Origin of the sequence: Pseudonocardia sp. DSM 110487 (assembly GCF_019468565.1) — a bacterium.
Classification (GTDB): Bacteria; Actinomycetota; Actinomycetes; order Mycobacteriales; family Pseudonocardiaceae; genus Pseudonocardia.
Map to the genome: position 1 here is coordinate 8960501 of NZ_CP080521.1, position 922746 is coordinate 9883246.

The 922746-nt window shown below is 72.0% G+C and carries 808 protein-coding genes, 5 tRNA genes, 7 pseudogenes and 3 riboswitches (2 of these 823 only partly in view); of the genes and pseudogenes, 336 read left to right on the forward strand and 484 right to left on the reverse strand.

The window, feature by feature from the left end:
• Positions 1–111: the beginning of a response regulator transcription factor gene (locus K1T35_RS42055; protein ID WP_220257239.1), read on the reverse strand. 546 nt of this gene lie to the left of the window's left edge; only the first 111 of its 657 coding nucleotides appear in the window; its start codon is at positions 109–111; its stop codon lies beyond the left edge, outside the window.
• A 36-nt stretch (positions 112–147) separates the two neighbouring features.
• Here K1T35_RS42055 and K1T35_RS42060 point away from each other — a divergent pair, with 36 nt between their 5' ends.
• From K1T35_RS42060 to K1T35_RS42070, 3 genes are read left to right on the forward strand one after another with little or no spacing between them, the layout of a single operon-like run.
• On the forward strand, positions 148–657 hold the full coding sequence (locus tag K1T35_RS42060; protein WP_370645240.1) for a DinB family protein: 510 nt from the start codon (positions 148–150) through the stop codon (positions 655–657).
• Between the two features lie 16 nt (positions 658–673).
• Positions 674–1447: a histidinol-phosphatase gene (gene hisN, locus K1T35_RS42065; protein WP_220257240.1), complete on the forward strand. Its 774-nt coding sequence runs from the start codon at positions 674–676 to the stop codon at positions 1445–1447.
• Between the two features lie 2 nt (positions 1448–1449).
• Complete coding sequence (locus tag K1T35_RS42070; protein WP_220263202.1) at positions 1450–1896, forward strand: MaoC family dehydratase; 447 nt, start codon at positions 1450–1452, stop codon at positions 1894–1896.
• Between the two features lie 80 nt (positions 1897–1976).
• Here the strand turns inward: K1T35_RS42070 and K1T35_RS42075 are convergent, their stop codons facing one another.
• From K1T35_RS42075 to K1T35_RS42095, 5 genes are read right to left on the reverse strand one after another with little or no spacing between them, the layout of a single operon-like run.
• A complete protein-coding gene (locus K1T35_RS42075; RefSeq protein WP_220257241.1) occupies positions 1977–3146 on the reverse strand; it encodes an LLM class flavin-dependent oxidoreductase in 1170 nt (389 codons plus the stop codon).
• A 60-nt stretch (positions 3147–3206) separates the two neighbouring features.
• Positions 3207–3785, reverse strand: coding sequence for a Uma2 family endonuclease (locus tag K1T35_RS42080; RefSeq protein ID WP_220257242.1), 579 nt, complete (start codon positions 3783–3785; stop codon positions 3207–3209).
• Positions 3786–3837: 52 nt separating this feature from the next.
• Positions 3838–4758, reverse strand: a complete 921-nt coding sequence (locus K1T35_RS42085; RefSeq protein WP_220263203.1) for a hydroxymethylglutaryl-CoA lyase — start codon at positions 4756–4758, stop codon at positions 3838–3840.
• Between the two features lie 42 nt (positions 4759–4800).
• Positions 4801–5280, reverse strand: coding sequence for a PH domain-containing protein (locus K1T35_RS42090; protein WP_220257243.1), 480 nt, complete (start codon positions 5278–5280; stop codon positions 4801–4803).
• A 53-nt stretch (positions 5281–5333) separates the two neighbouring features.
• Entirely contained in the window at positions 5334–6140 is an 807-nt protein-coding gene (locus tag K1T35_RS42095; protein ID WP_220257244.1) for a biotin--[acetyl-CoA-carboxylase] ligase, read from the reverse strand.
• 158 nt (positions 6141–6298) lie between these two features.
• On the opposite strand from K1T35_RS42095, the gene K1T35_RS42100 reads away from it, so the two are divergent.
• The 3 genes from K1T35_RS42100 (at position 6299) to K1T35_RS42110 (ending at position 8719) form a co-directional block, all read left to right on the forward strand.
• On the forward strand, positions 6299–7927 hold the full coding sequence (locus K1T35_RS42100; protein ID WP_220257245.1) for an acyl-CoA carboxylase subunit beta: 1629 nt from the start codon (positions 6299–6301) through the stop codon (positions 7925–7927).
• On the forward strand, positions 7924–8163 hold the full coding sequence (locus tag K1T35_RS42105; protein ID WP_220257246.1) for an acyl-CoA carboxylase subunit epsilon: 240 nt from the start codon (positions 7924–7926) through the stop codon (positions 8161–8163). The genes K1T35_RS42100 and K1T35_RS42105 overlap by 4 nt, the downstream gene beginning before the upstream one ends.
• A 292-nt stretch (positions 8164–8455) precedes the next feature.
• Complete coding sequence (locus K1T35_RS42110) at positions 8456–8719, forward strand: hypothetical protein (protein WP_220257247.1); 264 nt, start codon at positions 8456–8458, stop codon at positions 8717–8719.
• 75 nt (positions 8720–8794) lie between these two features.
• Here the strand turns inward: K1T35_RS42110 and K1T35_RS42115 are convergent, their stop codons facing one another.
• The 4 genes from K1T35_RS42115 to K1T35_RS42130 form a co-directional block, all read right to left on the reverse strand.
• Complete coding sequence (locus tag K1T35_RS42115; RefSeq protein ID WP_220257248.1) at positions 8795–9376, reverse strand: ATP/GTP-binding protein; 582 nt, start codon at positions 9374–9376, stop codon at positions 8795–8797.
• On the reverse strand, positions 9360–9695 hold the full coding sequence (locus tag K1T35_RS42120) for a DUF742 domain-containing protein (RefSeq protein WP_220257249.1): 336 nt from the start codon (positions 9693–9695) through the stop codon (positions 9360–9362). Before K1T35_RS42120 ends, K1T35_RS42115 begins: the two co-directional genes overlap by 17 nt.
• A 65-nt stretch (positions 9696–9760) precedes the next feature.
• The gene (locus tag K1T35_RS42125; protein ID WP_220257250.1) at positions 9761–10162 is read right to left on the reverse strand and encodes a roadblock/LC7 domain-containing protein; all 402 of its coding nucleotides are present in this window, start codon (positions 10160–10162) and stop codon (positions 9761–9763) included.
• Positions 10159–12204, reverse strand: a complete 2046-nt coding sequence (locus K1T35_RS42130) for an ATP-binding protein (protein ID WP_220257251.1) — start codon at positions 12202–12204, stop codon at positions 10159–10161. The genes K1T35_RS42125 and K1T35_RS42130 overlap by 4 nt, the downstream gene beginning before the upstream one ends.
• A gap of 542 nt (positions 12205–12746) precedes the next feature.
• Between K1T35_RS42130 and K1T35_RS42135 the strand changes: the two genes are divergently transcribed.
• The 15 genes from K1T35_RS42135 to K1T35_RS42205 all read left to right on the forward strand — a co-directional run bounded on the left by K1T35_RS42135 (position 12747) and on the right by K1T35_RS42205 (position 29040).
• Positions 12747–14453 carry a hydrogenase maturation protein gene (locus tag K1T35_RS42135; RefSeq protein ID WP_220257252.1) on the forward strand — a complete coding sequence of 569 codons (1707 nt, stop codon included), beginning with the start codon at positions 12747–12749 and terminating at the stop codon, positions 14451–14453.
• 606 nt (positions 14454–15059) lie between these two features.
• Entirely contained in the window at positions 15060–16388 is a 1329-nt protein-coding gene (locus tag K1T35_RS42140; RefSeq protein ID WP_220257253.1) for an extracellular solute-binding protein, read from the forward strand.
• The gene (locus K1T35_RS42145) at positions 16385–17329 is read left to right on the forward strand and encodes a carbohydrate ABC transporter permease (RefSeq protein ID WP_220257254.1); all 945 of its coding nucleotides are present in this window, start codon (positions 16385–16387) and stop codon (positions 17327–17329) included. Before K1T35_RS42140 ends, K1T35_RS42145 begins: the two co-directional genes overlap by 4 nt.
• The gene (locus K1T35_RS42150) at positions 17326–18192 is read left to right on the forward strand and encodes a carbohydrate ABC transporter permease (RefSeq protein WP_220257255.1); all 867 of its coding nucleotides are present in this window, start codon (positions 17326–17328) and stop codon (positions 18190–18192) included. Before K1T35_RS42145 ends, K1T35_RS42150 begins: the two co-directional genes overlap by 4 nt.
• Positions 18189–19427, forward strand: coding sequence for an enolase C-terminal domain-like protein (locus K1T35_RS42155; protein WP_220257256.1), 1239 nt, complete (start codon positions 18189–18191; stop codon positions 19425–19427). Before K1T35_RS42150 ends, K1T35_RS42155 begins: the two co-directional genes overlap by 4 nt.
• 306 nt (positions 19428–19733) lie before the next feature.
• A complete protein-coding gene (locus K1T35_RS42160; RefSeq protein ID WP_220257257.1) occupies positions 19734–20096 on the forward strand; it encodes a hypothetical protein in 363 nt (120 codons plus the stop codon).
• Positions 20097–20139: 43 nt separating this feature from the next.
• Positions 20140–20769, forward strand: coding sequence for a nucleoside triphosphate pyrophosphatase (locus tag K1T35_RS42165; RefSeq protein ID WP_220257258.1), 630 nt, complete (start codon positions 20140–20142; stop codon positions 20767–20769).
• Positions 20770–20950: 181 nt separating this feature from the next.
• A complete protein-coding gene (locus tag K1T35_RS42170; protein ID WP_220257259.1) occupies positions 20951–22531 on the forward strand; it encodes a Na+/H+ antiporter in 1581 nt (526 codons plus the stop codon).
• 25 nt (positions 22532–22556) lie between these two features.
• The gene (locus tag K1T35_RS42175) at positions 22557–23447 is read left to right on the forward strand and encodes a sulfurtransferase (RefSeq protein WP_220257260.1); all 891 of its coding nucleotides are present in this window, start codon (positions 22557–22559) and stop codon (positions 23445–23447) included.
• Positions 23444–23899, forward strand: a complete 456-nt coding sequence (locus tag K1T35_RS42180; protein WP_220257261.1) for a SufE family protein — start codon at positions 23444–23446, stop codon at positions 23897–23899. Before K1T35_RS42175 ends, K1T35_RS42180 begins: the two co-directional genes overlap by 4 nt.
• 103 nt (positions 23900–24002) lie before the next feature.
• Positions 24003–24884 (forward strand): TIGR04222 domain-containing membrane protein, encoded by an 882-nt coding sequence (locus K1T35_RS42185; RefSeq protein ID WP_220257262.1) that lies wholly within the window; start codon positions 24003–24005, stop codon positions 24882–24884.
• 201 nt (positions 24885–25085) lie between these two features.
• Positions 25086–26843: an acetyl/propionyl/methylcrotonyl-CoA carboxylase subunit alpha gene (locus tag K1T35_RS42190; protein WP_220257263.1), complete on the forward strand. Its 1758-nt coding sequence runs from the start codon at positions 25086–25088 to the stop codon at positions 26841–26843.
• Between the two features lie 69 nt (positions 26844–26912).
• Positions 26913–27395 (forward strand): GNAT family N-acetyltransferase, encoded by a 483-nt coding sequence (locus tag K1T35_RS42195; protein ID WP_370645241.1) that lies wholly within the window; start codon positions 26913–26915, stop codon positions 27393–27395.
• 228 nt (positions 27396–27623) lie between these two features.
• Positions 27624–28103 carry a hypothetical protein gene (locus K1T35_RS42200; protein ID WP_220257264.1) on the forward strand — a complete coding sequence of 160 codons (480 nt, stop codon included), beginning with the start codon at positions 27624–27626 and terminating at the stop codon, positions 28101–28103.
• Positions 28104–28254: 151 nt separating this feature from the next.
• Complete coding sequence (locus K1T35_RS42205) at positions 28255–29040, forward strand: ESX secretion-associated protein EspG (RefSeq protein ID WP_220257265.1); 786 nt, start codon at positions 28255–28257, stop codon at positions 29038–29040.
• Between the two features lie 121 nt (positions 29041–29161).
• Here K1T35_RS42205 and K1T35_RS42210 read toward each other — a convergent pair whose 3' ends face one another.
• On the reverse strand, positions 29162–29521 hold the full coding sequence (locus tag K1T35_RS42210) for a hypothetical protein (RefSeq protein ID WP_220257266.1): 360 nt from the start codon (positions 29519–29521) through the stop codon (positions 29162–29164).
• Between the two features lie 291 nt (positions 29522–29812).
• Here K1T35_RS42210 and K1T35_RS42215 point away from each other — a divergent pair, with 291 nt between their 5' ends.
• Positions 29813–30787, forward strand: coding sequence for a hypothetical protein (locus K1T35_RS42215; protein ID WP_220257267.1), 975 nt, complete (start codon positions 29813–29815; stop codon positions 30785–30787).
• A 112-nt stretch (positions 30788–30899) separates the two neighbouring features.
• On the opposite strand, the gene K1T35_RS42220 is transcribed toward K1T35_RS42215, so the two are convergent.
• Entirely contained in the window at positions 30900–31349 is a 450-nt protein-coding gene (locus K1T35_RS42220; RefSeq protein WP_220257268.1) for a gamma-glutamylcyclotransferase, read from the reverse strand.
• 74 nt (positions 31350–31423) lie between these two features.
• On the opposite strand from K1T35_RS42220, the gene K1T35_RS42225 reads away from it, so the two are divergent.
• Complete coding sequence (locus K1T35_RS42225) at positions 31424–32821, forward strand: NAD(P)H-quinone dehydrogenase (RefSeq protein ID WP_220257269.1); 1398 nt, start codon at positions 31424–31426, stop codon at positions 32819–32821.
• Positions 32822–32895: 74 nt separating this feature from the next.
• Here the strand turns inward: K1T35_RS42225 and K1T35_RS42230 are convergent, their stop codons facing one another.
• Positions 32896–34131: an amidohydrolase gene (locus tag K1T35_RS42230; protein WP_220257270.1), complete on the reverse strand. Its 1236-nt coding sequence runs from the start codon at positions 34129–34131 to the stop codon at positions 32896–32898.
• 416 nt (positions 34132–34547) lie between these two features.
• On the opposite strand from K1T35_RS42230, the gene K1T35_RS42235 reads away from it, so the two are divergent.
• The 3 genes from K1T35_RS42235 to K1T35_RS42245 are packed head-to-tail and all read left to right on the forward strand — an operon-like array spanning position 34548 to position 38587.
• The gene (locus tag K1T35_RS42235; protein WP_220257271.1) at positions 34548–36152 is read left to right on the forward strand and encodes a serine/threonine-protein kinase; all 1605 of its coding nucleotides are present in this window, start codon (positions 34548–34550) and stop codon (positions 36150–36152) included.
• A 10-nt stretch (positions 36153–36162) separates the two neighbouring features.
• Positions 36163–36945 carry a purine-nucleoside phosphorylase gene (locus K1T35_RS42240; RefSeq protein WP_220257272.1) on the forward strand — a complete coding sequence of 261 codons (783 nt, stop codon included), beginning with the start codon at positions 36163–36165 and terminating at the stop codon, positions 36943–36945.
• Positions 36946–36979: 34 nt separating this feature from the next.
• The gene (locus K1T35_RS42245) at positions 36980–38587 is read left to right on the forward strand and encodes a phospho-sugar mutase (protein ID WP_220257273.1); all 1608 of its coding nucleotides are present in this window, start codon (positions 36980–36982) and stop codon (positions 38585–38587) included.
• On the opposite strand, the gene K1T35_RS42250 is transcribed toward K1T35_RS42245, so the two are convergent.
• Positions 38562–39308 (reverse strand): SGNH/GDSL hydrolase family protein, encoded by a 747-nt coding sequence (locus tag K1T35_RS42250; RefSeq protein WP_220257274.1) that lies wholly within the window; start codon positions 39306–39308, stop codon positions 38562–38564. The two genes, K1T35_RS42245 and K1T35_RS42250, sit on opposite strands and share 26 nt — an antisense overlap.
• Positions 39309–39370: 62 nt before the next feature.
• Between K1T35_RS42250 and K1T35_RS42255 the strand changes: the two genes are divergently transcribed.
• On the forward strand, positions 39371–39829 hold the full coding sequence (locus tag K1T35_RS42255; RefSeq protein ID WP_220257275.1) for a flavodoxin family protein: 459 nt from the start codon (positions 39371–39373) through the stop codon (positions 39827–39829).
• Positions 39830–40052: 223 nt separating this feature from the next.
• The gene (locus K1T35_RS42260) at positions 40053–40262 is read left to right on the forward strand and encodes a hypothetical protein (RefSeq protein WP_220257276.1); all 210 of its coding nucleotides are present in this window, start codon (positions 40053–40055) and stop codon (positions 40260–40262) included.
• Positions 40263–40909: 647 nt separating this feature from the next.
• Here K1T35_RS42260 and upp read toward each other — a convergent pair.
• Together upp and K1T35_RS42270 are read right to left on the reverse strand one after the other, a co-directional pair.
• On the reverse strand, positions 40910–41533 hold the full coding sequence (upp, locus tag K1T35_RS42265; RefSeq protein WP_220257277.1) for a uracil phosphoribosyltransferase: 624 nt from the start codon (positions 41531–41533) through the stop codon (positions 40910–40912).
• A gap of 3 nt (positions 41534–41536) precedes the next feature.
• Entirely contained in the window at positions 41537–42106 is a 570-nt protein-coding gene (locus K1T35_RS42270; RefSeq protein WP_220257278.1) for a hypothetical protein, read from the reverse strand.
• A gap of 169 nt (positions 42107–42275) precedes the next feature.
• On the opposite strand from K1T35_RS42270, the gene K1T35_RS42275 reads away from it, so the two are divergent.
• Together K1T35_RS42275 and K1T35_RS42280 are read left to right on the forward strand one after the other, a co-directional pair.
• A complete protein-coding gene (locus K1T35_RS42275; RefSeq protein WP_255621294.1) occupies positions 42276–42974 on the forward strand; it encodes a response regulator transcription factor in 699 nt (232 codons plus the stop codon).
• A complete protein-coding gene (locus K1T35_RS42280; protein ID WP_220257280.1) occupies positions 42967–44082 on the forward strand; it encodes a cell wall metabolism sensor histidine kinase WalK in 1116 nt (371 codons plus the stop codon). Before K1T35_RS42275 ends, K1T35_RS42280 begins: the two co-directional genes overlap by 8 nt.
• Here K1T35_RS42280 and K1T35_RS42285 read toward each other — a convergent pair.
• Positions 44046–44498, reverse strand: coding sequence for a winged helix-turn-helix transcriptional regulator (locus K1T35_RS42285; RefSeq protein ID WP_370645246.1), 453 nt, complete (start codon positions 44496–44498; stop codon positions 44046–44048). The genes K1T35_RS42280 and K1T35_RS42285 overlap by 37 nt on opposite strands.
• A gap of 103 nt (positions 44499–44601) precedes the next feature.
• Here K1T35_RS42285 and K1T35_RS42290 point away from each other — a divergent pair, with 103 nt between their 5' ends.
• The gene (locus K1T35_RS42290; protein WP_220263205.1) at positions 44602–45978 is read left to right on the forward strand and encodes an MFS transporter; all 1377 of its coding nucleotides are present in this window, start codon (positions 44602–44604) and stop codon (positions 45976–45978) included.
• 120 nt (positions 45979–46098) lie between these two features.
• Here the strand turns inward: K1T35_RS42290 and K1T35_RS42295 are convergent, their stop codons facing one another.
• A complete protein-coding gene (locus tag K1T35_RS42295) occupies positions 46099–47682 on the reverse strand; it encodes a metallophosphoesterase (protein ID WP_220257282.1) in 1584 nt (527 codons plus the stop codon).
• 348 nt (positions 47683–48030) lie between these two features.
• Between K1T35_RS42295 and K1T35_RS42300 the strand changes: the two genes are divergently transcribed.
• The 3 genes from K1T35_RS42300 (at position 48031) to K1T35_RS42310 (ending at position 50884) form a co-directional block, all read left to right on the forward strand.
• Complete coding sequence (locus K1T35_RS42300; RefSeq protein WP_075940218.1) at positions 48031–48267, forward strand: hypothetical protein; 237 nt, start codon at positions 48031–48033, stop codon at positions 48265–48267.
• A gap of 209 nt (positions 48268–48476) precedes the next feature.
• Entirely contained in the window at positions 48477–49454 is a 978-nt protein-coding gene (gene deoC, locus K1T35_RS42305; RefSeq protein WP_220257283.1) for a deoxyribose-phosphate aldolase, read from the forward strand.
• The gene (locus K1T35_RS42310; RefSeq protein WP_220263206.1) at positions 49451–50884 is read left to right on the forward strand and encodes an aldehyde dehydrogenase family protein; all 1434 of its coding nucleotides are present in this window, start codon (positions 49451–49453) and stop codon (positions 50882–50884) included. Before deoC ends, K1T35_RS42310 begins: the two co-directional genes overlap by 4 nt.
• Before the next feature lie 114 nt (positions 50885–50998).
• Here K1T35_RS42310 and K1T35_RS42315 read toward each other — a convergent pair whose 3' ends face one another.
• The 3 genes from K1T35_RS42315 to K1T35_RS42325 form a co-directional block, all read right to left on the reverse strand.
• Positions 50999–51205: a DUF397 domain-containing protein gene (locus K1T35_RS42315; RefSeq protein WP_370645247.1), complete on the reverse strand. Its 207-nt coding sequence runs from the start codon at positions 51203–51205 to the stop codon at positions 50999–51001.
• 20 nt (positions 51206–51225) lie between these two features.
• Entirely contained in the window at positions 51226–52047 is an 822-nt protein-coding gene (locus K1T35_RS42320) for a helix-turn-helix transcriptional regulator (protein WP_220257284.1), read from the reverse strand.
• Between the two features lie 232 nt (positions 52048–52279).
• Positions 52280–52792, reverse strand: coding sequence for an NUDIX hydrolase (locus tag K1T35_RS42325; protein WP_255621295.1), 513 nt, complete (start codon positions 52790–52792; stop codon positions 52280–52282).
• Between the two features lie 104 nt (positions 52793–52896).
• On the opposite strand from K1T35_RS42325, the gene K1T35_RS42330 reads away from it, so the two are divergent.
• Entirely contained in the window at positions 52897–53391 is a 495-nt protein-coding gene (locus K1T35_RS42330) for a pyridoxamine 5'-phosphate oxidase family protein (protein ID WP_220257285.1), read from the forward strand.
• A gap of 65 nt (positions 53392–53456) precedes the next feature.
• Here the strand turns inward: K1T35_RS42330 and K1T35_RS42335 are convergent, their stop codons facing one another.
• On the reverse strand, positions 53457–53903 hold the full coding sequence (locus K1T35_RS42335) for a helix-turn-helix domain-containing protein (RefSeq protein WP_220257286.1): 447 nt from the start codon (positions 53901–53903) through the stop codon (positions 53457–53459).
• Positions 53904–53989: 86 nt separating this feature from the next.
• Here K1T35_RS42335 and K1T35_RS42340 point away from each other — a divergent pair, with 86 nt between their 5' ends.
• The 5 genes from K1T35_RS42340 (at position 53990) to K1T35_RS42360 (ending at position 60151) form a co-directional block, all read left to right on the forward strand.
• The gene (locus tag K1T35_RS42340) at positions 53990–54850 is read left to right on the forward strand and encodes an alpha/beta fold hydrolase (protein WP_220257287.1); all 861 of its coding nucleotides are present in this window, start codon (positions 53990–53992) and stop codon (positions 54848–54850) included.
• Positions 54851–55013: 163 nt separating this feature from the next.
• Complete coding sequence (locus tag K1T35_RS42345) at positions 55014–56066, forward strand: acyltransferase family protein (RefSeq protein WP_220257288.1); 1053 nt, start codon at positions 55014–55016, stop codon at positions 56064–56066.
• A gap of 195 nt (positions 56067–56261) precedes the next feature.
• A complete protein-coding gene (locus K1T35_RS42350; protein WP_220257289.1) occupies positions 56262–57752 on the forward strand; it encodes a SulP family inorganic anion transporter in 1491 nt (496 codons plus the stop codon).
• 381 nt (positions 57753–58133) lie between these two features.
• Positions 58134–59351, forward strand: a complete 1218-nt coding sequence (locus K1T35_RS42355) for a lipopolysaccharide biosynthesis protein (RefSeq protein ID WP_220257290.1) — start codon at positions 58134–58136, stop codon at positions 59349–59351.
• Entirely contained in the window at positions 59348–60151 is an 804-nt protein-coding gene (locus K1T35_RS42360; protein ID WP_220257291.1) for a hypothetical protein, read from the forward strand. Before K1T35_RS42355 ends, K1T35_RS42360 begins: the two co-directional genes overlap by 4 nt.
• On the opposite strand, the gene K1T35_RS49955 is transcribed toward K1T35_RS42360, so the two are convergent.
• Positions 60136–60360 carry a TetR family transcriptional regulator C-terminal domain-containing protein gene (locus tag K1T35_RS49955; protein ID WP_220263209.1) on the reverse strand — a complete coding sequence of 75 codons (225 nt, stop codon included), beginning with the start codon at positions 60358–60360 and terminating at the stop codon, positions 60136–60138. The genes K1T35_RS42360 and K1T35_RS49955 overlap by 16 nt on opposite strands.
• Before the next feature lie 19 nt (positions 60361–60379).
• Here K1T35_RS49955 and K1T35_RS42370 point away from each other — a divergent pair.
• From K1T35_RS42370 to K1T35_RS42400, 7 genes and pseudogenes are all read left to right on the forward strand, one after another.
• A pseudogene (locus K1T35_RS42370) lies at positions 60380–61612 on the forward strand (MFS transporter); the annotation flags it as partial.
• A gap of 81 nt (positions 61613–61693) precedes the next feature.
• Positions 61694–63034 carry a hypothetical protein gene (locus K1T35_RS42375; protein WP_220257292.1) on the forward strand — a complete coding sequence of 447 codons (1341 nt, stop codon included), beginning with the start codon at positions 61694–61696 and terminating at the stop codon, positions 63032–63034.
• 97 nt (positions 63035–63131) lie between these two features.
• On the forward strand, positions 63132–63716 hold the full coding sequence (locus K1T35_RS42380; protein ID WP_220257293.1) for an NADPH-dependent FMN reductase: 585 nt from the start codon (positions 63132–63134) through the stop codon (positions 63714–63716).
• Between the two features lie 59 nt (positions 63717–63775).
• Positions 63776–65125, forward strand: coding sequence for an MFS transporter (locus K1T35_RS42385; protein WP_220257294.1), 1350 nt, complete (start codon positions 63776–63778; stop codon positions 65123–65125).
• Positions 65122–67878, forward strand: a complete 2757-nt coding sequence (locus K1T35_RS42390; protein WP_255621296.1) for a LuxR family transcriptional regulator — start codon at positions 65122–65124, stop codon at positions 67876–67878. The genes K1T35_RS42385 and K1T35_RS42390 overlap by 4 nt, the downstream gene beginning before the upstream one ends.
• Before the next feature lie 10 nt (positions 67879–67888).
• Complete coding sequence (locus K1T35_RS42395; RefSeq protein ID WP_220257295.1) at positions 67889–68761, forward strand: aldehyde dehydrogenase family protein; 873 nt, start codon at positions 67889–67891, stop codon at positions 68759–68761.
• Positions 68762–68945: 184 nt separating this feature from the next.
• Complete coding sequence (locus tag K1T35_RS42400; RefSeq protein ID WP_220257296.1) at positions 68946–70169, forward strand: primosomal protein; 1224 nt, start codon at positions 68946–68948, stop codon at positions 70167–70169.
• A gap of 69 nt (positions 70170–70238) precedes the next feature.
• Here the strand turns inward: K1T35_RS42400 and K1T35_RS42405 are convergent, their stop codons facing one another.
• The 4 genes from K1T35_RS42405 to K1T35_RS42420 are packed head-to-tail and all read right to left on the reverse strand — an operon-like array spanning position 70239 to position 71764.
• Positions 70239–70688, reverse strand: a complete 450-nt coding sequence (locus K1T35_RS42405; protein WP_220257297.1) for a PIN domain-containing protein — start codon at positions 70686–70688, stop codon at positions 70239–70241.
• A complete protein-coding gene (locus K1T35_RS42410; RefSeq protein WP_220257298.1) occupies positions 70669–70899 on the reverse strand; it encodes an Arc family DNA-binding protein in 231 nt (76 codons plus the stop codon). Before K1T35_RS42410 ends, K1T35_RS42405 begins: the two co-directional genes overlap by 20 nt.
• 35 nt (positions 70900–70934) lie before the next feature.
• Positions 70935–71600, reverse strand: coding sequence for a response regulator transcription factor (locus K1T35_RS42415; protein ID WP_255621297.1), 666 nt, complete (start codon positions 71598–71600; stop codon positions 70935–70937).
• On the reverse strand, positions 71597–71764 hold the full coding sequence (locus K1T35_RS42420; RefSeq protein WP_220257299.1) for a hypothetical protein: 168 nt from the start codon (positions 71762–71764) through the stop codon (positions 71597–71599). The genes K1T35_RS42415 and K1T35_RS42420 overlap by 4 nt, the downstream gene beginning before the upstream one ends.
• Between K1T35_RS42420 and K1T35_RS42425 the strand changes: the two genes are divergently transcribed.
• Positions 71754–72479: a hypothetical protein gene (locus K1T35_RS42425; protein ID WP_220257300.1), complete on the forward strand. Its 726-nt coding sequence runs from the start codon at positions 71754–71756 to the stop codon at positions 72477–72479. The two genes, K1T35_RS42420 and K1T35_RS42425, sit on opposite strands and share 11 nt — an antisense overlap.
• A 29-nt stretch (positions 72480–72508) precedes the next feature.
• On the forward strand, positions 72509–73465 hold the full coding sequence (locus K1T35_RS42430; RefSeq protein WP_220257301.1) for an ABC transporter substrate-binding protein: 957 nt from the start codon (positions 72509–72511) through the stop codon (positions 73463–73465).
• On the opposite strand, the gene K1T35_RS42435 is transcribed toward K1T35_RS42430, so the two are convergent.
• Entirely contained in the window at positions 73455–74543 is a 1089-nt protein-coding gene (locus K1T35_RS42435; protein WP_220257302.1) for an adenosine deaminase, read from the reverse strand. The two genes, K1T35_RS42430 and K1T35_RS42435, sit on opposite strands and share 11 nt — an antisense overlap.
• 168 nt (positions 74544–74711) lie before the next feature.
• Here K1T35_RS42435 and K1T35_RS42440 point away from each other — a divergent pair, with 168 nt between their 5' ends.
• Both K1T35_RS42440 and K1T35_RS42445 read left to right on the forward strand, forming a co-directional pair.
• Positions 74712–75761: a PA containing protein gene (locus tag K1T35_RS42440; protein WP_220257303.1), complete on the forward strand. Its 1050-nt coding sequence runs from the start codon at positions 74712–74714 to the stop codon at positions 75759–75761.
• A 53-nt stretch (positions 75762–75814) separates the two neighbouring features.
• Positions 75815–76450, forward strand: coding sequence for an NADAR family protein (locus K1T35_RS42445; protein ID WP_370645248.1), 636 nt, complete (start codon positions 75815–75817; stop codon positions 76448–76450).
• Positions 76451–76466: 16 nt separating this feature from the next.
• Here the strand turns inward: K1T35_RS42445 and K1T35_RS42450 are convergent, their stop codons facing one another.
• From K1T35_RS42450 to K1T35_RS42475, 6 genes are all read right to left on the reverse strand, one after another.
• On the reverse strand, positions 76467–77744 hold the full coding sequence (locus K1T35_RS42450; RefSeq protein WP_220257304.1) for a thymidine phosphorylase: 1278 nt from the start codon (positions 77742–77744) through the stop codon (positions 76467–76469).
• 19 nt (positions 77745–77763) lie between these two features.
• A complete protein-coding gene (locus tag K1T35_RS42455; RefSeq protein ID WP_370645540.1) occupies positions 77764–78147 on the reverse strand; it encodes a cytidine deaminase in 384 nt (127 codons plus the stop codon).
• A 1-nt stretch (position 78148) separates the two neighbouring features.
• The gene (locus K1T35_RS42460) at positions 78149–79411 is read right to left on the reverse strand and encodes an ABC transporter permease (RefSeq protein WP_220257306.1); all 1263 of its coding nucleotides are present in this window, start codon (positions 79409–79411) and stop codon (positions 78149–78151) included.
• Positions 79408–80496 (reverse strand): ABC transporter permease, encoded by a 1089-nt coding sequence (locus tag K1T35_RS42465; RefSeq protein ID WP_220257307.1) that lies wholly within the window; start codon positions 80494–80496, stop codon positions 79408–79410. The genes K1T35_RS42460 and K1T35_RS42465 overlap by 4 nt, the downstream gene beginning before the upstream one ends.
• Positions 80493–82049 (reverse strand): ABC transporter ATP-binding protein, encoded by a 1557-nt coding sequence (locus K1T35_RS42470; protein ID WP_220257308.1) that lies wholly within the window; start codon positions 82047–82049, stop codon positions 80493–80495. The genes K1T35_RS42465 and K1T35_RS42470 overlap by 4 nt, the downstream gene beginning before the upstream one ends.
• An 88-nt stretch (positions 82050–82137) precedes the next feature.
• On the reverse strand, positions 82138–83274 hold the full coding sequence (locus K1T35_RS42475) for a BMP family protein (protein WP_255621298.1): 1137 nt from the start codon (positions 83272–83274) through the stop codon (positions 82138–82140).
• 217 nt (positions 83275–83491) lie between these two features.
• Between K1T35_RS42475 and K1T35_RS42480 the strand changes: the two genes are divergently transcribed.
• Positions 83492–84649 carry a D-alanyl-D-alanine carboxypeptidase family protein gene (locus K1T35_RS42480; protein ID WP_220257309.1) on the forward strand — a complete coding sequence of 386 codons (1158 nt, stop codon included), beginning with the start codon at positions 83492–83494 and terminating at the stop codon, positions 84647–84649.
• Positions 84650–84714: 65 nt separating this feature from the next.
• Here K1T35_RS42480 and K1T35_RS42485 read toward each other — a convergent pair whose 3' ends face one another.
• Genes K1T35_RS42485 through K1T35_RS42495 form a run of 3 tightly spaced genes read right to left on the reverse strand, consistent with a single transcriptional unit; the run spans position 84715 to position 88044 of the window.
• Positions 84715–85392, reverse strand: coding sequence for a helix-turn-helix domain-containing protein (locus K1T35_RS42485; RefSeq protein ID WP_220257310.1), 678 nt, complete (start codon positions 85390–85392; stop codon positions 84715–84717).
• A gap of 32 nt (positions 85393–85424) precedes the next feature.
• Positions 85425–86669, reverse strand: a complete 1245-nt coding sequence (locus K1T35_RS42490) for an MFS transporter (protein WP_220257311.1) — start codon at positions 86667–86669, stop codon at positions 85425–85427.
• Positions 86670–86685: 16 nt separating this feature from the next.
• On the reverse strand, positions 86686–88044 hold the full coding sequence (locus K1T35_RS42495) for an NAD(P)-binding domain-containing protein (RefSeq protein WP_220257312.1): 1359 nt from the start codon (positions 88042–88044) through the stop codon (positions 86686–86688).
• A 93-nt stretch (positions 88045–88137) separates the two neighbouring features.
• On the opposite strand from K1T35_RS42495, the gene K1T35_RS42500 reads away from it, so the two are divergent.
• Positions 88138–89001 carry a metalloregulator ArsR/SmtB family transcription factor gene (locus K1T35_RS42500; protein ID WP_220257313.1) on the forward strand — a complete coding sequence of 288 codons (864 nt, stop codon included), beginning with the start codon at positions 88138–88140 and terminating at the stop codon, positions 88999–89001.
• A gap of 57 nt (positions 89002–89058) precedes the next feature.
• Here K1T35_RS42500 and K1T35_RS42505 read toward each other — a convergent pair whose 3' ends face one another.
• Positions 89059–90225: a C45 family peptidase gene (locus K1T35_RS42505; protein WP_220257314.1), complete on the reverse strand. Its 1167-nt coding sequence runs from the start codon at positions 90223–90225 to the stop codon at positions 89059–89061.
• Positions 90216–90557, reverse strand: coding sequence for a hypothetical protein (locus K1T35_RS42510; protein ID WP_220257315.1), 342 nt, complete (start codon positions 90555–90557; stop codon positions 90216–90218). Before K1T35_RS42510 ends, K1T35_RS42505 begins: the two co-directional genes overlap by 10 nt.
• Before the next feature lie 79 nt (positions 90558–90636).
• Here K1T35_RS42510 and K1T35_RS42515 point away from each other — a divergent pair, with 79 nt between their 5' ends.
• Positions 90637–91560 (forward strand): GntR family transcriptional regulator, encoded by a 924-nt coding sequence (locus K1T35_RS42515; protein WP_255621299.1) that lies wholly within the window; start codon positions 90637–90639, stop codon positions 91558–91560.
• On the opposite strand, the gene yhjD is transcribed toward K1T35_RS42515, so the two are convergent.
• Genes yhjD through K1T35_RS42530 form a run of 3 tightly spaced genes read right to left on the reverse strand, consistent with a single transcriptional unit; the run spans position 91529 to position 93783 of the window.
• On the reverse strand, positions 91529–92554 hold the full coding sequence (gene yhjD, locus K1T35_RS42520) for an inner membrane protein YhjD (RefSeq protein WP_220257316.1): 1026 nt from the start codon (positions 92552–92554) through the stop codon (positions 91529–91531). The genes K1T35_RS42515 and yhjD overlap by 32 nt on opposite strands.
• Positions 92555–92558: 4 nt before the next feature.
• Positions 92559–93578 carry a tryptophan--tRNA ligase gene (gene trpS, locus K1T35_RS42525; protein WP_220257317.1) on the reverse strand — a complete coding sequence of 340 codons (1020 nt, stop codon included), beginning with the start codon at positions 93576–93578 and terminating at the stop codon, positions 92559–92561.
• Positions 93579–93609: 31 nt separating this feature from the next.
• On the reverse strand, positions 93610–93783 hold the full coding sequence (locus K1T35_RS42530; RefSeq protein ID WP_220257318.1) for a hypothetical protein: 174 nt from the start codon (positions 93781–93783) through the stop codon (positions 93610–93612).
• 58 nt (positions 93784–93841) lie between these two features.
• On the opposite strand from K1T35_RS42530, the gene K1T35_RS42535 reads away from it, so the two are divergent.
• The 3 genes from K1T35_RS42535 to K1T35_RS42545 all read left to right on the forward strand — a co-directional run bounded on the left by K1T35_RS42535 (position 93842) and on the right by K1T35_RS42545 (position 96411).
• On the forward strand, positions 93842–94444 hold the full coding sequence (locus K1T35_RS42535) for a TetR/AcrR family transcriptional regulator (RefSeq protein WP_220257319.1): 603 nt from the start codon (positions 93842–93844) through the stop codon (positions 94442–94444).
• Positions 94445–94458: 14 nt separating this feature from the next.
• Entirely contained in the window at positions 94459–95313 is an 855-nt protein-coding gene (locus tag K1T35_RS42540; RefSeq protein ID WP_220257320.1) for a phytanoyl-CoA dioxygenase family protein, read from the forward strand.
• 66 nt (positions 95314–95379) lie between these two features.
• Positions 95380–96411 carry an FAD-binding oxidoreductase gene (locus K1T35_RS42545; protein WP_220257321.1) on the forward strand — a complete coding sequence of 344 codons (1032 nt, stop codon included), beginning with the start codon at positions 95380–95382 and terminating at the stop codon, positions 96409–96411.
• A 79-nt stretch (positions 96412–96490) separates the two neighbouring features.
• Here K1T35_RS42545 and K1T35_RS42550 read toward each other — a convergent pair whose 3' ends face one another.
• Entirely contained in the window at positions 96491–99070 is a 2580-nt protein-coding gene (locus K1T35_RS42550; protein WP_220257322.1) for a bifunctional FO biosynthesis protein CofGH, read from the reverse strand.
• A gap of 96 nt (positions 99071–99166) precedes the next feature.
• Here K1T35_RS42550 and K1T35_RS42555 point away from each other — a divergent pair, with 96 nt between their 5' ends.
• Positions 99167–100015: a PHB depolymerase family esterase gene (locus K1T35_RS42555; RefSeq protein WP_220257323.1), complete on the forward strand. Its 849-nt coding sequence runs from the start codon at positions 99167–99169 to the stop codon at positions 100013–100015.
• 1 nt (position 100016) lies between these two features.
• Here the strand turns inward: K1T35_RS42555 and K1T35_RS42560 are convergent, their stop codons facing one another.
• On the reverse strand, positions 100017–101060 hold the full coding sequence (locus K1T35_RS42560; protein WP_220257324.1) for an iron-siderophore ABC transporter substrate-binding protein: 1044 nt from the start codon (positions 101058–101060) through the stop codon (positions 100017–100019).
• Between the two features lie 272 nt (positions 101061–101332).
• Here K1T35_RS42560 and K1T35_RS42565 point away from each other — a divergent pair, with 272 nt between their 5' ends.
• From K1T35_RS42565 to K1T35_RS42575, 3 genes are all read left to right on the forward strand, one after another.
• Positions 101333–102283, forward strand: coding sequence for an NAD(P)-dependent oxidoreductase (locus K1T35_RS42565; protein WP_220257325.1), 951 nt, complete (start codon positions 101333–101335; stop codon positions 102281–102283).
• An 82-nt stretch (positions 102284–102365) separates the two neighbouring features.
• A complete protein-coding gene (locus tag K1T35_RS42570; RefSeq protein ID WP_220257326.1) occupies positions 102366–102758 on the forward strand; it encodes a pyridoxamine 5'-phosphate oxidase family protein in 393 nt (130 codons plus the stop codon).
• Between the two features lie 9 nt (positions 102759–102767).
• Complete coding sequence (locus K1T35_RS42575) at positions 102768–103364, forward strand: dihydrofolate reductase family protein (protein ID WP_220257327.1); 597 nt, start codon at positions 102768–102770, stop codon at positions 103362–103364.
• 22 nt (positions 103365–103386) lie between these two features.
• Here K1T35_RS42575 and K1T35_RS42580 read toward each other — a convergent pair whose 3' ends face one another.
• The 3 genes from K1T35_RS42580 to K1T35_RS42590 form a co-directional block, all read right to left on the reverse strand.
• Entirely contained in the window at positions 103387–104040 is a 654-nt protein-coding gene (locus K1T35_RS42580) for a hypothetical protein (protein ID WP_220257328.1), read from the reverse strand.
• Positions 104041–104155: 115 nt separating this feature from the next.
• Positions 104156–104509, reverse strand: a complete 354-nt coding sequence (locus K1T35_RS42585) for a VOC family protein (RefSeq protein WP_220257329.1) — start codon at positions 104507–104509, stop codon at positions 104156–104158.
• A gap of 126 nt (positions 104510–104635) precedes the next feature.
• On the reverse strand, positions 104636–104971 hold the full coding sequence (locus tag K1T35_RS42590; protein ID WP_220257330.1) for a helix-turn-helix domain-containing protein: 336 nt from the start codon (positions 104969–104971) through the stop codon (positions 104636–104638).
• Positions 104972–105037: 66 nt separating this feature from the next.
• Between K1T35_RS42590 and K1T35_RS42595 the strand changes: the two genes are divergently transcribed.
• The 3 genes from K1T35_RS42595 to K1T35_RS42605 all read left to right on the forward strand — a co-directional run bounded on the left by K1T35_RS42595 (position 105038) and on the right by K1T35_RS42605 (position 106733).
• Positions 105038–105880: an SDR family oxidoreductase gene (locus K1T35_RS42595; protein WP_220257331.1), complete on the forward strand. Its 843-nt coding sequence runs from the start codon at positions 105038–105040 to the stop codon at positions 105878–105880.
• A gap of 278 nt (positions 105881–106158) precedes the next feature.
• Positions 106159–106494 (forward strand): DUF6247 family protein, encoded by a 336-nt coding sequence (locus K1T35_RS42600; RefSeq protein ID WP_220257332.1) that lies wholly within the window; start codon positions 106159–106161, stop codon positions 106492–106494.
• Positions 106491–106733, forward strand: a complete 243-nt coding sequence (locus K1T35_RS42605) for a hypothetical protein (protein ID WP_255621301.1) — start codon at positions 106491–106493, stop codon at positions 106731–106733. Before K1T35_RS42600 ends, K1T35_RS42605 begins: the two co-directional genes overlap by 4 nt.
• A gap of 85 nt (positions 106734–106818) precedes the next feature.
• On the opposite strand, the gene K1T35_RS42610 is transcribed toward K1T35_RS42605, so the two are convergent.
• The 3 genes from K1T35_RS42610 to K1T35_RS42620 are packed head-to-tail and all read right to left on the reverse strand — an operon-like array spanning position 106819 to position 108916.
• Complete coding sequence (locus K1T35_RS42610) at positions 106819–107307, reverse strand: YbaK/EbsC family protein (RefSeq protein ID WP_370645249.1); 489 nt, start codon at positions 107305–107307, stop codon at positions 106819–106821.
• Between the two features lie 21 nt (positions 107308–107328).
• Positions 107329–108534: a protein kinase gene (locus K1T35_RS42615; protein WP_220257333.1), complete on the reverse strand. Its 1206-nt coding sequence runs from the start codon at positions 108532–108534 to the stop codon at positions 107329–107331.
• A gap of 37 nt (positions 108535–108571) precedes the next feature.
• Positions 108572–108916, reverse strand: a complete 345-nt coding sequence (locus K1T35_RS42620; RefSeq protein WP_220257334.1) for an SH3 domain-containing protein — start codon at positions 108914–108916, stop codon at positions 108572–108574.
• A 152-nt stretch (positions 108917–109068) separates the two neighbouring features.
• On the opposite strand from K1T35_RS42620, the gene K1T35_RS42625 reads away from it, so the two are divergent.
• Positions 109069–111261: an NADP-dependent isocitrate dehydrogenase gene (locus K1T35_RS42625; RefSeq protein WP_220257335.1), complete on the forward strand. Its 2193-nt coding sequence runs from the start codon at positions 109069–109071 to the stop codon at positions 111259–111261.
• A 77-nt stretch (positions 111262–111338) separates the two neighbouring features.
• On the opposite strand, the gene K1T35_RS42630 is transcribed toward K1T35_RS42625, so the two are convergent.
• Positions 111339–112067 carry an SDR family oxidoreductase gene (locus K1T35_RS42630; protein WP_220257336.1) on the reverse strand — a complete coding sequence of 243 codons (729 nt, stop codon included), beginning with the start codon at positions 112065–112067 and terminating at the stop codon, positions 111339–111341.
• Between the two features lie 52 nt (positions 112068–112119).
• Between K1T35_RS42630 and K1T35_RS42635 the strand changes: the two genes are divergently transcribed.
• The 4 genes from K1T35_RS42635 (at position 112120) to K1T35_RS42650 (ending at position 115453) form a co-directional block, all read left to right on the forward strand.
• Complete coding sequence (locus K1T35_RS42635) at positions 112120–112737, forward strand: TetR/AcrR family transcriptional regulator (protein ID WP_220257337.1); 618 nt, start codon at positions 112120–112122, stop codon at positions 112735–112737.
• Between the two features lie 190 nt (positions 112738–112927).
• Entirely contained in the window at positions 112928–113713 is a 786-nt protein-coding gene (locus K1T35_RS42640) for an ABC-2 family transporter protein (RefSeq protein WP_255621302.1), read from the forward strand.
• Positions 113706–114506 carry an ABC transporter permease gene (locus tag K1T35_RS42645; protein ID WP_220257339.1) on the forward strand — a complete coding sequence of 267 codons (801 nt, stop codon included), beginning with the start codon at positions 113706–113708 and terminating at the stop codon, positions 114504–114506. The genes K1T35_RS42640 and K1T35_RS42645 overlap by 8 nt, the downstream gene beginning before the upstream one ends.
• The gene (locus K1T35_RS42650) at positions 114503–115453 is read left to right on the forward strand and encodes an ATP-binding cassette domain-containing protein (RefSeq protein ID WP_220257340.1); all 951 of its coding nucleotides are present in this window, start codon (positions 114503–114505) and stop codon (positions 115451–115453) included. The genes K1T35_RS42645 and K1T35_RS42650 overlap by 4 nt, the downstream gene beginning before the upstream one ends.
• A 167-nt stretch (positions 115454–115620) precedes the next feature.
• On the opposite strand, the gene K1T35_RS42655 is transcribed toward K1T35_RS42650, so the two are convergent.
• The 6 genes from K1T35_RS42655 to K1T35_RS42680 form a co-directional block, all read right to left on the reverse strand.
• Positions 115621–116934, reverse strand: coding sequence for a DUF2252 domain-containing protein (locus K1T35_RS42655; RefSeq protein WP_220257341.1), 1314 nt, complete (start codon positions 116932–116934; stop codon positions 115621–115623).
• A gap of 7 nt (positions 116935–116941) precedes the next feature.
• Entirely contained in the window at positions 116942–117523 is a 582-nt protein-coding gene (locus K1T35_RS42660) for a carboxymuconolactone decarboxylase family protein (RefSeq protein ID WP_220257342.1), read from the reverse strand.
• A 2-nt stretch (positions 117524–117525) separates the two neighbouring features.
• Positions 117526–117816: a DUF3017 domain-containing protein gene (locus tag K1T35_RS42665; RefSeq protein WP_220257343.1), complete on the reverse strand. Its 291-nt coding sequence runs from the start codon at positions 117814–117816 to the stop codon at positions 117526–117528.
• A complete protein-coding gene (locus K1T35_RS42670) occupies positions 117813–118673 on the reverse strand; it encodes a bifunctional methylenetetrahydrofolate dehydrogenase/methenyltetrahydrofolate cyclohydrolase (protein WP_220257344.1) in 861 nt (286 codons plus the stop codon). Before K1T35_RS42670 ends, K1T35_RS42665 begins: the two co-directional genes overlap by 4 nt.
• 133 nt (positions 118674–118806) lie before the next feature.
• The gene (locus K1T35_RS42675; protein WP_370645250.1) at positions 118807–119412 is read right to left on the reverse strand and encodes a pentapeptide repeat-containing protein; all 606 of its coding nucleotides are present in this window, start codon (positions 119410–119412) and stop codon (positions 118807–118809) included.
• 97 nt (positions 119413–119509) lie between these two features.
• The gene (locus K1T35_RS42680; protein WP_220257345.1) at positions 119510–120451 is read right to left on the reverse strand and encodes a beta-ketoacyl-ACP synthase 3; all 942 of its coding nucleotides are present in this window, start codon (positions 120449–120451) and stop codon (positions 119510–119512) included.
• A 66-nt stretch (positions 120452–120517) separates the two neighbouring features.
• Here K1T35_RS42680 and K1T35_RS42685 point away from each other — a divergent pair, with 66 nt between their 5' ends.
• Complete coding sequence (locus K1T35_RS42685) at positions 120518–121261, forward strand: TetR/AcrR family transcriptional regulator (RefSeq protein ID WP_220257346.1); 744 nt, start codon at positions 120518–120520, stop codon at positions 121259–121261.
• Here the strand turns inward: K1T35_RS42685 and K1T35_RS42690 are convergent.
• The 3 genes from K1T35_RS42690 to K1T35_RS42700 form a co-directional block, all read right to left on the reverse strand.
• The gene (locus K1T35_RS42690) at positions 121230–121730 is read right to left on the reverse strand and encodes a GNAT family N-acetyltransferase (RefSeq protein ID WP_220257347.1); all 501 of its coding nucleotides are present in this window, start codon (positions 121728–121730) and stop codon (positions 121230–121232) included. The genes K1T35_RS42685 and K1T35_RS42690 overlap by 32 nt on opposite strands.
• The gene (locus K1T35_RS42695; RefSeq protein WP_220257348.1) at positions 121727–122233 is read right to left on the reverse strand and encodes a hypothetical protein; all 507 of its coding nucleotides are present in this window, start codon (positions 122231–122233) and stop codon (positions 121727–121729) included. The genes K1T35_RS42690 and K1T35_RS42695 overlap by 4 nt, the downstream gene beginning before the upstream one ends.
• 130 nt (positions 122234–122363) lie before the next feature.
• The gene (locus tag K1T35_RS42700; RefSeq protein ID WP_220257349.1) at positions 122364–125705 is read right to left on the reverse strand and encodes an error-prone DNA polymerase; all 3342 of its coding nucleotides are present in this window, start codon (positions 125703–125705) and stop codon (positions 122364–122366) included.
• Positions 125706–125998: 293 nt separating this feature from the next.
• Between K1T35_RS42700 and aspS the strand changes: the two genes are divergently transcribed.
• Positions 125999–127270 carry an aspartate--tRNA(Asn) ligase gene (gene aspS / locus K1T35_RS42705; RefSeq protein ID WP_220257350.1) on the forward strand — a complete coding sequence of 424 codons (1272 nt, stop codon included), beginning with the start codon at positions 125999–126001 and terminating at the stop codon, positions 127268–127270.
• A 5-nt stretch (positions 127271–127275) separates the two neighbouring features.
• Here the strand turns inward: aspS and K1T35_RS42710 are convergent, their stop codons facing one another.
• From K1T35_RS42710 to K1T35_RS42725, 4 genes are all read right to left on the reverse strand, one after another.
• Positions 127276–128166 carry an aminoglycoside phosphotransferase family protein gene (locus K1T35_RS42710; RefSeq protein ID WP_220257351.1) on the reverse strand — a complete coding sequence of 297 codons (891 nt, stop codon included), beginning with the start codon at positions 128164–128166 and terminating at the stop codon, positions 127276–127278.
• 45 nt (positions 128167–128211) lie between these two features.
• Complete coding sequence (locus K1T35_RS42715; protein WP_220257352.1) at positions 128212–128544, reverse strand: co-chaperone YbbN; 333 nt, start codon at positions 128542–128544, stop codon at positions 128212–128214.
• Positions 128541–128921 (reverse strand): MerR family transcriptional regulator, encoded by a 381-nt coding sequence (locus tag K1T35_RS42720; RefSeq protein WP_220257353.1) that lies wholly within the window; start codon positions 128919–128921, stop codon positions 128541–128543. The genes K1T35_RS42715 and K1T35_RS42720 overlap by 4 nt, the downstream gene beginning before the upstream one ends.
• 113 nt (positions 128922–129034) lie before the next feature.
• Positions 129035–130066 (reverse strand): LacI family DNA-binding transcriptional regulator, encoded by a 1032-nt coding sequence (locus tag K1T35_RS42725; RefSeq protein ID WP_370645251.1) that lies wholly within the window; start codon positions 130064–130066, stop codon positions 129035–129037.
• Positions 130067–130245: 179 nt separating this feature from the next.
• Here K1T35_RS42725 and K1T35_RS42730 point away from each other — a divergent pair, with 179 nt between their 5' ends.
• From K1T35_RS42730 to K1T35_RS42745, 4 genes are read left to right on the forward strand one after another with little or no spacing between them, the layout of a single operon-like run.
• Entirely contained in the window at positions 130246–131313 is a 1068-nt protein-coding gene (locus tag K1T35_RS42730) for a sugar ABC transporter substrate-binding protein (protein WP_220257354.1), read from the forward strand.
• A gap of 5 nt (positions 131314–131318) precedes the next feature.
• Positions 131319–132368, forward strand: coding sequence for an ABC transporter permease (locus K1T35_RS42735; RefSeq protein WP_255621306.1), 1050 nt, complete (start codon positions 131319–131321; stop codon positions 132366–132368).
• On the forward strand, positions 132365–133204 hold the full coding sequence (locus K1T35_RS42740) for an ATP-binding cassette domain-containing protein (protein ID WP_220257355.1): 840 nt from the start codon (positions 132365–132367) through the stop codon (positions 133202–133204). The genes K1T35_RS42735 and K1T35_RS42740 overlap by 4 nt, the downstream gene beginning before the upstream one ends.
• 19 nt (positions 133205–133223) lie before the next feature.
• Positions 133224–134639: a M28 family metallopeptidase gene (locus K1T35_RS42745; protein ID WP_220257356.1), complete on the forward strand. Its 1416-nt coding sequence runs from the start codon at positions 133224–133226 to the stop codon at positions 134637–134639.
• A 153-nt stretch (positions 134640–134792) separates the two neighbouring features.
• Here the strand turns inward: K1T35_RS42745 and K1T35_RS42750 are convergent, their stop codons facing one another.
• From K1T35_RS42750 to sucC, 10 genes are all read right to left on the reverse strand, one after another.
• Complete coding sequence (locus K1T35_RS42750) at positions 134793–136547, reverse strand: DNA polymerase Y family protein (protein WP_255622763.1); 1755 nt, start codon at positions 136545–136547, stop codon at positions 134793–134795.
• A 164-nt stretch (positions 136548–136711) separates the two neighbouring features.
• On the reverse strand, positions 136712–137392 hold the full coding sequence (locus tag K1T35_RS42755; protein ID WP_255622764.1) for a hypothetical protein: 681 nt from the start codon (positions 137390–137392) through the stop codon (positions 136712–136714).
• A 140-nt stretch (positions 137393–137532) separates the two neighbouring features.
• Entirely contained in the window at positions 137533–138282 is a 750-nt protein-coding gene (gene erm / locus K1T35_RS42760; RefSeq protein ID WP_220257358.1) for a 23S ribosomal RNA methyltransferase Erm, read from the reverse strand.
• Between the two features lie 150 nt (positions 138283–138432).
• Complete coding sequence (locus K1T35_RS42765) at positions 138433–139221, reverse strand: DNA polymerase beta superfamily protein (protein ID WP_220257359.1); 789 nt, start codon at positions 139219–139221, stop codon at positions 138433–138435.
• 42 nt (positions 139222–139263) lie between these two features.
• Positions 139264–140820: a bifunctional phosphoribosylaminoimidazolecarboxamide formyltransferase/IMP cyclohydrolase gene (gene purH, locus K1T35_RS42770; RefSeq protein WP_220257360.1), complete on the reverse strand. Its 1557-nt coding sequence runs from the start codon at positions 140818–140820 to the stop codon at positions 139264–139266.
• Positions 140817–141464 carry a phosphoribosylglycinamide formyltransferase gene (gene purN / locus K1T35_RS42775; protein WP_220257361.1) on the reverse strand — a complete coding sequence of 216 codons (648 nt, stop codon included), beginning with the start codon at positions 141462–141464 and terminating at the stop codon, positions 140817–140819. The genes purH and purN overlap by 4 nt, the downstream gene beginning before the upstream one ends.
• Positions 141465–141548: 84 nt before the next feature.
• Positions 141549–143474 carry a DUF6350 family protein gene (locus K1T35_RS42780; RefSeq protein ID WP_220257362.1) on the reverse strand — a complete coding sequence of 642 codons (1926 nt, stop codon included), beginning with the start codon at positions 143472–143474 and terminating at the stop codon, positions 141549–141551.
• 88 nt (positions 143475–143562) lie between these two features.
• On the reverse strand, positions 143563–144540 hold the full coding sequence (locus tag K1T35_RS42785; RefSeq protein WP_220257363.1) for a DUF5336 domain-containing protein: 978 nt from the start codon (positions 144538–144540) through the stop codon (positions 143563–143565).
• A 228-nt stretch (positions 144541–144768) separates the two neighbouring features.
• The gene (sucD, locus tag K1T35_RS42790; protein ID WP_220257364.1) at positions 144769–145656 is read right to left on the reverse strand and encodes a succinate--CoA ligase subunit alpha; all 888 of its coding nucleotides are present in this window, start codon (positions 145654–145656) and stop codon (positions 144769–144771) included.
• A 3-nt stretch (positions 145657–145659) separates the two neighbouring features.
• The gene (gene sucC / locus K1T35_RS42795; RefSeq protein WP_220257365.1) at positions 145660–146829 is read right to left on the reverse strand and encodes an ADP-forming succinate--CoA ligase subunit beta; all 1170 of its coding nucleotides are present in this window, start codon (positions 146827–146829) and stop codon (positions 145660–145662) included.
• 194 nt (positions 146830–147023) lie between these two features.
• Here sucC and K1T35_RS42800 point away from each other — a divergent pair, with 194 nt between their 5' ends.
• A complete protein-coding gene (locus K1T35_RS42800; protein WP_220257366.1) occupies positions 147024–148028 on the forward strand; it encodes a triacylglycerol lipase in 1005 nt (334 codons plus the stop codon).
• A gap of 139 nt (positions 148029–148167) precedes the next feature.
• On the forward strand, positions 148168–149022 hold the full coding sequence (locus tag K1T35_RS42805; protein WP_220257367.1) for a M23 family metallopeptidase: 855 nt from the start codon (positions 148168–148170) through the stop codon (positions 149020–149022).
• A gap of 5 nt (positions 149023–149027) precedes the next feature.
• On the opposite strand, the gene K1T35_RS42810 is transcribed toward K1T35_RS42805, so the two are convergent.
• Positions 149028–149603: a Uma2 family endonuclease gene (locus K1T35_RS42810; protein WP_220257368.1), complete on the reverse strand. Its 576-nt coding sequence runs from the start codon at positions 149601–149603 to the stop codon at positions 149028–149030.
• Positions 149604–149669: 66 nt separating this feature from the next.
• Positions 149670–152000 (reverse strand): DNA helicase PcrA, encoded by a 2331-nt coding sequence (pcrA, locus tag K1T35_RS42815; RefSeq protein WP_220257369.1) that lies wholly within the window; start codon positions 151998–152000, stop codon positions 149670–149672.
• A gap of 191 nt (positions 152001–152191) precedes the next feature.
• On the opposite strand from pcrA, the gene K1T35_RS42820 reads away from it, so the two are divergent.
• The 3 genes from K1T35_RS42820 to K1T35_RS42830 all read left to right on the forward strand — a co-directional run bounded on the left by K1T35_RS42820 (position 152192) and on the right by K1T35_RS42830 (position 154301).
• Positions 152192–152491 carry a chorismate mutase gene (locus tag K1T35_RS42820; protein WP_220263220.1) on the forward strand — a complete coding sequence of 100 codons (300 nt, stop codon included), beginning with the start codon at positions 152192–152194 and terminating at the stop codon, positions 152489–152491.
• Between the two features lie 57 nt (positions 152492–152548).
• Positions 152549–152869, forward strand: coding sequence for a hypothetical protein (locus K1T35_RS42825; RefSeq protein WP_220257370.1), 321 nt, complete (start codon positions 152549–152551; stop codon positions 152867–152869).
• Positions 152870–153188: 319 nt separating this feature from the next.
• Entirely contained in the window at positions 153189–154301 is a 1113-nt protein-coding gene (locus K1T35_RS42830) for a hypothetical protein (RefSeq protein ID WP_220257371.1), read from the forward strand.
• Between the two features lie 27 nt (positions 154302–154328).
• Here the strand turns inward: K1T35_RS42830 and K1T35_RS42835 are convergent, their stop codons facing one another.
• Both K1T35_RS42835 and K1T35_RS42840 read right to left on the reverse strand, forming a co-directional pair.
• Positions 154329–155000: a response regulator transcription factor gene (locus K1T35_RS42835; protein ID WP_142106547.1), complete on the reverse strand. Its 672-nt coding sequence runs from the start codon at positions 154998–155000 to the stop codon at positions 154329–154331.
• Positions 154997–156298: an ATP-binding protein gene (locus tag K1T35_RS42840; RefSeq protein ID WP_255622766.1), complete on the reverse strand. Its 1302-nt coding sequence runs from the start codon at positions 156296–156298 to the stop codon at positions 154997–154999. The genes K1T35_RS42835 and K1T35_RS42840 overlap by 4 nt, the downstream gene beginning before the upstream one ends.
• 111 nt (positions 156299–156409) lie before the next feature.
• Here K1T35_RS42840 and K1T35_RS42845 point away from each other — a divergent pair, with 111 nt between their 5' ends.
• Together K1T35_RS42845 and K1T35_RS42850 are read left to right on the forward strand one after the other, a co-directional pair.
• Entirely contained in the window at positions 156410–157639 is a 1230-nt protein-coding gene (locus K1T35_RS42845) for a PspC domain-containing protein (RefSeq protein ID WP_220257373.1), read from the forward strand.
• The gene (locus K1T35_RS42850; RefSeq protein ID WP_220257374.1) at positions 157632–157841 is read left to right on the forward strand and encodes a hypothetical protein; all 210 of its coding nucleotides are present in this window, start codon (positions 157632–157634) and stop codon (positions 157839–157841) included. The genes K1T35_RS42845 and K1T35_RS42850 overlap by 8 nt, the downstream gene beginning before the upstream one ends.
• 66 nt (positions 157842–157907) lie before the next feature.
• On the opposite strand, the gene guaA is transcribed toward K1T35_RS42850, so the two are convergent.
• The 3 genes from guaA to guaB all read right to left on the reverse strand — a co-directional run bounded on the left by guaA (position 157908) and on the right by guaB (position 162728).
• Positions 157908–159455 carry a glutamine-hydrolyzing GMP synthase gene (gene guaA, locus K1T35_RS42855; protein ID WP_220257375.1) on the reverse strand — a complete coding sequence of 516 codons (1548 nt, stop codon included), beginning with the start codon at positions 159453–159455 and terminating at the stop codon, positions 157908–157910.
• A 614-nt stretch (positions 159456–160069) separates the two neighbouring features.
• On the reverse strand, positions 160070–161194 hold the full coding sequence (locus tag K1T35_RS42860; protein WP_220257376.1) for a GuaB3 family IMP dehydrogenase-related protein: 1125 nt from the start codon (positions 161192–161194) through the stop codon (positions 160070–160072).
• Between the two features lie 22 nt (positions 161195–161216).
• Positions 161217–162728, reverse strand: a complete 1512-nt coding sequence (guaB, locus tag K1T35_RS42865; RefSeq protein WP_220257377.1) for an IMP dehydrogenase — start codon at positions 162726–162728, stop codon at positions 161217–161219.
• 161 nt (positions 162729–162889) lie between these two features.
• Between guaB and K1T35_RS42870 the strand changes: the two genes are divergently transcribed.
• Entirely contained in the window at positions 162890–163276 is a 387-nt protein-coding gene (locus tag K1T35_RS42870) for a DUF5319 domain-containing protein (RefSeq protein WP_220257378.1), read from the forward strand.
• Positions 163277–163341: 65 nt separating this feature from the next.
• On the opposite strand, the gene K1T35_RS42875 is transcribed toward K1T35_RS42870, so the two are convergent.
• The 6 genes from K1T35_RS42875 to groES all read right to left on the reverse strand — a co-directional run bounded on the left by K1T35_RS42875 (position 163342) and on the right by groES (position 169351).
• On the reverse strand, positions 163342–164505 hold the full coding sequence (locus K1T35_RS42875; RefSeq protein WP_220257379.1) for an anti-sigma-D factor RsdA: 1164 nt from the start codon (positions 164503–164505) through the stop codon (positions 163342–163344).
• The gene (locus K1T35_RS42880) at positions 164506–165078 is read right to left on the reverse strand and encodes a sigma-70 family RNA polymerase sigma factor (RefSeq protein WP_220257380.1); all 573 of its coding nucleotides are present in this window, start codon (positions 165076–165078) and stop codon (positions 164506–164508) included. It abuts the gene before it with no gap.
• 412 nt (positions 165079–165490) lie between these two features.
• Complete coding sequence (locus K1T35_RS42885) at positions 165491–166087, reverse strand: response regulator transcription factor (protein ID WP_075942692.1); 597 nt, start codon at positions 166085–166087, stop codon at positions 165491–165493.
• 165 nt (positions 166088–166252) lie between these two features.
• Positions 166253–167194, reverse strand: a complete 942-nt coding sequence (locus K1T35_RS42890) for a hypothetical protein (protein ID WP_220257381.1) — start codon at positions 167192–167194, stop codon at positions 166253–166255.
• Positions 167195–167339: 145 nt separating this feature from the next.
• The gene (gene groL / locus K1T35_RS42895) at positions 167340–168962 is read right to left on the reverse strand and encodes a chaperonin GroEL (protein ID WP_220257382.1); all 1623 of its coding nucleotides are present in this window, start codon (positions 168960–168962) and stop codon (positions 167340–167342) included.
• Positions 168963–169060: 98 nt separating this feature from the next.
• Positions 169061–169351: a co-chaperone GroES gene (gene groES, locus K1T35_RS42900; protein WP_142051053.1), complete on the reverse strand. Its 291-nt coding sequence runs from the start codon at positions 169349–169351 to the stop codon at positions 169061–169063.
• 197 nt (positions 169352–169548) lie between these two features.
• Between groES and K1T35_RS42905 the strand changes: the two genes are divergently transcribed.
• Entirely contained in the window at positions 169549–170481 is a 933-nt protein-coding gene (locus tag K1T35_RS42905; protein WP_220257383.1) for an aldo/keto reductase, read from the forward strand.
• On the opposite strand, the gene K1T35_RS49960 is transcribed toward K1T35_RS42905, so the two are convergent.
• From K1T35_RS49960 to K1T35_RS49515, 11 genes are all read right to left on the reverse strand, one after another.
• Positions 170438–170809 carry an EamA family transporter gene (locus K1T35_RS49960; RefSeq protein WP_370645254.1) on the reverse strand — a complete coding sequence of 124 codons (372 nt, stop codon included), beginning with the start codon at positions 170807–170809 and terminating at the stop codon, positions 170438–170440. The two genes, K1T35_RS42905 and K1T35_RS49960, sit on opposite strands and share 44 nt — an antisense overlap.
• 5 nt (positions 170810–170814) lie before the next feature.
• On the reverse strand, positions 170815–171459 hold the full coding sequence (locus K1T35_RS42915; protein WP_220257385.1) for a class F sortase: 645 nt from the start codon (positions 171457–171459) through the stop codon (positions 170815–170817).
• The gene (locus K1T35_RS42920; protein WP_220257386.1) at positions 171456–172043 is read right to left on the reverse strand and encodes a CHRD domain-containing protein; all 588 of its coding nucleotides are present in this window, start codon (positions 172041–172043) and stop codon (positions 171456–171458) included. The genes K1T35_RS42915 and K1T35_RS42920 overlap by 4 nt, the downstream gene beginning before the upstream one ends.
• 304 nt (positions 172044–172347) lie before the next feature.
• Positions 172348–173388 carry a tRNA (adenosine(37)-N6)-threonylcarbamoyltransferase complex transferase subunit TsaD gene (tsaD, locus tag K1T35_RS42925; protein ID WP_220257387.1) on the reverse strand — a complete coding sequence of 347 codons (1041 nt, stop codon included), beginning with the start codon at positions 173386–173388 and terminating at the stop codon, positions 172348–172350.
• A complete protein-coding gene (rimI, locus tag K1T35_RS42930) occupies positions 173385–173864 on the reverse strand; it encodes a ribosomal protein S18-alanine N-acetyltransferase (protein ID WP_255621309.1) in 480 nt (159 codons plus the stop codon). Before rimI ends, tsaD begins: the two co-directional genes overlap by 4 nt.
• On the reverse strand, positions 173864–174526 hold the full coding sequence (gene tsaB, locus K1T35_RS42935; RefSeq protein WP_220257388.1) for a tRNA (adenosine(37)-N6)-threonylcarbamoyltransferase complex dimerization subunit type 1 TsaB: 663 nt from the start codon (positions 174524–174526) through the stop codon (positions 173864–173866). Before tsaB ends, rimI begins: the two co-directional genes overlap by 1 nt.
• Before the next feature lie 94 nt (positions 174527–174620).
• A complete protein-coding gene (locus tag K1T35_RS42940) occupies positions 174621–175343 on the reverse strand; it encodes an HAD family hydrolase (protein WP_255621310.1) in 723 nt (240 codons plus the stop codon).
• Positions 175340–175798, reverse strand: coding sequence for a tRNA (adenosine(37)-N6)-threonylcarbamoyltransferase complex ATPase subunit type 1 TsaE (gene tsaE / locus K1T35_RS42945; protein WP_220257389.1), 459 nt, complete (start codon positions 175796–175798; stop codon positions 175340–175342). The genes K1T35_RS42940 and tsaE overlap by 4 nt, the downstream gene beginning before the upstream one ends.
• Complete coding sequence (locus K1T35_RS42950) at positions 175795–176898, reverse strand: alpha/beta fold hydrolase (RefSeq protein WP_220257390.1); 1104 nt, start codon at positions 176896–176898, stop codon at positions 175795–175797. The genes tsaE and K1T35_RS42950 overlap by 4 nt, the downstream gene beginning before the upstream one ends.
• The gene (alr, locus tag K1T35_RS42955; protein ID WP_220257391.1) at positions 176895–178052 is read right to left on the reverse strand and encodes an alanine racemase; all 1158 of its coding nucleotides are present in this window, start codon (positions 178050–178052) and stop codon (positions 176895–176897) included. The genes K1T35_RS42950 and alr overlap by 4 nt, the downstream gene beginning before the upstream one ends.
• 114 nt (positions 178053–178166) lie before the next feature.
• Entirely contained in the window at positions 178167–178745 is a 579-nt protein-coding gene (locus K1T35_RS49515) for an ABATE domain-containing protein (protein WP_255621311.1), read from the reverse strand.
• A gap of 50 nt (positions 178746–178795) precedes the next feature.
• Between K1T35_RS49515 and K1T35_RS42965 the strand changes: the two genes are divergently transcribed.
• A complete protein-coding gene (locus K1T35_RS42965) occupies positions 178796–179314 on the forward strand; it encodes a hypothetical protein (protein WP_220257392.1) in 519 nt (172 codons plus the stop codon).
• On the opposite strand, the gene K1T35_RS42970 is transcribed toward K1T35_RS42965, so the two are convergent.
• The gene (locus K1T35_RS42970; protein WP_220257393.1) at positions 179311–180756 is read right to left on the reverse strand and encodes an NAD(P)H-hydrate epimerase; all 1446 of its coding nucleotides are present in this window, start codon (positions 180754–180756) and stop codon (positions 179311–179313) included. The two genes, K1T35_RS42965 and K1T35_RS42970, sit on opposite strands and share 4 nt — an antisense overlap.
• Positions 180757–180824: 68 nt before the next feature.
• Between K1T35_RS42970 and K1T35_RS42975 the strand changes: the two genes are divergently transcribed.
• Entirely contained in the window at positions 180825–181652 is an 828-nt protein-coding gene (locus K1T35_RS42975; RefSeq protein WP_220257394.1) for an alpha/beta hydrolase, read from the forward strand.
• A 71-nt stretch (positions 181653–181723) separates the two neighbouring features.
• On the opposite strand, the gene K1T35_RS42980 is transcribed toward K1T35_RS42975, so the two are convergent.
• Both K1T35_RS42980 and K1T35_RS42985 read right to left on the reverse strand, forming a co-directional pair.
• Complete coding sequence (locus K1T35_RS42980; protein WP_220257395.1) at positions 181724–182089, reverse strand: hypothetical protein; 366 nt, start codon at positions 182087–182089, stop codon at positions 181724–181726.
• The gene (locus K1T35_RS42985) at positions 182086–182352 is read right to left on the reverse strand and encodes a hypothetical protein (RefSeq protein ID WP_220257396.1); all 267 of its coding nucleotides are present in this window, start codon (positions 182350–182352) and stop codon (positions 182086–182088) included. The genes K1T35_RS42980 and K1T35_RS42985 overlap by 4 nt, the downstream gene beginning before the upstream one ends.
• 79 nt (positions 182353–182431) lie before the next feature.
• Between K1T35_RS42985 and K1T35_RS42990 the strand changes: the two genes are divergently transcribed.
• Positions 182432–183625, forward strand: a complete 1194-nt coding sequence (locus tag K1T35_RS42990) for an FAD-dependent monooxygenase (protein WP_220257397.1) — start codon at positions 182432–182434, stop codon at positions 183623–183625.
• A 375-nt stretch (positions 183626–184000) separates the two neighbouring features.
• Here the strand turns inward: K1T35_RS42990 and glmM are convergent, their stop codons facing one another.
• From glmM to eccCa, 7 genes are all read right to left on the reverse strand, one after another.
• Complete coding sequence (gene glmM, locus K1T35_RS42995) at positions 184001–185344, reverse strand: phosphoglucosamine mutase (protein WP_220257398.1); 1344 nt, start codon at positions 185342–185344, stop codon at positions 184001–184003.
• Positions 185345–185348: 4 nt separating this feature from the next.
• On the reverse strand, positions 185349–185888 hold the full coding sequence (rpsI, locus tag K1T35_RS43000) for a 30S ribosomal protein S9 (RefSeq protein ID WP_255621312.1): 540 nt from the start codon (positions 185886–185888) through the stop codon (positions 185349–185351).
• 38 nt (positions 185889–185926) lie between these two features.
• Positions 185927–186370: a 50S ribosomal protein L13 gene (gene rplM / locus K1T35_RS43005; RefSeq protein WP_220257400.1), complete on the reverse strand. Its 444-nt coding sequence runs from the start codon at positions 186368–186370 to the stop codon at positions 185927–185929.
• Between the two features lie 203 nt (positions 186371–186573).
• Complete coding sequence (locus K1T35_RS43010) at positions 186574–186861, reverse strand: WXG100 family type VII secretion target (RefSeq protein WP_220257401.1); 288 nt, start codon at positions 186859–186861, stop codon at positions 186574–186576.
• A 10-nt stretch (positions 186862–186871) separates the two neighbouring features.
• On the reverse strand, positions 186872–187183 hold the full coding sequence (locus K1T35_RS43015) for a WXG100 family type VII secretion target (protein ID WP_220257402.1): 312 nt from the start codon (positions 187181–187183) through the stop codon (positions 186872–186874).
• 92 nt (positions 187184–187275) lie between these two features.
• Positions 187276–188589: a type VII secretion-associated protein gene (locus K1T35_RS43020; protein WP_220257403.1), complete on the reverse strand. Its 1314-nt coding sequence runs from the start codon at positions 188587–188589 to the stop codon at positions 187276–187278.
• A gap of 163 nt (positions 188590–188752) precedes the next feature.
• Positions 188753–192589: a type VII secretion protein EccCa gene (gene eccCa, locus K1T35_RS43025; protein WP_220257404.1), complete on the reverse strand. Its 3837-nt coding sequence runs from the start codon at positions 192587–192589 to the stop codon at positions 188753–188755.
• Between the two features lie 116 nt (positions 192590–192705).
• On the opposite strand from eccCa, the gene eccD reads away from it, so the two are divergent.
• Entirely contained in the window at positions 192706–194088 is a 1383-nt protein-coding gene (gene eccD / locus K1T35_RS43030; RefSeq protein WP_220257405.1) for a type VII secretion integral membrane protein EccD, read from the forward strand.
• Positions 194089–194185: 97 nt separating this feature from the next.
• Complete coding sequence (mycP, locus tag K1T35_RS43035) at positions 194186–195529, forward strand: type VII secretion-associated serine protease mycosin (RefSeq protein ID WP_220257406.1); 1344 nt, start codon at positions 194186–194188, stop codon at positions 195527–195529.
• Positions 195530–195636: 107 nt separating this feature from the next.
• Here the strand turns inward: mycP and eccB are convergent, their stop codons facing one another.
• From eccB to infA, 13 genes and pseudogenes are all read right to left on the reverse strand, one after another.
• The gene (eccB, locus tag K1T35_RS43040; RefSeq protein ID WP_220257407.1) at positions 195637–197073 is read right to left on the reverse strand and encodes a type VII secretion protein EccB; all 1437 of its coding nucleotides are present in this window, start codon (positions 197071–197073) and stop codon (positions 195637–195639) included.
• A 112-nt stretch (positions 197074–197185) separates the two neighbouring features.
• Positions 197186–198130, reverse strand: coding sequence for an isopenicillin N synthase family oxygenase (locus K1T35_RS43045; protein ID WP_220257408.1), 945 nt, complete (start codon positions 198128–198130; stop codon positions 197186–197188).
• Positions 198127–198582, reverse strand: coding sequence for a nucleoside deaminase (locus tag K1T35_RS43050; RefSeq protein WP_220257409.1), 456 nt, complete (start codon positions 198580–198582; stop codon positions 198127–198129). The genes K1T35_RS43045 and K1T35_RS43050 overlap by 4 nt, the downstream gene beginning before the upstream one ends.
• A 5-nt stretch (positions 198583–198587) precedes the next feature.
• Positions 198588–199991 (reverse strand): cytosine permease, encoded by a 1404-nt coding sequence (locus tag K1T35_RS43055; RefSeq protein ID WP_220257410.1) that lies wholly within the window; start codon positions 199989–199991, stop codon positions 198588–198590.
• Positions 199992–200043: 52 nt separating this feature from the next.
• Entirely contained in the window at positions 200044–200292 is a 249-nt protein-coding gene (locus tag K1T35_RS43060) for a hypothetical protein (protein ID WP_220257411.1), read from the reverse strand.
• Between the two features lie 158 nt (positions 200293–200450).
• Positions 200451–201260, reverse strand: coding sequence for a tRNA pseudouridine(38-40) synthase TruA (gene truA, locus K1T35_RS43065; RefSeq protein ID WP_220257412.1), 810 nt, complete (start codon positions 201258–201260; stop codon positions 200451–200453).
• A 254-nt stretch (positions 201261–201514) separates the two neighbouring features.
• Positions 201515–202051: pseudogene (rplQ, locus tag K1T35_RS43070) on the reverse strand (50S ribosomal protein L17); the annotation flags it as partial.
• 2 nt (positions 202052–202053) lie between these two features.
• Entirely contained in the window at positions 202054–203100 is a 1047-nt protein-coding gene (locus K1T35_RS43075; RefSeq protein ID WP_220257414.1) for a DNA-directed RNA polymerase subunit alpha, read from the reverse strand.
• Between the two features lie 93 nt (positions 203101–203193).
• Positions 203194–203799, reverse strand: a complete 606-nt coding sequence (gene rpsD, locus K1T35_RS43080) for a 30S ribosomal protein S4 (RefSeq protein ID WP_220257415.1) — start codon at positions 203797–203799, stop codon at positions 203194–203196.
• A 19-nt stretch (positions 203800–203818) separates the two neighbouring features.
• Positions 203819–204226 (reverse strand): 30S ribosomal protein S11, encoded by a 408-nt coding sequence (gene rpsK, locus K1T35_RS43085; RefSeq protein ID WP_220257416.1) that lies wholly within the window; start codon positions 204224–204226, stop codon positions 203819–203821.
• Positions 204226–204606: a 30S ribosomal protein S13 gene (gene rpsM / locus K1T35_RS43090; RefSeq protein WP_220257417.1), complete on the reverse strand. Its 381-nt coding sequence runs from the start codon at positions 204604–204606 to the stop codon at positions 204226–204228. The genes rpsK and rpsM overlap by 1 nt, the downstream gene beginning before the upstream one ends.
• A gap of 160 nt (positions 204607–204766) precedes the next feature.
• The gene (gene rpmJ, locus K1T35_RS43095) at positions 204767–204880 is read right to left on the reverse strand and encodes a 50S ribosomal protein L36 (protein ID WP_010148647.1); all 114 of its coding nucleotides are present in this window, start codon (positions 204878–204880) and stop codon (positions 204767–204769) included.
• A gap of 30 nt (positions 204881–204910) precedes the next feature.
• Positions 204911–205132, reverse strand: a complete 222-nt coding sequence (gene infA, locus K1T35_RS43100) for a translation initiation factor IF-1 (protein WP_028929190.1) — start codon at positions 205130–205132, stop codon at positions 204911–204913.
• 254 nt (positions 205133–205386) lie between these two features.
• On the opposite strand from infA, the gene K1T35_RS43105 reads away from it, so the two are divergent.
• Positions 205387–206688, forward strand: coding sequence for an MFS transporter (locus K1T35_RS43105; protein WP_220257418.1), 1302 nt, complete (start codon positions 205387–205389; stop codon positions 206686–206688).
• A 137-nt stretch (positions 206689–206825) separates the two neighbouring features.
• Here the strand turns inward: K1T35_RS43105 and K1T35_RS43110 are convergent, their stop codons facing one another.
• The 4 genes from K1T35_RS43110 to K1T35_RS43125 all read right to left on the reverse strand — a co-directional run bounded on the left by K1T35_RS43110 (position 206826) and on the right by K1T35_RS43125 (position 209803).
• Positions 206826–207125 carry a putative quinol monooxygenase gene (locus K1T35_RS43110; protein WP_220257419.1) on the reverse strand — a complete coding sequence of 100 codons (300 nt, stop codon included), beginning with the start codon at positions 207123–207125 and terminating at the stop codon, positions 206826–206828.
• A gap of 10 nt (positions 207126–207135) precedes the next feature.
• On the reverse strand, positions 207136–207288 hold the full coding sequence (locus K1T35_RS43115; RefSeq protein WP_220257420.1) for a hypothetical protein: 153 nt from the start codon (positions 207286–207288) through the stop codon (positions 207136–207138).
• A 191-nt stretch (positions 207289–207479) separates the two neighbouring features.
• Positions 207480–208391: a LysR family transcriptional regulator gene (locus tag K1T35_RS43120; protein ID WP_220257421.1), complete on the reverse strand. Its 912-nt coding sequence runs from the start codon at positions 208389–208391 to the stop codon at positions 207480–207482.
• Positions 208388–209803, reverse strand: coding sequence for an MFS transporter (locus K1T35_RS43125; protein ID WP_220257422.1), 1416 nt, complete (start codon positions 209801–209803; stop codon positions 208388–208390). The genes K1T35_RS43120 and K1T35_RS43125 overlap by 4 nt, the downstream gene beginning before the upstream one ends.
• A 188-nt stretch (positions 209804–209991) precedes the next feature.
• Here K1T35_RS43125 and K1T35_RS43130 point away from each other — a divergent pair, with 188 nt between their 5' ends.
• The gene (locus K1T35_RS43130; protein ID WP_220257423.1) at positions 209992–210939 is read left to right on the forward strand and encodes an NAD(P)-dependent oxidoreductase; all 948 of its coding nucleotides are present in this window, start codon (positions 209992–209994) and stop codon (positions 210937–210939) included.
• A complete protein-coding gene (locus K1T35_RS43135; RefSeq protein ID WP_220257424.1) occupies positions 210936–211871 on the forward strand; it encodes an RNA polymerase sigma-70 factor in 936 nt (311 codons plus the stop codon). The genes K1T35_RS43130 and K1T35_RS43135 overlap by 4 nt, the downstream gene beginning before the upstream one ends.
• Here the strand turns inward: K1T35_RS43135 and K1T35_RS43140 are convergent.
• Positions 211834–212757 (reverse strand): AraC family transcriptional regulator, encoded by a 924-nt coding sequence (locus tag K1T35_RS43140; RefSeq protein ID WP_220257425.1) that lies wholly within the window; start codon positions 212755–212757, stop codon positions 211834–211836. The genes K1T35_RS43135 and K1T35_RS43140 overlap by 38 nt on opposite strands.
• Positions 212758–212883: 126 nt before the next feature.
• Here K1T35_RS43140 and K1T35_RS43145 point away from each other — a divergent pair, with 126 nt between their 5' ends.
• Positions 212884–213915, forward strand: coding sequence for a trans-acting enoyl reductase family protein (locus tag K1T35_RS43145; RefSeq protein WP_220257426.1), 1032 nt, complete (start codon positions 212884–212886; stop codon positions 213913–213915).
• Positions 213916–213919: 4 nt separating this feature from the next.
• On the opposite strand, the gene K1T35_RS43150 is transcribed toward K1T35_RS43145, so the two are convergent.
• Entirely contained in the window at positions 213920–214831 is a 912-nt protein-coding gene (locus K1T35_RS43150) for a VOC family protein (RefSeq protein WP_220257427.1), read from the reverse strand.
• Positions 214832–214884: 53 nt separating this feature from the next.
• Between K1T35_RS43150 and K1T35_RS49965 the strand changes: the two genes are divergently transcribed.
• Positions 214885–215388, forward strand: a complete 504-nt coding sequence (locus K1T35_RS49965) for a TetR family transcriptional regulator (RefSeq protein ID WP_220257428.1) — start codon at positions 214885–214887, stop codon at positions 215386–215388.
• Here the strand turns inward: K1T35_RS49965 and K1T35_RS43160 are convergent.
• Positions 215313–216023 (reverse strand): TetR/AcrR family transcriptional regulator, encoded by a 711-nt coding sequence (locus K1T35_RS43160; RefSeq protein ID WP_255621313.1) that lies wholly within the window; start codon positions 216021–216023, stop codon positions 215313–215315. The genes K1T35_RS49965 and K1T35_RS43160 overlap by 76 nt on opposite strands.
• 109 nt (positions 216024–216132) lie before the next feature.
• Between K1T35_RS43160 and K1T35_RS43165 the strand changes: the two genes are divergently transcribed.
• Positions 216133–216834, forward strand: a complete 702-nt coding sequence (locus K1T35_RS43165) for an NAD(P)-dependent oxidoreductase (RefSeq protein WP_220257429.1) — start codon at positions 216133–216135, stop codon at positions 216832–216834.
• A gap of 23 nt (positions 216835–216857) precedes the next feature.
• On the opposite strand, the gene K1T35_RS43170 is transcribed toward K1T35_RS43165, so the two are convergent.
• The 3 genes from K1T35_RS43170 to K1T35_RS43180 are packed head-to-tail and all read right to left on the reverse strand — an operon-like array spanning position 216858 to position 219162.
• Positions 216858–217145 carry a hypothetical protein gene (locus K1T35_RS43170; RefSeq protein ID WP_220257430.1) on the reverse strand — a complete coding sequence of 96 codons (288 nt, stop codon included), beginning with the start codon at positions 217143–217145 and terminating at the stop codon, positions 216858–216860.
• Positions 217142–217690, reverse strand: a complete 549-nt coding sequence (locus K1T35_RS43175) for an RNA polymerase sigma factor (RefSeq protein ID WP_220257431.1) — start codon at positions 217688–217690, stop codon at positions 217142–217144. Before K1T35_RS43175 ends, K1T35_RS43170 begins: the two co-directional genes overlap by 4 nt.
• A complete protein-coding gene (locus K1T35_RS43180; RefSeq protein ID WP_220257432.1) occupies positions 217687–219162 on the reverse strand; it encodes a sodium:solute symporter in 1476 nt (491 codons plus the stop codon). The genes K1T35_RS43175 and K1T35_RS43180 overlap by 4 nt, the downstream gene beginning before the upstream one ends.
• A 189-nt stretch (positions 219163–219351) precedes the next feature.
• Here K1T35_RS43180 and K1T35_RS43185 point away from each other — a divergent pair, with 189 nt between their 5' ends.
• The 4 genes from K1T35_RS43185 to K1T35_RS43200 all read left to right on the forward strand — a co-directional run bounded on the left by K1T35_RS43185 (position 219352) and on the right by K1T35_RS43200 (position 223041).
• Positions 219352–221502, forward strand: a complete 2151-nt coding sequence (locus tag K1T35_RS43185; RefSeq protein ID WP_255621314.1) for a carbon starvation CstA family protein — start codon at positions 219352–219354, stop codon at positions 221500–221502.
• A complete protein-coding gene (locus tag K1T35_RS43190; RefSeq protein ID WP_220257433.1) occupies positions 221499–221690 on the forward strand; it encodes a YbdD/YjiX family protein in 192 nt (63 codons plus the stop codon). Before K1T35_RS43185 ends, K1T35_RS43190 begins: the two co-directional genes overlap by 4 nt.
• 149 nt (positions 221691–221839) lie before the next feature.
• On the forward strand, positions 221840–222205 hold the full coding sequence (locus K1T35_RS43195) for a hypothetical protein (RefSeq protein ID WP_220257434.1): 366 nt from the start codon (positions 221840–221842) through the stop codon (positions 222203–222205).
• Complete coding sequence (locus tag K1T35_RS43200) at positions 222205–223041, forward strand: siderophore-interacting protein (protein ID WP_220257435.1); 837 nt, start codon at positions 222205–222207, stop codon at positions 223039–223041. The genes K1T35_RS43195 and K1T35_RS43200 overlap by 1 nt, the downstream gene beginning before the upstream one ends.
• Positions 223042–223098: 57 nt before the next feature.
• Here the strand turns inward: K1T35_RS43200 and K1T35_RS43205 are convergent, their stop codons facing one another.
• The 31 genes and pseudogenes from K1T35_RS43205 to rpsL all read right to left on the reverse strand — a co-directional run bounded on the left by K1T35_RS43205 (position 223099) and on the right by rpsL (position 243381).
• Positions 223099–224481: an NAD(P)(+) transhydrogenase (Re/Si-specific) subunit beta gene (locus K1T35_RS43205; protein WP_220257436.1), complete on the reverse strand. Its 1383-nt coding sequence runs from the start codon at positions 224479–224481 to the stop codon at positions 223099–223101.
• A complete protein-coding gene (locus tag K1T35_RS43210) occupies positions 224481–224819 on the reverse strand; it encodes an NAD(P) transhydrogenase subunit alpha (protein ID WP_142106608.1) in 339 nt (112 codons plus the stop codon). The genes K1T35_RS43205 and K1T35_RS43210 overlap by 1 nt, the downstream gene beginning before the upstream one ends.
• Entirely contained in the window at positions 224819–225883 is a 1065-nt protein-coding gene (locus K1T35_RS43215; protein WP_370645256.1) for a Re/Si-specific NAD(P)(+) transhydrogenase subunit alpha, read from the reverse strand. Before K1T35_RS43215 ends, K1T35_RS43210 begins: the two co-directional genes overlap by 1 nt.
• 298 nt (positions 225884–226181) lie before the next feature.
• Positions 226182–227003 (reverse strand): type I methionyl aminopeptidase, encoded by an 822-nt coding sequence (map, locus tag K1T35_RS43220; RefSeq protein ID WP_220257438.1) that lies wholly within the window; start codon positions 227001–227003, stop codon positions 226182–226184.
• Positions 227000–227554, reverse strand: a complete 555-nt coding sequence (locus K1T35_RS43225) for an adenylate kinase (protein WP_220257439.1) — start codon at positions 227552–227554, stop codon at positions 227000–227002. Before K1T35_RS43225 ends, map (K1T35_RS43220) begins: the two co-directional genes overlap by 4 nt.
• 55 nt (positions 227555–227609) lie before the next feature.
• Positions 227610–228917, reverse strand: a complete 1308-nt coding sequence (gene secY / locus K1T35_RS43230) for a preprotein translocase subunit SecY (protein WP_220257440.1) — start codon at positions 228915–228917, stop codon at positions 227610–227612.
• A gap of 197 nt (positions 228918–229114) precedes the next feature.
• Positions 229115–229564 carry a 50S ribosomal protein L15 gene (gene rplO, locus K1T35_RS43235; protein ID WP_220257441.1) on the reverse strand — a complete coding sequence of 150 codons (450 nt, stop codon included), beginning with the start codon at positions 229562–229564 and terminating at the stop codon, positions 229115–229117.
• The gene (gene rpmD / locus K1T35_RS43240) at positions 229564–229752 is read right to left on the reverse strand and encodes a 50S ribosomal protein L30 (RefSeq protein ID WP_220257442.1); all 189 of its coding nucleotides are present in this window, start codon (positions 229750–229752) and stop codon (positions 229564–229566) included. Before rpmD ends, rplO begins: the two co-directional genes overlap by 1 nt.
• Positions 229752–230381, reverse strand: coding sequence for a 30S ribosomal protein S5 (gene rpsE, locus K1T35_RS43245; RefSeq protein ID WP_147257367.1), 630 nt, complete (start codon positions 230379–230381; stop codon positions 229752–229754). Before rpsE ends, rpmD begins: the two co-directional genes overlap by 1 nt.
• A gap of 31 nt (positions 230382–230412) precedes the next feature.
• Positions 230413–230817 carry a 50S ribosomal protein L18 gene (gene rplR / locus K1T35_RS43250; RefSeq protein WP_220257443.1) on the reverse strand — a complete coding sequence of 135 codons (405 nt, stop codon included), beginning with the start codon at positions 230815–230817 and terminating at the stop codon, positions 230413–230415.
• A complete protein-coding gene (gene rplF / locus K1T35_RS43255; RefSeq protein ID WP_220257444.1) occupies positions 230817–231356 on the reverse strand; it encodes a 50S ribosomal protein L6 in 540 nt (179 codons plus the stop codon). Before rplF ends, rplR begins: the two co-directional genes overlap by 1 nt.
• Before the next feature lie 13 nt (positions 231357–231369).
• Positions 231370–231768 (reverse strand): 30S ribosomal protein S8, encoded by a 399-nt coding sequence (gene rpsH / locus K1T35_RS43260; RefSeq protein WP_220257445.1) that lies wholly within the window; start codon positions 231766–231768, stop codon positions 231370–231372.
• A 56-nt stretch (positions 231769–231824) separates the two neighbouring features.
• Entirely contained in the window at positions 231825–232010 is a 186-nt protein-coding gene (locus K1T35_RS43265) for a type Z 30S ribosomal protein S14 (protein WP_220257446.1), read from the reverse strand.
• Between the two features lies 1 nt (position 232011).
• Positions 232012–232581: a 50S ribosomal protein L5 gene (gene rplE, locus K1T35_RS43270; RefSeq protein ID WP_220257447.1), complete on the reverse strand. Its 570-nt coding sequence runs from the start codon at positions 232579–232581 to the stop codon at positions 232012–232014.
• A 1-nt stretch (position 232582) separates the two neighbouring features.
• Positions 232583–232897 (reverse strand): 50S ribosomal protein L24, encoded by a 315-nt coding sequence (gene rplX / locus K1T35_RS43275; protein WP_220257448.1) that lies wholly within the window; start codon positions 232895–232897, stop codon positions 232583–232585.
• A gap of 1 nt (position 232898) precedes the next feature.
• Positions 232899–233267 (reverse strand): 50S ribosomal protein L14, encoded by a 369-nt coding sequence (gene rplN / locus K1T35_RS43280; protein WP_142106622.1) that lies wholly within the window; start codon positions 233265–233267, stop codon positions 232899–232901.
• The gene (gene rpsQ, locus K1T35_RS43285) at positions 233264–233533 is read right to left on the reverse strand and encodes a 30S ribosomal protein S17 (protein ID WP_220257449.1); all 270 of its coding nucleotides are present in this window, start codon (positions 233531–233533) and stop codon (positions 233264–233266) included. The genes rplN and rpsQ overlap by 4 nt, the downstream gene beginning before the upstream one ends.
• Positions 233530–233775 carry a 50S ribosomal protein L29 gene (rpmC, locus tag K1T35_RS43290; RefSeq protein ID WP_220257450.1) on the reverse strand — a complete coding sequence of 82 codons (246 nt, stop codon included), beginning with the start codon at positions 233773–233775 and terminating at the stop codon, positions 233530–233532. The genes rpsQ and rpmC overlap by 4 nt, the downstream gene beginning before the upstream one ends.
• The gene (rplP, locus tag K1T35_RS43295; protein ID WP_220257451.1) at positions 233775–234194 is read right to left on the reverse strand and encodes a 50S ribosomal protein L16; all 420 of its coding nucleotides are present in this window, start codon (positions 234192–234194) and stop codon (positions 233775–233777) included. The genes rpmC and rplP overlap by 1 nt, the downstream gene beginning before the upstream one ends.
• Positions 234195–234197: 3 nt before the next feature.
• Complete coding sequence (gene rpsC / locus K1T35_RS43300) at positions 234198–235022, reverse strand: 30S ribosomal protein S3 (protein WP_220257452.1); 825 nt, start codon at positions 235020–235022, stop codon at positions 234198–234200.
• Positions 235022–235438 (reverse strand): 50S ribosomal protein L22, encoded by a 417-nt coding sequence (rplV, locus tag K1T35_RS43305; protein WP_255621315.1) that lies wholly within the window; start codon positions 235436–235438, stop codon positions 235022–235024. Before rplV ends, rpsC begins: the two co-directional genes overlap by 1 nt.
• A gap of 28 nt (positions 235439–235466) precedes the next feature.
• Positions 235467–235748 carry a 30S ribosomal protein S19 gene (gene rpsS / locus K1T35_RS43310; protein WP_020622935.1) on the reverse strand — a complete coding sequence of 94 codons (282 nt, stop codon included), beginning with the start codon at positions 235746–235748 and terminating at the stop codon, positions 235467–235469.
• A 15-nt stretch (positions 235749–235763) separates the two neighbouring features.
• Entirely contained in the window at positions 235764–236597 is an 834-nt protein-coding gene (gene rplB, locus K1T35_RS43315) for a 50S ribosomal protein L2 (protein ID WP_220257453.1), read from the reverse strand.
• A 16-nt stretch (positions 236598–236613) separates the two neighbouring features.
• On the reverse strand, positions 236614–236913 hold the full coding sequence (gene rplW / locus K1T35_RS43320) for a 50S ribosomal protein L23 (RefSeq protein ID WP_142106628.1): 300 nt from the start codon (positions 236911–236913) through the stop codon (positions 236614–236616).
• Positions 236914–237155: 242 nt separating this feature from the next.
• Positions 237156–237830, reverse strand: a pseudogene (rplD, locus tag K1T35_RS43325) (50S ribosomal protein L4); the annotation flags it as partial.
• Positions 237827–238480 carry a 50S ribosomal protein L3 gene (gene rplC / locus K1T35_RS43330; RefSeq protein WP_220257455.1) on the reverse strand — a complete coding sequence of 218 codons (654 nt, stop codon included), beginning with the start codon at positions 238478–238480 and terminating at the stop codon, positions 237827–237829. The gene rplC and the pseudogene rplD, both read right to left, overlap by 4 nt.
• An 11-nt stretch (positions 238481–238491) precedes the next feature.
• Positions 238492–238797, reverse strand: coding sequence for a 30S ribosomal protein S10 (gene rpsJ / locus K1T35_RS43335; protein WP_040804197.1), 306 nt, complete (start codon positions 238795–238797; stop codon positions 238492–238494).
• Between the two features lie 295 nt (positions 238798–239092).
• A complete protein-coding gene (gene tuf / locus K1T35_RS43340) occupies positions 239093–240286 on the reverse strand; it encodes an elongation factor Tu (protein WP_220257456.1) in 1194 nt (397 codons plus the stop codon).
• A gap of 105 nt (positions 240287–240391) precedes the next feature.
• Positions 240392–242491 carry an elongation factor G gene (gene fusA / locus K1T35_RS43345; protein ID WP_220257457.1) on the reverse strand — a complete coding sequence of 700 codons (2100 nt, stop codon included), beginning with the start codon at positions 242489–242491 and terminating at the stop codon, positions 240392–240394.
• Positions 242492–242536: 45 nt separating this feature from the next.
• The gene (rpsG, locus tag K1T35_RS43350; protein WP_075952035.1) at positions 242537–243007 is read right to left on the reverse strand and encodes a 30S ribosomal protein S7; all 471 of its coding nucleotides are present in this window, start codon (positions 243005–243007) and stop codon (positions 242537–242539) included.
• Positions 243007–243381, reverse strand: coding sequence for a 30S ribosomal protein S12 (rpsL, locus tag K1T35_RS43355; RefSeq protein ID WP_142051261.1), 375 nt, complete (start codon positions 243379–243381; stop codon positions 243007–243009). Before rpsL ends, rpsG begins: the two co-directional genes overlap by 1 nt.
• A 434-nt stretch (positions 243382–243815) precedes the next feature.
• Between rpsL and K1T35_RS49970 the strand changes: the two genes are divergently transcribed.
• On the forward strand, positions 243816–246143 hold the full coding sequence (locus K1T35_RS49970; protein WP_220257458.1) for an alpha/beta hydrolase fold domain-containing protein: 2328 nt from the start codon (positions 243816–243818) through the stop codon (positions 246141–246143).
• 48 nt (positions 246144–246191) lie between these two features.
• Here the strand turns inward: K1T35_RS49970 and K1T35_RS43365 are convergent, their stop codons facing one another.
• The gene (locus K1T35_RS43365; RefSeq protein ID WP_220257459.1) at positions 246192–246815 is read right to left on the reverse strand and encodes a TetR/AcrR family transcriptional regulator; all 624 of its coding nucleotides are present in this window, start codon (positions 246813–246815) and stop codon (positions 246192–246194) included.
• Between the two features lie 109 nt (positions 246816–246924).
• Here K1T35_RS43365 and K1T35_RS43370 point away from each other — a divergent pair, with 109 nt between their 5' ends.
• Positions 246925–248124 carry an FAD-dependent monooxygenase gene (locus K1T35_RS43370; protein ID WP_220257460.1) on the forward strand — a complete coding sequence of 400 codons (1200 nt, stop codon included), beginning with the start codon at positions 246925–246927 and terminating at the stop codon, positions 248122–248124.
• A 187-nt stretch (positions 248125–248311) separates the two neighbouring features.
• On the opposite strand, the gene K1T35_RS43375 is transcribed toward K1T35_RS43370, so the two are convergent.
• Complete coding sequence (locus K1T35_RS43375; RefSeq protein WP_220257461.1) at positions 248312–252235, reverse strand: DNA-directed RNA polymerase subunit beta'; 3924 nt, start codon at positions 252233–252235, stop codon at positions 248312–248314.
• Positions 252236–252270: 35 nt separating this feature from the next.
• Positions 252271–255789 carry a DNA-directed RNA polymerase subunit beta gene (locus K1T35_RS43380; RefSeq protein ID WP_220257462.1) on the reverse strand — a complete coding sequence of 1173 codons (3519 nt, stop codon included), beginning with the start codon at positions 255787–255789 and terminating at the stop codon, positions 252271–252273.
• Positions 255790–256417: 628 nt separating this feature from the next.
• Between K1T35_RS43380 and K1T35_RS43385 the strand changes: the two genes are divergently transcribed.
• Positions 256418–258082, forward strand: coding sequence for a long-chain fatty acid--CoA ligase (locus tag K1T35_RS43385; RefSeq protein WP_220257463.1), 1665 nt, complete (start codon positions 256418–256420; stop codon positions 258080–258082).
• Positions 258083–258141: 59 nt separating this feature from the next.
• On the opposite strand, the gene rplL is transcribed toward K1T35_RS43385, so the two are convergent.
• The 13 genes from rplL to K1T35_RS43450 all read right to left on the reverse strand — a co-directional run bounded on the left by rplL (position 258142) and on the right by K1T35_RS43450 (position 271085).
• On the reverse strand, positions 258142–258531 hold the full coding sequence (rplL, locus tag K1T35_RS43390; RefSeq protein ID WP_220257464.1) for a 50S ribosomal protein L7/L12: 390 nt from the start codon (positions 258529–258531) through the stop codon (positions 258142–258144).
• A 54-nt stretch (positions 258532–258585) separates the two neighbouring features.
• Positions 258586–259167 (reverse strand): 50S ribosomal protein L10, encoded by a 582-nt coding sequence (rplJ, locus tag K1T35_RS43395; RefSeq protein ID WP_220257465.1) that lies wholly within the window; start codon positions 259165–259167, stop codon positions 258586–258588.
• A gap of 264 nt (positions 259168–259431) precedes the next feature.
• Positions 259432–260313, reverse strand: coding sequence for a hypothetical protein (locus tag K1T35_RS43400; RefSeq protein WP_220257466.1), 882 nt, complete (start codon positions 260311–260313; stop codon positions 259432–259434).
• A 79-nt stretch (positions 260314–260392) separates the two neighbouring features.
• Complete coding sequence (locus K1T35_RS43405; protein ID WP_220257467.1) at positions 260393–260962, reverse strand: hypothetical protein; 570 nt, start codon at positions 260960–260962, stop codon at positions 260393–260395.
• Between the two features lie 42 nt (positions 260963–261004).
• On the reverse strand, positions 261005–262246 hold the full coding sequence (locus tag K1T35_RS43410) for an MlaD family protein (RefSeq protein ID WP_220257468.1): 1242 nt from the start codon (positions 262244–262246) through the stop codon (positions 261005–261007).
• Positions 262243–263496, reverse strand: coding sequence for an MCE family protein (locus K1T35_RS43415; protein WP_220257469.1), 1254 nt, complete (start codon positions 263494–263496; stop codon positions 262243–262245). The genes K1T35_RS43410 and K1T35_RS43415 overlap by 4 nt, the downstream gene beginning before the upstream one ends.
• Positions 263493–264878 carry an MCE family protein gene (locus K1T35_RS43420; RefSeq protein WP_220257470.1) on the reverse strand — a complete coding sequence of 462 codons (1386 nt, stop codon included), beginning with the start codon at positions 264876–264878 and terminating at the stop codon, positions 263493–263495. Before K1T35_RS43420 ends, K1T35_RS43415 begins: the two co-directional genes overlap by 4 nt.
• The gene (locus K1T35_RS43425) at positions 264878–265843 is read right to left on the reverse strand and encodes an MCE family protein (RefSeq protein WP_220257471.1); all 966 of its coding nucleotides are present in this window, start codon (positions 265841–265843) and stop codon (positions 264878–264880) included. The genes K1T35_RS43420 and K1T35_RS43425 overlap by 1 nt, the downstream gene beginning before the upstream one ends.
• Positions 265843–267036, reverse strand: a complete 1194-nt coding sequence (locus tag K1T35_RS43430; RefSeq protein WP_220257472.1) for an MCE family protein — start codon at positions 267034–267036, stop codon at positions 265843–265845. Before K1T35_RS43430 ends, K1T35_RS43425 begins: the two co-directional genes overlap by 1 nt.
• A complete protein-coding gene (locus tag K1T35_RS43435) occupies positions 267033–268340 on the reverse strand; it encodes an MCE family protein (RefSeq protein WP_220257473.1) in 1308 nt (435 codons plus the stop codon). Before K1T35_RS43435 ends, K1T35_RS43430 begins: the two co-directional genes overlap by 4 nt.
• Complete coding sequence (locus K1T35_RS43440) at positions 268337–269176, reverse strand: ABC transporter permease (protein ID WP_220263227.1); 840 nt, start codon at positions 269174–269176, stop codon at positions 268337–268339. The genes K1T35_RS43435 and K1T35_RS43440 overlap by 4 nt, the downstream gene beginning before the upstream one ends.
• Before the next feature lie 2 nt (positions 269177–269178).
• Positions 269179–269958, reverse strand: a complete 780-nt coding sequence (locus K1T35_RS43445) for an ABC transporter permease (RefSeq protein WP_220257474.1) — start codon at positions 269956–269958, stop codon at positions 269179–269181.
• A gap of 5 nt (positions 269959–269963) precedes the next feature.
• Entirely contained in the window at positions 269964–271085 is a 1122-nt protein-coding gene (locus tag K1T35_RS43450) for an ABC transporter ATP-binding protein (RefSeq protein ID WP_220257475.1), read from the reverse strand.
• 273 nt (positions 271086–271358) lie between these two features.
• On the opposite strand from K1T35_RS43450, the gene K1T35_RS43455 reads away from it, so the two are divergent.
• Both K1T35_RS43455 and K1T35_RS43460 read left to right on the forward strand, forming a co-directional pair.
• A complete protein-coding gene (locus tag K1T35_RS43455) occupies positions 271359–271682 on the forward strand; it encodes a helix-turn-helix transcriptional regulator (protein WP_220257476.1) in 324 nt (107 codons plus the stop codon).
• Positions 271666–272178, forward strand: a complete 513-nt coding sequence (locus K1T35_RS43460; protein WP_255621317.1) for an SRPBCC family protein — start codon at positions 271666–271668, stop codon at positions 272176–272178. Before K1T35_RS43455 ends, K1T35_RS43460 begins: the two co-directional genes overlap by 17 nt.
• A gap of 78 nt (positions 272179–272256) precedes the next feature.
• Here the strand turns inward: K1T35_RS43460 and K1T35_RS43465 are convergent, their stop codons facing one another.
• The gene (locus K1T35_RS43465; RefSeq protein WP_220257477.1) at positions 272257–273093 is read right to left on the reverse strand and encodes a LysR family transcriptional regulator; all 837 of its coding nucleotides are present in this window, start codon (positions 273091–273093) and stop codon (positions 272257–272259) included.
• Between the two features lie 70 nt (positions 273094–273163).
• Between K1T35_RS43465 and K1T35_RS43470 the strand changes: the two genes are divergently transcribed.
• Positions 273164–274489 (forward strand): FAD-binding oxidoreductase, encoded by a 1326-nt coding sequence (locus K1T35_RS43470; protein ID WP_220257478.1) that lies wholly within the window; start codon positions 273164–273166, stop codon positions 274487–274489.
• Positions 274490–274530: 41 nt separating this feature from the next.
• Here K1T35_RS43470 and K1T35_RS43475 read toward each other — a convergent pair whose 3' ends face one another.
• From K1T35_RS43475 to K1T35_RS43485, 3 genes are all read right to left on the reverse strand, one after another.
• Positions 274531–275487 carry a R2-like ligand-binding oxidase gene (locus K1T35_RS43475; protein WP_220257479.1) on the reverse strand — a complete coding sequence of 319 codons (957 nt, stop codon included), beginning with the start codon at positions 275485–275487 and terminating at the stop codon, positions 274531–274533.
• Positions 275488–275497: 10 nt separating this feature from the next.
• Positions 275498–276604 carry an NDMA-dependent alcohol dehydrogenase gene (locus K1T35_RS43480; protein ID WP_220257480.1) on the reverse strand — a complete coding sequence of 369 codons (1107 nt, stop codon included), beginning with the start codon at positions 276602–276604 and terminating at the stop codon, positions 275498–275500.
• Positions 276605–276684: 80 nt separating this feature from the next.
• The gene (locus K1T35_RS43485) at positions 276685–277959 is read right to left on the reverse strand and encodes a sensor histidine kinase KdpD (RefSeq protein ID WP_220257481.1); all 1275 of its coding nucleotides are present in this window, start codon (positions 277957–277959) and stop codon (positions 276685–276687) included.
• 93 nt (positions 277960–278052) lie between these two features.
• Between K1T35_RS43485 and K1T35_RS43490 the strand changes: the two genes are divergently transcribed.
• The 4 genes from K1T35_RS43490 to K1T35_RS43505 all read left to right on the forward strand — a co-directional run bounded on the left by K1T35_RS43490 (position 278053) and on the right by K1T35_RS43505 (position 281932).
• Complete coding sequence (locus K1T35_RS43490; protein ID WP_220257482.1) at positions 278053–278721, forward strand: response regulator transcription factor; 669 nt, start codon at positions 278053–278055, stop codon at positions 278719–278721.
• A gap of 84 nt (positions 278722–278805) precedes the next feature.
• Positions 278806–279264, forward strand: coding sequence for a sterol carrier protein (locus tag K1T35_RS43495; RefSeq protein ID WP_255621318.1), 459 nt, complete (start codon positions 278806–278808; stop codon positions 279262–279264).
• A gap of 80 nt (positions 279265–279344) precedes the next feature.
• Positions 279345–280823 (forward strand): PLP-dependent aminotransferase family protein, encoded by a 1479-nt coding sequence (locus tag K1T35_RS43500; protein ID WP_255621319.1) that lies wholly within the window; start codon positions 279345–279347, stop codon positions 280821–280823.
• On the forward strand, positions 280823–281932 hold the full coding sequence (locus K1T35_RS43505; RefSeq protein WP_220257483.1) for a CaiB/BaiF CoA-transferase family protein: 1110 nt from the start codon (positions 280823–280825) through the stop codon (positions 281930–281932). Before K1T35_RS43500 ends, K1T35_RS43505 begins: the two co-directional genes overlap by 1 nt.
• Positions 281933–282132: 200 nt before the next feature.
• Here K1T35_RS43505 and rplA read toward each other — a convergent pair whose 3' ends face one another.
• The 5 genes from rplA to K1T35_RS43530 all read right to left on the reverse strand — a co-directional run bounded on the left by rplA (position 282133) and on the right by K1T35_RS43530 (position 284785).
• Entirely contained in the window at positions 282133–282855 is a 723-nt protein-coding gene (gene rplA / locus K1T35_RS43510) for a 50S ribosomal protein L1 (RefSeq protein ID WP_220257484.1), read from the reverse strand.
• Between the two features lie 72 nt (positions 282856–282927).
• A complete protein-coding gene (rplK, locus tag K1T35_RS43515; protein ID WP_220257485.1) occupies positions 282928–283362 on the reverse strand; it encodes a 50S ribosomal protein L11 in 435 nt (144 codons plus the stop codon).
• Positions 283363–283419: 57 nt separating this feature from the next.
• On the reverse strand, positions 283420–284277 hold the full coding sequence (gene nusG / locus K1T35_RS43520) for a transcription termination/antitermination protein NusG (RefSeq protein ID WP_220257486.1): 858 nt from the start codon (positions 284275–284277) through the stop codon (positions 283420–283422).
• Positions 284278–284300: 23 nt separating this feature from the next.
• Complete coding sequence (secE, locus tag K1T35_RS43525) at positions 284301–284639, reverse strand: preprotein translocase subunit SecE (RefSeq protein ID WP_255621321.1); 339 nt, start codon at positions 284637–284639, stop codon at positions 284301–284303.
• 70 nt (positions 284640–284709) lie between these two features.
• A tRNA-Trp gene (locus K1T35_RS43530) sits at positions 284710–284785 on the reverse strand.
• Positions 284786–284935: 150 nt separating this feature from the next.
• Here K1T35_RS43530 and K1T35_RS43535 point away from each other — a divergent pair.
• The gene (locus K1T35_RS43535; RefSeq protein WP_220257488.1) at positions 284936–286171 is read left to right on the forward strand and encodes a pyridoxal phosphate-dependent aminotransferase; all 1236 of its coding nucleotides are present in this window, start codon (positions 284936–284938) and stop codon (positions 286169–286171) included.
• Between the two features lie 169 nt (positions 286172–286340).
• Here K1T35_RS43535 and K1T35_RS43540 read toward each other — a convergent pair whose 3' ends face one another.
• The 9 genes from K1T35_RS43540 to rpmG (K1T35_RS43580) all read right to left on the reverse strand — a co-directional run bounded on the left by K1T35_RS43540 (position 286341) and on the right by rpmG (K1T35_RS43580) (position 288632).
• The gene (locus K1T35_RS43540; protein ID WP_220257489.1) at positions 286341–286763 is read right to left on the reverse strand and encodes a MaoC family dehydratase; all 423 of its coding nucleotides are present in this window, start codon (positions 286761–286763) and stop codon (positions 286341–286343) included.
• Complete coding sequence (locus K1T35_RS43545) at positions 286760–287209, reverse strand: MaoC family dehydratase N-terminal domain-containing protein (protein ID WP_220257490.1); 450 nt, start codon at positions 287207–287209, stop codon at positions 286760–286762. Before K1T35_RS43545 ends, K1T35_RS43540 begins: the two co-directional genes overlap by 4 nt.
• A 2-nt stretch (positions 287210–287211) precedes the next feature.
• Entirely contained in the window at positions 287212–287379 is a 168-nt protein-coding gene (gene rpmG / locus K1T35_RS43550) for a 50S ribosomal protein L33 (RefSeq protein ID WP_075952057.1), read from the reverse strand.
• Positions 287380–287426: 47 nt separating this feature from the next.
• Positions 287427–287499, reverse strand: a tRNA-Met gene (locus K1T35_RS43555).
• Between the two features lie 29 nt (positions 287500–287528).
• Positions 287529–287601, reverse strand: a tRNA-Thr gene (locus K1T35_RS43560).
• A gap of 83 nt (positions 287602–287684) precedes the next feature.
• Complete coding sequence (rpsN, locus tag K1T35_RS43565) at positions 287685–287990, reverse strand: 30S ribosomal protein S14 (protein ID WP_220257491.1); 306 nt, start codon at positions 287988–287990, stop codon at positions 287685–287687.
• Positions 287990–288226: a 50S ribosomal protein L28 gene (gene rpmB, locus K1T35_RS43570; protein ID WP_220257492.1), complete on the reverse strand. Its 237-nt coding sequence runs from the start codon at positions 288224–288226 to the stop codon at positions 287990–287992. The genes rpsN and rpmB overlap by 1 nt, the downstream gene beginning before the upstream one ends.
• 2 nt (positions 288227–288228) lie before the next feature.
• Positions 288229–288468: a 30S ribosomal protein S18 gene (gene rpsR / locus K1T35_RS43575; protein ID WP_220257493.1), complete on the reverse strand. Its 240-nt coding sequence runs from the start codon at positions 288466–288468 to the stop codon at positions 288229–288231.
• Positions 288468–288632 (reverse strand): 50S ribosomal protein L33, encoded by a 165-nt coding sequence (gene rpmG / locus K1T35_RS43580; RefSeq protein WP_220257494.1) that lies wholly within the window; start codon positions 288630–288632, stop codon positions 288468–288470. Before rpmG (K1T35_RS43580) ends, rpsR begins: the two co-directional genes overlap by 1 nt.
• Before the next feature lie 69 nt (positions 288633–288701).
• Here rpmG (K1T35_RS43580) and mrf point away from each other — a divergent pair, with 69 nt between their 5' ends.
• The 7 genes from mrf to K1T35_RS43615 all read left to right on the forward strand — a co-directional run bounded on the left by mrf (position 288702) and on the right by K1T35_RS43615 (position 297296).
• Positions 288702–289934 (forward strand): ribosome hibernation factor-recruiting GTPase MRF, encoded by a 1233-nt coding sequence (gene mrf, locus K1T35_RS43585; RefSeq protein ID WP_220257495.1) that lies wholly within the window; start codon positions 288702–288704, stop codon positions 289932–289934.
• Positions 289934–290101, forward strand: coding sequence for a 50S ribosomal protein L32 (gene rpmF / locus K1T35_RS43590; RefSeq protein ID WP_220257496.1), 168 nt, complete (start codon positions 289934–289936; stop codon positions 290099–290101). Before mrf ends, rpmF begins: the two co-directional genes overlap by 1 nt.
• A gap of 703 nt (positions 290102–290804) precedes the next feature.
• Positions 290805–291008: a hypothetical protein gene (locus K1T35_RS43595; protein WP_220257497.1), complete on the forward strand. Its 204-nt coding sequence runs from the start codon at positions 290805–290807 to the stop codon at positions 291006–291008.
• Positions 291005–294085, forward strand: a complete 3081-nt coding sequence (locus K1T35_RS43600; RefSeq protein WP_220257498.1) for an AAA family ATPase — start codon at positions 291005–291007, stop codon at positions 294083–294085. Before K1T35_RS43595 ends, K1T35_RS43600 begins: the two co-directional genes overlap by 4 nt.
• A 43-nt stretch (positions 294086–294128) precedes the next feature.
• Positions 294129–295403 (forward strand): cytochrome P450, encoded by a 1275-nt coding sequence (locus tag K1T35_RS43605; protein WP_220257499.1) that lies wholly within the window; start codon positions 294129–294131, stop codon positions 295401–295403.
• Complete coding sequence (locus K1T35_RS43610) at positions 295403–297061, forward strand: class I adenylate-forming enzyme family protein (RefSeq protein ID WP_220257500.1); 1659 nt, start codon at positions 295403–295405, stop codon at positions 297059–297061. Before K1T35_RS43605 ends, K1T35_RS43610 begins: the two co-directional genes overlap by 1 nt.
• A gap of 31 nt (positions 297062–297092) precedes the next feature.
• Positions 297093–297296, forward strand: coding sequence for a hypothetical protein (locus K1T35_RS43615; protein ID WP_220257501.1), 204 nt, complete (start codon positions 297093–297095; stop codon positions 297294–297296).
• Between the two features lie 96 nt (positions 297297–297392).
• On the opposite strand, the gene K1T35_RS43620 is transcribed toward K1T35_RS43615, so the two are convergent.
• Positions 297393–297620: a hypothetical protein gene (locus K1T35_RS43620; RefSeq protein ID WP_255621322.1), complete on the reverse strand. Its 228-nt coding sequence runs from the start codon at positions 297618–297620 to the stop codon at positions 297393–297395.
• 262 nt (positions 297621–297882) lie between these two features.
• On the opposite strand from K1T35_RS43620, the gene tenA reads away from it, so the two are divergent.
• Positions 297883–298569 carry a thiaminase II gene (tenA, locus tag K1T35_RS43625; RefSeq protein ID WP_220257502.1) on the forward strand — a complete coding sequence of 229 codons (687 nt, stop codon included), beginning with the start codon at positions 297883–297885 and terminating at the stop codon, positions 298567–298569.
• Between the two features lie 5 nt (positions 298570–298574).
• On the opposite strand, the gene K1T35_RS43630 is transcribed toward tenA, so the two are convergent.
• Both K1T35_RS43630 and K1T35_RS43635 read right to left on the reverse strand, forming a co-directional pair.
• Positions 298575–298970, reverse strand: coding sequence for a phage holin family protein (locus tag K1T35_RS43630; RefSeq protein ID WP_220257503.1), 396 nt, complete (start codon positions 298968–298970; stop codon positions 298575–298577).
• Between the two features lie 5 nt (positions 298971–298975).
• Positions 298976–300208, reverse strand: coding sequence for a serine hydrolase (locus K1T35_RS43635; RefSeq protein WP_220257504.1), 1233 nt, complete (start codon positions 300206–300208; stop codon positions 298976–298978).
• 60 nt (positions 300209–300268) lie between these two features.
• Here K1T35_RS43635 and K1T35_RS43640 point away from each other — a divergent pair, with 60 nt between their 5' ends.
• The 3 genes from K1T35_RS43640 to K1T35_RS43650 are packed head-to-tail and all read left to right on the forward strand — an operon-like array spanning position 300269 to position 303509.
• Positions 300269–300793 (forward strand): 2'-5' RNA ligase family protein, encoded by a 525-nt coding sequence (locus tag K1T35_RS43640; protein ID WP_220257505.1) that lies wholly within the window; start codon positions 300269–300271, stop codon positions 300791–300793.
• A gap of 7 nt (positions 300794–300800) precedes the next feature.
• Positions 300801–301799, forward strand: a complete 999-nt coding sequence (locus K1T35_RS43645) for a patatin family protein (protein WP_220257506.1) — start codon at positions 300801–300803, stop codon at positions 301797–301799.
• A 45-nt stretch (positions 301800–301844) separates the two neighbouring features.
• The gene (locus K1T35_RS43650) at positions 301845–303509 is read left to right on the forward strand and encodes an FAD-binding dehydrogenase (RefSeq protein ID WP_220257507.1); all 1665 of its coding nucleotides are present in this window, start codon (positions 301845–301847) and stop codon (positions 303507–303509) included.
• Positions 303510–303546: 37 nt separating this feature from the next.
• On the opposite strand, the gene K1T35_RS43655 is transcribed toward K1T35_RS43650, so the two are convergent.
• Both K1T35_RS43655 and K1T35_RS43660 read right to left on the reverse strand, forming a co-directional pair.
• Complete coding sequence (locus K1T35_RS43655) at positions 303547–304158, reverse strand: GNAT family N-acetyltransferase (protein WP_220257508.1); 612 nt, start codon at positions 304156–304158, stop codon at positions 303547–303549.
• 95 nt (positions 304159–304253) lie between these two features.
• A complete protein-coding gene (locus K1T35_RS43660) occupies positions 304254–305018 on the reverse strand; it encodes a GNAT family N-acetyltransferase (RefSeq protein WP_220257509.1) in 765 nt (254 codons plus the stop codon).
• Positions 305019–305205: 187 nt separating this feature from the next.
• Between K1T35_RS43660 and dctA the strand changes: the two genes are divergently transcribed.
• Positions 305206–306573: a C4-dicarboxylate transporter DctA gene (gene dctA / locus K1T35_RS43665; RefSeq protein WP_220257510.1), complete on the forward strand. Its 1368-nt coding sequence runs from the start codon at positions 305206–305208 to the stop codon at positions 306571–306573.
• 16 nt (positions 306574–306589) lie between these two features.
• Here dctA and K1T35_RS43670 read toward each other — a convergent pair whose 3' ends face one another.
• Both K1T35_RS43670 and K1T35_RS43675 read right to left on the reverse strand, forming a co-directional pair.
• Positions 306590–307468 carry an alpha/beta fold hydrolase gene (locus K1T35_RS43670; RefSeq protein WP_220257511.1) on the reverse strand — a complete coding sequence of 293 codons (879 nt, stop codon included), beginning with the start codon at positions 307466–307468 and terminating at the stop codon, positions 306590–306592.
• A gap of 87 nt (positions 307469–307555) precedes the next feature.
• Entirely contained in the window at positions 307556–308125 is a 570-nt protein-coding gene (locus tag K1T35_RS43675) for a hypothetical protein (protein WP_220257512.1), read from the reverse strand.
• Positions 308126–308184: 59 nt separating this feature from the next.
• Between K1T35_RS43675 and K1T35_RS43680 the strand changes: the two genes are divergently transcribed.
• Both K1T35_RS43680 and K1T35_RS43685 read left to right on the forward strand, forming a co-directional pair.
• Positions 308185–309327 carry an MFS transporter gene (locus K1T35_RS43680; RefSeq protein WP_220257513.1) on the forward strand — a complete coding sequence of 381 codons (1143 nt, stop codon included), beginning with the start codon at positions 308185–308187 and terminating at the stop codon, positions 309325–309327.
• Positions 309324–309899, forward strand: coding sequence for a GDSL-type esterase/lipase family protein (locus K1T35_RS43685; protein ID WP_220257514.1), 576 nt, complete (start codon positions 309324–309326; stop codon positions 309897–309899). Before K1T35_RS43680 ends, K1T35_RS43685 begins: the two co-directional genes overlap by 4 nt.
• Here the strand turns inward: K1T35_RS43685 and K1T35_RS43690 are convergent.
• Complete coding sequence (locus tag K1T35_RS43690; RefSeq protein ID WP_220257515.1) at positions 309896–310369, reverse strand: GNAT family N-acetyltransferase; 474 nt, start codon at positions 310367–310369, stop codon at positions 309896–309898. The two genes, K1T35_RS43685 and K1T35_RS43690, sit on opposite strands and share 4 nt — an antisense overlap.
• Before the next feature lie 44 nt (positions 310370–310413).
• Between K1T35_RS43690 and K1T35_RS43695 the strand changes: the two genes are divergently transcribed.
• Together K1T35_RS43695 and trpD are read left to right on the forward strand one after the other, a co-directional pair.
• Positions 310414–311190 (forward strand): SDR family NAD(P)-dependent oxidoreductase, encoded by a 777-nt coding sequence (locus K1T35_RS43695; RefSeq protein WP_220257516.1) that lies wholly within the window; start codon positions 310414–310416, stop codon positions 311188–311190.
• A gap of 310 nt (positions 311191–311500) precedes the next feature.
• The gene (gene trpD, locus K1T35_RS43700; RefSeq protein WP_220257517.1) at positions 311501–312553 is read left to right on the forward strand and encodes an anthranilate phosphoribosyltransferase; all 1053 of its coding nucleotides are present in this window, start codon (positions 311501–311503) and stop codon (positions 312551–312553) included.
• Here trpD and K1T35_RS43705 read toward each other — a convergent pair.
• Together K1T35_RS43705 and K1T35_RS43710 are read right to left on the reverse strand one after the other, a co-directional pair.
• On the reverse strand, positions 312501–312632 hold the full coding sequence (locus tag K1T35_RS43705; protein ID WP_255621323.1) for a hypothetical protein: 132 nt from the start codon (positions 312630–312632) through the stop codon (positions 312501–312503). The genes trpD and K1T35_RS43705 overlap by 53 nt on opposite strands.
• A gap of 94 nt (positions 312633–312726) precedes the next feature.
• A complete protein-coding gene (locus K1T35_RS43710) occupies positions 312727–313182 on the reverse strand; it encodes an Lrp/AsnC family transcriptional regulator (RefSeq protein ID WP_220257518.1) in 456 nt (151 codons plus the stop codon).
• A 62-nt stretch (positions 313183–313244) separates the two neighbouring features.
• Here K1T35_RS43710 and K1T35_RS43715 point away from each other — a divergent pair, with 62 nt between their 5' ends.
• The 7 genes from K1T35_RS43715 (at position 313245) to K1T35_RS43745 (ending at position 317822) form a co-directional block, all read left to right on the forward strand.
• A complete protein-coding gene (locus tag K1T35_RS43715; protein ID WP_220257519.1) occupies positions 313245–313907 on the forward strand; it encodes an AzlC family ABC transporter permease in 663 nt (220 codons plus the stop codon).
• Positions 313900–314220, forward strand: a complete 321-nt coding sequence (locus K1T35_RS43720; RefSeq protein ID WP_220257520.1) for a branched-chain amino acid transporter permease — start codon at positions 313900–313902, stop codon at positions 314218–314220. The genes K1T35_RS43715 and K1T35_RS43720 overlap by 8 nt, the downstream gene beginning before the upstream one ends.
• A 280-nt stretch (positions 314221–314500) precedes the next feature.
• A complete protein-coding gene (locus tag K1T35_RS43725; RefSeq protein WP_220263232.1) occupies positions 314501–315277 on the forward strand; it encodes an SRPBCC domain-containing protein in 777 nt (258 codons plus the stop codon).
• A gap of 12 nt (positions 315278–315289) precedes the next feature.
• Complete coding sequence (locus K1T35_RS43730) at positions 315290–315772, forward strand: DinB family protein (protein WP_220257521.1); 483 nt, start codon at positions 315290–315292, stop codon at positions 315770–315772.
• A gap of 2 nt (positions 315773–315774) precedes the next feature.
• The gene (locus K1T35_RS43735) at positions 315775–316464 is read left to right on the forward strand and encodes an alpha/beta hydrolase (RefSeq protein WP_220257522.1); all 690 of its coding nucleotides are present in this window, start codon (positions 315775–315777) and stop codon (positions 316462–316464) included.
• 192 nt (positions 316465–316656) lie between these two features.
• On the forward strand, positions 316657–317055 hold the full coding sequence (locus K1T35_RS43740) for a hypothetical protein (RefSeq protein WP_220257523.1): 399 nt from the start codon (positions 316657–316659) through the stop codon (positions 317053–317055).
• Positions 316980–317822: a hypothetical protein gene (locus tag K1T35_RS43745; RefSeq protein WP_220257524.1), complete on the forward strand. Its 843-nt coding sequence runs from the start codon at positions 316980–316982 to the stop codon at positions 317820–317822. Before K1T35_RS43740 ends, K1T35_RS43745 begins: the two co-directional genes overlap by 76 nt.
• Positions 317823–317847: 25 nt before the next feature.
• On the opposite strand, the gene K1T35_RS43750 is transcribed toward K1T35_RS43745, so the two are convergent.
• The 5 genes from K1T35_RS43750 to K1T35_RS43770 all read right to left on the reverse strand — a co-directional run bounded on the left by K1T35_RS43750 (position 317848) and on the right by K1T35_RS43770 (position 321814).
• On the reverse strand, positions 317848–318702 hold the full coding sequence (locus tag K1T35_RS43750) for an SDR family NAD(P)-dependent oxidoreductase (protein WP_220257525.1): 855 nt from the start codon (positions 318700–318702) through the stop codon (positions 317848–317850).
• Positions 318703–318834: 132 nt separating this feature from the next.
• Positions 318835–319731: an arginase family protein gene (locus K1T35_RS43755; RefSeq protein WP_220257526.1), complete on the reverse strand. Its 897-nt coding sequence runs from the start codon at positions 319729–319731 to the stop codon at positions 318835–318837.
• Between the two features lie 59 nt (positions 319732–319790).
• A complete protein-coding gene (locus K1T35_RS43760) occupies positions 319791–320372 on the reverse strand; it encodes a nucleotidyltransferase family protein (RefSeq protein ID WP_255621324.1) in 582 nt (193 codons plus the stop codon).
• Between the two features lie 78 nt (positions 320373–320450).
• On the reverse strand, positions 320451–321170 hold the full coding sequence (locus K1T35_RS43765; RefSeq protein ID WP_255622771.1) for a bifunctional 2-polyprenyl-6-hydroxyphenol methylase/3-demethylubiquinol 3-O-methyltransferase UbiG: 720 nt from the start codon (positions 321168–321170) through the stop codon (positions 320451–320453).
• Between the two features lie 38 nt (positions 321171–321208).
• Positions 321209–321814: an amino acid transporter gene (locus K1T35_RS43770; protein WP_220257528.1), complete on the reverse strand. Its 606-nt coding sequence runs from the start codon at positions 321812–321814 to the stop codon at positions 321209–321211.
• A gap of 925 nt (positions 321815–322739) precedes the next feature.
• On the opposite strand from K1T35_RS43770, the gene K1T35_RS43775 reads away from it, so the two are divergent.
• Positions 322740–324284 (forward strand): ParB/Srx family N-terminal domain-containing protein, encoded by a 1545-nt coding sequence (locus tag K1T35_RS43775; protein WP_220257529.1) that lies wholly within the window; start codon positions 322740–322742, stop codon positions 324282–324284.
• Positions 324281–325180, forward strand: coding sequence for a DNA adenine methylase (locus K1T35_RS43780; protein ID WP_220257530.1), 900 nt, complete (start codon positions 324281–324283; stop codon positions 325178–325180). The genes K1T35_RS43775 and K1T35_RS43780 overlap by 4 nt, the downstream gene beginning before the upstream one ends.
• A gap of 252 nt (positions 325181–325432) precedes the next feature.
• Here K1T35_RS43780 and K1T35_RS43785 read toward each other — a convergent pair whose 3' ends face one another.
• Both K1T35_RS43785 and K1T35_RS43790 read right to left on the reverse strand, forming a co-directional pair.
• A complete protein-coding gene (locus tag K1T35_RS43785; RefSeq protein ID WP_220257531.1) occupies positions 325433–326893 on the reverse strand; it encodes a helix-turn-helix domain-containing protein in 1461 nt (486 codons plus the stop codon).
• 159 nt (positions 326894–327052) lie between these two features.
• The gene (locus K1T35_RS43790; protein WP_220257532.1) at positions 327053–327634 is read right to left on the reverse strand and encodes a GntR family transcriptional regulator; all 582 of its coding nucleotides are present in this window, start codon (positions 327632–327634) and stop codon (positions 327053–327055) included.
• 209 nt (positions 327635–327843) lie between these two features.
• On the opposite strand from K1T35_RS43790, the gene K1T35_RS43795 reads away from it, so the two are divergent.
• The 10 genes from K1T35_RS43795 (at position 327844) to K1T35_RS43840 (ending at position 336907) form a co-directional block, all read left to right on the forward strand.
• On the forward strand, positions 327844–328281 hold the full coding sequence (locus K1T35_RS43795; RefSeq protein ID WP_220257533.1) for an RRQRL motif-containing zinc-binding protein: 438 nt from the start codon (positions 327844–327846) through the stop codon (positions 328279–328281).
• Positions 328278–328580, forward strand: a complete 303-nt coding sequence (locus K1T35_RS43800; RefSeq protein WP_220257534.1) for a hypothetical protein — start codon at positions 328278–328280, stop codon at positions 328578–328580. Before K1T35_RS43795 ends, K1T35_RS43800 begins: the two co-directional genes overlap by 4 nt.
• A complete protein-coding gene (locus tag K1T35_RS43805; protein ID WP_220257535.1) occupies positions 328577–328903 on the forward strand; it encodes a hypothetical protein in 327 nt (108 codons plus the stop codon). Before K1T35_RS43800 ends, K1T35_RS43805 begins: the two co-directional genes overlap by 4 nt.
• On the forward strand, positions 328900–329382 hold the full coding sequence (locus K1T35_RS43810) for a DUF3307 domain-containing protein (protein WP_255621325.1): 483 nt from the start codon (positions 328900–328902) through the stop codon (positions 329380–329382). Before K1T35_RS43805 ends, K1T35_RS43810 begins: the two co-directional genes overlap by 4 nt.
• Positions 329379–330239 carry an ABC transporter permease gene (locus tag K1T35_RS43815; RefSeq protein ID WP_220257536.1) on the forward strand — a complete coding sequence of 287 codons (861 nt, stop codon included), beginning with the start codon at positions 329379–329381 and terminating at the stop codon, positions 330237–330239. Before K1T35_RS43810 ends, K1T35_RS43815 begins: the two co-directional genes overlap by 4 nt.
• A complete protein-coding gene (locus K1T35_RS43820; RefSeq protein ID WP_220257537.1) occupies positions 330236–332539 on the forward strand; it encodes a cell division protein FtsK in 2304 nt (767 codons plus the stop codon). Before K1T35_RS43815 ends, K1T35_RS43820 begins: the two co-directional genes overlap by 4 nt.
• Before the next feature lie 210 nt (positions 332540–332749).
• Complete coding sequence (locus K1T35_RS43825; protein WP_220257538.1) at positions 332750–333736, forward strand: bifunctional DNA primase/polymerase; 987 nt, start codon at positions 332750–332752, stop codon at positions 333734–333736.
• Positions 333733–335334: a DUF3631 domain-containing protein gene (locus K1T35_RS43830; protein ID WP_220257539.1), complete on the forward strand. Its 1602-nt coding sequence runs from the start codon at positions 333733–333735 to the stop codon at positions 335332–335334. The genes K1T35_RS43825 and K1T35_RS43830 overlap by 4 nt, the downstream gene beginning before the upstream one ends.
• Positions 335331–335519, forward strand: coding sequence for an AlpA family transcriptional regulator (locus K1T35_RS43835; protein ID WP_220257540.1), 189 nt, complete (start codon positions 335331–335333; stop codon positions 335517–335519). The genes K1T35_RS43830 and K1T35_RS43835 overlap by 4 nt, the downstream gene beginning before the upstream one ends.
• Positions 335519–336907, forward strand: coding sequence for an integrase (locus K1T35_RS43840; protein ID WP_220263235.1), 1389 nt, complete (start codon positions 335519–335521; stop codon positions 336905–336907). Before K1T35_RS43835 ends, K1T35_RS43840 begins: the two co-directional genes overlap by 1 nt.
• A 131-nt stretch (positions 336908–337038) precedes the next feature.
• Here the strand turns inward: K1T35_RS43840 and K1T35_RS43845 are convergent.
• A tRNA-Tyr gene (locus K1T35_RS43845) sits at positions 337039–337120 on the reverse strand.
• Positions 337121–337202: 82 nt separating this feature from the next.
• Between K1T35_RS43845 and K1T35_RS43850 the strand changes: the two genes are divergently transcribed.
• The 6 genes from K1T35_RS43850 (at position 337203) to frdD (ending at position 341399) form a co-directional block, all read left to right on the forward strand.
• Entirely contained in the window at positions 337203–337694 is a 492-nt protein-coding gene (locus K1T35_RS43850) for a YajQ family cyclic di-GMP-binding protein (protein WP_220257541.1), read from the forward strand.
• A 274-nt stretch (positions 337695–337968) separates the two neighbouring features.
• Positions 337969–338148 (forward strand): hypothetical protein, encoded by a 180-nt coding sequence (locus tag K1T35_RS43855; RefSeq protein WP_220257542.1) that lies wholly within the window; start codon positions 337969–337971, stop codon positions 338146–338148.
• 6 nt (positions 338149–338154) lie between these two features.
• Complete coding sequence (gene frdA / locus K1T35_RS43860) at positions 338155–339888, forward strand: fumarate reductase (quinol) flavoprotein subunit (protein WP_220257543.1); 1734 nt, start codon at positions 338155–338157, stop codon at positions 339886–339888.
• Positions 339889–339892: 4 nt separating this feature from the next.
• Entirely contained in the window at positions 339893–340624 is a 732-nt protein-coding gene (sdhB, locus tag K1T35_RS43865; RefSeq protein ID WP_220257544.1) for a succinate dehydrogenase iron-sulfur subunit, read from the forward strand.
• The gene (locus K1T35_RS43870) at positions 340609–341004 is read left to right on the forward strand and encodes a hypothetical protein (RefSeq protein WP_220257545.1); all 396 of its coding nucleotides are present in this window, start codon (positions 340609–340611) and stop codon (positions 341002–341004) included. The genes sdhB and K1T35_RS43870 overlap by 16 nt, the downstream gene beginning before the upstream one ends.
• Positions 341004–341399: a fumarate reductase subunit FrdD gene (frdD, locus tag K1T35_RS43875; RefSeq protein WP_220257546.1), complete on the forward strand. Its 396-nt coding sequence runs from the start codon at positions 341004–341006 to the stop codon at positions 341397–341399. Before K1T35_RS43870 ends, frdD begins: the two co-directional genes overlap by 1 nt.
• A gap of 9 nt (positions 341400–341408) precedes the next feature.
• On the opposite strand, the gene K1T35_RS43880 is transcribed toward frdD, so the two are convergent.
• The gene (locus K1T35_RS43880; RefSeq protein WP_220257547.1) at positions 341409–342419 is read right to left on the reverse strand and encodes a type 1 glutamine amidotransferase domain-containing protein; all 1011 of its coding nucleotides are present in this window, start codon (positions 342417–342419) and stop codon (positions 341409–341411) included.
• A 167-nt stretch (positions 342420–342586) separates the two neighbouring features.
• On the opposite strand from K1T35_RS43880, the gene K1T35_RS43885 reads away from it, so the two are divergent.
• Both K1T35_RS43885 and K1T35_RS43890 read left to right on the forward strand, forming a co-directional pair.
• Positions 342587–343732 carry a GAF domain-containing sensor histidine kinase gene (locus tag K1T35_RS43885; protein WP_220257548.1) on the forward strand — a complete coding sequence of 382 codons (1146 nt, stop codon included), beginning with the start codon at positions 342587–342589 and terminating at the stop codon, positions 343730–343732.
• Complete coding sequence (locus K1T35_RS43890) at positions 343729–344187, forward strand: AAA family ATPase (RefSeq protein ID WP_255621326.1); 459 nt, start codon at positions 343729–343731, stop codon at positions 344185–344187. The genes K1T35_RS43885 and K1T35_RS43890 overlap by 4 nt, the downstream gene beginning before the upstream one ends.
• A gap of 38 nt (positions 344188–344225) precedes the next feature.
• Here K1T35_RS43890 and K1T35_RS43895 read toward each other — a convergent pair whose 3' ends face one another.
• The 3 genes from K1T35_RS43895 to htpX all read right to left on the reverse strand — a co-directional run bounded on the left by K1T35_RS43895 (position 344226) and on the right by htpX (position 346820).
• Positions 344226–344975, reverse strand: a complete 750-nt coding sequence (locus tag K1T35_RS43895) for an alpha/beta fold hydrolase (RefSeq protein ID WP_370645542.1) — start codon at positions 344973–344975, stop codon at positions 344226–344228.
• Between the two features lie 109 nt (positions 344976–345084).
• The gene (locus K1T35_RS43900; RefSeq protein WP_220257550.1) at positions 345085–345924 is read right to left on the reverse strand and encodes an AraC family transcriptional regulator; all 840 of its coding nucleotides are present in this window, start codon (positions 345922–345924) and stop codon (positions 345085–345087) included.
• Between the two features lie 29 nt (positions 345925–345953).
• Positions 345954–346820 carry a zinc metalloprotease HtpX gene (gene htpX / locus K1T35_RS43905; protein WP_220257551.1) on the reverse strand — a complete coding sequence of 289 codons (867 nt, stop codon included), beginning with the start codon at positions 346818–346820 and terminating at the stop codon, positions 345954–345956.
• A gap of 405 nt (positions 346821–347225) precedes the next feature.
• On the opposite strand from htpX, the gene K1T35_RS43910 reads away from it, so the two are divergent.
• The 3 genes from K1T35_RS43910 to K1T35_RS43920 all read left to right on the forward strand — a co-directional run bounded on the left by K1T35_RS43910 (position 347226) and on the right by K1T35_RS43920 (position 351082).
• A complete protein-coding gene (locus K1T35_RS43910; RefSeq protein WP_220257552.1) occupies positions 347226–347981 on the forward strand; it encodes an enoyl-CoA hydratase in 756 nt (251 codons plus the stop codon).
• Positions 347982–348110: 129 nt separating this feature from the next.
• Positions 348111–350012: a 2-oxoacid:acceptor oxidoreductase subunit alpha gene (locus tag K1T35_RS43915; RefSeq protein WP_220257553.1), complete on the forward strand. Its 1902-nt coding sequence runs from the start codon at positions 348111–348113 to the stop codon at positions 350010–350012.
• Positions 350009–351082 (forward strand): 2-oxoacid:ferredoxin oxidoreductase subunit beta, encoded by a 1074-nt coding sequence (locus K1T35_RS43920; protein WP_220257554.1) that lies wholly within the window; start codon positions 350009–350011, stop codon positions 351080–351082. The genes K1T35_RS43915 and K1T35_RS43920 overlap by 4 nt, the downstream gene beginning before the upstream one ends.
• A gap of 67 nt (positions 351083–351149) precedes the next feature.
• Here K1T35_RS43920 and K1T35_RS43925 read toward each other — a convergent pair whose 3' ends face one another.
• From K1T35_RS43925 to K1T35_RS44020, 20 genes are all read right to left on the reverse strand, one after another.
• Positions 351150–351578, reverse strand: a complete 429-nt coding sequence (locus tag K1T35_RS43925) for a hypothetical protein (protein ID WP_220257555.1) — start codon at positions 351576–351578, stop codon at positions 351150–351152.
• Positions 351579–351761: 183 nt separating this feature from the next.
• The gene (locus tag K1T35_RS43930) at positions 351762–352670 is read right to left on the reverse strand and encodes a hypothetical protein (protein WP_220257556.1); all 909 of its coding nucleotides are present in this window, start codon (positions 352668–352670) and stop codon (positions 351762–351764) included.
• Between the two features lie 99 nt (positions 352671–352769).
• On the reverse strand, positions 352770–353168 hold the full coding sequence (locus K1T35_RS43935; protein ID WP_220257557.1) for a hypothetical protein: 399 nt from the start codon (positions 353166–353168) through the stop codon (positions 352770–352772).
• A 9-nt stretch (positions 353169–353177) separates the two neighbouring features.
• Positions 353178–353744 carry an OmpA family protein gene (locus tag K1T35_RS43940; protein WP_220257558.1) on the reverse strand — a complete coding sequence of 189 codons (567 nt, stop codon included), beginning with the start codon at positions 353742–353744 and terminating at the stop codon, positions 353178–353180.
• 130 nt (positions 353745–353874) lie between these two features.
• Positions 353875–354876: a polyprenyl synthetase family protein gene (locus tag K1T35_RS43945; RefSeq protein WP_220257559.1), complete on the reverse strand. Its 1002-nt coding sequence runs from the start codon at positions 354874–354876 to the stop codon at positions 353875–353877.
• Between the two features lie 22 nt (positions 354877–354898).
• On the reverse strand, positions 354899–356491 hold the full coding sequence (gene nuoN / locus K1T35_RS43950) for an NADH-quinone oxidoreductase subunit NuoN (RefSeq protein WP_220257560.1): 1593 nt from the start codon (positions 356489–356491) through the stop codon (positions 354899–354901).
• Positions 356488–358098: an NADH-quinone oxidoreductase subunit M gene (locus tag K1T35_RS43955; protein ID WP_220257561.1), complete on the reverse strand. Its 1611-nt coding sequence runs from the start codon at positions 358096–358098 to the stop codon at positions 356488–356490. The genes nuoN and K1T35_RS43955 overlap by 4 nt, the downstream gene beginning before the upstream one ends.
• Entirely contained in the window at positions 358095–360056 is a 1962-nt protein-coding gene (gene nuoL, locus K1T35_RS43960) for an NADH-quinone oxidoreductase subunit L (RefSeq protein ID WP_220263237.1), read from the reverse strand. Before nuoL ends, K1T35_RS43955 begins: the two co-directional genes overlap by 4 nt.
• An 80-nt stretch (positions 360057–360136) precedes the next feature.
• A complete protein-coding gene (gene nuoK, locus K1T35_RS43965) occupies positions 360137–360436 on the reverse strand; it encodes an NADH-quinone oxidoreductase subunit NuoK (RefSeq protein ID WP_147257241.1) in 300 nt (99 codons plus the stop codon).
• A complete protein-coding gene (locus K1T35_RS43970; RefSeq protein WP_220257562.1) occupies positions 360433–361260 on the reverse strand; it encodes an NADH-quinone oxidoreductase subunit J in 828 nt (275 codons plus the stop codon). The genes nuoK and K1T35_RS43970 overlap by 4 nt, the downstream gene beginning before the upstream one ends.
• The gene (gene nuoI / locus K1T35_RS43975; protein WP_220257563.1) at positions 361257–361799 is read right to left on the reverse strand and encodes an NADH-quinone oxidoreductase subunit NuoI; all 543 of its coding nucleotides are present in this window, start codon (positions 361797–361799) and stop codon (positions 361257–361259) included. Before nuoI ends, K1T35_RS43970 begins: the two co-directional genes overlap by 4 nt.
• Complete coding sequence (nuoH, locus tag K1T35_RS43980) at positions 361800–363080, reverse strand: NADH-quinone oxidoreductase subunit NuoH (RefSeq protein ID WP_220263238.1); 1281 nt, start codon at positions 363078–363080, stop codon at positions 361800–361802.
• A gap of 17 nt (positions 363081–363097) precedes the next feature.
• Positions 363098–365551 carry an NADH-quinone oxidoreductase subunit G gene (locus K1T35_RS43985; RefSeq protein ID WP_220257564.1) on the reverse strand — a complete coding sequence of 818 codons (2454 nt, stop codon included), beginning with the start codon at positions 365549–365551 and terminating at the stop codon, positions 363098–363100.
• Positions 365548–366864: an NADH-quinone oxidoreductase subunit NuoF gene (nuoF, locus tag K1T35_RS43990; RefSeq protein ID WP_220257565.1), complete on the reverse strand. Its 1317-nt coding sequence runs from the start codon at positions 366862–366864 to the stop codon at positions 365548–365550. Before nuoF ends, K1T35_RS43985 begins: the two co-directional genes overlap by 4 nt.
• Positions 366864–367667 carry an NADH-quinone oxidoreductase subunit NuoE gene (nuoE, locus tag K1T35_RS43995; protein WP_220257566.1) on the reverse strand — a complete coding sequence of 268 codons (804 nt, stop codon included), beginning with the start codon at positions 367665–367667 and terminating at the stop codon, positions 366864–366866. Before nuoE ends, nuoF begins: the two co-directional genes overlap by 1 nt.
• Positions 367664–368983 carry an NADH-quinone oxidoreductase subunit D gene (locus tag K1T35_RS44000; protein ID WP_220257567.1) on the reverse strand — a complete coding sequence of 440 codons (1320 nt, stop codon included), beginning with the start codon at positions 368981–368983 and terminating at the stop codon, positions 367664–367666. The genes nuoE and K1T35_RS44000 overlap by 4 nt, the downstream gene beginning before the upstream one ends.
• A 46-nt stretch (positions 368984–369029) precedes the next feature.
• Positions 369030–369854: an NADH-quinone oxidoreductase subunit C gene (locus K1T35_RS44005; protein ID WP_220257568.1), complete on the reverse strand. Its 825-nt coding sequence runs from the start codon at positions 369852–369854 to the stop codon at positions 369030–369032.
• A gap of 6 nt (positions 369855–369860) precedes the next feature.
• Positions 369861–370412 carry an NADH-quinone oxidoreductase subunit B family protein gene (locus tag K1T35_RS44010; RefSeq protein WP_220257569.1) on the reverse strand — a complete coding sequence of 184 codons (552 nt, stop codon included), beginning with the start codon at positions 370410–370412 and terminating at the stop codon, positions 369861–369863.
• A 1-nt stretch (position 370413) separates the two neighbouring features.
• Positions 370414–370779 carry an NADH-quinone oxidoreductase subunit A gene (locus K1T35_RS44015; RefSeq protein WP_142106732.1) on the reverse strand — a complete coding sequence of 122 codons (366 nt, stop codon included), beginning with the start codon at positions 370777–370779 and terminating at the stop codon, positions 370414–370416.
• A gap of 96 nt (positions 370780–370875) precedes the next feature.
• Positions 370876–372168, reverse strand: coding sequence for a geranylgeranyl reductase family protein (locus tag K1T35_RS44020; protein ID WP_220257570.1), 1293 nt, complete (start codon positions 372166–372168; stop codon positions 370876–370878).
• 96 nt (positions 372169–372264) lie between these two features.
• On the opposite strand from K1T35_RS44020, the gene K1T35_RS49535 reads away from it, so the two are divergent.
• Complete coding sequence (locus tag K1T35_RS49535) at positions 372265–372510, forward strand: hypothetical protein (RefSeq protein ID WP_255621330.1); 246 nt, start codon at positions 372265–372267, stop codon at positions 372508–372510.
• On the opposite strand, the gene K1T35_RS44030 is transcribed toward K1T35_RS49535, so the two are convergent.
• On the reverse strand, positions 372487–373173 hold the full coding sequence (locus K1T35_RS44030; protein ID WP_220257571.1) for a demethylmenaquinone methyltransferase: 687 nt from the start codon (positions 373171–373173) through the stop codon (positions 372487–372489). The two genes, K1T35_RS49535 and K1T35_RS44030, sit on opposite strands and share 24 nt — an antisense overlap.
• 293 nt (positions 373174–373466) lie before the next feature.
• Between K1T35_RS44030 and K1T35_RS44035 the strand changes: the two genes are divergently transcribed.
• Positions 373467–374279 (forward strand): LLM class flavin-dependent oxidoreductase, encoded by an 813-nt coding sequence (locus K1T35_RS44035; RefSeq protein WP_220257572.1) that lies wholly within the window; start codon positions 373467–373469, stop codon positions 374277–374279.
• Positions 374280–374359: 80 nt separating this feature from the next.
• Here K1T35_RS44035 and K1T35_RS44040 read toward each other — a convergent pair whose 3' ends face one another.
• Both K1T35_RS44040 and K1T35_RS44045 read right to left on the reverse strand, forming a co-directional pair.
• Positions 374360–375259: an SDR family oxidoreductase gene (locus K1T35_RS44040; RefSeq protein WP_220257573.1), complete on the reverse strand. Its 900-nt coding sequence runs from the start codon at positions 375257–375259 to the stop codon at positions 374360–374362.
• 14 nt (positions 375260–375273) lie between these two features.
• Positions 375274–376011: an SDR family oxidoreductase gene (locus K1T35_RS44045; protein WP_220257574.1), complete on the reverse strand. Its 738-nt coding sequence runs from the start codon at positions 376009–376011 to the stop codon at positions 375274–375276.
• A 151-nt stretch (positions 376012–376162) separates the two neighbouring features.
• Between K1T35_RS44045 and K1T35_RS44050 the strand changes: the two genes are divergently transcribed.
• Entirely contained in the window at positions 376163–376846 is a 684-nt protein-coding gene (locus tag K1T35_RS44050) for a TetR/AcrR family transcriptional regulator (RefSeq protein ID WP_255622774.1), read from the forward strand.
• Positions 376847–376965: 119 nt separating this feature from the next.
• Positions 376966–377790, forward strand: coding sequence for an NmrA family NAD(P)-binding protein (locus K1T35_RS44055; protein WP_220257576.1), 825 nt, complete (start codon positions 376966–376968; stop codon positions 377788–377790).
• Positions 377791–377818: 28 nt separating this feature from the next.
• Here the strand turns inward: K1T35_RS44055 and K1T35_RS44060 are convergent, their stop codons facing one another.
• The 3 genes from K1T35_RS44060 to K1T35_RS44070 are packed head-to-tail and all read right to left on the reverse strand — an operon-like array spanning position 377819 to position 380927.
• Complete coding sequence (locus K1T35_RS44060) at positions 377819–378646, reverse strand: helix-turn-helix domain-containing protein (protein WP_220257577.1); 828 nt, start codon at positions 378644–378646, stop codon at positions 377819–377821.
• 18 nt (positions 378647–378664) lie between these two features.
• Positions 378665–379771, reverse strand: a complete 1107-nt coding sequence (locus K1T35_RS44065) for a glycosyltransferase (protein WP_220257578.1) — start codon at positions 379769–379771, stop codon at positions 378665–378667.
• Between the two features lies 1 nt (position 379772).
• Positions 379773–380927, reverse strand: coding sequence for a glycosyltransferase family 1 protein (locus K1T35_RS44070; protein ID WP_220257579.1), 1155 nt, complete (start codon positions 380925–380927; stop codon positions 379773–379775).
• Positions 380928–381081: 154 nt separating this feature from the next.
• Here K1T35_RS44070 and K1T35_RS44075 point away from each other — a divergent pair, with 154 nt between their 5' ends.
• The 4 genes from K1T35_RS44075 (at position 381082) to K1T35_RS44090 (ending at position 384521) form a co-directional block, all read left to right on the forward strand.
• The gene (locus K1T35_RS44075) at positions 381082–381915 is read left to right on the forward strand and encodes an inositol monophosphatase (RefSeq protein WP_220257580.1); all 834 of its coding nucleotides are present in this window, start codon (positions 381082–381084) and stop codon (positions 381913–381915) included.
• A 115-nt stretch (positions 381916–382030) separates the two neighbouring features.
• Positions 382031–383185 carry an NAD-dependent formate dehydrogenase gene (locus K1T35_RS44080; protein WP_220257581.1) on the forward strand — a complete coding sequence of 385 codons (1155 nt, stop codon included), beginning with the start codon at positions 382031–382033 and terminating at the stop codon, positions 383183–383185.
• Positions 383186–383200: 15 nt separating this feature from the next.
• A complete protein-coding gene (locus K1T35_RS44085; protein ID WP_220257582.1) occupies positions 383201–384106 on the forward strand; it encodes a DMT family transporter in 906 nt (301 codons plus the stop codon).
• A 10-nt stretch (positions 384107–384116) separates the two neighbouring features.
• Positions 384117–384521 (forward strand): MmcQ/YjbR family DNA-binding protein, encoded by a 405-nt coding sequence (locus tag K1T35_RS44090; RefSeq protein ID WP_220257583.1) that lies wholly within the window; start codon positions 384117–384119, stop codon positions 384519–384521.
• On the opposite strand, the gene K1T35_RS44095 is transcribed toward K1T35_RS44090, so the two are convergent.
• Positions 384518–385009 (reverse strand): DUF3592 domain-containing protein, encoded by a 492-nt coding sequence (locus K1T35_RS44095; RefSeq protein WP_220257584.1) that lies wholly within the window; start codon positions 385007–385009, stop codon positions 384518–384520. The two genes, K1T35_RS44090 and K1T35_RS44095, sit on opposite strands and share 4 nt — an antisense overlap.
• A 97-nt stretch (positions 385010–385106) precedes the next feature.
• Here K1T35_RS44095 and K1T35_RS44100 point away from each other — a divergent pair, with 97 nt between their 5' ends.
• The 5 genes from K1T35_RS44100 to K1T35_RS44120 are packed head-to-tail and all read left to right on the forward strand — an operon-like array spanning position 385107 to position 390457.
• On the forward strand, positions 385107–386351 hold the full coding sequence (locus K1T35_RS44100) for an isochorismate synthase MenF (RefSeq protein ID WP_255621331.1): 1245 nt from the start codon (positions 385107–385109) through the stop codon (positions 386349–386351).
• Between the two features lie 35 nt (positions 386352–386386).
• Entirely contained in the window at positions 386387–387094 is a 708-nt protein-coding gene (locus K1T35_RS44105; protein WP_220257585.1) for a GntR family transcriptional regulator, read from the forward strand.
• Complete coding sequence (locus K1T35_RS44110; RefSeq protein ID WP_220257586.1) at positions 387091–388098, forward strand: ADP-ribosylglycohydrolase family protein; 1008 nt, start codon at positions 387091–387093, stop codon at positions 388096–388098. Before K1T35_RS44105 ends, K1T35_RS44110 begins: the two co-directional genes overlap by 4 nt.
• Positions 388095–389534 carry a cytosine permease gene (locus K1T35_RS44115; protein WP_220257587.1) on the forward strand — a complete coding sequence of 480 codons (1440 nt, stop codon included), beginning with the start codon at positions 388095–388097 and terminating at the stop codon, positions 389532–389534. Before K1T35_RS44110 ends, K1T35_RS44115 begins: the two co-directional genes overlap by 4 nt.
• Positions 389531–390457, forward strand: a complete 927-nt coding sequence (locus K1T35_RS44120) for a PfkB family carbohydrate kinase (RefSeq protein WP_220257588.1) — start codon at positions 389531–389533, stop codon at positions 390455–390457. The genes K1T35_RS44115 and K1T35_RS44120 overlap by 4 nt, the downstream gene beginning before the upstream one ends.
• Positions 390458–390489: 32 nt before the next feature.
• Here the strand turns inward: K1T35_RS44120 and menD are convergent, their stop codons facing one another.
• Positions 390490–392109, reverse strand: a complete 1620-nt coding sequence (menD, locus tag K1T35_RS44125) for a 2-succinyl-5-enolpyruvyl-6-hydroxy-3-cyclohexene-1-carboxylic-acid synthase (RefSeq protein ID WP_220257589.1) — start codon at positions 392107–392109, stop codon at positions 390490–390492.
• Between the two features lie 11 nt (positions 392110–392120).
• Complete coding sequence (locus K1T35_RS44130) at positions 392121–392837, reverse strand: PIG-L deacetylase family protein (RefSeq protein WP_220257590.1); 717 nt, start codon at positions 392835–392837, stop codon at positions 392121–392123.
• 100 nt (positions 392838–392937) lie between these two features.
• Between K1T35_RS44130 and K1T35_RS44135 the strand changes: the two genes are divergently transcribed.
• On the forward strand, positions 392938–394818 hold the full coding sequence (locus K1T35_RS44135; RefSeq protein ID WP_220257591.1) for a glycogen debranching N-terminal domain-containing protein: 1881 nt from the start codon (positions 392938–392940) through the stop codon (positions 394816–394818).
• Between the two features lie 146 nt (positions 394819–394964).
• Here K1T35_RS44135 and K1T35_RS44140 read toward each other — a convergent pair whose 3' ends face one another.
• From K1T35_RS44140 to K1T35_RS44155, 4 genes are read right to left on the reverse strand one after another with little or no spacing between them, the layout of a single operon-like run.
• Complete coding sequence (locus K1T35_RS44140) at positions 394965–396161, reverse strand: ROK family transcriptional regulator (RefSeq protein WP_255621332.1); 1197 nt, start codon at positions 396159–396161, stop codon at positions 394965–394967.
• A 3-nt stretch (positions 396162–396164) separates the two neighbouring features.
• Positions 396165–397079, reverse strand: a complete 915-nt coding sequence (locus K1T35_RS44145) for a carbohydrate ABC transporter permease (protein ID WP_220257592.1) — start codon at positions 397077–397079, stop codon at positions 396165–396167.
• Positions 397079–398098 (reverse strand): carbohydrate ABC transporter permease, encoded by a 1020-nt coding sequence (locus tag K1T35_RS44150; RefSeq protein ID WP_220257593.1) that lies wholly within the window; start codon positions 398096–398098, stop codon positions 397079–397081. The genes K1T35_RS44145 and K1T35_RS44150 overlap by 1 nt, the downstream gene beginning before the upstream one ends.
• A complete protein-coding gene (locus K1T35_RS44155; protein WP_220257594.1) occupies positions 398095–399480 on the reverse strand; it encodes an ABC transporter substrate-binding protein in 1386 nt (461 codons plus the stop codon). The genes K1T35_RS44150 and K1T35_RS44155 overlap by 4 nt, the downstream gene beginning before the upstream one ends.
• 185 nt (positions 399481–399665) lie before the next feature.
• On the opposite strand from K1T35_RS44155, the gene K1T35_RS44160 reads away from it, so the two are divergent.
• The 3 genes from K1T35_RS44160 to K1T35_RS44170 all read left to right on the forward strand — a co-directional run bounded on the left by K1T35_RS44160 (position 399666) and on the right by K1T35_RS44170 (position 402989).
• Positions 399666–400769, forward strand: coding sequence for a zinc-binding alcohol dehydrogenase (locus K1T35_RS44160; protein ID WP_220257595.1), 1104 nt, complete (start codon positions 399666–399668; stop codon positions 400767–400769).
• The gene (locus K1T35_RS44165) at positions 400766–401572 is read left to right on the forward strand and encodes a sugar phosphate isomerase/epimerase family protein (RefSeq protein ID WP_220257596.1); all 807 of its coding nucleotides are present in this window, start codon (positions 400766–400768) and stop codon (positions 401570–401572) included. Before K1T35_RS44160 ends, K1T35_RS44165 begins: the two co-directional genes overlap by 4 nt.
• A 76-nt stretch (positions 401573–401648) precedes the next feature.
• Positions 401649–402989 carry a trehalase family glycosidase gene (locus tag K1T35_RS44170; protein ID WP_220257597.1) on the forward strand — a complete coding sequence of 447 codons (1341 nt, stop codon included), beginning with the start codon at positions 401649–401651 and terminating at the stop codon, positions 402987–402989.
• A 6-nt stretch (positions 402990–402995) separates the two neighbouring features.
• Here the strand turns inward: K1T35_RS44170 and K1T35_RS44175 are convergent, their stop codons facing one another.
• From K1T35_RS44175 to K1T35_RS44185, 3 genes are read right to left on the reverse strand one after another with little or no spacing between them, the layout of a single operon-like run.
• Positions 402996–403817, reverse strand: coding sequence for an alpha/beta fold hydrolase (locus K1T35_RS44175; RefSeq protein WP_220257598.1), 822 nt, complete (start codon positions 403815–403817; stop codon positions 402996–402998).
• Between the two features lie 18 nt (positions 403818–403835).
• Positions 403836–404189 carry a MerR family transcriptional regulator gene (locus tag K1T35_RS44180; protein ID WP_220257599.1) on the reverse strand — a complete coding sequence of 118 codons (354 nt, stop codon included), beginning with the start codon at positions 404187–404189 and terminating at the stop codon, positions 403836–403838.
• A gap of 12 nt (positions 404190–404201) precedes the next feature.
• Complete coding sequence (locus tag K1T35_RS44185; protein ID WP_220257600.1) at positions 404202–405416, reverse strand: MFS transporter; 1215 nt, start codon at positions 405414–405416, stop codon at positions 404202–404204.
• A 1523-nt stretch (positions 405417–406939) separates the two neighbouring features.
• On the opposite strand from K1T35_RS44185, the gene K1T35_RS44190 reads away from it, so the two are divergent.
• The 3 genes from K1T35_RS44190 to K1T35_RS44200 are packed head-to-tail and all read left to right on the forward strand — an operon-like array spanning position 406940 to position 411901.
• The gene (locus K1T35_RS44190) at positions 406940–408580 is read left to right on the forward strand and encodes an ABC-F family ATP-binding cassette domain-containing protein (RefSeq protein WP_220257601.1); all 1641 of its coding nucleotides are present in this window, start codon (positions 406940–406942) and stop codon (positions 408578–408580) included.
• A gap of 46 nt (positions 408581–408626) precedes the next feature.
• Positions 408627–409001, forward strand: a complete 375-nt coding sequence (locus K1T35_RS44195) for an RIP homotypic interaction motif-containing protein (RefSeq protein WP_255621334.1) — start codon at positions 408627–408629, stop codon at positions 408999–409001.
• Positions 408998–411901: a tetratricopeptide repeat protein gene (locus K1T35_RS44200; RefSeq protein ID WP_220257603.1), complete on the forward strand. Its 2904-nt coding sequence runs from the start codon at positions 408998–409000 to the stop codon at positions 411899–411901. The genes K1T35_RS44195 and K1T35_RS44200 overlap by 4 nt, the downstream gene beginning before the upstream one ends.
• A 20-nt stretch (positions 411902–411921) precedes the next feature.
• Here the strand turns inward: K1T35_RS44200 and K1T35_RS44205 are convergent, their stop codons facing one another.
• The 4 genes from K1T35_RS44205 to K1T35_RS44220 form a co-directional block, all read right to left on the reverse strand.
• The gene (locus tag K1T35_RS44205; RefSeq protein ID WP_220257604.1) at positions 411922–412926 is read right to left on the reverse strand and encodes an aldo/keto reductase family protein; all 1005 of its coding nucleotides are present in this window, start codon (positions 412924–412926) and stop codon (positions 411922–411924) included.
• 129 nt (positions 412927–413055) lie between these two features.
• Positions 413056–413361, reverse strand: a complete 306-nt coding sequence (locus K1T35_RS44210; protein ID WP_220257605.1) for an adhesin — start codon at positions 413359–413361, stop codon at positions 413056–413058.
• Positions 413362–413407: 46 nt separating this feature from the next.
• Entirely contained in the window at positions 413408–414235 is an 828-nt protein-coding gene (locus K1T35_RS44215) for an aldo/keto reductase (protein WP_220257606.1), read from the reverse strand.
• A 30-nt stretch (positions 414236–414265) separates the two neighbouring features.
• Complete coding sequence (locus K1T35_RS44220) at positions 414266–415126, reverse strand: patatin-like phospholipase family protein (protein ID WP_220257607.1); 861 nt, start codon at positions 415124–415126, stop codon at positions 414266–414268.
• A gap of 51 nt (positions 415127–415177) precedes the next feature.
• Between K1T35_RS44220 and K1T35_RS44225 the strand changes: the two genes are divergently transcribed.
• On the forward strand, positions 415178–415717 hold the full coding sequence (locus K1T35_RS44225; protein WP_220257608.1) for a TetR/AcrR family transcriptional regulator: 540 nt from the start codon (positions 415178–415180) through the stop codon (positions 415715–415717).
• A 9-nt stretch (positions 415718–415726) separates the two neighbouring features.
• Positions 415727–416116 (forward strand): tautomerase family protein, encoded by a 390-nt coding sequence (locus K1T35_RS44230; protein ID WP_220257609.1) that lies wholly within the window; start codon positions 415727–415729, stop codon positions 416114–416116.
• A 10-nt stretch (positions 416117–416126) separates the two neighbouring features.
• On the opposite strand, the gene K1T35_RS44235 is transcribed toward K1T35_RS44230, so the two are convergent.
• Genes K1T35_RS44235 through K1T35_RS44245 form a run of 3 tightly spaced genes read right to left on the reverse strand, consistent with a single transcriptional unit; the run spans position 416127 to position 418641 of the window.
• Positions 416127–416528, reverse strand: a complete 402-nt coding sequence (locus tag K1T35_RS44235) for an FmdB family zinc ribbon protein (protein ID WP_220257610.1) — start codon at positions 416526–416528, stop codon at positions 416127–416129.
• 2 nt (positions 416529–416530) lie between these two features.
• Positions 416531–417832: a hydroxyacid-oxoacid transhydrogenase gene (locus K1T35_RS44240; protein WP_220257611.1), complete on the reverse strand. Its 1302-nt coding sequence runs from the start codon at positions 417830–417832 to the stop codon at positions 416531–416533.
• Positions 417829–418641, reverse strand: coding sequence for an N-acyl homoserine lactonase family protein (locus K1T35_RS44245; protein ID WP_220257612.1), 813 nt, complete (start codon positions 418639–418641; stop codon positions 417829–417831). Before K1T35_RS44245 ends, K1T35_RS44240 begins: the two co-directional genes overlap by 4 nt.
• A 186-nt stretch (positions 418642–418827) precedes the next feature.
• Between K1T35_RS44245 and K1T35_RS44250 the strand changes: the two genes are divergently transcribed.
• The 5 genes from K1T35_RS44250 to K1T35_RS44270 all read left to right on the forward strand — a co-directional run bounded on the left by K1T35_RS44250 (position 418828) and on the right by K1T35_RS44270 (position 424465).
• Positions 418828–420042 carry a PP2C family protein-serine/threonine phosphatase gene (locus tag K1T35_RS44250; RefSeq protein WP_220257613.1) on the forward strand — a complete coding sequence of 405 codons (1215 nt, stop codon included), beginning with the start codon at positions 418828–418830 and terminating at the stop codon, positions 420040–420042.
• 9 nt (positions 420043–420051) lie between these two features.
• The gene (locus K1T35_RS44255; protein WP_220257614.1) at positions 420052–420963 is read left to right on the forward strand and encodes a 1,4-dihydroxy-2-naphthoyl-CoA synthase; all 912 of its coding nucleotides are present in this window, start codon (positions 420052–420054) and stop codon (positions 420961–420963) included.
• The gene (gene menE / locus K1T35_RS44260; protein ID WP_220263241.1) at positions 420960–422126 is read left to right on the forward strand and encodes an o-succinylbenzoate--CoA ligase; all 1167 of its coding nucleotides are present in this window, start codon (positions 420960–420962) and stop codon (positions 422124–422126) included. The genes K1T35_RS44255 and menE overlap by 4 nt, the downstream gene beginning before the upstream one ends.
• Before the next feature lie 116 nt (positions 422127–422242).
• Entirely contained in the window at positions 422243–423445 is a 1203-nt protein-coding gene (locus K1T35_RS44265) for a hypothetical protein (protein WP_220257615.1), read from the forward strand.
• 138 nt (positions 423446–423583) lie between these two features.
• On the forward strand, positions 423584–424465 hold the full coding sequence (locus K1T35_RS44270) for a 1,4-dihydroxy-2-naphthoate polyprenyltransferase (RefSeq protein ID WP_220257616.1): 882 nt from the start codon (positions 423584–423586) through the stop codon (positions 424463–424465).
• Here the strand turns inward: K1T35_RS44270 and K1T35_RS44275 are convergent.
• Positions 424421–424771 carry a DUF4229 domain-containing protein gene (locus K1T35_RS44275; RefSeq protein ID WP_220257617.1) on the reverse strand — a complete coding sequence of 117 codons (351 nt, stop codon included), beginning with the start codon at positions 424769–424771 and terminating at the stop codon, positions 424421–424423. The genes K1T35_RS44270 and K1T35_RS44275 overlap by 45 nt on opposite strands.
• Positions 424772–424931: 160 nt before the next feature.
• Between K1T35_RS44275 and K1T35_RS44280 the strand changes: the two genes are divergently transcribed.
• Positions 424932–425156, forward strand: a complete 225-nt coding sequence (locus tag K1T35_RS44280; protein WP_304940838.1) for a BldC family transcriptional regulator — start codon at positions 424932–424934, stop codon at positions 425154–425156.
• Between the two features lie 75 nt (positions 425157–425231).
• Positions 425232–425450, forward strand: a complete 219-nt coding sequence (locus tag K1T35_RS44285) for a hypothetical protein (protein WP_220257618.1) — start codon at positions 425232–425234, stop codon at positions 425448–425450.
• Positions 425451–425461: 11 nt separating this feature from the next.
• Here K1T35_RS44285 and K1T35_RS44290 read toward each other — a convergent pair whose 3' ends face one another.
• The 17 genes from K1T35_RS44290 to K1T35_RS44370 form a co-directional block, all read right to left on the reverse strand.
• Entirely contained in the window at positions 425462–426721 is a 1260-nt protein-coding gene (locus K1T35_RS44290) for a MinD/ParA family protein (RefSeq protein ID WP_220257619.1), read from the reverse strand.
• Positions 426722–426837: 116 nt separating this feature from the next.
• Complete coding sequence (gene ccsB / locus K1T35_RS44295) at positions 426838–427752, reverse strand: c-type cytochrome biogenesis protein CcsB (protein ID WP_220257620.1); 915 nt, start codon at positions 427750–427752, stop codon at positions 426838–426840.
• Positions 427752–429362, reverse strand: a complete 1611-nt coding sequence (locus tag K1T35_RS44300; RefSeq protein WP_220257621.1) for a cytochrome c biogenesis protein ResB — start codon at positions 429360–429362, stop codon at positions 427752–427754. The genes ccsB and K1T35_RS44300 overlap by 1 nt, the downstream gene beginning before the upstream one ends.
• Positions 429363–430139 carry a cytochrome c biogenesis CcdA family protein gene (locus K1T35_RS44305; RefSeq protein ID WP_220257622.1) on the reverse strand — a complete coding sequence of 259 codons (777 nt, stop codon included), beginning with the start codon at positions 430137–430139 and terminating at the stop codon, positions 429363–429365.
• Between the two features lie 146 nt (positions 430140–430285).
• On the reverse strand, positions 430286–430864 hold the full coding sequence (locus K1T35_RS44310) for a TlpA disulfide reductase family protein (protein WP_220257623.1): 579 nt from the start codon (positions 430862–430864) through the stop codon (positions 430286–430288).
• Complete coding sequence (locus K1T35_RS44315) at positions 430861–431496, reverse strand: histidine phosphatase family protein (RefSeq protein ID WP_220257624.1); 636 nt, start codon at positions 431494–431496, stop codon at positions 430861–430863. The genes K1T35_RS44310 and K1T35_RS44315 overlap by 4 nt, the downstream gene beginning before the upstream one ends.
• Positions 431493–432830, reverse strand: coding sequence for a glutamate-1-semialdehyde 2,1-aminomutase (hemL, locus tag K1T35_RS44320; protein ID WP_220263243.1), 1338 nt, complete (start codon positions 432828–432830; stop codon positions 431493–431495). Before hemL ends, K1T35_RS44315 begins: the two co-directional genes overlap by 4 nt.
• Before the next feature lie 232 nt (positions 432831–433062).
• The gene (locus K1T35_RS44325) at positions 433063–433983 is read right to left on the reverse strand and encodes a hypothetical protein (RefSeq protein ID WP_220257625.1); all 921 of its coding nucleotides are present in this window, start codon (positions 433981–433983) and stop codon (positions 433063–433065) included.
• Between the two features lie 45 nt (positions 433984–434028).
• Positions 434029–434517 (reverse strand): DUF4282 domain-containing protein, encoded by a 489-nt coding sequence (locus K1T35_RS44330; RefSeq protein WP_220257626.1) that lies wholly within the window; start codon positions 434515–434517, stop codon positions 434029–434031.
• A 91-nt stretch (positions 434518–434608) separates the two neighbouring features.
• Positions 434609–435580, reverse strand: a complete 972-nt coding sequence (gene hemB / locus K1T35_RS44335; protein ID WP_220257627.1) for a porphobilinogen synthase — start codon at positions 435578–435580, stop codon at positions 434609–434611.
• A gap of 100 nt (positions 435581–435680) precedes the next feature.
• Entirely contained in the window at positions 435681–437243 is a 1563-nt protein-coding gene (locus K1T35_RS44340; protein ID WP_220257628.1) for a bifunctional uroporphyrinogen-III C-methyltransferase/uroporphyrinogen-III synthase, read from the reverse strand.
• Positions 437240–438187: a hydroxymethylbilane synthase gene (gene hemC / locus K1T35_RS44345; RefSeq protein ID WP_220257629.1), complete on the reverse strand. Its 948-nt coding sequence runs from the start codon at positions 438185–438187 to the stop codon at positions 437240–437242. The genes K1T35_RS44340 and hemC overlap by 4 nt, the downstream gene beginning before the upstream one ends.
• Positions 438184–439548, reverse strand: a complete 1365-nt coding sequence (locus K1T35_RS44350; protein ID WP_220257630.1) for a glutamyl-tRNA reductase — start codon at positions 439546–439548, stop codon at positions 438184–438186. The genes hemC and K1T35_RS44350 overlap by 4 nt, the downstream gene beginning before the upstream one ends.
• The gene (locus K1T35_RS44355) at positions 439545–440378 is read right to left on the reverse strand and encodes a redox-sensing transcriptional repressor Rex (RefSeq protein ID WP_255621337.1); all 834 of its coding nucleotides are present in this window, start codon (positions 440376–440378) and stop codon (positions 439545–439547) included. Before K1T35_RS44355 ends, K1T35_RS44350 begins: the two co-directional genes overlap by 4 nt.
• Before the next feature lie 468 nt (positions 440379–440846).
• The gene (locus K1T35_RS44360; RefSeq protein WP_255621338.1) at positions 440847–442436 is read right to left on the reverse strand and encodes a molybdopterin-dependent oxidoreductase; all 1590 of its coding nucleotides are present in this window, start codon (positions 442434–442436) and stop codon (positions 440847–440849) included.
• Between the two features lie 229 nt (positions 442437–442665).
• The gene (locus K1T35_RS44365) at positions 442666–442905 is read right to left on the reverse strand and encodes a glutaredoxin family protein (RefSeq protein ID WP_220257632.1); all 240 of its coding nucleotides are present in this window, start codon (positions 442903–442905) and stop codon (positions 442666–442668) included.
• The gene (locus K1T35_RS44370; protein ID WP_255621340.1) at positions 442902–444467 is read right to left on the reverse strand and encodes an AMP-binding protein; all 1566 of its coding nucleotides are present in this window, start codon (positions 444465–444467) and stop codon (positions 442902–442904) included. Before K1T35_RS44370 ends, K1T35_RS44365 begins: the two co-directional genes overlap by 4 nt.
• A gap of 488 nt (positions 444468–444955) precedes the next feature.
• On the opposite strand from K1T35_RS44370, the gene K1T35_RS44375 reads away from it, so the two are divergent.
• The 3 genes from K1T35_RS44375 to K1T35_RS44385 all read left to right on the forward strand — a co-directional run bounded on the left by K1T35_RS44375 (position 444956) and on the right by K1T35_RS44385 (position 448316).
• Entirely contained in the window at positions 444956–445672 is a 717-nt protein-coding gene (locus K1T35_RS44375; protein ID WP_220257633.1) for a sigma-70 family RNA polymerase sigma factor, read from the forward strand.
• Positions 445673–445856: 184 nt separating this feature from the next.
• Positions 445857–447206, forward strand: coding sequence for a DUF5667 domain-containing protein (locus tag K1T35_RS44380; protein ID WP_220257634.1), 1350 nt, complete (start codon positions 445857–445859; stop codon positions 447204–447206).
• Positions 447207–447365: 159 nt separating this feature from the next.
• Positions 447366–448316, forward strand: coding sequence for an HAD family phosphatase (locus K1T35_RS44385; protein ID WP_255621341.1), 951 nt, complete (start codon positions 447366–447368; stop codon positions 448314–448316).
• 8 nt (positions 448317–448324) lie between these two features.
• Here the strand turns inward: K1T35_RS44385 and K1T35_RS44390 are convergent, their stop codons facing one another.
• From K1T35_RS44390 to K1T35_RS44430, 9 genes are all read right to left on the reverse strand, one after another.
• A complete protein-coding gene (locus K1T35_RS44390) occupies positions 448325–449272 on the reverse strand; it encodes a lysophospholipid acyltransferase family protein (RefSeq protein WP_220263247.1) in 948 nt (315 codons plus the stop codon).
• A 104-nt stretch (positions 449273–449376) separates the two neighbouring features.
• Positions 449377–450414 carry an NAD-dependent epimerase/dehydratase family protein gene (locus K1T35_RS44395; protein ID WP_220257635.1) on the reverse strand — a complete coding sequence of 346 codons (1038 nt, stop codon included), beginning with the start codon at positions 450412–450414 and terminating at the stop codon, positions 449377–449379.
• A 163-nt stretch (positions 450415–450577) separates the two neighbouring features.
• Positions 450578–450679: a 30S ribosomal protein bS22 gene (locus K1T35_RS44400; protein WP_003402602.1), complete on the reverse strand. Its 102-nt coding sequence runs from the start codon at positions 450677–450679 to the stop codon at positions 450578–450580.
• Between the two features lie 162 nt (positions 450680–450841).
• Positions 450842–451051: a helix-turn-helix domain-containing protein gene (locus K1T35_RS44405; RefSeq protein WP_220257636.1), complete on the reverse strand. Its 210-nt coding sequence runs from the start codon at positions 451049–451051 to the stop codon at positions 450842–450844.
• Positions 451052–451230: 179 nt separating this feature from the next.
• On the reverse strand, positions 451231–452037 hold the full coding sequence (proC, locus tag K1T35_RS44410; RefSeq protein ID WP_220257637.1) for a pyrroline-5-carboxylate reductase: 807 nt from the start codon (positions 452035–452037) through the stop codon (positions 451231–451233).
• 25 nt (positions 452038–452062) lie between these two features.
• Positions 452063–452896, reverse strand: a complete 834-nt coding sequence (locus tag K1T35_RS44415; RefSeq protein WP_255621343.1) for a thioesterase family protein — start codon at positions 452894–452896, stop codon at positions 452063–452065.
• Between the two features lie 53 nt (positions 452897–452949).
• Entirely contained in the window at positions 452950–453780 is an 831-nt protein-coding gene (locus K1T35_RS44420; protein WP_220257639.1) for a sugar phosphate isomerase/epimerase, read from the reverse strand.
• A gap of 6 nt (positions 453781–453786) precedes the next feature.
• Positions 453787–455469 carry a hypothetical protein gene (locus tag K1T35_RS44425; protein ID WP_220257640.1) on the reverse strand — a complete coding sequence of 561 codons (1683 nt, stop codon included), beginning with the start codon at positions 455467–455469 and terminating at the stop codon, positions 453787–453789.
• Positions 455466–456476: a Ppx/GppA phosphatase family protein gene (locus K1T35_RS44430; RefSeq protein ID WP_220257641.1), complete on the reverse strand. Its 1011-nt coding sequence runs from the start codon at positions 456474–456476 to the stop codon at positions 455466–455468. Before K1T35_RS44430 ends, K1T35_RS44425 begins: the two co-directional genes overlap by 4 nt.
• A 178-nt stretch (positions 456477–456654) precedes the next feature.
• Here K1T35_RS44430 and K1T35_RS44435 point away from each other — a divergent pair, with 178 nt between their 5' ends.
• Positions 456655–456834: a DUF4236 domain-containing protein gene (locus tag K1T35_RS44435; RefSeq protein WP_220257642.1), complete on the forward strand. Its 180-nt coding sequence runs from the start codon at positions 456655–456657 to the stop codon at positions 456832–456834.
• 10 nt (positions 456835–456844) lie between these two features.
• On the opposite strand, the gene K1T35_RS44440 is transcribed toward K1T35_RS44435, so the two are convergent.
• The 5 genes from K1T35_RS44440 to K1T35_RS44460 form a co-directional block, all read right to left on the reverse strand.
• Positions 456845–457534, reverse strand: a complete 690-nt coding sequence (locus K1T35_RS44440) for a response regulator transcription factor (RefSeq protein WP_220257643.1) — start codon at positions 457532–457534, stop codon at positions 456845–456847.
• A 13-nt stretch (positions 457535–457547) separates the two neighbouring features.
• On the reverse strand, positions 457548–458768 hold the full coding sequence (locus K1T35_RS44445) for a cell wall metabolism sensor histidine kinase WalK (RefSeq protein WP_220257644.1): 1221 nt from the start codon (positions 458766–458768) through the stop codon (positions 457548–457550).
• A gap of 122 nt (positions 458769–458890) precedes the next feature.
• Entirely contained in the window at positions 458891–459625 is a 735-nt protein-coding gene (locus K1T35_RS44450) for a phosphoglyceromutase (protein WP_220257645.1), read from the reverse strand.
• 31 nt (positions 459626–459656) lie between these two features.
• Positions 459657–460259 carry an LpqN/LpqT family lipoprotein gene (locus K1T35_RS44455; protein WP_220257646.1) on the reverse strand — a complete coding sequence of 201 codons (603 nt, stop codon included), beginning with the start codon at positions 460257–460259 and terminating at the stop codon, positions 459657–459659.
• Between the two features lie 28 nt (positions 460260–460287).
• On the reverse strand, positions 460288–460782 hold the full coding sequence (locus tag K1T35_RS44460; RefSeq protein WP_220257647.1) for a MarR family winged helix-turn-helix transcriptional regulator: 495 nt from the start codon (positions 460780–460782) through the stop codon (positions 460288–460290).
• A gap of 82 nt (positions 460783–460864) precedes the next feature.
• Between K1T35_RS44460 and K1T35_RS44465 the strand changes: the two genes are divergently transcribed.
• A complete protein-coding gene (locus tag K1T35_RS44465; protein ID WP_220257648.1) occupies positions 460865–461362 on the forward strand; it encodes a VOC family protein in 498 nt (165 codons plus the stop codon).
• Between the two features lie 17 nt (positions 461363–461379).
• On the opposite strand, the gene K1T35_RS44470 is transcribed toward K1T35_RS44465, so the two are convergent.
• Positions 461380–462138 (reverse strand): GntR family transcriptional regulator, encoded by a 759-nt coding sequence (locus K1T35_RS44470; protein ID WP_220257649.1) that lies wholly within the window; start codon positions 462136–462138, stop codon positions 461380–461382.
• Positions 462139–462385: 247 nt separating this feature from the next.
• Entirely contained in the window at positions 462386–462844 is a 459-nt protein-coding gene (locus K1T35_RS44475) for a MarR family winged helix-turn-helix transcriptional regulator (protein ID WP_220257650.1), read from the reverse strand.
• A 108-nt stretch (positions 462845–462952) separates the two neighbouring features.
• Here K1T35_RS44475 and K1T35_RS44480 point away from each other — a divergent pair, with 108 nt between their 5' ends.
• Positions 462953–463348, forward strand: a complete 396-nt coding sequence (locus K1T35_RS44480; RefSeq protein ID WP_220257651.1) for a VOC family protein — start codon at positions 462953–462955, stop codon at positions 463346–463348.
• Here the strand turns inward: K1T35_RS44480 and K1T35_RS44485 are convergent.
• Positions 463341–464066 carry a TetR/AcrR family transcriptional regulator gene (locus K1T35_RS44485; RefSeq protein ID WP_220257652.1) on the reverse strand — a complete coding sequence of 242 codons (726 nt, stop codon included), beginning with the start codon at positions 464064–464066 and terminating at the stop codon, positions 463341–463343. The two genes, K1T35_RS44480 and K1T35_RS44485, sit on opposite strands and share 8 nt — an antisense overlap.
• Before the next feature lie 313 nt (positions 464067–464379).
• Here K1T35_RS44485 and K1T35_RS44490 point away from each other — a divergent pair, with 313 nt between their 5' ends.
• From K1T35_RS44490 to K1T35_RS44500, 3 genes are read left to right on the forward strand one after another with little or no spacing between them, the layout of a single operon-like run.
• A complete protein-coding gene (locus K1T35_RS44490; RefSeq protein ID WP_220257653.1) occupies positions 464380–465288 on the forward strand; it encodes an SMP-30/gluconolactonase/LRE family protein in 909 nt (302 codons plus the stop codon).
• Between the two features lie 22 nt (positions 465289–465310).
• Positions 465311–466312 carry an LLM class flavin-dependent oxidoreductase gene (locus K1T35_RS44495; RefSeq protein ID WP_255621344.1) on the forward strand — a complete coding sequence of 334 codons (1002 nt, stop codon included), beginning with the start codon at positions 465311–465313 and terminating at the stop codon, positions 466310–466312.
• Between the two features lie 51 nt (positions 466313–466363).
• On the forward strand, positions 466364–467680 hold the full coding sequence (locus tag K1T35_RS44500) for an MFS transporter (RefSeq protein ID WP_220257654.1): 1317 nt from the start codon (positions 466364–466366) through the stop codon (positions 467678–467680).
• 63 nt (positions 467681–467743) lie between these two features.
• Here K1T35_RS44500 and K1T35_RS44505 read toward each other — a convergent pair whose 3' ends face one another.
• Positions 467744–468454: an SDR family oxidoreductase gene (locus tag K1T35_RS44505; protein ID WP_220257655.1), complete on the reverse strand. Its 711-nt coding sequence runs from the start codon at positions 468452–468454 to the stop codon at positions 467744–467746.
• Positions 468455–468585: 131 nt separating this feature from the next.
• A complete protein-coding gene (locus K1T35_RS44510; protein WP_220257656.1) occupies positions 468586–468837 on the reverse strand; it encodes a hypothetical protein in 252 nt (83 codons plus the stop codon).
• Between the two features lie 189 nt (positions 468838–469026).
• Between K1T35_RS44510 and K1T35_RS44515 the strand changes: the two genes are divergently transcribed.
• The 4 genes from K1T35_RS44515 (at position 469027) to K1T35_RS49975 (ending at position 472587) form a co-directional block, all read left to right on the forward strand.
• The gene (locus K1T35_RS44515; RefSeq protein WP_255621345.1) at positions 469027–470223 is read left to right on the forward strand and encodes a class I SAM-dependent methyltransferase; all 1197 of its coding nucleotides are present in this window, start codon (positions 469027–469029) and stop codon (positions 470221–470223) included.
• Entirely contained in the window at positions 470220–471026 is an 807-nt protein-coding gene (aac(3), locus tag K1T35_RS44520) for an aminoglycoside 3-N-acetyltransferase (RefSeq protein ID WP_255621346.1), read from the forward strand. The genes K1T35_RS44515 and aac(3) overlap by 4 nt, the downstream gene beginning before the upstream one ends.
• A 67-nt stretch (positions 471027–471093) precedes the next feature.
• Entirely contained in the window at positions 471094–471705 is a 612-nt protein-coding gene (locus tag K1T35_RS44525; RefSeq protein ID WP_220257658.1) for an FMN-binding negative transcriptional regulator, read from the forward strand.
• Positions 471706–471870: 165 nt separating this feature from the next.
• Positions 471871–472587 (forward strand): FAD-dependent monooxygenase, encoded by a 717-nt coding sequence (locus K1T35_RS49975; protein WP_370645263.1) that lies wholly within the window; start codon positions 471871–471873, stop codon positions 472585–472587.
• Here K1T35_RS49975 and K1T35_RS49980 read toward each other — a convergent pair.
• Positions 472496–473248: pseudogene (locus K1T35_RS49980) on the reverse strand (N-acetyltransferase family protein); the annotation flags it as partial. The gene K1T35_RS49975 and the pseudogene K1T35_RS49980 sit on opposite strands and share 92 nt — an antisense overlap.
• Before the next feature lie 89 nt (positions 473249–473337).
• Here K1T35_RS49980 and K1T35_RS49985 point away from each other — a divergent pair.
• Positions 473338–473811 (forward strand): N-acetyltransferase family protein, encoded by a 474-nt coding sequence (locus K1T35_RS49985; RefSeq protein WP_370645543.1) that lies wholly within the window; start codon positions 473338–473340, stop codon positions 473809–473811.
• Positions 473812–473907: 96 nt separating this feature from the next.
• Here K1T35_RS49985 and K1T35_RS44545 read toward each other — a convergent pair whose 3' ends face one another.
• From K1T35_RS44545 to K1T35_RS44575, 7 genes are all read right to left on the reverse strand, one after another.
• Positions 473908–475482: an AMP-binding protein gene (locus tag K1T35_RS44545; protein WP_220257661.1), complete on the reverse strand. Its 1575-nt coding sequence runs from the start codon at positions 475480–475482 to the stop codon at positions 473908–473910.
• Positions 475483–475901: 419 nt separating this feature from the next.
• A complete protein-coding gene (locus tag K1T35_RS44550; protein ID WP_220263322.1) occupies positions 475902–476096 on the reverse strand; it encodes a hypothetical protein in 195 nt (64 codons plus the stop codon).
• Between the two features lie 117 nt (positions 476097–476213).
• Positions 476214–477179, reverse strand: a complete 966-nt coding sequence (locus tag K1T35_RS44555) for a DUF4349 domain-containing protein (RefSeq protein ID WP_220257662.1) — start codon at positions 477177–477179, stop codon at positions 476214–476216.
• Between the two features lie 156 nt (positions 477180–477335).
• Positions 477336–477830, reverse strand: coding sequence for a YbjN domain-containing protein (locus tag K1T35_RS44560; protein WP_255621347.1), 495 nt, complete (start codon positions 477828–477830; stop codon positions 477336–477338).
• Positions 477827–479152, reverse strand: a complete 1326-nt coding sequence (mshA, locus tag K1T35_RS44565) for a D-inositol-3-phosphate glycosyltransferase (RefSeq protein ID WP_220257664.1) — start codon at positions 479150–479152, stop codon at positions 477827–477829. The genes K1T35_RS44560 and mshA overlap by 4 nt, the downstream gene beginning before the upstream one ends.
• A gap of 28 nt (positions 479153–479180) precedes the next feature.
• Positions 479181–482081 (reverse strand): sacsin N-terminal ATP-binding-like domain-containing protein, encoded by a 2901-nt coding sequence (locus tag K1T35_RS44570; RefSeq protein WP_220257665.1) that lies wholly within the window; start codon positions 482079–482081, stop codon positions 479181–479183.
• Positions 482081–482857: a DUF3027 domain-containing protein gene (locus K1T35_RS44575; protein WP_370645265.1), complete on the reverse strand. Its 777-nt coding sequence runs from the start codon at positions 482855–482857 to the stop codon at positions 482081–482083. Before K1T35_RS44575 ends, K1T35_RS44570 begins: the two co-directional genes overlap by 1 nt.
• 27 nt (positions 482858–482884) lie before the next feature.
• Between K1T35_RS44575 and K1T35_RS44580 the strand changes: the two genes are divergently transcribed.
• From K1T35_RS44580 to K1T35_RS44590, 3 genes are read left to right on the forward strand one after another with little or no spacing between them, the layout of a single operon-like run.
• Positions 482885–483661: a glutaminyl-peptide cyclotransferase gene (locus K1T35_RS44580; protein WP_220257666.1), complete on the forward strand. Its 777-nt coding sequence runs from the start codon at positions 482885–482887 to the stop codon at positions 483659–483661.
• 59 nt (positions 483662–483720) lie between these two features.
• Complete coding sequence (locus K1T35_RS44585; RefSeq protein ID WP_255621348.1) at positions 483721–485319, forward strand: MFS transporter; 1599 nt, start codon at positions 483721–483723, stop codon at positions 485317–485319.
• A gap of 17 nt (positions 485320–485336) precedes the next feature.
• On the forward strand, positions 485337–485816 hold the full coding sequence (locus K1T35_RS44590) for a DUF2771 family protein (protein WP_220257668.1): 480 nt from the start codon (positions 485337–485339) through the stop codon (positions 485814–485816).
• Between the two features lie 385 nt (positions 485817–486201).
• Here K1T35_RS44590 and K1T35_RS44595 read toward each other — a convergent pair whose 3' ends face one another.
• Together K1T35_RS44595 and K1T35_RS44600 are read right to left on the reverse strand one after the other, a co-directional pair.
• A complete protein-coding gene (locus K1T35_RS44595; protein WP_220257669.1) occupies positions 486202–486588 on the reverse strand; it encodes a cold-shock protein in 387 nt (128 codons plus the stop codon).
• A gap of 255 nt (positions 486589–486843) precedes the next feature.
• Complete coding sequence (locus K1T35_RS44600) at positions 486844–488505, reverse strand: AMP-binding protein (RefSeq protein ID WP_255621349.1); 1662 nt, start codon at positions 488503–488505, stop codon at positions 486844–486846.
• 121 nt (positions 488506–488626) lie between these two features.
• Here K1T35_RS44600 and serS point away from each other — a divergent pair, with 121 nt between their 5' ends.
• Together serS and K1T35_RS44610 are read left to right on the forward strand one after the other, a co-directional pair.
• The gene (gene serS, locus K1T35_RS44605) at positions 488627–489898 is read left to right on the forward strand and encodes a serine--tRNA ligase (RefSeq protein ID WP_220257671.1); all 1272 of its coding nucleotides are present in this window, start codon (positions 488627–488629) and stop codon (positions 489896–489898) included.
• Positions 489899–490295: 397 nt separating this feature from the next.
• Positions 490296–490445, forward strand: a complete 150-nt coding sequence (locus K1T35_RS44610; protein ID WP_220257672.1) for a hypothetical protein — start codon at positions 490296–490298, stop codon at positions 490443–490445.
• A 77-nt stretch (positions 490446–490522) separates the two neighbouring features.
• On the opposite strand, the gene K1T35_RS44615 is transcribed toward K1T35_RS44610, so the two are convergent.
• Positions 490523–491689, reverse strand: a complete 1167-nt coding sequence (locus K1T35_RS44615; RefSeq protein ID WP_255621350.1) for a S8 family peptidase — start codon at positions 491687–491689, stop codon at positions 490523–490525.
• Between the two features lie 71 nt (positions 491690–491760).
• Positions 491761–492939 (reverse strand): HAMP domain-containing sensor histidine kinase, encoded by a 1179-nt coding sequence (locus K1T35_RS44620; protein WP_220263252.1) that lies wholly within the window; start codon positions 492937–492939, stop codon positions 491761–491763.
• 195 nt (positions 492940–493134) lie between these two features.
• On the opposite strand from K1T35_RS44620, the gene K1T35_RS44625 reads away from it, so the two are divergent.
• Entirely contained in the window at positions 493135–495651 is a 2517-nt protein-coding gene (locus tag K1T35_RS44625) for an ABC transporter permease (protein ID WP_220257673.1), read from the forward strand.
• A 12-nt stretch (positions 495652–495663) separates the two neighbouring features.
• Here K1T35_RS44625 and K1T35_RS44630 read toward each other — a convergent pair whose 3' ends face one another.
• Genes K1T35_RS44630 through K1T35_RS44645 form a run of 4 tightly spaced genes read right to left on the reverse strand, consistent with a single transcriptional unit; the run spans position 495664 to position 498777 of the window.
• The gene (locus tag K1T35_RS44630; protein ID WP_220257674.1) at positions 495664–496785 is read right to left on the reverse strand and encodes a sulfate/molybdate ABC transporter ATP-binding protein; all 1122 of its coding nucleotides are present in this window, start codon (positions 496783–496785) and stop codon (positions 495664–495666) included.
• Positions 496782–497555 (reverse strand): ABC transporter permease, encoded by a 774-nt coding sequence (locus tag K1T35_RS44635; RefSeq protein WP_220263253.1) that lies wholly within the window; start codon positions 497553–497555, stop codon positions 496782–496784. The genes K1T35_RS44630 and K1T35_RS44635 overlap by 4 nt, the downstream gene beginning before the upstream one ends.
• A gap of 47 nt (positions 497556–497602) precedes the next feature.
• Entirely contained in the window at positions 497603–498376 is a 774-nt protein-coding gene (modA, locus tag K1T35_RS44640) for a molybdate ABC transporter substrate-binding protein (protein WP_220257675.1), read from the reverse strand.
• Positions 498373–498777, reverse strand: coding sequence for a molybdopterin-binding protein (locus K1T35_RS44645; protein ID WP_220257676.1), 405 nt, complete (start codon positions 498775–498777; stop codon positions 498373–498375). The genes modA and K1T35_RS44645 overlap by 4 nt, the downstream gene beginning before the upstream one ends.
• A 68-nt stretch (positions 498778–498845) precedes the next feature.
• On the opposite strand from K1T35_RS44645, the gene K1T35_RS44650 reads away from it, so the two are divergent.
• The 3 genes from K1T35_RS44650 (at position 498846) to K1T35_RS44660 (ending at position 501562) form a co-directional block, all read left to right on the forward strand.
• Complete coding sequence (locus K1T35_RS44650) at positions 498846–500051, forward strand: acyl-CoA dehydrogenase family protein (RefSeq protein ID WP_255621351.1); 1206 nt, start codon at positions 498846–498848, stop codon at positions 500049–500051.
• A gap of 187 nt (positions 500052–500238) precedes the next feature.
• A complete protein-coding gene (gene moaA / locus K1T35_RS44655) occupies positions 500239–501300 on the forward strand; it encodes a GTP 3',8-cyclase MoaA (protein WP_255621352.1) in 1062 nt (353 codons plus the stop codon).
• Between the two features lies 1 nt (position 501301).
• The gene (locus tag K1T35_RS44660; RefSeq protein WP_220257678.1) at positions 501302–501562 is read left to right on the forward strand and encodes a MoaD/ThiS family protein; all 261 of its coding nucleotides are present in this window, start codon (positions 501302–501304) and stop codon (positions 501560–501562) included.
• 46 nt (positions 501563–501608) lie between these two features.
• Here the strand turns inward: K1T35_RS44660 and K1T35_RS44665 are convergent, their stop codons facing one another.
• On the reverse strand, positions 501609–502613 hold the full coding sequence (locus K1T35_RS44665) for a P1 family peptidase (protein WP_220257679.1): 1005 nt from the start codon (positions 502611–502613) through the stop codon (positions 501609–501611).
• 66 nt (positions 502614–502679) lie between these two features.
• Here K1T35_RS44665 and K1T35_RS44670 point away from each other — a divergent pair, with 66 nt between their 5' ends.
• Positions 502680–503378 (forward strand): 2OG-Fe(II) oxygenase, encoded by a 699-nt coding sequence (locus K1T35_RS44670; RefSeq protein WP_220257680.1) that lies wholly within the window; start codon positions 502680–502682, stop codon positions 503376–503378.
• Positions 503375–504058 (forward strand): alpha-ketoglutarate-dependent dioxygenase AlkB, encoded by a 684-nt coding sequence (locus K1T35_RS44675; protein ID WP_220257681.1) that lies wholly within the window; start codon positions 503375–503377, stop codon positions 504056–504058. Before K1T35_RS44670 ends, K1T35_RS44675 begins: the two co-directional genes overlap by 4 nt.
• 439 nt (positions 504059–504497) lie before the next feature.
• Here the strand turns inward: K1T35_RS44675 and K1T35_RS44680 are convergent, their stop codons facing one another.
• The 6 genes from K1T35_RS44680 to mftF form a co-directional block, all read right to left on the reverse strand.
• On the reverse strand, positions 504498–538400 hold the full coding sequence (locus tag K1T35_RS44680) for a hypothetical protein (protein WP_220257682.1): 33903 nt from the start codon (positions 538398–538400) through the stop codon (positions 504498–504500).
• Positions 538401–539286: 886 nt separating this feature from the next.
• Positions 539287–540081 (reverse strand): SRPBCC family protein, encoded by a 795-nt coding sequence (locus K1T35_RS44685; protein WP_220257683.1) that lies wholly within the window; start codon positions 540079–540081, stop codon positions 539287–539289.
• Between the two features lie 71 nt (positions 540082–540152).
• Complete coding sequence (locus K1T35_RS44690) at positions 540153–541004, reverse strand: xanthine dehydrogenase family protein subunit M (RefSeq protein ID WP_220257684.1); 852 nt, start codon at positions 541002–541004, stop codon at positions 540153–540155.
• Positions 541001–543484 (reverse strand): xanthine dehydrogenase family protein molybdopterin-binding subunit, encoded by a 2484-nt coding sequence (locus tag K1T35_RS44695; RefSeq protein ID WP_220257685.1) that lies wholly within the window; start codon positions 543482–543484, stop codon positions 541001–541003. Before K1T35_RS44695 ends, K1T35_RS44690 begins: the two co-directional genes overlap by 4 nt.
• A gap of 1 nt (position 543485) precedes the next feature.
• On the reverse strand, positions 543486–544001 hold the full coding sequence (locus tag K1T35_RS44700) for a (2Fe-2S)-binding protein (RefSeq protein ID WP_220257686.1): 516 nt from the start codon (positions 543999–544001) through the stop codon (positions 543486–543488).
• 312 nt (positions 544002–544313) lie between these two features.
• Entirely contained in the window at positions 544314–545768 is a 1455-nt protein-coding gene (mftF, locus tag K1T35_RS44705; RefSeq protein ID WP_255621353.1) for a mycofactocin biosynthesis glycosyltransferase MftF, read from the reverse strand.
• A 100-nt stretch (positions 545769–545868) separates the two neighbouring features.
• On the opposite strand from mftF, the gene K1T35_RS44710 reads away from it, so the two are divergent.
• The 9 genes from K1T35_RS44710 (at position 545869) to K1T35_RS44750 (ending at position 555039) form a co-directional block, all read left to right on the forward strand.
• Positions 545869–547017 carry an alkaline phosphatase family protein gene (locus K1T35_RS44710; protein WP_220257687.1) on the forward strand — a complete coding sequence of 383 codons (1149 nt, stop codon included), beginning with the start codon at positions 545869–545871 and terminating at the stop codon, positions 547015–547017.
• 108 nt (positions 547018–547125) lie between these two features.
• Positions 547126–547377: a hypothetical protein gene (locus K1T35_RS44715; protein ID WP_220257688.1), complete on the forward strand. Its 252-nt coding sequence runs from the start codon at positions 547126–547128 to the stop codon at positions 547375–547377.
• 37 nt (positions 547378–547414) lie between these two features.
• Positions 547415–548461 carry a LacI family DNA-binding transcriptional regulator gene (locus K1T35_RS44720; RefSeq protein WP_220257689.1) on the forward strand — a complete coding sequence of 349 codons (1047 nt, stop codon included), beginning with the start codon at positions 547415–547417 and terminating at the stop codon, positions 548459–548461.
• 135 nt (positions 548462–548596) lie between these two features.
• Complete coding sequence (locus tag K1T35_RS44725) at positions 548597–549853, forward strand: ABC transporter substrate-binding protein (protein ID WP_220257690.1); 1257 nt, start codon at positions 548597–548599, stop codon at positions 549851–549853.
• Complete coding sequence (locus tag K1T35_RS44730; RefSeq protein WP_220257691.1) at positions 549850–550806, forward strand: carbohydrate ABC transporter permease; 957 nt, start codon at positions 549850–549852, stop codon at positions 550804–550806. Before K1T35_RS44725 ends, K1T35_RS44730 begins: the two co-directional genes overlap by 4 nt.
• Positions 550803–551669 (forward strand): carbohydrate ABC transporter permease, encoded by an 867-nt coding sequence (locus K1T35_RS44735; RefSeq protein WP_220257692.1) that lies wholly within the window; start codon positions 550803–550805, stop codon positions 551667–551669. The genes K1T35_RS44730 and K1T35_RS44735 overlap by 4 nt, the downstream gene beginning before the upstream one ends.
• On the forward strand, positions 551669–552658 hold the full coding sequence (locus tag K1T35_RS44740) for a hydroxyacid dehydrogenase (protein WP_255621354.1): 990 nt from the start codon (positions 551669–551671) through the stop codon (positions 552656–552658). The genes K1T35_RS44735 and K1T35_RS44740 overlap by 1 nt, the downstream gene beginning before the upstream one ends.
• Positions 552659–552698: 40 nt before the next feature.
• Entirely contained in the window at positions 552699–554585 is a 1887-nt protein-coding gene (locus K1T35_RS44745) for a DUF2264 domain-containing protein (RefSeq protein ID WP_255622780.1), read from the forward strand.
• A 313-nt stretch (positions 554586–554898) separates the two neighbouring features.
• Positions 554899–555039 (forward strand): hypothetical protein, encoded by a 141-nt coding sequence (locus tag K1T35_RS44750; RefSeq protein ID WP_220257693.1) that lies wholly within the window; start codon positions 554899–554901, stop codon positions 555037–555039.
• A 9-nt stretch (positions 555040–555048) separates the two neighbouring features.
• Here the strand turns inward: K1T35_RS44750 and mftE are convergent, their stop codons facing one another.
• Genes mftE through mftA form a run of 4 tightly spaced genes read right to left on the reverse strand, consistent with a single transcriptional unit; the run spans position 555049 to position 557339 of the window.
• Positions 555049–555735 carry a mycofactocin biosynthesis peptidyl-dipeptidase MftE gene (gene mftE, locus K1T35_RS44755; RefSeq protein WP_220257694.1) on the reverse strand — a complete coding sequence of 229 codons (687 nt, stop codon included), beginning with the start codon at positions 555733–555735 and terminating at the stop codon, positions 555049–555051.
• A gap of 19 nt (positions 555736–555754) precedes the next feature.
• Entirely contained in the window at positions 555755–556951 is a 1197-nt protein-coding gene (gene mftC / locus K1T35_RS44760; protein ID WP_220257695.1) for a mycofactocin radical SAM maturase, read from the reverse strand.
• Positions 556948–557217, reverse strand: coding sequence for a mycofactocin biosynthesis chaperone MftB (mftB, locus tag K1T35_RS44765; protein ID WP_220257696.1), 270 nt, complete (start codon positions 557215–557217; stop codon positions 556948–556950). Before mftB ends, mftC begins: the two co-directional genes overlap by 4 nt.
• Positions 557218–557237: 20 nt before the next feature.
• Positions 557238–557339 (reverse strand): mycofactocin precursor MftA, encoded by a 102-nt coding sequence (mftA, locus tag K1T35_RS44770; RefSeq protein ID WP_075955157.1) that lies wholly within the window; start codon positions 557337–557339, stop codon positions 557238–557240.
• A gap of 86 nt (positions 557340–557425) precedes the next feature.
• On the opposite strand from mftA, the gene K1T35_RS44775 reads away from it, so the two are divergent.
• Positions 557426–557785, forward strand: coding sequence for a DUF952 domain-containing protein (locus K1T35_RS44775; protein WP_220257697.1), 360 nt, complete (start codon positions 557426–557428; stop codon positions 557783–557785).
• On the opposite strand, the gene K1T35_RS44780 is transcribed toward K1T35_RS44775, so the two are convergent.
• Together K1T35_RS44780 and K1T35_RS44785 are read right to left on the reverse strand one after the other, a co-directional pair.
• Positions 557760–558695, reverse strand: a complete 936-nt coding sequence (locus K1T35_RS44780) for an NAD(P)/FAD-dependent oxidoreductase (protein ID WP_220257698.1) — start codon at positions 558693–558695, stop codon at positions 557760–557762. The genes K1T35_RS44775 and K1T35_RS44780 overlap by 26 nt on opposite strands.
• Positions 558685–559863: a DUF418 domain-containing protein gene (locus tag K1T35_RS44785; protein ID WP_220257699.1), complete on the reverse strand. Its 1179-nt coding sequence runs from the start codon at positions 559861–559863 to the stop codon at positions 558685–558687. The genes K1T35_RS44780 and K1T35_RS44785 overlap by 11 nt, the downstream gene beginning before the upstream one ends.
• A 104-nt stretch (positions 559864–559967) precedes the next feature.
• Here K1T35_RS44785 and K1T35_RS44790 point away from each other — a divergent pair, with 104 nt between their 5' ends.
• From K1T35_RS44790 to K1T35_RS44835, 10 genes are all read left to right on the forward strand, one after another.
• A complete protein-coding gene (locus K1T35_RS44790; RefSeq protein WP_220257700.1) occupies positions 559968–560549 on the forward strand; it encodes a TetR/AcrR family transcriptional regulator in 582 nt (193 codons plus the stop codon).
• A complete protein-coding gene (locus K1T35_RS44795; RefSeq protein WP_220257701.1) occupies positions 560546–561754 on the forward strand; it encodes an MFS transporter in 1209 nt (402 codons plus the stop codon). The genes K1T35_RS44790 and K1T35_RS44795 overlap by 4 nt, the downstream gene beginning before the upstream one ends.
• A 96-nt stretch (positions 561755–561850) precedes the next feature.
• The gene (locus K1T35_RS44800) at positions 561851–562690 is read left to right on the forward strand and encodes a CPBP family intramembrane glutamic endopeptidase (RefSeq protein WP_220257702.1); all 840 of its coding nucleotides are present in this window, start codon (positions 561851–561853) and stop codon (positions 562688–562690) included.
• A 58-nt stretch (positions 562691–562748) separates the two neighbouring features.
• Positions 562749–563948 carry a sensor histidine kinase gene (locus K1T35_RS44805; protein WP_220257703.1) on the forward strand — a complete coding sequence of 400 codons (1200 nt, stop codon included), beginning with the start codon at positions 562749–562751 and terminating at the stop codon, positions 563946–563948.
• The gene (locus K1T35_RS44810; protein ID WP_220257704.1) at positions 563945–564598 is read left to right on the forward strand and encodes a response regulator transcription factor; all 654 of its coding nucleotides are present in this window, start codon (positions 563945–563947) and stop codon (positions 564596–564598) included. Before K1T35_RS44805 ends, K1T35_RS44810 begins: the two co-directional genes overlap by 4 nt.
• Before the next feature lie 53 nt (positions 564599–564651).
• Positions 564652–565302: a GntR family transcriptional regulator gene (locus K1T35_RS44815; protein ID WP_255621356.1), complete on the forward strand. Its 651-nt coding sequence runs from the start codon at positions 564652–564654 to the stop codon at positions 565300–565302.
• Between the two features lie 90 nt (positions 565303–565392).
• The gene (locus tag K1T35_RS44820) at positions 565393–566712 is read left to right on the forward strand and encodes an MFS transporter (protein ID WP_220257705.1); all 1320 of its coding nucleotides are present in this window, start codon (positions 565393–565395) and stop codon (positions 566710–566712) included.
• A gap of 12 nt (positions 566713–566724) precedes the next feature.
• Positions 566725–567564: a transketolase gene (locus K1T35_RS44825; RefSeq protein WP_220257706.1), complete on the forward strand. Its 840-nt coding sequence runs from the start codon at positions 566725–566727 to the stop codon at positions 567562–567564.
• Positions 567565–567568: 4 nt separating this feature from the next.
• Complete coding sequence (locus K1T35_RS44830) at positions 567569–568555, forward strand: transketolase family protein (protein WP_220257707.1); 987 nt, start codon at positions 567569–567571, stop codon at positions 568553–568555.
• Positions 568556–568566: 11 nt separating this feature from the next.
• Positions 568567–569328, forward strand: coding sequence for an SDR family NAD(P)-dependent oxidoreductase (locus K1T35_RS44835; RefSeq protein ID WP_220257708.1), 762 nt, complete (start codon positions 568567–568569; stop codon positions 569326–569328).
• Between the two features lie 11 nt (positions 569329–569339).
• On the opposite strand, the gene K1T35_RS44840 is transcribed toward K1T35_RS44835, so the two are convergent.
• From K1T35_RS44840 to K1T35_RS44855, 4 genes are all read right to left on the reverse strand, one after another.
• A complete protein-coding gene (locus K1T35_RS44840) occupies positions 569340–570392 on the reverse strand; it encodes a serine/threonine-protein kinase (RefSeq protein ID WP_220257709.1) in 1053 nt (350 codons plus the stop codon).
• 66 nt (positions 570393–570458) lie between these two features.
• On the reverse strand, positions 570459–571274 hold the full coding sequence (locus K1T35_RS44845) for a xanthine dehydrogenase family protein subunit M (protein ID WP_220257710.1): 816 nt from the start codon (positions 571272–571274) through the stop codon (positions 570459–570461).
• The gene (locus K1T35_RS44850) at positions 571271–571750 is read right to left on the reverse strand and encodes a (2Fe-2S)-binding protein (protein ID WP_220257711.1); all 480 of its coding nucleotides are present in this window, start codon (positions 571748–571750) and stop codon (positions 571271–571273) included. Before K1T35_RS44850 ends, K1T35_RS44845 begins: the two co-directional genes overlap by 4 nt.
• Positions 571747–574002: a xanthine dehydrogenase family protein molybdopterin-binding subunit gene (locus K1T35_RS44855; RefSeq protein ID WP_220257712.1), complete on the reverse strand. Its 2256-nt coding sequence runs from the start codon at positions 574000–574002 to the stop codon at positions 571747–571749. The genes K1T35_RS44850 and K1T35_RS44855 overlap by 4 nt, the downstream gene beginning before the upstream one ends.
• A gap of 237 nt (positions 574003–574239) precedes the next feature.
• On the opposite strand from K1T35_RS44855, the gene K1T35_RS44860 reads away from it, so the two are divergent.
• Together K1T35_RS44860 and K1T35_RS44865 are read left to right on the forward strand one after the other, a co-directional pair.
• Positions 574240–575175, forward strand: a complete 936-nt coding sequence (locus K1T35_RS44860; protein WP_255621357.1) for an RNA polymerase subunit sigma-70 — start codon at positions 574240–574242, stop codon at positions 575173–575175.
• Between the two features lie 29 nt (positions 575176–575204).
• The gene (locus tag K1T35_RS44865; RefSeq protein WP_220257714.1) at positions 575205–576044 is read left to right on the forward strand and encodes an SgcJ/EcaC family oxidoreductase; all 840 of its coding nucleotides are present in this window, start codon (positions 575205–575207) and stop codon (positions 576042–576044) included.
• 72 nt (positions 576045–576116) lie between these two features.
• On the opposite strand, the gene thiC is transcribed toward K1T35_RS44865, so the two are convergent.
• A complete protein-coding gene (gene thiC, locus K1T35_RS44870) occupies positions 576117–577736 on the reverse strand; it encodes a phosphomethylpyrimidine synthase ThiC (RefSeq protein ID WP_220257715.1) in 1620 nt (539 codons plus the stop codon).
• A riboswitch (TPP riboswitch) is annotated at positions 577726–577834 on the reverse strand. It overlaps the preceding gene by 11 nt.
• 15 nt (positions 577835–577849) lie before the next feature.
• Positions 577850–578701 carry a bifunctional hydroxymethylpyrimidine kinase/phosphomethylpyrimidine kinase gene (gene thiD / locus K1T35_RS44875; protein ID WP_220257716.1) on the reverse strand — a complete coding sequence of 284 codons (852 nt, stop codon included), beginning with the start codon at positions 578699–578701 and terminating at the stop codon, positions 577850–577852.
• Positions 578692–578802: riboswitch (TPP riboswitch) on the reverse strand. (Overlaps the previous gene by 10 nt.)
• Before the next feature lie 60 nt (positions 578803–578862).
• On the opposite strand from thiD, the gene K1T35_RS44880 reads away from it, so the two are divergent.
• A complete protein-coding gene (locus K1T35_RS44880) occupies positions 578863–579303 on the forward strand; it encodes a nitroreductase family deazaflavin-dependent oxidoreductase (RefSeq protein WP_220257717.1) in 441 nt (146 codons plus the stop codon).
• A 183-nt stretch (positions 579304–579486) separates the two neighbouring features.
• Here K1T35_RS44880 and K1T35_RS44885 read toward each other — a convergent pair whose 3' ends face one another.
• Positions 579487–639909, reverse strand: coding sequence for a rhomboid family intramembrane serine protease (locus tag K1T35_RS44885; protein ID WP_220257718.1), 60423 nt, complete (start codon positions 639907–639909; stop codon positions 579487–579489).
• Between the two features lie 640 nt (positions 639910–640549).
• On the opposite strand from K1T35_RS44885, the gene K1T35_RS44890 reads away from it, so the two are divergent.
• Positions 640550–641332 (forward strand): tetratricopeptide repeat protein, encoded by a 783-nt coding sequence (locus tag K1T35_RS44890; protein WP_220257719.1) that lies wholly within the window; start codon positions 640550–640552, stop codon positions 641330–641332.
• A gap of 3 nt (positions 641333–641335) precedes the next feature.
• Here K1T35_RS44890 and K1T35_RS44895 read toward each other — a convergent pair whose 3' ends face one another.
• Positions 641336–643273: an FtsX-like permease family protein gene (locus K1T35_RS44895; protein WP_220257720.1), complete on the reverse strand. Its 1938-nt coding sequence runs from the start codon at positions 643271–643273 to the stop codon at positions 641336–641338.
• Positions 643270–643980, reverse strand: coding sequence for an ABC transporter ATP-binding protein (locus K1T35_RS44900; protein WP_255621359.1), 711 nt, complete (start codon positions 643978–643980; stop codon positions 643270–643272). The genes K1T35_RS44895 and K1T35_RS44900 overlap by 4 nt, the downstream gene beginning before the upstream one ends.
• Before the next feature lie 233 nt (positions 643981–644213).
• On the opposite strand from K1T35_RS44900, the gene K1T35_RS44905 reads away from it, so the two are divergent.
• Complete coding sequence (locus K1T35_RS44905) at positions 644214–645386, forward strand: sensor histidine kinase (RefSeq protein ID WP_220257722.1); 1173 nt, start codon at positions 644214–644216, stop codon at positions 645384–645386.
• A complete protein-coding gene (locus tag K1T35_RS44910; protein WP_220257723.1) occupies positions 645383–646024 on the forward strand; it encodes a response regulator transcription factor in 642 nt (213 codons plus the stop codon). The genes K1T35_RS44905 and K1T35_RS44910 overlap by 4 nt, the downstream gene beginning before the upstream one ends.
• A 23-nt stretch (positions 646025–646047) precedes the next feature.
• On the opposite strand, the gene K1T35_RS44915 is transcribed toward K1T35_RS44910, so the two are convergent.
• From K1T35_RS44915 to K1T35_RS44940, 6 genes are all read right to left on the reverse strand, one after another.
• Positions 646048–647079 (reverse strand): Rpn family recombination-promoting nuclease/putative transposase, encoded by a 1032-nt coding sequence (locus tag K1T35_RS44915; protein WP_220257724.1) that lies wholly within the window; start codon positions 647077–647079, stop codon positions 646048–646050.
• A 121-nt stretch (positions 647080–647200) separates the two neighbouring features.
• Positions 647201–647791 carry a class I SAM-dependent methyltransferase gene (locus K1T35_RS44920; protein WP_220257725.1) on the reverse strand — a complete coding sequence of 197 codons (591 nt, stop codon included), beginning with the start codon at positions 647789–647791 and terminating at the stop codon, positions 647201–647203.
• A 19-nt stretch (positions 647792–647810) separates the two neighbouring features.
• Positions 647811–648722: a S1C family serine protease gene (locus tag K1T35_RS44925; RefSeq protein ID WP_220257726.1), complete on the reverse strand. Its 912-nt coding sequence runs from the start codon at positions 648720–648722 to the stop codon at positions 647811–647813.
• Positions 648723–648879: 157 nt separating this feature from the next.
• Positions 648880–649995, reverse strand: a complete 1116-nt coding sequence (locus K1T35_RS44930; protein WP_220257727.1) for an XdhC family protein — start codon at positions 649993–649995, stop codon at positions 648880–648882.
• The gene (locus tag K1T35_RS44935; protein ID WP_220257728.1) at positions 649988–651118 is read right to left on the reverse strand and encodes a VWA domain-containing protein; all 1131 of its coding nucleotides are present in this window, start codon (positions 651116–651118) and stop codon (positions 649988–649990) included. The genes K1T35_RS44930 and K1T35_RS44935 overlap by 8 nt, the downstream gene beginning before the upstream one ends.
• Before the next feature lie 2 nt (positions 651119–651120).
• A complete protein-coding gene (locus K1T35_RS44940; RefSeq protein WP_220257729.1) occupies positions 651121–652023 on the reverse strand; it encodes a MoxR family ATPase in 903 nt (300 codons plus the stop codon).
• A gap of 502 nt (positions 652024–652525) precedes the next feature.
• On the opposite strand from K1T35_RS44940, the gene K1T35_RS44945 reads away from it, so the two are divergent.
• Positions 652526–652885 carry a transglycosylase family protein gene (locus K1T35_RS44945; protein ID WP_220257730.1) on the forward strand — a complete coding sequence of 120 codons (360 nt, stop codon included), beginning with the start codon at positions 652526–652528 and terminating at the stop codon, positions 652883–652885.
• Positions 652886–652896: 11 nt separating this feature from the next.
• Here K1T35_RS44945 and K1T35_RS49665 read toward each other — a convergent pair.
• Together K1T35_RS49665 and moaC are read right to left on the reverse strand one after the other, a co-directional pair.
• A pseudogene (locus K1T35_RS49665) lies at positions 652897–653795 on the reverse strand (molybdenum cofactor biosynthesis protein MoaE).
• A 20-nt stretch (positions 653796–653815) separates the two neighbouring features.
• Positions 653816–654295, reverse strand: a complete 480-nt coding sequence (gene moaC / locus K1T35_RS44960; RefSeq protein ID WP_220257732.1) for a cyclic pyranopterin monophosphate synthase MoaC — start codon at positions 654293–654295, stop codon at positions 653816–653818.
• Positions 654296–654694: 399 nt separating this feature from the next.
• On the opposite strand from moaC, the gene K1T35_RS44965 reads away from it, so the two are divergent.
• Positions 654695–655303, forward strand: a complete 609-nt coding sequence (locus tag K1T35_RS44965; RefSeq protein WP_220257733.1) for a transglycosylase family protein — start codon at positions 654695–654697, stop codon at positions 655301–655303.
• Positions 655304–655339: 36 nt separating this feature from the next.
• On the opposite strand, the gene K1T35_RS44970 is transcribed toward K1T35_RS44965, so the two are convergent.
• Both K1T35_RS44970 and K1T35_RS44975 read right to left on the reverse strand, forming a co-directional pair.
• Complete coding sequence (locus K1T35_RS44970) at positions 655340–655954, reverse strand: NTP transferase domain-containing protein (RefSeq protein WP_255622781.1); 615 nt, start codon at positions 655952–655954, stop codon at positions 655340–655342.
• Positions 655951–656151: a hypothetical protein gene (locus K1T35_RS44975; RefSeq protein ID WP_220257735.1), complete on the reverse strand. Its 201-nt coding sequence runs from the start codon at positions 656149–656151 to the stop codon at positions 655951–655953. The genes K1T35_RS44970 and K1T35_RS44975 overlap by 4 nt, the downstream gene beginning before the upstream one ends.
• Before the next feature lie 51 nt (positions 656152–656202).
• Between K1T35_RS44975 and K1T35_RS44980 the strand changes: the two genes are divergently transcribed.
• On the forward strand, positions 656203–658431 hold the full coding sequence (locus K1T35_RS44980) for a helicase-associated domain-containing protein (RefSeq protein ID WP_220257736.1): 2229 nt from the start codon (positions 656203–656205) through the stop codon (positions 658429–658431).
• A 108-nt stretch (positions 658432–658539) separates the two neighbouring features.
• Here the strand turns inward: K1T35_RS44980 and K1T35_RS44985 are convergent, their stop codons facing one another.
• The 4 genes from K1T35_RS44985 to K1T35_RS45000 all read right to left on the reverse strand — a co-directional run bounded on the left by K1T35_RS44985 (position 658540) and on the right by K1T35_RS45000 (position 664288).
• Positions 658540–659151 carry an ATP/GTP-binding protein gene (locus tag K1T35_RS44985; protein WP_220257737.1) on the reverse strand — a complete coding sequence of 204 codons (612 nt, stop codon included), beginning with the start codon at positions 659149–659151 and terminating at the stop codon, positions 658540–658542.
• A complete protein-coding gene (locus tag K1T35_RS44990; RefSeq protein ID WP_220257738.1) occupies positions 659132–659746 on the reverse strand; it encodes a DUF742 domain-containing protein in 615 nt (204 codons plus the stop codon). The genes K1T35_RS44985 and K1T35_RS44990 overlap by 20 nt, the downstream gene beginning before the upstream one ends.
• Positions 659747–659942: 196 nt before the next feature.
• Entirely contained in the window at positions 659943–660368 is a 426-nt protein-coding gene (locus K1T35_RS44995) for a roadblock/LC7 domain-containing protein (RefSeq protein ID WP_220257739.1), read from the reverse strand.
• Complete coding sequence (locus tag K1T35_RS45000; protein WP_220257740.1) at positions 660365–664288, reverse strand: nitrate- and nitrite sensing domain-containing protein; 3924 nt, start codon at positions 664286–664288, stop codon at positions 660365–660367. The genes K1T35_RS44995 and K1T35_RS45000 overlap by 4 nt, the downstream gene beginning before the upstream one ends.
• A gap of 442 nt (positions 664289–664730) precedes the next feature.
• On the opposite strand from K1T35_RS45000, the gene K1T35_RS45005 reads away from it, so the two are divergent.
• Complete coding sequence (locus K1T35_RS45005) at positions 664731–666392, forward strand: DNA repair helicase XPB (RefSeq protein WP_220257741.1); 1662 nt, start codon at positions 664731–664733, stop codon at positions 666390–666392.
• 127 nt (positions 666393–666519) lie between these two features.
• Positions 666520–666699, forward strand: coding sequence for a hypothetical protein (locus tag K1T35_RS45010; protein ID WP_220257742.1), 180 nt, complete (start codon positions 666520–666522; stop codon positions 666697–666699).
• Between the two features lie 58 nt (positions 666700–666757).
• Here the strand turns inward: K1T35_RS45010 and pssA are convergent, their stop codons facing one another.
• The 3 genes from pssA to glp all read right to left on the reverse strand — a co-directional run bounded on the left by pssA (position 666758) and on the right by glp (position 670210).
• Positions 666758–667756 (reverse strand): CDP-diacylglycerol--serine O-phosphatidyltransferase, encoded by a 999-nt coding sequence (gene pssA, locus K1T35_RS45015; RefSeq protein ID WP_220257743.1) that lies wholly within the window; start codon positions 667754–667756, stop codon positions 666758–666760.
• A complete protein-coding gene (locus K1T35_RS45020; RefSeq protein ID WP_220257744.1) occupies positions 667756–668475 on the reverse strand; it encodes a phosphatidylserine decarboxylase in 720 nt (239 codons plus the stop codon). The genes pssA and K1T35_RS45020 overlap by 1 nt, the downstream gene beginning before the upstream one ends.
• 511 nt (positions 668476–668986) lie before the next feature.
• Positions 668987–670210 carry a gephyrin-like molybdotransferase Glp gene (gene glp, locus K1T35_RS45025; RefSeq protein ID WP_370645544.1) on the reverse strand — a complete coding sequence of 408 codons (1224 nt, stop codon included), beginning with the start codon at positions 670208–670210 and terminating at the stop codon, positions 668987–668989.
• Positions 670211–670388: 178 nt separating this feature from the next.
• Between glp and K1T35_RS45030 the strand changes: the two genes are divergently transcribed.
• The 3 genes from K1T35_RS45030 (at position 670389) to K1T35_RS45040 (ending at position 673970) form a co-directional block, all read left to right on the forward strand.
• Positions 670389–670595, forward strand: coding sequence for a cold-shock protein (locus tag K1T35_RS45030; RefSeq protein ID WP_147257060.1), 207 nt, complete (start codon positions 670389–670391; stop codon positions 670593–670595).
• Between the two features lie 259 nt (positions 670596–670854).
• Positions 670855–672486 carry a chaperonin GroEL gene (gene groL, locus K1T35_RS45035; RefSeq protein ID WP_220257746.1) on the forward strand — a complete coding sequence of 544 codons (1632 nt, stop codon included), beginning with the start codon at positions 670855–670857 and terminating at the stop codon, positions 672484–672486.
• A 428-nt stretch (positions 672487–672914) separates the two neighbouring features.
• Positions 672915–673970 carry a LacI family DNA-binding transcriptional regulator gene (locus K1T35_RS45040; protein ID WP_220257747.1) on the forward strand — a complete coding sequence of 352 codons (1056 nt, stop codon included), beginning with the start codon at positions 672915–672917 and terminating at the stop codon, positions 673968–673970.
• Positions 673971–675116: 1146 nt separating this feature from the next.
• On the opposite strand, the gene K1T35_RS45045 is transcribed toward K1T35_RS45040, so the two are convergent.
• Positions 675117–675893, reverse strand: a complete 777-nt coding sequence (locus K1T35_RS45045; protein ID WP_220257748.1) for an AraC family transcriptional regulator — start codon at positions 675891–675893, stop codon at positions 675117–675119.
• Positions 675894–675936: 43 nt separating this feature from the next.
• Between K1T35_RS45045 and K1T35_RS45050 the strand changes: the two genes are divergently transcribed.
• Positions 675937–676350 carry a DUF2000 family protein gene (locus K1T35_RS45050; protein ID WP_220263260.1) on the forward strand — a complete coding sequence of 138 codons (414 nt, stop codon included), beginning with the start codon at positions 675937–675939 and terminating at the stop codon, positions 676348–676350.
• Here K1T35_RS45050 and K1T35_RS45055 read toward each other — a convergent pair.
• The 3 genes from K1T35_RS45055 to K1T35_RS45065 form a co-directional block, all read right to left on the reverse strand.
• Complete coding sequence (locus tag K1T35_RS45055; protein WP_220257749.1) at positions 676325–677251, reverse strand: LLM class flavin-dependent oxidoreductase; 927 nt, start codon at positions 677249–677251, stop codon at positions 676325–676327. The genes K1T35_RS45050 and K1T35_RS45055 overlap by 26 nt on opposite strands.
• On the reverse strand, positions 677244–678356 hold the full coding sequence (locus K1T35_RS45060; RefSeq protein WP_220257750.1) for an NAD(P)/FAD-dependent oxidoreductase: 1113 nt from the start codon (positions 678354–678356) through the stop codon (positions 677244–677246). Before K1T35_RS45060 ends, K1T35_RS45055 begins: the two co-directional genes overlap by 8 nt.
• Positions 678357–678421: 65 nt before the next feature.
• On the reverse strand, positions 678422–678892 hold the full coding sequence (locus K1T35_RS45065) for a MarR family winged helix-turn-helix transcriptional regulator (protein WP_220257751.1): 471 nt from the start codon (positions 678890–678892) through the stop codon (positions 678422–678424).
• 94 nt (positions 678893–678986) lie between these two features.
• Here K1T35_RS45065 and K1T35_RS45070 point away from each other — a divergent pair, with 94 nt between their 5' ends.
• A complete protein-coding gene (locus K1T35_RS45070; RefSeq protein ID WP_220257752.1) occupies positions 678987–680201 on the forward strand; it encodes a low temperature requirement protein A in 1215 nt (404 codons plus the stop codon).
• A 14-nt stretch (positions 680202–680215) separates the two neighbouring features.
• On the opposite strand, the gene K1T35_RS45075 is transcribed toward K1T35_RS45070, so the two are convergent.
• From K1T35_RS45075 to K1T35_RS45100, 6 genes are all read right to left on the reverse strand, one after another.
• Positions 680216–680539 carry a PspC domain-containing protein gene (locus tag K1T35_RS45075; RefSeq protein ID WP_220257753.1) on the reverse strand — a complete coding sequence of 108 codons (324 nt, stop codon included), beginning with the start codon at positions 680537–680539 and terminating at the stop codon, positions 680216–680218.
• Positions 680540–680645: 106 nt separating this feature from the next.
• Positions 680646–681929, reverse strand: a complete 1284-nt coding sequence (locus tag K1T35_RS45080) for an ABC transporter substrate-binding protein (protein ID WP_220257754.1) — start codon at positions 681927–681929, stop codon at positions 680646–680648.
• Positions 681926–683149 carry a branched-chain amino acid ABC transporter permease gene (locus tag K1T35_RS45085; protein WP_370645269.1) on the reverse strand — a complete coding sequence of 408 codons (1224 nt, stop codon included), beginning with the start codon at positions 683147–683149 and terminating at the stop codon, positions 681926–681928. Before K1T35_RS45085 ends, K1T35_RS45080 begins: the two co-directional genes overlap by 4 nt.
• Positions 683142–684020: a branched-chain amino acid ABC transporter permease gene (locus tag K1T35_RS45090; protein WP_220257755.1), complete on the reverse strand. Its 879-nt coding sequence runs from the start codon at positions 684018–684020 to the stop codon at positions 683142–683144. The genes K1T35_RS45085 and K1T35_RS45090 overlap by 8 nt, the downstream gene beginning before the upstream one ends.
• Positions 684017–684850 carry an ABC transporter ATP-binding protein gene (locus tag K1T35_RS45095; protein ID WP_255621362.1) on the reverse strand — a complete coding sequence of 278 codons (834 nt, stop codon included), beginning with the start codon at positions 684848–684850 and terminating at the stop codon, positions 684017–684019. Before K1T35_RS45095 ends, K1T35_RS45090 begins: the two co-directional genes overlap by 4 nt.
• Positions 684847–685653 (reverse strand): ABC transporter ATP-binding protein, encoded by an 807-nt coding sequence (locus tag K1T35_RS45100; protein WP_220263263.1) that lies wholly within the window; start codon positions 685651–685653, stop codon positions 684847–684849. Before K1T35_RS45100 ends, K1T35_RS45095 begins: the two co-directional genes overlap by 4 nt.
• 325 nt (positions 685654–685978) lie before the next feature.
• On the opposite strand from K1T35_RS45100, the gene K1T35_RS45105 reads away from it, so the two are divergent.
• Positions 685979–688198 (forward strand): AAA family ATPase, encoded by a 2220-nt coding sequence (locus tag K1T35_RS45105; protein WP_220257756.1) that lies wholly within the window; start codon positions 685979–685981, stop codon positions 688196–688198.
• A 25-nt stretch (positions 688199–688223) separates the two neighbouring features.
• On the opposite strand, the gene K1T35_RS49670 is transcribed toward K1T35_RS45105, so the two are convergent.
• Together K1T35_RS49670 and K1T35_RS45115 are read right to left on the reverse strand one after the other, a co-directional pair.
• Complete coding sequence (locus tag K1T35_RS49670) at positions 688224–689183, reverse strand: LytR C-terminal domain-containing protein (RefSeq protein WP_304940839.1); 960 nt, start codon at positions 689181–689183, stop codon at positions 688224–688226.
• 107 nt (positions 689184–689290) lie between these two features.
• Positions 689291–689596 (reverse strand): DUF3263 domain-containing protein, encoded by a 306-nt coding sequence (locus tag K1T35_RS45115; RefSeq protein ID WP_220257757.1) that lies wholly within the window; start codon positions 689594–689596, stop codon positions 689291–689293.
• A gap of 139 nt (positions 689597–689735) precedes the next feature.
• On the opposite strand from K1T35_RS45115, the gene K1T35_RS45120 reads away from it, so the two are divergent.
• Both K1T35_RS45120 and K1T35_RS45125 read left to right on the forward strand, forming a co-directional pair.
• Positions 689736–690308 (forward strand): peptide deformylase, encoded by a 573-nt coding sequence (locus tag K1T35_RS45120; RefSeq protein ID WP_220257758.1) that lies wholly within the window; start codon positions 689736–689738, stop codon positions 690306–690308.
• Between the two features lie 18 nt (positions 690309–690326).
• A complete protein-coding gene (locus tag K1T35_RS45125) occupies positions 690327–690938 on the forward strand; it encodes a hypothetical protein (RefSeq protein WP_220257759.1) in 612 nt (203 codons plus the stop codon).
• Here the strand turns inward: K1T35_RS45125 and K1T35_RS45130 are convergent.
• Both K1T35_RS45130 and K1T35_RS45135 read right to left on the reverse strand, forming a co-directional pair.
• Positions 690935–691399: a nitroreductase family deazaflavin-dependent oxidoreductase gene (locus K1T35_RS45130; protein ID WP_220257760.1), complete on the reverse strand. Its 465-nt coding sequence runs from the start codon at positions 691397–691399 to the stop codon at positions 690935–690937. The genes K1T35_RS45125 and K1T35_RS45130 overlap by 4 nt on opposite strands.
• A gap of 4 nt (positions 691400–691403) precedes the next feature.
• Positions 691404–692174 carry an SDR family oxidoreductase gene (locus K1T35_RS45135; protein ID WP_220257761.1) on the reverse strand — a complete coding sequence of 257 codons (771 nt, stop codon included), beginning with the start codon at positions 692172–692174 and terminating at the stop codon, positions 691404–691406.
• Positions 692175–692248: 74 nt separating this feature from the next.
• Here K1T35_RS45135 and K1T35_RS45140 point away from each other — a divergent pair, with 74 nt between their 5' ends.
• On the forward strand, positions 692249–695329 hold the full coding sequence (locus tag K1T35_RS45140; RefSeq protein WP_220257762.1) for a BTAD domain-containing putative transcriptional regulator: 3081 nt from the start codon (positions 692249–692251) through the stop codon (positions 695327–695329).
• Between the two features lie 32 nt (positions 695330–695361).
• On the opposite strand, the gene K1T35_RS45145 is transcribed toward K1T35_RS45140, so the two are convergent.
• The 4 genes from K1T35_RS45145 to thiO all read right to left on the reverse strand — a co-directional run bounded on the left by K1T35_RS45145 (position 695362) and on the right by thiO (position 698460).
• Positions 695362–696126, reverse strand: coding sequence for a Gmad2 immunoglobulin-like domain-containing protein (locus K1T35_RS45145; RefSeq protein WP_220257763.1), 765 nt, complete (start codon positions 696124–696126; stop codon positions 695362–695364).
• 229 nt (positions 696127–696355) lie between these two features.
• On the reverse strand, positions 696356–697123 hold the full coding sequence (locus K1T35_RS45150; protein ID WP_370645270.1) for a thiazole synthase: 768 nt from the start codon (positions 697121–697123) through the stop codon (positions 696356–696358).
• Entirely contained in the window at positions 697120–697320 is a 201-nt protein-coding gene (gene thiS, locus K1T35_RS45155) for a sulfur carrier protein ThiS (protein ID WP_220257765.1), read from the reverse strand. The genes K1T35_RS45150 and thiS overlap by 4 nt, the downstream gene beginning before the upstream one ends.
• A gap of 3 nt (positions 697321–697323) precedes the next feature.
• Positions 697324–698460: a glycine oxidase ThiO gene (gene thiO / locus K1T35_RS45160; protein ID WP_220257766.1), complete on the reverse strand. Its 1137-nt coding sequence runs from the start codon at positions 698458–698460 to the stop codon at positions 697324–697326.
• Positions 698450–698558: riboswitch (TPP riboswitch) on the reverse strand. It overlaps the preceding gene by 11 nt.
• A gap of 48 nt (positions 698559–698606) precedes the next feature.
• Here thiO and thiE point away from each other — a divergent pair.
• Positions 698607–699275, forward strand: coding sequence for a thiamine phosphate synthase (gene thiE, locus K1T35_RS45165; protein ID WP_220257767.1), 669 nt, complete (start codon positions 698607–698609; stop codon positions 699273–699275).
• 449 nt (positions 699276–699724) lie between these two features.
• A complete protein-coding gene (locus K1T35_RS45170) occupies positions 699725–701047 on the forward strand; it encodes a hypothetical protein (protein WP_220257768.1) in 1323 nt (440 codons plus the stop codon).
• Positions 701048–701075: 28 nt separating this feature from the next.
• Here K1T35_RS45170 and K1T35_RS45175 read toward each other — a convergent pair whose 3' ends face one another.
• Positions 701076–701534, reverse strand: a complete 459-nt coding sequence (locus tag K1T35_RS45175; protein WP_220257769.1) for a hypothetical protein — start codon at positions 701532–701534, stop codon at positions 701076–701078.
• Positions 701534–702742 (reverse strand): molybdopterin-dependent oxidoreductase, encoded by a 1209-nt coding sequence (locus K1T35_RS45180; RefSeq protein ID WP_220257770.1) that lies wholly within the window; start codon positions 702740–702742, stop codon positions 701534–701536. Before K1T35_RS45180 ends, K1T35_RS45175 begins: the two co-directional genes overlap by 1 nt.
• Positions 702743–702845: 103 nt before the next feature.
• Between K1T35_RS45180 and K1T35_RS45185 the strand changes: the two genes are divergently transcribed.
• Positions 702846–703535 (forward strand): response regulator transcription factor, encoded by a 690-nt coding sequence (locus tag K1T35_RS45185; RefSeq protein WP_220257771.1) that lies wholly within the window; start codon positions 702846–702848, stop codon positions 703533–703535.
• A gap of 24 nt (positions 703536–703559) precedes the next feature.
• Positions 703560–704594 (forward strand): sensor histidine kinase KdpD, encoded by a 1035-nt coding sequence (locus tag K1T35_RS45190; protein ID WP_220257772.1) that lies wholly within the window; start codon positions 703560–703562, stop codon positions 704592–704594.
• Positions 704595–704637: 43 nt separating this feature from the next.
• Here K1T35_RS45190 and K1T35_RS45195 read toward each other — a convergent pair whose 3' ends face one another.
• The 6 genes from K1T35_RS45195 to K1T35_RS45220 all read right to left on the reverse strand — a co-directional run bounded on the left by K1T35_RS45195 (position 704638) and on the right by K1T35_RS45220 (position 709483).
• Positions 704638–705294, reverse strand: coding sequence for a bifunctional 2-polyprenyl-6-hydroxyphenol methylase/3-demethylubiquinol 3-O-methyltransferase UbiG (locus tag K1T35_RS45195; RefSeq protein ID WP_255621363.1), 657 nt, complete (start codon positions 705292–705294; stop codon positions 704638–704640).
• Positions 705291–705971, reverse strand: a complete 681-nt coding sequence (locus K1T35_RS45200) for a DUF2064 domain-containing protein (protein ID WP_220257773.1) — start codon at positions 705969–705971, stop codon at positions 705291–705293. The genes K1T35_RS45195 and K1T35_RS45200 overlap by 4 nt, the downstream gene beginning before the upstream one ends.
• Complete coding sequence (locus K1T35_RS45205; protein WP_220257774.1) at positions 705971–706636, reverse strand: glycosyltransferase family 2 protein; 666 nt, start codon at positions 706634–706636, stop codon at positions 705971–705973. Before K1T35_RS45205 ends, K1T35_RS45200 begins: the two co-directional genes overlap by 1 nt.
• A gap of 64 nt (positions 706637–706700) precedes the next feature.
• On the reverse strand, positions 706701–707735 hold the full coding sequence (locus K1T35_RS45210) for an NAD-dependent epimerase/dehydratase family protein (protein WP_220257775.1): 1035 nt from the start codon (positions 707733–707735) through the stop codon (positions 706701–706703).
• Positions 707736–707954: 219 nt separating this feature from the next.
• Positions 707955–708731 carry a hypothetical protein gene (locus K1T35_RS45215; RefSeq protein WP_220257776.1) on the reverse strand — a complete coding sequence of 259 codons (777 nt, stop codon included), beginning with the start codon at positions 708729–708731 and terminating at the stop codon, positions 707955–707957.
• Between the two features lie 71 nt (positions 708732–708802).
• Positions 708803–709483 (reverse strand): DUF3159 domain-containing protein, encoded by a 681-nt coding sequence (locus K1T35_RS45220; protein WP_220257777.1) that lies wholly within the window; start codon positions 709481–709483, stop codon positions 708803–708805.
• Between the two features lie 131 nt (positions 709484–709614).
• Here K1T35_RS45220 and K1T35_RS45225 point away from each other — a divergent pair, with 131 nt between their 5' ends.
• Positions 709615–710394: an SGNH/GDSL hydrolase family protein gene (locus K1T35_RS45225; protein WP_220257778.1), complete on the forward strand. Its 780-nt coding sequence runs from the start codon at positions 709615–709617 to the stop codon at positions 710392–710394.
• A gap of 41 nt (positions 710395–710435) precedes the next feature.
• Here the strand turns inward: K1T35_RS45225 and K1T35_RS45230 are convergent, their stop codons facing one another.
• From K1T35_RS45230 to ectA, 8 genes are all read right to left on the reverse strand, one after another.
• Positions 710436–711488, reverse strand: a complete 1053-nt coding sequence (locus K1T35_RS45230; protein ID WP_220257779.1) for an acyl-CoA dehydrogenase family protein — start codon at positions 711486–711488, stop codon at positions 710436–710438.
• 135 nt (positions 711489–711623) lie between these two features.
• Entirely contained in the window at positions 711624–712562 is a 939-nt protein-coding gene (locus K1T35_RS45235) for a VOC family protein (protein WP_220257780.1), read from the reverse strand.
• 11 nt (positions 712563–712573) lie between these two features.
• Positions 712574–713320: an enoyl-CoA hydratase/isomerase family protein gene (locus K1T35_RS45240; protein ID WP_220257781.1), complete on the reverse strand. Its 747-nt coding sequence runs from the start codon at positions 713318–713320 to the stop codon at positions 712574–712576.
• 10 nt (positions 713321–713330) lie between these two features.
• Entirely contained in the window at positions 713331–714557 is a 1227-nt protein-coding gene (locus K1T35_RS45245; protein WP_220257782.1) for an acyl-CoA dehydrogenase family protein, read from the reverse strand.
• A complete protein-coding gene (locus tag K1T35_RS45250) occupies positions 714554–716194 on the reverse strand; it encodes an AMP-binding protein (RefSeq protein ID WP_220257783.1) in 1641 nt (546 codons plus the stop codon). The genes K1T35_RS45245 and K1T35_RS45250 overlap by 4 nt, the downstream gene beginning before the upstream one ends.
• Before the next feature lie 80 nt (positions 716195–716274).
• Positions 716275–716700 carry an ectoine synthase gene (locus K1T35_RS45255; protein ID WP_220257784.1) on the reverse strand — a complete coding sequence of 142 codons (426 nt, stop codon included), beginning with the start codon at positions 716698–716700 and terminating at the stop codon, positions 716275–716277.
• Positions 716697–717965: a diaminobutyrate--2-oxoglutarate transaminase gene (gene ectB / locus K1T35_RS45260; RefSeq protein ID WP_255621366.1), complete on the reverse strand. Its 1269-nt coding sequence runs from the start codon at positions 717963–717965 to the stop codon at positions 716697–716699. Before ectB ends, K1T35_RS45255 begins: the two co-directional genes overlap by 4 nt.
• A 37-nt stretch (positions 717966–718002) precedes the next feature.
• On the reverse strand, positions 718003–718590 hold the full coding sequence (ectA, locus tag K1T35_RS45265) for a diaminobutyrate acetyltransferase (protein ID WP_255621367.1): 588 nt from the start codon (positions 718588–718590) through the stop codon (positions 718003–718005).
• A 168-nt stretch (positions 718591–718758) separates the two neighbouring features.
• Here ectA and K1T35_RS45270 point away from each other — a divergent pair, with 168 nt between their 5' ends.
• Together K1T35_RS45270 and K1T35_RS45275 are read left to right on the forward strand one after the other, a co-directional pair.
• Positions 718759–719544, forward strand: a complete 786-nt coding sequence (locus K1T35_RS45270) for an SDR family NAD(P)-dependent oxidoreductase (RefSeq protein ID WP_220257786.1) — start codon at positions 718759–718761, stop codon at positions 719542–719544.
• 72 nt (positions 719545–719616) lie between these two features.
• Complete coding sequence (locus K1T35_RS45275; RefSeq protein ID WP_220257787.1) at positions 719617–719949, forward strand: GYD domain-containing protein; 333 nt, start codon at positions 719617–719619, stop codon at positions 719947–719949.
• On the opposite strand, the gene K1T35_RS45280 is transcribed toward K1T35_RS45275, so the two are convergent.
• Positions 719870–720859: a hypothetical protein gene (locus K1T35_RS45280; RefSeq protein WP_220257788.1), complete on the reverse strand. Its 990-nt coding sequence runs from the start codon at positions 720857–720859 to the stop codon at positions 719870–719872. The genes K1T35_RS45275 and K1T35_RS45280 overlap by 80 nt on opposite strands.
• A 205-nt stretch (positions 720860–721064) precedes the next feature.
• On the opposite strand from K1T35_RS45280, the gene K1T35_RS45285 reads away from it, so the two are divergent.
• The 3 genes from K1T35_RS45285 to K1T35_RS45295 are packed head-to-tail and all read left to right on the forward strand — an operon-like array spanning position 721065 to position 728691.
• Entirely contained in the window at positions 721065–721709 is a 645-nt protein-coding gene (locus K1T35_RS45285) for a hypothetical protein (RefSeq protein WP_220257789.1), read from the forward strand.
• Positions 721709–723718 (forward strand): flotillin family protein, encoded by a 2010-nt coding sequence (locus tag K1T35_RS45290; protein ID WP_220257790.1) that lies wholly within the window; start codon positions 721709–721711, stop codon positions 723716–723718. The genes K1T35_RS45285 and K1T35_RS45290 overlap by 1 nt, the downstream gene beginning before the upstream one ends.
• Complete coding sequence (locus K1T35_RS45295; protein ID WP_220257791.1) at positions 723715–728691, forward strand: DNA repair ATPase; 4977 nt, start codon at positions 723715–723717, stop codon at positions 728689–728691. Before K1T35_RS45290 ends, K1T35_RS45295 begins: the two co-directional genes overlap by 4 nt.
• 18 nt (positions 728692–728709) lie before the next feature.
• On the opposite strand, the gene K1T35_RS45300 is transcribed toward K1T35_RS45295, so the two are convergent.
• On the reverse strand, positions 728710–729957 hold the full coding sequence (locus K1T35_RS45300) for an MFS transporter (protein WP_220257792.1): 1248 nt from the start codon (positions 729955–729957) through the stop codon (positions 728710–728712).
• 84 nt (positions 729958–730041) lie between these two features.
• On the opposite strand from K1T35_RS45300, the gene K1T35_RS45305 reads away from it, so the two are divergent.
• The 4 genes from K1T35_RS45305 (at position 730042) to K1T35_RS45320 (ending at position 734005) form a co-directional block, all read left to right on the forward strand.
• A complete protein-coding gene (locus K1T35_RS45305) occupies positions 730042–730494 on the forward strand; it encodes a helix-turn-helix domain-containing protein (protein WP_220257793.1) in 453 nt (150 codons plus the stop codon).
• A gap of 26 nt (positions 730495–730520) precedes the next feature.
• Positions 730521–731642 (forward strand): epoxide hydrolase family protein, encoded by a 1122-nt coding sequence (locus tag K1T35_RS45310; RefSeq protein WP_220257794.1) that lies wholly within the window; start codon positions 730521–730523, stop codon positions 731640–731642.
• Positions 731633–732703 (forward strand): winged helix DNA-binding domain-containing protein, encoded by a 1071-nt coding sequence (locus K1T35_RS45315; protein WP_220257795.1) that lies wholly within the window; start codon positions 731633–731635, stop codon positions 732701–732703. Before K1T35_RS45310 ends, K1T35_RS45315 begins: the two co-directional genes overlap by 10 nt.
• 123 nt (positions 732704–732826) lie before the next feature.
• Positions 732827–734005, forward strand: a complete 1179-nt coding sequence (locus K1T35_RS45320; RefSeq protein WP_370645272.1) for an acyl-CoA dehydrogenase family protein — start codon at positions 732827–732829, stop codon at positions 734003–734005.
• On the opposite strand, the gene K1T35_RS49990 is transcribed toward K1T35_RS45320, so the two are convergent.
• Complete coding sequence (locus tag K1T35_RS49990; RefSeq protein WP_370645273.1) at positions 734002–734262, reverse strand: Uma2 family endonuclease; 261 nt, start codon at positions 734260–734262, stop codon at positions 734002–734004. The genes K1T35_RS45320 and K1T35_RS49990 overlap by 4 nt on opposite strands.
• 48 nt (positions 734263–734310) lie before the next feature.
• Positions 734311–734580, reverse strand: a complete 270-nt coding sequence (locus K1T35_RS49995; RefSeq protein ID WP_370645274.1) for a hypothetical protein — start codon at positions 734578–734580, stop codon at positions 734311–734313.
• Positions 734581–734673: 93 nt separating this feature from the next.
• On the opposite strand from K1T35_RS49995, the gene K1T35_RS45330 reads away from it, so the two are divergent.
• Genes K1T35_RS45330 through K1T35_RS45345 form a run of 4 tightly spaced genes read left to right on the forward strand, consistent with a single transcriptional unit; the run spans position 734674 to position 736969 of the window.
• Complete coding sequence (locus K1T35_RS45330; protein WP_220257797.1) at positions 734674–735450, forward strand: alpha/beta fold hydrolase; 777 nt, start codon at positions 734674–734676, stop codon at positions 735448–735450.
• 9 nt (positions 735451–735459) lie between these two features.
• A complete protein-coding gene (locus K1T35_RS45335; RefSeq protein ID WP_220257798.1) occupies positions 735460–736266 on the forward strand; it encodes an endonuclease/exonuclease/phosphatase family protein in 807 nt (268 codons plus the stop codon).
• Complete coding sequence (locus K1T35_RS45340) at positions 736263–736658, forward strand: nuclear transport factor 2 family protein (protein ID WP_220257799.1); 396 nt, start codon at positions 736263–736265, stop codon at positions 736656–736658. Before K1T35_RS45335 ends, K1T35_RS45340 begins: the two co-directional genes overlap by 4 nt.
• On the forward strand, positions 736655–736969 hold the full coding sequence (locus K1T35_RS45345; protein ID WP_220257800.1) for an NIPSNAP family protein: 315 nt from the start codon (positions 736655–736657) through the stop codon (positions 736967–736969). The genes K1T35_RS45340 and K1T35_RS45345 overlap by 4 nt, the downstream gene beginning before the upstream one ends.
• Before the next feature lie 88 nt (positions 736970–737057).
• Here K1T35_RS45345 and K1T35_RS45350 read toward each other — a convergent pair whose 3' ends face one another.
• The 3 genes from K1T35_RS45350 to K1T35_RS45360 form a co-directional block, all read right to left on the reverse strand.
• A complete protein-coding gene (locus K1T35_RS45350; RefSeq protein ID WP_220257801.1) occupies positions 737058–737624 on the reverse strand; it encodes a DUF6886 family protein in 567 nt (188 codons plus the stop codon).
• A 1-nt stretch (position 737625) separates the two neighbouring features.
• Positions 737626–737814, reverse strand: a complete 189-nt coding sequence (locus tag K1T35_RS45355; protein WP_220257802.1) for a hypothetical protein — start codon at positions 737812–737814, stop codon at positions 737626–737628.
• Positions 737815–737949: 135 nt separating this feature from the next.
• Positions 737950–739398, reverse strand: coding sequence for an FAD-binding oxidoreductase (locus K1T35_RS45360; protein WP_220257803.1), 1449 nt, complete (start codon positions 739396–739398; stop codon positions 737950–737952).
• Between the two features lie 100 nt (positions 739399–739498).
• On the opposite strand from K1T35_RS45360, the gene K1T35_RS45365 reads away from it, so the two are divergent.
• Complete coding sequence (locus K1T35_RS45365; RefSeq protein ID WP_220257804.1) at positions 739499–740296, forward strand: cyclopropane-fatty-acyl-phospholipid synthase family protein; 798 nt, start codon at positions 739499–739501, stop codon at positions 740294–740296.
• Positions 740297–740304: 8 nt separating this feature from the next.
• On the opposite strand, the gene K1T35_RS45370 is transcribed toward K1T35_RS45365, so the two are convergent.
• Both K1T35_RS45370 and K1T35_RS45375 read right to left on the reverse strand, forming a co-directional pair.
• The gene (locus K1T35_RS45370; RefSeq protein WP_220257805.1) at positions 740305–740481 is read right to left on the reverse strand and encodes a hypothetical protein; all 177 of its coding nucleotides are present in this window, start codon (positions 740479–740481) and stop codon (positions 740305–740307) included.
• Between the two features lie 280 nt (positions 740482–740761).
• Positions 740762–740836, reverse strand: a tRNA-Thr gene (locus K1T35_RS45375).
• Positions 740837–740932: 96 nt separating this feature from the next.
• On the opposite strand from K1T35_RS45375, the gene K1T35_RS45380 reads away from it, so the two are divergent.
• The 4 genes from K1T35_RS45380 to K1T35_RS45395 all read left to right on the forward strand — a co-directional run bounded on the left by K1T35_RS45380 (position 740933) and on the right by K1T35_RS45395 (position 745222).
• Positions 740933–742345: a threonine/serine exporter ThrE family protein gene (locus tag K1T35_RS45380; RefSeq protein WP_220257806.1), complete on the forward strand. Its 1413-nt coding sequence runs from the start codon at positions 740933–740935 to the stop codon at positions 742343–742345.
• Between the two features lie 29 nt (positions 742346–742374).
• The gene (locus K1T35_RS45385) at positions 742375–743802 is read left to right on the forward strand and encodes a trehalose-6-phosphate synthase (RefSeq protein WP_220257807.1); all 1428 of its coding nucleotides are present in this window, start codon (positions 742375–742377) and stop codon (positions 743800–743802) included.
• Entirely contained in the window at positions 743799–744554 is a 756-nt protein-coding gene (otsB, locus tag K1T35_RS45390) for a trehalose-phosphatase (RefSeq protein ID WP_220257808.1), read from the forward strand. The genes K1T35_RS45385 and otsB overlap by 4 nt, the downstream gene beginning before the upstream one ends.
• A gap of 107 nt (positions 744555–744661) precedes the next feature.
• A complete protein-coding gene (locus K1T35_RS45395; RefSeq protein WP_220257809.1) occupies positions 744662–745222 on the forward strand; it encodes a TetR/AcrR family transcriptional regulator in 561 nt (186 codons plus the stop codon).
• Positions 745223–745236: 14 nt separating this feature from the next.
• On the opposite strand, the gene K1T35_RS45400 is transcribed toward K1T35_RS45395, so the two are convergent.
• Positions 745237–746340: a LacI family DNA-binding transcriptional regulator gene (locus K1T35_RS45400; protein WP_220257810.1), complete on the reverse strand. Its 1104-nt coding sequence runs from the start codon at positions 746338–746340 to the stop codon at positions 745237–745239.
• 132 nt (positions 746341–746472) lie between these two features.
• Between K1T35_RS45400 and K1T35_RS45405 the strand changes: the two genes are divergently transcribed.
• Genes K1T35_RS45405 through K1T35_RS45415 form a run of 3 tightly spaced genes read left to right on the forward strand, consistent with a single transcriptional unit; the run spans position 746473 to position 749152 of the window.
• The gene (locus K1T35_RS45405; RefSeq protein ID WP_220257811.1) at positions 746473–747450 is read left to right on the forward strand and encodes a metal ABC transporter solute-binding protein, Zn/Mn family; all 978 of its coding nucleotides are present in this window, start codon (positions 746473–746475) and stop codon (positions 747448–747450) included.
• Between the two features lie 5 nt (positions 747451–747455).
• Complete coding sequence (locus tag K1T35_RS45410) at positions 747456–748301, forward strand: metal ABC transporter ATP-binding protein (RefSeq protein WP_220257812.1); 846 nt, start codon at positions 747456–747458, stop codon at positions 748299–748301.
• 8 nt (positions 748302–748309) lie between these two features.
• Entirely contained in the window at positions 748310–749152 is an 843-nt protein-coding gene (locus K1T35_RS45415) for a metal ABC transporter permease (protein ID WP_220263267.1), read from the forward strand.
• 1 nt (position 749153) lies between these two features.
• Here the strand turns inward: K1T35_RS45415 and rlmB are convergent, their stop codons facing one another.
• Together rlmB and cysS are read right to left on the reverse strand one after the other, a co-directional pair.
• Entirely contained in the window at positions 749154–750134 is a 981-nt protein-coding gene (rlmB, locus tag K1T35_RS45420) for a 23S rRNA (guanosine(2251)-2'-O)-methyltransferase RlmB (protein ID WP_220257813.1), read from the reverse strand.
• The gene (gene cysS, locus K1T35_RS45425; RefSeq protein WP_220257814.1) at positions 750135–751526 is read right to left on the reverse strand and encodes a cysteine--tRNA ligase; all 1392 of its coding nucleotides are present in this window, start codon (positions 751524–751526) and stop codon (positions 750135–750137) included.
• Positions 751527–751619: 93 nt separating this feature from the next.
• On the opposite strand from cysS, the gene K1T35_RS45430 reads away from it, so the two are divergent.
• Positions 751620–752036: a glyoxalase/bleomycin resistance/extradiol dioxygenase family protein gene (locus tag K1T35_RS45430; protein WP_220257815.1), complete on the forward strand. Its 417-nt coding sequence runs from the start codon at positions 751620–751622 to the stop codon at positions 752034–752036.
• On the opposite strand, the gene K1T35_RS45435 is transcribed toward K1T35_RS45430, so the two are convergent.
• A complete protein-coding gene (locus K1T35_RS45435; RefSeq protein WP_220257816.1) occupies positions 752002–755148 on the reverse strand; it encodes a BTAD domain-containing putative transcriptional regulator in 3147 nt (1048 codons plus the stop codon). The two genes, K1T35_RS45430 and K1T35_RS45435, sit on opposite strands and share 35 nt — an antisense overlap.
• A 67-nt stretch (positions 755149–755215) precedes the next feature.
• Between K1T35_RS45435 and K1T35_RS45440 the strand changes: the two genes are divergently transcribed.
• The gene (locus K1T35_RS45440; RefSeq protein ID WP_220257817.1) at positions 755216–756646 is read left to right on the forward strand and encodes an MFS transporter; all 1431 of its coding nucleotides are present in this window, start codon (positions 755216–755218) and stop codon (positions 756644–756646) included.
• A gap of 18 nt (positions 756647–756664) precedes the next feature.
• On the opposite strand, the gene ispF is transcribed toward K1T35_RS45440, so the two are convergent.
• Genes ispF through K1T35_RS45455 form a run of 3 tightly spaced genes read right to left on the reverse strand, consistent with a single transcriptional unit; the run spans position 756665 to position 758348 of the window.
• Entirely contained in the window at positions 756665–757159 is a 495-nt protein-coding gene (ispF, locus tag K1T35_RS45445) for a 2-C-methyl-D-erythritol 2,4-cyclodiphosphate synthase (RefSeq protein ID WP_220257818.1), read from the reverse strand.
• The gene (locus K1T35_RS45450; RefSeq protein WP_220257819.1) at positions 757156–757821 is read right to left on the reverse strand and encodes a 2-C-methyl-D-erythritol 4-phosphate cytidylyltransferase; all 666 of its coding nucleotides are present in this window, start codon (positions 757819–757821) and stop codon (positions 757156–757158) included. Before K1T35_RS45450 ends, ispF begins: the two co-directional genes overlap by 4 nt.
• A gap of 35 nt (positions 757822–757856) precedes the next feature.
• On the reverse strand, positions 757857–758348 hold the full coding sequence (locus tag K1T35_RS45455) for a CarD family transcriptional regulator (RefSeq protein ID WP_220257820.1): 492 nt from the start codon (positions 758346–758348) through the stop codon (positions 757857–757859).
• Positions 758349–758643: 295 nt separating this feature from the next.
• On the opposite strand from K1T35_RS45455, the gene K1T35_RS45460 reads away from it, so the two are divergent.
• Together K1T35_RS45460 and radA are read left to right on the forward strand one after the other, a co-directional pair.
• Complete coding sequence (locus K1T35_RS45460) at positions 758644–759339, forward strand: copper chaperone PCu(A)C (protein WP_220257821.1); 696 nt, start codon at positions 758644–758646, stop codon at positions 759337–759339.
• Positions 759340–760704, forward strand: a complete 1365-nt coding sequence (gene radA, locus K1T35_RS45465; protein ID WP_220257822.1) for a DNA repair protein RadA — start codon at positions 759340–759342, stop codon at positions 760702–760704.
• A 4-nt stretch (positions 760705–760708) separates the two neighbouring features.
• Here radA and K1T35_RS45470 read toward each other — a convergent pair whose 3' ends face one another.
• Positions 760709–761140, reverse strand: a complete 432-nt coding sequence (locus K1T35_RS45470; RefSeq protein ID WP_220257823.1) for a hypothetical protein — start codon at positions 761138–761140, stop codon at positions 760709–760711.
• Between the two features lie 61 nt (positions 761141–761201).
• Here K1T35_RS45470 and K1T35_RS45475 point away from each other — a divergent pair, with 61 nt between their 5' ends.
• The 3 genes from K1T35_RS45475 (at position 761202) to K1T35_RS45485 (ending at position 762973) form a co-directional block, all read left to right on the forward strand.
• The gene (locus tag K1T35_RS45475; protein ID WP_220257824.1) at positions 761202–761456 is read left to right on the forward strand and encodes a hypothetical protein; all 255 of its coding nucleotides are present in this window, start codon (positions 761202–761204) and stop codon (positions 761454–761456) included.
• Between the two features lie 186 nt (positions 761457–761642).
• A complete protein-coding gene (locus K1T35_RS45480) occupies positions 761643–762503 on the forward strand; it encodes an A/G-specific adenine glycosylase (RefSeq protein WP_304940865.1) in 861 nt (286 codons plus the stop codon).
• An 8-nt stretch (positions 762504–762511) separates the two neighbouring features.
• Positions 762512–762973 (forward strand): 2'-5' RNA ligase family protein, encoded by a 462-nt coding sequence (locus K1T35_RS45485; RefSeq protein WP_220257826.1) that lies wholly within the window; start codon positions 762512–762514, stop codon positions 762971–762973.
• Here K1T35_RS45485 and K1T35_RS45490 read toward each other — a convergent pair.
• Genes K1T35_RS45490 through K1T35_RS45500 form a run of 3 tightly spaced genes read right to left on the reverse strand, consistent with a single transcriptional unit; the run spans position 762964 to position 764778 of the window.
• Positions 762964–763449 (reverse strand): peptide deformylase, encoded by a 486-nt coding sequence (locus K1T35_RS45490; protein WP_220257827.1) that lies wholly within the window; start codon positions 763447–763449, stop codon positions 762964–762966. The genes K1T35_RS45485 and K1T35_RS45490 overlap by 10 nt on opposite strands.
• The gene (locus K1T35_RS45495) at positions 763446–763991 is read right to left on the reverse strand and encodes a PadR family transcriptional regulator (protein WP_220257828.1); all 546 of its coding nucleotides are present in this window, start codon (positions 763989–763991) and stop codon (positions 763446–763448) included. The genes K1T35_RS45490 and K1T35_RS45495 overlap by 4 nt, the downstream gene beginning before the upstream one ends.
• 16 nt (positions 763992–764007) lie before the next feature.
• Complete coding sequence (locus K1T35_RS45500; RefSeq protein WP_220257829.1) at positions 764008–764778, reverse strand: alpha/beta fold hydrolase; 771 nt, start codon at positions 764776–764778, stop codon at positions 764008–764010.
• 19 nt (positions 764779–764797) lie between these two features.
• On the opposite strand from K1T35_RS45500, the gene K1T35_RS45505 reads away from it, so the two are divergent.
• Positions 764798–765109, forward strand: coding sequence for an antibiotic biosynthesis monooxygenase (locus K1T35_RS45505; protein ID WP_220257830.1), 312 nt, complete (start codon positions 764798–764800; stop codon positions 765107–765109).
• Between the two features lie 77 nt (positions 765110–765186).
• Here the strand turns inward: K1T35_RS45505 and K1T35_RS45510 are convergent, their stop codons facing one another.
• Positions 765187–766068 (reverse strand): alpha/beta fold hydrolase, encoded by an 882-nt coding sequence (locus K1T35_RS45510; RefSeq protein ID WP_220257831.1) that lies wholly within the window; start codon positions 766066–766068, stop codon positions 765187–765189.
• 65 nt (positions 766069–766133) lie between these two features.
• Here K1T35_RS45510 and K1T35_RS45515 point away from each other — a divergent pair, with 65 nt between their 5' ends.
• The 4 genes from K1T35_RS45515 to K1T35_RS45530 all read left to right on the forward strand — a co-directional run bounded on the left by K1T35_RS45515 (position 766134) and on the right by K1T35_RS45530 (position 768661).
• Entirely contained in the window at positions 766134–766832 is a 699-nt protein-coding gene (locus K1T35_RS45515) for a YafY family protein (RefSeq protein WP_220257832.1), read from the forward strand.
• Between the two features lie 390 nt (positions 766833–767222).
• Entirely contained in the window at positions 767223–767396 is a 174-nt protein-coding gene (locus K1T35_RS45520; protein ID WP_220257833.1) for a hypothetical protein, read from the forward strand.
• Between the two features lie 12 nt (positions 767397–767408).
• Positions 767409–767771, forward strand: coding sequence for a DUF6879 family protein (locus K1T35_RS45525; RefSeq protein ID WP_220257834.1), 363 nt, complete (start codon positions 767409–767411; stop codon positions 767769–767771).
• 20 nt (positions 767772–767791) lie between these two features.
• On the forward strand, positions 767792–768661 hold the full coding sequence (locus K1T35_RS45530; protein ID WP_220257835.1) for a helix-turn-helix transcriptional regulator: 870 nt from the start codon (positions 767792–767794) through the stop codon (positions 768659–768661).
• A 6-nt stretch (positions 768662–768667) separates the two neighbouring features.
• On the opposite strand, the gene K1T35_RS45535 is transcribed toward K1T35_RS45530, so the two are convergent.
• The 3 genes from K1T35_RS45535 to K1T35_RS45545 are packed head-to-tail and all read right to left on the reverse strand — an operon-like array spanning position 768668 to position 771318.
• A complete protein-coding gene (locus K1T35_RS45535; protein WP_220257836.1) occupies positions 768668–769270 on the reverse strand; it encodes a DUF6529 family protein in 603 nt (200 codons plus the stop codon).
• On the reverse strand, positions 769267–769911 hold the full coding sequence (locus K1T35_RS45540) for a hypothetical protein (protein ID WP_220257837.1): 645 nt from the start codon (positions 769909–769911) through the stop codon (positions 769267–769269). The genes K1T35_RS45535 and K1T35_RS45540 overlap by 4 nt, the downstream gene beginning before the upstream one ends.
• A gap of 48 nt (positions 769912–769959) precedes the next feature.
• Entirely contained in the window at positions 769960–771318 is a 1359-nt protein-coding gene (locus tag K1T35_RS45545; protein ID WP_220257838.1) for a serine/threonine-protein kinase, read from the reverse strand.
• Positions 771319–771412: 94 nt separating this feature from the next.
• On the opposite strand from K1T35_RS45545, the gene K1T35_RS45550 reads away from it, so the two are divergent.
• Positions 771413–775627 carry an FtsK/SpoIIIE domain-containing protein gene (locus K1T35_RS45550; RefSeq protein ID WP_220257839.1) on the forward strand — a complete coding sequence of 1405 codons (4215 nt, stop codon included), beginning with the start codon at positions 771413–771415 and terminating at the stop codon, positions 775625–775627.
• A 130-nt stretch (positions 775628–775757) separates the two neighbouring features.
• Here the strand turns inward: K1T35_RS45550 and K1T35_RS45555 are convergent, their stop codons facing one another.
• The 8 genes and pseudogenes from K1T35_RS45555 to K1T35_RS45590 form a co-directional block, all read right to left on the reverse strand.
• Positions 775758–776240 carry a hypothetical protein gene (locus K1T35_RS45555; RefSeq protein ID WP_220257840.1) on the reverse strand — a complete coding sequence of 161 codons (483 nt, stop codon included), beginning with the start codon at positions 776238–776240 and terminating at the stop codon, positions 775758–775760.
• On the reverse strand, positions 776237–776494 hold the full coding sequence (locus tag K1T35_RS45560) for a hypothetical protein (RefSeq protein ID WP_220257841.1): 258 nt from the start codon (positions 776492–776494) through the stop codon (positions 776237–776239). Before K1T35_RS45560 ends, K1T35_RS45555 begins: the two co-directional genes overlap by 4 nt.
• Before the next feature lie 345 nt (positions 776495–776839).
• Complete coding sequence (locus tag K1T35_RS45565; RefSeq protein ID WP_220257842.1) at positions 776840–777100, reverse strand: SAV_915 family protein; 261 nt, start codon at positions 777098–777100, stop codon at positions 776840–776842.
• A gap of 72 nt (positions 777101–777172) precedes the next feature.
• The gene (locus K1T35_RS45570; RefSeq protein WP_220257843.1) at positions 777173–777964 is read right to left on the reverse strand and encodes a hypothetical protein; all 792 of its coding nucleotides are present in this window, start codon (positions 777962–777964) and stop codon (positions 777173–777175) included.
• 129 nt (positions 777965–778093) lie between these two features.
• The gene (locus tag K1T35_RS49540; RefSeq protein WP_255621369.1) at positions 778094–778822 is read right to left on the reverse strand and encodes a hypothetical protein; all 729 of its coding nucleotides are present in this window, start codon (positions 778820–778822) and stop codon (positions 778094–778096) included.
• A 169-nt stretch (positions 778823–778991) separates the two neighbouring features.
• Positions 778992–779261: pseudogene (locus K1T35_RS50000) on the reverse strand (WXG100 family type VII secretion target); the annotation flags it as partial.
• A 112-nt stretch (positions 779262–779373) separates the two neighbouring features.
• Entirely contained in the window at positions 779374–779703 is a 330-nt protein-coding gene (locus tag K1T35_RS45585) for a hypothetical protein (RefSeq protein WP_220257846.1), read from the reverse strand.
• Between the two features lie 21 nt (positions 779704–779724).
• Positions 779725–780015: a WXG100 family type VII secretion target gene (locus tag K1T35_RS45590; RefSeq protein ID WP_220257847.1), complete on the reverse strand. Its 291-nt coding sequence runs from the start codon at positions 780013–780015 to the stop codon at positions 779725–779727.
• A 125-nt stretch (positions 780016–780140) separates the two neighbouring features.
• Here K1T35_RS45590 and K1T35_RS45595 point away from each other — a divergent pair, with 125 nt between their 5' ends.
• The 3 genes from K1T35_RS45595 (at position 780141) to K1T35_RS45605 (ending at position 782885) form a co-directional block, all read left to right on the forward strand.
• Positions 780141–780956 (forward strand): hypothetical protein, encoded by an 816-nt coding sequence (locus K1T35_RS45595; RefSeq protein WP_220257848.1) that lies wholly within the window; start codon positions 780141–780143, stop codon positions 780954–780956.
• A gap of 259 nt (positions 780957–781215) precedes the next feature.
• Positions 781216–781638, forward strand: coding sequence for a YciI family protein (locus K1T35_RS45600; protein WP_220257849.1), 423 nt, complete (start codon positions 781216–781218; stop codon positions 781636–781638).
• Positions 781638–782885, forward strand: coding sequence for an RNA polymerase sigma factor (locus K1T35_RS45605; protein ID WP_220257850.1), 1248 nt, complete (start codon positions 781638–781640; stop codon positions 782883–782885). Before K1T35_RS45600 ends, K1T35_RS45605 begins: the two co-directional genes overlap by 1 nt.
• Here the strand turns inward: K1T35_RS45605 and gabP are convergent.
• From gabP to lysS, 5 genes are all read right to left on the reverse strand, one after another.
• Complete coding sequence (gene gabP / locus K1T35_RS45610) at positions 782876–784255, reverse strand: GABA permease (protein WP_255621370.1); 1380 nt, start codon at positions 784253–784255, stop codon at positions 782876–782878. The genes K1T35_RS45605 and gabP overlap by 10 nt on opposite strands.
• 119 nt (positions 784256–784374) lie before the next feature.
• Positions 784375–786918, reverse strand: coding sequence for an ATP-dependent Clp protease ATP-binding subunit (locus K1T35_RS45615; RefSeq protein ID WP_220257851.1), 2544 nt, complete (start codon positions 786916–786918; stop codon positions 784375–784377).
• Positions 786919–787175: 257 nt separating this feature from the next.
• Positions 787176–787967, reverse strand: coding sequence for a siderophore-interacting protein (locus tag K1T35_RS45620; RefSeq protein ID WP_220263269.1), 792 nt, complete (start codon positions 787965–787967; stop codon positions 787176–787178).
• Positions 787968–788047: 80 nt separating this feature from the next.
• Positions 788048–788392 (reverse strand): Lsr2 family protein, encoded by a 345-nt coding sequence (locus K1T35_RS45625; RefSeq protein ID WP_220257852.1) that lies wholly within the window; start codon positions 788390–788392, stop codon positions 788048–788050.
• 113 nt (positions 788393–788505) lie between these two features.
• Positions 788506–789960: a lysine--tRNA ligase gene (gene lysS, locus K1T35_RS45630; protein WP_220263270.1), complete on the reverse strand. Its 1455-nt coding sequence runs from the start codon at positions 789958–789960 to the stop codon at positions 788506–788508.
• A gap of 122 nt (positions 789961–790082) precedes the next feature.
• Here lysS and K1T35_RS45635 point away from each other — a divergent pair, with 122 nt between their 5' ends.
• Positions 790083–790823, forward strand: a complete 741-nt coding sequence (locus tag K1T35_RS45635; protein WP_220257853.1) for a class I SAM-dependent methyltransferase — start codon at positions 790083–790085, stop codon at positions 790821–790823.
• 14 nt (positions 790824–790837) lie between these two features.
• Here the strand turns inward: K1T35_RS45635 and K1T35_RS45640 are convergent, their stop codons facing one another.
• The 10 genes from K1T35_RS45640 to ftsH form a co-directional block, all read right to left on the reverse strand.
• On the reverse strand, positions 790838–791665 hold the full coding sequence (locus K1T35_RS45640) for a type III pantothenate kinase (RefSeq protein ID WP_220257854.1): 828 nt from the start codon (positions 791663–791665) through the stop codon (positions 790838–790840).
• Positions 791666–791674: 9 nt separating this feature from the next.
• Positions 791675–792553 carry a pantoate--beta-alanine ligase gene (gene panC / locus K1T35_RS45645; protein WP_220257855.1) on the reverse strand — a complete coding sequence of 293 codons (879 nt, stop codon included), beginning with the start codon at positions 792551–792553 and terminating at the stop codon, positions 791675–791677.
• Positions 792550–793443, reverse strand: coding sequence for a Rossmann-like and DUF2520 domain-containing protein (locus K1T35_RS45650; protein WP_220257856.1), 894 nt, complete (start codon positions 793441–793443; stop codon positions 792550–792552). Before K1T35_RS45650 ends, panC begins: the two co-directional genes overlap by 4 nt.
• A gap of 134 nt (positions 793444–793577) precedes the next feature.
• Positions 793578–794903, reverse strand: coding sequence for a PrsW family intramembrane metalloprotease (locus K1T35_RS45655; RefSeq protein ID WP_255621372.1), 1326 nt, complete (start codon positions 794901–794903; stop codon positions 793578–793580).
• Positions 794904–794924: 21 nt separating this feature from the next.
• Entirely contained in the window at positions 794925–795398 is a 474-nt protein-coding gene (locus K1T35_RS45660; protein ID WP_220257857.1) for a DUF3180 domain-containing protein, read from the reverse strand.
• A complete protein-coding gene (gene folK / locus K1T35_RS45665) occupies positions 795395–795910 on the reverse strand; it encodes a 2-amino-4-hydroxy-6-hydroxymethyldihydropteridine diphosphokinase (protein WP_220257858.1) in 516 nt (171 codons plus the stop codon). The genes K1T35_RS45660 and folK overlap by 4 nt, the downstream gene beginning before the upstream one ends.
• The gene (folB, locus tag K1T35_RS45670; RefSeq protein WP_220257859.1) at positions 795907–796296 is read right to left on the reverse strand and encodes a dihydroneopterin aldolase; all 390 of its coding nucleotides are present in this window, start codon (positions 796294–796296) and stop codon (positions 795907–795909) included. Before folB ends, folK begins: the two co-directional genes overlap by 4 nt.
• A gap of 11 nt (positions 796297–796307) precedes the next feature.
• Positions 796308–797111, reverse strand: coding sequence for a dihydropteroate synthase (gene folP / locus K1T35_RS45675; RefSeq protein WP_220263272.1), 804 nt, complete (start codon positions 797109–797111; stop codon positions 796308–796310).
• Positions 797112–797161: 50 nt separating this feature from the next.
• Positions 797162–797776 carry a GTP cyclohydrolase I FolE gene (folE, locus tag K1T35_RS45680; RefSeq protein WP_370645277.1) on the reverse strand — a complete coding sequence of 205 codons (615 nt, stop codon included), beginning with the start codon at positions 797774–797776 and terminating at the stop codon, positions 797162–797164.
• An 8-nt stretch (positions 797777–797784) separates the two neighbouring features.
• Positions 797785–800181, reverse strand: coding sequence for an ATP-dependent zinc metalloprotease FtsH (ftsH, locus tag K1T35_RS45685; RefSeq protein ID WP_220257860.1), 2397 nt, complete (start codon positions 800179–800181; stop codon positions 797785–797787).
• Positions 800182–800469: 288 nt separating this feature from the next.
• On the opposite strand from ftsH, the gene K1T35_RS45690 reads away from it, so the two are divergent.
• The gene (locus K1T35_RS45690; RefSeq protein ID WP_220257861.1) at positions 800470–801396 is read left to right on the forward strand and encodes a serine protease; all 927 of its coding nucleotides are present in this window, start codon (positions 800470–800472) and stop codon (positions 801394–801396) included.
• Between the two features lie 101 nt (positions 801397–801497).
• On the opposite strand, the gene hpt is transcribed toward K1T35_RS45690, so the two are convergent.
• From hpt to dacB, 4 genes are read right to left on the reverse strand one after another with little or no spacing between them, the layout of a single operon-like run.
• Positions 801498–802043, reverse strand: coding sequence for a hypoxanthine phosphoribosyltransferase (gene hpt / locus K1T35_RS45695; RefSeq protein ID WP_220257862.1), 546 nt, complete (start codon positions 802041–802043; stop codon positions 801498–801500).
• A gap of 31 nt (positions 802044–802074) precedes the next feature.
• Positions 802075–803052: a tRNA lysidine(34) synthetase TilS gene (tilS, locus tag K1T35_RS45700; RefSeq protein ID WP_220257863.1), complete on the reverse strand. Its 978-nt coding sequence runs from the start codon at positions 803050–803052 to the stop codon at positions 802075–802077.
• 37 nt (positions 803053–803089) lie between these two features.
• A complete protein-coding gene (locus tag K1T35_RS45705; RefSeq protein WP_255621375.1) occupies positions 803090–804169 on the reverse strand; it encodes a zinc-dependent metalloprotease in 1080 nt (359 codons plus the stop codon).
• Positions 804170–804224: 55 nt separating this feature from the next.
• Complete coding sequence (dacB, locus tag K1T35_RS45710; RefSeq protein WP_220257864.1) at positions 804225–805646, reverse strand: D-alanyl-D-alanine carboxypeptidase/D-alanyl-D-alanine-endopeptidase; 1422 nt, start codon at positions 805644–805646, stop codon at positions 804225–804227.
• 154 nt (positions 805647–805800) lie between these two features.
• Here dacB and K1T35_RS45715 point away from each other — a divergent pair, with 154 nt between their 5' ends.
• The 6 genes from K1T35_RS45715 to K1T35_RS45740 all read left to right on the forward strand — a co-directional run bounded on the left by K1T35_RS45715 (position 805801) and on the right by K1T35_RS45740 (position 810429).
• Complete coding sequence (locus tag K1T35_RS45715; RefSeq protein ID WP_220257865.1) at positions 805801–806292, forward strand: inorganic diphosphatase; 492 nt, start codon at positions 805801–805803, stop codon at positions 806290–806292.
• 1404 nt (positions 806293–807696) lie between these two features.
• Positions 807697–808383: a hypothetical protein gene (locus K1T35_RS45720; RefSeq protein ID WP_220257866.1), complete on the forward strand. Its 687-nt coding sequence runs from the start codon at positions 807697–807699 to the stop codon at positions 808381–808383.
• A 358-nt stretch (positions 808384–808741) separates the two neighbouring features.
• Positions 808742–809455, forward strand: coding sequence for an MmpS family transport accessory protein (locus tag K1T35_RS45725; RefSeq protein WP_220257867.1), 714 nt, complete (start codon positions 808742–808744; stop codon positions 809453–809455).
• On the forward strand, positions 809452–809997 hold the full coding sequence (locus tag K1T35_RS45730; protein WP_220257868.1) for a hypothetical protein: 546 nt from the start codon (positions 809452–809454) through the stop codon (positions 809995–809997). The genes K1T35_RS45725 and K1T35_RS45730 overlap by 4 nt, the downstream gene beginning before the upstream one ends.
• An 82-nt stretch (positions 809998–810079) precedes the next feature.
• Positions 810080–810220, forward strand: a complete 141-nt coding sequence (locus K1T35_RS45735) for a hypothetical protein (RefSeq protein ID WP_220257869.1) — start codon at positions 810080–810082, stop codon at positions 810218–810220.
• Positions 810217–810429 (forward strand): hypothetical protein, encoded by a 213-nt coding sequence (locus K1T35_RS45740; protein WP_220257870.1) that lies wholly within the window; start codon positions 810217–810219, stop codon positions 810427–810429. Before K1T35_RS45735 ends, K1T35_RS45740 begins: the two co-directional genes overlap by 4 nt.
• A gap of 386 nt (positions 810430–810815) precedes the next feature.
• On the opposite strand, the gene K1T35_RS45745 is transcribed toward K1T35_RS45740, so the two are convergent.
• The 4 genes from K1T35_RS45745 to K1T35_RS45760 form a co-directional block, all read right to left on the reverse strand.
• Complete coding sequence (locus K1T35_RS45745; RefSeq protein WP_255621376.1) at positions 810816–811268, reverse strand: MarR family winged helix-turn-helix transcriptional regulator; 453 nt, start codon at positions 811266–811268, stop codon at positions 810816–810818.
• A 54-nt stretch (positions 811269–811322) separates the two neighbouring features.
• Positions 811323–811568 (reverse strand): hypothetical protein, encoded by a 246-nt coding sequence (locus K1T35_RS45750; RefSeq protein WP_220257871.1) that lies wholly within the window; start codon positions 811566–811568, stop codon positions 811323–811325.
• 84 nt (positions 811569–811652) lie between these two features.
• Positions 811653–812870, reverse strand: coding sequence for an acetyl-CoA C-acetyltransferase (locus K1T35_RS45755; protein ID WP_220257872.1), 1218 nt, complete (start codon positions 812868–812870; stop codon positions 811653–811655).
• 19 nt (positions 812871–812889) lie between these two features.
• Complete coding sequence (locus K1T35_RS45760; protein ID WP_220263276.1) at positions 812890–813342, reverse strand: MaoC family dehydratase; 453 nt, start codon at positions 813340–813342, stop codon at positions 812890–812892.
• Positions 813343–813516: 174 nt separating this feature from the next.
• On the opposite strand from K1T35_RS45760, the gene surE reads away from it, so the two are divergent.
• A complete protein-coding gene (surE, locus tag K1T35_RS45765) occupies positions 813517–814323 on the forward strand; it encodes a 5'/3'-nucleotidase SurE (protein WP_220257873.1) in 807 nt (268 codons plus the stop codon).
• A 46-nt stretch (positions 814324–814369) separates the two neighbouring features.
• Here surE and K1T35_RS45770 read toward each other — a convergent pair whose 3' ends face one another.
• The 5 genes from K1T35_RS45770 to K1T35_RS45790 are packed head-to-tail and all read right to left on the reverse strand — an operon-like array spanning position 814370 to position 820991.
• The gene (locus tag K1T35_RS45770; RefSeq protein ID WP_220257874.1) at positions 814370–814762 is read right to left on the reverse strand and encodes a hypothetical protein; all 393 of its coding nucleotides are present in this window, start codon (positions 814760–814762) and stop codon (positions 814370–814372) included.
• A gap of 38 nt (positions 814763–814800) precedes the next feature.
• Positions 814801–816249, reverse strand: coding sequence for a fused MFS/spermidine synthase (locus K1T35_RS45775; RefSeq protein WP_220257875.1), 1449 nt, complete (start codon positions 816247–816249; stop codon positions 814801–814803).
• A gap of 46 nt (positions 816250–816295) precedes the next feature.
• The gene (locus K1T35_RS45780; protein ID WP_220257876.1) at positions 816296–817444 is read right to left on the reverse strand and encodes an acyl-CoA dehydrogenase family protein; all 1149 of its coding nucleotides are present in this window, start codon (positions 817442–817444) and stop codon (positions 816296–816298) included.
• Complete coding sequence (locus tag K1T35_RS45785) at positions 817444–819423, reverse strand: biotin carboxylase N-terminal domain-containing protein (protein ID WP_220257877.1); 1980 nt, start codon at positions 819421–819423, stop codon at positions 817444–817446. Before K1T35_RS45785 ends, K1T35_RS45780 begins: the two co-directional genes overlap by 1 nt.
• A 23-nt stretch (positions 819424–819446) precedes the next feature.
• Positions 819447–820991, reverse strand: coding sequence for a carboxyl transferase domain-containing protein (locus tag K1T35_RS45790; RefSeq protein WP_220257878.1), 1545 nt, complete (start codon positions 820989–820991; stop codon positions 819447–819449).
• A gap of 132 nt (positions 820992–821123) precedes the next feature.
• Between K1T35_RS45790 and K1T35_RS45795 the strand changes: the two genes are divergently transcribed.
• Entirely contained in the window at positions 821124–821648 is a 525-nt protein-coding gene (locus tag K1T35_RS45795; RefSeq protein ID WP_220257879.1) for a three-helix bundle dimerization domain-containing protein, read from the forward strand.
• A gap of 58 nt (positions 821649–821706) precedes the next feature.
• Here K1T35_RS45795 and K1T35_RS45800 read toward each other — a convergent pair whose 3' ends face one another.
• Positions 821707–822156: a hypothetical protein gene (locus K1T35_RS45800; RefSeq protein WP_220257880.1), complete on the reverse strand. Its 450-nt coding sequence runs from the start codon at positions 822154–822156 to the stop codon at positions 821707–821709.
• 47 nt (positions 822157–822203) lie between these two features.
• On the opposite strand from K1T35_RS45800, the gene K1T35_RS45805 reads away from it, so the two are divergent.
• Both K1T35_RS45805 and K1T35_RS45810 read left to right on the forward strand, forming a co-directional pair.
• The gene (locus K1T35_RS45805) at positions 822204–823454 is read left to right on the forward strand and encodes an MFS transporter (RefSeq protein ID WP_220257881.1); all 1251 of its coding nucleotides are present in this window, start codon (positions 822204–822206) and stop codon (positions 823452–823454) included.
• Between the two features lie 24 nt (positions 823455–823478).
• Complete coding sequence (locus tag K1T35_RS45810) at positions 823479–824153, forward strand: response regulator transcription factor (RefSeq protein ID WP_220257882.1); 675 nt, start codon at positions 823479–823481, stop codon at positions 824151–824153.
• Here K1T35_RS45810 and K1T35_RS45815 read toward each other — a convergent pair.
• On the reverse strand, positions 824129–825937 hold the full coding sequence (locus tag K1T35_RS45815; protein WP_220257883.1) for a cell wall metabolism sensor histidine kinase WalK: 1809 nt from the start codon (positions 825935–825937) through the stop codon (positions 824129–824131). The two genes, K1T35_RS45810 and K1T35_RS45815, sit on opposite strands and share 25 nt — an antisense overlap.
• Before the next feature lie 85 nt (positions 825938–826022).
• On the opposite strand from K1T35_RS45815, the gene K1T35_RS45820 reads away from it, so the two are divergent.
• The 8 genes from K1T35_RS45820 to K1T35_RS45855 all read left to right on the forward strand — a co-directional run bounded on the left by K1T35_RS45820 (position 826023) and on the right by K1T35_RS45855 (position 833566).
• Positions 826023–826595, forward strand: coding sequence for a TetR/AcrR family transcriptional regulator (locus tag K1T35_RS45820; RefSeq protein WP_220257884.1), 573 nt, complete (start codon positions 826023–826025; stop codon positions 826593–826595).
• Between the two features lie 81 nt (positions 826596–826676).
• On the forward strand, positions 826677–827795 hold the full coding sequence (locus K1T35_RS45825) for a serine hydrolase (RefSeq protein ID WP_255621377.1): 1119 nt from the start codon (positions 826677–826679) through the stop codon (positions 827793–827795).
• Between the two features lie 366 nt (positions 827796–828161).
• Positions 828162–829376: an NRAMP family divalent metal transporter gene (locus K1T35_RS45830; RefSeq protein ID WP_220257885.1), complete on the forward strand. Its 1215-nt coding sequence runs from the start codon at positions 828162–828164 to the stop codon at positions 829374–829376.
• Complete coding sequence (locus K1T35_RS45835; protein ID WP_220257886.1) at positions 829373–830143, forward strand: LamB/YcsF family protein; 771 nt, start codon at positions 829373–829375, stop codon at positions 830141–830143. Before K1T35_RS45830 ends, K1T35_RS45835 begins: the two co-directional genes overlap by 4 nt.
• On the forward strand, positions 830140–830745 hold the full coding sequence (locus K1T35_RS45840; RefSeq protein WP_220257887.1) for an allophanate hydrolase subunit 1: 606 nt from the start codon (positions 830140–830142) through the stop codon (positions 830743–830745). The genes K1T35_RS45835 and K1T35_RS45840 overlap by 4 nt, the downstream gene beginning before the upstream one ends.
• A complete protein-coding gene (locus tag K1T35_RS45845; protein ID WP_220257888.1) occupies positions 830742–831620 on the forward strand; it encodes a biotin-dependent carboxyltransferase family protein in 879 nt (292 codons plus the stop codon). The genes K1T35_RS45840 and K1T35_RS45845 overlap by 4 nt, the downstream gene beginning before the upstream one ends.
• Positions 831617–832408 (forward strand): putative hydro-lyase, encoded by a 792-nt coding sequence (locus K1T35_RS45850; protein WP_220257889.1) that lies wholly within the window; start codon positions 831617–831619, stop codon positions 832406–832408. The genes K1T35_RS45845 and K1T35_RS45850 overlap by 4 nt, the downstream gene beginning before the upstream one ends.
• 36 nt (positions 832409–832444) lie before the next feature.
• Positions 832445–833566: an epoxide hydrolase family protein gene (locus K1T35_RS45855; RefSeq protein ID WP_220257890.1), complete on the forward strand. Its 1122-nt coding sequence runs from the start codon at positions 832445–832447 to the stop codon at positions 833564–833566.
• Between the two features lie 79 nt (positions 833567–833645).
• Here K1T35_RS45855 and K1T35_RS45860 read toward each other — a convergent pair whose 3' ends face one another.
• The 5 genes from K1T35_RS45860 to K1T35_RS45880 form a co-directional block, all read right to left on the reverse strand.
• Complete coding sequence (locus K1T35_RS45860; protein ID WP_220257891.1) at positions 833646–834545, reverse strand: DMT family transporter; 900 nt, start codon at positions 834543–834545, stop codon at positions 833646–833648.
• A gap of 95 nt (positions 834546–834640) precedes the next feature.
• Entirely contained in the window at positions 834641–836191 is a 1551-nt protein-coding gene (locus K1T35_RS45865; protein WP_220257892.1) for an adenylate/guanylate cyclase domain-containing protein, read from the reverse strand.
• Positions 836192–836247: 56 nt separating this feature from the next.
• Positions 836248–837069: a MaoC family dehydratase gene (locus tag K1T35_RS45870; RefSeq protein WP_220257893.1), complete on the reverse strand. Its 822-nt coding sequence runs from the start codon at positions 837067–837069 to the stop codon at positions 836248–836250.
• A complete protein-coding gene (locus K1T35_RS45875) occupies positions 837069–838391 on the reverse strand; it encodes a 3-oxoacyl-ACP reductase (protein ID WP_255621378.1) in 1323 nt (440 codons plus the stop codon). The genes K1T35_RS45870 and K1T35_RS45875 overlap by 1 nt, the downstream gene beginning before the upstream one ends.
• A gap of 14 nt (positions 838392–838405) precedes the next feature.
• The gene (locus K1T35_RS45880) at positions 838406–839692 is read right to left on the reverse strand and encodes an acetyl-CoA C-acetyltransferase (protein ID WP_220257895.1); all 1287 of its coding nucleotides are present in this window, start codon (positions 839690–839692) and stop codon (positions 838406–838408) included.
• Between the two features lie 56 nt (positions 839693–839748).
• Between K1T35_RS45880 and K1T35_RS45885 the strand changes: the two genes are divergently transcribed.
• The 4 genes from K1T35_RS45885 to vanA all read left to right on the forward strand — a co-directional run bounded on the left by K1T35_RS45885 (position 839749) and on the right by vanA (position 844528).
• Positions 839749–840378, forward strand: coding sequence for a TetR family transcriptional regulator (locus K1T35_RS45885; RefSeq protein WP_220257896.1), 630 nt, complete (start codon positions 839749–839751; stop codon positions 840376–840378).
• Positions 840375–842318 (forward strand): acyl-CoA dehydrogenase, encoded by a 1944-nt coding sequence (locus K1T35_RS45890; protein WP_220257897.1) that lies wholly within the window; start codon positions 840375–840377, stop codon positions 842316–842318. The genes K1T35_RS45885 and K1T35_RS45890 overlap by 4 nt, the downstream gene beginning before the upstream one ends.
• Positions 842319–842445: 127 nt before the next feature.
• A complete protein-coding gene (gene vanH, locus K1T35_RS45895) occupies positions 842446–843474 on the forward strand; it encodes a D-lactate dehydrogenase VanH (protein WP_220257898.1) in 1029 nt (342 codons plus the stop codon).
• Positions 843467–844528: a D-alanine--(R)-lactate ligase gene (gene vanA, locus K1T35_RS45900; protein WP_220257899.1), complete on the forward strand. Its 1062-nt coding sequence runs from the start codon at positions 843467–843469 to the stop codon at positions 844526–844528. Before vanH ends, vanA begins: the two co-directional genes overlap by 8 nt.
• 377 nt (positions 844529–844905) lie before the next feature.
• Here vanA and K1T35_RS45905 read toward each other — a convergent pair whose 3' ends face one another.
• A complete protein-coding gene (locus K1T35_RS45905; RefSeq protein WP_370645278.1) occupies positions 844906–845295 on the reverse strand; it encodes a winged helix-turn-helix transcriptional regulator in 390 nt (129 codons plus the stop codon).
• An 88-nt stretch (positions 845296–845383) separates the two neighbouring features.
• Between K1T35_RS45905 and K1T35_RS45910 the strand changes: the two genes are divergently transcribed.
• Positions 845384–846196: an NAD(P)H-binding protein gene (locus tag K1T35_RS45910; RefSeq protein WP_220257900.1), complete on the forward strand. Its 813-nt coding sequence runs from the start codon at positions 845384–845386 to the stop codon at positions 846194–846196.
• Here K1T35_RS45910 and K1T35_RS45915 read toward each other — a convergent pair.
• Positions 846193–847794, reverse strand: coding sequence for an acyl-CoA synthetase (locus K1T35_RS45915; protein ID WP_220257901.1), 1602 nt, complete (start codon positions 847792–847794; stop codon positions 846193–846195). The genes K1T35_RS45910 and K1T35_RS45915 overlap by 4 nt on opposite strands.
• Before the next feature lie 72 nt (positions 847795–847866).
• Between K1T35_RS45915 and K1T35_RS45920 the strand changes: the two genes are divergently transcribed.
• Positions 847867–849159 carry an amidase gene (locus tag K1T35_RS45920; protein WP_220257902.1) on the forward strand — a complete coding sequence of 431 codons (1293 nt, stop codon included), beginning with the start codon at positions 847867–847869 and terminating at the stop codon, positions 849157–849159.
• Here the strand turns inward: K1T35_RS45920 and K1T35_RS45925 are convergent.
• A complete protein-coding gene (locus tag K1T35_RS45925) occupies positions 849099–849971 on the reverse strand; it encodes an MOSC domain-containing protein (protein WP_220257903.1) in 873 nt (290 codons plus the stop codon). The two genes, K1T35_RS45920 and K1T35_RS45925, sit on opposite strands and share 61 nt — an antisense overlap.
• 100 nt (positions 849972–850071) lie before the next feature.
• On the reverse strand, positions 850072–850851 hold the full coding sequence (gene map / locus K1T35_RS45930) for a type I methionyl aminopeptidase (RefSeq protein ID WP_220257904.1): 780 nt from the start codon (positions 850849–850851) through the stop codon (positions 850072–850074).
• A 33-nt stretch (positions 850852–850884) separates the two neighbouring features.
• On the opposite strand from map (K1T35_RS45930), the gene K1T35_RS45935 reads away from it, so the two are divergent.
• Positions 850885–851151, forward strand: a complete 267-nt coding sequence (locus K1T35_RS45935) for a helix-turn-helix domain-containing protein (RefSeq protein WP_220257905.1) — start codon at positions 850885–850887, stop codon at positions 851149–851151.
• Between the two features lie 87 nt (positions 851152–851238).
• On the opposite strand, the gene K1T35_RS45940 is transcribed toward K1T35_RS45935, so the two are convergent.
• Positions 851239–851856, reverse strand: coding sequence for a hypothetical protein (locus K1T35_RS45940; RefSeq protein ID WP_220257906.1), 618 nt, complete (start codon positions 851854–851856; stop codon positions 851239–851241).
• Positions 851857–851858: 2 nt separating this feature from the next.
• Entirely contained in the window at positions 851859–853022 is a 1164-nt protein-coding gene (locus K1T35_RS45945; protein ID WP_220257907.1) for a pyridoxal phosphate-dependent aminotransferase, read from the reverse strand.
• A gap of 49 nt (positions 853023–853071) precedes the next feature.
• Here K1T35_RS45945 and K1T35_RS45950 point away from each other — a divergent pair, with 49 nt between their 5' ends.
• Positions 853072–853497: a pyridoxamine 5'-phosphate oxidase family protein gene (locus tag K1T35_RS45950; RefSeq protein WP_220257908.1), complete on the forward strand. Its 426-nt coding sequence runs from the start codon at positions 853072–853074 to the stop codon at positions 853495–853497.
• 5 nt (positions 853498–853502) lie between these two features.
• Here the strand turns inward: K1T35_RS45950 and K1T35_RS45955 are convergent, their stop codons facing one another.
• The gene (locus tag K1T35_RS45955; RefSeq protein WP_255621379.1) at positions 853503–854495 is read right to left on the reverse strand and encodes an alanine racemase; all 993 of its coding nucleotides are present in this window, start codon (positions 854493–854495) and stop codon (positions 853503–853505) included.
• Between the two features lie 23 nt (positions 854496–854518).
• Here K1T35_RS45955 and K1T35_RS45960 point away from each other — a divergent pair, with 23 nt between their 5' ends.
• Complete coding sequence (locus tag K1T35_RS45960; RefSeq protein ID WP_220257910.1) at positions 854519–855835, forward strand: multidrug effflux MFS transporter; 1317 nt, start codon at positions 854519–854521, stop codon at positions 855833–855835.
• A gap of 218 nt (positions 855836–856053) precedes the next feature.
• Positions 856054–856290, forward strand: coding sequence for a CGNR zinc finger domain-containing protein (locus K1T35_RS45965; RefSeq protein ID WP_255622788.1), 237 nt, complete (start codon positions 856054–856056; stop codon positions 856288–856290).
• Here K1T35_RS45965 and K1T35_RS45970 read toward each other — a convergent pair.
• The gene (locus tag K1T35_RS45970; RefSeq protein ID WP_220263279.1) at positions 856244–856870 is read right to left on the reverse strand and encodes a YitT family protein; all 627 of its coding nucleotides are present in this window, start codon (positions 856868–856870) and stop codon (positions 856244–856246) included. The two genes, K1T35_RS45965 and K1T35_RS45970, sit on opposite strands and share 47 nt — an antisense overlap.
• 96 nt (positions 856871–856966) lie before the next feature.
• Here K1T35_RS45970 and K1T35_RS45975 point away from each other — a divergent pair, with 96 nt between their 5' ends.
• Complete coding sequence (locus K1T35_RS45975) at positions 856967–858868, forward strand: TPM domain-containing protein (protein WP_220257912.1); 1902 nt, start codon at positions 856967–856969, stop codon at positions 858866–858868.
• A 30-nt stretch (positions 858869–858898) separates the two neighbouring features.
• On the opposite strand, the gene K1T35_RS45980 is transcribed toward K1T35_RS45975, so the two are convergent.
• Both K1T35_RS45980 and K1T35_RS45990 read right to left on the reverse strand, forming a co-directional pair.
• A complete protein-coding gene (locus tag K1T35_RS45980; RefSeq protein WP_220257913.1) occupies positions 858899–884455 on the reverse strand; it encodes a DUF4781 domain-containing protein in 25557 nt (8518 codons plus the stop codon).
• A gap of 616 nt (positions 884456–885071) precedes the next feature.
• On the reverse strand, positions 885072–885608 hold the full coding sequence (locus K1T35_RS45990) for a PadR family transcriptional regulator (protein WP_220257914.1): 537 nt from the start codon (positions 885606–885608) through the stop codon (positions 885072–885074).
• Between the two features lie 79 nt (positions 885609–885687).
• Here K1T35_RS45990 and K1T35_RS45995 point away from each other — a divergent pair, with 79 nt between their 5' ends.
• Complete coding sequence (locus tag K1T35_RS45995; RefSeq protein ID WP_220257915.1) at positions 885688–886608, forward strand: alpha/beta hydrolase; 921 nt, start codon at positions 885688–885690, stop codon at positions 886606–886608.
• On the opposite strand, the gene K1T35_RS46000 is transcribed toward K1T35_RS45995, so the two are convergent.
• Positions 886577–888886, reverse strand: coding sequence for a glycoside hydrolase family 3 N-terminal domain-containing protein (locus tag K1T35_RS46000; protein ID WP_370645279.1), 2310 nt, complete (start codon positions 888884–888886; stop codon positions 886577–886579). The genes K1T35_RS45995 and K1T35_RS46000 overlap by 32 nt on opposite strands.
• Before the next feature lie 97 nt (positions 888887–888983).
• Between K1T35_RS46000 and K1T35_RS46005 the strand changes: the two genes are divergently transcribed.
• The 3 genes from K1T35_RS46005 (at position 888984) to K1T35_RS46015 (ending at position 893380) form a co-directional block, all read left to right on the forward strand.
• Positions 888984–890000, forward strand: coding sequence for a LacI family DNA-binding transcriptional regulator (locus K1T35_RS46005; protein ID WP_220257916.1), 1017 nt, complete (start codon positions 888984–888986; stop codon positions 889998–890000).
• Between the two features lie 1382 nt (positions 890001–891382).
• The gene (locus tag K1T35_RS46010) at positions 891383–892642 is read left to right on the forward strand and encodes an MFS transporter (protein ID WP_220257917.1); all 1260 of its coding nucleotides are present in this window, start codon (positions 891383–891385) and stop codon (positions 892640–892642) included.
• An 84-nt stretch (positions 892643–892726) separates the two neighbouring features.
• Positions 892727–893380, forward strand: a complete 654-nt coding sequence (locus tag K1T35_RS46015; RefSeq protein WP_370645280.1) for a response regulator — start codon at positions 892727–892729, stop codon at positions 893378–893380.
• Here K1T35_RS46015 and K1T35_RS46020 read toward each other — a convergent pair.
• Both K1T35_RS46020 and K1T35_RS46025 read right to left on the reverse strand, forming a co-directional pair.
• Positions 893358–896357 carry a GAF domain-containing protein gene (locus tag K1T35_RS46020; protein WP_220257918.1) on the reverse strand — a complete coding sequence of 1000 codons (3000 nt, stop codon included), beginning with the start codon at positions 896355–896357 and terminating at the stop codon, positions 893358–893360. The two genes, K1T35_RS46015 and K1T35_RS46020, sit on opposite strands and share 23 nt — an antisense overlap.
• 42 nt (positions 896358–896399) lie before the next feature.
• Positions 896400–896756, reverse strand: coding sequence for a response regulator transcription factor (locus K1T35_RS46025; protein ID WP_220257919.1), 357 nt, complete (start codon positions 896754–896756; stop codon positions 896400–896402).
• A 161-nt stretch (positions 896757–896917) separates the two neighbouring features.
• On the opposite strand from K1T35_RS46025, the gene K1T35_RS46030 reads away from it, so the two are divergent.
• The 4 genes from K1T35_RS46030 (at position 896918) to K1T35_RS46045 (ending at position 897968) form a co-directional block, all read left to right on the forward strand.
• Positions 896918–897211, forward strand: a complete 294-nt coding sequence (locus tag K1T35_RS46030; protein ID WP_220257920.1) for a hypothetical protein — start codon at positions 896918–896920, stop codon at positions 897209–897211.
• Positions 897212–897301: 90 nt separating this feature from the next.
• Positions 897302–897484: a hypothetical protein gene (locus tag K1T35_RS46035; protein WP_220257921.1), complete on the forward strand. Its 183-nt coding sequence runs from the start codon at positions 897302–897304 to the stop codon at positions 897482–897484.
• On the forward strand, positions 897481–897735 hold the full coding sequence (locus K1T35_RS46040; protein ID WP_220257922.1) for a hypothetical protein: 255 nt from the start codon (positions 897481–897483) through the stop codon (positions 897733–897735). The genes K1T35_RS46035 and K1T35_RS46040 overlap by 4 nt, the downstream gene beginning before the upstream one ends.
• Positions 897735–897968 carry a hypothetical protein gene (locus K1T35_RS46045; RefSeq protein ID WP_220257923.1) on the forward strand — a complete coding sequence of 78 codons (234 nt, stop codon included), beginning with the start codon at positions 897735–897737 and terminating at the stop codon, positions 897966–897968. Before K1T35_RS46040 ends, K1T35_RS46045 begins: the two co-directional genes overlap by 1 nt.
• A 6-nt stretch (positions 897969–897974) precedes the next feature.
• Here the strand turns inward: K1T35_RS46045 and K1T35_RS46050 are convergent, their stop codons facing one another.
• The 9 genes from K1T35_RS46050 to K1T35_RS46090 all read right to left on the reverse strand — a co-directional run bounded on the left by K1T35_RS46050 (position 897975) and on the right by K1T35_RS46090 (position 906113).
• A complete protein-coding gene (locus K1T35_RS46050; protein ID WP_220257924.1) occupies positions 897975–898973 on the reverse strand; it encodes a Gfo/Idh/MocA family protein in 999 nt (332 codons plus the stop codon).
• A gap of 88 nt (positions 898974–899061) precedes the next feature.
• On the reverse strand, positions 899062–900078 hold the full coding sequence (locus tag K1T35_RS46055) for a hypothetical protein (protein WP_220257925.1): 1017 nt from the start codon (positions 900076–900078) through the stop codon (positions 899062–899064).
• Positions 900079–900149: 71 nt separating this feature from the next.
• Positions 900150–901019, reverse strand: a complete 870-nt coding sequence (locus tag K1T35_RS46060; RefSeq protein ID WP_220257926.1) for a helix-turn-helix transcriptional regulator — start codon at positions 901017–901019, stop codon at positions 900150–900152.
• Between the two features lie 67 nt (positions 901020–901086).
• Entirely contained in the window at positions 901087–902031 is a 945-nt protein-coding gene (locus tag K1T35_RS46065; protein ID WP_220257927.1) for a LysR family transcriptional regulator, read from the reverse strand.
• Positions 902028–902876 (reverse strand): nitroreductase/quinone reductase family protein, encoded by an 849-nt coding sequence (locus K1T35_RS46070; RefSeq protein ID WP_220257928.1) that lies wholly within the window; start codon positions 902874–902876, stop codon positions 902028–902030. Before K1T35_RS46070 ends, K1T35_RS46065 begins: the two co-directional genes overlap by 4 nt.
• Positions 902877–903045: 169 nt before the next feature.
• A complete protein-coding gene (locus K1T35_RS46075; RefSeq protein WP_220257929.1) occupies positions 903046–904224 on the reverse strand; it encodes an MFS transporter in 1179 nt (392 codons plus the stop codon).
• Between the two features lie 73 nt (positions 904225–904297).
• On the reverse strand, positions 904298–904894 hold the full coding sequence (locus K1T35_RS46080) for a TetR/AcrR family transcriptional regulator (RefSeq protein ID WP_220257930.1): 597 nt from the start codon (positions 904892–904894) through the stop codon (positions 904298–904300).
• A 53-nt stretch (positions 904895–904947) separates the two neighbouring features.
• Complete coding sequence (locus K1T35_RS46085) at positions 904948–905292, reverse strand: helix-turn-helix transcriptional regulator (protein ID WP_220257931.1); 345 nt, start codon at positions 905290–905292, stop codon at positions 904948–904950.
• A gap of 5 nt (positions 905293–905297) precedes the next feature.
• On the reverse strand, positions 905298–906113 hold the full coding sequence (locus K1T35_RS46090) for a hypothetical protein (protein WP_220257932.1): 816 nt from the start codon (positions 906111–906113) through the stop codon (positions 905298–905300).
• Between the two features lie 609 nt (positions 906114–906722).
• Between K1T35_RS46090 and K1T35_RS46095 the strand changes: the two genes are divergently transcribed.
• Both K1T35_RS46095 and K1T35_RS46100 read left to right on the forward strand, forming a co-directional pair.
• A complete protein-coding gene (locus K1T35_RS46095; RefSeq protein ID WP_220257933.1) occupies positions 906723–908180 on the forward strand; it encodes a carboxylesterase/lipase family protein in 1458 nt (485 codons plus the stop codon).
• A gap of 207 nt (positions 908181–908387) precedes the next feature.
• Complete coding sequence (locus tag K1T35_RS46100) at positions 908388–909200, forward strand: PQQ-binding-like beta-propeller repeat protein (protein WP_220257934.1); 813 nt, start codon at positions 908388–908390, stop codon at positions 909198–909200.
• A 50-nt stretch (positions 909201–909250) separates the two neighbouring features.
• Here the strand turns inward: K1T35_RS46100 and K1T35_RS46105 are convergent, their stop codons facing one another.
• Positions 909251–911722, reverse strand: coding sequence for a hypothetical protein (locus tag K1T35_RS46105; protein ID WP_220257935.1), 2472 nt, complete (start codon positions 911720–911722; stop codon positions 909251–909253).
• A 268-nt stretch (positions 911723–911990) separates the two neighbouring features.
• Positions 911991–912896 carry an alpha/beta fold hydrolase gene (locus K1T35_RS46110; protein ID WP_220257936.1) on the reverse strand — a complete coding sequence of 302 codons (906 nt, stop codon included), beginning with the start codon at positions 912894–912896 and terminating at the stop codon, positions 911991–911993.
• Between the two features lie 113 nt (positions 912897–913009).
• On the opposite strand from K1T35_RS46110, the gene K1T35_RS46115 reads away from it, so the two are divergent.
• The gene (locus K1T35_RS46115; protein WP_220257937.1) at positions 913010–916228 is read left to right on the forward strand and encodes a BTAD domain-containing putative transcriptional regulator; all 3219 of its coding nucleotides are present in this window, start codon (positions 913010–913012) and stop codon (positions 916226–916228) included.
• A gap of 101 nt (positions 916229–916329) precedes the next feature.
• Here the strand turns inward: K1T35_RS46115 and K1T35_RS46120 are convergent, their stop codons facing one another.
• A complete protein-coding gene (locus tag K1T35_RS46120; RefSeq protein WP_220257938.1) occupies positions 916330–916779 on the reverse strand; it encodes a MarR family winged helix-turn-helix transcriptional regulator in 450 nt (149 codons plus the stop codon).
• 64 nt (positions 916780–916843) lie between these two features.
• Here K1T35_RS46120 and K1T35_RS46125 point away from each other — a divergent pair, with 64 nt between their 5' ends.
• Positions 916844–917281, forward strand: a complete 438-nt coding sequence (locus tag K1T35_RS46125; protein WP_220257939.1) for a hypothetical protein — start codon at positions 916844–916846, stop codon at positions 917279–917281.
• A gap of 700 nt (positions 917282–917981) precedes the next feature.
• Here the strand turns inward: K1T35_RS46125 and K1T35_RS46130 are convergent.
• The 3 genes and pseudogenes from K1T35_RS46130 to K1T35_RS46140 all read right to left on the reverse strand — a co-directional run.
• A complete protein-coding gene (locus K1T35_RS46130) occupies positions 917982–918614 on the reverse strand; it encodes a hypothetical protein (protein ID WP_220257940.1) in 633 nt (210 codons plus the stop codon).
• A gap of 309 nt (positions 918615–918923) precedes the next feature.
• The gene (locus K1T35_RS46135) at positions 918924–919994 is read right to left on the reverse strand and encodes a DUF262 domain-containing protein (protein WP_220257941.1); all 1071 of its coding nucleotides are present in this window, start codon (positions 919992–919994) and stop codon (positions 918924–918926) included.
• Between the two features lie 199 nt (positions 919995–920193).
• A pseudogene (locus tag K1T35_RS46140) lies at positions 920194–920695 on the reverse strand (NUDIX hydrolase); the annotation flags it as partial.
• A gap of 335 nt (positions 920696–921030) precedes the next feature.
• On the opposite strand from K1T35_RS46140, the gene K1T35_RS50005 reads away from it, so the two are divergent.
• Positions 921031–921339 (forward strand): DUF4158 domain-containing protein, encoded by a 309-nt coding sequence (locus tag K1T35_RS50005; protein WP_220263283.1) that lies wholly within the window; start codon positions 921031–921033, stop codon positions 921337–921339.
• A gap of 135 nt (positions 921340–921474) precedes the next feature.
• On the opposite strand, the gene K1T35_RS46150 is transcribed toward K1T35_RS50005, so the two are convergent.
• Both K1T35_RS46150 and K1T35_RS46155 read right to left on the reverse strand, forming a co-directional pair.
• The gene (locus tag K1T35_RS46150; protein WP_220257942.1) at positions 921475–922056 is read right to left on the reverse strand and encodes a dihydrofolate reductase family protein; all 582 of its coding nucleotides are present in this window, start codon (positions 922054–922056) and stop codon (positions 921475–921477) included.
• Between the two features lie 65 nt (positions 922057–922121).
• Positions 922122–922746: the 3' portion of a helix-turn-helix domain-containing protein gene (locus K1T35_RS46155; RefSeq protein WP_220263284.1), read on the reverse strand. 197 nt of this gene lie beyond the right edge of the window; 625 of the gene's 822 nt are visible here — the last part of the coding sequence; the start codon falls outside the window, past its right edge; its stop codon occupies positions 922122–922124.

Here is a 922746-nt window from a genome sequence, read left to right on the forward strand (position 1 = left end):
CGCGGCGGCGCCGTCTGTGGCGACCTCGACGACGTACCCCTCTCGCTGCAGCGCCCTGGACAGGGGCTCGGCGATCGCGGTGTCGTCCTCGGCCAGCAGGACGGTGGTCACTGGGAGAGTCTAGTGCGGCGGGGGGATCATCGGTGCGTGTCCGACGACAACCGACCGCGTCCACCCGCCGCCGCCGAGGAGCGAACGATGCTCGCGGGCTGGCTCGACTACCACCGCGCCACCCTCGAGCTGAAATGCGCCGGGCTCGCCCCCGCCCAGCTCGTGACCCGGGCCGCCGAGCCGTCGTCGCTCTCGCTGCTCGGCCTCGTCCGCCACATGGCCGACGTCGAACGCGGCTGGTTCCGCCGCCGGCTCGGCCGCGAGTACGCCCCGCCGCTCTACTACTCGGACGACGATCCCGACGGCGACTTCGACAACGTGGATCCCGCCGCCGTCGATGTCGCCTTCGCCGCGTGGCGAGCCGAGTGCGCGCGAGCGAGGGAGATCGCCGAGGCGCTCCCCTCCCTGGACGTGATGATCACCGACCGGGTGGGAAGGCGGCTGTCGGCGCGCTGGGTGCTGGTCCACATGGTGGAGGAGTACGCCCGTCACAACGGCCACGCCGACCTGCTGCGGGAGCGGATCGACGGGGTCACCGGTGAATGAGGCAGGGTTGCCACCCGTGGACGCCGATCTCGAGCTCGCCCTGCGCCTCGCCGACACGGCGGACGCGATCACCCTCGCGCGGTTCCGGGCCGCCGACCTGCGGGTCACCCGCAAGCCGGACCGCACGCCCGTGACTGATGCCGACACCGCCGTCGAGGACGCGCTGCGCCGCATGATCGCGGCGGAACGGCCCGGGGATGCGGTGCTCGGCGAGGAGCGCGGCGGTGCGGTCACCGACTCCGAGCGCGGTTGGGTGATCGACCCGATCGACGGCACGAAGAACTTTTCCCGCGGCATGCCGGTCTGGGCCAGCCTGATCGCGCTCACGGCGCAGGGCGAGCCGGTGGTCGGGGTCGCGAGCGCCCCCGCGCTGGGCAGGCGCTGGTGGGCGGCGCGCGGCGAGGGCGCGTGGACCTCCGACCGGTCCGGCACGCGGCGGATCGCCGTCTCGGGCGTGAGCGACCTGGCCGACGCCTACCTCTCGACCACCGACATCAAGACCTTCGCCGAGCTCGGCCGCCGCGACGACTACCTGCGACTCGTCGACTCGTGCTGGGAGACGCGCGCCTTCGGCGACTTCTGGATGTACTGCCTCGTGGCCGAGGGCGTGATCGACCTCGCCGTGGACGGCGCCGCGAATCCGTGGGACCTCGCCGCCCTCGTGCCGATCCTCACCGAGGCGGGCGGGACGCTCACCGACCTCTCCGGCACCGAGACGTTCGCGGGCGGCGACGGGCTCGCCTCCAACGGCGCCGTCCACAAGGCCGCGCTCGCGATCATCGGGCGGTGAGGATGGATCCGGAGCTCTACTTCGAGGACCTCACCCCCGGCCGTGTCTTCGACCTCGGCACCACAGTCGTCGACCGCGACGAGATGCTCGCGTTCGCCCGCCGGTTCGACCCGCAGCCGTTCCACGTCGACGACGACGCCGGCAAGGCCTCGATCTTCGGTGCGCTCGCGGCGTCGGGCTGGTTCACCGCATCGCTGTGGATGCGCGCCTACGCCGACGGCGTGCTCGCCCGCGCCTCCTCCCTCGGCTCCCCCGGCGGCGAGGAGATCGCGTGGCCGGCCCCGGTGTTCGCGGGCGACGAGCTGCGGGCGTCGATGGAGGTGCTGGAAGCGCGCCGCTCCCGCAGCCGCCCGACCCTCGGCCTCGTGAAGCTGCGGGCCTGGCTGCACCGCGGCGACGAGGTGGTCTACCGCAGCACCTTCACCGGCATGTTCGCCACACGGGCCTGAGCGAGCACTTCACAGACTCACTGCCCGCTTCACACAAGGCGGGCCTTGTGTGAAGCGGACGCTGGGTTTGTGAAGTGGCCTCAGCCGCGGTCGGCGAGTTCCTTCGCGTACTTCTCGCTCATGTGGGCGACCGCCGCAACCTGCTGCTCGGCATGCCCGGTGCGGGTCTCGGTGGCCCGCGCCTTCGCGTCGAGCGTGGCCTGCGCCTGGCCCTGGAACCGCGGCATGACGTGCTGGGCGATCAGCTCGTAGGAGCGGCGTGTGGCCTGCGGGTTCGCCCACTCGTGCGCGAGCAGCAGCATGGCGCCGAACCCGCCGGACTGGTCGACGAGCCGCTGCACCTGCGCCGCCGCGTCGTCCGGCGTCCCGATCGCGCCGATCCCGGCCTCGTTGACGAAGTCGATCATCTCCCGGACGTCACCGCCCTCCACCGCCATCTGCGGGAACGCGGCGACCTTCTGGAAGTAGCGGAACCACTGCTCGATGCCGTGCTCGACGTCCCGGTACGCCTGCTCCCGCGTCTCGGCGACGTGCATCAGCCCGACCAGACGCCACGCCGCGCGGTCGACGGTGGTGCCGAAGGTCGCCGCCCGCTCCTCCATGACGTTCCAGTGGTGGGCGAGCGCGTCGAAACCCTCCTTGGTGAGCGTCGCCCCGATGGACAGCAGGCCGACGCCGTGCCTGCCCGCCAGGCGCGGCCCGGTCGGCGATGCCACGGCCGCGACGGCGACATCGAACAGCGGGTCGGAGTAGGGCCGCAGGTGCAGCCGGGCGTCGATCAGCTGGTGGGTGCGGGTGGTGGCCGTGACCGGCTCGTCGCCGCGCAGCAGCCGCATGACGATGTCGAGGTTCTCCTCGAGCAGCTCACGCGTGTCGGTGGGGTTCAGTCCGATCATCGCCGAGTCGGTGGGCAGCGAACCCGGACCGACACCCAGCATCACGCGCCCGCGCGTCAGGTGGTCGAGCAGCACGATCCGCTCCGCCACCCACAGCGGGTTGTGGTAGCTCAGCGATATCACGCCGGTGCCGAGCCGGATGCGCCTCGTGCGCTCGGCCGCCGCAGCGATGAAGATCTCGGGCGACGCGATGATCTCCGAGCCGGCGGAGTGGTGCTCACCGATCCACGCCTCGTCGTACCCCAGGTCGTCGAGGTGTTGGACGAGCTGCAGGTCGCGCTGCAGCGCGGTGGTCGGGTTCTCGCCCGCGGGGTGGAAGGGGGCCAGGAAGATGCCGAACCTCAGTCGGGTCACGAGCCGCTCCAGTCGTCGTTGACGGGGAGCTTCGACCGTAGGCACGATCGGCCCGCGCGGTCACCCCTCCGATGGGTGGGGCCTCCGCTCGACGAGCGCGCCGATGTCGATCCGCATCTCGAACGGCTCCAGGACGACGAGCGCACCGGTCGCGGTCTGGCTCTCCACGTAGCCGTCCTCCGGAGCGCCCAGCCCGTAGACCGTGATCGACGGAGCGGGCGGGTCGAGGTCGACCACCCAGTAGTGGGGGATCCCCGCCTCGGCGTACTCGAAGTGCTTCATGTGAGTGTCGATCTTGCGGGAGCCAGGCGAGATGATCTCCACCGCAAGTAGTACCTCGCCTGCCGCAACCCGACTTTCCGGGCCGTCGGCGCGCACGATGACGAGGTCGGGTGCGCGGACGGTCGCCGGTCCTTCGGCCTCGACGACCACCTCGAAGTCGGGAAGGACCTCCCAATCCGGCGGGAGTTGCCGCTCCATCTGCGAGGCAAGCCGCACGAGCGCGCGCTGGTGCCTCCTTGCCGGTTTCGGCGACACGACGAGCACGCCCTCCTGCAGCTCGTAGTGCGCCGAGTTGTCCTCGGGCAGGGCGTCCCACTGGTCGAGAGTCAAAAGCTCCCGGGGGATCGGCAGCGCCACCGCGCACCTCCTCGAAACGTCTCCGCCATTGTGTCGCAGGCCACCGACAGAACTACCGACCGCCGCCCAGCGCCCGCACCACCCGCGACGGCGACGGCCGCCCCAGCTTCTCGGCCATCCACACGCTCGTTGCGACGAGCGCGTCGAGGTCGACCCCGTGCCCGATGCCGAGGCCGTCGAGCATCCAGACGAGGTCCTCCGTGGCGAGGTTGCCGGTGGCGGACTCGGCGTAGGGGCAGCCACCGAGCCCTCCGGCGCTCGCGTCCACGGTGCGCACGCCGCGGCGCAGGGCGGCGAGCGTGTTGGCGAGCGCCTGGCCGTAGGTGTCGTGGAAGTGCACCGCGAGATGCCGGACGGGCACCCCGGCCGCGACGCAGCCGTCGAGCACGGCGTCGACGTGCCCAGGGGTCCCGGTGCCGATCGTGTCGCCGAGGGAGATCTGGTGGCAGCCCATCCCCGCCAACCTGCGCGTCACCGCCGCCACCTGCTCGGGCGCCACGGCGCCTTCCCACGGATCGCCGAAGCACATCGAGACGTACCCGCGCACACGCAGGCCTGCCTCGAGCGCCCGCTTCACCACGGGCTCGAACATGGCGAACTGCGCGTCGAGCGAGCTGTTGAGGTTGCGCTGGGCGAAGGTGTCGGTTGCGCTCGCGAAGACGGCGATGTGCGAGACGCCTGCGTCGAGGGCCCGGTCGAGGCCGCGCTCGTTCGGCACGAGCACCGGGTAGTCCACGCCTTCCGTGCGCACCAGCAGGCGCAGCAGGTCACCCGCGTCCGCGAGCTGGGGCACCCACTTGGGGTGCACGAAGCTGGTGGCCTCCAGTACGCGCAGGCCCGCGGCTGCGAGCCGGTGCAGGAACTCGGCCTTCGCCTCGACCGGCACGATCGCCGACTCGTTCTGCAGCCCGTCCCTCGCCCCGACCTCGTAGATCGTGACGTGCTCAGGGAGCCCGGGGGCGGGCACCGGCATCGGCAGTGGTCTCGTCGGCGGTCTCGTCACTGTTCCACCTCGTTACTGGCCGACCTCGTTGTAGAGCACGGCGTGCACGCGCCGCACGCCAGGGACGTCGTCGAACTCGAGGGACTCGTCGGAGTCCGACTCGATGGCGAGCGTGCCCGCTCCGAGCATCCGCTCCAGCAGGCCCTGCCGGAACTGCACGCTGCTGATCCGCTTCAGCGGGATGTCCATGCCCTTGCGGGTGAGGACCCCCTCCCGCACCAGCACCCGGCGATCGGTCACCACGAAGTGCGTGGTGCGCCAGCGCAGCACCGGGAAGACCGTGAACCGCCCGACGAGCGCGAGGCCGGCCACGGCCAGCCCCAGCCACGCCCACGGCGCCCAGCTCTGCGCGCTCACGAGCGCGGCGACGAAGCTCGCGACCCCGACGACGAGCAGCAGCACGACGACGGGCACGACCAGCATCTTCCAGTGCGGGTGCCGGTGCACGACCACCTGCTCGTCCTCCACGAGCAGATCGTCCGGATAAGCCACGGGAGCCACGTTAGGCGTTCGCGGCGGCGGTCCGTCGCCAGGACGCGCTGCGGCTACCCGGAAGGGCGCAGGTGCACGACGTCGCCCGCGGCGACGGCACGCCGGTGGCCTGCCGCGTCGAGCAGCAGGAGCCGTCCGTCGCGGTCGACGTCCTCCGCGATGCCATGCAGGGCCGCACCGCCGGGCAGCTCGACCCTGACCTCCGAGCCGAGGGTGACGCAGCCGGCCCGGTAGTCGGCGCGCAGCCGGGTGCCCTCCGCGTCACCCCGGCCGTCGCGCCACGCGGCTTCCCGCTCGGCGAGCCGGTCCAGCAGGGTGGTGAGCACCTGTGTGCGATCGACGAACGCGCCTTCGTCGGCGAGCGACGTGGCCAGGGGCTGGTCGGGGGGCGAAGCCGCGACGTTCAGCCCGATCCCGACGACGACGGCGGGTCGCACGGCGTCGGCGACCTCGGCGAGGATCCCGGCCGCCTTCCGCCGCCCCGGTCCGAGCAGCAGGTCGTTCGGCCACTTGAGCCCGGCCGGGACGTCGCAGACCGCGCGGATGGCGTCGAGCAGGGCGAGCCCTGTGAGCAGCGGCAGCCATGCGAACCGCGCGGGCGGCACCCCGGTGGGGCGCAGCAGCACGCTGACCGTGATCCCGGTGCCCGGCGGGGCCACCCAGGTGCGCGCGAGCCTGCCGCGCCCTGCCTCCTGGTGCTCGGCGACGAGGACTGTGCGATCGGGCGCACCGTCCGCGGCGGCGGCGAGGAGGTCGGCGTTGGTGGAGCCCGTGCGCTGCACGACGTCGACCTGCTCCCACCGCCCGGTGAGCGCTGCCCGAAGTGCGGCTGCGTCCAGCGGCTCGACGGTCCGGTGCATGCCTGGTGACGCTACCGGCGAGTCACCCGGCCCGCTGGCCTTTCCCCGCACTCGCGGCGGACGGCGGGGGACCGTCGCCGGACGCGCGGCGGTGGACGCCGAGCCGCGTGACGCGCATCGCGGCGACGGAGCCGCCTGCGGCGTTAGGCTCCCGGGCCATGAGCGCCGCAACGGAGCCGTTCGCGTCCGGCCCCGAGCCCGACATCCACACGACCGCGGGCAAGATCGCCGACCTGTACCGGCGTATCGACGGTGCCGTGCACGCGGGCAGCGAGGCCGCGGTGGAGCGGCAGCACGCGAAGGGCCGCCAGACCGCGCGCGAGCGCGTCGACCAGCTGCTCGACCCCGGCTCGTTCGTCGAGCTCGACGCGCTCACCCGGCATCGCTCCACCAACTTCGGGATGCAGGAGAAGCGTCCGTTCGGTGACGGCGTCGTCACCGGCACCGGCACCATCGACGGCCGGCCGGTCGCGGTGTTCAGCCAGGACGCCACCGTGTTCGGCGGCGCGCTCGGCGAGGTGTACGGCGAGAAGATCGTCAAGGTCATGGACATGGCCGCCAAGATCGGCTGCCCGGTCATCGGCATCAACGACGGCGGCGGCGCGCGCATCCAGGAGGGCGTGGTCGCGCTCGGGCTCTACGGCGAGATCTTCGTGCGCAACGTGCGCAGCTCGGGGGTGATCCCGCAGATCTCGCTGGTGATGGGGCCGTGCGCGGGCGGCGCCGTGTACTCGCCCGCCATCACCGACTTCACCGTGATGGTCGACGGCACCAGCCACATGTTCATCACCGGGCCGGACATCATCAAGACGGTCACCGGCGAGGACGTCGACTTCGAGGACCTCGGCGGCGGCCGGGCGCACAACACGAAGTCCGGCGTGGCGCACTACCTCGCCGACGACGAGGCCGACGCGTTCTCCTACGTCAAGGAACTGCTGTCGTTCCTGCCGTCGAACAACCTGTCCGAGCCACCCTCGTACCCGGCGCCTGAGCCGGCAGATGGCGCGATAGCCGACTCCCTCACCGACACCGACCTCGAGCTGGACGCGGTCATCCCGGACTCGCCCAACACCCCGTACGACATCCACGACGTGATCACGCGGGTGCTGGACGACGGCGAGTTCCTCGAGGTGCACGCGCTCTTCGCGCCCAACATCGTCGTCGGCTTCGGGCGGGTCGACGGCCGGTCGGTCGGCGTGGTCGCGAACCAGCCCACCCAGTTCGCGGGCTGCCTGGACATCGACGCATCCGAGAAGGCGGCCCGGTTCGTCCGCACCTGCGACGCGTTCAACATCCCGATCCTCACGTTCGTGGACGTCCCCGGCTTCCTCCCGGGCACCGACCAGGAGTGGAACGGGATCATCCGCCGCGGCGCGAAGCTGATCTACGCATACGCCGAGGCCACCGTTCCGAAGATCACCGTGATCACCCGCAAGGCCTACGGCGGGGCGTACGACGTCATGGGCTCCAAGCACCTGGGTGCGGACGTGAACGTCGCGTGGCCCACCGCGCAGATCGCCGTCACCGGGGCGGCGGGCGCGGTGAGCATCCTCTACCGCAAGGAGCTCGCGGGGCTGTCAGGCGACGAGCTCGCGGCCCGCAGGGCCGACCTGCAGCAGGAGTACGAGGACACCCTCGCCAACCCCTACATCGCGGCCGACCGCGGGTACATCGACGGAGTCATCCCGCCGTCGCACACGCGCGGCTACGTCGCGAGGTCACTGCGGCTGCTCGCCACCAAGCGCGAGGCCGTGCCGGCCCGCAAGCACGGGAACATCCCCCTGTGACGAAGGACAGCGCGACGACCCCGGAGGAGCGGCGGGCCGCGTTCCGCGTGGTCAGGGGCGATCCGTCGGACGAGGAGCTCGCGGCGCTCACCGTCGTGCTCGCGGCCGTCGCCTCGTCTCCACCCGCCCCGGCGGGGCCTCCCGCCCGGGACCGCTGGTCCGATCCCGCCACGCGTTTCCGCACGCCGCTGCACCCCGGCCCCGGGGTGTGGCGCACGTCGACCTGGCCGCGCTGACCCCCCACCGGTGGTCGAGTAGGGCCAGCGCCCCAGCGCCGGCCCGTATCGAGACCACCTCGAAGACCGGCATGTGGTCTCGATACGCGCCGGCCCTGGCGGGCCGGCGCTACTCGACCACCGGAAGAGAGCCCGGCGCTACTCGAACCTGCGGTGGTTGCCGCTAAGCGGACCTCAAAGCTTTCTGAAGACGGTGGCCTCTGCGGGTGGCGCAGCCCACACTCGGTTCCGACGGCCGGGGTGATCGGCGTCCAGGGGGGACGGTGAGCCCGGCCACGAGGAGGCGATCGAGGTGGGAACAGTCATCTGGATCGGCATTGCCGCGATAGTCGTGATCGCCGTGGTGATCGCCGCGATCGGGAAGCCCGGCGACGGCCATGGCGGCACCCGGAACGCCGCAGCGCACCGCGGCCGCTCCCGTGTCGGCAGCTCACGCGGGTACGGCGGCACAGGCGCTCACAGCGGAGGGCACGCGGCGAGCACATGGGGTGGCGACAGCGGCAGCTGTGGTGACAGCTCCGGTGGAGGCTTCGGCGGCGGGGGCGGCAGCTGCTGATCCGCCTTTCGATCCACCGCACCCGACCGGCCCGTCCCCATCAGGGGTCGGGCCGGTCTGCTGTGCGGGGCGGGGTCAGCCCGCTCGCACCACCGCCGTGCGGGCGAGCGCGTGCTCGACCAGCGTCACCAGTGCGTCCCGGCTCGAGTGCGGGTCCCGCGCGTCCATCCACACGAGCGGGCAGTCGGAGGGCAACGCGAGCGCGTCGCGCACGGTGTCGGGGTCGTAGTCGTCGGCGCCGGGGAACCGGTTGACGCCCACCACGAACGGCAGCCTCCGGTTCTCGAAGAAGTCGATCGCGGGGAAACAGTCGTCGATCCGGCGCAGGTCCACCAGCACGACGGCACCGACGGAGCCGCGGGCGAGCTCGTCCCACATGAACCAGAACCGGCTCTGTCCCGGCGTCCCGAACAGGTACAGGATCAGGGACTGGTCGACGGTGATGCGCCCGAAGTCCATCGCCACCGTCGTGGTGGTCTTGTTGGGCACCATGTCGGCCTCGTCGACCCCGATCGATGCCGTGGTCATGGCCTGCTCGGTGAGCAGCGGCGGGATCTCAGAGAGCGAGCTCACGAGCGTCGTCTTGCCCACGCCGAACCCGCCCGCGATCAACACCTTCAGCGGGATCAGCTCGTCGGGATCAGTGTGAGCGTGCACGAAGTCCCTCCAACAACCGTTCCAAGATCTCGGGGGCCGGACCGCCGTCGGTCGAGGGCGGAAGGTGCACGGCCAGGTACCCGGCGTCGACCAGGTCGCTGACCAGCACCCTGGCCACGCCGACCGGAACCTGCAGCGCCGCACCGATCTCGACGACCGAGATCGGCCGCGCCGCGAGCTCGACGGTCGCGCGGTACTCCAGGTGCAGCTCGTCGGCTCGATGGCCGGTGGGGGTCACGGTCACCAACGTCTCGACCGGCAGCTCCGCACCCGTCGAGGAGCGGGTACGCCCCCCGGTGAGGGCGTACACCGGCACCACCCGACCACCCTGTACCTCCTCTGTGCCGGACGAGTGGCGGCCTACGGCGTCCGGGAGCGACACGGCTACCGTCCCGCGCTCGCCCGCGGAGCGGGGGTCAGTGCGTGGCCGACGCGCGCCGCGAGCAGGGTCATCTCGTAGCCGACCATGCCGATGTCGCACTGCCGGTGGGTGAACACCGCCAGAGTGGCCCCCTGGCTCAGCGACGAGACGAACAGGTAGCCACCGGCCATCTCGAGGATGGTCTGGGTCACGGGGCCTGCGTCGAGCAGGTGCGACGTTCCGCGGGCCAGGCTGACGAGCCCCGACGCTGCGGCGGCCAGCTGGTCGCCCAGCGCCACGGTGACGTCGGGCGACGTGGCCAGCCGCAGACCGTCACCGGAGACCACGACGCCGTGCACGACCCCCGGCACGTCGCGCGCGAACTCCCCGAGCAACCAGTCCAGCTGCCCTGATCGGATGCTCACTGACGCATCCCTCCTGCCGTTCCCGAGTCCTCGACGACGGCCTGCGCCGCCTGCCTGCTTGCCTGGTACCGCGACAGCGCGCTCGCTGCCGCTCCGTCGATCTGTGGCTCGACGCCGGATTCCTCGGGCACCGGCTGCCGCAGCTCCGGGGCGAGATGCGCCTGCGGCACCCGGCGCCGCAGCTCGGGCTTCCCGTTCCCCGTGACCGCCTCACCGTTGCGCCGCGGCGACGGGATGTCCGGCTCGGCGGACTCCTCGGGGTCGTCCTGCTCCGGCACGGCGTCGGACGTGGCCGGCGGGACCGCGGGCAACGCCTGCCGTGACCTCGGGGTGGGCGACGGTTGCCACTGCGGCACCTGCGTGCCGATGTCGGCCACGCCGTCATCCGGGGGGTTGTCGACCGGCTGACGGTCGCTGTGCCGCGTCAGCGACGACCCCACCGACTCCGGGTTCCACCACCCTCGCCAGCCACCTTCGGGGGCACCGTCGAGCCCGTGCCGGCTGGAACCCAACGTCTCCGTGGGCACGGCGGCCCATCGGGGCCGGGCCGACCCGTTCGTGCTCCGCACGGTGCCCGCCGTGGAGACCGGCTCGACCCAGCCGGTGCTCTCGATCGGGTGCTCGACCCGCGGCTCACGCCGGTTCACCCGGCCCGTGATGTACGGCCGTGCCTCCGTTACGCCCACCGCCTGTGGGAACGCGAGGTCGGCAGGCGCGGCCGCGAAGAGCGCCGCGGGGAGTGCGACGACGGCCGTGACACCGGAACCAGGCGTGTTGCCGAGCGAGACCGAGATCGCGTGGCGGGCGGCGAGCCGGGCGACCACGTGGAAGCCCAGCCGCTGGGCGACCGCGAGGTCGACCTCCCGTGGGCTCGCGAGGAGCTCGTTGGCGGCGATGAGGTCGCCGGCAGGCATGCCGACCCCCCAGTCCTCGATCGTCAGCAGGTAGCCGCCCTCGTCGCGCCGGTCGGGCCGGGCCCTGATCGTCACGGCGGTGTCCGGCGGAGAGAAGCGCACCGCGTTCTCGGTGAGCTCGGCCAGCAGGTGAGTCAGGTCGGCGACCGCACTGCCGGACACCGCGATCCGGTCGTCGATCGCGAACACGACGCGGTCGAGGTCCTCGGTCTCGGCGATGGCGGCGCGCACGACGTCGCGCAGCGGGACGGGGGCGGACCAGGTGCGCGGCGGCTGCTCGCCCGCGAGCACCAGCAGGCTCTCGGCGTTGCGCCGCACCCGGGTGGCGAGGTGGTCGAGCGTGAACAGCTGGGAGAGGGCGTCGGGGTCGCGCTCCTTCTCCTCGAGCTGGTTGATGATGTCCAGCTGGCGGTAGAGCATGCTCTGGTTGCGCCGCGCGAGGTTGACCAGCATCTCCGAGGTGAAGCGGCGGCGTCCGATCTCCGCGTCGGCGGTGATCAGCCTGCGGCCGAGCGCCTCCTTCTCCGTCTGCTCCTCCTCCGTGATCCGCCAGAAGATCACCATGCCGACGCACGCGAAGAGCACCGCGATGCCGTGGATGATCGACCACAGCCACGGGTGGGCCTGCGCCGCCGGGTGGTTGAAGATCAGGTTGCTGATCCAGAGGGTGCCGAGACCGTGGCTGAGCACGGTGAACGCGACGTTCCACAGGAACGGCACCCAGTCCTGGTAGAGCGCGATGAAGCCGATGATGATGAAGAAGTGGAAGTGCGCCTCGATGCTGCCGAACGTGAGCACCACGAGGCCGATCGAGCAGAAGACGAGGCCCCCCGTCACGGCGAACGACGCGAGCCTGCGCGTGCGCAGCACGTAGCCGAGCAGCAGGAAGACCACGGGCCCGATCAGCGTGTACCCGACGATCAGAGGTGAGTTGCCCAGTACCAGGCCGAGCACGGCCATGGCGGGCACGTGGATCAGCAGGACCCACTGCAGCAGGCGGTGGCGCCGCCGCCATGACTTGTCGTCGAGCATGTTGCCGCGCGGCAGGTAGGCCAGCAGGCGACTCACCGCCCGGCCCGTTCCGTCGGTTCCCCCCGCGGGAGGGCCGATCGGCGTACTGGTCTGCATGGAGTTCTGCTCCGTCCGGTCGCCAACGCCATTCGGTGGTCCTGGGGGCGGGACAGTACAAGGCGAGCGGTGGCGCTCGGCAATGGTCACTGCGGCGATGCGCGAAATGGCGTAACCGCTGGACCGCTCGACTTTTCCATTCGTCCGTTCGGCTCAGTCGAGGCTCGGAGAATGGGGGGTTAACGACCAGGCACAATTACGGCTAGCAGGCATGTGACTGCTGTGCGTAACGAGGAATCGTACTTGAGCGCGGGTGAGGCACCGCTGGGCGCGCTGCAGTGAACAGGACGTACTCATGCTGTTCGGAGCAACGGTACTAGGCCGAACGGCGGCAGGAGAGCCGCCATTCGGCGCGACGCCATGCCGCCACCGGCCGGTTACAGTGCGATCACGCACCCTTCCTCGCTCCCTTCAACGATCAACCCGCGGGAGGGTGCGGAGCGTCAGGGCCGACGCATCACGGGCGCATATACGTACGTTTTGTCACTTCTCGGCAAAACGTCATCGCGCCGCGCACGGAAATCCCGACCACGGAGATCGGCGTGAGAATCCTCCTGCTGTGCTCGTCGTTCAACGGCCTCACCCAGCGGGTGTGGACCGATCTTCGGGCGGATGGGCACGAGGTCGTCCGCCGTACGGCGGAGTCCGATGGCGCGATGAGGGGAGCTGTCGCGGCCGTCGACCCGGACGTGATCATCTGCCCGTTCCTGAAGGAGCGCATCCCGGACGACGTCTGGGCGTCCCGGCCGACCGTCGTCATCCACCCGGGACCCGAGGGTGATCGCGGGCCGTCGTCGCTGGACTGGGCGATCAGCGACGCGGAGCCGGAGTGGGGCGTCACCGCGCTCGGTGCGATCGGCGAGATGGACGCAGGCCCGATCTGGGGCACGCGCACGTTCGCGCTCCCCGCCGAGCCACCGCGCAAGAGCGCCCTGTACACGGGCCCGGTGACAGAGGCCGCCGCCGCGCTCGCGAGGGAGGTCGTGGCGAAGACGAACGACCCGACGTACGTGGCACGGCCGCTCGACTACTCCCGCCCCGGCGTCCGCGGCCGTCTCCGACCCACGATGCGTCAGTCGGACCGGGCGTTCTCGTGGTCCGACCCCACCGAGCACGTGCTGCGGCGCATCCGCGCGGCCGACGGCTCGCCCGGAGTGCGCACCGAGCTCGCGGGTATCCCCGTGTCGGTGTTCGACGCGCATCGAGGGCCCGCGACGCCCGGCGAGCCGGGCACGATCGCGCTGCGCCGCCACGGGGCTGTACTCGTGCGTACGGGCGACGGCGCGCTGTGGATCGGCCACCTCCGCCGGGTCGGGGACGGACCCCGGATCAAGCTGCCGGCCACCACGGTGCTCCGGGACCGGCTCGTCGGCGTGCCGGAGTCGCTCGAACCGCTGCATCGTCCTGGCTCGGGCGCGCCGGGCGCCGGCTACCGGGAGATCACCTACCACCGCAACGGCCCGGTCGGTGTGGTCACCTTCGACTTCTACAACGGGGCGATGTCCACGGCACGGTGCCACCGCCTCGCTGCGGCACTGAGAGCCGCCGCTGCCCAGGACACGTCGGTGCTGGTCCTACGTGGCGGGCAGTTCTTCTCCAACGGGATCCACCTGAACGTCATCGAGGCCCGGCCGGACGCGGCAGCGGAGGCGTGGCGGAACATCAACGCGATCAACGACGTCTGCCGCGAGATCATCACGTGCACGCACCAGCTCGTGATCGCCGCGGTGGGCGGCAACGCGGGCGCAGGCGGCGTGATGCTCGGCCTGGGGGCCGACCGAGTGCTCGTGCGAGCCGGCGTCGTGCTCAACCCGCACTACCGGACGATGGGCCTGTCCGGGTCGGAGTACTGGACCTACACGCTCCCCCGCCGCGTCGGAGCCTCCGAGGCGCAGCGGCTCACCGGGGAGTGCCTGCCGATCGGCGCAGGCGAAGCGGCGTCCGTCGGGCTCGCCGACGCCGTGCTTCCCGGCGCGCCCGACGCGTTCGACGCCGCCGTGCTGGAGCACGCGCTCCGGCTGGCCACCTCCGGCGACCTTTCCCAGCGCCTCGCCGCGAAGGCGGCGGCCCGGGAGGCCGACGAGCGGCACCGGCCGCTGGAGACCTACCGCATCCGCGAGCTGGCCGAGATGAGCCACGACATCTTCGACGACCGCCACGGCTTCGCGGCCGCCCGCCGCGCCTTCGTCACGAAGCAGCGTGCGCCGCGGCACGAGGCCGCCGTGCTCACGCAGAGCGTGGGCTTCTAACTGGGACACGGCACGACCCGGGGCGTCGGGTTTCGCGCCGAACCGCTGATCACCGGTCGGGCGCGGGTGCGTTCCCCCCGGGGGCTTCGGTCGGGTGCCGGGCGGCCCGGGCCGGGAACGGCGCGCCCACCGGCAGCTGCCCGACCAGACCGACCCGATGGATCGACACGAACGCGCCTGACGCACCCCGGCCGCACCGCCGGGGCGGGCATGATCCGAACTAAAGGTTGTCCATGGCTGCTCGCACGACCATGAGCACCCGTAACTCCGGATCATGCACGGGAAGATCGCGAGTAGCGGGTGCTCATGGCTGTCGCCGCAGCCATGAGCAACCGATACTGCGGATCATGGGCGCGGCCACCACCGAACGGGACCCGGCACCAGCGCCGAAACACACAACTGATGATCATCGCGGTGGCAGTCCACGTTCCCCCGCCTCGACCAGCAAGATCACAAACTCGAGCTGTAGTGCTAGCCGGCTCGACCTCACGATGCCCTCACAGCATCGATCCATGCTGAATCGGATTTAGACAGGCATGGATCTTCTTCCTAGGCTCGCCCCGCGCCGCGCGTCCGGAACCATCCAACCCACGAACGACGGAGATCATGAAACGACGCACCATGGCGGTTGCCGCCGGTGTCGTCGGGGTCCTCGTGCTGTCTGCCTGCTCGGGCATGACGGCCGCCGCCGAGGTCGCGCAAGCCCCCGAGAGTGAGCAGACCCTCGAGATCTGGCAGCGCAAGGCACCCGGCAGTCCCTCCGACCGCATCGGCCAGGAACTGGTGGCCAGGTTCACCGAGGCGACCGGCATCCCCGCGACCATGACCTCGATCTCGCAGGACTTCGAGGTGAAGCTCCAGCAGCGCGCGGTCCAGCGCAATCTGCCCGACATCGTCATCAACGACACCGCCCAGCTGGGCAACATGCGGAGCCAGGGCTTCCTCCGCAGGGTCGACCCCGCCCGGATCGCGGGCTCCACGGACGTCAACCAGCGGGCATGGGACGGCGCGCGGGCCTACGACGGCGACTTCTACGGGGTGCCGATGACGGCGCACACCGTGGCGCTGTTCAACCGGAAGGACTGGCGCGAGCACCTCGGTCTCGCGCAGCCGACCGATTGGGACTCGCTCGTGGCGATGTGGAAGGGCTACGTCGACGGCGATCCGACCGGCACCGGCGAGAAGGTCGCAGGCCTCGCGGTTCCGGGCACCACCCAACGCGGCTACATGTCGTGGAACACGTCGACGTTCTTCTGGTCCGGCGGAGGCGAGTACTTCGAGCAGACCCCGGCGGGCTACCGATCGGCGGTGGCGTCTGAGGGATCGATCGCGGCAGCGACGTGGATCCGCGACCTCTCGTGCCGGCAGGGCGTGTTGCAGCCCGGTGCGAGCAGCCAGGACACGTCGAACGCCAAGGAGACGTTCCAGACCGGTGGTGCCGGCTCGTTCCTCGTGGGGCCCTACGAGATGCCGGCCCTGAGCAAGTCTCTCGGCGACGCGCTCGAGATCATCCCGCCGCCACCAGGACCCGCCGGCCTGATCACCCTGGCCGAGGGCAACAACGTCTACCTGATGGCGGGGTCGCCCAACGGCACCGCACAGCAGCGCTTCGCCGAGTACGTCATCTCGGTCGAGGGGCAGGAGATCGGCATGGCGGGCGATCGGGACGGCAACATCGTGCGGCTCCCCGTCAACACCAAGGTCGACATGTCCACCACCCGCACGAATCCGAACTGGACCCAGTTCCAGAAGCTCTTCGACGACAACGGCCGCTACGTGCCGGCCGTCCCCAACTGGAACCCCTTCCTCAACGCGTCGGCCGTGACCCTCAACGCGCTCATCAGCGACTGCGACCTGGACGTGCGCACCGAGATGCAGCGGCTCGACCAGACCTTCACCGCAGAACTGGAGCGCCAGGGGGTGCAGGCGCCATGACCGTCGCGCAGACCGACATCACCGCCCGTCCGCTCGCGGCGTCCCGCCCCCGCCCGCGTGCGCTGTGGCAGCAGCGCCGCAGCGGTCGCGCGTGGGTGCCGTGGCTCTTCCTGGCGCCCGCGCTCCTGCTCTTCACGTACTTCAAGTTCATCCCGATGGGCCAGGCCGTCGTGATGAGCTTCCTGGACGTGCAGCCCTACCTCGGGAACGAGTGGGTCGGCCTCGACAACTACCGCGCCCTGTTCGCCGACGGCGAGTTCGGGACGGCCGTCTGGCACACCGCCGTGCTGGCGATCGGGCAGACCATCGGGGCGATGGTGGTCGGCTTCGCACTGGCGCTCCTGCTCGAGGGGCAGGCGCGCCGGCTGTGGTTCGTGCGGTCGGCCGCGTTCCTCCCGGTCGTGGTCCCGGTGGCCGTGATCGCCGAGCTCTGGCGGATCATCTACCACCCCACCCCCGACGGGCTCGCCAACAGCGTCGTCGGCGTCCTCTTCCTCGGGCCGTCGCAGTGGATCAACTCACCCGACACCTCCCTGCTGTCGGTGATGATCGTGGGGATCTGGCGCGACGCCCCCTACGACATGATCATCCTCATCGCCGGGCTCGTCGGCGTGGACCGGTCGCTCTACGAAGCGGCGTCGATCGACGGCGCCGGCTGGGTACGTCGGATCCGGCACGTCACCCTGCCGGCGCTGCGTCCCGCGATCGCCATCCTGCTGACGCTCGCCGCGATCCGGGGGATGCGCATCTTCACCGAGGTCTTCCTCCTCACCAACGGCGGGCCGAACGGCTCCACGGAGGTGCTCATGACCCTCATCTACCAGCTCGGATTCGAGCGCATCCAGCTCGGCGTCGCGGCGGCGGGCTCGGTCGTGCTGCTCGCCGCGACGATCGCGCTGACCCTGCTCGTGCGCGCCGCGGTCAGGAGCAGGGCGGTATGAACACGAACCTGGACACCGCGCTCGGCCTCGGGGCGTCGAACCGCTGGTGGGTCAAGGGGATCAACCTGATCGTCTGCGCCCTCGTGGTCCTCGTCTTCGCCGGGCCCCTCCTCGCCATCATCGTCGGGGCGTTCTCGGACGCGCGCGACCCCTCGCGCCTGTCCCTGCTCCCGTCCGGACCGACCCTGGAGAACTGGACCGCGGCCCTCGACCGCGGCGTGCTGCTCTACCTCGGCAACTCGCTCACCGTCGTCGGAATCGGGCTCCTGCTCCAGATGGCGGTGTCGGTCCTGGCGGCGTACGCGCTCGCCCGGAAGAAGTTCCGCGGGGCTGGGATCGTGCTGCTGCTCATCCTCGCCACGATGATGCTGCCGGAGGAGATCCTCGCCATCCCGCTCGCGGTCGTGCTCTCGGACCTTCCGGTGCTGCACCTGAACCTCACCGACACGCTCGCCGGCATGATCGTGCCGATCGTCGCGTGGGGCTTCGCGATCATCGTGATGACGGAGTTCATGAAGGAGGTGCCCCGTGAGCTGGAGGAGGCGGCGCGCATCGACGGCGCGGGCGAGTTCCGCATCTTCTGGTCCGTGGTGCTGCCCACGGTCACCCCGGCGCTCGGCGTGATCGGCGTCTTCGGGTTCACGATGATCTGGGACCAGTACCTGCTCCCGCTGCTGGTCGCGTCCGATGCCAAGACCTACACGCTCCCGCTGGCGCTGAGCAGCCTCCGCGCCGACCCCGAGGTCGGGATGGGGATCGTGCTCGTCGCCGCGGCGCTCGCGATGCTGCCCTCGATCATCGCGTTCCTCGCCTTCCAGCGGTCGTTCATGCGTGGCATCTCGGCGGGGGCGATCAAGGGATGAATGACACCCGCATCACCGAACTCGAGGTCGTCCCGCTCGCCTTCTCCGACCCACCGCTGCTCAACGCGGCGGGCGTGCACGAGCCGCTCGCGCTGCGCACCCTGGTGCGGTTGCGCGTCGGCGACGTCATCGCATGGGGAGAGGGACGCGGGGACGCCCTTCCCGCCGATGTCGTGCCGGCCGTGCGCGACGCCGTGCTCGGTCTCGACGTCTTCGCGACGTCGCGCATCGAGGCCTCCGTCGACGCCGTGCTGCGGCGCCTGCGGCCGGAGTTCGGCCCGCAGGCCCGCCTGATCAGCTTCGCCCCGATCGAGGTCGCCGCGCTCGACGCGCAGGGCCGCCTACTGGGCAAGCCGGTGAGCGAGCTGCTCGGCGGGGCACTGCGGGATCGCGTCGACTACAGCGCCTACCTGTTCTTCAAGTGGGCGGGCCACCTCGGCGCGGAGCCCGACGAGTGGGGCGAGGCGCTGGACGCCGCCGGGATCGTCGCACAGGCCCGCACGTTCATCGACCATTACGGCTTCGGCTCGATCAAGCTCAAGGCCGGCGCGCTGCACCCGGACCGCGAGGTCGAGGCGCTGCTCGCGCTCGCCGAGGAGTTCCCGGGGCTCCCGCTGCGGATCGACCCCAACGGCGCATGGAGCCACGAGACCGCTCTCGACGTGGCCCGGCGGCTCGACGGCGTGCTCGAGTACCTCGAGGACCCGGTGCTCGGCATCGACGGGATGAGCCGCGTGCACGCCGACACCGGCCTCCCCCTCGCGACCAACATGTGCGTCGTCGAGACCGCGCACCTCCTGCCCGCGGTGCGCACCGACGCGGTGCAGATCATCCTGAGCGACCACCACTACTGGGGCGGCCTGCGCCGCACCAAGGACCTCGCCGCCATCTGCGAAGCGATGGGCATCGGCGTCTCGATGCACTCGAACTCGCACCTCGGGGTGTCGCTCGCCGCGATGACGCACGTCGCGGCCGCCATCCCGAACCTCGACTACGCCTGCGACACGCACTACCCCTGGAACCGGGCCGACGACGTCGTCGTGCCGGGGACGATCGAGATCGTCGACGGCGCCGTCGCGGTCCCGACGGGGCCGGGGCTCGGCGTCGAGATCGACGAGAGCCGGGTCGAGGAGCTGCACGAGCGCCACCGCGCCGCCGGGCGCACCGTGCGCGACGACGGCGGGTACATGCGGCGCTGGGACCCGGGGTTCACCGACGCACTCCCGCGCTACTGACCGACCTCAAGACCTGCTCAAGAAGCTGGCCCCCCGCGTGTGGCGGCCCCCACACTTCCGATGACGGAACGTACGACATGGGGGGTACTCATGGAGGTCGTAGGAGTCTCAGTCCTGGTTCTGTTCGCGCTGGTCATGGTGGTGACCGTCGCGATGGCCGCAACCGCCACTCCTCGCGCGGGCAAGCGGGGGAGGGGATCGTCCGACGGGGGCGGCAGCTCTTGGGCCACGTACTCCGGCGGCGGGGGGAGCGACTGCGGGGGCGGCGGCGGGTGCGGCTGAGCGCCGCGGACGAGGGGTAAAGTCGTGGAGCTCGGAGCAGGCGCCCTCATCATCGCGTTCGCGCTGGTCGTGATCGTCGGGCTCGTCATGGCGACCCGCCCTCGGCGCACGGTCGTGCCCCGGCCAGGGGCCATACGGCCACGGCTGGCGGTCCGCCTCCGGCGCCGCCGCCGACGCGTGGCGGACCGCGTTCGAACGAGGTGGCAGGCGGCGACGACGCGGTCCACCCGGTCGGATGGCAGCATCGCCAGCTGGTGGAGCGTCTACGCATCGGGTGACGACAGCTCGCCGAGCTACGACTCCGGCGGGGGCGGGAGCAGCGACTACGGCGGGGGCGGGAGCAGCGACTCCGGCGGGGGCGGGGGCGGTGGCGGCGGAGGCGACTGAGCGCCGCGGCCACCGGACAGGCGGTCTCGTAGGCTGACCGCCCGTGCGTGTCGTGCTGGCTTCCGCCTCCCCTGCCCGTCGGGCCGTGCTGCAAGCCGCGGGCATCGAGCCGCTGGTCGAGATCGCCGACGTCGATGAGGAGGCACTGCTCGCCGCGATGCCACAGGCGTCGCCCGCCGAGAAGGTGACCCACCTCGCCGCCGCGAAGGCCACCACCGTCGCCCGGCGCATCGCCGCGGCCCATCCGGACGCCGTCCTGATCGGCTGCGACTCGATGCTGCACCTCGGCGGCGAGCTGGTCGGCAAGCCGGGCGACCCGGACACCGCCCGCCGCCGCTGGAAGGCGATGGCGGGCGGCACCGGCGAGCTCGTCACCGGCCACGCCGTGCTCCGCCTCGCCGACGGCGAGATCGACCAGGTGGCGGAAGGCCACGCGGTCACGACGGTCCGCTTCGCCGAGCCGACCGACGCCGAGCTGGAGGCCTACCTCGCAACGGGAGAACCGCTCGTCGTCGCGGGCGCGTTCACACTCGACGGGCTGGGTGGCTGGTTCGTCGAGGGCATCGACGGCGACCCGTCCAACGTGATCGGGATCAGCCTCCCGCTGGTGCGGCGCCTGCTGGCGGCCGTCGGCCTCCGCGTCACCGACCTGTGGAGCCCGACAACGGGCTGAGGCCCCGACTCGCGCACACCCAGAGCGCGACTCGCGGACGGGGAGCCTTCGGCCCCCGCGAGTCGCGGTCTGAGTGTGCGCGAGTCGCGGTGTGAGTGCAGGCGAGTCGCCTTGTGAGTGCACGGATGTCGTGGCCGGGGTGGGGGCGGGCTCGTGCCGATGACCAGGCACGCTGACGCCCGTGGAGGTTCTACTGCTCGTCGTCGGGCTGATGCTCGCGGCCGTGCTCCTGGTCGGGGTGGGCGATCGGACGCGGTTGCCTTGGCCTGCGCTGATGGTGCTGCTCGGGGTGCTGGTCGCCGCCGTGCCGGGGCTTCCCGACGCGTTCGACCTCGATCCCGACCTGATCCTCCCCTTGTTCCTCCCACCTCTGCTCTTCGCGACGGCCCAGCGCACGTCGTGGGCGCTCTTCAGGGCCCGATGGCGCAGCATCGCGCTGCTGGCCGTCGCGCTGGTCGCCGTGACGATCACCGCGGTCGCAGGCACCGCGCTCGCGCTCGTGCCCGGCATCACCCTCACGGCGGCCGTGGCGCTGGGGGCGATGGTCGCGCCGCCGGACCCGGTGGCCGTCGAGGCCGTCGCCGGGCCGGTCCGGATGCCGCGCCGGCTGCTGTCCGTGCTGCAGAGCGAGGGCCTCTTCAACGACGCCACGGCGCTCGTCGTGTTCCAGACCGCCGTGCTCGCCACCGTGCAGGGCGGCGAGCTGTCGGTGTCCGGGCTGGTGCTGCGGTTCGTGTTCGGAGCGCTCGCGGCCGTCGCGCTGGGCATCGTGTTCGCCCGCATCGCCCGCTTGGTCATCGACCGGGTTGCCGACCCGACCGGCCGCAGCGCGCTGACCCTCGTCCTGCCGTTCGCGGTGTACCTCGCCGCCGAGGAACTGCACGCGTCCGGCGTGGTCGCCGTCGTGGTGGTCGCGCTCCAGCTGCGGTCGACCAGCGCCGTCGACGAGGCCGCAGACCGGATCGTCCAACGCTCGTTCTGGGACGTCGTCGAACTGCTCGTCACGGGTGTCGCGTTCGGCCTGATCGGCCTCGACCTGCGCCAGGTGGTCGAGGCCGCGGGGGCGGAGCTGCCGCGGATGCTCGCGCACGCCGCCGCCGTCTGCGCCGTGGTGATCGGGGTGCGGGCGGCGTGGATGGTGGCGGCGTGGCTCATGGTGCGCCGCTCCGCCGATGCGTCGAGGGCACCCCGCACCGGCCGCGAGGCCGTCGTGCTCGGCTGGTGCGGCATGCGCGGCCTCGCGACGCTCGCCCTCGCGCTGGCCCTCCCGACGACGACGGTCGACGGGGCGTTCCCGGCGCGCGCGGAACTGGTCGTGATCGCCTGCTCGGTACTCGTCGTGACGCTCATCGGGCCGGGTCTCACGCTGCCACTGCTGGTCAGGCTGCTCGGCGTGCAGGCCGACGCGGACGCGGAGCACGCCGCTGAGAGGGAGCTGACCGTGCGCGCCCGTCGTGCCGCACTCACCCGGGTGACGCAGCGCGAACGCTCAAAGGAGCTGCCGGAGGAGGCCGTCAACGCGCTGCACGAACGAATGAGCAGGCTCGAGGCGCTGCTGCGCGGCGACCCGTCGACCACCGAGGAGCGGGACCGGTTCGAGGCGCTGCGCCGCGGCCGACGGCTCGCGCTGGAGGTACAGGCCGACGCGCTGGCCGCGGCTCGCGAGGAGGTGCTCGCGGCCCGCCGCGAACCGGGTGTCGACCCCGAGGCGGCCGACCGCGTCCTGCACCGGCTCGACCTGCGTACGGTCCTGCTCGACTGACACGAGAGGACTAACCTCTGCAGGTATGGGACTGCCGAACGACCCCGACCAGAAGCTGACCGAGTACGCGCACCCCGAGCGCCTGGTCACCACCGAATGGCTCGCGCAGAACCTGGGTGCCGACGGGCTCGTCGTCGTGGAGTCCGACGAGGACGTGCTCCTCTACGACACCGGGCACATCCCTGGCGCGGTCAAGGTCGACTGGCACACGGAGCTGAACGACCCCGTCACCCGCGACTACGTCGACGGCGTGCGCTTCGCGCAGATCTGCGCCGAACGCGGCATCACCCGCGACACCGCGGTCGTGTTCTACGGCGACCGCAACAACTGGTGGGCCACCTACGCGCTCTGGGTGTTCTCCCTGTTCGGGCACCCGGACGTGCGGATCCTCGACGGTGGCCGCGCCAAGTGGGTGGCCGAGGGCCGCGAGATGACCACCGAGCAGCCAAAGCCGACCCCGGTGGACTACCCGGTCTTGGAGCGCGACGACACGAAGATCCGGGCGTTCAAGGAGCAGGTGCTCGCCCACCTCGGCAAGCCCCTCGTCGACGTGCGGTCGCCCGGCGAGTACTCCGGCGAGCTGCTGCACATGCCCGACTACCCGCAGGAGGGCGCCGTGCGCGGCGGCCACATCCCCGGTGCCGCGAGCGTGCCGTGGGCCCGCGCGGCGGCCGAGGACGCCACGTTCAAGCCGCGTGCCGAGCTGGAGGCCATCTACCAGCAGGAACAGGGTCTGTCCCCGGACGACGACGTCGTCGCGTACTGCCGTATCGGCGAGCGGTCCAGCCACACGTGGTTCGTGCTCACGCACCTGCTCGGGTTCCCGAAGGTCCGCAACTACGACGGCAGCTGGACCGAGTGGGGCAACTCGGTTCGCGTGCCGATCGCGCAAGGCTCGGAGCGCGGGTCCGCATGACCGAGGCATCGACTCGAGCGCTGCCCTCGCAGCTGGCCGAACTCGTCGACGACTTCGCGAGCGTCGGGCCGAAGGACCGGCTGCAACTGCTGCTCGAGCTCTCCCAGGAGCTGCCGGAGCTGCCGGAGCGCTATGCCGACGCCGCCGACACGATGGAGCAGGTGCACGAGTGCCAGTCACCGCTGTTCCTCGCGGTCGAGGTCGGCTCCGACCCCGAGCGGCGCGTGCACCTGTTCTTCTCGGCCCCGCCAGAGGCGCCCACCACCCGCGGGTTCGCGTCGATCATGCGGACCGGTCTCGACGGTGAGGCCGCGGCTGACGTGCTCGCCGTTCCCGACGACTTCTACACCGCGCTCGGGCTCGCCGAGGCCGTGAGCCCACTTCGGTTGCGCGGCATGGCCGCGATGCTCGCCAGGATCAAGAACCAGGTGAGGGTCGCCACCGCAACCTGAACGCTGCCCCGCAACCTCAAGTCCTTGTGAAGAACGTTCCGCAGGACGGGTGTGGGCCGCAACACTGTGAGCCGTCTCATGAAGACGGCTCAGGAGGTGTTCGATGGCCCTCGCAACAGCTACCGCTGACACCTGGGGCATCGCCGGTTCGACCTTCCTGCCCGCTTACCTGCTGATCGCGGTAACGGTCGGGGCTGTCGGCGTGTGCACGCGAAGAGCACTGGCCGAGCCGGGTGCCACGAGGCCCATCGACGACATCACCACCCACCCGCACGACGTGGCGTACCTGGCGAGCGGCAGCGAGCTGGCGATCTGGTCGGCGCTGTGCGCGATGCACCTGCGCGGCACGCTCACCGCAGGCGACGGCACCGTGCGGGCGGTCGGTCGCCTCGACCCCGGCTCCGACGACCTCGAGAAGGCGATCCACGCCGCCGCGGGCTCGCCCGTTGGGCACAGGCGGCTCAAGTTCCACCGCTCCGTACAGCCCGCCCTCGTCGCGATCGAGCAACGGCTGGTGGCCGCCGGGTTCCTGCTGTCCGACGACCGCCGCAGGCGGATCCGCCGGGTCGGGTACTGGCTGCTCGGGGTCGCCGCGCTCGGGCTCCTGCGCGTGCTCGCCGACGTCGCCGAAGCACGCCCGGTCGGCCTCCTCGTCACCGCGCTCCTGCTCGTCACGGCCACGGCCGCGCTGCAGATCGCCTTGACCCCGCGGCGCAGCCGGCGCGGCAACCGCGCACTTGCCGCACTGCGCGACCGGCACCGTGCACTCGCGCCGGAGCGGGAACCGGACTGGCAGTCGCACGGCCCGGCCGGTGCCGCGCTGGGAATCGGACTCTTCGGCACGGAGGCGCTCACCGCCTCCGCGCCCGGTTTCGCCCGGGAGATCGCGCCTCGGATGGCGGCCGCGCGGGAAACCGGGATCTCAGGTCTCGCCGTCAGCGGAGGGGGTGACGGCGGAGGTGGCGGTGGCGGCAACAGGGGGTGAGCCGCCACCGTCGGGGGAACCGGTCGGGGTGATCTAGGTCGCCTCGCCCCCGCAGCGCCGTCTCGAGGGGTGGCGGAGCTGCGGGGGCGGGCGCATGTGGGTCACACCACGGCCCGCTGATCGGGCATCGGTCCCTAAACTCCCGGGTAACCACTGCGCCGGGGCACTGGCCCCCGGGCACGCCATTCCAGGAGGCCGACCGTGCCGCGCTTGAGCAAGGTCCTCGTCGCCAACCGCGGGGAGATCGCCGTTCGTGTCGTCAGGGCCTGTCGCGACGCCGGGATCGCGAGCGTCGCGGTGTTCGCGGACCCCGACCGCGACGCCCCTTTCGTGCGGCTGGCCGACGAGGCGTTCGCGCTGGGCGGCACCACGGCGGCCGAGTCCTACCTCGACTTCGACAAGGTGATCGGGGCGGCCCGCAAGGCGGGCGCCGACGGTATCCACCCCGGCTACGGCTTCCTCTCCGAGAACGCCGAGTTCGCCCATGCCGTGATCGACGCCGGCATCACGTGGATCGGGCCCACCCCGCAGGCCATCCGCGACCTCGGCGACAAGGTCACCGCCCGTCACATCGCCACGCGCGCGGGCGCGCCGCTCGTCCCCGGCACCCCGGACCCGGTGTCCGGCCCGGAGGAGGTTGAGGCGTTCGCCGACGAGCACGGGCTCCCGATCGCGATCAAGGCCGCGTTCGGCGGCGGCGGGCGCGGGATGAAGGTCGCGCGGGAGCGCAAGGAGATCCGCGAGCTCTACGAGTCCGCGGTCCGCGAGGCCGTCGCCGCGTTCGGGCGCGGCGAGTGCTTCGTGGAGCGCTACCTCGACAAGCCGCGCCACGTCGAGGCGCAGGTGCTGGCCGACACCCACGGCAACGTCATCGTCGTGGGCACCCGCGACTGCTCGCTGCAGCGGCGGTTCCAGAAGCTCGTGGAGGAGGCGCCCGCCCCGTTCCTCACCGACGAGCAGCGCGCCACGATCCACGAGTCCGCAAAGGCCATCTGCAAGGAGGCCGGCTACCACGGCGCTGGCACCGTCGAGTTCCTGGTCGGGCAGGACGGACTCATCTCGTTCCTCGAGGTCAACACGCGGCTGCAGGTGGAACACCCGGTGTCGGAGGAGACCTCGGGGCTCGACCTGGTGCGCGAGCAGTTCCGCATCGCCGAGGGCGAGGTGCTCAACCTGCTCGAGGACCCGGAGCCGCGCGGGCACTCGATCGAGTTCCGGATCAACGGCGAGGACGCCGGCCGCAACTTCCTGCCGGCCCCTGGCACCGTCACCGCGCTCGCGCTGCCGTCCGGGCCTGGCGTGCGGGTCGACGCCGGTGTCGAGGCCGGCTCCGTCATCGGCGGGCAGTTCGACTCGCTGCTCGCCAAGCTGATCGTCACCGGGTCCGACCGCGCCCAAGCGCTGCAGCGCTCCCGCAGGGCGCTCGCCGAGTTCCAGGTCGAAGGCATGGCCACGGTGCTGCCGTTCCACCGGCTCGTGGTCGACGACCCGGCTTTCGCCGAAGACTTCAGCGTGCACACGCGATGGATCGAGACCGAGTGGGACAACACGGTCGAGCCGTTCATCGGCGGCGAGGGCGCGGACGCCGAGGAGGTTCCGCGCCAGACGGTCGTGGTCGAGGTGGGTGGGCGGCGCCTCGAGGTGTCGCTGCCCGGCGACCTGGCCATCGGCGGCTCCGCCCCCGCGGCCGCGAAGGCTCCGCCGCGCAAGCGCGGTGGCGGCAAGGGCGGCTCCGCGGTGTCTGGGGACGCGGTCACCGCGCCCATGCAGGGCACGATCATCAAGGTCGCGGTGTCAGACGGCGACACGGTCTCGGCGGGCGACCTCGTCGTCGTCCTCGAGGCGATGAAGATGGAGAACCCGGTCACGGCGCACAAGGACGGCACGATCACGGGCATGTCCGCCGTGCAGGGCAGCTCGGTGTCGCAGGGCACCATCATCTGCGAGATCAAGGATTAGAAGGCACTGGACCCCGTAGAGATCAACGCAGGACTCTGGTACCTGCGCGCCCTCCGCTGCGACGACCGCGTGGACGACCGGCAGGCGGTGGTCGCGTCCAGCCTCGACCCGGAGATCGCGCGGTGGCGACACCGTCCGCCGGCCGACCCCGCGGACGCGGAGGCCTACATCCGGCGGCGAGCCGCCGAGTGGCAGCGTGACGAGCGGTATTCCTGGGCCGTGTGCGAGGCGACCACCGGCGAGATGCTCGGCGAGGTGGAGCTCAACGAGCTCGACCTCTGCCACGGCACCGCCGAGGTGGCGTGCTGGGCGCTCCCGGCGGCACGCGGGCGCGGCATGACCACCACAGCGGTCTCCGCCGTGCTGCGGTTCGCGTACGGCGGGCTCGGGCTGCACCGGGTGACCTACGCCTGGGCGGACGGCAACACCGCCTCCGGGCGCGTGGCGGAGAAGTGCGGCTTCCGGATCGAGGGGCGCCAGCGCGAGGCCTGGGCGGTGGACGGGCGCCGGATGGACGTCCACATTGCAGGCCGACTGGCGACGGACTGTTGACGATCGACTACACCGCGACTTAACGTCAGCGGGCCAGGTGATTCCACAGCAACCGCACCGTGCTGAACAAGTGCATAGCGGAAAGCAGTGACTACCCGTGTGACAACCGACCACGGGGCCCGGTGATCCCGCCACGCGGAACGCCGCGCCGCGGATCCGTTCACCACGCTGGCTCAGGCCGCGCCGTGAACACGCCACGCACGTCCACATCGGCGACCAGGATCCGTCATGCCCCCCGACACATTCATCACCAGTCATATCCATACCGACGGGCCGATACCCGGCCCCCACTCCCTGCTCACCCTCGTCTCCGCTGCATACCCACGCAGCGGCGGGCGACCGACCTCCGTGTTCACCACCAACGTCCGAGAGCTGCCCGGAGCCACCCTCCACCCGCTCGCCCTCCAGTCCTGGAGACGTCGGTCGGAGGACTGGCTCTCCACCCGGCGGGCCAGCCGACCCCCTGCCCCTGCGATGAACGCCTACGCCAGCTGGGTCAACCGGCTGCCGGGACGTCCGGTGTTCGTCACCGACACCGCTGATCCGGACTACCTGTTCCTCTACTGGTACTTGCAGCGGTTCACCGGGGACTGGCCCTTCGCCAGCACCCGGGGCGATGCGGAGCTCCACCGCCGCCTCGCCTGCACGACCCTCTGCCCGCTCACCGGGTGTCGCACCGCCGACGCGGCGCTGGCCCGGACGAGCTGACGGAGCACGCCACCGGCCGGTGCGTGGGCCCGCGCACCGGCCGTCGGCGTATCCGGCACCCATCTGCTCGCTCCGACACGACCGTTCGCACTCGCACACGTTTCCGCGCGATCCGCCCTCCCGGTCGGGCGAGCGACCTAGCGTCCCGCTCGTGACCGAAACCCTCTCCCCTGCTCTCGACACCCGCCGGCACGTCCTCAGCACCGCAGAGTTCGATGTGCTGTGGGAGTGGCTCGGGCTGGCGCCCACGCCCGTCGTCCTGCAGCTCGCGTCCCCCGGTCGCACCCACAGCGAGCGGAGGGCGATCCAGACCGCGGCGTGGCAGGGCCTCCGTCAGCGGGAGCTCGCCGGCTCCGACGGGCCCGACCCGGAGCTGGCGCGGCTCATGCACCTGCTCGCCCGGCCGGAGGAACAGCTGGAGCTACGTGCATGGTGGGGCCGTGAGGTGCGGGTGCTCGGCGCAGGCCGGCACGGCGCGGGCGCGCTCGCGCTGCGCGAGGCCGACAGCGTGGTCGTCACGGCATGCGGCTCGCTCCCGTCCGCGCTGCTCGGTGCCTTCCCGCCGGCCGATCGCGGTCCGGGGCGCGCGTGCACGGTGCCCAGCGCGGTCCTCGCGGCGGCCCCGGCGGCCAAGATGCGGCCGGCGCTGATCGGGGCCGGTGTGCCATCGGCCGAGGCGGCGCTGCTCGCGACGATGGTCGCAGGCACCCGACAGCGAGCCCAGGTCGTGGCGCTCGCTGCAGACCGGTGGGGCGTCCTGCGTCGGGCCGGCGGCGTGCTGGGTGTGCTGGACGGGCCGCGCGGCCGCTACCTGCTCACCCGCAGCACCGGCGAGGACGGCGTGGAGTGGGCGACGATCGCCCCGGCCGACGACCGGCAGCTGCGGCACCGGATCTCCGAGCTGCTCGCCACGGCGGTGGCGGCCGCGGCCCGCTGAGCGAGCTTGCGAGCGAATCGACGTCACAGCGCCTGCGCCCAGCGCGCGAGCTTGCGAGCGCGCCAATCGATAGAGCGCCCGGCGAAGCCGGCCGAGCGCAGCGAGGCCGAGCGGTGAGCGCCTACTTGCGGAGGCCGGAGGTCACCCCGCGGCCGGCGACGGCCCCTGCCACCCCGGCGAGCACGGTCAGCCCGGCCAGCACGATCGCGAGGAATCCGAGTCCGGACACGAGCAGCCCGACCCCCGCCGACACGGCACCGACGGCGAGACCGGTACGTGCCACACCGGGGCCGGTGCGATCACGGGTGACGAACCGGGCGGCCGCCGCGGTGAGGACCAGGGCGAGCAGCCCGCTGAGCGGAGCCACCAGCGCGGTCGGCGGCAGCACGAAGTAGGTGACGTCGTCCACGAGCTGCGCGCCGACCCCGGCGAGCAGCGCGGCCCCGACGGGCACGCGGGACGTGGCAGGCAAGGTGGTCATGCCGCCGATCGTCCGCGCCGCGGTACCCGGCAACATCCGGGATCCCCCGGACCCACCCCCGACCCACAACCCCGCGAGTCGCGGTCTAGATGCACGCGAGTCGCGGTCTCCATGCGCGCGAGTCGCGGTCTCCATGCGCGCGAGTCGCGGTCTCCGTGCACGCGAGTCGCGGTCTGGATGCGCGCGAGTCGGGGCCCGGACGAAGCCGAGTTATCCACATCGACGTCTCGTTATCCACAGCCACCGACATGGTCTGTCCACGGGTCGGCAGCGGCCGCGATCGTGATCCACGTGGATACCTCGCCCCTCGGCCTGCACGGCGCGATGTCGCGGCAGGACGCCATCATCCGATTCGGTGCCCAGGAGGTGCGCCGGATGCAGGAGTCCGGACGCTGGCAGGCCCCGTGGTCAGGCGTCCTCGTCGACGCGGACCGGCTCACCGACCCCCTCACGCGCGCTTCCGCAGCACTCGCGCTCGCCGGCCCCGACGCGGTGCTCGGCGGGCCAACCGCGGCCTATGTGCACGGCTGCCGCAGTGTGGAGCCGCTGCCGGTTCATCTCGTCGTGCCCTACGGCCACTGGCTACGTTCTCGTCCCGGCTTGGACGTGCACAACGGCCGGTTCCTCGACACGGATCGGGAGACCCAAAACGAGTTGGCCGTGCTGAGCCTTGAACGCGTGCTCACGGACATGCTCTGCCGGGCGCGGCCCTCCGATGCCCTTGCGGTGGTCGACGAGGCGCTGGCGATGACTGATCCGGATCGCAGAGAGGCGTTTCGAGCGGTCATCGCGCGAAGGCTGGAGCGGCGCCGGGACCCACGAGGTACGCGCCGAGGAGCGCGAATCCTCGGCGTGGCGACGGGCCGAGCCGAGTCGCCGGCCGAGAGCTGGTTCCTATGGCGGATCGTCGACTGTGGCTTCCCCACGCCCGAGGTCAACTGGTCATTGCGCGGGCCGGACGGCCGTGAGATCCGTCGGCTGGACTACGCGTGGCCGGAGCTGCGGATCGCGGTCGAGTACAACGGCTATGCCGTGCACAAGGGGCGCGAGGCCGAGGACGCGGCGCGCATCGACGATCTGCGCCGCAGGGGCTGGATAGTCATCGTCGTAGAGGCCGAGGACCTTGCGCGTCCCGGGCGATTCGAAACGGCCCTCGAACAGGCGTTCCAGCAGCGCGGAGTCGACGTGAGCCGGCGCACTCCGCGCTCCCTCGAGGGACGGCGGCACCGGGAACCGCGGGAGCGCCGTGTCCGGGCTTCTCGTTGAGCCTGGAGCGCGCGAACCTGCGTCATCCCACAACTCCTGCACCCAGAGCGCGACTCGCGTACATCGAGACCGCGACTCGCGTGCACCCAGAGCGCGACTCGCGGGGGTTGGGTCAGAGGGACTTGCGGCTGGGGCGGCTGCGCAGTGCCGCCACGTAGTCGTCGGGGGCACCCGCCTGTTCGGCGGCGTCCGCGATGACCCCGAGGTAGCGGGCGCTGGGGAGGCCGCCCTCGTAGGCGTCGAGCACGTAGACCCACGCGAGGACGTCGCCTTCGAGGGTGTGCACCCGTAGCCGCAGCTTCTTGTGCAGGCCGAGCTCGCCGCCCTCCCAGCGGTCGAGCTGCGCGGTGTCGAGGTCGGAGACGTCGTAGAGCACGACGAACACCTGCGAGTCCGGGTCCTCGACGACGGTGGAGAGCGCGCCCTCCCAGCCGAAGTCCTCGCCGCCGAACGTCAACCGCCACCCCATGAGCCACCCGGAACCCGCCATCGGCGAGTGCGGGGCACGCTCCTTCATCTGGGCAGGATCCATGTTCGACCCGTAGGCGGCGTACAGCGGCACCGCCACAGAGTAGAGCGACGCGTCCCGCGTACGGTGCTCGGGGAACGGAATCGGACAAAGGAGGGCCTGCTCCGGTGACGCGAATCGTGATCATGGGTGGCGGACCGGCGGGCTATGAGGCCGCCCTTGTGGCAGCCCAGCACGGCAGTGACGTCACAGTCGTCGAGCGTGACGGCATGGGTGGCGCCTGCGTGCTCGACGACTGTGTGCCGTCGAAGACCTTCATTTCATCGGCGGGCGTCCGCGTCGACATGCACCGTGCCCCGGATCTCGGGGTCACGACCGATGCGATCGGCGTGGACCTGCCCACCGTGCACTCCCGGGTGAAGGGGCTGGCGCTCGCCCAGTCGGCGGACGTCAGGGCCCGGGTCGAACGGGAGGGCGTGCGGATCATCAAGGGCACGGCCGCCTTCACCGACGAGCCCTCTCCCCACGCACCGCACCTCGTCGAGGCGCGCACCCCGGACGGAGGCCACGAGGAACTCCCCGCCGACGTCGTGCTCATCGCCACCGGAGCTACCCCGCGGGTCCTGCCCGACGCGGTCCCGGACGGCGAGCGAATCCTCACCTGGCGCCAGCTCTACGACCTGCAGGAGCTGCCAGAACACCTGATCGTGGTCGGCTCGGGCGTCACGGGGGCGGAGTTCGTGTCGGCGTACGTCGAGCTCGGCGCCCGCGTCACGCTGGTGTCCAGCCGCGACCGGGTGCTCCCGGGCGAGGACGCCGACGCCGCGGCGGTGTTGCAGGACGTCTTCACGGAGCGGGGCGTGCAGATCCTCTCCCAGGCACGCGCCGACTCCGTCAAGCGCGACGGCGACGGCGTCGTTGTCGCGCTCGCCGACGGCCGCACGGTCACCGGTTCGCACGCGCTCATGACGGTCGGCTCGGTGCCGAACACCGCCGACATCGGGCTGGAGAAGATCGGAGTCGAGACCGGCCGCGGCGGCTTCATCCCGGTCGACCGCGTGTCGCGCACCTCCGTGCCCGGCGTGTACGCGGCCGGTGACTGCACCGGCCTGCTCATGCTCGCCTCCGTGGCCGCCATGCAGGGCCGGATCGCGATGTGGCACTCCCTCGGCGAGGGAGTCGCGCCGATCAAGCTCAAGACGGTGGCGGCCGCCGTGTTCACCCGGCCGGAGATCGCCACCGTCGGGATCAGCCAACGTGCGATCGATGCGGGCGAGGTACCGGCCCGCACGATCATGCTGCCGCTGTCGACGAACCCGCGCGCGAAGATGCAGGGCCTGCGCCGCGGGTTCGTGAAGCTGTTCTGCCGTCCGGCCACCGGGGTCGTGGTGGGCGGTGTGGTGGTGGCGCCCGTGGCGAGCGAGCTGATCCTGCCGATCGCGCTCGCGGTGCAGAACGGGCTGACGGTGGCGGACCTCGCCCACACGTTCTCGGTCTACCCGTCGCTGTCGGGGTCGATCACCGAGGCCGGGCGGCAGCTGATGCGCCACGGCGACTTGGACTGAACGCGCACTAGGCGCGAACGTGCCCCCGCCCGGGCCCGGAGTCGCGCGTCCGGGTCCGGGCGGGGTGGCGGCTGTCAGGTGGTCAGTGCGGTGAGGGCGGCGCGGGTCAGGACGCGGACACCGAAGGGGAGAGCGCGCTCGTCCAGGTCGAACGTGGGCTGGTGGATGTCGCGCATCGGGCCGTCGCCCGACCAGACGCCGAGGCGCGCCATCGCGCCCGGGACGTGCTCGAGGTACCAGGCGAAGTCCTCGCCGCCGCTGGACTGCAGGGTCTCAGTGGAGGCGGCCGGGCCGCCGACGGAGACAGCCGCGCTTGCGAGCATGCCGGAGCTGACCGCCTCGTTGACGACCGGTGGCACGCCGCGGATGTGGTCGAGCTCGTAGGTGACCCCGGTGGGGGAGAGCACGGACTCCACCAGCCGCTGGATCGTGTCCTCCAGCTCACCCCACGTGGCGTGGTCGGCGGTGCGCAGCGTGCCCCGTAGCACGCCGTGCTGCGGGATCGCGTTGGCCGCCTCGCCCGCCTGCACCGCGCCCCAGACGAGGACGGTGCCGGAGCGGGGGTCGACCTGCCGGGTGAGCAGCAGCGGGACCTGCGTGATGAGCAGGCCGATGGCCTCGACGAGGTCGGCGGTGAGGTGCGGGCGCGATGTGTGGCCGCCCGGGGACGTGAGCCGAACCTCGAGGACATCGCACGCGGACGTGATCGGGCCGACCCGGGTGCCGAGCCGCCCCGCCTCGAGGCGCGGGTCGCAGTGGAGCGCGAAGATCCGCTCGACCCCTTCCATGGCGCCGTCGGCGACCATGTCGATGGCGCCGCCCGGCTGCACCTCCTCGGCCGGCTGGAAGATCAGCCGGACCCGGCCGGGCAGCGCGGGTGCCGACGCCAGCGCGAGGCCGGCCCCGAGGAGCATGGCGGCATGGGCGTCGTGGCCGCAGGCGTGCATGACGCCGTCGACGGTGGAGGCGAACGAGAGCCCGGTGTTCTCCTGGAGGGGAAGCGCGTCGAGGTCGGCGCGCAGGGCTACGCAACGCTCACCGAACCCGACATCACAGACGAGACCGGTGCCCCCGGGGAGGGTGCGTGGCTCGAGGCCGACCGCCATCAGTTGCTGGCGGATCATCTGGGTGGTGCGGTGCTCGGACCGGCCGAGCTCCGGTACCGCGTGGAACGATCGGCGCCAGCCCACGACGTCGGCGCGGTGGGCGTCGAGCCAGGCGTCGAGCCAGGCAGGGCCACTACCCGCGCCGAGATCGGGAACGGCGAGGTCGGCAACGGCGAGGTCGGAGTGCGCCTCCAGAAGGGTCACCGGGCACCACCGGCCCGGCCGGCCCTCGGTCGGCCTGCCACGGCGCGGTGCGTCAGCGGACCGCGCATCGAGGCTGCTGTCACGTGCATCTCCCAATCGTGCTCACCCGGACGGCGGTAGACCAACCGGAACTGGGCCTGTTCGCGGTTTCGGCGCCGAGGTGTTGCCGATCTGAGGCGGGCGGGCCCGTAGCTGCTGACGAACGGTCGCCGCGCCGCGCGACGAACGGGGTCTCGCGCCGTTCGTCGCATGTGTTACGCGCGCGACGATCGCCCGACTTGCCGGTCGGAGGGACCCGAACATGAACGGTGGTACCCGCTGGAGGGTCTGCGACGCGCGGCCGGGCCGACACCACCCGGAGAGGTGATCCGGGGGTCGGAAGCGCAGCGTGGGCCCGTACTGGCCAGAATGGGTGGGTGGGACAGGATAGCTCGGACTCCGAGCAGGTGCGGCGGATCGGTGGCCGCTACACGCTGTCCGGGCTGCTCGGCGCGGGTGCGATGGGCACCGTGTGGTCGGGCTTCGACGAGGTGCTGCAGCGCCGGGTCGCGGTCAAGGAGCTGAAGGTCCCTCCAGGTGTGCCGTCGCACGAGGCGGCGGAGGCACGGGAACGGATCATGCGCGAGGCGCGCGCTCTCGGCGGCCTCTCCCACCCCAATATCATCACCGTCTTCGATGTGGTCGACGTCGAGGGCGAGCCCATGGTCGTCATGGAGCTCGTGCCCTCGCGCAACCTCGCCACGATGATCAGCGAGCACGGCACGCTCACGATGTCGCAGGTCGCGGTCGTCGGATTCGCGACGGCGGGCGGGCTGCGTGCCGCGCACCGCAGCGGGATCACCCACCGCGACGTGAAGCCGGGCAACGTGCTCATCGCCGACGACGGCCGCGTCAAGCTGACCGACTTCGGCATCGCCCGCAACGTGGCCGACGCGCCGATGACGAGCGCGGGCCTCGTGCTCGGCTCGCCCGCGTACATCGCACCCGAGGTGGCGATGGGCAAGGCCGTCACGCCCGCCGCGGATCTGTGGGGGCTGGGCGCCACGCTGTTCGCTGCCGTCGAGGGCCGTCCGCCCTACGACGTGGGCGGCGACCCGGTCGCCACGATCACCGAGGTCGTCGACGGTGACGTGCCGCGTCCGCGCGGCTCCGGTCCCGTCGTGGACGTGATCAGCGCGTTGATGCGCAAGGAGCCGGAAGCGCGGATGCCCCTCGAAGAGGTGCGCCAGCGCCTCCGGCCACTCATCGAGGACCCGGACGACCCGGTCTACCCCGGCTCACCGGACGCCCCGACGATCGGGGCGGGCATCCACGTGCCTGCCCCGGCTGGGCGCACCGAGCTCTCCGGCCCGCGTCCCGCACCCCTGCCACCCAGCCCCACCGGCACACGCGCTCCGGTGGGCGCGGCGCCGCTCGCGCCGTCACCCGGCCCGCTCCCCGGGCTGACCTCGAACCCCGCGCGTGCGCACGCACCGCCCCCACGCGCCACCACGGTGACCGGCGTCGCCGCGCTCGGGTACGTCCTCGCAGGCGCCGCCGTGGTGATGGCCGGGATTCTGGGCGGCTGGACCGTCACGCGCCTGCTGGGCGGCCAGTCGCCCACCGCCACGGTGAACGTGACGTCGACGAGCACCGAGCTCGCCCAGCACAGCGACCAGCTCGGCTTCACGATTCCGGTGCCGCGCAACTGGACCGCGTACCCGCACGTGCCGATCGACGGCGAACCATCCGTCAGCTTCGTGAGCCCGGACGGCCGCGAGGAGCTCACGGTGGAACGGGCGGCGTCCGCCGAGGCGGCCCAGTCGGTGCCCGGCACGCAGCTGGACGGCCCGACCGAAACCTCGGGCGGAGCGGTCCAGCTGCGGTACACCGACGACGAGCGCACCTCGTGGCGGCACGTCCAGCCCGCGGGCAAGGGCGCGTGGACGGTCACGCTGACCGTTCCCGACAGCGCCGCGGGAGAGACGTCCGCTGCGCTCTTCGAACTGCTCGTGGACGGGTTCGCACCGACCACCGCTTAGGCTGCCGGCCATGAACGACCCCGCCGCCGCAGCAGCGGCCATCGCGAAGGCCACCGGTGTGGACAGCCACGACGTCGCCGTGGTGCTGGGCTCCGGCTGGCGCCCCGCCGCCGGCATCATCGGCGAGCCGGGCCACGAGATCGCGATGGCCGACCTGCCCGGCTTCCGGCCCCCCGGGGTGGCCGGGCATTCCGGCACCGTGCGGTCCGTGACCGTCGGCGAGCGCCAGGCTCTCGTGATGCTGGGTCGCACCCATCTCTACGAGGGTCACGGCGTCGAGCCCGTGGTGCACGGCGTGCGCACAGCCGCCGCGGCGGGGTGCCGCACCATCGTGCTCACCAACGCCGCGGGCGGGATCCGCGAGGGCATGCGCGTCGGCGAGCCCGTGCTGATCGCCGACCACCTCAACCTGACGAGCCTGTCGCCGCTGTCCGGGCCGGCGTTCACCGACCTGACTGACCTGTACTCGCCGCGGCTGCGCAAGATCGCCCGTGAGATCGACCCGGAGCTCGCGGAGGGCGTCTACGTCGGGTTGCCGGGGCCGCACTTCGAGACGCCTGCGGAGATCCGCATGTTCCGCCTGCTGGGCGCCGATCTCGTGGGCATGTCGACCGTGCTGGAGGCGATCGCGGCCCGCGCCGCGGGCGTTGAGGTGTTCGGGCTGTCGCTCGTTACGAACCTCGCGGCGGGCATCACGGGCGAGCCGCTCGACCACCACGAGGTACTGGCCGCGGGAGCTGCCGCGGCGGGCCGGATGGGGGCGCTGCTGCGCGACCTGATCGAGCGCGCATGACCCGCGCCGACGCACTTCGTCCCGCGGAGACGGCATGGGCCTGAGCCCGGGACTGCGCGACGCGGCGATGCGCTGGATCGCCGACGACCCGGACCCGGCCACGCGCACCGAGCTGCAACAGGTGCTGGCCGCGGCGATGGTCGGGACGGCTGGTGCGGTCGACGACCTCGAAAGCCGCATGTCGGGGATGCTGCGCTTCGGTACCGCGGGCCTACGCGGCCCGGTACGCGCGGGGCCCGCGGGGATGAACGTCGCCGTCGTGCGGCGGGCGACGGCGGGGCTGGCCGCGTGGCTCGCCCGCGGGGGTGAGCGGGGCACGGTGGTGGTCGGGCGGGACGCGCGGCACGGGTCCGCGGCGTTCGCGACTGCGGCGGCCCATGTCCTCGCCGGTGCCGGGTTCGCGGTGCGGGTGCTGCCCGGCCCGCTGCCCACGCCGGTGCTCGCCTTCGCGGTACGTGAGCTGGGCGCCGTGGCCGGCGTGCAGATCACGGCCTCGCACAACCCGCCGGCCGACAACGGCTACAAAGTCTACCTCGCCGACGGGGCACAGCTCGCCCCGCCGTCCGACGCCGAGATCGAGGCAGCCATCGCGGCGGCGCCCGCCGCCGTCGCGATCCCGACGGCCGCGACGGCCACCGAGGTCGACGTCACCGACACCTACCTGGAACGCGTCGCGCGACTGCCCCGCGGAACGGCGCGGGACCTGCGCGTCGCGCTCACGCCCATGCACGGCGTCGGCGGCGCCACCGCCGTGCACGCCCTGCACCGGGCGGGCTTCCCGAACGTGCACGTCGTCGGGTCGCAGGCCGCGCCCGACCCCGACTTCCCCACGGTCGCCTTCCCGAACCCGGAGGAGCCCGGCGCCACCGACGCGCTGCTGACCCTTGCCGCCGACGTGCGGGCCGACCTGGCGATCGCGCTGGACCCGGACGCCGACCGCTGCGCCCTCGCGGTGCCCACGGAGCGGGGATGGCGGCTGCTCACCGGTGACGAGACGGGGGTGCTGCTCGGGGACCACCTGTTGCGATCCGGCGGCTACGCGGACCCGCTCGTGGCCACGACGGTGGTGTCGTCGTCGATGCTGCGCTCGGTCGCGGGGGCGTACGGCGCGCGGTACGCCGAAACTCTCACCGGCTTCAAGTGGATCGTCCGCGGTGGCCCCGGCCTCGTGTACGGGTACGAGGAGGCGCTGGGCTACTGCGTCGACCCGGGCACCGTGCGCGACAAGGACGGCATCGCGGCGGCCGTGCTCGCCTGCGATCTCGCGGCCACGCTGAAGGCGGCCGGGCAGGGCCTTCCCGATCGGCTCGACGAGCTGGCCGTCGCGCACGGGGTGCACCTCACAGAGGGGGTGTCGCTGCGGATGGAGCCCGCCACGCGGGACGCGGCCGCGGCGAGGTTGCGCGCGGCGCCACCCCAGGGCTGGACGAGCGAGCTACCCGCGCCGGACGTCCTGGTGCTGCGGCGAACCGGCGAGCGGCTCGTGATCCGCCCGTCGGGCACGGAGCCCAAGCTCAAGGCCTACCTGGAGGTGGTGGAGCCGGTGCAGGACGCCGCGGCGCTCGCCGGGGCCCGTGCGGCCGCGCGGTCGCGCCTCGACGCCCTGCGCGCCGAGGTCACGACCCTGCTCGGCGCCCGATGACCTCCAGGATCTGCCGCTCCCACATCGCGGCGATCATGCGGTAGCCCGTGGCGTTCGGGTGCAGGCCGTCGGCCAGCTCGTCGGACTCGAGGGGCTCGGAGACGTCGAGGAAGCGCATGGAGCTGCCGCGCTGGCGGAACTGCGCGACGACGGCCGCGCTCAGCCGGTTGAACTCCGCGCGGTCGCGCGCATCGCCGGGAAGCGGCGCCCAGACCCCGGCGACGATCACGTGCGCGTCGGACACCGCGACGATCTGGGAGAGCACGTCCTCGAGGCGGCGGACGGTCTTCTCCGCCGAGTCACCCTTCAACAGGTCGTTGGTGCCGATGTGCAGCAGCACGACGTCGGGATCGGCGCGGCGCACCCACTGCGCGACGCGTGGCCGCATGTCCGTGAGCGTGAGACCGCTGTTGCCCTCGTAGTCGCCGTCCGGGACGGAAGGAGGTGCCGAACGCTGCGACCCGACCATGTCGACGGTCACGCCGTCGCGCGCGAGCAGCATCTGCAACGGCCCCCGGTAGCCGGCGGTCTCAGGGCTGCCGTTCCCCGCGGTGCTGGACGCTCCCAGCGGCATGACCCGCAGCACGAGCGGAGCAGGCGCCGGAGCGGCGGCGGCGCTGCGCTGCACGGGAACCGCGCCCGCGCTCACACCCACCAGCACCAACAGCAGAACCGCGATGACGAGCAGCCCACGACCCAACCACGAACCGACCCCGCCCATCCCGCCCCTTCGTCGACCCGCGAGCCAATCTAGCCGCTGGGAAGGGGTGAGAGCATGCTTTCGTGGCCCGGTTGTTGATCGTGCATCACACGCCGTCGCCCGCCACGGCCGAGCTTCTCGACGCGGTCGTGCGCGGCGCATCCGACCCCGACATCCGCGGTGTTGAGGTGGTCCGCAGGGCGGCGCTCGCCGCCACGGCCCCTGACCTGCTCGCCGCCGACGCGGTGGTGCTCGGCACGCCGGCCAACATCGGCTACATGTCCGGCGCCCTCAAGCACTTCTTCGACACCGTGTTCTACGTGTGCGGCGACGACACGCGCGGCCTTCCGTACGGCTGCTACGTGCACGGCAACCTCGGTGTGGAGGGCGCGGTGAGCGCGATCGGGTCGATCGCCGACGGCATGGGCTGGACGCGGGCTGCCGCACCGGTGGAGGTCATCGGCGCGCCGGACAAGGCGGCGTTAGAGGCGTGCTACGAGCTGGGCGCAGTCGTTGCGGCGACCATCGCGCCTGACGAGTAGGCCCGATTCACCCGCGGGCGGCCGCGGCGCCGCCGGGTGCACTGTCGTACTTCTCGGGGCGATCATCAGGGCGAGAAGTACGGCGTCCTGCCGGGCATGGCACTGGCGTGCTGGTCGAATTGATCATCCGGCTGTGGTAGCCGACGAGCATTGGTAACTATCAGTAGTCAGTCGAGCCTCTTGCGTTGCCCGGCCTGTCACCCGATCAGTACGGTGCGTCGCTGTGTCTTCCTTGATCATCGCCGCGATGCATCCCGAGTCGGTCCGATCGTTCTGGTCGGTCGTGGCCGTGGTGGCGATCGGCATGATGGCGCTTGCTCCGTTCTCCCGAAGGATCGGTGGAGCAGGCGGTGGGGCGGAGAAGGCGATCGTCGGGGCGATCTGGGTGGCCGCGGCCGTCAGCCTCGGATTCTTCATGTTCCACGGCGCCTGAGAGCCGGCCGCGGAGGGACCTCGGTGGCTGGTGTCTTTCGCGTGGCGGTCCGGTCTGCGGAGGTGGTCTTCCGTAGGGCCTCCGGTGGCGCCGCGCAGTGTGCGGGGCCGCCCCTCAGAGTTCAAGGGCGCCTCCGGCGTCGCTCCGCGATCGCTGCGCGACCCTTGACCTCTGAGCCTCTGCGACCCCTCCGGGCAAGCAATGCGGGCAGGCCAGGGCCTGCCCGGAGGGCGCGCGGCGCCACCGGAGGCCGGTCCGACGCACATGATCAAGGCTCGGCACGAAAACCTGGCGGAATTGGCCGTGACCGGGACGCCGGCGGGGCCGTGATCACCAGAAGTGGTGGCAGAGCGACGGATCTGACGTTCTGCCACCACTTCCGACGATCATGCGAACCTTGATCACGGCGAGTGGTGTCGGGACGACAGATCTGTCGTCCCCACACCACTTCCGACGATCACGACCCCGGTGGCCGGACGTGGGCCGACAAAGGGCCCGAGCAATGAACCGGACGCGGGACGGCACGGGAAGATCCGCGAGACCACCTCCTGGCGGCGCCGCGCCCCACAGGGCAGGCCCCCGGCCTGCCCACAAGGCATGCCCCGCACCATGCGCGGAGGCCGGTTCAGGCCCAGGACACCAACCACCTAGACCGCCCCGAACTGGCGGTCGCCCGCGTCACCGAGGCCGGGGACGATGAAGGCGGAGTCGTTGAGTCGCTCGTCGATGCTGGCAGTGATCACCCGCACCGGGAGCCCGCTGTCGCGCAGGTGCGCGATGCCCTCCGGCGCGGCGAGCACGCAGATCGCGGTGACGTCCGTTGCGCCGCGCTCGGTGAGCAGCCGGATCGTGTGGGCCATCGAGCCGCCGGTGGCGAGCATCGGGTCGAGCACGAACACCGGCCTGCCCTCCAGGGTGGCGGGCAGCGACTCCATGTACGGCACCGGACGGTGGGTCTCCTCGTCGCGGGCGAGGCCGACGAAGCCCATCTGCGCCTCCGGCATGAGCCCGAGCGCGGCGTCCGCCATCCCGAGCCCGGCCCGGAGCACGGGCACCAGCAGCGGCGGCTGCGCGAGCCGGTAGCCCACGGTGCGGGCCACCGGCGTGTGCAGCGGGGCGCTGGCCAGCGGCGCGTCCCGGGTGGCCTCGTAGATGAGCATGAGGGTGAGGTCGGCGAGCGCCGCGCGGAAGGCGGCGTTGTCCGTCCGCGCGTCGCGCAGCTCCGACAGCCGGGCCTTGGCCAGTGGGTGGTCGACGACCTGCACGTCCATGCGTCAGAGGCTAGCGACCTCCCCCGAGCGGTACAGCGCCACGGCGAGCCAGGCGAGACCGATCGCGGCGAGCACCAGACCGGAGTACAGGGTGGCGTCGGGCAGGATGCCGCGCAGCCCGATCGCAACGGCCCCGATCGCGTACAGCCCGACCGCGAGGCGTGGCTGTCCGCCGCGCCAGAGCGCCGCGGCGAACAGCACCACACCGGCCAGGAAAATCACCTGGGTCCCGGTGAAGACCGCGCCTGCGAGACCGTCGAGCAGGTCGGCGACGGTCGCGGGCGGCACGTACGGGAAGACGAAGTTCACGATGTACTCGCAGCCGACCAGCCCGGCGAGGCCAAGCGAGTTGAGCGCGTAACCGACGAGCCCGAGGCTTCCGCTCCGCGCCCGGATGGCCGCGTACAGGCCGGTCAGCAGCCACAGCCCGAACAGCTGGGCCAGCGGCGCCGCCGCCCGGGCGAGGTCAGTGCTCGGCACCAGCCCGCCACGACGAGCGGCGTTGAAGCACAGGGCGAGCGCGCACAGCATGCCGGCGAGCGCGGCCAGCCGGTGCAGGGTGGGGACGGGCACTCTGGGCTCCTCTCGGTGCGCGGAGCGCGCGAGGACGATCAGAGCGCGAGTCGCGCCACATCCGCGTGCTCGGGCCGGTGAGCCAAGACATCGACAAGAGTTCTTGCGCTTCGGTGGCGTACCGGCCGATGACGCGGGCGGGTCGCCTGCTCGGCCTAGGCTCGGCTGCGTGACCAGCGGGAGCGGTGCGCGCGTGCTCGTCGTCGAGGACGACGCGACGCTCGCCGAGGTGGTGGGCATCTACCTGGGCCGCGCCGGACTCACCGTCGAGCACGTCACCGACGGCGAGCAGGCGCTCATGGCATGCGCCCGGCGGCGGCCCGACCTGGTGGTGCTCGACCTGATGCTGCCCGGCGTCGACGGTCGCGAGGTCTGCCGCAGGCTGAGGGCCGCCGGCCCGACTCCGGTGATCATCCTGACCGCCCTCGGCAGCGTCGCCGACCGGGTGCTCGGCCTCGAGCTGGGCGCAGACGACTACGTGACCAAGCCGTTCAGCCCCCGCGAGCTGGTGCTGCGCGCGCAGGCTGTGCTGTGCCGCACCGGGTCGGCCGGCGGGCCTGCCCCGCTGGTCGACGGGGACCTCGACCTCGACATCGTCGCGCGCAAGGCTCGCCGCGGCGGCCGCGACCTGCCGATGACCACGCGCGAGTTCGACCTGCTCGCGTTCCTGCTGCGCCATCCGGGCCAGGCGTTCACGCGTGACGAGCTGCTGCGGCGGGTGTGGGGCTGGACGGTCGGCGGGCACGCGACCGTCACCTCGCACGTCCGGCACCTGCGGGAGAAGGTCGAGGAACAGCCCTCCCGGCCGGAGCGGCTCGTCACGGTGTGGGGCGTCGGCTATCGCTGGGAACCGGCCCGCCGTGCGTGACGTAGTGGTGTCGGCGGCGATCGCCGCGGGCTACAGCCTGCTCGTCGGCGGTATCGGCGCGCTGACCGTGCCGCTGCTGCGCCGCCGCTCGATCGGCTCGGCGCTCGGCGCTGCGGTGCTGACGAGCCAGCTGGCCGTCGTCGTTGCCGTCGCGGGCACCGCCGCGGGGATGTTCGTCGTGGGCTACGACGTCGCGGTGGTCGCGGTGGCCTGCGCCGTCGCGACCCTCGTCGGGCTGGCGGTCACCGGAGTGCTGGCCCGCCAGGTCGCGGGCGGCGCCGAGGAGCTGCGCTCGGCCGTGCGCGACCTCGGCCGCCGCGGTTCGTTCACCGCGCCGCCGGACCCGGCTCCCGAGCAAGCCGCGCTGTCGGCCGAGCTGGCCCACGCCCTCGACGAGCTGGACGCCGTGCGGCGGGCGCGCCGCGAGCTGGTGGCGGGCCTCTCGCACGACCTGCGCTCGCCGCTCGCCGGGATCCGTGCCATGGCGGAGGCGCTGGAGGACGGCGTCGCGCCCGACCCGCCCCGCTACCACGAGACGATCCGCCGCGACGCCGAGCGGCTGACCGCGATGGTGGACGACCTCGTCGAGCTGGCGCTGCACGACAGCGCCCCTGCACCCCGGACGGACCTCGTACCGGTCTCGCTGACGACGCTGGCCGCGGACGCCGTCAGCGCGGCCGAGGCCGTCGCCGCCGAGGCGGGGGTGCGGGTGCACGCATCAGGGCCCGCCGTGACGGTCGCCTGCGATCCCGACGCGCTGCGCCGGGCCGCCGGGAACCTCCTGCAGAACGCGATCCGGCACACCCCAGGCGGCGGCACCGTCACCGTGACCGTCGGCTCCGACGGGACGGACGCGCTGATCAGCGTCACCGACGGCTGCGGGGGGATCCCCGCGGAGCACCTGAGCCGGGTGTTCGACACGGGCTGGCGCGCGAGCCGCGCCCGGACCCCGGACGGCGGGGCCGGCCTCGGCCTCGCCGTCGTGCGAGCCGTCACACGCGCCCACGGCGGTTCCGTCGGTGTCCGGAACGTGCCGGGCGGCTGCCGCTTCGAGATCCGGCTGCCCCGCGATCAGGGGGAGACAGGCTCCGAGGCCCGCGTGTCGTAGGCGCTGCGGGCGACGGCGATCTCGCGCTGGTGCGCGTCCGTCCAGGACACGAGCGCCTGGACGGTCTCGTGCAGCGACACCCCCAGCGGTGTGAGCTCGTAGTCGACGCGCGGCGGCACGACCGGGTGGACGGTGCGGTGCACCAGCCCGTCGCGCTCGAGCTGGCGCAGGGTGACGGTGAGCATCCGCTGGCTCACCCCGTCGATCTCGCGGCGCAGCTCGGTGAACCGCATCCGCCGCCGGTCGAGCAGCGCGATGACCAGCAGGGACCACTTGTCGGCTATCCGGTCGAGGATCTGGCGGACCTCGCAGTCCTCGCGGGTGTCCCACTGGTAGGCGTCGTCCCACTCGCAGCACGAGCTTGCGGTCACGGTGCCGTGGGAGTGCGTCGGTGACTTCAAAGTGCCTTCTTCCACAGTCGTCCATAGTGACGGACGATGCGGTCAGTTACAAGAAGGAACCGTAGAAAAGGGAGAAGACGCCGTGTCCGCACCATCCGCCCCGCCGCGTGCCGAACGCATGACCGCGCGCGCGTGGGGCCTACTGCTCGTCCTGTCCGGGGCGATCTTCCTCGAGGGCATCGACGTCTCGATGATGGGCGTCGCGCTGCCGTCCATCCGCGCCGAGCTCGGCATGTCGACCAGCTCGCTGCAGTGGGTCGTGAGCGCGTACGTCCTCGGCTACGGCGGGTTCGTGCTGCTCGGCGGGCGCGCCGCCGACCTGCTCGGGCGCCGCCGGATGTTCCTCGGCTGGCTGGTCGTGTTCGTGGCCTTCTCCGGCCTCGGCGGGTTCGCCGAGGACGGTTGGGTGCTCATCCTCGCCCGGTTCGCCACGGGTGTCGCGGCCGCGTTCCTCGCCCCTGCCGGCCTGTCGATCATCACGACGATGTTTGCGGAAGGGCCGGTGCGCAACCGCGCGGTGCTCGTCTACGCCGGAGCCGCCGCAGGCGGGTTCTCGCTCGGCATGGTGACGGGCGGGCTGCTCACGGCCGTGCACTGGCGGTGGGTGTTCTTCGCGCCGGTGGTGGTCGCGGCGGCGCTACTGGCCGCGGCGATCGTGCTGATCCCCCGTGAGGAACGGCGCGAGCGCGCCACAGGCGGTTTCGACATCCCCGGCACGCTGACGCTCACCGGCGCGATGCTGCTCCTGGTGATCACGGTGGTGCACGCGCCCGAGGTCGCCGTCGGCACCACGCTCGCGACCGTGGCCGGCGCCGTGGTGCTGCTCGCGGCGTTCGTCCGGATCGAGCGGCGCTCGGCGGCCCCGCTCGTCCGGCTCGGGATCCTGCGGTCGCTCCCGCTGCTGCGGGCCAACGCGGGGGCGATGCTGCTGGTCGGCTCGTTCATGGCCTTCCAGTTCGTCGCCGTGCTCTACCTGCAGGAGCTGCGCGGCTGGTCGGAGGTGGAGACCGGGCTCGCACTGGCCGTCATCGGCATCGACGCCGTGCTCGCCCCGACGCTCACGCCCGTGCTCGTCAACCGCTTCGGCAACCGGCGGGTGATCCTCGGCGGGCTGGTCCTCGCGGCGGCGGCCTACCTGCTGTTCCTGCCGGTCGGGCCGGACTGGAGCTTCTTCGCGATGCTCCCGGCGTTCCTGGTGCTCGGTCTGGCGTTCTCGCTGGCATACGGTCCGCTCACGATCGCGGCCACGGACGGCGTCGCCGACGAGGAGCAGGGACTCGCGAGCGGCCTGCTGACGACCTCGTTCCAGTTCGGGGCCGCGCTCGGGCTCGCGGCCGCCACGGCGGTGATCGTGGCAGCGACCGCGGGCGACTCGCCGCAGGCCGTGCTCGAGGGCTACCGCGCAGGCCTCGTGGTGCCGCTTGCCGCCGCGGCGCTCGGCGTGGTGCTCATGGCGACGGGCATGCGCCGGCGCGCCCCGCTGCCCCAGCCCTGATCAGACGAGCGGCCCGTTCGTCGGATAGGTACCGACGCCATGCATGTCTGAGGGCTGCGCGCGCCGCGAAGCAAGCGCGCAGCCCTCAGTGGCGCGACAGCGCCGCTCGTCGGATAGGGCTCACGGGACCGCGCGGCCGGGCGTCTCGCTGTGCCACTCCCAGCGACCATCCGCACTGCGGACCGCCCGCGCGCGGTCCTCGAGCACGGGGCTCAGCTCGTGCTCGCGGCAGCCGGTGGCCGCCCAGCAGGAGATGACGATCTCGTCGCCGGTGACGTCCAGCCGCAGGAAGCTCTTGAACTGCGGCACGGCGTTCGAGTCGAACAGCAGTGACATCAGGTTGTGCGCGGGCGCCGAGCCGCGCGCGGGGAGCGGGTAGACGCGGTCGGCGGCGCGGCGGGCTCGGGCGCTCACGGCGAAGGGGGACGAACGCGGCGGTTCGATGCCCACCCGCTCGGCCATGATGATCGTGGCCTCCTCCGGCGAGATCACCAGCCGGCCGAGCCCGAAGCCGAGCAGCTTGTCGTAGCGGCGGCTGAAATGCGCGAGCGAGTCGCCGCGCAGCGGGTAGCAGCGGAAGTCCTCCTCGTGCACGGCCGGGGCGAGCCGGTCGACGCTGGGGATCTGGTGCGTGGCCGACAGGTAGGCGCCCGATCCGCCCGCCACCAGGTACTGGATGGTACGCCCGTCGCGCTGCAGCACCGGGTAGCGCTGGTAGTTGTGGTCGTCGCCGCCGATGCAGGCCACGTAGTTGAACGCGGGGTCCGTGACGATCTCGTTGACGTCGCCGCCGCCCTCGATGGGGCTGTCCTGGCGGTGCGCGTAGGTGTAGATCGGCCGGCCGGTGAGCAGGATCTTGGGACGGTCACCCGCTGAGACCTCCCGCAGCCACTCGGCCTGGTCGCTGTCGATGTGCCCGTCGATGCCGGTGTCGATCAACACGAGCCGCACGGGGCCCGCGTCGATCGCGCAGTACGGCCCTGGCTGGCTGCCCTGATGCGACTCGGCGTCGCGGTACCAGCGCATGTCGGCGACATCCTCGGCGGTGCCCGCCCCGTCCCGGTACCAGAGCAGCCTGCACAGCAGCCGCCGCCACCACGAGCCGGTGAACACCGGCGGCGGGGCGCCTGCGTCCGGCGGGGCGTCGCAGAAGGTCGTCATGAAGCCGGCGAGTCCGTCGTACCAGTCGTGGTTGCCCGGCAGTGCGTAGATCGGGCCCGGGTAGTCGGCGTACGGGCGGTAGAAGCGGTCGGCGTAGCCGCGCACGCCGCCCGCCGGGTAGACGACGTCGCTGCACAGCACCGCGAAGTCCGTGTCGCGGGCGACCCGGTCCAGCACCGGCAGCACGACGTACTGGGATGCGTCGCCCTCGCCGGGATCGCCGAGCACGCCGATCGAGACGCTCTCGCGGTCGGCGAAGCGCGTGATCAGCCGGTCCCGGGGAGGAAGTGGCGCGCCCGCCGCCCGCGCGTACTCGTCGAGGCGGCGCAACCACTCGCGGCGCTGATCATCGGTCGGGTCGCCGAACCTGCGGGCGAGCACGTCGTTGCGCGACTTGATCAGCGGCCCGGGCCGCAGCCAGGAGAAGCGGCTGTCGCGGGGGGCGAGCCGGGCTCCCAGCCCGGGGGTCTGACACCCCCACCCGGCCCCGCGGGTGGAGCTACGGGACGGTCCTGCGACATCGGAGGCGGGGAGCGAGCACATGGTCTCGATCCTGGCAGCGCGGGTGCCTGCCGGTCACCCTTCGCAACCAGAGCGGAACCGCACGACGGCGGCCGGAACGCGATGCACCAGCGCGGCGAACCGAGCCCGCCGACCCGTCACACGACGAGCTGCACCCCGGGGCCACGCGACCGCCGTGCGATCACCGAGCGTGCCGATGATGTAACAGAAATGAACTCCCCGCGCTGCTCCCCGCGCCCGCTGTGCCTTTTCCAGCACAAAGGGTGATCAAGCCGAACTTTCACCCTGACCCGAACGGGTGGTCTGGCACGAACACTGTCACGCGGAGAGCCTCCCCGACGCTGTACTTAGTGACTAGGAGGTGATCCGGTGCCGGAGAACACGACTTCCGACGAGGCGACGCTGGTCGCAGCGGCGGAGAAGCTCACACAGTGCGACGGATACGTCGTACTCGCCGTCGACCCCCAGACCGGGGAGGTCGACGCACACGGCCCGTTCGACGGGCTGACTGCCACCGTCAAGGCCGACCAGCTGCGCCGCGACTTCGACCGCGGTGGCCTGGAGGACGTGACCGTGGGCGTCGTTCGGCTGCACAGCTCCACCTGATCTGACAGGAAGACCTGCGCAGCTCCCCATCGGCGCAGAAGCACGGGCCCGCACGACAACACGACAGCATCACCCTCGCTCCCCTGCACGCATCCCCGCCCGCCGCTCCTCCCGCGCGGCGGGCGGCGTGCTGTGTAGAACTGCCTCCGCGTCGACCAGCAGGCTCGACGGAGGCCTCCGCGAAGCACTCCGCGCCTAGACTCGCCCGCGTGACCACGACCGTTACCGTCCCGCGCGGCGCAGGCGGCCGCGACGGGGCGTTCGCCGACGCGGTCCGTGACGACGCGTCGCTGCGCCGGTTCCTGCACGGCCTGCCCGGCGTCGACCACGTGGGCGTCGAGCGGCGCGCGGCGACGCTGGCCACCCGGAGCATCAAGAAGGAGTCCAAGCTCCAGGCGCTGGACACGGCGATCTCGATGATCGACCTGACCACGCTGGAGGGCGCCGACACACCCGGCAAGGTGCGGTCGCTGTGCGCACAGGCCCGCAGGCCGGACCCGGACCACCCGGACGTCCCGCCCGTCGCGGCGGTCTGCGTCTACCCCGACCTCGCGGGCGTCGCCGTCGAGGCGCTGAAGGGTTCCGGCGTCGCGGTGGCGGCTGTCGCCACCGCGTTCCCGTCCGGACGGTCCTCGCGCGCGGTGAAGCTCGCCGACACGGCGCTCGCGGTCGAAGCGGGTGCGACGGAGATCGACATGGTCATCGACCGCGGCGCCTTCCTCACCGGGCGCTACGGCGCCGTGTACGACGAGATCGTCGCGGTCAAGGAGGCCTGCGGCAGCGCCCACCTCAAGGTCATCCTGGAGACCGGCGAGCTCGCCGGCTACGACGACATCCGCAGGGCGTCCTGGCTCGCGCTGCTGGCGGGCGCCGACGTGATCAAGACCTCCACCGGCAAGGTCTCCCCCGCCGCCACGCTGCCGGTCGTGCAGGTGATGCTGCAGGCCGTGCGCGACTGGCACCGCGCCACCGGTGAGCACCGCGGCGTCAAGGCCGCGGGCGGCATCCGCACGGCGAAGGACGCGATCCGGCACCTCGTGGCCGTCAACGAGGTGGCCGGGCCGGCCTGGCTCACGCCGGACCTGTTCCGCTTCGGAGCGTCGTCCCTGCTCGGCGACCTGCTGCGGCAGCGGCGCACCCAGCTCGAGGGTCACTACACCGACCGCGACCACATCGGAGGGGCCTGATGGCCTGGGAGTATGCCCCCGCGCCCGAGTCGGCCGCGCTCGCGAACCTCAAGCCGGCCTACCGGCCGTTCGTCGACGGGGAGTTCGTCGACGGCGGCGGCGAGCCGCTCAAGACGCTCAACCCCGCGACGGAGGAGGTGCTCGCCGAGGTCGGCACGGCGAGCCAGGAGGACGTCGACCGGGCCGTCGCCGCGGCGCGCAGGGCGTACGAGCAGGTGTGGGGTCCGATGCCCGGCGCGGAGCGGGCCAAGTACATGTTCCGGATCGCCCGGGTCGTGGCCGAGCGCGCCCGCGAGCTCGCGGTGCTGGAGACGCTCGACAACGGCAAGCCGATCCGCGAGTCGCGCGACGTCGACATCCCGACCGCGTCGGCGCACCTGTTCCACCACGCGGGCTGGGCCGACAAGCTCGGCTACGCGGGCCTGGGTCCCGACCCGCGGCCGGTCGGCGTGGTCGGCGCCGTGATCCCGTGGAACTTCCCGCTGCTCATGGCCGCCTGGAAGATCGGGCCGGCGCTGGCGTGTGGCAACACGATCGTGCTCAAGCCCGCCGAGACCACCCCGCTCACCGCCCTCGTGCTCGCCGAGATCGCCGCCGACGCCGGGCTCCCGCCCGGGGTGCTCAACGTGCTGCCGGGCGCGGGTGATGTCGGCGCCGCGGTGGTGGGCCACGACGGGCTGGACAAGGTGGCGTTCACCGGCTCCACGGACGTCGGCAAGGAGATCCAGCGCAGGCTCGCCGGCACCGGGCGCCGGCTCACCCTGGAGCTGGGTGGCAAGGCGGCCAACATCGTCTACGACGACGCCCCGCTCGACCAGGCGGTCGACGGCGTCGTCGACGGGATCTTCTTCAACCAGGGCCACGTCTGCTGCGCGGGTTCCCGCCTGCTCGTGCAGGAGTCGATCGAGCAGGAGTTCATGGAGCTCCTGCGGGCCCGGATCGAGACCCTGCGCGTCGGCGACCCCCTCGACAAGAACACCGACGTCGGCGCCATCAACTCACGCCCGCAGCTGGACAAGATCGTCGACCTCGCCGCGGCGGGCGACGCGGAGGGCGCGCAGCGCTGGACCAGCTCCTGCCCGCTGCCCGAGCGCGGCCTCTTCTTCCCACCCACGGTCTTCTCCGGGGTGGAGCAGACGATGCGCGTGGCGCGGGAGGAGATCTTCGGGCCCGTCCTCTCAGTGCTGACCTTCCGCACGCCCGACGAGGCGATCGCGAAGGCGAACAACACGCCATACGGCCTGTCGGCGGGGATCTGGACGGAGAAGGGGTCCAAGGCGCTGTGGACGGCCCAGCGCGTGCGGGCCGGGGTGGTGTGGACGAACACCTTCAACCGGTTCGATCCCACGGCGCCTTTCGGGGGGTATCGGGAGAGCGGGTTCGGGCGCGAGGGCGGGCGCGTGGGGTTGGCGGCGTACCTCGACGCCTGAGCCCGGACCGGGTGCTTTTCGCAGCGCATGATCTCCGGAAGTGGTGTCAGCACGTCAGAAATGTCGCCTTGGCACCACTTCTGGCGATCACCTGCCGCTGACTCCGGGAGACGGTCAGGCGGGGCCGAACTCCCCCGCTTGTACCGCACTCAGGAAGGCCGCCCATGCGGCGGCGGTGTGGACATGGGGTGCCCGGGAGCGGGCCTTCGTGTCGCGGACGGCGACGTCACCGTCGGGGAGGAAAGCGACCTCGATGCAGTTGTTGTCCTCGTCGCTGTTGCTGAAGCTGCTGGTGCGCCACCGGACGCCGCTGATGTCCACGGCACACCTCGTTCCGTCCGCTACGTCTCCGCGGCCACCCGCTGAATCAGCGCCACCGACTCGTCGGGGTCCAGCGCGAACGACCGCAGCCGGTCGAACTTGAGTCTAGCTACGGCGACCTGCTCCTCCTTGTTGATGTGCACGGCGCCAGCGGGATGCTCGACGTAGAGCATGTCGCCGAAGTCGATTCCGCCGAATGTGAGCAGTGTGAACGGAGCAGACAGCCCGGGATAGGCGCCGACGCTCAGTGGCATCACATGCAGCGCCACTCGGTCCAGGGCCGCGGCCTCGACGAGATGCGCGAGCTGGGCACGCATGACCGCGGGCCCGCCTACTGACCGGCGCAACACGGCCTCGTCGATGACCGCGACCAGTTCGAGCGGGTCATCGACGGAGGTCAGCCGTTCCTGTCGGTGCCTCCGAACAGCGGCGAGGTTGTCGAGCTCGGCCTGGGTACGGGGCTGGATCGAGATCGCGAAGACTGCTCGCGCGTATGCGTCGGCCTGCAGCAGTCCAGGCACGTAGGCGGCTGTTGCTTCCCGGACCAGCGTTGCCTCCGCTTCGAGCGGGACGTACCCCTTGTCGTCAAGGCCGTAGGCCCGCCACCAGCCCTTCTCCGCCACGGTGCGGGTGAGGTCGAGCAGCTCGTCCCACTGTGACCCGCTCACGCCGTAGATGTCCATCATCGTGCGCACGCCGTGGGTGTCCACGCCCTGGCGCCCGTTCTCGATCCGGCTCAGCTTGCTGCTCGACCAGTCGAGGGCCGGGGCCGCGACCTCGAGCGACAACCCGGCCTCCTCCCGCAACTCCCGCAGGATGCGGCCGAGATGCAGCCGCCGCACAACTGCCCCGCTCCGTCCGGCCACGCCGCTCCGTCCCCACTCCACGACGCATGGTGATCGATCTGGAGTGTGCCAGGTGGGCGGGCGGAAGTGGGTTGCCCACATTTCGGTGCGAGGAGCACGCCACGGTCGGCCCGATCGCGCTGATGTACTTCCCGCAGCGGTTGATCGCGACGAGCCGTACATCAATGCGGTTCGTTCAGCGGTGGCGTGCTCCTCGCGGCGGCCATGATCAGTTGATCAGGCGGAGCCGCCCGTCCCAACCGTCCGCGAGCAGGCCGGGCAACAGCTCGGCGAGCTGGAGCGGGTAGACGGTCTCGGTCGTGGCGCGCAGGTCGTCGGTGCTCCACCAGCGGTGGCCGCGGACGGTGCGGTTCTCCAGGTCGGTGAACCCGGCCGTGTCGACCTCGGCGGCACCGGTCAGCGACGTCAGGAAGAACCACTCGTCGCTGTCGTACTCGACGCCCTCGAAGCTGAACCGAACGCGCCGCAGCCACACCGGCCCCACCAGCCGGTCCGGCGGCAGCCGCAGGCCCGTCTCCTCGTACAGCTCCCGCCGGGCCCCGGCGAGCAGCTCCTCCCCCGGCTCGAGGCCACCGCCCGCCGTGAACCAGAACGACTCGTCGGGAACGTGCGGGTCGAACCCCTCGAACAGCAGCAGCCGCTCGGCCGGGTCGACGAGCAGCACGCGCGCGGCCACCCGCACGCCGGGGCGAGGGCTCAGATCCGCGATCGACTCCCTCACCTTTCGGACGCTACGCCTGTGGTCCAGGACACATATCCTCCTGTCGAGAACACGCGGCCGGCTCCGTCTGACCCCAGAGAGTTCGAAACGGCAGGAGGAAGACCATGGACCGCAACGACGTCACCGAGGTGCTGAGCAAGCCGATCTCCCGGGAGCTACTGGGTTCGTCGATCCCGGCACGGCTGGCGTACACCGGGGTGGATGGGGACCCGCGGGTCGTCCCGATCGCGTTCCTGTGGACCGGCGAGCAGTTGCTGGTCTTCACGGTGCCGACGGCGGCGAAGGTGCGGGCACTACGGGAGAACCCGCGTGTGGCGATCACCATCGACACCCAGGAGCAGTGGCCACCGCGGGTGCTGCTGATCCGCGGCGCGGCGAGCGTCGAGCTCGTCGACGGCGTGCCGGACGAGTACATCGAGGCGTCCCGCAAGGTCACGCCTGCCGAGGTGTTCACAGACTGGGAGGCCGGGGTCCGCGGGCTGTACGACCGGATGGTGCGGATCACGATCGATCCGGACTGGGCGAAGCTGCTGGACTTCGAGACCACCGTCCCCAAGGCGGTCGAGGACCTCATCCACGAGAAGATGGCGCGGGGATGATCGACGCCGTCCGCGGCCACCTGTGCGAGATGCTCGGCACCTCCTGACGAAATCGGCGCGCGCCGTCAGCGGTACATCTCGACGACCGTGTCGTCGGGGGTGAGCAGGCGGCCGTCGGCGGAGCGGATCTCCACCTTCGCCACCGGCAGCCGATGCTCCTTGTCGACGAGGCGGAACCGGTCCTCGTCGGGCTCGAAGAAGTATTCGTCACCCCACTGCCGCAACGCGGCGATGACCGGGAACAGGGCGCGGCCCTTGTCGGTCAGGACGTACTCGTGGTGCTGGCTCCCGTCACCAGCAGGGACGGTGCGCAGGATGCCGTGCGCGACCAGGCTGGAGAGCCGCGCGGACAGGATGTTCTTGGCCAGTCCGATGCTCTTCTGGAACTGCCCGAACCGGCGCAGGCCGTCGAACGCGTCGCGAATGATCAGCAGGGACCAGCTGTCGCCGATCACGTCCAGCGGGCGTGCAACGGGGCAGCTCGTGTCCATGTGACTCGTTCGCCTGACCACGACGCCTCCTTCCGGCCACGGTTGCATGTTGAAACCACAGCCTGTTACGGTGCCATGGTAGCAACTTGAAACCGAGGAGAAGCCCGATGACCCACTACCGCACCACCGAGATCGACGGGGTTTCGATCTTCTACCGCGAGGCGGGCGATCCAGGCGCTCCGGCGCTGCTGCTGCTGCACGGATTCCCCGCGTCGTCGTTCATGTTCCGGGACCTGATCCCGCTGCTTGCCGACCGGTTCCACGTCATCGCGCCGGACTACCCCGGCTTCGGCCACAGCGCCGCGCCGTCCAACTCGGAGTTCACGTACACCTTCGATCGCCTCACCGACGTCGTCGAGCGGTTCACCGAGCGGCTCGGCCTCGGCCGCTACGCCCTGTACCTCCAGGACTTCGGTGGACCGGTCGGCTTCCGGCTCGCGGCGCGGCACCCGGAGCGGGTCTCGTTCCTCGTCGTGCAGAACGCCAACGCCTACACCGACGGGCTGCCCGACAGCTTCTGGAAGGTCCCGCGCCAGGTCTGGGCGGATCCGTCGCCCGCCAATCGAGCCATGTTCGGCGAAGCGGCCATGTCCGACGAGGCCCTCGAGTGGAACTACACGCACGGCACCGCCGACCCGTCGAAGATCAGCCCGGACAGCTGGGTGCTGCAGCGGGCTCTGCTGGACCGGCCCGGCAACCGGGAAGCCATGGTGGACCTGCTCGTCGACTACCGCACCAACCCCACGCGCTATCCCGAATGGCACGAGTACTTCCGCACGCACCGGCCGCCCACGCTGGTCGTATGGGGCCGCAACGACGAGATCTTCCCGGAGTCCGGGGCCCACCCGTATGCCCGCGACCTCCCCGACGTCGACCTCAACATCCTCGACGCGGGCCACTTCGCGCTCGAGGACCACAGCGCGGAGATCGCCGCCCAGATCGAGCGGTTCGCGGCCGGGATCGGTTGATCCGCACGGGGCCTTGTGGTCGCGGCGTCGCCGCGGTCGGTGCACCAAGTCTCAGCGCCGTCACAGTGGCCGGATGCGACCGTCGTACCGACGTTCAGCGCCGCCGCACGTTCCGATCGGTCGTGGCGCGCATGCACTCGCGATCACGGTCGGACGGGGGAAGATGACGCAAGCGGCAGTGGTGCCCTCCTCGACGGAGACGGCCTCTCGGTTGGCGTGGGTCGACGCCGCCAAGGGGTTGTCGATCGTGCTCGTGGTGTTCCACCACACCGTGTACTTCCTCGACACATCGGGACTTGCTCCGGCCCCCGTCGTGGCCGGCAACGAGGCACTCGCGTCGCTGCGCATGCCCCTGTTCTTCCTGGCGTCAGGCCTGTTCGTCGCGGGCCCGCTCGCCGCGCCCTGGCGGACGCTGCTGCACAAGCGGGTGGCGTTCTTCCTCTGGCTGTACCTGCTGTGGACGCTGATCCGGTTCACGTTCTTCGCCACGCTGGTGCCGTCCGGGATCGACCCGGACGACTCGGCCAACCCGCTGAATGTGATCTTGGCGTTGCTGCTGCCCGGGCCGAGCATGTGGTTCCTCTACGCGCTCGCACTGTTCTCGGTGCTCGGCAAGCTACTGCGGCGGGTGCCCGTTGCGGTGCAGCTGGCCGCGTCGGGGGCGCTGTCCGCGCTCGCCGGCGCCGGGCTGCTCGATATCGACTCGCGGTGGGTCGCCATATGCCGCTTCCTGTTCTTCTTCCTCCTCGGCTGGCACGGAAAGCACCTGATCGAGGGCCTGGCGCGGGCGAGCAGCCTGCTGAAGGTCGTGGCGGCAGCGGTGGTCTGCGTCGCAGCGGCTGGTGCGGCGGTCGCGCTCGGCGTGCGCACGGTGCCTGGTGTGGCATGGGCGCTCAACTGCGCCGCCGTTGTGTTCGGCGTCCTGTTCGCGGCGTGGATCAGCCGGTACGGGATCGGACGCCCGTTGGTCGCCCTCGGCCGCCGGACGCTGTCGATCTACCTGATCCACATGTTGTGGCTGGCGGTGATCGTCACGGGAATCCGCTCCCTCGACGCCCCTCAAGCGGTGGCGTACGCACTCCCGGTCGTGATCACGATCGCGCTGGTCGGGCTGTCCCTGACGACGCGCTGGCTGCTCGTGAGGGCGGGCGGTACATGGCTGTTCGCCATGCCGGGGCGGCTGGCCTTTCGCTTCCCCGCAACCCAGCCAGCCTAGCTCTGGCCGCGGAGACGGGAAGCGGCTGACGGGTGTTGCAGATCGGTGATGCCGCGAAGCGCGTCGGCCTGTCCCCGCGCTCGAATGTCGCTGCGCTCACACGCCCACAACCCTCCCTTTCGTCACGGTAGGTTGCACGCGGTCGAGCCCCGACGCGCGTGGCTCCCGCTCTCTCGCCTTCTGCAGAAAGTAGCGATGTCCCGCCCTGCTCTGCGCTCATTTCGCCCCTCCCGCCCTGACTGGCTCTCCTCACCCCGCGTCCTGCGCACCGAGGTGCTCGCCGGGCTCGTCGTCGCGCTGGCTCTGATCCCCGAGGCGATCGCCTTCTCCCTCGTCGCGGGCGTCGACCCCCGGGCCGGCCTCTTCGCGTCGTTCACGATGGCGGTGACGATCTCCATCACCGGCGGGCGGCCGGCCATGATCAGCGCAGCAACGGGGGCAATCGCGCTCGTCGTCGCCCCGCTCGCGCGGGAACACGGCCTCGAGTACCTGCTCGCCGCCGTGGTGCTCGGCGGCGTGTTCCAGGTACTGCTCGCCGCGGCGGGCGTCGCCAGGCTGATGCGCTTCCTGCCCCGCAGCGTCATGGTCGGGTTCGTCAACGCGCTCGCGATCCTGATCTTCCTCTCCCAGGTCCCGCACCTCGTCGACGTGCCATGGGCGGTCTACGGACTAGTGGTCGCTGGACTGGTGGTGATCATCGGACTCCCCCGGCTCACCCGAGCGGTACCCGCACCACTGGTGGCGATCACCGTCCTGACCGTCTTCACCGTGGCCGCCGGCGTCGCCGTGCCGACCGTGGGCGACCAGGGCGCCCTGCCGGACAGCCTGCCGGTACTCGCGCTGCCGTCGGTGCCTCTGACGTGGGAGACGCTGAACACCATCGCGCCGTACGCGCTGGCGTTGGCCCTCGTCGGGCTGATCGAGTCCCTGATGACCGCGAAGCTGGTGGACGACATCACCGACACCCACTCGAACAAGACTCGCGAGTCCTGGGGCCAGGGCGTGGCCAACATCGTCACCGGGTTCTTCGGCGGCATGGGCGGCTGCGCGATGATCGGCCAGACGATGATCAACGTGAAGGCGTCCGGTGCCCGCACCCGGCTGTCCACGTTCCTCGCCGGCGTGTTCCTGCTCATCCTGGTCGTCGCGCTGGGCGACCTCGTCGGTCTGATCCCGATGGCCGCGCTCGTCGCTGTGATGATCATGGTGTCGGTCGGGACGTTCGACTGGCACAGCCTGCGCACCCTGAGACGCATGCCGAAGAGCGAGACGACGGTGATGCTTTCGACCGTCGGGGTCACGGTGGCCACGCACAACCTGGCCTACGGCGTCGGCGTCGGCGTCCTCGTCGCGATGGTGCTCTTCGCCCGCCGGGTGGCACACGTCGTCGACGTCACCGGGGTGCTCGAACCGGAGGGTGCGACGAAGATCTACCGGGTCAGTGGACAGCTGTTCTTCGCCTCCAGCAACGACCTCGTCTTCCGGTTCGACTACGCCGGCGACCCCGACACGGTCGTGATCGACCTCTCCGCCGCGCACATCTGGGATGCCTCCACCGTCGCCGCGCTCGACGCCATCACCGCCAAGTACGCATCTCGTGGCAAGACCGCCACGATCACGGGGATGAACGAGCCGAGCCGGGCCCGTCACGCCGCACTCGCCGGAAACCTCGCGGGCGCCCCCTAGTGTCCCCCGCCGGAAGTGATTCCCACTCTTCCGGACGGTGAGAGTCAACCCGGTCGCGGCAAAGCCAACCCTGACTCTCAGCACCGGCTCAGCGTTGGTCGCGCATGATCCCGTCCGTGCCGCTGCCGCCGTGGCGTGTCAGCAACTCCCCGGCGGCCGACGATCGTCGATGGATCGGCACGGGTACCCCGCTCTCGAGGAGGCACGATCCAGCATGTCGGCATGTCTGAGGGCGGCCCGATGACGGACGGCGGGTCGCGATCGACCGGGAGCTCCGAGCTGAATTCGCGCGCGACGTCTGACCTCGACACGCCGGCCCCCGAGAGGGGACGCGGTCGTGGAAGTGCCGACAGCTGGCGTGCACCCCAGCATCGCGACGGGATGGCGCTCGTGCTCAGCGCCGGTGTGTCGTCGGCCATCGGGATGTTGTTCTGGGTGCTTGCGGCACGGTTGTTCGACCAGCCCACCGTGGGAGTGAACTCGGCCGCGCTGTCGGCGGTGACGCTGCTTGCGTCGGCGTCCCACCTGAACATGGGCAACGCGCTGCTGCGCTTCGTGCCCGTGGCCGAGCGGCGCCGCGCGATCATCGCCCGCTGCTTCGCCGTCGGCCTCGGGTGGGGAGCGGTGGTCGGGCTCGGGTTCGGGATCGGAGCGAACATCTGGGCGCCTGATCTCGTAGCCGCGTTCGGGCACCCGGCCCTGATCGCCTTCTACGTGATCAGCGTGCCGGTCTGGACCGTGTTCGTCCTGCAGGACTCCGCGCTCACCGCGATCAGACGGGCCGGCCTGGTGCTGGTGGAGAACGTCGTGTTCGCCGTGCTGAAGATCGGTCTGCTCGTGGTGGCCGCCTGGCTCGGGCTGATCAGCGGCATCGCGCTCGGCACGGTGGCGGCCACGCTGCTGGTCGTGGTCGTGGTCGTCAGCTACCTGGCCCACGCTCTACGCACGCAGGCGGTCCCTGCGCAGCACGCGACTCAGCCGGTGACCGGGCGTGACCTCGCCGGATTCATCGGTGTGGACTACGCGGGGAACGTGGCCTGGCAGACGGCCGTCTTCGGGCTCCCGCTCATCGTGATCGCCATCGCCGGGCCGGAGGGTGCTGCCGTCTACGGGGTGTCGTGGCAGATCACGTACGCGCTCTACCTGGTCGCGTCGGCCATGGGCAAGTCGATGGTCGCGCACTCCGCCGCGGGCGACAGCGCCGCTATCCAGCGGGCCCGGCGCGGCATGGATCGCAAGGCGATGACCCTCGTCCTCCCCGCGTCCGTCGTCGTGGCCATCGGGTCCTATTTCATCCTGTCGGTGTTCGGGAGCAGGTACGCGGACGGCGGTGCCATCGTGCTCGCCCTGCTGGCGCTGTCCGCGATCCCGAACGTCGTCACGAACTCCGCGCTCTGGGAAGCCCGAGTCCGCCGCCTGCGAGCGGTGCAGTTCGGGCTCCCGGCCGCGATCAGCGCGGTGGTCATCGTCGCCACGATCATCCTGGTCCCGGCGGTGGGCATCGTAGGAGTGGGGTGGGCGTGGCTGTCGGCCCAGAGCGTGGCCGCCGCCGTGATCCTTCTCCACCGCCGCGGGGCACAGAAAGGTGCGGAAAGTTGACCCGAAACATCCTGGCTGCGCTCGCGGCGACCGCCCTGCTCACGGCGTGCGGCACGCTGGCGCCCGAGACGACGAGCCCACTCGATCCCGAGGTGGGTCGCATCGCCATGTCGGCCGACGGCAACCAGCACGACAACGACGACTGGGCGTCGGCCCCGATGGCGCTGGCGATCCTCGCGCACCGCAACCTGCAGGCCAACCTCGTGCACTACGACTACAACAACCACATCTGGGACTCCTCCGATGAGCACCTCGAGAACATGACCGAGAGCGTGCAGGAGGGTGGCAAGCGCTTCGGGTTCGACATGTCCCGGTTCTTCGACGACACCGACCCGGCGCAGCTGAAGGCCGGCACCGAGAACCTGGTGGAGGAGATCAACGCCTCCACGCCGGACGACCAGCTCTCGATCGTCCTCGCCGGCCCGATCGAGACGGTGTGGATGGCGCTCGACGCCGCCGACCCGGAGGCCCGCAAGAACGTCGAATGCATCACCCACGGCGAGGACAGCTTCAACCAGACCCACGCCAAGGACGAACACGACGGCCACGACTACGAGGACCTGATCGACCTGGGCTGCGAGCGGGTGGAGATCCCGGACCAGAACTCCGGGCTCGGACCGGTCGACATGGACTTCTGGGACTTCCTCAAAGACAGCGACGACCAGAACTGGGAATGGCTGTACTCCCGGCTCGACGTGGTCGGCAACGGGGACGTCTCCGACGCGGGCATGGTCTTCTACGTGATCACCGACGAGAAGGACGCCGACCGCTCCGATCTGAAGTCCTACCTCGAGTCGTAAAGCCCGTCGACGGAGTCCAGGACCTGGCGACGGGCCACGTCGGCGGGGTGGGTGCCGATCAGGACGTGGTACGCGAGCCCCTCCACGAAGGCGACGAGGCGGCCTGCGACGTGTTCGGGCCGCTCGTCGGTGGTGATCGCGCCCGACTCGATCTCGCGAGCGAGGATGTCGCGCAGGCGGGCGTTCAGCTGCGCATAGTCCTGCCGCAGTCGCGCAGCCGGCTACGGCCTCGCCTTCGCCGGATTCCTCCTGTTCGGCGGGCGCCTCGCCGACATCTACGGGCTCCGCAACGTGGTGGTGGCCGGCCTGGCGGTGTTCGCGGCGGCCAGCCTCGTCGGAGGGCTCGCCGGCTCAGCCACCCTGCTCGTCACGGCACGCGCCATTCAAGGGCTCGGTGCGGCCGTGCTCGCCCCTGCGACCCTCACCCTGCTCACCACCACGTTCCCCGAGGGGCCACAGCGCGTCCGAGCCATCGCATGGTGGACCGCCGTCGGCCTCGCGGGCGGGACCGGTGGGAACCTGCTCGGCGGCGCCGTCACCCAGTTCCTGTCGTGGCGGTGGATCCTGCTGATCAACGTGCCGATCGGTGCGGCAGCCATCGCGATCGCACTGCGCAGGCCGCGCGACGAGCCCGCCAGAGGGACCGACATCCGACTCGATCTCCCCGGCGCGATTTCCGGGGTGCTCGGCCTCACCGCACTCACCTACGCCATCGCCGAATCCCACCAGCGCGGCTGGGCCGATCCCACCACCCTCGCCGCCGTGGGCGTCGGGGCCGTCGCGCTCGCGGGGTTCGTGGCCTTCGAAGCCCGGTTCACCCCCAACCCACTGCTCCCGCTGCGGCTGCTGAGAGCAGGCGCGGTCTCCACCGGCAACGCGCTCGTCGTCCTCTCCGCCGCGTGCCTCATGCCGATGTGGTTCTTCCTGGCCTTTCTCATGCAGAACGGGATGGGCTACACCCCGCTGCAGACCGGGCTGGGCTTCCTCCCGCACACGCTGATCACCATGGCCGTCGGGGCCCGGCTCGCCCCAGCGCTGATGGACGGGTTCGACGCCCGCGCCGTCATCACACTCGGCGCCGTCATCGCTGCGCTGGGCTTCGGGTGGCAGGGCCTGAACGCGGTCCAGCTCGACGGCGGATACCTGGAGGAGATCTTCGGCCCGGCGATCCTCATCTCCGTCGGCGGCGGGCTGCTCAACACCCCTATCACCGCCACCGTCACCTCCGGCGTGCGCCGCGACGATGCCGGGGCCGCGTCCGGCTTGATGAACACGGCCAAGCAGATCGGCGGGGCGGTAGGTCTCGCGGTCCTGGTCGCCGTCGCGTCCGCCCCGACCGGCCTCGCCTTCGACGTGGCCTTCACCGCGATGGCGACCATCGTGGTCGCCGTGGGTCTCGGCGCCTGGCTCCTACCTGGACCGATGGCCGGCACCGGATCGGCCGCCGTGCGGTCTCAGTAGATCCACAGCCTTCTCAGGCTGGCCACAGGCCCGGCCTGCGAACGTCCGGGGGTTCTTCCCGAACCGAACGCCGAGGTACCCGTGCGCGCTCCCCACCCCTTCGCCGCCGTGCTGGCGGTGCTCACCGCGGCGCTGGTCGCCTGCTCCACAGACCCAGTTGGGTCGCCGACACCACCGAACGAGACGCTGACGCCCATCGAGCTCGAGGGCGACTGGACGTGGACCAAGCAGCAGGCCGCGCTCGAGCTGGGCGTCACCCACACCCAGAAGAGCCTCGACGACAGCGAGCCCGCCGAGGCCCGCCGGCGCGGGATGGACATCCTGGCCGCCGACAGCGCGATCTGGCAGAACCACCACCTCATGGGCTTCGGCACCGACAACCCCGAACCCGAACCCGGCGAGTACGACTGGGACACCCTCGACGGGCGGATGAAGCTCACCGAGGAGACCGGCCAGCGCACCATGCTCACACTGTGCTGCTCCCCGGACTGGATGAAGGGCGGCAAAGAGGGCGAAACCGACTGGGACGAGCTGGAAGAAGCACCCAGACCCGAACACTTCGGCGACTTCGCCCGCCTCGCCGCCGAGACCGTCAAGCGCTACCCGCAGGTCGAGCGCGTGATGGTGTGGAACGAGATGAAAGGCTTCTGGGACGAGGCCAAGAAGCGCTGGGACTACGAGGGCTACACCGAGCTCTACAACCAGGTCTACCGCGCCGTGAAGGACGTCCGCCCCGACATCCAGGTCGGCGGCCCCTACGTCGTGCTCATCGGCCTCGACCCCGGCGCCCAGGACACCTCCACCACCGTCACCGGCCCATGGGGCGCCGCCGACCAACGCACCCTCGACGTCATCGACTACTGGCTGCAGAACAACATCGGCGCCGACTTCCTCGCCGTCGACACCGCCACCAACAAACGCGACCAGGACGGCCCCGCCCCCCTGGATGGCGCCCGCAAGTTCGCCGACCTGGCCGCCTGGCTCAAACAACGCAGCCCGCTGCCGATCTGGTGGGCCGAGTACTACCCCGAGGTCCCCGCCGGTGAGGACGACGCCGGCGGCAGCCCGGTCAACGCCGCGGTGAACCTCGCCGCGATCGCCGCCATGGCCGAGTCCGGCACCGCAGGCGCCCTGCTGTGGGGCCCGCAGGAACACGACCTCGGATCCGCCGCCCTGTGGACCGACGCCACCAAGAAGGACGGCGGACAACCCCTCCCCCTCACCCAGGCCTGGCAGTTCCTGGTACCGCGCCTCGCCGCAGGCGGCGTCGAGATCGGACGCTCCCCCTCCCGGCCCGACCTGCTCGCCTTCCGCGCCGACGACGGCGTGGTTGTGGTCAACCTGAGCGCCAACGAGACCGAACTCGGTCCAGGCAGGCCACTAGGCCCCTGGCAGATCCAGGTCGCCGGCCGCGAGACCTGACCCTGCACGTGGGGACAAGTCCGGTCACCTGACGGATTCGAGGAGGCCCCTCCCGTTCCTAGCGTCGATCACGTCCGATCGACGAGAGGAGCAACCGATGGACGCGATGCCACTGCGGCTGGTCGTCGTCATCGCCAGCACGCGGGAGGGCCGGTTCGGCCCGACCGTCGGGAACTGGTTCGTCGAGCAGGCCCGCGGGCGGGCCGACCTCGACATCGACGTGCTTGACCTTTCAGAGGCCGCCCTGCCGGACCGGCTCACCGGTTACGGGTCGCCTGCGCCCCATGCGGTCACGGCCGTGACGCCCCGGCTGGCGGCCGCGGACGCATTCGTGCTGGTCACGCCGGAGTACAACCACAGCTACCCCGCGCCGGTGAAGACACTGATCGACTGGCACTTCACCGAGTGGCAGGCGAAGCCGGTCGGGTTCGTGTCCTACGGCGGGATGTCCGGCGGCCTGCGGGCCGTGGAGCACCTGCGGGGCGTCCTCGCCGAGCTGCACGCCGTGACCGTGCGCGACACCGTCAGCTTCCACGGCGCGTGGGACCGGTTCGGGCCGGACGCGCGTCCGGTGGATCCGGCGGAGTGCGCCGCGGCGGCGAAGTCGATGCTCGACCAGCTCGCGTGGTGGGCCCACGCCCTGCGCGAAGCCCGGTCGACGCGCCCGTACGTCGCGTCTTGACCTCGACCTCACTTCAACTCTTAGCGTCGTTTCGAGACACGGCGAGAGGTAGGACGATCATGACCACAGAGGCGGCAACGCCCCCGCGCACGAAGTGGGCGCCGGTCGCGGCGCTCGGACTCGCGATGCTGGTGGTCACGTCGGAGATGACCATTGCGGCGGTGACGCTGCCCGGGATCGGCGCCGAACTGGCGGTCTCGCCGTCGGCGACGGCATGGGTGCTGCTCGCGTACGCGCTGCCGATGGCCGCCCTCGCGATCCCGGCCGGGCGGTGGGCCGACGGTGCGGACGTGCGTGCGGCGTTCGCACTCTCGATGACGGGGATCGCGCTCGCGAGCGTGCTCGTGGGCCTGGCACCGGCCTTCTGGCTGGTCGTGGTCGGGCGGCTGCTGCAGGGCGCGGCGGGAGCGCTGATCGTCGCGGTCTACATGCCGATCATCACCACGAGCGTGCTGCCCGCTCAGCGCGGCCGGGCGATCGGCTTCGTCATCACGATCATGACGGTGGGCGCGATGGCCGGTGTCCCGCTCGGCGGTCTCATCGCCGACGTCCTCGGCTGGCGCGCGGTGTTCCTGGTCAAGCTGCCGGTCGTGGCCGCGGTGCTCTGGGTGGGGCTGCGCACGATCACGCGGCTCCCGGACCGGGGCCTGCCACGGCCAGGGGCGGCCCTCCTGCGCGAGGCGCTGCTGCTGGGCGGGGCGGTGGCCGTGATGCTGCTCGCCTTCGAGCAGGTGGACGGGCACCCGCTCGTCGCCGCCGCGCTGGCCGTGGCCGCGATCGGGCTGGCGGTGTGGTGGTCGCGCCTCTCCGCGTCGCGCCCGGTGCTCGCGCTGGTGCGGCACCGCTCCTTCGGAATCACGATGCTCGCCCTGCTGGCGATCACGTTCACGGGAGGGCTGGTCGCGTTCCTGCTGCCGTACTTCGTCGCCGACGTGCTTCGCGCCGGCCCGGACGTCACGGGCGTCGCGCTGCTGTTCTTCGTGGGGGCGATGGCCCCGCTCTCGCTGGCGGCCGGCGCGCTGGCCGACCGGTTCGGGAACCGGGTGTTGGCGACCGTCGGCAGCGCGGTGTCGCTCGTCGCGATGCTCCTGATGCTGACGCTCGACGGCGACGCAGGCCTCGTCGACATGGCGTGGCGGCTCGCCGTGCTCGGTGTCGGGGCCGCCCTCTTCAACCCGGCGGTCAACGCCGCGATGCTCGCGGCGGCACCGGTGGGCTCGGAAGGCGTGGCTGGCGGCGTCGGCATGACGGTCCGGACGATCGCGATGACGGTGGCGCCCTCGGCGTCCGCGCTCGCCTGGACGCTCGCGGGCGGCGGCATCGCGGGCTTCCGCAGCGGCGTCATCATGATCACGGTGGCCGTCGCGGCAGGGCTGCTGGTCCTGCTCGTCCCGGTCCGGCGATCGTGACTTGGGCGCCGGAGCCGCTGCACGGCCGGGAGGCCGAGCTGGCAGCCGTGAACACCCTGCTCGCGGACGCCCGTGGCGGACGCAGTGCAGCCCTCGTGGTGCGTGGCGAGGCCGGGATCGGCAAGTCGGCCCTGCTCACGGAGGTGGCGAGACAGGCCGCGGACATGCGAGTGCTGGTCGAGACCGGCGTCGAGACGGAGATGGAGCTGCCGTTCGCGGCGCTGCACGCCCTGTTCGCCGATACCTGTGAGGCGCTCGACCGGCTGCCCGACGTGCAGGCGGGCGCGCTGCGCGTCGCGCTCGGCCGGGCCGCCGGGCCGCCGCCGGACCGCTTCCTCGTCGGGCTCGCGGTGCTCAGCCTGCTCGCCGAGCTGGCCGCCGAACGCCCGGTGCTGTGCGTGCTCGACGACGCGCACTGGGTCGACCGCGCTTCCGCGCAGGCGCTCCTGTTCGCGGCGCGCAGGCTGGGCAGCGAGTCCGTGGTGCTGCTCTTCGCCGCGCGCACCGGGCTGGCCCCTGAGTTCCCGGCGCCCGGTGTGGCATCGCTCGATCTTCCCCGGCTGGACGACGAGAGCGCGCGCCATGTGCTGGACGCCGAGGCGGGCGACCTGCCCCGCCCGGTGCGCGACCAGCTCCTGCGCGAGGCCGCCGGCAACCCGCTCGCCCTGCACGAGCTCCCCGCTGCCCACCGGGCCGGCCGGGCGCCGGTCTACCCGCTCGCCCCGCCCGACGCGGGCCGCGGCGGGACCGCGCCGACGCACAGCGCGGTCGAGGAGGAGTTCGCGGCGCGCATCGTCGCGCTGCCTGCGGCCGCCCGGACCGCGCTCCTCGTGGCCGCCGCCGACGGGACCTGCGACACCCGGGTCGTGCTCGCCGCGGCCGAGCGGCTCGGGGCCGGACCGGCCGACCTGGAGGTCCTCGAACGGGAGCGGCTGCTGATGTTCGCCGAGGGGTGCATGGGGTTCCACCACCCCCTGATCCGCACCGCCGTCTACGGCGCGGCGACCATGCCGGCGAAGCGGGCCGCGCACCAGGCGCTGGCCGAGGTGCTCAACGGGCGGAACGAGGAGGACCGGCGCAACTGGCACCTGGCGGCGTCGAGCCTCGGCCCGGACGAGGCGGTGGCCGCGGCGCTGGAACAGAGCGCGCTGCGGGCCCGCGAGCGCGGGAGCCACGAGACGGTCGCCGCGGCGTTCGAACGCGCCGCCGCGCTCAGCCCCTTCGGCGAGGAACGGGCGCGGCGCATGGTGGCGGCCGCGGAGGCGGCGGCCGAGGCCGGGCACCGGGAGTGGGCGGCCCAGCTGGCCGGGTGCACGGAGCCGGTCACCGATCAGCCTCAGCTGCGAGCGCGGCTCGCCCTGGTGCGGGCGCGGCTCGCCGACGAGGAGGGCGACGTCGCCGAGACCCACCGGTTGCTCCTGGAAGCCGTCGGACCCGCCGCCCGCGCGGCCCCAGACCTGGCGGGCGAGATGTTGCTGTGGGCGGTCGAGGCCGGGTGGTCGGCCCGTGACCGCGGCATGGTGGAGCAGGTGTCCGACGCCGCGGGCGAGCTCGGGCTGCCGGGGGCGGACCACATCCGCGCGCACGCCACGCTCGCCGCGGCCCAGCTCCCCGACGACCCGGACGCTCCTCTGCCCACGGCCGCCGCCGCACTCGCCGGGATGTCCGAGTGCGAGGGCGTGGGTGATCCGCGCGCCACCTCGAGCCTCGCCGCCTGGTACCTGGTGGCGGGGGACGACACGATGGCACTCGCACTCGCGGCGACCGCGGAGCGGGAGGCCCGCTCCACCGGCGCGCTCGGTGCGCTGCCCCGCGTGCTCGCCGCTCTCGCGACGAGCCGCTGGCACCTCGGCCATTGGCGCGACGCCGCAGCCGCGGCCACCGACGGCCTCTGCATTGCCCGCGACGTCGGCCAGCACCAGGTCGTCGACCAGCTGGCCGGCGTGCTGGCCCACATCGCGGCGGCGCGCGGGGACGAGATGCGGTTCGCTGCGGCCCTCGGCGAGCTGCACGGGCGGCGGCCCACCGCGCGCTCGGTCGGGATCACCGGGTCGGCCCGCGGGCTGCTCGACCTCGGCCTCGGCCGGTTCGACGCCGCAGCGGACCGGCTCGGGGACGCGGCGACGTCCCGCGGGTGGTGGCGCGGGCTGTCCGACCAAGTGGAGGCAGCGGCCCGGGCCGGGCGGACCGCGGACGCCCGACGCGCCGCGGACCGGTACGCGCGGTGGGCCGAGCACACAGGGCAGGCGTGGACGCGCGCGATCGCGCGGCGCTGCCAGGCCCTCGTCGCATCGGAGGACGCCGCGGCGGAGCTCTTCGCAGAGGCCACGGCGTTGCACCGGATGGACGGCACGCACCCGTTCGAACGCGCCCGCACCGATCTCCTGCACGGCGAGTGGCTGCGCCGCGCACGGCGCCGGAGCGAGGCGCGCGGCCCGCTGCGGGCGGCCGCCGACGCCTTCGCGGAGCTGGGTGCCACACCGTGGGCCGAGCGAGCGCGCGCCGAGCTGCGCGCCACGGGCGAGACCCGCTCGACGTCGACCATGACCGGCCCCGCCCCCGACCAGCTCGCCGAGCTCACGCCGCAGGAGCTGCAGGTCGTCCGGCTCGCCGCGGCGGGACTGTCCAACCGCGACATCGGCGCACAGCTCTTCCTCTCCCCTCGCACCGTCGGCTACCACCTCTACAAGGCGTTCCCCAAGCTCGGGGTGGCCTCGCGCGCGCAGCTGGTCCGGCTCGACCTCCCCGCGTAGCCTGCGCCTCGTGACGTCCACCGAGCGGCTCGCCGTCGCCAAGACCTACAAGCTGTACGTCGGCGGCGCCTTCCCGCGCTCGGAGTCGGGCCGCAGCTACCCGGTCACCGGCGCCGACGGCACGCTGCTCGCCCACGCCGCACTCGCGTCCCGCAAGGACGTGCGCGACGCGGTGAGCGCCGCGCGCGCGGCGTTCCCCGGCTGGTCCGGCGCCACCGCCTACAACCGCGGCCAGGTGCTCTACCGGGTCGCCGAGATGCTGCAGGGCCGCCGCCCGCAGTTCGTCGACGACGTTGTGGTCGCCGAGGGCGTGCGCAAGGGGCAGGCCACGGCGCTCGTGGACGCCGCGATCGACCGCTGGGTCTGGTACGCCGGCTGGACCGACAAGATCGTCTCCGTGCTCGGCTCGGTGAACCCGGTGGCCGGGCCGCTGGTGAACTGGTCCACCCCGGAGCCAACCGGTGTGGTGGGGGTGCTCGCGCCGCAGTCCTCGTCGCTGCTGGGACTGGTCGACGTGCTCGCGCCGGTGCTCGCCACCGGATGCACGGCGGTCGTCGTGGCGTCCGAGCGCCGGCCGCTGCCCGCGGTGGAGCTGGCCGAGGTGCTCGCCACATCCGACGTGCCCGGCGGGGTGGCGAATGTGCTCACCGGACGCACCGCCGAGCTCGCGCCGTGGCTCGCCGCACACGGCGAGGTGCAGGCGCTCGACCTGGCGGGCGCCCCCGCCGAGCTGGCCGCCGACCTGGAACGTGCCGCGGCCGATGGCGTCAAGCGCGTGCTCCCGCGCCCGGCCGTCGAGCCCGACCCGACCCGCGAACCCGATCTTGTGCGGCTGCGCGCCTGGACCGAGATCAAGACAGTGTGGCACCCGGTCGGACGCTGATAGATACCTCTGGCCGTGCCCTGTCGGCCCCGGGTCGATGGGCTTCGTGTCCAGGCGGTTCCTGGCAAGGCGGAGGCGGACTCGCGTACTGGACGTACTCGGGTTCGCCGACAACGCAGCCAGGGACCGCCTGGGCGCGAAGACCGCGATCAGGGGCCGACAGGGCACGGCCTAGGCTTTGGCCGTGGCCAGCGACATCGTCCCGATCCAGCTCTCGCTCACGGCGGGCGACCTCGTCACGCTGTGGGCCCCGCGGTGGCGGGAGGACGGCGAGGAGTGGGAGGCCTTCCTCGGCGACGACGACGCGTTGTTCGCCTTCCCGGAGGTCACCCAGCTCGCGGCGTTCGTCCGCACGGTCGACGAACACGACCTGATCGACCATCCGGCGTGGTCCGTGGTGCCCGACCTCACGGTGCCGGAGCTGACCCCCGACGAGACCCAGCGGTACGACATCGTCGGTGTCCCCGAGATCGTCGCGGAGGACCCCGACACCTGGACCGTCGGCGAGCTCGCCGAGATCACGGAGATGATCCGCTCGATCGCCGAGGTCTGCGAGCTGGACGCGGTCACCGACGTGCTGGGGGCCGCGCCCGCGTTCGGACTCCTGCGCCAGGGCGCGCTGCCCTTCGCCGGACGCGAGGGCCAGCGGCTGTGGACGCAGATGGTCGAGACGATCGCGGAGCGCTGGGACGAGGTCATCGATGCGCTCGACGACATCGTCGACACCCCGGAGGTCGACGCCGCCGCGCTCGCCGCCGCCGAGAAGGAGGTCGTGGTCGTCGAGGACACCGACGAGCCCACGGTCACCGAGGCCGACGAGGACGGCGCGGCGGACGAGGACGAGGACGAGGAGCGCGGCTTCTGGGAGGAGGTCGGGATCGACCCCGTCCGGATCAGCACGCGGGACGGCGACCACTTCACCCTGCGCTGCTACCTCGACGACAAGGCCGTCTTCCTCGGGTCCGACGGGCAGATCGACGTCTTCCGCAGCGAGCGGGCGCTGGCCCGCTGGCTCGGCGAGGACGGCGCAGCCGGGCACGACCTGGCCGCGGCGTCCACCTGGACGGAGATCGTCGAGCGAGCCGGGGTGGGCGAGCTGGAGGTCCGGGTCGACGAACTGAACGCCTATACCCTCACCGGGCTGCCCGACGACCTCGCCGAGGGCCCGATGGCTGTCGACCCCTCCCAGCTGGAGCTGGCCACCGAGCTGCTGCTCGACGTCGGTGACTGGGCGGACGACGACGAGGCCCGCCGCGCGCTCGCCGAGTCGCAGTCGCTCGGCTGGCTCGTCTCGTTCATCACCAAACCCGACCCGACCCGCCTCCAGCCCAGCCCGCCGTTCGACACCGAAGCGGCGAAGTTCCGCGAGCTGATCGAGGACGTGACGAACCGCTTCCGCACCCACTGACTCACCCGGTGGTCGAGTAGGGCCGGCGGCGCTACTCGACGTGCGGGAGATCCGCGAGGCCGGCACCGGTCAGAGTTTGCGGACGGTGATCAGCCTCTCGAACCTGGTGAAGTCCTCGACGCTCCCGGTGACGAGCGTGTCGACGCCGTGCACGAGCATCGTCGCAACGATGTTCGCGTCGTGCACCTGCTTCCCGCCGCAACCGATGTCGTCGAGCAGCGCGAGGAGCCGGGCGTTGACCTTCTCGTTCTCGTCGAGCAGACGCAGCCGCCCGCAGAGCGCCCGCGCGTTGGCGACGGAGTCCTGCTGGCTCAGGCCCAGCCCGTTCCGTTCCTCGGGACGAGTAGCGACCGACAGGTACTCCCGCAGAATCTGTCCGCTGGTGTAAAGCGTCGTCCCGCGGGCCGGCCATTCGTCCAAGGCCTCGCGCGCCTTCGCGTACTCGGCACGTCCGGCGTCGGTTGCGGTGAGAAGAACATTGGTGTCGAGAACGACGCGATCAGCGACCTTCGTCGTCATAGATGTCCTCCCGCCGCCACGTCGTGCTCGAGGACGTTCGTGCCGTGACCAGCTGAATCGGGCTGGGCGCCTGACGCGGGATGGGTTCCGTGGTTGCGGCGTCGAGGATCGCCAGTACCTCCTGCTGCATCGACCGTCCGTGCGCCTCGGCGCGTTCGCGCAAGGCGGAGAGCATGGACTCCGGCACGTTGCGGATGTGGATGGCGGGCACGGTTCCATGCTAGCGCTAGCGCTAGCATGCGTGGGTCACGAGCCCAGGTCGGCCTCCCTGGCCAGGAGGCCCAGCTGCGTGCGGTTGGTGCACCCGAGTTTGTCCAGTGCGTTGGAGACGTAGCCCTTCACCGTCGCCTCGGTGAGGTGCAGCCGCCGTGCCACCTCGGCGTTGGAGCACCCCTCGCCCAGCAGGGCCACGACGTCGCGTTCCCGGTCGGTCAGCCGGGCGAGCCGGGCCACCGCGCGGCGGCGGGCCACGTGCGCGCCGCCGGCCCGGTCCACGAGGTGGCGCGCCGCCGACCGCGCCAGCACCGTGTGGCCCTGCGCCGCCACCCGCACCAGTGTGGCCAGCTCGTCCGGGGGCGTGGACTTGAGCAGGTAGCCCGCCGCCCCGGCGCGCAGTGCCCTGTGCACGTGCTCGTCGCCGTCGAAGGTGGTGAGCGCGACGACCGGCGGCGAGGAGGGCAGCTCGACGATCCGCGCGGTCGCGGCGATCCCGTCCACCCCTGGCATCCGCAGGTCCATCAGGACGACGTCCGGTTCGTGCAGCACGACGGCCTCGACGGCCTCGGCACCGTCGGCCGCGGTGGCGACGACCTCGATCCCGTCGGCGGCGCCGAGGATCGTGCGCAGGTGGGCGCACACCATCGGCTCGTCGTCGACCACCAGCACGCGGACCGCCATCGCGTTCTCCTTCATCGGGTCACCGGGAGTTCGGCCCGGACCGCGAACCCGCCGTCGGGACTTGGCCCGGCCTGCAGGGTCCCGCCGATGATCGCCACCCGCTCCCGCAGGCCGCGCAGTCCGCTCCCCGAGCCGGTGGGGGCGAGGGCCGGGTCCGCGGTGGCAGGTGTGTTGGTCACCGGCGCCGCGGTGACGCTGATCATCAGCGCCGGGGTGGCAGGCACCGCGCTCCTGCCATACGGCCTGTGGGTGCTGCTGCGCGCCGATGAGATGCGCCCGTACCGCTTCCTCGCCGTGACGTTCCTCGTGCTGTACGCCGTCTTCGTCGTGGCTCCGGGCCGTCCTTACTACCTGGGCGGGCTGTACGGGATCGTCGCCGCGGCGGGCGCACTCGGCCTGCAGCACCGCCGCGAGGCGGGTCGGCGTCGGTTCAGCTGGGTGGCGTGGCCCGCCACCGCGTTGAGCGCCGCTGCGGCGGGCGGGCTCCTCCTCTTCTCCGCAACGACGATCACGGCCACGTCGGACGACATCGGCGAGACGATCGCGCGGCGCGCCGCCACCGCGTACCAGGCACTGCCGCCCGAGACGCGGGAACACACCGCGCTCATGGGCGAGTCCTACATCATCGCCGCCTACCTCGACGGCTACTCGCTGCATTACGGCCTCCCCCAGGCCTACAGCGGCAGCCGCGGCTACGGCTGGTTCCCGCCCCCGCCCGAGGATGACATCACGGTGCTGTTCGTCGGCGGCGATCCCGACGAGCTGCGGCCGTACTTCTCGGACGTGCGACTGGTGGCCGACGGCGGACAGGACGCGAGCGTGTGGCTGTGCACCGGCCGGAAGGAGCCCTGGGCACGGCTGTGGCCGCGGATCCGCACCCTGTCCGTCGCATGACGGCCATTAGGGCAGGCTAACATCAGCCGGTGAAGCTCCTCCCCACGATCGCGCTCGGCGCGTTGCTCACCCTCGTCACCGCGTGCGGCTCCGCCCCGGAAACCGCACCGGCGCAGGCGCCGTTCCGGGTCGTCACGCACGCCATGGGCGAGACGGCGATCCCGGCCCAGCCGAAGCGGGTGGTCGCGCTCGATCAGAGCTTCGTCGACGCGGTGCTGACGCTGGAGACCCCGCTCGTCGGCTACACCACCTACCGCGCGATCGAGGGCGGGCTCCCGGAGTACCTCGGCCCGCTCGCCGCGACCTACGGCACGGAGGCCATCTCGGTCGGCGAGCTCGAGAAGCCGAGCCTCGAGCAGATCGCCGCGCTGAAGCCCGACCTCATTCTGTCGGCCAAGGTGCGACACGAGGCGCAGTACGCACAGCTCTCCCAGATCGCGCCCACCGTCTTCAGCGAGACGACGGGACCCACGTGGAAGGAGAACCTCCGCCTCACGGGGCAGGCGCTGGGCAAGGAGCAGCTCGCGGAGGCCAAGATCAACGAGTACGAGCAGCGGGCCGCCGCGATCGGCCGGGAGATCGCCGCCAAGTCCGGCGGCACGCTACCCACCGTCTCGATCGTCCGCTTCGCGGGCGAGGACACCGTGCGCCTCTACAGCGAGAAGTCCTACGCCGGGATCGTGCTGCGCGACGTGGGGTTCCCGCGCCCCGCCACCCAGCCCACCACCGACAAGATCGCGGTGGACGTCTCCCAGGAACGCATCCTCGACCTCGACGCCGACCAGATCTTCGTCGCGACGTGGGCCGACCCCACGGCCACCGGGCCGAAGGCCCAGTTCACCAGCAACCCGCTGTGGAGCAGGCTCACCGGCGCCCAGCACGTGGTCGACGACCTGACGTGGATGAGCGCCGTGGGGCTCCAGGGCGCGCACACGGTGCTCGACGACGTCGCCAAGGCCTTCTCGGTCGACCCGGTCAGGCCATGAGCGCGGCGTAGCCGGGCTTGATCACCTCGTTGATCAGTGCGAGCCGCTCGTCGAAACCGATGAAGGCCGACTTCATGGCGTTCACGGTGAACCACTGCAGATCGGCCCACCCGTAACCGAAGGTGTCGGCGAGCGCGGTCATCTCACTCGTCATCGACACGTCGGACATCAGCCGGTTGTCGGTGTTGACGGTGACCCGGAACCGCAACTGGGTCAGCAGCCCGATCGGGTGGTCCCCCAGTGATTTCGCCGCACCGGTGTGCACGTTCGACGTGGGGCACATTTCGAGTGGGATCCTCTTGTCACGCACATAGGCGGCGAGAAGACCCAATCGAGGGGTTCCGTCGGCACCCAGGGTGATGTCGTCGACGATCCGGACGCCGTGTCCGAGGCGGTCGGCACCGCACCACTGCAGCGCCTCCCAGATCGAGGGCAACCCGAATGCCTCACCCGCGTGGATCGTGAAGTGCGCGTTCTGCTGACGCATGTACTCGAACGCGTCCAGGTGGCGTGTGGGCGGGAACCCGGCCTCGGCACCCGCGATGTCGAACCCGACGACACCCAGGTCGCGGTAGCGCACCGCCAGCTCCGCGATCTCACGCGAGCGCGCCGCGTGCCGCATGGCCGTGAGCAGACAGCCCACCCGGATGCGCCTGCCGTGCTCCGCGGCGCGCGCCGCGCCCACCTTGAACCCCTCGAGCACCGCCTCCACCACGGCGTCCAGCTCCAGGCCCGCCTCGACGTGCAGCTCGGGGGCGAACCGGACCTCCGCGTACACGACGCCGTCGGCCGCGAGGTCCTCCGCGCACTCGGCCGCCACCCGGACCAGCGCGTCCGCCGTCTGCATCACGCCGACCGTGTGCCCGAACGTCTCCAGGTAGCGCACCAGCGACCCGGAGTGGGCCGCGGCGAGGAACCACCCGCCCAGCTCGTCCGAATCCATGGACGGCAGGTCGCGGTAGCCGGCCGCATCGGCGAGCTCGATGACCGTGGCGGGCCGCAGCCCGCCGTCGAGATGGTCGTGCAGGAGCACCTTCGGGGCGTCGCGGATGGTGTCGACGGTCAAGGGCGCAGGCATCCGGCCACGCTAGAACACGCCCCTACCTTGGGGTATCTGGGCGCGCTTCACTGCTCCGATCGGGGCATACACCTCCGATCGGGGAGCCGCGGACGGGTGATCCACCCGGGTCGCTACCCTCATTGCCGCACCACCCGATGTCCGGCTCAGAGGAAGCTCCCCGCCGCCATGAGCAATGACTCCACCCTCTCGTTCGACCGCATGCGCGGGATGCTGATGCGCGCAGCGGAGATCCGCGACAGCGAGCAGCAGCAGATCTTCGACTCGCTCGACGAGATCCACGCGCGGCTCGCGGCCCTTGACGCCCTCGGCACGGTGCGCAAGCGCCTCACCGAGCTCCCCGATCGCACCGAGGTCAGCGTCCTCGCCGAGCGCCTCGACGAGACGGTCGCCAAGCTCGACGCTCAGGACGCCTCGATCGCGTCCGTCCTGCGGGCGGTCGAGGCGATGCCGGACAAGCTGGCGAAGCCGATCGCGCAGCTCGACGGCCGCCTCGACGGGATGGCAGGCCGCCTCGAGGGCGTCTCCGGACGCATGGACGGGCTGGACGACCGCCTCGGTGGCCTGCACAAGCGCCTCGACGACCTCGACAACCGCCTCGACCGGCACGAGATGCGCCTCGACGCCATGCCGTCCTCGGTTGGCGCGCCGATCAAGGAGCGCGTCGACGGGATCGAACGCCTCGTCCGCGAGCAGCTCGACAACGCCATCCGCTCCGTGGACGAGTCCGGCGAGGGCCTGCGCAACCTGCTCGGCGACACCAGCGTCGGCCTGCACCGCAGGCTGGAGGACCTGGCCGCCCGCCCCGCCGTCGACCCGACGGAGCCGCTCAACGGCCTCGAGAAGCGTCTCGAGAACCTGGCCGCCCGCCTCGACGCGATCGAGGACGGCATGTCCGGGCGCCTCGGCAACCTCGGCGGCACCATCGACGAGAAGCTCGGCAAGCTCGACGCCGCGATCGTGGAGCGGCCGGACACCAGCTCGCTTCGCTCGCTCGTGGAGCGCGCCAACGCCGAGTCGGAGCGGCGCAACGCGGGCCAGCTGGACGAGGCCATGGCCACGTTCGCCGAGCTCATCCTCGGCCGCGGCCCGTCGGTGCACCAGATGCCGCCGCCCCCGCCCCGCCAGACCCCGCGGCGCAACCGCAGCAAGGTCACGGTGAAGAGCCCGAACGGCGCCTCCGCCCACGACACGGTGACCGACGACCCCGACGACTGAGGTCCGCCCCTTGTAGCGCCGGCAAGGTGGCCGTACTGCCGCGTGAAGCCGGTATGGCCACCTTGCTGGCGTTCCAACCCGGTGGCGCAGGCACCTCGGTCCGGGGCAGGGTGCACGGCATGATCCGGACCGTCGACGAGCTCGTCACGTACACCGCCGCCGGGAAGCCGGTCGAGTACCTGTTCTTCTGGGGGCACCGGCCGCACCCCTCCGGGCGGCCCGGGCCGAGCTGCCTGTCGCAGTGGTGGCCCGCCCCGTTCACCGTCGACGGTGTTCTCTACCGGACCGCGGAGCACTGGATGATGGCCGAGAAGGCGCGGCTGTTCGGCGACGAGCGCAGCGCCGCCGCCGTTCTCGCTGCGGCGTCGCCGAAGGAGGCGAAGGCGCTCGGCCGGTCCGTGCGGGGCTTCGACGGCGACCGCTGGGATGCGGCCGCGTTCGACATCGTCGTGCGGGGCAGCACGGCGAAGTTCGGGCAGGACCCTCAGCTGCGGGACTACCTGGTCGGTACCGGCGACGCCGTGCTCGTCGAAGCGAGCCCCCTTGACGCGGTCTGGGGCATCGGCCTCGCAGCCGACGACCCTCGCGCCCGCAGGCCCGCCGAGTGGCCAGGACGGAACCTGCTCGGCTTCGCCCTGATGCAGGCCCGGCACGTCCTGGCCCCGACGGAACCGGCCGCAGCGGACTGACGCCGCGGACCCGGTGTCAGGCGGACCTCAGGGTCTCCAGGAGCAGAGCGGGGCGGGGCGCCGGCTCGTCCGAGACCAGCACACCCCCGTCCAGCGCCGCACGAGCGCCTGCGACCGCGCCGGGGGTGTCGGTGTGCAGCTCCAGCACCGGCTGTCCGGCCTCGACCGCGTCCCCGACTCCGGCCAGCAGGCGGACGCCCGCTGCGGCCTGCACCGCGTCCTCCTTGCGGGCCCGGCCGGCCCCGAGCCGCCATGCCGCCACTCCGACGGCGTAGGCGTCGAGGCGGGTGAGCACCCCGGACCTGTCGGCCACGAGTTCCTCGACGTGGGAGGCGACGGGCAGCGGGGCGCCCGGGTCGCCGCCCTGCGCGGCGATCATCCGCTCCCACACCTCGTGGGCTTTTCCGGACGCGAGCACCTGCGCCGGGTCGACGTCGGTGATGGCGGCGAGCGTGAGCATCTCCCGGGCCAGCGCCACGGTCAGCTCCACGACGTCGGCCGGGCCGCCCCCGCGCAGCACCTCGACGGACTCGGCCACCTCCAGCGCGTTGCCCACCGCCCGCCCGAGGGGCACCGACATGTCGGTGAGCAGGGCGGTGGTCGCGAGGCCGTGCGCCGATCCGATCGCGACCATCGTCTCGGCGAGCTCCCGCGCACGCTCCGGCGTCTTCATGAACGCCCCGGAACCGACCTTGACGTCGAGCACGAGCCCGTCGGTGCCCTCTGCGATCTTCTTGCTCATGATCGAGCTGGCGATCAGCGGGATCGACTCGACCGTGCCCGTGACGTCGCGCAGCGCGTAGAGCTTGCGGTCGGCGGGCGCGAGCGTCGGCGTGGTCGCGCAGATCACCGCGCCCACGTCGGCGAGCTGCGCCGCGATCTCCTCCTCCGTCAGCGACGCCCGCCAGCCGGGGATCGCCTCCAGCTTGTCGAGCGTGCCACCGGTGTGCCCGAGCCCGCGCCCGGACAGCTGCGGCACCGCCGCCCCGCACGCGGCCACGAGCGGGGCGAGCGGCAACGTGATCTTGTCGCCGACCCCTCCTGTGGAGTGCTTGTCCACCAGCGGCCGCCCGACGTCCCGGAACGCCAGCACCTCGCCGGAGTCGATCATCGCCTGGGTCCAGCGGGCGATCTCGCCGCCGTCCATCCCGTTGAGCAGGATCGCCATCGCGAGCGCCGCCATCTGCTCGTCGGCGACGGCCCCGCGCGTGTAGGCGTCGACGATCCAGTCGATCTGCTCGTCGGTCAGCCGGGCACGGTCGCGCTTGGCGACGATCACATCGATCGCGTTCACGGCCCGACCCTATTCCGATTCAGGCGGGTAGGTCCTCGGGGCCGAACGCGTCCGGGAGGACCTCGCTCAGCGGGAGGATGCCTCGCGGCGTGTCCAGCAGGCAGTCGGGACCGCCGAACTCGTAGAGCACCTGGCGGCAGCGGCCGCACGGCATGAGCAGGTCTCCGGTTCCGGATCGGCAGGCCACCGCCGTGAAGCGGCCGCCACCGGTGAGGCGCAGCTGCCCCGCCATCGTGCATTCGGCGCACAGCCCGAGGCCGTACGAGGCGTTCTCCACGTTGCACCCGGTGACGACGCGCCCGTCGTCGCAGAGCGCGGCGGCACCGACGTGCAGGCGGGAGTACGGCGCGTAGGCCGACGCCGCGGCCGCGACGGCGGCGTCGCGCAGGGCCGGCCAGTCCAGGTCAGTCACCTTCACCCCGCCGGTACTCGAGTCCGATCGCGGCAGGTGGCCGCAGCCGTTGCGAGGCCACCGCGAGCACGAGCAGCGTCACCAGCTGCGGCGCGTAGGAGGCGAACTCGCTCGGCACCTCGGGGATCGCCCAGTACACGACGTAGACGACGACGCCTGCGGCCAGCGCGACGACGGCGGAGCGCCAGTGCCGCCGCACCGCCCAGAACACCGCGACGATCACCGCGAGGATCGTGGTGGCGTAGAGCAGCGCGTGCACGGCCTCACCGCCTGCGCGCAGCTGCACGCCGTCGACGTACCCGAACAGCGCCGAACCGGCGAGCAGGCCACCCGGCCGCCAGTTGCCGAAGATCATCGCGGCCAGGCCGATGTACCCTCGTCCGCCGGTCTGACCCTCCAGGTATCCGAGCTGACCCGGGTTGAGCGTGAGCGCGGCACCACCGAGCCCGGCGAACGCGCCCGAGATGATCACCGCGAGGTACTTGTAGGTGAACACCTGCACGCCGAGCGACTCGGCGGCCACCGGGTTCTCCCCGCACGAGCGCAGTCGCAGCCCGAACCGCGTGCGCCACAGCACGTAGTAGCTCACGGGCACGAGCAGGAACCCGAGCACGACGAGCGGGGTCAGCCCGGACACGAGCCCGCCCAGCAGCCCCGCAGCGTCGGAGAGCAACACCCGTTGCTCGCGCTCGAGGGCGGAGAGCCAGTCGGCGAGCGGCTGGATCGAGAACGTCTCGAACCCCTCGATGCGCGGCGACTGCCGCGGGTTCCGGGAGAGCGGCACGAAGATCAGCTGGGCGAGGTACTGCGTGATGCCCATCCCGAGCAGCGTGATCGCGACGCCGGACACGATGTGGTTGACGCCGAACGACACCGTGGCCACTGCGTGCAGCAGACCGCCCAGCGCGCCGAACACGAGCCCACCGATCACCGCGGCCCACGGCCCCCCGTAGAACCCGGCCCAAGCCGCACCCCACGTGCCGAGGATCATCATGCCCTCGAGCCCGATGTTGATGATCCCCGAGCGCTCGGCCCACAGCCCTCCGAGCGCGGCGAAGAGGATCGGCAGCAGCAGCCGGACGGCGGCCTGGGTCGTGCCGCTGGAGGTCAGCTGGTACTGGCCGGTGAGCGTCGTCGTGATCGCCAGGATGCCCACACCGATCGCGACGACGATCGCCGCGCGCGCCCAACCGGGCAGCCGCCGCCCGTTCCGGACCTGCGGGGCGGGCGCCGGTGTCGTCTCGACCGCTGTCATGACGCCACCTCCGCCGGTACGCCCGCCGAGGCCCGCAGCTGGGCGGCGACCCGCCGCTGCTCGGCCGCGAGCTCGTAGCGGCGCACGATCTCGTAGGCGACGATCACGGAGAGCACCACCGATCCCTGCATGATCAGCACGATCTCGCGCGGCACCCCGACGTTGTCCAGTGCCAGCGCCGACTTGTCCAGGAACGCCCAGAGCAGTGCGCCGAGGGCGATGCCCAGCGGGTGGTTGCGCCCGAGGAGCGCCACGGCGATCCCGGTGAACCCGTAGCCCGCGGGCGAGGTGAGCGTGTAGGCGTGGTCGCGGCCGAGCAGCTCGGGCAGGCCGACGAGTCCGGCCATCGCGCCCGAGAGCAACAGCGCCACTATCACCATCCGGCGAGCGTCCACCCCGCCCGCGGCGGCCGCTGTGGGCGATTCGCCCGACGCCTTCAGCTCGAACCCGAAGCGCGTGCGGTTCAGCATGAACCCGTAGGCCAGGCCGAGCGCAGCCGCGACGAACACGAACCCGAAGATCGTCCCGCTCGCCCCGAACGAGATGCCGGCGAAGTGCCCTGTCGGGTCGATCGGGTCCGTCGAGATGTTGTTGCCCCGCAGCACACCGAACCCGTCGGTGCTGATCAGGTACGCGATGAGGCCGGTCGCGATGAAGTTCATCATGATCGACGCGATGACCTCGTGCACGCCGCGGTATGCCTTCAGCAGCGCCGGTACGGACGCCCAGAGCGCCCCCACCGCCGCGCCGACCAGGATGATCACGAACGTGTGCACCACCGGCGGCAGCGAGAGCGCCCCGCCGACGATCGCGGCCACGCAGGCCGCGAGCCGGAACTGGCCCTCGATGCCGATGTTGAACAGCTTCATCTGGAAGCCGATGGCCACGGCGAGCCCTGCGATGTAGTAGATCGCCCCGCTGTTGATGATGTCGACGGCGGTGGTGCCCTCGCCGACCTGGGTGACCATCACCCGCAGGGCCGTGAACGGCGAGTCGCCGTTGATGAGCAGCGCCACCGCGCACAGCAGCGCGGCGAAGACGATCGCCAGCACTGGTGGCAGCAGCACCGTCCGGATGCGGGTCACGCGGCGCCCTCCGCATCGGCGCCGGTCATCGCGGCGCCCAGCTCCTCGGGTGTGACGGTGGCCGGGTCGGCGTCGGCGACGAGCCGTCCTCGCAACATCACCTTGATCGTGTCCGACAGCCCGATCAGCTCGTCGAGGTCGGCGCTCACGAGGAGCACCGCGAGGCCGCGGACCCGTGCATGCCGCAGCACGTCCCAGATCCCGGCCTGCGCGCCGACGTCCACGCCTCGGGTGGGGTGGGCGGCGATGAGCAGTACGGGGTCGCCGGAGAGCTCCCGGCCCACCACCAGCTTCTGCTGGTTGCCGCCGGACAGGGCGGCCGCCGCAACGTCGACGCCGGGCGTGCGCACGTCGAACTCCCGGACGATGCGCTCGGTGTCGCGTCGCGCCGCCGCACGGTCGAGCAGCCCGCGCGAGGCCACCGGCCTGCGGCTCTGGTAGCCGAGGATCCGGTTGACCCACAGCGGCTGGGTGGCGAGCAGCCCGTGTCGGGTGCGGTCCTCCGGCACGTAGCCGATGCCCGCCTCGCGGCGTCGCAGCGTGTGGGCGCGGGTGATGTCCCGGCCCGCGAGCACGACCGTGCCGCCGCTCGCCCGGCGCATCCCCATGATCGTCTCGACGAGCTCGGTCTGCCCGTTGCCCTCGACGCCGGCGATCCCGAGCACCTCGCCGGCCCGCACCACGAGGTCCACCCCGTCGAGCACCGGGCGACCGCCGCCCTCGGCGCCGAGGGTGAGCCCGGTGACCCGCAGGACGTCACGGTCGGTGACGGTGGACTCCCGCGTCTCGGGGCTCGGCAGCTCGCTGCCGACCATCATCTCCGCGAGCTGACGGGTCGTCACCGTCTTCGGGTCGGCGCTGCCGACGACCATCCCGCGGCGGATGACCGTGACGGTGTCGGCGATGGCCCGCACCTCGTCGAGCTTGTGCGAGATGAAGACGAACGTGAACCCCTCCGCCCGCATCGTGCGCAGCGTGTCGAACAGCTCGTCGACCTCCTGCGGCACCAGCACCGCCGTCGGCTCGTCCAGGATCACCGTGCGCGCGCCGCGGTAGAGCACCTTGAGGATCTCGACGCGCTGCCGGTCGGCGACGCCGAGCCGTTCGACGAGCATGTCCGGCCCGGCCCGCAGGCCGACCGTGCTCTCGAGCTCGGCGATGCGCTGCCGGGCCGCCGCACCCATGCCGTGCAGCGCCTCCGCGCCGAGCAGGATGTTCTCGGCGACGGTGAGGTTGTCGGCCAGCATGAAGTGCTGGTGCACCATGCCGATGCCGGCGTTGATCGCGTCGGCGGGCGACCGGAAGTGCACCGCATCGCCGTCCACGGAGATGGTGCCCTCGTCGGGCTGCTGCATCCCGTAGAGGATCTTCATCAGGGTGGACTTGCCCGCCCCGTTCTCCCCGCACAGGGCGTGCACCTCGCCGCGGCGCACCTGCAGCGAGATGTCGCTGTTGGCGACCACGCCGGGGAAGCGCTTGGTGATCCCCGCGAGCTCGACGGCGTACTCGCCGCGCGGTGGCGACGTCTTGGTCGACGTCTCGGCTACGGCCATTCCCTCCAGCCTTCCGGGGATATACGGCACGGGGGCCGGGATCCGTGCGGACCCGGCCCCCGATGGTGCCTCACGGCAACATGCCGTGTTACTGCCGCTCGCCGGGCACGTTGATCTCGCCGCTGATGATCGCGGCCTTGTAGGCGTCCAGCTGGTCGGCGATGTCGTCGATCTTGCCGCCCGACGTGGAGTAGCCCACGCCGTCCACGGAGAGGTCGAACGCCTCCGGTAGGACGCTCGTGTCGCCTGCCGCCACCGCGTTGATGTAGTTGAACACCGCGACGTCGACGCGCTTGAGCATCGAGGTCATGATCACCTCGTTGACCGGCGGCGCGACGGTGTTGTACTGGTCGGAGTCGACGCCGATCGCGAGCTTTTGCGCGTCCGGCTGGGTCGCCGCGTTCACGGCCTCGAACACGCCCTGGCCGGAGGCACCCGCGGCCTGGTAGACGATGTCGGCCCCACCGTCGAGCTGGCCGCGCGCCACCTCGGTGCCGCGGGCGGAGTCGTTGAAGCCGGAGAAGTCACCGGCGGGGCTGATGTAGTCGACGTCGACCTGGATGTTCGGGGCCACCGCCTTGGCGCCCGCCACGTAGCCAGCCTCGAACTTGTGGATCAGCGGCACGTCGACGCCACCCACGAAGCCGATCTGGCAGGACGTGGTCTTCAACGCAGCCGCGGCGCCCACGAGGAACGAGCCCTGCTCCTCTGCGAACACCAACGGGGTGACGTTCGGCAGCTCGACCGTGGCGTCGTCCACGATCGCGAACTGCACGTTCGGGTTCTCCGTGGCGACGGTCTGCAGGGCAGTCGCGTACTTGAAGCCCACCGCGATGATCGGGTTGAAGCCGTCGGCGACGAGCTGGCGCAGTCGGGTGGCCGCCGCGTCCTCGCTCTCGTTCTCGGCGGCGGCGAGCTCACGCGTGTTGGCCTGCTGCAGTCCGAGGTCGCTGATCGCCTTCTCGAGCCCGGCGGCCGCCGAGTCGTTGAACGACAGGTCGCCGCGCCCACCGATGTCGTAGGCCAGCCCCACCTTCAGCGCGCTGGCGTCGGCGTTCGGGGCGATCGGCGCCGGGGTGGCGGCGGCGCCGCCCGCAGCGGCCGGGGCGGGATTGCGGGTGCACTCGGTGCCGGCAGCGCCGCCACCGCCCTGCTGCGGGGTGCCGGTGTCGCGAGCGCAGCCCGTCACCACCAGAGCGCTGGTCAGCACGGCGGCTGCCAGCACGAATCCTCGACTGATCCGCAAGGGAGACCTCTCCTGTTCCGGCCCGGGACGACGGTGGGGAACCGTATCCGAGGCTCGCGGCTGTTCACATGATCGACCGCTGGGCGTGACCGAATCGTCGACTCCGGAGCGTGACCGGCCGAGCGCGTCCCCCATTAGATGATCATTTCGTCTCTCGCTCGGCGCGTGCGGCCGGCACCGACCTACAGTCGATGACGTGCGATGGGTCACGGCAGTGACGCTGGTGCTCGCACTGGCGTGCCCGGCCGTGACGGTCGCGAAACCGCAGCCGGTGACGAGCGTGACGATCGGCTGCGCGGGCCAGGAGGTCCCGCCCGGCCCGCCAGTGGACGACGAGAAGGCGGACCCGCCACTCGCCCCGGTGCCGTGGCCTCCCGAGCCCGTGGGTGGGCCGGGGATGGGCGCGTGCGACGAGATCGGCCCAGTCGGCGGCCCCGAGCTGACGGCCGCCTCGTGGGTGCTCGCCGACCTCGACACCGGCGCCGTGCTCGCCGCGCGGGCCCCGCACGCCCGGCACCGCCCCGCGTCCACCCTCAAGGTGCTCACCGCGCTCACCGCGGTGCGATCGCTGAACCCGGACCAGGTCGTCCAGGGCACGGCGGAGGACCAGGCCATCGACGGCAGCAAGGCAGGCATCGGGCCCGGCGGGCAGTACACCGTGCGCCAGCTGCTCGCGGGGCTGCTGCTCAACTCCGGCAACGACACCGCGCAGGCACTGGCCCGCGCGATGGGAGGCGACGGTCCCACGGTCGCCAGGATGGCCGACGTCGCCCATGAGCTGGGCGCGCTCGACACGCGCCCCGCCACCCCGTCGGGGCTCGACGGGCCGGGCATGGCGAGCTCGGCGTACGACCTCGCTCTGCTGTTCCGGGTGGCACTGCGCGAACCGCTGTTCGCGGAGACGACCGGCCTGCGCTCGATCCCGTTCCCCGGCTACGCCGACCACCCCGGGTTCGTGCTCTACAACAGCAGCAAGCTGCTCGCCCACTACGAGGGCACGATCGGCGGCAAGACCGGCTTCACCGAGGCCGCCCGGCACACGCTCGTCGCCGCGGCCGGCCGGGGCGGGCGGCGCCTCGTCGTGGCGCTGATGCGGGGCGAACAGACCCCCACGCCGATGTGGAAGCAGGGCGCCGCCCTCCTCGACTGGGGATTCGACCTGCCTGCCACCACCCCCGCCCTCGGCACGCTGGTGGACGCCGCACCGGCCCCGCCTCCGGCACCTCCGGTGCCGGACACCGTGGCGGTCGCCCTCGCCCTCAGACCCGTTCCCCCGCTGCTCCCGATCAGCCTCGGCGCGATCGCGGTGACGGGGATGGTCATCGGCGGCATCGCCCTGCGCCGCCGCCGCTGACCTCCGGCGAGTCGCGCTCCGCGTGCATGCACGCGGTCCGGAACACCGCCCGAGGCCGTCTGGGATTACCTGGCGGGCCGAATCGCGGGTGCGAGCCGCGTGACGCGGTCGGTGAGATCGTCGACGGCACGGTCGAACGCGGCGTTCTCGCCGCTGCGCGCCGGGTCCGGGACCGACCAGTGCAGCCGGTTGACGCCTGCCCCGAGCTCCTCGTGCGCGGAGTCGCAGACCGTGATCACGAAGTCGTCATCCTGGAGCACCTCGTCGACGTGCCGCGGAGTGGCGGTGGCGAGCGGGACCCTGCGCCGACGCGCCACGTCCACCGCGCCCGGGTGTACCGCGCGGGCTGGGCGGGTGCCCGCCGAGGTGGCCGGAACCGGGCTCTCGCCCGCCCACAACGCGGCCGCGAGCTGGGAGCGCGCCGAGTTCTCCGTGCACACGAACACCACCCGCACCGCGTTCCGCACCACGGTGGGACGAAGCGCGTCGAACGCACCTGGCGCGAGCGCGAGATAGGTGCGGCGGCGGTCGCCCTCGGAGCGATGCCGGGCGACGACGCCGGCCTTCTCCAGTACCCGCACGTGGTGGGCCATCAGGTTGGACGGCATGTCCAGCAGCTTCTGCAGCTCCGACGGTGACGCCTCGCCGAGCACAAGGGCGTCGACGATCGCGAGCCGCCCCGGGTCGCCCAACGCGGCGTGGATCGCTGCGCGAGCCGACAGATCGATCCGGTCAGTACCCATTGACTCAATGGTCACTGAGCGGATCTTCGAAGTCAAGGCCTCGGACCGAAGCGCTCGGCCGGCCTGCCGCGAGCGGATGGGATGGTTCCGGCGGCGAGCGCGGCGGCGGCAGCAGCGAGCACCGCGAGGACGGCGAAGACCGGCGGGTAGCCACCGAAGGCTTCGGCGAGGGCTGCGCCTACCCACGGGGCGAGGGCGGTGGCGAGCATCGCCGGTGCGGTGAGCAGCCCGCCGAGCCGGCCGTAGTGCGTCGAGCCCCACCGGTCGCTGATCGCAGTGGCCTGGAGCAGCGTGAACACGCCCCGCGCCGCGCCTGCGAGCATCGCGATGGCCACGAGAAGTACGGCGGGGCCGGGCAGGAGCGCGAGCAACGCGGTCGTGACCGCGCCGAGTGCGAGGATGATCACTCCTCGCGCCCGGACGCCGGTGGTGCGGCTCAGCCGGCTGTAGCCGAGTCGTCCGATGACCTGCCCCAGGCCGCCGAGGCCGAGCGCCCAGGCTGCGGTGGTGGCGGACAGGCCGCGTTCGATCAGCAACGGCACCTGGTTGACCACGACGGCGAAGGCACTGAACGTCGCGAGGGCGACGGCGATCACCAGCAGGACGAACGGCCGACTGCGTGCGATCGCCCCCGGGTCGCGGTGCGCCCCCGCGGCGGGCTCGGGGTCCGGCCACCGGCCGCGTAGCCCGAGGAAGTGGGCCGGGATCGTGACGACGGCCAGCACGACCGCAAGGACCACGTAGGTCCGCCGCCAGTCGAGGTGCTCGACCAGTGCCGCGGTGATGGGCGCGAAGATCGTGCTGGCCAGGCCGGCGAGCAGGGTGAGTCCGGTCAACGCGGTGACCCGGCGCGGTCCCCACCACCGGGTCAGCGCGGCGAAGGCGGGTTGGTACAGCACGCCGGCCATCGACACCCCGGCCACGATCCACGCGACGAAATACCACGGCAGCGTCGGCGCCGACGCGATCCCGAGCACAGCAGGCGCACCCAGTACGGAGCCGACCGTCATGATCGGACGCGGCCCCCACCGGTCCAGCCACCGCCCGGCCGGAATGCCTGCCGCCGCCGCCACGACCAGGCCGGTGGAGAACCCGGCGGTGATCGCGCTGATCGACCAGCCGGTCTCGGCCGCGATGCTCGGCGCGAGCACCGGGAACGCGTAGTAGAGAACGCCCCAGCTCGTGATCTGGGTGATGCACAGGACCACGAGTACGCGACGGAGCCCGAATTCCGTCAACGACTCGGACCCCGTCGCGCCGACCTGAGCAGATCGCATGATCCGGACTCGATCGTCAGCGACCGGCCGGCGCCCCGATCGACACCGCCACCGGTGCCGACGGGCCACAACACCCACCGGCCGCCGCGGTCGTGCCCTCGTCTTCGAGCTCGTCGAGCAGGCCACCGCCGCTGCAGACACCGGTCTCGGGCAGCACGAGCTCGACCCGCTCGGCCGACTCGCGGTCCCCGGCGATCGCCGCGACGACCGAACGGACCTGCTCGTAGCCGGTCAGGGAGAGGAACGTGGGGGCGCGCCCGTAGCTCTTCATGCCCACGAGGTAGACGTCGGGTTCGGGCTGGGCCAGCTCGACCGCGCCGTGCGGGTACACCGTGCCGCAGGAGTGCACGTTCGGGTCGATCAGTGGAGCCAACGCCCGCGGCGCCTGCAGCACCGGATCCAGATCGAGGCGAACCTCGCTCAAGATGCTCAGGTCGGGTCGGAATCCGGTGAGCACGACCACCTCGTCGACCGGACCCACGGTCGTCCCGTCGAACGACTCCAGCACGACTCGCTCGCCCTCGGTGCGCTGCACAGCGCTGGTGCGGAAGCCGGTCACCGTGGTGATGTGCCCTGCGGCGGCCGCGCGTGCCGCACGTTCGCCCAGCGCGCCACGGGCGGGCAGCTGATCGGCCTCGCCACCACCGAAGGTGTTGCCGACCTCGCCACGGCGCAGCAGCCACTGCACGTGCATACCGGGATGGTCCTCGGCCAGCTCGGCGAACGCCACCAGCGCGGTCAGCGCGGAGTGCCCGCTGCCGGCAACGGCGATCCGCTTCCCGGCGTAGCGGGCGCGTTCGGCCGCATCGGTCAGATCCGGCACCCGGTAGCGGATCCGGTCCGCGGCAGAGTCCTCGCCGAGCGCGGGCAGCCCATCCCCGCCCAGCGGGTTGGGCAGGCTCCACGTCCCGGAAGCATCGATCACCGCCCGAGCGGTGACCCGCTCCTCACCGCCTGCGGTCCGCACCCGAACCGTCAGGGGCTCGGTCCCGCGAGCGGCGTCGACCACGCGGTCCCACCCGCGCCGGGTGACTCCCACGACCCGGGAGCCGAAGCGGACCGAATCGCCGAGCGTGTCGGCCAGTGGCTGCAGGTACCGCTGCGCCCACTCCGCCCCGGTCGGGTACGCGTCCGGGTCCGGCGCCTGCCAGCCCGTCGGCGCCAGCAGCTTCTCCGCTGCCGGGTCGACGAGCTCGCCCCACCGGGAGAACAGCCGCACGTGGTGCCACTCCCGCACCGCCGCTCCGGCAATCGGCCCGGCTTCCAGCACCAGCGGGGTCAGGCCGCGCCCGACCAGATGCGCGGCCGCCGCCAACCCGGCGGGGCCCGCACCGATGACGACGACCGGCAGTTCGCCCTTGCTCAACCCGCTCATGCTTCCTCCATCGATCGTGGTCGATCCATGCCGCGGCACTCTATCGACGGCGCTCGATTGACGCAACCATCGATCGTGGTCGATACTCGTGGCATGAACGCACCCTTGCCGCTGACCGTCGTGCCGCCGCGGCAGCCGGCCCAGCTCGCCGCGCACGACGCTGCGACCTACGCCGAATGGTTCGCCTGCCTGGCCGAGCCGATGCGGGTGCGGCTACTGCATGCGGTCGCCGTCGCAGGTCCGGAGATCACCGTCGGGGCGCTCACGGAGCAGCTGGGGATCAGCCAGTCGACCTGCTCGCACCACCTGCGCAAGCTGGCCGATGTCGGGTTCGTGCGGCTGCGCAAGGAGGGCACGTCGACGTTGGTGTCGGTCAACCCGGCGTGCTGCACCGGCCTCCCGCATGCCGCGGACGCGGTGATGGGGATGCTCGGGCCGCGTCCGTGCTGCCCGCAGGACCTGCCCGCCGACGTCACCGTCCGCGCCCTCGAACCGTCCGACTGGCCCGACGTCCGGCGGATCTACGCCGAAGGCATCGCCACCGGCGACGCCTCTTTCGAAACCGACGTGCCGGACCGCCGCACCCTGGATCGGGCCTGGCTGCCCGAACACCGCTGGACCGCCGAGATCGACGGCCGGGTAGTCGGCTGGGCGGCCGCGAAACCGACCTCGGACCAGCCTGCATACGCCGGCGTCGCCGAGACCGCGATCTACGTCGGCGACGGCTACCGCGGGCGCGGGGTGGGCAAAGCCCTGATCCACCGCCAGGTGATGGCCGCCGACGACGCCGGCATGTGGACCCTGCAAACCTCGATCTTCCCCGAGAACCGGGCCGGCATCGCCGTGCACCGCTCCGCCGGGTTCCGCACCCTCGGCATGCGCGAACGCATCGCCCGCCACCACGGCGCATGGCGCGACACCGTCTTCATGGAACGCCGCCGCACCGACGACCTCTGACGTCGGTTCGGGACATGTCCGGCGGCGGGCCCTGACCGGTCAGCTCGGTGCTCGAGGTCAGGCGGGCTGCAGGGCGGGGATCGTGAACTCGAGTTCGGGGCTGTAGCGCGGGGCGCCGTCCTGGGCGTCGCCCAGGTAGAAGTGGGTGGCCATGGTGCAGCGCTCGAGGTCGAAGACGGTGCGCCACAGCGTCCGGGCCGGGTAGGGCGTGTCGGTAGCGGCGTCGACGCGCACCGCGTCGAGGGCCTCGCGCATCCGGGCGGCGGAGGGGCCTGCGCCCGCCGAGCGCTCGGAGATCGTCCGGTAGCGCAGGTAGGTCAGCATCGTCTCCTCGGTGTCCGCGGGCAGAGCCGCCGGGTCGAGGTGGCGGTGCAGCGGGTGGTTGGTCATGCAGAGCGCGCCGTCCGCCTCCACGACGTGCTCGTCACCGCCGGGACCGCGTTCCCAGACGAACGCCGCCCCGCTCCGGTCCGCGACGAGGTAGTGCAGGGCGACGCCGAGGTCGTACTGCTTGGCGTCGAGCAGCGCCGCCTTCGCCTCCTGGACGGTCCTGCAGGTGTCCAGCAGGAACCGGGGGAGCTGGCCGCTCGACACCCCGACCTGCGGACCGGCGCCGACCGGCCCGGTCGCGTTCTCGGCATCGGCCAGGTTCAGCACGACGGCGAGGCCGTGCTCGTTGATCCCCTCCATGCAGCCGTCGAGTTCGTTCATCGTCAGCACGGTGGTGGCGGGCCCGTCCTCGGGCACGCTGGTGATCACGTAGGGCCGCGCGCTCAGCGGCATCTCGGCGCTCGGCGGAGCCTCCTGGCCGGCGAGCATCGCGAAGAGCTCGCTCGCGCCGGTCGTGAAGAAATCGTAGTTGCGGCCGAGCACGCCGCGACCGTCGATGGTGTCGGCCGGCGGGTAGAAGCTCGCCGAGCAGGCCGACCCAACCGGGATCCCACCGGCTCCATCCAGGTACACATCGTCGGTGTCCGGGTCGAGGCCGAGCGCCTCCGCAGCGCCCTGCATGCGCGCGAAGTGCTGCGGCCAGTGTCGGGCGAACCATGCCCGCCGGGCGCGGGCCTTCAAGTGATCGGCGGGCGCGGGCGTCCAGCCGTAGGTGCGCTGCGCCTCGACGGCCAGCGCACGCCCGATGTCCACCTGGCTGCCGGACGCGGTGATGTGCCGCACGGCCATGAAATCGGCAGTGCCGCCGGCGACGATCTCACTGGTCACGAACATGTCTTCGCTCCTTGTCTCGGGGTGGGGCGCCACATCGGCCACAGGCTCGGGCCGTCGGGGAGCTGGATCGGGTCACCGGCGTCGCGGAACCCGTGTCGCTCGTAGAGCGACCGGCTGCGCAGCGACGTCGCCTCCAGGTATGCGGGCAGGCCGTCGGCATCGGCTCGGACGAGGCGCGGAGCAGGGCGGCGCCGAGCCCGCGTCCTCGCGCGGCGGGTACGACGCCCAGCAGCACTAGGTACAGGGCACCGGCCGGGTAGCAGCCACCTCGCCAGTGGATCGTCGGCGACGGCCGCGACCAGCACCTGAACCACCGAGCCGGGATTCGTCATGCGTACACCGTATTTGTACCGCTCGATCCCCGTATACATCTGGCAGTGCGCTATCGATCCGCACTAGTACAGTCGTGGGGTGACGGAGCCGCCATACCTGCACATCGCCGCAGCCATCCGCACCCGGATCGCATCGGGCGCCCTGCGTCCCGGCGATCGGGTGCCCTCCACCCGACAGGTCGTCCGCGACTTCGGGGTGGCGATGGCGACCGCGACACGTGCCCTCGCGGTACTGCGGGACGAGGGGCTCCTCGTCACGCGCTCCGGGGCGGGCACCGTCGTGCGCGCGTCCGGCCCGCCGCCCCGCCGCAGCGCGCCTGCCCACGAGCTCAGCTCGGACCGGGTCGTCGCCACCGCCATGGGCGTGGCTGACGCCGAGGGCCTCGACGCCGTCTCGATGCGCAGGCTCGCCGCGGAGCTCGGGGTCGGCCCGATGTCGCTGTACCGCCACGTGGCCGGGCGCGACGCGCTGGAGCTGCTCCTCGTCCGCGCCGTGCTGCGGGCGCACCCACTGCCCGAGCCCGGACCGTCGGGGTGGCGCGCGAAGCTCGAGCTGGTGAGCCGGGTGCAATGGAACGCCTACCGCGCCCACCCGTGGCTGCCCGAGCTGATCTCCATGACGAGGCCCGTGCTGGTCCCCGAGGCGATGGCCCACACGGAGTGGACGCTGCAGGCGCTGGCGGGCCTTCCCCTGACCCGGGCCGAACGGTTGCGCGAGGCGCTCACGCTGCCCGCGCTGGTGCGCGGCCTGGCTGCCAGCGGCGCGGCGGAGACTCTGGCCGAGCGGGAGACCGGCCAGAACAACGACGAGTGGTGGGCCACCCTCGGCGGCGAGGTCCGCGCGCTGCTCGGCTCGGGCCGGTTCCCGCACCTGGCGGCGGTCCAGGGCCAAACCCCCGAGGACATGGACGCGCTACTGGAGCACGCATTGGCCCGCCACCTCGACGGCCTGGAGATGCGCCTCCGGGGCGCTACTTCCTCCGGCGGATCAACCAGCCGGTGAGCGCACCTGCGCCCAGGAGGCCGAGCGCGGTCGTGGCCGTTGGTCCCTTCCGGAGAACCACTTCCGTGTGCAGCACCGGCGGCTCGGGAACGGGCACCGGCTTCTCCTGCTCGTTCTCCTGCGCCGTGGCGGCCCACGCCGTGACGAAGAGGACGAAGCGCGACCCGAAGAACACGAAGACCAGCAGACCGAGGAACGAGCCGAACACCGCCCCGCTCGGCGACGACGTCACACTCGCCAGGTAGTAGGTCATGATGATCTTCAGGAACTCGAATCCCACCGCGCCGAACAGAGCGGCCTTGGCGGCGCTGCGCAGCGTCGCGTGCTCGCGCGGGAGGCGCGCGATGACCCACAGGAAGATCAGCCAGTTCGCGACGATGCCGAGCAGGAACCCGAACACGCCGAGCAGGAACAGGGCCCAGCCGTGGTCACCGAGCCCGACGAACCCCAACAGGTCCTCGGCGAACCCGGCGACCGAGCCCGTGATCGCGAACGACCCGACCAACGCCAGCCCGAGCCCTGCGAGCGAGAGCAGGTCGAACAGCAGCCGCTTTGGCAGCGCCGGGGCGGCGGGCACCTGCGCCCACTGCTCGGAGAGGGCCTCCCGCAGGTTCGACATCCACCCGATGCCGGAGTACAGCGCCGCGAGCAGGCCCAGCAGACCGACGGCACCACGCTGGTCGATCGCCTGCTCGACGATATCCTCGATCATCTGGTTCAGCCCGGGCGGGACGTTCTCGGTGATCGCGGCCTGCAGCTCGCCGAGCAGCGCCGGGTTGAAGAACAGCACGTAACCGGCGACGGCGAACGCGATCATCAGCAGCGGCACCAGCGACAGCACGCTGAAGAACGTGACCGCCGCTGCGTAGTGGTCGCCGTGCCGCTCGGTGTAGCGGGTGCCGGCCCGGACCAGGTGGTCAAGCCACTCGTGCCGCGCGCGCAGCTGCTCGAGCTTCGAGGGCTTCTCGTCGGCTGGCGCGGCCACGCGCGTCATCCCATCACGTCGGCGGCAGGAAACCGATCCTCTCGTGGACGACGGTGAGCGTGGCGGAGGCGATCTCGCGCGCCCGGGTGGCTCCGCGGGCGAGTACTCGATCCAGCTCGGCCGGGTCGTCCCGGTAGGTGCGTACCCGTTCCCGCAGCGGTTCGACGAATTGGGCGACGAGTTCGGCAAGATCCTTCTTCAGGTCGCCGTAACCCTTGCCCGCGTAGTCCGCCTCGATCTCGGAGATCTTCCGGTCGGTGAGAGCCGAGTAGATCGTGAGCAGGTTCGAGATGCCCGGCTTGGCCTCCGGGTCGAACCGGATCTCCCGCTCGGTGTCGGTGACCGCCGAGCGGATCTTCTTGGCGCTCACCTTCGGGTCGTCGAGCAGCTCGATGATGCCGGCCGGGCTGGAGGCCGACTTGCTCATCTTGGCCGTCGGGTCCTGCAGGTCCTGGATCTTCGCGATCCCCGTGGGGATGAACGGCTCCGGCACGACGAACGCCTTGCCGAAGCGGGTGTTGAACCGCTGCGCGAGATCGCGGGTGAGCTCGAGGTGCTGGCGCTGGTCCTCGCCCACCGGCACGCCGTCGGCCTGGTAGAGCAGGATGTCGGCGGCCTGCAGGATCGGGTAGGTGAACAGGCCGACGGTGGCCCGGTCTGCGCCCTGGCGTGCGGCCTTGTCCTTGAACTGGGTCATCCGGCTCGCCTCGCCGAAGCCCGTGAGACAACCGAGCACCCACTCGAGCTGCGCGTGCTCGGGCACGTGGGACTGCACGAACAGCGCGCACCGACCCGGGTCGAGGCCCAGTGCCAGCAGCTGGGCCGCGGCGTTGCGGGTGCGGTCGGCGAGCGACTTCGGGTCGTGCTCGACGGTGATCGCGTGCAGGTCCACGACGCAGTAGAACGCGTCGTAGGAGTCCTGGATCGCCACCCACTGGCGGACCGCGCCGAGGTAGTTGCCCAGGTGGAACGAGTCCGCGGTCGGCTGGATGCCGGAGAGCACCCGCTGGCGACGGTCGGTGGGGGCGGTCATGCCCCCGATTCTCCCAGTTCCCGCGAACGGGTTACGCCGGGGCGGTGCCGTCCTGCTCGGGCTCGTCGGCGGCGACCCGCTGCACCTGCACCGTGCGGTTGTCCAGGTCGATCGGCCCCAGCTGGAAGTGCTCCTGGCCGTCGCCCGCCTCCGTCGACTCGTCCGTGATCTTCCGCCCGGGGAACATCTCGCCAAGCACACCCATGCGGCCACAGTACGCTCGACTTTGACAAATGAGTTGAGCTCAACTTACGGTCATCGTCGTGACGACCCCGAAGGCGCCTCGCGGCGCCGCGGCACGCGAGAAGCTCCTGGCAGCCGCAGCCGAAGAGCTGGCCGATACCGGTGAGCTGGAGGTGGCCGCGGTGTCGCGCCGGGCAGGGGTGAGCAGCGGCCTGCCGTACCGGTACTTCGGCACGCGCAGCGGCCTGCTGATCGCGGTGCTCGACGCCTTCTACCAGCGGCTGGGCGATGCTGCGGCGTTACGCGAGTACGACGCGCCGACCTGGGCGGAACGCGAGCGGCAGCGGATCCACGACTGGGTCACCGCGGTGTACGCCGACCCGCTGTCACCGCTCGTGCTCGGCGGCCTGGTGGGAGACGCGGAGGTCGCCGCCGGGAACACCCGCCACCTGCACCTGTTGATCGAGCTCGGCGCTCGCAACATCGCCCACGCGCAGCACGCCGGTGAACTTCCGGCCGGTCGGGACCCGGAGTTCCTCGCCGCGGCAACGCTCGGCAGCACCAACGCCATCCTCTCGGTGGCGCTCACCAGAACACCCCGGCCGCCCGCCGAAGACGTCATCGCCGAGGTGTGGGGCGTGGTCCGCGGAGCAGTCGGTCTCTCCAGCGCGATCGCGAAATGAAGGGACTCACAACCATGTCACGACAGCCGGACAGGATCGCCGATCTGGAGGACCTGGGTCTCGATCTGGCTCGGCGGCACACGGCGACCGCGAGCATCGGGGCCGCCGTGGACCCCGCGGTCATCGACGCCGATCTCGCCGCCCTCGAGCGCGACGGTTACGTCATCCTGGAGAACCTGATCAGCCCGGAGGAATGCGAGCGGATACGCGCGGCCGTCACGCCCCTGCTGGACAGGACCGGCCGGAACACGTTCGAGGGCGAACGCACGCAACGCGTCTACAGCGTGCTCGGCAAGACCCGCGCCTGCGACCGGCTCGTGGACCATCCGCGGGCACTCGCTCTGTTGGACCGGCTGTTCCTGCCCAACTACCTGCTGTCCCAGCTGCAGGTCATCAACATCAACCCTGGCGAGGCCGCCCAGCTCCTCCATCCGGACGACGCGATCTACCCGGTGGCCCGCCCGCGGGCACCCCTCGGGGCCGCGACGGTGTGGGCCATCGACCCTTTCACCGACGACAACGGCGCAACGGTGGTCCTTCCGGGCAGCCACCGCTGGGACGACGACCGCAGGCCCGGCGACCACGACACCGAGCTCACCGCCGTGATGCCGTCCGGTTCGTGCGTGTTCTTCGTCGGCACCCTCTGGCACGGCGGCGGCGCCAACCGCTCCGATCAGGCGCGCCTCGCCGTCACGGCGCAGTACTGCGAACCGTGGCTCCGCCCTCAGGAGGCGTTCACGCTCTCCACGGACCGCGAGACCGTGCGCGCGGTGTCGGAGGACATCCGCCGGATGCTCGGCTACAGCATCCACCCACCGTTCATCGGCATGGTCGACGGCATGCACCCCAAACGCCTTCTGCACACGTAGCCCGCCATATCCGGTGGATGACCATCCCGGTTCCCACCTACCGTCGTGCGCCGACGGAGGAGGGGAATGACGGACGTCGTCGTCGTGGGCGCCGGGATCGTCGGAGCATCGGTGGCCTACCACGCAGCCCGGCTCGGCGCGGCGGTCACGATCGTGGACAGGGCGCTGCCCGGCGCGGGCGCCACCGCCGAGTCGTTCGGATGGATCGGCGCATCGGAACGCGTGCCGGGGCCGGGCGGACCCCTCCACGCCATCGCGACTCGGGAGTACCGGCGGCTGGCCGCCGAGCTGCCCGCCGTGCGCGTGTACTGGAAGGGCTCGCTCCTCTGGGGCGGGCGGCACACCGTCGACGACCTCGAACCCGGTCGACACCTCGTGGACGCCGAACAGGCCGCCGCCCTCGAGCCCAACCTGCGCACGCCTCCGAAGCAGGCCGTTCACATCCCCGGCGATGGGGCGGTCGACCCGCTGGCCACCACCGACGCCCTGGTCGGCGCGGCCCGCGAGCGGGGGGTCCGGCTCGTAGCGGGCACCGCGGTGACCGGGCTGCGAACCGTGCGAGGCCGGGTCGTCGGCGTCGAGACGACGGGTGGCCTGCTCGGAGCCGACAGCGTGGTGCTGGCGAACGGCGCCGATGTGCCCGTGCTCTGCGCGGCACTCGGCGCCGCGGTGCCGGTCGGGCCGTCACCGGCGATCCTGCTGCGGCTCACCGGCCCACCGGATCTCGTGCGGACGATCGTGGCCACTCCGGACATGGACGTGCGCGCCGCCCGTGACGGCGAGTTCGTCGCCGCCGTCCGGTACACCGGTGAGACGAGCGCCGCCGAGCTCGCGCGGTCGGCGGAACGCGTCCGCGACCGGATCGCCGACCTGTTCCGCGGCGGCGAGGACGTGCGGCTGATGAGCGCGCGGGTCGGGATCCGGCCGATGCCGACCGACGGCCACCCGTTGATCGGACCATTTCCCGCCGCCAGAGGGGCCTACCTCGCGGTGATGCACTCCGGAATCACGCTGGCACCGGTCGCAGGGCGACTGGTCGCCGAGGAGCTGGTCCACGGCATCGAGGCCCCGGAGCTCCAAGGCTGCCGACCAGGGTGAGCGGCGCGACTCGCATGCACTGACAACGCGACTCGCGTGCACTGATACCGCGACTCGCGGAGGTTCCCCTGGCCGCGCACTACGCGGGGGTCAGCGGCAGCAGCCGCGGCGCGGGCCGCTGCGCCGGCACCAGCCGCTCCACCGGCTCCCGGTAGGTGGTGCTGCGCTGGCGCACCGGACGTCCGGCCGCCGCGGCGATCGCGGCCAGCTCGGTGACGGTGCGGGCGGAGCCGTTCTCCGAGCCGGCCATCCGGCTGATCGTCTCCTCCATCAGCGTGCCGCCCATGTCGTCGGCGCCGCCGCGCAGGATGTCGGCGGCCGTGTCGTCACCGAGCTTCACCCACGAGCACTGGACGTGGTCGATCCGGCCGTGCAGGGCGAGCCTTGCGAACGCGTGCACGGCCCGGTTGTCGCGCACCGTCGGGCCGGGGCGGGCGATGCCTGCGAGGTAGATCGGCGCGTTGTGGTGCACGAACGGCAGGGGGACGAACTCGGTGAACCCGCCGGTGTCGTCCTGCAGGGCGGCGAGCGTGCGCAGGTGGCCGAGCCAGTGCCGGGGCTCGTCGACGTGCCCGTACATCATCGTGGACGACGAGGGGATCCCCAGCCGGTGCGCGGTGCGCACCACCTCCAGCCACTGCGCCGCCGGCAGCTTGCCCTTCGTGAGCACCCAGCGCACCTCGTCGTCGAGGATCTCCGCGGCGGTGCCCGGGATCGAGCCCAGCCCGGCGTCGCGCAGCTCGGTGAGCCACTCCTCGATCGACACGCCCGCCTTCGCCGAGGCGGACACGATCTCCATCGGCGAGAACGCGTGGACGTGCATGCCCGGCACCGCGGCCTTCACCGCGCGGACGAGGTCGGCGTAGAAGGTGACCGGCAGCTGCGGGTCGATCCCGCCCTGCATGCACACCTCGGTGGCGCCCGCCTCGGCCGCCTCCACGGCGCGGGAGGCGACCTCGTCCAGCGAGAGCCGGAACGCGTCGGTGTCGCGCTCCCGCTGCGCGAAGGCGCAGAACCGGCAGCCGACGTAGCAGACGTTCGAGAAGTTGATGTTGCGGTTGACGACGTAGGTGACCTCGTCGCCCACGACGTCCGAGCGCACGGCGTCGGCGAGGCGGGCGAGCTCCTCCAGCGCCGGTCCCTCGCCGGTGAGCACGGCCATCGCGGCCGCCTCGTGCGCCGGGTCGAGCAGGGCAGCCGGATCGGAGGCGGCCAGCGCGAGCCCCGCGCGGACGTCGGAGTCCAGCCGCACAGGGGCCGTCCGCCGCGTCGCTGCGAGCTCCTCGGCGACCGACTCCCAGTCGCCGTAGACCGAGGCGAAATCGCCCCGCCGGTCCTCGGTACGGCCCTCCGTGTCGATCGCGGTGTTGAGGTCGACCCTGCCGGTGGAGGCGAATCCGCCGTCCGGTTCCTGCCACGGCCGCCCGACCACCTCGGCGCTCTCGTCGGCCAGCCCGGTCTCGGCGTCGGCGAGTGCGGCGAGGTGCGCCGAGATCCGGGAGTCGATCCAGGGCGAGCCGGCCAGCACGTACTTCGGGTAGACGGCCAGCCGCTCCCGGATGGTGAACCCGGCGGCAGCCGAGCGCGTGGCCAGCTGGTCGATCGCGGGCCACGGCATCTCCGGGCTGACGTGGTCGGCGGTGACCGGCGAGACGCCGCCCCAGTCGTCGATCCCCGCGCGCAGCATGAGCGCGAACTCGTCGCCGATCAGGTTCGGCGGCGCCTGGATCCGCATCTTGGGGCCGAGCACGATCCGCGCGACGGCGATGGTGGCGGCGAGATCGTGCAGGTCGGCATCCGGGTCCTTCGCCATCGCGGTGTCCGGCTTGGCCCGGAAGTTCTGGATGATCACTTCCTGGACGTGCCCGTGGGCCCGCGCGGCCGAGCGGATCGCGAACAGCGAATCGGCCCGCTCGGTGCGGTTCTCGCCGATCCCGATCAAGATCCCCGTTGTGTACGGGACGCCGACGCGCCCGGCATCGGTGATCGCGCGGAGCCGGACGGCGGGCTCCTTGTCCGGGCTGCCGTAGTGCGGCCCGCCGCGCTCGCTCCACAGCCGCTCGGCGGTGGTCTCCAGCATCATCCCCATGCTCGCGGCCACCGGCTTGAGCCGCGTCAGCTCGGCCCAAGACAGCACGCCCGGGTTGAGGTGCGGCAGCAGGCCGGTCTCCTCCAGCACCGCGATCGCCGAGGCCCTGACGTAGTCAAGGGTGGAGTCGTAACCGCGCTCATCCAGCCACTCCCTGGCCGCGGGCCAGCGGTCCTCCGGCCGGTCGCCGAGCGTGAACAGCGCCTCCTTGCACCCCGCGGCCGCGCCGGCGCGCGCGATCTCCAGCACCTCGTCCCGCTCGAGGAACGCGGCCGGGAGCCGGTGCGGCACCGTGGCGAACGTGCAGTAGTGGCAGCGGTCGCGACACAGGCGGGTGAGCGGGATGAACACGTTCTTCGAGTACGTGACCACACCCGGCCTGCCCTCGCCCACCAGGCCGGCGTCTCGCACCCGGGAGGCCACGGCGAGCAGCTCCTCGAGGGCTTCACCACGCGCAGCCAGCAGGACGGACGCCTCGGCGACGTCGATCGTGACGCCGTCACGGGCCCGCCGCAGCGCGCGGCGGAGGGCAGCATCGGACGGCGCGGTCTCGCGGGACACCTCGACCATGGCATGCACAGTAGGTCGGCCGAGACGAGAAGGTCGACCTGACGAGCGTCGCTACAGATCACAGCGCATCCCGGGAATACAACGCACCATGGCGTCGTGCTCACCCGATCGTTCGCCGGTGTTCTCGCCTGCCTGCTCGCGCTGGCCGGCTGCTCCGCGACGCGGGCGACCGACCGGACCGTCATCCTGTCCACGGCCGACGGCGACCGCACGACGCACGTCCACCACCCCGACAACGCACCGGCGGGTGCGCCCCTCGTGATCGTGCTGCACGGCGCGGGTGGCTCCGGCACCCAGGTGGAGGCGGACCTCGGCTGGGATGCCCTCGCCGACCGTTCGGGATTCGTCGTCGCCTACCCCGACGGGCTCGACGGCGCGTGGAACGGCGGTGGCTGCTGCGGGCAGGCCCGCTCCCGCGGCGTCGACGACGTCGGTTTCCTCGCGGCGCTCGCGGGCCGGATCGCCGCGGAGGACCGGACGGATCCGCGGCGCGTGTACGCCGTCGGGTTTTCCAACGGAGCGATCCTCGCCTACGCGTGGGCCTGCGGCCGGCCCGGCGAGCTGGCCGGGATCGGGCCGGTGGCGGGCGCCGTGCTCGTGCCCTGCCCTGCGCCCGCCCCGCTGACGGTCGTCGCGGTGCACGGCAACGCGGACGACCGCGTCCCGTTCGGCGGAGGGGCCGGCGCGGGTGGGGCGCAGTACCCGACCGTGGACGGTTCGCTCGCGCCGTTCCTCGCCGCGGACGGGTGTTCCCCGGCGCCGGTGCTCACCGACGACCCGCCGGCCACGGTCGGCATATGGACGTGCACCTCCGGCTTTCGCGTGGTGCGCGATGTCATCGCCGAGGGCGGGCACGCGTGGCCGGGCGCCGGCCCCGAGGCGGGCACGTCCGACAGGCCCCTCGACGCGACGGGATTCCTCTGGGCGCGCCTGACGGAGCCGTGAGTCAGGCCAGGACCGCCGAGATCTTGGCGACCAGCCCGTCGATGACGGTCGGGAGGCTGAGCACCGTGCCCCACGTCCACGCGGCGGACACCATCGGGTCGTCGACGAACACCGAGCGGCCCGCCTTCACGACCTCCAGCTGCGAATACAGCGGCGCCCGCTCGACGTCCCCGCGCACCTCCGGCGAGAAGCCGATGTTCCACAGCAGGACGTCGCGGTCGAGCAGGCGCATCTGCTCGTCGCTGATCGTCGCGCCGTCCAGGTCGCCTGCCAGCTCGTCGATCTCGGGCGGGATCGTGAACCCGAGTGCCGTCACCAGCTGCGAGCGCGGGTCGGTCGACGAGCGGACGAAGGACTGCCCACCCTCGAACCGCTCCGCGACCACGGCGGTGCGGCCCTCGAACCGCGGGTTCGCGGCGGCCGCCGCCTCGAGCTGCGCCTCGACCCCGGCGATCAGCTGCTCGGCCCGGTCGGGGACACCGAGCGCGCGACCGGCGAGGCGCGTGTACTCGTCCCACGGCGCACCCCACTCCGGGTATCCGGCGGGCGGGGCGACGGTGGGCGCGATCCGCGAGAGCGTCTGGTACTGGGTGTCGTCCATCGACGTGTAGAGCCCGATGATCAGGTCCGGCGAGAGTGCGGCGATCTCCTCGTACCGGTAGTCGGGGGTGCCGGTGAACGCACCCCTGTTCAGCACCGCCGGTTGCGCGGCGCCGAGCTCGTCCTGCGCCCACGGCCATGTGGCGAACGGGTAGTCGCCGTACCAGTCCGTGACGCCAACGGGACGGACGCCCATCGCGAGCACCGGGTCCTGGTCGCTGAACCCGACAGTGACGACGCGTTGCGCGCTCCTGATCTCGGTGGTGCCCTTGCTGTGCTCGACGGTGAGCGGGAACGCGCCCGCCCCGGGTGGCGCGGCGGCCGGTGCCGCTGGATCTGCGGCGCCCCCGCAAGCCGTCAGCAGGCCCAGCGCCCCGAGCGCTCCCGCGCCGGTGAGCAGGCTGCGCCGGCTGACCTGACCGACGAGTCGGGGAGCGACGGGCACGGATGCCTCCAGATGATCTGCAGTGCGACGGCGCCTGAGGCTAGCCTCCCCTTAAGCCTTCCCGCCACGTCGGCCGGATCACCTCCGGTCGCTGCGCTCGTCGCCTTCGCATCGTCTGTCCGAGTGCACCACGCTGCGCCGCGGGGATGGCCGTTTCGTACAAGAGCGGCGACGGATTCCTGCCTAGCGTCGAGATCATGGGCTGAGCCGGTCGGGGGGCGAGCTCGATGCGCCCGCGGGTTGCGGGCTCGACATGCATCGAAGGGGTGGGAATGATTCTCGTTACCGGCGGCCTGGGTTCCATCGGGTCGCACACCGCACGAGCGCTGCTCGACATGGGCGAGTCCGTCGTGCTCACCGCGCACCGGTCCACCCGGCTGCCCGAGTACCTCGCCGACGGGCCCGGCGACCGGGTCGTCGTCGAGCCGCTGGACACCACCGACGAGGCGGCCTTCCTCGACATCGGGAAGCGGCACCAGATCACCGGGATCGTGCACCTCGCGGCGGCCCGCTACGACCTGCCCGATCCGGTCGAGTACCTGCGCGCCGACACCCTCGGCCTGCTCAACGCGCTGAAGGCGGCGACGGTGTGGGGCGTGCGGCGGTTCTCCGTCGCCAGCAGCATCGGCGTCTACATGGGGGTGGACGAGGTCCCGCTGCGGGAGGACGCCCCACTGCCGGTGGTGGCGGCACACCAGATCCCGGTGTTCAAGAAGACCGCGGAACTGTTCGCCGCGCTCGCGGGCGACAGCGCCGGATTCAACACGGTGAGCCTGCGGATCGGCACCATCTGGGGGCCCCTCGGCGTGCCCGACAACCCGTTCACCCCCCTTCCCCGCCTGCTCAGCGCGGCCGTCAGGGGCGAGGACCCCGATCTCACCCCACCCCGCCCACCCGCGTACGCCGATGACGCCACGGACCTCTGCTACGTGAGGGACTGCGGCCGGGCCATCGCGCTGCTCATGCTCGCGGAACGGCTGAACCACCGCGTCTACAACGTCTCGAGCGGACGGCTGGTCCGCTACAGCGAGGTCGTCGACGCGATCAACGCCGCTGTTCCGGGCGCGAACATCACCCTCCCGGAGGGGCGCAATCCCGACCGGCCTATTGGCAACTACCTCGACATCACCCGGCTGCGGGAGGACACCGGCTTCCGGCCGGAGTACGACGTCGAGCACGCCGTACCGGACTACGTCGACTGGCTGGGAAGCCACGACCGTTAGCCCGCTCGGGACGAGACATCGACATCCCGTCCGCGGCCGCGGACCCGACGCCCGGTGCGGCGACACCCAGGAGGACCCAGGAATGACCGTGCTCAACGACGAGGCCCGCGCCCTGTTCGCCGGGCCGAACATCGCCCACATCGCCACACTCCTGCCCGACGGCGGGCCGCACTCGGTTCCGGTGATGATCGACATCGAGGGCGAGTACCTCGCGTTCTTCACCTCACCCAACTCACGGAAGGGTCGCAACCTCGCCGCGGACGACCGCATCGCGATCTCCGTGGCCGACCCGGAGAACCTGGTCCGTAGCGCACTGGTCCGCGGCCGTGTGGTGAAGCGGGTCGGCGGCGATGCGGGCTGGGAGATCGTCGATCGCATCTTCGCCAAGTACACCGGCGGCTCGTACCCGCGGGGCGAGGACCGCGAGGCGTTCCTCGTGGAGCCGGCGCACGTGATCGTCCCGACGTTCGGCTGAGGAGCAGAGATGGCCAGAGTGGTCATGCAGGCGGTCGTGTCGGTGGACGGCTACATCGCCTATCCCGACGACACGGTCGGGCCGCTGTTCGACTGGTACTTCAACGGCGACACCGAGTTGTCCGCCAGTGCGAGCGGCTGGACGTTCCCCGTCTCGCGGACCTCCGCCGAGCACGTCCAGCCCTTCTGGGACGCGATCAAGGTGACCGTGATCGGCCGCCACCTGTTCGACACCACGAACGGCTGGGACGGCAAGCCGGCCGCCGGAGACGAGCTCGTCGTCGTCACCCATCGGCCGTTGCCGGAGGAGTGGCTCGCCGCCCACCCGGACGCACCGTTCCACACCGCCGACTCGGTCGAGGCGGGAATCGCGCTCGCCAAGAAGCTCGCGGGCGACGGCCTCGTCGACGTGACCGCAGGCGACGTCGGCGGGCAGGCGTTCTCGGCAGGGCTGGTCGACGAGGTCGCGATGGACGTCGTCCCGGTGGTTCTCGGCGAAGGGGTGCGTTTCTTCGGCAGCCACACCGGCACGGTGCTCCTCGACGATCCCGACCACGTGGTCCAGGGCGACCGCGTGCTGCACCTGCGCTACAGGGTCAAGCGCTAGCCGTACCGCGACAGCAGCCCGCTCAGCCGCCGAGCTGTGGCGTCTGGGGCAGCACGGGCGCCGCGGCGAACAGGTCGAGGTACATGCCCACGGCGACGAGCAGCCCGATCCCCCCGAGCACGACCCCGCCGAGCGCCACGGCTCGGACCCACGCCCGGACGGTGGGTTTGCCCGACTGCGCAGCCAGCAGCACCGCTCCGATGACGACGGCAACCAGCGCGACAGCGCCGTTGACGAGCGCGGCGGTGTGCCACGGCGAGCCGTAGAAGGCGTCGACCTGGTCGACCGCGGCACCGCCGACACTGGCCTCGATCTGACCGACGATCTCCGCGCGGGCACGCAGCATGTCGCCGACCCCGGTACCGGTGACCGAGGACAGCGCGAGCCCCGCGCTCACGACGGCCGCGGCGCCTGCCCCGACTCCATCGGCCGTGCCGGCGGCGTTGTCGTCGCCCTCATGGCTGGAGCCGCCGATCCGCGGGTCCGCTGCGACCGGAGTGGCCGAGCCCTCGGTGACGGACTCGGTGACGGACTCGGTGACGGCCGGTTCGGGCTCCGGCGAGGCGGAGTCCGAAGGTGCCGCCGACGGCTCCTTCGACTCCTGGACGTTCGGTTCGTCGGCGGCCTCGTGCTCGGGCGCGCGGTCAGTGGTCGCGGTGTTCCTGTCCAAAGCCATTGCGCGGCACCATACGGACGGACCCGGGTTCCGTGCCCGCGGGGGGCGCCGCACAGGGGACACGCTGCTTCGTGCCGCGGCGCTCACGCCTGTCGGGTGCCGGCGGTGGCACCGGTCAGCGCAGGTGGGCGAGCACGTTGATCACGGTGCCGCCGGGATCCTCCACGAAGAAGCGACGAACGCCCCACCGCTCGACGGCGAGCGGGTACACGACGCGCAGTCCGCGACGCACGGCCTCGGCGTGCGCGGCATCGACGGCCTCCGGGTCCCCGACGTCGATCCCGAAACGCGGTGGCGGGTTCTCCATCCCTCGCGGAGGGATCAGGATCTGCGCCATGGGGTTGGCCGGCGAGGCGAGCCCGAGGACCGGGTCCTCCATCGTGACCGTCAACCCGAGGCCCTCCACGTAGAAGTCCCGGGAGGCGGCGAGGTCGTCCCCATCGGCGTACGCAACGATTCGTCTGATCATGTGGCCCACGATGGCAGCCACGAGCCCCGGCCGGCTTGAACGAATCGGAACCCACCGCATGCGGCCGCGGCTCAACCCGAGCGGTGAGATCCACGACACTCCGCGCCCGCCGGCGGGAAGCGTAGGTCAGGCGGTCACGCCGGCCCGGGGATCCGGCACCGCCATGGCCCAGGTCCCCATGGCCTCCAGGACGTCGCGCAGTCCCTCGCCGAGAGGGGTGAGCTCGTACACGACGCGCGGCGGTATCTCTGCGTAGGTGGTGCGGGTGACGATGCCGTGCCGCTCGAACTGGCGCAGCCGGCTCGTCAGGGTGTGGGGGCTGATGCCTGGCAGGGCCTCGCGCAGCTGGTTGAAGCGGTGAGGGCCGTGCAGGAGTTCACGCACGATCAGGGTGGCCCACGGCCCGTTGAGCAGCGTGAGGAACCGGGCGACACCGCACTCGGGAAGGCAGGGATCGGTCACATTTTGGACCGTACCCCCATTAGTGCAGTTGATGTAACTGATGTATCGCATGCACTAATGGCTTCCATGACCTACGTGATTCACGGCGCCACCGGCTCCCAGGGCGCCCCCGTCGTCGCTGCTCTCGCCGCGGGGGGCAAGCCCGTAGCCGCTCTGACCCGCAACCCGGACACCGTCGTCGCCGGGGCCCGCGTCGTTGCCGCCGGATACGACTCCGCCGACGAGCTGACCAGCGCCTACCGCGGCGCCGACGGGGTGTTCATCCATCTGCCGGTGGTCTCGGAAGCGGACCGCCAGACCTACGCGCGCAACATCGTCGCCGCCCTCCGCGCGGCACGCCCGGCCCGCGTGGTGTTCTCCACCAGCGGCGCCCCGGCCGACCCCGAGACCGGCGGCGCGGCCGCACTGCTGGTCAGCGGCCTGGCCGACATCGGGCTGTCTCACGCGGTGATCGCGCCCACGCTGTACCTGGAGAACCTGCTCATGCCCTACGTCCTCGACGCGGTCCACGAGCGGGGCGTACTGCCCTACCCGATCCGCGCCGACTTCCCCGTCTCCTGGGCGTCCCACCTCGATGTCGCCGACGCCGCTCTCGCCCTGTTCGAGCGCCATGACGTCACCGGCGTGGTCTCCGTCGGCCAGTACCCGGCGTTCACCGGCCCGGACCTGGCCCAAGCCTTCGGCGCCCACTTCGGCAAGGACGTGGTCTTCGAGGCGATCACCCCCGAGCAGATGCGCACCTCTGTCGCGCCCGTGATCGGCGAGGGCCCCGCCACAGACGTCGCCGGTATGTACGCAGCCATGGGCACGCTCCCGGACCGCGCCATCACCCCCGAGAACTCCGCTCAGAAGCTGCTCGGTGTCACTCCCCGCACCACGGGCCAGTGGCTGGCCGACATCGGCCTCTGACCGCGTCCGCTGCCGGCTTCGGCCGATCCGCGCAGACGGGACGTGGCCGGCCGCCTGTCGGGCAGCACCTGCAGGCGCGCCACCCGCGCGGGGTCGGCGCCGCCCGCGGTGAGGGCGGCGACCACGAGGTCGATGTTGCGGTGGGTCGCGGTACCGTGCCTGCGGGGTCGCCGATCGATCTGACATCGTTCGGTGATCTCCTGTCGTGTCGACAGCCAGCGCCGACCCGCGGCTGCGGATCGGCCGAGGATGTCGTCGCCCCGGGCTATCGTGCTGGCATGGCCGCCGCCGAGTCCGCTCCGGCACCCGATCGGCCGCCCTTCGCCGACGCCTCCCCTGCCCAAGTGTGCGCCGCCCTCCTCCCCGAGGACGCGGCCGAGTTCGACCGCCAGTGGCAGGACGTCATGGCTCGCGCCACCCGCGAGCTCGATCTCACCGACGTCCACCGAACGCTGAACACCTGGCGGCGGGTGGCGTGGGTGACCACCGCGACCGGACCGGACCGCTACCGGGCCGCGCTCGTCGGCGCCGAAGAACGACTCCGCACCGGAGAACGCCACCCCCAGGCCACGCCCTGGCACCAGCTGAAGGCGGAACTCGGACTACCCGAGTGACCTACTCGCTCGACGTCGATCCGCTGGCCGAACAGCAGATCGCGGCGTTGCCGCAGATCGCACTGGCCGCGCTGGCCGACGCACTCAGCGCCCTCGAGCTGGTTCCCTGGAACGGACTACCGGTCAACGACTCCAACCCGGACGGCCCCGTGCGTCAGCTCCCGTTCGGCGGACTCGGAATGATCACCTACCTCATCCTCGACGACCAACAGCGCGTGGACCTGCTGATCGTCACCTAGGAGCGCCCTGAACAACTCAGGCCTACTGCGCGCTACGGCCCGAGTTGTTCAGGACCCTCCTAGGCCGGCTGAACGTCCCTGCCGCCTACGCCACATCCGCCGGCTCGCCCCCGGTCACCACGACCAGCTCGCCGAAGTTCGTCGGAAAGACGGCATGCGGGATCCCCCCTGCCGCCCACACCTCGTCGTACGCCTCGAGCGCCCTGTCGACGAGCGTGCGCAACGGCTTCGGGTGCCCGACGGGGGCCACGCCGCCGATCGCCTGCCCGGTGGCGGCGCGCACGAACTCCGGCGACGCCCGACGCACGCGCTGCACGCCGACCAGCTGCGCCACCTTGGCGGTGTCCACCCGGTGCGCGCCGGAGGTCAGCACGAGCAGCGGGTCGCCGTCGGCGTCGAAGACGAGCGAGTTCGCGATCTGCCCCACCTCGACGCCGAGCGCGGCGGCCGCGGCAGCGGCGGTGGTGACGGCGTCGGGCAGCACCTGCAGGCGCGCCACCCGCGCGGGGTCGGCGCCGCCCGCGGTGAGGGCGGCGACCACGAGGTCGATGTTGCGGTGTGTCGCGGTGCTCACCCCAGCATCAGACCACGCCCGTCATCCCACTTTCCCGTGGGTGACCACGCAGTGCACGGCACGGTCGCCGGCCTCGAACGCCGCCTGGGTCGGGACCAGCGCCGCGAGTGCGAGGCCGGCCCGCCGGGGTGGCTCGACCGCCACGTCGAACGCGGGCCCGCACCCTCCCGCCGCGAGCCGGACGAGCGCGTCCCGTCCCGGGTATCGCTCGCCGGACGCGTCGAGGGACGCGACGATCTGGGCACCGTGCGGGCCGGCGCAGTCCGCGGCACCGACCACCGCGCCCGCGGCCGGCACCGCGTCCAGGCACGCGGCCGTTCCGCCGAACCGCACGTCGCCGTCCGGCCCGTAGGTGAGCGCCTCGATCCGCGGCGCCGCGAGCGCGAACCCCACGGCCAGCCCAACCAGCAGGCCGAGCACCGCTCCCCCTGCCGCCCACATCCAGCGGCGCGTGCGGGCGGGAGCCGCGCCTGCCCGCTTCCGCGCCGCGTCGAGGGTGCCGACCACCTGCCGGGCCGCGGGCCGGTCCCGCGGCGTCTGCCGCAGCAGCCCGACGATCGTGTCCGCCAACACGCCGCCCCCGGCCTCCGGCACGACGCCTTCCACCGGAGGACGGCCGAGCAGCGCGAAGTGCAGCGTCGCGCCGAACGCCCAGAGGTCCGACTCGGGGGTCGCCTGCCCACCATCACGCAGCTCCGGGGCCAGGTACGCCGGGTCGCGGGTCGTGCGCCGCGGGTCCGCGGCCTCGGCGACGCCCACGCCCGCGAGGTGCACCTTCCCGTCCGATCCGAGCAGCACCGTGTGCGGGCCGAGGTCGCCGTGCACGATGCCGGCGCCGTGCGCCGCGTGCAGCGCCGCGGCCAGTTGCCGAGCCATCGCGGCCGCGGCGTCTTCATCCAGCGGACCGTCGGTCGCCACCCGCTCGGCGAGCGTGGGCGCCTCCACGAGCTCGGTCACGATGTGGTCGACGTCGGCGTCGGTGACCACGTCGTGGATGGCGACGAACCCGGCATGGCGGAGCCGGCCCGCGGTCCGCGCCACCCGCAGCAACCGATCACGGGCGAGCCGCCGCTCGTCGGGATCAGCGGGCAGGTGCAGCTCCGACACGACCACCTGGCGACCCGTCACGCGGTCGGCGGCACGCCACACCGAACGGTTCACGCCGCCGATGCCCCCCAGCACGACGTACCGCCCGCCGATCATCCGAGTGGGGCTGAATCCGGTCATGGAGCGTCACCGGTCGACGGCTGGGTGATGATCACTTTCAGGCGCAGTCCGAGCCCGGCAGCGGGGACAGGAACTGGTCGGCCGCCCAGCGGCCCTCCTCCAGCTCTCGGAAGCCGTCGGTGACCACCTTGGTGCCGTCGATGCGTGCGCCCCGGGGCACCGTCTCGACCAGCGCGGCGCCCTGGCTCGGCCCGTTGCGGACGTTCAGCTCGTCGGTCACCACCTCGAGCTGGCAACTCGTGGAGCCGTTTGCCGCCGTGATCTCGCCCAGCCCGCCACGGTCGATGATCGCGAGGATCGCCAGCACCACGCCCGCGACCAACACGAACGTCCACCCCTTGAAGGTGGAGGCCTCCAACTTGGGAACCGTGATCCTGGCCACGACCATGCCTCCCCGAGAGCGTGTGGAAACCCACGGTAGCGGGCATGTGGCCTCCCGCGCCTCATGACGCGGTGCACTCGTGGTTCGGGATAGCGTGTCCGAGTCCGACCGACCGTCCGACCACACCGTCCCGAGGCAGGCCGAAGCAGAAGATGAAGGTCATCTACACCTACACCGACGAGGCGCCAGCGCTGGCCACGCATTCGTTCCTGCCGATCATCGAGGCGTATGCCGGGAAGGCGGGCGTCGAGGTCGAGACGCGCGACATCTCGCTCGCCGGGCGCATCCTCGCCGCGTTCGACCTGGCGCCCGACTCGCTCACCGAGCTCGGCGAGCTCGCCAAGACGCCGGCCGCCAACATCATCAAGCTGCCCAACATCAGCGCCTCGATCCCGCAGCTCAAGGCCGCGATCAAGGAGCTGCAGGCCGCCGGGTACGCCGTGCCGGACTTCCCGGACGATCCGGGCACCGACGACGAGCGCGCCGCCCGCGCCGCGTACGACGCGGTCAAGGGCAGCGCCGTCAACCCGGTGCTGCGCGAGGGCAACTCGGACCGCAGGGCGCCCTCGTCGGTGAAGAACTACGCGAAGAAGCACCCGCACTCGATGGGCGCGTGGTCGGGCGAGTCCACCTCCCACGTCGCCACGATGTCGGACGGCGACTTCCGGCATTCAGAGCGCTCGGTCACCGCGGCCGAGGCCACCGAGCTGCGGATCGAGCACGTGGCCGCCGACGGCACCGTCACCGTGCTCAAGCCGTCGGTGCCGGTGCAGGCGGGCGAGATCGTCGACGCCGCGGTGATGCGGGTCGAGGCGCTGCGCACGTTCCTCGCGGAGCAGGTCGCCGACGCCAAGGCCAAGGGCGTGCTGTTCTCGGTGCACCTCAAGGCCACCATGATGAAGGTCTCCGACCCGGTCCTGTTCGGGCACGCCGTGCAGATCTACTTCGCCGACCTCTTCGCGCAGTACGGCGACGACCTCGCGAGCGTCGGCGCCGACCCGGACAACGGCGTCGCGAGCATCCTCACCGCCCTCGAGAAGCTGCCCGCCGGGAAGCGGGACGCGATCGAGAAGGCGATCACCGCCACCTACGAGAGCGGCCCGGGGCTGGCAATGGTCGACTCCGACCGGGGCATCACCAACCTGCACGTGCCGAGCGACATCATCATCGACGCCTCGATGCCCGCCGCGATCCGCACATCGGGGCAGATGTGGAACGCCGATGGCGAGCTGCAGGACACGAAGTTCGTGATCCCGGACTCCTCCTACGCCGCGCTCTACGCCGAGGCCGTCTCCTTCTGCCGCGAGCACGGCGCCTTCGACCCCACGACGATGGGCACCGTCCCGAACGTCGGACTGATGGCGCAGAAGGCCGAGGAGTACGGCAGCCACGACAAGACCTTCGAGATCAGCGCGCCGGGCGCCGTCCGCGTGGTGGACGGCGCCGGCACCACGCTGCTCGAGCACGAGGTCGCCGCAGGCGACGTCTGGCGCGCCTGCCAGACCAAGGACGCCCCGATCCGCAACTGGGTGCAGCTGGCCGTCTCGCGCGCCCGCGCCACCGGCTGGCCCGCCGTGTTCTGGCTCGACGAGACCCGCGCCCACGACGCCCAGGTGATCGAGAAGGTGCGCGCCTACCTCGCCGAGGAGGACACCGACGGCCTGACGATCGAGATCCTCCCGGTGGCCGAGGCCACCCGCTACACCCTGGATCGGGCCAAGCGCGGCGAGGACACGATCTCGGTCACCGGCAACGTGCTGCGTGACTACCTCACCGACCTGTTCCCGATCATGGAGCTGGGCACGAGCGCCAAGATGCTCTCGATCGTCCCGCTGATGAACGGCGGCGGGCTGTTCGAGACCGGTGCGGGCGGATCGGCCCCCAAGCACGTGCAGCAGCTCGTCAAGGAGAACCACCTGCGGTGGGACTCCCTCGGCGAGTTCCTCGCGCTGGCCGTCTCGCTCGAGTTCCTCGCCGAGAAGACCGACAACCCGCGTGCCGCGCTGCTCGGCAAGGCCCTCGACGACGCCACCGGCGCGCTGCTGGAGACCGGGAAGTCCCCGTCCCGGCGGGCGGGCGAGCTCGACAACCGCGGCAGCCACTTCTACCTCGCGCTCCACTGGGCCCAGGCCCTCTCGCGGCAGACCGAGGACGCCGAGCTGGCCGCGATCTTCACCCCGCTCGCCGAGCGGCTCGCCGCCGACGAGGAGAAGATCGTCGGCGAGCTGAACGGCGTGCAGGGCGCACCGGTCGAGCTCGGCGGCTACTACTTCGTCGACAAGGCGAAGGCCGACGAGGTCATGCGCCCCAGCGCGACGTTCAACGGGGCGCTCGCGGAGTTCTGAGGTTCCTCGAGTTCAGGAAAGCCACATTCACGACCGTGCGGGCCAGGAATGTGGCTTTCCTGAACCTCGGCCGGGGCTCACGCCACCGAAGTGAGCACGTCGAACACCGCCTCCGCCTCGTCGCGGGCCACGTACATGTGCCACGCCTTGTCGGCGATGTCGTCGGGATCGAGGGTGGGCAGCGGCGTGCCCTGCTCCAGGAACATGCGGTGGATGTCGCCGCGTTCGATCAGCCCGCCGATTGTGAGCGTCGCCGCGAACACGCCCTGCTCCTTCACCGCCGCGGCGAGTGTGAGGACGTACATGCGCAGGGCGGCGGCCGCGGGTGCGAGGTTGCCCAGCATCGGCATCGGCCGCAGGCCGCTGAGCCCGCCACCGAAGAACAGCGCTCCGTCGCCGCGCCGCAGCATCGGCGGAAGCGCCGCGGCGACGACCCCCACGGCCGGCAGCAGCAGCCCATCGAGCGGGGCCCGCACGGCGGCCGCATCCGCCTCCGGGAGGGGGACGATGCCCGAACCGAAGCTCGCGGACGCCGGACCGTAGTAGACGGTGTCGATCTCACCGAATTCGGCGGCGATCCGCGCCAGCACGTCACGCACCTGCTCCGCGTCGGTGACGTCGGCCGCGTAGCTGCGCGAGTCGATCCCGTCGGCGGCGAGCTCGGCCCGGTACCCGCCGTGCCGCGCGTCGGTGCGCGACACGATCGCCACCGCGAAGCCCTCCCGGCCGAACCGCCGGGCCATCGACATCCCGAGGCCCGGACCGGCCCCGAGGACCGCGATCACCTTGCGCGAAGTTGAGGTCATACTCAAATTCCTACCGGTAACCTGAGGACTTCGTCAACTTGTTGGATGGACCATGCCCCTACGCAAGGACGCCCAGCGCAACCGCGAGCGGCTCGTCGAGGCCGCGCGCGCGGTGTTCGCCGAGCGCGGCCTCGACGTGGCGCTGGACGATGTCGCCCGCCGGGCGGGCGTGAGCATCGGCACGCTGTACAACCGCTTCCCGACCAGGGCCGACCTGGTGGCCGCGGTGTTCGCCGACCGACGCGAAACGGTCATCGAGATCGCCGAGCACGCGCTGGCGATGAATGACGCGTGGGCGGGGTTCGTCCACTTCGTGGAGCAGGTCTGCCGGATGCAGGCCGCCGACCGCGGCTACAACGACCTCTCCGCCCGCAGCATCCCCCAGGCCGCGCCGACCCCGGACCACCTGCGGGGCCACGAGCTGATGACCGAGATCGTCGAGCGCGCGAAGCGAAGCGGCGCGCTGCGGCCGGACTTCGTGCTGGCCGACATGGCGTTCGTGACCTGGGCGATCACCAGGACCATCGAGGCCACCGGCGACGTCGATCCGCAGGCGTGGCGGCGCCACCTCGGCTTCGTCCTCGACGGCCTGCGCGCGCAGGCGGCTCATCCACTGCCCGTCCCCGCGCTCACGGATGACCAAGTCAGCCGCATCATGCGCAGCTGCTGACGGACGCGGCGCCGCTCCTGGCCGTGGGCGCTCGGTGGCGCCACCACAGGCGACTTCACACACCCAGCACCGACTTCACACAAGGCGGGCCTTGTGTGAAGCGGCCACTGGGTGTGTGAAGTCGCTGCGCCTGGACGGCAGCGATGAGACGCGGGAAAACCGGTTGCGGCCGGGTCTAGCGTCGACAGACGTGCTCAGGCCCTACCTCCACCTGGTCAGGGCGGGCTTCCGGCGCCACTCCGTCTACCTCGCGGCGAGCCTCGCCGGGCTGTTCACGAACACCGTGTTCGGGTTCCTGCGCGTCTCCGTACTGCTCGCCGTCGTCGAGCAGACCGGCAGCGCGGCGGGCTACGACGCCGCCGACACCGGCACGTTCGTCTGGCTGGGCCAGGGCCTGCTCGCGGTCGTCATGATCTGGCCGGACCGGGAGCTCGCCCAGCGCGTGCGATCCGGAGACGTCGCCATCGACCTCGGCCGGCCGTGGAACCTCCAGGCCGCGACACTCGCGCAGGACCTCGGGCGAGCCGGACACGCCATGCTGATCAGGTTCGCGCCGCCGGTGCTGTTCGGCGCGCTCGTCCTGCCGTTCCGGTGGCCGCAGAGCCCGTGGACGGTGCTGGTCTTCGCGCTGTCGACGGTGCTCGCGGTGGTGATCAGTTTCGCGGCGCGCTTCCTGCTCGATCTGGCCGCGTTCTGGCTCCTCGACAACCGCGGCGTCGTCACCGTCTACGCGGCGGCGACCGGGGTGCTGTGCGGCCTGACCGTCCCGATCGCCTACTTCCCCGAGCCGCTCCGGATCGCGCTGTACGCCACGCCGTTCCCGGCGATGCTGCAGACGCCGATCGACGTGTTCGGCGAGCGCGGCGCGACGGCCGCCCTGCTCGCCCACCAGGTGCTCTGGGCGGCGCTCCTGCTGGCCGCCGGGCAGGTCGTCCTCGCGCGAGCGACCCGGAAGCTGGTGGTGCAGGGTGGCTGACCTCGGTGTTCACCTGCGGATCCTCGGGTCGCGGGTACGCAGCCAGCTCGCCTATCCCGTCTCGTTCGGTCTCGACGCACTCGGGCAGGCGATCGCCCAGGCCAACGAGCTCGCCGTGATCCTCGTCGTGTTCGCGCAGGTCGAGTCGCTGGGCGGCTTCACCCGCGACGAGGTGCTGCTGATCTACGGGTTCGCCGGGATCTCGTTCGGCCTCGCGGACCTCGCCGTCGGCCAGCTCGACGAGCTGCCGCGCTGGATCCGGACGGGCGAGCTGGACGTGCTGCTCGCCCGGCCGCTCGGGCTGCTCCCCCAGCTCATGACGAGCGATCTGCAGCTGCGCCGCCTCGGCCGGGCGGCCGTCGGCGCGGTCGTGCTCGTCGTCGTCCTGGTGCAGGGCGAGGTGGAGCCCACGCCGCTGAACGCGCTGCTCATCCTCGGCACGCCGCTGATCGGCGCGACCATCACCAGCGCCATCTGGGTGGTCACGTGCTCGGTGTCGTTCTGGGTGATCGAGGGCCGCGAGATCGCCAACGCGTTCACATACGGCTCGCAGTTGACCACCTCGTACCCGATCACCGTGTTCGGACCGTGGCTGCGCGGCCTGCTCTGCTTCGCGGTGCCGTCCGCGTTCGTCGCCTACTTCCCCGCTCTCGCGCTGCTGGATCGGCCCGACCCGCTCGGCCTGCCACACGCCCTGCGCTACGCCTCCCCTCTCGTCGCCGTCGCCGCCGTGCTCGCCGCGGCGCTCGTCTGGCGCACCGCCGTCCGCCACTACCAGGGAGCCGGGTCATGAGCACCGTCGTCGAGACGGAAGCGCTACGTCGGGAGTTCTCGGTCGGCCGCCGTCGCGCGCGGCGCCGCGTCGTCGCGGTGAGCGACGTCGACCTGCGCATCGCGCCAGGTGAGGCCGTGGGTTTCCTCGGCCCGAACGGTGCGGGCAAGTCGACGACGATCAAGATGCTGACCGGCATCCTCGTCCCCACGGCAGGCCGGTTGCGGGTCTGCGGGCTGGACCCCACGCGGCAACGCCGCGAGCTCGCCCGCAAGCTCGGCGTGGTGTTCGGCCAGCGCAGCCAGCTGTGGTGGGACCTGCCGCTGCGCGACAGCTTCGAACTCCTCGGGGCGATCCACCGCGTGCCCGAACCGGAGCATCGCGCACGGCTGGAGCGGTGCGTCGACGTGCTCGAGCTCGGCCCGTTCCTCGACGTGCCGGTACGGCAGCTGTCGCTCGGTCAGCGGATGCGCGGTGAGGTGACCGCCGCCCTGCTGCACGGCCCCCAGTTGCTGGTGCTCGACGAACCGACCGTCGGGCTCGACCTGGTGAGCAAGGAGCGGCTGCGCGCCTTCCTGCAGGAGGTCAACCTCGTCGACGGCATGACGATCCTGCTCACCACGCACGACCTGCCCGACGTCGAGCGGCTCTGCCGGCGGGTCGTCGTGATCGACCACGGCCAGGTCGTGGCCGACGACAGCATCGACGCACTGCGCACCCGCTCGGGTGGCGCCCGCGAGGTCGTTGTCGAGCTGGCCAAGCCTGCCGCTCCGCTGACGGACCTGGCCGGAGTGCGTGACGTCCGTGTCGAGGCCGACGGCCTGCGCCAGCGGCTCGCGTTCACGCCGGGCGACACGACCGCGGCCGCGCTGATAGCGGCGGTGGCGGCGCGGGTGGAACTGCGCGACGTGACCGTCGTCGAACCGTCGATCGAGGATCTCGTGCGCGAGCTGTACGCGCGTGGTTGACGGCAGTGTCCCGAACCGGGAGTCCGGTGCATAAATCGGCGGATCCAGGTTTCCGCTGGGTGTGCCGGCGGACCGCGCCTCGTACCGGGCGTACTCGGCCGGTACGCCGGTGCGCCCAGCGGGAAGCTGGGCCGTCGAGTTATGTGGTGGACTTCCGGTTCGGGACACTAGGAGCCGGCGGAGGCGGCGACGCCAGGGATCCGGCCGTGCCGGAACGCGTCGACGAAGAGGGCGTGGTCCTCCCGCACCCGCGCGGCGTAGTCGTGGGCGAACTCCACCACCCACGACACGAAGTCCTCCTCCCGTCCCGCGACGACGCGGGCGATCGCCTCCTCGGTCTGGAACGGCACGAGCGAGTGGTCGGCGTCGGAGTCGGCCACGCAGTGGACCTTCGCCGTGGCCCGGCCGAGGTAGTCCACGACAGGGGCGATCTCGGCCGGCTCCGTGAGCTCCGACCAGTCCAGGTCCGCCTCGTACGGCGACACCTCGCTGACCACGAACCCGACGCCGTCCAGGTCCGTCCACCCCAGCAGCGGGTCGGCGTGGGCCTGCAGCGCCCGCTGCGACACCGCGGTGCGGTGACCGTGGTGCTGGAAGGCCCCCGCGATCGCCGGGTCGGCCACCACCCGCGAGGGCGCCGCGACGTTGCCCTGCTTCATCGACAGCACCACGTCGTTGTCCAGCGCCTGGTTGTAGCCCTCGATCAGCACGGTGTAGGCGGGGAGCCCCGCGCTGCCGATACCGAAGCCGGAGCGCCCCGCCACGTCCTTCACGGTGTACGCGACACCGCGCAGCCGCTTCGTCGCCGGGATCGTGCTCAGGTAGCGCTCGAACGCGCCCGTCACCACAGCCCGCTCCGCCTCGTCGAGCCGGCGCAGGCCCGGCACAGCGCGCAGCACCCGGTCGAAGCCCTCGGCCTCGGTGATGGCGTCGAGCAGCCCGACCCGGGTGCGCAGCTTCGCCAGCTGCAGCACCTGGTGGACCGCGCCTTCCGTGGTGTCGAGCCGCAGCGAGAAGCCGCGGTCGTCGGTCTGGTCGACGAACCACCGCACCTGGTCGAGGTAGCCCTGCACGTACCGCTCGACGAGACGGGAGATGTCGGTGTCCGAGATCGCCTTTCGCCAGCCCAGTAGCGCCATGCTCGCGGCGAACCGAGTGATGTCCCATGTGAAGTGCCCGACGTACGCCTCGTCGAAGTCGTTCACGTCGAAGATCAGCACCCCGTCGCCGTCCATGTAGGTGCCGAAGTTCTCCGCGTGCAGGTCGCCCTGGATCCAGATCCGGCTCGTCCGCTCGTCGGCCCACGGATCGTCCCGCTCCGCGACGTCGGCGTAGAACAGACAGGCGCTGCCGCGGTAGAACGCGAACGGATCTGCCGCCATCTTTCGGAACTTCGTCCGGAATGCGGCGGGATCGGCGGTCATGAGGTCGGCGAAGGCCTCGACCAGCGTGTCGACGATCCGTTCCGAGCGGTCGGTCATTCCCCGATCATGCCGGGAATGCGACGGTCGCGGCGCCGTCCGGAAGCGGCACCCGCAGCACGCGCATCTGCATCGCGAGGAGCGAGTAGTAGCCGACGAGAGTGGTGAGCTCGACCGCACAGGCCTCGCCGAGCGTGCCCACGGCGCCCGCCCATGCGTCGTCGTCGACGTCGCCGCGCTCCAGCAGCTGGGAGACGACGGAGGCGGCAGCGCGCTCCGCCGGGTCGTCCGGCTCGACGGGGCCGCCGGTGCGGACCGCCTCCAGGAGTGCCGCCGGCAGCCCGGCGGCGGCCGCGAGCGGGGCGTGCGCGTACCACTCGAAGTCCGAGCGGTGATGGGCGGCCACCTGCAGCGTCGCGAGCTCGCGGACCCGCTCGGGCAGCACGCTGCCGTACCGCAGCGCCGCACCCACCGCCTGCAGGGCTGCGCCGGACCGCGGGGCGCGCAGCATCGCGTCGAACGGGCCTTGTAGACCGCCGTCGGGGTACCGGCCGACCCGGCCGGGTGGATCGGCGAGCGCGTCGTACACCGCACGCTGATCGGGATCGAGTTCCTCGGGGCGCAGCGGGCGCAGCCGTCGCTCGGTCATGCTCACCCGCCGTTCAGCAGGCTCGCTGTGATCGTCATGGCCAGCACGGCGATCACCGTGCCCAGGCCTCCGTAGCAGAGCACGTCGATCGGGCGGCTCCGGATCGCGAGCAGCCCGACCCGGTCGGTCGGCAGCAGCAGCCGCAACACCGCCGCCACGATCAGGGCACCGCCGAGCAGCACCGCCCCCTCCCGCCAGTGCTGGGTGAGCGTCCTGACCATGCCCGTACCCGCGATGAGCAGCACGAACGTCATCGGCACGTACACCGGAACGCGGGAGCGGAGCTCGGTCATGACCGCTCACCCACCGCCCGCTCGGCTGCCTCGACCACGTTCGTCAGCAGCATCGCCCGCGTCATCGGCCCGACACCGCCCGGCATCGGCGCGAGCAGCCCGGCCACCTCGGCCACCTCGGGTGCGACGTCCCCGACCAGCCCGGCTTCCGTGCGCGTGACGCCGACGTCGAGGACGGTGGCCCCAGGCCGCACCATGTCGGCGGTGATCAGCCCCGGCACGCCGGCCGCGGCGACCACGATGTCGGCGCGGCGCACCTCGGCTGCGAGGTCCTTCGTGCCGGTGTGGCACAGCGTCACGGTGGCGTTCTCGGAGCGTCGGGTGAGCAGCAGCCCGAGCGGCCTGCCGACCGTGACCCCACGGCCGACAACCGTGACGCGGGCGCCGTTCAGATCAACGCCGTAGCGGCGGCAGAGCTCGACGATCCCGCGCGGCGTGCACGGAAGCGGCCCCGGCTCGCCGAGCACGAGGCGCCCGAGGCTCACCGGGGCGAGCCCGTCGGCGTCCTTCACCGGGTCGATCCGTCCCAGCGCCGCACCGGCGTCGAGCCCCTTCGGCAGCGGCAGCTGCACGATGAACCCGGTGCAGGCCGGGTCGGCGTTCAGCTCGTCGACGGCCCGCTCGACGTCGGCCTGCGTGGCGTCGGCCGGCAGCTCCCGCTGGATCGAGGTGATGCCGACCTTGGCGCAGTCGCGGTGCTTGCCCCGCACGTACGAGTGCGAACCCGGATCGTCGCCGACGAGGAGCGTGCCAAGTCCCGGTGTCACGCCGTTCGCCTGCAGCTTCTCGACGCGCCCCGCCAGCTCGCCGAGCAGCTCCTGCAGCGTGGCCTTGCCGTCCATCACCGTCGCCGTCACGCGACCATCCTCCCAGCCCGGCGGGTGCCGTTCATCGGCCGGTGCGCCGGCAACCGTTCGACAACTGTCGCGGTTCTGCTCGGGCTGTGGTGGCAGGCGGTCACACACCGACATCGGTGCAGAAGTCGGTGTGTCAGGCGACGCGAAGGCCGTGGGCCGCCGCGAACGCGATGGCCTGCTCGACGTCCACTGATGCCCCTGCCAGCCGCGCCTGCACCAGGCCGTTCGGGTCGATCCGGGCCCCGCGCAGGTCCGCACCGTCCAAGCGGGCCCGCAACAGTCGCGCCCCGGTGAGGTCGGCGCCCCGCAGGTCCGCGCCGCGCAGGTCGGCCTCCACCAGGTTCGCCTCGCGCATCCGCAACCCCGACAGGTCTGTATCCCGCAGGTCGGCCCGGCCGAGGGCGGCGAGCGTGAGGTCGCAGTCGGTGAGGGCGATCGGGCGCAGCCGGGAGTCGACCAGCGACGCGCCCATCAGCGAACAGCCGCGGAACGTCGCGCCGCCGAGCGTGGCCCGCACGATCCGGCACGTTCGGAACGCGCCGGCCCGGTGGACCGAATCGCCGAGGTCGGCGCCGGTGAAGTCGCACTCGTCGAACGTGCAGGACTCGGTGACCAGACCCCGCAGGTCGGCCTCCACGAAGCTGCAGCGCACGAACCGGCGCCGCCGCCACGGCTCGTCCCCTGGGCGCAGCTCCGACAGGTCGAGATCGGTGTACTCGCCATCGTCCCCCTGATCCACGTGGACACCCTCCCACGGGTCAGCCTGACCGGCTCCGACGCGGCAGCCTTCTGCCGACAGCTCGCCTCCGACCTGCCGGACGACTGATCATCCGCGACTACGGGCACGCGACGACCTGAGCCGCCCACGAGAGCCCACCGCCGAAGCCGAGCAGCAGCGTGGGCGCCCCGGTGGGTACCTCGCCGCGCTCGACGAGCTTCGCCAGCGCGAGCGGGATCGAGGCCGCCGACGTGTTGCCCGAGTCGACGACGTCCCGAGCCACCACTGCCCGATCGACGCCCAGCTGCCGCACGATGGCCTCGATGATCCGCAGGTTGGCCTGGTGGGTGACGACCGCGCCGAGGCCGGCCGGATCGACGCCCGCTCGGCGGCAGGCCTCGAGGGCAACAGGCGCCATCGAGGTCGTGGCCCAGCGGTAGACCGCCCGCCCGTCCTGGCGGAAGCGCGGGTGCCATCCGCCGTCGATCAGGACCGCGTCGCCGCCCGTCGGATCCGAACCCCAGACCACCGGACCGATTCCGCTGCCCTCGCCGCCACCGCTCACGACCACCGCGCCCGCGCCGTCGCCGAGGAGGACGCAGGTGGAGCGGTCCGTCCAGTCGGTGACGTCGCTCATCTTCTCCGCCCCGATGACCAGGGCGTGGCGGGCCGCACCGGCTTGTACGGCGTGGTCGGCCGTTGCCAGGGCGGTGCTGAAGCCCGCGCACGCGTTGTTGATCTCGAATCCGACGGCGGCCGGGATTCCGAGCCGCCCGGCGACGCGCGTGGCCGTGTTCGGGCAGCGTTCGATCGCGGTGCACGTGGCGACGACGACCATGTCGACGTCCTCCGGTGCGAGCCCGGCCGCTGCCAGCGCCTTGTCGGCGGCCGCCGAGGCCATGTCCGTCACCGACTCGGTGCGGGCGATCCGCCGCGTGCCGATCCCCGTCCGCTTGCGGATCCAGGCGTCATCGGTGTCGACCATGCGGCCGAGGTCGTCGTTGGTGAGGACGTGCTCGGGCTGGTGGTGTCCCACGGCGGCGATCCGGGTTCCCGGCATGAAGGCTCCTTCGACGAAAGATAGCGTCCGAACGATCGGACTCTAAAGCATGACTAGGATCGCGTCATGAGCCCGAGGAGGTCGGTGGCCGAAGCCCGCCGCACGCGTGTGGACCTGCTCGAGCGCGGACTCGCCATCGCGTCAGTCGACGGCCTGGAGGGGCTCACGATCGGCCGGCTCGCCACCGCGGCCGGGATGAGCAAGTCCGGCGTGCTGGGGCAGTTCGGCAGCAAGGAGAACCTGCAACTGGCCGTTGTCGACACCGCGGCGACGGTCTTCGCCCGCGAGGTCACGTGGCCGGTGACGCGCAGCACCCTGCCGGGCATGCCACGACTGCTCGCACTGTGCGCGGCATGGGTGTCCTACCTCGAGCGCGGCGTCTTCCCCGGCGGCTGTTTCTTCACCGCGGTGGCCAGCGAGTTCGACGACCGCGGCGGACCGGTGCGCGACGCGGTCGCCGCGCTGAGCGACATGTGGCAGCACGCCCTCCGCCGTCACGTCGTCCGAGCCACCGAGGACGGCGACCTACCCGCGAGCACCGATGTCGACCAGGTGGTCTTCGAGCTCACCGGGCAGATGCTCGCGCTGAACCACGCGCTGCGGCTCTCCCGCGACCGGACAGCGGCCGACCGCACCCGCCGAGCCATGAGCCGCCTGCTCGGCACGCCCCTCCCGTGCACGCTTCGCGCACCAGCAGCGATCAGGGGCGAACGGTCGCAGTCGAATGACGACCGCCTGCTCGTGATCGCCGAGGCCGGAGCGCACCCGGCGACCACGATCACTCCGGCGGCCGGAAGTATCGGACGGTGACCGGATGGCCCTCCGGCGTCGTCCAGTCGACCGTCGCGCTCGCCGTTTGGCGCCAACCTGCGCGTTCGTAGAGAGAGATGGCCGCATCGCCTCCCGGCCCGACGACGTCAAGGACCAGCGACAGTTCCGACCGGACGGCCCAGGCCTGGACGTGGGCGAGTAGCCGCTCACCGACGCCCTGCCGCCGTGCCGTCGGCGTCACGAACAGGCGCTTCACCGTGGCGAGCGGCTGACCGTGGGACGGGAGCCCATCCGGAACGTCGCCGCCCGCGACGAGCACGACGTGTCCGACGATCGCACTCGATCGCTCGGCGATCCATGCTTCGAGCAGGTTCGACGGGCTCAGCCACTTCGCGGGGTCTTCGGGCCAGAAGATCGGATAGTGGCCGGCTTGGTGAACCTCGGCGAGCGCCTCGATGCATCGAGGCACATCGGCCGCCACCCGGTTCCTGATCATCACGCCGGTCACAGCGCTCCCGCCCACGGCGCGAGGTCGAGGCCGGGGTAGCGGAGCGCCGTCCCGGCCAGCGTCTCGGCCGTCCAGAGCGGGTGGCCGGGCGGCGGGAAGCCGAACAGGGCCAGCTGGTGGGGCGTGGCCCGCTCGACGAACCGGTACCAGGCCGGGTCGTGGCTGCGATCCGGCCAGCCCTGCCGCTGTGCCCATTCGGCCGCGGCGGTGCGGAAGCTCAGCTGCATCGTGAACCTCGCGCCACCCGGTCGGGTCAGCGCCGTGCCCCGGTGCAGAGTGTCCGGCGTGAACGCCACGACCGTTCCGGCAGGACCCGCGGCGGATACCTCGGCGTCGTAGAGGCCCGGGCGGCCGGCCGTCGCGACGAACCGATCGCCGCCGCGGCCGGTGTCGGCGCGCGGGTGCCAGTTGGGCAGGGGCGACAGGTCGGCTGCGGACAGGTAGCTCGGCAGGACGACGAATCCGTCCGTGCGCCAGGTCTGCTTCGCGTCGACGAGCCGCATGAACGGATCGTCCCGGGCCGGCCGGCGCCGAGCACCCGATTTCTCGTCGGATCAAACCGATGCGATCGAGATGGCACCCAGCGCGAATCGGACAAGATCGAACAGCGCTGGCAGCCACCTCGCGTCCGAGTCACCGGAAGTCGCGCGACTTCACCGGCACCGTGAGCGCCAGCTTCTGCAGCCGGTCGGCCACCAGGTTGAGCACGCCCTCGGGGCTGCGCTCCAACCGCCCGCGCACGAGCAGCGCCGTGCTGCTGACCGCCACCGTGCGGTAGCGCGCCCACAGCCCCTCCGAGCAGGTGACGTTGAGCATGCCGCCCTCGTCCTCGAGGTTGAGGAAGGTGACGCCGCGGGCCGTGGCCGGGCGCTGCCGGTGGGTGACGAGCCCGCCGACCAGCACCCGTGGCATCGCGTGCTCCGGGTCGCCGGGCGGGACGGTGCGGCCGATCGCGTCCAGCGCGTCGATCCGGACGGCGCCGAGTGCGTCGAGCTTCCCGCGCAGGTGCTGCATCGGGTGGGTGCCTGGCGAGACGCCGGTGGCCCAGATGTCGGCCGCGGTGAGCTCGACGTCGGTGAGCCCTGGCAGGGCGGGCGCCTCCAGCCCGACGGCCGTGCCGGGCAGCTGCTCGGGCCGTACGGCCGCGACCACCCCGGCCGCCCACAGCGCCGAGCGGCGGTCGATGCCGAAGCTGCCGAACGCGCCGGCGGTGGCCAGCGCCTCGGCCTGCGGCACGGTGAGCCGGACGCGCCGGGCGAGGTCGGCGAGGTCGCGGTAGGGCCCGCCCCGGTCGCGCTCCGCGTCGATCTCATCGGCCAGCTCCTGCCCGATGCCGCGCACCTCGGCGAGCCCGAGCCGGATGGCCTGCCCTCCGGTGGAGAGCGGATCGGGTTGCAGGATCGCTTCGGCCCGGCCGAGGTTGACGTCGGCGCCGCGGGTGAGCACGCCGTGCCGGCGGGCGTCGGCCACCAGCGACTGCGGCGAGTAGAAGCCCATCGGCTGCGCGTTGAGCAGCGCAGCGCAGAACGCGGCCGGGTAGTACAGCTTGAACCAGGCGCTGTAGTAGACCAGCGACGCGAAGCTGATCGCGTGGCTCTCCGGGAAGCCGAAGTTGGCGAACGCGATCATCTTGCGGAAGATCCCGTCCGCCACCTCGCCGGTGATGCCGTTGGCCGCCATGCCGTCGAAGAAGCGATCACGCAGCCGCTCCATCTTCTCCTCCGAGCGCTTGGCGCCCATCGCGCGCCGCAGCTCGTCGGCGTCGCCGGCCGAGAACCCGGCGACGTCCACCGCGATCTGCATGAGCTGCTCCTGGAACAGCGGCACGCCCAGCGTCTTGTCCAGCGCGCCCTTGAGCAGCGGATGGTCGTGCTCCCACTTCTCGAGCTTGTTGCGCCTGCGGATGTAGGGGTGCACCGAGCCGCCCTGGATCGGGCCGGGCCGGATCAGCGCGACCTCGACGACCAGGTCGTAGAACTCGCGCGGCTTCAGCCGGGGCAGCGTGGCCATCTGCGCCCGCGACTCCACCTGGAACACCCCGACCGAGTCGGCGCGCGCCAGCATCTCGTAGACGGCGTCGTCGGTGGGCTGCAGCTCGTGCAGCTGGATCTTCTTGCCGTGGTGTTCCTCGACGAGGTCGAGCATCAGGTGCAGGGCGGTGAGCATGCCGAGCCCGAGCAGGTCGAACTTGACGAGCCCCGCGTACGCGCAGTCGTCCTTGTCCCACTGCACGACGGTGCGGCCGGGCATGCGCGCCCACTCGACGGGCACCACCTCCGACACCGGCCGGTCGCAGATGACCATGCCGCCGGAGTGGATGCCGAGGTGGCGCGGGAAGCCGAGCAGCTCGTTGGCCAGGCCGACGACCTGATCGGGTATCTCGACGGGCACGTCGGCCACCGGGCCGCCCCAGCGTTCGATCTGCTTGCTCCACGCATCCTGCTGGCCCGGCGAGAACCCGAACGCCTTCGCCATGTCGCGGACGGCCGAGCGCGGCCGGTAGGTGATCACGTTGGCCACCTGGGCGGCGCACCCGCGCCCGTACTTGGCGTAGACGTACTGGATGACCTCCTCGCGGCGGCCGGACTCGATGTCGAGGTCGATGTCCGGGTAGCCCTCCCTCGCCGGGGAGAGGAAGCGCTCGAACAGCAGCCCCATCGCCACCGCGTCGACGTTGGTGATGCCCAGCGCGTAGCAGACGGCGGAGTTGGCCGCCGAGCCGCGACCCTGGCAGAGGATGTCGGCCTTGCGGCAGAACTCGACGATGTCGTGGACGATCAGGAAGTAGCCGGGGAAGTTCTTCTTCTCGATGATCTCGAACTCGCGCCGGATCGTCTCGACGGCCTCGGGGTGCTCGGCGTGGCTGCCGTAGCGGACGATCATCCCGCGCCGGATCAGCTCCCACAGCCAGCTCGCCTCGTCGTGGCCCGGCGGGACGTCGAACGGCGGCAGGTCCGGCGCGACGAGGCGGATCGGGAACGCGCACGCGGTGCCGATCTCCGCGGCACGCGCGACCGCGCCCGGGTAGCGGATGTCGAACCGGGCCGCCATCTCGGTGCCGGAGCGCAGGTGCGCGGTGCCTGCGGGTGGGAGCCAGCCGTCGGCCTCGTCGAGGCTGCGCCGCGCCCGTACCGCGGCGAGCGCCGTGGCCAGCGGGAACCGGCGCGGGGTGGCGTAGTGGGCCGCGGTGGTGGCCACCGTGGGCAACCCGGCGTCGAGGGCGAGCTCGGCGAGCACGTCGTTCAGCTCGGTGTCGGTGGGCAAGGCGGCGTGGGTGAGCTCGACGGCGACGTGGTCGGCCCCGAACCGCTCGACGAGCCTGCGCAGCTCCTTGCCCGCTGCGTCGCGCCCGCCGGCGCGCAACGCCTGCCGCACGCTGCCCTTGCGGCAGCCGGTGAGCACCACGACCTGGCCCGCGGTGTCGGCCACCACCTCGTCGACGTCGTAGATCGGACGGCCCTTCTCCTGCCCGCGCAGCTGGGCCGTACTGATCGTGCGGCACAGCGCGCGGTAGCCCTCCGGCCCGCGGGCGAGCAGCAGCAGGTGGCTGCCCTCCGGGTCGGCCACCCCGTTCTGGGAGGCGGACAGGCCGAGGGAGAGCTCGGTGCCGAAGACCGTGCGGACGCCCAGCTCGGCGGCCGCCTCGGCGAACCGGACCACGCCGTACATGCCGTCGTGGTCGGTGAGCGCGATCGCGTCCAGGCCCAACCGGGCCGCCTCCTCGACCAGCTCCTCGGGGTGGCTCGCGCCGTCGAGGAAGCTGAAGTTGGAGTGGCAGTGCAGCTCCGCGTAGGACACGCGCTCGCGCGGCTCGCCGACCGGCGGGGCGACGTAGGGCTCTCGCTTGCGCGACCACGCCGGGCTGTCGCCGCCGTCGGCCTCCGGGCCGCCGCTGAGGCTCCCGCCGTTCCACGCGCGGCCCGAGAGCGCGGCCTCGAGCTCGTGCCACGGGACGTCCGGGTTGTTCCATCCCACGACTCAATTCGAACAGGTGTTCGAGATCGTTTCAACCGCCCGACCAGGCGAATCGGTCACACCACGGCGGGTGGCGCTCCGGTCACTGCGTAATCCCGATGACCCGCCGAGCCCCACCCACTACCGTGCGCCGCAGCGGCGACGACGGGCGTGACGACCCCGGAGCCGCCCGGCCGGTCACCGTCATCGACCAGCAACGAGGCCGGCCGCCGACGCGGTCGGTGAAGGTGTGGTGGCACCGCGAGCGACCCGATCGCCCACACCTCCCGGGGAGACCGACCGAGGAGGTGCCGATGGCCCGCACGCTCACCGCCGACCTGCCGCAGCGGATCGGGAAACGCGCGATCGTCAAGGGATGGGTCCACCGCCGCAGGCGGCTGTCCCGGGTCGCGTTCCTCGTGGTCCGCGACCGGAGCGGGCTCGCCCAGGTCGTCATCGGGGACGAGGCGACGCACCGGCGGCTCGACGAGCTCTGCGAGGAGACCGTCGTCTCCGTCGAGGGCACGGTGGTCGCCAACCCGAAGGCGCCCGGCGGCGCGGAGCTGACCGACCCGCGGATCACCGTGCTCGGTTCAGCGGCCCCGCCGCCGGTGGAGCTCTGGCGTCCGGCACTGGCCGTGGGCCTGCCCACGCTGCTCGACCACGCACCCGTCACCTGGCGCCATCCGGCCCGGGCAGCGGTCTGGCGGCTGGCGGCCGCGTCGCTGCGCGGGTTCCGCCGCACGCTGGACGAGCGCGGCTTCACCGAGATCCAGACGCCGAAGCTCGTGAGCGGCTCCACCGAGTCGGGCGCGACCGTATTCACCGTCGACTACTTCGGCCGCCCCGCGTACCTCGCGCAGTCCCCGCAGTTCTACAAGCAGATGATGGTGGGGGTGTTCGAGCGGGTCTACGAGGTGGGCCCGGTCTTCCGCGCCGAACCCCACGACACGGCCCGGCACCTGGCCGAGTACGTGTCGCTCGACGTGGAGCTCGGCTTCGTCGCCGACCACCGCGACGTCCTCGCCGTGCTGCGCGATGTGCTCGCCGGGATGGTCGACACGATCCGGACGGAGGCGGCAGGCGCGGGCGCGCGCCTACCCACCGTGCCCGAGCAGATCCCGGTGATCCACTTCCGGGACGCGCTCACGCTCGTGGGCGCCGACCCGGACGAGCCCGACCTGGCGCCCGAGCACGAACGGCGCCTCGGACGGTGGGCGCTGGACGAGCACGGGTCGGACTTCGTGGCCGTCGAGGGCTACCCGGCGCGCAAGCGACCGTTCTACACGCATCCCGAACCCGGCGACCCGCGCTTCACGAACTCCTTCGACCTGCTGTTCCGGGGCCTTGAGCTCGTGACCGGGGGCCAGCGGCTGCACGAGTACTCCGACTACGCGCGAGCGCTCACCGACCGGGGCGAACCCACCGACGCGTACGAGCCGTACCTGCAGGCATTCCGGCACGGCATGCCGCCGCATGGCGGGTTCGCGATCGGGCTGGAGCGGTGGGTCGCCCGCCTGGTCGACGCGGACAACGTCCGGCGGACGGCGCTGTTCCCCCGCGACCTGCACCGCCTGGCGCCCTGACGAGATCAGGTGCGGGCGATCGCGTCGGCCGCCGCCAGCATCTGCGATCCGACTGGCTGCAGGCCGATCGCCGTGGCGAGCAGGCCCGTCGACACCCGCTCGACCACGCCCCACTCCCAGATCGCCACCGGGTCGCAGCCGGTGCGCACGGCGAGCCACCGGGCGCGCTCGCGCGGGTCGCCGTCCATCAGCTCGGCGGGGTCCTCACGCATCAGGATGCCCAGGTCGTACTCGGGCTCGGCGAGCAGGCCGTCCGGGTCGACCAGGGCGAACCCGCCGTCGCGGGTCTGCAGGGTGTTCCACTGGTGCACGTCGCCGTGCACCAGCACGGCCCGCTCCTGCCTGTGCGCGGCGATCCGCCGGTCCGCGCAGACGAGCGCGTGGTCGACGGCCGCGCGCGAGCACGGCCCGCCGAGGTCGCGCCACATGTGCAGGATGTAGTCGACGAGCCACCGGCCCTTCTCCGCGCCGGTGCGCAGGCCCGAGTCCGGGGCGGGCCGCCACAGCCGGGCCACGAGCGCGCACATGATCTCCAGGCGGCGCTCGATCGGCAGGCCCAGCTCGTACAGCGACGGGCCGAGCCGGTCGAGCAACAATGCGTTGCGCTCGACGTCCGACGCGAGCAGCCGCACGCACCCGGCGCCATCGGCGAGCCGCAGCACGGTGATCTCGTCGGCCGCCTGGCCTGGGCGCGGGACGAGCAGCTTCAGGACAGCAGGGGTGCCGTCGGCGAGTTCGGCCTCGGCGACGTAGGCCTCGGTCGGGTCCGGGTACGCCCGGCCGACCGTGATGCCCCAGTCCCGCTCCAGCCCGGCGACCTGCTCGGGGAGCCCCGTCACCCACGCGCCGGCGCCCGCCTGCTCCGCCTTCGCCCGCACGACGTCCGGCAGCTCCACGTCACGGACGGTAGCGGCATCCTGACCCGGCGGCGACGGAGTTCGTCAGGCTGCCGGCACCGGAAGATGGTCGGCGATCGCACGCAGCAGCGCCGCCTTCGGGCGCGCGCCGACGATCTGCGTGGCCACCCGCCCACGCACGTAGAGGTTGAGCGTGGGCATCCCGAGCACACCCGCGGCCTGCGCCGTGCGCGGGTTGACGTCGACGTCGAGCTCGGCCACGACCAGCCGCCCCGCCAGTTCATCGGCCAGCTCGGCGAGCACCGGCTTGATCATCTTGCACGGCGGGCACCAGTCGGCGGTGAAGTCCAGCAGAACCGGCAGCTCGGCGCCTAGCACGAGCTCGTCGAACGTGTCGTCGGACACCGTGACGATCATGGGTTCTCCTCCGAGAAGCAGCAGCGTGGGACGGGCGGATCGCCGAGCTGGGCCACGAGCTCCTCGCGCACGGCGTGCAGGCGCGCGAGCCATTCGTCCACCTCGGCCAGCTTGCGGCGCTGCACGGCGCGCGAGTCCGGGCAGCTCGCGCCGGTCGGGTGGCCCGAACGCAGGCACTCGACGAACGGACGCGTCTCCTCGAGTGCGAACCCGAGGTCGACGAGCGACCGGATCTCGGTGACGAGCTGGAGGTCACGCTCGTCGTAGTCGCGGTAGCCGTTGGCCCGCCGCCGCGCCGCGAGCAGGCCAAGCTCCTCGTAGTGCCGCAAGGTACGGGGACTCACCCCGGCCCGCCGCCCCAGCTCGCTGATCCGCACGGGAACGACGCTAAACCTTGCCACCGACGTGAACGCCAGGGTGAAGCCCGCCACTGTTCCGACGAGCGGCGCGTTCGTCGGAACCTATCCGACGAACGCGCCGCTCGTCGGAATCAGCGGGGCGGGAGTTCGCCCGAGCCCCGGCGGATCAGCGTCGTCGGGACCAGGCGGACGCCCGGTGGGCTCGGGTCGCCTGCGATGCGGGCGAACAACAGGGTCGCCGCGGTCCGTCCGATCGCGGCCGCGTCCTGCGCCACGACGGTGATGCCGGGCGAGAGCAGGTCGGCGAGCAGGACGTCGTCGAACCCGACGAGCCCGACGGACCACTCCGCGCCGAGCCTGCGCAGGGCCCGCACCGCCCCGATCGTGATCAGATTCTGCGCGGTGAACAGGGCGGTGGGCGGGTCGGATCGGGCGAGCAGTGCGGTGACCGCGCCGTCGGCGTCGGCGGATTCCCGCAGGTCGTGGAGCACGAGGGTGGAATCGAGGGGCAGGCCGAGCGACGCGAGGGCGTCGCGGTAGCCCGCGTAGCGCTGCTCGGCCGTCTGGATCGATCGCCGGTCGCCCAGGAACGCGATGCGCCGGTGCCCCGCCGCGGCGAGGTGCCGAACGCCCTCCGCCGCGCCGAGCGCGTTCGTCGTGATCACGGAGTCGACGGCGAGGTTGCGGGCCTCCCGGTCGACGCAGACCACCGGGGTGCCGGACGGGAGCTCGTCGGCGAGGTAGGACTGGTCGTCGCCCGCGGGCGCGAGCAGCAGCCCGTCGGCCCGGCGGGCACCGAACTCCCGGGCCAGTGCGCGCTCCCGTGCGGGGTCCTCGTCGATGCTCGCGGAGAACACGACGACACCGCGCTCGCGCGCCTCGTTCTCCACGGCCCGCTGCACGGCGGCCGAGAACGGGTTGGCGACGTCCTCGAGCAGGAGGGCGATCGCGGCCGTCCGATCGTCGTTGCGGCGCATGAGGCGAGCACCGGGGTGGGGGCGGAAGCCCAGCTCCTCGATCGCCCGCTGCACGCGGACGGCCAGCGCGGCCGAGACGCCCCGCTCGTCGTTGACGACGCGCGAGACCGTCTTGAGACTGACATCCGCGCGCTCGGCGACGTCACGCATGGTCGGCCGGCGGCGCCGCGTCGGGACGCTCTGCACCCCAGTGTCCCCTCTCGCTCGGCGCGGCCAGCATGGACCTTCCTGCGTTGACATCGTTGTCATCGTGACCGCTTCGTTACCTGCCAATGCCTCGAGTGCCCTTGTGGACCAGCGCCTGGGGTACCAAGGTTTGCGGACAACGTTGTCTCCCACGTCGATGCTGACGAGAGGTCGTACTGATGAACAAGGCAGGGACGGCCCGCAGACGGGCCACCGCGCTCGCCATCGGGGCCGCGGCGGCCCTCACCCTCACCGCGTGCGGTGGCGGGGCGGAGTCGGGCGGAGGAGGCGGCGGCGATCGGCCGATCGTCGGCCTCATCACCAAGACCGACACCAACCCGTTCTTCGTCAAGATGCGCGAGGGCGCCCAGCAGGCGGCCGACGCGCAGGGCGTGGAGCTGCAGAGCTTCGCGGGGAAGCAGGACGGCGACAACGAGTCGCAGGTGCAGGCGATCGAGACCCTGATCTCCGCGGGCGCGGCGGGCTTCCTGATCACGGCCAACGACTCGGCGGCGATCGTCCCGACGCTCGACCGGGCGCGCCAGGCCGGCCTGATGGTGATCGCGCTCGACACCCAGACCGATCCGCCGGACGCCGCCGACGCCACCTTCGCCACCGACAACTTCCAGGCCGGCCTGCTCATCGGGCAGTGGGCGAAGACGAAGTTCGAGGCAGAGGGCAAGCAGGCCAAGATCGCGATGCTCGACCTCTCCCCCAACCGGCCGACCGTCGACGTCCAGCGCGACCAGGGCTTCCTCCAGGGCTTCGGGATCGAGGTGGGCGACCCCACGCAGATCGGCGACGAGTCCGACCCGCGCATCGTCGGCCACGACGTCACCGACGGCGAACCGCAGGGTGGTCGTACGGCGATGGAGAACCTGCTGCAGCGCGATCCGACGATCAACCTCGTCTACACGATCAACGAGCCGGCGGCTGCCGGTGCGTACGAGGCGATCAAGGCCGCCGGCCGCGAGAACGACATCGAGATCGTCTCCGTCGACGGCGGTTGCCCGGGTGTCGAGAACGTCAAGGCCGGAATCATCGGGGCCACCTCCCAGCAGTACCCACTGAAGATGGCGTCGCAGGGCGTCGAGGCTCTCGCCGCGTTCGCAAAGGACGACGCCAAGCCGCAGGCCACCGCGGGCAAGGACTTCACCGACACGGGCGTCACCCTCATCACGGACGAGCCGCAGCCCGGCGTTCAGTCGCAGGACACGGCGTTCGGTCTGCAGAACTGCTGGGGCTGATCCAGGTGACAGACGACGCGAAGGGCCCGGTCGCCACGGCGGCCGGGCCGCAGCCCCACGGCTTCGACGAGCGGCGGGCCGAGACGCTGATGCAGCGGGTCCAGCACGTGCTGCACGCCCGCCCGATCCTCGGGCCGCTGGCCGTGCTCCTGCTCGCGATCATCGCGTTCTCGCTGGTGAGCGACCGCTTCCTGACCGCGGCCAACCTGGGGTTGGTGCTGCAGCAGGTCACGGTGATTGCGGTGCTCGCACTGGGTCAGACGCTGGTGATCCTCACCGCAGGCATCGACCTCTCGGTCGGTGCGATCGCCGTCTTCTCCTCGATCATCATGGCCAACCTGGCCACCGATCTCGGCATGCCCGGCGTGCCCGCCCTGCTGGCCGGGATCGTCTGCGGCACCGCGATGGGGGCCTTCAACGGTTTCCTGGTGACGCGAATCGCGCTGCCACCGTTCATCGTCACGCTGGGCACGCTCTCGATCTTCTTCTCGCTGAACTCGGTGGTGTCGCGCAGCGAGACCGTCCGTGGCACGGACATGCCGTCGCTCATGACGTGGACCGGTACGGCGTTCTCGCTCGGCGACCTCCGGATCACCTACGGGTCGATCATCATGCTGCTGCTCTTCGCGTTCTTCTACTACGCGCTGGGCTACACGGCATGGGGCAGGCACGTCTACGCCACCGGCGACGACATCGAGGCCGCCCGTCTCGCCGGCATCCGCACCGGCCGGGTGCTGTTCTCGGTCTACCTGGTGGCCGGGCTCGTCTACGCCATCGGCGCGTGGGTTCTGATCGGTCGGCTCGCGTCGGCCAGCCCGAACGTCGGCATCGAGTACAACCTCAACTCCATCACGGCCGTCGTGCTCGGCGGCACGAGCCTGTTCGGCGGCCGCGGTCTCGTGCTCGGGACGTTGGTCGGCGCGCTCATCGTCGGCGTGTTCCAGAACGGCCTGCAGCTCGGCGGCGTCGACGTCGTCTGGCAGGGCTTCGCGATCGGCCTGCTGGTGCTCGTCGCCGTGTCCATCGACCAGTGGATCAGGAAGGTCCGCGCATGACCCCTCCTACCCACCCCGCCGGCTCCGCAAGCTCCGCCGGCTTTCCGTCCCCCAGCACGACCACTCGGACGCCCGTACTCGAGGCGCGCGGGCTCGTCAAGAGGTACGGGCCGGTCACGGCGATCGCGAGCGGGGACCTCGAGCTCTACCCCGGCGAGATCCTCGCGATCATCGGCGACAACGGCGCAGGCAAGACCAGCCTGATCAAGGCGCTGTGCGGGGCGCTCATCCCGGACGCGGGCGAGATCTTCCTCGACGGCGAGCCGGTGCACTTCCGCAGCCCGATGGACGCTCGCCGGGCCGGCATCGAGACCGTCTACCAGACGCTCGCCGTCGCGCCGGGGCTCGACATCGCCGACAACCTGTTCCTCGGCCGCGAGGAGCGCAAGCCGGGCATCCTCGGGTCGGTGTTCCGCATGCTCGACCGCAAGCACATGCGGTCGGAGGCGCAGCGGCACATGACCGACCTCGGCATCACCACGCTGCAGAACATCGGCCAGGCCGTGGAGAGCCTTTCCGGCGGACAGCGGCAGGGCGTGGCCGTTGCGCGGTCGGCGGCGTTCGGCAGCAAGGTCGTGATCCTCGACGAGCCGACGGCTGCACTGGGCGTCAAGGAGGGCAACCGGGTGCTGCAGCTCATCCGGGACGTCCGTGACCGCGGCCTTCCGGTGATCCTCATCAGCCACAACATGCCGCACGTGTTCGAGCTGGCCGACCGGATCCACATCCAGCGGCTCGGCCGTCGCGCCGCGGTGATCACCCCGCAGTCGCACACGATGACCGAAGCGGTGGCGATCATGACGGGAGCGGCGGAGCCTCCCCCATCCGTGGCCTGATAGGGGCAGACTCGCCGGCATGCGGTGCGTTCTGGTGCTGGTTGCGGTCACGGCGATGGCGTGCGGGGCACCCGCCCCCGCGCCGCCCGCGCAACCGGCACCACCCGCGCCCGATCCGACGCTGCCGTCCCAGCTCGTCGAGGAAGTCACGGGGGACGGCGCGTTCACGCACCTCACCGAGCTGCAGCGCATCGCCGACGCCAACAACGGCAACCGGGCGCTCGGCACGCCGGGCTACGACGCGAGCGTCGACCACGTCGCGGGGGTGCTGCGCGGCGCCGGCTACGACGTGCAGACGCCCACCTTCAGCGCCCGGCGGTTCGAGGTGCGGCAGGAGCAGCTCGTGGTGGACGGCGAGCAGGTGGCGGTCTCGGCACTCGGGTTCTCGCCCACCACGCCGGAGGGCGGCGTCACCGGGACGCTCACCCTGATGGTGGGCGAAGGCTGCAACCCGACGGACGCGGCCGCCGTCACCCCCGGCTCGGTGGCCATCGTCCGGCGAGGCACCTGCCCGTTCGCACAGAAGGCCGCGCACGCCGCCACGGCCGGTGCCGCCGCCCTGATCGTGATCAACAACGAGGACCGGCCGCTGGACGACGGCACTCTCGGCGAGTCGGCGACCGGGGTGGTGCCCGCGGGCGGCGTGAGCCGGTCGGCGGGCGACGCGCTGGCCGGCCGGGCCGGAGCGAACGTGACGCTGACGCTGGTGACCACGATCCAGGAGACCCCGAGCCGCAACGTGCTCGCCCAGACCCGGACCGGGAACCCGGACGAGGTCGTCGTCGCGGGCGCGCACCTCGACTCCGTGCCCGAGGGACCCGGCATCAACGACAACGGCTCCGGCGTGGCCACCCTGCTGGAGACCGCGGTGCGACTCGGCGCGTCGCCACCGGTGACGAACGCCGTGCGGTTCGCCTTCTGGGGTGCGGAGGAGGTCGGGCTGGTGGGCTCCACCGCGTACGTGCAGGGGCTCCCCGACGAGGAACGCAACCGGATCGCGCTCTACCTCAACCTCGACATGGTCGGCTCGCCGAACGCCGGCTACCTCGTGTACGACGGTGACGACTCCGACCACGAGGGCGACGGCCCCGGCCCGCGCGGCTCGGCCGCGATCGAGCGCGCGCTCGTCGAAGGCCTTGCCGCCGCGGGTGTGCCGGCGGCAGGCACCGACTTCAGCGGCCGCTCCGACTACGGCCCCTTCATCGAGCGCGGAATCCCTTCGGGCGGGTTGTTCACCGGCGCCGAGGAGATCAAGTCGCCCGAGGAGGCGCAGCGATGGGGCGGCACCGCGGGCGAGGCGTACGACCGCTGCTACCACCAGGCCTGCGACCGCCTGGACACGATCGACCGCACCGCCCTCGACCGCAACACCGACGCCTTGGCCGCCACCCTGGCCCGCTTCGCGCTCTCCACGGAGGAGCTGGCGGCAGGCTGACCGCCGCCCCGGCATCGACGACTTCTCCTCCGCTCGCGCACCCCGTCTCTGCCCATGCGACCCGTCGACGGGGGGCGTCGGCGGAGACGCGGGGCGCCGGCCGAAACGAGGCGCGCCGCTGAAAGCGTGCGCCGCGTGCCGGGAGCTGCAGTCTCAGTCGTACTCGCCGATCATCCACCACCTCCCCTCCCGGAAGAGGAGCAGCAGGGCATCGCCGTCGTCCAGGGTGACCTGGAGGCGGCTCGACTCCGCGCTGCCCGGCGCCCACCAGCGCTGCTGCACCGGCCACGGTCCGGCCCACCCGTCCACGCGCCGCGGCGCGCCGCCGTCGACCGCGACGGACGCCGGCAACCCGAAGAGCAGGTCGGGCGCGCGGAGCAGGACGGGGCTGCCGTCGGCGGTGATCAGCTCGGCCGGGAGGGGCTGCGGCGGCACCGTGGCCGGTGATGGCGCGGGGAGCCGCCCGGGCCACGAGGGCGGTGGCTCGCGGGGAGCGGACCGGCCGGTGGGGCGGCGGGGCGTCGGGACGCGCCTTCGCCGGTTGGTGGTGCGCAGGCGCTCCGCCTCGGGCAGGTCGGCCGCGGAAACCCGGCCGGTGCGACGCACGACGTCCTCCGGCCACCCGGCAGGGGCGACGAGCGGGCCCGAGCTCGCCCAGGTCTGCTCCTCCCCCTTCGGGTGAACGACATTCGCGTCCAGATCTATCGGACGGGAGTGTGATCCGAGGTCGGGGCCAACGCCGCGGTCGTCGCCCCACGGGACGAGACGGACCTGCTCCGCCGGGTCCCGCCCGCCCACCAGCACCGCGGTGACCACCGACTCCGGCCCGAGCAGCGCCTGCACCCGCACCAGCGCGCGCCCGGCGCGCTCGTCGGACTCGCCGACGTCGCCCCACAGGCCCAGCTGCAGGGCCCCCGCGGTGACGGTCTCCTCCGGCACCAGCCGGAGGCGGGCCACCGCGCCGTCGCCCGCCTCGTCGGGCAGGTCGCCGGAGCGCCTGCGGCGGGTGAGCCAGGCGTCCAGCTGCCAGCGGACGCGGTCGACCGTGCCGGCCGGGGTGAGCGGCTCGGCGCACCTCCAGATCCGATGCAGCTCCTCCCCGCCCACCGTGTGAGCTGCGACGCCGAGCCGGGTGCACGAGAGGCCGTGCGAGGCGAGCGTGCGGTGCAGCCGCTCGGCGAGCCCGCGGGCGGCGAAGGCAGCGGCGTCGACCCGGTCGACGGGCGGGTCCAGCTCGATCTCGACGGCGAGCTCCTCCGGCGGGGCGCGGCGCACCGGAGGACGCGGGTCGAGGCCGCGCGCGAGCCGGTGGCAGTGCACGGCGTCGGCCCCGAACCGGGAGGCGACGTCCTCGGCGTCGAGCACGGCGAATGCCCCCAGGCTGCGCAGCCCGAGCCTGCGCAGCAGGCCGACCAGCTCGGAGCGGTCGACGTCGGGCTCGCGGTCCAGCTCCTCGACGCCGAGCGGGGCCAGGAAGGCCGGGGTGTCGCCCGGCGCGACGGCGAGGGCCCGCCGGGCTGCGAGCACCGCCGCGAACAGCCCGTCGGCCACCCCCACCTGGCTCTCGACGCCGGTGCGCGCGGCGACGTGGTCGACGAGGGCCTCCGCGGCCTCCTGCTCCCCGCCGAACCAGCCCGCGGGGCCCTGCGCGGTCAGCGCCACCAGCCCGGGCCGGACGACCTCCACCCCCGGCGCCAGCTCCTCGACGGCGGCGACGACCGGCTCGAACGCTCGGGCGTCGCGGTCGGGGTCGCGGGCGAGCACCGCGAGGTCGGGGCAGCGCGCCTGCGCCTCCCGCCTGCGTAGCCCGCGCCGCACCCCTTGCGCCCTCGCCACCGCCGAGCACGCCAGCACCCGGTTGGCCACGACCACCGCCGCCGGCAGGTGGGGTGGAACGTGCGCCGCCATGGCCGCGGCGGTGACCGGCCAGTCGGGCGACCACAGCGCAAGCACGCGCGTGACCCCGGCGGGCTCAGGATCGTCGGCCACCCGCGCGCCAGGTGTGGTCCTCGCAGGGTCCGTGGGGTCTGCGAGGACCGCGCTCGGCGCGCTGCCCCTGCCGTCCGAGCCCCTCATCCCGCCACCCGCTCGGCGGAGAGGCGCCCGCGGATCCGCTCCACACCGGGCTCAGGGGCAGCGGCCACCGCACCCCCTGGCGCCGGTAGCAGCAACCCGGCCGACCGCCCACCGAGAGCCACGCCCCGCCCGCGCGCCCGTACGCGGACCTGCCGCGCCGCGAGCCGCCCTGCGCCTGCGCCCAGCCCTTGCCACCAGGCGTCGGTGCAACTCAGCTCGAGGTCGGCCCCCGGCCATGCCCCGAGCGCCACCAGCACCGCACCACGCTGCCGTGCCCGGGCCGCCAGCCGCTGCCGCTCGGCGGCGCGCACCCCGGCCCGCTCGGCGCCCGCCACCGCCACGACGTCCATCCCGTCGAGCAGAGCGACGGCGACGGCCATCAGATCGGGTCCCGGATCGGGGACCAGCGCGAGCCGCTCCAGCCGCAACCCCGCCTCCGAGGCCGCCACCAACCCGAGCCCCGGCTTGCCGACCACGGCCGCCCACGCTCCATCGGCCGACGCCTCCGCGAGCAACGCGAGCAGCAACGACGTGGAACCGGAGGCATGCGGGAGAGCGACCGTGGACCCGCGGCGCAGCCCGCCCGCCGGCAGCAACCGCGCCAGGGGCTCGGCGACGGGGAGCACCCGGCCGTCGGCCTCGGGCGCCGGTCGCACCGCTGTCGACCGGTCCTCCATGCGTCGCAGCAACCCGCGGGCGAGCTCGAGCCGATCCGCGACAGCAAGTGCACCCACGCATGCCTCCGCAAGGGTTCAGGCCGCGGGGAAGGCAGCATCTTCGAACGTGTGTTCGATACTAGCGTGCGGCCGCGCCGCCCTCAAGCCCGATCACACGAGTGGAGGGACGCCCACATCTCGGCGGTCAGCTCGCTCGGACGAGCCCACTTGGTCAGGCCTTGCGCCGTCAGCCATCGGTGGGCGGCGGGCACCCGCTGCCGGATCGCGGGGAACAGCCTGTCCCCGCTGAACGCCTCCCGCACCAGCCGCTGGTAGGCCCCGCGCTCGGCGAGCGGGACCAGCGGTACCTCCCGCCTGCGGATCAGGAGGATCCCGCCGTCGACGCTCGGCCGCGGCCGGAACGCCGACGCGGGCACGCGGCCCGCGAGGTCGAACTCGTACCAAGGCCACCAGCTCGCCGTGAGCAGCGTGGTGCCACCGACCGCGGCGCGCTTGCGCGCCACCTCCCACTGCAGCAGGAGCACGGCGGTGGTCCAGGCCTGCTGCCGGAGCAGGTGGCGCAGCACCGGGGTCGTGACCCCGAACGGGACGTTGGAGACGACGTTCCGGGCGGCCGGCCGGAACCGCAGCATGTCGCCGTGCACGACCCGGACGCGCCCGCCGAGGGCCCTGCGCAGCCCGGCGACCCGGGCGGGGTCGAGCTCGACGGCGGTGACGGCGTCCGTGCGCACGGCGAGTTGCCGCGTCAGCGCGCCGTCGCCCGCGCCGAGTTCCAGTACGGGGCCGGGTGGCACGAGCGCGGCGATGCGCGCGACCACGCGACGGTCGACGAGGAAATTCTGGCCGAGTTCGTGCCGGCCGCCGACGGCACGGCGGGAGGACGAGGGCATGGATGACCTGCGCTTCGCATCGATCGGGATGGGGAATCCGGATCGGGCGCGCGCAGCGTGGAAAAAGAGATCAGCTGCGTGGCGCCCGAGCGTCGCGCCACGGCCTTGTTGCACCCATGGCGATCATGCTACCGATGGGCGCGACCGGTTTCAGGCCCAGCCCCAGTGCCGACGGTGCGCGGCGGTGGCCCACGTCGAGACGTTGTCGAGATCGGGATCGGCAGGCAGGGGCGTACGACCCGCATCGAGCCGCTCCTCGATCTCGGCCTGCACGGCCGCGATGCGATCGAGCACGTCGGCCAGTTCGGGGACGCCACCGGACTTGACGCGCAGCACCTCCTCGCGCTCCGCGGCGGGCATCGGCAGCGTGAGGCGGCCGTCGCGCAGGACCTCCCGCCCCTGGAACGCGAGCCGCAGCGCGTGCGAGGCGTACTTGACGTCGTAGCCGTACTTCGCCACCAGCTCGGGGCGGTTCGGCGCCTTCCCCCTGCCGAGGAGCCTCTCCCGCTGCGAGTTCATGAAGCCGAGGAACCGCCGCACCGCGCGCTGCGAGAGCACGGCGGGCGCCAGCGCGCGCAGCTCCTCGCCGAGCGGGGTGAGCACCAGCACGGCGTCGGCCTGCGCGAAGAACGGCAGCAGCGCCGTCGGATTGCCCTTGGTGGCCAGCCGCAGGTACTTCCGCAGCGAGTACATGACAAGGTCCGTGTCGCCCGGGCCCGAGCGCGCGCCCTCCGGCTGCGTGCGCCACACGTAGTGGGGCACCGGCGGCGCGAGACCCAGGACGCACTCGGCGGGCTCGACGAACACGCCCATCTCGTCGTGGTCGTCGGTGCCGGGGATCGCGATGCCGTGCACGCCCGACCCGACGACAGTGCGCAGGATCTCACCGGCCCGGGCGACCTGCCCGTTGCCGTGCTCGGTGTGCGTGGCGGTGCTCACCTCATGATCATGGCACGCGCCCGCCACGCATTTAGGCCGTGCCTAGTGCGCGAAGTGCCGGGTGCCGGTGAAGTACATGGACACGCCCGCCGCGGCCGCCGCGTCGATCGACAGCTGGTCGCGAACCGAGCCACCCGGCTGCACGACGGCCCGCACGCCCGCCTCGAGCAGCACCTCCAGCCCGTCTGCGAACGGGAAGTACGCGTCGGAGGCCCCGACCGAACCACGAGCGCGGTCACCGGCGCGCTGCACCGCGAGCCGGCACGAGTCGACCCGGTTGACCTGCCCCATCCCGATCCCGACCGCCGCGCGACCTGACGCCAGCAGGATCGCGTTCGACTTCACCGACCGGCAGGCCAGCCAGGCGAACGCGAGATCGGCGAGCACGTCGTCCGGCACCGGCTCACCGGTGGCGAGGGTCCACGTCGCCGGGTCGTCACCCGCGGCATCCACGGCGTCGCGCTGCTGCAGCAGCAGCCCGCCCGAGATCGGCCGCAGCTCGGCACCCCGCCGCTCGACGGCGTCCGGCAGCCTCAGCACGCGGATGTTCTTCTTCTGGGTGAGCACCTCGAGCGCGCCGTCCGCGTAGCCGGGCGCCACCACGACCTCCGTGAACACCTCCGCGACCTGCTCGGCCATCGCGACGCTCACCTCGGTGTTCGTCGCGATCACGCCCCCGAACGCGCTGACGGGGTCAGTGGCGTGCGCGCGCCGGTGCGCCTCTGCGACGTCGGCGCCCACCGCGATGCCGCACGGGTTGGCGTGCTTGATGATCGCGACGCACGGGCCGTCGTGGTCGTGCGCCGCGCGCCAGGCCGCGTCGGCGTCGACGTAGTTGTTGTAGGACATCTCCTTGCCGTGCAGCTGCTCGGCCGCCGCGAGGCCGGGCCGCCCCGAGACGTACAGGGCAGCCTGCTGGTGCGGGTTCTCGCCGTAGCGCAGGTTGGCGGCGCGGTCCCACGTGGCGCCCACCCACGACGGGAACACCCCGGCGTCCGCTTCTGGGGCCAACACGCTGCCCATCCAGGACGCCACGGCCACGTCGTACGTCGCGGTGTGCCGGAATGCGGCCGCGGCCAGCAGCCGCCGGTCCTCCAGCGCGAAGCCGCCGTTCTTGACGTGCTCCAGCACCCACTCGTACCGCCCGGGCTCGACGACGACGGCAACGCTGTCGTGGTTCTTCGCCGACGCCCTGACCATCGCGGGCCCACCGATGTCGATCTGCTCGACGCACTCCGCGGGCGTCGCGCCCGATGCCACCGTCTCGGTGAACGGGTACAGGTTCGACACGAGCAGGTCGAACGGCGCGATGTCCAGCTCCTCGAGCTGGGCCACGTGCGCCGGGTTGCGGGTGTCGGCGAGCAGGCCCGCGTGCACGCGCGGGTGCAGCGTCTTCACGCGCCCGTCCAGGCATTCGGGGAACCCGGTGAGCTCCTCGACGGGCGTGACCGGAACCCCGGAGTCGGCGATCCGCTGCGCGGTGGAGCCGGTGGAGACGATCTCGACGCCGAGCGCGTGCAGGCCCGCGGCGAGCTCCGTGAGCCCGGTCTTGTCGTACACGCTGATCAAGGCCCGGCGTACGGGGCGGCGCTCGGTCACGGAATGGTCACCTCTCGTCCGGTCACGGTGGCCCCTTCCCGGGCCAACGCGGCGACGGTGCCGACCAGCAGCCGCCGCTCCTCGATCTTGATGCGTTCGTGCAGCGTGTCGACGGTGTCACCGGGCTCGACGGGCACCGCGCTCTGGGCGAGCACAGGGCCGGTGTCCACGCCGTCGTCGACGATGTGCACGGTGGCGCCGGTGACCTTCACCCCGTATGCGAGCGCGTCGGCCACCCCCCGGACTCCGGGGAACGCCGGCAGCAGCGCGGGGTGCGTGTTGATCATCGGGCTGCCGACGCTCGCGAGGAAACCCGGACCCAGGATCTTCATGAAGCCCGCGCTCACCACGAGGTCGGGGCGGTGCTCGGAGACGGCCTTGGCCATGGCGGCATCCCATGCCGCGCGGTCGGCGTGATCGGCGACCCGCACCGTGAAGGCCGGGATCCCGGCTCGACGAGCGCGCTCGAGGCCCTCGATGCCGTCGCGGTCGGCCCCGACGGCCACCACGCGCGCCGGGAATCCGGGCTCCGCGGCCGCGTCGAGGAGTGCCTGTAGCAACGTGCCCGACCCGGACACGAGCACGACGACCCGGGCGGGAACGGGGATCTCGACCCGGTACGAACGGCGCTGCGACGCGGGCACGCGAGAGCTCCTCGAGGGGTCAGGGAATCGCCTCTTACGGTGTTCAGCGTAGGCGGCGGTGCAGGTCACACCGCCTTCGGACCGTCAGTTGCCCTTCCGAGGCTCGCGCCCATCCCGCTCAGCGGACTCCTCGGCGCGCTGGGCGACGAGCTCGGCCACGGTCTTCGGACCGCGCTGCTCCGGAACGGCCGCCGCTTGCGTCTCCACCACCTGTGGCTCGGTCCGCCGCCACCACCGACGGCGCGACGGGCGCTCGACCAGCTCGGAAGCACGACGGGCGGCTGGGACGCGGCGGGGTGTGGCCCGGTCGGGAGCGTCGTCGTCGTGGCGGCGCTGCGCGCCGCGCCGGGCCGGGCGGCTCTTCGCCCGCTCGCCCCTTCCGCGTGCCTGCGACGGGTCACGCGAGTCGTTGCCTGCCGCAGGTGTCCGGTCGGCCTCAGTGCCGGACGGTGCCTCTGGCCTGCTGTCGCCGGTCCGGGCCGAGTCGACCTCGGCCGGGGCTCGCTCGCCCTCCGCCGGGTCGGTCTCGGCCTCGACGGCTCCATCGCGGTCGACCTCATCGTCGCGTTCGGCGTGTTCCTCTCCACCGCCGGTCCCGGCATCCTCGGCCCGGTCGGCTTCGGCTTCGGCTTCGATGTCGTCGCCCGCGCGCTCGGCGTCAGGGGGATCGGCGTCAGGGGGATCGGCGTCAGGAGGATCGGCGGCCTCGGCATCGGATTCACCGGCGGCGTCGACCACGATCTCACCGGCCTCTGCCGGGTCATCATCAGCCCGCTCGGGTCCGGCATCGGCGTGTGACGCCTGAGCCCCGCTCGATCCAGTGCCGCTCTGGCTCGACCGGAGCACCGCTACCAGCATGATGGGCACCCCGACCCACAACAGCACCGCGGGCACGAGCAGCTCGACGGGCAGCCGCACCGGGTCGAACGGGCCGGTGGCCAGCCGGCCGCCGGTCAGGAACGCGAGCAGCCCTGTCAGCGCGGCCGTGGCGACGGCGGTGGCGACGGCCGCCGAGAACTGGTACCCGTCGGGCGCCGCGCGGCGGGACGTGAGTCCTGCGAGCAGGCCGACGCCGATCGGCAGCAGGAACACCGTGAGCACCCACACCGGTGGCACACCGCTCGGCATCGCGGCGAGCAGCGGGAAACTCGACGGCGCCGCGCTGTTCGTGACGAACGGCGACGCCGTGGCGGCGCCGACCGTGATCCCCGGGCCGAGAGCCCAGCTGAGCCCGCCGACGACGGCGTTGGGCAGGTAGGCGATCGCGAGGAAGGTGACACCGACCGCCGCCCCGAAGCCGGGGGCCAGCCGCGAGTAGGCCGACGCCACCGCACCCGCCTGCACCACAAGGCCCGTCAGCAGAACGGCAGATCCGACGAACGCCAGCCCGGTCACCGCGACCGCCGTTCCACGCATCGCAGGACGCAGCCACCCGGGCGGCCGAGCCGCCGCGTCAGCGGGCAACCCGCACGCCCGCAGCACGCCCGCTGCGGCCGCCAGCCCGGACACCAGTCCGCCCCCGACCATCGCCGACCACGGCGCCACCGCCACTTCGGCCGCCCGCGGCAGCAACGCGCTGCCCAGTACCGCGACGGCGGCGTGGGCGCCCGCGACCGCCGCGAGCACGGCACCGGCGTCGTGCCGGGGCCGGCAGCCGAGCCTGCGCACCGTCCAGCCGGCGCCCAGCGCGATCACCGCCGCGATGCCCGCTGTCGGGAGCAAGGGCAGCACGCTGAGCGGCTGGCCCTCCAGCAAGAGGGGGATCTGGTGCGCCGCGAGCCAGAGCGGGATCGCGGCGGCGAACGCGCCGTCGATCGAGACGGCGCCACCCGCCGTGAAGATCACCACGGCGGCCGCGGGCACGAGCAGGGCGTAGCTGAGCAGCACGGTGCCCATCGCTCCGGCCAGCAGCAGCCGCAGGCGGTCGAGGCCCTCGACCCCGCTCGGGTCGAGGCCGGGCTCCGGGTCGGGCGCTGGTTCGTGGTCGGTGCCGGCGAGGGTGCTCGTCACCCGCCCAGGGTTGCAGCGCTACCCGCTCGGGTGGAGCAGGCTCGCCGAGGCCGGTGGCACCCGCCGCAAGTGTGCAGGGACCGCCCTCCTAGCCGGGCGGGTTGGACGGGCCGTTCTGGCGTTCGCCGGGCTGCTTGATGATCCGGGTCTGGTCGACGCTGGTCTTGTCCGCGTCGCCGTTATCCGGGCGTGCGGGCGTCTGGGGGATGGCGGACGTGGGCTCGCCGGACGCGCCGTGGGGAACGGGGCCACCGTGGGCGCTCGGGGTGTCCCCGCCCTCCGATCCGCCGCCGTACCAGCTCGGCGCCGCGCCTGCGGGGCGGGCGCCGGGGTCGGTCTGGGCCCACGAGCCCTGTGGCTGCTGCTGCTGCCCGAAACCACCGGGCGCACCGTAACCCTGCTGCCCCTGCCCGTATCCAGGCTGCTGCCCGTACTGCCCTGGCTGGCCGTAGCCGGGCGCACCGTAACCCTGCTGCCCGTAACCCTGCTGCTGCCCGTACTGCCCGTAGCCGCCCGGCTGGCCGTACCCCGGCGGGTACTGGCTGTAGCCGCCCGGCTGGCCGTATCCCTGGGGCGCACGCGGCCGAGGGGCGGGCGCCTTCACGAGGCCCGCGTCGAGCAGCACCGCACCGATCACGGCCACTGCCTGGAGGAACGCCAGCACCAGCGCGATGATGGCGGTGGTGGATGCTCCGCCCTGGGCCACGGCCTGTAGCAGGAACAACGTGCCGGTGACCACGATCACCGCGGCGGGCACGAGCACTCGCCCCACCTTGGGCAGCAACGCCGCGCCTGCGAGCAACCCGCCGCCGAGCAGCAAGAAGCCGATGAGGCTGCCGGACAGCCCGGCCTCGATGAAGCCGAGCACGTAGATCACGAGACCGAGCCCGGCGGTGGCGAGCACCAGCAGCCTGGCCGGGCCGGGAGCGAGCTGGGGATCCTCCGGCGCGGTGGTTGCCGACTCGGAGCTCGGGGCAGGAACGGCCGGCGACCCGGACGCCTGCGGCGCAGGCGACGGGGACGGCGTGGGCTGCCCTGGCCCCTGGGCTCCCGGCTGCTGACTCATGAAGTATCTCCCTCCGTGCGGACTCCCGCGGTCGGGCGCAGGCGGTGCAACCGAACGTAGTCCATCGAACGGGTGTCGGTTCTGGCGGGCGATCAGCGCTGTGCCGCGTCGGCGACCTCGTGCAACCCGCCGTGCACGCTCCACGAGCGGGTGCCCCTGTTGCGGCGAAGCCACCTTCCCGCAAGGTGGTTGCGGGAAGGTGGCTTCGCTGCAATCCAGAGCCGGGTCCTACAGACCCGCGAGGATGTCCTTCATCAGCTGCGCCGTCTCGCTCGGCGTCTTGCCGACCTTGACCCCGGCCGCTTCCAGGGCGTCCTTCTTGGCCTGGGCCGTGCCCGCCGAGCCCGACACGATCGCCCCGGCGTGGCCCATGGTCTTGCCCTCCGGCGCGGTGAACCCGGCCACGTAGCCCACGACCGGCTTGGTCACGTTCGCCTGGATGAAGTCCGCGGCCCGCTCCTCGGCGTCCCCACCGATCTCACCGATCATCACGATCGCCTTGGTGTCCGGGTCCTCTTCGAAGGCCGCCAGTGCGTCGATGTGCGTGGTGCCGATCACCGGGTCACCACCGATCCCGATCGCGGTGGAGAAGCCGTACTCCCGCAGCTCGTACATCATCTGGTAGGTCAACGTCCCGGACTTCGACACCAACCCGATCGGGCCGGCACCGGCGATGTCGGCCGGGATGATCCCCGCGTTCGACTTCCCCGGCGAGATGATCCCCGGGCAGTTCGGGCCGATGATCCGCGTCTTGTTGCCCTTGGCCGTGGCATGCGCCCAGAAGTAGGCCGAGTCGTGGACCGGGATGCCCTCGGTGATCACCACGGCGAGGGGGATCTCGGCGTCGATCGCCTCGATCACCGCGTCCTTGGCGAACCGCGGCGGCACGAACACGACGCTGACGTCGGCGCCGGTCTCCTTGATGGCCTCCTCGACGGTGCCGAACACCGTGAGGTCCTTGCCACCGATCGTCACGGTGGTACCGGCCTTGCGGGCGTTCACACCACCGACGATGTTGGTACCGGCCGCCAGCATCTTGGTGGTGTGCTTGGTGCCCTCACCACCGGTCATGCCCTGGACGATGACCTTGCTGTTCTCGTTGAGGAAGATCGACATCTCTCAGGCTCCTGCCGCGGCCAGCTCGGCGGCCTTGTCGGCCGCGTTGTCCATCGTGTCCACCTGGGTGACCAGCGGATGGTTCGCCTCGTCGAGGATCCGGCGGCCTTCCAGGACGTTGTTGCCGTCCAGCCGCACCACCAGCGGCTTGGTGGCGGCGTCGCCGAGGATCTTCAGCGCCTCGACGATCCCGTTGGCCACCGCATCGCAGGCGGTGATCCCGCCGAACACGTTGACGAACACGCTCTTGACGTCCGGGTCGCCCAGGATCACGTCCAACCCGGCCGCCATCACCTCGGCCGAGGCGCCACCGCCGATGTCCAGGAAGTTCGCCGGCTTCACCCCGCCGTGCTTCTCCCCGGCGTACGCCACCACGTCCAGCGTGGACATGACCAGGCCGGCGCCGTTGCCGATGATGCCGACCTCGCCGTCGAGCTTGACGTAGTTGAGGTCCTTCGCCTTCGCCTTGGCCTCGAGGGGGTCCTCGGTGCGCTGGTCCACCAGGTCGGCGTGCCCGGGGTGGCGGAAGTCCGCGTTGCCGTCCAGCGTGACCTTGCCGTCCAGCGCGACGACCTTGCCCTGCGGGTCGCGCACGAGCGGGTTGACCTCGACCAGCGTGGCGTCCTCGGAGACGAACGTCTCCCACAGCTTGACGATCACGTCGGCGGCCTGGTCGGCGACGGCGGCAGGGATCTTCCCCTGGGCCACGATGTCGGCGGCTTTTGCGCGGTCGACTCCCGCAATCGAGTCGATCGGCACCCGCGCCAGCGCCTCCGGGCGCTCGACGGCGAGCTGCTCGATCTCCATGCCGCCCTCGGCCGAGCACATCGCGAGGAACGTGCGGTTCGAGCGGTCCAGCAGGAACGAGAAGTAGTACTCCTCCGCGATGTCGCTGGCCTCGGTGACCAGCACCTGGTGCACGGTGTGGCCCTTGATGTCCATGCCGAGGATCGCGGCGGCCTTCTCCTTCGCCTCCTCGGGCGTCTCGGCCAGCTTCACGCCGCCCGCCTTGCCGCGCCCACCGGTCTTCACCTGGGCCTTCACCACCACGGCCGTGCCGAGCTCGGCCGCGGCGGCGCCTGCCTCCTCTGCCGTCTCGACCGTGCGGCCCGGCAGGACCGGCACTCCGTGCGCGGCGAAGAGCTCCTTCGCCTGGTACTCGTAGAGGTCCACTCGGGTCTCCCTGCCCACTCCGCTGTGCGTCACGGGCGCCTGGCCCGCGAAATCCGCTGCCTCGCCGACCCTAGCGACGGCTCCCGCACCCGCTCTGACCTGGTCTGGTGACGGCAGTCACCCCGGGCCGCCACTGTCTGCAGCGTCACCGTCTCCAGCGGGCGGGAAAGGCGATCCTCACCTACCGTTTCCGTATGGCGCTGGTCCATACAGGGGTGGACCGCCTGGCCCGCATGGCCGGGGCGGCGCAGGCCACTGCGGCCGACCTCACACGGGCAGGCGCATACGCCGCTCGGACGTTCGGCAGCCCGGCCGGCATCCGCGGGCTCGCGGTGGAGTGGGCGTGGCTCACCGCACATCTCGCCGTCTACCCGGCGGGGTTCGTGCGCGAGCACCTGCACGCCCCGACCGGCCACCGCACCGACCCGCTGCCCCCGCTGCACCGCAGCCTCGTGGTCACCGACGTCGAGGCGGCCGGAACCCCGATCCTGCTGCTGCACGGGATCATGGACAACCGCTCGGTGTTCACCGTGTTCCGGCGCGCGCTGCGACGGCGCGGCTTCGGGGTCGTGCACGCGGTGAACTACAGCCTGTTCACCGAGGACATCCGCACGGCAGCACACCGGCTGAGCCAGCAGGTCGACGAGCTGCGCGAGCTCGCGGGCGCCGAGCGGGTCCACATCGTCGGCCACTCGCTCGGCGGGATGATCGCCCGGTACTACGTCCAGCGGATGGGCGGAGCCGCCGCCGTCGACACCCTCGTCACGCTCGGCAGCCCGCACGGTGGCACCCTCGCCGCCCACCTGCTCCCCACGCCGCTCGCGCGCCAGCTCCGTCCCGGATCGGACGTGATCGCCGAGCTCGCGCGGCCCGCACCGGCGTGCGACACGCGGTTCCTCGTGGTCTGGAGCCGCATGGACCAGATGGTGCTGCCGCAGCGCAACGGCCGGCTGCGGCATCCCGACCTCGACGTCGAGGAGCTCGAAATTCGTGACCTCGGTCACTTATCGCTCCCGATCGACCCACGGACGGTGCACTGGGTAGCCGCCGCACTGGGCCGAACGGCGCGGTCACATCACCCGTCAAGCCCAGGTCAGCCCTACTCACGGGTCACTTCGGAACGCTCCGCATCCGCTCGTCACCCACATTCTGACGCTGCGTCGATAACACCGCCACGCCGCGCGAGGAGTTGCCCGTAGCGGAGCAGCCTCGCTACCGTCCCCCGGTCCGTGTCACAGGCCGGTCACGGTGGCAACCCCGAACGCCGCCGCAGCGGGATCCCCAGCCCGCGCCGCCGGATTGCGATGCGACACCCCGGTCAGTCGAGAAGGGCAGGTCTTGGCGCGCCACCGCTCCCCCAGCGGCGCCCAGGCGGACGACCCGGGTCGTACGACGCCCCTGCGCGTCGTCGACGTCCCGGGCGTGCGCCATCTCCCGGCGCCCCCTGCCGCGTCGGTGCGCGGGCGCGCCACCGTCGCCGCGGTGGCCGCCGGTGCGGTGGTTGCGGGCGGTCAGACCCTCGCCACGACGTTCTTCGACAGCACGCAGGCGGTTGCCGCACTGCAGCCCGTCGCGCAGGTGACGAAGGAGCCGCCCGCAGACAGCACCGCCTCCCTCGCAGGCGCGATCGGCGGCGACCAGCTACTGCCCGACCCGCTCGCGATCGACGCGCTCGACCCGGCCTCCCAGGTGGACGTCCAGAACCTCGCCAAGGCCGTGGACATCGGGCGCGACCTCGCCCGGCAGGCAGCGAAGATCGAGGCGGCACTGTCCGACGGCGCCCCGGAGGCGTACCTCTACGGCGAGACCGCGTTCGTCAAACCCACGGTCGGGCATCTCACATCCCTCTTCGGCAGCCGCTGGGGCAGGGCACACGAGGGCATCGACATCGCGGGACCGATCGGCACGCCGATCTACGCGCTCACCGACGCTGTGGTCGAGGAATCCGGCCCCGCGACCGGGTACGGCCTGTGGGTGGTGTTGCGCCACACCGACGGCACGCAGAGCGTCTACGGACACGTCAACCGGACGTTCGTCAAAGAGGGCGAGAAGGTCAAGGCGGGCGAGGAGATCGCCGAGATCGGCAACCGGGGCTACTCCACCGGCCCGCACCTGCACCTGGAGGTCTGGAGCTCGGAGGGCACCAAGATCAACCCGCTGACCTGGCTGCGCAAGCGCGGGATCGAGTACTAGGCCGCCTAGCGGCCGCGCGCCAGCGATCGGAGATCGGCCTCGAGCGGCCACGGGCGATCGAGGCGCAGCACGCCGTCCGGCGCCGTGGCGTACTCCCGGTAGACCCCGTCCTCGAGCTCGAACGCCGACGCACGCACCTTGTCGAGGCCATCGTGCAGATCCACCCGCAGGTAGAACGGGACGCCCGCCTCCGCGTAGTCGCCGTGTTTCACGATCCGGTCCTGGCGGAAGTTGCCAGGTGACGTGACCTCTGCAAGGAGCAGGACGTCATCGATTCCCACGTGGAGGACGTCCATCTCGGCACGGGCCACCACTACATCGGGGATCCTGATGTGGTCCTTCCACAGCCGCACGTTGGCGCCGGGCAGCGCTTCCCAACGGCCGTCCGGCCGGGTGGTCTGGAACAGATGAGTGAGCTCACGAACCAGCCGGTGATGTGGCACCGACGACAACGGGCTCACGACGAGCATCCCGTCGACCAGCTCGATGCGCGCCGGGGTCTCCGGCAGGGCGAAGTACTCCTCCTCGGTCCACGGACCGGGGTGCGCGAAGACCGCTTCGTACAGGGCGTCGACAGACATCGTGGGCCTCCCGAGATCAGTGTCACACGCGCATGGACGGGATCCGAGCGCCCCGGGTTCCACCGCTCACAGCTTTTGTAGCGGCACCCCACCGATGAGCATCAGCCGCACCGTGCCCGCGCTACCGAAGTCGATCAGCACCCGCTGGGTGGCCTTGTCGGACTCGACGACCGTGCCGAGGCCGTACTTGTCGTGGTTGACCCGGTCGCCGACATCGAGGGAGATCGACGCCTTGAGCGCGGCCTTGGGGACGTTCCAGCTGCCGCGGTCGGTGGCCGCGGGCCTGCGGCCGAACCCGAACCGGCCCACCGGCGCCGAGCGTTCCGACTCGGCGCGCCGCCACTCCACCAGGTCATCGGGCACCTCGGCGAGGAACCGCGACGCCGGGTTGGCGTTGGGCTGCCCGAACGACGAGCGGATCATCGCCCGGGACAGGTACAGCCGCTGCCGCGCCCGCGTGATGCCGACGTAGGCGAGGCGCCGCTCCTCGGCCAGCTCGGCCGCATCGCCCATCGCCCGCATGTGCGGGAACACGCCGTCCTCCCAACCGGTGAGGAACACGACCGGGAACTCGAGACCCTTCGCCGTGTGCAGGGTCATCAGCGTGACCATGCCCTCGTCGTTGTCGGGGATCGAGTCGGCGTCGGCGACCAGCGCCACCCGCTCCAGGAACGCCGCGAGCGAGCCGGGAGCGGGCGCTCCCACCTCGACGTCGGAGTCGTCGAGGTCGGCGACAGCGGCGTCGCCCGCGAACTCGCGCGCCACCGTGACGAGCTCCGCGAGGTTCTCGCGGCGCGAGCCGTCCTGCGGGTCGTCGCTCGCCTCCAGCTCGGCGGTGTAGCCGGTGCGCGCGTAGACGGCCTCCAGGATCTCCGCCGTTTCGTCGCCGCGCTCCACCAGCTCGTTCAGCTCGTCGAGCAGCTGGACGAACGAGGCGATGCACCGCTGCGACCGCGTGACCAGCCCGGGAATCCGCTCCGGCTGCTCTGCCGCGATCCGCAGCGCGGCGGCGAACGAGGTGCGCTCCCGGTCGGCGTAGGTGGCCACCAGCTCCTCGGCGCGCTCGCCGATGCCGCGCTTGGGGACGTTGAGGATGCGGCGCAGGCTGACGGTGTCCTCAGGGTTGGACAGCACCCGTAGGTACGCCAGCGCGTCGCGCACCTCCTTGCGCTCGTAGAAACGCACCCCGCCCACGACCTTGTACGGCAGTCCGACGCGCAGGAACACGTCCTCGAACACGCGCGACTGGGAGTTGGTGCGGTAGAAGACCGCGACATCGGAATTCCGGAACTCACCGGAATCCACCAGCCGGTCGATCTCCTGCGCGACGAACGCGGCCTCGTCGTGTTCGTTGTCGGCGACGTACCCGACCACCTTCGCGCCATCGCCCTGATCGGACCACAGCCGCTTGTCGCGCCGGTCCGGGTTGCGCGCGATGACCGCGTTGGCCGCCGAGAGGATGCGCTGGGTGGAGCGGTAGTTCTGCTCCAGCATGATCGTTCGCGCGTTCGGGAAGTCCTGCTCGAACTCGATGATGTTGCGGATGCTCGCGCCGCGGAACGCGTAGATCGACTGGTCGGAGTCGCCCACCACGCACAGCTCGCCCGGCTCGACTCCGTCGGCGGCGGGGGCGACGAGCTCGCGCACCAGCACGTACTGGGCGTGGTTGGTGTCCTGGTACTCGTCGACCAGCACGTGCCGGAACCGGCGCCGGTAGTACTCGGCAACGGCCGGCAGCCGCTGCAGCAGCGCGACGGTCTCCATGATCAAGTCGTCGAAGTCGAACGCGTTGGCCGTGCGCAGCCGCGCCTGGTACACCCCGTAGACCTCGGCGACCTTGCGCTCGAAGTCGTTGGCGGCCCGCTCGGCGGCGTCGTCGGCCGACAGCAGCTCGTTCTTGAGGTTCGAGATCTGCGCCGCGACCCCACGGGCGGAGAACTTCTTCGGGTCGAGCTCCAGATCACGCAGGACCAGGCCGACGAGCCGGCGCGTGTCGTCGGCGTCGTAGACGGAGAACGCGCTGCGCACGCCGAGGTGCTTGGCCTCGCGACGCAGGATGCGCACGCACATCGAGTGGAACGTGGACACCCACATCGCGTTGCCGCGCCTGCCGACGAGCGCGTCGACGCGCTCCTTCATCTCGGCGGCTGCCTTGTTGGTGAAGGTGATCGACATGATCTCGCCGGGGTGGACCCCGCGCTCGGCGAGCAGCCACGCGATGCGGTGGGTGAGCACACGGGTCTTGCCCGAGCCCGCCCCCGCGACGATCAGCAGCGGCGTCCCGGCGTGGACCACCGCCTCGCGCTGGCGCGGATTGAGCCCCTCCAGCAGCGCAGCACCGCGCTCCGTGCGGGGCTGGACAGGGTTCTCTGTAGGCAGTTCGAACAGCGCGCTCATCGTGTTCGAAAGGGTACCGCCGCTCCCCGACAGCCCCCGGTGTGGCACACTGCTGGCGTGCTTCTGATCAGCCGCCGATTTTTCTACGGGTACCGGACACCGGTGCCCGTGGCCAGCTGAATCAGCCCCCACGACGCCCCGGAGTCCATCGGACCCGGGGCGTTTGCGCGTCACGGGCCCGGGCCGGGCACCTGCAGGAGGAGACCGTGACCGTGACAGCCGAGAACCAGACCGAGAACCCGACCGCCGAGGACATCGACGTGCTGCGCGTCGAGATCGACCACCTCGACGCGGAGATCCTGCGTTTGGTCAAACGCCGCACCGAGGTGTCGAAGACCATCGGCAAGGCACGGATGGCCGCCGGCGGGCCGCGGATCGTCTACAGCCGGGAGATGGCCGTGCTCGCCCGCTTCCGCGAGCTCGGCAGCGAGGGCCGCGACCTCGGGCTGCTCCTGCTGCGGCTCGGCCGGGGACGTCTCGGGAGCAGCTGACACGTGAACCGCGGAGTTTCCCGGCGCGACGTCGCCCTTCCGTGGCACTCTTGTGCCATGGGTGCCGTGTTCGGGATCGTCGCAGCAGTGATTGCCCTGGTCGGCCTCGTCGTCGCACTCGGGCACGTCGGCTACCTGGCGCTGCTCGGCAACGCGGCGAAGAAGCGCGGGCTCTCCGGTGGCACCACCGCCGACTACGTCAACAGCCGCTGGAAAGTGGCGGGTGGCGCCGCCGGGGTCGCCCTGCTGGGCCTGCTGCTCACCGGCGCCGAATCCGTGCCGGTCGACCTCGTCGGGCTGCTGCTCGGTGGTGGCGCAGGCGTCTACGCCAAGCAGGCTCTCGACTCCACCCGGTCGCGGTTCCGCACGCTGCCCTGATCGAAAACGCGTTCGTCCCGATCTCGGAATGATCACGACGCGATCCATCCGCCGCATGCTGTGCGCAAGCCGAGCGGCCCTGGCGGACCGACGAGCGGGTTGACCAAGCGCCCGGCGGCAGCTCAGATGGCCGAGCGGTCGGTAATCGTCGTTGAACGGAAATACGCCGTTCGTGTGACGTGCGACGAGCGGACGAATGACACTTGGTACCCGTCATCGGCATCCGGTAGACATTCTGACGTCCGTTCACTCCAAGGGAGGACGTCACGCTGTGGCTCAGATCCGGTTCGGAGATGGATCAGATGCACCCGCAACGGAAGTGATCACCGTTGCCGACCTGCTGAGCCGCAATGCGCCCGCTCCCGTAAGGGAGGTCGAGCCGGACACCGGCGGTATTTCGGTGGGCGCCCTCCTCCGTCGCGAGGGTCGCGCCCCCCACTCCGCCGACCGGCCCCTGCAGCTGCGGCCCAACCAGCCGGCCTCCACCGGCGACGAGGGCGGCGCCGACCGGCGCGTCCTCGTGCGCCGCGGCGCGATCGCCGCGGGCACGCTCCTGGCCGCCGGGTCGGTCCTCGGGGCCGCGATGCTCACCGAGGTCGCTCCCACGGCGAACCAGACGCCGGCCACCGGCGGCGCAGAGGGCGACGGCCCGTACGCGGGCCAGGGCCTGCTCGACCCCGAGGCCCCGGTCGCCGCGGCCCCGGACAACAGCGTGGTGATCGACCAGGCCGCGGCCCGTGACCCGCTCGACCCCGGCGCCCCTGCCCCGTCCGACTGGATCCCGGTGGCCTTCCCCGGCCCGCTGGCGGGAGAGAACGCCGGCACCGGAGCCACCGACGGCGGTGACCCCGGCAACGGCCGCTCCAGCGGCAGTTCCGGCGACGACAGCTCGCGTGCCGCCGCCGATGCGGGCGACGATGACGACGATTCCACGAAGAAGTCCTCCGGCGGCAGCGGATCGTCCTCGAGCGGTGGCTCGAGCGCCGGCAGCAGCGATTCCGGCAGCGATTCCGGCAGCAACGACTCCGATGGGTCGAGCGGCGGCGACAGCGACAGCGACGGCGGTGACAGCGACGACGACGGCGGCGGCCTGCTCGACACCGTCGGCGACACCGTCGGCGGGCTCGTCAACGGCCTCGGCCTCGGCGGGGGCGGCGACAGCGAGAAGAGCAGCAATGACGACGGCGACGACGAGGACAGCAAGAGCTCCCGCTCGATGAGCCTCATGTCCGCCGACGATGAAGACTCGTCCGCTCCCCAAGACGAGGAAGACTCGGAGTCCAGCAGCGATGCCAAGAGCAGCGACAGCGACGACTCCGAGGACGGCGACGGCGACAGCGACAACAGCGACGGTGGTGACAGCGACGACGACGGCGATGGTGGGGGCCTCGTCGGCGGCCTGCTCGGCACCGTCGGCGGTCTGCTCCGCTGACGCGGCGGTGGGCGTCGGGCCGGCCTCCTAGACGAGACGCCGGTCCGACGCCCACCGCGAGAGCTCGTAGCGGTTCGACAGCTGCGTCTTGCGCAGCACGCTCGAGACGTGGGTCTCCACGGTCTTCACCGAGATGAACAGCTCTCCCGCGATCTCCTTGTACGCGTAGCCCCGCGCGAGCAGCCGCAGCACGTCGCGCTCGCGGCGCGTGAGCAGGTCCAGCTCCGGATCACCGGGCGGAGCCGCGCCGGGCCGGTCGGAGAACACGTCCAGCACGAAGCCGGCCAGCCGCGGCGAGAACACCGCGTCGCCCGACTTCACGCGCCGCACCGCGTCGGCGAGCTCCCGACCGGAGATCGTCTTCGTGACGTAGCCGCGGGCGCCGGCGCGGATGACCGCGATGACGTCCTCGGCCGCGTCCGACACCGACAGGGCCAGGAACACCACGTCCGGCAACTCGGGGCGCAGCTGACGCAGCACCTCGGCCCCGCCACCGTCGGGCATGTGGACGTCCAGCAGCACCACGTCGGGCCGCAGGTGGCGGATGGCGGCCACCGCCTCGTCGACGGAGCCTGCCTCCCCCACGACGGTGACGTCCGGGACGTGCCGGTCGAGTTCGGCCCGAACCCCTGAACGGAACAGGCCGTGGTCGTCGACCAGGAAGACGCGGATGGGCGCGTCGGTCGATTCGGTGGTCATGACTTCGACTCCTGTGAAAGTTCGTCCTGCTCGGCGGTGCGCCCGTCGACCGGCATGGAGATGTGCACCTCGGTGCCTTCGCCCGGCGTGCTGCGCAGCCGTACGACGCCGCCGTGCCGCTCCATCCTGCCGTGCACGGAGTCGGCGAGGCCGTGCCGGTCGGTGGGAACGCCGTCCGGATCGAAGCCGACGCCGCGGTCGCGCACGAACACGTGCACCTCCTCCGGCTCGACCTCGACGTACACGCTGACCTCACCGACCTTCGCATGCTTGGCCGCGTTGACCATTGCTTCCCGCGCGGCGAGCACGAGCGCTCGCAGCCCGTCGTCGAGGGGGCGGTCGCCGACCACGACGGGGCGCACGTCGATCGCGTAGGTGTCCTCCACCTCAGCGGCGGCGGTGGTGATCGCGTCGGCCAGTCCTTCCGAGAGCGCGGGGTCGCCGGACGCACGACCGGAACGGCCGTACCCGGTGGGGCCGTACAACCAGTGGCGCAGCTCGCGTTCCTGGCCGCGGGCCAGCCGCAGCACCTCGCGCGGCTGGTCGGACTGGCGCTGGATGAGCGCCAGCGTCTGCAGCACCGAGTCGTGCAGGTGTGCGGCGATCTCGGCTCGCTCGGTCTCGATGATGCGCTCGCGGCGTTCCTCGGAGAGCTCACGCATGAGGCGCACCCACCACGGGATGGTGAGCACGCCGACGCCGAGCAACGTGGCCAGCACCGCGAGCATCCCGAACTGCACCTGCGAGAGGTCGAGGTTGCCCAACAGGAACACCCCGATCCCGGTGGCGACGAACAGCGCGCCCGCGAGCACACGCCACAGCGCGGCCCGGCCACGACCCGTGACGCCGGTGACGCCAGACCGCGCGCCCTCGGTCCAGCGCCTGCGCTGCGACTCGTCGGCCTCCCGCCACACGACCGCGGCACCGACCGCCGCCACCCCGAGCGGGCCGACGATCCAACCGACCACGGTGTTGCCCAGCGCCGCGGCCGCGAGCCCTGCACCGATGCCGAGCGCGGCCAGCCCGAGCGCCTGCTGGCGCTCGGCACGCCCGAGCGGGCGCTGCACCTCCGTGGGCTCCTGCCGCACGAAGATCCAGAGAAGCCCGTAGGCGACGACGCCCGCGCCGTTGACCGCGGCGAGCAGCACGAACGCGGTGCGCACCCAGAGCACGTTGACGCCGAGGTGGTCGGCCACACCCCCGGCGACGCCCGCCACGAGGCGAGCGCTGCGCCTGCGCATCAGCGGCGGCGCACCGGAGGGCAACGGCGCAAGCGCGCCGGCCGCGGGGAGTCCCATCACACACCCATGGTCACACGCGCGAGAAGGGAGGACATCGGGGAAACCTCCGGGACGGCTCCGGGCCATCCCCCATCCTCGGGGGTCACGTCGGGAGGCACTCTGAGCGTCATGAGTCGTACGGACGTCGGCGAGACACTGCGCGAGATGTGGGAGACACGCCCCGCCCGGCCGAGGGACGACCGCCAGGTGGCGGGGGTGGCAGCGGGCATCGCGCGCCGCTACGACATCGACCCCGTGCTGGTACGGGTCGGGTTCGTGGTGGCCGCGTTCTCCGGGATCGGCGCGGCGCTCTACATCGCCGGCTGGATCCTGCTGCCCGCCGCGCCCGCCGACCCGGCGGCCCCGCGCCCGACCCGGCCACGCACGTGGCTCGTCGTCGCGCTCGCCATCGGCGCCGCGGTGACCATGGGCAGCGTGTTCGGCGGCAACGGCCCCGATTGGATCCTTCCGCTGCTGGTCGTGGCCGGTCTGCTGTACCTGCTGCACCGCAGCCGGGGCGACCGCGGCGCACGGGCGGCGGAGGCACCGACGGTGGCCGCGCCCATGGCCGCGCCCGGGCCGTCGCTGTTGAAGGAGCCGACCGGCGCGGCAGGCAGCACCGAGCCGCCGGTGAACCCGCCAGCATGGGACCCGCTCGGCGCCGCCCCCTTCGCGTGGGACCTGCCGGAACCCTCGCCCGCACAGGCCGAGCCACCACCGCGCAGGCTGCCCGTCACGCCGGTGACGCTCGGGCTCGCGCTGATCGTCGGCAGTGCCGCCGCCGTGATCATGATGCTCGGGGGGATGCTGACGCTCGCGAACCTGGCCGTGCTGTGCGGCGTGGTACTCACGGTGCTCGGCGCCGGGCTGGTGCTCGGGGCGTTCCTGCGGACCGGGCGCGGCCTCATCCCGTTCGCCCTGCTGCTGAGCGCGCTCACCTGGGCGATCGTGGCGGCGCCCGTGGACCGCTGGGAGGGTGACGGGTACGGCGAGCTGGTCGCCGCACCCACCACAGAGGCCGCACTGCAGAAAAGCTACGAGCGCGGCGCCGGCGAGATCGACCTCGACCTGCGCAACCTCGACCTGAGCGTGCCGCCGGACGGCAACACGAGCCCCGTGCGGACCCGGATCTCGATGGGAGCGGGCGACGTGACCGTGCGGGTACCGCCCACGGCCGACGTCACCCTGACGGCAGCGGCCGGGTTCGGTGACGTCCGCTTCGGCGGCCTCGAGGACGACGGCCCGGACGCGCACGTGCAGGTGATCGACGATCTCGGCACCGACGGCGTGCGCAGCGGGCGGCCGCTCGTTCTCGACATCGATGCAGGTCTGGCAGACGTGGAGGTGCGCCGTGGCTGAGCTGGTGAAGAAGGAGACGAGGCGGGGGCCCGACCCGCTGGCCCTGGTCGTGGGGCTGCTCACGCTGGCGATGGCCGCGAGCGCCTTCGTCGGCGAGGTGCCGTCGCTCGCCGGCTTCGACGCGCGGTGGCTGCTGGCGGCGGGGGCCGCCGTGATCGGGCTGCTGCTGTTGGTGGGGAGCCTGCGGGGGCGTCGCCGATAGGAGAAGGGCTTCGTAGGACAGGTCGTGAGCGGATACGCGTGCAGGAGCACGCGTATCCGCTCACGACTATTCCCACTCGATGGTGCCAGGCGGCTTGCTCGTGACGTCCAGGACGACCCGGTTGACCTCGGCCACCTCGTTGGTGATGCGCGTGGAGATGCGCTCCAGCAGGTCGTAGGGCAGGCGGGTCCAGTCGGCGGTCATCGCGTCCTCGCTGGAGACCGGCCGCAGCACCACGGGGTGGCCGTACGTACGCCCGTCGCCCTGGACTCCGACGCTGCGGACGTCGGCCAGCAGCACCACGGGGCACTGCCAGATGTCGCGGTCGAGCCCCGCGTAGGTGAGCTCCTCGCGGGCGATCGCATCGGCGTCCCGCAGCGTGGCCAGCCGGTCGGCCGTGACCTCCCCGATGATCCGGATGCCGAGGCCGGGCCCGGGGAACGGCTGGCGGTGCACGATCGTCTCGGGCAGCCCGAGCTCGGCGCCCACCCGGCGCACCTCGTCCTTGAACAGCGCCCGCAACGGCTCGACCAGCTCGAACTCGAGGTCGTCCGGCAGTCCGCCCACGTTGTGGTGGCTCTTGATCGTGGCCGTGCCCGACCCTCCGCCGGACTCGACGACGTCCGGGTAGAGCGTTCCCTGGACCAGGAACCCGACGTGCTCGCTCTCCGCGACCTCCGCCGTGGCGGCCTCGAACACCCGGATGAACTCCCGGCCGATGATCTTGCGCTTCTCCTCGGGGTCGCTGACCCCGGTTAGCGCGTCGAGGAAGCGGTCGCGGGCGTCGACGGTGTGCAGCTTCGCACCGGTGGCGGCGACGAAGTCGCGCTCCACCTGCTCGCGCTCACCGGCCCGCAGCAGGCCGTGGTCGACGAACACACACGTGAGCCGGTCGCCGATGGCGCGGTGGACGAGCGCCGCTGCGACGGCCGAATCGACGCCGCCGGAGAGGCCACAGATGGCCCGCCCCTCCCCGACCTGCGCCCGCACGGCGTCGATGGTGTCGTCGATGATCGAGGACGTCGTCCAGCCCGGGCTGATGCCCGCGACCTCGTGCAGGAACCGCCGCAGCACCTCCTGCCCGTGCGGCGAGTGCCCGACCTCGGGGTGGTACTGCACGCCCGCCAGTCGCCGCACCGGGTCCTCGAACGCGGCCACCGCCGCCCGCTCGGACGACGCCGTCACGGTGAAGCCCTCCGGCGCGCGCACCACCGAGTCACCGTGGCTCATCCACACCGGGTGCCGCGCCGGCAGCCCGTCGTGCAGCGTGCTCCCACCGCAGAGGGTCAGCTCCGTGCGCCCGTACTCGCGGGTGCCGTCCGGCGCCACCTCTCCGCCGAGCGCCCGCGCCATCGCCTGGAAGCCGTAGCACAGCCCCAGCACCGGGATGCCGGTGCGGAACAGCTCGGGATCGACGCTCGGCGCACCCGGCTCGTACACGCTCGACGGCCCACCGGACAGGATCAGCGCCGCAGGCTTGCGGGCGACGATCTCGGCCACCGGCGTGTCCCCCGGGATGATCTCCGAGTAGACCTGCGCCTCACGCACCCGGCGGGCGATCAGCTGGGCGTACTGGGCGCCGTAGTCGACGACGAGGACGGTGGGGGGTTGCACCGCACCAGGGTAGGCGCTGCTTCCGGCGACCGAGCGTGCACCGGTTCACCCCGCGACCAGAATCACTGCACGCCCACCGACCCTGGTGACTAGACGGTTGATTCCTGGGTTCTGGGTGGTCGTAGACGATGCGCGGGCCTGTTCGGCGGTGGTGGCCGCGCATGATCCGATGTGGCGGTTGTCCATGGCTGCGGTGACAACCATGGACAACCGCTCATTCGACGGGGTGTTGCCACCGGTCCTCGGGTGGGCGCGCCCGCGCTCCGCGCGTGTCCGGTCCCGCGGTGGCCGAGTCGGAGGATGACCGATCCCGTGGGCGCTCTGCGAGATGCTCGTCTTGCCCTCCCGGACCTCTGGACGAGCACGTCCCGTCCGGTGCATGGCGGCTTTCGGTGTTCACCGTCGGGCGGAGGGTCGGGACCACCGGATAGTTGCGTAGGCACCGGGCAGGGACGGGCTCGTCGAGTACGGGCGTGCCCCAAGCCGGGGACGACGCGCCCAAGCCAACGTTGCTGACCAGGTGGACACCGGAGACCGCACCTCGTGGATCCGCGTTCCGCGGAACGCGGCACGGGTGTCGGTGGTCTCGCTACGCGCCGGCTCTCGCGCGCCGGTCAACCGCGGACCGTCAGCCCCACCCGCTGGAACTCCTTCAGGTCCGAGTACCCCGTCTTCGCCATCGCCCGCCGCAGGGCACCGAAGAGGTTGACCGTGCCGTAGGGGCTGCGGGTCGGGCCGAAGAGCAGGGTCTCCAGGTCGATGTCACCCTGCAGGTACCCGGAGATCTCCGACCGGGGAAGCGACGGGTGCGCCACAGCCGAGGTCCAGTACAGGCCCCGGCCAGGGCTCTCGGACGACCCGGCGAGCTGCTCACCCAGCATCACGGCGTCGGCGCCGCACGCGATCGCCTTGGCCATGTCGCCGGAGCCCGCCATGCCGCCGTCGGCGATCACGTGGACGTACCGGCCGCCCGTCTCGTCGAGGTAGTCGCGGCGCGCGGCGGCCGCGTCGACGATCGCGGTTGCCATCGGGACGCCGATGCCGAGCACGTCGTCGGTGGTGGTGGCCGACGACTCGCCGTACCCGACGATCACGCCCGCGGCGCCGGTGCGCATGAGGTGCATGGCCGTGCGGTAGTCGCCGCAGCCGCCTGCAACCACCGGGACGTCGAGGGAGTTGATGAACTCCTTCAGGTTCAGCGGCTCCCCACCGGACACGTGCTCGGCCGAGATGATCGTGCCCTGCACGAACAGGATCTCGACGCCCCCGGCGAGCAGGTCGGGGGTGAGCTCGCGGGCGCGCTGCGGGCTCACGCGGGCGGCGACGGTGACGCCGGCCTCCCGCACGGCCTTGAGCGCCTCGGTGAGCAGGGCGGGCTGGATCGGGGCGGAGTGCAGCTCCTGCAACAGCCGGATCGCGGCGAGGGGGTCGTCGTCCTCCACCGCGTCGACCACCCGCTCCAGCGCGCCCTCGGCGTCGGCGTGGCGGGCCCACAGGCCCTCCGCGTTGAGCACCGCGAGGCCGCCGAGCTGGCCGATCCGCGCGGCGGTCGACGGCGAGACGATCGCGTCGGTCGGATGGGTGACGAGCGGGATCCCGAAGTGGTACGCGTCGAGCTGCCAGGCGGTCGAGACCTCCTGCGAGCTGCGCGTCCGCCGGGACGGCACGATCTCGACCTGGTTCAGGTCGTAGCTGCGACGGGCCTCCCGGCCCATCCCGATCTCCACGAGGTCACGCACGGGTGACCAGCCTAGATGGCCCCTATCGAGCCGAGTAGTTGGGCGCCTCGACCGTCATCGTGATGTCGTGCGGGTGGCTCTCCTTGAGCCCCGCCGCGGTGATCCGCACCAGCTGGGCGCGCTGGAGCTGCTCGATCGTCTGGGCGCCGGCGTAGCCCATGCCCGACCGCAGCCCGCCGACCAGCTGGTGCACCACCAGCGCGAGGGGCCCGCGGAACGGGATGCGGCCCTCGATGCCCTCCGGCACGAGCTTGTCCTCGCTGAGCACGTCGTCCTGGGCGTACCGGTCCTTCGAGTAGGACTTGGTGTCGCCGCGGGACCGCATGGCACCGAGCGAGCCCATGCCGCGGTAGACCTTGAACTGCTTGCCCCCGACGAGGATCACCTCACCCGGCGACTCGGCCGTGCCCGCGAGCAGGCTCCCGAGCATCACGGTGGACGCCCCGGCCACGATCGCCTTGGTGATGTCGCCGGAGTACTGGATGCCGCCGTCGCCGATCACCGGCACGCCGGCGGCCGCGCACGCCTGCGCCGCCTCGTAGATCGCTGTGATCTGCGGCGCACCGACGCCTGCCACCACGCGGGTGGTGCAGATCGAGCCAGGGCCGACGCCGACCTTGACGGCGTCGGCGCCCGCCTCGACGAGAGCTGCGGCGCCCGCGCGGGTGGCGACGTTGCCGCCGACCACGTCGACGTTGTGGCCGACCTCTGCCTTGAGCTTGGCGACGGTCTCCAGCACGCGCCGCGAGTGGCCGTGGGCGGTGTCGACGATCAGCACGTCGACCCCGGCGTCGACCAGGTTCATCGCGCGCGCGTACCCCTCGTCCCCGACGCCGACCGCGGCCGCGACCACGAGCCGGCCGTCCGGGTCCTTCGTGGCGAGCGGGTACTTCTCCGTCTTGTTGAAGTCCTTGATCGTGATGAGGCCGCGCAGGATCCCGTCACCGTCGATGATCGGCAGCTTCTCCAGCTTGTGGCGGCGCAGCAGCCCGAGCGCGGCCTCCGCGGTGACTCCGACCCGCGCGGTGATCAGCGGGGCGTGCGTCATGACCTCGTGCACCGGCCGGGAGTGGTCCATCTCGAACCGCATGTCCCGGTTGGTGATGATCCCGACGAGGCGTCCGCCCGCGTCGGTGACCGGCACCCCGGAGATCCGGAACTTGGCGCACAGCGCGTCGACGTCGGCCAGCGTGTCGTCCGGCGAGCACGTGACCGGGTCGGTGACCATCCCGGCCTCCGACCGCTTCACGACCTCGACCTGTGCTGCCTGCTCCTCCGGTGACAGGTTGCGGTGCAGTACTCCCAATCCGCCTGCCCTTGCCATCGCGATCGCCATCCGGGACTCGGTGACGGTGTCCATCGGGGAGGACACGATCGGCACCTTCAGCCGGACGCGGCGGGTGACCTGTGTGCTCGTGTCTGCCGCGCTCGGCACGACGTCGGACTCTGCGGGCAGCAGCAACACATCGTCGAACGTCAGGCCCAGCATCGCGAACTTGGGGGCCAGTTCCTGGCTCGCGGCCTCGGTCGTCATCGCCACCATCCCGTCTCGCCTAATGACCCCGTCCGTCCATCGTATCTGCGGGTGTCGGGCCGATCACGAGGGTCGTACGAGGCCTTTGCCCGCGCCTGATCATCCGCTGGCAGCGGCGCGGGCCCGTGTGGTCGGCCCGGCGGGTCTCACGTGCGAGTATCGTGAGGTTCGTGTCACGTGATGCGCTGCCACCGGACCCGTTCGCCGGAGATCCGCACGACCCCGCGCTGTCGCTCGATGGCCCGGAGACCGTCGAGCAGGACTCGCTGAGCGAGGCCGAGCGCGACGAAGTGGTGGCCGACCTCGCCGATCTCGCCGTTTACCAGGCACTCCTCGAGGCCCGTGGAGTGCGCGGCATCGTCGTCGACTGCGGCGACTGCGGCGAGCAGCACTTCCACGAGTGGAGCCTGCTGCGCTCCAGCCTCCAGCAGCTGCTCGACGAGGGTCAGATGCGTCCCCACGAGCCGGCCTTCGACCCCGACCCCACCAACTACGTCACATGGGAGTACTGCCGCGGCTACGCCGACGCGGTGCTCTCCGACTCCTGACGGCACCGACCACTACGACGAAGCCCCCGATCTCCACCGGATCGGGGGCTTCGTCGTGTTCGAGATCAGTTGCTGGTGGGGGGAGGTTCCTCGCCGTCCGCGCTCGGGCCACCGGTATCAGGTGCCTCACCATCGCCCTCGTCGTTCTGTGGCGGTGGCGGTGACGTGGTGGGGTCGGGCTTGCCCTCCGAGGTGGCAGGCGGGTTGCCGGTCGGCTCGTCCGGCCTGCCTTCGCCGTTCCCGTTGCCGGGCGCCTGGGTGGGCCGGCTGGTGGGCGCCGAGCTGGGGTCCTCCGGGGCGACCGCTGCCCGCCGCGGGTCGGCGGTGGGGCGGGTGGTGGGCGCGCCGGTGTTCTCGTCGGGCGTGCTGGCGACCTCGGGCCCCGGCTGTCCCTCACCCGTGGCCGACGACGGGTCCGACTCTTCGGTGGTGGTCGTGGCGTCCTCGGACTCCGACGGCCGCGACTCCCGCACGCTCTCCGGCACCCGCCGGGACGGCTGCGTGGCGAGCGGCGACGCCGGGTTCACCTTCGTGCCCTCCGGGGTCTCGGCCGCCTTCGCCTGGAGGAAGTCCTGTGCCTCCGCCAGCTCGTCCTGCCCCTCCTGGGGACGCACGACCTGGAGGTCCTTCTCGGCGTGCGCGAGCTCCTGCGCGGCGAGCACCGGCTGCCCCGACGCGAGCGCGTCCTTGGCGTTCTCGATCCGCTCCTCGACGCGGGTGGCCGCCTCCACCGATTCGGCCCGCTCGCTGTAGAGCACCTTCGAGATGCCCCACAGTGCGTCGTCCGGCCGGGCATTGTAGGAGGTGACCGACACCCCACCGATCGCGAGCACGAGGAAGGCAGCGGCCGCCGCGACCGGCACCAGGTGCCGGGTGCGCCCGGACGGTGGGCGCGCGGCGAGCACCGTGGACACGGCCGTGTCGACGTCGACGAGCTCAGGGATCGGATCGCCGTCCACGTCCGCTTTCCACGCGGCGAGGATCGCGGCGACCCGATCGTCGGCGTCGTAGCCGCCCACGCCGGGGGCCGACACGGACATTCCGGCGGCGAGCGCGTTGATGAGCTCGTCGTCGGCCTGCACCGCGACCAGGTCGACCGGCTCGGCGAGCTCGCCGAAGGCGACGGGCTGTGCCTGCATGTCAGAGGGCTTCGACCCGTTGGTGCCGTTGTGGCCCCCGTTGTGGTCGTTGCGGCCGCCGCCAAAGGGGTGGCGCGTGTCGTCGGGCACTCAGACCACCTCCTCCTCGGGCATCGACTTCCGCAGGCGCGCGAGCGCCCTGTGCTGTGCCACCCGGACCGCTCCCGGGGTGGAACCGACGGCCTCCGCCGTCTCCTCGGCCGACAGACCGACGACCACGCGCAGCACGAGGATCTCCCGCTGCTTGTCGGGGAGCGTGTCGAGCAGCTTGCCCATCTCGCTCGACAGTTCGATTCGAAGCGCGCGCTGTTCGGGTCCATCGGCCGACTCGACCGCGTCCGGGATGTCCGCAACCGGCTCCGACTTGTTCCGGGTGGCCGCCCGGTGTGCGTCGATCACCTTGTGGGAGGCGATCCCGTACACGAACGCAAGGAACGGGCGTCCCTGCACGCGGTATCCGGGCAAGGCCGTGAGCACGGCCAAACACACCTCCTGTGCAACGTCGTCGGCGGAGACCGACGACCTGTCCACTCGACCCAGACGTGCCCGGCAGTAGCGCACGACCATGGGCCGGATGAGCGCAATCAGTGTCCCGACTGCCTGGTGGTCGCCCGTCATGGCACGGGCCACCAGTTCGTCGGGTACGTCTGTCTGCTCACTCATCGCGGACCGTGGTACGCGCGTTACGGAACATCTTCGGCATCATCCGTTCGTGAGGCTGACCACGGAGAGTGTTCAACCGTGCCTCATTACGGACCACCGTAGCGAAGCCGCTCGGCGGACCGGGATGGGCTACTTCGTCTGTTGAGGTAGACGCACGATGGAGGCTCTGGGTTGCCGAATCCGGACGATTACCACCCGATCGGGTGCTCAAGCCGCCGCGGGGAGGCGACACCGCGGGGGACGGAAGCGTGTCGTCGCGCACAGCGATCGACGGGCAGCGTGGTGCGGAGGAGTGGCTCGGGAGGGCAACCGGAGTGCAGCGACGGCGATCCGGCGGAGACGATCGAGCAGAGAGCGCGAGCGGGAGCGGCGCCTCAGGGCGCCGCTCCCCGCGCTCGTCGTCCCTCTCTCGTCAGGAGACGAGACCCCTGCGGAAGCCATGGGCGACGGCCTGGGCCCGGTCACGCACGCCGAGCTTGCGGAACAGCCGCCGGGCGTGGGTCTTGACCGTGTCCTCCGACAGGTAGAGCTCGCGGCCGATCTGGCCGTTGCTCTTGCCCTGGCTCATGCCGCGCAGCACCTGGAGCTCGCGCTCGGTGAGCTGCACGCCAGGGTCCGTCGGTGCACGGGGCGTCGGCACGGCCGTGCTCGCCAGCGTGTGCGCGAGCGCGGCGACCAGCTCGGGGCGCGACGCGTCCCAACGCAGGTAGCCGCGCGCACCACCGGCGATCGCGGCAGCGATGCTGCCCGCGTCGTCGGGGGCGCCGAAGACGATGACGTTGGCTTGCGGATGGGCGGCGACAAGCCGCCGCGTGGCTTCGACCCCAGTGGGCACCGCACGCTGGGTACCGACCAGAACCACGTCGACCGGCTGGCGGGAGAACCTCGCCAGCAACTCGTCCCCGTGCGCAACGCAATCGATCCGGTGCACCCCCGGCACCGCGGACATCACGCGGGTCAGGCCTTCGCGGACGCTGCGACGATCGTCGCAGATGAGTACCGTCGTCACGACGATTCCTTCCTGCAGCTTCCTGCAGCCGGGTGATGTGTCACCCCCCTCATCGGCGGGTGACCAGCTCACCTTGACACGATCAGGGCGGTTTGTGCCCTCCATTCGGGAGTGTTGCGCCAAGTGGCACTCGTCATGTGGGTGACGTAGGACCGAACGGAGTAGCTAGGTTACCGGCAGCTGAGCAAGGTGGCCCGGACCCTCCCTCATCAGGCGCCTCCCAACCGGGTCACATCGGCCCAGGATGACGCTCACCGTGGCCGTTCCGGCGTGTCGTCGGCGTGGCGCGTCGCTCGGCAGGCCGTTTGCCGACCGCTGCGCCGTTCGGGCGGCGGCGTCGTTTGCTGTCGAGACTCCGTTCGGGGCCTGTTCGAGCACATCCGCCGCGGCGTACCGGGCGGGCCAGACGAGGGGTAGCAGCCCGGCCCGATCGGCGGCGTCGCCCGCCGAGTCGAGCTCGGCGAGCAACTCGCCGGTTCCGCCGCCCGCAACCGCGCGCGCGACGGCGTGGACGATCCGCGACTTCAGCTCGTGCCGCAGCGATCCGCGGGCCTGCGCGAGCTCGAGCGCCTCCCGGGCGGGCGCAACCGCCGCCGTTGCGTCGCCGCGCAGCAGCGCGAGCTCCGCGCGTACCCAGCCGAGCCGGACCGCCGGACGCCATGCAGGGTGGCCGCGCATCGCATCGGCCGCGGTGTCGAGCAGCCGCTGCGCCTGGCCCACCGCACCGGTCCCGACCGCATCAGCGGCCAGCCCCACCAGCGCATCGACGCGCGCGGCGAGCGCGTCCGTCCCCTCGGCGTCGGGCGGCTCGGGCGGCGCCGCTGCCGCGCGCCGCAGCCCGACGGCGTCGAGCCTGCGGGCCGCGGCGTGCCCACCGAGCTGCCGGCGATGAGACGCGAGCGTGACGGCGGCGTGCGCCGCGACCGCGGGTGACACCCCGGGCGCGGCCAGCAGGTCGTCGAGGACGGCGGCGGCCGCCGCGTACCGGCCCTGGCCGCCGAGGGCGACCGCCACCAGCCACCGGTCGAGGTCCGGCATGCCCGGACGCACGCGCACGGCAGCGCCGGGGTGGGCGCCGAACGCGGCGGCACGGAGCACGTGGTTCACACGAGGACCGCGTCGCAAGCCGGCCCTATACCGACGAACGGCCCTCCCGTCGGATGGGTACCGACAGGAGGGCCGTTCGTAGGGGTGGTGGTCTCGATACGGGCCGGCGCCGGGGCGCCGGCCCTACTCGACCACCGTGAGGGGCTCAGTGGCCGTGACCGTGCCCGTGGCCGTGGCCGCCCGCTGCGGGCGCCGGGGCCTCCGGCTTGTCGACGACCGAGCTCTCGGTGGTGAGCACCATCCGGGCGATCGACGCGGCGTTCACCACGGCGGACCGGGTGACCTTGACCGGGTCGACCACGCCGTCGGCCATCAGGTCGCCGTAGGTGAGGGCGGCGGCGTTGAAGCCCTGGCCCCACTCCAGCTCCGCGACCTTGCCGACGACGACCGCGCCCTCCTGGCCACCGTTGGCGGCGATCCAGAACAGCGGCGCGCTGAGCGCCTTGCGCACGATGGTGACGCCCGTTGCCTCGTCACCGGTGAGACCGAGGCCGTCATCGAGGGCCTTGGCGGCCTGTACCAGCGCCGAACCACCGCCGGGGACGATGCCCTCCTCGACAGCGGCCCGCGTGGCCGACACTGCGTCCTCGATGCGGTGCTTGCGCTCCTTGAGGGCCGTCTCGGTAGCGGCACCGGCCTTGATGACGGCAACGCCGCCGGAGAGCTTGGCCAGCCGCTCCTGCAGCTTCTCGCGGTCCCAGTCCGAGTCGGTGTTCTCGATCTCGTTCTTGAGCTGCGTGATTCGCCCGTCGATGGCGTCCTTGGCACCGGCACCCTCGACGAGGGTGGTGTTGTCCTTGGTGACCACGACACGCCGGACGCGCCCGAGGAGGTCCAGCCCGGCCTCGGACAGCTTGAGGCCGACCTCCGGCTTGATGACCGTGGCGCCGGTGGCGACCGCGAGGTCGTCCATGAACGCCTTGCGCCGGTCACCGAAGAACGGGGACTTCACCGCGGCGACCTTGATGGTCTTGCGGATCGAGTTGACCACGAGGGTGGACAGCGCCTCGCCCTCGACGTCCTCCGCGACGATCAGCAGCGGCTTGCCCTCGCCGAGCACCTTCTCCAGCAGCGGGAGGAGGTCGGCGATCGCACCGATCTTCTCCTGGTGCAGCAGGATGTAGGCGTCCTCGAGCACGGCCTCCATCGACTCGGCGTCGGTGACGAAGTACGGCGAGAGGTAGCCCTTGTCGAACTGCAGGCCCTCGGTGATCTCCAGCTCGGTGGCGAGCGTGGAGCCCTCCTCGACGGTGATGACGCCGTCGATGCCGACCTTCTCGAGCGCCTCGCTGATCAGCGCGCCGATCTCCTCCTCGCGGGAGGCGATGGTGCCGACCTGCGCGATGGCCTTCCCCTCGACGGGGATGGCCTTCTCCTTGAGCACCTCGGCCACCTTCTCGGCGGCGAGCGAGATGCCCTTGCCGAGCGCGGTGGGGTTGGCGCCTGCCGCGACGTTGCGCAGCCCCGCCGCCACCATCGCCTGGGCGAGCACGGTGGCGGTGGTGGTTCCGTCACCGGCGACGTCGTTCGTCTTGGTGGCGACGGTCTTCGCGAGCTGGGCACCCAGGTTCTCGAACGGGTCTTCCAGGTCGATCTCGCGGGCGATGGTGACGCCGTCGTTGGTGACGGTCGGACCACCGAACTTCTTGTCCAGCACGACGTGACGACCGCGCGGGCCGAGGGTGACCTTGACCGCGTCGGCCAGCTGGTTCACCCCGCGCTCCAGCGCCCGGCGCGCCGTCTCGTCGAAGCTGATCTGCTTCGGCATGCCTGCCTCTCTCTTCAGCTCTCAGCCGAACACGCCGCCGCCCCGGCGGCCCGCTCGGTCGAGGGACCACCGGGGCGGCGGCGACACGGAGTGGTGGATCAGTTGACGACCGCGAGCACGTCGCGGGCGGAGAGGATGAGGTACTCCTCGCCGTTGTACTTGACCTCGGTGCCGCCGTACTTCGAGTAGATGACGACGTCGCCGACGCTCACGTCGAGCGGGACGCGGTTGCCGTTGTCGTCGATGCGACCCGGTCCGACCGCGAGGACCTTGCCCTCCTGGGGCTTCTCCTTGGCCGTGTCCGGGATGACGATGCCGGACGCGGTGGTGGTCTCGGCCTCGCTGGCCTGGACGACGATCTTGTCCTCGAGCGGCTTGATGTTCGCCACTTGATGACCTCCCCTTCCTGGGGTGCATGCACTCGCTGAATGGGTTCTGGTGGACAGCGCGCGGGCGCCCCGTCGTCGCGGGTGCCGGAGCGTCCGGGCCGTTCCGCTGGCACTCTACCCATGAGAGTGCCAACGCTCAACGCCGACACCCTTGCCGCGTCTGCGCTCCGTCGCCGCTGCTCGTAGGCTTGCCGACCATGGTGAAGATCGGCTCGAGCGACCTCGACGTCACCCGGCTGTGCCTCGGCGGCAACGTCTTCGGCTGGACGGCCGACCGCGATACGTCCTTCGCCGTGCTCGATGCGTACGTCGCCGCCGGCGGGAACTTCGTCGACACCGCCGACTCCTACTTCTGGCGCGCGCCGGGCAACTCCGGCGGCGAGTCCGAGGCGCTCATCGGGGAGTGGATGGACTCCCGCGGCAACCGCGACGCGGTTGTCGTCGCCACGAAGGTGGGTTCGTGGCCGGAGCGCAAGGGGCTGTCCGCGAAGAACATCGCCGAGGCGGTCGAGGACTCGCTCCGACGGCTGCGCACCGACTACATCGACCTCTACTACGCGCACCGCGACGACCCCGACACCGCGCAGGAGGAGACCGCCGACGCGTTCGACGCGCTCGTGCGAGCCGGCAAGGTGCGCGCGATCGGTGCCTCCAACTTCACGACGGAGCGCCTCCGGTCGGCGCTGGAGATCTCCGCACGGGACGGCCTCGCCTCCTACGTGGCGCTACAGCCGCACTACAACCTCATGGAACGCGCGGAGTACGAGAACGCGCTCGCTCCGCTCGTCGAGAGCGAGGGCCTCGCCTGCATGCCGTACTACGCGCTCGCGAAGGGCTTCCTCACCGGCAAGTACCGGCCCGACACCCCGGTCGAGAGCCAGCGCTCCGAGGGAGCGCTCGCCTACCTCGACGACCGCGGCCGCGCGGTGCTCGCCGTGCTGGACGAGATCGCGGCCGGCCACCGGGTCCCCGTTCCGGCCGTCGCGCTCGCCTGGCTCGCCGGCCAGCCCACCGTCACCGCGCCGATTGCGAGCGCCCGTACCCCCGAGCAGCTGGACGCGCTGCTGCCGATGCTGGGCCTGCGGCTCACGGACGATGAGCTACGACTGCTCGCCCACGTCTCGGCGTAGTGTCCCGACGCTCTGTGGAGCGCGTCGCTCGCTGCACCACTGCCACGCCCGCGAGCGTGATGGCCAGGCCGGCCAACGTCTGCGGCTCCAGCGGCTGCCCGAGTACCGGAACGGCGAGTACTGCAGTCACCGGCGGAACGAGGTAGAGCAGCCCGCTGACCGCCGCCGCCGTGCCCCTGCGCAGCAGCACGAAGAGCAGCACGAAGCCGACGCTAGTTCGCGGAGCTGACCGTCCTCGACCCGACCGGCTGACGGGCTCGCACACCGACTCCGTGCCCACATCAACCGAGGTCGGTGTGGACGCGGAAGTCGATGTGCGAGCGGCCACCGCCGTCAGACCGGCTCCGCCCAGACGATGAGATTGTCCTCGTAGCTGCGCAGCCTTGCGTCGAACGGGCCACCGCAGGTGATCAGTGCGAGCCGCCGCTTCCCATCGGTGTCGAAGAGCTCGGCAGGCAGCTGCGACTTGGTCACCTGCTGGGTGTCGGTCACTTCGAACCTCCACGGGTTGCCCAGACCGTCGACGACCGTGATCCGGTCCCCCGCGCCCATGTCCTTCAGCTTCGCGAAGACGCCGAGCCCCGCCACCGCCGAGTCGACGTGACCGGCGATCAGCGTGGTGCCGCGGGGCGCACCCATGGGGGAGCTGCCGATCCACCAGCCGAGCTTCGAGATGTCCTCCGGAACGGCGAGGAAGCCGTCATCGGCGACGTCGGCAAGGGCCACCGGCGCCGGCGATGCACCTTCGAGCTCCACGGTCGCCGGTGGCACTTGGGCCACGTCCTCGGCCGCCGACGGAGTCGACGGAGCCCCGCTCTCGGTGGCCACCGGCGCGCTGGGCAGTGGTGGAGCCGATCCAGCAGCGGGGAGCGAGCCGCACGCCGTCAGGAACACGGCCAGCAGCATCGCCGTGACCGCCGCCGCCCCACCGCCCGGACGGATCCGGGTGGCGGGGCGGCGAAGCGTGCCGTCGATCATCGGGTGCGGTCGGCCCGGCGCCGCATGAAAAGCGCTCCACCGGACGCGAGGAGGACGAGCGCGCCGCAGACGGCGACCGAGGTACCGGCCCAGCCGTCGTCCGCGGCCTGCCCGCCGGTGCCGGTGTTGATCACGTCGGGCTTGTCGGGGTCGCCCGTGAGCTGGCCGCGTGCAACGCCTGACGGCGGCTGGAAGCTGTCGGAGTGAACGTTGAGGTACCAGTTCTCCGGGTTGTTGATGATCCGTTCCGCAAGGCCGGGATCGATCTCCACGGTGGCAGACGTGCCGTCGTTGATCGCGTCGTTGTCGAGTGTGACGACGACGTCGCCGTTTTCGCCCTTGGCGCCGCGGTGGATATGACCTGCGGTGATGGTTTCGCTGTTGCCGCTGACACTGACCGTGTAGTTCAACTCCCCATCGGTGTTGAGCTGGAAGCTGCCGGTGACCTTCGCTCCGTCCTCGCCGCTGCCGGCCGGCACCTCTTGCTCGCCGGAGCCCGACACGCTGAGCGTGACCCAGTCGGACTGTGCGGACGCGATCGAGGTGAAGCCGAGCAGTCCTGCCGCGCTGAGCGCGGTGAGCACCGCGGCAGTGCTGAGCAGACGTCGAAACCTCATCAAAGCTCCTTCGGTGGGGAAAGCGGCCATCTCGACCGCACCGATATCCCCCACACGGTCGCTCTGCCGGATTGGTTCACGGCATTCGCCGCTTTCGACCCGGTTCCAGTTCGCCGACTCAGAAGCGCCGTTCGGCGCATTCCGCGCAAAGGAGCAGATTCGAGTGGGCCATTCGGCCGATGCGCGACTCCTCGCTCACACCCACATCGGTCCCGACAATCGCATGCAGTCGGTGTGCGTCCGGAGTGGACGTGCAACACCGCGCAGGGCGTCAGCCCACCAGCACCTCGGTGACCGGCAGCGACGAGTCCGCCGGCAGGTCGGCGCGGCTCGGCTTCGCGCCTGCCGCGAACAGGTGGGCGCCCAGCGCTGCCACCATCGCCCCGTTGTCCGTGCACAGGCCGGGGCGGGGCACCCGCAGCCGGATGCCGGCGGCGGCACAGCGTTCCTCGGCCAGCACGCGCAGCCGCGAGTTGGCCGCCACCCCTCCACCGAGCAACAACGTCTCCATTCCGCGCTCGCGGGCCGCGCGCACGGCCTTGGCCGTCAGCACGTCGACCACGGATTCCTGGAAGCTCGCTGCCACGTCGGCCACCGGAACCGGGGTGCCGGCCCGTTCGAGGGCCTCGACGTGGCGCGCGACGGCCGTCTTCAGCCCGGAGAAGGAAAAGTCGAACGGTGCGTCCCGCGGGCCGGTGAGGCCGCGGGGGAACGCGATCGCGGCGGGGTCGCCGTCGCGGGCAACGCGGTCGATGTGCGGCCCACCGGGGAACGGCAGCCCGAGCAGGCGCGCGACCTTGTCGAACGCCTCGCCCGCCGCGTCGTCGATCGTGGCGCCGAGCGGGGTGACCGGGCCGGCGAGGTCGGGCACGTCGAGGAGGCTCGAGTGCCCGCCGGAGACGAGCAGCGCGAGACACGGTGGCAACGGGCCGTGCTGCAGCGTGTCGACGGCGACGTGTGCGGCCAGGTGGTTCACCCCGTACAGCGGCACATCCCACGCGGCGGCGTAGGCCTTCGCGGCTGCGACGCCGACGAGCAGGGCGCCGGTGAGCCCCGGGCCAGCCGTGACCGCGACAGCCTCGACGTCCCGGCCGGTCACGCCCGCGGTGGTGAGCGCGCGGTGCACGGCGGGCACCATCGCCTGCAGGTGCGCCCGCGACGCCACCTCGGGCACCACGCCACCGAACCGCGCGTGCTCGTCCACCGAGGAGGCCACTTCGTTGGCGAGCAGCTCCACCCCGCCCGCGTCGTCGAGCCGCACCACGCCGACGCCCGTCTCGTCGCAGGACGTCTCGATCCCCAGGACGATCATGCTCCGCGCTCCCGCCGCATCGTGTACGCGTCCGCGCCGCTGGGCCGGTAGTAGCGCTTGCGCAGGCCGATGACCGTGAAGCCCTCTGCCTCGTAGAGCGCCCGCGCGGCCTCGTTGTCGGTGCGGACCTCGAGGAACACGGTGGCGCCCAGCTCGTCGGCCACCGTGAGCAGCCCGCGCAACAGCGCGCGGCCGATGCCGCGACGCTGGTGGGCGGGGTCGACGCCGATCGTGTGGATCTCCGCCTCGGCCTGCGGGGGCCCGGCCACGAACCCGAGCCCCGCGTACCCGACGAGCAGCTCCCCGTCCCGCGCGGCCAGGTACGGGTGGCCGGCCGCCAGCTCGTCGCGGAACGCGCGCTCGCTCCACGGGTCGTCGCCGGGGAAGAGCAGCCGCTCCAGCTCTGCGCAGCGCGCCGCGTCCTTCTCACGCAGCGCGTCGATCTGCACCGAGCTATTGGGCGCCGGGGCCGGCATCAGGCGCTCACCCGCTTGCGGGTGCCGGGCTCCACGGCGTCGGGGCGGCGCAGGTACAGCGGCACGAGCGGGTCCGGCGCCGTGCCCGCACGCAGGACTGGTGCCGCCACGGCGACGAGCCCGGTGGGCGACGGCGACTCCGGCGGGCGCACCGGCAGCCCCACCGACGGAGCCGACCCGCCCGCCGCGGCCACCGCCCCGAGCTCACGCGCCCGCTCGGCCACCGCGGCCGGGGCTTGGACGTGCGGTCCGTCGACCCGCGCCCCGGACTCGTCGTACGCGGCCCAGTAGAACTCGCGGCGCCGCGCGTCCGTGACGACGACGAGCGGGCCTTCGCCTGCCGCGTCGACCGCGATCGCGTCGAGCGAGCACACGCCGTGCACCGGAACACCGAGCGCGTCACCCAGGGCCGCGGCGGTGACCATGCCGACCCGCAACCCGGTGAACGGGCCCGGTCCCGTCCCCACGACCACGGCGTCGACGCCGCGCAACGTCGTGCCGGCGTCGCCGCACACCGCCTGCACGGCCGGCATCAACAGCTCGGCGTGCTTGCGGGCGTCATGCTCCACGCGCGCGGCCCGCAGCAGGACGGCGTCAGCGGTCAGCTCGACGACACCCGCGGTGACGGCGGGCGTGGCGGTGTCGATGGCCAGGACCAGCACACACCTGAGCCTACGAGAGCGCCCTGTTCCGGCGAGCGGCGCGTTCGTCGGAACCTATCCGACGAACGCGCCGCTCGTCGGATTGGAACCGGGCTCACCAGTCCGCGATCAGGGCCGGCAGGTCCGTGAGCCGGTGCAGCACGGCGTCGGGGTGCACGTCCACCGGCACCTGCTGCGCGGCGGGGATGTCGGAGTGCGGCACGAACACCGCCCGCATACCCACCGCCTTGGCTCCGCTGATGTCGTCGTAGGGGCGGTCGCCCACGTAGACGCACGCCTCTGGGTCGTCGACGCCCACGGCGTCCATGGCGGCGTGGAACGCCTCCGGATGTGGCTTGGTCCACTCCAGGTCGCTCGACCACACGCAGGCGTCGAACAGGTCGAGGACGCCGTCGGAGCGGAACCGGTCCTCGTGCCAGTCGCGCGGCCACGAGGTGGACGACAGCACGCCGAGCTTGAGCCCGCGCTCACGCAGGGCGCGCAGCACCGGCCCGGCGTCCGGGTCGGTGGGCATCTGCCCGAACCAGAATTCGCGGTGCAGCGCCAGCGCGGACTCGCGCACCTGGGCCGGCACGTCGGCGGGATGGTGGTGCCCGGCGTCGGCCAGCACCTGATCGAGGGTGAACGCCCTGTGCTCGTCACGGACAGCGGCCCACCGTGCGTCCTCTGCGGCCAGCAAGGCGTTCGCCAGTGCCGCGGCGCGCTCGGCGTCTCCGTCGTGCAGCACCTCGGCGAGCAGGCGCCAGCCCTCGAGGTTGTCGATCCGCTTCCAGGGGGTGAGCGTGCCGCCCCAGTCGAAGATGACGGCCTTGATCACGCATCCTCCATGCGGGACACGGTAGCCGTCCGCACGTCGTCGGGTTGCCGTTGCAGCCGTACGAGCAGGTGCCCTGGGGACAGCCGCTCCGCCACCCCTTCACCCCATTCGACCACGACAACGGCCTCGGAGAGGTCCGTGTCGAGGTCGAGGTCGTCGAGCTCCGCCGCACCGCCGAGGCGGTAGGCGTCGACGTGCACGAGCGACACCCCGCGTCCGCCGGGGAGAGGTCGGTGCTCGCGGGCGATCACGAACGTCGGGGACGTGACCGGCCCCGCCACCCCGAGCCCTCGGGCGATGCCGCGCACCAGCACGGTCTTGCCGGCGCCCAGCGGCCCGGACAGCACGACGAGGTCGCCCGGCCCGAGCTCGGCGGCGAGCCGCTCGCCGAGCGCCTCCGTGTCGGCCGGTTCGGGCAGCACCAGCTCGACGTCCAGCTCCAGCCCCGTGGTCATGCGCGCCACCGGAACCTGCGCGGGCGAACGCGGTCGGCGCTGCGTCGGATGAGGTCGACGAGCGCCTCGTCCATCGCGGCCGGCTGTTCGAGCATGGGCAGGTGCCCGACCCCGTCGAAGTGGACGAGCCGTGCGTCCGGCAGCTCCGCTGCGATGACGTCGCTGTGCGTGGAGGGGATCACGTGGTCGGCGGTGCCTGCCGCCACGAGCAGCTCGCAGTCTGCCAGCGCGGGCAGTGCGGCCACCCGGTTGTGGCTGTTGACGGTGTCGGCGAAGTCGATGAGCGCGTCGACGGCGTTGGTGCTGATCATCGTGTCGACGAGGTCGACCAGCCATGGGGCGATGTTGTTGTCGCCGTAGGCGAACTTGCGGGTGAGCGACCAGATGACGTCACCCAGCGCCTTACGCGCGGTCTCGACGAGCGTCGGCTGCAGCCGTGCGAGGAACCCGACGGTGCGGGTGAGCGGGTTGTGCCGCGACAGCAGCGTGCCGGGCAGCCCGCCGCTCGCCACCTCGCCTGCCGAGGTCGACACGAGCGCGACGCCTGCCACCCGCTCGGCGAACAACTCCGGGTTCTGCTCGGCGAGAGCCATGATCGTCATGCCACCCATCGAGTGTCCGACGAGCACGAGCGGGCCCTCGGGGGCCAGCGCCCTGATCACGGCGTCGAGGTCGTGGCCGAGCTGCTCGAGGGTGCAGCTCTCCTGCGGGGCGCGCTCGGAACGGCCGTGGCTGCGCTGGTCGTAGAGCACCACCCGGATCGACGGGTCGGAGAGCGCGGGCAGCGACTGGCGCTGGAAGTGCCACGTGCGCCGGTCGAGCGCGAAGCCGTGGACGAGCACGACGGTGAGGGCCGGGTTGCCGTCCTTCGCCTCGATCTCCTCGCAGGAGATGCGCACCCCGTCGTCGGCGGTGACCGACGACGGCTCGCTCTGCGGCAGCCCGGCCAGCTGCGGTGGCTTCTCCGACAGCTGCGCGGCCAACCGCCTGCGCTCCGCCGCGACCCGTGAATGTTTGTGGGCAGCCACGCCGACGGCAACGCCGGTGACCGCCGCGCCCGCCGCTCCGGCCACAGCTCCCCAGATCTGTCCTCGTCTCACACTGCGATCCCGGTGTGCGTACGGGTCACGCGCCTGCTGTGCACGCCCGTCACGATCTCGTAGTGGATGGTGCCCAGCTCGTCCGCCCACTCCTGGGCGGTCGGCTCGCCATCGTCACCGGGGCCGAAGAACACCGCTGTGTCACCTTCCCGGACGCCTACGCCGTCCTCGCAGTCCACCACCACCTGGTCCATGCTCACCCGGCCGACGACCGGCCGCAGCCTGCCGCCCAACAGCACCCGCATCCGCCCGCCCAGCCTGCGCGGCACACCGTCGGCGTACCCGACCGGAACGAGCGCAAGGGTGGTCTCGCACACCGTGGTCCACTCGTGCCCGTACGACACGCCCTCGCCGGCCGGCACCCGCTTGACCAGCGCCACGCGCCCGCGCAGCGTCATCGCCGGCCTCAGGGAGGTCTCAGCGGGCGGCCGGCCCAGCGGGTCGAGCCCGTACACCGCGATCCCCGGCCGGACCAGGTCGAAGTGCAGGTCGGGACGGGTGAGTGTGGCCGCGGCGTTCGCCAGGTGCCGGATCGGGGTGAACCCGCGCTCGCGGGCCACCTCCCACGCCGCCGTGAGCCGCGCCGCCTGCGCGTCGAGGCTCGGGTGGTCCGGGATGTCGGCATTGGCCAGGTGCGACCAGACGGCCACGACCTCCACCTGCCCGTCGGCGGCAGCCTTCTCGACGTCGTCGAGCAGGGCGTCCCACTCGGCGGGTTGCGCCCCGCCCCTTGACAGCCCCGTGTCCGCCTTCAGGTGAACCCGCGCCGGGCGTCCCGCGCGCCGCGCACCAGCCGTGACGGCGGCGAGGTGCGCCCGCGACGCGACGGAGAGATCGACGTCGGTGGCGACGGCCTCGGTGAAGTCGTCGTCGGGCAGGTGCAGCCACGACAGCAGCGGCGCGGTGATCCCGGCACCCCGAAGCTCGGCGGCCTCCTCGAGGGTGCACACGCCCAGCCAGGACGCGCCCGCCACCAGCGCCGCCTCCGCGACCGGGACCGCGCCGTGCCCGTACCCGTCGGCCTTGACCACCGCCATCACCGCAGCCTTCGAGGCCGCCTCACGGAGCACCTCGACGTTGTGGCGGACGGCGGCGAGGTCGACGAGGGCTTCGGCCCGCGGCGCGCTCGACGGAGACTCCACGTAGTCAATCATCGCATTCATCGCGACAGGCGCATCCCGGCTGACCCGACCACTGCGCCCCCCGGGAGCGGGCATCGTGTAACACCGTTCCGACGAACGGCGCCAACTCGATGGGCGTACGGGAGGCTAGGCGCGTCGGCGGGCACGCAGGCTGCGGTTCTTCATGCGGTTCCCGCAGCCCGACATCGCGCACCACCTCCCACGCCGTCCGTGCGAGCGGTCGTAGAACGCCCAGCCGCACTCGTCGTTCTCGCAGGCCTTGAGGCGCTGCCAGGTGCCATCGGATTGCGCGTCGCGGACCGCGAGCAGGAGGCTGGTCCAGGCGATCGTCGAGCCGCGACCCGGCGCCTGCTCGATGCGAACGCGACCGGCGGCATCGACCTCGAACAGGGGCGTGCAGGCCTGCGCTGCGGCCCGCAACGGCTCCAGATCCTGCGCGCCGGGCGGTGGGCCGCCCACGTTCGCGGCCAGCATCCCCCGGAGGCTCTCCCGCACCTCGCGCGCCGCACGCAGCTCGTCGTATCCCAGGCCGGTCACGGGATCCGCGAGACCGGCGGCCTCCAACCAGTGCCGCGCGGTGTCCGGCTCCCGGAGGAGGTCGGTGTTGCTGTCCGCCTCGACGGTGTTCACGAACGCCTGGACCAGCAGCAGCGGCATCGGGGCCGGCTTCGTCTCGTCCGGCGCGACCCACGCGGGGAGGGGCATCGGGCAATCCTAGGTGCCATGACCAGCAAAGAGCGTTGACTGGTCATGGCATGACCAGCAAACTGGGTTATATGGTCACGGCAGGCCATCGGTCCGTGTTGGTGAACGTCAACGGCGTCGGGTGGGCCGAGCGGAAGGTCCGGGTGCGCGACGTGTGGAGCGCCCGTCTGCGCTCGGCCCGACTGGACCGCAGGCTCAGCGCCGGTGAACCGCCGGAAACCAGCGCCTTGCTGGCGGTCCGGGCCCAGTCGCTTGTCAGGCCGGCCGCCTGCAGAGAGCTGGCCCGCACACTTCTGCGCCTGCTCGCTCTTGCCGCCCGGCCGCCGCGAGCGACCGCGATGGTGCGGGTCAGTGCGCGGCACATCCGGGCCGCCGCGCCGGAGCTGCACGGACTCGCCGACCGGCTCCTCGAGGGTGGTCCGGTGTCGGCGTGCGGGGTCGTACAGCTGAGGGCTCTGCTGGCCGATGGCAGCGGTCCCGTATACCACGGCGGTTGTCCCGATGACCTCGCCGACCGGCTACGCCGGGTGCGGGCCGCGCTCGATGCCCTCGGTCCGGTGTCCCGCTAACGCGGAGAAGCCCGCACGGACCGGATCGCCGCCGGGAGCGCGGCCTGCAGGCGTGACGCCGGGGCCGGGGCGCCATTCGCGGCCAGGCCGGCCGCCAGGTCGTGCACGTGCGACGCGCAACCTGCGGCCCACCACGGCTCGAGGCCCGCGGCGAGCAGGGCACCGATCATGCCGGTCAGAACGTCGCCCGACCCGGCAGTCGCTGCCCACGAGGACGCGGCGGGGTGGACGAGCACGCGCCCGCCCGGGTCGGCGACGACCGTGGCGTTGCCCTTGAGCAGGACGGTGACGCCGAGGTCGGCCGCGGCCCGGCGGGCCGCCGCGATGCGGTCGCCGCCCACCTCGCCCGCCACCCGTGCGAACTCGCGGTCGTGCGGGGTGAGCACCACCGGCCGTCCGCGCAGCGCGTCCCTGAGGTCCTTGTGCGTCGCGAGCAGCGTGATCGCATCGGCGTCCACGCACAGTGCCACCTCGTCGGCGATCGCAGCCGCCAGCACCGCGCGGCCCGCGTCGTCCGTGCCGATACCCGGCCCCACGGACCAGGCCTGGACCCGGCCCGCTTCCTCGATCGACCCGGCGGCCACCACCTCCGGCCAGTGGTCGCGCACGCCGGGCGCGGCGCTGCCGGCGAACCGCACCATCCCGCTGGTGGCGAGAGCGGCGGCACCGCTGGCCAGCACGGCCGCACCGGGGTACGTCGCCGAGCCGGCCGCGATCCCCACCACTCCCTGGGTGTACTTGTCGTCGTTGGGGCCCGGCACCGGCCAGCGCCGCGCCACGTCGTGGGCGTCGAGCACGTGGGCGTGCGGCTCGGGTAGGAGCGGGCCGAGCCCGATGTCCACAACGTGCACCGATCCGCACCGCCCGGCGGCGAGGACGTGCACCGGCTTGAGCGCGCCGAACGTCACGGTGGCCGCGGCGGTGACGGCGGAACCGTCGACGGCACCGGTGTCCGGATCGACGCCGCTGGGCAGGTCCACGGCCAGCACCGGCACACCAGCCGCGTCCGCCGCCGCCACGAGCCGGGCGGCCGGCTCGCGCAGCGCGCCCCGGCCGGAGATGCCGATGACGCCGTCGATGACGAGGTCGGCGCCCGGCACGGCGACCAACCCGGCCTCCGCGTCCACGGCGCGGCCGCCGGTGCGCAGCAGAGCGGCGAGCCCTGCCGGATGCGCCCGTGCCGGGTCGAGCAGCACCGCGGTGACGCCCACCCCGCGCCTGCGCAGCTCCATGCCGGCCCACAGCGCGTCGCCGCCGTTGTTGCCCGCGCCGACGAGCAGCACGACCCTCCGCCCGGCCACGCGACCGTCAGCGGCGAGCATCCGGCGCGCGTGCACCGCGAGCCCGAAGGCCGCGCGCCGCATCAGCGCGCCCTCCGGGGTGCGAGCAAGCAGCACCGCCTCGGCATCCCGCACCTGCTGGGCGGTCCAGACACCCCTCATTGCGGCGAGCCTAGGCGGCCGCGCGCGTCCCGTCGCCTCGCTCTGGTCCGGGCCGCTACCGTGCGCGTGTGACCCCCACCCGCTCCGTTGTCCGCCCGCCCGAGGTGCGCGGCGCGAAGGACGCCGTCGAGCGGCTGTCGCGCCCTGGCCCGCACACCGTGCTGCGCGGCGACCTCGGCATGGTCGGCCTCCGCGGCGTCGTCTTCGCGCCAGAGGAGGGTCTCGGGCTGCCCGCCGTCGCGTTCGGGCACGACTGGCTGCAGCCCGCGGAGCGCTACGCCGACCTGCTGCGCCACCTGGCGTCCTGGGGCATCGTCGCCGCCGCGCCCGGCAGCCACCGCGGGCCGCTGCCCAGCCACGCAGGCTTCGCGGCCGACCTGCGCTCCACGCTGCAGGTGTGCACCAAGGCGCGCCTCGGCGTCGGCCGCATCAGCGTTGACGACCGCCGCACCGCGTTCGCAGGCCACGGGATCGGCGGCGCCGCCGCACTCATGGCCGCCCAGGGCCATCCGCTGGTCGCCGCGGTCGTCACGATCGCGGTGGCGCAGACCCACGCGGCCGTCCACGACGCGGCGAGCGCGGTCACCGTGCCGGTGCTGCACCTCGCCGCAGGCCGCGACACCGTCACCCCCGCCGCGGGCAACGCCGAGCCGGTCGCCGCCGCCGCGGGCGGTCCGGTGTGGCTGCGGACGATCGACAAGGCCTCCCACACCGGCTTCCTCGAGGGCACGCACTGGAGCGACTTCGTGCTCTCCGGCAGCCCCAACGCGAAGACCCGCCGCATCACCCGAGCCCTCGTCACCGCGTTCCTGATGCACCACCTGCTGGGCGAGGACCGCGTCGACGTGCTCGTCGACGGCAAGGTCTCCGGCACCACCGTCATCGCCCGCCGCTGACCCTCGGGTCACCCCGCGACCCGCGAGTCGCGGGGTGGATGTAGGCGAGTCGCGGTCTGGGTGCACCCCAGTCAGCCGTGCGGAGGGGGGTCGAGCTCCGCGATGCGCATGCCTCGCTCGTCGTCGACCCGCTGGGCGTCCGTGCCCCCGAGCCTCATCCCGCTGCGCCCGCCCGCGCCGCCCATCCCTGGGAACAGCGGGGCCGGGGCGTCGGCAGCCTGGCGGGCGTAGGCATCGCCGAGCTCCGCAGCAGCTGTCGCCTCCCGACCGAGCAGGGCGCCGAGCAGCGACGTGCGCTCGGCCCACTCCCGGCCACGCGCGTCGGGCCAGTCGTGGGCGACCAGCTCCCCGAGCTCCGCCGTCCGCCGCCCGACGTCCCCGAGCACATCGGCGAGCCGCGCGCACCACCGCGCCGCGTCCTGGAACGGGTCGGTCACCGGCGCTCCAACGCGTCCCGGAGGCGGGTGAGTGTCGCCGACAGCTCCGCGTCCGCCGCGATCCCGGCGGCCGCGGCACCGCGGAGCGCGCCGCTCAGCTCCGCGAGTTCGGATGCCGCCGCCTCGACAACGCCTTGCAGCCGGTCGGTGTCGAAGCCAACGGGCGCGCCGCGCAGCGCCGCGTGCAGGTCGTCCGCCAGCCCCGACACAGCGCGCGCATGATCGCGCAGCTGGTCGGGGCGCAGGTGCAGCTCGGGAGGCATGAGCCGATCGTGCCCCGAACCCGCCACTCGCCGAGGGCGAACGCGGAAATCATTGTGGCCCAGAGCACGTTGTGGAGGCGTGGGGGAAATCACCGGGGATGTCGTCGTCGTGGGTGCCGGCCCTGCCGGCCTCGTACTCGCTCGTCTGCTCCACCGGGCCGGAATCCCGGTCACGGTGTTCGAACGCCGGTCCCGAGCCGAGCTGACAGCGCGGCCAGGGGCGGGCCTGATCGAGTACCGCACCGTAGAGCTGCTGCGCGCCGTCGGGATCGCGGATGTGGATCTCGAGTTCACGATGCGGAACGGCCGCATGGAGTTCCGGACGCCGACCGCGTCCACGGTGTTCGACTACGGCCGCCTCACCGGCGACCGCCCGAACTACATCTACCCGCAGCACCTGCTGGTCGGCGCCCTGTGCGACGTGCTGGTGGCCGACGGCGTCGACGTGCGGTTCGACACCGCTGTCGCGGCGGTGCGTCAGGACGCGGACGGCACCGCGGTCACGCTGACGGACGACACGCAGATCACCGCACGGGCCGTGGTCGGGTGCGAGGGCTCGTACAGCGTGGTCGCCAGCGCGATGACGGGCCTGCGGACCAACGAGGTGAACCTGCCCGCCCGCATCGTCGCCGTGATCGCCGACGCCCCGCCCCTGGAGGCGCACACGATCTACGGGCTGCACCCGCGTGGCTTCGCGGGGCAGATGCGCCGCGGACCCGACCAGACGCGCTACTACGTGGAGGTCCCTGGCACCGACTCGCTCGCCGATTGGCCCGAGGACCGGGTCCGCGAGGAGCTGGGGCGCCGCCTCGACATCAGCGGCAAGCTCGACGCCGTGTCGTTCGGTGAGCCGACCCTTGTCGACCTCCGCGTGCGGGTCCGCGAGCCCATGCAGGACGGGCGGCTCTTCCTCACGGGCGATGCCGCGCACCTGATCACGGCCGCGGCCGGCAAGGGGATGAACCTCGCCATCCAGGACGCCGTCGAGCTGGCCGCGGGTCTGGTGGACCGCTTCGGCCCGGCCGGCGACGGCCGCAGGCTGGCCGCGTACTCGGAGACGCGGCTGCCCGCGATCTGGCGGACCGAGGCGTTCTCGCTGTGGTACCTCCGGGTCCTGCTCGCCGGCCTCCCCGACGGCACCGAACCGGCGGGCACGGTGCCGGGCGGCTTCACGAACGGCGCGCGGGAGGGCTGGCTGGCGGCGCTTCTCGGCGACCCACTACTGGCGCGCTGGTTCGCGCACGCCTACGCCGGGGTGGACACCTCGCCGTAGGGGCCAGCTAGTGCGGTGACCACATTCGTTCGCCGGGTCTGGTCGGGTGGGGTGAAGAGCCCCAGGCCCGGGGGCCTTCGGTGGCGCCGCGGCCTCTTCAAGCCGAGGCCGCAGGGCCTCCGGTGGCGCTGCGCAGTGTGCGGGGTCGCCCCTCACGAGGCGGTTCTGGCGGGCATGATCAAGGCTTCGGCGCGGAAACGGGGAACGCGCCGAATCGGCGATCTTGCCGCGATGGCGGCCGGAGCGACAGCTGTGGCCGCCGGCGGGGCCGTCACATACACCGCGGCGCACACGTCCGAAGGCATGAGTGAGGGCCTGAAGGTGCGTGCGGGCCAGGCTCGCGTCAGGAACCGATGAACGTTGGTGGCCACCGCACTAGCTGGCTGCCGCGACGACCTCGGCCAGTCGCACCGCGGTAGCCCTGGCCTGCTCGGCCGTCGGTGCCTCGACCATCACGCGCACCAGCTGTTCGGTGCCCGAGGGCCGCAGCAACACGCGTCCCGAACCGCCGAGCTCGACCTCGGCCTTCTCGACCGCCTCGCGCACAGCCGCCGACTCGGCCACGGCCGCCTTGTCGGCCACGCGCACGTTCTCCAGCACCTGCGGGAGCGGCGCGACGATCGCGGCGAGCTCGGCAAGGGACCGCCCGGTGGCCGCCATGCGCGCCATCAGGCGCAGCGCGGTGAGCAGGCCATCGCCGGTGGTGGAGTACCGCGGCAAGACCACGTGTCCCGACTGCTCGCCGCCCAGGCTGTACCCGCCCTCGCGCAGCTCCTCGAGCACATACCGGTCGCCGACGGCCGTGGTGCGCACCGCGATCCCGGCCTCGCGCATCGCCAGGTGCAGGCCGAGGTTGCTCATGACGGTGGCGACGAGGGTGTCGCCGGTGAGCTCGCCGGCCTCGCTCATCGCCACGGCCAGCACGGCCATGATCTGGTCGCCGTCGACATCGGCACCAGTTGCGTCGACGGCGAGGCAGCGGTCGGCATCGCCGTCGTGGGCGATGCCGAGGTCTGCCCCGTGGGCGCGGACTGCCTCGCGCAGCGGTCCGATGTGGGTGGAGCCGCACCCGTCGTTGATGTTGAGCCCGTCCGGGTCGGCGTGCAGCGCCACGACGTCGGCACCGGCGCGCCGGTACGCCTCCGGCGCCACTGTCGACGCGGCCCCGTGCGCGCAGTCGACCACCACCCGCAGCCCGGACAGCGAGGTGTGCGTGACGGCGAGCAGGTGATCGCGATAGCGGTCTACGGCGTCGGGGAGGTCACGCACGCGGCCGATCGCCGCACCCGTTGGCCGGTCCGCCGTGGCGCCGATCCCGTCCTCGACCGCGGATTCGACGGAGTCGGGGAGCTTGTGACCACCCGCCGCGAACAGCTTGATGCCGTTGTCCGGCATCGGGTTGTGCGATGCGGAGATCATCACACCGAGGTCGGCGCCGAGGTCACCGACCAGGAACGCCACCGCCGGCGTGGGCAGGACCCCGACCCGCACCGCGTCGGCGCCGGCCGATGTGAGCCCGGCGACGACCGCGGCCTCGAGCATCTCGCCGCTCGCGCGCGGATCACGGCCGACGACGGCGACCGGGCGCCGCGAGCGGTCGCGCTCGGCCAGCACGCGGGCAGCAGACGCGGAAAGCGCCACGGCGAGCTCCGGTGTGAGGAGCTCGCCGTTGGCCAGTCCGCGGACGCCGTCGGTGCCGAACAGACGCCGTGCGCTCAAAGCGTCAGCGCTTGCTGTACTGAGGTGCCTTGCGGGCCTTCTTGAGGCCGTACTTCTTGCGCTCGATGACCCGCGGGTCACGGGTGAGGAAGCCGGCCTTCTTGAGCGGCGGGCGGTCCTCGGAGTCGGCCTCGATCAGCGCACGGGCGATGGCCAGCCGCAGCGCGCCGGCCTGACCGGACGTGCCGCCGCCCTTGAGGTTGGCGAAGATGTCGAAGCGCTCTGTCTTCTCGACCGTGACCAGCGGCTCCCGGATCAGCTGCTGGTGCAGCTTGTTCGGGAAGTACTCCTCCAGCGACTTGCCGTTGAGCCGGAAGGAACCGGACCCCGGCATGAGCCGCACGCGGACGACGGCCTCCTTGCGGCGGCCGACGGTCTGGATCGGGCGGTCGGAGTAGACGGCCGGGATCTCGGGCAGCGCGACGTCGGCGGCGATCTCGGTGTCGAACTCGTCGGCCTCGTCGGCCGCGTCGGCGATCTCGGTGGCCTCGGCGTCGACCGCGGCCTCCTCGACGGCGTCGAACTCGGACTCGGGCGTGGTCACGGGCTGTCCCTCTTCTGGCGTGGTCGCTTCTGGCGTGGTCACTGGGCGACCTGGGTGATCTCGAACGCGGCCGGCTTCTGCGCGGCGTGCGGGTGCTCGGGGCCTGCGTAGACCTTGAGCTTCTTGGCCATCGCGCGGCCGAGGCGGTTCTTCGGGAGCATGCCCTTGATCGCCTTCTCGACGAGCCGGTCCGGGTGCTTCTCGATCATCTCGCCGACCGAGCGCTGCTTGAGACCGCCGGGGAAGCCGCTGTGCCGGTAGACGAACTTGTTGTCCCGCTTGGTGCCGGAGACGGCGATCTTCTCGGCGTTGACGATGACCACGAAGTCGCCCGTGTCCATGTGCGGGGCGTACGTCGGCTTGTGCTTGCCGCGCAACAGGGTGGCGGCGTGCGTGGCGAGGCGGCCGAGCACCACATCCGTGGCGTCGATCACGTGCCAGGCGCGAGTGATCTCGCCGGGCTTGGGGCTGTACGTGGGCACGGACCTACCTCGTCGCTGTCGTCTGCTCGTGGGAGCTGCCTCTGGTGCGCGAGTGCGGCATGCTGGGGCGCCGGGCCCGTGGGCCGGGCCGTGCTGGCCGTGTTGGCACGGCCGCGGGTTTCCACCCGCCGCACATCGAATAACGAGGGTACCCGCCGCGTCGGAGGAGGGTCAAAACGCCCCCTCCCCCGACCCTATGGATCTCACTGCCAGCGCGACGCGTTCGCCTGTTCGACCTGACGGTAGCTCTGGTTCGCCGTGCCGAGCGCGACGCCGATCTGCCCGAGAACCGTGGTGAGGTTCGCGGCCGCGGTGTCCCACTGGCGCTGCTTGGCCTGGTACTCGGTGGCGGCCTGCCCCTCCCAGGTGGCGACCATCGGTGCCAGGAACCGCTTCAGGTCCTCCAGCCCTGAGGTCATGCGGCCCGCGACCGCGGAGACGTCCGCCTGCGCCGCCTCGAGCGCCCCGAACGTGACCTTGATCTCGCTCATTTCTTCCCCCTCAGCCCAGCGCCGCGCGGATCGCGGACATGTCGTTCGTGTGCTGGTCCTCCTGCGCCTGGTAGCTCACCCCGGAGCCCTGGATCGACTCGCCGATACCGCGCAGCGCGTCGTTCAGTGACTTGGCCTCGGCGTCCCACCGCGCCATCAGCGTGGTGAACGCGGCCGACGCCTCGCCGCGCCACGCACCGGTGAGCGGCTCGAGCCGCGTGCGTAGTGCGGCGAGGTCGGACTGCACGGTGTCGTTCACGGTGAGCACGTGCTTCGCGGCGGCCTGCATCTCCTCGACGCTGGTGCCGAATCCCTGGGTCATCCCCGCTCCCCTTCCGTCCGGATGCGCTCACGCTCGCATCGACGTCACCCACCGCGGGGCGGAATGCGGCAGATCGTTCGCAGGTGTGAACGTCAGTCGCCGCGCACGGACGCCACCACGACGGCGCAGGCCGTCCGCACCGCCTCCGCACCCGCCCGCGTGTGCCGGCAGCCGACGCTGAGCTGCGCGTCGCGGTCGAGCACGACGAACCAGTCGACGACCGTGCCGCCCGGCTCCTCCTGCCGGTAGGCGGTGACCGGGTGCCCTGCGAAGTGCGCGTCTGGGTCGTAGCCGGACAGCGCGGAGCCATCCGCGACGGCGGCGTCGTACGCGGCACGCAGCTCGGCCCGCGCCCGCTGCGGCTCGGCGGCCGTGTCGTAGCCGAGCGAGGAATGCTCGACCGCGATCAGGTCGCTGCCCTCGGGCGCGGCCAGCGGGGTGAGCAGCACCCTCCGCCGCTCGGGCAGCCCGCCGGTGTGTTCCCAGCCGGCAGGCACGTCGAGCCGGTAGCCGTACTGAGCGAGGACACCCACCGGCACGGCGTCGGCCGCGGCCGGGGTCATGAGCCGACCAAGCAGGAGCAGCGCCACGACGGCGGCGACAGCGAGAGTCGCCAGGAGCGCCACCCGCAGCGGTCGCCGCGGACGGGCCGGCAGCGCGGGCAGGTACGACGCACCCTGGAGCCGTGCCGCTCGCCCGGGAGAGCGGTACCGCTCCGATGTGTGTTGCAGGGCACCCAGTACCGCGGCCGCCTCCGGGCGGGGAGCCACCTCCGCCTCCGCGATACCCGCCTCGTCCACCAGTTGCGCCAGCAGCGGGGTGCGGGCCAGCCCGCCGATGAGCAGGACGCGCGGGGCGCCGGCCAGCACCTCCCGCAGCGCGGCCACCGCGGCCGCCAGCGGCTCGGCGAGCAGCGGCCGCACGGCCGCGGCATCGACCCCACCCGCGGCCGGGAGCAGCGTCAACGCCTCCCGCACCGCCGGGTCGCCTCCCGTGTGCGCGGCCACCAGCCCGTCGAGGTGCCGTCCGCCCACCTCCGCCGCAGCGACGGCCCGAACCGCGCCGTCCGCGCCCAGCAGGCTGGCCTCCGCCACGGACGCACCGACGTCGAGCACGGCGGCATCAGCCGGACCTGCGGCCGCGAGCGGAGCGGGCACGGTGCGGACCCGCGCCGCCAGCCCCGCGCAGTCCCGCGCCCACCGCGCAGCGCGCGCGGGCGGCCAACGCGCGGGGTGGACGAGCACCAGCTCCTCCGGCGCAGGCCCCACGAGCTCGGCGAGCAGCGCGGCGACCCCCGGCCCCGGTGCCGGAAGCTCGGCGATCAGCCATGGCGGGCCGTCCGCCTCCGCGCCCGCGACCCGGACGAACCCCGCGCCCTCCTGGACGGCGACGCGAACGGGCCGCACTAGTGCTTCCCGCCGGAGGTTCGTCGGGGGTATCGGTGGATCCAGCTTCTCGCTGGGCGTGCCGGCGGGCAGCCCTCGTACTGGGCGTACTCGGGCTGTCCGCCGGTGCGTCCAGCGTGGAGCTGGGCCGCCGAGACCCTTGGCGAACCTCCGGTGGGGAGCACTAGGCGTCCTCGTCCGGCGGCAGCCACGCGAGCTGGACGCGGCGGGGGTTCCGGCGCCGGTCGACCAGCACCCCGCGCCCCGGCGGCTCGGACGCGGGCTTGGCGGTGCCGATCAGGGCGCCCTCGTCGGAGCTGCCGTTCATGACGAGGCCGGGGGCGGTGAGCTCGCGCAACCGTCCGAGCACGGGGTCGTAGAGGGCACGGGCCGCGCCTCCCGACCGCCGGGCGACGACGAGGTGGAGCCCGACGTCCTTGGCCTGCGCGAGGAACTCCACGAGCGGCAGCAGCGGGTTCGCCGCGGCGCCGCCGGGCGCGACCAAGTCGTAGTCGTCGACGAGGACGTACACCTCGGGCCCGCTCCACCAGCTGCGTTCCCGCAGCTCCCGCGGCGTGACGTCCGGGCCGGGCAGCCGCCTGCGCAGCGAGCCTGCCACCTCGCGGGCCGCCGTCGCCGTGGCGTCGGGCGTGCTGCTGTAGCTGATCAGGTGGGAGTCGGGGACCGCGCCGAGGAGGGTGCGCCGGTGGTCGACCAGCACGATCCGCGCCTCCTCCGGCGGGAACGCCGTGACGACGCCGTGCGCGATCAGCCGCAGCAGCGTGGTCTTGCCGCTCTCCGCGTCGGCGAAGCACAGCAGGTGGGGGTCGGCTGCGGGGTCGAGCACGACCCGGGCGAGCCGTTCCTCGTCCACTCCGAGCGGGATCCCCGCGGCTCCGGGCGGCAGCCGGTCGAGGTCGATGCGTTCGGGGAGCAGCCGCACCGGGGCGAAGCCATGGCCCGGCCAGCCACCCGCGATCTCGGCCACGAGCGAAGGGAGGTCGGCGGCGGAACGATGGGGCGCGGCGACCACGGCGGGGGCGCCGTCGGCCGCGAGCCCGTGTCCGGGGCGGGCCGGCACGCCCGCGGCCCTGCGCCGGTCGACCTCGGACTCGGCCGCCTCCCCGAGCCGCAGCTCGATCCGCCCGCCAACCAGGTCCTTCAGCGCGGGCCGCAGCTCGCTCCAGCGGGTGGCGGACAGCGCGATGTGCAGCCCGTAGGACAGGCCCTGCGCGGCCAGCGGTGGCAGCCGCGACTCCAGGTCGTCGAACTCGCCCCGCAGGACGAGGTACCCGTCGATGACGAGCAGGACGTCGGTGGCCGGTTCGTCGGGGAACGCGCCGGTGGCCCGACGGGCCCTGAACTCCTCGACGGAGCCGATCCCGTGCTCGCGGAAGAGCTGTTCCCGCCGCGCGAGCACGGCCGCGAACTCGGCGACGACCCGACGCACGAGGTCCGGCTGCTGCCGGTCGGCCACCGTGCCGACGTGCGGGAGCCCGGCGAGGGCCGCCAGCGCGCCGCCGCCGAAGTCGAGCACGTGCACGCCGAGCTCGTCGGGCGTGCTGGTGAGCGCGAGCCCGAGCACGGTGGTGGCGAGCGCGGAGGATTTCCCGCTGCGCGGGGCACCGACGACGGCGAGGTGCCCGGATCCGCCTGCCAGGTCGACGACCAGCGGGTCGCGGCGCTGCTGGTAGGGCCGGTCGACGAGCCCGACGGCCACCTGCAGCGGCCCGCCCGCGAGCGCGAGCACATCGTCGATCGGCGGTGGGTCGCCCAGCGGGGGCAGCCAGACCTGGTGGGCGGGCGGGCCGGTGCCTGCCATCGCCGCGATGACGGTGTCGAAGACGCTCGGCCCGTCGGCGGTGTCCTCGTCGGGCGGCGGGGCGTCGGGCACTCGCACCGGCGCGACCTGGAACGGATGCGCGCGGGGCCGCTGCGGCGCCGGGCCGGCCGAGCGCGGCGCCGTGTCCGGCCCTGACACGTACGCCGAGCGGAACCGGACGAGCTCGCCGGTGCCGGTGGCGAGGAACGCCGATCCGGGCGCGGACGGGAGCTGGTGCGCGTCGGGCACGCCGAGGACGGCCCTCGACTCCGCGGCGGAGAACGTGCGCAGCGCGATCCGGTAGGACAGGTGCGACTCGAGCCCGCGCAGCCGCCCCTCGTCGAGGCGCTGAGAGGCCAGCAGCAGGTGCAGCCCGAGCGAGCGCCCGAGCCTGCCGATCGTGACGAGCAGGTCGATCAGCTCAGGGCGCTGCGCGAGCAGCTCGGAGAACTCGTCGACCACGACGAACAGGGCAGGCAGCGGCGGCAGGTCGGCGCCCGCGCGCCGGGCCGCCGCGTACTCGGTGACCCCGACGAGGTTGCCCGCCGCCCGCAGCAGCTCCTGCCTGCGGGTGATCTCGCCCGCGAGCGCGTCGGCCATCCGGTCGACGAGGCCGATCTCGTCGGCGAGGTTCGTGATCACGGCGGAGACGTGCGGGAGGCCGGAGAGCCCGAGGAAGGTGGCGCCGCCCTTGAAGTCGACGAGGACGAGGTTCAGCTCCTCCGAGGAGTGTGCGGCCGCAAGGCCGAGCACGAGCGTGCGCAGCAGCTCGCTCTTGCCCGAACCGGTGGCGCCGACGCACAGCCCGTGCGGCCCGCTGCCGCCCAGCGCCGCCTCCTTGAGGTCGAGGGTGACCGCGCCGCCGCTCTCGTCGAGGCCGATCGGCACGCGCAGCCGGTCGGCCTCCGAGCGCGCCCAGCGGTCCCGCAGCGCGGCGATCCCGGCCGGACCGGGCGCGAGGCCGAGCAGCGCGCGCAGCCCGGCGGGCGCAGCGGGGGCCGGGTCGCCCGCGATCGTGACGTCCGCCGCGCGGTGGCGCGCCAGCCTGCGGGCGAGCGCGCCGGCCTCCGCGACGGTCAGGGTGTCCGGGCGTCCGAGCACGGCCTGCTGCTCGTCGCCACCGCCGCGGAGCAGGAAGTCCGGGGTGACCTGCAGCCGCACCACCGACGGCGCGGGGCGCCGTCCCGTGGGCGCCCCGACGCGCAGCACGGTGACGCCCGCGACTCCGGCCCACGCCCCGGGGCCCTCGGCGACATCGTCGACCACCACCAGCAGGTGCGGCTCGGCGATGCCGGGGCCGGGGGCGCGACCGGCGAGCTCGGCGAGCCACCAGTGCCGCACGTCGTCGGCGTCCGCGGTGATCATCCGCAGCGGGCCGATGGCGTCGTGCCGGCGCGGGTGGCCTGCGTGCGGCAGCCACTTCACCCACTCCCACTCGTGCGCGAGCGAGGGCGGCGCCACCACGGCGAGCAGCGCGTCGGCGGGCGCGTGCCAGAGCGCGTACTGCACGACGACGGCGCGGGCCAGCGCACGCACCCGGTCGATCCCCGCGCCACCCGCCGGTTCCAGCCACACCATGCCGCTCGCCCGCAGCGAGAGCGCCACCGGAAGGTCCGGCACGACCGCGTGGCTCAGCAGGAAGCGGCGCAGCGCGAGCGCGGTGACCGGTTCGAGGCCGTCGACCGGCCCGGTCTGCGGCGGCACGAGCCGGGTGGCGATGCGCTGGGCGCCCCTGCCGACGCGGACGTGGGCGAAGTCGGGGTCGGCTGGCCTGCGCTCCCACATCCGGCCCGCCCGCAACACCGCGGGCCACGCGGACGGTTCCGGGTGCGACCACTCCAGCGCCGCGCGCTGCTCGGCAGCGATTCCCCGCACCCGTTCCCTGAGCACGGACAGGTACCGCAGGTAGTCGCGGCGGTCCTCGTCGATGCCGGCCGCGCGATTGCCACCGCCACGACCGCTGCCGGTGAGCAGCATGCCGAGCGAGGAGATCGCGAACATGCCGCCGAAGAGCCACGACGTCGGTTCGCGCACCCCGAGCACGGCGATGAAGGCCACCGAGCCGACCAGCATGACCAGCGGCAGCATCCGCTGCAGCACCCCGGCGGGAACCATCCGCTCTGGCTCGGGCGGCGGCTCGAGCGTGAGCTCACCGCCCGGCATTCGGGGCGGTGCCGGGCGCGCTCTACGGGTGCTCATGTCGGGACTCCACGAGTTCTGCGAAACGGCCCCGCAGGGCAGGGAGCGCTGCGATGCTAGGCAGCCGACGGGCCGCGCCGGGGCCGTTTGGGAGAACTCGTCCGCAGGGGACCACGATGCTCACCGCAGGTCAGGAGGCGGCGTACCGCGCGCCGTACTGCCGCGTCACGGTGCTCGCGCCGCGGGCGACCGTCGACGTCGCGCTGCCCGCCGACGTGCCGGTCGCCGAGCTCGTCCCGATGATGCTCGACCTGGTCGGAGAGCCCGTGTTCGGCGTGCGGCCGGTTCCGTGGCGGCTCACGGGCGCCGCGGGTGCGCCGCTCCCGCCCGGGGCCTCGCTCGCCGAGCTGGGCGTGCCCGACGGCGAGCTGCTGCGGCTCGGGCCGGACATCCCACCACCACCCCCGCCGGTGTTCGACGACCCCGTCGACGCGCTCGCCTCCGGCGCGGGCGGCCCGATGAGTGACGACCGGCGGTTCGCGGCAGCGGCTGCGCTGGCGGTGGCTGCGGCCGCCGCCGCACTGCTCGCGGTGGGCTCCGCCGACACCGCGGTGGTGCGGGCGGTGGTCGCCACGCTCGCGGCAGCCGCGGCGGTCGGGCTCGCGGCGCGGTCGGCGCGTGTGGAGCCGGAAGCCCACACCCACCTCGCCGGGCACACCGCGGCACTCGCGGCCGTGCCGTTCGCCGCCGCGGCCGGCTGGGCGGCGCTGACCGGGACCTCCCCCGCGGCGCAGATGCTGCTCGCGTCGGCAGCTGCCGGCACCGTGGCGGCCGTCGCCCAGGTCGCGCTCAGGGTGGTGGCACCGGCGCTCGTCGCCGTCGTGGTGGCCGCCGTGCCCGTTGGGCTGGGCTCCCTCACGGTGTTGCGGTTCGAGAGCCCGCCATCGTCGGTCGCGGCCGCGGTGGGTGCGCTCGCCGTCGTCGTCGGGCCGATGCTGCCGCGCATCGCGCTCCGCATGTCCGGGCTGCCCCGTCCGGTGGTGCCCGCCGACAGCTCCGAGCTCATCGCCGCCGACCGCGGTCCCGACATCCTCCCGCCCGACGAGTTCGCTGAGCGCTCCGACCTCGCACGGGGCTACCTCGCCGGGCTCGCCGGCGGGTGCGCCACCGTGGCCGTCGCGGGGGCGCTCCCGGCCGCGGCCGCGGGCGGATGGGCCGGGCCAGCGCTGGCCTGCGTGATCGTCGCGGTCCTCGCCCTGCGGGCCCGCGGTCTCGCCGACCCCGCCCCGTCGCGCACGCTGCTCGGCTGCGCGGCCGTCGGCCTCGCCGGGCTCGCGATCCTCACGGCCGCCCGTCCCGAGCCGCTGCCCCGGCTGATCGCGATCGGGGTCCTGCTCGCGGTGGCCGGGCTGGGCCTCGTCGCCATCGGCCGCGGCAGCGCCACCGGATCCCCGGTGTCGCGGCGGGCGATCGACCTGCTCGACGTGGTGCTCATCGCCGCCGCCGTGCCGCTCGCGCTCGCCGCGATGGACCTGTTCCGGCTCGTCCGCGGGCTGTGAGCAGGAGATGATCATTCCGAGATCCCGGTCCGCGCCCCGTACTGGACGATCCGGCGCATCGGGCGGCGATCATTGGCGCTCGCGCGCCGGGATCGGTATGGCGGCAGCTGCCCTCGTCGGGATCGCCCCGGTCGTCGCGGCGCCGGACGTGCCCGGCGTGGCCGCCCCGATCGCACTCGCTTCCGTCGCCCAGCCCGGCCCCACCGCCGATCCCTCACCGCCCGCACCGCCGTTCGTCACCGTGACGCCGCCCCGCGGCCTGCGGCCGGGCCCCGCACCGGGCATTCGCGCGACCGCCCGCTGCGCGCCGCCGCGCGCCGACGCACCGGACGTCCCGTCGGGCCCTGGCAGCGTCGCCGCGCGGCTGCGGCTCGCCGACGTGCACCAGCTCGCCACCGGGCGCGGCCAGGTGATCGCCGTGATCGACACCGGGATCGCACCTCACCCACTGCTCGGCTCCCGGCTGCGCGGCGGCGGTGACTACCTCACCGGAGGCGACGGCCTCGACGACTGCGACGGCCACGGCACGGCGGTCGCGGGGCTGCTCGCCGGCGGGCCCGTCCGCGGCGAGCGCAGCGATACCCCCGTCGGGATCGCCCCGCAGGCACAGCTGCTCGCGATCCGGCAGTCCAGTCCCTCGTTCGACGTGCCCGCGCCGGGCGGCGGACGCCGCGGCGCGGGCGACACCGCAACCCTCGCCGAGGCGGTGGTGCTCGCCGTCCGCTCGGGCGCCGACGTCGTCAACATCTCCGAGGCCGTCTGCCTGCCAGCCGCCCGCGCCGCCGCGGCGGGTGCGGCACTGCAAGCGGCGTTGCGCTCCGCCGCGGCGGCGGACGTCGTGGTGGTCGCCGCCGCCGGGAACATCGGCTCCGGCTCCTGCGCCAGCGAGCAGGGCCAGGTCGCCTTGCCCGGCTGGTACGACGCCGACGTGCTGACGGTCGGCGCGGTCGGCCCCGACGACACGCCTGCCCCGTTCACGATGCCCGGACCGTGGGTCGACGTGGCGGCACCCGGCGCGGCCCTTCGGTCGCTCGCGGTGGGCGGCGGCACCACCGGCGGCCTGGACGGCACCAGCTTCGCGGCGCCGTGGGTTGCGGGGCTCGCCGCGCTGGTCCGCGAGCGGTTCCCCGAGCTCACGGCGGCCGAGGTCGTCGACCGCATCCTGGCTACCGCCCGCAGGGCGCCCGCCGGCACCGACGCGCTGGGGTACGGCGTGGTGGACCCGGTCGCCGCGCTCACGGCCCTGCCGGCGCGCCTCACCCCCGCCCCGGAAGGGGTCACGAACGCCGCCGCGCTGGTGGCCGATCTCCCCGGCGCCCAGCCGGTCCGCCAGGAGCGCCCCACCCCGGACCCGCCACTGGACCTGCTGGCAGCGGCCGTTCTCCTCACCGCGGCAGGCGTCTCGGTAGCGGTGCTCCGCCGCCGCCCGAGGCGCGACTGATCAGGCCGCTTTCCACCCTCCGGTGGTCGAGTAGCGCTGGCCCGCCAGGGCCGGCCCTACTCGACCACCGGAGAACAGGGGCGCCGGTCCTACTCGACCACCGGGGGCTACGGGGCCGGCAGCACGTCCACGACCTGCCCGGCCGCGGCCAGGTCGAGGGCCGGGCCGGTCGGCAGCAGACGCAGGACGGCCTCGGGGGCGGGTGCGGCGGCCGTGACGCCCAACGCCGCAGCCGTGGCCTCGTCGGCAACGGCGTGGGCCACCCCGCTGCCGGAGACGATCCACAGCGGGCCGGCCGCCGGATCACGGCCGGGGCCGGTGCCGCGGACGGGCCCGCCCGGCCCGACGGCCACCGCGTCGACCCGGTCGCCGGGCCCGTCGGCCTGCGCGAGCCGGACCTGTCCCGGGCCAGGGAGGGGCAGCGCCGGGCCCGACCAGACGCCGCCGACCGGGTCGCCACCGGCGGCCCACGTCCAGCAGAGGACCGGTGCTTCTGCGGCCTCCGTCAGCCGCGGGGCGACCTCCGGCCATCCGGCGACCGGCAACTCGTCGACGACGGTGGCGCCGGCCAGCTCCGCGGCCCCGACCGGCCGCGGTTCGCGCACCCCCGACGCCGCCACCAGCAGCTCCGCCAGCACCGCCGGCACGTCCTGCACCCCGCCCGCGACCACGACGTAGTGCTGCGGATCGCCGCCGGGTGGGCGCGCGACGAGCACGTCGCCGATCCGGCCGGGCAGTCCGTCCGGCGCCCGCCGGCCGCGCCCCGGCACTGCCGGGTTGACCAGCGGCGGTCCCTCGGGCAGCAGCGACAGCAGGGCTGGCGCCACCGCCCGCGGCACCCGCCCGGTGATCCCGAGCGCGGCGGCGAGCCGCCCGTCCTCCGCGTCGACGCGGTGCCGCCTGCCTGCCGTGACGAGCCATGTGGTGCCGTCCGCGTCGAGCAGCACGCCTGCCTCGGCCGGGCCCGCCGCGAGTGGCGGGGCACCACCGATCACCGTGGTGCCCACGAGCGCGCCGTCGGACGTCACGGAGTCGCAGACGGCCCAGTTCGGCAGCACCGATGGACCGTCCGGCCGCACGGCCAGCGCGCCGGGGACGGCCGCGGCCGGCGTGCGCGGCGCACCGTCGAGCATGGCGTCCGGCACCGGGACGGGGGTGGCGGTGGCCGGGTCGACGCCGGTGCTCCCGCCGGCCCGCAGAGCGGCGAGCACGAGCCTGGCCGCGGGCAGGTTGGCCACCGGCACGAGCCGGTCGGGGCCGTGGGCCACCGCGTACATGGCGCCGGAGCCCGCGCCGACCACCACGGACTGGCGCGTCCAGTCCGGACGTGGCGACACCGCGGCGAACACGGCGGCACCGCACAGGCCCAGCAGCCCGAGTACGACGCCGACCAGCGCCGCACGCCGCTGGGACCGGATCTGCTCGTGCAGCGGCACCGGGTCGCCACGCACCAGCGCCGCCTCGAGCCGCCGCAGGCCGAACCGGTAGGCGTCGGCCTGATCACGGGTGGCCGGTGCCGGCACGGCGGTCGCTCGGCGGGACACGGCCCGACGGTAGCGGCGGGACCCCTTCCGGCGTGGGCGTTCCGAGAATCCAACCGGGAATCCAACGGGCCGGCTCCGCTGTCCGGGAGGTGGTGGGGCGCAGGCCCTGCTCTCAACCGACGGAGATCGCGTCCAGCCGTTCCCGCAGGAACGGCGCCGACACCACCGGCTCGAGGTCCGCCCGCCGCCCCACCGGCGGCGCGAGCGGCGTGATCAGCGCGTCGTGGTCGAGCTCGAAGAAGAACACCAGGGAGACGAGCTCCTCGTTCGGGGAGTCCGGCTGGGGCGGGAGCACCCGGTGCCGGCCGGAACGCCAGCGCAGCCCGGTCCAGTGGGCGAGCAGATCGCCGATGTTGACGGTGAACGCAGCAGCGTCGTACGGGGCGTCGGCCCATCCGGAGTCCTCGACGTCGACCTGGAGGCCGCCCGCGCCCGGCTCGCGGTCGAGCACGGTGACCGTGCCGAAGTCGGTGTGCGCCCCGATCCGGAACTGGCCCGGCGCCGGTTCGCCGACCTCGGTGAGCGGCGGGTACCGGTTGATGTTGAACGTCCAGGTCGGGTTCTTCGCGAGGGACGTCAGTGCGTCGCGCGGCAGGCCGAGCGCGTCGGCGCACAGCTCCAGCAGCTCGCGCGACACCGTCGTCATCGCCTCGACGTAGCGGGCAACGGCCGTCCGCAGCTCCGGCACCTCGTCCGGCCACACGTTCGGCGGGAACCACACCGCGTCCACCTCGGGATCTCCCGTGGGCGTCTCCGGGCCCACCGCGAACGACTCCTTCAGGTCCGGCGGGGTCTCCACGCCCTCGACGTTGCCGTTGGCCTCCACGCCGGGCGCGAGCCAGCCCCGCCCGCCGATCCGCACGGAGTACTTCTGCTTGACGTCGATGGGTAGCGCGAAGAACCGCCGCGCGGCCGCCCGGACGTCCGCGCGCAGGGCGTCGTCCACGCCGTGCCCCGCCGCGAGCAGGAATCCGGCCTTCTGCAGCGCGGTGTCCACGGTCGGGCCGATGGCCGGGTCGCCCTCGCGCCAGGCCGCCAGATCGATTGTGGGGATCATGAAGAGACCTCTCCGATGTCCTCGTACCAGAGATCGGGGCGGGCGGCGATGAAGTCGGTCATGAGCCCGACGCACCGCTCGTCGTCCAGCAGGGTGATCCGCACGCCGTGCTCGGCGAGCCAGTCGTGCCCGCCGGAGAACGTGCGCGCCTCGCCGACCACCACGGAACCGATCCCGAACTGCCGCACGAGCCCCGAGCAGTACCAGCACGGCGACAGCGTCGTGACCATGATCGTGCTGCGGTAGTCCCGCTGCCGACCGGCCGCCCGGAAGGCCGCGGTCTCGGCGTGCATCGACGGGTCGCCGTCCTGCACGCGCCGGTTGTGCCCGCGGCCGAGCAGGGCGCCATCCGCGGCGAACAGGGCCGCCCCGATCGGGATGCCGCCCTCGTCGAGACCGGCCTTCGCCTCGTCGAGCGCGACGTCGAGCAGAACAGCGGGATCGAGGGCCACGGGCTTCACTCTGCGGCTCGCGTGGTGCGCGCCGCAAGCGCGTACACCGCGGCCGCGAGCACGAACCCGACGATGAACGTCACGTCGCCCACACCGGGCACGAGTGCCGGCACCAGGCCGGTGAACAGCGCCTGGTTGGAGAACAGCGGCACCGAGACGACGATGCCGGCCAGCAGCGCGACGACGCCCGCATGGTTGCGGTAGCTCCGGTCGTAGAGCATCCCGACCGGGAGCCCGCCGCGGCGCAGGTACTGGTCGGTGAGCACCACGCCGAGCCACGGCCCGATCCAGTAGACGATGACGAGCAGGAACGCCTCGTAGCTGTGCGCGGCATCCGCGAGCGCGATCAGCGCGATCACGAACCCGACCACGCCGAACGCGAGCGCCACCACGGCGCGCGCCCAGCGCAGCGGCACGTCCACACCCAGGCTGAGGAACGCCATCGCGCCCGAGTAGACGTTCAGCACGTTGGCGGCCACGGCACCGAGGGCGATCGCCAGCAGGGTGAGCGCCGCGAGCGCACCCGGCAGCACGCCGACGAATGCCGTGGCGGGGTTGTCCGACACCAGACCGGCCGCCGCGGCTGCGCTGACCGACGCGGCGCCCACGATCATCAGCACGCTCGTGGAGCCGAAGAGCCCCAACCCGGCTGCGAGGCCGGTGCGCAGCGGCGGCGCATCGGCGGGCAGGTAGCGCGCGTAGTCGGCCGCGTACGGGCTCCAGCCCGCCGTGTAGCCGACGACCGCGCCGACGGTGAGCAGGAACCCGCCGACGCCTCCTGGGCCGGCGTCCGGGGCGACGTAGCCCGGGTCGGAGCGGGCGAGCACGATCACCGCGCCGATCGCGAACACGATCGCGAGCACCGGGAACGCGAACCGTTCGAACGCCTGCACGAGGTTGTGCCCGAAGAAGGCGACGCCGATCTGCACCAGCACGACGACGACCAGCCACGCCGCGGCCGGCCAGCCGGTGAGCGACTCCAGCGCGAACGCGGCGCTGACGCTGTTGACGGCGAACCAGCCGAAGCCCGACGTGATCATCATCAGCGCCGACGGCACGGCGTTCCCGCGGTACCCGAACGCCGCCCTGCCGAGCACCATCTGCGGCACCCCGACCGACGGCGCTCGCGCCGACAGCACCCCGTGGGCCAGCGCGGAGATCCCGTTGCCGAGCAGGATGGCAGCGACGGCCTGCGGGAACGTCAGCCCGAACGCCGTCACGGACAGGACCCCGACGAAGACCGTTGCGAACTCGAGGTTGGGCGACGTCCACGTCCAGAACAGCTGACGGGGCCGCCCGTGCCGCTCGGCGGCGGGAATCGGCTCGTTCCCACCCGGCTCGACGGCCGCCACCCGATCGCCGTAGTTGCGGTCCTCGGCGGTGGCAGCGGGTGATTGCTCGGCGGTCACCGCATCACTCTCGATCGCCGGCGCCGCCGGGGCAACAGCCCGGCCCCCAAGATTAACCGCGATGTTCGATACCGGGGACCACGGTGAGGTCGAGCGCCCGCAGGACGGCCTGCATCTGCTCGACCGCGGGCCGGCCCCTGCGCTCCCGCAGCTGACGAACGGCCTGGTCGAGCTGCTCCGGAGTGATCGTGCGCTGAGCAACCCGCTGTGCGGGGCGACGGCCGATGTCGAGGGAGACGCACCCGCAGTCGGCGGCGGTGCGGTCCGGGTTTCCCAACCGGACGTCAGGCGTCGTCGTCAAGGCGGCTCCGTTCGATGGCGCAACGGGTGAGACTCGATCCAACGGGTGAAAGGATCGGGCCGGCGTCACCGTACGTGTTGTCCCTGTTCGTGTGAATTGCCCCGGAGGAAAATTCACTTACGACCTGGAGGGGGTACGCTGTACGTCACCCGTTCAGCCTAATTGCCCTTCGGATCGGGGACACGGAGTCGTCGCGTGGCGTGGGCCCGAACGGCGAGCTCGGACGCAGGCGGGTAGTCCACCGCCACCAGCGTGAGCCCATGAGCCGGCGCGACCGGCACCTCGCTCGCGCGCTCCGAGCGCAGCAGCAGGCCTGCGGGCCAGCCCACCGCCCGCCTGCCCCGCCCGACGTCCAGCAGCGCGCCGACCAGGCTACGCACCATCGAATGGCAGAACGCGTCGGCGGCCACAGCGGCCTCCACGATGCCGCCGACGTCGCGCGTCCAGGTCAGCTCCTGCAGCGCCCGCACCGTGGTGGCGCCTTCCCGCCGCTTGCAGAAGGCGGCGAAGTCGTGCTCCCCGAGCAGCTCGTCCGAGGCCGCCTGCACGGCACCGAGGTCGAGCGGGTGCGGCCAGGAGAGGGTGTCGCGGGCCCGCAGCGGTTCGGCGCCGTACGGGGTCGTGGCGATCCGGTAGCGGTAGTGACGGCGCAGCGCGGAGAAGCGGGCGTCGAACTCACCGGGCGCATGCGTCACGGCCCGCACGCGCACGTCCGGCGGCAGCAGACGGGCGAGGCGGCGTACCAGCCACCCCGGATCGAGGTCTGCCGCCAAGTCGGCGTGGGCGACCTGACCGGTGGCATGCACCCCGGCATCGGTGCGCCCGGCCACCGTCAGACTCGCCGGCGCCCGCAGGACCACGCCGAGCGCGTCCTCCAGCACCCCGCACACCGTCCGGCGACCGGGCTGGCGGGCCCACCCGGAGAAGTCGGTGCCGTCGTAGGAGATGTCGAGCCGGAACCGCGACACCGGTGGAACGCCGACGAGCCCGCCGTCCGGATGGGCGGCGGGCTCGACGGGATACTGCTGCGTGATCAGGACTCCTCGGAGTCGGCATCCTCACGCTGGGCGGCGGGCAGCTCGAAACCGGCGGCCTCTGCGGCCTCCGGCGTGGCGAACCAGACCTCGGCCACGGTGCGGTCGTAGTGCGCCGACCCGGGCACGTGGTACAGCTTCGAGTCCTCGTTGCCCTTGACCGGGAAGCCCTCCGGGGCCTCGGCGGGATCGTCCAGCGGGGCGTGGCTGCCCTCGCCGTACGGCGCGTCGACGGTGGAGGTGCTCTCCTCGACGGCCTCGGTGGACTCGGCCTCGGGCGCGGCCTCCTCCGCGGGCGCCGGAGCAGCGGCCTTCTGCTGCTGCGAGGCCGCGACGCGACGGGCGCGGTCGGCCTCGTCGGTGACGGTCCGCTGCGCGACCAGCTCGATCACTGCCATGGGGGCGTTGTCGCCCTTGCGCGGCAGCGTCTTGGTGATCCGCGTGTAGCCACCGTTGCGGTCGGAGAAGAACGGGCCGATCTCCTCGATGAGCCGGTGCACGACGTCCTTGCGCCGGATCACCTTGAGGATCTCGCGGCGGTTGTGCAGGTCGCCCCGCTTCGCCTTGGTGATCAACCGCTCCGCGTACGGCCGCAGCCGGCGCGCCTTCGCCTCGGTGGTGGTGATCCGACCGTGCTCGAAGAGCGCCGTGGCCAGGTTGGCCAGGATCAGCCGCTGGTGCGCGGGCGACCCGCCGAGACGGGGGCCCTTGGTGGGCTGAGGCATGGCTACAGCTGCTCCGTTTCTGCGTAGTCCTGGCCGTCGTCCCCGAAGCGGTCGGGGTCGAACGGGGTGTCGGACCCGTACTCGACGGCGGCGGCCGACGGGTCGAATCCGGGCGGGCTGTCCTTCAGGGCCAGACCGAGGCCGACGAGCTTCATCTTGACCTCGTCGATCGACTTGGCACCGAAGTTGCGGATGTCGAGCAGGTCGGCCTCGCTGCGGCCCACCAGCTCACCCACCGTGTGGATGCCCTCGCGCTTCAGGCAGTTGTAGGAGCGGACGGTGAGGTCCAGCTCCTCGATCGGCATCGCGAAGGCCGCGATGGTGTCGGCCTCCTGCGGCGACGGGCCGATCTCGATGCCCTCGGCGTCGACGTTGAGCTCGCGGGCGAGCCCGAACAGCTCCACGAGGGTCTTACCGGCCGAGGCCAGCGCGTCCCGCGGGGTGATCGACGGCTTGGTCTCGACGTCCAGCACCAGCTTGTCGAAGTCGGTGCGCTGCTCGACGCGGGTGGCCTCGACCTTGTAGGTGACCTTCATGACCGGCGAGTAGATCGAGTCGACCGGGATGCGGCCGATCTCGGCGCCGGTGGCCTTGTTCTGCATGGCCGGCACGTAGCCACGGCCCCGCTCGACGACGAGCTCCACCTCGAGGCGGCCCTTGTCGTTCAGGGTGGCGATGTGCAGGTCCGGGTTGTGCACGGTGACACCGGCAGGCGGCACGATGTCGCCAGCGGTGACGGTGCCGGGGCCCTGCTTGCGCAGGTACATGGTCACCGGCTCGTCCTCCTCGGAGCTCACGACGAGCTCCTTGAGGTTCAGGATGATGTCGGTGACGTCCTCCTTGACCCCAGGCACGGTGGTGAACTCGTGCAGGACGCCGTCGATGCGGATGCTCGTGACGGCGGCACCGGGGATGGAGGAGAGCAGCGTGCGCCGGAGCGAGTTGCCCAGCGTGTAGCCGAAGCCCGGCTCCAGCGGCTCGATGACGAACCGGGAACGGGTGTCGACGACCGATTCCTCGGCCAGTGAGGGGCGCTGAGAGATCAGCATGGGTGTGGTGCCTCCTTCAGGCCTGCGGCAACCGCTATTTGATGCCGCAGCGAGAACCCCGACCCCACCCTGCGGGGTCGGGGGTGTCGAGCGCTACTTGCTGTAGAGCTCGACGATCAGCTGCTCGTTGACCTGCGTGTCGATCTGGGCCCGCTCGGGGAGCTGGTGCACCAGGATCCGCATGGTCGAGGGGACGACCTGCAGCCAGGCCGGGACCGGACGGTCGCCGAGGAGCTCCTTGGCGATGATGAACGGGTCCGTGCCGAGCGACTTGGGCCGCACGTCGACGATGTCGAACTTCGACACCCGGTAGCTGGGGATGTTCACCTTCTCGCCGTTGACGAGGAAGTGGCCATGAGCCACCAGCTGGCGGGCCATCCGCCGGGTACGGGCGAGACCCGCCCGGTACACGACGTTGTCCAGCCGGGTCTCGAGGATCTGCAGCAGGTTGTCGCCGGTCTTGCCCTGGCGACGGTTGGCTTCCTCGTAGTAGCGGCTGAACTGCTTCTCGAGGACGCCGTAGGCGAACTTCGCCTTCTGCTTCTCCTGCATCTGCAGGAGGTACTCGGTCTCCTTGATCCGGATCCGGCCGTGCTGGCCGGGCGGATAGGGACGGCGCTCGAACGCCTGGTCGCCGCCGACGAGGTCGACCTTCAGCCGGCGGGACTTGCGGGTCATGGGTCCGGTGTAACGAGCCATGTCTGGTTACTCCCTTTCCCTAGACCCGGCGCCGCTTGGGCGGACGGCAGCCGTTGTGCGGCTGCGGGGTGACGTCGGAGATCGTGCCGACCTCGAGGCCGGCGGCCTGCAGCGAACGGATCGCGGTCTCCCGGCCGGAGCCGGGGCCCTTCACGAACACGTCGACCTTCTTCATGCCGTGCTCGGCGGCCTTGCGGGCGGCGCTCTCGGCGGCCATCTGCGCCGCGAACGGCGTGGACTTGCGCGAGCCCTTGAAACCGACGTGGCCTGCGGAGGCCCACGCGATCACGGCGCCGTTGGGGTCGGTGATCGAGACGATCGTGTTGTTGAACGTGCTCTTGATGTGGGCCTGGCCCACGGCGACGTTCTTCTTCTCCTTGCGGCGGACCTTCTTGGGCCCGGCCGCAGCGCGGCTGCGGGGCGGCATTACTTCTTACCTGCCTTCTTCTTGCCGGCCACGGTCTTCTTCGGACCCTTGCGGCTACGGGCGTTGGTCTTGGTGCGCTGACCGCGCACCGGCAGGCCCCGGCGGTGCCGGATCCCCTGGTAGCAGCCGATCTCGATCTTGCGACGGATATCGGCCTGCACCTCGCGGCGCAGGTCACCCTCGACGCGGTAGTTGGTCTCGATGTACTCGCGGAGGGCGGCGATGTCCTCGTCGGTCAGGTCCCGGGAGCGCAAGTCCGGGTCGATGCCGGTGCCCTGCAGGATCTCCTTGGACCGGGTGCGTCCGATCCCGTAGATGTAAGTCAGCGCGATCTCCATCCGCTTCTCGCGGGGGAGGTCGACGCCGGACAGGCGTGCCATGCGGCGGGGTTCTCCTCTGTCGTGTTCGCCAGGTCTGCCCAGCGCCCGCCCCGGGCGGTGTGGCTCGCCCGGGCCCCGGCCTGGTTCCGGGGGTGGTAGCGCCCGTGTGGCGCGGTAGGCGCGCTGGGTTCCTCTGTGTTGTGCCGCGGCTAGCGGATGATCAGCCCTGGCGCTGCTTGTGGCGCAGGTTCTCGCAGATCACCATGACCCGCCCGTGACGGCGGATCACCTTGCACTTGTCGCAGATCTTCTTGACGCTCGGCTGGACCTTCACGTCCGTCGCTCTCTCGTTTGGGTCAGGTCGTCACTTGTAGCGGTAGACGATGCGGCCGCGGGTCAGGTCGTACGGCGACAGCTCGACCACCACGCGGTCCTCGGGGAGGATCCGGATGTAGTGCTGACGCATCTTGCCGCTGATGTGTGCGAGGACCCGGTGTCCGTTCTCCAGCTCCACGCGGAACATCGCGTTCGGCAGGGGTTCGACGACCCGGCCCTCGACCTCGATCGCCCCGTCCTTCTTGGCCATGTCCTCCGCGTTCCGTGACAGGTGGACGTACTCTTCGTTCGTGCTTGGGCACGTCGCTGCTCCGGGACCGTGAGGTGCGGGAGGCACGACGGAACCGGCGCCAGTAGGCGCGCCGAAAACCCAGTGTACGACCGTTGCGCGGGCCCGCGCACATGGGGTAGGCGGGTCCGGCCGGAAACGAGAGGTTCCTGTCGGCCCGCGGCGTTACTGTCGCTTGACATCGACTCGACTTCAGGTAGTTCCGTGGAACGGTGATGACCACACAGCTCTCCGGCAGCAGCCGCCTGCCTCGGCCGATCCGACCGTTCCGCCACCGCGAGTACCGCCTGCTGGTCACGTCCATGGCGGCCTCGCTGTTCGCGAGCGGCCTGTGGCTGGTCGCGAGCGTCTACCAGGTCATCGCCCTCGGCGGCGGCCCCACCCAGCTCTCGGTGGTGGCCACGGCCACCGCCGTCGGCCTGCTGGTCAGCGTCCTCGGTGGTGGGGTCGCCGCCGACCGGCTGCCCAAACGGGCGCTACTACTCGGGGTCGAGGGCGTCCGGGTCCTCTCGGCCACCACGGCGGGCGTGCTGGCCGTCACGGGTGCCCTGCAGCTGTGGCACCTCGCCGTCATCTCGTTCGTGCTCGGCGCGGCGGAGGCCTTCTTCTTCCCCGCGTACTCGGCGATCCTGCCCACCCTCCTGCCCGCCGACGAGCTGCTCGCGGCCAACGGCGTGGAGGGCACCCTGCGCCCGGTGGCGCAGCAGGCGCTCGGGCCTGCGCTCGCGGGTGTGCTGGTCGGCGCGTTCGCCCCGAGCGCCGCGTTGCTGATCGCGGCGGGCATCTACGCGCTCGCAGCGGTCACGCTCGTGGCCATGCGGCGGGTCGCCGTGCCACCGGCCGCCGAGCGCAGCTCCGTGCTGGGCGACCTGTCGGAGGGCTTCCGCTACCTGTTCCGCACCGGCTGGCTGTTCGCCACGCTCGCCTTCGCCACGTTCTACGTGCTGGTGCTGCTCGGCCCGATCGAGGTGCTCCTGCCCTTCGCCGTGCGCGACCAGACCGAGGGCGGGGCCAGCAGCTTCGCGCTCGTGCTCGGCGCGTTCGGGATAGGCGGGGCGATCGGGTCGCTTGTGGTGTCGTCGTGGCGGCTGCCCCGGCGCTACCTCACGGCCATGATCCTCCTGTGGGGCGCCGGTGCCGCCCCGCTCGCCCTGATCGGAATCACCACCCAGCTGTGGGTCATGGCCGCAGCCACCTTCGTCGTCGGGTTCACCGGCGCGGTGGCGATGGTCATCTGGGGCACGTTGCTGCAGCGGCGCGTCCCCCCGCACCTGCTCGGGCGCGTCTCCAGCCTCGACTTCTTCGTGTCGCTCGCCCTCATGCCGGTGTCGATGGCCATCGCGGGCCCCGTCGGGGAGCGGCTCGGCGTGCCGATGACGTTCGTGCTGGCCGGGCTCGTGCCGGTGTTCCTCGCCGTGGCGGCGATCCTCGGCTGGCGGCTTCCGGCCGACGAGATCGCCCACCCCATCGACGTCCCCGCCGATCCGGAGAAGGCAGAGACCCAGCCCGCGGCCTGAGTCGGGCCGGGTGACCGCCGCAGCCGGAGAGGGCCCCGCCATGGGCTGGGGCATGATCGTCGGATGTGGTGCGGAAACGACAAATATGTCGCCCTGACACCACTTCTGGCGATCAACGCCCGGGATGTCCCAGCAAGCTAGCCGACCTCGAAACGCTCGATCGTCGGCGTCACCCCGGGCGCCCAGAGCGCCACGAGGGCATCCATGGCGGCGGAGTCGCGACTGCGCTCCGCCTCCATGTGCCGTTCCAGCAGCTCCTGGTTGGTCCAGCGTTCGAGCAGCACCATCGTGTCGGGGTCGTCGACGCCCCGGAACAGCTCGTACTGCTCGCAGCCCTCCTCCGCTCGCGCGGTCGCCTGCACGGCCTTGAACACGCCGGCGAACTCCTCTGCTTTGCCCGGGGCGACGCGAATCGTGATGACATGACGGATGGCCACCGGCCTGCTCCTACCGTGCGTATCCGAATCGGCGAAGTGCCTCGTGGGGGAAGCCCAGGTCGACGGCGCTGGCAGCGTCCAGCTGCTCCTGGTGGTGCTGATCGAACTCGACCTCGAGGGCCCCGAGGTTGTCCTCCAGCCACCCCCGCGTCCCCCCAAGCACGGCGCCGACGTTCGCGACGGCGAAACCGTACGCCGCACGAAGCGGCTGGGCAACGGATCGCAAACCACGCATCTCGTCCAGGGCCGGCGAGTGCGCACCCGCTCGACGGGCCGGACAAGGCACGTCAGAAATGTCGCTGTGATAACCATTCCCGGTGATCACCCCGCGGGGCGATAGGCGTGTTCCTCTTCTTACGGCGGATCGTCGAGCCAGCCGAGCTCGCGGCTCAGCTCCCGCACGCAACGGGCGAGCGCCAGGAGCTCCGGCCGGTCGGTCGCATCCGATGCCAGCATCATCGACCACGTGAAGACCGGGGTCGGGTCGACCAGCGGCCGGAAGACCATGGTCGGCGGTGGCACCGACCAGGCGGTTGTCGGTACGACGCACAGCCCGGAGCCCACCACCTCGGCCGCGCCGACGGAGCCGTGCGTCGTCCCCGGCCAGCGCCGGGGGACGACCCCGGCCTGCCGGCAGAAACCCTCGACGAACCGCACCCACTCCGGTGCCGTCTCGACCGGCAACAGGAGCTCGACCCCGGCCAGCTCGGCCACCGGCACGGCCGCCAGCCCCGCGAGCGGGTGGTCGACGGCCGTGCCGAGCAGCACGCGCTCGTGGCGCACCGGTTCGGCGTGCACGGCGGCCGGCACGCCCGCGGCGAACCCGAACAGGGCATCGAGCCGCCCTTCCCGCAGCGCGACGAGGCCGCGCGGCACGCCCTCCTCCACCTCGCGAACGGCGATGTCAGGGTGTTGCCTGCGGATCCGCCGCAGGATCTCCGCGCCGGTCTGCAGGCCGCTGGATGAGACGTCGACCCTGAGCTGCGGCCTCGGCTCGCCGTCGCCCGCGTGCCGGACCGCGTTGAAGGTGGCCTCGACGGCCGCCAGCGAACGCCGCGCCGACTCCAGCAGCAGCCGGCCGGCGGGCGTGAGCCGCACCGAGCGGGTCGTCCGTTCCAGCAGCGTGGTGCCCAGCTCCCGCTCCAGCTGCTGGACGATCCGGCTCACGGCCTGCTGCGAGATGAACAGGCGGCGAGCCGCCGCGGAGAAGCTGCGCTCTTCCGCGACGGCGACGAAGCACCGTAGGTGCTTGAGATCAAGGCTCACCGGCCGGGCCGTCTCCGATCGCGCATTCCGACGAGCACGATCAGCGCGCCGAGCAGGGGCAGGACGGTCGCGGCGACCGCGCCCCACCGGGCCGCATGCAGGCCGAGATCCGGTGCCACGGCGTCCGGTGGGTTGCCCCGCAGCCCTGCCGTGACGGCCGTGGCGACGATCGCGAGTCCGAGCCCGCCACCCAGCTGCAGGGCGGTGTTGTTCAGACCGGCTGCAGTGCCCTGGTCGGCGGGCTCGATGCCGTGCACGCCCCCCAGCGTGGCCGCCGGGTAGGCGAGCCCCATGCCGAGCCCGAAGCTCAGCAGCGTCCCGACAACCACCAGCCAGGTCACCGCCCCCGGCGTCAGCGCGATCAGAACGGCGTCGCCGACGGCGACGATCAGCATCGCGGTCGCGTATACCGTACGAAGCCCGAACCGGTGGAGCAACGGCGGCGCGAGGTAGCGGGAGACCAGGGCGGACGCCACCGCACCAGGCAGCAGCGTGAGGGCCGTCTGCCACGGCGACCAGTGCAGCACGCTCTGCTGGTAGAGGGTCACGACGTACGAGATCCCGAACGGCGCGGCGAGCACGGTCAGCGCCGCGGCGTCGGCGGCCCTCAGCGTGCGCAGCCGCAACACCCGGAGCGGGAGCAGCGGCGACCGGGACGCACGCTCGATGGCGAGGAACGCCGCGAGCAGCACGAGCCCGCCGACGATCGGTGCGGCGACGCCCAGCGGGTCTGCGTCGGGCACGCCTGCGAGGGTGATGCCGTACATCAGCAGCACCGATCCGGCGGTCACGGTCACCGCACCGGCCAGGTCGTACCCGCCACGCTTGGCCGGCTTCCCGACCGGGAGCGCCGCCAGCGCCACGGCCAGCGTGATCGCCACGGCGGGGACCTTCGCGAGGAAGATCCACCGCCAGGACAACCCGCTCGTGATGAGCCCGCCGAACACCAGTCCGGCGCTGAACCCGCTCGCCGCGGCCGCGGCGAAGATGCCGAACGCTCTCGTCCGGGCCCGCTCGTCGGTGAACGCCGTCGCCAGGATCGATATCGCCGCAGGCACGGTCAACGCCGCCCCGACACCCTGGACGGCTCGCGCCCCGATCAGGACCACCGCCGAGCCGGCGAGGCCGCACACCAGTGACGCGATGCCGAAGACGGCGAGCCCGGCCAGGAACACCGGACGGCTCCCCAGCAGGTCGCTCGCCCGGCCGCCGAACAACAGAAAGCCGCCGTACGTCACGACGTAGGCCGCCGCGATCCAGGGCAACGCGCTGGTGGCGACCTGCAGGCTGACCTGGATCTCGGGCAACGCGATCTGCGTGATCGAGAGGTCGAGCGCGTCGAAGAATATGACCGCGGAAACGACCGCGAGCAGCATTCCGGGCCGGGTGTCGGTTCTCCGGACATCCGTCATCACAATCCGCCCTCACCAGAACTGAATTTCCGGATCCGACGCTAACTCGGGATTTCCGGCACGAGAAACACGGATCCGACGACGATCCACAACCCCGTGTTGTGGGTGAGACGCGGGCCACTGTCACCAGCCCGCCGGGTGTCTCGTCTCAGGGGACGACACCATCGGGAGAGTGGAAGGAGCCCGTCATGCGGGTCTTCGTCGCAGGCGGTACCGGAGCGCTGGGCCGGCGGCTGGTGCCGCAACTGGTGGCGCACGGGCACGAGGTGACCGCGACCACCCGGAGCGCGAGCAAGGCCGGTGAGCTGCAGGCCCTCGGCGCCCGTCCCGTCGTGGTGGACGGGCTGGACGGGATCGCGGTCGGGCGGGCGGTCGCCGAGGCGCAACCCGACGCGATCGTGCACCAGATGACCGCGTTGGCCGCTGCGGCGGACCTGCGCCGGTTCGACCGCTGGTTCGCCACGACCAACGAGTTGCGCACGACCGGCACCCGGCACCTGCTGGCCGCGGCACGGGCGAGCGGCGTGGAGAAGGTGGTTGCGCAGAGCTACATCGGGTGGAACAACAGCCGGACCGGTGGCCCGGTGAAGACGGAGGACGACCCGCTCGACCCCGAGCCCACGGCGGCGCAGCGGGAGTCCATGGCCGCGATCCGGTACCTGGAGAAGGCCGTGGTGGATGCGCCGCTCACCGGGATCGTGCTGCGGTACGGCAACTTCTACGGGCCCGGGGCGTCGGAGTCGATGGTCGAGCTGGTCCGCGCGCGGAAGATGCCGATCGTCGGCAAGGGCACCGGGGTGTGGTCGTTCATCCACCTCGACGACGCCGCCACCGCTACCGTCGCGGCTGTGGAACGAGGGAGCGCGGGTGTCTACAACGTCGTCGACGACGACCCTGCGCCGGTGGCGGAGTGGCTGCCCCACCTCGCCGCGGCGGTGGGCGCGAAGCCGCCGATGCGGCTGCCGGTGTGGCTCGCGCGGGCGGCAGCGGGGGAGGTCGTCGTGCGGTGGATGACCGAGGGGCGCGGCGCGTCCAACGAGAAGGCGAAGCGCGAGCTGGGCTGGCGACCGGCATGGACCAGCTGGCGGGACGGCTTCCGCCACGGCCTGGCCGACACCGTGGAGGCGCGTGGATGACCGAGCAAGAGGAACCACCGGAAGCGCTGCGCCCGCTGCTGTTCTCGATCGCCTACCGGATGCTCGGCAGCGTCAGCGACGCCGAGGACATCGTGCAGGAGGCCTTCCTCCGCCACCAGCGGGCGCTCGGGGAGGGAACGCGGATCGAGTCGACGAAGGCCTACCTCTCCGCGGTGACGACCCGGCTCGCGATCGACCACCTGCGGTCGGCGCGGGTCCGTCGCGAGTCCTACGTCGGGCAGTGGCTCCCCGAGCCGCTGCTCACCGACGACGGGGACGAGGACCCCGCAGCGCACGCGGAGCAGGCCGACTCGCTGTCGATGGCCTTCCTCCTCGTGCTGGAGCGGCTGAACCCGGTCGAGCGGGCCGTCTTCCTGCTCCACGACGTGTTCGGCTACGGCTACGACGAGGTGGCCGGGATCGTGGGGAAGAGCGAGGCGAACAGCCGCCAGCTCGCCACCCGCGCCCGCAGGCACCTCGAGGAGAGCAGGCGGCGGTTCGACGCCTCCCGGCAGGAGCAGCAGGAGCTCGCCGAGAAGTTCTTCGCCGCCGTCACCGACGGCGATCTGGACGGGCTGGTCGAGACGCTGGCCGCCGACGTCGTCGTCTACGGGGACGGGGGCGGAAAGGCGCCGCAGTGGATGGTCCCGATCGCGGGCGTCGACAAGGTGTCGCGCCTGTTCGCGGCGTTGGGCCGCCAGATGCGCGAGCTGGGCGTCCGGCTGCAGCTGCGCGAGGTCAACGGGCAGCCGGGTGCGCTGGTGCTCGACCCGGAAGGCCGGATCACCAACGTGTTCGTGCTCGACGTCGCCGACGGCGCCGTTCAGACCATCCGCTCGGTCATCAACCCGGACAAGCTCCAGCACCTCGGGCCGGTCGCCGACGTGCGTGCCCTCATGCGCGAGCTGCGGTCACGGCCGGAGCCAGGGTGACGGCCTCGGGCCGGGGCCGTTCGCGGTACTGGCCGGGCGCCACTCCGAACTCCCGCTTGAACGCCTTCGCGAAGGCGAACTCCGAGACGTAGCCGATGCGGGCGGCGACGGCCCGCAGCGGGCGGTCGGACTCGCGCAGGAGCCGCGCGGCCGTGGTCATCCGCCACCAGGTGAGGTAGGCCAACGGGGGCGAGCCGACGGTCTCGGCGAACCGGCGCGCGAACGGGGCCCGGGAGAGCCCGGCCAGCGCCGCGAGCGACTGCACCGTCCACGGCCGTTCGGGGTGGCTGTGGATGGCGCGCAGCGCCTCCGCCACCGCGGGATCGCCCAGCGCCGCGCTCCAGCCCGTCGCCGCGGCCGCAGGCTGCTCGTCGTACCAGGCGCGCACCATGTACACGAGCAGGAGGTCGAGGAGCGCCGACTTCGCCGCGTCCGTACCAGGAGCGGTGGCGACCTCCGCGGCGAGCAGGTCGAGTGCGCCGCGCAGAGCGGGGTGCTTCCCTGCCTGCAGGTGCACGACGTCGGGGAGCTCAGCCACCAGCGGGTGCTCCCGCGACCGGTCGAGCCGGTAGGCGCCGCACAGCATCTCCGCCCGCGGTCCGGCCCCCGCGCCCGCCACCGCCCGGCCGAACTCGACCAGTGGCGTCGTTGGCGTGTCGGCGATGGCGTGGACGAGGCCGTGGGGAAGGAACACCACATCGCCTGCGGCGACTGCCACCGGTGGACCGAGCCCCGGGATGACGAACCCGGTGCCGTGCAGGACCGCGTGGAACCCCGCCCCCTCCTGCGCGGGGAACCGGATGCCCCATGGCGCCGCCAGCCGCGTGCGCGACGCGTGCGGGTGCCCGGTTCGCATGACCCTGATCGCGTCGCTGAGTACGTCCACCCGTCCAGCGTATGGCCACGACGGACCTCGCCGAGACGATCGGACATGGCAGCCGGAGCCTCGGGCATGGGCCGGCCGGCCCATCGTTCATAGCGTCATTCCCCTGATCGACGGAGGGAAATCGACATGAAGATCGCCGTGTACGGCGCGAGCGGTTTCACCGGCGGGCTCGCGGTGGCGGAGCTGGGCCGCCATGGCCTGTCCCCGGTGCTCGTCGGCCGCAACCCGGAACGGCTGCGCAAGGCGGCCGCAGACGCGGGGGTGGCCGACGCCGAGATCCGGGTAGCGGGCCTCGACGACCCGGTGGTGCTCGCTGCCGCGTTCGCCGGCTGCGACGCGGTGGTCAACGCCGCAGGCCCGTTCGCGCTCTGGGGCGAACCGGTCGTGCGGGCGGCGATCGCGGCCGGATGCCACTACGTCGACACGGCGGGCGAGCAGGGCTACATCCGGCGGATCCTGGAGACGGTCGGCCCCGACGCGGAGCGGGCCGGTGTGACGGTCGTCCCGGCCATGGCCGACGACGGCGGACCCGGCGACCTGATCGCCCACCTGACCGCACGTGAGCTCCCGAACGTCGCCGACCTGCTCGTCGTCGACGCGCGGCGGCCCGGGGCGGCCTCCAGGGGAACGGCCCGGTCGATGGCGGCCGCCTTCGACGCCGGCCCGCTCGAGTACGCCGACGGCACGTGGCGACCGGCGACCGGCGGCGCCCCGTCGATCACGGTGCCCGGCGAGGCCGACGAGGTAGCTCTGGCCCCGTTCGCCCTGCCCGGCGTGGTGACCGTCCCCCGGCACGTCCGGGCGGGGCGGGTGCGCAGCGGCATCCGCGCCGAGGTGGCCGAGCTGTTCGCCTCGCTCACCCCGGACGTGGTCGATTCGGTTCCCGAGGTGCTGGACGAGGAGGCGCGGAGCACGACCCGCTGGCTGATGCTGGTCGAGGCCGTCGACGGCACCGGAGGCCGGGCCAGGGGCTGGGTGACGGGGCCGGACGCCTACGGACTCACCGCGGTGATCGCCGTCGAAGGCGCCCGCCGCCTGGTGACCGACGGCGCGCCCGCGGGCGCCCTCTCCCCGGCCCAGGCGTTCGACCCCGCAGGCTTCCTCGACGCCCTCGCCCCGCACGGCGTCAGGTGGCAGACCATCGTCGGCGGCCGGTGATCGGTCACGCGGCCTGCCGGAACGCCACGGCCGCCCCGAACGCGGCCACGGCCGGCACGAACACCTCACCGGACGGGGTCACCCGCAGCGGGAACCCGGCACCGGCAACGAGGCGGCGGGTCGCGTCGAGGTGGCGAACGCTCAGCACGAAGCCGGCGAAGGCCGGAAGAACCGGCGGCCGCTCCCCGGGCAGCACAGCATCCAGGCCGGACGCGGCGACGACCGTGATTCGACCGCCGTCCAGCTCGAACGTGCGCACCGGCCCGTCGCCCTCCGCCGATCGGTCGAGGTAGCGCTCGTAGCGGCCGACGTGGCCGCGGAGCTCGGCGTCCGGGACGCAGAGGACCGAGTCCACGAGATCGAGGGCACCGTTGGGGTGCTCCGGACGCTCGCCGTCGGGCAGGTCCTCCGCCAGCGCCAGCCGCCCCTCGGGCGCGTCGGGGTCGAACTCGAGGAAACCGATCGGCACGGGTGCTCCTCCAGTCGCGGACGGCCGGTGCAGCCGCTGCACGCCGTCGTGCCGCACGCCCGCCGCGGTGAGGCGGGCAGCCGCGGCGTCGGCGTCCTGCGTCCCGAGCACCAGGATGTGCAAACCCTCGAACCGCGCCAGCGCGGCCGTGAGCCGGGCGGCGGTGGCGGTGATGCCTGCGGCGAGCCGCTCCAGCGCGGCGGGCGGGGCGTCGAGCGGCACGAGTGTGCTGCCCTCGGGCGGGGCGTCGGCGATCGCAACGAGCTCCACGAAGTTCCGGCCCAGCGTCACGTGGGTGTTGCCGGCGCCGAACGCCCGCGGCTGCATTCCCGGTGCGGGCGCCAGCGCGGGGAACGCGGCAGGCGGCAGCACGAAGCCCATCCGCCGGTACAGCGTGATCGCTGCCCCGATGTCCCGGACGACGTGCCCGACGTGGTGCAGGTGCATTCTGAAAGTCTACTATCAAAAGATAGCTCTCTTTCAGATAGGAGTGCACTGCCGTGAGTGGCCTGCGCGCACGCAAGAAGGCCAGGACGAGGACGGCGATCCAGCGGGAAGCCCTGCGCCTGTTCAGCGAGCGGGGGTACGCAGCCACCACCGTCGAGCAGATCGCGGACGCGGCAGACGTCTGGCCCAGCACGTTCTTCCGCTACTTCCCGGGCAAGGAGGACCGGCTGCTCCTCGACGATCACCACTCGCTCGCCGACGCTGTCACGCGGGCTTTCGCGGCGCAGCCACCGCAGCTGCCGGCTCACCGCAGTGATCGCCGTCGAAGGTGCGCGCCGGCTCGTCGCGGGCGGCGGCGCCCGGGCCGGGGCGCTCACGCCGTCCCAGGCGTTCGGCGGCCGATTTCCTCGACGCACTGGCCCCGCACGACGTCACTTGGCGGGTCGAGCGGGATCAACGGAACTGAACGCGGCCCTCGCCGCTACGGGGCGATGGCCCATGCTCGCAGGAGCTGGGTCAGCTCCTCGTGGAAGAGTTTGTCCGGGCTGAGGGTCTGAGGGCGCATGTGGCCGTAGATCTCCAGCGACACAAGGCCGTGCAGATGCGCCCAGATCCGCAGCGCCAGCGCCACGCCTGCCGGCGGTAGGTCCGGAAATGCTGGGCGCACCTTGTCGAGGAGTCCGGGGTCGAAGTCGGACCACTGGAACTCACTGCCGGCATAGAGATGTCGGGCGTGGGGCCAGGCAGACGCCGCGAGCCCGGCGAGCCCGGTGCAGACCCGGTGCGCCGCGTCAGGGGCGGCGCCGCCTTCAGGTGCCCGGTATCCGGGGACGGGGTCGCCGTAGATGAGTCGGAAGCCCTGCGGGTTGGCCAGGCCCCAGCCGCGGAAGGCGTGGGCCCATCCCCTGATCCGGGTGGCCGGATCCGCGCCGGAGGTCGATTCCCATGCAGTATCCACCGCGTCGGCCAGCGCGGTGTACACGTCGTGGACCAGCGCGGTGACCAGCTCGTCCCGGGTGGCGAAGTAGCCGTAGATGGCGTTGGCGGTCATGCCCATCTCGCGGGCGATGGCCCGCAGCGTGATGGCGTCGGGCCCGCCCGACGCCATCAACGCCAGCGCGACTTCCTTGATCTCTGCGGCCGTCTCGGCCCGCAGGCGCTCGCGCCGCGTCGTGGTCCCTCCGCGTGACACAGGCCGACTCTACAGCGTCACTTTCCGTGTTGTTGCGCTGAAACTTCACGGCGTATAGTTTTCGTACAGCGTCACGGAAGTGGCCTCGCAGCACCTCACAGGGGGAACGATGCAAATCGGAGTCATCGGTGCCACCGGCACCATCGGCAGCCGGGTCGTCGACGAAGCGCTCGGCCGCGGCCACCGCGTCACGGCGTTCAGCCGCGACGCGACGCAGATCCAGGACGCTCGGGATGGCGTCACGTGGGCGAGCACCGACGTCCTCGACGCCGCCAGCATCGCCGCCGTTCTTCCCAGCCTGGACGTCCTGATCAGCGGCTTCCAGCCCGGAAACGCCGCCAGGGACTTCGCAGACACCGTGGCGCGTTCCATCGCCGACCCCACTGTCTACGCCCGTGCCGCCACGGCACTGGTGACCGCCCTCGCGAGTCACCCCAGTACCCGTCTCATCGTCATCGGCGGGGCTGGGAGCCTCGAGACCGAACCCGGGGTGGTGCGGGCCGACTCGGACGAACTCCTCCACGAATCGCTCGACCAGCTCGGACTGCCCAGGGAGTACGCCGCGGCGGTTCGCGGCCACCGCGACGCCCTGAACGTCCTGCGTACCTCGAACCGGCTCTGGACCTACTTCAGTCCCGCGGAGGACATCGCCCCCGGCGAACGCACGGGCCGCTTCCGGGTTGGCGGCGACCAGCCGGTCCTGGACGCCGACGGACGCAGCCGCATCTCCGTCGAGGACGCGGCCGTCGCACTGATCAACGAGGTGGAACTGCCACGTTTCGTCCAACGCCGCTTCACGATCGGCTACTGAGCGGGCCGGCAGGGGCGGCAGACCTACGGCTGCCCGATGCGGTCCACCTGCTCCGGCCCCACCGGCTGGTGCACCGGGTCCGAGAAGATCACGTGTGTGTTCGGGTCGGCCTGGCTGAGCGCCCACAGCCCGACGGCGTCGGCCGCGGCGAACACCACCGCGGCGAGGATCGCGAGCACGAGCCGCCTGCGCCGGTAGCGGCGCCGCCAGCCGGCGCTCACCCGCCGGTACGCCTCCGGGTCGGCGCGCACGCCGGACGCGAGGGCGTCGAACGCCTCGCGCAGCCGCTCGTCGGTGCCGGGTGTGGTCATCTGCGCTCCTCGAGCATGCGCGACAGCGCCGCCATCCCGCGGGAGACGTGCACCTTGACCGAACCCGCCGTGATGCCCATCGCGTCTGCGATCTCGCTTTCGCGCAGGTCGAGCCAAAACCGTAACACCAACGCCTCCCGCTGCCGGGCCGGCAACGCGCGCACCGCGTCCACCAGCGCCTTCTGATCGTCGCGCAGCACGGCGCGTTCCTCACCGGAGGCGACGTGCGGCTGCTCGTCGCCGGTGCGCACGGCGTGCTTGCGCACCACCTGCAGGTGCCGGATGCGCATCCGGGTCAGGTTCACCACCACCGAGCGCAGGTAGGTGGCCGCCGCCGACGGTGAGCGCAGGCGCGGCCACCGGCGGTAGAGCTGGTAGAACGCCTCCGCGACGACGTCCTCGGCGTCGTCGGCGCCCAGCAGCACCGCCAGCCGCACGAGCGGCAGGTGGTGGATCTCGAAGAGCTCGGCGACGGCCGCCTCCCGGTCCGCGTCGGGTTCGGTGCGCGCCGCGGTCCCGCGCATCGCCGTACCGATCTCCGTCACGGCGCCACCTCGGCCCGCCCGGCGAACACGGGGGTGAGCATCGCGGCCACCGCGAGGTTCACCGCGAGCGCGACGACGGCGACGTAGATCAGGACGGGCCCGATCGCCACCACCGAGGTGAAGCCCTCCGCCACCGCGAGGACGGTGCCGACGACCATCCCCGCCGCCCACCCCGCGAGCAGAGCCGAACGGTGCCACCAGCCGGTGAACAGGCCCAACGCGACGGCCGGGAACGTCTGCAGGATCCAGATGCCGCCGAGGAGCTGCAGGTTGATGGCGTCCTGCTCGCGCAGGCCGAACACGAACGCGAGTGCCGCCACCTTCGCCAGCAGCGACACCCAGCGCGCCACCCGCACCTCGTGCTTGGGCGTGGCGTGCGGCAGGAAGAACTCGGCGTAGACGTTGCGGGTGAAGAGCGCCGCGACGGCCACCGACATTACAGCGGCCGGCACCAGCGCACCCACGGCAAGCGCCCCGAACACCGCGCCGCTCGCCAGCTCGGGAAGGAGCTCCCGCACCAGCAGCGGGACGGCGACCTCGGCGTTCCCCACCGGCGCGACGACCCCCGCGGCCAGCGCGGCCACGCCGAGCAGCCCGAAAAGGCCGAGCACGAACGTCCACGCCGGCATCGCGACGGTGCTGCGGCGCAGCGCGTCGGGGCTCTCGGCGGCGAAGGCAGCTGTCAGCACGTGCGGGTACATCGGGAGGGCCAGCGCGGACCCGAGGGCGAGGGTGGCGAACGCCGGGTGCAGCGCCGGATCGAGCAGGAGGCCGCCGCCCGTACCTGATCGCAGCTCGCGGTCGGCACCGTCGAACACGGCGGCGAACCCGCCGAGGCGCCCGACGACCACCGCCACCACACCGAACGCGGCCCCGAACACGAGCACGCCCTTGACCAGCGAGATCACGGCGGGCACCCGCAGCCCGCTGCGGAACGTGGCACCCGCGAGCACCGCGAAGACGGCGGTGAGGGCGAGGTCGCCTGCCAGCCCTTCCGGATACAGCCCACCGGCGGCGAGCACCGCGCGCACCCCGAGCAGCTGCAGCGCGATGTACGGCATCGTCGCCAGCACGCCGGTGAGCGCGACCACGAGCATGAGCGACGGCGAGTCGTACCGCGCCCGCACGTAGTCGGCCACGGTCACCGCGCCGGTCTCCCGTGCCGCCGTCCACAGCCGGGGCAGCAGCACGAACAGGACCGGGCAGAGGATCACCGTGTAGGCGAGCGGGAAGAAGCCCAGCGCCCCCGTGCCGTAGGCGAGGCCGGGCACCGCGGCGAACGTGTAGGCCGTGAAGATCGAGCCACCGAGCAGGAACCAGGTGACCCCGGTGCCGAACCGCCGGTCGCCCAGCGCCCACCCCTCGAGGTGCGGCAGCACGTCGCGGCGGTGGAACCAGCGGGCGGAGAACGCCAGCATCGACGTCACGCCGAGCACGGCGATGAACGCGAGGGTGGCCAGCGGCTCGTCCATGGCCCACACACCTCATCAGGCGGTTCGGCCGGTGTCCATGCCCTGCGCGCCGAGAAAAGTCGGTGCACCCTGTCAACCTGAAGCAGAATGTCGGCAACTACTGCTCGTACCGCGGCGACGGCGCCGCGGAGGGCGAGGAGATGTGATGTTGCAGAGGCTGGGGTCCCGGCTCCTCCCGGGAGGCACCGCATGACTCTCACCGAGGCACGACAGCGGATGAACCCGCGCTCCGTGCTGATCTGGACCGTCGTCGCGATCATCGGCGCGGTGGCATGGGGCGTGCTGGCCATATCCCGCGGGGAGAACGTCTCCGCGATCTGGCTGGTTGTGGCCGCGCTCGGCTCGTACGCGATCGCCTACCGCTTCTACGCGCGGTTCATCGTCAAACGGGTGCTGAAGGTCGACGACAACCGCGCTACGCCCGGCGAGCGCCTCGACAACGGCACCGACTTCCAGCCGATGGATCGGCGGGTGCTCTTCGGCCACCACTTCGCGGCGATCGCGGGCGCGGGCCCGCTCGTCGGCCCGGTGCTGGCCGCCCAGATGGGGTACCTGCCCGGCACGATCTGGATCATCGTCGGCGTCATCTTCGCCGGCGCCGTGCAGGACATGGTCGTGCTGTTCTTCTCGATGCGCCGCGACGGCCGCAGCCTCGGCCAGATGGCGCGCGACGAGATCGGCGTGGTCGGCGGCGTCGCGGCCCTCATCGCCGTGTTCGCCATCATGATCATCCTGCTGGCGGTGCTCGCCCTCGTCGTCGTGAACGCGCTCGCGCACTCCCCGTGGGGCACCTTCTCCATCGCGATGACGATCCCGATCGCGCTGTTCATGGGCTTCTACATGCGGACCATCCGGCCCGGCCAGGTCATCGAGACGAGCGTTATCGGGGTGGCGCTGCTGCTGCTCGCGATCGTCGCCGGTGGCTGGGTGCAGAACTCGAGCTGGGCGGACGCGTTCACCCTTGCCCCGACCACCTTGGTGTTCTGCCTGATCATCTACGGTTTCGCGGCCTCGGTGCTGCCGGTCTGGATGCTGCTCGCACCGCGCGACTACCTGTCGACCTTCATGAAGATCGGCACGATCGTGCTGCTCGCGCTCGGCGTGATCTTCACGGCGCCGACGCTCCAGACCGCGGCGTTCACGGACTTCGCCTTCAGCGGCACCGGGCCGGTCTTCGCCGGGTCGCTGTTCCCGTTCGTGTTCATCACGATCGCGTGCGGTGCCCTCTCCGGCTTCCACTCGCTGGTCTCGTCGGGCACCACGCCGAAGCTGATCCAGAAGGAGTCGCAGGTCCGGCTCATCGGCTACGGCGCGATGCTCATGGAGTCCTTCGTCGCCATCATGGCCCTGATCGCGGCCTGCATCCTGGACCCAGGGCTCTACTTCGCGATGAACGCGCCCGCCGGAGTGCTCGGCACCACGGTCGAGTCTGCGTCGGAGGCCGTGAACCGGCTCGGCTTCACGATCACGCCGGAGGCACTCGCCGGCGCCGCTGCCGCGGTGCAGGAGAGCACCCTCGTCGCCCGTACCGGCGGTGCGCCCACCCTCGCCGTCGGTATGTCGGAGATCTTCTCCGGCGCCTTCGGCGGCGACGCGCTCAAGGCGTTCTGGTACCACTTCGCGATCATGTTCGAGGCGCTGTTCATCCTCACCACGGTGGACGCCGGCACCCGCGTCGGGCGCTACATGCTGCAGGACACCCTCGGCAACGTCTACAAGCCGTTCGCGAACGTGAACTGGAAGCCCGGCCTGTGGATCACCAGCGCGGTCGTCGTGCTGGCGTGGGGCTACTTCCTGTACGCGGGTGTCACCGACCCGCTGGGCGGCATCAACCAGCTCTTCCCGCTGTTCGGCATCGCCAACCAGCTGCTGGCGGCGGTCGCGCTGACGGTGGCGACCACGATCCTGATCAAGACGGGACGCGCGAAGTACGCATGGGTGACGCTGATCCCGCTCGCGTGGGACGCCGCCGTCACGCTCACGGCGAGCTGGCAGAAGATCTTCTCGCCCATTCCGTCGCTCGGCTTCTTCGCCCAGCGCGACCGCTACGCCGCGGCGCTGGAGCAGGGCCAGGTGCTCGCCCCCGCGAAGGACATCGACGACATGGGCACCGTCGTGCTGAACTCCACCGTCGACGGTGTGCTGTCGATCCTCTTCGCCGCCCTGATCGTCATCGTGATCGTGAACGCCATGTTCGTCTGGTACCGGGCGCTCACCTCGTCCGAGCCGCTGCCCAGCACGGAGGTGCCCGCGGTGCCGTCGAACATCGTGGCACCGTCGGGGCTCATCGCCACGGCAGAGGAGAAGCGGGCGCTCGCGGCGGCCGGGGAACGGTCGTGACCACGCTCGCCGAGGCGTGGCGGGGCGTGCACTGGTACCTGCGCGAGCTGACCGGCGAAACCCAGTACGACCGCTACGTCGAGCGGCACGCGCGCGAGCACCCGGGCGCGCAGCCGCTGTCCAGGCGGGAGTTCGAGCGCCGCCGCATCGACGGACAGGAGCCCAAGCCGGGCAGCCGCTGCTGCTGAGTCCCGTTGCAGCAAAGCCACTTTCCCGCAACCATCTTGCGGGAAAGTGGCTTTGCTGCATTCCGGGCGAAGGGCGTGACACCTTCCACACCAGCCCCATAACGACATCGCACTATGGTGAGCCTTACCTCAATCCGAAGGGGGTTCACGTGCGCAGGGTCAAGGGCGTCTCCGTCACCCGCAGGCAGGTTCTCGGCGGCACGCTCGGCGTCGGGGCTGTGGTCCTCGCCGGGTGCGGGAGCTCGTCGGACACGTCGGCACCTGTCACGCCAGGTCCGTCAGAGGCCGCCACGGACGATGGACCGCAGGGGCTGCTCGCGAACGAGCTGTACCGGCGGCTGGACGTGCACACCGAGGGTCGCGACCTGTTCCTCGGCCTCGGCCTCTACAACGGAGCCCTGGTCTTCGCGTCCGTGCTGAGCCTGCCGCTCGTGCTCGACGAGCTGGTCCCGCAGATGGCTCTCGCCATCGACGGCGACCCGCAGACGCGGGCCGAGCTGAACCCGGCAGCCTGATGGGCACCCAACCGGACGTGCTCACCGCTCAGGTGCAGACGGCGCGCGCCCTCGGGCCCCACATGATCCGGATCGTCCTCGGCGGTGGTGACCTCGCCCGGTACGTCCCGGTCGGGGTGCCGGACGAGGCCGTGGCGCTCTGGTTCCCCGCCACGGATCCCGACGGCGAGCCGATCGGCCGGAACTACAGCGTCCGCGCCTTCGACACCACCAGCGCCGAGATGACCATCGACTTCGTCGTGCACGACGGCGGGGTAGCCGCCCAGTGGGCCGCGCGCGCCGCCCCCGGCGACGAGGTGGACCTCAGCCGGCCCCGCAGCTGGTACCGGCCATCACCGGACACGCGGTGGCACCTGCTCGTCGCCGACCTGGCGGGCCTCCCGGCGCTCGCCCGGATCCTCGAGGAACGGGACCCGGCCGTCCCGGCGCACGTCATCATCGAGGTGCTCGACGAGCGGGAACTCGCCATGCTGCCGACTGCAGCGGGCGTCACGGTCGAGGCGTGCACCGGCACCGGTAACGGGGTCGCCCCGAGCGTCCTGGCCGCACGAGTCCGGGCCCATCCCCTACCGACGGGCCCCGGGTACGCCTGGTTCGCGGGCGAGGCGGGTGAGGCCCGGCAGATCCGCAAGCTCCTGCGAGCCGACCACGGCTGGGGCCGCGACCAGGTCGACGCCATCGGCTACTGGCGCGTCGACAGCGAACGCTGGCTCAGGCACTACGAGCGCGTGCAGAACGAACTGATCGCCGTCTACCAGGGCGCGCTCGAGGCGGGGCGCAGCGAGAAGGAAGCCAGCGAGCTGTACGACGACGCGCTCGAGCAGGCCGGCCTCTGATCCCGACTCGTGAGTGGATACGCGCGCTCTGGCACGCGTATCCACTCACGGCCCTGGTCAGAGAGACTTGAGCTCCTCGGTCACCTCCGCGACGCTCTTCTTCGCGTCGCCGAAGAGCATCGAGGTGTTGTCGGCGTAGAACAGCGGGTTGTCGATGCCGGCGAAGCCACTGCTCATCGAACGCTTGAGCACGATCACCGAGTGGCTCTCGTCGACGTTGAGGATCGGCATCCCGTAGATGGGCGAGCCTGCATCGTTGCGGGCCGCCGGGTTGGTGACGTCGTTCGCCCCGATCACCAACGTGACGTCGGTGCGGGTGAACTCGCCGTTGATCTCGTCCATCTCCTTGAGCGCGTCGTAGGAGACGTCGGCCTCGGCGAGCAGCACGTTCATGTGCCCCGGCATCCGGCCAGCAACGGGGTGGATGGCGTACTTGACCTCCACACCCTTGCCCTCCAGCAGGTCGGCCATCTCCTTGACCGCGTGCTGGGCCTGCGCCACCGCCATCCCGTACCCGGGCACGACGATCACCTGCGACGCGTACGCCATCTGGATCGCCGCGTCGGCCGCGGACGTCGACTTCACGGTGCGCTCCACACCGTCGTCCGCCCCGGGCAGGGTGGTGGTGCCGCCGAACCCGCCCGCGACGATCGCCGGGATCGAACGGTTCATCGCCGTGGCCATCAGATTGGTCAGGATCGAGCCGGACGCCCCGACGATCATGCCGGCGACGATCATGGCGGTGTTGTCCAGCGCGAGACCGGCGGCCGCGGCCGAGAGCCCGGTGAGGGCGTTGAGCAGCGAGATCACCACCGGCATGTCGGCGCCGCCGATCGGCAGCACCACCAGCACGCCGAGCACCGCGGCCAGCACCAGCAGGGCGACGATCCAGATCTGCGGTGCCCCGCCCATACCGGCCGCGACAGCACAGACGACCGCGCCGAGCAGCAGGAGGCCGTTGACGAACTGCTGCGCCTTGCCCAGCCCGATGGGGCGCCCCGGGAGGATCTCCTGCAGCTTGCCGAACGCGATCAGCGAGCCCCAGAAGGAGATCGACCCGACGATCGCTGCGAACATCGACGCCACGATCACGTGCCCGGGCTCGGCGAGGAAGCCGTCCGTGGTGCGGAACTCCGACCACGCGATGAGCGCCACCGCCCCGCCGCCGACGCCGTTGAACAGCGCCACCATCTGCGGCATCGCGGTCATCTTCACCTGCCGGGCGGACGGCACGCCCAGCGCCGTGCCGACCACGAGGCCGACCACGATCAGCAGCCAGTTGTGCTCCACTTGCAGCAGCGTGGCCACCACCGCGAGCGCCATGCCTGCGGCGGCGATCCAGTTGCCGCGCACCGCCGTCTTCGGGCCGGTGAGGCCCATCAGGCCGTAGATGAAGAGCGCGAACGCGACGATGTAGAGGATCGCGACGAGAGCGTCCATCAGGAGTCGCCCTTCCCGTTCGACGCGATCTTCTCCGCGGCCGGGGCCTGCGGCTTGGCCTTGAACATGCCGAGCATCCGGTCGGTCACGAGGAAGCCACCGATCACGTTGATCATGCCGAACGCGATGGCGACGACCAGGAGGATCGCGTCCACGACCGACGGGTTCTCCAGGTGGCCGAGCACGATCAGGCCACCGAGCAGCACGATGCCGTGGATCGCGTTGGTGCCCGACATCAGCGGCGTGTGCAGCGTGTTGGGCACCTTCGAGATCACCGCGAAGCCGACGAAGCCGGCCAGCACCAGGATCGCGAGGTTCGCCAGCAGTCCGGTTTCCATCAGTCCCTCCCGCGGGTGACGCAGGACTTCGCGAGCACCTCGTCGTCCCAGTTCGGCGCGACGGCGCCGGACTCGTCCAGCATCAGTTCGAGCAGCGCCGAGACGTTGCGGGCGTACAGCTCCGACGCGTGCTCGGGCATCGTGGCCGGCAGGTTCAGCGGGGCCGCGATGGTGACGTCGTGCTTGACGACCACCTTGCCGGCCTCGGTGAGCTCGCAGTTGCCGCCGCTCTCCCCTGCCAGGTCCACGACCACACTGCCGGGGCGCATGCCCTTCACGGCCGCGGCGGTGACCAGCGTCGGCGCGGTGCGGCCGGGCACGTTCGCCGTGGTGATGACGACGTCGAAGCCGGTGATCGCCTCCTCGAGGCGCCTCTGCTGCTCGGACCGCTCCTCGGCCGTGAGCTCACGGGCGTACCCGCCCTCACCCGCGGCCTCGATCCCGAGGTCGAGCCACTGGGCGCCGAGGGAGCGCACCTGGTCGGCCACCTCGGGACGCACGTCGTAGCCGGTGGTGCGCGCGCCCAGCCGCTTCGCGGTGGCCAGCGCCTGCAGCCCCGCGACGCCGACGCCGAGCACCAGCGCCGTGGCCGGCTTCACGGTGCCCGCCGCCGTGGTGAGCATCGGGAAGAACCGGGTGCTCTGCTCCGCGGCGAGCAGCACGGCCTTGTAGCCGGCCACGTTCGCCTGCGACGACAGCGCGTCCATCGACTGCGCACGGGAGATGCGCGGGATCGCCTCCATGGCGAAGGCCTGCACCCCCGCCTTCGCCAGCGCATCGACGGTCTCCGGTGACGTCAGCGGCGAGAGGAAGCCGATCAGCGTGCCGCCCTCGCGCAGCTTGCCGATCTCCTCGTCCGTCGGCGGGTTGACCTTGGCCACGACGTCGCACGCCCACGGATCCCCGACCGTGGCGCCCACCTGCGTGAACAACTCGTCGGGGATGAGTGCGCCGAGCCCGGCCCCGGCCTCGACCACGACGTCCACACCCCGCGTCCGAAGCTTCTCGACGACCTTGGGCACCATGGCGACCCGGCGCTCCCCGGCGGCAGACTCGCGCGGCACCCCGACGGTGGTCCGCCGCGGTACTGTGGATTCTGTATTCACAAGACCGGAGCCTAGCCCACGTCACCCCCGATCAGGGGACGAGTGTGACGTGCGCGGCCCTGAACCCGCAGTTCGGGGCACCGAGGCCAACCCAGGGGGCCTTCGATGGCGCCGCGCATCGGACACCGCCCCACGCGCCGCCACGGGCGACTTCACACACCCAGTGCCCGCTTCACACAAAGCCGGCCCTGTGTGAAGCGGACACTGAGTGTGTGAAGTGGCCATCGGCCGGGGGCGAGAGCTCCCGGCAGAGGGGTCAGGGGAGGGTGAGGATGCGGGGGCCGTCGTCCGTGACGGCGACGCTGTGCTCCCAGTGCACCGCTCGGCTGCCATCGGCGGTGACGACCGTCCAGCCGTCGTCGAGCTCGCGGGTCTCCGGATCGCCCGCGGTGAGCATCGGCTCCACGGCGAGGGCCATCCCGGTGACCAGCCGCGGCCCCTGTCCGGGGTCGCCGTAGTTGGGCAGGAACGGGTCCATGTGCATCGAGGTGCCGATGCCGTGCCCGCCGTACTCGGCGACGATCCCGTACTTCACGCCGTCGCGCTCGCCCGCGGCCTCGGCGGCCACCTGCACGGCGTGCGAGATGTCCGTGAGCCTGCCGTCGGCGCGCACCGCGGCGATGCCGGCGTGCAGCGCCTCCTCGCAGGCGGCCGACAATGCGAGGTCGGCGGGCGAGACCGCTCCGATCGGGATGGTCACCGCGGCGTCACCGTGCCAGCCGTCGAGGATCGCTCCGCAGTCGACGGAGATCAGGTCACCGTCGGCGAGGATCTGGGAGGCCGCCGGGATGCCGTGCACGATCTGCTCGTTCACCGAGGCGCAGATCGACGCCGGGTAGTCGTGGTAACCGAGGAACGACGGGGTCGCCCCACCGTCGCGGATGGTCTGCTCGGCCAGCGCGTCCAGCTCGGCGGTGCTCACGCCGGCCTTCGCCGCCTCGACGACCGCGGCGAGCGTACGGGCCACGAGAGCACCCGCGGCGCGCATCGCGTCGAGCTCACCGGGGGTCTTCAGCTCGATGTCCCGGCCTCGCCACCGGGCGATGAACCCGCGAACGCCCCCGCGTCCCGCGTTCATCGCTCGCGCAGCGCGTCGGACACCCGGTCGGTGATCTCCTCGACGGCCCCGACGGCGTTGATCGTGACGAGCCGGTCGCTGTAGTGCTCCAGGAGCGGCGCCGTCTCGTCGCGGTAGACCTGCTGGCGGCGCCGGATGACGTCCTCGGTGTCGTCGGTGCGACCACGGCCCAGCAGGCGACGCACCAGCTCGTCCTCTGGCACCTTCAGCTCGACGACCGTGTCGATGTCCTCGCTGCGCTCGGCCAGGAGCTGGTCGAGCGAGTTCGCCTGGCTCAGATTGCGCGGGAAGCCGTCGAGGACGAACCCCTTGACGGCGTCGTCCTCGGCGAGGCGATCGCGCATCATGGCGATGGTGACGCTGTCCGGCACCAGATCGCCCGCGTCGATGTAGCGCTTGGCCTCCAGCCCGATCGGCGTCTCCGCGCCGGGCTGCAGGTTGGCGCGGAACAGGTCACCACTGGAGATGTGCGGCACGTCCAGACGCTCCGCGAGACGCACCGCCTGGGTGCCCTTGCCCGCGCCTGGTGGACCGACCAAAAGAAGACGCACGCGACACCGACCTCCTGAACTCGACAACGAACCGAACCCGACCGACTGCTCGACGCTAACGCAGGAAACCGTCGTACTTGCGTTGCATGAGCTGGCTCTCGATCTGTTTGACTGTGTCGAGGCCCACTCCGACCATGATCAGCACAGCCGTTCCCCCGAAGGGGAAGTTCTGGTTCTGGCCCGAGCCGGTGATGCCGAGGAAGAAGTTCGGCAGCACGGCGATGATGCCGAGGTACAGGGAGCCGGGCAGCGTGATGCGGGACAGGACGAACTGCAGGTACTCCGCGGTCGGCCGGCCCGGCCGGATGCCGGGGATGAACCCGCCGAACTTCTTCATCTCGTCGGCCCGTTCCTCGGGGTTGAACGTGATGCCGACGTAGAAGTAGGTGAAGAAGATGATCAGAGCGATGTAGAGCGTGATGTGCACCCAGCTGGACTGATCGACCAGGTAGGTCTGCACGAACTGCTGGAACCCGCCGCCGGTGGTGCCGGCCAGCCGCGAGATCAGGTCCGGCAGGTACAGCAGCGACGAACCGAAGATGACCGGGATGACGCCGGCCTGGTTGACCTTCAGCGGCAGGTAGGTGGACGTGCCGCCGTACATGCGACGTCCGACCATCCGCTTGGCGTACTGCACCGGGATGCGGCGCTGGCCCTGCTCGACGAACACCACGCTCGCGATGATCGCCAGCCCGAAGAAGCAGACGCCCGCGAAGACGAGGCCGCCGTTCTGCAGGATGTTGGCGCCCTCGGCGGGGATCCGGGCCGCGATCGAGGTGAAGATCAGCAGCGACATGCCGTTGCCGATACCGCGCTCGCCGACCTGCTCGCCCAGCCACATGATGACCGCGGTGCCGGCCGTCATCACGATCACGATGACCGACAGCGTGAAGATGTTCGACTCGGGGATCACCGGGAGGGAGCAGTTGGTGAACAGCTGCCCCCGGTCCGCCAGCGCCACGATGCCGGTGGCCTGCAGGACGGCGAGCGCGATCGTGAGGTAGCGGGTGTACTGGGTCAGCTTGTTCTGACCCGACGACCCTTCCTTCTTAAGCTGCTCGAAGCGCGGGATGACCACCGTGAGGAGCTGGACGATGATGCTCGCGGTGATGTACGGCATGATGCCGAGCGCGAAGATCGACAACTGCAGCAGTGCGCCGCCGGAGAACAGGTTGATCAGCGAGTAGATGCTCGAGCTGTCGCTCTGCTCGACCTGCTCGAGGCACTCCTGGATGTTCGGGTACGACACCCCGGGCGAGGGGATCGAGCACCCGAGCCGGTACACCGCGATGATCCCCAGCGTGAAGAGGATCTTCTTCCGCAGGTCAGGCGTGGTCAGTGCCGACCGAAAAGCGCTGAGCACTCGGTGATCCTCCTGTACTGGGTGGCCCGCTCCACGGCGGACCCCGTCCGTCGCAATCGAAAGCGACGCTCGCCGGGCTCCCGCTTGACTTCGACGAACCCGGGCAGGAACGACTCTAACAGCGGCCGCCCCACCCGTACGGCACGGACCGGGACCTAAGCGTAGGCCCCGGTCCGCACCGAACAGGCGTGAACTCTCTAGAGTTCGGTGGCGGTGCCACCCGCGGCCGTGATCTTGTCACGGGCGCTGCCGGAGAAGGCGTGGGCACTCACGGTGAGCGCGACGCCGTCCAGGTCGCCGTTGCCGAGGACCTTGACCAGCTGGTTGCGCCGCACCGCGCCGGCCGCGACGAGCTCGTCGGGGCCGACGGCGCCGCCCTCGGGGAACAGCTGGGCGAGGTCGCCCACGTTCACCACCTGGTACTCGACGCGGAACCGGTTCTTGAAGCCCTTGAGCTTCGGCAGCCGCATGTGCAGCGGCATCTGGCCACCCTCGAAGGCGGGCGAGACCGTCTTGCGTGCCTTGGTGCCCTTGGTACCGCGACCGGCGGTCTTGCCGCGCTTGCCGCCTTCGCCTCGGCCGACCCGGGTCTTCTCGGTCTTGGCGCCCGGGGCAGGCCGGAGGTGATGGAGCTTGATGACGCTCATCAGGAGCTCACCTCCTCGACCGTCACGAGGTGCCGGACGGTCTTGATCATGCCGCGGATCTGCGAGTTGTCGTCCCGCTCGACCTGCTGGCGGATCTTGCGCAGCCCGAGCGAGAGCAACGTGGCGCGCTGGTTCTGCTTGCACCCGATGCTGCTGCGCACCTGGGTGATCACGAGCTTTCCGGCCATCACGACCTCGCACCCTGCGCGGCGGCCGCACGGGCCCGCAGCATCTCGGCGGGGGCAACGTCCTCGAGCGGCAGGCCGCGGCGGGCCGCCACCTCCTCGGGACGCTGGATCTGCTTCAGCGCGTCCACCGTGGCGTGCACGATGTTGATCGCGTTGTCGCTACCGAGCGACTTCGACAGGACGTCGTGGATGCCGGCGCACTCCAGCACGGCACGCACCGGACCACCGGCGATGACACCGGTACCGGGGCTCGCCGGGCGGAGCATGACGACACCGGCCGCGGCCTCGCCCTGCACGCGGTGCACGATCGTGCCGCCGATGCGCGGGACGCGGAAGAAGTTCTTCTTCGCCTCCTCGACGCCCTTGGCGATCGCCGCCGGCACCTCCTTGGCCTTGCCGTAGCCGACGCCGACCATGCCGTCGCCGTCACCCACGATCATCAGGGCGGTGAAGCTGAAGCGCCGACCACCCTTGACGACCTTGGCCACGCGGTTGATCGTGACCAGGCGCTCGATGTACGGGGTCTTGTCCTGGGCCGCCCCGCCACGGCCTCCGTCCCGGCGGTCCCGGCGGTCGCGGTTGTCGCCGCCACCGGGCCCTCCGCCGTCACGCCGCGTGCGTCCCGGCATCAGACGTTCCCTTCCATCAGTGAAACCATCATCAGAACTCCAGACCGCCCTCGCGGGCGGCGTCGGCCAGCGCGGCGATCCGACCGTGGTAGTCGTAGCCGCCCCGGTCGAAGACCACGGCGGTGACGCCGGCCTCGCGGGCGCGGGCGGCCACCAGCTCGCCGACCTTCGTCGCGCGGGCCTTCTTGTCGCCGTCCAGCGCGCGGACGTCGGCTTCGAGCGAGGACGCCGCGGCCAGCGTGCGGCCGGCGACGTCGTCGATCAGCTGCACTAGGATGTGCCGCGAGCTGCGCTTGACGGCGAGACGCGGCCGGTCGGCGCTGCCGACGACCTTCTTGCGCAGGCGGGCGTGCCGGCGGGTGATCGCGGTGCGGCGCTTGGCCGACACCTGGGAAGCGGTGCGCTTCCGGGCGTTGGCGGAAATCGTCTCAGCCATCACTTACCCGTCTTTCCGACCTTGCGGCGGACGTTCTCGCCCGCGTACCGCACACCCTTGCCCTTGTACGGCTCGGGCTTGCGGATCTTGCGGATGTTGGCTGCGGTCTCGCCGACCAGCTGCTTGTCGATGCCGCTGACCGAGAACCGGGTGGGCGCCTCCACCGCGAAGGTGATGCCCTCCGGCGGCTCCACCACGACAGGGTGGCTGAAGCCGAGCGCGAACTCGAGGTTGGAGCCCTTCAACGCCACGCGGTAACCGACGCCGACGATCTCCAGCTTCTTCTCGTAGCCGGACGTGACGCCGACGACCAGGTTGTTGACCAGCGAGCGGGTGAGACCGTGGTAGGCCTTGCTGCGGCGCTCGTCGTCAGGGCGCTTCACGAGGATGGCGCCGTCGTCACCGCGCTCGACCGAGATCGGCTCGATGACGGTGTGCGACAGAGTGCCCTTGGGGCCCTTCACGGTCACCGTGCGGCCGTCGATGGAGACGTCCACCCCAGCGGGCACGGTGACGGGCAGCTTCCCGATACGGGACATGTCTTCTACCCCCTCACCAGACGTAGGCGAGGACTTCCCCGCCCACGCCGTTCTTCTTGGCCTGCTTGTCGGTCTGCAGACCGCTCGACGTCGAGATGATCGCGACGCCGAGGCCACCGAGGACCCGGGGCAGGGTGGTGTTCTTGGCGTACACGCGCAGGCCGGGCTTCGACACGCGCCGGAGGCCGGCGATGCTGCGCTCCCGGTTGCGCCCGTACTTGAGCTCGATGACCAGGTTCTTGCCGACCTCGGCGTCCTCCACGTGGTGGGAGGCGATGTAACCCTCCTTCTGGAGGATCTCCGCGATCGAGACCTTGAGCTTCGAGTGCGGCATGACCACGCGGTCGTGGTACGCCGAGTTGGCATTGCGCAGACGCGTGAGCATGTCTGCGATGGGGTCGGTCATCGTCATGTGACGTCGTCACTTTCCCGCCGTGGTTCCCCTCGCGGGGCCTGCGGCGAACGGGATTACCAGGAGGACTTGTTCACGCCGGGCAGCTCGCCCGCGTGTGCCATTTCCCGGACACAGATGCGGCAGAGGCCGAACTTGCGCAGCACCGCGCGCGGCCGGCCGCACTTCTGGCAGCGCGTGTAGCCACGCACCTTGAACTTCGGCTTTGCCGCGGCCTTGATGATGAGCGCCTTCTTGGCCATCTCACGCCTCCTTGAACGGGAAGCCGAGCCGGCGCAGCAACGCCCGGCCTTCCTCGTCGGTCGTGGCCGTGGTGACGACCGTGATGTCCATGCCGCGCGGCCGGTCGATCGAGTCCGGGTCGATCTCGTGGAACATCGACTGCTCCGTGAGCCCGAACGTGTAGTTGCCCCGGCCGTCGAACTGCGTGCCCGAGAGGCCACGGAAGTCGCGGATACGCGGCAGCGCGATCGTCAGCAGGCGGTCGAGGAACTCCCACATCCGGTCGCCGCGGAGGGTGACCTTCGCGCCGATCGGCATGCCCTCGCGCAGCTTGAACTGGGCGATGGACTTGGTGGCCCGGCGGACCTGCGGCTTCTGGCCGGTGATGGTGGCCAGGTCGCGGACCGCGCCGTCGATCAGCTTCGCGTCGCGGGCGGCGTCGCCGACGCCCATGTTGACGACGACCTTCACGACGCCGGGGATCTGCATGACGTTGGAGTAGGAGAACTGCTCGCGCAGCTCGCCCTTGATCTCGTCGAGGTAGCGCTGCTTGAGTCGCGGCGCCACTCGCTCAGCGGTGGGTGCGCTCATCTCAGATCTCCTTCCCGGAACGCCGGGAGATCCGGACGCGCTTGCCCTCGTCGGTGACGTTCTTGCCGACGCGGGTGGGCTTGCCATCGCCGTCGACCAGCATCACGTTCGAGACGTGGATGGCGGCCTCGGTGGTGATGATCCCGCCGGACTGCGCGCCGCGCTGGTTCTGGGTGATCCGGGTGTGCTTCTTGATCCGGTTGACACCCTCGACGAGCACGCGCTGCGTGTCCGGGTAGGCCTGGATGACCTTGCCCTTCGCGCCCTTGTCCTTGCCGGCGATCACCTGCACGGTGTCGCCCTTCTTGACCTTCATGTCAGAGCACCTCCGGAGCGAGGGAGATGATCTTCATGAACCGCTTGTCGCGCAGTTCGCGCCCGACCGGGCCGAAGATGCGGGTCCCCCGCGGCTCGCCGTCCTGCTTGATGAGCACGGCGGCGTTCTCGTCGAACCGGATGTAGGACCCGTCCGGCCGCCTGCGCTCCTTGACGGTGCGCACGATGACAGCCTTGACCACGTCACCGCGCTTCACGCCTGCGCCGGGGATGGCGTCCTTCACCGTGGCGACGATCGTGTCGCCGATTCCTGCGTAGCGCCGGCCGGAGCCGCCCAGCACCCGGATGCACAGGATCTCCTTGGCACCGGTGTTGTCGGCGACGCGCAGCCGCGACTCCTGCTGGATCACTTCGCCTTCTCCAGGATCTCCACCAGCCGCCAGCGCTTGGTGGCGGACAGCGGGCGGGTCTCCATCAGCCGGACGCGGTCGCCCGTCCCGGCCGTGTTGCCCTCGTCGTGCGCCTTGACCTTGCTGGTCCGGCGAATGACCTTCGCGTACAGCGGGTGCTTCACGCGGTCCTCGAGCTCGACCACGATGGTCTTGTCCATCTTGTCGGACACGACCAGGCCCTCACGGACCTTGCGCTCCCCGCGGACCTGAGCCTTCTCACTCATGCCGCACCCTCGTCGTTCTCATCGGGGGCGGCCGAGAGGCCCAGCTCGCGCTCGCGCATGATCGTGTAGATCCGCGCGATGTCGTGCCGGACGGTACGCAGCCGCCGGTTGTTGTCCAGCTGCCCGGTGGCCATCTGGAAGCGGAGGTTGAACAGCTCCTCCTTGGCCTCCCGCACCCGCAGCACGAGCTCCTCGTCGGAAAGCTCGCGCAGCTCGGCAGCGGCGGTCGAGCCTGCGGCCATCAGATGTCACCACCTTCACGGGTAACGATCCGGCACTTCATGGGCAGCTTGTGAATCGCGCGACGCAGCGCCTCGCGAGCGGTCTGCTCGTTCGGGAAGCTCATCTCGAACACGACCCGGCCGGGCTTGATGTTGGCGACCCACTTCTCCGGCGAACCCTTACCGGAACCCATGCGGGTCTCGGCGGGCTTCTTGGTGAGCGGGCGGTCCGGGAACACGTTGATCCAGACCTTGCCGCCACGGCGGATGTGCCGGTTGATGGCGATACGGGCGGACTCGATCTGCCGGTTCGTGATGTAGGCGGGCTCGAGCGCCTGGATGCCGTAGTCGCCGAAGGTCACCCGCGTGCCGCCGGTGGCCATGCCGGTGCGGTGCGGCCGGTGCTGCTTGCGGTGCTTGACCTTGCGTGGGATCAGCATGGCTCAGCTCCCACCCTGCTCGTTCTCGGCGGTGGCGGTGGCCGTGGCGGTGCCCCCACCCGACGACTGCTCAGCGGCGGCGCGCCCGGCCTCGGTGCCCGAACCGGTGGTGCCCGACGCACCCGAGCGGCGGCGCTGCGGCCGGTCGCGGCGCGGACGTTCCGGCGCGGACGCCGCGGCGGGGGCGCCCTCACGGCGGCCACCGACGACGTCACCCTTGTAGATCCACACCTTGACGCCGATACGACCGAACGTGGTGCGGGCCTCGAACAGGCCGTAGTCGATGTCGGCGCGCAGCGTGTGCAGCGGAACCCGACCCTCGCGGTAGAACTCCGAACGCGACATCTCCGCGCCACCGAGGCGACCGGAGCACTGGATCCGGATGCCCTTCACCTGCGGGCTGCGCATGGCGGACTGGATGCCCTTGCGCATCGCGCGGCGGAAAGCAACGCGGTTCGACAGCTGCTCGGCGACCGCCTGGGCCACGAGCTGCGCGTCGGACTCCGAGTTCTTGACCTCGAGGATGTTCAGCTGCACCTGCTTCTTGGTGAGCTTCTCGAGCTGGCCGCGGATGCGGTCGGCCTCGGCTCCACGGCGGCCGATCACGATGCCCGGACGCGCGGTGTGGATGTCCACACGCACGCGGTCGCGGGTGCGCTCGATCTCGACCTTGGAGATGCCGGCCCGCTCCATGCCCTTGGAGAGCATCTTGCGGATCTCGACGTCCTCCTTGACGTACTCGGCGTACTGCTTGTCGGCATACCAGCGCGACTTCCAGTCGGTGGTGATGCCGAGCCGGAACCCGTGCGGGTTGATCTTCTGACCCATCAGCGGGCCCTCCCCTTCGCACCGCGAGCGCCCCGGCCTGCCTTCGCCGGCTGGGACTCGACCTCGACGGTGATGTGGCTCGTACGCTTGCGGATCCGGTAGGCGCGGCCCTGGGCCCGCGGCCGGATGCGCTTGAGCGTCGGGCCCTCGTCGGCAAAGGCCGCCGCCACCACGAGGGTGTCGGGGTCCAGGTCGAGGTTGTTCTCGGCGTTGGCCGCGGCGCTCGCCACGACCTTGAACAGCGGCTGGGCCGCCGCCTGCGGGCTGAACCGCAGGATGTCGAGTGCCTCCTGGACCGGGCGGTCCTTGATCAGCTCAACGACTCGCCGCACCTTGGTGGGCGACATGTGCACGTACCGCGCCACCGCGCGCGCCCGTGCGGGCGCGGCGGCAGGGGCTTCGGTGGTCTCAGCCACGTCTCTCTCCTCTGCTACCAGTGCCCGCTCAGCGCCTGCGCGCCTTGCGGTCGTCCTTGATATGGCCCCGGAAGGTGCGCGTGGGCGCGAACTCCCCGAGCTTGTGCCCCACCATCGAGTCCGACACGAAGACCGGCACGTGCTTGCGGCCGTCGTGCACCGCGATCGTGTGGCCGATCATGTCGGGGATGATGGTCGAACGGCGGGACCAGGTCCTGATCACCGTCTTCTTGCCCGACTCGTTGAGGGCGTCCACCTTCTTGAGCAGGTGGTCGTCCACGAACGGGCCCTTCTTCAGGCTGCGCGGCATTTCTTACCTCCCTGCTCAGCGCTTCTTGCCGGTGCGACGCCGGCGAACGATCATCTTGTCGGACGGCTTGGTGCGGCGGGTGCGGCCCTCGGGCTTGCCCGCGGGGTTGACCGGGTGGCGACCACCGGAGGTCTTGCCCTCACCACCACCGTGGGGGTGGTCGACCGGGTTCATGGCGACACCGCGGACGGTGGGGCGCTTGCCCTTCCACCGCATCCGGCCGGCCTTGCCCCAGTTGATGTTGGAGTGCTCGGAGTTGCCGACCTCGCCGACGGTGGCGCGGCAGCGCACGTCGACGTTGCGGATCTCCCCGGACGGCATGCGCAGCTGCGCGTAGGGGCCGTCCTTCGCCACGAGCTGCACGCTCGAGCCGGCCGATCGCGCGATCTTCGCGCCGCCGCCGGGGCGGAGCTCGATCGCGTGGATCACGGTGCCGGTCGGGATGTTGCGCAGCGGCAGGTTGTTGCCCACCTTGATGTCGGCCCTTGGGCCGGCCTCGACGGTGTCGCCCTGCTTGAGCTTCGCCGGCGCGATGATGTAGCGCTTCTCGCCGTCGGCGTAGTGCAGCAGCGCGATGCGGCTGGTGCGGTTGGGGTCGTACTCGATGTGAGCGACCTTGGCCGGGACGCCGTCCTTGTCGTTGCGCCGGAAGTCGATCAGGCGGTAGGCGCGCTTGTGGCCGCCGCCCTGGTGCCGGGTGGTGACCCGCCCGTGCACGTTGCGGCCGCCCTTGCTGTGCAGCGGGCGGATCAGCGACTTCTCGGGCGTCGAGCGCGTGATCTCGGCGAAGTCCGAGACGCTCGACCCACGACGACCCGGGGTCGTCGGCTTGTACTTACGGATGCCCATATGTGTCGTCAGCCCCTCAGCTCGCCCGGCCGCCGAACACGTCGATCGTCCGGCTCTCCTCGGAGAGCGTGACGATGGCGCGCTTGGTGTCCTTGCGCTTGCCGTAGCCGGTGCGGGTGCGCTTGCGCTTGCCCGGGCGGTTCAGCGTGTTGACGCTGAGCACCTTGACCCCGAACACCTTCTCCACGGCGATCTTGATCTCGGTCTTGTTCGCGTCCGGGGCGACGACGAAGGTGTACTGGCGCTCCTCGAGCAGCCCGTAGCTCTTCTCCGACACCACCGGCGCGAGCAGGATGTCCCGCGGATCGGGGATCACTTGTCAGCCTCCTTGCGCTGCGAAGGCGGCGCCTGGAAACCGGCCGCCTCGGCCGCCTCTGCTGAGGCGAACCAGACCTCCGCCTCGGTACGGGCGTAGAACGAGCTGCCCGGCACGTGGTAGAGCATCGAGTCGGCGTTGCCCTTGACCGGGAAGCCCTCCGGCTGCGAGCCGTCGGCCAGCGGCGCGTGGCTCTGCGGCCCGTACGGACCCTCCTCGGCACCCTTCTCGAGGGACGCGGTCTCGCTCTCCCGCGCGATGGCCCGTGCGACCGCAGCCTTCTGCGTGGCGATCGGGCCGGCGAGGAAGGTGTCGAGCGCCTCGCGGGTGAACACCACCGCGTCGTTGACCAGCACGTCGTACGTGTTGAGCTGGTCGGGCGCGATCAGGTGCACCGTGGGCAGGTTGCGCAGCGACAGCCAGCTCGTCTCGTCGTCGCGACCGAGCACCACCAGCACGCGCGTCGCGTCGCCCGAGACGGCCTCGATCGCATTGCGCGCGGCCTTCGTGGACGGGGTGTCGCCGGTGACGACCGCGGAGACGACGTGGACCAACCCGGCGCGAGCCCGGTCGGAGAGGGCACCGCGCAGGGCGGCGGCCTTCATCTTCTTCGGGGTCTTCTGCGCGTAGTCCCGCGGCGTGGGGCCGTGGACGACGCCGCCACCCGCGAACTGCGGGGCCCGGGTCGAACCCTGGCGGGCGCGTCCGGTGCCCTTCTGGCGGTACGGCTTCTTGCCACCGCCGCGCACCTCGCCACGGGTCTTCGTGTCGTGCGTGCCCTGACGGGCGGCCGCCTGCTGAGCAACCACGACCTGGTGCATCAGCGGCACGTTGGCCGTGACGTCGAAGACGTGGTCGGGCAGCTCGACGGAGCCGCCCTTCTTGCCCTCTGGGGACAGGACGTCGACCTTGCTCACTTCACACCACCCTTCGCGGCCGTCTTGACCAGCACGAGGCCGCCGCGCGGACCGGGGACGGCGCCCTTGATCAGCAGCAGCCCGTTGTCGGTGTCGACGCGGTGGACGGTGAGGCTCTGCGTGGTGACCCGCGCGTTGCCCATGCGACCGGCCATCCGCAGGCCCTTGAAGACCCGGCCGGGAGTGGCACAGCCGCCGATGGAACCCGGCGAGCGGTGCTTGCGCTGGGTGCCGTGGCTGTTGCCGAGTCCCTTGAAGCCGTGGCGCTTCATGACACCCGCGGTGCCCTTGCCCTTGCTGGTGCCCACCACGTCGACGACGGCGCCTGCGTCGAACACCTCTGCGGTGATCTCCTGCCCGACGCTGTACTCGCCCGCGTCGGCAGTGCGCAGCTCGACCAGGTGCCGGCGCGGTGTGGTGCCCGCCTTGGTGAAGTGGCCGGTGCGCGGCTTGTTCACCTTGCGCGGGTCGACCGCGCCGTAGGCGAGCTGCACCGCCGTGTAGCCATCGGTCTCCGGCGTGCGGACCTGCGTCACCACGTTCGGGCCCGCCTGGACCACGGTGACCGGGACCACCCGGTTGTTCTCGTCGAAGACCTGGGTCATCCCGAGCTTCCTGCCCAGGATCCCGGTGATCTTTCGTTCGGTCATCGGTCCAAGCCCTACTGGATGTTGACGTCGACGCTGGCCGGAAGGTCGATGCGCATGAGCGCGTCGACCGTCTTCGGCGTCGGGTCGAGGATGTCGATCAGCCGCTTGTGCGTGCGCATCTCGAAGTGCTCCCGCGAGTCCTTGTACTTGTGCGGCGAGCGGATGACGCAGTAGATGTTCTTCTCCGTCGGCAGAGGCACCGGCCCGACGACCCGAGCGCCCGTGCGGGTGACCGTCTCGACGATCTTGCGCGCGGAGGCGTCGATGGCCTCGTGGTCATAGGCCTTGAGCCTGATGCGGATCTTTTGTCCCGCCATGGTCGTCGGTCGTCCTTCTCTTCCTGCCGCTTGTCGGACGCATGTCCGGGGTGGCGCCCCGAGGAGCCCTGGCGGTCTCACTCGTGGCTGCTCCGGTCCACGAGGTCGGGCGTGTCGCTGCCTGACCTCATACCGGTCCCCCGGGCGATCGGCGTCCCCCTGGGGGGTAGCTCTGACTCAGGGGCTGGGCGTGACTGCGGCGCACTCGGACCTGTCGAGTCCGGGCGCGCCGCAGCCCTACGCGCAACCCGTCAAGGATGCCACACGTGACTGTGGCGCCCTCGACCGGGGGGTGCTACTTGTTGATCTTGGTGACCTGGCCGGCGCCGACGGTCCGACCACCCTCGCGGATGGCGAACTGCAGGCCCTCCTCCATGGCGATCGGCTGGATCAGCGAAACGCTCATCGAGGTGTTGTCGCCCGGCATGACCATCTCGGTGCCGCTGGGCAGGGTCACAACGCCCGTGACGTCCGTAGTGCGGAAGTAGAACTGCGGGCGGTAGTTGTTGAAGAACGGCGTGTGGCGGCCGCCCTCGTCCTTGGACAGGATGTAGACCTGGCCCTCGAACTCGGTGTGCGGGGTGATCGAGCTCGGCTTGCAGACGACCTGGCCGCGCTCGACGTCCTCGCGCTTGACACCGCGGAGCAGCAGGCCGACGTTCTCGCCCGCACGCCCCTCGTCGAGGATCTTGCGGAACATCTCGACGCCGGTGACGGTGGTCGAGGTCGACTTCTCGCGGATACCCACGATCTCGACGGTCTCGTTCACCTTCACGATGCCGCGCTCGATGCGGCCGGTGACCACGGTGCCGCGACCGGTGATCGTGAAGACGTCCTCGACGGGCATGAGGAACGGCTTCTCGGTGTCGCGCTCCGGCTCCGGGATCGACTCGTCGACCGCGTCCATGAGCTCGAGGAGCTTGTCGGCCCACTCCTGGTCGCCCTCGAGCGCCTTGAGCGCCGAGACGCGGACGATCGGCAGGTCGTCGCCCGGGTACTCCTGCGAGGACAGCAGCTCCCGGACCTCCAGCTCGACGAGCTCGAGGATCTCCTCGTCGTCGACCATGTCGGCCTTGTTCAGCGCCACCACGATGTACGGCACACCGACCTGGCGCGCGAGCAGCACGTGCTCACGCGTCTGCGGCATCGGGCCGTCCGTGGCGGCGACCACCAGGATCGCACCGTCCATCTGGGCGGCACCGGTGATCATGTTCTTGATGTAGTCGGCGTGCCCGGGGCAGTCGACGTGCGCGTAGTGCCGCTTCTCGGTCTGGTACTCGACATGTGCGATCGAGATCGTGATACCGCGCTGACGCTCCTCGGGAGCCTTGTCGATCTGGTCGAACGCCGAAGCCTCGTTGAGGTTCGGGTACTTGTCGTGCAGAACCTTGGTGATGGCCGCCGTCAGCGTGGTCTTGCCGTGGTCGATGTGACCGATCGTGCCGATGTTGACGTGCGGCTTGGTCCGCTCGAACTTCGCCTTCGCCACTGCAGGGTCCTCCTGGACTGGTCTGTTCTTGTCCGCCGTGCTGACGGCAGGTCTTGGGTGGTGCGGTACGAGCCGCGGACGGTACCCGCCCGCGGCTCGCGGCGATTACTCGCCCGTGGCCTTGGCGATGATCTCCTTGGCCACATTGGTCGGGACCTCCGCATAGGAGTCGAAGACCATGGTGTAGTTCGCCCGGCCCTGGGTCCGCGACCGCAGGTCGCCGACGTAGCCGAACATCTCCGAGAGCGGCACGAGCGCCTTGACGATGCGCGCACCGGCCCGCTCCTCCATGGCCTGGATCTGGCCACGGCGGGAGTTGAGGTCGCCGATCACGTCGCCCATGTAGTCCTCGGGCGTGGTGACCTCGACGGCCATCATCGGCTCGAGCAGGGCCGGGTCGGCCTTGCGCGCAGCCTCCTTGAGAGCCATCGAACCGGCGACCTTGAACGCCATCTCGGACGAGTCGACCTCGTGGTACTGGCCGTCGAGCAGCGTCAGCTTGATGCCGGTCAGCGGGTAGCCCGCCAGCACGCCGTACTGCATGGCGTCCTGCGCTCCGGCGTCCACCGACGGGATGTACTCCCGCGGGATCCGGCCACCGGTGACCTTGTTGTCGAACTCGTACAGCGCACCGTCGGCCGTGTCGAGCGGCTCGAGCTTGATGATGACGCGGGCGAACTGCCCCGAGCCACCGGTCTGCTTCTTGTGCGTGTACTCGTGCTTGTCGACCGTCCGACGGATCGTCTCGCGGTAGGCCACCTGCGGCTTGCCGATGTTGGCCTCGACCTTGAACTCGCTCTTCATGCGGTTCACCAGCACCTCGAGGTGCAGCTCACCCATGCCGGCGAGGATGGTCTGACCGGTTTCGTCGTCCAGGGAGACCTGGAACGTCGGGTCCTCCTCGGCCAGCTTCTGGATGGCCGTGGAGAGCTTCTCCTGGTCGGCCTTCGTCTTCGGCTCCACCGCGACCTGGATGACCGGGTCGGGGAACGTCATCGACTCGAGCACGATCGGCGCCTGCGGGTCGCTCAGCGTCTCGCCGGTGGTCGTGTCCTTCAGCCCGATGACCGCGTAGATGTGACCGACAAGGGCCTCGTCGACCGGGTTCTCCTTGTTGGCGTGCATCTGGAAGATCTTCCCGATGCGCTCCTTGCGGTCCTTGGTCGAGTTGATGACCTGGGAACCCGCGGCGACCCGACCCGAGTAGACCCGGATGTAGGTCAGCTTGCCGAAGAACGGGTGCGCAGCGATCTTGAAGGCGAGCGCCGAGAACGGCTCCTCCTTCTCGGGCTTGCGGAAGGCCGGCGTCTCGCCGTCCTGCAGCGTGCCCTCGACGGGCGGCAGCTCGATCGGCGACGGCAGGTAGTCGATCACGGCGTCGAGCAGGGGCTGCACGCCCTTGTTCTTGAACGCCGAGCCGCAAAGCACCGGGTAGGCGCTGCGGTTCTTCACGATCCTGCGGATGCCGTGCTTGATCTGCTCGACGGTGAGCTCCTCGCCGCCGAGGTAGAGCTCCATGAGGTCGTCGTCGGTCTCGGCGACGGCCTCCACCAGCGCGGTGCGGTACTCCTCGGCCCGCTCACGCAGGTCGGCCGGGATCTCCTCGACGGCGTAGTCCTCGCCCTTCTGGACCTCGCCGCGCCAGGTGAGCGCGCGCATCTGGACCAGGTCGATGACGCCGATGAAGTCGTTCTCCGACCCGATGGGCAGCTGGATCGGAAGCGGCTTCGCCGCGAGACGGCTCTGGATGGTGCCGACCGTGAAGTAGAAGTCGGCGCCCAGCTTGTCCATCTTGTTGACGAAGCAGATGCGCGGGACGTCGTACTTGGTGGCCTGCCGCCAGACCTGCTCGGACTGCGGCTCGACACCTTCCTTGCCGTCGAAGACCGCGACGGCACCGTCGAGCACCCGCAGGTTGCGCTCCACCTCGACGGTGAAGTCGACGTGCCCAGGGGTGTCGATCAGGTTGATCTGGTGGTCTTTCCAGAAGCAGGTGGTGGCAGCCGACGTGATCGTGATGCCACGCTTCTGCTCCTCCTCCATCCAGTCCATCGTGGCCGCGCCGTCGTGGACCTCACCGATCTTGTAGTTGATCCCGGTGTAGAACAGGATCCGCTCGGTGGTGGTGGTCTTGCCCGCGTCGATGTGGGCCATGATGCCGATGTTGCGGACCTTGCTCAGGTCCGTCAGCACGTCCCGTGCCACTTGAAGCTCTCTTCCCTCAGCAGGTTGGCGCGGACGATCGGCCCGTCACCAGCGGTAGTGGGCGAAGGCCTTGTTGGACTCCGCCATCTTGTGCATGTCCTCGCGCCGCTTCACGCTGGCGCCCAGCCCGTTGCTCGCGTCGAGCAGCTCGTTCATCAGCCGGTCGACCATCGTCTTCTCACGGCGCTGGCCGGCGTACGAGACGATCCAGCGCAGGGCGAGGGTGGTCTGCCGGACGGCGCGCACCTCGACGGGGACCTGGTAGGTGGCGCCACCCACGCGGCGGCTCTTGACCTCGAGAGCCGGCTTCACGTTGTCCATGGCGCGCTTGAGCGTGACGACCGGGTCGGTGCCGGTCTTCTCCCGCGTGCCCTCGAGGGCGGCGTACACGATGCGCTCGGCGAGCGACCGCTTGCCGTCCTTGAGGACCTTGTTCACCAGCTGGGTGACCAGCGGCGAGCCGAAGACCGGGTCGGAGACCAGCGGGCGCTTCGGCGCAGCTCCCTTGCGCGGCATCAGCTCTTCTCCTTCTTCGCGCCGTAGCGGCTGCGGGACTGCTTGCGGTTGCGGACGCCCTGGGTGTCCAGCGAGCCGCGGATGATCTTGTAGCGAACGCCGGGCAGGTCCTTCACCCGGCCGCCGCGCACCAGCACGATCGAGTGCTCCTGGAGGTTGTGCCCCTCACCAGGGATGTAGGCCGTGACCTCGATGTCGCTGGAGAGCCGCACGCGCGCGACCTTGCGCAGCGCGGAGTTGGGCTTCTTCGGCGTGGTCGTGTACACGCGGGTGCACACGCCGCGCCGCTGCGGGCTCCCCTTGAGCGCTGCGGTCTTGGTCTTGCCGACCTTGTCCTGACGGCCCTTGCGGACCAGCTGCTGGATCGTGGGCATGAACCGTCTGCTTCTTCCCGTCGGTGTTGCTCGGTAGCTCGTCGTTGCTGTTCGTACTGGTGCCGTAGTTCTGGTGCTCGTGCGGGTTGCCCGGCCCCCGAGGTCGGGCGTGTCCCCCAGGTCGGGCGTACTGCTCCCCGGGCACCGAGCGATGAGATCGGGGGACCTCACGGGGACCAGGGCCCGCGTACCCCGAGGCCAGCGACCACCGGGCACGCAGATCGGCCCGACCGTGGCCGAGCGCAAGACAACAGGTTACCCGTCCCGTCGGAGAGGGGTCAAAACGGGTCCTGGTCAGCGCCTGTCGGTACCGGCAGAGTGCCCGACCGACGCCACCACCGCAAGAGGACGCGCCCGTTCGCCGCTGCTGAGCCCCCGCTCGTCGCAGATGATCAGGGCGTTCCCTCACGGTCCGACGCAAGTTACCGTCCGGTATGCGGTTGCCCCGTCCCGTCGTCCGGCAGCTCACCCGCGGCGTCGTGCGTCCACTGCTCTCCCCTCGCTTCCCCCTCGCCCTGCGGCGCCCGCTGCTGGACGCCACCGGTCGTGTCGTGCCCCTCCCGCGCGGCACCCGGCGCAGCCGCGGCACGCTCGGAGGGGTACCCACCGAGCGGGTCGTGCCCCCAGGGGCCGTCGGACCGCACCAGGTGCTGTACGTGCACGGCGGCGGCTACCAGACCGGATCACCGACCTCGCACCGCGCGCTCGCCGCGTACCTGAGCCGAGCCGCCGCGGCTCCCGTGCACCTGCCGATCTACCGGCTGGCACCGGAGCACCCGTACCCCGCCGCCATGGACGACGTGATCGCGGCATACCGAGCCCTGCGCGACGCAGGCCATCCAGCACAACGCATCGCGGTGGCCGGTGATTCCGCGGGCGGCGGACTCGTCATGGCCCTCATCCTGCGACTGCGCGCGGCGGGCGAGGAGCTGCCGGGCTCGATCGGGTTGATCTCCCCGTGGCTCGACCTCGACCTCGGCTCTCCCCTGCTGCAGGCCAACGCCGCCACCGACGCGATGCTCGACCCGAGCTGGCTCCCGAACGCGGTCACGAAGTACCGCGGACCCGCGAACCCGGCAGAGCTGCGCCCGCTCTCGTCGGATCTCGCCGGCCTCCCGCCGGTACACGTGATCGCCGGCAGCGACGAGATCCTGCTCGGCGACTCGGACGAGCTCGTGGCGCGCATCCGGGAAGCCGGTGGCCTCGTGGAGTACCTGCGGGCCGACGGCATGTGGCACGCGTACCCGGTGTTCGCCGGCATGCTCCGCGAGGCGGACGAGGCGGTGGCCGCGCTCGGCGCCGCGATCCGGCGGGATTGCGGTGGTGGCCACGCACCGCGGGTGGCGGTCGTCGGGGCCGGCTTCGGCGGGATCGGCCTCGGCATGGCGCTCCGGGCGGCGGGCTGGACCGAGCCGGACGAGCTCACGATCCTGGACCGCGCCGACGGCGTGGGCGGCGTCTGGCGGGCCAACACATACCCGGGCGCGGCCTGCGACGTGCCGTCACACCTCTACTCCTTCGCCGGCGAGCCGGGCACGGAGTGGACCCGCCGGTTCGCCTCGCAGCCGGAGATCCTGCGTTACCTGGAGCGCCTCGCCCGGGAGCACGGGCTCACGGAACACCTGCGGCTCGGCACCGAGGTCACGGAGGCCCGCTGGGACGAGGCGCGCTCCGTCTGGCGGCTGTCGCTGACGGGCGGCGACTCCCTGGAAGCCGACGTGCTGGTGCCCGCATGCGGCCAGCTGTCCCGGCCGGTCCGCCCGGCGATCCCCGGCCTCGACCGGTTCCCCGGGCCCGTCTTCCACTCCGCCGAGTGGGACCACGGCGTCGACCTGACCGGCATGCGGGTCGCGGTGATCGGCACCGGGGCGAGCGCCATCCAGTTCGTCCCCGCGATCGCCGACGGGGTGGCGGCTATGACGGTGTTCCAGCGCTCCGCACCGCACGTGATCCCGAAGCCGGACCGGGCGTACGGCGGGCGCCGGCCAGGCAACCGCGCGGGCGCCCGCGCCCTCTGGAACGCCTTCTTCGAGCTGGGCACGCTGGGCCTGACCTCGGTGCGCGCTGCCGGGATGCCGTTCCGCATCGCCTCCGCCGCGCTGCGGCGCCGCCAGGTGCCCGACCCCGCCCTGCGCGCCCGTGTCACCCCCGACCACCCGATCGGCTGCAAGCGCATCCTGATCTCGTCGGACTACTACCCCACGCTCGCCCGTCCGCACGTGGACCTCGTCACCGAACCGATCATCGAGGTCACCGCGACCGGCGTGCGCACGGCCGACCGCACCGAGCACGCGGCCGACGTGATCATCCTCGGCACCGGCTTCGCCACGACCGAGTTCGTCACCCCGATGAAGGTGTTCGGTGCGGGTGGGCAGGAGCTCTCCGAGCGGTGGCGCGACGGCGCGAGCGCGCACCTCGGCATCGCCGTACCCGGCTTCCCCAACCTGTTCCTGCTCTACGGCCCGAACACCAACCTCGGCTCCGGCTCGATCGTGCACGTGCTGGAGTGCCAGATCGGCTACGTGCGCCAGGCCGTGGATCTGCTGCGCTCCGGGGTGCGCACCCTCACGGTGCGCCCCGAGGTCGCCGCCCGGTACGACGCCGAGATCCAGCAGCGCCTCGCCCGAACGGTCTGGACCGGCTGCCGCAACTGGTACCGCACCGCGAGCGGCCGGATCGTCAACAACTGGCCGGGCACGATGCGCGAGTACGCCCACCGCACGAAGCACTTCGAGGTGAGCGAGTACGAGGCGGGCGCATAGCTCGCCCCCGCAACCCGTGTCTGCTCACGCGGCTCGTGCCGGCTCGCGCTACCCGTCGACGGCGCGCGTCACCGGTGCCGGGGTGCGTGAGCGATCGTCGGCCGGGTCCGATGCGGTCAGGGCTGCCAGCGCGCGCAGCCCGGCGACCACCTCGGCGCCCGAGGGGGCCGTGTCCGGGTCGAGCAGGTGCTGCATCAGCACCCCTGAGATCAGGGCCGACTGCACCGCGCCGATCGTGCGCGCCTGCTCATCGGTGACCGCGGACTCCTCGATGCCCAGCAGCCCGGCGGCGATCCCCTCGCGGCCCTGCCGCTGACCGTCGGACAGCTGGGCGCGCAGAGCAGGGTTGTGCTCGGCCTGCAGCAGGGCGTCGATCGTCGCGCGCCACATCGGGAGGTGGGTGGCGTACGACCGCACCGTCTCGTCCCAGAACGTCTCGTATCCGTCCGCCAGGCTGCGCGCGCTGACGGCGCTGTCGATCTCGCTGCCCCACTCGTCGATCGCCTGGATGAGCGCCGCGGTAAGCAGGGCCTCGCGGGAGCCGTAGTGGTAGCCGATCGCGGCGTGGCTCACGCCCGCGGCCGCCGCGATGTCGCGGACGGTGGTGCGCGCCCAGCCCTTCTCCTTCAGGCACGTGATCGCGCCGGCGAGGAGGTCCTCGCGGTTCCCCATGCGCGCAAGGCTAGCCCATCTCTTGCCCAAGCGGTTTGACCAATCGGATTGACCAAGCGTGCAAGACGTGCGTACCGTCCCTCGGGGCTTCCGATGAAGGGGGAACTACGTGCACGTCCTGATCTCCGGCGCGAGCATCGCCGGACCGACACTCGCGTACTGGCTGATCCGCCACGGCGTCGACATCACCGTCGTCGAGCGGGCGCCCGAGGTTCGGACGGGCGGTCACGGCGTCGACTTCCGCGGCGCGCAGATGGAACTGCTGCGCCGGTTGGACCTCGTCGACGCGGTGCGCGCAGCGCAGACCGGGATGGGAGACCAGGTCGTCGTCGACGCGGACGGCCGGCCGCTGGTCCGGCTGCCCGCCGCGTTCATGAGCGGCGAGGTGGAGATCCAGCGCGGCGACCTCGCGCAGCTCCTCTACGAGCGCACTCGCGACGACGCCGAGTACGTCTTCGGCGACTCGATCACCGAGCTCACGCAGGACGCGGGCGCCGTCGACGTCACGTTCGAGCGCGGCGGGTCGCGCCGCTTCGACCTCGTGGTCGGCGCGGACGGGGCGCATTCCGGGGTGCGGTCCCTCGCTTGGGGCCCGGAGGAGCGGTTCTCCACCTTCCTCGGCTTCTACCAGGCCGGCTTCAGCGTCCCCAACCACTTCGACCTCGACCACTCCGGCCTGCTCTACAACGAGCCGGGCCTCGGCGTGATGGTCTCCAGCGGCCGCACCCGCTCGACCGCCGACGTCGGGCTGGTGTTCGCCGCCCCGCCGCTCGCGTACGACCGCGGCGACCGCGAACAGATCGTCGGGCTCCTGACCGACCACTTCACCCACGCCGGGTGGCAGGTGCCGCGGGTCCTCACCGGGCTCGCCACGGCCACCGACCTGTGGTTCGACCAGTTCGCGCAGATCCACCTCGACCGCTGGTCGCGGGGCCGCATCGCTCTGCTCGGGGACGCGGCATGGGCCGCGGGCCCGGGCGGCAGCGGCACGGGACTGGCGATGACGGGCGCCTACGTACTGGCCGCGGAGCTCGCGGCGACCGGTGACCACACCGCCGCCTTCGCTCGGTACGAGGCCGCGCTGCGCAAGGGCGCCACCAGCGGGCAGAAGCAGGCGCGCAACGCAGGCCCCTTCCTTGCCCCACCGACCGCGAGGAAGATCCGCAGCCGCAACCGCACGTACCGGATGCTCTCGAGCCGCCTACTACTCCCCCTGTTCGTGCGGCTCACGGAGGGTGCGGCGAACGCGGTGAGCCTGGACGCCTACCCCGTTGACCGGATGAACAGCGCCCGCACAATCCTCCGTTGACGATCTGAGATGCAGGAATCGGCCCTCACGAGGGCGCTCAGTGAGCTCTCGAAACGATCATGTACGCCGCGGCCACCGGAAGCACGAACGGGGCCGGTCACCTCCACGGGAGAGAGGTGTCCGGCCCCGTTCATGGGCATCGGGCATCCGGCACGAGGACCGTCGCCCTCGTGCCGGATTGCGCTACCTACCGGTAGTCGCGCCCGAAGTCGTAGTCGTCCAGCGGCACCGCGGCACCGGTGCCCGTGCCGAACACGTCGGGGCTGTAGTAGCCGTCGTCGTAGCTCGGCAGCGCGTAGGCGGCCGCGCGGGCCTCCTCCGTGGGCTGGACCTGGATGTTGCGGTACCGGTTGATGCCGGTGCCCGCCGGGATCAGCTTGCCGATGATCACGTTCTCCTTGAGCCCGACGAGCTTGTCGCGCTTTCCGTTGATCGCGGCATCGGTGAGGATCTTCGTGGTCTCCTGGAACGAAGCCGCGGACAGCCACGACTCCGTGGCCAGCGAGGCCTTCGTGATCCCCATGAGCACCGGACGGCCCGAGGCCGGCTCGCCGCCCTCGGCCACCACGCGCCGGTTCTCCGACTCGAACTCGGCCCGCTCGGCGAGCGCGCCGGGCAGGAACTCGGTGGCACCCGAGTCGATGATCGTGACCCGGCGGAGCATCTGCCGGACGATCACCTCGACGTGCTTGTCATGGATGTCCACGCTCTGCGTGCGGTACACCTTCTGCACCTCACGCACCAGGTGCAGCTGCACCTCGCGCGGTCCCATGACGCGCAGCACCTCGTGCGGGTCGGCCGTGCCCTCCAGGAGCAGCTGGCCCACGTGCACGTGGTCGCCGTCCTGCAGCGGGCGCTCCTGGCCATCGTCCGAGGTCATCGCCAGCCACTGCCGCTTCGACAGCTTCTCGTAGACGATCTCCTCGCCGCCGTCGTCCGGCGTGAGGACGATCTTCCAGAAGCGGTCGCCGTCCTCGATCGAGATCCGGCCGTCCACGTCGGCGATCGGCGCCTTGCCCTTCGGCACGCGAGCCTCGAACAGCTCCGTGACACGGGGCAGACCGGTGGTGATGTCGTCACCGGCGACGCCGCCCTGGTGGAACGTGCGCATCGTCAGCTGCGTGCCCGGCTCACCGATCGACTGCGCCGCCACGATGCCGACGGCCTCGCCGACGTCCACCAGCTTGCCGGTGGCCATCGAGCGGCCGTAGCACATGGCGCAGATACCGGTGCCCGAGGCGCAGGTCAGGGCGCTGCGCACCTTGATCTGCCGCACGCCCGCGGCCACCAGCGCGTCGAGCGCCGGGTCGCCCAGGTCGTCGCCGCGCCGCACGATGATCTGGCCGTCCGGTCCGGTGACGTCCTCGCCGGACGACCGCGCGTACACCGAGGTGCGCAGGTAGCGGTGCGGGATCAGGCGCCCGTCCGCCAGCTCCTCGGTGACCGGCATCGTGATGCCGCGCTCGGTGCCGCAGTCGTGCTCGCGGACGATGACGTCCTGCGACACGTCCACCAGACGCCGGGTGAGGTAACCCGAGTCCGCGGTGCGCAGCGCCGTGTCGGCCAGGCCCTTCCGGGTGCCGTGGGTGGAGATGAAGTACTCACCCACCGACAGGCCCTCGCGGAAGTTGGACTTGATCGGACGGGGGATGTACTCGCCCTTCGGGTTGGCCACCAGACCACGCATCCCGGCGAGCTGCCGGACCTGGGTCATGTTGCCCGCCGCGCCCGACTGCACGATCGTCGGGATCGGGTTGTCCTCGGGGAAGTTCTCCTCCATGGCCCGGGCAACCTCTTCGGTCGCCTGGGTCCAGATCTTGACCATCTCGTCGTTGCGCTCCTGGTGCGACAGTGCACCGCGCTGGTAGCGCTTGTTGATCTGGTCGGCCTTGGCCTCGTAGCCGTCGAGGATCTGCTGCTTGTTCGGCGGCACGACGACGTCGGAGATCGCGAGGGTGACGCCGGAGCGCGTGGCCCAGTAGAAGCCCGCCTCCTTGAGGCGGTCGAGGACCTGCGCGACCTCGGTCATCGAGTACCGCTCGGCCAGGTCGTTGATGATCGTGGCCTGGCGCTTCTTCGGCAGCGGCTCGTTGACGTACGGGTAGTCCGACGGCAGGAGCTCGTTGAACATGACCCGGCCGAGAGTGGTCTCGGCGAGCCACGGGTCGCCCGCCTGCCAGCCGTTGGCCTCGAGCGCGGTGACGACGTCCGCGGGCGGGACCACGTTGAGGAGGCGGATCTTGATCGGGGCCTGCAGGTGCAGCGCCTTCCGGTCGTAGGCCATGATCGCCTCGGCGGGCGAGGAGTACACGTGGCCCGCGCCCATGGCCTCGTCGCGCTGCCGGCTCAGGTGGTACAGCCCGGTGACCATGTCCAGGCGGGGCATGGCCAGCGGACGGCCCGAGGCCGGCGACAGGATGTTGTTGCTCGAGAGCATCAGCACCCGGGCCTCGGACTGCGCCTCGGCCGACAGCGGCAGGTGCACCGCCATCTGGTCACCGTCGAAGTCGGCGTTGAACGCCTCGCAGACCAGCGGGTGCAGCTGGATGGCCTTGCCCTCCACCAGCTGCGGCTCGAAGGCCTGGATGCCGAGGCGGTGCAGCGTGGGTGCGCGGTTGAGCAGCACCGGGTGCTCGGAGATGACCTCCTCGAGCACGTCCCACACCTGCGAGCGGCCACGCTCCACCATGCGCTTGGCGGACTTGATGTTCTGCGCGTGGTTGAGGTCGACCAGCCGCTTCATGACGAACGGCTTGAACAGCTCCAGCGCCATGCCCTTGGGCAGGCCGCACTGGTGCAGCTTGAGCTGCGGGCCGACCACGATGACCGAACGGCCCGAGTAGTCGACGCGCTTGCCGAGCAGGTTCTGGCGGAACCGGCCCTGCTTGCCCTTGAGCAGGTCGGACAGCGACTTGAGCGGACGGTTGCCCGGACCGGTCACCGGCCGGCCACGGCGGCCGTTGTCGAACAGCGCGTCGACGGCCTCCTGCAGCATCCGCTTCTCGTTGTTGACGATGATCTCGGGCGCACCGAGGTCGATCAGCCTCTTGAGGCGGTTGTTGCGGTTGATGACCCGGCGGTACAGGTCGTTCAGGTCGGAGGTGGCGAAGCGGCCACCGTCGAGCTGCACCATCGGACGCAGGTCCGGCGGGATGACCGGGACGCAGTCGAGCACCATGCCCAACGGGCTGTTGCCCGTGGTCTGGAACGCCGCGACGACCTTGAGGCGCTTGAGGGCGCGGAGCTTCTTCTGCCCCTTGCCGCTGCGGATGGTCTCCCGCAGGTTCTCGGCCTCGGCCGGGATGTCGAAGTTCTGCAGCAGGGTCTGGATCGCCTCGGCGCCCATCGCCCCGGTGAAGTAGTCGCCGTAGCGGTCGTAGAGCTCGCGGTAGAGCCCTTCGTCGGCGATCAGCTGCTGGACATCGAGCTTGGTGAACGAGGTCCAGATCTCGTCGAGCCGGTCCAGCTCGCGCTGGGCGCGGTCGCGGAGCTGGCGCATCTCGCGCTCGCCACCCTCCTTGACCTTGCGGCGGACGTCGCTCTTGGCGCCCTCCGCCTCCAGCTCGGCCAGGTCGGCCTCGAGCTTCTGCGCCCGGGCCTCCAGATCGGCGTCGCGGCGGTTCTCCACCCGCTTGCGCTCCACGCTCATCTCGTTCTCGAGCGTGGAGAGATCCTGGTGGCGCAGGTCCTTGTTCACCGACGTGATCACGTACGCGGCGAAGTAGATGATCTTCTCGAGGTCCTTGGGAGCCAGGTCGAGCAGGTAGCCCAGCCGGCTCGGGACGCCCTTGAAGTACCAGATGTGCGTGACCGGGGCGGCCAGCTCGATGTGGCCCATCCGCTCGCGCCGCACCTTGGCGCGGGTGACCTCCACGCCACAGCGCTCACAGATGATGCCCTTGAACCGGACGCGCTTGTACTTGCCGCAGTAGCACTCCCAGTCGCGGGTGGGACCGAAGATCTTCTCGCAGAAGAGCCCGTCCTTCTCCGGCTTGAGGGTGCGGTAGTTGATGGTCTCGGGCTTCTTGACCTCGCCATGCGACCACTGGCGGATGTCCTCAGCGGTGGCCAGGCCGATGCGCAACTCGTCGAAGAAGTTGACGTCGAGCAAAATCGTGTCCTTCGTTCGTTATTCGGCTCGGGCGGTCAGTTGACGACGTCGTCGACGGTCATCGAGTCGGATCCGGGACGGCTGGACAGGTTGATGCCCAGGTTCGCCGCGGCCCGCTCGAGGTCCTCGTCGTCGGTGTCGCGCATCTCGATCGCCGCACCGTCGCTGGAGAGCACCTCGACGTTCAGGCACAGCGACTGGAGCTCCTTCAGGAGCACCTTGAACGACTCCGGGATACCCGGCTCGGGGATGTTCTCGCCCTTGACGATGGCCTCGTACACCTTCACGCGGCCCACCACGTCGTCGGACTTGATGGTGAGCAGCTCCTGCAGGGTGTAGGCGGCGCCGTACGCCTGCATGGCCCAGCACTCCATCTCGCCGAACCGCTGGCCGCCGAACTGGGCCTTACCACCCAGGGGCTGCTGCGTGATCATCGAGTACGGACCGGTGGAGCGCGCGTGGATCTTGTCGTCCACCAGGTGCGCCAGCTTCAGGATGTACATGTAGCCGACGGCCACCGGGAACGGGTACGGCTCGCCGGAACGCCCGTCGAGCAGCGTGGCCTTCCCGTCGGGGCCGACCATGCGGTCGCCGTCGCGGTTGGGCCGGGTGGATCCGAGCAGCCCGGTGATCTCGTGCTCGCGCGCGCCGTCGAAGACCGGGGTGGCGGTCCTCGTGCCCGGCGGCACCGCGTAGAGCTCCTCGGGCATCTTCGACGCCCACTCGGGCTTGCCGTCGATCTCCCAGCCCGACTTGGCGATCCACCCGAGGTGGGTCTCCAGGACCTGGCCGATGTTCATACGACGGGGCACGCCGTGGGTGTTGAGGATGATGTCGACCGGCGTGCCGTCCGGGAGGAACGGCATGTCCTCGGCGGGCAGGATCTTGCCGATCACGCCCTTGTTGCCGTGGCGGCCGGCGAGCTTGTCGCCGTCCTGGATCTTGCGCTTCTGCGCCACGTACACGCGGACCAGCTCGTTGACGCCGGGCGCCAGCTCGTCCTCGTCGTCGCGGGAGAAGACGCGGATCCCGATGACCTTGCCGTTCTCGCCGTGCGGCACCTTGAGCGAGGTGTCGCGCACCTCACGGGCCTTCTCGCCGAAGATCGCGCGCAGCAGGCGCTCCTCCGGGGTCAGCTCGGTCTCGCCCTTCGGGGTGACCTTGCCGACCAGGATGTCGCCCGGCTGGACCTCGGCACCGATGCGGATGATGCCGCGCTCGTCGAGGTCGGCGAGGACCTCCTCGGAGACGTTCGGGATGTCCCGAGTGATCTCCTCGGCACCCAGCTTGGTGTCGCGGGCATCGATCTCGTGCTCCTCGATGTGGATCGACGTGAGCACGTCGTCCTGCACGAGACGCTGCGAGAGGATGATCGCGTCCTCGTAGTTGTGGCCCTCCCACGGCATGATCGCCACGAGCAGGTTCTTGCCGAGGGCCATCTCGCCGTCCTCGGTGCACGGCCCGTCGGCGATGACCTGGCCGACCTCGACGCGGTCGCCCTCGTCGACGATCGGCTTCTGGTTGTTGCACGTGCCCTGGTTGGACCGGCGGAACTTGTTCAGCCGGTACGTGGTGCGCGTGCCGTCGTCGGCCATCACCGTGATGTAGTCGGCGCACAGCTCCTCGACCACACCGGCCTTGTCGGCCACCAGCACGTCGCCCGCGTCGACCGCGGCACGCAGCTCCATGCCCGTGCCGACCAGCGGCGCCTCGCTGCGCAGCAGCGGCACCGACTGGCGCTGCATGTTGGCGCCCATCAGCGCACGGTTGGCGTCGTCGTGCTCGAGGAACGGGATGAGCGCGGTGGCCACCGACACCATCTGCCGCGGCGAGACGTCGATGTAGTCGACGCCGGCCGGGGAGATGTAGTCGAGCTCGCCGCCCTTGCGGCGGACGAGGACGCGGTCCTCCTGGAAGTTGCCGTCGTCGTCGAGCGGCGCGTTGGCCTGCGCGACGACGAAGCGGTCCTCCTCGTCGGCCGTGAGGTAGTCGATCTGCTCGGTGACCCGGCCCTCGACAACCTTGCGGTACGGCGTCTGGATGAACCCGAACGGGTTGACCTGCGCGAACGTGGACAGCGAACCGATCAGGCCGATGTTCGGGCCTTCAGGGGTCTCGATCGGACACATGCGGCCGTAGTGGCTGGGGTGCACGTCGCGCACCTCCATGCCCGCCCGCTCCCGGGACAGACCGCCCGGGCCCAACGCGTTCAGCCTGCGCTTGTGCGTCAGCCCGGCGAGCGGGTTGTGCTGGTCCATGAACTGGGACAGCTGCGAGGTGCCGAAGAACTCCTTGATCGCCGCCACGACCGGGCGGATGTTGATCAGGGTCTGCGGCGTGATGGCCTCGACGTCCTGCGTGGTCATGCGCTCGCGGACGACGCGCTCCATGCGGGACAGGCCCACGCGGACCTGGTTCTGGATCAGCTCGCCGACCGTGCGGATGCGACGGTTGCCGAAGTGGTCGATGTCGTCGGTCTCGACCGGGATCTCGACGGCGTTCTCGCCCCCGCCGGACGTCATCGAGGTGTCGCCCGCGTGCAGCCGGACGAGGTACTCGATGGTGGTGGCGATGTCCTCTTCGGTGAGCGTGCCCACCGTCATGTCGATGGCGAGGCCCAGCTTCTTGTTGGCCTTGTAGCGGCCGACCTTTGCCAGGTCGTAGCGCTTGTCCTTGAAGAACAGGTTCTCGAGCAGCGTCTGGGCGCTCTCACGGGTGGGCGGCTCGCCGGGGCGCAGCTTGCGGTAGATGTCGAGCAGCGCCTCGTCCTGGCCCGCGGTGTGGTCCTTCTCGAGCGTGGCGAGGATGGTCTCGGAGAACCCGAACCGCTCCCGGATCTGCTCGGCGGTCCAGCCGAGGGCCTTGAGCAGCACGGTGACCGGCTGGCGGCGCTTGCGGTCGATGCGGACACCGACGGTGTCGCGCTTGTCGACGTCGAACTCCAGCCACGCACCCCGGCTCGGGATGACCTTGACCGAGTAGACGTCCTTCTCAGTGGTCTTGTCGATCGTGTGGTCGAAGTAGATACCAGGGGACCGAACCAGCTGCGACACGACGACGCGCTCGGTGCCGTTGATGATGAACGTGCCCTTGCTGGTCATCACCGGGAAGTCACCCATGAACACCGTCTGGCTCTTGATCTCGCCGGTGGTGTTGTTGGTGAACTCGGCCGTGACGAACAGCGGGGCCGCGTACGTCATGTCCTTGTCGCGACACTCCTCTTCGGAGGCCTTGACCTCGTCGAAGCGCGGGTCGGAGAACGACAGGGACATCGAGCCGGAGAAGTCCTCGATCGGGGAGATCTCCGTGAGGATCTCCTCGAGACCCCCGACCGGGTTCTCGTCGCCGGCGTCGATCCGGCGCTGGAACCACGCCTCGTCGCCGACCAGCCACTGGAACGACTGGATCTGCAGATCGAGGAGGTCCGGCACCTCGAGCGGCTCACGGATCTTCGCGAAGGTGACCCTTGTGGGCGCACCGGGGAAGTTCGGGTTGGCCGAGACGGCAGCGGGCGCGGGGGTCGCGAGGGGGCTGGTGGCGCGGGACGAAGCCAAGATGCGTCCTTCCGAGAACTGCGCTCTCGTTCTGGCGGGCACCGGCTCCGCGCGATACCGTCTGCTCGTCCGCCCCGGGCGGGAGGTCCGGGCCGAGCGGGCACACGGGGCGCGTGGTCCGACGCACGCCGTCTGTTGTCATGGCACAGCCCATCGCCCAGACGCACATGAGCCCGGAAGGGACACCCTGGAGCGGGAGGACTCCTCTGAGCGCGCGCGGAGCTGGACGAGGGCAGCGCAAAGAGGCAGTCTAGCTGCAAATGCAGCCGCTGTCGAGACAGGTCGCCGAGACAACCATCGAGACCTAAGAGTGACTTGACGGGCGCATCCCGTCAAGACTCTACGCGCCGGTAAGTGGTCCTTTTCGCGGGACGAGCGGTGCGGAGTCCCAGCTCCGGGGCCTGCGAGGCCACTCGCCGATCTACTTCGGCACGTCAGGGTGACCGCCGAACGGGCGAACCGGGCAGAGCCGTCCGCACGCCGGCTCCATCGGCCCGTCGCCGGACCGTGTCGCCACCGTCACCTCCGTGCGCGGGCCCACCTCTCGGTCAGGCGGGGCCGCTGTTGCTTGACACCGTCTCACGGACACGCTGACGATCAATCACCGGGCCGAGCCCTGGGAGGGACGATGATGTCCGCAACGACGTACGCCGAGCGGCCGTGGCTGGCGCGCTACGACGCGGGGCAACCGCACGATCTGGAGCTCGAGCATGGCGACGCGCCCGCGATGTTCCGCGCCGCGGTGGCGCGCAACCCCGACGGGGACGCCGTGCGGTACTTCGACGGCCGGATCACGCTGCGCGAGCTGGACGAGCTCTCCGACGCGTTCGCCGTCGGTCTCCTCGACGCCGGGCTGGCGGCGGGCGACCGGGTGGCGCTGTACCTGCAGAACGTGCCGCAGTTCGTCATCGGGCTGCTCGGCACGTGGAAAGCGGGCGGCATCGCCGTGCCGATCAATCCGATGAACCGCGCGCGGGAGCTGGAACTCCTGCTCACCGACTCCGGCGCGCGGGTACTGGTGTGCCTCCAGAGCCTGTACCGCGACGTCGCGGCCGATGTGGTCGGCCGCACCGCGGTGCGAACCGTGATCACGACGTCGGAGCTGGAGTACCAGAGCCGCGACGACCCGAGGGCGTTCGGCAGCTCCGAGCGCGTGGACCTGCCGGGCACGGTCGACATGAGCGGGCTGATCGCCCGGTTCCGCGAGCGGACGCCGCCCCCGGTGTCGTTCGCACCCGAGGACATCGCGTTCCTCACTTACACCTCCGGCACCACCGGGCCGCCCAAGGGGGCCATGAACACGCACCGGAACGTGGTGTTCAACAGCCAGGCCTACCGCGAGTGGTGCGGCCTCACCGTCGACGACATCGTGCTCGGCGTGGCGCCGCTCTTCCACATCACGGGACTCATCGCGGGGATCACCACCGCGCTGCTGCTCGGCGCCCCGCTCGTGCTGTTCCACCGGTTCGAGCCCGCGCTCGCGATCGACGTGATCCGCGAGGAGCGCCCGACCTTCACGGTCGGGTCGATCACGGTGTTCATCGCGCTGATGAACGCCCCGAATGCCGATCGCGACGCGCTCGCGTCGCTGCGGAAGATCTGGTCGGGTGGCGCACCGATCCCGCCGTCGACGGTGAAGGCGTTCTCGGCGGCGTTCGGCCAGTACGTCCACAACATCTACGGGCTCACCGAGACCACGTCACCGTCCCACGGCGTGCCGGAGGGCGCGGAGGCGCCGGTGGACGAGGCGTCCGGCGCGCTGTCGGTCGGCGTGCCGATCTACAACACGGTCGTGCGCATCGTCGGCGACGATGGGGAGGAGCTCCCGCCCGGCGAGATCGGCGAGATCGTGACGAGCGGTCCCCAGGTCGTGCCCGGCTACTGGAACAAGCCGGAGGAGACCGAGGGCGCGATCCCCGGAGGGGCGCTGCACACCGGGGACGTCGGGTACATGGACGCCGACGGCTGGTTCTACATCGTCGACCGCAAGAAGGACCAGATCAACGCGGGCGGCTACAAGGTGTGGCCGCGCGAGGTGGAGGACGTGCTCTACGAGCACGACGCCGTGCGGGAGGCCGCGGTGGTCGGCGTGCCCGACGCGTACCGCGGCGAGACGGTGAAGGCCTACGTCAGCCTCCGGCCGGGCCGCAGCGCCGACGAGGCCGAACTGATCGCGTTCTGCCGGGAGCGGATGGCGGCCTACAAGTACCCGCGTCAGGTGGAGTTCCTCGACGAGATCCCGAAGACGGTCACGGGCAAGCTGCTGCGACGCGAGCTGCGCGCACGGGGCTGAAACACGAACGGCACCCCCGGTCATGGGGGTGCCGTTCGTGCGGTGCGCTGAGCGCGAGGTCAGGCCAGGCTGACCTTGGCGCCGGCGTCCTCGAGCTTCTTCTTCGCGGCCTCGGCGGCGTCCTTGGCGACCGCCTCGAGGATCGGCTTCGGGGCGCTCTCGACGAGGTCCTTTGCCTCCTTCAGGCCAAGGCCCGAGACGAGCTCGCGGACGACCTTGATGACCTGGATCTTCTTGTCACCGGCTGCCTCGAGGACGACGTTGAACTCGTCCTTCTCCTCGGGGGCCTCGGCGGCGGGACCGGCGGCGGCCGGGCCGGCGGCCACGGCGACCGGGGCGGCCGCGGTGACGTCGAAGGTCTCCTCGAACTTCTTCACGAACTCCGACAGCTCGATGAGGGTGAGGTCCTTGAAGGCCTCGAGCAGCTCGTCGGTGGACAGCTTCGCCATGGTGGTGCCTCTCTGGGGTGTTGCTGAGCAGTGATGCTGAGCTGGGGGGTGGGATCAGCTCTCGGCGTCGGCCGAGGCCTCGGTGGTGGGGGCCTCGGTGGTGGGGGCGGCGCCGCCGCCCTCTTCCTCGGCACGCTTGTCGGCAAGCGCCTGCGCCAGGCGGGCCACCTGCGAGGCGGGGGCGGCGAACAGGCCCGCGGCCTTCGCCATGGTGCCCTTCATCGCGCCGGCCAGCTTGGACAGCAGGACCTCGCGGGACTCCAGGTCGGCGAGCTGGTTGACCTCGGCGACGGTCAGCGTGCGACCGTCCATGAAGCCGCCCTTGATCACCAGGCCCTGGTTGGTCTTGGCGAAGTCGCGCAGTGCCTTGGCGGCGTCGACCGGCTCGCCGGTGATGAACGTGATCGCCGTGGGACCGACGAGCAGCTCCTCGATCTTGACGCCCGCGTCCTCTGCGGCGCGCTTGACCAGCGTGTTCTTGGCGACGCGGTAACTCGCACCGTCGCCGAGCGACCGGCGCAGCGTCGTCAGCTGGGACATCGTCAGGCCGCGGTACTCGGTGACCACCGAGGCGGACGCGCCCCGGAACTTCTCGGCGATCTCCTCGACCGCCGCGACCTTGTCGGGTCGGGCCATCCTCGCCTCCTCTCGTCGTGGTCGGTGTGGATCTTCTGCGGTGCCACCCACCGACGACCTCGGAAACGACGAACGCCCCGGCGCAGGAGCGCACGGGGCGTGACGAGGCGCTGAGAAGCACACCTCGCGATGACCTCGTCCTCCTGCGCGGGCCGCCCGCGGATGCGGGGCCTTCGTGTGCCCCGTGAGGGGCACAGACCTGCGGTCTTCGGTGGAACCGGTGTCCAGGATACGCGACCCTGTCTCCCGTCTCGCGCGACGGGGTCAGAGAGGCGTGACGGCGGCGATCTTCCAGCGACCGTCCACGTACTCGCCCGTGACCGCGAGCCGGCCGGCCGCGGCCAGCTGCTGCGACTGCGCGTCAGGGGCGGCACGGGTTGCCTGCTGGTCGACGAAGGCCACCAGAACGGCCCTGTCGCCGGTGATCTCCTTGACGGCCGTGCGGGTGACCGTCGCCGACACCACGGCCTGCTGCTGCGGGGCCCTGGCCTTGACCTCACCGAACAGGCGGTCGAAATCGGCCGCGAACTCCGGCGTGATCACGTCGCGGGCGGCCTGCTCGTTCTCGTCGAGCCGTGCGAAGTCGAACGAGTACACGGTCTCGATCGCGTCGGACAGCTGCCCGGACACCTCGGCGGTGGTTCCCACGTCGACCAGCGCCGTGTTCTCGGCCGCCGGAGTCCCGCGCAGGTGCGCGTCCTGGATGCCGGCGACCACGGCAATGGTGGCGAGCACGACCGCGGCCACCGCGAGCAGCGGTACGGCATGGCGGCGCAGCACGGCGGCCGGCCTCGCGGCCCGGTCGGTTGCGGCCGCCTCGGCGGCGTCCCCGCGCTCGACGGTCTCCGTGGGTTCCGCGGATTCGTCCGCGCCGGCCCGAGGCGACTTCCGGCGGGGCCTGCTCGCCGGCTTCGCATCCGTCTCGGTGGGGACGACCGCGAGCTGCTCGGTCCGGTCGATGCTGACGGTGTCGGCCTCGGGCTCGGCGACGGGGGCGGGCTTCGGGCGCGGGCGCTTCGGCTCGGCCTTCCCGGCGGGCGGCGCAGGCTCGGACGGGCGGTCGGGCGCCGCGATCACCTGGGTCTCGGCGGCGTCGCCCGCGCCGTCCTCGACACGCTCGGACGGGCGGGGCACGGTGGGCGCCATGCCGGCCACCCGTGGGCGGCGGGACGGGGCCGGGCGGGGGCGCGGGGAACGCGGACGAGGTGGCATCGGGGTGCTCCTGTCAGCTCGGCGTGCGGACAAGGGCGAGGCGGCTCGCCTTCCAGCCCTGGTCGGTGCGGGTCATCTCCAGCTCGAGCCGCTGGCGGGTCATCGTCGGTGCCTGGCCCTCCGGGCGGACCTCGACGTCGACGGCCGCCAGCACGTGGGCGGTGCCGGCGCGCACGTCCAGTTCGGAGACGGCGGCTTCCATGACCGTGGCGGCGGTCGCCCGCTTGGTCTGCGCCACCACCTGCTCGTACTCGGCCCTGTTGGCGCGGAACTCGTCGAGCAGCGTGCCGGTGGAGCTCCGCTCCCACTCGTCCAGCCCCGGGCCGACGTTGCGGTAGTCGAGGGTGTTGAGGTTGATCGCGATCTGCCGGGCGTCCACCAGCACGGCCTCGCGCTCGGCCGCGAGCTCGAGGCCGTCGTCGTTCAGCGCGAGCAACCATGCGCCGCCGAAGAACAGCGCGGCGACCGCGGCGAGCGCAACCAGTGCGGCGAGCGCGCGGACCGGCGTGATCGCTAAGCGGCGCCGCGACGGTGCCGGGTCCGGGTCCTTCTGCTGCGTGGTGGGCTTCTCGAGGACGGTCATGCGGCTCTCCGTCGGGGGTCGGGTCGGCGCGGTTTGTCCAGGTCAGTCGAGGATCTGGGTCAGGGAGCTGAGCGGGGGGATCGAGTCGGCGCTGTCGGGGAGGACGGGGGCTGAACCGGCGGGCGCGCCGCCGTCCGGTGGCCCGGACGGCGCGTTGGCGGGCGGCGTCGGGGTCTTCGCGTGCGGGACGTTCTGCGCGCCGCGGACGTCGATCGGGCTTCCGGGCGGTTCGGCGCAGTATGCCTTGCGGTTGATCGGCGCATCCGACACGTCGCTGCCCGGGCGCCGGTTGGTGCCCTCGTACCCCCGGGTGCAGGGGTACGGGTCGAAGAGGTTCGAGAGCACGAGCCCGAGGTGCGCGGTGCCGTCACCGGGCACGACGGTGTAGGTCGTGGTCGTGACGCCGGGGTAGGTCACGAGGATCTGCCGGAGCGCGGCCTGGCGGGGCTCGGCCACGCGGGAGACCGTGAGCAGGTCGGCGACCAGCTCCCCGAGGCCGCTGCCGCTCTCCCGCAGCAGGCCCCTGATCTGGGTGGACGCCTCCGGGCCCGTCTCCATGAGCCTGCGCAGGTCCGGGTCGGACTCGGCGAGCTGGTCGGCGAGCAGCGCGAGGTCCTCGCTGAAGCTCTGGAAGGAGCCCGCGACGTCGTTCTGCGTGGTGAGCACCGTGCGGCCGTCCTCGATGAGCCGCGTCGTCTCCGGCAGCGCGTCCACTGCGTCCTCGGTGAACGCGTTGGTGGTGTCGAGGAGCTTCTGCAGCGGTAGCGCGGTGTTGGAGAAGGCGTCGCCGAGCTCGTCGACGACGGTGCGCAGCGAGTCGAGCGGCACCGAGCGAACGAAGTCGTCGAGGCTCACGATCAGCTGCTCGACCGGCACCGGCGTGCTCGTGCGCGCCACCGGGATCACCGAGCCGTCATGGAGGTACGGAGCGCCGTCGCTCGCCGGCAGCAGGTCGACGTACTGCTCGCCGATCGCGGAGAGGTTGTGGACGGCCGCGTCGACGTCGGCGGGGATCGCCGGGGCGTCCCGCCTGATGTCGAGCTGTGCCTCCACCCCTTCGGGAACGATCGTGAGCGCGCCGACCCGGCCGACGCTCACACCCCGGTACGTCACGTCGGCCCCGGTGAAGATCCCGCCGGACTGGGCGAGCTGCACGCGCACCGGATAGGTCGTGGTGCCGAACAGGTCGCCGAACCCCCCGTAGCGGAAGCCGGCGTAGCCGACCCCGATGACGGTGATCAGCAGGAACGCCACCAGCTGCAGCCGGATGATCCTCGTGATCATTCGCCACCTCCGAGCAGGCCGCCGAGCACGCCGCCGCCGCGGGTGGGCTCGGGGGTGGTGGACCGTTCCGGCGCTTCCGGGTCGGGGCTCGGGGTGGCCGGGACCTCGCCGGGTATCGGCAGCAGGTCGCCCTGGCCGAGCAACGGGAAGTCCGGCAGCGACGGGCTCGTCGGGCCGAGCAGCGGCGCGAGCAGCTGTGAGGTGGGCGGGAGCATGCCGAGCGGGCCGTCCGGGCCGGGGAACGGCTGGCCGGAGCGCGCCATGTTCTGCAGGAGGCTGCTCAGGTCGAGGTCGAGCTTCGCGTACAGGTTGGAGTAGTCGCCCGCGAACGCGTCCATGGTCCCGTCGCTGAACGGGAAGGTCGGCAGGAGGCTCAGCGAGTTCACCAGGTCGGGCCCGGACTCGACGAGCTTCGCCAGGACCGGCCGCAGCAGCTCGAGATCGGCGACCACGTCGTCTTGGCTGCGGTTGACCACGTCGGTGGCAACCCCGGAGAGCCGGTCGAGCGCCTGCAGCATGTCGACGAGCTTGGCGCGCTGGTCCTCCAGCTCGCGCAGGCCCGGTGGCAGGTCCTGCAGTGCCGTCTCGATCTGCCCCCTGCGGTCACGCAGGGTGCTGGCGAGGCGGTTGATCTCGTCGATGGCCCGTGTGATCTCGGACTTGTGGTCGTCCAGCGCCCCGACGAGCACGTTGAGGTCGTCGAGCAGGGCGCGGATTTCCGGCTCGTTGCCCGTGAGGGCCTTGTTGAGCTCGTTCGCGATCGTCCGGATCTGGGCGATGCCGCCGCCGTTGAGCAGCAGCGACAACGCGCCGAGCACCTCTTCCACCTCGGCGGCCCTGCTGGTGCGCAGCAGCGGGATCGTGGCGCCATCGGCGATCCGGCCGAACGCGGCGTTCCGCGGCGCAAGCAGCTCGACGAACTTCTCGCCGAGCAGGCTCGTGGTGCGCACCCTGGCCTCGGCATCGGGCGGCAGTGCCACGTCACCGTTGACGAGCACGGTGACCTCGGCCGTCCAGTCGGGGCCCACCCTGATGTCGCTGACCGTTCCGACCGGCACGTCGGCCACCTTCACCAGCGACTGCGGCACGAGGTCGATGACGTCGGTGAACTCGATGGTTAGCCGGTACGGGTCGTCGCCGAGGTTCGCGCCACCGGGAAGGTCGACATCCCGAAGCCCATTCGACAGCACGCCGCAGCCGCTCGTGAGCAGCACGGCGGCGGTGGCGATGGCGAGGATGCGGCGAGTCATCGGTCACCTCCGAACAGCCCTGACAGGCCCCCCGACCGGTCCTCGGACTCGTCCTGCTCGGTGCCCTGGTTCCGGTCGCTCCCCTCCGAGTCGTCGTCCGGCTCGACCCGCGTGGTCGACTCCGCCCGGGTCGTATCCGGCGTCCGCTCCCCCTCCGGCTGCGCGGACGGGGCCGGCAGGCCGGGCAGCGGCAGCGCCGCCTGCGGGGCCGCGGGCGCCTTCTCGGTCGGCAGTGCGAGGCCCGGCACGGGCGGGGGCTGGCCGCTCTGCAGCGCCGTGATCACCTCGGCCGCGCTGGGCAGCGGGACGAGTCCATCCAGGACCGGGGCGAGCGTCCCGCACGCATCCGTCAGCTGCTCCGGGATGCCTCCGTTCCGGCGCAGCTGCTCGCAGACCAGCGCCGGGATCGGCATCGTGAGCTCGTTGATGTTCGCCCGGGTGTCGAGGGTGCCGGACGAGCCGTTGTAGGCCAGCGAGAGGTTGCCGAGCGCGGCGGGCGCGACGTCGAGGACCTCGGCGAGGGCCTTGCGCTGGTCGACGACCACCTCGGTGACGTCGGTGAGCTTGTCGACGTTCGACTTGACGAGGTCCCGGTTGTCCTTGACGAAGTCGGCCACCTCGCCGAGCGCGATGGACAGCTCGCGCACCGCGGTGGCCAGGTCGCCGCGCTCGTCGGCGAGGAACCCGGCGACGTCCTCGAGCCGCTTGTTGAACTCGCGGACCTCGCCGTCGTTCGCGGCGAGCATGGACGTGAAGGACTGGAGCTCCTTCACCGTGCCGAAGAGATCCTCGCGGGAGTCGGCGAGGGTGCCCGAGAGCTCCCCGAGGTTGCGGATCGTGTCGTTCAGCGCCCTGCCGTTGCCGTCGAGGTTGGCAGCGCCGACGTCGAGTGCGTCCGACAGCGCGCCCTGGGAGTTGACGCCGTCCGGGCCCAAAGCCCGTGCGAGCTGGTCGGCCGTGCGCGCGAGGTCGTCGACGCCGAGCGGCACCGCGGTGCGCTCGATCGGGATCACGGCGCCGTCCTCGAGCTCGGGCCCGCTGGACCAGGTGGGGGCGAGCTGGACGTAGCGGCCGGTCACAAGGCTCGGCGAGATGACGATCGCCTTCGCGTCGGCCGGGAGCTTGAGGTCGGGATCGTCGATGCGCATCTCGACGCGCACCCGGGTGCCCTCGGGGGTGATGCCGACGACGTCGCCGACCGGCACGCCGAGCACCCGCACCGAGTTGTCCTCGAACACGCCGGTCGCCGACGTGAAGTAGGCGGTGACCATCCGGGACGGGTGCCGCAGCACGAGGTAGAGACCGCCGGCAACCAGCACGGCGATCACGGCGACGAGCCCGGTGAGCTGCAGCTGCCTTCGGTCGGTTCCGGTGAGCGCCATCAGCATCCCCCGGGGTTGATCGGGCCCACCGAGGGCGGGAGCAGGGCGCAGACGTAGTTGTCGAACCACTCGCCGTTGCCCGTGGCGTTCGTGAAGAGCCGCACGAACACCGCGAGGTCGCGGATGCCGGCACCGAGCGAGTCGCGGTTGCGCTGCAAGAGCGCCGCCACCCGGTCGAGCTGTTCGAGGGTGGGCCGCAGCTGCTCCTCGTTGTCGGCGACCAGGCCGCGCAGCTGCTCGGACAGCGCGATGGTGCCGTCGAGCAGCTTGCTGATCGCCTCGCGGCGACGCTGGAGCTCGCCGAGCAGCAGGTTGCCGTCCTTCAGCAGCTTCTCCACCTCGCCGTTGCGGTCGGCCAGCACGCCCGCGAGCTCGTGGGTGCCCGCGAGCAGCCTGCGGATCTCCTCGTCGCGGCTCGCGATCGTGGTGGACAGCCGCGACAGCCCGTCGAGCGCGCCTCTGATCTCGGGCGGGGTGTCGCGGAACGTCTCGGAGAGCGTGTCGAGGCTGTCCGCGAGCTGCCCGGTGTCGATCTGGTCGAGGGTGCCCGACAGCCCGTCGAACGCCTCCACCACGTCGAACGGCGACGAGGTGCGCGAGAGCGGAATGGTCCGGTCGGCGCGCAGCTCCTCGTCGCCCTGCGGGTCGAGGGCGAGGGTCTTGGCGCCGAGCAGGGTGCGGATCTCGATCGACGCCGACGTGCGATCGCCCACCCACGCGTCGGTGACCTTGAACGTGACCAGCACGTGGTCACCCTCGAGCTCCACGTCCTGCACGCGGCCTGCCTCGACGCCCGCCACCGTGACCATGTCGCCTGCCGTGAGCCCTGCCGCCTCGCGGAACTCGGCCTTGTACGTGGTACCGCCGCCGAAGAGCGCGGGGCCGTTGAACGCGAGCACCACGACGAGCACGATCACCAGCAGGCCGATGACCGCCGTCGCCACGGGGTTGCGGGTGCCCGGCATCAGCTGCCCCCTAGCGACAGGTCGGGCAGCAGAGGCAGGTCGGGGGCGGGCAGGTCAGGCACGCCGGAGTCGCCGCCCGGCAGTGGCAGCTCGGGCAGGGGCAGGTCGGGCAGGGGCAGCCCGGCGAGCGAGTCCGTGTTCCCGCTGTCCCCGCCATCGGGGTCGGATCCGCAGCGCGGCTGGCCGCTGGTGAACACCGGGATCTCGAAGGGCTGGATGTACGGCGAGAGGCCGACCTTCCCGCTCGCCCCGCACAGGTAGAAGTTGAACCAGCTGCCGTAGCTGCCCGCCCGGATGACCTTCTTGAGCTTCGGCGGCAGGTTCTTGATCGTCTGCTCGAGCCGCTCGTCCTGCGCGTTGAGGTTCTCGGCGAGGTCGCCGAGGTGCCCGATGTCGTCCTTCAGCGGCGGCCGGGCGTCCTCGAGGAAACCGGCGGTGACGTGCGTGAGCTCACCGATCGAGACGATCGCCTCGCCGATCGGCTCGCGGTCCTCGGCGAGGCCGGACACCAGCGCCTGCAGCGAGCTGATGAGCTCCGACAGCTGCCCGTCGCGCGCGTTCACGGTCTCGAGCACCGCGTTCAGGTTGTCGATCACCTGGCCGATCACCTCGTCGCGGTCGGCGAGGGTGTTGGTGAGCGAGGCCGTGTGGGCGAGCAGGCTCTTGACGGTGCCGCCCTGGCCCTGCAGCACCTGGATGATCTCGAACGAGAGCTGGTTGACCTGCTCCGGGTCGAGCGCGGTGAGCAGCGGCTTGAACCCGTTGAACAGCACGGTGAGGTTGAGCGGCGGGCGCGTGCGCTCCACCGGGATCGTGCCGCCGTCCGGCAGCGTCTCGCCCGTGGGTCCAGGGCCCTGCTCCAGCGCGAGATAGCGCTGCCCGATGAGGTTCCGGTACAGGATCGACGCCCCGACCGACGCCGGTAGCGGCTGGTCCTGCGCCACGCTGAACGCGACCTCCGCGAACCGCCGGTCGACGATCCGCACGTCGTCGACGCTCCCGACGATCACGCCCGCGATCCGGACGTCGTCGCCGGGCAGCAGGCCGCTGGCATCGGTGAAGCGCGCCGTGTAGGTGGTGCGCGCGCCGCCGGACGCGTTGGCGATCGTCAGGGCGAGCACGGTGGTGCAGAGCGCCACCACCACCGCGAGCGACAGGAACTTGACCAGCGGGCCGACGGGGAACCGGGTCATGTCACCTTCACCTCGGTCCCGCGGTAGAGCGGTCCGACCAGCATCGAGCTCCACGCCGGCATGGCGTCGGGCGTCGTGCCCTGCTGGAGTGCGAGCAACTCGTTCACGATCTGGCGCTCACCCGGCGAGTTGGGCACGCCCATGTCGGCGCCGGAGTAGGAGGACGGCACGGCGCCGAAGTCCTCCGGGTCGCCGAACTGGGTGCCGACCGAAGGGTTGTCGTTCGGCTTCGTACCGTCCTTGAACGGCCCGTCCGGCGGCTGCTCCGGCCCCGGGATCGTGATCGGGTAACAGCGAGGGCCGCGGTCGTCGAGGTAGCGCGGCTCGTCCTGGTTCGGGATGTACTTGCCCTGGCTCGCGACGATCTCGATCGTGGCGCGGAGGCCGGGGTTGTCGCTGCCCGCGCCGAACGCCTCGTCGAGCCGCGGCACGAGCCCGGCCAGCTGGTCGAACAGGCACGGGAACTCCGGCGAGTACCGGGCGAGCGTCGCGAGCGTCGGGCGCGCCGAGTCGGCCAGCGCGATGATGTTGTCGCCGTTCGCGTCGAGGAACGCGCGCAGGTCGTCCGACGCCGCGGTGACGCTGGTGAAGAGCTCACGCAGCTCGGCGCGCTGCTCCACAACCGTGCGGCTGGTGACGGTGAAGTCCTCCAGCGCGTCGAGCAGGTCGGGGGCCGCTTCGTCCACGTTGCCCGCGAAGTCGGCGAGCTCGCTGATGTCGGCCTTGAGGTCCGGGATCGACGGGCGCAGCCCCGACGTCAGCTGCTGCAACCGCACCAGCGTCTGCCCGAGGTTCTCGCCACGACCTTCGAGCGCCTGCGACATCGCGCCGAGCGTCGTGGCCAGCTCCTCCGGCTTCACGGCGGTGAGCAGCGGCAGCAGGCCGTCGAGCACCCGCTCCAGCTCGCGGGCCGACGCGCTGCGGTCCATCGGGATCACGTCCCCTGCCGCGAGGGGCTGCGCCCGCGGACCGTCGGGCAGCACGAGCGAGACGTACCGCTCGCCGAAGAGCGTCTTGGGGATCAGTCGCGCGGAGACGTTCGACGGGATCAGGTCGGCCTTGTCCGGGTCGATGAGCAGCTCGACAGAGGCCATCTCGCCGTTGGTGGTGACGGAGGTGACCCGCCCGACGTCCAGCCCGCGCACCTTGACGTCGGCCTTCTCGGCGAGCTGGTTGCCGACGCGGTCTACCTGCAGCGTGACCGGCACGCCGCGGTCGAACACACCGGCGTAGCGCCCGACCGACAGCCCCGCGAGCGCCAGCAACACGACGACGAAGAGCAACCCCAGCAAGCGACGCCTCATCCGGCCACCCGCACGGACGTCTCGGTGCCGAACAGCACCAGCGTGAGGAAGAAGTCGAGGATCGCGGTGCTCACGATCGACAGCCGCACCGAGCGACCCACCGCGATGCCGACGCCCGCGGGGCCACCGCGTGCGGTGTACCCGTAGTGGCAGTGGATCAAGATGATCACGATCGCGAAGACGATCACCTTGAGGTACGAGTACAGGACGTCGCTGACCGGCAGGAACAGGTCGAAGTAGTGGTCGTACGTTCCGCCGGCGAGGCCGTTGATCATCGTGACGTTCAACCGGGAGGCCGCGAAGCTCGCCAGCAGGCCGATCGTGTACATCGGGATGATCGCGATGACGCCGGCGATCATGCGCGTGGTGATGAGGAACGGCACGCTGGGCACCGCCATCACCTCCAGCGCGTCGACCTCCTCCGAGATCCGCATCGCGCCAAGCTGCGCGGTGAAGCCCGCGCCGAGCGTGGCCGTCAGCGCGGCCGCGGCGACGAGCGGGGCGATGTCGCGCGTGTTGAAGTAGGCCGTGATGAAGCCGGTGAGCGCCTCGACACCCAGCGAGTCGAGCGCACGGAAGCCCTGCAGGCCCACGAGGCTGCCGACGAACAGCGACAGCGACAGCATGACGCCCGCCGTGCCGAGGATGACGATGAGCGCCCCTGACCCGAAGCTGACCTCGGCGAGCAGGCGCCCGATCTCACCCCGGTAGCGGCGCAGCGTGCGCGGTGTCCACGCGATCGCGCGGACGTAGAGCGAGAGCTGGTCGCCCAGCTGGTCGAGGACGTTCAGCGGGGCGTTCACCGCGCGCCGCGCCCGGCCGTTCAGCAGTGCCAACGTCACGACCCCTTCGGGGGGACGAGCTCGAGGTACAGGCCCGTCAGCACGAGGTTGATCAGGAACACCAGCACGAACGAGATGACGACCGACTGGTTCACCGCGTCACCGACGCCCTTGGGCCCCGGCGGCGGGTTGAGCCCTCGGTAGGCCGCCACGACGCCTGCCGTGAAACCGAACAGGAACGCCTTGATCTCGCTCACGACGATGTCGGAGACCTGGGCCACCGCGGAGAAGCTCGCGATGTACGCACCCGGCGTGCCGCCCTGCACGATGACGTTGAAGTAGTAGCCACCCGCCACGCCGACCACGCTCGCCAGCCCGTTGAGCACCACCGCCGTGGTGGCCATCGCGAGCACGCGTGGCACCACGAGGCGGTGGATCGGCGAGATGCCCAGCACCTCCATGGCGGCGATCTCCTCGCGGATGGTGCGCGCACCCAGGTCGGCGCAGACCGCACTCCCGCCGGCTCCGGCGATCAGCAGCGCGGTGACGATCGGGGCGGCCTGCTGCACGATCGCGAGCACCGCGCCTGCGCCCGTTTGACTCTGCGCGCCGAACTGCCGGGTGAGCTCGGCCAGCAGCAGCGCGATCGTGGCGCCGAACGGGATCGTGAACAACGCCGTCGGCAGCGCGGACACCTTGGTGACGAACCACGTCTGCTCGATGTACTCGGACAGCTGGAACGGCGGCCGGAACGCGTTGCGCACCACGGCGACGCCGAGGCCGAAGAGCCGGCCGACCGGCGTGAGCGCGCGAGTGATCGGGGCAGGAGCGGTCATCGGCCTCAGGACCGGTCGGAGTCGCGGGACGCGGGGTCGTCGTAGCCGGCGTCGTAGCCGCCGATCACCTCGGTGGGCTCGTCACGGGCGAGCGACCCCGCCGATCGCTTCCGCGGCAGCGGCTGCGGTCGGATCGGCCCCGTGGGCGGATCGTAAGACAGCGGCTCCTCGGCGTAACTGTCCCGGATCGCCTGCTGCGCGGCGGGCGGGAGGGTGTGCAGCATCTGCAGCACCCGCTCGCGCCTGCGGCCGACGGCCCGCCGCTCCCCCACCCCGGTGCTCGGCTGCAGCTGCGGCTTGAGCGGGGGCAGTCCCTCCAGCTCGCCCGCCTCCGCCATCTCGCGGGCCGCCTGCGCGGTGTCCTTCTCCTCCGACATGCCGATCGGACCCTCGCGGCGCCCGTTGAGGAACTGCGCGACGACCGGTTCCTCCGCGGTCAGCAGCACCTCGCGCGGCCCGAACATCGCCAGGTGCTTGCGGTAGAGCATCCCGATGTTGTCCGGCACCGTCTGCGCCGTGTTGATGTCGTGCGTGACGATCAGGAACGTCGCGTCGGTCTGCGCGTTCAGGTCGATGATCAGCTGGTTGAGGTAGGCGGTGCGCACCGGGTCGAGACCGGAGTCCGGCTCGTCGAACAGGATGATCTCGGGGTCGAGCACCAGCGCACGCGCCAGCCCGGCCCGCTTGCGCATGCCGCCGGAGATCTCCCCCGGCAGCTTGTCCTCGTCACCGGTGAGGCCGACCATCGCCATCTTCTCCTCGACGATGTCCCGGATCTCCGACTCGGACTTCTTGGTGTGCTCGCGCAGCGGGAACGCGATGTTGTCGTAGAGGTTCATCGAGCCGAAGAGCGCGCCGTCCTGGAACAGCACGCCGAAGAGCTTGCGCAGCTCGTACAGGCGCGACTCGGAGCAGCGCACGAGGTCGGTGTCGTGGATGAAGATCGAGCCCTGCTCGGGCTTCAGCAGACCGATCAGCGTCTTCAGGAACACCGACTTGCCCGTGCCGGACGGGCCGAGCAGTACCGACACCTCACCGGGCGGCAGCGTGAGCGAGACATCGGACCAGATGTTGGCGCGCCCGAAGGACTTGGACAGCCCCTCGACCTTCACCTCGACACCCGCCACCGACGCCTCCTGAACCTTCCCGGTGGGGCCTTGCCGACGCTGGCGTTGAGCTCCGGGCGGCGGCTGCCCATAACGCCTCAACGACACCCGCCGAGGCGGGTTACTCGCGAGTCAGGAACCGAGCGAGAAGTTGCTCCGATCGGACCGTAACAGGGCGACCAGGCGCAGTACGCGGTAGCTCTCCGTCCTCGAAACTCCACCCGACCGGCCACGATCTTCACCGACCCGAAATATCTGTTGACGCGTATATACGTTATGTGTGATGCTTCTGGCGTGGACGTGTTCGAGGCCGTGGCCGAGCCCCATCGGCGGGTACTGCTGGACCTGCTCGTCGAGCGCGAGCGGGCGGCGGGCGAGCTCGTCGCGAGCCTGCCCGCGCTCACCCAGCCCGCGGTGTCCCGCCACCTGCGGATCCTGCGGGAGGTCGGCCTCGTCGAGGTCCGGCCGGACGGGCAACGCCGGATCTACTCGCTGCGGGCCGACCGGCTGATCGAGATCGACAGCTGGCTCAGCAGGTACCGCAGGTACTGGCGCGCCCACATCGACGCCCTCGAACAACACCTCGCGGAACGGAGCAGAAATGACCGAGATGACTGACGACCGCTACGGAGAGCTCGAGATCGACGGCGACCACGCCACGATCACCTTCCGCCGCCACCTGCCCCACCCCGTCGCCGCTGTGTGGGACGCGCTCACCGACCCCGCCGAGCGCGCCGCGTGGTTCGGCGAGACCGTCATCGACGGCCGCACCGGCGGCACGATCGAGATGGTGGCGAGCGAGCCACCGGCCGAGGTCGAGGCGAAGCGCATGACCGGCCGCATCCTGGTCTGGGACCCGCCGCACGTGCTGGAGCACGAGTGGCACCAGCGGATCGTCGAGGACAGCGTCGTCCGCTACGAGCTCACCGAGGACGGCGATGGCACGTTGCTCACGTTCACCCACAGCGGCCTGTCCGTACGCAACGCCAAGGGGTTCATCCCCGGCACCCACGCGTTCCTCGACCGCCTCGAAGCGCACCTCGGCCACGCCCCGATCCCGAACTGGAGCGAGCGGTACGCGGCAGCCGCCCCCGCCTACCCGAGCTGGGCCTAGCGTCCGGTGGTCGAGTAGGGCCGGCGCCCCAGCGCCGGCCCGTATCGAGACCACACGCCCCGAGGGGGTTGCTGGCGCTCAGGCCCGGACGGCCGCCACGAGCGCCGCGACGCGGGCTGTGCGCTGCCCGCGCCTCCAGCAGAGCACCCAGCTCACCGGGGGCGAGCCCGCCGCGAACGGCACCATGACCAGGCTCGGGCGGGCGAAGTAGTCCGCGGCGTGCGCGGCCAACGGGCAGACGCCATCACCTGCAGCGATCCGTGCCATGAGCTCCAGGAGGGTGGCGGCGGTGTGATCAGGCTCCCGCCGGTACGGCGCGGCGCGGCGGCCGGCCCGGAGAACGGTCTCGCCGTCCAGGTCGGCCAGCGTCACCGCCTCGAGGCCCGCCAGCCGGTGCCCGCGCGCCACCGCGAGCACGACCGGCTCGCGGTATACCTCGGGTCCCTGCTCGAACCCCTCCTCGTCGACCGGCGCATTCGTGACGGCGACGTCGACCTCGCCGTCGCGCAGCAGGTCGAGCGGATCGGTGAAGCCCGTCTCGCGGAACACGACCTCGACGCCGGGGTGCCGCGACCGGAAGCGGGCGAACGCATCCGCGGCGAGTTCCGCCACCGCGGGCGCCTCCAGCCCGACGGCGAGCGTGCCGGTGACCCCGCGACCCGCTGCGATCGTCGCGGCGATGCCCTTCTCGATGCGATCGTGCCCTGCCCGGACGTCGGCGTAGAGCGCGGCGCCGACGGGGGTGAGGGCGACCCGGCGGCTGGTCCGTTCGAACAAGGCGACGCCGAACCGCCGCTCGAGCTTCGCGATCGTCTGGCTGACCCGGGCCTGGGAGACCAGCAACCGCTCCGCCGTGCGCCCGAAGTGCAGCTCGTCCGCAAGCGTCAGGAAGATCTCGATCTCCCGGCGTTCCATAATGCTGAGGTTATCAGTCCATGCTGGATCCGTCGTTGTTCCCGCAGGTCAGCGCGCTGATAGTCGAGGCATGACGAACTTCCTCACCAGCGGTGATCCCGGCTACGACACCGAACGCACGGGCTACAACCTCTCCGTCGACCACAAGCCGGAGGTCGTCGTTCCCGCCGCCTCCGTCGACGACGTCGTCGCGGCGGTCCGCTACGCCACCGCCCGCGGCCTCTGCGTCGCCGTTCAGGCGACCGGCCACGGCCCGTCGCGCAGCGCCTACGGCGCCGTCCTGATCAACACGTCCCGGATGGACGGCATCACGATCGACCCGGTCGCCCGCACAGCACGGGTCGAGGCGGGCGTCCGCGGCGGCGCGCTGGTCCGCGCGGCCGCCGAGCACGGCCTGGCTCCGCTGAACGGTTCCTCACCGGAGGTCGGGGTGGTCTCCTACCACCTCGGCGGCGGCATCGGGATGCTCGGGCGCAGCCTCGGCTGGGCCGTCGACCACGTCCGCGTGCTCGAGGTCGTCACGGCCGACGGGGTGCTGCGCCGGGTGACGGCCACCGAGGAGACCGAGCTCTTCTGGGCGCTGCGCGGGGGCGGCAAGGGCACGCTCGGCGTCGTGGTCGCGCTCGAGATCGACCTGCACCCGGTCTCGCGGCTGTACGGGGGCGGCATGCACTTCGCCGCCGACAGCGCGAAGCGCGTGCTCACCACATGGGCGGAATGGACGCGGACAGCACCCGAGGCGATGGGCTCATCGGTCCTGCTGATCCGGATGCCGGACCTGCCCGCGCTGCCCGACGCACTGCGCGGCCGGTACGTCGTGCACGTCCGGTTCGCGTTCACCGGCAGCGCCGAGGAGGGGGAACGGCTGGTGCGGCCGTTCCGCGACCTCGGTCCGGTGACCGACAGCGTTGCGGAGATGCCGTACTCGGCGGTCGGCTCGATCCACGCCGAGCCGACGACGCCCGTGCCGTTCCACGGCCGCAACACGATGCTCGCGTCCCTCGACGCCGCCGGGGTGGCGGAACTGCTGCGCCACGCCGGACCCACCGCAGACGCGCCCTACCTGGTCGAACTACGGCTCATGGGCGGCGCGCTCGCCCGGCAGGGGGCGGTGCCGAGCGCGCTCGCCCGCCGGGACGGCGAGTTCGTGCTGTACGCGGGCGGCGTGGCGGAGCCCGACCGGGCGCCTGCCGTGCGCGCGGCGCTCGACCGGCTGTTGACGGCGCTGGCGCCGTGGGGCACCGGCGGGGTGTGCGTGAACTTCCTGTCCGGTCCGGACGTGACCGCGGCGCAGCTCGCCACCGGCTACCTGCCGGCGGACGTCGAGCGGCTCGCGGCGGTCAAGCGCGCCGTCGACCCGGGCGACGTGTTCCGCACCCACCACGGGCGGGCGTGAACACCCGTAGGTCGAGTAGCGCAGGCCCGCAAGGGCCGGCCCTACTCGACCACCGGGACGGCGGCCACGAGCTGCGCGGAGTCCTCGACGTGGAAGCGCTCCTCGAGGGCTTCCGGGCTCGCGTCCAGGTCGATGGTGCGCAGGTCCGCGCCGCGGGCCGTCTCGATCGCGCCGAGGCGGCGGCCGACCTTGTCCATCGCGTACTCCGCCATCTCGTTCATGTCGACGTCGAACGGTGGCGGCCCGTCCCACCGCTCGAAGGTCGCGGTCACCACGCCCATGGCCGGTACGAGCAGCTCCTGCATCCGCTCGTCGACGGCGTCCCACAGCGCGTCGTCGGCGGCGACGTGGCGGCGGCAGGTGAAGGTGCCCCACGCCATGTGCCGGCGCTCGTCGTCGCCGATGTGCTTGATGATCTGCTGCATCCCGGGCAGGATCCCGCGGCTCGTGCAGATCTTCTGCCAGGAGAAGTAGCCGGTCAGGGCGAGCGTGCCCTCGACGATGTGGTTGTAGGTCACCGAGGCGCGGATCTGGTTGCGCGGCGACGGGTCGTGCGCCAGCGTCTGCAGGCTCTCCGGCAGCTCCTTGGTGAAGATCTGCTGGTAGGGCTCGTTGTCGGCGATGTAGGAGTTCAGGTCCTCCGTGACGCCGACGGCGTCGAACCAACGGCGGAAGGCCTCGGTGTGCTTGGCCTCCTCGTAGACGAACTGGGTCAGGTACATCTCGTCGGCGAGCCGGCCCTCCTCTGCCATGGCCCCGACGAACGGCTGCAGGTCCACGGTGACCGACTCCTCGCCCGCCATGAACTGCGCGGCGAGCGAGAAGGTCCACCAGCGCTCGTCGTCGGTCATGGCCGCGATGTCGGCCGCGTCACGGCTCAGGTCGATCTCCGCCGGGTTCCACTGGCGGCCGTTGCCCTTGGTGAACAGCCGCATCGGGAACGAGTCGAAGTTGATCCCGCCCTTCCGCAGGCTGGTGAAGTCGGTGCGCTGGGACATCGTCGTCCTCCTAGAAACGGATCAGGCCGCGGATGTTGCGGCCGTCGCGCATGTCCTGGTAGCCGGTGTTGATCTCCTCGAGCGGGTACTCGCGCGTGATCAGCTCGGCGAGCTTGAGCTGGCCCAGGTTGTGCATCTCCAGCAGGCGCGGCACGTCGTGCTGGCCGTTCGAGCTGCCGAACAGGGCGCCGCGCACCTGCTTCTCGTACAGCGTGAGATCCAGCAGCGACATCGACACGGTGTCCTCGCCGGGGTGCCCCAGTGCCGTGACGACGACCCGGCCGCGCTTGCCGACCAGTTGCAGCGCCGGCTGCAGCTGAGCTCCCTCCGCGACGCCGGTCGTGAGGATCGCGGCGTCGGCGAGCTGGCCGCGGGTGATCGACGAGACGGTGTTCCACGCCTCGTCCATGCTCGCGGCGACGTGCGTTGCGCCCAGTTCGAGGGCCTTCTCCCGTTTGAACTCCACCGGGTCGACCGCCACCACGTAGCGGCAGCCCGCGATCCGCGCGCCCTGCACCGCGTTGGCGCCGATGCCGCCGACGCCGATCACGACGGCGGTGTCGCCCGCCCGCAGCTCGGCGGTGCGGACGGCCGAGCCGAAGCCGGTGGTGACGCCGCAGCCGACGAGCGCCGCGAGGTGCAGCGGGAACCCGTCGTCGATCTTCACGACCGACTTGACCGGCACGACCGTGTGCCGCGCGAAGGTGCCGAGCAGGCACATCTGGCCGACGTCCTCCCCGCGGGCGTGGAACCGGTATGTGCCGTCGAGCTGCGGGCCGAGCGTCGCGCCCGCGCCGTCGTCGCAGAGGGCCGTGTAGCCGCGCACGCAGTAGCTGCAGCGCCCGCAGCTGGGCAGGAAGGTCATGACCACCGGGTCGCCGACCTCCACATCGGTGACCCCCGGGCCGACCTCCAGGATCCGGCCTGCGCCCTCGTGGCCGCCGACCATCGGGTACGCGACCGGCAGGTCGCCGGTGACAAGGTGCTCGTCGGAGTGGCACAGGCCGCTCGCGGCGAGCTCCACGAGCACCTCGCCCGCGCGCGGCCCGTCGAGCTCGACCTCGTCGATCTCCCACTTGCCGCCGAGTTCCCATAGCACCGCTGCCGTGGTCTTCATGGCGTCAGCATGACGGCGATCACTTTCGCGCACAGGGGGCCGCGGGTTCCTCGCCTGGCCCGTGGGTGCCACCCAGGAGTTCAACCTGCGCTGGGAACCGGGAGCTCGAGGTGGGCGACCAGCCCGCCACCATCACGGGGGACGAGGCGCAGTTCGCCGTCCATCGCCGCCACCAGCGCCTCCACGATCCACAGGCCCAGCCCGGCCGTGCCCCGGCGCTCGCCCATGGCGACCCCCTTGGCCGTGACGACACCTTCCTGGCCCGGCGGCAGCCCGGGCCCGCGGTCGCGAACCTGCACGAGGAGCCGGCCGTCGGCGTGCCGCAGGTCGAGCTCGACCGGGGCGTCGCTGTGCCGAGCGGCGTTCTCGACGAGGTTGGTGAGCACGCGGCGCAGCCGTTGCGGGTCGCAGCGCACGGCGGCATCCGGCGGCTCGACGTGCGCCACGCGCCGATCCGGGGCGACGCCCGCCGCGTCGAGGACGGCGCCGGCCAGCTCGGCGAGCCGCACGGTCCGCTCCCGCACTCGCCCGAGCGGGCTCCCCTCCTGAACGGCGACGTCGGCGAGGCCGTCGAGCATGTCGCGCAGGTGCAGGGCGTGCTCGGCGAGCAATCGGGTGGCCGTCTCCCGGGCAGGCCCGGAGAGCCGGCCGGCTGCGAGGTCGGCCGACAGCGCCGTCAGCGACGCGACCGGCGTGCGGAACTCGTGCAGCACGACGCGCACGCCGTCCAGCCGGGCCTGCTGGGCGGCGAGCAACCGGGACCTCAGGTCGCGTTCCTCCAGGAACGCCTCGTGCTCGGCGCGCGCGTGTGCCCGCGACTCCGCGGCGGCCTCGTACTGGCGCTCCAGCATCCGCAGCAGCACCCCGACCAGCACGGCGGCCGCGACGAGGTAGCCGGTCCACCATGCTCCGGTCAGCCACCGGTCGGTCACCGGCACGTGCGGGTCGGAGCCCGCGAGGGCGGCGACCGTGAACCCCGCGCCGAGCCCCAGTGCCCCGAGCCGACCCACCACCACGCCGCCCCGCACCGCCACCGCGATCACGACGAGGGGCAGGACCGCGACCATCACGCTGTCGGCGCCGCCGGTGAGGCCGCAGGCCAGCAGTGCGAGCACCGCGTCGATCGAGGTGGCGAGCCGCGGCGGGACCAGCCGCCGCCCCCGCCACTCGGACCCGGCGAGCACCAGCGCGTAGCCGAGCGTGGCCAGCACGAGCGTCCCGAGCAGCGGCGCCCGGCCGCGCGCGAGTCCCGGCTCCACGACGAGCGCCAGCCCGACTGAGCAGACGACAAGCACCCGGATGACGACGGCGGTGCGCTCCTCGAGGGACCGCAGCGCGACATCGGAACCGTGCACGGCGCCAACCTTCGCATCCGCCGCCCTGCCGAACGCGGGACTCGCGGGTGCGGACGCAAGACTCGCGGAGGTCGGGGGGACTAGCGTCGCCCCGTGCGGGAGGGCCGGTACGCCGTGGTCATCGTGGACGACCACGCTCTGTTCTCGCAGGGCCTTGCGCTGCTGCTCGAGTCGCGCGCGGGCGACAATTTCGTGGTGGCGGGCTCCACCACGGCGGGCGAGCAGGCCGTCGCACTCGTCGGGCGCGAGGCCGCCGACATCGCGATCGTCGACCTCGCGCTTCCCCCGCTGGGCGGCGTGGAGACGATCCGGCGGATCAACGCCGCGTACCCCCGCACCCGGATCCTCGCTCTCTCCGGCACCGAGGACCTCGGCCTCGCGACTGCGGCCCTGCGGGCCGGGGCCGCCGGGTTCCTGGCCAAGTCGGCCGATCCCGAGGTCCTCGTGGCGCCGCTGCTGACCATCGCGGCGGGGGTCCGGGTCGTGCCGGCCGACCTGCTCGACGCGCTGCTCGCCGCGGGCGACCGGGCGGGTGAGGAGGTCGTGGAGCGGCTCGAGGAGCGGGAGCTGCAGCTGTGGGCGTTGCTCGCGCGTGGCCCGGAGACCAGTGAGATCGCCAGGATGATGCTCGTGAGCGAGCGCACGGCCAAGCGGATGATCGCGAGCCTGCTGCACAAGGTGGGCGCGGCCAACCGGATAGAGGCGGCGGCGCTCGCGGGCCGCATCGGCCTGCTGGACGACGCCCCGCCCCGCGCTCGCTGACTTCCGACGAACGCGCCGTTCGTCGCAACGGGCGTTGGCCCGTGCGGGCCGCACATGGCCCGATCGTGGGGTCGCATTCTCCCCTTGAGCTCGGCGAGACTCCTCCGCATCGGCGACGGGCAGGAGGCGACGGTGGCGGCGTTTCGCGACGAGGCGGAGGTCTACGAGTACCTCGGCGGGATCTTCCGGCGCGGGATGCAGGACCCGGTGCTGGTGGAGAAGCTGCGCCCCACCGGGATCGTCCTGCGGATCACCTACACCGAACCGGACGCCGTACTCGCCGTGGACATGCCGAACACCCAGATGTACGAGGGTGCGGGCGCCGGACCCGAGCCGAACGTCGAGCTGTTCATGACCGCCGACACCGGCAACAGGTTCTGGCTCGGCAAGGTGATCCTCCCGGTCGCGCTCGCGAAGGGTCAGGTCCGGGCCAAGGGTCCGGTCGCGAAGCTGCTCACCGTCCTGCCGATGGCGAAGGGCATGTTCGGTCCGTACCGGGAGCAGCTGGAGGCCGCCGGTCGAGCGGACCTGCTGAGCGCCTGAGCCCCATCGGGTGAGGGAGTGGACTCCCGCCCCCTAGGATTGGCCTGCTCGTGCAATGCCAATCGTCGGAGGTGGACCGCGTGGACCGTGCCGACATCGAACGCCGGATCGGTGCGCGCAGCTTCGCGCGGTTGCTCGGCGACTGGCGGCCACCCGATGGGAAGGGCCTTGCCGGCGCGCTGGCCGACCGGATCCGCCTGCTCGTCCTCGACGGGAGGCTGCCGCTCCAGACCCGGCTGCCCGCGGAGCGCGAGCTCGCGGCGGCCGTCGCGGTCAGCCGCACCACGGTGGCCACGTCGTACGAGACCCTGCGCGGCGCGGGCGTGCTGCGCAGCAGGCGCGGGGCCGGCAGCTGGACCCAGCTCCCCGCAGGCCCGCCAGACGACGCGGGCCCGGCGCCATTCTCCCCGCTCGGCAACAGCGCGCTGTACGACCTCGCCCACGCCGCTCTCCCCGCACCGTGCGCCTCGATGCGAGCCGCGGCGGCCGCCGCCGTCCAGGATCTCGACGCCCTCCTCGCCGGTCACGGCTACGACCTCGGCGGTCAGCCGGCACTGCGCTCCGCGATCGCCGACCGGTACACCGCCCGCGGCCTCCCCACCACGCCCGACCAGGTGCTGATCACCGCGGGCGGCGTGCAGGCGATCCACCTCGCCCTCATGGTGCTGGCCGGACCGGGCGACCGCGTGCTCGTCGAGCACCCGACCTATCCGAACACACTCGGTGCGGTGACCACCCGCGGCGCTCGCCCCGTCCCGGTCCCGATGGCGCCCGACGGGGACGGAAGCCGCTGGGACCTCGACCTGCTCACGTCGGCGGTCCGCGACGCCGCACCGCGGTGCGCCTACGTCATCCCCGACTTCCAGAACCCCACCGGGGCGCTGCTGGACGCCGCCGACCGCGCCCGGCTCGTGGATCTGGCCCGACGGACGGGCACCACCCTCCTCGTCGACGAGACGCTCATCGACCTCACGCTGGACGGCCAGACCGTGGTTCCCGTCGCCGCGCACGGCGCCGCCGACTCGCCGCACGTGCTGAGCATCGGGTCGGCGAGCAAGACGTACTGGGGCGGGTTGCGGATCGGCTGGATCCGCACGTCCGCCGCGATGGTGCGCAGGCTCGCCGCCGCTCGTGCCGGCGTCGACCTGGGTGGGCCGGTGCTCGAACAGCTCGTCGTCGCCCGCCTGATGGCCGAGCACGGCACCGTCGTCGCGAGCAGGCAACGCGAGCTGGCCGCCGCCCGCGACCACCTGCTCGCACGGCTCGCCCGCACCTTCCCCGGTTGGCGCCCGTCGCGTCCCGGCGGCGGGCTCAGCCTGTGGGTCGATCTCGGCAGACCGGAATCGAGCCGGCTGACCAGCGCCGCACGGCGCCACGACGTCCTGCTCGCGGCAGGCCCACGGTTCGGACTGGACGGGGCGTTCGAGCGGTACCTGCGGCTGCCGTACACATTGCGGCAGGACAGGATGGACGAGGCGATCGATCGGCTCGCCGCGGCGTGGGCCGACCTCGATCGCCCGGGGCCCGCGGTGGAGAGCGAACCGGTCGCGGTGGCGTGATGGACGAGGAGGCAGGCGTGGGGCCGTTGTCCGGGTTGAAGGTCGTGGAGCTCGCCGGCATCGGGCCGGGGCCGCACGCCGCGATGATGCTCGCGGATCTCGGCGCCGAGGTCGTGCGCGTCGACCGGCCGTCCGGCGGGTTGCAGCTCGGCGACCCGAGCGCTCCCGATCCGACGCTGCGCGGAAGGCGCCGGGTGGCCGCCGACCTGAAGGACCCAGCGGGCCGGGAGACGGTGCTGCGCCTCGTCGAGCGCGCCGACGTGCTGCTGGAGGGCTACCGGCCGGGCGTCACCGAGCGGCTCGGCGTCGGCCCCGCCGACTGCCACGCGCGCAACCCACGCCTCGTCTACGCCCGGATGACCGGGTGGGGGCAGGACGGGCCGCTCGCCGCACGCGCGGGTCACGACATCAACTACATCTCGCTCTCCGGCGCCCTGCACGCCATCGGCCGGGCCGGGGAGCGCCCGGTTCCACCGCTGAACCTCGTCGGCGACTTCGGCGGTGGCTCGATGCTGCTGGTCGTCGGCGTGCTGGCGGCACTGTGGGAAGCGCAGCGATCCGGCAAGGGACAGGTCGTCGACGCGGCGATGGTCGACGGCTCGTCGCTGCTCGTCCAGATGATGTGGGGTCTGCGCGGGCAGGGGCGGTGGAGCGACGCGCGCGAGTCGAACCTGCTCGACGGCCACGCGCCGTTCTACGACACCTACACCTGCGCTGACGGCGGGCACGTTGCCGTCGGGGCCCTCGAGGAGCAGTTCTACGCCGCGTTGCTGGCCGGGCTCGGCCTCGACGGCGAGGAGCTGCCCGGCCAGCACGACCGGGATGGCTGGCCGACGCTGCGGGCCCGCTTCGCCGAGGTCTTCGCCTCCCGCAGCCGTGACGAGTGGGCGGAGGTGTTCGCGGGCACCGACGCGTGCGTCACCCCGGTGCTGTCGTTCGCGGAGGTGCCGGCACACCCGCACCTGGCCGCCCGCGGCACGATCGTCGAACGCGACGGCGTCCCCCAGGCCGCCCCCGCCCCGAGGTTCTCCCGCACCCCGCCCACCGTGCCCGACGCCCCGAGCGCCCCGGAATCCGTCGAGCAGGTACTGGCCGACTGGTCCCGCTGACCCCGACTCGCGCGCACCCAAAGCGCGACTCGCGTACATCCAGAGAGCGACTCGCGGGGGCCGAAGGCGCCCCGTCCGCGAGTCGCGGTCTCCGTGCACGCGAGTCGGGGTCTACGTGCGCGCGAGTCGGGGCCTGGATGCGACGAAGCCCCCGGCGCGGGAGGCGCCAGGGGCTTCGGGGACTTCGGGGACTGCGTGCGTCAGGCGGACGCGGTGTCGTCCACCAGCAGGTTGCGGGTGCGGTTCGGGTCGACCGGGATGCCGGGGCCCGTGGTCGTGGAAATCGTGACCTTCTTCACGTACCGGCCCTTCGCGGCCGAGGGCTTGGCCCGCAGGATCTCGTCGAGGGCGGCGCCGTAGTTCTCCACCAGCTTCTCGGTGTCGAACGAGGCCTTGCCGATGACGATGTGCAGGTTCGCCTGCTTGTCCACCCGGAAGTTGATCTTACCGCCCTTGATGTCCTGGACGGCCTTGGTGACATCCGGGGTGACGGTGCCGGTCTTCGGGTTCGGCATCAGGCCACGCGGGCCGAGGATGCGGGCGATCCGGCCGACCTTGGCCATCTGGTCCGGCGTGGCGATCGCCGCGTCGAAGTCGAGCCAGCCGCCCTGGATGCGCTCGATGAGGTCCTCGGCGCCCACCACGTCGGCGCCTGCGGCCTCGGCCTCCGCGGCCTTGTCACCGGTGGCGAACACGATGACGCGCGCCGTCTTGCCGGTGCCGTGAGGCAGGTTCACGGTGCCGCGGACCATCTGGTCGGCCTTGCGGGGGTCGACGCCGAGCCGCATCGCGACCTCGACGGTGGCGTCCATCTTGCTGCTCGAGGTGTCCTTCGCCAGTGCGGCGGCCTCGAGCGGGCTGTAGAGCCGGCCACTGTCGATCTTCTCGGCGGCCTGGCGGTAGATCTTGCTGCGCTGTGCCATTGCTCTGTCCTCTTGTTCTGGTCAAGTCGTGGTGCGAGCCGAGCCAGCTCTCCCACACGTGCTGCGGCTGGATCAGCCGTTGACGGTGATGCCCATCGACCGCGCGGTGCCAGCGATGATCTTGGCGGCCTGGTCGATGTCGTTGGCGTTGAGGTCGCGCATCTTGGCCTGCGCGATCTGCCGCACCTGCTCCATGGTCACAGAGGCGACCTTGGTCTTGTGCGGCTCGCCGCTGCCCTTGTCCACACCGGCGGCCTTGAGCAGCAGCCTGGCGGCGGGCGGCGTCTTGAGCTCGAAGGTGAACGAGCGGTCCTCGTACACCGAGATCTCGACGGGCACCACGTCGCCGCGCTGCGACTCGGTGGCGGCGTTGTACGCCTTGCAGAACTCCATGATGTTGACGCCGTGCTGGCCGAGCGCGGGGCCGACCGGCGGGGCGGGCGTCGCGGCGCCTGCCTTGATCTGGAGCTTGATGATCGCGGAGAGCTTCCGCTTCTTGGGAGGCATGTCGTTTCCCTGTCGTGGTTTTCCTGCGCGCCGCGGACCTGCCTGCCGCGGCGGGGGTCAGATCTTCGAGACCTGGCTGAACGCCAGCTCGACGGGGGTCTCGCGGCCGAAGATGGACACGAGGACCTTGAGCTTCTGGGCGTCGATGTTGACCTCGCTGATGGTGGCCGGGAGCGTGGCGAACGGGCCGTCCATGACGGTGACCGACTCGCCCACCTCGAAGTCGACCTCGACGGCCGACTTGCCTGCTGCACCGGACGCGGCGTCGGCCTTGCCCCCGGCACCCGCGGCCGCGGGCTGCTTGGGCTCGACCTTCGGGAGCAGGAACTTGATGACGTCGTCGTGCGACAGCGGCGACGGGCGCGACGTGGCACCCACGAAGCCGGTGACGCCGGGGGTGTTGCGGACCGCGCCCCACGACTGGTCGTTGAGCTCCATCCGGACGAGGATGTAACCGGGCAGCACCTTGCGCTGCACCTGCTTGCGCTGCCCGTTCTTGATCTCGGTGACCTCTTCGGTCGGCACCTCGACCTGGAAGATGTAGTCCTCGACGTCCAGGGTCTGGATGCGGGTCTCGAGGTTGGTCTTCACCTTGTTCTCGTAACCCGCGTAGGAGTGCACGACATACCAGTCGCCCGGCGCGCGCCGCAGCGCGGCGCGCATCTCCTCGATCGGGTCGACCTCTTCCTCGACCGCGTCGGCATCGGTTTCAGCAGCCTCGACTTCGACGGCCTCGACTTCGGTGTCGTCGGCCTCGCTGTCGTCTGCGTCGGTGGCGTCAGTGGCGTCGTCCGCGTCGGTGAGCTCGGCGTCGGCGGCCTCGGCCGGCTCCTCGACGGCGTCAGCGGCCTCCGCCGCGCCATCGAGCTGGTCAGCCTCGCGCTCGGTCACGTGCCTCTCGCTTCCTTCATCCATGTCGTGCGTGCTGGCGGCCGTGGTCACGTGCCGAACACGTACTGCACGCCCTGCGCGAACACCAGGTCCAGCAGCCAGACCAGCGCGACCATGAACGACACGAAGATCAGCACGACGATCGTGTAGGTGACCAACTGGTTGCGGGTCGGCCAGATGACCTTCCGCAGCTCGGCAACCACCTCGCGCAGGAACCGGGAGAGCCTGCCGAACAGCGACACCCTCGCCGGGCGGGCCTCGCGAACCGCAGCCCGCCCGCCCCGGGTGTCTCCGGTGGGCGCGGGACCCGAGCGCCGACCCCGACGGTCGGCGGCGCCGCTCGGGCGCTCCCGCCCGTCGCCACGCGCCTCGCGTTCCTCAGTCACGCCCGTATCCTCCAGCTCACCACGGCCCAGCCGCCGCTCGTCCCTTACTCCGATCCAGCACATCCTGCAGTGGCAGGGGTGACAGGACTTGAACCTGCAACCTGCGGTTTTGGAGACCGCTGCTCTGCCAATTGAGCTACACCCCTAGACCAGCTCCGCCCAATCAGCGGAGGGGTGCAACGCGAGGCGCCGCACCCAGCATCGTCCAGTGTAGGGCACACCGGACAGGCGCCAGTCACCGCACACCCCGGTGGGCCACCAGGGCTGTGCGTGACCAGCTGAGGGAGGATGCAGCCATGGCTGCCAGCACCCCGACCAGCACGGTCCCCGCAATCCGGCGCATCTCCACCCGCATCGGCGGCATCGCCGAGTCGGCGACGATGGCGGTGGACGCGAAGGCGAAGGCGCTGAAGGCCGCGGGGCGTCCGGTCATCGGGTTCGGTGCCGGCGAGCCGGACTTCCCGACGCCGTCCGCCGTGGTGGCCGCGGCCGAGGCGGCGTGCGCCGACCAGCGCAACCACCGCTACACACCCGCCGCGGGCCTTCCCGAGCTGAGGGAGGCGATCGCCGCGAAGACCCTCCGCAACTCGGGGCTCGAGATCGCCCCGGCCCAGGTGCTCGTGACGAACGGCGGCAAGCAGGCCGTCTACCAGGCGTTCGCCACGCTGATCGACCCTGGTGACGAGGTGCTGCTGCCGACGCCCTACTGGACGACGTATCCCGAGGCCGTCGCGCTCGCCGGGGGCGTTGCCGTGCCGGTGGTCTGCGGACCCGAGGCCGATTACCTGCCGTCGGTCGAGCAGCTCGACGAGGCGCGCACGGAGCGCACGAAGGTGCTGCTGTGGTGCTCGCCCTCGAACCCCACGGGTGCGGTGGCCTCCCGCGAGCTCACGGAGGCGGTGGGGCGCTGGGCCGTCGAACACGGCATCTGGGTGATCACGGACGAGATCTACGAGCACCTCGTCTACGACGGCGCCGAGGCCGTCTCGATGCCGGTCGTCGTTCCGGAGCTCGCCGACACGTGCGTGGTGATCAACGGCGTCGCCAAGACCTACGCGATGACCGGCTGGCGCGTGGGCTGGCTGGCCGGTCCGGCCGACGTGGTGAAGGCGGCCACCAACCTGCAGTCGCACCTGTCGTCCAACGTCGCCAACGTCTCCCAGCGGGCGGCGCTGGCGGCGATCTCGGGCCCACTCGACGCGGTGCACGAGATGCGCGCGGCGTTCGACCGCAGGCGCCGCACGATCGTCGACCTGCTGCGGGCGATCCCCGGCGTCGAGTGCCCGACGCCGCGCGGCGCCTTCTACGCCTACGCGTCCGTTCAGGGCCTGCTGGGCAAGGAGCTGCGCGGTGCGCGGCCTCGGACGAGCGTGGAGCTGGCCGCCGCGGTGCTGGAGCACGCCGAGGTGGCGGTGGTGCCCGGTGAGGCGTTCGGCACCCCGGGCTTCTTCCGCCTGTCCTATGCCCTCGGCGACGACGACCTGCGCACCGGCGTGGAGCGGATGGGCGCCTTCCTGGCCGAGGCACGGTAGGCCAGGGAGATCGATCGCCGGTTCGGTGCGTTGACGGCCGTATCCGGCCGGCTGCGCACCCGACCGGCGATCATCCCTGCCAACAGGGCGGAAGATCATCGGTTCGGTGCGGGGCCGGCCGGATACGGCCGTGGTTGCACCTAGCGGATGATCATGGGCCCGGGTCGGGTCACTCGGCCGGGACGGCCACCTCGGCGACCGCGCGGCCAAGCACCGTCTTGCCCTCGAACGCGGCCGTGATCGCGACCTTCGCGATGCGCTCACCGCTCTCGGACTCGCTGAGGCCCGTGACCTTGCCGCTGATCTCGACGAGGGCACCCTCGTCGTCGTCCGGCACGACCACGGGGCGGGTGAAGCGCACGCCGTAGCTCCGCATGGCGGCCGGGCCGCCGGCCCAATCGGTGACGAGGCGCCCTGCGAGCGCCATCGTCAGCATGCCGTGGGCGATGACGCCGGGAAGGCCGGCCGATGCGGCGACGCGGTCGCTCCAGTGGATCGGGTTGAAGTCGCCGGAGGCGCCCGCGTAGCGCACGAGGTCGGCGCGCGTGACCCGCACCGACAGCGGCGGCAGCTCGTCGCCGACGGCGGTCATGACTCGCCCTCCGCCGCCGTGACGAGCAACAGCTTCGTGGTGGCCACCGGCTCACCGTCGGTGTCGGCGACCTCGCAGCGCAGGGTGAGCATGTGGCTGCCGCCGCGGGTCTTGAGGTCGTCGACGTGGATCGTGGTGACCAGGTCGTCGCCGCCGCAGATCGGTCGGTGCAGGGTGATCGACTGGTCGCCGTGCACCATGCGGAGGTAGTCCCAGCCGAACGCGGGGTCGCGCAGGAACGCCTCGATCACCGGCATGGTGAACGTCACGGTGAACGTGGGCGGGGCGACGACGTCGGAGTGACCGGCCGCACGCGCGGCGCCGACGTCCCGGCACACGGAAGCGCCCTCGCCGATGGCGAGGGCGAACTCCCGGATCTTCTCGCGGCCGACCCGGTACGGAGCAGTCGGGGGCAGAGCCTTCCCGACGTACGAGACGTCGGGCACGCTCAGCGCGTCTCGCGGTGCTCGCGGTGAGTGCCGCAGTTGGGGCAGAACTTCTTGACGGCGAGCCGGTCGGGGTCGTTGCGCCGGTTCTTCTTGGTGATGTAGTTGCGGTGCTTGCACTGCTCGCACGCCAGCGTGATCTTCGGCCGAACGTCCGTGGCCTTTGCCATCGCGGGTGCCTCCTGCTGAGCTGTCTGGTGGATCTGTGTAGAGCCGGTAGCGGCGGCCGGACTTGAACCGGCGACACAGCGATTATGAGCCGCTTGCTCTACCGACTGAGCTACGCCGCTTCGCGGAGCCGGATGGTGCCACTCCGCTGAGCCCCTTTACGGAATCGAACCGTAGACCTTCTCCTTACCATGGAGACGCTCTGCCGACTGAGCTAAAGGGGCGGCATACCGAGCAGGCGGTCACTCCCGCACGGCCGCAGATGATGCTACACAACCCTCCGGCAGCGCCGGAAACGGGTACCTCCTCACCAGCTCGACTTGCGCACCCCCGGCAGGTAGCCGGCGTGCACGAGCTCGCGCAGCCGCACCCGGGACACCCCGAAGGTGCGCAGGTGGCCACGCGGGCGACCGTCCACGGAGTCGCGGTTGCGCACCCGGGTCGCACTCGCGTCGCGCGGCTGGCGGGCGAGCTCGCGCTGGGCGGCCACCCTCTCCTCCTGGGTGGTCGTCGGCCGCGCGATCACGGCCTTCAGCTCCGCCCGACGGGTGGCATGGCGCGCCACGATCGCCTTGCGGTACTCGTTGCGGGCGATCTTCGCCTTCGTCGCCATCAGACCTTCTCCCCTCGGGCCCTGATCTGCGCCACGGCGGCGTCGACACCGATCCGGTCGATGGTCTTGATCGCGTCGGTGGACAACCGCAGCCGCACGTACCGCCCCTCCGCCGGGTACCAGTAGCGCTTCTTCTGGATGTTCGGGTCCCACCGCCTGCTCGTGCGGCGGTGGGAGTGCGATACGGACTTGCCGAACCCGGGCTCACGCCCGGTGAGCTGGCAACGTCGGGACACGGTCAGCTCCTCCCTGCCTGCGGGTAGGCCAGTAGCGCCATCTCGCGCGCGGTGCGGATCGCGACAGCGACCTTGCGCTGCTGCTGGGGCGTCAGCCCCGTGACCCGGCGAGCACGGATCTTCCCGCGGTCGGAGATGAACGTGCGCAGCAGCGTGACGTCCTTCCAGTCGACCTCGGTGATGCCCCGCACGTGCAGCGGGTTGGCCTTCCGCTTCGGTGGCCTGCGCGCCGTGGGTCGCATCAGCGCTCCTCGCGGAACTCGACGTGCCGCCGGACGGCCGGGTCGTACTTGCGCAGCACGATCCGGTCCGGGTCGTTGCGCCGGTTCTTGCGGGTCACGTACGTGGTGCCGGTGCCGGCCGTCGACCGCAGCTTCACGATCGGACGCAGCTCGTTGCGGGCCATGCTCCACCCTCCTTACAAACGACATTCATTTTCATCTAAGGTCAACGTACCCGACCGAGGAGGGATTCCGTGAGCCGACCCGAGCTGCTGGTGCTCTGCGGGCTGCACGCGCCCGGCACCGAGGCCGTGATCGCCCGGATCAGGACGCTCGACCCGGACGTTGCCGTGCTGCACCACGACCTGCGCGACATCGGCTCCGGGCACGTGCACCGCCGGCTGCGCCACGGCGACCACGACGAGCGCACGGTGCTCGAGCTCGCGCACGGCTGCCTGTCCTGCACGCTGCGCGAGGACCTGCTGCCCCAGCTGCACCTGCTCAGCGAGCCGGGCGGTCCGCGGCGGATCGTGCTGCACCTCGACCCCGCGCTCGAGCCCGAGCAGGTCTGCTGGTCGCTCCTGCACGTGCTCGTCGACGACGCCCCGATCACCGACCGGGTCGACCTGCGTGGAGTGATCACCTGCATCGACGCGGGCAGCTGGCTCGACGACGCCACCGGCGACTCGACGCTCGACGAACGCGGATTGGCAGAGCTGCCCGACGACGAGCGGACGGTGGCGCAGGTCGCCGTCGGGCAGGCCGAGTTCGCCGACGTCCTCGTGCACACCGGTACGGCGGACGCGTGGCAGCTCGCCCGCACCGACGCCGTCATGGAGCGGCTGGCACCGGCCGCGACGCGGATGCTCCTGTCCGGGCTCGACGCCCGCGTGCTGCTCGGCGACCTCCCCCAGGCCGCCCGCCGCGGCCGCCCGGACGACGTGCACGGCCCGCTGCTGCGCGGGCAGCCACCGCTCACCCGCGACTGCGGCGTGCAGCTCTCCGTGTTCTCCGCGCGGCGGCCGTTCCACCCGGAACGCCTGCACGACGCGATCGACGCGCTGCTCGACGGCGTCGTCCGCACGCGCGGCCGGATCTGGCTCGCCACCCGGCCGGAGGCCGTGCTCTGGGTGGAGTCGGCAGGCGGCGGGCTGCGGATCGGGCACGCCGGCGAGTGGCTCGCCGCTGGGGACGCCGACGCGTGGGCGGCAGCAGGGCCCGAACGGCGCGCGCTCGCGTCGCTCGGCTGGCACCCACGCTTCGCCGACCGCGCACAGGACATCGTCGTGCTCTCCCACGCCGCCAGCCCGACCGACATCGAGGCCGCCCTCGCCGACGCGCTGCTGACCGACGCCGAACTGGCGGCGGGCGAGGCGGCATGGCGCGCCCTCCCCGACCCCTTCGGCTGGTGGCACACCGACCCCTGCGATGAGCCGGCGGGCCTCGCCGCCGCCGGCCACCCTGACACCGAGCACGAGGAGCACTGATGGCCGTCCCCAAGCGCCGCACGTCCCGGTCGAACACGCGCAAGCGAAGGGCGCAATGGAAGGCGACCCCGCCGGACCTGGTTCCGATCACGATCGCGGGCCGCCAGCACCTGGTCCCCCGCCGCCTCGTGCGCGCCTACCAGCGGGGCCTGCTGACCCCGGAGTGATCCCGCCCGGCTCACGCGCGCCATCTCTTCCGGCGCACCCAGTGTCGGGTGACGCGCCCCGTCGACGGGTCGCGTGGGCCGAAAGGGCGTGCGTGGGCGGACACCGGGGTGCGTAAGGTCCGCGGCCAAGCACGCCCGCGCACTCCGCGAAGGCCTGATCAGCAGTTCGGCGCGTTCCCGGTCATATCCGGCCGTCGTCGCGCCGAAGCATTGATCATGTCCACTCCGCGGAGCCTGATCAACCGTTCGGCGCGTTCCCGGCCGGATTCGGCCGCTGTCGCACCGAATCGATGATCATGGTCGCAAACCGCCTCCGGTGGCGCCGCGCGCCCTCTGGGCAGGCCCTTGGGCCTGCCCGCGTGGTTTGCCCGGAGGGGCCGCAGAGGCTCACGGGTCAAGGGTCGCGAAGCGATCGCGAAGCGACGCCGCAGGCGCCCTTGAGGCGTGAGGGGCGGCCCCGCACACTGCGCGGCGCCACCGGAGGCCTACCACGCCGGGACCTGTCCGGAGGGCGCGACGGCTCAGGCCCCGGGCATAGCCCCCGCCGAAGATCTCCTCAGGCCTCCCGCGCCGCCAGGTTCCACGCAGCTCAATGGACAGTAAGGGGCCCCCGCCCGCCCTTACCCCGGATCCACGACCGCCGGACCGAGAACGACGTGATCGCCCGATGTGGTGTACCGCGCCTCAGACCGAACCTGGTCTCATGTTCACCGACCTCTCCAGCCTGTCCGCCCAGTCCGAGCACCACCGCGCCGAGCTGCTCGCCGACGCCGAGAACTTCCGCCTCGCCCGGCTGGTCCGCCAGGCCCGCCGCAGACGCCCGGAAACGCCGCGGAGCCATCCACCGCAGCCCGATCCCTCGTCCCGCAATGACAGCGCAGAACGTCGGTACGCCGTGTCACGATGACCGATGTGGCGCGGCTGGGGGTCGGCATCGAGCTGGTCGGGCGCCGGCACGAGGTGTCGGCGCTCACCGCGGCCCTCGAGCGCGCCGCGATCGGCAAGCCCACCGGGCTGCTGATGTCCGGCGACGCCGGGGTCGGCAAGTCCCGCCTGGTGGCCGAGGCGGTCGGGCGGGCGACCGCGGCCGGGTTCACGGTGCTGGTGGGCCGGTGCCTCGACACGGCCGAGTCTGCCCTGCCCTACCTGCCGTTCACCGAGATCGTCGGCGCGCTGGCGGCCACCCGTCCCGAGCTGGTCGCGGAGCACGTCGCGCTGCGCCACCTGCTGCCGGGAGGCCTCGCGCGCACGGCCGCCACCGGAGAGCAGCGCGACCTCGGCCAGCTGCAGGTGTTCGACGCCGTCCTGTCGGTCCTCGACGAGCTCGCCGCCTCCATGCCCGCGTTGCTGGTCGTGGAGGACCTGCACTGGTCCGACCGCTCCAGTCGCGACCTGCTGTTCTTCCTGCTCTCCCGGCTCACCGGCCAGCGGCTCGTGGTGCTGGTCACCTACCGCAGTGACGACCTGCACCGGCGCCACCCCCTGCGGCCTCTGCTCTCGGAGCTGGTGCGGCTGCCCCAGGTCGAGCGGATCGACCTGGCGCCGCTCGGCGCCCGCGAGTCGCTCGAGCTCGTGCGCAAGCTCGCCGACGGGGGCCTTCCCGAACCGAAGCTGCGGCGGATCGCCCGGCGCAGCGAGGGCAATGCGTTCTTCGCCGAGGAGCTGGTGTCCGCGTCCTCCGACGGGCTGCCGCACGGGCTCGTCGAGGTGCTGGTGGCCCGCATCGAGGGGCTCTCCACCACCACGCAGCGGGTGCTGCGGATCGCATCGGTCGCCGGGCGGTGGGTGAGCCACCGCGGCCTGTCCGCGGTCTCCGGCCTGTCCGACGACGACCTCGAGCAGGCGTTGCGTGAGGCGGTCGCCCACCACGTCCTGATCGCGGCCGACACCGAGCCGGGCGCGATCGGGGCCGACGACGGCTACCAGTTCCGGCACGCCCTGCTGCGCGAGGCGATCTACCACGAGTTGCTGCCGGGTGAGCGCAGCCGGGTGCACGCCCGGTACGCCGAGCTGCTCGCGGTGGCGGGTGGCACCGGCCCACGCGGCGTGGCCGAGCCCGGCCGGGCCGCGGAGCTGGCCCATCACGCGATGGCGGGCCACGACCTGCGCCTCGCACTGGCGGCGTCGGTCCAGGCCGCGATGGAGGCCGACGATCGCGAGGCCCCGGCCGAGGTCCTGCTGCACGCCGAGCGGGCCATCGAGATGTGGCGCGCGGTGCCCGACGCGGAAGCGGTGGCCGGCGTCGACGAATGCTCGGTCACTCGCTGGGCCGCGTGGGGCGCGAGCAGCACCGGCGACCCCGACCGCGGCATTGCGCTCGGCAGGCGGGCGCTCGAGCTCGCCGAGGAGCGCGGCGACCCGGCTTTCACTGCCCGGATCGGGCAGCGGTACGCGCTGCGGTTGCTGGATCTCGCGGGCAGGGAGCAGGAGGCCCTCACCACGGCCCGCCGCGCGCTGAAGCTGCTCGAGCGCGAGCCGCCGTCTTCCGAACTCGCCTGGATCCACACCACGCTCGCGCGCGTGCTCACCCGGATCGACCGGTTCACGGAGGCCGTCGCCGAGGCGGAGACCGCGCTCGCCGTGGCCCGGCACCTTCCGGACGGTCCGGACGACCACCTCGATGCCGCCAAGGCCGACGCGCTCGTCTCGCTCGCGGTGTGCGCGGAGTACGGCGGCGATCCGGAGCGCGCCCGGCAGCTCCTCGGCGAGGCCAAGCGGCTGGCGCGACCGTCCGGCAACCTGGCCGTCGAGCTGAGGACCTTCTACTCGCTCGGCATCTCCCTGCTCGACGAAGGCCGGCTCGCGGAGGCGGGTGCGGAGTTCGCCGCGGGCGAGGAGCGGGCCGCCGCCACCGGCACCACGTGGAGCGCGTACGGGCTCAACCTGCGGGTGGCCCACGTGATCGCCCGGTTCATGCGGGGCGAGTGGGACGCGGCGGAGGCGGCTGCCGAGATCGCAGGCGAGTCGGTGTCGGCTGTCGTCGCCACCCGGCTCGCCGCGGCGGGCCTGCTCACCGCGGTGGGGCGGGGCCGGTTCGCGGCCGCGGAGCGGCGGCTCGCGGAGCTGCGCGACTCCGCGCAGGTCGACGACCAGGTGATCCTGCTCATGGGGCAGGCAGGCGCCGAGGCCGCGCTCTGGCAGGGCCGGCCCGACGAGGCGGCGCGCCGGGCGAGGGAGGCCATCGCCGACCTAGAGTTCGGCTCCTTCACCGAGCTCACGCCCCACCTCGGCCGCATCCTGCTCGGCGCGCTCGGCGCGGCCGCCCACGTCGAGATGGCGCAGGCCGGGCTGCAGCCCGTCGAGGAGGCCACGGCGGCGGCGCGCGAGATGGTGCGCATCGCCGAACAGGCCGCCGAGCGCGGTCTCCCCCGCGCCGGCACGCTCGGGCCCGAGGGCACCGCGTGGCTGCGGCGCGCGCGGGCCGAGCTCATCCGCCTCACCGGCGACGATCCGGCCGCGTGGCGACAGGTCGCCGACGCGTTCGGGTACGAGACGGGCGGCGCAGGCCCGTGCTCCGGTCCGGCACCGGTCGGCTACCGGCAGGCGTACGCGCTGATGCGGCACGCGGAGGCCGTGCTGGCGGGCGGCGGCTCCCACGCGCTGGCCGAGCCCGACCTGCGTGCGGCCTATGCCACCGCCACCGCCTTGGGTGCCGAACCGCTCGCGGGCGCACTGCGCGAGCTGGCCCGGCGGGCGGGCGTGCAGCTCGAGCCGGCGGCGGCAAGCCCCGAGCCGGCCGGGCCCCACCCCCTCACGCCCCGGGAGCGTTCAGTGCTCGCGCTCGTTGCCGAGGGCCGCACCAACCGGCAGGTGGGAGCGGAGCTGTTCATCAGCGAGAAGACGGTGAGCGTGCACCTGTCGCGGGTGATGGCGAAGCTGGGCGCGAGCAGCCGCACGGAGGCGGTCACCGTCGCGTATGCGCGGGGGTTGCTGGCCCCGCCGGACCGGGAGACAGTTCCCCCCTTGAGCAATACCCCTGGGTAACTAATGTGGATGTGATCGGATCCACAACGGGGGAGGTCCAACGATGGGCACCAGCACAGCGACGACCACCTGGGCGGGGCGGCCGGACCTGTCCGACATCGGGTTCTGGACGTTGCCGATCACCGAGCGTGCCGCCGCCTTCGCCGCCCTCCGGGAGCACGAGCCGGTGCCGTTCTTCCCCGAACCGGACATCGGGCTCCCCCGCGGGCCCGGCTTCTGGGCCCTCACCAGGCTGGACGACCTCGCCGAGGCCAGCCGCAACGCCACGGTGTTCACCTCGGGCAAGGGCGCCACCAACGTGGTGGACCAGCCCCCGGAGTTCCGCGAGTTCTACGGCTCGATGATCAACATGGACGATCCGCGGCACGCCCGGCTGCGGCGCATCGTCTCCCGCGGGTTCACCCCGAGGCGGCTCGCCGACCTCACCGACGAGGTCAAGCGCACCGCGAGCGCCATCGTCGACGACGTGATCGAGCATGGCGAGTGCGACGCGGTCACCGCGATCTCCGCGCGCCTGCCGTTGAAGATCGTGTGCGACATGATGGGCGTCCCCGCGAGCCAGTACGGGTTCGTGTTCGACCGCTCCAACATCATCCTCGGACCGGCCGACCCGGAGTACGTCGCCGAGACCGACAACATCGTCGTTGCCCTCCTGCAGGCGGGGAACGACCTGGCCGAGCTGATGCGCGACCTGGGCAGGCACCGCGTCGAGAACCCCACGGACGACGTCACGTCGGCCCTCGTCAACGCGGAGATCGACGGCGAGCGGCTCACCCCCGACGAGCTGGCGAGCTTCTTCATCCTGCTCGTCGTCGCCGGCAACGAGACCACCCGCAACGCGATCAGCTGGGGCCTGCACCTGCTCACCGAGCACCCCGAGCAGCGGGCCGCGTGGCTGGCCGACATCGACGGCGTCACGCCCACCGCCGTGGAGGAGATCGTCCGGTGGGCCTCCCCGGTGATCTACATGCGGCGCACGCTCGCCGTCGACGCCGTGCTCGGCGGCCAGCAGATGCGCGAGGGCGACAAAGTCGCGCTGTTCTACTGGGCGGCCAACCGCGACCCCGCGCACTTCGGCGACCCGGACGCGTTCGACGTCCGCCGCTCGCCCAACCCGCACGTCGGATTCGGCGGAGCTGGCCCGCACTTCTGCCTCGGGGCGCACCTGGCGCGCCGGGAGATGACGGTGATGTTCCGCGAGCTGCTCACCCGCGTGCCTGACATCGCGGCCACCGCACCGCCGCAGCGGCTGAAGTCGATGTTCATCAACGGGATCAAGCGCCTGCCGGTGGCGTTCACGCCCGGTGGGGTGCGGTGATGGACTACCCGGAGGTGGCGGTCGGCGCGATCCTCGCGGGCTCGGCGCGCCGCTTCGGGGAGCGCACGGCCGTGCACTACTACGGCCGGGAGCTCACGTTCGCGCGGCTCTACACGCGGGCTGCAGCGTTCGCCCAGGCATTGGGCGGCGCGGGGATCGGGCGCGGCGACGTCGTGGCGCTGCACCTGCCGAACTGCCCGCAGTACCCGATCGCGTACTACGGCACGCTCATGGCGGGCGCCACGTTCTCGCCCGCCAACCCGCTGCTCCCGCCGGACGACCTGGCCGCGCAGCTCGCCGACTGCGGCGCCGTCGCCGCCGTCACATGGGCACCCGCCGCGCCCGCCCTCGCGGCCGCGCTGCCGCGCACCCGGATCCGGCTCGTGCTGGCCACCGACCGCGCGCAGGCGCTCGACCCGCGCACACCGGCCCACGTGCCGGGCATGCAGGACTTCGAGGCGTTCCACGCCGACGCTCCGCAGACCCCGCCCGACGTCCCGGTCGACGTGTACTCCGACCTCGCGCACCTCGCCTACACGGGCGGCACCACCGGACGCTCGAAGGGCGTGCGGCTCTCGCATCGCAACGTCGTGGTCAACACCCTCCAGTCCGCGTGCTGGGGCTCCGGGTCCGTACCCGCCCTCGACGCGCACGGCGACCTCGTGCTCGACCAGGTCGAACCGCCGGAGGAGCGGCCGGTGCGGCTCGGCACCGGGTGCGCCGTCACCGTCACCCCGTGGTTCCACGCCATGGGGACGATCGGCGGCATGAACGCGCCCGTGCTGAGGGGCGACGCGCTCGTGCTGCACGACCGGTTCGACCCGGGCGCCTACCTCGCCGACGCCGAGCGGTTCCGCGTCACGACGCTGGGCGGCGCCCCTCCGCTCTTCGGAGGGCTGCTGCGGCACCCCGACTTCGCCGCGAGGGACCTCTCGTCGGTTCGGTCGATCACCTCGGGGGCCGCTCCGATGCCGCTGGAGATGATCGAGGCGCTGCGCAGGCGGCTCGGGCCGGATGTCGTGATCTCGGAGGGATACGGCCTCACCGAGGTCACCATGGTTGCCACGCAGGGTCCGCTCGCCTGCTCGGCGGTGCGCAAGCCCGGCACGGTCGGGCCGCCGGTGTACGACACCGAGATCCGCATCGTCGACCCGGCCTCGTTCGACCTGACGCCGCTGCCTGCGGGCGAGCCGGGCGAGGTGTGCATCCGCGGACCCCAGGTGATGGCCGGCTACAAGGACCGCCCCGAGGAGACGGCAGCGGCGCTCGTGGACGGTTGGCTGCGCACGGGCGACGTCGGCACCCTCGACGAGGACGGCTACTTGTCGATCGTCGACCGCAAGAAGGACATGCTGCTCTACAAAGGCTACAACGTGTACCCCCGGGAGCTGGAGGAGCTGCTGCACATGCGGCCGGGCGTGGTGGGGGCAGCGGTCGTGGGCAGACCGGACCCGGTGGCGGGCGAGTTGCCGGTTGCGTTCGTCGTGGCGCCCGGTCTCGACGCTGCGGACGCCACATCGCTGATGGAAGCGGTCAACGCGCAGGTGCTGCCGTACAAGCGGCTGCGCGAGGTGCACCTCGTGGACGAGATCCCGGTCTCGGCCGCGGGCAAGGTGCTCAAGCGGGCGCTCCGCGACCGCCTGACGCTGCAGGGTTAACAACCGGCGAACGGCGCGCGATAGCACGGGCATGGCCGCTCCTGCCGCGATCCACCCTTCCCGCGCCACGCGTCGACGACGGGCCGCACGGGTGCGCGCCGGCATCGAGCTGGTGGGCTACGCGGGCACCTTCATCACGCTCGCGGCGATGCTCGTGCTCGCGGCCACCGCGGGCGCGCTCGCCGACGGCATGCCGGCGAACGGGTCGGCCGTGACCGCGACGTACGAGCGCTAGCGGCCCGCGTGCCGAGACCGATCGGAGCATCGGTGGTGGTCCCGATGCGGGCCGGCGCTGGGGCGCCGGCCCTGCTCGACCACCGGAACGGGTCCGCTATGCGGCGTCGGCCTCCGCGGCGGGCTGCGGGATCGGGGACTTGAGCACGTGATCGACGAGTCTCATCACGAGCTGCTCACCGCCGAGGCGGTACCCGAACTCCTCCCACGTGAGCAGCTCGCGGGAGACCAGTTCACCGACCGGCCCGGGGTACAGCCGGGTCGCCCGGAAGGCCGCAGCGCGTAGCCGCATCTTCTCGTGATGGTCCATAGGGGCGGGATCCATTCGACTCACCTCCGCAGAGCAATGCGGTCCGACGCGCTCGGCGCTGAGTCGCCGCCCGTGGGTGGTTCCATGGTGAACTACCGGTGTCGGGACGCAAGAGAGAAGCATACGGAAGAGTGAGCGACATCTCATTTCCTGGCCACCTCTCCAGCCGCGCCGTGTGACCAGGTCATTCCCTGCAATTGCGTGAGCAAACCTCTGGTGCAATTGCCTGGATTCAGGTGGGTTCCGCCTGGCCCGCGGCCGTCGTAGCGTCGCAGCCATGGCGACCCCGGCCCGCTCCACCCTGCGCACCCGCGACGTCCTGTGGGCGGACGTCGAGGATGTGTACTCCGCGATCCTCGCCCACCCGTTCCTCACCGGGTTGGCCGACGGGACGCTGCCCCGCGAGTCCTTCCGGCACTACATCGTCCAGGACGCGCACTACCTGCGCGGCTACGCGCGGGCGCTCGCGGTCTGCGCGGCCAAGGCGCCGGACGAGAGCGGCACGGTGATGTTCGCCGAGCACGCGGCGCAGGCGATCGCGGCCGAACGCGACCTGCACGCCGCGCTGATGGCCGAGCTCGGCTCCTCGCCGGAGGTGGCGGCGCTGGAGCCGGTGGCGCCCACCACGCAGGCGTACGTCAGCTACCTGCTCGCCACCGGTTACGGCGGGTCGTTCGCGGAGGCGCTCGGCGCGGTGCTGCCGTGCTACTGGATCTACGCGAGGGTCGGCGACGAGCTGCTCGCACGCAGCTCGCCCGACCCGCTCTACGCGCGCTGGATCGCGATGTACGGCAGCGACGAGTTCCAGGCGGTCGTCGACTCGGTGCTCGAGCTCACCGACCGCGTGGGGGAGACGCTCTCCGGCACCGAGCGCGCGCTGATGCGCCAGCACTTCCGGCGCACGTCGACGTACGAGTGGATGTTCTGGGACGCCGGGTACCGCCGGGAGGTTTGGCCGGTCTAGGACACTCAGCGCTGGTCGAGGCGGTCGGGGATGAGGACGTGGAGCAGGAAGCTCACGACACCCACCACGATCGCCCCGAGGAATGCGGCGCCGAACCCGCCGACCCCGAACGGAAGGCCGAGCCCGTCCGCGATCGCGCCGACGAGCATGAAGAGCAGCGCGTTGACCACCAGTCCGATGAGGCCGAGTGTCAGCAGGTAGAACGCGCAGCCGACCGTTTTGATCAGCGGCTTCAACACGGCGTTGACGAGCCCGAAGATCAGCGCGACGCCGATCAGCGTGCCGACGCGGGTTCCGGTGGTGCCGGCCGTGTTGTCGATGCCCGGCACGATCAACGTGGCCACCCACAGGCTGACCGCGACCACGGCCACCCGGATGACGAGCGCGAGAGCGTTTGGCATCGGGATCAGTCCACCAGCGCCTGGTTGACCAGCGCGCGCAGCTGCGACCGGATCGGATAGGTGCTCGACGGGAGCAGCTGGGTGAAGAACATCGCGGTGACCTCCGCGGCCGGGTCGACGTAGAACGCGGTACTGGCGAGCCCGCCCCAGGCGAACTCGCCCTCGTGCGCGAGTGTCTTGCCCGCGGCCGCGTCCAGGACCACCGACACGCCGAGGCCGAACCCGATCCCCCGGTTCGCCGACTCCGAGGAGATCGGCCTGCCGTACAGCTCGAGGTCGGCACCGCCGGGCAGATGGTTGCGGGTCATGTAGGCGACGGTGTGCGGACCGAGCAGCCGTACGCCGTCGAGCTCGCCGCCGCGGGCGAGCATCTGGGAGAAGCGGTGGTAGTCGGCCGCCGTGGAGACCAGCCCGCCACCGCCCGACAGGAACGTCGGCTCGCGGGTGGCGTTGTCGCCGAGGGACGTGTTGCGCAGCAGCCCGCCCGCTGGGTCCGGCATGTACAGCCCGGCCAGCCGGTCGAGCTCGTCGGGCGCGACGGAGAACGCGGTGTCGTTCATGCCGAGGGGCGCGAGCACCTCCTCGGCGAAGAAGGTGTCCAGCCGCTGCCCGGACACCACCTCGACGATGCGGCCGAGCACGTCGGTGGCCACCGAGTAGTTCCACTCGGAGCCCGGCTCGAACAGCAGTGGGAGCGACGCCCACACGTCGCACGCGGCGGCGAGGTCCATCCCACGGGGAGCGCCGAACTCGAAGCCCTTCGCGCGGTAGATCTCGTCGACCGCGTGGGCGTGGTGCCAGCCGTATGTGAGCCCCGCGGTGTGGGTGAGCAGGTGCCAGATGCGCATCGGCTCGGAGGCGGGCACCGTTCCGGGGTTCGCCGCCGAGCCGGCCCGGTACACCCGCATGTCGGCGAAGGCCGGGATGTAGCGGGACACCGGGTCGGTGAGCTCGAGCAGGCCGCGTTCGTAGAGCATCAGCACGGCCACCGACGTGACCGGCTTGGTCATCGAGTAGATGCGCCAGATGGTGTCGTCACCGACCGGCCGCTGCGCCTCGACGTCGGCGAGGCCGTGGTGGGCGAGCAGCGCCACCCGGCCGCGGCGCGCGACCGCCACCGTCCAGCCGGCGAGCCTGCCCTCGTCGACGTACCGGCGGTAGTGCGAGGCGACCCGCTCCAGCCGCTGCGCGTCGAACCCGACCTCTTCGGGCTCCGCGTCCACCTTGAGCTCTGCCACGGAGCCGACAGTACCGCCGGTTGATCGCCCCCGGCCGGTGGACGGGGCAGGGTGGGGAGCGTGGAGAGCACCCTCAGCGCCGTCGTCGTCCCCGTGCCCGAAGCCGAGCCCCGCGTGGGCGCCCTGCGCGCCGCGTTGGACCCGTCCGCCGCGCTCGGCGTGCCCGCGCACGTGACGATCCTGTACCCGTTCGTCCCGCCTGCCGCCATCGACGACGGCGTGCTGGCCACGCTCGGCGAGGTGTTCGCCGCTGTGCCGGCGTTCGAGGTCGGGTTCTCGAAGGTGAGCTGGTTCGGCGAGGAGAGCATGTGGTGGGCGCCGGAGCCTGCCGAGCCGTTCGTGGCGCTGACCCGTGCGGTGTCCGCCCGGTTCGGGCTACTCCCGTACGAGGGCGCGCATGCCGGCATCACGCCCCACCTGACCATCGGGCACGGGGCGCCGATCGAGCGGCTGCGCGCCGCGGAGGCCGAGGTCGCCGCCGGGCCGCCGGTGGGCGCGACCGTGCGGACCGCCGTGCTCATGACCGGCTCGCGGGCGGCGGCGTCGTGGACGACGATGGCCGAGCTCCCGCTCGGCGAGGGATGATCCGCCTGTGGGCGGGACACGGCGGGTCGGAACGCGCGACTCGCCGCGTCGGGACGTCGCACTCGCCCGGTTGGCCGGCGACGACGAGGTGCTGCGTGCTCTGCTGCGGCGGCGGGCGGCCGGCAGCAGGGCCGACGGGAACCGGATCGCGCTGGCCGTGAGCGGCGGCGGGATGCGCGGCGCGTACGCGGGTGGGATGGTGCACGCGCTCACCGACGCCGGGCTGGCCCCGTTCTTCGACGTGGTCTACGGCAGCTCCGCGGGGGCGTTCGTCGGCGCGGGGCTGCTGCTGGGCAGCGGACACGGGTCGGCGGCGATCTTCCACGAGGACATGGCGCGCCGGGAGTTCATCGACCCGCGCCGGTTCCCGCTCCGCCCGCTGGTGTCGCTGGACCACCTGCTCGACGACGTGCTCGTCCACTCGAAACCGCTCGACTGGGATCGACTGCGGGACTCACCCGCGCCGCTGCGCGTGATCGCCACCGCGCTCGACGACCTGGCGCCGCACGTCCTCGAGCCGACTACGTCGGCGGAGTGGAAGCTCGCACTGCGGGCCACCGCGTCGATCCCACTCCTCGCAGGCCCCGCCGTCGAGCTGCACGGACGGCGCTGGATCGACGGCTCGGTCGGCGAGCCGCTGCCGGTGCTGCGCGCGCTCACCGAAGGGGCGACGCACGTCCTCGCACTGTTCACGCGGGCGGCGTCGGAACTGCGGCGCGGCGATCCGGGCGGGCCTGCCGGCTGGGCGCGCGCCCTCGACCGGCTCGCACCCGGTCTCGGCCACATGGCGCAGGAGACCCGGCGGCACGCCCCCGTGCTCGCCGTGCTCGAGGACGCCGCGCACCCCTCGCGCGACGGCGCCCACCTGCTGGCAGTGCTCCCGCAGCGCGACGAGGGGGTTCGCGGTCTCACCACCGACGTCGCCCGTGTCGAGCGGGCCGCACAGGCGGGTTACGGTGCGGTCGTCGCCGCCCTCGCCCGCGTGAGGGACCCGCGGGTCGAGTAGCGCCGGTCCTACTCGACCACCGGGAGGGCTGCTTAGGGTGGGCGGATGGACGCCGACGTCATCGTCGTGGGTGCCGGCCTCGCCGGCCTGGTGGCAACCGCCGAGCTGGCCGCGGCGGGGAAGAAGGTGCTGCTGCTCGACCAGGAGCCCGAGACCGGCCTCGGCGGGCAAGCGTTCTGGTCGTTCGGCGGGCTGTTCCTGATCGACAGCCCCGAGCAGCGCCGGATGGGGGTGCGTGACTCCGTCGACCTCGCCCTGCAGGACTGGCTCGGCACCGCCGCCTTCGACCGCGGCGTCGACGACCCGGCGGGCGAGGACTTCTGGGCCCGCCAGTGGGCCACCGCCTACGTCGACTTCGCCCACTCCGAGAAGCGCGCATGGCTGCACGGCCTGGGTGTGCGCTGGTTCCCGGTGGTCGGATGGGCCGAGCGAGGCGGCGGGCTCGCCGACGGTCACGGCAACTCGGTGCCGCGCTTCCACATCGTCTGGGGCACCGGACCCGGCCTGCTGGATCCGTTCGTTCGGCAGGTGCGCGACGCCGCGGCGCGCGGGCTCGTCGACATGCGGTTCCGGCACCGGGTCGACGGGCTGTCGGTGACCGACGGCGTGGTCGACGGCGTGCACGGCGCCGTGCTCGAACCGAGCTTCGCCCCGCGCGGCACGGCCAGTTCACGCACCGAGGTCGGCGAGTTCGCGCTGCGGGCGCAGGCCGTGATCGTCACGTCCGGCGGGATCGGCGGCGACCACGATCTCGTACGCGCGAACTGGCCGTCCAGGCTGGGCGCCGCGCCGAAGAAGATGATCTCCGGGGTGCCCGAGCACGTCGACGGGCGGATGCTGGGCATCGCCGAGGGGGCCGGCGGGCGCGTGGTCAACCGCGACCGCATGTGGCACTACACCGAAGGCATCCGCAACTGGAACCCGATCTGGGCGCGGCACGGCATCCGGATCTTGGCCGGCCCGTCGTCGCTGTGGTTCGACGCGCGCGGCCGCCGGTTCCCCGCGCCGTGCTTCCCGGGCTTCGACACCCTCGCCACCCTCAAGGCGATCACGGCCAGCGGCCACGACCACTCCTGGTTCGTGCTCACGCAGAAGATCATCGAGAAGGAGTTCGCGCTCTCTGGCTCCGAGCAGAACCCGGACCTCACGGGCAAGGACATCCGCATGGTCCTCTCCCGCGTGCGACCGGGCGCACCCGCGCCGGTGGAGGCGTTCAAGGAACACGGGGCCGACTTCGTCGTGGCCGACTCACTCCCGGAGCTGGTGGCCGGGATGAACAAGCTCACCGACGAGCCGCTGATCGACCTCGCCGAGCTGGAGGGCCAGATCCTCGCGCGTGACCGCGAGATCGAGAACCCGTTCACCAAGGACCTGCAGGTCACCGCCGTGCACGGCGCCCGGCGCTACCGCGGCGACCGGCTCGTCCGCACCGCGGCCCCGCACAGGATCCTCGATCCCGCGAACGGCCCGCTGATCGCCGTGCAGCTGCACGTGCTCACCCGCAAGACGCTCGGCGGCCTGCAGACCGACCTGTCCGGCCGGGTCCTGCGCGCCGACTCGAACCCGTTCCCCGGCCTGTACGCCGCGGGCGAGGTGGCCGGCTTCGGCGGCGGGGGCGTGCACGGCTACGCCTCCCTGGAGGGCACGTTCCTTGGCGGCTGCCTCTTCTCGGGCCGTCAGGCGGGCCGAGCGCTCTCCTTCGCCCTCTGAAGGCCCCGCGATCTTTGGAGAACCGGGGCGGGGCGGCTCAGCGCCACCGCTGGGGGTGCCGGTGTTGCCCCCGCGTCTGGCGCCAGTGCCGCCCTCTGCCGGGGTGGGCGGGTCGCGACACGGCGAGCGCCGGGTGGAGCTCGGCGAACCGGTGCGCGGCGATGCTCATCCGCACGATGCCGCGCCCGCGGCTGTCCTCGCGGAAGCCGAGGCCGCCGTGCAGCGTCCGCGACGCGACGTTCCGGCCGTGGATGCCGACCTCGCACGTCCGGTAGCGGCGTTCCCCGAACATGTGGGCGAGCAGGGCGGTGATGGCGTCGCTGGCGTAACCGCAGCGGCGGTGCTGCGGGCCGATCCCGATCCCGTAGCTGAAGCGGCCCGCGTCGGTGTCGGTCCGGACAGTCCACATCGACCCGACCAGCATCCGGCCGTGCAACGTCTCGATCGCGAACTGGATGTCGTCGTCGATCTCGGCGACGTCCGCCCGATGCGCCGCCCAGTGCTGGTACCTGGCGGTTCTCGGGACCCGGGCGGCTTCCCGATCAAATCTGATCAATGTGTGGTGGTCCGCCGGATCGATCTCGCGTAGCCGCACCTTCCGCCCCGTCAGGTCATCGGTCGGATGCAGGCGGGGCGAGCACGTGATCATCGGGAGCCGACCCTACTGGTGGGGTGGCGAGCGGCACAGCCCGGCCCGATCGGGTCAACTGCGACGATCGGCGACCGGTCGGTTCGTCCCGCTGCTCAGGCCGGCCGCGCACTTGCGCTCCGACGCGGAGGCACGTACTCCAGGATCCGGCCGAGGTCGCGGAAGCCGATCGCGCCGTAGACCCGCTCGGCCATCTCCGTCGATTGCAGGCTTGCCGTCCGGCACCCTCGGGCGCGCGCGTCGAGCAGGAGGCGGGAGGTCAGTGCCGTCGCCAACCCGCGCCTGCGGGCCGGCGGCAAGGTGGTGACGTTGTAGATCCCGCAGTCGTTGTCGTGGTCGAACGCCATCCCTGTCGCGACCGACGAGCCGTCCAGCCGGGCGACCAGTACGTGGAACGCGGTGTCATCGGCACCGGTGAGCAGCCCTGGCGGCACGTCGAGCAACCGCAGGTACTCCGACCAGTCGGCCGGCCCGAGTGCGGCATCGGACCGGGAAACCTGCAGGCCGTCGAGCGCGACACCCATCGCGCAGGTGGTCTCGTCGACGGTGTAGCCATGCCGTTCGAGATCGCGGCGCATCGCCGGGTCCTCCTCGTGCACCCAGGCGGCGAAGCGATCCACCCCGGCCGTGACGTACGCGGCCTCCATGGCCTCGATGGCCGAGGCGCGCTCTCCCGCGGGCAGGCCCCTGTCCAGAAGCGCGTTGTTGTAGACCGAGCGCTCGGGGCCACTGGGGAAGACGGCCGCGGCGATCCCCGGCAGGCGATGCAACGCCGCGCCGGTCGCCCCTCTGGCGTACTCCGCCCATGACGCGAGCAGGGTCGCGGTGCCACGACGGTAGAGCTCGTCATCGGCGAACACGGTGCGCTCCTCCGGCCTGCACGAACGGCGCTCTCGTCGGAACCTATTGAACGAGGGTGCCGTTCGTGCAACTGCTTTCGTTCGGATGCCGCCAGGTGGCGGACGGCACAGCGACATCGCGCCGGGTTAACACCGGCGTCACGAGTGGGTGAGCGGACAGAAACGCGCGCTTTCGAGACTCCGGAGCATGCCGGAGCAGACCACCGAGGTAGCGCAGCGCGCACCGATCTACCGCTCGCTGTTCTTCCAGCTGGCCGTCGCGATCGTGGCCGGCATCGTCGTGGGCTGGACGGTGCCCGACCTCGGCGCCGCCCTGAAGCCGCTCGCCGACGGTTTCATCACCCTCATCAAGATGGTGATCGCGCCGATCGTGTTCTGCACGGTCGTGATCGGGATCGCGCACGTCGGCGACCTCGGGTCGGTGGGGCGCATCGGGATCAAGGCGCTCATCTGGTTCGAGGCCATCACGACGTTCGCGCTGCTGTTCGGGCTGGTCGTGGGCAACCTCGTCCGGCCGGGCGCCGGCTTCGACATCGACCCGGAGACCCTCGCAACCGGCGCCGACGCCGTCGCCCAGAAGACCAGCAACGGCGAGCTGCCGCACACCGTGGAGTTCCTGCTCGGGATCATCCCGACGTCGGCGGTGTCGGCCTTCGCGGAGAACCACCTGCTGCAGGTGCTGTTCTTCGCGGTGCTGTTCGGGCTCGCGCTCGCCAAGGTCGGCGAGAAGGCGCCGCCGATCGTGTTCGGGTTCATCGAGCAGATCAGCGAGGTCTTCTTCACGATCGTCGGCTGGATCATGAAGCTGGCGCCGCTGGCCGCGTTCGGCGCGATGGGTTACATCATCGGCCAGTACGGGATCGCGTCGCTCGGCAACTACGCCCTGCTCATCGCCTGCTGCTACCTGGCCGCGGTGCTGTTCATCGGGGTGCTGGCCGCCGCGTCGTGGCTCTTCGCGGGGGTCAACCTGTGGAAGTTCGTCCGCTACATCAAGGACGAGCTGTTCCTCGCACTGGGAACGGCGTCCACCGAGGTCGTGCTGCCGCGGATCATGGTCAAGCTGACTCACGCGGGCGCCTCCCGCGCCACCACCGGGCTCGTGGTCCCCACCGGCTACTCGTTCAACCTGGACGGCGCCACGCTCTACCTCGCGATCTGCGTGCTGTTCCTCTCCCAGGCCCTCGGCGTGGACCTGAGCCTCGGCGAGCAGATCACAGCACTGCTCGTCCTGATGCTCACCTCGAAGGGCATGGCCGGCGTCCCCGGCTCGTCGTTCCTCGCGCTGTCGGCCACCGTGGCCGCGATCGGCCACGGCGCGATCCCGGTGGCCGCGGTGGCGCTGCTGCTCGGGGCCGACCGGATCATGGACTCGATGCGGGTCTCGGTGAACCTGCTCGGCAACTGCGTCGCGACGTTCGTGGTGGCGAACTGGGAAGGTCAGCTCGACAAGCAGCGCATGCGGGACGTGCTCGGCGGCAAGGAGGTCGCTCCGCCGGTCGGGCCGGCGGCACCGGAGGCGAAGGCCGCCGCCGAGGTCGAGCCTGTGCGGAGCTGATCGAGCGCCAGGACGTTCAGGAACCTTCCCCATCGAAGAACGGCGCGAGCACGGCCACCAGCTCCTCCGGCGCCTCCTCGGGGACGAAGTGGCCGCCCGGCACACGAGCCGCCGTGACGTCGTCGGCCCACGCGGCCCAGACGTCGGGGGCGTCCGCCAGCTGGGTCTCGTCCGCGCCGGTGACGACGAGGAGCGGCGCGGTGATCCGGCGTCCCGCCTCGCGGTCGGCGGCGTCGTGCGCGCGGTCGAGGTGGAAGCTGGCGCGGTAGTCGCCGCACATCGCCGCGATCGTGTCCGGGGTGGCCGCGGCGAGGTACTCGGCCCGCTGCTGTGGGTCGATCGCGCCGGGGCGGCTCGTCCAGGTGTCGAACACGTGGTCCAGCAGCGCGGCCGGGTCGGCACCGAGCAGCCGCTCGGGGAACGGCGCGGGCTGCGCCAGCAGGAACCACGGCCAGTACCCCAGCGACGGCCCGCCGCCCATCCGCGCGAACTGGTCGAACGTCGGAACGACGTTCAGCACCGCCATCCGGTCGACCCGCGGATGGTCGAGGCCCATCCGGTAGGCGACGCGCGCGCCGCGGTCGTGCCCCACCACGGCGAACCGCTCGTGGCCCAGCCGCGCCATCAGCTCGACGAGCTCCCCCGCCATCTCGCGCTTGGTGTAGCCCTCGCCCCGCGGCCCACCCGCCGGCGCGCGGGACGCGCCGTATCCGCGCAGGTCGGGGGCCACGACGGTGTGCTTCCGGGCCAGCGCGGGCGCGACGCCGGACCAGCACGCGTGCGTCTGCGGGAATCCGTGCAGCAGCAGGAGCGGCGGCCCGTGGCCGCCCACGGTGACGGCGTACTCGGCTTCGCCGACGGTGACCCGCCCGTCCTCGAACCCATCCCACGGCACCCGGCCGATCCTGCCGCGCGACGCCGGATCGGGCGACCTAGGCGCGACGCACCCGCTTCTGGTGACGCTCTCCCGCGCCCGCCGTTGTCAGGCGCGGGTGGCCATGGCCGTCAGGTGGGCGTCGATCCGCGACAGGACGGCGGAGAGCACTTCCAGGGTGCCGTTCAGGTCGCCGGGGCGCTCAAGGGAGTGATCGGCTCCCGGCACCTCGAAGACGACCGCGCCGGTGGCTGCGGCCGCGGCGCCGTCCCAGTACGGGTCGGCGGTGCCCCCGATCAGCAGCGTGGACGCCGCCGCGCGCGCAGCGGCCCTGCGCACGTCCTCGATCCCCAGCAGCGGGGTGAGCCAGATACCCGGCACACCGCGCGCGGCGGCGGCCGGCAGTGCGAGCGAGCCGAGCGACTTGCCGACGACGAGGTCCCGCGCCGGGTCGGCGGTGGCGAGCACCTCCCCCGCGAACGCGGCGACCGCGACTTGGTCGGCGGGGTCGAGCCCGGGCACCTTGTCCCAGTCGACCGTCCGGACCGCCCACCCGCGGCCGCGCAACAGCAGGCGCGCGTAGTAGAGCAGCGGCGCCTGCGGGCCGTATCCGCGTCCCGGCAGCAGCGTGGCAACGGGTGCGCCGGGTGTGGCGCGCTCGGTCTCGACGGCTGCCATGAGCCGAGGGTGACACAGCCGCGGCGCCCTGGACAGGGAGATCACCTACCGTCGGGCGAGTGGCTCCCCGGCGCGCACGGACCGCTGTCTCGGTCGTCTTCCTCGTGTGCGGGGCGGCCTTCGCCACGTGGGCGGCCCGCGTCCCGGCCGCACAGGAGCGGCTCGGCCTCACCGAGGGTGAGCTGGCCATCGGCCTGTTCGGGCTGGCCGCGGGGTCGGTGCTCGCGCTCGTCGGTGCGGGCGCGCTCGTCACGCTGATCGGCAGCAAACGGACCAGCATCGTCGGCGCCACGGTCCTGTGCGCCGGGCTACCCGCCGTCGCGGCAGCCCCGGACCTTGCGCTCTTCGTCGCCGCCCTCGCCGTGCTCGGCGCCGGCAACAGCCTGCTCGACGTCGCCATGAACGCCCACGCCGCCCGTGTCGAGGACGCGTACGGGCGCCCGATCTTCGCCGGGTTCCACGCGTTCTGGAACATCGGCGGCCTCGCAGGCTCCGGCGTCGCCGCCGCACTGGCGGCCGCCGACGTGCCGATCGGCGTGCACTTCCCGATCGCGGCCGCCGTCCTGGTCGGCGCGGCGCTCGCCGCGACGGCCGCGTTCCTCCCCGGCACCGACCCCGGCTCGGACGGACCCGCCTTCTCGCTCCCGAGCCGCGCCCTCGTGCCGCTCGGCGTGATCGCGTTCTGCGGGTTCCTCGCGGAGGGAACGGTCAACGACTGGAGCGCGGTGCTCCTGACCAGCGGCTCGGGCGCGTCGGAGTCCGTCGCGTCGCTGGGCTACTTCGCGTTCTCCATCGCGATGATCGGCATCCGGCTGGTGGCGGACCGGCTCGTCTCCCGCGCGGGTGCCGTACCGGTCACGCGGGTGGCGGCCGCGGTCACGGTCGTGGGCTTCGCGGTCGTGGTCGTCGCCCCGGTGCCTGCGGTGGGCGTCGCCGGGTTCGCGGTGGTCGGCCTGGGTGTCGCGGCGATCGTGCCGGTGGCGTGGAGCGTGGCCGCGCAGAAGGAGCCGCAGGCGCCGGGGCGGGCGATCGCAGCGGTGGCGACCTGCGGCTACCTGGGCTTCCTCGTCGGGCCGGTCCTCGTCGGCGCCCTCGCGTCCGCGATCGGCCTCGCCGGTGCGGTCGCCGTGGCCGGGGCGGCGGCGCTCGTGGTGCTCCTCCTCGCACCGTCGCTGCGGGTCGCTGCGAGACTCCCCGGATGACGATCAGCGCGGACCGGCGGGTCTGCTTCATCGGCGACTCGTACGTCGCGGGTGTCGGCGATCCCGAGCACAGGGGATGGGTCGGCCGGGTCGTTGCGGGATGGCCCGTCACGGCCTACAACCTGGGGGTCCGCCGCGACACGACCGAGGACGTCCGGAAGCGCCTGCCTGCGGAGACGGGGGTGCGCTGGGTCGTGGGCTGCGACAACCGCCTCGTCGTCTCGTTCGGGGTGAACGACACCACCGAGGTCGACGGCGCCGTCCGCGTCGCGCCCGAACGGAGCGTGGCCAATCTGCGCGGCATCGCCGACGACATGGCGGCACAGGGCGTCCCGCTGCTCGTGATCGGTCCGGCGCCGGTGGCCGACGCCGAGCAGAACGACCGGATCGAGGAGCTCGACGCTCTCTTCGACGAGGCCGTGTTCCCGTACGTGAGCGTGTTCGGCGCGCTCGCGGTCGAGCGCGACTGGATGCGCGCGGTCACCCTCGGCGACGGCGCCCACCCCGGCGCGGAGGGCTACGCCCTGCTCGCCGAGCTCGTGCTGCCCGCATGGGAAGACTGGCTCCGCTAGAGCGCGAGCTTCATGCCCTCGTGGGACGCCACGAACCCGAGGCGCTCGTAGAACCGGTGGGCGTCGGTGCGGCGCTTGTCGGTGGTGAGCTGGACGAGCGCGCAGCCGCGGCGCCGCGCCTCGTCGATCGCCCAGCCGATCATCCATGCGCCCAACCCGCGGCTGCGGACGTCCTCGTGCACCCGGACCGCCTCGATCTGCGCCCGCATCGCTCCCCGCCGCGCGAGGCCGGGGATGAAGCTGAGCTGCATCGTGCCGACCACGCGGGTGGTGTCGTCGGCGACGAGGAGCAGGTGCGCCGGATCGGCCGTGATCGCGTCGAACGCCACCCGGTACGGCGCCAGATCGTCCGCCGCCTCGCGGTGGACGCCCAGCTGGTCGGCGGCGAGCAGCGCCACGACTGCGGGCAGGTCGGCGGGCACCGCCTGCCGGAGCGTGAAGGCGCCGTCGAGCGTCGCGAAATCCTCCATGGAACCAGTTTGATCGAGTCCCCTGTCTCTCGGACAATTCGGGCATGATCGACTGCGGCCTGACGAACCGGGTGGTGCTCGTGACCGGCGGCAGCGGCGGGATCGGCGCGGCGGTGTGCCGGGCGTTCGCGCGCCAGGGTGCGCGCGTCGCCGTGCACCACCTCGCCGCGGAGCCCGCGGCGCCGTCCGGCACGCAGTGGGAGCACATCACCCCGCCGACCCGCGCGGCCGAGGCGCTCGCCGACGAGCTGGGCGGCGCCGCCGTCGCAGCCGACCTGAGCGCGCCCGACGCCGCCCACCGGCTGCTGGACGACGTCGAGAAGGCGCTCGGCCCGGTCGCCGTGCTCGTGAACAACGCGGCGCACTGCGAGAACCCGGACGGGATCGACGACCTCACCGCCGACGGCCTCGAACGCAACTACCGCGTCAACGCCATCGCCCCGGCGCTCCTCACCAGCGAGCTGGCGCGCCGGGCCACGCCGGACGGACCCCCGTGCATCGTGAACATCACGACCGACGCCGCCCGCGCCTTCCCCGGCCAGATCGGCTACGGCACGTCGAAGGCGGCCCTCGAAGCGCTGACGCGGGCGAGCGCGCTCGACCTCGGCCCCCGCGGGATCCGCGTGAACGCGGTGGCGCCGGGGCCGGTGCAGACCGGGTGGATGAGCTCGGACCTGGTCGCCCAGGTCGAGCCGATGGTGCCGCTGCGCCGGGTCGGGGAGCCCGCGGACATCGCCGACGCCGCGGTGTTCCTCGCGTCGCACCAGGCGCGTTGGATCACGGGGCAGGTGCTGCAGGTCGCGGGTGGCCACGCCCTCTGATCGTTCCGAGGCGCACATCAGTGCCCCGGTGAGGGCGAGGACGCGCGACTCGCACCGATCACGCCTGGTTGATCGTTCCGAGAACTGCGCCGGCGTCCCTCGGACATCGCGTGGATCACGGGCTGGATCCTCGTTGCCCGGCGGGCGCACCGAGTGCTCTGATGTGCGCATGTCGTGCGTGCAGTGCTGGTGGTGGTCGCCTCTCCGGCGACCGTGACCGCTGCACCGTGCTCGGCCGCCCATGAACGGCCGCCGAGCACGCCCCACCTTCCCGATCGCGCGAGGCGGCCATGATCCGGAAGGACTTCCGATGCCCCGCCTCTTCCCGACCGTGCTCTCCGCCCTGCTCCGCGGCGAGGACCTGCCCGCGGCGCTCACCGAGCAGGTGATGGACGAGATCGTCTCCGACGCCGCGACGCCGGCGCAGATCGCGGCCTTCGCCGTGCTGCTGCGGGCCAAGGGCGAGACCGCGGACGAGATCGCAGGCCTCGTCGCCTCGTTGATGCGCCACGGCACGCCGGTGCCGATCGAGGGCCGAGCCGTGGACGTCGTCGGGACCGGCGGCGACGGCGCCGACACCGTGAACGTCTCGACGATGGCCGCGCTGGTGGTGGCCGGCACGGGGCGGCGGGTGGTCAAGCACGGGGCGCGCAGCGCGTCGTCGGCCTGCGGCACCGCCGACGTCCTGGAGGAGCTCGGGGTGCGGATCGATCAGCCCGCGGACGGGGTCGCCCGGAGCGTCGCGACCGCCGGGATCGGCTTCTGCTTCGCGCCGGTCTTCCAGCCGGGCCTGCGCCACACGTCCGTACCGCGCCGCCAGATCGGGGTTCCCACCGTGTTCAACCTGCTCGGACCGCTGATCAATCCGGCGCGCCCGCCCGCGTCGCTGATCGGGTGTGCCGACGCGGCGAAGGCGCCGCTGCTCGCGCAGGTGTTCGCCGACCGGGGCGCCACGGCTCTCGTCGTCCGCGGCGACGACGGCCTCGACGAGCTCACGACGACGACCACGTCCACGATGTGGATCGCGAACGGCGACGGGGTCGAGCGGGTTCGGATCGACCCCGCAACGCTCGGCATCCCGCGCGCCCCGGAAGGCGCCCTGCACGGCGGCGACCGCGTGCACAACGCTGCGGTCGTCCGCACCGTCCTCGGCGGGCGACCCGGGCCGGTCCGCGACGCCGTGCTGCTCAACGCGGCGGCCGCGATCGTCGCCCACGACGCCGCAACGCTCGACGCCTTCCCCGAAGCGCTCGCCGAAGCCGCCGAGTCCATCGACTCGGGCGCCGCCGCCCGCACCCTCGACGCGTGGGTCAACGCAGATGGATCAGCCCCGCGTCCGTCGGTCGAAAGCCGCACGCGGTGAAGTAGAAGTCCCGCAGCCGGGGCTCGAAATCGACGTGCAACCACTCGCAGCCCGCGGCACGCGCGTGCGCCACCGCCATGCGGACGACCGCCGTCCCGATACCGCGACGCTGGTGCAATGGGGTCGCGCCATGCGTACGAGATCATCCCGTCAGCCTCGCCGAGCGAGCTCCCTCAGTCGCGGGTTTTGATCCGCTTCATCGTCTGGTGCGACACGACCCGCGACACCGCGGGCAGCCCGAGCAGCCTCATGTGGTGCTGCTCGTACGCCGCGTGGTCGGCGACGAGGACCCGCAGGAAGTAGTCGGGCCTGCCGAACATCCGGCGGAACTCGACCACCTCCTCGAACCCCGCCACGGTGGCCTCGAAGTCCCGCAGCGTGCCGAGGTCGGTGACGTTGATCTCCACCGAGACGATCACCTCGAAGCTGCGGCCCGTGGCCACCGGGTCGATCGTGGCCCGGTACCCGGAGATGACGCCGGCCTCCTCCAGCCGCTTCACCCGTCGCAGGCACGGCGGCGGCGTCAACCCGACCCGGCGCGCCAGCTCGACGTTGCTCAACCGGCCGTCGTGCTCGAGTTGGAACAATATTTCACGATCGATGGTGTCAAGGCGATAAGGCTTGCGCACTCACTCAGAATAGCGCCATAAATGGAAACCACCTTGCGCACGGATCGACATATCGTTTCAGCATGACGGCCCGACGGGTGCTGAACGAGCTTCTCCCGGTCGGATTCGCGGTCGCCGCGATGGGGCTCGCGTTCGGGGTACTGGTCGCGCGGTCCGGCCTGCCGTGGTGGTGGGCCACGATCTTCGCCTCGGTGATCTTCGCGGGCTCGCTGGAGTTCCTCCTGCTGGGCCTGGTCACGGCGGTCGCGCCGCTCGGCCAGGTCGCGGCCGCCGCGTTCCTGGTCAACTTCCGGCACGTCTTCTACGCGATGTCCTTCCCGCTGCACCGCGTACCGGGCGTCGCGGCCAAGGCCTACAGCACGTTCGCTCTCACCGACGAGGCATACGCCCTGACCGCCCGCCCGGATGCGCAGCACTGGAGCAGGGCGCGGATCCTCGGACTACAGGCCTTCGTGCACGCCTTCTGGGCCGGCAGCGTGACGCTCGGAGCGCTCGGCGGAACCCTGATCCCGCCCGAGGTGAAGGGCCTCGACTTCGCCGTCACCGCGCTCTTCCTCGTGCTCGGGATCGACGCCTTCCGCGCCCGCCGCGACGTCCCCGCGGTCGTCGTCGCGATCGCCTGCGCGCTGGTCGGTCATGCCGTGTTCGGCGAACAGATGCTCGTGGCGGCGATGGCGATGTTCACCCTGTTCCTGCTCGCCAGGTACGCGGCCCGCGGTGCCTGACGCCGCCTATCTGACCTCGGTCGTGGCCATCGCCGCCGCCGTGACGTGGACGCTGCGCGCGTTGCCCTTCGCCCTGCTCGCGCCGCTGCGCGCCAGCAAGGTGGTGCCCTATCTCGCCGCGAGCATGCCCGCCGGGGTGATGGCGATCCTGGTGATCCACACCCTGCGGGACGTGCCGCCCTACGGCGCCGCCGTCGGGATCGCGCTCGCCGCCACGGTGGCGCTGCACGTCTGGCGGCGCAACGTCGTGCTCAGCATCGCCGGCGGCACCGCCGTCCACGTGGTCCTCGCCAGCCTCGTGTTCACCGGCTGACACGCTGTCCACGCGCCACAGGCCGCGGCGGAACGGCCGATCCCGCGTGCGCGGGGGCGCGGGCCACGCGGTCGGCTCGGGCTTGGGCGGACAGCAGCGCGGGCTTGCACACTCGCACGATCCAGCGGTACCGCGGCGACGACGAAGGCACTCCCACCCCGTAGCCACGCACCCAACGTCCGCTCACGCATCTCCCTTCAGCTCACGCCGCCCATCGGCCGCTTGACAATAGGCAGGTAAATACCTGCATAATCCTCGTGTGAGCGACGGGCCCGCAGAGATGGACCAGGTCTTCAAGGCGCTGGCCGACCACACCAGGCGGCTGCTACTGGACCGCTTGAGGGAGCAGAACGGTCAGACACTGCGGGAGCTGTGCGAGCGCCTGAACATGGCGCGCCAGTCGGCCACGCAGCACATCGACCTCCTCGTGCGGGCCAACCTCGTCACCGTCGTACGACGGGGGCGGGAGCGGCTGCACTACCTCAACCCCGTACCGATCCACGAGATCGAGGAGCGCTGGATCTCGGGATTCGACAAGGCCCGCTTGCGAGCGATCAGCGCCATCAAGATCGAAGCAGAGGAGTACGCCATGGCCGAGGAATCCGTCCCGACCTACGTCTACGTGACCTACATCCGCGCCACTGCGAAGCAGGTGTGGCAGGCGTTGACAGACGCCGACCTCACGGCGCGCTACTGGGGCCACGCCAACGTCTCCGACTGGCAGCCGGGCTCGTCATGGGAACACCGGCGCGTCGACGGGTCAGGCGCGGTCGACGTCGTCGGCAAGGTGCTCGAGAGCGAGCCCCCGACGCGTCTGGTGATCACCTTCGAGGACTCGCCCGACGAGGACCGCGAGGCCTCGGTCGTCACCTTCCTCGTCGAACCGCACCAGGACATCGTCCGCCTCACCGTGACCCACGAGAACCTCCCGAACCTCGCGATGCTGAACGGGATCTCGTCCGGCTGGCCCGCCGTGCTGGCGAACCTGAAGTCGCTGCTCGAGACCGGCGACGTCCTTCCGCAAGCGCCATGGGAGATGTCTCCCGCCCACACCTGACAGGGAGTACCGATGGACACCACCCCGCTCCGAGACGCCTACCGCACACTGCTGGAGGCCGCCGCCACGGTGGCCGAGTCCGGCGACCCGAACACCCCGCCGTCCGGCGGGTGGAACGCCGAGCAGATCCTGGCGCACGTCGCCATCGTCACCGCCACCACGATCACCGCCGCCTCCCGCGTCGCCTCGGGAGAGAACGCGACGTACGACAACCGCATCGCGCAGGACGCCTGGACCATCGGCCGCGTCATCGCACGGGCCGGTGGCAGCGCCGGTCTCCGGGAGCGTATCCGCGTGCAGGGAGAGACCCTCTGCGCGCTCGCGCCTTCGCTGAGCCAGGCCGAGCTCGACACACCCCTTCCCACCGTGCTCGTGTCCAACGACAAGGTGCTGGTCGAGAAGCCCATGCCGTTGAGGGATCTCGTCATGGGGCTCGCCGACGCCGAGCTGCCCGGCCACACGAGGCAGCTCCTGGCCCGATTGCCGGGACGGTAGGCATGGGTGCAGTCACGATCGTCCTCGTCCACAGCCCATTCGTCGGCCCCGGCAGCTGGAGCGCCGTCGGCGAGGAGCTGCGGCGCGGCGGGCGGAGCGTCGCGGTGCCGTCGCTGGTCGACGCCCTGACGAACCCGTCGCCGCTCCACTCCGCCCTGGCCGGCGCCGTGGCGGACGCCGTGCCCGGGCCCGCGATCCTCGTCGTGCACAGCGGCGCAGGTCCCCTGGTACCCGCGGTGGTCGACCTGGCGCCTGCGCAGATCGAGAACGTGATCTTCGTCGACGCCACGCTTCCGCACCCCGGCCGGAGATGGGTCGACACCGTGCCCGCAGAGTTGGCCGGGCAGCTGACGGGCAGGGTCGGCCCCGACGGGCTACTGCCGAGGTGGCACGAGTGGTTCCCGCCGGAGGCCATGGCCGAGCTCGTGCCCGCCGAGCGGGCGCGCGTCGAGTTCTGCGCGGACGTGCCGCGCGTGCCACTCCGGTACCTGGAGGAGATCGCCCCGGGCTCGGACGCCTGGCAGGACTTGCGGTGCGGCTACGTACAGCTCTCGGCGGCGTACGAGGACGCAGCCGTGGAGGCCGGCCGGGCGGGATGGCCGGTGGCCCGCGTGGACGGACACCACCTCAGCGGGGTCACGGACCCCGCGGTGGTCGCGGCCGCGATCGCGCGGATGTCGGACGCGCTGTAGCGGATCATCGTTTCGGGTGTCCATTGCGGTCGCCGCGACCATGAAGACCCGAACAGCGCGGCAGGGGCGACGTCCGGGGAGGTATCGGATCATCGGTCCACATTGCTTCGTCGGGCAATCCGGGGACAGCGCCTTGATCGCCGCCCCGACGCCGCTCAGCCGAGCCGCGCCAGGTTCACGGAGTCCGGCCGCATGGTTGTGGCGACGGCGGGACGCCCCGATACTGCGATCACCGGGCGTCGGAACCAGCGCGAGGAGCAGACCGCAGTGCCATGTCTGTACCTCGAGCCGAGCACCGACGGCCCGGCATCGCGGGACTGGTCGACCGCTCTGATCCTCGCCGAGGATCGCTCGATGGGCCGCGTGACCGGTGCTCTCGCGGTGCTGTTGGCGCTCGCCGCCGTCCTCGCGGTGGCGCTGCCCACGACGGTGGGAAACGTCGGCGCCGTCGTTGTGCTCGGGCTGCTCGGTGCGATCGGGGCGTCCACCCTGCTGACCGCGCGGCGCAGGAACGGTTGCTCGCTCAGCCGTGGCGCCGCCGCCCGGCCACGGTCGCGGCTGCGGGCGAGATCGCGGCCTTCGACCGGGTGATCGTGTTCGACGAGGATCGGTCGCTGATGCTGCGCGGAACGCTGCCCGACGTCCCGAGCCTGCTCCTGCACCATCAGGAGCTGTTCCTCGTCGGCCCGGACGAGAAGGGCCGCGCTCTGATCCGGGTCGCCGGCCTGTGCCAGATCTTCCCGATGAAGGTCGACGCCCGCGAAGCGCGGCCGAAGGAACGTGAGCCGGGCCTGCCCGGCCACCCACCGCACGCCCGCGGGTTCCGGCGCCTCCGCCGAGGCGCACACGGCTGGCTGTACGCGGTGGCCACAGGCGCGGTCGGCGCGGTCGTGATGCTGCTCGGCCTGTGGCCGCTGTCGCCCCTCGCGCTGGTCGTCGGCGGCGTGCTGCTCACGCTCGCCGCCCTGACGACTCCGGCCGCGGTGCAGCTCAGCCGCTACTACTCCCAGGCGACCGCCGCCGCGGACGCGGCGACCGGGTGGACGTCGCTGCCGATCACGCTGTTCCCGTGGGAGCCCACCAACGTCGTCGCGGGCCTGGTCCAGCTGCCGGGCCGCACGGTCCTCATCCAGTTCCCACTGCCGAACCTCGACGTGATCGCCAACATCGCGGACACCGGCACGATCTGGATCTGGGGCAACCCGGCCGATGTGGTCGCGGTCGGTGCGCCCCAGCTGCCCGTGCTCACGGTCGGCGTACTGCAGGCCGACCGGGACAAGCCACCCGAGGAGCCCCAGCCGTGGCTGCTGCGCGGCAACGACCCGGGGCTGCGCGAGATCCCCGCTCTGCGCCGTTGAGGCACGACGGGAAGCCCGGTGAAAATCACCCGTGCGCGGATCTCAACCCGACCAGATCCGCGCTGAGGTTCCACAGCCGCTCGCAGCGGGCCTCGTCGGTCGTGTGCGGTGCGGTGCCCACCGCCCGACGTCGCACGTAATACCGGCCGGTCACGCCCTCCACGTCGGGCGCGGTGGCCAGCCACGCGGGAGTGTCGGCGCCGGCGTCCGGCCCGGCCGAGAACGGGCTGAACGCCGCACCGAGCAGCCGGACCGGCCGGCTCGCCTGCCGGCCGAGACCAGTGCCCCTGATGATCCCGGGGTGGGCGCCGTTGACGGTGATGCCGGTGCCGCGCAGGCGCCGCGCCAGTGCGTATCCGAACATCGCGTTCATGTTCTTGGTGCGGGCGTAGGTCATGAAGTCCCGCAGCGGCCCGCCGCCGCCGTCGGCCAGATCGTCCAGGTTCACCGGGACGCGGGCCAGCCCTCGCGGGTCCCCGCCGACGATGACATACCGGGCCGGTTTCCGGTCCTGCGCCTCGGCGAGCGAGCGCAACAGCAGGTAGGGCGCCAGGTGATTGGTGACCAACGTGCGCTGCAGCCCCTCCGGCGTGCGCTCGTCGACCGGCGCAACCACCGCTGCGTTGCTCACCACGACGTCAGGCGGCGGCTGCGCGGTCAGCCGCGCGGCCAGGTCCCGCACCTCGGCGAGCAGGGACAGGTCGGCCTTCTCGGTGGGCAGGTCCGCGCCGGGGACCTCTGCGTCGATCCGGCCCCGCGCCCGGTCGAGACGGCCGGCGTCCCGCCCGACGAGGACCACGGTCATACCCGCGGCCGCCAATCGGCAGGCGATGACCTCGCCGATGCCGGACGTCGCCCCCGTCACGATCGCTTTCGGCATGCTCCCCTCCAGCCTGGTTGACAACGTCAACCTAGACGGTTTAGGTTGACAGCGTCAACCGAGCCGACCGCATGGAGCTCGGCCATCAGCAGAGATCAAGTGTGGCTGGCGTCGCAGAAGATCCGCGCGTTCCTATCTCGCGTCGACGAGGGCCGTGGCGAGCGTGGCGAGGAAGTGCGGCAATACGTCCGGATCGGGCGCGTGGTCCGGGTTGATCTCGGTGAGCACGAGCCCGGCGAATCGAGGGCTGGACGCGAAGACGGCCAGGCTTGCGGCCAACTCGTCCAGCCGCAACCCGATCGGGTCGCCGCCCGAGTCGGGGACATCGGCCAGCGGCGTGTCCGCGAAGGACAAGACGTCCGCATCGCAGTGGATCACGAATGGCGCCCCCGCTATCGCACGCAGGGCGCGCCCCGCCGCACGCACAGGGTCGGCATGGACCTCATCGGCGTGCAGATGCGTCACGCCGAGCTCGCCGAGCAGACGCAGCTCGATGTCGCCCTCGGGCAGGGTGTGCCCGTAGGCGACGACATCGCGTGCCGCCAGCAACGGCACGGTCTTGCCCACGCCTGCGACCTCCGAGACGTGACCTGGTATCGCCAGCAGGTGAGCCAGGACCATCGCGTCGAGATTGCCGTTCGGCCTGGTGCCCGGCGTGTACAGGTCGGGACCGCCGTCGACGTAGAGCAGGGCGGGTCGAATGCCGTGCTGGACGAAGCCTGCGACCACCCCGATGGTGATCGAACAATCACCTCCCACCACCAGTGGGCGCTGTCCGCTGGACAAGATCCGGACCACGCCGGCCGCGGTATCGGTAGCGACGCGCGACACCGCGGCGACGTTCTTCGCGTTGGGCCGTTCGAGGTCTGGTCGCCATCGAAACGCCGACACATCGCCATGGTCCTCCGCACCACCGGGCAGCAGGTCGATCACGCCCGCATCGCGGATCGCCGCCGGCGCCTTCTCCAACCCCGGCGTGTGTGCCCCAGCGCTCGACGGCGCACCGAGCAGCCCCCACCGAGCAGTCATGCCGCCAGGTTCACACAGCCCTCCGACAAGGACGGCGCCGCTCTGGCTGCCCGTGCCGCTCAAACCGAGGCGGGCCATGGATCCACGACCAGGCTCGGCCATTCCTGCTGCCATCGCCGGGCCTTCGTCTCGTAGACCTCACGGGGCGCCAGCCGCGGATTCGGGCGCACCCGCTTCGCGAACAGGTCTGCGTAGCCGTGAGGCGCATAGTCGACCAGCTCCCCGTTCATCAACCGGGAGACGCCGAAGCAGCATGTCGTCGAGGCGAAGTGGTCGATCGCATCTTGGGAGCTGGAGAATCGCACACCCGGGACGCCGAAGCGCGACTCGTACCAGAGGTGCACGCGCGCCTCGTTGCGGACCTCCACCGTGACGCCCAAGTCAGCGAACAGGCTCTCGGCGTGGTTGATCACCGCGTCCTCGGCCTCATAGGTGAGGTCCGATGCGTCGTAGTAGAACAGGTCGTAGTCCGCGATCCCGGCGCCTGGGTTGCGCCCGTCCAGCACGTTCCACACGGTCTGGAACACCGCCCCGGCGGTCAGCCACCAGTCCGGGACACCGAGCATCGGCCCGCGGCCGAGGATCGCCACGTTGATCGGGTTTTGCTGGACGAGATCGAGGAAGTACGCACGCTGGTGCACGGCCAGCAGTCTTGACCGGAGGACCGACAGGCAACGCCGGCGCGCCCGCTCTGGCGCCGCTTCGGCTCCGACCGGCCCTCACGGTCCTGGTCGCCGCTTCCAGATCGCCTCCCACTGCGACCAGTGGCCTCGGCTGGGTGGGGTCCGATGCGTGGTGTGCAGTCGCGGGGCGAGCAGTTCGGTGAACCGGCCTGCAACCAGGGCGCTGAGCTCGGCAGCGGTGAAGAAGTGGATGTCCAGTCCCGCCTTGGGCCCGGCTTCGTAGCGGATGGTGTAGCCGCCGTCGACGGCCTCCTCGATCCGATCGTGGTCGTACTCGATATCGGTGTCGGTGGCGTTGACCCGCACGCAAAGCAGGCCGCCGGCAACGACGCGCTCCGCGGCGGCCAGCAGGTGCTGATGCGCCAGACGGCGGGCGCCATGCTGGAAAACCTGGATACCGATGACCAGCTCGTAACGGGCTCGGGCCGGAAGCGCAGCGAGGTCGCCGACGATCAGCTTGTCGGCTCGGTCGGGTCGTCGCCGGCGGAGCTGGCTGATCGCCTCGGTGGAGACGTCCAGGCCGGTGAGGTCCAGGCCTGCATCGAGCATTGGCAGCAGGTTGCGCCCGTTGCCGCAGCCGATGTAAACGCCGCTGGCTAGCCGTTCGCTCGTGGCGGTGGCGAGGATGTCGTCGACGAAGTCGACCGGTGGTTCGTCGCGGTATCGACCGTGGGTGTGCTCGGCGTCCCAGGCAGAGGCTGCGTTACCGATCATCGTGTCGATCGTATTCGGTCGCGTCAGGGAGAGAGCGATCATGTTCACGCGGCATCGCCGATGCCCAGTTCCTCAGTCGCTCAGCGCTGCCGCAGCCGCTCCAGCCACCCATGGCCAGGATCCTGCCGCTCGATCGCGGCCCGGAGCCAGTTCCGCTCGGGCAGGCCGAGGACGGGGAGCGCGGTGTCGAAGTCGATGAGGTCCTTCGGGCGAGGCGACCCGGCCTTGTAGTACAGCTGCACCTGAGGCGCGAGATACGGGATACCAACCGCTGTGTGGCGGACAGCGAGGCCAAGCGGCAGGCGGACGCCTGGATCGCGCCGGGAGACCCAGTCCATCCCGTCGGATTCGTCGATCATGAGCTGGATCCGCCACAGTGCGGCAGCGTTGGGGCGGCACCACACGTCGTGCACCTCCCGCGGGAGGACTTCGCCGCACACCCATGGCCGCAAGGTCCCCGGCGGGTCGGCGGCCCACAGCTCCCAACCGAGAAGAACGGCATGGGCGGCAACGTGGTCGGTGCGTAGCACGCCGATGTCGATATCCGCGTGATCACGAATCGGACGGCCCACCGCCAGCTCGATCGCCACCCCGCCCGCCACCCACCACGGCCCGGGATGCCGCGCGAATGCCGCAGCGACCTCCTCGACACTCGCCGGCTCCCACCGGCTCAGATCCGCGCCCATCGGAATCAGACTGCCCGACTCGGGAATCATCGGCGTTGGGGGCTGACAGCTGCACGTGGCGTGGCGCTCGTAACTCGACCAGCTGTCCTCGGACGTGTTCGGTGCTGCGACGAATATCAACCCTGGCGCGGGTCCCGCTGTCGCGGATGGATGATCCGCGGCCGCGCTGGGCTGTGGCGGTGTTCAGTCCAGCTGGACAAACGGCACCCGTGGATATGGCACGCGGGTGGCCAACGGACACGCCGCCTCAGCCGCTGCGAGCCGGACACCACCGGACACACGAGAACGGCCCCCGACCCGCGTTTCCGCATGTCGGGGGCCATCTACCCGGGTGTGGCAGGTGAAGGATTCGAACCTTCGTAGGCTAAGCCGACGGATTTACAGTGGAGCCCCGACCTGACGTCCGCATCCGTCCTCACCTGCGCGAACAGGTCATGGCAGGCCCGCCAACGCACCCGCTTTGCCGCACATTTGCCGCGAACGGCGCAGTGGTGGCCAGTTTGGAAGTCAAGGGAGGCGCCGCCACGCTTGACCTACACAGAGGCCGCGCCGTGGTCAGGCGGGTCCTACGACCCGTTGTTCGCCGTGAGCGTCAGCGGCCCCACGGTCGGTCGTAGGGGACCGCTCAGGCGCCCCTGTGGTGGCCGTAGGCGCACGAACGGACAGGCGCCAGGTCAGATCCCACCCGTGGCAGGTCGGCCGATTCGGTGTCTCGAGGAGTTCGTAGCCGCCGTACGGGAGGCGGCTACCGGGCGCGAAGACCTGTCCGCTGCCCCTCCCCCGCATTGGCGGCGTGCCGGGCGCTGACGAACGCGAGCGGGAGCGCGTCCCGCGTAGTCACCGCATCTGTGGCTTGCAGTCCTTGGTCCACTACTGTCTGCTGACAGATCGTCCGCTCATCGCCGACCGCCTGGAGCATGTACCTGTGATCGACATGACAAGCTGGCCGGAGCTTGAGGTGGACGTACTGGACGACGTTGAGTTGGACCCCAATAACATTCGCCTCGAAATGCCAGTCAGTGCGCCACAAGTCGATATAATGCGCGACATATTCGTGAACGGCGATGCCCTTTCGCTGGTCGAAGCAATCGTCAAGGTTGGGTATCTAACGCACGAAACGCCGATCATCGTTCAGCGCGATGGGAGAAACGTCGTCGTCGAAGGCAACCGGCGACTCGCTGCACTCAAGGCGATTCAAAACCCGTACCTCGTTTCAGAATATCAGTCCCGAATAACTGCCCTCGTCAAGGAATTCGACGGACGAGATGGCCTACGCAAGATTCAGGTAAAGCTGGCACCCGATCAGGAACAGGCGAATCAAGTAATCGCCGCGATTCACACCAGCAACATTCGCCTCCGATGGCCCCCCGCACGACAGGCTGCCTTCTTTCAGGCACAGGTGGATGCCGGAAAGACGCTGCCACAGCTGCTTGTCGAATACCCACTCTCGTCCGTTCGGCGGTTTGTCAGATCCAGCCAGCTACTGAACAAGTTCAAGTCAGTTCCATACTCCGACCCAGAGCTTCGAGACTTCTTCAATACCAAGAAGTTCATACCGACCACTCTGTCTCGAATCTACGAGTCAGCCGAGTTTACCCGCGTCCTCGGAATCGAGATGCGACCAAACGGCAGCATCAAGATGAACGTGTCCGACACACGCTTCAATAGGATTGCAACTTTCATTATTAGCGGAATGAATTCGGGCGAATTTACATCGCGGACCTTGCCGAAAACATCCGCGCAGGCGTTCCAAAACTTGATCGCTGAGATCGAGCGGATCGCCTCAGCTCCCTCGGGAAGATCTCCAAGTTCTTCGTCCGCGGCAACCAGTGCAGGAGGAGGGACAGGCAACAGTCGACAGCCAGGAACCAGTCAGGCAGGCAGCGGCAGCAATCCCAGCCAGACCGGAGGTGCGGCGGGCGGGACTGCGGCGGGAGGAGCCAACGCACCAAACGCCGGTGGACCCGCAGCTCAACCACCGCAAGGGAGTGCAGGACAGCAGCAGCCTGCGAGCCAACCCCGACGTCACACCTCCATACGCCTTGACTCTCACAGCCTTGTCGTCCCACCGACGTTTCCACCAGCTATCGAGAAGATCTATACTGAGCTGATTACAATCCACGTGCAGAATTATCCGAACGCAACGATGGACCTTCTTCGAACTTTTCTTGAGAAAGTCATCAAAGCGTACGCACGAGGGAACCAGCACACTATAATTCCACAGCATGGCGGCTACGTCCAGCTTGGCGACTGCTTGACGTGGCTTAACAATCACGTTCAGTCGCTGCCCAATCATAGCGGCCTCTCGTCGTTGATAAATCGAATACAGTCCCGCAACGTAAAGCAGTACCCCACCAGCGCGGCCTACTTGAACGACATAAACCACAACCCCGACATCTTCGCAACGCCGCAAGACGCACATGAACTTTGGGAAGCGATGGTCAGCCTGATGCAGTTGATGCTCAAATGAAGATGAGCGGTGAACGCATCCATCCGGCAATGAAGCGACCGCGTCTGTCACCTCTTAGGTACCCCGGTGGCAAGGGTGGGCTATACGGGCGCCTACGGGAACTGATCCGGCTCAACTCCATCACGAAGGGAACCTACATCGAACCGTATGCTGGCGGCGCAGGCGCAGCCATTGGCCTATTGATAACCGGTGAGGTCAAATCGATCCACATCAACGACCTAGACCCCGCCGTCTTCGCCTTTTGGACTGCGTGCGTAACGCGGAATGTAGAATTCATCGCCAAACTTCGTACAGTTCCCGTGTCTGTTGACGAATGGCGCCGACAAAGAGAGATCTACGATCTGGGCAGGAAAGCAGATCTCTTCGATCTCGGCTTCGCCACTTTCTATCTGAACCGCACCAATCGATCAGGGGTTCTGAACGGCGGCCCGATCGGCGGACACGACCAGAGCGGGCCATACAAGATCGACGCCAGATTCAATCGCGACACGCTGTCCGAGCGCATGCGACTTATCGGACTGTACTCAAGTAAGATATCCGTAACAAATGACGACGGCATGGCGATAATTAACAGGTACATTGATAACACTGATGCGTTCATCTATGCGGACCCGCCCTACTTCTTGAAGGCTGGATCGCTGTATATGAACTCATTCAAGGCAGAGGACCACGCTGCCCTCGCGGCTTGTCTGAACTCTGCTGCGGATGCACGGTGGGTTCTCACATACGACAACGTCTCTCAGGTTGCCGAACTCTACAAGGATCGACGTCGCGAGGAGATCGGCGTGCACTACTCTGCCCGCAACGTCACTAAAGCCAAGGAAGTGATGGTCTACTCGGACTCTCTGGAAGTTGATCGTCCTACCCTATTTGACCTTGTGGAAGCGGTTGACTGACGCCGCCTCAGTGTATGGCTACGTCGGCCGTTTCGATCTGGAGGCCGGACTTTCCTGCGGAGAGCCAACCGAGCCGTGGCGTCGTGGATGCCGGGGCGAGTGGGGCCCTTGACCGCGCTGCACCTCGCCGAGGGCAGCTGTATTCACCTCGCCTCCTGGCACGCGGCTTGCCCGTGACCGTGTCGTACCGAGGCTAATCGCACACCGCCCACAGGCTCGACTCGTCGCCACTGACCGCCGGAGGCCTGGCCCCTACCTCAGCAAGAGTTCTCGGCTGTCGAACGCCCTCCGCAGGATGCAGGCGCCCGGTGAGGCGACCGGCTCATCACGCAGGAGGCGAGCCACGTTCTCGCCGTTAAATCGGAGCCCGTCGGTCACGTTCACAACGTCCGACGAACTCACGAGCGATCCCTCGGAGTTCACCGAAACAGCATCGCCGAACAGCTCGTCGAACGCATCGTCATCGAACACCACGACGGTGAGAATCGTCGCCGTGAGCGTCAGCGTGTCTAGCCCGATCCCCAGGCAGTAGGGCGACACGCGGCCGTCCCGACGCGCCCGTTCAAGGCTTTTATAGAGCGGCCAATCCTCATACACCAACGGCTCCCCCGAACTGCCGTCGCGCTCCGGCTCACCCAGGATTTCCTCGCTGTACTCGCGGACCATGCTGCGCCACAGACTGAAGTCGTTTTCGCGGTCATGTGTGGAGATGGTGGAGGGCTGGAACTCGCCGGCCGGGATGAGGCCGTAGATCCCGGCCGATGTGGCAACTTTCGCCGGATCGCGCCAGTGCAGGAGGAACGTTGCCTCCCCGGTCTTCCGATTCCTACGCAGCGTGAGCGTCTCGATGGCCGGGATGATGTAGCGACGTTCCATGTCGAATGGGTCACCAATGAGCGCCCGCAGCGGAAGTGAATCCCAATCGAGGCGCTTACTGCCGGCGGCGTGCGCCATCGCCGCCTCGTGTGCGATGGCCTCCGCAAGATCCAGCTTGTCGAAGTACGCAGCCAGGCCGAACCTCATATGCGGATCATTTCGCAAGTCGACTTCGAGTAGCCGGTAGCTGGTCCGGTTCTCGAACAGCTTCGGCGGATCCAGGTAGCGCACTGCTGAGGTGTAGCGCGGAAAGGATTTCCCTGGCGCCCGGAGTGGCAGCGTCGCTGCGGCCTCCGGCTCGCTCCCCGTGATGCTGACCGGCGGCGGGTTATCCAGCCAGTCCAAGCGGATCTCGTCGAGTGGGATCGGCGCTGCCGGCGTCCACTGCGGAAGCGCCAGGAACGTCAGATCGCCGACGCGGACGTCGGGCCGATAGAGGCCGGCCGTTGCCTGGGCCAGCTCCCGGCGCGACCGGTTGAGCGCGCGCCTCGTCCGGCGCCACTTCTCCTGGCTCACGGCCACCGGGTCGACATCACCGACCAGTCGCGAGCCAGACGGATCAGCGACCGGGCGTAGCAGCTCATCCGAGAGGCCGAGGCGGGCGGGCGGGACGTTGAGCTGCTGGGCGATCCGCAACAGCATCTCGATGTCGGTCACTCGACGCTTCCCGGTCTCGATCTTCGAGACGTAGGACTGATCCAAGTGCAGCAGTTGAGCCAGATCAGCCTGATTGATCTTGTTCACACGGCGGTACTCGCGCAGGACTTCGCCGAGCAGGTCAGTGTTCAGCTCCAGCTCCGATGGCGCAGGGGATGACAACCACGGCTCGTCTGGCACGAGATTTTTCCGCCTTTCTCTCGGGTGCCGGCCCCGCGGACACGGGTTCCGACCAGTGCATATGCCCAGCAGTCCTACCAGGCAAACGGGCAGGCCAGAGGGTCCTTGGACTCGATCGTTCGCAGGCTCGAATCTCGAATCATGACACCGAGAGATGCACTACGAATCCGAGTCAGGACCGGGGGCGGGCGCCCGGTCGAGCAGCTCGCCGAGCGTCCGCTCCACATCGCCGAGCACGGTCCGCGCCCGGCGCACCTGGTCCCGCAGCGCGGCCAGTTCGAGCCGATCTGCAGCAGTCGCCCGCAGGGCGTCAGTCGGCTCGTCGGCGACGAACGCCCCACTGCTCGGCCGAACTACAGCCCGGCCGGAGGCAGCAAGCAGCCGGACGGCCGCCTGGGCGGTGTTCACGGCGATGTCGTGGTCGGTCGCGATCTGCCGGTACGAGGGCAGGCGCTCCCCCGGGCCGTAGACGCCGGCATCGATGTCTCGTGCAAGCCGCTCGGCAACGCGCTGGCTCGCGTGCCGGGGCTCAGCTTCGTCGGGATCGGGCGCAGCCATGCCGATGAGCCTACCCGCCGTCTCAAGACGGGTGTTGACGTTGCGACGGTCGACGCTTACCGTCGCAATATGGATCGCCGTATTAAGACAGATCGGAGTGTTGTTGAGATGGATCGCGACGACGTCGCTGGGCTCGATGACTGCACAGCGCCGCTGGACGACGAGCAGCGCGAGTCCCTTCACGACTTCTGGGAGCAAGTGATCCGCGAGGAGCTCGTGCCGCCGGTGCGGCGAGCCCCTCGCGAGGTGTCACTGGCCGAGCTGGACGAGCGCCGGGAGCGCCGTGCAGCGCGTCGGGCGGTAGCCCAGATCGCGGCGGCCAGCCGTGTGACGCGCCTGCGCCGTTCGACGCCGGCAACACGCTCTGCCGAATTCGGACCGGGGGAGGCGGCGTGAGCGCCCCGCGCCCGGCGCCGCGCTCCGCGGTGCGGTTGTGGGACGGCCGAATGTGGCCGTGCGCGGGCCGGTACGCCGGGGTGCCGGTGTTCCGCTACGGGTGGGCGCCGTCCGGGCTGTTCACGGTGCGACAACTGGCCGCGCTGGGGTTGCGCCCGGCAGGTCAGGACGTGGCGGGGTGGCTGGTGTGGGGGCCGGCGAACCGGCCCCGCTGGGCCTACCTGTTCCGGCTGGATCTGGCCGCGCCGAAGCGCCCGATGACTCGGGCGCGGTGGGTGGCGATCGAGCGGTGCAACGCCGCGCAGCGCATCTGCCCATCGTGCGGGGAGGACGCCGGCTACCGCATCCCGCGCTCGCTCGGGGAGTGCACCGAGTGCGCCGAGTCCACCCGCGGCCCGCGCTACGCCGCCGATGGCGAGGAGTGGGCGGCGTGAACGCCTGGCTGATGTGCGCCTGCGAGCGCACGATCCCGACCCACATCGACGCCGACCCGGACCCCGCTGGCGGTCCCGGGTGCGGGATGGCCTGGCGAACCCGCGAGGCCAGCAACGAGATCGAGGAATTGCACGTCACCGAGGTCCAGCCCGGCGGTCACCTCCGCCAAGACGCGTCCGCCGGGCTGGTTCTCCCCAACCACCAGAACAGCAGTGAGGAGAACGCGATGGTATGGCCGATCCCGGCGGCCGGCACCGTGGTGCCGCCCGCGGTAGGCAACGGGGGTGGTCAGTCATGACCACCCAGCAGGTGGCAGTTGGGCTGCTCGTGCTCGCCGGGCTGGCCATGGCCTCGATCTGGACCTCCGGCGCCCGCGCCGGACGCAACTCCGAGCGGGCGGTACGTGAGGTCACCCGGATGACCGGCACCGCCGGACGGACGCTGGCCGCGGCCGCGGTCATCGTCGGCACGCAGTGGGCCGTGGTCGCGCTGACCAGCAACGCGATCGCGATCGGGGTCGCGCTCGGGCTGCCAGCCCTGTTCGCCGGCACCACGATCGCCCGGCTGCTCGCGGTCACCACCGTGGTCCGCACCCTCCCGCGAGGGGGTGCCCGGCGATGAGCAACCTCGACATGGCAGGCGCGGTGTCGTTCGCGGTGGTGCTGCCAGCATTGCTGGTGGCCCATCAGGTGGCCGATCACTGGGTGCAGACCGACCACCAGGCCGGGCACAAGGGCCTGCCCGGGTGGGCGGGTCGGTGGGCGTGCGGCAAGCACGTCGCCACCTACACCGTCGTGACCACGCTCGCGGTGCTCGGCGTGTGGGCGATGTTCGCCCTGCCACTGGGCTGGGGCGGCGTGCTGGTCGGGCAGTTGGTGTCGGCGGTGACGCACTACTGGGCTGACCGGCGCACGACCCTCGCAGCGCTCGCCGAGGCGAGCGGCAGCGGCGCGTTCTACCGGCTCGGCGCCCCGCGCGCGGGCCGGGACGACAACCCGTCGCTGGGCACCGGCGCCTACGCGCTGGACCAGTCGTGGCACTGGCTGTGGCTCGGCGTCGCCGCGGCCGCGACCGCCCTGATCGGCGGGGGTGCGTCATGACCAGCGCCTACCCGATCCCCGTGGACGAGCTGGCTGACCGGGTCCGCGAGCATGCCCGCACGCTGGGCGGCTGGCCGTCGCGGAACCAGGTGATGAAGGAGTTCCGGGTGGGCGGGCCGAAGGCGGCCGCGGCGCTGGACGCGCTGCGCGCGGTCGGGTTCGACCCCACCACCTCCGGCCAGTCGACCGAGCGGCCCGCCGAACGCCCGGCACTGCCGCTGCGCGCTGTGCCCGACGTCGCCGAGCAGTCCCCGGCCGTCGACGGCGCTGATCAGGGCGAGGTGTCCGCGCGGGAGGCGGTACCGGACCTACTGGCCGATCCCGATGGGCTCGACAGAGGCGCCGGCGCTCACGCCGATCACGGCGAGGGCCGTTCTGCGCAGGTCGCCACGCTCGCAGACCCGGGCACGGAGACGGGTCGGGTGTCGCGGTGGCCGCTGCTGCTTATCGCCGGCGCGGCGTTCGTGGCGATCTGGGGTGGCTGGGTCGGGCTGGGTGAGCTGACCGGGTTCGGCCCGATCCGGCTGCTGCCGGGCATCTGGGACGAGTTCGTCATCAACTCCGCGATCACGTTGCCGATCGGGATGGAGGCCTACGCCGCGTACGCGCTGCGCGCCTGGCTGGCCCCGCCCGAGGCGGGTCTGTCGCGCACGGCCCGGCGGTTCGCCGGGGTGTCCGCGATCGGCGCGCTCGTGCTCGGCGGGCTCGCGCAGGTCGCCTACCACCTGATGGTCGCGGCCGGGATGACCCACGCGCCGTGGCAGATCACCGCGGCCGTGTCCTGCCTGCCCGTTCTGGTGCTCGCGCTGGCTGCCGCCCTGACTCACCTGATCCACCACTCGGAGGTCGCCCGATGACCACCACCACGTTGGTCGGCACCCCCGACCCCGACAACCACAGCAACCACCAGCACACCCCTGTTGAGCACGGCGAGAGCGAGGGAGTCCGGATGACCAGCACGCACGACATCCCGCCGCCGGCGCCCGGCGCCGCGCAGCCGTACGAACCGGCGCAGGGTCGGATTATCGACTTCCCGGCCCCGGCCGGGCGGGACCCGATGCCGCCGGTGGACGACGGCGACGACGCGGACGACGAGGACGGCGCTGGCCGGGTGCTGGTCGACCCGCCGGCACGGGACCCAGGCCGGGAGTTGCTGCCTTGGCAGCGCCGCGAGGTCGTGCGGCGCCCGGTGATCGCGCCGTGGCTGACCCGCACCGAGGACGTGCGCGCGGCCGGCCGGTGGGCGGCCGGATGGGCGTGGCACGCCACCGGTTTCCACACCGTCCGCGCACCCCTCTACGCGGCCAAGCTCGCCGCTCGCGCCCCCCGCGGCGCCGGCGTCGCGCTCGCGTCCGCGGCGCGCTGGGTGAACGACGCCGAGTCCAGCACGCTGCGCGCTGAGGCGGTCCGGGCCGGGGACGCCGACCGCTACCTGAAGCTCGCCGAGGCCCGCGCGGCCCGGGTGCGGGTCCGGCGCCGGCTCGCCTTCGCCGGGCTGCTCGCCGGCGCGGCCGGTCTGCTGGTGCTGCACGCGTTCGCACCCGCCTGGCTCGTGCTCACGCTCGCGCTGGCCGCCGTGCTTGTGCTCGGCTGGGTCGGCACCCCGGCCGACCGCCCGGTGACCGGCCGGTCTGTGGTCCGCACTCAGGTCCAGCGGCTCACCTCGGACATTGTGGTTCGCGCGCTGGCCTCGCTGGGGATCGCGGAGATCAACAAGGCGATGGGCAAGGGTGGTGGCGGGATCACCTTCCCCGCCCCCATCACCCGCGACGGCCCGGGGTGGCGCGCCGATGTGGATCTGCCCTACGGGGTCACCGTCTCCGACATCGCCGAGCGCCGCGACCGGCTCGCGTCCGGGTTGCGGCGCCCGCTGGGGTGCGTGTGGCCGGAGCCGGCGTCCGAGGCGCACGCCGGGCGGCTGGTGCTCTGGGTCGGGGATCAGGACATGGCCGCGGCCAAGCCGGCACCGTGGCCGCTCGCCCGCGGTGGGGCGGCGGACCTGTTCCGGCCGGTGCCGTTCGGGGTCGACCAGCGCGGGCGCCGCGTCGCGCTGTCGCTGATCTTCGAGAGCATGCTCATCGGTTCCAAGCCGCGGATGGGCAAGACGTTCGCCATGCGCGTTGTGCTGCTCGCCGCCGCCCTGGACCCGGGTGCGCAGCTGCGGATCTTCGAGCTGAAGGGCACCGGTGACCTGTCGATGGTGGAGAACTGCTGCCACCACTACGGCTCCGGCGCCGACCCGACGACGCTGGAGGCGTGCATGGAGTCGCTGCGCGACCTCTACGCGCAGCTGGACACCCGCGCCGCGGCCATCCGGAAGCTGCCGCGGGAGATCTGCCCGGAGAACAAGGTCACCCCGGAGATCTCCGCCCGCCGGGGGCTGGGCCTGTTCCTGATCGTGGCCGGGATCGACGAGTGCCAGGAGCTGTTCTCCCACCCCGACTACAAGGACGAGGCCGCCCGGCTGGCCGAGGCCATCATCAAGCGCGGCCCCGCGCTCGGGATCATCCTCGTGCTGGCCACCCAGCGCCCGGACGCCAAGTCCCTCCCGACCGGGGTGTCCGCGAACGTGGGGATCCGGTTCTGCCTGCGGGTGATGGGCCAGACCGAGAACGACATGGTGCTCGGCACCTCGAGCTACCAGAACGGGTTGCGGGCGACCACGTTCGGGCCGCGGGACAAGGGCATCGGCTACCTGGTCGGCGCCGGCGACGACCCGCAGATCGTGCGCACCGCCTACATCGACGGCCCGGCCGCCGAGGTCATCGGCGCCCGCGCCCGCGCGCTGCGGGAGGCCGCAGGCACCATCACCGGCCACGCCGCCGGCGAGGACACCGAGCAGCACGAGCGGCCCGCCCGGTCGGTGCTCGGCGACATCGCCGAGGTGTTCGGGCCGGATGAGGACCGGCTGTGGTCGGAGGTGATCGCCGCCCGGCTCGCCGAGCAGTGGCCCACCGCCTACCGCAGCACCACCCCCGCCTCGCTCGCCGCGAGCCTGAAGCCCTACGGGCTGGCGCCGGCGCAGGTGTGGGGCACCGACCCGGACACCGGAGAGGGTCGCAACCGGCGCGGCTACCTGCGCGACGCGGTCACCACGGCGTGGCTCGCCACCCGCAAGGACCGCGGGCCGAACACGCCGGGCGGTGACAGCGCGTAGCTGAACTAGGGAAGTCGGGACCGGCCGCCGGCGGTGGGGCGCTAGCACCCTCACCCGCTAGACCTAGCGCCCCCCGCTAGCGGCCAATCCGAACCCTGAACAGGGCGCTAGCAACCTAGCGCCACCAGCGCAAACACCCCTCAAAACCCCGCTACACGGCACCTTGCCGGGTGCCGCGGCGCTAGACCCATGCCTCGATCAGGAGCACCGATGAGCACGCACAGTAAGGACTCGCTCTCGCTCGCCGACCGCGCCCGCCTCGCCACCTGGCTCGACCTCGCCGCCCGTGGCTGGCACCTGTTCCCGGTCCGGCCCGGCCGCAAGACCCCGGCCATCACCCGCTGGCAGGACCGCGCCACCACCGATCCGCAGCGCATCACCCGGTTCTTCACCGACCGCCCCGACCACAACGCCGGCATCGCCTGCGGGCCGTCTGGGCTGCTGGTCATCGACTGCGACACCCCCAAAGCCACCTGCGCCGGCGACAACCCGAGCGGCTCTGCCGGCGGTGCCACGGGCCGGGATGGGTGGGCGGTGCTCGCCGGGATGGCGGCCGGCCGCGGCGGGCTGCCCGACACCTGGACCGTCGCCACCCCGTCCGGCGGCCGGCACCTGTACTTCCGCGCCCCCGCACCGGGGCCGGACGGGCGGCCGCTGGGCAACACCGGCAAGACGCTCGGACCGATGCTCGACACCCGCGGGGCGGGCGGGCAGGTACTCGCGCCCGGCAGCCGCCTCCCAAACGGCGGATACGAACTCCTCGACGACACCGACCCCGCCGCTCTGCCGGGGTGGTTGGCCTGGCAGCTGTCCGTTCGCGCGCCTACGGCCACCTCAGGGCCGCCTGAGCGGTTCTCCACGACGGTGGGTGACTACGGGGCCTACGTGTCGACCATCGTGCGGGCCGAGCGTCAGCGAGTCGCTCAGGCCCCGCGCGGCGGGCACAACGCCGCGGTGTTCACCGCGGCCCGCGCGCTCGGGCAGCTCGTGGGCGCCGGCGTGCTCGACCCGGCCACTGTCGAGCGCGATCTCCTCGCGGACGCCGCGCACATCATCACCGGCCCGTGCGACTGCACCGCCCGCGACATCGCCGCATCGATCGCGTCCGGGCTCGCCTACGGCCGGCGCCGGCCCCGCTGCCTCCCACCGCCCCGCGCTGGCACGGGCATGGCTGACGAGGGGAGGCAGACCGCATGAGCGCCGACCTGGACACGACGTTGACCGCGATCGACAGCGCGATCAACTCAGCGGCCGACGGGGACGGCGGCCGAGCGTGCGTCAAGTGCGGTGACCCGCTGCGCAACTCTCCCTCGGAAGACTTCTGCTCCGAGGCCTGCCAGGCGACCTGGCTGACCGAACGAACCGCCGGCCCGCCGACCGACGCCGGGTCGGCGCCGAACGAGCAGCTCCCCGACCAGGGGCCGGCGCGCGCGCTCGGTTGGCTGGCGCCGCCGCCGGCCACGGCGGTCGAACCGGCCGAACTCCTCGACCGTGTGGCCGCGTTCATCAGTCGATTCTCGGTGTTCCCGGACCAGCACTGCGCGCCCACGCTCGCGCTCTGGTACGCGCACACGCACGCCGTTCAGTACTTCTACACCACCCCCCGACTGATCCTCGATTCCGCGGAACCCGGATCCGGCAAAACCCGAGTGCTGGAAGTCGCGCAGTATCTGGTGGCGAAGCCAGAGATGACCATCAGCATCACCACCGCGGCCATCTTCCGGATGCTCGCCGTCGGACCGGTCACGCTCTTGTTCGACGAGATCGACGCCGTATTCAACGCGAAAGGCGGCGGGAACAACGAGGATCTGCGGGCGCTTCTGAACGCCGGATACAAGCGCTCCGCGACGGTCGCGCGCTGCGTCGGGGATGCGTCCCGGATGAAGGTCGAACGATTCCCCGTGTTCGCGCCTGTTGCGCTCGCCGGGATCGCCGGCGGAATGCCCTCCACCATCACCACCCGCGCCATCACCATCCACATGCGCCGACGCGCCCCACACGAGCACGCCGAACCGTTCCGAGAGAGGAAAGTGGAAACCCAAGCCGCACCCCTGCGCGAGGCACTCGCTGAATGGCTCGACAGGGTGGGGGCCGACTACCTCGCCGGTGCCGAACCTGATGTTCCTGACGGGGTCGCCGACCGCGCCGCCGAGGTCTGGGAACCACTGTTGGCGATCGCGGACCTCGCCGGCGGGCACTGGCCCGAAACCGCCCGCGCTGCGGCCGTCCACTTCGTGCGCACAGCGAGCACCGCCGGCACTTCGATCGGCACCCGACTCCTCGCCGACCTACGGGCCCTGTTCCACGTCGCCGGAGTGGACCGGATGGCCACCACCGACATCCTCGCCGAACTCCTCGCCGCCGAGGAAGCCTCCTGGGCAGATCTCGACGGCCGCCCGCTCGACCCCCGCCGCCTCGCCCGCGAACTCGCCCGCTACGGGGTCCGCCCCGGCCCCATCCGCATCGGCGGCCAGCCCACGAAGGGCTACCAAGTCGGCGGCCCCACCGGGCTCGCCGACGCCTGGGCCCGCTACCTCCCACCACCCGACACCCCACCGGAGTCGGTTACATCGGTTACAGCAGTTACACCGCAGGTCAGACACGTAACCGCACCCGACCCCGTAACCGGTACGTCGGTTACACCCCCTGTCGAGCCATCACCCCCCGCCCCACCGCAACGCACCCGCGTAACCGACGCAACGGTTACGCCCCGAGCATCGGTTACGCCCCTGACCAGGCAAGTAACCGACGTAACCGACGTAACCGCTACCAACGGCCCGGGGGGTGCCCGATGACCAAGCCGATCGAGAGGCTCACGCTCGCCGAGGTCTGCGCCGAGCTGCGCATCTCCCGCTCCACCTTCTATGAGTGGCGGGCCAAGGGCCGTGCGCCGCGCTGCATCAAGCTTCCGAACGGCGATCTCCGCATCCGCCGCTCCGAACTTGAACGCTGGCTCGACTCCTGCGAGGAGGCCGCGTGATGGACGGGAAGCACAGCTTTGATGTTCGTATCTGGACGACGCGCGTCTACGCGGGCAAGTCGACCACGACCTACTACGTCCGGTGGAAGGTCGCCGCGCAGCCGTACCAGGAGGGGTTCCGGACGTCGGCTCTTGCGGACAGCTTCCGATCCGAGCTGGTCTCGGCGGCACGCTCAGGCGAAGCGTTCTCAACCGAAACCGGGCGGCCGGTTTCGGCTGAGCGCCGCGAAGAGGACCCGACACTCTGGTACGAATTCGCGTGCTCCTATGTCGACATGAAGTGGCCCGCCGCCGCCGGAAAGTCGCGCATGGGTATCGCCGAGACACTGGCCACTGTCACCCCGGCGCTCGTGCGCAAGTCCGAGGGATGGCGACCGGACGCCGAACTTCTACGCCGCGCGCTCTACACGTGGTCGTTCAACAGTCGCGCCCGCAGCGGCGGTCAGGCACCGGAAGAATTCGCTCGCGTGCTTCGTTGGCTGGAAACCAACACCCGACCCGTTCGCGATCTGGCGGACCCCGATGTTGCGCGCGCTGTCGTCGCGGCTATCAGCAAGAAGCTCGATGGCAGACCGGCCGCCGCGAGCACGCGTCAACGCAAGCGGGCTGTCGTCTACAACGCACTGGAGTATGCCGTAGAGAGGAAGCTCATGGATACAAACCCGCTAGCTGCGATTCGGGCGAGGAATCATCGCCCCGTGGAACAGGTGGACCGGAGAGTTGTCGTCAATCCAGAGCAAGCGGCGCGACTGCTCGCGGCGGTTGGCAAGCAAGGCGAATCAGGCAAGCGCTTGGTGGCGTTCTTCGCACTGATGTACTACGCGGCTCTCCGGCCGGCCGAGGCAGCGAACCTGCCGGACTCAGCGCTTCAGCTGCCTACCGAAGGATGGGGTTGGGGTGAGTTGTTCCTCCCCGGCTCCGCGCCGACGACGGGCGCAGCATGGAGCGACAGCGGCAGGCGACGCGATGAACGAGGGCTGAAGCATCGCGCTCGCGAGGCGATCCGCGTCGTGCCGTCTCCGCCGCCGCTCACGTCGCTTCTCCGAACCCACCTGCAAGAGTTCGGGACGAACAGCCGGGGGCGGCTGTTCGGCGCCACGCGAGCCGCTGACGGCGACCTCTCGGACAGCGTGTACGGGCGCGTGTGGGCGAGCGCTCGCGCGGCCGCGCTCACGAGCGCCGAGGCAGCTTCCCCGCTTGCGCGACGGCCATACGATCTCCGCCACGCGGCGGTGTCGACGTGGTTGAACGCTGGCGTGGCGCCCACACAGGTCGCCGAGTGGGCCGGGCACAGTGTCGCCGTGCTCCTCCGTGTCTACGCCAAGTGCATCGCCGGACAGGAGGAGGCCGCGCGGAACCGCGTAGCGCTCGCCCTCGGCCTCCAGTAGAGCCGTCTCACCGCTTGCCACGCATTTGCCACGGCCACCCGGAGACCACCGGACGGGGCCGGACACCACCGGACAGACGAGAACGGCCCCCGACCCGCGTTTCCGCTGGTCGAGGGCCGTTCGGCCGGGTGTGGCAGGTGAAGGATTCGAACCTTCGTAGGCTAAGCCGACGGATTTACAGTCCGCTCCCTTTGGCCACTCGGGCAACCTGCCGGGGTGCGCCGAGGCGCAGGACCGAGGATACGACAGTGACCAACCGGGTTCCGCAGGGGCCCGGTCGACGAGGAGGCGCACGGTGGCAGACCCGTCGTTCGACGTGGTGAGCAAGGTCGACCGGCAGGAGGTCGACAACGCCCTCAACCAGGCCGCGAAGGAGCTCTCACAGCGGTTCGACTTCCGCGGCACGGGCACCTCGATCGCGTGGGCGGGCGAGGAGGCCGTGACCATCGAGTCCGAGACCGAGGAGCGCGCCAAGGCGGCCGTCGAGGTCTTCAAGGAGAAGCTGATCAAGCGGAGCATCTCGCTGAAGGCGTTCGAGGTCGGCGAGCCCGCGGTGTCCGGGAGGACCTACAAGGTCAGCGGCAAGATCCTCCAGGGCATCGCGACCGACAAGGCCAAGGAGATCAGCAAGACCATCCGCGACGAGAAGCTCAAGGGCGTGCAGGCGCAGATCCAGGGCGACCAACTGCGGGTCTCGGGCAAGAAGAAGGACGACCTGCAGGCGGTGATCGCGCTGCTCAAGAACAAGGACTTCGGGATCGCGCTCCAGTTCACGAACTACCGCTAGCGGCCGGGGGGCCTGCGTGGCGAGGCACCGCCCGGCTGCCGCCGATCAAGGGCTGATGGTCGCCGAACGATCTCCGGGAGCGACCATCTGCCCTTGATCGCCGCCCGGGAACGCGTCGGGCACAGGCCGCCGACCACCGATGGGTCCTTGACTCGATCACCCGGGGCGTTGTCCTATGAACGTGACCTTGGTCACAAGAGCCGACGCCCGGAGGTGGGTTGTGCTCGGGACGAGGACTCCGTTCACGGACGAACGCGCGCCATGCGGGAAGCGGGTGAGCGGCACCCGCTACTTCGAAGACGACGGCTCCGGCATCCGCTGCGATGACGTGACCTACGCGTGCGGCTGCCGGTCGATCTCCCACCAGTTCCACGACGGCAGCTGCCGCACGAGAGTCACCCGGCACGACGGTCGCGTGCTGCTCAACGAGCTCTCCGCAGAACACGCCGAGTAGCACGCGATGGCCGACCACGACGTCGTGGTGGTGGGGGGTGGCGCGGCAGGCCTGCGCGCCGCCATCGCGATCGTGCAGGCGCAGCCGCAGCTCTCCGTTGCGCTCGTGTCGAAGGTCTACCCGATGCGCAGCCACACGGTCTCCGCCGAGGGCGGGGCCGCCGCCGTCATCGCGAGCGACGACAGCCTCGATGAGCACGCCTACGACACGGTGTCGGGGAGCGACTGGCTCTGCGACCAGGACGCTGTGGAGGCCTTCGTCGACGAGGCGCCGCGCGAGCTGTTGCAGCTGGAGCACTGGGGTTGCCCGTGGAGCCGCCAGCCCGACGGCGAGGTCGCGGTGCGCGCCTTCGGCGGCATGAAGAAGATGCGCACCTGGTTCGCCGCTGACAAGACCGGGTTCCACCTGCTGCACACGCTGTTCCAGACCTCGCTGCAGTACCCGCAGATCGCCCGCTACGACGAGTGGTACGTCACGAAGATCCTCGAAGACGACGGCGTCGTGCGGGGCGTCGTCGGGATCGAGCTGGCCAGCGGGCGGATCGAGGCCGTCACCGGACGGGCGGTCGTCCTGTGCACGGGCGGCTGCGGGCGCGTCTTCCCGTTCACGACCAACGGCAACATCAAGACCGGGGACGGGATGGCGCTCGCCTATCGCGCGGGCGCCCCACTCAAGGACATGGAGTTCGTCCAGTACCACCCGACCGGCCTGCCGTTCACCGGCATCCTGATCACCGAGGCGGCCCGCGCGGAGGGCGGCTGGCTGCTCAACAAGGACGGCTACCGCTACCTGCAGGACTACGACCTCGGCACGCCGTCGCCCACGCCCGTCATGCGCAGCATGGAGTTGGGTCCACGGGACCGCATCTCCCAGGCGTTCGTGCACGAGCAGGAGAAGGGCAACACGGTCGACACCCCTTACGGGCCGGTCGTCTACCTCGACCTGCGGCACCTCGGCGAGAAGATGATCGACGCCAAGCTGCCGTTCGTGCGCGAGCTGTGCCAGCAGTACGAGCGCATCGACCCGGTGCACGAGCTGATCCCGGTGCGGCCGGTGCAGCACTACATGATGGGCGGGGTCCACACCGACATCCACGGCGCCACCGGGCTCGCCGGCCTGTTCGCCGCGGGCGAGGTCGCGTGCGTGAGCATCAACGGCGCCAACCGGCTCGGCTCGAACTCGCTGCCGGAGTGCCTGGTGTTCGGCCGCAGGGCGGGGATCGCGGCCGCCGAGTACGCCGCAGCACACCCGGGCACCCGCAGCGTCGAGGCCCAGGTCGCCGACGAGCACCGGCGGCTGGTGCACGACCTGCTGGAGCGCCGGAACGGCCGCGAGCGGATCGCCGACGTGCGCACCGACATGCAGCACGCGATGGAGGGCAGTGTCGGGATCTTCCGCGACACCGAGTCGCTGCTCACGGGCGTCGAGAAGCTGGGCGAGCTGCGGGAGCGGTTCGAGAAGGCCACGCTCGAGGACACCAGCCGGACGTTCAACACCGAGCTGGTCGCCGCCCTCGAGCTCGGGTTCATGCTGGACGTCGCCGAGACGATGGTGGCGAGCGCACTGCGCCGCGAGGAGTCGCGCGGCGCCCACCAGCGCACCGACTTCCCCCGCCGCGACGACACGCGCTTCCTCGCCCACTCGCTCGTCACCCGACGGCCGGACGGGGCGCCGCACGTCGAGTACCTGCCGGTGACGATCACCCGCTGGCCGCCGGGCGAGCGGGTCTACGGGAGGTGAGCCAGTGCCCGACACGATCACGCTGCAGGTCACCCGCTACCGGCCGGAGTCGGAGAGCGCGCCGACGCTGCAGGAGTACGAGGTGCCGATGCGGGAGGACTGGGCGGTCCTCGACGGCCTGAACTACGTCAAGGACCACCTCGACGGCACGCTGTCGTACCGCTGGTCGTGCCGGATGGGGATCTGCGGCAGCTGCGGCATGACCGTCAACGGCGATCCGGCGCTGACCTGCGGCACGTTCCTCACCGACTACGCGCCGGGACCGGTCCGCGTGGAGCCGCTGGCGAACTTCCCCGTGATCCGGGACCTCGTCGTGGGGATCGACGACTTCATGCACAAGCTGCCCGAGGTGAAGCCATGGCTCGTGCGCGACGACGACGGCGGCGTGGACGATGTGGAGTTCCTGCAGACTCCCGACCAGCTCGACGCGTACAAGCAGTACAGCATGTGCATCAACTGCATGCTCTGCTACTCGGCGTGCCCGGTGTACGGGATCGAGCCCGACTTCCTCGGCCCCGCCGCGATCGCGCTCGCCCAGCGCTACAACCTCGACTCCCGCGACCAGGGCGCCCACCAGCGACTGGACGTGCTCGCCACCGACGCGGGTGTCTGGGCGTGCACCTACGTCGGTGAGTGCACGCGGGCGTGCCCCAAGGGCGTCGACCCGGCGGGGGCGATCCAGCGCTACAAGCTCACCGCAGCCGCGCGGACGCTGCTGCCGTGGGGGAAGCGATGACCTACCGCCAGCCGGTTTCGTTGCTCTGGTGGACGCGCCGCCGGTCGTACCTGATTTTCGCGCTGCGGGAGCTGTCGAGCGTCGCCGTGGCGTGGTTCGTGGTGCACTTCCTGCTGCTGGTCACGGCGGTCCACCGCGGATCGGCCGCTTACGAGGAGTTCCTCGGCTGGAGCGCGAGCCCGCTGATCCTCGTGGTGAACCTCGTCGCGCTGGCGTTCGTGGTGCTGCACGCCGTCACGTGGTTCAGCCTGGCCCCGAAGGCGATGGTGGTGCGCATGCAGGGGCAGCAGGTGCCGCCGCAGATGATCGCGGCCGGTCACTTCGGGGCGTGGGTCGTGGTCTCGGCGGCCGTGGCGTTCGTCCTGGTGGTGATGCTCTGATGGCCGAGGGACGGAAGCCTGCGGAGCCGGCGGGGCGGGTAAGGACAGCGAGGCCGTCGAGGGCGGAAGCGGCGGCGTGGCTGCTGTTCAGCGCGGGCGGGATGGTCTCCGCGCTGCTGGTACCCGTGCTGGTGTTGCTGTTCGGCGTGCTGTTCCCGCTCGGTCTGCTCGCCCCACCCGATCACGCAGGGCTCGCGGCGCTGCTGGGGCACCCGCTCGTCCGGATCCTCCTGCTCGGGCTGTGCGTGCTCGCGTTGCTGCACTGGGCCCACCGGTTCCGCTACACCCTCTTCGACGGGCTGCAGCTCGACCGCTTCCGCGGCGCGATCACCGTGCTCTGCTACGCGGCGGCGCTGGCCGGCTCGGTGTGGGCGGCGTTCGTGCTGCTCGACTGACCCGCGGGCTCACGGCCCTCCCAGCATGCGCAGCGCGGCGCAGGCGACGGCTTCGGACGACCCCGAGTTCTGGCCCGTGACGAGGTTCCGGTCGATGACCACGTGCGACAGCCACGCCGCTTCGCCGTCGTCGAAGATCGCGCCGCGGTTCTTCAGCTCCGCTTCGAGCGACCATGGAAGGCGACGACTGGTCAGATCGTCCTCCGTGTCGCTGAACGCCGTCATCCGGTAGCCGTCGAAGATCCACTTCCCGGCATCGTCGGGCGCGGACAGCAGCGCCGCCGGACCGTGGCACAGCGCGGCGACGATCGTGCCGCCGCCCTGCACCAACCGCAGGATCCGGCCGACATCCGGGTCGTCCGCCAGGTCGACCATCACGCCTCGGCCGCCGGGGAAGTAGATCGCGTCGAAGGAGCGGATCTCCTGGTCGGTGAGCCCGTCCAGCGAATGCGGGCTCCGCAGCCCTGGGAGCGCGGAGAGGACCTCGACGGTGCGCCGCGCCTGCGCGCAGCCGGCCGCCACCACCTCGTCCCCGATCCGCGCGATCCCCGCGGCGGTCAACGTGCTCGCGACCTCGTCGTCGGCCATGAGCACCTCGATGAGGTCCGTGCTGCGCCGCCAGGACCGCTGCGCCGCCGACTCGACCGTCCGACGCGCCAGCGCCACCTGCATGCCCGCATCCCGCAGCGCGAGGAAGATCCTCCTGAGCGCCACCAGGTTCAGCTCGCTGAAGTGCATGAACGTGACGCGGTCCCGGTCGGGGTGGTAGGCGAACCTGCGGAGCACGGAGAACATGAAGTCCTCGTCCGCATGGTGGCAGTGGAAGAACGGTTCGAGGCCCCACGGATCCGGCTGGGGCGTCCTGCCACCGGGCGTCGCGAACACCACCTCGACGCCCGCGGCCGCGAACTCCTCGTACGGCTCGCGGACCTCGCCCGCCTGATATCCGCACGGGTGGTCCTCGCCGTCCGCCAACCTGATCGCCCGCGCTCCGGTGACGACCATGAGCAGCCGTGTCATGGGAGCCCCCTGTGGCGCTGGGTCACGCGTCCGCGTGGTCCGCGAGATGTGACGCGAAGCATCCTCCGCGCGCTCGGCGCGGGGAAGCGGCCAGGCCCGAGTGTTATCAACTAATTGCAACCGAACGATCGCTGTGAGTAGTGGCCAACTCTGAGTATCGTCGGCTCATGCGGGGTCTGGTCGTCGCGGGAGGACGTCCGGGCAGGCACCGATTCCGCATGGAGGAGGTCATGGAGGTCCGCGCGGCCGCCACCGTCCATAACGACGCCGAGACGCAGTCGGCGTTGCACCACCTGGCGCTGATGATCGCGAAGGGTGAGCCGTTCGCAGCCGTGCTGGCGGCAGTGATCGCGGAGGCCGTGCGGCAGTTCGGGCCGCCCAGCACCGCAGGCGTGATCAGCTACGAGCGGGACGGCCGGACGACGGTCGTCGCCGAGAGTGCACAGGGCATGCCCGGCCGCCTTCCGCCCGGGCTGGCCGCCACCGTGCTGCGCACCGGCCGGTTCACATCGGCGTCCGAGGGGAGCCGGTTCACGGCCGCCACGCCGGTGCACGTGGACGAGCTGCTGTGGGGATTGCTGGCCATCACGTCCCAGCAGGCCACGCTGCCTTCCGACCCGGAGCAGCGGCTGGCGGAGCTGGCCGAGCTCGTGGCGACGGCCGTCGGCAACGAGCAGCGCCAGGCGGAGCTCATCGCCTCCCGCGCCCGGCTCGTGGCCGCGTCGGACGAGGCGCGGCGCCGGATCGAGCGCGACCTCCACGACGGCGCGCAGCAGTACCTCGTCACGCTGATGCTGCGGCTGCGCTCGGTGGTGGAGATGCCCGTCCTGCTGCCCGAGGTACGCACCGAGCTCGAGGACATCGCCGCCGAGCTCGCCGGCGTGCTCGATGACTTGCGGGAGCTGTCCCGGGGCATCCACCCGGCGATCCTGTCCAAGGGCGGGCTGCGCCCTGCGCTGCGCGCACTCGCCCGTCGCTCGAGCATCCCCGTCGTGATGGACGTGCGCATCCACCGCAGGCTTCCCGAGCCGGTCGAGGTCGGGGCCTACTACGTCGTCTCGGAGGTGCTCGCCAACGCCACGAAGCACGGCCACGCCTCCACCGTCGAGGTGGATGCGGCGACCTCCGACGGCACGCTCCACGTGCAGGTCCGGGACGACGGCATCGGCGGCGCCGACCTGGCGAGGGGATCCGGGCTGATCGGGCTCAGGGATCGAATCGAGGCGCTGGGCGGAACGTTCGCCGTGGTCAGCACGCGCGGAGAGGGCACAACGGTCTCCTGCCAACTCCCCATCGCTACGGTGACCGGGTGAAGCGGGTCCTCGTCACCGGCATGTCGGGCACCGGCAAGTCGAGCGTGGTCGAGGAGCTCGTCGCACGCGGCTACAAGGCCGTGGACACCGACGACGGCTGGTGCGAACCGCTGCCCGATGGACGCCAGCAGTGGCGCGCGGACGCCATCGAGCGGCTGCTCGACACCGAGGACGCCGACGTCCTGTTCGTCGCGGGGTGCGAGGAGAACCAGGTGCGCTTCCACCAGCGGTTCGACCACATCGTGCTGCTCAGCGCGCCACTCGAGACGCTGCTGCAGCGGCTCGCGACCCGGACCGGCAACCCGTACGGCAAGTCGCCCGAGGAGCGGCGACGGTTCCTCGAGGACGTCGAGGCCGTCGAGCCGCTGCTCCGGCGATCCGCCACGGTGGAGACGCGGACGGCGGCCCCGCTGCACGAAGTCGTGGACACGATCCTGGAGGCCGTCGGCGAATGATCGGCGTTTCTCGCCGACGCGCCCGTTCTCGGCCCGCGCTACCCGTCGACGGGGGGCGTTGTGCGAGCCGAGCCTGCGTGCGAGAGCACGAGCTCCGCCACCACCGCCGGGTCCTCCACGTGCGCGTTGTGGCCCAGCCCTCGCAGCTCGACGGGCGCCGGGACGAGCTCCCGGAGCTGCGCCGCGCTGACCATCCCGTCGTGCTCTCCCCTCGCGAGGACGACCGGGACGGGCGCGGCCGCCAGCAGGACCGCCATCTCCGGGTCGCCCACGCCGAACGCGCGGGGGTCGAGCGCCGGCCGCCATGCCCCGTCCTGCTCGACGACACCGGAGAGCGCGGCGGGCGAGTCGGGGGCGACGAGGCCGTCGAGCCCCGAGACGCGCAGGTGCCGGGCGACGGCCTCCTCGCGGCTGGCGAACCGGGCGGGCTCACGGGCGGCGATCGCCGCCGCGCGCGCGAGCTCCTCCGCCGTCCAGGCGACCTTGATGCCCAGCCCGATCACCGCCAGGACGCCGGGTCGCGCGGCCAGGTGCAGGCCGACCACCCCGCCGAAGGAGTGCCCGAGGATCACGGTGCCCGCCGGGTCGACGAGGTCGGCGACGGCGTCCGCCACCGCGGCGAAGGTGTAGGACGGCAGCGGGGCGGAACCGCCGTGACCCGGCAGGTCGGGCGCCACCCACGCACCCGGCAGCAGCGGGGTGAGCCCGTCCCAGACCTCGCCCGTGGCACCGAGCCCGTGCAGCAACAGCACCACCGGCCCGCCCTGTCCGCCCGCCCGCACCCGCAGCTCCACGCCGCCAGCATGACGGCCGAGGCTCACCGTGCATACCGCGGAGCCGCCGTGCAGACCGCCGGACATGTGCACGGTGGGCGCGAGATGTGCACGGCCGCTCGGGTCACGCGCTGACCGGCGCCTCCATTCGCCGGCACGCCTGGGCGTAGGACACCGGGGTCATTCCGATGGCCGCCGTGAAGTCGCGGATGAAGTGGCTCTGGTCGAAGTAGCCGAGCTCGGCAGCCACCTCCGCCCACGGCCGGTGCTGCTCCCGCGCCAGCACGGCGGCGGCCTCGTGGAGGCGGTAGCGGCGCAGCACCCACTTCGGGCTGACCCCGACGTACCGTTGGAACAACCGCTGCAGGGTGCGGGAGTTGACGTTGAACATCTCGGTGACGTCGTCGACGCGAACGATCGTGCGGTCGTGCAGCAGCGCGGCGACGATGCGCTGGACGAACTCCACCTGCGGGTCGGGCTGCGGCCAACGCTCGTGCAGGAACTCCTCGACGAGCGCGACGCGCCGGTCGACGCCGGACGTGGCGGCCATCCGCTCGGCGAGCGAGGCGGCGGCCGGGCCCCACAGCTCCTCGGCCGGCAGCACGGTGTCGGTGATTTCCGAGAGCGGCCTGCCGAGGAAGGGCAGGAAACCCCCGGGGCGGAACTTGATCCCGAACACCCCGCCCACGCCCCGGTAGGTGTAGGTGAACCGCTCCCGGCCGACCCCGTGCACGGTGAGCCGGCCACGGTCGAGCACGACGTTGACGCACGGGTGCGGCAGCAGCGTGATCGAGGACTCGCGGCCCGGTGGGACCTCCCACGACACGACCCAGTAGCGCTCCACGAGGCCGGACATGTCGGCTGCGGCCGGGTACCGGTCGAGCGAGAAGTGCTCCGCCCGGCTCTGGTCGCGCACGCCGAGCACGCCGTACTCGCTGGTGGTGGCGACGTCCGGCTCGGGCACCGCACCAGTGTCCCGGACCCGTCCGACACTCACCGACGCCGCAGCTGCATCTCCTCCAGCCGCCGGATCCGCTCCCGCAGCGGCGGGTGGGTGGAGAACAGGCGCGTGAGCTGCTCCCCGGCCCGGAACGGGCTGGCGATCATCAGGTGCGACTGCGACACCAGCTGCGGGTCGGGCGGCAGCGGCGCGAGCTGCGTGCCGCGCTCCAGCTTGCGCAACGCGGACGCCAGCGCGAGCGGGTCGCCGGTGAGTTGGGCGCCGCTCGCGTCGGCCTGGAACTCCCGCGACCGGCTCACGGCCATCTGGACGACCCCGGCCGCGACCGGCCCGAGCAGCGAGATCAGCAGCAGGGCGACCGGGTTGGGACGGTCCTCGTCGCTTCCGCCGAAGAGGCCGGCGAACATCGCGATGTTGGCCAGGAAGCTCACCATCGAGGCGAGCGCGCCTGCCACCGACGAGATGAGGATGTCGCGGTTGTAGACGTGGGACAGCTCGTGGGCGAGCACGGCGCGCAGCTCCCGCTCGTCGAGCATCTGGAGCAGGCCGGTGGTGGCGCAGACGGCGGCGTGGCGCGGGCTGCGCCCAGTGGCGAACGCGTTGGGCGCCGCCGTAGGGCTCACGTACAGGCGCGGCATCGGCTGGCGCGCCGTCCGCGACAGCTCCCGCACGATCCGGTACATGACCGGGTGCTCCGGCTCGCTGATCGGCCGGGCGTGCATGGCGCGCAACGCGATCTTGTCGGAGTTGAAGTACGCGTAGCCGTTGATGCCGAGCGCCACGAACAGGGCGATCACGAGCCCCGTGCGGCCTCCGAGAAGCGAACCGACGAGGAGCACGAGCGCCGAGAGACCGCCCAGCAACACGGCTGTCTTCAGCCCGTTCATCGACTTGTGCACTTCCGGGTCCTTCCTCCCCCGGCTTCTTCAACGAGCAACCACCAGGCCGTGTTCCGCTGGTGATCCGCTCGTGACCCACATCGGCGGAGCAAGATCATCGCCTCGGGACATCCCCGGCCGGATGCGGCCGGGAGTGCACCCGGCAGGCGATCAACTCCCGAGCCCTGGACCGGTGATCACCGGTCGGGTTCATGGACGGCCGCATGTGGCCGGCGACGCACCAGTCTGGTGATCACGGCTGATGGCGCCGTGCCGACCGGCCGCCGGACGAAAGATCATCGGGTCGGCACGCGCACGGCCGAATGCGGCCGGGAATGCACCGAACCGATGATCATGATCAGATCTCGCCACCACCGTGAGCGACGCCTCGCCGCGCGGCTGCGCCATCCGGGGCAGGATGCGGGGATGGCCACCGACGTCCGCACGAGGACGACCGACGGCGTCGCCGTCCTCACGCTGTCCAACCCCGAGCGGCGCAACGCACTGAACATCGAGCTGTCCGCGAAGCTGGCAGCGGCCGTGCGCGCTGCGGCCGCCGACGACGCGGTCGGCGCGATCGTCGTCACCGGTGAGGACCCCGCGTTCTGCGCGGGCGGCGACCTGAGCGAGCTCGCCACCGCGGACACCGACACACTGCACACCGTCTACGCGGGCTTCGTCGCCATCGCCGAGTGCCCCCTGCCGACGATCGCGGCCGTCAACGGGGCCGCCGTCGGCGCGGGGTTGAACCTCGCACTGGCCTGCGACCTGCGGCTGGCCGGGCCGCGGGCGCGGTTCGAGTCCCGGTTCCTCCCGCTCGGCCTGCATCCCGGCGGCGGCTATACGTGGATGGTGCAGCGGGTACTCGGCCCACAAGGCGCTGCCGCGCTCACGCTGTTCGGCGATGTCGTTGACGCCGGCGAGGCGGCGCGGATCGGGCTGGTGCACCGTGTTGCGGACGATGTCGTGGGAGCCGCCGTCGAGCTCGCCGCCCGCGCGGCAGCGGCGCCGCGTGACCTCGTGCGAACCACGAAGGCCACGCTGCGGCTCACGGCCGGGATGGCGACCCAGGCCGAGGCCGTCGAGGTCGAGGTGCGGGCGCAGGCCGATTCCGTGCGCTCCGCGGAGTTCCGCGACCGCCTCGCCGCCCTCCAGGCGACGATCAGCAGGTCGGGCCGGTAACACGGTGTTGCGACCGTGCGAACGATCGGGTGTGACATCGATCGGGGGCCGACGACACTCCGACGCAGCGCGAGCTAACGTGGACAGACAACACAAAGCACGCCCCGTCGACCCGAGGACCGACCTCGAATGACTTCTGACACCGCCGTCGATCATCTCTCAGCACCGTCCGGCGGCGGACGTGAGGTAGTGGAGCGCGACCGCGTCGTCATCCGCTTCGCCGGCGACTCCGGTGACGGCATGCAGCTCACCGGAGACCGTTTCACCTCCGAGACCGCGGCGTTCGGTAACGACCTCTCCACACTCCCGAACTTCCCCGCCGAGATCCGGGCCCCCGCCGGCACCCTGCCCGGTGTGTCGTCGTTCCAGCTGCACTTCGCGAACTACGACATCCTCACGCCCGGCGACCGGCCCGACGTCCTCGTCGCGATGAACCCGGCCGCGCTGAAGGCCAACGTCGGCGACCTCCCCGCGGGCGGCATCCTCATCGTCAACACCGACGAGTTCACCAAGCGCAACCTCACGAAGGTCGGCTACGAGTCGAACCCGCTCGAGGACGGCTCGCTCGAGCAGTACGCGGTGTTCCCCGTCGCGATGGCCACGCTCACCAAGGGCGCGCTGGAGGAGACCGGGCTGTCGAAGAAGGACGCGGAGCGGGCGAAGAACATGTTCGCCCTCGGCCTGCTGTCCTGGATGTACCACCGCCCGCACGAGAGCACGGAGCGGTTCCTGCGGGAGAAGTTCGCCCGCCGCCCCGATCTGGCCGAGGCCAACATCCTCGCCTTCAAGGCGGGCCACGCCTACGGCGAGACCACCGAGGCGTTCGCCGTCACCTACGAGGTGGCGCCCGCCAAGCTGGACGTGGGCACGTACCGCCAGATCACCGGCAACACCGCGCTCGCCTACGGCATCGTCACGGCAGGGCAGCTGTCCGGGCTGTCGGTGTTCCTCGGGTCGTACCCGATCACCCCCGCGTCGGACATCCTGCACGAGCTGTCCAAGCACAAGTCCTTCGGCGTCACCACGTTCCAGGCCGAGGACGAGATCGCCGGCGTCGGAGCGGCGCTCGGCGCGGCGTTCGGTGGCGCGCTGGGCGTCACCACCACGTCCGGGCCGGGCATCTCACTCAAGTCCGAGACGATCAGCCTCGCGGTGGCGCTCGAGCTGCCCCTGCTGGTCGTCGACGTGCAGCGCGGCGGTCCGTCCACCGGCCTGCCCACCAAGACCGAGCAGGCCGACCTGCTGCAGGCCCTGCACGGCCGCAACGGCGAGGCGCCGCTGCCGGTCATCGCGCCGCGCTCGCCCGCCGACTGCTTCGACGCCGTGCTGGAGGCCGTGCGGATCGCCGTCACCTACCGCACACCCGTGATCCTGCTGTCCGACGGCTCGCTCGCCAACGGGTCGGAGCCGTGGAAGGTGCCCGACGCCACCACGCTCCCGACGTTCGACCCCGGCTTCGCCACCGCACCCAACGCGCCCGACGGCTCCGGCGAGTTCTGGCCCTACCTGCGCGACGACGACACGCTCGCCCGTCCGTGGGCCGTGCCCGGCACGCCGGGTCTGGAGCACCGCATCGGCGGCCTCGAGAAGGCCGACGGCCGCGGCGGCATCTCCTACGACCCCGACAACCACGACCGGATGGTCCGGCTGCGCGCCGCCAAGATCGACGGCATCGCGGTGCCCGACATCGAGGTCGACGACCCGGACGGGGACGCCGAGCTGCTCGTGCTGGGCTGGGGCTCGACGTACGGTCCCATCGGCGCGGGCGCCCGCCGGGTCCGCGCGCTGGGCCAGAAGGTGGCGCAGGCACACCTGCGACACCTCAACCCGTTCCCGGCCAACCTCGGCGACGTGCTCGCCCGCTACCGCACCGTGGTGGTGCCCGAGATGAACCTCGGGCAGCTCGCGCTGCTGCTGCGCGGCCGCTATCTCGTCGACGTCAAGAGCTACACCAGGGTCTCCGGTCTGCCGTTCAAGGCCGAAGAGCTGCAGGACCTGTTTCTCGATTACCTCAACGGGGTGCGAGCATGACCGCCATCGACCTCGGGCTCCCTCAGCTGGGTGGGCTCGACGGGGTCCCGACCACCGACCAGAAGCAGACCGCCAAGGACTTCACCTCCGACCAGGAGGTGCGCTGGTGCCCGGGCTGCGGTGACTACGCCGTGCTCGCCGCCGTGCGTCAGTTCCTGCCGACGCTGGGCATCAAGCGCGAGAACACGGTCTTCGTGTCCGGCATCGGCTGCAGCTCCCGGTTCCCGTACTACCTCAACACCTACGGGATGCACTCGATCCACGGGCGCGCCCCCGCCATCGCCACCGGCCTCGCCACCTCGCGGCCCGACCTGTCGGTCTGGGTCGTCACCGGCGACGGCGACGCGCTCTCCATCGGCGGCAACCACCTGATCCACGCCTTGCGGCGCAACGTCAACCTCAAGATCCTGCTGTTCAACAACCGGATCTACGGCCTGACGAAGGGCCAGTACTCGCCGACCAGCGAGGAAGGCAAGGTCACCAAGTCCACGCCGATGGGCTCGATCGACCACCCGTTCAACCCGATCTCGCTCGCTATCGGCGCCGAGGCCACCTTCATCGGGCGCGCACTCGACTCCGACCGCAAGGGCCTCACCGAGGTGCTCGGCGCGGCAGCCGCCCACCGCGGCAGCGCGCTCGTCGAGATCTTCCAGGACTGCCCGATCTTCAACGACGGCAGTTTCGACGTGTTGCGCAAGGGCGAGGAAGCCGAAGAGCGCGTGATCCCGGTGCGCCACGGTGAGCCCATCCGCTTCGGCCCAGCGGCCGACGACGGGCTGGGCAGCTACGCGGTCGTGCGCGAGGGCTTCGGGCTCACCGTCGCGAAGATGAACGAGGTGGACGCCGACCAGGTCGTCGTGCACGACGCCACCGACGTCAACCTGGCATTCGCCCTGTCCCGGCTGTCGGACCAGGACCTCAACCACACCGTCACCGGGATCTTCCGCAACGCCGACCGCGTCACCTACGACGACGCCGCCCGCGGTCAGGTGGACGAGGCCAAGGCCAAGGGCAACGGCGGCCTGCAGGCGCTGCTCAACGGCCGCGACACCTGGACGATCGCCGGCTGACAGCCTCATCACGCAGAACGGGCCCCGCCGATATTCCGGCGGGGCCCGTCCCGTTGTACGGCGTTGATCAGCCGAACAGCGACGTGACCAGCGACTGGATCAGACCGAGCGGGCCGCTGGGAGCGGGCTCCTCGGCCGGGGCCGGGGTCGGCTCGAGCGTCTCCAGCTCGTCCTCCGGCTCCGTCGTGGTGTCGGTGTCCGAGTCGGTCGATTCCGAGTCGGACGTGGAGTCCGACTCCTCCGACGTGCCGTTCGACTCGTCCGTGGTCGAGTCCTCGGTGGTGTCCTCCTCCGGCTCCGAGGTCGACTCGGCGTCCGACGTGGACTCCGTGTCGTCCTGCTCGGGGAGGGTGGTCGACTCGGGCTCAGCGGGCGCCGCGATCGGGGGGAGCGGAAGCGTCTGCGAGGCGTTCGCCTCGGCAGCCGACGCAACACCGGCCGAAGCCAGAATCGCGAGAAGTGCAGTCGCACCGACGGTCAGAGTCCTCTTCAGCATCTTTTCCTCACCATCGTGAACATGCGGTTCACGATTGCGGTTGTCACCTGATGGGGGAGCGGGGAGCCGCCGGTGAGGCTAGGGGCCTCTCACCAATCGTGACACTCGGGTCACACGATCGAGTGGTGATCCATCACTGAAGCGGATCTTGCTTCGTTTACGGTGCGATCCAGGAGTGCTGCCCTAGGAGTTCCACGCCGTGAAGCCGGCGGCGCGGGCCTCGTCCTCGGTGCGGAACCACGCGTCCCCGCGCGTGCGGACGTAGTAGGGCGAATCCGGAGTGTGGAAGCGCCGCGAACCCTCGTTGGCCTTGATCTGGTGGACCGGGGACGGGCTCGAGCCGTCCGCGGTGGGGAGCAGCGAGCCGGGGTACGGGCCGGGGGTTGCGCTGGCGGCAGACACCGCCGCGGCGGCGGCCGCCAACGAGCTCGCCGGACCGACGAGGCCGGTGTCGAGGGCCGCGAGCGCCGATCCCGCAGGCTCCGGCGGCTGTGGCTCGGCGGCCTCTGCCGACTCGGTCGCCGATCCGGCCGGCGGCTGCTCCTCGCGAGGGGACGGGATGCTCGGGGCCACAGGCTCGGGTGCTGGGGCCGGGCCCTCCGACGACGCGGCACCGGAGCGGTCCTCGTGCGCGAACACCTCCGGCTCGGCGGCACCGGCCGAGTCGGCGGCAGCGCGGATCTCGGCGCCCGGATCGGCGGATTCCGATCGCTCCGCGGGAGAGACCTCCTCAGCGACCCCGGCATCGACGTCCGTGGCCGTCTCACGGCCGGCCGCAGCGGCGGCTGCTGACGCGGCGGGACGCTCATCCGGCTGTTCCGTGGTCCGGTCGTCGGCATCGCCACTGTCGTCCGGTGCGGGAGCACGCTCCTCCGGCTCGTCGAGCGTCGATACGTCCTTCTCGGCGCGGACAGCGGCCACGGCCCCGGCTCCCACCGCCCCTGCCGTGCCTCCCGCCGCCGCGGCAGCGATCTCGACGTTCGCCGCCGACGACGCGGGCACCCGGCGCCGCCGGGTACGCAGCAGTGCCACCGCGACGAGCAGCGCGATGACCACGACGACGAGTACCACCCACCACCAGCTCTGACCCACGACGCATCCCTTTCTGCGAGCGGCCGGTCCGGTGCTTACCACGATCCGTCGGGGTGCACAGGTGCGAACGCGGCCCGACCACCCGGCCGGGCACCATGATCACCTGCTTTCGTCGGTGGTCTGCTCGTCGACGGGGCCGCCCTGTGCGGGGATCTCGACGGTCGGCGGCGCCTCCGGGCGGTACGCCCCGCCTGCCGCCCCGAGGCGGTCCAGCGCACCGGCCGCGCTCGAACCGGCGCGGCGGGATGCGGGTTCGCTCCCGTGCGTATCGAGGTTCGCGAGTGCCGGCTCTGCCGGCGCGGGCGGCTCGGCCGGTGCCGGTTGCTCGATGCGGGGCAGGCTCGTCGCCTGGCGATGGATCCGCGGCGGCGGCGGACGGAACAGCGGATGTGCGCGCGCCCGTGGGCGTCCGCGGACGAACAGCATCCACGTCACCGCGGAACCCACGAGGAACGCGATCGCACAGAGGAACCAGACTTGCGCGAACGTCTCGACCATGCCCTCCTCCTATCCGATCGTGATCTCGACACGCCGGCTCTCCTCGGGGGTGGCGAGCGGCCGCGCGGCCCCGACACCGCGGGCGGTGATCCGCTCGGCCGGGACACCGGCTGCCACGAGTGCCTCCGTCACGCAAGCGGCGCGCTGGTCGGAGAGCCGCTGGACGGCGTCCGGGCCCCCGGGGGTGTCGGCGACGTGGCCCTCCACCAGCACCGGCACCGCTGGGCCCGCCACGAGCAGCTCAGCGACCCGCCGCACCGTGTCGGCCGCCGGCCCCGCGAGCATCGCCGAGTCGGCGGTGAACCGGATCGGCTGCGTGGCCAGCACCTGCGCCACCTCGGCGAGCGTCGGATCCGGCGGCTGCGCGGGCGCCGGATCCGACGCGACGACGGGCGCAGGCGCGGATGCGGGCGCCGACGGGGCCGCGCTGGGCGGCTCGGCCGGTGGCGCGCTGACCCGCGCCGCCACCGGCGGTGCCGCCGACGTGGGCGGATCGGCCCACAGGAGCGCGAGACCCGCGAGGACGGCGGGCACCGCGAGCAGCGCCGCGAACCACCACACGCGGGCATGCGCCACAGTGACTCCCTGACCCTCCGCAGTTAGCCCACTACCGTGGCATGACACGCGGCCTCAGACCAGGGCTTGTCCGGTGGGGGCGGGTCCAAAGTTCAGGAACGCCACGTTCCTGAACCTCAGCGGCGCCTTCTCAGGCCGTGCGGTCCACCACGTACGTCGTGAGGGAGGCCAGTGCCTCTGTGGCCGGGCACGCTGGGAGCTTGCCCAGTTCGGCCCGTGCCGCGGCGGCCTGGTCGGCCAGCACGTCCCTGGCGCGGGCGAGACCGCGGCCGGTACGCAGGAGCTCCAGTGCCTCATCCACCTCGCCGTCGTCGGTGATGGGGCGGGCGAGCAGCACGCCGAGTCGCTCGGCCTCCGGCCCGCTGTCCTGGAGGGCGTAGAGCATCGGGAGGGTGTGGATGCCCTCGCGCAGGTCGGTGCCGGGCGTCTTGCCGGAGCTGTCGGACGGGGAGGCGATGTCGATGACGTCGTCCGAGATCTGGAAGGCCGTGCCGATCGTGGCGCCGAAGCGGCGCAGTGCCTCCACGTGTTCCGGCGCGCACCCGGAGAACATGCCTCCGTAGCGCCCCGAGGTGGCGATGAGCGAGCCGGTCTTCTCCGCGATGACGGCGAGGTAGTGCTCAACGGGGTCCTCGCCATGGCGCGGGCCACGGGTCTCGCGCATCTGCCCGGTGACGAGCTCGGCGAAGGTCTCCGCGATGATCCGCACCGCGTCCGGGCCGAGGTCGGCAACGAGCCGCGACGCGTGGGCGAAGAGGAAGTCCCCGGTGAGGATGGCGACGGTGTTGTCCCACCGGGAGTTGGCGCTCTCCGCACCGCGCCGCATCGTGGCCGAGTCCATGACGTCGTCGTGGTACAGCGTGGCGAGGTGGATCAGCTCGACCACGGCGGCCGCCGTGTGCACGTCGTCGTCATCGGGCCGGGGCCCTACCTGGGCGGCGAGCAGCGTGAAGAGCGGACGGAACCGCTTGCCACCCGCGTCGATGAGATGCAGCGACGTCTCCGTGACGAACTGGTAGTCGCTGTGCACCTCCCGGTGCAGCAGCTCCTCCACGCGGGAGAGGCCCTCCGCCGTGGCAGCGGCGAGCCCCGGGTCTGCGAGCTCGACGCCCGCAATCGCGTTCGCGTTCACATCCCCCAGCTTTTCACGCTCTTCAGCCCGCGAAGCCGCCACCCGCAGCCCAGTTCAGGGCCAGGGTCGGCGCGATGCCGAGCAGTAGCGTGACGATCACACCGAGCGTGATCGCCGCGGTGGTGAACGCCCCGGGCACGGTGACGGTCGGGCCGTCGGGGGCAGGCTCGCTGAAGTACATCAGCACGATCACCCGGACGTAGAAGAACGCCGCCACGGCGCTCGCCACCAGCGCGATCACCACGAGCGGCGCCATCCCGTCGCCGAGCGCAGCGGCGAACACCGCGAACTTGGCGGTGAACCCGCTCGTGAGCGGGATGCCGGCGAGCGCGAGCAGCAGGAACGTCATCACGCCCGCGACGACCGGCGAGCGCTTCGCGAGCCCTGCCCATTGCGAGAGGTGGGTGGCCTCGCCGTCGGCGTCGCGGACCAGGCTGATCACGCCGAACACGGCGATGGTGGTGAAGCCGTATGCCAGCAGGTAGAACAGCGTGCTCGAGACGCCCGCGTCCGTGATGGCGATGGCGCCCAGCAGCAGGAAGCCCGCGTGCGCCACCGACGAGTAGGCGATCATGCGCTTGATGTCGGTCTGGGTGAGCCCGAGCACGGCGCCGATCGCCATCGAGGCGATCGCGACGGCCCACAGCACGCCGCGCCACTCCCAGCGCATGTCGCCGAACGCGACGTGCAGCACGCGCAGGATCGCCCCGAAGGCGGCGATCTTCGTGCAGGCCGCCATGAACGCGGTGACGGGCGTGGGAGCGCCCTGGTAGACGTCCGGGGTCCAGGTGTGGAACGGCCCGACCGAGCCCTTGAACATCAGGCCGACCACCAGCAGCGCGAGCCCGCCGAGCAGCAGCGCGTCGGACGCCGCGCTGCCGACGGAGGCCTCGGCGATCTCGGTGAACCGCACCGACCCGGCGTAGCCGTAGATCAGCGCGAGCCCGTAGAGGAAGAACGCCGACGCGAACGCGCCCAGCAGGAAGTACTTGACGGCCGCCTCCTGCGAGAGCAGCCTGCGGCGCCGGGCGAGGCCGCACATGAGGTACAGCGGCAGCGACAGGACCTCGAGCGCCACGAACATCGTCAGCAGGTCGTTCGCCGCGACGAACGTCATCATCCCGCCGAGCGCGAACAGCGTGAACGGGAAGACCTCGGTCTGCATCGTGGGCGCGAGCCCTGGTGCGCCGTAGCCGCGGTCGTGCGGCGGCTCGGTGAGCCCGCTCGTGCCGCCGCCGACGGCCGCGCGCGACTCCGCCGACGCGAGGATGGCCCCGCCCGGCTCCACGGAGCGGTCGGCGATCAGCAACAGGCCGGCAAGGCCGAGCGCCAGCAGCGCGCCCCACAGGAACAGCGTGGGCCGATCCACGGCGAGCGCGTCGGCGATCGTGGTGATGCCGTCCGGGCTGCTGCCGGCGTACAGGCCGAGCGCGAGCCCGGCTCCGCCGAGCGCGACGACGGAGAGCGCCACCTGCGCCGGCCACCGCTGGTGTCGCGGAAGGAACGCCTCGACGAGCACGGCGACGCATGCCGCGCCGAGCACGATCAGCAGGGGCGCGACCGCGCCGTAGTCGATGGGGGGCACGCTGAGCGCGCCCTGGGCGAGCGGGGTCACCGGGGTCCTCCCACCGGGTCGGGGAGGCCCACCTCGTTCATGGTGGCCACCACCGACGGGTTGATGACGTCGAGCACCGGGCCCGGGAAGAAGCCGAGCGCGATGATCAGCACGATCAGCGGCGTGAGCACGGCGATCTCCCGGCCGGACAGGTCCGGGAAGCCGCCCTTCTTCGCCGCGGCCTCCGGGGCGATCATGGTGCCCGGGCCGCCGGCCCGTTCGAGTGCGCCGAGCACCGCGGCGCCGCGCACCGGGCCCTGCATGGTCTGCTGGTAGACCCACAGCACGTACAGCGCCGCGAAGATGATCCCGACGGTGGCCAGGATCGTGAAGACCGGCTCCCGCGGGAACGAGCCGATCAGCACCAGGAACTCGCTCACGAACGAGTTGGTGCCGGGCAGCGCGAGCGATGCGAGCCCCGCGAGCAGGAACGTGCCCGCGAGCAGCGGCGCGAGCTTGTGCACGCCGCCGTAGTCGCCGATCAGCCTCGAGCCGCCGCGGGTGATGAGGAAGCCGATCCCGATGAACAGCATCCCCGTGGTGATCCCGTGGTTCACCATGTACAGCGCCGCTCCGGCGAACGCCTGGCTGGAGAAGGCGAAGATGCCCAGCGCGATGAAGCCGAAGTGGGCGATCGAGGTGTAGGACACGAACCGCTTCAGGTCGGCCTGCGCCACGGCGACCAGCGCGGCGTACAGGATCCCGATCACGGCGAGCGTGAGCACGAACGGGGCCAGCCGCTGCGACGCGAGCGGGAAGAGCGGCAGGCAGTAGCGCAGGAACCCGAATGTCCCGACCTTGTCCAGCACGCCGACCAGCAGAACGCCCGCCCCGATCGGCGCCTCGGCACCGGCGTCGGGCAGCCAGGTGTGGAACGGCACGAGCGGCGCCTTGATCGCGAACGCGACGAAGAAGCCGAGGAAGAGCCAGATCTGCGTGGACTCCGGCAGCGTGGCGGCGATCGACTGGAGTTCCGCCCAGGAGAAGGTGGCCTCTCCCAGCGCGGTGCCGCTCACGACGTACAGCCCGATCACCGATGCCAGCATGATCAGCCCGCCGAGCAGCGAGTACAGGAAGAACTTCACCGCCGCGTACTGCCTGCGCGGCCCGCCGAAGCGCCCGATCAGGAAGTACATCGGGATCAGCATGGCCTCGAAGAACACGTAGAACAGGAACACGTCGGTGGCGGCGAACACCCCGACCAGCAGGCCCTGGGTGGTCAGGAGCAGCGCGAAGAACCCGGACTCCGTGCGCCCCTCAGGGATCTCCTGGTTCCACGAGAAGCCCATGACGATCGGGATGAGCACCGCGATCAGCGCGAGCATCACCAGCGCGATGCCGTCGATGCCGAGGGCGAAGCTCGTGCCGAACGCGGGGATCCAGGGCACGGACAGCTCGAGCTGGAACCGCATGCCGCGCTCGGCTGCCGCCGGTGAGTACGACAGCCATGCGATGGCGGTGAGCACGAGGGATGCCACCGCGAAGATCATCGCAGTGACCTTGGCGCCGCGCGGGTTGCCCGTCATCGGCGCCACGACCAGCGCGCCGACGAGCGGCAGCACCAGCAGGATCAGGAGAAGCACGGAAGAGCCTCCGGTGGACGTCATGCGAACCGCACCGCCAGCAGCGCCGCGACGACGAGCACCCCGCCGCCGAGCATGGAGAGCGCGTACGAGCGGACGAAGCCGGTCTGCAGCCTGCGCAGGCGGCCCGAGCTGCCCCCGAGCAGGGCGGCGGTGCCGTTGACCACCCCGTCGACCCCGCGGTTGTCGAAGTAGACCAGCGCCCGCGCGAGCCATGTGCCCGGCCGTGCGATGAGTGCCTCGTTGATCGCGTTGGCGTACAGGTCGCGGCGGGCCGCGCGCACCGGCAGCGACACCGGCTCGGGGCGTTCCACCGGAGTGGGCCTGCGCCCCACCGTGAGCCACGCGATCAGCACGCCGAGCGCGGAGAACCCGACCACCAGGAACGGCACGTACTCGTGCGCGATCGCGCCGCCGTGCGGCTCCTCCAGCTCACCCAGTGTGGGAGCGAGCCAGTCGACGAGCAGGTGGCCGCTGGAAAGCACGAAACCGGCGCCGACCGAGCCGAGCGCCAGCACGATCATCGGGATCGTCATCACGGCGGGCGACTCGTGCGGGTGGTAGTCGTGGCCGTCGGCGCTCTTCAGCTTCTCCCAGCGCTTCTCACCGAAGAACGTCATGAACATCAGCCGCGTCATGTAGAACGCGGTGAGGCCCGCCGCGAGCGTGGCCGCTCCGCCGAACACCCAGCCCTGCCAGCCGGGCTGGCCGAAGGCCGCGGCGATGATCTCGTCCTTCGAGAAGTACCCGGACAGGAACGGGAAGCCGATCAGGGCGAGGTAGCCCAGCCCGAACGTCACGAACGTGATCGGCATGTAGCGGTAGAGCCCGCCGTAGCGGCGCATGTCGACGTCGTCGTGCATCGCGTGCATCACCGAGCCCGCCCCGAGGAAGAGCCCCGCCTTGAAGAAGCCGTGGGTGAGCAGGTGGAAGATGCCGAGCGCGTAGCCGGCCGGGCCGAGCCCGACGGCGAGGATCATGTAGCCGATCTGGCTCACCGTGGAGTAGGCGAGCACCTTCTTGATGTCGTCGTAGGCGCACCCGATGATCGCCCCGATCAGCAGGGTGATCACGCCGATCAGCGCGACGACCAGCCGGCCGCTCTCGGTGAGGTTGTAGATCGGGTTGGTGCGCGCGATGAGGTAGACGCCCGCCGTGACCATCGTGGCCGCGTGGATCAGCGCCGAGACCGGCGTGGGGCCCTCCATCGCGTCCGGGAGCCATGCCTGCAGTGGGAACTGGCCGGACTTTCCGCACGCGCCCAGCAGCAGCAGCACGGTGATCGCGACGATCGTGCCGGCGTCGATCTCGCCGATCCGCTCGAAGACCTCCGTGTACTGCAGCGTGCCCAGGTTCATCCAGAGCAGGAAGATCGCGATCGCGAGCCCGACGTCACCGACGCGGTTCATCAGGAACGCCTTCTTCGCGGCGGTGGCCGCGGACGGGCGGTCCTGGTAGAAGCCGATCAGCAGGTAGGACGCGAGACCGACGCCCTCCCAGCCGAGGTACAGCATCACGAAGTTGTTGCCGAGGACCAGCAGCAGCATCGCCGTGACGAACAGGTTGAACTGCGCGAAGAACCGCCTGCGTGCCGACGCGTCGCTGGGCTCGCCGTCCCCGTGCGGGGCCATGTACCCGACGGCGTACAGGTGGATCAGCCCGCCGACGCCGGTGATGAGCAGCACGAACGTGAGCGAGAGCGGGTCGAGCCGCATCCCGAAGTCGATGGACAGTTCACCGACGCTGATCCAGTCGAAGAGTGACAGCTCCCGGGTGCGTTCCTCGGGGGCGAGGCCCGCCGTTTCCAGGAAGATCAGCAGGCCGATCACGAACGACCCGGCCACCGTGAGCACGCCCAGCCAGTGGCCCCACGCGTCCGCGCGTCGCCCGAGGACGAACAGCACGAGCGCCCCTGCGGCGGGAAGCGCGAACAACAGCCAGGCCAGGGAGGCCGTGCCGGTGGCCGCTGCGACGTGTGGCAGCTCGGCGGCGATTACCGCATTCACCGGATCACCTCAGTGCTGAGCACGGGGAGCACTCCTTGGAATCAGAACTAGGGGGCCTAGTACTTGAGCAGGTTCGCGTCGTCGATCGACGCGGTCCGGCGGGTACGGAAGATCGACATGATGATCGCGAGGCCGACGACGACCTCCGCCGCGGCCACCACCATCACGAAGAACGCCATGACCTGGCCGTCGAGCTCGCCGTGGATCCGGGCGAACGTGACCAGCGAGAGGTTGACGGCGTTCAGCATCAGCTCGATGCACATGAACACGACGATCGCGTTGCGCCGCACCAGCACGCCGACCGCGCCGATCGAGAACAGCAGCGCGGAGAGCAGCAGGTAGTAGGTCGGGGTCACTTGGACTCCTCGGCGTTCTCGCGGCCGCCGGTGAGGGCATGGGCGTCGGGACTCGGCTCGTCCTCGACCTCGCGCACCGGCGTGGCGTCGATGATCGCCGAGATCGACTCCGGCGCGATCGAGCCGTCGGGCAGCACGGCCGGGACGGCCACCGAGTTGCCGGTGGCGTAGACGCCGGGGCCGGGCAGCGGGGAGATCCGGTCGTGCTCGCCGCGCAGCCGCGCCTCGACGGTGGCCCGCTGGCCGCGCTTCGTGTGGCTGCGACCCTGCGCGTAGCCGAGGACCATCGCGCCGAGCGCCGCCGTGATCAGCAGTGCCGAGGTGAGCTCGAACGCGAACAGGTAGTCGGTGAAGATCAATGCACCGAGCCCGGTGACGTTGCCGGAGTAGCCCGGCCCGTCCGCGGCCAGGCCAACGGGCGTGACGGAGGTGAGCGAGCGCCCGACGGCGGCCACGAGGAGCACCGCCAGCCCGACGCCCAGCGCGAGTCCCGCGAGCCGCTGCCCGCGCAGCACCTCGACGACCGAGTCGGAGCTGTCCCTCCCGACCAGCATCAGGACGAAAAGGAACAGCATCATGACGGCGCCCGTGTAGACGATGATCTGCACGAAGCCGAGGAACGGCGCCTGCCCGACGATGTAGAGGATCGCCAGGCTGAACATCGTGCCGATCAGCCCGAGCGCGGAGTGCACCGCGTTGCGGGCGAACACCATCCCGAGCGCGCCGAGCAGGGCGAACGGGCCGAGGATCCAAAACGCGATGGCCTCGCCGGTGCTGACGACGCCCGGGTCCGGCGCGGCCTGTGCGAGGAGATCGAGAGTCACTTGACCTGCTCCCCCACCGGGTCGTTCTCGGCACCCTTGCGGGCGAGCACCGGGCCCTGCACGTAATAGTCCTGCTCGTTGTCGCCGAGGCGCATCGGGTGCGGCGGCTGCTCCATGCCCGGCAGCAGCGGCGCGAGCAGCTGCTCCTTGGTGTAGATCAGGTCCTGCCGGTTGTCGTCGGCCAGCTCGTAGAAGTTGGTCATCGTGAGCGACCGGGTGGGGCAGGCCTCGATGCACAGGCCGCAGCCGATGCAGCGCAGGTAGTTGATCTGGTAGATCGCGCCGTAGCGCTCACCGGGCGAGTAGCGCTCCTCCTCGGTGTTGTCACCGCCCTCGACGTAGATCGCGTCGGCGGGACACGCCCATGCGCACAGCTCGCACCCCACGCACTTCTCCAGCCCGTCCGGGTGCCGGTTGAGCTGGTGCCGGCCGTGGTAGCGCGGCGCGGCGGGTGGGAAGTCCTCCGGGTACTCCTCGGTGACGACCTTCTTGAACATCGTCCCGAAGGTGACGCCGAAGCCCTTGAAGAACTCGAACATCTACTCGGTCTCCTTCCCGCTGAGAGCGGGCGTGCGCTCAGCCGCGGTGGTCTCCACCCGGCGGGGGCGCAGCTTGTGCCGTGGCGGCTTGGGCACCACCAGGTCCAGCGGTGGCACCGGGTAGTTCGAGGCGGGCTCGATCATCGCCGGGCCCTCCACCTTGCGGTCCGGCACCAGGAACGCCACCAGCAGCACCACCGCCAGCGCGATCCCCAGCACGATCAGCAACGCCGACACCTGGCCACCGCTGGTCCGCCACGTGCGGATCGCGAAGATCGCCAGGATCCACAGCAGGCTGCCCGGTACGAGCACCTTCCAGCCCAGCCGCATGAACTGGTCGTAGCGCAACCGCGGCAGCGTGCCCCGCAACCAGATGAACACGAACAGGAACACGAACGTCTTGACCAGGAACGCGACGAACTGCAGCCAGCCGTTCGCGTTGAGGAACGACAGCGGCCACGGCCACATCCCGCCACCCAGGAACAAGGTGGTGGCCATCGCCGACACCGTCACCATGTTCACGTACTCGGCCAGGAAGAACAGCGCGAACTTCAGCGACGAGTACTCGGTGTGGAACCCACCCACCAGCTCCGACTCCGCCTCCGGCAGGTCGAACGGGGCCCGGTTCGTCTCGCCGACCATCGAGATCGTGAACACCACGAAACTCGGCGCCAACAGCAGCAGGTACCAGCCCGATGCCTGGGAGGCCACGATGTCCGCCGTGGACAGCGACCCCGCGTAGAGGATCACCCCCACGATCGACAAGCCCAGCGCGATCTCGTAGGAGATCACCTGGGCCGCCGAACGCAGCGCCGCCAGCAGCGGGTACGGCGACCCGGACGCCCACCCGCCCAGCACGATCCCGTACACGCCCATCGAGGAGCAGGCCAGCACCACCAGCACGCCGACCGGCAGGTCGACCAGCTGCAGCACCGTCGGCTCGCCGAAGATCGACACCTCGCCGCCGAACGGGATCACCGAGAACGCCACGAAGGCCGGGATCGTGGAGATGACCGGGGCGATGAAGTACACCCGCTTGTCGGCCATCACCGGCATGATGTCTTCCTTGAACGCGAGCTTGAGCCCGTCCGCCAAGGACTGCAGCCAGCCGCCGGGGCCGGTGCGGTTCGGGCCGGGACGCTGCTGCATCCGGCCCACCACCTTGCGCTCCCAGTTGATCATGAAGAGCGTCAGCACAACGCCGATCGCGAACAGCGCCACGACCTTCAGCAGGATCAGCCAGAGCGGGTCGTCCGCCAGCAGCTGCTGCGTGTGGCTCATGCCCTCCTGCGCCACGTTCACGCCGTCACCCCCACCAGGTCGCCGTGCCCGGCACCGAGGATCGTGCGGACGCGGGAGTCACCCGAGTTGCCCGGCAGCCACACCACGCCGTCGGGCAGGTCGGCCAGCGCAACCGGGAGCGTGATCTCGCCGCGGTCGGTGCGCACCGTGGCCGGCTGCCCCTCGGTCAGCCCGAGCACCTCCGCCGTGGCGGCGTTGATCCGGACGTACGCCGGGCGCGCGGTGCCGGCCAGCGCAGGCTCGTCGGTCGTGAGGGTCGAGCCGTCGAGCAGCTGGCGCCAGCTGCCGAGCACGGCCTGCCCGAACCCGGGGCGAAGCGGCTCGCCTGCCGGGACCGCGGGAGCGGCCGGGGCGGGCCCCGCCCAGCGGCCGAGCCGGTCGAGCTCGCCTGCGGCGGCCGCCGGAGTCTGGGTGAACATGTCGACGTCCATCTCGACGGCGAGGGTGTCGAGCACCCGGCAGTCCGGGAGCACGCCGCTCGCGTCGAGAGCGGGGCCGAACCCGCGGCGCCGCCCCTCCCAGTTGACGTAGCTCCCCGCGCGCTGGGCGTCGGGGGCCACCGGCAGCACCACGTCGGCCAGCTCCGTGACGGCCGACTCGTGCAGCTCGAGGCTCACGAGGAACCCGACGTCGCGCAGGGCGGCCAGTGCGGCGGCCGGGTCGGCGAGGTCGTACGGGTCGACCCCTCCGACGACCAGCGCCGCCAGCTCGCCGGCGGCGGCGGCGGTGAGGATCTCGTCGGTGTCGCGGCCCGGGGTGGCCGGGAGAGCGCCGGATTGCAGGCCCCATGCCTGCTCGACCTCGGCGCGGGCGGCGGCGTCGGCCACCGGGCGGCCGCCGGGCAGCAGCGTGGGCACTGCGCCCGCGTCGAGGGCACCGCGGTCGCCCGCGCGACGCGGCACCCAGCCGATCGCCGCGCCGGTGCGCTCGCCGAGAGCGGCCACCGCGGAGTACAGCCCCGACACCTCGGCGCCACGCTCGCCGACGAGGATGACACCCCCGCCACGCAGCGCCTCGACGACGTGCTCGGGCAGGTCGGCCAGCACGGCGGCCTCGGCGCCCGGCACGGCCGGGATCAGGTTGTCCTTCGCGGCCGGTGAGGCCGCGCCGGTCGCGAGCGAGGTGCGCTCGACCGCGGGCGTGGTCCACTGGCCGAGGTGGAAGACGCGCTGGCCGTGCTTGCGGGCCGCCTTGCGCAGTCGCAGGTAGACGACCGGCGCCTCCTCCTCCGGCTCCAGCGCGACGCAGAGCACGGCGGGCGCGGCCTCGAGGCGCGTGTAGCTGAGGGTCTCGGGGCCCTTGCCGACCACGTGCGAGGCCAGGAACTCCAGCTCCTCGGCGGAGTTCACCCGCGCCCGGAAGTCGACGTCGTTGGTGCCGGCGGCGACGCGTGCGAACTTGGCGTACGCGTAGGCGTCCTCGACGGTGAGCCTGCCCCCGGCCAGCACGCCGATCCCACCGTCACGGGCGGCCAGCAGGCCCTCGGCCGCGACGCGGAGCGCCTCGGTCCACGACGACTCGGCCAGCTGTCCGTCGGCGCCGCGGACGAGCGGGCGGGTGATGCGGCCCTTCGACTTCAGGTACCGGAACCCGAACCGGCTCTTGTCGTCGATCCACTCCTCGTTGACCTCGGGGTCGTTGCCCGCAAGGCGCCGCATCACGGTGCCGCGGCGGGTGTCGATGCGGATGGCGGCGCCGCTCGCGGTGTGCTCGTCGACGCCGGGCGTCGAGACGAGGTCGAACGGGCGGGAGCGGAACCGGTACGCCGCGCTGGTGAGCGCACCCACCGGGCAGATCTGGATCGTGTTCCCGGAGAAGTAGCTCTGGAACGGCTTGTCCTCCGCCACGCCGATCTGCTGCTCGGCGCCGCGCTCGAGGAGGTCGATGAACGGGTCGCCCGCGATCTCCTCGGAGAACCGGGTGCAGCGCTGGCACAGCACGCAGCGTTCCCGGTCCAGCAGCACCTGGGTGGAGATCGGGAGCGGCTTCGGGAACGTCCGCTTCGTGTCGACGAACCGGGAGTCGGTGCGCCCGGTGCTCATCGCCTGGTTCTGCAGGGGGCACTCGCCGCCCTTGTCGCAGATCGGGCAGTCGAGCGGGTGGTTGATGAGCAGCAGCTCCATCACCCCCTCCTGGGCCTTCTTGGCCACCGGGGAGGAGTGCTGGGTCTTGACGACCATGCCGTCCGCCACCGTCATGGTGCAGCTGGCCTGCGGCTTCGGCATCGGCCGGCCGCCCATCTCCACCTCGACGAGGCACTGGCGGCAGGCGCCTGCCGGGTCGAGCAGCGGGTGGTCGCAGAACCGCGGCACGATGATCCCGAGCCGCTCGCACGTGCGGATCAGGATCTCGCCCTTGGGGGCGTCGACCTCGATCCCGTCGATCGTGAGGCGGACGTGGCCCTCGGGGACGGGCCGCGCCTCCTTCTTCTCTTCGGGGGCGATCGTCATGCCTGGGCTCCAACCAGATCGTCCAGCTGCTCCGGGCGCTGCACCGCGGGCTGCTCCGCGATGAGGTCGAGGAACTCCTGGCGGAAGTACTTGATGGCGCTCGTGATGGGGCTCGTCGCCCCGTCACCGAGGGCGCAGAACGAGCGGCCGAGGATGTTGTCGCAGATGTCGAGCATCGTCTCGACGTCGGCCTCTGTGCCCTCGCCGTGCACCATCCGCTCCAGGATCTGCACCAACCAGAACGTGCCCTCGCGGCACGGCGTGCACTTCCCGCACGACTCGTGCTTGTAGAACTCGGTCCACTTCATGACCGCCCACGGCACCGACACGGTCTCGTTGAAGACCTGCACGGCCGTCGTGCCCAGCATCGAGCCGGCCGCGGCGGCGCCCTCGAAGTCGAGCGGGACGTCCAGGTGCTCCGCCGTGAAGATCGGGGTGGACGAGCCGCCCGGGGTCCAGAACTTGAGCGGGATGCCGTCCTTCATGCCGCCCGCAAGCTCCAGCAGCTGCCGGAGCGTGATGCCGAGTGGCGCCTCGTACTGGCCGGGCCGCTCGACGTGGCCGGACACCGAGTAGATCTTCGGGCCGGGGCTCTTCTCCGAGCCCATCGACCGGAACCAGTCGCTGCCACCCATCACGATGGCGGGAACCGAGGCGATGGTCTCGACGTTGTTCACCACTGTCGGCGAGGCGTAGAGCCCCGACGTGGCAGGGAAGGGAGGCTTGAGGCGAGGTTGGCCCCGACGTCCCTCCAGCGAGTCGAGCAGCGCCGTCTCCTCACCGCAGATGTAGGCGCCCGCGCCGGCGTGCACCACGATCTCCAGGTCGAAGCCCGAGCCGAGGATGTCGGTGCCGAGGTAGCCCGCGGCGCGGGCCTCCTCCACCGCCCGGCGCACGCGCCGGATGCAGTGCAGCGCCTCGCCCCGCACGTAGATCGCGCAGAAGTTCGCGCGGATCGCGAAGCACGTGATGATGCAACCCTCGATGAGCGAGTGCGGGTCGGCCATCATCGTCGGGATGTCCTTGCAGGTGCCCGGCTCTCCCTCGTCGGCGTTCACCACGAGGTACTTGGGCTTGGCCCCCGCGCCGGTGGGCCCCTGCGGGATGAAGCTCCACTTCAGGCCGGTGGGGAAGCCCGCACCGCCACGACCGCGCAGGCCGGAGTCCTTCACCAGCTGGATGAGCTGGTCCGGTTGGGCCGTGAGCGCGTGCCGCAGGGCCTGGTAGCCCTCCAGCTGCTCGTAGGTGTCGATCGACCACGAGCGGGGCGACTGCCAGCGCCTCGTGAGCACCGGCGTGAGTTGATCCACCATCAGTTCTTCTTCTCCGGCAGCGCAGGGAACGCGGGCGGGTTGTCGGGCATCGAGGGGGCGGTCCAGCCGCGCTCGGAGGCGAGGCGCGCGCCGCGCACCGACTCCGGCGCCACCGAAGGCCCCTCCACGCTCGCGGCCAGGTCCGGGAAGATCCCGGCGAGCTCCAGCTCCACCGTGCGGAAGTCGGTGAGCGGGGCACCGCGGGTGGGGTGCGGCTTCTCGCCGCGCCGCAGCGCGTCCACCAGCTCTTCGGCCGACTCCGGCGTCTGGTTGTCGTAGTACTCGTAGTTGACCTGCAGCACCGGCGCGAGGTCGCAGGCGGCGAGGCACTCGGCGTGCTCCAGCGTGATCGAGCCCGTGGTGCCGGGCTCACCCGCGGTCTCCTCGTGGCCGACGCCGAGCCGCTCCTCGAGCCGCTTGTAGATGTCGTCGCCGCCGAGCGCCGCGCACAGCGTGTTGGTGCAGACGCTCACCAGGTGCTCGCCGCACGGGGTGCGCTTGTACATCGTGTAGAAGGTGGCCACCGCCGAGACCTCGGCCGTGGACAGCTCCAGCGCGTCGGCGCAGTAGCGGATGCCGTCCTGGCTGACGTGGCCCTCCACCGACTGCACGAGGTGCAGCAGCGGCAGCAGCGCCGACCGCGACTGCGGGTAGCGCTCGATGATCTCCTTGGTGCGCTGGCGCGTGAGCTCGTCGAACTTCTCGACGACCGGGCCGGCGTCCTCGACGACGGACTCGAACACCACCTCCTCCGGCCCCGTGATCGGACCGAAGGACTCCGGCGTGCCTTCAGGCAATGTCACCTGTCCACACCTCCCATGACGGGGTCGATCGAGGCGACGGCCGCGATCACGTCCGCGACCATGCCGCCCTCGCTCATCGCCGGCATCGTCTGCAGGTTCACGAAGCTGGGGTCCCGCACGTGGACGCGCACCGGCCTCGTGCCACCGTCGGACACCAGGTGGTAGCCCAGCTCGCCGCGCGGCGACTCGACCGCCGTGTACACCTGGCCCGCCGGCACCGAGAAGCCCTCTGTGACCAGCTTGAAGTGGTGGATCAGCGACTCCATCGACTGACCCATGATCTTGCGGACGTGCTCGAGGCTGTTGCCCATCCCGTCGGACGCCACCGACAGCTGTGCAGGCCAGGCGATCTTGCGGTCGGCGATCATCACAGGGCCCGGCTCCATCTTCGCCGCAGCCTGTTCGATGATCTTGAGGGACTCGTGGATCTCCGCGACACGCAGCCGGAAGCGGGCGTAGCAGTCGGCCTCGGTGGCCACCGGGACCTCGAAGTCGTACTCCTCGTAGCCGCAGTACGGCTCGACCTTGCGCATGTCCCACGGCAGGCCGGCCGCGCGCAGGATCGGCCCGGTGGCGCCGAGCGCGAGGCATCCGTCCACCGGCAGGTAGCCGACGTTCTCCATGCGCTGGCGCCAGATCGGCTGGACGGTGAGCAGCCGGTCGTAGTCCGGCAGCCGCTTCCGCATGACCGCGATGAACTCGGCGACCCGCTCCTCCCAGCCGTCCGGGAGGTCCTGGGCCAGCCCGCCGGGGCGGACGAACGCGTGGTTCATGCGCAATCCGGTGAGAAATTCCAGCAGGTGCAGCACCTCCTCGCGCTCGCGGAACCCGGCGGTCATCCCGGTGAGCGCGCCGAGTTCCATGCCGCCGGTGGCGAGCGCCACGAGGTGCGAGCCGATGCGGTTGATCTCCATCAGCAGCACGCGCGCCACCTGCGCCCGGCGCGGCACCTCCACCCCGAGCAGCTTCTCGACGGCGAGGCAGTAGCCGACCTCGTTGAAGATCGGCGCGAGGTAGTCCATGCGCGTCACGAACGTGACGCCCTGGGTCCAGTTGCGGTACTCGCAGTTCTTCTCGATGCCGGTGTGCAGGTAGCCGATCACCGACCGGGCCTGCTGCACCGTCTCGCCCTCGAGCTCCAGCACCAGCCGCAGCACGCCGTGCGTGGACGGGTGCTGCGGGCCCATGTTGATGACGATGCGGTCGTCGTGCTCCTCGTCGAGGAGCGTGTCCCAGTCGCCGCCGGTGACCGTGTAGACCTTGCCCTCGGTGGTCTCCCGCTCGGGGGCATACGCATCGAAGGTGTCGCTGCTCATGTGTACGACCTCCCCTGGTCGGGGCAGAGTCGGGATCTCCGCGCCATCACGTGTACGACCTCCGCTCGTCCGGCGGCGGGATCTCCGCGCCCTTGTACTCCACGGGGATCCCGCCGAGCGGGTAGTCCTTGCGCTGCGGGTGGCCGTCCCAGTCGTCCGGCATGAGGATCCGGGTCAGGGCCGGGTGGCCGTCGAAGACGATGCCGAACATGTCCCACGTCTCGCGCTCGTGCCAGTCGGCCGTCGGGTAGACCTCGACGACGCTCGGCACGTGCGGGTCGTCGACGTCGACCGACACCTCGAGGCGGACGCGGCGGCGGTAGGTCATCGACGTGAGGTGGTAGACAACGTGCAGCCGCTGCGGCACGTCCGCCCCGTAGTCGACGCCGGAGACCGAGGAGCACAGCTCGAACCGCAGGCTGTCCTCGTCGCGCAGCGTGCGGCAGATGTCGAGGATCGACTCCCGGCGCACGTAGAAGGTGATCTCGCCGCGGTCGATCGTGATCTGCTGCACGGCGCCGCCCGAGACGCCGCGCTCGGCGAGCGCCTCGCCGAACTCGTCGGCGAAGTCGTCGAACCAGCCGCCGAAGGGACGCTCGGCAGGCGCGGGCACGTAGGCCGGCAGCCGCAGGCCGCCGAAGCCCGAGGTGTCGCCCGAGCCGGAGACGCCGAACATGCCGCGCCGCTCGCGGGTTGGCCCGATGCGGGTGCCGCCCTCCGGCGTGCCGTCCCCGCCTGCCTGCTCGACCTCGCCCGCCGTGGCCTCCTCGGCCCCGCGGGCCCGCAGCTCGGCCTCGTCGGCGCCCTTCCGCTCGGCGGAGGAGCCGGGGGTGCCGGTGTTGTTCTCGTCGGCGCTGTTCGTGTCAGCCATGACGCGTCACTTCTTCTTCGCGAACTTGATCGACGACGGCACCAGCTCCGTCTTGTGGCCGCTCGCGGCCAGCTCCGCCGCCCGCCGCGACCCGAGCGGCTCGTCCATGATCTTGGCGTGGATCTTGAGGATCGCGTCCATCAGCATCTCGGGGCGCGGCGGGCATCCCGGCAGGTACATGTCGACGGGAACGACGTGATCGACGCCCTGGACGATCGCGTAGTTGTTGAACATGCCGCCCGATGACGCGCAGACGCCCATCGCGAGCACCCAGCGGGGCTCCGGCATCTGGTCGTAGATCTGACGCAGGACCGGGGCCATCTTGTTGCTCACCCGGCCGGCGACGATCATCAGGTCGGCCTGGCGCGGCGAGGCGCGGAAGACCTCCATGCCGAAACGGGCGAGGTCGTAGCGGGGCGCGCCGGTGGTCATCATCTCGATGGCGCAACAGGCGAGCCCGAACGTCGCGGGCCACAGCGACGACTTCCGCGTCCAGTTGACCAGCTTCTCGACGCTGGTCAGCAGTACGCCGCTTGGCAGGTGCTCTTCGAGACCCATGTCAGTTCCAATCCAGCCCGCCGCGCCGCCACACGTAGACGTACGCGAACCCGACCGTGACGATGAACAGCACGATCTCCACCAGCCCGAACAGGCCGAGTGCGTCGGCACTCACCGCGAACGGGTAGAGGAAGACCATCTCGATGTCGAACAGGATGAACAGCATCGCCGTGAGGTAGTAGGCGACCGGCATCCGGCCACCACCCACGACGGGCTGGGGTGACGGCTCGATACCGCACTCGTAGGCGTCGAGCTTGGCGCGGTTGTAGCGGCGCGGGCCGACGTACGGCGCCGCCGTCACCGAGAACAGGGCGAACGCACCTGCCAGGGCGAACAACAGCACCAGCGGGAGGTAGGGGTCGAGCATCCGTTCACCCTCGTCGTCGTTGTCGAAATCGCTTTATTGATTCCGCCCGGGACCCTAGGTCGGGCGATTAGCCCGACCGGACCCAGGCAAGCCTTACTACAAGCTCGGTGTGAGCCTGGTCATCGCGGTGATCACGCGGTCGCTGACCGCGCCTTCCCTCGGGTCGTACAGGTTGGCGAGCAGCTTCAGGATGAAGCGCATGAGCGTGGTGCGGGGAAGTCCGTACTTCGTGGCCATTCCCATGATCGTCGGGTTTCCGATGAGCTTCGAGAACACGTTGCCGATGCGGTAGTAGCTGCCCAGCGCCTGGCTCATCGCCGTGGGGTACCCGGCGAGCGCCGCCTCGGCGGACGCGCCGGAGCGCGCGTGCGCCTGCACCGTGCAGCGAGCCGCGATGGCGGCCGACTCCATCGCGTACGCGATGCCCTCCCCGTTGAACGGGTTGACCATGCCGCCCGCGTCGCCGACCAGCAGGATGCCGGGCCGGTAGTGCGGCACACGGTTGAACCCCATCGGCAGCGCGGCGCCGCCGACGGTGCCCACCGCGTTCTCGTCGCGATAACCCCATTCCTCCGGAGTGCCGTCCAGCCACGACTTGAGCAGCGCGCGGTAGTCGGTCTTGCCGTAGGCCTTCGATGTGGACAGGATCCCGAGCCCCACGTTCGAGGTGCCGTCGCCCATCCCGAAGATCCATCCGTATCCGGGCAGCAGCTTGGGGTCCTTCGCGTCGGAGCGGTCCCACAGCTCGAGGTGGCTCTCGAGGAAGTCGTCGTGCGTGCGCGGGGAGTTGTAGTAGCGGCGCACGGCCACGCCCATCGGGCGGTCCTCGCGCTTGACCATCCCGAGGCTCAACGCGAGGCGGGCCGACACCCCGTCGCACGCCAGCGTGATCGGCGCGCGGAAGGTGACCGGCCGCTTCTCCTTGCCCTTCCCGACGGTGCCGGTGACGCCGACGACCCGTCCGGTGCGCTCGTCGGTGATCGCTTCGGTGACCGTGGTGTCCTCGTGCAGCCGGGCCCCGAGCTTCTCGGCGTGGCGCACGAGCAGCTCGTCGAAGTCCTGGCGGGGCCGCACGGCGCCGAAGTTCGGGAAGTTCGCGAGGGTCGGCCAGTCGAGCTCGAGGGTGACGCCGCCGCCCACGACCCGCAGGCCCTTGTTGTGCAGCCAGCCGTTGGCCTCTGAGCAGTCGATCCCGAGGTCGATGAGCTGCTTCATGCCGCGCGGCGTGAAGCCGTCGCCGCACACCTTCGGACGTGGGAACGTCGACTTCTCCAGCAGCAGGACGTCGAGTCCCGCTCTTGCGAGGTACGCGGCGGCTGTGGATCCCGCGGGACCCGCGCCGACGACGATCACGTCGGCGTCCGATGTGGTGGGTTCGGGCGCGGCCATACGGCTCCTTGTGAACGGATTCACGAAGTCGTCCCTGAGTCTAAGCACCCTGGTCGAGTGATGCCCGCCCAGGTTGGCCCCCTACGGTGATCCGCCGTGGGCGAGGTGGAGATCCGCGGGCTCGCAGACGCGGACCGGACCGAGCTGATGGCGCTGTTCGGGCAGGCAGGCGAGGGTGCTCCCACCGCGTCGCTGTGGGGCCACGCGGAGTCGGAGGCGGCCGTCTACCTCACGCCGTACCTTGACCTGGAGCCCGCCGTCCCCGGGCTCCGCTACCAGGGGCGGCGGGTGCACCAGCTGACGATGGTCCGCCCGGGGTCAGGGACGGACAGCTCGATGTAGTGCGACGGCCCCGAAGGCGAGATTGCGCCAGCCGACGTCGGCCCAGCCGGCCTTCCCGATGCGGCGGGCCAGCTCCGGCTGGGCGGGCCAGTCCCGGATCGACTCGCCCAGGTACGCGTAGGCATCCGGGTTGCTCGACACCCGCCGCGCGATCGCGGGCAGCACGTGCTCCAGCCCCGCGTAGTAGGCGACCCGGAACGGCGCGGCCGTCGGACGGCCGAACTCACACACCACCAGTCGCCCGCCCGGTCGTGTGACGCGCGCGAGCTCGGCGAGCGCGACGTCGGGGTCGGCGACGTTGCGCAGCCCGAACGAGATCGTGACCGCGTCGAACGAGCCGTCGCGGAACGGCAGGTGCAGCGCGTCGGCCGCCACCTTCGGCACGGGGCGGTGGGCGCCTGCCTGCAGCATCCCGAGGGAGAAGTCGGCCGCCACACACCAGGCGCCCGACAGCCTCAGCTCCACCGTCGAGACGGCCGTGCCCGCGGCGAGGTCGAGCACCCGCTCCCCCGGCCGCAGCCCGAGCGCCTCGCGGGTGAGCCGGCGCCACCGCCGGTCCTGACCCGCGGTGAGCACCGTGTTGGTCAGGTCATAGCGGCGCGCGACGCCGTCGAACATCGCGGCGACGTCGTGCGGGTCCTTGTCCAGGTCGGCCCTGCTCATCGCTCGTCCTCGCTGGCGCTCGGCCGGCGCTGCGCGCGGGCGCTGTGTCGATGATTCGCTCGCTGACGCTCGCTCATCGCATGGCCTCGCCGAGGCTCGGCCAGCGCTTCGCGCCGGCGCTGTGCCATCGGTTCGCTCGCTGGCGCTCGCTCACGAGCGGGAACGCTACGCGCCCGGAGTCGCGGGCCGCCCACGGCCGGCGGCGGCCGCGCACGATTACTATCGTTGAAAACGATCGATTTGATCGAATATCATCGCTTTGGCGATTCAACCCGGCGCTCTAGCGTGCAACCATGACCACGATGCGGAGCGCGCTCTGGCTCCCGATCTTCGACGCGCTCGCCGACCCGCTCGCCGTCGCCCGGCTCGCCGCCGAAGCGGAGGAAGCCGGCTGGGACGGCGTCTTCGTGTGGGACCACGTCTCGTGGCGCGCGCCGGTCGAGGCGGTCGCCGACCCGTGGACCACACTCGCAGCCATCGCCTCCGCGACCGAGCGCATCCGGCTGGGCCCGATGGTCACCCCGCTCGCCCGCCGCAGACCCGTCGTGGTGGCCCGCACCACCGCCACGCTGGACCAGCTCAGCGGCGGCAGGCTCACACTCGGTGTCGGGCTCGGCAGTGACCGGTTCGGCAACGAGTACTCCGCGACGGGTGAGGAGCTCGACGAGCGTGTGCGCGCCCGGATGCTCGACGAGTCGCTTGCCGTCCTCACCGCCGCCTGGTCGGGCGAGCCGGTGCACCACCACGGCGAGCACTACACCGTCGACGGGATCCGGTTCCTGCCGCGCCCGGTGCAACGCCCCGGCGTGCCGGTCTGGGCGGCGGGATTCCCCGGCAAGCGGGCGCCATTGCGGCGCGCGGCGCGGTACGACGGGTTCTTCCCCGTCAACCTGCAGCACCCGGACGAGGTCGCCGGGATCGCCGCCGAGCTCGCGGAGCTGCGCCGGCGGGACACCCCGTTCGACATCGCCGTTGGCCTGCCTCCCGGCACCGACCCCGCGCCATACGCCCGCGCGGGCGCCACGTGGTCGCTGGTGGAGTTCGATCCCGACGCGCTCTCGCTCGACGAGGTCCGCGGCGTGGTCAGGGACGGGCCGGGGCGCTAGTGCCTCCGGTGGGGAGCACCAGTCACCCGGGCGCCCGCGGCCGGCCGGTGCCGGACGCGGGCGTCGCCGGGGCCGCGGGCTCACGCCGGTCGCAGCAGGTCCTCCAGCCCGATGCGCCGGTAGAAGTCGGCGCGGATGCGGTCACCGTGGTCGAAGACCTCCTCCGCGCCGTCGTGCGCCGGGTCGACGTGCACCCGGAACGGCCGCTCGCCCTTGGGCAGGTCCACCACCTGCGCGATCTGGCGGGCCACCTCGGCTGGGTCGGCGTCGGGCGGCGTGAGCCGGGCGAGCCGCTCGGACACCTGGTCGAGCAGGCCTGCGTAGCGCTCCTCGTATGCGGCCACGGTCTCCGCGCTCTGCGGGTGCCCGGCGTGGGCGAAGTGGTTCGTGCCCGACGTGAAGGCGCCCGGCACCACGATCGTCGTGTCGATGCCGAAACGGGCGAGCTCGGCGGCGTAGCTGACGGCCAGCGCGTCCTCGGCGGCCTTGGCGGCGAAGTACGGCGCCAGGTAGGGCGGGGTGCCGCCGCGGCTGCTGCTGGAGCCGACCCACACCACGAGCCCGTCGCCCTGCGCCCGCAGGTGCGGCAGCGCGGCCCGGTTCACGCGCTGGGTGGACAGCACGTTGACGTCGTAGACGGCCGCCAGCTGCTCGGGGGTGAACGCCTCTGCCGGCCCGAGCACCATGTGCCCCGCGTTGTGCACGACCACGTCGAGCCGGCCCGCCTCGGCGACGATGTGCTCGACGGCCGCGTCCACCGAGGACTGGTCGCCGACGTCCATCTCGACGGCGCGCAGGTCGACCCCGTGCTCCTTCGCGTAATCCGCGAGCGCCGCGACGGCGGGGGCATTGCGGCCCGCGGCCTCGCGCATGCCCGCGTAGACGGTGTGGCCCGCGTCGGCGAGCGCCCTGACGGTGAGCGCCCCGAAGCCGCTGGACGCCCCGGTGACGACGATGTTCTTGGTGATGCTCTCAGCCATGATCCCTCTCCCTCTCAGATGATTCCGCCGTTGGCGTAGAGGACCTGCCCGTTGACCCAGCGGGCCGGGCCCGCGAGGAAGGCGACGGCCTCTGCGATGTCGGTGGGGGTGCCGAGGCGCTCCAGCGGAGCCATCGACGCCATGTGGTCCACCACCGACTGGTCCTTGCCCTCGAGGAACAGCGGGGTGGCGGTCGGGCCGGGGGCCACGGCGTTGACGGTGATGTCGCGGCCGCGCAGCTCCCTGGCCAGGATCAGGGTCATCGCGTCCACGGCGCCCTTGCTGGCCGCGTATGCGGTGTAGGTCGGCAGGGCGATCTTCGTCACCGACGTGGAGAAGTTGATGATCGCGCCGCCGCTTCGGACCCGGCGGGCCGCCTGCTGGTCGACGACGAACGTCCCGCGGATGTTGGTGCGGTGCATCCGGTCGAGGTCGGCGAGGTCGAGCTCGGCGAGCGGGGCCAGCAGCATGAGCCCGGCCGTGTGCACGACCACGTCGACGCCGCCGTAGCGCCGTTCCGCCTCGTCGAAGAGGGCCGCCACATCGTTCTCGTCCGCGACGTCGGCCTGCACCGCGCCGGCCGTACCGCCCGCGGCGACGATCGCGTCGACCGTCTCCTTCGCCCGTCCCGGGTTGCCCGCGTAGTGCACGAGCACGCTCATCCCGTCGGCGGCGAGGCGCTCGGCGACCGCCCGCCCGATGCCTCCGGAACCACCGGTCACGATCGCGACGCGCGGCGTGTTCTCAGTCATGGTTCGCTCCTCCGTAACGCTGTTCCGTTCGAACGAGACCGACGCTAACACCACCTTCGTAGCAGCGCTACGTGTTCGACGAACCATTGATATGACGTGCGTAACACCCGTACGTTGCACGTGTTAGTGACGCTACGATCGTGTCGTGGACATGCGCACGCGGATGCTCGAGGCGGCCGAGGAGCTGCTCGACGCCTCACCGGACCGTGACATCGCGACCCGCGCCGTGTGCGAGGCGGTCGGCGTCGGCGCGCCCGTGCTCTACCGACTGTTCGGCGACAAGAACGGCCTGCTCAGCGCGCTGGTCGACTACGGGTTCGACCGCTACCTCGCGACGAAGCGGGCCGCTGCGCCGTCCGAGGATCCGGTGGTGGACCTGCGCAACGGGTGGGACACCCACGTCGAGTTCGCGAAGTCCCACCCGGCCGTCTACCGGCTGATGTTCTCGCCGAGCTTCGCCACCGTCCCCTCCGCGGCGCAGGAGGCGATGCGCCTGCTGCGCGAGGTCCTCGACCGGTGCGCGGCCGCGGGCAGGTTGCGCGTCGAGTCGGGGCTGGCCGCTCAGATGATCATGTCCGCGAACATCGGACTGGCACTGAACCTCGTCACGCAGCCCGAGAACTATCCCGACCCCGACCTCTCCCGGCGGGTGCGCGACGCCGTCCACGCCGCGGTGCTCGTCCCGGACGCCGGCCGCCGGAGGTCCGCCGAGGACGGCTCGCTGACCGTTGCGGCCCTGCAGCTGGCGGCCATCCTGCGGGACCGCCGGACGGAGCTCGGCGACCCGGAGACTGCGCTGCTGCTGCACTGGCTCGACACCCTCGCCGGCGCGTAGGCGTACCGAACCTGGTTCCCCCAGACCTAGGAAGAAGCGCTCCGTGGCTACCCCGCCGCGCACGGCGCACCCTCATCTCGATGCCGAAACCGGCAGGTCAACCGAGGGAGGGCGACGAGATGACGGATGCAGGAGTGCTCGTGACCGGAGCCACGGGCAAGACGGGGCGGCGGATCACCGAGCGGCTCCGAGCGGCCGGCGTGCCGGTCCGCGAGGGTTCGCGCCAGGCCGACCCGCCGTTCGCGTGGGCGGACAAGGGCACATGGGAGACCGCGCTGCATGGGGTCGGCGCGGCGTACCTGACGTACTTCCCGGACCTGACCTCCCCCGGCGCCGCGGAGACGGTCGCGGAGCTGGCGGAGCTTGCGGTCGCACGCGGAGCGCGCCGGCTCGTGCTGCTGTCCGGACGAGGAGAGGCCGGTGCGCAGTACGCCGAGCAGCTGGTGCAGGCGAGCGGCGCGGACCTCACGGTCATCCGCGCGGGGTGGTTCATGCAGAACTTCTCGGAGGGGCACCTGCTCGAGCCGGTGCTGTCCGGGGAGATCACGCTGCCGGCAGGCAACGTCGGCGAGCCGTTCGTCGACGTCGAGGACATCGTCGACATCGCCATGGCGGCCTTCTCGGACGACCGGCACATCGGTCAGGCCTACGACGTGACGGGCCCGCGCCTGATCACGTTCGCCGAGGCGGCCGCCGAGATCTCCGCCGCCACGGGGCGGGACGTCCGGTACCGCGACGTGTCCGGCCCGGAAGCCAGGGATCAGCTGCTCAGGGCCGGGGTGCCTGCCGAGTACGCCGACGATCTCATCGTGCTGTTCGCCGAGGTACTCGACGGGCACAACGCCTACCTCGGCGACGGCGTGCAGAAGGCGCTCGACCGCGAGCCACGCGACTTCGCCGGCTACGTGCGGGCCGCGGCCGCCACCGGGGTCTGGGACGCGTGACGCGCGTCCGCGGTAGCGGGGCTGCCCGCTACCGCGGATCGAGCGCGTCGAGGGCCGCGCGGCCGGGAGAGCCGGGGGCGGCCGTCAGGACGAGGAGGCTGCTGTCCCAGATCTCCGGGAGGACGAACGCCTCGAACGACAGCGTGAACTCACCGACGTCCGGGTGCCAGAAAACCTGCCTGCCGTGGGGCTCCGTCCAGACCGGGTGGTCGGCCCACCACTTCCGGAACTCCGGGCTCCCCGCCGTCAACTCCTCGACGAGGGCGGCCATCCGCGGGTCGTCGGGGTGGCGTCCGACGTGCATGCGCAGCCCGCCGATCGCGTATCGAGCCCATTGCTCCCACGGCCTCAACCGCGACCGCAGACCCTCCTCGAGGAAGATCATGCGGCACATGTTGCGCTCGCTCCTGGGCAGCGCGTCGAAATCGACCCCGAACAGCACGCCCGCCAGCGGGTTCCACGCGAGCAGGTCGGTTGCCGTGCCCAGGACCACCCCGGCCGCACCCCGCAACGCGTCGAGCACCCATTGCTGGCTCGGCCGCACCTCCTGCTCCACCCGCACCCGGCTGTTGCGGGTGCGCCCCGCGAGCTCGTGGAGGTGGCGCTGCTCGGCTTCCGTCAGGCGCAGCACGCGCGCCACCGCGTCCAGGATCTCGGCCGAGACATTGGCCAGCCGCCCCTGTTCGAGCCGCACGTAGTAGTCCGCGCTCACCCCGGCCAGCTGTGCCAGCTCCTCGCGGCGCAGGCCGGGCACCCGGCGCCGCTCGCCGTAGACCTGCAGGCCGGTATCGGCTGGCTGGATCCTGGCCCGGCGGGAGCGGAGGAACTCACCGATATCGGAGCGCTGACTCGGCACCGCTCCAGTATCGGGTCTTCAGGAGGCCGCGAGCCTCCCCAGCATCCCCGCCACCGAGGCGGGCCAGCCGAACTGCTCCGCCCGGGCCCGCGCGGCGCCGCGCCGGGCGGCCTCGTCGGCGGCGAGCAGCGTGCTGACGCCCGCGGCGAAGGCCTCGGGACGGTCGAGCGCCGCGGCCCCGGACGGGCCGACGATCTCCGGCAGCGCCGAGGACGCCGACACCACCACCGGGGTTCCGCTGGCGAGCGCTTCGAGGGCCGACAACCCGAACGTCTCGTGCGGGCCGGGTGCGAGCGAGACATCCGCGGATGCCAGCAGCCGGGCGAGCTGGGAGCGGTCGCGGACGAAACCGACGAATGTCACCGGCAACCCGGCGGCGCGCCGCTCGAGGGCGGGTCGCCGTGGCCCGTCCCCCGCGACGACCAGCCGCACCCGGTGCCCAGCGGTGCGCAGCGCGGCCACGGTGTCGATGCTGCGCTCGGGGTGCTTCTCCGGCGAGAGCCGCCCGCAGTGCACGAGGAGGGCGTCCGCGCCGGCGGCGAGGCCGGAACGCAGGTCGGGGTCGTGGTGCCGCGGCGAGAACGCCGTGAGGTCGACGCCGAGCGGCACCTGCGCGACGTTGCGAACCCCGATGCGGTCGAACTCGGCCCGCGCGAATGATGTCGTGCAGACGACGGTGTCGTATGCGGCCGCCATCCGGGCGTTCGCCACGTCGGCGACGTGCCGGGCCGCGGCGCCGGGCAGCAGGAACTGCGCGAGCAGCCGGTCGAGCCGCTCGTGGGAGATCACCACGCTCGGCACGCCGTGCCGGGCGGCCCACGCGCCGAGCCCGCGCAGGGTCAGCCGGTCGGACACCTCGATCGCGTCGGGACGCAGCCGCTCCAGCAGCCGCTGCACCCGCCACGGGTCGACCGCCCGGTAGCCGCCGGTGCCGGGCAGGCGGGGCGCGGCGATCGTGATCCGCCGGATCCCGGTGGGCATGAGCTCGTCGGCGGACCGCGGACCCGGCACCACGAGCACGACCTCGTGCCCCCACGCCCGGTAACCAGCGCCGAGGTGGTGCAGGGTGGTGCGCAGGCCGCCGGACCGCGGGCCGTAGAAGTTCGCGAGCTGGACGATCCTCAACTCAGGCTGCCGCGACCGCATGACTGCCGATGACCTCGGCGTAGTGGGCCAGCAGCTCGTCGCACACGGCCGACCAGGTGCGACGCAGCACCGACCGTCGGGCGGCCGCACCGAACCGCCTCCGCAGCTGCGGGTCGGCGAGCGCCTCGACCGCGTCGCGCAGCTCGGCGTCGGCGGCCACGACCGCCGGATCGTCCGGGGTCGCCAAGTCGGGGTGCGGCGGCACCAGGAAGCCGGTGCGCCCCGGCAGCACGAGGTCGCGTGGGCCGCCCGCGTCCGGGGCCACCACGGGCAGCCCGGACGCGAGGGCCTCCTGCACGGCCTGGCAGAACGTCTCGGACGGCCCGGTGTGCACGAACACGTCGAGCGACGCGTAGATCCGGGCGAGCTCGTCGCCCTCCCGGAAGCCGAGGAACGCCGCGGCGGGCAGGGTCGCGCGCAGCCGCTCCTCGCTGGGGCCGCCGCCCACCACGACGAGCCGGGTGCCGGGCAGCCCGTGGAGCGTGGCGAGCCGCTCGACCTGCTTCTCCGGCGCCAGCCGCCCGACGTACCCGACCAGCAGCTCGCCACCGGGCGCCAGCTCGGCGCGCAGCCCGTCGTCGCGCTTGGACGGGGTGAACCGCCGGGTGTCGACGCCACGCGCCCACTGGTGCACCCGCGGCACCCCCCGCGCCCGCAGCGCCGCCGTGGCCCAGCTCGACGGCGCGAGCGTGCGGTCGGCCAGCCCGTGCAGCCGGCACGTCCACCGCCACGCCGCGCGGGCGGTGAGGCCGAGGCCGTACGAGGAGGCGAAGCCCGCCACGTCCGTCTGGTAGACCGCGACCGTCGGGATGCCCAGCCTGCGCGCCGCAACGAGGCCCCGGTAGCCGACGACGAACGGTGCCGCGAGGTGCACCACGTCCGGGGCGAACTCGCGCAGCGCCGTCAGCACGCGCCTGCTCGGCACGCCGACCGGCATCGACGACACCACCGGCAGGTTCATCTCCCTGATCCGCACGACGGGGGCGCCCGCGTACTCGGTGGGGCCGTCCATGCCGGGTGCGACGACCAACACGTCGTGGCCCGCTTCGGTCAGGTGCTCGACGACTCTGAGCACCGAGTTGGTGACGCCGTTGACCACGGGGAGGAAGCACTCGGAGACGATCGCGACGCGCACGGTGGAACGGTCTCCCGCCAGGGGATCGCGCCGGTGGCGAGCCGCCCAACGGCGCAGGAACAGCCCGTGTCTGTCGCACAGTTGGCCATGTGATCGTCGGCACGTCACCTGCGGGACGCACCCGGGACACCGGAGCCGGTGACGCTCGGGCCACATGACCGTCCAGCAGGAACCGAGCGCACCCCCGGCGCCCCTCCCTGTGGAAGCCGGGCTGATGTCCCGTGCCCTCGAGGTGGCCGGGCGGCTCGCCAACGACGCGGCCGAGGTGATCACGGCCACCGCGGGCCGTGAGCACCACAGCGGGGCCGCGCACAAGGCCAACCCCTTCGACTGGGTCACCGACACCGACCGCACCCTCGAGCGCCACACCCGCCGAGTTCTCGCAGCGGAGTTCCCCGGCGTGCCCGTTGTCGGCGAGGAGTACGGCGCCGACCCGGACGCGCACCGCGCCCCCTACCGGTGGGTCGTCGACCCGGTCGACGGCACCGCAAACTACGTCGCGGGATTCCCGTGGTGCGCATACAGTCTCGCGCTGGTGGACGCCTCCGGACCAGTCGTGGGGGTGATCGCCGACCCGAGCCGGGCCCAGATCTACGCCGCCGCCCGCGGACGAGGGGTGCGGGCGAACGGCGTCCCGGTCCGGGTCGTCCCCCGGCCTCCGGCGGGCGGGCTGATCTGCGCCGAGCTCGGGCCCGACCGCACCGCGGCGTTCACCCGCCATGCCGCCGCTGCCCACGCCGGGATCCGCTCGCTCGGATCATCGGCGCTCGCGGTCACGCAGGTGGCGCTCGGGCACGCGGTCGCCGCCGTGCTCGAGGGCTACCACGAGTGGGACGTCGCGGGCGCCGCCTGCCTCGCGGCCGAGGCGGGCGCCGTGATCGTCGACCGGAACGGCCGTCCCGATCCCCTGCCCGACGACGCGATGATCGTCGCGGTGCCGGGCGCGCTCGACGCGGTCCTGGCCTGGTGGCGCGCTTCCGACGCCTGACGACAAATTTCGTTTATCGGCGCATACGCAGAATCATCCCCACCGGCATTGCCCCGCGCCACCCATTCGGCGAGTGTCTGCACAGGAAACATGCAGATCCTCGAGGGAGCAGACGATGGCGAAGGTGCTGTGCGTCCTTTACGACGACCCGGTGGACGGCTACCCCACGGACTATGCGCGGGACGGTCTCCCCGTGCTCGAGCGCTACCCCGACGGACAGACCTTGCCCACACCGACGGCGACCGACTTCACGCCGGGCGCGCTGCTGGGCAGCGTGTCGGGTGAGCTCGGCCTGCGGGCGTTCCTCGAGGCGCAGGGCCACGAGCTGGTCGTCACCTCTGACAAGGACGGGACCGACTCCGAGTTCGACCGGCACCTGGCCGATGCGGAAGTCGTGATATCGCAGCCGTTCTGGCCCGCGTACCTCACGGCGGAGCGCATCGCGAAGGCGCCGAATCTGAAGTTGGCACTCACCGCGGGAATCGGCTCGGACCACGTCGATCTCGAGGCCGCCATCAGCAACGGAATCACCGTCGCCGAGGTCACCTACTGCAACAGCATCAGCGTGGCCGAGCACGTCGTGATGATGATCCTGTCCTTGGTGCGCAATTACCTGCCATCGCACGAATGGGTACGCCGCGGCGGGTGGAACATCGCCGACTGCGTATCCCGCTCCTACGACCTCGAAGGCATGGACGTCGGCACCGTCGCCGCGGGCCGCATCGGGCTCGCCGTACTGCGCCGCCTCGCCCCGTTCGACGTCCGGCTGCACTACACCGACCGGCACCGCCTGCCGGCCGAGGTCGAGCGGGAGCTGGGCCTGACCTTCCACGCCAGCACGGAGGACATGGTCCCGCACTGCGACGTCGTGACCATCAACGCGCCGCTGCACCCGGAGACCATGAACCTGTTCGACGAGCGGCTGCTGGCCACGATGCGCCGCGGCGCCTACCTCATCAACACCGCACGCGGCCTGATCGTCGATCGCGACGCGGTCGTGCGCGCACTGGAGAGTGGCCGGCTGGCGGGCTACGCGGGCGACGTGTGGTACCCGCAGCCGGCCCCACCGGACCACCCGTGGCGGGCCATGCCCCACCACGGCATGACCCCGCACATCTCCGGCTCCACGCTCTCGGCGCAGGCCCGCTATGCGGCCGGCACCCGCGAGATCCTGGAGGCCCACTTCGCGGGCACCCCGATCCGCGACGAGTACCTCATCGTCGACGCCGGGAAGCTCGCGGGAACCGGAGCGCACTCCTACAGCACCTGAGCCGTACATAACCCGGTGAGTGCCGGGTTATGGTCGAGCATCAGCACCACCGCATCCCGCGCCGACCTCGCCGTCCGCGCCACGCCGTTCGCGTTCGTCGTCATCTGGGCGTCCGGCTTCGTCGTCGCGAAGTACGCCGCCCCGTACGCGGAACCGCTGAGCTTCCTGGTGGTGCGCTACGCGGGCGTGATCGTGTTGATGCTCGCCCTCGCGGTGGCGGCCCGCGCTCCGTGGCCACGCGGGTGGCAGGCGCTGCACATCGCGGTGGCGGGCGTCGGGATCCAGGCCGGCTACCTGGGCGGGGTGTGGGCCGCGGTCGCCGCCGGGATGCCGGCAGGCGTCGCGGCGCTCGTCGTGAACCTGCAGCCGGTGCTCACCGCGGCGTTCGCCGGGCTGCTCGGCGAACGGCTGGGCAGGCGGCAGGTGTTCGGGCTGCTCCTCGGGTTCGCGGGCGTCGCGCTCGTGGTGTCCAACCGGTTGACGGCCCAGGGCCTCTCACCGCTGACGCTCGGCCTCACGATCATGGCCCTGCTCGCGATCACGATCGGCACGCTCTACCAGAAGCGGTTCTGCCCGCGGTTCGATCTGCGCACGGGCCAGGTGGTGCAGTTCGTCGCCTCGGTCGCGGTGACGTTGCCGTTCGCGCTCGCGTTCGAGTCGTTCCGGTTCGACTGGACACCGCAGCTGTTCGGCGCGCTGGCCTGGTCGGTGCTGGTGCTCACCGGCGGCGGCATCTCGCTGCTGTTCCTCATGCTGCGCCGCGGCGCTGCGGCCCAGGTCACCAGCTACTTCTACCTCGTGCCCGGGATCACAGCTCTGATGGCGTTCGCGATGTTCGGCGAGTCGCTCGGGCTGGTGGCGGTCGGCGGAATGGTGGTCACCGTGCTCGGAGTTGCGCTGGCGACGCGCCGCGCGGAGTAGCGTCCGGGGGATGGTGAGCCTCGACGACGTGGCGCGCATCGCCACCGAGCTGCCCGAGGTCGTGGAGATCGAGCAGCGTGGCGGCCGGGCGTGGGCGGTGCCCGGCGCCACCAGGAGCGGCGGTGCCAAGGTCTTCGCGTGGGAACGGCCGTTCAGCAAGGCCGACCTCCGGCGGTATGGCGCCGACACCCCGCCGGACGGCCCGATCCTCGCGATCCGCGTCATCGACCTCCACGAGAAGGAGGCCGTCCTCGCCGAGAACACCGACGCGTTCTTCACGATCCCGCACTTCAACGGGTACGCCGCCGTGCTCGTCCAGCTGGACGCCGTCACCGAGGACGCATTACGCGACGCCCTCCTCGACGGCTGGAGGGCCTGCGCCCCTCCCGAGCTCGCCGACAGGTATCGCCCTTAGCTGACGCGGCGGCGGCGCAGCCAGAAGGCGATCGGGCCCAGCACCGCCCACACCAGCGCGACGCCGAGGGTGAGCGGGACCGCCTGGTCGAGCGCGCTGCGCCCGGCCACCCGGACGAGTTCGGGGTTGGCCAGGTCGTACTCGACGGCCACCGACTCGCCCACCGTGAGCCCGGATGGGTAGAAGACCCCGTGCTCGGGCGCCACCGTCTCCCCGCTGGCCACCGTGAAGCGGACAACCGTGCGGGCGAACGTCGACCCGTCCAGCACCTCCGCCTGCGCGTAGCCGGGGTTGGCCGAGATGGAGCGGTCGTCAACAGCGGCGCCTGCCAGCGCGAGCAAGCCGAGCACGGTGGCGAGCACCGCGATCCCGGTGACGATCTCCGAGGCCTTGCTGGTCATGAAGCGACCGAGCGGGCGCACCAGCGATGCAAGCTCGTCGATCGCGCGGGTGCGCCCCGTGCCCGTCGTCTGGGTGCCACTCGTCACGTCCCCCATCGTATGAGGCCTGGTGAGGGCACCGGTGTGGCCGGGGCCTCCCGGGTCGCGCGCACGCGGGCGCGAATCGCCTCCTACTCTCGGATTCGTGACGATCGCCCCGCTACCGACCGGGTTGGGCGTGCGAACCAGGCTCGTCGGCGACCCGGGTGGCCTGCTCGAGCTGCTTCCGGACGACCGCAACCCGCTGTCGTGGGTGCGCGGGTCGGACGGTCTCGTCGGATGGGGTGAGGTCGCCCGCATCACCGTGTCGGGGGCGAACCGGTTCGCCGAGGCCGACTCGTGGTGGCGTTCCTTCACCGAGGGCCTGCGCGTCAGCGACGAGGTCGACCTGCCCGGCACCGGCCCGGTGGCGTTTGCCAGCTTCACGTTCGCCGACTCCTCGCCGGGGTCGGTCCTCGTCGTGCCGCGGGTGCTCGTCGGGCGCCGGGACGGCGTGGCGTGGATCACCGAGTTCTCGCACGGGGACGGCCCCTCGGCAATGCGGGCCGTCACCCCGGTGCGGCCGAGCGGCACCCTGCGATTCGCCGACGGGCTGCTTCCCGTGGCCGGCTACCGGAAGGCGGTGGCCGAGGCGGTCCGCCGGATGCGGGCGGGCGAGCTCGACAAGGCCGCGCTCGCCCACGACCTGCTCGCGGTGGGTGACGCCCCGCTCGACCCGCGGGCCCTGCTCGCAGGACTTGCCCGCCGCTATCCCACCTGCTGGTCCTATTCGGTGGACCGGCTCGTCGGCGCCACCCCCGAGATGCTGGTGCGCCGCGTGGACGGCACCGTGTCGTCGCGGGTTCTCGCGGGCACGATCTGGCCCGGCGAGTGCGACGACCTGCCGGGTCAGCTACTCGGGTCGGCCAAGGACCGGCACGAGCACGCGCTCGCCGTCGACTCGCTCGCCGACGCGCTCCGTCCGATGTGCAGCTCGCTCGACGTGCCGGACACGCCATCGGTGATCGCACTGCGCAACGTCTCGCACCTGGCCAGCGACGTGCACGGCAAGCTCGACCCGCAGTCACCGGCCTCGCTGCTGCAGCTCGCGTCGGCCGTGCACCCCACGGCCGCGGTCGGCGGCACCCCGCGCGACGCGGCACTCGCCCTCATCGCCGAGCTGGAGGGCATGGACCGCGGCCGCTACGCGGGCCCCGTCGGCTGGATGGACGGCAACGGCGACGGCGAGCTCGGCATCGCCCTGCGCTGCGCGCTCCTGGACGGGCCGACCGCGCGCCTGTTCGCAGGCTGCGGGATCGTCGCCGACTCCGATCCCGACACGGAGGTGCGGGAGGCCGCGGCGAAGATGGTCGCTGTCCGCGACGCTCTCGAGGACACCGAACCGGGCTGAGCCCTGGACAACGCCAACCGTCCGGGCGTACATGTATGTACATGACTGGACAGGTGGGGTTCAGCAAACGATCCCGGCTGGTCGAGGACCTGGCCGAGCGGATCAGGTCGGGCCGGCTGGCGCGGGGCGAGCGGCTGCCGGGTGAGAACCAGCTGGCAGCCACGTACCAGGTCAGCCGCGGCACCGTCCGCAGCGCGCTGTCGGAGCTGCAGCGCCGCAACCTGATCGCCACCGAGACCGGCGTCGGATCGTTCGTCACGTTCGACGGGGTGGCGCTCGACCAGAGCGTCGGCTGGGCCCGCGCCCTCGCGGATGCCGGTTCGGACGTCACCGTGGAGCTGCTCGGCGTCGAGCGCGGTGGGCCCCCTGAGCTGGTCGATCGCCATGGCCCGCTCGTCACCATCAGGAGGCTGCGCCGCAGCGCGGCCGATCCGGTCTCGCTGGAGACCTCCGCCGTTCCCGCCGGGGGCGCGCTCGCCGACCTGCCAGAGCGCGGCCTCGTCGACGGCTCGATCACGGCGACGCTGCGGGCGGCCGGGCTGAGCGGCACGAACGGAGAGCAGTTCATCGCCACCGCCCCGCTCGACGGCGAGGCGGCCGCGCTGCTCGAACGTTCCGCAGGCGAGCTGTTCCTCCACTCCATCCGAACCACGCTGACCAGCGAAGGAGCCCTCGTCGAGCACGTCGAGAGCCTCCTGGACCCGGCCCGCTTCCGGTTCCACCTGACGTTCGGCGAGCGATGACGACCGAGCGGGACCGGGCGATCGGGGCGCTGGCCGGCCTCGCCATCGGCGACGCGCTGGGCATGCCCACGCAGTCGATGTCGCGGGAGCGGATCGCGTCTCGGTACGGGCGCGTCACCACGCTGCTCGACGCCGCGCCCGACCAGCCGATCGCACCGGGCATGCCGGCAGGCTCGATCACCGACGACACGGAGCAGGCGCTTCTGCTCGCCCGGCTGCTGATCGACGGGTCAGGGCGCGTCGACGCGGCCACGTTCGCCGACGCACTGGAGCGGTGGGAGGCCGACATGGTCCGCCGGGGCTCCGCCGACCTGCTCGGACCGTCGACCAAGCGCGCGATCCAGCGGCTGCGGGCGGGCGAGCCACCGGACGAGGCGGGCCGCGACGGCACCACCAACGGCGCCGCGATGCGCGTGACGCCCGTGGGGATCGCCGTCCCCCACATCGACGAGAAGGCGCTGCTCGACGCGGTCGTGGAGGCCAGCCGGATCACCCACAACTCCTCGATCGGGATCGCAGCGGCCGCCGCGGTGGCAGCCGCCGTCTCCGCGGGCGTCGCGGGCGACGACCTGTGCACCGCCCTCGACGCAGCGGAGCGCGCGGCGGCTGCCGGCGCCCCGAGGGGCCACTGGGCCGCGGGCGGCGACATCGCGGCGCGCATCCGGTGGGCCCGCGGTTTCGTGCGCGGCCGGGACCGCGCCGATCTCGCCGACGCCGTCGCGGACGTGATCGGCACCTCGGTAGCGGCGCAGGAGTCGGTGGTGGCGGCGTTCGCGCTGGCCGAGGCGCTCGGCGGCGACCCACTCGAAGCGCTCACCCTCGCGGCCGAGATCGGCGGCGACACCGACACGATCGCCGCGATCTGCGGCGCCGTGCTCGGCGCGCACCACGGCGTTGGCGGGCTGCCCGCCGACCTGCTCGACACCGTCGCGCGGGTGAACGGCCTCGACATGGCACCCGTCGCCGACGGGCTGCTCGAACTCCGGCACGGGAGTCGACCATGACCGCCACCAGCGAGAGCACCACAACCGGCAGAGTCGAAGCCGCGCTCGAGACGCGCGGCATCGAACCGGTGCCTGCCGACGAGCGCCACGGGCGCCCGGCCCAGCTGTTCTGGGTGTGGTTCGCCGCCAACATCTCGATCCTCGGGCTGCCGCTCGGCGCCACCCTCGTTTCGCTGGGGCTCACCGTCTGGCAGGCCGTGGTCGTCGCGGCCATCGGGTCCGTCGGCTCGTTCGCGATCGTCGGGGCGGTGTCGATCGCGGGCCGCCGCGGCGGCGCTCCCGGCCTGACGCTGTCGCGGGCCGTCTTCGGGGCGCGCGGCAACATCGGCCCCACAGCAGTCTCGCTGATCTCCCGGCTGGGCTGGGAGACCGTCAACACGACGACGGCGGCGTTCGCGCTGCTCTCGCTGTGCACGATCCTGTTCGGCGCCGGCCCCGCCGCCACCGACCACCCGTGGCTGACGGTCGCGTGCATCGCGGTGTTCGTGCTGCTCACGGTGGTGGTGTCGGGGCTGGGGCACGCCGTGCTCGTGTCCGTGCAGCGCTGGGCGACGTGGGTCTTCGGCGCGCTCAACATCGTGGTCGGCGCGTTCCTCGTCGCCACCGTCGACTGGGCGGCGGTCGGCGCGGCCACTCCCGCGCCCGTCGGCACGATGATCGCGGGCATCGGCATCATCGCGGCCGGCACCGGCATCGGGTGGGCGAACGCCTCGGCCGACGTCTCGCGCTACCAGGCACCAGGCGTGACGGCAGGCTCGCTCGTGCTCTCCGCGGCCGCCGGCGCCGGCATCCCGCTGGTGCTGCTGATCTCGCTGGGCGGCATGCTCGCCGCCGGCGACCCGACGCTCGCCGACGCGGGCGACCCGGTGGCCGCCATCCGCGCCATGCTGCCGGCCTGGATGGCGGTGCCGTACCTCGTGGCGGCGTTCGGTGGGCTGCTGCTGTCCAACCACCTGTCCGTCTACTCCGCGGGGCTCACCACGCTGACGCTTGGCCTGCGGATGCCGCGGGTATACGCCGTGGTCGTCGACGTGGTGGTGACGTTCGCGGGGGCGATCTACTTCATCCTCGTCGCCGACGACTTCTACGGCCCGTTCATCGCGTTCATCAGCCTCCTGGCCGTCCCGATCACGGCGTGGGTCGGGGTGTTCGCCACCGACATGCTCCGGCGCGACCGCTACGACCCGGTCGCGCTGATGGACGTGCGCCGGACCAGCGCGTACTGGTACCGCGGTGGCGTCGAGTGGCGCGCGGTCACGGCATGGGCCGCGGCGATCGTCATCGGCTACTTGTTCGTCACCGCGGGCCCGTCGGACGCGCCGTGGTTCAGCGGCCCGCTCGCCGGGAGCTGGTTCGGCGAGAACGGCCTCGGCTGGGTGGTCACCTTCGTCGTCGCCGCGGGGATCTACGGCGTGCTGGGCGGGGCCCGGCGATGACCGGCCGGCTGATCCACACCGGCCAGGTCATCCTCGACCTCGTGATGCGGGTGAAGGGGCTCCCACCGGTCGGCGGGGACGTGTTCGCCTCGCACACCGACCTCCAGCCCGGCGGCGGGTTCAACGTCATGGCGGCGGCCGCGCGGGCAGGAGCCGAGGTCGTGTACGCGGGCGGGCACGGCGACGGCCGGTTCGGCGACCTCGCGCGGGCCGCGCTGGCCGCCGAGGGCATCACGGCCGCGCTCCCACCCGCACCGGGCGCGGACACCGGGATCTGCGTCGTGCTCGTGGATGGCACCGGCGAACGCACGTTCGTGACGGGCAGCGGGGCCGAGTCGAGCGTCGACGCAGCGGCACTCGCCGCCGTGCCGGTCACCGCTGCCGACGTCGTCTACGTGAGCGGATACAGCCTGCTCGTGCCGGACAAGGCAGCCGTGCTGCTCGACCGGCTCGAGAACCTCGACGGACCGACGGTGCTCGTCGACCCTGGCCCGCTCGTCGGGGAGATCGACATCGCCGCATGGAGCCGGCTGCTGGAACGCACGTCGATCCTGTCCACGAACGCCCGCGAAGCACGCATCCTCACCGGCGAGACCGACCGGTGGGATGCGTCGGCGAAGCTCGCCCGGCGCGTTCCCGCATCAGCGGCCGTGATCGTCCGGGACGGCGCGGCCGGCTGCCTCGTCACCCGCGACGGCACCACGACCCACGTCCCGGGCATCCCGGTGGAGGCCGTGGACACCACTGGCGCGGGCGACGCGCACTGCGGCGTGCTCGCCGCCGAGCTGCTGCGCGGGACGGACCTCGCCGCCGCCGCGACCCGCGCGAACGCCGCGGCCGCACTGGCGGTGACGCGTCCCGGCCCCGCCACCGCCCCCACCCGCGCCGAGGTAGACCTGCTACTCGCCACGACCACCTCGTGAGTGGATACGCGCGCTATAGCTCGCCTATCCGCTCACGACCCATGGGCCAACGCCGCGTCGATCGCATCGCGCAGTTGTGCGTGGCCCTCGCGTAGCTCGCGGCGATCGGCCCGCACCTCGACGACCCGCAGCCCGGGTGCCGGGACCAGCGCCTCGGCGAGATCCGGCAGCTCCACCAGGGCGTGACCGGTGCCGGTCGCCGCGCACAGGGCGGCCAGGTCGACACCGTGCGGCGTGCCGAAGACCCGCTCGAACGCGGCGGCGTGCACCGGGTCACCCTGCTCGAGCAGGGTGAATATGCCGCCGCCTTCGTCGTTGAGGACGACGATCGTGAGGTCGGGGCGGGGCTCGTCGGGTCCGAGGACGAGGCCGGTGGTGTCGTGCAGGAGCGTCAGGTCACCGAGCAGGGCGAACGCGGGGCCGTCGTGCACGAGGGCGGCGCCGACCGCCGTGGAGACCGTGCCGTCGATACCGGCGACACCCCGGTTCGCGAGCACCGTGAGGTCCGGGCGCGGCACGGCCGCGAGCGACACGTCGCGCACCGGGTTGGACGAGCCGAGCACCAGCTGCGCGCCGGGCGGCAGCGCGGCCACCAGCTCCCGGGCGAGGCGCAGCCCGCCGGGGGCGGCGGGGTCGTCGAAGGCCTTGTCGAGGGCGTCCGCGGCCGCGGCGTCCGCGGCGCGCCACCGATCCGTCCACGACCGGTCGGGACGCAGCGGCGGGAGGCTCCCGACCGCGCGGACGCTGCCCGGCACGTCCGTCCACGGCATGCCGCGAGGGTCGGCGAGCGCGTGGACCGCGACGCCCGGGTCGGCGAGGAGCCGCTGGACCGAGCGGTGCAGCGTGGGGCGGCCCGCCACGACGACCTGGGCAGGCCGCAACGCGGCTGAGGCCCCGAGCAACCACGGGCCGGTGCGCACCGCGGCCGGCCATGCGGCCGACGCGGGCTCTGCGACCACGGGGACCGGCAGGTCGAGAAGGTCGTCCGGCGCGCCGTGACCGGCGATGACGAGCGTCGGGGCCGACGGGTCGAGCGGCAGCGGATCCGCTTGCCGGGCGGCGGGCGTCACCCGCGTCCACGGGCCGCCGTCCGCCCGACCCGCCGGAGCCTCGCCGGGGCCGTCGGGCACCAGTGGATCGGCGAAGGGAAGGTTCAGGTGCGCGGGGCCGGGCGGGGCGCCGGTGGCCGCCGCGACCAGCCGGTCGACGAACGAGCGCACCCGGGCGGGGTCGCCGCCCACCCCGGCGTTGACGGCCAGCCGTACCGCGCCGCCGAACAGCCCGGCCTGCTCGATCGTCTGGCTGGCGCCGGTGCCGATCAGGTCGGGCGGCCGGTCGGCGCTCAGCACCAGCAGCGGAACGCCCGCGTACGACGCCTCCAGCACCGCCGGATGCAGGTTCGCCACGGCCGTGCCCGACGTCGTGCAGACCGGTACCGGGCGCCCCGACCGCAACGCGAGCCCGAGCGCGAGGAAGCCGGCCGTGCGCTCGTCGATCCGGACGTGCAGCCGCAGCCGACCGGCCGCGTCCGCCGCGTGCAGCGCGAACGACATCGGCGCGTTGCGCGAGCCGGGGCACAGCACGGCGTCGGTGACGCCGCAGCGGATCAGCTCGTCGACGACCAGCCGCGCATGGGTCGTCGACGGGTTCACAGGACGAGAGCCTATGTGGCGATGACCTGGAAGGCCGTGGCGAGGCGGGAGCCGGGCAGGTGGGCGGCCGCCTCCTCGGCGCTCTCGCGCAGGAACGCCTCCGGGTCGCTCATGGGACCGCCGAGCGCATCGAGGTAGGCCTTGTGGGCCCGCAGCGAGGCCACCCCGCGGTCGAACTGCTCCGCGATGTCCACGGCGTGGCCGGCGAGCGGCGATGCCAGCACCAGTACCTGGCGTACGCCGTTCCACGGCTCGCCGACCTCGGGGAAGAGCCACCGGTTCGCCGCGTCCCGCACGGCGTCGAGGGCGGCCTGGCCGACCGCGCGGTGGTCGGCCATGTTGTAGTGCCCGCCCGGGAAGGTGTCGTGGTGGTTGACCGTGATCACCACGTCGGGCCGGTGCCGGCGGATCGCGGCCGCGATGTCGCGGCGCAGCGGCACGCCGTAGGTGATCAGCCCGTCCGGATGGTCGAGGAACTCCACGACCTCGACCCCGACCTCGGCTGCCGCCGCACGCTGCTCGGCCTCCCGCAACGGCCCGCACTCCGCGGGCGGGAGGGTGTCGATTCCCGCTTCTCCGCGGGTGGCAAGGAGGTAGGCGATGTGGCGGCCCTGTGCTGTCCAGCGCGCGATGGCGGCCGCGCCGCCGTACTCGAGGTCGTCCGGATGGGCGACGACGGCGAGCCCGCGCTCGAAATCCTCCGGGAATGGCTGGAAATGATCGGACATACGGCGATCCTGCCCTCCCGGCGGCCACATCGGCCGCGGGGCGTAGCGTCGACTGCACGAGGGGGGCACGACGCGTGCCCGGACCAGGAGCTTTGATCACATGACCGCCACACGACCGGCCACGGACCGGCCCGGCGAGACCATCCTCGACCACCTCCTCACGGTGCTCGCCGCGCCTGCGGAGCTGCTCTCCGACCCCGACGGCCAGGTCCGTTCCGAGGGCGCGCAGGGCTTCTACGTGGGTGACACCCGCTACTGCAATCGCCTGGAGATCGGCGTCGATGGCGTCGATCTCCGGTTCGCGGCGGCCGGCCTCGATGGGGCCGGCCGCGCGTGGTTCGAGGGCGAGTTGCCCGGCGTGCAGGTGCGCCGGGAGCGCCGGATCGCCGACCGCACCGCGGTCGAGGAGATCACGCTGCACAACTCCGCGAGCGCCCCCGTCGACCTGCGGCTCGTCCTGCTCGCGCGCAGCGACATGTCCGCCACCCCGGTCGTGAAGTCCGGCGCGCCGCTCACCGAGGTGCCACCCACCGTTCACGGAAGCGAGATCCGCTGGTCCCGCGGAGACGTGGCCGCGTCACTCACCTCGGCACCGCCCCCGGGCGAGATCGGCACCGATGGCCCCGACGCCGTCCTGACCTGGCCGTTGTGTCTCGCGCCTGGCGAGCGCTGGATGCTGCACATCACCCTCGCGCCGTCGCAGGCCGGACCGGAGGACTTCCGGCCTGCCGCCCCGCTCGAATGGCGGCTGGACGAGAACGCAGCGGGAGGGGAGCGCGCCAGCCTGGTCCGGCGCAGCCTCGCCGATCTCGAAGGCCTGCTGCTCGCCGACCCGATCGACCCTGCCGACCGGTTCGCCGCGGCGGGAAGCCCCTGGTTCTGCACGCTGTTCGGACGCGACTCGCTCTGGACGGCGCGGATGATGCTGCCGCTGTCCACCGAGCTCGCGGGCGGCACGCTGCGCGTGCTTGCGCGGCGTCAGGGCCAGGTCAGCAACCCGCGCGGCGAGGAAGAACCCGGCAAGATCATCCACGAGTTCCGGCCGAACGGGCTGCAGGCAGGCGGGCTCGATCTGCCGCCGAGCTACTACGGCACGGTCGACGCCACCCCGCTGTGGTGCTGCCTGCTGCACGACGCATGGCGGGCCGGACTGCCCGAGGCCGAGGTCGCCGCGCTGCTCCCGCACCTGGAGGCCGCGCTCGGCTGGATCAAGCGCACCGCGGGGGACTACGGCTTCCTCAGCTACCGCCGCACGTCGGGCAGTGGCCTGGCCAACCAGGGCTGGAAGGACTCCCCGGGCGCGGTGCGCTGGGCCGACGGCACGATCGCCGCCCAGCCGCTCGCGCTGTGCGAGGTGCAGGGCTACGCGTATGCGGCCGCCCGCGGCGGAGCCGCGCTGCTCGCGGCGTTCGACCGGCCGGGCGCGGACGAGTGGGCGCAATGGGCCGACCGGCTGGCCGCCCTGTTCCGCGCGACGTACTGGATCGACGACCTGGACGGCCGCTACCCGGCCATCGCGCTCGACGGGCACGGCCGGGCGGTCACCGGACCGGCGTCCAACATGGCCCACCTGCTGACCACCGGGATCCTCGACGCAGACGAGGCCCAGCTCGTCGCCGACCGGCTCGCTCGCCCCGATCTCGACGGCGGCCGTGGCCTGCGCACCCTCTCGAGCACCAACGGCGGCTACGACCCGCTGACCTACCACCGCGGCTCCGTGTGGCCGCACGACACGGCGATCGCCGTGCTCGGCCTCGCCGGCATCGGTCGGCACGGGATCGCCCGCTCGCTCGGCGAGGGGCTGGTCGCCGCGGCCCGTGACTTCGACGACCGGCTGCCCGAGCTCTACGCCGAGATCGACGGCGAGGCCGTCAGCTACCCCACGGCCTGCCGCCCCCAGGCATGGGCCGCGGCCGGCGCGCTCGCGGTGGTGTCCTACCTCGACGCAGGCGTCGTCCCCGCATGGGCCACGCCGCAGTAGAGGCACGCCCACCCCGACTCAGCTGCACCCAGACCGCGACTCGCGCGCACTGATAACGCGACTCGCGGAAGGGACGGAGCCCACATTCCGCGAGTCGCGTTCTGCGGGCGCACGAGTCGCGTTCTGGGTGCGCGCGAGTCGCGGCGTCAGCGGGGGGTGCCGAGGCGGGCGTCGACGGCATCGGGGGCGAAGACCTCGTCGACCGCCAGCTCCGTCATCCCCACCACGGACGCACGCTCGCCGAGCGTCGTGCTCACCACGCGGAGGCGGCGGGTGGCCCTGGGCAGTGAGCGCTGGTAGATCAGCTCGCGCATGCCCGTGACGAAGTACTCGTTCGTCTGGGACATCTGGCCCGCGAGCACGAGGATCTCGGGGTTCAGCACCGAGACGACGGTGGTGAGCACCTCACCCGCGAGCTGGCCCGCCGTCCGGACGGCCGCGATCGCGTCGGGGTCGCCCTCGTGGACGAGGCGCCGTACGTCGTCGACCCCGGAGACGTCCTTTCCCATGGCGGCGAGCCGGCGCGCGAGCGCGTCCCCGGACGCGACGGCGGCGAGGCACCCCACCGCGCCGCACGCACACCGCTCCTCGTGGCCGTACATCCGGATGTGGCCGATGTCGCCGGCCCCGCCGTCGATGCCGCGGTAGAGCCGCCCGTCGATGACGATCCCGGCGCCGATGCCGCTGCCGACGGTGACGAGCAGCAGCGACGGCACGCTCGGCCAGTTGGCGCGCTGCTCGCCGAGTGCCATCAGGTTGGCGTCGTTCTCGACGAAGACCGGCACGCCCATTCGCTCGGCGAGCCGGTCGCGCAGCGGGTAGTCGTGCCATCCGGGCATCACGGGCGGCTGCATGACCCGTCCGACGGCGACGTCAACCGGTCCGGGCACACCCACGCCGAGCGCCACGGTGCGAGCCGGGTCGATGCCCGAGTCGGCGAGTAGCCGGTCCAGCTCGGTCTCGACCGCGCCGAGCACGGGTTCCGGCCCGGCCGTGACCGGCATGTCGAACACCCGCCGGCGCAGCTCCCGCCCTGCCAGGTCGACGGCGGTGAGCTCGACCCGGTCACGGTGCACGCCCGCGACGAGGACATGCCCGAAGGCATCGTCGAACGAGAGGGCGCCTGCCGGCCGGCCACGACCCTCGGCCTCACCGGCGGACTCGCGCAGCAGCCCCGCGCCGAGCAGCGCGTCCACCCGCTGTGTGACCGTCGACCGCGACAGCCCGGTGACCCGGATCAGCTCGCGGCGGGTGGTCGCGATGCCCCGCCGGACGAGCAGCAGCAGCCGGCCCGCCGAGACCGGGTTGCCGGACGCGACCCGCTCCGGGTCGATCACGGACACCGCTCAGCCCTTCTCGGCTCCCGCCGTGAGCCCTTCGGTGAGCAGTCTCTCGCTCGCGAAGAACACGACGATGATCGGGATCGTCACGATGACCGAGCCCGCCATCAGCACGGTGGTCGGGATCTCGATGCTGCCGGCCAACTGGGACAGACCGAGCGACACGGTCCAGCGCTCCCGCTCCTCGATGAGGAAGAGCAGCGCGAACAGGAACTCGTTCCACGCGATCATGAAGATGAACAGGGCGTTCGCGATGATCGCCGGCATGGCCAACGGCAGGCTGATCCGCCACATGACGCCCAGCCGCGAGCACCCGTCGATCGCGGCCGCCTCCTCGAGGCTCACCGGGACGGTGTCGAAGTAGTTGCGCAGCATGTAGATCGACACCGCGACTACCTGCGAGATGTAGACGATCAACAGCCCGATGAGCGTGCCGCGCAGCCCGATCCGGGTGAAGAACACGAACAGCGGGACGGCGAGCAGGATCGGCGGGAACAGGTAGACGGCCAGGAACAGCACGCTGATCTGCCTGCGGCCGAAGAACTCCAGGCGGCTCACGGCGTAGGCGCCGGGCAGCGCGACCAGGAGGGTGAGCGCCACCGTGCCGAACGCGACGAGCGCGCTGTTGGCCATGAAGATCAGGAATCCCTGACCGCCCGCACTCGGCGGGGCGACCACGCTTCCGTAGCTGCCGAGGCTCACCTCGGACGGCGGCACCCAGAGCGCCCCAGGATCCTGCAGCACCCGGTCGAGGGGGCGCAGCGACAGCAGGCCCATGTAGTAGAACGGGAAGATCGTGATGATCAGGAGCAGGACGATCGTCACGATCCGCAGCACCCCGAACACCCGGGTTTCGACGCTGTCGCGGCTCCAACTCCGGCGGATCGCGGCGGGAGCCGCGGTTTCGGTGACCGTCGCCATCAGGATCGCTCCTCGCGCGGCGCGAATCGCCACAGGTAGAGGCCGATGAGGACGGCGAGGATCGCGGCGAGCACGAGCGCCTGGGCCGCCGCACCGCCGATATCCCCGCGGGCGGTGAGGGCGTTGAACACCGAGACCGCCACCACCTCGGTGCCTGCGCCCCCGCCGGTGAGCAGGTAGATGTCGTCGAAGTTGTTGAAGGTCCAGATGAAGCGCAGCACCGCGAGCACGGCGATCGTCGGCAGGAGCTGCGGGAGCACGACATAGCGGAAGCGCTGGGTGAGCGTGGCGCCGTCCACGGTGGCGGCCTCCTCGAGCGTGGCAGGCACCGCCTGCAGCCGCGCAGTCAGGAACAGGAACGCGAACGGGAACGACCGCCACGCCTCGAAGGCGATCACGGTGAGCAGCGCGGTCGGCACCCCGATCGACAGCCCGAACAGCGAGATCTCGCTGCTGCGCTGGGACAGGAACGCGATCGGCTCGTCCCAGCCCAGCAGCCGGGTGCCCCAGAAGTTCGCGACGCCGAACTGCGGGTTGAGCATCGTGGACCACGCGAACGTCGCCGCGACGATCGGCGCAACGTACGGCAGCAGCATCACCGCCCGCACGAACCCGCGTCCGCGGAACGGCCTGCGCAGGGCGAGCGCGGCCACCAGGCCGAGCCCGATAGCTCCCGCCGTACCCAGCACGGAGTACGTGAGGGTGGTGGCCAGCGCGCTCCAGAACGTGGGCGCGCTGAACACGTTGTCGAAGTTGCCGAGCGTGAACTCGCCGAACAGGCCCGAGCTGCGCAGGTTGAGCAGGCGCAGCCGCTGGAACGCCAGCAGCACCGTCCAGATGATCGGGACGACGACCATCGCGAGGACGATGACCAGCGTCGGGGAGATCAGCGCCAGCCCGGCCCGTGCGTCCGAGCTGGCGAGTGTGCGGTTCCCCGACCCGCGCCGGGGCCGGTCAGGGCTGCCGGAATCGCGCCTGGGGGCGGTCGGCACCGGCCCCAGGCCAGTTCCCGTGCTCACCGGAGGGTGTCCTGGATCGTGCGCAGCGCGTCGGCTGCCTGCTTCGCGGCGCCCTGGGCATCGCTGCCACCGCTCGTCACCGCCGCCACGGCGGCAGGCACGGGCAGCTCGCCGAGCGAGGCGCCGATCAGCTCGCCCTGCCCCTGCGGGAAGCCCCACCGGGAGAACTCGTCGGGGCCGGTCTGCAGCGCGTCGAGCACGTCCTGCGGGTAGATCTCCGTCATCGGCGCCTTGCGGTCCACGCCGATCGGAAGGGTCTCCCACCGGTCGACGAATTCTTCTGAACCGGGCGCGCTGCCCGTCCGGGCGGGGAACTTGCCCTCCGGCGCGAACGCCAGCCAGTCGACGTACCCGTCGCTCATCATGTACTGGACGAACCGCTGGGCGGGCTCGACGGTGGCCTCTGCGGTGATCGCCCACGAGATCACCTCGCCGAACTGCGCTGGCCGGGTGCCGTCCGGACCCTGCAACGCGGCCACGATGCCCGTGTTGCTGGACAGGAACCGGGGGTCGCCCGTGCACTCCGGGCAGCTGGGCATGGCGTCGTCACGCAGTCCGGCGAGCTCGTCGAGCAGGAACGTGGACCAGACCGCCATCGCGGCCTGGCCCGCGAAGTAACTGGCGCGGACCGTATCGACGTCCTGGGTGCCCGGCACCGAGTAATCGCTGATCAGCTGGCGGTAGAAGTCGAACGCCGCGACGCACTGCGGGCTGTCGATCGTGATCTCACCGGCGTTGTCGACCATCTCGCAGCCGTTGGCCAGCGCAACGTGCTCGAACGTCTGCTGGGTGAACGCGTCGCCCGGCGCCGTGGCGCCGACGAAGCCCGCGCGCTGCGGGGTGTGGAGGGTCCGCGCGGCATTCAGGAGGGCGTCGTAGGTGGTGGGGGCGGGCAGGCCGGCCGCGTCGAACAGGTCCCGCCGGTAGTACACGAGCTGCGACCACGCCTCGCTCGGCACCGACAGCTGCCGGTCGCCCTCGCGCGTCAGCTCCAGCGCGGGCTGGTTCCACGTGCCGGCGCCGAGGGCGTCGATCACGGCCTTGTTGGCGTCGCTGTTCGTCAGGTCGTTGGTGGCGAGGGTGTTCACCGACGACAGCGGGATCGAGCCGATCACGTCGGGCAGGTCGCCTGCCGCCGCCGAGGCCGTCAGGGTCTGGTTGAACTGGTCCTCCTCCACCCCGACGAGCTCGACCCGGATCCCCGTCTGCTGCGTGAAGCGGTCGATGATCGCCTGGGTGGCGGCGACCCGGTCGGGCAAGGTGTCGGTGGTCCAGACGGTGATCGCGTTCGCGTCACCGCCGCCATCGCCTCCCCCGCCACCGCAGGCCGACACGGCCATGACGGCGACGAGCCCGACGGCGATTCCGACACGGCGGGTCACAGTTCTCATCCCTTGTTCCCCCTCGGCTGCTGCGTCGGCGCTTCGAGCGCGCCGCCAGTGAACCGCTCGATCCGTTGATCCACAACCGCTGAGCGGGTCTTTTTTTGCCTGATACTTACTCGTAATACGCGTAGTGTTAGCGTCATAAACGCCGATCGAAACGCGGAGAACACGAGGTCAACTGCATGGATGTCGCCGAAGGAGAGCCCGCCGACGGGGACCAGCTCGTGGTGGCGCTCACCGGGCCCCGCCGGGTAGAAGTGCTGCGCACGCCACGACCCCCCGTCCCGCCCGGCCACGTGCGCATCCGCACCCTCTACTCCGGGATCTCCGCAGGCACCGAGCTCACGCTGTACCGCGGCACCAACCCGCACCTGGACCGGCGCTGGGATCCCGACCGCAGGCTGTTCGTCGACGAGGCGGCCGTGAACGCCTACCCGAACACCGCCTGGGGCTACAGCGAGGCCGGCGAGGTCGTCGAGCTGGGTACCGACGTCGACGAGGCCCTGCTCGGCGCCACCGTATGGGGCCTGTGGAGCCACTCCGGCGAGGTCGTGCTGCCGGTCGAGAAGGTCGAGGGCCGGGTGCTCCCCGCAGGCCTCGACCCGCTGGCAGGCACGTTCGCCCGCGTCGGCGCCGTCGGGCTCAACGCCGTGCTCGCCGCCGACGTGCACATCGGCGAGACCGTCGCCGTGTTCGGCCAGGGCGTGCTCGGCCTGATCGCCACCCAGCTCACCGTCGGCAGCGGCGCGGAGGTCATCGCCGTCGACGGGATCGAGGGCCGCCGCAAGCAGGCCGCCGCGTTCGGGGCCGAGCACGTCCTCGACCCCGTGGCCGACGACGTGGGCGAGCGGATCAAGGAGCTCACCGGCGGCCGCGGTGCCGACGTCTGCATCGAGATCAGCGGCTCCTACCGCGCGCTGCACGAGGCCGTGCGCGGCTGCGCGGTCGGCGGCCGGGTGGTGGCCGCCGGCTTCTACCAGGGCGACGGGCTCGGGCTGCGGCTCGGCGAGGAGTTCCACCACAACCGCGTGCAGATCGTCTCCTCGCAGATCTCGTCGGCGCCGCTCGGGATCGCGCAGCGCTGGAGCCCCGAGCGGCTGCACCGCACCGTGATCGAGCTGGTCGCCGCGGGCCGCGTGGACGTGCTGCCGCTGGTCAGCCACGTCGTGCCGGCTCCGCTGGCAGCCGACGCCTACGCACTGCTGGACGCCGACCCCGCATCCGCACTGCAGGTCGTCCTCGACTTCCGCCCCGACCCCACCATCGACCTCCGGAGCGCCTCATGAGGCTCACCTGCCAGGAGCAGCTGCTGCCCGGCGACACGCTGCAGGAGAAGTGGGACGCCGCGCAGGCGTTCGGCTACGACGGCATCGAGCTGCGCGGCCAGGGCGGGCACCGGATCCGCGAGCGTCTTACTGAGCTGCGACGCGCCCGACGCGACGGCATCGAGCTGCCGACGGTGTGCGTGGAGATGCTGCACTTCATCGGCGACTTCGACGCCGAACGCAGGCGCGACGCGCTGGAGAACATGCGCACCCAGCTGTCGGTGATCGCCGAGATCGGCGGCACCGCGGCGATGACGCCGGCGGCGTACGGGATGTTCTCCCGCCGGCTGCCCCCGTTCGAGCCGCCGCGCGACGAGGCGGGCGACCGGGCCGTGCTGCTCGACGCCCTCGGCGCACTGGGCGAGCACGCACAGCGCGAGGGTGTGCGGATCCTGCTCGAACCGCTCAACCGCTACGAGGACCACATGGTCAACCGCCTCGAGCAGGCCGTGGAGCTCGCCGAGGCCACCGGCCTCGACAGCGTGGGCGTTGTGGCGGACTCGTACCACATGAACATCGAGGAGGCCGACCCGCGGGCCGCGCTGGTCGCCGCCGCACACCGGCTGCACCACGTGCAGGTGTCGGACTCCAACCGGCTCGAGCCGGGCGCCGGGCACCTGGACTGGACCGCGTTCGTCGCCGCGCTCGCGAGCATCGGCTATGCGGGCGACCTGGCCGCGGAGTGCCGGCTGTCCGGTCCCGCCGAGCAGGCACTGCCGAAGGCCGCCGCCACCCTGCGCGCCGCGGGGGCCGGCGGTGAATGAGAATGTGTTCGAGAAGCGCGGAGCGGGCCGCCCAGGGCAGCCGAGGCCTTCTGGATCAGCGGCGTCTGCGGCCCACATGCGCGCTTCTCGAACACATTCTGACGCCGACCTGCGCCGGCAGGCGATCACCGTGCTGCGCGGCAACTGGGAACGCGGGCACACCGTTCCGTCGCGTCGCCTCTACCCGCACCAGTGGAGCTGGGACTCGGCGTTCATCGCGATCGGCTGGGCGCACGCATCGCCCGGTCGCGGGCGCCACGAGCTGGAGTCGCTGCTGGCCGCGCAGTGGTCCGACGGCCGCGTGCCGCAGATCGTGTTCAACCCCGCGGTCCCGCGCGACGCGTACTTCCCCGGCCCCGACTTCTGGCGCTCGCGCGACGTGCCCGGCGCCCCCGCAATGGAGACGTCGGGCATCGTGCAGCCGCCGGTGCACGCGGTGGCCGCGCTCGAGGTCCACCGCGCCTCACCGGCCCTCGGGAGGCGCTTCCTGCGGCGCGTGTACCCGGGGCTGAAGGCCCAGCACGACTATCTGCTGCGCGAGCGGTCGGACGGGCACGACCTCGCCGTCATCGTGCATCCGTGGGAGTCCGGCCAGGACAACTCCCCGGCATGGGACGCCGAGCTCGCCCGGGTCTCCGCGGACGTCGAGGTGCTGGCCGGGCACCGGCGTCGCGACCTCGACCACGTCGACGCCACGGAGCGGCCCACCGCGGCTGACTACGCCCGCTACGTCGCGATCGTCGACACCTACCGCGAACACGGCTACCGCGACGAACCGGGCGCGCACCTCTTCGTCGCGGTCGACCCCCTGTTCAACGCGCTGCTGGCGCGGTCGGAGGAGGCGCTCGCGGAGATCGCCGACATCATCGGCAAGCCTTCGGAGCCGCACCGCGAGCGCGCAGCGGCCATTCGGGACGCCCTCCTCGCCCGCTGCTACGACCCCGCGGCCGGGCACTTCTTCGCGCTCGACCGCGATGGCGGGCGCGTCCCTGAGCACTGCGTCGGAGGGCTCGTCCCACTGGTGCTCGACCTGCCGACCGACGTCGTCGACGCGCTCGTGGCAGGCATGACCGGCCCGCGCTTCGCGCTGAACGACCGCGTCCCGCTGCCCAGCTACGACCTCACCGGCCCCGCGTTCGACGCCACCCGCTACTGGCGCGGCCCGGCCTGGATCAACACCAGCTGGCTCGTCCTGCGCGGGCTGGAGCGCCACGGCCGGCACGCCGAGGCCGCCACCCTGCGGGCGGCGATGCTGAACGCCGTGCGGCACGAGGGATTCCGCGAGTACTTCGACCCGCACACCGGCGCCGGGCGCGGGGTCTCGGACTTCAGCTGGTCGGCGGCACTGGCACTCGACCTCTTGGCGACCCCGGCGCCGACCCCGGCTCCCCGGCCCCTGACGGGCGCACCGAGCTGACCCGCGTCACGATGAGACGCCGGTCAGCCAGGAGCGCAGCGCCGTCGCCAGCGCGACCGGGGCGTCCAGCTGGATCAGGTGCCCCGCGTCGTCGACCAGGGTGAAGGTCGCGCCGCGGATCCCCGCCGCGAGCCGCTCCCCGGTCGCGACCGGGATCCAGGCGTCCTCGGTACCCCACAGCACGCTCACCGGGATGTCGATCCGGTCGAGCAGAGCCTCGTTCTCGGCGAGGTAGCGCTCGTCGTATGCGGCGATCTGCCGGTAGAACGCGGGCTGGCCGTCGTCGCCGAGCCATGGTGCGACGAGCGCGGCGAGGTCGTCCTCGCGCAGCTGTCGGTACGCCGCATTGCTGATGTACGCCCTGACCAGTGCCTCGTGGATGTACGGCGGTACCTGGGTCAGCACATCCGGGTGCTGCTTCACGAGCCGGAAGAACGGGGATCCGGACGGCGGGATCGCGACGACGTCCGCCATCAGCAGTGACGCGTACGGCACCTCGTGCACCAGGTGGGCGCGCAGCGAGACGGCGCCGCCGTAGTCGTGCGCGACGACGTGCGGCCGGTCGAGGCCCCAGTGCGCGAGCAGCGCGGTGAACGCGTCGGCCTGCACGCCGAAGTCGACCGGGTGGCCGGGGTCCTTCGAGGAGCGGCCGTAGCCCGGCATGTCCCACAGGTACACGGTGTAGTCGGCGCTCAGCGCTTCGGCGAACGGTCGCCACAGCAACGACGACCACGGTGTTCCGTGGCAGAACACGACCGCCGGACCGGACCCGGCTCGCCCCCAGACGATCCGCCGACCCTCCCACGAGAACGTCTCGCCAAGATCCATACCTGACACCGTAGGGGCTCAGGACCCTCGCAGCTGTTCCAACTTCGTCCGCAGGCTGCGGTGGACGTCCACCAGCGAGTCGATCCGCCGCTCGACCGTGGCGATCCGCTGTTCGTACAGCGTGATCGCGTCCTTACACGCCGGCTCGTGGTCGAGATCGCGCTCCAGGCAGCTACCGAGCTCACGGATGTCGTCGGTGCTGAGCCCGGCCTCCAGCAGCCGGCGGATGTTGCGCACCCGCACCACGGCCTCCGGCCCGTAGTCGCGGTAGCCGTTGGCCGCGCGGTCGGATCCGAGCAGACCGCATTCCTCGTAGTAGCGCAGTGCGCGGGTGGTGGCGCCCGTCCGATGGGCCAGCTCGCCGATCCGCATGCCCGCACCTCCTCATCCGGTCCGATCCTCGCCCACGGGTGCGAGATCGGCACGCGGCCGGTGACGGATCACGGACACGGCGAGCAGCACGAGCGCGACCGACCCGATCGCGGTCGCGGCCATGAGCACGGCCGGGACGCCTCCGGCGTCGAGCACGACGCCCCCGGCCGCACCCGCGACCGCGATCCCGACGAAGAGCGCGCTCGTGTTGAGCGCCACCGCCTCGGTCCCCGCGTCCCCGGCGAGTCCGAGCAGGCGGACGTTCATCGGTGGGTTGAACGCCCAGCCCGCGAGACCCCAGACGGCGTAGCCGAGCGCGATCAGGAGCAGCGGTGCGGACCCGCTGAGCAGGCCGGCGACGGCCAGGACGCCGGTAGCGCCCACCTGCAGCGCTGTCGTCAGCAGGAGGGTGCGCCCCGCACCCCAGCGGTCCGTCGCCCGGCCGCCCAGCACGGTGCCGAGCGCTCCGGCGATGCCGACGCACGCGATGATCAGCGCGACGGCCTCGGCGCCGGCTCCGGCGAGGTCGCGGGCGATCGGAGCGACGTACGTGTAGGTCATGAAGCTGCCGGTCGCGGCGACCGCGGTCGCCACGACGGCCAGCAGCACCGGAGGGGCGGCGAGCAGGCGGATCCGCCGGGCCAGGCGGACGCGCCCGATTTCCGGAAGCGCGGGCAGGAACACCAGCACGGCGACGCACCCAACGGCTGCGAGCCCTGCGACGAACCAGAACGTGGACCGCCACCCGGACGCGGCGCCGAGCCACGTACCCAGCGGCACGCCCGCCACCAGCGCCACCGTCATCCCGGAGGCGACTGTGCCGATGGCCCGCCCGACCCGGTCCGGGCGGGCCAGCACGGCGGCGGCCGCGAACGCGGCGGGCGTCATCGACGCGGCGACCACGGCTGCCAGTACGCGGGCCACCATGAGCGCGGCGTAGGACGGGGCCAGCGCTGCGATCGCGTTGAACAGCGCGAACACCGCGAGGCCCGAGCTCAGCAGGGTCCGCCGATCGAGCCGCGCCGTCGCCGCGGCCGCCACCGGAGCGGCAAGCGCGTAGGCGATCGAGAAGACCGATACGACCTGGCCCGCGGCGGCCTCGCTGACGGCGAGATCCCGTGCGATGGCAGGCAGGATGCCCGCCATGACGAAGTTGTCGGTGCCCGCGACGAACGTCACGAGCAGGAGGCAGGGCAACCAGCCCGTTCTCGCATTCGCACTGCGCATGCGGCGGACGCTAGGAGCTTCACGCCTGCGTCAAGGTCAAGCGCGTCACCGGGCTTGTGCGGGTTGGCCGCGTCGCATGATCCGCGGTTTCGGATGTCAATGGCTGTGCGGGCAGCCGTGAGCAACCGATACTTGCGATCTTCGTGTTCATGATCCGCTGTTTCGGGTGCTCACGGTAGTGGTGGCAGCCGTGGGCAACCGATAGTTCGGATCATGCCCGCCGCCGGTGGGCGCCTGAGCGCTCCGGCATCCGCCTGACCCGCCATCAAGATCCATCGGGTCGGTCTGGTCAGATACCGGGCCGGTGGGCGCGCCGTTCCCGGCTCAGGCCGCCCCGGCGCTCGCCGTCGATCCGGGCCTCTCCTGTGGTCGCGCCGGTTCGCCTCGACCCCTCGCCAGCGCCGGGTGGCCAGGCTGGATCACTACCGAACCTGGGGTGCGTGGGCGGCCGTCCTCGACGCGGGGCACGCCAGTTTCCGACGAGCACGTCACTGCCGGGTGCCTACGCGACTGGCTGTGGTCCCGACCCTCATCCCCAGTCCTTCTCCTGGAGGGTCGTGATGACACCGCCCCAGGGTCGTTCCCAGGCCCATGATCAGCGGGAACGTGACATGAGCCGCGTGGGTGCGGCTGATGTCACGCTCCGGCCGATCATGCCCCGGGTTCCTGGGGTTGGTCGGGGGTGGGAACGGGACCACAGCCGGTCGCGTGGCACCCAGGCCGCGGCGGTCTCGTCGTGAACGGGCGTGCCCCTCGTCGGGGACGGCCGCCAGCGCAACCACAGGGTTCGGTAGTGCACCCCACCCAGTCACCCGCGCACCCGAGGGGTCGGGGCGAACCGGATGGACCCCACGGCAGCCCGGGGTGGTAGGTGAGGCCGGGCGGCCCGGGCTGGGGACGGCGCGCCCACGAAAGGCGCGGCTCCCGGCGGTACCCGGGCGCGTTCCGCAGGACGCACCCACGAGCCGTGCAGTTTGGCGCAACAACGGGCGAGATCCGCTCGTTCTCGCGCCAGACCTACCGATCATCACGGCGGCGGCCACCGGTGGGAAGCGGCCCACACACGGCATACGATCTACAGCTGGCGTATTAGCCCTCGGTTTTCCGAGTACGCCGTGAAGACGACCCGCTGGGCCAGCCGACCGCGTCGAGGAACTCCTCGCGGGGCTTTCACAAGCGTCGCCGCTGGTGTCGCGACCGCCGACGTGATCGGCAGGCGCGGAGGCCGCGCGGGTCCAGAGGGCTTTGCCGAATCGCCGCGGGTCGGAGTTCGGCGACCAAGAGGAGATCGTCGCGAGTCGATCTTCGAAAGCGGCGATCCGCCCTTGATCACTGCTGCTGAATCGGACGACCTCCCGGTGGCAAGCCGTCCAGATGCGCGCGCAGGGCCACGGCGCTCACGTCCGACCAGCGCGATGTCGCGGCCACGCGAGGTCGGTCCTCTCGCTGCCTGGGCTGAGCGAGCCGCCGCTCCCCACCGTCGCCGAAAGGCGGTCGCAGCGGGCAGTAGCGTTGGTCGGGATATGAGCGCCACCATCCAAGCCACCGGGCTCGCCACCGGGCACGGTGCCCGCGTCCTGTTCTCCGGTCTCGACCTGATCGTCGCCCCCGGTGACGTCGTCGGGCTCGTCGGCGCCAACGGCGCGGGCAAGTCCACGCTGCTGCGGCTGCTCGCGGGCGAGCAGGACCCGGAGGACGGCAAGATCGTCGTCAGCCCGCCCGACGCGACCATCGGGCACCTGCCGCAGGAACCGGAGCGGCGACCGGGCGAGACGGTGGTGGCCTTCATCGCGCGCCGCACGGGAGTCGCCGCGGCACAGGCCGCCATGGACGCCGCGGCGGAGGCGCTCGGCAGCGGTGTCCCGGGCGCGGACGACGCCTACGCCACGGCCCTGGACCGCTGGCTCTCCCTCGGCGGCGCCGACCTCGACGAGCGCGCGGGCGAGGTCGCGGCCGAGGTCGGTCTCGGCGTGGATCTCGACACGGAGATGACCGCGCTGTCGGGCGGGCAGGCCGCCCGTGCCGGGCTCGCCGCGCTGCTCTTGTCGCGCTACGACGTACTGCTGCTCGACGAGCCCACCAACGACCTCGACCTCGACGGCCTGGAGCGTCTCGAGCGGTTCGTCCAGGGGTTGCGCTCGCCCGCGGTGATCGTCAGCCACGACCGGGAGTTCCTCGCCCGCACCGTGAACCGGGTCGTCGAACTGGACCTCGCGCAACAGCAGGTCGGCGTGTACGACGGCGGCTACGACAGCTACCTCGCCGAGCGCGAGGTGGCACGCCGGCACGCGCGCGAGGCCTACGAGGAGTACGACGACAAGCTCACCGGGCTCAAGGACCGCGCGCAGATGCAGCGCAACTGGATGGCCCAGGGCGTGCGCAATGCGCGCCGCAAGTCGACCGACAACGACAAGATCGGCCGCAAGCTGCGCACCGAGGCCAGCGAGAAGCAGGCCGCGAAGGCCCGGCAGACGCAGCGGATGATCGAGCGGCTCGACGTGGTCGACGAGCCGCGCAAGGAGTGGGAGCTGCGGATGACGATCGCGGCCGCCCCGCGTTCCGGCACGGTGGTGGCCTCGATGACCGGTGCCGTCGTCCGGCGTGGGTCGTTCGTGCTCGGGCCCGTCGACGCGCAGGTCGACTGGGCCGACCGGATCGTGATCACCGGGGCCAACGGCTCGGGCAAGTCCACGCTGCTCGCGGCCCTGCTCGGGCGCATCCCCGTGGACGAGGGAAGCGCCGGTCTCGGCTCAGGCGTGCGGGTCGGCGAGATCGACCAGGCCCGCGGCCTGTTCCTCGGCCCCGAGCCGCTGGTGCGCGCGTTCGGCAACGCGGTGCCGGGCTGGGCGGAGTCGGACGTCCGGACGCTGCTGGCCAAGTTCGGGCTGACGGGCGAGCACGTACCCCGCCCGGCCGCGTCGCTATCCCCCGGCGAGCGCACCCGGGCCGCGCTCGCCCTCTTGCAGGCCCGCGAGGTGAACCTGCTGGTGCTCGACGAGCCGACCAACCACCTCGACCTGCCGGCGATCGAGCAGCTGGAGCAGGCCCTCGACTCCTTCCCGGGCACGGTCCTGCTGGTCACCCACGACCGCCGGATGCTGGACACGGTCCGCACCACGCGCCACTGGATGGTCACGGATGGCAAGCTGACGGAACGGCAGTAGCCGGGCCGATTGCTGGGGGGCAACCGTGGATCCAGTCTCGTTGATCGTGGCTGCCTTGGCGGCCGGTGCGGTGGCCGGCGCGCAGAACACCGCGACCGACGCCGTGAAGGACGCGTACACGGGTTTGAAGGAGCTGGTGCGCGGCCGGCTGGCGAGCCGGGAGTCCGGCCGCGCGGCCCTCGCGCGGCACGAGACCGACCCGCAGCAGGAGGTCGCCGCGCTGGAGGCCGAGCTCGTCGAGGTGAAGGCGGGCGAGGACGCCGGGGTGGTCACGGCAGCACAGCGGCTGATGGCGCTGGTCGACGCGGCAGGTACCCGGGCCGGGAAGTACGCCGTCGACGTTCGGGGCGCGCAGGGCGTTCAGGTCGGTGACCACAACGTCCAGACCAACACGTTCCCGGCCCCGCCCGCGGTGCCGTGACCGACGGGCCCGGCGACCTGCGCGGGGCACAGGGCGTCCAGGTCGGCGACCACAACATCCAGACCAACATCTTCGGCGGCACGATCACCGTGTCGACGCCGGTGGAGGTCTCCTGGCCGGTGCGCGTCGGCGCGGTCCCGCTCCTGGCGGGCTGCTATCAGCGGCGTGCCGAGTCGCGGCTGCTCTCCGAGGCGATCGACGAGGGCGGCACTGCGGTGGTGACCCAGGTGCTGTCCGGTCTCGGCGGAGTCGGCAAGACCCAGCTGGCGGCCGCGTACGCGCGCAGCCGCACCGACACGGACCTGCTGGCCTGGGTCAACGCCGGCGGCCGTGACGCGATCGTCTCCGGGTACGCCGAGGTCGCCGCCCGCCTGGGTCATCCGGTGACCGACGACGCCGAGCGGGCCGCCGAGTGGTTGCTCACCTGGATGCAGACCGCGACCGAGCGGTCGTGGTTGATCGTGCTCGATGACCTCGCCGACCCCGCCGACCTGCGAGGGCTGTGGCCCGGAGGCCCGAGGGGTCGCACGGTGATCACCACGCGGCGCACCGACGCCGCCCTGACCAGGGCCGGGCGCCGCCGGGTCGAGGTCGGGCTGTTCACCCCCGGCCAGGCCCGTGCCTACCTCGCCGAGAGGCTCGAGGCCGACCCGGACGACGAGCGGATGTGGGAGGCCGACGAGCTCGCGGCCGACCTCGGCCACCTCCCGCTGGCGCTCGCCCAGGCCGGGGCGTTCATCCTCGACCGCGGGGACACCTGCGTGGGATATCGCGCCCGCCTCGCCGACCGCCGCCGGCGGCTCGCCGAGCTGTTCCCACCGGACGCCCTGGCCGACGACTATCACGACACGGTCGCGGCGACGTGGTCGATCTCCATCGAGGCGGCCGACGCTTTGCCTCCGGCCGGGCTCGCCCGCCCCGTGCTGGAACTGCTGAGCGTGCTCGACCCGAGCGGGATCCCCGCAGACCTGCTGACCACACCCGCGGCGATCGAGTACGCCAGCGCGCACGGCCCGGCACCGCCCCGCGACGGGCAGGACCTGCTGGACGCGCTGCACCACCTCGCCCGACTGAGCCTGATCACGCTGGATCCCGCGGCCGGGCCGGCAGGCGTGCGAGTGCACGGCCTGGTCCAGCGTGCCGCCGCGGAGCATCTGAATCCCGCCCAGATCACTGCGTTGCACCGGGCGGCCGCCGGCGGCCTGCTGGAGATCTGGCCGAAGATCGAGCGCGACACCCGACTCGGCCAGGTGCTACGCGCCAACGCCTCCGCCCTCATCGACAAAGCCCAAGCGAACCTGTGGCAGCCCACCATCCACCCGCTGCTGTGGCGAACCGGTAACAGTCTGGGCAAATGCGGCCTGGTTGACGCAGCGATCGGATACTGGACACGAATGCTGTCCGACGCCGACCGCTACGTGGGCGCCGAGCAACTTGCCACTCTCGCCGTCCGCAGCAAGCTCGCGTGGTGGCGTGGCGAGGCTGGAGACCCCGCGGGCGCCGCCACCGCCTTCGAGGAATTGCGCGTCGAGAAGGCTCGGACACTCGGGCCCGATCACGCTCTCACACTCGACACCCGCAGCAGCCTCGCCCACTGGCGCGGACAGGCCGGAGACCCCGTCGGCGCCGCCACCGCCTTCGAGCAGCTGCTGACCGACCGCCTGCGCGTGCTGGGGCCCGACCACCCCGACATCCTCGCCACCCGCAACAACGTCGCCCACTGGCGCGGACACGCCGGTGACCCCGTCGGCGCCGCCACCGCCTTCGAGCAACTGCTCGCCGACCAGGTCCGGATCCTCAGCCCCAACGACCCCCTCACGTTCATCACCCGCAGCAACCTCGCCCTCGTCCGCGGGCAGGCCGGTGATCCCGCAAGCGCCGTGCACGTACTCGAACAACTGCTCGCCGACCAGGTCCGGGTGCTCGGCCCTGCACACCCCCACACCCTCATCACCCGCAACAACCTCGCGTACCACCGCGGCCAGGCCGGCGATCCTGCCGGAGCAGCCACCGCCTTCGAACAGCTGCTCACCGATCGCCTGCGCGTGCTGGGGCCCGACCACCCCGACACCCTCACCACCCGTCACAACCTGGCCGGCTGGCGCGGTGAGGCCGGAGATCCGGCCGGAGCAGCCACCGCCTTCGAACAGCTGCTCACCGACAACCTCCGGGTCCTGGGCCCCGACCACCCCAACACCCTCACCACCCGGAGCAATCTCGCCCGTTGGCGCGGCCAGGCCGGCGACCCGGCCGGAGCAGCCACCGCCCTCGAACAGCTGCTCACCGATCGCCTGCGCGTGCTGGGGCCCGACCACCCCGACACCTTCACCACCCAGAACGATCTCGCCCGTTGGCGCGGCCAGGCCGGCGACCCGGCCGGAGCAGCCACCGCCCTCGAACTGCTGCTCACCGACAACCTCCGGGTCCTTGGGCCCGACCACCCCAACACCCTCACCACCCGCAACAACCTCGCGTGCTACCGCGGTAGCGCGGGAGACCCGGCAGGCGCCGTCGCCGCCCTCGAACAGCTGCTCACCGACAACCTCCGGGTCCTGGGCCCCAACCACCCGAACACCCTCACCACCCGCAACAACCTCGCCCGTTGGCGCGGCGAAGCCGGGGACCCGGCCGCAGCGGTGGCTGCTCTCGGCCCGCTCCTCACCGACCACATCCGGGTCCTCGGTCCCGACCACCCCGCCACGTTCATCACCCGCAACAACCTCGCCTACTACCGCTGCGAAGCCGGGGAGTGCGCCGAAGCGGCGGGGGACTTCGAGCAGCTGCTCGCCGATTGCCTACGGGTGCTGGGCCCCGAGCACCCCACGGCCCACGCCGTCCGGAACTCGATCGCACGGTGGCGGGCCAGGGCCTCCCAGCCCGACCAAGAACACGACCGCTAGCAGAGCCGGATGGCGGGGCGTCAGCTCGGGCGCGCGGGCGGCGACTGGGTCTTCGTCGGGTCGCGCTCCACCGTGTCGCCCAGCGCCTCGTCGATACGCTTGAGCACGTCCGGTTCCAGCCGCACGCCGCTGGCGCCCGCGTTGTCGGCCACCTGCTCGGGGCGGGACGCCCCGATGATCGCGGCCGCGACGTTGTCGTTCTGCAGCACCCACGCCACGGCGAGCTGTGCCATCGAGAGGCCGAGGTCGGACGCGATCGGCGCCAGCGCCTGCACGCGGGTGAGCGTGTCGTCGTCCATCCAGCGCTGGATGAACTGGGCGCCGCCCTTCTCGTCGGTGGCCCTGGACCCGGGCGGGGGCGCGGCTCCCGGCTTGTACTTCCCGGTGAGCGCACCCTGCGCGATCGGCGAGAAGACGATCTGGCTGACCCCGAGCTCCTCCGACGCGGGGACGACCTCGCTCTCGATCACCCGCCACAGCATCGAGTACTGCGGCTGGTTGGACACGAGCGAGAAGCCGAGCTGCTTCGCGAGGGCCTGGCCGTCGCGCAGCTGCTGGGCGGTCCACTCGCTCACGCCGACGTAGAGCGCCTTGCCCGCGCGGACGACGTCGGCGAACGCCTGCATCGTCTCCTCGAGCGGCGTCTCGAAGTCGTAGCGGTGGGCCTGGTAGAGGTCGACGTAGTCGGTCTGCAGCCGGCGCAGGCTCGCGTCGATCGACTCCCTGATGTGCTTGCGCGAGAGGCCGGAGTCGTTCGGGCCCATCGGACCGGTCGGCCAGTACACCTTGGTGAGGATCTCCAGTGAGGCCCGCCGCTCGCCCTTCAGTGCCTCGCCGAGCACCGTCTCGGCAGCGCCGTTCGCGTACGCGTCGGCGGTGTCGAAGGTGGTGATCCCCGCGTCGAGGGCGGCGCGTACGCACGCGACGGCGGCGTCGTTCTCCACCTGGGAGCCGTGGGTGATCCAGTTGCCGTAGGTGATCTCGGAGACCTTCAGGCCGGATCGGCCGAGGTAGCGGTGTTCCACGCCCCGAACACTAGGCCGCGAGATCGTTCTCCGCCCGCAGGACGGGCGCCCGCGTGAGCGCCGTCGCACGGACATGACGACGGGCGGCCCCGTTCTCACGGGACCGCCCGCCGGTCGGTTCGGAATCGGTCAGACCTCGGGTGCTTCCTGAACGCCGATCGCGAAGCGCAGCTCCTGCCCGCCATCGGCGCCGGCGACCGGCTGAACGTCCAGCACCTTGTCGTCGAGCACTTGGGCGACCACCGGCTCGAGGAAGACGCTCACGCCGTCCCCGGACAGCACCACGTCGTCGGTGTCCGGGCGGCCGGCCAGCGACAGCTCCAGTCCCTGCTCGGGATCGGGGGCGGAGATGCGCAGACCACCCCCGTCGGGCAGCTCGGCGTCGGTGGTCAGGGTCCTGATGGCTTCGGCCGCCGTATCGGTGATTGCCAACATGCCGCGCCAGGGTAGGCGCGATCGGCCGGTCTCGCAGATCGGGAGGTCAGCCGAAGGTGTCGGGGTCCGGCCCGAGGCGGGTGCCGGCGTCGAGCTCGTCGATGGTGGCGATGTCGTCGGCGGAGAGCTCGAAGTCGAACACCTCGATGTTCTCCCTGATCCGCGACGGTGTGACCGACTTCGGGAAGACGATGTTGTCCTGCTGGATGTGCCAGCGCAGCACGACCTGCGCCGGGCTCTTGGCGTACTTCTCCGCGAGCGAGACGAGCCGCTCGTCCCGAAGCAGGTCGCCGCCCTTGCCGATCGGGCTCCACGCCTCCGTCGCGATGCCGTGCTCGCGGTGGTAGGCCTGCAGCTCGCGCTGCGCGAGCAGCGGGTGCAGCTCGATCTGGTTCACCGCGGGCACGGTGCCGGTCTCGGCCGCCAGCCGCTCCAGGTGCGGCACCTGGAAGTTCGACACGCCGATCGAGCGGGCCTTTCCGTCCGAGAGGATCTTCTCGAACGCGCGCCACGTCTCGACGTAGCGGTCGGCGTGCGGCCGCGGCCAGTGGATCAGGTAGAGGTCGACGTAGTCGAGGCCCAGCTTCTGCAGACTCTCGTCGAGTGCGGCGATGGCCTCGTCGTGACCATGCCGGTTGTTGATGAGCTTGGTGGTGACGAAGATCTCGGCGCGTGCCAGCCCGGACTCCCGGACGGCCTTCCCGACGCCCTCCTCGTTGCCGTACCCCTGAGCCGTGTCGATGTGGCGGTACCCGGCGTCGAGGGCCGTGCGGACGACGTCCGCCGTCCTGGCCGGTTCGATCTGGAAGACGCCGAACCCGAACTGCGGGATCTGCACGCCGTTGTTGAGACGGATGTTCGGTACCTGCGACATGGCTATTGTCTACCCTGAGCTGCCTCGGCCTTACCGGCGATCCCCGTCACCCGTTTGCTGCCACGCTCTGGCGACCTCTGCCGCCGCGCCCGCCGCCTGGGCGCGCCCGGCACGGGCCGCCGCGGCTCGGTGGGCCGGGTCGAGCACGTTGCGCCCGATCGCGGCGAGGGCGTCGGCGTCCGGGCTCACGAGCGCCACCCGCGCTCCCTGTTCTCGCAGCGCGGCGACCTGGGTCCGGACCCCGATAATCGGGCCGAGCGCGCGCACGATCGGCGCCAGCACCACCACGTGATCGCACCCGGCGGCGAGGTCGGCGTTGGTGGGCGAGCGCACCCCTCCGTCGACCAGCCTGCGCCCGCCGGTGCTGATCGGCGCCCAGACGCCGGGCACCGCGCAGCTCGCCGCAACGGCCGCCACGAGGGGCACGCCCGAGTCACGGTCGAGCACGACGAACTCGCCGGTGCGGGCGTCGACCGCGGTGATCCGCAAGGCCCGCCGCGGCCACTCGTGCACCAGGAGCCGGCTCCCGATCACGGCGATCCGCTCGGACTCGGGCCCGGTCCGCGCGCGGAGCGCGAAGCCGCCGATCCGCGCGCGCACCCGCTGCGGGTCCCGGCCACCGGCGATCGCGGCGAGGGCGAGCCGCAGCATCGCGCCGGTGCCGAGCGCCGCGGCCACCTGCCCGTCCGGTGGCACGAGCTGCGCGGCGTACCGCTCCTCTGGATCGACGCCGGTGGCGAGCTGCGCTCCCACGATCGCTCCGGCGGACGTGCCCACGATCAGGTCGGCGCCCGCCAGGTCGACGCCGTGCTCGCGGAGCCCGCACAGCATCCCGAGCTCCCACGCGACCCCGGTGATCCCGCCGCCTCCGAGGACGAGCGCACGACCCATGCCCGGAACCCTAGTTGACACACCGACATACCTACTAGTAGGTATGGAGTGGTGGACGCGCGGACCAAGCTGCTCGACGCGGCAAAGCAGCTCGTGTGGGACCGCGGCGTAGAGGCCACGAGCCCGAACATGGTGCTGGCGCGCAGCGGTGTCGGGCAGGGCAGCCTCTACCACCACTTCGGGTCGAAGGCGGCGTGGGCAGAGGCGGCGATCACGGGTCTCGCCGCTGAGCTCACCGCGGAGACCGACGAGCTGTTCTCCGCGCACGCGACCGGCGCCGATCAGCTGCGGGCCTACCTGACCAGGCCGCGCCCCGCGCTGGACGGTTGCCGGCTCGGCAGGCTCGCGTTCGATCCCGAGGTACGGGCGAACGACGCGCTCCGGGCACCCATCAGCGCCTACTTCGAGCACCTGCGCGCGCTACTCCGCCCGGCTGTGCGCGCCACCGGCGTCGAGGACGTCGACGGCGTCGTCGAGGCGATCTGCGCCGTCGTGCAGGGCGGCTACGTCACGTCCCGGCTGAGCGACGATGCCGGCGCGCTCGAACGGGCCTGCCGCGGGCTGCTCGCCCTGCTCAGGATCGATCGCTAGGAGAACCAGATGCCCCTCGTCCGAATCGACGCCGTCGCGGCAGACCCGCAGCGGCTGACCGCGATCGGCGACGCCGTGCACGCGGCGCTCATCGATGCGTTCGCCATCCCGTCCGACGACCGCTTCCAGGTCCTGCGCGGCGGGGCGGGCGACCAGATCGTCTACGACCCGGGTTTCCGCGGCGTCGAGCGTGACGACGGCGTGGTGTTCGTGCAGGTCTTCCTGCGCCGCGGGCGCACGGACGAGCAGAAGCGCGCGTTCTACCGCGCGCTCGCGAAGCACGCGACATCCGCCGGGGTGGAGCCGCGGAACCTGGTCGTCACCCTCACCGAGAACGGGCTGGGCGACTGGTCGTTCGGCAACGGCGAGGCCCAGTACCTGGACAACCCGCCGGCATGAGGCAAGAAGTTCAGGAGGGCTTCTCCGGTGCGTGACCGTGGCCATGCCCGTGACCGTGGCCCGGTACCGGGTCGCCCGCCCGCAGCGGCGCGCCGTGGAAGCGGCCCTCGTGCGCGATGATCGGCCGCTGGTCGCCGGCCAGCTCGGGGTGCTTCGCCTCCAGCCGCTGCCGCTGGTCCCACTGCCGTCGCAGGTTCGTGACGTACTCGCGGTCGCCGTTGTACGTGCCGCGCCACGTCTGCGGCATCTGCTCCTTGGCGAGTCCGGTGCCGGCCTGGCCGAGCAGGCTCGGCCCGGCCGGGATCTTCCGCGGGGTGCCGCCACACGCCGGGCAGCCCGGCGTGGGCGCGTCCAACCCGACGAGCCGCTCGAAGCGCTCGCCGCAGTCGCACCGGTACACGTAGATCGGCACGGCTACCAGTTCTCGACGGACTTCATGAGGATGTCCGCGATGTCGTCCTCCGTGGGCGTCTTCGGGCAGGTGGCGAGCAAGCGCTGCTGCTTCATCGTGCCGGGCACGAGGTCCGGCACGTCCGCCTCCGTGTAGCCGACCCCGCCGATCCCGTTCGGGATCCCGATGTCGCGCATCAGCGAGATCAGGACGGACGGGAGCTGCTCGCGCGGGTCGTTCTCCTCGTCCGCCCGCGGGTCGAGCATCTTCGCGGCACGCAGGTGCCGTTCCGGGGCGCTGTCGAAGGAGAACCGGAAGGCCTCCGGCGCCGTCAGCGACACGGACTGGCCGTGCGGCACCATCGGCTCCTCCTGCGGGTAGCCCGCAGGCCGGTAGTCCCGCACCATCCCCGCGATCGGGTAGGCGTTGGCGTGCGGGATGTGCACGCCGGAGTTGCCGAAGCCCATGCCGGCGAACGTGGCCGCCATCATCATGTTCGACCGCGCCTCGACGTCCTCGGCGCCCCGGTGCACGGCGGTGCGGAACGACTGCGCGAGGAGGTCGAGGGACTTCTCGCACCACAGGTCGGACACCGGGTTCGAGCCGCAGTACGTCACCCGCTGCTCCGGCTTCTTCCGGTCGAAGGTCGTGTACCAGCGCGCGGTGTAGGACTCCAGCGCGTGGCACACGATGTCCATCCCCGACGCGGCCGTGACCTCGGGCGGAAGGCTCATCGTCAGCAGCGGGTCGATCACGGCGAGCGTCGGGCGCAGCCGCCAGTGGCTGATCCCGGTCTTGACCTTCATCGACAGGATGTCCAGCACGCACATCGCCGTGGACTCCGAGCCGGTGCCCGCCGTCGTCGGGATCGCGACGAGCGGCTTGAGCTGGCCCGGTGGCGTCTTCGCGGCACCGATCGGCTTGTTGATGTAGTCCATCAGCTCGCCGGGGTAGCTCGTGAGCAGGTTGATCGCCTTTGCGGTGTCGATCGCCGACCCACCGCCGACGGCGACGTACCCGTCCCACGGCCCCTGCGCGCGGGCGTACTCGGTGGCCTTGTTCATCGAGTCGTCGGTCGGCTCGACGTGCACCCCGTCGAAGATCTCCGACTCGATGTCGTAGCGGCGCAGATTGTCGGCGATCCGCTCGGGGATTCCCAGCGCGTGGATGCCGACGTCGGTGACGATCAGGACCCGCCGCACGCCGTACCCGGACATCTCGAACCCGACCTCGTCGGACGCCCCCGCCCCGAACTTCAGCGGCGGCGCGCCCCACGTGAAGATCGTCTCCTCGGACAGATCACTGGCGAGGTCGGCGGCGGTCATGTGTAGGAGCCCTCCGGTGCCGTGCGCAGCTGGTGGATCTGGTCGGCGTCGTGGCCGAACACCATCTGTGCCCCCGTGCGCCCCTGGATACCCCGCAGCTTCTCGACCGACGCGTAGAACTGCTCGAGGTTGTTGACGATCGCGGCGGGCGTGGCGGGCGGCCCGTAGCTCTCACCCATGTACACCGCGTCGGATGTGAAGATCATCGTTCCGGTGTCCGGCAGGTCGACCTGCATCGACATGCATCCGACCGTGTGCCCCGGCGTCTCGATCAGGGTGACGCCGGGGAGGAACTCGGTGTCACCGGACACGGTCTCGAAATCGAGGCCCTCGTAGTCGGTCTTGAGGTGCGCACCGGCGAACAGGCCGTCGAACCCGAGCGCGAAGTCCTTCTCCCGCTGGTGGCACACGAGCTTGGCGCCGGTGTTCTTGAACATCTGGGCGTTGCCTGCGTGGTCGAAGTGCAGGTGCGACAGCACCACGTAGTCGATCTCGTCGAGGCCGACGCCCATCTGGTTCAGCCGTGAGTCGAGGTACTCCTCGTCGCTCACGTGGTCGTACGGGAAGAACTCCTGGAGGCCGGTCGGGCCCCACCGCTCCTCCCAGTCACGCGGGCAGCTGGTGTCCCACAGCAGCTTGCCCTCGTCGGTCTCGACGAGGACGCAGTGCGTGGGGACGTCGATCCACGGGGCAGGCGCGTCCTTGTGGCTGCGGTCGGTGATCGACCGGCCCGGCTTGATCAACAGCCAGGTCAGGTCGGCGGTCATCGCTCCGCAGGGGATCACGCTCACCTTGATCGCGGTCGCCATCATGATCCTCTCGACGCTGAGGGACTGGACGCAGACGGACTGATCTCCTCGACGGTCGCACCCGGGTGTCGGCCCGTCAAACGATGCGACTGATCGATGGATCAGGTACGGGGCGCGCCGAGCAGCACCCGGCCCGAGCCGAAATGGCCCTAGGCTGGCGGGCCTGATCCGTGGTTGGAGACGACCGTGATCGATCTGGATTCACGCTGGCAACGGGCGCTGCTCGACCTGATCGAGCGGTCCCACCTACTCGCCGGGGACGCGATCTCGTCCGCGCTCGACGAGGTCCTCGCCCCGCTGCGGCTGCGTGCCGAGGTCTACCTCGTCGACCACGAGCAGGTCGAGCTGCGCCCCCTGCGCGGGGGCGTCCCCGCGATCCGCGCGGACGGCACCCTCGCGGGCAGGGCGTACCAGCTTGGAACGGTCCTGGCGGGATCCGGGGCCGACGACGACGTCCTCTGGGTCCCGCTGGTGGACGGTGTCGAGCGCCTCGGCTTGCTCCGGGTGCGACTGCCGGCCGACGACCCGGTGGCAGGCGACCCGCAGCTGGGCGCGCGGTGCACCGTCATCAGCGGCACGCTCGCCCACGTCCTCGCGTCCAAGCTCCAGCACAGCGATCTGCTCGCGACCGTGCAGCGCGCACGGCCGATGTCCGTTGCGGGCGAGCTGCTCTGGCAGCTGCTGCCGCCCTTGACGGTCGGCACCGAGTCGGTCGCGCTCGCGGCGCTGCTCGAGCCCGCATACGACGTGGGCGGGGACGCCTTCGACTACTCGGTCGGTTCCCGCGAGGCGCAGTTCTCGATCTTCGACTCGTCGGGGCACGACCTGAGCGCCGGTCTCACCACCTCCGTTGCGCTCGCCGCGGCACGTACCGCCCGCCGGGAGGGCCTGGATCTCCTCGACGTGGCCGCCCGGATCGACACGGAGCTCACCGAACAGTTCGCCGACTACCGGTTCGTCACCGGCGTGCTGGCCCGGCTCGATCTCGTCTCCGGACGGCTGCGCTACCTCGCGGCGGGGCATCCCGCTCCGGTGTTGCTGCGCAGCGGCCGGGCCGTGCGCAGCCTGGATGCCGCGCGGCGGATGCCGTTCGGGCGGATCGCGTCGCTCGCCCCGCAGCCGGCCGAGCCGGCCGAGGAGCTGCTGGAGCCGGGCGACCGGCTGCTCCTGCACAGCGATGGCGTCATAGAGGCACGCGACGCCGACGGGGCGGAGTTCGGCATCGCCCGGCTGGTCGAGCTGGCAGAGCGCGCGGACGCCGACGGCCTACCCGCGCCGGAGACGCTGCGCAGGCTCACCCACGCCGTCCGGAGGCACCGCGGTGGCGAGCTCCAGGACGACGCCACCCTCGTGCTCGTCGAGTGGTCCGGTCGCGCGGCCGCCCGGTTGCTGCCCGCATAGGGTCGAGGCGTGGATCCTGACTCGCCGTCGGAGCTGTTCGACCCCGCCGCGTGGCGCCCGGTCGAGGGCTTCGACTTCGCCGACATCACCTACCACCGGGCGGTGGACACCGGAGCGGTGCGGATCGCGTTCCACCGCCCCGAGGTCCGCAACGCGTTCCGGCCCGGCACGGTCGACGAGCTGTACCGCGCCCTCGACCACGCCCGGCAGACACCCGACGTCGGCTGCGTGCTGCTCACCGGCAACGGGCCGTCCCCCAAGGACGGCGGCTGGGCGTTCTGCTCCGGCGGCGACCAGCGCATCCGCGGCCGCACCGGCTACCAGTACGCATCCGGGGAGACCGCGGAGACAGTGGACCGCGCCAGAGCCGGCCGGCTGCACATCCTCGAGTGCCAGCGGCTCATCCGCTTCATGCCGAAGATCGTGATCGCGGTCGTACCCGGCTGGGCCGCGGGCGGCGGCCACTCGCTGCACGTCACGTGCGACATGACGCTGGCCAGCGCCGAGCACGCCCGGTTCAAGCAGACCGACGCCGACGTCGGCTCGTTCGACGGCGGCTACGGCTCGGCGTACCTGGCCCGGCAGGTAGGGCAGAAGTTCGCCCGCGAGATCTTCTTCCTCGGCCGCGAGTACACGGCGGAGGACGCCCACCGGATGGGCATGGTCAACGCCGTCGTGCCGCACGCCGACCTGGAGAAGGTGGCGCTCGAGTGGGCGCGGGAGGTCAACGGCAAGTCGCCGACGGCCCAGCGGATGCTGAAGTACTCCTTCAACCTCATCGACGACGGCCTGGTCGGCCAGCAGCTGTTCGCGGGCGAGGCCACGCGCCTCGCCTACATGACCGACGAGGCGGTGGAGGGCCGCGACGCCTTCCTGCAGAAGCGCGAGCCGGACTGGACCGCGTACCCGTGGCACTACTGAGAACGGTGGCCGTCGACGGCTCCCCCGCAGCCGTCGGCGGGCTCGTCTCGGCACTCCGCGACGCCCTCACGGGCGGCTCCCCGGTGCTGCCGGTCGGCCCCGGCGAGTCCGGCGTCGATGGCGACCCGGGCGAGGGGGCCGCGGTCGTGATCGCCACCTCCGGATCCACGGGCGCCGCGAAGCACGTGGTGCTCTCGGCGGCCGCGCTGCAGGCGTCGGCGCGGGCCACGGCCGAGCGGCTCGGCGGCCCCGCCCGGTGGCTGCTCGCGCTGCCCGCCCACCACGTCGCGGGTGTGCAGGTGGTGGTCCGCTCCCTGCTCGCGGGCGCCCCACCGGTGGTGCAGGACCTGCGCGGCGGCTTCCGCCCCGACGACTTCGCCGCCGCCACGCGCGAGCTCGGTACCGGACGACGCTGCACGAGCCTCGTACCGACCCAGCTCGGAAGGCTCCTCGACGCGGATGGCGCCGCGATCGACGCGCTGCGCGGCTACGCCGCCGTGCTCGTCGGCGGGGCTGCCCTCGCGCCGCGGCTGCACGCGCGGGCCATCGCCGAGGGCGTCGCGGTCGTCACGACCTACGGGATGAGCGAGACCGCGGGCGGCTGCGTCTACGACGGTGTCCCGCTCGACGGGGTGCGGGTCGAGCTGGAGGACGGCGGGCGGATCCGGCTCGGCGGCCCGACCCTCGCCGACGGCTACCTCGGCGATCCGGAGCTCACGGCGGCCGCATTCGCCGGCGGATGGTTCCGGACCGGCGATCTCGGCCGGTGGCGGGACGGCAGGCTCGAGGTTCTCGGCCGGGCCGACGACGTGATCATCACGGGCGGGGAGAACGTCGCCCCCGCGGCCGTGGAGCGGGCACTCATCGCGCAGGACGGGGTGATCGCCGCCTGCGTCGTCGGGGTACCCGATCCCGAGTGGGGGCAGGTGGTCGCGGCTGCGGTGGTGCTCGACGGCCCCCTCGACCCGGCGCTCGCCCAGCGACTGCGGGCGGGGGTGCGCACCGCGCTAGGGCGGGCCGCGGTGCCCCGGATCCTGCGCGCCGTGCCGGCGATCCCGCTGCGCGGCATCGGCAAACCCGATCGGGTGGCGGCGGCCCGACTGCTCACCGCCGATGCCTCCTCTGCCCGAATCGGCGACTCCTCACACCCCCGCACTGGATGATCTTGTCCTACATCCCTTTGGGCCCGTCACTCTGGGTTGATTGACGAACACTGGCCGCGTTCGGTCTCCTGCCTCGTGAGGCACATCCGTCACACGAGCATCAAGGGGACGACGGCATGAAGTGGGGCACGGTGACCGCACTGCTCGGCATCGCGAGCAGCTTCGTGCTCGGCCCCACGGCGCCCGCAGGCGCCGGCCCGCCGACCGCTTCCTGGACCGCCGACCTCCAGCACGGAGAAGCCGCGGGCGTCGTGCTCGACGATGGCGTGGCCCGGATCGACCCGGACACGGCGTTCGTCGCCGTCGCTGAAGGCGCTCCGCCGGACGGCACCGCTGAACCGACGGGCCTGCTGACCTTCCCCGCCCGCAGGCTCGAGGCGGCCACCGACCACGTCGCCGTCACGGTGACGGGCGAGGTGCCGGCGGGCGCCACCGCCACCGTCGACGTCAGAGGGCGGCGCGGCACCGGCGGGTGGACGGAGTGGATCCCGGCCACGTCCGGGCTGGACGGCCCCGCCGTCACGCTCCCGGTCGCGTCGGCAGAGGTACAAGCCCGGCTCGTCCTCTCCGGGGACCCGACGAACGGGCCCGCCGTCCGGGAGGTGGCCCTCGCCGCCCGTCCCGCACCACCGGGCCGGGGCGAGTCCGACGAGCGGGCCGTCGCGCTCTCCTACCACGTGTTCGCGACGCGCGAGGGGCTCGTCGGCGGCAAGACCGCGAACGGGCACGTGATCCGCGACCACGACCACTTCGTGGCGCTCCCGTCCCGCCGGGCACTCGCGCCGCGCGGCACCAGCGACTACTCGGTGAAGGTGTGCGCACCGACCGGGCGCTGCGCGTTCGCGCCGGTGTGGGACGTCGGGCCGTGGAACACCCGCGACGACTACTGGAACCCCGGCCACCGGCGGCAGCAGTGGGGCGACCTACCGCAAGGGGTGCCGCAGGCCCAGGCCGCCCACGACGGCGGCTACAACGACGGGAAGGACCAGTACGACCGCAGGGTCGCGAACCCGGCTGGCATCGACCTCGCCGACGGGCTCTTCTGGGACGCCCTCGGGCTGAAGAACAACGCATGGGTCGACGTCGAGTACCTGTGGACCGGCACGGAGAGCCTGGCGATGGTGCAGGCCGACGCCGACGTACGAGCGGCCCCGGACGCCGCGGCCGCCGTCGTCGGGTTCGCGGCGGGCCGCGCCTCCGTGCCGGTGCAGTGCGTGCAGGACCGCTGGTTGCGCATCGGCGCCAACCAGTACGTGGAAGCCGCCGCCGTAGCCGACCCACCCCAGGCCGCAGCCTGCGCCCCGACTCGCACGCACTGACACCGCGACTCGCGTACACGGAGACCGCGACTCGCGAGTGCAGGGCGCGAAATCTCCGCGAGTCGCGGTCTGGGTGTACGCGAGTCGCGGTCTGAATGCGACGTGGGGTCGCGTCTGCAGGCCCTATAACGTGCGTGCGTGGCCACGCTCGCGCAGTGGGTGGAGGGTGCTCGACCGCGCACCCTGCCGACCGCCCTCTCCCCCGTCATCGCCGGTACCGGAGCAGCGATCGGGCACGGCGTCGTTGCACCGGGACGGGCGGTGCTGGCACTGGTCGTCGCGGTCTCGCTCATGATCGGTGTCAACTACGCCAACGACTACTCCGACGGCATCCGCGGCACGGACGACGACCGCGTGGGGCCGCTGCGGCTGGTCGGGTCGCAGCTCGCCGCCCCGTCGACGGTCCGGACCGCGGCGTTCTTCGCGTTCGGGGTGGCCGGGGTCGCCGGGCTGACCCTGATATCGCTGAGCCAGCAGTGGTGGCTGATCGCGGTCGGCGCGGTCTGCATCGTGGCCGCCTGGTACTACACCGGAGGGTCCCGCCCCTACGGCTACCTGGGGTTCGGGGAAATCGCGGTCTTCGTCTTCTACGGGCTCGTCGGGGTGCTCGGCACCGTGCTCACGCAGAGCGGCCCGCCGGGGGCGCTCGCCGTGATCACCGCGATCGGCGTCGGCATGCTCACGAGCGCGGTGCTGGTTGCCAATAACCTGCGCGACATCCCCACCGACACCGCCGTGGGCAAGCGCACGCTCGCCGTGCGGATGGGCGATCGCGACACCCGCCGCCTCTACACCGCGCTGACGCTGCTGCCGTTCGTGCTGTCCGCGGGTGCCGGGCTGCGCAGCTGGCCGATGCTGCTGGCTCTGCTGGCGTTGCCGTTCGCGGTGCTGCCGAACCGGGACGTCCTGCGCGGCGCGGAGGGCGCGAAGCTCATCAAGGTGCTTGCCCAGACCGGCGTGTTGTTACTGGTCTGGTCAGTGCTGACCGCGATCGGCCTTGCGGTCGGACGGTTCGTCTGACGCGACGAGCGGCTCACCTGCCGAGCCGTCGCCCCGCAGCTTCGCCCGCAGCGCCTCCCGCTCGCGGGCCCGCCGTTCCCGGGCGGCGCTCAGCGCCCCGTCCAGCCGCGCCCGCAGCCCTCGGAAGAGCACCATCGACAGCGGCAGCGCCACGATCAGCGCCACAAGCACGGCTATGGCGAGTGGAACGCCTGCCACCAGCAGCAACCCGGTGACGAGGGCTACCAACGCGACGCGGGCGGCCGTGTAGAGCGCCACGGTGGCGGCAAGGCCGGGCTGCCGCTCCGCGGGGGTCGGCGACGTCATACACCGAGCGTACGACCGGAGCAGGAGACTGTTGGTGGCGGCCGCGCTGACCTGTCCGGTTCGTCCTTTAAGAGCCCTTTACCTGCGGACAACCGTTCGAGTACCTGGGGTCCGAGGTGTCACGATAGCCCGGAAAGCACCGCGTTCTGGGAGGTCATCGATGTCGATCACGGCGCACACCCCGAGCAACGAGCGCCTGCTCACCCCCGGTGAGGTGGCGGCACTCTTTCGGGTCGACCCGAAGACGGTCACCCGCTGGGCCTCCGCGGGCCGGATCGGGTCGATCCGCACGCCCGGCGGCCACCGGCGGTTCCGCGAGTCCGAGGTGCGGAGCATGCTGGCCGACCTCACGAGCGAGGCCATCCTGCCGCCCGCCCGCCCCTGAACGAGCCCCGTTCACAGCACTTCACCCCGCCCCCGCACGTCCTCGGCTAACCTCGGCTGCGGAGGTGGTTCGACAATGCTTTTCCTCATCGCATTCGTCGGCGCCGCGATCATCGCTCTGGTGCTGTGGAAGGCGATGAACTCCGGCGCCGTCGAGTTCCCGCAGCCCCAGCGGCGAGGTCCGGTGGCCGGAGTGAGCCGGGCACCACGCGTGACCGGCCCGGACGACGACCCCGACTTCCTACGTCAACTTGACGAGAAGGTCCGCAGGCGCGACGAGCCGCCCGGGGCCTGAGCCCCCGGCCTTCAGGCAGGGGGCCCCTCGAACGCGTCGGCCACTGCCGCCGCAACTTCCAGCAAGGCGAGCCGGGTGCCCGGCTCGAGGCGGTCGAGGTCCACCTCGGCGCCCTCCTCGAGATGCGCGTCGAACGGGATCCGAGTCACCGTGCGGCAGCGCGCCGCGAAGTGCTCGGCCACCTTCGCGAGATCCACGCCGCCCGCTGAGCGGTGCACGCAGTTGATCACGGCCACGGAGTTCTTGACCAGGTCGCCGTGCCCGTGGGCGTCGAGCCAGTCCATCGTGGCCGACGCGCTGCGCGCGCCGTCGATCGAACCGGACGACACGATGATCAGCTGATCGGCGAGCCCGAGCACGCCGTACATCGCCGAGTGCATGAGTCCGGTGCCGCAGTCGGTGAGCACGATGTTGTAGAAGTGCTCCAGCAGCGTGACGGTGCGGCGGTAGTCGTCCTCGCTGAACGCCTCCGACACCGCGGGGTCCTGCTCGCTCGCCAGCACCTCGAGGCGGGAGGGGCCCTGCGAGGTGTAGGCCCTGACGTCGCTGTAGCGGCGCACGCGCTGGGCGTCGCGCAGCAGGTTGCGCACGGTGGCGCTGGTCTCGAGCGGGATCTTCTGGCTGAGCGTGCCGCGGTCGGGGTTGGCGTCGACCGCTACCACCCGGTCGCCGCGCAGCGAGGCGAACGTCGCTCCGAGCGTTGCGGTGACCGTGGTCTTGCCGACGCCGCCCTTGAGGCTCAAGATGGCGATCTTGTAGCAGCCGAGCAGCGGCCGGTTGACCCGCGCCGTCAGCTCCCGCTTGTGGATGTCGGCCGGGCTCTCGCCCGGGTTGATCAGCCGTCCCGACACGAGGTAGACGAACCGCCGCCAGCCGGACTGCGGCGGCTTGCGGGTGGGCGCCAGCAGCACGCGCGCGTTGGTCAGATCGGGGCGGGTCGCCCGGCCGCTGCGGGCCCGCTGCGCCTCCTGGGCCGCCATCGCGCCTGGGTCGATCCAGCGCGCGGTGCCGCGTGGTGGGGTGCGGGGCTCGACGGGCTGTTCGTCCGCTGCTGGCCGCTCGAGCCGCAGCTGGTTCGGCATCGTCGTGTCGCCGACGCCGGGCTCCTCCGAGTCGCGCGTGTCGGGGTCGGGACGCGGTGCGGACGGCTCCGATGGCGTGACCGGCGCCGACGCCGCCCGGGACGGGGCGGCACCCCAGCGCTCGCGGACATACCGGCCCACGGAGCCGTCCGGGTAGTCCCGATCGTCACCGGATTGACGCTCTGTCATCAGTACATCCCGCCGAGCGCATTAAGTCGACCGTTGAACCCCCACACGGACGCCGACGGTAGTCGGCCGACTGCCGGGGGTCGAGGCGCGGTCGGGTGGCGCCGTGTCACTCGGCGTCAGCCCAACCCGGCGTACGAGTGCAGACCGGCGACGACCATGTTGATGAAGAAGAGGTTGAAAATAATCGTAGCGAAGCCGGCGACGTTGACCCACGCCGCCCGACCGGTGCGCCAGCCCGCTGTCGCACGGGCGTGGAGGTACGCCGCGTATATCACCCATGAGACGAACGCGACGGTCTCCTTCGGGTCCCAGCCCCAGAACCGGCCCCACGCGGCCTCTGCCCAGATCGCGCCCGTGATGATCGCGAACGTGAACAGGGGGAACGCGACGATCGTGATGCGGTAGGCGAGCCGGTCGAGGGCATCGGCAGCCGGCAGCTTCTCGGCGAACTCGGCGAACAGTCCCGAACGGCGCAGCAGGAACAGCAGGCTCACGACGCCCGCCACGACCAGCAGCCCGGACGAGATGCTGATGGTGCTCACGTGGATGCTCATCCAGTACGAGCGCAGCGGCGGCACCACGGGCCCCGCGGGCGCGTAGAGCACCGATCCGGCCAGCGCCATCAGGACGAGCACCGGGAACAGCACGAACGGGCCCGCGGGCCGCGTGGCGGGCGACCGGCGAAGCACGACCAGCCACGTGACGACCGCGGCGACGCAGATCGCCGCGATGAACTCGTACATGTTGCCCAACGGCCAGCGCTCGGCCGCGAGCCCGCGGGTGGCGATCGACGCGAGCTGCAGCGCCGCCCCGAGCACGGCGAGCGCAACGGCCATCCGGCCGAAGCGCTCCGGCCGGCTCCGCGCCGGCTCGTCCCCCTGCGCCTCGTCCGGCCCGTCCGCGCCCACGAGGACGGGCGCCTTGGCCCGCGCCGCCGCGAACTCCACGGCGTGGAAGATCATCGCCAGTGCGTAGATCCCCACAGCCGCCACGAAGAGGCGATCGCTGAAGGTGGCGAGTTCGACGAGCATCAACTCTCCTCACGTGGTTCAAGCAGGTCCGCCCGCATCCGGTCGAACTCCTCGCCATACCCGGCCCGGTCGGTACGGGCCAGCCCGCCGAGCTCGACGACCGTGCGGGCGCCGTCGTCGGTCGGCGTGAGCCGCGCCCAGAACCGGCGCCTGCGGATCGTCAGCGAGAGGCCGAGACCGCCCAGCAGGAGCACGGCGAAGACGAGCACGGCCTCCTGGCCCGGGTCGTAGCTGACCTGCAGGTACGCCCAGTTCTGCACGTCGTCGAAACGGACGACGGTGCCGTCGTCGAGGGTCAGCGACTGGCCCGGCACCAGGTTGGCCCGCGCGACCCGGGTCAGCGCGCCGGAGTCGACCATTTGCTGGTCCACCTGGAAGATCGACTGGCCGCGGCCGTCGTCGAGCCCGAGGTCGCCGCGCAGGACGTCGACCGCGACCTCGGGGGCGAGCAGGGCCGGGAACACCGATGTGACGATGTCCCCGCCGGACGACGTCGGGGCGAAGAGGCCGGTGATGGCGAGCTGGGATGTGCGCCGCTTCTCCTCGTCGGTGACGCCGGGCGGCTCGAACTTCGTGGCGCCCTCCGAGAGGAGGGTCGCCTGGTCGACGGGCCGCCACTGGATCTCGCCGGTGCGCTGCTGCCCGTCCGGCCACGTGACGGTGAAGCGCGGCGCGTACCCGTGGCCGAGCAGGTAGACGCGGTTGCCGTCGACCCGCAGGGGGTGGTTGACCTCGAGCAGGTGGGTGCGCCACTCGTCGGATCCGGCCTCGACGTCCTCCGCGCCCTGGTAGGACAGTTGGCCGCGGAAGCTCTCGGCCTGCCCGTTCGGCTGGAAGTCCGCCTGGAAGTCGTCGAGGCGCACGCAGAACGGGGTGAGGTCGGTGCCGTCGACGCGCAGTCCCGCGCGGAACGTGTCGTAGCCGAGGATGCCGGTGTTGCAGAACTGGCCGCCGCCCGACATGACGATGACCTGGCCCTCGTAACCGAAGAGCTTGCCCGCGGCGAAGCCGAGGAGCAGGCCGATCAGGCTCAGGTGGAACACCAGGTTGCCCGCCTCGCGCAGGTACCCCTTCTCGCCGGAGAGCGTGCGTCCCTTCCCGTCCGGTCGCTCGACGAGCCGCCAGCCGCGCAGCCGGGACCGGACGCGCTGGGTGGCCTCGTCGATACCGACGTCGAGGGTGGCGTCCGCGTGGTGCGGCATCCGCGCCAGGTTGCGCGGGGTGGCCACCGGCTCGGCCCGCATCGCCGTGAAGTGCTCCAGGGTGCGCGGCAGCACGCAGCCGATCAGCGAGATCATCAGCAGCAGGTAGATCGCGGCGAACCACGGCGCGGCGAACAGGTCGAAGAACCCGAGGCGGTCGAGCGTGGGCGCGAGCCACGGGTAGTCGGCGAAGTACTGGTCGACGAGCCGCTGGTTGAGCGATCGCTGCGGCAGGAGCGCCCCGGGAAGCGCCGCGAGCGCCAACAGGAAGAGCAGCACGAGCGCGGTGCGCATCGAGGTGAGCCCGCGCCACGCGTTGCGCAGCAATGCCCACACCCCCGCGAGTCGCGCCCTGGGTGCACGCGAGTCGCGGTCTGGGTGCAGACGAGTCGGGGTCTCGGTGCTCATCTACAGCACCGGGACGAAGCCGGCGACGGAGACCTGCAGATGGGCCAGCAGATCGCCCCAGAGCCCGGTGACCAGCAGCACCCCGACGGCCACCATCAGCGTCCCGCCGGCGAGCTGGATCGCGCGGGTGTGGCGGCGCAGCCAGCCGAGGGCCCGCATCGCCCGCGACGCGCCGAGCGCGATGAGCACGAACGGCAGCCCGAGCCCCGCGCAGTAAGCGATGGTGAGCACGACGCCGCGCAGGGATCCGCCGCCGGTGCCCGCGGCCACCGCGACGACGCCCGCGAGCGTCGGCCCGATGCACGGCACCCACCCGAGGCCGAACACCGCCCCGAGCAGCGGCGCGCCCCAGACCCCCGCGCGCGGGACCCAGTGCACCCGCTTCTCCCGCTGGAGCACGGGCACCAGGCCGACGAACGCCAGCCCCATCACGATCATCACGACGCCGCCCACACGCTGCAGCACGGCCTCGTTGGCCACGAGCGCGTCGGCCAGCCATACGACGCCGGTGAGGATCGCGCCGAACACGACCGTGAAGCCCGCGACGAAGAGCGCGGCGGCCCCGGCGACGCGGAACCGGCCGGTCCGCCGCTCCTCGGCCTCGGGGAGCGTGGCAGGCGGGGCGTCGGCGCCGACGAGCCCGGCGAGGTACGCGAGGTAGCCGGGGACGAGCGGGACCACGCACGGCGACGCGAAGCTGACCGCGCCGGCCAGCACGGCCACGGCGGCTGCGAGCAGCAGCGGTCCGGAGACCGCGAGGGTCGTCGAGGGGTCCATCACCCAAGAGGGTAGGCCGCGTGCTAGTGGGCACCGGCACCGGGTTCTACACGGCGTAGTGGATCGTGCCGACTTCACACACCCAGCACGGACTTCACACAACGCCGGCCTTGTGTGAAGTGGCCACTGGCTGTGTGAAGTGACTATCAGGGGGACGGGGAGGGCTCCGCCTGCAGGCGTTGGACCAGCGGCATCAGCTCCGGCACCCGGACCACCGTCAGGAACACCGCCGCCACTCGGTGCTGCTCGTCGAGCACTAGCGTCGAGGGCACGGTGTTGCGCGGGTAGCCGCTGAGGCGGGCCAGGATGCGGCCGGGCGGGTCGAAAACCGAGTCGAACGTGACGCCCCGGTCGCGCACGAAGTCGGCCGCCGCCTGGCGCTCGTCGCGGACGTCGATGCCGAGCACCGCGGCGCCGGTCTGCTCCTGCACGAACTGCAGCCCCGGCATCTCCTCGCGGCAGGGGCCGCACCACGAGCCCCAGATGTTGACGATCACGACCTTGCCGGCGTAGTCGTCGAGGCCCACCGTGGCGCCGTCGTGGAGCAGGCTGTCGCCCGAGATCCCCCTGACCGTGCCGCGGCTCTCCGGCGGGTCGTAGCGGATCGTGGTCTGGCCGCCCGGCGCGACGAACTGGAAGTCCCCACCCGTGGCCACCGCCTCCTTGGTGGCGGAGCAGCCTGCCAGGAGCAACGCGGCGAGCGCGGCGGCGATCAGGCGGATCATGCGCCCGTCTGCCTCGGGTCGCTTGCGCCCGCGGGCTCCGTGTAGCGCAGTTGCGTGAGCTCGGTGCCGGTGAAGACGAGCGAGGTGAGCGACGCGAGGGCGCATTGCCTGCGCCGCGGGTCGTGCCACAGCCGCTGCCCGGTGACGAACCGGCGCAGCGTCCAGATCGGCAGCTGGTGCGAGACGCACACCGCCTCGTGCCCCTCGGCGAGCGTCCTCGCCCGGTGGACCGCGGCGAACATGCGGTGCGCGATCTGCAGGTACGGCTCGCCCCACGAGGGCGTGAAAGGGTCGCGCAGCAGCGGCCAGTGGCGCGGGCTGCGCAGGGCGCCGTCCCCGACGGAGACGGACTTGCCCTCGAACCGGTTGTCCGCCTCGATCAGCCCGTCCTCCGTCTGCACGTCCAGCCCGTGGAGCGCGGCGATCGGCGCGGCAGTCTCCTGCGCCCGCTCGAGGGGGGAGGCGAGTACCGCCGTCACGTCGGCGTCGGCGAGTGCCTTGGCGACGATCTCGGCCTGGTTGCGACCGTTCTCGGAGAGGTGGAACCCGGGCAGCCTGCCGTACAGGATCCCCGTGGGGTTGTGCACCTCGCCGTGGCGCAGCAGGTGGACGACCGTGCGCACGCCTGTCATTGCGCGGCCTCGGCGGGCGGAGTTGCCGTGGCCGCCGCCTTCGCCGCTGCCGGGAGCGCGTCGGCGATCACCTGCCAGGTGTCGTCGTCGAGCGCAGCGGAGACGAACCACGCCTCGAACGCGCTCGGTGGCGGGTACACCCCGCGGTCGAGCAGCGCGTGGAAGAAGCCGGGGAACCGCCAGGTGGCAGCGGCCTGGGCGCCCGCGTAGTCGTGCACCTCGTCGTCGGTGAAGAACACCGAGAGGAGGTTGCCCGCGAACTGGACGCGGTGCGGCACGCCCTCGGCCTTCAGCGCGTCGCCGATGAGGCCGCCGAGCCGGGCCGCGTTCGCATCGAGCGCGGCGTAGACCTCGGCGTCGGCATGCCGCAGGGTCGCGAGACCCGCGGCGACGGCGACGGGGTTCCCGGACAGCGTCCCGGCCTGGTAGACGGGGCCGGCCGGAGCGAGGTAGCTCATGTGCGCCGCCGGGCCGCCGAACGCCGCGGCGGGCAGGCCACCGGACATGACCTTGCCGAACGTGTAGAGGTCGCCGGCGACGCCGTCCAGCCCGAACCAGCCGGAAGCCGACACCCGGAACCCGGTCATCACCTCGTCGATCACGAGCAGGGCACCCGCCTCGTGGCAGATCTCGCGCAGCCCCGCGTTGAACCCGGGACGCGGGGCGATCGCGCCCATGTTGCCCGCCGCCGCCTCGGTGATCACGCAGGCGATGTCGGCGCCGCGCTCGGCGAAGACCGCCCGCACCGCGTCGAGGTCGTTGTACGGGAGCACGATCGTGTCGGCCGCCTGCGCCCCAGTGACGCCGGGGCTGGTCGGCAGCCCGAGGGTGGCCACCCCGGATCCGGCCTGCGCGAGCAGCGCGTCGACGTGCCCGTGGTAGCAGCCCGCGAACTTGACGATGCCGCGGCGGCCGGTGATCCCGCGGGCGAGCCGGATCGCGCTCATCGTGGCCTCGGTGCCGGAGTTGACCAGCCGCACCTGCTCGACGGGGTCGACCCGGCCGATGATCTCCTCGGCCAGCTCCACCTCGGCAGGCGTCGGCGCCCCGAACGAGAGGCCCTGCCCCGCGGCCGTGCGCACCGCGTCGACCACGGCGGGGTGCGCGTGCCCGAGGATCATCGGACCCCATGAGCTGATGAGGTCGACGTAGCGGTTCCCGTCGGCGTCGGTGAGCCACGGACCGGCCGCGGACACGAGGAACCGCGGCGTGCCGCCGACCGCGGAGAACGCCCGAACCGGGGAGTTCACCCCGCCGGGGATCGCAGCGGACGCCCTGTCGAACAGGCGACGCGACGTCTCGGTGCGCGCGGCGGTCTCGGGGCCGGAAGGAATCGGCGAGCTAGCCACGGGAGCCAGTCTCACATCCGCGCGCCGAGAGGTGTGGCCCGGGACCTGCTGCCTAGGAGGGTCCTGAACAACTCAGGCCGTAGCGAGCGGCGTCCAGGTGGTGTCCTCGCAAGGCGGACGATCGCGCCGATACCGCTGTTGTATCGGTGCGATCGTCCAACGCGGCGAGGGCGCCGCCTGGGCGCCGCGCAGTAGGCCTGAGATGTTCAGGGCGCTCCTAGGAGCGCACTCCCCGGAACCAGCGGGTCGGTTCGGGCAGGAACATGATGATCGTGCCGCCGACCGATGCCGCCACGATGGCAAGGACCATCACCAGTGCGGTCGGGACGGCGCCCAACCCGAGCAACGCGCTGCCGAGCATCACGATGGCGAATCCCACCGTCATGACCGTGAGGATGATGCGCGCCCAGTTCCGTCGAAAGAACGCCAGTACCGCGAACAGTATGTAGATGAGCGGAATGACGAGGAGCATGCCGCCGAGTACGCCACTGAGTGCCCTGAGTGCCTCGACGTACTGCTCCAGCGTGATATCGGCCCGCTCCAGGTAGCCGGGCGGTGGCGCGAGCTCTGGCGGGAGCTGGGCCGCATCCGTCGGCACGGCGATACCGGTCAGACCGGCAACCCCTGCCAGCAGGAAAGGCACCGAGCTGAGAATCAGCAGCACGAGTGCGAGGATCATGATTCCCGGGCGGCTGACGGGCTCCGCGGCGTCGGGCCCGAGGCCCGCAGCGTCCGCACCGAACGGGGTGCCTGCGTACTGACCGGGCTGGCCGTACGGGTTGTACTGCGGCGGCTGGCCGTACTGACCGGGCTGAGCGCCGTACTGCCCGTACTGACCGGGCTGCTGCTGCCCGTACTGCTGTCCCTGCTGCGCATACGGGTTGTACGGGGACGCCTGGCCGTATCCGGGGGGCGGCTGCTGGCCGTACTGGCCGGGTTGACCGTACTGGCCCGGCTGGCCGTGGGGTTGCTGCCCGTACTGCCCCTGCTGCGGGTACGGCTGCTGGCCGTACTGCTGCGGCTGAGCGGGCTGCTGTCCTTGAGCACCCGGCTGCCCCGACCCGTCGCTCGGCGGAGCGGCATCCGACCGGTCGTCGGGCTGTTGTCCCCCGCTACGCGGGTCGGAGGGTGTGCTCACGGCGTCACCGTAGGTCCACGAATCCGCGACTGTCCACGGAAGTTCTCAGTCCTTGCTCTTGTGGATGTCTTCGGACATCCGCACCACGGCGTAGAAGAACTCGAGCATGACCCTGAAGAAAACCAGGTAGAACAGCGCGATGACGCCACCGACGACGAGGGTGGCCAGGCCGAAGACCGCGCTCTGGACGAACGAAGAGATCACCATGACGATCCAGCCGAGGCCCAGCAGGACCATTCCGACGATGTAGAGGATCTTCACGACGGACGGGGTGGCGAAGGTCTTGAACTCGAAGTCGAAAAGGGCCGCGAACGGGCTGTTCGCCTGCCCCTGCGGACCACCGACGGGCTGCCCCGGCGGCGGCCCGAACGCGCCGGGCTGGCCCGGCTGCTGGTAGCCACCCCATGCGGGCGGAGGTTGCTGCTGCTGCTGCCCGAACCCGCTCGGGTAGGGCGGCGGCTGCTGCTGCTGCGCGCCCGGCCAACCCTGCTGGCTGGGCTGGTACTCGCCGGGAGCACCCGGGTCGTTGGTCATCGCAGTTCCTCCACCTGATCAAGGGGTCGTGATCTTAACCCGGATGGCCGAATCGCGCCGGTCACCCGCGGAAACACACGGTTCTGAACGGTCACAGCCGCGTCGCGATCTCCGTGGCCCAGTACGTCAGAACGATGTCGGCGCCGGCACGGCGGATACCGGTGAGCGTCTCGAGGACCGCGCGATCACGCTCGATCCACCCGTTGGCGGCAGCGGCCTCGATCATCGCGTACTCGCCAGACACCTGGTACGCGGCCACCGGGACGTCGGCCGTCTCCGCCACGGCGCGCAGGACATCGAGGTAGGCCATGGCCGGCTTGACCATGACCATGTCGGCGCCCTCCTCGAGGTCGAGGGCGAGCTCGCGCAGCGCCTCACGCACATTGGCGCCGTCCTGCTGGTAGGTCTTGCGGTCGCCGGTGAGCTGCGACTCCACCGCCTGCCGGAACGGCCCGTAGAACGCGGACGTGTACTTCGCGGTGTAGGCGAGGATGCCTGCGTCGATGTGCCCCGCGGCGTCGAGCGCCTCCCGGATCACGCCGACCTGCCCGTCCATCATCCCGCTGGGGCCCACGACGTGGGCGCCCGCCTCGACCTGGGCCACCGCCATGTCGGCGTAGACGGCGAGGGTTGCGTCGTTGTCCACCCGGCCCTCGTCGTCGAGCACACCGCAGTGGCCGTGGTCGGTGAACTCGTCGAGGCAGGTGTCGGCCATCACGACCGTGGCGTCCCCCACCTCGGCGCGCACGTCGCGCAGCGCGACGTTCAGCACGCCGTCCGGGTCGACGCCGGCAGAGCCGGTGGCGTCGTGCCGGGCCGGCACGCCGAACAGCATCAACCCGCCGACCCCGGCCTGGACCGCCTCGGCCGCGGCCTTGCGCAGCGAATCGCGCGTGTGCTGCACGACGCCCGGCATCGACGCGATCGGCACCGGCTCGGCGGCGCCTTCCTTGACGAACATCGGCAGCACCAGGTGCCGGGGCCGCAGGTCCGTCTCGGCAACGAGCCGGCGCATGGCCGGGGTGGTGCGCAGCCGCCGGGGCCGGTGGGTCGGGAACGCCATGGGGCCCAGCCTACGACCGGCCCGATCCGTCCCCGATTGCAGCAAGGCCACCTTCACGCAAGCACGTTGCGTCAAGGTGGCCATGCGGCAATTCAGGGACTCAGCGGCGGCGGGCCTTCACCTTCCGCGGCGGGGGAAGGGCGCCCTCCGCACGGAGCTTCGCCGCGTGGGCCGCAAGGGCGTCGACCAGTGCCGGGACGCGGGCCTCGGCCGGCTGCACGTCGACCCGCAGGCCGAACTCGCGGGCCGTCTCGGCCGTCTGCGGGCCGATGCAGGCAACGATCGTGCGGGCGTGCGGCTTGCCCGCGATCCCGACGAGGTTGCGCACCGTGGACGACGAGGTGAAGCACACCGCGTCGAACCCGCCGGTCTTGATGGCCTCGCGGATCGCGGCGGGCGGCGGCGCGGCGCGCACCGTGCGGTACGCGGTGACGTCGTCGATCTCCCAGCCGCGGTCGCGCAGGCCCGCCGCCAATGTCTCGGTGGCGATGTCGGCGCGCGGGAGCAGCACGCGGTCGACCGGGTCGAGCACGTCGTCGTAGGGCGGGAAGATGCTCAGCAAGCCCTCCGACGACGAATCCTGGCCCTCGTCGATCGACGGGACGAGCTCCGGGTTGATGCCGAAGCCGCGCACCTTCTCGGCCGTGGCCGAGCCGACGCACGCGATCTTGACGCCGGAGAACGCGCGGGCGTCGAGCCCGAACTCGGCGAACTTCTCCCACACCGCACGCACCGCGTTGGTGGAGGTGAACACCACCCACTGGTAGCGGCCGTCGACGAGGCCCTTCACCGCGCGCTCCATCTGCGTGGGCGAGCGCGGCGGCTCGACGGCGATGGTGGGCACCTCCTCCGCGCTGGCGCCGTGGACCGCGAGCCGGTCGCTCATGGCGCCCGCCTGGTCCTTGGTGCGCGGCACGAGGACGCGCCAGCCGTACAGCGCCCGCGACTCCCACCACGACAGCTCGGCGCGCAGGCCCACCTCGGCGCCGACGGTGACCACGAGCGGGCCCTCGAGCTCCGCGGCCTCGGCGGCCATCGTCGCAAGGGTGCTCTGCACCGTCTTCTGCGTGGTGTGGGTGCCGTTCACGGTGACGGCGACGGGGGTCTGCGCGGGCACACCGTGCTCGGTGAGCGCCGAGGCGACCTCGGGCAGGTGCGAGGCGGTCGCGTGCAGCACGAACGTGCCGGGCGCCGCGGCGAGCCGCGGCCAGTCGACACCGGCGCGCACGTCGGCCTCCAGGTGCGCCGAGCCGAGCGGGACACCCGCGTATGCGGGGACCGCGGTGCCCGCGGCCACGCCGGGGATGACGTCGAACGGCACGGCGGCCGCGGCCACGGCGATGGCCTCCTGCACGACCGAGTCGATGGTGAAGGGGTCACCGCTGACGAGCCGCGTGACGCTGCGGCCGTTCTGCACCTCGGCGACGAGGTCCTTCGCGACATCGTTCGGCTGCCCGACGGCGGGGCGTACCTCCGCGCCGTCGGCAACGAGCGCGAGCACCTGCTCCGGGACGTCTGAGTCCGTGACGACGAGCGGCGCGCTCGCGAGGACCTCCCGCGCGCGGACGGTCAGCAGGCCGGGGTCGCCAGGGCCGCTGCCCACGAAGGCGACCCGTCCCGGGTTGGTCTCGACAGTGCTCGACCCAAGCGGCGTAGGTGTCATCTCGGAACTCCCGATCCAGCGTTTCTCGGAAGGGCATCGAGGCCCCCCATGTCGAGCAGCTCTGCGGCCAGGGCCGCACCGAGCTTCTCGGCGTCGTCCATGTCTCCGGTGACGGAGGCGCGCAGCAACGCCCCGTCGATCATGCCGACCACCGCCCGAAGGGACAGGCGGTCGACAACCTTTCCGTCGTCATCCAGATCGGAGACGACGTCGGCCAGTGCCCCGACCGGGGCGCTGCAGCCCGCCTCGAGGGTGGCCAGTACCGCGCGCTCGGCGGCCACCGCGGCCCGGGTGAACGGGTCCTCGAGGACCGCGGCGAGGGTCTTGCCGAGCTCGATGTCCTGCGCCCTGCACTCCACCGCCAGTGCCCCCTGTGCGGGCGCGGGCAGCATCTGGAGCGGGTCGAGCAGCTCGGTGGCCTCGGCGAGCCGCCCCAGCCGGGACAGGCCCGCTGCCGCGACGACCACGCCGTCGAGCTCGCCGGAACGCACCTTTCCGACCCGAGTGTCGACGTTGCCGCGGATCGCGACGACATCGAGCCCGAGACCGAGCGCATCGAGCTGCGCGATGCGCCGCGGTGAGCCGGTGCCGATCCGCGCGCCGGTCGGGAGCTCACCGAGCACCATGCCGTCGCGTGCCACCAGCGCGTCGCGGGGGTCCTCCCGGGCGGGCACGGCCGCGAGCCACAGCCGCGGGTCGGGCGCCGTGGGGAGGTCCTTGTAGGAGTGCACCGCGATGTCGATCTCGCCGCGCGCCAGCGCGTCCCGCAGCGCCGACACGAACACCCCGACGCCCAGCTGGGCGACCGGCGCCGACGAGCGGTCGCCGGACGTGCTGATCTCCACCAGCTCGCACTCGTGACCCGCCGCACGCAGCCGGTCGGCGACGATGCCGGCCTGGGCCATGGCGAGCGCGCTCGGCCGGGTGCCGATACGCCATCTCATGCGTCCTGCCCCTCGTGGGAGTCGGTGCGGACTTCCAGCGCGGCGAGCACGTCGCCGCTGCGCTGGATGGCCACCGCGTTCGGGGTCTGCGGGTCGAGCTCGAACAGCGCTCGCAGCGCGGCCGCGTAGCTGTCGCCGTCCGGCCCCTCGGCCAGCTTCTTGACCTGCACGGTGGGGGTGTGCAGAAGCTTGTCGACCACCCGGCGGACGCTGCGGCCGAACTCCTCGCGCACCTTGGGCTCGAGGTCGGGCAGCCGCGAGTCGAGCCGCAACAGCTCGGCGTCGATCACCTCGGATGCGCGCCTGCGCAACGCGGTGACGGTGGGCGTGACCTCGGCGGAGCGCTGCGCGGCGAGGTAGGCCTGCGCCTCGTCGGCCACCAGCTGCTGCGCCGCGGCGACGGCGGCGCCCCGGTCGCCGGATGCCAGCCTGCGCTGCAGGGCGGCCAGGTCGACGACCGCGACGCCCGGCAGCTCGGCCACGCGCGGATCGACGTCGCGGGGTAGGCCCAGGTCGACGATCGCGAGCCGGCGGCCGGCCCGCTCCGCGACGGCGTCGGCCACCTGGTCGAGCTCGACAACGGTGCCGACGGCACCGGTGCACGCGACCATCAGGTCGGCAGTGGCCAGCTCCGCGGCCAGCGTGTCCAGCGCCGCGACGCGCGCGGGTGTTCCCTGCGCGCGCGTGTTCTCGGCCAGCCGGTCGGCCCGCTCGGGCGACCGGTTGAGCACCACGATCTCGGCGACCCCGGCCCGGCGCAGGTGGGCGGCCGCGAGCGCGCCCATGGCGCCTGCCCCGACGACGACGGCCCGGCGTCCGGCCAGTTCACCCAGCTCGGCGGCGGCGTCGGCGAGCGACTCGGAGACGACGGAGGCACCTGCCGTGTCGATCCCGGTGCTCGTGTGCACGCGCTTGCCGACGCGCAGCGCCTGCTGCACGAGCTCGTGAAGCGCGCGCCCGACGGTGCCGGTCTCGTCGGCCGTGGCATAGGCGGTGCGCAGCTGGCCGAGGATCTGCGCCTCGCCGACCACCATCGAGTCGAGGCCGGCTGCGACCGCGAACAGGTGCTGCACCGCCGAGCCCGCGTAGTGCACGAAGACGTGCTCGGTGAGCTCGGTGAGCGACATCCCGGCGTGCTGTGCGAGCACGGCCGATACGTCGGCGAGGCCACCGTGGAAGGCGTCGACGACGGCGATGACCTCGATGCGGTTGCACGTGGAGAGCAGCACGGCCTCCGACACGTGCTGCCCGCGCAGCAACTCTTCCAGGAGCTTCGGGACCTCGGTGGCCCCGACGGCCGCGCGCTCGAGCACCTGCACCGGCGCGCTGCGGTGCGACAGACCCACTACGAGCACGCTCACCGCTCGACCTCGCTGCGCTCGGCCGGCCCATCGGGAGATGACGCAGCGCGCGGGCGCTGTGACAGCGATTCGCTCGCAAGCTCGCTCATGTGCAGCAACCTCCCCGCCCCGTTGACGGAGTGGCCGTTGACCACCGTGGCCTGCTCGGCCGCCGCCACGTGCTTGCGCGCCACGTGGAACGCGAGGATCTGCAGCTCGACGGCGAGGTCGACCTTGCGAACCTCGACCTCGTCGGGCACCTGCAGCACGACGGGGGCGAAGTTGAGGATGCAGCGCACCCCCGCCTGGACGAACAGGTCGCAGACACCCTGCGCAGCCTGCCCCGGTGTGGCGATCATCCCGATGGTGACGCCGCGTTCGGCGCAGACCTCCGGGATCGCCCTGACGTGCTCGACGAGGATGCCGTTGATGTGGATGCCGACGAGATCGGGGTCGACGTCGAACAGCGCGGTGACGGGGAAGCCCCGCCCGCCGAAGCCGCCGTAGCCCGCGAGCGCGTGCCCGAGGTTGCCGATGCCGACGAGCGCGACGGCCTGCCGGTGGTTGAGCCCGAGGGTGCGCTCGAGCTGGTGCACCAGCGCCGCGACCTCGTACCCGACCCCTCTGATGCCGTAGGAGCCGATGTAGGACAGGTCCTTGCGCAGCTTCGCCGGGTTGACACCCGTGGCGGCGGCGAGCTCGTCGCTCGACACCGTGTCGGCGCCCTCCTCCGCGAGCTCGCCGAGCTTGCGGAGGTAGACGGCGAGCCGGGCGACGCTTGCCTCGGGGATCGACCGCAGCCGGGCGGGCGACTCCTCGGAGCCGGCATGCGGCGGCTTCGTCACGCTCACGTCTCCTCGATGATGCTGTGCCCGGTGAGGCAGGCGGTGGCCGTGCACCGCCTCGCTTGATGGATTCGTGCCGAATACCCCGGGTCCGGGTGTTGACGGCGACTGGATTACACGGTAGTCGCTTGTGAAGGCACGCACAAAGTTGCGATCTTGAACGTGGGCATGCACACGCGGCCCGCGAGCCGCGCTCGACCGATGGTCGTCCCATGACTGCCGCTCGTCGCGTGGGTCGTTCGCAAGCCCGGACGTGGCAGCCGCCGCCATCTGCACCATGGCCGAGACCTCGGAGATCCCGGTCACGCCGTTTCGGGTGCCGTCGGATCCGAGGTCACCGACCCTGCCGCCGCTCTTGCGGCCACGTTGCCTCGCGCGCCTGCCGCCGCTCGTGAGCCCGGATCCGTGATCGATCGACGATCGGCCGTTCCTGGCCGTCGAACGGCTGGTGCTTCCCGCCGGAGGTGAGGGGCACTAGCCAGCGGAGAACGAGACGTCGGGCCACCCGGTCGCCCCGTCCGGGACGGGATCGGCGACCGCCTCGGTCTGCGTCACGCCGTCGGCGGCGGTGGCCCGGCTGCGCACGGAGTGGCCGCCGGGCGCGACGTCGAACTCGGCGCGCCACATACGCCAGGTGTCGCCGCTCACCTCGGTGGCGAGCTCGGCATCCTGCCACGGCCCGCCGTCCATGCTCACCTCGACGCGTCCGATCCCGGTCGGCTGAGACCACGCGATGCCGGCCACCGTCAGCCGTCCGGCCGGCACCGCCGCGAAGCCGCGCGGGCTGTCGATACGCGACTGCGTCTTGATCGGCGCGCGCTGCGCCCACCCGCGCTGCAGCCAGTAGCCCGCCTTGGCGTCGAACGTCGTGAGCTCCATCTCGGTGATCCACTTCGTCGCCGAGACGTACCCGTACAGGCCGGGGACGACCATCCGCACCGGGAACCCGTGCTCGAGCGGCAGCGCCTCCCCGTTCATGCCGACCGCGAGCATCGCGCCCCGGCCGGGCTCGAGAAGCACGTCCACCGGCGTTCCGGTGTACCAGCCGTCCACGCTCCTGGAGAAGGCCTGGTCCGCGCCCGGCCGCACGCCGACCTCCATGAGGAGGTCGCGCACGTCGACGCCCGTGAACGTCGCGGTGGAGATCAGGTCACCGCCGACGGTGTTCGACACGCAGGTCAGCGTGACCGGGCGCTCGACGAGCGGCCGGGCCAGGAGGTCGTCGAAGGTCAACGTCCGCTCCGCGTCGACCATCCCGTGGATGCGCAGCGACCAGTCCTCAGCGGCCATCACCGGGACCCGGAGTGCGGTGTCGATGCGGTAGAAGTCGGCGTTCGACGTGAGGAAGGTCGGGGTGCCCAGCTGTGGGTAGGCGGCAGAGGCCGGGACCGCGGGGGCCCGCTCGGTGAACCGGGCCGCCGCGATCCGTGCGGTGACCGGCCCCCGCAGGTCCCCGACGCCGCGGCCGAGCCACGCCCCGGCTGCGCCCCCGGCGAGCGACGCCACCCCCACCGCGGCCGCGGACCGCGCGAGGAGCGCACGGCGGGTGAGGCCGCCCGGCTGCGCCGGTTCGTCGGGACGTTCCGCCGCCGCGAGCGCGCGCCCGTGCAGCCACCGGACCACCGCAACGCCCACCACCAGCGAGACGGTCGGCGCGAGCATGTCCAGCGGTGAGAAGGCCGGCTCGAACATCACGGCCCCGAGCCCGAGCACCCCCAGCACGATCACGGTGCCCACAGCGGGCCCGTAGTGCCGGCGCGAGACAACTCCCGCGAGCGCCGCGATGCCCACGATCACCACGCCCATCCCGGCGAGCAGCACCGGCTTGTCGGCCGTGCCGAAGGCGGCCTTCGCGAACTCGACGAGCCAGTGCGGCGACAGCCGCACCACCGCGTCCCCGACGGCCAGGTAGGGCGACGAAGCAGGCGCGACGAGGCTCGCCACCAGCTGCCCCGCCGCGACGGCCGCGGCGACGCCGAGCACCCCCACGAGCGCGGCCCACCCCCGCGGGATCGCCGGTGCGGCGGGCTCCCCGGCCCGATGCGGTGCCTCAGTGGTGCTCACGGCACAAGTCTGGCCCCGGGCGGCCCCCGAGGAGATGACGATCCGAGGACGCCTCGCGCCGGTTCCTGAATCGTCCCGGTGGTCGAGTAGGGACGGCGCCCCAGCGCCGTCCCGTATCGAGACCACCACCCCTCGCAGACAGGCGCGTGGTCTCGATACGCGCCGGCCCTGGTGGGCCGGCGCTACTCGACCACCGGAGGAGAGGGCCGGCGCTGCTCGGTGGGGCGGTTCAGGCCAGGGCCGCGCGGAGGCGGTCCTCCTCGACCCGCCAGAAACCGTGCTCGCGCCCGTCGACCTCGATCACGGGTACCCGGTCGCCGTATTCCGCGCGCAGCTCGGGGTCGGAGTCGACGTCCACCGTGGTCCAGCCCGCCCCCACGTCGGCGCAGATCCGGGCGACCTCCGCCTCCGCCTTCTCGCACAGCCCGCAGTCGGCGCGCGTGTAGACGGTGACCCGCGGCGCCGTCACGACCGCCCCGCGAGCTGCCGGCGTGCCACCTTGCCGGTGGGGGTGCGGGGCAACGCGTCGGCGAACTCGATCACCGACGGCACCTTGAACCGGGCCAGCCGCTCCGTGCAGTGCGCGAGCACCTCGTCCTCCGTCAGCTCGGCGCCCTCGGCGCGCACCAGCACGGCCTTGACCGCCTCGCCGGTGTTCTCGTCGGGGACCCCGACGACCGCCGCCTCAGCCACCGCCGGCAGTTCCGCGAGCACGGTCTCCACCTCGCGGGGGTACACGTTGAAGCCGTTGACGATCACCAGGTCCGACGAGCGGTCGACGAGGTGCAGGTCACCCTCGTGGTCGAGGAAGCCCACGTCGGCGGTGCGGAACCAGCCGTCGGCGTCCGGGCCGCCGTCGCCGTCGGGCCAGTAGCCGGAGAAGAGGTTCGGTCCACGTACGGCCACCAGCCCGGTGTCGTGCGCCGGGTCGGAGACGTCCTCGTCGATGTCCTCGGGGTCGGGGGCGGCCACGACCTCGATCGGCCTCCCCTCGCGGTCCACGAGGCGCAGCTCGACGCCGGGCAGTGGGCGGCCGACCGACCCTGGCTTCGGTGGGCGGCCGATCGCGTTCATCGTGAGTACCGGGCCTGCCTCGGTGAGGCCGTACCCCTCGTAGATGGGCAGGTCGGTGACCGTCCGGAAGTCGTCGAGCCACTGCGGCGGCAGCGGCGCCCCTCCGGACGTGCACAACCGCAGGCCCGCGGTGGCGGCGCGCAGCTCGGCGGGCGGGAGCTCGAGCAGCGCCCGGAACATCGAGGGCACGCCCGCCATCCCGCTCACGCGCTCCCGCACGAGCACGTCGGCGATGTGCTTCGGGTCGAAGCGCTCCGTGAGCACGACCGTGGCCCCCGCCCAGCAGGCCTGCAGGAACCCTGCGGCGAGGCCGAAGACGTGGAAGAGGGGGATCGACAGGAGCACCCGGTCCACCGGGAGGACCGGCGCGGGTCGCAGCGATGCGGTCTGCTCGCGGTTGGCCAGCACGGCCCGGTGCGACAGCTGCACGCCCCGGGGGCGGCCCGTCGTGCCGGACGTGTAGATCAGCAGCGCGATGTCCTCGCCGCCGCCGAGCGCCGCCACGGCGGGCGCCGCCGCGCCGGGACGAAGATCGGGCGGCGGGAGCAGGGCTGCCCCGACCGACGGGCCGCATCGCTGCGCCGCGTCGTCGCCCTCCGCAGCAACGACGACCGCTGGCCGGCAGTCGTCGAGCACGATCTCGAGCTCGCGGGCCACCGCCACGGGTCCGAACGGGACGGACACGGCGCCCGCCCGCAGCGCACCGAGCACCGAGACGCAGAACGCCGCACTGTTGCCCAGCCGCACGAGCACCCGCTCGCCCGCCCCGGCTCCGGCCGCCCCCAAGCGGGTTGCCTCCGCGCTCACGGCGGCGTCGAGCTGCGCCCACGTGAGCGTGATCTCGCTGGTCACGTCCACGATCGCGGCCAGGTCCGGGGTGCTGCGCGCCGCCCTCGCGACCAGATCGGCCACGTGCTGCGGGGTCCCGTCCTGCGGGCTGCCGTCAGGGCTGTCCACGGTTCTCCCAGGGGTCGGCGCTGCGCCGGATGGCCTCGACCGCGAGTCTGGCATGAACCCGGCGGCGCGGCGCCCACGACGCTCGACGCACTCGTGCAGGCCAGTGGCCCGCGACACGCGGAAGACGATGACACTGACCGCGCGTAGTCGGCCGCTCACCGGACCGCGGGCGCGCCGAACGGTGGTGCGTGCTTCGCCACACCCGCCCGCCCGTATGCTCCGCCGCTAACACCTCAACGGCCGACCCACGAGATCGTCGCGAAGCTCACCCGAGGGAGTGGCATGCAGCCTGTCGCCGCCGGCGCACCGCGGGCCGACCCGACGGACGCCTGTGCGTTGCGCAGACGCTCGGCACGGCGTCCTGACCATCGACGTACCGATCATCGACCCGCTCCAAGGGCCTGCCGGGAGCCATGACCCGTCCCGCGCGACAGCCTCGGCTGCTCCCCACCGAGACCACCCGATCCCCCGCGGGTGAAGAGGTACAGATGCCCCCGACCACAGCTCCCCGCGTAGGTTCCGCCGGCCCGCCACCCCAAGCCGGCGCCACCCGCCCTCCGCTCCCGCTCCCCCGACGGCACAGCCCCGGCGAGTCCCCGGCGGCCACGGGTGATCCCTCGACCCGCACGCACGACGCGGCCGCGGCGCCCCCCGAGGAGAGCGGCGGCGCATGGGCGCTGGTGAAGGCGGCGCAGGACGGTGACATGGTCGCCTTCGGCGACCTGTTCGACCGCTACTACGACGTCGTCTTCCGCTACGTGCTCTTCCGCACCGGCGACCGCACCCTCGCCGAGGATCTCACCCAGGAGACCTTCGTCCGGGCCCTCCGCCGCATCTCCTCGGTCAGCTACCAGGGCCGGGACATCGGTGCGTGGTTCGTCACCATCGCCCGGAACCTGATCTTCGACCACGTGAAGTCCAGCCGGTACCGGCTGGAGCAGACGACGAGCGAGATCATCGAGCTCTCGCCGAGCACGGGTGGCCCCGAACAGGAAGTACTGGACGGCGCCACCAACGACGAGCTGCTCCGCTGTGTCCGGAAACTCAACCCTGACCAGCAGGAATGCATCCAGCTTCGCTTCCTGCAGGGCCTGTCCGTGGCCGAAACGGCCGAGATCATGGACCGTAACGAAGGCGCCGTCAAGGCCCTTCAACATCGAGCGGTCCGACGGCTCGCCCAGCTGCTCCCGGAGGGTCTCCGATGATCCGCAGCGATATCGCATCGACCGCCCGTCGCGTTACAGGTGCGGCGAATGAACGACTCAATGCGGTGAACGGTCTTGGCGCCGTAACCACCGGCTCGTCCGCTCGTTGTAGGGCTGAAGGCCGCGCCGCGCACGCCCGCGGCACGGGTACTGACAGCGCAGGGATGCAGTGAGGACGGCCAACATGCCCGCCGGACAGGGCAAGGACGCAGAGCGGTTCGCCGCCGCCGTGGAGTCGGGGACACCCCTCGGCACCACGGACGACGCCGATCTCGCGCGGGAACTCGAGATCGTGGCCATGCTGCGGTCGCGGGGTACGGCGTTCGCGCCGGACGCCGAGACGAAGGCCCGGGCCAGGCAACGCCTCATGGCAGTGCTCGCCGCCGAGCAGGGCGGCCCACGGCAGGCACCCCGCCACGCCGCGGCGCCGCCTGACGCCACGGAGCTCACCGCACCGCTCGGCAAGCCGATCGAGCGCGTGGACGGCGACCCGACGGCCGAGACGACGCTGATAGAGCCGATCACCGCGGATTCCGCTCCCGGCTCCGACGCCGACTCGGACACCATCGCCGAGCCGATCCCGCTCCACGGGGGCGGGCGGGCCGGCCGCAGGGCCCGGCACAGCATCGGCGGCCGCCGCTCCGGGCGTTCGGCTCTGGCCGGCCTGCGCGGCCGCGTGGTGTTCGCCGGTGCGGCAGCTGCCGCCGCACTGCTCGCGATCGCCAGCGGTGGGGTCCTCGCCAGCAGCAACGCGCTGCCGGGCGACACCCTCTACCCGGTCAAGCGGGTCGCGGAGTCCGCAGGCCTCGCCCTCACCTTCGACGAGGGCAGCAAGGCGCGCCGCCACCTCGAGATCGCCGCGACCCGGCTCTCCGAGGTGGAACAGCTGGCCCGCGACACGCAGTCGGCGCCTTCGCCCGATGTGTTCACCACGGCGATGGACGACTTCGACACGGCCACCAACGAGGGCTCCCAGCTGCTGCTCTCCGCGGCCGAGACGGACCAGGGCGGCACCGCGGCCGAAGATCTGCACAAGTGGGCCTCCGAGCAGTCCGACAAGCTCACCGAGCTGGAGCCCGCACTGCCCGCGTCGGCGGATGCCGACGCGTCGAAGGAACTGCTCGCGCGGCTGCTCGGCCAGACGGCGAGCGCCGACGAGGACACCTCCCGTCGCACGGCCGGCGAGAGCGAGGACAAGTCGGGCTCCGAGGACGCCGCGGAGGACGCCACCTCCACGCCGGACAAGGAGACGGACTCGTCGGACGCGCGCGAGACCGACGCGCCATCGCGCAGCTCCGAGAAGAGCACCGAGCGCGAGAACCCCGGGCTGCTTCCGGACCTCGTCCCGAACACGAATCGGGACGAGGAGGAGAAGCCGTCCGACACCTCCACCAAGGAGGACGACGGCACGTCGGAATCCGAGTCGGACTCGGGTGACGACGGTGACGGCAACGTCTCGGTGCCGCTGCCGTTATTGCCGCCGGTCACGCTGCCGCCGCTGCTCCCGGGTTTGCCGGGGATCACCATCGGCTGAGTCGCAACGTCATGAAGGCCGCCGCGGAACGTGTTTCCCGCGGCGGCCTTCGTGTCGCGTGTGACGTCACGGTTGGCAACCCATCGGTCACCGAACCGGCCTCGTCCGTCCGCCCGGCAACAGTAGGCTGAGGTGACGAATCCCGACGGAGGCCCGTAGGTGGTTGAACAAGAACCTCGCGAACCGCTCTCCCCCACCGGCTCCGGCGAGCTGAGCGGGGCCACGGAGACTCCGGGTGTTGTCGGTTCCGCCACTGCCACCGACCCTGCGATACGCGCCGGTGAGGCCGCTGCGGCCGCCGCCGTGGCAGCGGGCGACAGCGGCCCGCCCGACGTCCCGCTCACGGACCTCACCGCCGCCGCCTTCTTCGACGTCGACAACACGATGATGGTCGGCGCGTCGATCTTCCACTTCGCCCGCGGGCTCGCCGCGCGGAAGTTCTTCACCACCGCCGACCTCGTCGGCTTCGCGTGGCAGCAGCTGAAGTTCCGCATCGGCGGCCGGGAGACCACGTACTCCACCACCACCGGGCGCGACACCGCGCTGTCGTTCGTCGCGGGCCGCTCGGTCGCCGAGATCACCGCGCTCGGCGAGGAGATCTACGACGAGCTGATGGCCGACCGGATCTGGGCAGGCACCCGCGCACTCGCCCAGATGCACCTGGACGCGGGGCAGCGCGTCTGGCTCGTCACCGCCACCCCTGTCGAGCTGGCCCTCATCATCGCCCGCAGGCTCGGGCTCACCGGGGCGCTCGGCACGGTGGCCGAGAGCGTCGACGGGTTCTACACCGGCCGGCTGGTCGGTGAGATCCTCCACGGCCCCGCGAAGGCCCACGCCGTGCGGGCGCTGGCCGTCACCGAAGGACTGGACCTGCGCCGCTGCACGGCCTACTCCGACTCCGTGAACGACGTCCCGATGCTCTCCGCCGTCGGCACCGCTGTGGCCGTCAACCCCGACTCGGAGCTGCGCGACATCGCGAAGGAACGGGGCTGGCAGGTCCGCGACTTCCGCACTGGCCGCAAGGCGGCCAAGATCGGCATGCACTCGGTGCTCGGCGCAGGCGCGATCGCGGGCGCCGTCGCAGCGGGCATGGCCGCCCGCAAGCGCTGAACCCGAGCTCAGCCGAAGAAGGCGCTCCTGCGCTGGCTCAGCAGCCGGTAGAGGGTGTGCTGGATCGTCTCGCGCACCTGGTCGGTCAGGTTGAACACCGTCATCGGGTCGTCCGCGTCGGCGCGGTCGATCTCGTCGGTGCCGATCGGCTCGCCGAACTCGATGTACCACTTCGACGGCAGCGGGAGGAGCCCGAGCGGCCCGAACAGCGGGAACAGCGGGGTGATCGGGAAGTACGGGGCGCCGAGGAGCCGGGCGAGCGGCTTGATGTCGCCGATCTTCGGATAGATCTCCTCCGCACCCACGATCGCGCACGGGATGATCGGGACCCCGGTGCGCAGCGCGGCCGCCACGAATCCGCCGCGGCCGAACCGCTGCAGCTTGTACCGATCCCGGAAGGGCTTGCCGATGCCCTTGAAGCCCTCGGGCCACACCCCGACGAGCTCACCGGACGACATCAGTCGCTCCGCGTCCGGCATGCAGGCGAGCGTGCTTCCCTGCTTGCGGGCCAGCGCGCCGACCACCGGAAGCTGGAACATCAGGTCCGCGCCGAGCATCCGCAGGTGACGCTGCGCGGGGTGCTCGTCGTGCAGCGCCACCATGGCCATCAGGGAGTCCAGCGGCAGCGTGCCCGAGTGGTTGGCCACCACGAGGGCGCCACCCTCGTCCGGCACGTGGTCCATTCCGATCGTCTCCACCCGGAACCAGCTGCGGTACAGCGGCCGGAGCGCGGGCAGGATGACGTGCTCGGTGAGGTCGGCGTCGAACCCGAACTCGTCGACGGCGTAGTCGCCTTCCAACCGCCTGCGCAGGAACGCGAGCGACTCGGCCAGCGCCTCCTCCCACGGAGGAGGGCCAGTGTGCTCGGGCTCGGTCACGAACGGCGCCTCGTCGGCATCACCCCATGTCCTCCGGCGATCTTCGGCATGCAGCGGGATCACCCGGGCTTCGGTCATGACGGCTCGCTCCTCCTCGGCCCGAGGGCCGGCGGGGCTGTGCACGGCGCGGCGGCGGGGCGTCATCGCAGCATCCTCATCCCTGGTTTCCTCCAGCAGCCTGATCAGCGCAGGGCCCGCGCGGCGGCGAGCACGCCCTGCTCCACGGCGGCGAACCGCTCGGGATCCACCACGGGGCGCAGCGCGCGTCCGCGGACGTAGTCGTCGAAGGCCTGCACGGTGGTCCAGCGTGGGGTGAAACCGAACTGCCTGCGCAGGCGCCGGTTGTCCACCACGCGGCCGAAGTTGAGCAGCCGCATCTGCTCCGGGGAGAAGTCGACGAGGCGGGCGCTGCGGAAGAGCCTGCCCACCGGGCCCACCATCGTGCTCGGTACGGGGATCGGTATCCGGCCGGCCCTGCGGATGGCCTGTGAGAGCAGCAGCACACCGTCCGCCGCGACGTTGAAGACACCCGGGATGTCCTCGCTCGCGGCGCGCTCGAGCACCGCGAGCCCGTCCTCCTCGTGCAGCAGCTGCACGCGCGCGTCGTAGCCGAGCACGATCGGCACGGCGGGGAGCGCGAAGTACCGGGTGAAGACCGTGTCGATGCGCGGGCCGATGAAGTTCGAGAACCGCAGCGTTGTGACCGACACGTCGGGGCGCCTGCGGGCGAACCCGCGCAGGTAGCCCTCGATCTCGACCGCGTCTTTGGCGTACCCGCCGGACGGCAGGTCCTTCGGCGTCATGGCCTCGTCGAACAGCGCGGGGTCCCGCGGGCTCGATCCGTACACGGCGGTGGTGGACTTGAGCACCATGCGCCGCACCGACGGCGCCTTCTGGCACGCGGCGAGGAGCTGCATCGTGCCGATGACGTTCATCTCCTTCATCGCAACGCGACCGCCGGACGAGCCCGGGTTGGCGGAGAGCGAGGCATGGACGACGGTGTCGACCGATGCGGTGGAGATGACCTTCGAGATCAGCGGGTTGCGGATGTCTGCACGCACGAACTCCGCGCGGCCCATTCGGCGGAGCAGATCTCGCGGGGGCGGCACGGTGTCCACCCCGAGTACCCGGTCGATGTCGGGGTTCTGCGCGAGACGAGCGGCGAGGTGGCCACCGAGGAACCGACTGACCCCGGTGACGAGCACGACGGATGGCGGCACGGCACTACCCCAGGAACGCAGACGGATTCGGCGAGTGACCGATGGTAGACCGCCCGCGGCGGCTGTGCGGGTACGACTTCACCCGAGTGATGGGACGCACGGCAGGTAAACGCAATCCCGGGTGCAGCCTCGAGGCCGCACCCGGGATCGGGTGACAAGGGTCTTACTTGCCGAGCTTGCGCCGCTGCACGCGGGTCCTGCGGAGGAGCTTGCGGTGCTTCTTCTTCGACATCCGCTTGCGGCGCTTCTTGATGACGGAGCCCATGCGTGGCGGCCCTTCCTGTCGGGACGCGGCCCGGGACGGGCCACTGGTCGTGCGGTGGAGGTGCGGCCCGGCCGGGCGCAGCGCGACGGGCGCGCACGGGCCGGGCGATGACCGGTGGCCCACTCTACCGGGGGTTCTCGGGCGCGGCGCGTCCCCGGGGGTTCAGCCGGCGTCGAAGTAGGCGCTGCGGAGGTACTCCTCCACCGCATTCTTCGGAACGCGGAACGAGCGTCCGACGCGCGCGGCGGGCAGATCGCCGCCGTGCACGAGCCGGTACACGGTCATCTTCGACACCCGCATCATGGCCGCGACCTCGGCGACCGTCAGGAACTGCACCTGCGAGAGGTGAATTTCCGAAGGTTCGGACGGCATCCGATCACCGCTTTCGTGGTCGCACCGGCCGCCCGGTCTCCCGTGGCAGGGACGGCGCCGATGTTCCGAATGAGCTTAGCGGTGCGGATGTGACGTGATCGAGGGGAGTGGTGGGCAGGAGGGTGACCGAAGGCGGCGCGTACGGGTGATCTCGCTGGCCCGTTCGGGCTAGAGGCAAGTCATTGCGCGGCCTTGCCCAGTTCCACGGACCTGTCTCGCGCCGCCTCGATCGCCGCGATCAGAGCCGCCCGGACGCCGTGCCGCTCGAGCTCCCTGATGGCCGCGATCGTCGTGCCGGCGGGCGAGGTGACCGCCTCGCGCAGGATCACCGGGTGGTCGTGGGACTCGCGCAGCATCCTCGCGGCACCGAACGCCGACTGCACGATGAGGTCAGCCGCGACGGCACGGGGCAGGCCGAGCAGAATCCCCGCGTCGATCATCGCCTCGACGAGGAAGAAGAAGTAGGCGGGCCCGGATCCGGACAGCGCCGTCACCGCGTCCTGCTGCGACTCGGGGACCCGTACAACCCGCCCGACCGAGGCGAGCATCTTCTCCACGGCGGTGAGCTGCTCGTCGGTGGCGTGCGTGCCCGGGGAGATCGCGCTCATCGCCTCCCCCACCAGCATGGGGGTGTTCGGCATCACCCGGACGACGGGGGTGCCGGCCGGGAGGGCGCCCTCGAACAGCGCCGTCGGGAGGCCGGCGCAGAGCGACACCACGAGGGTGCCCGGACGCAGCACCGGCGCGAGCTCGGTGAGGACCGGCGCGATGTCCTGCGGCTTCACGGCGACCACGACCATGTCCGACCGCTCGGCCGCGGTCGCCACGTCGACAGCCTCGACCCCGAGCCGGGAGGTCAGCTCGGCTGACCGTTCCGGGTGCCGCTCGGTGAACACGAGGTCGTCGGCGGACCGGCCGCCGGCGAGCAGCCCCGCCAGCAGCGCCTCACCGATCTTCCCCGCCCCGAGCACAGCGATCCGTGTCATGGGCGGAAACGGTAGTCGCAGGGTCTCAGGGCGCGAGTGGGGAGAGGGCCAGCTGGCGGGCCTGGCAGACCAGCCGGCCGGCCGAGTCGACGACCGTGACGTCCTCGTCGAACCAGTCGCCCGCCACCGCGCGCGTCCGCGCCTCGATCCGCAGCCAGCCCGGTGCGGGCCGCTCCCGCAGCAGCGCCGTGAGCTGCACGGTCGGCGCCCAACCGACGCGGCCGCCGAGGTTGAACACCGTGGGCGCCATGATGTCGCCCGAGAGCAGGGCGAACAGGACGTCGGTCGGCTCGCCGCGCGGCCGGGCCCAGCCGCGCAGCAGCGGCGGCGCCTTCTCACCCCTCGCGAAGGCGAACGTCGGGGTGTCATAGCGCAGCTCGCAGGCACCCGCGACGCCGAGGGCGACGCCCGAGTCCCGCGGATCGATCGCGTCCGGCGTCGGCTCGGCGGGCATCTCGGGCAGGTCGCTCCACCGCACGCCGTCGTCGGGCAGCCGGCCGGCCGTGACGGTCGCGGCGAGCACGAGCCGGCCGTCCTGGCGCATCCGGACCGCCACGACCGACGCCGTGCGGCCGAGCTTCAGCAGCTCGGTGTCCAGCTCTACTGGGCCCGGGTCGGGTGCACGGAGGTAGTCGGCGGCGATGACGAGCGGGTCAGGGGCAGCACCCGGCCTCTCGGTATCGACGCGAGCCAGCCCGGCGCGGGCGAGCAGCACCATCAGCAGGCCGCCGTGCGCCTTCGTGCCGACCGTGAAGCGGGTGCCCAGCTCGGCGGCGAAGCGGCCGTCGCCGCGCGGGGTCAGACCGATCGCATCGCGGAACGGCCGGTCGGCGTCAGTGGTGGTGGCGGTTGGTCGCACGGAACAGTGCGTATCACCGGCGTCCATCGCCGCGCGCGCCGATGTGATCGGCGCTACTGGACGGGAACCGCGGCCGGCCGGGCCGTTGGCTGTAGGTGCAGGCGGGCGAACAGCAGCGACTCGGCGAGCAACGCCGCGCGTTCCGACCGGGTGCGGCAGCGCCGCGTGCTGACCTCGATGACGACCACACCGTCGAACCAGGACCCGGTGAGGCGCTCGCAGACCTCGGCGCACGGCTGACCGCCGCGTCCCGGCACGCGGTGTTCGTCGCGCGGGGAACCGCTGCCGTCGGCGAGGTGGACGTGGGTGAGCGCCGTTCCCATCCGATCCAGCAGGGCGAGCGCGTCGATGCCTGCGGCCGCGGTGTGGGAGAGGTCGAGCGTGTAGTGGGCGTGGCCGACCTCGGTGGGGTCGAACCCGGGTGTGTAGGGCACGGTGCGCACCCCGGACCGCGTGATCGGGTACATGTTCTCCACGGCGAGCGCGACCCCGGCGTGCTCGCCCGCTCGCGCGACCTCGTCCGAGAACTGCGCGGCGTACCGACGCTGCCAGCGGAACGGCGGGTGCAGCACGACGGTGCGGCAGCCGAGCGTGGCCGCTGCCGCCACCGAGCGCCGGATCCGGCCGATCGGGTCGGCGGTCCACACCCGCTGCGTGACGGCCAGGCAGGGCGCGTGGACCGCCAGCACCGGTATCCCGAAGCGGTCGGCCAGCCGGGCGACCGCGGAGATGTCCTGGCTGATCGGGTCGATCCAGACCATCAGCTCGACGCCGTCGTACCCGAGCTCGGCGGCGAGCTCGAACGCCACCCGGGCCGACTCGGGGTAGACCGATGCGGTGGAAAGCGCAACCGGCGGGGCCGGCGGCAGCCCGGGCGGCGGCATCTCAGATCATCTCCCGAGCAACACGAGGATGGCCGGGGAGACGGTGAGGAGCAGGCCGACGAGCACGGCGAACAGCGTGGTGCGCAGATCGCTGCTGCGCAGCAGCGCCCGCACCACCACGACGAGACCGACGGTGACGAGCACCGCAGCCGCCAGGCCGACCACCGGCAGATCGCGCCACAGGAAGCGGAATCCGACCCACAGCGCGGCGCCGCCGATCGCACCCGCGATCCACTGCGCGATCACGGCGGCCCACGCCGGGCCACCGGCGGCCGCCTGCTCCTTCTCCTCCGTCTGGACGGAGCGGCGCCGGACCGGCGCATCGTCGTCGCCGTCGCCGGGGGCGAAGATGCCGGTCGGCTCCTCACTCACACCATCGCGGTCGAGCCCCGCCGGGTAGTCGGCGCGGTAGTAGTCGTCGTCCTCGTCGCCCTCGTCGTCGAACGACACCGGCGCCGAAGCCTGGGTGGGCGGTCCGCCGTCGTCGCCGCGGCGCCTGCCCTCGGTGCGGTTGCGCTGCCATGGCTCCGCCCCGGCAGGCGGGGCACCGGTCATCGTGGGCGGCCCGTCGTCCGGCTCCAGCTCGTCGTCCGGCTCGGGCGGCCGACGCCTGCCCTGCGTGCGGGCCTGGTGCCACGTCTCCGCACCGACCGGTGGGGCACCGACCATCGTGGAGGGGCCGGCGTCGTCGTCATCGTCCGGCTCCGGCTCGGGACGCCTGCGCTGCTGCTGGATCCGGCTGGTGGCGGCCGGATCGGCAGACCTGCCGCCGCCATGGACGTGCGGCATCTGCTCGGTGGGGATCTGCTCGTCGAGCGCCCGGCCAGGGGCGACCGCTGGCTCCGGCGCCTCCCACGACGGCCTCCCGAGTGAGCGCAGGTCACGGGCCCGGGGCGCGCGACCGTTCGGCTCGGGTTCGGCGCCACGGGGATCCCGTGCGGGCGCTTCCCGCTCCCGCGGCCTGCGTGGCGGCTCGTCCTGGGCCTCCCAGGCCGGGGCCGGATCACGCGACTCCCACGGCGGCGTCTCCCGTTCGTCGGCCGCCCGTCGGGCACGTCGCGGTGGCGCCTCCCGGGGCTCCGGCTCGGCGTAGCGAGGCTCCGGCTCGGCGTAGCGGGACTCCCGCACCGGCGCGGCGTCCCACTGGTCCTGCGCGGGGCGTGCCTCCCGGCCCGGCGCCTCCCGGCGGCCGTTGTCCCACCGATCCTGGTCGTCCCACTGCCCGGCGTCCCACCGCTCGGACGCCCAGTCGTCGGCTCCCGGCTCGTCCGCGCCCCACGGATCGGCAGGCCGCTGCTCGGTGGGCCGCCGCTCCGGCGCCCTGCGCTCGGGCGCGCGCTGCTCGGGCGCGCGCTGCTCGGGCGCGCGCTGCTCGGCGGGCCAGTCGGCATCGCCACCCGCGCGGCGGCGGCCGCCTGGCTCCCGCTGAACCGGCGGGGGCGGCGGTGGCGGCTGCGGGGGTAGCGGTGGGGGTGGGAGCGCAGCCTCCGGAGCGGCCCTGCGCGGCTCCCGGGGTGGCTCGGATCGCCAGTCCGACGGATCGGCGGCGGGGGCGGCGTAGGCCTCCTCGTCCGGCTCGTCGGGTTCGCGGCGGCGCCGCCGACGACCGCCGGACACATTGCCGTCGCCGTGCGCGGCGAGCAGCTCGGCGACTGTGCGCTGGCGTGGGTGGTCGGTCTCGGAGCTCATCCAGTACACCGTGCCTCGTACGTCGTCAAGCGTCCAAGCCGTTCGGGCGCGTCCTGCGCCGAGCGGTCGATCTGGGCCGTCCCATCGAGCGTGTCGAGCCTCCTGAGGATCACTCCTTCGCGCAACGCCCACGGGCAGATCTCGAGCCGCGGCACGCGCAGTGCCCGCATCGCGGCCTCCGCGACGAGCGCACCGGCGGCGAGCTGGGGTGCCCGGCTCGGGCTGACCCCCTCCAGCTCAGCAAGATCACCCGACGACATGCGGGTGACGAACGCGCACAGCTGCCGGAGGCCGACGTCGGTGAGCGTGCGCCGCACGCGGGGCCCGGCACCGGACGGCGCGGCTCCGGCGAGGCGGGCGAGGGAGCGGAACGTCTTCGAGGTGCCCACCGCGAGGTCCGGTGAGCTCGCCCGCCGGAACTGCACGGCCACCGGCGCCAGCTGGGCGTCGAGGTGCTCGCGCAACGCCTCGATCTCGGTGCGCCCCGGCGGGTCGCCGCGGAAGAACTCGCGGGTGAGCCGCGCCGCACCGAGCGGCAGCGATGCCGCGACGGTCGGTTGCTCGTCGATGCCCGCGGCCAGCTCGAGGGAGCCGCCGCCGATGTCGAGCACGAGCAGCTGCCCTGCCGACCACCCGTACCAGCGGCGCACGGCGAGGAAGGTGTACCGCGCCTCGTCCTCGCCGGGCAGCACCTCCAGCCCGACGCCCGTCCGGCTCCGCACGTGCTCCAGCACCGCGGCCGAGTTGGTGGCATCGCGCAACGCCGACGTGGCGAACGCGAGCAGATCGTCGCACCCAGCCGACGCGGCGACCGCACCACCCCGTTCGACGGCCCTGACGAGGGCATCGGACCCGGCCGCGGTGAGCGCGCCCGTGTCGTCGAGGTGCTCGGTGAGGCGCAACGCTGTCTTGTCCGACATCATCGGCGTGGGGTGGGCACCCCGATGCGCGTCCACCACGAGGAGGTGGACGGTGTTGGAACCGACGTCGAGCACACCGAGGCGCACGGACCCAGGCTACTGCGCGGACGTGACGCTCCCGTGACCTAGCCGGTCCTAGCCCGCAACGCAACCACTCTGACCTGCATCGATGCGTATGTTGTCCACATCCCCACAAAGTTGTCCACAGGTGATGGTTACGCCGCATGGACGGGCATATCGGACGTGTCGCGGGCACTCTGGAGACATGCGCTTCCATCTCCGCAAGTCGTTGCGGCTCGGCCCGCTCCGCATCCACCTCACCGAGCGCGGGTTCAGTTCCTGGGGTTTGCAGCTCGGGCGGTGGACCTGGAACGCACGCACCCGCCGGCACACCATCGACACGCCCGGCCCCGGTTACCTGAGGTCCCGGGGCCGGCGTCGCTAGCGATCTCCGGCTACGCCTCGAACTTGTAGCCCAGCCCGCGCACGGTCACCAGGTGGCGCGGGGCGGACGGGTCGGCCTCGACCTTCGAGCGCAGCCGCTTGACGTGCACGTCGAGGGTCTTGGTGTCGCCGACGTAGTCGGCACCCCACACGCGGTCGATCAGCTGCCCGCGGGTGAGCACGCGGCCGACGTTGCGCAGGAGGTATTCGAGGAGGTCGAACTCCTTCAGCGGCAGCGCCACGTCCGTGCCGTTCACCGACACCACGTGCCGCTCGACGTCCATCCGCACGGGGCCCGCCTCCAGCACGCCGGGCTGGCCGTCGGCCTCAGCGCCCGCCTCGCCGCCACGGCGCAGCACCGCGCGGACGCGCGCGATCAGCTCGCGGGCCGAGTACGGCTTCGTCACGTAGTCGTCGGCGCCCAGCTCGAGGCCGACGACCTTGTCGATCTCGCTGTCCCGAGCCGTCACCATGATCACCGGGACGGCGGAGCGGGTGCGCAGCGCCTTGCAGACATCGGTGCCGCTCATCCCGGGGAGCATGAGGTCGAGCAGCACGATGTCGGCGCCGTTGCGGTCGAACTCCTCGAGCGCGTCCTGCCCCGTGGCAGCGACGGCCGTGGTGAAGCCTTCCTTGCGGAGCAGGAACGCGAGCGGATCGGCGAAGGACTCCTCGTCCTCGACGATGAGCACCCTTGTCATGGATCTCCTCACCTCACCCGACGCGGTCGGGCACATCGGCAGGCCGGCTCTTGGGGTCGGCCGTCCCGTGGTCGGACAGTGCGGCGGACGCGGGCACCGCGGGCTCCGTGCCCGGCTCGTCGTGCACGGGCAGCCGCATCGTGAACGTCGAACCGGTGCCCGGGCTGCTCCACAACCGCACCTCGCCGCCGTGGTTGGCGAGCACGTGCTTGACGATCGCCAGGCCGAGGCCGGTGCCGCCGGTGGCGCGCGAGCGTGCCGGGTCGACGCGGAAAAAGCGTTCGAACACCCGCTTCTGGTGCTCGGCCGCGATGCCGATACCGCGGTCGGTGACGGCGATCTCGACCCACTTCCCGCACCGCCTGCGGGACACGGACACCGCCGAGTCGGGGGGCGAGTACGCGATGGCGTTCTCGACGAGGTTGGACAGGGCGGTGACCAGCAGCGTCAGATCGCCGTCGACCTCGAGCCCGGTCGGCCGGTCGACGATGATCTCGATTTCTGCCGCCTCGGCCGACAGCCGCGAGCGGGCCAGCGCCTCCTGCACGACCTCGTCGACGTCCACGACCTGCAGCTCCGGCAGCCGCTCCGCGCCGGTGAGCCGGGACAGGGCGATCAGCTCGGTGACGAGGTTGCCCAGCCGGTTGGCCTCGTTGAGGATCTTCGTACCGAACCGGCGTACCTCGGCCGGGTCGTCCGACGCGTCGAGCACGGCTTCGGCGAGCAGCCCCATGGCACCCACGGGGGTCTTCAGCTCGTGGCTGACGTTCGCCACGAAGTCGCGCCGGGTGGCCTCGAGCCGCACCGCCTCGGACGTGTCGGCCGCCTCGACCATGCTGTATCCGTCGCCGAGGGGGCGTACGTGGGCCAACACGGCCGCTGGTTGGCGGCCGCGGTGGTCGAGCGGGGAGAGGTCGACGTCCACCGTGGTGCCCGCGCGGAGCACCTGCTGGCTCGCCGTGGCGGCGCGCGCGTCGGGGAGGCCGCCCCGCACCACGCCGAGATCGGCGGCGCGCGGGTTGTGCAGCACGACGTCACCGCCGCGGTCGAGCACGGCGAGACCCTCGTCGGTGGATCGGAACACCCGTTCCAGCAGGTCGGCCACGGTCGGGTCGGGCACTGGCGCGGCGGGTGCCGGGATGGGCTCCTCGCGCCGGCGCCCCCAACGGAGCCCGAGCACGAGGCCGAGTACGAGCGCACCGGCCGCGATCGCCACGCAGAGCAGCGCGTCCACGAGCGCATGGTAGGCGGGCCCACCACCGATCAGGCCAGTTCAAGAGGCCCGTCGTGACGCGCCTGACGTCGCGAAACGGCTAAATTCCCCCGCCGTTCACGCTTCGTTCACTCTGACGGGTGTCAGCGACCCTGCGCCGCTACCGCCGCGGCGGCGGCGACCGCGGCTTCGGGGTCGAGGTACTCGCCGCCCGGCACCGTCGGACGCAGCTCGTCGTCCAGCTCGTAGCGCAACGGGATGCCGGTCGGGATGTTGAGGCCGACGATGGCCTCGTCGGAGATCCCGTCGAGGTGCTTCACCAGCGCCCGCAGCGAGTTGCCGTGCGCGGCGAGCAGCACGACCTTCCCGGCGCGCAGGTCCGGCACGACCGCGGACTCCCAGTACGGAAGGAACCGCTTGACGACGTCGGCGAGGCACTCCGTGCGCGGCACCTCACCGGCGGCGTAGCGGGGGTCGCCCTCCTGGTCGAACTCGGATCCCGCGTCGATGGGCGGCGGCGGCACGTCGTACGAGCGGCGCCACTCCATGAACTGCGCCTCGCCGAACTGCTCGAGCGTCTGCTTCTTGTCCTTGCCCTGCAGCGCGCCGTAGTGCCGCTCGTTGAGGCGCCAGTCGCGCCGCACGGGGATCCAGTGCCGGTCGGCCGCGTCGAGGGCGATGTTCGCGGTGGAGATCGCGCGCCGGAGCAGCGACGTGTGCACGACGTCGGGCAGCAGTCCGGTGTCGCGCATCAGCTCGCCGCCGCGACGGGCCTCCCGCTCCCCGGTCTCGGACAGCGGCACGTCCACCCACCCGGTGAACAGGTTCTCCGCGTTCCACACGCTCTGCCCGTGCCGCAGCAGCACCAGTGTTCCCATACCCGCAACTCTGCCAGGCGCGCGGTACCTGTCAGGTGACCACCGTCAGGCTGCGCAGTGATGTCTCGAACACGCCCGCGTAGCCGTCCCACGTGTCGGCGAGCGCCGTGCCGGTGACGACGACGGTCTCGGTCCCGCCGTGGAGGGCCAGCACCTGGACGTTGCGCATCGCGAGACCGGTGTCGGGGTCCTGGTAGGTGCCTCCGATCAGGTGCGCGGGCGAGCCGTCGGGCAGGGTGACGGCCTCGTCGGCGGTGGGCACGTAACCCGCGAGCGCGCGGACCTCCTGTCGCGCGCCGGTGACGATGCCGGGCAGATCGGTGTGCGCGGGTACGACGATCACGTTGATGTTGGCCCGGAACCGCCCGCCGGTCGACTCCGACACCTGCGGATCGGAGAAGACCACCGCGGTGCCCTCCGTTCCGCTCGGGTCCACCGTCCAGCCCGGCGGCGGGACGAGGTCGAAGCGGCTCAGTGCGTCGTGGAACGCGGCTCCGGGCGGTCGCGGGGACGGGGACGGGCGGGCGACCGCCGCTGGGTCGGCTGCCGGCGCGCCGGGCACCGCGACGGTGCACCCGGCCGCGCTCATCGCACCCACCAGTGCGGCCGCGATGCCGATCGCCCGGATCCCCATGCCGCCTCCTTCGAGGGGCTCGACCGGGTCAGCCTGGCAGGACCTCGCGCACGTCGCCGCCGGCGACACCCAACCCGCTGAGCACCGCTCGGGTGATCTCACGCAGCTGCCCGACCTGCTCGGGCGTCAGCCGGTCGAACAGGTGCCTGCGGACGGTGGACACGTGGCCGGGCGCCGCGGCGGCGAGCACGGCGAAGCCCTCCTCGGTGAGCTGCGCGAACGTGCTGCGCCGGTCCTCGGGGCACGGCTTGCGCCGGATCCACCCGTTGCGCTCCAGGCGCGCGACGGCGTGCGAGAGGCGGCTCTGCGAGCTCTGGGTGATGGCCGCGAGCTCGCTCATGCGCAAGCTGCGGTCCGGGACCTCGGAGAGCATGGCCAGGATCTGGTAGTAGGCATGCGGCATCCCCGAGTCGCGCTGCAGCTGGCGGTCCAACGCACCCTCCAGGAGAGTGGTCGCCGCAACGTAGGAGAGCCATGTCTCCAGCTCGTCGGGTTCCAGCCATCGGGTCTCGTCACCGCTCACGGACCCAGGATAGCTCCTGAAACTTGAACATTCATTGGTTCACGCTTACGATGCAGTTGAACGCTCAATCATTGGAGGAGCCATGCCGGTCCAGCGGCTCAACCACGCCGTGCTCTACGTGCGCGACGTCGACCGCAGCGTCGCCTTCTACACCGAGGCACTCGGCTTCCGCGTCGTGAACGAGATGCCGGGACGCGCGGCGTTCCTGCAGGCGGAGGGTTCGAGGAACGACCACGACCTGGGCCTGTTCGCCATCGGTACGGGGGCGGGCGACTCCCCGGCAGGCCGCTCGGCAGTGGGGCTCTACCACCTGGCGTGGGAGGTCGACACGCTGGCCGAGCTGCGCCGGCTCGAGGGCGTCCTGCGTGAGCGCGGCTCGCTGGTCGGCGCGTCCGACCACGGCACCACGAAGGCGCTCTACGCCCACGACCCGGACGGTCTGGAGTTCGAGGTGTCCTGGCTGGTGCCGGCCGACCGGCTCGGGCCCGACGTCGGCATGAAGACCGTCCCGCTCGACATCGACGCGGCCATCGCGGAGTACGGCGCCGACACTCGGGGCGGGGTGGGCGTCTCCGTCTGAGCCCCGATCCCGGGTCTCTATGCGGAGATGTCCATCTGGTAGCCCTCACGGGCCGAGAAGCGTGCCGTGACGCTGAACCGGTCGGCGCGCACCAGGGTCTGGCGCCACTCAACGGGCCGGTCCCCCGCGCAGCCCAGCCGGTCGATCGCGAAGGCGGCGACGCCGTCCGGGATCGCGAGGAGCTCCCGCTCGCCGGGCCCTGGCACCACGGCCCGCACCCGCTCGCTCCCACCGGTGACGTGCACGCCGCAGCGCGACGCGTAGACGGTGTAGAGCGCGATGCGCCCGAAGTCGACGTCGAGCAGCGGGGCGGCCAGCCGCTCCGGCAGCCAGACCCGGTCGACGGCGAGCGGCTCTGAGTCGGCGAGGCGCAACCGCTCCAGGTGGACCAGCGGCGTGGACTCCTCGAGGCCGAGCCGTGCGGCCACCACGCCGTCGGCGCGCACATCGAGGGTGCGCACGACGCTGCGCTGGACCTTCCCGGCCGCTTCGACGGCGGAGAACAAGCTGAAGATCTCCCCGAGCGGCTGCTCGAACTCGGCAGGCTCGGCGCGGCGTGGTGTGCGCCCCCTGCCGGCGATCACCAGCCCCTCCTCGCGGAGCCTGCGCACCGCCTCGCGGACGGTATGGCGGCTCACGCCGTATTCGGCGACGAGGGCCAGCTCACCGGGGAAGCTGGTGGCGAACTCGTCCTGGTCGAGCCGTCGCCGCAGGTCGGCGAGCAGCTGCGCCCACAACGGCTCGACGGCCAGACGGTCAAGGGTGGCGGCGGTCATCGGTGGAACACTCCCGATCGGTCCTACTGCGGCGGTCGGCGCGGATGGCCTGCCGCGGGCCGCGGGAAGGGTGCGGCGTCAGCAGGCCGGGTGGGCGCGACACCGGCGGTCGTCGACCGAGAGCTGGTCGGCCCCGATCAAGCAGACGCAGAACACGCGCCGCTGCGGGAGGAGCTCACCGACCATGCAGCCAGTGCACCAGAGCGGCAGGCGGCGGGCAACCTGGTGTGGCGCATCCCCGGTTTTGTCAGCTCGGCCCGGCCGCCGCGCGGAGCCGGTCGGACAGCAGGTGGAGCGTCGCGCGCAGCTCCCCGATCTCGGCACGGCTCAGGCCGGTGGCGGCACCGACGTTCACCTGCGCCTCCGCGACGCGCGCCTCCATCTCGCGACCGGCAGCGGTGAGCGAGACGCGCACCGAGCGCTCGTCCCCCGCCTGGCGGGTGCGGGTGATCAACCCTGCGCCCTCCAGCCGCTTCAACAGCGGCGAGAGCGTTCCCGTCTCCAGCTGCAGGGCTTTCCCGATCCCGGTGACGGTCGACTCGCCCCGCTCCCACAGCACGAGCAGCACCAGGTACTGGGGGTAGGTGAGGTCGAGGGCGTCGAGCAGGGGCCGGTAGCAGCTCGTCATCGCCCTGGACGCGGCGTAGAGGGCGAAACAGAGCTGCTCGTCGAGTGGGGTCGACCGCACCGGTCCCGCCTGCGCCATCAGCACACCGTAGGACCCTCACCGCGGCGGCTCCAGCCGCACGATCGGACCGGGTCCCGGAACGGAATTCTGATGCGCCCGACGGGTGCGCGGCGCGAAGCTGTTCGCATGGGCACGCTCGGCGACGTGGTGTTCGACTGCCGGCATCCGGCATCGCTCGCGCGGTTCTGGGCGGCCGCGCTGGACGGCTACCGGGTCGCCGCGTACGACGACGCGGAACTCGCGCGGCTGAGCGCGATGGGCGTCGACGACCCGGAGGACGATCCGTCGGTGCTCGTCGAGCCCGTCGCGGGCAACGGCCCACGGTTGTGGTTCACGCGGGTCCCGGAGCCGAAGATCGTGAAGAACCGGGTCCACCTGGACCTGCGGGCCCCCGACGTCGCGGCCGAGGCGGACCGGCTCGTCGGCCTCGGCGCGCGGGAGCTCGGCAAGGTCCAGGACTGGGTAGTGCTAGCCGACCCCGAGGGCGGCGAGTTCTGCGTCCATCCGGCGCGCGCTACCTGATCGCCTGAGCGGCGGCGGTGACATGGGCGGACGAGGTATCGGAGTGCCCGTCCGGCGCCGCGCCGAGCACCATCTTCAGGGCGAGACCGGCGTAGAACTGGCCGAGCTGCTCGGGTGAGTCCGTCCCGTCCAGTCGATACCAGCGGACCAGGTCTATCCCGAGCGAGAGCATCGCGCGAACCACCCGGTTGACGTCCACCGGCGCGAACGTTCCGTCGGTGACGCCGCGGGCGACGGTGGCGCGGAAGACCTCGTTGGTGCGGTGCCGCAGCTCGCGGATCTCGTCGTAGTGATCGGGGGCCAGTGCGTTGAGCTCGTACTGGCAGACGCGGGCCGCGACGTGGTGACGAGCGTGCCAGGCCGTGTACCTGGCGACGAGGAGGCGCAGTCGCTCCGCCGCCCCGCTGACCGAGTCGATCTCCGGCCCCTGCACGTTGGCGAGTGCGCGCTCGTGGCCGATCCGGACGATTTCGTGGAGCACGAGCTCTTTCGAGGGGAAGTGGACGTACAGCGCGGCCGGGCTCAGCCCGACTCCCGCGGCGATGTCCCGGGTGGTGGTCGCGTGGAAACCGTTGGCGGCGAAGCAGCGGACCGCCGACGTCAGCAGCCGACGGGGGACGTCCCCGAACTCGTCGCCCCACAGCTCGGGCGAGTGGTCCTGCAGCCGGGGGTCGTCCTCCAGCTCCTGCGGCGTGAAGCGGGCTTGCCGTTTCGCCATGCCGAGACGTCCCTTCCTGCCCCTGGCGGCCGATCCTAACTTCGGGCGGCGGCTTGTTCGTCCATGCGCGGATCGTCGGCCGACACCGTCGGCCGGTGTGTGCCTTGACACACCTACCCGCACTGGTGACTATGCGCTTAGTCAATCAGTCGGCCCGACCTGGACCAACATCGCGCTCGCGGAGAGGTCCCCTGGACACCGACATCGGCGTCATCGCCGTGTCGATATGCCGCGAGTGGGAGCACGACCGCGTCGGCGCGACGCCCCGTCCGGGATCGGTCCAGGACGGGACGACGGAGGAGAAGAGGTCACCATGGGGCGAGGACTGCCGACAAGGGAGCCGGCGGTCATGCTGGACGGGTTCTCCTATCTGGAGTGCCCGCGGTGGCGTGACGGCCGCCTGTGGGTGTCGGACTTCTACACCAACCAGGTCGTGGCGACCGACGGCCGGGGTGGCACCGAGGTGGTGGCCGAGGTACCCGGTCAACCGTCCGGACTCGGCTTCCTGCCCGACGGGCGGGCGCTCATCGTGTCGATGCGCGACCACCGCGTCCTCGTGCGCAGCGAGTCGGGGCAGCTGAGCGAGCACGCCGACCTGTCGGGCGTCGTCACGGGGATGCTCAACGACATGCTCGTTGACCAGCGTGGACGCGCCTACGTGGGCAACTTCGGGTTCGACCTGATGGGCGGTGCCGCGCTGCGCTACACCACGCTGACCCGGGTCGACCCGGACGGGACGGTCACGACGGTGGCCGAGGACCTCGGGTTCCCCAACGGCATGGTGATCCTCCCCGGAGGTGGTGTGCTGGTCGTCGCCGAGACGTTCGCCGGGCGGCTGGCCGCCTTCGACATCGACGAGGACGGCGGGCTGCGCAATCGGCGCGTGTGGGCGCAGTTCGGTGAGACCCCGCAGACCGAGGACGTCGGCGAGGCCGTGCAGCGGCTGCAGGTCGCTCCCGACGGCATCTGCGCAGACGCCGAGGGTGCGATCTGGGTGGCCGACGCCCTCCACGAGCGCGTGATCCGGGTCCGGGAGGGCGGCGAGATCGTCGACGAGATCCCGGCCGGAACCGGGGTCTTCGCCTGCATGCTCGGCGGTGACGACGGCCGCACCCTGTTCCTGTGCGCCGCGCCCTCGTTCCCGGAGCACGAACGCCGGCCGGTCCGCGAGGCCCAGCTGCTGGCGGTCCGCGTCGACGTCCCGCACGCCGGCCTGCCCTGACCCGTCCGATCCGATCCGCGAAATGGAGGGCCCCGTGGAGGTGTCCTGCGCTTTCCCGACCGCCCTGGACTCCCCGGACAACATCGCCATGGCCGAGCGCCTGGGTTACGCCAGAGCGTGGGTCTACGACACGCCGCAGCAGAGCCCGGACGTGTGGATGACCCTCGCCATGGCCGCTGAGCGAACGGAGCGGATCGGACTCGGCCCTGGCGTTCTGGTCCCGAGCCTGCGCCACCCGATGGTGAACGCCGCCGCGACCGCCACCCTCGCCGCCCTCGCCCCTGGCCGGGTCGCGGTCTCCTTCGGCACGGGCTTCAGCGGGCGCCGAGCCATGGGGTACCGCGCGATCACGTGGGCGTACATGGAGTCCTACATCCGGGCGTACCGGGGGTTGCTCCGAGGCGAGGTCGTCGAGTGGGAGGGCGCGCAGATGCAGATGCTGCATCCCGACGGACACGCTCCCGCCCGGCCCGTCGACGTACCCGTTCTCATCGGCGCGCTCGGGCCGAGGGGGCACGAGGTCGCCAGGGAACTCGGTGACGGGCTCTACGCGACGCTGCAGCTCCCGGAGTTCATGAGCAAGTACTCGTGGGTGCCCTACCTGGTCTGGGGCACGGTGCTCGACGAGGGGGAGGCATCGGACTCCGACCACGCCCGGATCGCCGGCGGGCCCGGCTGGGCCCTGGCCTACCACGGCTCCTTCGAGTTCGGCGGCTCCGAGGCCGTGCTCGGACTCCCCGGCGGCGCGGAGTGGATGGAGGTTGTGGAGAAGACACCACAGGAACAGCGGCACCTCGCCGTCCACGCCGGTCACTGCGTCCACCTCAACGAAGCCGATCAGGCGGCGTGGGACGTGGGCGGCCACGCGATGCTCCAGGACGTGACGATCAGCGGTACCCGCGACCAGGTCCGGCGCCGCCTCGACGAGCTCGCCTCCCACGGCGTCACCGAGATCGTGTTCCAGCCCTGCGGACCCGACACCCGCGGCGAGCTCGAGAGGTTCCTCGAAGCGGCGGCCTCCTGACGCGGAGCGCGGATCCGCACCGCACCCGTACCCAGACCGAAGGGTCCATCGATGCATCCTGTTCAGCCCGCCGACCCGATCCGCACCCGCCGCGTCGCATTGGCCACGCTGATCGGTACGTCCATCGAGTGGTACGACTTCTTCGTCTACGGCGCGGCCGCCGCGCTGGTCTTCGGCAAGCTCTTCTTCCCGACCGCGAGCCCGCTCACCGGCACCCTGCTCGCGCTGTCCACGTTCGGCGTGGGTTTCGTCGCCCGCCCGGTGGGTGGGGTGGTGTTCGCGCACTTCGGCGACCGGATCGGCCGCAAGTCGATGCTGGTGCTGTCGGTGCTCCTGATGGGGGGCGGCACGTTCCTCGTCGGGCTGCTGCCCACCGCCGCGACGATCGGGGTGGCCGCGCCGATCCTGCTGGTCCTGTTGCGCATCGTCCAGGGCATCGGGCTCGGCGGCGAATGGGGCGCGGCCGCGGTGATGGCGGTCGAGCACGCACCGCCGCACCGCCGCGGGTTCTTCGGCAGTTGGCCGCAGGTGGGTGTGCCGGCCGGCATGCTGACCGCGAACCTGGCGCTGCTGATCATGTCCGGCAGCATGTCCGAAGCGGCGTTCCTCTCCTGGGGCTGGCGGATCCCGTTCCTGGCCTCGATCGTCCTGGTCGTGGTCGGCATCCTGATCCGGCTCAAGGTCGACGAGTCGCCGGTGTTCGAACAGGCCAAGGCGGCCGGGACGATCGAGAGGCTGCCGGTAATCGCCGTGCTGCGCAAGCAGCCGGTGAACGTGCTGCGTGCGGCCGGCCTGCGGTTCGCCGAGAACAGCACCTTCTACATCCACACCACGTTCGTGCTGCCCTACGGCACCACTGTGCTCGGCATGGAACGCGACGACCTGCTGCTCGCGGTGATCATCTCGTCCGCGGTCGGGTTGATCAGCCTGCCGTTCTACGGCTGGGCCTGTGACCGGTTCGGCCGCCGGCCGGTGGTGCTCTGGGGCTCGCTGGTTCTGCTGCTGATGAGCTGGCCGTACTTCTGGGCGCTGGACACCCGGTCGCTGCCGATCATCATCCTGGCCACCGTGGTGGCGGTGAACATCGGGAACAGCGCGGTCTACGCACCGCAGCCCGCGTACTTCTCCGAGCTGTTCGAGCCCGAGGTGCGCTACAGCGGTGCGTCGCTCGGGGCGCAGGCGGCCAGTGTCTTCGCCGGCGGCCTGGCCCCGGTCATCGCGACCGCGCTGCTCGACGCCACCGGCGGATACGACGCGATCGCCCTCTACATGTCGGCCATGGTGATGATCACGATCGTCACCGCGCTGCTCTCACCCGATCCATACGGAGCGTCGCTGCGCCGCCGCCGCGCGACGGCGGCGACCTGACCCTGGCGCCCCGACGCGAACCCGGAGACCACGGGGGCCGTCGTGCATGTCAGCCCTGCTCCCTCACCGGACGTCTGCGAGCTGCGGGTACAGGAGCGCCGGGTCCTCGCCGAGGCGCGCCTTCCACTGCCGCGTCTGCTCGTCGCCCAGCACCTCCATGGCGCCTGCCTCGATACCGTCCACCGCCACCCGCGCGATCTCCGCCGGGTCCGACTTGTCGATGTCGGCCCAGGCCATCATGTCGGTGTCGACGCTGGCCATGGCCAGCCCGGTGACCTGCGTGGCCTGGCCGGCGAGCTCGAGCCGGATGCCGTTGGTCTGCGCCCATGCCGCAGCCTTCGACGCCGAATAGCTGTTGGAGTGCTCGTACGCCATCCACGCCATCACCGACAGCACGTTCAGGACAGCCCCGCCCCCGTTCGCCTTCAGGATCGGCGCGAATGCGCGCACCATCCTCAAGGTCCCGAAGTAGTTCGTCTCCATCTCCAGCCGGATGTCGGCCTCTGCGCCGTCGACGAGCTTGGCGAGCGTCGCAACACCTGCGTTGTTGATCAGCAGGGTCACATCGGTGGCGACCGCGGCGGCCTCGGCGACCGAGGCGTCGTCCGTGACGTCCAGGCGGAGCGGGACGGCACCCGGGATGTCGACGATCCCGGGACGACGCGCCGCCGCGTAGATCTTCGGGACTCCCCGGCGCTGCAGCTCGGCCACCAGGCTCCGGCCGATCCCCCGGTTGGCCCCGGTGACCAGGGCGATCTGGTTCTTGATCTCCATACCCGGCACGCTAAGACCTCACGCGGACGTCAGAGGCAAGGTCAAGTGGCCGAGGCCACAGATCGGTCCTCGTGATCGGCGGAAGTGGTGCCAGGGCGTCAGAGATGTCGCCGTGACACCACTTTCAGCGATCACCGGGCCGCGTCGGCCAGGATCTCCCGGATCTCCGCGGTGTCCTCGTCGGCATGCCGGTCGAGCGTGGCCCCGAGGTCGAGCAGGTCGGCGTGGCTCGAGTACTCGCTCAGCTCGGCCACCAGCCGGTCGTCCCGCCCGCCCCATCCGCCGCCGAGCGAGCGCACCGTCATCGAGATCGAGATCCGCGCGGACACGCGCACCCGCTCCGATCGGAACGACGCGCGGGACGCCACATTGAACCGGGCCATGTCTCACTGTGCGCCCGGTCACACGCTTAGACAAGCGGTAGGGTGGGCCGGTGATCGCGGGAAGAGTGAGGTGGCGAGGACCGTCCGTCTGACGGCCCTGCGCATCCACATGCGGAGCCGTCTCCGGACGGTTGTTCGGCGTACGGCCCACCGGCCGGAGGCCGCTCCCGGAACCCCGGGATCCCTCCAGTGCACATACCTTCCGTCTCGTGGCGGGAAGGCGACGTCCCGCGGCGAGCACGCTGGCTCACCGCCGATGATCGCCCCGCGCCCGTCTCCGTCCAGGTCGTCGGTGACGGCCTGACCGCCGACCGCGCCTGCCGCCTCGCCGCCGACGGCGTCGCCATGCTCTGGCGCGGCGACTTCCACAACGCTCGCGCGCTGCTGGACGCGATGGCGCGCCGCATCGACCGTGCGGCCGGTCGACGGAGACCGCTGCCGCCCGCCGCCGAGTTCCACCGGCAGCGACAGCATCGCGCCCACCGCGCCCGGTTGCTTGGCGCCGTTCTTGTCGAGCTGGGCACCGGCTACGTGCTCGACCTGCGCAGAGCACCAGACGTCGCCTCCGCATGCCGAGAGGTCTACGGGCCGCCGCCCGAGACGACGGCGCTGCTCCCCCTCCGCGAGCTGATCGGCGTACGCAGCGCCCACGAGTGGCGCCGTACCGGCATCCAGGTCCCGGCGCTCGGCGCGCGCATCCACCCCCACCACGGTGTCTTCGCACCCACTCGCTCCGATTACGTCGACCTGGTCGCGCAGGCTCCGCTCCCCCCGGTGCGGACGGCGTTCGACATCGGCACCGGCACCGGCGTGCTGGCAGCGCTCCTGCTGCACCGAGGAGTGCCGTCGGTCGTCGCCACCGACATCGAGCAACGCGCCGTGACCTGCGCGCAGGAGAACCTGCACCGCATGGGGTTCGCCGACCGGTCGACGGTGCTGCGGCGAAACCTGTTCCCACCGGGCCGCGCGGACCTCGTGGTGTGCAACCCGCCCTGGATACCGGGCTCCCCGACGTCGGCGCTGGAGGCCGGCATCTTCGACCGGCGCGGCACGACGCTCTCCGCGTTCGTCCGCGGGCTGCCGGACCACCTCACGCAGCGCGGCGAGGCGTGGCTCGTCGTGTCGGACCTGCCGGAACTGCTCGGTCTGCGCGACCCGGGGGCGCTGCCAGCGCTCGTCGCGGGTGCGGGCCTGGTGGCACGGGATCGGCTCACGGCCCCACCCACGACCCGCGACCTGCCCGCCGACGACCCGCTCGCCCGGTTGCGCAGCCGGGAGACGATCGGACTGTGGCGGCTCGCAGCCACCGCGAGTAGGAGTTCTGTCGGTGCCGGCGGGAAAGTCACGGGCGTCGCCGGGTCGGGCGCACTATGGTCCCGCGCGTGATCGAGCGGTTCCTCACCCGAGCCGACCTGTGCGCGAATCTCGAGCGCCTCGGGCTGCACCCGGGCGACTCGGTTCTCGCACACGGCGCGATGAGCAAGGTGGGACTGATCCTCAACGGGCCCGATGCCGTCATCGGAGCGCTGCTCGACGCGGTGTCGCCCGGCGGCACCGTCCTCGCCTACACCGACTGGGACGCGCTCTACGACCAGCTGCTCGACCCCGACGGCCGCGTACCCGAGCGGTGGCGTGCACACGTCCCGCCGTTCGACGCGCGCGCGTCGCGAGCCGCCCGCGACAACGGGGTGCTGCCGGAGTTCCTGCGCACCACCCCGGGCGCGCTGCGCAGCGGCAACCCGGGGGCATCCGTCGCGGCGCTCGGTGCCCGCGCCGAGTGGTTCACGGCCGACCACCCGCTCGACTACGGGTACGGCCCCGGCTCGCCGCTGGCCAAGCTGGTGGAGGCGGGCGGCAAGGTCGTCATGATCGGCGCGCCGCTGGACACGATGACCCTCCTGCACCACGCCGAGCACCTCGCCGACATCCCGGGCAAGCGGGTGATCCGCTACGAGGTGCCGCTGGCAGGCGCCCACGGTGTCGAGTGGCGCACCGTGGAGGAGTTCGACACCCGCGACCCTGTCGTCAACGGGTTCGCCGAGGACTACTTCGCCGAGATCGTGGGGGACTTTCTCGCGAGCGGGCACGGAACGCGCGGCCGGGTGGGCGAGGCCGACAGCGTCCTCGTCGACGCGCAGGCGATCTGCGCGTTCTCGGTCACGTGGATGGAGAAGCACTACCCGCGCTGATTGGCATCTTGTTTCCGGCCCGGATTGGCTGTGGCAGGAGTCCACCCGCCGGCGCAGGATGCAGGGCGTGTACGTACCTGCCCAGTTCGCCCCCGGCGACGAGGACGTGGAGCGTCTGCTCGCCCGCCACGGCGCCGCCGATCTGATCACCGCAGGCCCGGACGGGCTCGACGCCACGATGCTGCCGCTCCTCTACGACGGCGATCAGGGCACCCTGCTCGGCCACTTCGCCCGCAACAACGACCACTGGAAGCGCGCCGACGGCCGGCAGGGCCTGGTGATCGTCCGCGGTCCCGACTCCTACATCAGCCCGACCTGGTACGCCTCGAAGGCCGAGCACGGGCGCGTCGTCCCCACGTGGAACTACGTGACGGCGCACGTCCACGGGCCCGTGACCATCCATGACGACGTGGACTGGTTGGAGTCGCTCGTGCGGCGGCTGACCGACGCGCACGAGACGGACCGCCCGGTCCCCTGGCGCGTCGACGACGCCCCCGAGAAGTTCTTCCACGGCATGCTGCGCGCGATCGTCGGGGTCGAGGTGCGCATCGAACGCATCGACGCGAAGTTCAAGCTCAGCCAGAACCGGCCCGATGCCGACATCGACGGCGTGGTGGCCGGCCTGCAGTCGGTCGGGGACACCGCCGGCGCGGAGGCGGTTGCCGCGCATCGGCCCTGACCTGCGCGAACGCAACGTGCCGGACGCGGCGAGTTCCCCGCCACTTTCACCTCTAGCGCACCCGGGCCTCGCGGCAAGCCCCTTGTCGTGCCGCAGAATCTGCGGCCGAAGCCAGGACCTGCGGAAACAACGGATTCCGCATGCTTCTGGCGCCACCTGGGGGGCATGAGCGACGTGATCATCGCCGGCGGCGGGCCTACGGGTTTGATGCTGGCCTGCGAGTTGCGGCTGCACGGCGTGGACGTGATCGTGCTGGAGAAGGACGCGACGCCGACCATGGTCGTCCGCGCGCTCGGCCTGCACGTGCGCAGCATCGAGGTGATCGACCAGCGAGGCCTGCCGGAGCGGTTCCTCGCGCACGGCCGGCAGTACCCGGCCGGCGGGTTCGTCGGCATCCAGAAGCCGCCGCCCGACCTGGACACCGCCCATCCCTACGTCCTCGGCATCCCCCAGACCACCACCGATCGCCTTCTGGCCGAGCGCGCCACCGAGCTGGGCGCCGAGATCCTGCGCGGGTGCGAGCTGGTCCTGCTGCGGCCGGACGGCCACGTGGCGTGGGTCGGTGACGACCAGCAGGATCTGCTCGGCAGCCTTCCCCAGTGGTTCGGCGACCCGCGTGCCTCGGATCCGGACCGGACGCTGGGGCCCACGCCCGCGAAGGCCGTTCTCCGACCCCAGAGCGGTACCTGGTGTGGACGGAGCCCGCGGGTGCTCGGTTGTCGGTTCAGTCGCTCAGGTTGCGGTGTAGTCGTCGTTCGTGCAGCTCGGTGCCGCCGGGGCCGCGGTCGAGCTGGGAACGTCCGGTCTCGGCCCAGCCGTGGCGGTCGTAGAAACGCAGGGCTCGTTCGTTGGTATCGAGAACCCACAGGCCGGCGTGGGTGAAGCCGCAGGATCGGAGGCGGTCGAGCGCTGCGGTGTGCAGCTGGGTGCCGATGCCGCGGCCCCAGACGTCGGGGTCGAGGTAGAGCGCGTAGAGGTCGCCGATCGTGGGGTCGGCGCGGTCGGCCGGCACCAGCGGCGGACCGGTCGCGGCGAAGCCGACGACAGCCCCTGCGCTCGTTGCGACGACCACGCGCGTGTTCGGCCGGCGGGCGGTGAGCGCTTCCGACCAGAACCGTTCCCGATCGGGGAGGGATAGGCCGGCCAGCACGTCGTCGGGGAGCAGACCACGGTAGGCGGCGCGCCAGGACCGCACGAGCACGTTGGCGATGGCATGGGCGTCGGCCGGGGTCGCCTCTCGGAGCTCGACCATGCGGCCGATGCTTCCAGGGAAGGCTCGCCCCCTGTCAGTACTCGGCGAGGCAGAACGGGTGCCCCGCCGGATCGGCATAGACGTGGAACCGTTCGCCCTCCTGAAGAAGGGTGGCTCTATCTGCTCTTGACCAGGGCGAACAGCAGGCACAGCGAGGGCACCTACGAGAGCCGTTCCGTACAGGTTCCGCGGTTGGGCAGTCTCGCGCTCGGACCCGCACTTCCCCCGTCCCCCTCGTCCTGGCCGTATTGCTCGTCGGAGCGGTGGGGGCAAGGGTGGCGCTTGCGCCATCGCGCAGCGACGCCGTAGGCGCCCATGCGGAGCCCGCACCTGCGGTTGCTGGCGGATCTGGCAATCGACATGCTTATTTGGTGCCTGACGTGCAGATTCGCCGTGGGGGTGGCGCTGACACCGACGTCCTGGCTGGGCTGGTCCCTGACCCGGATCGCAGATTCTGGCGCGTCCGTTCGGCCATGGATGGGTTGGAGCAGCTCCTCGTTGCTGAGGCCGACGGGCAGGTCGTTGGCGCCGTGTCCGTGCGCTGGGCGGGAGCGTGCGATCCACCGAACCCATGGATCTACGGCGGCGACGTGCTGGAGGACTGGCGCAGTCGTGGCGTCGGGTCGTTGTTGTGGCAGGCGGCGCACGAGGAGTGCAGGAGCCGTGGTCACGAGCTGGTGAGCCTGGACGTCGACCTTGAGAATGTCGCAGCTCGACGTCTGTACGAGCGCTTGGGCTACGAAGTGGTCGGTCGGCATGAGCACCGATGGGTGGCGAGAGATCGATCGGGCCGCGTGACCGGCGAGGGCACTGCCGATACTTGGCTCATGAGATGCGGCCTGACTCCGAGGTAGGGCCGGGTAGCAGGTGCCGCCGGCCGCGAGCGGGCCGGAGGCAGGAGCGAGCGAGCCGAGCGGTGCCGGCGTAGCCGGACTGCGCCGCCGGAGGGTTCAGCTCGTCGCCGCCTCCCGGGCCCGCAGGTCCTTGCGCAGGATCTTGCCCGACGCCGACTTCGGGATCTGGTCGATGAACTCGACCACCCGCACCTTCTTGTGCGGGGCGATCCGCTCCGCGACGAACGCCATCACCTCGCCGGCCGTGAGGTCGGCGGCGCTCTCCTGACGCACGACGAACGCCTTCGGCACCTCCTCGCCCTCGGCGTCGTGCACGCCGATGACCGCGGCGTCGGCGATCTTGTCGTGGGTCAGGAGCAGCGCCTCCAGCTCCGCGGGCGGTACCTGGTAGCCCTTGTACTTGATCAGCTCCTTGACCCGGTCGACGATCGTGAACACGCCGTCCTCCGTGACGGTGGCGACGTCACCGGTGTGCAGGTAGCCCTCGGCGTCGAGCGTGATCGCGGTGGCCTCTGCGTTGTTGAGGTAGCCGGACATCACGTTCGGACCCTTGACCCACAGCTCACCGCGCTCGCCGGGTCCGACCTCCTTGCCCGTCTCCGGGTCCACGAGCTTCGACACGACGTTCGGGATGGCGAACCCGCAGCTGTTGAGGTCAAGGTCCGGGCGGTTGTCCGGCATGCAGTGGCTCACCGGTGACAGCTCGGTCATCCCGTAGCCCTGCAGCACCGTGCAGCCGAGGCGCTTGGCGACCGCGTGCCCGAGCTCGGCGTCGAGCGGGGCGGCGCCCGAGAAGATCACGTCGATGCAGGAGAGGTCGTACTGGTCGACGATCGGGTGCTTGGCGAGCGCGACGGCCACCGGCGGGGCGATGTACACCCGGCCCACCCGGTAATCGGCGATGATCCGGAGGAACTCCTGCAGGTCGAAACGCGGCATCGTGACGACCGTGGCCCGCTTGTGCAGGCCCTGGTTCATCATCACCGTCATGCCGTAGATGTGGAAGAACGGCAGCACCGCGAGGATCTTCGTGTCGCTGCTGACATCGCCCATCGCCGAGATCTGCTGCAGGTTCGCCACGAGGTTGCGGTGGGTGAGCACCACGCCCTTCGCCCGACCGGTGGTGCCCGACGAGTAGGGCAGCACGGCCGTGTCGGCCGCCGTCACGGTCTGGGCAGGCGGTTCCGCGGTGGTGGCGAGCAGGTCGCGCAGACTCGCGTGGCCCTCCGCCCCGTCGAGGACGACGATCGCCTCGGGAGCGAGGCCGACCTCGGCGGCAGCCGCAGTTGCGCGGTCGAGGAACGGCGACACGGTGAACAGCAGCTTGGCGCCGGAGTCGGAGAGCTGGTGGGCGAGCTCGCCGGGCGTGTAGAGCGAGTTGACGCTGGTGACGATGGCGTTCGCCCGCAGTACCCCGTGGAAGACGGCCACGTAGTGCGGCGTGTTCGGGGCGAACAGCGCCACCACGTCACCGGCGCCGATCCCCCGTTCGGCCAGCGCCGCGGCGATCTTGCCGACCATGCCGTGCAGCTCGCCGAACGTGATCGTCGCGCCCGAGGTGCCGTCGATCAACGCCGGGGCTCCGGCACTCTCGCCGAAGCCGGTGAAGAGGAAGTCGAAGAGCGAGATCTCGGGAATCTCGACGTCCGGATACGGGCTGCGGACGGGCATGCGGCGCTCCTTTGCGGGTGGCAGTAGCGGGACTCTACCCACCGGTAGGCCGCAATGGTCCAGACCGGATATGGGCTCCGACCGGCGGCTTTCACCTGAATGGCCTAACCCGGAAGGGTTGTCTTGATCGTCACCGCCTGCCAGGGTGAGCGCGCTGGCCCTGGCGAGCCCCACTCGCCCGGCCGGTCCGGAGCGGCGTCCCCTCGCCGCACCGGTTGCCACCGGCGTGCGGTGCCCCCGATCGCGCGGTCGACGTGGCGGTTTCAGCGGAGTGGCCCGAGTTCATGACTCCCCCTCAGATCCCGGGCCGCTCCGCCCACCGAGGGAAGATTTCCCGCATATCCCGTCTGACCATGGCTTCACCCTGCGGTCGACCACTGCCACGAGTGCGGGCCCGTCGTCACTGTCTGTGGGCCGGTTCAGTCCTCGTGGCTCTCCGGCCGGGTCTCGGATGTGCCTCCGAAACCCGGTGCGAGGTCGGCGGGATCTGGGCTGTCCGGTTCGGCTTCCGGTCCGCCCTCCGGCGGCTCCGGCTGCACGACGCCGGCCGGGTTCGGTGCGACCTCACTCGTGTCGGTACCGGGAGGAACCCTGGTCTCCTGCTCCTCGGTCATGACGTCGACCTCGTTGTCTCGCTGGGCGGCCTTCGCCGGACGGCTGCCCACCCACGAACCGGCCCAAACGCATGCGCGGTGGATTTCAGCATCCGCTGACCAGGTAGCTCGCGCTCCTCATGACTCGCCCTCCGATCCCGGGCCGCTCCGCCCACCTGCTCCAGCCGTGGCAGGCGTACGCCGTGTCCGGACGATCCGGCGGCCGAGCAGAACGAAACCGGCCAGCACAGCGAGGACCGGCAGGAACGGCAGGACGAACCCCACCACGGCGGCCGCGGCCGAGCCGATGGCGCGCAGTCCCTCCCAGCCTGCGGCGAGGCCGTCGAGGAAACCGGGTGCCGGTCGGGTGTCCTGCGGCGGCACGGCAACCGGACCACGCAGGTCCACGGTCAACGTCGACATCGCGACCTGGTCCCGCAGCGCCGCGAGCCTACGGGTGAGGGAGTCCAGCTCGGCTTCCCGCCGGGCGAGCTCCGATTCGATCGCCACCACGTCGCCGATGGAGCTCGCCTCGGCGAGCAGCCCGCGGACCCGCGCCACGCTCGCGGTCTGGGTGGCCACCCGCGCATCGAGGTCCACCACTTCCTCCGTGGCGTCGAGCACCTGGCTGCTGCGAGACACCACACGGCCGTACCCGGTGACGTCGTCGACGAGCCGGTCGAGCGCGTCGGTGGGCACCCGCAGCACCAGCCAGCTGCCGGTGTCGCTCGACTGCTCCTCGGTGACGAACCCGCCTGCGCTCGCGGCGGCGGTGCGGACCTGGCGAACCGCGGTCGCGGGGTCGCCCACCTCGACCGTGACCTGCGCGGTGCGCACTAGCTGCCGCTGCACGGCCCCGAGCGGGACGCCCGGAACCTGCGCGTCGCCCCCGCTCATCTCCGGGGCCGCGGACCCCTTCTCGTCAGCAGCGGACCCCACACCGATCGAGGGGGCCGGGCGGGCCGGGGCGACGGCCATCACGTCACTCGCACCGCCACCGGCGTCGCCCCCGACCTGCACGAGCGTGAATGCGGCCACCAGCACCGCGAGCACGACTCCCACCCCGACCAGCACCACCCGGCGCCTGATCCTGACCTGCACCACCGCCACCGCCTCCTCACCCTGTCCGCCACCAGGACGGAGGGCAGGGCGGTGCGGGTTGGCCGCCGTGGGTCACGATCCCGTCACGGCACCCGGAAACACCACGACTCGCGCGCACCCAGACCGCGACTCGCGTACACCCAGACCGCGACTCGCGGGTCAGGTGAACAGGTGCTCGAAGGCTCGGAGGTTGGCCAGGCTCTCGCCGCGGTCCTGGCGCCAGGCGTGCTCGCGGCGGATCGACGTGACGAAGCCCAGCTCCAGCAGGGTGTTGAAGTCGCCGTCGGCGGCCTCGAGGACCTGGCCGAGCACGCGGTCGAGCTCATCGGCCGTGACGGCGTGCAGACCGATCCGGCCGATCAGGTGGATGTCGCCGACGCGGTCGAGCGCGTAGTGCACCCCGTAGAGGCGCGCGTTGCGCTGCAGCAGGAACCGGTAGACCGCGTCGTGGGCCTCGTCCGGCTGCCGGCAGACGAACGCCTGCACGAAGAGGGCGTGCTCGCGGACGAGGAGCCAGCAGTGGGTCTGCAGCCGGTTGGTGCCGGGCAACGTCACGAGGAACTGACCGGGCTCACGGCGGTGGTGGTCGACGTCGAGCTCGGCCAGTGCGGCCGCGACGGTGGCGTCGACGGCCGGTGGATCCGCTGCGGTCACCCCTCGATCATCCCGGCCGCCAGCCCGGCACGCATGGCCTGCCACTGGCGCTCGGCGAACTCGGCGGACGCATCGGCGTAGGTGTCGAGGAGGGCATCGGTGGTGCGATCCCATGAGAACCGGTGCGCGTGCCCGACGGTGTGGGCCGCGAGCTCGGCGCGACGGCCGGGCACGAGCGCGACCGCGCCGAGCGCGTCGGCCCATTGCTCGTCGCGATGGCCGTCGACGAGCAGGCCGGAGACGCCGTCGGCCACCGCGACCGGCAGCCCGCCCACCCGTGCCGCGACGACCGGGGTGCCGCAGGCCTGCGCCTCGAGCGCCACGAGCCCGAACGACTCGTTGTAGCTCGGGACGGCCACCACATCGGCGGCTCGGTAGACGTCCACGAGGCCGTCCCTGCTCTGGGGTGGCAGGAACCGCAGCACGTCGGTGATGCCGAGGGCGGCGCCGAGCCCCTGGAGGGCGGTGGGCTCCGCGAGCCCGCTGCCGGACGGCCCGCCCGCGACGAGCACGACCAGCCGGGACCGCAGGGACGGGTCGCGGCGCAGCAGCTCCGCCGCGGCCCGCAGCAGCACGTGCGGGGCCTTGAGCGGCTGGATCCGCCCGGCGAAGGCCAGCACGACGGCGTCCGGCGCGATGCCGAGCGCCGTGCGCGCCGTGGCCCGGTCTCCGGGGGTGTACCGCCCGAGGTCGACGCCGGGCGGGATCGCGACGGTGCGGTGCGGGTCGGCGTCGTAGAGCTCGACGAGCTGGCGCGTCTCCTCGTCGGTGTTGCTGATCAGGCGATCGGCCTCGGCCACGACCTGGTCCTCGCCGATCACGCGCACCATGGGCTCTGGCTGGTCGCCGTCGGCGAGCGCCGCGTTCTTGACCTTGGCGAGGGTGTGGGCGCTGTGCACGAGCGGCACGCCCCACCGGTCTCTGGCGAGCCAGCCGACCTGCCCGGAAAGCCAGTAGTGCGAGTGCACGACGTCGTAGTAGCCGGGTTCCTGGTGTGCCTCGGTGCGCAGCACGCCCGCGGTGAAGGCGCAGAGCTGGCTCGGGAGGTCGTGCTTGCCGAGGCCCTCGAACGGCCCGGCGACGACGTGCCGCACCAGCACGCCCGGCGCAAGCTCCGCCACCGGGGGGAGATCCGACGAGGTCGCGCGCGTGAACACCTCGACGGCCACGCCGCGCCGGGCCATCCGGGTGGCGGTCTCCACGATGTAGACGTTCATGCCGCCTGCGTCGCCCGTGCCGGGCTGCTCCAGCGGCGAGGTGTGGACGGACAGCAGGCACACCCGGTCGGGTCGCCGCGGTACGTCGGTGCGGACGGAGGTCACGACCCTGTGTAGCACGCGCGGGGCAGGCTCAACCTGACGAGTTCGCCACCGATGCCTCGTGGGCCAGCAGACCGAGCAGCGCGTGCACGGGGTCGGTGGCGTGCCACCGGCCCGTGGTGTCCCGCCATGCAGGCACGCGGAACCGGTCGGGACCAGGGCGCTTCACCTGAACCCACAGCTCGTCGTGAACCGCGAGATCCCCGTCGGGCACCTGCATCTCCAGCGTGTGGCACGCCACGACGATCTCGGCGAGCTCGGCCCACCGCACGGTCCGTCCGTCGCCTTCCACCTCGGCGACGACCACGTCGGACGCGAGCGGGAGGTCGAGCAGTTCGGCCAGCGCCGACGGGTCGCCTCCGGTGGCCAGCTCGCCTGCGGGCAGCACAGCGGCGAGCCACGGGTGGTCGAGCACCATCGCGGTCTCGACGTCCGCGACGGTGCCGTCGAGCGCCCTGACCCGTTCGGGGAGCTCCAGGTCGGCCGGGTCGACCCGGCCGTCGGCCACGGCGTCGGCGAGCTCGGCGTACGCCTCGGCGGCGAGAGCGACGTCCGGGGTGCGGGCCGGGTCGGCGAGCCGCGCCAGCAGGTCGGCGGCCGTCGAGGTGTCGGGGATCCGCAGGTCGGCGCGCACCCCGATCGCGGCGAGCACACCCTCGTCGGGGAGGCCGTCGCCGGGCGGCGGGTCGTAGAGCGAGCCCAGGTCGCTCGCGGTCGGGAGCCGCCAATGCGCGGGGCGGCGGCCACCGAGGCGGGCGTGTCGCCCGAGCCACCACGCCGTGTACGAGCCGGGCGCGGTGAGAGCGGCGCGCGTGTCCCGCTCGCTCGCGAGCAGCGTGAGCGCGGCGGCCCACGCGTCGTCGGCCACGAGGTCGAGATCCCGCACCGCCACCAGGCGGACCGGCGGGGCCTCCAGGCCGTCCCACCAGCGCTCCTCGTCGTCGAGGTCGTGGTCGGGCGCAACCGGTTCCTCGTCGACGACGACCGTGAACCCGTCGACGACGCCGACGGCGAGCAGCGCGGCACGCGGCACGCGCGCGGCGAACGCCGCATCGATCGGGTCGAGCGGGACGTCCGGGGCGAGCAGTGGCCGAACGGCGGCGTCCGGGAGCATGAGCTCGTCGGCGCGCGCCGGGTGGCCCTCGGCGTCCGGCAGGGCCAGTGCCGCGAGCGCCTCGGGTGCGCTCCCCGTCTCCGCGACGAGTGCCAGCACCGCCTCCGCCAGCGGGCGGACGTCCAGCCCGGCCTCGGCGTCGTCCACAGAGCGTTCGACGGCGTCGGCGAGCGCGGGGTGCTCCAGCAGTGCCCCCGCCTCCGCGAGGCTCGCTCCGAGCCGCTCGAGCAACGCGTGCACCGCGGCGGGATGCGCGATGTGCAAGCCCGGCAACCCGAGCGCGGCCAGGCGCTCCACGCCGTCGTCGGCCGGAGGCTGCAGCAGGACGGTGGCCGGGCCCGCGGCCATGCGGCCATCGGCCAGTGGGACGGGGAGGGCACGCAGCTCGTCCGTCGCGCCCGGCATCGTGTCGGCGAGTGGCTCCAGCGCGGCGTAGAGCGACCGCCACCACTCCGGCGGCTGCTCCACCCCGAGCAGGCGCTGCACGAGCTCGGCAAGGGGCATCCGGTGCACGCCGAGCTCGGCCAGCACGGCCGGGTTGGTGCCAGGCGGAACCGGGGCGAGCAGCCGGTCGAACCCGGCGTCGGCGAGCAGTCCGGGCAGCGCGGCGGCCGGTCCGTCCAGCGGCGGGACGTCGAGCCACTCCGCGCGGCCGGGCGCGAGCTCCGCGCCCGTGACGGCAGGCAGCCACGCCGTTCCGCGCAGTGCGGCGAGGAGCAGCTCGCGCAGCTGCCCGTCCAGCTCGGAGCGAGGGAAGCCCGGCTCGGGCGCCAGCGCGATGCGCGCCTCGGGAGCGACGACGCGCACCAGGTCGACGTATGCCGCCGCGGCCCCGGCCAGCACCGCGTCGGCGGCCGGGCCCGGCCGCACCCGGCGGCGGTCCGGCTCGAGCGGCACGGTGGCGATCAGCCGGGCGGGGAGCGAGAACCGCTCTTCGGTGGCCGTCGGGGCGTGCAGCACGTCGGCGTGCAGGGGATCGGGGGCGCCGTCGGCGGTGAGCGGGAGCGCCCAGCACACCGACCAGTCCCGCCGACCCCGCTGCTCGACGGGCTCCGCCTGCGCGGCGAGGTCGTCGATCCGGCCCGCCCGGCGGGCCAGCAGCCAGCGGCGCCCCGAGATCGTCACCTCACCGGGACCGGGACCGTCCGTCCGGGCCACGACCAGCTCACCGACGGCGATCTCGACGAGATCGGGCAGCGCCAGCAGCAGGTCGGCGGCACCGTCGCGGGCCTCGGCGAGCAGGGCGGCGGGGTCGGTTCCCGGACGCAGCGGCAGCCGGACCTCGGTGTCGTAGCCGGTGGGCGGACGCTCGTCGGTCGGCCAGACGAGTCGCAGCACCGGCGGACCGTCCCGCCGTGCGAGCTCGGCCGCGGGCCCGGGGAAGGCGGCAACCTCGGCGGCCGTGCGCTCGGCGGAGAACGCCACACCGCCGTTCGCGCTCGACACCCGCGGGGCGTCCGACACCGGGAGCACGGCCGCGAAGCCGACGCCGAAGCGCCCCACCGAGCCCGGGTCGTCCCGCTTCGCCGAGGCACGGAGGGACGCGAGCGCGGCGACACCCGCTTCGTCCAGCGGCGCACCCGTGTTGGCGATGGCCAGCTCGCCGTCCCGCAGCTCGACGCGCACCCGCCCGGGCACGCCCGCGGCCCGCGCCGCGTCGGCCGCGTTCTGGGCGAGCTCGACGAACCACGCATCGGCGTACCCGCCGAGCCGCAGGTCCTCCTCGGCGTTGGCGTCCTCGCGGAAGCGGGTGGGCGAGTCCGCCCATGCTGAGAGCACGGCGGAACGAAGCTCCGCCGTGCCGAAAGGATCGTCCACTACCGTCCGATCGGCTCCAGGTCGACGCCGTCGTCGTAGACGAGCTCGGCCACCGCCACCGCGGACGTCGTGTCGGGTTGCACGTCGGAGTGGGCGCCGCAGCCGAACCCGACGTCGACGACCGAGCCGTCGGCGGGCGAGTACTCGTTGCCGCACACCCCGAACGCGGCCCGCAACGAGCCGGCGAGCGGGAAGAAGAATCCGCAGGTGCCACACGGCGCGGGGGCGGCGCGGGACATGTCCGCGGCCGGGCCGTGCGGGCCGTCGTGCCAGCGCCGGGCTGCCTCGTCGCGCCCGTAGCGGGACGGCACCAGGCGGCGGCCCAGCCCCACCTCGACGGCGACCTCCTCGACGGCGGGGTCGTCGGAGGCGATGTAGCCGGGGACGAGTCGCGGGTCGTCCTGCTGGGCGGGCAGCAGGTCGCCGACGCCGAGGTCGCCCGGACGCACCCGCTCATCCCACGGCACCCACTCGGGCGCCACCAGTGCGTCGGGGCCGGGAATGAGCACGACCTCGCTGACCGTGACGGGCGTGTCCTCGCCCGCCGCGGCGAGGGTGACCGACCAGCGCCAGCCCTGGTAGCCGCCCTGGGTGGCGGCGAAGTGGTGGCTGACGGCGTCGGGGCCTTCCGGGACGGCTTCCAGGTGTTCGCCGACGGCACCTTCAGCGGCGTGCGGGCCGAGGTCCGCCGCGGCCTCCTCGACCGCCGCGGCCCGAGCCTGCTCCACCGCGTCCACGAGCCGAGCGGGCGGGTCGAGGGTCGGTACGGCGTTCACCGGAGGGATTGTGCCACCCTCTCCGCCATGACCTTCGGGCGTGCACTGCTCGGGGCGCTGGCGGTGGTGCTCGCCGGGTGTGCCGCCGCCGCTCCGGCCCCGGCTCCCGCGGTGGAGCGGCTGCGTCCCACGGTGCTCGCCGAGCTGCCGCACGACACCGATGCGTTCACGCAGGGCCTCGAACTCGCCCCGGACGGCGCGCTGTACGAGGGCACCGGGCTGGCCGGCCGGTCACAGTTGCGCGAGCTCGACCCGGACACGGGCGAGGTCCGGCAGGAGGTGCCGCTGCCCGGCCGCCTGTTCGGCGAGGGCATCACCGTCGTCGGCGACCGGATCTGGCAGCTCACCTGGCAGGACGGGGTGGCGCTCGAGTGGGATCGCGCCGGGCTGACGCTGCTGCGCCAGGTGCCGATGGACGGCGAGGGCTGGGGCCTGTGCCGCGACGGCGACCGCCTCGTGCGCAGTGACGGCACCGACCGGCTGCGCTTCCACGACCCCGAGTCGTTCGCCGAGACCGGATCGGTGGCCGTCACCCTCGACGGCGACCCGGTCACCGAGATCAACGAACTGGAGTGCGTCGACGGGCAGGTGTGGGCGAACATCTGGCAAACCGACCGGATCCTGCGGATCGACCCGGCAGACGGACGCGTCACGGCGGTCGTCGACGCCACCGGGCTGCTCGACGACGAGCGCCGCGGCGACGCCGACGTGCTCAACGGCATCGCCGCGCTGGGCGGCGACGAGTACCTGGTGACGGGCAAGCTCTGGCCGGCGTCGTTCCGGGTGCGGTTCACCCCGGAGTAGCGGGGGACACCAGATCGCAAACCGGTCACAGTGTCGCCCCGATGGGTCAGAATGGAGCCGTGGCCCGTCCCGAGTCGCCCCAGTCCCGCCGCGGCCGCCGTACGTGGGCCGCGGAGGACGACGGCGGCCTACCTGGGGCGGACGAGACCGATCGCTACGTGCCCCGCAGGCGCTACCCGTGGCACGACGACCCCGACTACGACCCGGCCGCCCACCGCCGCACTCCCCCGCCTCGTCCCTGGACGCCGCCACCGCCGCAGCACGAGGCCCACGAACCAGCAGAGCCCGAAGAGCCCGCGGAGCCGAAACCCGAGCCACCGCCCGCGCGGCGGATGCCGCGCAAGCTCACCGTCACCCGGGTGGCCGCGCTGCGCAGCCGCGAGCTCACCGAGGGCGGCATCCGCGCGTTCCACCGCGCCACCACGGCCGACGGGGCCGACCGCTCCGGTCTCACCGCGCTCACCTACGCCACGATGATGACCTACGCGGTCGACGCCGCCGTGGCCGTCGCGCTGGCCAACACGCTGTTCTTCGCCGCAGCCACGGCGGAGAGCAAGACGAACGTCGCGCTCTACCTGATCATCACCGTCGCCCCGTTCGCGGTGGTGGCGCCGGTGATCGGGCCGATGCTCGACAAGCTGCAGCGAGGCCGGAGGGCAGCGCTCGCGGTCTCGTTCGCCGGACGGGCGGTGCTCGCCGTCGTGATGGCGTTCAACTACGAGAACTGGCTGCTGTACCCGGCCGCACTCGGCGCGATGGTGCTGAGCAAGTCGTTCGCGGTGCTCAAGGCCGCCGTCACCCCTCGGGTGTTGCCGAGCGCGATCACGCTGGTCACCACCAACTCGCGGCTCACGACGTTCGGGCTGATCGCCGGCGGGCTCGCGGGTGCGTTGGCGGCGGGCGTCGCATGGCTGTGGGACTCCCCGGGCGCGCTGATCTTCACCGCCGTCCTCGCGGTGGCCGGCACGGTCGTGTGCCTGCGGATCCCGCGCTGGGTCGAGTCCACGATGGGCGAGGTGGCCGCCACCCTGCGCACCACCGCGCGGGGCAAGCGCACGCCGATGGGCCGCCACGTCACGGTCGCGCTGTGGGGCAACGGCGCCGTTCGGGTGCTCACCGGGTTCCTCACGCTGTTCGTCGCGTTCGTGGTGCGCGAGCAGTCGGAGACCGACCCGGCCCGGCAGCTCCTCCTCATCGGCATCGTCGGTGCAGCGGCCGGCATCGGCTCGTTCACCGGCAACGCGGTGGGCGCTCGGCGGCAGTTCCTCAAGTCCGACGCGGTGATCATGTCCTGCGTCACGGCCGCCGTCGTCGTCAGCGGGGTGGCTGCACTGCTGCCGGGCATCGCCACCGCCGCGCTCGTCGGCCTGATCGGCGCCGCGGCGAGCGCGCTGGCGAAGGTGTGCCTCGACGCGGTGGTCCAGCGCGATCTCCCCGATGAGTCGAGGGCGTCCGCGTTCGGGCGGTCGGAGACGGTGCTCGCGCTCGCCTGGGTGTTCGGCGGGGCGATCGGGGTGCTGCTGCCGCACGACACGTTCTGGCTGGGCTTCGCCGTGATCGCCGGGGTCATCGCGCTCGCAGGCGCGCAGTCGGCGCTCGTCGCGCGCGGCCGCAGCCTGCTGCCGTTCATCGGGCACCGCGTTCCCGGCGGCGCGTGAACCGTACCGTGGTGCCCGTGCCGCGCCGCCTGCTCGCCGCCCCCGTCGCCGCGCTGCTGCTCGCCGGCTGCGGGGCCACGGAGCCGCCGCCCCCACCACCGCAGGTGACGTTCACGGCAGGCGCGGCCAGCATCGTCGCCCGTCCAGCGCAGTACTGCGACGTCGAGCTCACGCAGTGCCTCACCGACGTCGCCGCCCCGGTGCGCCTCGCGGTGCCGCCCGGCACGCCGGTGCAGGTCACGGTGCCGCCCGAGATCGCGCAGTCGCCGTGGCAGGTGGTGTTCAGCTACGCCGACGCGGCCGGCACGCCCACCGACGAGCGCAGCCCGGTGTTCGGCCCCGACTCGCGCAGCGACTGGACGTTGCAGCTGGGCGTGCCGGAGGACCGGCTGCTCACCGCGGAGGTGCAGCAGTACGGCCCGCCACCGCAGCCGAACCCGCAGACCGGGGAGCTGGAGTTCCCGATCCGGGCGAGCTGGGTGCTGAACGCGGGCTAGCCGGTTTGCTCCGCGGGACCGACAGCGATGGTGTGCGGCCCGCCGTGGCCCAGCCCTGTCGTGGCCACGCGCTCCCGCCGAGATGGCATGCAGCGCTGTTCGATCTTCTCCGGACCGCGCTCAGTGCCATCTCGGCTTCGGCTGCGGGTCGTGACCGCGCCACGTACACCCCGGTCGGAACGCGCGCCGATCTGACGATCACACGCTCACGCCGGGCCAGCCCCCGCCCGGCGCGCTCGTTCTCGGCTGGCGCGCCCGGTCGACGGGGTGTCTGACCTACGACGGGTTGCGTCGACCGACGCGGGTTGCGCCGGCAGCTCCGCCGTGCCGAGATGCGGCCCGCGCCCGGCGACCACAGGAACGGTCACGAACGCCGGCCGGAGTGCTACCCGTCGAGGTCGCGGGCCACCGCGCGCACGACCTCGGCCGAGAGCTTGCAGGTGCGGCGGTCGGGGTAGCGGCCCCGGCGCAGGTCCGGCTGCACCTTCGTCTCGAGCAGCCGGATCATGTCCTCGATGAGGCTGTGCAGGTCCTCAGCCGGCCGGCGGACGGCCTCGACCACCGACGGCGGCGTGTCCACCAGACGCACCGACAGCGCCTGCGGACCGCGCCTGCCCTCCGCCATCCCGAACTCGACGCGCTGCCCGGCCTTGAGCGCCTGCACCCCGGCCGGCAGCGCAGCCTTGCGGACGTAGACGTCCTCGCCACCGTCCTGAGCGAGGAACCCGAAGCCCTTGTCGGCGTCGTACCACTTGACCCTGCCGGTCGGCACCCCTGCTCACCCGTTCCTCGATCGAACCCGACGTCCTGCGGCGCCAAGGCGGACCGCATGACGAACGCGCCCCGGGATGCCGGACCTCCACTTGGTCGGCCCATCGAGCGACACCGGGACGCGTGGGCACCACCCTAGTCCGCCCGACCCACGCCGCGCATCCGTTCAATTCCCGGCAATCCGACGGCTCGGCATCCGGACGAACGGCGCGCTCGTCCAATAGGTCTGAAGGAGAGCGCCGTTCGGCCTGCGCCGTCAGGCGTTGCGGAGCGTCGCCGCATCCCCCAGGTCCAGCAGCTCCACGCTCTTCGCCCGCATCTCCACCTTGCGGACCTTGCCGGTGACCGTCATCGGGAAGGAGTCGACCACCAGCACGTATCTGGGGATCTTGTAGTGCGCGAGCTTGCCGGTGGCGAACTCGCGCACCGCATCGGCCGTCAGCTCGGGGGCACCCTCGCGCAGGGTCACCCATGCGCACAGCTCCTCGCCGTAGCGGGCATCCGGAACGCCGATGACCTGCGCGTCGAGGATGTCCGGGTGGGTGTAGAGGAACTCCTCGATCTCGCGCGGGTAGATGTTCTCGCCGCCGCGGATCACCATGTCCTTGATCCGGCCGGTGATGTTGACGTACCCGTCGGCGTCCATGACGCCGAGGTCGCCGGTGTGCATCCAGCGAGCCGTGTCGATCGCCTCGGCGGTCTTCTCCGGCTCCTCCCAGTACCCGAGCATCACCGAGTAGCCGCGGGTGCACAGCTCACCCGGCTCGCCGCGAGGCAGGGTCAGCCCTGTCTCCGGGTCGATGATCTTGACCTCGACGTGCGGGTGCACCCGCCCGACCGTCGACACCCGCCGCTCGAGGGAGTCGTCGGCGCGGGTCTGGGTGGAGACCGGTGACGTCTCGGTCATGCCGTAGCAGATCGTCACCTCGGTCATGCCCATCCGGTTCACGACCTGCTTCATCACCTCGACCGGGCACGGCGAGCCCGCCATGATCCCGGTGCGCAGCGACGACAGGTCGAAGGACTCGAAGTCGGGGTCGTTCAGCTCCGCGATGAACATCGTCGGCACGCCGTAGAGCGAGGTGCAGCGCTCCTGCGCGACGGCCTTCAGCGTGGCCTTCGGGTCGAAGCCGGGGCCGGGGATCACCATCGTCGCGCCGTTGGTCGTGCAGCCGAGGTTGCCCATCACCATGCCGAAGCAGTGGTAGAAGGGCACCGGGATGCACACCCGGTCGTCGGGGGTGTAGCCGCAGAGCCGCCCCACGAAATAGCCGTTGTTGAGGATGTTGTGGTGGGACAGCGTGGCGCCCTTCGGGAAGCCCGTGGTCCCGGACGTGTACTGGATGTTGATCGGGTCGTCCGGGCTCAACGCGGCCTGCAGCCGGACGAGCTCGGCGCGGTCGCCGCCACGGCCGTCGGCCATCAGCTCGTCCCAGTTCGGCCTGCCGATGAGGATCACCTGCCGCAGCCCGGGGCAGTTCGGCTGTACGTCCTTGATCATCGCCTCGTAGTCGGACGTCTTGAAGCTCGGCGTGGCCACGAGCATCGAGATCCCGGCCTGGTTCAGCACGTACTCCAGCTCGTGCGTGCGATAGGCGGGGTTGATGTTGACGAGGATCGCCCCGATCTTGGCCGTGGCGAACTGCACCAGCGTCCACTCCGGGAGGTTCGGCGCCCAGATGCCGATCCGGTCGCCCTTGACCACCCCGGCCGAGTGCAGACCAAGGGCGAGCGTGTCGACGTCCTCGCGCAGCCGGCCGTAGGTCCACCGGCGGCCGGTCGGCACGTCGACGAGGGCCTCGGCGTCGGGCCGGGCCGCTGCGGTGCGGTCGAAGTTGTCCCCGATGGTGTCGCCGAGCAGCGGGACATCGGACGTTCCCGATGCGTAGGAGGGAACGGCGGGTGCGGCAACGGACACGGCGATGGGTCCTTTCGACGTCATCGGCGGCGGGTGTCGCTCATCCTGCGACGACTGATCCGCAATCGCCACCTCCGGATGGGGAGGAAACCCGCTCGCGGGCGGCCGATACCCTCGAAAGATGCACGATCCGCGGGTGCTTCTCGACCCAGCCACCGACGCCGTCCGCAAGCTTGCCCGGCGGGGCTTCTCGCTGGACGTCGCGTCTCTGGAGAAGCTGCTGGCCGCCCGCAACTCCGCGATCCAGCGCGGGGACGAGGCGCGTGCCGAGTCGAAGCGGGTCGCCACGGCCGTCAAGGGCGCGGCCCCCGAGGAACGCGAGGCGCTGGTCGCCCGTGCCCGCGAGCTGAAGGGCGTCGTCGCGGCGGCCGAGGAGGAGCACCGCGCCGCGGAGGCGGAGCTGCAGGAGCTCATGCTCGGCATCCCGAACCTGCCCGCCGACGAGCTGCCCGACGGCGCGAGCGACGAGGACGCCGAGCTGGTGCGCACGTGGGGCGAGCGGCCGGAGCTCGACTTCACCCCGCTCGACCACGTCGACCTCGGCGAGAAGCTCGGCATCCTCGACCTGCCACGGGCCACCAAGCTCGCCGGGCCGCGGTTCGCGGTGCTGCGCGGCAAGGGCGCGGCGCTGGAGCGGGCGATCGCGCGCTACCTGCTCGACCTGCACACGGAGCGCCACGGCTACACCGAGTTCTCGGTGCCGACGCTCGTCAACCGCGTCACGATGACGGGAACGGGCCAGCTTCCGAAGTTCGAGCAGGACCTGTTCAAGACGGGCGTGGGTGACCGGGAGCTCTACCTCATCCCGACCGCCGAGGTGCCGCTCACCAACCTGCACGCGAAGGAGACGCTCGACCTCGAACAGCTCCCGCTGGCCTACACCGCACACACGCCGTGCTTCCGCTCGGAGGCAGGCTCGTACGGGAAGGACACGCGTGGCCTGATCCGGCTGCACGAGTTCTCGAAGGTCGAGCTCGTGCGGATCGCCGACGCCGAACGCTCGCGTGCCGAGCTCGAGGTGCTGCTCGGGCACGCCGAGGCGGCGATGCAGGGCCTCGGTCTGGCGTACCGGGTCGTGAAGCTCGCGGCGGGTGACATCGGGTTCTCGGCCGAGTTCACCTACGACATCGAGGTGTGGCTGCCAGGGCAGGGCGCCTACCGGGAGATCAGCTCGGTGTCCGACTTCGGCACGTTCCAGGCCCGCCGCGCCGGCATCCGCACCAAGGCGAAGGACGGAAGGCGTGGCTTCGCCGCCACGCTCAACGGCTCCGGCCTGCCGATCGGGCGCACCCTCGTCGCGGTGCTGGAGCAGGGTCAGCAGGCCGACGGCTCGGTCCGCCTCCCCGAGGCCTTGGTGCCGTACGCGGGCTTCGAGGTGCTCACGCCGGCCTGAGCACGTCCGGTGCTCGGCCAGCATCCACGACCATGACGAGGGCCCGCAGGCCTCCTGCCCCCCTGCGGGCTCCCGTCGTGTCTCCGCCCCCCGTAACGACCTGACCGACACGGGCGAGTACGGCGAGGTGACCACCCCTCAACAGTGGCCGCCGGCTCCCCACCCGCAGCGTCGCCCCCCGGCTCTCCACGACGACACCCACCCGATCCCAGTGCAGCGGTCTCCCCGGCACGCGGCAGGCCAGCCCCGTGCGAGGCAGTCGTACGGGCCTCCTCCGCTCCGCCCGTACGCGCCGCCGCCCCGAACTGCTCCTGCGCCGCCCGCCGGACCGGTCGTCGTGCAGGTCACGCAGCAGGTGACTCAGACGACGCAAGGGACACAGGGGCCGAGCCACTCCGTGACGAAGGTGCGCAAGGGCACTTCACACGGGCTGCATCTGTTCCTGACCATCGTCACCGTTGGGATGTGGGGCATCTTCGTGTGGCTGCCGCTCACCCTCTGGCACAAGTTCGGGCCACGCCGGAAGGTCGTCACGAAGCACCGGTAGCCGCCAGCCGCCCCGCCAGCCCGAACAGCAGGCCGACCGGGTGCCGTCTCGCGCACATCCAGTGCGCGAGACGCGGTCTACAGGCCTCCGCTGTTGAGCAGCCGGTTGGGCGTGCCCCCGGTCTCACCGCCACGCACGACCCCGGTCGTGGCGTGATCGACGATCCACTTCTCGATCACGTTGCTCGGGGCGTCGCCGTGGGTCTGCTTGTAGAGCGCCGCCACGCCCACGGCGTGCGGCGCGGCCATCGACGTGCCCGTGTAGGACGCGATACCGCCGCCCGGCACCGTCGAGCGGATGCTCGTGCCGGGCGCGTAGATGTCGACGCAGTGGCCGGTGGACGAGCTGGCCGCACGCTGGTCCTCGATCGTGGAGTTGGCGACGACGAGCACGCCGGGGAACGCGCGAGGCGCCACCGTGCAGTCGTCCACCCCCGAGTTGCCTGCCGACGAGGCAACGAACACCCCTCTGTCGACGAGCCCCGCCACCGCCGAGAGCAGCACCTCCGACGGGCCGTAGCTCCACGACATGACCGCCACAGCGGGCGCCTGCGCGCTGGTCGCGACGTAGTCGATGCCCGCGAGCAGTGACGAGAGCGTTCCGGCGCCGGTGCAGTCGAGCACCTTCACCGCCCGGATCTGCGCCTTCTTCGCCACGCCGTAGTCCCGGGACGCCGCGATGCCCGCCACCACCGTGCCGTGACCGTCGCAGTCGCGGTCGTCCTTGTCCACGGTGTTCAGCACCCACTTGGCCCGGCCCTCGAACTGGGGGTGCGTGACGTCCACGCCGGTGTCCAGGACGTAGGCGGTGACGCCCTCGCCGGTCGCCTTCGTCGTGTAGCGGTGGTCGAGGGGGAGGTCGCGCTGGTCGATGCGGTCGAGGCCCCAGTTCGGCGGGTCGGGCTGCTCGCCCTCGGTCAGGTCCGGCTTGCGGTTGGGGTCGAGCGGGACGATCCGGCGGTCCTCCTCCACCCCCAGTACCCCGGCGCGCGCTCGCAGCCGGTCGACCTGGGCATGGTTCAGCCGGGCCGCGAACCCGGCGAAGGCCTGGTCGAAGGTCAGGGTCGGCCGCACGCCGACGTCGTCGGCGGCGGCCGTCGCGTCGGCGGTCGTGCGGGCGTGCACGACGTAAGCCATCAGATCACCGAGGTCGTCCCGGGCCTCGGCGCTCCCGGGCAGGGCGATCGCGACGACCAGCTGCAGCACGATCACCACGGGGGCGATGCGCAGGAGGAACCGCGTCACGGTCGGCGACGCTACGGATCTTGCACGGGTGGGAACAGAGACACGATCGTGACTGGTGTGACAGGTGTGATCTATGGGGTGACCGAGCGTTCCGGCCCACCCTGCGTGGGGTACGGCTCGTGGCGACTACGCGATCGTGATCTGCCGGTGTTCGGTGGCGCGCCGGGCAGTTGCACCGTGACGCGGAGCCCGCCACCGGCCCGGGGAGTGAGGGTGAGGGTTCCGTCGTGTGCCTGGGTGATGCTCTGAACGATGGTCAGGCCGAGGCCGACACCCGCGTGGTCGGCGTGGATGCGTTCGGTGCCGCGATGGAACGGCTCGGCAAACGTGGAAACCCGCTCCTGTGCGAGCCTCTCGCCGGTGTTCTCGACGGTGAGCAGCACATTCTCGGGGCGCACACTGGTGCTGACCCACACGGTGCCCTGTTCGGGCAGGTTGTGGACGATCGCGTTGTGCACGAGGTTCGTGGCCAGCTGCAGCAGCAGCGCGCGTGAGCCGCTGGTGGGTGTGATGTCACCGCAGGTCTGGATGGCGACGCCGCGCTTCTCCGCGAGCGGGAGGAGCGTTTCGGCGGCTTCTTCCGCGACGAGGGACAGATCGACGTGTTCTCGATCGAAGGACCGCCGGTCGGCGCGGCTGAGTAGCAGCAGCGCTTCGGTGAGGTCGATCGCCCGGGTGTTGACGGTGTGGAGGCGGTCGACGAGTTCCCCGGTGTCACGGTCCGGATCGGTACGGGCCACGTCGAGGAGTGCCTGCGAGATCGCCAGCGGGGTGCGCAGTTCGTGGGAGGCGTTCGCCGCGAACCTCCGCTGTTCAGCGACGTGTGCTTCGAGCTGCGCGAGCATCGTGTCGAAGGCGTCGGCGAGTTCGCGGAACTCGTCTCCGCGGCCCGGGAGCCTGATCCGGTGGGACAGCGACCCGCTCGCGGCCATCCGGGTGGCGTTCGTGATGCGGGTCAGCGGGGCGAGCATGGAGCCGGCGAGGATCCACCCTCCCACGAGACCGAACACCAGCAGGAACGCCATTACCACGGCTGCCGCCGGAACAAAGGCACGCGGACCGAAACCGCTGAGCAGGAAGACGGAGAGGTCGGGCAATAGTCGATCGAGCGTGCCGATCGCACCGCCGCGCGTACCACGCAACAGGAACATCCACACGGCCCCGAGTAGCAGGACACCGGCGAGGATCAGGAACCCGGCGTAGCTGAGGGTGAGCTTGAGGCGAACCCTCAAACCAGGCCGCCTGCCCACGGTCTGCTCCCTCACGCCCGGGAAGGCTCGTCCGCGACGATCAACACACGCACAAGTTCTCGATGCTACGAGCCGGACCATATCGCCGGCATATCGAAAACCGGATACGCGCCGGCAACGCCACACTGCCTTCACTGGAGCCATGAACTGCGGCGAGGTGTACACCGACCCCACGCACGACGGGCGGATCGCCTGATGCGCACCGTCTTCCGCGCCTCGCTGCGCACCCACGCCCGCCGCTACGTCGCCGCGTCGATCGCGGTGATCGCCTCGGTCGCGTTCATCGTGGTGGTCGGCGTGCTCGCCGCCGGCGCCAAGAGCGGACTCGTGGACGGCACCGGGTCGCCGTACCGCAACGCCGACCACGTGGTCTCGCCTGCGGTCTGGCCAGGGTCCCAGATGGACCTGGACGAGGTGATCGCGTTCACCGAACGACACGGCGAGAACGCCGCCGCGATCGGCCGCGGCAGCCTGCCGGCGCACCTCGACGGTCGGCCGCTCTCCAGAATTCTGGTGGCGCCGATCGCCCGCTCTCCCGAGCAGCGCTGGCAGGAGCTCGTGACGGGCCGCTTCCCGGCGACCGAGGGCGAGGCGGTGCTGCACAACTGGTTCGCCCAGGCCCAGAAGATCGCGGTCGGCGACCGGATCCGGATCGGCGAGGGCGCTAGCGCGACCGACGTGGAAGTGGTCGGCGTGGTGGAGTCGCCCGCGGCCGGGGCAATGGCCTCGGCGTACGTCACATGGCCGCAGTACGTGCAATGGCGCGACCACCCCCTCCACCTGGGCTCGGTGGCGGTGCGCGGGGACATCGTGGGTCCGCTCCCGGACGGCGCGAAGGTGCAGTCGCCGGAGGAGTTCGCGACCGAGCGGGAGGCCAAGATGCACGACGCGGTGGACACGTGGTCGTTGATGCCGCTGTTGTTCGCCGCCATCGCCGTCGTCGTCTCGGTCCTGGTCATCGCGAACACGTTCTCCATCCTGTTCGCGCAGCGGATGCGCGACTTCGCCCTGCTGCGCTGCGTCGGCGCGACCCGACGACAGGTGGTGGGTTCGGTACGCCGGGAGGCGGCCGCCGTCGGGGTGCTCGCGTCGCTGATCGGCGTCCTGGTCGGCGTCGGTCTCGGCTACGGGCTCATCGCCCTGATCAACGCCGTCGTGCCCACGGCCCGCAGCGGGATCGTCAACACCCGTTCGCCCGTCATGTCGGCGATCGCCCCCGAGCCGGCCGCGTTCTGGCCGTGGCTGCTGGGCGGGTTCGCCGTCGGAGTGGTGGTCACCCTGGTCGCGGCCTGGTTGCCGACCCGGCGCGTGGTCAGGATGAGTCCGCTGGCCGCGCTGCGGGTGGGCGGGAGCACGGACGCCGCGCTCGATGCACGCACGGCCACCGGCCGGACCCGGCTGGCGCTCGCCGCGCTCGGGCTGGTCGCCGGGCCGGTCCTGCTCGGGACGGCGATGGCCCAGGACAACACGGGGCTGATGCTGGCCGGCGGAGCAGCGGTGGCCGCCGGGGTGCTGCTCGTCGGGCCGATGCTCGTGCCCCGCCTGATCCGGATCGCCGGAGCGCCGCTCGGCCCCGCCGGACGGCTGGCGACCGCGAACGCCGTGCGCAACCCCCGCCGGACCGCCGCCACCACAGCCTCCGTGCTGGTCTGCGTCACCCTGACGACCGCCGTGCTCACCGGATCGGCGACGATGCGTGCCGCCTCGGACGCCGAACGCGGCGTGGAGCACCCCATCGACGTCGCGCTCACCTCGCCGGAGGCGCCGCTCGGCACCGACCTGCTCGACCGGGTCCGTCGCACCCCCGGTGTCGAGCAGGCCATGCCGGTCGACGGCGCCGTGGCCCGGGTGTCCGGGCTCGACGACCCGATCCCGGTCCTCGCCGCGCCCGCCGCGGCCCAGGTGGCCCGCGACGGCGGAGCGTTCGCCCGCGTAGCGCCGGGTGAGGTCAGGATCGATCCCAACTCGTTGACCGACAACCCGAGCAGCGACCCGATCGACTTCGGGGGCGGTGACGAGGTCACGGTGCGGGTGGGCGATCGGGAGGCCCGGCTGCGGGTCGTCGTCGGCGTGCGGTCGACCCACGAGCTGCACGAGGCCTCCGGATGGGGCCCGGCAGGCGTGGTCGCGCCCGAGACCCTGGCACAGCTCACCGACTCCCCGCAGCCGCAAGCCATCTGGGTCCGCGCCACCACCGGCGCCGACGCGCTGCAGCTCGTCGGCGCCCTGGACGAGCTGGCGGGCCCGGTCGGGGCAGAGGTCGACGACCAGCTGCAGGCCAGGGCGGCGGAGGACCGAACGTTGGGGAACCTCACCTTGTCGGTGCTCGGCCTGCTCGCCATCTCCGTGGCGATCGCCGTGATCGGGATCGCGAACACCCTGGGCCTGTCCGTCCTCGAACGCGCCCGCGAACACGCGATGCTGCGTGCGCTCGGGCTCACCCGCAGGCAGCTGCGGCGGATGCTGGCGGCCGAGGCGGCGCTGCTGTCGGTGGTGGCCACCGGGCTCGGCACCGTGATCGGCGTCGGGTTCGGCTGGGTCGGCTACGAGACGTTCGTGGAGCGGGCGCGGGGCGAGGTCCCCCTGCAGGTCCCATGGCTGCAGCTCGGCGCCGTCGTCCTCCTCGCCGCGCTGGCCGGACTGCTCGCCGGCGTTCTCCCGGCCCGCCGGGCCGCGCGGGTGACCCCGGCCGCGGGGCTGTCACTCGACTGACGCCCTCCTCCCTCACGATCGCGTTCGATCCGCCTCCGGCATCCTGACGCCGGCCGCGTGGATCGCCACCTCGGTCGCCTTCACCGCGAACCACAACCGCACCCCCGGCTCCGCTCCGAGCTCCGCCACAGCGGCGGGGGTGACGTCGGCGGCGAGGCCGTCCACCCACGCCGGGCCACCGGGCGCCGCGGCTACTCGAAGTCGCACCACGTCGCCGTGGGGTTCGATCGCCACCACCTGCACCGGCAGCACGTTGCGGGGGCTGCCGTGCGGCCGCTCGGCGAACACCGCGACGGCCGATGGTGGGAACACCGCCACGGCTGGTTCGCCCTCGACGAGGTCGCCGTCCCGGCCCGCGACGACCGTGCCGTCGGACGTCCGCAGACCGCCGGGGCATGCGGTGCCGGGCACGAGATCGAGGCCGGCGATCCGCGCGGTGAACGGGCTGCGCGGGCGGGCGAGGACCTCCCGGGTGGGTCCGTGCTCGACGACCCGGCCCGCGCCGAGCACGACGACCCGGTCGGCCAGCACGAGCGCGTCGAGGGCGGAGTGCGTCACCAGCACGGCCGTCTGCCCGGCCGCGCGCACCACGCGCCGCAGCAGCGCCCGCATGGCCGGCGTCGCGTCGACGTCCAGCGCGGCGAGCGGTTCGTCGAGCAGGAGCAGGTCCGGGCGGGGCGCGAGCGCGCGGGCCAGCGCCACCCGCTGCTGCTGCCCACCCGACATCCGGGCAGGACGGCGGTCGGCGAGCTCGCCCGCGTCCACCGCGGCGAGCAGCTCCCGCGCCCGCAGCTCGGCCTCCCGCCGCGGGACGCCACCGGCCCGCGGCCCGAACGCGACGTTGCCGAGCGCGGTGAGGTGCGGGAACAGCAGCGCCTCCTGGGCGAGCAGGCCGACGCCGCGCCGGTGGGGCGGCACGTGAACACCGGCAGCCGGGTCGGCCACGGTGGTCTCCCCGAGCCGGACGTACCCGGCATCGGGCCGCAGCAGCCCGGCCAGCACGCCCAGCAGCGTGGACTTGCCGGCGCCGTTCGGACCGACCACCGCGAGCACCTCACCAGAGGCCGCTTGCAGCGTCACATCCAGTACGAAGCTCGGGCGCCGGACGACGACGTGCGCGTCGAGGGCCGTCACCGCACACCCTCGACGGTGCGGGGGCGGGCGACCGCGATCACGACGACCGCCACCACGACGAGCAGCAACGACAGCGCCACCGCCGCGTCCACGTCGCTCTCCCGTTCCAGGTAGACCAGCAGCGGGAGCGTGCGGGTCGTGCCCTGCAGGCTCCCGGCGAACGCGATCGTCGCACCGAACTCGCCGAGGCACCGGGCGAACGCGAGGACGGCCCCCGATGCCAGTCCCGGCAGCACCAGCGGCACCGTGACCCGGCGGAACGCAAGCCACGGGGAGGCTCCGAGCGTTGCGGCCACCGCCTCGTAGCGGCGGCCCGCGGTGCGCAGCGCGCCCTCGAGACTCACCACGAGGAACGGCAGGGCCACGAATGTCTGCGCCAGCACGACGGACGCCGTGGTGAACGGCACCGTGATCCCGAACGCGAGATCGAGCCCTCGTCCCACCAGCCCGGTGCGCCCGAGCAGGAAGAGCAGCGCGAGACCACCGACAACGGGTGGTAGCACCAGTGGCAGCAGCACCACCGACCGCAGCACCCGCAGGCCGCGCACCCGTCCCCTGGCCAGCACCACCGCGAGCGGCCCTCCGAGCACGACGCACAGTGCCGTCGAGATCGCGGCCGTCAGCAGCGAGAGCCGCAGTGCGTCGAGGGCCGAATCGCTCAGCAGCAGCTCGGGAAGCCGCGGCCAGTCCGCGCGGAGCGCAAGCCCCGCGACGGGCAGGGCGATCAGCAAGAACGCCAGCGCGGCCGGCACCCAGAGCAGCGCGGGCAGCCCGACGCCCGTGTCGTGGTCGTCGGGGCGGCGGACCGCCGGCTGGGTCACGGGCTGCCGAAGCTCGCCGATCCCAGCACCGCACGGCCCTCGGCTCCCGTCACGAGCTCCTGGAACGCGCGGGCGAGATCCGCGTTGGGGGCCTCGGCGATCACCGCGATCGGGTAGTCGTTGACGGCCTGCGCCGCCTCGGGGAACACGATGCCCTGCACGTCGTCCCCCGCGGCGTGCACGTCGGTGGCGTAGACCAGCCCGGCATCGGCGTTGCCGGTGGTCACCTTGCCGAGCGTCGACTTGACGTCCGGTTCCTCGCTCACGGGGCTGAGCGTCACCCCGGTGGCCTGCTCGATCTTCTGGGTGGCGGACCCGCACGGCACCTGCGGGGCGCACACCACGACCTTCAGGCCGGGCCGGGCGAGGTCGGCGAAGGAGGCGATGCCGACCGGGTTGCCGGGCAGGGTGACGATCTGCAGCACGTTGGTGGCGAAGACGGTGGGCTCTCCGTCGACCAGCCCGGCGTCGGACACGGTCTTCATCGTCGAGGTGTTGGCCGCGGCGAACAGGTCGGCCGGGCCGCCGTTGACGATCTGCTGCGCCAGGTCGGAGGACGCGCCGAAGTTGAACACGACGTCGACGCCGGGGTGGACCTCCTCGAACCGCGGCTCCAGCTCACCGAACACCTCGGTGAGCGACGCGGCGGCGAACACCGTGAGGGTCCGCTGCTCGGCGGGCGCCGCCGACCCGGCATCGGTCGTCCCGCCCGCGCATCCCGCGAGCAGCAGCGCCGCCGCGGCGGCGGTAGCCGCGATCCGCAACCTCATGAGCTCGCTCCCGGCGTCTCCACGACCACCGTGGTCGACTTGATCACGGCCACGGCGAGTGCACCGGGCTCGAGGCCCATCTCCCGCACCGCCTCGCTGGACATCAGCGAGACGATCCGGTGCGGGCCGCACTGCATCTCCACCTGCGCCATCACGCGGTCGGCCACCACGGACGTCACGAGTCCCACCAGCCGGTTGCGCGCCGAACTCTGCACGTCGGACGGGTCGGGGGGTGCGCTCGCGTGCTCACGGGCGAACGCGGCGAGCGCGGCGCCGTCGATGACCTTGCGGTTGGACGCGTCGGCCCGAACGGGCAGCGCACCCGCGTCGACCCAGCGGCGCACGGTGTCGTCGCTGACGCCGAGCAAGCGGGCGGCGTCAGCGATCCTGAACTGCGGCACGATCGGGAGAATAGTTCCGCGGATGCGACTGGATCCAGTGGGGGCTCGTCCTGTGGTTGGGTGCAGGCGTGGACTTCGAACCCAGCACCGTGGCTGCCGACTACACGAAGCGGATGCGCGCGTTCCTCGACGAGAAGGTCCTTCCGGCCGAAGCCGAGTACGAGGCGTTCCGGGCCGAGCGCCGCGGCACGCCGCAGGAATGGGACCTGCCGCCCGTCGTCGAGGAGCTGAAGACAGAGGCGCGCGCCCGGGGGCTGTGGAACCTCTTCCTGCCGAGCATCTCGGGGCTGTCCAACCTCGACTACGCGTCGGTCGCGGAGGTCTCGGGCTGGTCGCCGACGATCGCGCCGGAAGCCATCAACTGCCAGGCCCCTGACACCGGGAACATGGAGACCCTGCACCTGTTCGCCACCCCCGAGCAGAAACAGCAGTGGCTCGAGCCGCTGCTGGAGGGCGAGATCCGCTCGGCGTTCGCGATGACGGAGCCGGACGTCGCCTCGTCCGACGCGACGAACGTCCAGACCCGGATCCGCCGCGATGGCGACGAGTACGTGATCAGCGGGCGCAAGTGGTGGATCTCGGGTACCGCCGACCCCCGCTGCAAGATCTTCATCGTCATGGGAAAGACCGATCCGGATGCGGCGAAGCACCGGCAGCAGTCGATGGTGCTCGTGCCGCGCGACACGCCCGGACTGGAGATCAAGCGGCACCTGCCGACGTTCGGCTACCAGGACCAACACGGGCACTCCGAGCTGGAGTTCCACGACGTGCGCGTGCCGGTGTCGAACCTCCTCGGCGAGGAGGGCGGCGGCTTCGCTATCGCCCAGGCGCGGCTCGGTCCCGGGCGGATCCACCACTGCATGCGCCTGATCGGCATGGCCGAGCGCGCGATCGACCTCATGGTGCGCCGCGCCCGATCCCGCACGGCGTTCGGGCGGCCGCTCGCCGACCAGGGCGTGGTGCGCGAGCAGATCGCCCACTCCCGGATCGAGGTGGAGCAGGCGAGGCTGCTCGTCCTCAAGACGGCCTGGCTGATCGACCGGTACGGCGCAAGGGGAGCGGCCACCGAGATCGCCGCGATCAAGGCCCTCTGCCCCCGGATGGCGTGCACGGTGATCGACCGCGCGCTGCAGGTGCACGGCGGCGCCGGCATGAGCGACGACGTGCCGCTCGCCTCGTTCTACGTATGGGCCCGCGCCCTTCGCTTCGCCGACGGCCCCGACGAGGTCCACCTGCGGACGGTCGCCCGCCAGGAGCTGGGCCGCCACGACTGACCTCTCCGCGAGTCGCGGTCTCGGTGCGCGCGAGTCGCGCTCTGTGTGCATGGCAACCCGACTTTTGGACAGCCGGTTCGTCAGCATCTGCGGTTCGATCCGCACCGTGCGGACGCATCTGCGGAGTGCTGAAATGTCGGTGATCCACGCAGCTTCCAGGTCCGTATTCGGCTATTACGCTCGTGGCGTGACGGCAACCGAGCTCGGACTTCCGGCGGTGCGGGGGGCAGCCCCCCGCGATCCGGCGCGTCCCGCCGACCCGCGGCTCGTCGACTCGTTCGGCAGGGTCGCCACCGACTTGCGGATCTCCCTCACCGACCGCTGCAACCTGCGCTGCAGCTACTGCATGCCGGCCGAGGGCCTGGACTGGATGCCGCGCGACGAGCAGCTCACCGACGACGAGCTGATCCGGCTCATCACGATCGCGGTGCGCGACCTCGGCGTGCACGAGCTGCGGTTCACCGGCGGCGAGCCGCTGCTGCGGCGCGGGCTGGAGAACCTGATCGCCGCGTCGGCGGCACTGGAACCGCGCCCTGACATCTCGCTCACCACCAACGGGATCGGCCTCGCCCGCCGGGCGGAAGCGCTCGCCGCGGCCGGCGTGAATCGGCTCAACGTCTCGATGGACACCCTCCGGCCGGAGCGCTTCGCCACGATCACCCGGCGCGACCGGCTCGGGGACGTCCTGGACGGCCTCGCCGCGGCCCGCGCCGCGGGCCTCGACCCCATCAAGATCAACACTGTGCTCCTGCGGGACGTGAACGACGACGAGGCGGCCCCGCTGCTGCGGTTCGCCCTCGACAACGGCTACGAGCTGCGCTTCATCGAGCAGATGCCACTCGACGCCCAGCACGGCTGGGAGCGCTCCGAGATGATCACCGCCGGTGAGGTGATGGAACGGCTGCGGGAGAGCTACACGCTCACCCCGGACCCCGCCGAGCGCGGGGGTGCGCCTGCCGAACGTTGGCTGGTCGACGGCGGACCTGCCGCCGTCGGTGTGATCGCTTCGGTAACCCGCCCGTTCTGCGGTGCATGCGACCGCACCCGGCTCACCGCCGATGGCCAGGTCCGCTCGTGCCTGTTCGCGCGCACCGAGACCGATCTGCGCGCGCTGGTGCGGGGTGGCGCGTCCGACGCCGAGATCGCCGACACCTGGCGGCACGCGATGTGGGGCAAGCTCGCGGGCCACGGGATCGACGACCCCGGGTTCCTGCAGCCCGACCGCCCGATGAGCGCGATCGGCGGCTGACATGTCCACCACCACCGCGACGATCACGGTGCGCTACTTCGCGGCGGCCCGCGCCGCCGCCGGCGTCGAGGCCGAGCCGCTCGAGGTGTCCGGCACCGTCGACGACGCGATCCGCGCCATCCGCGAGCGCCACGGCACCGGGCTCGGCCGGGTGCTCGACCGCTGCAGCTACCTGCTCGACGAGGTCGCCGTGCGCGACCGCTCGGCCGTGGTGCCAGCGGGCGCCACGCTCGACGTCCTGCCACCCTTCGCCGGAGGCTGAGCCCTCGGGCCATCCGTGCGCGTGCGCACTGGATCGATCCCGCCGGCTACATGCCGACGACGTCGCGGTAGCCGCGCCACGTCCCGGCCGGGGTCGTCACGGTCTGCGCCGCGAGCATCCCGTGCGCGATCGCCCGGCTGACGACGTCGGCGGCCGCGGCGTGCAGCGCGACGAGCCCGGGCAGGTCCGGGGCGGGCCGGGTGGCCGTGGACAGTCCGAAGACCGCGTCGCCGTCCGTCGCGGTGTGGGCGGGCGAGATCGCACGGGCGAGCCCGTCGTGGCCCATGGTCGCCAGCCGCCCGCAGCCGGCCTTGTCGAGCGTGACGTCCGTTGCGACGACGGCCAGCGTTGTCGCGGTGCCGAGTCCCGGCGGGCGGGGCGCTTCGCGCAGCTCCTCCAGCGCGGCCTGCCCGACCTCGACCGGCGGGAACTCGCCGGGCAACCCCGCACGCACCCCGTGCAGCAGGCCGGTGGCCATATCGAATGGCGAGCCGGCCGCGTTCACCACGGCGAGCGCCGCGACGACCGCGCCGCCGTCGAGCACCACGCTCGCGGTGCCGACCCCGCCCTTGAGCCCTCCGGCCTGCGCACCCGTGCCCGCGCCGACCACACCCTGCGACACCGGCCCGTCACCCGCCGCGTCGTAGGCGGCAGCACCCGTGGCCGCGTCCGGGCGGGCCCGCACGTCGCCTCCTCGGCCGAGGTCGAAGACGACCGCCGCCGGCACGATCGGGACGACGGTGCCACGGACCGGGAAGCCGACGCCTGCGTCCTCCAGGCGAATCATCACCCCGTCCACCGCGGCGAGCCCGAAGGCGCTGCCCCCGGTGAGGACCACCGCGTGCACCCGCTGGACCGTCGCCCCCGGGTGCAGCAGATCGGTCTCGCGGGTGCCGGGTGCCGCCCCCCGTACGTCCGCGCCTGCGACCGCTCCGCCGTCGGGCGCGAGCACGACCGTCGTGCCGCTCAGGGCGCCCGGCCCCTCGAGCGAGGCGTGGCCGACACGCAGGCCGGGGACGTCGGTCAGGGCGTTGTGCGGTCCGGGGCGCATGGTGGTCATCATCCCCGTGGCCGATTCCCGCCAGCGGGCGCGCGCGACCTGGGCGAGGGTGGTGATATGACTCCTGTGCTCGACCGACTGGACGTCCCCGCCTTGCAGGAGCGCCTCGACACCGACGGCGTCGCGAGCACCCCGCCGCTGCTCACCCCCGAGCAGTGCGCGGACGTCATCGCGATGTTCGACGAGGACGAGCGGTTCCGCAGCACCGTGGTGATGGCCCGCCACGCGTTCGGCGAGGGCAGCTACCGGTACTTCGCCGACCCGCTCCCGCCGCTGGTCCAGGAGCTGCGCGAGCAGCTGTACCCGCCGCTGGCGGAGATCGCCAACACGTGGGCGGACCGGCTGGGCGAACGGACGTTCCCCACTGAGCTGGACGCGTTGCTGGCTGAGTGCGCCGCGGCCGGACAGCACCGGCCCACGCCGCTCGTGCTGCGCTACGGGCCGGGCGGCTACAACTGCCTGCACCAGGACGTCTACGGCGACCTGACGTTCCCGCTGCAGTTCCTCGTGATGTTGAGCCGCCCCGACGAGGACTTCACGGGCGGCGAGAGCGTCTTCGTGGAGCAGCGGCCGCGCCAGCAGTCCCGGCCGATCGTGCTGCGGCCGCGGCAGGGCGAGGCCGTGGTGTTCCCGGTGCACCACCGGCCCAGGCACGGGTCCCGCGGGTTCCACCGCGTGCAGATGCGGCACGGGGTGAGCGCCGTGCACGGTGGAAGCCGGCACGTGCTGGGGATCATCTTCCACAACGCCCGATGACGTTCGAGCTCGTACCGCGGGAGCGGCGGGTGCTCGCCCCCGGCGCCGTGCACGTGCCGGACTGGCTCGACCTCGATCAGCAGCGGGCTCTCGTGCGAGCCTGCAGGCAGTGGGCGAGCGAGGGCCCCGGGATCCGGGCCGCGGTGCTGCCGAACGGCGGGCAGATGACCGTACGCAGCGTGTGCCTCGGCTGGCACTGGTACCCGTACCGCTACTCCCGCACCCGTGACGACCAGGACGGATCCCCGGTGACGCCGTTCCCGGAGTGGCTCGGCGACCTGGGACGGAACGCCCTCGCCGACGCCTACGGCGACCCGGAACGAGGGAGCGCCTACCGCCCGGACATCGCCCTGATCAACCACTACGGGCCCGACGCCCGCATGGGCCTGCACCGCGACAGCGACGAGCGGGCACCCGACCCGGTGGTGTCGTTCAGCATCGGGGCGCCGTGCGTGTTCCGGCTGGGGAACACCGAGAACCGCGGCCGGCCGTGGACCGACGTCGAGCTGCTCTCCGGCGACCTCGTCGTCTTCGGCGACGAGAGCCGCCTCGCCTACCACGGTGTGCCGAAGCTGCTGCCCGCCCACGGCGTGCCCGACACGGGCCTCGCGGCGGGCCGGCTGAACATCACGCTGCGCGTCAGCGGGCTGAACCGACCGGGAGCGCCTGCGGCGAAGTGACGTCGTGGCCTGGGTCGCCCCGGGCTAGTGGGTCGATGGCGCACCCTCGTGTCCGTTCCCTGTCTCGTGCCTCGGATCCGACGCTCCCCGGCGACCGGTTCCGCCTGCATTCCGCGGTCCCGCAGTACCGCCGACATCGGCCGTTCACCCAGCCAGTTCCCGTCGTAGAACGGCTGCACCCACTCGCCGGAATCCTGGGTCACACGGCTATCCGACTCACGAATCAGCGGGGCGTACTCGGGATGGCCGCGAAGCCACGAGACGAACGCCGGCCACCCCCACCCACCGGCCACGATGTCGGCCACCGACAGCGTGCGCGTGTACTCCACCGAGGCGGCCGCAAAGCCCAATGCGGCCTGCACCTCCACGGGATCCAACGAGCTCGCGAACACCCTCAGCTCGAACGTCGCCTCGTTCCGGGTATTGATCGCCCGGTTCTTCAACCCGCCACGCGAGCCCAGGGCGTAGTCCCTGACATCACGCCGGTCCGCCTCGGTGAACCCGGCGTACTTGACGGAGTTCCGGCGGGCCAGCGCCGCCACCTCGCCCCGGGTTGCGGTGGATGAACTTCAAGCACACCGCCGTCACCCAGGTCGTCGTCGGTGATCCGCACCAGCCCGATTCCCTCCGGCGGCCCACGGGCCAGGTGTGGGAACTCCTCGGCCGACAGCGGACGGGCACCGCCCAGCGCACCCGGCAGCCGCGCCTCCAGCTCGGTCCGCACCGGATCAGGCAACCCGCGCACCGCGACGCCGCCACCGCTACCGCCGGTTTCGTGGGCGGCGGTCGGGACGTCGACGGAGAGGACGGCAGCCGTGAGGTCGTCGACCCCTCCCGCGAGGTGAGCGGCGTCGGCTACCCGGCTGGCCGGCCACGCGGAACCGTCGCCGTCGATGGCTCTGGCCAGGTCGGTCGGGGTGGGCAGGTAGCGCCAGGCGCCGTCGGTGGCGAGCACGACCCGGCCCGGCCCACCAGGGCGATGCGAGCGGATGGTGGGCTCCACGTGGAAGTCCGTCGCCAGGTAGCGGGTCATGACGGCGCCGTCGACGATCGAACCGCCGCGGGTGTGGTCCTCGGTCAGCAGGACGCCCCCGGCGGGGTCGTCGTCCGGCAGCCAGTAGGCGCGGGCGGTGCCGACGTGGCTGGTCGTGAACGTTCCGTCGCCCGCCACGTACAGGGCCACGTACGACACCGCCTGGTGGCCGGTCTCGCGCGAGTAGCGGGACGTGAGCTTCTTGAACGCGGCCTCGTGGGCGTCCGTCAGCGCCTCGCCGGGCGTACGGGCGGATCCCTTCTCGAGCGCTTTGCGGTAGGCGGTGAGGAACTCGTGCGCGGCGGTGCGGGAGCCGGGATAGGAGTACACGCCGTCGACCGCCACGGCCACCCGGTCACCGCCCGGGAGCACGACCAGCGTGGCGGCGTCCTGGTTGCCGCGGTTGGGCCGTCCCCGGCGGGTGGCGGCGCTCATGTCACCCTCGGCGATGTCGTAGTCGCCGTGGGGATGCGCAGCCCCGGTCGCGGGGGGAATGACGGCCTCGGCTTCCGGGGCGGGCGCGACCCGGACGTCACGGATTCCCGGGTGGGCGGCGAGCAGCCGCTCCTTCGCCCGCCGGGCGGTCTCCATCACCGTCCAGCCGCCGAAGGTGCGGTAGAGCTTGGACTGCTTGCGATCCCCGGACCGCCGCCACGCCTCGGCCTGGTTCAGGTCGTGGCGTACCAGCATCAGCCGCGCCGCGATACGCACCGCGTCCCGTTCCGCCTCGATCTTCCGGATCGCGATCTCCAGCTGCTTCCGTTCTACTCCGTGGCCGAGCGGGGCGAGCCGGGCCTCGAGCCGGGCCAGGACGGCGTCATAGCGGTTCAGCAGGACCCGGAACCCGTTGAGCTCGCCGGTGATCTCGCGCAGCCAGGCCTCGACGGAGGGGCGCGGCCGGTCCGCGCCGGGGGCGTTCGCCAGTGCCGCCTTGGCGGCCGACAGGGTCCGGTCGACCTGGTGCGGGTACGACCCCACCGCGGCCAGCTCGGCCGCCGCCCGCAGCTCCGCCTCGCGCAGCTGCGCATACACCTCGACGCGGACGGCGACCGCGGCGGACAACAACCTGCTCGCGTCCTCGGGCAGACCGGCACCCGCCTGGTCGGTGCGGAACCAGCCCAGCCGCCGAGCCTGCTGGTGAAGCCGGTCGGCATGCTCCGCCTCCCGGATCAGGGCGGCCAGGTGGCGCCGGTGGCGCTGGGGAAGCACGAAGTGCTGCCACCGGTGCGCGACCCAGCGCTGCACGGCATGGGCCGACCGGGCGGTCACGGAACGGTCGTCCGGCCAGCTCGACCGGCCCTCTGGGTGCCGCAGCCAGTACCCGAGGCCGGCCACACCGCGGATCATGACGGCGACGTCGTCACGCAGGTCGGTCTTCCAGAAGCGGAACGCCAGATCGCCGTCGCGCAGCAGGTCGCGCAACGCGGCCACCGCGTCCCGCTCGGCGATCGTGCGGCCGGCCGTTTCGAGGCGCACACCGGTGAGCGGGGCGAGTTCGGTTCCGCCGGGCAGCGCGGCCGGGTCGGCGCGGAGGGCGTGCTTCAGCCACGGCCCGGCGAACCGCCACTGGGCGGCCAGCCTCTCATCGGCGCGGTAGCCGGTCTTCTCGTCACCGGTCAGTACCCCCAGCTCGGCCAGCTCTGTCAGGGTCTGCGCCCATCCGGTGCCACCGACCTGCTCCGCCAGCATCTGCGCGGTGACCGGCCCGTCACGGCCGAGAACGACGAGCAGCCGATCCAGGACCGTCGACGGCGGCCCGCGTGGGGCCCCGGCGGTCGCCCGGCTGATCGCGTGGGTCCACTTCCGGCGGTTGTCCCTGCGGACGACGCCGGCGAGACCGGCCTCGATCGACAGCAGCGCCGCTGCCTCCAGCCAGCCCATGGCAGCCGCCAACGGCCGCAGATCCGTATTCTCCACCGCCGTCACGTTCCCGTCGACGCTGCGGCGACGCTGTTCCGCGAGCTGCGCCACCAGCTCCCACGGATCGCTCTTCGGTGTGGTGGCGCCCGCACGGCGGAACCGCGCCTCCTCGCGCGCCAGTTCCTCCCGCGCCCGCTGGCGGTCGGGATGGTCGTTCTCGAGGTCGGCGATCGCCTCCAGGAGCTTCCTCCGCGGCTCGTCCAGGTAGTCCACGCGCAGCCGGATGCCGTCCTTCGCCGCCGCGGCCAGCAGCTCCCGCCACAGCCGGTGGCCCGGTCCCGGCCGGTCCGTCCGCGCCCGCGCCGCGTCACCCGCGAGTCCTCGCAGCAGCGCCGCGAGCTCGGGACGTGACCCGTCGCCCTCGGCGGTGAGCAGCCTCCACACCTCGTCGCGGGCCCGTTCCGCCAATCGGCGCGCGAGCACGGCATGGCGCTCGACCGTCTCGGCGTCGGCCGTGCGCCCCACGATCCGCAACCTCCGCGCGACCCGTCGCAACGCGGCCAGGTCGGCGTCCAGCTGTGTCGCCATCAGCATGACCTTCATGACGTGGTGCTCACGGCGGGTCTTCGCCGCCGCCTGCTCCGGCTCCCAGGCCTCGCGGATCCAGGCGTGGTCGAGTGTCTCCTGGGCCCACTCCGGCGCCGGCCCGGGGATCGGGGCGAACATCAGCTCCCGGAGCAGATCTGCCAGGTTCGAGTCCGGGGCCAACCCGGCTGCCTCGGCCATCGCCCGCAGCTCGTCGCGACTCTTCCGGTAGGCCTCGACGCGCTGGTGCGTGCGGTCACCACGCCACCACGCCGGCCGCGGCGGCTCCCGCTGCTCACGCGAGCTGCGGGCGCCGTAGTAGCCGGACAGGTGCTCGAGGGGGTCGCGCAGCAGCTTGTTGAACATCCACACCACGACGGCGACCACGACGAACCGAACCAGAACCTCGGTGAGCGAGTCGTGAGCCATGACCCACGCCCGGTCCTCCCCGGCCCGGTTGATAATCATCGCGGACAGGCCCGCCAGCACGGAGTCCAGCAGCTTCCACGCCGTCAACCGCGTATCGACCTGTGAGAAGTTCTTGGTCTCGACGGCGACCCAGCCCAGGAACCGCTGCCGGAGCCCCGGCGGCAGGCTGTCGGCCAGCCGCTTCGCACGCGGTGCCAGCTGCTGGCCGACCCAGGCGTTGGCGATGTCCGCGAACACCGTCGGGATCGCGTAGACCAGAGCCGCGATGGCGAACGTGGTGAGCACGTTGCCGGTGGAACCGAGCGAGCTGATCACGACGTACACGCCCGCCGACAGGACGCCGCCGATGCCGCCCTTGAACAGGCGGGTGAGTCCGGTGTCCTTGGCCTGGGACCACGCGTTCAGCAAACCGAACACGATCGACATCGCGATCGGCAGCCACAACCCCGTGGCGACGTCGAACGCCCGCATCACCCCGAGGACCGCCGAGATCACGTAGACGGCGACGGCGGACGCCCAGGCCAGCCGGCGCGGCGACCGGGTCTCGATCCCGGACTGCCGGTTCGCGTGCTGGCGGCGCAGCACGTACCGGTAGGTCAACCCGGCGTTCATGAACGGCACCAGCAGCGCCTTGACCCCGAACAGGCCCGCCTGCACCGCGAGCGTGCCCACCCACAACGACCCGGCCCGCCCGAGCAGCGCCGGCCCGAACATGCCGGCGACGGACCCGACGACCGCACCCAGCGCGACCTGCATCCACGGCGGGCCCCGGGTCTGCCGTGGCGTCCACCATGCGATCACCACCATCATCGCCTGCCCTGCCATCGCGATCATCAGGCCGGTGGGTCCGAGCACCGCGCCCGCCCCGAGCAGCCCCGCGCCCACCCCGCTACCCGCGACGAAACCGGCGACGAGACCGGCGACCGCCGCCAACCGCGCCAGCCGGCGCTCCGCCGCCGGGTGGCCATGTCGACCAGGGCCTTCCCCCGCCACGTCGAGACCCAGCCGGGCGAGCAGCCCGACCCCGATCCCGGCGACGGACCGGCCCTCGGCGGCCCGGCGCACCGCCCGCTCGGCCCGCGGCGGGGACACCCCGGCGACTACGGCGATCGTCACCGCGTCACGGCGTCGGGTGCGATCGCCGGGATCGACGCCCTCCCGTCGGTCTCGGGTCATCACCCGCAACGTCTCTGCGGCCGCGCTCTGCCGGGCAGCGACGAGGGCGATGAGGGGGTGCACCTGCGCGAACCGGACGGCCACGACGAGGACCGCGCGGTCGAACCGGAGGTCGGCGCCGAAGGCGCGCGGGGGCGCCCCGTCGCGCAGCGCACCTGCCCGGTCCACGAGCGTGCGCGCGGCATCCTCGCCGACGCCGAACTCCTGCCCGATCCGCTGGATCAGCTCGTCCCGGGTCAAAGCCTGGTCCCCCCGGGGGATCGCGGCGTTGCGGTCCATCAGCCACCTGACCCACCCCAGCTGCTCGGCCGTGGCTGAGGTCACGGCGCGGCGCTGCTCGCGGCGCACCTCGTGGCTCTCACGCACGACGGCCTCGCGTGCCCTGGCAACCCCGCGGACCTGCTGCCACAGCGTCCACTCGGCCCGCCACCGCCCGGCGATCCACCGGAACCCGGCGAACGGCCCGCCGAGCGCGGCGCGCACCCCGGTCCAGGCCGTCATCAGCACGGCACCGAAGGCCTTCCAGCGGCCGGCACTCCACACCCACAGGCCACGCGCCAGCGCTCCCGCCCGGCCGGCCCCGGCCCGAACCAGTTCGGGGGCACGAGCAGCAATGTCCCGCAAACCGCGGATGAGCGCGTCTCCGCCGGCCGCCTTCTCCCTCACCCGCCCCGGCCAGCCCCGCAGCCGGTCCCGGACCCGATCGGCCCGCTCACGCAGCCAGGACCGCACACCCGAGAGCCGGCCGTGCGCGCTGCCGGCCCAGCGTTCGCCCAACGCCGCCGACCATCCACGGATCGCGGCCCCCTGCCGCGCCAGCGCGCGCAACCCGACGAACACCGCGACGACACCGGCGACGGCCAGTCCGACGATCCCCACCGTCCGCCACGGCAGCTCGGGCACCGTCACCGGTGGCTGCACCGGTGACGGGCTCGGAGCCGGGACCGGAGTCTTGTCCGTCGGCGGCGTCGGGTCCGGCGACGGCGTCGGATCCGGGCGCGGCGTCGAGTCCGGCGGCGGCGTCCGGTCCGGCGGCAGCGTCGAGTCCGGCGGCAGCGTCACGTTCGGCGGCGTCACGCCCGGCGGCGGCGTCACGCCCGGCTGCGGCCTCGGGGCCGGAGCGGGGGCCGGCGTGGCGGGTGGCGCCTCCTTGCCCGGCTCGCCCACACCACCCGGCTGGGACTCGGGGTCCGCACCGGGCACCGTGAACCAGTCACCCATGGGGCTGCCGGTCTCGGAGCGGTACGCGGGGTAGATGCGGTCACGGCTCTCGACGGTCGGGAACCGGTCGCCCAGCTCCTGCGCCAACCGGTCCGGGGCGATCCCCAACCGCGCGGCGACCACGTCGAACGCGTCCCCGGGCTGCACCCGGTAGATCCCGTCCCACTCCGCCGGAACCGTGAGGGACTCACCGACGTGGATCAGGTCCCGGCTCTGCACCGTCGGGAACCGGCCGGGGTCCGCATCCACGAACGCCTGCACCGACACGCCGTAGGCGCGCGCCAGCATCGTCAGGCTGTCGTTCTCCTGCACGTTCGTCGTGTGCTGCTCCGCCTCCGTGGCCTGCTCGGACGGGGCGTGCGGCAGCCGAGCCTGCGCATCGTCATGGGAGGCGACGACGGTCTCGGCCACGGCCGGGGTGTGAGCGGGTAGCTCCATTGCTCGCGCCTGCGCGCCGAGCGCCTGATCCGCCGGAGCCGACACCGCCATACCGGCCATGAGCTGATCCGACATCGTCGTGTGGGCAGCGACTCCGCCGGCAACACCACCGGAGAACAGCAGACCGGCCGTCACGACCGCTACAGCCCGGGCCAGTACCACCCGGAGCGGCGGGGCCCGGGTACGGAGCAGACCGCGGACCCGTTCCACCACCCGACCGCGATCAACCGCAAGCCAACCGAGCGCCGTGACCACCCCGACCGCGCCCACCACCAGCCCACCCGCCAACCAGGTTGCGCCGATGCCGGCGGCGACCGCCATCGTCAGCACCACGCCGAGGGAGGCCGACCCTCCCTCCCCGGCGTCCGACGAACCGCGGTCCGGCTGCCCGGCCCCGCCAGGACCCTCACTCGGGAGCCTGACCACCTCGGGGTCGGGAGTGCCGCCCATTCGCTCCATCGGCACCCCAGCCGCGGTGAGGGCGTTCGGCCCCCGCACCGACCACCCACGCACCAGCGGACGCAACCACCGCCACCCAGCCGCCACCGCCGCCAGCAACCCCGACCCGACCACCACGCTGACCGCCACAGTCGGATCCCCGAGCCACCCGACCAGACCCACCGCCACGGCCCCCGCGCCAAGACCCGCCCAGCCCAGGCGCATCTCTCCGGACTCCGACGACTTGCGGGCGGAGTCACGACCATCAGAATCGGTCCGCATCTGCTGGGCAGCGGCCCTCTCCCGGGCCGCAGCCCACACACTCTCCTCCACCGCGACGACCCGGAACGGGGGAGTCCCGGCATAGAGCTCAGTGGTTCTCTCGTCGACTGCGACGAACTCCGGACCGACGCTCTCCAGGATCTGCCCGGGCACGTATGGGACCCCTTCCGAGGCGTACCCGATCTGCGTCACGGAAACAACGACGGCCCGATGACCGTCGGGCAAGATCCCTTCGTTCGATGGGAAGCCAACCGCACCCAACCACACGGTGGCGGCCGTGTGGTACTCGATGAGCACATGCCCTGGATTCGGAAGAAGGAGACCGCGGTACACCTTCTGGGTGGGGTGAGTCGGACCGAGGAGAATCGCCTCCATCAAGCCAGCCATGGCTTTCGTGCGGCGGCGATCCACCCTCTGCGAGGCACGACCGAAGGCCAACAGTCGATGGTGATACATCATTAAATGATCCTTGCGTGAACCCAGGCCCCCATCTGTGACGGTCGGGGAGAATTCCCCGACAGCATCGACCAGATCCGGCCTGCCGCTCGATGCAACACGCTCCCACCAGCGCAACGACCACCGGTACGCCGAGTCCTCCGACACGGTTTCCGCCAACGTATCCAATGACCGGCCAGGCGTGGTGGAACCCGGGATGCCCGCTGCCCGTCTGGCCTCGTCATGCGCGACGAACAATCGGTGTTGAACGTCCTTGAGAATCAACTCTCGCCGAAGATAGACCATCTCAGCATTTCGCCTGCGGTAACGGTCGATCCATTGCAGCCAGAAGACCAGCCGAGAGACCTTGCGCACGGCCGCCCATGCCAATGCAGCATTCAAGTCGAAATCGCCAGCACCTCCGGCGGGAGCAAGGCGAGCAACCATTTCGCCCAATGATGCTATGTCTCGATCCATACGTCGAACAAGACCTGCGAAGGCGGCCCATGCTGCGAGGAGGCCACCGACCACGGAAAGGCCGATCGTCAACCCGGCGATAATCCGATTCAGCTTCTGCTGTTGCAGATGGCGCTCGAGCTCGGCGGTCAGCCCATCCATCTGGGCGCGCAGCCCCAGAAGCTCCGCACGTCCCTCCTCACCGAATCCCGTCAGTTCATCGAGCCGATGTTGCGCATCGTCCGCACGCAATGACATCTCGTCAAGGTGCCCGACCAGATCGCTGGCCTCTCGGGTGTGCAGAACCCCCCACAGGCTGGAGGAGTCAAGGGAGAGCGAATTGATCTCCGACTCCCAATTCGAGTTCAGCTCGTCGGCACGGCTGGCAATTCGGGACGCTGCATCGGAGATCCGCTCCACTCCCGCCTCAGCAGAATCCCATTCAAGCCCGGACGCATCGGACCCCAGCCGATCGGCATCGGCGAGGATCTGTCGCAAAGCTTCGGCGCGGAGCTTCAGCTCCAGTGCCCGGTCCTCCAGGCGGGAAATCTCACCCGCCCGGCTCGCCATCCAGCGATCGCCCGTCTCGTTCAGCTGGACTGTCAGCTTTTCGAGCCGCTCGATCTGCTCCGATATCTGATCGAGCGTGCTGTCGAACTCGTCGATCCGTTCCGCCAGCTGCCCGATCGGAGCTCGATCCACAGCATCACGCAGCAGCAATGCCTCGACCATGGGCTCGTCTCTCAGTAGACGAGTCAGCTCGGCGTCGATCCGGAAGGCCGCGGCCGAAATCCGAGCGGCATCCCGGTCACCGGTGCTGGTGGCGAATGCTGCCGCTTCCGCACCGAGGTGATTCGCACCATGTTCCAGGGCGTACCGGCCGGACGCCTCCACCGCAGTCGCGCGTTGAACGAGGTCTTCCACCCGCTCCCGCAGCCGCGACCGCGCAGCCGCCTGATCGGCTGCCAGTACCCCGGAGCTCGTCTCGCTCCGACCCTGCGCGATTCCCGCCTCCACTGTCGCCGGGTCCGCGTGCGCCGCAGTCCAACCGGCTCCCGGGACAGCGACACCCACAGCCAGGACGAACGCGACGGCCACAGCCGCGAGCACCCGCCGCTGCGCAGGGGGGCCACGCACCGACCACCCGCGCACCAGCGGACGCAACCAACGCCACCCAGCCGCCACCGCCGCCAGCAACCCCAACCCGGCCACCACAGCGACCACCACAACCGGCCCCACAAGCCAGCCGGCCAGACCCACCGCCGCACTCGCACCAAGAGCCGCCGCCCACCCCGCGATCGTCTCCCCAGACTCCTGCCCTCGACGCGGATTCCCGTCGATCTCACCAGCGGGCCCTGCCGCACCGGACTCACCCGACCGCCCCGCCACCTCCGGCGATTCGACAACCCGCACGCCACCCGCCCGGAGCGCAGCCACGACGCGGTCGCGCAGCACCTCGTGGCCGACGGCCTCGGAGCCACCCACGTCGCCCGCGAATCCCCGAAGCCGGAAAACCAGCAACCCGCCGGCGTCCACGCCCATCTGCGCAGAAGCAGCCAGCACCTCACGACCCCGGCCCCCCGGGACGGCTTCGGCCTGCCGCATCCCGGTCCACGCCGCCGGCTCGCCGCGCTCCACCTGCGGCGTGATCCACACGGTGCCGTCGGCAACCACCACCACACGGAACCGCCGGTACGGGTTGGCCACGACCAGGTCGATTGCCTCGGGAGCGCCGACCGCGGCCGAGGTCAGCTCACCGCGCGACCTCCGACCCGTGCCCGCACCGAACCAGAAGATGTCGAGCGCCCGCCGAAGGCCGACCTTCCGCACCCACAAGATCAACCCGGCAGCGGTCATCAGAGTCGTGAGGCCGATCCTCCACAACGAATCCGTCGCCTGGTCGACCGCCAGGTCAATGCCCCACTGCCTGGCCTGCTCGGGCGCATTCCGCGCGCGCTGTTCGTCCAGTCGCTGCTCCAGTTCGAGGAGCCCCCACGACGACTGCCGCGCTTCCGCGACGGTCAGCACGACGTCGAGCTCGGCGAGAGTGCCGACGTGGTCGGCGACCGCGACCCGAACATCGGCGGGATCGGTTCCGGGATCCCCGAGCCGGGCCCGCAGCTCCCCGGCCGCCGAGACCCCGCCGGCCGGGTCATCGATCCCGCCGAGAACAGCATCGACCTCGCGCGCGATCCTTGCCGCGGACTCGACGATCGCCGCCGCCCCCTCGACGGATCCGGCCGCCTCGCCCAACTCCTGCGCCCGACGCCCGATGTCCCGGATCTCCTCGTAGCGGTCCCGGTACTGGTGTGTGATGCCGTCCATCTCCACCAGCCAGCTACCCAGCACCTGCCGCTCGGCAGCCCCGGTCGGCGAGACGACCTGCTCACGTTCGCCCAGGCGCCGCTCCAGGTCCTCGAGCACCCGCTCCTGCTCCGGCAACTCGTCGACCAGCGCCTCCGCAGCGGCGATGTCGGCCTCGACGAGAGCGATTCGACCGTCCGGCCCGGCACCCGCACCCACACGCTCGACCTCGTTCGAAAGCGCCCTGGCCGACTCGTGGAGCTCGATCGCCATGAACAGCACGACGAACACATCGGCTTCCACCGCGGACGCCCGTTCCCGGATCCGATCGGAGTCCGCGTCACCCGCCAGCACGTCGCCCCGTACCGACAACATCCGCGCCCGACCGGCGACCGCGGCACCCCGCTCACCCGCCTCGTTCGACAGCCTCGTTGCCCGATCCACGAGGTCGGCGAGCCGCTCCGGCGCCTCACCGTCCCGCTCCCGCGCAGCCACGACGCTCCCCGCCGCCGCATGGGCCGTAGTCGATCCCGCACCAGCGGCCGGCCCGCCGAGCACCGCGGTCGCGGCGAACACCACCACCGCGACGCCTCGCAGCAGCCGCCGACCAGCCATCGACGTGGCCTTCACAGCCGCAACTCGCACCGCCGCAGCTCTGCCCGGAGGCGCCCGAGCACGCACCCACGCCAGCACCGCCGATGCAGCCCATGAGGTCGCCATCACCAGGCCGGCGGCTGTCAGCACCGGCATGCCCAGGACGAACCCCGCCACCACCCCCACCGCTCCCAGCAGCAGCGAACCACCCGCGAGAGTCCCGACCGACACCTGCCCGGCATCGTGGCGCGGCGCGTCATCCGCATCGGACAGGCGTGGCGTCGTCTCCCCGACCAGCTCCCCGAGGAGCTCGTGCAGGGGGCGCCGGCCGAGCCCGAGTGCCGTGCCCAGCTTCTCGGGCAGCAGGCCGGCGTAGGCGGTGGTCGCGGCTTGCCGCACCGCCTCCTCGATGTCTGCTGCATCTCCCGTGGCGTGCTCGACCGTGGGCGGAGCGGTCGCGGTCCCCCAGTACAGGAGCCGCGCGGCCAACCCGAGCGACTCGACCTCGCGCAGCGTCACCCCGGCCGGTGCGGCGCGCGCCTCGATCGCGCGAGCCAGGTCCTCGACGGTGTGCCTCGTCTGCTCGTCGCGGTGGCCACCCAGTCCGGCTCCGAGCCATACGGCAACGACGGCGCGCGTCACCACGCGTTGACCGGTTCCGTCCAACGCGTTCGCGAGGGAACGCAGCTCGGCCCGCGCGAGCGCGACCGACGTCGCCGCCGCGTTTCGGCTGCGGAGTCGGCCAGGGGCGCTCCAGCCGCGGCCGGCGCCGAGGAGCAAGGTGAGGAGATCGCGGCGAGGCAGCTTCCAGCGCCGGCTGGCGGGGTACTCGCCGAGACCACGCCGGATCGCGTCACGGCGGACCTGCCTGGGGATCTTCCAGTGGTGGGTGCCCCGATCCCGGAGGGTCGACTCCAAGGCCGCGACCGCGGCCCGCTCCACCGGGGTGACGCCTTCCGGCCCGAGCCGCTGGACGGTCAGCGCGGCCAGGTCCGCGCCACGCGGCAGTGTCCGGTCACCGGCACGCACCTGCTGCCGCAACCCTCGACGGGCCTTCCGCCAGAGCTTGGCCGGCTCAGGTTTCGCACGGTAACCCCGGACGATGTCCCCATCTGCCAGACCCAGCCGCACGAGCGCATCCATCGCCTCGGCCCAGCCGACGCCACCGTAGGCGGCCTGTAGCCGCGCCGGGTCGACCCTGCCCCACCGCCGACCTGCGAGCACCGAGAACCGCTCCAGCAGCGTCGTGGGAAGCCGCAGCGATGAGGTGTCGCGCCCCCACGTCAGTGCGGCGGTCAGCGCGGCGTAACCCACGCCGTAGACCAGGTCCATCAGGTCCGGAGAGGTCAACGTGTCGAAGATGCGGTACCCGAGGTAGTTGAGACCCCACTGCGTCTCGCTCGTCGCGTTCAGCAGCACCGCCAACGGCACCAGGACGAACGGGATCCAGAACCGAACGAACGACCACAACTCCGCCCGCGCGAGGTAGGTCCTTCCGGAGAAGTAGCGCTCGTGCGAGAACCGCGCGACAACGACCAACGCGGTGGCCATCAGGCTGAGCGACAGGTTCCCGGCGTGATCGAACACGTCGAACGGCTCGGGCAGCATGTCGCGCAGGTTCAGAACCGCGGTGTTGGCGAACACGTCGATCCGCTCGGGCAGGATCCCCGCCAGCGCCAACCCGCCCTGGGCCAGCCAGCTCAGCACGGCTCCGACGCCGAAGCTCACGACGATCCACCGCCAGCGGGCGACGAACCGGCCGGGCGCGCGGCCCGCCTCCTGCGCCGCACGCGCTCTGCGCAACGCCTCGGCGAATCGTGCCGGGAAGGCACCGTGGCGGGCCTGCGCGAGCACCCCGTACCACCAGGCACCGTCCAACCTGCCTGCGCTCAGGTGCGCGACGACCTCGTCCAGCATCGCCGTGGTGATCACGGCAGCGCCGTGAACGGCAGACCAGGACACGGGCGGCGCAGATGCGGGCGTCTGGCCGTCTGACACCAACACCCTGATCCCGGGTGGGCCTCGAGGCATCACGTACGGCGCCATCTCCAACGGAGTCATCCGGCCGCCCGTCGCCGGCACCGCATGCACGTCCGGCCGGTCCGCATCCGGCGGGCCCGCCGCCACAGCCGCCGCGCCACCGTCGGCCACCGCGCTGTGCTGCGACGCCCGCGCCTGCCGGTCCGCGCGCGACTTCCGCAGATGCGCCGCGATGCCCGCGGCTACCAGTGTCACGAAGACGGTCACGTTCCCTGCCCATCGCGCCCACCGGGATCGCCACTCGGCCTGCGGCTCGGCGACCTCCCAGCGCGCGTTCAGCTCCGCCAGCTGCGCGTGCAGCGCGGGCAGTTCGGAACGCAGCTTCTCGCCCGACGGAGACACCCGACCGAGCCGCCCCTCCAGTTCGTCGGCCTGCCCGGTCAGTTCGTCGAGCCGCCCCACCAACCCATGGGCCGGGACGCCCTCCAGGGTGGTCCAGAGCGCGAACGCCTCATCGGACAGCCTCGCGGCCGCAGGTCCGTCCGAGCTCAGCCCCGCGAGGCGCGCTTCGAGTCGGTACGCATCCCGCGAGACCTGGAAGCCCGCGCCATCGCCGTCGAACGGGCCCGCCCGTTCCCCCAGATCGTGCGCCGCCGACAGCAGCTCGTCCCGGCGATCAAAGTGATCATCCAGCGCACGGGTGCGCTGCATCAGGTCCAGGGCCCGCTCCTCGAGCCGGGCGATCTCATCGGCCCGGACCGCCGTCCAGGCCTCGTATCGACGCTCCAGCTGCGCCGTCAGCCCATCGAGCCGCGCGTCCAGCCCGGCCAGCTCCGACCGCAGCTCCCGGTCCGGGGCCAGCCCCGTGAGCCGGTCCTCGAGCGCATCGAGGCGTTCCGACACCTTGCCGACCGGCACTCCGTCGAGCTCGACGCTCAGGATCAGAACGTCGTGGCCGAGGCTCCCGAGGTCGGCCCCTCGATCAGCCAGCTCCGCGGCCCGCGCCTCGATCTCGTTCGCATCCTTCGCGATCCGCCCGGCCCCGGCGTCACCGGCGGCACCCGCGAACCGGCCCGCTTCGCGGGCAACGGAATCCGCCTCCCTGCGCAATTCGTCGCCGCCCTGGTAAACCCCCTGCGCCTCCCACACGCGCCGATCCAGGTCGTCGACCCGATCACGCAGCCCCGACCGTTCGTCGGCCCGATCGGCCGCCACATCGGACGACGCCCCCTGCTCCGGCACCGCGGGCACGCTGTCCGAACCCGCAGCGGAGAGGGGCCCGCCGAGCACCGCCGCGCCGGCAAGCACCAACGCCACAGCTCCCCGCACCGACACCCGACCCGCGGGCGCAGCCCGGCCACGGCGAGTCGGCGGAGCCCGGGTACGGAGCAGACCGCGGACCCGTTCCACCACCCGCCAGCGCTCGACCGCGACCCAGCCCAGCGCCGCGACCAATCCGACCGCCCCCGCCAACAGCCCACCGGACAACCACACTGCGCCGATGCCGGCGACGACCGCCATCGTCAGCACCACGCCGAGCGAGGCCGACCCGTCCTCCGCGCGGCCCACCCCTGTGGCACCGATCCGTCGCCAGAGCGCGGCGGGCGGACCGCGCCGGGCCTTCCGTCCAATGCTGACCGTCCATCGCCCGGTTTCGGGGTCGACGTCGTGCACCCGGACCGAGCGGCCCTCGTCCAGTCGTGCAGCAACCCCAGCCGGATCGAGGGTCCTGCTGCGGCCGCGCGCGGCGACCGGGGCACCGAAGGCGTCCGACCGCTCGGTCGCCTCAGCCCGGTAGCGGTCACGGCGGGTGGGGTTACCGAACCCGGCGGCGCCCTTCTCGTTGTTCCGGATGAAGTCGCCGGCGGCCGCCATCGACGCCGTCAGCGCGGCACCCAGCGGTCGGGGCCGGCCCGCGGCCTCGGCGGCGAGCACCGACTCGATCCAGGCGAGGTCGGCCAGCACACGCCCGCGGGCCCCATCGTCCAGCGCGGTCGCCACCAACGCATCACCGCGCCGGAGCACACCCCCCAGCAGGGCGATGACTTCGCCCTCACCCAGCCGGCCGTAGACGGCCGGGTCGTGGTGGAGCATCACCCGCAGTTCGCTCTCCAACGAACCGTCCGGGGTGACCTGCGGCATCAACGGGTTGTGCCCAGACCCGCCGAGACCCTGGTTCGGCCAGTACCGCTCGGCCATGTCGAAGTCGATCTGGACCGCTCGGCCGTGCTCGTCGACCACGACACTCCTCGGAGCGCTCCCATCCCAATTGCCCGACAGGGCGTTGCGCACCAGGTTCACCGCAAGCTGATCGAAGACGTCGTCGCGGGTGTCGGAATCGAGATCCCGCCACTCGTTGAGCGTTCTCCCCGGCACCGGGTCGCTCAGCACGACCCCCCGGCCTGGTAGCACGGCCACCATGCTGCGGTGGGTGACCGTCGCCTCCACCAACACCAGTCGCATCGTCGGGGCCAGCCCGCCCAGCAGCCGGAACTGCAGGTTCGCCGCAACCTCAACAACCGTGTGCCGCGGCCCGCGGCCGCGCTTGAGCACGAACAGCCGTCCGCCGATCTCGACCAGCACGACGTCGAGGAACTTCAGCATTTCCCGCACGGTCGGAGCGCCTCCCATCCGCTCCAGCGGTAGTCCACCGATCGAGGCGTTCGGCCCCCGCACCGACCACTCGCGCCCCACGTTCGTCTCGCCGGACTCCGGCCGGTGAAGCGGATTCCCATCGATCTCGTCGACGCGCACGGCCTCACCGGACTCGCCCGAGAGTCCCGTCGGCGCCTCCGGCGCCCCGGCAACCCGCCCCTCATCTGCCAGTTCGATCTGCTGTTCGCGCAGGCGCAGGTGCTGGTCGTCGAGGTACTCGCGGATCTCGTGCACCTGCCGGGTGCCGACGCCGAGCGGCTCGTGCAGTTCCTCGGGCACCAGCTTCGCGAAGGCGGCGGCGAGGACGTCGCGCAGCGGGTCTCCGACGTCGATCGGATCGGGGAGGGGGCTTCGGTAGTCCCTCTGCTTGGGCTGGAACGGAGCCGTGGCATCCGCCCAGTACTCCAGCGGAACGGCGATCCCGATCAGCTCGGTGATCCGCAGCGCCTCGGCATCCACCACGCCGGCCAGGTACAACTCCACCGCTAGCGACACCACCCGGTGTCCCACGACGTAGGGCATGTACGGGCTCACCTCGGTGAGGCCCCCCTTGCCCCGTATTTCGCGCATGACCTCCGCCACGTCGTGGCGTAGCCGGTTGCGCTCACCCCGGGACAGCCCCAACCCATCGACGGCGGTGTCGAAGCCCTTCTTCGCGATCCTGAACGACGATTGGATCGCGTCCTTCGCGACGGTGGGGCGGCCGACCCCGTCCAACATGGCCAGGTAGCGCTGGTCGAGGTAGAGAGCCACGAGCCGCTGCCAGTCCGGGCGGTTGGCGAACAGCGCGACGATGCGGTCCCGCTCGGCCCACTGGTCGGCGATGATCTGCCAGGACTCCTCCCAGCCGCGACCGCCGATCTCGTCGAGCACACGCTGCGGCAGCCAGGTCGGCTGCCGTTGCTCGTCGACCGGCATGGAGGAGCGCCCGGCCACCCGACCCGCGAGCTCGGCGACCATCCGGCGCTGCTCTCCGCCGAACCCGTCCCGCTCGGCGTAGAGCGCCTCCGTCAGCACTTGCAGGACGCCCCAGGCATCCATGGCGTAGACGACGAGCTCGGTACCCTCGGTGCGGGCGAGCGCGGTCACCTTCCGGCCACTCGGATCGGTGATCGGTTCGTGCAGGAGCCGCAGCCGCACCGCCGGGACCGGGCCCGTCCGGTCGAGGGGCTGACCACGCAGGATCGCGAGCGTGTAGGCGACGTAGCGCCGCAGCGTCGCCTGCTGAGCCGGGAAGCCGACCGGCATGCTCGCCCAGAACCCGCGGTAGGGATTGAGGCGGTCGGCCCAGGTGTCCCGGGTCGCCTGGTCCAGATCAACCGCACCGAGCAGGGACACGATATCCGGGAGCGCCGCGAGGATCGCGTCGTTGCCCGGCAGCCGCCGCTCGGCCCGCGGGGCCGTCCTCAGCCCCTCGAGTTCCTCCGCGATCGTCCGGGCCTCCGCGAGGAGCTCCCCGGCCGTCGCGGCATCGGGTGCGCGGTTCAGGCCCGCGGGCAGCCATTCCAGCAGCTCCATCTTCGCGTCCCGCCGCCGCGTGCGCTCAGCCGCCGCGGTGTGCCCGCGCACGGCCGCGCGCCGCTCCGCGTACCACCGCGCGATCCGGTCCAGGTCGTTCACCCGCACCCGGGCCGCGGCGCGCGCGGCGTGCAACTCGCCGACCAGGTCCCGCGCCTCACGCAGCAACTCGTCCTCATCGCGGACCATCGCATCGGAGACGTGGCGGGAGTACCCGTACATCAGCAGGTTCTCCTTGAGATACCTGGTCCTCTCCACCCCGCGGGCCGGCGTGATGTGGTCGACCTCGGCGCGCAGGTCGGCGAATATCACGAACAGGGGCTCGCCGTTCTGTTCGGTCGTGTGGGCGAGCACGTCCGTGAAGTGCTCGAAACCGTCCCGTGGCAGCTCGAGCACGCCGGGGAAGCTCGTCCCGAGCATCGGCGACGCCTGCATCAGCAGCTCCGGGTCGTCCCGGAACATCCGAGCGAGCTTCGCCTCGAACACCGCCTTCCGCAGGCCCCGCAGCTCGTACCCGGTGTCCGGCGAGTCCGCCAACGACCCGCTGCGGAACCTCCGGAGCCCGCCGGGCCGTCCCGGGCTGTCGCTGTCGGTGACACCGCTGCCCGAGCGCCGACGGGCGTCACCCTGACGGGCGCGCTGTCCCACGGGCACCGCCAGCACGACGCCGTCCGGCGAGAGCACCATCCGGTCCGGTCGCTCCCAGTCCGCGACGGCGCTGTCGATCTGCGCCTCCGTCACGCCCAGCCGAGCCGCCAGGTCGGCGACGGTCGCCGCACGGGCCTCGCCCAGGCTCAGCTTGACCTTCATCGCCAACGGCAGGTCATCGGCAAGGCCGCGTTCGTGCTCGTCGTGGGGCAGCCCGTCGACCTCGGAGAGGCCGTCGAGGTGGAAGTCGTTCTCGTGGGCCTCGAACCGCACCCACCACTCCGGCGGCAGCAGCCCCAGCCGGGTCATCCAGACGAGGTCGCGGTAGGTCTCGGCGAACATCACCTGCCGGCCCAACGGCGCGAAATCCGGATGCCGCCAGGCGAACCCGAGCATCCGGCTCGGCAGATCGTGCAGCTCCCGGGGCAGCACCGCGAAGGCCGCGGCGTTCTCGATCAGGTCGATCGGCCGCTCGGTGACCGGGTTCTCGAACTTGTCCGGCAGCTGCGCCATCGCGTACAGCTCGGGCAACGACGCCTCGAACGCCGCCACCTGCACGTCGCCGAGCGGTGCACCGAACATCGCCGCGCCCGCGTCACTCGCGGGGGCGCTGTCACCGGTGGCCCGACGATCGGTGCCGGGAATGTTGTCGTGAACGGCGTGCGGAGGTGGGCCGCGTGCGGTCGCGTCCACCTCGACGGCCGAACCCTTCGCCATGGGCCCGGCCGTGGCCGGGCCGGCCGGGGACTCCGGCGTGCTCCCACCCGCGGTGGGCACGGCGTCGTTCGACCCCGCGCCGCCCGCGCCCGTGCCCCCCGCCTGCCCGGCGTGTGAGGTGCTCGGCAGGCCGCCTGCCCCGTTCTGGCGGGGGCTGCCGTCGCCGACCGGGGTCGAGCCGGCCCGTCCGGCGCCACCCGTCCCGGCTCCGCCGGCCGCCGCCTGCGCAGAGTGGGGGCCGGCCCGGGGCATCTCCGGATCGGTTCCGGCCGGGAGCACGCCGCGCAGTGCGTCGAGCTGCCGGCGGATCTTGCGTTCCCCGCGCGTCGGGCTCGAGGAGCTCAGGTCCGACAGGAGAGCGTCGATCACCCGCACCGCGGTGCGGTAGATCGCCGGCTCGGGGCTGTCCACCGGGCGCCGGTCCGGGTTGTCCCACGTGAACGGGTCGTTGCGGCTCAGGTCGGCCCGCCAGCCCCCCAGCGTCACCGTGCCCTCGACGATCAGCCGCCCACCGACGTAGACGGCCGGGCGCTCCGTCCCGGTGATCCTCAGCTCGTCGGCGTCACGGCCGGCGGTCTCCGCGCTGGGGTCGCCGGGAACCACGCTGAAGGCGACGTCGCCGGTGGCAGCGAGGTGTTGCGTCCCGGTCTCGTCGCGGATCACGACACCGAGCTCCATCAGCTGATCCAGTGCGACCTTCAGCCGGCCGGCGAGCTCGTCGTGCCCCGTCCGCACGGCCTTGCGGTACTCCAGCCAGATGGTGCCGGCCACCTCGGCGAGGCGCCGGACCTCCCGGCTGCCGTACATCTCGTGGCTGTCCCGCATGACGTACCACCGGCCGTCTTCGCCACGGTAGGCGTGCAGGCTCCCTACGGTGTCCGCCGCGGCGAGAACATCCTCCACGCTGCGCCCGAGGGCCTCCGCAAGGTCCGCGGCCGGCATCGGGCCGTGGTCGCGGTCGAGCCGCTGCCAGATGTCCCGGGACAGGTTTTCCCGGTCGGCGCCGGTCCTCTGGAGGGTCTCCGAATCGACCCACGGTGTCCCCGCTCCGGGATCCCGGAGCGCAGCGACCCATTCCGTGGAGAACTCGCCGATCCGCGCGATCTCCTCGTCCGGGATACCGCTGTCGGCAGCTCCACGCACGGCAGCGTCGAGGCGGCGCTGGGCGGCGGCGTTCCTCCGGACCGCCTCCGCGTACCTTTCCCTCGCCGCATCGGCCACGGCCTGCAGAGCCGCGTAGGTGCCTTCCTTCTCGGTCGTCGCGCGCTCGGAGTCGAGGCCCTCGACCGTGGTCCAGAAGACGCTCTCGTCCACGTGGGTGATCTGGATGATCAGGGAGGGCGCCATCCCGTCGAGGTAGGCCTGCCGGACAGCAGGCTCCATCTCGGCCACCTGACGGCGGTCTGCTGCCGTCAGGTCGGCGAAGGCCCGGCGCGCATCCTCGATGGCGGCAACCAGCTCCGCCTCGGCCGTGGCTGCGTCCCCGGGCGAAGCGGCGGACGAACGGGTGATGACGACGATGTCGTCGACCGGGACACCGGCGCCTCGCGCCTTGTCGATGGGTTGCTCCAGCATCGCCGGACGCAGGCGCTTGACCAGCTGAACGTGTTCGGCCGCTGTCGCCAGCGCCGCTTCGGCCGCCGCCAGGGCGGTCTCGGCGGTGGCGAGGTCCTGTCTCGCCTTGCCGAAAGCTGCCCTGGCCTGACCGTGCGCGGCGTCCACCGCCGCGACTGCCTGACGCAGTGTCGTGGCGACCGCGGCGGGGTCTGCCGCCGTCCCGGGCTCGACACCGGTGAGCAGCCGGGCCAGCTGCTCGGCCGACAAGCGGGTGATCGCGCGGATGTCGTCGGTCGGTAGGCCTTCGCGGTAGGCCTGCCGGACCGCCGGTGCCAGATCGCGGATCTCGTTCGCGCCCGCCTGCACCAGCGCGGCGCGGGCGCGGTCCACGTCCGTCGCGGCCGCTGCCATCGCGTCCCGGGCATCGATCCGGTCCTGCCATGCCTGGCGGTGCCGGGACGTCGCCACGACCAGCATCCCGTCAACCCTCGCCACTGCACCGTCCAGCGCGACCGCGCTGACGGTCTGGATGCTCCGGTCCACCTGCTCGCGGGACAGGCCGGTGGTCGTCGCGATCTCGGCAGCGCCCATCCCGGCGTCGTTCGCCTCCCACACGGGTTCTGCCAGTGCCGCCTGTGCGCTCGCCGCGACCTGCACGAGTTGAGCGCGTGCGCCGTTCACGGCCTCCTCGGCCAGCGCGGCCTCGTTGCGCAGGGCCACGTCCGCCTCGTTCAGCAGGGCCAGGCCCTCCTCGAAGGTCGCGGGTGGCGCACCCGGTCCCGGCGCGGACCCGTGCTGCGCGATCCGGGCCACGTCGGCCGGGTCGAACCCCAGCAGAGCGGCCACGGCCCGGTGGCGCAGCTCGGTCACCTGCGGCGACGGGGACGGGGTCGTGAACAACCACCGGATCAGGTTCTGGCGCCGCTCGGTCCAGGCGTTCACGGCGTCGGTCCGCCGCTGCTGCGCCGCTCGCAGCCGCTGCTGCGCCGCATCCTGCGCCGCGTCCACCGCGTTCGTGGCGGCCTGGAGCCGATCGACCGGGGTCGAGGGGGTGTGCGCGCTCCCGGCGGGCTCCGCGGTCGCCGGCTCGGCGACCCGGTCCTCCAGGGCCGCGGTGACCTGCTCAGTGGTCAGACGGGCTGCCTCAGCCAGCGCGGCAACCGACAGTCCCGACCTCTCGGCCAGCGCCTTCACGAACGGGGCCAGCTGCGCCGGACGCTCGTCGGCCGCTTCCCGGGCCGCCGTGCTGCGCATGTTCTCGAGGTCGGCGACCAGCGTGGCGAGCCGCTCCTCGAACGAGGTGACCGGGTCGCCGAGGTCGCGCCGCTCGTTCTCCAGCGCAGGCTGGTGGAGAGCGGCCTGCACCTGCTCGACCGGGACACCCAACGCAGCGGCCACCTTCTGCTGCCGCGCCGCCGCGTCCTCGGGCGAGAGCTGCGCGTCGTCCAACAGCGACCGGACGCCGGCGTCCCGCTTCCGGACGAGATCCGTCTCCTGCTGCCGCGCCGCTTCCTCGTCCAGCGCACGCGCGATCCCGCGCAGCGGTGCCTGCGCCAGGATCTCCTCGACCCGAACGAGGCTCGTGCCGGTGAGCTCGGCGATCTTCTTCGGGGGCAGCGCCGTGCCGCCGGTCCCCGCCTGCTCGACGAGGCCGGCGAGCGCCTCGTCGTTGGCGTCCACGGTCTGCTGCCGCTTCTGCGCCGCGGCGGCGAGCGCGTCCAGCCGGGCGCCGAACGTCCCCGCGGGGACGTGCACGTCGGGTGCGTCGGCGTCGCGGGGGCCACGCGCGATCTCGGCGACCTCGTCGGGGTTCATGCCGAGCACGTCGGCCAGCTGCCTGCGCCGGTGCGAGACCTCGGCGTCCGCCTGCGGATCGTCCGCGAGCAGCGTCCGGATCGCCTCGTTGCGGAATGCCGCCCATGCGGCGTCGCCCGCGGCGACCGTGGCGCCTGCGGCGGCCAGGCTCTCGTACCGCCTGCGGATCGTCTCGACGGAGTAGCGGACCGGGCGCAACACGCGCGCCGGGATGATCGCGGCCACCTGCTCCGCCGCTTGTCGATCGGACGCTGTCAGCGGGTGTTCCACCTGCTGCGTCACCAGCTGCTGCAGCCGCGCGTTCTGCTCGGCGTCCAGCCCGGAGACGTCCTCGCCCACCCGGGCGGTGGCCAGCGACGACAGGTCGATGCCGTCCGGGTTCGCGGCCCAGGTCATCGACGCCGCCACCGCCGCCGCGTTGGTGATCCGGCCCGGCGCATCCTCGTGCGACGTCGTGAGCCGCGGGCCGTTGTGGTGCCGGGCGACCTCGACCAGCATGGCGTCGTCCGCGAGCGCCTCACCCGTCAGCTGCCCGGACTTCGTGACTGCGGGTCCGGTCGTCGTCTCCTTGGCAACGTACTCGAACACGCCCGGCTGTTCCCGCACCCGGTCCTCGGCCGACCGCAGCGTGAACGACATCCCGTGCTCACCCTGGCGGCCCGAACGGCTGCGGCGCTGCATCTCGGCACGCACATTCGGCGCGGTTCCCAGGTCGATGGTGTACAGGCCGCCGCCCTCGACGTTCAACGCGGCCTTCTCCGCGGTCGCCTCCCGCTTGGCTTGCTCCCGCAGCTCGACGTACTTCGGGCTGCCCTCCTCGATGTCCGGGTTCTTCTCCCGCCACGCCGGCAGGAGCTCGTTCTCGAAGATCCAGTCCGCGTTCCCGCCCAGCTTGATGTCCTGACCCCGCAGCTCGAGGCTGGTCACGGTGATCCGCCCCCGCCTGCCGGCGTTGGCCTCGACCCGCTCCCGGTCACCGATGTTCTCGGCCGTCAGGACGTCCACCTGGTGGCCTCGGGACCGCAGCTCAGCGGCAACCGCCTCGGCGTGTGCGGGCGACTCCGCGCGCACGAGGACCGGGAAGCTCTGCCCCTTCCCGCCCTGATCGTCCGGGTCCGGCTCCCGACCCGGCTCGATCCCGTTGCGCCGGAGGAGGTCGTGTCCGCTGACGTTCCCGTCGTGCGCGGCTTCGACGACCGTCAACCCACGGTCGTCCGCCTCGGCCCGTGTTCGATAGGCCTCGTCGATGTCGTGGGCTCGGCGGCGGACGTCCGGTTCGGGCGTGACGACGTCCTTGCCGAGCGCCGCCCAGTCGGCCTCGTCACCGGCCGAACCGGTGGAGCCCGACCACGGCGTGTCCTCGAGCAGGTCGTCCAGACCCATCTGGTAGATCGTGTTCGTCGGGGACTTGACACCGGGCGCACCGAAGTGGCGCATCTCGAGAACCTCGTGGACGCCACCGGGGTAGCGCTCGTTCTTCGAATACCCGGTCCGCTCAGCAATCGGGAAGATGCCGCGATGGACGGTGCCGTCCTCGGTGGTCACCGTGGTGACGAATTCCTCACGCTCTTCAAGGCGGTTGGCACCCAGGGCAGCCTCGGTCCAGCGCTGCAGTTCGGGTTCGGTGTCGAGGTCGTACAGCGTGCCGAGGCGGGTGCGCCCAGACTCGGTCAGCCTGCCCGTCCCCGGGTCGTAGTGCCCGTTCGGGTTGTCCACGGTGACCGGTTCGAGCCCCTTGGCGGCCTGCTCGCCGAGCCCGATCTCCTTGATCGGGAGCCAGCCGTCCTCCGCAGCGGCCGCGATGCGCCAGGTCGTGTTCCTACCGTCGAGGATGAGGCTGTCGACCTCGGGGATGACCCAAAAGTCCGGCTGCACGTAGCCGTCCGGGCCACCGGTCCGGGTGCGCGCCTTGGCGAACGCGAAGGCATCGGTCGACCCGAGGACGATGTCGGCCCCGGCGAGCACCTTCGCAATGCGGTGCGCGGGCATCGACTCGTCGATGTAGCCCACCTTGACCGGCTTGCCCGCCTTGTTGGTGAGCCCGGCGGCCAGCCGGCGGACGACCAGGTCCGAATCGGCGGCCAATCCCCGGTTCGGGAACGCCATGTAGACCCGATCGCCGTCCAGCACCACGCGCGTCAGCCCACCGATGGCGTCGACAACCGTCTTCCCGCCACCGCTGATGATCTGCACAACCTTGCCGAGCGCGACGCCGATGGCCCCGATGATCTGGTCGTTGCGAAGCTTCCCGTCCGCGGGGATCAGTCCCGACTCGACGCGCGCCTCCCGGCCCAGGATCCCGACCGCGTCGGCCTTGGCCTGCTCGTCGCTGATCTCGCCGCGCTCGCGCTGCGCGCGAGTCTCCTTCAGCGCCAGATCGGTGTCGACGAACCGCGGATCGGAGCTCTCCACGACGCGCGCACGGGCGAGCGGGTCGGCGTACTCCTCCGCGGTTCTCCGGTAGGCGGCCTCGTCCTCCCGGCGCACCTCGCGGGTGCCCTCGACCGGACGGGGATGCCCATCGCCTGGTGGGCTGTGGGCGCTGCCGGCACCGGTCATCGGCTCCGCGGTGGCGATACCGGCGCCGGCCACGGTCGGGGCGTCGGCAGCCGTCGCGGCGACGCTCTCCGGTACCGCCGCGGCGGACGGGCCCTGCTCCGGCTCGCCGTCGGCATCGCCCTTGGCGGCCTTGGCTCCGACGTACTCCGGCAGCTCCACGTCCCGCGCCGCCCGACCGGCGCCGAAGACCGTGACCGCCTTCGCCCGCTCCCGCACCTTCGCCGCGGCCGCACCGGAGAGCGGAACGTTGCTGTCGACGTCGTAGTAGCGGACCGTCCCGTTCTCGGACCTCCCGTGCACCAGGTGTGCGACGTCGGAGCCCTCCACCCACACCCAGACCCCGGCGCCGCCGGGCGAGTCGGCGACGTCCTGCTCGACGGTCGCTGCGGTCGTCGACTTCGTGTGCCCGTCGTGGGCGGCCTCCAGCCGGCCCGCGACCGCCGCGGAGTTCTGGTCCTCCGGCCGTGCCGCCGGCACCTCGTCCAGGGCGACATCCGCCTGGTCGTCGGCAGCCGCGCGCGCCTCGAGGACGCACGCGCAGTTGTCCTCCGGTTTCAGTGCCGGCTTCTCGGCAGCGGGCCGGTCGGCCGCGGTCACCTGCTCCGGTGGGGTACCCGCCTTCTTCTGCCGGATCAGCTGATCGATCATGGCGGTCCGCCCGGCGTTGACGTACGGCATCCGATCGACGCCGCCACGGCCTGTCGCGCGCGTCATCGCCGCTTCGACCGCGCTGCCGACCTCCATTTCGGTGTACGCACGACCGAAAGCCATGCCCAGCTTGTTGTAGGCCAACGACGTCTGGAGCAGGCCGGGAACGTAACCGTGCCACGGTGTGAGACGACCGGTGAGGCCACGCGTCCACAGGAACCGGGCACCGGAACGCCCGGTGGCCAGAACGGTGGCCAGGCCGTCGAGCCCGGCAGCCCCCGTCGCATACGCCTTCGACGCGATACCCGGCTGGTGGAAGGCCGCCACTGCCCTCCCCCGGATCCGGAGGCCGGCGGATCCGGCACGGACCTTCGGCACCAGGGGCTTGGCCACGCTCAGCGCCCCCGCACCCAGACCGCGCCCGGCCCACACGAACGGCTTGAACGGCCACATGGTCACGCTCCCGGACCACAACAGGACGTTCGAGATCCCGTTCCAGCCGCGGGCAGCCGTGGAGAGAGCGGTGCGGGAGGCCGCGGTGGCGCCCACAGCCGCACCCTTTCCGCCGAGCGAGATCAGCTTCATGCCTGCGCCGACTCCCATCAGCGGCAGCGTCACCGTGCCCGCGTCCTCCAGGAAGGTGGAGACGGGTGCGTAGTAGTAGTCGTCCGCGATGGTGGCCCAGTCCGGGCCCCACCGGCCGTCGTGCTGGACCCAGCGGTCCTGGAACCGGTAGCCGGACAGGAATATCCCGCCCGTGATCGGCGCGACCCTCGCGGCGTACTCGAAGCCACCGCGCACCGTTCCGTCCACCTCGTTGGGCATCAGTTCGGGCAGCTCGTCGAAGTAGCTGTGGGCGGACCCACCCAGGTACTCCCAGAACGACTCATCGGCCTGCCGCTCGCGCACACCGCCGATACCGCCACCGGCGGCCATCGTGGCGGCGAGTCCGACCATCCCACCGTCCTCGAGGACGTCGAGTCCGAGGCGTTGCGCGTACGAGGAGATCGACTCGCCATGCTCGTACTCCGGCAGGTCGCCGGTCACCGCCGCCCCGACGAACCCGGGCAGGCTCAGCTTGTTGAGGAGGGACAGCTCGCGGCCGTTCTCCACCTCGGTCTTCACCCCTTCGACGAGGCCGGGAACCATGCCCGTGACGACGTGTCCCAGGTCGTCGGCGAGGAACGCCGCGAACCTCCACCCGTTCTTCCCGGTGGTCGCCGTCAGCCCCGTCGCCTCGGTGTCGCAGGCCCCGGCCCGCACGCAGGTCTTGGTGAGCCCCTCCCGGTCCGGCGCGGAGGCACTCAGGTGCAGGGCCTGGTCGGAGTCGCCCCAGGACCGGGCGTACTTCGGCTCCGCCGCGCCGGCGCACCACCCGTTGCCTGCCGAGCGGCAGTCGGAGGAGGTGTCCCAGCCCGCCAGGCCGAAGAGCGTGTGCAGGCCCGCTTCGGTGTGCGTGCGGAACTCGCCCCGACAGGTGCCGTTGCTGTCGGTGCACATCCCGGACGCCGAAGTCGTGCCGAAGCGCGCGTCGTCGTCGCCCGTCGCGTCCGCCGACACGCTCAGCGAGCACCGCCCGGGCAGACCCATCCCGCACTGCTTGTCCGACGCAGCCGTGTTCTTCCCGGACCCGGCGGTCGCCGAGACCCCCGCGGAGTACGTGCAGTGGGCAGTGCCGGTGCACCACGCCTCGGCGTCCGCCAGACCGTTCTCCTTGTCGACCGAGGCGTTGGCGGCCAGCGAGCAGGACGTCGAGCCGACGTTCCCCGAGTCGTGGCAACCGGCGCCCGCTCGTGCCGCCAGACCGTCGGCCGCCGCATCGGCGGTGGTGTAGCCCGCGACGCGGTAGCTGCAGTTGGCCGGGTCACCGCTCGTGGCGCAACCTGCCCCGAGCTGGACGCTCGCCGGCACCGTGTACTGCCGGGCCGGGACGTGACCGCCGCAGGCCCCGGGCCGGCACGGCGTGCTGACGACGGTCGTGGCCGGGACGTACTTGGCCGTCGCGTGCGAGGAGCACTCCGGGCCCACGGTGCAGTCAGTGCTCTCGACAGCCAGCCCGCCGGGCAGGGTGATCGAGGCCTCGGTGTGCGTCTCGACGCGGGTGCACCTGCTGCTGCCCGGAGCATCGCAGTCCGCGTAGGCCGCGACCGTGCCGGTCTCCGGGTCGTAGGACACCGACGCGACGGTGGTGCAGGCCTTCGTGGTCCCGATGCACTGCGCGTCGGCGGTGCTCGTGTGCTTCGTTGTGAAGGTGGTCCGGTCGAGGCTGCCGAACGCCCAGGAGTCGTGCGTGCAGGTGCCCGCAGCGGGCTCGGAGCAGTCGGACGTGGCCGCCACGTACGCCGGTATCGGCTTCCGGATCCGGTTGCCGTTCCCGTCGGTGATGTAGACCGGCTCGCCGCTCTTCGTCGTCTCCCAGCTCGCCGGGACGTAGCCCAGCTGCCCGCTTGCCTGGCACGGCCCGTGGGTCGCCGTGCAGTGCGAGTTCAGGCCGCCCAGCACCGACCCTTCCTCCGTCGACCCCGGCGCGACCTGGCCGGGACCGACCAGCCAGCCGGTGAGGTGCGCTTCCGAGGTGATGCAGCCGGTATCGCCGGTGTTCTCGCAGCTCGCCCAGGTGGCAGCGTTGCCGGTCTGCGGGTCGTAGTAGCCGGCGACCGAGGTGAGGCACTTCCCGGTGGTGCCGCTGCACTCGCTCATCGCATCCCCGTCGAGCCGGCCCTTGGCGGGGCCGAAGTCACGGACATCGATGTGGGCCTCTGTCCTGGAGTACTGGGTGCAGACCGCGGAGCCCGTCGCCGCGCAGCCGACACCGAAGTCCAGCTGCGGCATCGTCCGCTCGCCGTTCTTGCCCGTGGTGGACGGGTGGAGCTTGGCGACGCCGAACACCGAGCACGTGTCCGCCGCACCGTCGCAGCGCACCCGGCTCTCACCGGAGAACCAGCCGTGCGCCGCATCGACCTTGCCGGTGATCTCGCTGAAGTGCGTGCACGCGCCACCCACGGTCCCGCACGCCGACTGGACATCCAGCTGACCGGTCTTCGGGTTGTAGGCGGCGGTCGCCACCGAGCCGCAGTAGCCGCCCGACGTCTGCCCGGAGCACTCGGACCGCGCACGACCCGTCAGGCCCCATGCGGACTTCGTCGCGTCGGTCACGGTGGAGTAGCCGACCGCACAGTTGGCCGCACCGGTGCAGCCGGCACCGGCCGTCGCCCGGCCCTTGCCCGCCTCGGCCTGCGCGGTGACCGTCAGCGCGTTGCCCGATCCGTATCCGGAAGCCGCACCCGTGGCGTGGGCGTACGCCGAACTGCTGTGGACGCCGTCGTCGTAGGCCGCGGCGGCGTGGGCCGCGCCCGAGGTGGACCAGTAGCAGTTCGGTGCCCCCTGGCACGACGTGACTGCCACCGCGTAGCCGGGCCCCGCCTGGGCCTGCGCGACCACGTCGACCTGCCCACCACCAGGACCCGAGCCGGAGTCCGAACCGGACGCGTACGCATTCGCCCAGTTGCCCCCGTACGCGGCACTGTCGGACGCGATACCCGAATACGACCACCGACAGTTCGCCGCGCCGAGGCATTGAGCCGTCGCGGCCGCATAACCCGGACCGGCCTGAGCCTGCGCGACCACCGCCACGTAGCCGTCGCCCTCACCGCCACCGCCGGAACCCGACGCGGCTGCATGCGTGCCGTAGCCGGCCGCATCGGCGGCCGACGCGCTGTAGAAGTGCTCGCACCGGGTGCCCTTGGCGGCCTCGCAGCCGGCTGCGGCCACGGCCTGGCCGTCCTCGGCCTGCGCCACCGAGAAGTTGCTGCAGTACCCGGAACCGCCCTGCCGACCGCAGTCGGCGTTGGCGCGGGCCCGCTCGTCACCGACCTGCACCTCGGCACCGGTGGTGGCGCGGAAGCGGCAGTTCGCGCCCGTGCCCTGGCAGGAGGCCTGCGCTCGGGCCTGGCCTTCGGCGTCGACGAGCGCGAGTGCGCTGGTGGTGCAGCGGCCCGAGCCGTTCCCCTTGCAGGTGCCGTACGCCTCGGCGCGCGCATCGCCGGCCCACGCCTCGGCCCTCGTGTCGGTGCCGAACCGGCACTTCGAGCCCTTGCCCCGGCACGATGCCGAGGCCACCGCCTCGCCCTTCTCGGTGATCTGCACCGCCGCGCTCGTGGAGCAGCTGCCACCCGCCATCCCGCGGGAGCGGCAATCGGCGAGCGCCCTCGCCGTGCCGTCGTCGATGTGCTTCACGGCCGTCGTGCCGGTGCCGAAGCGGCACGTCGAGCCCTTTCCGCCCGCACAGGACGCCGTGGCCTGCACACCCATCTCGGTGAGGGCGACCATCGAGGCCGACGAGCAGGTGCCGGTCGTGCCCGCTCGGCAGCCGGCCCGAGCCCTGCCACGGGTGTCCTCGTCCATGGCGTTGCCGACGGTGCGCGTGCGGCAGCCTGCGCCTGCGCAGTCCGCGCTGACCTGGCTTGCCCCCTTCGCCGCGTAACCGCCGGTCGACGAGGCGCAGAAGCCGCGGGCACGGCAGGTGGCGGCGGCCCTCCCTGCCACCGTGCTCGTACTCGAGCCGTTGGCCTTCGTCCTCGACGTGGTGCGGACCTGGCACCCGGCCTTGGTCCCGTCGTCGCACCGCCCGGTGATCGTGGCGTTCGTGGCGACGAACGGGTCGTTGCCCTGGCCGACGACCTTCGTCGTGGTGGTGGTCAGCTGCGCGGTGCACGTGCCGCGGCAACCGGTGGCGCCGCGCTCGGTGCTGGTGCTGCGGCGGCCCTCGGGGCCGGCGATCACGGTGGCGCGGCCGGTGATCGTGCCCCGGCAGCCCTTGTCACGGCAGACGACCTGGGTGGTCGCCCGGCCGTTCACCGTGTAACCGGGGATGTCCCACGTCCGGCCCTTGCGGGCGGCGTGGAGCTTGCCGGGCTTCGCCTTCGGGTCGACCTTCGACTCGCCTGCGTCCGGGATGACCACGGCGTCGGCGCGGCCCGTGACGGCGCAGCCGCTCGCACCCGCGCGGCAGGTGGTGGTCTCGGCAGCCTCACCGGGGGCCTGGGCGATCACCGTGACCCGGCAGCCCTTGCCTGCGCACTCACCCGTGAACGAGGAGTCGGACCAGATCGCCGGGGCGTCCTTCACCGGCTTCGCCGCCAGCCTGGCTGCGGCGCGGGCATCCTTGCGGGCCTCACGCGCCTGCTTCGCCAGCTTCTCGGCGGTCTTGCGCTGCTGGGCCGTCGCGCCCTTGCGGGCGGCGGCCGCGGCCGCCTTCTTCGCGGCCTTCCCTGCCTGCCGGGCCTGCTGGGATGCGTCCTCGGCGGCTGTCTTGCGCTGCTCCTCGTAGATGTCGGCCACGACCTGGCCGGTCCCCGCCGCGGAGCTGCCCGTCACCGTGCAGGCACTGCCCGAGGTGGCGCACTTGGCGGAGGTCAGGGACTTGCCCGGAGGACCGCGGGCGCCGCCCGCGCCGTTCCGGCCGATCGAGTCGTCGCTCCCCCACGCCGCGTGCCGGGCGCTGCCCGTGCAGGCGGCGCTGTCCGCGCAGGCCAGCGTCGCGTCGGACATCGACCAGCTGGACGCACCCGGGACCGTCGGCGCCCCCGAACTGGCCGACGAACCGGGCGCGGTCGGTGCGGGCGGCGTGGAGGCCGCCTTCTCGCCTGCCGGCGCTGCACCAGAGGTCTCGCCCTCGGTGACCGTCGCGTTGGCGGTCGATGGGCCGGTCATGATCGGGGTGATCTCGTTGGCGTTCGGGTCGGACGACGAGCCGGAGTTGACCACGGCCTGGCAGATGCCGCCGCGGATGTTCTCGCAGGCGCCCACCGCGTAGGAGCCGCGCGCATCCTTCGACACGGCCGGGTTCCGCGCTTCGGCGGCGGTGCGGACCGAGCCGTTGCAGACCGCGCCGGACTCGCAGACGAGGACACCGCCCGCCACCGAGGCGGCCGACGGGCCGCGGCCCATCCGCTTGCCGTTGACCTTGCCCGCGTCGGCGAGCATCTTCACCGCGCCAGGGCCCGCGACGGCGGTCGAGATCGAGCGGACCTCGCAGCGGGCGTTCCGGCCGGCGTTGCAGGTGGCCTGGTCGCTCGAGGTCTCACGCTTGCCGCCCGCGACGGCGCCGTCCCATGCGGTGGATGTGGTGCGCACGGTGCCGGAGCAGCGCGTGCCGCCCTCGCACACCAGGTGACCGGTGGAGGTCGAGACCGACGACGGTCCCTTCTTCGAGCCGGACACCGTGTAGTCGGCGGCGCTCGACGCGGCCGACGTGCTCTCCCCGCCGCAGGCACCGTTCGTGACCCAGCACTCCATGGTGTCGCCGCTGCCGCGAGCGTGCTTCGAGACGGCCAGGTCCTTCGCGCTCGTGGAACTCGCGACCGAGACCGCACAGCGGGTGCCGTCGCTCTCACACGTGCCGGTGGCGTTCGACCGGGAAACCGCGACCGGGCCGCCGACCGGGGCGAGCCCCGCCGCCTTCGCCTCCTGCCTGCTCCGGTTCTCCACCGACGTGCCGGAGGTGCTCGCGCACTCGGCGCCCTCGCCCTGCGCGATGCAGGCCGAGCGGCCGGTGCTGCTGCGACCCTTGACGTCACCGGTCGCCGCGCCGGACGTGACGCCCTTCGTGGAGCCGAGGCACCGCACGCTGTCGCAGTCGAGCCGACCGGTGGCGGTGGCGTCGGTACGCAGCCGGTCGACCGGCGTGCCGGCCGCGGTCCGGACCACGGATCGGTCGAGCTCGACACCGGCCTCCGCGTCGCAGCTGCCGCCGCTGACGGCGCACGTCTCGGCCGCGCGGGCGCCGCGGTGAGCCGCCCGACCGATGGCGTCGATCGAACCGTCGGTGCGGGCGGTGCCGGCCGCGGCGCAGCTCGCGCGACCGCCGCAGTCGATCTCCAGGGTGGCGGTGCTCGCAGCGGAGCTGCCGTTGTCGCCCTCGAGGTTGCGGGCCGCGGCGTCCGCCTCGCTGACTCCGCGGCAGTCGCCGCCTGCCACCGTGCAGACCACCTCGGCGTCGGTCCCGGCCTCCGGCCTCGCCGGTGCGGCGACGAGCCGGTTGCCACCCGCCGCGTCCGGGCGTCGGACCCACGTGGTGCGGTCGGCGCCGGCATCGGTGGCGAGGCTGCCGGTGCAGTCGGCGGTGTCGCAGTCGATCTCGGCGACGGCGCGGAAGCCGTCCTCGTCGTCGATCTCGATCGTCGTTGTCGTCTCGCACCCGCGGACCGCGTCGCAGTTCGCCCGCGCGATCGCGTCCCCGTCCCCCGCGCCGCGGGGGCCGTTGCCGTGACCCATCCCGTCAGCTGCCGAGCCGGTGCTCTTGGTCTGGCAGCTGCCGTGGATGTCGCACCCCGTGCCAGCGCCGTCCGGGGTCGCGATGCTGTGCAGGCCCATCGTGCGGAGCGCGCCGTCGGCCTTCGTCCAGGCGGCGGTCTGCACGCCCTCCCGATCGCGGCTGGTCGCCGTCGACCCGCAGGACTTGCCTGCGCCGGCGAGGTCGCAGGTGGCCGTCGCCTTCGAGGCACCCTTGCCGGCGGCGACCTCGATCCCGGGCGTCAGGCCGGCGAGGCCCACCCAGTACTCCTGGTCCTGCTTGCCGTTGCGGCTCTCGGCCACCGCGCCGCACCCGACGAACGCACCGTCGGCACCACAGCCGCCGATCGCGCCCTCGCCGTCCAACTCCTCGGACAGTACGTCCGCATCGCGGTCGGTCGCGTCCATCAGACCGTCGGTCGCCTCGGCCACCGACGTACGCAGCTTCGCGTACTTCGCAGCGTGCTGCTGGTACGCCTTCTTGCTCAGCGTGCCGTCGGCGACCCGCGCCCGCTCCTTCTGGAGGCGGGTCTCCCAGGTGGTCACCTTGTCGTGCCCGGAGACCACCTCGTCGACCAGCGCGGCGTCCTCGGGGTCGACGTCGCGGCGCTCACGCTTGACCTCCTGCGTCAGCGCCTTGTGCTCGTCGACGACCTTCTTGTACGCGGCCCGAGACATCTTCCCTGCCTTGACCGCCTTCTCGGCCTTCGCGAGCCGGTCCTCACTCTTCTCCTGCCGGATGCGGTCGGCGAGGAACTCCTCGGTCTCCTCCTCCGCGCCGCCGTCCGTGTCGACGCGCTGGCCGGGCTTCTTCTCCGAACCCGGCTTCGCGGTCTTGCGGGTCGTGCGGTTCGCGCGGTCCTCGACCGCTGCGTGCACCGCATCCGCGAGCTTCTCGATCTCGTCCGGCTCGGCGCCCTTGTCCGCCGCGACCTTCGCGACATCGCGCAGCAGGTCACGTACCTGCTTGGTGGACGTCTTGCCCTCGGCCTTGCTCGTCCGCTCCTCGATCAGAGCGTCGACGGCCCGGCGGACGGTCGCGGGCTCCTCCTTCTTCGCGGCCGCCTTCCGGCCGTTCTCCCCCTTGGCGGACGGCGTGGAATCGCCCTTCCGGACGTCCTTCCTCGCGGCCGCGGTCTTTCGACCATTGCGCTCGTCGGCGGATGGCTCGGCGCCCTTGCCCTTGTCGGCGTCGTTCCTTGCGGCGTTGTTCTTCGCGTCGGCCCGCTTGTCGCCGTCACCCGCGCCGTTGCCGCCGTCGCCCTTGGTGGACTTCTTTCGGCCCTCGCCATCGCCGTCGCGACCGTTGCCGCCGTCCCCACGGCCGGACTTCTTCTTGTCGTCCTTGCCCTTGCTTTCCTTACCCTTGCCCTTGTCGCCCTTGCCCTTATCGCCCTTGCCCTTATCGCCCTTCGGCTTCTTCTCGTTCTCACCCTTCTTCTTGCCGCCGGCGTTCTGCTTGTTCCCTCCCTTCTGCACGCTCGCCGACATGGCTGCGGCCGGTGCGGTCGCGGCGGCGTGGGCGGTCGAGGCGAGAAACGCCGACCCGAGCCACAGCACCACGATCGAGGCGACGACCGTCACGGTCCACCGGACGACCAGCAGCAGCCGGTCCCTCGCCGAGAGCTTCAGCCGCACGGAGGCACCGGCGCACGCGGGGAGGCCGGTGGCCTCTCCCTCGTGAGCGGTGTGCCTACGCATCGGAACGACTCCCGTATGTCGGTGGGGACTGCTGAACGGCGTGCCGGACCCGCGGCGAGTGCGCCGCCGAACCGAAGGAGGACATGCACAGACGAGGCGACTCGTACGTCGCGCCCAAGGCTGCGACCCACGTACCCGGGCGGATGGACCACCCGGATTCCTGCCTCTCGGCCCGAACCGTCCCGTTGCGCCACGTCAGCAACAGGTGGTCCGGCGATCAACGGGTACTTTCGAGGTCGCAGGTGTACAGCAGGTGTCCTCCCGACTGCCTGCGGGGTGATGACTTGGTTGCTTTTACGTGTATCGGCCTCGTCGAGGATGCTTGCTTCAGCGCGTCATGGGTCCCGCAGCCCTCGTCGAGCGCCATCCGCCCCGCGGGCGACCAGTGGTCGACGGAAAAAGGGATGGACCGCTCCATGATGGTTTCGTCCCGTGAATTCAGGGGGAACACGAACCGCGGATATCCCGATCGGGCCGGGGCTCCACAAGGACGGGCAGACCGTCCGACTCGAGGTTCACCTCAACGTCCCTGGCTGCCGCACCGCGGCCTCCGCCGGCGGGCGCCATGACCCTCGTACTCGGGCCCACTGCCAGGTTTCCGCGCGGGTGCTTCTCTGCCATGAGTAGTGCGCTACTCGATCCCGCCGGAGTCCCTGTCGCACCTGTACCACCGGGCGTACGGTCACGATCTGCGACGATCCAGGGGCCGATGGAGCAGTCGACGTTCGGCCCGTACCGCATTCTCGACGGATCGGCCGGCCTGCATCATCTCGACCGATCGCGGCAGGCCGATGCACCCGTGTCGACGCCCGGACCTCGGAGACAGCAAGGCCACCTTCATGTCACCACATGACACGAAGGTGGCCTTGCCGACACCTACGAGGCGTCAGCGGCGCGCGCGGCGGATCAGGAAGATGACCAGCAGGAGCAGGGCACCCGCGGCCACCGGGGCCAGGCGCTTGAGCACCGGGGCACCCGCTGTGTCGAGCAGGTCGATCGCGTCCACCTCGCTGCGCAGCGGGCCGCTGCCGCTCGCGGCCCTCGGCGCGGACGCCAGCGTCGGGGTCTTTGCGGCCGTCGCGCCCTCCGCCGATCCACTGCCGTTCGAGCTGCCGCTCGTGGCCGGCGCGGCAACGGCACCGGCCGCCGGAGCGGGGGCGGGCGCGCCCTCGCCGCTGGGCGCTGCCGGGCGCGGAGACGGCGTGGGCGGAGTGGGCGCAGCCGCCTCCTCGACGGCAGGCGCCAGCTTGCTGGCCACACACGCCGAGAACTGGCCGATGATCTTGTCGGCGACGTCGGAGATGACGCCGCGGCCGAACTGCGCGGGCCGGCCCGTGATGGTCATGTCGGTGACCATCGTGACGGCGGTGCGGGTCGGCCCGTCCGCCACCATCGTGCCGGTGACGGTGGCGCTCGCGGTGCCGTTGCCGCGGGAGTCGCGCCCGTTCGCCTCGATGACGACCTTGTGGTTCGCGTCGTCGCGCGTGACGTAGGTGCCCTTCCCCTTGTAGGTGAGCGAGATCGGCCCGAGCTTCACCTTGACGGTGCCGGTGAACGAGTCGCCCTCGTACTCCGTCAGGGTGGCGCCCGGGAAGCAGGGAGCCACCGTTTCCGGCGTGTTCAGCGCCTCCCACGCCTTGTCGATCGGCGCTTCGATCGTGAACTTGTTCTCCAGCTGCATCTTCTCTGTCTCCTCCAAAAGCGCAGGACGCCTGCCCCGGATGACCAGAGCAGACGTCCTGCGAACGAGCGTCAGCCTGCGGCCGCCAGCACCGCGCGGCCCGTGAGCACCTTGGCCAAATGTTCACGGTAGTCGGCGGCGGCATCCGCGTCACTCGGCGCGGCGGTGCCCTCGGTTACCCGTTCTGCGGCAGCTCGCACCGCGTCGGCGGTGGCCGGCTGCCCCACGAGCGCCTGCTCGACACCGACGGCGCGGATCGGCGTGCTGCCCATGTTCGTGAGCCCGACCCTCGCCTCCGCGATCGTGCCGCCCTCGACCCGGACGGCGGCCGCGATCGCGACCATCGACCAGGCCTGAGCTGTGCGGTTGAACTTCTCGTAGTGGCTGCCCCAGCCCGTGTACCTCGGGAACCGGATCTCGGTGAGGATGTCGCCCTCGCCGAGCGCGGTGGTGAAGTAGTCGACGAAGAAGTCGCTCGCGGCCACGGTGCGCCGGCCGGACGGCCCGGCGATCGTGATCTCGGCCTCGAGCGCGAGTGCGACGGCGCCGAGGTCACCGGCCGGGTCGGCGTGGGCGAGCGACCCGCCGAGCGTGCCGCGGTGCCGCACCTGGCTGTCGGCCACGGTCTCGGTGGCCTGCCCGAGCAGCGCGACGTGCTGCTGCACGGACTCGTCACGGATGATGTCGTAGTACGACGTCATGGCGCCGATCGCGATCCGGTCACCCTCGTTGCGGATCCCGCGCAGCTCGGAGATGCCACCGAGGTCCACGAGGAGGGTGGGTGCGGCGAGCCGCAGCCGCAGCACCGGGAGCAGGCTCTGCCCGCCTGCGAGGATCTTCGCGTCGTCGCCTGCCTCCTGCAGCGCCCGGACTGCTTCGTCGACCGACGACGGCTTGACGTAGTCGAACTGGGCGGGGATCACTGGACCTCTCCCTGGGGGTTGTTCGGGTCGATCGAGCCGAGGCCCGCGCCCGGAGAATGGGTGTCGACCGGCGTCTCCTGCGTGGCCCGGCCCTTCGCGTCCTGGATGGCCCGCCACACGCGCTGCGCCGTGCACGGCATCTCGACCTCCGTGACGCCCATGTGGCGCACGGCGTCGATCACGCCGTTGACGATCGCCGGGGTGGAGGCGATCGTGCCGGCCTCCCCGACGCCCTTGACGCCGAGCGGGTTGCTCGTGGCGGGCGTGCTCACCACATGGGTGTCGAAGCTCGGCAGGTCGGCGGACGACGGCAGGGTGTAGTCGACGAAGGTGCCGTTGACCAGCGTGCCCTGTTCGTCGTAGTTGGCCTCCTCGAACAGGGCCTGCGCGATGCCCTGGGCGAGCCCGCCGTGCACCTGGCCCTCGACGATGAGGGGGTTGATCACGGTGCCGACGTCGTCCACGCACACGTACTTGCGCACGTCGACGTGGCCGGTCTCGGTGTCGACCTCGATGGCCGCGAGGTGCGTGCCGTGCGGGAAGGAGAAGTTGTCCGGGTCGTACACGGCATCGGCGTCGAGCGAGGGCTCCATCCCCTCCGGGAGGTCGTGCGCCATGAACGCGGCGAACGCCACCTCCTGGATGGCCTTGCCCTTGTCGGTGCCCCGCACGGTGAACGTGCCGTTCGCGAACTCGATGTCGTTCTCGTCGGCCTCGAGCATGTGTGCCGCGAGCTTCCTGGCCTTCGCGATCACCTTCTCCGCCGCGTTGACGATCGCGATGCCGCCGACGGCGAGCGAGCGTGACCCGTAGGTGTCGAGGCCCTTCGGCGAGATCTGGGTGTCACCGTGCAGGATCTCGATGTCCTCGAACGGCACGCCGAGCTGGTCGGCCACGATCTGGCTGAACGCCGTCTCGTGGCCCTGCCCGTGCGCCGAGGCTCCGGTGATGACCTCCACCTTGCCGGTGGCGAGCATCCGGATGCTCGCGGCCTCCCAACCGCCCGCCCCGTAGGACAGCGACCCGAGCACCCGGGACGGGGCGAGCCCGCACATCTCGGTGAACGTCGAGATGCCGATGCCCAGCTGCACCGGGTCGCCGGACCGGCGCCGTTCCTCCTGCTCGCGGCGCAGGCCCGCGTAGTCGAACAGCTCCATCGCCTGCCGCGTGGCCTGCTCGTAGTTGCCGGAGTCGTAGGTGAGCCCGCACACCGTGGTGAACGGGAACTCCTCGTGCTTGATCCAGTTCTGCTGGCGCAGTTCCATGGGGTCGCGACCGAGCTCGACGGCCAGCTCGTCCATGATCCGCTCGATGGCGAACGTGGCCTCGGGCCGGCCGGCGCCCCGATAGGCATCTGTCAGCGTCTTCGTGGTGAAGACGTTGGTGCAGGTGAACTTGTAGGCCGGGATCTTGTAGATCGCGTTGAACATGAAGGCGCCGAGGATCGGCACGCCCGGCCCGACGAGGCCGAGGTAGGCGCCCATGTCGGCCAGCAGCTCGACATCGAGGCCCGTGACGGTGCCGTCCTTCTTGGCCGTGATCGTGATGTCCTGGATCTGGTCGCGCCCGTGGTGGGCCGCGAGCAGCGACTCGGAGCGGGTCTCGGTCCACTTGACCGGCTTGCCGAGCTTCTGCGCGAGCGCGACGCAGAGCATCTCCTCGGGCACCACGCCGATCTTGCCGCCGAAGCCGCCGCCGACATCCGGGGCGATGACCCGAAGCTTGCTCTCGGGGACGCCGAGCACCACCGACGTCATCGTGCGCAGGATGTGCGGGATCTGGGTGGCCGAGTAGAAGGTGATCTGCTCGCCGGTCGGGTCCACGACCACCGAGCGCGGCTCCATGAACGCCGGGATGAGCCGCTGCTGGATGAACCGGCGGCGCACCACGACGGAGTCGGCGTCGGACTCGGCCGCGGAGATCGCATCGCCGACACTGCCGCCGGTGCCCGCCTCGCCGGAGTCGAACACCCATGTGGCGCTCTCGTTGGTGCCGAGGTCCGGGTGCACGAGCGTGGCGCCGTCGGCGAGCGCGGCCTCCATGTCGAGCACCGGGTCGAGCGGCTCGTAGTCGACGTCGACGAGCTCGGCCGCGTCCCGTGCCGCCGCGACCGAGCGGGCGACGACGACGGCCACGCCCTCACCGGCGAAGTGCACGTCGCCGCTGGCGAGCAGCGGCCGCTGCGGCGCCTTCTGGTCGGGGGTGATCGGCCAGGCACAGGGCAGCCCGACCCCCTCTACGCCGAGATCCGCTGCGGTGTAGACGCCGACGACGCCGGGGGCCTTCTTCGCGGCGGACGTATCGATCCCGGTGATCCGCGCGTGCGCGAACGTCGAGCGGACCACGTAGACGTGCAGCGTGCCGGCGGGCGTGATCGAGTCGGTGTAGCGGGAGCGACCGGTGATGAGCCGCGCGTCCTCCTTGCGGACGCGAGCCCGGCCGATCTCGCTGGGTGTGGTGGGTTCGGCGGTCGTCGTCATGTCACTGGCCCCCAGCGACCGGGGTGGGCTGGTCGACCGGCGCCGTGGCGCCGGGCTTCATCGCGTGCGCCGCGCTCTGGACGGCCAGGACGATGTTCTGGTAGCCGGTGCAGCGGCAGAGGTTGCCCTCGAGACCCTCGCGCACGGCGCGCTCGTCGGGGTCGGGGTTGTCGCTGAGCAGGTCGACCGCCTGCATGATCATGCCGGGCGTGCAGTAGCCGCACTGCAGCGCGTGGCACTCGTTGAACGCCTTCTGCACGGGGTGCAGCTCGCCGTCGCGGGCGAGCCCCTCGATCGTCGTGACCTCCGCGCCGTCGGCCTGCACCGCGAGCACGGAACAGGACTTCACGCTCTGCCCGTTCAGGTGCACCGTGCAGGCACCACAGTTGCTGGTGTCGCAGCCGACGACCGTGCCGGTCTTTCCCAGGCGCTCCCTCAGGTAGTACACCAACAGCATGCGGGGTTCGACGTCGTCGACGTACTCCACGCCGTCGACGGTGACCCGAACCTGTGCCATGTGACCTCTCCTCACCACGAGCGCGGTGCCGCTACCGAGCAGCACTGGACGCACCGGGCGCAGCCGAGCCACGCCCGGGTGCCGCACACGACGTTGTGGCGGCGCCCACAATCAGACCGCCGATCATCCGGGCATGCAAGGGCGATGAACCACGCTCCACGGCAGGACGCGACACCGCCCGGGACGGAGCAGCTGTTGGTCCGCATGCTCGGATCCGTTGGGGATTCAGATCCGCAGAAGCGGAAGCAGGGTCGCGCCAGGTTCACCTGTCCGTACCAATCCGGACGGGGCGGTGAAGATCACTCGTCGGGGTCAGGTGTCGGGAGATCGGTCCGGTCCGGTGCCCACCGGGCGCAGCGGCGCCAGGGTGCGGTGGCGCAGCGCGCCCCACCACAGGCCGCCGCCGTATGCGAGGTCGTCGAGCCTGCGGGCGAGCAGGTACCCGAGCAGTCCGGGCCGGTCGGGATCGTGGCGTCTGCGCCACCAGTCGAGCACCCCTTCGGCCACCGCGATGAGGGCGACGGTGCGGCGGGCGCGGCGCGACACCACAGCCGCGGCCAGCGCGAGCGGCCAGTAGTGGCGGGTGACGGCGTCGGCGGTCTGCTGAACCGTGCCGACGGCGCCCAGCCCGATCAGCCGGGCCGCGGTGCGGCGCGGCTCGCGGACCGGGAGCTTGCGTGCGAGCTGCTCGGCGGCGCCCGCCGCCACGGCGAGCGCGGCGAGCACCGACCACGGCCGCCCGCGCAGCAACAGCACCGACACCGCCGCCGACCAGGTGTTGAGCACCATCGGCGGCACCGAGCCGGGGTGCCGCAGCGACAGCGGCGCGGCACCCGTGCCGTAGTAGGCCTTGCGCAGCCACCATGCGCGCAGGGTCGTCCGGTGCTCGTGCGCGACCCGGGACGCCGGCTCGTAGCGCAGCCGCCAGCCCGCCTCGTGCAGCCGCAGCACCAGGTCGACGTCCTCCGCAACGTGCATCCGGTCGTCGAAACCCGCGCCGACGGCGTCCCGGCGCACCACCATCGCGGCGCTCGGCACGTACGCCACGCGGCTCTTCGGCACCACGAGCGCCGGGTCGGCGCCCAGATCCAGCGACGAGCGCACCGACTCGTACCCGCCCAGCCAGCCATCCCCGGCCAGCGCGACGATCCGCGGCGCGGCCAGCGCCACCGCCGGATCGGCGAAGCGGGCGAGCAGCGGGCCGAGCCACCCGGGCCGCGGCACCACGTCGGAGTCGAGGAACGCGACGAGCGGGGTGCGCGCGGCCGCGAGCCCTGCGTTGCGGGCCGCCGCCGGCCCCTGCGCCTCCGGGTGGCGCAGCAGCACGGCGCCCGCCTTCTCGGCGACGGCGCGGATGCCCGCGGCGTCGCCGGAGCCGTCGTCGACGACGATCGTGGCGCCGATGTCGGCGGGCAACGCGGCGAGCAGCCGGGTGAGCCCGTCGACGCGGTCCTTCACCGGCACGACGACCGTGACGTCCGACGCGGGCGGCACCGCGGCCGCGGGTTCGGCCACCGGGTGCGCGATGCCCGCGTCGAGGAGCCTGCGGGCGAGCTTCGCCGACATCGGGTCGCGGACCTCGAGCGCGCCGTCCTCCAAGCGGGCGGCAGCGGCCGCGGACAGGCGCAGCATCCGCGGCGGGGCACCGCCGAAGAGGGCGGTGCCGTCGTCCACCACGATCGCGTGCGGGTCGAGAACGATCCGCATCCCGTCCGGCAGCGACGACCGCGGCGGCGACACCCGAGCGCGCAGCGCTGCTTCCTCCACACGGCTGAGAGTAGGCCGTGATCCATCCCCGCGAGTCGCGCTCTGCGTGTACGCGAGTCGCGGTTTCCGTGTACGCGAGTCGCGCTGGGAAGCTCGTGGGGTGACCGCGCCCCTGTTGCCCGAGTACGGACGGCGTTCGCTCGCCGAAGTGCTGCCGGCGTTGCTCACCGCGGTCGGCGTGCCAGGGCCGGTGCCCGCACTGACCGTGCCGCCTGCGCGCGCTGCTGTGCTGCTGCTCGTCGACGGGCTCGGTAGCGAGCTGCTGCGCCGGCACGCGGACGACGCGCCGTTCCTCGCGAGCCTGCCCGATATCGGGCCCCTCACGGCGGGCTTCCCGTCCAGCACGTCGGTCAGCCTTGCGTCGCTGGGCACGGGAGTGCCGCCGGGCGCGCACGGCCTGCTCGGGATCGTGTTGCGCACCGACGGCGAGCTCCTCGACACCCTGCGCTGGACGGCCCGCGGCGGCCGGGTCGACCTGCGCGACCGGCTGGTGCCGGAGGAGGTCCAGCCGGTGCCCACCGCACTGGAGCGGGCGGCGGCCGACGGCGTCGATGTCACCGTGGTGTCACTGAGCGAGTTCGACGGGTCCGGGCTCACCAGGGCCGCCCTGCGCGGCGGCCGCTTCCGGGGCACGTACGCGATGGGCGACCTGGCCGCGGGCGTCCTCGCCGCGGCCGGGGGCCCCGGCCGGCAGCTCTGCTACGGCTACCACCGCGACCTGGACGCGCTGGGGCACGTCTACGGCCCCGGGTCGCTGCCGTGGCGGCTGCAGCTCGCCCAGGTCGACCGGCTCGCCGAGATCGTCGCGGATCGGCTGCCGTCGGACGCGGTGCTCGTGATCACCGGCGACCACGGCATGGTCGCGGTCGACCGGCGGTTCGACGCCGACACCGACCCTGTGCTGGCCGACGGCGTCGGGGAGCTCACCGGCGACCCGCGGGCCCGGCACGTCCACGTCCGGCGGGGTGCCCTCGACGACGTGCTCGCCACCTGGACGGAAACGCTGGGGGACGGGGCATGGGTCGTGCATGGTGAGCAGGCGATCGCCGACGGCTGGTTCGGGCTGCCGGTGGCGCCGCACGCCCGCGACCGCATCGGCGACGTCGTGGTCGCGGCGCGCGGCGGCACGGCCGTGATCCGGTCCCGGGCCGAACGGCTGATCTCGCGGATGCCGGGACAGCACGGCTCGCTCACCCCCGACGAGCAGCTCGTGCCGCTCCTGCTCGCCTCGCCCCGCCCGACCGGGTGAACTCCCGAGACTCGCCGGGGCGGCAACCTCAGATGTTCCTCAATTCTGTGGCAGGACGATCCACCATTCCCCCACCCTGGTTTCACCTGCTGAATTGGGGGGATCGCGATGGAGCTCGTCGTCGAAGTCGAGCTGAGCGTCCGTGACCGGGCCATTCTGCGCGACGTGGCGCGCGGATGTGCCGAACTCGTGTGGGGCTCCGAGCCCGACCTCTACCTCGACGGTCGTTTCTGCTGCGACCAGAACGCCGTGCACCGGTTGGTGCGGGCGGGTCTCATCGCCCCCGCCGTCGAGGGCGCCGTCGGCCAGCGCATCCCGGCGGTGATCACCACGGCCGGCCGCTTGGAGCTCGTGGCCTGACGCCTCGGCACTCACGGCGCAGGTAGCGTCCCCGCTCGTGAACAAGCCGTCGGCCCGCCAGGAGCGGATCCTCGCGATCCTGCGGTCCCGCGGGCCGGCCCGCGTGGCCGAGCTGGCCCGCGAGTTCGACGTCTCACCGATCACGCTGCGCCGCGACGTCGAGGAGCTCGCGCGCAAGGAGCACGTCGTACGCGGCCACGGCGTCGTCCGGCTTCCCTCGAGCCGGCGCAGCGACCGCTCCGCAGGCGTCGTGGTGGTGATGGCGCCGGCGCGCAGCGCGTACCTCGCCCAGATCGTCAAGGGCGCGCAGGAGGCCGTTGCGGAGCTGGGCCTGCGCTGGCACCTGGAGGACATCGGCGACCGGGAGACGGCGGGTGCCGCCATGCGTCGCGCCGCGAGGGTGCCGGACTCCCTCGGCGCGCTGGTCTTCCCGCGCTGGCGCACCATCGGGGCGGTCGAGGCCGAGGAGGCCGACCCCGCCGCCGGCTCGCCTGCGGTGATCGTCGAGCGCTTCGCGCCCGCGGGCAGCGTGCTCGCCGGGTTCGACGCCGTGCGCACCGATCACGCGCACGGCGTGCTGCTGGCGCTGCGGCACCTGCGCGAGCTCGGGCACACCCGCATCCTGCTCGCGGCGCGCAACGACAGCCCGACGGCGCGAACGATCAGGGCGACGTTCGTGGCGCGACTCGCCGATCTCGGCCTGCCGCTCCTCGCCGAGCCACTGCTCAGCTCGGCGGGCGCGGATCCGGATCCGGACACGCGCGTGCCGCACCTGCCTGCTGTGGTCCGCGCGACCCACGCCACCGCGCTGCTCGCGCACAGCGACATCGACGCGCTGAACCTCGTGCAGCAGCTGTACGCAGCAGGCCTGCAGGTGCCGGAGGACGTCTCCATCGTCGCCTACGACGACATGATCGCCGGCCTCGGCGGGCTCGAGCTGACGACCGTGGCGCCGCCCAAGCGCGAGGTCGGCCGCGAGGCGGTCGCATTGCTGCTCGACCGCGTCGAACACGGCGGGCCGGTCCGGCACGTCGAGCTGCTGCCCGGACTTGTGGATCGAGGATCGACCCGAGCCAGAAAATGACCGTTCGATCATTTTGATCGTACGGTCTTGACAGGGATCGAACCGTGCATCACGGTGGCTCGGGAAAGCGCTCTCTCGATGACGAGGAGAACGTCCGTGTCCCACCGATTCCGAGCGCTGGGCTGCGCTCTGGCCATGGCGACCGCCCTGGCGGCGTGTTCCAGCCCTGAGCAGTCGGGTGACGGCCCCGTCGTGATCACGTACTGGTCATCCTTGCGGGGCACCCAGGCCGTGGTCGACGCCTTCAACGCCACGCACACCGACATCCAGGTCGACCTCGACATGACCCCGGCGGGCGCGAACGGAACGAACGCCAAGCTCACCAACGCCACCCGCGCCGGCAACGCCCCCGATGTCGCGACCAGCGACTACGTCTCGCTCCCCGGCTTCGCGATCGACGGGGCGTTCATGGACGTGACCGACCGAATCGACGACGGGTTCCGCTCGCAGCTCGTGCCGCAGGCGTGGGACCAGGTCACGTTCGACGGGCGGGTCTACGCCGTGCCGATCGACATCGAGCCGCAGGTCCTGTTTTACCGGCGCGACCTGTTCGAGCAGCACGGCATCGCGGTGCCGCGGACGTGGGCGGAGTTCGAGCAGGCCGCCCGGGACCTGAAGGCCACGGCGCCCGACGTACGGCTCTCGACGTTCTTCACCAGCAGCGCGCCGCACCTGGCCGGCCTCTCCGTGCAGGCGGGCGGCCGGTGGTTCTCCACAGCGGGCGGGCAGTGGCGCCTCGACTTCACCGACCCCGGCACGATGCGCGTCGCCGGGTACTGGCAGCGCCTCGTCGACGAGGACCTCGTGGCGGTGGCCCCGATCAACAGCCAGCAATGGCAGGCGGGGATCAACAACGGAACGATCGCGACCTACATCAACGGGGCATGGGCCGCGGCGGCACTGATGCGGTCGAACCCCGACGGTGCCGGGAAGTGGGCGGCGGCGCCGCTGCCGCAATGGGATCCGGCGCGGCCCGCGGTCGGGGTGACGGGCGGCTCGGTCTTCGCCATCACCAAGGACAGCAAGCACCCGGACGAAGCGATGGAGTTCCTGCGCTGGATGGTCACCGACCCCGCGGCGTTCGAGGCCCGGTTGTCCAGCGGCACGAGCAGCATGTACCCCGCGGCACCGAACCTGATCCGCGTGGCCGACGAGGGCTTCGACCGCTCCTACTTCGGCGGCCAGGACATCTACGCGCTGTTCCGCCGCGAGGCGGCCACGATCCCCGAGGGCTGGGTGTGGGGCCCGCGGATGCCCGCGACCAACAAGATCATCGAGGAGGGCCTGGCCCGCGTCAGGTACGGCGGCACGATCGCCGGGGCACTCGAACAGGGCCAGGAGGAGTCGTTGCCCGACATGCGAGCACTCGGACTGGCGGTGGATGAACGATGACCGCGACTATCGAGACGCCTGCCGTCGCGCCGGCCCCGGCGAAGCAGCGGACCCGTCCGACCGAGACCCGGGTGCTGGGACAGCGCCGGGCGGTGGCGGTGCTGCTCGCCCCGTTCGCCGCGCTCTGCCTCGGCGTGTTCGTCGTCCCGGCCGCTTACGCGATCTACCTGAGCGTCTTCTCGCAACAGCACTCCGGGCTGGGGTTCGGCAACGGCCGCACGGTGTTCGTCGGGCTCCACAACTTCGTCGTGGTGCTCACCGACCCGAGCTTCCTGCGCAGCATCGGCGTGACGCTCGCCTACGTCGTGCTGTTCATCCCGATCCTGGTGGTCGCCTCGCTGGCCGTCGCGCTGCTGCTCGACTCCGGCCTGGCGAGGGCCCGGCAGTTCGCGCAGACGGCGCTGTTCCTCCCGCACGCCGTCCCCGGCATCATCGCCTCGATCATCTGGCTGTACCTCTACACGCCGGGGATCAGCCCGATGCTCGCCCTGCTCCGGGACCTGAACATCCAGCTCGACCTGCTGGGCCAGACGCTGCTCATCCCATCGCTGGTCAACGTCGCCCTCTGGGGCGGGCTCGGCTACAACACGGTGATCTTCTACACGGCCCTGCAGGCCGTGCCCCGGGACGTGATGGAGGCCGCGGCGGTGGACGGCGCGGGCGCGATCCGCACGGCGGCGCGGGTGAAGGTGCCGATGATCCGCGCCTCGGTGGTGACCGTCAGCATGTTCACGCTGGTGGGCACGCTGCAGCTGTTCACGGAGCCGATGCTGTTCCAGCAGTCCACGCCGCTGATCGGCAACCGCTTCACGCCCAACATGTACATCTTCGACGCGGCCTTCAACCGCGGCAACTACGGCCTCGCGTCGGCGGCGTCGGTGCTGCTGCTCGTCCTGTGCTGCCTGCTGTCCTACGCGGTGGCCCGCTACAGCTCACGAGGAGCGAAGGCATGACGACCGAACTCGGGGGCCGCGTCCGGCGGGGCACCCGCGCGGGCACGATCACGACGAACGTCGTGATCGCGGCCGGCACGCTCTACGCCCTCCTGCCGCTGCTGTGGCTGTTGCTCGCCGCTACCAAGAACGCGGAGGCGCTGTTCAGCAGCAACCTGCTCGACCTGGGCAACTTCGACCTCGCCGGCAACATCCAGGCGCTGCTCGACGAGGACGACGGGCTCTACCTGCGCTGGTACGTCAACAGCATCCTGTACGCGGTGATCGGCGCCGGCCTCGGCGCGCTGATCAGCACCGCGGCAGGCTACGTCTTCGACAAGTACTCCTTCCGCGGGAAGAAGCAGCTCTACGCGCTCGTGCTGATCAGCGTGATGATCCCCAGCACGGTACTGGCGCTGCCGATGTACCTCATCGCGTCCCGGCTCGAGCTGGCCAACACGATGTGGGCCGTCTTCATCACCGTGCTGTTCAACCCGTTCGGCGTCTACCTCGCGCGGATCTTCGCCACCGGGTACGTCCCCGGCGAGGTGCTGGAAGCCGCGCGGATGGACGGCGCGTCGGAGCTGTACATGTTCTTCCGCATCGGGCTGCGGATGCTCGGGCCGGGCTTCGTCACCGTGTTCCTGTTCCAGCTGACGTCGATCTGGAACAACTTCTTCCTGCCGCTCGTGATGCTGTCCGACGAGAAGCTCTACCCGCTCAGCCTCGGGCTGTACGCGTGGAACAGCCAGGCGACCATCACGCCCGAGTACTACCCGCTCGTCATCATCGGCTCGCTGCTCGCCCTGCTGCCGCTCATCGTGGCGTTCCTGATGTTGCAGCGGTACTGGCGATCGGGCCTGACGGCCGGGAGCGTGAAGTAGTGGCGCGTGCGGCCTTCGCGATGGCCACGAGGACCGCGCGGCAGGTGCTCCACCCGGCCGCGGTCGAGCGGATCGCGGCCGCCGTCGACATCGACCCGGACGTCGTACTCGACGGGTTCGACCGCGCCGACCTCGCCGACGTGGAGTTACTGATCACCGGCTGGGGCTGCGCGCCGATCAGCGCGGACGTCCTCGCCGCCGCGCCCCGGCTGCGGGCCATCGTCCACACGGCGGGCACCGTGCGCAATCACGTCACCGAGGAGTGCTGGGAGCGGGGCATCGTGGTGAGCTCGGCGGCCGCGGCCAACGCCGTGCCGGTGGCCGAGTACGCGGTGGCGATGATCCTGCTCGCCGGCAAGCGGGTGCCCGAGATCGCGCGCTGGTTCCGGGCCGAGCGCGTCCAGCAGGACTGGAACGCGCTCTTCCCGGAAGCCGGCAACTACCGGGCGACGGTCGGGCTGCTCGGGGCGTCGCTGATCGGGCGGCGCGTGGCCGACCTGCTGCGGCCGTTCGACCTCGAGGTGCTCCTGCACGACCCGTACGTCGCCGACACCGAGGTGCGCGGCCTCGGCGCCGAACCGGTCGGCCTGGACGAGGTGTTCGCCCGCTCCGGCGTGGTGTCGCTGCACGCGCCGCTGCTCCGCGAGACCACCGGCATGGTCGACGCCCGGCTGCTCACCCTCATGCGCGACGGCGCCACCCTGCTCAACACCGCGCGCGGCGGGCTCGTCGACCACGCCGCGCTGGAGCGCGAGGTGCTCTCCGGACGCCTGCGCGCCGTGCTCGACGTGACGACCCCGGAACCGCTGCCTGCCGGCTCCCCGCTCTGGGACTGCGACGGGGTGCTGATCACCCCGCACGTCGCCGGCTCCAAGGGCAACGAACTGCGCAGGCTCGCCGACGCCGCGGCCGACGAGGTGGAGCGGTGGGCGGCTGGCCGGCCGTTCGCCCACCCCGTGCGCCGCGAACTGCTGCCGCTGACCGCATGACACGCGAGGAGAGAATCCGATTCCCGCCGACGACTTCGACCTGAGCCCGCACACCGGCTGGACCCGCAAGCACTGGACAACCGTCGCCGATGACCTGCTCGCCGCCGTGCAGCGCTACCGCTCGCCGCGCGGCGGCCGGATCGACCTGCCGGGCGCGCCCGCGAAGGCGGGCGTCGTATCCGACGGCCTGGAGGGGTTCGCCCGCACCTTCCTGCTCGCGGCGTTCCGCGCCGCGGGCGACGAGGACGGCACCGTGCTCGCCCCGTACCGCGAGGGCCTGGTGAGCGGGCCGGGGCCCGCCGGTCCCGACGCGTGGCCGCCCATCGGCTCGCACGGGCCTGGCGGGCAGCCGATGGTGGAGTCGGCGTCGGTGGCGCTCGGGTTGCTGGCCGCGCGGCGCTGGACGTGGGACCTGCTCGACGACACCGAACAGGGTCGCCTCGAAGCGTGGCTGCGCGGCGCGCTGCGCAACGAGCCTGCCCCGAACAACTGGTACCTGTTCCCGATGACCGTGGCCGCCTTCCTCGACGAGGTCGGCCGCGGCGACGCCGAGACCGCTCGCGCCCTCGACCGCGCGCTCGACCTCCTGGAGGGCTGGTACCGCGGCGACGGCTGGTACAGCGACGGTGACGGCCGCGCCTTCGACCACTACATCGGCTGGGCGATGCACCTCTACCCGGTGCTGGTCGCACACCTGCGCGGGGACACGGCACAGCTGGAGCGGCTCGGCCCGCGGCTGGAGGAGTTCCTCGGCTCGTTCGCCGCCACGTTCGACGGCAACGGGGCGCCGCTCTACCAGGGCCGGTCGCTCACCTATCGCACCGCGACGCTGTCGGCGGTGGCGCTGGGCGAGGTGGTCGGGTGGACGCCGCTGCGGCCGGGCCAGACCCGGCGAATCCTGTCGGCGGGCCTGCGCTACTTCCTCGATCGCGGCGCGCTCACCGACGGGATCTTCTCCCGCGGCTGGCACGGCCCGCACGCGGCGACCCTGCAGACCTATTCAGGGCCCGCATCGCCGTACTGGGCGAGCAAGGGCTTCCTCGGGCTGCTGCTGCCGGAGACGGCGCCGCTGTGGACCGCGGTCGAGGAGCCGCCGCCATCGGCCGGGCCGGACCGGACGATCGTCATCCCGTCCGTCGGCTGGCTGGTGCAGACGACTCAGGCGGACGGCATGGTCCGCGTGCACAACCACGGCAGCGACCACATCAACCCCTGGGACGCCGACCGCGGCGAGCCCGACCCGCTCTACGCCCGGCTCGCCTACTCCACCCGCACCGGACCCACTGCCGTCCGCAACGCCGCCGACAATCACATCGCCCTGCACGTCCGGGGCCGGGAGAGCGTGCGGCGGCGCATCCACCGGATCGGCAGCGGACCGGACTGGGTGGCGTCGTGGCACCAGCCGCAATTCCCCGGCCCGCCCGCCTACCCCGGGGGCCCGCCGGTCGCGGGCGGGCCAGTTCTCCCCCAGGGGCGGATCGAGAGCCTTGTCGTCGCGCGGGGCGCGTGGGAGGTGCACGTCCACCGGCTCCGCTCCGTGCCCGCCGGCATTCCCGTCACAGTGACGGGATGGGCGCTCGCCGCCGCGACCCCGCAGGAGCTCGACTCACACGTCGACGACGTCGCGGTCGCGCTGCGCACCGACGCAGCGGCCACCAGGCTCGTCGGCTGCCACGGCTTCGACGCCGCCGAGGTCCAGCGGGCCCCGCAGGGCACGGCCTACGGCGCATGGGCGCTGGTGCCCACCCTGCGCGGCACGGTCGTACCCGGCGACCTCGTGGTCAGCGCCTCGACGCTCACCGCGGCACCGGATTCCACCACGCCCGAGGTCGCGGTGGAGGGCACCGAGGTGTCGGTCCGCTGGCCCGACGGCGGCCGCACGACGTGCACCTGGACCGCCGCTGCCCCGGCCATCAGGACGACATGAAGCGCATCTCACACACCAATGGGTCAATTCTCGAACCCATTGTCGGGATTCGTCGTTTCCGGTGAAGCCGGCAGCGTGGCGGCGGCCACACCAGCACCTTTCCTGCGCGACATACCTCCTTAACTGATGCGTAACATCGCGACCGCAGACTCGTAACCGCTCCCCCACAACTCGCACATAGGTATCCGCCATGTTGTACGGAACTGACGATCCCGATCCTGTCGCTGCTGTCAGCAGCGTCCTGCCCGGCTACCGTTTCCCGTGCCCGGACCTGGCCAGCATTGATCGGCACATCGCCGAGCGACGAGAGCACATGGGGCCTCGTTCGAACCTCACCCCGGCGTTCAAAGAGGCAGCGCGGCAGGACATCGACCGGCTGCTGGAACGGCGGCTCTACCTGATGACCGTTCACCTCGCCGATCCCTTCGAGGACTCCCTCCCAGAGGCAGCCTGACCAGCCGGGTCAGGTCAGGCGCCCGGTCGGGTCGGGGCGCCAGCGGGTGAGACGGGTGCGGAGTGCCTCGGCCATCTCGGCCAAGAGGCGCTCGCCTTCCGGCGCGCTCGCGCCGGTCGGGTCGCCGAGGATCCCGTTCGAGCTCACCGCCGCCACACCACCTGCGCGCAGGGCAGGGAGCAGATCGGCGAGCGGCGCCGTGACACCCGTCTCGGCGGCGTCCTGCCGGACCGCGGCGGGGTCGAGGGCGAGCAGGATGGACGTCTCGGTGCGCCCGGCGTGCGCGTCCCCGCCTGTCACGACGCACGGCGACCACGCCGCGTCGCGGCCCTCGTGGCGCAGCTGTGCCACCGCATCCGGCACGGTCGGGAGGTTGCCGCCGTGCCCGTTGACGAACACGAGCCGCGACGCCCACCGGGACGCCGAGCGGCCCAGCTCCACCAGCACCGCGCGCAGCGCCTCGTGCCCGATCGACAACGTTCCCGGGAAGCCCTCGTGCTCACCGGACGCGCCGTAGGCCAGCGGTGGCGCGACCAGCAGGGCCGGGCCGTCCGCGGCGGCTCGGCGGGCGACGGCGGCGGCGACGCGGGCGTCCGTGTCGAGCGGAAGGTGCGGCCCGTGCTGCTCGAGCGCCCCGAGCGGGACGAGAAGGGTGGCAGATGGCACCTCCGGCCACGCCCGATCGCCGAGATTCATCCGACGAGCGGCGCGTTCGTCAGGTTCCGGCTACCGGGACCGGGAGGCCGGCGAGAGGGCTCTCGTCGCATGCTCTGTCCGGGCGCATTCCGATCGAGACCGGGACGGGGCCGCGCCCGTTCCGCGGCGCGGACCTCGAGTGGTCGACGTCCGACTTCGGGATCACCGTGTCGGCGCCCCTTGCCGCGAGGGCCTGCTCGCCGAATCCGCGGACGCACTCCGGGTCGGGCCCGTCGAGCGGGAGGCCGGTGAAGAACTTGGCGGCCATGCAGCCACCCTGGCAGGAGTCGTAGAAGCCGCAGCTGCGGCAGGCGCCGCCGGTCTGCGGCTGCCGGAGCTCGGCGAAGAGCTCGGAGCCGCGCCACACCTCCTTGAACCCGCCCGGCGAGCGGACGTTGCCCGCCAGGAAGTTCTCGTGGATCGCGAACGGGCAGGCGTAGACGTCGCCGACGGGGTCGATCAGGCAGACCACCCGTCCGGCCCCGCACAGGTTGAGCCCGGGCAGCGCCTCACCGTACGCGGAGAGGTGGAAGAACGAGTCTCCCGTGAGCACGTTGTCGCCCCGCGCCACGAGCCAGTCGTAGAGCTGCCGCTGCTGCGCGGCCGTGGGGTGCAGCTCGTCCCACACGTCCGCGCCGCGCCCCGACGGCCGCAGCCGCGTGATGCGCAGCTGCGCGCCGAACTTGTCGGCGATCGACTTGAACTCGTCGAGCTGGTCGACGTTCTGCCGGGTCATGACCACGCTGATCTTGGGCTGGCCGAACCCGGCCTCGGCGAGGTTCTCCAGCGCCCTGATCGCGGTGGCGTACGAGCCGGGCCCGCGCACGTGGTCGTTGACCTCGGCGGTGGCGCCGTCGAGGGAGATCTGGACGTCCACGTAGTCGGTGGCAGCGAGCTGGGCGGCCCGCGCCTTGTCGAGTTTGATCCCGTTGGTCGAGAACTTGACGCCGACGTCGTGCGCGACCGCGTAGTCGAGCAGCTCCCAGAAGTCGGAGCGGACAGTCGGCTCCCCGCCGCCGATGTTGACGTAGAAGACCTGCATCCGCTGCAGCTCGTCGATCACCGACTTCGCTTCCGCCGTGCTGAGCTCGCGCGGGTCCCGCCGTCCGGAGGACGACAGGCAGTGCACGCACGCGAGGTTGCAGGCGTAGGTGAGCTCCCAGGTGAGGCAGATCGGGGAGTTCAGGCCGTACTGGAAGTGCTCGACCAGCTTCACGGGCGCTCCTCGATGGTTCCGTTCGCGGCCAGCCCGGCCAGCGCCCGCAGGTAAGCCGGGCGCTGGGCCTCCTCGACGCCCGCCGCCTCGAGCGCGGAGTGCACGTCGGGGTGCCGCTCCAGCCCGGACACGACCTCGACGAGCTGGGGGGTCTTCAGGAACGACAGCCTGCGGGTGCCGAAGTGGTAGACGAGCGCCCCGAACGGCTCGGGGCGCACCGCCACCCGCGGGCTGCAGCAGTGGGGCCGCGCCGGGTCGAAGACCACGGCGTCAGCGGAAACCGCGGTCAGTAGACACCGCACATGCCGTCGATGGAGACCTCCTCGACGAGGGTCTCCTCGACCACGGGCTCCTCGGCAGCGGCCTGGGACTCGCTGGTGGGCGACATGCGCATCCTCCTGACGACGGTGGCTCGGGTGTGACGGACGTTAATTGACACGTCGTGTCAAAGACAAGGCCCGACAGACTGCTCGGATGGAGTCAGAAGTCCTGTTGCACATGTGCACCGCCGCGGAGTGGGAGGCCGCTCGCGCCGCCGGTGCGGTGACGCCGCCGTCGCTCGCCGAGGTCGGGTTCGTGCACCTCTCGACACCCGAGCAGGTGTCGCTGCCGGCGAACCGGCTCTTCCGCGGCCGGACCGACGTCGTGTTGCTGGTGATCGACCCGGCCCGCGTCCCCGTCGAGATCCGGTGGGAGCCTGGCGTGCCCGGCGACCCGGAGTCGATGCGCTTCCCCCACGCCTACGGTCCCGTCCCGGCGGCGGCCGTGACGGCCGCCCTGCCCTACCGGCCAGGGGAGGACGGCACCTTCACCCCACCGACGCTGTCCGGCTGACCGCCCGGCGAGCGTCCTCGGCGACGAGATCCGCGTTGATCGCCGCCCCGGCCGCCAGTCCGGCGGCGGCGGAGCTGATCACCTGCGCCTGCACCTCCACGACGTTGCCGGCCGCCCAGACCCCGGGCACGGCAGTGGCGCCGCCCGGCCCGACCGGCACCGCGGCGCCGATCACGTGCTCCCCCATCCGCACCTCCTCCGCCACCAGTCCCGGTACCGGGGGCACGCGGGCGGTGAACCTCGGTGCGACCACGAGCGCCTCGCGCGGGATCGTCCGGCCCGAGGCCAGGCGAACGCCGGCCAACCGATCGTCGACGACCTCCAGCCCCGCGACCTCGCCGTCCACCACCGCGATCCCGAGCGCGGCCAACTGCTCCCACTCGTCCTCGGAGAGTTCGGGCCCGGTGTGCAGGAACAGCGTGACGTCATCGGTCAGCTGCCGGAACAGCAACGTCTGGTGCACGGCCATCGGCCCGGTTGCCAGCACTCCGACGGCCCGGTCGCGCACCTCCCAGCCGTGGCAGTACGGGCAGTGCAGCACGTCCCGGCCCCACCGCTGCGCCAGTCCCGGTACGTCCGGCAGCTCGTCGGCGAGGCCCGTCGCGACGAGCAGCCGACGGGCCGACAGCGTGCGACCGTCGTCGAGCCGGACCCGGAAGCCGGGGTCGACGGCCACCACGCTCCCGTGCACCACTTCCCCGCCGTAACCGAGCACCTCCGCGCGGCCGGCCGCCAGCAGCTCGCTCGGCGGCGTGCCGTCGCGCGTCAGGAAGTTGTGCACCCCGTCGGCGGGCGCGTTCCGCGGCTCGCCGCCGTCCACCACCAGCACCGAGCGCCGGGAGCGGAGCAGGGCCGTCGCCCCGGCCAGCCCCGCCGCTCCGCCGCCGATCACGATCACGTCATAGGTCATGCCGCCCACTCTGGGCCGGGACCGCCGAGCCGGCCCGGTTTCGTGCCGATCCGGCAAAGGTGATCCGGTGCACCAGCAGTTCCAGCGGACCCCGGTCGACGTGGCGCAGCCACAGCGGGGCGACCGCGAGCAGGAGCGCCGAGACACCGGCCCACAGCGCGAGCACGAACCACGGCCCGGCACCGGCGAACCGCTCCGCAAGCCCGAAGCCCCAGCCGTAGCAGAGCACGGCGGCGAGCACGTTCTGCAGGACGTAGCCCGAGAGCGCGGTGCGGCCGACCGCGGTCAGCCCCCGCCGGATCGGGCCGGGCTCGCGTCGACCACGCAGGACGAGCGTCGTGCCGAGCCCGAGCAGGCCGAGCGCGACGAGCGGCGGCGCGAGGTAGCGGTCCACGAGGAACCAGCCCGGGCCAGCGGCGGCCGCCAGTGCGTTCAGCGGAACCCCGACGCCGAGGCCGACCCCCATGAGCCTCCGGCGGATCCGCGTTCCCGCCTCGGTGAACGCACCCGCGCGCACCAGCCGGGAGCCGACGAGGAACAGCACGACGGCCGACGGGACGATCAGCACCAGCTCCGCCCGGAACAGGGCGACGTACTCGAGGCGCAGCAGCACCTGTCGCGGCCAGCTCGCCGTGAGGGCCGGGTCGGGGGTCGAGCCGGACCCCGACGCGTCCGGCGTCGCCAGCAGCAACGCCGTGACCGCGAGCAGAGCCGCGACGTAGACCGCTCCGACCGCGCCCGCCACGGCCCGCACCGCCCGGTCGCTCCGCCCCACCAGGTACGCCACCAGGAACGACGCGATCGCGTACCCCATCAGGACGTCGAACTCGAACACGAGGACGTAGTGCACGAGCCCTTCGACGAACAGGATCGCGGCACGCACCGGATACCTGCCGGGCCACGGGTTCCCCCGGCGCACGGCCGACCGGTACTGCAGCTCGATCCCCACCCCGAACAGCAGCGTGAGCAGCGCGAGGAACTTGCCGTTGGTGAGCGTCTGCAGCGCGATCTCGAGCGGGTCGCTCTCGGAGAACGCCGTCGAGATCCACGCCGCCGGCCCACCGGGCGCGGCGAACAGCCAGACGTTCGTGCCGAACGTCCCGACGATCGCGACGCCCCGGAGGACGTCGAGCGCGTCGATCCGGCCCCGCCCACTGATCACGGTCATGGGGTCGAGGATCGCCCGGCCGAGGGAGCCGCGTCGTCGGGCGAGGGATCGATCCGACGTGCAACCTTGGATCGATCTCAGAACATCTCTGTACAGTTGTGAACATGGATGTTCGCACCCGGAGGCCGGTGCAGCCCAGCCTGCTGCAGGTCGCCGCCGAGGTACTCGTCGCCGATCCGCGGGCCTCACTCGGGGAGGTCGCCGCGGCGGCAGGCGTCGGCCGCACCACGCTCCACAAGCGCTACCCCACCCGGGACGCGCTGCTGCTCGCCGTGGCCCACGACTCGGTCGACCGGTTCGCGGATGCACTGGCCGACTCGGGCATCGCCCTGCTCGCCCCGCACGCGACGGCGGCGGACGCCACCGGCGCCCTGCGCAGGCTCGTCGAGGCGCTCGTCCCCCTAGGGGCCCGGCTGGAGTTCCTCCTCCGCCAGCCATCGCTCGACGACGATCCGGCCCTCGCGGCGCGGATCGAGCGGCTCGACGAGCCGATCGAGGAGTTCGTCCGCAGGGCGCAGCACGCCGGAGCGGTGCGCAGGGATGCGCCGGTCTGGTGGGTGGTCAGCACGCTGTACGCCCTCACCTACTCGGCGTGGGACGGGGTGGCCCGCGGGCGGCTCGCCGCCCGCGATGCCCCGGAACTGGCGTTCCACACCCTGCTCGCCGGTATCGGGGAAGCACCGTGAGGGCGCTGATCGGTCTGCTCGCCTCGACCACCCTGTCGAACACCGGCAACGCGATCGTCGCGGTCGCCGTGCCGTGGTTGGTGCTGGAGCGCACCGGCAGCGCCACCGCGGCGGGGCTCGCAGGGGCGGCCGCGATCCTGCCGGTCGCCCTGTCGGCGCTCTTCGGTGGCGCGCTCATCGACCGGATCGGACGGCGCACGTGCGCCGTCGCCGCCGACGTGCTCAGCGCGCTCGCCGTTGCGGCGCTCCCGCTGCTCGACGGGCTCGTCGGGCTCGGGCTGCCACTGCTGCTCGTCCTGGTGGCGCTCGGTGCGGTGTTCGACGGGCCGGGCGCCGCCGCGCGCGAGGCCATGCGTCCCGATGTCGCGCGTAGCTCCGGCACCCCGCTGCCGAAGCTCAACGCGTGGGGCGAGGCCGCCGAGAGCGTCGGGAACATGGTCGGGCCGGGGGTCGGTGGCGTGCTACTGGTGGCGACAGGCGGGTTCGGCGCGCTGTGGGCCACGGTCGCGATGTTCGTGCTGTCCGCGGTGATCACGGGGTGGACCATGCCCGCCGCGGCCGCGCCGGCACCGGTCCGCGAGCCCTACCTGCGCTCGGTGGTCGACGGCCTGCGGTTCGTCCTGCACGACCGGGGCCTGCGGACCGTCGCGCTCACCGCGACGATCATCGTCGCGTTCGCGGCCCCGTTCCAGTCGGTCGTGCTCAACGCGCACCTCCAGCAGGCCGGCCGGCCCGCGGAGTACGGGCTGGTGCTGGCCGCGTTCGCCGTGGGAGGGCTGATCGGCGCGCTCGGGTACGGCGCGGTGGCGCACCGCATGTCGGAGGGAACCGCGCTGGTGGGCTCGGTGGCCGCGGCCGGGCTCGGGCTCGCCGCGTTCGCACTGCTGCCGCCGGTGCCGGTGCTGGTGGTGCTCGGGTTCGCGGTCGGCGTGGTGGCAGGCCCGATCAACCCGGTGGCGGCGCTCGTGATCCAGCACCGCACGCCCGATCGGATGCGGGGGCGCGTCATCGGCAGCTACACCTCGCTCGCGGTGGCGGCCGGGCCGCTCGGGCTCCTCGCGATCGGGCCGGTGGTCGACGCGGGCGGTCCGGGCGCCGGCTACATCGTGATCGGCGTCGGCTGCCTGCTGGCCGCCGCGTTCGCGCTGACCGGGCGCACTCACCTCGGTCCGCCGGAACCGGACCGCGTCGATGCGGCGCGCTGAGACCGGGTCCCACCCCCGAGTGGGGGTGCACCCCACGCCGATCGCGGGGGCTTGTGCCAGTGCCCCACGCACGCGGCGTCCCTAACGTCGTCGACCATGGTTCCCCCATCGCCGCAGCGGACGAGGACCGATCTCCTGCTGTTCTTCGCCGGGACGTTCGCGGTCAGCTGGCTGCCGTGGGGTCTGGCGCTGCTCGCCGGTGGCGACATCGGGGAGCCGCTCCCCCAGCTCCTGTTCGTCGTCGGTGCGTTCGGCCCGACGGCGGTCGCGCTGCTCCTGTGGTGCGGCGGTAGGCGCCGTCCGCGCGGACCCAACCCGTTCCGCGCGGCGGGGCGCTGGTTGCTGCCCGCGCTGCTGCTCGGCGCAGCGCCCGCCATCGCCGCGGCCCTCGTCGACGGCACGCTGGACCTCGCGACCGCGGGAGATCGGGCGGCGACGATCGGCGGGCCGCTGATGGTCATCGGATTCGTGCTCATCGCGGGGCCGCTTTCGGAGGAGTTCGGCTGGCGGGGCTACGCGCAGCCCCGTCTTCGCCGGACACTCTCGCCGGTGTGGACGGCCGTGCTGCTCGGCCTCGTATGGGCCGCATGGCACGTGCCGTTGTTCCTGCTCCCCGGTACGACACAGGCCGAGATCGGGCTGGGCAGCTGGGAGACAGGGCTCTTCTTCGCGGCGTTCCTACCGATGAGCTACACGATCTGTGTGATGTCGGAGCGGCTGCGCGGCGGGGTCGCCGCGGCCGTGGTGGTGCATTTCGCAGGCAACGGCGCTGCCGGTCTGTTCCCGACAACCTCGACCGTCGGTGCGCTTCTCGACGTCGCGGTGGCGACCGCGATCGCCATCGCGCTGCACCTGCTCGTCGGCCGGACGGCACCGACCGCGGCCGTCGCGGACCGGGACGCCACGGGGAGAACCGGCGTGCCCGGGGGTGTGTGAGTCCGCGTACCACCTTCGATCGACGCGAGCGGCGGGCCGTCGCGTGTTCAATTGCCGCGTGACGGGTTGGCTGCACGAGCGCGAGCGGCTGGAGGACGCGCTCTACGTCGTCGGCTTCTTCCTGCTCGGCGTGCTGCTGTACCTGATCGTCCCCGAGGTCGCCATCCGCTGGAACGACGGTCCGGAGCCGTCGCCGTGGGCCCTGCTGGGGCTGCTCGCGGTCGCCGCGCTCGGGCACACCCAGCGGCGGGTCCGGCCCGTGCTCGGACTCGCGATCGCCTGCGGCGTGCTGCTCGCGATGGTGCAGCTCGGTTCCGTGCCGCTCGCGATGATGATGCTCATCGGCGACCTGCTCTACTGCTCGGTCCTCTACTCGTCGGAGCGGCTCAGCTGGACGGTGGCCGGCGCCACCGTGGCCGTGGCAGGCGGGGCGGGACTCGTCAGCCTCGTCTCCGATGGCGGCCGCGCGGCCGTGCTCGTCATCCTCAACCTCGGGCTCGTGCTGGCCGTACCGGTGCTGTGGGGACGGGAGGTGCGCCTGCACCGCGGGCAGGCCGACGCCGAGCGGGAACGTGCCGAGCAGGCGTCCCGGATGTCCGAGCTGGACCGCGCCGCCGCCGTGGCGGCCGAGCGAGCGCGGATGGCCCGCGACCTGCACGACGTGATCGCCGGGCAGCTCTCGGGCATCGCGATCCAGTCCGAGGCGGCGCTCAACCTGCCGGATCCGGACCCCGCGGTGCTGCGCCGGGTGCTGCAGTCGGTGCGCCGCGACAGCGTGGCGTCGCTGGCGGAGATGCGCACGATGATCGGCCTGCTGCGGGCCGACGGCGCGGGCGACGGCGACCCGCGCACCGCACCCGCCGGGCTCGACCGGCTCGACGCGCTCGTCGAGTCCGCGGGCGGCACCGGCCTGCGGATCGAGGTCGACGACGCGCGCGGCGGCGCGGCGGAGCTGCCGGCCGCGGTGGACCTGGCAGCGTTCCGCATCGTGCAGGAGTCGCTGACGAACGCCGCCAAGCACGCCCCCGCCAGCCGGGTGCGACTACATCTTGGCGACCACGACGGAGAACTGGTGATCGAGATCGAGAACGACCTCATGCCCGGCGCGCCGGCCGGTGGCGGCACCGGAACCGGCCTGGTGGGCCTGCACGAGCGCGCGGTCGCCGTGGGCGGCACCGTCACGGCCGGACCGGACGGCGGTCGCTGGCGCGTGCGCGCCGTGCTGCCGGTGCCGGCTGCCGCCGGAGCTTCCCGATGAGCCCGGAGCCCGTGCGCGTGGTCGTGGCCGACGACCAGGCTGCGATCCGCACCGGCCTGGTGATGATCCTCGACTCCGCCCCGGACATCACGGTGGTCGGCGAGGCCGCCGACGGGCTCGCCGCCGTCGGGATGGCCCGCGACCGCAAGCCGGACGTCGTGCTCATGGACATCCGCATGCCCGGCATCGACGGCATCGAGGCCACCCGCAGGCTCATCGGGGAATCGGTGTGCGAGGTGCTCGTGCTCACCACCTTCGACCTGGACGAGTACGTCGACTCCGCCCTCGCCGCGGGCGCGGCGGGCTTCCTGCTCAAGTCCGTCGAGGCTCCGGCGCTGCTCGCCGCGGTGCGCGCCGTGGCGAAGGGAGACGGCGTGCTCGCCCCCGAGATCACCCGCCGGGTGATCGCCAGGCTCGGCGCCCCGGCCCGGAAGCCGGTCCGGCCGCCCGGCATCGACGAGCTCACCCCGCGCGAGATGGACGTGCTCACCTGTCTCGGCCGCGGCCTGTCCAACGCGGAGATCTCGGCGGAGCTGGTGATCACCGAGGCCACCACGAAGACGCACGTCTCCCGGGTGCTCACGAAGCTCGGCCTGCGCTCCCGGGTGCAGGCGGCCATCGCGGCGCAGGACGCCGGCCTGATCGGCTGATCCGGTGGTCGAGTGTCGACAGGTAGTGTCTCGGCAGTCGGGAGGAGTGACCCGTGTCCGTCGAGCCGTTGACGAGCGTCGACCGCAGCACCCTGCGTGAGCGGGTGCTGCAGGCGCTGCGCACGGCCGTCACCTCCGGCGCCTACCGCCCCGGCGACCACCTCGGTGAGGTGGAGCTCGCGGCGAAGCTCGGCGTGAGCCGGGGCACGGTGCGCGAGGCGCTGCGGCACCTGCAGCAGGAGGGTCTCGTGCGGGCGGGCGCCCGCGGGATGCTGCGCGTGAACTCCCTGTCGGCGGAGGAGATCCACGGGCTGTTCAAGGTCCGGGCGGCGCTCGAAGGACTCGCCGTCTCCGAGATCATCGCGTCGCCGAACCGGGCGGCGGCGGTGGCGGCACTGCGCACCGCGGCGTCGGCCATCGGCGATGCCGGGGCGGACTTCGCGGCGAGGGTCGAGGCGGACCTCGGCTTCCACGTCCGGCTCTGCGAGCTGTCGGGCAACACGATGCTGGTGGACTCGTGGCGCCACCTCGAGGGCCGGATCCGCGTCACGATCATGAGCCGGGACCCGGAGGACGCTCCCGCGATGATGACGCCCGGGCGGCACGCGGCGATCGTCGACGCCATCGAGAGCGGCGACCTGACCAGTGCGGTCGCGGTCGTCGAGGAGCACATGGCCGCCGCGGCCGACCACTTCGCGCACTGACCGGTTGACATCCGAGCAACGAGCCCTCAAGGTTTGTGCGACTGCCGAGTGTTAACAGTCGAACTCTCGGCACTGATCATCGGAGATCACATGGCTGCACAGCACGCGGTCGAGGGGACGCCGGCGCGGAAGAAGGTCGCGCTGGGCTCCTCGATCGGCGCGACCATCGAGACCTACGACTTCATCGGGTTCGGCACGGCGGCGGCGTTGTACTTCAACACCGTCTTCTTCCCGGCAACCGATCCGCTCTCGGGCACCCTGCTGTCGTTCGCGACGCTGGGGATCGGGTTCGCGGTGCGCCCGCTCGGCGGGATCGTGGGCGGCTACCTCGGCGACCGGATCGGGCGCAAGCCGGTGCTCGTCGGATCACTGCTGCTGATGGGCGTCGCCACGGTCCTGATCGGCGCGCTGCCCACGTACGCGCAGGTCGGGGTGTGGGCGGGGATCCTGCTCGTCGCCGTCCGGGTGGTGCAGGGACTCGCGTTCGGCGCCGAGTGGGGCGGCGCGATCCTGATGACCTTCGAGCACGCACCGTGGCGCAAGCGCGGGCTCTACACCGGCATCACGCAGGCCGGCTTCCCGCTCGGCCTGCTGCTCGCCAACGCCGCCTTCCTGGTGAGCGTGCCGCTCGGCGACCAGTGGGCGTGGCGCGTGCCGTTCCTGCTCAGCGCCGTGCTGATCGTGGTCGGCATCGTCATCCGGCTGAAGGTCGAAGAGTCACCGGAGTTCGAGACGCTGAAGGCCGAGGGCGAGGTGTCGAGCAACCCGCTGCTCGAGGTGCTCCGCACGGACTGGCGCAATGTCCTGCGCGCGTTCTGCCTGCGGATCACCGAGACCGCCGGCTACGCCGTCTCGGTCACGTTCGTGATGTCGTACCTCGCGAGCGAGAAGCTCGCGGACCGGTCGCTCACCCTGTTCGCGCTCATGCTCGCCGCCGCGCTCGGCATCGCCGCCACCACGCTGTGGGGCGCGCTGACCGACCGGGTCGGGCGACGGCCGGTGTACCTGTTCGGCACGGCGATCACACTCGCCTGGGGCGTGCCGCTCTTCCTGCTGCTGAACACCGGGCAGGCGGCCGCGATCGTGCTCGCGTTCATCGTCAGCTACGCGGTCTGCCAGAACTGCCTCGCAGGCGTGCAGGGCGCATGGTTCTCGGAGCTCTTCGCGGCCCGCACCCGCACGACCGGCGCCTCGCTGGCCTACCAGCTCTCTGCGGTCGTCTCCGGGTTCACGCCGCTGATCGCGACGGCGCTGTTCGCCACGACCGGTTGGCTCGGCCCCGCCCTGCTGATCACGGGCTACGGCGCGCTCGGGCTCGTCGCCGCGCTGCTGACCCGCGAGACGTGGGGCGCGCGCGAGCGGGCCGAGGTCGAGGCACTGGCAGTGCGCACCCCCGTCCCCACCGTCTGACCAGGAGGAACGATGACCGCGGTAACCGTCGACCAGCGCGTCGCGAAGCTCGAAGCAGCGGCCACGCGGATCCGGCGCAACGCACTGACGATGGGTGAGGTCCAGGGCCAGGGCTACATCGGCCAGGCCCTCGGCATCGCCGACGTCCTTGCCGTCTTCTATGCCAGAGACGGCGGCGAGCTGCGCCACCGCCCGGACGACCCCGGCTGGGAGGGCAGGGACCGCTTCCTGCTCTCCATCGGCCACTACGCGATCGCGCTCTACGCGGCGCTGGCCGAGGCCGGCACGATCCCACTCGACGAGCTCGAGACCTACGGCTCCGACGGCTCGCGGCTCCCCATGTCCGGCATGGCCTCCTACACGCCGGGCATGGAGATCTCGGGCGGCTCGCTCGGGCACGGCCTCGCGGTCGGGTGCGGGATGGCGCTCGGCCTGCGCAGGCTCGGAAACCCGGCACGCGTGTTCAACCTGCTCTCCGACGGCGAGCTCGACGAGGGCTCCACGTGGGAGGCCGCGCTGGCGGGCGCCCACCACGGCCTGGCGAACCTCACCGCGATCGTCGACGTGAACGGGCTGCAGGCCGACGGCCCGACCACTGGCGTGCTGCGCACCGAGCCGGTCACCGAGAAATGGCGGGCGTTCGGCTGGCACGCCGTGCGCGTCGACGGCAACGACATCCCCGCCCTGCTCGCCGCGCTCGACCGCATCCGCGAACACACCTCGGGACCGTCCGTGCTGATCTGCGACACCCGCATCGGCCGCGGCGTGCCGTTCCTCGAGACCAGGGAGAAAGCGCACTTCATGCCCGTCGCCCAGCACGAATGGCAGGCCGCCCGTGACGAGCTGGGGTGAGTCGATGAATGCCCCGGCGAAGCGGCTCACCACGTCGGCGATGATCGCGTCGTTCGCCGACCCCGACCAGCGCACGACCACCGCCCCGTTCGGCCACGCGCTGGCCCGGCTCGCCGAGGAGCGCCCCGAGATCGTCGGGCTCTCCGCGGATCTCGCGAAGTACACCGACATGCACGTCTTCCGCGACGCGCACCCGGACCGCTTCTTCCAGATGGGCATGGCCGAGCAGGTGATGCTCGGCGCCGCGGCCGGGCTCGCCGAGGTCGGCCTCGTGCCGTTCGCGTCCACGTACTCGGTGTTCGCCACCCGGCGCGCCTACGACTTCCTCTGCCTCGACATCGCCGAGCCCGGCTTGAACGTCAACGTCGTCGGCGCACTGCCGGGGCTCACCACCGGCTACGGGCCGAGCCACCAGGCAACCGAGGATCTCGCGATCCTGCGCGCCTGCCCGAACCTGACCGTCGTCGACCCGTGCGACTCGGTGGACATCGAGCAGGCCGTGACCGCGCTCGCCACCCACCCAGGGCCCACCTACCTGCGGTTGCTGCGCGGCAACGTCCCCACGGTGCTCGACGAGTACGACTACCGCTTCGAGCTCGGCAAGGCCGCCCTGCTGCGGGGCGGGCGCGACGTCCTGTTCGTCTCGACCGGCCTGATGACCACGCGCACGCTGCAGGCCGCGGCCCGGCTCGAGGCCGACCGAGTCGACGCGGCCGTTCTGCACGTCCCGACGATCAAGCCGCTGGACACCGAGGCGATCCTGCGCGAGGTGCGCGGGGACCGCCTCGTGGTCACGGCCGAGAACCACACGGTGGTCGGCGGGCTGTCCGAGGCCGTCGCCGCCACCGTCGCCTACGCGGGCCGCAGCGCCCGGATCGTCACCGCCGCCCTGCCCGACGAGTTCCTCGCCGCGGGCGCACTGCCCACACTGCACGACCGCTACGGCCTGTCCACCGACGCGCTCTGCGCGCGCGTCAGGGCCGCACTCTGAACAGGAGCAGCATGACCGTCACCGACCGGACGGCCGTCGTCACCGGCGCCGCCTCCCGACGCGGCATCGGCCGCGCGACCGCGCACGCCCTCGCCGCGGCGGGCTGGAACGTCGCCGTGCTCGACCTCGACGAGGCCGGCGCCAAGGACACCGCGGACGAGGTCGCCGACCGGCACGGCGTCCGGGCCTTCGGGCTGGCCTGCGACGTCACCGACGAGACCTCGGTGGCCGCCGCGGCCGACGTACTCACGGCCGACGCGCCGGCGGTCGGCGCGCTGGTCAACAACGCGGGCATCACGTCGCCGACGCGGTTCCTCGACGTCGACGGCCCGGAGTGGGACCGGATCTTCGCCGTGAACGTGCGCGGCGCCTACAACATCACGCGGCGACTGGTTCCCGGCATGGTCGAGCGGGGCTTCGGCCGCGTCGTGTTCCTCTCCTCGGTGTCGGCCGAGCGCGGCGGCGGGGTGTTCGGCGGGGTCGCCTACTCGGCGGCCAAGGCCGCGCAGCTCGGCTTCGCCCGCGCGCTGGCCCGCGAGGTGGGCCCGCAGGGCGTCACCGTCAACAGCGTGGCTCCCGGCCTGATCGACACCGACATCGCTGGCGACGCGCTGGACGGGGAGCGCAGAGCAGAGCTGGTCGCAGGGATCCCGGTCGGCCGCAACGGCCTGGTCACGGACGTGGCCGACCTGATCACGTACCTGTGCCGCGAGGAGTCGGGCTACATCACAGGGGCGACCTACGACGTGAACGGTGGCTCCCACATCCACTGAGGCGGGGCGCCTCAGCGGATCCGTAGGGACAGCTGGATCGGGTTGTCCACGTCGACCACCGCCGTGATCGGGGAGGCCGGGGTCGCCGGCGCGGCGGCGACGGAGAACATCGCGACGATCGCCGTGAGTGCCGCGAGCGCGAGGCGCGAGACGGGCCGCGTGCCAGGACGGCCGAGCCGGTGCCGCCCGTGGCGGACGACCCGGGGCCGCATCGGCGACCCGAGCCCCAGCGCCGCGGCGGGCGATGCCGGGTCGGCGGCGAGCGCGGCCGCCACGGCGGCGGCGGGAGGCCTGCGGCGCGGATCGTCCTGCGTCATCGCGGTCAGGACCGTGCCGAGCCCTGCCGGCAGCCCTGCGGGCACCACCGGGGAGCGGTACAGCCGCGCCGTCGCCGACTCGACCGCTGCGCCGGGATACTCGCGGCGGCCGGTCAGCGCCTCCAGCAGCACCAGGCCCAGCGCGTAGACGTCGGTGGCCGGGGCCACGTGCTCCCCGCGCACCTGCTCGGGAGCCAGGTATGCCGCGGTGCCGACGACACAGCCGTCGGCAGTGGCCTGAGTGGCCTCGAGCGCGCGGGCGATGCCGAAGTCGGCGAGGCGCGGGCGCCCGCCGTTGCCGAGCAGGACGTTGGCCGGCTTGACGTCGCGGTGCACGATGCCCGCCCCGTGCACGTAGGCCAGCGCGTCGGCGAGGTGGGCGCCGAGGCGGCGCACCGCGCCTGGGGCGAGCGGCGGGCCCGAGGCGATCCGCTCCGCGAGCGTCGGCCCCTCGACCAGGTCGGTGACGACGAACGGGCCCTGATCCACGAGCCCGCCGTCGTGCAACCGGACGAGGCCGGGATGGTCCAGACGTGCGAGCAGCGCCATCTCCTGGCGCTGCTGTCTCAGATCTCGCTCCGTCCCACCAGGCCGGAAGCATTTGATCGCTACCTCGACACCACGCCGCAGGTCACGGGCTCGGTGCACGACGGCGGAGGATCCCGCGCCGAGCACCGACCCGAGCTCGTAGCGGCCGGCGACGACACGTGGGACGTCGCCGAACGCAGCAGCCTCGTCGGGGGCCATGCCGAAGTCTTTCCCCCGTACGGGGCAGCTACGCACGGATCCGGGAAACTTGGACCCGGATGTGCGTCACCCGTTGGCGGCAGTCGTGAGCGCCCTGCGGGTGAGCACGCGTGCGAGGTGGCGACGGTACTCCGCGGTGGCCGCGAGATCCGTGGGCGGCTCGGTGCGCTCGGCCGCGACCGCAGCGGCCTCCTCGATGGAGGCGCCGTCGGCGAGCGCGGCCTCGGTCTGGGAGGCCCGCAGCGGCGTGGGGCCCATGTTCACCAGCCCCACCCTGCCGTCGACCACGGCGACGCCGACGATCGCCCAGTCCATGGCGCGCCGGGTGAACTTCTCGTACGCCCAGCCCGCGCCGCCGGTGCGCGGCACCCGGATCTCGACGATCAGCTCGTCCGGTTCCTTCACCGACGAGAAGACGCCGGTGTAGAAGCCGGTGATCGGCACCTGCCGCTCGCCACGCGGGCTGCGCAGCACCACCGTGCCGCCCAGCGCGAGCACGGCGGCCGGAAGGTCGGAGGCCGGGTCGGCGTGGGCGAGCGAGCCGCCGAGCGTGCCGCGGTGGCGCACCTGCGGGTCGCCAACGGTGCGCGCGACGGCGGGCAGCAGCGGGCACTCGGCGGCCAGCACGCCGGAAGCCTCGACGGTGCGGTGCCGGGTGCCTGCGCCGATCGCCACCTCGTCGCCCTCGACGCGGATGTACTGCAGTTCCGTCAGCTTGCCGATGTCGATCACCAACTCGGGCGCGCCCAGCCGCAGCTTCATGACCGGGAGCAGCGAGTGACCGCCGGCGAGCAGCGTGGCGTCCTCGCCGTGCTCGGCGAGCAGCGCCACGGCGCCGTCCACGGTGTCGGGACGGGCGTAGTCGAAACCGACGGGGATCATGTACGGCTCCCGCTGGACTCGGCCGCGGCGAGCACGGCGCGGACGATGTTGTGGTAGCCGGTGCAGCGACAGAGGTTGCCCTCGAGGCCCTCGCGCACCTCCCGCTCGGTGGGGTGCGGGTTCTCCTCCAGGAGGCTGACCGTGGCCATCACCATGCCCGGCGTGCAGAACCCGCACTGGAGCCCGTGCTCGGCATGGAACGCCGCGGCCACCGGGTGCAGGTGCTCGGGGTCGGGCGAGAGCCCTTCCATCGTGGTGACCGACTGCTGGTCGGCCTGCACGGCGAGCACCGTGCACGACTTCACCGACTCGCCGTCGAGCAACACCGTGCACGCGCCGCAGGACGTGGTGTCGCAGCCGATGTTGGTGGCCTTGAGCCCGACGACGTCACGCAGGTAGTGCGCGAGCAGCAGTCGGGGCTCGACCTCGGCGGTGGTCGTCTCGCCGTTGACGGTGATCTGGACCTTCTCGGTCATTTGGCGCCTCCCGCGGCCTGAATGGCCTCCCAGACCCGCAGCGGGGTGGTCGGTATGTCGATGTGGCGGACGCCGAGGTGCGACAGGGCGTCGATCACCGCGCTCTGCACCGCGGGGGTGGCGCCGATGGTGCCCGCCTCGCCGATGCCCTTCGCCCCGATCGGGTTCAGCGGCGTGGGCGTCGCCATGTCGACCAACGTGAAGCTCGGCAGCTCGGCGGCGGACGGGAACCCGTAATCGGCGAACGTGCCGGTGAGCGGGTTGCCGTCGGCGTCGTAGACGACCTCCTCGAGCAGGGCCTGCGAGATGCCCTGCGCGATGCCGCCGTGCCGCTGCCCCTCCGCGAGGAGCGGATTGAGCACCGGGCCTGCGTCGTCGACCGTGGTGATCCGGTCGACCACCACCTTGCCCGACTCGACGTCGACCTCGACCACCGCGACGTGCGCGCCGAACGGGAACGTGGCGGCCCCGCTGTCGAACGCGGTCTCGACGCGCAGCTGCTCCTTCGCGGCCAGCTCGGCGAGATCGACGCCGGTGCCGGTGCCCTTGACCGTGACCCGGCCGTCCGTGACCTCGAGGTCGTCGACGCTCGCTTCGAGGAGGTCGGCGGCGCGCTGCTTGGCAATCTCCACCAGTTCGCCGGCCGCCTGATACACAGCGACGCCGCCGGTCTGCAGGCTCCGGGAGCCCATCGTGCCCACGCCGCGCGGGATCAGGTCGGTGTCGCCGTGCTTGACGGTGATCTTCTCGATCGGGATGCCGAGGTGCTCGCTCGCGAGCATCGCCCACGCCGTCGCATGACCCTGACCGTGTGGTGAGGTACCGGTGAGCACGGTCACCGTCCCGTCGGTGTGCACCTCGACCGCTGCGTCCTCGCGGAACTCGCCGCCGCCGGTGATCTCGACGTACGAGGAGACGCCGATGCCGAGCTGCATGACGTCGCCCCGCTCGCGCCGCGCGGCCTGCTCGGCCCGCAGTTCGGCGTACCCCGCCGCTTCCAGCACCCGGTCGATCGCCTCGGCGTACTCGCCGGTGTCGTAGACGGCCCCGCCCTTGGTGGTGAACGGGAACTTGTCCGGCGCCACGACGTTGCGCTTGCGCACCTCGGCCGGGTCCATGCCGATCTCGGCCGCGAACAGGTCCATGGCCCGCTCGATCGCCGCGGTGGCCTCCGGGCGACCGGCGCCGCGGTAGGCGCCGGTGGGCGTGGCGGTGGTGACGAGCACGCGCGCCCGCGACTCCACCTTCGGGATGTCGTACACGCCCGGCGCCATCTGCCGCGTGAAGAACGGGAGGAACGCGCCGATCGCCGGGTAGCCGCCCGCGTCCGCGAGCACGTCGAGGCGGTAGGCGAGGACGGTGCCGTCGCGGCGCCCGCCGATCGTGATGGTCTGCAGCTGGGCGCGGCCCTGCACCATCCCGGTCATGTTCTCCGAGCGGGTCTCCGTCCACCGGACCGGCCGCCCGACCTGCTTGGCGAGCCACGCCACCAGGGCGAACGTCGGGTCGGCCCCGATCTTCGCGCCGAACCCGCCGCCGACGTCCGGCAGGATCACGTGGACCTGCGCCGGCTCGATGCCGAGCCAGCCCGCCACCTCGTCGCGGGCCATCTGCGCGTTCTGCGATGAGGCGAACAGCGTGAGCCGCCCGTCGTCACCCCACGCGGCCGAGGCGGCGCGCGTCTCCAGCGGGGCCGCAGCCAGGCGCTGGTTCACGATCTCGCGCGTGACGACGACATCGCAGTCGTCGAACAGGTGATCGTCGAACTGCTGGTCGTCGAAGGCGAGTGCGAGGTTGGTGCCCGCCTCGTCGAACAGCACGACCTCGTCGGCCAGCGCCTCCTTCAGGCCGATCACGGCCGGCAGTGGATCGTAGTCGATCTCCACCAGCTCGGCCGCATCCTGGCCCTGGTACAGGTGCTCGGTGAGGACGGCCGCGACCGGCTCCCCCACGAAACGCACCCGGTCGGTGGCGAGGAACGGCCGGACCATCGCCCGGTTCGCCGCTGGGAACAGCAGCGCCGGCGAGAGGTCGAGGTCGGCAGCCGTGAACACCCCGACGACGCCGGGCGCGGCCTTGGCCGCCTCGACGTCGATCCCGGTGATCCGAGCGTGTGCCATCGGAGACCGCACGAGCGTCAGGTGCAGTGCACCGGTCAGCCGCTCGTCGGTCAGGTCGTCGGTGTATGTCGCGCCGCGGGAGAGGAACACCGGATCCTCTGTACGGACCACGCGCGTGCCCATGATGCTCATCGCCGGGGATGCTAGCCCCCGATCCGCGGTACCGCGCGCACGACGATCGCAGGGCGGAAGACCGGGGTGCCGGGCCGCTCACAGCGCGCGCCGGGCCGATCACGCACCGATTGTGGAAATAGGCATGATCGCCGGCCTGGTGCGCAGGCGGCCACATGTGGCCGCTGACGCACCCGCGCGATGATCACCACATGCGGCGCGCGGCAGTGGACCTGCTGCCTGATCCACCATGGGTGCGTGGCATCCACCGTCGAGGCTGAGTTCACCGCCGCCGTCGCGCCGTTCCGCGGTGAGGTCACCGCGCACTGCTACCGGATGCTCGGTTCGCTCGCCGACGCCGAGGACGTCGTCCAGGAGACGTGGTTGCGGGCCTGGCAGGCGTGGTCCGGCTTCGAGGCCCGCCTGGACGACCGCGGGCGATCGGTGCGGGCGTGGCTGTACAAGATCGCCACCAACCGTTGCCTGACGTTCCTCGGGCGGTCCGCCCGCCGGGAGCTGCCGACTGCCCTGACGCCCGGCGAGGCGCAGGAGGTGCGCTGGCTGGAACCGCTGCCCGACGACCGGATGGCGTTCACCGAGCAGCTCGACCCGGCAGAGCGGCTGGTCGCATGGGAGAGCGTGGAGCTGGCCTTCCTCGTCGCGCTTCAGCACCTGCCGCCCCTGCAGCGCGCCGCGCTCCTGTTGCGGGATGTTCTGGGCTTCTCGGCCGCCGAGACGGCCGGCCTGCTCGACACCTCGGTCGCGGCCGTGAACAGCGCGCTGCAGCGCGCCCGCACGCCGCGCGAACGACCGGCGCCGGACCGGGACGCGGCGGGCACGGCCGAGCTGGCCCGCCGCTACGCCGCCGCGTGGGAGGCGGGCGACGTCGACGCGATCGTGGCCATGCTCGCCGAGGACGCGCGCTACTCGATGCCGCCACTGCCGGAGTGGTACGCCGGGCGGGACGCCATCCGGGAGTTCCTGGTCACCGGACCGCTCACCTGCCGGTGGCGCTTCCTGCCGACGTCCGCGAACGGGATGCCGGCGTTCGCCACCTACTCGTGGGACGGCACCGCCTACGTCCCGATGGGGCTCGACGTGCTCACGGTGCGCGGCGGCGTCGTGCAGGAGGTCGTGGCGTTCCTGGAGGCCGATTTCTCCCGCTTCGGGCTCCCGCGGCGGATCGAGCGATGAGTTCGGGCGCTGCCCGGGGTTGACCGGGCATGAAGACCGATGAGCAAGAGATCCGGGACCTGATCGAGCGGTGGGCGGGCGCCGTGCACGCAAGCGACCTCGACGAGGTGCTGGCCGACCACACAGCTGACATCGTGATGTTCGACGTGCCGCCGCCCCAGCAGGGCGCCCGCGGCATCGAGGCCTACCGCGACACGTGGCCGGGCTTCTTCGAATGGCAGGCGAAGGGAGCGACGTTCGAGATCGTCGAGCTCGACGTCACGGCGGGCGAGGACGTGGCGTTCGCGTGGGCGCTGCTGCGCTGCGGCACCGCAGCGCAGCACGCGGCCCACCCGGAGCAGAGGCTGCGGATCACGTTCGGCCTGCGCAAGGAGAACGGGCGCTGGGTGGTGGCGCACGAGCACCACTCGTTCCCCGACGAGAAAGCGGTCCCCGACGAGGCGGCCGAGGAGATCCGCGCGGTGCAGAACCGCTGGTTCGAGCAGACCGCCGCCGGCGACCTCGACGGGATGATGGAGCGGATCGCCGACGATGTCGTCTCCTACGAGCACGGCACGCGGCTGGAATATGTCGGCAAGGAGTCCGTGCGCGAGGTCTGCAAGGCCGGCCTGGAGGCGGGCGGCGGCGCCGACATCCACTGGACGATCCCCGAGCTGACGGTCCTGACCCGCGACGACCTGGCGGTGTCGTGGGGGCTCGACCAGATCACCGGCAACGGCCCCGACGGGAAGCCCTTCGACAACTGGTCGCGCGGCACGCGGGTGTTCCGGCGGGGCGAGCAGGGCTGGCAGATGATCCACCAACACGTGTCCTACCCGGTGGACCACGAGACCGGGACGGCGCTACTGGACCTGCGACCGGACCGGTGACGAGTTCGATCCTGCAGAGGATTTTCCTGCGCAGGAAAATCCTCTGCAGGATCGAAGAGCATTCCTACTCCCTCAGGCCAATGGGAGGTTGATCCTCCCGCCGTTCTCCGTGAACTCCGTCGCCTTCTCCGCCATGCCGGCCTCGATCGCCGCGACCGTCGTCAGGCCGTTGGCCTCGGCGTAGTCGCGGACGTCCTGCGTGATGCGCATCGAGCAGAACTTCGGCCCGCACATGGAGCAGAAGTGCGCGGTCTTCGCCGGCTCGGCGGGCAGGGTCTCGTCGTGGAAGGCGAGCGCGGTGTCCGGGTCGAGGGACAGGTGGAACTGGTCGAGCCAGCGGAACTCGAACCGGGCGGCGGACAGCGCGTCGTCCCGCGCCTGGGCCCGCGGGTGCTCCTTGGCCAGGTCCGCGGCGTGGGCGGCGATCTTGTAGGTGATCACGCCGGTCTTCACGTCGTCGCGGTTCGGCAGGCCGAGGTGCTCCTTCGGCGTGACGTAGCAGAGCATCGCGGTGCCTGCCTGCGCGATCCGGGCCGCGCCGATCGCGCTCGTGATGTGGTCGTATCCGGGCGCGATGTCGGTGGCGAGCGGGCCGAGCGTGTAGAACGGCGCCTCGCCGCACCACTCCTCCTCCAGCCGCACGTTCTCGTCGACCTTGTGCAGCGGCACGTGCCCCGGCCCCTCGATCATCACCTGCACGTCTTTCGAGTGGGCGATCGCCGTGAGCTCCCCGAGCGTCTTCAGCTCGGCGAGCTGCGCCTCGTCGTTCGCGTCGGCGATCGAGCCGGGCCGCAGCCCGTCACCGAGGGAGAACGTGACGTCGTATGCCCGCAGGATGTCGCACAGCTCCTCGAAGTGCGCGTAGAGGAACGACTCGCGGTGGTGCGCGAGGCACCATGCCGCCATGATCGAGCCGCCACGGGACACGATCCCGGTGACGCGCTTCGCGGTGAGCGGCACGTAGCGCAACAGCACACCGGCGTGCACCGTCATGTAGTCGACGCCCTGCTCGCACTGCTCGATCACGACGTCGCGATACAGCTCCCACGACAGTTCCGCGGGATCCCCGCCCGCCTTCTCCAGCGCCTGGTAGATCGGGACGGTGCCGATCGGCACCGGCGAGTTGCGCAGGATCCACTCGCGCGTCTCGGAGATCTGCTTGCCGGTCGAGAGGTCCATGACCGTGTCGGCGCCCCACCGGGTGGCCCACACCATCTTCTCGACCTCCTCCTCGATCGAGGACGTCACGGCGGAGTTGCCGATGTTGGCGTTGACCTTCACGAGGAACCTCTTGCCGATCACCATCGGCTCCGACTCCGGGTGACGGCGATTGGCCGGGATCACCGCGCGCCCGGCGGCGACCTCCGACCGCACCAGCTCGGCGTCGACACCCTCCCGGATCGCGGCGAACCGCATCTCCGGCGTGATCACCCCGGCGCGGGCGTACGACAGCTGGGTGCCCGGCTCGCGGGCCGCGACCCACGGGGCGCGCAGCGGCGGCAGCCCGGCGGCGAGGTCGATAGGGGCGGTGTCGTCGGTGTACGGCCCGGACGTGTCGTAGACGTCGTGGTGCTCGCCGGTGGACAGTTCGATGCGGCGGACGGGGACGCGCAGCCCGTCCGGTCCCTCGAGATACGCCTTGTGCGAGCCCCTGATGGGCCCGGTCGTGACGGACGGCGCGACTGCGGTCATCGCTCTCTCCCTACGTCGGCATTACCCGGACAGGTTCTGCGGTCGGCTGCACATGCCCTCTCAGCCCGTTGCGCGCACGAGCTCCCGCGGTGTGTTCAGTTGTGTTGCGAGGTTCAGACGGTCTGCTCCCACCAGTTCCGGACCGTCCACAGCGGCGAGATGGGGCCGTGCCCCTTGCCCAGTGGGTACGAGTGCCGCACGGCCTCGGTGACGTAGCGCTTCCCGAACACGACGGCCTCTGGCACCTCCATGCCGCGCGCGAGCCCCGACGCGATGGCCGAGGCCATGTTGTCGCCGCCGCCGTGGGTGTTGCCGGTGGCAAAGCGGGGCCCGGGCAGCTCGGTGAAGGTGTGGCCGTCGTAGAGGAGGTCGACGCACACGTCGGTGTCCTCGCGCAGGTGCCCGCCCTTGATCAGCACGTACCGCGGCCCGAACGCGTGCATCACCTTGGCCGCCTCGTACTGGGCCGCGCGGTCGTGCACGTCGACACCGGCCAGCAGCCGCACCTCGTCGAGGTTGGGCGTGGCCAGCACGGCGCGTGGGAAGAGCAGTGTGCGGTAGGCATCGAGCGCGGTGTCGGCCAGTAGCGGGTCGCCGTGCATCGAGGCCGCGACCGGGTCGATGACCAGCGGGATGCCCTCACCGCCGATGCCGACGCGGTCGCATGCGCCGACGATCGCCTCGATGATCGGCGTGTCGGCCAGCATGCCGGTCTTCACCGCGCCCAGCGCGATGTCGGTGGCGACGGCCTCGATCTGGGCGGCCACCGTCTCCGGCGGGATCGTGTGGACGCCGGTCACACCGAGCGTGTTCTGCACGGTGACCGCGGTGACGGCCACGCAGCCGTGCGCCCCGCAGGCCGCCATCGCCCGCAGGTCGGCCGCGACACCCGCGCCGCCGCCGGAGTCGGTGCCCGCGATCGTCATGACGGTCGGGGGCGTGATGCCCACGGTGGGCTCAGCCATGTTCAGCCTCCCTACGCCGGCATTACCCGGACAGGTTCCTGCGGTCGGCGGCGCCGTAGCCACCCTCTCAGCCCGCTGCTGCGAGCTCCCGTCTGCCTCGACCGTAACCCGTGTGGAAGGGCGAGGGGAAGATCCGGCGAGATCGCGGTGTTGGTCACGTCATGCCACTCGAAGGTGAATACGAGATCAGCCCGACCGGATGGGTGCGGGAGCAGACGGAGAAGATCTTCGAGACCGGGACGACCGAGAGCGTCGACATCAACGGCATGGCCGTGGTGCTGCTGACCACGCGCGGTGTCAAGAGCGGGAAGCTCCGCAAGGTGCCGCTGATGCGCGTGGAGCACGACGGTGTGTACGCCATCGTCGCCTCGCTGGGCGGCGCCCCGAAGCACCCGGTCTGGTACCACAACGTCAAGGCCGACCCCAAGGTCGACCTCCAGGACGGCACGGAGACGAACGACTTCGTGGCACGGGAGGTCACCGGCGAGGAGAAGGCGATCTGGTGGGAGCGGGCCGTCGCGGCCTACCCGCCCTACGCCGACTACCAGAAGAAGACGACCCGCCAGATCCCGGTCTTCGTGCTGGAGCCGGTCGCGGGCTGAGCCGGTCGTGATCGCCCGGATCGGGATCTCGTCTTCGCATGTATGCGGACGACAGGTCCCGGTCGCGATCACGGCTGCACATCGACAGCCGCGAGGTAGGCGCGCAGGACGGGCGCGGGGATGTGCGCGGTTATGCGAAGGGCGTTCGCGGTTTCGGGCTTCCGCTGGTTTCGATCATCGAACTCAATTCCGCTCCCTTCGATCAGCGCGCGGTGGAGCTCGCGGCGCGATCGACGACGCACGACTGCGCGCACCGTCGATCGCCTGCTGGAGCGCGCCCAGCCGGACCAGCTCGGCGAGCCGCCGCTCGCTGATCGCGATGACAAGGCCGTCCGCGGCGGGCCATGCGAACGTCACCAGCCGTTCGACGAGATCGGCGGCCTCTCGGTCCGGCACGTGGGCACGGAGCTCGGTATGAAGGCGGTCGCTCCGGAAGACGAACAGCGCCTCGCCGTCGCGTAGCGCTACTACCGGTGGGTGCCGGTTGCCGCCAAACGCCGGCTGTTCCTGCCACATCCGGGCCAAGGCCCACGAGATCAGCTGGGTCTGTTCCGGACTGAACCCCAGCCGGTAGGTGTGGTCGGGCAGCCGCACCGCGCCGGGGTACGCCGCGTCGGCGACCTCCCGAGCCGTCTCGAGCTGTCCCCGCAACCAGCCCGGGAGCCGGCCGGCTTCGACGACCTGGCTCATCCAGTCCAGCCGAGCCTCGACCATCAGCCGCCGCACCGGATCGGGGATCACCGCCACCAGCTCGGCACGCCGCTCGACGACGTGCTGGTAACCGGCCAGCAGATCGGCCTCGGTGAGCAGGCCGAAGACCTCCCGCGCCGCCCTCGTCTCGAACCGGCGGCCGTCGATGGCGATCTGGACGTGGAACTCGACCGGGTCGGCATCCAGCGTCATGCCCTTGTCGAAGTCGACCAGCCCGACGTTCCCGGCTCGATCCCGAACGAGGTTCGCCGTCTTCACAGCACGCAGGTCGATGTCCCCGAGCACCGCGGCGGCGGCATGCAAGCGCGCCACCTGAGCGCGCTGGACCGGGTCGTGGAGGTCGACCTGCTTGCCCCCGCGGTAGTGGCCGACCTCCACCCTCTCGCTCGCCCGCAGCACGACGTTCCCACTGCCGTCCAGCACGTCCTCGGCCACGACGCCCGGCCACGTGAGCACGGCCGGCGCTCCCAGCACCCGGTACGCGGCCGCCGTGTCGAGCGTGCGGTCCAGGTGGTCGGGGCCGCGGGGATGCACCACGAGGTGGCCGCGATCACCCACCGGCTTCACCAGCACGGCGGTCGGCCGGCGGCCTTTCGTCTCCAGGGTGGCCACGTACTCCACCGCGGGCATGGTCGACGGAGCCGGGGATGGGGGCTGGTCTGTCGGGCAGTCGTCCATCGCCAAAGGCCGCCACCCGTTCTTCGGATCGGCGCCGTACAGCCCTCGAACGATCTCGTGTTCCAGCGCGATCACGGTCCGGGGATCGAACCGGCTGATCACGGCATCGAACGGGGCTCTGGGCACGATCACCGCGCTGCGCCCGGCCTCGAGGACGTAGAGAACGCTCACCTGGCGCAGGCCCGGCACGGTGAGCCCGTTCACCGCGTCGAGCCCGTCCGCGAGGTACAACCAGAAATTGACCGCAGCCCACAGCCCACTCGGGCTCAGCCGATTCGAGTCCGCGAGCGCGACCCTCCCCCGGTCCCGCAGCGCGCGCACCTCGTCGAGCACCACAGCGACCGCCGTCGGATCGGTGATGACCACGAGGCCTCGATCCGATTCGGCGATCAGCACGCCGCGCCGCCGCTCGGCAGGCTCGTGGTTTCCACGAGGGCCGGGGACCACGGCCGCCGCGAACAGGTGGCCCGCACCCGACGCCACGTCGGCCTGCAACAGCTGCACGGCCAGCAGCACGGCCAGCCCCGCACTGACGACCACCAGCCGGACCACCCACGGCGGTGACGCCGACGATGGCGTCAGCTCCTCGGGCCGCATCGGCCGGGTGGGCACCCCGTTCGGCCGACCGAACGGCACCGCCGCCGCCGTCGCGAGAGCACCGGCGTTCCCGCCCAGGACCATCGAGAGTGCGGCGCCCGCGATGAGGCCGGCACCCACCTGCCACGGCAGACGCTGCCCGTACCAGGCCTTCGCCACATCGCGCACCCGCTCGGTGGGCGCGAGTCCACGCAGCTTCGGCCACACCACGGAGATCTGCGCCGCGAGCCAGGGCCCGGCCACGAGCAGCAGGCCCACGCCCGCCGCGAGGATTCCGTACCCGGCCACCGCTGCAGCCCAGCCGAGGCCCGCGCCGAGCAGCACCCACCAAAGCCGGACCAGCTCCTGGGCACCCCGGGAAAGAGCCCCGGCCAACAGCCGCCGCAGCACGCCGGCGATCGCCTCGCCGGCCACCCGCAGGGCGTGCCCGGTCCACTTCCCGGCCGCCCGCAGCAGCCGGTACCCGAGATAGGCGACCACGAGCAGCACGAGTGCCTTCAGGAACGTGGCGTCCGCACCGGAGCTGGCCGGCGCGGCCTCCGGCGAGGTCGCAGCGCGAGCCGTTCCACCCCAACCGGACACGGCGGCCAGCACCCACCACCCGACGATGCCGGCCCCGACGATCGCCAGGGCCTGCCCGGGGCCGACCCCACCGGTCCGGCCGGAGCCGGGTTGCGTCGGCCCCCCGCTCGGAGACGCCGGTCCGCCAGGGGCTGCAGGTCCCATCGGACCGCCATCCGGTGGGCCGCGGTTGTACCGCTCGGGTTCATACCCCCCGCCGCCCGGGGCGGGATCACGGCCGTAGCGGAGGACGAGCACGACCGCCGACGCCAGCGCGGCCAGCGCAGTCGCAGTCATCAACCAGGTGATCCCCGACCACCCCGCCGCGTGGCCCACCGGCACACCCAGCTGCGCGACGCCGATCCCCCACATGAACTTCGAGATCGTCGCGGTCGTGATGACCCGCGCCCGATTCGCCGTCGCCACCCGCTTCCGCACCATCGCGAAGATCCCCAGGATCATCCCGGTGGCGCCGGCCTCGGCCACGAACGCGGCCACCGCGATCCCGAGCGCGCGGAACTGCCCGCCGAAGAAGTGCTGCCCGACGAACGCAGCCAGCACCCCCACCACCAGCGACACCGCCGTGACCAGGATGAACATCCCGGGATTGCGCTCGACCCGCTTGCCGAAGACGACGCCGAGCACGCCACCGGACACCAAACCCATGCTGAGCAGCGTCAACAACAACGGCGAGGCACCGCTCAACACGTCGCGCCAGTGCCCGTCGAACAGGATCGACGTCGCCACGGTCAGCCCGAACGCCGTACTCAACCAGAACGTGAACGCCGCCGTGGAGGTGAGCCGGCCGTCGCCGCTCTCCTCCACCTGCTGACCGGCTTCTGACACCTTCGACGGCGCGGTCATCCACAACGCGACGGCCGAGGCGATCGCGAACGTCATCGACAGCCAGGCCGCCGTGTCCGTGCTGGTCTTCGCGACCACGCCCTGCATGCTCAGCAAGCCCACCGTGACCACGCTCGAACCCACCAACACCAGCGCGTTCGCGTGGCCGGCCAACCGCACCCGCCCACCCCGCTCGGCGTTGTGCGCGTCGCTCCACGAGAAGGCCGCGACGCTGATCGCCGTCCACCCCGACGCAGTGAAGCCGAGAAGGAACGAAGCCGCGTACAGCCAGCCCGAACCGCTCAGGAGCAGCGCATACGCCGCCGCGTTGCCCACCAGGTAGGCGGCCATCTGCCGCCGCGGCGACAGGTCCGGCCACCTGGAGTTCAGCACCAGCTGCGCCACGAGCCCTGCCAGATTCCCGACCAACGCCACGGTCTGCAATTGCCCTGGCCGCAGGTGCAACGCCTCCGACCAGACCGTCACGGCGTAGAGGCCGAGCGCGGTCATCCCCATCCCGATCGCGGCACTCGCCAGGAACGCAAGCCGGTGCCCACGCCCGGAATCCGCCCGCCAGTGAGGCCACGGCAGGTCCATCAATCCGGCCCAGGACGGGGCGGGGGGAGAGCCGCCCGACGGCGAGCCGGCTTCCACACCCGACGGCGGAGGCCCGAGCCGGGTGATCGCCCAGGCCAACACGGCGACGACGAACAGTGCGACGCCGATGCCAGCGACGAGAGCGGAACCGGTGAGCGCGTACAGGGCCTGGTAGCCGGTGAAGCCGGCCAACGCGACGAGCCCCGCGGCGAATCCGCGCTGCAGGCCCTGCGCACCCAGCAAGGCCTTGACCGTCCTGTTGGTCATGAGCTGCTTGGCGGCCAAGCCGGCGACGACTGCAGCGGCGGCGATGACGAGGCTGCCAGTCGACGCGTCCTGCGCGGCCTGCCCGAAGATGCTGGTCAGAGTCGGGATCGAGACCAGCGCGCCGCCGGCGCCGAACACGCCCGTCACCAGCCCGACCACCACGCCGCCGGCCAGCCCGCCGACGTTCAGGCCGGCAATTGCCATCGCCAGTACGCCGGCCACGGCGGACACCACCAGCGCCGCACGGCCGACCCCGACTCTCGCCAGCAGCCCGGCCGCACCGAAACGCACAGGCGCTGACTCCGCCGCGGATCCTGCCGTGCGTGGCCCTGTCAGCAGCGTCCGCCACCATGGCGGCGGAGCGCGGGCCTGCGCGTCGTCGCGCGGCTCGACGACGCCTTTCTCGTCGTGCGTCGCGGTCGGTTCGGCGCGAGGCGCACCGGCCGCTCGGCCGGCCGGCCGTCCGGCATCGCTGCCCCGATGGTCGGACTGCCCGGTCAGCAGTCCTTCCTCTACAGCGGTGGCCAGGAAACCGATCCCTCGGATCTGGGACGCGATCCGGCCGGGCCACGCCATCACTCGGGAGGCCGCCTCACGCAGCCGAGCACCACGCTCGGAGTCGTTGTCGCCGCCCGAGGGTTGGTCGAAGCTCCGCAGCGCCGTGATCAGGAGCTCCCGATCGGCGGAGCTGATCCGGAGGGACCTGCGGCGGGCCTCGCCGGCGGCGAGTCGCCAGTCGCGGCCCCGCCGAGGAGCCCAGTCCGGGTGCAGGAACAACGCCCTGGCCGAGCCGACGTCGTGGATACCCGACATGGTGAGCGCTTCCAAGATCTTCTTGATCTTCTTCGCGTCCTTCTTGGCGTCCGCACTGGCCGCCTTCAGCGCGGCCTCCAGGTCGTCCAACGGCAGGATGCGCAGTTTCACGATGAAGGGGGTGATCACGGCCGGGATGACCACGACCGGGATGACCAGGAGCGCGAGCAGCAGGTTCCCGGACTCCACGACGTCGGCATAGGGCAGCCCGGCGGCGAGGCGCTCGCTGAGCATTCCCGAGTAATCCCCGAGCAGCGCGGCCGAGATCAGGCCGCCGAGCGCGACACTGGCCGCCTTGGCCGTGTTGTTCAACGCCGCCCAGGTCGTGCCTTCGCCCCACCGGTCCAGCGCCTGCCGCGCCCACCCCGCAACCACCGTGCCGACGATCAGCAGCAACCCGGCCGGCAGCAGCCCGTAGCTCAGCGCCAGCCACACCGCGGGGAAGGCGAGGATGACGGGAAGCCGCATGACCGCGACCAACACCCGCCCCTCGTCGACGTCGCGGCCGAACTTCTGCGCGATCGCCCCCGGCTTGCCGAGCAGCGGCTTGAGCGCCCCCTTCCACTTCCGTCCGGCGTAGATGGTCACCAACCCGCGCACGGTGATCAGCACGCTCACGGTGAGCGCGGTGGTGCCGACCGCCTGGGCCGGGTCGTTCAGCAACACCAGCTGGTCGATCATCTGTCCGCCCAGCGCCGTCGCATACAGCCCGGACAGGACGGTCAGCATGTGGGTCGACAGCAAATACCTGGCCAGCCCCGACGGAGTGCCGACGACCTGACGGAACGCACCCGCGATCGACGCCCACACCGACGGCGGGGCCCGCAGCACGGGGTCCCGGCCCTCGCCGCGCATCGCCAGCCACAGCCCGACGATCAACGCTGCCTCGATGATCCCCAGCGCAACCAGCGTCACCCGGACCCCGACGGCGGCACCCGCGCCCACGAAGGCGCTGCCCAGGAGGGCGAGGCCGAGCACGATCGCCACCGGCAGCACGAACGTGCCCACCCGCTGTGCGGTCTGGAACCGGCTCTGACGGTCGTCCTTCAGCCCTGGCGGCACGTGGTGGCGGCGATCCAGCAGACCCCGCGCGAGCGTGGCCACCGTGCCCAGTGACCCGAGCCCCACCATCGCCACCGGGAACATCAGGGGCGACGGCACCACCGCCGCTGCCACCACCAGAGCCGCTCCCGTGAGACCGATGGTCACGGTCGGGACCATGTTCGTGATCAACCGGTCGCCCAGGCCCGCCGCCGCGAGGTTGGTCACGGTGGTCGCCGTCCTCGCGGTGGCCGCCTGGCCGGTCACCCACGATGACGACTCGTCGTAGTACTCGGCGAACTCCGCCGACGAGGTCGACGTGGCGTTCGGGGCCTGCCCCGCAAACGCCGCCGTCCACGCCGCCAGCTCCACCATGTACCGCGACCACCCGTACATGGCCGCATGACGCACCAGGCGCACATCGCGGCGTCCGTATCCGGCCACCGCGGCCGCATTCGACGCCTCCAGCACTGCCGCCCACTCGGTCTGCTCCGCCGCGTCCTTGGCCCGCTCCCGGCCCCGGATCTCGTCCGACAGCCCGGCCACCGCCCGGTATGGCCCGGACGTCTGCAGGTGCGGCGGCAACTCGGCCAGCTGCCGCGTGTGCACCCGCTCCGCCCGGAGCAACCGCCACCGCGCCACGACGAGCGCGACGGCCCGGCCGATGTCTTCGGGGGCCAGATCCGCATGGCGACCGGCCGTGATGAACCGCCTGATCGCCACGTCCCGCGTCTGGCCCGACCTGGCCAACCCGTCCATCAGGCGCATTGCCCTCGCCAGCTGGCGGCGCTGACGCCCCAACTCCGTCGCGATCCGGTCGACCCTCCGGCTCAGCGGTCGGACGTCCGCGAACTGCGCCCGTAGCCCGTCGCGGCCACCACGCTTCCACGGCGGCAGCCGGGCGAACCGGTCCGGATACGCCTCGGCCCGGTCCCAGATCGCCTCCCGCAGCGCCCCGCGTACGGCGTCGGCCAGCTCCGCGGACGACCGCTGCGTCGCCGTGAGATCACCCAGCGCCTTGGGCAGGCTGCGCGCCATCGCCGCCCGCAGCTCCGGCGGCGCCAGAGTCCAGAGCTGTGCGAACACCCCCGCCGGCACCAACTCTGGCCCGCCGTTCCGGCGCTCGAAGCGCAGTAGTCCGGAATCCACCAGCTGAGTGACGATCCGGTCGACGGCGTCCGGCAGGCCGGCCAGGTAGGCCGACAGCTGCGCCCGCTCCGGCCCCTCGCCGGGTGCGGCACGATCGGAGCCCAGGTCGTGCATGCTCGCCCCGCCGGAGCCAGTGCTCGGCAGCGCCCGGACCACCCACTGGAGCACGTGGATCGGCGCGACCGGGGTCCCGACCGCGGGGGCCCTGGCGTACCTGATCGCGCGCCAGCCGCGTGCGCGCTCGGCAAACGACTGCCGTCCCTTTGCCGCCGCGCGCCGTCGCAGGAACACCACCAGCCCGGCCGCGCCCGACGCGCCGGCGCCCCACAGCCACCACCGCCCGCTGCGCGCCTCACCGGCGCCCGCGCTGGGGGCCTCGGCGGCCGACGTGGCCGGCGGTGCCGTCGTCTCCGGCCGGGCGGTCGCCTCTGGCGGTGCCGTGGCCTCCGGCCGGGTCGTCGCCTCCGGAGGATTGGTCCGTTCCGGCGGCGCCGTGACCTCCGGCTGTGGCTTCCTCGCCGGCACGTCCAGGTGCCAGCCGGGACGGATGTTGTCGGGATTTCCGCGAAGCCGTTCGCGGTTCAGACGCTCGATCGCCTCGACCCCGCTCGGCGTGTTCCCACCGAGCTCCCACACCGTGTCGCCGGGCTCCACGACGATCTCGGTGGTCGGTGGCGTGGGCTCCCGCGCCGGGCTCGCCACGGACGTCGTGCTGAGTCCCAGCAGCACCATCACCGCGGCGGCAGCCGTGACGAGCGCCGCCCGCCCGAGCCGGACGAAGCGGGTGCGCGTAGGCCCGCGCGGGATCGCGGCCGCCGCGGCGATCCCGCCGAAGGACATGCCGTGCGCCACCACCCACACCAGCACCGCGACGGCCACAACCACGGCTACAACCACGGCGGCCGCTACGACAGGCCTCCGATTCGCGGCGGCAATGGCCCGGTCGAACCGGCCGCGGGTGACGAGATCCTCGCCGGGTTCGGCCGGGATACCGGCCGCGAGGAGACGGAGCACCTCGTTGAGGTAGTCATGCACCGCTGAGGGCTCGGGCGCCCTCGCGTACCGGGAGTCGGAAAGGGCCGAGGATGCCTTCGTGACCGGTGCGAGGTAGTTGCCGTCGGAGTCGATGACGGCCCCACCGGACATGCCCTTGGCGGACTGGGCCACGCCGAACTCGAGCTCGCGGTCCACCAACCCCACGAACGGCCCGGCGGTGGCGATCCGGTGGCCACTCGGGAAGCCGACCACGGTGAACCGTTCCCCCTCGCGCGGCCTCGAGTCACGGAGGGGCGCCGGGTCGTATCCGGTGATCCCGGGTACCACAGCGACGACGACGTCGAGCTTGTCGAACTCAGGCACCGTGATGATCGCGGCGACCGGGTGACCATCGATGCGGAGGTCCTCGACGCGTTCCCCATCGATCACATGCTTCGCGAGCAGCACGAGCCGATCGGTGTAGATGAACGCGCTGCCTCCGCTCTTCGCGCCGACCACCTGGACGACGCGGCGATGGGCTTCCGCGACCGCAGGTTGGTCGATCGGCCAGCTCATCGTCGACTCACTGCCCAAGCCGTCCCGACCGGTGGCATAGAAGTTCGTGATCAAGTTGCGGCCGGTGTCGTCGAAGGAGACGACGAACTCCCACTCGCTTCCGAACAGGTCCGGCAGCCACACCCGCAGCAACGTCGCCTCACCCGCCGGTTCGACCACCGCTCCCGGCTGGTCCAGCGCGTGGGCGAGCATCGCGACGGCGTCGGCCGGCGAGCGCACCTCGAGCCAGGTCCGCTTGGCATGCGCCCGGATGGTGAGGGCCAGCGAAAGCACCGCCAGCTCGAGGGAACCGAGAAGCGCCTTGCCGGGGCCATCGCCCACCAGGCTGGCGAGCATCATGCGAAGCATGGGGTTCACATCGGGTTGGAAAGCGCCGTCGGCATCACGCTGCTCTGCCACATCCGGGGCGAGGTGCCGGCCTCCGAGGTAGAGCCGGCGCAGGTGCAGGGGCAGATCGGGGTTGACGGTCTCGTACAGGACCTCACCCTCGCCGAGAACCTCGGTGAACCTCGGTGCGACCGCGCCGATGCCGAACAGGCCGATCTGGCGCCCATCGCCCTTCAGGAAGGGCGCCGCCTCGACGGCCTGGTCGAGCAGCATCCGAGCGCGCCGCCCGAGCTTGCGGGCGACCACATCCCTGGTCAGCACCTCCAGGCCGTGCTGACGGACGATCCGGGCGATCTTGACCGCGACCCACTCCAGGTCGCGATCGCGGCCCCGCCCCAGCAGGGCCACCCGAGCGGCGGCAACAGCCTGGACGCGGTATGGAACGCCAATCGGCTGGGTCGGGCGCTTCTCCGCCCGCGTCAACACGATGAGGTGCTCGTGCGCGCCCCATGCGACGGCCGTCACCCGCCGCCACAGCGGCGCCCGCATGCCGCCTGGCTCTTGCTGCCACACCTCCCGTGCCACCTCGGCGACGTCGGAGAACCGTCGACGCCAGTCGACAGCGGGCGCGCGCAGGGTGGCGAGGAACGCCCCGAGCATCCAGGCCGAGCCGTACCAGGCCGCCACGAACGGGCGCATGTGTGCCTGCCGTTGCCGCGCTGAGGCCAGTCCCGCGGCGGCGCGGCGCTCGAGCACGCTCGCCCACCGCACCACGCGTGGGCTCACGACCACCGCCATGACGCGCAGCAGCGCCACCTGGACGCCCAGCCGGACGGTCCGCCACCAGCGAGCGCCCCCGGCCGGTAGCGCTCGCACCGCCGCCAGCTCAGCGGAGAGCAGGACCTCGGCCGACCTGACCTGATCCTGCAGCCCCGCGGGAGCGGTGATCAAGACGAAGGAGTACCAGGTGGTCGCGGCCGCCGCCTTGGCCGCCGGGACGATGGCCAAGTACAGGAGATGCCTGCTCTTGTCCCCGACCCACCCACGCACCCGGTCGAGGCGGCTCGCCCGCATCCGGGCGGCATCCCGCTCGTCGTAGCGCGCAATCCGCCAGTACCGGGCTCGATCGAGGTCGGGTGTGGCGTGCCAGTCCGCGGACATCCGCCCGGCCCTGGCATGACGCCAGCCTTCCCTGAGCCGGGTGTCGGTGGCGAACCAGCGCCCGTCGACCTCGACGAGGTGGAGCCGGTCGAGCACGTCGGCCACGTCCTCGACCAGCCCGGTCGCGCGCAGCGCGCGGGCCAGCGACCGCTCAGAGACACCCGTCACCGGGGAGCCGGGCGACGGCAACCACCGTCGCAACAGCCCCCACGACCGCAGCGGCCGAAGCGTCCGCAACACCTCGACCAGAAGATCGGTCTCGGCCACTCGCAGCTGCCCGAATTCAGGCGGGCCACCGAAGGCCTCCTCGTCGGTCTCCCCCCAGCGGTGGAACAGCAGCACCGCGTCCGGGGCGGGCTCGATCACCTCGCCCGGTCCCCGTGCACGGCTCGTGCGCGCCCAGTCCCGGAACTCGGTGGCGTAGGCGATCAAGGCGTCCGCCCACGCCGGGTGAGACGCGCCGAAGGTGTCGCGGATCCCGGCCGCAATGCCGTCGTAATCCGCGATCAGGCGCTCCAGCAGCGCCCAGTCTCCCCCGACCGTTGCGATCCTCAGAACTTGCGACCACGTGTCCGGCGGAGCCCAGCCCGCGACATTCCACCCCGTGGCTTCGCTGCCGCCGATCGCCAGCCGAGCGACCGCCGGAACCTGGGCGGCACCGAATCCAGCCCACGCCGCAAACCGGGTCTTCACCAGCGCATACAGTGCGGTGGGCCCCACGTCGACGCCGTAGAGGCGCAGCTCGTCCGAACCGTCCGCGCCACGAACCAGCCGGTACTCACCCTGAACCTTCACGAACGCGAGCCGGTCACTGACCAGGCGGTTGTCCAGGTCGTACTTGACCAGCCTCGGCAGGTCCACGACCGTCTTCCCGGCGCGGCGCAGCACCTCGTCGAGCGCCGGGTACCCGGCAAGGCCCCCGCGGTCGTCGACGAGCTCTGCGAGCCTCCAGGGCCGCGCAGTCTCCCGCTCGAGTCGCTCGAGCTCCTGCGTCAACCTGATCAACTCGTCGGTCGCCTGCCGCCACAAGCGAATCCAGCCGACCACCTCGCCGGGAGCGGCCTCGGGAAGCTCGAAGAGATTCAGGTGAACCGAGTCAGCCAGCGAGAACTCGGAGCGCTCCCCCTCCGGTCCGTGGGAGCTGGTCGACCGCACCTCGATCCCGACCGGCATGATTCCGCCGGCGGCACCGCGCCAGGGCACCATGGCGCCGGCGGCGAGCAGCCCGCCATCCCCGCCGTACCCAGCGATGAGCGACCAGATCGTCGCGCCGACGACCACGCCGTATCGCAGGTAGCGGAGAACCCGGGCACCGGTCGGGGTCTCCGACCAGCACGCCGGCCCATCCAGCAGCCAGGCCAGCGGCCGGACCACGCGACCTGCCAGATCTGCCGGCGGCGCCCTGCGAGGGCTCGACCACAGCGGCAGACCGATCGCCATCGCGACCACGTCCTGGCCCACGCCATGCGGGTAACCGGCGAGCCCCAGCGCGGCAAGACCGCCCAGAACGATCAGCGTCGTGGACGTGCCCGGGCCGGCGCGCTTGTCTCTCGTGCCGGCCGCGAGCGGGCTCCCTCGGACGGCCTGGAGCCTGGCGAGCAGGTAGCTGATCGCTTGGAACCCACCGGCGTCGTCGAGAGGCGACGTGCTGTCCAGCATCAGGTCGAGGTGGACGAGTAGTGCCCGGTAGATGGCGATCTCGGTGGTGTCGGCGACGGTCGGGTTCGGTCCGGTCCGGTTGTCGATCTCCGCGAGCAAGGCGGTGCCGAGCGAGGTCAGGCGGTAGATCTTGCGTCGGCCGGCGGACTCCGGTTCGGCCACCAATTCCAAGCGCCGGAGGCGGTCGAGCCAACTGCGTACCGGCTCCATGGAGAGATCCGGCGATGTGCCCAGCTGGTCCCCGGACACCCCGTTTGAGAGCAGATTCAGCAGCCGGAGCGGCGTGGCGAGCCGGCCTGTGTCCGACACCGGCTCGATGACGGGACCGGTCTGCTTCAGCAGCTCGATCACGTCGGCGAGCGCGCGGACCCCGTACCTGTCGAGCGGCGGAGACAGGGTGCGGAGCAAGTTGGCGAAGGTGATCAGGGCGGCAGCATGACCCCGGTCGTGGATCTCCTCGACAGCGCGTGCGTCACGCAGCCAGGCGACGGCGCGCGCGGACAGCCGGTAGCGGATCCGCCCACGGCCGTCCAGCTTCTCCAGCACCCCCCAGCCCTCGAGCCGGCGCAGCCAGCCGCGCAGCGTGAACTGGTCCATCGGGACGAGGGAGATGAGTTCGGCGACGGTGCGTGGCCCCCTGCGGAACGACGCCAGCAGGTCGCCCACGGAGAACGGCCAGTCAGGTGTGTCGACGAGTCGGCGGAACGCCATGAGAACCGGATCGATCGGCTGGTCGAGCCGGAGCGGGGCGGCCCGCAGCACACGGAACAGCCCGGAGTCACTCAGCAACGCGACCGCGTGCGGCCGCAGCCGCCCTCCCTCAGCGAGGCCGAGGGACTCGAGGACGGTCAGCCCCATCACGAGCGCGTCGTAGTCGACCGACTGGACGCGGGTCAGCTGGATCTCGGTGAGCTGCGCCTTTGTCCGCGCCTCGACGATCTCGTCCAGCAGGTCCAGCCACGTGTAGGTGGAGTCATCGGTGCCGGCGCGGTAAGGCAGCTGATGCAGCGGGCTGGCGAGGATGTCTCGCAACCGGTCCAGGGCGGCTTTGATCTCCAGGGCGCGACGGCCCGAGTACAGCCCGGTGTTGGTTGCCAACCACGGCGCGAACGTGGTGAGTGCCGCGATGTAGTCCCGGTCGGCTGCCGGGTCGAGCTCCTTCAGGTTCGCCGCGTCGGTGAGCAACCGGACGAAGGCTGGATGCAGCCGGTGCCGGTGTGGCCACGACGTCTCGTCACGCACGACAAGGCCCCAGTCGACGAGCCTGCCGACATGCATGCGCATCGAGATCTTGCCGACGGGCGCCAGCTCGACCAGCTCGCCGGTCGCAATACCCTCGTCGTACCGCTGCTCATGAGCGTGAATCGCGGTGACGAGGTGGCGCAGCGACCACCTTCCGCTCAGCTTTCCGAACGGCACCGCCGCCATCGCAAAAGCGCCGGGATCGCGGCCGAAGACGGCCCACAAGACCGCTGCGACAAGGAAACCGAGGGTGGCATAGCGGAACAGGTGCAGCGCCAGTGGCGGCGGCCCGCGCGGGGATCGAACGTGGCCGCCGAGGCGGTCGATCACCCATCGCGTCGCGAGCGGTCCCCAGGCCACCAGGAAGAGCGCGATCCCGAACACGCCCGCCCCGAGGTGTTGGGTGTGTTCGGCCACCAGCCGGCCGACCACACCGCCGATGAGCAGCGCGGACGCGGCCGTGCCCAGCCCGTGGCGTCGAGCGGGCGGGGCCGTCGGGCCGCTGATCCCTCGCTGGAGCTGGGCCTCGATGTCTCGCAACACGGCATCGATCTGCTCCGGCACGTAACCCAGTTCGATCGCTCGGACCCGCCGCTCGTCGAGCGCCATACCCAACACATCGATCCGCTCCGCGAGGTCGTCAATCCGTCGGGCGATGAGATCCGGGTCGTGTCCGGCAAGCGCCCGTGCATCACTGACGGCGTCTCGGGCCGCGTCGAGGAGTTCGGCGCCGCGCTCGAAGTCGGCGGGGACGATTCTCGCCAGCAGGTCTTCGGCGTAGCCAAGGCTCCAGATCGCGGCGGTGCGCAGGATGTGCGCATCCGCCAGGGCGGCGGGCTCGGTCAGACCGCGAAGCGGCGCGATCAGCGGCTGGTAGATGGTCTGAAGCAGGTCGGCGAGCCGGCGCAGCCGCGGCGAGCCGAGCCCCTCTCTCCGGTACAGGTCGAGCTGCTCGGCCAGCGGCGCGGCGAGCAGATCGGCCACGGTGAGCATCCGGTCGAGCTCATGGCGGCGTTCAGCGTCGGCAAGATCGATCGACTCGGTCGCCCACGTGCGCGCGATCTGCAGTGGGAGGTACAGGCCTGACAGCGCGCTGAACCGCTGTTGCTCGGTGCCGGCATCCCAGGCGATGGTCCAGGCTCGGGCCGCCAGCTGGTCCCAGAGTCGATCGGTGGCCTCGACGATCGCGCGGTCGAGCGCTCCGCGGAACTGCAGCTTCCGCGCCGTTTTGCGGGCGTGCTGGATGCGTCCGACGGCGTGCAACAGCTCGGTTTCCGGCTTGGCGAACAGCCCACGCAGCTCGGCCATCAGCTGTGCGGTCGTCGTGGCCGACCGCCACCACAGCACGATCACGGCGCCGGTGGCCACCACGGCGGCAGCAGCGCCGAGGTAGAGGGTCATCATGCCGGCCGCGGCCACCTCGGCTGCAGCGTGGGCAGGGGTGGCAGCGAGCAGGACGAGACCTGCGGCCAGGCCGACTACCACGACGGCCCTGGCCGCCGGGCGTCCGTACTTGTCGATCGCACCGATCAGCGTGAGCAGGCCGATTCCAGCGGCACCGATCGCGAAGTTCTCGAACCCGTAGAACGCGATCACCGAACCGGTGGCGATCACCGCCGCCGCTGTGCCCAGCATGGTCCTCGGGAGATTCGTTCCCGGAATGGACGGTGCCGACCCCTGGAATTGCTTGACGTAGTTCTTCTTCTCCTCGACGGTCCGGATGCGGTCGAACCCCGACCAGATCTTGTTCTGCGCCTCATCCGACAAGTCGCTGTCGCGGAGTTTCTCGGCAAGCTTCTCGATCTGCTCCCGCTCCGTGCGGTAGACGAACGCGTCCGCGAGTTCCTTGAATGCCGGGTTCTGGAAGAAGCTGCGGGTGATCCAGCGCCGGACGGCGCTGCGGTAACGCCGGTGCCCCAGGGTGAGCAGCGCGTTGGCCAGGTACTTCGGAAGCCCGGCGATGTGGGCGGCGTAGTCGGCGACGGCGATCTGGTTCAGGTGTTGCACGGCTTCCCGGACCAGGGGGTCGGTGAACACCTCGGCAACGAGCGCCGGGTTCAGCTCCGCGAGCGGATCGGGTGCGTCGCGCAGCCGGATGCGGTTGAGGCTGCCGTCCTCGTTGATCCGGGTCGGGCTGGTCCACCTGCCGTTGGTGGTGTCCTCCAGCGCCCCGATGGCCTGAGCGTGTGTGAAGAGTTTCCGCAGCCTTCTGGGCAGCTTCTTCTTCAGCCGGTCACCGCGCACATGAACCTCGTAACCCTTCTTGGTGCCGGGGTGCGGGTCGTGCGGGGACTCGCCGAAGAAGGCGTAGCGACCTTGGAATATCGCCGGGTAAAGGACCTGCAGCCAGACCTGGATCGACCCCTTGAAGCTCGAGTCCACCAGGGTGATCCGGGCGCCCCGCGTGGTGACCGGGACGCGCTCGGCGAGCTGGTAATCGGTGAGCCGCGCGTGGGCGCCGGGAACGTCCTCGGCCTTGAATTTCCCGGCCGGCGGGCGGAACTCGTTGCCGTCCGCGAACAGTCGGTCCCCGTACACGTCGACGACAGCGGCGCCGACGATGGCCCGGGGCAGCACGAGCTCGGCGACGCGTGCAGCCAACGACGCCGGGGCCAGCGCGAGGAACGCGTACATGAAGGTTGTGCCGTCACGGCCGACGAACACCAGCGTGGCGTCGCCCTTCTCGACGTCGTCACGCAGGTCGGGCAGCATGTCGTAGACGATCTTGGTGATGAACGGCGCTTGGTAGCGCCAGGCGACCTGGTAAGCGCGCCTCAACGCCCGCAGCACCCGCGGCTCGGTGAGCCCGAGCTCCTCACTGATCTGTGCGACCGCTTTGTCGACGGACGGCGGCGAGCGAGGCTGCACCGTGTAGCGCAGCCAGCCGAGCACCCGGCCGAGGACCGGTGCGATCCATGCGATCAGCGTCGCCACGATCGCCGCGCCCATCGCCGCCAGCCCGACCCAGGCCATCCCGTCGGCCAGCGCGCCCATCGAAGCTGCCGCGGTCACCGCGGCCCCGGCCATGAACAGCCCTGCGACCGTGCCTTCGGCGGTGACCGACCCGCGGTCGCCACCGAGGCCGGGTCGCTGCTCGGCGGCACGACGCGCCTTCCGGTGCAGCGTCCGGAACTCGGTGCGCAGCTCGTCGGCCCGCTCGGCCAGTACCTTGAACTCAGCGGTGGCGGGCGCGCGGGCAAGCTGCTCCCACACGTAGGCCAGGACGTCGGCGGCCGGGTCGTCGCCCAGCCTGCTGAGCACCTCCTCTGGATGCATGGGCAGCTCGTCGCGGAGGTCGCGGATCAACGTCGCGAGCGATTCGAGGCCGTCCTGGACCAAGTCCGCGAGCTGCCGCGGGCCCGGCCCCGGTCGACCGAAGTCCTGCCTGCGGTGCGCCGGCGGAACAGGGCGGGCCGCGTCGGTCGCGATCCGGTTCTCGAACGCGGTGAGCGGCTCCGGGCCGAGCCCGACGATCCGGCCGCCGCTCTGCAGCGTCGTCGACATCACGATCCGGCCCTGCGCGTCGAAGCCCGGCACGCCGGGGACGTCTCCCCGCAGCATCGCGATCGTCTCGACCGTTCCGCCATCCACCGCCACGACCGGGGTCTGGGTCGTGATCTGGGCACCGGCCGAGTGGCTGATCAAGGTGACCAGCTCACCCAGCCGCAGCGGGTCCGCCCGCACCGGCATGGCCGGGCGGTCGAGTCCCCACACGCTGAACTCCGCGAGCTCTTGCATCGGGTGCGGGACGCTGCGCAGGCCGGTGATCGGCAGCTCGTCCACCGTGAACCGGCCGTTCACGAGCTCGGCGACCTCGTAGGCCACGTGAACGCGCGCGGGGCGAGAATCGGTGGCGGCCTCGATCACGACGCCGGTAGCGATGATGCGGCCGGCGTCGTCCCGGATGGCGACCACGCTGCGCTGCGCGGCCGCCAGGCGCAGCCCCGGGTGGGCCATGAGGCCGGCAGGCGCACCCTCGTGAATCGGGTAGAGCCCGACGACGAGGTGGCGTCCCGCCCCGATCCCCTGTGTCACCAGCTCGGCCTCTCGGGTCGCGGCGTCGCCGTCCCACGACATGGTGGCGACCGGCCCGTCGAAACGGACCCGGGCCACCCGCAGCACGCCCTTCTCGTGCAGCGCGATCGGCGCCTTCGCCGTTGCGGCCGCCACCAGCTCCAGCACCCGGGCCTCGCGCTCCGCCGCGGACATGCCGGGGATCCACGCCGCAGCGCCGTCGGCGAGCTCGGGCAGATCGGTGATCACCACGACGCCGAACGGTGCGTCGTGCTCCAAGTTCGGCGCGCCACCGGCATCCGGCCGGGTCGTCCACGCGAAAGAGCCGTACGCCGCTGCAGCCAACGCATGGCCGCCGTTGGTGGTGCCTTCCAGGGTGGTGGACCCGTTCGAGCTGTCGACCGCAGCGCCCGGGCCGGTATCCGCGCTCGAGGGCAACAGGCCGAGCCGGATGGCCTTCTCGACGGCCATGCTGATCAGCTCAGCCAGCTGCGGAGCTGTCAGCATGTCGGCCCCACCGATGTGGTCGAGGTCGAGGACGTCCTTGCCGGTGAGCATGCCGGCGAGGAGATCGCCGGCGAACACCGAACTGCCGGAGTTTCCGGGTGAGGTGGGGATGAGTGCCTGGCCTCGGCGCCACAAGCCCACGTTGACCTTCCACGCAAATCCAGGGCGCCCACGAGAGGCCAGCAGGGTGCCCTCGACCGGCTCCTCGGTAGCCAGCTGGGCGATCGCCGGGCCGTCGCCGGGGCCGTAGAGGTTGGGGAAGTCCGCCACGATCAGCGCGAAGTCCACGGTGCCGTTCCAGCGCGCGGTCAGAGCCTTGCGATGCGACGGGCTCAGCTCATCCAGCTCGATCCGAACGTGGGTCGCCGGCTGGAACCCGAGATCGTCCTGGCCGACCACGAGGCTCGCGTTGTTGCGGTCCACCACGTGCAACGGGGTCACCCCGACGTACTCGCCCACCCGAACCCCAGCAGCCTCGGAGTCGGCTGTGCGGACCTGGAACGTGGCATCGAGGGCGTCCGCCAGCCGGGGTGAGGCGTCGATCGCCGGGCCGCGGTAGAAATTGTCCAGCCATTGCCGGCCCTCCCGGTCGCGGCGCACCGCGAACTCCACCCCGTGGGGGAACACCGAGGCCCACGGCCCGTCCAGATCGGCATGCAGCAGATACAGGTCCTCCGCCACGCGCCGGGGCCGGCCGAACCGGCCGTGCCGCCAGGCAGATGTCATGGCGCCGAACACGACCTCGCCGTGCGCCGGGCCACGCCACCCCGCCGGCGCCGCCCACCCGGCGTTGGTCCAACGCAGCTGGTGCAGGAGGGTGGCCAGGTATCCGCCGTGGCGGGATGATCCAGAGCCGCGCAGCCACAGCGCACCCCGGCCCGGGTCGTCGCTGTCGAGCCTCGGCACCACCTGGCCGTCCTCGACCACCGGCACGGCACCGGCCGCGATCAAGGCCGGATCGATCGCCCACGCCGATCCGCCGTGCTGCCCGAGCCATCCGTGCGCGGCGAGGACATCGGTCAGCTGCTCTGCGGGCACCGAACCCCAGCCCCGCAACTCCGCGATGGCCACGGCGCCCGACCGGCGATCGATCAGCGGGCCGGCCACCTTGATAGCCCGCGTGCGCGCGGCCATCAACTCGTTCAGCCCAGGCACGCGGGGCGGCAGCAGGCGATCGTCATGCACCCGGTCCCAGCGCGCGAAGGTGAACCGATGTGAGGCTCGCCGGTGTTCGAGGGCCACCCTGTCGAGCAGATCGAACAACTCGGAGTCGACGACCAGCAGGTCGGCGATTCGCGCGTGCACCAAGTCGCTGGTCGGGTGTGCCTGCTGCCCGAACTCCTCCTGCAGGAGCCGGTCCTGGAGGCCCTCGAGGACCACCATGCCGACGAAGCCGGGCGGAAGCTCGGCGTCCGCGAGCCCCGCCCAGCGGGCGAATTCGGCCCGGTTCAGCGTCTGTCGCGGTCGGGAAGCGGCGGCGGCCATGCGGACCGCAGCGGCGTTGCGCCCCGAGATCTCCTCACCGGAGGCGCTCACCGCCAGCAGCGGTTCGTCGGCCGAGCGCACCGGGTTGAGCGCGGGCACGTAGCCACGATGCAGCTCGTCGAGCACCGTCCGCATCGGGTGCTTCCGCCCCGGCCGCCACCCGGCGAATGGCACGGCCGCGGCCAGTGTCGCCCCGCCTGCGTCGTGGCCATATCGACTCGCCAACACGGCAACCACCAGCGCCACGGCCGGCAGCACCCGCCAGAACCCGCGCAGCCAGACCAGGACAGGGCGCACCGGAGGCGCCCTTGCCCGTGCGCCACCGCTGTCGCCGATCGGCGTGTCTGCCCGACGCTCTGCCGCGGCCGACGCACCGGTCCCCGGGGTTGCCCGACCCTCGGAGTCGGCCGTACCCGGCTCCGAACCGCCGACAGGTCCCGCGCCACCACCAGACGCGGTCGGGCCCGGCCGGTTGTTGTCGTCGGGGCCTGCGGCACGGGCGTCCTCGCCCGTGTCCGGGTGCACGAGCGTGACCCGGCCGTCCTTCTCGACGAGCACCGAGGCGGCCTGGACCGCTTCGACCAGCACCGCGCGGGTGAACCTCGACAGCTCCGTGCGCCGGGCGCCGCCTGTCGGGGCGTCGGTCAGCGCGAGCAGCTCGCCGACCAGCGCGTCGACGGTCATCGTGTCGGTGCCGGCCCGAACCATGATCTCGACGACGTGGTCGGCCACCGTCTCGCGGGCGAGCACCAGTTCCGCCACCAGCTCGGCGACCACATCCTCACGCCCCGCACGCAACGCGGCGAGCAGCTCGATGGGCCAGTCATCCCTGAGCCGGCGCGCGGCGATGTGCCCAGCGACCTCGTGCGTCCGCTGATCGGGGACGTAGAAGACCGTCCCGAGGGGGAAGAACACCATTCGGTGCAACACGTCGACGGCTTCCGCCAGATCCATGCCCGTCCGAAGATGGGCACGGAGGTTGCCGTCCGAGATGAAGCGCACCTTTTTGTCCTCGGCCAGCGCCTGCCATGCCGAGGGCGGCGCGGAGTACACCCGATTCGTCTCGCCGAGCACCTGCCGCAGCAGGGCCACTTGAGCGTCGGTGTAGTCGCGAATTACGGCGCCCGGATACGCGGTCGACAGGGGCACACCCAGACGGTGGGTCACAGCGGCCAGTGCGTGGCGCAGCGGCTCGGGCGCCAACGCGCGCACCGAGACCTCGTCGGCCAACGGCTCGGCGTCAGCAGTGATCAGGCCGGCCAACAGACCCTCACTCGAGAACACGAACCCGCGGTGCACGCCGGTGACGGCCGCGACTCCGATGCGCACCTCGAGGCCGGACACGTTCATGACCCGCCCGGGAACCATGATCGCTCGCTGCTTCTCGGGCTTCCCGGGACGGGGATTGGGGTTCTCGTGCCAGAGCAGCAGCAACACCAGCTCACCCGGCCGCACGGATCCGGCGGTCTCGGCTATCGGAGCGAACCCCGGCTTGCGTGGAACAATGCGCCGCAACCGCACCGCCGCAACCCGGACGGCGTTCGGGCTCGGATCGGCCTTCGTGGTGATCGCCCAGCCCCGGTGGTCCGCCTCGAAGGTGATCCACACGCTGGCGCGTCTCCATACCTTGCCGCGTTTCGTCACGCCCGGCGCGGTGGCGGAGTCCGCGAGGAGCCGCGTGCTGGTCCGGTGCTCGAGCCGGATGCTGCTCGATGGCTCGTGCCGGTACGACTTGCCGGTCCCGTGTTCGATCACGAACTTCAGCCGGGACGACGACTGCTTCAGTGCGTCGACGTCTGCACCCCCGGGGTACAGGTTGAGCAGTACCTGCGGGTACTGCTCTGAAGACTCCCTTCCATCGGGTGCCGTGTGGACGGCCCGGGGCTGGAGCACGGCGAGCTCCCACTCGGTATCCGGCCGGTTCGTCGACACGCGCGGGAACGTCGCCCGGTAGAGCTGAACGATGTCCTGGCCGTCGGACGCGAGGAGCGTGACCACCGGTGTGCCGAGCGCGAACGAGCCGAGGGCGATCAGCACCTCCTGCTTGGTGACCGGATGCCCGACCCACTGCGCCACGGTCGTGGTGAATGCCCGAACCGCGAAGCTCAGCGGCGTGTGCGCGGTGCTGCGTGCCAGGAACCTCCCGCTGATCCGCAGACCGTTGGGAAGCTCCAAGGCGAGACCGTGCTCGGTGAATTCAGGGGTCGCGCCGGTGTTCTCCGTCCACATCGGGTCGATCAGGCCGACCTGCTCGTTGCCTGGGCTGAACAGCAGCTCCGGCGTCCGCTCGACCTGATCCTCCACGGCGATACGCGTGCCGCGCTCTACTTCGGAGCGGTGGGTGCCACGCACCTTGTCCGCCGGGAGCAATGCCTTGACCACCGCCGCGGTGTCCATCACGTCGACGGCGGTCGCCGCGGGGCCACCGGTCAGCATGGCCGCCACGATCGCCTCGGCGGTCATCTGGCGAGCCAGTGCCAACTCGGCGGCCCAGGCCTCGAATGCGTCCGCCACCGGTTCCGGCCAGGCGCCGAGTCGGCCGGCGGCGAGGTGTGCAGCGACCTCTGCGGCGCGCCGGCTGGTGACGAACCAGCGCGTGGACCCGTCATCGGAGGTGACCGGAACGAGATCCATCCCGCGGGCGAGGGTCCGTGCGTGCCTCCTCGCGTCTTCGATCGCGGATTTGGTCTCAGCTGTGACCAACAGGTCAGGATGACGCCCCTGCCCGGGCAGATGCTCCGGATCGGCGTCGGCGTACGCACCGAATCCCGCTTGCGTCAGCCAATGGGCCCGCAGCCTGTCGGTCAGGTAATCGGTGGCGACGATGCGCACGGCGGAGCGCCGGGCGGCGCGGGGCAGCAGCTCGATGAGTCCGTCCGGCGCCTGCTCGGTGTGCGGCAGGACCGCGCGCAAGGCGCCTTCGGGGTCGGCTCCGATGCTCTCCCTCGCCAGAGCGCGCGCCTCGCGCAGCATTCCGAGCAACCTGGCGCGGATCGCCTCCGCGGTTCGCTCGTCTCCTTCGTTCACCCGGAACGTCCGCTCGTAGTCGAGCAACTGGTCGACGTAGTCCTCGGGCAGCCGACGCGCCGCAACGTGCGCGCGGATCTCGGTGACCCGCTCGTCGATCATGTACAGCGTCCGGCCCACGGTGTAGGCGGCGATGCCCTCGATGCTCGTCGCCCAGCCTTGCTTGGAGGTCTTGAAGTGGTCGGTTGCACGCCGGATCACGCTGTGCGCGGAGACCACCTTCAAGCCGACCCGAGCCTCGGGGCGCAGGCCGGCCAACCATTCCGCCCTGCCGACACCAGGCACCCCCCACTCGAGGCTGGCGCCGCTCAGTGCCCGCTCGAGGGAGGGCGTCTCCGCCTCGCTCAGCGCCGTCAGCGCGAGCGGCGGTGCGGCGGCGAGCAGCGCGCCGTCGCCTGCGTGCGGGAGCAACCAGATGACGGCCGCGACGACCGCAACCTGGGCCAGCCGCCGTAGGGCGGCGACGAGCCGCCGCAGAAGTACCCCCGGCGGCCCCCGCTCGCTCCACGCCCTCGCCATGGCGCGGACACGCGGCCCGAGCGCGCGAACCGCGACGACCAACACCGCGACAGCCGCCACCGCGGCGGCAACAATCTGCCCGAAACCGCCGAGCTGGTGCGCAGCCACACCGGCGGCCAGCGGGAGCGGGACGACCGCCGACAGCGGTCCCCCACCGCCGAGTCCCCGCGGGCTGGAGGACAGCCCCCAACGGGCCCGCGTCTGCCGGTAGAGCCGGGGCAACCGCCACCAGTGCACGCCGCGCCCAGTCGCGGACCCGCCCGGCCCGGCGAAAGCGACAGTCGAACCCGAGCCGAGGCTCGGCGGGCCGGCGACCGGGCCCGCCGCGCCGGTCGTCGGCGAGCCGCGGACCCCCGGGCCACCGGTGTCAGGGATCCCGATCACCACGACCGTCGCGTCGTCGGCGCCGCTCGCGGCCCTGGCCTCTGCCTGGAGCTCCTCCGCCGCAACGGCCGGGTCGATGCGGCCCGCTGCCGAGATCACGGTCGTGGGATCGGGGACCGTGCTCCACAGCCCGTCGGTGTAGATCACGAGCACCCCCGGCCCTCGCACCTCCCGGCTGGTCTCCTCGGGTTCGGCCCGCATGTTGACCGCCAGCCACTGGGTCAGGGCACCGGCCTCCGCGTGGATGGAGTTGAGGACGATGGCTGGCACGCCGCGCGCGGCCGGGATCCAGACGGCGAGGATGTCGCCGACCCAGATGATCCTGAACTCAGTGCCCCCCGGGATCGGCACGGTTACCACCGACATGTAGGCGGTCGCGGGCGGATCGGCCTCACCGAGCCGACCGAGGCCGGCCACCGCGAGCCCGGCCTGGTAGATCGCCGACCGGTTCGCCTCCGCGGCGGAAACGCCGCGGACGGTCACCGCGTCGATGATCTCGTTGCGCCCCGCCTCGGCAGCGGCCCGGGAGGCCTCCTCGGAGCTACGCCCGCCCGCCAGCCCGTCGGAGACCACCGCGAACCGAGCCCCTGCCGGAAGCACGCCGATCGCGGCGGCGTCCTGGTTCCGCAGATTGCCAAGGCCCCGCTCGGTGCGGGCGACGATGCCCGGCTCGGTGAGGATGCCACTGCCGTCCACCTGGTTCGGGATCGTCGGCCCGCCGAGCACCGGCGTTGCGGGGAACACGAGGTCGGTGTGCAGCAGCTCTCCGTCCAGCGCGCCCGCCGCTGCCCTCGCGAGCTCCATCTGCCGCCACGCCAGTCTGAACCGGTAGAGCCGCGCCTCCCACGCCATCCTGCGAACCCGCCCGTGCCGCTCGCGGGCCACCAGGGCGCGGTGGACGACCGCCTCACGCTCGCGCGCGGACGAACCGGGCCGGAGCGCCCGGAGCGCCCTCCGGGCGGCCCGCAGCTCCTTCCGCGCCGCACGCACGTCATCGACGATCCGCTCGGGTCCGGCGTCGGCGCCCGGGGCGAGGCGCAGCGACTGGTCGACGTCGTGCATCAGAACGTCGGTCTCGTGCGGGTACGCCCCGACTGCCTCGGCGCGCTCGGCCGCCGCGTCCCGCGTCCAGGCCAGCACCGCGTACGCGCCGGCGCGGGTCGCACCGGTAGCAGTGACCAGATCGTTGATCGAGCCGCTCGGCGCGTGCGCGTCGAAGGCCACCGGGGAACGTCGCGGTGCGTCGCCGATCAGCTCGCTGATCAACCTGACGCGCATCGCCGCTGCCGCCCGGACCCGTTGGTCCTGCCGGTCGGTGGCGCGGACCATCGCGAGCAGCGCCTGCAGCCGGCGCTTGTCTGCGCGCAGGGTCGTCGCCTTGGTCCGGATCCGGCGCCACTCGTTGCCGGGCGCGGCGAGGAGCCGGCGCGGGATCGACCGCTCGGCGAGCGCAGGGTGTTCGCGCCGGCTGTCCGGGTGGCGCAGCTGGTAGGGCAGCCCGCGCAGGAGTCCGATGAGGACGCCGATGTCGTCGCGCGGCCCGGTGCGGTGGTGCCGGGTGACCAGGCTCGCGTCGTGCAGGAGCTCGAGCAGCGCCCGGTAGGCCCGTTCGGCACCCGGCCCGCTGGTCGCGAGGGTCAGAGGTCCCAGCTCGGCGGCGCCGGGCAGCAGCAGAGGGTTGCGGCGCATCGCCCGGCGCAACTGCGGGCGGGCGGCGCGCCAGAGCCCTCGCAGTTGGTCGTCGACGGTGTAGCCGGTGCTCGGCTCGCCGGTGAGCGCGCCGATGTCCTGCAGTGCGGCGAGTCGCTCCTGCCGGGTGCCTGCCTCGCCGCCCATGAGGGTGGCCATGTCGTCGGCGGTCACCAGCACGCCCCGCGGCCGGCCGGCCACGACCAGGAGGGTCTCGAGCAGGGAGCCGTCGAGCCGCGGGCTCTCGGTGATCGCTTGCCGCTGCTCGCTGCGCCACTGGGCCCGCACCCGCGCCCGCTCGTCGTGCAGCAGCTCGCTCTCGTGCACGAGCTGCGTCAACGGACGCAGCGCGCCGAGTACGGCCGCACGCCGCTCCTGGGCAGCGCGATCGACCGGCGCGAGCGCGCGTTCGTCCGCCTGCCGGAGCGCGCTCCGCGCGCTGTCCCGGCGCTGGCGCTGCAGTTCGGCGACCATCGACAGCGGGGCCGGCTCCTCCTGACGCACCTGCTCGCGCGCCTTGTGGTGGTAGAGCCGGTCCAACTCGTCCTCGATCTGGCGCCTGAGCGGGTTCTCGGGATCGTGCGTGATGTGGTGCTCCAGGAGCAGCTCCAGCAGGTGCAGACGCAGGTCGAGGTAGTTGCTGCGCAGAGTGGCGCGCTCGTCGATGACCTCGAAGAAGCTTGTCGACCATCCCGAGCTGTTCGGAGCCAGATCCGTACGCAACCCCAGAGCGCTCCGCTGCCGTTCCGTCGCCAGCTCCTCGAGGACAGCCAGCGCGAACTCGAAGACCTCGGCCTCATCCGACCGGCCGTTGGCGCGCAGCTGCGTCGCGACCCGACGCAGGACGTCTCGCTTCGCCACGAGCACCGGGATCGAGTGCGTCTCTGCCACCACGTGGTGCTCCCGGCGCTCCGCGTCTGCCAGCCGCTCCCGCGTCCTGGCCTCCTCGATCGCGGCGCGCTCCGCGCCCTGAGCGGTGTCCGGAACGTGGTTCCATGGCTCGACGTGCTCGGGGACCCGCGCCGTCACGGCGTCCACGATCATCTGTGCGAGGGATCGGGCCTCGTCCGCCCCGAATCGCAGCTCCGCGCCGCGGCCGCCCTGGAGCTCGGCGAAACCGATGCGCGCCCTGCGCGCACGCGGCAGCAGCCGCCCGATCTCCCGGCCCCTCGTGCGCAGCCGGTGCCACCACGCGGCGCGCTCCGGGCTGTACTGCGTGCGCGGGCTGAGGTAGCCGTAGTTGCCGGTCGCCATCTCGAACCGGTCACGCAGCCGGCCGCTCGCCACGAGCCCGACCAGCACGATTCCCGTCCGTACCGCGAGCGCCGTCGGCGAGTCCTGGCCGCCCGGCGGGTAGACGATCACATAGACGCCGGTCGCGGCGAGCACCACGTCGAGCGTCTTGAGCAGCACGAGCCGGAAGTCCGGCGGGCTACTGGTCAGGTAGTCCACCCGCTGTGCTTCGGCCCGCTTCGTCGCCCAGCCTGCCGCCCGGGCCAGCCATCCGGCGAAGCCGCTGCGCGCGGGATCGTCTGCGACGCGGCCCAGGATGCGCAGCCAGACCTTCGTCCAGCGGGCTCCGATGCGGTCCCATCGGTACGTCAGCTCGTCGTAGAGCAGTGAGTTCGGCAAGATCGCGAGCACGCTGATCAGCAGCCCGTACCGCCACTCCCCCCAGGTCGTCTTCGGGCCCTGGGTCAGACCGAACAGGGCCATGATGCCGACGGCCGATACGGCGAGCGCCCCGGCGACCATGCTTCTGCGCAGCATCTGCACCCAGGTACGGGCAAGCTCCTTGCGCTGCACCAAGTAGGTCAGCGCCGCGACCGCGCCGGCCACGCCCGCGTACTCGGTCGAGAGCTGAGACAGAACGTCGGCGAGCCGGTCGAATCTGAGCTTGGCGATGTTGTAACCGGCCGTGACCAGCACGACCAGCACGGCGGGCCACATGGCTGCGCGGCGCGGGAAGACCTGGTAGCCACGCCCCTGCTGGGCCAGCCAGCGGCGCAGGTCGTACCGGTACAACAGCAACGCACTCACCACGAGGCCGGCCAGCGTGGCACGCGCCGCGGCTGCCGCCCCCTTCTTCTTCGCGAGACCGGCGAAGAAGTCCGTGAGGAGCTCGTTGAACGGCCCGAACGCCAGCGCAATGCCGATCCCGGCCAAGCCGCTCCCCAGGATGATCGCGACCCGTGCCACCGCGGCGCGACGGTCTCGAGAAGCGCGATGGTCCGGCGGCGGAGCGCGCGCCTGCCGCGGAGTCCACGTCGACCGGACGAGGGCAACCACCCCGGTCGTCACGAACGCCACCGCCACGGGGCCAACCACCGGCGTCGTGCCGACAACCCCGACCGCAGTGCCCATGCCGACGAGGCCGGCACCGGCAGCGGCGACCCTCGCGCGAGCCCGCTCGCCCTGCACCGGGATGTCCAGCTGCAGGACGTGCGTGATGCGGAGCCGAAGGCCGGCAATGCCGCGGCCGCGGGCAGCCCGGCGAAGCAGACGCTCGGCCCGACGCGGCGCCACACCGGCGAGCGCCGCGGCGTCCAGCCCGTCGCGCACCGCCCGCTGAAGCTGGACCTCGGCGATCTCGCGCGTCTCCCGCGCGTTCTCGAAGACCGTCGCGATGCCGGACGACGTACGGTCTGCGGGCTCGAACGCCTCGGCGGTCCGCATGACGGCGCGGGACCCTCCCTCGGCGGCGGCGGCCGCCGCGTGCAGCCGGGCGACGGCGCGCTGGTGCCGCAGCAGCGTGCGGGTGCGCTGCCAGAACGCACGCGGGCCGCGCCCGTCAGGAGGCACGCTCGCCCGCACCTGCGCCTGCAGCGCCTCGGCCACCGAGACGAGCTGCTCATCGGGAAGGCTGCGGGTCTCCAGCGGCGCGAGCTCACGGAACACCGCGGGCGGGTTCGCGACGAGCGCATCGCGCAAGGACGGCGGAGCGGCCTCCACGAGCACCCTGACCCAGGCGCCGAGCCGGTAGGCCGGCACGCCCGGGCCCTCGACGCGGTCGAGCAGGCGCGCCCGCACCAATGCGTCGAGCACGCCGGTGGTCGCCTCCTCGTCTGCAGGCAAGCCCTGACGGGAGATCACGGATTCCGCTGTGATCTCTCCACGGGCAGCAGCCAGTGCTGCACGCAGGACCGTGAGCAGCGTCAGGTTGCCGGAGGGCAGCGCCTGGGCGGCGGCCACCTGCTCCCACACCTGGGCGCGCTCGGCCACGTCGGCGCGCCGCGCCGCGCGCGGCGACAGACGAATGTGCACCCACCTGGCGGCGTCGCGCACAGCCGTCGCCGTCCGACCGCGCGCGGCCCGCAGCCCCTCGACGGCCGAACCGGCCCCGGCGACCACGCGAAGCCGCGCAGCGCGGGCGGTGCCACGCACGATCGTCGCCACACGACCGGGAGCGGCGCGCAGCCAGCTGGCGGCCCGCTCGGCCAACCCCGGCCGGGCCTGGTCCAGATCGGAGTGCCGGCCGGTGACGCGGGCGATCACCGGCCGGGGCAGCCCCGCGGCCACCGCGGCGGCGATTGCCTCGGCGATCAGATTGGGGTGGCCCGCCTGAGCGGTCCTCGAGCGCGTGGCGACGTTTCCGTAGGTCGTGAGCGTCCCGTCCAGCTCGCCGTGGAGCGCCCGCACGGCGTCGCCCACGACGCGGTCGAAGTTCTCCTCGGTCAAGGTGGTGAACTCGGACGGCAGCTCGACGGTTGCCGGGTCGGCCGGGGCGTCCAGCTGGGCGAGGATCATCTCCCTCGGCCCTGGCAGCAGTCGGCCCAACCGGTCGGCGATCTGGTCCTCGGGCAGCCCGAACCCGCGCAGCGTTGCCCTCAGCGCCGGCGCCCACTGAAGGGCGTTCTCCACCCGGGCGCGAGCGTCCCGCACGAGTGCGAGCGCATGCGCCTCGTTGGCGGCGGCCTTGCTCCGCCGCTGGTCGGCGTCGTCGACGTCCCTGCGCAGGGCGTCCTTGGCGTTGCGGCGGGCGCTGTGACGCGGCCCGAAGGGCGGCACCATCGCCGCCATCGCGAGCGCGCCGCCGGCGTGCGCGACTTCGTCGGTCAACCAGACGATGACCGCGACGACGACGAGACCGGCGGCCACCCGGACCGCCCAGCGGGCGACCGGCGGCGCGCGGGCATTGGCCGGCCCGCGCTTCACGGCGTGGCCCCATCCGTGCACGCCGGCCACGACGCCGACGACGCCGAGCCCGAGCGCCAGCCCGACGCCGAACAGCGCCCACGGCAGCACGTGCGCGGCCACCACCACTCCGGCAGCGCCGAGGATCAGCACGGTCTCGATGCGAGTCGAACCGGTGTCATCGCGCCCCAGCGTGCGCAGTCGCTGGATGACCCCGGCGAGGAGCCCCGGCCGCCACAGGAACACGGCCAGGGTGGCGACGAAGGTCAGCACGCCGAGGCCGGCGATGTGCAGCGAGGCACCGTTCCACCCGCTGCCGGCATAGGTCATGGCGCCGATCTGCGCGCCGAGCACGAGCTGGCCGAGGACCTTGGCGGTGTTGGCGGCCTCGTTGGATTCGTCCCGCTTCTTCCTGGCTTCCGCGGTGTCGCCGGGGAACCGGTTCTTGAACAGGGCGTCGACCAGCGGAATCATGATCGTGGAGCCGATTTCGCCGAGTGCGGCGTTGACGACGATCCCGATGGTGGGGTTGCCGAACAGGTGCTGGGTGGCGGCGACGGACAGTCCGCCGACGGCCATGGTGGCACCGGTGATGAGGAACGCCGGGCCGGCGCGGCGCGCGATGAAGTCCTCACCGCCACCGCTGCGGCGCGTGGCGCGGTCGCCGAAGAACGCGATGAACACGAAGACCACGGCGCCACTGACGACGCCGAAGTTGAGCAGCACGGGAAGCCACTCGGGAACGGTGTGCGGGAGCACGTGGAGCCAGAGCTCGTCGAAGGCGCCAAGCATGCCGGCGGACAGGCCGTATGCCGCCGCGACAGTGGCCACGTACGGGTCGCGGAGCCCGCGCAACGAACCGACGAGCATCCGCTTCACGCTGATCGGCTCGCGGCTCCCGGCCTCCGACGGGGTGACGGCCGCCAGGGCGAGTGCAGCGGTGGCCGCCAGCGCGGCGGTGGCGAGTGCGGCGGCTCGCATGCCGGGCAGGAGCGCGTCGTAGTCGACCGATCCGTGGCCGGGGACCGCCGGGATGAGCAGGTCCTGCAGTGTGAGCACCCCGGCGAACCCGAGGGGGATCACGAGCAGGATGGCCGCCTTCGTGGTTGCCGACCAGCCGAAGTTGCGGGCTTCGAGCCACGTGAACGACTGCAGCAGCACCTTGATCCATGGCGAGGCAGCCAGGCCGAGCAGGAATGCGCCGACCTGGTACAGCACCCCGCTGCCGGCCAGGGACAGCGCGACGAACAGGCCGTAACCGACGGCGGTGGCGAGTAGCGCGGCAACGGGCCTGACCCGGCCGGTCATCCGGTCCCAGTGCGGGACGAGGGTGAAGCTGCCGACCAGTGCGCCGAGCAGGGCGAGGGTGAACAGCCTGCCCTCGGGTACGCCGGCCACGGCCTGAGTGAGCAGCCGCGAGGTGTAGATCGAGGACAGCCCGATCCCGCTCGCCAACGCAGCGGTGAACAGGTACAGGATCCGGTGCGAGAGGCCGGTCCCGTTCCGCCAAGCGCGGTTGCGCTCGGAGATGCGCTGCCACAGCGGCGGCGCGCGGGGCTGTGCGGTGGTGTTGACGGCGGTCGTCGCCGCCGGCCCGGTCGAGACAGTGCCGCTCGAGCCGGCAGCAGGGGCGCCGGAACCACCGGGGGTGGTGGCCGCCGCGCCCCCGGAGCCACCCGCGCCGGGGCCGCCGGTCGTCGGGCCGCCGACGGTCGGTGGCGCGCCACCGTTGTTGTTCTCGTCGCCGTTGTCGCGGTGGGCCTCGATGATCTCGGTGACCCGCTCGAGGGACAGCCCGGTGATCCTGGCGATGAGCTGCGCGGGCAGGCCGTCGTGCACCCCGGTCTCGACGACCGCGGCGATCATCGCCGGATCGGTGCCCGCGACGGCTGGGTCGAGCGGATCCTGGCTGGTCCGGACCGTGATTCGCGTGGTCTCGACGGCGGCCAGCCGGACGTCCATCTCCTCGGCCAGCGTGGTGAGCCGCTGGTGGAACGTGCCGGTCGGCTCGCCCAGCCCGGCCGCCTCGCCGGCCGCGGCCGGGGTCATCGTCTCGTCGACGGCGTACGACTCGACCAGCCGAACGGTCCAGCCACGGTCCTTCTTCAGCCGGTCGGCCACCTGCTCGTAGAAGGTGTCGTCGCGAAGCGAGGGCTCGTCGCCGAACAGCCAGCGGATGCCGTTCTCGCGCAGCGCGCGCTCCCTGGCCATCGCCGTGGGGAGCGCGGCCCGTGCCGCCACGGCCTCGGCCACCGATTCGCGCAGCTCGGCGATCGGGTGTCGCAGGCCGTCGACCGACTCCCAGACCATGTGGGCGATGAACCCGGCCACGACGAGGCCGAGGAACGGGTCGGCGTACGTGGCCAGCCAGTTCAGCGTCTCGGCCGCGCCTCCGGAAGCCCGACCGGCCAACGCGTGAAGTGCCATCGAGAGCACACCGGCGATCACCGCCCCTGCGCTGACCTGGGCGTCGGCTCTGGCGTGCCTTGCGTCGTCGATCAGAGCCTGGATCTTGTACGTGCGGCCGGCCCAGAGCCGGATCCGATAGACCGCCTCGTTGAGCAGAACGGCGACCACGCCCACCAGCACCCAGTCCATTCCCGCAAGGGCCTCGGGATGGCGGAACTTCTCGATCGCCTCGTGCAGGACAAGGCCCACAGAGGCCGTCATGGCGCCGACGATCAGCCAGCGGGCACCTCGTTCGGCCTGGGCGGTGCTGCCGAGCTTCGCGATCAGCCTCCGCATGCCGAGGACCGTCATCAACGCCGACGCGGCGTAGGCGAGCGGCACCAGCACCCACCGAGCCGCCGGGTACCTGGTGCTGATCGCCGCCCGCACCGCACGCGCCTCGAACCCGGCAAGCGCTCCGTAGTACAGCGCGGCGATCAGCGGGATCGCCGTGAACGCGTCACCGGCGTTGTGCCAGATGTCGCCTTCGAGCATGGCGCTGTTCAGCCCGAGCCCGTTCACCGCCACGGCCTCGCCGATCGCGGTACCGGCGAGGATGACCAGGGTCACCCCGGTCCAGAAGACACCCCGCCTGTTTTCGAGGATCGACCGGCCCACCCCGCCGTGCGTGTGCGCGTGGTCGTGTGCGCCACCGCGGATGCGCTGCCATCCGCGCACGGCGGCCATCACCGCAGCGAGCGCGGCACCGTCCACCAGCCATGGCCACAGCGGCGCCCCGGCCACCGCGAGCGCCGTCCCGGCCAGGCCGATCCCGAGCCCCGCGCCCATCGCCACGCGCGCGGTGGGGGCCCGGATCACACGCGAGTGCCGCAGCATCCGCAGCACGGCGACGATGCCGGCGCCAACGGCCAGTGCGCCCGCGCCGATGCCGATCGGCAGCAGCCACGGCAGGCCGCCGCCTGCGCTCGGCGTGTCGTGGTCACGCGGCTTGTCCTGGCCGGCCGGCTTCTGCTTGTCACCCGGCTTCTCGTGATCACCGGGACTCTCCTGGCCATCGGGCTTCTGCTGACCACCCGGCTTCTCGTGTTCGCCGGGCTTCTCGTGATCGCCCGGCGAGGGCGTGGTCGCGATCCTGACCCGGTGCTCACTGCGGGCGAAGATCTTGTCCGCGTCGGCCCGGCCCGCGATTGCGTCGACGTAGCGGGCCAAGTCGCCGAACCGCTCGACGTAGATGCGCCAGTAGGAGTCACCGCGCTTGGCGATCCACACGCCGGTCCAGTTCTTCGGAGTGACCACGTCCTTCAGCCCGGCAATCGACTGCTCCGGGGCGGTGAACCGGTTTTCGTTGGCCGCGTTGAACTCGTCGAACGTCGCCGGGCGCACTGTGCCGTTCGCATCCCTGACAAGCAGCGAGGGAGCCACGTTGCCCGCCGTGTCGCCGTCGACTCCGCGGAACTCGACCTCGGTGTCCACCACCGGCTCGCCCTGGCGCGAGTCCACGATGCGCACCGGCGCAGCCGCCACCTGTTGGCGGTCCGGCCCCTCGATGGCGGTCTGCGTCGTCGCCGACGCGGGTAGCACGCCCGGGATGACGGCAAGCACCGCTCCCAGCAGAGCCGCGCCCCCACCCCTGACCAGCAGCCACGCGACCAGCGAGCGGGCAGGGCGCCCCCGGGGCAGCCCCGACACACCGGCCGCGGCCACGCCATCGGTGTGCTGGTTTCGGCGCGGCTGGAACATCGGCAAGCCGGCCATCGCGGCGGCTCCACCCACGGGCGCGGCGTGCGCCACCACCCACACCAGTACCGCGGCGACCACGATCACAGCGGCCGCGAGCAGGGCCCCGGCGAGCCAGCGGGCCGGTGGGCCACGGCGGGTGATGCTCCCCAGCAGCATCACCGCCACCGCGACCGCGGCGGTCGCCACCACCACCGGACCGAGCAGCACGCCGTCCTGCATCGCAGCGGCCACCGCCACGCTCGCCGCGCCGACGACTGGCCCGGACTCGGCATTGCCTGCGCCGGCGTCGCGCCGGTTCGTCGAGGGGAGAACGGCGCGGGTGGCCGAGCGGACCAGCTCGGCCGCGACCTGCCGCGGGCTCGCCCCCTCGGCGACGTGGTTGATGAAGATCGGCGTGTCCCACGCGATCGTCGAGTCCGGATCCTCCGCGCGGTCCAGCAGCTCGTAGCGGCGGTGGTTGCCCTGCAGCAGCCGACCGGGGACACGCGGATGCGTCGCCAGGAACTGCCCGTCGACCGGTGCGAACACCGAGCGCAGCAGGTCATCGTCCGACCGCCTCGACGACGCAGGGCGCTTCCAGAACCGCCGAGGGTTGCCCGGTCGCAGCTCCCGCAGGTCACCCACGGTCGCGTTGGCGTCCTGCTGCTCCCCGTCCAGCACCTGGTGGAGCAGGCGGTTCCCGATCCAGGCCTGTGCGAGTGCGACCAGGCGATCCACCCCCCGCCGGTAGACCTGGTCCGCGACGACGATCAGCGTGAGCACCCCGAGCGCCGCAATGGCCGCCGACGTGATCCACGAGCTGTCGAGCCAACCGAAGGCGTCGAAGCCGCCCGCCGGCACCACGGCCAGCGGCCAGGCACGGCTCGGGGCGCCGGGCGACGTACCCCCAGAAGTACTCGGCGCGGTCACGGGTCCGTCGCGGACCGGGATGACGAACAGGCTGTGGTCATCTCCCGCGGTGACCGCCGACATCAGGCGATCGGCCAGCTCGGCCGGAACAACGTGCGAGCCGGCCACGCGAGGCTGGTCGAGTTGTGCGCTTGCCGCCCGTACGGCGCCCTGCATCGCCTTCGCATCGGGGTAGTACCGCCAGAACCCGTCGGTGGCGAAGAGGAGGACACCGGGACCGGTCGGCCGGAAGACCGTGACCCGGGGTGTCACCGTCCGGGCGTCGCCGCCGAGGTACTGCGTGAGGTAGCCGGCGTAGGGACCATTGCTCGCCCCCGGGTTCCGCGCGCCGATGGTGTCGTCGGTGGTCAGGATCTCCGGCTCGGCGCCGTTGGCGTCCGGGATCCAGTAGGCGCGGGTGTCACCGACCGAGAGGATCGTGAACGTTGCGAGGGTCCCCGGCTCCCCCGGGGAGTCGACCCGCGCGATGAGGATCGTCGTGCCCGGCGCAGTACCCCCCGGCCGGGCGAGGAGACGCACGCTCGCCCCCGCCGCGTCCACGGCCTGCCGCAGCGCTTGCTCGGCCGAACGGGACGGGTCGCGCGCGAGCTCCTGCAGCGCCCTCACCACTGCCAGCTGGGATGCCCAGTGACCTTCGTCCGTGCTCGAGATCCCGTCAGCCAGCACGACGTCACGACCCTCGAATCCGATCGCGTCCTCGTTGCGCTGCGTACGCAGGCCCTGAGCGCTCCGCCCAGCGAGCGGCACGGGGTCCGCCGACCCACTGTCCAGCCGGCTGCCGCTGAACTCCGTATCCCCTGCCTCGACCAGCGTGTGCCCGTGCGCGGCGGACACCCGCGCCCGCTCGGACTCGACCCACCTGAGGAGCCGATAGCTCACGAAGCGCTTGCGCAGCTTTGCGGTGTGACCGTCGTGGATCGCCAGATCAGCCCGGTCGAGGACGTGCCGCACCTCGAGCGCGCTCGCGTCGGTCCTCCCCCTCATCCGGACGAGCGCGATCCCTGCCCGCACCAGCTCCGTGCGGGGGCGGGGACCGTCCTGAGCCGCGCCCGGCGCGATCCGCAGCACGGCCTCGGCGGCCCGCAGCCGGCGCTCGATGGCCGGCAGGTTGGCGGTCCGATCGGCCACCGCTGCGCGGGCATCGAGCACCACGGCCTCGAGCACCTCCCAGGCGCTCTGCCGTGCCGCCGCCGCCATCTCGACCAGCGGCTCCGCGGCGCCGCCGGTGCGGGCAGACGCCAGCAACGCGTGCTTGTACTGCCGGTCCGCGGCCCGCGCGAGCCGCAGCGCCCTGCGTAGCTCCGTCCGCAGCTGGCGAGTCCGGTCGGTCTGCGGCCGCAGCCCATCGGTTCGGAACGCTGCGTCGCCCTCGCCGGTACCCGACGCAGCAGCAGGGAGCGGCGTGGCGACCCGCGCAGCCGGGTGGTCGCGCTCGTAGCTGAGCGACCTCAGCCGCTCGACGAACCGGAGCAGGTCGTCGGGCAACCCCGGCGACGGGCGGCCGCGCAACTTGTCGGCCGTGTGCAGCAGGTCGAGCAGCGCGGTCGCCGCCGCGTTCTCCTGCTGCTCGGGCGCGGGCGCACCCGGGCTGCTTTCGGCCAGCAGCGCGTCGAGCGCACCGGGCTCGGTGAGCTTCCGAGGGTCGTGCCGCAGGGCCTGTCGGACCCGCGGGTCGGCATCCTCCCACGCCGTGCGCAGTGCCTCGGTCGGCCGGTAGCCGATGGTGGCAGTGCCGGTCAGCAGGCCGGCCTCGACGAGCCGGTCGAGCCGCGCCGTCCACTCGGCCACCGTCCCGCCGAACGCCTGCTCCAGGTCGGGCGGCGCCACCACGCCCCCGGCGCCGGCGACCACGAGCGCCGTGCCCAGCATCGTCGCCGGGCCGGCCGTCACCTCCCCCGCCGCTGCCTCGCCCAGCTTGCGCGTCCACTCGTCGGAGCGGGCCCGACGCCCTATCCGGGTCAGCTCGACCTCGTCCAACAGGTCGGCGGCGCCCAGCAGGACACCCATAGCCCGGTGCTGCTCGGTCAGGTTCCTGACGTACTCCTCAACCGCCGCAGCGGCTTCCTCCTCGAGCGCCCGCGCCGCGGCGGTCCCGGCATCGATCGCGTGCCGCAGACTCCGCAGCCGCTGGCCCAGCAGCTCACGCGCTGCCGGGATCGGCCGCTTGTCGAGGTTGCGGTCCTGCTCACGTGCCAGGTCGATCTGCACCTCGTCGAGCCGTGCCTGTGCCGCCGTCACCTCGGCCTTGCTGGCGCCATTGGCTGTCAGGTGGTCCAGGTGCGCTCTGCGCAGCGGGAGCAGGAACTCGGCGAAGTACTCGGCCCGCAGCGCCTTGCGCTCTTCGACCGCCTCGAGCAGCAGCTGCTCCAGGCGGGCCCGGCCCAGCTCGGCGAGGGACTCCTCGGGATCAACGAACAGGCTGTCGAGCCGGTCGAGGCGCGCCTTCAGCTCGGCTGCAACAAGAACCTGGAACTTCACCACGCCGACGGCCGCCTGCCGGCGGCCGGTCAGCTGGTCGGCCACGTCCTGACCAAGAGTGTCGTTCGCCAGGATCGCAACGGCCAAGGCCACGGCTCGGCGGTGCTGGTCGTGCCGAGCCCGCCACGTCTTCCTTGCCTCATCGGCCAGTTCAGCCAGCCCGGGAATCCTGGCGAGACTCGTGAGCTCTCGGGGCGTCTCCGGGTCAGGCAGGAGCTGTCGGATCACGTCCTCGGCGACCTGAGCGGCGAACTCCTGGTTCAGCTCCGCCTCGTCGTACATCTGCAGGCGACGGAGATGGGCCTCGGCTCGACGCACGAGCCGGTCGACCAGCTCGACCGGTCGGACCCCACCGCGCCACCTCAGGACGCGCGGGCGGCCCCGCGGCACCAGCTTCCGCTTCGTGGTGCCCGCCCGCAGGTCCAGGCGCCAGTCGATCCGGTCACGCAGCCACCAGTAGCCCACCATGATGACGGCGGCGCCCCCCGCCCGCCCGAGCATGATCCGCACCGTTTCGTCGATGCCGGGCAGCGGCCGCAGGATCAGATAGGCGAGCACGGCCATCACCGCGGCATCGAGCGACTTCAGGGCCGTCGCGCGCCAGTCCGGGTTCTTGAACGCGAGAAGACCGACCCGCATCCGTTTGACGTGGCGCTGGACCCATCGCCGGGGCCCCGTCCCCGACCGACGCGCCTGCGTGTCCGCGTGCCGGGCGTGGTGGAGCGTCTCCAAGTACTTGGCGGACATCTTCCGGCCCTGCCGCCCCACAGCGGCGGTGAGGTAGTCGAAGACGACCGGCGGCACGGCGGCCAGCACCGCACCCGTCACCACGATCTGCGCCCAGTCACCCCAGTCCCGCGGCTGGCTCGTGAGTGGGATGTCGAGCGTCAGCAGCAGGGCGATCGGCAACGTGCCCAAGGCCGCCAGGAACGCGCGCCACCCCCGGAGCGCGCCGGCGTTGGCGCGCGACACGAAAGCGCGGACCAGCCCGAGGGCCGCACCCAGCGTGACCAACCGCCACTCCGAGGCGAGGATCTCCGACCAGCCCAGCGTGAACATCCCGAGGTAGGACACCGTCACGGCCACGACCCATCCGGCCGAGATCCAGGCGTCGCGGACCGGCCGAACGTCCTGGTTGCTCGCGCGGTTGTCCTCCTGGGTCTGGAACACCGACCGCCACGTCAGCGGCGCCGTCACCAGGACCGCCACGAGCAGGGTTTTCGCGGCGTTTCTCGTGTTGGGCTGGGCTATCGCCCACGCAATGGCCGCAGTCAGCGCATGCCCGACCACGGGAAGCGCAGCCCCCAGCCCGACACCGACGGCCACCAGCGCCACCGACCGCAGCGCAGTACCCACCCTCGCCCGCCACGAGGGCGGCGGCGCCGTGACGGCGGCCTGCCGTGCGGTCTCATCTCCCAGCGGCGGCGGCGGAGCACGCGCCTGCCGGGCCGACCACACCGTCCGGACCCCTGCCACCGCGGCAGTGGCCACGATCCCCAGCCCGGTCAGCGTGACAACGATGCCGTCGCCGGCGAACACGAGCCACCCACCGAACCCGCCACCCGCGAGTGCGAACCGGGTGAGCCGGGTGCGGCTGGCCGACGAGGCCGGGACGTCCAGTCCGAGTCGGCGCGCGACCCGGTGGCGCGCCCCACGCCAACCCCAACCCGCGCTCGCCCGCGCGATCGCTCGGGCATGCTCGGCGCCGACACCCCCCTCGGACTCCGGTGCCCGCGCCGCTACCAACCCGGCCTCCAGCGCCTTCTCCGACGTGTGCACAGCGTCGCGGGCGTCCGCGTCGGCCTTCCACGCCTCCGGGTGCACCTCCTCCAGCCAGGTCCGCACCTCCCGCAACCCGTCGTCGAACGTTGCGGAACCCTCCAGCCCGATCGGGACCGTCGGCCGGGCACCGGATGCGACGATCTCCACCACCGTCTCCACCGGCAGCGCCACCGTCACGGCGATCCGCGCGTACACCTCCGATCGCGGCACTCGCTCCGCCCGCCCACGCTCGACCAGCCACACGAACCAGCCCCGCTGCTGCTGCGTCAGCTCCGCCCGCACCAGCGCCCTCGCCCGCGCCGCCTGCACCCTCGCCCCACGCAGCGCAGCGGCGAACCTCACCAGCGACCGCATGTGCCGGACCAACGCGCGGTGCCGCTGCCAGCGATCACGCACCGCGTCGAGCCGGCCGCTGGTCGGCGACGGGGCAGGCGACGCCGCCTCCGGCGCCCTCAAACCCGAATGCCCGCGCGCCCGCCGGATCTGCACGACACCGAAGGCAGCCGCCACCAGTGCGAGCCCGGTGATCCCCGGCACGCTGCCCAGGACCTCCAGGACGCCCGCCATCCAGCCGCCGACCCCGGACGCAGCCTGTGCAGCACCGAGCGCGACCTCGTGACCCGCCACGCCGGCGAACTGATGGAACCCGAGCAACGTGGCTGACAGGGCGCCGACCACCGTCACCGGGTGGGCGTGGGCGCTGCCGCCACTCCCGGCCGGCGGTGGGCCGCGTTCCGTCGCGCCGCCGGTGTGCTTGCCGTCGCTGGCGCCCTCAGCGGGTCGGGTGGGTTCCGCGGAACCGGGCTCCACACCGCTGGCGCCGGGTGGCCCCTCGGCCGAGCTACCCGGTCCGCCACGACCGTTCCCTCCGTCGGTCGAGCCGCGGAACTCCTCCTCAGCGGCCCGGCTCGCAGCGAGCCGCGCCATCCGGTGCAGCCTCCTGAACTCGGCTCGCAGCCCGTCGGCTCGTTCGGCCAGCGCCTTGAACTGTTCGGTGGCGGGAGCGCGGGCGAGCTGCTCCCACACGTAGGTCAGGAAGTTGGTGGCCGGGTCGTCGCCCAGCGTGTTCAGCACCTCGGCGGGATGCGTGGACAGCTCGTGTCCGAGCTCGCTGATGAGCGTGTCCAGGGTGCCGAGGTCGTCGTCGAGCAACCTCGCCAGCTGACGCGGATCCGGCGCCTGCCGACCGAAGTCGCCCCGCCGGTGCGACTGCGGTACCGGGCGGGCCGCAGCCGTGGCGATCATCCGTCCGAACTGCGCCTGCAACTGCGGTCCGACGCCGAGCAACCGCCCGTTGTGGGTGCCGACGATCGTCAGCACCAACCGTCCCTCGGCGTCGAGGCCGGCTCCGCCGGAGGCACCGCCACCGAGGACGACGAGCGACTCGAGCATCCCGCGCCGGACAGCCCCGACCGGCGCCTGGGTGACTGTGCCCTCGCCCCGGGGGAATCCGATGAACGTGAGCAGCTCGCCCCGCGCCACCGCCGAATCCCTGACGATCACCGCGTGGCGGTCCAGCCCCCATACCCGGAACTCCGCGACGTCGAGGGTCGGAAGTCCATCGATGTCATGTCCGGCGTCCAGTGCTTCCTGGGCAGACCGGGCGAGCTCGGCGTGCTCACCATAGGCAGCCACTGGAACGCTGCGCACGTCACTGATCGGCAGGCCGTCGACGGTGAAGCGGCCGTTGACGACCTCGGCGACGTGGTAGGCGGTCCGCACCCGGGCCGGGCTGGTCTCCGTCGCCGCCTCGACCACGACACCGGTGCCGACGATGCGACCCGACTCGTTGCGGATGGCGACAACGCTGCGTTGCGCAGCAGGGAAGCGCAGGCCGGGCTGCGCCAGCAGACCCGATGGGGCGCCCTCGGCGACCGGGTAGAACCCGACGACCAGGTGCCGACCCGGCCCGACCTTCTGCGTGACGAGCTCGACGTCGCGGGTCCTTGCCCCGTCCGCCCAGGTCAAAGTGGCGACCGGCTGGTCGAAGCGCACGCGCGCCACCCGGTGGATGCCCTTCTCGTGCACCGAGAGCGGGGCCGCCGTCGCCGACCGCGCCACCAGCTCGAGCGCGCGCCGCACCCGCTCCGCCGGCGACAGTGTGGGCAGCCACCAACGGGTGGTCTCGGCGAGCTCGGTCACCGCGTTCGCTGCCGGCGACAGTGGGCCGGGATGGTCGATGCTGAGCTGTTCGCCGGTCAGCACGACGGTCCCGAACGAGGCGTCGAGCTGCCACTCCGGTCCGCCGGCGGGACTTGTGCCGCCACGGAAGCCGAAGATCGAACCGGACGCGGGCACGTCGATCGCATCGACGCCGAGCGTGCGCGCCGACTCGAGGCGCCGCGCCACCTGATCGGCCTCGGGTGAGCCGAGTGCATCGATCACGTCCTGCAGGAAGCCGCTCCGCAGCCGTCCGCCGCCCAGGTGCCGCTGGTCCTCCTCGAGCTGCGACGAGGTCACGATGACAGCCCCCCCGGCCCGCCACTCGACCGCCAACAGACGGTCGAGCACCTCGCGGAACCCGTCGAGTGCCGCGCCGGCCGCAGCGACGTCGAGCACCAGGACCCGGCCCCTGTCGCTGCTCAGCGGGAGCAACGGTTCCACCACCGACATCGGCTCCAGGTATCCCCGCCGGTCCAGCTCCGGCAGCAACGCCTCGAACTCCACGAGCTTCTCGTCGCGGATCTCCCCGAGCTTCACCACGGCGGGGGTGTCGGACGACGCCGGCCCCAGTGGCCCCATGGCGGCGGCCGCGGCGAGCTCGTGGTGTCCGGTGCTCATCGCCAGAGCCAGCAGGCCGCCGGTCAGCAGCAGGGCAGGGACGAGCAGCAGTGCCGCCCGGGCGACGGTGGCTATCCACCGTCCGCCGGCGCTCTCGTAGCCGTGCAGCGCGATCCGGCTGCCCCCGTCGGCGCGGCTGATCAGCTCGGCAGGGGTGAGCTGTTCCGTGTTGCCGGTGACCGGGGCGATCGGATCCGTGAAGCGCTCGGCACGGGCGATGGCCTCGTCCAGGTAGCGCTGGCGGCGATCGAGGTCACCGAGCCCGTAGTCGTCGTGTCCCGCGGCCTCGCGGGCCAGCCGCAAGGCGTCGGTGAGCCGCGCCCCGAGCGGCACCGGTTCGCCCGAAGCATCAGCGGTAACCACCTGGGTGGCCCATTCGAGATCTGCCTGGGTCCGTTCCAGGTCGGCCTGGTCCAGCGTGGTCGCCAGCAGGCGGTCGCGCTGGCTGATCAGGTGGCGCAGCTGGGCGATGACCTCGGCCTCGGTGAGCCGCCCGTAGATCTCCGTGTTCAGGTAGAGCTGCACAACGAGGTAGCTCTCCAGCGAACCATCACCACGGGTGAGGTCATCCGGCATGGCGAAATGCGGCTCCGGCAGAGCTCGCAACGGAGTAGACACCGGGAAGTAGCGCTCGGAGTACTCGAAGTCGATTTGCCAGGCCCAGCCCTGGGCGTCGACGGTGACGTTCTGCACCCGCGGCCCGTCCCAGTTCCCGGCCATGCCGTTCGGCACGAACGTGACGGTGAGCTGGTCGAAGATGTCATCGAGCAGTGCGGCGGGGTACTCGCTCCAGTGGTGGGCGGTCGTGCCGTTCGCCCCGTAGCGGAACCGGATGGACTCGTCCCGCATGACGAAGCCGGCCATTTCCACGACGTCTCCCACGCCGAGGTAGTGCTCCCCGTCGCCGTTGACGAGTGTCCGGCGCGCGATGGCCAGCCGGGAATGCGGCGCCAGCCCACCCCACAGGCGGAAGCGCCGATTGACGAACGACGAGATCAGCGGATGCACCCGGTCGCGACCGTGCTTCAGTACCTCGTCGACGGTGCCGTTCCGGACCTTGATGACCTTCGCCCGCGGACTGCCATCAGGCAGGTGATCGCTGACGAAGGTTTCCTGGTGGTTCGGCTCGTCGATTTCGTGCAGCGGTTCACCCGCCGGCCGCCGACCGCCGAACGGGACCACCATCGCAGCCACGAACGCCGAGTGGTCGAACCACCACAGCACTGCGGCACCAGCGGTCAGCACCATGGCCACGACCAGCGGGCGGTTGGGCATCTCCCTCAGCCAACCGCCGTGGACGGGGAGGGCGCGGGTCGCGCCGCCGGAACCGTCGCCCGTCGGCGGTCCACCGACGGCAGGCGAGGCACCCTCGCCACCGCGGTTGCCCCCGCCGCCTCGGCGCATGCCCGCGATCCGGACGGCCAACCCGGCAATAGCACCGGCCGCGAGGCCGCCGACGTGCGCGAACGCACTGAGGCCAGGCGCGAACACGCTGACCACAAGGGTCAACACGATGCTGCCCCCGGCCCCGCGGCGGGCCGCAGGGTCCACGACGAACAAGGCACCGAGAACACCCATGATCGCGCCGGACGCGCCGAGCACGGCGACGCCGGGCGCGCCGAATGCGACCACCGCAACGGACCCGCCGAGCAGCCCCACCGCGTACACGATCGCAAACCGCGCCCGGCCGAGAGCCGTCTCGAGCTTCGAGCCGAACCACCACAGGGTGGCCAGATTGGCCGCCAGGTGCACCAGTCCGACATGCATGAAGCCAGCGGTGACGAGCCGCCACCATTCGCCGGCCATGACCGCCTCGGGCACCAACGAGCCGAGCTGTGCCAGCGCCGAATCGGTGGTGTCGAACAGGCTGTCGCCGACCACGGCGGCCAGCACGTAGAGCACCACGTTCAACGCGATCAGCCCCGGCACCAGCAGCGGCCGGTTCGCACCGGTGGTCTCGGCGTCGGCCTGAGTCACCGGGTAGCGACGCTGGAGCAGCGTGATCAGTGCCTTCGCGGCAAGTCCACCGGCCGTCATGAACAGCGCGTGATGCAGGTTGGTGCCGAGAGCGAGGTGCCCGATCACCGCGAGGAGCGGCGCCAACGCCGCGGCCACCAGGAAGCCGCGCAAGCCAGTCCGCGGCTGTGTGGGCATCCCGAGGCGCGTGAGCAGCCACGGCCAGACCGCGGTCCCCACGGCACTCATCGCCGCGCCGATGATGATCCACCCGGCCCCCGTCACGCCGATGAGCGCGAGCGGAATCCCGAGCACAAGCGCACTGGTCAAGGTGACCAGTACGGACCCGACCGGCACCGCAAGCGGCAGGCCGATGATCACCCGGGCCAGCCGGCCACGATCCGCGACGCGGAACCCGGGTGCGAAGGCGTCTCCGATCGCCGCCGGGGGTCCACGCGCCCGGGTCTGAAGGACGGCCAGCATCACGGCTCCAACTGCAATAGGTGCCAACGCCAGCCCGGAGCCAAGGGTCAGCGGCCAGCTGAAGTACGCGGCCAGCCCGAGCAGGCCGGTGCTCCCCGCGAGGGCCCAGCGGAGTGTCTGGCGCACCGGGAGCGGAGTCCGCTCCGGCCTGCCTGTGTCGGGGGGCAGGCCGTAGTGGGAACGCACATGGCTGTCCATCACCAGCAGCGCGACACGCTGGGTGGTCAGACCGCCGCCGTGCGATCGAGCCTGCCCGGAGGCGTGTGCTGCCAAGACCGCGAGCTCGCTCGGGGTCAGGTCGCCGGCCTGGGCACGGGCCAGCAGGCCGATGCCCTCGGCACCCGCCGGCGCGGCCGCCGACTGCCGGGTGGCAAGCACACCCGCCCGGACGCCCAGCTCGGCGATCCCGTTCTTGTCGAGTAGCGCGGTGAGCTCCGCCTCGGTGACCGGTGCGCTCCGGTTGGGCCGCCGGCCGGCGGCGATCCGCAGCGCGTCCAGCAGCTCGCCGTACGCCCACTCGGGGTTCTCGGCGAGCCGGGTGGACTGGTTGGAGAAGCCGGTGGCGTTGGCCGGTGTAGCCGAGCGGGCCAGTTCCCGGCGGAATGCCCGGGTGACGCCCACCGGTAGCCCGAGCGCGCCCAGTTCGGCCGGGGTCATCGAGCGCAGCTGGGTGACCGAGTTGATCCCCGCGTCCCGCATTCTGATGAGGGCCACGGCTTGGTGCCGGGCGGGCGACCGCTTGACCAGGTCGGTGAGCTCTCCGGTGGTCGCCAACTCCCCGGCGGCGCGGTGGGGCCCGGCAGCACGCAGCTTCTCGTACGCCAACTGCAGGACCGAGTCGGCGATCTCGTCCTTGGCGTGGCTCAGCGTGTACTCGACGAAGATCGCAAGCTCGTCCTCGGTGAGCCGGTCAACGCCCAGTGCCCGATCCTGGGGAGTGGGCTCCGGGACGGCCCCGTCGACGATCCCGGCAAGCCATCGGTTGAATGCGGCATCGTGGATCGCGCCATAGGTGGCAAGGTCCATGTCGCCGAGCGCGGCCTGGATCTCCACGGTGCGGTCCGCGTCCAGGTGCAGCGCGACCCCGCGCACCTTGCGATACGCCATACCCAGCACCACGTCGACCTGTGCTTCGGTGAACGAGTGCAGGTGTTCCGATTCCGGCACCGGGAAGTCCAGCACACCGGCGATCTCGAATTTGGTGTAGCCCAGCGCGTAGCCGACGAAGGCCACCAGCTCCTCGTCGGTGAGCCGGTCGAGCCCGAGCAGGCGGTCTTGTTGGGTCGGCTTCGGTAGGGCGCCGTCTTCGGACACCCCCCGGAACCGGCCGGCGGCGGTCGAGACGAGCGCGCCATAGGTGGCCGAGTCCATCCCGCCGAGCGCGGTCTGGATCTCGGCGGCGCGGGCAGCGTCCACGCGGAGCTCGCCACCGCGCAGCTTCTTGTACACCCCGCCCAGGACCGCGTCGCTGATCTCGGTCTCGGTGTCGCCCTGCGCGTACTGCACGAACGCCACCAGTTCGATGGCGCTGAGCTGGTCGAGGCCGAACTTCCGGTCGGTGTCCGTCGGCTCCGACACGCCGCCGGTCCGCTCCATGCTCCTCAGGCGGGTGGACGCGGCAGCGAGCAGGTCCAGGTATGTGAGCCGGTCCGGCCCACCGAGCGCGGCCTGGATTTCGTCGGTGCGCTCCAGGCCGCGCGCCGCGGCCAGAATGGTCTGCTCCCACTGGAGGCCCTCGGCCAGATCGGCCTGGGTGTACACATAGGGCTTCCACTCCGGGTACCGGTATTCCGGCAGCGACGGCGCGACCGTGACCCGAGGCACGGCGCTCAGCTTGAGCGTCGGCTTCAGCTTCTTGGCCTCCGCGCGCCGTTCCGACCAACCGACCAACCACTGGACGAACCACCCCTGCTTGCCGGCCGGCTCATGCGCGGCGAGGTCACTGCGCAGCTCGGTCCCGTAGCGATGCCGGCCCATAGCGAAGAGCCCGTCCACCCCCGGGTCGGTCGCGACGGCGGCGGGCTCGTTGGCTCTGGCGACCTTGGCGCGCTGGGTGTCCGACTGGTGCATCTCGTCTTCCAGCGACTCGAAGACGATCGTGGTGCCATGCTGGCCGTTGCGTCCGGCGCGGCCCTGCATCTGCTCCACGATCCGCTGGGACTTGCCGACTCCGACGCCGACCACGTGTAGGCCACCGCCGAGCCGGTTGATGGCGTCGAACTCCTCTCGCCACATGTCCTCCGCGATGCTGGCCGCTTCCTTCTCGGTCAGGCCCCAGTCGCGGTACTTCGCCAGGAGTTCCGCCGTGTACCTCGCCACGGTGCTGTCGTGCGCGCCGGCAAGGCGGATATCCACGCCCCGTGCCGCGTAGGGGACGGCCACCGTCACCGCGCCCTGGTGGCCGGCCTTGGCGAGCGTCGCGCTCTCCGTGGCGACGTACTCGGCCTCGGAGGTGAGGACTGCGGGATCGATGCCCTCGGCGCGCAGTAGGCGCACGATCTCGCGGACCTCGTTGATGTTGCGAGCCACCACCAGGATCGGGTAGCCGAACGTCTTGTTCACGTGGGCGATGTAGGCCGCGGCGGCGGCGCGGGACTCGCCCAGGGTGTTCACCCGGATCGTGTCCAGGTCGGTGCGTTTCGGCTTGCCCTTGCGGGACGACCCGACCATCGCGACGTCCTTGTCGTACCGCTCCTTCAGGATCTGCAGCTCGAGGTCGGTGAGAACCCCGGTCGATCCGGTCCACTTCGTCTTGTCGTTGCCGACGACGGCGCGGATGGCCTGCTCGATGCGCATCGAGTCGATGAAGCGGTCGGGCCGGCTGAGCCGGAGATCGTTGCCGAAGCGCCGCTCCTTGTACTCGATGGCCGCTTGCAGGTCGCTGTCGTAGCTGCGGTCCTCCAGCCGGCGACCGCTCAGCGGGTCGTCGAGGACCACCTTTCCAGGCTCGAGGTGGTAGTTGCCGTTGCCGGCTCGGTACTGGTTGAGGTGGTAGACGGCAAGCGCCACCTCGATCTTGTGCGCGAGCCTCGCGCCGACCGACCGTCCGAGGTCGGGGGCCAAGGCCAGGACCTCGGCCTTGCCGGCGGGCGTCAGCTTGATCCCGATGCCCGAGCCGTCGACCTCGAAGTACCCCTGCTTTTCTCCCAGCCTCCAGGCGATGTCGTCGGCCCACGCGACCTCGTCGAAGTAGCGGTCCAGCCAGGTGAGTTCCTTCTCGACCCGCCGGACGAGAATCGCCGGATCGGCAGGGATCGGACCGAACTGGTTGGCGGACCGGTTGGCGATGTCCACCAGCAATCGCCGGCCGACCGGGGTCAGCCGAACCGGGTTCCCTCCGGCCCGGCCGAACACCGGATCGCCCCCTATGACGTCGTGCAAGTCCTTGACCTCGCGCAGCCGGTCGACGAGGTGCGCCACTCGGCCGGTCGGGTCGTTCACCCGGCCGGCTGGGGCGGAGATCACATACGGGGTTGTTGCGTCGTCGATCAGCGGCAGGTCCATCTCCTCGAAGATCACGAAGCCGCCCCGGCCCTGCCGCACCGGTGTGGACTTGCCGTCCCGGTCGAACATCATCTGGTGAACCCAGTCGCTGACCTCGACCAGCAGGATGTCGGCCTGGTAGGCGGCGATCTTCTGCGCGTCGGTCATGCCATGCGTTATCTCCGCGACCGACCGGTTGACCACCTTGCCGATCAGGGCGGCATCCGGCGCCGACTGCGTGATCAGCGTGTGGTTCGGGTGCACCCAGTGCACTCCCTTGCCCCGCACCGGCGCCCCGTCCGCGGTGCGGGAATCCAACGCGTGCACGAAAGCGACCAGCGTGTCGGTCAGGGTCTTGCCCTGGCCGGTGGGCATCCGCAGCCCGTGTCCCTTGGACATCGCGACCGCGCCGAAGATCTGCTGCGACCTCGGCCGCATGTCGACATCCGACAGCTCGTAGATGGCCGACAGCACCGCGATGGCCTCATGGGTGACCTCGCCGACGGCGCGCCCGTTGCGTACCGCCTCGGCCAGCTCCTCGTACCGAGCAGCCAGCTCCTCGAGCTTCTCCTGGCGCGCCGGCTCGTCGAGCTTCTTCTTGTTGCCCACCAGCTCGTTGCGCCGGTCGAGCAGCTGAAGCAGCTCGGTGAACGTCATGACGTGCGGCCCGGTTCCGCGTGACCCGCGCTCGGCAGGCGTCCCCATGGAACGTCCCTCGGCGGGGGTCTCGCCGCGCCGGACCGCGCGCACGTAGTCCAGCGCCTCCCGCACGTCTTCCTTGGTGGCGCGGGACTCCTCCGTCAGCCGGCGCACCGACGGCAGCTCGATCGACGGGTCCTTCAGCAGAGCGCTGGTGCGCTCCGCCAGCAGGAGCTTCGACACGAACCCCAGTTCCGCGCGTGCCTCGGCCACCTTCACGCCGAGCTCGTCGGCCAGCTGCTTGGCCGTCAGAATCGTCGGCTGCTTGCCGGCCTCGAGGTCCTTCGCGGCCTGCTCGACGATCTCTTCGGCCCGCTTACCCAGCAGGCCTTCCTTCAGAAGGCCGTGCAGGACCTTCGCGTCCTTCTTCGTGGCGCCCGGCGCCGCTTCCCGCAGTTCAGCCGGCGTGGCCGCGGCCCCGGTCTTGACCAGCTCCCGGACGTGCTCAATCAGAGCAGTCCGGCCCTCGACCCGCTTCAGCGCCTTCAGCAGCTTCCTCGCGTGGTACGCGGTGATGGCCTCGTTGCCGTTGGCGCGCAGGTACTCGGACAGCTGCTTCGGTGACGGGTCCGTCCCGCCGTTGTCCCTCCGCAGGGTTTGGACCGCGTCGGGCAGCGAGACTGCCGGGGCCTCCTCGCCGCGCGGCGAGGTCGAGCCGGCCTCCGGTGTGTCATGCGGCCGGGTGCCGGCCCGCGTGGGCGTGCCAGCTCCAGTCACCGTGTGTGGTGCTTCCGGGCCCTTGGGCGTAGTGCCCTCGGGTGTAGCCGCTTCCGACCGCTCGCCACCGCCGTGACGCACGGCTGCAGCGGGGTCTAGCGGAGTGTTCTCACCGGATTCGCCGTGTGGCGCCTCCTCTGCTCGCTTTGGTCCGGTCGGTGCTTCCTCGGTCGCGCTGGACGCGGCCGGCCCGTCTGCCTGGTCGGTCTCCTTCCGCTCAGTGGGTGTTGGCTCGTTCCGTCCGATGTTGCTGTTCGGGGTGGTGCCGCTCGGCGGGGGGGCACGGGCGCCGTGTTGCGCCGGGCTGGGTACCGGCAAATTGTTGTCGACGGTCGGCCTGGCTTCGGTGGTCGTGCGCGGCCCGTCGGCCCGGCCGCCGGCACCGACAGCCTGAGTGTCGTTGCCGGTCCTGCCACCCGTCGGGCCACCGGCGTTCGCCCCGGACGCTCCGGTGCGGCCCGGCGGCGGCACGGGGCTGCTACCCGGGTCCAGCGGTGGGTCTGGTGGCGGGCGAGGGCTGTCGGGGCGGCCGGAGCCAAGTGTGCCGGGGGCCCGATCGCCCCGACCGGCGTCACGGGTGCCGTCACCGACCGAGGAGGTCTCTCCGACGGCGCGCCGCCCCGGAGATCCCTTGAGGTGCGGCTGATCGCCGGATTCGGCCTTGCCCGGCTCCTGGGCCTTGGCGCCGACGTACTCCCCGATCGCTTCTTCCAGCTTCGGGCCCGGAGCCCTACCGGTGCCATGCCACGTGACGGCCGCCGTGCCCTCCGGCGCCGTGCGCCACATGGTGTCGCCGTCGAGGTACTCCACCTTCCCGTCGGCCCTCTTGATCGCCTCGACCATATGGCCCGTGCCGTCGGCGTTCTTGATCCAGACGACCACGCGGGTTCCTTGCGGCGCCGCGGCCATCCGGTTGTCGAGCTGCTCCGCGGTGATCAGCTCGGTGCGGCCTTCGACGAGACCCTCGATCTCGTCCTGCATGAGGGCGGTCTTCTGGTCGCGATACGACGCCTTCGGCACGTCCGCCAGGACGATGTCGGCCGGATCAGCCTTCTGCACCCGCAGCCGTACCTCACACCCGCAGTTCCGCTCCGCGCCGAGAGGCGCCGCGAGACCGCGGGACAGCGCGGTGTAGATCGAGTTGTAGAGCCCGTTGTAGCCCGGCGTCGTTCTGGGGTCCACCCGGGAACGCGGCGCGAACTTCCACCTGTCGAAGCCCCCGGACACCCGAGTGGCGCGGTCGGTGTTGACGGGGCGGTACGACACCTTGCCGAGTTGGTCGAGTGGCCCGACCGCGTTGCGGGTCGCCTCCAGGAACGGCCCGACGCCGGGGATCCCCGACAGGTCCTTGTGCTCAACCGACTTCAGGACGGCGCGGGTGGCGCCGTGCAGGCCGGAGCGAACCGAGGGAACAACCGGGCGAATCGCCATTCGCGCGCCCAGCCCGGCGCCGCGCACGGCCATCATGGCGGGCATCAGCGGCACCGCCACGATCGCCTGGGAACCCACGAGCAGGGCGTTGCTGCCCTCGGCCACACCCTTCAGGAACTTCTCGGTCTTGACATGCCCCTTCGCCTTCGCGAGCACGGCGCCGGCCCTGGCCCCGGCGGTGAGCGGCGCGAACCCGAGGCCCCACATGGATTCCCGCATCACCGCGAAGGCCGCGCCTTCGAGGCCTTCGTCGGTGTACTCGTCGGCAAGCCGGTCCCAGTCACCCTTGTGCCAACTTCGCGGGTTCCACCAGCTCGCCCCGTAGCCGTTGACGCCCTCGTTGATCATCGCGCCGCTGTCCGCGAAGCCTTGGGCGAACATGCCGGCCGCCGGTAGTTCGTCGTTCAGGTAGTCGAGGAGGCCCTGCCCCTCCGCCCGCTCCGGCAGAACGAGCTCGATGGGGTTGTCGTCGCTCCAGTTCGGGCCCCGGACCGCCATGTTGTAGCCCGTTTCGCCGATGGCGCCCACCAAGGTGGCCCCGCCCACGATCACGGTCTCGGTGGCGATGGTGGCGGCGACATGAACCGGGTTGTCGATGATGAGGTCCGGCATGAACGGGCGCTCGGTCGGGCTCATGTCGGCCACGTCGTAGAGGTTCGTCTTCTCGGGGATCTGGTCCGTGATCCAGTCCCGGGTGCCCTCGGCCTTGTCCTGAATCCAGTCCACGACGCCGGAGCCGGGCTTCCCATTGACCTCGACGAACCTTACGTCGCCGGAGCGTGAGTACAGGTCTTTGGCCCCGAGGACGGTGAAGTTCCGGTCCTGCGCCTCCGACATGCCGTCCGCCAGCTGTTTCAGGCTCTCGGTGCTGCCGCCGCCGACGTCGAAGAACTTGGTCTTCCCCTGCCCGTTGGTGACCTGGTAGAGGGTCATCCAGTCGTAGGTGTCTTCTTCCTCGTCGTGGACGAGGACCCGCTGGCTGCTGACGATCTCGCTGCCGTTGCCTTCGTCACCCTCCTCGAGGAAGTCCTCGATCTCGTCCTGCAGGTCGCCCTCGATCGCGCCGTAGGCGTCCCGGTCACGCTGTCGCTCTTCCGCTGTGGCGCCGGTGCCGCCCGGGTGCTTGCTGTTGAAGAGGATGTCGTCGCCGCCCAGCCGGTTGTAGTGCTGCTGCGCGTCCCCCATGGCGGCGATCGCGGCGCGGCGGTCCGCTCGATTCTTGCCCCATCGCCCCTCGTCAATGACGGTGCCGTCGACCAGGTCCCGCACCAGGCCGGTGTCCCTGTCAATGGACTCGACGTTGAGCACACCGTTGACTGCCATCGCCAGGTCAGGGCCTTGACTGGGTAGGTCGTAGGCGGCCCTGTCGTTATTGCCGTTGCCGAGCCGGTTGTCGTCGGAACGGAACGACCGGTCCCGGGCTGTCGTGTTGTAGCCGGCGCCGGCAACTGCGGCCAAGCTCCCGACCGAGGCGGCGAGCTCCTCCTCCTCGGGCGTCAGCCCGGACTTCCCCATCTGAGACACCATGTCGTTGGCCCGCTGCTGCAGGTCCCACCAGTCGCCGAGCTGATCAGCCCACGCGTCGTCACCTGTCTCGCCGGCCCACGGGGAGTCGGCGGCGAGCAGATCGCCCGAACTGGACGCCCCGAGCAGGTCCGCCTCCTTCCGCATGTCCTGGATCCGCGTCCGCGAGTCCCCGATCGCGTTCGCCTCGCGCTCGATCGCGTCCCACGCGTCGTCGAGACGGCTTTGCTTGTTTTCGAGGCGTTCAGCCTCGGCGTTGTACTCGGCTATCTCCGCCGCGGATGCGCCTGGGCCCGGTTGGTTGCGGTTGTGCTCCCGCATCCGCCCGTTCAGGTCCTGCTGCTGGGCCACCCACGCGTCGGCCTCGTCGTCGGCTGCAGCCTCGCGCGGGCGCAGGCTCAGGTCGGCGATCACCGTGGCGCGCGCGGTGATCTCTTGTTGCTCGGTCAGCTCCGGGAGGACCGGCACAAGCTGGTCGCCCATCGGGCCGTCTTCGACCTGTGCGCCGTGCCGCCCGGCGATGTCCTGCATCTTCCGGCGCTGCTGGTCCGACGACTCGCCGCCGAGGACGTCCTCCGCCAGGCCCAGCAGGCGGCCGTCGGCCGCGGTCGTCGGGTCGCTGGGCCGGGTCGGGACGGTGATCTGGGAGATCCCGTCGACGATGCCGAAGTTCTTCTCGATGTCGCCGCCCGCGCCGAAGTCGTCCAGGGTCTTCTGTTCATCCCTGAGACCCTCCAGCTCGCCGGAGGTGAGCCCGCCCTTGAGCGTCCGCTTGATCTCGGTGAGGGCCTCGGCCACCGCCGGATCCTTGGGGTCGGCGAGTTCGACGTCCCGGCGCAGGTCGGCCTCTGCACCAGCGACCTCGAGGACCAGCAGATCCTCCTGGGTCTGGTTGAGCTGCTTTGCCTCCTTGTCGTAGATGCGCTTCTGCTTGTCGTTCAGCTTGTTGTACTCGCTCTGGCTCAGGTAGGGCAGCGGGTCGCCCTCCTTGAGACCCAACGCCTCGGCCGTCTCCTTGTCGACCGGCGAACCGGTGCTGGAGCGTTCGGCGTCCGGGTCGAGCACCAGCAGCCAGGACCGGTCACCGGCGTGAACGGCGTCCTCTGTGTCGGTCCAATCCTGCTTGCATGCGGTATCGCTGTCGGCGCAGAACTCAGGGCCGTTGGCGAACCAGGTCAGCTGCTCCTTGTCCGCGAAGCTGCTGTCGCAGCCATCGCGCCGGCTGCATGTCCCCCCGGTGTTGTGGCCGTCCTTGCCGCCGTAGAGCAGGATCGTGCCGCAGATCCTGTCCGAGTTGCAGGACTGGTAGTCGCCCTCGGCGGTCTGGCCGTAGCACGTACCGGTACCCGCGCCGGTGTAGCAGACCGCGCCGCCACCATTGCCCTTCTTGTCGCTGAACACCTGGGTGAAGCTGCACTGCGCGCCACTACAACCCTGCTCGTCGCCGTTCGGGGTAAAGCTGTTGATCTGGCCGGACTCGATCATCTCGGCGTGGAACATGCCGTTCGGGGCCTGCTCGTTGTCCGGGTCGGCGAACTGATGGCGCATCGCGCAGCGCCCGGTGCACTCCCGCACGCTCGGGTCGATCTTGCTGGCATTGATGTACGGGTCGCGCACGCAACCGACTGAGCTGTCGGAGGCGCACTCGCTGACCACGAAGTCGTAGGCAGCGTCATCCATGTCCTCGCGGCACAAGCCGACGCATTCGACGAACCCGCCTTCGCCGTTCTTGTCGGGTGTCACGGCGATGACGTAGTCGTCGGGCTCGGGCACATACGGCAGACCGTTGTCCACACGCTGGGCGTTCTCGATCTTCGTGCCATCCGGGAACATCACATAGCCGGTCTGGCCGTAGAACTCGTACCGGCCATGTGGATCGCCCTTGCTGGCGGTCTGCACGAAGGCGCTGTTGGGCAACTCCTTCGCCCCGGCTGTCTTGACCCCCTTCTGCCACTCTGGGAGGTCGCCGTAGGTCTGCATCTTGACGCCCTCGAACGAGGTGAAGACACCCTCGCCGTTCCAGCCGCCCCACGCCGGCCCGGACTTGTCCCGGCCGACGAACCAGGCGTCGGCGCCCTTCGTGCCCTTCTTGCCGCCGATGTCGAACGTGTCCTCGACGACCTTGCTGTTCTTGGTCTGGCCGTTGCGCAGCGCGCCCTTGCAGCCGGTCGGGCAGGAGACGGTGAACCGGCCACCGGTCTTGTCGCCGAAGCGCGCGTGGACACCGCCGTTGCCGTTGGCCGTGGCCTGGCTGCCGGTGAAGGCGTCCATGATCGAGCCGGTGGTCGCAGCCCAGCCCATGGCGCGACCCTTGTCGTCGACGTAGACGCCGGCACTCTTCGGGTCGGTGGCGGTGTGGTACTTCTTGCCGTCCGGCTCCGTCGGGACGCTGGGCATGAGATCACCGTTCTCGCTGTAGGTGATCTTCTGGCCGCTTTCGCCGACACCGGCCTTCTTACCGCACTCGGCCTTCTCGCAGGGGATCCACTTGCCTTTGCCCTTGTCTCCGAGGTCCTGGAACAGGTATTGGCATTTGGTCGTGCTGCAGGAGATCTCGGCGCCGAAGCGGTTCTTGCTGAGGTCGACCCGCTTACCGGTCTTCGGATCGACGACTATCGGCATCTTCGTCTTCGGGTCGACCATCACCTTGTGCGTCTTGGGGTCGATCTTGACGCCGGCCGCCTGCGCCCGCCGCCACCCAGCGTCCGCGGTCTTGTGCCAGTCGCTGTCCCCGGCCTGGCGGAACCTCGCGCAGTACCCGTCGCAGAACGCGTCGCCACCGTCGGGTTGGCCGGGGACTGCCAACGCGGTCACGCCGCAGCCACCGTTGTTGCCCGAGCACTCGGCCGACTTCCACGCCGTGTGGTAGCCACCGTCGTGGTACCAGTCGGCCGCACGCTCCTTGCCCCGCGCGCTGTCCATGGCGTGGGCCTCGAAGGGGGCATAGCAGTTTGCCGCGCCCGAGCAGGTCGCCGACGCCGACGCGTGGTTGCCGCTGACGTAAGCACTGGCCGACACCGCGACCCCGCCGCCGCCCATGCCGCCCCCGCCGGAGCCGTGCGCATACGCCGACGCCCACGACCCCTTCTTGCTCGGGTCCCCAGCAAAGGCCGACCGGGTCGCCTCGTAGCTGTGGGTGCAGTTGGTGCCCTTGGTTCCCGTGCAGGACGCCGACGCCTGCGCCGAGTCCCCGGTGCCGGACGCCGCCGCGGTGGTCGTGACCTGGCCTGCGCCGAAGGTGCCCTTCTTGTGGCCGTGGGCGAAGGCGCTCGCACCCGGCGCTGAAGCGGTACTGCGTGCGCTGTACGAGTAGCGGCAACCAGAACCCTTGCTCCCCTGGCAACCTGCCGCGGCAAACGCTGACTGACCGGTGGTCTGCGCGGTGGTGTTGGTGCCACACCAGCCGGAGCCTGCGCCGCCGCTGTCACCGCAGCGGGCGTTGGCCGCGGCCCGATTGGCCCCGGTAACGGACCCCGCCTTGCCGCTGGCCGAGTAGCTGTAGCGGCAAGTCGAGCCCTTGCTGCCCTGGCACGACGCCGCCGTCTGCGCCCCCTCGGCGGTGGCGCCGACCCGGCTGGTGCCCGCGCACTGGCCGTTCTTCCCGCCGATGCAGGAGGTGCGCGAGAACGCCTTGTTGATCCCGCCCGGCGCGGCCGCGCGGGCCTTGCCGGTGGTGTGGGTCTTGCAGCCGGTACCGAGACAGTTGGCGGTCACCTCGGCGACGCCCTTGGCGGCGTACCCGGCGGTCGTCGCCTGGCAGACGCCGGCCGTCTTGCAGGAGGCGGTGGAGGTGCCCTTGACCTTGGCCGCGCCGACGGCGTCCGTCTTCGACGACGTGCGGGTGGCACAGCCGGTCTTGGTGCCGTTGTCGCAGGTCGCGGTCATCGACGCGGTGGTCGTGGCAAACCGCTTGTCGGCCGTCACTCTCGGCGCGGTGGACGCGGTCGAGGAGTTCGCGGTGATCTGCGCCTGGCACGCCCTGGTGCCGTCGCAACCCGTCGTGCCGGTGGCGGTGCTCTTGCTGCGCTGCCCCTTGGGGCCGGCAGCGCCCTTGACATCGCCGGTGAGCGTGCCGATGCAGCCCACGGGGCAGTCGATCTGAGAGGTGGCCTGCGCGCTGCCGGAGATCCCGGGGACGGCCTTGGCCTTCTTGCCCTTTCCGGTGGTCTGCCCGGAGTCGCGCTCTGTGGTCGCGGTGGCTTCGCTGCTCGCCGCACATCCGGCCTCGGCGGCCGTGCAGCGGCCCCCGGTGTGCGTGCGGCCCGGCGTGCCACTCGTGCCGCCGGTGGTCGCGGCGGTGCATCCCGCGCCCGCGCACTGCGCGGTCGCACTCGACTCGGCCATCGTGGCCGGAGCGTCCTTCACCGGCTTGCGGGCCAGTGCGGCGGACTGGGTAGCCGTCTTCCGCGCCTGCTTGGCGGTCTTCGCGGCCTTGGCGGCCGCCTTCTTCTGTGCTGCGGTCGCGCCCGGCCGGGCGGCGACCTCCGCAGCCTCACGCGCCGCGGCGTCAGCCTCGGTGGCCTGCCCGCGAGCCTGCTCGGCAGCGGTCTTGCGCTTCTCCGCAATTATGTCGGCCACGACCTGGCCGGAGCCTGCGGAGGAGTTCGTCTGAGCGTGGCAGCCGGACTGGCTGCTGGTGCAGGTAGCGCTGTCGGTGGTGGCACCCTCCGGTGGGCCGCGCGCCCCGTTGCCCGTCTTCACCGCGATCGGGCCGTCGCTGCCGGCGGCCGAGGTCCGCGCGGTGCCGGAGCACAGCGTGCCGGCCTCGCAGTCCATCGTGGCCGACGCCATCGACCAGCTCGACGCGCCCGGCACCGTCGGGCCACCCGAGTTCGCGCTCGAGCCCGGAGCCACCGGAGCCGGCACCGTCGCGGGGTCCTGCTGCTGTCCGTCCCGCGGCTGGTCGGCCGGAGCCTGCTCACCGGTGGTACCCGAGGTGACGGTCGCGTTCTCCGTGGATCGCTTCTGCATGAGCGGCGCGATGGTGTTCGCGTCCGAGCCGCTCGACGAACCCGAGTTCGTCACCGCATGGCACACGCCACCGGACACGCCCTCGCACGACCCCTTGGAGTAGGAGGAGCGCTGATCCGACGACACGGCCGGGTCGACCGCGGACGCGTTGCTGTACACCTTCCCGCCGCACGCCGCCTCGCCCTCGCAGGTCAGCACGGCACCCGACGCCGATGCCGCCGACGGGCCCGCCGCCAGCCGCTTCGCGTTGACCGCCTGCGCCTGCCCGTCCGCGCCCGGCCCCGCCAGGGCCAGCGTGGCACCCGGGCCGCTCGACGCCGTCGACACCGACTTGCCCTCGCACCCGCCGGTCGCACCCGTGCACCGGGCGATGCCGTTCGAGGTGCGCGGCTTCCCCTTGGCGACAGCGCCGTCCCAGGCGGACGTGCTGGTGCGCACCACGCCGGTGCAGGTCGTGCCGGCCTCGCACGAGAGGTTCGCGCTCGACGACGACGTCGACGACGGGCCGGTCAGCTTCTGGCCCTTCACCGGAAGCCCGGTCTTCGGGTCGATCACCACGTAGTCCGCGGCGCTCGACGCCGCCGAGCTCGTCTCACCCGTGCAGCCACCACCGGTGACTCTGCAGTCGGCCTTGGCCGAGGTGCCGCGAGCATGCTTCGTGACGCCGGTGTCCCGCGCGCTCGTGGACGAGGTCGCCGTGCCACCGCACTCGGTGGCCGCACCGGAGCACTCCACCGACGCGTTCGCCGTCGACACGCTCACCGGACCCGACACCGCCGCTACACCGGACTCCGCGGCCTCACTCGCGTCGCGGTCGGCCACGGTCGTCTCGGCAGCCGTGGTGCAGCCGGCGCCGTCGCCGTGGGCCGTGCACGAGGAGCGACCGGTGCTGTCGCGCACGCCCTTCACATCGCCATAGGCGCCACCGGAGGTGGTGCTCGACCCGGACGCCACACACGCGGCGGACTCGCAGTCGATCTCCGCATCGGCCGAGCTCGACGCTGCCAGCTCACGGGTGGTCTGCCCGTCGACGCCGCGGTCGCTCACCTGCGAGCTCGACTGGGTCCCGCACCCGCCCGCGCGCGCCTCGCACTTCGAGGAGCCGCTGGTCTTCCGGACGGCCGCGACCCCGCCGCGCTTGGCCGGGGCGCCGGTGACGGAGCCGGTGGTGGCACTGTTCGCCTTGCCCGCGCAGGTGTCGGAGTCGCAGTCCAGGTTCGCGCCCGCCGTGCTGGACGCGGTGGCGTCCCCGTCGGTCAGCGACGCGGACCGGAGCAGGTCGCCCTGCTCGTCGGCCGAGCTGTCGACCTCCGTGTGGCTGTAGGCCTGGCAGCCGCTGCCGGCCGACTCGCACGACGCACGCCCCGTGCTCTTGCGCGACGCTCCTGCCGCGACCCCGCGCGCGGAGCCGGTGGTCCTCGTCGTGCCGGTGCTGGTGCAGTCGTCGTCGCAGTCGATCTCGATGACCGCGTCGCTGCTGCCCGCGCTGCCGCGGGAGTCGCCGTCGGCGTCGACCCGCGACTCGCTGCGCGTGTCGCACCCACCACCGGAGGCCGTGCACTTCGCGGTGCCGGTGGTCGCCGACTCCGGCGTGCCGTTGGCGGCGGCGGCCTTCTTGCCGCGGGTGCCCGCCTTCTCGGTGCCCGTCTTGCCCGCGCCGCTCTTGTGGCCTGCGTTCGTGGTGCTGCTCGCCGAGCCCTTGCACTCCGTCGCGCAGTCGAACTCGGCCGCCGCCACGACCTCGCCTGACGGGTCGTCCATGTCCACCGAGCTCGAAGTGCCGCATTCGCCCTTGCACTGCGACCGCCCGCTGCCGTTGCGGCGCGTCTGGTCGGTCGCGGCGTTCCCGGCGACCTTCTTGGTGCCGGCCAGCTGCGTCGCGGGGCGGTCGTTGCCCGACCCGTTGGTGCGGGTGTCGCACGAACCACCGCCGCTGTCACACGACGCCTCCGAGCCGTGTGGCGTGGCGACGCTGCGCTGACCGCACTCCCGCGCGGCCCCCGAGCACCGCGCGGAAGCCTTCGTGACCTTGCCGTCGGCGGCCCGGCTGGACGCGTTGCTCGCGCAGCCGGCCTTGTCGCACGACGCCTCGGACTTCGAGCCACCCGACTTCGAGGACGCCCCACAGCCGGAGGAGATCCCGGACAGGCAGACCTGGCGCTCCGAGTCCCGCTTCCCCTTCGCGGACTCGCTCACCGATCCGCACTCGACGAACCCGCCGTCCGAGCCGCACCCGGCGACCGAACCCTCGCCGTCCAGGTCGTCATCGGACACCGCGTCCGGGTCGTGCCCGGTGGCTTCCATCAGCTCGTCGGTGGCCTCGTAGACCTTGTCGCGCTCGGCCTCGTACTTCGCGACGTTCTTCTTGTGCGCGGCCTTGGTCACCTTCCCGGAGGCGACCTTCTTCTTCTCGGCCTCGAGCTTGGACTCGCTCTTGTCCAGCTTCCCCTGTCCGTTGACGACGTCGTCGACCAGCTTCGCCCGATCCGGAGCCAGCTCCGCGCGATCCGCGGCGACCTGCTGCTCCAGCTTCTTGTGGGCGGCGGCCTGCTTCTTGTACGCGCCCGTGGTCGCCTTGCCAGAGGTCACGGCCTTCTTCGTCTTCGCGAGCTTCTTCTCGCTCTTCTCGACCTTGATCCGGCCGTCGAGCACCTTCTCGGTCTGCTCTTCCGAGTCGTCGTAGGACTGCTCGTCCTCCGCGTCCTGGTCGCCGTCGGCAGCGTCCCGCTCTCGCGGAGGGGCGCGCGAGTGCGCGTCGGAGACGTCACGTGACGACAGCGCCGCCGCCTTGCCGGACGGCACGTCCGAGCAACCGCGCTTGCCGCACGCGCGCTCACGATCGGCTGCGGTCACGCCGGCCGCTTCGTCATCGCCGGCCGCGCGCTTCCGGGCGAGCGCCTTCCCGCCCCTCGCTTCGAGCTCGTCGGCGCCGCGGGCTCGCGCCCGGTCCGCCGCCTTCCGGACCGCCTTCTTCGCGCGCTCGCCATCCGCGTCCGACGCGCCCGCGTGGTCCGCGACCCGCTTCGCCGCGCGGGTCACGCCCTCGACCGCGTCGCGGACGTCACCCTCGGTAGCGTCGCGCACGAACTCGCCGACCCGTTCGGCCAGCCGTCGCGCGTCCTGATCCCCGTCGTCGTCCGTCCGGGACGACGCCTTGCGGGACGACACCTTGTGGGCCGGCTCGTCGCCGGAACCCCGGACCTTCTTCACCTCGGGGCTGTCGGCGTCCTGCCTCGACCGCTTCTTGCCGGCAGCCTCTTCCTGCTCCTGACCCGAGCGCCGCGCGCCGCGCTCGACGCCGCCGCGATCCTGGGCGGCGCGGTCGCTCAGCCGGGCACGGTCGTCACCACGATCCGCGGTGCGGACCGTCCCCCGGTCCTCGCCGTCTTCCTCGTCAGTGGCGTTCGCGTCGCGGTCACGCTTCGATCCCGGCGCCTTCTCGACGGCGTCCTTCACCGCCTTCCGCGCCCGAGAGACGTGGTCCTCCACCTCGTCGAGCGACTCCCGGACCGCCTTGCGCACATCGTCGCCGTCGCCGTCGCCGTCCTCATCGCCGTCGTCATCGCCGAGCGCCTCACGCACCCGCTCCCGGACGGCCTCGCGCACGCCTTCGCCATCGCCGTCGTCGTCCTTCTCCGAGGCACCAGCCCTGGACCCGCGCCCCTCGGTCTCGCGGTCGTCCCGCTCGCGGTCGCGGCCCTTCTTCTCCGAACCCTCGCCGTCGCCGTCGCCGGATTCGTTCTTGAGCTTCCTCTTCTTCTCGGGCTGCTCGCTGCCCTCGTCGTCGGACTCTTTCTTGGGCTTCTTCTCGCCGCCCTCGTCGCCGGATTCCTTCTTGGGCTTCTTCTCGCCGCCCTCGTCGCCGGATTCCTTCTTGGGCTTCTTCTCGCCGCCCTCGTCGCCGGATTCCTTCTTGGGCTTCTTCTCGCCGCCCCCGTCGCCGGATTCCTTCTTGGGCTTCTTCTCGCCGCCCCCGTCGCCGGATTCCTTCTTCTCCGACTTCCCACCGCCATCGGAGCCACCATCACCACCACCGCCGCCCTGCTTGCTGCTGACACCTCCCTTCAGCAGCCCTGCCTGGACGGCCGCCGGAACCACCGTCGCCGCGGACGCGGGCGTCGCGAGGAACGCCGCCCCGATCCACAGCACGACGACGGCGCCGGCCAATCCGAGCGTCCACCGCGCCACCGACCACAACCAGTCGGCGAGCGAGAGCCGCAGCCGCACGGCACCAACGCACGCGGGGAGGCCGGCGGCCTCACCGTCGTACGCGGAATACCGGGACATGAGCTGCGACTCCCAAGATCGGGTGGAGAACGACTACAGAGGCGTTCGGCGCCCGAGACCTATGGCCGCGGAGCGGAACAGAAGACATGCAAAAGAAGAGGATCACGCGCGTCGCGCCTGCGGCAGCGACCCACAGCTGGACGGTGAACACACGCCCAACAGCTTCTGCGACCTTCCGACCCACCCGTCGCGCTACGTCAGCAACCGGCGGTTCCGAGATCGCAACCCCGACTCGTCGAGTCGAAGCAAGGTAGAAGCTACCAGACGTTCATCAACTTCGTCGACCGTGGCCTACGCCACTCGGCCGCGGGCGCGGCCTCACGCCCGGGGCGACGGTGCGCGGCACCCGGACCTCGACCGGACGGCGGCACCGGCACCCACGCGTCGCATGCGATCTGTCTGCATGAACAGGCGGTGTACGCATTGCGGCGAAGGTGGCTACCGCCCGAGACACCGAATGAACGGAAAGCCAGACCGGGGGGTTCCGACCCGACCCGCGAGAATGGGGCAGGCTGCCGGTGCTGGTTTCGTGGATCGACGATCGCACCGACCCACCGGACGGAGGAATGTTCCACGAGCACCCCCGGCGTTGCGCCGACGTGCGGGTCGTGATCGGGTGCAGCGGGAAGGAGGACGACGGATGCCGCTGTGGACGCGCACTCGCCGAGGCTCACGCCAGGCGCGCGAAGCCGCACACGAGATCGCCGCGCGCCATGCCGCAGGCGTCGACCTCTGGCGCGCGGGACGCGCCGAGGAAGCGATGCCTATCATCGAGGAGGCGCTCGAGGGCTGCCGCATCGGGCTGGGGGAGGACAACCCCGCAACCCTGACGGTCGCCGGGAACCTCGGCGCCGTCAGCTTCTCGGCAGGCGCGTGGCAGCAGGGCCTCGATCTGCTCGCGGCGAGCGTCGCCGACCGCACGCGCACGTTCGGTCCGGCCGACCCCCGCACACTGACGGCCGTCGACGCGCTCGCCACCGCCTACCGCATCGTGGGCCGGATCGACGAAGCGCTCGCACTATCCGAGCGCGTGGCCGTCGAACGCAGCCGCACGCTCGGCCCCAGCCACCCCGACACGTTGACGTCGCGGCTCGGGTACGCGCTCGCGCGCGCGGCGTTCGGGGACATCGAACCTGCCCTCGCTCTTCTCGCCGCCGCGCTCGGAGACGCGGAACGGACGCACGGGCCACGCCACGAGCACGTCATCGCCCTGCGCGCGAACCTCGCGGGCTGCCTCGCCCTGCTCGGCAGGGCTGCTGAGGCCGCAGCCGAGCTCCAGCGGGCGGCCACCGACGCGGCCACGCTCCTCGGCCGAGGGCATCCGGAGACCGAGGCGCTGTTCGCCGACCTGGCCCACGCGCACGACCGATCGTGGTTCTTCTCGATCGGCCGGATGGCGGGTATGGGCCGCGACCGCGGCTGAATCTCAGTCTTCCCGCGCGCCGTCGGTTGTCACTCTGCGTAGCAGTGGCCGGGACGCGGCCGATGCCGCGCCCACTGCCCCGACACCTCCGGCGAGCATCGCAGCGAGCACGGCGAGCCCGGACGGCTCCAGCACGCCCGTCGTGGCCGCGAACGGGGACGCGCACAACAGACCCATCACCAGTGCGATGGCACCGAGCACGAGCAATGGGCGCAGCGTCTCCGCGCGCCGGGCGGCGTCGAGCACGGCGAGCGGGGTGCCGGCGAGCCGCAGCAGTCGCAGGGTGCGGCGATGGTCCAGCACGCGGGCGGCCGCCGTGGTCCCGGTGGAGGTCGCCGCGACGAGGAACGCCCCGGCGAGCACGACGAGCGCGCCCGTCCTCAGATCGGCCACGAGCTGCACGCCCTCGGCCTCCGACTCCCGCTCGGTCAGCACCGGTCGGTCCGCGAGCGACGCGAGCGCCGTGCGCACTGCGTCGCGCTCGGCGGGAGCGGCCGGAGTGACGGCGAGGCCCAGCTCCCCACGGACGTCGGTCAGCACGACGTCGGCGGCGAGCCTGCGCTCGGTGAGCCGCTCCCGGGCCGCCGCATCGAGATCGGCGACCGGCCGCGACGACACGACGCGCAGTGCGCTGTCGTCCCCGTGCGCGGCGGCCGGAACCGCCGCCGTCAGCGGAGCGAGGAAGCCCGCGACGAACACGGCCATCGTGACGCCCGCGAGCGGCCGGAAGGCGCCCCGCGGGTCGTCGAGCAACCTGCGCCCGGCGAGCAACCCGGCAGGGGTGCGCGCCGAGCGCGCCATCCCGGAGCCGAGCAAACGCACGACGAGCGGCCCGATCAGCGACACCGCGCCGAACATCGCGAGGACGCCCGCGCCGAACACGAGCCCGGCGATCGCCGCGGGCGCCAGCTGGCGCGCGCCGTCCGCGGCCGCGAACACGACCACGCCGCCCGCGAGCCCGAGCAACCGCAGGAGCCGTGCCGAGCCCGGCCGCTGCCTGCGCGCGACCCCGAGCGGCCCGATCACGACCTCGCGCATGCCGCCCAGCGCGGACAGCGTCGCGAGCACGGCCACACCGGCCACGATCCCGGCAACCGCTGCCGGCCCGGGCCGCAGGTCGGCCGCGAACCACTCGCTCCCGCCGAGGTCGATGGCCGCGAGCAGGGGTGCGAGCACCCACTGGAGCACGACGCCCGCCACCGCGGCCCCGACAGCGATCAGCGCGACCTCGGCGACCGCCGCAACGGTCACCTGGCCGGTGGAGGCGCCCAGCAGGCGCAGCGTCGCCAGCCGCTCGGCGCGCCGCGCCGCGGTCAACCGGGCCGACGCGCCGAGCAGGCTCGCCACCGGGAAGACGAGCAGCGCCACCGCGACGTACGTGAGCTGGCGGTAGATCGTCAACAGATCGGAGGCGTGGTCATCGAAGGTGGAGACGGGCACGGCGTCAGGAATCTCCGCCGGCGCGCGGCCGATGACGGCGACCAGCTCGTCGGGCCCCATCAGCCCGGCGTCCCCGATCACCCCCGCCGGCGCCGGGAAACGGGCGGCGAACTCATCGGCCGGGAGCTCGCGGGCGAGCGCTGCGAGCGCCGGTGAGAACCACACCTCGCCGGGCGCGGGGATCCGGGGCAGCCCCGGCGGCACCCCACCTTCCCGGGGCACGGCGCCTGGCGCCACGGCCGCGACGTCCACGCGGTGCACGACCCGGCCCGCAGCCGCGTCGAGGTCCGTCCGCAGCAGCGCTACCGGCGCACCCGTTCCCGCCACGATGTCGCCCGTGCGCCACCCGGCGCGGTCCTCCCGGGCGTCCCAGCCGTGCACCGCACCCAGCGCGACCGCGAGCAGCGCCGTGCCCATCGTGATCCCGATCCCGACCAGGGCGGCCGACGCGACGGCGCGGCGGCCACCGAGCCGCAGCAGTCGTATGGAGAGGACGATCACCGGGACCCGCCGGTCACGGCTGCGGGAACGGCCGCCGGATCGGTGCGCCCGTCGCGCAAGATGATCACACGGTGGCACCGGGCGGCGACGTCGGCGTCGTGGGTGACGACCACAAGGCCGGTTCCGGTGCGAGCGGCGATCCCGGTGAGCAGGTCGATCAGCCTGCGGCCGGTGTGGGTGTCGAGCGCGCCCGTCGGCTCGTCGGCGAACACGACCTCCGGTTCCGTCACGAGCGCACGGGCGATCGCCACCCGCTGCTCCTGGCCACCGGACAGCTGCCCCGGCCTACGCTGCTCGAGCCCGTCGAGGCCGAGCGCGGGGAACCAGGCCGCGGCCCGCGCGACCGCCGCGCCGCGGCGCACGCCGGCGAGCATCAGCGGCAGCGCCACGTTCTCGACGGCAGGCAGCTCCGGCAGCAGCTGCCCGAACTGGAACACGAAGCCCAGCCGTGACCCGCGCAGAGCCGTGCGGCGCGCCTCGGACCAGTCGTCGATCCGGTCGGCGCCCACCCACACCTCCCCGTCGTCCGGGCGCAGGATGCCCGCGAGGCAGTGCAGGAGCGTTGACTTGCCGGATCCGGACGGCCCGGTGACGGCCACCGCCTCGCCGCGGTGCACCACGATGTCCGCGCCCTGCAGCACCGGCGCCGCACCGAAGCGGTGCGCGAGCCGGATGCCCCGCAGTACCGGCGGGCCGCCCCCGATCACCGGCCGTCCGCGTCGGCGAGGTGCTCCAGCAACGGGAGCACGGCCATCACGACGAGGATGAGCACACCGCCCACCCACGCCGCCGTGCCGACGAACGCCACGATCATCTGCGCCATGCCCACACGATCGCCGGGCGGCATGCGCCTCCGCCTCGGCCGCAGGGCGGAACCCCGCACGGGTGGCTCGTACTTCCGGCCGAGGGGGATCGGCGACCCCGCACATAGGCTCGTTCCGTGATCCGCCTGCTCCGCTGGATCCGGCGGCACGCCGGGCTGGTCGCCGAGCTGGCCGCCTACGGGTTCTGGCTGCTCATCGACCTCATCATGGTGGTCGACAGCGGCCCGTTCGGCACCCTGGTGGCCGTCGTGAGCGTGCCGCTCGTCGTGCTGCTGCGCAGGCGGGCGGACGTCCGGCTGGTACCCACGGCTGCGACCGCCATCGGGCTGTCGATCCTGATCTCGCTGTTCTCGACGGCGCATGTTGCCGCGCTGCTGGGAGTCCCCGGACCGGTGTCGGCCCTCGCCTTCACCGAGCAGCTCGCGCTCGCCGTCGTCGTCGTGACCGTGCTGCACCGCTGCCCGCTGCGGCCCGCGCTCGTGCTCACCGTGGCAGCGGCGGTGGCGATCGTCGGCTCGCCGATCATGCGGATGACCGACTCGCCCGCCAGCGTCCTCAGCGTCATGTCGGCGCTCGGCTGGGGCGGTGCGGTAGCGATCGGACTGGTACTGCGCGAGATCGACACGCGCAGGCGGGCGGCCGTCGAGGACATCCGGTCCGCCGAGCGGATGGAACTCGCCCGCGAGTTGCACGACGTCGTGGCACACCACGTCACCGGCATCGTCGTCGCGGCGCAGGCCGCGGCCGTCGTGGCTCGCACCTCCCCCGACGACGTCGACCGCGCGCTCTCCGCCATCGAGCACGCCGGCACCGACGCGCTCACCGCGATGCGGCGGATGGTCGGCGTCCTGCGCGGGCAGGACGCCGAGGGCGCGCGGACACCCGGTGCGGAGCTGGCCGAGGTGCGCACGCTCGTACACCGGTTCGATCCCGATGCCCGCCTGGTGCGGCTCACCACCGATCCCGGGCTGGAACACGCCGTGCTGCCCCCGGGGGTGGCCGCCACCGGCTACCGGGTGGTGCAGGAAGCTCTCACCAACGTCCGCAGGCACGCGCCACACGTCGCGTCCGTCGAGGTGGACATCCGGATCCGCGAGGAGGCCCTGCTGGTGTCGGTGCGCAACGACGGCGTCCCCCCTGCCCCGGTGAGTGGGCGAGTGGGAGGCGGGTTCGGTCTTGTAGGCATGGGCGAGCGGGTGGCCGCGCTGGACGGCGTGTTCGCCGCCGGCCCGACCGGTCCCGGAATCTGGACGGTTTCGGTACGTCTCCCGCTGCGAGGTGCCCGATGATCCGAGTGCTGCTCGCCGACGACCAGGAGATGGTGCGCACCGGATTCCGGCTGATCCTTTCCGCCGAGCCGGGCGTCGAGGTGGTCGGCGAGGCCGGCAACGGCGTGGACGCCGTCACCCGTTCGCGCGAGCTGCGCCCCGACGTCGTGCTGATGGACATCCGGATGCCCCAGCTCGACGGCCTGGAGGCCACCCGCGCGCTGACCGCCGACCCGGAGCCGCCGCGCATCGTCGTCGTCACGACCTTCGACCTCGACGAGTACGTCTACGGCGCGCTGCGCGCGGGCGCGTGCGGCTTCCTGCTCAAGGACGCGGGCCCGCGGCTGCTCGTCGAAGCCGTGCGGGCCGCGGCGGCGGGCGACGCGCTCGTCTCGCCGTCGGTCACGGTGCGGCTGCTCGAACACCTGGCCGCCCGCCCGGTCACACGGACGCCTCAGCTACCCGACCCGCTCTCACCGCGCGAGCTGGAAGTCGTCCGCGCCGTGGCCCGCGGTCGCACCAACGCGGAGATCGCGGCCGAGCTCTTCGTCTCGCTCTCGACCGTGAAGACGCACCTCACGAACATCCAGACCAAGCTCTCCGCCCGCAACCGCGTCGAGATCGCCGCATGGGCGTGGGAGCACGGGCAGGTGCGCTGACCTCCTCTGGATCCGCGAGAACGTCAGCGGAACACGTCCTCCAGCGCGGCGGCATCGAGCACCCGTTCCGACCAGATGTCGAGCTGTTCAAGCGAGGCGGCATCGATCCGCGCGTGCGCGTCCTCGGGCACAGCACCGAACCTACGAGTAAGCAGCCGCACGAGCATGCGTGCCGCATGCTCGACCCGGCCCTTGGCCTCTCCCTCGGCCCGGCCTTTGGCCTCTCCCTCGGCCCGGAGTATGTCTGCGGTGGTCATGTAAACCTCCTCGGCCTCGGGACCGATCTGCGCCGCCAGCCAAGCGAGCCGGTGGGGTGGTGTCTCGCTGGCAGCTTGAATGTACTTCAGCAAGGCCGTTATCAGCTCGCGCCAGTCGGGGTAGCGCAGTAGGTCCCGCAGGTCGTCGATGTCGTCGGGGTCGATGGCGGCAACGGCGTCGCTGGCGTGGGTGGGGACGATCCGCAGCAAGCGCACGGTCAGCCGGACCGGCGTGCTGACCGGGCGTGCGCGCAGCGCTGTCTTGTCCAGCGTCGTGAGGTCGTCGAGCAGGAACCGGAACCGCGGCAGGAAGGCGCCCGCCAGCCGGGCCGTCTCCGGGTCCAGGTCCAGCAGTTCGCTCAGCTCGACCGGGTGGGCCCACCGCCGGGAGCCCTGGTAGACCACCAGCGGCACGATCATCGGCAGCCGCCTTGCCTTCGGGTGCTGCTCCAGGTGGCGCTCCCAGATCCGCATCACGTAGCGCAGCATCCGCAGCGGCATCATCGGGTCCGCGCTGCTCTGGTGCTCGATCAGGACGTAGACGTAGGCGTCCCGACCGTCGAGCGTGGTGCGCATGAGCACGTCGCAGTGCCGGTTCGTCAGCTCTTCGTCGACGAAGCTGCCGTTGACCAGGCGCAGGCCTGCCAGGTCCAGCCGCTCGGCGAGCGCCGCAGGCAGGACCGCGCGGAGTTCCGAGGCCGCGTGCACGGGCTTGCCGAACACGAACCGGAACAGCGCGTCGTGTGGCTGCGCGACCGTTCCACCCGAAGGACCGGGCTGATCGTGAGGATCCGGCATGATCGGCACGGTACGGACGGGCACCGACGGCCCCGCGGCACCAAGTGCGCAATAACGCCGTTCGCTCCCCCTGGACAGAATGCCGTTCCCATCGGGCCTGCGAACGTAGGTGGTCACCGCATCAGGCAGTCGCAATGATCAGGTAGCGCTCGTCCTGGATGGGGAATCCCCACAGCGCCGGATCCGGGAGGTGGCGCAGCTCGGCGGTGCTGGTCCCGCCCCGGACGATCGGCAGGAGGTCGTCAGCTCGCCAGCCGGCGCCCGTGTGCCAGCGCCCTTCGACGAGCACCAGCCGACCACCCGGCGCGAGCAGGCGCGTCCAGCGGCCCAGGACGGCGGGCACGTCAGGCAAGGCCCAGAGGACGTGCCGCGACAGCACCACGTCGAACGGTCCCGCGACCGGCGGATCGCTCACATCGCCTTCGATGAGAGCGACCTCGACGCCGAGGCGCCGGGCCTTCGCGGCCGCCTGCTCGAGCATCCGAGGAGAAAGGTCGATGCCCTGCACGGTGAAGCCGAGCTCCGCCAGGAGGGCGGCCACCGACCCGGTGCCGCAGCCGGCGTCGAGAGCCCGCGCCGGTGGCTCCGGGAGCGCGTCCAGCAGCAGCGCGCTCCACGCCGTGCGGACGCGCGCGTCCGACAGGCCGTGATCGGGATGCTCGTCGAAGCGATCGGCCTCCTTGTCCCAGACCTCCCGCACGGCGCTCGTCACGCCGGCGACGGTACCGACCTCAGCCCAGCTCCGTCGGCACCGCGACGACGTCGACCATCGCGCCGTTGCGCAGCACCGTCACCGGGAGCGGCACGCCGATCGCCTCGCCGAACAGCTGGCGCTGGATGCCCTGGGCGTCCTGCACCGGCCTGCGGCCGACGTCGAGCACGAGGTCCCCCGCCCGCAGCCCGGCCCGCGCCGCGGGGCTCCCACCGATCACCTCCGCGAGCCGCAGCCCGTTCTTGCGCCCGTACTTCTCCGCGACCGACGCCGGCACCGGTGCGGGGGTCCCGACCACGCCGAGGTAGGCCCGCCGCACCCGGCCATCGGCGAGCAGCGTCTCCACGATCCGGCGCGTGTTGGCGTTGACCGGGACCGCGAGTCCGAGCCCGATCCCGGCCACCGCGGTGTTGATGCCCACGACTCTGGCGCGCGAGTCGGCCAGCGCGCCCCCTGAGTTGCCCGGGTTGAGCGCGGCGTCGGTCTGGATCACGTCCTCGACCACCCGGCCCGCGCGACCGCTGCGGGTGGGCAGCGCCCTGCCGAGCGCGCTGACGACGCCGGCGGTCACCGAGCCCGCGAGCCCCAGCGGGTTGCCGACCGCCACCACGAGCTGGCCCACGACGAGCCCGTCGGCGTCGCCCAGCCGGACGGGCGGCGGCAGGTCGCCCGGGCGATCGGCCCGAAGGACCGCCAGGTCGGAGAGCGGATCGGTGCCGACCACGGCGACGCCGACCTGGGTGCCGTCGACGAAATCGGCTCGGCCCGAGCGCGCCTCGCCGACGACGTGGGCGTTCGTGACGAGGATCCCGTCGCCCGGCACCACCACCGCCGACCCGCTGCCGCGGCCGGTGCGTACGGCGGCGACGCGCCCCGTGAGCTCGGCCGCCACCGCGCTGACGGTGCGGGAGTAGGAGTCGAGCTCGTCCATGACGACCTCCTCGCGATTACAGCGTTGCACGTCTTGCGTGCACGAGGAGAACGCCAATCCGGACGCCGGTGTTCCGCGACACCCGCGCACGCAGACCGCGACTCGCCTACACCCAGACCGCGACTCGCGAGCGAGGAGCCTTCGGCCCTCGCGAGCCTCAGCTGGTGTGGATCGGGCCTTCGCGTTCGGCTAGCCGGGCACCCGCGCCGCCCCAGTGCAAGGCGATCATCTCGGCGGCGATCGAGACGGCCGTCTCCTCCGGGGTGCGGGCGCCGAGGTCGAGACCGATCGGGGAGGACATGCGCGCGATCTCCTCGTCGGTCACCCCTGCCTCGCGGAGCCGCTCGATGCGGTCGTCGTGGGTGCGGCGCGAGCCCATCGCCCCGATATAGCCCACCTCGGGCAGCCGCAGCGCGACCTCCAGCAGCGGGACGTCGAACTTCGGGTCGTGGGTGAGCACGCACAGCGCAGTGCGCCCGTCGATCCGGCCCGCCTCCGCCTCTGCCTTGAGATAGCGGTGCGGCCACTCGACGACCACCTCGTTGGCGCCCGGGAACCGGGAGGCGGTTGCGAACACCGGACGGGCGTCGCACACGGTGACCCGGAAGCCGAGGAAGCTGCCGATCTTGGCGACGGCGGCGGCGAAGTCGATGGCCCCGAACACGATCATGCGGGGTGGCGGGGCGAACGACTCGACGAACACGTCGAGGCCCTCGCCGCGGCGCTGGCCGTCGACGCCGTAGTGCAGCATCGCGTTTCGGCCCGCGTCGAGCAGGCCGCGGGCGTCGTCGCGGACGGCGTCGTCGAGGCGGTCGGAGCCGGTGCCGCCCTCGGAGCGGTCCGGCCAGATCACGAGCCGCTTGCCGAGTCGCTCGGCCGGCCCGGCGACGACGGTGGCGACGGCCACCGGCGAGCCGGAGCGGATCGCGTCGGCCACGGTGCCGAGCTGGTCGTACGTGGTGCGGTCGATCTTCTCGACGAAGATGTCGATGATCCCGCCGCAGGTGAGGCCGACCGCGAACGCGTCGTCGTCGGACACCCCGTAGCGCTGCAGCACCGGCCGCCCGTCGCCGAGCACCTGCTGGCCGAGCTCGTACACCGCGCCCTCGACGCACCCGCCGGAGACGCTACCGACGGCCTCGCCGCCGGGTCCGACGAGCATCGACGCGCCGGGCTGCCGCGGTGCGGAGCTGTAGGTCCCGACGACGGTGGCGAGGGCCGCGGTCTGCCCGTTCTTCCACCAGCCCTCGAGCTGATCCACGACATCACGCATCTTGTATCACCTCGAGCAGTCGTTCCAGGGTGGCCAGGCTGTGGCCGGCCAACAAGTCGTCCAAGAACGGCAGGGCTGCGACTATTCCACCCTGCACGGGCGCGTAGCCGTCCTTCCCGACATGCGGGTTCACCCACACCACGCGGTGGGCCAGCCGGCGCAGCCTGCTCATCTGTTCGCGCAGCACGTCGGTCTCGCCGCGCTCCCAGCCGTCGGAGAACACGACGATCACGGCCCGCCGCGCCGCGCCGCGCTGGCCCCACCGGTCGACGAAGGCGCGCAGTACCTCGCCCAGCCGGGTGCCGCCCGACCAGTCCGGGATCGCCTTCGCGGCGGCGCCGAGCGCCCGCTCGGGGTCGCGCATCCGCAGCTCGCGGGTGACGCGGGTGAGCCGCGTGCCGAGGGTGAACGCCTCCACCGCAGCGGGGGCGCGGCGGACCACGACGTGTGCGAAGCGCAGCAGCGAGTCGGCGTAGGGCTCCATCGAACCGGAGACATCGATCAGCAGCACGACCTTGCGGGCCCGCCGGGAGCGGTCGCGCCTGCGCAGCTCGCGCAGCTCACCGTGGTTGCGCAGGGCGGCTCGCAGGGTCCGGCCCGGGTCGGTGTCCCCGTGCTTGGACGGGCGCAGCCGGCGCGACAGGCGGGTCGGCAGCTCGGGGCGGAGTAGCGCCATCAGCCGGCGCAGGTGCTCGCGCTCGACGGGGGTGAGCTCGCCGAGGTCGCGGTTGCGGAGGATCTCGGTGCCGCTGGCGCGCGCGTGGATCTGCCGGGAGTCCGAACCCTCCTCATCGCCCTCGGCGTCCTCCGGCGTGAGCGCGGCCAGCCGCGGGGGCGGGGGTGGCCGCTCGTCCCGCACCTGGGTGCGGCCGCCATGGGCCGGCTCGAACCAGCTTGCGAACGCCTGGTCGTAGCGCGGCAGGTCGTCGGGGTCTGAGCAGAGGGTGAGCCGGCCGGCCCAGTACGTCTGCGTCCGATCGGTCACGTCGAGCGCGTCGAGCGCCGAGAGGAAGGCCGCCACCCGGTCGGTGGTGATGGCGAGCCCGGCGTTGCGGAGCACGACCGTGAACCCCACGAGCCCGGGGAGCGGGTCCGTGGTCTGGGGTGTGAGCGTCGGTGCCATCCTCAGGACGCGAGGAGCGTGTCCAGCTGGTGGCGGATGCGGTCGGCGTCCTCGCGGTACTTGAGGACGGCGCCGAGCGTGGCGGCGGCGGTGTCGACGTCGAGGTGCCGGGCGCCGACCAGCTGCAGCGCCCGCGCCCAGTCGATCGTCTCGGCGACGCCGGGTGGCTTGAGCAGGTCCGACTGCCGCAGCTTCCGCACCGCGCCCGCCACTTGGGCGGCGAGCCGCTCGGGGACGCCTGGCAGCCGCGAGTGCAGGATCTGGATCTCACGCTGCAGGTCCGGGTGGTCCAGCCAGAGGTAGAGGCAGCGCCGCTTGAGCGCGTCGTGCACCTCGCGCGTGCGGTTGGAGGTGAGGACGACGAGTGGCGGCTCCTTCGCCCTGATCTCACCGATCTCCGGGATCGAGACGGCGTGTTCGGTGAGCACCTCGAGGAGGAAGGCCTCGAACTCGTCGTCGGCGCGGTCGACCTCGTCGATCAGCAGCACGCTCGGGCTCGTCTGCAAGGCGCGCAGGATGGGGCGGGCGAGCAGGAAGCGGGGGTCGTAGAGAGAGGCCTCGACCGCGTCGGCGTCGAGGGTCTCCCCGGTGGCGGAGGCCGCGGCCTCGAGGGCGCGCAGGTGCAGCAGCTGCCGGGGGAAGTCCCAGTCGTAGAGCGCCTGGGACGCGTCGATGCCGTCGTGGCACTGCAACCGGATCAGCTCGGCGCCCTGCACCTGGGCGAGCGCCTGCGCCAGCGCGGTCTTGCCCGTGCCCGGTTCCCCCTCGCAGAACAACGGACGATTCATCTGCATGGCGAGGAACGCGGCCGTGGCGAGTCCGTCGTCGGCGAGGTAGCCGGTGGACCGCAGGGCCGCCGCCAGCTCCGCGGGAGAGCCCGCGGCATTCGAGGGGCGTTCTGTCACGGCTCCAGCATGACGGACCGGAAGCCGGCCAGCCACTACTGGTGAGGCCGGTCATGCCCGCTGCGTCACCGGCCGATCACGCTGCGTTGCTTTGAAACGTGACGCAATCGCTAATACTTCCGGTTTGGAGCTAAAAGATTGCCCGTGATCAAAACGTGATCAGACTACTCCTGACCTGGGAGTATCCGCTCACCGTCAAGTCAACCGATACGTTAACGTGACGTTGCTCACGTCCGCGAAGTTTGACGATTCGCGGGATTGCCCTCGTAGCGTCAACGTCCGGTCGCGCCGGAAGGTTCGATCGAAATGCATCCGGAACCGTCGCACGACGCCCAGTCCCGCGGTTCCGGTCCGTCGAGCAGAAGACGGGACTGGGTCGAGTACGGCATTCATGAAGGCCTTGACCCCCGCGCCTTTCATGATCGCCAGAACGTGATCAGCGGGCTCCGAACAGCCCGCTGACGAGCATGTTCGCTCGATCGTGCGATCAGGAGACACCGAAATGACTTCACGACCGGATTCCCGCCTGGGCCGAAAGCTTGCGCGACTGGCCATCGTCGGTGCAGTTGCGGTCGTCGCCCCCATCGCCGTCGCCGGGACCGCGAACGCGGCCCCGGCCTCGACCTGGGACAAGCTCGCGAAGTGCGAGAGCGGCGGTAACTGGAAGATCAACACTGGAAACGGCTACTACGGCGGCCTGCAGTTCAGCCACCGCACCTGGCGCGCTCACGGCGGCAAGGGCATGGCGCACCAGGCCAGCAAGGGTGAGCAGATCAGGGTCGCGGAGCGCGTCCTCGCGAACCAGGGCTGGAAGGCCTGGCCGTCCTGCTCGAAGAAGCTCGGCCTGGGGGGCCGCGACTGATCGTTCGCCGATCAGGCGGACCCGACCCACTCGTCGGTGCCGTCGGCGAACAGCTGGTGTTTCCAGACGGGCAGCAGTCGCTTGACCTCGTCCACCAGCTCGGCACAGGCCGTGAAGGCCTCCTTGCGGTGATCGGCGGCGACGGCGCAGGCCAGCGCCACGTCGCCGATCACCAGCGGACCGATCCGGTGGCTCACCGCGATCGCCCGCACCCCAACGGCACGGGCCGCGACGTCCGCGGCGACCTGGGCCACGACCTTCGCCGCGGTCGGGTGGGCGCTGTACTCGAGACCGCGCACGGCACGCCCGCCGTCGTGGTCGCGCACCACGCCGGCGAACGTGACGACCGCGCCCGCGGCGGCCTCGTCCACGAGCGCGGCGTGCTCCGCGACGTCGAGCGGGGCCTCGCCGACCTCGGCGCGCAGCACGGCGGCGCCGGTCCGGGTTCCGGTCATCGGTGGTCCCCTCCTCGCAGCTGGTCGACGGCGTGGTCGAGGACACCGGCCAGCACGGCCAGACCGTCCCGAACTCCACCTGTCGATCCGGGCAGGTTCACGACCAGTGTGCGCCCCGCGACGCCGGTGAGGCCGCGCGACAGCACAGCGGTCGGAACGGCCGGGGCGCCAGCCGCCCGGATCGCGTCGGCCAGCCCGGGCACCTCGTAGTCGAGCACCGCCCGGGTGACCTCCGGGGTGGCGTCGGTCGGCGAGATGCCGGTGCCACCGGTCGTGATCACGACGTCGACGCCGTCGGCAACCGCGGCACGCAGCGCCTCACCGACGGGCTCGCCGTCCGGCACCACGGTGGGATCCGGGGTGGTGTACCCGTGTTCGCGCAGCCACTCGACGATGATCGGGCCACCGCGGTCGGCGTAGACGCCCGCTGCCGCCCGGTTCGACGCCGTGACCACACGGGCCCGGCGCTCCGGCGTCACGAGCGGTCCTCCGGGCGGGTCCAGGTGCCGGTCTTGCCGCCCTCCTTGCGCTCGACGCGCACCGCGTCGAGGACGGCGGCCGGATCGACGGCCTTGACCATGTCGTGCAGGGTGAGCCCGGCGACCGCGACCGCGGTGAGCGCCTCCATCTCCACACCCGTGCGGTCGGTGGTGCGCACGGTGGCCCGGATCCGGACCTCGTCACCATCGGCCTCGAGGTCGACCACCACCCCGCTCAGCGCGATGGGGTGGCACAGCGGCACGAGGTCGGGCGTGCGCTTGGCGCCCATGATCCCGGCGATCCGGGCCGTGGCGAGCGCGTCACCCTTGGGCAGCCCGTCGCGGCGCAGCAGGTCGACCACCTCGGCGGTGGTGCGCAGCCGTCCAGTGGCCACGGCGGTACGCGCGGTGGCCTCCTTGCCGGTGACGTCGACCATGCGGGCCGCGCCTGCGGCGTCGACGTGGGTCAGGTCCACGGGGGAACCCTACGACCTCGTCCGTGACCGGGCCGGGACCCGCTCGAAACGTGATCTACGCCACTAGTTAGCAACCTGAAAATATCGTGGCCGTTGACCCGGACGTCGCCGCTGAGCTGCGCAGAGCGCGTGTTCAGGCGTTGTTCACTCACCGCACCCACGCTGCCGGTGGTCGCGGTGGGGGTTCCCGATCGGCTGAACCGGACGTAACGTCCCTTCACGGTTCGGCCGGATGCCCCAGATCCGTACGGACCCCGGGAATCGCAGCGCTCCCCTGTCCAGCGATCCCGGCCCCCACCCCCAACGAAGCGTTGGACAGGTACGGACCGCGGCCGAACAGGCCGCGCCGCCAGCTCCCCGGCGGCCGTCGTCCGGATGCGCAGCGCGTGGAGTTGCCCCATGGCGCGCTACCGCGGCCGTCACCGTGCCCCGAGCAGGACCGGTCGGACCCTCGCCCGCACCGCCGTCGCAGGCGCCGTCGCAGGCGCCCCGTTGCTCGTCGCAGCCCCTGCCAACGCCGCCCCCGACTCGGCGTGGGACAAGCTCGCCCAGTGCGAGAGCGGCAACAGGTGGGACATCAACACCGGCAACGGATTCCACGGCGGCCTGCAGTTCACGCCGAGGACGTGGGCCGGCTTCGGCGGCAAGGAGTTCGCCCCGGTCGCCTACAAGGCCAGCCGTGAGGAGCAGATCGTCGTCGCCGAGCGAGTGCTCGCCAAGCAGGGCTGGAACGCATGGCCGTCCTGCTCGCGCAAGACGGGCGTCCGCGGCGAGTCGTCCACGCAGCGCGACGCGCCGGCCCGCAACTCCGGCTCCGGCGAGCAGGTGCGCCTGGCCGCCCAGGAGACCACGACGAGTGGCGACTACATCGTCAAGCGCGGCGACACCCTCGGCCGGATCGCGAGCACCAACAACGTCGCGGGCGGCTGGAAGTCGCTCGTCGAGAAGAACCCAGCGCTGAAGGGCGACCCGGACTCCCTCAAGGTGGGCCAGCGCCTCACCCTCTGACGGACGCACGCCGACTTCCGCGCCCGTACATCGACGTCAGTTGATGTACGGGCGCGGAAGTCGTTGTGCGGCACGTGCCAACTGCTCCGGGGTGTCCACGTCGTCGGGCACCGCCAGGTCGCCGCATTCGATCAGCATCAGGTCCGGATGACCCGACAGGTAAGTGCGGGCGCCCGCGTCGCCCGTGGCCGCGTCTCGGACGCGGGACCAGTGAGCCCGCCCGAGCAGCACCGGGTGGGCCGGGTGGCCGTCGTACGCGGCGCGGGCCAGTGCATCGGTGGATGCGTGCGCCGCGAGGCGGGCCACGGCCGCCGCCGTGACGCCGGGGAGGTCCACGAGGTGCACGAGCGCGGCGTCGGGCACCGGGTCCAGCCCTTCGAGAGCGGCGAGCCCGGCGCGCAGGGACGCGCCCATTCCCTCTTCCCAGCCCTCGGCCACGACCGCCCGGACTCCGGTCGGCAACAGTGGCTCGACCTCGTCGGCGGCCGCACCGACGACGACCACGAGCGGCGTGCAGCCGCCGTCGGCGAGCACCTGAACGGCTCGCCGGACGAGCGGCTCGCCGTCGAGCCGCACCAGGGCCTTGGGCCGGCCCATTCGCCGGCCCGCGCCCGCGGCGAGCAGCAGTCCGGCGGGATCGGTAGCGGCTATCGGTTGATCTCCGTCTTCGGGTGGACGTAGGGCACCTCGTCGAGCGGGAACTCCACGTCCCCGAACGGGGAGAGCGAGCCCTGCACCGGGCTGGCGAGCTCGCTGACGGGGTGCTCGCCGTCGGGAAGGTCCGGCCACGTCGGGTCGATCCGGCGGGAACGCTCGGCCACAGGGTCCTCCTCGTTCTCGGTGGTCATCAGCAGTATCCCGTACCGATCGCCGAGCCGTCGCGGACTACCGTGGAAGCGATGCCCGTGCCGTTGGTCGACTGGTTGCGCGCCCAGGACGACGAGATGCTCGCCACGCTGTTGCGGCTGCGCCCCGACCTGTCGGTGCCGCCGCCGGCGGACCTCGTCGTGCTCGCCACCCGGGCCGGCGTCCGTGCCTCCGTGCACCGCGCCTGCGACGACCTCGACAGCGTCACGCTGGCCGTGTTGGAGGCCGCCGTCGTCGCCGACGCCGACAACGCGCCCGTCCCCGCCACCGAGCTCGCCCGGCTCCTCGGGCCTGATCTGCCCGCCGACGCCCTCGGCACGGCGATCGACGCCCTGCGCGCCCGCGCCCTGCTCTGGGGCCCCGACGACGCGCTCTCGCTCGTGCCGGCCGCTCGCGAGGTGGTGCCACGGCACCCCGGCGGCCTCGGCCGACCGGCGACCGGCCCGGCCGGGTCGTCCGCGCTGCCGGAACTACTCGCCGCCGTCACCCCCGAGGAACGGCGCGTCCTCGACGCACTGGCTGCGGGCCCGCCGATCGGGCGCAGCCGTTCGGGCGCCGACCCGGACAGCCCGGTCGGCCGGCTGCTCGCGCGCGGGCTCCTGCTGCGCGTCGACTCCGAGACCGTCGAGCTGCCCCGCCAGGTGGGCCTCGCGCTGCGCGGGGACCGGCCGATGGGCCAGGTCCCGGTCGCGCCGCCGGACATCGGCGCGGTGAACCGGCGCGCCGACATCGTCGACCGCACGGCCGGCGGCGCGGCACTCGAGGTGCTGCGCCGCCTCGACCTGCTCATCGCCTTCTGGGCCCACACGGCGCCGCCCGTGCTGCGTTCCGGCGGCCTCGGCGTGCGCGAGCTGCGCAGGGCCGCACGGGAGATGGACACCGACGAGACCACAGCGGCACTGCTCGTCGAGCTCGCCCTCGGGGCCGACCTCGTGGGCGAGAGCGACGGGGTCGCTCCCGACTGGGTACCCACCACCACCGCGGACGTGTGGGCGGCGGGCGGGCCGGAGATCCGCTGGTCCGCGATCGCGCGCACCTGGCTCGACCTGCCCCGGCTCCCCGGCCTCATCGGCCGCAAGGACGACGCGGGCCGCCCGATCTCCGCGCTCTCCGACAGCGTTCGCCGCCCGCTCGCGCCCCGCGACCGCCGCCGGGTGCTGGCCGGCCTCGCGGAGCTGCCGCCCGGCACCGCGCCCGCGTCGGCCGCAGCGCTCGCCGACCTGCTCGCCTGGCGCGCCCCGCGCCGCGGTGGCCGGCTGCGGGACGAGCTCGTCACATGGGTGCTCGCCGAGGCCACGGTGCTGGGGGTCGTCGCCCTCGACGCCATCACCGGGCCGGGACGCGCGCTGCTCACCGACCCGGACCGCATCGTGGCCGCCCTGCGCGTCACGCTGCCCGAGCCGGTCGACCACGTCCTCCTGCAGGCCGACCTCACCGCCGTCGCCCCTGGGCCACTGGAGACCGCGCTGGCGCGCGAGCTGGACCTGATGGCCGACGTCGAGTCGGCGGGTGGCGCCACCGTGTACCGCTTCACCGAGGCCACGATCCGCAGGGCACTCGACGCCGGACGCTCGGCTGCCGACCTGCACGAGCTGTTCGCCAAGCGGTCGGCCACGCCCGTGCCGCAAGGCCTCACCTATCTCGTCGATGACGTGGCGCGCCGCCACGGGCAGCTCCGCGGCGGCGTGGCGGCCTCGTTCATGCGCTCGGACGACGAGGTGCTCGTCGCCGAGGTACTCGCCCACCCCGGCACCGCCGCCCTCGAGCTGCGGCGCATCGCCCCGACCGTGCTCGTCTCCTCGCTGCCGCTCGTCGAGCTGCTGGACGGGCTGCGCGCTGCCGGCTTCAGCCCGGCGGCCGAGGACACCGGCGGGGCCGTGCTCGACCTGACCGATCGCGGGCGCCGCACGTCCCCCCGTCGCCGCGCGACGGCCCGCAGCGGCCCGCCCCAACCCGACGCCGAGCAGCTTGGCGCCCTGGTTTCTCGCATGCGAGGGGGCGACGCGATGGCCGGTGCCCGACGGGGCGCTGCCGCGGTCACCACCAATGGATCCACGCTGGACATGCTCCGCTCGGCCGCCGCGGCCCACCGGAGCGTCTGGATCGGGTTCGTCGACGCCCACGGTGTTGCGAGCGAGCGCGTGCTGGCGCCGCGTTCCGTCGGCGGTGGGGTGGTGGAGGGCCGCGACACGGTCAGCGGTGACGTGCACCGCGTGCCGCTACACCGGATCACCAGCATCGCGCTGGTGGAAGACGGCTGAGCGCCGCATCACGGCCGCCAGCCTCCCCGCTTGATCGTTCCGAGGTGCGGCTCAGCGCCCTCTACAGGGCGTTTCCCTTTGACTCGGATCGATCATGCCGCCTTGCCGTCAGCGCGCCCCGGCGGTCATCCGGTGGTGCATGGCGTGCTCCACCAGCGCGATCAGCGTCTGCTTCGTGGACTGGCGGTTGCGCGCGTCGCAGCTGATGATCGGGATGTTGTTGTCGATCGACATGGCTTCCCGCACGTCCTCGATACGGTGCTGGAGCAGCCCGTCGAAGCAGTTCAGCCCGACGATGTACGGAAGCCCTCGGTCCTCGAAGAAGTCGATGGCCGCGAACGAGTCGGCGAGCCGGCGGGTGTCCACCAGCACGACCGCGCCGATCGCCCCGCGCACCAGGTCGTCCCACATGAACCAGAAGCGGTGCTGACCAGGGGTGCCGAACAGGTACAGGATCAGATCGGCGTCGAGCGACACGCGACCGAAGTCCATCGCCACCGTGGTGGTCTGCTTGTTCGGTGTGGCAGCGAGGTCGTCCACGCCGGCACTGGCCTCGGTCATCACGGCTTCGGTGGTGAGCGGCATGATCTCGGACACGGAGCCGACGAACGTCGTCTTGCCGACACCGAACCCGCCCGCCACCACGATCTTGGCGGAGATCGTGGCCGCGGTGGCGATCGCCGGGGGCCGGCCGGGGTAACTAGAGCCGACGGAGTCCACTCAACACCCTTTCCATCAGTGCGAGATCCGGCTCGTTGCCGGCACTGGTCGCGGTCTGGTGCACGGTCACCAGGTTGAGCCCGACCATGTCGCCCAGCACCACCCGGGCCACGCCGAGCGGGATCGACAGGAGGGCCGCGACCTCGGCGACCGATCGCGTCTGCTCGCAGAGCTCGGCGACGGCCCGGTGTTCCACCTGCAGCAGGCCCATCTGGTCCTTGGCGCGCTGGCTGGTCGAGACGAGCGCCTCGATGGCCAGGTCGAGTCCGGACTTCGTGCGTCCGCGGGTCCACGCGTACGGCCGGACGGCCGAGGCCCCGGACTCCAGCCCACCCTGGTCGGCGGGTACACCGCGCAGGTCGATCGGCGCGGTCTGCGGCGGCAGGCCCGGCGGCGGCGGTGCGGGCGGTGGCGCGGACATGGGCGCGGACGTGTCGGCGATGGCGCCCTCGGGCGTCTCGACGTCCGCACCGCGCCTGCGACCCCACCGCCGGCGCCGCGAAGAACGACCGGCGTCGAAGCTGAAGCCGTTCATGACGTCTGCGAACGTCGGCTCCGAAGGTTGCCGGCGCTCGTCGTCGGGACCGGAGCTCATGGCATGACCTCTCTGTGCATACCCACCCCGCCAGCTCCGCCGGCTGCCATCCCCCGAAGCTCGGCCAGCCCATCCTGAACCGACGCAGCGCGCAGGCGCAGTGACAATGGTTCGCTCGCAAGCTCGCTCACAAGAACATTCACCTGCTTCCTGCCGATCGGTGGCTGCGACAAGTGGTTGACCCGGGGGTGACGGCTCAGCGGCCGCCGAACGTGCCCTGCAGTTCGGCGCGCAGCTCGGGCGTGAGCAGCTGACCGACCCGGTCGACCAACAGCGTCATCTCGTATCCGATCAGGCCGATGTCACAGCTCGGTGACGCCAGCACCGCGAGGCAGGAACCGTCGCTGATCGACATCAGGAGCACGATGCCGCGATCCATCTCGACGACCGTCTGGACGACACCGCCTGCGTCGAAGCAGCGCGCCGCACCCTGGGTGAGGCTGATCAGACCCGATGCCACCGCGGCGAGCTGGTCGGCGCGGTCGCGCGGGAGCCGGTCGGATGCGGTGAGCAGCAGACCGTCTGCGGACACGACGATGGCGTGGGCCACGCCGGGCACTCGCTCCGCGAAGTTCGTGACCAGCCATCCGAACCGGCTCGGCTGGACCTGTGGCACCGTCATGAGGACTCCTCGTCGTGATTACCACCCGCGTTGGCGGGACCCGTACCACCGTTGTGTTCCTGAGCGCCGCGCACCCTGCTCTCGCGGCCCTGGCGGACGCCCTGCTGGTAGCTCGCGAGACGGCCACGGATGCTCTCCGCGCTTCGCGTGGAACCTGCTGGCGGTGCCAGTACGGAAGATCCTGCACTGCCGGGCACCAGTCGCGCACGTGGCCGACGTTTCGGCAGCCCGGCCGGCGTGAGCTCGTCCTCACGCTCCGTCACCGCGCCGCTGGCGGCGCGCCAGCCCTCGTCGGCCATGCTCGCGAACTCCTGCTCGGACGACTCCGGCACCGCCTGCGGCTCCGGCACCGCCTGCGGCTCCGGCCGCTCCCGCCGCTCCCGCCGCTCCGGCCGAGCTTGCGCCTGCGGTTGCAGCTCTGGTTGCGGCTCGGGCGCCGGAGTGATCGGAACCTCCGCCGTGGGCGGCGGTGCCGGGACCGGTGCCCGGGTGGGCCGCGGGGACGGCGCAGGCCGGGGGGCGGGCTGCGGCGGCGCGGCCGGCGGGGCGGGCGGCGGTGTGCTCGGCACCGCCTCCGGCTTGGAGGCGCCGTTCTGCTGCTCGTAGTCGACCGGGATCTGCCGGTTCGAGCGGAACCATGCCGAGGCGATCTCCTCGAAGATCGGTGTGGTCTCCCCGAGGTCGAACCCGCTACCCGAGGGGCGGCTACCGATGCCACGACCGGCGGGCTCGGAGATGACCGGCACGCTCGGCGCGAACAGCGTGTCGCCGTCCGGGCCCGACGGCTCCTGCCGCGCGGCGGCCGCGGCCTGCTCCTGGGCCGGCGCCGGGCCGGCCTGGGCGAACGGCCGTGGTGTCGGACGCGGTGTCGGCCGTGGCGCCGGCTGTGGAGTCGCCGCCTGTGCCGTGCGCTGCTCGACGTCCGGCTGCTGCGGCGCGGGCTCCTCGTGCGCGGACGGCTGGAACGCCTCCTGGGCCGTCTGCTCCTGTGCTGCCGCCTGCCGCGACTCCGTGGGCTGATCCTCCGGCTGCTGCGGCGCAGGCTGCTGCGGCTCCGCGGGCGCGCGGCGCACCGCCGGCATCGGCATCGTGGGCGGGGACACCGCGGCGGCCGCGTCGCCGGTGCGCCGCTCGCGCACGGGCGGCTGCTCCGCCTTTTCCTGGTCCCCGTGCGACGGCGCACCCCACTCGGCCGCCGCCCACGGGTCTGGCCCGGCCTGCCGGCGCGACGGCGCCGGCCGGGACCGAGGGGCAGGCGGCTCGGCGGCAGGCGGCTGTGCCGGTCCTGCCTCGGCGGCCGGCTGCTGCTGCGCCGGCTGCGATGCCTGCGACGAGTTCTGCTCCGCCGCCGGCTGCGGCTGAGCCGCGGGCCTGCCGGGCGTGCGCCGCGGGAGGCCGGACGTGGTGGGCGGCGTGACTTGCCCGTTGACCGGCTTCCCGGCCTGCGGGTCACGCTCGGCGCCGGTGGCCGACCAGTCCATGCCCTGCTGATCCGAGCCCTGCTGATCCGAGCCGGTGAACCCGGCGGCGTGGCCGTTGCGGACCTCACTGCGCTGCTCGGGCTGCGCGGCGGCGGCCTCCTCGGCTCGCGCGGCCGCGGCGCGCGCAGCGGCCTCCTGGTCGCGACGGGCCTGCGCGGCGACCTCGCGGGCCTGCTCCTCGTCGGCACCGCCACGCTCGGAGCGGTCGCCATCCTCGGGCGGCGTGGGCGGACCGCCGGGACGGAGGGTCGAGCCCGGTCGCCTGCTGGGCAGGGCGGGCGGCGGAGGGCTGGCCGGACCGGGAGGCGGGGTGAACAGCTGCCCGTCGCCGCCGACCGGCGAGTCGAAGACGCCGGTGGGGTTGGCGGTGCCGTCGGTACCGGCGATCAGCGCGGACAGGCCGCCGCTGCGCGCGGTGCCGTTGACGCCGCGCTGCGGCGGTACCGCGGGACGGGAGCCCCCGGTGCCCGTGACCAGCGGGAGGCTCGCGGTGCGGCTCACCTCGACCGGCTCGATGGACGGGATGAGGTGTGCGGGAACGGTGACCGAGGCGGTGAGACCTGAGCCCTGGCCACCCGACGAGGAGGTCAGGCGGACGCCGATGCCGTGGCGGACTGCGAGTCGACCGACCACGAACAGACCCATGCGCCGCGACGCCGACACGTCGACCGACGCCGGCCCGCCGAGGCGCTGGTTGGCGTCGGCCAACTCGTGCTCGGCCATGCCGACACCCCGGTCGGCGATCTCGACCACGATCGACCCGTCGCTGGCACGAGCGGTGCTCATGACCACCTGCGAGTCGGGCGGGGAGAAGTTGGTGGCGTTGTCCAGCAGCTCGGCGAGCAGGTGCACGACGTCGGAGGCCGCGCGCCCGGCGACGGTGGCGGTGGGCGGGGTCTGCACGACGATCCGCTGGTAGGACTCGACCTCCGACACCGCGGCCCGCAGCACGTCGACCATCGGCACCGGCGCGATGTTGCGCTTGGCGAGGTCGGTGCCCGCCAGGACCAGCAGGTTCTCGCTGTTGCGGCGCATACGGGTGGCGAGGTGGTCGAGCTGGAAGAGGTTGGACAGCTGGTCGGCGTCCTGCTCGTTGCTCTCCAGCTGCTCGATCAGCTGCAGCTGGCGCTCGACGAGCGCCTGGCTGCGGCGGGAGAGGTTGACGAACATCGCGCTGACCCCCGCCTGCAGGGCTGCCTGCTCGGCCGCGAGGCGGACCGCCTGCCCATGCACCGCGTCGAACGCGCGGGCCACCTGGCCGACCTCGTCGCGCCCGACGAGAGGCACCGGGTCGACGGTGACGTCCGGGGTGTGTCCCGCGCGCATGCGCTCGACGGCCTCCGGGAGCCGCCGCTCGGCGACGTCGAGGGCCGAGGAGCGCAGGATCCGCAGCGACCGGATCAGGGCCCGGGCGAGGAGCACGGCGACCGCGATGCCGGCCAGCAGGCCCAGCATCAGGACCACGGCGTTGACCCCGGCGAGGTTGCTGGCCTGTTCCTCGGACGCGACGCTCTCCGCCACCAGCTGGTTGCGCAGCAGGTCGCCCGAGCGGTCGACGGCGGCGCGGGAGCCGTTGTAGGCGGTGTCCCACTCGTATGCCGGCAGCGCGATCGGCTGGTTCGGCGGAGTGGCGACGATGATCGCCTCGAGCCGCTCGCGCTGGGCGTTGGCGGCGTCGTCGAGGAAGTTGCCGAAGCGGGCGAGCTCCTCGGGCGTGAGCGCGGCCTGGTAGGCGCCGAGTGCCCCATCGAGCTCGGAGTCGGTGGCCACCTCGGTGGCGTCGGCGGGCGGCAGGTTGCCCGCGCGGATGCCGGCGCCGAGGATCGTGTGCTGCACGGCGAGCTGCTCGGCGGCGGCGTTGACCGCGTTGAGCGCGTCGGCGAGGCCGGCGGTGCCCGGGGTGCGCACCTCGCGCAGCAGCGCGCGGTCGAGGACGTCGAGGCTCGCGACCACCTCGGTGTAGCGGTCGAGGATCTGCGCGGAGCCGATGCTGGGGTTGTCCGTGACGTCGGCGCGCAGGGTCTGCAGCTGGCTGATCTGCCCCTTGGCCTGGGCAAGGGCGGAGAGGCTGGTGGGCTCGAGACCGTCGGTGCTCTCCAGCGCGGCGAGCATCTCCTCCGTCTCGCCCTCGCTCTTGTTGAAGCCGATCTCGAGGACGCCGTTGTCGCCCTCGCGCCCGCCTGCAACGTAGAGCGTCGCCTCGTCCCGCTCCTGGCGCAGGGAGTCGGCGGCGCGAGCGACCCGCTCCTGCACTTCGAGCAGTTGGGTGCTCTGTCCGAGCTCGGCCGCCGCCCCCGCCTGGTCGGAGACGCGCAGGACACCGAGCGCCAGAGCGAGCAGCGCGGGAACGATCCCGACGACCACCAGCTTGACGGTCAGCGTCCAGTTGCGCGGGTTCAGCCGCTCGGACCAGGACTGCCTGGTCTCGGTGCTGGTCACGTCAACGTCCCCCTGAGGATTGCCGGCGACGATCGGCCGCACTCTGGCACGTGTACACCACTCTCCGCGAGTGTGGGCCGGACGAGCTGTGGCCTGTGGGCGGTGGGTGGCCGTGTTCGGGCGTGGCGCCCGGGGGGCATGAGCATCGGGACGATCCGTCGCGCCTTCGGTCGGGGGCGAACCGGTCGGGTGTCCCGGCTCGCATCGTGCGCGCTCCGACCCGACACGCGCCCTCTGGGGAAGGGCGTTGACCTCCCGGACCCGGTACGATCGGGGTGGCGCACGTGCGCTCTCGGACAGAGCTCAGGAAGTATAGCCCGAGCTCAGAGGGCCCCCATCCGTCGAGGTCGGCCATAGCCGATTCGTTCCCCCGAATGGACCTACGAAACACGCTGTGTAGCGTCTCTCGGGGCACCATTCGCCGCAAGGAGTACCACCGATCATGACCGATGGGCCGCTCATCGTCCAGTCCGACAAGACGTTGTTGCTCGAGGTTGACCACCCCGACGCCCCGGCCGCACGCATCGCGATCGCCCCCTTCGCCGAGCTCGAGCGCGCGCCGGAGCACGTCCACACCTACCGGGTCACGCCGCTGGCGCTCTGGAACGCCCGCGCCGCGGGCCACGACGCCGAGCAGGTGGTCGACGCGCTCGTCCGCTACTCGCGGTACGCGGTTCCGCAGCCGCTGCTCGTCGACGTCGTCGACACCATGGGCCGCTACGGGCGCCTGCAGCTCACCAACTCCCCGGTCCACGGGCTGGTGATGGTCGCGCTCGACCGCGCCGTTCTGGAGGAGGTGCTCCGCCAGAAGAAGATCGCTCCGCTGCTCGGCCCCCGCGTCGACGACGACACAGTCACCGTGCACCCCTCGGAGCGCGGCCACCTCAAGCAGGCGCTGCTCAAGATCGGCTGGCCCGCCGAGGATCTCGCGGGCTACGTCGACGGGGAGGCGCACCCGATCGCCCTCGCCGAGGACGGCTGGTCGCTGCGCGGCTACCAGCGCGAGGCCGTCGAGGGCTTCTGGGCGGGTGGCTCCGGCGTTGTCGTGCTGCCGTGCGGGGCGGGCAAGACGCTCGTCGGCGCGGCGGCGATGGCGCAGGCGCAGGCCACCACGCTGATCCTGGTGACGAACACGGTCGCGGGCCGGCAGTGGAAGCGCGAGCTCGTGGCGCGCACCAGCCTCACCGAGGACGAGATCGGCGAGTACTCCGGCGAGCGCAAGGAGATCCGCCCGGTCACGATCGCGACCTACCAGGTGATGACGCGCAAGAGCAAGGGCGAGTACAAGCACCTCGACCTGTTCGACTCCCGTGACTGGGGCCTGATCGTCTACGACGAGGTGCACCTGCTGCCGGCGCCCGTCTTCCGGATGACGGCCGACCTGCAGTCGCGGCGCCGGCTCGGCCTCACCGCCACCCTCGTCCGCGAGGACGGGCGCGAGGGCGACGTCTTCTCCCTCATCGGGCCGAAGCGCTACGACGCGCCATGGCGCGACATCGAGCAGCAGGGCTGGATCGCCCCTGCCGAGTGCACCGAGGTCCGCGTGACGCTCACCGACAACGAGCGGATGGGCTACGCGGTCGCCGAGGCCGATGAGCGCTACCGGGTCGCGTCGACGGCACACACGAAGATCGCCGTCGTGAAGGGCATCCTCGAGCGCCACCCCGGTGAGCCCGCGCTGGTCATCGGGGCATACCTGGAGCAGCTGGAGGAGCTGGGGCAGACGCTCGACGCCCCCGTGATCCAGGGCTCGACGAAGAACCGCGAGCGAGAGGCACTGTACGACTCCTTCCGCCGTGGCGAGCTGCCGGTACTGGTGGTGAGCAAGGTGGCCAACTTCTCCATCGACCTGCCGGAGGCGAGCGTCGCCATCCAGGTGTCCGGCACGTTCGGGTCGCGGCAGGAGGAGGCACAGCGGCTCGGCAGGCTCCTTCGGCCCAAGGCCGACGGCAGGCAGGCGCACTTCTACTCGGTGGTCTCGCGCGACACCCTCGACACCGACTACGCGGCGCACCGGCAGCGGTTCCTCGCGGAGCAGGGTTACGCCTACCGGATCGTCGATGCCGACGACCTGCTCGGCCCCGCCGTGCCCGATGTGAGCTGAAAGGGCACAGTCCACGTATTTCTCTCACCCGTCCCGGTGTCCTCGCTGTGCAGGAGCTCGGGGCAGGTAGGACACTGGCGGCGCCCGCGACCAGGGAGCGGTCATCAGCACACTCGGCTGGATCATCGTGGTGGCGGCGGCATGGCTGGCCGTCGCCACGGTCGTCGGCGTGCTCGTCGGCCGGATGATCCGCCACCGCGACCGCCAGGTGCCGACTGCGCCCGATCCGCCACCGCCGACCAGCAGCGACGTCGAGAAGGATGTTCCGACGCGCCGCATGTCCGGCAGGAGCAGACGGCGTTCGTGACAACCGCTCACGACAGCGCAGCGGATACGTGCGGCTCGCGCCGATCTTCGGCCTGAGGTCAGCGGCGGCGGGCGCGGCGGAGGCCGAGCCGGAGCCGGTTGCGCGATGACTGGGCCGCGGGGCCGGGTGCTCTGCCGTTGCCGGGCCGGGCAGCACGCTGCATGACGCCTGCCGGGTCGTCACCGAACCGGCGCACGGCGCGGGCGACAGCGCTGGCCCGCCCCGCCACGCGGTGGCGCAGCGGCGATCGGAGCCCGAGCCGCCGGGCCGAGCGCGCCGCCCTCGCGATCGCAATCCGCTCCCGCACCGGCACGCCCCACGCCTCCGGGTGCTCGGTGAGCCAGTGGTGCCGGTGGACGGTGTAGGGGATCGAGCAGAGGTAGACGAGCGCCACGATGCCCAGCCCGAGGAACGGCACGGTGATGAGCACGGCCGCGGCGATCGCTACCAGCACGAGCAGCGGCGCGATGTAGTTCGGCGACACGCGAACGCTCTTGAACGACAGCGTGGGCAGCCTGCTCACCATGAGGGCGGCGATGACGACCGCCCACCCGGCGACCAACGGGGGCGCCGACCACCATCCGGGCCCGAAGTGCAGCGTGGTGTAGAGCGGGATGCCGGCCGACATGGCGGCCGCGGGCGCCGGCACGCCGACGAAGAACTCCCGGGTGAACGGGAACTCGTCCTCCACGTCGAGGAGCGTGTTGAAGCGGGCGAGCCGCAGCATCATGCAGACGGCGAAGACGAGCGCGACGATCCATCCGTACTGATTGCCCTCCAGCACCCAGATGTAGAGGACGAGCGCTGGCGCGACGCCGAACGAGACGAGGTCGGCGAGCGAGTCGAGCTCCGCACCGATCCGGGTGGTGGCGTCGAGGAGGCGGGCGAGCCTGCCGTCGAGGGCGTCGCAGAGCGCCGCGGCCCCGACGGCGGCGACGGACAGCTCGAATCGCCCGCTGAGGGCGAAGTACACCGCCGACAAGCCGGAGCACAGCGCAAGGACGGTGACCGCGTTCGGCAGCAGCCGCACTCCGGCGCGATAGTTGGGGGCGGTCATCAGGCGCTCCTGGGGAGTTCGGCGAGCACCGTCTCGCCGCCGATCGTGCGCTGCCCCGGCGCCACCATGACGCGCGAACCGGCAGGCAGGTAGACGTCGACGCGCGAGCCGAAGCGGATGAGTCCGAACGTCTCGCCCGCGGCGACCTCGTCGCCGGGCGCGATGTCACAGACGATGCGGCGGGCGAGCAGCCCGGCGATCTGGACGACGCCGAGGCGCGTGCCGTCTGCCGCCTCGAACAGAACGGCGTTGCGCTCGTTGTCCTCGCTGGCCTTGTCGAGGTCGGCGGACAGGAAGGTGCCGGGCCGGTAGGCGACGTCGAGCACCTTCCCGTCCACCGGCACCCGCTGCACGTGCACGTCCAGTACGGACAGGAAGACGCTGACGCGCGGCGCGGGCTCACGGGGGAGGTCGAGCTCGGCGGGCGGCATGACGTCCGAGACCGTGGCCACGGTTCCGTCGGCCGCCGCGAGCGCGACACCGGTGAGCGGGGGCCGCACCCGGCGCGGGTTGCGGAAGAACAGCGCGGTTGCGGCGGTGGCGAGCAGGCCGGCGGCCGTGCCTCGACCGGTGGCGATCCGGATGGCGGCGGCCGCGCCTGCGACCGCCGCGACGAGCGGGCGCCCTCCTGGGTGCATCGGCGGGACGGCGGCCCGGACAAGCCCCGCGACGTGCGGGAAGGAGAACCCCCGGGGCACAGGTGGGGTCGGGTCGTGCATGGAAGCGGATCGGCTCCTCCGGCGTGGCGACCCGGTCGGGCCGCGGTGGCGGCGGCTACGGTACGCGAGGGAGGGCAGGCGGCGACCGCAGCGGTCAATTCCCGCCGTATCGCCGTGACATGGGAAGGATCTGCCGCACACGAACGGCCGGTTACCCAGCCCGACCCCCACAGGCACGCGACGCGAACGATCGGCGATCGCTCTCCGCGAGCGGGGCTCGCCCAGCTCGGGGCGAACGCAAAGGGCCGGGGCCGCCATCCCCCGAGACGACGACCCCGGCCGTGGAACCGCTCGTCCGCTCCCCAGCGACGGGCGGTAGGTCCAGTGCGTTGTGGGCCGGTTACCCGGTCCACCCCCGAATTATCCCCGAGCCCCCGCTCAATCGTCCAGGTCACCGGGTGAGGAACCCCGTGATGTGCACCGATCGGCCGAACGCTCACCAGTAAGACGCTCCGAAAGCTCCGATCGTTGCCTGCTTCGATTGTGATCCCCGCCACAATCTACTGGTCCATCACCCGTCCAGCAACCACGTCTCCACGCGCGCGCCCTCCGGCAGATGGGTGACGTCCTCCGGCACGACGACGAAACAATCGGCCCGCGCGAGCGCGCCGAGCAGGTGCGAGGCCGGCCCGCCCAGCTCACGGACGGTACCGCTGACCGCGTCGAGGACGCCGCGCCGGAACTGCCTGCGGCCCGCGGGCGAGCTCCAGCGTTCACGCAGCGTGGCCGTCACGACCGGCCGGTGGGGGTGCGGATGCCCGAGCGCGGCGCGCAGCGCGGGCCGGACGAAGACCTCGAACGACACCTGCGAGCTCACCGGGTTGCCGGGCAGGGTCACGACGCCGATGTCGCCCAGTTCGGTGACGCGTCCCGCGCCCTGGGGCCCGCCGGGCTGCATCGCGACCTTGACGAACTCCACTCCACGTCCGGTGAAGGCGTCCTTCACCACCTCGTAGGCCCCCGCGCTCACGCCGCCCGAGGTGAGCAGCAGGTCCACCGCGCCGTCCCCGACCCGCTCCCGGAGCCGTCCGAGGAACTCCTCCACGTCGTCGGGGACGAAGCGCAGCAGCTCCGCGGTGCCGCCTGCGTCCTCGACCGCGGCGGCGAGCATCGGGCCGTTCGACTCGTATATCTGGCCGGGGCGGAGCGGGGTGCCGGGGGCGACGAGCTCCGAGCCGGTGGAGAGGACGAGCACGCGGGGCTTGCGGCGGACGGGGACGGTGGCGGCGCCGACGGCGGCGGCCACGCCGATCTGCGGCGCCCCCAGCACCGTGCCGGCGAGTAGCACGACATCGCCGGCCCGGACGTCCTCACCGGCGCGCCGGATGTGCGCGCCCGGTGCGGGCGCGGCCGAGATCCGCACGCGGTCGAGCCCGCGGTCGGTCTGCTCGACGGGTACGACGGAGTCGGCTCCTGCCGGCACCGGTGCCCCGGTCATGATCCGGTGGGCCGTACCGGGACGAAGCGGGGGGACATCGGTGCGACCCGCCGGTATGTCCGCCTCCACCGGCAGCTCCACGGGAACGCTCGCGGCGTCCGCGGCCCGCACGGCGTAGCCGTCCATCGCGGAGTTGTCGAAGGACGGGAGCGCGACACCCGCCACGACGTCGGCCGCGAGCACCCTCCCCCGCGCCTGCCCGACCGGGACGTTCTCGGCCGGCATCGGGGCCAGCAGCGCGGCGACGACCGCGCGGTGTTCGTCGACCGTTCTCGGGGAGCTCGCCACGAACGCAATCCTGCCGGACAGCGCGTCATGATCCCGGACGAGAGGTGCGATCTGAGGTAGCGTCGCCGACGTCAGCGAGTCATCACAGTGGCATTGTCGGTGCCCCTGGAGGCGACCACGACGCCCGGCCACTGGGATGACTCGGTTAGCACCACTGCACGACGCAGTACTGCAACATGGAGGTGCCGTGGCCCAGGGCACGGTCAAGTGGTTCAACGCGGAGAAGGGCTTCGGCTTCATCGCCACCGACGGCGGGCCGGACGTCTTCGTCCACTACAGCGCGATCCAGTCCGAGGGTTTCCGCACCCTCGACGAGGGCGACCGCGTCGAGTTCGAGACGACGGCCGGCCGCGACGGCCGCAGCCAGGCCGACGCCGTCCGCCGGATCGGATAGGGCGACGACGCGCCACGGCGTACCGGGGGGATCGGCGACCAGCCGGTCCCCCCGACCCGTCTCCGCATCGGGGCACCTCCGGCCGGCCAGCCGCCTTGCACTCACCTGCCACGAGTGCTAGAACCGGGACTGGCACTCGGCACGATAGAGTGCCAATTGTCGAGCGGGTGAGATCGGCGCAGGGTTGCCGGTCGTCCGTCGCGGGCGCCGCGTTCGACGCGAGACTTTCGGGTCATCCCAATCGGAGGACTACACCCCCATGGCGAAGATGATCGCTTTCGACGAGGAGGCGCGCCGCGGGCTCGAGCGTGGCATGAACACCCTCGCCGACGCCGTCAAGGTGACGCTCGGCCCGCGCGGCCGCAACGTGGTGCTGGAGAAGAAGTGGGGCGCGCCCACCATCACCAACGATGGTGTGTCGATCGCCAAGGAGATCGAGCTCGAGGACCCCTGGGAGAAGATCGGGGCCGAGCTGGTCAAGGAGGTCGCGAAGAAGACCGACGACATCGCCGGTGACGGCACCACCACCGCCACCGTGCTGGCCCAGGCGCTGGTGCGTGAGGGGCTGCGCAACGTGGCGGCGGGTGCGAACCCGATGGCGCTCAAGCGGGGCATCGAGAAGGCCGTCGAGGCCGTCTCGGAGGCGCTGCTCAAGAGTGCCAAGGAGGTCGAGACCAAGGAGCAGATCGCCGCTACGGCGTCGATCTCCGCGGCCGACCCGACCATCGGTGAGCTGATCGCCGAGGCGATGGACAAGGTCGGCAAGGAAGGCGTCATCAGCGTCGAGGAGTCGCAGACCTTCGGGCTCGAACTCGAGCTCACCGAGGGCATGCGCTTCGACAAGGGCTACATCTCGCCCTACTTCGTCACCGACGCGGAGCGCATGGAGGCCGAGCTCGACGACGCCTACGTGCTGCTGGTCTCTTCCAAGATCTCGACGGTCAAGGACCTGCTCCCGCTGCTGGAGAAGGTCATGCAGGGCGGCAAGCCGCTCGCGATCATCGCCGAGGACGTCGAGGGCGAGGCACTGGCCACCCTGGTCGTCAACAAGATCCGTGGCACCTTCAAGTCCGTCGCCGTCAAGGCCCCGGGCTTCGGTGACCGCCGTGAGGCGATGCTGGCCGACATGGCCATCCTCACCGGTGGCGAGGTCATCTCGGAGAAGGTCGGCCTCAAGCTGGAGAACGCCGACCTGTCGCTGCTCGGCCGGGCCCGCCGCGTGGTGGTCACCAAGGACGAGACCACCATCGTCGACGGCGCCGGCGACGCCGACCAGATCGCCGGACGGGTCTCCCAGATCCGCTCCGAGATCGAGCGCACCGACTCCGACTACGACCGCGAGAAGCTGCAGGAGCGCCTGGCCAAGCTGGCAGGCGGTGTTGCGGTCATCAAGGCCGGAGCGGCCACCGAGGTCGAGCTCAAGGAGCGCAAGCACCGCATCGAGGACGCCGTTCGCAACGCGAAGGCGGCCGTCGAGGAGGGCATCGTCGCCGGCGGCGGCGTCGCCCTGATCCAGGCCGGTGCCGGCCTCTTCGAGGGCCTTGGCCTGGACGGTGACGAGGCCACCGGCGCGAACATCGTCAAGGTCGCGCTGGAGGCACCGCTCAAGCAGATCGCCATCAACGCCGGCCTCGAGGGCGGCGTCGTGGCCGAGAAGGTCCGCGGCCTCGCCGCGGGCGAGGGTCTGGACGCCGCCACCGGCGAGTACAAGGACCTGATCAAGGCCGGCATCATCGACCCGGCCAAGGTCACCCGGTCCGCGCTGCAGAACGCCGCCTCCATCGCGGCACTGTTCCTGACCACCGAGGCCGTCATCGCCGACAAGCCGGAGAAGAACCCGGCCCCCGCCGGCGGCGACCCGTCGGGCGGCATGGGCGGCATGGACTTCTGAGTCCGTCCCAGCAGTACCCAGCGCGTCCCGCAGGGGCGGCACCCGCACCGGGTGCCGCCCCTGCGGCGTTCTGACCGCCACCCCCCCTGGACGGTCGTGGAACACCCTAGGAAGGAACGCCGGGAGGGGTCCCCGGGCAGCCCGCGGCGGCCGGTTCGGCCGCCGGCCGAGCCGTCGTGAGCACTTCACACACCCAGCACGGGCTTCACACAGCGCCGGCCTTGTGTGAAGCGGGCAGACGGTGTGTGAAGTGTGCGCCGGTGGCCATGCCGCGCCGCGGCCGAACCCTGACACCCAAGTGGAGGAATGCGCATTCCTGCAGCGCCGTGGCGGGGTAGGCTCGCGCGGCGCGAACCCAGCCGGTCGCGCAGACACCAGCGTGGCGTCCGGCGGTCCCACCCGGTGTGCCCAGGGAGGGGAGGCCCGAGATGAGTGAGCGCGGAGAACGGCCCCCCGGTGCGTCCGTAACCCTGCTGGACGTCGCGAAGGCGGCGGGCGTCTCGCTCGCCACGGCGTCGAGAGCGCTCAACGGCAGCACCCGGCGGGTGCGCCCCGACCTGCAGGAGCGCGTGCTCGCCGCGGCGGAGGCGCTGCACTACTCCGCCAACGCCCAGGCACAGGCCATGGCGCGCGGCCGCACCAACATCGTGGGGCTCGTGCTCAGCGACGTGGCCGACCCCTACTTCTCCTCGATCGCCGCAGGCGCCATCCGAGCCGCGGAGGGCGAGCAGCTCGTGGTCACGATGGCGTGCACGTTCGGCCGCGAGGAGCGCGAGCTCGACTACCTCGCGGCGCTGCGGGGCCAGCGCGCGCGAGCCGTGATCATCGTCGGGAGCCGGGTGCAGGATCGGGATCTGCTCGATCGGCTTGGCGCGGAGGTGCGCGCGTTCGAGCAGGCGGGCGGGCGGGTGGCTTTCGTCAGCCAGCGCAAGATCCCCGCCGACACGGTGGTGGTCGAGAACCGGGGCGGTGCCAAGGCGCTGGCCGAGGCGCTCTGCGGGCTCGGCCACCGGCGTTTCGCCGTTCTCGCCGGCCGGGCCGATCTCCTGACGGCCCGTGACCGCACCGCCGGGTTCCGCGACGGCGCCACCCGGGCCGGCGCGCGGGTCGACGCCACCGACGTCGTGTACGGCGGCTTCACCCGCGACGGCGGCTACGCCGCGATGAACGAGCTGCTCGACCGCGGCACCGAGGCGACGTGCGTCTTCGCCGTCAACGACGTGATGGCGGTGGGCGCCATGGCCGCGCTACGCGACCGCGGGGTGGCACTGCCGTCCGGGATGGCCGTGGCCGGGTTCGACGACATCGCCACCCTCCGCGACGTCACGCCCGCCCTCACCACGGTGCGCCTTCCGCTGGAGGAGCTCGGCGCCGGGGCCGTCGAGATGGTGCTGCAGAGGCCGGCGGAGCAGCCACGGGTCCGCCGGGTGCGCGGGGAGGTCGTGCTGCGGGAGAGCACCCCGCCCCTCGCCGAACAGACCTGACGCCCGCATTGGGCAACGGGCTGGTCCTGCAGCCGGATCTTGTGATCGTGGGTGCAGCCATAGGCAACCGATAGTTCGGATCTTGCGCGCCGCCGATCGAGCGCCTGGCGGGCGGGGTGCGATCGTGTCGGTCCACCGGGGTCGGTCTGGTCGGCTACCTGCCGGTGGGCGCGCCGTTCCCGGCCCGGGCCACCCGGCGCCCGGCCCGTGATCGGGGCATCGCGTGTGTGTCCGCCGGCTGCATCGACCCGGTCGCCTTGCGGGGGTGGCTGGGTTGGGTGCACTACCGTCCCCTGGGGTTGCGTGGGCGGCCGTCCCCGACGCGGGCACAGGCCCGTTTCGACGAGACCGTCCTGCCGGGTGCCACGCGACTGGCTGTGGTCCCGACCCTCCACACCCAGCCCCGCTCCTGGATGATCACGGCGACACCGCCCCTCGGGGCAGGGCCCGCGCTCAGGTCGGTGATCAGCAGGAACGGGACACCTCCTGCAGAGGTGTCTCCCCCGGTCAGAACACCAACTGCAGGGGCGCAGGCCAGGTCCCGATTCCGCTGATCACACCCCAAGTTCCAGGGGTGGCCGGTGGCGAGGACGGGACCACAGCCGGTCGCGTTGCACGCAACCGCGGTGGTCTCGTCGGGAACGGGCGTTTCCCCGCGTCGGGGACGGCCGCCCAAGCAACCACATGATTCGGTAGTGCACCCAACCCGGCCACCCCGAGAAGGCGACGCGGCCGAGGCGAACCAGCGGGAACACGACGACAGCCCCCGGCTGGTGGGTGAGGCCCGGGGGCTATCCGGGGCCGGGAACGGCGCGCCCACGAAGGCGTCCGGCACCCGGCCGCACCCCCGGGGGCGCGTTCCGCGGAACGCACCGCGACCAAGACGGTGATCAGCGGCTCGGCGCGAAACCCGACGCGCCACGTCGGGAAACGCGCCAACCTGACGATCACAGGCCCGCCGAGCCACCCAGCCCGGGCACTGTGGAGCCCGGCGCGCTCGCTCTCGGCTGACGCACCCCGTCGACGGGGTGCCTGACCTACGACGGGCCGCGTCGCCCGACACGGGTTGCGCCGGCGGCCCAACCGCGCCGAGCGGCGGTCCGAGCTCGGCGGCCGGAGGAACGATCAGGAAGTTCGGCTGGAGGATCAGGCGCCGCGGGCGTAGCGACCCGGCGTCGTCCCGACCAGCCGCGTGAAGTGCCGGTGCAGGTGCGCCTGGTCGTGGAACCCGACGCCGACGGCCACCTGCGCCACCGGCTCGCCGGTGAGCAGGCGGCGGCGGGCCGCCTCCACCCGCCTGCCGGTGAGGTAGCGGTGGGGCGGCAGGCCGTACGCCCGAGTGAAGGAGCGCACCAGGTGTGCGGGGTGGGCGTGCAGCCACGCGGCCGCGTCACGAAGCGTCAAGCCGGCCACCACCCGGGCGTCGAGCAGGTCGCGCAGGTCGGCTGCCAGCCGGTCGGGAGCGGGTGCCGGCGCGGGGGCCCGCAGGTGCTGCCGGATCCGGTCGGCGATCAGGGCGAGCCGGCTCTCGGCCTCGAGATCCGCCGCGGGGGCCTCCAGCACCCGGTGCAGCTGGTGGACGCGCCTGCGCAGCAGCGGGTCGGCGAGCGCGGGCGCATCGACCGCCTGCCCGGTGAACGCGGCGTCGAGGACCTCGGTGTCGAGGTAGAGCACCCGCTTGCGGAAGCCGTGTGGCGTCGCGGCCCGCCCGGTGTGGGCGACGTGCGGCGGCAGCAGCGTGACGCCGGGACGCAGGGCGCCGTGCTCGTGCCGGTCGAGGTCGTAGCGGATCGCGCCCTCGTCGACGACGAGCAGCGTCCAGGTGTCGTGGGTGTGCTCGGGGTACGCGTGGTCGGTGAACCACGCGTGGAAGACCTCGGCGATCCCGGGCACCCGCGGCGCCCACGCCCGCACGTCAGGCACGTGAAGAACGTACAAGACCGGCGGCACCGCGGGCGGGCACGCTCTGCACGTGCGTTTCGACACCAAGATCGCCGTGCTGCTGCGTGACGACCTGCAGGTCTGGCAGCGGTTGAACGTCACCGCCTTCCTGGCCAGCGGCATCGCGGCGAACCCCGAACTGCTGGGCGAGCCGTACGCCGACGCGGACGGCACCCTGTACACGCCGATGTTCCGGCAGCCGGTCGTCGTCCTCATCGGCGACTCCGACGTGATGGCGGCGGCCCACGAGCGGGCGGTGCGCCGCGGGTTGCCGACCGCCGTCTATACCGAGGAGATGTTCGCGACCGGCCACGACGAGGCGAACCGGGCCGTCGTTCAAGCGGTGGCCCGCGACGACCTGAAGCTGGTCGGGCTGGCCGTGCACGGGCCCCGCAACGCCGTGGACAAGGTGCTCAAGGGCGCGACGCTGCACCCGTGACCGCGATCGCTTCGCGCACGGCCGGGGCGATCTCCCTGGCCCACCGGGTGAGCGAGCCGGCGTCCGGCGTGCCGCCGCTCGGCGAGAAGAGCATGAAGCCGGATGCGCCGTGCTCCAGCACGGCCCCGGTCAGCTCCTCCACCCACTGGTCGACGGAGCCGCCGACCCAGCGGCCGTTGCGGTCGCGGGTGGCGATCAACGGACGATCGGTGATGCGCCCCGGGAAGTTGAACACCGTGCGTACGTCGCGCGGATCACGACCCACGGCCACCGCCGCGTCGTCGATGACCGGCCGCGACGCCCGGTAGCGATCGCTGCGCCAGTCGGCCGCGTGGCCGGGGATCCAGCCGTCCGCGACCCGGCCCGTGGCGGCGAGCGACTTCCTGCCGACCGACCCCGTCCACACAGCAGGGGCGGCCACGGGTGCCGGGTCGATCTGGTTCACCTGGTAGTGCCGACCCTCGACGGTGACCGGCGGGCCACCTCCCGAGAGCTTCTTGACCAGGACGATCGCCTCCTCGAACGCGTTCACGGCTTCCTCGGGAGAAAGCCGCGGCACCCCCATGTCGGCGATCCGGTCCCACAGCCCGCCGGCGCCCATGCCCAGCACCACGCGGCCCCCGGAGAGCGCCGACAGCGACGTGACCGTTCGCGCCAGCATGGGGGCGGGCCTGGTCGGCAGGTTGGTGACGTTGGCGAAGCCCGCGATCCGCTGCGTGCGTCCGAGGGCGAAGCCGAGGGCGGCGTACGCGTCCAGGCGCTCGCCGATGTACGGGTGGTCCGACAGCGAGAAGACGTCGAGCCCGTCCCGATCTGCCTGCTCGACCATCCCCAGTAGCTCCGCCGTGTCGTCGATGCCGCTGTGGGCGCCGAACCCGAAGACGACCCCGCGCTCACGCATGGTCCTTGTCCTTCCCTGCGATGCCGAACAGCTCGGCGAAGCGGCCTGTGAACAGGTCGGCTCCCTTGTACTCGGCGACGGTCGTCCTGGGGACGCCGGTCGGACCGTCGGGCCCCGGCAGCTGGCCGACGCCGCCGCGTGGTCCGAGCGGCAGCAGGATCATCGGGTCGGGCAGGGGCTGGTACGTGGCCGTGGTCTCCTCACCGGCCAGGCGAGCGGAGATGTTCTGCGCGACGACCTCGGCGTGCCGCATCGCGTTGCCGGCCATCTTGGGCTCGGCGACGTCGGTGATGTCGCCGATCGCGTAGATGTGGTCGTACCCGTGGACGTTGAGGGTCTCGGTGACCGGGACCAGACCGCTCGGGGTGCGCGCCGTGAGCAGGCCATCCGCGAGGTATGCGCTGTTGACGTGCACGCCGTGGGCGCGGAACCAGATGTCGGCGGTGATCTCGTCGCCGGCGGTGGTGCTGACGGTGAATGCCCCGAGCTGACCGGGCTCGGTCACCGGTGGGGCGGCCAGGCGGGTGCGGAGCCGCAGCTGGACGTCCAGCTCGTCGAGCTGGTGGTGCAGGTCCTCCCGCACCTCGGGCAGGAAGCCGGGTAGCAGCTGCTCCGACGGGTCGACGATGGTCACGTCCTTGTGCGGCCAGACCTCCTTGATCTCACCGGCCAGTTCGAGGCCGACCGGACCGGCGCCGACGATCAGCACGCGATCGGCGCCGATCAGCTCCTTGTGGGTCGTGCGCAGGTGGTCGAGCGCCTCGGCGACGGATTCGGCGACGGGCTTGGCCGGGTAGGCGTAGCTGGAGCCAGTGGCGAGAACCATGTGGTCCGCCTCGACCCGCAGGCCGGACGCCAGCGTCACGCCGCCGGGGTCGACCGATGCCGCGCGGCCCCGGATCACCGTGCCCCGAGCCAGCAGCGTGTCGAAGGGGAAGAACATGTTGCCCGCCCAGTCGGGCTGGGCCAGCCCGCGCAGCGAGCCGGCCGAGTTGACGAAGGCGTCCCGGGGATCGACGAGGATCACGTCGGCCGTGGCGTCCAGCACCTTGGCGACCGCTGAGCCCCCGTACCCTCCGCCGATCACGACGACGGTGCGACTCATGATGCACTCCTAAGAGAGTTCGTGCCACGAACAATATTAGTTCGTGGCACGAACTGCACTGTGGCTTAGCGCACGGTCGAGCCGCAGTCCGGCTCCAGGAAGACCATCGGGACCGCGTTGTCCTCGACGATGCGGCCGAGCAGGGAGGCGAGCGTGTCGCGCTCTGCGGCGTTCAGGCCGGCGGGCAGCTCGGCGACCCGCCGGCACGTCTCGACGTAGAACTCCTCGGCGAGCTGCCTACCCTGCTGCGTGAGCGCCACCCGCACGGCGCGCATGTCCTTCGGGTCGGCATCCCTGCGCACCAGGCCGTTGCGCTCCGTGCGGTCCACGAGGCCGGTCAGGCTCGACTTGGCGAGCCCCAGCGTTGCCCCCAGCTCGCCCATGCCGTACGCCTTGCCCATCAGCACGCACAGCAACTGGCCCTGCTGCGGCGTGAGGCCGTACTCCCGGCCCGACTCGGCGTAGACCGCGTTCACCAGGAACGCGGAGCGCACCAGCGCCCCGACTATCCCGATCTCATCGCCCGGCTCGGCCATGCCGAAAGCCTACCGAAAAATTCGTATGGCGAACTGTCCCGCCTCGAGCGATCCCCCTGGTGACCACGCCCCCGATTGGTGCACGATCTGCCGCATGAGCACACCAGGTCGGGGTCGGCGCCTCGAGACCGTCGATGAACGCGAGTCGGTCAGCCCGCTCGAGCTGTTCTTCGACCTCGTGTTCGTGTTCGCGCTCACGCAGGTCACCGAGTTCATGGCCGAGCACGCCGGCCCCGTCGACGTCCTGCGCGGCGTACTGGCCATCACCGTGCTGTGGTGGTGCTGGATCGGCTACTCGTGGCTGGCCAGTCTGGTGCGGGCCGAACAGGGGGCCATGCGCCTCGGGCTGTTCGCCGCGATGGCGGCCATGTTCGTCCAGGCCATCACGATCCCGGAGGCGTTCGACGACCTGCCGGGCGGCCTGCACGGGCCGATGGTCTTCGCCGTCTGCTACTTCGTGGTGCGGGCCGTGCACATCGTGCTGTTCTGGGTGGCCAGCCGGGAGGATCCGCAGCTGCGTGGTCAGCTCCTACGCTTCCTGCCCTCGATGCTCGCAGGCACGATCCTGCTGTTGATCGCGTCGCAGACCTCCGGCACCACGCAGACGGTCCTCTGGTTCGCCGCACTCGCGGGCGACTACCTCGGCACGCTCGCGGCGGGCAGCAAGTGGCGGATGGGCTCGGCACCCCATTTCGCCGAGCGGTACGGCCTGATCATCATCGTGGCGCTGGGCGAGTCGATCGTTGCGATCGGGGTGGGCGTGGCCCACCTGCCGATCTCTTGGCCGATCATCGGGGCCTCTGTACTCGGCCTCGTCGTGGCGGGAGCCATGTGGTGGGCGTACTTCGACGTCACGGCGCTGATCACCGAACGGGCCCTGACCGCGGCCGACGGCGAGCGGCAGATCAGGCTGGCCCGCGGCGGCTACACGTTCCTGCACCTGCCGATGGTCGCCGGCATCGTCCTCATGGCGCTCGGGCTGAAGAAGGTGCTGGGCTACGTCGGCGGCGAGGACGGCCACACCGTCGCCGACCCGATCTACGGCATCCCGCTGGCCGCGCTCTACGGCGGCGCTGCCCTGTACCTGCTCGGGCACATCGGCTTCAAGCGCTACCTCACCGGCTCACTGAACCTGGAACGGCTGGTCGTCGCGGTGTTGCTGGTCGCCCTGATCCCGGCTGTGGCGATGCTGCCTGCGCTGGTCTCCCTCGCCGTGCTGGCCGTCGTGCTCAGCGCGTTGATCGGCTACGAGACCTTCCGCTACGCCGAAGAGCGCCGACAGGTGCGGGGCGCCGCCCACGAACACTGACCGCGCCGCGCCGGTCACGGCTCGTCGGTCTCGGGCGCCAGCATCCAGATCGCGGCGTAGATCACGATGCCCATACCGAAGCCGAGCACGGTGAGGGTGACGAGGCCGATGCGGATCACGGCCGCGTCCACGCCGAGGGTCTCGGCGAGCCCGCCGCAGACCCCGCCGAGCATGCGGTCGGTGCGGCTGCGGCGCAGCCGGAACTTCGGCTTCGCGGCGGCCTCGGGCGCGGGCGTCAGGTAGGGCGGCACGCCCGCGTCGCCCGCGTCGCCCGGGATGGCCGGGTCGGGAGCGTCCTTGGTGAGGCGGGTGGTGGCCGATTCGGTCGTCGAGTCCATACCTCGACTCTCCCGCCCGCACCGGCCCGCCACCTCCGGGTCCGTCCCCGGCTCACCCCCGGAGTTCAACCCTGAGGCGAGCATTCCCCCGCCGGTCGAGTGTCGGTCAGGCCCCCTGCTGGTGCGGCGCCTTGTAGGCCTCGGCCTCCGCCGCCGTGAACGGCGCGACGAGCTGACGCAGCCCGCCCTCCTGGGCCGGGTCGGCCTGCGCGATGTAGACCGAGCGGCTCGGCGGAGACCCGGCCTGCGAGAAGTCGAGCTCGCTCGCCACGAGGTTCTCCGTCGTGATGTTCTGGCTCGCCAGGAACGCGTCGTGCACGCCCTTGCGGGTGAGGTCGCCGTTCTCGCAGGCCTGCGTGAGGATCTGCTCCCAGATCAGGCCGCCGGCGTAGCCGTAGGGCACGCCGTAGTTCTTGGCCCCGTCCGGGAACTTCGCGGTGAAGGCCTCCCGCACCTCCTTGGCCTTCGGCACGTCCGCGGAGTAGGGCACGGAGCTCGCCACCACGAACAGGTCGCCGACCGACGCGGCAGCAGGCCCCGCGAGGTTGGTGGCGGGGTCGAACACGGGGTTGTTGCCCAGCACGGGCACGTTCAACCCGAGTGCGTTGGCCGCGTTGAGCGCGGACGCCGTCTGGGCGGGCGAGGTGGTCAGGAGGATCGCCTTGACCCCGGCGCCCTGGAAACCGGTGACGATGTTCGTCATGTCGGTGTCGGTGGCCGCGATCTTGGCGGGCTGCAGGTTCATCCCGTGCTGCTGCGCGTAGTACTGCGCCCCGAGGAACCCGTTGTCGCCGTACTCCCCGCCGATGTAGATGTGGCCGAGCGTGTCGCCGTCAGCGATCAGGCCCTGCTGCTGCATGTATGCGAGGCCGTTGATCATCTCCAGGTCGTAGGTGGTGCCGGGGATGATCTGGTACGGGTTGTCGAGGATGAACGACGACCAGGACAGCGCCAGCGACGTCACCTCGTCGGTCTCCAGGTTGCCGCGCAGCGCCGCGTTGATCGGGGAACCGAGCAGCTGCAGGTAGCCGAGCACGTTGGGCTGCTGCTGCCGGTACACCGTGGTGGCGGTGTCGGCCTTGTAGCCGCTGTCGGCGATCTCCAGCGCGATCTGACGGCCGCAGATCCCGCCGCGCCCGTTGACCTCGTCGGCCCACAGCTGGTTGCCCTGGATCAGAGCGGTGCCGAGGTTCCGGAACGGTCCGGAGGTGTCGCCGAGGACCCCGAGGGTGATCGTCTCAGCGGAGACACCGACGTCCGTGGCCACCGCCCCCGCACCCCCGCCGCCGGCTCCCGGCTCGGGCGCCTGCGTGGTGCAGCCCGCCAACACCAGCGCCGCGACGATCGCCGCCGGAACGCCCGCGCGGCGCCATGTCCGCCGTAGAGTCATGATCGGTCCTCTCCTGGGGGTGCCGACCGCGGCTCGGTTGCCGCGGTCCGGTCGGGGTGGAACCTGCGCGTCGCGAACCCCGCGACCCGGCGGCCGATCGCCGCAAGGCCGCCCGGTTCGAACAGCACCACGAGGATCACGGCGAGGCCGTAGACGTAGAGGCTGATCACCGTGGGCGAGAGCCCCGCGAGGGTGTCGCCGAGCCCGAGGTCGTCGGCGAACAGCGTGAGCACCTGCGGCGTGCCGTAGACGATCAGCGCGCCCACCACCGCGCCGGGGATCGAGCCGAGCCCGCCGATGATCGCCATCGCGAGGAACGCGATCGAGGTGTTCAGCCCGTACGTGCCGAACTCGCTCTCGTCCGGCTTGAGCAGGCCCAGCCAGAGCGTGACCATCACCCCGGCCAGCCCGGCGTACGCGGCGCTCACGGCGAAGGCGCCCGCCTTCGCCCGCAGCACGTCGACGCCCATCACCGCGGCGGCGGCCTCGTTGTCGCGCACCCCCCGCCACGCGCGGCCCACCCGGCTGCGCACGGCCCCACGGGCCAGCACGAACGCGATCACGGTGAACGCGAGGAACAGGTACCAGAGCCGCTCCGACTGCCGGAACGGCACGCCGAGCACGGCGAGGTAGCCCTCGTTGCTGAACGAGAAGCCGAACAGCGCAAACGGCTCCGGGTTGCGCCCGCTCGCGGCGCCGCCGGTGAGCATCGGCAGCGCCTGCCCGAGGTAGAAACCGAGGAACACCAGCGCGAGCGAGGCCACGCCCAGGTAGATCCCTCTGAGCCGGCCTGCCACCGGCGCGAACGCGAGCCCGGCCAGCGCGGAGATCGCGACCGCACCGACGAGCGCGAGCAGCGGCGGCAGCCCCAGCCCGACGATGTACTCGCTGCCTGCCTGCTCGGTCTCACCGGCGAGCACCGCGTAGGACGTGCCCCCGACGAGCAGGAAGAAGGCGTGGGCGAGCGAGAGCTGGCCCGCCTGGCCGATCACGAGCGTCAGCCCGATCGCGCCGACGGCGCCGACCATCACGTACTGGCCCGCCGACAGCAGGCCCGGCCCGACGTAGAGCGGCAGCGAGAGCAGGACGAGCAGCAGCACCGCCCATGCGATGGCACGCAGCACCGACCCGCGCCGCGTGCTGGGCGAGGGAGCGGCCGGCGCGCGGACCGCCGTGACCACGGTGCCGTCTGTTCGCTCCGGCGAGCTCCGCTCAGACACGTGTCAGCTCCCTCGTCCCGAAGAGCCCGGCGGGCCGCACGACCAGCACGATGAGCATCACGAGGAAGACGGCCACCTTCGCGAACGGGATGGACACGTACACCTCGGTGAGCGCCTGCGTCAGCCCGACGACGACGCCGCCGACCACCGCGCCCGCCGTCGAGTCGAGCCCGCCGATGATCGCGGCCGGGAACGCGGCGAACGCGATGGCGTGGGTGGTGCGGGAGAGCCCGGTGCCGGAGAAGTCCTGGGTGACGATGAACATCACGGCCACGCCCGCGAGCGCGCCCGCCACCAGCCACGCCGTGGCCGTGACGCGCGAGCTGCGGATGCCCATGAGCGCGGCGGCCTCGCGGTTCTCGGCCTGCGCCCGCATCGCGATGCCCCAGTTCGTGAACCGGAAGGCCAGGAAGAACGCTGTGATCAGCACCAGCCCGACGACCAGCGCGACCGATTGGGTGCTGAACAGCGTGACGCCGCCCAGCTGGATCGGCCGCGCGTCCCACGGCGCGCCCAGGTACGGCACGGTCGTGCCGAGCCTGCGGAAGATGTCCTCGACGACCACGACGTCGATGCCGATCGTGAGCAGCGCGAGGCTGTCGGGGGTGGCGAAGCGGCTGCGCGAGAGCAACAGCCGCTCGATCAGCAGGGCCGCGAGGCCCGCGCCGCCGATCCCGAGCGCGGCCGCGAGCGGGAAACCGAGGGTGTCGACGGTGACGGCGATCAGGTAGCCGCCGATCAGGGCGAGCGACCCGTGGGCGAAGTTGATCACCTCCGTGGCCTTGAAGATGACCACGAAGCCGAGCGCGAGGAGCGCGTACACAGCACCTTTGCCCAGGCCGTTCACGAGGAGCTGGACGAATGTGTTCATCGAGTCTCCTCCTCGTCGGCTGCCCCCAGGTAGGCCCGGACGACCTCTGGATCGCGCTGCACGGCCGCGGGCGCTCCGTCGGCGATGAGCCGGCCGAAGTCGAGCACGCTGACCCGGTCGGCGATGCCCATGACGAGCCCCATGTCGTGCTCGACCAGCAGCACCGATATGCCCAACGCGTCGCGCAGCGCGCGGATCGTGCTCGCCATCACCGCGGTCTCCACGGCGTTGAGCCCGGCGGCGGGCTCGTCGAGCAGCAGCACGCGGGGCTCGACGGCGAGCGCGCGGGCCACGTCCACGAGCTTCGCCACGCCGTACGGCAGCGCGGCCACCGGTGTGTGGAGCCGGTCTGCGATGCCGAGGAACTCGCAGATCTCGGCCGCCCGCTGAGCGTGCACCCGTTCCTGGCGGGCGACCCACGGCAGCCGCAGGCCACCCGACAGGAACCCGCCGCCGGTGAGCGTGTGCCTGCCGAGCAGGACGTTGTCGAGCACCGTCGAGTGTTGCGAGAGCGCGATGTTCTGGAACGACCGCCCGATGCCGAGCCGGGCGAGGCGGTGCGGCCGCATCCCGGTGAGGACCGTGTCGCCGAGCCGGACGCGGCCCGCCGTCGGCCGGTAGACCCCGCAGATCACGTTGAAACAGCTCGACTTCCCCGCGCCGTTGGGGCCGATGAGCGCGTGCACGGTGCCGGGACGCACGGTGAACGACACGTCGTCGAGGGCGCTGACGCCGGCGAAACGCAGGTTCACCCCCTCGATCCGCAGCTCGGGGACGTCGGCGCGGTCGGTCAGCGGCTCGGCGCCCGCGTGGGCCGTGTCCGCGCTCACCGGGCCCACCTGGCCAGGGTGCGCCCGGACAGCTGCCGCTCCGCCTCGCGGGCCTCGGCCGCCGCCTGCTCGGCCGACTCGGCGTGACCGCCGAGGTAGAGCCGCTGGACCTCGTCGCTCGCCGCCAGCTCCGACGCGGGGCCTGCGAGCGCGACGCGCCCGACCTCGAGCGCCACCGCGTGGTCGGCCACCTGCAGTGCCATCGTCGCGTTCTGCTCGACGAGCACGACCGCCGTGCCCTGGGCGTGGATGTCCCGGACGATCGCCGCGATGCGCGCGACCATCTGGGGCGCGAGGCCGAGTGACGGCTCGTCGAGCAGGAGCAGCTTCGGCCCGGACATCAGGGCCCTGCCGATCGCCAGCATCTGCTGCTCGCCTCCGGACAGCAGCCCCGCACGCTGGCGGGCCCGCTCCACGAGCACCGGGAAGAGCTCGTGCACCCGTTCGCGAGCGGCCGCGCGGGCCACCGCCGACCTGGCCCCGAGGCCACCGGCGCGCAGGTTCTCCTCCACGGTCATCCGGGCGAACACCTGCCTGCCCTCCGGCACCGCGACCACCCCACGGCGCACGATGGCGGCCGGGTCCATGCGGTCGACCCGGGTGCCGTCGACGAGCACCTCGCCCCCGGTGACCGCACCGCCATGCATCCGGACCGTGCCCGAGACGGTCCGCAACAGCGTCGACTTCCCCGCCCCGTTGCCGCCGAGCACCGCGAGCACGCCGTCGCCGACCTCGACGTCCACGTCCTCGAGGGCGCGCACCGAGCGCCCGTAGCGCACCGACAGCCCGCGCACGCTCAGCACCGCGACCACTCCCGTCGCAGGTGCGCCGTACCTCGTCGTACCGCCACCCTCGAGCCCCTTCGCCCATGGCCGCACCGCCGGCGGCAGGGGCACATTGTGGACAGGGATGCTCCAGTCGAACCACCCCCACGTGGGGAGGAATCGCCCGGAATGTTGACACCCTGTTATCCCCCCGACGCCGAGCTGTAGCGCATCGCGCACGTCCACCCACGCTGAGTGACAACAACTCGCGCGCACTCACCCCGCGACTCGCGGGGGCCAAAGGCTCCCTGATGCACGCACGGCCTCACCGCGATGCACTCCCCTCCCCGATAGCGTCTGCCACGTGGTCGCCTCCATCACCCTGGTCGCCCGGCTCGCCGCCTCCGCGGTGGACGCGCGGCGCGGCGTCGTCCGCCTGCACCCCGAGGTCATCGACGCGCTCGGCCTGCGCTCGTGGGATGCGGTGACCTTGACGGGAGCGCGCGTGACCACCGCTCTCGTCGCCCCCGCTGCCGGGCCTGCCGGGCAGGCCACCCTCGACGACGTGACGCTCTCCAACGCCGGGCTCTCCGACGGCGCCTCGGTGGTGGTGGCACCGGCGAACGTCGAGCCCGCGCGGCGGGTCACGCTCACCGGGTCGCGCCTCGCGCGGGCGGCGCTCACGCCGGAGACGGTCCGGTTGGCGCTGGTCGGCAAGGTCGTGACCGGCGGGGACGCCGTGTCGCTGCTGCCGCAGGACATCGTGCCCGCACCGGGCCTAGACGCCCCCGCTGCCCGCCAGCGGGTCGCGGGCGCGCTGGGGAGCGCGTGGACCACGGAGCTACTCACCGTCGCCTCCGTCGATCCGGCCGGTGCCGTGGCCGTGCGGCCGAGCACCGTGGTGGGCTGGGAGGGCGGCCCGGCCACCGGTGGGTCTCTCGACGCGTCGTCCCCGCCTGCCACGAGGGCAGGCGCACCGGCCCGCCCCGCGCCGCAGAGCCTGCCCGCGGAGCCCGCCCTGCCGGTGGAGGAGCTCGTCGGCAACACCGATGCCGCCCGCAAGCTCGTGGAATGGCTCGAGCTCACCCTCGACCGCCCCGAGCTCCTCACCCGCCTCGGCGGGAGCGCACGCCTCGGCGTGCTGCTCGTCGGGCCGGAAGGGGTCGGGAAGCTGACGCTCGCGCGCAGCGCGGCCGCGGCCGTCGGAGCCACCACGGTGGAGCTCGCCGCACCCGGGATCGCGGCGCTCGAGGCGGCCACCGCCTCGCAGCGGGTGCACGAGATCATCGGCAAGGCGCGCGCGGGTGGCCGCACCCTCCTCGTCGTCACCGACGTCGAGGCGCTGCTGCCGGCGGCGTCGCCGCCGCCGCTCGCCACGGTCGCCCTCGACGCGCTGCGTGCCGCGGTGTCCACCCCGGGGCTCGCGCTGATCGCGACCACGTCGGCACCGGAGTCGGTCGACCCGCGGCTGAGGGCGCCCGAGCTCGTCGACCGGGAGCTCGGCCTCGCCCTCCCCGACCTGCGCACCCGCGCCGAACTGCTGCGCCGCCTGCTGGCCACCGTCCCGCTGGCCGACGACGTGGACCTCAAGGCGGTGGCCGAGCGCGCGCCCGGGTTCGTCGCCGCCGACCTCGTCGCCGTGCGCCGGGAGGCGGCCGTGCAGGCGGCACTCCGGCACCCCGGCGAGGGCGAACCGCGGATCCGGCAGGAGGACCTGCTCGACGCCGTCGGCTCGGTCCGCCCGATCTCCATGTCGTCGTCGGACACGCTGCAGACCGGCGGCATCACGCTCGACCAGGTCGGCGACATGGTCGAGGTCAAGCAGGCGCTCACCGAGTCGGTGCTGTGGCCGCTGCAGTACCCCGACTCGTTCGCGCGGCTCGGCGTCGCGGCCCCGCGGGGCGTGCTCGTCTACGGCCCACCCGGGTGCGGAAAGACGTTCCTGCTCCGGGCGCTGGCCGGCACGGGGCAGCTCAACGTGTTCGCGGTGAAGGGCGCCGAGCTGCTCGACAAGTACGTCGGCGAGTCCGAGCGCGCGGTCCGTGAGCTCTTCCGCAAGGCCGCGGACGCCGCGCCGGCGCTCGTCTTCCTCGACGAGGTGGACGCGCTGGCGCCGCGACGCGGGCAGTCGTCCGACTCCGGCGTGGCCGACCGCGTGGTCGCGGCCCTGCTCACCGAGCTCGACGGTGCCGAGCCGCGCCGCGACGTGATCGTCGTCGGCGCCACCAACCGGCCCGAGCTGATCGACCCCGCCCTGCTGCGGCCCGGACGGCTGGAGCGGCTCGTGTACGTGCCGCCGCCGGACGCCGCCGCGCGCGCCGAGATCCTGCGGGCGGCGGGCCGTCACATTCCGCTGGCCCCGGACGTCGACCTCGACGCCCTTGGCACCGAGCTGGAGGGCTACTCGGCCGCCGACTGCGCCGCCGTGCTGCGCGAGGCCGCGCTCACGGCGATGCGGGAGTCCCTCGAAGCCGCAGAGGTGACCGCCGCGCACATCGCGGCGGCACGTGCCGCGGTGCCGCCGTCACTCGACCCGCTGCAGCTCGCACAGCTGCAGGCCTACGCGGACCGCCGCCCCTCCTGATGTCAGGTGGTACCGGACCTACGGGCTAGCGGCGGCCGTAGTCGTTCGTGACGATCACGATGATGCCCGGTGTGGCGTGCTGCAGGCCCTCGAAACGGGAGTTCACCCGCATCCCGAACTGCTCGGCGAGCGCCTTCGCGGGCGCCTCCTCGTTGGTGCCCGGCCGGTAGTACACCGTGGTGGTGGGGATGACCCCCTGCGGGTAGTTGCCGATCTCGTCGATCGGCCAGCCCGCGTTGCGGAAGTCCTCGGCTGCCCGGGTGGCGAGGCCGCTGATCGTGCTGTTGTTGTAGACCCGCAGCGGGAGCCTCGTGGCGCTCGTGCCGCCGCCGCTGCGTCCCGCCGTCGTGCCGCCGGTGCGGGCGTCGCCGCCGCCACCACCGCTCGGTGCCGGGGCAGGAGCCGCCATGGGCTCGCCACCGCCGCCGGAAGGCGCTGGAGCCGGGGCCTGCTGCGGCGCCGGGGCACCCGGGTCCTGCTGGGGCGCCGGAGCCGCGCCAGGAGCGGGTGCCGGAGCGGGCGCGCCGGGGGCATCGGGTGCCGGGGCGGCGCCGGGATCAGGGGCGGCTTGCGGGGCGGGAGCCCCTGGAGGCACCTCGGCTCCGGGTGCAGCAGGCGCGGGTGCAGGCGCGCCGGGCGGAACCGCACCCGGTGCGGGTTCACCGGGCGGCGGCATTGCGCCCGGTGCGGGCTCCCCTGGCGGCGGAACCGCCCCCGGTGCGGGCTCGCCCGGCGCGGGCTCTGTGAACGACGGGATCGGAACCCCGGCAGCGTCCGTCGGCACCGGTTCCGCAGGCGGTGGCGCGGTGACGGGCGCCTCGGTGACGTTCGACGCGTCGGCCGACGGCGCCACGGTGGTGGCCGGGCCGCCGTTCGTGGCCATGCTCGCCAGGCCGATGACCGCGGCGACGACCGCGACGCCGATCAGCCCGAGTCCACCGAGCCGCAACGGCGACGGACCGCCACCAGCACCTGGCGTGGTCACGACCGGACCTCGACTGCGGTCGCGGGCTCGATCACGCTGGCCTCCGTGTGTGGGGTTCCGGTCAGTGAGGAGTCGCCGGGGCGACCCGATGGTCGATCATGCTGCCGTCACCACGGCTCGATTCCCAGGCGGCGCGCCGCACGGGTACGTTGCCGGCTGGCGCGCAGCCTGCGGAGCCGCTTGACGAGCAGCGGGTCGACCGCGAGGGCTTCCGGCTTGTCGACGAGTGCGTTGAGCACCTGGTAGTAGCGAGTGGCGGACATGTCGAAGAGCTCGCGGATCGCCTGCTCCTTGGCACCCGCGTACTTCCACCATTGCCCCTCGAAGGCGAGGATCTCGCGCTCCCTGCGGTCCAGTGCGCCTGCCGCGCCGCCGGCGGGAACACGCCCGCTGGGTTGGGTGGCCGACTCCATCACGCTCCTCGGGGGCCTCGCTCAGGGTGAATGACACGCCTGTCATTCGCGTCGGCCATTGAACCACGGGAACCGGACAGGAACCGGGGAGGCACGCGCTGCCCGATCGGGAAACCGCGGGACCACGTAGGGTCGCGACGTGTCCGTCCGTCCCATCCGCATCATCGGCGACCCCGTCCTGCACCGACCAACCCGCCCTGTCGACACCTTCGACGACGCGCTGAAGACGCTGGTCGAGGACATGTTCGACACCATGGCCGCCGCGGAGGGGGTCGGGCTCGCGGCGAACCAGATCGGGGTCGACCTGCGTCTGTTCGTCTACGACTGCCCGGACGAGGAGACGCGGACGCGGGTGCGTGGTGTCGTCGTCAACCCGGTGCTCGAGACGTCCGAACGGCCTGAGGTCATGCCGGACCCGGACGACGACGAGGAGGGCTGCCTCTCGGTGCCGGCCGAGCAGTTCCCCACCGGCCGCGCCGACTGGGCACGCGTCACGGGGGTGGACGCCGACGGCAAGCCGGTGGAGGTGGAGGGCCGCGGGTTCCTCGCGCGCTGCCTGCAGCACGAGACCGACCACCTCGACGGTCTTCTCTACATCGACCGTCTCGTCGGCCGCCACCAGCGCGCCGCGAAGAAGATGCTCAAGCGCAACGGCTGGGGGGTGCCCGGGCTCTACTGGGACCCGGCAACGCAGGACGCCGAGGACGTCTGAGAAGTACGCTCCGGGCACATGCGGATCTACGCGGAGCGCCCGGGCCGGGCAGGCCTCCAGCTGCTGGCCGACCTGCTGGCCGCGGGGTGGATCTGGCTGACGATCGTGACCGCGCGCGCGGTCCACGACTTCGTGCTCGGTATGCAGCAGCCGGCCCGGACCCTCGCCGGAGCGGGCGAGTCGATCCGCGGGGCGTTCGACAACGCGGCGCGCACCGCGGCGAACGTGCCGTTCGTCGGCGACGACCTCGCGCGAGCGCTCGGCGCAGGGACCGGTGCGGGCGACTCGCTCGTCGACGCCGGACGCGAGCAGATGGAGTCGATCGCACGCGTCGCGTACGGGACCACTGTCGCGACGGTGCTGCTCGGCGCGATGCCGCTGCTGCTGATGTGGCTGCCGCTGCGGGTGCGCTACGCGCGGCTGGCCCGCTCCGCCGTCACCGCCCGCGCCGTCGACTCCGACCTGCTCGCCCTGCGCGCCATCACCCGCCGTCCGGTCCGCGCTCTCCTGCGGATCGCACCCGACCCGGCGGCGTCATGGCGGCGCGACGAGCGGGCGGTGGTGCACCAGCTCGCAGCTCTGGAGCTGCGCAGCCTCGGCCTCCGAGCTCCCCGCACGCCGCCCGACTAGGGCGCCGCCGGTAGCCGGGTCAGCACGACCACGGGGATCTCGCGCGGCGTCAGCGCCTCGTAGCGGTGGTAGATCGGTGCGAGCGTGGTCATCGCTCTCCAGAGCCGCTGACGTTCCGCGCCGGTCACCGTGTCGGCCCGAGCGAGGAACTTCTCCGCCCGCACCTGCACGTGCACCTCGGGGTGGGCCTCCACGTTGAGGTACCACTGCGGGTGGCGGGCGCTCACGGCAGATCCGGACGCCACCAGGACGTAGCGGTCTGCGTCCCTCCCGAAGAACAACGCGGTTCGCCGTGTCGCGCCCGAGCGGCGGCCGATCGTGGTCAGGACGAGGTTGGGGACGCCGCCTTCGAGGTAGCCGTCGCGTCCCTCCGTGGCGAGATACCGCTCGACGTGTTCTGCGACCGAGCGGTCGGGGCTGTCGGTCACCCGGCCGTGGTCGTCCCATGGGTACGTCGTCATCTCGTCAGCCCTGCTCAGGTGCGGTGATGCCCTGGCCCCAGCCGCCGTCGACGGGGAGCTCGGCCGCGGTCGTGAACGTCGCGTCGAAGGCGAGGAACAGCGCCGCCCGCGCGACCTCCTCGATGGTGCCCGTGCGCTGCAGCGGCGTCAGCACGCTGCCCTGCTCCTCGAACGCGACCCGCTCTGCGTCGGTCATGCCGGCGACGCCCATGGTCGGGGTCTTGATGAAGCCGGGTGCCACGGAGTTCACGCGGATCCGCCGCGGCAGGAACTCGGCCGCGAACACCTTCGCGAAGGCCCGCACGGCGTCCTTCGACCCCGAGTAGACGCTCATCCCCGGGAAGACCTTGCCGTTCGCGACGGTCGTGAAGACGAACGCCCCGCCGTCGCGCACCAGCGGTGCGAGGCGCTGCACCGTGAAGAACACGCCCCTCGTGTTCACCGCGAACTGCCGGTCGAACGCCGCGGGGGTCACGTCCTCGAGCGGCTCGTCGACCTCCGCGAGCCCGTGATTGACGAACACCGCGTCGACCTGGCCCAGCGTCTCGCCGACCAGCAGGCCGAGTGCGTCGATGGCTGCCGGGTCCGCCGCATCGGCGCGGACGACGTGCGCCGCCCGCCCCGCGAGCGCGATCCTCGCCTCCTCGAGGGTCTTCTCGCTGCGGCCGGTCAGCACGACCTCCGCGCCGCCGTCGAGGAGCGCCGTGACGATCCCCAGTCCCATGCCGTGCGTCCCGCCCGTGACGACGGCCTTCTTGCCCGTGTATCCGTTCATGCCCACGACGGTGCGCGCACAGCGTTCGGATCCGGTCCAGATCGGGTACGGATCCGGTCGATACCGTGGATGTCGTGCGTTTCGGTGTGCTCGGTCCCCTCGCGGTGTGGACGGTGGGCGGGGATCCGGTGCGCATCGTCGAGACCAAGGTGCGTGCGCTGCTCGCCCACCTGCTGCTCGACCCCGGGCGGCCCGTTTCGGCCGACGCGTTGATCGAGCACCTCTGGGGCGGGTCCCCACCCGCCGATCCGGCGGCCGCGCTGCGCACGCGGGTCTCCCAGCTGCGCCGGGCACTCGGCAAGGAACTGGTCGGGTACAGCCCCGCCGGCTACCTGCTGCGCGTCGATGGGGATGCCGTCGACGCAGGGAGGTTCGAGGCGCTGGTCGGCAAGGCGCGCGCCGCCGACGACCCCGGGGCGCGCGCCGACCTGCTGACCGAGGCCCTCGCGCTCTGGCGCGGACCGGCCTTCGCCGACGTCGCTGACGAGCCGTTCGCGCGCGCCGCCGTCGTCCGGTTGGAGGAGCAGCGGCTCGCGGCCGTCGAGGAGCAGGCCGAGGCGCGGCTCGAACTCGGGGAGCACGACGCACTGGCCGCCGAGCTCGCCGGCGTGGTGGCCCGCCACCCGCTGCGGGAACGGCTGCGCGCCGTGCACCTGCTGGCGCTGTACCGGGCGGGCCGGCAGGGGGATGCCCTCACCGACTACGACGAGCTGCGCACGCGGCTCGCCGACGAGCTAGGCGCGAGCCCCGGCCCCGAGCTCGCCGCCCTGCACCAGGCGATCCTGCGACAGGACCCGGTGCTGGAGGCCGCCGCACCCGTCGCCCCCTCGCGCGTACCCGTCCCGTTCACCCAGCTGATCGGCAGGGAGGACGCGGTCGGCGAGGTCCGTGCGCTGCTCGCCGGCGGCAGGCTCGTCACGCTGGTCGGGCCGGGCGGGGTCGGCAAGACCCGCCTCGCCCTCGAGGCCGCGCACCCGCCCGATGTGGTCCACGTCGTCGAGCTGGCTGCGCTGCCGCCCGGCGAGGATGCGGCGTGCACGCTCGCGGAGGTCGTCGCGACAGCGCTGGGCATACGGGACGACGGCGCCGGCGCGGGCTCGCCGGTCACCCGGCTCGCCGACGCGCTGAGCCATCGGCGGATGCTGCTGGTGCTGGACAACTGCGAGCACGTCGCCGCGCCGCTCGCCGGGCTGGTCGACGAGCTGCTGCGCGCCGCACCCGGCCTGCGGGTGCTCGCCACGAGCCGGGAGCCGCTCGGGCTGGCAGGCGAGCGGCTGTACCTGGTCCCGCCCCTCGACGTGCCCGAGGACGGGGGCGACGAGCGTCCGGAGTCGCTGCTCGCGTTCAGCGCAGTCCGCCTGTTCGTCGCACGGGCCGCGGCGGCCGCGCCCGGGTTCGTGCTCGACGAGCACACCGCCGGAGCGGTCACCGCGATCTGCCGACGCCTCGACGGACTCCCGCTGGCCCTCGAGCTCGCCGCCACCCGCGTCCGCGGGCTCGGTGTGCACGAACTGGCCCGGCGTCTCGATCAGCGTTTCCAGCTGCTCGCCGCCGGCAGGCGCGGCGGTCCGAGCCGCCAGCAGTCCCTCCGCGCCGTGATCGACTGGAGTTGGGAGCTGCTCACCACCGACGAGCGCGTGGTGCTGCGCAGGCTCGCCGTCCACGTCGACGGGTGCACGCTCGCGGCGGCCGAAGCGGTGAGCGCCGACGAGGTCGTGCCCGCAGGCTCCGTGGTGGGCGTACTGGTGCGCCTCGTCGACCGGTCGCTCGTCTCGGTCGTCGAAGGACCCGACGGCCCTCGTTACCGGCTGCTGGAATCGGTCGGCGCCTACTGCGTCGAGCGGCTGCGGGAGGCCGGGGAAGCCGAGCACGTGCGCGAGCGGCACCGGCGCCACTACACAGCGCTCGCCGAACGCATCGCCCCGCAGCTGCGCGGCGCGGGCCAAGGGCAGGGGTTGCGGCAGCTGGACGCCGAAACCGCGAACCTGCGGGCTGCCCTCGACGACGCGGTGCGGGCCGGCGCAGCTGAGGCGGCACACCGGCTGGTGAACGCGCTGGTCTGGTACTGGGTGCTGCGGGGCAGGCTCGGCGAGGCCCGCCGCTCCCTCACCGCCGCACTCGACACCGCAGGCGCGGCTCCCGCCCGGGCCGCCACGGCGACCTGGCGCGCTGCGGTCGCCATGCGGCTCGGTGACGAGAACGGGCGCGCCGAGGCACCCGCGTCCGAGCCCGGGAACAGCCCGGACGAGCGATCCGCGCTCGCCGGTGCGCTCTGGTACGTCGGACACGCCAGCATCGGCTTCGGCCCGGAGGAAGCCAGCCTCGGACCGGTCGACAGGGCGTTGGCGCTGTTCCGGGAGTCGGGCGACCGCTGGGGGATTGCAGCCGCGCTCTGCAGCCGCGCCCGCCAGGCGCTCGGCCGCGGCGACCTCGCCGCGCTGCGCGCCGACGGCGAACACAGCCGCACGTTGTTCCGGGAGCTCGGCGACGGCTGGGGAGAGATGCAGGCCGGCTTCGTCCTCGGCGTGCTCGCGCAGATCACGGGCGACTACGCACGGGCGGCTCGCCTGCACCGCGGCGCCGTCCGCACTGCCGAGGAGCTCGGGATGTGGACCGACGTCTCCGACAACCTCTGCCAGCTCGGCCGCCTCGCGCTGCTCACCGGCGACCTCGCAGGCGCCGAGCGGCTCCACGACCAGGCCCGCAGGCTCGCCGCCGAGCAGGGCTACACGGTCGGCGAGGAGTTCGCCGAGATCGGCATCGCGCTCGGCGCCCGCAGGCGAGGCGACCTCGACCGCGCCGAACCACTGCTCCGCAAATGGCTGCAGTGGGACACGGCGATGCAGTCCGATCCCGGCGCCGCGCTCATACTGGCCGAGCTCGGCTTCATCGCCGAACTGCGGGGGGATGCCGAGTCGGCATCAGCGATCCACACCGAAGGTCTCATCGCCGCGCGCAAGAGCGGCGATCCCCGCGCGGTCGCCCTCGCGCTCGAAGGGCTGGCCGGCGCTCACGCGATCGGCGGAGACCGCGAACGAGCCGCTCGGTTGCTGGCCGAAGCCGCCGCCACCCGGGCCGCCGCGGGTGCGCCCCTGCCGCCCGCGGAGCGCGGCGACGTCGACCGCATCATCACCGCGGTGTCCGCCGCGCCGTGATGGGCGCGACCCACGCCCGTACGAGGCGTGAGTCAGCCCGATACCGTGATCGTCTTGTCGTCGAAGAGGACGGGACGCCCCTCGCCGTCGGACGGGTCGTCCTCGCGGATGCGGACCGTGTACTCGCCCGGCTCGAGGGTCACGGTGAAGGCGAACGGCGCGAAGCGCTGCCCCTCCGCGGTGCTCGTGAACCCCTGCTGGACAAGGGTGCCGCCCCGCAGCACCTCCCAGAGCACGGTGGCCTCGAACACCGCCGCCTCACCGCGCACCGCGACCTGACGGCCGACCCGCGCACCGTCGGCCGGCGAGTCGATCTGCACGAGCGAGCGCAGCGCGTAGGGGTCGCCACGCTCGACGGGCTCGGAGGTGCCGACGGCGCCCCACAGTTCGGGCACCGTCGCCCCGTCGACGAGGATCCGGACGGGGTCGGTCGCCTGCAGCGCTCCCTGCACCGTGAACACCAGTTGCTGCACGGTGAGCTCGGCGAGCTCGGAGCCCATCCGCGCGGGTTGGACACCCGTGAGGTCGACGACGATCGCACCGCCATCCCGCCGGACCGGTCCCCGCAGCGCGGAGCCGGGCGGCCAGTACGTGCGGTAGTCGGGGTCGATGCCGGTCGGGCCCGCGAGCATCTCGCGCACGGCGGCGCTCGCCCGGTCGTCCGTGACGACGGAGTGGAACTCCCGTTGCAGCCGGAGGCCCGCCGGGGTCTCGGCGATGTAGTACACGGGCACCGCGACGCGATCCCGGGGATCCGGCTCGGGCGTCGACGTGCCGGGAGCCGGGCTCGCGGACACGCCGGCCGATGGCACAACCGGTCCTGGTGCGGACGGTCCTGGCGCGGGCCCGCCGCAACCCGTCAGAACCACGAGAAGGACGAGCGCCCATCCGAGCCGCCGTGCCACCCCACCACCTCCGGACGCAGGTTCCCGCGAGCCCCGCACCCCACGCATCCGGCACGCCGAACCCACTCGAGTACCCCGGGTTCCGACGAACGCGCCGTTCGTCGGAACAGGGAGAGCAGATTCAGGCGTCGATCGCGGGGGACGAGGCCTTGGCCCAGTAGCGGCGGGGGATGCGGCCGGCGAGGCGGGCCGCGCGGCCCGCCTCCACCGCGAGGCGCATCGCGTGGGCCATGCGCTCCGGGTCGCCCGCGCGCGTGACGGCGGTGGCGAGGAGGACCGCGTCACACCCCAGCTCCATCGCCTGCGCGGCCTCGGACGCCGTGCCGATGCCGGCGTCCAGCACGACCGGGACGCCTGCCTGCTCGACGATCATCTCGATGTTGTGCGGGTTGCGGATCCCCAGTCCGGTGCCGATCGGCGAGCCGAGCGGCATGACGGCCGCGCACCCGACGCCTTCGAGCTTGCGCGCGAGCACCGGGTCGTCGTTGGTGTAGGGCAGCACGGTGAAGCCGTCGTCCACCAGCTGCTCGGCGGCGTCCAGCAGCTCGATCGGGTCGGGCAGCAGGGTGCGCTCGTCGGCCACGACCTCGAGCTTGACGAGGTCGGTCTCGAGGGCCTCCCGCGCGAGCCGCGCGGTGAGCACGGCCTCCGCGGCCGTGCGGCAGCCCGCCGTGTTGGGCAGGACCTCGATGCCGAGTCGCCGCAGGAGGTCGATCACCCCAGTGCCCGTGACGGCGTCGATCCGGCGCATCGCGACGGTGGTGAGCGTGGTGCCGGACGCCACCAGTGCTCGCTCCAGGATCTCCAAGTTGGAGGCCCCGCCCGTCCCCATGATCAGCCGGGACGAGATCTTGCGGTCCCCCACGAGCAGCGATTCGTCCATGGTCATCCTCCCTGCACCGCCGTCAGCACCTCCAGGCGCGCCCCCTCGGTGAGCGCGACGGACGCCCAGTCGGACCGGCGCACGACCTCGCCGTCGACCGCGACCGCGATCCCGTTCTCGGGAGCGCCGAGCGCGGCGAGCGCATCGCGCACGCGCGCGCCGTCGGCGAGCTCGCGCCGCTCACCATTGATCCACACCTGCACGTGCTACCTCCTCGCGAGCGAAAATCTGGCGGGGTCCGCGGCGCGCACCGGGTCGGGGACGGGGTCACCGCGCAGCAGCGCCAGGACGGCGTCGGCGGTGACGGGCGCGAGCAGCATCCCGTTGCGATGGTGACCGGTGGCCACGAGCAGGCCCTCCGGGCCGATCGCACCGATCAGCGGCAGGTTGTCCGGGCTGCCGGGCCGCAGCCCCGCCGCGCTCTCCACCAGCGCGTACTCGGCGACACCCGGCAGGACCCGCTCGGCGTCCCGCAGCAGGTCGCGCACCCCACCGACCGTGACCTCGGTGTCGAACCCCAGCTCCGCCTGGGTGGCCCCGATGACGAGCCCGCCGTCGTCGCGGGGCACGACGTAGACGGGGCGGCCGTCCACGAGCGCGCGCACCGTGCGCCGCGGTGGCGGGAACGCGCCTGCGCGGTGCGCGATCCGCAGGATCTCGCCCTTGACCGGGCGCACCATGCCGTCGAGCGCGGGGTGCAGCGAACCCGAGTGCGCTCCGGCGGCCACGAGCACGAGGTCCGCCTCGACGTCACCGCCGTCGGTGCGGACCCCGGTGACCCGTGCGCCGTCGTCGAGGACGGCTCGGGCCGCGCGTTCCACGACCGTGACGCCGGCCCGCTCGACAGCGGCGCGCAAGGCTGCGAGCAGCTCGCGGTTGTCGACGGCGAGGTCGTCGGGCACCGAAAGGCCGCCGCGGACGTCCGGGCCGAGCGCGGGCTCCATGCGCCGCAGCTCCCGGCCCGACAGCCGCTGGACGTCCCGGCCGATGCGGCCGAGGAAGTCCGCGAGGGTCTCCAGCTCGGCGCGGTCGCCCGAGCCGGTTGCCGCGACCACGGTGCCGTCGGTGCGCAACCCGGCAGACCTGCCGGCGGCCTCTTCCAGCTCGGCCGCGAATGCGGGCCAGCCGCGGACCGCGGCCTCGCCGAGCTCGAGCAACGCCTCCTCGCCCGGCCACGCCTCCGTGACGGGCGCGAGCATGCCGCCCGCCACCCACGACGCCCCCGACGCGGGCGCCGGGTCGAGCACCGTGACGCGCAGGCCGGCCGCGGCCGCGGCCGCGCGCCACGCACAGGACAGGCCGATCACGCCTGCACCGATCACCGTCAACGAGTTCGACATCATCTCCGCTCCCTGCGCCGGCATGACCCGGATCAGGTTCGACGGTCGGGATCTGTCGGATCCCCTCTCAGCCCGCAGTACGGGCTCCCGTGCGTCACCTGCCATTCACCCTACGCCCCGAGGTGCGCGTCCGCGTAACGTCGCACGACGTGCCTGGCATCGACGGCGCCACCGTGCGCAAGCGACTGGACGACGCCCGCCTCTACCTCTGCACCGGGGCTCGCCGCCGCACCGGCGACCTCGCCGAGTTCGCCGACGCGGCCCTTGCGGGCGGCGTCGACATCGTCCAGCTGCGGGACAAGGGCCCCGACGGTCCCCTCGAAGCCCGCGACGAGCTCGCCGCGCTGGAGATCCTCGCCGAGGTGTGCGCCCGCCACGGCGCCCTGCTCGCCGTGAACGACCGCGCCGACATCGCCCTCGCGGCAGGCGCCGACGTCCTGCACCTCGGCCAGGACGACCTGCCCGTCCGATGGGCCCGGGAGGTGGTGGGCGACGAGGTCGTGATCGGGCGCTCGTCGCACAGCCCGGACGAGACCGCGACCGCGGCCGACGAACCCGGCGTGGACTACTTCTGCGTCGGCCCCTGCTGGCCGACCCCCACGAAGCCCGGCCGCCCGGCCCCCGGCCTCGACCTCGTGCGCACGGTGGCCGGCCGCGCGCCATCGCGGCCGTGGTTCGCGATCGGCGGCATCGACCACGACCGGCTCGACGAGGTGCTCGCGGCGGGCGCAGAGCGCATCGTGGTGGTGCGCGCGATCACCGAAGCTGGGGACCCGCGCGCGGCGGCAGCGGCGTTCGCGGCGAAGCTGCGCCCCTGAGCAGCGGGCTCAGCGCGACCGGAGCGCGCGACGGGCTGCCCACCGCGCCCGGTACCAACGGATCATCCAGAGCCAGCCCAGGTGGTCGCCACGCGGGCGACGGCGGCTGGTCACCACCGGCCTCCGCGTGCTGCGATGGCTCGTCGTTGCGCTCGCGCGGTCGATGGGCGGACTGTGCAGGAACGAGTCGTCCCGCAGGTCGCCGACGAGCACCCAGGCGGAGCCGGCGCGCGTGCCCGACCGCTGCCAGACGCGTTGTCCTGGCGCTGTCCCGATCACGGCGGCGGAGTTCACGAGTACAAGGGTGTCCCTCGGCGGCGCCGGAGTCGTCATGGCTCGCGGGCATCTTCATTACCGGCTGGCTGCAGTGCGGCGGGCAGCCCTGGCAGGGATCCGTGGTTCGCAAGCTGTAAGGATCACGCGACCGTTCCCGAAGATAGCGTCCTCCCGTGCCGGCCACCGTTGCGAGGAGAGCCCGGATCTCCGGGACCGCGGCCGATCTCGTCGCCGTGGCCGGGACGGCGCTGATCGTGGTGGTCGCGGCCGTGGTCGGGCGGGTGCTGCTCGCGAGCGGGACCGACATCCTCCTGCCCTTTCCACCCCTGCTCGCCGAATGGTTGCCCCACGTCGGGCCCGGGACGCCGATGGCGGTCGTCGTGGCGGTGCTGGTCGTGACACGGGGACCGGACCTCGCGGACCGGCTGGCCTGGCGCCCGCTGCTGGCTGCGGGGTACGCGACCGCGGCGGCGTGGACGACGGCGCTCGCGCTGGTGGACGGGTGGCGGCGCGGCGTGGTCGAGCGCCTCACGAGCAGCCAGGAGTACCTGCACGACGTGCCGCGCGTGCCGGATGCCGGCGAGATGCTGCGCACGTTCGCCGATCACATCCTCACCGACCGGCCCGGCTTCTGGACCACGCACGTGGGTGCCCACCCGCCCGGCGCGCTGCTGACCTTCGTGTGGCTCGACCGGCTGGGCCTCGGTGGGGGCGGCCCGGCCGGGCTGTTCGTGATGCTCGTCGGCGCCGCCGCACCGGTCGCGGTGGCCGTGGCGGTGCGGGCGCTCGGGGCCGAGGATCTGGCCCGCAGGGCGCTGCCGTTCGGCGTGTTGCTGCCGGGTGCGGTGTGGGCGGGGGTCTCGGCGGACGGGATGTTCGCGGGCGTGCTCGCGTGGGGCGTCGCGCTGCTCGCGATCGGGGCCGTGGGGCGTGGGCCCCGGGCCGACCTCGCCGCGCTGGCCGCCGGGGTGCTGCTCGGCTGGTGCCTGTACCTGTCGTACGGGCTGGTGCTCGGGGGGCTGCTCGCGCTCGCGGTGCTCGCCGTCACCCGCAACGTGCGGGCCGGCCTGATCGCCGCGGTCGGGACCCTTGCGGTGGTCGGCGCGTTCACCGTGAGCGGGTTCTGGTGGTTCACCGGCTTCGAACGCGTCCAGGTGATCTACGCGGCCAGCATCGCGTCGACGCGGCCGTACGCCTACTTCGTGTGGGCGAACCTCGCCGCGGTGCTGTTCGTTCTCGGTCCCGCGGTGGTGGCCGCTGCACGGCGCGCGGTCGCCCTGCCGACCGGCGTCGCGCTGCTGGCCGGGGCAGGGCTCGCCGCGATCCTGCTGGCCGACGTGTCCGGGATGAGCAAGGGGGAGGTCGAACGGATCTGGCTGCCGTTCGCCGTCTGGCTCACGATCCCGTGCGCGCTGCTGCCCCGTGCCCGGTTCTGGCTCGCCGCGCAGGCCGGGCTGGCGCTGGCGGTCAACCACCTGCTGCTGACGGTCTGGTAGCGACGAGCCGGGGCATGGCCGGCGACGCTCAACGCGCTGCGCGAGACCGCGGGCGCTGCCGGACGGAGCGGACCACGTAGACCAGCGCGGAGAGCGCAACCATGGCTGCCACGAGGGCCAGCCACCGGCCCAGGTAGGGCTGCTGGTCGAGGCCGGTGGCCGCCAGGTGTGTCTCCTGCCCATGGCGGACGATTCCCGGCAGGAAGACGAGAAACGTCAGCCCGGCGCCGAGCAGGGGCACCCGCACGTGGTTGATCAGCGGCACCGGGAGGCGGGGCAGCCGTCCGAACGCCCGGTCGGCCAGCGCGTACAGCGGGAACAGCACGAGATCGTGCACCACGGCGGCGCCGACGAACCACGTCAGTACCCGTAGGAGGGCCGGGTCACCGAGCAGGAACGACGCGGCGTACCCGGCGAGCGCGAGGCATGCCACCAGCGCCAGCAGGTGAGCGGGCGAGGCCCCGTAGCGGTCGGTGAAACGTCGCATCACGCCTCCCGGAACTCGATGGAACGCACCCACTTCGTGCAGCGGACGCCGGGCAGCGCAGGCACGATGATCCGTGCCGGGAAGCCGTGGTCGAGGCTGAGGTCGGCGTCGTTGACCCGCAGCGCGAGCAGGGCGTCGGGATCGAGCACCTGGCCCGCCGTCAACGTCCCCTGTGCGAACGGTCCCTCCTCCAGCGACGCGATGAACGCCGACGCGGGTTGCGGCACCCCCGCGAGCGCGGCGAGGTCGCGCAGCCGCACGCCGGTCCAGGTCTGCAGGGTCGACCAGCCCTCGACGCACGCGATCGGCAGCCGCGCCGTGTGCAGTGGGAGCGCGGCGAGCTCGGCACGGGAGAACGTCTGCGGGGACGGACCGGCCAGCGCAAGCCGCCAGTTCGCGGCGGGCACGACCCCGGCGGCCGCCGCGGTGCGGTTGACCGGAAACCCGTTCGGCCCCGCGTCCGGTACGCGGCCTCGGGGCAGCAGCAACGCCGTCGCGCGCGCCGGGCCGTCCAGCACCTGCCCGATCGTGAGCGCCGCGAGCAGTGCCGAGCCGCCGCCGACCATGGCAAGCGCGCCCCGCCTGCTCATCGTGGGCGGCGCCGGATCGGGCGCGACCAGGCCGGCCTCGTCCGGCGGCTCCGACACGGTGCCGGCGAGCGGCGTGGCGAGCTCCCGCCGCAGCGAGCGAGAGCGCAGCCCGCGCACCATCGCGCCCAGCTTCAGCGCCACGTGCGCGGCGAAGGCCGCGACGAAGACCCATGCCCCGAGGTAGTGACCGGTGTAGAAGCTGAACCCGAAGACGTAGTCGTACTGGATGTTGAGCAGCCCGGTGACGATCAGGAAGAGCGTGCTGCCGACCAGCAGCAGGAGCGACGCCCGCTCGAGCGCCTGCGCGGGCGAGCGGACCGGCGGCCACGCAAAGAGCTTCGGGATCACCGACCAGAGCTTGGCCAGCACCACCGGCACCAGCACGATCCCGAGCCCGACGTGTACGCCCTGCGTCAGCCGGAAGAGCCAGGACGGGCGCGTCGGCCAGTCGAACGGGGGCAGCTGCAGCAGGCCGACGTCGCCGGGCAGGCCCTGGCTGGGCCCATATGCGATCCGGTCGAGCAGTCCGGTGACGACGAGGACCGGCATCCCGGCGAGCAGCACGACGGCGAACACGGAGGTCAACCACGGACCACGTAGCGGGCTCCGGAAGCGCATGGTGTGGAAGCTAGGTCGCTGGACCCGCCGTACTGCCCCGGAACGGGGATCGGTGAGCGACTCGTAAGGGTCGCGCGTCGCCGAGGATCCCTAGGCTCTGCTCATGACGGCACGCGTGCTCGTGGTGGACGACGACGCGACGGTCCGCGACGTGGTGGGGCGCTACCTCGACGAGGCCGGCTACCGGGTCGACCTCGCCGCCGACGGCCCCACCGGGCTGCGCGCCGCCCGGGAACGCTCCCCCGACGCCGTGGTGCTCGACCTGATGTTGCCCGGCATGAGCGGCCTGGACGTCTGCCGGGCGCTGCGGGCCGATGACGATCGCCTGCCGATCGTGATGCTCACGGCGCTCGGCGAGGAGGACGACCGCGTGCTCGGCCTCGAGCTCGGCGCGGACGACTACGTCACGAAGCCGTTCAGCGCCCGCGAGCTCGTGCTGCGCATCGGATCCGTGCTGCGCCGCTCCCGGCCACCCGAGCCCGCAGCCGAGGTGCTGGTTGACGGTGCGCTGCGCGTCGACCCGGCCGCGCGGCGCGCCCACCTCGACGGCCGCGAGCTGGCGCTGACCACCCGCGAGTTCGATCTGCTCGCGTACCTGCTCGCCCATCCCGGCCGGGCCTACACCCGGGCCGAGCTGCTGGCCGAGGTGTGGGGCTGGGAGTTCGGCGACCAGTCCACGGTCACCGTGCACGTGCGGCGGCTGCGGGAGAAGATCGAGGCCGACCCGACCCGACCCAGGCGGATCGCGACGATCTGGGGCACCGGCTACCGCTACGACGCCGGCACTGTATGAACGGCTCGGAATGAACGGCTCGGAATGAACGTCCTCGTCGAGCTCGCAAGGGCCGCCCCGATCGCGCTGCTGTCCGCGCTGCCGGTCGCGCTGGTCGGCGGGCTGGTCGTGCACCGGATGCGACGCCGGTCGATGACCGCCACGATGACCGCCCTCGTGCTGGTGCCGCTCTTCGCCGCCCTCTTCGGCGTGGTGGCCACCAGCGGGTTCATGTACACACCGCAGCTGGTGGGCACTGTCGCGGTGGTCGTCGTGGTCGCGGCGGTCACCGTGCCGGCCGGCATGCTGCTCGGCCGCAGCGTGGCCCGCGAGACGCTGTGGCAGCGCGAGGCCCGCGAGGCGGAGCGGCAGGCCGAGGCGGCGCGGCGCGAGCTCGTGGCGGGCATCGGTCACGATCTGCGCTCGCCGCTCGCCGGCATCCGCGGCATGACCGACGCGCTGCTCGACGGCGTGGTGCGCCGGCCCGCGGAGGTGGAGGAGTACCTGCAGCGGATCCGGCGGGAGACCGTGCGGATGGCCGGGATGGTCGAGGACCTGTTCCAGCTGTCCCGAGCCACCTCGGCGGCGCTGCGGCTGCCGGCCGAGCGGCTCGCGCTCGGCGAGGTCGCCTCGGATGCGGTGGCCGCGGAGGCGGCAGCGGCGTCGGCGGCCGGCGTCGCCGTCACCGCTGCCGACCCGGCGTGCTGGCCGACAGTGCTCGGCAGCGACGCCGACCTCGTACGAGTGCTGCGCAACCTGCTGTCGAACGCGATCCGGCACACGCCGGCCGGTGGGACGGTGCTCCTTTCGGCCGGCAGCCGGCGCGGCGAGGCGTGGCTCGCCGTGCTGGACGGCTGCGGCGGCATCCCCGAGGCCGACCTCGGCCGCGTCTTCGACCCGGGGTACCGGGGCACCGACGCGCGCACCCCCTACGAGACCTCCGGCGCCGGCCTCGGCCTCGCCATCGCGAAGGCGCTGGTGGAGGCGCAGCAAGGAAGGATCACCGTGCGGAACGAGCCGCCCGGCTGCCGGTTCGAGATCACCCTGCCGGCTGTGGACGTGCCGGCGCGGATCCCGTAGCGCGCCCAGCCCACGCACGCCGTCCCGCAGGTCGGTACGCGCCCTACTCGACCACCGGCAGGGATGCGACGCGCCGGCCGACACGGGGCGCGTCGGCCAGGCGCAGCTCGCTGAAGCAACGCGGCCCGGTATAGGTGGCGGTCACCGCGAGCCCGGCGGCCCCGGCGATCTCCCACAGCGCGTCGGCGCCCACCACGGCCCACGGCAGCGGCGGGCCCGCGCCTTCCGGTGTGTGGACCCGCGCCATCCCCGACCAGCAGGCGGCCGGGTTCGGGTCGGTCTCGACGAGCACGGTGCCACCCGGTCGCAGGAGGGCTCCGGCGCGGCGCAGCAACCGGAACGGATCGCCGCCGATGCCGATGTTGCCGTCGGCCAGCAGCACGTGGTCCCAGCGGCCGGGGAGCGCGGCGAACAGATCCCGCTGCAGAACGGCCGCACCGCGGGCGCGGCACCGCGCGACGGCGGCCGCCGACACGTCCACCCCCAGCGCGGGGATGCCACGACGGGTGAGCGCGACCACCAGCCGGCCGGGCCCGCACCCGAGGTCGACGACGGGACCCGAACATCGGTCGAGGAGCCAGCGGTCGCCGCCCGCGGCGTCGGCGTGCCACCGCCGCACGGCGAGCACGACCTCACCGCCGTCGCTGCGCAACATCCGTGCGGGCGCGCCGCGCAGCGCGGCATCGAAGGCGGCGGTCACGATGCGGCCACGAACGCCGGGCAGCGGGCCAGCGCGGCGGCGAACCTCCCAGCGGGCGCGGCATCGGCCACGGCGAGGGCGTCGGCCGCCGTGTCGACGTCGGTCAGCTCCGGGAGCAGGTCCACGCGCAGCCCGCCGTCCCTCAGCGCCCGCAGGGTGCGCTCGCCGGTGTCGTCGCGCGACGTCGGCACGCCCGCGATGAGCCGTGCCGAGCGCGGATCGCGCAATCCCATGGCCCACCACCCGCCGTCGGTGGCCGGACCGAGTACGCCGTCCGTGCTCGCTGAGCACAGCCGGTCGAGGCACGCCGCGAGCAGCACCGTGGAAGCCTGCGGGGTGTCCATGCCCACCAGCAGCGTCGGGCGTGCGGGGAACAGCGCCGCCGTGTCGACGTGGGCGGCGGCGATCCGCTCGCCGAGGCCGTCGCCACGTTGGGGCACGACCCGGCAGTCCCGGAGCGCGGCCATGAGCTCCGCCGATCGTGCCGCCCCCGCCAGCCGCCCAGTCAGCGCGACAACGGGCTCGGCACCGGGCACACCGGCCACCGCATCGACGGTGTCCAGCAGCGCGGCGGCGGCCAGCTCGGCGGCCTCTTCCGGCGTCGCGGGCGGGCACAGCCGCGTCTTGACCCGGCCCGGCTCCGGGGCCTTGGCCAGCACGATCACGACGGCCCGCATCACGAGATCCCGGACGCGGCGAGCAGCCGGCCCATGTCGCGCGCCGCGCGCACCGTGCCCCGCACGGACCCCGACACCTTGGACCGCCCGCCGGCGCGCGGCCGGTACGCGACCTCCACCTCGTGCAGCCGCCAGCCGGCGGCCCCGGCCCGGAGCAGGAGCTCCAGCGGGTAGCCGAAACCGCGGTCCGCGACCCCGAGGTCGAGCAGGGCCCGCCTGCGGCCGACCCGGATCGGCGCGATGTCGTGCACCGGCACACCGCGGCTGCGCAGCAACGCCGCGATCACGGCGTTCCCCGCCCGCGCGTGCCACGGCCACGCACCCGGCCGCGGCACGCGCCGCCCGACGGCGAGCTCGGCACCGCCCGCGCGCACCACGTCGGCCATCGGGCCCAGCACCGCGGGGTCGAGCGAGCCGTCCCCGTCGAGCACGGCGACGAGCTCCTCGCGTGCCGCCAGCAGTCCCGCGTGGACGGCGGCCCCGTAGCCCCGACGGGGCTCGACGACGACCCGCGCGCCGTGCGCGGCCGCGACGGCGGCGGTGCCATCGGTGGACCCGTTGTCGACGACGAGCACCGGACAGCCCGAAGGCAGCTCGGCCAGCACCGCGGGCAGGGCATCCGCCTCGTCGAGGCAGGGAAGGACGATCTCCACGCCTGCGATCATCGACCGAAATCCGCACGTCGGACCCCGAATCGCTGCTTACCGAACGGTGACGGCTAGTCCGGCACTATGCGCGCAGCGGGTCGGTGGCGAAGGCCGCGACGCCCCCGGCGAACGTGACTGCGGCGGTGAAACCCAGCCGGGCCATGGCCCTGGCCGGATCGGCGACCACGTGCCGCACGTCCCCGGGCCGCGCCCCGCCGACCACCACCGGCGCCGGGCCACCCATCACGCGGGCCAGCTCTCCGGCCAGCTCGCCGACGGTGTGCGGCTCGCCGGAGCAGACGTTCACCGCCTCGAAGCCGTCCGCATCGTCGGTCAGCGCAAGCGCGTTGGCGGCGGCGACGTCGGTGACGTGCACGAAGTCGCGGCGCTGGCGGCCGTCCTCGAGCACCCGCGGCGCCTCGCCCCGCTCCAGGGCGGAGCGGAAGATCGACGCGACGCCCGCGTACGGGGTGTCGCGGGGCATCCGCGGGCCGTAGACGTTGTGATAGCGCAGCGACCACACCCGACCGCCGCACTGCTGCGCCCATGCGCTCGCCAGGTGCTCCTGAGCGAGCTTCGTGGCGGCATACGTGCTGCGCGGGTCCGGTGGCGCGTCCTCGCCGACGAGCCCCGCCTGAAGCTCCCGCCCACAGCTCGGGCAGCGCGGCTCGAACCGTCCGGCGTCGATGTCGGCCGCCGTCCGCGGCAGCGGCCGGACGATCCCGTGCTCCGCGCAGTCGTAGCGCCCCTCGCCGTACACCACCATCGACCCGGCCAGCACCAGCCTGCGCACGCCGGCCCCGTACATCGCGGCGAGCAGCACCGCGGTGGCGAGATCGTTGTGGGCGGCGTACGCAGGCGCGTCGGACGGGTCCACCCCGTGGCCGACCATCGCGGCCTGGTGGCACACCGCGTCCACCCCCGGCAGCAGCCGGGCCAGCAGGTCCCCGTCGCGCACGTCACCGACGACGTGCTCGTGCCGAGGTGCCCAGCCCCCGGCCCCGTGCGCCTGGGGCAGCAGCGCGTCGAGCAGCAGGACGTCGTGGCCGTCGGCGGCGAGCCGGTCGGCGACGTGGGACCCGACGAACCCGGCACCCCCGGTGATCAACACTCGCATCGGCCGAGGTTAGGTGCGACGGCTCCGGCCGGCGGTCACCCGTTCGCAACTCGTCACATCTGCGCCCGCCGACACCCGGTGGTCGAGCAGCGGAGGCGCCCTGGCGCCGGAGCGTGTCGAGACCACCCCCTGCTGCGGTGCGCAGAGCCCGCGGTGGGTTGGTGGTGGTCTCGATACGGGGCGGCCCTGGGGGCCGCCCCTACTCGACCACCGGCGGTCTCAGTCGTTCTCATCCAGGCCCGGGACCCGGAGCTCCGGGGTGGGTTGCGGGGTGGCGGTGCCACTGCCGCGCTCCCGGGTCGATTCGGCGCGCGAGCCCGGCTCGCTCGTCGGCGCGGATTCGGTGCTGGACGTCGACTCGCGCGTCGACTCCGGCTCCGTGGTCGGCTCCGCGCTCGCCGTGGGCGTCTCCGACGTCGTCTCGGTCCGCTCCCGGTCCTCGTCGCCGCCGGCGGACGGCGTCAGCACCCGGCCGACCGATGTGCCCGGCGTCCCGGTGGTGAGGGAGGAACCCTTCGCCCACTCCAGCCCGGTGACCACCAACAGACCGATCACGAAGACCAGTACCGTCGCGCCGGCCCAGAGCCAAATCCGACGCGGCCGCCGCAGGACGGGCTCGACACGCAGCTGTGTGGTCGCGGCGTCGGACGAGGCGCGCGGCTGCGGCACCGTCAGCTGGACGGTCGGCGCGTCGGAGATGCCGGTCTGGCGTCCGCCGCCCAGCCGGACGCGGGCGACGATGTGGTCGCGGGTGCGGTCGAGCGAGCGCTGGTAGAGCGTCGTTGCCACGGTGCTCGCCACCGAGCCGAACGCCGCTCCTGCCACCGTTCCGGTGGCGCCGAAGTACGACCCGAGCACGGCGCTGGTGACCGCCGCACCGGCACCGGCCAGCACCTTGTTGATGCTGAGCTCCGCCGCCTTCGCGGGCGCTGCCTGCACCGGCTCGGTGCTCGTGGGGTCGGCAGCGGGTCGTGGGGCGGTGGGCTGCTGAGGCATGGCTCCCTGGGGTTCGGTTCGACGATCTACGTTGGGTGCAACGTCCCGCCGGCCCGCATCGTTCAAAACGATCACTCCTCGTGAGCAGATTCACGCTCCACGACAGGATGCCGCAGTCCGCCGTGCCCCGGCGGCAGGGCCGAACGGAGCACCGGCCACGACAGCGCGACGCACAGCGCCACCAGCGGCCAGGTGAGCACCGTGCGGGCGATGCCGAGCGCGACCACGGCGTCGGCCGCGTACAGGGGGAGGAACACCGCGAGCCGCACGGCGTACTGCCCGACCCACACCCAGCTGGCGCGCTGGTAGCCGCGCAGGAGGTCGGGGTCGTGGCGCCAGCGCGTGCGCTGGCCGAGCGCGGTGCCGACGACCAGCCCGAGCAGCGGCCAGCGCACCACGATCGACACGGCCCACGCGAGCGCGCTCGCCGCGTTGCTCACGATCTGGACGAGGAAGAAGTCGACGGCGCGGCCGGTGTACAGGGCGATCAGCGCGGCCACGGCGACGCCGAGCAGGCCGAACAGCACGGCGCGTGGCCGCTCGCCGCGCACCAATCGGACCACCGCGACGAGCGCGCCGACCAGCACGGCCGCGCCGCCCGCCCATGCGACCGGGGAAGCCCAGCCCGACGCGTCGGCGATCGTGAACGCCGCCACGAACACGATCGGGGGAACGGTGGCGTCGACGGCGCCGCTGCGCCCGCCGAGGACCTCCGCGAGGCCCGGCTCGGCAGCGTCCTTCCGACTTCCCATGAGCTAAGGGTGCCCTACGTCCACGAATGGATCACCCCCACTGGCGTGTATCCCCGGTGCTGGGTGATATTGGAGAATGCTTTGGCCGTCGACGAGATGACGGGATCATGAACGAAAGGGGGCGGTGGCCGATGAGACCCATCAGCAGCTTCCTCGCGCTGGGAGACAGCTTCACAGAGGGCTTGGACGACTGGCGCCCCGACGGTACTCCCCGCGGGTGGGCCGACCGGGTGGCCGAACATCTGAGTGCCGCCCGCCCCGGCTTCCGCTACGCCAACCTCGCCGTGCGCGGCAAGCTCCTCGACCAGATCGTCGAGGACCAGATCCCGGTGGCCGAGCGGCTCCGCCCGGATCTGATCAGCTTCTGCGCCGGCGGCAACGACATCATCCGGTTCTCCTGCGACACCGACGACCTCGCCCGCCGCTTCGACGCCGCGCTGGAACGGGTCACCGCCACCGGGGCGCACGTCCTGATGTTCACCGGCTTCGACCTCGGCCGGATGCACCCGATCATCCGCAGGCTGCGCGGACGCGTCGCCTGCTTCAACGAGCTGATGCGCGCCAGCGCCGAGCGCCACGGCAGCACCGTGGTTGACCTCTGGGGCATGGCGCCGCTCGCCGATCCGCGCAGTTGGGGCCGTGACCGCCTGCACCTCACCGCCGAGGGCCACCGCCGCGTCGCCCTGCGCGTGCTGGAGACGCTCGGCGAGCCCGTCATCGACGACTGGCGCACCCCGCTGCCCGAGATGGCCCCGACCCCGTGGCAGGACTGGGTGCGCGAGGACCTGCGCTGGATGCGCGACTTCGTGGCGCCTTACGTCCGCAGGCGGCTGCGGGGCCACGCCACGGGCGACGGCTACTCGCCCAAAAGACCCGAGCTACTCCCGCTGCGCACCCTCGAACACCCGTGAGCGGATAAGCGCGCTATAGCTCGCGTATCCACTCACGACCCTCATGAAGTGGGCAGTCCGATCCCGTCGGCCACCCGGTCGGCGTGGAAGTCGCCGTCGCCGAAGGCGAGCGCGCTGCTCATGGCGTGCTGCAGGTAGTGGTGCAGGTCGTGCTCGGCGGTGAACCCGATGGCGCCGTGCACCTGGTGCCCGACGGCGCACACCCGCTGGTAGGCGTCGCTCACCCACGACTTGGCCACCGACACCGTCAACGCCACCTCGTCAGGGGCCTGACCGGCCGCCGCGAGCCGCCAGATGGCCTCGAAGGCGATGAACCGCGCCGTGAGGGTGTCGATCGCCATGTCCGCGCAGTGGTGCTGCACGGCTTGGAAGCTGCCGATCGGGCGTCCGAACTGCTCGCGCTGCCCCGCGTACTCCACGGTCATGTCCAGGACGCGCTGCATGCCGCCCACCATCTCCGCGCACGTCGCCGCCGCCCCGAACGCCGATGCCGTGGCGCCGATCGCCGCGCCATCGCCGAGCACCCGGTCGGCCGGTACCGCGACGCTCGCGAACCGGACGTCGTTCTCGGCGTTCGACCCCACCACGTCGAGCCGCTCGGTGGTGACGCCCGCCGCGGTCCGCTCGACGAGGAAGGCGGTCGGGCCTGACACGACCAGCAGGTCGTCGACGGCGTGCGCGAACGGCACGAACCGCGCGATGCCCTCGATGACGTACCCGTCGCCCGACGCCGTGGCGCTGACCGTCGCCCCATCGGCGTAGGCGATGGTTTGGCCCTCGACGATCCGCGGCAGCCAGCGCTCCCGCTGCTCGGCCGAGCCCAGCCGCTCGATGGTCGCGCCGCACGCCACCGTGTGCAGGAACGGGCTCGGCACCCGTGCGGCGCCCATCTCCTCGATGAGCAGACAGGCCTCGAGGAAGCCCTCGCCGACGCCGCCGTAGGCCTCCGGCACGGCTAACCCGGTCCAGCCGAGCTCGACCATCTCCTTCCACAGGTCTGTCGAGAAGTCCCCGGGCACCGCCGCTCGCCCGGCGAGCACGTCACGGGCGGTGCGGCGGATGAGCTCCTGGTCCTCGGTGAGGGTCAGATCCATGTGAGTCCTCTGGGTTCATCAGCGGCGAAGCCGCTCGGGGTAGCACGCCACCGGCACCGCTGCGGGTTCTCAGACGTCCTCTCGCGAGGACGGTTCCGCTACCCGCACCGCCACGCAAAGCAACCACAACAGGTGCTAGTTGGCGGGCGGGATCTTGTCCGAGCGCACCCAGACCCCAGGCCGTTCTTCCCAGAACAGCTGCACGAGCACGCCGCCCGCGTGCTTGGGGTGGATGAACGTGTGCTTCCACGCCGCGCCGTCCTTGACGCCCTCCTCGTCGTCGAACGTCGGGATGTCGTGGACACCGCAGGCGGCCAGCGCGGCATCCCAGTCGGCCACCTCGAACGTCACGTGGTGGGCGGCGGCGCCGTTGCGCGCGAGGAACTTGTCGACGAACGAGTCCTCGCCGCGGCCGGTGATCACCTCCCAGCAGATGCTGGAGCCGGGGACGTTCAGCACGAGGTCGGCCATGTCGGGGATCTCGTCGTCGGCCGTGCGCCAGACCTCGACGAATCCGGCGAGGTCGGAGTACCAGCGCGACAGCTCGTCGCGGTCGTGGAAGGCCTGGCAGATGTGGTCGATCCCGCGGATGCCCAGTGTCGGCCCGTTCGCGTCGACCGGCTTGACGGCCGTCGCCTCGTCGTCGCCGAGCATCGCGAGGTTGCCGGGCCCACGCAGGCGCCACAGCACGCCGGGTCCGTGTTCTGGCGGCGAAAGGGACGCCTCCACCCAGCGCCCCGGCACCGAGTCGGTGATCTTCAAGCCGCGCTTGTCGAGCTCGGCGACCGCGGCGTCCAGATCCGGCACCTCGGCGCCGACGTGGTGCAGCCCCGGCCGGCCGCCCTTCTCATCGAGCCAGTTCGACAGCGTTCCGCCATCGTCGGACGGCGCGAGCACGACCCACGTCTGCCCCGAGCTGCCCGGCACCGCGAGCCGCACCCCGCGGACGCCAGCAGCGGGGTTGTCCCACACGTGCGTGCGCCGGAAGCCGAACAGGCCCTCCAGCAGCGGGAGCTGCTTGTCGAGGTCGGGGGTCGCCACCGCGACGTGGTCGATCCGGTAGATCTTCAGCATCTTCTCGCTCCTCAGCTGGGGTGCGGCTCGATCCAGTCGTAGCCTGCGGTGACCAGCTCCTTGACGAGGCGCAGGTTGTACCGGTTCATCGCCCCGATCCGTTCGGCGAGCGCGGCCACCTTCTCGTCGAACTCGTCGGTCGGGAACACGTCGTTGACCAGGCCGATCTGCAGGGCCCGCTGCGCGTCGAGGGTGACGCCGGTGAAGAGCATCTCCTTGGCCCGTGCCATGCCGACACGGGCGGGCAGCCGCTTGAGCCCGCCCCAGCCGGGCGCGCTTCCGCCCACCTCGGGCTGGTCGGGGTCTTCCTTGCCATCCATGAACTTCGGCTGGTGCGGCGGCCGGGCGGAGAGGGTGATCTCCACCAGCCCCATCTTCGCGTTGTCAGCGCAGACGATGAAGTCCGCGGCGAGCGCCAGCTCGAGCCCGCCGCCGACGGCGTAGCCGCGCACCGCGGCGAACACCGGGATGGAGAGCCGCTCCATCATCGCGAACGTCTTCTCGCCGAGGCGGCCCTGCTCGATCCGGTCGGCCTTGGTGAGCGACTCCGACCAGTCGAGGTCCATGCCGGCGCAGAACCCCTTCTCGCCTGCGCCCTGCAGCACCGCGACGCAGACCTCGGGGTCGTCGTCGATGTCGGTGAAGACCTTGCGCAGGCCGTGCATCATCTCCGGGGTCAGGGAGTTGAGCTTCTTCGGCCGGTCGAGCGTGATCCAGCAGACGCGGTCCTTGACGACGACGTCCAGTCCTTCGGTCATGTGTTTCCTCCTACGAACGCGGCAGGCCCAGGCCGCGGGTGGCGATGACGTTGCGCTGGATCTCGGACGCGCCGCCGAGGAACGTGGCGGCGACCGAGTCCATGCGCATGTGGGTGAAGGCGGCACCGAGCGGGGCGTCGCGGCGCTGCCACAGCAGCCCGTGCCTACCGAACACGTGAGCGCCGGTGCGGGCGAGCCGCTGGTGCAGCTCGGCGCTGAAGAGCTGGTTGACCGAGGCCTCGTAGCCGGGCACGGGGTTGGTGACGCTGTAGCGGGCGATGTTGTACAGCACCCGCATCTCGACGTACCGCCGCGCGATCTCCTGCCGGGCGCCCCGCTCCCAGCCCTCCCGCAGGTGCTCCCGCCCCTCCGGCGTGCCGATGTGCTCGACGAGGCGGGCGATCGCCTGCTCGTACTTGATCGTGGCCCCGATCCCGGCCCGCTCGAAGCTGAGCGCGTCCATCGCCACGTACCAGCCCCGGTTCTCCTCGCCCACGCGGTTGGCGACGGGCACCCTCGCACCTTCGAAGAAGATCTCCGAGAACGGGGCGTCGCCGCGGATGTCGCGGATCGGCCGGATCGTGACCCCCGGCGTGTTCACGTCGACGAGCAGGAACGTGATCCCCCGGTGCTTGGGCGCCGCGTCCGGGTCGGTGCGGACCAGTACGAACAGCCAGTCGGCGTTGTGGCCGAGCGAGGTCCACAACTTCTGCCCGTCCACCACGTAGTGATCGCCGTCCCGCACGGCCCTCGTCCGCAGGCTTGCCAGGTCGGAGCCCGCGCCCGGCTCGGAGAAGCCCTGCGCCCATGCGCGTTCGCCGCGCGCGATCGGGGGGAGGTGCTCGGCGCGCTGCTCGTCGGTGCCGTGGGCGAGCAGGGTGGGGCCGAGCAGGAACGCGCCGATGCCGTTCACGGTCGGCACCCGCGCCCGCATCATCTCCTCGTGGAGGATGAACTCCTCCATCGCCGACAGGCCGGCACCGCCGTACTCCACGGGCCAGTGCGGCGCGATCCAGCCGCGTTCCGCCAGCGCCGCGGCCCATTCCAGGGCCCCCTCCTTGCGAGCGAGGTCCGCACTGTTGCGGTCGACCGGCCAGTTGTAGCCCCAGACGTCCTCCGGCTCGAGGCTCTGCTCGGCGTCCGGGTCCGGCGTGTACGCGGCCGGGAACCGGTCGCGGACGAACGCGCGCACCTCCTCGCGGAACGCCGCCTGATCAGGGGTGTCTTCCCAGTTCATGCCGTCCTTCCCGGCGTCGCCTCCGCAGCGGCGGATGCCTGGCTCACCCGCGTGCTCGGCGCGGCGCGCTCGCGGTCCCACGTACCCGGCGTGATGCCCTGGTCACCCATCGCCCGCAGTGTGTGCTTGGCGACCTTGTCGGTGGGGGTGCGGGGCAGCTCGCCGACGAACTCGATGTAGCGCGGCACCATGAACGACGGCAGCTTGGCGGCGCAGTACGCGACGAGCTCGGCGGCCGACAGGTCGGCGCCGGGGGTCCGCACGACCGCCAGCTTCACGTCCTCCTCGCCCAGCTCGGACGGCACGCCGAAGGCCGCGGACTCGACGACATCCGGGTGCAGGTTCACCTCGCACTCGATGTCGAACGCCGAGATGTTCTCCCCGCGCCTGCGGATGGCGTCGGCGATCCGGTCGAGGAAGTAGAAGTAGCCGTCGTCGTCGCGCCATGCGCGGTCGCCGGTGTGGAACCACATGTTCCGGAACGCCTTCGCGGTGGCCGCCGGCATGCCGTAGTAGCCGGTGGTGATCACGAACGGCTGCTTGGGCCGCACCACGAGCTCGCCCGGCTCGCCGGCAGGGACCTCGCGGTCGTCCTCGTCGACGACGGCCACCTCGAACCGCTCGGAGTGGGCCTGCCCCATCGATCCGAGGCGCCACTGCCCGTACGCGCTGCCGGTCGCGATGCCGACCTCGGTGCTGGTGTAGGTCTCCGCCGACCGGACGCCGAAGCGTTCCAGCAGGGGCGCGTCCAGCGCGGACTTGCCCATGTAGAACGTCTCGAGCGGGTGGTCGTGGTCCCGTGGTCCCGGCGGCGCGCTCAGCAGGATCGGGATCATCGCGAACACGCTCATGGTGACCTGCGCGTCGAAGTACCGCACGTCGTCCCAGAACCGCGATGCGCTGAAGCGCTCGACGATGCCGATCGGGCTCCCGGACAGCAACGAGGAGAACACCCCGTCCCACAGCCCTGCCGCGTGGAAGAGCGGCAGCGGGCAGTACGTGGTCTTTCCCCACCGGTCGAGGAAGTCCAGCGAGTCGTACGCACAGGCGAGGGCCAGCGCGTGCGGCACCATCGCTCCTTTGGAGCGCCCCGTGGTGCCGGACGTGTACATGATCGCCTGCAGGTCGGAGAACCGCGCACCGCTCGGGACCGGCTCGGCCCCGTGCGCCAGCAGGCGTGACATCGGGATCGCGCCGTCGGCGAGCACCGCGAGCGACGGCTCCTGCCCGCGGACGATCACGCGGATCGGATCCGGCACAGCAGGAAGCACCGCCGGTAGGCGGTCGGCGTACTCGGCGTCGATCAGCAGCGTGGAGACGTCCGCGCTGTCCAGCACGTGCCGGAGCAGCTCCCCGCGGTACGCCGTGTTCACCGGCACCGCGACCGCGCCGATGCGCGCGAGCGCGACGATCACCGGCACGAACTCGGGGCAGTTCGGCAGCATCACCGCCACGTGGTCGCCGCGGCCAACACCCTCGGCGGCGAACCCGTTGGCGTACCTGTCGGCGGCGACGTCCACGTCGACGAAGGACAGCTCGCCGTCGCGGAACTTCAGGAACGCCGCCTTCCCGTGGGTCTCGGCGCGCGACCTGAGCACGTCACCGAGTACGAGACCCTCGAGCCACTCCTGGTTCAATTGACACCTCCCTCGACCGGGCGAAACGGCTGCCGCCCTGCTCGGCGGCAGCCGTTTCGCGACCGGGGCGCCGACCTCCCTCAGGAGGCCTCCGCCGTCGTGCCCAATCCGTCGGGCGCTGGCTCGACGATCAGCGGGTACACGCCGTTCTCGTCGTGCACCTCGCGCCCGGTCACGGGCGGGTTGAACACGCACACCGTGCGCATCCGCGTGCGCGGGCGCAGCTGGTGGTGCTCGTGGCCGTTCAGGACGTAGACGGAGCCAGGGCCGAGCTGGTAGGTGACGCCGTTGTCCTTGTCGGTGAGCTCGCCTTCGCCCTCGATGACCCAGACGGCCTCGATGTGGTTGGCGTACCAGAAGTCGTTGATCGAACCGGCGTCGAGCACGGTCTCGTGCAACGAGAACCCGACGCCGTCGCCGGCGAGCACGATGCGCTTGCTGCGCCAGTGCTCGGTCTTGACGTCGCGCTCGGTGTCGGTGATCTCCTCGAGCGTGCGGACGATCACGCGGACATCCCTTCGGTGACGGCTCGGACGGATTCGGCAACCAGCCCCAGCCCCTCCTCCAGCTCCGCGTCGGTGATCGTGAGCGGCGGCATGAGCTTCATGACCTCGTCGGTGGGGCCGGCAGTCTCGATGATCAGGCCCCGCTCGAACGCCGCGGCGCACGCCTTCGCGGCGAGCTCGGGCTGGGAGAAGGACAGTCCGCGGGCCAGGCCGCGGCCCTTCGGGGTGAGCTCCACGCTCTCCGAGTCCGCCGCCACCTCCGCGAGGGCGGCGCCAACGCGCTCCCCCTTGGCGATGGTGGAGCGTTCGAGGGTGTCGTCGCTCCAGTATTCGCGCAGGGCGGCGGTGGCGGTGACGAACGCCGGGTTGTGCCCGCGGAACGTGCCGTTGTGCTCGCCGGGTCCCCACTGGTCGAGCTCGGGTTTGATGAGCGTGAGGGCCATGGGCAGGCCGTAGCCGCTGATCGACTTGGACAGGCAGACGATGTCGGGCCGGATGCCGGCCGCCTCGAACGAGAAGAAGGGCCCGGTGCGCCCGACGCCCATCTGCACGTCGTCGACGATCAAGATCATGCCGTGGCGCCGGCACAGGTCTTCCAGCCCCTGCAGCCACTCGACGCGGGCCGGGTTGATGCCGCCCTCGCCCTGCACGGTCTCCACGATGACGCCTGCGGGCTCGTTCAGGCCGCTGCCCGCGTCGCCGAGCAGCTTCTCGAACCAGAGGAAATCCGGCACCGTGCCGTCGAAGTAGTTGTCGAACGGCATCGGGGTGGCGTGCACGAGCGGCACGCCCGCCCCACCGCGTTTCATCGAGTTCCCGGTGACGGACAGGGCGCCCAGCGTCATGCCGTGGAACCCGTTCGTAAAGTTGATCATCGACTCCCGGCCGGTGATCTTGCGCGCGAGCTTCAGCGCCGACTCGACGGTGTTGGCTCCGGTCGGCCCCGGGAACTGGACCTTGTAGTCGAGCCCGCGCGGTTTCAGCACGAGTTCCTCGAACGTCCGCAGGAACTCACCCTTGGCCACGGTGTACATGTCGAGGCCGTGGGTGATGCCGTCGCGCGCGAGGTACTCCATGAGCGGCGCTTTCAGCGCCGGCGGATTGTGCCCGTAGTTCAGTGCGCCGGCACCGGCGAAGAAATCGAGATAGCTGTGGCCGTCGATATCTGTAATTCGAGATCCGCGGGCGGTGTCGAACACCACCGGCCAACTCCGGCAGTAACTGCGGACCTCGGACTCCAGGTCGTCGAAAACGGTCGTTTCCACGGGCCTCTCCCTGTGAAACGTCGTGATGATCGTCAGGTCAGCGGCGGACCGGTCCGATCCGGAACAAGATCTCTGGTGGGTGTCCGTCGCCGAGCAGCTCTGCATCGAACAGCTCGCTGTGACGCACAGAAGCGTCCCGCCGCTCAGCGAATCGACTGAAGAGCGCGACGGACCCCGTGTTGTCGGGCGTGACGGTGGCCTCGAGGTGATCTACTCCAGGTACGCGGTCGAACAGGGCGTCGAGCATCGCCGCCGCCACGCCTTGCCCGCGCGCCGCGGCATCCACGCCGACCTGCCATACGACCAGGGTGGACGGCTCCTCGGGTCGACGGAACCCGGTGACGAACCCGACCACCTGCCCGTCGTGGCGCGCCACCACCGAGGTGGCGGCGAAATCACGGCACCACAACAGGTAGGCGTATCGGGAGTTCACATCGAGAACCCCGGTGGCCTCGGCCAGGCGCCAGCACGCGACACCGTCCGAGACCTCGGGGCGACCGATCGTCAGCCGTTCCCCGATGTTTGAGCGTGCACGGTCGGGGGATTCAACGGGTGCGGCCATGTCCCAAGAACTTAACAGGCGAGAAACCGGCCCGCCGATCACGGGGTGGCCCGGATCGGTCAAGATTGTGAGCGCTATCACAAAAGCGTTTGGCGATCACAGATGATGGGAACCGCGTCGTTCCGCCAGGTCACCGGGGGGATTTCGGCGGCTCTACGCGGCGTCGATGCACACTGTTTCAGGCGCAGATCACGAAATCGCAACGACCATCACATCCGCTAGGCTCGCCCCGTGCAGCCCGCCAGCGCGTCCCGTTCGGTCGTCGTCACCGGAGGGGGCCGCGGCGTTGGCAGGGCGGTCGTCGAGCGTCTTCTGCGCGACGGAGCGCACGTGGTCGCGATCGAGCTCGACGAAGGCGCGCTCGACTGGCTCGCCGGCCACCCCCGCGCGCTCGGTGTGGCGGGCAGCGCCGCCGACGAGGCCGTCACCGAGGCAGCAGCCGACCGTGCCGAAGAGGCCGCGCCGCTCACCGGCTGGGTCAACAACGCCGCGGTCTTCCGCGACGCGTCGGTGCACACCGCTCCGGCGGACGAGATCCTCGACCTGGTCCGGACCAACCTCGCCCCAGCCCTCGTCGGCTGTACCACCGCGGTGCGCCGGTTCCTCGCGACCGGCACCGGCGGCGCGATCGTCAACGTCTCCTCCCACCAGGCCCAGCGAGCGGTGCCCGGCTGCACGCCCTACGTCACGGCGAAGGCAGCGATCGAGGGCCTCACGCGCGCGCTCGCCGTCGAGTACGGGCCGCGCGCCGTGCGGGTGAACGCCGTGGCGCTGGGCTCGATCGCCACCGAGCGCTACGCCGCGTACCTCGACGAGCTCGGCCCCGATGGCGCGGCGCAGGTCGAGGAGGAGATGCGGCGGATCCACCCGCTCGGCCGGGTGGGCGCAGCCGCCGAGGTGGCGTCCGTGATCGCGCACCTGCTCTCGGACGACGCGGCATACGTCACGGGCGCCACGGTGCCGGTGGACGGCGGCCGCTCGGTGCTCGCGCGCGACCCCGAGGCGCACGACACCTGAGCCGTTCGGCCGCTCGACAGCGCCCGGCACCGGTGGTGGACTGGCCCGCCCATCGGCGCGAGGAGGTTCGCCATGGCCAAGTTCGCGGTGTTCTTCAGCTACAAGCCGGAGACGTGGAACCGGATGCTGATGAAGCCCGGCGACCGGCCGGCCGCGGTGCGGGATCTGGCGGCGTCCGTCGGCGGTTCCCTCGAGACGGTGTACTACATGTTCGGTGATCGCGACGGCTTCGTCGTCCTCGACATCCCGGACACCACCACCGCCGCGGCCGTCTCCATCGCGGTGAGCAGCACCGGGGCGTTCTCGCACCTCGAGACGCGCCAGCTCATCGCCGCGGAGGACCTGCCTGCGGTGCTGGAGAAGGCCGCGGGCGCGCGGGAGTCGTACCGACCGCCGGGCGAGTGACTCGCAGCGCGTTCAGCGTCACCATCTGGTGCGCCACGTCGCCCCAGTCCACGGCCTCGACCAGCCCCGGCGAGCCGGGCGGTCGCCACCACGGCCGCACCGCGCGCCAGCGGCCGTCCGGGCGTTGCTTGCCGCCCACCAGGTGCCGAGCCCTGCTCGTGCGCGGATCGTCCCGGAATCCCGCCCGGTCGAGGACGACGAGAGCCTGCAGCACGTCGTAGTGCCAGTAGGGCGGGTAGTGCAGGTCGACGACCGACCGGTGCAGCGGCCGGTCCGTGCCGGCCGCGAACACGACATCGCGCGCGAGCAGCACTTCCGCCGCCGCCGCGGCGGCCGCCCGGCTGCGTGCGTCGCCCGTGGCCGTCGCGTGCTCGTGCAGCCCCCACAGCGCGGGCAGCGTTTCGTGCACCGACGAGCGGCGCGCCCCGCGGTGCCGGTCGCAGTTCCACCCGCCGTCCGGCCACTGCCCGGCGACGAGCTGCTCGACGAGCCGGGCCACCCGCTCGTCGCCCGCCATGCCGAGCCTGCAGGCGACCGCCACCGCGTTCCCCTCCTGCGAGGCGTGCATCCGGCGGCGGCCGTCCACCACCGGGACCCCGGCGAGCCGGTCGGGCGCGGCCCAGTGGTCGAGCACGGCCCCCGCCGCCCGCACGGCGGGGCCGTGATCGGGCGGGATGCCGAGCTCGACGAGTGACACGAGCCGCCAGTGCGCCCCGGTCCACTTGGCGTAGGGACGCCCCAGCACGGCCCGGTCCTCCAGCTCGGCGAGCAGTCCGCGCACGAGCGGGCTGCGCAGCGCGTTGGCGACCAGGGCCGGCTCGCCAAGGAGGTCGCGGCGAGCCAGCGCGCGGATCGCGGGGTCGCCCTCCGCAGCCAGCCGCAGGGCGACCGGGTGCGGCGCGGGGGGCACGTGCCCATCACAGCATCTCCGGCGTGCGCGGAACCACCAGCCGAGCGACCCCAACCATCCTGCGTCCCCCGCGGTCTACTCCGTGGAACTACCGATGTGGAGGCAACGGATGAGCCACGATGATCGCAACGGAATCCGCGACGTCCATCGGCTCGGCTAGCGTTGCGCCGCGTACGGGTGACCTTTGGGGGGAGGTGGCCGCCGTATGCTCGAGTTCCTCACCGCCGCGGTGAGCTTTCCCGCGGTGCTGTTCGGCTTCATGCTTGTCGTCGTCGTGCTGTACTGGCTGCTCGTGCTGGTCGGAGCCGATCTGGATCTGCTGGACGCGGATGCGGACGCGGGCGGCGGGATGATCAACACGCTGGGCCTCGGTGGCGTTCCGCTCATGGTCGCGCTCTCGATGTGGATCACCCTGTCGTGGCTGCTGGCCATGATCGGCACCATCGTGCTCGGCGCGATCGCGGTGCCGGGCGCCCTGGGCGTCCTCCTCGGCATCGCGGTGCTGCTCGTCGCGTTGCTGGGCGGCCTGCTCGTCACGCGGCTCGTCGTCGTCCCGATCCGCCGTGCGATACCCGGCGCCGCTGAACCCAGCCGCAGCGACTTCGTCGGCCGCACCTGCGTGATCAGGACCGGCACCGTCAGCGAGACGTTCGGCCAGGCCGAGATCACGTCGGACGACGGCTCGTCGGCGATCATCCAGGTCCGCAGGCCCGCCGCCATGGCTGGCAACGGTCCGCTGCGCGCCGGGTCGGAAGCGCTGATCTTCGAATACGACCCCGCCGAAGAGATCTTCTGGGTGGACCGCGCGCCGTCCAGCCAGCCACCAAACCCTCTGACCAAGGAAAATTGATGGGCTCAATCGCCTTGTCCACCGGGATCGCCCTCGGCGTCGTCCTGCTGATCGCAATCGTCGTGCTGATCGCGGTCAGCCGAATGTTCAAGAAGGTAGACCAGGGCCGCGCGCTGATCGTCTCCAAGATGCGCAAGGTCGATGTCACGTTCACCAGCGCCGTCGTGCTGCCGGTGGTGCACAAGGCCGAGTTCATGGACATCTCGGTCAAGACGATCGAGATCGAGCGCACCGGTCATGACGGCCTGATCTGCCGCGACAACATCCGCGCTGACATCCGGATCACCTTCTTCGTGCGCGTGAACAAGACCGTCGAGGACGTCATCAAGGTTGCGCAGGCGATCGGCACTGAGCGGGCCAGCGACCAGGCGACGATGCAGGCCCTGTTCGCCGCCAAGTTCTCCGAGGGTTTGAAGACGGTCGGCAAGCACCTCGACTTCGTCGACCTATACACGAAGCGCGACGAGTTCCGGGACCGGATCATCCAGGTCATCGGCACCGACCTGAACGGCTACAGCCTGGAAGACGCCGCGATCGACTACCTCGAGCAGACCCCGATGGAAGCGCTCGACACGAACAACATCCTCGACGCGCAGGGCATCCGGAAGATCACCGAGCTGACCGCGGTCGAGCACATCCGAACGAACGAGTACAAGCGCAACGAGGAGAAGGAGATCACCCGGCAGAACGTCGAGGCCCGGGAGGCGATCCTGGAGCTCGAGCGTCAGCAGGCCGACGCCGAGTCGAAGCAGCACCGCGAGATCGCGACGATGCGGGCGCGCGAGGAGGCCGAGACGCAGCGGGTGCAGGCCGAGGAACGCCTCAAGGCGCAGTCGGCGCACCTGCGCACCGATGAGTCGCTCGGCGTGCAGCAGCAGAACCAGGAGCGGGAGATCGCGGTCGCGCAGAAGAACCGGGAACGCGTGATCGCGATCGAGAGCGAGCGGATCGAGAAGGACCGGCTGCTCGAGGTGGTCGGCCGCGACCGCGAGGTGGAGCTCGCGCAGATCGCCAAGGTCAAGGAGGTCGAGGTCGGGCGCCGGGCCGTCGCGGAGGTGGTGCGCGAACGCGTCGCGGTCGACAAGACCGTCGCCGAGCAGGAGGAGAGCATCAACCGGCTGCGAGCGGTCGAGGAGGCCGAACGCGAGCGCCAGGCGACGGTCATCCGGGCGGAGGCCGAGGCGCAGCAGAACCTGGTCAAGGACATCAAGGCGGCCGAGGCGGCCGAGGCGGCGGCCAAGCACAGGGCGAGGGAGCAGCTCACGCTGGCCGAGGCCGAGCAGCAGGCGGCCGACCTGCAGGCGAGGGCCAAGATCCGGCTCGCGGAAGGCACCCAGGCCGAGGCGGCCGCGGCCGGGTTGGCCGAGGTCCAGGTCAACGAGCGGGGCGCGGAGGCCATCGAAAAGGTCGGGCGCGCCGAGGCGCTGGTCGAGCGCGAGAAGGCCACGGTGGCGGCGGACGCGCTGAAGTTCAAGCTGCAGGCCGAGGCGGAAGGCCTGACGGACAAGGCCGCAGCGATGGCGGCGCTGGACGAGGCGTCACGCGATCACGAGGAGTTCCGGCTCCGGTTGGAGTCCGACAAGGAGATCGCGCTGGCCAAGGTCGACGTGCACCGGCAGATCGCCGAGGCGCAGGCGGCCGTCCTGTCGAAGGGACTGGAGAGCGCCGACATCGACATCGTCGGCGGCGACAGCATCTTCCTCGACAAGCTGATGTCATCGATCGCGCTCGGCAAGGGCATCGACGCGGTGGTGGACAGCTCCGAGGTCACCCAGGCCCTCGCGGGCAGGTGGCTGAACGGCGACGGGAACGTCATCGAGGACGTCAGCAGGCTGCTGACCGCGGCCGGCAGCGAGGACGTGAAGAACCTGACCCTGTCTGCGTTCCTGCTCAAGATGATCAACCAGGGTGGCCCCGACTCGGCGAAGGCCCAGCAACTGCACGCCCTCGCACACCAGCTCGGCCTCGCCGACGCGCCCGTCGCGAGCCTGCCGACGTCGGTGAAATGACCGTCGACGTCGCCGAGCAGGACGCGGCCGAGGCGGGCGGGCAGACCGGACTCGACGGGGGCACTTACGAGCTGCTGCGCGCCCGGCTGGCCGAGCACGCCGCGGAGCTGGCCCGCCGGGCCGGCGCGCTGAACGAACGTCGCATCGAGGCGTTCGGCGCCGCGGCGCTCGAGCTGCTCGGCACCGAACGCATCCGGACCGAGAACAACTGCGTGCCGCGCGACATCGTGTCCGTTGGCGGGCACATGTTGTTCGGCTACAACGTCTTCATCGGGCTCAAGCCGGAGACGGTCGTCGACGACGTGTTCTCGCTCCACACGTTCTCCCGGGACGGTTCGGCGTTCCGCTTCGACGGCGCCGCGGACGCACTGCCGGAGCTGCTTCGCGACCCGCGGTTCCAGCGCGACTTCACCGAGCTGTACCGGTACTACAGGGACACGCGCCTGCTGCAGCTGCGCCGGGTCGAGGGCAAGTTGCTCGCGGTGTTCCAGACCGGCGGGCGTACCGACGACATCAAGGTGCTGCGCTGGAAGGTCGCCACCGACGGCGCCGTGTCCTACGTCGACAACCGCGGTGAACGGGACCACGTGTTCCCGCCTTCGCACGACTTCACCTGGACCGAGGCCACCCGAGACGACCAGGTGCTCGGCAGGCACCCGCACCTGTCGATCCTGGGCCAGGTGTTCGTCGAGACGCTCGGCGGCACGCTGACGATCAAGATCGAGAACAACACCGAGAGCGGGGAGGGGATCTACTCAGAGCCGGTCGACGAGCCGCTGCAGAGCCTTGCCGACGCCGACGTGGCGTACGCCCAGGTGGGGCCGATGATCCTGCTGCGCATCCGGCCGTACAACGAGCAGCGGTACCGGTACCTGGTGTTCAACACCCGCACCAAGCAGGTCGTCCGCGCCGACGCCATCGGACAGGCGTGCCAGCGCCTCCCCGAGGACCAGGGACTGATCTTCCCCGGTGGGTACTACCTGGCCACGGGCGTCAGCAAGACGTTCGACACCGCGGTCGACGACCTCGAGTTCGAGCGCGTGATCCGCTCGCCAAACGGGGAGGACGTGCTGTACGTCTTCCACGCCCGCGCCGACGGCTTCTCGCTGCTGCTGCCGTACAACGTGATCCGCAAGGAGGTCTCCACCCCGCTTCCGTGCCACGGCTACTCGCTGTTCGACGACGGCACGATGGTGGTGTTCCGTGCCGTGTCGGACGAGCCGACGCGGGTCCACGCGATGCAGGTGTGGCAGACGCCGTACCAGTCCGACGTGTACGCCGCCGCGCAGCCTGCCGGGTCGGGCCCGTTCGCGCGGATCGGCAACGCCGACCTGGTGCGCGGCATCTCGGACTCCCTGTCGGTGTCGGGCATGATCGACGAGATGGCCCCGGCGACGGCGGTGTTCGAGGCGCTGATCGCCACCTGCCAGCGGGTCTTCGACGCCTACCACTGGCTCGGCGAGCAGGACCTCGGCGACCTGCGGACGCCCCTCGCCAACCTGCAGAACACCGCAGAGCAGGTCCTGGACGAGTTCGAGAAGGTCACCGAGCTCACCGCGCAGGCCACGGCGGCGGTGGACGAGTCGGCCGAGCGGATCGGCACCCTCGTCCGGTCGAGCCGTGGCCTCACGCCGCGCAGCGCCGACGGCTGGGTGACGCTGCTGGCCGACCTGCGCAAGGCGCAAGGGCACCTGGTCACCGTTCGCGAGATGCGCTACGCCGATCAGGCACGCATCGACGCCCTCGACGCCGAGCTCGATCAGGCTCTCGACGATGCCGGGAAGCGCGCCGTCCAGTTCCTCAGCGGCGAGAACGCGTTCGACACCTACCGCGCCGATGTCGACAAGCTGATCGCGGCCGCCGGCGAGATCGCGACCGTCGCGGAGGCCGAACCGATCCGCGAGCGGCTGGCCGCCCAGACCGACGGCCTGCAGATCGTCACCGACATCGTCGGCTCGCTCGGCATCGCCGATGCCACCGTCCGGACGGCGATCCTCGAGCGGATCGGTGAGGTGCTCGGCGGCGTCAACCGGGCCCGCGCCACCGTCGAAGGCAGGCGCAGCGAGCTGCTCGCCCGTGAGGGACGGGCCGAGTTCGCCGCCGAGTTCGCGCTGCTCGGGCAGGCCATCACCGGTGCGATCGCCGCGGCGGACACCCCCGACGCGTGCGATGAGCAGCTCGGGCGACTGTTGCTGCAGGTGGAGAACCTGGAGTCGCGGTTCGGCGAGTTCAACGACTTCCTCACCGAGCTGGGCGCCAAGCGGGAGGACGTCTACGAGGCGTTCTCGTCCCGCAAGCAGGCGCTGCTGGACGAGCGCGCCCGGCGTGCGGACCGGCTCGTGGAGTCGGCCGACCGGATCCTGTCCAGCGTCCGGCGCCGGGTGGCCACCCTGGGCTCCCTCGACGAGGTCAACACCTACTTCGCATCGGACCCGATGGTCGGCAAAATGCGCAGCGTTGCCGAGGAGCTGCGCGGCATCGGCGACCAGGTCCGCGCGGAGGAGCTGCAGGGCCGGATCAAGGCGGCCCGCCAGGAGGCGGCACGCGCCCTGCGCGACCGGCTGGACCTCTACGGCGACGACGGCGAGACGATCCGCCTCGGCAAGCACACGTTCGCGGTGAACACCCAGGCCATCGACCTCACCCTTGTGCCGCACGACGGCGCGATGGCGTTCACCGTCACCGGCACGGACTTCCGCGCTCCGGTCCGGGACGAGGCGTTCACCCGGACCCGGCCGTACTGGGACCAGTTGCTGGTGTCCGAGACGGCGGAGGTCTACCGCGGGGAGTTCCTGGCAACCTCGATACTGGCGGCGGCCGAGGGCAACGGTGGGCTGGACGCGCTGCACGAGGCCGCCGTGACCGACGGCGGGCTGCTTGCCGTCGTCCGGCGGGCAGCCGAGACCCGCTACGACGAGGGCTACGAGCGCGGGGTGCACGACCACGACGCGGCGGCGATCCTCGACGCGCTCCTGCGGCTGCACGCCGGCGCTGGACTGCTGCGGTACCCGCCCGCCGAGCGCGCTGCTGCGCAGCTGTTCTGGGCGTTCGGCGCCGCCGACCCCGCGCGGAAGCACTGGACCATCCGGGCGAGCTCCCTCGCAAGGGCACGGGCCGCGTTCGGCGGGTCGGCCGCGATCGACACGATGCGTTCTGAGCTCGCCGAGGCCGTGCGCGGCTTCATCGCGCCGCTGGCGAGCGCGGATCCCCCGGCACCGTCAGTTCGCTCCGACGAGCTCCGCTCAGTCGCGGGCGAGTACCTGTTCGAGGAGCTGGCCACCGGGAACCCGCAGTTCGTCACCGCGGCGGGAGCCCGCACGCTGCTGGAACGCTTCCACCGCGCGCTCGGTGGCGTCGACGCCGAGTCCCGGCGGCGCTACGACGAGGACGTCCGTGCGCTGGCCGGGGACCTGCCCGCGCAGTACCAGCTCGTCCACGCCTGGCTGTCGGCTTTCGTCGCCACCGCCGACGACGAGCTGGGCCCCGACCTGCCCGAGGCCGTCGCGCTCGAGCTGTGCGGCAGCGGCCTCGCGCGTCAGGACTCGTCGGCGGCCGTGTTCGCCGCCGTCGACGATCTGCTCGGCACCCATCCGCGCATCCGGCATCGGCGGCTCGAGTTCCGGTTGGACGAACTGCTGATCCGATGCAGGCTGTACCGCGACGAGCGGGTTCCCGGCTTCCGGTCCTACCAGCGGCAGCGACACGCCCTCGTCGAAGCGGAGCGGGCCCGGCTGCGCCTGTCGGAGTACCAACCGAAGGTGATGAGCGGGTTCGTCCGCAACCACCTGCTCGACGAGGTCTACCTGCCGTTGATCGGCGACAACCTGGCCCGGCAGCTCGGTGCCGCAGGCGACGCGAAGCGCACCGACCACTCGGGCCTGCTGCTGCTCATCTCACCCCCCGGCTACGGCAAGACGACGCTCATGGAGTACGTCGCGAACCGGCTCGGGCTGGTGTTCGTCAAGGTCAACGGTCCCGCGCTGGGACACGTGGTCACCTCGGTCGACCCGGGTGAGGCCCCGAACGCCACGGCGCGCCAGGAGGTCGAGAAGATCAACTTTGCGCTGGAGATGGGCAGCAACGTGCTGCTCTACCTCGACGACATCCAGCACACGTCCCCCGAGCTGCTGCAGAAGTTCATCTCGCTGTGCGACGCGCAGCGCCGGATGGAGGGGGTCTGGGGCGGCAGCACCCGCACGTACGACCTGCGCGGCAAGCGGTTCGCGGTGTGCATGGCCGGCAACCCGTACACCGAGGAGGGCAAGCGGTTCCGGGTGCCGGACATGCTCGCGAACCGCGCCGACGTGTGGAACCTCGGTGACGTCCTCTCCGGAAGGGACGAACTGTTCGCGCTGAGCTACATCGAGAACGCGCTGACGTCCAACCCGGTGCTGACCCCGCTGTCCACGAGGGACAGGTCGGACGTCCGGCTGCTGGTCCGGCTCGCCCGCGGCGACGACGGCGTCCGGCCCGACCAGCTCACCCACTCCTACTCGGCGGCCGAGCTCGACGAGGTGCTGTCCGTACTGCGCAAGGTGCTGCGCGTGCAGCAGGTGGTGCTGACGAACAACAAGGCCTACATCGCGTCGGCGGCCACGGCGGACGCGAGCCGGACCGAGCCGCCGTTCCTGCTGCAGGGGTCCTACCGGAACATGAACAAGCTGACGGAGCGGATCGTGCCAGTGATGAACGACGCCGAGCTCGAGGCGCTGATCGACGATCACTACGTCGGCGAGGCGCAGACGTTGACGTCCGGGGCCGAGGCGAACCTGCTCAAGCTCGCCGAGCTGCGCGGACGGCTGACCGCGGAGCAGGCGGAACGGTGGGCCGACGTGAAGCGGGCGTACCTGAGGGAGCAGGCACTCGGCGGCGCCGACGACGACCCGATGGCGCGAGCGGTCGGCGCGGTCGGCCTGCTCGCAGACCGGGTGGGCGAGATCCGAACGGCGATCGAGCGGAACGGCGAGCCCTGATCGCACAGCGACAGCTGCTCACGCACCCCCTTCCGGCCCACGCACACCGTCGACGGGCCGCGCCGGGTGAGAGGGGGTGCGTCGGGGAGTGCCGGTCGAACGCGCCGAGGGCACCACCAGCACGGTGACGACCACGCCTGCCGCCGCGAGCAGGACGGCGCCGTTGGCCGCGACCGCGAGCCCCGCGGCCTGCGCGCCGACCGGGCCGAGCACGGCACCGGCGAGTGTCGCCGCGGCCTCGACGATCCCGAACACGGCTGCGACCCTGCCGAGCGCGGATCCCGGGACGATCCGCTGGATGATCGTCCGTGGCGCTCCGACCACCACCGATCCGGCCGTCCCGATGACAACCGCCGCGGCGACGGCCTGCGGCAGCCACGTTGCGTTGACGAGCATGGCGAACCCGACCGCCGTCCCGGCCTGTGCACTCGCGAGCAACCGCCGTGCCGGCATCCGGTCGACGAGCACCCGCAGCAGCGGAGCGCCTGCGAGGAACCCGACGCCGAGCGCGGACAGGACGGCGCCGACCGCCGTCTCCCCACCGAACCGCTGCACTCCGAGCGGAACGAGCAGGGCGCTGAGCGCCGCGTTGGCCATCAGGAACACCCCGGTCGCCGGCAGCAACGCCTCGACCACCCGGTACGAGCGCAGCACCGTCAGGCCGGCGCGGAACGAGGGCCGCGCACCGGCCGTTCCCGGTCGGCCGCGCGAGCGCGTGAGCGCGACGGCGATCGCCGAGACAACGTAGGTCGCCACGTCGATCCCGACGAGCGCCGGGAACCCGAGCACCACCAGCAATACGGCCCCGAGCGGCCCGCCGACCAACCGGACCGTGCCGGTCACGACGGCCAGTAGCGCGTTCGCGCTGCTCAGCATGCGTCCGGTGCCCACGACCGCCGGCACGTGGGCCTGCATCGCCGGCAGGAACACAACGGTGGCGACGCTCTCGACGAGCACCGCGACGTGCACGATCCACGGCGCCTGCTCCGCCATGAACATCAGCGCGACCGCACCGGCCCGCACCACGTCGGTCCCGATCAGCAGAACCCGCCGGTCCACCCGGTCGACCAGCACCCCCGCGACCGGGCCGAGCAGGAGGAACGGCAGGTACTCGGCCGCGACGACGAGGCCGGTCGCCAGCAACGAACCGGTGGCGCCCAGCACGTGGGCCGGCGCGGCCACGACCAGGAGCCACGAACCGAGCCCGCTCACGAGGTTGGCGCCCCACAGCAGCCGGAAGTCCCGCACCGCCAACGCCTGGAACATATGTCTCCATAGAGTGTTCTGTCAGAATAACTCCTATGAGAACACATCCCGGGTGAACACTTCCCGTGGGATACAGTGCGCGCCATGGAGACGCTCGGCCCTCGCCTCCGCGCGATCCGCGCCGCCGCCGGCCGCACGGTCGCGTCGGTCGCCGCGGACGCCGGGCTCTCGGTGCCCTACATCGCCAACCTGGAGAACGGGCGGGGCAACCCGACGCTCGCCGCGCTCGAGCGGCTGGCCGCCGCGCTCGGAACCGGGCTCACCGTCGAGCTGGGCACTTCCACGTCGCCCGCGCCGGCCGGGCCGCCCGCGTCGCTCGTCCGGGTAGCGCGCACAGCGCGGTTCCGCCGGCTCACCGCACAGCTCGCCGGGCCGGACCGCAGCCCGGCCGAGGTGGCGACGGCGCTGGTCGACCTCCTCGCCCGCGTCGGCCCGGCCGTCGGCGTCGAGCCCGCCGACGACGACTGGTGGCGCGTGCTCGACGCACTGCTGCTCGTGCGGCTGCACCCGACCGGCCGGATTGAGGACGGGAACTGACCGCTGCCGGCCATAGCGTCGGTCCCATGACCACAACCGAGACGGAGATCCGCCCGTTCACCCTCGACGTCCCCCAGGCCCAGCTGGACGACCTGCACGCCCGGCTGGCGAACACCCGCTGGCCGGACGAGCTGCCCGGCGTGGGGTGGAGCCGCGGCGTCCCGGTGGGGTACCTGAAGGAGCTGGCCGAGTACTGGCGCACCGGCTTCGACTGGCGGGCCCATGAAGCGGCGATCAACCGGTACCCGCAGCAGGTCGCGACGATCGACGGGCAGAACGTCCACTTCCTGCACGTCCGCTCGCCCCAGCCGGACGCCACCCCGCTGCTCCTGCTGCACGGCTGGCCCGGCTGCTTCGCCGACTTCCTCGACGTGATCGACCCCCTGTCCGAGACCTTCCACCTCGTCGTCCCGTCGCTGCCCGGGTTCGGGTTCTCGACACCGCTCGCGGGCCCCGGCATGAACGCGGCCCGGATGGGCGGTGTGCTGGCCGAACTGATGACCCACCTCGGATACGAGCGGTTCGGGATCCAGGGGTACGACACGGGCGGCTGGGTGGGGCCCGCGATCGGCCGGCGGGTCCCGGACCGGGTGATCGGCATGCACCTGAACGCGCTGCTCACGTTCCCGGCCTGGGAGGACGGTGAGTTCGACGGGCTGACCGAGGTCGAGCAGCGCCGCTGGCAGGCGATGCAGAACTTCAACGACGGCTACCTGCAGTGCAACTCGAAGCGCCCGCAGACCGTCGCCTACGGGCTGCACGACTCGCCGGTCGGCCAGCTCGCGTGGATCGTGGAGAAGTTCAAGGAGCTGACCGCCCCGGAAGGAGGCCTGCCAGAGGACAGCATTGCCCGCGACCGCATCCTCACCGACATCTCGATCTACTGGTTCTCCGGCACCGCGGGGTCGGCCGCCCAGATCTACTACGAGGAGATCAGCGCGGGCGGCGACTGGGCTTCCCGCGGGACCGTGCCGACCGCCGTGCTCGTCTCCTCCCGCGACGTGACGATCCGCCGCTGGGCCGAGCGCGACCACGACGTCGTGCGCTGGACCGAGCTGGACCGCGGCGGGCACTTCCTCGCGATGGAGCAGCCGGAGCTGCTGGTCGCCGACGTCCGCGAGTTCTTCCGGGCCATGGGATGCGCCTGACCGCACGAACCATCGGCCGCGCGACGCTCGCCCGCCAGCTGTTGCTGGACCGGGTCGACCTCCCGGTCGTCGTGGCCACGAAGCGGCTGTTCGGCCTGAACGCGCAGGACCCGAACCTGCCGTACCTGGCGCTGTGGAGCCGCCTCCACCCGTTCGCGATCGACGATCTCACCGCGGCCATCGAGGACGGCTCCCTGGTGCGGTCGACGCTCATGCGCGCCACCCAGCACGTGGTGTCGGCGGCCGACTTCCGGCTGGTCCGCCCGCTGCTCGCCCCGCTGCTGCGGCGCGTGCAGCGCAACACCTTCGGCCGGCGCACCGCTGGCGTCGACCTCGACGCGCTCGTCGCGGAGGCCTGCGGGCTGCTCGCGGACGGCCAGGTCCTGACTCGGCCCGAGCTCGGCAGGCGGCTCGCCCAGCGGTGGCCGCATGCCGATCCGACCGCGCTCGGCTGGAGCGTGCAGTACCTGCTGCCGCTCGTGCACCCGGCGCCGAGCGGCACCTGGAACGTGCGGGGCGCCACGCCGTTCGCCCTCGCCGACGTACCTGCGGACGAGTGCGTTGAGGAGCTGGTGTGGCGCTACCTGGCGGCATTCGGCCCGGCCTCGGTGTCGGATGCAAGGGCCTGGTCCGGGATCGGCGGGCTGCGCGAGGTGTTCGACCGGATGCGCCCCCGGCTGCGGACCTTCACCGACGAGTCCGGGCGGGAGCTGTTCGACCTGCCGGACGCGCCGCTCCCCTCGGCGGACCTGCCCGCCCCGGTTCGGTTGCTGCCGGAGTTCGACGCACCGCTGCTGGCCTTCGCCGACCGGACCCGGATCATGACCGACGAGGTCAGGCGGCAGGTCTGCGTCGGCTCCGGCGTCGCAGCCACGGTCCTCGTCGACGGCACCGTCGCGGCCACCTGGTCGATCGGCCGCGCGGCCGGCACTGCCGTGCTCACCGTGCAACCGCTGCGCCCGATCGCCCCGGCCGACCGCGCCGCCGTCGAGGCCGAGGCGGAGCGGCTACTCGCCTTCACCGACCCGGACTCACGCCCTGACGTGCGCATCCGCCGGTGAGCCCGCCCAGTCGCCCTGGCATGGCGTGGATCAGGCGGCGAGTGTCCTTCCGCCATCTTCACGCGGCCCCGACTTCCTGGGAGGGTCGACCGGCGACCACTCATGAGCCCGGGGGGATGCATGGTGAGCACGACGAGGAGCCCGAGCGAGCAGATCCTCGCGGAGGCCGATCGGCTCGCGAAGACGTTCGCCGAACGCGCTGCCGAGCACGACCGGGACGCCACGTTCCCGCACGACAACTACGCCGACCTCGCCGAGGCGGGCATCCTGCGGATGTCGGTTCCCGAGGAGCTGGGCGGGTTCGGCGGCGGGTTGCCCGAGGTCGTCGCGGTCCTGGAGCGCATCGCGGCCGGCGACGGCTCGACGGCGCTGTCGCTTGCCATGCACATCTCACCGCTCGGCCAGTGGGCGAGCGTGTGGCGGCGCACCGGGAACGAGCGGCTCGCCGACCTGCTCCAGCGGGCCGCGGAGGGCACCCTCGTGTGGGCGGCGCTCACCGCGGAGCGCGGGATGGCCAACCGCATGACCGATGCCAACACGATCGCCCGGCGCACCGACGGCGGCTACCTGCTGACCGGGCGGAAGATCTTCGCCACGAACTCCGCGATCGCCACCGACTTCTCCACCACCGCGCGCGACCCAGACGCAGAGGGCGGCCCACGGCTGCTGCTGTGCGCGGTGTCCATGGACTCCCCCGGCATCCGCGTGCACCCGACGTGGGACACCCTCGGCATGCGCTCCACCCGCAGCGACGACCTGGAACTCGACAACGTGTTCGTCCCGGAGTCGGCGGTGGTCCACTCGCTGCCGATCGGCCACCTCGACCGCCGGGTCATGGAGACGGTGTGGGCGTGGGCGATGCCGGCGTTCGCCGGCGTCTACACCGGCGTCGCCTGCGGGGCACTGCGGTGGACCGTCGACCGGCTGACGTCAGCGGGCCGGACCACTGACCCTGTCGTCCAGGACGCCGTCGGCCACTGCCACATGCTGCTGGAGTCGTCGCGGGCGCTGATCCACCGGCACGTCGAGGAGGTCGTCTCGCGCGCGCTGCACGCCCTCGACGTGCAGGAGGCGATGGCGCGCTGCATCACGGTCAAGCACGTGGCGGCGCACAACGCCACCGAGATCCTGCAGCGGCTGGCCGAGGTGAACGGCGGCGCCGCGTTCGGCCGGGCCCTGCCCTTCGAGCGGATGTGGCGCGACGTCCAGGCCGGGCCGATCATGCCGATGGGCAGCATCGCGGCCCGCAAGTTCGTCGGGGCCACGGCGCTGGGCGTCGAGGTCGCGCCGGTGGCTCCCTAGAGCAGGGCGTCGAGGTCGATCTCCGCGGGGAACGGATCCGACGTCGTGAACGTGCCGGTCACCGCTCCGCCGTCGGCGTAGCCGAACTCGCCTGCGAGGTGGCAGGCGAGAACCGACACCGGCGGCTCGATATCGACGATCCAGTAGTTCGGGATGCCGGCGTCGGCATATTCGGCACGCTTCTGCACGTGGTCGGTGCGCTTCGATCCGGGGGACAGGACTTCGACCACGACGAGCACCTCGGACGCGCGGATCACCCCCACCCTCTTGGCGGACCCGCAGCCGCGCGTCCCGCGGCAGCACGATCAGGTCGGGGCGGCGGACGGTGCCGGGGCGTCGGGAGGAGCGAGCTGCAGGTCGACGTCCATGCACTGGATGACCTCGAGCCCGCGCGGCAGCTGGGACCGCAGCTGCACGGCCATCTCGAACAGGGCGTAGTTGTGATCCGGCACCGGGGTCGGGGACATCAGCAACCGCCCTTCGACCAGCTCCGAGTAGCCGGGCTCGATCTCCCCGATCTCGAGGTACTCGGCCACGGTCAGCAGGTGCAGCGGGGCGACCGGTTGAATCGTCATGGCGCCCTCCTCCCGTCGGCCGTCAGTCTGGCAGGTGAATGCTGGAAGATCGCGGGCGCCGCGCCAGCCGCAGCACGTGGCTACCGTGGCCGCATGGATCACCTCACCGTCGACGGAATCCATGTCGAGATCGACGGCGCCGGGCCACCTGTCGTACTGACCCACGACGCGCTGACCCACAGCGAGGCGTGGGACGCCCAGGTACCGGCGTGGTCCACGGACCACCGCGTCGCCAGCTGGGATCGGCGCGGCTACGGGCACTCGCCCCGGCCCACCACGCAGTACTCGAGCATCGACGACCTCGCGGCCGTCGTGCGCGCGGTGTCCGACGGACCCGCCGCGCTGGTCGGGTGCTCGTTCGGCTCGCTGATCACGCTGCACTGCGCGCTCCAGCACGCCGAGCTGGTCTCGAAGCTGGTGCTGGTCGGGCCGATCCTGTCCGGCCTGCCGCTCAGCGAGCACTTCCTCACCCGCGGCGGACGCAGCGTCCCCGCTCCCGACGCCCCTGATGCCGAGCACATCGAGTACTGGAGCGCCGTCGACCCGTGGTTCGTGGCGCCGAGCAGCCCCGCTGCCCGTGAGCGGCTGCGGGCGCTGCTCACCGCCAACCCGCAGAACCTGCGACCGCCGCTGGAGCTGGAGCGCAGGCCGGAGACACCCGCCACGGCGCAGCTCGGGGAGATCCGGGTACCGACGCTGATCGTGGTCGGCGAGTTAGACATCCCCGATGTGCACGCCGCCGCCGGGGCGCTCGAGGTCGGCATACCCGGCGCCACCAGGGTCGTCGTGACGGGCAGCGGGCACCTGCCCCACCTGGAGGTGCCCGAGGCGTTCACCGGGGTCGTGCACGAGTTCCTCGCGAAGGACTGACGTGCCGAGATGCGTGTCCTCACCCTCAACGTCCTCGCACCCACCTACCACGGCTGGGAACGTCGCCGCGAAGCGATCGTGGCCGGGGTCCGCGCCCTCGCTCCCGACGTCGTCGCTCTCCAGGAGGTCGTGGACGTCCCCGACCTGCTGGGGTCCGGCTGGCACGAGGTGTGGCACTCCCGCCGGGGCGACGGCGACGACGGGGCCGCGCTCGCCAGCCGCTGGCCGATCGGCGAGGTGCACGAGATCGACGGCCGCGTGACGCCCCGTGCCCGCGACCTCCCGTGGTCCGGCACGGTGGTCGCGGAGGTGCTCGCGCCGGAGCCCTTCCTCGCGGTGCACCACAAGCCGCTCTACCGGCTCGACGGCGAGCGGGAACGGGAGCTGCAAGCCGTCGCCGCGGCGCGGCTCGTCGAGGCGGTGGCCCCCGACCCGGACCGGCACGTGGTGCTGCTCGGCGACTTCGACGCCCGCCCCGACTCGGCGAGCATGCGGTTCTGGACCGGGCGCCAGTCCCTCGACGGCATAAGCGTCTGCTATCACGACGCGTGGGAGACCGTGCACGGCGACGACCCCGGCCACACGTTCACGCCGGATAACCCGCTGGTGCGGGCGGGCGGGTTCCACCTCGTACGTGGGCGGCGGATCGACTACGTGCTGGTGCGCGGCCGCCCGCAGGGTCCGACGCTGCGGGTGGTTTCCTGCGAGCGGGCGCTCGTCGAGCCGGTCGACGGTGTGCAGGCGAGCGACCACTACGGCGTGATCGCGGAGCTGGTGGTGCCCGAGCGGCCACCGGGGACACAGGGTTCCCTGTGAGGCCGGAGGACGAGGTGCTCGCCGCGGCGGCCGCGCGCGCCGACGCACTCGCCCGCGGCGACGCCGACGCACTCCGCGCCCGACTGCACCCGCTGTTCGGCTGGACCTCCCACCGCGGTGACACGTTCGACCGCGAGGCGTACGTCCGCCGCAACACAGAGGGCGACGTGCGCTGGCACGGCCAGACGCTCGAGGACGTCCGGGTGGTGGTCGTCGGCGACACGGCGGTGCTCCGGTGCACGGCGGTCGATCGCATCGAGGCCGACGGCCCGCAGATCTTCCGCATGCCCATGACCCAGACCTGGACCCACTCCGCCGAGGGCTGGCTCTGCCTCGCGGGCCACGCCGGTCCGCGCGTACGACCGGCGCGCTCCGGGTACGCCGGCATGTGATCACCTGTCATGTCCGCTACGAGGTCGAACCCGACCGGATCGCGGCGTTCGAGGCGTTCGCCACCCGGTGGATGGAGCTCGTCGAGCGCCACGGCGGCGTCCACCACGGCTACTTCCTGCCCGCCGAAGGCGCCAGCGACATCGCCTACGCCCTGTTCAGCTTCCCCAGCCTCGCCGACTACGAGCGGTACCGCGGTCGCTTCGGCGTGGACCCGGAGTTCGTCGAGGCCGACCGGATCCGCGACGACTCCCGGTGCGTCCGCCGCTACGAACGCACGTTCCTGCGGCCGCTGCTGCCGTCGGCCCGCTGAACGCGGCGGATCGGCGCGATGGTCGGAACGGGATCCGGCTTCTCCTCGACGATCGGGTGCGAGGTGAGACGGCGCGGCCGCGGCGAACTCATCGGTCCGGTGGCAGCGCGTTCCGCAACCGGATCCCGCTGAACCCGAGCGTGCTCGCCACGATCGCGTCCCAGAGCGGCCACAGCCGCGGGAGCACGCGCAGCTCGATGCCGGCCTCCTCGTGGAGCGCGAAGAGGTCCGCGACCAGCTCCGGTGGCCCGAGCGGCCGCACCGGAACCTCCGCGACGTGCGCGGTCGGCTCGGGCTCGCCACGCAGTCGCTCGGGCTCAGGTTCCCCGAACGGGCGGAACAGCGCCGCCGGGAGCCGGTACGCGTAGAGCTGCACCGAACGCATCCGCTCCAGCCACGCGTACTCGACGGCATGCAGGCGCGGCGCCCCTGACGGGCCGATGATGCGCGCGACGTCCGCGGCCGCGGAACTCGCGGTGGGCCACGTGAGCACCCGCGGGCACTCGCGTGGGAACCAGTACGCGGGAGCACGCTGAGCGTCGACGGCCCAGACGTACGCGCCCGGCACGCGTGCGGTGGCGGCGACGTGCGGGACGAACTCGGTGATCGTCGGGTCCTCCGAGAAGTGGAGGACCTCGCCGTCACCGGGACGCACGCTATTTTCTGCCGTACTCGGCCTGGACGTCGGCCTTCCAGGCGTCGTACTCGGTGCGGTCGTCCTGGAGCCCCATCTCCGCAACGCAGTCGGCGCACCGGCCGACCACCCAGAGGAGCGAGCCCCGGGAACAGCGCACGCACGAGCGCGGCTCCGCCATCACGTTGTGATCAGCAGCAGTGACGGTCACACCGCCGATCCTGCCACGGGCCCGCCAATAGACGAGTGAACACACCTCCACTGCCTGGCACACGTGGCTCGCAGCGTGATCACCTGTTGGGCGCAATGGCGGCCGCATCTGGCCGTGGGCGCACCAAACGGATGATCAGACCGACTGAGCGAAGTGGAAGAACCCATGCGGGTCATAGGCCCGCTTCACTTCGGCGAGCCTGGCGTAGTTCTCCGCGTAGTAGGCCTCCCGCCAGCCGGCGAGCGCGGGATCGATGAAGTTCTGGTACGCCTCCCCTCCGGAATACCGATCGATCACCGCGAACCCGTCGTCCGCCCACGCCTGGGCAGCGTGGCGGTCGGCCTCATCGGGCAGGTCCCGGTCCAGCCCCACCCAGAACGCCAGGTAGAACTGCGCGTCCCGGTGGACGTACGCCGACGCGCGGCGCGGAATGCGATTCACCTGACCGCCGAGCGCGAAGAAGCTCAACAGGCGAACCTGGCCGGGCCGCGGATCACGCTCGAACGCGGCCAGCATCTCGCCGATGCCCGTATCCGGAATCGCCTCGTCCATGAGGACACTGCGATCGACCATGAAATGCTGGCGCGGAATGGCCGCATCCGGATTCTGGCCAGTCCACTGCCGCTGGGCAGCCGTCATGTCGGCCACCCCGTACGCTGCGATCATGGCGTCGAGGTAGGAGTTCTCCTCGACCGACCGCATGTCCGGCCGGTTACCGACGTCCGCCACCAACGCGTCGAGGTGGCGTTCGAGCGTCGCCTGGTCGCCGAGCCACCCGCCTGCGACGTCGACCGTCGCGGGACCGTCGCCCGCCGCCGTGACGCTGAGCGCCGATCCGAGCTCGTCAGGGCCACCGATGATCCACCGCTGCCAGGCGCCGATCACCGCCTGCACGGCGTCCCACGGCCACCGGAGGTGGAAATTGACCATCGTGGGAACGCGCCGCGTACGCATCTCGTACTCGGTGATCACCCCGAAGTTCCCGCCCCCAGCGCCGCGCAGCGCCCAGAACAGCTCCGGCTCCTCCGACTCCGAGCACCGCACCACCCGTCCGCCGGCGAGCACGACCTGCGCCGCGAGCACGTGGTCGGACGCCATCCCGTAGCGCCGGGTGAGCCATCCGAACCCGCCCCCGCTCACGAAACCGCCCGCCGACACCGTCGGGCACATCCCGCCGGGCACCACGACGCCATCCCGCCACAGCGCGGGCAGGGCGTCGACCTGCCGCGCTCCCGCCCCGACGACCGCCCTGATCCCGTCACCGGCGTTCCGGGTGCCGACCCGGGACATCCGCGAGACGTCGACGACGAGCCCGTCGGTGGTCGAGTAGCCGCCGACGCTGTGCCCGCCGCTGCGCGGCACGGCCGGGATGCCGACGTCCTGGCAGAACGCCAGGCACGCCGCGACGTCCGCCGGCGTCTCGCAGAACGCGACCGCGCTCGGCCGCACCTCGTCGAACTGCGCCCAGTAGACGACCCGCGCCCGGTCGTACCGGGGATCGGACGGCGTCACGAGATCCCCGCGCATCGACCTGTCGAGCGGCTCCCAGACGGTGGGCCTCGCCTTCATCACCTCGATAGTCATGCCGCCATGCCAGCACCGGCACCGCCCGCGCGTCGTGAACGAATCGGTCACCACCTGGATGTCGGTCGCACGGACGTGGCCGGCAAGCGAACCTGTCCCGATGACCCTCGTCTCGGAACGTTTCCCCCGCAGCTCCCGCTACGACCCGGACTGGATCGTCGCCGGCATCTCCGGAGGCGCGAACTCGCTGTGGCTCACCGAGTGGCTCACCGAGGCGATGCCGCTCCGCCCGGGCATGAGGGTTCTCGACCTGGGCTGCGGGCGCGGCCTCTCGTCGGTCTTCCTCCACGCGGAGTTCGGCGTACAGGTGTGGTCGACGGACCTCTGGTTCAGCCCGGACGAACGCGCGCAACGCATCCACGACGCCGGGATGGCCGACGCCGTCTTCCCGATCCACGCCGACGCCCGCGCGCTCCCGTTCGCGGCGGGCTTCTTCGATGCGGTCGTCAGCATCGACTCGTTCGTCTACTACGGCACCGACGACCTGTACCTCGGCTACCTCGCCCGCTTCGTCAAGCCGGGAGCACCGATCGGCATCGCAGGCGCGGGGCTGGTGCAGGAGATCGACGGGCCGGTTCCCGATCACCTGGCCGCGTGGTGGGAGCCGAGCATGAGCTGCCTGCACTCGGCCGGCTGGTGGCGGCGGCACTGGGAGCGCAGCGGCGTCGCCGAGGTCGAGCTCGCCGACGCGATGCCCGACGGCTGGCGCTACTGGCGGGACTGGCAGCACACCGCGTCACCGGACAACAGCACGGAGATCGACGCCCTGACCGCGGACCAGGGGCGCTATCTCGGCTACGTCCGAGCGGTGGCACGCCGCCGCACCGACCGAACCCTCGACGACCCCATCGTGTCCATCCCGGTCTCGTACGCCGAGAAGCCCGTTCTTCGATCCTGAGCCCGGCCTCAGTCGGTTCCGGCCTCATCGTCCGCCGTCCGGGCCGACTTACTGGGTGCCTCCGCAGGGGGAGCATCGCGCCCGAGCTTGCGGTTCACCGCGTCGGCGGCACGGACACCGAGCAGGCATCCGCCGGTGCCGGCCAGAACGGCAGCGACGAGCCCTGCGATCTCCAGCGGGGTCACGAGGGCCGCTCGAACGTCGCGTCGTGCTGGTACAACCTCGAACCTCTCGTGGGGCGGGGAGCGCTGCTGCGCGAGATCACTCGAGGAGGTGATCGAATCACGAAGCCGGAGCGTTAGTCCCCTCCACTCACGCCGGCGGCAAGGTCCACAGGCCACGAGGCTTCCGGTAGTGCGTTCCGCGGAACGGCCGGTTCAGTCCGAGAGCACGATGTGCGCCCCGGCGAGGGCGATGAACCGGGTCTCGGAACGATCATCCGTCGTCGGCGACCGGGAACCGGCGTGGAGCCGGAGGTCGGGATCGAACCGACGACCTACCGCTTACAAGGCGGTTGCTCTACCACTGAGCTACACCGGCCGGTACCGACGACATCCTAGTAGCGCGATCGTGAGCCGCACCTACCCTGGGCGCCATGCCGCAGTCGATCGCCGCCAGTGGGGGCGGGGTCCCCGGATGACACCAGGCGAACGGTTCACCCGCCGGGTCCGCACCGCGCTCCGCCGCGAGGCGCACGGGTTCCTGCACGCAGGCCCGCCCACGGTGCAGCTGATGCGGCCGCTCGGCCCGAGAGTGCCGGACGACGCGCGGGTGCAGCAGGTCCTCGACCTGTGCATGCGCGTGGGCGAGGTGCTGCTGTCGAGCGGCGAGAGCGTGGACGAGACCTCGCAGACGATGACCCGGCTGGCCGCAACGGCGGGCCTGTCGGCGGTGGATGTCGACATCACGTTCAGCTCGATCACGATGTGCTGCCACCGGGGCATGGCGGCGGCGCCGGTCACGTCCATGCGGCTGGTCAACTACCGGGCGCTCGACCTCACGCGGCTGGAGGAGGTCGCCAAGATCGTCGAGCGCGTGGAGCGGGCCGAACTCGACATCGAGGCGGCGTCCGCGGCGCTCTCCGACGCGGTCAGCGCGCCGCACCCGTACCCGCGGTGGATCGCCACCGCCGGCTGGGCCGGACTCGCGGCATCCGTCGCGTTCCTCCTCGGCGCCGCACCGGTCACGGCGGTGGCGGCGTTCCTCGTCACCGGGCTCATCGACCGGCTCGGCCGGCTGCTGAACCGGTGGGGGCTGGCCGCGTTCTTCCGGCAGGTGGTCGGCGGGCTGGTCGCCACGGGAGCGACGCTCGCGTTGTTCGCCGTCGGTGTGTTCCCGCCGGGCACCGGACCGTCGCTGGTGGTCGCAGCGAACATCACGGTGTTGCTCTCCGGGCTGTCGGTCGTCAGCACCGTGCAGGACGCGATCTCGGGCTACTACGTGACGGCAGCCGGCCGCGTGGCGGAGATCGCCCTGCTCTCCGCGGGCCTGCTCACCGGCGTCGTCCTGGCATTGCGGATCGGGATCACGTTCGGCGTTCAGCTCGAGGTGGCCGGTGAGCTGCCCACCGGCGCCGGGCAGTTCAGCCTCTCCGTGCTCGCGGCCGCGCTGGCCGCCGCATCGTTCTCGCTGGCCGGTTACGCGCGGTGGCGGCCGCTGCTCGCGGCCGGGCTCGCGGGAGCAGCCGGTTGGGGCACGTACGGCGTGCTCACACAGGTCCTGGAGATCGGGGCGATCGCGTCCACCGGGGCCGCCGCGATCGTGGTGGGGATCGCCACCGGCCTGCTCCGCAGGGGTGGTGGCATCTCGCCGCTCGTCGTCACGCTCGCCGGCATCACCCCCTTGCTGCCGGGTTTCACGGCCTATCGCGGCTTCTACCAGCTCTCGGTCGAGGGCCTTGCCGACGGTCTGGTCACGGTGACGGTCGCGCTCGGCATCGGGCTCGCGCTGGCGGCCGGCGTCGCGTTCGGCGACTTCGTGGCGAGGCCGCGGCGCCCGGCCACTCCCGCCATCGTGGAATCACCACCACCGGAGCCGGACCGGCAGTAGGCTCGTGCGCAGATCGCACGAGGAGGAACATGCCGTCCGGCACCGCGCAGTCCGCTGATTTCGTGGTTGTGGCCAATCGCCTACCGGTCGACCTGGAGAAGCTGCCCGACGGCACCCAGCGCTGGAAGCGCAGCCCGGGTGGTCTCGTCACCGCTCTCGAACCGATGCTGCGCAGCCGCGACGGCGCGTGGGTCGGCTGGCCGGGCCTCGCCGACGCCGACGTCGAGCCGCTCGTCGAGGACGGTCTGCACCTGCACCCCGTGCGCCTGTCGGCGCAGGAGGTCGAGGAGTACTACGAGGGCTTCTCCAACGGCACCCTCTGGCCGCTCTACCACGACGTGGTGGCCCCGCCCGCGTTCCATCGCCACTGGTGGCAGGCCTACGTGCGGGTCAACCAGCGCTTCGCCGAGGTCGTGGCACAGGTTGCGGCACAAGGTGCCACCGTCTGGGTGCAGGACTACCAGCTGCAACTGCTCCCGGCAGCCCTGCGCGAGCTGCGCCCCGACCTGCGGATCGGGTTCTTCCTGCACATCCCCTTCCCGCCCACCGAGCTGTACATGCAGCTGCCGTGGCGCAGGCGGATCGTGGAAGGCCTGCTCGGCGCCGACCTCGTCGGCTTCCACACCCCCGGCGGCGCCCGCAACTTCCGCTGGCTCGCCACGAGGCTCGCAGGCGCCAGCCCTGGCCACGGGCGTACCGAGGTCGTGGTCGGCGGGCGCACGGTCAAGCTGGGTGCGTTCCCGATCTCCATCGACTCGGGCAACCTCGACCGGTTGTCGCGCAGCGCCGAGGTGCTGGAGCGCGCGAAGCAGATCCGCTCCGACCTCGGCGAACCGGAGCGCGTGGTGCTCGGCGTCGATCGGCTGGACTACACCAAGGGCATCGACGTCCGGCTGCGCGCCTTCGAGGAGCTGCTGGCCGAGGATCGCATCAGCGCCGACGACACCGTGATGATCCAGCTCGCCACCCCGAGCCGCGAACGCGTCGAGCACTACCAGAAGATGCGCAACGACATCGAGCAGGCCGTCGGGCGCATCAACGGCGAGTACGCCCGCGTCGGGCACCCCGCCGTGCACTACCTGCACCAGTCGCTCCCGCGGGACGAGCTGGTCGCGTTCTTCGTGGCGGCCGACGTCATGCTCGTCACGCCGCTGCGCGACGGCATGAACCTCGTCGCCAAGGAGTACGTGGCGTGCCGCCACGACAACGGCGGCGTGCTCGTTCTGTCGGAGTTCGCAGGGGCCGCCCTCGAGCTCAAGGACGCACTGCTGGTCAACCCGCACGACACCGACGGCGTCAAGAACGCGCTCCACGCCGCCCTGACGATCGGCCGGGATGATGGCCGCAGGCGGATGCGGGCGCTGCGCCGGCAGGTGCTGAGCCACGACGTCGATCGGTGGGCCCGCACTTTCCTCGACGCGCTCGGGCTCCCGCCCACCGAGAAGGCCGAGCGATGACCGACCTCCGCGCGGCCGTGCAGGCACTCGCCCACGCACCCCGCCTGCTCGTGGCCCTCGACTTCGACGGCGTGCTCGCCCCGATCGTCTCCGTTCCGTCGGACGCCCGGCCGCTCCCGGAAAGCGCGGCCGCCCTCGAGGAGCTCGTGGGCCTGCCCGGCACCGCGGTCGCGCTGCTTTCCGGCCGCGGCCGGGCCGACCTGGCCGCCGTCTCCGGGTTCGGCAGCCCGATCCGGCTGATCGGTAGCCACGGCAGCGAGTTCGACGACGACGGCGCATCCCTGCTCGACGACGAGCAGCGTGCGCGTCTCGACCGCCTGGCGGCCGAGCTGCGAGAACTCGTCGGCGGGGAGCAGGGGGTCACGCTGGAGACGAAGCCCGCGGGCGTGGCCGTGCACGTCCGCAACGCGCCTCCCGAGGTGGGCACCCGCGTGCTCGACGCCGTACGCGCCGGGCCGGCCGCATGGGACGGGATCGAGGCCACCCCGGGCAAGGCGGTGCTCGACCTGTCGGTCGCCCGGATGGACAAGGGCGCTGCGCTCGACCTGCTCCGCGAGCGCGAGGCGGCCGACGCCGTGCTGTTCGCGGGCGACGACGTCACCGACGAGACGGCGTTCGCCCGGCTGCGGCCCGGTGACGTGGGCGTGAAGGTCGGCCCGGGCGACACGGCCGCACAGCACCGGGTGGACGCCCCACCCGACATCACCACGCTGCTACAGCAGCTGGTCGAGACCCGCAGGCGCCGGGCATGATCACGGCCTCGGTGCGCCGACGGCCACATACGGCCGGGGACGCACCCGTCCGCTGATCATCCAGCAGCGTATCTTGTCAATGACAAGACCTGGGGTAGGGTGGTCGGATGCCCTACCACCACGGTGACCTTCGCCGCGCCTTGCTCGACACCGCGCTCGAGGCCATCGGGGAACAGGGACCAGCCGCGGTGAGCCTGCGCGACGTCGCCCGGCGCGCGGGCGTCTCGCACGCCGCGCCGACGCACCACTTCCGCGACAAGACCGCCCTGCTCACGACGCTCGCGGCGGAGGGATGGTCGCTGCTCGCCGACTCCTTGCGCGAGGCGGCCGTGGCCGGGGGTGACTTCGCCGAGCTCGGGGTGGCGTACGTCGTGTTCGCCACCTCCCACCCCGCCCACTTCGCGGTGATGCGGGCACCCGGCCTGGCCCGGGCCGACGACCCCGAGCTGGAGGCCGCGATGGGGCGGGCGCGCGTCCAGCTGGAATCGGGCGTGCAGCGGTTCGAGGCGAGCAGCACGCGCGACACCACCATCACGGCACTGACCGCGTGGTCACTGGTGCACGGCCTTGCCGCCCTGCTCCTGGAAGGCGCGGTACCGCTGAAGCCGGACACCGACGTGGCAGAGCTCGCGAGGGCCGTGACAGCGCGCCTGCGCCCCCCGGCCTGATCCGCCGAACGGTCTCACCAGCCAGAGAAGAAGCGCTCCTCCACGCGCGGGCGGCCGCTCGTCGAACCCACGATCAGCTCGGTGGGCAGCGTCACGCGGCGCGGGCGGTTGCGGTCGCCGCGCTCCAGGAGCAGCTCGCCCGCCACCCGCCCCTTCTCCAGCACCGGCTGGCGAACGGTGGTGAGACCCGCACGCTCGGCCTCCGGCACCCCGTCGAAGCCGGTGACCGTGAGCTGGTCGGGCACGGCCAGGCCGCGGTGGGCGGCGTGCCCGAGCGCGCCGAGGGCGAGGATGTCGGACGTGCAGACCAGGGCGGTGACGTCCGGGTGGGCCGCGAGCAGCGCCGCCGCCGCATCCTTGCCGGCGTCGACGCTGTGCTCGAAGCGCTCGTGGACGGGCACGTCGGCCCAGTCGACCCCCACCTCGGCGAGCCCGTCGCGGATGCCGGCGAGCCGGTCGCGCTGCACCGGGTAGGTGGCGTTCGCCTGCCGCTCCGGGGTGGCGGGGCCGTCGTTGTGGCCGGCCGCGAGGCGCATGCAGAGCACTCCGACGCGGCGGTGGCCGAGCGCGGTGAGATGCCGTGTGAGCGCGAGCATCCCCGCCCGGTCGTCGACGCCCACGCGGTCGACACCGTCAACGCCCATCGGCTGGTCGCACACGACGGTCGGCAGCGGCCGTTCGAGCACGGCGAGGAAGTGCGGGTCGTCCTCCCGCACCGAGTAGACGACGAACCCGTCGACACCGGCCTGGTGCACCGCCGTGACGTCCACCTGGTCGGGGCTGACCGGAACGAGCAGCAAACCCTGCCCCGCCTGCTCGCACGCGAGCGCGAGCCCTTCGAGGAACCCGGTGGCGGCGGGGTCCCGGAACGCGTACGACAGCGCCTCGGTGAGCAACAGACCGACCGCGCCCGCCTTGCGGGTGCGCAGCGATCGCGCGACCGGGTCCGGCCCCGGGTAGCCGAGGCGCCGCGCCGCCTCGAGCACGCGGGCCCGCAAGGGCGCGGAGAGCTGGTCAGGACGGTTGTAGGCGTTCGACACCGTCGTCCGCGAGACACCGAGTTCGGCAGCGAGCGAGGCGAGAGTCGCGGGACGGCGGACATTGGGAGGCCCTGCCATCGTCGAACCGTAACGGTTCAGACACTCCACGGGAAACTCGTGTGACACGGCCCTCCGAACAGGCGCCACCCGAACGGCTAGAGTGAATCGACAACGGTTATCAATTCGATCGACTCGGGGAGTGCATCCGCCATGCCGTTCCGCCGCGCTGCCGTCGCCGCGCTCGCCGTGCTCACCGTCGCGGGCTGCGGCTCCGCCACCCAGACGCCCGCAGCCGCCCCACCCGCCGAGGACGCGGCCGTGCCGGTCGTCGCCTCCACGAACGTCTACGGCAGCATCGTCGAAGCCGTCGGCGGCGACCACGTCACCGTCGACTCGCTGATCGACGATCCCGCCGCCGATCCCCACTCCTACGAGAGCACGCCCGCCGATGCCGCAGCCGTGGCCAAGGCCAAGCTCGTCGTAGTCAACGGCGGTGGCTACGACGACTTCCTCCCGCGGCTCGTGGAGTCCTCGGGAGCGAACCCGACCGTCGTCGACGTAGCCGGCATCTCCGGCCTGGTTCCGGCGGAGGAGGAGCACGCCGCGGAGGAGGCGCCCGCCGAGGGCGAGGAGCACGAGCACGGCGAGTTCAACGAGCACTTCTGGTACAGCCTGCCCACCGTGCAGAAGGTCGCGACGCAGATCGCCACCGATCTCGCCGCCGCCGACCCGGCCGACGCCGCCGAGTTCACGGCCAACGCGGATGCCTTCAACGCCCGCCTGGCGGAGCTGATCACCCGTGCCGAGGCGATCGGCAAGGCGCAGCCCGGCGCCCGGGTGGCGGTCACCGAGCCGGTGCCGGGCTACCTCGTGCAGACGGCAGGGCTCACCGACGCCACACCCCACGAGTTCACCGAGGCGATCGAGGAGGACACCGACCCGCCCGCCGCGGCGCTCCAGGAGACGCTCGCCCTGTTCTCCGGTGACCCGGTGCGCGCGCTCATCCTCAACGCGCAGACGGAGACCCCCAGCACCAACCAGGTTCGGGACGCGGCGCAGACTGCAGGGGTGCCCGTCGTCGAGATGACCGAGACCCTTCCCGAGGGCGTCCCGGACTACGCCACCTGGATGGGCGGCCAGATCGACGCCCTCGCAGGGGCTCTCGGCACACGCCCGTCCGGAAGCTGATGTCCATGGCCGCGCCTCCCACCACACCACCGGACGTCCCGACGCTGCCCGTCGCGACGCCCGCGGTGTCGCTGCGCGGGGCGCGCGTCAGCTTCGGCGACCGCACCCTGTGGGACGGGCTCGACCTCGACGTCGCCCCCGGCGAGTTCGTCACGGTGCTCGGCCCCAACGGCTCAGGCAAGACCACGCTCGTGCGCGTGCTGCTCGGCCTCCTCCCGCTCACGGCGGGCGAGGTGCGGATCGCCGGCCGGCCGCCGCGGCGCGGGAGCCCCGGCATCGGCTACGTCCCGCAGCAGAAGGCCCTCGATCCCGACCTCCCGCTACGCGGTCGCGACCTCGTCGGGCTCGGGCTCGACGGTCACCGCTTCGGCATCGGGTTCCGCGGCCGCCGGGAGCGCCGGGAGCGGGTGGACGCCGCGCTCGCCGCGGTCGGCGGCACCCCGTACGCCGACGCGCCCGTCGGCCGGCTCTCCGGCGGCGAGCAGCAGCGGCTTCGGGTGGCCCAGGCCCTGGTCGGTGGGCCGGACGTGCTGCTGTGCGACGAGCCGCTGCTCTCGCTCGATCTGTCCCACCAGCGCACGGTCACCCGGCTCATCGACGAGCGGCGCCGGGCCGCCGGCACCTCGGTCCTGTTCGTCACGCACGAGATCAACCCGGTCCTCCCGCTCGTCGACCGCGTGCTCTACCTCGTGAACGGCCGGTTCCGGATCGGCCCGCCGGAGGAGGTCATGACCTCCGAGGTGCTATCGGAGCTCTACCGCACCGAGGTGGACGTGCTGCGGGTCCGCGGGCGGCTGGTCGTCGTCGGGGCGGAGGACCACGGCGAGCACTGCCACGAGGAGTCGGCGTGACCGAGCTGCTGGGCAGGCTGTTCTCGTTCGAGGACATCGGCGAGCTGCTCGCGCTGCCGTTCGTGCAGTCGGCGTTCATCGCCTGTGCCGTGCTCGGTCTCGTGGCGGGAGTGCTCGCACCGCTGATCGTCTCGCGCGGGATGTCCTTCGCCGTGCACGGCACGGCGGAGCTCTCCTTCACGGGCGGGGCGGCGGCGCTCCTCACCGGGATCGGCGTCGAGTTCGGCGCTGTCGCGGGCGCGGTCGTGGCGGCGCTCGTGTTCGGCTTCCTCGGGTTGCGGCAGCGCGAGCGCGACTCGGTGATAGGCGTGGTGCTCGCATTCGGCCTCGGCCTCGGGGTCCTGATGCTCGCGCTCTACCCCGGCCGCGCGTCGAACAAGTTCGGGCTGCTCACCGGCTCGATCGTGGCGGTCGACACCACGAACATCGCGGTGCTGAGTGTCGTGTCGGTGATCGTGATCGGCGCGCTCGCCGTGCTGTACCGGCCACTGCTGTTCGCCAGCACCGATCCCGACGTCGCCCTCGCCCGCGGCGTGCCAGCGCGGATGCTGTCGCTCGTGTTCGCCGTGATGATCGGGCTCACGACGGCACTCGTGGTGCCGATCGTCGGGGCGATCCTCGTGCTCACCGTGATGATCGTGCCGGGGGCCGCGGCCGCGCGAGTCACGGCCAACCCGGTTGTGGCCACGGTCCTCGCGGTGGCGTTCGCAGAGATCGCCCTGCTCGGCGGGATCCTGCTCTCGCTCGCGCCGGGCCTGCCTATCTCCGGCTACGTGGCCACGATCGCGTTCCTCACCTACGTGGCCTGCCGGGTGGTGGGCCGCAGGCGCCGCCAGGTGGCGGCGGCCTGACTCAGCCGCGTCGGACCCGCCGCTGCCGGGCCACCTCGGCCAGCACCACACCCGCGGCCACCGAGGCGTTCAGCGACTCGACCTGCCCCGCGAGCGGGATCGAGACTGTGACGTCGCAGGTCTCCTTGACCAGCCGGGACAGTCCCTTGCCCTCCGAACCGATCACGAGCACGAGCGGGTCGGTGGCCATCTCGAAGTCGTCGAGCGAGACCGAGCCCTCCGCGTCGAGGCCGGCGATCATGAACCCGGCGGTGGCGTACTCCTTCAGCGTGCGGGTGAGGTTGGTGGCACGGGCCACCGGCACGCGGGCGGCGGTGCCCGCCGACGTGCGCCACGCGACGGCCGTCATGCCGGCGGCCCGCCGCTGCGGCACGACCACACCGTGCGCACCGAACGCGCCGACCGACCGCACCACGGCGCCGAGGTTGCGCGGGTCGGTGACGCCATCGAGCGCGACGATCAGCCCCGGGTCCGGCGACTCGCTCGCCGCCTCCAGCAGCTCGTCGGGGTGGGCGTAGGCGTACGGCGGCACCTGCAGCGCGATGCCCTGGTGCAGCGCTCCTCCGGTGATCCGGTCGAGGTCGCCCCTGGGAACCTCGAGGATCGAGATGCCGCGGTCGGCGGCGAGCTGGACGGCCTCGGCCACCCGCTCGTCGGCGTTCGTGCCCAGCGCCACGTGCAGCGCGGTGGCCGGCACCCCGGCGCGGAGGCATTCCACGACCGGGTTGCGACCGAGCACGGTCTCCGGGGTCTCGCCGTCGCCGGGACGCCGCTTGTCGCCGGCACGGCCGCCCTGCTTGGACTTGGTGTTGGCGGCGCGGGACGCCTTACGGGCAGCGGGGTGGCCGGGCCGCATCTCCGCGGGCGGCGTCGGGCCCTTGCCCTGCAGCGCGCGCCGCCGCTGGCCGCCGGACCCGACGACCATGCCCTTCTTGGTGCCCTCCTTGCGCATCGCTCCGCGGCGCTTGGAATTGCCGGCCATCTATCCGTCCTTCAAGGACCAGGTGGGTCCATCGGGTGAATCTTCCACTGCGATCCCTGCAGCGGTGAGGCGGTTGCGCAGCTCGTCGGCGGCGGCGAAGTCGCGGCGGGCCCGCGCCTCCTGACGCTGGACGAGGAGGTCCTCGACGAGCGCGGTGAGCGCGCCGGTGGCGCTGTCGGCCGAGCGGTCGTGCTCGGCCCAGTGCGGATCGAGCGGGTCGAGCCCGAGCAGGCCCGTCATCGCACGCACGGACCCGGCGGCGGCCAGTGCCGCGGCCCGGTCACCGCCGTCGAGCGCGGCGTTGCCATCCCGGACGGCGCCGTGGATGGCCGCGAGCGCGGCGGGCGTGCCGAGGTCGTCGTCCATTGCGGCGGTGAACTCCGGCGACACGGCGCCCACCTCGGGGGCAGCGATCCGCTCCCGCACCCTGTGCACGAACGACTCGATGCGCCGGTACGCGGCCACCGCCTCCTGCAGCGCGGCGTCGGAGTACTCGATGGCCGAGCGGTAGTGCGGCCCCACCAGGTAGTAGCGCAGCTCCACCGGGCGCACCCGCTGCAGCAACGCCTCGATCGACAGCGTGTTGCCGAGCGACTTGGACATCTTCTCGCCGCCCATGGTGACCCAGGCGTTGTGCAGCCAGTAGCGGGCGAACGGATCGCCGGCCGCGTTGGACTGCGCCCGCTCGTTCTCGTGGTGGGGGAACACCAGGTCGAGCCCGCCGCCGTGGATGTCGAACTCGGGGCCGAGGTAGAAGGTGGCCATCGCCGAGCACTCGAGGTGCCAGCCGGGGCGCCCCCGGCCCCACGGGGTGGGCCATGACGGCTCCCCCGGCTTCGCCGCCTTCCACAGTGTGAAGTCCTGAGGGTCGCGCTTCGCGCCGCTCGTCCCCTCGCCCTGCGCGACGTCGTCGACCTTCTGGTGCGACAGCTCGCCGTAGGTGGGGAACGAGCGCACCGAGAAGTAGACGTCGCCGCCCGCGGGGTAGGCGTGGCCGCGCTCGATCAGCCGCTCGATCAGCTCGGCCATCTGAGTGACGTGGCCCGTGGCGCGCGGCTCCACGGACGCCGGGAGGCAGCCCAGCGCCTCGTAGGCGGCCGAGAACGCCCGCTCGTGGGTGGCGCCCCACTCCCACCACGGCCGACCGGCCTCCGCGGACTTGCGCAGGATCTTGTCGTCGATGTCGGTGACATTGCGCACCAGCGCGACGTCCAGCCCGCCGTGGGCGAGCCACCGGCGAAGCACGTCGTAGTTCAGGCTGGAGCGCACGTGCCCGATGTGCGGCAGACCCTGCACGGTGGCCCCACACACATACATCGACGCAGCCCCGGCCCGCAGGGGGACGAAGTCCCTCTGCATCCTCGTGGCGGTGTCGTGCAGGCGAAGGCTCACGACTCCAGGGTACGGAGCCGGTGTGGCGTGCATCGCGCGCGGTGTTCCGTTTCGTCCACGACGGGCGTCGGGGACCCCGCAACGATGGACGGCATGAGTCAGTTGACAGCCCTCTACCCGCGGCTCGTCGTCGAAGGCGCCGATGCCGCCCTCGACTTCTACGCCCGCGCGCTCGGCGGCACCGTCACCGAGCGCTACACCGGCCCCGACGGCCGTGTCGTGCACGCGATGGTGGAGGCGGGCCCGGCCCGCTTCGCCGTCAAGGACGCGGGCGACGGCGACCCGGCTCCCTCCGGCGAGGGAATTCCGGTGATCATGTCGCTCGACGTGTCCGATGCCGACGCCGTGGCCGAGCGCATGCTCGGCGCAGGCGCGACGGTGATCTTCCCGGTCGCCGACCGCGGGTACAGCTACGGCGGCCGCCTGCGTGACCCGTTCGGCCACCAGTGGCTGATCGCCCAGCACACCGGGAACCTCACGCCCGAGCAGATCCAGGAACGGGTCGGCTGAGGTCGCCCAAGGGAATCCCTACGGCCTGCTCGGGGCGCAGGGTACTGCCGTACTCGTATCTCTCCTGGTATGCGGCGTCGGAGAGCTCGGCCCGGGCGGCCGCCTCCGCGCGGTCGACGTCGGCCCGTTCGGCGGGTGGCCGCGGCGCGCCAACCTCTTCGCGGGCCGCGGCCGCCGCACCGAGCAACGTCGCTGCCTCGGCCGCCCGCCCGGCCAGCGCGGCTGCGCCGGCGAGACCGTCGAGCGCGGCGGCCTGCGCGCGGATGTCGGCTACCGCCGAGGCGATCGCGAAGGCCTCCCGGTGCCGCGCGACCGCCTTCTCCGCCTCGCCGCGCTGCTCGGCGAGGAACCCCAGCTCGGTGAGGACAACCGCGCGCGGCGTCGGATGCAGCGAGACGGACTCGACGGTGTCGGTGAACGTGCGCAGCCTGCGCTCGGCCTCGTCGAGGTTCCCTGCCCGCCGGGCGAGCAGCGCGAGCCCCAGGATCGCAAACCCGCGGCCGGGCCCGTATCCCTGCTCGGTGGCGAGCCGCAGCCCGCGCTCGAGCAGTCGAAGGGCAGCATCGTGGTCGCCGCGCAGCATCGCCAGCCGCCCGAGCCACGAGTAGCGGTCGGCGGCCTGTGGCCACAGCCCGAGCTCCGACGCGATCCGCACGCCGTCCTCGTGCAACCGGGCCGACTTCCCGAACTCGCCCCGGATCTCGGCGAGCGCGGCGAGCCACTCGCTCGCCTGCAGCCGGCCCCACCGGTCGCCGAGCTCGCCGAACAGCCGGTGGCTCTCCTCCGCGGCGGCCTCCATCCGCACGAGGTCGCCGTGGGCGTGCGCCTGCTTCGCCTGCGCGCTCAGCGCCGCCGCGACTCCCCAGGTGTCGCCGGCCGCCCGCAGCGCGGTCAGCGTGTCCTCGACGAGCCGCTCGCTGACGTCCGGCTCGAGCAGGTCGGTCCCGGCGAAGCCGACGAACAGCCGCGCGCGGGCCGGCGCCTTCGGAGGCAACCCCGAGACGTCGACCGGCTCGCCGGCCAGCAGCCGGATCCCCGCGCGCCAGGTCTCCGCCGCGGCGCGCTCGTCCGCCGGGCCGCCCGCCGTCGCGAGCACCGTGTCGAGCGAGCGAATGGCCTCGCGCAGCCGCCCGCGCAGCACCCACGACCACGCGAGCGCGTTCACCAGCCGAAACGCGGTCGTCGCGTCGTCGGCGAGCGCGAAGTCGAAGGCGGACTGCAGATTCGCGGCCTCCGCGTCGAGACGGCCGAGCCAGATCTGCTGGTCAGGACCGCGGAGGCCGGTCTGCGACCGCTCGGCCAACGCGAGGTGGTGCGCCGCGTGCCGGCGACGTGTGGACGCCTCCTCGCCGGCCTCGGCGAGCCGCTCGAGACCGTAGGCCGCGATCGACTCGAGCAGCCCGTACCTCGTGCCGGCCGGCGTCGACGTCGTCGTGACGAGCGAGCGATCCACCAACCGGCCGAGCAGGTCGACCACGTCCACGGCGTCGACCCCGTCGCCTACGCACGCCGCCTCAGCCGCGGCGAGGGTGCAGCCCTCGACGTGCACGGCGAGCCTGCGATGTACCGCGCGTTCGCGGTCCGGCAGCAGCTGCCAGCTCCAGTCGATCGTCGCGCGCAGCGTCCGCTGCCGGGCCGGCCCGCCGCGCTGCCCTGCCGCGAGCAGGCGGAAGCGGTCGTCGAGCCGCGCGGCGAGCTCGTGCACTCCCAGCGCGCGGACCCGCGTCGCCGCGAGCTCGAGCGCGAGCGGGACACCGTCCAGGCGCTGGCAGATCGCCGCGACCACACCCGCGTCGAGAGGATCGCGCGAGCCTGCGGCCTCGGCGCGCGCGAGGAAGAGCGCGACCGCGTCCTCCTCGGCGAGCGACGGCACGACCGAGACGTGCTCGCCAGCGATGCCGAGCGCCTCCTGACTGGTGGCGAGCACGCGTACCTCCGGCACGGTCGCCAGCATGCGGGCCACGACCTCGGCGGCCGCGTCGACGACGTGCTCGCAGTTGTCGAGTACGAGCAACATCCGGCGCGCGCGCAACGCAGTGGTCAGCAGATCGATCGGTGCGGCCACCCGGTCGCGGGTGCTGACCTCCAGGACGCGAAGGACCAGCTCCGCCACTGCGGCGGCGGACGCGTCCGGCTCGAGTGCGGTGAGAGCGACCAGCCAGGCGCCGTCTGGGTAGGTGACCGGATCGGCGCCGCGCGCGACCTCGAGGGCGAGCCTCGTCTTGCCGACGCCGCCGGAGCCGGTGAGCGTGACGAGCCGGCTCCGCCCGAGCAGCGCGCGGAGCTCGGCGACGGCCTCGGAGCGGCCGACCATCTCGGTCACGGGTACGGGCAGGTTGGTCCGCAGCCGCGTCGGGGGCGCGGCAAGGGTCGGAGCCTGCTCGAGCACCGCCTGCCGCAGAGCAGCGAGATCGGGGCTCGGATCGATGCCGAGCTCGTCGGCAAGGCACCTGCGCAGGTCGTCGTAGCTGTCGAGCGCCTCGTCCTGCCGGCCCGCGGCGTACAGCGCGCGGATGTGGAGGGCGCGCAGCCGTTCCCGCAACGGGTGCTGGGCGACCAGATCGGCGACTTCCGCGGCGAGCGTGCTGTGCTCGCCGAGCGCGAGCCGCGCCTCGGCGAGCTCTTCGAATGCGACGAGGCGCTCCTCGTCCAGCCGAGCCGCGAACGGCTGCGCGAACGCGTCGTCGCGGAAGTCGGCGAGCGCGGGACCGCGCCACAACCCCAGTGCCTCGCGGAGCAGGCCGGCCTTCTCGCGCGGGTCGCCCGCGGCCGCGGCCTGGACGGCCAGCGCGCGGAACCGGTTGGCGTCGACCGCGTCATCCGGGATCCGTAGCCGGTAGCCGGGCGACTGGTACCCGACGAGGGCCCGCCCGCCGGGTGCGGCCTCCTCCAGCGAGCGCCGGAGCTGGGACACCTTCGTCTGCAGCGTGTTCGTCGGGTTGCCGGGCGGGTCGTCGCCCCACAGGTCGTCGGCGAGCCGGTCGGCCGGTACCGGGCGGCCCTCGTGCGCGAGCAGATCCGCGAGCAGGGCGCGGACCTTGAGCTCGGGAACCCGGACCGGCGTCCCGTCCGCCGTCCACACGGCGAGCGGCCCCAGCACCCCGAAGCGCATGGGCTGAGGGTAGGTCGTGCGCGGCACCCCCAGCGATCCGTGCGCGGCCACGCACAGGCTCGACCGCATGACGAACGACATCTCCGCGAACGGGCTCGCGGGGCGTCGCGAGTGGATCGGCCTCGCGGTGCTCTCGCTGCCGGCGATGCTCATCACGCTCGACTTCAGCGTGCTCAACCTCGCCGTACCGGCCATCGGTGCGGCGCTCGCCCCGAGCAGCACCCAGCTGCTGTGGATCGTCGACAGCTACGGGTTCCTGCTCGCCGGGTTCCTCATCACGATGGGCACCCTCGGCGACCGGATCGGCAGGCGCAGGCTGTTGATGACCGGCGCGGCCGCGTTCGGCGTCGCGTCCGTGATCGCCGCGTACGCGCCCAACGCCGAACTGCTGATCGTGGCCCGCGCCGTGCTCGGCGTCGCGGGCGCGACGCTGGCGCCATCGACCCTGTCGCTGATCCGCACGATGTTCCCCGACGACGGGCAGCGCACCGTCGCGATCTCGACGTGGGCGATGAGCCTCGCGGCAGGCGGCGCGCTCGGCCCGGTCGTCGGCGGTGTACTGCTCGAACTGTTCTGGTGGGGTTCGGTGTTCCTGCCCGCGGTCCCGGTGATGGTGCTGCTGCTCGCGGCCGGGCCGGTGCTCCTGCCGGAGTACCGCAACCCAGCGGCGGGGCGCATGGACCTCGCGAGCGTGCTGCTCTCGCTGGCGACGATCCTGCCGGTGATCTACGGCCTCAAGCAGCTCGCCAAGGACGGGTGGCACGCGGCGCCGGCCGCCGCGATCGTGGTGGGCCTCGGCGTCGGCATGGCGTTCGTCCGCCGGCAGCGGCGACTCGCCGACCCGATGCTGGATCTGCAGCTGTTCCGGGCGCCGGTCTTCTCGGCCGCGTTGGTGACCAACACCCTCGGCTACTTCGCGATCCTCGGCGCGTTCTTCCTGTTCGCGCAGTACCTGCAGCTCGTGGTCGGGCTGTCACCGTTCGCGGCCGGGCTGTGGTCGGTGCCGTCGATGATCGGGCTCACGGTGGGCTCGATGCTCGCGCCGATCCTGCTGCGGCGGGTGCGGGTCGCGTACGCGATGGCTGGCGGTCTGGTCGTCGCCGCAGTCGGGTTCGGGCTGCTCGCGCTCGCGTCCGGCCCGTCCGGCCTCGGGCTCGCGGTGACGGCTTCGGTGCTGTACTCCGGCGGCCTCGCGCCCGTGTTCATCGCGGTGACGGACCTGATGGTGGGCACAGCACCAGAGGCCAAGGCCGGCGCGGTGGCGTCGATCTCGGAGACCAGCAACGAGTTCGGAGGCGCGCTCGGTATCGCGGTGCTCGGCAGCGTGGCGACGATCGTGCACCGGCAGGGCGCGAGCGGAGGTACCAGCGGTCCCGAGCTGACGTTCGTGTACGGGCTGCCCGTCGTGGGCTGGGTGTGCGCGGCGATCGTGCTGGCACTGGCCGTCGTGGCGCTGGCGTTCTTCCGCGGTGCCGGCATCGATTCGGCGAAGGGCTGAGCGGGATGACGGACGGGACTACTGGAGGTCGGCCGCCGGCCGATGGTGACGGTCGGGCACCAACAAGGCCGTCGCGATCGCGGCGATGCCCTCGCCACGACCGGTGAGGCCCAGGCCGTCGGTCGTGGTGCCGGACACCGACACCGGGCCGCCCACCGCGTCCGAGAGCACCTGCTGGGCCTCTGCCCGGCGGGTGCCGATCTTCGGCCGGTTGCCGATCACCTGCACGGCGGCATTGCCGACCCGCCAACCCTCCGCGGCCACGAGCCTGCGCACCTCGGCGAGCAGGGCGAACCCGCTCGCCCCAGTCCACTCCGGACGCCCCGTACCGAACACGGCCCCGACGTCACCGAGGCCTGCCGCAGAGAGCAGGGCGTCGCACAACGCGTGTGCGGCGACATCGCCGTCGGAGTGGCCTGCGCACCCGTCCACGCCGTCCCAGCGCAGCCCGGCGATCCAGCACTCGCGGCCCGGTGCCACGGGATGCACGTCCGTGCCGATCCCGACCCTCACAGCCGGATTCTCCCGTCCGCGATCAGCTCGGCGAGCTCCAGATCCCAGCCGCTCCGGACGGCGAAGGCCGCGGGGTGTCCGGTGACCGTCCGCACCTCGCCCCCCGCAGCCGCGTATCTGCGCACCGCGGCCACCGGGTCCGCACACGCGCCGGCCGGCACCATCCGGGCACGCACGGCGATCGGGGTCTGCAGGACGCGCAGGCCCGCTCGGTCCGGGGTGCCGATGACGCCCCCACGATCATCCACCGACTTCACCGTGTCGGTGAGCGGCAACGTGGGCACGGCCATGCCATGTCCACCCTGAACGGCCTCGACGACTGCTCTGACCAGCTCGACGGGTGCGAGTGGCCGGCAGGCGTCGTGGAGCAGCAGCATGTCGTCGCCACAAGACGTGACTAGATCGTCACTTCCCGTGGCGCCCTCTCGTTGCACGGTGTGTGCCTCGATGTCGTGCAACGCCACAGGCGATCGCACGTCGACGGGCGCACCCGCGCACACGCGTTCGATCTCGGGCCGCAGGGAATCCGACGCGATCACCGTGACGCGCTCGACCGGGGCACCCGCCAGCAACGTGCGGACAGCCCGGACGACCATCGGGACGTCGACAACGGGTGTGAGCGCATGCGCGGACCCGGCCACGACCACCGCGACGATTCGCACCGGGCGGCCGTCGGAGAGAGGCAGGGCTACCGCGCTCAGGCGGAGGCGGTGGCCAGTACCTCGTCGAGCAGGACCTCTGCCCGCTCCTCGTCGGTGCCCTCGGCGAGCGCCAGCTCGCTCACGAGAATCTGCCGGGCCTTCGCCAGCATGCGCTTCTCGCCCGCGGACAGGCCGCGGTCCTTCTCCCGGCGCCACAGGTCGCGAACGACCTCGGCAACCTTGTTCACATCACCCGATGCGAGCTTCTCGAGGTTGGCCTTGTACCGACGCGACCAGTTCGTCGGCTCCTCGGTGTGCGGGGCGCGGAGCACCTCGAACACCCGATCCAGCCCTTCCTGGCCCACCACATCGCGGACGCCGACCACCTCGGCGTTCTCTGCGGGAACACGCACCGTGAGATCACCCTGCGCGACCTTCAGGACGAGATACTTGCGCTCTTCGCCCTTGATCGTCCGAGTCTCGATGGCCTCGATGAGAGCGGCACCGTGGTGCGGGTAGACGACGGTCTCTCCGACCTTGAAAACCATGTGTCCTCTGCCCCTTTCGCTGCCTCCAGGTTAACACGCCCGAACGTGGGTTCGCTCCCCGGTGTGCACTGTCGTCGCAGGTCAGGGGATTGACAATGGCGCCGAAACGTGCAGGTGCGCGTGCAGCGGATCGGCCAAGGGGACCGCGACCAGCACTGCTACCCGTGGCGTTAGGCTTCGACCGGTCGCACCCGGCGACCACCCAGCGATCACTGCGGGCACACAGCGCCCGCACCCGTCGCGGCGCATGCCCTCGCTCGGCGCAGTGCCCGGCAATGAGGAAGGACGTCACCTGGTGAGCGACCCCCGCCGGAACCGAGCACAACTCGTCATCGGCGCGCTGATCGCGGCCGTCGCGGTCGCGGGCTGCGGCGCAGGGCAGATCACGCAGACGAGCCGCCAAGTCGCCGCCGTCGAGGGGGCCAACGCGACCGCGGGCCCGATCTCGCTCCGCAACGCGACGATCGAGTTCGACGAGCCGGCCCACGGGGCGGCGATCTACCCGGTCGGCGGCAGCGCACCGCTGCAGATGACGATCGTCAACTCGGGCGCCGAGCTGGACCGCCTCGTGGCCGCCAGCAGCCCGGTGGCCGAGTCGGTGCAGATCAGCGGCGTCCTGCGGATCCCGGGCGGCCGTGCTCTCACCATTCATGGCGCCCCCGCGCCCGTGGCGCCGCTGCCCGCGGAGGGCGCGCCGGCGGCCGCCTCAGGTGCCACGCCGGGCGCAGCGCCCACCACCGCGGCGCCCACCACCGCACCGCCCACGAGCGTCCCGGCCGCTCCCGGCGCCGCGGAACCCGCCCCTGCCGTCTCGGAGCCCGCGGCTGCGGGCGAGCAAGAGGTCGGCAACATCGTGCTCACCGGGCTGCGCGAGGACGTCCAGGCCGGACTCACCTACCCGCTCATCCTCACGTTCGAGCGTGCGGGCGAGGTGCGATTCGACGTGCCCGTCGCCAACCCGGACACACTCCGCGAGGACCCGGCGCACTAGGTGTCCCCCGCCCGAACCGCGCGCAGCGGCTACCGCTGCACGGAGTGCGGGCACCAGGCCGCGCAATGGGTCGGGCGCTGCCCCAGCTGCCAGGCATGGGGCAGTCTCGAGGAAGCCGCGCCGGTCGCCGCCGTGCGGCCGCGGCAGCGCGTCGCGGCGGGGGCGCCGAGCGCACCGGCCCGCCGGATCGCCGACGTCGCGCTCGACTCGGCCCGCGCAAGGCCGACCGGAGTGTCCGAACTGGACCGGGTGCTGGGCGCAGGACTCGTACCCGGTGCCGTCGTCCTGCTGGCCGGCGAGCCGGGTGTCGGCAAGTCGACGCTGCTGCTCGAGGTGGCCGCGCAGGTCGCGCGGACCGGCCGTGTGCTGTACGTCACGGGCGAGGAGTCGTCGGGGCAGGTGCGGCTGCGCGCCGAGCGCACCGGTGCCGTGCACGACGAGCTGTACCTCGCCGCCGAGTCCGACCTCGGCGCGATCGTCGGCCACGTCGACGAGCTGCGTCCCGATCTGCTGATCGTCGACTCCGTGCAGACGATGTCGAACGCCGACGTCGACGGCGCCCCTGGCGGCGTCACCCAGACCCGGGCGGTCGCGGTGGCCCTCACCGCGCTGGCGAAGGAGCGGGGGCTGCCGGTGCTGCTCGTGGGACATGTCACAAAGGACGGTGGCATCGCGGGCCCGCGCGTATTGGAGCACGTCGTCGACGTCGTGCTCTCGTTCGAGGGCGACAAGCACTCGACGCTGCGCATGGTGCGCGGCGTCAAGAACCGCTTCGGCCCCGCCGACGAGGTGGGCTGCTTCGAGATGCGCGACTCCGGCATCGTCGGCATGCCGGACCCGTCGGGGCTCTTCCTCGCTCGGTTCGGCGGCCCGCCGGTGCCCGGCACTGCCGTCACGGTGGTCATGGACGGCCGCAGGCCGCTGCCCGCCGAGCTGCAGGCACTCGTGACCGGCAAGGACATTCCCAGCCCACGCCGCGCGGTTAGCGGTCTCGACAACGCCCGCGTCGCGATGCTGCTCGCCGTGCTCGAGAAGCGGGCAGGCGTCCGGCTGCACGACGCCGAGGTGTACGCGGCGACCGTCGGCGGCATGCGCGTGGTCGAGCCGGCCGCCGACCTCGCGCTCGCGCTGGCGATCACCTCGGCACGCCGCGACGTGGCCCTCCCGTCCGACGTCGTCGTGCTCGGCGAGCTCGGCCTCGCGGGCGAGGTGCGCCGCGTGGCGGGCGTCGAACGGCGGCTGGCCGAGGCCGCCCGGCTCGGTTTCACCCACGCCCTCGTCCCGCCCGACAGCGGCAGCCCCCCGCCGGGCATGCGGCTGACGGAGGTCCGCGACGTCGGTGTGGTCCTGGACGCGATCCGCTAGCGCCTCAGGGGTTGCGGACGAACTGCGTCGGCGGGCTGATCACGTCGTCCACCCTGGTCAGCAGGCGGTACTCGCCCGGCGGCACCGTCTCGCGCCGCTCCGGACATCCTGCGGCCGAGGTGCGACCGGCCCACCGCACGGAGAACGACACCGGCTCTCCGGGTGCGAGCGTGCGCAGGTCCGCCCCCTTCGCCGAGGAGCAGTCGTTGCTCGACCACAGCCGCTCGCTGCCGTCGGAGCTCCAGACGACGATCTCCTGGCGGCCCGGGTCGAGATCGCGCACGCACGGCTCGTCGGAGCTGTTGGTGACGACGAGCCGCAACACCATGCGCTCGCCCACGGGCCGCTCCGGCCCGTCCACCTCGGCCTTGACGGCGATCATCTCGTTGGTGCATGGCACCGGGTCGGCGGGTGGCGCCTCTGTGGTGGACGGCACCGGCGATGACGTCGGCGTGGGCGTTGCCGACCCGGATTGGGTGGCGGATGGAGTGGGAGGTGTGGACCCCACCGCCCCCGGCTGCGTCGCGGTGGTGAGCTGCGCTGTGGCGGGCAAGGTGGCGGGAAGCAGCGCAGCGGAGGGCGGCGCGGCCGGGGGCGGGGAGGCCTCATGGGGAGCGGAAACGGCTGCACGGCTGGCCGGGCGAGCGGTCCCGGGTTCGTCCGGCGTACTGCTCAGGGCGGCGATCATCCAGGCGATCAGCACGATCACGGTGACTGCGGAGCCGACGGCGACCCAGCGCCGCCTCCAGTAGACGGCCGCGGGCAGTGGCCCCATCGGCTCCCACACATCACGGAGGGTAGCTCGCAACTACCATGGGTTGCGGATTTCGGTGATACACGGCGCGTCGCGACGCGCCGGGAAGCACCCGAGCGACGGTCGATCATTCGGGCTGCCGCGGGCGCCCAGCAGGGTGGTGGCACGATTGTCAGCCGTGTCGATGGCCGCACTCGTGCTCGACTGGTATCCCGCCGCGGCGCGTGACCTCCCGTGGCGCCGCACGGACACCACGCCGTGGGGCGTGCTCGTCAGCGAGTTCATGCTGCAGCAGACGCCGGTAGCACGGGTCGAACCGGTGTGGACGGACTGGCTCGCCCGCTGGCCGACTCCGTCGGCCATGGCCGCGGCCTCGCGCGCCGAGGTGTTGCGGGCGTGGGGCAAGCTCGGCTACCCCCGCCGCGCGCTGCGCCTGCACGAGACCGCTGGTGTGATCGCGAATGAACACCGGGACGTCGTCCCGTCCGACGTCGAGGCGCTCGAGGCGCTACCGGGCGTCGGCTCGTACACGGCGCGGGCCGTGGCTGCGTTCGGCTACGGGCGGCGTTGCCCCGTGGTGGACACGAACGTCCGCCGCGTCGTCGCCCGCGCCGTGCACGGTCGCGGCGACGCGGGCCCGGCCCGCACCACCGCCGACCTCGCGGACGTCGGCGCGCTGCTCCCGCCCGACGACCACTCCGCGGCGGTCGTCTCGGCCGGGCTGATGGAGCTCGGCGCCGTGCTGTGCACGGCGCGCGCTCCCCGCTGCGGGATCTGCCCGGTACGGGAGGCGTGCGCGTGGCGAGCCGCAGGCCGTCCGGAGTACACCGGCCCACGCCGGCCGGTGCAGGGCTTCGCCGGCACGGACCGCCAGGTTCGCGGCCGCCTCCTCGACGTCCTGCGGGGCGCCGACGGTCCCGTGGAGCGCGCCGCGCTCGACGCCGCGTGGGACGACGCGGCCCAGCGCGACCGCTGCCTCGACTCCCTACTCGTCGACGGGCTCGCGGAGCAGCACGACGACGGCCGATTCGCGCTGCCGGCCTAGGGGCACCAGTGCCTCAGATCGTTCGCTTCCGCCTGGACGATGCCGCATGCGCCGAGCTCGGCAAGCTGCGTTCGCGGCTGGCCGACCACGGGATCGCGACCCCCGCCGAGTCGCCGTCGGTGATCGCCGCCGCGGCCGGGACGATCCCGCCACCTGCCCGGGAGGCGCTGGCCGCCGAGCTGCGGCTGCTCGCCCTTCCGTCGATCTGGCTGGAGACACTCGGCACGGTGGCGGGGCGCCCCGACGAGCTCGTACTCGCCGCCGTCGTCGACGCCGAGCTGCTCGCCGTGCACAGCGCGGTGCACGACGCACTGGCCGGCCGCGTCCGCTCCCCGCTCGCGGCCTACCTACCCGGCACGTGGCTCCCGCACTGCGTGCTCGCCACCGAGCGCCCCGCCGACGCATTCGCCCTGCTGCACCCCGTGCCCACCGTGCGGGCCCGCGTGGTGGCGGTCGACGTTCAGAGCTGACGCTCCCGCAGCTCCCGCAGCGCGGCGCGCCGCCGCTCCCCGGTGAGCGCGTCGATGTACAGCTCCCCGCGCAGGTGGTCGGTCTCGTGCTGCAGGCAGCGGGCGAGCTCGCCGGCGCCCTCGACCACGACCGGACGCCTCTTCGCGTCGACGCCCTCGACCCGGGCGTACGCGGCCCGCAGCCGGGGCGCGGACACCCCCGGCACCGACAGACAGGCCTCCTGACCGTCGTACTCGCCGTCGGTGGCGACGAGCCGCGGGTTGACGACGTAGCCCCGCGCCCCGTCGACGTCGTAGGAGAACGCGGCCAGTGACACCCCGATCTGGTTGGCCGCGAGCCCGGCGCGCCCGGGCAGTGAGACGGTGTCCATCAGGTCGGTGACCAGCGCGGCAAGCGCCTCGTCGAAGGCCGTGACCGGCGCGCACGGCGTGCGCAGCACCGGGTCGCCGATCAGCCGCAGGTCCCGGACCGTCATGGCCGACCACCCAGCTTGCCGAGCTGGTCGAGAACGAGCCCGTGCCACTCCAGCTCCGCGCGCAGCCGCAGGCGCGCGTGCTCGAGCACGAGGTCGTCGGCCGGGGTCTGGTCCGCCCAGCGGCGGTCGGCCAGGTGGTCGAGCCGGGCCAGCCGTGCCGTGAGGTCACGGACGCGGTCCTCCAGGTGACCGCGGAGAGTGGCCTCGTCGATGTCGGACGCGGTGGCGAGCGCGAGGTCGACCGGGTCGGGCGGGAACCGGACCTCCTCGAACGCCTCCGCCTGCAGCACGGCGAGCTCGCGGCGACCCTCGTCGGTGATCTCGTACACCGTGCGGGCCGGCAGGCGTCCCTCCTGCTCGGTGCGCAGCGCACGGACCAGGCCCTCGTCCTCCAGCCGGTGCAGCGCGCCGTAGAGCGAGCCGGGACGCACGTCGGACCACAGCTCGGCCCGGTCCACCCGGGCATCGCGCCGGATCTGGTGGCCGTACATCGCGCCACCCTTGGCGAGGGCGCTCAGCACGAAGAGCCTCGTCGGGTTCACCCTGCCAGTAAACCACTCACATATGAGTACTCAGAAACGACTCAACGAGCGGTCGGTACTCCTGGCCGGCGTGCACGAGGTGGCCTGCGCCGGGCACCCGGACATGGGTCGCGTCCATCATCCGGGCCGCCATCAGGGCCATCTGCCCGGCCGGCACCGCACTTTCCTCCGCCTCGACGAGAAGTGCCGGGCATCGGACGGCGGTCACAGCGGGCCAGTGGTCGCGCTCAGCCCACTCGGCTGCGATCGCCGTGGTGTGCCCGACACCGGCCAGCAGGTGGTAGCCGTCCGCCCGTTCCTCGACGCACTCGATCATGTACTCCCCGAACTCGGCACGCGGGTGCCCGAACGCCCGACGCACGGCGGCGAGGCACGCGAAGGGCTGCGGGAGCACCGTGAACCACTCCCGCGCGTCCGCGGCGCTGCGCCCCCGGAAGTCCACGCCCATGTCCTCCACCACGAGCGCCCGCACCAGCTCGGGACGGCGGCCCGCGGCCACCAGCCCGTGCAGGCCGCCCATCGAGTGCCCGACCACAACGGCCGGCCCGAGCTCGGTGAGCACGTCGATGACGTCAGCGGCCATCCGGTCGGTCGTCCACGGACCGCGCGCTTCCGAGCGGCCGTGCCCGCGCGCGTCCACGCCGACCACGCGGCCGTGGCCCGCCAGCCATTCGGCGGCCTCCCACCACGTGCTCGCCCGCCCCATGAGCCCATGCAGCAGCAGGATCGGGGTGCCCGAGCCGCCGAACTCGGTGACGACCAGCTCGACCCCATCGGAGGCTCGCATGGTGGCTAACCTAGGTCCCATGGCCGTTGTGAAGATCAATGCGATCGAGGTGCCCGAGGGCGCGGGCGAGGAGCTGGAGAGGCGGTTCGCCAACCGGCTGCACGCCGTGGACGGCCAGCCGGGCTTCCTGTCGTTCGAGCTGCTGCGCCCCGTGTCCGGCGACAACCGCTACTTCGTCGTCACGCACTGGGAGGACGACGAGTCGTTCCAGGCGTGGATGAAGGGGGCCGGCATGCAGGCGCACTCCGGCGAGCGGGCAAAGCCGGTGGGCACCGGGTCGTCGCTGCTGGAGTTCGAGGTCGTGCAGCAGTCGCGCGCAGCCGACGCCTGATCCGCCTCACACACCGACATCAGCGCTGGCACACCAACAGCAGTCGGTGTGCCAGGACCACAGTCGGTGTGCGACCGTCAGCTCCCGGGTCTCACGTGCGTCAGCGCGCGGTCCCAGAACGGCACCGACACCAAGTGGCCGACGTCCGGCACCATCTCGAGGTGGGCCTTCGGGAGCGCCCGCTCCCACCACCGCCCGTGCGGCTCGCCAAGCGGATCGTCGGTCCCGTAGCCCAGCAGCACGTCCGCCGTGACGTCCGAGGGTTCGAAGCCCCACGGCTGCAGCGTGTAGCCGGCGACGTCCGCGACCATGCCGGTGGCGCCCTGCGCGAAGGTCTCGTCGAGCATGGCGCGCAACCGATCGCCGACCCCCGGGCGCGCGAGCACCGCGGCGTCCGCCTCGCCGACCCCGAGGACAGCGAACCGGTCGTCGCCCGTCAGCGACTCCACCATCGGCCCCATCGCCGCGATGAGCGCGGCGTGCGCATCGGCCGCTGACGCCCCGCGCAAGGCCTCGATCCCCGCCTTGTACTCCTCCGGGATCCACGACACCTCGTCGTCGGGCGCCGGTGTGCCGATCACCGCCACCCGGCTCACCAGGTCCGGCCGCCGTGCGGCAACGGCCAGCGCAACGCGACCGCCCGCAGACCAGCCGACCACTCCCGCCGTCGCGCCCGGCGCGAGCACGTCCTCGAGCACGGCCACCGCATCGTCCGCGACGAGCCCGACCGAGGCGAACTCATCGCCGACCGGGTCCGAGGCGCCGTAGCCCGGCCGGTCCAGCGTGATCAACCGGACACCGTGCGCCGCCGTGACCTCCGGGTCGGGGTCGAACGCCCCCGAGCCCGGCGCGATGTGGCAGAAGAGCACAACGGGTGCATCCGTGGGTGCGTCCGGGGTGAGGTCGCGGACCGCGATGCGGCGGCCGCCGGGCCGGGTCAGCAGTCGATGAGTGGTCATGAGGACGAGACTGCCGCACCCTCGGTGACACCAGGATGTCACCGTTTCTCGGCATCCTTGGATCCATGAACCGCACCGAACGCCTCTACGCGATCAGCGAGGAGCTGCGGGCGGCCGGGCCGACCGGCCGCACGAGCGCGTGGCTCGCCCGCAGGCTGGAGGTGTCGACCCGCACGATCAAGCGCGACATCGATGCGCTCCTGCAGGCCGGGGTCCCGCTCTGGGCACAGGCAGGACCGGGCGGCGGCTACGTCCTCGACGCCGCACGCACCCTGCCCCCGCTGAACATCACGGGCGTCGAGGCGGCCGCGATCGCCGTCGCCCTCGCGGCGCTCCCGGCACTCCCGTTCGCGGTCGACGGGCGCAGCGCGCTGTCGAAGGTGCTCGCCGCGATGCCGCCCGCCGAGCTCGAGCGCGCAGAGGAGATCGCGAACCGGCTCTGGCTGCGAGCGCCGGAATCACCGCCGCGACCTGCCGTCGCCAGGGCCCTCGACGAGGCCGTCCGCACGCGGCGCGTGATCGTCCTGCACTACGAAGGTCGCGACGGCGAGCTCACCGAGCGCGCGGTGGAGCCCGCCGCGCTGGCCGACACGGGCGGGCACTGGTACCTACTGGCCTGGTGCAGGCTCCGGGACGGACCGCGCTGGTTCCGGACCGACCGGATCCGCGACGCCCACCTCACCACCGAGCAGGCCCCGGAGCACGACACCGCCACGCTCTTCGGCGTACCGCCACCCGACGCGGGCCCGGTCCGGCTCCGCTGACCGTCCCATTCCGACGAGCGGCGCGTTCGTCGGTACCTATCCGACGAACGCGCCGCTCGTCGGAAAGCATCAGGGCCGGAGGCCACGGAGAGACGTTGCCGCCGCCAGCGTCGCCAGCCGGCGCAGCGAGCACGGTGCCGTGGCCCGGCAGGAACGGCACCAGCCCCTCGCCGGGTGTGCAGCCAGCAGTCGGGGCGCGATCGTGGGGTCGAGGGCGTTCACCAGCTCGGCCACCTCCCAGCGAGGTGGCAGAGCTGGGCAGGGGCAAGGGAGCCGTCAGACTTCCACCGAGACCCTGCTTCGCGCCGCCGCGTTGATCCTCGCCGAGCTCGGCAGGCCCGCGATGCTGGACGAAGTGGAGGCGCTCCTGTCCGAATGGAGCCCAGCCGCATGAGCCGGTGGATACACCCGAGCGAGGATCGGGTGGAGTGGGGAGCGCTCTTCACCAGCTACTCGAAGTCCTGTCTCCACTACGAGGCCCAGCAGATCTACTCGAACCCGATCGAGAACGCCCGTGTAGCCGACTTCGTAGCTGGTCGCCCGATGACCCCGACCTACGAGTGACGGCTCTCCCGGGTGCAGCAACAGGCCGCGATCGGGGCGACGAAGATGGTGATCCGGATCGTGGTGGAGCCACCCACGGACTACACCCGCATGGAGGTCGCCACCTACCCGATCCTCGTCCGAGGGGGCGAAGACATTCGCGTGATCGCTGTATCGGAGGGGACCTGGCCCGACGGCCTCCCCCACCACGACTTCTACATATTCGACGACAGGGAGGTGTGGCGGATGCACTACGACGACGACTACACCTTCGCCGGGGCCGAGCAGCTCGAAGGCGAGGACGTGCTCGCCCAACACCTACGATGGCGCGACCGCGCCCTGGAGCTGGCGATCCCGCTGCACGACTACCCCGGCGTCGAGCCACTCCCTGGCTGAGAACGGAGACGACACCGCATTTGCCCTCGGACAATCTCCCACTCAACCACGCGCTCGGCGCGCTCGGGCTGCGCCTGCGTGCAGCCCGTGAAGCGTCCGGGCTGACAGGAGCCGATCTTGCCGCGCGGCTCGGAAGAGGCTGGAAGCAGCCCAAGGTCTCGAAGATCGAGACCGGTCGTCAGCTCATTTCGCTCGACGAACTCCGCGCCTGGGCCTCGGAGACCGGTACCGATCCTGCGCCCCTGCTCGCGCTGCGGGAGAAGGCCGCCGCCGAGTACTCCAGTCACCAGGACCGCCTTTCGCAAGAGGGCGGAGCCATCCCACTCCAGGACGAGCTCACCGCCCTGACCCGCACCTGCACGTATCTGGCCGAGTACCAGCCGGCCCTCGTCCCCGGACGACTGCAGACACCGGATTACATCCGGGAGAAGGCGCTCGGCGACGTCGACTTCCTAGCCGAAGGCCTCCCCGCCGACCAAGTCGGCCACCTCGTCGCCGCGAAACTCCGCCGCCAGGCCATCCTCTACGAACCCGGCCGGGAGTTCGTGCACATCGTGGGCGAGGCCGCGCTGCACATGCGCTTCGGTCCGATGACGACGGCGACGTTGCGCGCCCAGCTGCTCCACCTCGCCCAGATGTCCTCGCTGCCGGGACACACGTTCGCGGTGGTCCCGTTCCGGGTCGGCTCGCCGGTGGAGCCGTTCGGGTTCGCGCTGTACGACCACGACCTGGTGCGCGTCGAGACCAGCAACGGCGTCGTGCAGATCAGCGATCCGGAGGCGGTGGCGCGGCACGTCCGGCGCGTCGAACGCCTGCTGGAGGTCGCGTCGGTCGGCGCCGACGCCGCGCGGTTCTGCCGCGAGCTCGCCGAGTCGATGACCGACGGCTGACGAGCACTAGAGGTGGAACCCGGCGGTCGTGAACACCCACAACGAGGACGTGAGCCACAGCGCAACGAACGTCGTGAACAGGATCCCCCCTGCCGTGGGGATCACCCATCGCGGCAGGCCCCAGCGCACCAGCAGCAGCATCTTCGTGACGAACGCCCCGTACAGCAGGCAGCCGACCAGCGAGTGGACCAGCACCCGCGCGTCGTCGAACCGATATCCCAGCGAGTAGAGGCAGTGGACGGCGACCGGCACGGTGAGGAGCACCGCGAAGCGCCCGGACCAGCGGTGAACAGCGGGGAGCCCGGGCAGGTGGAGCCTGATCCGGCCTTCCAGGACCAGCGCCGTGAAGATCTGGACGAGGGCGAGGACGAACGCGAGGGTCGTCAGCCACGCCTTGACGTACAGGGTCCCGGTGAACCATGGCATGGCGAGCGAGAGGTTGGCCGGGGTGTGCAGCCTCCCGTACACGCCGAGCACGACGGCCACGGACGTACCGACCGCCACGGGTACCACGAGCCGCACCCACTGCACGGCCACGGGCGGCGGAGCCCCTTGCGCCTGCCGGGCCGATGCGCGGGGCCGCGTGAGGTCCGGTTCGGGCAACGTCATCGGGGGACCACCGGGTCTCCACCGTCGATGCGCTGCACCTCGACCTTCGCACCCGCGAACTCGAGACCGCCGATGTCGTTCGGATCGAGCGCGGGCGCAGGCCCCCTGTTCCCGGCCGCGTTGTTGATCCCGACCTGGCGCCCGCTGGGCAGGACGATCCAGCCGATGCGGTTGGGCTTTCCGTCCACGGTGGCCTTGCCCTCGTAGATCCCTGCCGGTGGTCCGGCCACCGCCGCCGAGAACGGCAGCTGCTGTTCCGCGACGGTGACCGTCCCGAGGGCCGCGTTCTCGGTGAGTGTCGCGGTGAGCTGGGCACCGTTTCGCCCCTGCAGATTCACCTGCTCGCCGGACACCGTCCCTTCCAGCCAGGCCTCGATCCGCTCCCCGTCGCAGATGTAGGCGGACGCCTCCTCACCCGCCACTGCCACCGCCACCGTCATCTCGTTGCCACTGGAGTGGCCGATGAAGACGGATTCCCGGGTGGGCGCGGCGGAGGTGGTCGGGGCCGGCGTGGCGGGAGCCGACGTGTCCGCGATCGCGAGGGGTGGTGGTGCGGGGGCCGCCGCGCCCACGACCGCGGCGGGCGTTCGCACCATGCTCACGACGAGAACGATGGCGGCGAGCACGCCGACAGCGGCCATGGTGATCAATGGTCCACGTGTTCTCATGTTTCCCCCCGTACGACCGAGTCAGCACATTGCGTCACGCAGCCGTTGCACGTTGCTCTCTACCACCTGCCGACCGTCCGTGCCACGGACTCGGAAGCAATACGCCGCCGCCGGTTCCGTCGCGACCGTCAAGGTCGTCGCGTCGCCAGCAGGCTCGTCGCGAGGTCCCTCGCCCTGCCTCGTCACGACGACGGTGTATGTGAGCCCGGGAGTGCCTGACCAGCTCAACCTGGTGGCGAGGGCACCGAGCGGATCAGGGGGCGCGAGGTTGATGGCCGGCACGCCCGACGGGCTGGTGGCCGGCAATGGGCTGTCGTTCGTTCTCGAAGCCCCGATCGTCGAGATGAGGACACCGCCGACGACGATCAGGGCCGCCGCCACCGCTGCGCCGATGACGAGTGGACCCCGCGAGCGACGGTGGTGTCCAGGCGCCGCCGTCGGAGTCACGGTCGGAGTCGGCGGCGGGCCCGGGGCGGGAACGGTCAGCTCATCGGCCCCCGGGTCGACCACCGGCCCTGCGGCAACCGCGGGCAGGGCGTGGGTCTGCGCCAGGTCATCCCCCAGCTGTGCCAGCTCGTCCGCGATGACGCTGAGCCCGGGCCGCTCCGCCGGGTCCTTCGCGAGCATGGCCGAGACCAGCCGGTTTACTCGCTCGCTGACGGAGATGCCCGCGGGCCACGAGACCGGTTCCTCGAGGACCCGCCGGATGCGTTCGGCGTCCGACTCGCCCCATCGCAACGCGAACGGGGCACGACCGGTCAGCATCGCGTAGAGGGTCGCGCCGAGCCCGTACACGTCCGTCCGCTCGTCGATCCGGCCCGCGTGCCCGAGGGCTTCCGGAGCCGCATAAGCGGGGTTGAAGCCGGTGGCGGTGTTGCCGCGGTAGTCGCGCAGGACGGCGAGCCCGAAGTCGGCCAGCACGGGCGCGCCCGAGGGGCGGATGAGCACGTTCTGCGGCGTGACGTCGCCGTGGATCACCTGAGCGGCGTGGGCGGCGAGCAGGGCGATCGCGATCCGGTACCCGAGCTCCGCGGCCTCCGGTTCCGGGAGCGCCCCGCCGCGACGGACCACGAGCTCCTGGAGCGAGCTGTCACACAGCTCCGTGACCAGGTACGGCCTGCCGTCCGGGAGAAGGCCCGCGTCGTACACCCGTATCACGTGCAGGTGGTCGTCGAGGCGGCTCACCGCCTGGCATTCGGCTCGGAACTGGTCGGTCACCGCCGGGTCGTGCAGGGCGACCCGGAACACCTTCAGCGCCACCCACCGCCCGAGGTGGGCCTGGCGCGCGCGATAGACGTCGGCGAAGCCACCTGCGCCGATGGGTGAGAGGTCGACCAGTCCGGACAGCCTCGGGGTCTCGGCAGGCCCCGCTGTCCTCATGCACCAAGCGTAACGGCGTAGGACGAATCGCCCACTCCTCTGACGAAACGAGTTAGTTTCTGCCCGTCGGCCGAGGGGGAACCGGGGGACGAGCATGCGACTGACCGTGGAGGACGACGCCACGGGTGTCAGAAGCGACGTCCACGTCGACTGTGCGCCCTCGGATCGGATCGGCGACGTCCTGGGCATGGTCAGCGCTGTCCTGCCGGTGCGCGGCACGCCGGTGGTGGACGGCGCCCCTCTCCCGCTCGACAATGCGGTGGCGGGCTCGCCGCTGCGGGAGGGCAGCGTGCTGCACTACGGCCGCACGCCCCAACTCTCTCCCGTCCGATCCGCCCCGCCACTCGTGCTGCGGGTGGTGTCCGGTGTCGCCGCCGGGACCGAGCTTCCCCTCGTGCCCGGCCAGGTCGTGATCGTCGGGCGCGCAGCATCGTGCCAGCTCGTGCTCGACGACCCCGACGTCTCCCGCCAGCACGCCCAGCTGGTCGTCGGCCGGAACCGGGTGACCCTCGCCGATCTCGGTTCCCGCAACGGCGTGCAGCTGGACGGGCGAACGGTTGCGGGGGCCGCGGACGTCGACGGCAAGGTGATCCAGATCGGCGGGAACCGCCTGGTGGTCGAGGCGTTCCGGGACAGGGCGGCTGTCGTGGGACGCGGGGATTCCGGCGAGGTCCTGCTCAACCGGACCCCCAGGTCCCGACCGGTTCGCTTCGAGCCACCCACCGTGGCGATGCCGGCTCACCCGGTCGATGACGACGATCGCGGCTTCCCCGTGCTGCCCGCTCTGCTCCCGCTGGTCGCCGCGGTGGTGATGGCCCTCGTACTGCGGAATGCGATCTTCCTCCTGTTCGGTCTGCTGAGCCCGCTCATGCTGATCGGCAGCTGGTGGACGGAGCGGCGTCGCCGGCAGCGCCGTGGGCTGCGCAACGAGGAGTCGTACCGTTCCAAGCTGACCTCGGCCATGCTCCGCATCGAGGCGGCCACGGACGACGAGGACGCCGACCTGCGGGCCGGCTGGCCGGACCCGGCGACGACGGTGCGCACGGCGATCACACCGAGGCGGGAGTTGTGGGAACGACAGCCCGCCGACGACGACTGGCTCGCGATCCGGCTGGGCCGGGCCGACCGCCCGGCGGCCGTGAAGATCACGGGTGAGCCGCCCGATGGCTGGTCACCCCCCATGCTGCGGCTGGCTCCGCTCGGGGTGAGCTTGGTCGACCAGCCGATGCTCGGCATCGCGGGTCCGTCCGGCTGGCTCGACGCCCAGCTGGCCTGGGTGGTCACCCAGCTGGCCGTGCACCACAGCCCGGACGAACTGCGACTCGCGATCGTCGCTCCGGACGCCGACGAGGAACAGCTCGGCTGGCTGCGCTGGCTGCCCCACCTCAGGGCAGATGACGGCTCCGTTCGAGCCGGGTGGGACCCGGCGGGCGCCGAACAGACGATCAAGTTCCTGGGGGACGAGCTGCAACGCCGCTCCGCCGAGCGGGCTCGCGGATCGTCGTCCGACCGGTCCACCCGACCGGACCTGGTCGTCGTGCTCGCCGGCACCGCTGATCTGCGCCGCCGTCCCCAGCTCACCAACCTCCTGAACCGCGGGCCGGCCGCAGGCCTGCGGTTCGTCTGCGTCGAGACCGACGAACGCCGGCTCCCCGACGGTGCGCGGTCGCGCCTGGTGGCCACGGGGAGGGACGTGGTCCTGCGGATCGACCGCGGGGAGTCCCGGACGGTCGTCCCCGACGAGATCGCCCCGACCATCGCCGAGCTGGTGGCACGGTCCCTTGCCCCGATACGCCGGGTCGGCGACGCACCGGGACAGGACATTCCGGCGTCCGTCCGGCTGATCGCGCTGGCCGGCGAACCCGCGATCGACGAGATCCGGGCCGCGTGGGGACTGTCGCACGACCAGACGGAGGTCGTCATCGGCGCGGACGCCGACGGCCCCGTCCTCGTGGACATCGCTCGCGACGGACCACATGCCCTGGTTGCGGGCATCTCCGGTTCGGGCAAGAGCGACTTCCTGCGGACGCTGATCGCCGGCCTGGCGAGGGCCAACCCGCCGACGGGACTCAACTTCCTCTTCCTCGACTACAAGGGCGGCGCCACCTTCAAGGACCTGGACTCCCTGCCGCACGTCGTCGGATCGGTCACGAACCTGAACACGCGGCTCGCGGCCAGGGCCTTGTCGTCGCTGCGCGCCGAGCTCAACCGGCGGCAGGCGCAGCTGGCCGCCGCGGGTGCCGAGGACCTCGCCGACTACCGGCGGCGGGCGGCGGCCGATCCGGGGTTGCCGCCGTTCCCCCGACTCGTGGTGGTCGCCGACGAGCTGGCCGAGCTCAAGGAACAGCTGCAGTCGCTTGTCGACGGCCTCGTCAACGTGGCGCGGGTCGGCCGCTCGCTTGGCGTCCACCTGATACTCGCCACGCAGAAGGCGGCGGGCGTCGTCGACGGGCAGATCCGCGCCAACACCGACCTCCGCGTGTGCCTGCGGGTCAAGGAGACCGGCGACAGCCAGGACGTGATCGATACCCCGGAGGCCGCGTACCTCCCGAGCGCCTACCCCGGCCGGGCCCTGCTCGTCCGGGGCAGCGGGCCTGCGCAGTTGCTGCAGACGGCCCGGGTCACAGCGCCGAGGCGCTCGGCGTCGGGAACCGTCCGGCGCGCCGTGGCGATGCGCTGGTTCGACGTCGCCGCTCCGCCGCCGCCCGCCGACGGAGCCACCGACGAGCTGACCACGGACCTGAACGTGCTGGTGGACGCCGTGCGCGCCGCCGCACACGCAGAGGGCCTCGCCCCGCCCTATCGGCCGTGGCTGCCGCCCCTGCCCACCACGCTCGCCCTCGACACACTGCCGCCGACGAGGTTCGCGATCCCCCTCGGGCTGTGGGACCGACCGCAGGACCAGCGGCAGGACGTCCTGGAGGTGCCGCTCGGGTCGGGCCACCTCGCGATCGTGGGGAGCGGGCGCAGCGGGCGCACCACCGCGCTGCGCGCGGTCGCCGTCGGCCTCGCCCGCGCCGCCGGCCCGGCCGAGCTGCACCTCCACGTCGTCGACGGATTCGGAGGGCTGGCCGGGCTCGACGCGCTGCCCCACACCGGGGTCGTGGTCGGTCCCGACGATGCCGAACGGCTCGAACGGCTGCTCACCCGGCTCGCCGCGACGATGCGGGACCGGCGACGGGACTTGAGCCGGCTCGGAGCGACGAGCGTCGCCGAACTGTGGTCGCGGAACGCGCCGGACGCGCCGCCGCACATCGTGCTGCTCGTCGACGGCTGGGACGGGCTCGTCGAGAGCACGGACGGCGCCGCTCAGACGGCGATGCTCGATCTGCTCTCCGGAGGACCAGCCGCCGGAATCACCGTGTGCCTGGCCGGGGACGAACGGATCCTCAAGTCCCGCCTGCTCGCCCGGCTCACCCACCGGCTGTGTCTGCGCCTGAACAACCCGACCGACGCGACGCTCCTCGGCCTGCAGGTCCGCAACCTGCCGGAAGACCTACCGCCCGGACGCGCCCTGTGGGCCGACGACGGCGAACAGGTGCAGGTGCCCCTGCTCACGACGGATCCATCCGGCCCGGCCCAAGCCGCCGCACTGGCCGACGTCGCGGCCCGGCTACGAGCCGGCGCCGAGCAGCCGGACCCCACCCGTGCGCCGATGCGACTGGACCGGCTGCCGGAGCAGATCACACTTGCCGAAGCCACCCGCCTCGGGACCCAGCCCACGACCGGACCGCACGTCTTGCTCGGGGTGAGCGGCGACCGGCTGAGCCCGGTCTGGGCGAGCCTCGACAGCGGCCCGGTACTGATCGCAGGGCCGGCCGGATCCGGCCGCAGCACCGCCGCCGCTGCCGTCGCCGCGTCCGCCGCAGCGAGCGGGCTCCGCGTCCTGCTCGGGGTCCACCGCCGGATGGCGGCACACGAGCGCGCGGCCGTGGCCGGGGTGACGGTCGTGGCCGCAGGCGAGGTCGCGAGCTCCTTGGAGGATTCGGCCGTCGACCTCGTCGTGCTCGACGACGTCGACCGCTTCCCGGTGGACGAGGACCTGGCCGAGCGCCTCACCAAGCCGGATGGACCCTCTCTCGCGGTCGCAGGGCTGCTCGACTCGTTCGGGTTCGGAGCGTCCGGTCTGCTGAAGTTCGCGCGGACGCGGCCGGGTTCGGTCGTGCTCCTCTGCCCGCCCAACCACCTCGTCGCGGCGAATGTCGGGGTGACGCTGGAGCGCGGGATGGGGTTCAGTGGGCCGCCGGGACGGGCGTACCTGGTCGCCGAAGGAAAAATGATGCTGGGTCAGGTGCCCGTAATCGAGTGATGTTTGCGTCGTCGCCGCGGTTCTGCCTTGCTATTCGAGGAACTCCGGACGCGCTGCTCACCAGCATGGGCGAGCAGCTCCGCGCGGGATTCGGGATGGTCGCCGTAGTACCGCAGTGCGTGACCAGTAGTCACTCGCCCCGGGCACTCACATAGGCGAGACCGTCCTCGAGACTCACGTATACATTGCTCACCCAGTCGGAGGGCCCGAATCCCGACTCGAGTTCGATGCTGGTCGACCAGGTGCTGCCGCGTTCCATGAATGGGGCCAGCGAGGCGGGCGGCTGCGGAGGGGTCGGCGCACGCGTGAAGTCGTACCTGCTCCGCAGTTGTACGGCATCATCCGGGTCGAGCGTGACAACTGCCTCGATGAAGTAGGACGAAGGCCCCGGAATCTGGTCGCTGCCCATGCGACCACCCACCCAGTGGGTGTTCACGAATGAGCCGAGCTGCGGGAAGCGGTCCGCGATCGGCTTGTGGTCGGTGCGGACCTCTGCGGTTTCGATCGCGATGGTCATATCGGATCCCGTCGTGTTGTCGGACTGGCACCCGGTGGCCGTGATTGCTAGTGCCAGAACGATGCCGAGTCTGATGATCTTCTGCAATCGGGTCACTGGCTACTGCCCCTTCCGTCAACGCGGTCCTCGCCCGCCGGCTCGCGATCGACATCCCCACCTCCCACCACCGGAGGTTGATCACTGCCCAGCTCCCAGGTCACAGTCCTGGTGACCGAGCCGCTAACGTCGAACGACTTTGCCCATCCCAGTTCGGCGAATCGACCGTTCTCTTCGTCCGGAGTCCCCGTCGCGATGTCCTCCTCGCCACGATCGAAGTTGTACCGATCCTCAGCATGGATAGTGACTTCCATCGTGACGGTGTTGCCTTCGATCCGAACGTCTCCGCTGCCCCAGACCGTGTGTCCGCCGAGAGTCTTCTGCCAGTCTCCGTCTCCGGGCAGTAGCGGACCAGTACCGCATCGCCGCTGATGTAGTTTGCGCGGACTCGGCCGGGGTCGGTGGTGCTGCTCTGCCCGCCCAACCACCTCGTCGCAGCGAGCGTCGGGGTGACGCTGGGGCGGACGAATGGGTTCAGCGGTTCGCCGGGACGGGCGTACCTGGTGGCGAACGTACCGGTGATGCTTTGCCAGGTGCCAGACGTCGGGTGACACATTCCCGGACAGATTCGACGGTGGGGTCGAGCGGCGGATGTGTGCTCACTGCTCACCATCCCGCCGCCGAAACTCAACGGGGATCTCGACGTCGAGCAGTAAGAGCTCGAAGTTGGTCTCCGTCCTGATCTTCTCCAGGTTCACCGTCGGCATCACTGCCCAGGGCTGCTTGTCTCCACAGCAGCTCACAAGGCGATCTAGAGCCGAGTACACCAGGAGCGCCAACCGACCGTCCAGCGTCGGGCGTAGATCGACGGTCAGGCTGTCATCGCCCGCGGCCAGAAGTGAGCACGGCACATAAACCACGGGTGGAAAGCATACGGTTTCAGCAGACTGACTCATTATGAATCCTCCGAACCAAACTCAGGATATGCCTTGCTAGCCGAGGACGTTTCCGCCTCGGATGCGCCGTTCTCCAGCCGGAGTGAGCAGCTCTGCTCGAGCGTCAGGGTGCGCGAAATAATATCCCAGCGCGTAGTACACGAGTACTGGGTCGACGGCAAGCAAGCGGCAGCGCACCATGAGGTACGGAAGCAGCCTGAACTCCAGGGTCTTCCCTATCCAATGTGTCCGCCGGACATGAGTTCCCTGAGCAGGGAACGCATTCACTGCAATGAACGACCCAGCGGAGAGTTCCACTGCAGACACTTCGAATACCGCACTCCACGGTACATAATGCTCGAATATGTGACTTCGGTGATATATTCCGGTCGGAGTGAGCGCCAGGTATCCCCTCGCGATACGCCCACTAGCGAACTCGATGAACAGCCAAAGACAGAAGAGAGCACCTGCGGCGGCAACGACTCCGGAGAATGCATCGGAGCGAGGCAGGTATGAGGGCATTTCCCAGCTCAGCAACCAACCCGCTGCATGCGCAGCCATGAAGGCGAAGCCCATGAACATGATCACCGCGAGTCCGCAGTGCGGCCACGCCGAGAATTTTATCTTGATACCGTCATACTCGGCGCCGCTTCGCTCCAATGCGACCGATCCACGCGACGTACGTTGCCTCAGCAACCACATCGATGAAGACAGCGCCGTGATCGCACCGAAGAATACCGCGACAGCAAGCAAGAACGCCGCCCGCCCAAACTCACCCGAGCACGACGCCAGAACGCCGAGTCCGGCGGAGCCCAGCGCGATCAACCCCAGGAACAAGTCTGCCAGCACCGTTCGTACCTTCAGTCGTGGCGTGGACCACTCCGCCGGCCAGGGTAACCCGCCACCCGTGACTGCCTTTCTCACGATGGCCCTCCTTCAAGGCTCCTCACGACCCGCCCCACCCCAACAGAGCGAGGACTAGAAAATCACATCCCAGGCCTTCGTCATGCCGTCCAGCATCGCCTTGCCGGTGTCCCTGATTGCATTCTCAACCGGCCTAGTTCCGTTCTCGATGCTATCCCTCAAGCCCTTCGGCAGCTGATCGTATCCCCAATCAGCAATGGCACTGACCGCGAGACCGGCGCCCCAGCCGAGTACCGCACCGGCCGCCGTCCCTACAGGGCCGCCCGCGAAGGTTCCGATCAAGGCTCCGATCCGAGCTCCGGTCAGGCCCGCGGCGACAGTTCCTCCGACGCCGGACACCGCAGCTTTGACGAGCGACTTGCCTTGAAAGACATCGTATGCGACACCCACACCACTGATACCCAGCCCGGCGAGCCCGATCTTGGCGCTAACTCGTCGCCCCACGCGGTCTGCCTCACGCTTCAGTTCATCGGCCTCCATGAACTTTCGCTGCGCTTCGGCATTGTGAAAGGCGCGCTCCGCTGGCCCACCGGGCGAGTTGAGGTATCGCTGGTTGGCTCGATCGGACTCGAGCATGAGCCGCCTTGATTCCTCCGTGAGCGCACTCACATGTTTGGCAGCAAGCCCGCCAGCGACGGCACCACCTTGCTGCGGCCGTATCCCGCTGGCCCGCTGCCTCGTCGGCCTTCTGCCGTGCTGCTCGGAGAGCCCGCTCGGCCTGGTCGATCGCAGCACCGGCCGCGCTCGCACGCCCGATGGAATCGCCGCGGCGTTGGTCAGCATCCTGGGCAGCGACGGGGTCCAGCCGGAGGCGGGCTTCGTCGGCAGCGGCGGCGTGACGTGCTGCGTCCGCCTCTGCGGAGTCGCGATCGGCGGTTGCCTGGTCGCGGTCACCGGTCGCGGTGTTCGCCTCGGCCGCGGCTGCTCGTGCGGCGTCCTGGGCGGCGGCGAGCTCGGTTGCGTAGGTGGCCAGCGCCTGACTCGCCGCCCCATAGGAGGCGGCGAGCCTGGTCAGGTCCGGCCCGGTCTCGGCCAGCAGCGCGGCGAAGCCATCGGCCGCCTGGCCGCGCCACATCTGTGGCCCGACCCCGGTCTCGATCGCGCGTAGCCGCGACTCGATCTCCCGGGCCCGGGTCTCCACCGTTGCCAGCTGCGCCGAGACGCGACGGACCTGTTCCGGGTCGCCAGGTATCGGGGTGATCAGTGGGGTCGGTGTGGTCATGCCTGCTCCCTGATTGCAGCAGAGGCATCGAGGTCCGCACCGTCCACAGCCGCGGACGCTACGGGCCGGAGCCCTCTCCGCGGGCCCGAATGGAAGAAATTGGCTGCCCGGTTCATCGCGACTCCGAGGCCACCGGCGCAGCTGCTACCGGTGCCGCGTTCTGGATCGCGTTCTCCGCACCGGTGTAGGCCTCCGCCGCGCCCTCGGCCAGCACCCGGCACTGGCCGACGTTCTCGGTGATGCGGGCGCGACCGTCGTTCCAGAAGACCGCGAACCCGTCCACCGCGCCGGCCACGTCCGCGCCCAGCGCGCCCGGGTCCGCGCCCGCTCCCTGAGCGGGGAGATCACCGAGTTCCGCCTCGAGGGTCTGGAGCTCGTTGCGGAGCCGGCCGAGCTCTTCGATGTCGACGAAGAACTCGACCGGCCCACCACCGCCTGCCATGGTCGGTCACCTGATCCAGGATCAGCGGCCGGCCGCGGCGCGCAGCGATTCCTCGGTCTCCTCGTACGTGCGCGCGGCCTCGTCGAGGAAGATCCCCATCCCGTCCATGGCCTGCTGCACCTGGGTGGCGCCGGCCTGCCACTCCTGCCAGCGGGTCTGGAACGCCGCCGATGCCGCGCCCTCCCAGGTCGAGGCCAGCGTCTGGATCTGGCCGGTCAGCCGGCCGAGGATGTCGTTGACCTCCGCGGCACCGGCCTTCACCGTGCTCGCCTGCTGCCGCAGCTCCTCCGACTGAACACCGATACGAGCCATCTCACGTCCTCCTTCTCGGTCCGGGCGGACCCACCACCCGGCGTCTTCATGCCGAGATGACGGTGACAGCCACACCCACCGCCGCAGAAGGAAGAGTTCTTCCGACCCGAATAACATCAACCTCTGTGATCACCGGGGCTGAGCCGACCGCGCGCGTGAGCGGCCTGATCCCACCCGGAGCCTCTTCACCGCGGGTTGTCGATCTCCACCCGGGCCAGGTCTGGTCGGTCGGCCGGCGCGACGAGGGGTTCCTTGCCACCCGTCCTGAGCTCGCGGCCACCCACCTCGCGGTTCCCAATGCCCTACCGGACCTCTCGGTCCGCCAGCTCGAACTGCGGGTCGGCACGGTGGGCGTCGCGATTCGCAGCCACCGCGGAAGCAGCGTCGTGGTCGACGGCGCGGTCCGACCTGAGCCGGTGGTCCTGACGTTGGGCACGAGCTACGTCAGCCCCACGCCGTCCGGCCTGTATGTGGACTTCGAGCTCACGGTGCTACGGGCCGAGGACTTCGGCGAACCGGAGGCCCCCGCCGACAGTGGGACGACCCTGCTCCTGCAGATCAACCTCGAACCCCCGTCCCTCGCCTGGACGGTCGGGCACGCGCTTGCCTGGCCGTGCATGCCGTGCCGTCGCCGCCCGCACAACCCCGGGTGGTCCGGCCGGGACGTCGCCGACCGGTTGGAACAGCTCGGCTGGACGATCGCCGATCAGAACATGATCACGGTGCTCGGTCGGCAACTGCACGGCCTGGCCGAGCGGGTCGCATACGCGCGGTTGACCGACGGTCGTCGGGCCGATCAGGTGTTCCCGTCCTGGCCGCCGTGGCTCGACGAGGAGTCGAGCGACGAGACCCGGGACCAGAAGGCGGAGCGGCGGAACAGGTACGTGGCCGAAGCTCTCTGGCGGGCGAGGGCCGTCGCCCCGGACGTGATCGACGGCTGACGCGCGCCGAGTGGCGTCCTCGCAGCGGCCCTGGACCCTGCGAGGACGTCAACCAGCGCGCGTTTCGTCGACCGGACGCCACCGCGGCCGGCACCACCCCCCAGAGGCACCGGCCGCGGCACCTTTATCGATCGCAGGCGTGCCCCCACGGTTGGGACGAATTGGAGTGATGCAGGCCACACTCTTCCCGTGTCGAGATCCGTGCCGCTCGCTCGCCGCACAGGTAGGACACGAACCGGACCGATGGGAGGAACCGCGGATGCGAGTCATGGTGCTCATCAAGGCCAACGAGCAGAGCGAGGCCGGCGAGCTGCCGAGCCAGGAGCTGCTCGAGCAGATGACGGCCTACAACGAGGAACTGGTGAAGGCGGGGGTGATGCTCGGTGGGGATGGCCTGCACCCCAGTGACAAGGGCGTGCGCGTCGAATTCGCCGGCAGCGAGCGCAAGGTCATCGACGGGCCGTTCGCCGAGACGAAGGAGCTGCTCGCGGGCTACTGGGTCTGGCAGGTGAAGTCGCTCGAGGAGGCCATCGAGTGGGTCAAGCGGATCCCGAACCCGGACGGTGAGCACTCCGTGGTGGAGATCCGTCCCGTCTTCGAGATCGACGACTTCGGTGACGCGCTCACGCCGGAGCTGCGCGAGAAGGACGAGCAGCTGCGGGCCCGGGTCGAGGGCTCCTGATGGCCGAGGCCGACGTCAGACGCACGATCGAGGCAGTGTGGCGGATCGAGTCCGCACGCCTGATCGCGGGCGGCGCCCGCCTGGTGCGTGACGTCGGCCTCGCCGAGGACCTCGCGCAGGAGGCGCTCGTCGCCGCGCTGGAGGAATGGCCGGAGTCGGGCGTCCCGGAGAACCCGGGCGCCTGGCTCATGGCCACGGCCAAGCACCGCGGCATCGACCGGATGCGCCGGGCCGACGTCCACCGGCGCAAGATCGAGGAGATCGGTCGGCTTGCCGAGTTCCACGAGACCGGAGAGCCCGCCGACGACAACCCGTTCGACGACGATCTCCTGCGGCTCATCTTCACCGCGTGCCACCCGGTGCTGTCCACCGACGGGCGGGTGGCGCTCACGCTCCGCCTGCTGTGCGGGCTGACGACCCGGGAGATCGCCCGGGCCTACCTGGCGTCGGAACCGGCCGTGGCACAGCGCATCGTGCGGGCGAAGCGGACGCTGTCCGCGGCGCGGGTGCCCTTCGAGATTCCCGGCCGGAACGAGTTGCGCGATCGACTGGCGTCAGTGCTCGAGGTCATCTACCTGATCTTCAACGAGGGCTACTCCGCCACGTCGGGCGACAGTCTGATCCGGCCCGAGCTCATGGAGGAGGCCCTGCGGCTCGGACGCATCCTCGCCGAGCTGCTCCCCCGGGAAGCAGAGGTCCACGGCCTCATCGCGCTGATGGAGCTGCAGGCGTCGCGCACGCGGGCGCGGATCTCGCCGTCGGGCGACCAGGTGCTGCTGCTCGACCAGGACCGCTCCCGCTGGGACTGGCTGCTCGTCGGACGCGGGCTCGCCGCGATCGAGCGTGCGTACGCGACCGGCGGCCCGATCGGGCCCTACACGCTGCAGGCCGGCATCGCCGCCTGCCACTCACGGGCCCGGGTGGCAGCGGACACCGACTGGGACCGGATCGTCGCCCTCTACGACGGGCTGGCCCAGCTCATGCCCTCGCCCGTGGTGGAGCTCAACAGGGCCGTGGCGATCGGGATGGCGTTCGGCCCGCGGGCCGCGCTCGAGATCGTGGACACGCTCCGGGAGGACCCCACGCTCGACGGCTACCACCTGCTGCCGACCGTGCGCGGTGACCTGCTGGAGAAGCTGGGCCGCACGGCCGAGGCCGGGACGGAGTTCGAGCGAGCAGCACTGATGACGGCGAATACGAAGCAACGCGCAGCGCTGCTGGAACGAGCGGCCGCCTGTCACACCTGAACGTCTTCCTTCCGGACCGAGTGCCGCCGGGATACCACGATCCCGACCACCACGACGGCCGCGGCGATCAGCGCCGTCATCGCGAGGTCGAAGCGGGCGGACTCCCTGGTTGCCATGTAGATCAGCATCGCCGGGATGACGACGATGACCGCCCACGTCACGTACGGGTACGCCCACATGCGCACCGGCATGTCGACGCCTGCCCGCTCCAGCATGCTGCGCATCTTCAGCTGGGAGACGGCGATCACGAGGTAGACGAGCAGCGCGATCGCACCCGACGTCGCGAGCAGCGCCGAGAACACGTCCTCCGGGAACGCGTAGTTCGCGATCACCGCGAAGAAGCCGACGACCGTGGAGGCGAGCACCGCGACCCGCGGCACCCCACCCGCGGTCGTGTACATCACCGCGGCCGGAGCGTCGCCCCGCTTGCCCAGCGAGTAGATCATGCGGGAGGCCGTGTAGAGCGCCGAGTTCAGGCAGCTGGCGACGGCGACGAGCACGACGATGTCGACGATCGCCTTCGCGCCAGGGATGCCGAACATCTCCAGCGCTGTCTGGTACGTGCCTGCCTCGGGGAGCCGCGGGCTGTTCCACGGCACCAGCGCGACCACGAGGAAGATCGAGGCGAGGTAGAAGACCGAGATCCGCCAGATGACCGAGCGGGTGGCACGGCCGATCTGCTCGGCGGGCCGCGGTGACTCCGCCGCGGCGATCGTCACGATCTCGGTGCCCATGAAGCTGAACATCGTGACCAGAACTGCGGCGATGACCGCGCCGAACCCGTTCGGAAGGAACCCACCCTGGTCGAAGAGGTGGGAGACGCCGCTGGTCTCGCTGCTGGGGAGCAGGCCGAGCACGGCAAGCACGCCGAGCCCGATGAACGCGACGATCGCGACGACCTTGAGCAGCGCGAACCAGAACTCGAACTCGCCGTAGTTGGCGACGTTGAAGAGGTTGGTGACAGTCAGCAGGGCCGTGACGATCAGCGCCCACGCCCACTGGTCGAGGCTCGGCACCCAGGCGTTCAGGATCTTGGCCGCCGCCGTGGCCTCGACCGGGATCACCAGTACCCAGAACCACCAGTAGAGCCAGCCCACGCTGAAGCCCGCCCACCGGCCAATCGCCCGGTCGGCATAGGTGGAGAAGGAGCCCGAGTCGGGTTGCGCCGCGGCCATCTCGCCGAGCATGCGCATGACGAGTACGACGAGCATGCCGGCGAAGGCGAACGAGAGCAGGACACCGGGACCGGCGCTGGCGATGGCGTTCGCCGACCCGACGAACAACCCGGCGCCGATCACCCCGGCAATGCTGATCATGGTGACGTGCCGGTGCTTGAGGCCGGCACTCAGTTCGGTTCCCGAGGTGGACACGCCGATGATCAGATCACACGTGCCGGTGAACTGTGGTGTCGACGCAGTAAGGAAAAAGGACAAACGGCACTTCCGCCGGCGAATTGCCGGCGAAAGTGCCGTTTGTTACGTGACGGGTGTTACTCGTCGCCCTGCTTGGCCATGTCGACCGGCGGGGAGTCCGGCACCGTGACCGGCTTCGGCTCGCCACGGAAGACGAACTTGGCCTTGTCGTCGGCGGTGCGGCTCTCGGGGGCGTCCGGGTCGAAGCCCTCGACGTCGACGACCACGATCTGGCCGGGCTCCACCTCGCCGAAGAGGATCTTCTCCGACAGCTGGTCCTCGATCTCGCGCTGGATGGTGCGGCGCAGTGGCCGCGCCCCCAGCACCGGGTCGAACCCGCGGCGGGCGAGCAGCTTCTTGGCGGTCGGCGTGAGCTCGATCGCCATGTCCTTGCCCGCCAGCTGCGTCTCCACACGGCCGATCATGAGGTCGACCATCGTGATGATCTGCTCTTCGGTGAGCTGGTGGAACACGATGATGTCGTCGATGCGGTTGAGGAACTCCGGCCGGAAGTGCTTCTTGAGCTCGTCCTCGACCTTGTTCTTCATCCGCTCGTAGTTGGACCGCTCGTCGTTGCTCTGGGCGAACCCGAGCCCGACCGCCTTGGAGATGTCCTGCGTGCCGAGGTTCGAGGTGAAGATGATCACAGTGTTCTTGAAGTCCACCGTGCGGCCCTGACCGTCGGTCAGGCGGCCGTCCTCCAGCACCTGCAGGAGGGTGTTGTAGACCTCCTGGTGCGCCTTCTCGATCTCGTCGAACAGCACCACCGAGAACGGCTTGCGCCGCACCTTCTCGGTGAGCTGGCCGCCCTCCTCGTAGCCCACGTACCCGGGAGGGGCACCGAAGAGCCGCGAGGCGGTGTAGCGGTCGTGGAACTCGCCCATGTCGATCTGGATGAGCGCGTCGTCCTCGCCGAACAGGAAGTTGGCCAGCGCCTTGGACAGCTCGGTCTTACCGACACCGGACGGGCCGGCGAAGATGAACGAGCCGGACGGGCGCTTCGGGTCCTTCAGGCCGGCACGCGTGCGGCGGATGGCCTGCGACACCGACTTGACGGCCTCCTCCTGGCCGATGATCCGCTTGTGCAGCTCGTCCTCCATGCGGAGCAGACGCGTGGTCTCCTCCTCGGTGAGCTTGAACACCGGGATACCGGTCCAGTTGGCGAGCACCTCGGCGATCTGCTCGTCGTCGACCTCCGCGACGACGTCCAGGTCACCGGACTTCCACTGCTTCTCCCGCTCGCCCTTCTGGCCGAGCAGCTGCTTCTCCTGGTCGCGCAGGTGCGCGGCCCGCTCGAAGTCCTGCGCGTCGATCGCCGACTCCTTGTCGCGACGCACGGCCGCGATCTTCTCGTCGAACTCGCGCAGGTCCGGCGGCGCGGTCATCCGGCGGATGCGCATCCGGGCGCCTGCCTCGTCGATCAGGTCGATCGCCTTGTCCGGCAGGAAGCGGTCGGAGATGTAGCGGTCGGCGAGCGTGGCCGCGGCCACGAGCGCCGGGTCGGTGATCGTGACGCGGTGGTGCGCCTCGTACCGGTCGCGCAGACCCTTCAGGATCTCGATGGTGTGCGTGACACTCGGCTCGCCCACCTGGATCGGCTGGAAGCGACGCTCCAGGGCCGGGTCCTTCTCGACGTACTTGCGGTACTCGTCGAGCGTGGTGGCGCCGATCGTCTGCAGCTCGCCACGGGCCAGCATCGGCTTGAGGATCGACGCGGCGTCGATGGCACCTTCGGCGGCACCGGCGCCGACCAGCGTGTGCAGCTCGTCGATGAACAGGATGATGTCGCCGCGGGTGCGGATCTCCTTGAGCACCTTCTTCAGGCGCTCCTCGAAGTCACCGCGGTAGCGGGATCCCGCGACCAGTGAGCCGAGGTCGAGCGTGTAGAGCTGCTTGTCCTTGAGCGTCTCGGGGACCTCGCCCTTGACGATGCCCTGGGCCAGCCCTTCGACGACGGCGGTCTTGCCGACGCCTGGCTCTCCGATCAGCACCGGGTTGTTCTTGGTCCTCCTCGAGAGGACCTGCATGACCCGCTCGATCTCCTTCTCCCGGCCGATGACCGGGTCCAGCTTGCCCTCGCGGGCCGACTGGGTGAGGTTGCGACCGAACTGGTCGAGGACGAGGGACGAGCTGGGGGTGCCCTCGCCGCGGCCACCGGACGTGCCCTCGGCCGGCTCCTTGCCCTGGTAGCCGGACAGCAGCTGCAGGACCTGCTGGCGGACCCGGTTGAGATCGGCACCCAGCTTCACGAGGACCTGGGCGGCCACGCCCTCGCCCTCGCGGATCAGGCCGAGCAGGATGTGCTCGGTGCCGATGTAGTTGTGGCCGAGCTGCAGCGCCTCGCGCAGCGAGAGCTCCAGCACCTTCTTGGCCCGCGGCGTGAAGGGGATGTGCCCGCTCGGCGCCTGCTGGCCCTGGCCGATGATCTCTTCGACCTGCTGGCGGACGCCCTCGAGCGCGATGCCCAACGACTCCAAGGCCTTCGCGGCCACACCCTCACCCTCGTGGATCAGGCCCAGGAGGATGTGCTCGGTGCCGATGTAGTTGTGGTTGAGCATCCTGGCCTCTTCTTGGGCCAGGACGACAACCCGCCTCGCTCGGTCGGTGAACCTCTCGAACATTTACGCTCCTAGCCTGCTGCGCCATGCACCGGCGCACTCGCGCACCGTGTACACCCCGTGGCTACCACTGTATCGGCCCGGGGCGGGGGATCGCGCCTCTCGCACGTACCCGTGACAACGCGTTCACGCGGGGCCGAATTCCACCAGGGGGTGGATCCCCTGGTCAGCACCGGTCGGATGGCCCGTTCAGGCGTATCCGACCGCCCGCCGCATCGCCGCGCCGATGTCCCGCCCGCGCCATGATCGGTTCGAGACTCTCAGCGACCGGGAGCCGCCGACCGCTCCGCCGCCTTCTCGGCCTGCCAGCCGTCCTCGTCGACGCCGCGTCGCCAGTAGCCGGACACCGACAGCAGCTCGCGCGGCACGGCGCGCTCGTCGACGAGATGCCTGCGCACCCCGCGCACGATGCCCGCCTCGCCGTGCACGAACGCGTGGACGCGCCCTGGCGCGAACTCCAGCGCCCGCACCGCGTCCAGCAGCTGGTCCGGCTCGCCAGCACGGCGGTGCAGCCAGGTGGCCTGCAACGCACCGGGACAGCCGAGCTTCTGCTCCTCCGCCGCGTCGGCGACCTCGAGCACGGCCACCACCGGCACGCCGGCCGGCACCCGCTCGCACGCGGCCGCGATCGCGGGCAACGCGCTCTCGTCGCCGACCATGAGGTGCCAGTCGGCGTCCGGGTCCGGCGCATACGCGCCGCCCGGTCCGGCCAGCCGCAGCACGTCGCCAGGACGAGCCGACGCGGCCCACGGCCCGGCGAGCCCGGCGTCGCCGTGGTGGACGAAGTCGATCGTCAGCTCGCCCGCCGCGTGGTCCAGCGCCCGCACCGTGTAGGTGCGCGTCACGGGCCATTGCTCGCGGGGCAGCTCGGCCCGGATGACATCCATGTCGAACGGTTCCGGGTACCGGACGCCGGTGCGCGGGAAGAGGATCTTGACGTAGCGGTCCGTGTGGGGCGTCTCGGGGAACGCCGACAGCTCGTCCCCTCCCGCGACGACGCGGATCATGTGCGGGGTGAGCCGCTCGGTGCGGCGCACCTCGAGAGTGGTCATCCTGCGCGCCACTTGGCCTCCTCGGAGTCGAGTCCTGAGGCCAGCCTAACCACACATTCGCGGCGTGCGGTCGCGCAGCCTCAGTTCTCCTTGTGATATGCCTCGAGCACCTCGGCCGGGATACGCCCGCGGTCGGAGACCTTCATGCCCCGCTTCCGCGCCCATTCCCGGATCGCCTGATTCTGCTCCCGGTCGATGGAGGGCCGCCGCGCCGGGCCCGTGCCCGCACCACCCGAGCGGGCCCGCCGACCACCCGATCGGCGGGCCGCCGCAACGAACGACGCCAGCGCGTCGCGCAGCTTGCCCGCATTCGCGTTCGACAGGTCGATCTCGTAGTTCTTGCCGTCGATACCGAACTCGATCGTCTCGTCGGCCGCCTCTCCGTCCAGGTCGTCGATCAGTCGAACCTCACGGATCTGCGCCATCGCCGCAACCTCCAACACTTGGGACCTGCTTCGGACCGCGGCAATGCCGCGAGCGAAACCATAAACCCGAAGCGCCGGTTCGTCGAGTCACCCTGTCCGGTGTCGCGGCACAGTTACTCAGAACGCACGAGCGGGTACAGAATGGTTTCACGGATTCCGAGCCCGGTGAGCGTCATGAGCAGCCGGTCGATGCCCATTCCCATGCCTCCGGTGGGCGGCAATCCATACTCCATGGCGCGCAGGAAGTCCTCGTCCAGCTGCATCGCCTCGGGATCACCCGCCGCGGCCTTCAGAGCCTGCGCGGTGAGCCGCTCCCGCTGGTCGACGGGGTCGACGAGCTCGGAGTACGCGGTGGCCAACTCGGTGCCGAAGACGACGAGATCCCATGCTTCGGACAGCCGTGGATCAGTGCGGTGCCGCCTGGTGAGCGGCCGCACCTCGATCGGGTAGTCGCGGACGAACGTCGGCTCCCGCAGCGTGTGCTCCACGAGCTTCTCGAACAGTTCCAGTACGATCCGGCCCGCCGTGTCCGAACCGTCGACTTCCACATCGTGAGCGATCGCGAGCTTGTGCAGCTCCTCCACTGAGGTGTCTGGTGTCACGTCCTGTCCCACGGCTTGCGAGACGGCCTCGTGGAGTGTGATCGAACGCCACTCTCCACCAAGGTCGTGTTCAGTGCCGTCGACGTGGCGCACAACGGTCGAACCGAACACCGCGCGCGCCGAGGCGAGCACCAACTCACGGGTGAGCTCGGCCATGTCGTCGTACGTGGCGTAGGCCTGGTACGCCTCCAGCATCGCGAACTCCGGTGAGTGCGTCGAGTCGACACCCTCGTTTCGGAAGTTCCTATTGATCTCGAAGACGCGCTCGATACCACCGACCACACACCGCTTGAGGAACAGTTCCGGGGCGATCCGCAGGTACAGATCCGTGTCCAGGGCGTTGGAGTGCGTGACGAACGGACGCGCCGTCGCCCCGCCGTGCTGCAGCTGCAGCATCGGCGTCTCGACCTCCAGGAACGACCGCTCGTGCAGCACCGACCGCAGGGTCCGCACTACCGTGGCGCGCCGAAGCACCGTCTCCCGCGCCTGAGGCCGGACGATCAGGTCGACGTAACGCTGCCTGACGCGCGTTTCCTCCGACAGCTCCCGGTGCAGGCCGGGAAGTGGCCGGAGCGCCTTCGCGGCCAGTTGCCAGCTGTCGGCCATCACCGACAGCTCGCCGCGCCGCGAGGTGATCACTTCGCCGTGCACCTGCACGTGGTCACCGAGATCGACCTGCGCCTTCCAGCGCGCGAGCTCCTCCTCACCGAGCAGCGCGAATGACAGCATCACCTGCAACTCGGTGCCGTCGCCCTCGCGGAGGGTGGCGAAGCACAGCTTGCCGGTGTTGCGCAGGAACATCACGCGCCCGGTGACGGCGACGATGTCGCCCGTGGCGGTGTCCGGTGGGAGGTCGGGATGGGCGGCACGCACTTCACGCAGGGTGTGGGTGCGCTCGACCGCGACGGGGTACGGGTCGCGGTTCTGCTCGAGCAGAGCCGCCCGCTTGGCCCGGCGCACCCGCATCTGCTCGGGCAGGTCGTCGTCGGGGCTGGTGGAGGGCTCGTTGCTCACGGAGTCAAGGGTAGTGAGCCGGATCGAGCGGAATTCGCTCCCCTGCCACTCCGCGGCCCGTACGGTCGACGGACGTGACCACCTCCTCGCGGGCCCGCTCATTCGGCGCGGCGGCTGCCGCATACGCAGAACATCGACCCGGCTACCCGGCCGCCGCCGTCGACTGGGCACTCGAGCCCGTCGCGGACGGCCCGCTCCGCCTGCTCGACCTCGCCGCAGGCACCGGCAAGCTCACCGAAGGGCTGCTGTCACGAGGGGCGGTCACCGCCGTCGAACCCGACCCCGCGATGCTCTCCGAGCTGCGGGCCCGCTTCCCCACCGTCGAGGCGCTCGAGGGCAACGCCGAGGCGATCCCGCTGCCGGACGCGTCCATCGACGCGGTGCTCGTCGGGCAGGCGTGGCACTGGTTCGACGCCGACCGGGCCTTCGCGGAGCTGGCAAGGGTGCTGCGGCCGGGTGGGGTGCTCGCGGTGCTGTGGAACGACGACGCGCGCGTGAACTGGACACGCGGCATGTACGAGGCCGCGAGGTGGGATTCGGCGGGCGCGTCGCCGGCCGACGGCGAACCGTCGCTGCCCGCCCACCCGGCGTTCGCGCCCGGCGGGTTCGCACAGATCGCCAACCCGATCCGCACCACCGTCGACGGGCTGATCGCCTCGCTGCGGACGCGATCGTTCGCGCTCACGAGGGATCCGGCCGAGCGGGAGGCGATCTTCGACCGCATCCGCGCATACCTCGCCGCTCGCCCGGAGACGGCCTCCGGCGAGTTCACCCTCCCACTGGTCACGGACGTGGTGCGGGTGGTGCGGCGTTAGGAGGGTTCTGAACCTCAGCCTGCCGCGGGCGTGGCCGTTCGGCTCGCGGTGGCCGCGGCGTTGCGCTGGTAGGTCAGGCGCAGGCCCAACAGGGTCAGGTCGGGCACGTACTCCGTGATCGTCTCCGACTCCCCGGCCATGAGCGGGGCGAGGCCGCCGGTGCCGAGCACGGTCACCGGGCCCGCCTTCGGGCCGAGCTCGGCGACGATGCGCCGCACGAGCCCGTCCACCTGCCCGGCGAAACCGAAGAGCACACCGGACTGCAGGCACTCCACGGTGTTCTTGCCGATCACCGACCGCGGCCGGACCAGCTCGACGGTGCGGAGCGCCGCGGCGCGCGTGGCCAGCGCCTCCATCGAGATCTCGATCCCCGGGGCGAGCGCGCCCCCGAGGAACTCACCCTTCGCGGAGACGACGTCGATGTTGGTGGACGTCCCGAAATCGACCACGACGCACGCCGTGCCGTAGAGCCGGTGCGCGGCGAGGGTGTTCATCACTCGGTCGGCGCCCACCTCCCGAGGGTTGTCGACGAGCAGCGGCACCCCGGTCCGGACGCCGGGCCCGACGACGACCGCGGGCACGTCCCTGCGGTCGATGAGCAGGCGCAGCTCCCGCAGGAGGGTGGGCACGGTCGAGAGCGCCGCGATCCCGGTGACCTGCCCGGCGTACGGGCCGAGGAGGCCCGCGAACGCGACGTCCAGCTCGTCGGAGGTCATCCGCGGGTCGGTGCGCATCCGCCAGTCCCGCACCAGCGGCGGGTCGACCTCGTCGGCGGAACCCGCTTCGTCCGCGTAGAGGCCGAGCGCGATCTGCGTGTTCCCGACGTCGACGCAGAGCAGCACGGCGGCCGCCTACAGCCGGATGGGAACGTTGTCGATCAAGCGGGTGCCGCCCAGCCGCGCGGCGACGAGCAGCCGCGCGCGGCCCGTCCGCGGGTCCGGACCGAGGTCAGGGTCGGTGAGCTCCAGGTAGTCGACCTGCAGCGCGGGCTCCTCGGCGAGCACGGCCCGCGCGGCGTCCAGCACGGCCTCGGGCCCGCGGGCCGACACGGCGGCCCCGGCGGCCAGTGCCCGTTGCAGCACGGGCGCGCGGCGCCGGTCCTCGGCGGACAGGTAGGCGTTGCGGGAGGAGAGCGCGAGCCCGTCCGGTTCGCGCACGGTCGGGACCCCGACCACCGACAGCGGGAAGTCGAGGTCCAGCACCATCTTCTTGACGAGTACCAGCTGCTGGTAGTCCTTCTCCCCGAAGAACGCGAGGTCGGGGCCCACGATGTGGAAGAGCTTCGCCACCACCGTGAGGACGCCGGCGAAGTGTCCCGGCCGCACGGCGCCCTCGAGGCGCTCGCCCGCGGGACCCGGCGTGACGGTGGTGGCTGCACCCTCCGGGTACATGTCCGGCACGCCGGGCAGGAACACCAGTTCCGCGCCCTCCTCCCGGCAGGCGTCCAGGTCGGCTTCGAGGGGCCGGGGGTAGCGCTCCAGGTCCTCACCGGGGCCGAACTGCAGCGGGTTCACGAAGATCGACACGACCGGCACGACGGCACCGGGCGCACGGCGGGCGTGCCGGATCAGCTCGCGGTGCCCCTCGTGCAGGGCGCCCATCGTCGGCACGAGCGCGATCTTGCGACCGGCGCCGCGCAGTGCCCGCGTGACCGGCGCGATCTCGCGCGGCGAGCGGTGCACTGTCACAGCGCCGGACGCGTAGCCGCCGAGGGTGCGTGCGGTCGTCATGGCTTCTCCTGGAGGATCTCGAGCACCTCGTGGGCGACGTGGTCGGGCAGCAGCCCGGCGTCGACGGCGCGGTGCGCGGTGCGGCCGGCGAGCACGCGATAGGTCTCGGCGAGATCCGGGTCGGCGGCGTCGAGCTCGCGCAGGTGGATCCGCACGGTCCCCACGTCGCCGCGCGCCACCGGGCCGGTCAGCGCCCGGTCGCCGTGGCGCAGCGCGTTGTCCAGCGCCGCGGACAGCAGCGGCGCGACGAGCCGATCCGCAGGGCCGACGCCGGCGCGCTCCAGGATCTCGACGCAGTCGCGCACCAACGTGACCAGATGGTTGGCACCGTGCGCCAGAGCCGCGTGGTAGAGCGGGCGCACCTCCTCCGGCACGCGCACCGGCTCGGCACCCATCTCGACGACGAGCGCCTCGCCGACGCTCCAGGCCGCCTCCTCGCCTTCCGAGGCCGTGACACCGACGCTGCACGCGGCGAGCCGGGCGACGTCCTCGGTGCGGCCGGTGAACGTCATCACCGGGTGCAGCGCTAGTGGAAGGACACCGTGTTCGGCGGCGGGGGCGAGCACCGACACCCCGTGCGCCCCCGACGTGTGCACCACGATCTGGCCGGCCCGGAAGCTGCCCGCGGCGGCGAGGCCGCGCACCAGGCCGGGGAGGACGTCGTCCGGGACGGCGAGCAGGGCCAGGTCGACACCGGCGACGACGGCGTCCGGCGGGCGCAGCGGGACGTCCGGGAGGAGCGCAGCGGCCCGCTTGACCGAATCCCGCGACACACCCGATGTGGCCACGACCCGGTGCCCCGCGGCCCCCAACGCGGCACCCATGACGGCGCCGACGCGCCCGGCCGAGACGACACCGACCGCAAGCCGCGCAGGCCTGCCAGCGCTCATCGCTTCTCTCCTCGTTCCAGTCCCGTCGCGCGGGTACCAGACGGCGCGCCAAGGCTAACGGCCGGGGAAGGCCAGCACCGAGCCCCGGTGACGCGCTTCACCGGCTCGTGTGCACCACGCGCTTCCGGATCGGCTCAGCGACGCCAAGGCCCTGGCGGCGGGGGCGGCGGGTAGCTCTGGGGTGGCGGGTAGCCGGGGTGGTACGGCGGCGCTGCCGCTCGGTGGCTCTGGGGTGGGGGCGGCGGCGGGCCGGGAGGCGGCGGCGCCCATCCTGGCGGGCGGTGGTGGCGGATCGCGACGGTGAGGGCCTCCGGGTGCCCCACGGCACGGGCTCGAGCCTGGCGCACCGCCTCGACGGCCTCCGCGTGCCACATCGGTCCGTTGGGGTCCACGGTGCCGCGGGCCATGCGGTCGCGGAGGAACGCCAGCTCGGTGACCGCGGCCTGGTACTCCGCCACGGCCTTGGCGACCCTTCGCCCGGAACGCCTCCGCACCGCGGCGCGCCAGCCCTGGCGGCCGGCGAGGCTGGACAGCAGCGGCACCTCGCTGGGCACGATCCACCCCGCCGCCGCGAAGCCGGGCAGCTGCGCGGCCACGATGCGCTGCTCGCGGCGGCGCTGCCAGACCACGACGACCAGCAGCGCGACGAACAGCGGCACCATGACGAAGCCGTAGACGACGAGGAAGAGACCGCCGTCGAGCACGGAGGCGGAGGTGTTCCACAGCGAGTGCAGCGCGACCGCCACCACGTACCCGATCGCGACCGCCCCGACCCGGCCGCCGATCGACCTGCTGCGCGACGCGATCCCGGCCCCGATGCCGATCATGGCCGTGAACAGCGGGTGGGCGAACGGCGACAGCACCCCGCGCAGCACCAGCACGCCGAGCACGCTGCCGACCTGACCGATGGCGGCGTCATCGGTGAACGCCCGGCCGAGGTAGAGGATGTTCTCGGTGAACGCGAACCCGGCGGCCACCAGCCCCGCGTACACGATCCCGTCGACCACTCCGTCGAACTCCCGGCGCCGGAACAGCAGCATCCCGACCAGGAACGCGCCCTTCGCCGCCTCCTCGACGACGGGCGCGATCGCCACGGCGCCGAAGAGATCCGCCTGGTCCCGGCCCAGCACCTGGTCGATGACCATGCTCGCACTGCTGTTGATCAGCAAGGCGGTCAGCGCGGCGAAGCAGGCGCCCCACAGGAACGCCGCGAGCAGCGTGCGCGGCGGCTCCGGCTCCCAGCGGTCGATCCACAGGAAGGTGGCGACCACGGGGCCGACCGGCACCAGTGCGCACAGGGCCCCGACCACCACACCCGTGCCCCCCACGCTGCTGCCCAGCAGCCCGAGCACGACGAGTCCGCAGAAGCCCAGCGCGATCAACCCGAGGACCGGAGCGAGCACCCCGCGGCGCTGCCGCCCCGGGGTGGGCATCGGGATGACGCGCGTCGCCTGAGTCACGAGGCGGGAGCCTACGGGTGATCAGGTGGTCGGTGAATGACCATTCGGCTCGTCGCCCGGGTCGTCCGGCGTGCGGCAGCAGTGTTCGAGCCACAGCGCCCCGCCCACCAACCCGAGCGAGCACACGATGCCCACGACGCCTGCGACGGAGTCGCTCCCCGCGGCCGTGATGTCGCCTGCCAGCGGCAGGACGTGCGCGAGCAGCCCGCCCCACGCGCCGGTCATGATGGCGCCCGCCAGCGAGGACGCCTTCGCCAGCAGCACGGCGCGGGCGGCGACGAGCGGTTGCACCGGCTGCGTGCCGGGTCGGCGGCGGATGCGGGCGCGCAGAATGTTGCCGCCCACCGCTTCCGCGATGCCGAGCACGCCGAACGTGGCGCCCGCGAACAGCGGCAGCTGCGGCAGCGATCCGTAGGTCAGCCGGACGAGGATGCCGACGACCACAGCCGTGACGAGGGCGACGCCGAACAGGTCCCGTGGCCTCGTCGGGGTCACCGGGCCGCCATCAGGATGAGGTCGTCGCGGCGACGCATCCCGTCTTCGGCGTCCGGCCCGAGCGCCGCGAGCAGGTCCGCGACCCGCCCGTGACCCGGCAGCACCGCCTCCGGGTCGACGTCGAGCCACGGGCGCAGCACCGTGGCGCGCTCGGGTGTGCCCGGGTGCGGGAGCAGCAGCTCGGGGTGGTCGCTCAGCACGGGGCCGTCCGGGCCGTCGACGGTGACCACGTCCACGTCCAGCGTGCGCGGGCCCCAGTGGACGTCCCGCACCCGCTGCGCGGCCCGCTCGAGCTCTTGGCCGCGACGCAGCCAGCCCCACGCGTCGACGCCCGCGTCCTCGACGACGAGCACGGCGTTGAGGAAGTCGTCCTGCTCGACGCCACCCCACGCCGCGGTCTCGTACACCGGTGACGCCGCCAGCACCGCGTCGCCGAAGCCCGCGACGGCCGACCGCAGGTGCGCGAGCCGATCGCCGAGGTTCGAGCCGAGGGAGAGGACGGCGCGCGTCACGCGGGGACCACCTGGCCCCTGCCGCCCGTGCGGGTGCGGCGCGCGACGACCGCGACGTCCGTGAACTCGAGGGGGATCGGCGCCTGCGGCTTGTGCAGCACGACCTCGACGGTCTGTACCCGCACGTCGGCGAACACGTCGTCGGCGACGCGACCGGCCACGGCTTCGATGAGGTTGCACGGCGGCCCACCGACGATCGTGGCCGCACGCTGGGCCATCGCGCCGTAGTCGAGGGTGTCCTCGAGCCGGTCGGAGCGGGCCGCGTGGGTGAGGTCCATCCAGACGGTGATGTCGACGACGAAGTCCTGGCCGTCGCGGCGCTCGTGCTCGTACAGCCCGTGGTGCCCGCGCACGCGCAGGCCGCGCAGCTCGATGCGATCCGGCACTGGGTCCTCCACTATCGCTGGGTCGAGCCGTGCCACGCCGCCGCCACCCGCACGGCGTCCAGCGTGCCGGTCACATCGTGCACCCGCACCCCCCATGCGCCGCGGTGGGCCGCGAGCGCGCTCACCGCGGCCGTGGCGATGTCCCGCCCCGACGTCGGGCGCGCCTCGCCCCGCTCGTCGGCCAGCAGGGAGCCGAGGAACCGCTTGCGTGACGCCCCGACCAGCACCGGGAACCCCAGCTCGACGAGCACGTCGAGCCTGCGCAGCAGTGCCCAGTTGTGTTCGGCGGTCTTCGCGAACCCGAGACCCGGGTCGAGCACCAGCCGCGACGGCTCCACGCCGGCGGCCACGGCCGTGTCCACGCGCGCGGACAGCTCGTCGCGCACGTCCGTGACCACATCACCGTAGTGGGCGAGGGCGTTCATGCGATCGCTGTGGCCGCGCCAGTGCATGAGGATCCACGGCACCTGCGCCGCCGCGATCGCCTTGGCCATCGTCGGGTCGGCCAGCCCGCCGGACACGTCGTTGACGACGGTGGCGCCGGCCTCCACGGCGGCCTCCGCGACCGCGGCGCGCGTGGTGTCGATGCTGACGCACACGCCGGCGGCGACGAGCTCGCGCACCACCGGGAGCACCCTGGCCAGCTCGGTCTCCGGCTCGACGCGGGGCGCCCCCGGCCGCGTGGACTCCCCGCCGATGTCCACCAGATCGGCGCCCGCGTCGCGCATCGCGACGCCGTGGGCAACGGCCTGGTCGCGGTCCAGCCACCGGCCACCGTCGGAGAACGAGTCCGGCGTGACGTTGAGGATGCCCATCACCACGCACCGCCCGGGATCCGGCAGGCCGGTACTCACCAGTGCCCCCGTCACCCGTTCCGGATCAGCGCGAGCACCTCGGCGCGGGAGGTCGGCGACGACCGGAGCATCCCGCGCACGGCGGACGTGGTGGTGCGCGAGCCGGGTTTGCGGATCCCCCGCATACCCATGCAGAGGTGCTCTGCCTCGATCACCACGATCACGCCCTTCGGTTCGAGCTTGCGCACCAGCGCGTCGGCCACCTGCGCCGTGAGCCGCTCCTGCACCTGCGGCCGCCGGGCGTACAGATCGACGAGCCGGGCGATCTTCGACAGCCCCGTGACCCTACCGTCGAGATTCGGGATGTACCCGACGTGAGCCACCCCGTGGAAGGGGACCAGGTGGTGCTCGCACATCGAGAACATCGGGATGTCCTTGACCAGGATCAGCTCCTGGTGGTGCTCGTCGAACGTGCGGTCCAGCACCGCGTCCGGGTCGGAGTAGAGGCCCTGGAAGATCTCCGCGTACGACCGGGCGACACGGGCCGGGGTCTCACGCAGGCCCTCGCGGTCCGGGTCCTCCCCGATCGCGAGGAGCAGCTCCCGGACCGCCGCCTCGGCCCGGGCATGATCGATCACCGGCTGGCCGTTCCTCGACACCGTCGCGGACGCCGCTTCACCGGGCACCGCTGCACTCAGCGTGAGCCGCCCTCGGCCGTGCCGGAGCCGCTCTCCTCGCTCGGCTTGTCGAGGGAGGGCCTCTCCGGCTGTGACTGCTGTGCCGGCTCGCCCGCGCCGTTGACACCCGGCTGCTGCGGCGGTGCCTGGTTGGGTGGCGGCGCCCACTGCGGGGTGGGCTGCTGCTGCCAGTGGCCCGGCGGGGGCCAGCTCTGGCCGTGCGGGGTGGTGGCGGGGCGCCAGTCCGGCGGCGCGCCGTAGTTGTGCGGCACCGAGTTGGGCTGCGGGGGCGGCCCACCCCAGCCCTGCTGCGGCACGGGCTGCCCCTGTTGCGGGTACCCCCCGGGGAATCCGGGGCCACCCGGGTAGCCGCCCGGCGGCGTGGGAACCGGGCCGCCGTTGGGGCCAGGGGTAGGCACGCCGTTGGCGCCGCCGGGGTACGAGCCGACGGGCGCGGGCTCGCGCACCGGCTCCGTGTGGGGCGGCCACGGCTCGCCGCGCTCCCTCGCGCGCTCGGCAGGCGTCTTGATCGGCGGCTTGTCGGACGGCGTGCGGTCGCCGAAGTCGTTGAACGCCGTGATCCGGGGCCGCTTCTCCACCGCGCTGAAGATGCGCTCCAGGTCGATGCGGGTGAGCGTCTCCTTCTCGAGCAGCTCGAACACCAGCTCGTCGAGGACGTCGCGGTAGGTGTTGAGGATCTCCCACGCCTCGGTGTGCGCCGCCTCGATGAGCGCGCGCACCTCCTCGTCGATCTCGTGTGCGACCTCGAGCGAGTAGTCGGCCTGCGCGCCCATCGAGCGGCCCAGGAACGGGTCGCCGTGCTCGCGGCCGTAGCGCACGGCGCCGAGCCGCGCACTCATCCCGTACTCGGTGACCATCGCCTTGGCGATCTTGGTGGCCTGGTCGATGTCGCTGGACGCGCCGGTGGTCGGCTCGTGGAACACGAGCTCCTCCGCGCTGCGACCACCCATCGCGAAGACGAGCCGGCCGATCATCTCGGAGCGGGTCATGAGGCCCTTGTCGTCCTCGGGGACGACGAGGGCGTGGCCGCCGGTGCGCCCGCGCGGCAGGATCGTGAGCTTGTAGACCGGCTCCAGGTCGGGCATCGCCCACGCCGCGAGCGCGTGGCCGCCCTCGTGGTAGGCGGTGATCTTCTTCTCCTGCTCGGAGATGATCTTGCCCTTGCGGCGCGGCCCGCCGACCACCCGGTCGACCGACTCCTCCAGCGCCGCGGCGTTGATCAGGGTGCCGTTCTCCCGCGCGGTGAGCAGGGCGGCCTCGTTGATGACGTTGGCCAGGTCGGCGCCGGACATCCCCACGGTGCGCTTGGCGAGGCTTTGGAAGTCGACGTCGGGCCCGAACGGCTTGCCCTTCGCGTGGACGTGGAGGATCGAGCGGCGCCCGGCGAGGTCGGGCGCGCTCACCGGGATCTGCCGGTCGAACCGGCCGGGGCGCAGCAACGCCGGGTCGAGGATGTCGGGCCGGTTGGTTGCCGCGATCAGGATGATGCCGCCGCGGGCGTCGAACCCGTCCATCTCGACAAGCAGCTGGTTCAGCGTCTGCTCGCGCTCGTCGTGGCCGCCGCCGAGGCCGGCGCCGCGCTGGCGGCCGACCGCGTCGATCTCGTCGACGAAAATGATGCACGGCGAGTTCTGCTTGGCCTGCTCGAACAGGTCCCGGACGCGGGAGGCGCCGACACCGACGAACATCTCGACGAAGTCGGAACCCGAGATCGTGTAGAACGGCACGCCCGCTTCTCCCGCGACCGCGCGCGCCAGCAGCGTCTTGCCGGTGCCGGGCGGGCCGTACAACAGCACGCCCTTCGGGATCTTCGCACCGAGCGCCTGGTAACGCGCCGGGTTCTGCAGGAAGTCCTTGATCTCGTACAGCTCCTCGACCGCCTCGTCGGCGCCCGCGACGTCACCGAAGCTGGTCTTCGGCATGTCCTTGTTGAGCTGCTTGGCCTTCGACTTGCCGAAGGACATCACCCGGTTCCCGCCGCCCTGGGCGTTGTTCATCATCCAGAACAGGATGAGCAGCACGAGGCCGAGCGGGATCAGGTAGATCAGCATCGTGGTCAGGAAAGAGTCCTGGCGCACGGTGGTGTTGAACGCCGGGTTGTTGCTCGCGTTCTCGAGCGTCTCGACGATGGTGCCGGCGGTCTGCGCCGGATATTGCGTGATGATCTGCGTGGTGCCCTCGACGGGCTGGGAGAGGGTGAGCCGAAGCCGCTGCTCCCGGTCCTCGATGAGCGCGTTGGTGACGTTGCCGTCGGAGATCTGCGCGAGCGCCACGGAGGTGTCCACCCGCGTGAAGCCGCGCGTGTCGTCGAACAGCACGCTGAAGGTGAAGTAGACCAGGATCGCGGCGAGGATCCAGATCAGCGGGTTTCGGAGCAGGCGCTTGCGGTCCATGCAGCTTCGGCCGTGGCGGCCTTCACCCTTCCTGGCGAGATTCTCCGGCGGAGAGACCCGGCGCAGCGGACTGACCGGCCCTGAGTCCGCCAGGATAGCGGGCCGCGAGCACAGCTGCGCCGTCGATGTCCATCCGCGTACCCCTTACGGGTACATGCGCGTTGAACGAACGATCGCGGACCGGTGTTCCCGGAGGGCATATCCCCACCCCTGCGGTGTCGTTGGGCCATTGGCGGATGGTGATCACGATCGTGTCGGCGGCGAGGCCGGCGGTGGGGGGTTGGTGGCATGACGGCGAGGGCCCGTGGCGTCGCGGTGGCGGTCGCGCTCGGTGGAATCGCGCTCGGGGCGGTGTTCGCTCCGGCGGCAACGGCCGCACCCGCGCAGCCCGCCCCCGGCGATTGGGCGCCTGCCGACTCCGCAGCGATCCGGCCCGGCGTCGTCACCGACACCGAGGGCGGCGGCTCCTGCACCAGCAACTTCGTGTTCACCAGCGGCGATCGGACGTTCATCGGCCAGGCCGCGCATTGCGCCGGCACCGGTGAGGCCACCGAGACCAACGGCTGCGACTCCGGCACCGTCGACATCGGCGCCCCGGTCGCCATCAGAGCCGCCGACGGCACCGACCGCACCGGCCGCCTCGCCTACAGCTCATGGGTGACGATGCAGCAAGGCGGGGAGGCCGACCCCGACCTCTGCTCCTTCAACGACTTCGCCCTCGTCGAGATCGCCTCCGAGGACGTGGCCGACGTCAACCCGACCCTGCCGGTCTTCGGCGGCCCCACCCGCCTCGACACCGACGGTCTCGGCACAGGTGACCTGGTCTACAGCGTCGGCAACTCCCCGCTGCGACTCGGGATCAGCGCGCTCGGACCGAAGGTCGGCATCAACGTCTCCGACTCGGGCGGCGGGCGCAGCCACGACGTCTACACGCTCACGCCCGGCATCCCGGGCGACTCCGGCAGCGCCTTCCTCGACGACTCGGGCGCCGCGTTCGGGGTGCTGTCCACGCTGAACGTCGCGCCGCTGCCCGCCAGCAACGGGGTGATCGACCTGGCCCACGCGCTGGACTACGCCCGCGCGAACGGTGGCGTGGGCGACGTCGAGCTCGCGCTCGGCACCGAGCCGTTCAACTCAGGGCCCGCCGCCGGGCTCCCGGTGCCCGCGCTCCCGGCTCTCCCGGCGCTGCCCGCGCTCCCCGCGCTCGGCGGCTGACCCACCCGGTGGTCGAGTAGGGCCGGCGCCCCAGCGCCGGCCCGTATCGAGGCCACCGTCCTCGAGACAGGTGTGGTCTCGATACGCGACCACCGGATGCCTCAGGTGTACATGGCCGGGTCGAGCGTGCCGATGAACGGCAGGTCGCGGTAGCGCTCGGCGTAGTCGAGGCCGTATCCCACGACGAACTCGTTGGGGATGTCGAAGCCGACGTACTTGACCGGCACGTCCACCTTCACCGCGTCCGGCTTGCGCAGCAACGCGCACACCTGCAACGACGCGGGCTCGCGGGTCTCCAGGTTCTTCATCAGCCAGGACAGCGTGAGGCCCGAGTCGATGATGTCCTCGACGATGAGCACGTCGCGGCCCGCGATATCGCGGTCGAGGTCCTTGAGGATGCGCACCACCCCGGACGACGAGGTGGCCGAGCCGTAGGAGCTCACCGCCATGAACTCGAGCTGCACCGGCACCGGCAGCGCCCGCGCGAGGTCGGTCATGAACATCACGGCGCCCTTGAGGACACCGACGAGCAGCAGGTCGGAGTCCGACCCGACGCGGTCGGCCGCGATCTGGGCCGCCAGCTCGGCGGTCCGCTCCCGGATCGCCTCCTCGGTGATCAGCGTCGATGCGATCTCACCGTCGTACACGGCGGGCGGCCTCCTGGGCGGCTCGGGGGACTCACACGCCGGACGGCCAGCGGACCGGGCGCAGGGAGAGCCTGCCATGCGCACGCACCAGCTCCAACCCACCCGGTAGGGCGACACCTCCGCGATCCGGCCCGTGACCAGCAAGGACGTCGGCGGCCCTGAGGTGTTCGTCGGTGAGGGCCGTCACGCCCGCGGTGGACAGCCATGCCCGCAGCACCCGGCGGCGTAGCGCCGACGGCACATCCGCGAGCGGGGCGATGAGCAGGCCGGTCTCCGGCTCGTGCGCCCGCCCGAGCAGCTCGGCCGCGACGGCGTCAAGCGCCTCGCCGTCCTCGCGCAGCTGCCGCGCCGTGCGGGCGAGCGCCTCCGCCACCCCGCCCGCGAGCACGTCCTCCAGCAACGGCAGCACCTCGTGCCGGAGCCGGACCCGGGTGAACCGGGGGTCGGTGTTGTGCGGGTCGTCCCACACCGGAAGCCCCGCCGCGGCGCACGCCGCGCGGGTCACCGCGCGGCGAACGCCGAGCAGCGGCCGGCACCACGGCTCGTCCCAGGCCCGCATCCCGGCGAGTGACCTGGCACCGGATCCGCGGCCGAGGCCGAGGAGCACGGTCTCGGCCTGGTCGTCGAGGGTGTGCCCGAGCAGGACGGGCGCATCGGGGTGCGGGCGGGCGGCGCGGAGTGCCGCGTAGCGGGCGCGGCGGGCGGCGGCCTCGATCCCGCCTTTTCCGCCGACCTCGACCGGGCGGACGGTCGCCGGGATGCCGAGGCCCTCCAGCAGCTCGGCCGTGGCGACGGCGCGTTTCGCGGAACCGTCCTGCAGGCCGTGGTCGACGACCGCAGCGTGCACCGCGGCCCGTCCCCGCACCGCGACCGTCGCGGCGGCGAGGGCGAGCGAGTCGGCACCACCGGAGCAGGCGACGAGCACCGGGGCGTCCCGGTGAGGCGCCGGGAGGGAGGCGAGAGCAGCCCGGACGGCCCTCAGCACCACCCGGTCCGCACGCTCGCCCACCCCCCTAGTGTCCCGAACTTCGGAGTCAGAACGGCGTTCAGAGGCCGTGGACGCGCTCCAGCCATTGTCCGGGGTGGGCCAGCTCGTCGCGGGTCGGCAGCGTCTCCGGGCTCTCCCACACCCGGTTGAAGCCCTCCATGCCGGCGGCGAGCACCACGTGCCGCGTGAACGCGGAGCCCACGGCGTACTGGCGGACCTTGGCCTCGACGCCGAGCAGGGCGCGTAGCAGGCGGTCGACGATGCCACCGCCGCGGCGGCGCACCGTGAACCGGTTGCGGATGGTCGCGACGGTCGGGACGACCTCGGGGCCGACGGCGTCCATCACGTGGTCGGCGTGGCCTTCGAGGAGGGTCGTGAGGGCGAGCAGGCGGTCGAGAACGGCCCGCTGTTCCGGACCCTGCAGCAGCTCGACGATCGCGAGCGAGTCGCCGCCGGACTCCCTCAGCGACCGCACCACCTCGGGCAGGCGCTCCAGGACGGCGCCGCGGTCGGTCTGTGCGATGGACAGGAACCGCGCGACCTCGTCGGCGAAGTACGACCGCAGCCAGGGCACGGCGGTGAACTGGAGCCGGTGCGTGGCCTCGTGCAGGCAGACCCACAGCCCGAAGTCGGTGCTGGGCACGTCGAGCGCCTTCTGGGCCGCGTGCACGTTGGGCGCCACGAGCAGCAGGCGCCCGCCGCCGTGCGGCCCGCCGAACGGGTCGTACTGGCCGAGCACCCGCCCACCCAGGTACGCGACCACGCTGCCGACCTGCAGCCCGGCGGTGCGCGCCGTGACGCTGCGGGCCACCCGGGACACCTCGGGCAGCCGCGCGCCCGCGGTGAGCGCGGCCATGCCCGCGACGGCGGCGGTCGCCCACGCCTTGCGATCCACCACGTCGGCAGGGAGGAGCGGGAGGCCGTGACCGAGGCCGGTGGTCTCCCGGACGTGCCGCTCGGCAATGGCTGCATCGGCGCGCAGGCGCCCCACCAGCTCGGCGGCCTCGGCATGAGTGGCGTCCGGGCCGGGCTGCATGAGCCGGCCCGCCGTGCGACCCGCGAGGTCCCAGTCGACGGGGAGCCCGTGCTCGCCGGGCGGGCTCGATGGGGACCGGGCGGTGTCAGTCGCGTGCGGCACGGGTCCCACGCTACGTGCCGGACAAGATCATGAGCGTGCAGAAGTGCGGGAACACTCAGGCCCGGCAGCCGCAGCGGCTCAGCTCCGCGGCCATGGCGTCGTGCATCGGGCGCACGACGCCGGGGCTGGCGCCGTTGGACATCAGGGCGAAGACCAGCAGCCTCCCGTCCGTGTCCGTGACGACGCCCGCGAGGCTGCTCACCCCGGTCAACGAGCCGGTCTTGGCACGGACGACACCGCGGCCCGCCGCGGCCTTGCCGTCACGCGCGTACCGGTCGTCGAGGGTGCCGACCCCACCCGCAACGGGGAGGCCGGTGAGGATGGGGCGCAGGAACTGCGTGTCGAGCGGCCCCTTCGCGGGCGACGCGGCCGCGGCGAGGATCTCCCCCAGCAGCCGGGCGGGCACCTGGTTGAGCGTGGAGAGACCGCTGCCGTCGACCATCTCGGCGCCACTCGTGTCGATCCCCGCCTGCCGGAGCGCGGCGAGGACGGACTGTGCCGCGCCCGCGTACGACGGCTCGGCACCCTTCGCGACAGCCACTTCCCGCGCGAGCACCTCGGCCAGCACGTTGTCCGAGGTCCGCAGCGCGTGCTCGGCGAGCTCGCTCACCGGCGCCGATCCGACCGCGGCGATGCCGGTGGCGCCCTGCGCCGCCGTGCCCTTCTCCACGTCCTCGACGCCGAGCTTGTCGGCCAGCGCACGGCCCGCGGTCATGGCCGGGTCCGAGACGCGCGGTCCGTCCTGCAGCTTGGGGTCGATCCGGCCGCCGTCGAGCATCACGGGCTCGATCGGCGTGATGAACCCGGCGGCGACGTCGCCCTGGCTCCACCCCGGGGCGAGCCCGTCGGCGGTGTAACGGCTGGTGTCGACGAGCACGCGGCGGATCGGGCCGGGGGCCTTCCTCTTCACCGCGTCGGCGAGCTCGGTGAGGCTCGGCGCGCTCGGGTAAAGGCTGTCCTTGGCGTCGGGGAGCGCGGTGAGCGTCGGGTCTCCGCCGCCCACCAGCACGACCGTGCCCGGATCCGGGCCGCTCACGACGCGGGTGATCAGCCGGTCGGTCGGGTTGAGCGCCAGCAGCGCGGCCGCCGTTGTGATCAGCTTCGCGGTGGAGGCCGGCACGAGCGGCCTCTCGGGGGTGTGGCCCCACAGCTCGTTGTCGGTGGCCGCGTCGATCACCACGCCGGCGAACCTGCCGGGCATGTCGGCGGCCGCCTGGTCGAGCGCCGCGCCCAACCCCTGCGGGGTGGGAACAGGGGCGTCGGGTGGGAGCGGCCCCAGCTCGGCGTTGGGGACGGGTGGGAGCGGCGCGGGCGGAGGCGCCACCAGACCCAGCCCCTGCACGAGGGTCGGGCCGGCGAGCGCAATCGCCCCGCCGGCGCCTCCGGCCACCGCGAGCACGACGAGCACGGCGATCGTTCGCCGCGCTCCGCGACTGGGCAGACGCAGCGAGTCACCGATTCGTCGCCCGATGCCCACGGGCGCCCTCCCTCGACATCCATGGAGCGCAGGAGGCGCGCCCCGGCCGTCGGCATCGCCGACGCGGTCCATCACACTAGACCGAGGCGCCGGAGCCGGTCGCCCGACCGGTACCGGCCATCCATCCGACCAACGGACCTGCAGGAGAGCGCCAGTGGACTTCGACGTCACCATCGAGATCCCCAAGGGCGGCCGCAACAAGTACGAGGTGGACCACGAAACGGGACGCATCCGGCTCGACCGGACGCTGTTCACCGCCACCCAGTACCCGGCCGACTACGGGTTCATCGAGGACACCCTTGGGGAGGACGGCGACCCGCTCGACGCACTCGTGCTCGTGCAGGAGCCGACGTTCCCCGGTTGCCTGATCCGCTCGCGCGCGATCGGCATGTTCCGGATGAAGGACGAGAAGGGCGGCGACGACAAGGTCCTCTGCGTGCCGTCGGACGACCCGCGCCAGGAGCACCTGCGCGACATCCACCACATGCCCGAGTTCGACCGCATGGAGATCCAGCACTTCTTCGAGATCTACAAGGCGCTCGAACCGGGCAAGAGCGTTGAGGGTGCCATGTGGGTCGGCCGGGCCGACGCCGAGCGGGAGATCAAGGCCTCATGGCAGCGCGCCAAGGCGGCAGGCGGGCACTAGTGGTCCTTTGGTTCGTCGGGGGTCATGCGGCGGCCGGGTGCGTGATGCCTGCTCTGCATGTCTGTCCGGCGTGTGAAGAACCGTGTCCAAGATCCAGAACACCTGCCGCGCGGTGGCGTAGGGCTGGGTGGTCATGACCTTTTCGACCAGCTCGGTGAAGTCCTACAGCCGGATGATCACGGGGGTGTTCGGTGCTGTTGCCGGTGCCCGTCCGGCGTGGCCGCGCCCATGATCCGAGGTATCGGGTCGCTATGACTGCGGCGACAACCATGAGCAACCGCTACTTGCGATCTTCGCTTCCATGATCCGGAGTTACGGGTGCTCATGGTCGTGTGGGCAGCCATGGACAACCGATAGTTCGGATCTTGCCCGCCGCCGGTCCGGGGCCTGGACGGCCAGCGTGCTGTAGGGCGCGACCGTATCGATCCAACGGGTCTGCCTCGTCAGTTACCCGCCGGTGGGCGCGCCATTCCCGGCCCGGGCCGCCCGGCACCCGCCCCGTGCTCCGGGCTTCGCGTGTGGTTCCACCGGTTCACCTCGCCCCGTCACCGTGCGGGGGTGGCTGGATTGGATGCACTACCGAATAGTGGGGTTGCGTGGGCGGCCGTCCCCGGCTTGGGGGCACGCCCGTTTGCGACGCACACCGTCGCTGCCGGGTGCCACGCGACTGGCTGCGGTCCCGACCCTCCACACCCATCCCCGTTCCTGGATGATCGAGGCGAGACCACCCCAGGGCTCGGGCTCAGGTCCATGATCGGCAGGAACGGAACACCAACTGCAGGGGTGCAGAACACCAGCTCCAGGGGTGCAGCTCAGGTCCCGATTCCGCTGATCACACCCCAAGCTCCAGGGGTGGCAAGGGGCGGGGACGGGACCACAGCCAGTCGCGTCGAACCCAATCCGCGGCGGTCTCGTCCCGGACGGGCGTGCCCCCAAGCCCGGGACGGCCGCCCGAGCAACCACATGATTCGATATGCACCCGCATCGCGACATGCAGGCAGGCACCTCGCCCTGGTCGGGGGCACGGACGTCAGTTACGCAGACGTATCACCACGATATGGATCATCCGCCGATGACTCAGGTACATCGGATGATCAATATCCCGATTCCGGGAACGACGACGACCCGCGCGTGCCCGACTCGACCGGATCGGTGAACAATGCCCACACCGCGTGACAGAGGTCGGACATCTCGCGAATGCGACTCGTGAAATCGATACCCGACGGCCTTGACAACGAGGCCCTGATTGCCATGTAGGTCGCGCACCAGACTCAAGCCTCCCGGCGGCGCCCGTGGCGACCCAAGACCGTCAACTGCCGCACGCTGCAGCTGCGGCAGGTTGCCCGGGCCATCGCTCCGACCCGCCTCGTCGACGCGATCTGCGAAGCGAACCCGGGAGGATTGATGATCACGACCGAGGCTCTCGCCACCGGCCCGGCGAACGTCACCGGGGTGACCGTGCTCGCGGAGCTCGCCGCGCTGCTCGACCGCTACCCGGGGCGGGACTGCCCACCCGCCGCCATGCGGGAGCTGCTCGACGAGGTCGCCGGCGTCCTGCGCTGGGCCCGCGCAGCGGTGCGGCGGGCGACGCGGGAGGTCGAGCCGGTGGGGAAGCCGGCTCCGGCCAACGCCGAGCTCCGTCCGGAGAAGCAGCCCGCGCCGAAGCAGGTGGCGCCGGCGGCGACGCCGCGGCCACCGACGAGCAGCGCGTCGGCCGACCGGCCCGCACCCGCCACACCGCCCGCTCAGCCGGACAGCCCAACCGTGGCCGATCCGGTAACGAGCGCGACATCCAGCCCGACGACGGAGCAGCGAACGGCCGCCGACACCCCGGCGCGGCCGGCCCCGGTCCTGACCACCCCGCAGAGACAGGGCCTCGGCTCGGTGCTCCCTGCGGTGGCGACCCGCAGGCGCAGTCGATGGCTGCCGCTACTCGTCGGCGCGCTCCTCGCCATCGTCGTGCTACTCGCGCTGCTCGTCCAACACCCGGCCGTGCTCGCCGCGGCCGCCGTACCCGCTGCGATCTACGCGGCGACCGTCTACCGGGCGAAGAGGCCCAGCACGCGCAGCGCTGGCCGACCGGCCACGTAGAGCAGGCGGCCCCGGCCGGAGCGCCCACTCCGCGCCGGGGACTGGGACTGGACCCCCTCGGGAGGGGCCGTCATGCGAGCGTACGACCAGAGCAAGGAACCCGAACCTCGTTCCAGCCTGGGCTGCTCAATAGCTGAGTGCGGCCGATCAGCGGCCTACACCGTGGCGTGGAACCACCCCGCCAGCTGCAACGTGCTGCTGCTGATGTGCGCCGAGTGCAGGCGAGCCGCGGCCGCGGTGCACTCCGATCTTGTGGTGACTCGGCGACTCCCGCCGCGTCGCGGCCGTCAACGACCTGCGTAACAACCCAACCACGCTTCGCGAGTCTGCGGAGCGGATCACACGACAGGAGCTCCCCATGTCCCAGCCGCCCTACCCGCCGCCCGCCCCGCAGGGTCGGCCGTACTACCCGCCCTCGTCGCCGCAGCGTGGCCCGCAGCCGCGGCACGGTCAGCAGCAGTACCCGCCCGCGCCGCGGCACGGGCACGCCTCTGCGGGCAAGACGAGCCGGCAGTACGCCGGGCCGCCCGCTCCGCCTCGGCAGGAGCCAGCTCGTCAGCCGCAGCCGCCGGCCCCGCAGCCGCCCGCGGCGCAGGAGCGGCCGCGCCGGCGGAAGAAGTGGCCGTTCATCGTCGGCGCTATCGTGGCGCTGTTCGTGATCATCGGCATCGCGAACGGCGGTGGTAGCCAGCCAGGCACCACGCCGGCCGGGGCACCGACCGTCGCCGCGCTCCCCTCAGCCGCCGCGCCGGCGGCGCCCGCGGAATCCGGGACCGACACGATCACCTACGAGGTGACCGGCGACAGCGTGTCTAAGGCCAACAACATCACGTACGTGAAGGACTCCAACTTCGGGATGCAGCAGGAGACCAGCACCAAGCTGCCCTGGAAGAAGGACGTCGAGATGGAGTCCGGGCTGTTCACCGCGCAGCCGATGACGCTCACCGCGCAGTCCGGATCCGACAAGTCCGGGTCGATCACCTGCCGGATCCTCAAGAACGGCGAGGAGGTCACCTCGAGCACGAGCTCCGGCCCGTACGCGGTGGTCACCTGCTCGGGCGGCCTCGGGTGAGCCGGGCGCTGCTGCTCCCCGCCGTCCTGGTCGGCGTGCTGCTCGCGCTCGTTGGCTGCGCGGCCCCGGTCGTCGGGCAGGCCTCGCCGGCGGCGCCCACCAGCACCAGCACGCCGCCAACGTCGAGGCCCGTGTTCACACCGGCGCCCACGACACAGCCGGCAGCGCCGGCGGTGCTATCGCCACCGGCCGGCCCCGCGCGTGAGCTCACGTCCCGTGAGTGGGCGCTGATCGCGAAGTCCCCCGACAGCCACGTCGGCGAGCACGTGATCGTGTTCGGGTACGTCAGCCAGTTCGACTCCGTGACCGGGCCGTCTTCGTTCCGGGCCAGCCTCGACGGCGTCCGGCATCGCCAGACCTACGAGTACGACACCAACGCGATCCTCGTCGGCCGGTCCACCGACCAGCTGGCGAACGTCGTGGTGAACGACCAGTTCCGCGCCGAGGTGACGATCACGGGCTCGCTCAGCTACTCGACCACCATGGGCGGCACGCTGACGGTGCCGCAGATGCAGGTCGAGAAGATCGAGGTGATCTCGTGAAGAACGTGACCGAGGTGATGGTCGAGCGGCTCACCAACGCCGGACTCGAGGTCCCCAGGAAGGTCATCCGGTTCACACGGCGGTGGGAACGCTCGCGTCCGGGATCGACGCCGTGCGCCCCACCGTGGCGGACGACCCGTACTCGTTGCGGGTGGTCGCCGAGGCGCTCCGGTCATACGCGGACGTGGCCGAGGAGTACGCCGTGGCTCGGGAGGCTTCGTGAACATGACCCCGCAGGCCTACCCGCTCGAATGCTGGGCCGACGACGGCACCCGCGTCGTGGTCATCGGCTGGACCGACGATACGGACGTCACGGACAACCCCAACCGCCGACTGCACCCCGTCGTCGTCCCGCTCGCCGGACGCGGCTACCCCCAGGTGCTCACCGGGCCGATCGGGTACAGCCTGGTGGACGGCCCGCCCGAGTCCTGACCGAACCGATGACAAGCGCCCCTGGACTACGGTGCGGGGGCGCTGTCGCGCTCGATAGCTGACGATCAGCCGTCCTCGAGTACCTGGTGGGTGAGGCCCGGGGGCTATCCGGGGCCGGGAACGGCGCGCCCACGAACGCGTCCGGCACCCGACCACACCCCCGGGGGCGGAACGCACCCGCGGCCCTGGCTTCTCGCCAGGCCGGCCCCGCCCGACTCGGGCTCTGTGTCGAGATGAGGCCCGACCCCGGCGATCAGAGGAATGATCACGAAGTACAGCTGGAGCATCGGTGCTCCCCACCGGCGGACTCACCCGCGGGGTCGAGCCCGGAGACGCGATCGCCTCGGGGGTGGTGATCTCGATACGGGCCCTGCTCCACCGCCGGGCTACTTGCGGCTCTCGAACGCGGTGGCGAAGCGCCCCAGCAGCTCCGCGAACTTGCGCCGATCCTCGACGGGCCAGTCCGCGAGCATCTCGGCGAACCGCTCGATCCGCATCCGGCGGTTCTCCCCGAACACCCGCCTGCCCTCGTCCGTGGCGACGAGCAGCGTTGCCCGCCCGTCCTCCGGGTCCGCCGTGCGTTCGACGAAGCCGAGCCGCACGAGGTGCGCGACCTGACGGCTGATCGTCGACGGATCCGAGTGCACCGCGTCCGCGAGCGCGCCCGCGCGCTGGGGGCCGCCCTTCACGAGATGGACGAGGAGGAAGTAGGTGGCCCGCTCCACGGCGTCCGGGTGCTCGGCCTGGTATTGGGCCTGTCGGCGGTCCATCAGGCGGACCAGCCGGATGAGCTGGCCACTCACGTCATCGGCCAGGGCGAGGTCGTCGTCGGACGGCACCGCGCGAGCATGGACCGCGGGTCCGGTTCCGGCAACAAGGCCCGCGTGTGATGCTCAGCTTGCCAAGGACCGCCACCCGAGCGAGGTGATCCGCGCCGGGACGTGCGAATGGTCCGGGTCGGGAGGGTTGATCAGCCCGGCAGCCACCAGCCGGTGGCCGGCATCCGAGTCGGTGCATGCGAGACCGTCGACCAGCAGGACGGGTTGCCAACCGCTGCCGAGGGTGCAACGACCCGTGGCGACCGCGCGCAGCAGGGCTCGATCCCGCCCGTTCAACGTCGCAGCTCCCGCGCTCGTCATCGTCCTCGACCCCTCCCGCAACGGCATGTCTACGAGAGCTGTCGTACCCGGCGAGGAAGGTGTTTCACATCACGATCAGGGGGATCAAGGGCTCACCCGTTCGACGACCGCCGCGAGTCCCTGCCCACCGCCGATGCACATCGTCTCGAGTCCGTACCGGGCGTCGCGGCGCTGCATCTCCCGCGTGAGCGTCGCGAGGATCCGGCCGCCCGTGGCACCGACAGGGTGACCGAGCGAGATGCCGGAGCCGTTGACGTTGATCCGCTCGAAGTCCTCCGGCTCGAGCTTCCACTCGCGCGTGCAGGCGAGCACCTGCGCCGCGAACGCCTCGTTGAGCTCGATCAGGTCGATGTCGGCGAGCGTCAGCCGGGCGGCGTCGAGCGCCTTCGCCACGGCCGGCACCGGGCCGATGCCCATCGTGGCGGGCGGCACCCCGCCGACGCCCCACGAGACGAGCCTGACCAGCGGCCGCAGCCCGAGTTCCGCCGCCTTCGCCGGATGGGTGACGACGCAGATGGCCGCGCCGTCGTTCTGGCCGCTCGCGTTGCCCGCCGTGACCGTGGCCTCCGGGTCGTCGCGGCCCAGCACGGGACGCAGCCCGGCGAGCTTCTCGACGGTGGAGTCGGGCCGGATGTGCTCGTCGGTCTCGACGACCGTGTCGCCCTTCCGCCCCTTCACGGTGACGGGGACGATCTCGTCGGCGAACCGGCCCTCGTCGCGGGCCGCGGCGGCGCGCCGGTGGGAGCGGACGGCGAACTCGTCCTGCTCCTCGCGCGGGATCGCGTACTCCCGGCGCAGGTTCTCGGCCGTCTCCAGCATCCCGCCCGGCACCGGGAAGTTGATCCCGCCCGCGGTGACGCGGCCCCTCGCGAGTGCGTCGTGCAGCATGACGCCCGGCCCGCCCTTGACGCCCCAGCGCATCCCGGTGGAGTAGAACGGCGCGTTCGACATCGACTCGGCGCCGCCCGCGAGGACGACCTCCGCCACCCCGGACTGCACCTGCATCGCCGCGTACAGCACCGCCTGCAGGCCCGATCCGCAGCGCCGGTCGATCTGCATGCCGGGGACCGTGACGGGCAGCCCGGCGTCCAGCGCGGCAACGCGGCCGATCGCGGGCGCGTCCATGGTCGGGTAGCAGTGACCGAGCACCACGTCGTCCACGGAGTCGGGGGGCAGCCCCGTCCGCTCCATCAGGGCGCGGATCACCGTGGCGGCGAGCTCGTGCGCAGGCACGTCGCGCAGCGCACCGCCGAATCCGCCCACCGGGGTCCGCAGCGGCTCGCAGATCACCGCGTCACGCATCGAGAAGCCTCCTGTCGAATCAGACGTACTGGCGCGTCAGCCACTCGGCGACGAGCGCGGGACGCTCGGATCCCTCGATCTCGACCGTCACCTTCGTGGTCATCTGGACGCCACCCGACACGTCGGCGACGTCCACGAGCTCGATGTTGGCGCGCACCTTGCTGCCGACCGGTAAAGGCGCGGTGAACCGCACCCGGTTCAAGCCGTAGTTGACGCCCATCTTCGTGCCGTCCACGCGGTAGGTCTGCCCCACGAGGTGCGGCAGCAGCGACAGCGTGAGGAACCCGTGGGCGATGGTGCCGCCGAACGGGCCCGCCTTCGCGCGCTCCTCGTCGACGTGGATCCATTGGTGGTCGAGCGTGGCGTCGGCGAACGTGTCGATCTGGGGCTGGTCCACCGTGACCCAGTCGCTCACGCCGAGCTGGGAACCCACCGCCGCACGTAGCTCGTCGACCCCGTTGAAGACGCGCATTGCTCCGCTCCGATCGTCCGCGATCCTGCCGGTCACCCTGCCACAGCCCGCGGTCGTCGACAGGCTGCTCGTGAGCACGACCACGGCCGACGAGGGTCCTGAACGCGCTCCCAGGACGCGTGAGTGTCATCGCGCGGCCGTCCGGCGGCCACCTGTCTCGCCTACGGTGGAGCCGTGGCCTCATCCCGACGTCTCCGCGCCCTGATCACCAACGACGACGGCATCGACTCACCTGGCCTGCTGGCCCTCGCCACCGGAGCCCGGGACGCCGGCTTCGACGTGGTGGTGGCCGCACCACACGTCGACGCGAGCGGCGTGGGTGGTTCGGTGCTCGCGGTCCGCGACGGCAGGCGCGTCCGGGTGCACAGCCGCGAACTGCCCGGGCTGCCGGGCATCCCGGCGTTCGCCGTCGAGGGCCACCCCGCGTTCATCGTCCACTCCGCGGGACGCGGCTGGCTGGACCCGGAGCCGGACGTCGTGCTCTCCGGCATCAACATCGGCGCCAACCTCGGGCATTCGGTGCTGCACTCCGGCACAGTCGGAGCGGCGCTCGCTGCTTCGTTGCACGGGTGGCGAGGCCTTGCCGTCTCCCTCGGTACGCCGTTGATCGAACCGGAGCAGCCGCACTGGGAGTCCGCGCTGAAGCTCCTGCCCGACGTGCTCGACGTGCTGCTCGCGGCTCCGGACGGCGCTGTGCTCTCGCTCAACGTGCCGGACGTGCCCGTGGGCGATCTCCTGGAGCTGCGCGAGGCACGGCTCGCGCAATTCGGTTCGGTCCGGGTACGGGTCGACCACGTCAGCGGCGACGACGACGACGTCGACCAGCTGCACACCCACGAGGCCGAGCTGGCCGGCGAGCTCGAGCCGGACACCGACACCGCCCTGCTGGCCGCCGGCCACCCGACGCTGACCGAGCTGCAGTCGGTGACCGACCGCCCTGGCCTGCTGGGCGGCGGCGCGCTGCGCAGGCGCGCCAGCTAAAGCACAACCGGTGGTCCGGCGGCCGTACTTCGACCACCGGAGTTCGCTAGTGCTCGTCGGCGCCGGTGAGCTCGTGCTCCAGCCGGTCGGCGACATCCACCACGAGCCGGAACGAGCGGTCGAAGCCGTCGAGCGCGGTGTCACCGAGCGGGATGGAGTGGCGGAAGAGCACCAGACCCTCCACGGCGACGGCGCCGCCCGCGACCGACTCGCCCGCGAGCTCGAGCATCCGGGGGAGGTCGAGGTCGGCCACGTGCCCGACCGGGGAGGTGATCTGCGCCCACGGATGGTCGTCCTCGCCCGTGACCGGACGCACCGCGACGAGCTGCGTGCGGTCGGCCTTCGTGGGCAACCGGAACCACAGCTCGCCGTCGGCCTGCTGCCGCATGATCTCGTAGCGCACCCGTACGAACGCCACGAGGTCGTCCCACTCAGCCACGCCGCCACCTCCTTCCCGGACCGTACCGCTAATCGTGCCTAGCTGATCAGCTGGTCGACCGGTGCCCAGTCGTCCGTGAGCACGGGCGCGTCCCCGGCGAGCCGCAGTGCGGCGGAGCCGTCGAGCACCGACCCCGGTTCGCCACGCACCGCGGCCCGCTCGGCCAGCGCCGCGACGTCGATCGGGAGGTCGGAGGCCACGATGACGGCGTTCCCCCCACCGCCGCGCGCGAGCTGCTCGGGTCGCACCAGTACCGCGACGTGCGGGAACTTGTGGGACAGCGTGGCCACCTCGGCGGCGAGGAGCTGCCAGGGATCGTGGTCGATCACGTTGAGCACGTAGACGCCGTCGTGGCGCAGCACGCGGTGGACGTCGGCGACGAACTCGGCCGTGGCCAGGTGCCACGGCACCGAGCGGGCCCCGAACGCGTCGCCGACCACGACGTCCGCCGAGGCGTCCGGCACTGCGGCGAGCAGGCTGCGCGCGTCCCCGATGCGGACGTCGACGCCGGGGATCCCGTCCACGCCGAGCTCCCTGCGGCCCAGGTCGACGACCCCCTCGTCGACCTCGAGCACGGTGGAGGCCGAGCCGGGGCGGGTGGCAGCGAGCCAGCGCGGCATCGTGAAGCCGCCCCCGCCGATGTGCACCGCGTCCAGAGGGACGCCCGCCGGGAACGCCGTGTCGATGGCGTCGGCGAAGCGGCGGGTGTAGGCGAACCGCAGGTTCGCGGCGTCGGCCATGTCCACGGCGGAATGGTCCAGGTCGTCGAGCACGAGCACGCGGACGTCGGGGTCGGCGGGATCGGTGCGCACGCTCGCGCAGTAGTAGACGGTGTCGACGTCGCACCGGCCGGGCACCGCCACCAACGCCGTGGCCAGTACGGCGGCCGCCACGGCCGTGCCGGTGACCGACCTGCGCGTGGGCACCGCGGCCGTGACCGCGGCAAGAACGAGGCACGCGACGGCCGTGACCAGCAGGATCATTCCCATCGGCAGCAAGGTGACGAGCACGAACCCGGTGAGGAACACCCCGGCGAGCGACCCGACGGTCCCCGCCGCGGACAGCCCGCCGATCACGGCACCGGAGCCTTCGACGTGCGCGAGGCGGGCGCGCGTGACCGAGGGCGTCACCATCGCGAGAGCGGTGACCGACACCAGCGTGGAGGCCGCCACCAGCACGATCGCGGCCAACGGTCCGGGCCCGAGCGCCGGGCCGAGCACGCGGACCATGGGTCGCACCGCGAGCACCCCGAGCCCGCCGACCGCGAGCGCGCCCGCCGCCACCCGGCGCGGCGGCAGCACGTCGGCCCAGCGCCCGCCCAGCGACGCTCCGGCGGCGATGCCCGCCAGCGCCACGCCGATCACGGCCGACGTCGACTCGAGCGTCAGCCCCACGTACGGCGCCACCAGCCGCGTCGCCAGCGTCTCCACGACCAGAATCGCCGCACCGCTGACGAGTACGACTATCCGGGCGAACAGGGCGTTCACCCCACCATCCTCGCGTCCGGCGCCCCGTGATCGCTCCCGGGGTCGGCTAGAGGCCGAGGTGGCGGGCGATGAGCATGCGCTGGACCTCGCTCGTGCCCTCGCCGATCTCCAGGATCTTGGCGTCGCGGTAGAAGCGGCCGACCGGGTACTCGTTCATGAAGCCGTAGCCGCCGAAGACCTGGGTGGCGTCGCGGGCGTTGTCCATCGCCGCGTTCGACGCCACCAGCTTCGCGATCGCGGCCTCCTTCTTGAACGGCTCGCCGCGCAGCATCTTCGCCGCGGCGGCGTAGTAGGCCAGGCGGGCGGTGTGCGCCCGCGCCTCCATGTCGGCGATCTTGAACTGGATCGCCTGGTAGCTCCCGATCGGGTTGCCGAACGCCTCGCGCTCGCGGGCGTAGCGCACCGACTCGTCAACGCAGCCCTGCGCGAGTCCGACCGACAGCGCCGCGATCGCGACGCGGCCCTCGTCGAGGATCGACAGGAACTGCGCGTAGCCGCGGCCCCGCTCGCCGAGCAGGTTCTCGGCCGGCACCCGGCAGTCGTCGAAGAACAGCTCGCGCGTGTCCGATGCGGACCAGCCGACCTTCGAGTACTTCTTCGAGACCCGGAACCCGGGCGTCCCGGCCGGCACGACGATCGAGGAGATCTCCTTGCGCCCGTCCTGCCCGAGCCCCGTGATCGCGGTGACAGTGACGATCGAGGTGATGTCGGTGCCCGCGTTGGTGATGAACGCCTTGGATCCGTTGATCACCCACTCGTCGCCGTCGAGCCGGGCGGTGGTGCGGGTGGCGCCGGCGTCGGAGCCTCCCCCGGGTTCGGTGAGCCCGAACGCGCCGAGCCTCTCCCCCGCCGCGAGCGCGGGCAGCCATCGCCGCTTCTGCTCCTCGGTGCCGAAGCGGTAGAGCGGCATGGCGCCCAACGAGACGCCGGCTTCCAGGGTGATCGCCACGGACGAGTCGACGCGCGCGAGCTCCTCGAGGGCGAGGCAGAGCGCGAAGTAGTCGCCGCCCATCCCGCCGTACCCCTCGTCGATCGGCAGCCCGAACAGGCCCATCGCGCCCATCCGCGCCACCAGCTGGTACGGGAACTCGCCGCGCTCGTAGAGCTCGCCGATGACTGGGGCGACCTCCTTGCGGGCGAAGTCCTCGACGACTGCGCGCAGCGCCTCGTGCTCCTCGCTCAGGGTGAGGTCCATCAGTCCACCTCCGGGTCCACGACCAGTAGGACGGCGTCCTTCGCGACGGTGTCGCCCGGCCGGGCGCGCAGTTCGCGGACCACGCCCGCGACGGGGGCGGTGAGCACGTGTTCCATCTTCATCGCCTCCACGACGACCAGGCGCGTGCCCGCGTCGACCGGCTGCCCGTCCGCGACCTCGACGGCGGTGATCGTGCCGGGCATCGGCGAGAGCACCGGGCCGCCCGCCCCGGCCGCGGCACTCGCTGCCGCGTCGAGGGGCGCCTGCTCACGGATGCCCCACGCCCGCCCGTCCCGGCCGAGCCACAGGGTGTCGCCGTCGAGTGCGCGTGCATAGCGCCGCGTGAGCCCGTCGAGGGTGACGACCAGTGCGTCGCCGTCGCGCCACGCGGAGCACGGCACCGGCTCGGCGTCCCCGATCGCCACCTCGGCCGCCGCGGCCCGGCCCCGGATGCGCACGGCGACGGGGTCGTGCCCCGAGACCGACATCCGCCACGTCGTCCAGGCAGGCTCGCCGACCCGCCAGCCGCCTGGCACGTCGAACGGGTCCACCACCGGCCCATCGGGCTCCAGCTCCAACAGTGCGTGCGCGGCGGCAGCGGCGAGCACGTCGGCCGGCAGGTCGGCGGCCGTCCAGCCTGCGAGCCTGCGCCCGACGAGACCGGTGTCGAGGCGGCCTGCCCGCACGTCCGGATCGGCGAGCAAAGCGCGCAGGAACCCGATGTTGGTGTCCAGGCCGAGGAGCACGGTGTCGCGCAACGCGCCGTCGAGCCTGCGCAGCGCCTCCGCGCGGTCGGCGCCGTGCGCGATCACCTTGGCGAGCATCGGGTCGTAGTCGCTGCCGACCACGCTGCCCGTCGTGATCCCGGAGTCGACGCGGATCCCCGCACCGGCAGGTTCGCGCAGCGCGAGGACCGGCCCGCCGGTGGGCAGGAACCCGGCTGCGGGGTCCTCCGCGTAGATCCGTGCCTCGACCGCATGCCCGAACGGCCGAGTGCGGGCGGGCCACGGAGCCGACTCCCCGGCCGCGATCCGCAGCTGCGCCTCGACGAGGTCGATCCCGTAGACCTCCTCGGTGACCGGGTGCTCCACCTGCAGCCGGGTGTTCATCTCCATGAAGTAGAAGCGGCCCGGGTCGTCCGCGCCGACGATGAACTCCACCGTGCCGGCGCCGGTATAGCCCACCGCGCGCGCCGCCTCGACCGCCGCGGCTCCCATCGCCTCCCGCTGCTCGTCCGTGAGCAGCGCCGACGGCGCCTCCTCGACGATCTTCTGGTGCCGCCGCTGCAGGCTGCACTCGCGCTCGCCCAGGTGCACCGCGTCGCCGTGCACGTCGGCGAGCACCTGGATCTCGATGTGCCGTGGCGTCGCGACCAGCCGCTCGACGAGCAGGGTGTCGTCGCCGAACGAACCGCGCGCTTCCCGTCGGGCCGACACGATCGCATCGCGCAGGTCATCGGCCCTGTGCACCTCGCGCATGCCCTTGCCGCCGCCGCCCGCGCTGGGCTTGAGCAGCACCGGGTAGCCGATCTCCTCGACGGCGGCCGCGAGCTCGTCGTCGGTGAGCCCCGCCCCGTCGGAACCGGGGACGACCGGCACCCCCGCCTTGGCCACCGTTGCCTTTGCTGCGATCTTGTCGCCCATGGCCTCGATCGCCGACGCGGGTGGCCCGACGAAAACGATCCCGGCATCCGCGCAGGCCGCGGCGAACGCCGTGTTCTCGGAGAGGAACCCGTATCCCGGGTGGATCGCCTGCGCCCCGGTCGCCGCGGCGGCATCCAGCACGGCCGGTATCGACAGGTAGCTCTGGGCGGCCGGAGCGGGCCCGATCCGCACAGCGGCGTCGGCCATCCGGACGTGCGGCGCCCCCGAGTCGGAGTCGGAGTGAACGGCGACGGACCGGATCCCGAGGCGCCGCAGCGTGCGCAGCACGCGAACGGCGATCTCACCGCGATTGGCGACGAGCACGGAGTCGAACACGCACACCTCCAAGTCGGAAGGGCTCACATGCGGAAGACGCCGAAGCCCCGCGCTTCCAATGGGGCATTTGCCGCCGCTGAGAGAGCGAGGCCCAGCACCGTCCTCGTGTCCTTCGGGTCGATCACGCCGTCGTCCCACAGCCGGGCCGTGGAGTAGTACGGGTTGCCCTGCTGCTCGTACTGGGCGCGGACGGCGTCGGGGTCCACCCCGGAACCGACCGTCGCGAGCACGGTGGCCGCCTGCTCGCCACCCATCACGGAGATCCGCGCGTTCGGCCACATGAACAGGAACCGGGGCGAGTACGCGCGCCCGCACATCGAGTAGTTCCCCGCGCCGAACGAGCCGCCGATGATCATCGTGAACTTCGGCACCCTCGTGGTGGCCACCGCGGTGACCATCTTCGCGCCGTGCTTGGCGATCCCGCCCGCCTCGTACTCGCGCCCGACCATGAAGCCGGAGATGTTCTGCAGGAACACCAGCGGCACACCCCGCTGGTCGCACAGCTCGATGAAGTGCGCGCCCTTCTGGGCCGACTCGGAGAACAGGATCCCGTTGTTCGCGACGATCCCGACCGGGTGCCCGTGGATGCGCGCGAAGCCCGTGACGAGCGTGGTGCCGAACTCGGCCTTGAACTCGTGCAACCGCGAGCCGTCGACGGTCCGGGCGATCACCTCGCGCACGTCGTAGGGCGTGCGTGAGTCGGTGGGCACGACGTCGTACAGCTCGTCCGGGTCGGCGAGCGGCTCCTCCGTCGGCGCGACGTCCCACGGCCGGGGCGCGCGGGATCCGAGCGTGCCGACGATCGAGCGAACGATCCGCAGTGCGTGCGCGTCGTCCTCGGCGAGGTGGTCGGTGACCCCGGAGACCCGCGCGTGCAGGTCGCCCCCGCCCAGCTCCTCGGCCGTGACGACCTCGCCGGTGGCGGCCTTCACCAGCGGCGGACCGCCGAGGAAGATCGTGCCCTGGTTGCGCACGATCACGGCCTCGTCGCTCATCGCCGGCACGTACGCCCCACCGGCGGTGCACGAGCCGAGCACCGCCGCGACCTGCGGGATGCCGCGCGCGGACATCTGCGCCTGGTTGTAGAAGATCCGGCCGAAGTGCTCCCGGTCCGGGAACACCGAGTCCTGCTCCGGGAGGTACGCGCCGCCGGAGTCCACCAGGTAGATGCACGGCAGCCGGTTGTGCAGGGCCACCTCCTGCGCACGCAGGTGCTTCTTGACGGTCATCGGGTAGTAGGTGCCGCCCTTGACGGTTGCGTCGTTCGCGACGACCACGACCTCGCGCCCCGCCACGCGCCCGACGCCGGTGATCATGCCCGCACCTGGCGCGTCGTCGCCGTACATGCCGCCCGCGGCGAGCGGCGAGAGCTCGAGGAACGGGCTCGACGGGTCCACGAGCGCGTCGACGCGATCGCGTGGCAGCAGCTTCCCTCGCTCGACGTGCCGGGCCCGCGCACGCTCCGATCCGCCGAGCGCGGCCGCGGCGAGCCGGGCCTTCAGGTCGGCCACCAGCTCGTGGTGGGACGCGGCACCACGGGACGTCGTGCCGGACGTGGCGACGGCCATCGGACCTCCTAGGGTCGGAGCCATCGCGATGTTAACGGTCATTAACCACCGGCGCCAGCACGCCCACTCCGAGGAGGCGATAGCCTCCGGTCGGTTGATCATCGGCCTGACACCGACCGGAGGATCCCGCCCGTGACCCCGTCGACCGGATCCGCTCCCGAGCGATCGAACTCCTCGTCCCGGTGGGCGCAGCCCATCCCGCGCCGGACCGACGAGAACCTCAAGCACGTCCACCGGAAGATCGACCGGAACCTGAAGTCCGACCCGCTCGTGGACAACTCCCCGCGGGTCGACCCTGAGTCGCGACAGGGGACCCTCCCGGGCGCGCCGAGCCTGATGGCCCGCGTCGCCCAGCTCGCGATGCCGAGTGCAGGGGAAGCGCCCGCGCGTTCCGCGGTCGCCGCTCCCGTGACGGCGCCGCCGCCGGAGGAGGAGGACTTCCTCGCCAAGGCGTCGGCGGAGCGCATGGCGAAGCAGTGGGAGGACGTCACCGCGCGACTGCTGCGCGACTTCGCCCCGAACGGCGGCGCCGCCGCGGACCGGGTGCTGCGGCTCATCGCGGAGCAGCGCACTCAGCTCGACTCGGCGACGGTCCGCGACTACCTGCCCGTCCTCGTCGACAAGTCCGTCCGGCGCCTGCTGGACCCAGAGGCCTGAGCGGTGTCGAGTAGGGCCGGCGCCCCAGCGGGCCGGCGCTACTCGACCTGCCGGAGTGCTAGGAGGCGCTGTCCGCCGGCACCGCCGCGGCCAGGCGTGCGCTCATCTCCTCGAGGAACTTGCCCGTCGCCGTACCGAGGATGCCCAGGCACCGCAGGAGGTGGGCGTGGACGTCGGCCGGGTTCGTCACGAGCAGCTCGACAGACGCGCTCACGTTGTCCTGCGCCGGGTTGAGGTACACCTTCGCGACCTTCGTGGCCCGCGACGCCGCGGATGCCGCGAGCGCGGCCTCCTCGACCTCCGCCTCGTTCGAGAGCGGGAAGAAGCTCGGGAACAGCAGGTGGAAGTAGTGCTCGTCCTGCGTCTCCATGATGAAGTGGTTGCGGCCCTCGTACCGGAAGTGGATGTCGCCCTCGCCGTCCACCTTGGGCCGGAAGCCCTGCTCAGCGAGGAACTCGACGTGCAGATCGCGGATCTCGTCCCAGCCCACCGTTAACCTCTCGTTCACCCGATCGGGTTAGTCATGATGATCATAGGGCGTGGTACGCCTGGCGGATGACCGCCACCGATGGCCGTTGGTACGGGTCGATGTCACCGCGCGAGCGACGGACGTTCTGGGCCTGCTTCGGCGGCTGGGCGACCGACGCGATGGACGTCCAGATCTACAGCCTCCTGATCCCGACGCTGATCTCCGTCGGGCTGCTGGTGTCGAACGCGCAGGCGGGGCTGATCGGCACCGTCACCCTCCTGTGCTCCGCCGTCGGTGGCTGGGCGGCGGGCGTGCTGTCCGACCGGTTCGGCCGGGCGCTCTTGCTGCAGGTCACCGTGGCGTGGTTCTCCGTGTTCACGCTGCTGTGCGCGTTCGCCCAGGACTTCACGCAGCTGCTCGTGTTCCGCGGGCTCATGGGGTTCGGCTTCGGCGGCGAATGGGCGGTCGGGGCGATCCTCATGGGCGAGACCGTCCGGGCGCAGTTCCGCGGACGCGCGGTCGGCACCGTGCAGAGCGGCTGGGCCGTCGGATGGGGCATTGCGGTCGGGCTGTTCGTGCTGACCCAGTCGCTGCTCCCGCCCGAGACGGCGTGGCGGGTGCTGTTCGCGCTCGGCGTGCTGCCCGCGCTGGGCGTGTTCTGGATCCGCCGCCACGTTCCGGAGCCCGACGTGTTCGTCCGGCACACCGACCGGAGCGCCGACCGCCCGTCCTTCCTCGGGATCTTCCGCCCCGGCCTCCTGCGCACCACGGTGGTGTGCGGACTGCTGTGCACCGGCGCCCAGGGCGGCTACTACGCCCTGACCACGTTCCTCCCGCAGTTCCTGCGCAGCGCGCGCGGCCTCGACGTACTGGGCATCGGCGGCACGCTGCTGCTGGTGATCGTCGGGGCGCTCACCGGGTATCTCTTCGGTGCATGGCTCACCGACCGGCTGGGCCGCAGGCCCGCGATCATCGTGTGCGCAGTGGCGGCGTTCGTGATCGTCCTGCCGATGACGCTCTTCAACCTGCCCACCGCGGTATTCACGGTCCTCGCGCTGCCGCTCGGCTTCGTGGCGTCGGCGTATTTCAGCGGGCTGGGCGCGCTGCTCACGGAGCAGTACCCCACCGAGCTGCGCGGATCCGGTCAGGGCTTCTGCTACAACTTCGGCCGCGGGCTCGGCGCGCTCTTCCCCCTGTTCGTCGGCCTGCTGGCCGATGCGCTCTCGATCGGGGTCGCCATCGCCGTGTTCGCCGGGCTCGCCTACCTCGTGATGGCGTTATGCGCACTGCTACTGCCGGAGACCCGCGGCGCCGAGCTCACCGGCGCGACCTCGTAGCAGCCGGGCCGATAACGTCTAGGTGTGCGTGTACTGCTGGTCGAGGACGAGGTGCCGCTCGCGGAGATGGTGCGGCGCGGGCTCGCCGCCGAGGGGCACTCGGTGGAGGTCGTGCACGACGGGATATCGGGGCTCGCGGCAGCGAGCACCGGCCAGCACGACGTCGTGGTGCTCGACATCATGCTCCCCGGCCTGTCCGGGTACCGGATCCTGCAGCGGCTGCGCGCCGCCGAGATCTGGACGCCGGTGCTCATGCTCACCGCGAAGGACGGCGAGTACGACGAGGCCGACGCGTTCGACCTGGGCGCGGACGACTACCTGGTCAAGCCCTTCTCGTTCGTCGTGCTCCTCGCCCGGCTGCGGGCGCTGCTGCGGCGGGCGGGCGAGGCCCGGCCAACGGTGCTGACCGTCGGAGACCTGACGCTCGACCCGGCCCGGCACCGGGTGCACCGCGGCGAGGTCGAGATCACGCTCACGCCGCGCGAGTTCGGCGTGCTGGAGCACCTGATGCGGCACGCGGGCGAGGTCGTCACCAAGACCGACATCCTGCGGGCCGTCTGGGACGCCCACTACGAGGGCGAGGTCAACGTCGTCGAGGTGTACGTGGGCTACCTGCGCCGCAAGATCGACGGGCCGTTCGGCACGAGGAGCATCGAGACCCTGCGCGGGGTCGGCTACCGCATGGCCGAGCCGGGCTGACTGGGCCGCGGCGACGGGATCGGGCCGCGCGCCGCCTGCTCGACCACCGGGATGCCGCCCGGAGCCGTGATGGGGTCGCGCCGCGCCTCGTCGTCGCGCACGGGCCGCTGCCCGCCCACGGGGCGCGGGTTGCGGGGCCGCTGCGGCCCGGGCGCGTCGCCCCACACCGCCTCACCGGTCCACGCCGCGTCGCCCGCCCAGGGCGCCTCGGGGGGCCGAGCGGGCGCCGCGAACCAGCCGCTTCCGGAGGCGGTCCGCTTCGTCAGGGGCGGCGCCGGGACCGGCTTCGCCTCGGCCTCCGTGTTCGGCCTGCTCTCCGCCGCGGCCTCGACGGGCGTGGCCTCCTCCGGGTGTGCGTCCGGCGCCGCGGCGGCGGGGAGCCGCACCCGGAACAGCGCGCCGCCCTCCGGGCCGTCGGTGACCTCGACGGTGCCTCCGTGCGCGGCCACGACCTCGGCGACGATCGCCAGCCCGAGCCCGGAGCCGCCGTCGGTACGGGCGCGGGCGTCGTCGAGACGGACGAACCGCTCGAAGACCCGGGCCCGGTCGGCCTGCGGCACGCCGGGCCCGTCGTCGGAGACCTCGAGGACCGCCGTGTCACCGCTGCGGCCCACCGTCACGAGCACCCGGGAGCGGGCATGCCTGCGGGCGTTGTCGACCAGGTTGCGCACGACCCTGGCCAGCTGCCCGCGGTCGCCGACGACCCGCACGGGCACGGCTCGCACCTCGGCGACGACGGAACCGTCGGCCGGTCGGCCGCGTTCGAGCTCGGCGACCTCGTCGAGGTCGACCTCTTCGCGCCGGGGCTGCAGCCCGCGCTCGTCGGCCCGCGCGAGCAGGATCAGCGCTTCGACCAGCTTGTTCAGCCGGGAGGTCTCGCCGCGCAGCGCGGTGACCGTGCTGCCGTCGACCGTGCCGTTCTGCATGAGCTCCAGTCCGGTTGCGATCGTGGCGAGCGGGCTGCGCAGCTCGTGGCTCGCGTCGGCGACGAACCGTCGCTGCACGCCCTGCGCGTCCTGCAAGCGGGCGATCATGCCGTTCATGGTCTCGGCGAGCCGGCCCACCTCGTCGCGCGCGGGCGGCACCGGCACACGCTGCCCGAGGTCCTTCTCCGTCATCTCCGCAACTTGCGCGCGCATCGCCTCGACGGGGCGCAGCGCGCGGCCGGAGAACAGGTAGGTGGCGGCTCCCGCGACCAGGATGAGCAGCGGGATTCCCCAGAGCAGGTAGAAGAGCACGGTGCCGGTGGCGACGTCGACCCTGGTGAGCGGGGCGGCGTAGAGCAGGACCACGTGCCGGGGCTCGTCACCCGACTCCGTGGCGCTCGCGATCAGCACGGTGTTGAGGACCGTGCCATCGAGCGTCCGAACGGGGACGTTCGACTGCACAACGGTCGTGTCGACATCGGGCCAGAGATCCGAAATGGGGACGTCCCGCCCGACGGGGTCGGTGCCGGCCTCGATGGTCCTCGTCGGGTCGCCCTTGTCGGCGCCGTACTCGACGATGACCTGGGCGAGGTCGGCCGACTCCTTCGTGAGCAGCCTGATCGCCTCGCGGGCGTTCTCGTTGGAATCCGACTCGTAGTTCCCGGCGAGCCGAGCCGTGATCAGCTCGACCTGCTGTCTCGCTTCCGTCTCCACCTGCTGGCGCAGCGAGTGCTGCACGAGCAGCACCAGCGCGGCGCCCGCCACCACCAGCGCGAGCGCGACGACGACGGCCGCGGACAGCGCCGACACCGCGCGCACACCCATGCGTGCGCGGAGCCATCCCAGCGGCCGAGGCATCGCTACAGCGTAACGACCGTGGCTGTGGCCGTGCTGAGATCGCCGAGCCTGTTAGCGGCCGTTAACCCGTGGTTAGCTACGGCGCATGGCCACGCCCGCCACGCCCCCTGCAGGCAGCAGGCGCGAGCAGATCCGCACCGTGGCCGCACAGCTCTTCGCCCGGCACGGATTCCACGGCGTCAGCATCTCCGACCTCGGCGCCGCGGTCGGCATCAGCGGCCCCGCGCTCTACCGGCACTTCCCGGGCAAGGAGGCCCTGCTCTCGGAACTGCTCGTCGGGATAAGCGAGCACCTACTCGCCGGTGGGCAGGCCCGCGCGGCGCAGACCGCCGACCCGCACCAGCTGCTCGCCGCCCTCGTGGACTTCCACGCCGACTTCGCCCAGCGCGAACCGGAACTGATCGTCGTGCAGGACCGCGACCTCGCGAACCTGCCCGCGCCGGACCGCAGGAAGGTGCGGCGGCTGCAGCGCACCTACGTCGAGATCTGGGTGGACGCCCTGCGGCGGGCACACCCCGGTCTGCCTGCGGACGAGGCCCGCACCGCGGCTCACGGCACGTTCGGGCTCCTCAACTCCACCCCGCACGCCGGGCGCACCCCGGAGGCCGCGGCGCTGCTGAGAGGGATGGCCATGGCGGCGCTGCGCGCACTGCCCTGATCACACCCTGCGGAAAACCACAGTGGAGCTCCGCCGATCGCCTCATGGGCCGCGGGACTCGCCGTTCCTAGCGTCACGGTCGTGAGATCGAACCGCGTACTCATCCGGCTGGCGGTCGCCGGCACCGCTGTGATCATCTCGGCGTGCTCGCACCTGGCCCCCGACCCCTTCCCGCGTTTCGCCCTGCAGGCGGGCCTCGACAACCTCGTCGAGAAGCAGGCGGCGTCAGCCGCAACGCTCCGCATCCGCGAAGGGGAGCACGAGTGGGCCGCGGGAGCCGGGACGGAGGAGCTCGCGTCGACCGTTCCCGTGAGCACCTCCGTCCGGTTCCGGATCGGCAGCGTCACGAAGACGTTCGTCGCCACCGTGGTCCTGCAGCTCGCCGACGAGGGCCGGCTCGCGCTCGACGACCCGATCGCCGGCCACCTGCCGGGCGTCGTACCGGACGGCGAGACCATCACCGTTCGACAGCTCCTGAATCACACCAGCGGGATCTACGACTACGCGCACGAAAGGGACTGGTCCACGAACCGGTGGCGGGACGGGGCGAGGTTTCGCACCTACCGCCCCCGAGAGCTGCTCGACGTCGCGTTCGCCCGGCCGCCGTACTTCCCGCCGGGGCAGGGATGGCACTACTCGAACACCAACTACGTCGTCGCAGGGCTACTCGTCGTGAAGCTGACCGGAAAGCCCTACGGCGACGCCGTCACCGAGCGGATCATCCGGCCGCTGCGACTCAACCAGACGACGGTGCCGGGAACCGACCCGACCGTCCCCGAGCCGCACGCGCACGGCTACACAGAGATCGGAGGCACGCTCGTCGACGCGACGGAGATGAACCCCTCGCTGGACTGGGCGGCGGGCGAGATGATCTCGACGGCGAGCGACCTCGACCGCTTCTTCTCAGCCCTCCTCGGCGGCGAGCTCACCAGCGGGGCTGCACTCACCGCCATGCGCGACACGGTCGAGACCGGCCAGATGTTCCGGTACGGGCTCGGCCTGCAGCAGTACGACCTGCCGTGCGGCACGACGGTGCTCGGTCACGGCGGCGAGCTGCTCGGGTTCATCACCTACGCGATGGCGTCCCCTGACGGTGGCCGCAGGCTCACCCTCTCCTACAACCCGCTCCGGTCCCCGGAAGGCACGAGCGAGACCGTTCTCGGGCTCTTCGCGAACGGGTTCTGTCCGCCCGCGACGTGAGCGGGGCGGGCCGTCGACCGAGGAGGGGGGATCGGTCGACGGCCCTGACCGCGCATCGGGCCGGGCGGGCACACCCGTACCGCGTGTCCAGCGCGGTCGCGCACAGTGTCCGCCCGAGCCGCCTCCGCTGTACAGGGGAGGTTTCCCAGATCGCCGCCCAGCTCACAGGGGCGTAACAAGAAGGTAGCCTGAGAGTATTGCCGGATCGTTGAACAATCCTTACGCTCCCAGCTAACCAGCGGTGGTGTGCCGCGGGTCACCCATCCAGAGGGAGCCGGCGATGAGCGAGCGGAGCTTGCGGAGCGAGCGAATCAACAGCACAGCGCGTCCGCGAAGCGGTCGCCCGAGCGTCAGCGAGGGCGGACGATGACCGGGACGCAGGCGACCGCGACCGGCGCTGCGTCGCGCCGCAGCGCCGTGCTCGGCGCGATGTTCCTGATGGCCACGAGCGCCATCGGCCCGGGCTTCATCACGCAGACCGCCACCTTCACCGCGCAGCTCGGCGCGGCGTTCGCGTTCGCGATCCTGGCGTCGATCCTGGTGGACATCGCGGTCCAGCTGAACGTCTGGCGCGTGATCGGCGTGTCCGGTCAGCGGGGGCACGAGCTGGGCAACAAGATCCTGCCTGGCGTCGGGTGGGTGCTGGCGGCACTCGTCGTGATCGGCGGGCTGGTGTTCAACATCGGCAACGTCGGCGGCACCGGGCTCGGCGTCAACGCCATGCTCGGCGTCGACGCCCGCATCGGCGGGGTGATCTCCGCGGTGATCGCGATCGCCATCTTCCTCAGCAAGAAGGCAGGCGTCGCGCTCGACCGGATCGTTGTCGTGCTGGGCGCGCTGATGATCATCATGACGACCTACGTCGCGATCGTCTCGCAGCCGCCGGTCGGCGAGGCCCTGCGCAGCTTCGTGCTGCCGGACCAGGTGGACTTCCTGGTCATCACCACCCTGATCGGCGGCACCGTCGGCGGGTACATCACCTACGCGGGCGCGCACCGGCTGCTCGACTCCGGCATGACCGGGCCCGAGCACGCGAGCGAGATCGCCAAGAGCTCGGTCATCGGCATCATCATCACCGGGATCATGCGCGTGGTGCTGTTCCTCGCGGTGCTCGGCGTGGTGGCGGGCGGGGTGGCCCTGGCGAAGGACAACCCGGCGGGTAGCGCCTTCCAGGCCGCCGCGGGTGAGGTCGGGCTCCGGCTGTTCGGCATCATCCTGTGGGCAGCGGCCATCACCTCCGTCATCGGAGCGGCCTACACCTCGGTCTCGTTCCTGACCCGCTCCACGACGAGCGAGCGCACGCGCAACCTGCTCACGATCGGCTTCATCGCCCTCTCGGCCGTGATCTACGTGCTGCTGGGCGCCGCACCGGCCGCGCTGCTGGTGTTCGCGGGCGCGTTCAACGGGCTGATCCTGCCGATCGGCTTCACGGTGGTGCTGTGGGTGGCGTGGCGTCGACGTGACCTGCTGGGCGGCTACAAGTACCCGGCCTGGCTGCTCGGCATCGGCGTCGCCGCATGGTTGCTCACCCTCTACATGGGCTACTCGTCCCTCTCGGGACTGGGCAAGCTGTTCGCATGAGCGTGGTGGATCTGAACTCGGACGTCGGAGAGTCGTTCGGCCGGTGGGAGCTGGGGGACGACGCGGCGATGCTCGCGCTCGTCACCTCCGCCAACGTCGCATGCGGCTTCCACGCGGGCGACCCGACGACTCTCCGGCGGACCTGTGGCCTGGCCGCGCAGCGCGGGGTCGCGGTCGGGGCACAGGTCGGGTACCGCGATCTGGCGGGGTTCGGCAGGCGGTTCATCGACGTGGCGCCGACCGAGCTGACCGACGACATCGTGTACCAGATCGGGGCGCTCGACGGGATCTGCCGGGCGGCGGGTACGCGCGTGACGTACGTGAAGCCGCACGGAGCGCTCTACAACACCATCGTGCACCACGAGGCGCAGGCGGCCGCGGTCGTGGCCGCCGTCCGCGCCTACGACCCGGACCTCCCGGTGCTCGGGCTGCCCGGCTCGGTCTTCCTCACCGCGGCCGAGGAGGCCGGGCTGCGCACGGTGCGGGAGTTCTTCGTCGACCGGGGCTATACGCCCCAGGCCACCCTGGTGCCGCGCTCCCAGCCGGGCGCCCTGCTGCACGACCCGGCGGAGGTCACCGCGCGCGTGCTGCGGATGGTCACCGACGGCAAGGTCACCGCCGTGGACGGCACCGATGTGGACGTCCACGCCGACTCCGCGTGCGTCCACGGCGACTCCCCCGGTGCGGTCGCGATGGCCGAGGCGGTGCGCGCCGGGCTGGAAGCCGCGGGCGTGGAGCTGCGAGCGTTCGCGGAGGGGCCGGGGTGAGGCTGCTCCCGTGCGGGGACACCGGGCTGCTCGTCGAGGTCGACGGGTTGCCCGAGGTGCTCGCGCTCGCCGACGCCGTGCGCGCGGCACCGCCTGCCGGCGTCCTCGACGTCGTCCCGGCGGCGCGCACGGTGATGCTCTGCGTCGAGCCGGGCACCGACCTCACCGAGGTCCGGCGCGCGGTGCTGGGCCTCGACGTCGAACCGGGCGTGGCACCGCCGGACGGGGAGCGGGTGGAGATCGAGGTCGTCTACGACGGGCCCGACCTCGATGAGGTCGGCGAGCTCACCGGCCTCGGCGCCGACGGCGTCGTCGCGGCGCACACCGGCACGCCGTGGCGGGCCGCGTTCGGTGGGTTCGCCCCCGGGTTCGCGTACCTGGTGGGTGGTGATCCCCGGCTCGAGGTCGCCCGCCGGAGCGAGTCGCGCACCTCGGTACCGGCCGGGGCGGTGGGGCTGGCCGGTGAGTTCAGCGGCGTCTACCCGCGCTCGTCGCCAGGAGGCTGGCAGCTGATCGGCCACACCGACGCGGAGCTGTGGAACATCGACCGCGGTGCGCTACTACAACCCGGGTGCACGGTCGTGTTTAAGGCGTTGTCATGACCCGCAAGCTGGAGGTGCTCGCCACCGGCGCGCTCGCGCTGGTGGAGGACCTCGGCCGGGCGGGACTCGCCGCGACGGGGGTCGGGCGCTCGGGTGCGGCCGACCGCGCGGCGCTGCGACTTGCCAACCGGCTCGTCGCCAACCCGGAGGGCGCGGCGGGCATCGAGGTCGTGTTCGGCGGGCTCGCCGTGCGCGCCCACGGCCTGCTCACGGTGGCGCTGTCGGGGGCCCCCGCGCCGGCCGACGTCGATGGCACGCCGGTCGGGCACCACGCACTGGTCGTGCTGCGGCCCGGCCATGTGCTGCGCCTGGGAGTGCCGCCCACCGGCCTGCGCACGTACGTCGCGGTGCGCGGCGGCCTCGCGGTGGAACCCGTGCTCGGGTCTCGCAGCACCGACGTCCTGTCCGGGCTCGGACCCGACAAGCTGACACCGGGGACGATGCTCCCGATCGGGGCGGAGCCCGACGAGCTGCCACTGGTCGACGTCGCGCCGGTCGCTGTTCCCGCGGGCGACGAGGTCGTGCTCAGGGCCGTCCCGGGACCACGCGCCGAGTTCTTCACCGACGTCGGCGCGCTCGCCCGCACCACATGGACGGCGTCCAGCCGCAGCGACCGCGTCGGCATGCGGCTCGAGGGCGACCCCATCGAGCGCGCCGGGTCGGGGGAGCTGCCCAGCGAGGGCATCGTCCGCGGCTCGGTACAGGTGCCGCCCGGCGGTGAACCGGTGCTGTTCCTCGCCGACCACCCCGTCACCGGCGGCTACCCGGTGGCCGCCGTCGTCCTCGACGCCGACGTCGACAGGGCCGCGCAGGTCCGCCCCGGCCAGCCGGTGCGGTTCGTCCTCGTCCCGCCTCCGTGGAAGGAGAGCCCGTGAGTCCGCAGAACCACACGGAGACGCCGGCGGGCGCGCGCGCCCGGTTCCGGGCCGGCCTCGTCACGCCGACCGCAGGCTGGTGCGACGGGTACACCCAGGCCAACCTGATCGCGGTGCCGAAGGACGTCGCGTGGGACTTCCTGCTGTTCGCCCAGCGCAACCCACAGCCGTGCCCGGTGCTCGACGTGCTGGAGGCGGGTTCGGTCTCCGGCCCGCTGCTCGCAGGCGACATCCGCACCGACGTCCCGCGCTACCGCGTCTACGTCGACGGCGAGCTGACCGAAGAACCCACCGACGTTCTCGACCGGTGGCGGGACGACCTCGTCGGCTTCCTCATCGGCTGCAGCTTCACGTTCGAGCGTGCACTCGGCGCGGCCGGCGTGCCGATCCGGCACGTCGAGCAGGACGTCAACGTGCCGATGTACCGGACGTCGGTGCGCTGCCGACCGGCCGGTGCGATCGGCGGGCCGATGGTGGTGTCGATGCGGCCGGTGCCGCGGGCCCTCGTCGAGACCGCCGTGCGCGTCACGGCGGCCTACCCAGCGGTGCACGGCGCGCCGGTGCACGTCGGCGATCCGCGCGAGCTCGGCATCCGCGACCTCGACGCCCCCGACTACGGCGACCCCGTGCGGCTCGAGCCGGGGGACGTGCCCGTGTTCTGGGGCTGCGGGGTCACCCCGCAGGCCGCGGTCGTCGAGTCGAAGCCGCCGCTCGCGATCTCGCACGCCCCGGGGCACATGCTGATCACGGACGCGGAGGACGAGGACTACCGAATCCGCAATCTGTGACAGGAGCTGACCTACATCGCTCCTAGTGTCACTGCCATGAGCGACGAGATCCGCCCCTTCCGCGTCGACGTCCCGCAGGCCGACCTGGACGACCTCACCGACCGGCTCGCCCGCACCCGCTGGCCCCGGCAGCTCCCCGGTGGCTGGGGCCGCGGCGTGCCGGTCGCGCAGCTGCGGGAGCTCGCCGAGTACTGGCGCACCGGCTTCGATTGGCGCGCTCAGGAGGCGCGGCTGAACGAGTTCCCGCAGTTCCTGATCGAGATCGACGGCCAACAGATCCACTTCCTGCACGTCCGTTCGCCCCGGCCCGACGCTCTCCCGCTGGTGATCACCCACAGCTGGCCGAACTCGGTGGCCGAGTTCCTGCAGCTGATCGGCCCACTCACCGAGAGCGGTTTCGACGTGGTGGCGCCGTCGCTGCCGGGATTCGGGTTCTCGACGTTTCCCGAGCCCGCTGACGAGCGGCCGTGGACGGCGGAGCGCGTCGCACGGACCTGGGCGGAGCTGATGGCGCGGCTGGGCTACGAGCGGTACGGGGCGCACGGCAACGACGCGGGCGCCCTCGTGTCGCCGCAGCTGGCGCTCGTCGACGCCGAGCACCTCGTCGGGGTGCACATGACCGCAGGTGTCGGGATCCCGACCGGCGACCCCTCCGAGCTCGAGGGCCTGACCGACGAGGACCGCGCCGGGCTGGAGCATCTGGCCTCGCTGTTCTCCGGCGGCAGCGGCTACGCGCCCTACCTCGCGAGCCGGCCACAGACCCTTGCCTACGGCTGGCTCGACTCGCCCGTCGCGCAGCTGGCCTACCTGGTGGAGCGGCTCGCCGAGTTCGACCGCTGGCCCACCGGAACAGACGCGCTGCTGCCGCACCTCGACCGCGACCAACTGCTCACCACCGCGTCGCTGTACTGGCTCACCGGCACCGGCGGCTCGTCGTCCTGGACCTATTACGACGGCGCTGCCGGGATGCCGATCGACCAGGCGGTGGTGCCGACCGGGGTCTCCCACGGCGGCCCGGAGGTGTTCCGGCGGATCGCCGAGCGGAACAACGAGATCACGCACTGGTCGGGCCTCGAGGCCGCGAGCCACATGGTGGCGATGGTGGACGCGGAGCGACTGGCGACGGACATCGGGAAGTTCTTCGCGGGCAAGCGCTGACCGTGCACAGCAAGCGGCCACCGTGCACATGGCAGGACGTGTGCGCGGTGGCGCGGAGGTGTGCACGGCGGGCCCGGCACTAGCGACGGCGGGACAGCCCGACGCCCAGCAAGCAGACGGCGCCGCCCGCGATCGCGAGGAGTGGGGGCACCTCGCCGAGCAGGGCTGCGGACATGAGGATCGTGACCGGCGGCACCAGGTACGTGCTCACGCCGAGCCGGCCGGCGTCCATCCGCGCGAGCGCGTAGGCCCACGTGCTGAAGGCGAGGGCGGTGGGCACCACGCCGAGGTAGACGAGCCCGGCCGTCGCCGCACCCGGGGCGGTCGCCAGCTCGGTGAGCAGGCCGGGTGTGAACGGCACGCAGGCGATCGCCGCCGTCGTGCAGGCGAGCCATGTGACCTGCAGCCCTGGCAACCTGCGCAGCACCGGCTTCTGGGCGAGCACGCCGACCGCGTACGTGACGGCCGCGACGAGGCTGAGCACCACGCCGAGCAGGTCGGACTCCGCCGCGTTCGAGGTGGCCGCGCCGACGAGGACCGCGCCGCTGAACGCGACGAGCGCGCCGATCACCAGCCAGCGCGGGAAGCCCTCGCCCAGCAGCAACCCGGCGAACAGCGCGATGAGGATCGGACCGACGTTCACCAGCATCGCCGTTGTGCCTGCGTCGATGCGCTGCTCGGCGGCGTTGAGGGCGATGTTGTAGATCCCGAACCACGAGATCCCGCACAGGACGATCAGCGCCCACTCCCGGCGCGTCGGCCACACCCAGCGGCGCATGACCAGCAGACCCGCGCCGAGTGCCAATGACCCGATGAGCAGCCGGCCCAGCGTCAGCGGGCCGGGCTCGTAGTGGGCCCCGACGGCGCGGATCGCCACGAACGCCGACGCCCACGCGAGCACCGTGATCCCGACGGCAACCAGCGCACCCCAGCGGTAGCGAGAGGCAGGTACAACGGGGCGGACGGCGGCGCTGGACATGCCATCGACGCTAGCTGCGCCCCCGGCGGCGACCACGCGATTTTCGGACATCGAGCTGCGGGGCAGAGTGAGCCGCCACACCCCGCTCAAGGCCGTCAGCGGGTGCCGGCAGCTGCCGCTCTGTCCGGCTGCCGCGGGGCGTGCTCCTTCGGGGTGGCCAGGCGGGTGGGGGTGGTGCGGCCGCGGAGCACGGTGGCGTCACCGAGCTCCCACCGCGCCGCCTCGTCCTCGAGGGCCATGGCCACGGCGTCGGCAGAGGCGAGGACCCGGCCGGCCACGGTCTTGGCCAGGTCGGTGAGCCGGGCGGCCTCGTTCACCGGGTCGCCGATCACGGTGTACTCGTAGCGGCGCACGTCGCCGACGTTGCCCGCCACGGCGTCCCCTGCCGAGATCCCGATGCCCGCGGTGACGTCGGGCAGCTCCGCGGCGAGGCGGGTCGCCAGCACGCGTCCGGCCGCGAGCGCGCAGCCTGCCGGGTCGATCCCCGCCACCGGCGCTCCGAAGACGGCGAGTGCGGCGTCACCCTCGAACTTGTTGATCCAGCCGTCGTGCTCCTCGACCACCTCGACGACGACCGCGAAGAAGCGGTTGAGCAGGCCGACGACCTCCTCCGGTGGTTGTTCGGCCGTGAGCGACGTCGACCCGACCAGGTCGACGAACAGCACGCCGACCCGGCGCACCTCGCCGCCGAGCCGGACCTCACCGGCCGCGGCCGCCGCGCGCGCCACGTCCCGGCCGACGTGCCTGCCGAACAGGTCGTGGATCCGCTCCCGCTCGCGCAGCCCGGCGACCATCGTGTTGAAGCCGGACTGCAGCTGTCCGAGCTCGGTGCCGTCGTACACCGTGACGCTCGTGTCGAGCTTCCCGCGCTCGACGCGGCGCATCGCGCGTCGCACCGCGTTGACCGGGTCGGCAACCGCTCGGGCCGCGCCGACCGTCACGAGCAGACCCGCCGCGAGCGCGGTGCCGCCGACGGCCAGCATGATCACGGCGAGGCGGCCGGCCGGCACGTCCCCGTGCACGAGCGCTGCGATGGCGGCGATCATCAGCCCGACCACCGGCACGCCGGTGCCCAGCGCCCAGAACAGCAGCGACCGCACCACGATCCCGGGCAACCCGCGCCGGGGCAGCGGGGGGTGCGTGGCCAGCACGCGCGCGGCGGTGCGTCGCAGGATCCGCTCGCTGAGCAGGTATCCCAGCGCGCACGTCGTGATCCCGCCGAGCAGGATCGTGTCGCCGACCGCCACGGCGAGCCGCACCGAGTAGCGCAGGTTGAGCAGCACGAACACCGGGACGGCCGCCGCCCACAGGACGCCCTGCACCGTGACGAGCCGCAGCGGTCCGTAGAGCACCATCCGGCGCTCCCGCCGCTGCTCGGCGTCCGGCTCGCCCCGGCGCAGCCGGAACCGCCTTCCGCCCCACCACAACCCCATCGGCAAGGACACCAGCAGGTACAGCCCGAAGGCGACGACGTTCTCGGTGCGGACCAGACCCGGATCCCCGAGCGGGCCCTCCGGCAGCACCCATGCCGCCAGCACGAAGACGACGACGGCCCCGACGACGTTCGCCACCAAGACGACGACGGCCAGCGCGATCCGGGCGGGCCAGTCGATGACCCACCGCCGGACTCGCCTGCTGCGCGTCATGAGCAACGAGTCTAGGCCGATCGGAGGAACCTCCCCGTTTCCGCCGTTCGTCGGAATCAGGGCCGGGTGATACGTGCCTTCAGGTGGGAGGCCTTGCGGCCTCGGACCTCCACCGCCCACGCGTCGCCTTCCGCTCGCGTGCGCAGTTCCACCGTGGAGGGGAGCAACAGCGGCTTGCCGAACGCCACGTCGTAGCCCATGCCCGATGGCAGCCGACCCTGGAGCGCGGCGACGGCACGCGCCGCGGTCCACATGCCGTGCGCGATCGCCCGCGGGAAGCCGAACGCCTTCGCCGTCAACGGGTGCAGGTGTATGGGGTTCACGTCCCCGCTCACGCGGGCGTAGCGGCGGCCGGTGCCGGAGTCGACGCGCCAGGTGGCGACCGCTGTGGCGTCGTCGATCCCGGCCGGCTCGGCCGGGTCGGGAGCGCCATCGGGTGCGGTGGCGCCGCGGGCGAGATAGGTGCTTCGGCCCTCCCACACCACTTCGCCCGCAGCGTCGATCTCGGCGACGAGGTCCACCTGCGCACCCTTCGGGTGCGCCCGCAGCCCCTCGGCGTGCACGCGGACGGCGAGCCGCTCCGCGGCGTCGATGGCCCGGTGCGCCGTGATCCGGTTCCGGACGTGCACGAGCCCGGGCAACGGCAACGGGAAAGACCGCCGCGCCATCAGCTCCACCTGCAGCGGGAACGCCAGCACGTGCGGGTAGGTGACCGGGAGGGCGTCGGCGACGGGGAAGCCGCACACGTGCGCGTACTCCGCGAGGTGGTCGCGATCGACGGAGACATCCCTGACGATCGCGGTGTCGGGCAGCGTGTGCCCGCGCGGACCGACCGCACCGAGCGCGGCTTTGACGTAGAGGGTGCCGAGGCCCGCCATCAGGCCCCCAGCATGTTCTGGCCGTCGACCCGCACCACCTGGCCCGTGACGCCTGCCGACGCGGCCTGGCCGAGCCAGCCCACCGCCTCGGCGACGTCGACGGGCAGCCCGCCCTGACGCAGGCTGTTGACCCGCCTGCCCGCCTCCCGGGTGGCGAGCGGCATCTTCGCCGTCATCGCGGTCTCGATGAACCCCGGCGCGATCGCGTTGATCGTGGCCCCCCGCGCGGCGAGCCGAGGGGCGAGCGCGCGGACCATCCCGATCACGCCCGCCTTGCTCGCCGCGTAGTTCGTCTGCCCGCGGTTGCCGGCGATCCCGCTCATCGAGGAGATGCAGACGATCCGCGCACTGTCACCGAGCAGGCCGGCGTCCGCGAGCAGCGCGCCGTTGATCGCGAGCTGGGAGCGCAGGTTGACCGCGAGAACGGCGTTCCAGCGGTCGGCGTCCATGTTGGCGAGCAGCTTGTCGCGGGTGATGCCGGCGTTGTGCACCACCACGTCGACGCGGCCGTGCCGATCGCGCAGATGCGCGAGCAGCCGTTCGGGCGCGTCGGACGCGGTGATGTCGAGCTGCAACGCGGTGCCGCCGGTGCGGTTGGCGACCCGGGCCAGCGCGTCGCCCGCGGCCGGGACGTCCACCGCCACGATCGTGGCGCCGTCGCGGTGCAGGGTGTCGGCGATGGCCTCGCCGATGCCCCTCGCGGCGCCCGTGACGACGGCGATCCGCCCGGCGAGCGGCCGCGCCGGATCTTCCGGCTCGACAGGGCCGACCGGCGCCGCGACCCGGACGACCTGCCCGGAGACGAACGCCGAGCGGGCGGACAGGAAGAACCGCAGCGAGGAGGCGAGCGCGTCGACGCCTGCGTCGGGCGCCACGACGAGCAGGTTGGCCGTGGCCCCTGCCCGCACTTCCTTGCCCGCCGAGCGGACCAGCCCTTCGAACGCCTGTGCCACGGCCGCGGCCTCAGCGTCCTCGGCGTCGGCGGCCGGACCGAGCAGCAGCAGCCGTCCGGACGGGGCAAGCCGACGCACCGCGGGCGTGAGGAACTGCTGGGCGGTGGCCAGGTCGTCGAGGGTGCGCACAGCCGTGGCGTCGAGGACGGCCGCGGCCACCTTGCCCTCCTCGCCCGCTTCTGCCACCCCGGCGTCGGCGAGCAGGGCGCGGACGTCGTCCGCGATCCCGCCCTTGCCCACGGCGGCGACCAGTGCGGGCCCGTCGAGCAGCGGCCGCCCTGGCTCGTAGCGGCGCAGCACCGGGATGCGCGGCACCCCGAGCCGCTGGACGAACCGGTTCTGCGACAGGTCGCGCAGTGTGTCCTTCATCGGGGTGTCCTTCATCAGGCCGCCTCCAGGATCGCGACGACGCCCTGCCCGCCCGCCGCGCAGATGCTGATCAGCCCGCGGGCCGGGGCGCCCTTCTCCTGCAGCAGCTTTGCCAGGGTCGCGACGATCCGCCCACCGGTTGCCGCGAACGGGTGGCCGGTGGCGAGCGACGAGCCCGCGACGTTGAGCTTCGACCGGTCGATCGACCCGAGCGGGGCGTCGAGGCCGAGCCGCTCCTTCGCGAACGCCGGGTCCTCCCAAGCCTTGAGGGTGGCGAGCACGGTGGACGCGAACGCCTCGTGGATCTCGTAGAAGTCGAAGTCCTGCAGCGTGAGGCCGTTGCGCTCGAGCAGTCGAGGCACCGCGTACACGGGCGCGGTGAGCAACCCGTCCTGACCGTGCACGAAGTCGACGGCGGCGGTCTCGGCGTCGACGACGTGCGCGAGCACCGGCAGACGGTGCTCGGCGGCCCACTCGTCGGAACCGAGCAGCACCGCGGATGCGCCGTCGGTGAGCGGGGTGGAGTTGCCGGCCGTCATCGTCGCGGCGTCCCCGCGACCGAACACCGGCTTCAGCTTCACGAGCTTCTCCACAGAGGTGTCGGCGCGCAGGTTCTGGTCGCGGGTGAGGCCGAGGTAGGGCGTGACCAGGTCGTCGAAGAAGCCGCGGTCGTAGGCCGCGGCGAGGTTGCGGTGGCTCGCGACGGCGAGCTCGTCCTGCTCCTCGCGGCCGACCTGCCATTCCTGGGCGGTGATCGCCGCGTGCTCGCCCATCGAGAGCCCGGTGCGTGGCTCGGCGTTGCGCGGGATGTCCGGCACGATCTGGCCGGGGCGCAGCCCGCGCAGCGCGGCGATGCGCGCCCCGAGGGTCTTCGCGGCGTTCAGCGCCATGAGCACGCGGCGCAGATCGTCGTTCAGGGCGATCGGCGCGTCGCTCGCCGTGTCGACGCCGGCGGCGATCCCGCTGTCGACCTGCCCGAGGGCGATCTTGTTGGCGACGAGGACGACGGTCTCCAGCCCGGTGCCGCAGGCCTGCTGCACGTCGTAGGCGGGCGTGTACGGCGAGAGCGTGCTGCCGAGCACGGCCTCACGGGTGAGGTCGCGGTCGCGGCTGTGCTTGAGCACCGCGCCCCCTGCCACCTCGCCGAGCCGCTGCCCGGCAAGGCCGAAGCGCGCCGCGAGGCCGTCGAGCGTCGCGGTGAGCATGTCGAGGTTGGACGCGCGGACGTACGCGCCGTTCGCGCGGGCGAACGGGATGCGGTTGCCGCCGATCACGGCGGCCTTCCTCCGGGTCTCCGGCATGTCGGTCTCCTACCCACGAGTAGCCGGTACCTAAAGTACCCGGTACTGTGAGTTTCGTGCAGTCGGTACGGGATCGGCGGGCCAGCCGGTGGGACGACCACCGGCGCACTCGGCGTGCCGAGCTCACCGATGCCGCCATCGCCGCCATCCGCGCCCACGGCGCAGGCGCCGGGATGGACGACGTGGCCGCCGCGGCCCGCACGAGCAAGACCGCCGTCTACCGGCACTTCGCCGATCGCAACCAGCTCTACGTCGCGGTCTGCGAACGGGTGGCCGAGGTGCTGCTCGGACAGGTGCGCGCGGCGATGGACGGCGCAGCCGGCCCCCGCGCGAAGACCGCGGCCGCCATCGCGGCATACCTACGCCTGATCGAGCACGACCCGCAGGTGTACCGGTTCGTGATGCACCGGCCGCTTGCCGACGCCGACCTGGTCGCCGACCTGGTCTCGCTGATCGGCGACCAGGTCGCGGAGGTCATCGCCGAACAGCTCACCGACGCGGGCTCCGATCCCGGCCCCGCCGTGCCGTGGGGCCACGGAGTGGTGGGGATGGTCCGTTCGGCGGCGGACAACTGGATCGCCCGTCCGGCGGGTATGACCAGGGACCAGCTGGCCGATCACCTCACCGCCCTCGCGTGGGCGGGGCTGTCCGGGGTGGTCGCCCGCACCGAGGAGGAGACGTCATGACGGTCGACCGGCACGCCCTGCAGGGCGTCCTCGACGGGAGGTGGGCGCGGGTCCGCGACGAGATCCGCGCCCAGATGGACGAGCTCGCGTTCAACCCCGACCCGAACCTCTCCACCGAGGAGTACCGCGCCCTCACCACCGAGAACCTGCGCCACCTCGCGAGCACGGGACGGCCCCGGCAGGGGTTCGACCCGGTGTACGGCGGCGAGGGCGACGTCGGCGGCGTGGTCACCGCGTTCGCGATGCTCGGCTACGGCGACCTGTCATTGCTGGTCAAGGCCGGTGTGCAGTGGGGATTGTTCGGCGGCGCGGTGCAGGTGCTCGGCACTTCGCGTCACCACGACGAGTACCTGCGGCAGATCATGGACGGCGAGCTCCTCGGCTGCTTCGCGATGACCGAGACCGGCCACGGCTCCGACGTCCAGCACCTGCGCACCACGGCCACCTACGACCCGGCCACCCAGGAGTTCGAGATCCACACGCCGGACGTGGACGCCCGCAAGGACTACATCGGCAACGCCGCCCGGGATGGCCGGATGGCCGTGGTCTTCGCACAGCTGATCACGCAGGGGCAGCCGCAGGGCGTGCACGCGCTGCTCGTGCCGATCCGGGACGAGTCCGGCGCCCCGATGCCCGGCGTCACCATCGGCGACTGCGGCCGGAAGGCGGGCCTCAACGGCGTCGACAACGGCCGGCTGATGTTCGACCACGTGCGCGTGCCGCGCGAGGCGCTGCTCAACCGGTTCGGCGACGTGGCCGAGGACGGCACGTACAACAGCTCGATCGCGAACGAGACCCGCCGGTTCTTCACGATGCTCGGCACGCTCGTCCGCGGCCGGATCAGCGTGGCGGGCGGTGCGGGCACCGCCACGCAGAAGGCGCTCGCGCTGGCGATCCGCTACGGCGCCGTCCGGCGGCAGTTCGCCGACCCCTCCACCGGCGAGGAGGTCGTGGTCCTCGACTACCTCGTGCACCAGCGCAAGCTCCTGCCCGCGCTCGCCACCACCTACGCGCTGAACTTCGCGCAGAGCGACCTGGTGTCGGACATGCACGACCTCCAGGCCCCGGGCGCCGAGGGCGACGAGTGGCGCCAGCGCGACCTGGAGACCCGCGCCGCGGGCATCAAGGCCGTGGCCACATGGCACGCCACGGCCACCATCCAGACCTGCCGGGAGGCGTGCGGCGGTGCCGGCTACCTCGCCGCCAACCTGCTGCCGACGCTCAAGGCCGACACCGACGTGTTCACCACGTTCGAGGGCGACAACACCGTGCTGTTGCAGCTCGTCGCCAAGACGCTGCTGTCCGACTACGGCCGCCGCGTCGCCCGGCTCGACATGGCGGGCAAGGCCCGGTTCGCGGCCGACCTCGTGGCAGGCTCCGTGGCCGAGCGCACCGGCCTGCGCGCGATCCTGCGCCGCGGCGACATTCGGGACCGCGCGTACCAGCGGTGGCTGCTCGTCGAACGCGAGCAGCACCTGCTCACGAACGCGGCGCAGCGGATGCGCAAGGCACTCGCGCCGGGCGCCGACCAGTTCGGGATCTTCAACGGCGCCCAGGACCACCTGCTCGTCGCCGCCCGCGCCCACGTCGACCGGATCCTGTTCGACTCGTTCGCCGCCGCCGTCGACCGGACAGGCGACGCGGGCGTGCGCAACCTTCTCGGCGACGTACTGCGGCTCTACGCGCTGACGGTGATCGAGAACGACCGAGCGTTCTTCATCGAGCACTCCTACCTGACGTCGGGCCGCGCCAAGGCCGTGACGCAGGCCGTCAACGCGCTCTGCGGGCGGCTGCGCCCGCACGCCCGCACCCTCGTCGACAGCTTCGGCATCCCGGAGCGGTGGCTGGACTGCCCGCTGCTGGACGGCGAGCGCGAGACCGGGCCCGCCGCACCTGCCCCTTCGCGGGACGAGCCGAGTGACCTGGCCTCAGTGGGTTAGGAGCGTCTGAACGACTCCGGCCGTAGCGACGCACGGACAAGTTCTCGACGATACGAGCCAGAGCATATCGTCGGCATATCGAGAACCGCATACGTGGCGGCAACACCACACCGCCTTGACTGCAGGCATGACCTACCGCGGACCGGCGCGAACAGCGGCCCGACCTCTGGCGTCCTCGTCCTCGTCGGCCATCTCGACGGGAATTACGATCTATGGATGCGAGTGGGATGAAGCCGCCTTGTTCCGAGAGCTGGCGCCCCGCTTCCGCATAACGCCGACCATCACCGCGGCAGCGGTATCCGAAGCCAATATTGACCTCGCATTCGGAAACCGGTGCATCAGCGTCGGCCATAAATCTCAAATCGCCAATCACACCCTTCTTGCACTGAGTCAGATCGGCGTCACGTACATCTCCACGAGAAGCGTCGGATACGATCACGTCGATGTGGGGTACGCAGCGCGCATCGGCATTTCCGTCGAAAACGTCGCCTACTCTCCCGACAGCGTCGCCGACTACACGCTGATGCTGATGCTGATGGCGGTGCGAAATGCCAAGTCCACCATCCGCAGCGCGGATGTTCATGATTACAGATTGACCGACGCACGCGGGAAGGAACTACGCGATCTGACGATCGGGGTAATCGGAACAGGACGTATCGGGACAGCGGTCATGGACCGACTGAGGGGATTCGGCTGCCGAGTACTGGCCTACGACAACCGCCCCCATGCGGCCGCCGACTACGTTCCCCTCGATGAGCTGATACGGCTGAGCGACATCGTAACGCTCCACACACCGCTCACCGCCGATACGCACCACCTCCTCGATCGCCGCCGTATCGAGGAGATGAAGCGCGGCGCGTTCGTCATCAATACCGGACGCGGTTCTCTGCTCGATACCGAGGCGCTTGTTGCGGCATTGCAGAGCGGCCGGCTGGGCGGTGCGGCACTGGACGTCCTCGAAGGCGAGGAAGGAATATTCTACGCCGACCGCAGAAACAATCCGGTTGAGAACGAAGCGTTGCTGCGGCTACAAGAGCTGCCGAACGTGCTCATCAGCCCGCATACGGCCTACTACACAGACCATGCCCTGAGCGACACCGTGGAAAACTCCATCACGAACTGTCTGAAATTCGAAAGCGGGAACCACCATGGGTAGGTTGCGGGTCGGAGTCATCTTCGGGGGTAGCTCCGAAGAGCACCCCGTCTCGGTCAAATCGGCGCAAGAGGTCGCCAGAAACCTCGACGTCGAAAAGTACGAGCCGTTCTACATCGGGATCACGAAGAGCGGTTCCTGGATGCTTTGTGACGGCCCTGACGCAAATTGGGAGACCGGCAGTTGCCGTCCGGCCGTCCTCGCACCGGACAGCAGCGTACGCGGATTGCTCGTCCTGGAGCGGGGACGATACGAAACGATCAGCCTGGACGTCGTACTGCCCGTTCTGCACGGCAAGCTCGGCGAGGACGGCGCGATTCAAGGTTTGTTGGAGCTCTCCGGCATCCCCTACGTGGGCTGCGATGTCCAAAGTTCCGCCCTGTGCATGGACAAATCCCTCGCCTACATCGTCGCCAGCAGCGCGGGAATCGCCACGCCGAATTTCTGGACCGTGCTGCCGAACGAGCACATCGATCCCGACCGGTTCACCTATCCCGTCTTCGTGAAGCCGGCCCGCTCGGGCTCGTCCTTCGGCGTCAGCAAGGTATCTCGAAAAGCGGATCTGCCGACCGCATTGAAAGACGCGAGACAGTACGACTCGAAGGTCTTGATCGAAGAGGCTGTCATCGGCAGCGAGGTCGGATGCGCCGTCCTGGGGAACGACCTGGACTTGATCACAGGCGAGGTGGATCGAATTTCCCTCTCGCACGGCTTTTTCAGGATCCATCAGGAGAGCACACCTGAAAGCGGCTCCGAAAACTCGGTAGCCATCGTTCCCGCCGACATTTCGACAGAGTCGCGTTCGCTCGTCCAGGAGACCGCAAAGGCCGTTTACCGCGCCTTGGGATGCAGGGGACTGTCGCGGGTGGACATGTTCCTCGAGGAGAATGGAAGAGTGGTCCTCAACGAGGTCAACACCCTACCTGGCATGACCTCGTACAGTCGATATCCGAGAATGATGGCAGCCGCCGGGTTGCCGCTTGCCGAAGTGCTCGACCGGATGGTGTCGTCGGCATTGAACGGAAAAGCCAATGAAAGGGTGACTTCGTCTTCTTAGACGAGTGGCCGCGCCGCCGAGACTTTCCCGACCCGGGGTGTCGGCTTTCGCACCGAACCGCTGATCACCGCCTGGGCCGGGGTGCGTTCCGCGGAACGCACCCCGGCCGCTCGACTGGCGGCAGGCATGATCCGAACTAGCGGTGTCCACGGCTGCCCCCACAACCATGAGCAACCGAAACTCCGGATCATGCACGGGAAGATCGCAAGTAGCGGGTGCACACGGCTGCCGGCACAGCCATGAGCAACCGATACTTCGGATCATGGGCGCGGCCACCACCGGACGGGACCCGGCAACAGCGCCGAAACACCCGTCGCGCGGTGGCAGTCCCCGTTCCCCCGCCTCGACCAGCAAGATCACGAAGTCGAGCAGTGGTACTAGTCTCGCGCGGCGCGTGCCCGCTGAACGTCGGGGATGTGGGTGCCGATCCAGTCCAGCAGGCCTGCGAGGTGGACGGTGACTTCCTGCCCGAGGCCGGTGAGGCTGTAGGTGACCTGCGGCGGTGCGGTGGGAACCACCTCGCGGTGGACGAACCCGTCGGTCTCGAGCGTGCGCAGCGTCTGGGCGAGCATCTTCTCGCTCACCCCTCCGATGGCCCGGCGCAGCGCGCTGTAGCGCAGCGGACCATCGCGCAACCCGACCAGCACCAGCACCGCCCACTTGCTCGTGATGTGGTCCAGCACACCGCGTTCGGGACACTGGCTGTCGAACACGTCACCCCGAACGCGGGCCATTACCCCGGTCACCTGCATGCTCACCTCACCCACTGGTGCTCACCTCGAGGTATGTACTTACCAGAAGAGAGCACCAACCCTACGGTCGGTTCTGTTCACGCACCAGGGAACGGAGAAGAGCATGTTCGTCATCACCGGGGTGACCGGGAAGCTGGGCCGGGCGGCCATCGAGGACCTGCTGACGCGGGTGCCTGCCGGAGAGGTCGCCGCGGTGGCCCGTGACCCGCGCAAGGTCGCCGACCTCGCCGGGCGTGGCGTGGAGGTCCGCCATGGCGACTACGAGGACCCCGCCTCCCTGCGCGCGGCGTTCACCGGCGCCGACGTCCTGCTCTTCGTCTCGTCACCGGACATCACGCCCGGTGTCCGGGCCCGTCAGCACGGCAACGTGGTCGACGCCGCCGTCGCCGCGGGCGTGGGACGGGTCGTCTACACGAGCGCGACCGGCGCCGACGACGGTCAGGGGTTCCTCGCCGACCACACCGTCACGGAGGAGCTGCTCGCCGGGTCTGGCCTTCCGCACACCCGGCTGCGCAACACCTTCTACATGGAGGTACTGGTCAACCCCGGCCTCCGCGCTGCCGTCGACGCGGGCGAACTGCTCGGCGCCGACAACGGCGTGCCGGTCAACCTCGCGACGATCGCCGACCTCGGGGTCGCCGCCTCCGTCGCGGTCAGCGGAGAGGGGCACGCGGGCGCCGTGTACGAGCTGCGCGGCCCGGTGTGGACGCTGGCCGACCTCGCCCGCACCGTCTCCGAGGTCTCCGGCAAGGACGTCGCCTACCGGCCGGTCCCGGTCGAGGAGCTCGGCCGGGCCGGCTTCGTCCACCAGCTGATCGCGTCGGGCCTGGTCTCCCAGCCGTCCGCCGACCTGGAGAAGCTCATCGGCCGCCAGCCGACGGGCCTGCGCGCGGCGGTCGAGGAGGCGCTCCGCTAGGTCGTCTCCTCGGCGGCGAGCTTCGCGTGCTCCGCGCGGAGCTCGCGCTTGAGGATCTTGCCGCTGGGGTTCTTCGGCAGCGCGTCGGCGAACACCACGTACTTCGGGCACTTGTAACCGGCGAGGCGCTGCCGGGCGTGTGCCAGCACGGCGTCGGTCGTGAGCGCGGCGTCCGCCTTCGGCACGACGACCGCGGTGACCGCCTCGATCCAGTGCGGGTGGGAGATGCCGAACACGGCAACCTCGGCCACGCCGTCGAGGAGGTAGATCGCCTCCTCGACCTCACGGCTGGCCACGTTCTCGCCACCGGTCTTGATCATGTCCTTCTTGCGGTCGACGACCGACAGGTAGCCGTCGGGGTCCATCACACCCAGGTCGCCGGAGTGGAACCAGCCGCCGCGGAACGCCGCCGCGGTCTTCTCCTCGTCAGCGTAGTAACCGAGGGCGGCGTGCGAGCTGCGGTGCACGATCTCGCCGATCTCACCCGGCGGCACCGGGTCGCCGTCATCGTCGACGAGCATCGTCTCGACGTTGATCGCAGGACGGCCCGCGCTGCCGGCCTTCGGCAGCTGCTCGTGCGGGCGCAGGATCGTGGCGAGCGGGGCCATCTCGGTCTGGCCGTAGAAGTTCCAGAGCTCGACGTCGGGCAGCCTGCGCCGCAGCTCCTTGAGCACCTCGACGGGCATCGCCGACGCGCCGTAATAGCCCTTGCGCAGGCTCGACAGGTCGCGGGTGTCGAAGTCGGGGTGGCGCAGCAGGGAGATCCACACCGTCGGGGGACAGAACAGCTTCGTGGCCCGCTCTGCCTCGATCGTGGCGAGCAGCGCGGCCGGGTCCGGCCCGGGCAGGATGACGCTGGTGGCGCCCAGGTAGACGTCGACGGAGAAGAAGCAGTCCAGCTGCGCGCAGTGGTACATCGGCAACGAGTGCACCTCGACGTCGTCGGTGCTCATCCCGCCGTCGATCACGCACGAGACGTACTGCGCGATGAGCGAGCGGCTCGACAGCATCACGCCCTTCGGCCGCGACTCGGTGCCGGAGGTGTACATGAGCCGCAGCGGGTCGTCGTCGGCGATCGCCACCTCGGGGTCGTGGGCGGGGCCGGCCGTCCACCAGTCCGCGACGTCCTCCCAGCCGTCTGCCGCACCGCCGATGCGGCCCCGCACGCCGTCGGTCAGCCCGGCCTCCGCGAGCGCCTGCTCCGCGGTGCCGGTGAGCGCGTCCTGCGCCACCATTCCGGTGGCCCCGGAGTGGCCGAGGATGAAGGCGATCTCCGACGGCCCGAGCATGAAGTTCACCGGCACCAGCACCACGCCCAGCTTCGCGGTGGCGAACGCGATCACCGCGTACTCCCAGCAGTTGCGCGACAGCAGCGCCAGCCGGTCGCCCTTCGCCACCCCGCGGGCGGCGAGCGCGTTGGCCGTGCGGTTCACCGCCGCGTCGAACTCCGCGTACGTGAAGCGGCGGTCGCCGGACACCACCGCGAGCTTGTCCGGGTACCGCAATGTGGTGCGCCGCAGCAGGTCGCCGACGCCGTGCTGGCGGGCGCGGGCGATGGCGGCGGTGGTGTCAGCGGTGAACGGCGCGGCGTCGGGCATGTCCGGATGATGCCGGACCTCCCGCCGGCAACGCACCTGTCCGATCGTCGATGGGCGCTCTACGGTCAGGGGGTGGCCACGATCGTCGACCGGATCGCGAACGCCGACACCGACCTGCACGCCTTCGTCGACGAGCCCGGCCGCCCCGTACGCATCGCCATCGAGGGCGATCGGATCGCGGGGCGGTGGCCAGACCCCGGGCACCTGCCGCCGCTCTACGGAGCCCTGCTCGGGGTGAAGGACATCTTCCGGGTCGACGGCCTGCCCACCCGCGCCGGTTCCGAGCTCCCGGCGGAGGAGTTCGCCGGGCCCGAAGCCGTTGCGGTCACGCGCCTGCGCGACGCCGGGGCGATCGTGGCCGGCAAGACCGTCACCACGGAGTTCGCGTACTTCGCGCCCGGCCTCACCCGCAACCCGCACCATCCCGAGCACACGCCGGGCGGGTCGAGCAGCGGGTCGGCGGCCGCGGTGGCCGCCGGGATCGTGCCGCTCGCGCTCGGCACGCAGACCGTCGGCTCCGTCGTCCGCCCTGCCGCCTACTGCGGGTGCATCGGCTTCAAGCCGACGTACGGCCGCGTGCCCTGCGACGGAGTGATCCCGAACGCGCCGACGTTCGACACCGTCGGCCTGTTCGCCACCGACCTGACTCTCATGACGGCCGCCACGGCGGCCCTCGTCTACGGATGGGCCGCCGATCCAATCGGCGGACGCCCGGTGCTCGGGGTGCCGGCAGGCCCCTATCTCGACCAGGCAGACGTCGGTGCGTGCGGGGCGTTCGCCGCGCAGATCACCGGATTGCGCGCGGCCGGGTACGAGGTGCGCGAGGTCGCGGCGTTCGACGACATCGCGCAGGTCAACCAGCGGCAGATCGTGGTCAACCTGGTCGAGCTGGCCCGCACCCACGAGCCGTGGTTCGACCGGTACGCCGACCGCTACCGCTCGCGGACGGCCGCGGCCATCCGCGAGGGCCGCTCGATCGACGCCGCGACCTACGCGGCGGCGCTCGACGGCGTCCACGCCTTCCGGCGCACCCTGCCCCACGTCATGGCCGATGCGGGCATAGACGTCTGGATCTGCCCGTCAGCCACCGGGCCCGCGCCGCGAGGGCTGGACACCACCGGCAGCCCGACGATGAGCGTTCCGTGGACCCAAGCGGGCCTCCCGGCGCTGTCGCTACCGGCGGGCACGGTGGCCCGCGAGCCGGGCGGCCCGGCGCTCCCGGTGGGCCTGCAGTGCGTGGGCCGCCCCGGGGCCGACGAGCAACTGCTCGCGTGGGCGCCGGGCATCGCGGAGGCCCTGCGCAATCATCGGAGCTCGTGCTCCTCGCCCACCGCTAGTTCGCCGCCGGCCGTGACGTCCGCGTAGGTGCCTGCGCACGCCCACGTCCCCAGGCCGGGGATCTCCACGCGGTTGTGCTTGGCGATGGTGCGGAGCGTGTCGGGGTCGCGGGGCAGGTCGCCCTGCGCGAGCGTGGTCATGACGCAGCGCATCGTCGGGATGGAGGCCGCGACGGTGACGCCGCCCGCGAACGCGATCGATCGGCCGGCCCACGTGTTCTCCGGGAAACCGTCGCCCGGTTCGTCGAGCACGACGTTCGGGCGGTAGCGCCGCTCGTCGAACGTCGCGGCGGGGGCGAGCTCGTGCAGCCGCCGCAGCGTGGCCGTGGTGAGCAGGTGCAGCACGGCGAGGTCGAAGAACGCCGGGTGCGGGGACATCGCGGCGAGGTCGAACCGGCTCACCCGCTCCCCGGTGTCCTCGTCCCGCACGCGGGTGCCCGCGATGACCGCCTCCGGGGCGAGCCCGTCGATCTCGGGCCACACCTCCTCAAACCCGGCGCCTTCCGGCGGAGTGGCGACCAGCCGGACGTCGCGGCCGATGGCGGCGCTCAACCCGGCATCGATATCGGCGTCACCGCTGTGGTGGACCGAGCCGTCGGGGAACGTGATCTCGACGGACGGGGCCACGTCGCGCTCCGGCTCGCCGACGCAGCGGGCCGAGAACCCGAGCAGCCCACCCCACCGGCGCGGCACCTTCGCGCTGGCCACGGTGCCGGTCTCGACGTCGACGAGGGCGTAGGCGCGGTCACCGACGATCCCGCTCTCGTCGATCCGGCAGCGCTCCAGCGCCTCGCCGAGCATCGACTTGACGGGATAGCGGTACAACGCTGTGACAGCCACCACTGGTTTCTAGCAGGCTCGACGGCCGTCCGCGGCGTCGGCGTGAACCGGACAGCAGCGCCGCGAGCAGTACGTCAGCGCGGACGCAGCGCCCGGGTCGTCAGGAGGTGGGGCGGCCTGCGGTGAGGACGCGCGGGCCGGCGTCCGTGATCGCGATCGTGTGCTCGGCGTGGACGGCGCGGCTGCGGTCGGCCGTGCGGATCGTCCAGCCGTCGCGGTCGTGGCGGTAGGCGTCGTGGCCGCCGGCCTGGAGCATCGGCTCGAGGGCGATCACCAGCCCCGGCCGCAGCGGCATCCCGCGCCCCGCCCGTCCCTCGTTGGCCACGCTCGGCGACTCGTGCATGGAGCGACCCACGCCGTGCCCGCCGTGATCGGCCAGCAGCCCGTAACCGCCCGCGCGAGCAACCGCGCCGATGGCGTGCGCGATGTCGCCCAGCCGCGCACCCGCGACTGCGGCCGCGATGCCCGCGGCGAGCGAGCGCTCCGCGGTCTCGATCATCGCGGCATCCCTCGGGTCGCCGTCGCCCACAAGCGTGCTGAACGCGGCGTCGGCGCACCAGCCGTCGAGGTGCACGGCGAGGTCGACGCTCAGGATGTCGCCCTTGCGCAGCCGCTCCCGCCCCGGGATGCCGTGTACGACGGCGTCGTTGACGCTCGCGCAGATCACCCCGGGATAGGGGACGGGCGCCCACGACGGGTGGTAGCCGAGGAAGCTCGGGGTCGCCCCGGCGTCGGCGATCAGATCGGCGGCCAGCGCGTCCAGCTCGCCCGTGGTGACGCCCGGTGCGGCGTGGGCGCGCACGGCGGTGAGCACGTCTGCCACGATCTTTCCCGCTGCCTCGCAGGCGTCCACCTCTGAGGCGGTCTTCAGCTCGATCATGCCGATAACTATACCGGTATTACTATTGGGCGCATGGTGCGCGTCCCGCTGACCCCGGCCGATCGCGAACGCGGCGAGCGGCTGGGCATGCTCCTGCGCGAGGCACGCGGTGACCGCAGCCTCGTCGACGTGGCCGCGGCTGCCGGGATCTCGGCGGAAACGCTGCGCAAGATCGAGACCGGGCGGATTCCGACACCCGCGTTCTTCACCGTCGCCGCGCTCGCCGACGCGCTCGGCCTGTCCCTCGACACCATCGCCGCCACCACCACGCTCGCCGGCGTGCCCTTGCCCTCGACCTGATTCCACGCTGATCGGCCAGGCCAACCGGCTCTCACCGGTCGCCGACGCGAACGGTGTCCGGCAAGACGCTGCTGCTCGTGCCGCAGGTCACCCGACGAACGCGAAGAGCCTGCGGACGCCGTTCAGCGGCGTCGACGGGGCGCGCAGCACGCCCGCGCCCACAGACCATGCCCGTCCCGGCACGGCGACGAACGCCGTCTCCGCCACGCCTGCCGCCGCGAACCACGCGCGTACGCGCGGGGTGAGGTCCGGCGCTCGCCGGTGCCGGGTCCATACGACCGTGCCGCCGGTGGTGAGCAGCGACGGCACCGCGGCCACGGTGCGCTCGATGTCCTCGTCCGGCACGTTGCCGAAGATCCCGCACAGGAGGAGCAAGTCGGCAGGCGCCATGCCGTCGTACGCCTCCGTCGTGCCGGCGTCGGCGATCAGCACCTCGATCGACGGCGGCGCGGCCGCCCTTGCGGTCGCCGCGAGCTGCGGGTCGAGCTCGACCAGCCGGCCGCGCACGTCCCCTCCGCGCGGGTGGGTGGCCAGCACCGGGAGCACGTCCCGCCCCTGACCGGCGCACAGCGAGAGCAACCGGAGCGGCCCTGGCGCGGCCCGGTCCAATGCGAGCACGATCTGCTGCCGCACGGCCGCAAGGCGCTGTGGCATGGCACTCGCCGGGTCGTCGTACTGCTCGTGCCAGCCGGTCCAGTCGGCCATCGTCAGCCCGCTGCTGCGCGCAGCGCCACCAGCCGCGACACCGCCTCGCTGAGCACCTCGTCGCGCTTGCAGAAGGCGAAGCGGACGAGCGACCTACCCAGATCAGGGTCGGCGCAGAACACCGACACCGGCACTGCGGCCACGCCCACCCGTTCGGGGAGGCTCCAGCAGAACTCGGCGCCGTCGGTGAAGCCGAGCGGCGTGACGTCGGTGACCACGAAGTAGGTGCCTGCCGTGTCGAACACGGTGAAGCCGGCCTCGCGCAGCCCTCCGGACAAGAGGTCGCGCTTGCGCTGCAGGTCGCCTGCCAGCCCCGAGTAGAAGGAGTCCGGCAGGCCGAGCGCGGCCGCGATCGCCGGCTGGAACGGCGCGCCACTGACGTAGGTGAGGAACTGCTTCGCGGCGCGCACCGCGGACACGAGCTCGCCGGGCCCGTGCACCCAGCCGACCTTCCAGCCCGTGACGGAGAAGGTCTTGCCGGCAGAGGAGATCGTGAGCGTGCGCTCGGCCGTCCCGGGCAGGGTCGCCATCGGGACGTGCGGGCGACCGTCGTAGATCATGTGCTCGTAGACCTCGTCGGTGACGACCACGGCGTCGTGCTCGGCGGCGAGCTCGCCGATCAGCGTGAGCTGCTCGCGGTCGAACACGGTGCCAGTGGGGTTGTGCGGGGTGTTGACCAGCACGAGCCGGGTGCGGGCCGAGAACGCGGCGCGCAGCTCGTCGGGGTCGAAGGCGAACCCGAGCCCGGACGGCCGCAGCGGCACGGGGCGGATCACCGCGTTCGCCAGCGCGATCGTGGCCGCGTACGAGTCGTAGTACGGCTGGAACGTCACCACCTCGTCGCCCGCCTCGCAGAGCGCGAGCACGGCGGATGCGATCGCCTCGGTGGCGCCCGTGGTGACGAGAACGGTGTCCGGGTCGACGTCGAGGCCGTAGAAGCGGCGCTGGTGCTCGGCCACGGCGGCACGCAGCTCGGGCACGCCGATCCCGGGCGGGTACTGGTTGATCCCGGCCTGGATGTTCGCCGCGGCGTCGCTGAGCAGCGAGGCCGGGCCGTCCGTGTCGGGGAATCCCTGGCCGAGGTTGATCGCGCCGGTCCGCAGTGCGAGCGCCGACATCTCGGCGAAGATGGTGGAGGTGTGTGCGCGCATGCGTTCGACCAGCATGGGTGCACGGTACGGCGAGATTGTCGGGGTGCGCTCCTACCCTCGGGTCATGCCGCTGTCCGTGGACGAACGCCAGCAGTTCCTCGCCGAGCCGCACGTCGCGGCCCTGTCCGTCGCTGCGGGGCCCGAGCGCGGCCCGCTCGTCATCCCGATCTGGTACCACTACGCGCCCGGCGGCGACGTCTGGTTCCACACCAACGTCGGCTCCCGCAAGGCGCGGCTGATCGAGGCGGCCGGGCGCGCGTCGCTGATGGTCGACCAGACCGAGCCGCGGGTCCGCTACGTATCGGTCGAAGGACCGGTCGTGCGCACGGAGCCCGGCACGATCGAGATGGTGCGCACGATGAGCGCGCGCTACCTGCCGGCCGATCGGGTGGAGCCCTACGTCGAGTTCGTGCAGAACGTGCTCGGCGAGCAGATCGCCTTCGTCATCCGGCCCGAGCGCTGGCTGTCGGCCGACATGACGGGGGACTAGGACACTCACCAGCCGCGCATGTCCACCGGCCACGTCTCCAGCACGGTGTCGGCGTCAACAAGGTGCATCCGCTCGTGCAGCGCCACCGTCGGGTCGACGTGGGCGGGGAGCACGCGCAGCCGCTCGCCCACGCGCACCGGTTCCTCGGGTGCGAACGTCGTGTGCTCGTCGGAGCAGAACCACACCTGGGCGCCCTCGATCGTCGGCAGGCCGTGGTCCATGCCGAGCGACTTGAGGCCGACGTCGACCACGGCGTGGTCCGGCGACACGGAGATCACCGTGCCCAGTACGGAGAGCGCCTGGCCGAACGGGTGGCCGATCTTGCCGTAGGCGGTGTCCATCAGCGCGTACGAGCCCGCCTGGATCTCGGTGGCCCATGTGTTGTCGAGGTAGGTGCCGGTGCCGCCGGCACTGATGATCTCGCTGCCCACGTCCTCGGCGGCCCGCACCAGGATCGCCATGGCATCGCCCGTCATCCGGGCGCGGTCGGCCGGGTCGGGCACGAGCATGAGGTGGCCCTCGTAGCCCATCACGCCGCGGACGTGCAGGCCCGCGTCGCGTGCGGCACCGGCCAGGTCGCCGGCCTTCTCCGGCGGGCAGCCGCACCGGGGCAGCCCCACGTTCACGTCGACGAGCACCTCGCGGACCCCGCCCGCGGCGGCTGCGGCGATCGTCTCGGGAGAATCGACGGCCACAGCTACCCGCGCCCCGTCCGCCACCAGCGCGCCGAGGCGGCGGGTGTCGAGCACCTCGTTGGCGAGCAGCAGGTCCGCGCCGAGGCCCGCGGCCGCCATCACCTCGCACTCGCGGACGGTCGCGCACGTGAAGCCGGCGTGCCCGAGCGCAGCCTGCCGCCGCGCGAGCGCCGTGGTCTTGTGCGCCTTGACGTGCGGTCGCAACCGCGGGCCGGGCAGGGCCGCGCTCATGGTCTCGAGGTTGGCGTCGAGGACGTCGCGCTCGACGAGCAGGGCGGGCGTGGTGAGGTCGGTGATCAGCACGGTCCCAGTGTCGTGCCCCACAGATGCGGGCGAGCCGGAATGCCGCGGTGACATTTCTTCTTGATCGATCAGTGACGCTGACTCCCACTCGTGTCCCAGAGGCAGTACCGGACACCGGGGGGAATCGCCTCCGGCTGGTCCTTGTGCTCGGCGCGTTCATCGCGCTCGGCCCGTTGACCATCGACCTGTACCTCCCCGCGCTCCCGACGATCACCGGGGAACTGCTCACCACCTCGGCCACCGTGCAGCTGACGCTCACCGGCACGCTGCTCGGGCTCGGCCTCGGCCAGCTCGTGATCGGTCCGCTCTCCGACCGGTTCGGGCGCAGGCGGCCGCTGATCGCCGGCGCCGCCGTGCACGTCCTCGCATCGCTGCTGTGCATCATCGCGCCGAACGTCGCGGTGCTCGGCGGGCTCCGCGTGCTCCAGGGCCTTGGCGCCGCCGCGGGTTCCGTGATCGCGATGGCGATCGTGCGCGACCTCTACACGGGCCGCGCCGCGGCCACCCTGCTCTCCCGGCTCATCCTGGTGATGGGAACGGCTCCGGTGCTCGCACCGACGTTCGGAGCCTGGCTGCTCGCGTTCACCTCGTGGCGTGGGGTGTTCGCCGTCCTCGCGCTCTACAGCCTGCTCCTCATGCCGATCGCGGCCCGCGCCCTGCCCGAGACGCTGCCCCCGCACCGCCGCCAGACCTCCGGCATCGCGGGCACACTGCGCACCTACCGCGGGCTGCTGCGCGACCGCACGTTCGTCGGGCTGATCCTGGTCGCCGGCCTGGCGATGTCGGCCGTGATGAGCTACGTCTCCGGCGCGTCGTTCGTGTTCCAGGAGCAGTTCGGGCTGAACCAGCAGCAGTTCGGCCTCGCGTTCTCGAGCGGCGCCATCTGGCTCATCCTCGCCAGCCAGCTCAACCCCGTGCTCCTGCGCCGCTTCGAGCCGCGCCAGCTGCTGCTCGGGGCGATCGCCATGGCCGCTGTGGCGAGCCTGCTGATGGTCGCGGTCGCCGTCTCGGGCGTGGGTGGCCTGTTCGGGCTGCTGCTCCCGCTCTGGCTGGTGCTGCTGTCCGTCGGCTTCGGGTTGCCGAACGCTCCCGCGGTCGCGCTCTCGGGGTACGGCGAGACGGCGGGCACGGCGGCTGCCCTGCTCGGCGCGACGCAGTTCGGCGTCGGCGCCCTGATCTCACCGATGGTCGGTGTGCTGGGCAACGACGCGATCGCCATGAGCATCGCGATCGCGGGTGGGCTGGTGCTGTCGCTGCTCGTGCTCGTCCTGGTGGTGCGACCGTGGCGGCTTCCCGACGTCGACCCGGTGGTCGGAGCGCTGGCCGCCGCCGAGGCCTGAGGTCCCCGCGTCCGCGCGGCGGCGACAGCCGGCGAGAGCGATGGCGAGGGCCGTCGCGCCGGCCACCGCGGCTGCCGCGGTGAAGCCCAGCTCGTAGCCCGCCACCTGCGCGTCCACCGTCCCGGTCCGCGGCCGGCGCCGCGCTCAACGCCGGGCGCCTCGTGACGAGTGCCGGCGCCGTGACCTGGGCATGGCCCCCGGACGACCCGTACGGGCCCGTGCACCGACTGGCGCACGCGGCCATCGGTCTTCTCGGCGACGCGACCGAGCTGCAACGGCTGCACCAGTGCGCTGCATGCCGCTGGTTGTTCCTCGACCACTCGCGCGGTGCCGGCCGGCGCTGGTGCTCGATGGCCGACTGCGGAACGGAGGCCAAGAAGCGCCGCTACGTGGCGCGGCGCCGCGAGCTCATGGCCGCGCGCGCACCACGACCAGCGGGAGGAACGCCTGGGTGAGCGGGCCGATCGCCAGCGCATAGAGCACGGTGCCGAGCCCGACAGTGCCGCCGAGCAGCCACCCGCATGCCAGCACGGCCACCTCGATGCAGGTGCGCACCAGGCGCACGGACCATCCGGTGCGCGCGGACAGCCCGGTCATCAGGCCGTCCCGCGGCCCCGGCCCGAGCCGCGCACCGACGTACGCGGCGGTCGCCACACCGTTCAGCACGACGCCGCCCACGAGCAGCGCGATCCGCGCCACGAGCGCGTCCGGGGCGGGCAGCAGCGCGAGCGCGACGTCGACGACCGCCGCGATCACGACGACGTTGGCCACCGTGCCGACGCCGGGCCGTTGGCGCAGCGGGATCCACAGCAGCAGCACGACGGCGCCGGTGATCCCGGTGATCAGGCCGAAGCTGAGCGGGGTCTGCCGGGTGAGGCCCTCGTGCAGCACGTCCCACGGGTTCAGCCCGAGGCCGCTGCGGATCTGCATCGCCATGCTCACCGCGTACAGGACGAGCCCGCAGAACAGCTGCGGCACCCGGCGGCCGGGGTTGCGGGTGACGGGGATCGGGCGGAGATCGACGACGGCCACCACCCCATCGTGCGTGATCTGGGCGGATCCGCCGATGGCCAATCCGGCGCCGGTGGACCGGCACGCGATGATGGTCACCTGTCGACCGCGGAGGTCACCGTGCGCAGGTTGTCCGTACTGATCGGGGTGCTCGCGGTGCTCGTGCTCGGCGCAGGCAGCGCCGCGGCCGATCCTCCGGCGCGACTGGCCGACCGCGTCACCGACCGGGCCGGTGCGCTCACGCCGGAGGAGGTCGCGCAGATCCAGGACGCGATCGATCGGCTGCGAACCGAGAACAACGTGGACCTCTTCGTCGTCTACGTCGAGTCGTTCGACGGCACCGACGGGCAGGAATGGGCCGACGAGACCGCGCGGCTGTCCCAGCTGGGCGCGGAGGACGCCCTGCTCGCCGTCGCAGTCGCCGATCGTGCCTACGGCGTGTCGGTCGCCGACGGTTTCCCCGTCGACCAGTCCCGGGTTGACGAGATCCGCACCGAGGACGTCGAGCCGCGGCTCTCCGCCGAGGCATGGGCAGGCGCGGCCATCGCCATGGCCGAGGGGCTGCGCTCCGGCAGCGGTGGCGGGTTCGGGCTCGGGCTCGCGGTGCTCGGTGGCGCTGCCGTGGTCGGTGCGGGCGCCTACGTCCTGCGCCGCAGGCGCCGCCGGACCGCGGAAGCGCCCCCGGCCCCCGATCCGCAGCCCGACGAGTTCGCCGGTGTCTCGACCGCCGACCTCGCCTACCGCGCCAGTGCCGCCCTGATCGAGGTCGACGACGCCGTGCGCACCTCCGAGCAGGAGCTGGCCGCGGCACGGGCGCATTTCGGCGCGGACGCCGTGGCGAGGTTCGCGGCCGCGCTGGAGCAGGCTCGCGCCGACATGCTGCGCGCGTTCACGCTGCGCCAGCAGCTCGACGACGACCAGCCGGAGGACGAGCGCGCGACACGCGCGTTGCATGCCGAGATCATCCGGATCGCCAGCGCCGCGGACGACCACCTCGACGAGCAGGTCGAGGCGTTCGACGCCCTACGAGGCCTGGAGGCACGGGCGCCCGAGTACGTCGCCGAGCTACGGACCCGCCTCGACGGGGTCCGCGCGCGGTTTCCCATGGTCGACGCGGCATGGGCGGCGCTGCGCTCCCGTTACGCGGCCACCGCACTCGAGCCGGTGGCAGGCGACCTCGACCAGGCGCGGCAGCTGCTCGCGGCCGCCGAGGCCGAGCTCCTGGAGGCCGAGGAGCACCTGGCAGGCGGCGCGGCCGCCGCCGTCGTCGCGGGCCGCGCGGCGGAGGACGCGATCACGCAGGCCGAGACCCTGATCGACGGCGTGGGGCGCCGCGAGTCCGAGCTGGCCGACGCGGCGGAGAAGGTGCCCGCCGCCCGCGCCGAGGTCGAGCTGGACATCGCCGAGGCACGGGCCCTGCCCGACGGCGCGCTCGCCCCGGTCGTCGCACGGGCGGAGGCCGCGCTCGCCGCCGCCGGCCAGGCAGCCGGCGGGCCGCAGCCGGACCCCATCGCGGCGCTGCGGCTCCTCGGTGACACCGGCACCGCCCTCGACAAGGGGATCGCCGACACCCGCGAGGCTGCGGCCCGAGAGCGCAAGGCCGCGGCCGCGCTCGACCAGGCCGTACTCACCGCGCGGTCCAGCGTGGCCGCCGCGGAGGACTTCGTCGCCACCCGGCGCGGAGCCGTCGGCGCCCGGGCGCGCACGCGGCTGGCGGAAGCGCGCCGTCACCTCGAGCAAGCCGGAGGAGCGGACCCGGTGACCGGGCTGCGGGAGGCGCAGCGGGCCGACGCGCTCGCTCAGGAGGCGCTGGCGCTCGCCCAGGCGGACGTTTCGCAGTGGTCCCGGCCGGGTGCGACCACCAGCACGGGCGTCGACCTCGCGGGCCTCGTCCTGGGCGGGATCCTCTCCGGCGCTACCAGCAGCTATCGGGGGCACCGGCGCGGCGGGGGTGGTTTCTCACCGGGCAGCTTCGGCGGCTCGGCCAGCCGGGGACGCCGGGGCGGTGGCGGCCGCTTCTGAACCCGCTCCCCGGTTCCGCGACACCGCGCCTCAGCGTCCGGGCGGGGCAGCCCCACCACCGAGCGCAGGTGGATCGGGGGTGAGGTACCCGAGGTCCGCCGCCTCGGCGGTAGCGAGCTCGATGGCCTCCGCGAGCACCGTCGGCGGCCCGAAGAGGAAACTGATCAGCTCGTTGCTGCCCTGCAGGAGGCCGACGAGGTGGCCGTCGACGAACGCAGGGCCGCCGGAGGACCCACCGCGGGTCAGCGCCCTGATCGCTCGTCCCTTGTCCCGGGCGGGGCCTGCTGTCACCCACCATTCCCCCGCGGGGTAGCCGGCGAGGACGATCTCGGCGCCGTCGGCGGGCGCTTCGCCGGCAATCGATGCGATCGCCGGGCCGTCGCCGGGCCCGTGGAGATCGTCAAGGCCCTCGACGATCAGCAGCGCGAAGTCGACGGTGCCGCCGTGGCGCATCCCTTCGCGGGCCGGCCCCGGATGGCGAGCGAAGTCGTCCAGCGCCAGCTGCACCCGCCCGCGCACCTCGCGGGTGCCCCGCGCGGGATCGCCCACCGCCAGCGGACCCACGCCGGCGTCGGCGACGTGCAGCACCGTGGCCACCTCTCGCCGACCGACCCGCACCCCGGTACCGATGACCGCGCCGTCGGGATCGCGCACCGCAACCGTCGCGGACACGGGCGCCGGCACGGCCGGTCGCGCCGGACCTGCCGGGTACAGGTTGTCGTACCAATGCTGACCGCTCTCGTCGCGCCACGTGGTCAGCACCAGCCCGTCGGGGAAGACCGCGGCCCACGGCTCGGGTAGCCGCAGCCGCCAGCGCCACAACCGGTCGGCGACGTGCTCGGGATCGCCGGTGCCGGACCGCCAGGCCATGGCGAGCAGCTCGAAGAACGGCTCGGTGGGGGCGTGCTGCTCGCGCGGCGCCGGTCCGACCCACCAGCCGGCACGGCCCCGCAGCAACCTGAGGGTGTCGTGGATCGAGTCCTGCAGCTCCGGCGTGCCCCGGCCGCGGATGCCGAGCCGCCCCCTCGGACCGTCCAGGCCGACGGCCGGCCCGCCGTGCGGGTCGACGAAGCCGCCGAACCCGGCGGCGCGCAGCGCAGGCTCCAGCGCCCACACGTGATCGTCGACAAGGCCCAGCCACGGGTGCGCGTCGATGATCGCGGTCAACGCGTGCTGGTCGAATCCCCACCCACCCGGTTCTCCTTCCCTGACGCCGATCATCCCGAGCGCCATCCACAGCGCGGTCAGCTCCGGCAGGCGACGCATCCTGTGCACCGCGGCCAGCAGTTTCCGATCCCGCAGGCCGGCCGCGGTGAACGGCCCGGCATCGGCCAGTGCCGATCGCGCCTGCTCGGGGAGCCGGACCCGGTTCGCCTGCACCGCCTCGATCACGGCCCGGCGCACCGCCACATCGGCACGGTCGAGCACGGCGAACACCTCGGCATCCATCACCAGTCGCCCGGCCATCGCCACCACCACGACATCGGCCGGGGTCGGTCCGTCGTAGCGCGCGGCCTCCACGGCCAGGTGATCGAGGAAGCCGTCCAGAACCACCAGCCCGTCGAGGCCGGACAGCGGCGCCCGTCCCGGATCCAGTCCCGCCCAGTCCCGCAGCTCGCCCGGGTCGAGCTCGCGGCCGACCGGAACGTCCGCCGCGGCGTCCCGAGCAGCGGCACCGTGGTCTGCGCTCAGCGGCTCGCCGCCGACCCGAATCGCCACCAGCGATGGCGGGACGTGGCCGCCCCGGAACCATTCGGTCGCGTCGGCGGCCTCCCGGTCGAACACGTCCGGCCAGCGCCACCCCCGGCTCGCCGGCCATGCCATGGCCGCTGTCGGCGGCTCGGCCATTGCGCGGGCGTAGGGGACGCCGAGTGCGCCGGCGATGCGGGCGTGCGTCCGTTGTCCCAAGAGTGCCGCGACAGCGGCGTGCATCGGTTCGGGGAACCGCCGCAGCACCAGCGGGTACGCCCGCGTGGCCAGCGCGGCCGCCGTGTCGATCCCCCGGCTCCGCCCCAGGTGGTTGATCGTCGCGGTGATCACGGCCAGCTCGGTCGCCTGCACGTGCAACGCATCGGCCCGCTGCGGCGCGCCGGCCTCGCGCGCCGCCCACTCCAAGGATCCGGCGAACGACTCGACCGTGTCGAACAGCGCCAGCAACAGCCATCCACGGCGTTCGGCGACCACCGCCAGCGGCCACGTCGGCCGTTCGGCCCCACCGCGCAGCGACTGCACCAGGCCCCAGTTCGCCCGCCACGCGAGCCAGCGCAGCGCACGCAGCCGCAGGCCGAGCATGCGGCCGCGGGGCACGTCGGACTGCGCGATGGCCGCTCGCAGGACGGCGACGGCCGACGTGATCGCCGCCGAGGTCGGGCCGACGGGACGCACCCACCCCGCCCGATGCATCGTCTCGCCGGCCGCGGTCCCCGTAGGTGCCCGCGTGGTCCGCGCGCCGCGAAGCGCCCGGATCAGCCACCGCACCGCGAGGGTCGCGACCACAGCGGCCGCGGCGAGAACCCCGGTCTCCAGCAGCGGGCCGAGATCACCGCCAAGCATCGGCAGCGGCACCATCGCCGCGGCGCCCCGCCCGTTGCGCATGCCCCGCGGCGGCGTCCATGGCTCGTTCCAGACTGCGTTGTACATCGGCACGGTGACGGTGCCCTCGCTGCGCAGCGCGCCGATCCGGGCCAGCGTGAGGCGGACCGCACGGCGCGGCAGCCCGGCCCCCCGCAGCCTCGTGGCCAGGCGGCTCAGGTCGACGGCCTGCACGTCGGCGAGCAGGTCCGCGGCCAGCGGCTCTCCGCCGTGCGCCAGTGCGGCCGTGAACGGCATCGTCACGGGCCCCGGAGCGAAGCCGGGAATCGGGAATCCCGCGCCGTTGTCGATCAACCGCAGGATCCGGCCGAAGGACTTGAAGTTCGCCTGACCGTGCGGCCGGCCGCGATCCCGGTTCGCGATCAGGTAGTCGAACACCCCGGCCCGCTGCCGGTCCCGCACGTGGTGGTGCCGAGCGGGTCGCCTCACCGGATCGGCGCCGTGCAGCCACAGCTGCACCGAGCCGCGTCCCTCCGGCCCGCGCCACTCGAACGTGGGCGCCGCCAGGTCGGCCCAGCCCAGCTCCTCGGCCACGATGTACGCGGCGATCTCCCGCACCGGCTCGTCGGTCCGCCACGTCCGCCCCCGCCGGACCAGCTTGTAGTAGCCCACCAGCCGGCCGTTGGCGTACACCCGGTACCGGGCCCCGCCGAGCCCGTCCTCGGCACGGTCGAGCTCGGCCCACACCGGGCCGTCCAGATCACCCCGGATCGCGGCCGGCAGTCGCCGCCGGGCGGGGACCGCCAGCATGGCCGCGAGTGCCGCCCGAGCCTCGACGTACTCGGTGGCGAGACCCGCGGCGTCGGTGTCGTGGCGGTGGCCGGTGTGCTCGTCGCCGTCGATGTGGAACTCGAGCTCGTGGCTCAGCAGCCGCTCCCACCAGCCGGCGAACGCCGAGTCGGCCTCGATCGCCCGCTCGACGATGCGCGCCACCGCCGCCGGGACGACGATCACCCCGTTCGGGGCGTGAACACCGTGGCGCCAGCCGAACGCGAGCAGGCGCCCGCCGTCCCCGAGGTCGTCCTCGGTGACCCGCACCAGATCGACGGCTTCCGGCGGGCCACGCGCCAGGTGCGGGAACTCCTCCCCCGACAGCGGGCGGGCGCCGGCCAGCGTGTTCGGCAGCCGCCCGATGACCCGCTCCCGCAGCGGGCCGTCCAGCCCGCCCAGCGCGACCGGTCCGCCGCCGAGACCGCGCGTCGCGGGGACCACCGGCATGACGGCGACCGTGAGGTCGTCCCGGCCACCGGCGGTGTGGGCGGCGTCGGCGATCCGGACGACGGCCCGTCCGGGTGCGTGGTACGCGACGGCGTCGAGCTCACCGGCGAGCTTCTCCGGGGTGGGCAGGTACCGCCAGAGCCCGTCGGTGGCCAGCACCAGCAGGCCCGGCACGCCGGTGGGGCGACGGGTGACGGTGGGCTCGGGCCGGTAGTCGCCAGCCGCCCACCGGGTCATGATCCCCGCGTCGGTGATGCGCCCACCCCGCGAGTCGTCGGTGGTCAGCTGGATGCCGGGGCGGGTGGGGTCGAACGGCAGCAGGTAGGCGCGGGCGGTTCCGACGTGGATCACGGCGATGGAACCGTCGGTGGCGACGTAGGCGGCCGCGTACGCAACGGCTCCGTGGCCGGTCTCCGGGGTGTAGTGCGCGGTCAGGGTGGCCACGCCTGCGTCGTGGGCGGCGCGCAGCGCGTCGTCGGGCGCGCGGGGGCCGCGGTCGGTGCGCGCGATCTCGGCGTGGAACGCGGCGGCGAACCGGCCGGCGGCCGTGCGTGAGCCGGGGTAGCTGAACACGCCGTCCACGACCACGGCGACCCGGTCCCCGTTCGGGAGGGTGACGAGCGTGGCTGCGTCCTGGTTGGTGCGGTTGCCGAGGCCGCGGCGCGTGGCGACGGCCATCCCCCGCGCCGTGCGGACGTCGTCGCCGTAGGGCCGCTCCACCCGGTCGGGGTGCGGGATCACCGGCGCAGGGGCCGGCGCGGACCCTGGCTCCTCCCGGAACAGGTCCTGGTGCGCGGCGCGCAGCTTCTTGGCCGCGATCCGGGCGGTCTCCATCACCGACCAACCGCCCGCCGTGCGGTAGAGCGCGGTCTCCCACGCGTAGTCGCGGTCCACGGCGTACCGCTCGAGGGAGAGGCGGGCCTCGGCCAGCGCCTCGTCCCGCGCGGGGCCGGGGTGCAGCCGGTCGAGGCGCTTGCGGGCGGAGTCGAGCTCCTTCGCGATCTCACGGAGCCAGAACTCGGCGGTCGGGGGGAGCGGGTCCGCGCCCGGGGCGTGCGCACGCGCCGCCTCGGCCGGCCCCAGCGTCCGGTCGACCTGGTGGGGATAGGACCCGACGGCGTCCAGCTCGATGGCCGCATGCTCGCGGGCCTCGGCCAGCGCGGCGTGGGCCTCGACCTGGGCGAGGCGCGCGACGTGCAGCATCACCGTCGCCTCAGCGGGCAGCCCGCCGCGCTGGTCGGCGAGGAACTCGGCCACGCGCACGGCCCGGTGGTAGAGCCGGTCCGCGCGGTCCGCCTCGCGGATGAGGGACTGCAGCCTGCTGCGGTGCTGGCCGGGGAGGACCGCGTGCCGCCACCGGGCACGCACCAGGTCGCGCACCCCGGCCGCGAACCGGACGGGAGCGGCGGGCCGGTCGGCGGGCGACGGCCAGTTCAGCCGGCCGGCCGGCTGCCGCACCTGGTATGCGATGCCGGTGAACCGGCGCCACTGGATGCCCGCGTCGTCGACCCAGCCGTCGCGCCAGTGCCGGAATGCGAGGTCGCCGTCCCGCAGCATCTCGCGCAGCGCCGCGTACGCGTCCTGCTCGGCCTCGGTACGGCCACCCGTCGCGGGCCTCCGGACGGTGAGCGGGGCGAGCTCGGCACCGCCGGGCAGCGTCTTGGGGTCGGCACGCATCGCGTGCCGCAGCCGCGGCCCGGCCGCCCGCCACATCCCGGCCAGCTCGTCGGCGGCGCGGTAACCGCCCACCGGGTCACCGCGCAGCGCTCCAAGCTCGGCGAGGGCGGTCAGCGCGTCTTCCCAGCCGGTGCCACCGTGCTGGGCGGCCAGCTCGGCAGCCGTCACCGGGCGGCGCCGCCCCGCGATCACCAGCAGCCGTTCCAGCAGCGTCGCGGGCACGGCGTTCGGGGTGGTCTCCGTGGCGCGGGCGATCGCGTCGGTCCACCGCTGCCGGTTCCAGTCGCGCTGGACGTCGCTCAGCTCGACCTCGACGCTCAACCGGGCGGCCGAGCGCTGTACGCGCATGACGTCGGCGAGCTCCCACTGCTCGTCCCGCCGCTGCCCGGTGGCCCCGGGGTGGCGGGCCGCCAGCGCCTGCTGCTCGTCGAGGGCGGCATCGACGACGCTGCGGTGGCGCTGCTCGCCCAGCTGGGCGACCATCTCCAGCGGCTCGATGCGGGGCTTGCTCATTCCCTCGAGCGTGAACTCCAGCGCCCGCAACTCGGCCCGTGCCCGTCGCGCATTGGGGCTCCTGGACTGGTGCCGGTCCAGGTAGTACTGCTTGATCTCCTCCAGCAGCGCCCGCCGCGGCCCGGCCAGGTACTCGCCGCGCAGCCGGTTCCGCTCCTTCATCTCCTTGGCCATGCGCTCGGCCCAGATCCGGCTCGACGCCGGCGCCTGTGACGCCAGCCCGGACCGCACCCACAGCGCCTGGCCGAGCATCAGCTGGAACTCGACGACCTCGGCGTCGCCGTTGCGGCCGGCTCGGCGCAACGCCTGTGCAACCCGGGCCAGCGCGGCCGGGTCGCCGGCCAGGATCGGCACCATCAGCGCCGCCGTGCGGACGTGGTGGCGCCTGCGGTCCGCGGCGGCCGCCCGCTCGCGCCGGAGCGCCTCGTTGATCTCCGGAACGTCCGGCAGCCCGTCCCACTCGTCGAGCGGGTCGTGGAGGTCGGCGGAGAGCCGTGCCCACATGCGCTCGGCGAGCTGCTCCGCGAGATCGCGGTCGAGCGACCCGGTCAGCCCGAAGCGGCCGAGCAGCGCGTCGATCTCCGTGCGGTGGGCGACGGTCCGCCGATGCAGCCGGTCACCGTTCCACCACAGCCACCTTCTCGGCCGGTCGGGGGACCGGATGTTCCGCGAGCCGCGGTAGCCGTAGTAGCCCGCCCTGTACTCGCCCGGATCCCGCACCAGCTTCCCGACGAGCCACACTCCCACCGCCGCCACCACGAAACGGATCAGCAGCGCGGTGAGCGATTCGTTGGCGTCGACCCATGCCCTGCTCACCCAGGCCAGGTTGATCACGACGACGGCCACGCCCGCCAGCACGGGATCCATCGCCTTGCGCCACAGCAGCCGCGTGTCGACCGGGGAGAAGTTCTTGTAGTCCAGCCATGCGATCAACGCCTTGCGCTGCCGGTCCGCGATCTTCTGCGACGCGTTCGGGTCGGCGGCCTTCTGCTCCAGCTTCTTCGCCTTGCGCTTCTTGACCGGCGCCATCAGCTTGCCGACCCAGACGTTGACGTACTCCGCGATGATCGTCGGTGACGCGTAGACCAGCGCGGCAACCGCGATGGCCCGCAACAGCTCCTGCAGTGCGCCCGGGTTCAGGCCGGAGCCCATCCAGCTGATCACGAAGTACACGCCGGCGGACAGCGTCCCCGTGATCACGGACTTGATGTTCCGCGTGCGCCCCAGGTCCTTCTTCTGGGACCAGGCCGCCACGATGCCCGCCCCGACCGCCACCGCGACCGGCACCACCCACCACGGCAGGGTGACCGGGGCGAACACCCGGGTCAGGCTCAGCGCCGCCGTGAAGAAGTAGGCGAGCACCGCGGACCGGAACGCATCGCGCCTCGGGTGGGTCTGCATGCCGGAGTCCCGGTTGGCGTACTGGCGGCGCAGCACGTACCGGTAGACCAGCCCTGCCGAGACCAGCGGCACCAGCAGCGCCTTGATCCCACGCAGCCCTGGCTGCTGGGAGAACAGGGGCCACAGCACCGACCAGGCGAGCTGCAGCAGCCCCCACACCGTCGGACCGGCCGCCCCGACGGCCAGCCCGGCGACCAGCCACCCGCCGATCCGGACGCCGTGGGCGCGCAGCCCGCGCGTGAACGCCTGCCACGGCGGCCCCCTGGTCTGGCGCGGCGTCCAGACGGCCCGCGCCGCCGCCACCAGGCCGGCAGCGGCGAGCACCCACCCGATCGGGCCCGTCACCGCGGCCGCCCCGACCAGCCCCAGCTGGCCGCCTGCCCACACCCCGACCCCGGCCCCGGCCCCGAACCCGGCCACCCGGGCGAGCCGCCGCCGGTTCCGCTCGGCCACCGGCACGTCCAGACCCAGCGCGGCCACCAGCCGCGACCGCAGCCCGGCGATTCCCCGGCCACGCGCGGCCCGGCCCAGCGTCCGCTCGGCCCGGGCGGCCGCAACACCGGCACCGGTCGCGATCGTCACCGCGTCGGCCCGGCCGGTCTCCAGTGCCCGCGCGGCGGCCGCGCGGGCGGCGCGGGCGCCCGCCAGACGCGGGACGGCGGCGACGAACGCGGCCTCGACCGCCGCGACGGCCTGGTCGAGCAGGAGCCCGGTGGCGGGCACCCCCGCCGGCGGCTTCGCCTCAGCGGGCTCCAGCCGCATGGCCCGCGTCAGCAGCCGCCGGGCCGCGCGGTCGGAGAGGCCGAGCGCCCCCGAGATCCGCGCCACCAGCTGCTCGTCGGAGAGTCGCCCGTCCGTCGGCAGCGCGGCGTTGGTGTCCGAGAGCCACGCGATCCAGCCCAGGTGCTCGGTGGTGACCGCCCGCGCGGCCACCCGCTGCTCGCGGTGCAGCGACCGGACCGTCCGGCCGGCGAGCGCCCGCAGCCGCGCAACGCCGCGGATCTGCTCGCGGAGGACCCGTGCCGCCCGCCACCGGTTCAGTGCCCCCTGCCGCGCGTTGCCCACAGCGGCCCGCGCAGCCTGCCACCGGTCCAGCATCGACTGCCGGACGGTGCCCGCGACGCCGCGGACGTCCTGCCACCGGTCCAGCACCCAGTGCCAGATCGCGTTCGCCGCGCTGCTCAGCGTCGGGGGATCGGCAGGGAGGGCCTTGACTTCGCGCCGCTCGAGGTCTGTCGCGCGGCGCACCGTTCCGGCACGGACACCCGCGTCGAGGGCGACCACCGCCGCCGCCCTGAGTTCCGCGTCGAACGTCGCCCGCGCGTCGGTCGCCCGCCGCGCGGCGTCGCCCAGCGGCTCCATGGCCACGTCCAGCGCCGAGGAGCGTTCCGCCACCTCGGAGCGGACCGCGTCCAGCAGCTCCGCGGCCGAGGTCCCGGCCGTCGCCACCGCCGCCGGCAGGCTCGCCTCCCCGGCCAGCGCCGAGTCGGCCATCCGCGCCCGCACGCGCTGCCGGTGCACGCCCAGCGCGTCGGCCAGCCCGTCGACGATCTCCTCGTCGGTACGGCGGAGCTCGCGCAGCCGCTCGGCCAGCTCCGGCACCCAGCCCAGGCGCTCATCGAGGCTCCGCTCGTGCGGGCGCACGCCGTCCAGCACGCCGGCCAGGTCCTGCTCGGCCGCCTCCAGCGGGCCGCGCAGCTCGGCCACCCTCTGGCGCAGTTGCTCGGCGGCCTCGCGCCGTCCCGGCCACCACAGCATCCCGGCGGCCAGCACGCCGGTGTCGGCCACGCCGTAGCGGACGGCGGCGAGGCTCGCCACGAGCCCGCCCACGAGCAGCACGACCGACCACGCGCGTGGTGTGCGGAAGAACCTCATCCACCACGGCGGGCCGCGGTTCCTCGGCTCGGGCCCCGCCTGCCGCGGCCCGGCCGGCCTCGACCGGGCGACGCCGCCCGAACCGGAGTGCGGGGCGGACCGCCCCTCGGGGGCGCTACCGGACGGGTTCGAACCGCCGCCCGAGACGGGCCCGCCTCCGGTGGCCGTCGGCCCCGAACCGCCGCTGTCCCCGTCGTCGCGGTTGCCGGCGATATCCCCGACCTCGGCCGGGCTCAGCCCGGTGACCGCGGCGATCCGGTCGGTCGGCAGCCCGTTCCCGGCGGCCACGCGCACCGCCGCCTCCAGCGCCGTCCGGCGCTCCACCTGCCGGTCGGCGAGGGCGCGCCGCGCGTCCTCGACGGCACCGATCGCGGCCTCCAGCCGTGCCTCGAGGGCCGCGAGGGCGGCTGTCAGCCGGTCCTGCCGCTCCTGGAACGAGCCGGTCGGCTCGCCGAGGTCCGCCACGGTTGCCGCGGCAGGGGGATCGTTCGCGTACCGGCGGACCTCCGCCGGGGTGATCCCCAGCGCCCGCGCCACCGCCTCGTCGGCGCCGGTCGGCGCCGGGTCGGGGCCGCTGTGGAGCCACTGCACCCCGTGCCGCTGGAATGCGGCCAGCTCGGCGTCCGCCGCCGCCGCGCCGCCCCGCGCCTCGGCGAGCCCGGAACGGGCGGCGTCGACCGGCCCGTTCAGCGCGGACACCACGGCGCGCAGTGCGCGCTCCGCCGCCCAGCGCCCGCCGGCGGGGACGAGCGATTCCTGTCCCCCGACGTCCGGCGCCCGCGCCCCGCCGGCACTCGCGTCGTCCGTGCCGTCCGTGCCGTCCGTGCTGTTCTGGCGTGCCAGTTCGTCGAGGCGGGCCAGCCGCTCCCGCGACATGCGCTCCTGCGTGGCGATCGCCTCGGTGGCCCTGGCCGCCGTCGCAGCGGGCAACGTCGCCACGAGGGCCTCGAGGCGGTTGAGGAAGGTCGCGTCGCGCTCCATCGACCGGTGGTGATCCGGGTCGGCGTGCCTGCGGGTCGCGACCCGCTGCAGCAGCGTGATCATGTGCCGCGCCTCGACCGCGGTCCACTCGGCCGCGCCCCACTCGCCGGGCAGGCTCGCGGCAACCTCGGCGGCGTCCCGGGCGATCCGCTCGAGCGTGCGGATCGCGGCGTCGAGCTCACCGGCCCTGACCTGGCGCAACGCCTCCTGGACCGTGGCCGGGGTCAGGGCGAGCTCGCGCCCGGCGGGCGCGCCCGACTCCGCACCACCGAGCTGGGCCGTGCCGGACGACGTGGCCGGCAGCGTGAGGACGCGGGGCCGGATCTGCGCGATCAGCTCGCGGTACTCGCGCTGTGCGGCGGCGAACCGCTCCTGCGCGGCGCACAGCTGCGAGCAGACCGGCCCGAGGTCGGCGAGCCGCGCCGCCATGCCGTCGAGGAGCCCGCCGTGCTGGGCGAAGGCCCGCTGCGCGTACGCGAGCTGCGCGGCGGCGTCCTGCACCGCCATGGCCGCCTGGTCGACGGTGTTGCGGACGGTGCTGTCGGCGGACCGGTCGACGAACTGCTCGACGACGTTGTCCGGTCGCAACCTGCCCTCGATCGTCAGCGCGAGCTGCTTCTGGCGGAGCGCGTCGGCCCGCTCCTGCGCCTTCCTGATCACCCGGTTGGCGAGCCGCAGGCGCCAGCCGCCCAGCTCACCGGAGCTGTGGTTCCGCAGGAACCGCAGCAGATGACGGTTGGCGAACGTCGCGAGCTGCGGGTCGTGCAGCGACAGCGATTCGCGCCACGTGCCCGGCTGGCCGTTGCGACCGAAGCGGCCCCCGCCCTGCTCGACGGCCCGCCTGGTCCCGAACATGTTGATGATCTCGACATGTCCGCCACCCCGCGCGATCAGCGTGTCGCGGGCCGCGGCGCTCGCACCCGGGAAGGCCCGGTCCCCGCCGAGGACGATGTCGGTTCCCCGCCCGAACCGGGCGGTGGCCACGGTCACCGCGAACGGTTTGCCCGCCTCGGACCGGGCGACGGCCTCGTAGAGCTGGTGCGGGGTCAGCGCGTCGACCACCCGCGGCTCGACGGGGTGCGGGCCCGCCGCCAGCACCTCGGCCACCATCTCGGCGAAGGCCTGGGTGTCGATGATGTCGCGCATCAGGACGAGGACCGGGCGTGAGTCGCCGCGCCGGTGGGCCTCGAGGATCTCCTCGGCCACGGCCCGCCGCAGCGCCCGGGTGTCGGCGAAGACCCGCCGCGGCAGCTCCGCGAGCCGCCGCGGGTCGTTGGTGGCCAGCCGGACAACCTCGAGGCCGTACACCTTGCCCAGCACGTCCTTCGCGCTGCTCGCCGTTCCGGTGAGGCCCTGGTGGGACAGCTGCGCGTTCAGGTAGTCGAGGAGGGTCTTCTCCGAGAGCGACCGCAGCGCGGGCTTGATCGTCATGCGTTCGAACGCCTCGATCCGACCGTGGTCGGTCCAGACGTTGCCGGGCATCCCCTCGCCGTTGTCCTGGTCGACGATCACGGCGTTGTCGCCATCGGCGTAGTACTCGCGCAGGTACCGGTGGTGCCACCCGGCGGTGAGGGCCTCGGCGATCTCCGCGATCTGGCGCGCGGTGAGCTCGCCGCCCAGCCCGACGCGCTCGGCGAAGGCCCGCGCCTGCTCGGCGCTGATCCGCACGCGGCCGCCGACGGTGCTGTACTCACCCGCCCGGAAGGCACGGGCGAGGTCGGCGATCGCGTACATCTCCGCGGCGTTGCCGACCGTGCCCTCCGCCTGCTCACCCAGCCGGTAGGCCGTTCGCCCCCAGTCGATGGCGAGCATGTCGACCTCGTCCATCAGCACGTGGCGGGCGCCGAAGCGCTGGTTCGTGTCGTGCAGGCCGCGCTGCCAGTCGGAGACGATCTCTCGCGCCGAGCCGTAGACGATCTGCGCGTCGTAGATCTCGCGGAGGTTGGCCGGCGCCTCCGGGACGCCGTGGAAGCCGTCCGGATCGGTCTTGCCGACACCCGGCACGGTGGTGCGGCCGGGCTCGCGGAACCTGACCTCGATCCCGAGCAGCTTCGCCACCCGGGCTGCCGCCTCCGCGCCCTCCTTGGCGAGCGTGCTGTTGTGGGTCATCACCACGACGGGCTCGCCCTCGAGCGCCCGCGTCAACGCCCAGAGCCGGGCCACCAGGGTCTTGCCCTCGCCGGTGAGCATCTCCACGACGACGCCACGCGGCAGGTTGTTGCGCAGCAGGCGGTCGAGGCGTCCCGCGCCGGGCACCCGGTCGAGGGCCAGCATGGCCGCGATCTGGACGTCATAGGCGTCCTGGCGCTCGCCGGTGCGTTCGAACGCCTCGCGCGAGTTCGCCTCGCAGGCCAGCGCGCAACGCTGGACGTCCGTCAGCTGGTCGCCGCTCAGCTCCTTCGAGCGCAGCTTCCCGGCCAGCTCGTCGAAGGCCCGCGGGTTGTTCCTCCACTCCGCGAGGAGCGCCTCGACGTCGGTGATCGTCTCCAGGTACGGCCGCAGCGCCTCCTCGACCTTCGGCGCGTGGTCGCGGAAGGCGCGCAGCTCCGTGCCGAGCTGGATCGCCCGGTTCTTCGCGGCCCGGACGGCGTGCTCGATCGCGGCCTTCTCGCCGTCCGCGGCGCTGGGAAGCCTGCGCTCGAGGAACTCGACCTTGGCCTCGGCCAGCGCCGTGTCCTCGACCGCCTGCCGCCACAGCCTCTGCAGGCCCGGCAGGCTTCCGCCCCGCCGCACCGTCTGCGGTGCCGCCGGACGGTGCTCGACGAAGACGAGCCTCTCGCCTCCGTACTCGTACTCGACGACTCGGTGGTCCCGGTGTTCTCCCCTCGACTCCTCCAGCTGCCGACGCAGCTCGTCCACGGTCATGCGCTTGCGGAACAGGCCGGTGCGGATCCTGCGTGCCACGGCCTCGATGGGGCGAGCCGTCCTGCCCTGCATCGCCCGGGCGAGCTTCCTCGCCGAAATCGACTTGGAGCCACCGGCGGGCGGCGGCACACCCGACGCCGTCCCGGTGACCGGGTTCGGATCGAGCCCGAGCCCTGAGGTGTTCACGTCGCCGTCGCCGCTCGTGCCGCCCGGACCGTCCGGGTGGCCGTCGCCGTCGCCCTGCTTCTGGCCGCCGCTGCCGCCCTTGCCGCCCGGCTCCTGCTGGCGGCCGCCGCCCGCGCCCGAGTTGGGGGGCAGCACCTCGGACCCATTGCTGCCCGGGACCGGCGGGCTCTCGGGCGTCTCCGGCGCGCCGGGCGCGCCGGGGGAGGAAGACTGGCCACCGCCGCCGGCGCCGTCCCCGCCGTCGCTGACCGGGCGCGGCATTCCGCCGCCGGGTCCGTCACCCTCGGGCGAGGCGGCAGGCGCCTCGATCCCGTCGCCCGCGCGGCTCGCGCCCAGTGCGAGTTGCTGCGCCACCTCGGGGTTCCACCCGGCGCGCATCGCCCGCCGCGCGTCGCCGCGGGTGACCCCGAAGTCGCCCGCCAGCCGTCCGGCCCGCAGCGCCTGCGTGCCGCCCGCGTGGTACGCCCCGATCTCGAGGGCCAGTGCCGTGTTGCCGGCCACGCGCAGGGCCCACTCCGCGTGGGCGATGTCGGTGCCGAACTCGGCGACCAGCTCCTGGACCGTCGGCGCCCTGCGCGCACCACGCGCGATCTCCCCGATGCGGGCGACGAGCAGGGGGTTCTCGGCGACCGCCAGCAGCGCGCGGGCCTCGGCCCGGGTGAAGCCGTGCTCGCGGACGAGCGCGTCCGCCGTCGGCTGCGGCCCGCCCTGGGCGAGCCGGCCGAGCTGGGTGACCAGCGCGATGTTGCGGGCCACCTTCAGCGCGGCGCGGGCATCGGCCCGACCGACGCCGAACGCGCGGGCCAGCGCGGCCCGGCTCAGCTCCCGGTACTCACCTCGGCCGATCGCGGCCATCCGCTCCGGCAGCCCTCGCACGCCGCCGAGCCGCATCATCGCGGCCGCCTCGGACGGGCTCACCCCGAACTCACGCACGAGCGTGTCGACCGCGGTTCGCCGGTCGCGCTGCACGAGCTGGCCGACCCGCTCCATCGCGCCGACCGCACGTCCGTCGACCTCGACGGTCCGGGAGGCCAGCTTCACGGCGAGACGCGCGTCGGAGCGTGAGATGCCGAACGTCGTGGTCATCTCGTCGACCGAGAGCGGCCGCACCGAGCCGTCCGCGATCTTCCCGGCGAGCTCGGCCAGGTCGCGCAGGCCCGCCACCCGCTGCGCGCCCTTCGCGAGGTTCTTGCTCACCCCGTAGGCGCCCGTGAGCGAACCGATCGGCTCCCGGATCGCGCCCTGGTTGCCGACCCGCTCGACCATGGCGGAGCGGTTGATGGCGCGCAGCGCGTCCCGGGCCTGCCGCGCGGTGACGCCCAGCTCACCCGCGAGCTCCCGCGGCGTCTGCGCGGGCGTGGTCCGCTGGTTGCGCATCCACTCGACGAGCCGGAGGTTGGCCTCCTGCGCCAGTATCCCGCGCGCTTCCTTGCGGCTGATGCCCATGTCACGCGCGAGCTGCCGCGCCGACGTCGGACGGCCACCGCCCGGCCGCCCTCCAGGCACACCGGGCAGCGCAGCCGCCTCGGTGAGCGCCTGGCCCAGCGGCCCAGGCCCGACCACCCGCTCGGCCCCCGGCATCGTGAGCGTCGCCGGGCTGACGCCCTTCTGGACCCGCGGCAGGCCGATGGCCTGGAAGCCCCGCGCCTTGCCGGCAAGGCCGAGCCCGACGGGAGCCCCGAGCATCATCCCGCTCTGGATCACTCCGTGGACGGCCATGTCCTTCTGAGCGGGCGTCATCCGGTCCCAGTTGGCGACCGTGGAGACCGCGTTCTGGCCGACGGTGTAGCCGAACGAACCGAATGCGAGCGCGTTCGCGCCGTAGGCCACCCGGGCGCCCGTGGTCGCGGTGGTCATGCCGAGCATCCCGCGCCATGTCGTGCTCGACGCCGCCTGTGCCCCGCTCCACGCGGACTGCCAGCCCGGAGCCGCCGTGACACCCCGCTGCCATGCCGTTGCACCGGCGCCCCGCACGCCGATGCTGCCGCCTGTTCGCGCTATCGCCTGGGCGGCACCGCTCGCCGCCGCCTTGATCCCTACGCCGATCCCGACGACGGTGAGCACGTTCCCGGCAAGGCCTATGTAGTCGGCCACCGCTGCCGGGTTGTCGAAGCCGTTGGACTGGCCGTGCTCGTTGCGGCTCATGATGTTCTGGGTGATGTCCACCGTGGTGTACGCCACCCCGCCCGCGATCAGCGCCGTCCCGCCGATCGCGGCCGCCGCTCCCAGCGGGGACGCCGCACCCAGTGTGGCCAGGGTCGCCACGCCACCCGCTGCCCACAGCAACGCGCCACCGACGATCATCGCGCCGCCGACGACGTAGCCGCCGAACTTGTCCCACCAGCTGGCCTTCGTGTGCCCGGTCGTCTCGACGATGTGGCACCTCGTGCACGAGTCTGGCTTCTCGTTCGTGCCGCGGATGTTGCCGTCCCTGTCGAGGCCGCCGAGCTCGCTGAGGTTGTCCGGCGCGATCAGTGCGCCGTCCTCGGCGACGATCTCGTTGTTGTCGCGGAAGTCCTGCAGGCCGCTGAAATGCGCCCCGGTCATGTCGACGTACCGGTAGCTGCCGTCATCCTGCTTCACCCGGAACAGGGTGATGTTCGTCCAGCCGTATTCCTCGTCGTCGCCGGTCTTCGGCTGGTAGTAGGGCATCGTGATGGCCTCGACCCGGCCATCTGCCGACAGCTCCTCGACCCGCTTCTGGACATCGTCGATGTTGTCCGCGGGCACCAGCTTCTTCATCTGATCGACGCTGTTGACGTCGATCTCCCGGGGCAGCAGCTCCGCTTCCTTCATCTGCGGCGTGACCCCGTACATGGCGAGCTTCGCCCGCCCGTCGAGCGTCTGGAGCCCGAGCTCCTTCGACTCGGCGAAGAGCTTCTTCATCGGGCCGTCGTAGGTCCGCCAGCCCTCCATCAGCGGCGCGGCCGTGTGGATGTAGCGGAAGTCCGGGAGCATGGTCGAGGGCAGGGCTCTGCCCCCGAGCAGGCTCTCGTTCGGTCCGATCGGGTCGCCAGGCCGGTAATTCTTCGGGGCCGCGTACTTCCGGTCGCGGACGTAGTTGTAGCGGAGCTCGGTGAGTGACGTGAGCGTGCCGAACGTCGTCGACAGGTCCTGCTGGCGCTGCTGCGGCGACACCGACAGCCGCTGGTACAGGCCGTTGATGCGGTTGTGCCGGTTGAACGCGCCGTGCAGGTCACCCGCCCATGTCGCGTTGCCCGACGCGTCGGCGTATGCCAGGTCGGTCTCGCGCAGCGTCCGCTCCGCGCCGTCGATGCGGGTCTGGTAGGGCCGCTGGGCGACCACGAGCGCCTGCTGCTCGGCCGTGATCGCCTTGTACTCCTGGTTCAGCCAGATCGCCTCACCGGTGTTCGGCCCGCCCCGCCCTTCGATCACGCCGGAGGCGTAGTTGAACTTCGCGATCCGGTCGTTGAGCGCCGTCATCCGCGGGCCGAGCTCGGTCTGCAACGCGTAGTTCGCGTCGCTGACCGCTTTCTGCTGGTCGGCGACGGCCGCGATCACGGCGTTCTGCTGTTCGACGGTCGGCGCCTTCGACGGGTCGTACTTGTCGCCGAGTACGTGCTCGACCAGCTGCCGGTTGTTGCCGACCTCGGCGTTGGCCGCCCGGAAGTCGTCGATCGTCCACGCCGCGCCGCGCATCGTCTGCAGCCGCGCCGCCGCCGGCCCCCACTTCGCCAGCAGGCCGGGCGCCTTCTCGTCGATCTCCTCCCGCACCTTCGCGATGTCGGCCCACTCGCCTGCGTCGATGTAGTCGTCGCCGGCGAGGGCGTTCTCGGTGCGGTCGGCGAGGTCGTCGATCTTCGGCTGGAGCGCGTCGTACTGCGGCTGCTGCTCCTTCAGGGTGACGGTGTCCTCGAACCACGACATCTGGGCGCCGTCGCGCTGGGTCTGCGACAGCGGAAGGTCGCGGTTGTAGGCGTCCAGCAGGTCCTCGTGCCCGGACTCCTTCAGCTGCTTCATCTCCGAAGCGGTCAGCGGGCGCCGCTCGTCGGCGTCGCGGCCCAGCAACGGCTTCCCGTCCGGCCCCTTCAGCTCGGACAGCTCCTTCGCCAAGTCCTGCGACATCTCCATGCTCGGGTCGAGCACGGCGGCCATGGCCGCGTTCGACTCCGGCGGGGCGTCGAACTCCGGCGAGCCCTCGCCGAGGCACGCGTTCGCCCCGCCCGCGCAGAACCGGCCCGCGTGCGAGCCGTCGGCGTTGGGGTAGAGCAGGCCGGTGCGGACCGGGACCCAGGTGTCGCCGTCCTTCACGACGACGGCGCCCTGGGAGTGGCCCTCGTAGCTGCGGCCGCCGCAGTAGCCACCCTCGCCGGATGCGCCGCAGATCGCGCCGCCGCCCTGGCCTGCGCCCTTGCCGTCGGGGCCGGCGAGCGACCGGTTGTACTGCGTGAACCCGCAGCGGCCGCCGGCACCCGCCTCGCAGCTCTGGCTGTCGCCCCACGGCGTGTAGCGGGTGACGAGGCCGCCGTTGCTGTCGTCGAACAGCGTGACGCTGCCGTAGCCGTTCGGGAACCGCCCGGTGCCGGTGGGCAGCTGCTCGGTGATCTCGCAGTTCTTGCAGCGGGTCACCGGGTCGTAGGCGCGCGGATCCATCGGGTGGCTGGCGACGCCGGGCATCGTCCGGACGCAGTCGCCATGGCACCACAGCGATCCACCCTTGCCGTTCTTGTCCGGCGTGGTCGCCTTGATGCCCTGGGTCAGGTCACCCCCGGTGATCTCGATCTTGAAGAGGTTCGTGCCCTTCTGCTCCGAGAAGCGCGGGTTGTTGATCGCGTTGTAGTTGGGGTCGACGAACTGGATGTAGCCGGTCTGGCCCTTGATCGAGTAGATCCCCGGCTGGCCGTCTGCCGAGCGGCCGATGATGTCGGTGACGCCCTCGCCGCGCAGCAGCTCGTCCGGGCCGTGGTAGCCGTTCGCGTGCACCACGTCGCCCTGGGCGTTGGTGAACTCGCCCGCCCCGGTGAACTTGATCCGGGAGGGCGCGCCATTGGCGTCGCGGCCCTGGATCTGCCCCCAGCGCCCGTCGACGGTGAGCTTCTCACCGCTCGGCGAGGTCCACTGGCATCCGCCGTCGCAGGTGCTGGCGAACGGCGAGCCCTTGATGTTGCCGAACCGGATGTTGTTGACGGCGTCCTGCACCTGCGACTTGCGGGTGAAGACGATCTGGTCGCCGGTGCGCCCGTCCCGCGCCATTCCGCGGCCGCGCACCCACGCCTCGGCGTTGCCCTCCGCGTCCTGGGCGATCCCGACGCCCTCGGTGCCACGCACCTCGTGCTCGGCACCGGGTTTGCCCTCCACCGGCATGCCGGCGTAGAAGTCACCGTTCGGGTTGTTCTGGCCGTGGTCGTTGCCACCGGTCATCCCGGCGTTCGAGAACTCGCACGGCAACTGGGAGCACGTGTACGTCTCGACCTTGTCGGTGCCCCGCGGCTTGATCTCGACGACGACCTTGCCGTCCGCGCCACGGGTCACCCGGATCGCCGACTGGTCCTCGCCGACGTCCTCGATCGCGATCGGGTTGCCCTGCTCGTCCACGAAGATGCCGAGGCCCTCGGTGTCGATCTTCGCCGCGATGAAGTCCAGCCCGGCCCCGCCGACGTCGCATCCGCCGTCACCTGAGCACCCGGCGTCGGCCACGCCGTCCGGACCCGCGATCGCGACGGCCCACGCGCCGCACCCGCCGTTGCCGGAACCCGAGCAGGTCGCCCACTTGTCGGCCGTGTACTTGCCGTACGGCGTGTTCAGCTCGTCGTGGGCCTCGGCGTGCGCCGAGTAGGACGAGGAGCAGTTCGCGGCGCCGGAGCAGCTCGCCCCCGCGCTCGCGAAGCCCTCCTCGGCCTGGGCGTAGGCCATCACGGCCACCCCGCCGCCGCCCATGCCGCCACCACCGGAGCCGTGCGCGTACGCCCTCGCCCACGAGCCGGACGGGTGCGACGCGGACGCAGAGGCCGTCGCCTCGTAGTAGTGGCTGCAGTGCGTGCCCGCGCTGCCCATGCACGACGCCGAGGCCTGCGCGGAGTTCCCGTTGCCCGCTGCGGCGGCGGTGGTCATGACCATGCCACCGCCCATGCCGCCAGAGCCGTACCCGGTTGCCGTCGCGTACGCACCGGGCGCGGACGCCGAGCTGTGCGCGCGGTAGGAGTAGGAGCAGTTGGTGCCGGCGCTGCCCGTGCAGGACGCCCCGGCCTGGGCCATCCCGTCGCCGCTTGCCGCCATCGCGGTGGTCATGGCCATACCGCCGCCGGTGGTCCCCGAGCCGTAGCCGGTGGCGGTGCCGAACGCGCCGGGTGCCGATGCCGAGCTGTGCGCGCGGTAGCTGTACGAGCAGCCGGAGCCCGCGCTGCCCTCGCAACCCGCAGCGGCCATCGCCCGGTCGGGGCCGGTCTCGGCGGCGGCGCTGGTGCCGCACCACCCGGACCCGCTGCCACCGCGCGTACCGCACTCGGAGTTCGCCGTCGCCTGGTTCCCGCCGGTCTCGCTCTTCGCGTCGCTCGCCGACGCGTAGCTGTACCGGCAGGTCGAGCCCTCGGTGCCCTGGCAGGACGCCGTCGCCATCGCCCCGGCCTCGCTCGCACCGACCTGGCTGGAGCCGACGCACTGCCCGCCCGTCCCCGCGGTGCAGTCCGTCCGCGAGGTCGCGACGTTCGACGCTCCCGACGCGGCCGTGCGCGCGGTGCCATCGGTGCGGGTGGTGCACCCGGTTCCGGCGCACATCGAGGTGACCTCGGTGAGGCCCTTGGCGACGGTCCCGCCGCTCGCGGCGTAGCAGCTGCCGGCTGCGTTGCAGTTCGCCGACGCCGAGCCGCGCACGGTGGCGCCCGCCGCCGTCGTCGTCTTGGAGGAGGTGCGGGTCGCACATCCGGACTTGCTGCCGTCGTCGCAGGCTGCCGTCACGGTGGCGCTCGTGGTGGCGAACCGGGCGGCCCGATCGGCCGGGGTGCTCACCGTGACCGAGGATCCCGCGGTGATCTGCGCCTGGCAGGCGGTGGCGCCGTCGCAGCGGGTGTCGCCGACGGCGCGGCTGCGGGTCTGCCGGCCGTCGGCGCCCGCGGTGGCGGCTGCCATCCCGGACAGGCGGCCGGTGCACCCGGCCTCGGGGCAGACGATCTGCGAGGTGGCCTGGCCGCTGCCGGTGTACCCGGGCACCGGTTCGTCCTTGCCCTTGTCGTCGGAGCCCTGCGCCTGGCCCGCGTTGCGGACGAGCTGGGCGGTGGCCTCGCTGCTCACCGTGCAGCCGCTCGCGGCGGCCGTGCAGGTCGCGTCGGTGTGCGACGTGCCGGCGAGGCCCGAGGTGTCCGCGGTGGTCACCGCCGTGCAGCCCGGCCCGGCGCACTGGGCGACGGCGGACGACTGCGACAGCGTGGCCGGGGCGTCCGTGACCGGCTTCGCGGCCAGCTTCGTGGCCTCGGTCGCGGCCTTGCGCGCCTCGGTCGCGGTCTTCGCGGCGTCGGCGGCGGTCTTCTGTTGTGCTGCGGTCGCGCCCTTTCGGGCGGCGACCCGGGCAGCTTCCGCCGCGCGCTGCTCGGCCTCGACGGCCTGCTGCTGCGCCTGCTTCGCTGCGCCGTTCCGCTGCTCCGCGACGATGTCGGCCACGACCTGGCCGGACCCGGCGGAGGAGTTGGTCTGTGCGTGGCAGCCGGACTGGCTGCTGGTGCAGGTAGCGCTATCGGTGGAGCCGCCCTCCGGTGGGCCGCGCGCCCCGTTGCCCGTGCTCACCGCGGTGGGCCCGTCGCTACCGGCGGCCGAGGTCCGCGCCGTGCCCGAGCACGTCGTGCCGGCCGCGCAGTCCATCGTCGCCGACGCCATCGTCCAGCTCGACGCGCCCGGCACCGTGGGGCCACCGGAGTTGGCGCTCGAGCCCGGCGCGGTCGGCGCGGGCGGGGTGGCCGGCTGGTCCTTGCCGCCTGCCGGTGCCTGCTGGTCCTGCGCGGGAGCGTCACTGGTGGTCTCGGAGGTCACCGTGGCGTTGGCGGTGGAGCGCGCCTGCACCAGCGGCGTGATCACGTTCGCGTCCGGCCCGGACGAGGCACCGGAGTTCGTCACGGCCTGGCACACACCGCCGGAGACGCCCTCGCAGGAGCCGTTGCTGCGCGAGCCGCGCGCGTCCGTGGACACCGTCGGGTCGGTGGCGGTGGCCGCGCTCGACGCCCGCCCGTCGCACCTGAGCTCGCCGGAGCACGTGACCGCAGCCCCCGCGGCCGATGCCGCCGACGGGCCCGCGGGCAGCCGCTTCCCGTTCACCGGCTGCCGGCCGTCACTGAGGGCCAGCGCGGCGCCGGGGCCGGAGGAGGCCTGCGACACGGACCGGGCCGCACACCCGCCGCTGCCCGCACAGCTCGCCGTGCCGGTGGAGGTGCGCGGCTTCCCGCCCGCCACCGCCCCGTCCCACGCCTCCGTGGACGTGCGCGCCGATCCGGTGCAGGCCGTGCCCTCGGGACACGCCACGCTCGCGCTCGACGACGCCGTGGACGACGGGCCGCTGGCGGGCTGGCCCGGCAGCGGCCGGCCGTCCGGGCCGGTCGCGACGAAGTCGGGTGCGGACGACGCGGCGGAGCTGGACTCCCCGGAGCAGGTGCCGCCGCTGACCGTGCACTCGGCCGACGCCCGGGTGCCGCGGGCGTGCGGCGACACTGCCGTGTCCCGAGCGCTCGTCGACGAGACCGCGGTGCCCCCGCACTCGCCGTCGCCGCCCGAGCAGTCCACGGACGCCGACGCGTTCGACACGCTGACCGGGCCGGAGACACCGGCCGTTCCACCACCAGCGATCGGGTCCCGGTCGGCGACCGTCGTGTCCGCGCCGGTCGTGCAGCCGCCTCCGGCCCCGTGGGCGGTGCAGGTCGAGGTGCCGGTGCTGTCCCGCACCCCGGTCATGTCCCCGGACGCCGCACCCGACGTGCCGGCCGACCCGGATCCCGTGCAGCCCGCGGTGGCGCACTCCACCTCGGAGCCGGCCGCGCTCGTCGCCGACAGCTCCCTGCGCACCCCGGCGAGATCGGTCGCCGCACGGTCGTGCACCTCGGACGTCGCCTCGGTGGCGCACCCGCCGTCGGTGGCGGTGCAGCTCGACTTCGCCGACGTCTCGCGGACCGGCGCCTTCGCGCCGGAGCCGTTCGCCTTACCGGTGGTGGCACCGGCCGCCTTGCCCGTGCATCCGGCTGCGTCGTCGCAGTCGACGCTCGCGCCCGCCGAGCTCGACGCCGACGCGTCGCCGTCGGTGAAGGCCACGTTGTCGCCGGAGTCGATCGCCGACGCGGTCTCGGTGCTGCTGGACGCGTCGCAGTCGCCGCCACTGACCTCGCAGGAGGCCTCTCCGTCGCTCACCCGAGCCGCGCCGGCGCTCATGCCGCCGGCCGAGCCGCTCGTCGCGGTCTTCCCGTTCCCGGAGCACGCACCGTCGCAGTGCACCTCGACCGTGGCCGAGCTGTCGGAGCCGGTGCCCTCCTCGGCCGAACCGTCGGCATCCGACTCGGCGCCTGCCCGGCACCCGCCGCCCGAGACCGAGCAGTCGGCCGCGGCGTTGGTGGTCGCCTTCGGGCCGTCGGACGTACCAGCGTCGGACCTGCTGCTCGCCGAACCGGTGCAACCTTCGGCGCACGCCACCTCGGCGTCGGCGCGTGCTTCGCCGTCCTCGATGTCCACCGAGCTGGACGCCGCGCAGTCACCATCGCAGCGGGCCGATCCACTGCCCCCGGCATCGCCCCCGGCGCCGTTGGCCGTACTCGCTGCCCTTGCCGTGCTCGCCGGATCACGTTCGCGGCCCGAACTCCCGCTCCTGCACGACCCGCCGCCGGTGTCGCACTCCGCGTCGGCGCCGTCCGGCATGGCCGAACTCCGCTGGTTGCATCCGCGTGCGTCCCCGTCACATCGCGCGGACGCGCTGGTCGCCTCGCCGTCCGCGCCACGACTGGACGCGCTGCTCCCGCAGCCGCTGTCGTCACACGCCGCCTCTGACTTCGAATCACCCGACTTCGAGGAGGCCCCGCACCCGGACGAGATCCCGGACAGGCACACCTTCCGCTCGGAGTCCCGCTTCCCGTCGGCGGACTCGCTCACCGACCCGCACTCCGTGAACGCACCGTCCGAACCGCACCCGGCCGCCGAGCCCTCGCCGTCCAGGTCGTCGTCGGACACCGCATCCGGATCGCGGTCCGTGGCCTCCATCAGCTCATCGCTGGCCTCGTACACGTCGTCGCGCTGCTTCTCGTACGTCGCGACGTTCTTGCTGTGCGCCTTCTTCGTCACCTCACCCGAGGCGACCTTCTTCTCCTCGGCCTCGAGGTCCCGCTCCCGCTTCGACAGGTTGCGGTGACCGTCGACGACCTCGTCGACCAGATCCACGCGGTCGTCCGACAACCCCTCCCGGTCCTCGGCGACCCGCTGCTCCAGCTTCTCGTGCTCGGTGGCCTGCTTCTCGTAGTCCGCGTCGGTCTTCTTCCCCGCGGCGACGTCCTTCTTCGACTTGGCGAGCTTCTTCTCGCTCTTGTCGAGCTCGATCTCGCCGTCGAGCACCCGCTCGGTCCGCTCCGCCGAGTCGTCGTCCTCGTCGTCCTCGTCCCTGCTGTCCTCGTCCTCGTCCTTCGACGCGCGCAGCAGGCTCACCGACGCCTCGTCCGATGGCGGACCGCGTGGATCCGCGGTGGCACGGCGACCCGAACGCGTCGGTTCGGAGGCGCCGTCGGCCGTCACCCGCTCGCCGTCCTTCCCCGCGGCGGGTCGCGCTCGCCTCGACTTCGCGTCCGACGGCCGCTCGCCCTTCTTCCGGTCCGCGTGCTTCGTGGCGACGTCGAGCGCCTCGTCCACGAGACCGGACACGGCACGGGAGACGTCCCCGTCCTCGTCGCTCGCCTCGCGCGCGATGTCCGCGGCGCGCTGCGCGAGCCGCCGCGCACCGTCCCCACGCTCGTCGCCGCCCTTGCCGTCGCGGTCCCGAGCGCCCTCGTCCCGCTCCCGGTCGTGTTCCGCAACGGCCTTGCGAATCCGCCCGCGCACCGCTTCGGCGACATCGGCACCCTGGTCGTCCTTGCCGCGTGCCTTGGACTCGCTGTCGTCGCCGTCATGGGAGCGCTCGCCGGTGAGATCCGCCCACCGCGCGGCGGCGTCGGCGCGTTCGCCCTTGCGGGGCTTGTGGCTCGGACGCTCCTCGCCCTCCTGCTCGGCGGCCGCCTCACGCAGCGATGCCCGGCCCTCCCGGTCGTCCGCATGCGTCCGGCGCGAACCGGCCTCATCCGCGCCGGCGTCATCCCGATCGGCGCGATCCCGATCGATGTCGGCCCGATCGATGTCGGCCCGATCGATGTCGGCCCGGTCCTCCCGGTCGCGGCCGTCGTCGCTGTCCCGCTCCGCGATCTCGTCGCGGACGCGCCGCCCGCCCTCCGCGATCCGCTCCTCCGACTCGTCGGCCCGCTCCCGTACTGCGGCCCGCACCCGCTCGCGGATCTTCTCGGCGCCGTCGCCTGCCTTCTCCCCGTCGCCGTCCTCGGTGTCGTCCGCGCTGTCTCGATCCGCAGTGTCGGAGTCCCGCGCCTGCTCGCGCTCACGCGCGCGGCTGCGCTCCTTCCCTGCCTCGGCGCCGTCCTCGTCGGCACGATCCTCGTCGGCGCGCACCTTCCGGACGCGGTCCCCGTCGGCGCCGTTCTCCTCCGCGCCGTTCTCCTCCGCGCCGTCCTCGTCAGCGCCGTCCTCGTCCGCATGCCGCGAAGGCTTCTTGCCCTTGCCGCGCTCGCCGTCCTTCTCGTCGTCCGACGGGCGATCGCGAGACTCCTTCTCCTCGGAGTCCTTCTTCTCGGGATCCTTCTTCTCCTCGGACTTCTTCTCGCCCTCGGACTTCTTGTCGGACTTCTTCTCGGATCCCTTGTCGTCATCCGACTTCTTCTCGGACTTCTTCTCCGACTTCTTCTCCGACTTCTTCTCGCCGGAGTCCGAGCCCTCCGAGCCCGATTCGGATCCTCCGCCGCCGTCCCCGTCGCCGGAACCCGAATCGTCTCCACCATCTCCGCCGCCGGCCGGCCTGATGCCACCTCCCTTCACCAGGCCCTGGCTGACGACCGCAACCTGCATCACCGGAGCCGCGACCGCGGGGACCGCCGTCAGGAAGGCCGCCCCGATCCACAGCACCACCACCGCACCGGCGAGCGCGCACGCCCACCGCAGCGCGTGCAGGAGGAAGTCGACCGGCGAAAGCCGCAACCGCACGGCGTCGACATCAGGGCGCGAGGCGTGGCCGACGGCCACACCCCGACGCACTGACACCTGACCCATGACGGATGCTCCAGACGCTCGCCGCTGCACGCGGACGGAAGAAGAACAACGAGGAATCGCGGCCGTGAACCGGCACGCGAGGACACGAGATCACTGGGCCACCGGTGCAGGTCGCGCCTGAGGCAAGCAACCCGCCGGGGCGGCCCGCTGCCGCACCATGCCCTCCGCGGGTCCGTCAGTCGCGACACTTCAGCAACCGGCAGCGCCCGGCGAGGGCAGTGATGATGTTGGCCGCCTTCGGCGTACGACCGGCGCATCCCGGATGGCATCGGCGTGGCACCTAGATGACATTCAGGTGACGCAGCCCGGCCTCGCTCACGGGCGTTCGAGGCGCGCCCCGCGCCGCCAGACGTCGACGATCGCGGCAGTCGCTCGGATGTCGGTCGTGGGGTCGCCGGAGACGAGCACGAGATCGGCGCGCATCCCGGGCGCGATACGTCCACGGTCGGTGAGTCCGAAATGGCGGGCCGGTGGAATCGCTCCGTACACCTCACCGTTTCCGCCGGCCCGCACTACTTCGACATTTCCGCATGAGTGCCACCTCGCGCGCGGTGAGGTCACCGGGATCTACTCGGTGACGAACCCGGAGAAGCTGGCGCACACCCGCTGACGAGCGTCAGGTTGTCGGTTCGTTCGCCAGCGTCTCCCAGAATTCGACGTAGCCCTGTTCGTGCCGGATGCCGAGGTCGAGCACGCGCCCGCGGGCCATGGCATCGGGGGCATCGGGGCTGATCTCGGCGCGGAGCTTCCGGTAGGTCTCGAGCCAGCCACGATGCTGGTCGGCCTGGGTCCTGGCCAGGGCCCTCGCCTGGCCCGCTGGGCCGAGGTCGACGAAGGCGAGCTTGAGCAACGACGGGTTCCGCGTCTCAGGAGGAGGTGTGGTCGGGTCGGCGAGCCATCGGGCGAGCACCTCGCGACCGGCCTCCGTCACGTGGAAGACACGGCGTCGCCTGCCGTGTTCCTCGGCGCGTTCCTCCAGCAGACCTTGCTCGGCCAGGCGGGGCGGATCCCGGTACAGCTGCGCGTGGGGGATCGGCCAGTAGTAGCCGACGCTCTCATCCACGCGCGCCTTCAGCTCGTACGGCGTCATCGGTCCGTGGCGCGCGATCAGGCCGAGTACCACGTACGCGGAGGGGCTCAGCTCGTCGCCCACGACAAATCCTCCCATTGACACCGTCTCAACGAGACCATAGCTTCGTTGCGTAGAGACGGTATCAGTGAGAGGATGGGAAATGTTCGTGCACCCCGAGCTGGCCGACGTCTTCGCAGGCCTGCCGCCCCGCCCGGAGAACCCCTACGCGGACATCGAGGCGACCCGGGCCGCGTTCCGCGACCTGATGGCGCGACTCCCACCGCGCACCGACGTCGACGTCGAGCGCCGGACCATCGGCCGAGGGATCGAAGTCCAGGTTCTGCGGCCCCTGACGAGCGACAGCACGCTCCCCGGCGTGCTCTACATCCACGGCGGCGGGTTCAGCTACGGAGAGCTCGACGGGCCCAGCCGGATCGCGCAGGACGTGTGCGCCGAGGTGGGCGCCGTCGTGGTGAACGTGCACTACCGGCTCGCCCCCGAGCACCGCTTCCCAGCGGGCCTCGAGGACTGCTACGCCGCCTTGGAGTGGATGAGCACGAATGCGGCTGACCTCGGCGTCGATCCCGGCCGCATCGCCGTCACCGGGGCGTCGGCCGGCGGATGCCTGAGCGCGGCGTTGTGCCTACTGGCCCGCGACCGGCAAGGCCCTGCGATCGCGTACCAGTGCCTGCTCATCCCGGCGCTCGACGACCGCGGGGGCACCGAGTCCGTTCGGAATGTCACGGACCGCCGGATCACCAACGGCAACGGACTGCGCCTGACCTGGGACACCTACCTGGGCCCCGACCGCGGGGTGGACGTGCCCGCCTACGCGGCACCCGCCCGGGCCGTCGACCTCTCCGGGTTGCCCGCCGCCTACGTGCTCACCTGCGGGCTCGACCCACTCCGCGACGAGGGTCTCGGCTTCGCGCTGCGCCTTGCACGGGCCGACGTACCAGTGGAGATCAAGCACGTCCCCGGCGCTTGGCATTTCTTCGAGGCCTTCGCGCCACACACCCGCCTCGCCGAGGAGACCACGGCCCACTGGATCAACGCCCTTCGGACCGCGATGCACCGATGACCTGCACTCGCACCACCCGACGGTCCGCCACCGACACCTCGTGGACCGGGCCCGTCAGCTCCACGTCCGCCGTGAGCACCGGGTCGACACAGCTGCGCCCGACGAACAGCCGCACGGTGCCCGGCTCGACCACCCGCACATTGCGCCGGTCGGTGAAGGCGAGTCGGTGCGTGGGCACGTCGAGCTCGACGTCGGCGCTCTGCCCCGGCTCGAGGTGCACCCGGGCGTAGCCGAGGAGCTGCACGACGGGACGGGTCACGGATGCGACGACGTCGGTGGCGTAGAGCTGCACGACGTCGGCGCCCGCGTGATCCCCCGTGTTCGTCACGCGGCAGCTCGCCACGATCGCGCCGTCGGTGGGCACCCGCGGCCCCGCGAGCCGCAGATCGGTGTGGGTGAACGTCGTGTAGGACAGCCCGTGCCCGAAGGGGCGGACGGGGGCGGTGTCGAGGTTGCTCACCGAGCTCGCCCCGCCCAGCGGCGGGTGCAGGTAGCTGTAGGGCTGGGCCCCGACCGAGCGCGGCATGCTGACCGGCAGCCGGCCCGACGGGTTGATCCGCCCCGAGAGCACCCCGGCAACGGCGGCAGCGCCCTCCTGGCCGGGAAAGAACGCCTGCACGACGGCCGCGCAGCGCTCCAGCGCCCAGTCCAGCGTGTACGGGCGGCCGGTGAGCAGCACCAGCACCACCGGGGTGCCGGTCTCCAGCAGCGCCTCGACGAGGCGGCGCTGCACGCCGGGCAGGTCGAGCGAGTCGGCGTCACAGCCTTCGCCGGAGGTGCCGCGGCCGAAGAGACCAGCCCGGTCGCCGACGACCGCGACGCACAGCTCTGCCTCCCGCGCCGCGGCGATCGCCTCGGCGAAGCCGCTGGTGTCGTCGGTGTCGACGTCCGCGCCCATGGCATGCGTGATCGCGGCTGCCGGCAGTTCGGCGCGCAGCGCGTCCAGCACGCTCGCGATCTCCAGGCCCGGCTCGACGCCCTCGTGCAGCGAGAGCACGTGGTTGAGAAAGCTGTAGCAGCCGAAGAGCGCCGCGGTGTCGTGGGCATTCGGGCCCACGACGGCCACCCGGGCAGGCGCCGCGAGCGGCAGGGTGCCGTCGTTGGAGAGCAGCACGACCGACTCCTCGGCCAGCCGGGCGGCGAGTGCGCGGTGCTCGGGTGGGTCGAGGTCGATGGCGCCCACGTCGGCGTAGTCCTCGGGCCGCCGGTCGAGCAGGCCCAGCCGCGCCTTCTGGCGAAGCACGCGTTCCAGTGCCCTCTCGACGACCGATTCCGGCAGCGCCCCGGAGCGCACCCGCTCCGCCAGCGGCTCCAGGTAGGCGTTCCCGGTGGGCAGCTCCACGTCGATGCCGGCGGCGAGGGCCTGCGCGGCCGCGTCGCCGAGGTCGGCGGCGACCTTGTGCAGGGTGTGCAGGAACGCGACGGAGAAGTAGTCGGCCACCACCGTGCCGGTGAACCCCCACCGGTCCCGCAGCACGCCGGTCAGCAGGGCGGCGTCCGCGGCCACCGGCAGCCCGTCGATCTCGGCGTACGAGTTCATGACCGAGTCGACGCCCCCGTCGAGTACGGCCATCTCGAACGGCGGCAGCAGCACGTCGGCCACTTCCCGCGGCCCGGCGTGCACGGGGGCGAGGTTGCGGCCTGCCCGAGAGGCCGAGTAGCCGACGAAGTGCTTGAGCGTCGCGACGACACCTGTGGACTGCACGCCGCGCACGTAGGCGGTGGCGATCGTGCCGACGACGTAGGGGTCCTCGGAGATGCACTCCTCGACGCGGCCCCAGCGTGCGTCACGCACGACGTCCAGCACCGGGGCGAGCCCCTGGTGCACGCCGAGACTGCGCATGGACGCGCCGATCGCCGCGCCCATCTCCTCGACGAGCGCGGGATCGAAGCTCGCACCCCAGGACAGCGGCGCTGGGAACGTGGTCGCCTTCCAGGCGGCGAGCCCGGTGAGGCACTCCTCGTGCACGAGCGCGGGGATCCCGAGGCGGGTGTGCTCGACCAGCCACCGCTGCTTGCCCGCCAGTGCCCTGGCTCCGTCCACGGGGTCGACGGGAGCCGTGCCGAACGGACGGGTGAGCTGGCCGAGGCCGTGGGCCGCGAATGCCTGGAAACCGACCTCGTCGGCCTGCATCGCGTCCTGCATGGGGGCGACGTCGCCACCGTCGCCCGACCCCCCGCGGCGCTCCCAGAGCCCGACCAGCTGGGCGAGCTTCTCGTCGAGGGTCATGTCCCCGATGAGCTCGGCGATCCGGGAGGCCTCTGTACTGATGGACACGTTCCCTCCGGGACACCGAAAGTTTCCGACACTTGCGATTCGCGGCGCTGACGGTAGGTTCGGGCCCGCCGCGCGTCAAGCCAGGGGAGGGACCGGGATGCCGAGCCATCGCGTGACGATCGCCGAGATCGCCGCATCCGCAGGTGTGTCGGTGCCCACCGTGTCGAAGGTCCTCAACGGCCGGGCCGACGTCGCGGAGGCCACCCGGCAGCGGGTTCAGCAGATCATGGCCGACCGCGGGTACCAGCGCCGCTCGTCGGGCGCGCAGCGCCCGGTCGGCCTCATCGACATGGCGGTGCCGGGTCTGGACTCCCCGTGGGTCGTCGAGGTGCTGCGCGGCGCCGAGGCCGAGGCCCGCAAGGTCGGCAGCCAGATCGTCCTCACCTCCACCGAAAGGGCTCCCGCGGGCGACCGGCGCTGGCTGGACCGGCTGGCCACCCGCCGCTCCGACGGCCTCGTCCTCGTGGTCAGCGAGGCGGCACCGCAGACCGTCGACCAGCTCGCGGCCCTGCACACGCCGGTTGTGCTGCTCGACCCCGTCGGCGGCGGCAACCCGTCCTACGCCACGGTCGGCGCGACGAACTGGGCGGGCGGCCTCTCGGCCGTCGAGCACCTCGTCGCGCTCGGCCACCGCCGGATCGCCGCCCTCTCCGGGCCCCCACAGCTGGCGTGCAGCCGGGAACGGGTGGAGGGCTACCGCGCCGGGCTCGGCAGGGCCGGGATCGCGGTGGACGAGCGGCTCGTGCACTTCAGCGACTTCTGCATCAGCGGCGGGGAGGCCGGCGCCCGCATCGTGCTCGACATGCCCGACCCGCCGACGGCGATCTTCGCGGGCTCCGACATGCAGGCGTTCGGGGTCTTCCAGGAGGCGGCCGCGCGCGGGCTGCGCATCCCGGAGGACCTCAGCGTCGTCGGCTTCGACGACATCGCGTTCAGCGAGCTGACGACCCCGCCGCTCACCACGGTGCACCAGCCACTGGCAAGGATGGCCGCCGAAGCGGTCCGGCTCCTGCTCGACGCGGGCGACGGCATGCCGGGCCCGCCGCCGCGCGTGGAGCTGGCCACCCATCTGGTGGTGCGGGGCAGCACGGGGCCGGCGCCCACGATCGGCTAGGTGAGCCAGCCGGACTTCGTGATCATTGGTCTGGTCGCAGGGCTCAGGCCGCATCACGGCACGGCGGAGCTGCCGGCGCACCCCGTGTCGGTCGACGCAGCCCGTCGCGGCCGAGACACCCCGTCGACCGGGCGCGCCGCCCGAGAACGAGCGCGCCGGGCTCCACAGAGCCCGGGCTGGGTGGCTCGGCGGGCCAGTGATCGTCAGGTCGGCGCGTTTCCCGACGCGAGGCGTCGGGTTTCGCGCCGAGCCGCTGATCACCCGCCTCGGTCGCGGTGCGTTCTACGGAAACCAGCCCCCGGGGGTGCGGCCGGGTGCCCGACGCTTTCATGGGCGCGCCGTTCCCGGCCCCGGATAGCCGCGGGCCTCACCCACCCGCCCCCGGCTACCGGCGTGCTCGCACCGGTTCACCTCGACCGCGTCGCCTTGCGAGGGTGACCGGGTTGGTGCACTACCGAATCATGTGGTTACTCGGGCGGCCGTCCCCGACGCGGGGGCACGCCCGTTCTCGACGAGACCGCCGCGGTTGGGTGCCACTTGACTGGCTGTGGTCCCGTCGTCGCCCCCTGGCCGGCCCTGGATTCTGGGGTGTGATCAGCGGGACCGGGACCCGGACTGCCTCCTGCAGCTGGTGTTCTGCACCCCGGCAGTTGGTGTCCCGATCCTGCTGATCATGAACCTGCGCGTGGGGCCCTGTCCCTGAGGTGGTCTCGCCGTGATCACCCAGGAATGCCACTGGGGTGTGGAGGGTCGGGACCACAGCCAGTCGCGTGGCACCCGGCAGGACGGTCTCCTCGTGAACGGGCCTGTGCCCGCGTCGGGGACGGCCGCCCACGCAACCCCAGGGGACGGTAGTGCACCCAACCCAGCCACCCCCGCAACGTGAATGGGTCGAGGCGAACCGGCGGGACCACACGCGAAGCCCGGATCACGGGGCGGGCGCCGGGCGACCCGGGCCGGGAACGGCGCGCCCACCGGCAGGCAGCTGACCAGACCGACCCGATGGACCGCCACGATCGCGCCCGGGCCGCCCGGCGGCGGGCATGATCCAAACTACCGGGTGCCCATGGCTGCCCGCACGACCATGAGCACCCGTAACTTCGGATCATGGAAGCGAAGATCGCAAGTAGAGGTTGTCCATGGCTGCCGGCACAGCCATGGACAACCGAAACTTCGGATCATGGGCACGGCCACCACCGAACGAGACCGCCGATGGCTTGGCCACCATCCGCCCCTTGATCGGCGACAACCCGGGCAGCGCCTCCGCGCCATGATGCCACCGGCTCCCGCGTGCGGGTCATCGGCCCGTCCGGCCGGAGAAGCGCACGAGGCCACGGACAGGCGTATAGTTGCCTATTGGCAAGCAAATATACGGAGGGCACATGGCAGTGATCGGCGAGCGCGCGCTCGCCCCCCTCGACGCATTGCGTCGCCAGACGTTCGCATCCCTCTCCACCCCCAACTACCGCCGCTTCATCGGCGGCCAGGCCGTCTCGATGACGGGCACCTGGATGCAGACGATCGCCCAGTCGTGGCTGGTCCTCGAGCTCACCGGATCGGCCACCGCGGTGGGGCTGGTCGTCGCCCTGCAGACGCTGCCCATCCTGCTGTTCGGCCCGTACGCCGGCGTGGTCGTCGATCGCCTGGACAAGCGCCGGTTGCTCATCGGCCTGCTGGTCGGCGCGGGCGCGCTGGCCCTGGTGCTGGGCGTCCTGACCGCCACCGGCACCGTGCAGCTGTGGCAGGTCTACGTGCTCGCATTCCTCCTCGGGACAGTCAGCAGCGTCGAGACCCCGGCACGCCAGACGTTCGTGCTCGAGCTGGTCGGCCCGGACAACCTGCGCAACGCGGTCAGCCTCAACTCGGTGCTCGTGAACGTCGCCCGTGCGGTCGGGCCCGCCTTCGCGGGCATCGTGATCGCCACCGGCGGCATGGCCGTCTGCTTCCTGCTCAACGCGGTCAGCTTCGCCGCGGTCATCGCTTCCCTGCTGCGGCTCGACCTCGCCGCCCTCACTCCGACGACTCCGGCACCCCGCGCGCCCGGCCAGCTTCGCGAGGGCTTCGACTACGTCCGTCGCACGCCCGCGCTCGCCGTGCCGCTACTGACGATGGCGCTGATCGGGTGCCTCGCCTTCGAGTTCCAGGTGGTGCTCCCGATCGTCGCGAGCGAGACGTTCGCGGGCGACGCCAGCACCTACGGTTTCCTGACTGCCGCGATGGGGGCGGGCGCCGTGATCGGCGGCCTCTGCATGGCCGCGTGGGGCCGCACCGGGCTGTGGTCGCTCGCCGCGGCGGCTGCCGCGTTCGGCCTGGCGATGCTCGCCACGGCGCTCGCCCCCACCCTCGGCTTCGCGCTGCTCGGGATGGGCATGGTCGGGGCGGCCAGCGTCGCCTTCCAGTCGGCGGGCAACAGCACCCTCCAGCTCACATCGGCCCCGCACATGCGCGGGCGCGTCATGGCGCTGTGGGCCGTGGCGTTCCTCGGCTCCACGCCCATCGGCGGCCCGATCGCGGGCTTCGTCAGCCAGCACTTCGGCGGGCGGGCGGGCCTCGCGCTCGGGGCGGCGGCCTGCCTCGTGGCCGCGGTCCTCACCGCGCTCGTCGCGCGACGGGAGCACCAGAAACAGCCGTCCGTCGCATAGCGGACGGACGAGCGAAGGATCGCCAATTGGACACAGCTCAGCCTCAGTGTGGGCAGTGTCGGCCCGTGCGCCGATAATCGCTGCATGACCGCGGTGCGGGTTGTCGTTGCCGATGACGACGTCCTGCTCCGGGAGGGGCTCTCCAGCCTGCTCGAGCGAAGCGGATTCGAAGTCGTGGGGCAGGCAGGGGACGCGACGCGACTCCTGGAGCTGGTGCGTGACATGACGCCGGACCTGGTCATCGTCGACATCCGGATGCCGCCAGCGCACACCACAGAAGGCCTGGACGCTGCGAAGGAGATCCGCCGGGACTGGCCGGAGATGGGCATCCTCGTCCTCTCCGCGCACGCGGAGGTCGACCATGCGATGGAGCTGCTGGCCAGCGGGCGGGGGATCGGCTACCTGCTCAAGAGCCGCGTCAGCGACGTGGCCGAGTTCATCGAGACGCTCGAACGGATCGCGAGGGGCGGTTCGGTCGTCGACCCGGCGCTCGTGCAGGAGCTGGTCACCGCCCGCAAGCGCAACGACCCACTCGCGGTGGTCAGCGAGCGGGAGCGCGACGTGCTCTCCCTGATGGCGGAGGGGCGCTCCAACGCCGGGATCGCGCGCCGGTTGTGGATCACCGAGGGCACCGTCGAGAAGCACGTGCGCAGCATCCTCACGAAGCTGGGCCTTTCCGACACCGACGACGACCACCGCAGGGTGCTCGCGGTGCTCACCTTTCTCGAGAAGCGGTGACCGGACCAGTCCCGTCCATCACCGGCAGCCTGACTGCCACTCGCGTCCCCGCGCCCTTCGGGCTCTCCACCACGATCGTTCCGCCCAGCGCCTCCACCCGGTCCCGCAGGCCGATCAGGCCGGACCCGCCATGGGGATCGGCGCCGCCCACCCCGTCGTCGTCCACCGACAGCTGCAGCGTGCCATCGCGCTCTGCGAGGGACACGGCCACGCGTGACGCCGTGGCGTGCTTCACCGCGTTGGTCAACGCCTCCGACACCACGTAGTACGCCGCCACCTCGACCGGCTCCGGGAATCGGGCGTCCGTCGTGAGGTCGAGCTCGACGGGCAGTGGCGCGCGTCGTGCCAACGTGCGCAGGGCCGGCTGCAGCCCGCCCTCGGACAGCATCGCGGGGTGGATCCCCCGTGCGGTCTCCCGAAGCTCGTCCAACAGATGGCCGAGGTCATCGGCGATCCGGCCGAGGGCGGCCCGTACCTCGGGAATCCCGTCGGGCACACCCGCCTGGGCGAGGCGCAGCTCGAGCCCGAGCGAGACGATCCGCTGCTGCGCGCCGTCGTGCAGATCCCGCTCGATGCGCCTGCGGGCCTCGTCCGATGCGGTGACGATCCGGACCCTTGACGCAGCCAGCTGCGCCTGGTTCTCCGCGTTGCCGATGGCCATCGCGACGAGATCGGTGAAGCGGGCCATCCGCTGCTCGGTGTCGGCCGGCAGCGAGGTGCCGCTCGACCACGCCATCACCGCCCCCCAGAGCCGCCCGTCCACCGTCACCGGGCTGGCCACCACCGAGTGCACGCCCAGCCGGCGCAGCCGCGCCGCGACGGGACCGCGGGCGCGCCCCCACCGATCAGCATCGAACCGAGCCGGCTGACCGGTGCGCCACACCTCCGAGCCGATGTCGATCTCGTCGAGCGGCCAGCCGATCCCTGGCGGCCACTGGCCGAGGTTGGCACCGACCCCGACGAGCAGGACGGCCGTGCCGTCCGGCTCGAAGCGGCACACGCCTGCGTCCCCCACCCCGAGCAGCTCGCGCACCTCCTCGGCAACCGCACGGGAGACCTCGGTGGGGGACGGCCCGGTGGCGACGAGCGTGGCCACCCGTTCCAGCGCACTCTGCTCCGCCAGCAGCCGGAGGATCTCCGACCGGCTCTCGGTGTTGGCGATCGCGGTGCCGACGAGCTCGGTGAAATGGACGAGCCGCTGCTCCGCATCGGCCGGCAGCGGACCGCTCCGCGACCCGGCGCCGAGGACCCCCCAGAGCCGCCCCTCCACGATGACCGGGGTCGCGACGAGCGCGCGGATGCCCGAGCCGTGCAGGATGTCAACGCCCCCGGGCAGCCGGGTGAGATCGTCCAGCCGCAGAGCGTCACCCCGTTCGAGGATCTCCCGCAGCATCGGATTCCTGGAGGCGACCGCTCCGATCGGGGCATCGGGCCAGCCGGCGGCCGCCACGATCGTCGCGGTGTCCACCCGGACCAGGAACGCCACATCGACCCCGAGCAACCCGGCGACCTCGTCGGCGGCGGCCGCGAACACGTCGCGGGGCGCTCCACCCCGCGCGGCGACGGTGGCGACCCGCCGCAGGGCGGCCTGTTCCTCCAGCAGGCGGCTGGTCTGGGCCCGGTTCTCGGTGTTGCGGACCGCGGTGGAGAGCAGCTCGGCGAACCCCGTGACGCGTTGCGCGATGTCGGGCGGGAATCGCTCGTCGCGGATGCGTGCGATGCCGACGGAGCCCCAGACCTCCCCGTCGACCACGATCGGGAGCGCGATGGAATGCCGCACGCCCATGGCACGGATGATCTCGGCGCCCGACCCGGTGAGCGGCGGTGCCGAGTAGCCCTCCCGGACGGCGGGCCGCCCCGTCCGCAGCGCCTCCGCCATCGCAAGGCCGCTGTCGGGCCGCCAGCGCTCGCCCACCCGCAGCTCGGGCGGATGCGGGCCGTGCTGGGCCACGATCGTGCACAGCCCATCGGGATCGAGCCGAGTGACGAGCATGGCCTCGGCGTCGAGGACCAGCCGGATCTCCTCGGTGACGGCGGGCACCACCTCGTCGGGGGTGGCCTCACCGGCGACCAGCGTGGCCACCCGGTGCAGCGCCGTCTGCACGTCGAGCAGTCGGGTGACGTGGGCGTGGCTCTCGGCGTTCGCGATCGCGGTGCCGATGAGCTCGGTGAAGTCGACGAGCCGCTGCTCGGTGGCGGCGGGGAGGCCGCCCGCGCGGGATCCCACGCCGAATGCGCCCCACACGCGTCCCTCGACGACGATCGGGCAGCCGACGACGCCCAGCAGCCCCTGCTTCTCGACCGTCTCGGACATGTCGCGGCGTTGCCGCAGGTCGTCGATGCGCACCACGGACCCGTCCCGCAACGGCTCGAGCGATCGGGGCACGGGCATGGTGCGGCCGACGCTCATTCCCCGGCCCCGCCACCCACCACCCGCGAGGAACGTCGCCGAGCCATCGGACTCGAACCGCACCAGGGTGGTCAGGTCGGGTTCGAGGAGCCGGGCGATCTCATCGCTGACCGCGGCGAACACCTCCCGCGGCTGTGCGCCGCCCGCGACGAGGGTGGCCACCCGGCGCAGCGCCGCCTGCTCCTGCGACAGCCGCGTGGACTCGCGCTCGTTCCGCCGCAAGCGGGCCGCCTGCCACGCGACGACCACCCCGGTGACCAGGAAGATCGCCAGCGTGACGCCGTATCGCGGGTCCCGGGGCGCAAACGACCCGCGCGGGGGGATGAACAGGACGGTGAACACCGCGACGCTCGCCACCGCGCTGACGACACCGGGGCCTGCTCCCCACCAAGTGGCGACGGCCAGCACGGCGAGCAGGTAGACCAGCGGGCGGCCAACGAGATTCTGCACGTAGAGCTCGAGGAGCGCGACCACCCCGGACGCGGCCGAAACCAGCACCGCACCCGCGAGCAACCCGCTGCCCCAGCGGCGAAGCCAGGGTGCCACCTGGGCGTTTGCCATCGCCATCCCCGCTCCCCAGACGACGACGCTATCGGGTCGCAGCGACGATTAGCAGTCCCCGACGGCCACGAGGTCGCAGACGGCGCGCGCGGAGAGGAGGTTCTTCGGGAGGAAGCCGGCCGCGGGGCTCGCCGCGATCAGATCGGCGAAGTCGTCCTGATCGCGGGTAGAGATCAGGACGACGCGGGACTCGAGATCCGGGAAGTCCGCGACGAGCCGGCGGGTGACCTCGAAGCCGCTCTCGGCGCCCAGGCTGATGTCGACGAGTACGACGTCCGGGTGCAGCTCCTCCGCCATCTGGAGGGCTTCCTTCTGCGAGGTGGCCGTGCCGACGACGTCGAGGCCGTCGCGCGTGAGCCGATCCCGGGCGACCGCGAGGAATCGCTCGTTGTCGTCCACGATCATGCACCGCCCCACGCGATCAGGATCGCAGCGGTGCCTCCGGCGCACATTGAAGGTAGCCGGAAGGTGGGGCTTCCTGTGGGTGCACGTTTCCTGCCAGCCGGTACCGAAGATGGCCGCGAGCCCTGACGACGGCAGCCGTCCGGGCCGTCATTCTATGGATCGTGAACACCGCGGCAGTGATAAGTAGTGCGATGACGGACTACTTCCTTGCCAACGGCACGAACAAGGCCCCCGCCGCCATGGCTCCCGCGCACATCGCGTCGTGGCTGGACGCGAGGGGCTACCACATCGTCCGCCTCCCCGCCACGGGGTCGGTCGATCCGGGCGACGTGGATTTCGTCGCCCGGATCGCCGCCCTGATCGACTGGGATGCGGGTGAGGACGAAGACGACCGGCACGCGATCGTGCGCCGCGTCCTGTCCGCTCTGCACACCGACGTCCGCCGGGCGGCGTGATGACCACCCGCCGCCCGACGGATCGACCATTCCGTTGCGTCCCCGGCGGACTGGCCAACGCTCCGCACCGCGATCCCGATCGGAGTCCCGATGCCCGTACCGGCCGTGCTCGACACCGACCCGATCCGTCTCCTGATCCGTCTCGGCCAGCACCTCAAGGGAAAGCCGAGGGGTGCCGCGCTATCCCCCAGCGCGGCACCCCTCACCCGGTTCGCCGCGGGCGCGGCCTGCTGCTGTCCCTGCTCGGTGGAGCTGCCGGGGGAGGCCGGGTGACCCCGCTGCGGAGGCCGACCGACGAGCGCCCGTACGAGCCGGTGCGCGCGATCGTCGAGCTGCCGGAACCGATCCGGCCCGCCGGGTACGCCGAGCGGGCCCCTTACAAGCAGACGTGGCCGGGCGGTGTCCACCTGCTCGGCGGCGGGATCCTGGTGATCCCGGGCCGCACCCTTGACGACCCGGCCGAGGCGCGCGCCCTCGCCGCCGCCATCCTGGCCGCGGCCGCCCGCATGGAGGCCCCCCGCTGATGGCGATGCCGTTCCTGTTCGTCTACCTCGTCGTCGGGGCGATCCTGCTGATCGTGCTCGTCGGGTTCGACGGACCCGCGATCACCGCGGCGTTCCGGCGCGACCTGGGCGCCATGCGTGCGCACGGGCGACTCGCCCTGGTGGCCTGCGGCCCCGTCTGGGTGGCCGGGGCCGTGGCCGCGTGGCCGGTGGTCGCCGCCTGCGAGGCGATCAACTGGCGCGAGCGGGGCTGACCCGGCTCACCGCTCCAGCTCGGCCGGGCCTTCCTGGGGCCGCATGCCGAGCTGGTCGGCCACCGCGCCGAGCACGTCCTGCACGGCGATGGTGTCGGCGAGCGGCATCACCGCGCTCTCCGTCCGACCCGCGAGCACGCCGTCGGTCACCTCCCGCAGCTCGTGGACGTACCCGCCGCCGGTGTGCGGTCGCGTGATCTCCTCCGGTTCGCGGCGGGTGCGATGGAGAACGATCACGTCAGGGTGGTGGAACCGGGGCAGGACGTCGATCCAGCCTTCGGTGCCGAACACCCGCATCTGGCCCGGCGTGGCGCAGCGCAGCGACGTGAACAGCGATGCGGTGCGCCCGTCGGCCCAGCCGAGCAGCACGGCCTCCTCGACATCAACGCCGGACGGCGCGAGAGCGCCGTGCGCGACCACGGTGTCCGGCGTGCCGAGCACCATCTGCGCGAACGAGACCGGGTAGACGGTCAGGTCGAACAGGGCGCCCCCGCCGACCGCCGGGTTGTAGAACCGGTCCCGCGGGTCGGTGGGCGCGTTCACCCCGAGCTCGCCCTGCACGCCGCGGACCTCCCCGATCGCGCCGTCGGCGAGCAGCTCGCGCAGCCGCACGATCGCGGGCTGGAAGCGGGTCCACATCGCCTCCATCACGAACACCCCGGCGTCACGAGCGGCCGTCGCGATCTCCCTCGTGGCGACCGGGGTGACCGTGAAGGACTTCTCGACGAGCAGGGCCTTGCCCGCCTTGATCGCGGCGAGCGCAACGGCTCGGTGCTGGGGGTGCGGGGTGGCGATGTAGAGCGCGTCCACGTCGGCGTCGTCCAGGATCGCCCGGTAGGAGTCGTGCGCCCGCTCGATCCCGTTCGCGTCGGCGAACGCCCGTGCCCGCTCGGCCGATCGCGACGCCACCGAGACCACCTCGGCGTCGGGCATGTGCACGAAGTCGCGCACGACCCTCGCCGCGATCCGGCCCGGACCCACCACTCCCCAGCGAACGCTCGTCATGCCGACCATCCTCACCCACCACTCTCCACAGCCTGTGGACAACCCCGTGGAAGGATCCGAACGAGTGTTCGACACCAAGCGAACCGGCTCACCCTCCGACCAGCCGGGCGACCCGCAGCGCGGGTCGGTCGCCCTCTCGGAGCGCGCCGTTGCTGATGAACACGGTCTCATCGCGGACGACCACCGCCGTCGTGCCCTCGACGCCGTCGTCGCCGTCGAGCAGGACCCGATGCGTGCCGTCCGCCGCGACGCCGACCAGCTCGCTCGTATCGTTGAGCGCCGCGAGGATCTCGTCGCCGCGGCCGGTGAAGTCGAAATCGTCGATGCCGGCCAGGCCCGTGGCGTGCACGGCGACCGGGCCCGCCGCACCCGACTGCTCCACCGGGATGCGCACGATCGTGCCGAGGTCGTAGTTGCTCACCCACGCCGCTCCTGCCCGCAGCTTCAGCCCGTTCGCCCCGAAGAAGCCGGACGGCGCGAGGGTGGGGTCCGCGTTCCACACCGACGGTTCGCCACCGGACAGTGGGGCCTCCCACACCCGTCCACCGGTCGAGTCGGTGACGAGGAAGCGATTTCTGGGCTGATCGATGATCAGTGCGTTCGGCATGGTGTCCGCCGGCATCGAGACGATCAGCTCCGGCTCGCTCGACCCGGGCGCCAGTCGCCAGATGCCGGTCAGCCCACCCAGCCCTGCCGAGTAGAGGAAGAACACCGCGCCGCCTTGATCGCGCGCCACCCCGGTCACCTGCGGAATCCCGACCAGCGGCGTGGTCCCGCCCCCGCCGGCGGGCACCGGCATCGTGGCGAGCACCTCGGTACCGCCGTCTCCCCTCACCCGGACGACCTGCCGAGCGCCGATCATGCCGATGACCACGCCGCCGCCCGGTTCGAGCGCGATGCTCTCCGCGTTCTGCCCGGCGGATTTGTCGAACTCCGCCAGCACCCGGACATCGGCCAGCTCACTGAGCCCGGCCGGCGCCTCCATCGGCGCAGCGGGCTCGGCGGACGCACACGCGGCCGCCCCGAACGCCGTGCCGGCCGCCACCGCGATACCGAGGACGGCGGACGACAGGCGGACGTGCGTGGCTGATGGCGACATTCGCATCGCGACGCTCCTTGTCTAATGTGGACTTTCGGTCGATGCCGCGCGGCCCGCAGGGTCCTCCTGCTGTGCGGTCAGGCCTGGCGCGGCTCGGCGGTGTCGAACGGCGCGGTGTCGAACCGCTCCCGGCCGAGCGCCGCGATCAGTTCGAGCTTCCCCACGGCCGCGCTGCCCGGAGCGGGTGAGTACACGATCAGCCGCTGCCGATGAGCGGTCGCCAGTACGTCGAAGTCGAGTTCGACCAGCCCGACCACCGGATGGATGATCCGCTTGCGATCGCTGCGGCGGACGGCGACATCGTGTCGGGCCCACAACCGCGTGAACTCCTGGCTCGCGGCGCGCAGGGCCCGGACCAATCCCGTGGCGAAACGGTCCCCGCCTCGCGCCGCGACCGTTGCGCGGAGGTCTTCGACCTGGGCACGGCTCTCGCCCTCGTGATCCTCGACCGGCTGGCGCGCGCGGAACGTCGGATCGGTGAACCAGCGGTAGGTGCAGCTGCGGCCATAGCCGCGCTGTCCGGTCTGGTCGCCGAGCAGCGCGTCGGCGAGCGCATTCTGTGCCAGCACCACGTTGAGGTCGGAGGCGATCAGTGCGGGGAGCGTGGCCAGGTCGTCGAGCAGGCGCAGGAGGACCCGGCTGACGTGTTCGTCGGGCCCCACCGCGGGTGGACCGTATTGTCCCGCGAGCAGGAACAGGTGGTCGCGTTCGTCGTTGCTCAGCCGTAGGGCACGGGCGAGGGCTGCGACAAGGGCGACCGAGGGTGCCGCACCCCGACCCTGCTCGAGCCGGGCGAGGTAGTCCGGTGACATCCCGGCGAGCTGCGCGACCTCGAAGCGCCGTAGGCCCGGCGTCCTCCGCCGCGACCCCACCGGCATCCCGACGTCCGAGGGCTGCAGCAACGCCCGCCTGCTGCGCAGGAAGTCCCCGAACTCACGCCGATCCATACGCTCCAGCGTGATCCGTCCCGGGTCGGACAACCAGGACCTGTCAGGTCCACGCTCCGGCTGGCTACTACCGGCCTGCCTCGAGCGCGCCGGCGAGCGAGCGTTCGAACTCGGCGGAGAGGTCGGCACCCTTCATCGCCGTCCACACCGCGTCCACGAGGATCGACGGCGGCTCCCGCGGCAGCGCGACGAGCCCGACCGGTGGGTTCGGGTTGGGATCCGCGAGTGGGCGCACGCAGAGGCCCGCGGGCACCCCGAAGGCGTGCACCCAGGCGTGCGACACGATGCTCGACAGCCCCCTGGTCGCGATGTGCGCGTACAACGCGCCGACGTTGTCGGTCTCCATCACCGGCGCCAGCCGGGCCCCGGCCGTCGCCATCGCCGCGTCGAGGATCCGCCGGTTCCGCATGTCCTGCGTGAGAGCGCAGAGCGGCAGCCGCGCCGCCGCCGCCCACTCCACCACCCGCTCCCGAGCCAGCGCGGAGTCGGCCGGCATCAGCAGCAGGAAACGTTCCCGGTACAGCTGCATCGCCCGCATCGAGGCGGCCGACTCGTCGTCGAGGTAGGTGACACCCACGTCCAACTCGAAGTCGGCGAGCCTCCGCGCGATCTCCCGGGACGAGAGGGCCTCGATCCGCACCAGCGCCCGCGGATGTGCCGCCTCGAACCGCGCCGTGATCAACGGCGTCGCCGGCACCGCCGTGGGAATGGCGCCGATCCGCAGCGTCGCGCTCAGCCCGCCCCGCATCCGGTCGAGGTCGGTGCGCAACCCGTCGCGCTCCGCGAGGATCCGGTGCGCCCAGCCCACCACGCGCTGCCCCTCGGGGGTGAACCCGCCGAAGCGCTGCCCGCGCAGCACGATCGGCACGTCCAGCTCGTGCTCCAGCCTGCGGATCGCCGCCGACAGGGCGGGCTGACTGACGTGGCACGCCTGCGCCGCCCGCCCGAAGTGCCGCTCCCGCGCCAGCGCGACGAGGTACTCGAGCTGCCGAATCAGCACGTCCCCCGTCACGCGATCACCCTAAGACCGTCCAGCGCAGGAACCAGCTGCTCCTCCTCGTACGAAAGGTGCCGTTCGAGCTGGTCGGCGAGCCGGTCGACCTCCCGCCGGAGCTCCGCCGGGTCGGCGGGGCCCGCGACGGTGTCCCGCAGCTGCGCGACGAGCGCGGCGATCCGCTCGTGCTCGACGCGCAGGCGCTCGAGGACCAGCCCCAGGTCGGGCCGCTGTGCGGCGAGCAGCGGGAAGAGCGCGCCGTCCTCTCCGGCGTGGTGGTTGTGCAGGCCCGCGCAGAGGGTCAGGCAGTTCACGCGCAGCTGCGCGCCCACGCTCCCGCCGGCGGTGACCTCGTCGCGGATCAGCGCGAGCTCGCGGCGGAACGCGTCGTGGACCCGCGTGAGAGCCGCGCCGCCGGAAACGGCAGTTCCGCCGGCGAACCGTGGCGGACCGGGCACCGGCCGCAGCGCCACCACGGGCAGGACACGCCCGGACCGCTCCTCGTACTCGGCCCATCCGGGGTCGGTCTCGACGGCACGGGCGAAGGCCCGGTCGCGGTCGGCGCCTTCCATGACGACGGCCGAAGCGTCGCTGACGAAAACGCCGTCCTCGACCGTGACCTGCGGGTTCGCGACGAGGTTGTGGAACCAGGCCGGATGGCGCGGCGACCCGCCCGCGGATCCGATCACGAGGAACTGGTGGGCACCGTCGGGCAGGTAGGTGAGCGGCACGGTGTGCGGCACGCCGGACCTCGCCCCGGTGGTCGTGAGCAGGAGCAGACGGGCGCCTTCGAACGGACCGCCGACCCGGCCGGCATTGGCCCGGAACTCGGCGACGACCTGGCCTTGGAGATCAAGTGACATGTGGGGAGGAGGATCCTTTCTCGCTGAACTCGGACGGGCGAATTCGCGAGAAGGCGGCGGGCCGCGGGCCCGGCGGGGCATCACGCCCTGGCCGGGTACCCCATCCGTTCGCGGCTCGAGGCCGACCCGGCAGTCATGTCCGCGACGTTAGCCCCGTGATCGGGAAACATCAATTGCCGCCGACGGCCCGCGCCGGGGCCACGGCGCGATGCGGGACAGCCCGCCGGGCGAGGTCGGGCACGAGCGTGAAGATCCCGAGCACCGCGAGCCCCACGCCGAGCCACAGCGGCGCGCGCAGGCCGAACCCGTCGATCACGAGCCCGCCGATGGCCGAGCTGACGATGATGCCGCCGGTGATGAACGAGCCGTGGATCGTGTTGACCAGCGGTCCGACGTTTCCGGCGCGCTGCACCCGAACACCCATCGCCGGGTTCATCGTGACGCCGACCAGCCCGATCCCGAGCATGCACACCACGGCCGCCACGCCGACGTGCGCGAACAGCGCGAACCCCGTGAGGAAGACCAGGTTCAGCGCGAGCCCGCAGAGCAACACGGGGAGCGCGTGCCGGTCGGCGAGCCGCCCGACGACCGTGTTGCCCACGACGGTGGCGGCCCCGTACGCCACCAGTAGCAGCGGGACGGCACCGGTTGGGAACCCACCGATCTCGGTGAGGATCGGGTTGAGGAAGCTGAACGCGGAGAACGTCGCCCCGATCACCAGCAGGCTGGTGGACAGCCTCAGCCACAGCGTGGGCCTGCGGAAGACGCCCAACTCCTGCCGCAGGGGCCCGCTCGCGATACGCGCGAGCGCAGGCACGCCTGCGACGGTGCACAGAACCGCGACCACCGTGAGCGCGGAGATCCCCCAGAACGCCGCGCGCCACCCGTACGCCTCACCGACGACGGTGGCCAGCGGCAACCCGAGCAGCGTGCCCAGCATGAGACCGTTCAGGACCACCGACATCGCCCTGCCACGCACTTCGGGCGCCACCAGGACGGCGCAGATCGACACGGCGGTACCGAAGAACGCCTGTGCCGCCGCGCCGCTGACCAGCCGCGCGAGCAGCATCATCGGGTAGCCGGATGCGGTGGCCGCCGCCACGTTGCCCATGAGGAAGAGCGCGAACAGCAGCATCAGTGCGGTGTTCGGTCGCAGCCGCATGACCAGCATCGTCAGCACCGGCCCGCCGACCGCCATCGCCACGGCGAACGCGGTGATCAGGTACCCGACCTGGGATATCGAGACGTCGAGACCCGATGCGATCTGCGGCATGAGCCCCGCGACCACGAACTCGCTCGTGACCATGGCGAAGATGCCGAGGGCCAGCACGTACACGGCACGAGGCACGTGTTCCTCCTTATTTTGTACTGATCTGTCCATAACTTGGGCATGCGTCGAGACACCGCGCGAGCAGCGCAGGTCAGCCCGTCAGCGCGTCCACCGCCGTGTCGGCGATCGACTGCAGGGCGGCCCGATCCGCGCCGCCCTGCCCTGCCACGCGCATGCCCGCGATCACCGCGTTCAGGTAGCGGGCCACGGACTCCGGATCACGCACGGTCGCGATCTCACCGGCTCGCTGACCGGCGGCGATGACGATCCGCAGCGCCGCGGCCCTCCGCTCGGTGTCCCGGTCGAGGATCTCGGCGGCCTCGACGTCCCGGCCGGCGAGCTCGACCGTGGTGTTGACGGTGAGGCAACCGATGCTGCGGCCGTCTCGCCGCGTGGCCACCTCCCCGTCGATCACCGCCGAGAACAGGTCCCGCAGCCGCTCGACCGGCGATCGACCCTCGTCCTCGAGGATGCCGAGCTGGTTCGTGCTCATCGTCTCCACGTAGTGCAGCAGCGCGCGCCGGAAGAGCTCATGCTTGCTGGTGAACGCGTTGTAGATGCTGCTGCGGCCGAGGCCGGTCGCGGCGCAGAGGTCGTCGGTGGTGGTGGCCTCGTAGCCGTTGGCCCAGAACGTGCGCATCGCGGCATCGACGGCACGGTCCTCGTCGAACGTCCGAGGGCGGGGCATGGGGAGCACCCTAACACGTTCTGGAATGACCAGTTCAAAACAGCGGGTAGTGATCAGTAACAGTCGATCCGTGGCTGCACGCGGGTGAACCGCTCGATCCACAGCCGCTGGGCCTGCCGCATCGGCATGCGGTTCAGGAAGAACCGCGTCCCGCCCGGTTGCCGCCGAACGACGACGAGGTCGGCGGTCGCCAGCACGTCCAGGTGCTTGCTGATCGCCTGCCGGGAGATGCCGAAGCCGGCGACGAGCTCGCTCACCCGCTGACCGTCGCGATCGAGGAGACGGTCGAGGAGCGCCCGCCTCGTGGGGTCGGCCAGCGCGTTGAACACGAGGTCGAGCCGCCGCTTCGCGTCGTCGTCCGGCCGGGGGATCCCCTCGACGCCGACCCTCGCACCCATCGCCGTCACGATCGATCAGCTCCCATGTGCATCGCCCTCTCGACCCTGACGCGCAGGATCTCGGCGAACCCGATCGGCTCGAACACCGGAAGGATCTGGACACCCCGACGGTGGTCGACCACCACGACGTCGCCGGGCGGAGGCGAATCGGCGTGCCCGTCGTCGGCGGAGAACCAGGAACCGTCCCCCTCCCGCGCCGGACGCACCTCGACGGCGCTGACATCGGTCAGATCGATGGTGCGCATGTATCCCAACCTCGGTCCCGGCCGGACGGTGATGATCAGCTGCTCTTCGGTCAGCCGGACGTCGTCCCGGGCGAGCCACCGCTTCGACCGGCGCGCCCCAGAACGGATCTCGACCTGGATCTCGACATCGATCTCGCCCAGGTCGGCCGACAGCGGGCGGCGAAGGGCCCGGGCGGCGAGCACGACCGGCATGAGCTCGACGACCGACACCACAGCGGCGATCGACGGGACCGCACTCCACATCGACATGCCGGCCCGGCCGAGCAGGTCACCCGCCGCGATCCCGACGCCCACCGCGTGAACCGGAACGGCCGACACCCCCGACGCCGGCCAGCGCCACGGCTGCCCCGCCGTCGAGGACCGGCGTTCGCGCCACAGCAGCACCGCCATCGGCGCCGCGGTGAGCACGGCGGCCGCCACCGCGGCGGCAGGCGGGCCGATCGAACCTCCGGCGACCGAACACCCGACATAGACGATCAGCGTGCAATGGACGAAGAACGCCACTCCCAGCCACACGTGGGCCCGCCGCAGGCGCGCGGACCCCCGTGGTCGCCCGCCTCCAGGTCGTTCTGGCATCGGGGGTTCGGCTCCCGTCCGTACTCGCGATCGCGGAGGACCCTTCGGACTGCATGGATACTTCATTTACCGACGAACTCGCCATACCGCGCGCGATCCTTGAGCAAGATTTAACGTTCGGCGCAACCTTATATCTCGATCAAGACGCTCGACGGCACACGTGATTCACTCCTACCTTTAGCAGAACATTAAACGCCCTGGCGAGCTCGCCCGACAGGCGACTGAACGGTACGACTTGCGGCGGATGGGCACATGCCCCCCTCTGTGCCCATCCGCCGCCTCTCACCACGCCGCGCAGGAAATTCCTAATTCGCGACAACGTGCCGAACAGCTGCTCTCGGTAAAGCCGCAACGGCGACCCTCGACCGCTCCCCAGCGCGGCCGGCACCGTCCTCGCAGAGGTGACTGGATCTGCGAGGACGGTGCGAGGCGCGTGGATCAGGTGGGGAGGCCGACCGGAGCAGCCGAGTGATGACACGACCCGGGCATCCGCGGCATGTTGGGTGCCGAGCACGGCCCGTGCCAACCACGCCGTCGAGAAAGCCAAGGGGACGTGGAGAGCCTCGAAAACGATCGACTCGAGTCGATCCCTTTGGTGACGATGCCGGGATGAGTCTCGATCGCGAGATCCGCACCGTCGCGGGCACCATCCGTGGCACGCGGCACGGCGCCGTCACGGCGTTCCGCGGAATCCCCTACGCCCAGCCACCCGTCGACGGGCTGCGGTTCCGAGCTCCGGTTCCGGCTCCACCGTGGAACGAGGTGCGCGACGCGTCCGCATTCGGCCCGCCGGTCCCGCAACAGGCGTCTCCACCCGATGCATCCGACGACTGGCTGACGCTCAACGTCTGGTCCCCGGATATCGGTGCAACCGGCCTGCCCGTGATGGTGTGGATCCACGGCGGCGCTTATCTGTTCGGCAGCTCGGCCAACCCGAGCCAGGACGGCGCGACGCTCGCCGCAGCGGGCGCCGTCGTCGTCACCCTGAACTACCGAATGGGCGTGGAGGGCTTCGCACACCTCGCAGGCGCGCCGGACAACCGAGGCATTCTCGACCAGATCCTCGCCCTGCACTGGGTGCGGGAGAACGTCGCGGCATTCGGCGGCGATCCGGGGAATGTCACGGTATTCGGCCAGTCGGCGGGCGCCGGCTCGGTGGCGGCGCTGCTCGCCATGCCGGCGGCTGCAGGCCTCTTCCGCCGGGCGATCGCGCAGAGCCTGCCTGGCACCTTCTTCACCACGCGGCTCGCGGCGGCCGTCTCGGCAGCGATCGCCTCGAGCGTCGGCGTCGAGTCCACCGCGGCTGCTCTCGCCCGCATCCCGGTGTCCGAGTTGGTGCGGGTGACCCAGGCAGTCGTCCACTCCCTGCCGCGGCGGGCCAGGACCTGGGGACCGATGGCGACGGCGCGCACGCCGTTCTCCCCCGTGGTCGACGGCGACACCCTGCCGCGGGCGCCATGGACGGCACTCGCCGAGGGCGCCGGGCGTGGCGTCGACCTGCTCGTGGGGCACACGCGCGACGAGTCCCCTCGCGACGAAGAGATCACCGATGCACGGGCGACAGCCACGCTCGATGCCCTCATTCGGGGCGGCGACGCCGCCTACCGCGCCGCCTATCCGGACGCCGGCCCCACGCGGCTGCACGAGCTGGTCAGCTCGGACTGGCTGGTGCGGATGCCCAGCCTCCGGCTCGCCGACGCCCAGAACACGGGCGGCGGCAGGGCCTGGACGTACGAGCTCTGCTGGGGTCCCGGCCCGGACGGCGCCGCGCACGGCCTGGACGGCCGGCTCGTCTTCGGCACGATCGACGTCGCCGCGCTCCGCACGGCGTTCGGTGCCACCGTCGCCGACGAGGCCGCCCACCTGTCGGAGGTCATGCGGGCCGACTGGCTCCGCTTCGCGGCGACGGGCGACCCGGGTTGGCCGCGCTACGAGCCGTCCACCCGCTCCGCCCGCGTCTACGACACCGTGCCGACCGTCCGGCCCTACCCGGAGGAGGCATCGCGGCGGATCTGGGCGGAGCACCGATTCGGCACCCTGGACCTCCCGGGGGCGAATGCAATCTGATCCCTGGCAAGAACGTGACGTTCGTTGTCAAGATTTCTGCCCATCTTCCACTCTCTCGGGTGATAGCTTCCCAGCGCCCAATGATCTTGGATTGCGCGGCCTTGGCGGCCCCCGGGATCAGACATTGACGCCGAGGCGGCCGGGCCGAATCGAGCGCTCGCCGGAATCGCGCATCCACCCGCATCGGAAGAGGAACAAGGGACGTACATGTCAACGACAATGAGGCGCGTCGCAGTTCGGGCGGGCCTGGCCGCAATGGTGGCAACCGCCGTGCTCACGGGCTCGTTCCTGGCCGACGCGGGCGCCACGGCCGACCAGCCGATTCGCCCCGCGGCGGTGGATGCTCCCGTAGCGAGCGCGATGCTGAAGTCCGGGGAGAAGCTGAAGGCGGACCAGGAGCTCAAGTCCGCCAACGGCAAGTTCACGCTGCGCATGCTGCAGGACGGAAATCTGGTTCTCCTGAACGACGCGGGCGACGTGAAGTGGCACGCCGGAACGGCCCCCAACCGCGGCGCCGTGGCGACCATGCAGCGTGACGGGAACCTGACGATCGTGTCGGCGAAGAACAAGCCGCTCTGGCACACCGGCACCCAGGGCTCCGGAGCGAACCTGCATGTCCAGAACGACGGCAACCTGACCGTCCGCATGCCCGACGGCAAGGTCCTCTGGGCACTGAGCGACGAGACCGCGAGCAAGGCACAGCTCCGCCCCGGCGAGGCCCTGAAGGCGGGCGAGGAGCGCCGCTCGCTCGACGGCAAGATCACGCTCCGGATGCAGGAGGACGGGAACCTGGTCCTGCTGAACGACGCGGGCAAGGTGCTCTGGCACGCCGGAACGGCCCCGAACCCCGGCGCGAAGGCAACGATGCAGCGCGACGGCAACCTGACGGTCGTGTCAGCGAAGAACAAGCCGCTCTGGCACACCGCCACCCAGGGTTCCGAGGTGACGGCCCACATCCAGAACGACGGCAACCTGACCGTCCGCACCCCTGACGGCAAGGTCCTCTGGGCAAGCCGGTAACCACACGATCGAACGGCCCTCTCGCTCCGGCGAGAGGGCCGTTCGTCGTCTCAGCTCCCTGGCCTCGGGTCCTGGCCGAGCTGGTTCGGCGGGAACCGCAGTGGGGGGACCTGCAGCGGAGGCTGCGGGGCGTTACCCACCTCGGCCGGTAGCGGTGCCCCCTGCAGCGGGTTGCCGAGCGGCTCCAGCGGGTCGGCCGGGCGATAGGTCTCAGGCTTCGCCAGGCCGCCGGAGTCGGTGCCGTCGAACGTCTCCGTGCGGTCGCAGCCTGCGAGGGTGACACGGAGCGGGCCATCCGTGGCGACGTTCAGCTCGGCGGCACAGTCGACCCCGGCGCGCTCGGGGTCGATCGTCACCCCGCCCACCCCTGCCGACCTGACGTCCAGCACGTTCGCCGTGTCGGCCGCGACCGGCGCGTCGAGGTGCCGGAACTCGCGCAGATAGGGGTTGATCGGCGAGAAGTGGCCGTCGGTGGTCCCGACCTCCCGATCCGGCCGCGGCGCCGGCGCATCCGCGAGGCCGCGCCCGCGGGAGACGACGTCGATCGCACCGAGCTCCGGCCCGCGGGTCTCGATGCCGGAGAGCCAGTAGGCCTTGTCGGCGACCAGCCAGGACTCCGGGTCGTCCATCAGCGGGTTGCGCACGAACGTGACGTGGTGCGGGTCGACGGCGCGCGGCTCGTCGCCCATCCAGTCGGTGGCCTTCTGCCACATGCCGTTCTTGCACATCACGAGGTGCTCGGCGGCGAGCCCGACCCAGCTGTAGAACTCGTAGTCGTACTCGCCTTCCGCGTAGGCGTCGGCGCGCTCCCTGGTGATGTTGTACGGGATGAAGTCGTCGTTGACGCCCGCCCACTCCATCACCGGTTGGTTGCGCCTGCTCGGCAGCATGGGCGAGAGCTTCGACCCCGGCTCGTGCTTGGTCAGGGTGTCGACGCCGATCATGTCGCCGACCTTGTCCGCCACCCCGTTCAGGCCGGGGAACGACGGCGCGACGTTCAGCCCGTCGCAGATGAACGCCTTGTTGAAGACGTCGGGGAAGGACAGCGACAGCTTGTTCGCCATGTAGGCACCGGACGAGAAGCCGCCCATCGAGGTGCGGTCCGCGTCGAGGTCGTAGTGCCTGCGGGCGTCGGCGATCGCCTCGAACACCGCGGCGCCGGACTCACCGTAGGCCCATTCGTCCTGGCCGCGGGCGTCGACGTCGATCACCATCGTGGGGTTGCCGGGACGCTCGGCGAACTGCCGGTAGAGGTCCCGGTCGCCCGCGACGTCGTCGCCGGGCCGCAGCGCGTAGCCGTTGGTCCAGACGAGCGAGGCGTAGCCGTGCTCGGGTGCCGGCGCCTCGGGCACGTAGACCATGTAGCGCTGCAGCCGGCCGGGCAGGTCGGGCACGCAGTCGTCGCGGCACGGCCAGCCGAACGCGAGGCTCGGCCGGCCCTCGCTGCCCTCGCCGGTGCCGGTCTGGATGCCGCCCTGCTGGGTCCCGGTGCCGGGCGGCGGCCCGCCCGGGTCGCTCGGCAGCCGCCTGCCCTGCGCCTTCTCGAACCGCGACGCGAAGACCCGGGTGACGTAACCGCTGGTCGGCACGCCGGACTCGTCGTCGACGCCGTCGGCGAGCTTGGCGAAGTCCACGGCGGCGGAGAAGGGCGAGAGGTCGCCGTCCGCGATCGCGCGCTTCTGGTCGTTGTTCCGGTAGGGGGCCTCGAAGGGCTCGTGGAACCGGAAGGCGCTGTCGAAGAACGCCGACGGCGTGGGGTCACCCGCGATCGCGCCGCCGGGGTGCGTCTCGTCGGCGGAGAGCCGCGGAACCAGGTACGAGCCCTTCGCCCGGTCCCACAGGCCGGCGGCAGCGACCACCCGCTCGGTGCCGTTGGGAGCCCATGCGGCATGCGGCACCCGGACCTCCACCTGCCTGCGCGCGACGTCGACCGTCACCGCGGGCGGTGCGAGCTCCGACCCGGTCGCCGCGTCGACGACGTCACCCTCCATGCCGTGCACGGTGACGAACCGGTGGGCGGGCATGACCGCGTTGGCGCCGTGCGGGGCCTCCCGCGGCGCAGTCGAGTCGCCGAGCGCGAGCGTCAGGCCGAGCAGCTCGGGATCCGTCATCGTGTTCATCGTGATCCGGAACGCGGTGGCGTCGGCCTCTGGCTTGATCCGCACCTCGACGATGTCCGCGGCGTTGCGCCGGTACGCCGGGTCCTCCGGGTACGTGTAGCCGCGCAACAGGGTGTCGTTCGGCCAGCGCCACTGCGTACCGCCGCCCTCGTCGTCGTAGACGCAGCCCTGGTGGACGTACTCGCCGTCCCGGTAGGCGCTGGTCATGCAGATCCCGATCGGGTCGGCCCGCCAGATGCCGGTGTTCTGGAGCTGGGGCGCGTCGAACGCCGGCGCGCGGAGCAGGTCCGGCCCCGCGGTATCGGCCTCGCGCCCGCCTGCGGCCAGCGCCGGGGCTGCCGCCAACGCTCCGACGACCAGCGTGCCGGCCACGAGGACCGCGATCCCGGTTCGCTTGATCACGTGGGGCTCACCTCGCACCTCCGCCGCCCCGGATCCGCCGCCCTCGCGTCGGTGCGTGGGGACTCCGGCGTCGGGGCCGGTACCCCAGCAACGACCGATCGCGAGATGGGTAACGAAATCAAGCCGCCCGTCGCCGAAGTAGAACAAGACAACCCTTGTGGGTGGACCACTTCGGCGGCCGGAGAGACACGGGCGACATCCAGCCATCGAGCTCGCCGCTACGACCATCCCGCCGATCCCCACCGGCCCGTCTCCACCCGGGGGTCGGCTACCCCGTCGCAGGAGCGTCGAGGAAGGCCGGGACGATCGAGTGCAGCTCGGGCCGGTGCGTCACCCCGATGTGGGTCGTGCCGGGCAGCACGGTCAGCTGGGACTTCGGGAGGCCGACGATGTCGCCGTTCACCGCCCCGCCGAGCAACCGGAAGAACTCCGTGATGTGGTCGAGTCGCACCACGTCGGAGTCACCGACCACGAGGAGAACCGGCGCAGCCAGCGACTCGACGGTGCTCGCCGGGTGCTTCGGGTAGTTCAGCTGTAGGTCCTTGTTCTTCTCCACCAGCACCCCGAAGTCGTCCGGCCGGGGCGCCGCAGCCATGTAGTACTCGTGGAAGGGGGTGCCGTGCAGCATCTCCGGCTGAAGACCGGCCAACCCCTCGATGAGCCCGGGGTGCATCCCCGCAGGGTCGTACATCGGCGAGACGAGCACGAGCTTGTGCACCAGGTCCGGTTCCTTCAGACCCATGTCGAGCGCGACGGCCGCTCCGGTGCTGAAGCCGAGGACGTCGGCCTGCTGCACGCCGAGCTGCCGCAGCAGCGCCGTGGTGTCGGCCGCCATCTGCTCCACCCGCAACGGCCGGTCGACGTCGGCGGTGTGCCCGTGCGCCTGCTGCTCGACGGCGATCACCCGCCGGTCCTTGGCCAGCACCGGGATGAGCTCGCCGAAGTCGGGCTCGATACCCGACAGCGAGCCGTGCAGAAGCACGAGTGGCCGGCCGGTCTCCGGGCCATGAGTCTCGTAGTACATCTCGAGGCCGCCGATCGAGGCGTACCGGCCGGCGGGCGGGGCGCCGGCGATCGGCGACGGCTCCGGACTGTTGTCGGCGTCCGCTCCACAGCCTGCGACGGCGGCAAGTATGATCATGCCGCCGAGCGCGGCTCCCATTGCCCTGGTCATGCAGGGGCCCCTGGCTCAGTCACGGCCCCAGCCTGACAGCCGCACTTGCGGTTTCCTTGCGGTCGTCGGCCGGCTAGCCCGGAAGCGGGCGAACCGGATCTAATGTGTGGCGCGTGCGTTTCGGGGTGCTCGGGCCGGTGGCTGTGTGGACGGACGCGGGATTTCCCGTCGTCGTCCCCGGCCGCAAGGTGCGTGCGCTGCTCGCCGACCTGTTGGTGCACGCAGGCCGTCCCGTCACGGCCGATCGGCTGATCGACGACATCTGGGGCGAGCGGCCTCCGCCCAGCGCGCAGGCAACGCTGTTGGCGAAGATCTCGCAGCTGCGCCGGGCGCTGGAGGACGCTGAACCGGGTGGGCGCGAGCTCGTGGTGTCAGGGCCGGCCGGCTACGCGCTGCGCGCCGACCCGGACGCAGTTGACGCACGCCGATTCTCCGTGCTCACGGCGCAGGCACGGGGAGCCGCGCCGCGGGCGGCCGTCACGCTGCTCACCGAGGCGCTGGAGCTGTGGCGCGGGCCCGCCCTCGCCGACTTCGCCGATGCCCCGTTCGCCGCCGGTTTCGTCGCCCACCTCGCCGACCAGCGCGTCGTGGCTCAGGAAGACCTGGCCGAGCTGCGCCTCGAACTCGGCCAGCACGCCGAACTCGCCGGTGAGCTCGCCGCGCTGGTCGCCGAGCACCCGTTGCGGGAACGGCTGCGCAGTTGCGCGCTGCACGCCCTGTACCGAGCAGGCCGCCAGGCCGAGGCACTGGCGAGCTACCAGGACCTGCGGACCCGGCTCGCCGACGAGTTGGGCATCGACCCGAGCCCGGAACTGGCCGCACTGCACCAAGCGATCCTCACCCGGGACCCTGCACTCGACCCGTCCCCGCCCGCAGCGGGCGGAGGCGAGGGCAACCTGCCGGCCGCGCGCACGGAGCTCGTCGGCAGGGACAACGCCGTGATCGACGTGCGCAAACTGATCGCCGGCGACCGACTGGTCACCCTGACCGGGCCGGGAGGCGTCGGCAAGACCAGGCTGGCGCTGGCCGCGGCCGAGACCGCCGCCGACGACTTCGAGGACGGGGCGTGGCTGGTCGAGCTGGCCGCAGCCGGGCGTCCCGACGATCCGGACGTGCTCGGATCGCTGGCCGAGGCCGCCCTCTCAGCGCTGAACGTCCGGGTCACAACGCATCCGGGGCAGCGGGCGTCTCCCCCCGAACGGCTGGCCGACGTGCTGCGGCCGCGGAAGCTGCTGCTCGTGCTGGACAACTGCGAACAGGTCATCGAGCACGTGGCCGACCTCGTCGACCTACTGCTGCGAACCGCACCGGACCTGCGCATCCTGACCACCAGCCGCGAGCCGCTAGCCCTGGCCGGCGAGGTGGTGTGGAGCGTCCCGCCGCTGGACGTGCCCGAGTCCGGCGCCGACGACCCGGCGCTCGTCGCGGACAGCAGCGCGGCCCGGCTGTTCGTCGCGCGGGCCGCGGCCGCGGCCACGAGCTTCCGGCTCGATGCGGACACCGCGGCACCGGTCGCGATGCTGTGCCGGCGGTTGGACGGGATCCCGCTGGCGCTCGAGCTGGCGGCCACCCGCGTGCGCGCACTCGGGCTGGATGGCGTGGTGGCCCGCCTGGACGACCGGTTCCGGCTGCTCGGCACCGGCCATCGCGGCGTCCCGCCGCGCCAGCAAACCCTGCGGGCCGTGATCGACTGGAGCTGGGAACTGCTGACAGCACCCGAGCAGATCCTGCTGCGCCGCCTCGCCGTGCACGCCGGCGGAGCCACCGCGGACGCCGTCGCAGCAGTCAGTACCGATGACGATCTGCCGGCGTGTGACGTGCCGGACCTGCTCGCCCGCCTCGTGGACCGCTCCCTCGTCGAGGTGACCAGCGGTGTGGGGCGGCGCTTCCGGCTGCTGGAGTCGGTGGCCGAGTACAGCCTGGGCAAGCTGCACGACGCCGGCGAGTACGACGTCCTGCGCCGGCGCCACGCCGACCACTACCTGGCCCTCGCCGAAGAAGCAGCGGCCGGCCTGCACGGCCCGGAGCAGCCGCGCCGGCTCGCCGTACTCGACGCCGAGACGGCCAACCTTCGCGCGGCGATCGCGGCAGGTGGCCCGGAACACGCACTCCGCCTGGTCACGGCGCTGTGTTGGTACTGGGTGTTGCGGGGGCGCCTGAACGAGGCGCGGCGGGCACTCGATGGGGCCCTCGCGGTGGACGGCCCGGCACCCGAGGGACTACGCGCCGCCGCAGTGGCATGGCGCGCCGGTATCGCACTCATGCTGGGTGCGCCCGATTCGTCCACCGCATACGCGGCGGGCGTCACGACCTTGGACGCGATCACTGACCCCGTCGTGCGGGGCCGTGCCACGTGGTTCCTCGCCGACACCGGTACATCAGGCGATCTTCCCGGCGCCACCGAGCTGTTCGACAGGGCACTGGCCACCAGCCGCTCCTGCGGCGATCGCTGGACGGAAGGCGCCGCGCGCCTGGGTCGCGCCAGGCTCGCCCACGTGCGCAGCGACCATCCCACGCTGCGGCGCGAGGCCGGTATGGCCGCCGACCTGTTCCGCGCGACCGGCGATCGATGGGGACAGCTGCAGGCCACGTGCTGGCTCGGCGCCCTGGCCGAGCAGGGCGCCGACCACGAACGGGCCACCGCGCTGCACGAGGAAGGGCTGCGCTGGTGCGAGGAGCTCGGCCTCTGGCCGGAGGTCTCGTCGCGGCTGGCATGGCTCGGCTGGATCGCGACCCAAGCCGGGGACCAGGAACGAGCCAGAGCGCACGGCGAACGGGCGCTCACGCTCGCCACCGAGCAGGGCTTCCACGACGGACAGATGTTCGCCCGCATCGTGCTCGGCTACGCGAGTCGCCGACAGGGACGGCTCGACACGGCTCAGCACCACCTCGACACGGCGCTCGACAACACCCCGCGGTGCGACGACATCGCGGTCCACCTGCCGATGGTGCTCACCGAACTCGGCTACCTCGCCGAGCTGCGCGGCGACCCGCACACCGCTGCGCGCATGCACAGCGACGCCTACCACCTCGCCCACAAGATCGGGGTTCCCCGGGACACCTCGCAAGCCCTCGAAGGACTCGCCAACGCGCTCGCCGCCGCCGGGTCGGCCGCCGCTGCCGCGACGGTGCTGGGGGCGGCCTCCGCGGCCCGCGCCGCGGCGGAGCTGCCGCTGGCGCCCGCCGAGCGCGCCGACGTGGACCGCGCCACGGTCGCCGCCCGCACCCTCCTCGGCCGGACGGCCTTCACGGAGCAGTTCGAGGCAGGTAGCAGGCTGACGCCCGACGAGGCTCACGCCCGTGCGGTGCACGCCCTGCCCATCGCCGACTGACCGTGCGTCGATCCGCGCACCGCCGACGGGTTCTACGGGCGACGTCGATGGAACGGCTGCCGACGGAGCGAGCGACGGATGCGGTGCGGGAGTTCACCGTGCTACGACCCGGTCCGCAGCTCCGTCAGGAGGCGTAGCAGCCTCGCGCGCAGTTCCTCGAGCTCATCAGGACTGGTCAGGTCGGCCCAGCGTTTCTCAACTCGTGCCGCTGTGGTGTGTGTGACCGGCCTGACGGCCTCGCCGCGCTCGGTCAGGAACACCAGGCGGGAGCGGCGGTCCTGCGGGTTGGGCCGCCGCTCGACGTAACCCATGCGTTCCAGCTGCTCGACGGCCTCGGCCATCGACTGTTTGCGCATCCTGGCGAGCTCGGCGAGCCCGGAGACGGTGATGCCCTCGGGCGGCACGAACGGGAAGACGTTGGCGTGCGCGGGGCGGATGTCACCGAAACCGGCGTCGCGCAGCGCGGTGTCGATGTCCTGCGAGTAGTGCTGGTAGAGCAGCCGCAGGAGCAGCCCGATCAGCGGGTCGCTCGGGAAGTTCGCGTCCGTCATGTAGACAGGTACCTGTCTAATAGCGTATGGTCAGGGTCCTGTCGATCCTAGGAGTTGAACCGAGATGACCGCACCATCGGCCCCCTTCGGCATCACTGTGGCCTATGCCGAGCGCACACTGTCGGCCACGCTTCACCGGCTCCTCGCCGAGCGGGACGTCTCGCCGGGCACGTGGTACGCCCTGAACCTGATCGCCGTGCGCGGACCACGGTTGGACCGCGCGACCCTGACCGTCGAGCTCGAGGGCGCGCGAACCCTGACCCCCGATTCCGTCCGCGAACTGCTCGCCCGACTGGAGGCCGACGGCCTGCTCCATGGCGACGACGAAGTCGAGCTGTCCGCGGAGGGCGAAGCCCTGCACAGGAGCCTGCGCGGCGACATCGCCGGCCGGTCGGCCCGGCTGCTGGGCCAGTTCCCCGCCGAGGACGTCGAGACGACGGTGCGCACGCTGCGGGCGATCACGGAGCGCGCCGCAGAGGAGTACCGCGTCGACGCCGACTGAAGGCCATGCGGGCCGCTGCGGAATCGCGTCTGGTAGGCCCGCGCGGTCGCCAGCTCGGCAGTCAGATCCGGGCCTCACGTATCGCGCGACGAACGATCGGTGCGAAGGGATGTCTCGCGATGTCGAGCTCACGCGGGACGTCGGTCGCGGCCACTAGCCGGCGAAACGGGATCTCGTGCCGTGGCATCCACGGATCGAGCGTGACGTCGGCCCGCCAGAGCGAACGAACCAGCACACAACCCGGCTGTCGTCCCGCGATGTACTCACCGCGGGAGAAGCCCAAGAGGCGGGCTCGGACGACGGTTGCGCACGCCTCGTCGCGAACCTCTCGGCGAAGCGTCTGTTCCCACGTCTCGTCGTCCTCAGGCCGGCGGCTGCCCGGATGCGGATGTCACCGAGGAGGGCAGCGTCGGCCGGTTCCGGGGCTACCGCGGCCTGCACCGCGAGCTGGCCATCCGACAAGTCACACCCGAGGTGGGCATCGCGGCCAGCCGGATCGCCCGGCGCTGCTTTCGAGCGAAAGGGCTTACCAGGACAGCTACTGTACGGCGCGTTGAGCAGTCCACTGGTCGCGTGGCCTACCGCCCCAGTACGGACCGTAAGCGGCTAATTAAAAACGGTCGTGGCTTCATTTGCGTCAACAACGGCTCTGAATTTGCGAGCCAGTTGAGTCGGGGCACTAGCAGCCAAGCAGGGGACCCTAACAGATCGTCATCCATGATTCGGGAGTCTTCTTTCGATTTCGCTGGACGACGGGATTTCCCGTGGTCGCCATCTTTTGCGCGGCAGCAGTTCGCGCAGTCTGATAGTCCTTCACAACCAGACTGGCTCGTCGTAAGCCAGTCGTCTTCTGAGAAAAGCCGCGGGAAGTGTCGTCTAAAAAGATGATCTTCATCGTGCTAGTCGGCTTGATCTTTCCGGACAGTACTGCAGGGTTGCCCAGATTCAAAAGGCGGGCATTGTGGCTCGCAAGAAGGTCGAACGCCATTGCGATGGTTTTTGCGCGATTGCCAAACTCGACAAGATCGATAGGCTGAATGTTGGTCGTTAGGCGATGGGCGGCCGCATTACGCAGACGTTGTGCGTTGTCATACTCGGCCCGGAGCGCAATAGAGCCGGCACCGCATATCGCGGCGACTGTCGTGATCTCACTCCAGGCGGATCCAACGTGAAATGCCGCCAGCGCCTTCTCGATATCTTCACTCGAGAGATTGGGCGAGCCATGACCGAGGCTGTACTGGCTTAAGCTAAACGAACCACTGAGCGTACTAGCGACTGCAGCAGCTACGGTCTGCGCCAACGTGAACCCATCTTCCCCTGCCTTGTCGGCCATTCTCGCTTGGTCTGACCCGGACCGAAGTGCGTCGAATATCGACGCTCTCTGCAGGCCAGTCGGCAAGTCGGAGAACCTAACCACTGTCCTGCTTACATGAGACAGTAGTTCTCCGATCCGAGCACGTAGATAGTCCTCGAGAGCGGTAAATGCGACCACCATCAGACCGTTCCGAATTAGCCGAGCACGGCGATTATGGTCCCTATCCGAAAGCTGAGCATCGATGAGTAGTGACTGAGTCGCCGCCTCCTGAATCGTATCGATTCGTTCAAGAAAGTCAGACTGCGTAGCCGAGGTCGGGCTCATCTGCTAGATCGTCTCCAACAGATCCCTTACCGAGTTAACCCGGTATATCAGCTTTGCTGGCGTGTTCGTCGCAACTCGAACCGAGTCTTCGAACTCCGCGTCGTCGAAGAGTGCCCTCGTTCTCGCGACTACAAGATCTCTCGATACAACCGCTTTATCGATAACTGACTTACTTAGCTGATCCACTGCAAGCATCTGGGCGTCGTACATCCCTGCAAGGGTTTGGTCACGCCAGGAGGACTTCTCCGGCCGCTTAAAGGCTGCATCCCCCCAGATCCTCTCACAGGAATGCAATGCGAAGCGGAATGCGCTCTCGAATTCCTCAGTCTGATCAATTGTTGCCTCAGCAGTGTCCTCCATAAACTTGTCCATCGCGAACCGGAAGTCACCACCGAATGCCCGAAATCCCGTTGCACGAAGAGTCAAGAACCGAAGCACGTACTCTACATCAGCCATCTTCTGATAAGCAGACGAGCGGCCGTCCTTAATCTTCAGCTTAGTGCGCAAGAAGGGCTCGTTCGAGGCTTTGACAATCGCGTCATTGACTACCCCTCGGTAGATCACATTGCGGATCTCCTGAGGGTTGAGTGGCTCGCCTCCGGAGTTGAGGCGATGGAACACCTCATACTTAGTTGCCTTGTCTGACTGATTTAGGATAGTAATTGCTCGGATGTACGGGCGAACAGTCAAGGCATTCTTTAGCGCTGAGGGCATATCGCGAAATCTCAAGCCCTCAAGCTCTGGAAAACGCTCTAGAGACTTGAGCGGTAGCGCATTCCGCATGAACTTCTGCACCGAGGTGATTCGCTGCTTCCCGTCAATGACAGAGTAGCTGCCAAATTCATCTTCCGACAAATAGACAGGTGGGACTGGAATGTTCAGCAAGAAGGACTCAATTAGGGCGGACTGCTTCAGGCTGTCCCAACGTTCACGGCGCTGAAACTGAGGAGTGACGTCAATTGACTCCGAATCAACCATTGCGGCGATAGTCTCTAGCGATAGGTCTGATGCCTGTAGTACAAGCGCATTCTGCGCCTTCTCGAATCGTCTCAGTATCTCACCGTGCTCGGCCATAAGCGACACGTTATACCAGTCACGGTACCGCTACTAGTACTGCACGCGACCTAACATAAATCCCAACTAATGATGCGTACCAACCTCCCTCGCGGCGCCGATTCATCCCCTCCGGGAGCGTCGGCGGGGGCCTCAGTGGAGCGCCCTGCTGGACGAACGACCGAGGGGCGACCGGTGTGATCGATGTCGGCTGCGGGTCACGGGTCGCCAGGTAGTAGGGCAACGGGACCAGCGCGCCGCTTCCGAGCAGCTCGCCGCACCGCGCCAGCTCCGGGACACGAGCGAGCGGCACCCACTCGACGCGGCCCACTTCCTCCGTGTCGGTCGGCTCGCCGACGCGCTCCGCCTGATGCCACAAGTAGACCGACATGGGGGCGGTCACGTTGCCAGGAAGCGGCTCGAACCCGATGAGCTCCTCCGGCGAGCCAACCGGAGACCAGCCCGACTCTCGACGCCTCCCTCGCCGCGGTGGCGGCCGGCTCTTCGCCGTCCTCGACCAGCCCGCCGAGCAGCTCGTACCCCCACAGGTCGGTGGGGAAGCGGTAGCGGCGCAGCATGAGCACCGTGTCGGCGTCCTCGTCGACGATCATCGCGACGGCGATCCGCCAGAAGTGGACGACGTGGTGGTCCCACCGCTCGCCGTTGGGCGCCTCGACCTCGACGAGCGCCACACGAACCCATGGTCTGCTGTCATAGACCATGTCATCGGTCACATGACGGGCCGCGCGCAGCTAGGTCAGCGCAAGATCGCCGATGTCGGCGCGGGCTCCGGGAGGCGATCTGTGCGCGACCGGTTGCCCCTGACCCTCGCTCGAGCTGAAGATCCGTCAGCGCGACACGACGCGGGGCGAGTTCGTTCTGCATGCCGAGGCGTTCGCGGGTGATCACAGCGAGCACGGCTCGATGCGCATGCGGCATATGCAACGTTGATCTCGCCGCAAATTGGGCGATAACCGCAGGATGAGACCTGCGGCAGAAACATTAGGAAGCCGCTACCCGGCTAGCCACGCGGAGGTGCTACAGGGACTGCTCGGAGATCACCTGGGCCGGCGAGGTCACGAACTCAGACGAATCATTGCTGGGCTGGGTGCTGGCGCTGAAGTGCTTCCAGCGGATGGGCCGGTTTCCACGGGACGAGGAAATCCCGGAGCTGGTTGTCGATCGCCTTCGCCGCGGGCTGGGTTTGGACGCGGGCGTTTGGGAAGGGTCTGTCATGTCTGAGCGCGGCAACCATGTGTGCGGTGTGGTCGACGGCGGATCGTGCGTCCGGACCGGGCGACGTCGGTGCTGTGCGGGGAGTCGGCCAAAATACGCCGGAGACCGGCAACCAGTGATCTTGAGTTGAACTTGCCGCAGGTGAGGTGCTGGGGCGGATCTGCGTCGGCTGCCCGACCAGGGACAGCGATGCGCAAACGTAGCCGGAGGCCCGATCTTGTGTCACCGTTCGCAGTGGACTTCTTCGCGTACCCGCTCAAATCGGTCAACGGCGCACCCGATAGCGCATGTGAAGCACCCGGTTGCCCTGAATCACCACGTCAGGATCCTCCAACAGATGCTGCGCGTGGACTGACCCGAAGTAGCGCTTGCCGGACCCGAACACGACGGGTACGACGTCCATGCGCACCTCGTCGACCAGGCCCGCGGCAAGCACCTGGCCGCCGACGTCGCCGGCGGCGACCTCGACCAGGCGGTCACCCGCAAGCTCCTGCGCCTTGGCCACGGCTGCCTCGACGCCGTCGACGAAGTGAAACGGCGCCTCGGGGTCCCAGCCCTCGGGCTCCGGCCGGTGCGTCACGACGACCACGTGGTCGACCCCGCCCGGCGGCTTCCCGTCCCAGCCGTCCGTCATGTCGAAGACGTGGCGCCCGGCGATTGTCGCCCCGATCTGGTCCCAGTAGGTGCGGGTGTAGTCGTAGGACGTCTGCGACACCTTCACTACGCCGCTCTCGTCCAACGGGACGTCACCGCTGGTCAACCAATCGAACAGCGGTCCGGGCTGATCATTCTCATCCGCGACGAAACCGTCCACCGACACCGAGGCGTACATGACCACCTTGCCCACGGGGCTCTCCTCTGCTTCGGGGTGCCCCAAATTAGTGGGTCGTGAGCTGTCGCTCTTGTAAGAAATCAATCGGCCGGCAGCGGCCAGCCGTCCAGCACGTGGCCAGGATGTTCGCGCAGGAACCTCTGCCGGACTTCGACGTACCGGGTCGGCGTGAGCCCGGTGAACGTCCGGAACTCGTGGCCGAAGTGGGCCTGGTCGAAGTAGCCTGCGCCACCGGCGAGGTCGCCCCAGTCGATCGGTCCGGCGGGGTTGATCGCGAACACGGTGGCGGTGAAGCGGTAGGTGCGGGCCAGCCGCTTCGGAGTGACGCCGATGAGCTCCTTGAACCGCTGTGCCAGATGAGTGCTGCTGACACCGGCTGCCACGCTCAGGTCGCCGATCGCCACCGCCCCGCTGGTCGCCGCGATGACGCTGCTCGTGTGGCGGACCAGCCCCAGGCCAGCGGTCTCGCACAGCCGTCGCATGAGCTCCTCCTCGAGCAGCGTCAGCATCTCGTGCGGTCCGTCCGCCGTGGTCAGCCGGTCTCGCAGCTCGGCAATGGCGGGCCGGCCCCAAACCTGCTCTATCGTCACCGGCCGGTCACACAGCTCGGCCGCGGGCATCGGCAGGAACGGCGCCAGCCCCCATGGCTTGAGGTGCACGCCGACGGACCGGGTCCGGAGTGGGTAGCCGAACTCCCACGCGCGG

Excerpts from the sequence above, each read along its gene's own strand:
- K1T35_RS44925 (WP_220257726.1), bottom strand. The coding sequence starts at position 648,722 with ATGGACGAGCTCGACTCCTACTCCCGCACCGTCAGCGCGGTGGCGGCC.
- K1T35_RS43150 (WP_220257427.1), bottom strand. The coding sequence starts at position 214,831 with ATGCACCTGCACCACGTCGGGCACGTCGTCCGGGACATCGGGGCAGCG.
- K1T35_RS43430 (WP_220257472.1), bottom strand. The coding sequence starts at position 267,036 with ATGACCCGGTTCCCCGTCGGCCCGCTGGTCAAGTTCCTGTCGCTCGCG.
- K1T35_RS43015 (WP_220257402.1), bottom strand. The coding sequence starts at position 187,183 with ATGACCCAGGGATTCGGCACCAGCGTCGAGGAGATGCAGGCCGCCGCG.
- K1T35_RS45615 (WP_220257851.1), bottom strand. The coding sequence starts at position 786,918 with ATGTTCGAGAGGTTCACCGACCGAGCGAGGCGGGTTGTCGTCCTGGCC.
- K1T35_RS44030 (WP_220257571.1), bottom strand. The coding sequence starts at position 373,173 with ATGAGCAGGGCCGACCTGGACAAGGACCCGCACGACGTCGCCGCGATG.
- yhjD (WP_220257316.1), bottom strand. The coding sequence starts at position 92,554 with ATGACGCGCGTGGCCGCGCCAGCCGACGAGAAGCCCTCGAAGCTCGAG.
- pssA (WP_220257743.1), bottom strand. The coding sequence starts at position 667,756 with ATGACCGCCCCCAACTATCGCGCCGGAGTGCGGCTGCTGCCGAACGCG.
- panC (WP_220257855.1), bottom strand. The coding sequence starts at position 792,553 with ATGACGACCGCACGCACCCTCGGCGGCTACGCGTCCGGCGCTGTGACA.
- K1T35_RS45310 (WP_220257794.1), top strand. The coding sequence starts at position 730,521 with ATGACCACAACCGAGACGGAGATCCGCCCGTTCACCCTCGACGTCCCC.
- K1T35_RS42540 (WP_220257320.1), top strand. The coding sequence starts at position 94,459 with ATGTCACGACAGCCGGACAGGATCGCCGATCTGGAGGACCTGGGTCTC.
- K1T35_RS43610 (WP_220257500.1), top strand. The coding sequence starts at position 295,403 with ATGGACTACCCGGAGGTGGCGGTCGGCGCGATCCTCGCGGGCTCGGCG.
- rplX (WP_220257448.1), bottom strand. The coding sequence starts at position 232,897 with ATGAAGGTCAAGAAGGGCGACACCGTGCAGGTGATCGCCGGCAAGGAC.
- K1T35_RS46080 (WP_220257930.1), bottom strand. The coding sequence starts at position 904,894 with ATGCCCCGCCCTCGGACGTTCGACGAGGACCGTGCCGTCGATGCCGCG.
- K1T35_RS45860 (WP_220257891.1), bottom strand. The coding sequence starts at position 834,545 with ATGTCCAGCGCCGCCGTCCGCCCCGTTGTACCTGCCTCTCGCTACCGC.
- K1T35_RS44790 (WP_220257700.1), top strand. The coding sequence starts at position 559,968 with ATGGATGTTCGCACCCGGAGGCCGGTGCAGCCCAGCCTGCTGCAGGTC.
- K1T35_RS49995 (WP_370645274.1), bottom strand. The coding sequence starts at position 734,580 with ATGACGATTCAACCGGTCGCCCCGCTGCACCTGCTGACCGTGGCCGAG.
- K1T35_RS44010 (WP_220257569.1), bottom strand. The coding sequence starts at position 370,412 with ATGGGTCTCGAAGAGCACCTGCCAAGCGGCGTACTGCTGACCAGCGTC.
- K1T35_RS43505 (WP_220257483.1), top strand. The coding sequence starts at position 280,823 with ATGGACGAGGAGGCAGGCGTGGGGCCGTTGTCCGGGTTGAAGGTCGTG.
- K1T35_RS45760 (WP_220263276.1), bottom strand. The coding sequence starts at position 813,342 with ATGCGCGTCTTCAACGGGGTCGACGAGCTACGTGCGGCGGTGGGTTCC.
- K1T35_RS42150 (WP_220257255.1), top strand. The coding sequence starts at position 17,326 with ATGAACACGAACCTGGACACCGCGCTCGGCCTCGGGGCGTCGAACCGC.
- K1T35_RS44935 (WP_220257728.1), bottom strand. The coding sequence starts at position 651,118 with ATGGCACCGACGCTCACACCCCAGACCACGGACCCGCTCCCCGGGCTC.
- rlmB (WP_220257813.1), bottom strand. The coding sequence starts at position 750,134 with ATGGCCGGCAATTCCAAGCGCCGCGGAGCGATGCGCAAGGAGGGCACC.
- K1T35_RS42145 (WP_220257254.1), top strand. The coding sequence starts at position 16,385 with ATGACCGTCGCGCAGACCGACATCACCGCCCGTCCGCTCGCGGCGTCC.
- K1T35_RS42155 (WP_220257256.1), top strand. The coding sequence starts at position 18,189 with ATGAATGACACCCGCATCACCGAACTCGAGGTCGTCCCGCTCGCCTTC.
- rplL (WP_220257464.1), bottom strand. The coding sequence starts at position 258,531 with ATGGCGAAGCTGTCCACCGACGAGCTGCTCGAGGCCTTCAAGGACCTC.
- K1T35_RS42355 (WP_220257290.1), top strand. The coding sequence starts at position 58,134 with ATGGCGCTCGTGCTCAGCGCCGGTGTGTCGTCGGCCATCGGGATGTTG.
- K1T35_RS45535 (WP_220257836.1), bottom strand. The coding sequence starts at position 769,270 with ATGACGTTGCCCGAACCGGACCTCACGCGGCCCCGCGCATCGGCCCGG.
- K1T35_RS42625 (WP_220257335.1), top strand. The coding sequence starts at position 109,069 with ATGAAGGTCATCTACACCTACACCGACGAGGCGCCAGCGCTGGCCACG.
- K1T35_RS45490 (WP_220257827.1), bottom strand. The coding sequence starts at position 763,449 with ATGACGGTCCGGGACCTGCGGCTGATCGGCGACCCGGTGCTGCGCACG.
- K1T35_RS44625 (WP_220257673.1), top strand. The coding sequence starts at position 493,135 with ATGCGCACCGTCTTCCGCGCCTCGCTGCGCACCCACGCCCGCCGCTAC.
- K1T35_RS44830 (WP_220257707.1), top strand. The coding sequence starts at position 567,569 with ATGAATGCCCCGGCGAAGCGGCTCACCACGTCGGCGATGATCGCGTCG.
- K1T35_RS44695 (WP_220257685.1), bottom strand. The coding sequence starts at position 543,484 with ATGACGACGACCGCCGAACCCACCACACCCAGCGAGATCGGCCGGGCT.
- K1T35_RS45405 (WP_220257811.1), top strand. The coding sequence starts at position 746,473 with ATGCCGTTCCGCCGCGCTGCCGTCGCCGCGCTCGCCGTGCTCACCGTC.
- K1T35_RS44330 (WP_220257626.1), bottom strand. The coding sequence starts at position 434,517 with ATGACCAACGACCCGGGTGCTCCCGGCGAGTACCAGCCCAGCCAGCAG.
- K1T35_RS45315 (WP_220257795.1), top strand. The coding sequence starts at position 731,633 with ATGCGCCTGACCGCACGAACCATCGGCCGCGCGACGCTCGCCCGCCAG.
- K1T35_RS44240 (WP_220257611.1), bottom strand. The coding sequence starts at position 417,832 with ATGACCGCCGCCGACCTCGCCAGTGATCTGTCCGAGGAGACGATCTTC.
- ftsH (WP_220257860.1), bottom strand. The coding sequence starts at position 800,181 with ATGGACCGCAAGCGCCTGCTCCGAAACCCGCTGATCTGGATCCTCGCC.
- K1T35_RS45875 (WP_255621378.1), bottom strand. The coding sequence starts at position 838,391 with ATGAAGGACACACTGCGCGACCTGTCGCAGAACCGGTTCGTCCAGCGG.
- K1T35_RS45290 (WP_220257790.1), top strand. The coding sequence starts at position 721,709 with ATGGGCTCAATCGCCTTGTCCACCGGGATCGCCCTCGGCGTCGTCCTG.
- K1T35_RS45065 (WP_220257751.1), bottom strand. The coding sequence starts at position 678,892 with ATGGCCGAGCCGGGCGATGAGATCGGGATAGTCGGGGCGCTGGTGCGC.
- K1T35_RS44915 (WP_220257724.1), bottom strand. The coding sequence starts at position 647,079 with ATGCCGGATCCTCACGATCAGCCCGGTCCTTCGGGTGGAACGGTCGCG.
- thiO (WP_220257766.1), bottom strand. The coding sequence starts at position 698,460 with ATGATGTCGAACTCGTTGACGGTGATCGGTGCAGGCGTGATCGGCCTG.
- K1T35_RS46125 (WP_220257939.1), top strand. The coding sequence starts at position 916,844 with ATGACCGCACCATCGGCCCCCTTCGGCATCACTGTGGCCTATGCCGAG.
- K1T35_RS45835 (WP_220257886.1), top strand. The coding sequence starts at position 829,373 with ATGAGCGTGGTGGATCTGAACTCGGACGTCGGAGAGTCGTTCGGCCGG.
- K1T35_RS44120 (WP_220257588.1), top strand. The coding sequence starts at position 389,531 with ATGACCGGCCGGCTGATCCACACCGGCCAGGTCATCCTCGACCTCGTG.
- K1T35_RS42840 (WP_255622766.1), bottom strand. The coding sequence starts at position 156,298 with ATGGGACTCCCCGCGGCCGGCGCGCTTGCGCCGTTGCCCTCCGGTGCG.
- K1T35_RS46010 (WP_220257917.1), top strand. The coding sequence starts at position 891,383 with ATGGCAGTGATCGGCGAGCGCGCGCTCGCCCCCCTCGACGCATTGCGT.
- K1T35_RS44980 (WP_220257736.1), top strand. The coding sequence starts at position 656,203 with ATGCCCGTGCCGTTGGTCGACTGGTTGCGCGCCCAGGACGACGAGATG.
- K1T35_RS44005 (WP_220257568.1), bottom strand. The coding sequence starts at position 369,854 with ATGGCTGACACGAACAGCGCCGACGAGAACAACACCGGCACCCCCGGC.
- K1T35_RS45720 (WP_220257866.1), top strand. The coding sequence starts at position 807,697 with ATGATCACGACCGAGGCTCTCGCCACCGGCCCGGCGAACGTCACCGGG.
- map (WP_220257904.1), bottom strand. The coding sequence starts at position 850,851 with ATGATCGAGCTGAAGACCGCCTCAGAGGTGGACGCCTGCGAGGCAGCG.
- K1T35_RS45220 (WP_220257777.1), bottom strand. The coding sequence starts at position 709,483 with ATGGGAAGTCGGAAGGACGCTGCCGAGCCGGGCCTCGCGGAGGTCCTC.
- K1T35_RS44505 (WP_220257655.1), bottom strand. The coding sequence starts at position 468,454 with ATGGAGATCAAGAACCAGATCGCCCTGGTCACCGGGGCCAACCGGGGG.
- K1T35_RS46130 (WP_220257940.1), bottom strand. The coding sequence starts at position 918,614 with ATGGCCGACAAGGCAGGGGAAGATGGGTTCACGTTGGCGCAGACCGTA.
- K1T35_RS42655 (WP_220257341.1), bottom strand. The coding sequence starts at position 116,934 with ATGACCGACCGCTCGGAACGGATCGTCGACACGCTGGTCGAGGCCTTC.
- K1T35_RS43780 (WP_220257530.1), top strand. The coding sequence starts at position 324,281 with ATGAAGATGAGCGGTGAACGCATCCATCCGGCAATGAAGCGACCGCGT.
- K1T35_RS44485 (WP_220257652.1), bottom strand. The coding sequence starts at position 464,066 with ATGGCGAAACGGCAAGCCCGCTTCACGCCGCAGGAGCTGGAGGACGAC.
- K1T35_RS44275 (WP_220257617.1), bottom strand. The coding sequence starts at position 424,771 with ATGACGTCGCCGACCCCCGCGGAGCGGCAGCCCGGCCTTGCCGCCACC.
- K1T35_RS44375 (WP_220257633.1), top strand. The coding sequence starts at position 444,956 with ATGCCCCCGACCACAGCTCCCCGCGTAGGTTCCGCCGGCCCGCCACCC.
- K1T35_RS45200 (WP_220257773.1), bottom strand. The coding sequence starts at position 705,971 with ATGCGGGCCGTCGTGATCGTGCTGGCCAAGGCCCCGGAGCCGGGCCGG.
- K1T35_RS44465 (WP_220257648.1), top strand. The coding sequence starts at position 460,865 with ATGCCGGTCCAGCGGCTCAACCACGCCGTGCTCTACGTGCGCGACGTC.
- K1T35_RS46135 (WP_220257941.1), bottom strand. The coding sequence starts at position 919,994 with ATGGCCGAGCACGGTGAGATACTGAGACGATTCGAGAAGGCGCAGAAT.
- K1T35_RS44130 (WP_220257590.1), bottom strand. The coding sequence starts at position 392,837 with ATGTCCGATCATTTCCAGCCATTCCCGGAGGATTTCGAGCGCGGGCTC.
- tsaD (WP_220257387.1), bottom strand. The coding sequence starts at position 173,388 with ATGATCGTCCTGGGGATCGAGACGTCCTGCGACGAGACGGGCGTCGGC.
- K1T35_RS45385 (WP_220257807.1), top strand. The coding sequence starts at position 742,375 with ATGCCGTCCGGCACCGCGCAGTCCGCTGATTTCGTGGTTGTGGCCAAT.
- K1T35_RS45805 (WP_220257881.1), top strand. The coding sequence starts at position 822,204 with ATGACCGCCACCGATGGCCGTTGGTACGGGTCGATGTCACCGCGCGAG.
- K1T35_RS42550 (WP_220257322.1), bottom strand. The coding sequence starts at position 99,070 with ATGGTCGAGGTGTCCCGCGAGACCGCGCCGTCCGATGCTGCCCTCCGC.
- K1T35_RS43880 (WP_220257547.1), bottom strand. The coding sequence starts at position 342,419 with ATGACACGGCTGCTCATGGTCGTCACCGGAGCGCGGGCGATCAGGTTG.
- K1T35_RS44045 (WP_220257574.1), bottom strand. The coding sequence starts at position 376,011 with ATGACTGAGAACACGCCGCGCGTCGCGATCGTGACCGGTGGTTCCGGA.
- K1T35_RS45185 (WP_220257771.1), top strand. The coding sequence starts at position 702,846 with ATGACGGCACGCGTGCTCGTGGTGGACGACGACGCGACGGTCCGCGAC.
- K1T35_RS42745 (WP_220257356.1), top strand. The coding sequence starts at position 133,224 with ATGCGGTGCGTTCTGGTGCTGGTTGCGGTCACGGCGATGGCGTGCGGG.
- K1T35_RS43405 (WP_220257467.1), bottom strand. The coding sequence starts at position 260,962 with ATGACCGTCCTCGAGAAGCCCACCACGCAGCAGAAGGACCCGGACCCG.
- rpsS (WP_020622935.1), bottom strand. The coding sequence starts at position 235,748 with ATGCCGCGCAGCCTGAAGAAGGGCCCGTTCGTGGACGACCACCTGCTC.
- K1T35_RS45980 (WP_220257913.1), bottom strand. The coding sequence starts at position 884,455 with ATGGGTCAGGTGTCAGTGCGTCGGGGTGTGGCCGTCGGCCACGCCTCG.
- rpsH (WP_220257445.1), bottom strand. The coding sequence starts at position 231,768 with ATGACGATGACCGACCCCATCGCAGACATGCTCACGCGTCTGCGCAAT.
- K1T35_RS43075 (WP_220257414.1), bottom strand. The coding sequence starts at position 203,100 with ATGCTGATCTCTCAGCGCCCCTCACTGGCCGAGGAATCGGTCGTCGAC.
- K1T35_RS42095 (WP_220257244.1), bottom strand. The coding sequence starts at position 6,140 with ATGCACCGGACCGTCGAGCCGCTGGACGCAGCCGCACTTCGGGCAGCG.
- K1T35_RS45560 (WP_220257841.1), bottom strand. The coding sequence starts at position 776,494 with ATGGAAGTCACTATCCATGCTGAGGATCGGTACAACTTCGATCGTGGC.
- K1T35_RS43480 (WP_220257480.1), bottom strand. The coding sequence starts at position 276,604 with ATGAAGACCACGGCAGCGGTGCTATGGGAACTCGGCGGCAAGTGGGAG.
- K1T35_RS42595 (WP_220257331.1), top strand. The coding sequence starts at position 105,038 with ATGACCTACGTGATTCACGGCGCCACCGGCTCCCAGGGCGCCCCCGTC.
- K1T35_RS42985 (WP_220257396.1), bottom strand. The coding sequence starts at position 182,352 with ATGCCTCCCGAGCTGCACCTGCGCCCCGACCAGCTGCGCGATCATGCG.
- aspS (WP_220257350.1), top strand. The coding sequence starts at position 125,999 with ATGGCCCGCACGCTCACCGCCGACCTGCCGCAGCGGATCGGGAAACGC.
- K1T35_RS42810 (WP_220257368.1), bottom strand. The coding sequence starts at position 149,603 with ATGTCTGTCGACGCCCTGTACGAAGCGGTCTTCGCGCACCCCGGTCCG.
- K1T35_RS43695 (WP_220257516.1), top strand. The coding sequence starts at position 310,414 with ATGATCGACTGCGGCCTGACGAACCGGGTGGTGCTCGTGACCGGCGGC.
- K1T35_RS43885 (WP_220257548.1), top strand. The coding sequence starts at position 342,587 with ATGCGGGGTCTGGTCGTCGCGGGAGGACGTCCGGGCAGGCACCGATTC.
- rpsC (WP_220257452.1), bottom strand. The coding sequence starts at position 235,022 with ATGGGTCAGAAGATCAACCCGCACGGGTTCCGGCTCGGCATCACCACC.
- K1T35_RS44455 (WP_220257646.1), bottom strand. The coding sequence starts at position 460,259 with ATGGGGATCCGGGCGATCGGCATCGCGGCCGCACTGGTGGGTGCGATG.
- K1T35_RS42695 (WP_220257348.1), bottom strand. The coding sequence starts at position 122,233 with ATGCGGCTCGTCGACGCGAAGCAGACCTGGCGCACGGACGGATTCGTC.
- K1T35_RS44480 (WP_220257651.1), top strand. The coding sequence starts at position 462,953 with ATGGGCACGCTCGGCGACGTGGTGTTCGACTGCCGGCATCCGGCATCG.
- K1T35_RS42530 (WP_220257318.1), bottom strand. The coding sequence starts at position 93,783 with ATGGGTGTGCTTGGCGAGATGTTCCCCGGGCGGAAGATCACGGACGAG.
- K1T35_RS45790 (WP_220257878.1), bottom strand. The coding sequence starts at position 820,991 with ATGGCCGTCGCCACGTCCGGCACGACGTCCCGTGGTGCCGCGTCCCAC.
- rpmG (WP_075952057.1), bottom strand. The coding sequence starts at position 287,379 with ATGGCAAAGGCCACGGACGTTCGGCCGAAGATCACGCTGGCGTGCGAG.
- K1T35_RS43630 (WP_220257503.1), bottom strand. The coding sequence starts at position 298,970 with ATGCCAAACGCTCTCGCGCTCGTCATCCGGGTGGCCGTGGTCGCGGTC.
- K1T35_RS43715 (WP_220257519.1), top strand. The coding sequence starts at position 313,245 with ATGACGGCCCGACGGGTGCTGAACGAGCTTCTCCCGGTCGGATTCGCG.
- K1T35_RS45880 (WP_220257895.1), bottom strand. The coding sequence starts at position 839,692 with ATGCCGGAGACCCGGAGGAAGGCCGCCGTGATCGGCGGCAACCGCATC.
- K1T35_RS42650 (WP_220257340.1), top strand. The coding sequence starts at position 114,503 with ATGAGCACCGTCGTCGAGACGGAAGCGCTACGTCGGGAGTTCTCGGTC.
- infA (WP_028929190.1), bottom strand. The coding sequence starts at position 205,132 with ATGGCCAAGAAGGACGGGGCGATCGAGGTCGAGGGCCGGGTCGTCGAA.
- K1T35_RS45945 (WP_220257907.1), bottom strand. The coding sequence starts at position 853,022 with ATGCTGGTCGAACGCATGCGCGCACACACCTCCACCATCTTCGCCGAG.
- rplE (WP_220257447.1), bottom strand. The coding sequence starts at position 232,581 with ATGAGCGCACCCACCGCTGAGCGAGTGGCGCCGCGACTCAAGCAGCGC.
- sucD (WP_220257364.1), bottom strand. The coding sequence starts at position 145,656 with ATGTCGATCTTCCTCAACGAGAACAGCAAGGTCATCGTCCAGGGCATG.
- K1T35_RS46015 (WP_370645280.1), top strand. The coding sequence starts at position 892,727 with ATGACCGCGGTGCGGGTTGTCGTTGCCGATGACGACGTCCTGCTCCGG.
- K1T35_RS45505 (WP_220257830.1), top strand. The coding sequence starts at position 764,798 with ATGGCCGTTGTGAAGATCAATGCGATCGAGGTGCCCGAGGGCGCGGGC.
- K1T35_RS42250 (WP_220257274.1), bottom strand. The coding sequence starts at position 39,308 with ATGGGCGGGGTCGGTTCGTGGTTGGGTCGTGGGCTGCTCGTCATCGCG.
- frdD (WP_220257546.1), top strand. The coding sequence starts at position 341,004 with ATGGCCGAGGGACGGAAGCCTGCGGAGCCGGCGGGGCGGGTAAGGACA.
- K1T35_RS46020 (WP_220257918.1), bottom strand. The coding sequence starts at position 896,357 with ATGGCGATGGCAAACGCCCAGGTGGCACCCTGGCTTCGCCGCTGGGGC.
- K1T35_RS45435 (WP_220257816.1), bottom strand. The coding sequence starts at position 755,148 with ATGCGCTTCGGGGTGCTGGGGCCGCTCGCCGTGTGGACGGCGGACGGG.
- K1T35_RS45650 (WP_220257856.1), bottom strand. The coding sequence starts at position 793,443 with ATGAGCGCTGGCAGGCCTGCGCGGCTTGCGGTCGGTGTCGTCTCGGCC.
- tsaE (WP_220257389.1), bottom strand. The coding sequence starts at position 175,798 with ATGACCACGGGGCTGGAGCTGGACGTCGAGCTGGTGCTGCCCGAACCG.
- K1T35_RS43650 (WP_220257507.1), top strand. The coding sequence starts at position 301,845 with ATGGACGCCGACGTCATCGTCGTGGGTGCCGGCCTCGCCGGCCTGGTG.
- K1T35_RS46090 (WP_220257932.1), bottom strand. The coding sequence starts at position 906,113 with ATGCCAGAACGACCTGGAGGCGGGCGACCACGGGGGTCCGCGCGCCTG.
- K1T35_RS42175 (WP_220257260.1), top strand. The coding sequence starts at position 22,557 with ATGGGACTGCCGAACGACCCCGACCAGAAGCTGACCGAGTACGCGCAC.
- K1T35_RS44435 (WP_220257642.1), top strand. The coding sequence starts at position 456,655 with ATGCGCTTCCATCTCCGCAAGTCGTTGCGGCTCGGCCCGCTCCGCATC.
- K1T35_RS44995 (WP_220257739.1), bottom strand. The coding sequence starts at position 660,368 with ATGACGGTGCCACAGGTCCAGCCGAGCCGGTTCGGATGGCTGGTCACG.
- K1T35_RS45510 (WP_220257831.1), bottom strand. The coding sequence starts at position 766,068 with ATGACCACTCATCGACTGCTGACCCGGCCCGGCGGCCGCCGCATCGCG.
- K1T35_RS46060 (WP_220257926.1), bottom strand. The coding sequence starts at position 901,019 with ATGGATCGGCGTGAGTTCGGGGACTTCCTGCGCAGCAGGCGGGCGTTG.
- rpmC (WP_220257450.1), bottom strand. The coding sequence starts at position 233,775 with ATGGCCGCAGGCTCGACCGCCGCTGCCGAGCTGCGCGAGCTTTCCGAC.
- K1T35_RS45330 (WP_220257797.1), top strand. The coding sequence starts at position 734,674 with ATGGATCACCTCACCGTCGACGGAATCCATGTCGAGATCGACGGCGCC.
- rpsG (WP_075952035.1), bottom strand. The coding sequence starts at position 243,007 with ATGCCGCGCAAGGGAGCTGCGCCGAAGCGCCCGCTGGTCTCCGACCCG.
- K1T35_RS42580 (WP_220257328.1), bottom strand. The coding sequence starts at position 104,040 with ATGGCTTTGGACAGGAACACCGCGACCACTGACCGCGCGCCCGAGCAC.
- K1T35_RS45625 (WP_220257852.1), bottom strand. The coding sequence starts at position 788,392 with ATGGCGCAGATCCGTGAGGTTCGACTGATCGACGACCTGGACGGAGAG.
- K1T35_RS45620 (WP_220263269.1), bottom strand. The coding sequence starts at position 787,967 with ATGACCACTCTCGAGGTGCGCCGCACCGAGCGGCTCACCCCGCACATG.
- K1T35_RS44680 (WP_220257682.1), bottom strand. The coding sequence starts at position 538,400 with ATGCGTAGGCACACCGCTCACGAGGGAGAGGCCACCGGCCTCCCCGCG.
- K1T35_RS45910 (WP_220257900.1), top strand. The coding sequence starts at position 845,384 with ATGTTCGTCATCACCGGGGTGACCGGGAAGCTGGGCCGGGCGGCCATC.
- K1T35_RS45845 (WP_220257888.1), top strand. The coding sequence starts at position 830,742 with ATGACCCGCAAGCTGGAGGTGCTCGCCACCGGCGCGCTCGCGCTGGTG.
- K1T35_RS42290 (WP_220263205.1), top strand. The coding sequence starts at position 44,602 with ATGACCGCGCGCGCGTGGGGCCTACTGCTCGTCCTGTCCGGGGCGATC.
- K1T35_RS43170 (WP_220257430.1), bottom strand. The coding sequence starts at position 217,145 with ATGACCACACCCGGCACCGACGAGCGGCTGCGCGAGGCGTTCGACGCC.
- rpmG (WP_220257494.1), bottom strand. The coding sequence starts at position 288,632 with ATGGCCCGCAACGAGCTGCGTCCGATCGTGAAGCTGCGGTCGACGGCC.
- K1T35_RS44945 (WP_220257730.1), top strand. The coding sequence starts at position 652,526 with ATGACTTCACGACCGGATTCCCGCCTGGGCCGAAAGCTTGCGCGACTG.
- rplO (WP_220257441.1), bottom strand. The coding sequence starts at position 229,564 with ATGAGCGTCATCAAGCTCCATCACCTCCGGCCTGCCCCGGGCGCCAAG.
- K1T35_RS46045 (WP_220257923.1), top strand. The coding sequence starts at position 897,735 with ATGGCGATGCCGTTCCTGTTCGTCTACCTCGTCGTCGGGGCGATCCTG.
- K1T35_RS42680 (WP_220257345.1), bottom strand. The coding sequence starts at position 120,451 with ATGCCGGGAACCCGGATCGCCGCCGTGGGACACCACCAGCCCGAGCAC.
- K1T35_RS44840 (WP_220257709.1), bottom strand. The coding sequence starts at position 570,392 with ATGGCCCCCGACGAGGCTGCTGCGTTCGGCGACGTCCCACGTGTCGTC.
- K1T35_RS45750 (WP_220257871.1), bottom strand. The coding sequence starts at position 811,568 with ATGACGAGCGCGGGAGCTGCGACGTTGAACGGGCGGGATCGAGCCCTG.
- K1T35_RS44880 (WP_220257717.1), top strand. The coding sequence starts at position 578,863 with ATGCCACTCGAAGGTGAATACGAGATCAGCCCGACCGGATGGGTGCGG.
- K1T35_RS42130 (WP_220257251.1), bottom strand. The coding sequence starts at position 12,204 with ATGCAGACCAGTACGCCGATCGGCCCTCCCGCGGGGGGAACCGACGGA.
- rplJ (WP_220257465.1), bottom strand. The coding sequence starts at position 259,167 with ATGGCCCGACCCGACAAGGTCGCGGCGGTCGAGGAGATCGCCGAGAAG.
- K1T35_RS44780 (WP_220257698.1), bottom strand. The coding sequence starts at position 558,695 with ATGACCTATGACGTGATCGTGATCGGCGGCGGAGCGGCGGGGCTGGCC.
- K1T35_RS43420 (WP_220257470.1), bottom strand. The coding sequence starts at position 264,878 with ATGGCGCTCACCGGAACCGACCGAAGGCAGCTGCAGCTCACCGGGCTC.
- vanA (WP_220257899.1), top strand. The coding sequence starts at position 843,467 with ATGGGTAGGTTGCGGGTCGGAGTCATCTTCGGGGGTAGCTCCGAAGAG.
- map (WP_220257438.1), bottom strand. The coding sequence starts at position 227,003 with ATGAACGCGGGACGCGGGGGCGTTCGCGGGTTCATCGCCCGGTGGCGA.
- K1T35_RS42210 (WP_220257266.1), bottom strand. The coding sequence starts at position 29,521 with ATGACCACCTTGCCTGCCACGTCCCGCGTGCCCGTCGGGGCCGCGCTG.
- K1T35_RS42180 (WP_220257261.1), top strand. The coding sequence starts at position 23,444 with ATGACCGAGGCATCGACTCGAGCGCTGCCCTCGCAGCTGGCCGAACTC.
- K1T35_RS44660 (WP_220257678.1), top strand. The coding sequence starts at position 501,302 with ATGTCCACCACCACCGCGACGATCACGGTGCGCTACTTCGCGGCGGCC.
- K1T35_RS43445 (WP_220257474.1), bottom strand. The coding sequence starts at position 269,958 with ATGACCGCTCCTGCCCCGATCACTCGCGCGCTCACGCCGGTCGGCCGG.
- K1T35_RS42405 (WP_220257297.1), bottom strand. The coding sequence starts at position 70,688 with ATGACGACGAAGGTCGCTGATCGCGTCGTTCTCGACACCAATGTTCTT.
- K1T35_RS43820 (WP_220257537.1), top strand. The coding sequence starts at position 330,236 with ATGACCACCACCACGTTGGTCGGCACCCCCGACCCCGACAACCACAGC.
- K1T35_RS44020 (WP_220257570.1), bottom strand. The coding sequence starts at position 372,168 with ATGGCCGCGCCCGAACCCACCACATCGGACGCCGACGTGATCGTCGTC.
- K1T35_RS43535 (WP_220257488.1), top strand. The coding sequence starts at position 284,936 with ATGGCTGCCAGCACCCCGACCAGCACGGTCCCCGCAATCCGGCGCATC.
- K1T35_RS45550 (WP_220257839.1), top strand. The coding sequence starts at position 771,413 with ATGCGACTGACCGTGGAGGACGACGCCACGGGTGTCAGAAGCGACGTC.
- K1T35_RS45995 (WP_220257915.1), top strand. The coding sequence starts at position 885,688 with ATGTTCGTGCACCCCGAGCTGGCCGACGTCTTCGCAGGCCTGCCGCCC.
- K1T35_RS42740 (WP_220257355.1), top strand. The coding sequence starts at position 132,365 with ATGACCCCTCCTACCCACCCCGCCGGCTCCGCAAGCTCCGCCGGCTTT.
- K1T35_RS42915 (WP_220257385.1), bottom strand. The coding sequence starts at position 171,459 with ATGATCGACGGCACGCTTCGCCGCCCCGCCACCCGGATCCGTCCGGGC.
- K1T35_RS44265 (WP_220257615.1), top strand. The coding sequence starts at position 422,243 with ATGAAGTGGGGCACGGTGACCGCACTGCTCGGCATCGCGAGCAGCTTC.
- K1T35_RS42385 (WP_220257294.1), top strand. The coding sequence starts at position 63,776 with ATGACCACAGAGGCGGCAACGCCCCCGCGCACGAAGTGGGCGCCGGTC.
- K1T35_RS42330 (WP_220257285.1), top strand. The coding sequence starts at position 52,897 with ATGGACCGCAACGACGTCACCGAGGTGCTGAGCAAGCCGATCTCCCGG.
- K1T35_RS44965 (WP_220257733.1), top strand. The coding sequence starts at position 654,695 with ATGGCGCGCTACCGCGGCCGTCACCGTGCCCCGAGCAGGACCGGTCGG.
- K1T35_RS43810 (WP_255621325.1), top strand. The coding sequence starts at position 328,900 with ATGAGCAACCTCGACATGGCAGGCGCGGTGTCGTTCGCGGTGGTGCTG.
- K1T35_RS42505 (WP_220257314.1), bottom strand. The coding sequence starts at position 90,225 with ATGTTCGTGACCAGTGAGATCGTCGCCGGCGGCACTGCCGATTTCATG.
- K1T35_RS44210 (WP_220257605.1), bottom strand. The coding sequence starts at position 413,361 with ATGTTGGCAATCACCGATACGGCGGCCGAAGCCATCAGGACCCTGACC.
- K1T35_RS43180 (WP_220257432.1), bottom strand. The coding sequence starts at position 219,162 with ATGGACGAGCCGCTGGCCACCCTCGCGTTCATCGCCGTGCTCGGCGTG.
- K1T35_RS43400 (WP_220257466.1), bottom strand. The coding sequence starts at position 260,313 with ATGGCGCCCACCGTGCCCCGCCCGTCCGAGCGTGTCGAGGACGGCGCG.
- K1T35_RS42750 (WP_255622763.1), bottom strand. The coding sequence starts at position 136,547 with ATGGCGGCGCACGTTCCACCCCACCTGCCGGCGGCGGTGGTCGTGGCC.
- K1T35_RS45055 (WP_220257749.1), bottom strand. The coding sequence starts at position 677,251 with ATGCGTGAGCGCGGGGTCGTCTTCGGGTTCGGCGCCCACAGCGGCATC.
- rplC (WP_220257455.1), bottom strand. The coding sequence starts at position 238,480 with ATGACCGAACGAAAGATCACCGGGATCCTGGGCAGGAAGCTCGGGATG.
- K1T35_RS44340 (WP_220257628.1), bottom strand. The coding sequence starts at position 437,243 with ATGACACCTACGCCGCTTGGGTCGAGCACTGTCGAGACCAACCCGGGA.
- eccCa (WP_220257404.1), bottom strand. The coding sequence starts at position 192,589 with ATGAGCACCCGTAGAGCGCGCCCGGCACCGCCCCGAATGCCGGGCGGT.
- K1T35_RS43755 (WP_220257526.1), bottom strand. The coding sequence starts at position 319,731 with ATGACTGCTCGGTGGGGGCTGCTCGGTGCGCCGTCGAGCGCTGGGGCA.
- K1T35_RS45865 (WP_220257892.1), bottom strand. The coding sequence starts at position 836,191 with ATGACGCGCAGCAGGCGAGTCCGGCGGTGGGTCATCGACTGGCCCGCC.
- ccsB (WP_220257620.1), bottom strand. The coding sequence starts at position 427,752 with ATGCTCGTCGAACTCGCCACCTTCAGCGATCGCCTCTTCGTGGCGGCT.
- K1T35_RS44450 (WP_220257645.1), bottom strand. The coding sequence starts at position 459,625 with ATGGGAACACTGGTGCTGCTGCGGCACGGGCAGAGCGTGTGGAACGCG.
- groL (WP_220257746.1), top strand. The coding sequence starts at position 670,855 with ATGGCGAAGATGATCGCTTTCGACGAGGAGGCGCGCCGCGGGCTCGAG.
- K1T35_RS45175 (WP_220257769.1), bottom strand. The coding sequence starts at position 701,534 with ATGCGACGTTTCACCGACCGCTACGGGGCCTCGCCCGCTCACCTGCTG.
- K1T35_RS44865 (WP_220257714.1), top strand. The coding sequence starts at position 575,205 with ATGAAGACCGATGAGCAAGAGATCCGGGACCTGATCGAGCGGTGGGCG.
- K1T35_RS46120 (WP_220257938.1), bottom strand. The coding sequence starts at position 916,779 with ATGACGGACGCGAACTTCCCGAGCGACCCGCTGATCGGGCTGCTCCTG.
- K1T35_RS45915 (WP_220257901.1), bottom strand. The coding sequence starts at position 847,794 with ATGCCCGACGCCGCGCCGTTCACCGCTGACACCACCGCCGCCATCGCC.
- K1T35_RS42665 (WP_220257343.1), bottom strand. The coding sequence starts at position 117,816 with ATGACCGAGCTCCGCTCCCGCGTTCCGGTGTACGTGCCGATGACGTTC.
- K1T35_RS42240 (WP_220257272.1), top strand. The coding sequence starts at position 36,163 with ATGAACGACCCCGCCGCCGCAGCAGCGGCCATCGCGAAGGCCACCGGT.
- K1T35_RS42800 (WP_220257366.1), top strand. The coding sequence starts at position 147,024 with ATGGCGCTGGTCCATACAGGGGTGGACCGCCTGGCCCGCATGGCCGGG.
- K1T35_RS45585 (WP_220257846.1), bottom strand. The coding sequence starts at position 779,703 with ATGGCAGGCGGTGGTGGGCCGGTCGAGTTCTTCGTCGACATCGAAGAG.
- K1T35_RS42295 (WP_220257282.1), bottom strand. The coding sequence starts at position 47,682 with ATGTGCTCGCTCCCCGCCTCCGATGTCGCAGGACCGTCCCGTAGCTCC.
- rplA (WP_220257484.1), bottom strand. The coding sequence starts at position 282,855 with ATGGCACAGCGCAGCAAGATCTACCGCCAGGCCGCCGAGAAGATCGAC.
- K1T35_RS42730 (WP_220257354.1), top strand. The coding sequence starts at position 130,246 with ATGAACAAGGCAGGGACGGCCCGCAGACGGGCCACCGCGCTCGCCATC.
- K1T35_RS43925 (WP_220257555.1), bottom strand. The coding sequence starts at position 351,578 with ATGCTGAAGAGGACTCTGACCGTCGGTGCGACTGCACTTCTCGCGATT.
- K1T35_RS43415 (WP_220257469.1), bottom strand. The coding sequence starts at position 263,496 with ATGACTCGCCGCATCCTCGCCATCGCCACCGCCGCCGTGCTGCTCACG.
- K1T35_RS44545 (WP_220257661.1), bottom strand. The coding sequence starts at position 475,482 with ATGCCCGTCCGCAGCCCGTATCCGGACGTCGAGATTCCCGAGATCTCG.
- K1T35_RS44800 (WP_220257702.1), top strand. The coding sequence starts at position 561,851 with ATGGTTCCCCCATCGCCGCAGCGGACGAGGACCGATCTCCTGCTGTTC.
- K1T35_RS42570 (WP_220257326.1), top strand. The coding sequence starts at position 102,366 with ATGACCGTGCTCAACGACGAGGCCCGCGCCCTGTTCGCCGGGCCGAAC.
- K1T35_RS45890 (WP_220257897.1), top strand. The coding sequence starts at position 840,375 with ATGACGGTCGACCGGCACGCCCTGCAGGGCGTCCTCGACGGGAGGTGG.
- K1T35_RS43685 (WP_220257514.1), top strand. The coding sequence starts at position 309,324 with ATGACGATCAGCGCGGACCGGCGGGTCTGCTTCATCGGCGACTCGTAC.
- groL (WP_220257382.1), bottom strand. The coding sequence starts at position 168,962 with ATGCCGAAGCAGATCAGCTTCGACGAGACGGCGCGCCGGGCGCTGGAG.
- K1T35_RS45275 (WP_220257787.1), top strand. The coding sequence starts at position 719,617 with ATGGCCAAGTTCGCGGTGTTCTTCAGCTACAAGCCGGAGACGTGGAAC.
- K1T35_RS46085 (WP_220257931.1), bottom strand. The coding sequence starts at position 905,292 with ATGGGTGCGAGGGTCGGCGTCGAGGGGATCCCCCGGCCGGACGACGAC.
- K1T35_RS42485 (WP_220257310.1), bottom strand. The coding sequence starts at position 85,392 with ATGGGTACTGACCGGATCGATCTGTCGGCTCGCGCAGCGATCCACGCC.
- K1T35_RS45245 (WP_220257782.1), bottom strand. The coding sequence starts at position 714,557 with ATGAACTGGGAAGACACCCCTGATCAGGCGGCGTTCCGCGAGGAGGTG.
- otsB (WP_220257808.1), top strand. The coding sequence starts at position 743,799 with ATGACCGACCTCCGCGCGGCCGTGCAGGCACTCGCCCACGCACCCCGC.
- K1T35_RS42785 (WP_220257363.1), bottom strand. The coding sequence starts at position 144,540 with ATGAGTCAGCAGCCGGGAGCCCAGGGGCCAGGGCAGCCCACGCCGTCC.
- trpD (WP_220257517.1), top strand. The coding sequence starts at position 311,501 with ATGCCCCGCCTCTTCCCGACCGTGCTCTCCGCCCTGCTCCGCGGCGAG.
- K1T35_RS44440 (WP_220257643.1), bottom strand. The coding sequence starts at position 457,534 with ATGACAAGGGTGCTCATCGTCGAGGACGAGGAGTCCTTCGCCGATCCG.
- K1T35_RS42545 (WP_220257321.1), top strand. The coding sequence starts at position 95,380 with ATGACGGACGTCGTCGTCGTGGGCGCCGGGATCGTCGGAGCATCGGTG.
- K1T35_RS44220 (WP_220257607.1), bottom strand. The coding sequence starts at position 415,126 with ATGGGTCGTGCGCTCGTCCTCGGAGGCGGCGGGATCACCGGGGTCGCG.
- K1T35_RS43620 (WP_255621322.1), bottom strand. The coding sequence starts at position 297,620 with ATGGATCCCGCCCCTATGGACCATCACGAGAAGATGCGGCTACGCGCT.
- K1T35_RS43655 (WP_220257508.1), bottom strand. The coding sequence starts at position 304,158 with ATGATCACGTGCTCGCCCCGCCTGCATCCGACCGATGACCTGACGGGG.
- K1T35_RS43165 (WP_220257429.1), top strand. The coding sequence starts at position 216,133 with ATGCAAATCGGAGTCATCGGTGCCACCGGCACCATCGGCAGCCGGGTC.
- K1T35_RS45430 (WP_220257815.1), top strand. The coding sequence starts at position 751,620 with ATGAGTCAGTTGACAGCCCTCTACCCGCGGCTCGTCGTCGAAGGCGCC.
- K1T35_RS44050 (WP_255622774.1), top strand. The coding sequence starts at position 376,163 with ATGCGCACGCGGATGCTCGAGGCGGCCGAGGAGCTGCTCGACGCCTCA.
- K1T35_RS45480 (WP_304940865.1), top strand. The coding sequence starts at position 761,643 with ATGGCCGCACTCGTGCTCGACTGGTATCCCGCCGCGGCGCGTGACCTC.
- K1T35_RS45605 (WP_220257850.1), top strand. The coding sequence starts at position 781,638 with ATGGCCGAGGCCGACGTCAGACGCACGATCGAGGCAGTGTGGCGGATC.
- K1T35_RS45455 (WP_220257820.1), bottom strand. The coding sequence starts at position 758,348 with ATGGTTTTCAAGGTCGGAGAGACCGTCGTCTACCCGCACCACGGTGCC.
- K1T35_RS46005 (WP_220257916.1), top strand. The coding sequence starts at position 888,984 with ATGCCGAGCCATCGCGTGACGATCGCCGAGATCGCCGCATCCGCAGGT.
- K1T35_RS44810 (WP_220257704.1), top strand. The coding sequence starts at position 563,945 with ATGAGCCCGGAGCCCGTGCGCGTGGTCGTGGCCGACGACCAGGCTGCG.
- K1T35_RS44495 (WP_255621344.1), top strand. The coding sequence starts at position 465,311 with ATGGAGGGCCCCGTGGAGGTGTCCTGCGCTTTCCCGACCGCCCTGGAC.
- K1T35_RS44510 (WP_220257656.1), bottom strand. The coding sequence starts at position 468,837 with ATGGCCCGGTTCAATGTGGCGTCCCGCGCGTCGTTCCGATCGGAGCGG.
- vanH (WP_220257898.1), top strand. The coding sequence starts at position 842,446 with ATGACCTACCGCGGACCGGCGCGAACAGCGGCCCGACCTCTGGCGTCC.
- rpmD (WP_220257442.1), bottom strand. The coding sequence starts at position 229,752 with ATGGCCGGAAAGCTCGTGATCACCCAGGTGCGCAGCAGCATCGGGTGC.
- K1T35_RS45235 (WP_220257780.1), bottom strand. The coding sequence starts at position 712,562 with ATGCTGAAGATCTACCGGATCGACCACGTCGCGGTGGCGACCCCCGAC.
- K1T35_RS44380 (WP_220257634.1), top strand. The coding sequence starts at position 445,857 with ATGCCCGCCGGACAGGGCAAGGACGCAGAGCGGTTCGCCGCCGCCGTG.
- K1T35_RS44390 (WP_220263247.1), bottom strand. The coding sequence starts at position 449,272 with ATGACCGAAGCCCGGGTGATCCCGCTGCATGCCGAAGATCGCCGGAGG.
- K1T35_RS44670 (WP_220257680.1), top strand. The coding sequence starts at position 502,680 with ATGACTCCTGTGCTCGACCGACTGGACGTCCCCGCCTTGCAGGAGCGC.
- K1T35_RS44170 (WP_220257597.1), top strand. The coding sequence starts at position 401,649 with ATGCGCGCTTCTCGAACACATTCTGACGCCGACCTGCGCCGGCAGGCG.
- K1T35_RS43105 (WP_220257418.1), top strand. The coding sequence starts at position 205,387 with ATGACCACACAGCTCTCCGGCAGCAGCCGCCTGCCTCGGCCGATCCGA.
- K1T35_RS43185 (WP_255621314.1), top strand. The coding sequence starts at position 219,352 with ATGACTCTCACCGAGGCACGACAGCGGATGAACCCGCGCTCCGTGCTG.
- K1T35_RS45335 (WP_220257798.1), top strand. The coding sequence starts at position 735,460 with ATGCGTGTCCTCACCCTCAACGTCCTCGCACCCACCTACCACGGCTGG.
- K1T35_RS44135 (WP_220257591.1), top strand. The coding sequence starts at position 392,938 with ATGACCGCCACACGACCGGCCACGGACCGGCCCGGCGAGACCATCCTC.
- K1T35_RS42585 (WP_220257329.1), bottom strand. The coding sequence starts at position 104,509 with ATGATCAGACGAATCGTTGCGTACGCCGATGGGGACGACCTCGCCGCC.
- K1T35_RS42140 (WP_220257253.1), top strand. The coding sequence starts at position 15,060 with ATGAAACGACGCACCATGGCGGTTGCCGCCGGTGTCGTCGGGGTCCTC.
- rplR (WP_220257443.1), bottom strand. The coding sequence starts at position 230,817 with ATGGCTGAGACGATTTCCGCCAACGCCCGGAAGCGCACCGCTTCCCAG.
- rplK (WP_220257485.1), bottom strand. The coding sequence starts at position 283,362 with ATGCCTCCCAAGAAGCGGAAGCTCTCCGCGATCATCAAGCTCCAGATC.
- K1T35_RS45545 (WP_220257838.1), bottom strand. The coding sequence starts at position 771,318 with ATGAGGACAGCGGGGCCTGCCGAGACCCCGAGGCTGTCCGGACTGGTC.
- K1T35_RS44490 (WP_220257653.1), top strand. The coding sequence starts at position 464,380 with ATGGGGCGAGGACTGCCGACAAGGGAGCCGGCGGTCATGCTGGACGGG.
- K1T35_RS43125 (WP_220257422.1), bottom strand. The coding sequence starts at position 209,803 with ATGACGGATGTCCGGAGAACCGACACCCGGCCCGGAATGCTGCTCGCG.
- K1T35_RS42630 (WP_220257336.1), bottom strand. The coding sequence starts at position 112,067 with ATGACCTCAACTTCGCGCAAGGTGATCGCGGTCCTCGGGGCCGGTCCG.
- K1T35_RS45520 (WP_220257833.1), top strand. The coding sequence starts at position 767,223 with ATGAGCCGGTGGATACACCCGAGCGAGGATCGGGTGGAGTGGGGAGCG.
- K1T35_RS49975 (WP_370645263.1), top strand. The coding sequence starts at position 471,871 with ATGAGCGACGTGATCATCGCCGGCGGCGGGCCTACGGGTTTGATGCTG.
- K1T35_RS45780 (WP_220257876.1), bottom strand. The coding sequence starts at position 817,444 with ATGGACCTCACCCTGAGCGAGGAGCACGAGGCGCTGCGCGCAGTCGTC.
- K1T35_RS43735 (WP_220257522.1), top strand. The coding sequence starts at position 315,775 with ATGGGTGCAGTCACGATCGTCCTCGTCCACAGCCCATTCGTCGGCCCC.
- K1T35_RS44675 (WP_220257681.1), top strand. The coding sequence starts at position 503,375 with ATGACGTTCGAGCTCGTACCGCGGGAGCGGCGGGTGCTCGCCCCCGGC.
- K1T35_RS44145 (WP_220257592.1), bottom strand. The coding sequence starts at position 397,079 with ATGGCGACGGTCACCGAAACCGCGGCTCCCGCCGCGATCCGCCGGAGT.
- K1T35_RS43045 (WP_220257408.1), bottom strand. The coding sequence starts at position 198,130 with ATGATCCCCACAATCGATCTGGCGGCCTGGCGCGAGGGCGACCCGGCC.
- K1T35_RS44775 (WP_220257697.1), top strand. The coding sequence starts at position 557,426 with ATGGAGTCAGAAGTCCTGTTGCACATGTGCACCGCCGCGGAGTGGGAG.
- rpmF (WP_220257496.1), top strand. The coding sequence starts at position 289,934 with ATGGCCGTCCCCAAGCGCCGCACGTCCCGGTCGAACACGCGCAAGCGA.
- K1T35_RS42340 (WP_220257287.1), top strand. The coding sequence starts at position 53,990 with ATGACCCACTACCGCACCACCGAGATCGACGGGGTTTCGATCTTCTAC.
- K1T35_RS44820 (WP_220257705.1), top strand. The coding sequence starts at position 565,393 with ATGGCTGCACAGCACGCGGTCGAGGGGACGCCGGCGCGGAAGAAGGTC.
- K1T35_RS45380 (WP_220257806.1), top strand. The coding sequence starts at position 740,933 with ATGACACCAGGCGAACGGTTCACCCGCCGGGTCCGCACCGCGCTCCGC.
- K1T35_RS43835 (WP_220257540.1), top strand. The coding sequence starts at position 335,331 with ATGACCAAGCCGATCGAGAGGCTCACGCTCGCCGAGGTCTGCGCCGAG.
- K1T35_RS42835 (WP_142106547.1), bottom strand. The coding sequence starts at position 155,000 with ATGACCACCGAATCGACCGACGCGCCCATCCGCGTCTTCCTGGTCGAC.
- K1T35_RS44305 (WP_220257622.1), bottom strand. The coding sequence starts at position 430,139 with ATGGACCCCTCGACGACCCTCGCGGTCTCCGGACCGCTGCTGCTCGCA.
- K1T35_RS42510 (WP_220257315.1), bottom strand. The coding sequence starts at position 90,557 with ATGACGAATCCCGGCTCGGTGGTTCAGGTGCTGGTCGCGGCCGTCGCC.
- K1T35_RS45115 (WP_220257757.1), bottom strand. The coding sequence starts at position 689,596 with ATGGAGTCGGCCACCCAACCCAGCGGGCGTGTTCCCGCCGGCGGCGCG.
- K1T35_RS43740 (WP_220257523.1), top strand. The coding sequence starts at position 316,657 with ATGGTTGTGGCGACGGCGGGACGCCCCGATACTGCGATCACCGGGCGT.
- K1T35_RS42825 (WP_220257370.1), top strand. The coding sequence starts at position 152,549 with ATGGGTGCCGTGTTCGGGATCGTCGCAGCAGTGATTGCCCTGGTCGGC.
- K1T35_RS44110 (WP_220257586.1), top strand. The coding sequence starts at position 387,091 with ATGACGACCGAGCGGGACCGGGCGATCGGGGCGCTGGCCGGCCTCGCC.
- K1T35_RS43805 (WP_220257535.1), top strand. The coding sequence starts at position 328,577 with ATGACCACCCAGCAGGTGGCAGTTGGGCTGCTCGTGCTCGCCGGGCTG.
- K1T35_RS45060 (WP_220257750.1), bottom strand. The coding sequence starts at position 678,356 with ATGAGTCGCACCGTCGTCGTGATCGGCGGAGGGTACGGGGGCTCAGCG.
- guaB (WP_220257377.1), bottom strand. The coding sequence starts at position 162,728 with ATGACGACCGAGGCCGCGAGCCAGGAACTGGCCCCCAAGTTCGCGATG.
- K1T35_RS44550 (WP_220263322.1), bottom strand. The coding sequence starts at position 476,096 with ATGACCGAGGAGCAGGAGACCAGGGTTCCTCCCGGTACCGACACGAGT.
- K1T35_RS44190 (WP_220257601.1), top strand. The coding sequence starts at position 406,940 with ATGAGCGCCACCATCCAAGCCACCGGGCTCGCCACCGGGCACGGTGCC.
- K1T35_RS42565 (WP_220257325.1), top strand. The coding sequence starts at position 101,333 with ATGATTCTCGTTACCGGCGGCCTGGGTTCCATCGGGTCGCACACCGCA.
- K1T35_RS44215 (WP_220257606.1), bottom strand. The coding sequence starts at position 414,235 with ATGTCGCAGGTACCGAACATCCGTCTCAACAACGGCGTGCAGATCCCG.
- K1T35_RS42495 (WP_220257312.1), bottom strand. The coding sequence starts at position 88,044 with ATGAGCGGGTTGAGCAAGGGCGAACTGCCGGTCGTCGTCATCGGTGCG.
- K1T35_RS44580 (WP_220257666.1), top strand. The coding sequence starts at position 482,885 with ATGACCTTCGGGCGTGCACTGCTCGGGGCGCTGGCGGTGGTGCTCGCC.
- K1T35_RS44040 (WP_220257573.1), bottom strand. The coding sequence starts at position 375,259 with ATGGCTGAGAGCATCACCAAGAACATCGTCGTCACCGGGGCGTCCAGC.
- K1T35_RS44105 (WP_220257585.1), top strand. The coding sequence starts at position 386,387 with ATGTACATGACTGGACAGGTGGGGTTCAGCAAACGATCCCGGCTGGTC.
- erm (WP_220257358.1), bottom strand. The coding sequence starts at position 138,282 with ATGCCCTCGTCCTCCCGCCGTGCCGTCGGCGGCCGGCACGAACTCGGC.
- K1T35_RS44015 (WP_142106732.1), bottom strand. The coding sequence starts at position 370,779 with ATGCTCGACCCCTACCTCCCGCTGGTGCTGTTGTTCGCCCTGGCAGGT.
- K1T35_RS44000 (WP_220257567.1), bottom strand. The coding sequence starts at position 368,983 with ATGAGCAGCGACACCTTCGATGCGTATGCCCCCGAGCGGGAGACCACC.
- K1T35_RS43200 (WP_220257435.1), top strand. The coding sequence starts at position 222,205 with ATGGGCACCCAACCGGACGTGCTCACCGCTCAGGTGCAGACGGCGCGC.
- K1T35_RS42245 (WP_220257273.1), top strand. The coding sequence starts at position 36,980 with ATGGGCCTGAGCCCGGGACTGCGCGACGCGGCGATGCGCTGGATCGCC.
- K1T35_RS43385 (WP_220257463.1), top strand. The coding sequence starts at position 256,418 with ATGATGTCCGCAACGACGTACGCCGAGCGGCCGTGGCTGGCGCGCTAC.
- K1T35_RS45125 (WP_220257759.1), top strand. The coding sequence starts at position 690,327 with ATGCGGATCTACGCGGAGCGCCCGGGCCGGGCAGGCCTCCAGCTGCTG.
- K1T35_RS45400 (WP_220257810.1), bottom strand. The coding sequence starts at position 746,340 with ATGGCAGGGCCTCCCAATGTCCGCCGTCCCGCGACTCTCGCCTCGCTC.
- K1T35_RS46100 (WP_220257934.1), top strand. The coding sequence starts at position 908,388 with ATGTCAACGACAATGAGGCGCGTCGCAGTTCGGGCGGGCCTGGCCGCA.
- lysS (WP_220263270.1), bottom strand. The coding sequence starts at position 789,960 with ATGCGGGTGCGCCGGGCCAAGCGGGCGGCTCTGCTCGAGCAGAACCGC.
- K1T35_RS45725 (WP_220257867.1), top strand. The coding sequence starts at position 808,742 with ATGTCCCAGCCGCCCTACCCGCCGCCCGCCCCGCAGGGTCGGCCGTAC.
- K1T35_RS44055 (WP_220257576.1), top strand. The coding sequence starts at position 376,966 with ATGACGGATGCAGGAGTGCTCGTGACCGGAGCCACGGGCAAGACGGGG.
- K1T35_RS43825 (WP_220257538.1), top strand. The coding sequence starts at position 332,750 with ATGAGCACGCACAGTAAGGACTCGCTCTCGCTCGCCGACCGCGCCCGC.
- K1T35_RS46025 (WP_220257919.1), bottom strand. The coding sequence starts at position 896,756 with ATGATCGTGGACGACAACGAGCGATTCCTCGCGGTCGCCCGGGATCGG.
- K1T35_RS45215 (WP_220257776.1), bottom strand. The coding sequence starts at position 708,731 with ATGCCTCAGCAGCCCACCGCCCCACGACCCGCTGCCGACCCCACGAGC.
- K1T35_RS45075 (WP_220257753.1), bottom strand. The coding sequence starts at position 680,539 with ATGGACTCGACGACCGAATCGGCCACCACCCGCCTCACCAAGGACGCT.
- K1T35_RS43910 (WP_220257552.1), top strand. The coding sequence starts at position 347,226 with ATGGCCACCGACGTCCGCACGAGGACGACCGACGGCGTCGCCGTCCTC.
- K1T35_RS44475 (WP_220257650.1), bottom strand. The coding sequence starts at position 462,844 with ATGGCGCAGGCGGGACCGGTGCGGTCGACCCCACTCGACGAGCAGCTC.
- K1T35_RS42500 (WP_220257313.1), top strand. The coding sequence starts at position 88,138 with ATGAACGCACCCTTGCCGCTGACCGTCGTGCCGCCGCGGCAGCCGGCC.
- rpsK (WP_220257416.1), bottom strand. The coding sequence starts at position 204,226 with ATGCCGCCCCGCAGCCGCGCTGCGGCCGGGCCCAAGAAGGTCCGCCGC.
- K1T35_RS44735 (WP_220257692.1), top strand. The coding sequence starts at position 550,803 with ATGACGACCGAACTCGGGGGCCGCGTCCGGCGGGGCACCCGCGCGGGC.
- K1T35_RS42380 (WP_220257293.1), top strand. The coding sequence starts at position 63,132 with ATGGACGCGATGCCACTGCGGCTGGTCGTCGTCATCGCCAGCACGCGG.
- K1T35_RS49515 (WP_255621311.1), bottom strand. The coding sequence starts at position 178,745 with ATGCCCCTCCCCGCGTGGGTCGCGCCGGACGAGACGAAGCCGGCCCCG.
- K1T35_RS42415 (WP_255621297.1), bottom strand. The coding sequence starts at position 71,600 with ATGAAGGAGAACGCGATGGCGGTCCGCGTGCTGGTGGTCGACGACGAG.
- K1T35_RS45300 (WP_220257792.1), bottom strand. The coding sequence starts at position 729,957 with ATGTTCCAGGCGTTGGCGGTGCGGGACTTCCGGCTGCTGTGGGGCGCC.
- nuoI (WP_220257563.1), bottom strand. The coding sequence starts at position 361,799 with ATGTTCGAGTTCTTCAAGGGCTTCGGCGTCACCTTCGGGACGATGTTC.
- K1T35_RS42905 (WP_220257383.1), top strand. The coding sequence starts at position 169,549 with ATGGTGAAGATCGGCTCGAGCGACCTCGACGTCACCCGGCTGTGCCTC.
- K1T35_RS43265 (WP_220257446.1), bottom strand. The coding sequence starts at position 232,010 with ATGGCCAAGAAGGCGCTCATCATCAAGGCCGCGGCAAAGCCGAAGTTC.
- K1T35_RS42185 (WP_220257262.1), top strand. The coding sequence starts at position 24,003 with ATGGCCCTCGCAACAGCTACCGCTGACACCTGGGGCATCGCCGGTTCG.
- K1T35_RS45305 (WP_220257793.1), top strand. The coding sequence starts at position 730,042 with ATGGAGACGCTCGGCCCTCGCCTCCGCGCGATCCGCGCCGCCGCCGGC.
- K1T35_RS42660 (WP_220257342.1), bottom strand. The coding sequence starts at position 117,523 with ATGACCGAGCGACGGCTGCGCCCGCTGCGCCCCGAGGAACTCGATCCC.
- K1T35_RS45225 (WP_220257778.1), top strand. The coding sequence starts at position 709,615 with ATGAGACCCATCAGCAGCTTCCTCGCGCTGGGAGACAGCTTCACAGAG.
- K1T35_RS43920 (WP_220257554.1), top strand. The coding sequence starts at position 350,009 with ATGACCGCCATCGACCTCGGGCTCCCTCAGCTGGGTGGGCTCGACGGG.
- serS (WP_220257671.1), top strand. The coding sequence starts at position 488,627 with ATGCACGATCCGCGGGTGCTTCTCGACCCAGCCACCGACGCCGTCCGC.
- K1T35_RS46110 (WP_220257936.1), bottom strand. The coding sequence starts at position 912,896 with ATGACCAGGGCAATGGGAGCCGCGCTCGGCGGCATGATCATACTTGCC.
- K1T35_RS44160 (WP_220257595.1), top strand. The coding sequence starts at position 399,666 with ATGGATGTCGCCGAAGGAGAGCCCGCCGACGGGGACCAGCTCGTGGTG.
- K1T35_RS43605 (WP_220257499.1), top strand. The coding sequence starts at position 294,129 with ATGGGCACCAGCACAGCGACGACCACCTGGGCGGGGCGGCCGGACCTG.
- nuoF (WP_220257565.1), bottom strand. The coding sequence starts at position 366,864 with ATGGTGGATCAACTCACGCCGGTGCTCACGAGGCGCTGGCAGTCGCCC.
- K1T35_RS45365 (WP_220257804.1), top strand. The coding sequence starts at position 739,499 with ATGACCCTCGTCTCGGAACGTTTCCCCCGCAGCTCCCGCTACGACCCG.
- K1T35_RS44285 (WP_220257618.1), top strand. The coding sequence starts at position 425,232 with ATGCTTTTCCTCATCGCATTCGTCGGCGCCGCGATCATCGCTCTGGTG.
- K1T35_RS44180 (WP_220257599.1), bottom strand. The coding sequence starts at position 404,189 with ATGCGGATCGGCGAGCTGGCCCATCGGACGGGCGCCACCACCCGCGCA.
- K1T35_RS43955 (WP_220257561.1), bottom strand. The coding sequence starts at position 358,098 with ATGACGTCCACCGGAGGCTCTTCCGTGCTTCTCCTGATCCTGCTGGTG.
- K1T35_RS45150 (WP_370645270.1), bottom strand. The coding sequence starts at position 697,123 with ATGACCATGGACGAATCGCTGCTCGTGGGGGACCGCAAGATCTCGTCC.
- K1T35_RS42685 (WP_220257346.1), top strand. The coding sequence starts at position 120,518 with ATGAGCCCGAGGAGGTCGGTGGCCGAAGCCCGCCGCACGCGTGTGGAC.
- K1T35_RS45515 (WP_220257832.1), top strand. The coding sequence starts at position 766,134 with ATGAACCGCACCGAACGCCTCTACGCGATCAGCGAGGAGCTGCGGGCG.
- K1T35_RS43130 (WP_220257423.1), top strand. The coding sequence starts at position 209,992 with ATGCGGGTCTTCGTCGCAGGCGGTACCGGAGCGCTGGGCCGGCGGCTG.
- rpsL (WP_142051261.1), bottom strand. The coding sequence starts at position 243,381 with ATGCCCACGATCCAGCAGCTGGTCCGCAAGGGCCGTCAGGACAAGGTC.
- K1T35_RS43705 (WP_255621323.1), bottom strand. The coding sequence starts at position 312,632 with ATGGCGGTGGCGCACGCGCGTGCCGCGGGCTGCGAGTGGTTGCACGTC.
- K1T35_RS44665 (WP_220257679.1), bottom strand. The coding sequence starts at position 502,613 with ATGCGCCCCGGACCGCACAACGCCCTGACCGACGTCCCCGGCCTGCGT.
- K1T35_RS44730 (WP_220257691.1), top strand. The coding sequence starts at position 549,850 with ATGACCGCGACTATCGAGACGCCTGCCGTCGCGCCGGCCCCGGCGAAG.
- K1T35_RS44850 (WP_220257711.1), bottom strand. The coding sequence starts at position 571,750 with ATGACCGAGAAGGTCCAGATCACCGTCAACGGCGAGACGACCACCGCC.
- K1T35_RS42445 (WP_370645248.1), top strand. The coding sequence starts at position 75,815 with ATGGCCACCTTGCTGGCGTTCCAACCCGGTGGCGCAGGCACCTCGGTC.
- K1T35_RS42345 (WP_220257288.1), top strand. The coding sequence starts at position 55,014 with ATGACGCAAGCGGCAGTGGTGCCCTCCTCGACGGAGACGGCCTCTCGG.
- K1T35_RS46055 (WP_220257925.1), bottom strand. The coding sequence starts at position 900,078 with ATGCGAATGTCGCCATCAGCCACGCACGTCCGCCTGTCGTCCGCCGTC.
- K1T35_RS45210 (WP_220257775.1), bottom strand. The coding sequence starts at position 707,735 with ATGCGAGTGTTGATCACCGGGGGTGCCGGGTTCGTCGGGTCCCACGTC.
- K1T35_RS42965 (WP_220257392.1), top strand. The coding sequence starts at position 178,796 with ATGACCAGCAAACTGGGTTATATGGTCACGGCAGGCCATCGGTCCGTG.
- K1T35_RS45950 (WP_220257908.1), top strand. The coding sequence starts at position 853,072 with ATGCCGCTGTCCGTGGACGAACGCCAGCAGTTCCTCGCCGAGCCGCAC.
- K1T35_RS42200 (WP_220257264.1), top strand. The coding sequence starts at position 27,624 with ATGCCCCCCGACACATTCATCACCAGTCATATCCATACCGACGGGCCG.
- K1T35_RS43540 (WP_220257489.1), bottom strand. The coding sequence starts at position 286,763 with ATGACCGCCGTCGGCGACGAGCTGCCGCCGCTGTCGGTGCGGGTCACG.
- K1T35_RS45285 (WP_220257789.1), top strand. The coding sequence starts at position 721,065 with ATGCTCGAGTTCCTCACCGCCGCGGTGAGCTTTCCCGCGGTGCTGTTC.
- K1T35_RS44890 (WP_220257719.1), top strand. The coding sequence starts at position 640,550 with ATGCCGCTGTGGACGCGCACTCGCCGAGGCTCACGCCAGGCGCGCGAA.
- K1T35_RS44500 (WP_220257654.1), top strand. The coding sequence starts at position 466,364 with ATGCATCCTGTTCAGCCCGCCGACCCGATCCGCACCCGCCGCGTCGCA.
- K1T35_RS43435 (WP_220257473.1), bottom strand. The coding sequence starts at position 268,340 with ATGAGGCGTCGCTTGCTGGGGTTGCTCTTCGTCGTCGTGTTGCTGGCG.
- K1T35_RS43675 (WP_220257512.1), bottom strand. The coding sequence starts at position 308,125 with ATGGCAGCCGTCGAGACCGAGCGCGCCACACCCGGCGCACCCGTTGCC.
- rpsN (WP_220257491.1), bottom strand. The coding sequence starts at position 287,990 with ATGGCGACGAAGGCGAAGATCGCCCGCAACGAGTACCGCAAGGCGATC.
- K1T35_RS43770 (WP_220257528.1), bottom strand. The coding sequence starts at position 321,814 with ATGGGCGCGGATCTGAGCCGGTGGGAGCCGGCGAGTGTCGAGGAGGTC.
- K1T35_RS45090 (WP_220257755.1), bottom strand. The coding sequence starts at position 684,020 with ATGAACACATTCGTCCAGCTCCTCGTGAACGGCCTGGGCAAAGGTGCT.
- rplP (WP_220257451.1), bottom strand. The coding sequence starts at position 234,194 with ATGCTGATCCCACGCAAGGTCAAGCACCGCAAGCAGCACCGGCCGCAC.
- K1T35_RS46095 (WP_220257933.1), top strand. The coding sequence starts at position 906,723 with ATGAGTCTCGATCGCGAGATCCGCACCGTCGCGGGCACCATCCGTGGC.
- thiC (WP_220257715.1), bottom strand. The coding sequence starts at position 577,736 with ATGACCGCAGTCGCGCCGTCCGTCACGACCGGGCCCATCAGGGGCTCG.
- K1T35_RS44405 (WP_220257636.1), bottom strand. The coding sequence starts at position 451,051 with ATGCCGTCCGAACCTTCGGAAATTCACCTCTCGCAGGTGCAGTTCCTG.
- K1T35_RS45360 (WP_220257803.1), bottom strand. The coding sequence starts at position 739,398 with ATGACTATCGAGGTGATGAAGGCGAGGCCCACCGTCTGGGAGCCGCTC.
- K1T35_RS44245 (WP_220257612.1), bottom strand. The coding sequence starts at position 418,641 with ATGGCGACCGCGATCAAGGTGAGCGTGATCCCCTGCGGAGCGATGACC.
- K1T35_RS45230 (WP_220257779.1), bottom strand. The coding sequence starts at position 711,488 with ATGGATCTGACCCTCACCGAGGACCAGGAGCTCATCCGCCGCACCGCC.
- rpsE (WP_147257367.1), bottom strand. The coding sequence starts at position 230,381 with ATGCCGGGACGCACGCGGCGTGACGGCGGAGGGCCCGGTGGCGGCGAC.
- K1T35_RS44725 (WP_220257690.1), top strand. The coding sequence starts at position 548,597 with ATGGCGACCGCCCTGGCGGCGTGTTCCAGCCCTGAGCAGTCGGGTGAC.
- K1T35_RS43365 (WP_220257459.1), bottom strand. The coding sequence starts at position 246,815 with ATGGGGAACCGCGAGGACCTCCTCGCCGGCGCGATCACGTGCCTGAAG.
- K1T35_RS42635 (WP_220257337.1), top strand. The coding sequence starts at position 112,120 with ATGCCCCTACGCAAGGACGCCCAGCGCAACCGCGAGCGGCTCGTCGAG.
- K1T35_RS43010 (WP_220257401.1), bottom strand. The coding sequence starts at position 186,861 with ATGAGCGAGATCAAGGTCACGTTCGGGGCGCTCGAGGCGGCGCAGGCG.
- K1T35_RS44425 (WP_220257640.1), bottom strand. The coding sequence starts at position 455,469 with ATGAGCTCCGAGACCGACCACCCACGCCAGCGCACAGTCGCCGAGCTG.
- K1T35_RS43210 (WP_142106608.1), bottom strand. The coding sequence starts at position 224,819 with ATGGAAACCGGACTGCTGGCGAACCTCGCGATCCTGGTGCTGGCCGGC.
- K1T35_RS46050 (WP_220257924.1), bottom strand. The coding sequence starts at position 898,973 with ATGACGAGCGTTCGCTGGGGAGTGGTGGGTCCGGGCCGGATCGCGGCG.
- K1T35_RS45395 (WP_220257809.1), top strand. The coding sequence starts at position 744,662 with ATGCCCTACCACCACGGTGACCTTCGCCGCGCCTTGCTCGACACCGCG.
- K1T35_RS44825 (WP_220257706.1), top strand. The coding sequence starts at position 566,725 with ATGACCGCGGTAACCGTCGACCAGCGCGTCGCGAAGCTCGAAGCAGCG.
- K1T35_RS43765 (WP_255622771.1), bottom strand. The coding sequence starts at position 321,170 with ATGATCGCTCTCTCCCTGACGCGACCGAATACGATCGACACGATGATC.
- K1T35_RS45180 (WP_220257770.1), bottom strand. The coding sequence starts at position 702,742 with ATGCGCTTCCGGAGCCCGCTACGTGGTCCGTGGTTGACCTCCGTGTTC.
- K1T35_RS45205 (WP_220257774.1), bottom strand. The coding sequence starts at position 706,636 with ATGATCGCAGGCGTGGAGATCGTCCTTCCCTGCCTCGACGAGGCGGAT.
- proC (WP_220257637.1), bottom strand. The coding sequence starts at position 452,037 with ATGACACGGATCGCTGTGCTCGGGGCGGGGAAGATCGGTGAGGCGCTG.
- tenA (WP_220257502.1), top strand. The coding sequence starts at position 297,883 with ATGGCGACCCCGGCCCGCTCCACCCTGCGCACCCGCGACGTCCTGTGG.
- K1T35_RS45690 (WP_220257861.1), top strand. The coding sequence starts at position 800,470 with ATGACGGCGAGGGCCCGTGGCGTCGCGGTGGCGGTCGCGCTCGGTGGA.
- upp (WP_220257277.1), bottom strand. The coding sequence starts at position 41,533 with ATGGACGTGCAGGTCGTCGACCACCCACTGGCCAAGGCCCGGCTGTCG.
- K1T35_RS44115 (WP_220257587.1), top strand. The coding sequence starts at position 388,095 with ATGACCGCCACCAGCGAGAGCACCACAACCGGCAGAGTCGAAGCCGCG.
- K1T35_RS45820 (WP_220257884.1), top strand. The coding sequence starts at position 826,023 with ATGGCCACGCCCGCCACGCCCCCTGCAGGCAGCAGGCGCGAGCAGATC.
- K1T35_RS45600 (WP_220257849.1), top strand. The coding sequence starts at position 781,216 with ATGCGAGTCATGGTGCTCATCAAGGCCAACGAGCAGAGCGAGGCCGGC.
- K1T35_RS43935 (WP_220257557.1), bottom strand. The coding sequence starts at position 353,168 with ATGGTCGAGACGTTCGCGCAAGTCTGGTTCCTCTGTGCGATCGCGTTC.
- K1T35_RS43840 (WP_220263235.1), top strand. The coding sequence starts at position 335,519 with ATGGACGGGAAGCACAGCTTTGATGTTCGTATCTGGACGACGCGCGTC.
- K1T35_RS44975 (WP_220257735.1), bottom strand. The coding sequence starts at position 656,151 with ATGACCACCGAGAACGAGGAGGACCCTGTGGCCGAGCGTTCCCGCCGG.
- K1T35_RS44165 (WP_220257596.1), top strand. The coding sequence starts at position 400,766 with ATGAGGCTCACCTGCCAGGAGCAGCTGCTGCCCGGCGACACGCTGCAG.
- K1T35_RS44315 (WP_220257624.1), bottom strand. The coding sequence starts at position 431,496 with ATGACAGGCGTGCGCACGGTCGTCCACCTGCTGCGCCACGGCGAGGTG.
- mftA (WP_075955157.1), bottom strand. The coding sequence starts at position 557,339 with ATGTCGCCCACCAGCGAGTCCCAGGCCGCTGCCGAGGAGCCCGTGGTC.
- K1T35_RS43915 (WP_220257553.1), top strand. The coding sequence starts at position 348,111 with ATGACTTCTGACACCGCCGTCGATCATCTCTCAGCACCGTCCGGCGGC.
- K1T35_RS45815 (WP_220257883.1), bottom strand. The coding sequence starts at position 825,937 with ATGCCTCGGCCGCTGGGATGGCTCCGCGCACGCATGGGTGTGCGCGCG.
- mftE (WP_220257694.1), bottom strand. The coding sequence starts at position 555,735 with ATGAATCTCGGCGATCGGGCGTGGCCGGAGGTGCCATCTGCCACCCTT.
- rpsJ (WP_040804197.1), bottom strand. The coding sequence starts at position 238,797 with ATGGCGGGACAAAAGATCCGCATCAGGCTCAAGGCCTATGACCACGAG.
- K1T35_RS49970 (WP_220257458.1), top strand. The coding sequence starts at position 243,816 with ATGCGGTTGCCCCGTCCCGTCGTCCGGCAGCTCACCCGCGGCGTCGTG.
- K1T35_RS44835 (WP_220257708.1), top strand. The coding sequence starts at position 568,567 with ATGACCGTCACCGACCGGACGGCCGTCGTCACCGGCGCCGCCTCCCGA.
- K1T35_RS44175 (WP_220257598.1), bottom strand. The coding sequence starts at position 403,817 with ATGGATCTTGGCGAGACGTTCTCGTGGGAGGGTCGGCGGATCGTCTGG.
- frdA (WP_220257543.1), top strand. The coding sequence starts at position 338,155 with ATGGCCGACCACGACGTCGTGGTGGTGGGGGGTGGCGCGGCAGGCCTG.
- folP (WP_220263272.1), bottom strand. The coding sequence starts at position 797,111 with ATGGGCATCCTCAACGTCACGCCGGACTCGTTCTCCGACGGTGGCCGG.
- K1T35_RS45540 (WP_220257837.1), bottom strand. The coding sequence starts at position 769,911 with ATGGCCGCTGTCGGCGTGCTCGCCGCCATCGTTCTCGTCGTGAGCATG.
- K1T35_RS43410 (WP_220257468.1), bottom strand. The coding sequence starts at position 262,246 with ATGATCACGAGGATCATCCGGCTGCAGCTGGTGGCGTTCCTGCTGATC.
- K1T35_RS45040 (WP_220257747.1), top strand. The coding sequence starts at position 672,915 with ATGAGTGAGCGCGGAGAACGGCCCCCCGGTGCGTCCGTAACCCTGCTG.
- K1T35_RS44035 (WP_220257572.1), top strand. The coding sequence starts at position 373,467 with ATGACCACGATGCGGAGCGCGCTCTGGCTCCCGATCTTCGACGCGCTC.
- hemC (WP_220257629.1), bottom strand. The coding sequence starts at position 438,187 with ATGAGATGGCGTATCGGCACCCGGCCGAGCGCGCTCGCCATGGCCCAG.
- K1T35_RS43145 (WP_220257426.1), top strand. The coding sequence starts at position 212,884 with ATGAAGATCGCCGTGTACGGCGCGAGCGGTTTCACCGGCGGGCTCGCG.
- K1T35_RS42470 (WP_220257308.1), bottom strand. The coding sequence starts at position 82,049 with ATGGCCGTAGCCGAGACGTCGACCAAGACGTCGCCACCGCGCGGCGAG.
- K1T35_RS43830 (WP_220257539.1), top strand. The coding sequence starts at position 333,733 with ATGAGCGCCGACCTGGACACGACGTTGACCGCGATCGACAGCGCGATC.
- K1T35_RS43460 (WP_255621317.1), top strand. The coding sequence starts at position 271,666 with ATGACCGAGATGACTGACGACCGCTACGGAGAGCTCGAGATCGACGGC.
- K1T35_RS45020 (WP_220257744.1), bottom strand. The coding sequence starts at position 668,475 with ATGCACGACCCGACCCCACCTGTGCCCCGGGGGTTCTCCTTCCCGCAC.
- K1T35_RS44845 (WP_220257710.1), bottom strand. The coding sequence starts at position 571,274 with ATGATCCCCGTCGGTTTCGACTACGCCCGTCCCGACACCGTGGACGGC.
- K1T35_RS45190 (WP_220257772.1), top strand. The coding sequence starts at position 703,560 with ATGAACGTCCTCGTCGAGCTCGCAAGGGCCGCCCCGATCGCGCTGCTG.
- rpsD (WP_220257415.1), bottom strand. The coding sequence starts at position 203,799 with ATGGCTCGTTACACCGGACCCATGACCCGCAAGTCCCGCCGGCTGAAG.
- K1T35_RS45870 (WP_220257893.1), bottom strand. The coding sequence starts at position 837,069 with ATGGCGGGCCTCGGCACCCTCTACGTCAAAGCCGCGCTCGGTGCGGTC.
- rpsQ (WP_220257449.1), bottom strand. The coding sequence starts at position 233,533 with ATGAGTGAGAAGGCTCAGGTCCGCGGGGAGCGCAAGGTCCGTGAGGGC.
- K1T35_RS43725 (WP_220263232.1), top strand. The coding sequence starts at position 314,501 with ATGGACCAGGTCTTCAAGGCGCTGGCCGACCACACCAGGCGGCTGCTA.
- K1T35_RS45755 (WP_220257872.1), bottom strand. The coding sequence starts at position 812,870 with ATGCGTGACGCGGTGATCTGCGAGCCGCTGCGGACCCCGGTGGGCGGA.
- thiD (WP_220257716.1), bottom strand. The coding sequence starts at position 578,701 with ATGGCTGAGCCCACCGTGGGCATCACGCCCCCGACCGTCATGACGATC.
- K1T35_RS45440 (WP_220257817.1), top strand. The coding sequence starts at position 755,216 with ATGACGAACGACATCTCCGCGAACGGGCTCGCGGGGCGTCGCGAGTGG.
- K1T35_RS42755 (WP_255622764.1), bottom strand. The coding sequence starts at position 137,392 with ATGGAGGACCGGTCGACAGCGGTGCGACCGGCGCCCGAGGCCGACGGC.
- trpS (WP_220257317.1), bottom strand. The coding sequence starts at position 93,578 with ATGACCGCCCCCACCGACCGTCGCCAGCGGGTGCTCTCCGGCATCCAG.
- K1T35_RS45940 (WP_220257906.1), bottom strand. The coding sequence starts at position 851,856 with ATGGCCGACTGGACCGGCTGGCACGAGCAGTACGACGACCCGGCGAGT.
- eccD (WP_220257405.1), top strand. The coding sequence starts at position 192,706 with ATGCTCACCGCAGGTCAGGAGGCGGCGTACCGCGCGCCGTACTGCCGC.
- K1T35_RS45240 (WP_220257781.1), bottom strand. The coding sequence starts at position 713,320 with ATGACCGAAGGACTGGACGTCGTCGTCAAGGACCGCGTCTGCTGGATC.
- K1T35_RS43985 (WP_220257564.1), bottom strand. The coding sequence starts at position 365,551 with ATGACGATCGCCCCCGAAGAGAAGAAGGAGGCGCGGCCCGTCCCCGAG.
- K1T35_RS42440 (WP_220257303.1), top strand. The coding sequence starts at position 74,712 with ATGAGCAATGACTCCACCCTCTCGTTCGACCGCATGCGCGGGATGCTG.
- hemB (WP_220257627.1), bottom strand. The coding sequence starts at position 435,580 with ATGGCGTTCCCGACCCACCGGCCCCGGCGGCTGCGCACCACCCCGGCC.
- K1T35_RS44470 (WP_220257649.1), bottom strand. The coding sequence starts at position 462,138 with ATGACCGCCGCCACCCTTGACCGTCTGGCCGTCGAGCCGTTGTGGGCG.
- K1T35_RS45935 (WP_220257905.1), top strand. The coding sequence starts at position 850,885 with ATGGTGCGCGTCCCGCTGACCCCGGCCGATCGCGAACGCGGCGAGCGG.
- K1T35_RS42460 (WP_220257306.1), bottom strand. The coding sequence starts at position 79,411 with ATGACAGCGGTCGAGACGACACCGGCGCCCGCCCCGCAGGTCCGGAAC.
- K1T35_RS45500 (WP_220257829.1), bottom strand. The coding sequence starts at position 764,778 with ATGCGAGCCTCCGATGGGGTCGAGCTGGTCGTCACCGAGTTCGGCGGC.
- K1T35_RS44400 (WP_003402602.1), bottom strand. The coding sequence starts at position 450,679 with ATGGGCTCCGTCATCAAGAAGCGCCGCAAGCGGATGTCGAAGAAGAAG.
- K1T35_RS45070 (WP_220257752.1), top strand. The coding sequence starts at position 678,987 with ATGAGCACACCAGGTCGGGGTCGGCGCCTCGAGACCGTCGATGAACGC.
- K1T35_RS45130 (WP_220257760.1), bottom strand. The coding sequence starts at position 691,399 with ATGACGACGTACCCATGGGACGACCACGGCCGGGTGACCGACAGCCCC.
- rplF (WP_220257444.1), bottom strand. The coding sequence starts at position 231,356 with ATGTCCCGTATCGGGAAGCTGCCCGTCACCGTGCCCGCTGGGGTGGAC.
- K1T35_RS42880 (WP_220257380.1), bottom strand. The coding sequence starts at position 165,078 with ATGAGTGAGCAGACAGACGTACCCGACGAACTGGTGGCCCGTGCCATG.
- K1T35_RS43425 (WP_220257471.1), bottom strand. The coding sequence starts at position 265,843 with ATGCCGGGCACCCGCAACCCCGTGGCGACGGCGGTCATCGGCCTGCTG.
- nusG (WP_220257486.1), bottom strand. The coding sequence starts at position 284,277 with ATGGATGAAGGAAGCGAGAGGCACGTGACCGAGCGCGAGGCTGACCAG.
- K1T35_RS43600 (WP_220257498.1), top strand. The coding sequence starts at position 291,005 with ATGACCGATGTGGCGCGGCTGGGGGTCGGCATCGAGCTGGTCGGGCGC.
- K1T35_RS42435 (WP_220257302.1), bottom strand. The coding sequence starts at position 74,543 with ATGCCTGCGCCCTTGACCGTCGACACCATCCGCGACGCCCCGAAGGTG.
- K1T35_RS44075 (WP_220257580.1), top strand. The coding sequence starts at position 381,082 with ATGACCGTCCAGCAGGAACCGAGCGCACCCCCGGCGCCCCTCCCTGTG.
- K1T35_RS46035 (WP_220257921.1), top strand. The coding sequence starts at position 897,302 with ATGCCCGTACCGGCCGTGCTCGACACCGACCCGATCCGTCTCCTGATC.
- K1T35_RS44685 (WP_220257683.1), bottom strand. The coding sequence starts at position 540,081 with ATGCAGCTGGAGAACAAGTTCACGATCGAAGCGCCGATCGACAAGGCG.
- rpsR (WP_220257493.1), bottom strand. The coding sequence starts at position 288,468 with ATGCGACCCACGGCGCGCAGGCCACCGAAGCGGAAGGCCAACCCGCTG.
- K1T35_RS44280 (WP_304940838.1), top strand. The coding sequence starts at position 424,932 with ATGTCGATCACGGCGCACACCCCGAGCAACGAGCGCCTGCTCACCCCC.
- K1T35_RS45005 (WP_220257741.1), top strand. The coding sequence starts at position 664,731 with ATGACCGATGGGCCGCTCATCGTCCAGTCCGACAAGACGTTGTTGCTC.
- K1T35_RS43475 (WP_220257479.1), bottom strand. The coding sequence starts at position 275,487 with ATGTCCCAGCGCACCGACTTCACCAGCCTGCGGAAGGGCGGGATCAAC.
- K1T35_RS44910 (WP_220257723.1), top strand. The coding sequence starts at position 645,383 with ATGATCCGAGTGCTGCTCGCCGACGACCAGGAGATGGTGCGCACCGGA.
- K1T35_RS45855 (WP_220257890.1), top strand. The coding sequence starts at position 832,445 with ATGAGCGACGAGATCCGCCCCTTCCGCGTCGACGTCCCGCAGGCCGAC.
- K1T35_RS45960 (WP_220257910.1), top strand. The coding sequence starts at position 854,519 with ATGCGGGCGAGCCGGAATGCCGCGGTGACATTTCTTCTTGATCGATCA.
- K1T35_RS43470 (WP_220257478.1), top strand. The coding sequence starts at position 273,164 with ATGACGAACTTCCTCACCAGCGGTGATCCCGGCTACGACACCGAACGC.
- K1T35_RS45410 (WP_220257812.1), top strand. The coding sequence starts at position 747,456 with ATGGCCGCGCCTCCCACCACACCACCGGACGTCCCGACGCTGCCCGTC.
- K1T35_RS42970 (WP_220257393.1), bottom strand. The coding sequence starts at position 180,756 with ATGAGGGGTGTCTGGACCGCCCAGCAGGTGCGGGATGCCGAGGCGGTG.
- K1T35_RS44300 (WP_220257621.1), bottom strand. The coding sequence starts at position 429,362 with ATGAGCACCGAGACCCCGACTCGTCTGCACCCAGACCGCGACTCGCGT.
- K1T35_RS44855 (WP_220257712.1), bottom strand. The coding sequence starts at position 574,002 with ATGAGCATCATGGGCACGCGCGTGGTCCGTACAGAGGATCCGGTGTTC.
- K1T35_RS42615 (WP_220257333.1), bottom strand. The coding sequence starts at position 108,534 with ATGACCGGATTCAGCCCCACTCGGATGATCGGCGGGCGGTACGTCGTG.
- K1T35_RS44290 (WP_220257619.1), bottom strand. The coding sequence starts at position 426,721 with ATGACAGAGCGTCAATCCGGTGACGATCGGGACTACCCGGACGGCTCC.
- K1T35_RS44420 (WP_220257639.1), bottom strand. The coding sequence starts at position 453,780 with ATGCCGCCGCCCGGGCTGCCGCCGGCCCCGCCGGTTGCGCTTTCCACC.
- K1T35_RS44230 (WP_220257609.1), top strand. The coding sequence starts at position 415,727 with ATGCCCCTCGTCCGAATCGACGCCGTCGCGGCAGACCCGCAGCGGCTG.
- K1T35_RS42600 (WP_220257332.1), top strand. The coding sequence starts at position 106,159 with ATGGCCGCCGCCGAGTCCGCTCCGGCACCCGATCGGCCGCCCTTCGCC.
- modA (WP_220257675.1), bottom strand. The coding sequence starts at position 498,376 with ATGAGGTTGCGGATCGCGGCTACCGCCGCCGCGGCGGCGCTGCTGCTC.
- K1T35_RS44090 (WP_220257583.1), top strand. The coding sequence starts at position 384,117 with ATGGTGAGCCTCGACGACGTGGCGCGCATCGCCACCGAGCTGCCCGAG.
- K1T35_RS43815 (WP_220257536.1), top strand. The coding sequence starts at position 329,379 with ATGACCAGCGCCTACCCGATCCCCGTGGACGAGCTGGCTGACCGGGTC.
- K1T35_RS42100 (WP_220257245.1), top strand. The coding sequence starts at position 6,299 with ATGAGCGCCGCAACGGAGCCGTTCGCGTCCGGCCCCGAGCCCGACATC.
- K1T35_RS44750 (WP_220257693.1), top strand. The coding sequence starts at position 554,899 with ATGGGGCCTCGTTCGAACCTCACCCCGGCGTTCAAAGAGGCAGCGCGG.
- K1T35_RS45590 (WP_220257847.1), bottom strand. The coding sequence starts at position 780,015 with ATGGCTCGTATCGGTGTTCAGTCGGAGGAGCTGCGGCAGCAGGCGAGC.
- K1T35_RS43750 (WP_220257525.1), bottom strand. The coding sequence starts at position 318,702 with ATGCCGAAAGCGATCGTGACGGGGGCGACGTCCGGCATCGGCGAGGTC.
- K1T35_RS42085 (WP_220263203.1), bottom strand. The coding sequence starts at position 4,758 with ATGCCGGTGCCCGCCCCCGGGCTCCCTGAGCACGTCACGATCTACGAG.
- K1T35_RS43730 (WP_220257521.1), top strand. The coding sequence starts at position 315,290 with ATGGACACCACCCCGCTCCGAGACGCCTACCGCACACTGCTGGAGGCC.
- K1T35_RS42715 (WP_220257352.1), bottom strand. The coding sequence starts at position 128,544 with ATGATCGTCACGGTGTCCGACGACACGTTCGACGAGCTCGTGCTAGGC.
- K1T35_RS42845 (WP_220257373.1), top strand. The coding sequence starts at position 156,410 with ATGAGTCGTACGGACGTCGGCGAGACACTGCGCGAGATGTGGGAGACA.
- K1T35_RS43595 (WP_220257497.1), top strand. The coding sequence starts at position 290,805 with ATGTTCACCGACCTCTCCAGCCTGTCCGCCCAGTCCGAGCACCACCGC.
- alr (WP_220257391.1), bottom strand. The coding sequence starts at position 178,052 with ATGATTGACTACGTGGAGTCTCCGTCGAGCGCGCCGCGGGCCGAAGCC.
- K1T35_RS45080 (WP_220257754.1), bottom strand. The coding sequence starts at position 681,929 with ATGACTCTACGGCGGACATGGCGCCGCGCGGGCGTTCCGGCGGCGATC.
- K1T35_RS42350 (WP_220257289.1), top strand. The coding sequence starts at position 56,262 with ATGTCCCGCCCTGCTCTGCGCTCATTTCGCCCCTCCCGCCCTGACTGG.
- K1T35_RS44310 (WP_220257623.1), bottom strand. The coding sequence starts at position 430,864 with ATGATCCGCCTGATCGCCGCCGCGCTCGCCGCGTTGCTCCTGGCAGGC.
- K1T35_RS44700 (WP_220257686.1), bottom strand. The coding sequence starts at position 544,001 with ATGGCACAGGTTCGGGTCACCGTCGACGGCGTGGAGTACGTCGACGAC.
- K1T35_RS44990 (WP_220257738.1), bottom strand. The coding sequence starts at position 659,746 with ATGAGCTCCGGTCCCGACGACGAGCGCCGGCAACCTTCGGAGCCGACG.
- nuoH (WP_220263238.1), bottom strand. The coding sequence starts at position 363,080 with ATGAGCCACACGCAGCAGCTGCTGGCGGACGACCCGCTCTGGCTGATC.
- dctA (WP_220257510.1), top strand. The coding sequence starts at position 305,206 with ATGCCGGAGCAGACCACCGAGGTAGCGCAGCGCGCACCGATCTACCGC.
- rpsM (WP_220257417.1), bottom strand. The coding sequence starts at position 204,606 with ATGGCACGCCTGTCCGGCGTCGACCTCCCCCGCGAGAAGCGGATGGAG.
- K1T35_RS43205 (WP_220257436.1), bottom strand. The coding sequence starts at position 224,481 with ATGGACGCTCTCGTCGCGATCCTCTACATCGTCGCGTTCGCGCTCTTC.
- K1T35_RS44785 (WP_220257699.1), bottom strand. The coding sequence starts at position 559,863 with ATGACCGTGATCAGTGGGCGGGGCCGGATCGACGCGCTCGACGTCCTC.
- K1T35_RS44080 (WP_220257581.1), top strand. The coding sequence starts at position 382,031 with ATGGCGAAGGTGCTGTGCGTCCTTTACGACGACCCGGTGGACGGCTAC.
- K1T35_RS42070 (WP_220263202.1), top strand. The coding sequence starts at position 1,450 with ATGGATCCGGAGCTCTACTTCGAGGACCTCACCCCCGGCCGTGTCTTC.
- K1T35_RS42575 (WP_220257327.1), top strand. The coding sequence starts at position 102,768 with ATGGCCAGAGTGGTCATGCAGGCGGTCGTGTCGGTGGACGGCTACATC.
- K1T35_RS44715 (WP_220257688.1), top strand. The coding sequence starts at position 547,126 with ATGGAGCTCGTCGTCGAAGTCGAGCTGAGCGTCCGTGACCGGGCCATT.
- K1T35_RS45295 (WP_220257791.1), top strand. The coding sequence starts at position 723,715 with ATGACCGTCGACGTCGCCGAGCAGGACGCGGCCGAGGCGGGCGGGCAG.
- K1T35_RS45135 (WP_220257761.1), bottom strand. The coding sequence starts at position 692,174 with ATGAACGGATACACGGGCAAGAAGGCCGTCGTCACGGGCGGGACGCAC.
- K1T35_RS43465 (WP_220257477.1), bottom strand. The coding sequence starts at position 273,093 with ATGGAACGCCGGGAGATCGAGATCTTCCTGACGCTTGCGGACGAGCTG.
- K1T35_RS43135 (WP_220257424.1), top strand. The coding sequence starts at position 210,936 with ATGACCGAGCAAGAGGAACCACCGGAAGCGCTGCGCCCGCTGCTGTTC.
- K1T35_RS43615 (WP_220257501.1), top strand. The coding sequence starts at position 297,093 with ATGGCCGCTCCTGCCGCGATCCACCCTTCCCGCGCCACGCGTCGACGA.
- K1T35_RS42490 (WP_220257311.1), bottom strand. The coding sequence starts at position 86,669 with ATGCGATCTGCTCAGGTCGGCGCGACGGGGTCCGAGTCGTTGACGGAA.
- K1T35_RS49540 (WP_255621369.1), bottom strand. The coding sequence starts at position 778,822 with ATGCTGACCAACGCCGCGGCGATTCCATCGGGCGTGCGAGCGCGGCCG.
- K1T35_RS44185 (WP_220257600.1), bottom strand. The coding sequence starts at position 405,416 with ATGCGCAGTGCGAATGCGAGAACGGGCTGGTTGCCCTGCCTCCTGCTC.
- mycP (WP_220257406.1), top strand. The coding sequence starts at position 194,186 with ATGGCGGCAGCTGCCCTCGTCGGGATCGCCCCGGTCGTCGCGGCGCCG.
- rimI (WP_255621309.1), bottom strand. The coding sequence starts at position 173,864 with ATGCCGGCCCCGGCGCCCAATAGCTCGGTGCAGATCGACGCGCTGCGT.
- K1T35_RS44885 (WP_220257718.1), bottom strand. The coding sequence starts at position 639,909 with ATGTCCCGGTATTCCGCGTACGACGGTGAGGCCGCCGGCCTCCCCGCG.
- K1T35_RS45830 (WP_220257885.1), top strand. The coding sequence starts at position 828,162 with ATGACCGGGACGCAGGCGACCGCGACCGGCGCTGCGTCGCGCCGCAGC.
- K1T35_RS46070 (WP_220257928.1), bottom strand. The coding sequence starts at position 902,876 with ATGTCACTTGATCTCCAAGGCCAGGTCGTCGCCGAGTTCCGGGCCAAT.
- K1T35_RS43690 (WP_220257515.1), bottom strand. The coding sequence starts at position 310,369 with ATGGAGGATTTCGCGACGCTCGACGGCGCCTTCACGCTCCGGCAGGCG.
- pcrA (WP_220257369.1), bottom strand. The coding sequence starts at position 152,000 with ATGAGCGCGCTGTTCGAACTGCCTACAGAGAACCCTGTCCAGCCCCGC.
- rplB (WP_220257453.1), bottom strand. The coding sequence starts at position 236,597 with ATGGGCATCCGTAAGTACAAGCCGACGACCCCGGGTCGTCGTGGGTCG.
- K1T35_RS44930 (WP_220257727.1), bottom strand. The coding sequence starts at position 649,995 with ATGCGTGATGTCGTGGATCAGCTCGAGGGCTGGTGGAAGAACGGGCAG.